This is a genomic window from Pseudomonas sp. 10S4 (genome assembly GCF_034344865.1).
In the GTDB taxonomy this organism is placed as follows: Bacteria; Pseudomonadota; Gammaproteobacteria; order Pseudomonadales; family Pseudomonadaceae; genus Aquipseudomonas.
In genome coordinates, this window is sequence record NZ_CP133774.1 from 2,015,179 (window position 1) to 2,937,924 (window position 922,746).

Here is a 922,746-nt window from a genome sequence, read left to right on the forward strand (position 1 = left end):
AATGGCAGACCATCCGCCTCATTCATGACGACCTGGGCCGTGTCAGTCATTACGTGGCGGTGTTTTCCGACATCAGCGCGATCAAGAACTCCGAACACGAACTGACACACCTGGCTCACCACGACCCGTTGACCGATCTGCCCAATCGCCTGCTGTTCACCGATCGTGTCGAACAGGCACTGACTTCGGCGCAACTGCACAAGCGTGGTTGCGCATTGCTGATGATCGATCTGGATCATTTCAAGATGATCAACGACAGCCTCGGGCACAACATCGGCGACCAACTGCTCAAGGCCGTGGCCGTACGTTTCAAAGGCCTGTTCGTACCGGGCATCACCCTGGCGCGGCTGGGCGGCGACGAATTCGCCGTACTTGCGGAAAATTGTCCGCAACTGGTGCAAGCGGCGGCGCTGGCGCAACGGATCATCGATGGCATCAAGGAGTCGTTCGAGATCGATGGGCATCAGTTGTTCATTAACGCCAGCATCGGCATCAGCCTGTTCCCCAGCGATGCCTTGAGTGCCGATCAACTGCTGCGCAATGCCGACTCGGCGCTGTTCAAGGCCAAGAGCGCCGGCCGTGATGGTTACGCGCTCTACACCGAAGAATTGACCGCACACGCCCAGCAGCGGGTCGAGATCGCCTTCGAACTGCGCCGCGCGCTGGAACAGCAGGAACTGCGGGTTTACTACCAGCCGGTCCATGACCTCAAAACCAGTCGCTTGATCGGCGTCGAGGCGCTGGTGCGCTGGGATCATCCGCAGCGCGGTTTGATATCGCCGGCCGAGTTCATCCCGGTCGCCGAACGTACCGGGCTGATTTCCGAGATTGATGCCTGGGTCATGCGCCAAGCCTGTCAGCAGATGTGCCAATGGCAGCAGGCAGGCGTGGTGCTGTCGTTTGTCGCGGTGAATGTGTCTTCGCGGTTGTTTGCGCGCCGCGAGTTGTATCAGCAAGTGGCGCAGGTGCTGCACGAAACCGGGCTGGATCCGGCGTATCTGGAACTGGAAGTCACCGAAAGTGCGGTGATGGACGATCCGGAAGTGGCGCTGGAGCAGATGCACCGCTTGCGTGAGTTGGGTGTTCGGCTGGCCATCGACGATTTTGGCACCGGTTATTCGTCGCTGCTGCGGCTCAAGCGTTTGCCGGTGCAGAAGCTCAAGATCGATCAGGGTTTTGTCGCCGGGTTGCCGTGGGACGAGGATGACGGCGCGATTGTGCGGGTGATCATCGCGTTGGCCAACAGCATGGGGATGCAGGTGCATGCCGAAGGGATCGAGCAAGTGGAGCAAGCGGCATTCCTGCTCGAGCACGCTTGCGAACTGGGGCAGGGCTACTGGTTTGGCAGGCCGGTGCCAGCGGGGCAACTGGATTGGGCTCGGGCGCCGATTATTTGCTGAGTTCGTGATGCGCTTTTGTGGCGAGGGAGCTTGCTCCCGTTCGAGTGCGAAACGCTCGCCAACTATTAGAGGGATTTGCTCATCGGTAGCGGTGACGCTTTTGGGACTGCTACGCAGTCCAGCGGGAGCAAGCTCCCTCGCCACAGGGGTCTGAGTGATTTCAAAAACTCAAAATCCTCCGCAAGCCCTTGTCCCACCAAATAATACTTTTTGGTTATATAAACATTCTTAAATAGTCTTTTTAAGAATATCCGCGCCTATCTACTATTGCCCTCACGCCGCAAGCAGTACCGACACTGCCAGGCAACCTCTCAGATAAGGAGCAGCACCATGAGCGCATCCCTACGTAGCGTTGACGGCCAGGACGAAGCAACCATTTTGCGTGAGATCCAGAGTGCCCTGCGCGATCTGCGTTTCGGCGCAGTGGAAATCACCGTGCACAACGCCCAGGTGGTCCAGATCGAACGCAAAGAGAAATTCCGCTTGCAGAACCCGGTTAACAAACCGAGCTGAAGCGAAAATCAAAAGAAAGATCAAAAGATCGCAGCCTTCGGCAGTTCCTACGGGGGATTGAGGTAGGAGCGGCCGAAGGCGGCGATCTTTGTAAACGGCAACCGCGATTCAAGAAACTCATAAGAAAAAGCAACACAACCAGAATTCCAGGAGCTTTCACCATGTCGTCGATTCGTCATTTCGCTTTGGCCGCGCTGGCCAGCGCTCTTTTTGCAGGCTCCGCGGTTGCCAAGGATTACGAGCTGCTCAACGTGTCGTACGACCCGACCCGTGAGCTGTATCAGGACTACAACGCTGAATTCATCAACTTCTGGAAGAAAGACCACGCTGGCGACAACGTGAAGATCCAGCAATCCCACGGTGGTTCGGGCAAACAAGGCCGGGCGGTAATCGACGGGCTGCGGGCCGACGTGGTGACCCTGGCCCTGGCGGGTGACATCGACGAAATCGCCAAACTCGGCAAGACCCTGCCGGCCGACTGGCAGAAGCGTCTACCGGATGCGAGCACGCCTTACACGTCGACCATCGTGTTCCTGGTGCGCAAGGGCAACCCTAAAGGCATCAAGGACTGGGGCGATCTGATCAAGAACGACGTGTCGGTCATCACCCCGAACCCGAAAACTTCCGGCGGCGCACGCTGGAACTTCCTCGCGGCCTGGGCCTATGGCCTGAAAGCCAACGGCGGTGACGAAGCCAAGGCCAAAGAATACATACAAACCCTGTTCAAACACGTGCCTGTGCTGGACACCGGTGCTCGCGGCTCGACCATTACCTTCGTCAACAACGGTCAGGGCGACGTGTTGCTGGCCTGGGAAAACGAAGCGTTCCTGGCACTGAAAGAAGACGGCGGCGCCGACAAGTTCGAGATCGTTGTGCCTTCGCTGTCGATCCTCGCCGAACCACCGGTGGCCTTGGTCGACAAGAACGCCGAGAAAAAGGGCAACACCGAGATTGCTGAGGCCTACCTCAAGCACCTGTACAGCCCGGCCGGTCAGGAAATCGCGGCGAAGAACTTCTACCGTCCTCGTGACAAGGACGTATCAGCCAAATACGCCAAGCAGTTCCCGAAACTGGACCTGGTGACCATCGACAAAGACTTCGGCGGCTGGAAAACTGCCCAACCGAAATTCTTCAATGACGGTGGCGTGTTCGACCAGATTTACCAGGCGCAGTAACCTGATTTGAGCTACACAACGAGCCTTAAGCTCAGGCGCATAACATGTGGGAGCGGGCTTGCTCGCGAAGAGGGAGAGTCAGTCGATAAAAATGTTGACTGACACTCCGCTTTCGCGAGCAAGCCCGCTCCCACATGAATGCGTTTAGCTGATTGATTTTTTAACCAAGGACTTTTATGTCGCGTCGTATCTCCCCCGTCATACCCGGCTTCGGGCTGACGCTGGGCTACACCTTGGTGTACCTCAGCCTGATTGTGCTCATTCCACTGGCGGCGATGTTCATCCATGCCTCCCAACTCACCTGGGATCAGTTCTACGCCATCGTTACCGCGCCTCGCGTGCTGGCGGCGTTGAAGCTGAGCTTCGGCACTGCGCTGTATGCTGCGATCATCAACGGCATCATCGGCACGTTGCTGGCCTGGGTGCTGGTGCGCTACACCTTCCCGGGCCGCAAGATCATCGACGCGATGATCGACCTGCCGTTCGCCTTGCCCACCGCCGTGGCCGGTATCGCGCTGACCGCGCTGTACACGCCGACCGGTCTGGTCGGGCAGTTCGCCGCGGACATGGGCTTCAAAATCGCCTACACCCCACTCGGCATCACCCTGGCGCTGACTTTCGTCACGCTGCCATTCGTGGTGCGCACGGTGCAGCCGGTGTTGGCCGACATCCCGCGTGAAATCGAAGAAGCGGCAGCATGCCTCGGCGCCAAGCCGTTGCAGGTGTTCCGCTACATCCTGGTGCCTGCGCTGTTGCCGGCCTGGCTGACCGGTTTTGCCCTGGCGTTTGCCCGTGGTGTCGGTGAGTACGGTTCGGTGATTTTCATTGCCGGCAACATGCCAATGAAAACCGAGATCCTGCCGCTGCTGATCATGGTCAAGCTCGACCAATACGATTACACCGGTGCCACCTCCATTGGCGTGTTGATGCTGGTGGTTTCCTTCGTCCTGTTGCTGCTGATCAACTTGCTGCAGCGGCGCATCGAAACCCCATAAGGAGGCGCGAACCATGTCCCAATCGTCTATTGCGGCCGCCTCTTCGGCCAACGCCGCCCGCCGTGGCAGTGCTACTTCGCGGCGTATCCTGATCGGTCTGTGCTGGCTGGTCTTCACGCTGTTTTTATTGTTGCCGCTGTTTATCGTCGTGTCCCAGGGCTTGAAAAACGGCCTGGGCGCGTTCTTCACCGCGATCTTTGAACCGGACGCCTTGTCGGCGCTGAAACTCACGGTGATCGCCGTACTGATTTCGGTGCCGCTGAACGTGGTGTTCGGCGTCAGCGCAGCGTGGTGCGTGAGTAAATACTCGTTCCGTGGAAAAAGTATGTTGGTCACGTTGATCGACTTGCCGTTCTCGGTCTCTCCAGTGATCGCCGGTCTGGTCTACGTACTGATGTTCGGTGCCCAAGGCCTGTTCGGTCCATGGTTGCAGGATCACGACATCCAGATCGTCTTCGCCTTGCCGGGTATCGTGCTGGCGACGATTTTCGTCACCGTGCCGTTCGTGGCCCGTGAGCTGATCCCGCTGATGCAGGAACAAGGCACCCAGGAAGAAGAAGCCGCGCGCCTGCTCGGCGCCAATGGCTGGCAGATGTTCTGGCACGTCACCGTTCCCAATATCAAATGGGGCCTGATCTACGGCGTGGTGCTGTGTACGGCGCGGGCGATGGGTGAGTTCGGTGCGGTGTCGGTGGTTTCCGGGCACATTCGCGGGGTGACCAACACCCTGCCGCTGCACGTCGAGATCCTCTACAACGAATACAACCACGTGGCCGCGTTCGCTGTAGCGAGCCTGTTGCTGATCATGGCGCTCTTCATCCTGCTGCTGAAGCAGTGGAGCGAAAACCGTATTAACCGCCTGCGCGCCAGCGCCGCGGAGGAATAAGTCATGTCGATCGAAGTGCGTAACGTCAGCAAGAATTTCAACGCGTTCAAGGCCCTGAACGACATCAGCCTGGATATCCACAGCGGCGAACTCGTGGCGCTGCTCGGCCCGTCGGGTTGCGGCAAAACCACGCTGCTGCGGATCATCGCCGGCCTGGAAACCCCGGACCAAGGCAACATCGTGTTCCACGGTGAAGACGTCTCCGGCCACGACGTGCGTGATCGCAACGTCGGTTTCGTGTTCCAGCACTACGCCTTGTTTCGGCACATGACGGTGTTCGACAACGTCGCGTTCGGCCTGCGCATGAAGCCGAAAAACCAGCGCCCGAGCGAAAGCCAGATCGCGGTCAAAGTTCACGAACTGCTGAACATGGTGCAACTGGATTGGTTGTCGGATCGCTACCCGGAGCAACTGTCCGGTGGTCAACGCCAGCGTATTGCCCTGGCCCGCGCGTTGGCGGTGGAACCGAAAGTTCTGCTGCTGGACGAACCGTTCGGCGCACTGGATGCCAAGGTTCGTAAAGAACTGCGTCGCTGGTTGGCGCGGCTGCACGAAGACATCAACCTGACTTCCGTGTTCGTGACCCACGACCAGGAAGAGGCGATGGAAGTCGCGGATCGCATCGTGGTGATGAACAAAGGTGTGATCGAGCAGATCGGTTCACCGGGCGACGTCTACGAAAACCCGGCCAGCGATTTCGTTTATCACTTCCTCGGTGACTCCAACCGTTTGCACTTGGGTGACGACAATCACGTGCTGTTCCGCCCGCACGAAGTGTCGCTGTCGCGGCATGAGCTGGAGGATCACCACGCGGCTGAAGTGCGTGATATCCGGCCATTGGGCGCCACCACTCGGGTGACGTTGAAGGTTGAAGGGCAGAGCGAACTGATCGAGGCTGAAGTGGTGAAGGATCACGACAGCCTGGTCGGGTTGGCCAAGGGTGAGACGTTGTTCTTCAAACCCAAGGTCTGGCAGAAAGTCGCCAACATCTAAAATCAAAAGCTTCGCGAGCAAGCCCGCTCCCACATTGGATCTATGGCGTACATAAATCCCCTGTGGGAGCGGGCTTGCTCGCGAATACGATCTACGCAGCAGCACGCTTCGGATTGATTCTCACACCCCCAACCCGCGCCTCAATCTGCTCCTTGAGGTCCTGCCGCAACCCCAACAAAAACGCCAGTTCCGCCACCACAAACAACGGTCCGACAATCAACCCCGTCACATCATCGACAAACGCCGGCTTACGCCCCTCATAGTGATGACCGACAAACTGAATCGCCCAGCCAATCACAAACATCCCCACGCCACTGCTCAGCCAGAGCATCGTGCTTTGCTGCGCCAACGCATGCCCCAGCCAAACCGACAGGCCCAGCAACACCGTCATCAGCACCCCGAGGCGCAGCTCCAGGCGCAAGTAAAACCACGCAGACGCCAACGCCAGCAGCACCGCCGGCGAAACCCAGCCTCCAGCCCATTGCGGCCGCGACAGTAAAACCGCGACGGCCACCACAATCAGCGGAATGCCGATAAAGTGGCTGGCGATATTGCGGGGGTCACGGTGGTAGGCGGCGTATTGACTGAGATGGTCAACGAGGCTTTTCATTGTTATTCCTCCTGTAGGGTGACTGATCATGCCCCGGGTTCGGCGCTCGCTCTGTCAGCCAGGCGACAATCTCTAGGAGTCTTCATGGATATGCAGGTCTGGCGTCCACGCCTGATGAGTGGGCAGTGGTTCAGTCATTTACCCGTTCCCTTTCAGGATAGTCTGCTGGTGGCAGCCCGGGTTCGGCGGTTGACGGCGGGGCAGCGGCTGTTCAAGCGTGGCGATCCGCCGTGCGGTCTGTACGCGGTACTCGAAGGCTCGATACGCATCGGTGCGGTGAGCGAGCAGGGCAAGGAGGCGCTGCTGAGCCTGGTCGAGCCACCGCACTGGTTCGGCGAAATCTGTCTGTTCGATGGCCAGCCCCGGACCCACGACGCCTATGGCGTGGGTCAATGCATCCTGCTGCACATCCCGCAAACGGCATTGCTGAAGTTGCTCGATGAACAACCGCTGTACTGGCGGCAATTGGCGTTGCTGATGAGCCACAAACTGCGCCTGACCTTCATCTACCTCGAACAACTGAGCCTGCTGCCGGCCCCGGCCCGCCTTGCCCACCGCTTGCTGATGATTGCCGAGGGCTATGGCGAAGTCGATCCGCCGCGACGGGTACTGCAACTGCCCCAGGAGCAACTGGCGTCGATGTTGTCGCTGTCGCGCCAGACCACCAACCAGTTGCTCAAGGAATTGCAGGGCCAGGGGATTATCGGCCTGGGCTATGGCGAGATCGAGATTCTGGACGCCGAGCGGTTGCGGGCGCTGGCCACGATTTAGCTGAAAACATTGACCCCCCTGTGGGAGCGGGCTTGCTCGCGAAGGCGTCCTGTCAGCCAACATCAATGCCGATTGACACTCCGCATTCGCGAGCAAGCCCACTCCCACAGGGGGATATGTTGAAGTTAGTGATGGGCAACCGGCCCGAACACGCCTAGCCTGTACCCCTGAATAATCGAGGTGTGCCATGCGTGTCCTGTTAGTGGAAGACGAACCTGAAACCGCCAAACTCCTGGCCAACGGCCTGAATGAGGCGAGCTATTCAGTCGATGTGGCGCTAAACGGCATGGACGGTCGGCGCTTTATCGAGTCCGGCGAGTACGACCTGATCATCCTCGACGTCATGCTGCCGGGCCTCAATGGTTGGCAGTTGCAGCAGCAGATCCGCAAACTCGGCGAAACCCCGGTGCTGTTCCTCACCACCAAGGATGGCATCGAAGATCGACTGCGCGGTTTGGAGTTGCATGAGGATGACTACCTGCTCAAACCGTTCACCGTGAGCGAACTGGTGGCGCGGGTGCGTAAGTTGTTGCGGCGTGATCGGGGGCGGTGATTACTGAAAGTCAGGCCAAAATTGGCCAACTCTTCGTTTCGAAATGCACTAAATACAATGCATTTCCATGATTTGTATAAATTTGCATCGTATGCGATGCAAGTCGGCCAAGTGGAAACTGTGGTGAGTTGAAGATCGCCTTCGTGAGCACGCCCGCTCCCACAGTGGTTCTGCGTTGTTAGTGGATTTTGTGTTCACTGAAGATCAAATGTGGGAGCGGGCTTGCTCGCGAAGGGGCCAGTCAATTCACCACACCTTCTGGATCCGTTACCGCAACCCATCCCGAAACTGCCCCGGTGTCATCCCCGTCCAGCGTTTGAACGCGCGGCTGAAGCTGCTCGTATCGGCAAACCCCAGCAAATAGCTGACCTCACTCAACGAACACTGCGGATCACGCAGATGCAGCAGCGCCAGGTTTTCGCGGCTTTCGTTGAGCAACGTGTCGAATCGACAACCCTCATCCGCCAAGTGCCGTTGCAGGCTGCGCAAGCTCAGGTGCAGGGCCTGGGCGATGCGTTCGGCGCTGGGTTCGCCTTCTGGAAGTTGTTCTTCAATGGCGTCGCGCACCTTGCGCTCCCAGGTCAGCGGTTTGAGCTGTGCCAGGGTGCGTTTGAGCACGGTTTCGTTGTGTTCGGCCAGTTCCGGGTTCGCGTCGTCCAGGTGGCTGTCGAAATCCACCAGCGAGAATTCCAGTCGGTCTTCATCGGCGCTGAAGTACACCGGGGAGCGAAAGACTTTGTGCCACTGATGCGGGTCCGCCGGTTCCGGGCGGCGCAGGTACACCGCCATTGGCGCGTACTCGCGGCCCAGGCGATTGCGGCAGGTGCGCACGTAGATCGCCGCGAAGGCGTCGATGGCTTCGAAGGCCGGGGCCAGACTACCGAGGGGGACTTTCAGGCGGAAACGGTAGCGATCCTCGCCGCGAGTCAGCTCCAGTTCCAACGCATCGCTGACCACTTGGTGATAACGCACGATGCGCTCGAACACTTCCCGCAGACTGCCGCTGGCCACCAGCGCATAACCCAACGCGTGGAATGTGGTCGGGCTGACAAAGCGCGACACCCGCAAGCCGATCGCCGGGTCGCCGCTGGCCTGCACGGCGATTTCCCACAGGCGCGTGGTGCTGGACAACGGATAACGGGCGTTCGGGTCGTCCATCAACTGCGGGTCAAGCCCCGCCTGTTGGCACAGGGCGGTGCTGTCGAGGCCCAACGCATCGAGTTGCTTGCGCAGGGCGCGGGTCCAGCTGGCGAGGGAGGTCGGTTCACTCATGGTGATTGGCGCTTCCGGTCAACAGGTTGGCGTTCACGGCTACCATCTTGTGAGGCGTCACAAGGCAGGATGTGAGCATCAATAACCAGAGGATGGAAGCATGGACCGTACTTCTGCAAGTCCCCAGCGACTGAATGCAGCCCAGCGATCAGCACATATTCGCGAAGTGGTGCTGGCCAAGGGCGTCGAACTGCGCAAACGCTACCCGATTCTTAACCATCAGGACGCTTTGGGCGCAGGCATTCTGGCCTTTGCGCTGGTCGGGATGATCGGTTCGGCGGCGCTCTACATCACCGGGCACATGGCCTGGTGGGCGTGCCTGTTGCTCAATGCGTTTTTTGCGTCGTTGACCCACGAACTGGAACACGACCTGATTCACAGCATGTACTTCCGCAAGCAACGCCTGCCGCACAACCTGATGATGGGCCTGGTCTGGCTGGCGCGGCCAAGCACGATCAACCCGTGGATCCGCCGTCATCTGCACCTCAATCACCACAAGGTTTCCGGCACCGAAACCGACATGGAAGAGCGGGCGATCACCAATGGCGAGCCTTGGGGCATTGCCCGGCTGTTGATGGTCGGCGATAACGTGATGTCGGCGTTTATTCGCATGCTGCGGGCCAAGACCTGGGCGCACAAATTCAGCATCATCAAGCGCACCTTGAAGGTCTATGCGCCTTTAGCGCTGGTGCATTGGGGCGCGTGGTATGTGTTTCTCGGCTTTCATGCGGCCAATGGCATTGCGCATTTGCTCGGTGCACCGATTGAGTGGTCGGCGACCACGCTGTCCGTGATGCAAGTGATCGATATTGCGGCAGTGGTGATCATCGGGCCGAACGTGTTGCGCACTTTTTGCCTGCACTTTGTCAGTTCGAACATGCATTACTACGGTGATGTGGAGCTGGGGAATGTGATTCAACAGACTCAGGTGCTGAACCCTTGGTGGATGTGGCCGTTGCAAGTGTTCTGCTTCAACTTCGGCAGCAGCCACGGGATTCATCACTTTGTGGTGAAGGAACCGTTTTACATCCGCCAGATGACCGTGCCGGTGGCGCATAAGGTAATGCGCGAGATGGGGGTTCGGTTTAATGATTTCGGGACGTTTGTGCGGGCGAACCGGTTTGTTCGCAAGGACGAGGTGGTGAGCGCCACGACACAAACCGCCCAGGCCTGACTCATACCTGTGGCGAGGGGGCTTGCCCCGTTGGGCTGCGAAGCGGCCCCAAAACCAGACGACCGAGGTTTAACAGATAGAGGTCGGTCGTCTGGTTTACGACTGCTTCGCAGCCGAACGGGGGCAAGCCCCCTCGCCACAGTGTTAGTGTTCAATCCGGCTGAAATGGCGACTCGCTCAATATCACCCCGGTCTCATCCACATAAGTCTGCCAATGTTCGATCAAAGTGCTGAGCTTCTCTGGCTGACTAACCGCCAAATCATGAATCTCTCCCGGATCACTCCCCAGATCATAAAGCTGCCAGGTCGCCGGCCCCACCGGCCCCGGAATGTAAACCGCTTTCCACTGCCCCTGCCGAATCGCCCGCCGCCCGAACAATTCCCACCCGGTCACGGTGTGCTCGTCATGCACCTGCGTCGTCTCGCCGGATAGAAACCCCAGCCACGACTTCCCGCGCAACTGCGCCACTGGCTTGCCGCGCCACTGCTTGCCGGGATGGCGCACACCGGCGAGGTCGAGAATGGTCGGCGTGACGTCCATCACCGTGCCAAACCCGTGGCTGACCTGGCCCTTGAGCGACAGCTGCGGGTAATGCACCAGCGCCGGCACCCGAATCCCGCCTTCAGTGGTGAACGCCTTGAACAACCGTGACGGCGCGGTCGCGACCTGAGCCCAGCTCGGCCCGTACCAGACGTAGGAGTTGGCGCGGCCGATGTTGTCCAGGCTGTTGTCGTAATGCTGGTTCAGATAAGTCAGCAGCTCCGGGCCGAATTTCGGGAAGGCTTCCAGCAGCGCGCCTTCGGCACCGTTGTCGGACATGAACAGGATGAACGTGTTGTCCAGTTGCCCTTGGTTGCGCAGGTAGTCGACGACACGGCCGATGTTCCAGTCCATGCGCTCGACCATCGCCGCGTAAACCTCCATGGCTCGCGCGGAAACCTGCCGTTGTTCGTCGCTCAAGGCGTCCCATTGCGCGTTGAGCTGGATCAGCGGATGCGGTTCGACATCGGCGTCGATCAACCCCAGGGATTTTAGTTTTTCCAGACGCTCAAGGCGCAACACTTCGGGGCCTGTGTCATAGCGGCCACGGTATTTCTCGACCACGTCGGCCGGAGCCTGCAACGGCCAGTGCGGTGCCGAAAACGGCAGGTAGGCAAAGAACGGCCGGGTCTGATCGCGCTCCTTCAGATACTGCAAAAGCTTGTCGCCAAAGGCGTCGGAGGAATAGAAATCCTTCGGCAACTCATCGATGAATTGATCGTCCTCGATATACAGCGCCGGTGTGGATTTCAGCAGCCCCGGCGTTTGCTCATCGTAGGTGGGTTCGAAACCGTAATGGTTGGCAGCGCCGGGCAGCAGCGAGAACGAACGCTCGAAACCCCGCGCATGCGGCGCCAGTTCAGCGGTCAGCCCCAAGTGCCATTTGCCGCTCATCAGCGTCTGGTAACCGGCCTCGCGCAGCAACTCAGGCAACGCGACTACGCGGTCATTGAGGTGACCTTCGTAACCCGGTTTGCCGATCAGTTCGGGGGTCAGCGCTTCGGCCATGGTGCCGATGCCGGCGATGTGGTGGTCGGTACCGGTGAGCAGCATCGAACGGGTCGGTGAGCAGGTCGGCGCGGTGTGGAAGTCGGTCAGGCGCAGGCCGTTGTTGGCCAACGCATCGAGGTTCGGCGTGGCGATTTCGCCGCCGAACGCGCCGATATCGGAAAAGCCCAGGTCATCCGCCAGGATCACCAGAAAGTTGGGACGTTGCGGCATCAAAAATCTCCTGTTCAGCAGGCAATAAAGGACAGCGGCAGATCGCGGATTTGTACCGGCACGACCGGTTGGTAATGGTCATCGCTGGTGAGTTCGTGCAGCAGTTCTTCGCGCAATTGGTGGAAGTCGAAACTGCTGCGCTGACGCGGATGGGGCAGGGCGATGTCGACCACTTGCTTGATCCGTCCGGGACGCGGTTCCATCACCACCACGCGGTCCGCGAGGAAGATCGCTTCTTCCACATCGTGGGTGACTAGAATCGTGGTGATTTTTGCCCGTGCCCGGATCGCCAGCAGCTCGTCCTGCATCTGCTGACGGGTCAGTGTCGTCGAGGGCGCCGAAGGGTTCGTCGAGCAGCAGAATCCGGGGGCTGGCGACCAGGCCGCGCGCAATCGCCACCCGTTGCGCCATGCCACCGGAGAGCTGGTGCGGATAGGCGCGAGTGAAGTCGCTGAGGCCGACCAACTCGATGAAGTCGTCCACGCGTTTTTGCTTTTGTTCGGCGCTCAGCGGTTCGTTGACCAGGCCCAGGCTGATGTTGTCGGCCACCGTCAGCCATGGGAACAAACGGTGTTCCTGAAAGACAATTCCGCGTTCGCTGCCGATGCCAGTGACCGCTTTGCCGTCCACGGTAATTTGCCCGCGAAACTGCGTATCAAGCCCCACCAGCAGTCGCAACAAAGTTGATTTGCCACAGCCGCTGGAGCCGACAATGGCGACGAATTCACCCTCGGCGATTTCCCAGGTTGAATTCACGTATGGCCTCGAGTTCGAAGCCGTCGACGTCGAAGGATTTGCCGACGTGGTTGAAGCTGACAATCGGTGCGTTCATGCGTGTCTCCAGCGGGTAGCGCGGATTTCCAGGCGTTGGCCAATGAGGTTGAGCAGGGCACCGGTCAGGCCCACCAGCAGCATGCCGGCCATGATCAGGTCCATGCGCAGCAGTTGCTGGGCACCGATCATCTGGCTGCCGATGCCGCCATTGGACGGCATGAAATATTCGGCGCCGATGGTGCCGAGCCAGGCGTAGATCAGGCTCAGGCGCAGGCCGGCGAAGATCCCCGGGGCCGCGCCCGGCAAGACCAGGCGGCGCAGGCGTTGGCCGAGATTCAGACGCAGCACTTGAGCGGCTTCATTCAGTTGCGGCGAGAGGTTGGCGACGCTGCGTTGGGTGGCAATAAACAGCGGAAAAAATGCAGCGAGTGCGACGAATACCCACTTGGCCAATTCCCCCAGGCCGAACCATGCGGTGAGCAGCGGCACCCAGGCGAAAATCGCGATTTGGCGGATGGCAGCGAGGGTCGGACCGAGGATGCGTTCACTGGTGTGCGACAGCCCCAGCAGCAAGCCCAGCAAAAATCCGAGTCCACCGCCCAGCAGCAAACCGCCGAGGGTGCGGCCCAGGCTCAGGGCCATGCCGCTGATCAATGTGCCGTCTCGCAGGCCGTGCCAAGTGGTTTCCAAAACCGCGAACGGGCTGACCAGGATATTCGCGTCGATCCACTGCTGATCCGTGGTCACTTGCCACAACGTCAGCAACGCCAAGGGCAGCAGCCAGGGTTGCAGGTGTTGCGAGCCTTGATACTTCGGCCCACGGCGGATTTCGGCGGTGGCCGGGTGCGGCCAGTGCACCCATTTTTTATCCAGCAGACGAAGCCGCGATCCATCGCCACGCCGATCAAACCGATGACCACGATCACCACGAAGACGATGTCGAGCATGAACAACTGGCGCGCCCAGACCATCAGGTAACCGATGCCTTCGCTGGACGCCAGCAGTTCCACCGCCAGTAACGAGGTCCAACCGGCGGCCAGCGCCAGTCGCACACCGGCCATGAAGGCGGGCAGCGCGGCGGGCAGCACCAGGCGACGGATCAACAGTCGCGGCGGCAGACGCAGCACGGCGGCGGCCTCGCGCAATTTGGGTTGTGCGTCGCGCACACCGACCAAGGTGTGCAGGGTCACCGGCACCACAATCGCCTTCACCAGCACCACCAGTTTCAACACTTCACCGATGCCGAAAAACACCATGAACAGCGGAATCCAGGCCAGGGTCGGGACTTGCGCCAAACCGGCGAACGTCGGGAACACCAGGCGCTCCAGACGCCGACTGAAACCCAGCGCCGCGCCCAAGGCTGCGCCAGCGCTGATCCCGGCGAGCAAGCCCCAGAACAGGCGTTGCAGGCTGATCCACAGATGACTCCACAACTCGCCTTGGGACAGTTCGACGGCGCTGTTCCAGACCAGAGAGGGCGCCGGCAGGATCTGCTCGCTCATCCAGTGATTGCGGCTGGCCAGCCACCATAGGGCGAACAGGCTGATCGGTAACATCCAGGGCAGGAGACGCTGGCTCAGGCTTGGCCAAAGGCGCCGACCATTGAGCGGTGGGGCGGCCAGCGGCAGGCTGAGAAGGGAAACACGGGCCATGAATGACCTCCGTTTTTGACCTTGTAGGAGCGGGGCTTGCCCGCGAAGGCTATCTGTCAGTCACCCTCTTGTTGGATGTGACGGGTCTCTTCGCGGGCAAGCCTCGCTCCAACAGGTTTAAGGTGTATGCGAATTTGATCTATAAAAATTAAAATCAATGCTATTGAGAGATAAGCGAGACCATTTAAGGCCTCCAGCCCACACGCATCCAATGCATTCGAAGAATATTTTCGATGCTGTTTATGCATACCCGCCCGAGAGCCCCGCTTTGACTGACATAGACCCAAAAGCTATAAAAATGTGAATTTATAGTATTTAAGCGTAGGGACTGATTCAGCCTACGTTCTGCTCCTCAACGCCGTCGCCACCAGGAGCCGCACCCATGAATCGTCCCTTCAAACGTGTCATCAGTCTGTTTGCCATACCGGCCCTGGCGGGGTTGCTGGCGTTCACCGCCCACGCCGACGAACTCAAGGAAATTCGGATCGCCGTGCCTGACCTGAGTGCCGGCACCCAGCACAGTGGCGGCGGTATAACGGATGTATTGCGCGACCAGCAGATCTTTGAGAAAGCCTTCGCCGATCAGGGGATCAAAATTCAGTGGAGTTTCTTCAAAGGCGCCGGGCCGGTGATCAACGAAGCGTTCGCCAACGGTCAGGTAGACCTGGCTTACCTGGGAGATCTCGCGGCAATCATCGGTAAGTCCAATGGTCTGGACACCCGCCTGCTCAGCGCCTCTGCGCGCGGGGTGAAACAGTACCTGGGCGTGGTGCCCGGTTCGGGGATCAAAACCCTGCAAGACCTCAAAGGCAAACGCGTGGCGATCTTTCGGGGCACCGCTACTCAGTTGTCTTTTGATGCGGCGCTGGCCAGCCAGGGTTTGAGCGAGAAGGATCTGAAGGTCATTAATCTGGACTTTAGCGGCGCCGTTGCCGCGCTGGCGGCCAAGCAGATTGATGCGTCGTGGGGCAGTTCTGGATTGACGGCGTTGCAAGCCAAGGGGTTGGCCGAGTTGCCGTTGAACACCAAGGATCTGGGTGGGGCGGGCAGTGTTCAGGCGGTGTTGGTGGGCACCGGGAAATTTGTCGACGAGCATCCGGAGGCGGTCGCGAAACTGTTGAAGGCGCAGCAGCAAGCGGTGGAGTGGCTGACGCAGGACAGCAACAAGGATGCGTACATTCAGTTGGTGTCGGGGCTGGCGAGTTATCCGCCAGTGATTCTTCAGCAGGATTTGAAGGATCAGAAGTTGAGCGACGTGTTCCCCTCGACGCTGGATCCGGTGTTCCTGGGGAAATTGCAGGATGCAGTGGATTTGGCTTCGCAGCAGAAGCTGATTCGCAAGCCGTTCAAGGTGACGGATTGGGTAGCGCCGGAGTTGGCTGCAGCGAAGCTCTGAATTTTTAGCGATCTCACTGGCCTCATCGCGATCAAGCTCGCTCCCACAGTGGATCTCTGCCGGACACAAAATTTGTGTACACCGCAAATCTACTGTGGGAGCGAGCTTGCTCGCGATGGGGTCATCAAACCGCGACGCTAATCTCTTGTTTATCCACCGCCACCAACGTCTCAATCATCGCCCGCGCCGCCGGCGACAACCGAAACCCGGTGCGACTGACAATCCCGCACCGCGCATTCATGCTCTCGATGTTCTGCGGCAAATTGCGCCAGTGCAGCAACACCAGCGTGCCCTGGGCGATGTCTTCGTTAAACGCCTCTTCCGTACCAATACCAATCGCGTTCGATTGCAGCACGATCTTCACCAGCGCCGGAAAGTGCTCGGTCTCGATGGTCGGTGAAAAATCCATCCGCCCGCTGAGGTTTGCCAGCAGTTTGCGAATGCCCGGCGGGATCAACGTGGTCGCCAACGGGTAGTCGAACATGTCGTTGGTCGACAGGCTGTCCTTGACCAGCAGTGGATGCCCCGGCCGGCAGAAGAACACCCCGCGCTTGGGCGTCAGGGCCTGGGTCTGGAAGTTCGGATCGGCTTCGAAATGGCGGATGTCGGCGATGAAGAACTCGATCTCTTCACGGCTCAGGGCGCGGCTGAGTTTTTCCCAATTATCCACCTGAAAACAGGTGCGTACTTTCGGGTGCGCATTGATGAATTGCGCCACCGCATCCGGCACCAGTTTCACCGCTGGCGCCGGGCCGCAACCGAAGCGCAGTTCACCGGCGTCGAGCTTGGTCATCTGCGTCACTTCGGCATTGAGCAGCGCCGCGCCTTGGACCAGGGTCAAGGCATGTTGCAGCACCACCTGGCCCTCGGGTGTCGGGCGCAAATCCTTGTTGCCACGGTCCACCAACACACAGCCGAACTCTTGCTCCAGCCCCTGAATACTGCGGCTGAACGCCGGTTGAGTGATGCCCATGGCGTCGGCCGCGCGGACAAAACTGCGGTGTTCGTTGAGGGCGATGAAGTAGCGCAACTGGCGAAGATCCATATGCTTTTCCGGCATCCTAAAAATAGCTCGAAGGCATTTGCGACGAGGGTTGCTAGAGGTTTTAAATGCAAGCTCTTATTCCGTCAACGAAGCATGTAGATATCTATTAGATCTAAATTGAATATAGATAGAGCATTGTTTCGCTGCCGCTCAACCGTCAGCAGTCCGATCGAGGGTCTACCCATGAGCAATGCCGCTTTAGCTGTAAAACCCGCTGTTCACGCGCTTGAAATCCATCCGGTGGCCGGCCGGATCGGCGCCGAGATCCGTGGCGTGAAACTCTCCGGCGAGCTGGACGCCAGCACCGTCGAAGCGATCCAGCAGGCGCTGGTCCAATACAAAGTCGTGTTCTTCCGCGAGCAGACGCAGCTCGACGATCAAAGCCAGGAAGCATTCGCCCACTTGCTCGGCGAGCCAGTGGCGCACCCGACCGTACCGGTACGCGATGGCACCCGTTACCTGCTGGAACTGGACGGCGCTGAAGGCCAGCGCGCCAACTCCTGGCACACCGACGTGACTTTCGTTGACGCGTACCCGAAAGCCTCGATCCTGCGCTCGGTGGTGGCCCCGGCGTTCGGTGGTGATACCTTCTGGGCCAACACCGCGACGGCCTACAACGAGCTGGCGCCGGAGCTGCGTGAACTGGCAGACAAGCTCACCGCCGTACACAGCAACGAATATGACTACGCCGGCGCCAAACCGGACGTGTCGGCGGAAAAGCTGGAGCGCTACCGCAAGATCTTCACTTCCACCGTTTACGAAACCGAGCACCCGGTGGTCCGTGTGCACCCGATCAGCGGCGAAAAGAGCTTGCTGCTGGGGCATTTCGTCAAACGCATCAAGGGTTATTCCCTGGCGGATTCGGCGCATTTATTTGGTCTGTTGCAGAGTCATATCACCCGTTTGGAAAACACCGTGCGCTGGCGCTGGAAGGCTGGTGACGTGGCGATCTGGGACAACCGCTCCACCCAGCATTACGCGGTGGATGACTATGGGACTCAGGATCGGATCGTTCGCCGGGTGACGTTGAAGGGCGAGGTACCGGTGGGCGTGGCGGGGCAGCGGAGTCAGACCATCAAAGGCGCGTAAAACACGGTCCCCTGTGGGAGCGGGCTTGCTCGCGAAAGCGGTGTATCAGTCAACATTTTTATCGACTGACACTCCGTCTTCGCGAGCAAGCCCGCTCCCACATTTGATTGGGTTACCACACGCCGATCTGGACCAATTTCTCGGTTTCCGGCTCACCATAACGAAACCGCTGCCCGCGCAAATCAATCTCCTGATGACTAATGGTCGTGCGCCGCTTCAACCCGCGCACCCACTCAAACAAATACCCCGCATGCTCTTCACGAACCGCCGCAAACGCCGGATCCGCACCCAAATCACGCAACTCCTGCGGATCATTCTGCAGATCAAACAACTGCGGCCCAAATCCGTCGTACGCCAGGTATTTCCAGCGCTCGCTGCGCACCATGGTCATGCGGCAACGGTCGATCGGCTGCGCAAGCCGCTCCCGCGCCGGGGCCTGGAACGCGTAGTCATATTCGCTGATCGCATAGCGGCGCCAATTGGTTTTCACGCCGTGCAGCAGCGCAATCAATGAGCGTCCTTCAAGCCGGTGTTCAGCACTCGGCAAACCCAGCGCGTCAAGAAACGTCGGCAACGCATCAATGGTTTCCACCAGCCGATCATCCACCGATCCTCGAGTGATATCCGCCGCCACACGCGGGTCGCGAACGATCAACGGAATCCCCACCGCAGGCTCCAGCAAAAACTCTTTCTCCCCCAAATAATGGTCGCCCAGGAAGTCACCGTGATCGCTGGTGAACACAATTAGCGTGTCATCCCATCGACCGTTGCTCTGGAGAAAATCAAACAAGCGCCCGAGCTGATCATCGACCTGTTTGATCAACCCCATGTAGGTCGGCACCACGTTCAACCGCACCTCATCACGGGAAAAATTCAGGCTTTCTTCATGCTGCCGAAACGCGTTGTACACCGGGTGATCACTCTCCTCGCCGAACGCTGCGCGCACCGGTTCAATCACCTGATCGGCGCCATACAACGCGTGATACGGCGCCGGGGCGATGTAGGGCCAGTGCGGCTTGATGTACGACAGGTGCAGGCACCACGGCTGCTCACCTTGCTCAGCGATGAAGTCGATGGCGCGGTCGGTGGTGTAGACGGTTTCCGAATGCTGCTCGGGGACGCGGGCCGGCAGATGAGCGTTGCGCATTTTCCAGCCGCTGAGGATTTCATCCTGCGGGCCTTCGGCGGCGTTGGCCCAGTCGTGCCAGGGGTTTCGACCTTCAAAGCCGTTCTCGCGCAGGTAATGGGTGTAAGGCGCGGATTCGCGTTTGTCATCGAACAATGGGTCGTCCGGGAAGATGCCGTCATGGCGAAAATACGCTTCGAAACCGACCTCGTTCAACACCTCGGCCTGATCGCTGGAGGGGGCGATGGCAAGTCGTTGCAAGGCATCCAGATTGGGCGTGGCGTGGGTCTTGCCCACCAGCGCGGTGCGAATGCCATGGGGGCGCAGATAGTCGCCGATGGTCAGCTCTTCCAGAGGTAAGGGCACCGCGTTCCACGCCACTTGATGGCTGCTGACATAGCGTCCGGTGTAGGCCGACATCCGCGACGGTCCGCAGATCGTGCCTTGGGTGTAGGCACGGCTGAAACGCACGCCGGCAGCGGCCAGGCGATCGATGTTCGGGGTGTGCAAATGCGGGTGGCCGTAGCACGACAGGTAATCGCGGCGCAGTTGATCGCACATGATGTACAGCACGTTGCGCACGGGTTTTTGGGTGTTGGGCATGGGGTTCACCGATCAGAAGACAGGCGAGGGTTTTCGCTGGTGGGGTGGGGTTGAGGCAAGTGCATTTGGGGAATGGGTTTTATGCAGTGGGTGCATCGTTAGCCGGGCGGACGCCATCGCGAGCAAGCTCGCTCCCACAGGGAACTGGTGGTTGCCACAGAGAGTGGGCATTGCAGGATCTACTGTGGGAGCGAGCTTGCTCGCGATAGCGGTAGGTCAGACAGCCAGATTTTCAAGAGAACACACCTCTTCATCCAGCTCATCAATCTCCTTGATCTGCGCAATCATCGCCTCGGCCAACGGCGACAACCGATACCCCGCCCGACTGACAATCCCGTACCGCGTATACAACTCCTCCAGATCATCCGCCAAACCCTCAATCTTCAAACACACCAATTCACCCTTGGCGAGGTGCAGCGCATCTGAATACGCGCCGACAATCCCGATGGCATCCGAACGCATCACCACACTCAGCAGGCTGTAGCTGTTTTCACATTCCACGTTCGGCGTGAAATCCGGCCGCCCACTCAAGTCGACGATGACTTTGCGCAGGTTCGGCGGGCGAATGCTGACGGCCATCGGATAACTCATCAACTCCGCAGCACTGACACTCTCACGCCCCGCCAACGGATGCCCGGCGCGGCAGCAAAAATGCCATTTGCGTGGGCGCAGGCGTTGGGTCAGGTAGTCCGGGTCTGCTTCGAAATGGCGGGTGTCGGCGACGAAGAATTCGAACTCCTCACTCAGTAGCCGCTTGCTCAGGCTTTGCCAATCGTCGACCTGAAACTGCACCCGCGCTTTCGGATAGCGCCCGATGAAGCTACCGATCGCCCGCGGGATCAACCCGGCCGCCGGTGCCGGGCCGCAACCGAAGCGTAATTCGCCGGCCTCCAAGCCATTGAACTGGCTGATCTCGTTGGCCATCTGCTGCGCGCCGCTGACCAGCCGCCGCGCGTGTTCGAGCAACACCTGACCTTGTTTGGTCGGCGCCAGGTCCTTGCGTCCGCGATCCACCAACTGACAACCGACACTGTGTTCCAGCGCCTGAATGCTGCGGCTGAACGCCGATTGCGAGAGGTTCACCGCCAGCGCACCCGCGACGAAGCTGCGCTGGTCGGCGAGGGCGATGAAGTGACGAAGTTGGCGCAAATCGATATGCATTTTTCACATAAAAAATATCGGGCGAATGCATTGGATATGCATCAGGTGGACTCCTTATAAAGGCAATCTCTTATGCAGTAAATCTTTCTAAAAACATAAATAAATAACTTAAAAGAATATGCAGGGCTGAAAGCGTTTGCGTGTTTTTTGATCAGGAGCCGCCCTATGAGTCCGTTGAACCTCGCCTCACCCCTTTCGCCCCGACGGCTCAAACGCCTGCCCCTGGCCCTGTTACTGGCGGGGAGCGCCCAGGCTTATGCGGCCGACACCGCGACCCCCGAAGCAGCCCCCGTCGGCAAAACCACGGGCGACAGTTCACAGTTGGAAACCGTGACCGTCACCACCCGCCGCCGCGAAGAAAGTTCGCAGGACGTGCCAACGCCGATGAGCGTGGTCAGCGGCCAGACCCTGGAAACCCAGCGGGTATATCGCATCCAGGATCTGCAACAACTGGTGCCCAGCGTCAACGTCGCCTACATGCATGCGCGCCAGTCCAGCGTGTCGATCCGCGGCCTCGGTAACAACCCGGCCAGCGATGGTCTTGAAGGCAGCGTCGGGCTCTACATCGACAACGTTTACCTCGGGCGGCCGGGCATGGCGGTGTTCGACCTGATGGACATCGAGCAGCTCGAAGTTTTGCGTGGTCCGCAAGGCACGTTGTTCGGCAAAAACACCACGGCCGGGGTGATCAACATCAGCACCCGGGCGCCGTCGTTCACCCCTGAGCGCAGCATCGAAACCTCGGTGGGCGAGGACGGTTACTTCCAAACCAAGGGCACGATTTCCGGCCCGTTGAACGATGAACTGGCGGGGCGTTTTTCGGCCTATCGCTCGAGCAGTGACGGCGACATCAAGAACGAATACAACGGCCATGAATTGAACGGCGGCTCGCGCGACGGCTTCCGTGGCCAGTTGCTGTTCAAGCCCAACGAGTCGTTCAACGTGCGCTGGATCGGCGACTATAACGAAGAAGATTCCAGCGCCGGCACCCGGGTGTTGTACAACACCGGGCCGACCATCAATGGTTTGAACCTTTACTCGGCGCGGGCCGCTACCGCTGGCGCCACATTGGTCAACGGCTCCCATCGCGAGGTCAATCTCGACAACGATCAACACGTCACGGTGCATCAGGGCGGCACGTCGGTGGAGGCTAACTGGACCTTGCCGAGCGACTTCACCCTGACCTCGATCAGTTCCTATCGCTTTTGGAATTTCACCCCGCGCAACGACGATGGCCTCAACGTACCGGCGAGTTACAACGCCGGGGTGTCGGTGGAGGATAAGCAGTACTCCCAGGAGTTCCGCCTGGCGTCACCCAAGGGTGAATTCTTCGATTACGTGCTCGGTGCCTATTACTTCGGCTCGAACCTGGACAACAAATCTTTCTCCTATTACGGCCCGCAAGCGGACATCTGGAACGGCACGCCGCGAGGCGCGCTGGCCAACGTCGACAGCGTCGGCAACGGCCACATCGAAACCAACAGCTTTGCGCTGTTCGCCCAAGGCACCTGGCACCTCACCGAGCGCCTGGACTTCACCGCCGGGCTGCGTGGCACTTATGAAGAAAAAACGCCTGGGTGACGCGTGATGCGCCGGTCGGTGGCGCGGCAGTCACAGGCGCGGCGGCCACGGCACGAGGCGGTCGCGCCGGCGCATACGACTCCGGCGATTTGAATCAGTACAGCTCCAGCCCCTCAGGCCTGCTGAACCTGAGCTACCGCTTCACCGATGACCTGCTCGGCTATGCAACCCTGTCCCACGGCGAAAAATCCGGCGGCGTGAACCTCGCGGTCGGCTCCGCACCGACGGCCGGCGCCGACTCGTTGCTGATCGGCACCGAGCGTGCCAACAACGCCGAACTCGGTTTCAAAAGCACCCTGTGGGACAAGCGCCTGCAACTCAACGCCAACGTGTTCTGGACCCAGGTCAACGCTTACCAGACCAACGCCTATGACGACGTCAACCGTGTGCAATACCTGACCAACGCCGGCTCCGTGCGCTCCCGTGGCGTGGAAGTCGAAAGCACGATCATCCCGTTGCGCGGCCTGACCCTGAACCTCAACGGCTCTTTCAACGACGTCAGCTACCTCTCCTACAAAGATGCCCCGTGCCCGCCGGAAGTCAGCCTGCGTTCGGGCGCACCGGCCTCTTGCGACCTCAGCGGCCACCAGGTGGTCGGCGCCTCGAAATGGATCGGCAACGCCAACGGCGAATACAAATGGAACCTGAGCAACGGCTTGGAAGAGTACGTCACCGGCAGCTACGCCTTCCGCTCCAAAGCGGTAGGCACGGTGGAGGATTCGGATTTCGGGCAAATCCCGAGTTATGCCGTGGTCAACTTATCCACAGGCCTGCGCGGGGACTTCCACCAGGGTCAGTGGGACGTCTCGCTGTGGCTGAAAAACGCCTTCGACAAAACCTATTACACAACCCTCTGGACCGGCGCCAACGGCGGTTATGAAGGCTTGCTCGGCACGCCACGCACCCTCGGCCTGACCGGTCGCTACGACTTCTGATTCGTGACTCAAGGAGCTTCATCATGGTGAGCATCAAAACGGCGTTACCCGTGTTGCTGTCCGGCGCAGTATTGAGCGTTGGCGCTTTCGCGGCGCCCAGCGTCTACCCCACCGGCGTCACCCGTTACGACCCGGCCAAAGCCTTCAACCAGTACGTGATTTTCAGCGGCGCCGACAAGCAGACGCACCTGATTGACATGAATGGCAACGCAGTGAAAACCTGGCCCCAGGCCGGTTTCCCTTCAGCAATCATCGACCCGAAACTGGTCGGCGGCGAACGTGGCCACGTGCTGCTGCAACTGAGCGACAAGGACCCCGGCAAGCTCGGCTCGGTCGGCAATGGCCTGGGCAACCAGAGCGTCGGCGAACTGGACTGGAACGGCAAAGTGGTCTGGCAGTGGGGCGACAAGGCGCCGGGCGGCGCGGCGCAACAGCACCATGACCAGCGTCGCTTGAGCAATGGCAACACCGTGGTGCTGGCGAACAAGGTGCACAAGGTCGACGGGTTCAAAGTGCCCGAGGTGATCGACGATGCGATCTACGAGGTCAGCCCCAAGGGTGAGGTGAAATGGCAGTGGCTGGCCTCGGAACACCTCGATGAATTCGGTTTCACGCCCGAGCAGTTGAAGCTGGTGCGCGCGAGCGACAACCCGGATTACCTGCACATCAATAACCTCAGCCTCGTCGGTCCGAACAAGTGGTTCGATGCCGGCGATAAACGCTTCAACCCGGACAACCTGTTGCTCGATTCGCGCAATGCCAACTTCATCGCGATCATCGACAAGCACAGCGGCAAAGTGGTTTGGCGCCTTGGCCCGAACCTGCCACAGATCGATCCGAAAATCCCGCAGAAACTGCCGCGTCCGATCGACCAGTTCGTCGGCCAGCATGACGCCCACATTATCCCGGCGGGCCTACCGGGCGCGGGCAATCTGTTGGTGTTCGATAACCAGGGTTCGGCGGGTTATCCGAACGTCACTCTTGGGCTGATTTCCGGTTCACGGGTGCTGGAAATCGATCCGCTCAAGAATGAAATCGTCTGGCAGTACAGCGCGGCCAGTTCCAGGCAGCCGGGTTGGGCGTTTTACAGCTCCTTCATCAGCAGTGCGCGACGTCTACCGAACGGCAACACGTTGATTGATGAGGGCATGAACGGGCGGTTTTTCCAGGTGACGGCGAACGGTGAAAACGTTTGGGAATACGTCAGCCCTTATCTCGGCAAAGCACCGGGCAGCGATGCCATCAGCAACTGGGTCTATCGCGCGTTGCCTGTGAGTTATGACTGGGTACCAAAAGGGACGCCACGTTCGCAGACAGCGGTGATTGCACCGGGTGTGGGCGCGCAGCAGACGAATGCCAGTCGTTGATTGTTTCGGCTTATCGCCAGCGGAAGTAATAGTGGTTCTATCTGGAATAACTTATGAAGACTTTGCATAGTTGATATCGCTTTTTCGTTGATTAATAACTGCGTTACGGCGTGGACAATAAACGAATGTCGAACCATGCTCTATTTCGTGAGTTTCAGGAGGAAACTTGCTCTCATCGGAAGACACTTAATTTAAACGATAAAGGAAGTCGAACCATGTCGAGCATTAATGGTACTTACGTTAACTCAAACTCTGGCGCCAAACTGGTTATTACCGATGGTAATGATTCGAATGGCACCTTCAGCGGCAAGCTGAGCCAGGGCGGTGTGAATTACGATGTCAGCTACGGGCACTACCACTTCCAGAACAGCACCGGGCAACCGACCATCATCACCCTCACCGGGTTGAATGACGGTACGGGTTACCAAGCCTGGACGCTGTTTTCGCCGGACCACAATTATTCCCGACTACGGGCAGCGGGTTCGCGCAATAACTTCGATGGTGATGTCGTGACATTGGGTGGCGAGTTCGTCAAGCAATAAACATCGCTGTAATAATCAACAGGCTGGAGCATTGAATATGCATCAGCCTGTTTTTGTTTGTGTGGACTATCACTTTATTGTTAGTTGTTTTTGGCTGTTCTATGTCGCACTTCTCTCCTGAATCGATGCCTTCGGCGAATACTTTCAATGCTTGAAAAGCATCGTTTTTCGCACGCATCGCTACAGCCCTTGTACGGCGTGGCTTTGGCGAAAGTGATTGCTTCATATATTCGATTCAGGTCTATCCATAACTTTAAAGGTTACTTTCAGAGATAAGCGTCTGGCCCAATGATTGGCCCGTCGATACGCCTCGCGGGGGATTCAAGTGCGGGTGTGTCGAGCTGTTCATGAACAGACCGTAAAAGAGACCGCAGGGAGTTAATCAATGGGCAATGTCCAGACCGCCGCCGGCGCACATGAGGTGCTCTGGCGCCAGGCGCCGAGTGGCGAGTTGGTCGACCTCGGCCGGGTGCACCGCGTGCCGTTGGGTCAGTTGCGTTTGCAACGTGCGCCCAAGGGCATTCTGAGCCGGCGCGAAGCGATCCTGCTCGGTGTGCTGGCGTTGCTGGTGCATGGCGCGGTGATCTATTGGGTCAATCAGCAACCGACCACCGTGCTGCCGATCGTGCCGCCGGAAATTCCGCCGATGACCATCGAGTTTTCGCGCCCGGCACCGCCCGTGGTCGAGCCGCCACCGCCACAACCTGCTCAACCCGTGGTCGAGCCACCGCCGCCCGTGGAAGACGAGTTGGCCGTGAAGCCGCCGCCACCAAAACCGATTCCAAAGCCAAAACCAAAACCGGTCGCTAAGCCCGTACCGAAACCAGCTCCCAAAGCTGTTGAACAGCCGCCAGCACCGCCGCAACCAACGGCACCTGTCGCAGCCCCGGCGCCACCCGCACCACCGGCGCCCGCGCCAGTGACCCCGGCCTCGGCCAACGTCGCGTACTTGAAAAACCCGGCGCCGGAATATCCGTCCCTGGCTCAGCGTCGCGGTTGGGAAGGCACGGTGTTGTTGCGGGTGCATGTGATGGCCAACGGCAAACCGGGCGAGATCCAGATTCAGAAAAGCAGTGGTCGCGACCAGCTCGACGACGCGGCGTTAACCGCCGTGAAGCGTTGGAGTTTCGTGCCGGCCAAGCAAGGTGATGTTGCCCAGGATGGCTGGGTCAGCGTGCCCATCGATTTCAAGATTCATTAAACCGAAACCAATTTCGCGCGAAACGTTTACACGAGGGAATACATCATGACGTTACTAGCCTCTCCACTTGAATCCATCGAAGGTGCGGTGATCTGGCTGCTGGTGGTTTTTTCCGTTGCCACCTGGGGTTTGGCGTTGCTCAAGGGCGTGCAATTCGGGCGCTTGAAAGCCCAGGATAAGAAATTTCATAAACAGTTCTGGGCCGCGTCGAGTCTCGACTCAGCGGCCGAGCTGAGCGAAACCCAGCCAGGCGCGGCGGCCCGTGTGGCCCAGGCCGGTTACGCGGCGATCCAGGTAGGTGAAGCGCCGGCCACGAATGACTTGAGCCAGGCGATCAATCATCAGGATCGTCTGGAGCGTGCGTTGCGTCAGCAGATCGTCCGCGAGCGTCGTTCGCTGGAAACCGGGCTGGCGGTGGTCGCGAGTATTGGCAGCACCTCGCCGTTCATTGGCTTGTTCGGCACGGTGTGGGGAATCATGGAAGCGTTGAAAGGCATCAGCGCGGCGGGTTCGGCGAGCCTGGAAACGGTGGCCGGGCCGATTGGTGCAGCACTGGTCGCCACCGGTGTGGGGATCGCGGTCGCGGTGCCGGCGGTGCTGGTTTACAACTACTTTTTGCGGCGCCTGAAACTCACGGCGGCGGACCTGGATGACTTCGCCCATGACTTCTACAGCCTGGCGCAGAAGAGTTCGTTCCGTCTGCTGATTCACCCGACCTCGCACAAAGTCGTGGCCCAGGGCGGTGCGCAGAAAGTGAAGGAGGCGTCCTGATATGGCCTTCTCCACGCAAGACAGTGATGAGGTGCTGAGCGAGATCAACGTGACACCGCTGGTGGACGTGATGCTGGTGCTGCTGGTGGTGTTTATCGTCACCGCGCCGCTGCTGACCAACGCGATTCCGATCAACCTGCCCAAGACCGAGGCCGTGGCCCCGGTGGAGCAGAAAGACCCGCTGGTGGTGAGCATCGATGGCGCCGGCAAGCTGTTTATCAACAAGGATGAAATCCAGCCGGATTTGCTGGAGTTCAACCTTAAATCGGCGAAGGCCAAGGATCCGGAAGTGCGCGTGCAATTGCAGGCGGACGATGGGGTGAATTACGGCGAAGTGGCGCGGGCCATGGCCTCGATTGAGCGGGCGGGGATTACCAAGTTGTCGGTGATTACTGCGCGTTAACAGATTTCAAGTTTTCCGGGGCCGTCTCCTTGGCAGGGTGCGGCCCTTTTTTATTCCCAAGGTAAACGCAGGTCCCCTGTGGGAGCGGGCTTGGTCGCGAATGCAGCGGGTCAGTCGCCATCAATGTTGTCTGATCCACCGCATTCGCGAGCAAGCCCGCTCCCACAGGGGGATACGTGCATATTCAATTAAGGTCTTAATAAATAGCTTCTTATTCCTTAACGAATATAACTCTCGTCCCTATACTCGATCAGGAACAGACACGCAGCAGGAGAGCTCCCCCATGCGCAACGAATCAATTCGCTACCTGATTGTGCCGGGCTGGCAAGGATCGCCAGAAGATCATTGGCAAAGCCATTGGCAGAACAGTCTGCCGAACAGTGCACGGGTGGAGCAGGCCGATTGGCTGACGCCGCGCCGTGAAGACTGGGTCGCCGCGCTGGCCGAGGCGATTGCCGCCGACAGCACACCGGTGATCCTGATCGCCCATAGCCTGGGTTGCATCACCGTTGCCCATTGGGCAGCCACTGCGCCGTTGCAGTTTTTGCGTCAGGTGCGCGGTGCCTTGCTGGTTGCGCCAGCGGACGTCGAACGCCCGGCCTGCTCGCCGGCCTTGCGTAACTTTGCACCGATTCCGACCACCCTGTTGCCGTTCCCGAGCCAGGTCGTCAGTTCCGACAACGACAGCGCCGTCAGCGCATCCCGTGCGATGGAGCTGGCCCGTAATTGGGGCGCCGAGGCGGGGATTCTGGCGGGTGCCGGGCATATCAATGTCAAGTCCGGCCACCAGCGCTGGGAGCAGGGTTTTGCGTACCTCTATCGCCTGCAAAACCGCATGGAACATCACGCCCTGCGCCGCGCTTGAACCCTTTATTTTTTGCTTTTGTTTTTAAAACAACGCCCCCCGTCTCCCGGCGGTTTTGGGCGGGAGTCTGCCATGAGTTTTGAAGCCTTCGGTCAGCCGCTGCTGACCTTCCCCGATGCAGAAAAAGTCCTCTGAGCATCCGCGCCAAGGCGCTGGTGTTTGTTGATCCGCGTTCGCGGCAGTTGCGCCAGGAATTGGAGCAACTGGCACCGCGCGCCATTTCGGTATTGATTCGCGGTGAAACCGGCAGCGGTAAAGAATTGCTCGCCCGCCACATCCACCGCGCCAGTGATCGCGGCGGGTTGTTCGTGTCGGTCAATTGCGGCGCGATCAGCCCGACGTACGCTGATGCCGAGTTGTTCGGCTATGCCGCCGGCAGTTACACCGGTTCGGCCAGCAGCCGGGCTGGCTGGTTCGGTTCGGCCAATGGCGGGACGCTGTATCTGGATGAAATCGGCGATCTGCCGCTGCCAATCCAGATCAAGTTGCTCTCAGCATTGGAAAACCACGAAGTCACCCGCGTCGGCGCTCATCAGCCGAGCCCGGTGGACGTGCGCCTGGTCGCCGCCACCAGCATCGACCTGGGCCAGGCGGTGGCGGCCGGGAAATTTCATGAACGGCTTTATCACTACCTCAGCGAAGGGCAGCTTGAGTTGCCGGCCTTGCGTGAGCGGGTGGGCGACATTCTGTCCCTCGCCGAGTATTTCCTTGGCATCTACAGCCAGCGCCTGGACTTGCCGGTGCCGTTGATCAGTGATGCGGCGCAGCATGTGCTGGAGGCGCATAGCTGGCCCGGCAATACCCGGGAACTGGAGAACGTCATTCACTTTGCGCTGCTGGTGAGTACCGGGGATGAGATCTTGCCGGAGCATTTGAATCTGCCGGAGGTGTTGCCGTCGTTGGTGCAGATTGAGCGGCAAGTTGCGCAAGTCAGCAAAAACGGCACGGTTGCCGAGCGTTCGGCCCTCAAGGACCTACTCGAAAGCTTGAGCCAAGCGCTGTAACCCTGTGGGAGAGAGCTTGCTCCCACATTCGGTAAGCGGCGGGCCAGAGCTGTATGAACAAAATGGAATATCAAAGTGAATAAAAGATATTGTTCGGGAATAAAAATCCCGGTATTGTCCGCATCACGCCAGCGATAGCACTTCACTGGCACTCGTACTAATAGCCGTCGCCATAAGCGACCGTGATTCCCGATAAGGACACTGCATGAAAAAGGTTCTGTTGTTCACCGCATTGGCGGCTGCCCTGACTGCGGGCCTGGCCCAGGCTAACGAGAAACTGGTGGTGGCGGCGACCCCGATTCCACACGCCGAGATTCTTGAACTGATCAAGCCAACCCTCGCCAAAGAAGGCGTGGATCTGGAAATCAAAGTCTTCACCGACTACGTTCAACCGAACGTGCAGGTCGACCAGAAGCGTCTGGACGCCAACTACTTCCAGACCCTGCCGTACCTCAAAAGCTTCAACGAAGGCAAAGGCACCAACCTGGTCACCGTGATCGGTGTGCACGTTGAACCGTTCGGCGGCTACTCGAAGAAAGTCAAAACCCTGGCTGAGCTGAAAGACGGCGCAACCATCGCTATCCCTAACGAAGGCAGCAACAGCGGCCGTGCCCTGATCCTGCTGCAGAAGGCTGGCCTGATCGAGTTGAAAGACCCGAAAAACGCCCTGGCTACCCCAAAAGACATCGCCAAGAACCCGCACAACTTCAAGTTCAAGGAGCTTGAGTCCGCGATGTTGCCGCGTGTTCTGGACCAAGTCGACCTGGACATGATCAACACCAACTACGCACTGGAAGCGGGCCTGAACCCGGCTAAAGATGCACTGGTGATCGAAGGTGCTGATTCGCCTTACGTGAACTTCCTGGTCGCCCGTCCAGACAACAAGGACAGCGATGCCATCCAGAAACTGGCCAAAGCCTTGACCAGCCCGGAAGTGAAAGCCTTTATCGAACAGAAATACAAAGGCGCGGTACTGCCGGCGTTCTGATTCGACGCAGCAACAAACCCCTTCAAGGTTTCAACGCCGACGGCTGATACAGCGTCGGCGTTTTTGTGTACTTGCACGAAACCCCTGTGGGAGCGGGCTTGCTCGCGAATGCGGTGTGTCAGTCGAAATTGATGCCGTCTGACCCACCGCATTCGCGAGCAAGCCCGCTCCCACAGGGGATCTGTGTGTTTCAGGAGATTCAGGCCACCCTGGCCTTCAACGCCCTGCGTAACGCCACCAACAACTTCACGATGTCTTGCGGGTCCAGCCGCTGCGGCACTTTTACGTCAGCCATTTTTCTCTTCCTTGTGATGGTTTGGCCGGGGAGTCTGGCCAAAAGCTGTCCGTCCTTGGAGGGACTTTTTGAAAAAAGATCCCTCCTACAGTGCAAAGGAAAATAGTCGTCTTCCTTTGTCGCCGCAAATCCACGAGATAGTTTTTTGCGTGATATCAATATGCTTTAACGGTATTTAAATTCTTCTTTTTATACCTTTAAAGTCGGTGCCTGCCGGGTGGTTATCCACCGCCCATGGACTGCACCACCGTCGCTTACCGAGCGGCGTCCAGGATGTTCAATGACCTTCGATTACGCTTTTATCCTCAGCACCCTGCCGGCGTTTCTCAAAGCCGTGGGCGTGACGCTGCAGGTTGGCTTCATTGCCATCGGCACCTCGCTGCTGGTGGCGCTGATCAACGCGACGATTCTGGTGTTGCGCACGCCTTACTTGCAGCGCCTGGTCGGGCTGTACGTGGAGCTGGCGCGCAACACGCCGCTGTTGATCCAACTGTTCTTCGTCTATTTCGCCTTGCCGGCCCTGGGCATCAGCGTTTCCGGGTTCGCGGCGGCGATTATCACCATGACCTTCCTCGGCGGCGCTTACCTCACCGAAGTGCTGCGCGCCGGGGTCGATGCCGTACCGCAAGCACAACTCGAATCCGGTCGCTCCATTGGCCTCTCTCACGGGCAATTGTTGCGGTACGTGATCCTGCCGCAAGCCGGGATTCTCAGCCTGCCGTCGCTGTTCGCCAATTTCATTTTCCTGCTCAAGGAAACCACCGTGGTCTCGGCGGTGGCGGTGCCGGAGATTCTCTACACCACCAAAAGCTACATCGCGCTCTACTACAAAACCTACGAAATGCTCGCCGTGCTGACGCTGATTTGCGTGCTGTTGTTTTTGCCGCTGTCGCTGCTGCTCAGCCGTCTGGAAAGGAGGCTTCAGCATGGCCAGTTCGGGTCTTGAGTTGCTCTGGGTGTCGTTGCCGCAACTGGGCAAGGGCGCTGCGCAAACGTTATCGATCTCTTTTCTGAGCATCGCTATCAGCACCGTCGGCGGCGTGCTCTACGGCGTGTTGCGCACACTGAATTCAAAATGGCTGAACGCGATCCTGCGGATCTATCTGGAGCTGTTCCGGGCGATCCCGGTGTTGGTCTGGCTCTACCTGCTGTTTTTCGGCCTGCCGATTTTCTTTGGCCTGAGCATTCCAAGCTTCTGGTGCGCGGTGCTGGTGCTGTCGCTGTGGGGCGCCAGCGAGGTGGGCGAAGTGGTCCGTGGCGCATTGCTTTCGTTGCCTCGCGGGCAACGTGAGGCGGGGTTGTCGATTGGTCTGAACGGCCCGCAACTGTTTGGCTACGTACTGTTGCCCCAGGCGCTGAAACGCATGACGCCGCCGACCATCAACGTCTACACGCGAATCATCAAGACCAGTTCCCTGTCGGTGCTGATCGGTGTGGTGGATGTGATCAAGGTCGGCCAACAGATCATCGAGCGTACTTACGAATCGGTGCTGATCTACGGCGCACTGTTTCTGTTTTTCTTTTTCATCTGCTACCCGCTGTCGGCCGCTTCGCGCGTGCTGGAGCGGCGCTGGACGCAAGCATGAGCGCATTGATCGAGTTCAAGGGTTTCAACAAGTTTTTCGGCGAGCAGCAGGTGCTCAACGAGATCGACCTGCAAGTAAAGTCAGGCGAAGTGATCGTCATCCTCGGCCCCAGCGGCTGTGGCAAAAGTACCTTGCTGCGCTGCCTCAACGGATTGGAAGTCGCCCACAGCGGCAGCTTGAAATTCAACGGCCGCGAGCTGCTGGACAAGGGCACCGATTGGCGTGATGTGCGGCAGCAGATAGGCATGGTGTTCCAGAGTTATCACCTGTTCCCGCACATGAACGTGCTCGATAACTTGTTGCTCGGCCCGCTCAAAGTACAAAAGCGCGAACGCCGTGAGGCTCGTGCCCAGGCAGAAGCGTTGCTCGAGCGCGTGGGCCTGCTGGACAAGCGCGACGCCTTCCCGCGTCAGCTCTCCGGTGGCCAGCAGCAACGCATCGCCATCGTCCGCTCGCTGTGCATGAACCCCAACGTCATGCTGTTCGATGAAGTCACCGCCGCCCTTGATCCGGAAATGGTCAAGGAAGTACTGGAAGTGATTCAGGGCCTGGCCCGCGAAGGCATGACGCTGTTGATCGTCACCCACGAAATGGCCTTCGCCCGGGCGGTGGCCGACCGCATCGTGTTCATGGACGCCGGGCGCATCCTCGAACAAAACCCTCCCGAGCTTTTCTTTACGAACTCGCAAACCGCACGAGCGCAGCAGTTCCTGGAGAAGTTCTCCTACGTCGAAGCCCTGCCCAAAAAGACTCAAACAAAGGAACTGGAACTGCTATGAAAACTGCCAAGTCTTCACTCTTGCTACTGCCGCTGTTCGGCCTCGCGCTGCTGGCCGGCTGCAACAAAACCGATGAACCCGCCAAGCCAGCGGCCACCAGTGCCAGCGCGGCCCCGGCGGCCAGCTACCTGGAAAAAATCAAGGCACGGGACAAGTTGATCGTCGGCGTGTTTACCGACAAACCGCCGTTCGGTTTCGTCGATGAGGCCGGGCGCTACGTTGGTTTTGATACCGACATTGGCCGTCAATTCGCCAAGGATTTGCTCGGCGATGAAAACAAAGTCGAGTTCGTCGCGGTGGAACCGGCCAGCCGGATTCCATTCCTGCAAAGCGACAAGGTCGACCTGATCCTGGCCAACATGACCGTCACCCCGGAGCGCAAGGAAGCGGTGGAATTCACCAACCCGAACCTCAAGGTTGCGGTGCAGGCGCTCGTGCCGCAGGGCAGCTCGGTGAAAAATCTTGATGACCTGGCGAGCCGCACCACCATCGTCACCACTGGCACCACGGCCGATATCTGGCTGACCAAAAACCATCCGGACTGGAAACTGCTGAAGTTCGAGAAAAACTCCGAGTCCCTGCAAGCCCTGGCCAATGGTCGTGGTGATGCCTATGCCCAGGACAATCTGGTGCTGTTCAGTTGGGCCAAGCAAAACCCTGGCTACCGTGTGCTGGAGCAGACCTTGGGCGCAGAGGCACCGATTGCGCCGGCGGTGAAGAAGGGCAACATCGAACTGCGGGACTGGGTGAATACCGAGTTGGCGAAGTTGGGTGAAGAGAAATATCTGCTCAAGCTGTACGACCAGTACGTGCGTAAAGAACTGAGCGATGACACCAAGCCTGAGAGCGTGATTGTTGAGGGTGGGAAGTGGCAGGGGTGATGACCTGACCGATGCGGTGATCTTTCGATCGCCTTCGCGAGCAAGCCCGCTCCCACATTGGACCGCGTCCGCCTGGGCAACTCGGTCAACTGTGGGAGCGGGCTTGCTCGCGAAAGCGGTTTATCAGGCGCCGCTCAATCCGGCCAATACCACGCCGGTTCATCCAGCACCCGTTGCCCGACAATCCCGGTCTGGCCCAGGGTCTTCTCCAGGACAATGCAATTGCACTCCCGGTCTTCCTGCAACGCCGAGATCAACCGCCGGGCGTGGGACACCACCCACACCTGACACTGCTCGGACGCACGGATAATCAACCGCGCCAACGCCGGCAGCAGGTCCGGATGCAGGCTGGTTTCCGGCTCGTTCAGCACCATCAGTGTCGGCGGCCGAGGCGTCAACAGTGCCGCGACCAACAGCAAATAACGCAACGTCCCGTCCGATAACTCCGCCGCCGACAACGGCCGCAGCAACCCTTCCTGATAAAACTCAATCGCAAACCGTCCGCCCTGCAACGGCGCGATGTTCAATCGCGCGCCGGGAAATGCATCGCTGATGGCGGCCTGCAAGGCGTCCGGGTCACCGATTTCGCGAATGGTCTGCAACGCGGCAGCCAGGTCGCGGCCGTCGTGATGCAACACCGGCGTGCGAGTGCCCAGTTGCGGCTGGCGCACCGGGGCATCGGCATCGCTGCGAAAGTGATCGTAGAAGCGCCAGCGGCGGATGAACTCACGTAGCTGCATGACTTCCGGTGAGGTGCGAAAGCTGCCGACCTGATCGAACAAGCTGTCGAAATTCGGCGTGTGCTGGGCCAGCACGTCCCAGTTGCGCCCTTCACGGGCGCGAATCATCGGGCCTTCGCGGTCCACCAGCAGACTGGCGGGGCGGTAGAACGGTCCGGACCAGATGCATTCCTTTTGATTTCCGGGTCCATGGAAAAGTACGACAGTGTTTTTTCAGGCAGGCCTAAGGCGATGGCGTAGCTGAAGTCCTCAGCGGCAAACCCCAGTCGCAGGCGTTTGACGCCATGACGCACGCTGGCCTCAATCGGAACTTCACCACTGCGCATGCGCCGGGTGATGGTTTCCGGGCCGGCCCAGAACGTCGAATCCAGCCCACCCTCACGGGCCAGCGCATTGACCACGCCGCCCTGAGCGGTTTCCGCCAGCAGGCGCAGCGCGCGGTAGAGGTTGGACTTGCCGCTGCCGTTGGGGCCGGTGATCAGGTTCAACCGACCCAGCGGGATCACCAATTTATTGATCGAGCGGTAATTGGCCACCGCGAGGGTTTTGAGCATGGGGAGCTTCCTGCTGCATAGGTGGCCAGTTTGCCTTATTGTCGGCCACACCGTGATCCCCTGTGGGAGCGAGCCTTTGTGGCGAGGGGTTTGCCCCCGTTCGACTGCGCAGCAGTCGCAATACCTGCAGACGCGGTGTATCTGAGAAAACAGCGGGGCCGCTTCGCAGCCCAACGGGGGCAAGCCCCTCGCCACAGGTTATTCACAGGGCTATAGGAATGTTGTTGGCCCCAGGGTTTGCAGCAAACCCGTGCGCGGGTGGAACCCTGTTCTAAGCTCACAGTCGTATCGTCACTTGCACGTTCGTACAACGAAAAGGAGTCTGCATGGCGGGTACCGGGTTGAAAATAATAGTGGGCCTGGGCGTCTTCGCTCTGCTGTCCGCCTGCGGCGATAAAAAACCGGTCGAGAAAGACCTGCCGCGTGTCTTCGTGCAAGCCGTCAAACCCGCGGATTACGCCGCTTCGGTGACCCTCACCGGCGACGTCCAGGCCCGCGTGCAGACCGAGTTGTCGTTCCGCGTGGGGGGCAAGATCATCCAGCGCATGGTCGATGTCGGTGACCGGGTGTCGGCCAAACAAGTGCTCGCCAAACTCGACCCGAAAGACCTGCAGACCAACGTCGATTCAGCCCAGGCCCAAGTCGTCGCCGAACAGGCGCGCGTCAAACAGACCGCCGCCGCGTTTGTCCGCCAGCAAAAACTCCTGCCCAAGGGCTACACCAGCCAAAGCGAATACGATGCCGCCCAAGCGGCGTTGCGCAGCAGCCAGAGCGCCCTGACCGCCGCCCAGGCGCAACTGGCCAATGCCCGCGAACAACTGAGCTACACCTCGCTGATCTCTGATGCGCCAGGCATCATCACCGCGCGCCAGGCCGAAGTCGGCCAGGTGGTGCAAGCCACGGTGCCGATTTACAGCCTGGCCCGGGACGGTGAGCGCGACGCGGTGTTCAACGTCTACGAATCGCTGCTGGCCGAGCCGCCCTCGGATAAATCGGTGGTGGTCAGCCTGCTCGACAACCCCGCGATCAAAACCACCGGCACCGTTCGGGAAATCACCCCGGCGGTGTCCGCGCAGACCGGCACCGTGCAGGTCAAAGTCACCCTCAATGGATTGCCCGAAGGCATGCAACTCGGTTCGGTGGTCAGCGCCACCGCCAAGACACCGGGCAAATCCGCCGTGGAATTGTCTTGGTCAGCCCTGACCAAAAACCTCAGTGACCCGGCCGTGTGGCTAGTGGACGCTGACGGCAAAGCCCAATTGCACACTGTCACCGTTGGCCGCTACCTGACCGGCAAAGTGATCATCAGCGGCGGTCTGGAGGGTGGCGAAAAAGTCATCATCGCCGGCGGCCAGTTGTTGCACCCGGGAATGAAAGTCGAGATCGCCGAAAACACCTATAAGGATTTGGCACCAGGAGCCCAGCCATGAAGCGCCTGATGCTGTTGTCCGCTGGCCTGCTGTTGGTCGCCTGCTCAAAAAAGAACCGCCGCCCGAACCGGTGCGTCCGGTGTTGTCCATCGAAGTCAAAGCGTTGAATCAGGAAGAGCTCGGACGCTTCGCCGGCAGCATCCAGGCCCGTTACGAAAGCAATGTCGGCTTTCGCGTGCCGGGTCGCATCGCCAGCCGTAATGTCGATGTCGGCGCTGAAGTCGAGAAGGGCGCCTTGCTTGCCACCCTCGACCCTACCGATCAGCAGAACCAATTGCGCTCGGCCGAAGGCGATCTGGCACGCATCCAGGCGCAATTCATCAATGCCCAGGCCAGCGCCCGACGCCAGCAAGAACTGTTCAATCGCGGAGTCGGCGCCCAGGCGCAACTGGACATCGCCCAGACCGACCTGAAAACCACTCAGGCGTCCCTCGATCAGGCCAAGGCCTCGGTCAGCCAGGCCAAGGACCAGCTCAACTACGTCGAACTGCGCACCGATCACAAAGCCATCGTCACTGCGTGGAATGCCGAAGCCGGGCAAGTGGTCACCGCCGGCCAGCAAGTGGTGACCCTGGCGCAACCGGATATCAAGGAAGCGGTGATCGACCTGCCCGACACCTTGGTCGATCAGTTGCCAACGGACGTGGTGTTCCAGGTCGCAGCGCAACTGGACCCGAGCATCACCAGCACCGCGACCCTCCGCGAAATCGAACCCCAGGCCCAAAGTGCTACCCGTACACGTCGCGCCCGGCTGACCCTGGCTGATACGCCGCCGGGTTTTCGCCTCGGCACAGCGATCAGCGTGACCCTCAGCTCGGCGATCAAACCGCGCATCGAATTACCGCTCAGCGCCCTGCAAGAGGTCGATGGCAAAACCCGCATCTGGATCATTGATCCGCAGAACCAGACCGTTGCCCCAAGGGACGTCAGCCTGATCAGCCGCACCGATTCAACGGTGGTGCTGGCCGACGGCGTGAAGTCCGGTGAGCGTGTGGTCAGTGCCGGTGTGAACAGCCTGAAACCCGGGCAAAAAGTCAAAGTCGACGAGGGCAGCCCACAATGAAAGGGAGTTTCAACTTATCCGATTGGGCCCTCAAGCATCAGTCGTTTGTCTGGTATTTGATGTTCGTTGCGCTGCTGATGGGCGTGTTCTCGTACATGAACCTCGGCCGCGAGGAAGACCCCTCGTTCACCATCAAAACCATGGTCATACAGACCCGCTGGCCGGGCGCGACCCAGGAAGAAACCCTTAAGCAGGTCACTGACCGCATCGAGAAAAACTCGAAGAACTCGACTCCCTCGACTACGTGAAAAGCTACACCCGACCCGGCGAATCGACGGTGTTCGTGTACCTGCGCGACACCACCAGTGCCAAGGACATTCCGGAAATCTGGTACCAGGTGCGCAAGAAGATCAACGATATTCGCGGCGACTTCCCCAAAGGCCTGCAAGGGCCGGGGTTCAACGACGAATTCGGCGATGTGTTCGGTTCGATCTACGCCTTCACCGCCGACGGCTTGTCGATGCGCCAGTTGCGCGATTACGTGGAACAGGTGCGAGCGGCGATCCGCGATGTACCGGGGCTCGGCAAGGTCGAGATGGTCGGTGAGCAGGATGAAGTCCTCTACCTGAATTTCTCCACCCGCAAACTCGCCGCGCTGGGCATCGATCAGCGCCAAGTGGTGCAGAGCCTGCAATCGCAGAACGCCGTGACCCCGGCCGGGGTGATCGAGGCCGGACCGGAGCGGATTTCCGTGCGCACCTCCGGGCAGTTTGCGTCCGAGAAAGACCTGGCCAACGTCAACCTGCGGCTCAACGACCGTTTCTATCGCCTGGCCGATATTGCTGACATCAGCCGTGGCTACGTCGACCCGGCGACGCCAGAATTTCGCTTCAACGGTCACCCGGCCATCGGCCTGGCGATTGCGATGAAGAAGGGCGGCAACATCCAGGAATTCGGCAAGGCGTTGCATCAGCGCATGACCGACCTGACCGCCGACCTGCCGGTGGGCGTGGGTGTACACAACGTGTCCGACCAGGCCGACGTGGTGGAAAAAGCCGTCGGCGGCTTCACCAGCGCGTTGTTCGAAGCGGTGGTGATCGTGCTGATTGTCAGCTTCATCAGCCTCGGCGTGCGCGCCGGGCTGGTGGTGGCGTGCTCGATTCCGCTGGTGTTGGCGATGGTCTTCGTCTTCATGGAATACAGCGGCATCACCATGCAGCGGATTTCCCTCGGTGCGTTGATCATCGCCCTCGGTCTGTTGGTGGACGACGCGATGATCACGGTCGAGATGATGGTCACACGCCTGGAAATGGGCGAGACCAAGGAGCAGGCGGCGACGTTCGCCTACACCTCGACCGCGTTCCCGATGCTCACCGGTACGCTGGTGACCGTGGCCGGTTTTGTGCCGATTGGCTTGAACGCCAGTTCGGCCGGCGAGTACACCTTCACACTGTTCGCGGTGATCGCCGTGGCGATGCTGGTGTCATGGGTGGTCGCGGTGCTGTTTGCCCCGGTAATTGCCGTGCACATCCTCAGCACCAATGTGAAACCGCATTCCGCCGAGCCGGGTCGCATCGGCCGGGCGTTCAATGGCGGCATGTTCTGGGCCATGCGCAATCGCTGGTGGGCGATTGGTATCACCGTTGCGTTGTTCGTGGCGTCGGTATTTTCCATGCAATTTGTGCAGAACCAGTTCTTCCCGTCGTCCGACCGCCCGGAAATCCTCGTCGACCTCAACCTGCCGCAAAACGCCTCGATAGGCGAGACGCGCAAGGCTGTGGACAAGCTCGAAGCCACGCTCAAGGACGACCCGGACATTGTGCGTTGGAGCACCTACATCGGTGAAGGCGCGATCCGTTTCTACCTGCCCCTCGACCAGCAATTGCAGAACCCGTACTACGCGCAACTGGTGATCGTCAGCAAAGGCCTGGAATCGCGCACCGCGCTCAGCCAGCGCTTGCGTGAGCGGCTGCGCAAAGACTTTGTCGGCATCGGCAGCTACGTCCAGGCGCTGGAAATGGGCCCGCCGGTGGGGCGGCCGATTCAGTACCGGGTCAGCGGCAAGGACATCGATCAGGTGCGCAAGCACGCGATCGAACTGGCCACCGAGCTCGATAAAAACTCGCACATCGGCGAAATCATTTACGACTGGAACGAACCGGGCAAAGTCCTGCGCATCGACATCGCCCAGGACAAGGCGCGGCAACTGGGGCTGTCGTCGGAGGACGTGGCCAACCTGATGAACGGCATCGTCGTCGGCTCGCCGATCACCCAAGTGGACGATGATATCTACCTGATCAACGTCGTCGGTCGCGCCGAAGACGCCGAGCGCGGTACGCCGGAAACCTTGCAAAACCTGCAAATCGTCACGCCGGGCGGCACCTCGATTCCGCTGCTGGCCTTCGCCACGGTTCGTTATGAACTGGAGCAGCCGCTGGTCTGGCGTCGCGACCGCAAACCGACCATCACCATCAAGGCTGCGGTGCGCGATGAGATCCAGCCGACCGACCTGGTGAAACAGTTGCAACCGACCATCGATAAATTCGCCGCCGGTTTGCCGGTGGGTTACAAGGTCGCCACTGGCGGTACGGTCGAGGAAAGCGGCAAGGCCCAAGGGCCGATTGCCAAGGTCGTGCCGTTGATGCTGTTTTTGATGGCGACCTTCCTGATGATCCAACTGCACAGCGTGCAGAAACTGTTCCTGGTGGCCAGCGTCGCGCCACTCGGCTTGATCGGCGTGGTGCTGGCGCTGATCCCGACGGGCACGCCGATGGGCTTCGTGGCGATCCTCGGGATCCTGGCGCTGATCGGCATCATCATTCGTAACTCGGTGATTCTGGTGACGCAGATCGATGCGCTGGAGAAGGAAGGCCTTGAGCCGTGGGATGCGGTGGCAAAAGCAACGGAACATCGTCGCCGGCCGATTCTGCTGACGGCGGCGGCGGCGAGTTTGGGGATGATCCCGATTGCGCGGGAAGTGTTCTGGGGGCCGATGGCTTACGCGATGATTGGCGGGATTATCATCGCGACATTGCTGACGCTGCTGTTTTTGCCGGCGCTGTATGTGGCCTGGTACAAAATCCGCGAGCCGAAGAAAGACGCACGGTAAGGCACAAACCCTGTGGGAGCGGGCTTGCTCGCGAAAGCGGTGTGTCATTCAGCATCTAAATTGGCTGACACACGCCTTCGCGAGCAAGCCCGCTCCCACAGGGGAATGCGGTCAACTGTAGGAGCGAGGCTTGCCCGCGAAGGCGATCTACAATTTCCCAACACTTTACTGACCGACATTTGCGTCCCGGTTGCTTACCCTCCCTGCTCTTGACGCAGAAGGGACAACCCCATGCCGCCTCTCCATCGCAATCTGTTGCTGATCTGCACCTTGCTGTTCTCGCCTTGGGCCTTGGCCAATATCGTTTTGGAAAACCCGCTGTGGCGTGTCGAACTCGATCCTGCGACCCTGGCGATTCGTGTCACGCCCGCACAGGTGCAATCGGTAGAGGCCTCGGCCGGTGCCGCCTCGCACAATGTCAGCCAACTCAAGCAGACTGCCAACCGAGCGGACTGGCAATGGGATGACGGCGCCTGGACACTCAGCGCCAGTCTCGATCAGCGTGACCTCTCCCTGTCCATCAGCGCTCGCGATCCGGGTGAGCTGGGCTTCCTCAAACAACCGGGCAGCGCCATGGGCAAAGGCCTGATCTGGCCGCTCGCCGAGGGGCATTACGTGTCGGCCGGCGATCCGTTGTGGCAATCCTTTTTGCTCGATCAGGGCGAGTTCAATACCACCCAGGACTTGAGCCTGCCGTTGTGGGGCGTCGATCACGGTCGCTTCACGTTGAACTGGCTGATGACCAATCCTTACAACAATCGCCTGACGTTCAGCGCCGAGGGCAAGACCCTGGCGCTGGCCGCCCGTCACGAGTTCACCTCGCTTGAACCAGGCACACCGCTGACATTTACACTGGCGTTGGGTGATGCCGACCCGTTGGCCGGTGCCAAACGCTATCGTCAATGGTTGATCGACAACGGGCAATACGAATCCTTGAGCGACAAACTGCTGAAAACTCCCGAGGCAAAAAAACTGCTGGGAGCCAGTCATGTTTATCTGTGGGGCAATGATCTATTGGGCCTCGACGATGTGCGCAGTTGGCCGGCGCTGCTGAAACTGTTGCGTGGGCAAGGCGTTCTGGCCAGCGAGTTGCGCGGCGGTTTCGACGCCGAAACGCGGGGGATCCTGAGCCGTGCCCAGCCACCCCTCGACCGTTACCAGCAAATTACCTTGCTGCGCAGCCTCAATGGCGCGTTGAACAAAAAGGCGCGAAGCGGCTGGCAGGCAGTCGCTGAGCCGGACATGCAAAAACTCGCTGATGGGTATGGCCGGCTGCGCACGGAAGTGGCTAAAGCCTTTGCCGAAGCGCTGACCCCAGCCCCCGAACGCTGGGGTAGCACGTTGTCGCCGAGAACGTTTGAGCAGTTGCAAGCCGCCGGGTTATCGCGCTTGTGGCTGGGTCTCGGTGAGGGCTGGGAGGGCGGTCTTTGGCATCCCGAAACGGTACGCCAAGGCGTGGCCGCCGGTTATCTGGTGGCGCCGTACGACTCTTATGAAACGGCGTTGACCACCACTGAAAACCCGGACTGGACCACTGCGCACCTCGGCTCACGGGCCAATCTTGAGTGTGCGATTGTCTTGAACGGCGGCGCCTTCAAAAGCGGTTTCCAGCAATCCGGGCATTACACCGATCCGCGTTGCGTGCGGCCGTTGCTCGAGGCTCGCATCAAAGCCGTGCAGGCCAAGATCGGGTTCAATAGCTGGTTTCTCGATGCCTACGCCACCGGCATGCTGTTCGACAGCTATCGCCCCGGCGCCAGCATGACCCAGGCGCAAAACGCCGAGGGCAATATCGACGCCTCGCGCTGGGTGAACGAGACGCTGCAACTGCCGGCCGGCTCCGAGGATGGCAACGCCACCACGGCCCGGGGCGTGCTGTTTGCTCATGGCATGCAGACCCCGGTGATCGGCTGGGGCGATCCGGACATGAGCAAGAACCCCAAGTCGCCGTATTACCTGGGGCGCTGGTTTCCCAACGAACAGCCGCAGGTCTTTTTCAAAACGGTGCCGCTCAAGGAACCCTATCGCACGGTGCACTTTGCCCCGCAAACCAGGTTGCCGCTGTATCAGGCGGTGTTCCACGGTTCGGTGATCACTACCCATCACTGGTTGTTCGACAGCCTGAAACTGAGCAATGTGCGGGCCGAGAATGAACTGACGCAGTTGCTCTATAACGTGCCACCGCTTTATCACCTGAGCGCTGATACGTTGAAGCAGCGACTGCCGGTGATTGCCCGACAGGATGGTTTTTTCGGCCACTGCATGAGCGACTGGCAACTGAGGCGATGACGGATTTTCGCTGGTTGACGGAGGATCGCCTGGTGCAGCAGACGACGTTTGCCGATGGCACACGGTTGGTGGCGAATTTTGATGTGCGCGAACGTGAAGTTGAAGGCAAACGGTTGGCCGGGCAGAGCATCACGGCGTTTGGCGTGGACGGGGCGGTGATGAACTATCAGGTTTCTTCGGCGCCCTGAAGACCTTCGCGAGCAAGCCCGCTCCCACAGTTGACCGAATTGTCCTGCCGGACGCGGTCCCCCTGTAGGAGCGAGGCTTGCCCGCGAAGGCGTCGGTCCTGACTACACCGGCTTACGCCAAACACTCGCCAACCAAGGCTGCTGCTCGCGCGGCAACCCCGCCGGCCGGTAGTAATGCTCCAGCTCCACAAACCCGGCCTCGGTCAGCAACGCCTGCCACGCCTGTAAGTCGTGATACGCCCCATACCGCGGCCCATTCCAGCCTTCCTGATTCTCCCCACGCGGGTTGGAACTGAACAACACCCCACCCGGCTTCAACGCCCCATGCAGTTGCTTCAACACCCGAGGCAATTCCTGACGCGGGATATGAAACAGCACCGCATTGGCAAAAATCCCGTCGAAGCGTTCCGCCGGTAGATCAAGTTTCAAGAAATCCTGCTGCCAGACCTCGCAACCGCTGTCCTCACGCGCCATCTGCGCAAACTTCTCCGAACCGTCGAGGCCGACAGCGGTGTGGCCCATGCGCGTGAGGGTCTGCAAATCCCGCCCCGGTCCACAGCCGAAATCGAGAATGCTGAACGGCGCCTCACCCTGGATGTGCCGCAGCAACGCGTCGATGTTCTGGCTCACATCATGATCGCGTGTCCCCTCGCGAAAACCTTCGGCCACCGAGTTGTAATGGCCCAGGGTGGTGGCGGTGATCTGCTGGAGGTCGTCGGGGGTCTGTTTCATGGTGGGCTGCGCAGGCAATGGGGATTTGCCGAATATACGCCATCAAACCTGGGGCTGCTTCGCAGCCATCGCGAGCAAGCTCGCTCTCACAGGGGAATGCGGTCAACTGTGGAAGCGAGCTTGCTCGCGATGGCGGTTTCACTGACGACTGATGAATCAGCCCTGCTTCATCCCCAGACAATCAATCGAGCGATCAACCATCGCTTTGGCAATCTCCAGCAAATGCCAAACCGAAAACACCATGGCGCGTTCCGCCCCTTTGAGCTGGTCACCGCACTGATACGCCGTGACTGAGGCGCAACGCAGCAGATCAGCCAAATAGAGTTGGGCGTCTTCGAAGCTCACATCTTCACTGACGTTGTAGAACCGCAATTCATCGGGGGCCGAAGGCTGTTCGCCAGTGAGGTAGAAATCGATTGCACGATAGAGCGCGGATCGGTCTCTTGGCGGATCGTCGGTGGGATTGCCTTTGGTGGATGGTTCGGGAGGTGGATCGGGGACAGATTTTCTCATTGGTAAAACTCCTAGAGCTAATTGGAGCCAACCGATATCGCGACTAAACGAACAGGGGTGGCGGCTGCACGCAGGTTAGTCGACCGGTCTCTAGGCAACCCGGCGCACCCGAGGGTGCCCTGCGCACAGCCACCATAACTTTCAGGCAATGAAAACACCTGGAAAGAGGTGGCGCTGTGCGCCTAGAAAGATCCGGGCGACTAAACCCGATCACTGATATGCAGTGACGGACCGAAGACTAGCCATCAGATTTGGCAGGCGCAAGCGAGCGGAATGATCTAGGAAACGCCCTGCAAATGAAAGGGATTGGCCCTGCTGGCACCCTGATTTTCTTGTGCGAAAACTTACCTTCGCAGGTCAGTGATTACCTGTGGCGAATGAGCTTTTGTGGTGAGGGGGCTTGTCGGATCGCCGCACCGTCCCGTTCGGCTGACGCAGCAGCCGCAAAACCTGCCAGTCGGGTTTGCCTGACACGCTTCATTGAATGGTCTGGGGTTGCTTCGCAGCCCAACGGGGGCAAGCCCCCTCGCCACAATGAGTGTTCGCAACTTTCCTAGCGCTTGTTGAGACCCCGAGCCAACCGATCCCCGCCCAACTGAATAATCGCCACTAACACCACCAGCAGCACAATCACCGTCAACATGATCTGGCTATCAAAGCGTTGATACCCGTACCGATACGCAATGTCTCCCAGCCCACCGGCCCCAATCGCCCCGGCCATGGCCGACGAGTTGATCATCGTCACCAGCGTAATGGTGAAGCCGCCAACAATCCCCGGCAGCGCCTCAGGCAACAGCACATGCCAGACGATATGCCAGCGCCGGCAACCCATCGCTTGCGCGGCTTCGATCAACCCGTGATCGACCTCGCGCAAACTGACTTCGGCAATCCGCGCAAAGAACGGTGTGGCGGCAATGGTCAGCGGAACGACGGCCGCCCAAACACCATAGGTGGTGCCGACGATCAGCCGGGTAAACGGAATCAGCGCCACCATCAAAATCAGAAAAGGAATCGAGCGAAACAGATTCACGAACGCGCCCAATACGCGGTTCAGCAGGGGCGCTTCGTAGATGCCACCCTTGTCGCTGGTGACCAGAATCACCGCCATCGGAATCCCTGCCAGCAGCGCGATAAGCGACGACACGCCAACCATCAGGAAGGTGTCGATAAAACCCTGAAGCAAGCGATCAAACCACATAACCCAGCACCTCCACCTGTTGCGCCCAGTTGCCGGCACGTTGACGCAATTCCTCGGCGCCCAGGGACGAGCCTGTCACCGCCAACAGCAATTGCCCCAGCGCATGACCCTGAATCCGCTCGACGCCACCCTGAAGCAGGCGCACGCGGCCTCCGAGCGCGGCGAACAGCGCCGCCAGATCCGGTTCATCCGTCGCGCTGCCGGTGAATCGCAAACGCAGCACTACGGCCTCATCCGAGGATTGTGGTTGCGCGCGCAAACGGCTTTGCAGTTCTTCCGGCAAGGCGTGTTGCAGCGGTGCGAGCAAGGTCTTGCTGACCTCATGCTGCGGGTTGCCGAAGACTTCCCACACCGGCCCTTGCTCGACGACACCTCCGTGTTCGAGCACCACGACCCGGTCGCAGATATCGCGAATCACCGCCATCTCGTGGGTGATCAGCACAATGGTCAAACCCAGGCGCTGATTGATGCTCGCGCAACAGGCCGAGGATCGATTGAGTAGTCTCTGGATCAAGCGCCGAAGTCGCCTCGTCGCACAGCAAAATCTCTGGGTCATGCACCAACGCGCGGGCAATGCCAACGCGTTGTTTCTGCCCGCCGGAAAGCTGCGCCGGGTAAGCCTTGTGCTTCTCTTGAAGGCCCACCAGTTCCAACAGTTCGCGGACCTTCTTTTCGCGCTTGTCCTTCGGCACCCCCGCTACTTTCAACGGCAACTCAACGTTCTGCCAAACGGTCTTGGCCGACATCAAATTGAAGTGCTGAAAGATCATCCCGATCCGCCGACGCAACGCCACCAAACGGTCTTCATCGAACTCGCCAATGTCCACCTGATCGATCAGCACTCGGCCCGTGCTCGGTTGTTCCAGGCGATTGATCGTGCGGATCAGCGACGACTTGCCGGCACCGCTACGACCAATGATGCCGAACACTTCGCCGCGCTGAATCGCCAGGTCGATGCCATGCAACGCCGCCACCGGCCCTTGCTTGCCGTTATAGGTTTTGCCCAGCCCGATGAAGCGCACATGGGCGCGGTTGAGCTCCGGGTGCAGTTCAGTTTGATCAGCATTGTGGGGCTCTGGAATATCCAGTCGCCGTTGGATAGCGGCCGTCATTTTCAGCTTTCCCAACCGGCTTGATAGAGCTTGCCGTGAGCCTTATCCAACGCTGCCCGAACGGCTGGCGAATGCTGGTAGATGTCGACGAATTTGATCAGGCGCGGGTCGGTTTTGCTTTTTGGCTGGATCACGAACTGAATCACGTATTCCTTGTGATCGAGGCCATCGAACAGCAGCGCCGAGCCGGCATCGAAGGTCTTCGACAGGCGGATGTAGGCCGGGTAGCCCTGGACCAGGTCGGCGTCGTCGTAGGCGCGGACCAGTTGCACGGCTTCGACCTGGAGGATTTTGATTTTCTTCGGGTTGGCGATGATGTCTTCTTCGGTGGCCTTGTACCCGACACCCGGTTTGAGGGTGATCAGCCCGGCTTTGGCCAGCAGTTGCAGCCCGCGACCGCTGTTGATCGGGTCGTTGGCGATGGCGACGGTGGCGCCTTGCGGGAGTTCGTCGAAGCTTCTGTATTTCTTCGAGTAGAGGCCGACGTTATTGATGATCCCCGGCGCAAACGGCACCAGGTCAAAACCGGCGGCAGCCTTGGCGTTTTCCAGGAACGGAATGTGCTGGAAGTAGTTCACGTCGATGTCGCCGGCGGCGAGGCTGACGTTCGGCGCGATCCAGTCGCTGAACTCTACGAGCTCGACTTTCAGGCCTTGTTTGGAGGCTTCTTCGACGGCGGCTTCCAGCGGGATGGCGAAGGCGGCGGTGGTGCCGACTTTCAGCGGCGCTTCGGCGGCGAAGGTGACGGAGCTGAAGAGGCCGAGGGCCAGGGCCAGTGCTTTGACTGGGTGGGTCAGGAGTTTCTTGGTCATCATGGCTTTCCAGTCAATTATTTAATGTGTGCACGCATTTGTGGCGAGGGAGCTTGCTCCCGCTGGGCTGCGAAGCAGCCCCCAAACCATTCAATAATGGTGTGTCAGGTAAAACCGGTGCGCAGGTTTTGCGACTGCTTCGCAGCCGAACGGGACGGTGCGGCGATCCGACAAGCCCCCTCGCCACAGAGATCAGCGGCGGAACGCTGCGCCTGTGTGTTGCTCCGGCAAATGCGCCTCACCGTGAAACAGCTTCTCGCGCAGGCTGCCGCTGTCGTAAGCCGTCTTGTACGACCCTCGCCGCTGCAACTCCGGAATCACCAAATCGATGAAATCCACATAGCTTTCCGGCGTGACAATCCGCGTCAGGTTGAAACCATCCAGCCCGGTTTCGGCGATCCACGATTCCAGCTCATCGGCCACTTGCTCAGGCGAGCCGACCACGGTGATGTAGCGGCCACCGAGGGCGTGCTGCTCAAGCAATTTGCGTCGGGTCCAGTCGTTGTTTTGCAGGTTTTTGGTGGCTGACTGGATCGCGTTGCTCTTCACGTACTGGATCGGTTCGTCGATCTCGTACTGGGAAAAATCGATCGCAGTAGACGCCGAGAAATGCGCCACACCGGCCTCGGCACTGGCGTAGCTGAGGTACTCGGCGTGCTTGGTCCAGGCCAGTTCCTCGGTGGCGCCGACGATGACGTTCAAGCCCATGAATACCTTGATGTCCTCAGGGTTGCGCCCGGCCTCGACGGCGCTGGCGCGGACCTTGTCCACTTGCACCTTGGTCGACGGTTTGTTCTGGCCGCTGATAAACACGCACTCGGCGTGGCGCCCGGCGAACAGCAAACCGCGATCCGAGCTGCCAGCCTGGAACAGCACCGGTGTGCGCTGCGGCGACGGTTCGCAGAGGTGATAACCCTCGACTTGATAGAACTCACCCTTGTGTTCGACCTTGTGCACTTTTTCCGGTTGGGCGTAGATCCGCTGCTTGGGATCGTTGAGCACCGCGCCGTTTTCCCAACTGCCTTCCCAGAGCTTGTAGAGCACTTGCAGGTACTCGTCGGCCTGGTCGTAGCGGCGGTCATGTTCGACTTGTTCGCTCAGACCCATGGCCTTGGCGGCGCTGTCGAGGTAGCCGGTGACGATGTTCCAGCCCACGCGACCACGACTCAAATGGTCGAGGGTCGACATGCGTCGGGCGAATAGATACGGCGGCTCGTAAGTCAGGTTGGCGGTGAGGCCGAAGCCGAGGTTTTTGGTGACGGCGGCCATAGCCGAGACCAGCAGCAAAGGATCGTTGACCGGCAACTGGATCGACTCTTTGAGCGGCACGTCCACCGAGTTCTGGTAGACGTCGTACACGCCGACGATGTCGGCGATGAACAAACCGTCGAACAGACCACGTTCCAGCAGCTGAGCCAGTTCGGTCCAGTATTCGATGGTTTTGTATTCGGTGGAGTTGTCCCGTGGATGCGTCCACAAGCCATGGTTGATGTGCCCGATGCAGTTCATGTTGAACGCGTTGAGCAGGATCTTTTTCTTGGCGTCGGCCATCAGATCGTCCCCCGCAGCGGCGGGTTTTCATCGTTGAGGTAGTAATTGCCGACGGCGTGATACTTCCAGCGCACCGGGTCGTGCAGGGTGTGCACCCGAGCGTTGCGCCAGTGGCGATCCAGACCGTGTTCGATCAGGGTCGCCTGGCTGCCGGCCAGTTCGAACAGCGTGCTGCCGGCGGCGAGGGAAATTTCGGTGCTGATGGCCCGGGCTTCAGCGACAGCAATCGATGCCGCTGCGACCGTCTCGGCGTTCATCTCTGCCTGGGCCTTGTCGAGGAATTCGCCGGAGCGTTCCAGCAGCGCTTCGGTGGCGTGCAGACGAATCGCCAAGTGGCCGAAGCTCTTGATGGTCAACGGGTCATCGATGGCTTTTTCATGGGTGGCGTCAATCCACGGCCGGGTTTTGGTGCGCACGAAGTGCAAGGCATCTTCGTAAGCGGCGCGGGCGATGCCGGTGTCGATGGCGGCGTGAAGAATCTGCGCCAACGGGCCAACGGTGGTCGGGCGTTCGAAGGCACTTTGAAACGGCATCACGTCTTCGGCGGCGACGTAGACGTCTTCGAACACCACCGAACCGCTGCCAGTGGTGCGCTGGCCGAAACCGCTCCAGTCATCGATGACGGTCAGGCCTTTGCTGTTGTGCGGCACGAACGCCAGTTGCTGCACGCCGTTTTCATCCACCACCGAGGTCGGGATGCGCTGGGAGTAAATCGCGCCAGTGGCGTAGAACTTGCGGCCGTTGATGCGATAGCCGTCACCGTCGCGCTTCAGGCTGGTGACGCGGTCGTGGGCGGTTTTGGTGCCGAGTTCGGCGAGGGCATTGCCGAAGCGCTGGCCGGCCAATACTTCGGCGTACAGGCGTTTTTTCTGCGCCTCGCTGCCGTTCACGCGAAGCACTTCGAGGGCGTAGAAATGGTTCTGCGGGATCTGGCCAAGGGAGCCGTCGGCCTGGGCAATCAAGGCGATCACTTTGGCCAGGGTGACGTTGGAAACCTCGGCGCCGCCGTACTCCTTGGGCACGCTGATGCCCCAAAGGCCCGAACGGGAAAACACTTCCAGTTCCGGGTGCGGTAAACGACGTTCGCGGTCGCGCAGGGCGCTGTCGCGTTTGAAATCTTCGGCCAGGTCACTGGCGACGATCAGGGCTTGCTCATCGCTGGTTATGACCGCGACGTGGTGAGAAAGAGTCATGTGTTTCTCCAGAGGTCTGGTCAAATCCAGGAGTGGCGAGCGGGTAGCGTGCCGTTGAGGTGGTAGGTGCCAACGGCGTAATACTTCCAGCGAACGGGGTCGTGCAGCGTGTGCACGCGGGCGTTGCGCCAGTGACGGTCGAGGTTGAATTCGGCAAGGGTGGCGCGGCTGCCGGCCAGTTCGAAAAGCTTTTCGCTGGCCAGCAGCGAGATCTCGGTGGTCAGCACTTTGGCTTCGGCTACGGCAATCGAGGCGCGGGCAGCGGACTCGGCGGTGAGCGGCGCGGCGTTGACCTGATCGAGCACCTGCCCGGCCTTGCGCAGCAGCGCTTCAGCGGCGTGCAATTCGATTTTCAGTTTGCCGATGTCGGCGATCACGTACAGGTCGTCGCTGGCCCGTTCGACCTTGGCGTCGATCCATGGCCGAGCGCGGGTTTTCACGAATTCGATGGCGTCGTCGATGGCGCCGCGAGCGATGCCGGCGTCGATGGCCGCTTGAATCAGTTGCGATACGGCGCCCTGGATATTCGGGCTGTCGTTGATCTTCCAGTTATCCACCACCAGCTCGGCGTCGACCCGCACGTTGTTGAGCAAAATGGTGCCGCTGGCGGTGGTGCGCTGACCGAAGCCCGACCAGTCATCGACGATGCGCAAACCCGGTGTGCCACGGCGGACGAAGGCCAGCACTTGCTTGCCGTCATCGTTCAACGCCTTGACCGCTACCCAGTGAGCGAACAGCGCACCGGTGGAATAGAACTTCTGGCCGCTGACGACAAAACCGTCGCCGTCAGCAGTGATCCGTGCCTTGAGTTCGAGGGTGTTTTTGGTCCCGCGTTCTGGCCCGGCATTGCCGATGCGCCAGCCTTCGAGCACGCTTTTGAACAGCTGTTTTTTCTGCGATTCCGTGGCGCTGCCGAGTACCAGGTTCAGGATGCCGAACTGGTTCTGCGGGATCTGCCCGAGTGCCGGGTCGGCCGCGGAAATGATCGCGAACACCTCGGCAATAGTGACGAACGAAACCTGCGGGCCACCGTATTCGCGCGGGATGGCAATGCTGCCCAGACCGCTGCGGGTGAATTGTTCGATTTCCGACCACGGTAGCTTGCGCTGCTGGTCACGTTTGGCGGCTTGCAAACGGGCGACTTGCGCCAGTTCGTGGGCAGCCTTGATGGCTTGTGCGTCGTTGCGCAAAACCTGCGCGGGCAACAACAGGGGGCGATATCCAGATCACTCTGGACGATTGCATCTGCCAGATTGGACATCAGCGCCACTCCTTGGCTGCACGCAATGCCCTGGCGTTCTGCACTGGGGTGATTGTGTTCCGGACCATACCTACCTCACATCTCATGGAAACGCCGCAATCAATGCGGCGAACGAATAACAAGAATGTCCGGTGGTCCGGTGCATATACCCTAAGCGTGTATAAATAATTAATAAACTAACTTTTAGGAATATGCATAGAAGGGTGTCTGTCCGTAGAGCAACAGTTGTTTGTGTAGCAACAGCGGTGGCCTGAGTTCGGCTGCGCAGCGGTCGTGAAACCTGAATACGCGCCCCTGTGGGAGCGGGCTTGCTCGCGAAGGCGTTGTGTCAGGCAGCATTGATGTTGGCTGATACGGCCTCTTCGCGAGCAAGCCCGCTCCCACAGGGGCGGCGGTATTTTTACTATTTGCGGGTTTCTGCAGCCTTGAGCTGTTCTTTCAACGGCACTTTCAGGTAGGGATTGGCACAGCCGATCTTCAACATCCGCGGTGGCGCCCAGCGGGAGTTATTGCCCACGCGGTCGAGGATGCAGTAGGTCACTTCCAGGCGAAGATCTTCGCCCGCTTCGAGGATGATCGACGGCGGCACCCAGACCTGGATCGGCTCGCCGATGTCGCCAGCCTTGAGCTTGGGCAGGTCCATGCGCACGTCGCCCCAGCGCAGGGTGATTTCGTCGTCGATGGCCATGTTCAGGTAGGGCTCGATAGTCAGCGGCACGCCGCGTTTGATCTGGTTCGGGTTGACCCCCTGGCGGCGAATGGTTTCGGGAATGTTCACTGGCGCCAGGCCCTGGTTTTCATCGCCGGACGCGGCAGGCGACAGGCCGCCCGGGCAGTCGAGCTTGATCTGCACTCGTGTCGCCAGCGATAGCGCCGGGTCTTGCCCAACTTGCATGACACGGTAGTGGATGTGCGAGGTGCCGTTAGCGACGAAGCTCTCTGGCACTCTCAGTCGCACGGGTTGACCGACATCGTCGACAATCAGTGCTTTCGACGCTACGTAGCAGTTGTCCCAGTACAGTTCGATCAGGTCGCCTTCATCCATTCCGGGGTAGGGCGCGACGCCGATCAGCAAGTGAGCAGCCGAGGTAATGTTGATGCCGCTCTTGTGAGATTGCGCCAGGGTCGGGGCCGCAAGTTCGGGTTTGTTCGAGGTGCTTGTCATGGGGTTCTCTCCTTGAAGCCTTGCAGCGAAGTCCGTTTCTGGAAGATCAAAGGCGCGAATTGCCGAGCAATATAACGGGCCACTATTTGCCTGTTTAAATAATGATTGAACGTGATGCCTGGCGCCTGTTAGGGCTTAGATAAGAGTGCGCCGGAACAACTGTCAATAGAGGCACTTAGTTAAGCGTTGTTTATTGTGTTATTCAGAAATGTCCTACGCGCCGGAGTTAATATGCCGCAGCGTCCTGTCGAATTTTTCCGCAAATTTAGTGGGTTTCACGGGCGCGAGGCGGCGCTGCTTGGCGCAGCGTCAGCGAAGATTTTTATGAAGATCAGGCGAAATGAGTCTGTTGCAGAACATAAATATGTAACGCACGCAGAGGCGAGGGTCGATCTATTATTTGTGGGAACTGAATAAACAAAGGCGAGGGATTTAATATGACGAAATAAATGTCACTTCCGTCCATGGAAGTTAACAAGTAGTGAAGTGATATTTCAGTTGTGCGTGTTATTCAGAAACTTGCTGAGAAACTGCTTCGTCCGCTCTTCTTTCGGGTTGGCAAACAGCGCCTTGGCTTCGCCTTGCTCGACGATCACACCCTTGTCGAAAAACACCACGCGGTTCGCCACGTCACGGGCAAAGCCCATTTCGTGGGTGACGATGACCATGGTGCGATTCTCCTCGGCGAGGCTGCGGATGGTCGCCAGCACTTCGCCGACCAACTCTGGGTCGAGCGCTGAGGTGGGTTCATCGAACAGAATCACTTCCGGCTCCATCGCCAGCGCACGGGCAATCGCCACACGCTGTTGCTGACCACCGGACAGGCGTCGCGGGTAAGCGTCTTCCTTGCCTGCCAGACCGACCCTGGCCAAAAGCTTTTTGCCCAGGGCAACGGCTTCGGCGTGAGGGATTTTCTTCACCACGATCGGGCCTTCGATGACGTTCTCAAGGGCCGTGCGGTGAGGGAACAGGTTGAAGTTCTGGAACACGAAACCGACGTGCTGGCGCAGACGTCGCACCAGACCTTGCTGCTGGTTCAGCGGGCGGCTGCCATCGATCTCGATGTCGCCGACCTTGATCCGGCCGCTGGTGGGTTCTTCGAGGAAGTTCAGGCAGCGCAGGAACGTGGTTTTACCCGAGCCGCTGGGCCCGATGATTGCCACGACCTCGCCTTCCTTCACTTCCAGATCGATGCCGTTGAGCACCACTTGACCCTTGAACTGCTTTGTCAGTTTTTCCACGACAATCATTGGGTCAGGACTCCTGGTCGTGCCGATTGACCCGCTCTTCCAACTTGTTCTGCAGGTGCGACAACACCGTGGCCAGAATCCAGTAGATCAGCGCGGCGGCGAGATACATGGTGAAGACTTCGAAAGTCCGGGCGGTGATCAATTGCGCCTGACGGAACAGTTCCGGCACCTGGATGGTGGCGGCCAGCGCGGTGTCCTTGACCAGCGAAATGAAGCTGTTGCCCAGCGGCGGCAGGGCCGTGCGCATCGCTTGCGGAATGATGGCCCGGCGCAGGGTCTGCGCGCGGGTCATGCCGATGCTGGCGGCAGCTTCCCACTGGCCACGTTCGATGGAGCTGATCGCGGCACGGAGGATTTCGCAGGCGTAGGCGGCCATGTTCAGCGAGAAGCCGATCAGGGCGGCCGGCAGCGGATCAAGTTCGATGCCCAATTGCGGCAAGCCGTAATAGATCACGAACAGCTGCACCAGCAACGGCGTGCCGCGAAAGAACGACACGTAGATGCGGGCCAGCCAGCTTACCGATTTGAAACGCGACAGGCGCATCAACGCCAGGCCGAAGCCCATCACCAGGCCGAAGAACATCCCGCCCAGGCTCAAGATGACCGTGTAGTACGCGCCCTTCAGCAGGAAGGGCGCGGAGTCCAGTGCGAGTTGGAAAGCTTCTTCCATTATTTGGTGACGTCAGCTTGGAAGTATTTTTCCGAGATCTTGGCCAGTGTGCCGTCGGCACGCAGCTCGTCGAGGGCCTTGTTCACTGCAGCCAGCAGTTCTGGCTCACCTTTACGCAGGGCAATGCCGGACTCCTGGCGGGAGAATGCTTGGCCGGCAGCAACGGTTTTCGGTGCTTTCTTGGCGTATTCAAGCGCGGCCAGGCGGTCGATCAGGATGGCGTCGGTACGGCCATTGTTCAGATCTGCGAACTTGGTCGGATCATCGTCGTAGGTGCGCACGTCAGCACCCGGCACATTGGCCCGGACCCACTGTTCGTAGTTGGTGCCAAGGCCTACACCGACTTTCTTGCCGGACAGGTCAGCGGCGGTCTTGATGTTCAGCGCGGCTTCCTTGCTCTTCAGCACCAGTGCCTGAATCCCGGAGATGGTGTACGGCTCGGAGAAGTCATACTTCTTCTTGCGCTCGTCGGAGATGGTCACCTGGTTGATCACTACGTCCAGGCGCTTGGATTCCAGAGCGGCGAGGATGCCGTCCCACTTGGTTGGCTGAATCTTGGCTTTAACGCCCAACTTTTTGGCCAGGGCTTCGGAGAGCTCGACTTCGAAGCCGGCCAGTTTGCCGTCGGCGTCGACGAAACTGAACGGTGGATAAGTGCCTTCCAGGCCGACGTTGAGCACGCCTGCGTCCTTGATTTTTTGCAATTGCTCACCGGCAACCGCTTGCCCCAACAGGCCAGCGCTCAGTGCCAGGCCCAGCGAACCGACCAGCAGGTTGCGACGTAGTGCGGAAAAATTCATGACAAGCCCCTGTGTTTTCTTATGAAGACGCTTTTAGGAATGTTGGCAAAATCGGGATTTGGACGACTGCGATATCCTGCCCTAAAGCAGCTTATGCGTCTTGCGCCAAATTCGCCCGCGGCGCGACTATATGATGATGCCGTTAGATAGGAAAATACTAAATATTGAGTTTGTTATTCATTTAGGGAATATGTGGCCGATGCGATCCCCGTGGCGAGGGAGCTTGCTCCCGCTCGGCTGCGCAGCAGTCGTAAACCCGTTCACTGCGTTTTAACTGAAACATCGCAGCGCAGGTTTTGGGGGCGCTTCGCACCCCAGCGGGAGCAAGCTCCCTCGCCACAGGAATGCGTTATTCCGTTAAAGGAAGTCTTTATAGGCAAACAACGCCGGCGCCCCACCGGTGTGCAGGAAGATGATCGGACCTTCATCAAACCGCCCGCGCCCAATGCCATCCAGCAACCCGGCCATGGCCTTGCCGGTGTACACCGGATCCAGCAGCAACCCTTCCTGACTCGCCAGCAGTTTCACCGCCGACAGCGTCCCGGCATTCGGCTCGCCGTAACGCGGGCCAAAGTATTCATCCCACAGTTCAACCTTGAAACTCGCCGGCAGGCCCACACCCAGCAGCTCGGCGGTGCGCTCGGCCAGACCCTGAACCTTCGGCCGCTGATCTTCCTCGCTACGGGAAACGGTCACGCCAATCACTGGCAGATCCGGCAGTACTTCGCTCAAGGCCAGCGCCAGACCGCTGTGGGTCCCGGCACTGCCCGACGCCAGAACCACGGCTGCGAATTGCAGGCCGGTGTCCTTAATCTGTTCAGCCAGTTCCAGCCCGGCGCGCACGTAACCCAAGGCGCCCAAGGCGTTAGAGCCGCCAATCGGCACCAGATACGGTTTCTTGCCGTTGTTGCGCAGACGATCGGCCAGGGCTTGCAGTTGGTCGTCGGCGTTATCGAGGTTCTCCACCAACTCGACTTTGGCGTCGAACAGGTCGAGCAACAGCCGATTGCCGTTGCCGACATAGTTAGCGTCGTCGGTGCCCAGCGGGTTTTCCAGCAGCGCAACGCAGCCCAGGCCTAATTTGGCGGCGATGGCGGCAGTCTGGCGCACATGGTTGGATTGCAGCGCGCCAGCAGTGATCAACGTGTCGGCGCCCTGAGCCAGCGCATCGGCGGCCAGGTATTCGAGTTTGCGCAGCTTGTTGCCGCCCATGGCCAGTGGCGTCAGGTCATCGCGTTTGACGTAGACATCGCGGCCGAGCCAGGTCGACAGGCGTTCGAGTTTTTCCAGAGCGGTAGGGTGACCGAGCAGGTCGAGGCGATTAAAGCGGGCAAGCTGTTGTTTGATCATGGGTCCGTACTGGCGGGGGAGGATGTCAGGACTATAAGCACGGCTTTTTGCAGCGGCAACCGTCAATCGCTTATATCCGAATGTTCAGATCACAGCACTATTGGTTCTTAATTCGGCGTCGAGACCATGCCGTAGAGTAATCGCCGTCAACGCGGCCAGACAGTCCGGCCGCCCGTGAGGAGTTTTTACCGTGAGTGAGCGTTCCAGCCATTGGCAATTGCAGACCATCGTCAGCCAGCTGCGCACGGCGCGTGATCAATGGCGTGCACAAAACGGCCGCGCCAGCGGCGAGCAGGGCGGTCGCGAGTTACCCTCCCGGGCGGCCATGGCGGACATTCTCGAAGCCTTGTGCGGTGCGTTGTTCCCGATGCGGTTGGGGCCGGTAGATTTGCGCGAAGAGAGTGAAGACTTCTACGTCGGCCACACCCTCGACGTGGCGCTGAACGCGTTGCTGGCCCAGGCGCGGCTTGAACTGCGTTACGCCGCGCGCCACAGCGCCCAGGCCGACACTGAGGTCGAGGACAAGACTATCCAGATCATCCAGGAGTTTGCCCTCGCCTTGCCGGGGCTGCGCAGCCTGTTGGACACCGACGTGCTGGCGGCCTATCACGGTGACCCGGCCGCCCGCAGCGTCGATGAAGTGTTGCTCTGCTATCCGGGGATTCTGGCGGTGATTCACCATCGCCTCGCCCATCACTTGTACCGCGCCGGGTTGCCGTTGCTGGCGCGGATCAGCGCGGAAATCGCTCACTCGGCGACCGGCATCGATATTCATCCGGGCGCGCAGATCGGCCGCAGCTTCTTTATCGATCACGGGACAGGTGTAGTGATCGGCGAGACCGCGATCATCGGTGAGCGGGTGCGGATTTATCAGGCGGTAACGTTGGGTGCCAAGCGGTTCCCGGCGGACGAAGACGGCCAGTTGCAGAAGGGCCATCCGCGGCATCCGATTGTTGAGGATGATGTGGTGATCTATGCCGGGGCGACGATTCTGGGGCGGATCACCATCGGCAAGGGTTCGACCATTGGTGGCAATGTGTGGCTGACCCGGAGTGTGCCGGCGGGGTGCAACCTGACGCAGGCGAATTTGCAGCATGATGATGGGACGCAGAAGTAAGCCTCGAAATCTCCGCTGACAGATCTGGCCTCTTCGCGGGCAAGCCTCGCTCCTACAGGTCATGCGCCATTTTGAAAATGGCGCATGACCTGTAGGAGCGAGGCTTGCCCGCGAATGGATTCACGTCGAACGCGATAATGGCATTTAGCTCATTTCCCACTGAACGAATCCTCCAAACCCCGCGTCATACCCTTCCTTGAGCTAGCGTAGGAAAGCGACCGCCGAGCCCTGCGATTAGTCCTTAGCACGCTATTCATGTTTAACTTGAACGCTCATTCAAGTTAAACCGCCGGTTTGCTGCCCGCTCACAACAGGAGGCTTGCCCTTGCCGAGTCCGTTACTGATTGCCCTGTTTCATCCCCTTGAGGTGCACCTTTCATGAGTGCACCGTCCACCCCTCCCAGCGGCCAGGTCCGCATGAATCCGCCGGTGTTTTATTTCTCGGCCGGTTTCATTCTGTTGTTCGGCATTGTCGTCATCGCCATGCCCAAACAGGCCGGTGCCTGGTTACTGGAAGCGCAAAACTGGGCGGCCAATACGGTCGGCTGGTACTACATGCTCGCAATGACCCTGTATCTGGTCTTCGTGGTGGTCACCGCGTTATCTGGCTATGGCAAGATCAAGCTCGGTGCCGACCACGACGAACCCGAATTCAGTTACCTGTCCTGGGCCGGCATGCTGTTCGCCGCCGGGATCAGCATCACGCTGTTTTTCTTCTGCGTATCCGAACCGCTGACGCACTTGTCACAACCGCCCCAAGGCACTGCCGGTACGCCGGAAGCGGCGCGGCAGGCGATGCAGATTCTGTTTCTGCACTGGGGCCTGCATGGCTGGGGCGTGTTCGCCTTCGTCGGCATGGCGCTGGCGTATTTCGCGTATCGACATAACCTGCCGCTGGCCCTGCGCTCGGCGCTGTATCCGCTGATCGGCAAGCGTATCAACGGCCCTATCGGCTACGCGGTGGACGGCTTCGGCATCATCGCCACGGTGTTCGGCCTCGGTGCCGATATGGGCTTTGGGGTGTTGCACCTCAACTCCGGGCTCGACTACCTGTTCGGCATCGCCCATACGCATTGGATTCAGGTCGGCCTGATCACGCTGATGATGGGCGCGGCGATCACCGTTGCGGTGTCCGGCGTCGATAAAGGCGTGCGGGTCATGTCCGACATCAACATGCTGCTGGCCTGTGCGCTGCTGCTGTTCGTGTTGTTTGCCGGCCCGACTCAGCACCTGCTCAACACCTTGATCCAGAACATCGGCGATTACCTCGGCGCGTTGCCGATGAAGAGTTTCGACCTCTATGCCTACGACAAGCCTAGCGACTGGCTGGGCGGCTGGACGGTGTTCTACTGGGCCTGGTGGATTGCATGGTCGCCGTTCGTGGGCCTGTTCATCGCGCGGATTTCCCGTGGCCGGACCATCCGCGAATTCGTCTTCGGCGTGCTGCTGATTCCGCTCGGTTTCACCCTGGCGTGGATGTCGATCTTCGGCAACAGCGCCATCGACCAAGTCCTCAACCATGGCATGAGCGCACTCGGTATGTCGGCCATCGATAACCCGTCGATGACCCTGTACCTGCTGCTGGAAACCTACCCGTGGAGCAAAACCGTCATTGCGGTGACGGTGTTTATCAGCTTCGTGTTCTTCGTGACGTCCGCCGACTCGGGCACCGTGGTGCTGTCGACGCTGTCCGCCAAGGGCGGCAACCCGGATGAAGACGGGCCGAAATGGCTGCGGGTGTTCTGGGGTGCGATGACCGCGCTGGTGACCAGTGCGCTGCTGTTTTCCGGCAGCATCGATGCGCTGAAATCAGCGGTGGTGCTGACTTCGTTGCCGTTCTCGATGATCCTGCTGCTGATGATGTGGGGGCTGCACAAAGCGTTTTATCTGGAGTCCCAGAAGCAGATCGCGCAGATGCATTCCCTGGCTCCGGTCTCCGGTTCAAAGCGTGGCGGTTGGCGTCAGCGCTTGAGTCAGGCGGTGCATTTCCCGTCGCGGGATGAGGTTTACCGCTTCCTCGAAACGACGGTGCGCCCGGCGATTGAAGAAGTGACGGCGGTGTTTGTCGAGAAGGGTTTGAACGTGGTCACTCAGCCGGATCCGGCGAATGACAGTGTCAGCCTGGAAATCGGTCATGGCGAGCAGCACCCATTCATCTACCAGGTGCAGATGCGCGGTTACTTCACGCCGTCCTTTGCCCGTGGCGGGATGGGGTCCAAGCAACTCAACAACCGTCGCTACTACCGGGCCGAAGTGCATCTGGCCGAAGGCAGTCAGGACTACGATCTGGTGGGTTACACCAAGGATCAGATCATTAACGACATCCTCGATCAGTACGAACGGCACATGCAGTTCCTGCACCTGGTTCGTTGATTGGACGTCGGTGGCGCCTAGGCTTTGTTCAACACCATGAACAGAACCAACGCCGCCACCGGCACGCCAAACACCACGCTGCCGACCACCAGTTCTGAACTGACGGGTTGGCTGGCAGTGACCACGCCCACCGCGCCGTTGATTATCGTCAATGCCAGCCACAGGACGACGAAACTGTAGGTCAGCGTCTGACGGTTGAAACCGACTCGCTCGCCGATGTAGAGCATCAGTGCCAGCAGGACCAGGCCGAAGAAAATGATGATGGTGGTGTGCATGGTGTGTTCCGTCCTTTAGCGATGTGTTGCCTTATAGGCCGCCTTCGCGAGCAAGCCCGCTCCCACATGAGGTCTGTGTGTCCAACTGTGTTGTGTTCGACGCAGATCCAGTGTGGGAGCGGGCTTGCTCGCGAAGGGGTCACTGAGGTGTCAGCTCGAGCAAATCATCAATCCCGATCCGCTCGGCAAACTCGATCCGAACCCGCTCCGAAACTTCCAGCACTTGCGCCGCGCCATCCCCGACAAAATCGATCACCGACCGCGCCGGCCGCGAGCCCTGGGGCAGTCCGATGATTCGCACGATGTCATCCGCTACCGCTTGCGGGTCAGCATCGTCCGGGGTCAACGCACTCAGGCGTTCGCCGACTTTATCCATCACTCCGTCATATCGAGCATAGGCGTTGCTGCGCGCCACATCGGCCGGTTTGCCGGCACTCGGAAAATGGTCGGTGCCGCGCGTGAAGGCGCCGGGCACGACGATTGAAGTTTCGATGCCGAAGCGAGTCAGTTCGTAGGACATGCTCACCGCCAGGGAATCCATCGCTGCTTTCGCTGCGGTGTATGGGCCCATGAACGGTGGGAAACCGCCCTTGGTCGTGGTGCTGCTGATCCACAACACCAACCCCGAAGCCTGGGCGCGCATCTGCGGCAACACCGCGCGGCTGACCCGCTGGGCACCGTAGAAATTGGTGTCGAAGACTTTCATGATTTCTTCGGCGGTGAAGGCTTCGGTCGGGCCGATCACCAGGTGCCCGGCGTTCTGCATGACCACGTCGAGACGGCCTTGCTCTTTGACGATGGTCGCCACCGCCGCGTCGGCCGAATCCTGCGACAGCACGTCGAGTTCAAGCGGATGCAACTCAACGTTTTGCGCTTTGGCCCAGAGGCGAAAGCCCTCAGCCCGTGCGGCGTTGCGCCCGTTTACGTCGCGCATGCTGGCGTAAACGATGTGCCCGGCTCGGGCGAGTGATTCGGCGGCGAGTTTGCCGATGCCGGTGCCGGCGCCCGTGATCAGAATGACATTTTTCATGGGATTCACCTCAGACCAGACCGCCGTTAACCCGCAGGATTTGCCCGTTGACCCAAGCCGACTCCGGGCCGACCAGGAAGCTCACGACGCGGGCAATGTCTTCTGGCTGAGCCAGGCGTTCCAGCGGCGCCATCTTGGCGAACGTCTGGATTTGCTCTTCGCTTTTGCCGTGCAGGAACAGGTCCGTGGCCACCGGGCCTGGTGCGACCGCGTTGACGGTAATGTTGCGACCGCGCATTTCCTTGGCGAACACCTGGGTCAGGGATTCCACCGCCGCTTTGCTGGCGATGTACACCGCGTAGCCCGGTAGGTTCATGCCGACGGTGCTGCTGGAAAAATTGATGATCCGCCCGCCGCTGTTCAGGCGAGTGGCGGCTTCACGCAGGGCGTTGAACGTGCCGCGGGTGTGGATATTGAAGTTTTGGTCGAACAGTTCGTCCGTGTGTTGCGCCAGCGGCATCACCTTGAGGATGCCGGCGTTGTTGACCAGCACATCGACCTTGCCCAACTGAGCTTCGGTCTCGTCGAACAACCGGCGTACGTCGTCGGCGCTGGCCACGTCAGCCTTGATCGCTATGGCTTGGTGGCCGGCCTGGCGCAACTCGACCACCAGTTTCGAGGCCTCGGTGGCGCTGTTGGCGTAGTTGATGGCGACGGCGAAACCTTCGCTCGCCAGTTGTTTGGCGATCACCGCGCCGATGCCGCGGGAGGCGCCGGTCACGACGGCAACTTTCGAAGTCTGAGTAGTCATGGTTGTGGTTCCTTTGAAGGTGTTTGCTTGGGGTGAAGCCAGACTCACATGTTTACTCAGACCGATAAATGCACGAGAGTTGCCTTGACTGTTCAATAATCGCCAACAATCAAAAGTCAGGAGCTGACCGTGGATCAAGTCAAAGCGATGAAGGTGTTCGTGCGGATTTACGAGCGCAGCAGCTTCACGCTGGCCGCCGATGACCTGAACCTGCCGCGGGCCACGCTGACCCACACGCTGAATCAATTCGAAGCCTGGCTCGGCACGCGTTTACTGGAGCGCAGCACGCGCAAGGTGCGTCCTACGCTGGATGGCGAAGCGTATTACCAGCGTTGCGTGCAGTTGCTGGCGGAGCTGGAAGAAGCCGAACTGGCGTTTCGCGGCGTTGCGCCGAAAGGGCGGTTGCGGGTGGATTTGCACGGCACCTTGGCCAAGCACTTTGTGATCCCGGCATTGCCGCAGTTCATGGCCCGTTATCCGGACATCGAGTTGTCCATCAGCGAGGCCGACCGCTTTGTCGACCTGATCGCCGAAGGCGTCGACTGCGTACTGCGCGCCGGCACCCTCGGCGACTCGGCGTTGATCGGCAAACGCGTGGCCAACCTGCGCCAGATCACCTGCGCCAGCCCGGCGTACCTGCGCAAATACGGCGAACCGAAAACCCTCGCCGACCTGAGCCAGCACCGCGCGGTGAACTACGTGTCGCGCACCACGGCCAAGCAGTTTCCGTTTGAGTTCATGGTCGATGGCGAACTGAAAGAAGTGGCCATCGATGGCGCGCTGTCGGTGTTCGGCGCAGAAATTTATGCGGCGTCGGCAATTGCCGGGCTCGGCATTATCCAGTGCCCGCATTACCGCATGGAAACGCAGATAGCCCAGGGGTTGGTGCAGGAAATCCTCACCGACACACCACCGCCGCCGATGCCGGTTTCAGTGCTGTACCCGCACAACCGACACATGTCGCCCCGGGTTCGGGTGTTTGTGGATTGGTTGGGGGAGGTGTTTGCGGGGGGCGGTAGCCGCTGGTCCGAAGGCAAAATAGGAGTGGCCCTCATCGGCTAATATTTGTCGGAGTGTGTATGGTGTGTATCGTCATCGCTTTTAACGCCTAGAGTACGCAGCAGGTGCTGTCGAAAAAGGCGAAGGAAATGCGAAGTCGGGAAATGATCAGGATGATTGAGGAGGATGGTTGGTATCTGGTGGCGGTGAAAGGCAGTCACCACCAATACAAACATTCGAGCAAGCCAGGGAGGGTGACGATCAAGCACCCTGACTCGGATCTACCCAAGGGGACGATCAACAGCATATTGAAACAGGCGGGCTTGAAATGAGACCCGTCATCGGATTCGAGAGTCCCGATGGGGACCTATCACAGGAAGGATTCATCCAAATGAAATTCCCGGTCGTTCTGCATAAGGATGCCGACTCAGAATACGGAGTGATCATCCCGGACGTGCCGGGGTGCTTCTCTGCGGGCGGCACTGTGGCGCAGGCATTCGAAAACGTGAAGGAAGCTTTGTCCTTGCACTACGAAGGATTGGTGGCTGATGGCGAGCCTTTGCCGCAGGTCCGCGAGATTGATGCTCACCTTGATAATCCCGATTACGCGGGTGGTGTATGGGGTGTGGTCGAATTTGATATCACACCGTACTTTGGCAAGTCGGTGCGCTTTAATGCCACGCTGCCTGAGCAGTTACTTGAGCGAATTGATCAGACCGTCAGGCGGGATCAGCGCTACAGCTCAAGATCTGGTTTTTTGGCGGCTGCAGCTCTGCGTGAGTTGTCGGCCTGACACAGATCCCTGTGGGAGCGAGCTTGCTCGCGATGACGGTATGACATTCAACATTGATGTCGACTGACATTCCGCCATCGCGAGCAAGCTCGCTCCCACAGGTACTGCGCACGTCAGTGAAGGTTGTGTGGATCGCTCAGGCGCTCTCGCGTTCGATCACCCGACACTCCAGCAGATTCAACCGCTGCACCTCATCCGCCACCGGCAACACACCCAGCGTTCCAGCACCCGCGTCGTCGCCAGTACGCCAATCGCCAAACCCAAGCTCGGCGCGTTCCTGATGGCTACCGGGCACCACATTGCCGCCTGGCGGCATCCCGACGCGCCGGCCGATGCCGGACTAGACTTCGGCCACTACAAGCGACTGGCGCAGATCGCCGAAGCGGCGAAGTTTTACGCGTTGTTCATTGCCTACAGCGTGGCCGCCGCGACCAGACCGATTGCCAACCGCATGGCTCGCTCAGACCACTTTGAACCCCTGACTTTACTGGCTACTTTGAGCGCCGTGACAGAGCGCATCGGGCTGATCGCCACGCCTACAGCCAGCTATAACGAGCCGTACCATGTAGCACGAAAGTTCGCTTCTATGGACCCTCTTTCAGGGGGCGCTCGGGCTGAAATCTTGTCACTTTCGACAATGTCGCCGAAGCGCAAAATTTCGGTCGCGACCGGCATTTCGGTCATGCCGACCGCTACAGAAGGGCTCGGGAGTTCTATCAGGTGGTCACCGGACTCTGGGGTCGTTGGAAAGATGACGCCTTTGTACGCGACAAGGCCAGCAGTACGTACTACCACCCGGAAAAGTACACATCCTCGACCCTGTCGGCGAACACTTTCGGGTCAAAGGCCCGCTGAATATGCAGGCTGGTTCTACCAAACTTGGCCGTGACCTGGCGGCGCAAAACGCCGAGGTGGTGTTCACCGCGCAGACGGCGCTGGCCAAGGCCCAGGCGTTTTATGTCGAGCTCAAGGGACGCTTGAACCGGTACGTTCGCAGCGCCGATTCGCTGAAAATCATGCCCGGTGTTTTTGTGGTCGTCGGGCGCACCGAAAGCGAAGCCCGGGAAAAATATGAAACGTTTCAGCAATTAGTCGAACCCGAGGTTGGCGTCGCATTACTTGGGCGTATGCTGGGTAACTTCGACTTGTCGAAGTACCTGCTGGACGGACCGCTGCCAGCGTTGCCGCTGACGGAATTGGCCGGCCAGGAGAACCTCAGCCTCGCCGAACTACGTGGTTGCGCAACTGCAGCGACGCGGGTTGTTCAGAACAGAGTACGAAGGCCGGACCTTGCGCCAGAACCTTGGATTGGCCCGGCCTTCCAATCGATTTGTATAGATGAAGGTAAAGGGCTTTTGTGGCGAGGGAGCTTGCTCCCGCTGGGGCGCGAAGCGACCCCAAAATCGGCTGGCGCGTTCTGTCAGGTTTATCGCGTTGGCTGGCTTGGCGGCCGCTGCGCAACCGAGCGGGAGCAAGCTCCCTCGCCACAGGATTGATGTCTGACTCCAGTTAGAAGTAAGTCCAAACAAACAGGATTGATGTCTGGTTCCAGTTAGAAGTAACTCAAACAAGAGAGGATTCGATGACTTACACCGCTGCCGAAAACCGCTATGACTCCATCCCATACCGCCGCGTAGGCCGCAGCGGGCTGGTTTTGCCGGCCCTCTCCCTGGGGCTGTGGCACAACTTCGGCGACAGCACGCCGATCGACACCCAGCGTTCGCTGCTGCGCACCGCGTTCGACCTGGGCATCAACCACTTCGACCTGGCCAACAACTACGGCCCACCGTACGGCAGCGCCGAAATCAACTTCGGTCGCCTGCTACGCGAAGACTTCAAGCAATACCGCGACGAGCTGATCATCTCCAGCAAGGCCGGTTGGGACATGTGGCCAGGCCCTTACGGCCAGGGCGGCGGTTCGCGCAAATACGTGTTGGCCAGCCTCGACCAGAGCCTGCAACGCCTGGGCCTCGATTACGTGGACATCTTCTATTCCCACCGCTTCGACCCGGACACCCCGCTGGAAGAAACCGCCAGCGCCCTGGCCACTGCCGTGCAGCAGGGCAAGGCGTTGTACATCGGCATCTCGTCTTACTCCGGGGTGAAAACCCGCGAAATGGCCGCGCTGTTGCAAGAGTGGAAAGTGCCGTTGTTGATTCACCAACCGGCCTACAACCTGCTCAATCGTTGGGTGGAAAAAGACCTGCTGGACGTTACCGACGAACTCGGCGCTGGGGTGATTGCCTTCACGCCATTGGCCCAAGGTCTGTTGACCGACAAATACCTCAACGGCATTCCGAAGGATGCGCGGGTCAACCGTCCGGGCGGTGGTTCGTTGCAGGAATCGCACTTGTCCGAAGCCAACATCGCCCACGTGCGCGGGCTCAATGAGATCGCCAAACGTCGCGGCCAGAGTCTGGCGCAACTGGCGTTGGCTTGGACCCTGCGCGACCCGCGCGTGACCTCGGCACTGATCGGCGCGAGCCGGCCGGAGCAGATTATCGAGAACGTCGGTGCGTTGAAGAATTTGAGCTTTAGCGCGGAAGAGTTGGCGGAGATTGATCGGTTTGCCCAGGAGGGCGGGATCAATCTTTGGGAGAAGCCTTCGACGGCTGAGTAAGTGTTCGGCGCCGGATTATCCGGCGCCTGTCATATCGCCTTCGCGAGCAAGCCCGCTCCCACAATTGGACCGTATTTCAAATGTGGGAGCGGGCTTGCTCGCGAAGGGGCCAAACCAGTCAACAAAGAACTCAGGATTCATCGAAAAAACGGCACATCCCCCAACACCGTAGCCCGCTGCATCACCCGCCGCGCCGGCCGGTAATCATCCACGGCGTAATGCTGTGTCACGCGGTTATCCCAGAACGCCACGTCATCCTTCTGCCAGCGCCAGCGAATGGTAAATTCCGGCCGTGTGGCATGGGCGAAGAGAAACTTCAGAATCACTTCGCTCTCTGTTTCCGACAGCTCATTAATCTTCGACGTAAACCCTTCATTGACGAACAACGCCCGACGCCCGCTCATCGGATGCGTGCGAATCACCGGGTGCGACAGTGGCGGATTCTTGCGCCGTGCTTCTTCCCACTGAGTCAGCGCTTCTGGCGTGTTGCCGTAGCGCTCCAGCGGGAATGAGCGAGTGAAATCGTGAGTAGCGGTCAGCCCTTCAAGCAAGGTTTTCATCGGCGCCGACAACGCTTCATAGGCCGCAATGCCGCTGGCCCACAACGTGTCGCCACCGAACTCCGGCAGCAACTTGGCGCTGAGTACCGCGCCCATGGCCGGGGTCGGCAGGAAGGTCACGTCGGTGTGCCAGATCGCGTTGTCGCGGACGTCGGTGACGGCGGTGTCGAGGATCAGCACTTCTGGCTGTTCCGGTACGTTCGGGTAGATCGGGTGAATGTGCAGATCGCCGAAATGGGCGGCGAATCGCGCTTGCTGCTGCGGCGTGATCGGCTGGTCGCGGAAGAACAGGACCTGGTGCTTGAGCAGCGCCTGCTCGATGGCGTCGCGCTGTTCCAGGTTCAGCGGCTGGCTGATGTCGATGCCGCTGATCTGCGCGCCGAGGGCCGAGCTTAAAGGGACGATGTTGAGGGTGCTCATGGTGGTTCTCTTCAATCCGGGTGCTGAGCTTCTGGTGGGAGCGGGCTTGCTCGCGAATGCAGTATGTCAGGCAACATTGCTGCGACTGATACACCGCTTTCGCGAGCAAGCCCGCTCCCACATGAGTAATCAGTGTGCCTGGCCGTGCCATGGCACCAGTTTGCGTTGCAGTGCGCGCAGGCCCATTTCCATGGCGAAGGCGATCAGTGCGATCACCAGAATCCCCAGCACCACCACATCGGTGACCAGGAACTGCGCGGCTGACTGCACCATAAAGCCCAAGCCGCTGGTGGCGGCGATCAACTCAGCGGCGACCAGTGTCGACCAACCCACGCCCAGACCAATGCGCACACCGGTCAAAATATCCGGCAACGCACTTGGCAGAATCACATGCCGAATCAACTGCGCCCGAGTCGCGCCCAAGGACTGCGCAGCGCGCAATTTGGCTGGATCAACCGTGCGCACGCCAGTCGCTGTCGCGATGGCAATCGGGGCGAAGATCGCCAGGTAAATCAGCAAGACTTTCGACAGCTCACCGATGCCGCACCAGATGACGATCAGCGGTAGGTAGGCCAGCGGCGGAATAGGGCGGTAGAACTCGATCAGTGGATCGAGAATCCCGCGAGCGATGCGGTTGTGGCCGATAGCGATGCCGACCGGCACGGCAGTCAGCACTGCGAAGCCGAGGCCCAGACCGATACGGCTCAGGCTCGCGCCCAAGTGCTGCCACAACGTTGAATCCATATAGCCCGTGGTCGCCAGCAGCCAGCCTTTTTGCAGCACGGCGGACGGTGGCGGCAGGAACAGCGGTTCGATCATTCCTGTGGCCGTAACCGCCCACCAAATGAATACGAGAGCGACCAGCGTCAACACGCTGATCCAGCGAGTACTAAGGCTGCGCCGCAGCGGAATCACCTTTGACCCCGGCTTAACCGTCACGGCCGGAATTTCATAGCTGCTCATGCGCGCTCCTGCCGCTGGGCGGCGCTACGTTGGGAGAACACCTTGGCGAGTACGTGCTCGCGGGTTTCGATGAAGCGCGGGTCGGACTTGATCGTCCGTGCCGACTCGCCAGCGGCGTAACGCTGGCCAAAGTCCAGGCTCAGGCGCTCGACGATTTGCCCAGGGTTGGGCGCCAACAGAATCAGGTCAGTGGCGAGGAATACCGCTTCTTCGATGTCGTGGGTAATCAGGAACACCGGTTTGGCGGTGCGCTGCCAGACTTGCAGCAGCAGCTCCTGCATCTGTTCGCGAGTGAAGGCATCGAGGGCGCCGAAGGGTTCGTCCATCAGCAAAACGCGTGGGTCGGCAGCGAGGGCGCGAGCGAGGCCGACGCGTTGCTTCTGGCCGCCTGAGAGCTGCCAGATCCGACGGTTTTCGAAGCCGGAAAGGTCCACCAGCGCGAGCATTTCCCGAGCGCGGATTTCCCGTTTGTCTCGTGAGACGCCGGCCAGTTCGAGACCGAAACCGACGTTGGCCAACACGTCCTGCCAGGGCAGCAGGGCGTCGTCCTGGAACACCACGCCACGTTCGGCGCTCGGTCCTTTGACCGGCACGCCGTCCAGGGTGATGCGCCCGGCGCTAGGCTCGACGAAACCGGCAATCAGGTTCAACAGCGAAGTCTTGCCACTGCCGGACGGGCCGAGGGCCACCAGCAATTGCTGGGGCCCAAGGCTCAAGGAAATATCCGTCAGTACCGGTTCCGGACTGCCGGGGTACTGTGCGCTGATGCGCTCCAGCTGTAGCAAAGCCATCGCGGTTAACTCCGATCAGTTGGTGATGTATTTGGCGCTGACGTACGGGGCGTAGTCCGGCAGTACGGCTTCGACCTTGCCTTGTTCTTTCAGGAACGCGGCGGTGTCGGTGATGGCCTTGGTGGTCGGCGCGCCGAGGGTGATCACTTGATCAGCCGCCAGCGGGTAGACGTTGCCTTGCAGCAGCAATGGGATGTCAGTGGCCTTGGCGCCGGAGAGCTTCACCAGTTTGTCGACGTTGGATTGGTTGGCGAGCCAGGCTTTCGGGTCTTTGCGGTAGTCGGCGTAGGCGTCGAGGGTCACTTTGGCGAACGCGGTGACGATTTCCGGGTGCTTCTCGGCGAAGTCTTTACGCACGATCCAGGCATCGAAGGTCGGCGCGCCGAACTTGGCCAGTTCGCCGGAGGTGATCAGCACTTTGCCGTTTTCCTTGGCTACGCCGAGGGCTGGGTCCCAGACGTAAGTGGCGTCGATGTCACCACGTTTCCACGCGGCGACGATGGCCGGTGGCGCAAGGTTGAGGATGGTGACTTTCGACGGGTCGATGTTCCAGTGCTTCAGCGCGGCGAGCAGGCTGTAGTGCCCGGTGGAAACGAATGGCACGGCGATTTTCTTGCCGATCAGGTCTTGCGGGGTCTTGATCCCGGAGCCGTCGCGAGCGACCAGCGCTTCAGCGGCGCCGATCTGGGTGGCGATCAGGAAGGTTTCGACCGGGACTTTGCGGGTGATTGCGGCGGTCAGAGGGCTGGAACCGAGGTAGCCGATCTGCACGTCGCCGGACGCGATGGCGGCAATGATGTCGGCACCGTTGTCGAATTTGCGCCAGTCGATCTTGGCGTTGGTGGCTTTTTCGTAAGCGCCGTCAGCCTGGGCGACTTTGGCCGGGTCCACGGTGGTCTGGTAGGCGACGGTCACGTCAGCCGCTTGGGCAAAGAAACTCACCGCAGCCAGGGACGCGGCCGCCAGGAGGCGAAGAGGGAAATTCAGTTTCATTGAGAAGCTCCTTGTCAGGCGACCGAGAGTCGGCGAGAAAGGAGACTAAATGATATAAGAATCAGAAAATAAATAACTTTTTCGAATTAGCTTATGAGCGGAAAATTCTAAGGAAGCGTAGTTGTGAATCGCTTTTGTGGCGAGGGAGCTCGCTCCCGCTGGAGGCCGAAGGACTCCCAATCCAGACAATCACATTCTTGAATGCCAAAACACGGTTGTCTGGTTTTGCGGCTGCTGCGCAGCCGAGCGGGAGCAAGCTCCCTCGCCACAATGATTTGCGTTTGCTGCGGAAGCGTTCAGAGGTTAGTTGCTGATGGCCAGAATACTCGCCTGATACGACCCGACAAACACATCGAAATCGCCAACCTCGTTCTGCTCCAGCTCCGCCTGTTCCGCCAGCGACGAGCGCGCCCGGGTTTCAAACTTCGCCTGATCATCGACGCTCAACGGCTCGCTACGGAAATACTCCGCATGCACACGGCTCTGACGCAGGGAGAACTGAGTAAAGCTTTCCTTATGCTCAGCCATCGCCGCCAGTACTTGGGCCGAAGGTGTGCGGGACGAATCCTTGACCTTCTCCAGTTGCACAGTCAACGCCTTGGCATGAGCATCGCCGCCATGGCTCTGATCGAGCAGCGCTGCGAGTGGGGCAATCTTCTCCAGCAACTCGGTGGCCCATTCCTTCATGTCCACCGGTTGACCGTCGCGCTGCAATTGCAGGCCTGGGCGACGACCTTCCTTGACCACGCTGAGGAAGTTCGAGGTCGCGTTGCTGCAAGTGGTGTTGGCCAGCAGCGGGCTGTCGTTCAGCGCGCAATACAGCAGGAACGCATCGAGGAACCGCGACTCTTGCAAGTCGATGCCCATCGGCAGGAACGGGTTGATGTCCAGGCAACGCACTTCGACGTACTGAATACCACGGGCCACCAATGCCTGAATCGGCCGTTCGCCGGTGTAGGTCACGCGTTTCGGGCGGATGTTGGAGTAGTACTCGTTTTCGATCTGCAGGATGTTGGTGTTGAGCTGAACCCACTCACCGTCCTTGTGCGTGCCGACTTCAACGTACGGTGCATACGGCGTGGCCACCGCTTTGCGCAGGCTGTCGGTGTAGCTGGCCAAATCGTTGTAGCACGGCGTCAGGCCGGCCTGGGCGTTGCTCTGGTAACCGAGGTCGCTCATGCGCAGGCTGGTGGCGTACGGCAGGTACAACGTGTCCGGGTCCAGTTGCTCCAATTGGTGCGAGCGACCGCGCAGGAAGCCGGCGTCCAGCGCTGGTGAGGCACCGAACAGGTACATCAGCAGCCAGCTGTAGCGGCGGAAGTTACGGATCAGCGCGATGTAGGCCGACGACTGATAGTCACGGTCGGTGCCGACAAAGCCTTCAGCCTCTTTGAGCAGCGGCCAGAGCTTTTCCGGCAGGGAAAAGTTGTAGTGAATCCCGGCGATGCACTGCATGGTCTTGCCGTAGCGCAGGGCCAGGCCCTTGCGGTAGACGTACTTGAGCTGACCGATGTTGGACGTGCCGTAATAGGCAATCGGGATGTCTTCCTCGGCCGGCAACGGGCACGGCATCGATGGACTCCACAGGTACTCGTTGCCGAGTTTGCTGTAGGCAAAACGGTGAATGCTGTCCAGGCTCGCCAGGGTGTCTGCCGGGTCGGGCAGGGCGGGCGTGATGAACTCCAGCAGCGATTCGGAATAATCGGTGGTGATTTGTTCGTTGGTCAGCGCGGAACCCAATTCTTCCGGGTGCGGCGTTTGCGCCAGGCGACCTTCATCGGTCACGCGCAGGCATTCACGTTCGATGCCGTGAAGGCACTGTTCGAGCAGAGAGAGGTTAGCGCGCTCGCCGAGCAGAGCCAGGCGGCGGTTGAGAAGTTCGCTCAAGTTGGATTCCTTCACGCGTCAGTCGCCCCAATATGGGGGTGGGCAAGACGGTCTACAAGGGTGAAGTTAAAACTGGCGTTTTCGCCTGGTTCTTGAGCCATACAGAGTTGATGCCTGCCAGTTAAGGATTGATCACCGCAACCCCCTGTGGGAGCGGGCTTGCTCGCGAAGAGGGCGTGTCAGTCAACATTAACGTCGCCTGACACACCGCTTTCGCGAGCAAGCCCGCTCCCACAGGTTGTGCGTCTTAACTGGCGGGCATCAGCCGCACAGACTCACAGTTAATTGCCAACTTCACTCCCTGAATCTGGCTATTGCGGACACAGAAAAGTTCGACGCCGCAGTCGTAGCGCCGAAATTAACTCAAATTGATGGCATTCATCTACAGGACAGCGAACGTGCCTTGTGCTTTTGCGACCAGTTTGTCGCCTTGCATCACGTCAGCTTCAACCACCAGCGTGCGCCGGCCCGGGTGAATTACCCGCGCCGTGCACATCACTTCACCGTCAGAAACGGCGCGAATGTAGTTAATTTTGCATTCGATGGTCGCGCTCTGCTGGTCAAAGCCGTGGGTGCTGGAACAGGCCAGCCCCATGGCAATGTCCACCAGACTGAACAACGCCCCGCCGTGCAGCTTGCCGCCGCGATTGCGCAGCTCTGGCTCAAGCGCCAGGGCCACTTGCGCCACCCCGGTTTCCAGGCTGTGCAAGCGACACCCCAGCAGCTTGAAAAAAGCGCTTTCGGTCAGCCCGGCAGGGATGTCCATCAGCGTTTCTTCAACTGCTTGGCGTTGGCGAACAGCGAAGCCATTGCGTTGTTGGCCGGGGCTGCCGCTGTGGTTTCCTTGCGCGGTGCAGTGTTCTGGGATTGGCGCGGCGCCGAACCCGGACGTGCGCCACGGGCACCGTCGATTTTCTCGCCCGGGGTGTCGCTCATGCGCATCGACAGGCCGACGCGTTTGCGCGGGATGTCGATTTCCATGACCTTCACTTTCACCACATCACCGGCCTTCACCGCTTCGCGCGGATCCTTGATGAACTTCTCTGAAAGCGCAGAGATGTGCACCAAACCGTCCTGATGCACGCCGATGTCGACGAACGCGCCGAAGTTGGTCACGTTGGTCACCACGCCTTCGAGGATCATCCCCAGTTGCAGGTCCTTGAGGTCTTCGACGCCTTCCTGGAACTCGGCGGTCTTGAACTCGGGACGCGGGTCGCGACCGGGTTTTTCCAGCTCTTGCAGGATGTCGGTGACAGTCGGCAGACCGAATGTTTCGTCGGTGTACTTCTTCGGATCGAGGCGCTTGAGGAAACTTGCGTCGCCGATCAGCGAACGAATGTCGCGGTCGGTTTCAGCGGCGATGCGCTGCACCAGCGGATAGGCTTCCGGGTGAACGGCGGACGAATCCAGCGGGTTGTCGCCGTTCATCACGCGTAGGAAACCGGCAGCCTGTTCGAAAGTTTTTTCACCCAGACGCGCGACTTTCTTCAACGCGGCGCGGGTTTTGAACGCGCCGTGCTCGTCGCGGTGGCTGACGATGTTCTGCGCCAGGGTCGCGTTGAGGCCAGAGATGCGGGCCAGCAACGCCACGGAAGCGGTGTTCACGTCCACGCCCACGGCGTTTACGCAGTCCTCGACCACAGCGTCCAGGCCGCGCGCCAGTTTCAGCTGCGACACGTCGTGCTGGTACTGGCCGACGCCGATGGATTTCGGATCGATCTTCACCAGCTCGGCCAGCGGGTCTTGCAGGCGACGAGCGATGGACACCGCGCCACGGATCGACACGTCGAGGTCCGGGAATTCCTTGGAAGCCAGTTCCGACGCCGAGTAAACCGATGCACCGGCCTCGGAGACCATGACTTTGGTCATCTTCATGGCTGGGTATTTTTTGATCAGCTCAGCGGCCAGTTTGTCGGTCTCGCGGCTGGCGGTGCCGTTGCCGATGGCGATCAGGTCCACGGCGTGCTTGGCGCACAGGGCGGCGAGGACCGCGAGGGTCTGGTCCCACTTGTTGTGCGGCACGTGCGGGTAAACCGTAGCGTGATCCAGCAGCTTGCCGGTGGAATCGACCACGGCGACCTTGCAACCGGTGCGCAGGCCCGGGTCGAGGCCCAGAGTGGCACGCGGGCCGGCCGGGGCCGACAGCAGCAAGTCGTGCAGGTTGTGCGCGAACACATTGATCGCTTCGGTTTCTGCGCCATCGCGCAGCTCGCCCAGCAGGTCGGTTTCGAGGTGGGTGTAAAGTTTGACCTTCCAGGTCCAGCGCACCACTTCGCCCAGCCATTTGTCGGCGGCGCGGTTCTGGTTCTGGATGCCGAATTGCTGACCGATCATGCCTTCGCACGGGTGCATGGCGCCCGGCAGCTCGTCGCCGACTTTCAGCGCGGAGCTGAGAATGCCTTCGTTGCGGCCACGGAAAATCGCCAACGCACGGTGCGACGGCATGCTTTTTAGTGGCTCATCGTGTTCGAAATAGTCGCGGAACTTGGCGCCTTCCTCTTCCTTGCCGGCGATCACGCGGGCACTGAGGGTGGCTTCCTGCTTGAGGTAGCTGCGCAGTTTGTCCAGCAGGCCGGCGTCTTCGGCGAAGCGTTCCATCAGGATGTATTTGGCGCCTTCGAGGGCGGCTTTCACATCGGCCACGCCTTTTTCGGCGTCGATGAAGCGTGCGGCTTCGGTGTCTGGCGTCAGGGACGGGTCGTTGAACAGGCCGTCGGCCAGGTCGCCGAGGCCGGCTTCCAGGGCAATCTGGCCCTTGGTGCGGCGCTTCTGCTTGTACGGCAGGTACAAGTCTTCGAGACGGGTCTTGGTGTCGGCGAGTTTGATGTCGCGTTCGAGTTGCGGGGTCAGCTTGCCTTGCTCTTGAATGCTGGCGAGGATGCTGATGCGCCGTTCGTCGAGTTCTCGCAGGTAGCGCAGACGCTCTTCCAGGTGCCGCAACTGGATGTCATCGAGGCTGCCGGTCACTTCTTTCCGGTAGCGGGCGATGAAGGGAACGGTAGAGCCTTCATCGAGTAGCGCGACGGCCGCTTCGACCTGTTGTGGGCGTACACCGAGTTCCTCGGCGATGCGGCTGTTGATGCTGTCCATAAAACCACCTGACAAATTGTGAAAGCAGGCTCGCAGGCGCAGGGTTAAAGGCTCGGCGAGACTGGTTGAGCGGCCTGGCCTGCGCCGCTACCTGGGTCAACAGGCATCCCGTTGACCCGTGAAATCGAACAATTACTGCGCACGCCTTAAAAATAAAAAGCGGCCTACTACAGTAACGATCAGACGTTGCCTGACACAAAACGCCGCGCATTATAACCAGCGTTCAGCCATTCGGGGGCATTGCACCCGGCAGGCATAAAGGTCGGAGTTCTGGCGGTGAAGGAAAAATCTGCTAACAATGCACACGGTGCGTATAACGGCAGCTACGCCATAATGCGCGCCGAGCTAAAAGGAGCATCTAATGAGCAGCACTGCAAACAATGCTGAAGGCGAAAAAATTCTTATTGTTGACGACGATCCTGGGCTGAGCAGCCTGCTGGAACGCTTTTTCGTCAGCAAGGGCTACCGTGCCCGTGCCGTACCGAACACCGAACAGATGGACCGCTTGCTGGCCCGTGAAGTGTTCAATCTGGTTCGTACTCGACCTGATGCTGCCCGGCGAAGACGGTCTGACCGCCTGCCGCCGTCTGCGCGGCGCGAACAATCAGATCCCGATCATCATGCTGACCGCCAAGGGCGATGAGCTGAGCCGCATCAAGGGCCTGGAACTGGGCGCCGACGATTACCTGGCCAAGCCGTTCAACCCGGACGAGCTGATGGCCCGGGTCAAAGCGGTCCTGCGTCGTCAGGCTGCGCCTGTACCTGGCGCACCGGGCAGCGAAGACGAAAGCGTGACCTTCGGTGACTACGAGTTGTCCCTGGCCACCCGCGAACTCAAGCGCGGCGATGAAGTGCACATGCTCACCACCGGTGAGTTTGCGGTACTCAAGGCTTTGGTCATGAACGCCCGTCAGCCACTGACCCGCGACAAGTTGATGAACCTGGCCCGTGGCCGGGAATGGGATGCCCTGGAGCGTTCCATCGACGTGCAGATCTCCCGTCTGCGCCGGATGATCGAACCCGATCCATCCAAGCCACGCTACATCCAGACTGTCTGGGGCGTGGGCTACGTGTTCGTTCCGGACGGCGCCGCCACCAAGTGATCGGCGATTTGTAGGAGCGGGTGTGCGGGCAAGAGGTCAATCGACCTTGCCCGCAGACTCGCGATCCGCAATGTGCGAGCATCGCTCGCTCCTGCAAGTGTGTAGCGGTTATTCATGAAAACCCCCGTTTGGTTCCCCCAGAGTTTCTTCTCCCGCACCCTGTGGCTGGTGCTGATTGTCGTCCTGTTCTCCAAAGCGCTGACCCTGGTTTATCTGTTGATGAACGAAGACGTGCTGGTGGACCGCCAATACAGCCACGGCGTCGCCCTGACGCTGCGCGCCTATTGGGCCGCCGATGAAGAAAACCGCGCGAAGATTGCCGATGCCGCGACCCTGATCCGGGTGGTGGGCGCAGGCGTGCCGGAAGGCGAACAACACTGGCCATACAGCGAAATCTATCAGCGGCAGATGCAGGCAGAGCTGGGGGCTGACACTGAAGTTCGATTACGCATGCATTCCCCGCCGGCGCTGTGGGTCCGGGCGCCAAGCCTGGGCGATGGCTGGTTGAAAGTGCCGCTGTACCCGCATCCGCTGCGCGGCCAGAAAATCTGGAACGTGCTTGGCTGGTTTCTCGCCATCGGCTTGCTCTCCACCGCCTCGGCGTGGATCTTCGTCAGCCAGCTCAATCAACCTTTGAAGCGCCTGGTCTATGCCGCAAGGCAACTCGGCCAGGGCCGCAGCGTGCGCCTGCCGATCAGCGACACGCCGAGCGAGATGGCCGAGGTTTACCGCGCCTTCAACCAGATGGCCGAAGACGTCGAACAGGCTGGTCGCGAGCGAGAGTTGATGCTGGCCGGGGTGTCCCATGATCTGCGAACACCGTTGACCCGTTTGCGCTTGTCCCTGGAGCTGATGGGCGACCACAGCGACCTGAGCGACGACATGGTGCGCGACATCGAGGATATGGATGCAATTCTCGACCAGTTCCTGGCGTTCATTCGCGATGGTCGTGACGAGTCGGTAGAAGAGGTGGACCTGAGCGACCTGGTGCGCGAAGTCGCCGCACCGTACAACCAGAGCGAAGAGAAAGTGCGCTTGCGCCTGGAACCGATCCAGCCGTTCCCGCTACGTCGGGTGTCGATGAAACGCTTGCTGAACAACCTGATTGGCAACGCCTTGCACCATGCCGGCAACGGTGTTGAGGTCGCGGCTTATGTGTCCGGGGACACCAGCGCGCCGTATGTGGTGCTGAGTGTGATGGACCGTGGGGCGGGGATTGATCCGTCGGAGCTGGAGGCGATCTTCAACCCGTTTACCCGTGGCGATCGGGCTCGGGGCGGGAAGGGTACCGGGTTGGGCTTGGCGATCGTGAAGCGGATTGCTTCGATGCATGGCGGCAATGTTGAGCTGCGTAACCGTTCGGGTGGCGGGCTTGAAGCGCGGGTTCGGTTGCCGCTTGGGCTGATGTTGCCTAGAGACGCTGTCTAACCGTCGCACACAGCCCCTGTGGCGAGGGAGCTTGCTCCCGCTGGAGTCCGAAGGACTCCCGATCCCGGCAACCGCGTTCTTTCAGCTAGAACACGGTTGCATGGTTTTACGACTGCTGCGCAGCCGAGCGGGAGCAAGCTCCCTCGCCACAGGGGACCGAGCCGGTCTTAGCCTTTGCCTTTGGTGCGCGTCATATTTGGCCCACCATTCTTCTCAAGGTGCTCAATGATGATCCCTGCCACGTTCTTGCCGGTGGTGGTCTCAATCCCTTCCAGACCCGGCGACGAATTCACTTCCATCACCAGCGGCCCGTGATTGGAACGCAGGATATCCACCCCCGCCACGGCCAGCCCCATCACCTTGGCTGCACGCAATGCGGTCATGCGTTCTTCCGGGGTGATTTTGATCAGGCTCGCGCTGCCACCGCGATGCAGGTTGGAGCGAAATTCCCCAGGCTTGGCCTGACGCTTCATCGCCGCGATCACTTTGTCGCCGACCACGAAGCAGCGAATGTCCGCACCGCCGGCTTCCTTGATGTATTCCTGAACCATGATGTTCTGCTTCAGGCCCATGAACGCTTCGATTACCGACTCCGCCGCCGTCGCTGTTTCACACAGCACCACGCCAATGCCCTGGGTGCCTTCCAGCACTTTGATCACCAGCGGTGCGCCATTGACCATGTCGATCAAATCGGGAATGTCGTCCGGCGAGTGCGCAAACCCGGTGACCGGCAAACCGATGCCCCGGCGTGACAGCAGTTGCAGCGAACGCAGCTTGTCTCGCGAACGTGCGATGGCCACCGACTCGTTGAGCGGGAACACCCCCATCATTTCAAACTGGCGCAACACCGCGCAGCCATAAAACGTCACCGACGCACCGATCCGCGGGATCACCGCATCGAAACCTTCCAGCGGCTTGCCGCGGTAGTGGATCTGCGGCTTGTGGCTGGCAATGTTCATGTAGGCGCGCAAAGTGTCGATCACCACCATTTCATGGCCACGCTCGATACCGGCTTCGACCAGACGACGGGTGGAATACAGACGCGGATTCCGCGACAGCACAGCGATCTTCATGCAACACCTGTGGAGGAGGTAGATACCGGGAACACCGGCTTGTCTTGAACGTATTTAATCCCCGGATTGACCACCAACTGGCCGTCGATCAGGGCTTTGGAACCGAGTAGCAGCCGATAACGCATGGACTTGCGGCAGGCGAGGGTGAACTCGACCCGCCACACCCGATCACCGAGGGCCAGGGTGGTGCTGACCACGTAACGCATCTGCGCATGGCCGTTGGAGCTTTTAATGGTTTTCATCGTCACCAGCGGCGCCTCGCAGCGTCGGTGGCGCAATTGCACCACCGTGCCCAGGTGCGCGGTGAAGCGCACCCACTCTTGCCCGTCCCGCTCGAAGGGTTCGATGTCGGTGGCGTGCAGGCTGGAGGTGCTGGCGCCGGTGTCGATTTTTGCCCGAAGGCCCGCGACTCCCAAATCCGGGAGCGCCACCCACTCGCGCAGACCGACAACGGTCAAATGGTCAAATGTCTTCAATAGGAAAAAACCAGCGATTAGCGCGTCCAGGCTTCAGGCTTTACCTGAGCCAACGCTTTGAATGCAGGTTTGGCGAACCAGTAACCCTGCATCAGAAAAATTCCACAGTCCGCCAGGAAATCCCGTTCACCGGCGCTCTCAATGCCTTCGGCAATGACTGTAACGTTCAACTCCGCACAGATTGTGACAATCCCCCGGACGATAGCCTGACGAACACGGTCGCGGTCGACATCGCGGATCAGCGCCATGTCGAGTTTGATCAGGTCCGGTTGGAAATCAGCCAGCAGATTGAGCCCCGAATAACCGGCACCGAAATCGTCGATGGCGGTCATGAAGCCGAATTCGCGGTATTCACGCAGAATATTGGTCAAATGGCGATAGTTATCTACGTGCTCGCTTTCCAGGGTTTCGAAAATCAGCCGGTCGATGGGGAAATTGTGTTTTTTTGCCGCCTCCAGGGTGCTGCGAATGCATAGCTCTGGACGATAGACGGCGTTGGGCATGAAGTTGATCGACAAGTGTGTCTGCATATTTAGATTCGCCGCACCTTCAATGGCGCGCATCCGGCAGAGCTGGTCGAAGCGGTAGCGATTGTCCTCGGTCACCTGGTCGAGCACCGACAGCGCGCCTTCACCGGCCACGCCACGCACCAGCGCTTCGTGGGCGAAAATCGTCTGGTCGCGCAGGTCGACGATCGGTTGGTAGGCAAAGGAAAAATCGAAGCCCAGCGGCTCGCTTTGCTGGCAGCCCTGGCAACCGCCCTGGGGCGAGGTCAATGAAGACGGAAATTTAGTCACTCGATCACTCCATGCCGGTGGACCGGCCAAGCACACAGTCTATCTGGAGGGCCGAGTTCTTGCGCCCGACAGAAACGGTAGTACAGTTCCGACTATTGGCTGAAAGAGGAATTCATATGGCACAAAAACAGGAAGAGGACGACAAGGTCCGTCTCGATAAATGGTTGTGGGCCGCGCGTTTTTACAAAACACGTGCCTTGGCCAAGTCGGCCATCGAGAGCGGCAAGGTGCATTGTCGGGGTGAGCGCTGTAAACCGGGCAAGGAACCGCGAGTCGGTGACGAGTTTCAGATCCGCATAGGGTTTGAGGAAAAGACGATAGTGGTCCAGGCGCTGTCGATCGTGCGCCGTGGCGCGCCGGAGGCTCAGGCGTTGTATGCGGAGACCGAGGCGAGCGTCGCCAAGCGTGAAGCGGCGGCTGCGATGCGCAAGGCCGGCTCGCTGGGCGTGAGCACCGATGGCAAACCGAGCAAAAAGCAGCGTCGGGATTTGTTCAAGTTTCGTGGAAGCAGTAACGACGAGTGAGCCTGATGTTCCTGCATTGGCCGTGAAGCCGCTTTCGCGAGCAAGCCCGCTCCCACATTAGACCGAGATCACCTGTGGGAGCGTGGCTTGCCCTCGAACGAGTGCGCAGCACTCGCCGGCCGTCCCCGGATATCAGGCGCTGCGCACCACACTCATCCGCGAAACCCCCGGCAGTTTCCCCTGCCGTCCAAACAGTGGCGCCATCACTGTCAGGAAAAACTCTGAAGCGTGATACGCAAATGGCGAGTAGTAACCCCAGCCCAGCGCCCACACCGCCAGCAAAATCTCCCCGACCACCGCGTCAAATGGACGCAGACTTGTAATTGCCTACACATGGAGCCATATCGGGTGACTGGCCAACGGGGCATTGAGTCGGCGAAATAGCCACTCGTCGAAAAGCACACACAGCATCTGACCCGTAGGCCATAACCAGAATGCCAACAGCGCCAAAGGCACAAAATTGCACAAAACCAGCCGGGGCAGGTTCCACCTTGCTTGGAACAAACCCGGATTGTTCATAAAATGCCTCCAATGGCTGAACGTTGCGCACCAAAATGGTGCCGCAAAGGCGCAACTCTACGTTCTGTAACCTTCTTGTCATCAATTCAGATACCCAGACCTATGACCGATCTATCGGATACCGACTTCACCCAACGCTTCATCTTTGATGACAGCGACACCCGTGGCGAGCTGGTTGCGTTGGAACGTAGCTACGCTGAAGTGCTCGCCAAACACCCCTATCCGGAGCCGGTCGCGCAACTGCTGGGCGAACTGATGGCGGCCGCGTCGTTGCTGGTCGGCACCTTGAAGTTCGATGGCTTGCTGATCCTGCAGGCCCGTTCCGATGGCCCGATTCCGCTGCTGATGATCGAGTGCTCCAGCGAGCGCGAAATCCGTGGCCTGGCCCGTTACGAAGCCGACCAGATCGCCCCTGACGCGACCCTCGCCGACCTCATGCCCAACGGCGTGCTGGCGCTGACCGTCGACCCGACCCAGGGCCAGCGTTACCAGGGCATCGTCGACCTCGACGGCGAAACCCTGTCCGAGTGCTTCACCAACTATTTCGTCATGTCGCAGCAGGTTGGCACCCGCTTCTGGCTTTACGCCGATGGCCGTCGCGCCCGTGGCCTGCTGCTGCAGCAATTGCCCGCCGACCGCCTGAAAGACGAAGAAGAACGCGCCGCCAGTTGGCAGCACATCACCGCGTTGGGTAGCACCCTGACCGCCGATGAATTGCTGAGCCTGGACAACGAAACCGTGCTCCATCGCCTCTACCACGAAGAGCAAGTGCGCCTGTTCGATGTGCAGAAACTGCGCTTCCGTTGCAGTTGCTCGCGCGAACGTTCGGCCAATGCGTTGGTCAGCCTGGGCCTGGAAGACGCCCAGTCGCTGGTCATCGAACATGGCGGGAATATCGAGATCGATTGCCAGTTTTGCAACCAGCGCTACCTGTTTGATGCCGCGGATATCACCCAATTGTTCGCTGGTGCGGGCGTGGATACGCCGTCAGATACCCGGCACTAAAACGGTTCAGCGCAGGTAAATTCACTGCTTAGCGCCGGATTAACGCCGTTACGACGGGAGGGCCCTACTATTTTTGGGCGTTTCTGGCATAATCCGGCCCACTTTTTGTCGCGGTAGTAGTGCACGACTTTCTACTACAAAACGTTTGGAGCACACTCGGCCACTGGCCGACGGGGAATCTCATGACGCAAGCCAATAACGCCGTGTACACCGATCTGAGTGTTGATGATCTGGTAAAAGAAGCCTTGAATCGCGGTGAAGGCGAGCTTGCCGATACCGGCGCGCTGGTTGTTCGCACCGGTCACCGCACCGGCCGTTCGCCAGTCGATCGGTTCATCGTAGAAGAGCCTTCCACTCAGGCAGCCATTGCCTGGGGCCCGATCAACCGCAAGTTCCCGGCCGACAAGTTCGATGCGCTGTGGGCTCGCGTCGAGGCGTTCAACAACGCGCAAGAGCATTTCGTTTCCCACGTGCATGTAGGTGCGTCCGAAGACCACTACCTGGCCGTGAAGATGACCACCCAGACTGCCTGGCAGAATCTGTTCGGTCGTTGCCTGTTCATCAACCCGGCGCAGTACAACCCGGCCGGTCGTGACGAGTGGCAAGTGCTCAACGTGGCCAACTTCGAGTGCGTGCCTGAGCGTGACGGCACCAACTCCGACGGTTGCGTGATCCTCAACTTCGCACAGAAAAAAGTGCTGATCGCCGGCATGCGTTACGCCGGTGAAATGAAGAAAGCCATGTTCTCCGTGCAGAACTTCCTGCTGCCGGCCGCTGACGTGCTGCCGATGCACTGCGCTGCCAACATCGGCGAAGCAGGCGACGTGACCCTGTTCTTCGGTCTGTCGGGCACCGGTAAAACCACCCTGTCCGCCGACGAAAGCCGTTACCTGATCGGTGACGACGAACACGGCTGGGGCGAAGGCGTTGTCTTCAACATCGAAGGCGGCTGCTACGCCAAGTGCATCGACCTGTCCGAGAAAAACGAGCCGGTCATCTGGAAAGCCATCAAGCATGGCGACTGTGCTGGAAAACGTCGTCATCGACGACGCCAAGCACGCCGACTACGCCGATGTCAGCCTGACCCAGAACAGCCGCGCCGCCTACCCGTTGGAGCACGTTGCCAAGCGTTCCGAGAAAAACCTCGGTGGCGAGCCAAACGCTGTGATCTTCCTGACCTGCGACCTGACCGGCGTCCTGCCGCCAGTGTCCATCCTCAGCGAAGAACAAGCGGCCTACCACTTCCTGTCCGGCTACACCGCACTGGTGGGCTCGACCGAAATGGGGTCCGGCAGCGGCATCAAATCAACCTTCTCCACCTGCTTCGGCGCACCGTTCTTCCCGCGTCCGGCTGGCGAATACGCAGAACTGCTGATCAAGCGCATCCGCGGCTTCGGCTCCAAGGTCTACCTGGTTAACACCGGTTGGACTGGCGGCGGCTACGGCGTCGGCAAGCGCTTCAACATCCCGACCACTCGTGGCGTGATTGCAGCGATCCAGAGCGGCGCGTTGATCGGTGCTGAGACTGAGCACCTGGACACCATCAATCTGGACGTGCCGTTGGCTGTTCCTGGTGTTGAGACTGGTTTGTTGAACCCGCGTAATACCTGGGCTGACAAGGCTGCCTACGACGAAGCTGCTAAAGCGTTGGCTGGGTTGTTTGTTGAGAACTTCAAGAAGTTTGAAGTGAGTGATGCGATTAAGGCTGCTGGTCCTAAGCTGTAAGGCTTGGATTTAGCGAAATGAAAAAGCCGCCCTTTTAGGGCGGCTTTTTTGTGGGCGAAAGAAGAGCAGTAGAGGGTCATTTGGCAGACAGGCGAAACGCCGGAGCCATATTGTCTTGTTCACGCTTCGACAACCCCGCCGCGCTGGCCACTTTTGGCCACTGGCTCACCACTTCTTGGAAACGCTCAATAATTTCCTCCGCATCATCACGGCTAACGCGAAAGATTTCGGCCACTTCGCGAGCGAGCTCTAGATCCAAGGCGTTGTCGGCATCCGTGATGTTGAGTTTCAGCCCATCGGCGTGTGCCACAGGATTCATGTCGTAGGCATCAGACAAGCGCCATCCACGGCCAGGATCAAGAAGAAAACCATGGTTACGCATGTGGTCGTCGGTGTTGGAAACCAGGATGTTGAACACAATCCGTGACCACAATTCGCGGAGATCTTCGTTGGGTTCTGAGCCGTGCTCCACGAGCACTTCCGCCAATTCAAGGTAACTGGCGCCTACCGATGCATCGTCACCGTCCACGCGGTCGGTCATGGTCATGGCTGAGGCGAAATGCAGTCGCCTTCCCGTTGCCGTGCGGTCGAAGCGTTTGACCATGAAGCAGTGATGGTCGCTCGCATAGCGTTGCGCCATCCCCCTTGCCACCCGCAGACCACATTGCTCCGCCAGGGCGTTCACCACGAATTCCCATCCGCCGATGTCGTAGTCGTCGCGAGTGCTCGGGAATTTGGCGATCCACAGTTGACCATTCTTGTCAGCAACGCTGGCCTTGGGTCTGGCGCCGCCCAGTGAGCCACCGGGTGCAATCAACATTCTCAACCACTCGCGCCCATCGAGCGAGGTGTTGTCTGGATCGTTTTCCAGTGCACGGCTTGCCTGCTCCAACGCGCGTAGCTCAGTAAAGGGGGCGCTGCCAAGTTATCTCGATCGTCCAGAAAACTTCCTTCATCGTTCAACTTGTAGCGAATAGCGCCGACTCGATAGAGGTCATGAACGCCTAGCAGGTAATCCGACTCGTAGAGCTTTGTGCCCCTAGGGATAAGTCCTTCGCGGATGTCCCGTTCCAGGCGGCGTTTCATTAGCAATTGGCCCCAGCGATCCGGGCTTGAGTCGGCAAAAACGCCGAAGCGCGTCTGGTGCTGTCCAGGGAATTGCCGTCCTTCGAAGAGCCCGATGCGGGGATCCAGCGTCGTGAAGTTCAATTCGGAATCGGCCAAAGCGCTAGGGTCGTATTCAAACTCGAACACGTTGGTGGAGCGAGCCTTTCGGGCATGGAGAAACCCAAGACGCCTTGGTCCGTTCAGGGTTTCCCAATCGGCATACACCGCGATCAGTGTCATTTTCAATCCGTCTCAGATTTGGTTTTTTTCGTGGTGAACAATTTGGCAAACGAGTGAGTGTTCAACGGGAAATCAACCTCAATATCCGAATCGGAAATGGGGCTTTCCGATGCTTCCTCCGCCCTGTCGCGAATCGGTGACGACGCCTTCGTGGAGGTCATGTTGCGCACTCGTTGGCGTTTACTGGCTGCTGCGTTCGCCTGTGGAGTTAATCGCGCGTCTTGCAGCTGGCGTCCCAACTCATCGGTTGCAGCGAGCTTGCTCAAGTCTTTCTCCAAGCCCAGAACCTGCATCACGGACATATAGGCGCCCATCGTCACGCCTGAGCCGCCGGACTCCAGAGAGCGAAGCGTTGTCAGCGACATGCCTGCCCTTTCGGCGACTTGCTTTGCGGTCAGCCTGCGACGCAGTCGAGCGAGTTTCAGGCGTTCGCCAAACTCCGCGAGCAGTCTGGATGCGGATGGCATGAGAGGCGCTGTTTTCTTAGCCATGTGCCATTATTCCTTCACTTTTAGGCTTTAACTGCCAGAATAATAGCACTTATGTGGTGATTTGCAGGGCGTTGCAAGGCTCTGTTTTCTGGTACATCCGCAATCGGTGGGGCCGGAATCCATTTTTATAACTGCCATTATTCCAACTGAATTCGTGATAAACAGCCAGAATAATGCCATTTAGGTATTCCCTAGAGACATTCCAGAGTTTGCGTATCCCAGCGCTGCGTCTTGACCGCTTGGTAAAGCATGTCGATGGTCAGCGGGACTTTGTCGCCGCGACCCTTTGCCCTTCGTTTGAGATGCACATCAAATCCTTCGGGCTGGAAATAGCGATAGGCGTCGTAGTCCACGAAGTCGATCCCGAATTGTTCTTCCATCGCCTCCATCAGGTGTCGCGCATCGGCACCGTCGCAGTTCAGGTCGAAATTGATCGAGGTGGTGAGGCTGATGGATTTGCGTTCGGGCAGGCCGAGTTCTTCGTGGAGCAACTGCATGAGCAGGTGCATGGCGTGGTCGTCGGGGAAGTTGGGGGCGAGGTTCATGGTGCGTCTTCCGTTAAGGGCGTGTCGATGAGGCGGATTAAGCCTGATTTTGCGTTGGGGTGGACGTCGATCAGCGCTGGTAATCTGGGATGCGCGGGAGGGTTGGTGCTCACCTCTTATGATCTCGTTCATTTCCTGCACGCTTGCCATTAGCTCATCAAAAAACTTGCTCATGGTTATCCTCAGGTTTGATCGTTCCCATGCTCTGCGTAGGAATGTAGCCCGGGGCGCTCGGCGTTCCATCCAAAGTCGAACGCGGAGCGTCCGTGGAGGCATTCCCACGCAGAGCGCGGGAACGATCGTCACTCGGTGTCAGGCCGGTGCTTTCCAGCCCATCATCCGTTGCTGTGCGACTTGCAGCAGGTCGCAGCCGTCCTGGGTTAGCAGGAAGAGCGCGTGGGTGATGTGAGGGATGTCTTCGACGTCGCCGTTTTTGAAGCAGATGCAGTGCAGGGTTTTGAGGAGGTCGCTGGAGGCTCGGATGCGTTGGAGGGCGCCTTCGAGGATGTCTTGGGGGTTGGCCGCTGTGTCGATGATCAGGGGCGGGGAATCGGTGAGATTGGATTGCAGCGGGCGGTAGCGATCAGTGAGCGGATTCGATGTCTTCATTGGTTTCTCTCTTTTGTATATCCGAAGGATCGCAACCATCGTGACCAAGCGATGGGTGGCGAACTGTGTTCGGGTTGGTCAACCAAGGGAGAGGAAAACCCCGGCACGCCGAGGCGTCCCAAACACAGCCGCCATAAAACGTGCCGCACAAAAGATGTCGGCAAGCATACAAGGGCATGCGTAAGTTCTCTCTCATTTTTCAGGTGACCAAGCCCGAGTCGCTGATTTGGCAGCGACAGTCACGACTATAGGTTTGAGCCACGGGGCGGCGATAGGCGATAAGGAGTCCTCGCTTGTAGGAACGGGATGAAGCTTGGATAGGGCGTTACCTACAGCTTTTTCCCCTGTCGCAATTTCTCCCGTTTGATTGCAAATATGCGCCTGGCTTCTTCATCTGGAATGCTGGGTCGTGGGTCGTCCAGGCTGGCTTGTACTTGTGCTCTGAACCACGCGTCGTAGGTTGCTGTATCGAGTGGTTGTTGAATGTCGGGGATGTTGGTTTTCATCAGGTGCACCGTGTCATCGTTTATCGCGGGCAAGCCTGGCTCCCACAGGGATCTTCGTTCAGGCATCAGATTGCGGTGGTTTTCGGCAAGCGCTGCCGGGCGATTTCCAGGAGTTCGTGTCCGTCCTGGGTGAGCAGGTACAGGGCGTTAATGATGTTGGGGATGTCGCTCGGGTCAGCCTCTTTGAAGTTTTGGCAGTAAAGCGTTTCAAGCAGATCGCTGGCGGCGCGGATGCGTAGGCGGGCGGCGTCGAGGATGGCGTGCGGGTCGGCTTCGGTGTCGATGACTAATACTGGGGTGTCGCTGTAGTTGGTTTTGAGCGGGTGATAGCGGGTGGTCATCGAGGGTTGTCCTGTGCGAAATCACGGCAGGCCGAGACACTGTTTTAGCCGCGCCGCAAACTATAGAAGGGCATGCAACTGCGCAGCAATAGCGCCGCAATGGACAGGTTTTGTAGGGGATTTACCGGGCGTTTCAGATTTGGCCTACGGGTTTCCTGAGGTTTTTTAGGTCCAAACCCCTAGAGGTTAAATTTCCTACGGGTTTGTCAGGCGTTGCGCGGCAAACCTCGGTATGGTGCGCGCCAGAATCTGTAGGGCGTTTCCAAACGTCCGACCAACGCTTAAAGGGAATTAGGTATGCAATGGCTACGTATGGCCTCGATTTTGTTGTTGTGGGCCGGTGTTTGTCGTTTGGCGGGGGCCACTGATGCGGGTGGCTCGATGGTGCTGACCAACATGGACCGCACCGGTTGGCCGGATGCACTCACCAGTCAGGCCGAATTCGATACCGCGTCCCGCGCCGAAGTGCTGATGGTTGGCAAGGCTCTGCTGGCCAGCGAAGCGCTGGACGAAACCGGCCTGAAACAACGTCTGGGCGTGCAGGCGGTGAAGCTCAAGTCTGTGCGACAAGTGCGCGACGGGTTGTGGGATCGGTTGCTGAGTACCTACCGCAATGCCAGTCAGAACTGTGATGACCAACCCTTTTGCCCGCGAGTGCGCAGCGTCGCTGATTTGCGTCAGTTGGCGGCGGCGTTCACCGGGGAAATAAGCCCGGCTCATGCGGCGTGGGCGAGCAAGAGCCGGGTGTTTCAGGAGCAGATGTTGAACGAGCAACTGCGGGTGGCCGTGGTGGTGCCATAGCCACCTGAATCGCAGTCGTCAGGATGTCCGCCAGCCCTGTTGGGCGGAACATTCAAGGGTGTCGCAGGTAGCGAGCAGCGGTGGTTCTGTGGGAAGTCCATCGCAGCCGCTCAGCAGCAGGGATGTCAGGATCAGGGTGATTGCAAAGAACGGTTTTTGAAGCATGGTCATTCCTTTTTCAAATGCCGCGCTCATCAGGCGTCCTGCCATGATGTGAAGTGCGCGGACCGTGGTTGTGCGAGGCAGACCTTACCGTCAGGTTGAGCCGCACCGCGAGGAGCAAAGTGTTTCGTTTGTTTCAACCTGTGGCAAAGGACCCAGGGGCGAGGCTGTATCATCCCGTATCGTTTTGGTCCCCGACCTTTTCTCGACTCGCTGCAATCGCCGACTAGGCTTTTGGCATCGCAGCGGTCAACGGAGTGACAGCTTATGCACAACACCCTGGAACAGGTTTTCGGTTATCCACAGTTTCGACCCGGCCAGGAGGCGGCGGTCAGCGCGGTGTTGGCCGGGCGCTCGGCGGCGGCGATTTTCCCGACCGGCTCGGGCAAGTCTCTTTGTTATCAATTGCCGGCGTTGTTGCTGCCGCACCTGACACTGGTGGTCTCGCCGCTGTTGGCGCTAATGCAGGATCAACTGGCGTTTCTACAGCGCCACGGCATCTCGGCCGGCAGTATCGATTCGGCCCAGAGCCGCGACGACGCCAGTGATGTGATGGCCCGGGCCAAGTCCGGCGAGTTGAAGATTTTGATGATTTCCGTGGAGCGCCTGAAGAACGAGCGCTTCCGCAATTTCTTGCAGCAAGTGCCGATCTCGCTGCTGGTGGTGGACGAGGCACACTGCATCTCTGAGTGGGGCCACAACTTCCGCCCTGACTACCTCAAACTTCCGGACTACCAGCGTCAGTTCAACATCCCCCAAGCGCTGCTGCTGACCGCCACCGCGACCCCCAAAGTGATCGCGGACATGGAGGCGAAATTCGCCATCGCGCCTGAAGATGTGGTGACCACCGGTTTCTACCGGCCGAACCTTAATCTGCTGGTGGAGCCGGTACGTGGTCAGGACAAGCGCCGACGTCTGGTCGAGTGGATGAGTCAACGCCCCGGCCAGCCGAGCATTGTCTACGTCACCTTGCAGAAAACCGCCGAACACATCGCCGAACATCTGGGCCGCAACGGCATCCAGGCCGAGGCCTATCACGCCGGTTTGCCCCACGAGCAACGTGAAGGCATTCAAAAGCGCTTCATGGGCGGGCAGTCCAATTGCATCGTCGCGACCATCGCGTTCGGCATGGGCATCGACAAGAGCGACATCCGCAACGTTGTGCATTTCGACCTGCCCAAATCCATCGAAAACTACAGCCAGGAAATCGGCCGCGCCGGGCGTGATGGGCAGCCGTCCGATTGCCTGGTATTGGCCAACCGCGACAGCCTCAACGTGCTGGAAAATTTCGTCTACGGCGACACCCCGGAACTGGACGGCATCCGCTGCGTACTCGACGAGTTGCAAGCCTCTACGCCCGAGGGGCAGTGGGAGTTTTTGCTAGGACCATTGGCGGATCAAAGCAACATTCGCCAGTTGCCGCTCAAGACGTTGCTGGTGCAGTTGGAACTGCGCGCAATCATCGCCCCGCGATATGCCTATTACGCTGAATACCGTTTCAAGTATTTGCAGGAACCGGAGGCCTTGCTTGCGCGTTTCGAGGGCGAGCGCAAGGACTTCGTCGCGGCGATCATCCAGACCTCCAGCCGCGCACGAACCTGGGCCACGGTGAATTTCGATGCGCTGTATGAACAGCATTCGGCCGAGCGCAATCGGGTGGTCAAGGCACTGGATTACTTCCAGGAAAAGGGCTGGGTAGAGCTTGAAAGCAAGCAGATGACCGAGGTCTACAGCCTGCTGCAAACCGGTTTTGATGCCCAGGCCTTGAGCGAAGAGCTGCATGCCTACTTCACCCGTCACGAACAAACCGAGATCGCCCGGATTCACGCGATGCTTGATCTGTTCGCCACCGACCATTGCCTGGGTTATCGCCTGGCTGAGTACTTCGGCGACGAAAATGCGCCGCGGCAGTGCGGGCATTGTTCGGTGTGTCACGAGGATGTGGCGCGACTGCCGGCGCCGCCAGAGTTGCCGGCGCTTGTGGATAAAAACTTTGAAGCGTTATGCGGCGACTTTATCCACAGGCACGAACAGCACACCGGGCATTTCCCGTCGGCGGAGCGGGTGACGCGGTTTTTGTGCGGGATCAGCGTGCCGCTGTTCACCAAGCTCAAGGCGCGGACGATTCCGGGGTCTGGTGCGCTTGAGGATTACCCGTATGCCGAAGTGCGGGAGTGGGCGCAAGCGCATCTCTGACGGTTGAAACATGGCCAATGTGGGAGCGGGCTTGCTCGCGAAAGCGGTATGACAGTCCGCAATGATGTCGACTGGCAATCCGTCTTCGCGAGCAAGCCCGCTCCCACAGGGATCTGCGGTGTTTGCGGCACCGCATCCATCTGCTGAATGTTGCTCATCACAGGAATAAATTTCAAAAAAGCGCGGCAGCTGACTATGGTGAAGGCTGTCTTTGGATCGCCAACAAGAGAACAACAATGAGCCAGACGCCGTTCAATATTCAGCGCGCCGCCGTGATCGGCGCGGGCACCATGGGCCGGGGGATTGTCATGTGCCTGGCCAACGCCGGGTTGCCGGTGCAATGGGTCGATAACAATCCGCAGATGCTTGAACAGGCGCTGGCTGCTGTCGCCGACACCTACGCCCACAACGTGCGTCAGGGCCGGATCGATCAGGCCGAAGCAGACGCCCGCATTGCACGAGTGACCAGCGCGGCCGATTACGCGGCGATCTGTGATGTCGATCTGGTGATCGAAGCGGTGTACGAAAACCTCGAGCTGAAGCAAAAAATCTTCCGTGAGCTGGATGGCCTGCTCAAACCCCAGGCGATCCTGGCCAGCAACACCTCGGCGCTGGACATCGACGCGATTGCCGCTGCCACTCGCCGCCCGCAACACGTCTTGGGCCTGCACTTCTTCAGCCCGGCGCACATCATGAAACTGCTTGAGATCGTCCGCGGCGCGCAAACCGCTCCGGCGGTGCTCGACGCCGCGCTGGCGCTGGGCAAACGCATGGGTAAGGTCAGCGTGGTATCCGGTAACTGCCATGGTTTCATCGGCAATCGCATGCTCAATACTTACGTGCTTGAGGCGCGCAAAATGCTGCTTGAGGGGGCGTTTCCTTATCAAATGGATGCTGCGCTGCAAGGTTTCGGGTTCGCCATGGGGCCGTTCCGCATGTACGACGTGGTCGGCATCGATCTGGGATGGCGTGCCCGGCAACTGGCCGGCAAAGGGCAGGATGCGCCGCAAGTTCAGATAGAAAACCGGCTGTGCGAGCTGGGACGGTTTGGCCAGAAGAGCGGCGACGGTTACTACCACTATGAGCCGGGCAGTCGGCAGGCTGAGCACGATGTGGCGGTCGATGCGCTGGTGCTGGAAGTCAGCGAGGGGTTGGGCTTCCAACGCCGCGAGATAAGCCCTCAGGAGATCCTGGAGCGCAGCTTGCTGGCACTGGTCAACGAAGGGGCGAAGATCCTTGAGGAAGGCATTGCGGGATCGGCCCATGACATCGATCTGGTTTACCTCAACGGCTATGGCTTTCCTGCGGACAAGGGCGGCCCGATGGCCTGGGCGGATCAGCAAGGGTTGGCGGATATTCACCAGCGGTTGCTGGCGTTAGAGACCCGACAGGGTGATCAGTGGAAACCGGCGCGGTTGATTGGGGAGTTGGCGGCGGTGGGTAAGGGGTTTGCTGATAGGTGATTGATGTGGCGTCTGTCAGGGCGCCTTCGCGAGCAAGCCCGCTCCCACATTTGATCTTCAGTGAATGCAGATTTTTTGTACGACCAGAATCCACTGTGGGAGCGGGCTTGCTCGCGAAGAACGATAACGCGGTTTTCACCTTAGACTGACCATCCAACCCCAGGAACCGATGCTAATGTCCAGCCCGATGCCCCAACGCACCGACTACCCGCACTTCCAGCCCATTACCACCCGCTGGCACGACAACGACGCCTACGGTCACGTCAATAACGTCACCTACTACAGCTTCTTCGACACGGCAGTGAACACTTACCTGATCGAAGTCGGTGGCCTGGATATTCATGACGGTGAAGTCGTGGGTTTTGTGGTGAGTTCGGCCTGCGATTATTTCGCGTCCATCGCCTTCCCGGATCGCATCGAGATCGGTCTGCGAGTCGGTAAGTTGGGCAACAGTTCGGTTCAGTACGAACTGGCGGTGTTTAAGCAAGGTGAAGATGAAGCCTGTGCGGCCGGGCGTTTCGTGCACGTGTTCGTGGATCGGGCGTCGAATCAACCAGTGGCAATTCCTGCCGGTTTGCGCGGGGCGTTGGAACGATTGGTGGTTTGACAGGCAAAAAAATCGCAGCCCTTGGGCTGCGATTTTTTCGAGAGGCCGGTAGCGGGGGACGCCAGCCTCAGTCGTGATAGCGATGATGCTTGCGATGCCCATAGGCATGACCACGGTGACGACGGTCGTCATCACGGTAGTAGCGACGATCATCATGGCCACGATACGAACGACGATCATCTTCGCGGCTCGAGTTGCCCATGTAGTTACCCAGCGCGCCACCCGCACCGCCGCCGGCTGCGGAGCCGATCAGGCTGCCGGTGGTGCCGCCCATGCTGCGGCCGACCACGTTACCGCCGGCTGCGCCCAACGCACCGCCGATGGCGGCTTGGCCACGGCTGTGTCTGTCGGCGCCAACGGCACTACCACCGGCACCGCCCAAGGCCGCGCCAATGGTGGAACCTGTATTGCCGCCTAGTGACTGACCGACGACCGAGCCCAAAACCCCGCCCAATGCGCCGCCCACACCTGCTTCAGCAGTGCCTCCAGCAGAAGCGAAACCACTGGCCAGGCTAAGGGACAACAAGAGAATCGAGGAGAACTTCATAGAGGAACCTCAAGGGGATGACGGCGCGATCCTGAGGCTGTGTCATAGTTGTGACAATCGAAATCCGACGAGTAACACGACTTGTACACAATTCTATAAGTTACTGTTTTTAGGGCGGAACTTAAGTATTTTTCGCCAGTCTTTAGTTACTTCGGATAGGCCGTTTCAATGCAGAAACGGCCTTTTTTGTGGGCGATTGGAAAGTTACTGGCCACTAAAAATCAAAAAAGCGGACACGTTCCTGTGGCGAGGGAGCTTGCTCCCGCTGGGTCGCGAAGCGGCCCCAAAAGCAGACAAACCCAATCTTTCAGTTAGATTGGGTTTGTCTGTTTTGCGACTGCTACGCAGCCGAACGGGAGCAAGCTCCCTCGCCACAGTGGTCCGTGCTTTGTGCTACGCCGACTTCGCCATAATCAGCCCAGTCTCGCTCGCCATTTCCAACCGAATCGCCACAAACTTCGACGTCGGTGTATGGCTGCCATCCCCGGTACTTTCCAGTGGCACCAGCGGATTCACTTCCGGGTAATACGCGGCGGCCTGCCCGGCAGGAATATCAAACGCCAGCAGCGTGAAGCCCTTCACCCGACGCTCACGGCCATCGTCCCAGATCGAAACGATGTCAGCCTTCTGCCCCGGTTTGAACCCCAGGCGAATGATGTCCGCTTCGTTCACAAACAACACATCCCGCTGACCCTTCACCCCGCGATAACGGTCATCAAGACCATAAATCGTGGTGTTGTACTGATCGTGGGAACGCATCGACTGCATGATCAGATCCGGCAAAATACCCGTGGCGCGCGTGCGCTCATGAACCAGATCCTTGGGCAGGACGTTCGCACGGAAATTGGCCCGGCCCGACGGGGTGTTCCACTTGCGGGCACCGGCACTGTTGCCGAGGTAGAAACCACCCGGATTCTTCACCCTCTCGTTGAAGTCGCGAAAGCCCGGAATGGTGTCGGCGATCAGGTCGCGGATGCGTGCGTAATCGGCCACCAGCCAGTTCCAGTCCACCGGTTTGCTGCCCAGGCTCGCGGCAGCGATGCCGGCAATGATCGCCGGCTCCGAGCGCATCTGGTTCGACAGCGCCTGCAACTGGCCGTTGGAGGCGTGGACCATGCTGAATGAGTCTTCCACGGTCACCGCTTGCGGGCCTTCGGTCTGGATGTCGATGTCGGTTCGGCCCAGGCACGGCAGGATCAGCGCGTCTTTACCGTGAGCCAGGTGGCTGCGGTTGAGCTTGGTGCTGATCTGCACGGTCAGGTCGCAATTGCTCAAGGCCTGGAACGTGCGTGGGCTGTCCGGGGTGGCTTGGGCGAAGTTGCCGCCCAGACCGATGAATACTTTCGCGCGGCCATCGGCCATGGCGTGAATCGCTTCGACCACGTTGTGGCCGTTTTCACGCGGCACCTTGAACTGGAAGCGTCGCTCCAGGGAATCGAGGAACGCCACCGGCGGACGCTCGTTGATGCCCATGGTCCGGTCGCCCTGCACATTGCTGTGGCCACGCACCGGGCAAAGGCCTGCGCCCGGCCGGCCGATGTTGCCGCGCAGCAGCATCAGGTTGGCGATTTCCTGGATGGTCGCTACCGAGTGGCGGTGTTGGGTGATGCCCATCGCCCAGCACATGATGACGTTCTTGCCCTTGGCGTACATGCGCGCCGCTTGCTCGACTTCCACCAGGGTCAGGCCGGACTGCTCGACGATCTGCGCCCACGGCGTGTCGTCGATGGCGCCCAGGTATTCCAGCACGTTGGCGCTGTGTTCATTGAGGAAGTCGTGATCGAACACCGAAGGCTGGCCGGTCTGCTGCGCTTCGCGCTCCCATTGCAGCAGGAATTTCGCCATGCCGCGCATTAGCGCCATGTCGCCGCCCAACGCAGGTCGGAAGTACGCAGTGTTGGTCGGTTTGTCACTGTTGGTGAGCATTTCAATCGGATGCTGCGGATGCTGGAAGCGTTCCAGGCCACGCTCTTTGAGCGGGTTGACGCACACCACTTGGGCGCCGCGTTTCACCGCTTCACGCAGGGGTTCGAGCATCCGTGGGTGGTTGGTGCCGGGGTTCTGGCCCCAAACAAAAATCGCATCCGCATGTTCGAAATCGTCGAAGGTCACGGTGCCTTTGCCGACGCCGACACTTTGCGCCAACGCCACACCGCTGGCTTCGTGGCACATGTTCGAGCAGTCCGGCAGGTTGTTCGTGCCGATCGAGCGGGCGAAGAGCTGGTAGAGGAACGCGGACTCGTTCGCGGTGCGGCCGGAGGTGTAGAACTCGGCCTGATCCGGGCTCGACAGCCCTTGCAGGTGTTTACCGATCAGGGCGAAGGCGTCTTCCCAGCTGATTGGTTTGTAGCGATCGGTTTCGGCGTCGTAGCTCATCGGCTCGGTCAAGCGGCCCTGATACTCAAGCCAGTAGTCGCTCTGATCCAGCAGCGAACTGACGCTGGTGCTTGGCGAAGAACGCCGCATCTACACGGCGTTTGGTCGCTTCCCAGTTCACTGCTTTGGCGCCGTTCTCGCAGAACGCCACCATGCCGGCTTCCTTGGAATCGCCCCAGGCGCAACCGGGGCAGTCGAACCCGCCGTTCTTGTTGGTTTTGAGCATCATGCGCAGGTTTTTCAGCGCGTTGTCGCTGGTCAACCAGGCCCGGGCAACACTGGCCAGCGCGCCCCAGCCACCGGCCGCGCCTTTATAGGGCTTGTAACGGGGGACGGGTTTCTGGTCGGCTTGTTGATGTTGGCTCACGCTTGATTCTCCATCGCTGGGCTGTAGACCCGCGGTGCACTTTTCTGCGGCAGGTGGATGAGATTGAGGTTGTGGCGACGGGCCCATTGCACGGCAAGGCCCGTGGGCGACGACAGGCTGACGAGGGTTTGAATCCCTGCGCGCAGCACTTTCTGGATCAGTTCGAGGCTGCAACGGCTGGTGACAATCGCCAGGCCGCCAGCCGTCGGGATGTTCTGGCGGATCAACCCGCCGATCAGCTTGTCGAGGGCGTTGTGCCGGCCGATGTCTTCACGGCCCAGCAGCAACTCGCCCTGGCCATTCATGAACACCGCCGCATGCACCGCGCCGCAATGCTGGCCCAGCGGCTGGAACGCGCCGATACGCTGGCGCAGGCCATCGAGCCATTCGGCGGGTGGCAACGGTGCGCCGGGCAATACTTTGAGGTCGGGCAGCGCTTGCTCGACCGCTTCCACGCCACAGAGCCCGCAGCCGCTGGTGCCGGCCAGTTGCCGACGTTGCTGCTTGAGGTTCCAGAAAGCGCGGTTGGCGATGGTCACTTGCGCGTACTGCGCCGAGCCTGAGCCGCTGAGTTGCAGGTCATAAATGTCGGTTGCGTCTTCGATGATGCCGCTGCCGAGGCTGAAGCCGACGATAAAGTCTTCAAGATCGGTCGGGGTGACCAGCATCACAGCCTGGCTGATGCCATTAAAGGCAATCGCCAAGGCGACTTCCTCGGCCAGCGCGGTGCTGTCCGATTCCGTGTATTGGAGCGTGCTGTAGCTGTAGGTCTGGCTGGCGGCGGGCGCGGGCGTTTCGAGGGCGGGCGCCGCGCAGACTGGGCGCTTGGCGTTCATGGGGCATCACCGACGGTTTGGACAGCTTTAGGGGCGTTCTTTATTGGTTTGCGCAGCGTGGAAACTCATTGAGAACGCCCCCTAAGACTAGGCGCGTCAACATGTCGCGTCTAATCGCTAATACTGATCCGCCGATAGATGCCGTCGATCAAGACTCTATCAGCGATTTCTGATAAATCGCGAAACAGGCTTCCGCCAAGGCTGAACGCGGGGCGCTACGGCGCATGATCAGCCCCAGCCGGCCGAGGGTTTGAGCGTTTTCGATAGGTTGCAGGCGCAGGTGGTCGGTAAGGTTTTCGAGGCCGCCGTCCAACGGCATCACGGCGCAGCAGAACCCTCCGTGCACGGCTTGTAACAATTGATGGACCGCATCGGTTTGCAACAACGGCTGTGGCGTCAGCCCGCGGCTGTGGAAGTTGTGGTCGATGGATTGGCGAAAGTGCATGCCGCTGGTAAGCATTCCCAGGGGCAACTCAATCAGCGACTCCCAACTCAGCGGCGCCTCGCCGAACGTGTAAAAGCGTTGGTCGTAGAGCAACCCCATTCGGGTTTCGCTGAATGCCAGGGAGTCAAAGCGTTCACCGTCGAGACGCTCCAGGTAGGACACGCCGAGGTCCAGCCGATTGTTCGCCAGTTGTTCGAGGATCTGTTCGGAACTCAGCGCCGAGAGTTCGAAGCGCAGGTTCGGGTGTTCGGCGTGCAGGCGCTGCATTAAAGGCAACGGATCGAAACTCGACAGCGGCACCACGCCCAACCGCAACGTACCCACCAGATTGCCGCGACATGCCGCCGCCTCGGCCTGCAAACCGTCATAAGCCGCCAGCACTGTACGAGCCCAGGCCAGCACCCGCTCGCCCGGTGCGGTGAAGCCTTCAAAGCGCTGGCCGCGATTGACCAGCGGCAGCTCGAGTTCTTCTTCGAGGCTGCGCAGGCGCATGGACAGGGTCGGCTGAGTGATGTGACAGCGGGCGGCGGCCTGGCCGAAGTGCCGGGTTTCGTCGAGGGCGATGAGGAATTTGAGCTGCTTGATGTCCATCTTCGCTCCAGGGCGCGGTTAGGGCGGGGATTTTAGCGCTTGCGGCGGATCGACGTCATTGGTCGGGTTGGAACCGAGTCTTGCAACCTTGGTCTAGGCTTTTGCGTCTGGAAACTAAACCCCAAGGAGAGTGCACCATGAGCATTTTGAGCTTTGTGAAAGAAGCAGGCGAAAAGCTTCTTGATTTGCTGACACCGGGCAACGCCAATGCCAGTGATCAGTTGAAAGCGCACATCAAAGACGTCGGCCTGGGTAACCCGAATGTGCAGGCCACGGTGGATGGCGACAAGGTCACTGTCACCGGTGAAGTCGCAAGTCAGGAAGAGAAGGAAAAGATTCTGCTGGCCGTGGGCAATATCGCCGGCGTCGGCAATGTGGACGATCAGATCACCGTGACCGGGCCGGTGGTGGTGGCCGCGAAGTTTGTCACGGTCGTGGCGGGCGACAGCCTCAGTAAAATTTCCCTGCGTGTGTACGGCGACGCCAATAAGTATCAGAAAATCTTCGACGCCAACAAACCAATGCTCAAGGATGTGAACAAGATCTATCCGGGGCAGTCGTTGCGGATTCCTGAATAAGGCTTGAGATTTGTGGCGAGGGGCTTGCCCCCGTTGGGCTGCGAAGCGGCCCCAAAATCTCTGCGGCTGCTGCGCAGCCGAACGGGGGCAAGCCCCTCGCCACAATGACCGCCTGAGGCTTTAAAGGCCTTCAATCAACTCGCGATAATCCCCAACCGCCGCAAACTCCGCCGTGTCCTTCGGCCCTTTACGGCTATCGGGCTCACGCACGGCCAACAAGTGCGCCACACCAAAATTGCGCGCACTGCGCAGGATCGGCAACGTATCGTCGATAAACAGACTGCGTGCCGGATCAAAATCGATATCCGCTTGTAAGGCATCCCAGAACTGCGGGTTCTCCTTGGCGAAACCGTAATCATGCGAGCTGATCAACCGCTCGAAATACGGCGCCAGTTCAATTCGCTCCAGCTTCAACGAAAGCGAATCACGATGCGCGTTGGTGATCATGACCACACGCTTGCCAGCCTGTTTGATCGCCGCCAGAAACGTATCCGCATCCGGGCGCAGGGCAATCAGATGAGCGGTTTCCAGCTTCAGCTCGCGCACCGGAATTTTCAGCTCGGCGCTCCAGAAATCCAGGCAGTACCACTGCAACTGGCCGGCGTTGCGTTCGAACAGCGGCTGCAATTCCATTTCCGCCATGGCCCGGCTCACCCCGTGCAACTCGGCATAGCGCTGCGGCAGGTGTTCCATCCAGAAATGGTTGTCGTAGTGCAGGTCCAGCAGCGTGCCGTCCATATCCAGCAGAACAGTGTCGATGTCGCGCCAGGGCAGCAGGGACATAAAGAACTTCTCCAGCGGTAAAAAAGATATCCGAGGTAAACAATCAGGATAGGCCGGGTATAGTAACGCGTTCACGCCAAGGAGCCGTCTATGCGCCAGAAACCCACCGTACTCGCCCGCGAGATCGTCGCCACCAGCCGTTTATTCTGCGTCGAAGAGCTCAAGCTGCGCTTTTCCAATGGCGTGGAGCGCACTTACGAGCGTCTGGTCGGCAAGGGTGCCGGGTATGGCGCGGTAATGATTGTGGCGATGCTCGATGCCGATCACGCGGTGCTGGTCGAAGAGTATTGCGGCGGCACCGATGAATACGAACTGTCCTTGCCCAAAGGATTGATCGAGCCCGGCGAAGACGTGCTGGCCGCCGCCGAACGCGAGCTCAAGGAAGAGGCCGGGTATGGCGCACGGCAGTTGGAGCATCTGACCGAGTTGTCGTTGTCGCCCGGTTACATGAGCCAGAAGATCCAGGTGGTCTTGGCCACCGATCTGTACGAAGAAAGCCTTGAGGGTGACGAGCCCGAGCCGATGCGGGTGGACAAGGTCAACCTGCGTGAGTTGTCGGCCTTGGCCCAGAACCCGCAATTCACTGAGGGCCGTGCCTTGGCGGCGCTGTATCTGGCCCGAGACTTATTGACCCAACGTGGGGTGTTTTTGCCATGAATTTGAATTTTCCCCATCCGTTGATGGCGCCAGTGGTTGAACTGGCATTGAAGGCGGGTGACGCGATCCTGCCGTTTTGGCGAAACGACGTTGCTGTTACTGCAAAGTCCGATAGCTCGCCGGTGACGGCGGCTGATTTGGCAGCTCACCATGTGATCGTGGATGGGCTAACCGCGCTGGATCCGAGCATTCCGATACTCTCCGAAGAAGACGCCAACATCCCCCAAAGCGTACGCGCCGGGTGGCAGCGTTGGTGGCTGGTGGACCCGTTGGACGGGACCAAAGAGTTCATCTCCGGCAGTGAAGAATTTACCGTCAACATCGCGCTGATCGAGCAGGGCCGCGTGGTGTTTGGCGTGGTGTCGATGCCGACCAACGGGCGTTTCTATGTCGGTGGCACCGGGTTGGGGGCGTGGCGGGGTGATGCAGGCGAAACACCGTTGCCGATTCAGGTTCGCGACGTACCGGCGGCGGGCGAGGCGTTTACCGTGGTCGCCAGTCGTCGACATTCCAGCCCTGAACAGGAGCGGTTGCTGGCGGGGTTGAGTGAGAGCCTGGGTGAGCTGCAATTGGCGAACTTCGGCAGTTCGCTGAAATTTTGTATGTTGGCGGAAGGGGCGGCGGATTGTTATCCGCGCCTGGCGCCGACGTCTCAGTGGGACACCGCGGCGGCGCAAGGTGTGCTGGAAGGGGCGGGCGGTGAGGTGCTGGATTTGAGTGGTGCGCCGTTTAGTTATCCGGCGCGGGAATCTCTGCTGAATGAGTTCTTTTTGGCGTTGCCGGCGAAGGCTGCGTGGCGCGAGAAACTGCTGGCGCTGGCGCGTTCCTGACCGCGTCGAAGTGGCTTGTCCAAATGCCAGCCCGTTAAGCAAGACCCTTGTGGGAGCGGGCTTGCTCGCGAAAGCGGTGTATCAGTCAACATTGATGTTGAATCTGATGGCCCCTTCGCGAGCAAGCCCGCTCCCACAGGTTGTGTGGCGGTTCCGGTTCAGCGGTGCAGCACGTATTGCCCCGTAAACGTCACCGCATCTTCTTCTGTCCCGACATTCACAATCCGTGAATGCAGTGTCAATCGCGCCCGCCCATAGCGCTCATACATCGCCAAAAACTTCTTCCAGACCGCCGCACTCGGCGCCTGGCAAATTGCCGTGGCATCGGTCGTCACTGGCAGCGGATAGCTGATGTGCCCTTCCTGAATCACGATGTGCCCGTCTTCAATGCCTTCTTCACGCAGACGCAAATGCAGCCAGCCCCAACCGGCCAGCACGGCGCCGCAATACAGGCTGCCGCCGAACATGGTGCTCTTGTGATTGACGTTGGCGTCCAGCGGCAAGTGCAGGCGCAGTTGCTGGTCGTGCCAGTCGAGCACCTTGAGGCCCATGTCCCGGGTGAGCGGGATGTCGTGGTGCAGGATTGATTCCAGATAACGACTGTCGCGATTCATGCATAGCCTCTGCGGTTGGATTCAATCAAGGTCGTCGGTTTGGCTGCTGGGGCCACCGTCGGCGAAATTCAGGCCGTGTTTACGCAGCTTGTCGTGTAGGGTCTTGCGCGGAATGCCCAAGGCCTCGGCGAGGCTGCGCACCGAGCTGTGAGAGCGCGCCAGTTCGGCGGCAATCAGGGTTTTTTCGAAGTTTTCCACCTGCTCGCTCAGGCCACCGCTAACCACTTCCACCGTGGTGCTGACGCCGCCCTGCGGCGCGCTGTTGTCCAGTTCCAGTTCCAGTCCCAGGGCAAAGCGTTCGGCGGCGTTTTGCAGTTCGCGCACGTTGCCCGGCCAGGCGTGACGCAGCAACAGCGCCCGTTGCCCCGGCTGCAGTTCGTGGGGCGGTAAACCGTGGCGGGTGCTGGCTTCGTCGGCGAAATGCTGGAACAGCACCAGTGCATCTTCGCCACGTTCGCGCAGCGGTGGAATGCGCAGCGGTGCGACGTTCAGCCGGTAATACAAGTCGGCCCGGAAGCGCCCTTGATCGGCGGCCTGGCGCAGGTCTTCCTTGGTGGCGGCGATGACGCGGATGTCCAACGGGATCAGTTGATTGCCGCCGAGACGTTCGACCACGCGCTCCTGCAACATGCGCAGCAGTTTCACTTGCACATCCAGGGTCATGCTTTCGATTTCATCGAGGAACAACGTGCCGCCATTGGCGAATTCGAACTTGCCGATGCGGCGTTTTTGCGCGCCGGTAAACGCGCCGGGCTCGTGACCGAACAGCTCGCTTTCCACCACCGATTCGGCCAGCGCCCCGGCGTTGATCGCCACGAACGGGCCGTTACGACGACTCGACAAGTCGTGCAGCGCCCGGGCCACCACTTCTTTACCGGCACCGGTTTCACCGAGTATCAACACGTCGGCCCTGGTCGCCGCCAGTGCACCGATTTGCTCGCGCAAACGCAGCATCGGCGCCGATTGCCCGACCAGTCGGGCGCTCAATTCATTGCGGTCGCTCAGGGCCAGGCGCAGGCTGCGGTTGTCCAGTACCAGCCGGCGCAAGGCCAGGGCGCGGCGCACGCTGTCGAGCAGGGCGTCGCTGGCGAAAGGTTTTTCCAGAAAGTCATAGGCCCCGGCGCGCATCGCTTGCACGGCCAGCGGAACATCGCCGTGGCCGGTGATCAGCAGCACCGGTAGCTCCGGGTCTTGGGCGTGGAGTTCGCTCAGCAACTCGAGGCCGTCCATGCCCGGCATTCGGATGTCACTGACCACAACGCCCGGCCAGTCGCGCTCCAGTTGCCCGGCCAGGCCCTTGGCTTCGGCCAGCGGCAGGATCTTCAGGCCGGCCAGGTCCAGGGTCTGGCTCAAGGCCTGGCGCAAGTGCGGATCATCGTCGATCAACACGACCTGGATGCGGTTATCGATGGTCATGCACTTCGGTCCTCGGACGGTTGCAGGCTCACGCCGGGTGCGCCTGCGCGTAGCTTCAAGGTAATCAGGGCGCCGCCCTCCTTATGGTTGGCGAACGACAGTTCACCACCGAAGGCGCGCATCAGGGTGTCGCAGATCGCCAGCCCCAGCCCAAGACCCTGAGTGCGGGTCTTTGTGGTGTAGAAGGGCTCGCCGGCGCGACCCAGCGCTTCCAGGCAAAACCCGGGGCCGTTGTCGCGAATGTACAGGTTGACGCCGTCGGCGGTGGATTGGGCACTCAGCCAGAGTTTGCGCGGCGGACCTTTTTCGGTCAGGGCGTCGAGGGCGTTGGCCAATAGGTTGCCGAGCACCTGACGCAATCGGGTTTCCCCGGCCTCGACCCACAGCGTGGCGGCTGGCAGGTCACGGATCAGCTCGACTTCCATGCTCCGTCGACGCTTGGCCAGTAACGCCAGGGCGTCATCCAGCGCTGGTTGCAGGGCGACGCTTTCCGGGGCGTGGCGATCGCGGCGAGCGAAGGCGCGCAGGTGCGCAATGATCGAGGCCATGCGCCCGGTCAGTTCACTGATCAGCTTGAGGTTGCCGCGGGCATCGTCGGTGCGCTGATGATCGAGTAACACTTCGGCGTTTTCTGCGTAGCTGCGGATCGCCGCCAGCGGTTGATTGAGTTCGTGGCTGATGCTCGCCGACATCGTCCCCAGTGCCGACAGCTTGCCGGCCTGTACCAAGTCATCCTGGGCGCGCACCAGTTCTTGCTGGGCGTGTTCGCGTTCCAGCACTTCCTGTTTCAGGCGTCGGTTGAGGCCTTCAAGGTCGCTGGTGCGCTCGGCCACCCGGTCTTCGAGTTCGCGGCGGGCCTTGGCTTCGAAGGCGATCCGCTCCAGATAATGGCGGCGGCGCTGCATCATCAGACCGAGCAACAGCATCAATACCAGCAGCGTCGCGCCACCGATGGCCACGACCGTGCGCACCGGGCGGTCGATCAGGGTGCGGGGCGCAAGGATGCTGACGCTCCAGCCGGTTTCCTCGATCCGCTGGGTCTGGGTTAACCAAGCGTTGGTGTTGAGCTTCAACGGCCTGGAATCGCGGGTCGGGTAGGGTTGGATCGCGGTGATGGCTTTGTTCTCTTCATCACTCAAGTCGCGGGTGGAGCGAAAACGCCACTCGGGCCGCGACGTGAGAATGACCACGCCGTTGTGATCGGTCAGCAGCAGTTGTTCGGGGGTTTTGCCCCAGAGGCTTTCGGTGTGATCGAGATCGACCTTGACCACCAGCACGCCGACGACTTTCTCACCCTCGCGTACGGCGGCAGCGAAGAAGTAACCACGTTTGGCCGAGGTGGTGCCCAGCCCGAAAAAGCGCCCGAGCCGCCCGGCCATGGCTTCGCTGAAGTACGGCCGGAAGGAAAAATTACGCCCGACGAAACTGTCGTGTTTGTCCCAGTTTGAGGCCGCCAGTGTCTTGCCGGTGGTGTCCATCAGGTACATGACTTCGGCGCCGGTCTGGGCGCTGATGTTTTTCAGCAAGCGGTTGGCGTTGCCCTGAGTGACGCCATCGTCGGGCGCGCCCAGTACGGCGCGCAGGGCGGGCAGGTCGCCGAGAATCTGTGGCAGTACTTCATAGCGGTGCAGGGTGCCCAGCAGGTTGGCGACGTAGAGGTCGAGGGTCTGACGGTTCTGCCCGGCCAGCTCGCTACGGTAGTAACGCTCGGCCAGATGCTGCAGCGGCCACAGCAACGGCGCCAGGCACAGCGCGAGCAGGGCCAGGCTGCGCCAGCGGGGTCTGCGGGGGAGGGTTGGAGTCATGAGCATCTAGCGCCTGGGGGGACAGGCGCATTATGCCTAGGGTTGCGGGCGCAGTCTGCGTAACCGGGGCCGGCGTGCTGTTGAAATGAAGTTTCAGACAGCGTTTCAGGAAAAGACCTCAGCGTCCGTGAAGAACGTGGCAGACGCATCCTTGCCCGATAGTTTTGGCGCTTCGTCCAGTTGCCAGTCGATAGCCAGGTCCGGGTCGTCCCAGCGAATGGCGCGCTCAGCCGCCGGGGTGTAGTAGTCAGTGGTTTTGTAGAGGAACTCGGCGAACTCGCTCAGCACCACGAATCCGTGAGCAAAACCTTTTGGCACCCATAGTTGGCGATAATTGTCGGCGGACAAACGCACCGAAACCCATTTGCCAAAGTTCGGCGAGCTGCGACGGATGTCCACGGCCACGTCGAGCACTTCACCGGCAGTGACACGAACCAACTTGCCTTGGGTATTTTCCAGTTGGTAATGCAGGCCACGCAGTACGCCTTTTTGCGAACGCGAATGGTTGTCCTGTACGAATTGATCGCCCAGGCCGGTCGCTTCTTCGAAAGCCCTGGCGTTGAAGCTTTCGTAAAAAAACCGCGCTCGTCACCAAATACCTTGGGCTCGATGATCAGTACACCGGGCAGGTCGGTGGTGACTACATTCATAGGGTTTCTCCGTCAATGGGCATTGATGACCGACATTCTTGCGCAAAGCGCTGGCCGGTGCGAGTGGTGCGGTCGTACAGACGATAAAATTCTCTAAGCCACGGATTCATCGACAAAAGGCTGTGGTCTTCAGATCGTTAATCAACTTCGCCGAAATACCACCGTTCAATCTCATAAGGCCGTCCGTCAGTATCCTTATAGGTATAGCGCAATCCTCTTTCCTTCACGTTGTCCGCAAGCGTCAGACCCCATTCCGCCGCGAGGCTTTTGTCAGTTCGACAGAGCTCGCTGTCGAGCGACGGTATATGACCTCTGTGGTATTCCAGGTCGGCGTAAATGCAGATTTCGCTGCTAAACATTTCAGGTAGGCAAATGACCGCGACTACTCGACAGTCGATGGTGTTTTCCGGCCTGGCCTGAAGCATACGGTGGGCTGCGTCGATCATCTGCTGAGCGCATTCCTTGCGTATGGCAGGAGTAGCTTGTTTTCCCTCTACCAGCGTCGTGACAACCGGAATCTTCCAGTTGCGGTATTTCTGATCGAGAGAGAGGTCGTCAGGGAAATACCCTTCGAAGCGACAGGACCAGGCTGCAAGTGCTTTGAGTCGACGCGCGATGTTGCGGATTTTTTTGTTTGATAGTGCAAGGCGCCGCATTGTCATGGTGGTTGTTTGTACCTTTAAAGGTGAGAGGGTTCATTCTGGCCGCAGGTTGGGGTGAGGACAATTCAGGTAATCCCTGATGTACGTAGGAAAATTCAACTGAGAGGCCGCCGGTTTGAAGGGGGTTGCGTATCGCTCCGAGCAGTGGCGATATAGGCGCCTAATAAAACTCAGGGGTCGTTGTATGCCGCTCGCCACGTTGCTTCACCGTGTCAGTTTGCCCAGCCCGCAAGTGTCCGCGGAGCAAGCACTAGAGCTGTTGCAGGCACATTACGGGTTGAACGGGGTATTGCAGCCCTTGGGCAGTCAGCAGGATCTCAACTTTCGCGTCGACAGCGATCGCGGTCGTTTCGTCCTGAAAATTTGTCGTGGCGACTACTCGGCGCTCGAGTTGCAGGCCCAGCACGCAGGGCTCAAGCATTTGGCCGAACATAGCGGTGTGGATGTGCCGCGGGTGATTCCAGCCAACAGTGGCGCAGACCTGCTCTCGCTGGAAGTCGGCGGTCAGCCTGTCCATATGCGGCTGCTGGATTACATTGAAGGCCAGTCGTTGACGCACCTCGATTACTTGCCGGGATCGGTGGTAGCCGGATTTGGCCGGCTCTGCGGCGAAATGGATCTGGCCTTGGCCGCTTTCGACCATCCAGGCCTTGAACGTACCCTTCAATGGGACGCCCGCCACGCCAACGCATTGATCGCCCATTTGTTGCCAGTCATCCAGGATGATCAGCAACGCGCGTTGATTGCCGAGGCCGCCGAACAGGCAGAACGACGTTTGCTGCCGTTAGTGGCGAAGCTGCCGGTGCAGGCGATTCACATGGACGTTACCGACGACAACGTGGTCTGGCAGCGGGATTCAAAACGCCAGTGGCAGTTGCAAGGGGTGATCGATTTTGGCGATCTGATTCGTACCTGGCGCATTACCGATCTGTCGGTGACGTGCGCGGCGCTGCTGCATCACGCCGATGGCGATCCGTTTTACATCTTGCCGGCGGTTCAGGCCTATCACGCGGTCAATCCGTTGCAGTATGAAGAGCTGCTGGCGCTCTGGCCGCTGATCGTGGCCCGCGCGGCGGTGCTGGTGCTCAGTGGCGAGCAGCAGGTCAGCATCGATCCGGGCAACGCCTACAGTCGCGACAATCTCACTCATGAGTGGGAAATTTTCCGCGTTGCTACATCGGTGCCGTTGGCGCTGATGGAAGCGGCGATCCTGACCGCCGTCGGCCAGAGCCTGCCGAGTATTGGCAGGGAAGGGTTTGCGCCGTTATTGCCGGGTCTGGTGGGGTGCGAGTTTGCCTTGATCGATCTGGGCGTGCTCAGTCCACATTTCGAGGCTGGTAACTGGGAGCAAGCGGGTATCGATCGGCGTCTGCTGACCGAAGCGGCGGCAGCCCACGGTTTGGCGGCTAGCCGTTATGGTCAATATCGTTTGTCCCGTACCCGGCCGGACAGTGCCGCAGAACCGGACACTTGCCCGCTGCACGTCGAGCTACGAGTGCCCCACGGTACGACGGTCGAGTCACCGTTTGCCGGTGTCGTCCACCAGCCGGAAGTGGGTGTGCTGCAACTGGATGGCCCGCAACTGAGCGTGCGTCTGTGGGGCGTCACGCCGTCGCTGCATACCGGTGCGGCGCTGGTCAAAGGTCAGGTGCTGGGTTCGGTCAGCGGGTCTTTGGTCGTGCAGTTGAGCCGTGTGGCTTCGCTCAACGCTCCGTTGTTTTGTACGCCGTCACGCGCGGCGGCCTGGCAAGCGTTGTGCCCTTCGCCCGCAGCCTTGCTCGGGCTGGCCTGTGACGCTGAAGCAGAGCTTGATTCGCAGACATTGCTGGCCCGTCGCGACGCCAGTTTCGCCCGCACCCAAAAACACTATTACGTCGACCCGCCACGCATCGAGCGCGGCTGGCGCAATCACCTGATCGACATGCAGGGCCGCTCCTACCTCGACATGCTCAACAACGTCGCGGTGCTGGGGCACGGTCATCCACGCATGGCTGCCGTCGCCAGCCGTCAGTGGTCGATGCTCAACACCAACTCGCGGTTTAACTACGCGGCGGTTGCCGAGTTCTCCGAGCGCCTGTTGAAGTTGTCGCCGGATTCCATGGACCGGGTATTCCTGGTCAACAGTGGCAGCGAGGCCAACGACCTGGCGATTCGCTTGGCCTGGGCCTACAGCGGCGGTCGGGACATGCTCAGCGTGCTCGAGGCCTATCACGGCTGGACGGTGGGCGCGGACGCGGTCTCGACCTCGATTGCCGACAACCCGAAAGCCTTGAGCAGCCGCCCTGACTGGGTGCATCCGGTGACTGCGCCGAACACCTATCGCGGCGAATTCCGTGGCCCGGACAGCGCGCCGGACTATGTGCGCAGTGTCGAACACAACCTGGCGAAAATCGCCGAGCAGAAACGCCAGTTGGCCGGTTTCATCTGCGAACCGGTTTATGGCAATGCCGGCGGTATCTCGTTGCCGCCTGGGTATTTGCAGCAGGTGTATGCGTTGGTCCGCGCTCAGGGCGGTGTGTGCATCGCCGACGAAGTGCAGGTCGGTTACGGGCGCATGGGCCACTTCTTCTGGGGGTTTGAAGAGCAGGGCGTGGTGCCAGACATCATCACCATGGCCAAGGGCATGGGCAACGGCCAGCCACTGGGCGCAGTGATCACCCGCCGGGAAATCGCTGAAGCGCTGGAGGCCGAGGGTTACTTCTTCTCGTCGGCGGGCGGCAGCCCGGTCAGTTGCCAGATCGGCATGGCGGTGCTCGATGTGATGGAAGAGGAAAAGCTTTGGGAGAACGCACAGGTCGTCGGTGGCTATTTCAAGCAACGGCTTGAAGCGCTGATCGAAACTCATCCGTTGGTGGGTGCGGTACATGGGTCGGGCTTCTACTTGGGTGTGGAGCTGATCCGTAACCGTGAAACCCTGGAGCCGGCGACTGAAGAAACCACGGCGCTGTGTGACCGGTTGCGTGAGCTGGGGATTTTCATGCAGCCGACTGGCGATTATCTGAACGTCCTGAAGATCAAACCGCCGATGGTGACCTCGCGCCAGAGCGTGGATTTCTTTGTCGACATGCTCTCGAAGGTGCTCGCAGAGGGCCTGTAAACACCTACCCCTATTGTGGGAGTGAGCCTGCTCGCGATAGCGGTGGAACATGCACCATTGATGCTGACTGGGCCACCGCTATCGCGAGCAGGGATGGTGTTTAAGTTCGATTGTTATCGGCTTTATATGGGTTAATTTAGACAGAAGGCATATCAATAGCTTTTAAAGCAGATATTTATCGGCTATAAAGTCGCCATTGCCCACGGTGTGATCAACCACGCCCGGTGCTTCTCTTTCTGTCATTGGTCGTCGTCACACTCGACCTTCAAGCAATTGCCCAGGAGATGATTCATGAGCCGTATCGTTACCGTCGCCGCTACCCAGATGGCTTGTTCCTGGGACCTTGAAGCCAACATCGAGACCGCTGAGAAGCTGGTCCGTGAGGCCGCGGCCAAAGGTGCGCAGATCATCCTGATCCAGGAACTGTTCGAGGCTCCGTACTTCTGCCAGAAACCGAACCCTGAATACCTGCAACTGGCCACAACCGTCGAAGACAACATCGCCATCAAGCACTTCCAGAAAGTCGCCAAAGAACTGCAAGTGGTGCTGCCGATCAGCTTCTACGAACTGGCCGGCCGCGCGCGATTCAACAGCATCGCGATCATCGATGCCGACGGTGCCAACCTCGGGATTTATCGTAAAAGCCACATCCCGGACGGCCCTGGCTACCACGAGAAGTACTACTTCAACCCGGGCGATACCGGCTTCAAAGTCTGGAACACCCGTTACGCGAAAATCGGCGTGGGCATTTGCTGGGACCAGTGGTTCCCGGAGTGCGCCCGCAGCATGGCGTTGCTCGGCGCGGAAATCCTGTTCTACCCTACCGCCATCGGCAGCGAGCCGCACGACAAGACCATTTCCTCCCGTGACCACTGGCAGCGTGTGCAACAGGGCCATGCCGGCGCCAACCTGATGCCGCTGATCGCCAGCAACCGCATCGGCAACGAAGAGCAGGACGGCTACGACATTACCTTCTACGGCTCGTCGTTCATCGCCAACCAGTTTGGCGAGAAGGTCCAGGAACTCAACCAGACCGAAGAAGGCGTGCTGGTTCAAAGTTTCGACCTCGACGAGCTGGAGCACATCCGCAGTGCTTGGGGCTCGTTCCGTGATCGTCGCCCGAACCTATACAATGCGATCAAAACCCTCGACGGTTCCCTGGAGTCCTGATCCCATGACCACATTACACAGCACCCCACGCGACGACGGCTTCTACATGCCGGCCGAGTGGGCAGCACAAACCCAGACCTGGATGATCTGGCCCGAGCGCCCGGACAATTGGCGCCTCGGCGGCAAGCCGGCGCAAACCGCACACGTCGCAGTGGCCAAGGCCATCGCCCGTTTTGAGCCGGTGACCGTCGCGGTTTCCGCCGGTCAGTACGAAAACGCCCGCGCCCGTCTGGATGTGCCGAATATTCGTGTTGTCGAGATGTCCAGCGACGACGCCTGGGTCCGCGACACCGGCCCAACCTTCGTCATCAATAACAGTGGTGAAGTCCGTGGTGTGAACTGGGACTTCAACTCGTGGGGCGGTTTTGATGGCGGTCTGTACTCGCCGTGGAACCGTGACTCGCAGGTGGGCGGCAAGATCCTTGAGATCGAGCGCAGCCAGCGCTACCGCACCGAGGGCTTCGTGCTCGAAGGCGGTTCTATTCATGTCGATGGCGAAGGCACGCTGATCACCACCGAAGAATGCCTGCTCAACCGCAATCGTAATCCGCACCTCAACCGTGCAGACATCGAAGCGGTGCTCAGCGCGAATCTGGCTGTGGATAAAATCATCTGGCTGCCGGACGGTTTGTTCAACGACGAAACCGACGGTCATGTGGATAACTTCTGCTGCTACGTGCGCCCAGGCGAAGTATTGCTGGCCTGGACCGATGACCCGCAGGACCCGAACTACCCGCGCTGCCAGGCGGCGATGAAAGTGCTGGAAAGCAGCACCGACGCCAAAGGTCGCCCATTCACGGTGCACAAAATGCCGATTCCGGGGCCGCTGTATGCAACCGAGGAAGAGTGCGCGGGTGTCGATCCGGTGGACGGCACACAGGAGCGCAATCCGACCGTTCGTCTGGCCGGTTCCTACGTGAACTTCCTGATCGTCAACGGCGGCATCATCGCACCAAGCTTCGACGACCCGCTGGATGGCCCGGCGAAAGAGATTCTTCAGGGCCTGTTTCCGCAGCACGAAGTGGTGATGGTGCCGGGCCGCGAACTGTTACTGGGAGGCGGGAACATCCACTGCCTTACCCAACAGCAGCCCGCGCCGCACAAGGAGTGAGTGGGGTTGTAACAGCTTGAGTTGATTGCATATTCAACCAGGCAGCAATTGCCGCACAGCGCATGAGAGAAAGCCCGCAGCCCGTCAGGACTGCGGGCTTTTTTGTATCCACTCATCGACACCTAAGAAATATTGGCACAGCTCTTGTATCTGTGATGGTGCAAAACAGGGAGGGGAGAGCTGCGATGTTCTGTCATAAACCTTGGATAAGTTAGCCGCTCACAAACCGGGAGAGAGCGCTGAAATGAACGCCGAAGTGAATGTAGTGAGCGAGCGGACATTGCATCCCCTGGCAGTCAATAGCGAATCGCTCCAGATCCTTGCGCACTGGTTGAAATCCAATGGAACGCGTCAGATCAGAGAACCTGATCCGCGCCGGATGATGATCGAGCGCTACCCCGCTGGTTTATTCAGCGAAGCGGAGCTGGAAGCGTTGTGGGATGTGATGGAAGGATAAAAAAGAAAAACAACGGATTGATAAAAGCGCTGCCGGGAAGGCGGCGCTTTTTTATGGGCGAAGATTTTTTTGATCACTGGAGATCAACTGTGGGAGCGGGCTTGCTCGCGAAAGCGGTCTGTCAGGCGACATCTCTATCGACTGACACGGCCTCTTCGCGAGCAAGCCCGCTCCCACAGGTTGGGTGGAGTCTGGTCGGGTCCGCTTCGGGCTCAAGTCGTTGCGGTTGTCGGTCACCCCAGGCATTCGACCGATTCTTGAAACAGACTGAAATCCATTCCGGCGTTTTTCCGCAACGGCCTGAGGACTAGTCTGCCGGCATCGAGTTTTCCTACTTCTTTGCCGGAGCCTTCCCATGATCCTTCATTACATTTACGACCCGTTGTGTGGCTGGTGCTACGGGGCAAAACCGTTGGTGCAAGCGGCCCAAACCGTCCTGCCAGTGATTGCCCATGGAGGTGGGATGATGAGCGGCGCCAATCGCCAGATCGTCTCGCCACAATTGCGCAACTATGTGATGCCCCATGATCGGCGCATCGCCGAATACACCGGCCAGCCGTTCGGTGAGGCCTATTTCGAAGGATTGCTGCGCGATGAAAGCGCAGTCTTCGATTCCACACCGCCGACGGCTGCGGTGCTGGCCGCCGAGCAGATCGCCGGCCGTGGACTGGAATTGCTGGGCCGTTTGCAGACCGCCCATTACGTGGAAGGGCGACGTATCGCCGACGAAGCGGTGTTGTTTGAACTCGCGAAGGGTCTGGGCCTCGAACTTCAAGCGTTCCAGGCCGCTTACGAGCAAGCCGGGACCGATCACCACATCAAGGAAAGCCGCGCACTGTTAGCCAAAGTCGGCGGCCAAGGCTTCCCGACCTTCGCCCTGGAACAGAATGGCCAATTCACCTTGATCGACATCGGCCCATGGCTGGGCAAGCCAGAAGCCTTTGCGGCCTGGCTGCGTCAGTCGTTGCCAACCCAAGCGTCTTCGTCCGAGCTTCAAGCCTGTGGCCTCGACGGCTGCGCCCACTGATTTCACCTGGAGTGACCCATGGATAACCTGAGCCTGATCAAAAGCACTTACGAAGGCGCGAACTCCCAGGAAAACGCGCGCAACACCGCCGCCGCCCTGGCCGCTGATGCGCAATGGACCGAGGCTGCAGGTTTCCCCTACGCCGGCACCTACGTGGGTTTCGACGCCATCGTCGAAAACGTCTTCAAGCGCCTGGCCACCGAATGGGAAGGTTTTCAGTTCAAGGTCGAGAACTACGTCGCACAGGGCGACAAGGTGTTTGCCTACGGCAACTACAGCGGAACCTACAAAGCCACCGGCCGCCCGATGAATGCGCGCGTCGCGCATTTGTGGACCTTGGCCGATGGCAAAGTCACCCACTTCGAGCAGTTCGTTGACAGCCATACCGTGCAACTGGCGCTCGCAGGCAACTGATTTCTTAGACGTTTTTCACCTATTCACAGACGATTCATGAAATTGACACAGGGTTAAGGGCGCGGATAGGATTCGCGCCAACGCCTGTGGCCGACCGCCACGACTCACAAAACAATAAAAGGCCCGCCGCGATTTTTCGTGGGCGGGCCTTTTTGTTTTTGGGTGAAAAAAGAGCGCGACAGCGCCGTTTCAGCCGTTCGGCACAGCGCGTATCAACCGGTAATAAGGAAAATAATATGTTGAACAAGCGAATCAGCCTGATCGCTCTGGGGATGTTGAGCGCTACACAAGCCATGGCTAACGACCAGGCCGAATCCAAGGGTTTTGTTGAAGACAGCAGCCTCAAAGTGCTGCTGCGCAACGCCTACATCAATCGTGACTACAAAGACGGCAACCCGGATAAATCCGAGTGGGGCCAAGCGGCCATCGGTACGTTCTCGTCCGGTTTCACCCAAGGCACCGTCGGTGTCGGTGTGAATGCTTTCGGTCTGTACGCACTTAACCTGGAGCGCAGCGAAGATCGCAGCGGTGCCCAAGGTATCGATTTCTTCAAAAAGGGCGACAGCGGCAGCCCGGCCAACGACCTTTCCAAGGGCGGCGCAGCGGTCAAGTTCCGTCTGTCCAGCACCACGCTGACCTACGGCGACCAGATGCCGGAATTGCCGGTGCTGAACTACGACAACTCGCGCCTGCTGCCAGAAAGCTACACCGGCACGCTGATCACCTCCAAAGAGATCCAGGGCCTGGTGCTGAACGCCGGTCGCTTCACCGCCGAATCGCGTAAGAGCGCTGAAGGCCGTGACAGTGGTGGCTTGAAGTCGATCAACGTATTGGGCGGTAGCTACCAGTTCACCGAACAGTTCAAGGCTGCGGTTTACGCTTCCGACGTCGAAGACGTGCTGAAGAAGCAATACGTGAACGCCAATTACGTGTTCCCGATCGACAAGGATCAGTCCCTGACCCTGGACTTCAACGGCTACCGCACCAAGCTGGACGATTCCTACGTCCGTGAAAACGGTATCACCGGCGACGACAACAAGATCTGGAGCCTGGCAGCGACTTTTGCCACCGGCCCGCACTCGTTCACCGTTGCTCACCAGCGCAGCACTGGCGACAGCAACCTGGGCTACGCCTACGGCGGCTATCAGAAAGACCAGGGTCGTGTCGGCGACGGTGGCAACACCATCTACCTGTCCAACTCTTACTGGTCCGACTTCAATGCTGAAGACGAACGCAGCTGGCAACTGGGCTACGGCCTGGACTTCGGCGCTTTCGGCGTGCCGGGTCTGAGCTACAACTTCGCCTATGTGCGCGGTGACAACATCACCACGTCCACCAGCGAAGGCGGGACCGAGCGCGAGATCTTCAACCAGTTCAAGTACGTCGTGCAAAGTGGCCCGGCCAAAGACCTGAGCGTGAAACTGCGCAGCTCGATCCTGCGCGTGTCGCAGAAATCCAGCGAGTACAACGTCAGCGGTAACGAAGTACGTGTGTTCGTGGATTACCCGATCAACATCTTCTGATGATCGGCTGAGTTGATAAAACTCACTAAAAACCCCGAATGGCTCGGGGTTTTTTTTGCTGATTTTTTGTAAAAACGTTCTAAAGACGCCTCTTTTGGCATAAAAAAGTCGATTCAAAGCATCTTTTTACCGCGTTTAAAGCAACGCTTGATATGCCTGAAATTCTTTCTCATGGGCCGAAAATCCTGCAGATACTAGATTGAGCCGCTAAATGCAGCGGAGACTAGTAATGATCGTTTTAAACAGAGAAGTTGGCGAATCGCTAAGGCGCGACAAATTTGTCAACGTCCAGGGTGGTGACTTCAATCTCTACGGTCATTTCGCCGACTTCGTCAGACTGACCAGAAGTTGGGAAAACATGGAGCCGGACAGCTATTACGGCCAGTCCGAATCCGGAATGCGTTTCCGTCGCTACAGTGACTTCGAATACAACCCGGTGACCCGCGACTTGAAGCAGCTGGAGCACCGTGCCTATGTTCAGTCCAAAGCCAACAACAGCTACGTCGGTGGAATGGTTCGCCACTTCCAGGACTTCTCCGATGAAGTGATCAATTCGCCGGTGATGCGCAGCCTCATCGATATCGATTTTGAAGTGTACAAAAACGTCCTGCCGCCGGAATTGCACGATGAAATCTGGCAATGCCAGATCCATCAGATCCGCATTGAGATCAAACCCGGCAAACAACTGGAAATCACTCCTGAAGGTATTCATTGCGACGGTTACCCGTTCAGCGGTGTGCACTTCTGGGGACGTAACAATGTGGACGGCGCCGAAAGCCGCCTCTACAGCGCCCACGAAGAGCAACTGGCGTCGACGACCTATCAGGAAATCCTCGACACCACGTTCTTCCTCGATCGCGACATGCGCCACTACGTGACCCCGGCTCGAAATACCCATTCCCACGACATGGCGTACCGGCAAATCCTGGCGATTTCCTTCTCGCGGCCCGGGACCGCTTTCGACATTGTTCGCTGAACAGCTCGACCCCATGGACAACCCCTCTGCATCAGTGATGATGTGGCGGGCCAATGCAAAGGATGCTGTGCGCCTGGAGCGCTTTTTCCGGCAGTTCGACGAAGTGTCGTTCTGCGAGTGGCAGGACGCCAAATGCCTGCGCGGTGTGTTGGTGCAGAAGACCACCACCGCGTACCTGGCGCTCGACCTCAGTGGCGAAGTGGTCGGCGCGGTGCTGGGCGGTATGCTCGGCAGCCGTGGCACCATCAACCATTTAGCGGTGAGCCCGCAGTATCGCGCCCAAGGCGTGGGCCAGCGCTTGGTGGAAGCCGCTTCGGCGGACATGAAACGGGTCGGTGTACTGCGGATGTTCCTGTTCGTCGACGATGCTAACCTTGCCGGCAAACGCTTTTGGACCGCCCAGGGTTTTTGCGAGCCTCGCGGCGAAACGACATTTGAGAGGGATCTATGAATGAGACGTCCAGCAGCCAGCCGCTGATGGTCGAGCCGCAGCCTTCGCGCACGTTTGCTGAAGCCAGCCCGGTAGTGGCCGGCTACTTCACGGTGTCGTTTGTGTTTGGTTTGATGGCCGTCAACGCCGGGTTGCCCGTGTGGTTACCGGTCGCGATGTGCCTGTTTGTGTATGCCGGCGCTTCGCAGTTCGCCGCGCTGGCGCTGATCTCCAGCGGCGCTTCGCTGACCACGATCATCCTCACCACGTTTTTGATCAACGCGCGGCACATGCTGATGTCGGTCTACATGGCCAAGGCCTTGCGGGCGTTGGGGCTCAGTCGTTTCGAGCGCTGGTGTTATGCCGGCGGGCTGACCGATGAATCGTTCGCCTTCCACAGTGTGAAACTGGGCAGCGGAGCGCCGGTCAACGTGCGCTACCTGATCGGCTTCAACCTGTTCTGCCACACCTCGTGGGTGCTCGGCGGTTTGCTCGGGGCGATCTGCGCGCAGTACGCGTCGCACCTGATCAAGTACCAACTCGACTACGCCCTGACCGCGATGATGCTCTATGTGCTGGTGTCACTGTGCAACACCCGCAACAAGCTGATCGCCGCACTGGCCGCGGTCGTCTGCATGGGCGCCCTCAGCCTGGTCGGCAGCTCACCGTTTAATGTGTTTATTGCCACTTTCGTCGGCTGCGGGGTGGGTGTATGCCTGACCAAACGTTCCTGATTCTGGTTGTCGTGCTGATGATGGCCGTGACCTTCCTGCCGCGCGCGTTACCGCTGCAAGTGAACACCGACCATTGGCCACCCTTCGTTGCCCGGGCGCTGGAATACCTGCCAGTGGCGATCGTCGCTGCGATCAGCCTCACGCCCTTGTTAATCAAGGACCAGCATGTGCAGCTCGATCGCCCGGAATTCTATGCAGCGATTCCGACGTTGTTATGTGCGTATTTCAGCAAAAACCTCTTTCTGAGTGTGGCGGTCGGGACGGCTGCGTACATTGCGCTCGGCTCGTTCATGTAGGCGCAAATCGACGACATCACTCAACGCCTGACCCGATAAGTCAGGGTTGTTGATCGCCAGCCGCACTTCGAGGAAATCCTCGAAACCCGGAAAAATGGTCAAGCCGTTACGCTGGGCCGCCTCGCGAGACACCATGCCGAGGCCGTCCATTTGCGTGATCAGCGACAGCGTCAGGGTCTCGCTGCAGGAATAAATCGTCCGTTGACCGGTTTCATAATTGCCGAGACCAGCGTCAAGAAAGCGCAAAAAGCTGTGGGAATACGGACAATCGTCCGCCGGACGCACCTGAAGCTTATCGCCCAGCAACACCAGTGGGTCGTTCTCCTGGCCACAATGAGCGCCGACCACCTGAACGTGCACATCCGGCAGCACAATGCTCGGTAAACCAGGCTTTTGCGGGCCGATCAGCACGGCCAGATCGAAGTCTTCGTTCTTCAGCTTACTGAGGTTTTCCATCGACTCGGCGTAGGAGAATTCCAGTTGATGGTCAGGAAACACCTCAAACAGGCGTCCGATCATTCGCCGATTGAAATCCTCCGACAGCGTGGTATTCAACGCCACCTTCAGCGTGCGCTGACCGGGCACCTTCAATGCAGTGACTTTCTCTTCCATCTGTCGCGTGGCGACCAGGACCTTGTCTATATACGGCGTGAGCTCCGTGCCCTGCGCGGTCAGGGTCAGGCCCTTGTTGGAACGTCGAAACAGGCGAAAACCAAACTGCTCTTCGACCTTGTTCAACTGCGCGGCCAACGCCTGCACCGTCAAACAGGAATGCTCTGCCGCCGCCGACAACGAGCCGGTCTGCACGATGCGCATGAGGTTGCGTAAGGTTCTGCTATCCATGGGGTAATGCCCTCTAAAGTGGGCTGGCAATTGTTGTGTACCTTGCGGCCTATCCGGCGCCTATGCCGGCTATATTCCTGCACCTGAGCATAGTTGTCGCGGCTTTAGTAGCGAATTGATTCCGTAGCCGATGGCTGGAGGCTTACACAGGATCGGGGTTTTTGGTGACTTGGGGGTGATTGAGGTAAAAAAAGTGTGAGGGTTGTACGGATTTTTAGATCGGCGAGTTAGAAGGTGGCTGTTCGCATGCGGATTAAATTCACACAATTATCCGCATCTGTACTAGGCTGACCTTACGATATTTTAAAGGAGGCCTCCCTGTGCCTACCTCATCCCCAGCCCTGACCCCACAGCAACAAATCGACTCCCCCGAAGCCGGCCGGGTCGCGCTCAAGTTCTTCTTCAACCTCATGGAACGCTGGGGTTGCAGCGCCGAGCAACAACGCACGCTGTTGGGCAAAGTCGGCAACACCACGTTCTACAAGTACAAACACCTGCCGCCCAACGTGCGTTTGCCCCATGACACCCTGGAGCGCATTTCCTACCTGATGGGCATCCATAAGGCGCTGAGCATCATCTTCAGCAACAGCCGCGAGCGCGCGTATAAATGGGTCAGTAGTCCAAACACCGCTGCGCCGTTCAATGGCCAAACGGCCTTGGATTACATGCTGGTCGGCCGCGTCGTGGACATTGCTGACGTGCGCCGCTACCTCGACGGAGTGCGCGGTTGATGGCGCCGGAACTGGCCGATCCGCAGTGGTCGCGGGCCTATCGGATCGTCAACAGCAGCTTCCCGCCGATCGCGTTGTTCGAAGACGTGCTCGACCCCGAAGATCTGCCGACCGCTTACGCTCTCGAAGCACTGACCAATGACCGATTGATGGAAGAGGCCGGCATGCTTTCTCGCGTGCGCCCCGAAGACCGGATTTCAGGCCCTGGCTCTACGCCCGTCATGGCCGCGTTCACCCACATCGGCAAAACCAGCCGCTTTACCGATGGCACGTTTGGCGTCTATTACGCCGCCAGCAGCCAGGCTGCCGCCATTGCCGAAACGAGTTACCACCAAGAGCGTTTCCTCGCCGCCACCAATGAGCCGGACCTTGAGTTGACCATGCGGACTTACGTCAACAAAGTCGTCAAACCGCTGCATGACATTCGTCAGAACTATCCGCAGCTTCATGATCCGGACACGACTGCATACGGTCCGTCCCAAGCCTTCGCCCGACAACTGCGGGAAACGTTGTCTTGGGGATTGCTCTACAACAGCGTTCGGTTGCCTGGGCATGAATGTGTGGCGGCGTTTCGACCGCCGGCGGTGTCTATTCCGAAGCAGGGGAAACATATTCGGTATGTGTGGAGTGCGAGTAGTCGGAGGATTTCGTTTGTGTTTGAGGTGAGTGAGGTTTGAGGGGGAGGTCGAGAATTGTTAGAAATTGAGACTGACTTGGCCGGTTTCTAATCGTTTTTATGCAAAAGGTCTGATTTATGTTCGTTTTTGAGCACAAATAATCGATTTTATGCGGATCTACTGGAATCCGTGCGTGAGATGAAGACTGGCCGAGCCCTTCCTCCCGCAGAGATCAAGAAAGAGGAGGTTCAAAGCGCACATGTCGTCGTCAGCGAAACGTCCTCAGGACGTGTCGCAAAAACTGAGAAATAGCGACACGTTACCGAGCGGACTACATGAAACGGAGATGAGTCCTACAGTCAGTGTTGACCTTTAAAGTCCCTGCATCGATGGTAATTATTCGATCTTACCCGTCGAGAGTTCGGAAACACGCGAGTAGGTCACGTTTAGCCTACCCGCGGCCTCAATCTCTTTTACGTCTGGTTTTTGGATGCCATCAGCGATGAGTATCGAAAGCTCCATTTCACTCGCCATTTTGCTAGCAACTTCCTCGTTATGAGTGACATGAAACGGGCTATCGAAGTATTGGATTGGCATGAAAATTCCTCCAGCTTTGGCGACATTTGCAAAAGTTGGAGGTTGGCCGATTTAACATTTTTGATGCAAACAGTTTTAACGCCTCTCTCCGCAGTAATCATTACACCACGTAACTAATGATGTTCCCGCCCCCACCTTTATCCCCCTGACCCAACCCCCTACATTCCTCTCCAACGCCTCCCCATCATCCCGGCGGGGCAGGTCACTGGAGATTTCTCATGCCTTTCGTAAGCGTACGCATCACCCGCGATGGCGTTACCTCTGAGCAGAAAGCTCAGGTGATCGCCGAAATCACTGAAACCTTGCAGCGTGTTCTCAACAAGGACCCGCACCTGACCCACATCGTGATCGAGGAAGTCGACACCGATAACTGGGGTTACGCCGGCATCACCACCACCCAGTACCGCAGGCAACTGGCAGAGGCCGAGGGCAAGTCATGACCGCGTCTGTCGCCATCGATTTTATCTCTGACGTGGTGTGCCCGTGGTGTGCGTTGGGTGCTACGGCGTTGGAGCAGGCGATCGAGAACGTGGCCGGTGAAGTCTCGGTCGAGCTGACCTTCAAGCCTTTCGAATTGAACCCGGACATGCCAGCGGAAGGCGAGAACGCGGTGACGCATTTGATGCGCAAGTACGGGCGCGTCGCCGAGGACATCGTCGCCGGTAAAGCGATGCAGATCGCTCGCGGCGAGGCCATCGGTTTCAAGTTCGATCAGGAGAAACGCAGTCACTTCTACAACACCTTCGACGCGCACCGGTTGCTGTTGTGGGCGTTGCAGGAAGGGCGGCAGGTCGCACTGAAGAAAGCCTTGCTGCGCGCTTATTTCACCGACGGTGAGAACCCGAGTGATCGCGAGACGCTGGTTCGACTGGCGGCGGAAGCGGGGCTGGGTGCGGCGGATGCGCGTGAGGTGCTGGCGTCCGGAGCGTTCGGCAAGGAAGTGCGTGAGCTAGAGGAGTTTTATCGCGAACGCGGCATTAACTCGGTCCCGGCCATGGTGCTGAACGGACGTCACCTGGTGTCCGGTTCGCAGTCGGTCGAGTACTACGAACAGATGTTGCGGCAAATGGCGCAGGCGGCTGTTGAAGCCTGATTAATCACTTTTTCAAATCATCATTTATTAGTTGAGGTTCATCATGAGCAATTCGAAAAAAGTCATCGTTATTACCGGCGCTTCCCAAGGTCTCGGCGCAGGCATGGTCAAAGCATTCCGTGCGCTTGATTACAAAGTGGTCGCCACTTCGCGCTCGATCAAACCGTCCACCGACCCGGACATCCACACCGTGGCCGGCGACATCGGCGATCCGGTGGTTGCTCAGCGGGTTATTCGTGAAGCGATTGAGCGTTTTGGTCGTGTCGACACCCTGGTCAACAACGCCGGGATCTTCGTCGCCAAGCCGTTTACCGCTTACACCCAGGAAGACTACGCCGCCGTGCTGTCAGTGAACCTGAATGGCTTCTTCTATATCACCCAACTCGCGATTACCGAGATGGAAAAGCAGGGCAGCGGTCATGTCGTCAGCATCACTACCAGTTTGGTCGACCATGCGATTGATGGCGTGCCGTCGGTACTGGCTTCGTTGACCAAGGGTGGCTTGAATGCGGCGACCAAGTCGTTGGCCATTGAGTACGCCAAGCGCGGGATTCGGGTGAATGCGGTTTCGCCGGGCATCATCAAGACGCCGATGCATGGTGAGGAGACTTATGAGGCGCTGGGGAGTTTGCATCCGGTTGGGCGGATGGGGGAGATCAGCGATATTGCTCAGGCGGTTGTTTATCTAGATAGCGCCAACTTTGTCACCGGTGAAATTCTGCACGTTGATGGTGGGCAGAGTGCGGGTCACTAAGCCCTGGTTTTCCTAGCCCCAGAAACAACAAAGCCCTCGTACTTCTACGAGGGCTTTGTTTTGTCGGGGGCAGCAGCAGGCGTCGCATCATGCCGATGCGGCATCCGGGATCAGATAGTTGCTTTGAAAACAGTTACATTTATCTAAAAGCTATAAACCACTATAGACAGGGCATTGCCAAAGTAATGATCTGTGATCAGTGTTGCTCGGCGAGCATGTCAAATTCGTCGTGAGCTTTTGATAAGATTTTGCTCGGTTGAGAGTGAATGCCACATGTGTATTCAACAAATGAATGCTCTGCATTTTCTTGTTGCGCGATATTATATTTTTCAAAAGGCGACATGGCTCTACGAACAGGTGACTGATTCAGTATGTTTTTAAAAGTAACCCCTGAATCATCGGCGATCCAAAGTCGTCTTACTTTTCTTTTCTTGTTGCCATCGAAGAATTTATGGCGTGCGTGTAAAACTCTAAGATTGTCCATCACCAGAATTTCCCCTGGTTCAAGACTTATATTGGTAATGTAGTGCTCATTGGTTGAATAATTATTTTGGATGTAGTTGAACGCCGCACTGGCCCATTCGGGAATAAACGCAGTGCTGTCATACCGATAGCGGATTCTTAATTTATTATCATTGATTTTTTCGAATACAGAGCAGTCCATAGACAATAAGTCGTCTCGGCAATAAGTAACACTGCCGCTGGTCATTAATGTTTTTAGTATGTCAGCTTGATTGACACGTAAGTCATTGTAGATTTTCTGCCCGTCAACCAAGAAATTATCTCCGCCAATCTCCGGCTTGGATATGCACTGGAGAATGACAAATTTGGGCGGCGTGATTTTTTGCCACGCCATCTACGTAAGCCATGCCATTCAAAAAAGACCCATCAGTATGCGGGAAGAAATCACTTGATAGTTCGCCATGGTAATCGTCCTTGAAAACTTGCCAATCTTTGTTTATCGGCTCTCCACCCCCGACGACGCCACTTTTATCAGATTTTGTATGGAATTGAATTAACCCAAACTTCTCCGCGATATCTCTAAATGCCTCCACGGAGTCGTCTTGAGGCTTGATGACACAATATCCATGCTCATTAAGAAAAACCGAAATTCCCTTAGTATCAACACAATCGAATTTCTTGCTTTTCGCCATTTCACACTCCTTGTTGTGGTTATGTAACTTTCAAACGCTCTGAGTAAAATGATCCAGGATCATTTTTAAACCGAAGAAAGTGACGCCAGCTTTCAAAAGCATGGCGCCTACACGCTGCGATATTCGATCTCTAAGAAACCCACCAAAGTACGAGCCGACAGTGGAGGCTATGATCATGATGATGATCAGGCCTGCGTAGTCCATGAACGCAAAGCCAGCAATTACAAAAGCGGCGACCTTCAATCCATGCAGCACACTCATTTGCATTGCATGGGTGACGATCACTTCATCTTTTTTAATATCCATCTTCATCAGGATGGGCTGTGATATCAAACCGGTGACAGCCACAAAGAGCGAAAGAAATGTTTGAACAAACCCAACGATTGCAAAATTTTTAAATATAAAACCAAGGTATGACACGATCTTGGTCCATGTGATTACCAGAATAAAAAAACCGAGGACGAGTGATAAATATTTCTCAGGAAATTTACCTATAAAGAAATATCCTATGAATGCTCCCACCAGGCAGCCGATGATGTATTTAGGAAGAATGTCGACTTTTGCACTCTTGTAATCAAAAGCAAATCGACTGGCATTGCTCACCATTTGGATCAAACCGTGAACCGGTATAACTGCTGATATAGGTAAAAATTGGGGCATCACCGCAAGCAATCCAATTCCGCCACCCACACCAATGGCGGCAGTCATAAATGAAGTTATAAAGCTCACGCCCACCAAGACATATAAGCTGGCTAAGTTTTCAAACATTTTTAATTCCTGTCCGGTTTTCTTAGGATTGCAACATGTATCTCAATGCTGTGACTGCTCGTGTTGCTGTTTTTTGCTGCGCAAGCGTCTATGAGGGGCCTTAAGTAGTGATGAGTCGCCTGTAAAACTCAGCCGTTATTAATTTCAAAGGCAATAAAGCCATCAAACATGCGCAGGTCATCCGCTTCACTATCTGAGCTGTATCTTTTCAAAGACGATAAGGTTTCCGCCCGTGCTCGAGGAGTCGTATATAACAATGAGTGATGCTGGATTAGTGCGTGGGTACAGAATTCAGTGTGATAAATAGCCGCCCGATCACTTTTTTATAGTGAAAGTTTTAATGTTGTTGTTAATTATGCTAGCGGTGTGCCGCGCTCAAGCGCTAACTCCCCCTTGCGGGTAATTGCTGAGTGTCAGCGCGTATAGTTAAGTGCTGGTCTATGAGAGCACGATAGTGTCTGGTTATGCCTTCGAAACTCCGTGAGGCATTATTCGGCTCTCCGACAACACTGAGGTTTTTGTAGGGGCAGACGAAGTTATTAGAACGTCGATTTATTGCCTCCCTGCCCGACAGTGTTACGGAGAGCCTTATCAGGCCGAACGCTAACTACTTCTCGGGCAGGGCCCAGGCAATGATGCTGTCACCCAACTTGGTTGGAATCCGGTCATGACCGCCAACCACGGCCACGACGTACTGTCGACCTTGGCTCATGTAGGTCAGGGGTGACGCCTGATTGCCTGCCGGCAGGCGTTCTTCCCACAGTAATTTTCCAGTTTCACTGTCGTAAGCCCGCATGAAACGATCGATGGCTGCACCGATAAACGTCACGCCTCCGGCGGTTGTCACGCCCGTCGCGTCACTTGGCGTACCAATCTCGAAGCGCGTACGAGAGGCAATTCCCCAAGGTCCGCTGTCGTACCCCGTACCGAATGGGCGACTCCAGACTACATCGCGCGTGCGCAGGTCTATGCCGGTAATGAAGCCCCACGGTGGCGCAATGCACGGTTGATCAAGGGGTGACATCCATGGATCTTTGATGGCGCCGTAAGGCAGCCCCGCCTGGACACGGTAGCCTTGGTTGTTGCCCGGCGCTTCCTGGAATGACTTGGCATTGATGGCGTCGAGTTGTTCGCGAGGCACCAGTCCCTGCATGTAAGGGAGCCGTTGGTTGTTGATGATCAGCAGGCCTCGTTTGAGGTCGACCATCACGCCTCCCCAGTTCAAGCCGCCATGATGGCCGGGGAAAATCAGGCTTTGTTGGCCTACGACTGGCGGTGTGAAGATCCCTTCGTAGCGTGCCTGGCGAAACTCGATGCGACATTGCAACTGATCGAATGGCGTCAAGCCCCAAGCATTTGCCTCGGTCAGTACTTCCGGCGTTTTCGATGGACGCCCCATGGTGTTCGGCATATCCGGCGAAAGCGGTTGGGTGGCCGAGGTGTAGTCCCCGGGAGCAGTTCCCTGTGGGACGGGGGATTGCACGATATCGACCAAAGGCTCGCCGGTGGCCCGATCAAGTACGAACAACTGACCGGATTTGGTGGCTTGAATGACGGCAGCGCGGGTGCCCGTTGGGGTTGGAAAGTCAATCAGATTGGGTTGTGGGCTCAGGTCGTAGTCCCACAGATCGTGGTGAACCGTCTGGAAATGCCATTTGACCTTCCCCGTGGCGGCATCCAGTGCAACCAGCGAGGAGCTGAACTTGTCCTCTTGTTCGGTGCGGGTACCGCCATAGAAGTCGCCGGCAGCGTTGCCGGTGGTGACATACACCAATCCCAGTTCATCGTCGGCGGAAAGCGGTGCCCAGGAGTTGGGTGTGCTGAGCGTGTAGGTCTCATCTTCGCCCGCGGGAGCGTTGGTGTCTGGGCGGCCCAAGTCCCAAGCCCATTTTTGTTTGCCGGTCACCGCGTCGTAGGCACGAACCACTCCCGAGGGTGCAGGGCGCACATCTGAATCAAGGACTCGGCCGCCGGTGATCACGACCCCGCGAATTACGATGGGGGCGGAGGTAATGCCGGTCGAGCCTTTTCTGAAGGTGCCTAACCCGTCTTTCAAATCCGCAAAACCTGCGTTGCCGAAGTCGGGGCACGCTTGGCCCGTCAAGGCGTCTACCGCTCCCAAGCGAATGTCGTTGGTGCCCCAGATGATGCGCGAGGCGCACAGGCCACTGGCATTGGGCACTTCGAAATAGGAGACACCACGGCAGTAGGCGCCGCCGTTGGCGAAGTAGTCGGGGTCGACTTTGGAGTCAAACCGCCAATTCTCCTTCCCAGTGGTGGCATCTATAGAAATGATGATTTGCTTTGGCGTGCAGGTGTAGAGCGAGTTACCCACCTTGATCGGCGTGGCCTCGTTCATGTATTTGGTTTTTTCACCGGGTTGCTTCACGTCGCCGTGGTGGTATTCCCAGGCTTTCACCAGGCCCGACACATTCGAAGGGGTAATTTGCGATGCGGCGGAATAGTGATTGCCCAAGTTGGAACCTGCATAGGCGGTCCAGTTGGTTTCGTCGTGTGACGCGGCAATATTCCCGTCTGGCGAGGCCACCGTATTACGACTGAAGGGTTGTTCGGGACGCGCCGTTGCGAGCGTTGAGTGGGCAAGGTGAACAGTGGTCGGGAAGAACAGGGGCACCAGGATGGTGAATGCCATGAGTAACGGCAGTAGACCCATGATGGTGAAGTAGTGACTTCTTTTAGCATTGGCAAAGTCACGACGCACCAAGGGCCAAAAAGCCAGAAACAGAACGCTGAGAACGGCCAGCCATGCCAAGCGTGGAATGAAGGCCCAGCCATCGTACCCGGACTCCCAGATCGCCCAGGCGTACGTGGCCAGGGAGGCCGCGCCAAAGAGGTAGATGCCGAGCGACTTTTTCAGGCCGATGAGGATGGCCGATAGCAACAGGGCGGTGCCCATCATCGCGTAATAAGGTGAGCCGCCTGCTGCTACAAGGGCTCCGCCTCGATAGGCTAGTGTCGCTCCAAGCAGGGCAACACATATGGTGTAGAACCCGAACAGAAAGTTCGAGATACCCGGCCCGCTACCCAACGTCCTTTGTTTCACTGCGATCATCCCTGTGTCATTCGATATGGCCCCGCGTCCAGCGGCGCGCATAATTGCTTATTGTTCTAATGAAATACAATATCCGACGAAAAAATTAACTCCCTAGTACGGGCGTGCCATGTTTTTGTATCTTGTTTCGATTAGAAACAATCATGCTAAGCTGATCAGCGAATTTTTGGGGAGCGTTCTGACGAGGCTTCAATCCGGAATGGAGTGTTCGGGGTGCGCTTCTGGCATGACGTCCTGTTGAGTCTTGAGACGGCCCACTTCGTCCAGATGCCTCCAGAGAAATTGAGCGGCTTCTTCACGCCGATCAGACTCGATGAGGTCGAGCAAATGGATGTGTTCCCGGCATTGCGCCATAAGACGAGTGCGATCGACGTTGGCTTTGTAGCCAATGAAACGCCTGAGTTGGTTTTGCTGGCGTATGGCTTCGATGAAAAAGACATTTCCGGAGCATTGCACGATCAGTTCGTGAAACTGGGCGCCCACTTGGAACAGTTGGGCGCGAGACAACGTGTGGATATCCCCATCGAGCATGGCCTGCTGCTGTTGCCTGGCCCTGGCAAACGCGGCGTGATTGATCTGATAGCCGGGCTCAAGCAGTGCGGCCGGCTCGATCGCCATGCGAAAGCGGTAGCTCTGGATGTGTGTCTGGGCGTTGTGCACGAAGTCTTTGAGAACCCATCCTTGACCCGGTTTGCGCTCCACCATGGCTTCGCTGGCCAGTCTGTTCAACACCTTGAGCAATTGCCCGCGAGGCACTTCGTAACGGCGCAACAGTTGCGCTTCGAAAAAGTGGGCAGGTATTTCGCCGCCAAGAATGTCGTCGACCACGCGAAGGTAAAAGTCTTCGAAAGGATCACTGGCGAGAGGGAATGTTGTTTCCTGAATCTGCCCTGCGCCTTGTTTCAGAAAGTAGCCACGATTGGGTTCCTGAATGGCGAGATCCCACTCGGCGAGCAACGCAAAAACCCGCCGGATAGGCGAGCGCGAAACACCCAGCGCTTGCGCAAACGTCTGCTCGCGCAACGGCTCCCCGGCTTTCATCGACCGGGCGCGAACCATGTCGATGACGCGTGGGGCCAACTGCAAGGCGAGGTCTTTCTTGATCACGGGCTCTATCTCAAATGGTTAGCTTCAGTCCGTTCTCGTTGGGGTAGATACCCTCATCGGACTGGAGCAGGAAAATACCATACGAAGAAGATGGGAATCAGCACAACGTGCGCCGGCGGACGTGTCGTACAACCTTGTCGGGGCATATAAGCATGAAGGCACCACGCATTTTTCTGATCCACGCAACCGCATTGGCGATCGATCCCATCACGGCAGCCTTTGCCCGGCAGTGGCCGGAGGCACAGATCATTAATCTGCTCGAAGACTCGTTGTCCCGAGACCGAGTGGAGGAGGGCGAATTAACCGCGAATATGAAGGCGCGCTTTCTGACGCTTTCCCGCTACGCCGTACAAAGCGCAGCAGACGCCATTCTTTTTACTTGCTCGGCGTTTGGCGATGCCATCGACCTATGCAAGGCTGACATTGCCATTCCAGTACTCAAGCCGAACGAAGCCATGATCAACCTGGCTCTGACGCAAGCAACGCGCATTGCTGTGCTGGCGACGTTCGAACCTACCCTCACCTCGATAATGGCCGAATTCACGCAAGCGGCTGAGTGCAGTGGTCGAGTGCTGGAGGTGGCGCCCTATTTTGTCCCTGGTGCAATGCAGGCACTGAGTGAAGGGAACAAAGAAAGTCATGATGCCGCCATCGCGCAAATGGCCGGTCAGGTCAGAGGCTGCGATCTGATTTGTTTCGCCCAGTTTTCGATGACGAGCGCCGCAGGGCAAGCACAGTCCCGCTCTGGTTTGCCCGTATTGACCACACCCGATAGTGCAGTGCTGGAGGTGCGAAGGATGCTCCAGGCTGATGATTCGTTTCTTCCCAGGATGGAGGTTTAGCCAATGCTCAAGTTCAATGCTCATCTCGGTTTCCAATTCAATGAGTTGCCTTTTCTGCAACGCATCGAAGCCGCCGCCGCAGCCGGTTTCCGGGCGGTGGAGTTTCCGTCGCCCTATGAGTTCGACGCGAGTCTGCTGGCCGACCACCTGGCGCAATACAGTCTGCCGTTGATTCAGTTCGCCGCACCGGCTGGCGTTACCAAAGGCATCGCTGCCTTGCACGGCAAGGAAGAAGAGTTTCGCAACGGGTTGCTCCAGGCCGCCCGCTATGCAAAGGCGCTGGCGTGTTCGGATGTCCACATCATGTCTGGAGTGACCACGCAGGATGAGGCAGCGCTTATCTTCGGGGGCAACTTGGAGTATGCAGTCAAGTACTTCGAGGATCAGGGGTTGCGGCCGCTTATCGAAGTGATCAGTGCGCAGGAGATGCCGGGCTATTACATGTCTGACTTCAGCAAGGCGCAACAGGTGCTGGAAACCTTCCCGAGCATCGGGCTGATTCTCGATCTTTACCATGCCCAACTTCTGACCGCAGACGCCGCAGGTGTTCTGGATCGGTTTTATGACAGAACCGTCCATGTGCAAATTGCCGACTGCCCGGGTCGTCACGAACCGGGAACGGGGAGCATCGACTTTACGGTCTTGTTCGCGGCGCTGGAGCAGCGCGGTTACACCGGATGGATCGGGTGTGAATACCGTCCTTCCGGTTCAACCGTTGCGAGCCTTGACTGGATTGAACCGCTAAGGGCTTAGCGCTGGCGGATCGCCAAAACGAAAAAACCCGCCAGAAGGCGGGTTTTTTGTGGGTTCCGGAGAAATTTAAAGCCTTCTCTGGAACCTTGTATGGTGCGGCACCAGGAGTCGAACGATCTAATAAGTTATTGAATTAGCTGATTAATACTTAAAGACCTGTGCAAGTCTACCTCTAAAACTACCTCAAGGTCCTCGTACGCCTGAGGATCTTGCTTGACGTGACTAACGGCGAAGGGCCGGAGTTGCCCCCACAGCGGCCGGCCATTCGTCTATGAGAGTTGGGCCGTTGATGTGTCAACTGTCAACCACGTTAGAGTTAGAGTAGGTCCATGGTGGCCATGGAATCAGCCATGCGGTAGCCCATCGCTTTGTAACCCGCCTGGCGCTTATCCCACATCCTCATCAGTGCGACATTACCCTCGTCAACGAAGTCGATCACTCGCACGTCGGCCTTATCGGCATGTGATCGATGCAACCGCCCCGCATATTGCTGAAGGATTCCCTTCCATGAGATGGGCATTGCCAGCACCAGCGTGTCCAACGGCGGATGATCGAAGCCTTCACCTACTAGTTTTCCTGTTGCCAACAGCACTCGTGGAGCATCAGGGGAAGGGACTCAAGCTCATGCATACGGGAAATCCGCTGTTTCTTAGGCACTCGCCCATGAAGCGTGAAAAGGTTATGCACGCGCTGCTTCAATTCTAATTCAAGGGCATCCACATGTTCTGTTCGCTCCGTTAGCACTAGAATTTTTCTACCCTCGTTGTACGCCAGCTCAATCTCCGAGACGATTTTGGCTGTCCGCTCAGAGTCGTCCACTAGATGCCGAAAAACGTCCTGAATCCCAAAGCCGTCGGGGACCACTATTGGTTTGGACAGCAATCGAGGCTCGACAGAGAGGTCATGGGGCGCACTCGCTGGTCGAGCAGCAGAATGTCGGATCGGTCCGCACTGCATGAAAATAATGGGCTGCTGCCCATCTCGGCGCACTGGGGTTGCCGTGAGTCCCAGCACGTACCGCGCGGTCGCGCTCCTCAGTAGTGCCTCGAATGACACCGCTGATAGGTGATGACACTCATCAACGATGATCTGGCCGTAGTTTTTTACCTGATCGCTGATTTCGCCTTTTCGCGATAAAGACTGCATGACGGCAATGTCGATGATGCCGGTAAGCTTCGCTTTTCCGCCCCCAAGAGTTCCAACGACACCATTCCCGACTCCCAAGAACACCTGCAAGCGCTCTTGCCACTGCCTTAACAGTTCCGTCCGATGCACAAGCACCAACGTGTTAATGCCACGTGCGGCAATCAACGCAGCAGCACTGACAGTTTTACCGAAAGCCGTCGGTGCGCAGAGGATACCAGTGTCATGACTTAGCATTGCGCTGACAGCCGCCTCTTGGTCAGAACGCAGGGTTCCGAGAAAACTCACGTCGATGGTGTCGCCCGCGAAGCGTTCGTCTTTAAGAATAGGGGTAACCCCGTTTTCCCCTAAAAGCTCCAGCGCAGCATCCAAACAGCCACGTGGTAACGCAATATGTTTGGGGAAGTTCTGGGCACAGCCGATAATCCTTGGCTTGTTCCACACTGACATGCGCATGGCCTGAGCTTTGTAGAACTCGGGATTTTGAAAGGCAGCGAGCCGGACAAGCTGGTTTGCCAATGGCTGTGGCAATTCCGACTTTTCAAAGTAAATTAAGTTAGCCAGCGTGATGTTGACAGCAGCAGGCAACGGGCATGTCAATTTACGTGATCTCGATTCACAATCTTTCCAAGGTTCTGCATCACCTTCGTCATCGACATAGGCGACCCCTAGAGGGTCCCGATTACCCATCGCCTGGATAATAACGGGCTGGATATCTTCTGGACTCATGCGCTGAATCGATGCCAGGAAGGCCCATTGATCAGGATGAGGCTCAAGCGTGTCGTCTACAAAAACGCTGTTGTTTTGGGCCCTGGCCCGCTTTTGCAAAGGGAGCGCGATGAGATTTCCGAAGCCGCCCTTAGGCATATAGTCCTGATTTGGAAACAGTCGATCATAGGAGCTGAGCGCCAACTGCCGAGTGCGCTCACAGGCATGACTGATGATTGCGGCACCGAGGCGGCGCGCATCGCAGGCAGGAACATTACGCTCAAAGAAAATCCAGCCATGAGCCCCTTGGCCTGAGCGCGATATTTCCAGCGCCACCGGGACGTTCAGCTCATGGCATGACTGCACAAAAGCTTTGGAATCATCACGCCATTCGGCCTCATCGAAGTCGACCGCCAAAAAATAACAAGTGTCATCAGAGAGTAGGGGGTAGATGCCAACGACCACTTCGCCCGCCAGATGGCGATAGACCACCTCATCGGTCAGCGGAAGCAGCTGGCGGTTACCGCAGTCGCCACATTTAATTCGGGGCTTCTCACAAACGCCAGGCCTCCATTCGTTTGCGCAAGCGGGTGCGTATCCTGATTTTCCTGCCTTGCTTTCCCAGCGGATGGGATAAACGTCCGTCCTACCACGAAACAAGCTTCGGAATAGGGCAAGCTTTCCATCAGTATCGAGTTGCTGTGATTGTTCTGCTCGGAGAATTGCTATCTTGACTGGCTCAGCAGGCGGGCGCCATTCGATGCCATGAGCATCTAGCAAGGCAACCAATCTTGCATTTTCAGCCCTTAGCTTCGCCACCAGACTAGTGTCTATCACCGCCTTCAGCCTCTACGTCTCAGGTGAAGCCTGTAGCCTCGAGCTACAACCCTCAGTCCATCAGTAAAACATAGAGGTTATCAAACAACAGAGGTTAGGTTCAGGGGCTCAAGAGGCCCGCCCTAATCTCAATCAAATCGTTGGCTGGCTCAATCTGCCAGTTAGGGATACAGAGCGCGCAGTTGCTGGCATTCGGCTAACGTTGAAAATTCCAGGATTTTCCTAGGCGCAGAGTGATCAGGCTTGTGGTCAGCAGGTAGTAGCGCGTCGATTTCGAGTTTGAGTTCATGTGGTGGTTCAAAAACCAAACGAGATGCTTTCTTTGCCATGTCCATGGATTATCTCGGTTCCAGCGTTCAGAAATGGCTGCTTGAATAGTCTTGGCCTGGCGGATGTGACGTTCGCGTGTGGCATGTGCTCCAGTCAGTGCCCCAGCCAAGAAGATCTCCATATCGAATGGTTTATTCATACCCGACCACCGATGTACGCCGATACCACGTCGATTCGACCGTGTCCCAGCTCATAGCTGATTTGTAAGCGTGCCTCTCGATCAAGGCGTGGATCGAGGCGCCTGCACCTGCCACCGTTGATGGGCGCTAGGTGATGAGTGATCTGCTCATAGCGTTCGCATGCATAAGCCGCGCGCAATTCGTGGAAGCCTTTGAGGTTGTGCTGATGGAGGATGTACCGTGCGGGGCGGACGATTCCCTGTTGGAAATCAAGGTAGCTTTCGTTCGGAGCAAGCAGGTTGCGGCTACCGTCGGGCGAGGTCTGTTCTGCAAACCTCAGTGCGTCACGAACATGATCATCTACCGTAATCCAGCGAGGTCCCGATGCACCTGAACGGCCACCTTTGGTGCCATCCTGGATGTTAATTTTGCCAAGTTGCTCTGCTTCACGTTGCAATCGAGGCAGGTCGGCCAAAATGGCCTCGCGCATGCGCATGCCGGTGGCTCGCGCCAACTGCGCGATGGCCGCGGCGCGCGGCATTTGGTGTTCGCAGAGCACGTCGACGATCCGCTTCGCGTGTTCGGGGTCTTGGCCTTGTGGCAGCGAGCGACGAACACTGGTGCGCCGCATTCCCAGCGTCTTGCTCGGGCTAGGCACTTTCACATACTGATCACCGCGAAGCGCCGCCATGGTTCGGTTCACGCTGGACAATCGGTTTTGCGCGGTGGCGATGCCAATAGCGCCTTGTTCAACCTGGTGACGCAGATGTCCGGCATAGTTCAGCAACGTCTGCCGATCAATCTGCCGCGCATCGTTAAGCCCCGGTCCATCTTCCGACCGACACCACCGTACAAACGCCTGCCATCGATCACTGTGCGCTTTGACCGTGCCGTAATGCCCGCCGCCAAACAGGTCCCGCAATGCCTGCGGCCCGGCATAGCTCAGTTGCCGACCGTAGCCAAAATTGCGTCCATCTCGCCTGCCCACCAGTGCCATGATCAAACTCCTCCCGAAGCCAAACCTTTGAAACTTTCCCCACGTCATCCCGCCACGAATGTTGAGTGTTATCAGGGATCAAGGCCCCTGCGACCTGTGAGGGTTGTCCACTAACGCGGGACTGGCGGCTCTTTACGACCGGGAGCTTGGGCATCTCATGATCTGACCTCCTGAGCACTTCCGAAGACGTGGGCGGGTGGAGGTTGCACTGGCTGACGAGACCAATGCCGCGAGATCCTGAGTCGGGTGAGGGCAGCGATGCGATGACCGGGGCGTGCCTGACTGTCAGTCAGGTGCAGCCCATTCCGTGGGCTGTGGCACCATCATTTGCGTCGCTGTTATAGGTGACTTCGGTGTTTGTCACGCCGATTGTCACGAGGGGGAATGCCGCAAAGCCTTGTACGAGTTGGGCTGCAGCAGCGGTAGGAGCGCCCGTCTCTTTCCGGAAGAAAGAGACGGGCGCAGGTTGGCGCAATGAAATGGCCAAGCGGATAGGTTGCTGCAGGGCAGCTACGAAGGGGTGTGAGTTGCCGCAGTGGCCACTCTGGTAGAAGTAGGCATCCATCACATCGTTGTGACTGTGCGAGCCGCCGGACGCTCATCGCACTTTGGGAGAACCACCACGGTGTGGCGTAGCCTTAAAGGTTCTGGCTACCTGGGTTGCTGTCAACGACAGCGCTTTGCCCGATCTTTTCTACGCCTGTGGATAATTCGGGTCAAGGCTCGAATTTTCGGGAGTTCTGCGGCTGTGGATGAAATTATCCACCGGTGGAAATCAGTGGTTTTCCACAGACACTTGTCTGGGCTTTAGATTTTTTAAGTGAGGTCCATCCAAGCAGGGCGGCTTTGCAGCCCTGTTTGGATGGACCCGCGTGGACAAGCGGATCACTGAGATAAAGACCGAGCGCTTACTCAGTTGCGCCACGTTTTGCTTTTAAGCGAGTGACGTTCGGTCCGATCTGGTTCGCGAATTCGTGGGGGGTGACATGCTCCTGTCGATTCGTCTCAAGGTACCGGCTCCACCAGTTCATGATCAATCTGCGCTCCTCAATGAATTCGGCCTTGTGGATGTAAGCGGCGCGGACGTTGTTGCGTTCTTTGTGGCTCATCTGCCTTTCAATTGCGGTCTCGGACCACAGTCCTGACTCAATCAGTGCGCTACATGCCATCGAGCGGAAGCCATGGCCACAGATTTCGGTTTTGGTGTCGTAACCCATATTTCGAAGCGCGCTGTTCACCGTGTTTTCAGACATCGGTTTCGACGGGTTGGCATCGCCTGCAAATACCAGGTCGAATTCGCCGGTGAGGGTGCGGATCTGTTCAAGCAGGGTCACGGCTTGCGGTGATAAGGGTACAAGGTGGATGTCCCCGGCCATCTTCGTACCTCTTGTTGAAAAGGGTACTCCGTCCAACGCGGGTCGAGTGTCCGGTATCTCCCAGGTGCCGCGCTTGAGGTCGAACTCGCTCCAGCGGGCGAAGCGCAGTTCGCTGGAGCGGACAAACACATGTAGCGAGAGCATGACTGTCAGCCGAGTCAGCGTTCGTCCTTTGTAGGTGTCGATGCGCTCCTGCAATTCAGGCAGACGCGATAAGGGTAAAGCTGGGCGGTGAACTACCCTCGGGGCTTTGATCAAACCCTCAAGGTCGGAGGCAGGGTTTGCCGCGATCTGTCGAGCACGTTTCGCCTCGCGCATGATACTTTGCAGGTAGTTTTGTACCCTTAACGCGATGTCAATCGTGCCACGTTTCTGGATTGCTTCCAGAGGTTGCATCAAGTCGTGAGTGTCTAGGTCGACAATAGCGCGATCACCGATTAGTGGAAAAACATGGGTTTTGAGACGGCTCAGGACCGTCTTGGCATGGCCCGGAGCCCATTTGGCAGACATCGCTTTGTGCCAGTCCAAGGCTGCGCTCTCAAAGGTTCGGCCTCGGATTGTGGCTTGCGTCTTGGCTTGGTGTTTGGACTCGATGGGGTCGAGCCCTTCCGCCAGCATCCGTTTGACCTCCAGGCGCTTCTTGCGCGCATCGGCGAGGCCGACCACGGGGTAGTTGCCGAACGAGGTCAGTCCTTCACGACCATCAGGTTTTACATACCTGAAACGCCAGCCTTTGCGGCCATTGGGTTGGACTAAAAGGTAGAGGCCGTCGCCGTCGAAAAGCTTGTAGGCGCGGTCGGTGGGCTTGGCTGAACGGCAAGCCGAATCGGAGAGTGGGGCAGTGGTGCGCGACATAAGGGTACTCCTCCCTTTATCGAATGACCTTACCCCTATCTTTATCCTTAAAACGGCTGGTATCCATAAGATTTTGGCGGAAACCGACGGAACGCCAAAACGAAAAAACCCGCCATAAGGCGGGTTTTTCGGGGGTTTCAGAGATTTTGAAAGCCTTCTCTGGAACCTTGTATGGTGCCGGCACCAGGAGTCGAACCCGGGACCTACTGATTACAAGTCAGTTGCTCTACCAACTGAGCTATACCGGCGTGTTAGGGCGACGATTATAGCGATTGCGTTGGTTCTGTAAACCCCTGAATTCAGACTATTTTTACTCGACCCTCAGGTTACCCGCGAACCAGTGCTTTTCTGAGTTTCTGAAGCGTGCGCCAGCCCCTACTATTTTGCATCGCGTGCAGCTGCGCTTCGGCCAGTTCGGCCCGTTGCAGGGCGGTGGCGAGTTGTTTTTCAAACCCCAGATCCGCGGCGCTGACGGGATAGCTGAGCAGATGCCCCTGGCACAGTTGAAAGTTGTCGAGGTTGCACGGTGGGATGTCGAAGGCGGGTTTGAGGGCCAGGTGTTCGTTGGCCAGGAACCAGGTGTTGATGCCGTCGAACAGGATGGCTTGGTAGCCGGCGTCGGTAACGAGGTGTTCCCAGGTGTGGTCGCGGGCCCATGGGGTTTCGATGAGGATGATCCAGGGGCGCCAGGCGGCGAAGTCCATGCCGCGCAGGACGGTTTCTTCGTGGCCTTCGACGTCTATTTTCAGGAAGTGGATGGGGCGGTTCTGGGCGTATTGCTCGCAGATGGAGGTGAGGGTGCGGGCTTTGACGGTTTGGCGGCGTACGTCCATGCCCAGGGCTGTGCGTTCCTGGGCGGTGGCCGGGTCGACGGTGGAGAGGCCGGTGCCGGGGATGCCGTAGAAGGTGAGGTCGCCCGCGCTGTCGCTGGCCACGCATTGCAGGGTGGTGTCGTTGGGGCGTTGTTGGCACAGGGCGTCGTAGTAGTTTTGCATCGGTTCGACGTTGATACCGGTCCAGCCATGGTCGTAGAAGGCTTTGGTGACGGAGTCGTGGGTGGGGTCGTTGGCGCCGATGTCGATATAGAAGCCGTTTTCGAACTGTTTGAGGGCGCGCCACAGGCGGATGTCTTCGAAATTCTGTGCGTAAGAAATGAAGGTCACTGTGGCTTCCTGTCAGTTGGATTGTTCTGGGCGGTGGGCGCACTTCCGGCGTCCTTATCTGCTTGTATAACAAGGGCGGTTGCCGGGTGCAATTTTCCGCTGATGGCGTCCGGGATTCGGCGGTTATGTCCTTTTGATTGAATGCTTATGCACAACGGGACGGCCGATAGGCGAGAACGGAGGCAATTTTGTGGACCTGTTCTCATTTGTTCGCAAATCCCTGTTTTTAGGGTTTTTTATTTATGTGAACAAAAAATGACCAGCAGTGTTTCAGTCACGAAACAGCGCATTTATTGGATCCACGAGAATTCCATCAACAGAGTTATCCACAGGCTGAGGCTGTTTAAGGGCGCTCGGCCAAGAGCAGGAAATTGCGTGGTGTGAGCGGGATTCCGCAGAAGGTACCGAGGCGAACGGTGTACCCCTGTTCGGACAGAAAAAGTGCCCGATCGAGTACCAGCCACAACTCCAGCGGGCGGCGGAAAAGGCCCCGCAGCAGCTCCAGATTGCGCACTTCGGCCAGTCGCTGCCAACCGGCGGCTTCAAGGGTTGGCCAATCCTGCGGGCCGATTGTGGATAACTCTTTCAGTGCGGCCAAATGATGGCAGTAGTCGGCGAAGGATTTATCCAGCCATGCACTGGGCAGGGACGGCGTGGGCAGGTATTCGTCGACGCCCCGCAGTTGCCGTTGCAGCAGGTCGAAAGCAAGACGTCTGGCCATCGAAGTATCGCGCTGACGTCGGACGCGAGCACCGGCAGTGACGGTTTCGCTCATCGGCAATGCGAGATCGTCGAGGGACAGCTGTAGGACCGATCGCAAACCCGCCGAGGAAAGCGCCTCATAGGCAGGAAGGCTGATCCGGTTATAACAGCAGGGCGCGACGGCCAGTTGTTTGCAGCCCACCGCACTGGCAAGTTGGATTAACCGCACATGCAGATCACCACAGGCGTGCAGCGCAACCGGGGTGTGATCGTTCTTCAATAAGGAAGCAGCGCCAGCCGCGAGTACATTTTGCTCAACGTGCAGCGCATGCAACTGATGACGCTGGCTGAGTGCCTGACCGCTCAGCACCAAAGAAGGGTCGTATTCCAGGCACGTCAGTTGTTGCCCGGTTTGCAGCAAGCGTCGACCCAAGTGACCTTTGCCCGAGCACCAATCCAGCCAATGTTGCGGCAATGCAGCAAATGACAAGCGACTGGCAAACGCCTCGATCTGCTGCCACTTGCGTCCCGGCACATCGACATTTAACCGATGCCCGGCCGCTTCAAGCGCTTGCGCCGGCAACTCGCCCACTGAACTCAGCTCAAGCGACAACGCCGCCAATGAAGCAAACGGCTCCGGCGCATCCAGCAAGCAAGGTTGGTTATGACTGTTTTCCGCTTCCTCCAGCGACCGCCCGCGTAGCCATAAAGCCAGTTCCGGGTAGGACGCTTCCCAAGGAAGCTGCAGATGAGTAAACGGTCGAGGCTTCCACAGCGCCTGATGCTCAATCAGAAAAGCATCCAGCGCTGCGAAACGGGCGAGTAGGGCCTCGCCCGTCAGCACGTAGGAGGAATCAACGTCCTTGGCAGGCATCGACGCGCAGCCAGCGCTCCAGCAGCTTGAAGCCGCGAACCAGCACGTAAGCCATCAACAGATAGAACATGCCCGCGGCGAAGAAGATCTCCACCGGAAGGTAGGTCCGGGCAATGATGGTGCGGGCCATGCCGGTCAGTTCCAGCAAGGTCACCGTGCTGGCCAGGGCACTGGCCTTGAGCATCAGGATCACTTCGTTGCTGTAGGCCGGCAGGCCGATGCGCGCGGCACGGGGCAGGATGATGTAGAACAGCGCTTTGGGCCGGGACATGCCCAGTGCTCGCGCGGCTTCGATCTCGCCCGGTGGAATCGCCTGGATCGCGCCCCGCAGGATCTCGGCTATATAAGCCGCTGTGTGCAGGGTCATGGTCGCCGTGGCGCACCAGAACGGATCGCGCAGGTACGGCCACATCGAGCTGTTGCGCACGGCATCGAACTGCGCCAGGCCGTAGTAGACGAGGAACAGCTGAACCAGCAACGGCGTGCCACGGAAAAAGAAGATGTACGCGTAGGGCAATGACCGTACGTACCAGAGTCGCGATGAGCGCGCGATGCCCAGCGGAATCGCCAGCAGCAAACCGGCGATCACGGCGATGGCCACCAGTTCCAGGGTCAGCGTCGCGCCTTGGGCCAGTTTCGGCAGCCACTTGATGATGACTTCCCAGTTCATGAGGCGCTCCTCGCGAAGCCGCGAGCGGCACGTCGTTCCAGAAAGTACATGCCGGTCATGGCCAGGATGGTCAGGCCCAGGTACATAAAAGCAGCGACCATAAAGAAGGTGAACGGCTGCTTGGACACGGTCACGCCGATTTGCGCATGACGCATGATTTCTTCCAGGCCGATCACCGACACCAGCGCGGTGTCTTTCATCAGGATCATGAACAAGTTGCCCAGGCCCGGCAGGGCGATGCGCCACATCTGCGGCATGATCAGCTTGGTGAAGATCCGGAATTTCGACATGCCCAAGGCCACGCCGGCTTCGCGGTGACCTTTGGGGATCGCCAGAATCGCGCCGCGAAACACTTCCGTGGCGTAGGCGCCGAAGCACAGGCCCAACGCGATTACGCCAGCGGCGAAGGCATTGAGTGCGAGGTCGGGATTGCCGAAAAATTCGCCCAAGGCACGCATCAAATTGACGGTGCCGAAGTAGATCAACAGCACCCAGAGCAATTCCGGGATGCCACGAACCAGGGTCGAATACGTGCCGCCCAGCCATTGCAATGGCTTGTGCGGGGAAGTCTTGGCCAAGGCGCCGAGCAGACCGAGCACCAGCCCCAGGCACAAGGCCGAGAGTGCCAGTTTCACAGTCATCAGCGCGCCAGCGGCGAGCGCCGGGCCGAATCCGTAGAGGTCGATAATCATGGATTTCTTTTCAAATCGCGGCAGGCAATGCCAAGGACCGGCACCGTCAGCGAACGGTGCCGGTCAGGCAGGTCAGAATCAATAGATGCTGAACGGGAAGTACTTGTCGTTGATTTTTTTGTAGGTGCCGTCTTCAACGATTTCTTTCAGAGCAAGGTTCAGCTTCGCGCGAATCGGGTCGCCTTTACGTACAGCGATACCGATCTTGTCGCTTTCTTCCACCGGGTCGCCTTTGAATTCGTAAGGGCGGCCGGCGTCGCTTTTCAGCCACTCGTAGTTGACGTACTTGTCCGCGAGGATGCCGTCCAGACGACCGGAAGTCAGGTCGAGGTAGGCGTTTTCCTGGGTGTCATAGAGTTTTGTTTCAACGCCTTCCATGTGGTCTTCCATCCAGGTGCCGGCGAGGGTCGCACGTTGTGCGCCGATCACTTTGCCCTGCAGGGAAGCCTTGTCGGTTTTGAAGTCGACGTCTTTCTTGGCGATGAATTGCAGCTTGTTGGAGTAGTACGGGTCGGTGAAGTCCACCGCTTGCTTGCGCTCATCGGTGATCGACATCGAGGAGATCAGGAAGTCGAACTTCTTGGCGTTCAGGGCCGGGATGATGCCGTCCCAGTCAGAGGTGACCACGGTGCATTCGACTTTCATCTTGGCGCACAGGGCGTCGCCGATTTCTTTGTCGAAGCCGACGACATTGCCACTGGCATCTTTATTGTTGAACGGCGGGTAGGCCGCTTCGATGCCCATCTTCAAGGTTTCGGCGGCGGCACCGGCGCTGAAGGCCAGGGTGACGGCGGCGGCCAGGAAGATTTTTTGTAGTTCTGCATGCGGGTAGCTCCGTTAGCGGTTGCTGGACATGAATTGTTTGCAGCGCGCCGAAAGCGGGTTGTCGAACACCTGCTGTGGCGATCCTTGCTCTTCGATCAGGCCCTGGTGGAGGAACACCACTTCGCTGGAGACCTGACGAGCAAAACCCATTTCGTGGGTCACGAGCAGCATGGTGCGGCCTTCTTCAGCCAATGCGCGGATGACATTAAGTACTTCCTGGACCATTTCCGGGTCAAGGGCGGAAGTCGGCTCATCGAACAGGATGACCTTGGGTTGCATCGCCAGCGTGCGGGCAATCGCCGCCCGTTGTTGCTGACCACCGGACAGTTGCGCCGGGTAAGCATGACGCTTGTCTGCGATGCCGACCTTGGCCAGCAAGGCTTCGGCGACTTCGATGGCTTCGGCTTTGCTTTGGCCGAGCACCCGGCGCGGGGCTTCGATGATGTTGTCGAGCACGCTCATGTGCGGCCAGAGATTAAAGTTTTGAAACACAAAACCGATCTCGCTGCGCAGGCGATTGATCTGTTTGCCGTCGGCGGCAACCAGTTCGCCGTTCTTCGCGGCTTTGAGTTTGAGTTCTTCGCCGGCTACCAGGATCTGGCCCTGGTGCGGGTTTTCCAGCAGGTTAATGCAACGCAGGAACGTGGACTTGCCGGAACCGGACGGAACCCAGGATCGAGATCACATCGCCGTCGCGGGCGGTCAGCGAGATGCCTTTGAGCACCTCAAGCTGTCCGTAGCGTTTGTGCAAGTTGCGGATTTCAAGCGCGGGCGTGGCCTCAGCCATGTGCGTTCCTCATAGTGTTTCGCTCCTGCTGTTGGTGGCCTTCCTGGCGAGGCGGCCAAGCTAGCATAGCGTTCGAATGGCAGCCAACAGCGCTACGGGCGGTAAACGGATGGTGTGTGGCAGGTTGTCGCATCGGTGGAGCAGACTGTCGCGCTGCTATCAACCGAACAGACGTTTGACCCCGCTTTAAATACAAGCCGGAGCGGGGGGCACGTAAAAAAAGGCGCGATGTTGCCAGCTTTGACGGGGTGTTGGAAGCGCTAACCGGACAAACGTTCCGGATCTGCACTTTTATTGTGCGTCGCGCATTTTTTAAGTGTGTTTATGGTGCGTTGATTCGTCCTTCAAGTGGGTCGCTGGGTAACGCTCTGGCAAATTGCCATTAATCTCAATGACTTGCGATGACCGTCCGGTCAGCCTAAGAGCCGCGGTTCTCGGGACTCTGTAACATTTTGGCGCAATTATTGCGTGCAGAATACGGAACGCCCCGTTGGATTCTTTTTACGAGAAAGAAATGCCAGACGCGGTGGACTGAATCGCTTTCCTTGCAAAGGTAGTTTCAATGAGCAGCACCCAAAGCTCTAATGGCCTCGAACAGGGGCTCAAACCGCGTCATGTGACTATGTTGTCGATCGCTGGTGTTATCGGCGCCGGCCTGTTTGTTGGCTCGGGCCACGCCATCGCCGCTGCCGGCCCAGCCGTGCTGTTGGCCTACGCCGCTGCCGGCGCGCTGGTCGTGCTGGTGATGCGCATGCTCGGCGAAATGGCCGTCGCTTCGCCGGACACTGGCTCCTTCTCGACATACGCCGACCGCGCGATCGGGCATTGGGCCGGTTTCACCATCGGCTGGTTGTATTGGTGGTTCTGGGTGTTGGTGATCCCGCTGGAGGCCAACGCCGCCGCGACCATCCTGCATGCCTGGTTCCCGAATGTGGCGATCTGGGCCTTCACCCTGGTTATCACTTTGCTGCTGACGGTGACCAACCTGTTCAGCGTGAAGAACTACGGTGAGTTCGAATTCTGGTTCGCTCTGGTCAAAGTTATCGCGATCATCGGCTTCATTGGTCTCGGCATTCTGGCGATTTTCGGCTTCTTGCCGAACAGCCAGGTCAGCGGCGTTTCGCACCTGTTCGACACCCAAGGCTTCCTGCCAAACGGCATGGGTGCTGTATTGGGCGCGATCCTGACCACCATGTTTTCCTTCATGGGCACTGAGATCGTGACCATCGCGGCCGCGGAATCGAAGAACCCTGGCCAGCAAATCTCCAAGGCCACCAACTCGGTGATCTGGCGGATTGGCTTGTTCTACCTTGTGTCGATCTTCATCGTTGTGGCCCTGGTGCCATGGAACGATCCGGTTCTGGCTGCTGTGGGTTCCTACCAGACTGTACTTGAGCGTATGGGCATCCCGAATGCCAAGCTGATCGTCGACATCGTGGTGCTGGTGGCTGTGACCAGTTGCCTGAACTCGGCGCTGTACACCGCTTCGCGCATGATGTTCTCCCTGGGCAAACGCGGTGATGCGCCGGCCGTTTCCCAACGCACCAACAAAAGCGGCACGCCGTACTGGGCAGTCATCCTGTCCACCGCTGCTGCGTTCCTGGCAGTGTTCGCCAACTACGTGGCCCCGGCCGCTGTGTTCGACTTCCTGCTGGCCACCTCTGGCGCCATCGCGTTGTTGGTGTACCTGGTGATCGCCATCTCGCAACTGCGTATGCGCAAGCAGCGTATGGCACGCGGCGAAAAAATCGCCTTCAGCATGTGGTTGTTCCCGGGCCTGACCTACGCGGTGATCATCTTCATCGTCGCGGCCCTGACCATCATGCTGTTCCAGGACGCCCACCGCGTGGAGATCCTCGCGACCGGGTTCCTGAGCTTGCTGGTAGTGGCGGTCGGCTTGTTCGTAGCCCGTCGTCGCAAGATGCAGAAGGTTGGAGCGGTGGTGTTGAACTGATTCACATCGCGTAATGCAAAACGGCCGCTGTCAGTGATGACAAGCGGCCGTTTTTGTTTTCCGGGCAGTGTTTCAAGTGGGGTGAACCCAATCCTCAACCCGTAAGCCAGGTACGCGTTCAAACTCCCGAAGATTATTTGTTATTACGGTGAATCCTTGTGAGCGCGCGTGGCCGGCGATCATCTGATCATAGGGACCTATCGGTGTTCCTGCTTTTGCCAGTTCTGAACGAATCATCCCGGTGTGAGCGGCGGCATCGTAATCGAAAGGCAAGATCTCGAGGCGGGCAGCAAAGCCCTCGATGACAGCGAGGTTCTTTTCCGGCGCTGCGGATTTCTCTGCACCGTAGATCAGTTCCATCAGCGTAATTGCACTGATGCACAACTGGCCGTGATGACGATTAAACGCCTCGCGTACAACTTGGGGCTTGTTCTTGATGGTGAAAATACAGATGTTTGTATCGAGCATGAACTTGATCATCAGAACGACTCACGCTCCTGATCGATAGGTTGTTCACGGTCGGTCATGAAGTCTGTACTCACGCCTTCGCCGTCGAACCAGCTATCCCAAGCTTCTCCAGCGGGAGTGATGATTCGTGCTCTGCCGATGGCGATTACATCAACTCGTTTCACATCCCCAGGCATCGCTACGGCTTTGGGCAGGCGAACGGCCTGGCTCCGGTTGCTCATGAAAATGGTGGTTTGCTCCATGTTGTCCTCCTGCTCTTTTGCTGCAGTTGTGAGTCCAAAGGATAGTTTTTAAGCGGGATATGTCAATGGGATATACGTGTCGAGTGACAAAGGGTAGCGACAGACCTGGGCACGTTTTTGTTCTCTACAAAAAAACGGCCGCTGTCAGTGATGACAAGCGGCCGTTTTTGTTTCTATTCGAAGGCGATTACTCAGCCTTTTCTTCCTGCGCGTCCAGCGATTCGCGATAGCTATCCAGCGCAGTGCCGAAATCAGTGATGAACTGCGGATCGGTCAGCCAGGCCTGGGCGGTTTCGCGGTCCATGCCGTCGGTCCACATGCGGTAGTCGATCAGCATGTCGGCGGCCAGGTGGGTGGCGGCCATGGCTTCGTTGTCGGCGTTTTCCATGTCCAGAAGTTCTGGGTGGTCGCTGATGATGTCGGCGAGGTTCGTCAGCAGGGTCAGTAGCATGTCGTTACGGCCGATGGCTTCGGCGTCGCGCATTTTGCTGAACATCGCCAGGGTGTATTCCGGGATCGGCTCGCCGATGTCGCCCAGGTCATCGTCCAGCTCGGCGGGTTTACGGCCGTGGATATTGATTTGCTTGGCTTTGATCTTGGCGCGTTTGGCGCGTTTTTGTTGCTTGTTCAGGGATGCCATTAATTTCAGTTCGCTTTCGGTTGTGTTTGGGCCGCGATGGCGTCGGACGCCGCCACGTAGTCAGCCTGGAAGGCTGGGGATTCGATCCACGCCAGGGCGCCGGCTTCGTCCGCTTCGGTGGACCACTGGCGATACTCGATCAGCGCCGCGAGGATGAAGTCCATCGCGCCTTCTTCGCCTTCCTGTTCGTACACCAGCGTCAGCAATGGGTCTTCGAGGAAAGCCGTGCACATGGCTTGCTGACTGATTTTTTCAGCGTCGATCATGGTCTTGAACAGTTCGGTCAGGTCCACCGATTCGAAGTCGATGCGGTCATCGTTCGGGTCCAGCTCCACCGGCGCGGCAGCCCGTTGGGTGCGGTTCTGCTTGGCCTTGGCTTTGGCGCGGGTGGCGCGTTTTTGCTGCTTGTTCGCGGATGCCATGGGCGTCGTTCCGTATTTCGTTGAGAGGGCAGGTCACTCAGCTACGTGAAACTCGCCGCCCGGGAGTATCGGGGGCCAGTTCGCCGTTTTGCAGCCAGGACAATGCAATGGGCCATAGTGTGGCTTGGTATGGGCTACGAAAAAAGGCGAAATGTCCGACTTCTTCTTCGCCAATGTCTTTCGGGGCGATTCGCAGATGGGTGGTCGTGCTGCCGGTGAAGTAGCCGAGCAAGCGCTCAATGGCCGGGATCGTGCCGAAAGGATCGTCGCTAAGGCTGATGGCCAGGGTTTTTGCGGTGACATTGGCGAACGGCAGCCGACCGTGCTTTGCGTGGATCACGCGACCGCTGGGGCGCTGCTCGTAGCGAGCGGTGGGCGTGCTCCAGTCGCGGACGACGCCGGCGGGCGTGTCTTCCAGCCAGCCAAGACGTTTGCCGGGGAAGTAACCGCAGATCATCGTCATCAGCGGCATCACCAGGTGCCATTTGCCGAACATTCGCCAACGGTGAGCGGGCGCATAGTCGCGCCAGTAAGCGAACTGCGCGCCGACCGTCACCAAGTGCCGGATCAGGTGCCCAGAGGCCCCCAGGCCCGCCGCACAGCCGCCAAAGCTGTGGCCGACCACGTCGATGGGCTGGCCGGGGAATTCACGCTGAGCGCGCTTGAGCATCGCTTCGAAATCCAGCGCGCCCCAGTCGGACCAGGAAGCGTCCAGCCCTTTCAGCGACGCCGGCCGCGATTCGCCGATGCCACGGTAGTCATAGGTGATGACATCGAAGTCATTGGCGAACAGGTAATCGGCGAAGCGCGAGTAGTGTCGGCAACGGACCGAAGTGGCGGCGTTGATGATCACGACCGGGCGGGCGGTGTCCTGGAAGGCGTGACGCCAGGTGAAACCGCCGAGGGTGAAGCCGTCGCAGGCGGGTTCTTTGAAGGGGGCGCTAGTAACTGGCGACGTTAACTCAGCCTGGGCTGGTGCCGGTGAGGGCATGTCCTGCAAATTCATTGGCTTTGGACCTTTGCGGGTAGCTGCCAACGATAGTCTTCGCGCAGCTTATGGACAATCTGTCGGGGTTATCGGTCTGTTTGGTTGAGCAGACGCTCTTCAATTGCCCGTCGTTCCCGATCCAGCTCAGCGCGCAACTCCTCCTCGCTCGGCAACACCAGTTTGTACTTGCTGGCGAACAGTTGTTCGTTGCCCTGTAACACCGAGTAGCGCACCACTGACTCGTTTTTTTGCGCGCAAAGAATGATACCGACGGTGGGCCCGTCTTCATCGTTGCGCTTGAGGTCGTCATACATGCGCACATACATGTCCATCTGGCCAACATCCTGATGGGTTAATTCACCGCGCTTGAGATCGAAGATGACAAAGCATTTGAGCAGGTAGTTGTAGAACACCAGATCGATGTAGAAGTCTCTGCCTTCGGTGCTTATGCGTTGCTGGCGGGCGACAAAAGCAAAACCATTCCCCAGCTCGAGCAGGAAGCCCTGAAGTTGCTCGATGAGTGCTTGTTCAAGTTCGGTTTCCAGAACGAGTCCTGCATTGGGCAGGCCGAGAAACTCGAGCATCACGGGATCCCGGATGAATTCCCGAGGGCTGTCGGTCATCGCTTTGATGTTGGTAGCGGCTTCCGTCATGACGGGAGCCTTGTCCCGACTCATCAATAGACGCTCGTAGTAGAGGGTGTTGATCTGGCGTTCCAGCGCGCGGCTTGACCAGTTTTGATTGGCGGCTTCGTCCATGTACCACTTGCGTGCCTTGTCGTTATCGACACGTAGCAGCCTTCGGTAGTGGGTCCAGCTCAATTCGGAACGCAGTGCGTTCCAATTTGGAAAGGTCTGATAAAAGTCCCGCATATACCTCAAATTACGGTCATCAAAACCTTTCCCAAACTTCCCTGTCAGGTCCTTCGCAAGCGTCGCCAGCAATTGCTTGCCATACGTGGCCCTTTGGGCACCTTCCTGCTCGAACTCGACAATATGCCGGCCAATCTGCCAACAGGTTTGTACTTGAGCGGTATCGACCGCTCTCAAAACCTTCTGGCGCGCCTGGCGAATCAATTCGCCAAGATTGCCAAGCAGTGAGGCGAGTTGTGGGTCTTGAGTGTTGTCGGGTGTGAGGGCGCTCATGAAGTTTTCCGCACCTGGATTGACTGGCGGAAAGAATGCCAATGACAAGCTAGTCAGCGATGCCGGGCGCTGCCGAAAAACCGGCAGGAAATTCCGATTCAATTTGCAGGACGCCACCGGCTGCGTCCGACGTTTAAGGAATACAACGCGTAGTCCTATTCGCAGTCGTCCCAAGTTCCAATCAATCTAAAACTTGGGTGTCCCGTCAGAAATCTAAAGGGGTAACGATTGGGCTCCGTAGAGCCCGGGAGTCGCCATCATGAAGTACATTCATTCACTCGTATTGCCACTCGCCGCCCTTGGCGTGTTGATGTTCCCAACCCTGTCGCATGCCGCCAGCCTCGATCCGGTCGACAATTCCGGTGTACAAGCCCAGCAGCAGCAACAGAACGGGATCACCTACCTGTCCGGCGGTATCGGCGAGGACGAGTCAAAGGCCATTCAGCAGTCCAAGGGTTATAACTTGCACATGACCTTCTCCGTTGGTTCGCAGAATCAATACATTCCCGACGTGGAAGTGGTCATTCAAAAAGCCCAGGGAGAAACCGTGCTGACCCTTACTCAGGCCGGCCCTCTGGTTTACGTTCAACTGCCTGCCGGTAAGTACACCGTTGTTGCGACTCGCAACGGCGAGGTGCGGCGTGACGTGACGGATGTAGGCAGCGGCGCTGCTCGCAATCTAGTCTTCCACTGGGGCGAGGCAAATTAGGCGCCTCGGATTTGGGGCATTGGCTTGTCAGGCTGTCGTGATTACGATTCTCAGCAGGCAGAGGCACCCGCGCTGTGAGAAACGACTGTTCAGTTCCTGATCAATACTGGCCAGTGCTTATAGCGATGCCAATGATTGGAGGACTGCTACACGCAAAGGATTGGTTTCCACGCTCAGCAGTTTGATGGCTAAGGCGCAGCAGACCACGATCAACATGGGCTTGATCAGCCGGGGACCGACCCGAACAGCCGCTCGTGCACCTAGCTGTGCACCGATGAACGCTGCCAAAGCCATGGCTATGGCAATCGGCCAGATAATTACCCCTTTGGTGATAAAAACCGATAGAGAGCCCAGGTTGCATGAGGCATTGGCAAGTTTGGTGAAGCTCATGGCCCGCATCATGCCGAGGCCACAGAGAAGGACAAACCCGACAATGAAGAAAGAGCCTACGCCGGGGCCAAATATGCCGTCGTAGAAGCCCAGGATGGGCGCAACGGTAAACGAGAAAAGCAGGATGCCGATTCTCTTGCGCCGGTCCTCACTGGCCAGTTTTGGCGAGAGCGCAAAATAGATAGCCACCAGAATCAGCATGATGGGCACGCACACTTCCAGATAACGCTTATCAATAGAACTGACCAACAAGGCGCCACCGGCGCCGCCAATAAATCCGCAGACAACCAGGAAGCGGCCTTGGCGCCACTCGATCAAGCCCTTGCGAGCAAAGGTTATGGTTGCCGAAATAGTTGCCGAAGCAGCCTGGAACTTGTTCGTTGCAATTGCACTGATCGGATCTACACCTGCCAGAAACAACGCAGGTAAGGTGATCAAGCCACCACCTCCGGCAATGGCATCAAAAAAGCCAGCGCAAAAGGCGACAAGCGCCAACATGCCAATGACATCCCAAGACATTACATTCCCTCTTTATCGTTGTTGGCCAGTCATCACATGACGGGTCGTTCAAGCCTGAGCATTTAAAAAATCAGCCCTGCAGCAGTAATGGGTCATCTGAAACAACGATAGGAGTCGAAAATTTTGAAAGTCCGAAGATGCGAACCAAGACCCGCCTGTTGTCTTTGATGACATCCCGACAGTGCAGAGCCCGGGTGTTATTGATGGCCATGGCCGATTCCTGGGTCAGCGTGTATTTGGCGGGAGTTGCTTCGTCCACGCCCTGACAAAGGGCGGTGTAGGCTTGTTTAACAAAATTCGAGACGTTCTCGTTGACCGAAAAGCGATACGAGTTGAAACGGGCGGCGAAACCGACTTTGTCGTCGAACTCCAGAATCGAAACGTTGCGGCCATCCTGTCCTCTGCCACTGACAAAGGAATCGCTACGAGTGAACTGAAAGTTACCCGTGGTCAGTGCGAGGCAGTTGGTGACGCCAATTTTTTCGAGTATGGGAGGCAGTGGAATGACCCGAGTAGGTTCCAGGCTCGGGTTCCACAGGGCGGAAAGTATGAGCGACGAGGGAGAGGGTGAGTGCCCGTCTTTCGCGTTCACGGCGCACCAGTAAGGCGCCTCGGTATGCGGGCCAAGTGCGAGGCCGGAATGGGAGCTCAGTTCTTTGATTTCCGGCTCGGCATTGATTTTGATAAGTCCGCCACCCTTGAAGTTGGCCACCAATCGAACCAGTTTTCCTTCGTTATCCATGTCATAGGCAAAGGCAGTGTTATCCACCAGTTTCAACAGGATCTGACTACGGGCAGCCAGGCAAAGGATGTCGTATCGATTTTCGAGGGATGTCAGGTTTGGTAGTTCATTTGGAGGGCTGACATCGGTGAATTTCTGTAACCCTTCAAAGATCAACACAGAAACCAGGCCGTCGGAGTAGGCACCCAGCAGCTCACATTGGTCTTTCGAAAACGAGAACTTTAACTCGGTGGCTGCCAGAGAGGCTTTGGACTTGGCTCCTGGTGCCTGCGGCCCGCCGATCGCGGCCAGTTCTTCGGCGAATCTGTGAAGTAGGGTCGCTTGCCGAATATCAAAGCTGAAAGTTCTGATTTCTTGTTCAGTAAAAAACTCGGCGGTTTCGACGTCGTGTTTGATGGCGCCAGTCATTGTCTACATCCCTGTCGTGTATCTGCTCCCGGTTATGCGGCAGATCCTCCTTCGATTCTGCCCAGTCCGATAATCTGCGTATGTCATCCATTTCCGTTAAAGCCTACGGAGCGTTCCGACAGACCCGAAGGACAGCCAAAAAGGTTCGATCACCCCTGCTGATGCTTTTCGCGACTAGGCCTCGGCGAGCGTTACAGGCGTTTCCTGGCGTGGCGATAGGAGGTGGGGAATTGATGCTTCGTCCGGCGCTTCGATGGTGAGTGGAGCGGCGCCTGATCAAATCGCGGGCATAAAAAAACCCTGAATCTTGCGATTCAGGGTTTTCGGTATTTGGTGCCCAGAGACGGAATCGAACCGCCGACACGGGGATTTTCAATCCCCTGCTCTACCGACTGAGCTATCTGGGCAACGGGGCGCATTAAACTGGTTTTTCAGGGGGTCGTCAAGAAAGTTTTCAAAAAAATTTTAATTATTACCGTCGCTTACGTTCCGACCCCCGAAATATCGGGATTATTCAGCCGGCGGAACGTAGCCGTCAGCCTTGGCGTATTCCTCGCCGGAAAAGAACTTGTCCATCTCGCCCTGCAGATATTTTCGATCTTCGGCGTTCATCATGTTCAGGCGTTTTTCGTTGATCAGCAGCGTCTGGTGTTTCTGCCAGTCGGCCCAGGCCTTGGCCGAGACGTGGTCAAAAATGTCCTGACCTTTGGCGCCCGGGAACGGGGCGCGCTCCAGGGCTGGCAATTCTTCTTTGTACTTGCGGCACATGATGGTGCGGGTCATGACGACTCTCCTGCGTTCAATACGGCGGCCGCGCGTTCGAGCAAGGTTTTGACCGGGGCGGCAAGGCCCAGGCGCGGCGGGGTGGCGAGGTTATACCAGAGCCAGTCAGCCTCGGCCACGTGATGACCGGACTCCTGGACCTGGACCAGCCAGGGTTCGATGGACAACTGGAAGTGGCTGAAGGTGTGGACCAGGCTCGGCAGCGCTTGTTGGCTGCCCAGTTCCAGCGAGTGCTGCGTGGCCAGATGTTGCAGGTCGTCGAGGTCGTCGAGTTCCGGCAAGCTCCACAAACCGCCCCACAGGCCCGTGGAAGGCCGCCGGTAAAGCAGAATCGCACCTTTGCCGTTGGCGAGCATCGGCATCAACGTGCGCTTCTGTGGCACGGTTTTGCGCGGTTTGGGGATCGGGTAGCGGGTTTCCAGGCCGAGCATGTGCGCTTCGCAGCCCTTTTCCAGCGGGCAGAGCAGACAGCTCGGTTTACTGCGAGTGCAAAGCGTGGCGCCCAGATCCATCATCGCCTGGGTGTAGGCGTTGACTCGATCATGCGGTGTAAAGCGCTCAGCGTTCGCCCAGAGCTGTTTGGCGACCTTCGGCTCACCCGGATAACCCTCTTGCGCGGTAAAGCGCGCCAGGACCCGTTTAACGTTGCCGTCGAGGATCGGCGCCCGCAGGCCCATGCTCAGGCTGGCGATGGCGCCGGCCGTGGACAAACCGATGCCCGGCAGATCGACAAGCTTTTCCACATCACGGGGGAATTCGCCGCCGTATTCAGCGACGACGATCTTCGCGGTCTTCTGCAGATTGCGTGCGCGAGTGTAGTAGCCCAGGCCCGTCCACAAGTGCAGCACTTCGTCTTCCGGCGCTGCAGCCAAGGCTTCAACCGTCGGCAACGAAGCCATGAAACGGTCGAAGTAGTTCAGCACGGTGCTGACCTGGGTTTGCTGCAACATGATTTCCGAGACCCACACCCGGTACGGGGTGATGCCCTGTTGCCAGGGCAAGTCGTGGCGGCCGTGGCGGTCGTACCAGTCCAGCACCGCCGATGAAAACTGCTCGGCTCTCATCGCTTGAACAGCCCCTTCAATGCGTTTTTCAGTTCAGGACTGACTTTGTCACCAAGCTTCTCGTCGATCTTGTCGCTGAGCTTGTCGCCGGCCAATTTAGCCGCGACCTGGCCCATGCGTTCGTTGTCCAGGCGGCAGGCCTTGGCTCCCAGTTCCAGCGGACCACGGCAGCGCAACGGCCACTCGATGCCGACGAACTTGTCGCCGACCTGGCAGGCCGGATCCGGAATGGCGCTGGTATCGCCTTCGACGATGATGCCGACGCGATAGTCCATGCCCAGCACCCGCAGATCGACGTCGCCGTCACCGTTGACGGTCATGCCCGGGGTGCGCACTTTCATGTCGGGATTGCTGGCCACGCCGTTGCGAAAGGTCAGGTTGCCCTTGAGTTCCTGGAACGGCGTGTCCTTGCCCCGTGGTTCGCCGCTGAGGGTTTTGCGGTTCAGGGTGGCGATGCCTTTGCACAGTTGCTGCTCAAGGTTGGCATTGAGCAGCACGCCGTTGTTGATGACGAAACTGGCGTTGCCGTTGAGGCTTTCGATCAGTGCTTTCTGACTGTTGCCGTTGCCGGTCAGCGCGCTGGTGAGCGTCACCAGGCCTTTGACTGGCGGATTTTTACCCTGGCTTTCGAGGATCTTTTCCACCGGCACTTTGGTGATATGGGTTTGCATACTCAGGGCCGGCACTTGCTGACGCACGTCCAGGGTGCCCTTGGCTTCGAAGTTGCCGTTGTACAAGTCGCCGCGCAGGTTTTCGAGGGTCAGCAAGCCGCCCTGGCCGGAGGCTTTGAGCGCAGCGTTCTGGATGGGCAGTTTGTCGAGGGTCAGTAGGCCGAAGGTCAGGTCGGCATCTACGTCCAGTTTACTCAGGCGTTCCACCGGCAGCAGGCGCTCGGTGCTCCAGGCGCCTTTGGTCGGCGACGGTGGCAGCGGTGTAGTCCCGGCGCCAGCCATGGCATCGGCCTCGGTGCTGGCCACTTCGGCCTGACGCACTTGCGTGGCGCTGTTGGCTTCGGCGGATTTGGGCGGCAAGTAACGATCGACGTTGAACGTGTCAGCCTTGAGGGTGGCGCGCAGCGATTGCTTGGCGAAGTCCTCGACGGCGATCCGGCCACTGAAGTTGCTGTCGTCGACTTTCAGGTTGATGTTGTCGAACGCCAGGCTGGTGGGCGTCCCGGCGAGACGGCTGACCAGCTCGACTTTGCTCAGGCTGCCTTCGGCCATAGCCGGGAGTTTCTGGCCGATGCTGTCGACGAATTTGGCCAGGTCAAACTGGGCAATCGACAGGCCGCCGTTTATTTGCGGGGTCTTGTCGAGGTCGTTGACCTTCAGTTCACCCAAGGCGCGCAACTGGTTGGCAGAGATCTTGATCCCGGTCCATTCGGCGACGTTGGCCGCTTTATCCAGCAGCAACTGGCCCTGGGCGGCGAAGGTCATGGTCTTGCCTTGCAGTGGGTCGCCAGTCACTTCGCCGGACAGTTTCATGTCTTCGAACTGGTAGCGCTGAAGGGCACGGGCGATGCGCAGCTCACCGTTAAGCTCGGTACGAATCCGCAGTGCAGGCTGGTTCGCAGACAGGAACGCCGTGAGTTTGAGCGGAATATTGGTCGAATCGTGAACAGCGCCGGTGCTCATCTGGATGCTTTCGGCGCTGTAGTTCTTGCCGGTTTTTTCATCGTTGTATTCAACCCGCGCGTTGTTCACGGTCAGGCTGTCGATGTCCAGGCGGATCGGCTGCGGCGGTTTTTCCGCTACAGCGGGGGCTTCTGGCGCAGGCTCGCCGGCAGCCGGCGGGGTGCCAGCTGGAGCAGTGTTGGGCTCTGGCGGGAGCTTGCCGATGTCTTCCCAGTTGCCGTGGCCGTCCTTGTCGCGGTTCAGGCGCAGGTTCAAGCCTTCGACGCGCACGTCACTCATCTGTACTTCACGGCGCAGCAGCGGCAGCACGCGAACCGACAGGCCGAGCATTTGCAAGTCTGCGTAAGGTTCGTTGGGTTTGATCAGGGTCGCGATGCTGGCGTCGTGCAATTCCAGGCCCAGCCACGGGAACAGGCTCCAGCCGATATCGCCATTGAGCGTCAGCTCGATGTGGGCCTTGTCGCGGGCAATCTGGCGAATCTCGTCTTTATAGTCGTTGGGATCGAAGAGGTGGGTCAGGGCAAAGCCCAGCGCCACAATGATCAGCAACAGCCCGAGAAGTACCAGACCCAGGATTTTGCCGAACGCTTTCATGGGCGAGTCCTTGTAGTTAGTCGAATTCGAAAAATAGCCGGGGAGTATAGCGCCCCAAAACTGACGACCGGTCAGTTCATGTCGGCAGTACATCCAATGGCACGTTCAGTTTGGCCGCCAGTGCCTGGGCTTCCAGGTGCCCGGCAGGCGCTAGCAAATGTAATGTCGCGCCCGATTGCGACGCCATTTTCTGCGCTTCGTTCACCAACCGCTCTGCCACGCCACGGCGACGGGTGATTTTTCGCACGCAAATTTGCGACAAATGCCAGACGTTCGGTTGACGTTGCAGGCGTCCGGCGCCCAGCAGCCGATCGTTGAAGCGCCCGGCAATCAGTGAGCCGTCCCGCAGGCAGCCTTCGATCAACTGCACGTCACCGGCAAACGGTGCAAACAGCCAGTGCGGCGCATCGCGGTAGATCTTTTGCAGGTCTTGCTGATCCTGGTAAGTGGCTTCGGTCAGCGGCTCGACAATGATCGGCATAGCGGTTCCTGTGAGTTTGTACGGGTATCAAGCCCCGTAGGAGCAAGGCTTGTCGGCGTTAGCGTCCTTTAGATCGCCTTCGCGGGCAAGCCTCGCTCCTACCGGTGAATGGCGATTTGGAGTCGTACGAGAACAGATGACATACAAAAGGTGATGTCAGTTTGGTTTTTCTGTCACGAGCAAATGGTAACCTCTGCCGGTTCGTCCGTCCTTCTGCGACTGAACATCGCGCCCAAACGGGTTTCACCCAAAAAACGGTCATGCCTGCGTGCATAAAGGCTGTGGGTGAAGAGTGGCTGGCGAACCATACTAATAATTGGGGGATACAGAATGAGCACGAGCATAACGGCGGACGGCCTCAAGGCCGGCCAGCCCGCGTTCCTGTCCAAGGAACGCATCATCGCCAAGCCCGGTTTCAACCGTTGGCTGGTACCACCGGCCGCTTTGGCCATCCACCTTTGCATCGGCATGGCCTACGGCTTCTCGGTGTTCTGGTTGCCGCTGTCCAAAGCCCTGGGCGTGACCGCTCCAGTCGCTTGCGCGCCGGACATGAGCTTCATCTCGCAAGTTTTCTCATCTCAATGCGACTGGCCGATCTCGATGCTCGGCTGGATCTACACCCTGTTCTTCATCTTCCTCGGCTGCTCGGCAGCGATCTGGGGTGGCTGGCTGGAACATGCCGGGCCACGCAAGGCTGGTGTTGTATCGGCACTGTGCTGGTGCGGCGGTTTGCTGATTTCGGCGCTGGGGATTTATACCCACCAGATCTGGCTGATGTGGATCGGCTCCGGGGTCATTGGCGGTATCGGCCTGGGCCTGGGTTACATTTCGCCGGTCTCGACCCTGATCAAGTGGTTCCCGGACAAGCGCGGCATGGCGACGGGCATGGCGATCATGGGCTTCGGTGGCGGCGCGATGGTTGGTGCTCCGCTGGCTGCGGCATTGATGAGCCATTTTGCTTCGCCAACTGGCGTGGGCGTATGGCAGAGCTTCCTGGTGATGGCCGCGATCTACTTCGTGTTCATGATCGGTGGCGCACTGTCCTACCGCGTTCCGCCAACCGGCTGGAAGCCTGAAGGCTGGACGGCTCCGGCGAAAAAAGTGGCGAACGCGATGATCACTCATCGTCATGTCCACGTGAACGTGGCGTGGAAAACCCCGCAATTCCGTCTGGTGTGGCTGGTGCTGTGCCTGAACGTGTCCGCCGGTATCGGCATTCTCGGCATGGCTTCGCCGCTGTTGCAGGAAGTGTTTGGCGGTAAATTGATCGGTGTTGACCTGCCATTCGGTCAGCTGGACGCCGGGCAACTGGCTTCCATCGCGGCCATTGCGGCCGGTTTCACGGGGTTGCTGAGCCTGTTTAACATCGGTGGCCGGTTCTTCTGGGCATCGTTCTCCGACTACCTGGGCCGCAAAAACACCTATTTCGTGTTCTTCGCCCTGGGCTTTGCCCTGTACGCACTGATCCCGAACCTTGGTCACCTGGGTAACGTTGCGCTGTTCGTAGCGGCGTTCTGCATCATCCTGTCGATGTACGGCGGTGGTTTTGCGACTGTTCCGGCCTACCTCGCGGACCTGTTCGGTACGCAAATGGTCGGCGCGATCCACGGTCGTCTGCTGACCGCGTGGGCGGCGGCGGGCGTGCTGGGGCCGGTGTTGGTGAACTACCTGCGTGAATATCAGCTGAGCATCGGCGTTGAACGTGCTGCCGCTTACGACATCACGCTGTACATCCTCGCGGGCCTGCTGGTGCTGGGGTTCCTGTGCAACCTGCTGGTTCGCCCGGTGGCCGACAAGTACTTTATGACCGACGCGCAACTGGCTGCCGAACAGGCGCTGGGCCACGACAAGGGTGCTGACAGCAGCACTGTGCTGGAGTGGAAGGCCGCGCCGGGCAGCAAGCCGTTGGCGATTGCTGCGTGGTTGGTGGTGGGTATTCCGTTGGCGTGGGGTGTTTGGGTGACCCTGCAGAAAACAGCAGTACTGTTCCACTAAGATGTTGTCCGGGCTGGCCTGAGCCTGAGAGGCCCAGGTCAGCCCTGCATAGCATCGAACCCTGTGGGAGCGGGCTTGCTCGCGAAGAGGGAGTGTCAGTCGACATCTATGTTGCCTGGCACACCGCTTTCGCGAGCAAGCCCGCTCCCACATCTATGGTTCCCCCTTTTCTGCAAAATGGTTGTACGGACATGTCTATCCCCGACAGCACGGGGGTCTGTCCGTCAGGGATATCACGTATCGTGTTTCTGTTTGGCGCCCGCGCCCCTATAATGGCTGCCTTTTTCGCCCAATGATTTTGCGGAGCTGGTGATGGCCGAACGTAAGGCGTCTGTCGAGCGCGACACTCTGGAAACCCAGATCAAAGCCTCGATCAACCTGGATGGCACCGGAAAGGCCCGATTTGATATCGGTGTACCTTTTCTTGAGCACATGCTCGACCAGATCGCCCGTCACGGGCTGATCGACCTGGATATTGTCAGCAAGGGCGACCTGCATATCGACGACCACCACACGGTGGAAGACGTCGGTATCACCCTGGGTCAGGCCTTTGCCAAAGCCATCGGCGACAAAAAAGGCATCCGTCGCTACGGCCACGCCTACGTACCGCTCGATGAAGCGCTGTCGCGCGTGGTGATCGACTTCTCCGGCCGTCCTGGCCTGCAGATGCACGTTCCCTATACCCGCGCCACCGTTGGCGGCTTCGATGTTGACCTGTTCCAGGAATTCTTCCAGGGCTTCGTCAACCATGCTCTCGTCAGCTTGCACATCGACAACCTGCGTGGCACCAACACTCACCACCAGATCGAAACCGTGTTCAAGGCTTTCGGCCGCGCCCTGCGCATGGCTGTAGAGCTGGATGACCGCATGGCCGGTCAGATGCCATCGACCAAAGGCGTTCTGTAATGCAGACGGTCGCGGTTATCGATTACGGCATGGGCAACCTGCACTCGGTGGCCAAGGCCCTCGAGCACGTCGGTGCCGGCAAGGTCTTGATCACTAGCGATGCCGATGTGATTCGCGAAGCCGACCGGGTGGTATTCCCCGGCGTCGGCGCGATTCGCGACTGCATGGCGGAGATCCGTCGCCTGGGCTTCGACTCGCTGGTGCGTGAAGTCAGCCAGGACCGTCCGTTCCTCGGCATCTGCGTCGGCATGCAAGCCTTGCTCGACAGCAGTGAAGAGAACGAAGGCGTTGACTGCATCGGCCTGTTCCCGGGCGCGGTGAAGTTCTTCGGCAAAGACCTGCATGAAGACGGCGAACACCTGAAAGTCCCGCACATGGGCTGGAACGAAGTGAAGCAGACGGTGGATCACCCGCTGTGGCACAACATTCCGGACCTGGCGCGTTTCTACTTCGTGCACAGCTACTACATCGCTGCCGGCAATGCGCGGCAAGTGGTGGGTGGCGGTCACTATGGTGTCGATTTCGCTGCGGCGCTGGCCGATGGCTCGCGTTTCGCCGTGCAGTTCCACCCGGAGAAGAGCCATACCCATGGCCTGCAATTGCTGCAGAACTTCGCCGCGTGGGATGGTCGCTGGTAAATGGCCGTCAAGAAGAAGCCGCCGATCCTGACCCTCACTCCCGAACAGGAGAACGAGGCCAATCACAAGATCAAGCGGTTCATGGAGGATCGTTTCGAACTGGACCTGGGTTCGTTCGAAGCGGGGGAAATCCTTGAGCTGTTTACCCGCGAAATTGCGCCGCACTATTACAACAGGGCGATTTTCGATGTGCAGACGCACCTTAAAGAAAGGTTCGAAAGCATCGAAAGCGACCTGTGGGCGCTCGAGAAAAACTGATTTTCGAGCGAAGCTGAACAATCGAATTTGAAGGTTTGCCAGATGCTGATTATTCCCGCTATCGATCTCAAAGACGGTGCCTGTGTTCGTCTGCGCCAGGGCCGCATGGAAGATTCCACGGTGTTCTCCGATGACCCGGTGAGCATGGCTGCCAAGTGGGTGGAGGGTGGTTGCCGCCGTCTGCATCTGGTCGACCTGAACGGCGCCTTCGAAGGCCAGCCGGTCAATGGCGAAGTGGTCACCGCGATCGCCAAGCGCTACCCGAACCTGCCGATCCAGATCGGCGGCGGTATCCGTTCCCTGGAAACCATCGAGCACTACGTGAAAGCGGGCGTGAGCTACGTGATCATCGGCACCAAAGCCGTGAAAGACCCGGCCTTCGTTGCTGAAGCTTGCCGCGCGTTCCCGGGCAAAGTGATTGTTGGTCTGGATGCGAAAGACGGTTTCGTCGCCACCGACGGCTGGGCCGAAATCAGCACCATTCAGGTCATCGACCTGGCCAAGCAGTTCGAAGCTGATGGCGTGTCCGCGATCGTTTATACCGACATCGCCAAAGACGGCATGATGCAGGGCTGCAACGTTTCGTACACCGCGGCGCTGGCCGCTGCCACGCGTATTCCTGTGATCGCGTCCGGCGGTATTCACAACCTCGGTGACATCAAGTCGCTGCTCGACGCCAAGGCGCCAGGCATCATCGGCGCGATCACCGGCCGGGCGATCTACGAAGGCACCCTCGACGTCGCTGAAGCGCAAGCTTTCTGCGATTCGTACAAAGGCTGAGGACTGACCATGGCGCTGGCCAAACGCATCATCCCTTGCCTGGACGTGGACAACGGCCGGGTGGTCAAGGGCGTCAAGTTCGAGAACATCCGCGACGCCGGTGACCCGGTGGAAATCGCCCGCCGCTACGACGAGCAGGGTGCCGACGAGATTACCTTTCTCGACATCACCGCCAGCGTCGATGGCCGCGACACCACGCTGCATACCGTCGAGCGCATGGCCAGCCAGGTGTTTATCCCGCTGACCGTCGGCGGTGGCGTGCGCACCGTGCAGGACATTCGCAACTTGCTGAATGCCGGCGCGGACAAGGTTTCGATCAACACCGCCGCGGTGTTCAACCCGGAGTTCGTCGGCGAAGCCGCGCAGCATTTCGGCTCGCAGTGCATCGTCGTCGCCATCGACGCGAAGAAGGTTTCACTGCCGGGCGAAACCCCGCGCTGGGAAATCTTCACCCACGGCGGCCGCAAACCGACCGGTCTCGACGCCGTTGAATGGGCGAAGAAGATGGAAGGCCTGGGCGCCGGTGAAATCCTGCTGACCAGCATGGACCAGGACGGCATGAAAAACGGCTTCGACCTGGGTGTCACCCGCGCGATCAGCGATGCGCTGGGTATTCCGGTGATCGCCTCCGGCGGCGTCGGCAACTTGCAGCATCTGGCCGACGGCATCCTCGAAGGCCACGCCAGTGCGGTGCTGGCGGCGAGTATTTTCCACTTCGGCGAATACACTGTGCAGGAAGCCAAGGCCTACATGGCTCATCGCGGAATCGTGATGCGCTAAACATACAGGCCAGTGGACAGCATGGCGGGCTCAAGGCACTCTTGGGCACGCCATGGATTCCGGTAGCCCGACATGCTCAAACGTCTTCTTCTCGTCCTCGCCAGCGCCTCTGTATTGCTCATCAATGCAGCCCACGCTGAAGAAAGTCCTGCCACCGACCTGGTGCTGCTGACCGAAAACTTCCCGCCGTACAACATGGCGATGAATGGCAAAAACTTTGCTCAAGACGAGAACATCAATGGCATCGCCGTGGACATCGTCCGCGAGATGTTCAAGCGCGCCAACATCACCTACAGCCTGACGCTACGTTTCCCTTGGGAGCGAATCTACAAGATCGCCCTCGAAAAACCCGGTTACGGCGTATTCGTGATGGCGCGGCTGCCGGACCGCGAGAAGCTCTTCAAATGGGTCGGCCCTATCGGTCCGGACGACTGGATCATGCTGGCCAAGGCAGACAGCAAAATCACCCTCGAAACGTTGGAACAGGCGCGCAAGTACAAGATCGGCGCCTACAAGGGTGATGCGATTGCCGAGACGTTGGCCAAGCAAGGTCTGAAGACGATTGTGGTGCTGCGGGATCAGGACAACGCGAAGAAACTGGTCAACGGCCAGATTGATCTGTGGGCCACAGGCGATCCGGCGGGGCGGTACCTGGCTCGGCAGGATGGCGTGACGGGGCTTAAGACTGTGCTGCGGTTCAACAGCGCCGAGTTGTACCTGGCGCTGAACAAGGATGTGCCGGACGAAACCGTTGCCAAGCTGCAAGCGGCGCTGGATCAGTTGCGCAAAGAAGGTGTGGTGGACGAGATCATGGCGAAGTATCTCTAGGACCCATCAACAAACCGGGCTCCACACAAAACCCTGTGGGAGCGAGGCGTGGCAGATTACCGGTACACCCCATCCTTTCCATGCCCAGCCATCGCCTTGTTGCTGCGCACGCTGATCATCAACTTGATATCAATCCAGTCGATGCCCTGAGCCTTCAGCTTCGGCAACTCCCGCTCCAGCACCGCCAGCGTCTGCGGATATGGGTGCCCGATCATCACCGCCGAACCCTGCTTGTGCGCGAGGCTGATCGCAGTCTGTAACTGAGTGAAGATCGCGGCTTCTGTGCGCTCATCATCGAGAAACACATCCCGCGAAACGCTGGCCAATCCAATCTTCTGGGCCTCGGCCGCTGCAACCGTCTGCGCGCTGGTTCGGCTGTCGACGAAGAACTTGTGCCGACGCTGCAGCTCCGCCATCAGCCAGGCCATGGCCGGTTGCTGAGCGGTCATGCGACTGCCCATGTGATTGTTGATGCCGGCGGTATAGGGCACAGCCTTGAACGCGGCGTCGAGGCGTTTTTCCAGCTCTTCGAGGGGAAGGTCAGGATGCCAGGCGAACGGGCCGGTGGCCGGGTCCATGGGCATATGCAGGATGACGATCTTGCCGGCACGATGGGCTTCGCGGGCGAATTCGGCGGCATGGGGTGTGTCGGGCATGATCGCCGTGGTCACCGGGCCGGGCAGGGCGAGCACGCGACGATCCCGGGGCAGGTTTTGCCCCAGGTCATCGATGATCAGTGTCAGGTAAGCCTTGTGAGGCGATGACTTGGCGGGATCTGCGTGAGCAGCACCCGCCAGACAGCACAACAGGACGAGGAAAAACCGCAGGCGCATCTCAGCGGCCGGAGGTGATGCTCAGCCCTTTGAGCAGGCTCAGGGCCTGGGCCAGTTGGTAGTCGTCATCCTGCGGCATGGCTTTGGCTTTGGTTTTGCTGCCGGAACCGGTCGGTTTGTCGGCGCCGCCGTTGCCATTGCCCAAGTGACCTTGCAGATCGGCTTCCTTGAAGTAATCGCCATCCTGCTCGTTGGTGATCTTGGCCTTGCGCACTTCGATGTCCGGCACGATGCCCTGGGCCTGGATCGAGCGACCATTCGGCGTGAAGTACAGTGCGGTGGTGATCTTCAGGGCGCGGTCGTTGTTCAGCGGCAGCACGGTTTGTACCGAGCCTTTGCCGAAACTGGTGGTGCCCATCAGCACTGCGCGTTTCTGATCCTGCAAGGCACCGGCGACGATTTCCGACGCCGAGGCGCTGCCGCCGTTGATCAGCACGACCATTGGCACGGCTTCGCTTTCGTCTTTGCCGGTGGCAGAGAAGCGCAGTTCAGAGTTGGCGATGCGGCCCTTGGTGTAGACGATCAGGCCCTTGGTGATGAAGTGATCGACCACTTCAACCGCCGCTTGCAGCACGCCGCCCGGGTTGTTACGCAGGTCGAGGACGATGCCGTTGAGCTTCTTGCCGTTGTCCTTGCGCAACTTGGCCAGGGCCTTGGAAACCTCTTCGCCGGTCTTGACCTGGAACTGGGTGATGCGGATGTAGCCGTAGCCCGAATCCAGCAGCTGAGCCTTGACGCTCTTCACTTGAATGGTGGCGCGGACCAGGGTCACGTCGAACGGCGTACCGCCATCGCGAACCAGGGTCAGGGTGATCTTCTGGCCGAGCTTGCCGCGCATCTTGTCCACGGCCTCGGTCATGCTCTGGCCGCGAGTCGGGGCGCCGTTGATCTTGACGATAAAGTCGCCGGCCTGGATGCCCGCTTTGGAAGCCGGGGTGTCATCGATTGGCGAAACCACTTTGATGAAACCGTCTTCGGCGCCGACTTCGATGCCCAGGCCGCCGAATTCGCCGCTGGTGCTTTCCTGCAGTTCAGCGAAGTCTTCCGGGCCCAGGTAGGCGGAGTGCGGATCGAGGTTGCTGAGCATGCCCTTGATGGCATTTTCCAGCAGGGTCTTGTCGTCTACCGGTTCGACATAGGCAGCCTTGATCCGGTCCATGACCTCGGCAAAGGTGCGCAACTCTTCCAGCGGCAATGGCGCCTTGGTGGTCGCAGCCGTGCCCGCAGGTGCAGGAGCTGGCGCCGCTACCGGGGCAGGCTGAGCGGCAAACGCCAGAGGCGCGCCGATCACCAGGGCGATCGTCAGGGCCAGCGAGGTAAGGCGGGACAAATGCAGCATGTCGAACGAACTCCTAATGTAGGTGACTCAACGCCTATCCTTGCGCGTGGCACCATTGCGCTGGATCACTCGGGTGACCCTGCTGACGAATTGCAAAATACAGCGCTGGTGTGTCCTGCCCGCCACTGTTACCGACAGTGGAGATGGACTCACCGGCTTTAACCACGTCACCCGCAGACTTGAGCAGCGTCTGGTTGTGACCGTAAAGACTCAAAAAACCGTTGCCGTGGTCCAGAATCACCAGCAGCCCGGCACCGCGCAACCAGTCGGCAAACACCACGCGGCCACCGTGCACGGCATGCACCTGGCTGCCGGCGGAGGCGCTGATCATTACGCCGTCCCACTTGGTCCGGGCATCGTCGCCGCGGCTTTCGCCGAAGCGTGCCAACAGTCGACCATCAACTGGCCATGGAAGTTTGCCGCGGGCTGAAGCAAATGCGCCGCCAAAGGTCTCGCCAGAACTTGAAACCAGCGCGCCGGGTGTCGATTTAGCGGGTTTGCGTGGGGCATCGGTGGTGGCATCTGCCTGAGCCTGAGCCTCACGTAAACGCTTTTTTCGGCTTCCTGCTGGGCGATCAGCGCTTTTTGTCGCGCTTCTTCTGCCTCACGGGCCTGGCGGGCCAAGGTTTCTTCGATGGTTTTAAGGACTTTAGACAGGTCTGCCTGATCCTGCTCGCGAGTGGCGAGCTTCTGATCGCGAGCCTTTACGTCGTCATTGAGCTTGGCCAGGACTTTTTGGCGTTCCTGGCGGACCTTGTCGAGTTCGTCACGCTGGCTGTCGAGGCTGCTTTTCTGTACCAGCAACTGCGCCTGCTGCATGGAAATGTCTTTTTCGACGTTGGCCAGTTGGCGCAGGGTTTCGTTGAAATTCTTCAGCTGCTCCAGGCGGGCCTGGCTCAGGTAGTCGTAATAAGTGAGGGTGCGGGCAAATTTTTCCGGGTTTTGCTGGTTGAGCAGCAGCTTGAGGTACTCCTGACGACCGCTTTGGTAGGCCGCTCGGGCCTGAATGGCGATCAGTCGTTGCTGTTCAATGCGCGCGCTCTGGAGTTTTTTTCTCACCATCGAGTCGCTGTAGCTCGGATTCGCTTTTCTTCAGCTCTTTTTGCAGCGCGTCGACCTGCTTCTCGAGCTTGCCCATCTCGGTCTCGGTGCCTTTGAGGTCCTTTTGCACACCGGATTTTTCTTCCTGCAGCTTGCCCAGCAGTTTTTTCAGCTCGGCAATGTCCTGACGCGTAGCGTCCAACTGTTGTTGGGTTTGCGCGCGCTCGTCAGCAAAGGCCGGTTGGAGCAGGCAAGTCAGAGCGAGGGCTATCAGGACGCGAAGCATAGAGGCGGGTGATACCAGGGAAAGGGACGGCCTAGTATGCCCGGCAAGCGCCGCAAAAAAAATGCCCATTTCGGACTGTGTGATAACTGGCCTGAAAAACACCCAAAACCAATGTGGGAGCGGGCTTGCTCGCGAAAGCGGTATGTCATTCAACATTGATGTCGACTGACATACCGCTTTCGCGAGCAAGCCCGCTCCCACAGGGTATTTCGGTGTTTGATAGACCGATTACACCAGAATCGAAGTACCCGTCATCTCTTTCGGTTTCTCAAGGCCCATCAACATCAGCATGGTCGGCGCCACGTCCGCCAGCACGCCGCCATGGCGAACCTTGAAGTCACGCTTGCCGACATAGATGAACGGCACCGGCTCGGTGGTGTGAGCGGTGTGGGCCTGGTGGGTTTCTTCGTCGGACATTTTCTCGCAGTTGCCGTGGTCGGCAGTGATCAGCGCTTCGCCACCCACCTTTTCCAGGGCATCGACGATGCGGCCGACGCACAGGTCCAGGCATTCAACGGCTTTGACTGCCGCGTCGAACACGCCGCTGTGGCCGACCATGTCGCCGTTGGCGTAGTTGACCACGATCACATCAAAACGCTGGTTTTCGATGGCATCGACGATGCGATCGGTGACTTCCGGGGCGCTCATCTCTGGCTGCAAGTCATAGGTGGCGACTTTTGGCGACGGGATCAGGATGCGTTCTTCGCCCGGGAACGGTTCTTCACGACCGCCCGAGAAGAAGAAGGTCACGTGGGCGTACTTCTCGGTTTCGGCGATGCGCAGTTGGGTCTTGCCGTTTTTCGCCAGGTAGTCGCCCAGCACGTTTTCCAGGCTGCCGGCGGCGAAGGCCGAAGGCGCAGGAATGCTGGCGGCGTATTGGGTCAGCATGACGAAACCGGCCAGTTTCGGCTGGCGAGCCCGTTCGAATTCCTTGAAACCGTCTTCGACAAACACGCGGGTTAGTTCACGGGCACGGTCGGCGCGGAAGTTCATGAACACCACGGCGTCACCGTCTTCGACTTTCACCGGCTCGCCGATGGAAGTGGCTTTGACGAATTCGTCGCTCTCGCCACGTTCATAGGCCGCTTGCAGACCTTCCTGGGCGGTGGCGGCGTTGAATTCGCCATTGCCGTCGACAATCAGGTTGTAGGCCTCGGAGACGCGATCCCAGCGGTTGTCGCGGTCCATGGCGAAATAACGGCCGATGATGCTGGCGATCCGGCCTTTACCCAGGGCCTGGAACGCTGCGTCGAGCAGTTCGATGGACGACTGGGCGCTTTTCGGCGGTGTGTCGCGACCGTCGAGGAAGGCGTGCAGGTAGATTTTTTCGGCGCCGCGCTTGAAGGCCAGTTCGGCCATGGCGACCAAGTGATCCTGGTGGCTATGAACGCCGCCATCGGACAGCAGGCCCATGAAGTGCACGGCTTTGCCGGCAGCCACGGCTTTATCCACGGCGGCACAAATGGTCGGGTTTTCGAAGAATTCACCGTCGCGGATCGATTTGGTCACGCGGGTGAAGTCCTGATACACCACACGGCCGGCACCGAGGTTCATGTGGCCGACCTCGGAATTACCCATTTGGCCGTCGGGCAAGCCGACGTCCATGCCACTGCCCGAGATCAAACCGTTCGGTACGGTAGCGGTCAGACGGTCCAGGACAGGCTTCTTGGCCGAGTACACGGCGTTGGCTTCGTGGCTCTCACTGTGACCGAAGCCATCGAGAATGATCAGGACCAAAGGTTTAGGCGTGGTAGTCATGGATTCCACTCGTGGCTGAGTTAAAAAGAGGGCGATGGAAAAGGGAGTGGCAGTTTAAAGCGAAGTTCCGACCGCGTCACCGCCGGACGGGGTTTGGCCCACCATAGGGGCTGTGTATACTGGCCCACTTTTAACGCCCTGGAACCACCTTAAATGCTTGATCACCTGATTGCATTTGCCACCACCCACTATTTGCTGGCCGGTATTTTCGTTGTTCTGCTGGCTCTGCTGATCGCCCATGAGATGAAAGGCGGCGGCCGCAGCCTGAGCACCGGCGAGCTGACCGGGCTGGTCAACAAGGACGCAGGCGTGGTGATCGACATTCGTTCGACCAAGGATTTCGCCGCTGGCCACATCGTTGGCGCGTTGAACATTCCTCACGACAAACTCACCGCTCGCATCGGCGAACTGGAAAAGCACAAGGCCAAGACCATCATCCTGGTTGATGCCCAAGGCCAGACTGCCGGCACTCACGCTCGCGAACTCTTGAAAGCCGGCTTCACCGCCGCCAAGCTGTCCGGCGGGATTTCCAGCTGGAAAGGCGACAACCTGCCGCTGGTGAAGTGATATGAGCAACGTCGTCGTCTACTCCAGCGATTACTGCCCTTACTGCTCGCGAGCCAAGTACCTGCTCGAGAACAAAGGCGTGGCCTTCGAAGAGATCAAGGTCGATGGCAAGCCGCAGGTGCGCGCCGCCATGGCTCAGAAGGCCGGGCGTACGTCCGTGCCGCAGATCTGGATCGGCGAGCGCCACATTGGCGGTTGTGATGATTTGTTTGCCCTTGAGCGCGCCGGCAAGCTCGACGCCATGCTCAAGGCCTGACTTAAGCACCCAAGAACAGCAAACCCTAAAAGACCAAAGATCAGAAAGGATCTGAGATGACTGACCAACAGAACACTGCAGCTAGCGAAGAAGAAACCGCACCGCAATTCTCCTTGCAGCGCATCTACGTACGTGACTTGTCCTTCGAAGCCCCGAAAAGCCCGGCGATCTTCCGCCAGCAGTGGGAGCCGAGCGTCGGTCTGGATCTGAACACCCGTCAAAAGGCCTTGGAAGGCGACTTCCACGAAGTCGTGCTGACTTTGTCCGTGACCGTGAAAAACGGTGAAAACGGCGAAGTGGCGTTCATTGCTGAAGTGCAACAGGCCGGGATCTTCCTGATCAAGAACCTGGACGACGCTTCGATGAGCCACACCCTGGGTGCGTTCTGCCCGAACATCCTGTTCCCGTACGCTCGCGAAACCCTGGACAGTCTGGTGACCCGCGGTTCGTTCCCGGCCCTGATGCTGGCCCCGGTGAACTTCGACGCACTGTACGCACAAGAACTGCAACGCATGCAGGCGGCTGGCGAGACTCCGACCGTTCAGTAAACGGTCCTGAGTCAACGCAAGTCCAATGTGGGAGCGGGCTTGCTTGCGAAAGCGGTGTAACAGTCAACGATGATGTTGAATGTTATGGCCCCTTCGCGAGCAAGCCCGCTCCCACATTTGTTATGTGTGTTACTTGAAACCGAGCTGACGCCAGCCTTCATACACCGCGACGGCCACGGTGTTCGACAGGTTCAGGCTGCGGCAGCCTTCGCGCATCGGCAGGCGCAGGCGTTGTTCGCCGGGCAGGGCGTCGAGCACTTCGGCTGGCAAGCCACGGCTTTCCGGGCCGAACAGGAACGCATCGCCCTCGGCGAAGCTGGCGTCGTGAAACGGCCGCGAGCCCTTGGTGGTGAAGGCGAACAGCCGTGGATGACCGAGGCTTTCCAGGCAACTGGCGAGGTCGGCATGGCGTTGCAGGGTGGCGTACTCGTGGTAATCGAGGCCGGCCCGGCGCAGGCGCTTGTCGTCCATCTCGAAGCCCAGCGGCTCGATCAAATGCAGGTGGCAGCCACTGTTGGCGCACAGCCTGATAACGTTGCCGGTATTCGGCGGAATTTCTGGTTGGAAAAGGATGACGTGAAACATGCACGGCTCCGAAGGTAAAGATGAGCGGCATTCTACGCCGCCCGTGGACAACCGTTCGAAACTATTCCCGCGGGTCATCGGTTCGCTGGCGATTGTCGGGGTGATGGTCGGCCTGATGATTGGTCGCCTGACCACGCCTGACCCCAGCCAATTGCAGCAGGTCGACGTGACGAGCGACGGGCTGGTGGTGTGGTTCAACAACGAACCCAAGTCCCACGGCGAGATCGTCGACGGCAGTCTTGCGTTGCTGTTCGAGGCTGAAGGCAAGGTGCAGAAAGGTCAGCTCAAGCTCAACGGCAAAGACGTGAACTGGCGCGTGCGTTCGAGTGATGGGGGGTTGTTGCTGACGGTGGTGGCGGCCCGGCCACTGCTGGGCGAGTGGGCCGGTAGCGAGGTCGATGACCGCTGGCGGCTGGAGATCCATCTCCGAGAGCAATAAAAGAGGGAATCCCCGGCCTGCCTGTACCAAGGTTCCCAAAACGGCAGGGACTCGCGCTTTGCGGCGTAAGTCCCGGTGTAAAGAAGGAACCCCTGACCTGCCTGTATCAAGGGCCCCAAAACGGGGTGGGCTCGTCGCTTGTGCGGTGTGAGCCCGGTGTAAAGAGGGGAATCCCCGGCCTGCCTGTACCAAGGTCCCCGAAACTGGGTAGTGAACTGAATCACTGAATGGACTATTGCAGGGGGCGTGCCAGGTTTTAACAAGTTGATACAGAAAGTCGTCAAGAGACGCTGAAAGCCCCGTAATACGGGGATTTGTCGTGTTTTCTGAGTGGTTTTTATTGCAATTGCTGGTGGGGTTTTGGATCGATTGCCGTGCTCGATTGCGGTTCACGGTGCATTGCGGCGGTGCACTAAGGCCCTAAAAGCATCGCGAGCAAGCTCGCTCCCACAGGGTTCGTTGGTGTTCACGCAATCGCGAATACCCTGAAAATCCACTGTGGGAGCGAGCTTGCTCGCGATTGGGTCTAACAGTCAGCGATGATTTAAAGGCTGCTTAACCCTCATCCCCCTCATCATCATCCCCGCCATCAACCTTCATCCCCAATTCCTTGATCTTGCGCGTCAGGGTATTACGCCCCCAACCCAGCAAAACCGCAGCATCACGGCGGCGGCCGGCGGTGTGTTTGAGGGCGGTTTCGATCATGATCCGCTCGAAGGCCGGCACAGCACTGTCGAGCAGGCTGGACTGACCGCGAGCCAACGCCTGGTCGGCCCACTGACGCAGCGCCTGCTCCCAGTTGGTCACCGGTGCCGAATCCTGCGGCAGGTTCAGCAGTTCTGGCGGCAGGTCACTGATGTGCACTTCGCGACCCGAAGCCATCACCGTAATCCAGCGGCAGGTGTTCTCCAGCTGACGCACGTTGCCGCCCCACGGCAGGTTCTTCAGGTATTCCTCGGTCTCGCTTTTCAGCAGCTTCGGCTCCACCGCCAGTTCTTGCGCGGCGCGGCTGAGGAAGTGCTTGGCCAGGGTCGGGATGTCTTCGCGACGGTCCGACAGCCGTGGGATATGAATGCGGATCACGTTGAGACGGTGGAACAAGTCCTCACGGAATTTCCCGGCGTGCACCAGGGTTTCCAGATTCTGGTGGGTCGCAGCGATGATCCGCACATCGACCTTCACCGGCGTATGACCGCCGACGCGGTAGAACTCGCCGTCCGCCAACACCCGCAGCAAACGGGTCTGGGTGTCCGCCGGCATGTCGCCGATTTCATCGAGGAACAACGTGCCGCCGTCAGCCTGTTCGAAACGCCCGCGCCGCAGATTGGCCGCGCCGGTGAACGCGCCTTTCTCATGGCCGAACAGTTCGGATTCCATCAGATCTTTAGGAATCGCCGCCATGTTCAACGCAATGAACGGCGACGCCGCCCGGGGGCTGTGACGGTGTAGGGCGTGGGCCACCAGTTCTTTACCGGTACCGGATTCGCCGTTGATCAACACGGTGATGTTGGAGTGGCTCAAGCGCCCGATGGCGCGAAACACTTCCTGCATCGCCGGCGCTTCACCGATGATTTCCGGGGTGCGGGTCAGGGCGACCGGGACTTCCAGGCCTTGCTGTTCCTGAGCGTGCTGATTGGCGCGCTTGACCAGGGACACCGCTTCATCGACATCGAACGGCTTGGGCAGGTATTCGAACGCGCCACCCTGATAGGAGGCGACAGCGCTGTCCAGGTCGGAGTGGGCGGTCATGATGATGACCGGCAGCCGTGGGTGTTGTTCGCGAATCCGCGCCAGAAGGTCCAGGCCGCTGGCACCCGGCATGCGGATGTCGGAGATGATCACGTCTGGCTGCTGGCGCGCCAGGCGGCTCATCACGCCATCGGCGCTGTCGAAGCTTTGCGTGGTCATGCCTTCTTGCTGCAAGGCTTTTTCCAGGACCCAACGGATAGAACGGTCGTCATCGACGATCCACACGGTTTCACTACGGCTCATGTCGATGTGGCTCCTTGTTCCAGTGGCAGAAAGATCGAGAAAGTGGTGTGGCCTGGGTGGCTGTCACACTCGATCAAGCCCTGGTGCTGGCTGATGATGTTCTGGGTAATGGCCAGGCCCAGCCCGGTACCGTCCGGGCGGCCGCTGACCATGGGAAAGAAGATGGTTTCCTGCAAATCCGCAGGAATGCCCGGGCCGTTGTCGATGATCTCGATCTTGGTCACCAGGCGATGGCGCACATGGCCGATGGTGAACTGGCGCATGGTGCGGGTGCGCAGGCTGATGCGGCCCAGGCGCAGCTCGTTCTGGCTGCTGATGGCCTGCATGGCGTTGCGCACGATGTTCAGAACGGCCTGAATCATTTGTTCGCGGTCGATCAATACGTCGGGAATGCTCGGGTCGTAGTCACGCACCAAGGTGATGCAGCCCTGGCTTTCGGCTTCCACCAACTGACTGACGCGTTCCAGCACTTCGTGGACGTTGCACATGGCCAGCGACGGCAGTTTGTTCGAGCCGAGCATCCGGTCCACCAGGTTTCGCAGGCGGTCGGCTTCTTCGATGATGACGTTGGTGTAATCGCGCAGGCTTTCTTCCGGCAGCTGGCGGGCGAGCAATTGCGCGGCGCCGCGAATCCCGCCCAGCGGGTTTTTTATTTCGTGAGCGAGGCCGCGTACCAGCATCTTGCTGGTTTCCTGCTTGGACAGCTGCGCCTCCTCCTTGGTGATCCGCAGCAAGCGGTCACGCGGGTGGACTTCCAGCAGCAGCATCGTGTCGCCGTTACTCAGGATCGGCGTCACCGCGTAGTCGACGGTCAGGGTTTGGCCGGTGAGCGCGGTGAGCATCGCTTCGCGCTTGGTAAACGGGTGCGCCTGCTCGACGGCTTGGCGCAAGGAGTTCAACGCCTCGGTGGATTCGGTGAACAACTCACTGATGAACTGCCCATGGCTACGCTGGCCGCTGATGGCCAGCAGCATCTCCGCCGCCGGGTTCATGTACTCAAGGCGCAGTTCAGCGTCGAGCAGGATGGTCGCGGTGGTCAGGTTGTCGAGTAGCAGTCGATGCAGTGCGTCGCTAATGGTCATAGTAGGGCGTGCTCACCGTAAATGGCGAATCGCGTTGGCGCTGTGATCGCGCCAGGCAAGGCGTAGGACGCAGAGAATGGCGTTCCCTTTTCAAGTCCTACAACGCAGCATGGCGCGATCACAGCACCAACCCGTAGGGCAAAGCCCCACGAGACGCAATTCTTCGTTACTTGTCGTTCATTTGAAGCAACCAAACTTCTCTCCTCGTGCCTAGCCTTGCGTCTCGTGGGGCTTTGCGCGATCGCCATTTACGCTGAGCACGCCCTACTCCCTCTTTTGGAGCAGGGCGCGCGCAAGAACTAAGCGCTGATGCGGGGAAAATGCAAAAACCAAACCAAAGCTCCGAAAAGAAGCGTTTAAGGCCTGAAACGGGCGTTTAACGCTCGATCGCGTGGCGTTCTGCCAGCTTTCGCGGGTACTTTCGAACCAAAATGGGTTTTCAAGTGGGAACGGTGCAACCGTTTGCACCAATATAGTGCGCAAAGCTGAACGAGGTTAGAAGAACTTCAGGAAGGGGTTTTTCTCTTCGGGAGGTTTGTCTTTGAGCGGGCATTCCGGCCGTTGGCCGTAGTCGGTGAGGGTGCAGGGCTTGACCTGGCGCTTCTGCGCCAGAGAGGTGCGGAGCATGTTGAACGGCTGATTGGCTGTGCGCTCAACGGTGCGACCCTGTTCGTCGAGGATTTCCACCGACAGGTTATGACTGCCGCGGTCGATATTGCTCAAAGCGAACACCGGGCTGAGGCCTGGCTCTGCTGTGGGCTGGCCGTCGAGTAACAAACGGTAGCGGTGGCCGCGTTGCAGTCCGGGTTCGCTGGTAACGCTGACGATCAATTCGCCGGCGTTGCTACGGATCGTCGCGTCCGGTTCCGGCACCAGCACGCGGAGCATGTCGTAGTGGAACAGCGGTTTTTCTTCGGGTTTGGTCGCAGCAACCAGCGGCGCGGCACCGGTCGGATTGGCGGGCATGCGATTGCTGGTGGCCAGCGGCACCCGCTTGGCGTTGCCGGGGCGTGGCTGGTCGGTAAAGACCCGATTGCCCTGGGCGTCGACGTAGGTATAAACGTCCGCCGTCGCCGGCAGGGCGAGCAGGCAGGCGACCAGCAGCCAGCACCTCAAGGTTTATGCACCCGTTGCACGGTGAAGGTCACGCTTGGACTTTGCTGCACGAGGTTTTCGCCACTGATCACCTGTACCGCGAGACTGTGATCGCCGCGATCAATGTTCACCAGTTGCAGGATTGGCACGTTGCTCGGTTGACCGTAAGGCTGGTTGTCCAGCAACAGCCTGAACAGATGCGGGCCTTGCAGGCGTGGCTTGATCAGCACGCTGACGGTGAAGGTGCCGTTGTTGGCGCGCAGGGCTTCCTCGGTGGGCAGGCCGGTGAGTTCAAGCACCTCGTAGGCGCTGCGGGATTGTTCACGGCTGGTGGCTTCGGCAGGAGGAGCGGTAGGCGCCGAGGGTGCGACGCTGTTGAGCGGCGGCAACTCAACCGGCTGCGCTTTGACGCCATCGGGCGGCTGATTGCTGTATGCAGTGTTGCCGGCGGCGTCGGTGTACTTATAGATCTGCGCTGCGGCGGGCAGGGCGATCAACAGCAACATCAGTAGAAAACCACGACCCATAAGATTGACCGCAAGCGAAGGTGTTGGATTGCAGCATAGGTCACGGGTGGCGGTTGTCCCTAGTGGTTAACATTTGGGCATGATTTACCAAAATCCTCCAAACGCCACAAACCCCCTGTGGGAGCGTCAGTCGTTAAATCGTGGGCACAAAAAAGGCCTCCCGAAGGAGGCCTCTTTTTGTCACGCCGCTTGCGCAGGCGCTACCGGATCAGCAGCTGTAGTACAGCTCATATTCCAGTGGGTGTACGAAGGTGCGGACCTTGATTTCTTCTTCGCTTTTCAGAGCGATGTAAGCGTCGATGAAGTCATCGGAGAACACGCCGCCTTTGGTCAGGAACGCGCGACCTTTGTCCAGCTCTTCCAGGGCTTCTTTCAGGCTGCCGCAAACTTGTGGGATCTCTTTCGCCTCTTCAGGCGGCAGGTCGTACAGGTTTTTGTCAGCTGCGTCGCCAGGGTGGATCTTGTTCTGGATGCCGTCCAGGCCAGCCATCAACAGTGCAGCGAAGCCCAGGTACGGGTTAGCTGCTGGATCCGGGAAGCGAGCTTCGATACGGCGAGCGCGAGGGCTGGACACGTAAGGAATACGGATCGAAGCGGAACGGTTGCGAGCCGAGTAGGCCAGCATTACCGGAGCTTCGAAACCTGGGACCAGACGCTTGTAGGAGTTGGTCGACGGGTTGGTGAAGCCGTTCAGGGCCTTACCGTGCTTGATGATGCCGCCGATGAAGTACAGGGCGGTATCGGACAGGCCGGCATAGCCTTCGCCAGCGAAGGTGTTCTTGCCATCTTTAGCGATGGACAGGTGAACGTGCATACCCGAACCGTTGTCGCCGTACAGAGGCTTAGGCATGAAGGTCGCGGTGCGGCCGTATGCATCAGCAACGTTGTGTACGCAGTACTTCAGGGTTTGAACTTCGTCAGCCTTGGCAACCAGGGTGTTGAACTTCACGCCGATTTCGTTCTGGCCGGCAGTCGCCACTTCGTGGTGGTGAACTTCGATGGTCAGGCCCATCTCTTCCATGGCGTTGCACATGGAGGTACGGATTTCGTGGTCGTGGTCGAATGGCGGAACCGGGAAGTAACCACCCTTGACGCCTGGACGGTGGCCGCGGTTGCCGCCTTCCACGTCCTGGTCGGACATCCACGAACCTTGTTCGGAGTAGATTTTGAACATCGAACCGGAGATGTCGGACTTGAACTTCACCTGGTCGAAGATGAAGAACTCTGGCTCCGGACCTACGAATACGGTGTCGCCGATACCAGTCGATTTCAGGTATTCCTCGGCACGCTTGGCGATCGCACGTGGGTCACGGTCGTAGCCTTGCATGGTCGAAGGCTCGATCACGTCGCAAACCAGGATCAGGGTTGGCTCTTCGGTGAACGGGTCGAGAACGGCAGTGCTGTCGTCCGGCATCAGAATCATGTCGGAGGCTTCGATGCCTTTCCAGCCAGCAATGGAGGAACCGTCGAACATTTTGCCTTCTTCGAAGAAAGCATCATCCAGCGCGTCGCGAGCCGGCATGGTCACGTGGTGCTGAGTGCCTTTGGTGTCCGTGAAGCGCAGATCAATCCACTTGACGTCATGATCTTTGATGAGTTGAACCGACTTCGACATAGTGTCCTCCGGGTGGCTTCGGGCTTAGTAGTGGATGCCCTTAGAATGTGGGTGATGCCGGCGCGAATACTCTGCCATGGCAACCTGCCTCACAAGGGAGCAAATTGCATGCCAGTGCCCCACCATGGGTTTTTTGCCCCAATATCACGCTTATAGAGGCTTATTGCGCCGCAAAGCTGAAATTACCGCCCTGTAATGTAGCGTCTAATTCCATAAATGACCTGTTTTGGTGCGTTCTAAACCTTCTGCATATTAACTGGTTAAACCTTGAGCAATTTCCGCTATAATCCGCGCCCCCTTTTTCGGCTGGCCCAGCGCGCGCTGTTTTCATGAAACTAATCGTAAAAGTCTTTCCCGAGATCACCATCAAGAGCCGCCCGGTACGGATGCGTTTCATCCGCCAGTTGGCCAAAAACATCCGTGCTGTGCTCCGCGATCTGGACCCGGCTGTGGTGGTGAACGGCGTGTGGGACAACCTCGAGCTGGAAACCCGCGTCAGCGAGCCCAAAGCCCTGAAGGAGATGACCGAGCGCCTGAGCTGCATGCCGGGCATCGCGCATTTCCTGCAGGTCGACGAATACCCGTTGGGTGACTTCGACGACATCGTTGCCAAGTGCAAGCAGCACTATGGCGATGCGTTGGCCGGGAAGATCTTTTCGGTGCGCTGCAAGCGCGGCGGGCACCACACGTTCTCGTCCATGGACGTGGAAAAATACGTCGGCAGCCAACTGCGTCGTCAGTGCGGTGCCGCCGGGATTTCCCTGAAAGAGCCGGAAATCGAAGTTCGCATCGAAATTCGCGACCAACGGTTGTACGTGATCCACAGCCAGCACAACAGTATCGGCGGTTATCCGCTGGGAGCGCTGGAGCAGACGCTCGTGCTGATGTCCGGCGGCTTTGACTCGACAGTCGCCGCCTACCAGATCATGCGCCGTGGCCTGATGAGCCATTTCTGCTTCTTTAATCTGGGCGGACGAGCCCATGAACTGGGCGTTATGGAAGTCGCGCACTTCATCTGGAAGAAGTACGGCAGCTCCCAACGCGTGTTATTTGTCAGTGTGCCGTTCGAGGAAGTACTGGGAGAAATTCTCGGGAAAGTCGATAACAGTCATATGGGCGTAGTTTTGAAGCGTATGATGTTGCGCGCTGCATCGAAGATTGCCGACCGGCTGGACATCGATGCGCTGGTGACTGGTGAAGCGATCTCCCAGGTTTCGAGCCAGACGCTGCCGAACCTGTCGTTGATCGACTGCGTGACCGAGAAGCTGGTCTTGCGCCCGCTGATCGCCAGTCACAAGCAGGACATCATCGACCTGGCCACCGAAATCGGCACTGCCGACTTCGCCAAGCACATGCCGGAATACTGCGGGGTCATCTCGGTGAACCCAAAGACCCACGCCAAGCGCAACCGCGTGGAGTACGAAGAACAACAGTTCGACATGGCAGTCCTTGAGCGTGCGCTCGAGAACGCCAAACTGGTACCGATCGATCGCGTGATCGACGAATTGGGCCAGGACTTGCAGATCGAAGAAGTCAGCGAAGCTCTGGCGGGCCAGATCATCATCGACATCCGTCACCCGGATGCCGCTGAAGACGAGCCGCTGGAACTGGCTGGCATTGAGGTACAGACGATGCCGTTTTATGCATTGAACGCTCGTTTCAAGGAACTGGACCCTACTCGCCAGTACCTGCTGTATTGCGACAAAGGCGTGATGAGTCGCCTGCATGCCCACCATTTGCTCAGTGAGGGGCATGCCAATGTGCGCGTTTATCGACCGAGCTAAGTGCCCGGGGCTGTTTGCCTGTGGCCTGCGTCACCGGCCCCCGACGCCGCCGTCAAGCTGTAACGGCTTTGCCGGACTCTACTGTTAATCGCTGCCAAGACTTGTCAGCACACCGAATCCTCTGATCGAGATACACAAGTGATCGAAAATCTACGCAACATCGCCATCATTGCTCACGTTGACCATGGTAAAACCACCCTGGTAGACAAACTCTTGCGTCAATCCGGCACCCTGGAGCGCAACGAGCTCAACGACGAGCGAGTGATGGACTCCAACGACCAGGAGAAAGAGCGCGGTATTACCATTCTGGCGAAAAACACCGCCATCAACTGGAACGGCTACCACATCAACATCGTGGACACCCCGGGCCACGCCGACTTCGGCGGCGAAGTTGAACGCGTAATGTCGATGGTTGACTCCGTTCTGCTGCTGGTTGACGCTCAAGACGGCCCTATGCCGCAAACCCGTTTCGTGACCAAGAAGGCTTTCGAAGCCGGCCTGCGTCCAATCGTGGTTATCAACAAGGTTGACCGTCCAGGCGCACGTCCGGACTGGGTTCTGGACCAGATCTTCGACCTGTTCGACAACCTCGGTGCTACCGAAGAACAGCTGGACTTCAAAGTTGTCTACGCCTCGGCCCTGAACGGCATTGCCGGTCTGGAACACACCGACATGGCTGAAGACATGACCCCGCTGTACCAGTCGATCGTCGACAACGTACCAGCACCGAAAGTTGACCGTGACGGTCCGTTCCAGATGCAAATCTCGGCACTGGACTACAACAGCTTCCTGGGCATTATCGGCGTTGGCCGTATCGCTCGTGGTCGCGTCAAGCCGAACACCCCGGTTGTGGCTATCGATGCTGATGGCAAACGCCGTAACGGCCGTATCCTGAAGCTGATGGGTCACCACGGTCTGCACCGCATCGACGTTGAAGAAGCAGCTGCCGGCGACATCGTCTGCATCAGCGGCTTCGACCAGCTGTTCATCTCCGACACCCTGTGCGACCCACAGAACGTTGAAGCGATGAAGCCGCTGACCGTTGACGAACCAACCGTTTCGATGACCTTCCAGGTTAACGACTCGCCGTTCTGCGGCCGTGAAGGCAAGTTCGTCACCAGCCGTAACATCAAAGAGCGTCTGGACAAAGAACTGCTCTACAACGTTGCCCTGCGCGTTGAAGAAGGCGACACCGCCGACAAGTTCAAAGTCTCCGGCCGTGGTGAGCTGCACCTCTCGGTACTGATCGAAACCATGCGTCGCGAAGGCTTCGAAATGGGTGTTGGTCGTCCGGAAGTGATCATCCGTATGGTTGACGGCGTCAAGCACGAACCGTACGAAAACGTGACCATCGACCTGCCAGAAGAATCGCAAGGTTCGATCATGGAACAGATCGGTATCCGTAAAGGCGACCTGACCAACATGGTTCCGGATGGCAAGGGCCGTGTGCGCCTTGAGTACAACATCCCGGCTCGTGGCTTGATCGGTTTCCGTAACGAGTTCCTGACCCTGACCTCCGGTGCAGGCATCCTGACCTCGATCTTCGACCGTTACGACGTGATGAAGTCCGGCGACATGTCCGGCCGTCAGAACGGCGTGCTGGTTTCGGTTGCTACCGGTAAGGCTCTGACTTACTCGCTGGAAACCCTGCAGGCTCGCGGCAAACTGTTCCTGGGTCACGGCGAAGACGTGTACGAAGGTCAAATCGTCGGCATCAACAGCCGCGACAACGACCTGGGCGTCAACCCAACCAAAGGCAAGAAGCTCGACAACATGCGTGCCTCGGGTAAAGACGAAACCATCGCTCTGGTTCCGCCTATCCGTTTCACCCTGGAACAAGCTCTGGAATTCGTTCAAGAAGACGAATTGTGCGAAGTCACTCCTAAGTCCATCCGTCTTCGTAAGAAGATCCTGGGCGAAAGCGAGCGTACCCGCGCTGCCAAGAAAAGCGGCAACTGAGTTTCGACTTAGTTAAGGCTTAAAAAAACGCCCCCGACCGCAAGGTCGGGGGCGTTTTTGTTTGTCTGGGGTTTGTGCGGTGTTTCACCTGGCCCCTTCGCGGGCAAGCCTCGCTCCTACAGGTTTAGCGTTTCCCTTGTAGGAGCGAGGCTTGCCCGCGAAAGCAATCGGTCAGACGGCGAGATTCCGGATCAGAACTTCTCGAGCGTACGACGGCTACTGCTGGTCTCACGCGCCACTTCTTTAGGCTTGTAAGCGCAATACCCCGGCCGCGGGCCGATTTTCGGGTGGTTGCGGCAAGTATCCGGGCGCTTTTCATAAATAGTGCACAGACGGCTCTTACGATCCAGGTACAGGCAATCGTTGTTGCTCATGCGCTGGAGGGTGAAGATCTCGGACTTCTGGTTGTAACGCTCGACGATCCCTTCCTTCTGCAAACGCTTGGCGATGTTCTTCGCCGGTTCGCCGCGCTCGAACTCGTCGACGATGCCGATACGGATCAGATCCTTGATCTTGACCTCAACCGGCAAGGTGCAGCAGCTGGACACGCAGGAGCCGCACATCGGGGCAGAGTACTTGGCCCAGGTATCGAGGCGGTCGATCTCCGCGGCGGCGATCAGGTTGGACTTCATCATCGGTTGTTACCAGCGTGCATCAGGGCGCGCGATCATACCGGGACTGGTGGATTTTTGAACAACCTTTCGCCAGATTTTTTGCGATATCGCCAAATAACCCGTGTGTTCCGGCACGGCCCCTGCATTGATTCAGCCACATGCCAACGTAATGCCGAGCTATCTCGCACTATCAGGAAAAACTGCCGAACCAGAGCCCATGCCGCCTGTCAGACCGTCTAGGCTCAGACAATTCCAAGCTCGCTCGAGGTCCTATCGATGACTCAAGAACCACTTGTTCGCGAAGCAGAGGTGGCCGCATTCCGCGACGCCGTCTTGACCAAACTCACCTACGCGGTGGGCAAAGACCCGGATCACGCCTTCGACCACGACTGGTTCGAAGCCATTGCCTTGGCCGCGCGCGATCACATGGTCGAGCACTGGATGGACCATACGCGGCAGATCTACCGCAAAGGTCAGAAGCGGGTTTACTACCTCTCCCTTGAATTCCTGATTGGCCGCTTGCTCTACGACAGCTTGAGCAACCTCGGCCTGCTGGACGTTGCCCGCGAGGCGCTGACCGAACTCGGCGTCGATCTGGAACGCATCCGCCTGCTGGAGCCCGATGCGGCGCTCGGCAACGGCGGCCTCGGTCGCCTGGCCGCGTGCTTCATGGAAAGCATGTCGACCCTCGGCATCGCCGGCCATGGTTATGGCATTCGTTATGAACATGGGTTGTTCCGCCAGGCCATCGTTGATGGCTGGCAGCAGGAGCAGACCGAACACTGGCTGGATTTCGGTAACCCGTGGGAGTTCGAACGGCCGGAAGTCGTCTACCCGATCGGCTTCGGCGGCAGTGTCGAAACCGTGACCGACGAGGCCGGCAAGTCTCGCCAGGTCTGGACCCCGGCAGAAACCGTGCGGGCCATTGCTTACGACACCCCGGTGGTCGGCTGGCGCGGTGCGAGCGTCAACACCCTGCGCCTGTGGCGTGCCCGCGCCATGGAAGATTTGCACCTGGAGCGCTTCAACGCCGGCGACCACTTGGGCGCTGTGGCCGAAGTGGCCCGGGCCGAAAGTATTTCCCGCGTGCTGTACCCGGCGGACAGCACCGAAGCCGGCCAGGAACTGCGCCTGCGTCAGGAATACTTCTTCGTCGCCGCGTCCCTGCAGGATTTGCTGCGCCGCCATCGCAACATGCACACCTCGGTGCTGACCCTGGGCGACCACGCGGCGATCCAGCTCAACGACACTCACCCCTCAATTGCCGTGGCCGAACTGATGCGCCAACTGGTCGACGTCTACGATGTTGCGTGGGATGCCGCGTGGCAGGTGACGGTCGACACACTTTCGTACACCAACCACACCTTGCTGCCGGAAGCGCTGGAAACCTGGCCGGTCGGTTTGATGGAACGCATGCTGCCGCGGCACATGCAGATCATTTACCTGATCAACGCCCAGCACATCGATTCGCTGCGGGCCAAAGGCATCCACGACTTTGACGTGTTGCGCGCGGTGTCACTGATTGAAGAAGACAACGGCCGCCGCGTGCGTATGGGCAACCTGGCGTTCCTCGGTTCCCACAGCGTCAACGGCGTATCCGGGCTGCACACGCAGCTGATGCGCAAGACTGTGTTTTCCGAACTGCACAAGCTCTACCCGGATCGGATCAACAACAAGACCAACGGCATCACCTTCCGCCGCTGGCTCTACCAGGCCAACCCCGAGCTGACGGCGATGATGGTCGACGCCCTGGGTCCCGATCTATTGGATAACGCCGAGCAGCGGCTGATCGAACTGGAACCGTTCGCCGAGAAGACTGCATTTCGCAAGGCCTTCGCAGATCAGCGGCTGCACAGCAAGAAAGCCCTGGCGTACCTGATTCACGAACGGTTGGGCATCGCGGTCAACCCGGCGGCGATGTTCGACGTGCAGGTCAAGCGGATCCACGAATACAAACGGCAGTTGCTCAACCTGCTGCACACCGTCGCGCTGTACCAGGCGATTCGTGCCGAGCCGGAAATCGACTGGGTGCCGCGCGTGAAGATCTTCGCCGGCAAGGCGGCGGCCAGTTATCACCAGGCCAAGCTGATCATCAAACTGACCAACGACATCGCCCGGGTGGTGAACAACGACCCGACGGTGCGCGGTTTGCTCAAGGTGGTGTTCCTGCCCAACTACAACGTCAGCCTGGCGGAGAGCATCATTCCGGCGGCGGATTTGTCGGAGCAGATTTCCACAGCCGGCTTCGAGGCCTCGGGCACCAGCAACATGAAGTTCGGCCTCAACGGTGCGCTGACCATCGGCACCCTCGATGGCGCCAACGTCGAGATGTGCGAACGGATCGGCGCCGAGCACATGTTCATCTTCGGCCTTAGCGCTCAGCAGGTGGAAGCGCGCAAGCAAAATCATGAGTTCAATGCGACGCCGGATATTGCGGCGTCCCATCGACTTAATGACGTGCTACAAGCGATTCGTGGCGGGGTGTTCTCGCCGGATGATCCGTCCCGTTATGCAGGTTTGATCGATTCGCTGATCGACTATGACCGCTTCCTGGTTTGCGCCGATTTTGACTCCTACTGGGACGCCCAGATGCGCGTCGAGGCGCACTGGCATGATTCTCAAGCCTGGTGGCGTTCGGCGGTGTTGAACACGGCGCGCATGGGCTGGTTCTCGTCGGACCGGACGATTCGTGAGTACGCGACGGAAATCTGGAAGGCGTTGGAGTAACTTTTAGCAATAATTGCGAGCAAGGCCCAACGCCTGTTGGGCCGGATCGATATACTAAGCGTCAGTTTTGCCGGATGTTTCAGTGGCGTCTGCGAGAACGCCTTCGCGGGCAAGTCGAAGACGTCAGCACAAACACCACAAGGCTTCTGGACTTGCTCGGCAATGGGCCGCTTAGGGATATCGACCATGCAATGGATTTTGATGCTGATTGGCTTGGCGCTGGGCTGGATACTCGACGAGTCGTTCATCGATGCGCTGTTGGGTGCTTTGTTCGGGTTAGGCATTGGCCAAGCTTTTCGCATTGGCCGTTTAGGCAAGCAAGCTGCCGAGCAGCACCGTTTGCTCGAGCAGACGCAGGTGGCGCTCAATACATTGCTGCAACGACTGATATTGCTGGAAGGGGCTGGCTTCAAGGCACCGGAAACCAGTGAGCCAGTTGTCAGTGAGCCCGTCGCAGCCCCTGAATTCATTCTCGACGACATCCCCGTCGATCCCCCCGTCGACTCCCCGGAGCTACTCTGGGAACTCCCGCCCGGACTCGAACCGATCACCGCCACGGCCTCCGAAACCAGCCGTCCGCTGCCGGCCGATGTCTGGACGCCGGAACCGATCGCTCGCGAACCGCGACAACCGGCAGCCCCGCGCGAACCTAACGTTTTCGACCGCGCCATCAACGGTGCGCGCAACTGGCTGTTCGGTGGCAACACCGTGCTGCGGGTTGGCGTGGTGCTGTTGTTCCTCGGTCTGGCGTTCCTGCTGCGCTACGCCACCGAAGGCATGGTGGTGCCGATCGAGATGCGTTACGCCGGTGTCGCCGCCAGTGCTTTGGGCTTGCTCGCATTGGGCTGGTGGCTGCGTCATCGCAACAACCAATTTGCGCTGATGTTGCAAGGTACCGGGATCGCCGTGTTGTACCTGACGGTGTTCGCCGCAATGCGCTTGCACCCGATACTCGACCCGACGGCGGCCCTGGGCCTGCTGGTCGCGGTGACGGTGTTCTCGGCGATTTTGGCGATCACCCAGGATTCCCTGGCCCTGGCCTGCGTCGCCGCACTGGGCGGTTTCGCCGCGCCGATCCTGACCTCGACCGGCGCTGGTAGCCATGTCGCGCTGTTCAGCTACTTCGTCTTGCTCAACACCGGCATCCTCGCGATTGCCTGGTTCAAGGCTTGGCGGCCACTCAACCTGATCGGTTTTGTCGGCACCTTTGGCATCGGCTTCGCCTGGGGCGCGCGTTCTTACACGCCGGAGTTGCTGTGGAGCACCGAGCCATTCCTGATTCTGTTCTTCCTGATGTACCTGGGCATTGGCCTGTTGTTTACCCGGCGCAAGTTGTTGGAGATGAGCGACTCGCCTGAAGACGAGAGTCGTCAGGCATTGCTGCACTGGTCGGCGCGCAAGGGCGATTACGTCGACGGCACGATGCTGTTCGGGCCGCCGCTGGTGGGCTTCGGTTTGCAATTCGCGCTGGTCCAGCATCTGGAGTTCGCTGCCGCGTTCAGTGCGCTGGCGCTGGGTATGCTCTATATGGGCCTGGCCCGATTGCTGATGGGCGGTCGCGCCTTGTTGCTGGCGGAAACCTGTCTTGCACTCGGAGTGATCTTCGCCAGCCTGGCGATCCCCTTGGGCCTCGACGCGCGTTGGACTGCTGCGGCTTGGGCGGTGGAGGGCGCGGGGATCTTCTGGCTCGGCCTGCGTCAGCAACGACCGCTGGCTCGCGCTTTCGCCTTGCTGCTGCAACTCGGTTCTGCGCTGGCGTTTCTCAGTAAGTTGCAGACCGGCGAAAGCAGCCTGTTGGACGGTTCGCCACTGGGCGCATTGATGCTCGGCGTGGCGTTGCTGTTCAGCTTCTACCAATTGCGCAAAGCCTTGCCGGAGCAGGCCTCGGAGTGGGAGCGCCAAGGCTTGCCGGTGTTGGCTTGCCTCGGTCTGATGTTCCTTTATTTGCTGGCGCCGCTGTTCTTCCTCACCCACGGCACGGCGATCAGCTGGGCGCTGGCCGGGTTGGCGACGTTGTTTATTGGCCTGCGCCTGCAATCGCGCACGTTCCTGTTCACCGCGTTTGCCGTGCAATTGCTCGGCGGCGCGTTGTTCCTGTTGCGGTTGCACGGGACAAGCGATGGTTCCGCCGCGGTGTTCAGCGCTGGCTGGAGCGGTTTACTCAGTGCCTCGCTGATTGGCCTGGCGTTGATCGCCGGCATGTTGCTGGCAGCCCGCGATGAGATGGTGCGCAACGATGCGCGCTTGCTGCGTGGTTTGTCGGTGATTTTGCTGGCCGGTCTGGTGCTGATCAACCTCGCCGTGCTGTTCGTGCTGCCATGGCAAACCGCGAGTGCGGTGTGGGCCGCCAGCGGTTTGTTCATCATTTGGCTGAGTCTGTACCTCAAGCAGCGCGTGAGTTTTGTCTTCGGTCTGCTGTTGCAGGTGATCGGTGGCGCGGCGTTCCTGTTTGCCGGGCCGGACTTGCTCGGGCCGTTGGCCAGCGAAGGTCTGAAGCCTTTGGCCCACAGCGGTTTCTGGACGCCGCTGGTGCTCGGTTTGGCCGCACTGGTTGGCGCCTGGCGCTTGCAACTGGGCAATCACGGGTCGGCGTTCGATGTACTGAGCCTGAATCGCTTGTCTGAACTGCTGCTGGTGTGGGGCGCAGGCTGGTGGGCGCTGGCGTGGATCAGTGAAGTGCTGCGCTTTGCGCCTGTGGATCTGCAAGCGACCTTGCTGCTGGCGGTCGCGGCACTGAGTGTCGCGCTGTGGACGCTGTTGTCGCTGCGCCTGAAATGGTCGGCGCTGGGCTTGCTCTGCACCTTGCTGATTCCGGCGGCGGGGCTGGTGTTGGTCGCCGCGTGGCATTCGCGCTATCACCCAGCGGCCAACTTCGGCTGGCTGGTGTGGGCGGCGGTATTTGCCGTGCACTTCTTCTCCCTGCGGCGTTTGGCGCCGATGCTACCGGCGCGCGCCCTCAGCACCGCCCATGTGCTCGGCTGCTGGCTGTTGATCGGTGTGCTGGCGCTGGAGCTGCGTTACGGCTTGCTGCTGTTGTCAGAGCAGTACAACGCCTGGCGCTGGTTGGGCTGGGCGATTTTGCCGAGTGTGTATTTGGTGTTGACGGCCGCGCCACGCAACTGGCCATGGCCGGTATCGGCGTATCCGCGCGAATACCGTGTCTACGCGGCGGCGCCGTTGGCCTTGCTGATGCTGGGCTGGTTCTGGTTGGCGAACTGTGTCAGCGACGGCACCGCCGAGCCGCTGCCTTACGTGCCGCTGATCAACCCGCTGGAATTGGGCCTGCTGTTTGCGTTGTTCGGCGTTTACGTCTGGTCGCGCAGCGCGGTGACGCAATTTGCGCTGCCGAAGTTTTACGCCGAGCACGCCACGCAATTGATCGCCGGTGTTTCGTTGTTTGTCTTTTTCTCCGCAGTGGTCACGCGTACGGCCCACCATTGGGGTGGCGTGCCGTTTGAGCTGGATTTGCTGCTCGCATCGATGCAAGTGCAGGCCGGTCTATCGATCGTCTGGACCCTTATGGCGCTGGGTCTGATGATCGGCGGCCACCTGCGGCATCGCCGTGAAGTCTGGCTGATCGGCGCCGCGCTGATTGGCGTGGTGGTGGCCAAACTGTTCTTCATTGAATTGAGTAACCGTGGCGGACTCGCCCGGATCGTCTCGTTTATCGGCGTTGGCGTGTTGCTGCTGGTGGTGGGCTATTTCGCCCCGTTGCCGCCCAAGCGCGTCGAGGCTGCGCCGGATGCTGAAAAACCGGACCCGGAAACCGAAGGAGTGTCGTCTTGAGTCAGAAGCTGAACCTGGGTTGGTTGGGTGCTGTTGCGCTGGGCGTGACGCTGTCCACCAGCGCGCAAGAAAAACCGGCGGACTTCAGCACGCAAGTGCCGTTGTCCGTGAGCGGCGAAGGCCCGTGGTATCGCCTCGAACTACCGTTGAGCGTGCAATTGAACGCGCGGCAGACCGATCTCAGCGACGTGCGTGTATTCAACGCGGCCGGCGAGGCGCAGGCCTATGCCGTGGCCCGGGAAACCGCGCAGTCCGCCGAAAATCGTACCGTGACCGACGTGAAGTGGTTCCCGCTGTACAGCTCGGCAGACGCCACCGAACGTGCGCCGAGCGTGCGCGTGCAATCGAGCGCCAACGGCACGCTGGTGGAAGTGCAGCCATCGACTCAACTGGAGGCCGGCGAAGAAGTGCTGCGCGGCTGGTTGCTCGACGCGAGCGCGATCAAGGCGCCGTTGCAGCAGTTGATCCTCGACTGGACCAGCGAGCGCGAGGGCTTCCAGCGTTTCAGTATCGAAGCCAGCGACGACTTGCAGCATTGGCAGTCGTGGGGCGAAGGGCAGGTGGCGCGGTTGTCGTTTGCCGACGAACGGGTCGAGCAACATGAAGTCGGTTTGCCGGGGCAGTCGGCGCGCTATCTGCGCTTGCTGTGGAACACCCCGCAATCGGCGCCGGTGCTGACTTCGGCACAACTGGAAAGCGCCAGTACCCACAGCCTGCCGCTGCCGTTGGTCTGGTCGCAACCGTTGGCCGGCACCAGCGTGAAGTCCGGTGAATACACCTGGCAGTTGCCGATGGGGCTGAATGTCGAGCGGGTCCAGGTCGACTTGAGCCAGCCCAACAGCCTGGCGCCGGTGACCTTGTCCGGGCGACGCGAGAGCAGTTTGCCTTGGCAGCCACTGAGCAGCGGGTTGCTCTATCGCCTGACCCAAAATGGCCAGGATGTGGTGCAAAACGAATTGCAGTTGCCGGGGCAAACCGTGCAGCAGTTGAAGCTGAGCGTGGATGAACGCGGTGGTGGCTTGGGCGCTGCGGCGCCGACCGTGAAGTTCGCCGTGCGTTCGACGCAAGTGGTGTTTCTGGCGCGTGGCGCCGGGCCGTATACGTTGGCGCTGGGCAGTGCGACAGTGAAGACGGCGAATTTGCCGTTGTCGACGTTGATTCCGGATTACAGCCCGGCCAAATTTGCGACGTTGGGCAAGGCCACGGTTGATGGCGGGGCGGTAGTGACGCCGGTATCGCCAGCGGTTACCACTGCGACGGCTGACACCAACTGGAAGAAGTTCGGGCTTTGGGCGGTGTTGCTGCTCAGTGTGCTGTTCCTGGCGGTGATGGCGGCCAGTCTGTTGCGTAAACCCCCAGCCAAATCCTGAGAATGGCTGGCGCTACGCGCCATTCGCGAGCAAGCCCGCTCCCACAGTGGATCAGCGTTATGACAGAGATTTTGTTCACAACACAGGTCAAATGTGGAAGCGGGCTTGCTCGCGAAGGCGGCTTATCTGCCGGCGAAAATGTTCAATTTGCCTTCGATCCCCAAACCACATCCGCACCATTTCGAACTACGCTAAACCCCGCGCATGAACTCTATTGGGCGTATCACGTCTGATAGGAGGAAATGCGCCTCGACTCGCGTTAAACTGCGCGGGTTTTTAGCCCCCATTCCTCCGGAGCCTTCCATGTCCCGCGTTACCCTGAGTCGCTATTTGATTGAGCAGACCCGTAGCAACAACACTCCTGCCGATCTGCGGTCTCCTGATCGAAGTGGTGGCGCGCGCCTGCAAGGAAATCAGCCACGCCGTCTCCAAGGGCGCCCTGGGCGGCGTTTTGGGCAGCATGGGCACTGAAAACGTCCAAGGCGAAGTGCAGAAGAAGCTCGACGTAATCTCCAACGAGATCCTGCTCGAAGCCAACGAATGGGGCGGTCACCTGGCCGGCATGGCGTCCGAAGAAATGGACAATGCCTACCAGATCCCGGGCAAATACCCGAAAGGCGCGTACCTGCTGGTATTCGACCCACTGGACGGCTCGTCGAACATCGACATCAACGCCCCGGTCGGTACGATCTTCTCCGTACTGCGTTGCCCGAACGAATACCTGACCCAGAACGAGCCTTTGAATGAAAAGGCTTTCCTGCAACCAGGCACCCAACAAGTAGCCGCCGGTTACGCCATCTACGGCCCGCAGACCATGCTGGTGCTGACCCTGGGTGACGGCGTTAAAGGCTTTACCCTGGACCGTGAAATGGGCAGCTTCGTGCTGACCCATGAAGACATCCAGATCCCGACTTCCACTCAGGAATTCGCGATCAACATGTCCAACCAGCGTCACTGGGAAGCGCCGGTACAACGCTACGTCGGCGAATTGCTGGCTGGCGAAGAAGGCCCGCTGAAAAAGAACTACAACATGCGCTGGGTTGCCGCGATGGTTGCCGACGTGCACCGCATCCTGACCCGTGGTGGCCTGTTCATGTACCCACGCGATAGCCGCGAGCCGTCCAAGCCAGGCAAACTGCGCCTGATGTACGAAGCCAACCCGATGTCGTTCCTGGTTGAACAAGCCGGCGGCGCTTCCACCGATGGTCACCAGCGCATCCTCGACATTCAGCCTGAAGGCCTGCACCAGCGCGTAGCGGTGTTCCTTGGTTCGAAAGAAGAAGTCGAGCGCGCCACGGCTTACCACAAGGAATAAACCCATGACCGCGCCCTGGCAGCCGTTGCTCGAATGGTGGTTCGGATCTTCCGAATCACCTGACGACGTAGCGGCTGACAAGGGCAAGTTGTGGTTCGGCAAGCGCGACAGCCAGGACCTCGAAGCGCAGACGCGTTTCGGGGACTGGGTCGAGCAGGCACTGGCCGGCGGATTGACCGACTGGGCGCAACGCCCTGAAGGTTGGCTGGCTCTGGTGCTGCTACTCGATCAACTCCCGCGAATGATCTTTCGCGACACTCCCAAATCCTTCTCTGGTGATCTCCGGGCCCAAGCCCTGGTGGCACAAGGCATTGCCGCGGATTTTGATCGGCAGTTACGGCCGATTCAGCGGGTGTTCATCTATTTGGTGTTTGAGCATTGCGAGAATCTGGCGGTGCAGAACGAGGCGGTTTCGCGCTTTATCGAGTTGGTCGCGCAGCAGCCTGAGGCTGACCGGACAGTGTTTGCCGATAATCTGGATTATGCCGAGCGGCATCAGAAAGTGATTGCGCGGTTTGGTCGGTTTCCGCATCGCAATGCGGTGTTGGGGCGCGAGTCTACGGCTGAAGAGTTGGCGTTTCTTTCGGGGCCTGGGTCTCGGTTCTGATTCTTCGTTGCGGCTCAGGCCGTCATCGCGAGCAAGCTCGCGATGAGGCCCTCAAGGGCGCGTTAGATCCTGAAGCTACCCACCAACTGCTTCAACCGCGCCGCCTGCTGCTCAAGGTCCGAGCAGGCCCGCAACGTTGCTTGTAAGTTCTCCACCCCTTCCTGGTTCAGCGTGTTGATCTCGGTAATGTCGACGTTGATCGACTCCACCACAGCGGTCTGCTCTTCGGTCGCGGTCGCCACCGACTGGTTCATCCCGTCGATCTCACCGATACGCTGCGTCACGCTGCCCAGGCGCTCACCGGCCTGGTTGGCGATGCCGACGCTGCTTTCGCTCTGGCGCTGGCTGTCGGTCATGGTGCTTACCGCTTCCCGGGCGCCGACTTGCAGTTCTTCGATCATCTTCTGCACTTGCTGCGCCGAATCCTGAGTGCGGTGGGCGAGGTTACGCACTTCGTCCGCCACCACGGCAAAACCGCGCCCGGCTTCACCGGCACGCGCTGCTTCGATGGCCGCGTTCAGTGCCAACAGGTTGGTCTGCTGGGAGATGCTGGTAATCACTTCCAGAATCTGCCCGATGTTCACGGTGTTGCTGTTGAGCGTCTCGATGTTGCCGCACGAATCGCTGATCTTCGCCGACAACTGCTGCATCGCAGCGATGGTTTTATCCACTACCTGCTGACCGTCCTCGGCCAAGGCGCGAGCATCGCTGGAGTGCTGAGAGGCGAGGGCGGCGTTTTGGGCGATTTCCTGGGCGGCGGCGCCGAGTTCGTTGATCGCGGCGGCCACGCTGCTGGTGCGCGAAGATTGCTGGTCGGAGTTGTACATCGACGAGTTCGAGGCCGCGACCACACGCAAGGCCACTTCGTTGACCTGGCCAGTCGCCGAGGCCACTTCGCGGATCGAGGTGTGAATACGTTCCACAAAGCGGTTGAACGAAGTGCCCAAGGCGCCGAACTCATCCTGGCCATGAATGATCAGACGCTTGGTCAGGTCGCCTTCACCTTCGGCGATGTCATGCATTGCGCGGCCCATGGTCAGCAGCGGTTGCATCAGGAAGCTGATCAGCATGCCCAGCAGCGCGATGATGATCACCACGGCGATGACCATGGCAATGATCGCCGAGGTACGGAATTCGCTAAGCATCGAGAACGCGGTGTCCTGGTCGAGCACCAGCGCCACGTACCAGTCCGCCGACGGCACACCGTTGACGTGGGTGAAGGAGATGAACTGGCGCTTGCCGTCGAGCTCGACTTCTTTCATGCCCGGGCTGACTTTTGGCGCGCCGTTCGGGTAGGCATCGGTGAGGGTCTTGAGCACCAGTTTGCTGTCCGGGTGAATCAGGATCTTGCCCTCGGCGCTGACGATAAACGCATGGCCGTGACCGCCGAAGTTCAGCGAGTTGATGATTGCGCTGACGCTGGTCAGGTCAATGTCCGCACCGGCGACGCCGATCATCTGGTTCTCATGCTGCACGGGAGTCGCGACGGTGATTACCAGTTTGCCGGACGACGCGGCGATGTACGGTTCGGTGACGATGGTTTGTCTGGCGCTGTCGGCGGCCTTGTACCAGCCACGGGCGCGCGGGTCGTAATCGGCGGCGCGATTGCCGACTGGAATCGAGGTCATCACGCCTTCGGTGCTGCCGAAGTAGCTCAACTGAAAGTTGCCGGTGTAGGCCGGTAGGTCTATGGCACGTTTCAGGCTGGCCGGGGCGCTGCCATCCACGGCAATCTGCTGGGACAGCGATTGCAGCAATTGGATGCGGCTTTCCAGCCAGGTCTGGATGTTGCTGGTGGTCAGGCTGCCGAGTTCCTGCATCGAGGATTCGGTACTGCTGCGCAGGGTCTGGCGCTGGCGGTAGTCGTTGAAGAGGATGAAACAAGCGAATGCAACGGCCACTACGAGGGCAGCAGCCGACAAGATCTTGTGGCTGAACTTCATGTTTCTGGTCATTAAATGAGCTACCGCGGAGGGGACTGGTCAACAAGGGGAGCGGCAATTTGCCACGCCTGCGGCTTTGCGCTGCTTCTATGTCGACAGGCCTGCGCCAAAGATTAGGCGGATTTTTATGAAAACCGACGAAATGCCCAACAGTGCGAGAAAGTCGCTGATTTATTGGCAAAAGGCAGACGAGCGGCCTGATAAATAGCCGGGCGGTCGGGGAACCAGATGGGGGTTTTCTCTTCTAAGCTTCAGCTTGGCAGCCATGCCATTCCCCTTCGCCCCAGGAGCTACACCATGTCGCTGCGATCTATCGCCTTGCTCTCGTTCTGCGTGTTGTTGGTCGCGTGCAGCAAGGTCAATCAGGAGAACTACTCCAAGCTGTCGGCCGGCATGGCCAAGGCCGAGGTTGAAACCTTGCTGGGTAAACCCGCTGATTGCTCGGGCGCACTGGGCATGTCCAGTTGCACCTGGGGCGACAAAAACAGCTTTATCAGCGTGCAGTATGCCGGTGACAAAGTGCTGATGTTTTCCGGCCAAGGCCTGAAATAAACCGGGGCTATGCGCCCACGGGAGAAAAACAATGAAGCGGTTATTGATAGTCCTTTTTGCCGGCCTGGTATTGGCCGGCTGCGCCTCTTCTGGCGTAGATCCGTTGGCGCCCAAGACCGTCAACAGCGTCAACCTCAAGCGTTACCAGGGCACCTGGTACGAGTTGGCCCGCCTGCCGATGTACTTCCAGCGCAACTGCGCGCAATCGGAAGCCCATTACACCCTTAAGCCTGACGGCAACGTGGCGGTGCTCAATCGCTGCCTGACGCCGGACTGGCAGTGGGAAGAAGCCAAGGGCACGGCTTATCCACAGGTGCCGGGCAAGACCGACAAGCTGTGGGTCGAGTTCGATACCTGGTTTTCGCGGTTGATTCCGGGTACGGCGAAGGGTGAATACTGGGTGCTGTACGTCAGCGACGACTACAAGACTGCCATTGTTGGCGACCCGAGCCGCAAGCACTTGTGGCTGCTGTCACGGACCCCGACGGTCAACGGTGTGGTGCGTGAAGAACTGCTGAGCAAGGCGCGGCAGCAGGGCTACGACACCACGCGGCTGATCTGGCGTGCGTCGGATACGAAGATGGCCAAGACCTCGAACTAAAGGCCGGCAAAGCACCCATGTGGGAGCGGGCTTGCTCGCGAAGGCGGCTTACCAGTCAACGAAGATGTTGAATGTTATGGCCTCTTCGCGAGCAAGCCCGCTCCCACATTTTGTTTGGGTTTAGCCCAGCAGATCGCGCAAGACTTGGGTGAACGCCCGGTTGCTTTCCTCTTCCCCGGCATGACGCCCGTCACGCACAACCCACTGGCCGTTGACCAGCACATCGCGCACCTGGCGATCGCCGCCGGCAAACAACCAGCGATTCAGAATCCCGTCGCCGCTGGCCGTCGCCAGGTATGGATCGTTGCCGTCCAGTACCAGCCAATCCGCACGCTTGCCGACTTCCAGCGCGCCGATCGGCTGCCCCAGCGCCTGAGCGCCGCCATCCAAAGCCGCGTCATACAGCGTGCGGCCAACCATCGGCTGATCCGCGCCATACAAGCGATTACGCCGCTGATCCCGCAGGCGCTGGCCGTATTCCAGCCAGCGCAATTCCTCCACCACACTCAATGACACATGGCTGTCGGAACCAATGCCCATGCGCCCGCCCTGAGCGAGGAAATCCACCGCCGGGAAAATCCCGTCGCCGAGGTTGGCTTCGGTGGTCAGGCACAGGCCGGCGATGGCGCGACTCTTGGCCATCAGCGTGACTTCTTCCGGGTTGGCGTGGGTCGCGTGGACCAGGCACCAGCGCTGATCGACTTCGGTATTTTCATACAGCCATTGCAGCGGACGACGACCGCTCCAGCTCAGGCAGTCATCGACTTCCTTCTGCTGTTCGGCGATGTGAATGTGCACCGGGCACTGCTTGTCGCTGGCGGCCAGCACTTCGCTGATCTGCTGCGGGGTGACCGCGCGCAACGAGTGGAAACACAGACCCAGCGACTGCGCCGGTTGCTGCGCGAGGATCGGCTGCAAGCGCGACTGAAGCTTGAGGTAGTTTTCGGTGCTGTTGATAAAGCGGCGCTGGCCTTCGTTCGGGGTCTGGCCGCCGAAACCGGAGTGGCTGTAGAGCACCGGCAGCAAGGTCAGGCCGATACCGGCGGAGCTGGCCGCCTGGCTGATGCGCAGCGCTAGTTCGGCAGGGTCGGCGTAAGGCTGGCCATTGGTGTCGTGGTGTACGTAATGAAATTCCGCGACCGAGGTGTAGCCGGCCTTGAGCATTTCGATGTATAGCTGGCGGGCGATCACGCCGAGCTGGTCCGGGCTGATTTTTCCGACGAGGCGATACATCAAATCGCGCCAGGTCCAGAAACTGTCGTTCGGATTGCCCGCCACTTCCGCCAGCCCGGCCATGGCCCGCTGGAACGCGTGAGAGTGCAAATTCGGCATACCCGGCAGCAGCGGACCGCTTAGCCGTTCGGCACCATCTGCGTGGGAATCGGCCTGGATATGAGTCAAAACGCCGTCGGCGCTGACCTCAAGACGTACATTGTTGGCCCATCCACTAGGCAGCAGCGCGCGTTCGGCAAAGAAGGCGGACATGGTTCAGCACCCCATCGTGTGTTATTTGTATATACATATACAGACGTTTGCCTGCTCGGTAAACTCCGGCAAGCTAGTAGCCCTCAACAAATGAACAAGGAATAACCGTGACGACTCCGTCTGCCACATTGCCGCCGAATGCCAATCTGAGCGCCAATCTGGGCGACAGTCCGGCGCCCTTGTACGCCCGCGTCAAACAGATGATCACCCAGCAAATCGACAGTGGAAACTGGCCGCCGCACTACCGCGTTCCGTCGGAAAGCGAGCTGGTCAATCAACTGGGCTTCAGCCGCATGACCATCAACCGCGCCTTGCGCGAGATGACCGCCGACGGTCTGCTGGTGCGCATGCAGGGTGTCGGCACCTTCGTCGCCGAACCGAAAAGCCAGTCTGCCCTGTTTGAAGTGCACAACATCGCCGACGAAATCGCCTCCCGTGGCCATCGCCACACCTGCAAGGTGATCACCCTCGAAGAAGAGTCCGCCGGTTCCGAGCGCGCGTTGGCGCTGGACATGCGCGAAGGCCAGAAGGTCTTCCACTCGCTGATCGTGCATTTCGAAAACGATATTCCGGTGCAAATCGAAGACCGTTTCGTCAACGCGCTGGTGGCGCCGGAGTACCTCAAGCAGGACTTCACTCTGCAAACGCCTTACGCCTACCTGAACCAGGTCGCGCCGCTGACCGAAGGCGAACACGTGGTCGAGGCGATTCTGGCCGAGGCCAGCGAGTGCAAATTGCTGCAGATTGAAAAGGGCGAGCCGTGCCTGCTGATTCGTCGCCGCACCTGGTCCGGCCGTCAGCCGGTGACCGCCGCCCGTTTGATCCACCCCGGTTCCCGTCATCGTCTGGAAGGTCGTTTCCATAAATAGAGAGCCATAAATGAGTCAGTTCAAGGTTCTACGCGCAAAAGATTACCCGCGCATGCCGTGGAAAAACGGCGGCGGCAGCACTGAGGAAATCACCCGCGATACCGGCACCGGTCTCGATGGTTTCGGCTGGCGCCTGTCGATTGCCGATATCGGTGAGTCGGGCGGCTTCTCGACGTTCGCAGGCTACGAGCGAGTGATCACTGTGCTGCAAGGCGAGGGCATGACGTTGCGCGTCGATGGCCAGGACACGCGAGCATTGTTACCGCTGGACCCGTTCGCCTTTAGCGGTGAAAGCCAGGTTTCGTGCACTCTGCTCGGTGGGCCGATTCGGGATTTCAACCTGATTTATGCACCAAAGCGCTACAGCGCGCGGTTGCAGTGGCTGGACGGCGAGCAGCGGTTTTTCAGTTCGGCGGGCACGGTGTTGGTGTTCAGCGTCACCGAGCTGCTTGAAGTGAAGGTCGGTAACAGCGACGCACAACTGGGTCGCCATGATTGCCTGCAACTCGACGGTAATGACGGTCTGCTGGAAGTCTCCAGTAACGGACCTTGCTGTGTGATCGAGCTGATCGCACGCTGATTCGAAATCCCTTTCGCGGGCAAGCCTCGCTCCTACAGGACTGACGTCGATCCCCCGATTGGTGATCGACGCAAAACCTGTAGGAGCGAGGCTTGCCCGCGAAGCTTTTAAGCTACACAACCCCGTTTCCCCTCGCGCACCAATTTGTTACCGAACGCCCCAGCGTGGCGCAAAACCACGCTCAAGTAACAGCCATCATCCTCGCGCAAAAATCCCCTCGAAAAATTTCATCTCCCGCAAAACCCTTGATCTACGGGCTTTCAGCCCTTCCAAGAGCTTTTCTTGAAGGCCCTTCCAGCAAGTTGGCCGCTTGATTGCATATGCTTGTATGTACAAGTAAAGACGTATGCGTATGAGTCGACCGAGACTCCTCGCAGCGTCCACTGATTCGCTTGTGGCGCTTTGACGCGCACAGGCTGGCTTGCCCACCGCCAGGGCTGGTTTGAATTGATCGCTGAGGAGTCTTTTTCGTGACTGACAATAAGCCTACTGCTACTCCATTTACGAAGCATCGTGACGTCGAAATCCGCGCTGCCCGCGGTAACAAGTTGACCGCCAAGAGCTGGATGACTGAAGCGCCGCTGCGCATGTTGATGAACAACCTCGACCCCGAAGTCGCCGAGCGTCCCGACGATCTCGTCGTCTACGGCGGCACCGGGAAGGCCGTCCGCAGCTGGGAGGCGTTCGACGCGATCGTGCGCACCCTCCGTGAGCTCGAGGACGACGAGACCCTGCTCGTGCAGTCCGGCAAGCCGGTCGGGGTCTTCCGCACCCACACCTGGGCGCCACGGGTGCTGATCGCCAATTCCAACCTCGTCGGGGACTGGGCGACGTGGCCCGAGTTCCGCAAGCTCGAGCAGGCCGGGCTGACCATGTACGGCCAGATGACCGCCGGTTCGTGGATCTACATCGGCACCCAGGGCATCCTGCAGGGCACCTACGAAACCTTCGTTGAAGCCGGTCGCCAACACTACAACGACAACCTCGCCGGTCGTTGGGTCCTGACTGCCGGCCTCGGCGGCATGGGCGGCGCTCAGCCTTTGGCCGCGACCCTGGCCGGCGCTTGCTCGCTGAACATCGAATGCCAGCAGGTCAGCATCGATTTCCGTCTGAACAGCCGTTATGTCGATGAACAAGCCACCGACCTCGACGACGCGCTGGCCGGCATCGCCAAATACACCAAGGAAGGCAAGGCGATTTCCATCGCCCTGCTGGGCAATGCGGCGGAAATCCTGCCGGAACTGGTCAAGCGCGGCGTGCGCCCGGACATGGTCACCGACCAGACCAGCGCCCACGATCCGCTCAACGGCTACCTGCCAGCCGGCTGGACTTGGGAAGAGTACCGCGCTCGCGCCAAGACCGAGCCGGCTGCCGTGGTGAAAGCCGCCAAGCAATCGATGGCGGTGCACGTTCAAGCGATGTTGGACTTCCAGAAAATGGGCGTACCGACCTTCGACTACGGCAACAACATCCGTCAGATGGCACAAGAAGAAGGCGTGGAAAACGCCTTCGACTTCCCAGGCTTCGTCCCGGCTTACATCCGTCCGCTGTTCTGCCGCGGCATCGGTCCGTTCCGTTGGGCTGCACTGTCGGGCGATCCGCAAGACATCTACAAGACCGACGCCAAGGTCAAAGAACTGATCCCGGACGACGCGCACCTGCACAACTGGCTGGACATGGCCCGCGAGCGCATCAGCTTCCAGGGTTTGCCGGCACGTATCTGCTGGGTTGGCCTGGGCCTGCGCGCCAAGCTCGGTCTGGCGTTCAACGAAATGGTTCGCAGCGGTGAATTGTCCGCGCCAATCGTCATCGGTCGCGACCACCTGGACTCCGGTTCGGTAGCCAGCCCGAACCGCGAAACCGAGTCGATGCAAGACGGTTCCGACGCTGTGTCCGACTGGCCACTGCTCAACGCCCTGCTGAACACCGCGAGCGGCGCGACCTGGGTTTCCCTGCACCACGGCGGCGGCGTCGGCATGGGCTTCTCCCAGCACTCGGGCATGGTGATTGTCTGCGACGGTACGGACGAAGCGGCCGAGCGTATCGCTCGCGTCCTGCACAACGACCCGGCGACCGGCGTTATGCGTCACGCCGATGCGGGTTACCAGATCGCGATCGACTGCGCCAAGGAACAAGGCCTGAACCTGCCGATGATTACCGGCAAGTAACACGCAAAACCTGTGGGAGCGGGCTTGCTCGCGAAGAGGTCGGCACATTCAACATCTGTGCTGGCTCACCCACCGCTTTCGCGAGCAAGCCCGCTCCCACAAAAAAGCGGTTTCCACACCAATCGGTTTCACCGCAATTCCCATAACAATCCACAGAGGTTGAATCATGGCTGTTAACAGCGATCGTGCAGGCAGTAAACCGTTGATCGAGAAACGTTCGATCGACTACATCCCGGAAGCGGAAAGACACGGTCGTCTATTAAGTCAGTTCACTCTGTGGCTGGGTGCCAACCTGCAAATCACCGCGATTGTGACCGGCGCTCTGGCCGTCGTACTCGGCGGCGATGTGTTCTGGTCGTTGATCGGTTTGCTGATCGGGCAACTGCTCGGCGGCGGCGTCATCGGCGCTGCACGCGGCCCAAGGCCCGCAATTGGGCTTGCCGCAGATGATCTCCAGCCGCGTGCAATTTGGCGTGTATGGAGCGGTGATTCCGCTGGTGTTGGTGTGCCTGATGTACATCGGCTTCTCGGCCAGCGGATCCTTGCTGGCGGGGCAAGCGGTGGCGCAGTTGCTGCACGTTGAAGACTGGGTCGGCATCGTGCTGTTCGCCGGCTTGATCATGGTCTTCACCATCTTCGGCTACCGGGTGATTCACGGCATCGGCCGGATCGCCAGCGTGCTCGGTGTGATCGCCTTCGTTTACCTGTTCTACAAACTGTTGGCCGGCAACGACATCATGGCGTTGCTCGGTAACAAGCATTTCTCCCTGGCGAGTTTCCTGTTGGCGGTGTCGCTGTCGGCGTCCTGGCAGATCGCGTTCGGCCCTTACGTGGCGGACTACTCGCGTTACCTGCCGCGCAGCACCTCAGCCGTGAAAACCTTCTGGGCCGTGGGCCTGGGTTCAGTGCTCGGGGCGCAGGCGTCGATGGTCTTCGGTGTATTCGCCGCGGCCCTGGCCGGTTCGCAATTCGCTCACCACGAAGTCTCGTTCATCGTCAGCCTCGGTGGCACCGGCATCGTCGCCGGTCTGCTGTACTTCGCGGTGGCGTTCGGCAAAGTCACGGTGACCACGCTCAATGCCTACGGCAGCTTCATGTCGATCGCGACGATCATCAGCGGTTTCCGTGGCAGCCGACACATCCCGAGTGCGGTGCGCCTGCTGTACATCTTCATCATGGTGTCGCTGGCGACGGCCCTGGCGTTGCTAGGCAAGGACTCGTTCCTCAAGGACTTCTCCGCGTTCATTCTGTTCCTGCTGGCGTTTTTCACGCCGTGGAGCGCGATCAACCTGGTGGACTTCTACTGCATCACCAAAGAACGCTACGACATCCCTGCATTGTCCAACCCGAACGCTCGCTACGGTCGCTGGAACATCATGGGCATCAGCATCTACGTGTTCGGCGTGTTGATTCAGATGCCGTTCATTTCTACCCACTTCTACACCGGTCCTCTGGTGGCGAGCCTCGGTGATACCGACATCTCGTGGATCATTGGTCTGGTGGTGCCGGCGGCGCTGTATTACTTCGCGGCCAAGAAATGGCACAGTCCTGTACCCGATCGTTTGATCCTGCCGGTCGAGCAGGGCGCGGATCAGCACGAACAAAAGCTGAGTGGGGCTGGTCGCGCTACTGCGGTTTAGACGCGACTGGATGTGGGCAGGGGCAGGGTGGATGCCTCTAGACTGCCGTAAGCCAACTCATGATTAGGAGTGTCACAACAATGCAATCGAACAAGACCCTGCTGACCACATTGCTTTCCATGGGCCTGCTGGCCAGTGCCGGCGCCACTCAGGCAGCCGGTTGGTGCGAGTCGGGCAAGCCGGTGAAGTTCGCCGGCCTGAACTGGGAAAGCGCGATGCTGCTGACCGACGTGCTGCAAGTCGTGTTGGAGAAAGGCTACGACTGCAAGACTGACAGTCTGCCGGGCAACTCCATCACCATGGAAAACGCCCTGAGCAGCAACGACATTCAAGTGTTTGCCGAAGAATGGGTTGGCCGCAGCGAGGTCTGGAACAAGGCTGAGAAGGCCGGCAAAGTCGTTGGTGTCGGCGCTCCGGTGGTCGGTGCGGTCGAAGGCTGGTACGTGCCGCGTTACGTGATCGAAGGCGATGCCAAGCGCAAGCTGGAGCCGAAGGCCCCGGACCTGAAGAACATTGCAGATCTGGCCAAGTACTCCGCCGTGTTCAAGGATCAGGAAGAGCCCTCCAAGGGCCGTTTCTACAACTGCCCGGCCGGCTGGACCTGTGAACTCGACAACAGCGAAATGCTGAAAAGCTATGGCCTGGAAAGCACCTACACCAACTTCCGCCCAGGCACCGGCCCGGCGCTGGATGCGGCGGTGCTGTCGAGCTACAAGCGTGGCGAGCCGATCCTGTTCTACTACTGGTCGCCAACCCCGCTGATGGGCCAGGTTGATCTGGTCAAACTCGAAGAGAAGCCAGGCGTGGACAAGAGCGTGACCATCAAGGTCGGCCTGTCCAAGACCTTCCATGAGGAAGCCCCGGAACTGGTGGCCGTGCTGGAAAAGGTCAACCTGCCAATCGACATCCTCAACCAGAACCTCGGACGCATGACTAAAGAGCGGATCGAATCGCCAAAACTGGCCAAGATCTTCTTGAAGGAACATCCTGAAGTCTGGCACGCATGGGTGAGCGACGACGCAGCCAGGAAAATCGATGCGGCCTTGTAGATTAAGCCTCTCCGACTGCCGGCAATGGCAGTCGGACACTTGATCGCAACCCCTTGATTGAGAGTCTCTTATGTTTCCCGAAAGTTTTACTTTTTCCATCGCCGACTGGGTCAACACTTGGGTTGATTCGCTGGTCACCAACTACGGCGACGTGTTCCGGCACATCTCCGACACCTTGTTGTGGGCCATCGTCAATCTTGAAGGCATGCTGCGTGCGGCGCCCTGGTGGCTGATGCTGGCAATCGTGGGCGGCATTGCCTGGCACGCGACCCGCAAAGTGGTGACCACGGCTGTCATCGTCGGGCTGCTGTTCCTGGTGGGTGCGGTCGGCCTCTGGGACAAGCTGATGCAGACCCTGGCGCTGATGATGGTAGCGACGATCATTTCGGTGCTGATCGGCATTCCGCTGGGCATTCTCTCGGCGCGCAGCAATCGCCTGCGTTCGGTGCTGATGCCGTTGCTGGACATCATGCAGACCATGCCGAGCTTCGTGTACCTGATCCCGGTGCTGATGCTGTTCGGCCTGGGTAAGGTCCCGGCGATTTTTGCCACGGTGATCTACGCCGCGCCACCGCTGATCCGCCTGACCGATCTGGGTATTCGCCAGGTTGACGGTGAAGTGATGGAAGCGATCAACGCCTTCGGTGCCAATCGTTGGCAGCAACTGTTTGGCGTGCAACTGCCGCTGGCCCTGCCGAGCATCATGGCCGGGATCAACCAGACCACCATGATGGCCCTGTCGATGGTAGTGATTGCCTCGATGATCGGTGCCCGTGGCTTGGGCGAAGACGTGTTGGTGGGGATTCAGACCCTCAACGTCGGACGTGGGCTGGAGGCCGGTCTGGCGATCGTGATTCTGGCAGTGGTCATCGACCGCATTACTCAGGCGTATGGTCGGCCACGGCATGAGGTGAGCAAATGAGCAACGCAGCCATCAGCAAAATCGAAGTCAAAAACGTCTTCAAGATTTTCGGCAACCGTTCCAAGGACGCGCTGGGCATGATTGCCCAGGGCAAGACCAAGGATCAGGTGCTGGCCGAAACCGGCTGCGTGGTCGGCGTGAACGACTTGTCGCTGAGCATCGGCACTGGCGAGATCTTCGTGATCATGGGCCTGTCGGGTTCCGGCAAATCGACCCTGGTGCGTCACTTCAACCGCCTGATCGACCCGACCAGCGGCGCGATCCTGGTAGACGGCGTGGACATCCTGCAATACGACATGGAAGCCCTGCGCCAATTCCGTCGTCACAAGATCAGCATGGTGTTCCAGAGCTTCGGCCTGCTGCCGCACAAAACCGTGGTGGATAACGTCGCCTACGGCTTGAAAGTGCGTGGCGAGAGCAAGCAAATGTGCTCGGAGCGCGCGCTGCACTGGATCAACACCGTGGGCCTCAAGGGCTACGAAAACAAATACCCGCACCAGCTCTCGGGCGGCATGCGTCAACGTGTGGGCCTGGCCCGCGCCCTGGCGGCGGATACCGACATCATCCTGATGGACGAAGCGTTCAGCGCCCTCGACCCTCTGATCCGCGCCGAAATGCAGGACCAGTTGCTTGAACTGCAAAAGACCCTGCACAAGACCATCATCTTCATCACCCACGACCTCGATGAGGCCGTGCGCATCGGCAACCGCATCGCGATCCTCAAGGATGGCCGGCTGATCCAGGTCGGCACACCGAAAGAGATCCTGCACTCGCCGGCGGATGAATATGTGGATCGGTTCGTACAGCGACGGGCCGCGGTGGTTTAACAGATTTGCGGGCGGTGAAGTCTATTGTGGCGAGGGGCTTGCCCCCGTTGGGCTGCGCAGCAGCCCCAGCGCTCGAACGGGGCAAGCCCCTCGCCACAGGGTTTCATTGATCAATAGAATTTTGTATGAGGCTCCAGATGTCCCAGGCTAATAAAATCGTTATTACAGGCGACCACCTGCGTTGGCAGGATGTGGTGGCCGTCGCCCGTCATGGCGCACAGCTTGAGCTGTCGACCGAGACCTGGGCGCGGATCGACAATGCCCAGACGATCGTCCAGCGGATCGTCGCCAGCGGCGAGCGCGCCTATGGCGTCAACACCGGCCTCGGCGCCTTGTGCAACGTCTCGCTCAAAGACGAACAACTCAGCCAACTGTCGCGCAACACGTTGCTCAGCCACGCTTGCGGCGTCGGCGCGCCATTGGCCGACGAACAGACTCGCGCAATTATCTGTGCCGCGATCCGTAACTACAGTCACGGCAAATCCGGCATTCATCGCCAAGTGGTTGAAGGCCTGTTGGCGCTGCTCAATCGCGGCATCACTCCGCAAGTGCCGTCTCAGGGTTCGGTGGGTTACCTGACTCACATGGCCCACATCAGCATTGCGCTGTTGGGTGTCGGCAATGTCAGCTATCGCGGGCAGATCGTTTCCGCTCAGCAAGCCTTGGCCGAAGAAGGTCTGCAACCGGTTCAGCTCGGCGCCAAGGACGGTTTGTGCCTGGTCAACGGCACGCCGTGCATGACCGGCCTCAGCTGCCTGGCGTTGGCTGACGCGACGCGTCTGGTGCAATGGGCTGACGTGATCGGTGCCATGAGTTTCGAAGCCCAGCGCGGTCAGATCGCCGCGTTCGATGCCGAGATCATCGCGCTCAAACCGCACCCGGGCATGCAGCAAGTCGGCATCAACCTGCGGGCGTTGCTCGATGGCAGTGAAGTGATCGCCAGCAGTAAAGGTATTCGTACTCAGGATGCGCTAAGTATCCGTTCGATCCCGCAAGTTCACGGCGCTGCTCGCGATCAGCTTGAGCACGCCAGACAGCAGATCGAAACCGAACTCAACTCGGTCACCGACAACCCGATGCTGCTGGGTACTCCGGACAACTATCGTGTGATGTCCCAAGCCAACCCGCACGGCCAATCGGTCGCGATGGCGGCGGACTTGCTGGCGATTGCCATGGCCGAAATCGGCTCCATCGCCGAGCGTCGCCTGGACCGTTTGATCAACCCGCACGTCAGTGGTTTGCCGGCGTTCCTGGTGGCTAATCCGGGGGTGAACTCCGGGATGATGATCGTCCAATATGTCGCCGCTTCGCTGTGTGCGGAAAACCGTCAACTGGCGCAACCGGCAGTGCTCGACAACTACGTCACTTCGGGCTTGCAGGAAGACCATTTGAGCCTGGGCACCAACGCCGCGCTGAAGCTGCATCGCGCCCTGGAAAACTGCACGCAGATCCTCGCCATCGAGTACCTGCTGGCGGCCCAGGCGTTTGAATTCTTGAAAGAGCAACGTTTCGGCGCGGGTACCGATGCCGCTTGGCGTCTGCTGCGCGAACGCGTCCCGGCTTACGACCAGGACCGCTGGCTGGCGCCGGATATCGCTGCTGCTGCCAGTGTGTTGAAAGACCCGATTTTGCTGCACAAGGCTTTACCCAACCTCAACTGAAATCCACAACACCAGCGTGCCAAGGCGCCAGCCCCTCTCAAAAAGTCGGGAAGCGACGGACAACGGAAAACTCCGGAGCGTCTGGTTAGTACTCTTCTTAACAAAAGAAGAAACTCACAAAAGGAGAACGATGTGACTGCGCTTAATTTGATTCCCGGCCAACTGAGCCTTGCCCAACTGCGTGATGTTTATCAGCACCCGGTCAAAATCACCCTCGACAACAGTGCCTCGGCCCAGATCAACGCCAGCGTTGCCTGCGTGGAACAGATCCTCGCTGAAAACCGCACCGCCTACGGCATCAACACCGGTTTCGGTCTGCTGGCTTCGACCCGCATCGCCAGCGAAGACCTGGAAAACCTCCAGCGCTCGCTGGTGCTGTCCCACGCTGCCGGTGTGGGCGAGCCGATCAGTGACGCGTTGGTGCGACTGGTCATGGTGCTCAAGGTCAACAGCCTGAGCCGTGGTTTTTCCGGCATTCGCCGCGTCGTGATCGACGCGCTGATCGCGCTGATCAACGCCGAGGTTTACCCGCACATTCCATTGAAAGGTTCGGTCGGGGCATCCGGCGACTTGGCGCCTCTGGCCCATATGTCCCTGGTGCTGTTGGGTGAAGGCAAGGCTCGCTACAAAGGTGAGTGGATGGAAGCCACCGAAGCGCTGAAAGTCGCCGGTCTGACCCCGCTGACCCTGGCTGCCAAAGAAGGTCTGGCGCTGCTCAACGGCACTCAGGTTTCTACCGCTTACGCATTGCGTGGCTTGTTCGAAGGCGAAGATCTGTTCGCTGGTGCCCTGGCCATTGGTGGTCTGACAGTTGAAGCGGTCTTGGGCTCGCGCTCGCCGTTCGATGCACGCATCCACGCCGCTCGTGGCCAGAAAGGCCAGATCGACGCCGCTACCGCTTACCGCGATTTGCTGGGTGAGCGCAGTGAAGTCTCCGATTCGCACGAGAACTGCGAAAAGGTTCAGGACCCATATTCCCTGCGCTGCCAGCCGCAAGTCATGGGCGCCTGCCTGACCCAGTTCCGTCAGGCCGCCGAAGTGTTGGCCGTCGAAGCCAACGCCGTTTCGGACAACCCGTTGGTCTTCGCTGCTGAAGGCGACGTGATCTCCGGCGGTAACTTCCACGCCGAACCAGTGGCCATGGCCGCTGACAACATGGCCTTGGCCATTGCTGAAATCGGTTCCCTGAGCGAACGCCGCATCTCACTGATGATGGACAAGCACATGTCGCAACTGCCGCCGTTCCTGGTGGCCAATGGCGGCGTGAACTCCGGCTTCATGATCGCCCAAGTGACCGCAGCGGCATTGGCCAGCGAAAACAAGGCGTTGTCCCATCCGCATTCGGTAGACAGCCTGCCGACTTCCGCGAACCAGGAAGACCACGTGTCGATGGCTCCGGCGGCTGGCAAGCGTCTGTGGGAAATGGCCGAAAACACCCGCGGTGTGCTGGCGGTGGAATGGCTGGCGGCGTGCCAGGGTCTGGACCTGCGTGACGGTCTGAAGACTTCGACGAAGCTGGAAAAGGCCCGTGCCATCCTGCGCGCTGAAGTGCCGTTCTATGAGAAGGACCGTTTCTTCGCACCGGACATCAATGCGGCGAGCGAGTTGTTGTCGACCCGTTGCCTGAATGAATTGGTGTCGGCGAAGTTGCTGCCTAGCCTGTAATGGCCTCTTCGCGAGCAGGCTCGCTCCCACAGGGTTTACGCAATCCAATGTGGGAGCGAGCCTGCTCGCGATTCGATTTTTGCGTCGAATAAAAATAATTAAGGACGAGAAATGCAACCACAAACCAAGGGTTTGAAACGCGGGCTCTCTGCCCGACATATTCGCTTCATGGCGCTGGGGTCGGCTATCGGCACCGGGCTGTTTTACGGTTCTGCCTCGGCCATTCAGATGGCCGGGCCTGCGGTTCTGCTCGCTTACCTGATCGGCGGCGCGGCAGTGTTCATGGTCATGCGCGCCCTCGGTGAGATGGCGGTGCACAACCCGGTGGCCGGCTCTTTCGGCCAGTACGCCAGCACCTATCTGGGGCCGATGGCGGGCTTCATCCTCGGTTGGACCTACGCGTTTGAAATGGTCATCGTCGGCATGGCTGACGTCACCGCATTCGGTATTTACATGGGCTTCTGGTTTCCGGAAGTCGCCCGCTGGATCTGGGTACTCGGCATCGTTTCGGTGGTCGGCGGCTTGAACCTGTGCAACGTCAAAGTCTTCGGTGAAATGGAGTTCTGGTTGTCGCTGCTCAAGGTTGCAGCCATCGTTGCGATGATCCTCGGTGGCTTCGGCATCATGTTGTTTGGCATCAGCACAGCGCCCGGTGCCCAGGCGACCGACATCAGTAATCTCTGGAGCCACGGTGGCTTCATGCCGAACGGCGTGGGCGGCTTGATCGCTTCGTTCGCCGTGGTGATGTTTGCGTTTGGCGGCATTGAAATCATCGGCGTTACGGCTGGTGAAGCCAAAGACCCGCAGCATGTGCTGCCCCGGGCGATCAACGCCGTGCCGTTGCGTATTCTGCTGTTCTACGTGTTGACGATGTTTGTGCTGATGTCGATTTTTCCGTGGCAGCAGATTGGCAACCAGGGCAGCCCGTTTGTGCAGATTTTCGACAACCTGGGGATCAGCTCGGCGGCGACCATTCTCAATATCGTGGTGATCTCGGCGGCGATTTCGGCCATCAACAGTGACATCTTCGGCGCTGGCCGCATGATGTACGGTCTGGCCCAGCAAGGACACGCACCCAAGGGCTTCGCCCGCCTGTCCGGGAATGGCGTGCCATGGATGACCGTGGTGGTGATGAGTGCGGCGCTGCTGCTGGGTGTGCTGCTGAATTACCTGATTCCGGAAAACGTGTTTCTGCTGATCGCTTCCATCGCGACCTTCGCCACGGTGTGGGTCTGGCTGATGATCTTGTTCACCCAGGTGGCCATGCGTCGTTCCATGAGTGCCGAGCAGGTCGCCCAGTTGAAATTTCCGGTGCCGTTCTGGCCCTATGCGCCGATGGCGGCGATAGCCTTCATGCTGTTCATCTTCGGCGTGCTGGGCTATTTCCCGGACACCCAGGCTGCATTGATTGTTGGCGTGGTCTGGATCGTGCTGTTGGTGTTGGCCTACCTGACCTGGGTGAAACCAGCGGCAGGGCAGGCGGCGCTGGTAACGCAGGAACCTTCTTTTTCTCATCGATAACCTAACGGAGGCCAGGATGAAAACGCTCTGGCAACACTGTCACGTCGCAACCATGGCGCAAGGCGTCTACTCGATCATCGAGGATGCGGCCATCGTGACGTCCGGTGCGCACATTGAGTGGGTCGGCCCGCGCAGCGAACTGCCGGCCGGCGAATACCCGGCCGTCAACGATTTGAAAGGGGCCTGGGTCACCCCGGGCCTGATCGACTGCCACACCCACACAGTGTTCGGCGGTAATCGCAGCGGCGAATTTGAACAGCGCCTGCAAGGCGTCAGCTACTCGGAAATCGCCGCGGCGGGTGGTGGCATCGCCAGCACCGTGCGCGCCACTCGCGCGGCCAGCGAAGACGAACTGTTCGCCAGCGCCGCCAAGCGTCTGAAAAGCCTGATGCGCGACGGCGTGACCACGGTCGAGATGAAGTCCGGCTACGGCCTCGATCTGGCCAGCGAGCGCAAGATCCTGCGGGTCATTCGTCGCCTCGGCGCCGAGCTGCCGGTCAGCGTGCGCAGCACCTGCCTGCGCCTGCGCCACGCCTTGCCGCCGGAATATAAGGATCGCGCCGACGATTACATCGACCACATCTGCGCCGAGATGCTGCCGGCCCTGGCTGCCGAAGGGTTGGTGGATGCGGTCGACGCGTTCTGCGAATACCTGGCGTTCTCGCCGGCCCAGGTCGAGCGCGTGTTCATCACTGCCCAGGCACTCGGTTTGCCGGTGAAGCTGCATGCCGAGCAGTTGTCGTCCCTGCACGGTTCGAGCCTGGCGGCGCGTTACCACGCACTGTCGGCCGATCACCTGGAGTTCATGACCGAAGACGACGCCATCGCCATGGCCGAGTCCGGCACTGTCGCGGTGCTGCTGCCGGGTGCGTTCTACTTCCTGCGCGAAACCCAGTTGCCGCCGATGGACGCCCTGCGCAAACACGGGGTGAAAATCGCTATCGCCAGCGACCTCAATCCCGGCACTTCGCCGGCGTTGTCATTGCGCTTGATGCTGAACATGGCCTGCACCTGTTTCCGCATGACCCCGGAAGAAGCACTGGCCGGCGCAACCATTCATGCTGCCACGGCGCTGGGCATGGCCGAGACTCACGGGTCGCTGGAAGTTGGCAAGGTCGCAGACTTCGTCGCCTGGCAAATCGATCGTCCCGCTGACCTGTCGTACTGGCTGGGCGGCGACCTGGAAAAACGCATCGTGCGTCACGGTGTCGAAACAAGTATTTAGGAGAGCAGTTGTGGATAAGGTTCTGAACTTCAAACAAGGCCGCGTGCCGCTGCTGATCAGCATGCCCCACGCTGGCCTGCGCCTGACCCCGGCGGTCGAGGCCGGGTTGATGCCCGACGCACGCAATCTGCAGGACACCGACTGGCACATTCCGCTGCTTTACGAATTCGCCGCCGAGCTGGGTGCCAGCACCCTGGATGCCGAGTACTCGCGGTATGTCATTGATTTGAACCGGCCGTCCGACGACAAGCCGCTGTACGCTGGCGCGACCACCGGTCTGTACCCGGCAACGCTGTTTGACGGCACTCCATTGTTCCGCGAGGGCATGGAGCCGTCTGCGGCGGAGCGGGCGACCTATCTGGAGCAAGTCTGGACGCCTTACCACAGCACGTTGCAGAACGAGCTGGCGCGACTGAAGGCCGAGTTCGGCTACGCACTGTTGTTCGATGCGCACTCGATCCGCTCAGTGGTCCCGCACCTGTTCGACGGCAAACTGCCGGACTTCAACCTCGGCACCTTCAACGGCGCCAGTTGCGATCCTCAGTTGGCCTCTCAGTTGGAAGCGATCTGCGCCAGGCACACCGATTACAGCCATGTGCTGAACGGCCGCTTCAAGGGCGGCCACATCACCCGGCATTACGGCAACCCGGCCGAGAACTTCCACGCGGTGCAACTGGAGCTGGGGCAGTGCACGTATATGGAAGAGTTTGAACCGTTCCGTTACCGGCCTGATTTGGCGGCGCCGACGCAGGTGGTGTTGAAGGAGTTGCTGCAAGCGTTTTTGGCTTGGGGCCAGAAACACTACAAACGCTAACACCTGACACATAACCCTGTGGGAGCGAGCTTGCTCGCGATGAGGCCAGAACATTCAACATTTATGTTGCCTGTCGGTCCGCCATCGCGAGCAAGCTCGCTCCCACAGGTTTTTCATTCACCTTGAAATCTGATCGGGACTGTCGCCACCGTGCAAATCTCGGTCGCCACAGTTCGCTTTTACCCTCTCGACGCTGCGTAATGTTCTGGGCACGGTGCATGAAGACACCGGACCCCATAATAATCTGCCGCACGAGAACGCTATTCATGACAAGCACCAAAGGTTTGTTCACCCGTTGTCTCTCAATCCTCTGCGGTACCGCGCTTCTGAGCACCAGCGTTCTGGCCAGTGAAGATGCTTCCTGCAAAGCCGTGCGCATGGGCGTGGTCAACTGGACCGACGTGATCGCCACCAGCGGCATGGCCGAGGTGTTGCTCAATGGCCTCGGCTACGAAAGCAAGCAAACCAGCGCCGTGCAGCAAATCATCTTCGCCGGCATCCGCGACAAGCGCCTCGATATCTTCCTGGGGTATTGGAAACCGGCGATGGACAAGAACATCGCACCGTTCATCGCCGCCAATCAGCTCAAGGTCATGGAAAAGCCCAGCCTTTCCGATGCCCAGGCCACCCTCGCTGTTCCTGACTACGTGGCCGCCGCCGGCCTGAAAACCTTCGCCGATATCGCCAAGTTCAAAGACAAGCTCGGCGGCAAGATCTATGGCATTGAGCCGGGCAGCGGCGCGAACACCACCATCAAAACCATGATCGAGACCAATCACTTCGGCTTGAAGGATTTCAAACTGATCGAGTCCGGTGAGGCCGGCATGCTCGCCGCCGTGCAACGGGCGGTGAACCGCAAGGAGTTCGTGGTGTTCGTCGGCTGGACCCCGCACCCGATGAACATCAACATGAAGATCGCCTACCTGACCGGCAGCGAAGACGTCTACGGCCCGAACGAAGGCGCGGCGACCGTCTCCACCGTCACCGCCCCGGACTACGCCGAACGCTGCCCGAACGTGAATCGCCTGCTGCAAAACCTGACCTTTACCGCATCCCAGGAAAGCCAGTTGATGGTGCCGATCATGGAACGTAAAACGCCTCAGGATGTGGCCAGGCAGTGGCTGCGTGATCATCCGCAAGATTTGCAGCGCTGGCTGGCGGGTGTCAGCAGTGTGGACGGCAAGGATGGTGTGGCGACGGTTCAGGCCAGCCTGAAAAACTGAGGGCAGGCGCTGAACCTGTGGGAGCGGGCTTGCTCGCGAAGAGGGCGTGTCAGTCGACATTAATGTTTCCTGATCCACCGCCTTCGCGAGCAAGCCCGCTCCCACAGGGTTACGTCGCATAGTCACAATCCCCTGAATTGATGGACAGCAAGCCCATGGCTCCTTATCCCCTCACCAACCAAATGTCAGCCTTCGTCGAGAAAACTCTCGGCTTCAGCAGCGCCGACAGTAGCCTGACCGGGTTGCGCCAGGCCTATAGCGAGATGTGCCAAGCGTTCACCCCGCCACGTCCCGCCGGGCTTGAGGTCACCGACTTCACGCTGTCGGGCGTGGAGGTGCGTTCCTATCGACCACCGGTGACGCCACCGACCAGCGGCTGGCCATGCATGTTGTATCTGCACGGCGGTGGCTGGGTGGTCGGGGATCTGGATTCCCACGACTTCATCTGCGCTGAACTGGCGGCAACGCTGGGGGCGATGGTCGTCGCCGTGGATTATCGGTTGGCGCCCGAGCATCCGTTCCCGGCGGGGTTCGAAGATTGCCTTAAAGTCTGGCGAGCCCTGCGCTCGGGGCCATTCTGGTTCGATCCCGAACGAATGATCGTAGCCGGGGACAGCGCTGGCGCAAACCTGGCCGCTGCGCTATGCCTGTCTTTGCGCGACACAGGCGAGCCGTTGCCCACCGCCCAGGTTTTGATTTATCCGGGGCTGGGCGGCGATCACCGATTATCGTCTCGCAGCGAATGCGCGGACGCGCCGCTGCTCAGCAGCAGCGACCTGGATTGCTATCACGCACTTTATTTACGCGGCACCCCACAACCGGGTGCCTATGCCATGCCCTTGCTCGCCGAGGATTTCAGCGGTTTACCACCGGCGTTGATCGCCGTGGCGCAATTCGACCCATTGCGTGACGACGGTGTGAGCTATGCCGAGCGACTCAACGCCGCAGGTGTGAGCGCCACGCTTTATTACGGAGAGGGGCTGGTTCACGGCTGTTTGCGGGGGCGCGGGCAAGTCGCCGAGGTCGACCGACTCTATGAAACGCTGCTCGGGTTTCTGGCTGACAGGCTCTGACGCTGCAAGGGCATGCTCATTGACGTAATTCGGGTTTATGATGCCGGACGGCAGAATAATTGAAGTCCCCCCAGGGATGACCTCGACCCCTTACGGAGCGTGCAATGCAGACTTTGTACCCGCAGATCAAACCCTACGCCCGGCACGATCTGGCCGTCGATAAAACCCACACGCTGTATGTCGACGAAAGCGGTTCACCGGAAGGTTTGCCGGTGATGGTGTTCATCCACGGCGGCCCAGGCGCCGGGTGTGATGCCCAAAGCCGTCGGTACTTCGACCCAAACCTGTACCGCATCATCCTCTTCGACCAGCGCGGCTGCGGTCGCTCCACGCCCCACGCCAACCTTGAGAACAACACCACCTGGGATCTGGTCGCCGACCTCGAGCGGATCCGCAAACACCTGAACATCGAGAAATGGGTGCTGTTCGGCGGCTCCTGGGGATCGACCCTGGCGCTGGCCTACGCGCAAACCCATCCGGAGCGTGTCCACGGTCTGATCCTGCGCGGGATCTTTCTCTGCCGCCCGCAGGAAATCGAGTGGTTCTACCAGGCTGGCGCCAGCCGTCTGTTCCCCGACTACTGGCAGGACTACATCGCGCCGATCCCGCTGGACGAGCGCGGCGACTTGCTCACCGCTTTCCACAAGCGCCTGACCGGCAACGATCAAATCGCCCAGATGCACGCAGCCAAAGCCTGGTCCACCTGGGAAGGCCGAACCGCGACCTTGCGTCCGAATCCGCTGGTGGTTGATCGCTTCTCCGAGCCACAACGCGCACTCTCGATTGCTCGCATCGAATGCCACTACTTCACCAACAACGCTTTCCTTGAGCCGAACCAGCTGATCCGCGACATGGGCAAGATCGCTCATTTGCCCGGCGTGATCGTTCATGGCCGCTACGACGTGATCTGCCCGCTGGACAACGCCTGGGAATTGCATCAGAACTGGCCAAACAGCGAACTGCAGGTGATCCGCGATGCGGGTCACGCCGCGTCCGAACCGGGCATCACCGATGCGTTGGTGCGTGCCGCTGGTCAGATGGCCCGACGCTTGCTTGATCTGCCGCCTGAAGAAGCATGAAGGGCCTGCTGCAACGCGTGCGTGGCGCGCGAGTCGAGGTAGCGGGGGAAGTGGTTGGCGCGGTAGACCAGGGTTTACTGGTGCTGGTGGCTGTCGAGCCCGAGGACACTCGGGCCAGCGCCGACAAACTTCTGCATAAGCTGCTTAACTATCGTGTATTCAGCGACGCCGAGGGCAAGATGAATCTGTCCCTGGCGGATGTCGGCGGTGGGTTGCTGCTGGTCTCGCAGTTCACCCTGGCCGCCGACACCAAGAGCGGGCTGCGGCCGAGTTTTTCGACCGCGGCACCTCCGGCCCTGGGCGAAGAACTTTTCGACTATCTATTAGGCAAAGCGAAACAGATGCATGGCACTGTGGCATCAGGTAGATTCGGCGCGGATATGCAGGTTCACCTGGTCAATGATGGCCCGGTAACCTTCCTGTTACAGACCTGACAGCCCCTGAAACAGGTTTTTAGGGGCATTTCGACTGAAAACAGGGGGTTTTCGCGATAAATACTTTGTTACCCCTGATGCGTTGTAACGCGGCCTACTAGATAATCGCGCGCTACGGGGATCAGCGTTCGTTGGTCCATTTTGACTTAGGTAGAGACTTGCCCGGAACCTATTGGGGAATCATTTAGCCCCATAGGAGTCGGAACAATGCTCGCCAACTTGGCAAGAGTGGTCTGTAGGGCCGGTTTTTTCATGCGGCACACCTCACAGGCCCTTTAACTGGCCGTTGGTTTTTTGATCTGTTTTCGGCGAGGGTTGCTCGTGATTGTTAGTCCCTGTAATGCACCAAAATTGTCTGCCAAACGGTTCCGAAGCGCACTGGTAGCGGGCTCTGCACTGCTCTGCCTGTTCAGCGCCGGCCAGCTTTGGGCATTCAATCTGGATGATGTATCGGTCAAGGCAAAAGAGCTGGCCGGGCAGAAATACGAAGCCCCGCGCAGTAACCTGCCGAACGAATTCCGCGATATGAAATTCGCGGACTATCAAAAAATTCGCTTCCTGACCGAAAAAGCCGAGTGGGCCGATCAGAAAACCCCGTTCAAACTGTCGTTCTATCACCAGGGCATGCATTTCGACACGCCGGTGAAGATCAACGAAATCACGGCCAACACCGTCGAAGAGATCAAATACGACCCAAGTCGTTTCGATTTCGGCGATTTGAAGTTCGATCCTAAAGCCACCGAACAACTGGGTTATGCCGGTTTCCGTGTGCTGTACCCGATCAACAAGGCTGACAAACAAGACGAAATCATGACCATGCTCGGCGCGAGCTACTTCCGCGTTGTCGGCAAGGGTCACACCTATGGCTTGTCCGCTCGCGGCATGGCCATTGATACCGCATTGCCGTCCGGCGAAGAGTTTCCGCGTTTCACCGAGTTCTGGATTCAACAACCAAAACCGGGTGACAAGCACCTGGTGATCTTCGCTCTGCTGGATTCGCCACGCGCTACCGGTGCCTATCGCCTGACCCTGCGTCCGGGCAGCGACACCGTTGTCGACGTCAAGGCCCAGATGTTCCTGCGTGACAAAGTCACCAAGCTTGGCATTGCGCCGCTGACCAGCATGTTCCTGTTCGGCGCCAACCAGCCGTCGAAAGTGCTGAACTATCGTCGCGAACTGCACGACTCCAGCGGTCTGTCGATCCACTCCGGCAATGGCGAATGGATCTGGCGCCCATTGAACAACCCGAAACACCTGGCGGTGAGCAACTTCGCCATCGAGAACCCGCGCGGCTTCGGCTTGCTGCAACGTGGCCGTGACTTCAGCCACTACGAAGACCTCGATGACCGTTACGACAAGCGCCCAAGCGCCTGGATCGAACCAAAAGGCGATTGGGGCAAGGGTTCTGTAGACCTGGTGGAAATTCCGACCGCCGACGAAACCAACGACAACATCGTTGCCTTCTGGAGCCCGGAAAAACTGCCTGAGCCCGGCCAACCACTCGACGTCGCCTATCGCATGCACTGGACCATGGACGAAGCCGCCATCCACGCCCCGGACAGCGCCTGGGTTAAACAGACTCTGCGTTCCACCGGTGACGTTAAGCAGTCCAACCTGATCCGTCAGCCGGATGGCAGCGTTGCCTATCTGGTGGACTTCGAAGGCCCGTCCCTGGCCGCATTGCCGGAAACTGCTGACGTGCGCAGCCAGGTCAGCGTTGGCGACAATGCCGAACTGGTCGAGAACAGCGTGCGTTACAACCCTGAAACCAAGGGCTGGCGCCTGACGCTGCGCATGAAAATCAAAGACCCGAGCAAGGCCACCGAGATGCGTGCAGCCTTGGTCGAGAACATCGTGCCTGAGGATCTGGCCAAGTCTTCGATCCCAGCCTCCAATTCTTCTGTTGCCAAGGCCGACAAGGTCGCCGCTAGGCAGCAAGAGAAAGAGGACAAGGAAGCCAAGGACGCCAAGCAAGCCAAGCAAGCGGACGCCAAGCAGGCCGATGCCAAGCCAGTTGCCGATGCCAAGAACAAGGACAACAAAGACGCCAAGCAGCCTGCTGCTGCGAACGCGGCCCCAGCCACACCGGAATCGACAGCGACTGAAGAAGTCCTGACCGAGACCTGGAGCAACCAGTTGCCTGCCGATGAGTAATTCTCAAGTACAGCCAGAGACTCTATCGGAGTATCTGGCGCATCTACCGATGACCGACGAGCAGCGCGCGGAACTCGCGGGCTGCCAGTCCTTCAGCGAACTGCACCAGCGACTTTCGTCCTCGACGTTCGACGCACCGACCGAGGCTGCTCAAGCCTCGGTGGGCAAGCGTCTGATCCTGAACAGTGCCGAAGAGCTGGAAGAGGCCGAGATGCTGGCGGTCGACGCCAGTGGTCGTGTCGTACTCAAAGCGACCCCGCCGATCCGCCGGACGAAAGTTGTGCCGGAGCCATGGCGCACCAACATTCTGGTGCGTGGCTGGCGCCGGATGACCGGTCGCACCAATCCGCCGGCGCCGCCGAAGGATGAACGCGTGTTGCCGCGCCGCTCGCTGGCGCACCGTCGGTTCGATCCGTCGCTACATTCTGCTGGTGCTGATGCTCGGCCAGACCATCATTGCCGGCTGGTACATGAAAGGCATCATGCCGTACCAGGGCTGGGCGTTCGTCGACCTGAACGAAGTGCTGCATCAATCGTTGATGCAAACCGCCACGCAAGTGCTGCCATATGCGCTGCAAACCAGCATCCTGATTCTGTTCGGGATTCTGTTCTGCTGGGTGTCGGCCGGTTTCTGGACGGCACTGATGGGCTTCCTCGAGTTGCTCACCGGTCACGACAAATACCGCATCTCCGGTAAAAGCGCCGGCAACGAGCCGATTGCCAAGGACGCACGCACCGCACTGGTGATGCCGATCTGCAACGAAGACGTACCGCGTGTATTCGCCGGTCTGCGGGCGACCTTCGAGTCGGTTGCGGCCACGGGTGACCTGGACCGCTTCGACTTCTTCGTCCTCAGCGACAGTAACGAAACCGATATCTGCGTCGCCGAGCAACAGGCCTGGCTGGACGTGTGCCGTGAAGCCAAAGGCTTCGGCAAGATCTTCTATCGCCGTCGTCGCCGTCGCGTTAAACGCAAAAGCGGCAACCTCGACGACTTCTGCCGTCGTTGGGGCGGTGACTACAAGTACATGGTTGTGCTCGACGCGGACTCCGTGATGAGCGGCGAATGCCTGACCAGTCTGGTGCGCTTGATGGAAGCCACGCCGGATGCGGGGATTATCCAGACCGCGCCACGGGCGTCAGGCATGGACACCCTTTATGCGCGCATGCAGCAATTTGCGACCCGTGTGTATGGACCGCTGTTCACCGCCGGCCTGCACTTCTGGCAGTTGGGTGAATCCCACTACTGGGGCCACAACGCGATCATCCGCATGAAACCGTTTATCGAGCACTGCGCCCTGGCGCCGTTGCCAGGTAAAGGTGCATTTGCCGGTGCGATCCTGTCCCACGACTTCGTCGAAGCTGCGCTGATGCGCCGTGCCGGCTGGGGCGTGTGGATTGCCTACGACTTGCCGGGCAGCTACGAAGAGCTGCCGCCGAACCTGCTCGACGAACTCAAACGTGACCGTCGCTGGTGCCACGGTAACCTGATGAACTTCCGGCTTTTCTTGGTCAAAGGCATGCACCCGGTGCACCGTGCGGTGTTCCTGACCGGCGTGATGTCTTACTTGTCGGCACCGTTGTGGTTCTTCTTCCTCGTGTTGTCCACGGCGCTGCTGGCGGTGAACACGCTGATGGAGCCGCAGTACTTCATGGAGCCGCGACAGCTTTATCCGCTGTGGCCGCAATGGCACCCGGACAAAGCCGTCGCGCTGTTCTCGACGACCATCGTGCTGCTGTTCCTGCCGAAGTTGTTGAGCATCATCCTGATCTGGGCCAAGGGCGCGAAAGAGTTCGGTGGCAAGTTCAAGGTGACGTTCTCGATGCTGCTGGAGATGCTGTTCTCCATGTTGCTGGCGCCGGTGCGGATGATTTTCCACACCCGTTTCGTACTCGCCGCGTTCCTCGGCTGGGCTGCGACCTGGAACTCGCCGCAACGTGACGACGACTCCACTCCCTGGAGCGAAGCGGTCAAACGCCACGGTCCGCAAACCTTGCTGGGCTTCTTCTGGGCCTTGCTGGTGATCTGGCTGAACCCGAGCTTCCTCTGGTGGCTGGTGCCGATCGTCGGTTCGTTGATGCTGTCGATCCCGGTGTCGGTGATCTCCAGTCGTGTTGGCCTGGGCCTGAAGTCCCGTGACGAGAGCCTGTTCCTGATCCCTGAGGAATACAATCCGCCACAGGCCTTGCTGGCGACCGACCAGTACACCCACGAAAACCGTTATCACGCGTTGAAGGACGGCTTTATTCGGGCGGTGGTCGATCCACAGCAGAACGCCTTGGCGTGCTCGTTGGCGACGTCCCGTCACGGTCAGGCCGAGCCGATTGAGTTTTTGCGCGCCGAGCGCGTTCGTCATGCGTTGAAGGCCGGGCCTGCCGGGCTGAACAACCATGAGCGCCTGCAACTGCTGAGCGATCCGGTGGCACTGGCTCGCTTGCATGAGCAGGTCTGGAGCGAAGGCCACGCCGAGTGGCTGGACGCCTGGCGGCAATCGGTGAAAGCCGATCCCCATGCGCCGTTGCTGCCGCTCAAGCCTCTGAGTGCACAGCCTCAGTTGGCCTGACGAAAACCCCGCTTCCTTCAGACTCGGGGCGCTTCAAAAAGATCGCAGCCTTCGGCAGCTCCTACGGATGTATATCGTGTAGGAGCTGCCGAAGCTGCGATCTTTTGCTTTTCTGCCCTACAACAAGCCAACAAATCCTCCGTAAACCCTTGTGCAAACGAACGAGTGCGTTAGCATCCGTCCCCGAATTGGTGCGCCCGGGCAGCTTTCTGTTCGTATCTATCGGTTTTCAAAGGAAAATCGTCGATTGTGCGCCTCACAACGCAATGGTTTTGGGGGCTTGATGATGAAGAAGTATCTGTCGATGCTGCTGGTCGGCGTCACGGCATTGGTTGCAGTCAACGCGGCGCAGGCCGGCGCCATCGATGACGCGGTCAAGCGTGGCACGCTGAAAGTCGGCATGGACCCGACCTACATGCCATTCGAAATGACCAACAAGCGCGGCGAGATCATCGGGTTCGAAGTCGACATCCTCAAAGCTATGTCCAAGGCCATGGGCGTCAAGCTGGAGCTGGTGTCCACCGGCTACGACGGCATCATCCCGCGCACCGTCGATGACCGACAAGTTCGACATGATCGGCAGCGGCATGACCCTGACCCAGGAGCGCAACCTGCGCCTGAACTTCAGCGAACCGTTCATCGTGGTCGGCCAGACCTTGCTGATCCGCAAGGACCTGGAAGGCACCATCAAGTCCTATAAAGACCTGAACACCGACGACTACCGCATCACCTCCAAGCTCGGTACCACCGGCGAGATGGTTGCCAGGAAGCTGATCTCCAAGGCCAAGTACCACGGCTACGACAACGAGCAGGAAGCCGTGCTCGACGTGGTCAACGGCAAGGCCGACGCCTTCATCTACGACGCGCCGTACAACGTTGTGGCGGTGAACAAGGTCGGTGCCGGCAAACTGGTGTTCCTCGACAAGCCGTTCACTTACGAGCCGCTGGCCTTCGGCCTGAAGAAGGGCGACTACGACAGCCTCAACTTCATCAACAACTTCCTGCACCAGATTCACGAAGACGGCACCTACGATCGCATCCATGACAAGTGGTTCAAAGACTCTGCTTGGCTCAAGGACATGGAATAAGGGCTTCAGCAGCGGTGTGTCAGTAACACCGCGCCGCTCCCATCGCGACACAGAATTCGGAACCATAAGACGCAATGAAACATAAAAAATCCCAATGGCCATGGCACGTTCTAACCGTGCTGTTGCTCATCGGCCTGGCCGGCGCGTTGTATTACGCCACCTCGCTGATGTCCTACGAATGGCGCTGGAACCGCGTGCCGCAGTACTTCGCCTACCACGCCGAAGAGTCCCAGCGCGCCGCCGACATCTCCACGGTCAGCGAACTGGCGCGCCAGGGCGACAAGGCTGAAGTCACCCTGCGCAATGAAGCGGGCGATGAGCAACACCTGAGCGTCGACGCAAACAGCCTGCAAGTAGCCCAGGGCGATGACGTGGCTGAAGGCGACGTGATCGGTGTCACCCGGCATTGGGCCGCCGGACCACTGCTCTGGGGGCTATGGACCACGTTGTGGCTGTCCGTGGTGTCGGGCGTGCTCGGGCTGTTGATCGGTCTGGCTACTGGCCTGTGTCGTCTGTCGAACAACCCGACCCTGCGTGATCTCTCGACCATTTATGTCGAACTGGTGCGCGGTACGCCGCTGTTGGTGCAGATCTTCATTTTCTACTTCTTCATCGGCACCGTGATGAACCTGTCCCGAGAGTTCGCCGGGATCGCCGCGGTCGTTGTTCACCGGCGCCTACGTGGCCGAGATCATCCGCTCCGGCGTGCAGTCGATCGCCCGTGGTCAGAATGAAGCAGCGCGCTCCCTCGGTTTGAGTGCTGGTCAGTCGATGCGTCATGTGGTGCTGCCACAAGCACTGAAACGCGTACTGCCGCCGCTGGCCGGGCAGTTCATCAGCCTGGTGAAAGACACCTCGCTGGTGTCGGTGATCGCCATTACCGAACTGCTGAAAAGCGGTCGTGAAGTCATAACCACCTCGTTCTCGCCGTTCGAAATCCTGTTCTGCGTGGCCGGGCTGTACCTGTTGATCAACCTGCCGCTGTCGAAAATCGCCAGCCGGCTTGAGCGGAGGCTCGCGCAAAGTGATTGAAGTCCGCGACCTGGTAAAAGTCTTCGACACTCGCGGCCAGGTTGTGCGCGCGGTGGATAACGTGTCCACGCAAGTGGCGAAGGGCGAAGTGCTGGTGGTGATCGGCCCGTCCGGCTCCGGCAAATCGACCTTCCTGCGTTGCCTCAATGGCCTGGAAGCATTCGATTCGGGCTCGGTGAGCATCGACGGCCTGCAACTGGCCGACCCGAAAACCGACGTGAATGCCTATCGTCGGGAAGTCGGCATGGTGTTCCAGCGCTTCAACCTGTTCCCGCACATGACCGTGCTGGAGAACCTGTGCCTGGCCCAGAAAGTCGTGCGCAAGCGCGGCAAGAAAGAGCGCGAGGCCAAGGCCCTGGCGTTGCTGGAGAAAGTCGGCATCGCCCAAAAGGCCAACGAGTTTCCGTCAGCTTTCCGGCGGCCAGCAACAGCGCGTCGGCGTTGCCCGCGGCGCTGGCGATGGAACCTAAGGTCATGCTGTTCGATGAACCGACCTCGGCGCTCGACCCGGAAATGGTCGGCGAGGTACTGGACGTGATGAAAACCCTGGCCGTGGAAGGCATGACCATGGTTTGCGTGACCCACGAAATGGGCTTCGCCCGGGAAGTGGCGGATCGGGTGCTGTTCTTCGATCACGGCAAATTGCTGGAAGACGCCTCGCCGGCCGAGTTCTTTGATGCGCCGAAGGATCCGCGAGCCCAGGCTTTCTTGCGGCAGGTGCTTTAATCGCGTCGACTGTCAGATCGCTTTCGCGAGCACGCCCGCTCCCACAGTGGATCTCGGTCGAGCACAAAAAATGTGTTCAGCGAAAATCTAATGTGGGAGCGGGCTTGCTCGCGAATGGCTTCACCTCGGTTTAAACCTTAAACCGCCCAACCAACATCTGTAGATGCGTCCCCAGCCGCGCCAGCTCAACGCTGGAGGCCGCGGTCTCTTCACTCGCTGCCGAGGTCTGCTCAGACACATCGCGCACGTTCAGCACGCTACGGTTGATCTCTTCGGCCACGGCGCTTTGTTGCTCGGCGGCAGCGGCAATCTGCTGGTTCATCGACTGGATCGCTGACACCGTGCGAGTGATGCTTGCCAACGAGCCACCGGCCCGGCGGGTCAGTTCGACGCTGCTGTCGGTCAGGCTGCGGCTGTTGTCCATGATGGTCGCCACCTGCTGGGTACCGGTTTGCAGGCCGACGATCAGTTCTTCGATTTCTTCAGTGGACTTCTGGGTGCGCTGGGCCAGGCTGCGGACTTCGTCGGCGACCACCGCGAAACCACGTCCGGCCTCACCGGCACGGGCGGCTTCGATGGCGGCGTTGAGCGCCAGCAAGTTGGTCTGTTGCGCTACGGACTTGATCACGTCGAGCACGCTGCCGATCTTGTCGCTTTCGCGCTTCAGATCGCTCATGGCGACGGTGGAGTTGCCGACTTCGATAGCCAGCCGCTCGATTTGGGCGATGGCTTCACCGACCACTTTGTCACCTTCGCGGGCCTGCTGATCGGCGGCGACGGCGGCTTCAGAGGCTTCCTCGGCGTTACGCGCGACTTCCTGCACGGTGGCGGTCATCTCGTGCATGGCCGTGGCGACCTGATCGGTTTCCACTTTCTGACTGTTGACCCCGGCGCTGGTTTGCTCGGTGACGGCGGACAGTTCTTCCGCAGCGCTGGCGATTTGCGTCACGCCGTTGCTGATACCGCCGATCAACTCACGCAGGCCCAGGGTCATGCTCTGCATGGCGCGCTGGAGCTGGCCCAGTTCGTCCTGACGTTCGGAGATGAGGTTGTGAGTCAGATCGCCAGCCGCGACGCGCTCGGCGACTTTGAGGGTCTGGCTCAGCGGAATGACGATCTGGCGAGTGATCGCCCACGCCGCGAGCAGGCCGAAAGCCAGTGCGAGGACGGTGGCCATCAGCAGCAGGTTTTTTGCGCTGGCGGCGTCGGTGTCCCGCACGATGGTTTGCGATGTGGTCAGTTTTTTGCTGAGGTCGAGCAGGATATCGCCTTGCTCGCTCATGCGTTTGAGCGCGGCGGCACTGGCCACTTGAGAGTCACGGAATTGGCTGACGGCAGCGCGATAGGCCTTGAGCGAGTCGGTGGCCTGTTGCAGGTTGGCGGCGTGCTGTTCCGGCAGATTGGCCGGCAGGGTCTCGAGGTTTTTCAGGGCGGCGTCGATGGCGTCCAGCGCCGGCTGCTCAGCTTCGGTCTTGGCGCTATAGGTGTAGCCGCGCACCTGGAAGCGCGCTTGCTGGATCAGTTTGCTCAGGTCGATCACGCTGTTGAACTGGGCGACGCTGTCGCCTTGCAGCAGCGCTTTCTCGACTTCAGCGACCTTGGCCACGGCGTTGTCGGCGGTAGCGCCAAGCTTGCTGCGAGCATCTTCGCGATTGGCACCGGCCTGGGTCATGGCGATAAAGGCTTGCTTGTACTGGCTGACGGCGGCCAGTTGCTGGTCGATCATCGCAACGTCGGCGGGTTGCTCGATCAGCTTGCGCGCGGTTTGCAGGCCAGCGTCGAGTTGGCCCACCAGGTCGTTGACCGCGCCCGGGCCTTGTTCGCCTCGGCGCATTTCGTAGTCCAGGCGCGCCAGGCGCAGGTCCTTGGTCAGCTCATTGAGACTGGAAATGAACCCCAGCTTATCGCCGCGGCTCATCACACCTGTCAGGCCGGTCCAGCCGGTAAAGGTGATCAAAAGGGTCAGGAGCAGGACGAGACCGAAGCCGACACCCAGTTTGCGATTAACGCTTACGTTTCCCAGTTTCTCGGCTAGCCAACGGTACATGCTGCTACTCCCCTCGGACCACAAATTGGTTTTATGAGGGCTGTATCGGCTGATGGGAGAGAATCTGTAGACGGGATGCAGTATTCAGACGGGCAAATGACTTGTGGCGAGGGGCTTGCCCCCGTTTGGGCGCGAAGCGGCCACCGCTCTTTTCCTGCTGAACCGTATCCGTCTGGTTTACGACTGCTTCGCAGCCGAAGGGGCAAGCCCCTTGGCACAATGGACCGTGTTTGTGATCAGAAGAGCCGGGCCAGCAGCGCAGTAACGGCCGTTTCAACCCGCAGAATACGATCGCCCAGTTGCACTGGTCGCAAGCCGGATTTGCCCAACAACTCGATTTCGTAAGGGATCCAGCCGCCTTCGGGGCCGATGGCCAGGGTTACCGGTTCGTCCAGGCCACGAGGGCAGGGCGGGTAGTTGCCGGGGTGGCCGACCAGGCCGAGGGTGCCTTCAGTGATGGCGGGCAGACGGTCTTCGACGAATGGCTTGAAGCGCTTCTCGATGACGATCTCCGGCAACACACTGTCCCGGGCTTGTTCGAGGCCGAGAATCAACTGCTCGCGAATCGCTTCAGGCTCCAGAAACGGGGTTTGCCAGAAGCTCTTCTCGACGCGGTAGCTGTTCACCAGCACGATGCGCGGCACACCCATGGCGGCCACGGTCTGAAACACCCTGCGAAGCATTTTCGGGCGTGGCAGGGCCAACACCAGGGTCAACGGCAGCTTGGTCGGTGGCTGTTGATCGAGAACGACGCGCAATTCGGCTTCATCAGCATCCAGGCGCAGCACTTCGGCCGAACCCATTAAACCGCCGATCCGCCCGACACGCATGCTGTCACCCACCTCACAGCGATGGACTTCCTGCATGTGCGTTAACCGGCGATCACGCAGGATCACCCGGTCGGCCGCAATAAAGTCGGCCTCTTCGAGGAGCAGCAGGTTCACGGCTGGGTCGCTGGCGGCTGGTCGTTGTGATCGTCAGCCGGTTGATCGTCCGGGTGTTCACCGCGTTTGCTGACCAGGCTGCCGAACAGGATGCCGATTTCAAACAGCAACCACATCGGTACGGCCAACAGCGTCTGCGAGAAAATGTCCGGTGGGGTCAGGATCATGCCGACCACGAAGCAGCCGATGACCACGTACGGGCGGATTTTCTTCAGGTATTTGACGTCGACGACGCCGATCCACACCAGCAGTACCACGGCCACCGGGATCTCGAACGCTACGCCGAAGGCGAAGAACAGCGTCATGACGAAATCGAGGTAGCTGGTGATGTCGGTCATCATTTCCACGCCGGCCGGGGTGGCAGAGGCGAAGAACTTGAAGATCAGCGGGAAGACCAGGTAGTAGGCGAACGCCATGCCGGTATAGAACAGCAGGATGCTGGAGACCAGCAACGGCACGGCGATGCGTTTCTCGTGCTTATAAAGGCCCGGTGCGATAAAGCCCCAGATCTGATGCAGGATCACCGGGATCGCCAGAAACAGCGACACCATCATCGTCAGTTTCAACGGCGTCAGGAACGGCGAAGACACGTCGGTAGCGATCATCGTTGCGCCGACGGGCAGGTACGCCCGCAGGGGAGTCGAGACGAAGGTGTAGATCTGCTGGGTAAACGCGAACAACCCGGCGAAGATGATGAAAATCGCCGCTACACAACGCAGCAGGCGGGTACGCAACTCGGTGAGGTGCGAAACCAGCGGCATGTGCTGGTCGTTTTCAGGAAGTTCGCTCATGGGGCTCGCGGCGGCAATGTTGGGTCGTGAGGAGCCGGCGTTGTCGGCGCGGCGGCAGGAGCAACATGTTCAATTGGTGTCGGTGCGACAACGACAGGCGCAGGCTCGACGGCAGCCACGGTAGGCGCGTGTTCTGCAGACGGGACAACAACGGCAGGTTCTGCAACTACCGGAGCATGAATCGTCTGCTCCGCCACCGGCTCAACCGGTTGCACCGGCGTCGCCTCCTGCTGGGTCGGCGTGAAGATCTTCCGCGCCTCCTGTTCCAGGGACAGAATGTGCTCGTTGTGCAGTTGCCGACGAATCTCGTCGGCACCGATTTCACGTTCAACTTCCTGTTTGATCGCGTTGAAGCTGCGCTTCAGCCGCCCGATCCACAGGCCGGCGGTGCGCGCAGCACCCGGCAAACGCTCGGGGCCCAGTACCAGCAGGGCAACGAGGCCGACGAGCAGCAGTTCAGAGAAGCTGATACCAAACATTAGTCAGTGCTCACACGTCTTTGCGGATCGGCTCTTCGACTTTCTGCGCCTGCACGTCAATGGTGTGCGGCTGGTTCAGTGGCGAGGTCGTCGTTGGTTGAGCAGGTGGCACCGGTTGGGCCGGGGTCACCGTCGGGTCAACTGGCTTCTCTTCATCGTTCATGGCTTTGCGAAAGCCCTTGATCGACTCGCCGACGTCAGTGCCGAGGTTTTTCAGTTTCTTGGTGCCGAACACCAGCACCACGACAACCAGGATGACGATCCAGTGTTTCCAGTCAAAAATGCCCATGTTGCTGCTCCTCTCTAATAATTGTTCAGGCGGACGGGCGCGAGGCTTTCTCGGCGTGTCCGGACAGACCGAAGCGACGGTCCAGTTCATCGAGTACAGCCTGGGGATGCTGCCCCAATTGGGCGAGCATGACCATACTGTGGAACCACAAATCGGCGGTTTCGTAGATCACATCGCTGCAGTCACCGCTGATGGCGGCGTCCTTGGCGGCAATGATGGTTTCGACCGACTCTTCGCCGACTTTTTCCAGAATCTTGTTCAAGCCCTTGTGGTACAGGCTGGCGACATACGAGCTGTCGGCGGCGGCGCCTTTGCGCTCTTCCAGCACCTCGGCCAGACGGGTCAAAGTGTCACTCATGGGTGTGTCCTGCAGAATAGATGGCGTGCGGGTCTTTGAGTACCGGGTCGACGGTTTTCCAGTCGCCGTTCTCGAAGACGCGGTAGAAGCAGCTCTGGCGGCCGGTATGACAGGCGATGTCGCCGATTTGCTCGACCATCAGGATGATCACATCGGCGTCACAGTCCAGGCGCATCTCATGCAGGGTTTGCACGTGGCCGGACTCTTCACCTTTGCGCCACAACTTGCCACGGGAACGTGACCAGTAAATGGCACGGTTCTCGGCAGCGCTCAGTTCCAGCGCTTCGCGGTTCATCCAGGCCATCATCAGGACGCGCCCGGTCTTGTGATCCTGGGCAATCGCTGGCACCAGGCCATCGGCGTCCCACTTGATCTCGTCCAGCCAGTTTTTCATCTTCGACTCCGACAGCGGGCCCGACACTTCATTAGTCGGGCAGGCGTTGAAACAGTGTGCCAGCGTGCGAAGGCTCTGGCTATCGGCGAACGACCAGATACAAGCCGACGGCCACCATGATGCCGGCCGGCCAATGCCCCAGTTCGTTCAGTGGCCCACCCGCAGCGAGTATCGTCCCGCCGGCCAGATGTGCACAACCGAGCAGTCGCAGCAGCCAGTCGTCCTTGCGCCGGTGCCACGGTGGTGGCGGGTCGTAGGCGTGGGGCTGGGACATGCGTTCGAGCAGGTCGCGGGCCATGTTGGCCAGGTGCGGCAACTGTTCGAACTGGCTCTGTACGTTGCCGATCAAGGCTTTGGGGCTGACGCGTTCACGCATCCAGCGTTCGAGGAACGGCTGGGCTGTGTTCCACAGATCGAGGTCCGGGTACAACTGACGGCCCAGGCCTTCGATGTTCAACAGGGTTTTTTGCAGCAAAACGAGTTGCGGCTGCACTTCCATGTTGAAGCGCCGAGCGGTCTGGAACAGGCGCATCAGCACCTGACCGAAGGAAATATCTTTTAACGGTTTTTCGAAAATCGGTTCGCAAACCGTACGGATCGCCGCTTCGAACTCGTTGAGTTTGGTTTCCGCCGGCACCCAGCCCGAATCGATGTGCAACTGCGCCACACGCCGGTAATCACGTTTGAAGAACGCGAACAGGTTGCGCGCCAGGTAATCCTGGTCTTCCGGGGTCAGGCTGCCGACGATGCCGCAGTCGATCGCAATATACTGCGGGCTCCACGGGTTGACGGTGCTGACGAAGATGTTGCCCGGGTGCATGTCGGCGTGGAAGAAACTGTCGCGGAACACTTGGGTGAAGAAGATCTCCACGCCACGTTCGGCGAGCATCTTCATGTCGGTGCGCTGGTCGGCCAGGGTCGTCAGGTCGGTGACCTGGATCCCGTAGATGCGCTCCATCACCAGCACTTTCGGCCGGCACCAGTCCCAATAGACTTGCGGTACGTACAGCAGCGGCGAGCCTTCGAAGTTGCGCTTCAACTGGCTGGCGTTGGCCGCCTCGCGCAGCAGGTCGAGTTCGTCGTAGATGGTTTTTTCGTAGTCCTGGACCACGTCCACCGGGTGCAACAGGCGCGCGTCGGCCGAGAGTCTTTCGGCGGCGCGGGCGAGGATGAACAGCCACGCCAGGTCTTGCTTGATGATCGGTTTGAGGCCCGGGCGGATGACTTTGACGACCACTTCTTCACCGGTTTTCAGCTGCGCGGCATGCACCTGCGCCACCGAGGCCGAGGCCAGCGGTTCGACGTCGAAACGGCTGAAAACTTCGCTGATTTTTTTGCCGAGCTGCTCTTCGATCAGCTTGATCGACACTTGCGAGTCGAACGGCGGCACCCGGTCCTGCAACTTCATCAGCTCATCGGCGATGTCTTCCGGCAACAGGTCGCGGCGGGTGGACAGGATCTGCCCGAACTTGATGAAAATCGGCCCCAGGTCCTGCAGCGCCAGGCGCAATCGCGCGCCACGGGTCAGGTCCAGCGTCTTGCGCGGGAACCAGCGCCACGGCAAGGCATAACGCAGCGCCAGCAAAAACCAGGGCAGCGGCAGGGCGAACAGCAGGTCATCGAGGCGGTAGCGGATCACGACGCGCTGGATGCGCAACAAACGGCGGACGGCAAGCAGCTTCATGCGTTATCGCTTGGGTCGAGGGATCGGGAAAGGCGCTCGAAACGCGCCTCGAGACGTTCCAGATCGAGTTTGATCTGGTCCAGTTCACTGAAACGGGCTTCGGCTTCGCGCTGCCCGACGAGGGCGCGCGATTCTTCGGCCAGGTATTCGCCCAGGTTCTGGTTCAGGCTGGCGAACCCTTGCTGATAAAAGCGTGCGCGGCTGCGCAGGTGACCGCCGAGCAGTTGCGTGGCGACCGGGCCGAGCCAGCGCGAGAGTTCATACTCCCAGTCCAGCTCAAGGTCTTGCAGGACGGCTGCCAGTTCCAGCAGTACGCCGCTGTCGCCATCAAGCTCGACTTGCGGGCTGTGCAAGATCGACGTCTTGTCCTTGCTCGTCGCCAGTTTCAACAGGCTTGAGGCCGGTGCACGCAAGGTGCAGTCGGCGCCGGTTTCCCACTGGGAGGCGAGCATCAGGCCTTCATCGCTGGGCAGTATGAACAGTTGCAGCGCCGGGCTGCGGCAATCGACGGCAATCACTTTGCCGGTCAAATGCGCCAGCCGCGGCAACGCGGTGCTGTCGAGGCGCAGCACCCGGTTCAGGCCGAGTTCAACGCTGGCGAGCAGGCCGGCCAGCAGCATCAGGGCTTGATGCCGCGGTGCAGGGCGACGATGCCTGCGGTCATGTTGTGGTAGGTCACGCGGTCGAAACCGGCCTCGACCATCATCGACTTCAGTGTTTCCTGATTCGGGTGCATGCGAATCGATTCGGCCAGGTAGCGATAGCTTTCCGAGTCGTTGGTGATCAGCTTGCCCATCAGCGGCATGAAGGCGAACGAGTAGGCGTCGTAGGCTTTGGACATCAGCGCATTGGTCGGCTTGGAGAACTCCAGCACCAGCAGGCGACCGCCAGGCTTGAGCACGCGCAGCATCGAGCGCAGGGCGTCTTCTTTATGAGTGACGTTGCGCAGGCCGAAGGCGATGGTCACGCAGTCGAAATGGTTGTCGGGGAACGGCAGCTTTTCAGCGTCGGCCTGGACGAATTCGACGTTGCCAGCCACACCGAGGTCCAGCAGGCGGTCACGACCGACCTTGAGCATGGATTCGTTGATGTCGGCCAACACCACCTGGCCGGTCGGGCCAACGAGGTGCGAGAACTTCTTGGTCAGGTCGCCAGTGCCTCCGGCGATGTCCAGCACACGATTACCGGTGCGAACGCCCGACAGTTCGATCGCAAAACGCTTCCACAGACGGTGCATGCCGCCCGACAGGAGGTCGTTCATCAGGTCGTACTTGGCGGCTACCGAGTGGAAAACCTCAGCGACTTTTTCCGCTTTTTGGCTTTCCGGAACGTTTTTGAAACCGAAGTGAGTGGTGGGTTCGGCATCGCTGCCTTTGCGCTGATCAGTCATATCGCTGTCACCAGAAGAGAATGCGGGACATTCTAATCCCGGTGGCCTGCTTTGTCTTGGCAAGGCTGAAGGTAAGATAGGCAACCACCGGGACGTTTTGCCGCACAGACGGTCAAGATGCTTCAGGAAAGTATCCATAAAGCAGGAGTCATTCGATGGCCCGAATTAGTGTTGAACGTGCCCACGGCCTGGGCAAGGAAGCTGCGCGCGAGAAGGCCGACCTGTTGGCGCAGAAACTGTCCGATCAATATGGCCTGGAGCCGCAGTGGTCCGGCGATACCCTGAACCTCAAGCGTTCGGGTGTGAAAGGCGCGGTGTATGTCGGTGAAAATTCAATCAAGATCGATGTCGAGCTGGGCCTGTTGATGTCGGCCATGAGCGGCACCATCAAATCGGAAATTGAAAAGGCCCTCGATAAAGCGTTGGCTTAACCGGCAATCGATTTGCGAATGCATTCCCTGTGGGAGCGAGCTTGCTCGCGATGGCGGTGTGTCAGACAACATGTATGTCGACTGGCACGACCTCATCGCGGGCAAGCTCGCTCCCACATCTATGGTTCCCCCTTTTCTGCAATACTGTTTTTGATGATGTGTTTGGCTTGCTTTCATCTATCCGGCGTCTGAGTGGAGGTTGGTCCATTCGCGCCTTGATGAGAATCGATGCCCGGCGATCCTAATTACTTGGACGGCCTTTCAGCCGTGTGGGAGCTCAGGGTTTTCGTCAGGCCGGTTGGCCGTTCACGTCATCTGTTATCCAGCATCGCAAACCAGGTGGGTGGTGCTCGGGTGACAGCGGGGTCAGGCGTTCATCGCGCCTGGCCCCGCATCGAATTCGGTGTGGTGTGCTGCAATCGCCCAGGCGATTCTCGCCAGTTTGTTGGCCAGTGCGCAGACCACATGATTGGAGTGATGGTTGTCCCATAGCCGTCGGACCCAGTCCGCCAGCGCTCCTTTCTGTCGATCCAACTGCATCAGATAGACGCGGGCACACTGGATCAGCAGGCGTCTCTGGTTTCGGTCACCCCGCTTGCTGATGCCTAAAAGTACGGTTTTTCCGCCCGTGGAGTGTTGTTTGGGCACTAGCCCGATCGAGGCCGAATAGCCTCGGCCGCACTTGAACTGTTTGCCATCGCCCAACTCGGCAGCCAGGACGCTGGAGGTGATCGGGCCGACACACGGCATCGTCATCAAGCGAACAGCCAGATCATCTTCAGCGGCTTGGCACTCCACTTCCTTATCCAAAGCCTTGACCTGCTCGTGCAAGTAATTGAAGTGCTCACGCAGCCTGGTCAGTAGTTTTTTGATGGAATCGGGAAGTGGATGCGCTTCAAGCAGCGCTGGAAGATCTTTGATGGACTTGAAGCCTGGGGCCAAGCTGATTCCGACTTCCAGGAGGGCTGCGTGAATCCGATTGACGGTAGCAGTACGTTCTTTGATGAACGAATCACGTGTCGAGTTGAGCATGGCCAGCGCCTGCTGAGCCTGATTCTTGGGCGGCACAAAGCGCATTGTTGGACGAGTTGCAGCCTCGCAGATCGCTTCGGCATCAGCGAAGTCGTTCTTGTTGCTTTTCACATACGGACGCACGAGATGCGGAGCAATGAGTTTGGGTATATGCCCCAGTCTTGAGACTTCCTGCGCCATGAAGTGGGCTCCGCCGCAAGCTTCCATCGCAACGGTGCAGGGTTCGAGATTGGCCAGATGCTGGATGAGCGCCGCCCGATTAAACTTTTTGCGGTAAAGCTCATGACCACGATCATCTTGTGCATGCAGATGAAAGCTGTGTTTTCCCAGATCGATGGCGACAACAGCTACTTTGTTCATGGCAACGGTCTCCGATGAGCCCCCTGTGAAAGCTTAGTGGGTGATCACAGGGGGCGGCGGGGGAGCCATTTCATTATTTGTTTGTGGTGTCTCCAAGGTTTTATGTCAGTTGTTAGGGTGCCGTTTCTAATTTTTCTCCCTACTTTGTGCATGAGCCCGACACTTTCGCGGGCAGTTCCTCAAACCTTCTGCGCGTGAGGTGCACCATGGCCAAAGTTATTTTGAAGAAAAAATCGACGCATCGACTAACGCTCTGCAAGACGTCAGATCGTATGCCCGCAAGATCTGGCTGGCAGGCCTGGGTGCCTACACCAAGGTTGGCCACGAGGGTAGCGAGTACTTTCAAGAGTTGATCAAGGCTGGTCAAACTGTTGAAAAGAAAGGCAAAAAGGTCGTTGCTGAAAAACTCGAAGCGGCCAATGCCGAGATCGATGAAGCCAAGAGTGAAGTGAGCACTTTCAAAGGCAAGGTCGAGGTTCAACTCGACAAGGTCGAGAAGGCTTTTGACTCGCGTGTCGCAAGTGCCTTGAATCGTATCGGCATTCCGTCTAAACATGACGTTGAGACACTCTCTGCTAAGCTCGATGAGCTGACGGCATTGCTCGAACGTGTCGCGCGTAAATCTTAAGGAGAACGGGATGGCTGGTAAAAAGAATACTGAAAAAGAAGGCAGCTCGTGGATCGGGAAAGTCGAAGACTACTCCCGCAAAATCTGGCTGGCTGGTTTAGGCGTGTATTCGAAGATCGACACTGACGGCAGCAAACTCTTCGATACATTGGTTAAAGACGGCGAGAAAGCCGAGAAGCTCACCAAAAGCGCTGTCGGCAAAAAAGTCGACGCCGCCAAGGACACTGCTTCGTCGGCCAAGTCGCGCATCAGCGGCGTGAAAGATCGCGCACTGGGCAAGTGGGATGAGCTGGAAGGGGCTTTCGACAAGCGTCTGAACAGCGCCATTTCGCGCCTTGGTGTTCCGAGCCGCAACGAAGTCAAGGCGCTGCACAGCAAGGTCGATACCCTGACCAAGCAAATCGAACGGCTCACAGGTGCCAAGGTTGCGCCTGTTGCGGCGAAAACCGCAGCGGCCAAACCAGCTGCCAAAAGCGCTGCCAAGCCACTGGTTAAAGCTGCCGCTAAACCGGCTGCCAAACCAGCGGCGAAGCCTGCTGCCAAAACTGCCGCAGCGAAACCTGCAGCAGCCAAGCCAGCGGCCAAACCGGTCGCCGCCAAAGCCGCCGCTAAACCAGCAGCGAAGCCTGCCGCGGCTAAGCCCGCAGCAAAAACCGCAGCAGCGAAACCTGCAGCCAAGCCAGCGGCAAAACCTGCCGCAGCGAAGAAGCCCGCAGTGAAAAAACCGGCAGCTCCAAAAGCCGCCGCCGCACCAAAACCAGCAGTGGCTGCCGCCAAACCGGCAGTCCCGGCCAGCACAACGAACTCCGTTGCCGCACCGACCCCGGCTGCTACCCCGACTGCCGCGCCAGCTCCAGCGACGCCAACCAGTCAGTCCTGATTTTCAGGGCTCAAGAAAACGCCCGGCCTGCAAAGGTCGGGCGTTTTTTTATGCACAGTTCTATCAACACCGCAGATCCCCTGTGGGAGCGGGCTTGCTCGCGAAAGCGTCGTGTCAGCCACCTTCAATGTTGAATGACTCACCGCATTCGCGAGCAAGCCCGCTCCCACAGGGGGTTAGTCGTGTTCTTCCAGGTATTGGAGTGCTAGCTGTTCTGTCGCAGCCTTGATCGGCGGAAGCAGATGCGGCGCCACCAGCATCATGATCTGGTACACCACCAACCTCACCTCGCCCTCGCGATCCAGAATCCGCTGATAGTCCAGCGAAAACAGCAACGTCATGGTGATCTGCTCCACCAGTTGCCCCAACGCCTGGGTGTCGCTGACCAACTGCCCCTGAGCCTTCAACCGCGCCAGCAATGACGCCAGTGTGCGCTTCAACGCATTGAGCAAATTGCGGATGCCCTTGGCCAGTTTCGGCAGGCGCCCAGCCAGGTTCGACAGGTCCTGGAACAGAAACCGGTAATGCGCCAGACGCTCAACGATCAGGTGCAGGAACAGCCAATAATCTTCGGGGCCCAGTTCCACATCGGACGGTGGATCGAGCAGCGGTGCCAGCTCATTCTGGAAGCGTTCGAACAACCCGAGAATCAGCGGTTCCTTGCCGTGGAAGTGGTAGTAGAGGTTGCCGGGGCTGATCCCCATTTCGTTGGCAACTTCCATGGTGGAAACGTTCGGTTCGCCCTTTTGGTTGAACAACTGCAAAGCACATTCGAGGATCCGGTCGCGGGTTTTCATCCAGTCTTCTTAATGGTCGAGTCATGCCACGGCCTGCGTCGGCCGTGGTTCGTTGAGCGTCAGCGCACGCGGACGTAAGTGCCGGGTGCGGCTTCCATCGGTGGATAGTTCTGGTTGCCGAGGGCCATGTGGGTTTCTTTTGCGCGCCGGAGCGTTCCTGAATCCAGCTCAACCATTGGGTCCACCAACTGCCGTTGACTTGCTTGGCGTCGTAATACCAGGCACGCGGGTCGCTGCTCAGTTTCGGGCTTTCGACAAAGTTGGCTTTCGGGTTGGAAGGCGGGTTGAGGATGCTCTGTACATGGCCGCTGTTGGACAGCACGAAGCGTCGCTCGCCACCCAGCAGCAGGGTCGAGCGATACACCGCATCCCACGGGGTGATGTGATCGTTCATGCCGGCCACGCTGAAACTGTCGACCGTGACTTTCTGCAAGTCGATTGGCGTGCCACACACCTCAAGACCGCCCGGATGGCTCAGTGGGTTGTGCTTGAAGAAGTCCAGAAGGTCTCCATGGAACGCCGCGGGCAAGCGCGTGTTGTCGTTGTTCCAGTAGAGAATGTCGAACGCCGGCGGCTCCTTGCCCAGCAGGTAGTTGTTGACGAAGTAGCTCCAGATCAAGTCGTTGGGGCGCATCCAGGCGAAGACCTTGGCCATGTCGCGACCGTCCAGCACGCCCTTCTGATAGGAGCGACGCTTGGCCGCTTCCAGGGTCTGTTCGTCGGCGAACAGGGTGGCGGGGCTGTCCATCTGGCTGTCGAGCAAGCTCACCAGATAGGTTGCGCTGGAGACTCGGCGCAGTTGTCGCTTGGCCTGAAGATGACCTTGCAACGCGGCAATCGTCAGCCCGCCGGCGCAGGCGCCCATCAGGTTAACCTCGCGGGCGCCAGTGATCGCCCGGCAGACGTTCATTGCTTCTTCCACTGCCTCAACGTAGGTCGACAGCCCCCACTCGCGGTGACGCACATCCGGGTTGCGCCAACTGATCATGAAGGTTTGCAGGCCGTTCTTCAGGGCGAACTGGACGAAGCTGTTGTGCGGGCTCAGGTCGAAAATGTAGTACTTGTTGATCTGCGGCGGCACCACCAGCAGCGGTTTTGAATACTGTTTTTCGCTCATCGGCTTGTACTGGATCAGCTCCAGCAACTCGTTGCGAAACACCACGGAACCGGTGGTGGTGGCGACGGTTTTACCGACCTCGAAGGCTTGCTTGGTGACTTGCCGGGGCAAGCCATCGTTGTGCAGGAAGTCGTCGATCAGGTGACTGACTCCGCGCACCAGGCTGTTGCCGCCGGAGTTGAAAATCTCCTTGATCGCCAGCGGATTGAGCAGGGTATTGGAGGGCGCTACGGCATCGTTGAGCAGGGCAAAAGCAAAGTGGGCGCGGGCGCGATCGTCCGGGCTCATGTTGCTCTCGTCGATCCAGGTTTTGACCTGTTTCTGCCAGCTCAGGTAGGCCTGCAAACTACGCCGGTAAAACGGGTTGAGGCTCCACGCCGGGTCGGCAAAGCGACTGTCCTGCGGGTTGGTCGGATGCAGGGTTTCCCCAGCAGCACACGGCCCAACTGACCGCCCAGTTTCAAGGCATGCCGGGCGCTGTGCACCGGGTTGCGCAAACCGTGGGCAGCCACACTGCGCAGGGTCGACAGCAGATCCCGGCCGCGCAGACCGGTAATCGCACTTTGTGCGTTGATGAAGGCGGCGGGAGAGGGCAACGAGCCCGTCGCTGGTTTTTCGCGCATGAGTCAACACTCCTTCGTCTTCAGGCCAAAAACAAACACATCGAACCAGATCACCATAGACGCTGTTACGGGTTGTTGCGCGGAACGGCGTCCTGCCATCCCTTTCCCATCAACAAAAAGTCGGGGCGGATTAGCCGCCCAATGGCGTCGGGTGCGGATGCATCACCGCACGCTGACGTTCTTCCTCGAGGAATTTCATGATGATCGGCGCCACAGCTTCGGCCCGGGTAATCAGGAACAGATGCCCATCATCGATGATGTGCAACTGGGCGTTGGGGATCCGCCAGGCGAGCATGCGCATGTTGATCAGCGGGATCAGCGGATCGTCGTCGCCGGCCAGCACCAGCGTCGGCTGGTGGATCTTGTGCAGCCAGTGAATGCTGGTCCAGCCGAGGCCGGCAAACAGTTGCCAGTAGTAACCGAGCTTGCCCGCCGAACGCACTTTCGCCGCGTGACTGGCGGCCAGCGTCGGGTCGCGGCGGAACGAGCCGCCGTAGATCATCGGCGCAATGCGAATCACGTGGGACGGCTGGATGTAGCGCCGGGGGCTGGCCATCATCCACAGGACTTTCGGCTTGCCGGGCACCATCACCGTACCGGCCGCCGTGGCGGCCAGCACCAGTTTTTTGCAGCGCTCGGGATAGTCGTAGGCGAACTGCTGCGCCAAGGCGCCGCCCCAGGACACGCCGATCACGTTGACCTGTCCGTAGTCGAGATAGTCGAGCATCCGTGCCGTGAGCTTCGCCAGCCCCGGAAAGCGATACGGCCGGTTCGGCGTCGACGAGCCGCCGACACCGGGAACGTCGAAAGCGATGACTTCCAGGTCCGGGTCCAGCGCCGCGACGAACGGAAACACCAGCTCAAGGTTGGCGCCGATGCCGTTGAAAATCAGCAAGGGCGTCAAGTGAGGCTTGCCGGGGCGTACCGCGGTGCGGAGGGTCTGGCCATCCAGGTCGACGGTACGAAAAATGAACGGTTGCGGCATGCTTCTGGCCCTGTGGGTCACTTTCTAAAATTCATCCTCGATCCCCTGTAGGAGCTGCCGAAGGCTGCGATCTTTTGATTTTGGTTTAAGAGAATCAAGATCAAAAGATCGCAGCCTGCGGCAGCTCCTACAGTGGCGCGAGGTGTGTCAGTTACCGCTCATGTACGTAAGTGCCCGGCGCAGCTTCGCCGGCGGTGTAGGTTTTGTTGCCCAGTGTGGTCGGGGATTTCTTCAATTTGCCCGAGCGCTGAGCCTGCCACGCCTGCCAGTGCAGCCACCAGGAATCGGTATGCTTGGTGGAGTTCTCTTGCCAGTCCTCGGCTTTCACCGGCATATCGATGCTGGTCATGTAGCGCGATTTCGGGTTGCCCGGCGGGTTCAGGATGCTCTGGATGTGGCCGCTGCTGGACAGCACGAATTCAACATTGCCGCCGAACAGTTGCGCCGACTTGTAGCAAGACTTCCACGGCGTGATGTGGTCGTTGGTGCCGGCCAGGGAAAAGATGTCGGCCGTGACTTGCTTGAGGTCGATCGGCGTGCCGCACACTTCCAGTGCGTTGGGGCGGATCAGTGGATTACTTTTGAACATCTCGATCAGGTCACCGTGGAACGCGGCCGGCAACCGTGTGGTGTCGTTGTTCCAGAACAGGATGTCGAATACCGGCGGCTCGTTGCCCAACAGGTAGTTGTTGACCCAGTAATTCCAGATCAGGTCGTTGGGGCGCATCCAGGCGAAGACTTTCGCCATGTCGCGGCCTTCCAGCACACCGGCCTGGTAGGAATGGCGCTTGGCGGCCTCGAGGGTCTGTTCGTCGACGAACAGGGCCACGTCGCTGTCCAGGGTGGTATCCAGCACGCTCACCAGCAAGGTCAGGGCGTTGACCTTCTTCTCGCCGATCGCCGCGTAGTGGCCCAGCAGGGCGGTGCAGGTGATGCCGCCGGAGCAGGCGCCGAGCATGTTCACGTCTTTGCTGCCGGTGATCGCGGTGACCACATCGACCGCTTCCTTGAGCGCTTCGATATAAGTCGAAAGGCCCCACTCGCGCTGTTCCTTGGTCGGGTTGCGCCAGCTGACAATGAACGTCTGCACGTTGTTGCGCAGGCAGAAGCGCGCCAGGCTCTTGTCCGGGCTCAGGTCGAATACGTAGAACTTGTTGATCTGCGGCGGCACCACCAGCAGTGGGCGCTCGTACACCTGTTCGGTGCTCGGCCGGTACTGGATCAGCTCCAGCACGTCGTTGCGAAACACCACCGCGCCTTCGGTCACGCCAAGCGACTTGCCGACTTCGAACGCACCCATGTTGACCTGGCTCGGCATGCCGCCGTTATGGACGATGTCCTTGGCCAGGTGGGAGAGGCCGTCGAGCAGGCTCTTGCCGCCGGTTTCGAAGAAGCGTTTGACCGCCGCAGGGTTGGCCGCACTGTTGGTCGGGGCCATGGCTTCGGTCATGAGGTTGATCACGAAATGACCGCGAGCGACGTCTTTGGGCGACAGGCTGCTGTCGTCGATCCAGGCATGGAGTTCTTTGCGCCACGCCAGGTAAGTTTGCAAATAACGTTTATAGAGCGGGTTCTGGCTCCAGGCCGGATCGGCAAAGCGACGGTCTTCGCCTGGCGGTTGCAGCTCGGATTTACCGAACAACACATTCTTGAGTTCGAGACTGAAATGAGCGACATGCTTGACACTGTGAATCGGTTGTTTGATGGCCTGCCTGAGCACCATTCGAGCAGAAGCCAGTAGATCCTTTCCACGCAGCCCAACAACTGGATTAAGCCCCAGGGTGTTTTCCGAGGCTTGATACTTCAGGTCATCGTTGTTCTTGTTACTCATCTACGACGCTCCATTGTCCTGAGACGAGTACCTGAGCTCAGCCGTGTAGTCACACAACCAATACCAGGTACTGCTGCTCGGGTGACCGTTAATTCTGCATCGCTGCTTTTTTAGTACAACGAGCACTGCAGGGAACTTGCCAGCTCCATTGGTTACCCGAGTTTAATTTTTTCGCAAGCAGGCTGGGGCCTGTCATCCATTATTTCCTGCGCCGCGCCGGGTCTGCTGTGCCGCAGGGCAAGGCGCGAGGAGCGTAGTTTGGTCATTCCAAATAAGCTCCGAGCAACGCAGCCCTGCGGCACAGCAGGCCCGGCCCTCCGGGTTGTGCCTGAAAGCGGGCCAGGCTGCGTTGCAAGCCTTGGAAAGGGAACAGCCATTCCCAGCGGCCTGCGCCTTGCCTGGCCCGCTTTCAGGCGACAACGCGGCGCAGGAAATAATGGATGACAGGCCCAATCCTCAGCCTGACGGCAGAGCATTCAAACAGATGAAATTAGAAAATGCCCTCTAAAGAGCAAGAAGCCTGAACTAGAGCATCAGCTTGACGATGGACTGGCTTGGGTCGCGGGTTTTGCCGGCGGCTTTGAGCTCGGCAAGATAATCGTTCCAGAGGTCTTCTTGGCGCACGCCCAACTGGTAGAGATATTCCCAAGTGAACAGGCCGCTGTCGTGGCCGTCATCGAAGGTCAATTTCAGTGCGTACTGACCGGCCGGTTCTACCTTGGAAAGACCTACGCCGATCTTGCCAAATTGCAGGATAGGTTTGCCGTGGCCCTGGACCTCGGCGGAAGGAGAGTGCACGCGAAGGAACTCGGCGGGCAGGTGATATTCCTCGCCGGACGCATATTTCAGCGACAGGGTTTTCGAGGCTTTGTGCAGTTTGATGTCGGTGGGGAGTTGGGTCGTCATGGGGCCGGTCGTCCGTCTTGATGAAGGCCCTGTGTCGGCGGGTGATCCTGTGGCGAGGGAGCTTGCTCCCGCTCGGCTGCGCAGCAGTCGTAAATCCGGCGAATGCGGTCTTGCTGATAAATCGCGTTCGCCGATTTTGGGGCCGCTTCGCGACCCAGCGGGAGCAAGCTCCTCGCCACAGAAGCCCGCTCACACAGTAGGTGACCTACAGGATATAACGGGACAGGTCTTCGTTCTGTGCCAATTCGCCGAGGTGGCTGTTGACGTACTCGGCGTCGATCAGGATCACCTTGTCGTCGTGGGCGCTGGCCAGATCACCGGCGCTGAACGATACCTCTTCCAGCAGACGCTCAAGCAGCGTGTGCAGGCGGCGAGCACCGATGTTCTCGGTCTTCTCGTTGACCTGCCAGGCGATCTCGGCGATGCGCTTGATCCCGTCCGGCTGGAACTCGATGGTCAGGCCTTCGGTTTTCAGCAGGGCGCAGTATTGCTCGGTCAGCGACGCGTGCGGCTCGCTGAGAATGCGCTCGAAGTCTTCCGGGGTCAGCGCTTTCAGCTCGACGCGAATCGGCAGGCGACCTTGCAACTCAGGCACCAGATCGCTCGGCTTGCTCAGGTGGAACGCACCGGAAGCGATGAACAGGATGTGGTCGGTCTTGACCATGCCCAGTTTGGTGTTGACGGTGCAGCCTTCGATCAGCGGCAGCAAGTCACGCTGCACGCCTTCGCGAGACACGTCGATGCCGCCGGAATTGCCGCGCTTGGCGACCTTGTCGATTTCGTCGATGAACACGATACCGTGCTGCTCGACCGCTTCCAGCGCCTTGGCCTTCAACTCTTCATCGTTGACCAGGCGACCGGCTTCTTCGTCACGCACCAGTTTCAGCGCTTCCTTGACCTTGAGCTTGCGGCTTTTCTTTTGCCCTTGCCCATGTTGGCGAACAGGCTCTGCAACTGGTTGGTCATTTCTTCCATGCCCGGTGGCGCAGAGATATCGACGCCGGCCACTTCGGCGACTTCGATTTCGATCTCTTTGTCATCCAGCTGGCCTTCACGCAGACGCTTGCGGAACAGCTGGCGGGTGTTGGAATCAGCCGAAGGTGCGGCGTCGTCGTTGTGGAAACCCATGCGTGCCGGCGGCAGCGGGCGTCGAGGATGCGCTCTTCAGCGGCGTCTTCGGCGCGGTGGCGAACCTTGGTCATTTCCTGTTCGCGCAGCAGCTTGATGGCGGCGTCGGCGAGGTCACGAATGATCGATTCAACATCGCGACCGACATAGCCGACTTCGGTGAACTTGGTCGCTTCGACCTTGATGAACGGCGCGTTGGCCAGTTTGGCCAGGCGACGGGCGATCTCGGTTTTACCGACACCGGTCGGGCCGATCATCAGGATGTTCTTTGGCGTTACTTCAACGCGCAGCTCTTCCGGCAGTTGCATCCGGCGCCAGCGGTTACGCAGCGCGATGGCGACGGCGCGCTTGGCATCGTCCTGGCCGATGATATGGCGATTGAGTTCGTGGACGATTTCACGGGGAGTCATGGACATAGTAATTGGCGGTCCTCTAGCAAAAGCGAGCCGTGGCGCTAGGCCGAAACAGGCTTACTCGGCGAGGTCCTGCTCCTCAATGGTGAAGGTGTGGTTGGTGAATACACAGATGTCGCCGGCGATGCCGAGCGCGGTTTCGACGATTTCCCGGGCCGACAAATCGGTTTTCTTCAGCAGGGCACTCGCGGCGGCCTGGGCGTAACCGCCACCGGAACCCATGGCGATCAGGCCTTCTTCGGGTTCAACGACGTCACCGTTGCCGGTGATGATCAGCGAGGCGTCTTTGTTGGCGACGGCGAGCATGGCTTCGAGGCGGCTGAGGGAACGGTCGGTGCGCCATTCTTTGGCGAGTTCGACGGCGGCGCGAACCAGGTGACCCTGATGTTTCTCGAGCTGGCCTTCAAAACGCTCGAACAGGGTGAAGGCGTCAGCGGTAGCCCCGGCAAAACCGGCGATGACCTGACCGTGGTACAGGCGGCGAACTTTCTTCGCGTTGCCTTTCATCACGGTATTGCCGAGAGAAACCTGGCCGTCGCCGCCCATGACGACTTTGCCGTGGCGGCGAACTGAAACGATGGTGGTCAAGGGAGAGTCTCCACGCAGCGGGGCGAAAATGCCTTATGCAAACTCATATGGGGGTGGTGGAGCGTTTTTCAACTGTAGGACGAGGCGGGGGACGAGCGGTGTGTCATCTGCGAGGAAGAGTGCAGGTGAATCCCTGTGGCGAGGGAGCTTGCTCCCGCTGGAGTGCGCAGCACTCCCAAATCCAGCCACTGCGGTATGTCAGATAGACCGCAGTGGCCTGATTACGACTGCTTCGCAGCCGGACGGGAGCAAGCTCCCTCGCCACAAAGCAGGTTGTTTCTGCTGGATCAGCGGCTCTGGCGTTGTTGTAACAACAGATTGCTGAACCCGCTGCCAGCCAGTTGCTTCTGGGCAGTGGTCAGTTGTTCACGGTTGCTGAACGGCCCGACCAAAACCCGATACCAGGTTTCGTCCTTCACCGTGCCGGATTCAACCGCCACTGCCTGACCGAGCAAGATGATCTGCGCGCGAACCTTGTCGGCATCAGCCTCTTTGCGGAACGAACCGGCCTGCAAGAAGAACTTGGTCACTGGCGCCGCTTTGGAAACCGGTGGCGCTGGTGGCGGGGTAATTCCGGACAGCGCAGCCTGTGCCCGCGCGGTGTCGATCTTCGCCGCTTGTTCTGGCGTGACCGGCGTGGTCGGCACCGTCGGCACTTGTGGTGTCGGCAGGGTTTTCTCCGGCACCGCGTCCGGCGGCACGATCACTTCCGATTCCGGCAGCAAGGTATAGAAGTCGTACTTCGGCTTCACCGGTTGCGTCGGGCTCGGCGGAGTCTTGTTGGCCTCGGCGATCTTGGTGGCTTTCTGCTGCTCGATCTTCTCGCGCTTGACGCTTTCGCTGCCCTTGCCAGGCTCCAGTTTCATCAGAAACACGATAAACGCGCCGACGGTCAGGCCGACGGCCATCCACAGCCAGCCCGGGATCGGTTTCTTTGCAGGAGCGGTGTAACGACTGGCGCCACGCTTGGGTGCAGGTTTTTCTTGGCAGCCAACTTACATACGCTCCAGAGTTTCCAGACCCAAGAGTTCCAGGCCTTGCTTGAGTGTGCGACCGGTCAGCGCGGCGAGGCGCAGACGGCTCTGCATTTGCACCGGGGTATCGGCGCTGAGGATCGGGCAGTTCTCGTAGAAGCTGGAGAACAGGCCGGCGACATCGTACAGGTAGGTGCACAGAATGTGCGGCGTCCCTTTGTCGGAAACGTTGTTCAGCACTTCGCCGAACTGCGCCAGTTTGGCCGCCAGTTCATGTTCGTGCGGTGCTTCGAGAACGATCTGGCCTTCGACTTCGCTGAAGTCCTTGCCGAGCTTGCGGAACACGCCGGCCACGCGGGTGTAGGCGTACAGCAGGTACGGCGCGGTGTTGCCTTCGAAGTTCAGCATCAGGTCGAAGTTGAAGCTGTAGTCGCTGGTGCGGTGCTTGGACAGGTCGGCGTATTTCACTGCGCCAATGCCCACGACCTTGGCGATGTTACGCAACTCGTCTTCGGCCAGTTCCGGGTTCTTCTCTTTCACCAGGGTGTAGGCGCGGTCCTTGGCTTCGGTCAGCAGATCGACCAGCTTCACGGTGCCGCCATCACGGGTCTTGAACGGACGGCCATCGGCGCCGTTCATGGTGCCGAAGCCCATGTGTTCCATGTCCATCGGGTGCGTCACGAAACCGGCGAGGCGCGCGACCTGGAACACCTGCTGGAAGTGCAGGGCCTGACGCTGGTCGACGAAGTACAACGCACGATCAGCCTTCAGTTTGCCGCTGCGATAACGCACGGCTGCCAGGTCGGTGGTGGCGTAGAGGTAGCCGCCGTCAGCCTTGACGATGATCACCGGCAGTGGGTCGCCGTCGGCGTTCTTGAATTCGTCGAGGAACACGCACTGGGCGCCGTTGCTCTCGACCAGCAGGCCGGCAGCCTTGAGGTCGTTGACCACGTTGATCAGGTCGTCGTTGTAGGCGCTTTCGCCCATTACGTCGGCCATGGTCAGTTTGACGTTCAGTTGTTCGTAGATCGCCTGGCAGTGGGACAACGAGATATCGCGGAAGCGCGACCAGAGCGCCAGGCACTCGGCGTCGCCGGCCTGCAATTTCACCACCAGACCACGGGCGCGATCAGCAAACTCTTCGGATTCGTCGAAGCGTTGCTTGGCCGCACGGTAGAAGTTTTCCAGGTCCGACAGCTCGTCGCTGGTGATCGGGTTCTCTTGCAGGTACGCCATCAGCATGCCGAACTGGGTGCCCCAGTCGCCGACGTGGTTCTGACGGATCACGGTGTCGCCGAGGAACTCCAGCACCCGCGCCACGCCGTCGCCGATGATGGTCGAGCGCAAGTGGCCGACGTGCATCTCTTTGGCCAGGTTTGGCGCCGACAGGTCAACCACGGTGCGCTGCACCGGGCCGGCCTTGCGCACGCCGACGTTCTTGTCAGCCAGCGCCGCGTCGAGGCGCGCGGCCAAGGCCTGGGTGTTCTGGAAGAAATTCAGGAAGCCCGGGCCGGCGATTTCGGTCTTGGTGACGTTTTCGTCAGCCGGCAGCGCGGCGATGATTTTTTCTGCCAGGTCGCGCGGCTTCATGCCCGCCGGTTTGGCCAACATCATCGCGATGTTGCTGGCGAAGTCGCCGTTCTTCTTGTCGCGGGAGTTTTCCACCTGGATCGCCGGCGACAGGCCTTCAGGCAACACACCTTCGTTGACGAGTTGGGTGATGGCTTGTTGGATCAGCAGGCGAATGGTGTCTTTCATGGTGTTCTCTTTCGACCGCAAGCGCGGCGGCGCTTCGATGCGCTAGTGGAAAAACTGGGCATTATCCGTGGCCCAAGCGTGCTTGCCAACTATAGCGGGCAGGTTATGGATATGTGGTGACAAATCCACCGCCATCGCGAGCAAGCTCGCTCCCACAGTGGATCAGCGGTGTTCATGCATTGTTGGCCCACCACACCCTCCTGTGGGAGCGAGCTTGCTCGCGATAGCGATCGATCAATCAATACAAATCGACGGGATCAACATCCAAAGACCAGCGCACCGCCCGCCCACTCGGCATCTGCTCCAGCGCCAGCAACCAACTGCTGAGCAACCGATGCAACGGTGCCCGGGCCGTAGCCTGTAACAACAGCTGCGCCCGATAACGCCCGGCCCGACGCTCCATCGGTGCCGGCACCGGCCCGAGCAACTCGATACCGCTCAGATTCTGCTCGGCCAGCAATCGTTCCGCCTCGCTGCACGCCTCATCGAGAAAGCCTTCGGCCTGCCCCGGTTTGTGCGCCTCGGCCCGCAGCAGCGCGAGGTGCGCAAACGGCGGCAAACCAGCAGCGCGACGCTCGCTCAGGGCCTGTTCGGCAAAGGCGAAATAACCCTGTTCGGTCAGTTGCACCAGCAGCGGATGGTCCGCCAGGTGGGTCTGGATGATGACTCTGCCCGGCTCTTCAGCTCGCCCCGCACGGCCAGCGACCTGAACGATCAGCTGCGCCATGCGCTCGCTGGCGCGGAAGTCGCCGGAGAACAGCCCGCCGTCGGCATCGAGAATCGACACCAGCGTCACCCGAGGGAAATGGTGCCCTTTGGCAAGCATCTGCGTGCCGACCAAAATGCACGGCTGGCCTTTTTGAATGGTTGCGAATAGCTGATTCATCGCGTCCTTGCGCGAGGTGCTGTCCCGATCAACCCGCAACACCGGCACGTCCGGAAACAGAATCGCCAAGCGTTCTTCGGCGCGCTCGGTGCCCGCGCCGACGGGCCGCAAATCGACCTTGCCGCATTTCGGACAGTGCCGGGGCACGCGTTCAACGTAGCCGCAATGGTGGCAACGCAGTTCGCCGGAGCGCTGGTGCACGGTCATCCGCGCATCGCAGCGTTGGCACTCGGACATCCAGCCGCAATCGTGGCAGAGCAAGGTCGGCGCAAAGCCGCGGCGGTTGAGGAAAACCAATACTTGCTGGCCGGCGGCCAAGGTCTGGCCGATGGCCTGCTGCATCGGCCCGGAAATCCCGCTATCGAGCGGGCGACTTTTCACATCCAGACGCAGGAAGCGTGGCTGCTTGGCGCCGCCAGCCCGCTCATTCAGGCGTAGGAGGCCGTAGCGGCCGGTGTAGGCGTTGTGCAGGCTTTCCAGCGAAGGTGTGGCGGAGCCGAGGACAATCGGGATGTTTTCCTGCCGGGCGCGGACCAAGGCCAGGTCGCGGGCGTGGTAGCGCAAGCCTTCCTGCTGTTTATAAGAGCCGTCGTGCTCTTCGTCGATGATGATCAGGCCGGGGTTTTTCATCGGCGTAAACAGCGCCGAACGGGTGCCGATAATAATGTCGGCATCGCCGTCCCGGGCGGCGAGCCAGGCTTCCAGGCGCTCGCGATCATTGACCGCCGAGTGGATCAGCGCGATCCGGGCGTTGAAGCGCTGCTCGAAGCGCGCCAGGGTTTGCGGACCGAGGTTGATCTCCGGGATCAGCACCAGCGCTTGCTTGCCGGCCTCAAGGGTTTCGCGGATCAGTTGCAAATAGACTTCGGTCTTGCCGCTGCCGGTGACGCCAGCCAGCAGAAACGCGTGATAACTGTCGAACCCGGCACGGATCGCCTCGTAGGCGGCGCGTTGTTCCGGGTTGAGCGGCAGCTCCGGCTGGGCCAGCCAATGTTCATGACGGGCGCCGGGGGCGTGCTTGCGGATTTCCACTTGCACCAGGTCTTTGGCCAGCAACAGATCGAGGCTGTCCTTGCTCAACATCAGTTTACTCAGCAACTGATGAGCCACGCCGTGCGGGTGTTGAGCCAGCGTCGCCAGGGCATCACGCTGGCGCGGGGCACGGGCGATGCGCGGATCATCGAGGCTGGCGCCGGGGGCGGCAGACCAGAAGCGCTCCTGGCGTGCTTCCGCCAGTTCACCCTGGCGCAACAGCACCGGCAACGCCCAGCTCAAGGTATCTCCGAGGCTGTGCTGGTAATACTGGGACGTCCACAGGCACAGCTTGAATAGCGCGGGCGGCAGCGGCGGCGTGGCATCGAGCAGGGCCAGGGCCGGTTTAAGCTTTTCCACCGGCACTTCGCTGGTGTCGGTGACCTCCACCAGAATCCCGATCATCTCCCGCCGGCCAAACGGCACTCGCAGGCGCATGCCCGGCTGCAACTGGGCGCGCAGGACTCCGGCCGGGGCACGGTAATCGAACAGGCGGCGCAGCGGCGAAGGCAGGGCAAGGCGCAAAATGGCGTCGGGCACGCGGGGGATTCTCTTTGGGCGGGCAATAATTGAATGGCTGTGCGCATAACTTGTGGGAGCGGGCTTGCTCGCGAAAGCGTTGCGTCAGACAACGTAAATGCTGACTGACACGCCCTCTTCGCGAGCAAGCCCGCTCCCACAGGGATGGTGTTAAGTGCCGGGAGCCTAGCAGACGGTCGGTAGAAGGGACAGCTTGCGTGATTGCAAAGGTCTGGTAGAATCCGCGGCCTAATTACGTGCGGTATTCAACAATAGTGTTGAGTGGCGGCACGCTAGCCTGAGGAATACACCATGAAAGCCGATATCCATCCAGCATACGAAACCATCGAAGTAACTTGCAGCTGCGGCAACAAGTTCGAAACTCGTTCGAACCTGTGCAAGCCACTGGGTACTGACGTATGCAACGAGTGCCACCCGTTCTACACCGGTAAGCAGAAGACTCTGGATACTGGCGGCCGTGTACAGCGCTTCGCAGACCGCTTCGGTGCTTTCGGCAAGAAAGCTCCAGCTGCTGCAGAGTAAGGCTGAAGAGCCCGATGGGCTTTTCCCTGCTGTTGAAAAAGGCGTCCCTTGCGGGCGCCTTTTTTGTGTCCGCGATTTGGCTCTCTGGCGCCCAGGCCTTCTGCCCGGCGCCGAGCGGTTTGACGTCTGTCGCCGTGCAGCGAGTGGTGGACGGCGACACCCTGCGCCTGAGCGATGGCCGCAGTGTGCGGATGATCGGCTTGAATACTCCGGAACTGGGGCGCCAAGGCCGCACCGACGAACCGTTCGCCGTGGCGGCACGCAAACGCCTTGAAGCGCTGGTTGCTGCCAGCAATGACCAAGTGGGTTTGCTGCCCGGTAAAGAGGCCAAGGATCGCTACGGCCGCACCTTGGCTCACGTCTACGGTGCTGACGGCGCCAATCTCGAAGCGCAAATGCTCGCCGAGGGCCTCGGTTTTCAGGTGGCCGTGGCGCCGAATGTCGATTTGGTGGCGTGCCAACAAGCGGCGGAGCGTGCGGCCCGACAGGCTGGTCTTGGTCTGTGGCGACAGTCGCCTGTACTGAAAGCGGAGCAGATCCGCGCGTCCGGTTTCGCCGTGCTCAGTGGTCGTGTGAGCAAGGTTCAACGCAATCGCGGCGGGGTTTGGATCGAGTTGCAGGATTCGGTTGTATTGCGCGTTGCACCCAATCTGCTCGGGCAGTTCGATGTCGCCGCGCTTGAACGGCTCAAAGGCAAGCAGATCGAAGCCCGAGGCTGGGTGCTGGACCGTTCCCGTCGTGGCGGACTTGAGAGCGGACAAGCGCGCTGGCTATTGCCGCTTGGCGATCCGTCGATGCTTCAAACCACCTCGCGATAAAAAATTGTAGACATTTTTAATCAGGATTGTGAACAGTAAAGCCCTTGTGTTCCGTGGCTCTTGGCCCAAAGTCGTAGGGCAGGGCGCTTGACAGGGGTGACTGGTCAGTCTTGTAGGGACTTTGCGACACGCGTATCCTCGGCGGTCCGTCTGTCCAACAGTAAAAAGCGGAATGCCCACATGTCTGATTTGAAAACTGCCGCTCTCGAATATCACGCCCATCCTCGTCCAGGGAAGCTGAGTGTCGAGCTCACCAAGGCCACCGCTACCGCTCGCGACCTGTCGCTGGCCTACAGCCCCGGCGTAGCCGAACCAGTACGCGAAATCGCCCGCGATCCTGAACTGGCCTACAAATACACCGGCAAGGGCAACCTGGTTGCAGTCATTTCCGATGGCACCGCGATCCTCGGCCTGGGTAACCTCGGCCCATTGGCTTCCAAGCCAGTGATGGAAGGTAAAGGCGTGTTGTTCAAGCGCTTCGCCGGCATCGACGTTTTCGACATCGAAGTCGACTCCGAAAGCCCGCAAGCCTTCATCGACACCGTCAAGCGTATCTCCATCACCTTCGGTGGCATCAACCTGGAAGACATCAAGGCACCTGAGTGCTTTGAGATCGAACGTGCTCTGATCGAGCAGTGCGACATTCCGGTATTCCACGATGACCAGCACGGCACCGCGATCGTTACCGCTGCCGGCATGATCAACGCCCTGGAAATCGCTGGCAAAACCCTCGCTGACGCCAAGATCGTCTGCCTGGGCGCTGGTGCGGCCGCTATCTCCTGCATGAAATTGCTGGTGAGCATGGGCGCCAACATCGAAAACATCTTCATGGTTGACCGTACCGGCGTGATCCACTCCGGCCGTGACGACCTGAACCAGTACAAAGCTGTCTTCGCTCACGCGACCGACAAGCGCACCCTGGCTGATGCCCTGACCGGTGCTGACGTGTTCGTTGGCCTGTCTGGCCCGAACCTGTTGAGCGCTGAAGGCCTGAAGTCCATGGCGGCCAACCCGATCGTGTTCGCGTGCTCCAACCCTGATCCGGAAATCGCCCCGGAACTGGCTCACGCCACCCGTGACGACGTGATCATGGCGACCGGCCGTTCGGACTACCCGAACCAGGTCAACAACGTACTGGGCTTCCCGTTCATCTTCCGCGGTGCCTTGGACGTTCGCGCCAAGCGCATCAACGAAGAAATGAAAGTGGCTGCGGCCAACGCCCTGCGTGAACTGGCCAAGCTGCCGGTTCCTCAGGAAGTGTGCGACGCCTACGGCGGCATCAAACTGGAATTCGGTCGTGAGTACATCATCCCGAAACCAATGGATGCCCGTCTGATCACCGTGATCTCCGATGCCGTGGCCAAGGCCGCCATCGAGACCGGCGTAGCAACCCTGCCGTATCCGAAGAACTACCCGCTGAAAAGCGTGGATGACGTGTTCAACGGCTAAGCTGTTGTAACGCTTCAACCGAAAGCCCCGGCTCTTATTGAGTCGGGGCTTTTTTATGCCTGTGGATTTTGTGGTGTTTGTGAGGGCCCCTTCGCGGGCAAGCCTCGCTCCTACAGGTTTAGGTCGCTCGCGATATTGCTTACGACGGAAACCTGTAGGAGCGAGGCTTGCCCGCGAAGAGGTCGGCACAGAAAACACAGATATAAAAAAGCCCCGCGCTTCTCTCGAAGGCGGGGCTTTTGCGTTGCGCTACCCGATCAGAACAAATCGATCGGTGCCGCTTCGTCCGCTGGCAGCGGGCTACCCGGCGCAGCGCCGTTGCCCAGCTCGTTCACCGACGGTGGCGTGTCTTCGGCCTTGAACAGCTCGAAGTAGGCCCCAGGTGTGCTTGGGGTGGCTGCACGGCCGCTGACCGGGTCGACCCGCAGGCTGAGGATGCCTTCCGGTTCGGCTTGCGTGTGTGGCGGCTTGCCTTTGAGCGCAGCGCCCATGTAGTTCATCCAGATCGGCAGCGCGACGGTGCCACCGAACTCCTTGCGACCCAGGCTTTCAGGCTGGTCGAAACCGGTCCAGACCGTGGTCACGTAATCGGCGTTGTAGCCGGAGAACCAGGCGTCCTTGGATTCGTTGGTGGTACCGGTCTTGCCCGCGATGTCCGGACGACCCAGGGCCAGTGCGCGGCGGCCGGTACCGAGTTTGATCACGTCCTCCAGCATGCTGTTGAGGATGAACGTGGTGCGGCCATCGACAATGCGCTCGGCCAGGGCCGGGGTTTGCGGCAGTGTGCCAGGCGCGGCCGGTGCGGCAGGCGCTTCGCCCGGGGTCGGGTTGACCGTGAACGACTGGGCGGGCGGCGCAGCTACACCGCTGGTCGCTGCATTACCTTGAGGCACCGACGGCGGGTTGGCGACGAACAACGTGTCGCCATTGCGGCTTTCGATCTTGTCGATGATGTACGGGGTGATCTTGTAGCCGCCGTTGGCGAAGGTGCTCCAGCCGGTCGCGATCTCCATTGGCGTCAGGGTCGCGGTGCCGAGGGCCAGGGACAGGTTGCGCGGCAGATCCTGCTTGTTGAAGCCGAACCGGCTGATGTAGTCGATGGTGCGATCAACGCCCAGCGCCTGCACCAGTCGGATCGACACCAGGTTACGCGACTTGTACAGCCCTTCACGCAAGCGGATCGGGCCGAGGAAGGTGTTGGTGTCGTTCTTCGGACGCCAGACCTTGTCCAGGTACTCGTCGACAAACACGATCGGCGCATCGTTCACCAGCGTGGCGGCGGTGTAGCCGTTATCCAGCGCAGCGCTATAAACGAATGGCTTGAAGCTCGAACCCGGCTGACGCTTGGCTTGTAGGGCGCGGTTGTAGTTGCTCTGCTCAAAGGCGAAGCCGCCGACCAGCGAACGAATCGCGCCGTTCTGCGGATCAAGGGAGACCAGTGCGCCCTGGGCCTGCGGAATCTGGCTGAACTTCAGCGAGTTGTCCGCCTGGCGTTGTACGCGAATCAAGTCACCGACCTGAGCCACATCCGACGGCTGTTTCGGGTTGGCGCCCATGCTGTTGGTGTTCAGGAATGGCCGTGCCCACTTCATGCTGTCCCAGCCAACGTGCTCGTCGCCGGTGCGGGTCATCACTTGCAGACCGTTTTTGTCGATCTGGGTGACGATAGCCGGCTCAAGGCTGCTGATGGTGCGCTGCTTGGTCAGTTCGGTGGCCCAGGCTTCACGAGTCTTGCCCGGCAGGCGCGACTCAGGACCGCGGTAGCCGTGACGCTGGTCGTAGGTCATCAAGCCTTCGTGGACTGCGGTGTTGGCCATTTCCTGCAAGTTGCTCGGCACGGTAGTCGTGACGCGGAAACCTTCGGTATAGGCGTCGCTGCCATAACGGCCGACCATTTCGGCACGGGCCATTTCAGCGATGTACGGCGCGTTCACTTCCGGAGTCGGCACGTGATAGCTGGCGTTCAGCGGTTCGTTGATCGCGGTGGTGTAGTCGGCTTCGGTGATTTTCCCGAGCTTGTACATGCGCCCCAGGATCCAGTCGCGACGCTCCTTGCTGCGGGCCGGGTTGGCCAGCGGGTTGAAGCGCGACGGGGCTTTTGGCAGGCCGGCGATCATCGCCATCTGCGCCAGGCTCACATCACGAATCGATTTGCCGTAGTAGACCTGCGCCGCCGCCTCGATGCCGTAGGCGCGGTTACCCAGATAAATCTTGTTGACGTACAACTCAAGGATCTCGTCCTTGGTCAGTTGCCGTTCGATTTGAAGGGCTAGCAGGATTTCGGTGGTTTTGCGCGAGAAGCTGCGTTCGCTGCTCAGGAAGAAGTTCTTCGCCACCTGCATGGTGATGGTGCTGCCGCCGGACTGGATGTGTCCGCTTTTAACCAGTTGGGTCGCGGCACGCATCAGGCTGCTGGGGTCGACACCATAGTGGTTGGCGAAATTGTCGTCTTCAGCACTTAGTAACGCATTGATGAAATTGGGGGGAATGTCGGCGAAACGGATTGGAGTCCGGCGCATTTCGCCAAATTCTGCAATCAACTTGTTGTCGCTGCTGTATACCCGTAGAGGAATCTGCAACTGAATGCTTCTCAGCGCCTCCACGGATGGCAAACCCGGACTAAGGTAAAGATAGGCGCCACTGAGACCTAAAAGCAGTCCGCAGAAAACGGCGACGATGGACCAACCGAAAAATTTCAGCAGACGAATCAAGGCTTTTGGACATCCAGGGCAAAGAATGAATTTGGCATCAGGGTCTCGGCTACACAGAGAACGACCCGCGCCGGCAGTAAAAGCGGAAAAAAACGCTGGGCATTATAAGCATTTTTCCGCAGGGAGCGTTATTTGCGCTTCTGTCAAGAAGGGGTGATTGAACGCAACACACATTACAGAGTCCGTAACTCACGGATAGTCATAGGGAATTGGTAGTGCTAGGACTCTTCAATAAAAAGACCAAAACGGTCTTGGGGATCGACATCAGCTCCACGTCGGTGAAGCTTTTGGAGCTGAGCCGCCAGGGCGACCGTTATCGGGTCGAGGCTTATGCGGTTGAACCGCTGCCGCCCAGCGCCGTGGTCGAGAAAAACATCGCCGAGCTCGAAGGTGTGGGCCAGGCACTGTCGCGTGTGCTGCTCAAGGCCCGGACCAGTATCCGCAACGTGGCCGTGGCCGTGGCCGGGTCGGCGGTGATCACCAAGACCATCGAGATGGACGCCGGGCTCTCCGACGACGAGATGGAGAACCAGCTCAAGATCGAGGCCGATCAATACATCCCTTATCCATTGGACGAAGTCGCCATCGACTTCGAAGTCCAGGGCCCATCGGCGCGAAACCCCGAGCGGGTCAATGTGCTGCTGGCCGCCTGTCGCAAAGAAAACGTCGAAGTCCGTGAAGCCGCTCTGGCCTTGGCCGGGCTGACCGCCAAAGTGGTCGACGTCGAGGCCTATGCCCTCGAACGTTCCTTTGGTCTGCTGGTAACCCAACTCGCTTCCAACCAAGAGCGCCCGACCGTCGCGGTGGTAGACATCGGCGCGACCATGACCACCCTGAGCGTGCTGCACAACGGCCGGATCATCTACACCCGCGAACAATTGTTCGGCGGTCGCCAGCTCACCGAAGAAATCCAGCGCCGTTACGGGCTGACCCTCGAACAGGCCGGGCTGGCCAAAAAACAGGGCGGCTTGCCCGACGACTACGTCAGCGAGGTGTTGCAGCCCTTTCGCGAGGCCTTGGTGCAGCAGGTGTCTCGTTCATTGCAGTTTTTCTTTGCGTCCGGTCAGTACAACTCGGTCGACCATATCCTGTTGGCCGGCGGCACCGCCTCGGTCCCCGGGCTCGACCGGCTGATCGAACAGCGGCTGGGGACTCCGACCCAGGTCGCCAACCCCTTTGCCGATATGGCATTGAGCAGCAAGGTCAACGCCGGCGCCCTGGCCAGTGATGCCCCGGCCTTGATGATTGCCTGCGGTCTGGCCCTCAGGAGTTTCGACTGATGGCGCGGATCAACCTTTTACCCTGGCGCGAAGAACTGCGCGAAGAACGCCGCAAGCGTTTTCTGCTGACGCTGGCGGGTGTGCTGGTCGGCTCGGTGGGTTTGCTCCTGATTGCCGATCAGGTCATCAGCAGCGCCATTGATCAACAAGTGGCCCGTAACGATTACCTGGGCAAACAGATTGCCGTGGTCGATGAGCGAATCAAGCAAATCAGTGACCTCAAGGCCCGTCGCCAGCAATTGGTGGAGCGCATGCGCATCATTCAGGACTTGCAAGGTAACCGGCAGATCAGCGGGCGAATTTTCGACCAGTTGGCGCGAACGCTGCCGGACGGGGTGTACTTCACCGAAGTAAAACTGACCGGCAAGACCCTGGCCATCACCGGTGCTGCGGAGTCGAACAACAAAGTATCGGAGTTGATGCGCAATCTGGAGGCCTCCGACTGGTTCGACGCGCCGAGTCTGACCGAGGTCAAGGCGACGACCGCCGGTCAGCTGGACCAGGCCAACGTTTTTCAGCTGACCGTCCATCAGACTCAGCCTGCCTCGATGGAGGTCGCTAAATGAGGCCATCCGAATGGTTCGAAGGGCTGCGCAAGATCGACATCAACGATCTGGACACCAACAACATGGGTTCCTGGCCGCCGGCCATCAAGGCGCTGGCGGGTATTCTGCTGATGGTTATGGTTCTGGGGCTGGGCTACTACTTTTACATCAGTGACCTGGAAGATCAGCTCGATCTCAAGCGCACGGAAGAATTGACGCTCAAGGACCAATTCGCCAGCAAGGCCAGCATGGCGGCGAACCTTGAGCTCTACACCCAACAGATGAAAGAGATGGAGAACTCCTTCGGCGTGCTGTTGCGGCAATTGCCCAGCGACACCGAAGTGCCCGGCCTGCTGGAGGACATCACCCGCACCGGCCTGGGCAGTGGCCTGGAGTTCGAAGAGATCAAGTTGCTGCCGGAAGTCACCCAGCAGTTCTACATCGAGTTGCCGATCCAGATCACCGTGACCGGCGCCTACCACGACCTGGCGACGTTCGTCAGTGGCGTGGCGGGGTTGCCGCGAATCGTCACGCTGCATGACTTCGACCTTGCGCCGGCCAATCCCGAAGGTGGTGCGAAGCTGCGCATGAGCATCCTCGCCAAGACCTACCGCTACAACGACAAGGGGCTGCAAAAATGACCCCGTTTCGTTGTTTATCCATCGGTGTGTTGCTGGCGAGCCTGGCCGGGTGTGGCGGTGACAATGGCTTCAGCGACCTCGACGCGTACATGAACGAAGTGCGTCTGCATCCAGCCGGCAAGATTGAACCAACGCCGACATTCCGGTCTTCCCCCACATTCACCTATAGCGCCGCCAGCCTGCGCAGCCCGTTTTCACGGCAGGTCAGAGTCGACATGGCCGGTCAAAAGCACGGTTCGCGTAACGTCAAACCTGACCTTAATCGGGTCAAGCAGTACCTCGAAGGATTCAACATCGAGCAGTTTGAAATGGTCGGCACGATCTCCAATGCCAGCGGTTCCTTTGCGCTGCTGCGTGGGGCGGGTGGTGTGCATCGGTTGAAAGTCGGCGATTACCTGGGGCGTAACGATGGGCGGATCGTCGCCATCAGCGGCTCGCAGGTCGATGTGGTCGAAATCGTTCCCGATGGCGAAGGCGCCTGGCTGGAACGGCCGCGGACCATCCCTTTGAAAGAGCACTCATAGTGGAACTCGAACAATGAACAGGATTTTCTCAACCTTCGGTATTTCGCTATGGATAGCGCTGCTGTCGCCGATGGTACTAGCGGCCAACCTCAATACGCTGGATGTCGCAGCACTGCCGGGTGACCGCGTCGAGTTGAAGTTGACCTTCGATGGTCCGCCACCTCCGCCCCACGGTTACACCACAGAACAACCGGCGCGAATTGCACTGGATCTGCCGGGCGTGGTCAGCAAACTGGCGAGCAAAAATCGTGAGCTGGGTGGCGGCAACGCGCGCAGTGCCACGGTGGTGGAGGCCAAGGACCGCACGCGACTGATCATCAACCTGACCCAACTGACGCCCTATAGCACCCGGGTTGCCGGCAACACGCTGTTCGTGGTCATCGGGCAAGGCGCCAACGGCGCGGCGGCCAAACCGGTCGCCAGCGCACCGCGCGTCGCCACTGCCAAACCGGCTCCCGCAAAAACCTACGCACCCGTGAGCAAGGCTATTCGGGGCGTGGACTTTCAGCGCGGTACCCAGGGCGAAGGCAATGTGGTGATCGATCTATCGGATCCGACCATCGCCCCGGACATTCAAGAGCGAGAAGGCAAGATCATCCTCGGTTTCGCCAGGACCCAGTTGCCCGAGCCGTTGCGCGTGCGGCTGGACGTCAAGGACTTCGCCACCCCGGTGCAGTTCGTCAACGCCGCTGCCACCGGCGACCGCGCCACGATCAGCATCGAGCCTGTCGGCGCTTATGAGTATTCGACCTACCAGACCGACAATAAGCTGACCGTCAGCATCCGGGCGGTGACCGCCGACGACTTGCAGAAGCGTAACGCCGAGCGCTTTGCGTATACCGGTGAAAAGCTTTCGCTGAATTTCCAGGACATCGACGTGCCGCTCGGTGCTGCAGCTGATCGCCGACTTCACCAACCTCAACCTGGTGGCCAGCGACACCGTGCAGGGCGGCATCACGTTGCGTCTGCAGAACGTGCCGTGGGATCAGGCGCTGGACCTGGTACTGAAAACCAAGGGTTTGGATAAACGCAAGATTGGCAACGTGTTGCTGGTTGCACCCGCGGATGAGATCGCCGCCCGTGAGCGCCAGGAGCTGGAGTCGCAGAAACAGATCGCCGAACTGGCGCCGCTGCGTCGTGAGCTATTGCAGGTCAACTACGCCAAGGCTGCCGATATCGCCAAACTGTTCACCTCGGTGACCAGCGCTGAGGCGAAAGTCGACGAGCGGGGTTCAATCACCGTCGACGATCGAACCAACAACATCATCGCCTACCAGACCCAGGATCGCCTCGACGAGCTTCGCCGCATCGTTGCGCAACTGGATATCCCGGTGCGTCAGGTGATGATCGAAGCGCGGATCGTCGAAGCCAACGTCGATTACGACAAGAGTCTCGGCGTGCGCTGGGGCGGGTCGGTCCAGAACAAGGGTAACTGGAACACCTCGGGTGTCAGTAATGGGACTTCAACCACTATTGGTACGCCCGGCAGCACCAGCACCAACTCACCGTTCGTCGACATGGGCACGGCGGGCAATACGTCGGGGATCGGCATCGCCTTCATCACCGACAATGTGTTGCTCGACCTTGAGCTGACGGCCATGGAGAAGACCGGTAACGGCGAAATCGTCTCGCAACCCAAAGTGGTCACATCCGACAAGGAAACCGCGAAAATCCTTAAAGGCACCGAGATTCCCTATCAGGAAGCCAGCTCCAGCGGTGCGACATCCGTGTCGTTCAAGGAGGCGTCGCTGTCCCTGGAGGTGACGCCGCAAATCACCCCGGATAACCGCATCATCATGGAGGTCAAGGTCACCAAGGACGAACCGGACTACCTCAACAAAGTGCAGGACGTACCGCCAATCAAGAAAAACGAGGTCAACGCCAAGGTGTTGGTCAATGACGGCGAGACCATCGTCATCGGCGGGGTTTTCTCAAATACTCAGAGCAAGGTTGTAGATAAGGTGCCATTTCTCGGCGATGTGCCGTATCTTGGCCGCCTTTTCCGGCGTGACGTGGTTTCGGAGAAAAAATCCGAGCTGCTGGTATTTCTCACTCCGCGTATCATGAATAACCAGGCGATTGCTGTGAGTCGTTGATTCTGTGCGAAATTTGATTCTTGTAGGACCGATGGGGGCTGGTAAAAGCACCATCGGCCGGTTGCTGGCCAAAGAGCTGCGCCTGCCATTCAAAGATTCCGACAAGGAAATTGAATTGCGCACGGGCGCCAATATCCCGTGGATCTTCGATAAGGAAGGCGAACCCGGCTTTCGTGATCGCGAGCAAGCGATGATCGAGGAGCTGTGCGCGTGCGACGGCGTGGTACTGGCGACCGGCGGCGGTGCAGTCATGCGCGAAGCCAATCGTCGGGCCCTGCATGCCGGGGGGCGTGTGGTTTATCTGCACGCATCCGTCGAGCAGCAAGTCGGCCGCACCGCCCGTGACCGCAATCGCCCGCTGTTGCGCACCGCCGATCCGGCCAAGACCCTTCGGGACTTGCTGGCGATCCGCGATCCGCTTTATCGGGAAATCGCCGATCTGGTGGTTGAAACCGATGAGCGGCCACCGCGAATGGTGGTGCTCGACATCCTCGAACGCTTGCAGCAGCTACCTCCCCGTTAAAGCGCAGCGCGAAATGCGCTATCCTCGGCGTCCTGTCATGGCCGCTCAAGGTTGTGGCGGATGGCTATCAACCGGCGTCATGCCAGCAGATGCCGCGGACATTGGTTAACTCAAGGCAGGACGCCTGATTCCATCTTCACTGTGGGGACACATGCAGACACTCAAGGTCGATCTAGGCGAGCGCAGCTACCCGATTCATATTGGCGAAGGTTTGTTGGATCAGCCCGAGTTGCTGGCCCCTCACGTTCGCGGGCGGCAAGTGGCAATCATCTCCAACGAGACTGTGGCACCGCTCTATCTCGAACGTCTGACCAAAAGCCTCGCACAGTTCTCGGTCGTCTCGGTGGTATTGCCCGATGGCGAAGCCTTCAAGACCTGGGAAACCCTGCAATTGATTTTCGACGGTCTGCTGACCGCCCGGCACGACCGCCGCACCACAGTGATCGCCCTCGGTGGCGGCGTGATTGGTGACATGGCCGGTTTTGCAGCGGCCTGCTACCAGCGCGGCGTCGATTTCATCCAGGTGCCGACCACATTGCTGTCGCAAGTCGACTCGTCGGTGGGCGGCAAGACCGGCATCAACCATCCGCTGGGCAAGAACATGGTCGGCGCCTTCTATCAGCCCAATGTGGTGCTGATCGATACCGCCACCCTCAATACTTTGCCGGCTCGCGAACTGTCTGCGGGCCTGGCGGAAGTCATCAAATACGGGTTGATCTGCGACGAGCCGTTCCTCACCTGGCTTGAAGAAAACGTCGATCGCCTGCGCGCCCTGGATCAGGTGGCCCTGACTTATGCGATCGAACGCTCCTGCGCGGCCAAGGCTGCGGTGGTCGGTGCCGACGAAAAGGAAACCGGCGTGCGCGCCACGCTGAACCTGGGGCACACCTTCGGCCACGCCATTGAAACCCACATGGGCTATGGTGTGTGGTTACACGGTGAAGCGGTGGCTGCTGGCACCGTAATGGCGCTGGAAATGTCTGCACGCCTGGGCTGGATCAGCGAGCAAGAACGAGATCGCGGTATTCGCCTGTTCCAGCGTGCCGGCCTGCCGGTCATCCCGCCTGAAGAGATGACTGAAGCCGATTTTCTCGAACACATGGCAATTGACAAGAAAGTGATCGACGGTCGTTTGCGCCTGGTGCTGCTGCGCCAAATAGGCGAAGCAGTGGTGACCGACGATTATCCGAAAGAGGTTCTACAGGCCACGCTGGGAGCGGATTACCGCGCCCTGGCTCAGCTTAAAGGTTAATAAGATCCCGATGACTAGTTTGCATGCCGACGAGGCTTTCCTCGGCCATTACCAGTTAAGTCATGACCCTTTTGCTCCACGGGTGCCTGGCTTCAAATTTTTCCCGGCCCAGCGCAAACCGGTGCTGGGACAACTGCATCACCTGGCCCGTTACAGCCAGTTGCTGCTGGTGGTCACCGGCCCGCAAGGCAGCGGCGAAGACTCTGTTGCGTCAGGCCCTGGTGGCCAGCACCAACAAGCAGTCCGTGCAGAGCGTGGTGGTTTCCGCTCGTGGTGCCGGCGATGCTGCAGGTGTGCTGCGTCAGGTCGCCCAAGCGCTGAACGTGGCCCAGGCTGAGGTCGGCGCGATTCTGGCCCAAGTGGTTCAGCTTGCCCTCACCGGGCAGGAAGTCTACTTGCTGGTGGATGACGCCGAGCAGCTCGACGAATCCGCACTCGAGGCCTTGATGGCCCTGGCGGCCGGTGCACCGGAAGGTCGCCCGCACGTGTTCCTGTTCGGTGAATCGTCGCTGATCGCTCAACTGGAGGCGCTGAGCCTTGAGGAAGAGCGCTTCCACGTCATCGAATTGCAGCCTTACACCGAAGAAGAAACTCGCGAATATCTAGACCAGCGGCTCGAAGGCGCCGGTCGGGGTATCGAACTTTTTACCGCGGATCAGATCTCTGATATTCACGAAAGCTCCGACGGTTGGCCTGGCAACATCAACCAGGTCGCCCGCGATGCGATGATCGAAGCCATGATTGCCAGCCGCACAGCGGTGAAGCGTCCAAGTATGGGGTTCAACATGCCGAAGAAACACGTATTGGCGATTTCTGCCGTAGTCGTGGTCGCGGTAGCCGCCGCCTGGTTGATGCCGGGCCGCAGCAAGACACCGACCACCGGCGCACCGGCCAACGAACAGGCTCAGCTGCCACTGGGCACGCCAAAACCGAACGCCGCCGGAGGTGCTCCATCCGTGGAGTTCGCCGGTAACACGCAGCCGATGCCGTTGCCGCTGGTCGGCCAGTCGCAACCGGTCATGCGCAGCCCGCTGGCCGAAGCGGCCGGTGGCATCACTGAGGGCGACGACGGCGTGCCGGTCGAAGGCTCCAGCGCTACACCGCCGACCGTGACCACTATCGCGCCGCCTACGGGCATCCAGCCGGGTCCTGCGCCGACGCCTGCCGCCAAGCCTGTGCCTGCTGTCAAACCGGCTCCGGCACCGACTCAGGTCGCTACTGCCAAGCCAGCGCCTGCCCCCGTGGCCAAACCGGCGCCAGCGCCTGCCAAGCCTGTGGTTGCTGCCAAACCTGCCGAGAAGCCGGTTGCCGTGGCCAAGGCCGCCGGTAGCGGCTGGTACGCCGGGCAAGCGCCGGGCAACTACGTGGTGCAGATTCTCGGCACCAGCTCCGAAGCCTCTGCGCAAACCTTCGTCAAGGAGCAGGGCGGCGAGTACCGTTATTTCAAGAAAGTCCTCAACGGCAAACCGCTTTACGTCATCACCTACGGCAGCTTCGCCAACCGCGATGCAGCTGTTACCGCTATCAAGGCCTTGCCAGCGAAGGTTCAGGCTGGTAAACCTTGGCCTCGCTCCGTCGCCAGCGTCCAACAGGAACTGGCAACAGCTCGCTGAAGATTCGGCGGCCTTACCCAGGCCGCCTCTCCCGGCACCTCAAAATTTCTACAAGCGCATGCCGCCTCTACAGGCCGCGTGCCTTGTGGTGTCTGCGTCACAGTAGTCTTTGAGTCGTTGCGGTCAACATTAAAAATGTTTTGACTAGCACAGCAGATCGCTTTAAACCTTTCACAAATGCGACATAGATTTGCGACAGATCGTCGTCAAATTTGTGAGCCCCTGTGTCGGTGTGTACAATGACCTCCCTTTTGCTCCCGCAAAGCCGACGTACGTTCGGCGTGGGCGGCAAGTGGTTGAATTGAAAAGAAATTTGCCTCGAAAAGAGGCAGCCTGGTGAGAAAGTGTCTATGAAAGCAGGTCTGTACCAACCAGATGAATTCAAGGATAACTGCGGTTTTGGCCTGATAGCCCATATGCAGGGCGAGCCCAGTCATACCCTTTTGCAAACGGCCATTGAGGCCCTGACCTGCATGACCCACCGCGGAGGGATCAACGCCGACGGCAAGACCGGTGACGGTTGCGGCTTGCTGATTCAAAAGCCGGATGTGTTCCTGCGAGCCATCGCCCAGGAAACCTTCGGCGTCGAATTGCCCAAGCAATATGCCGTGGGCATGGTCTTCTTCAATCAGGATCCGGTCAAAGCCGAGGCCGCTCGCGAGAACATGAACCGCGAGATCCTCGCTGCCGGCCTGACACTCGTCGGCTGGCGCAAAGTGCCGATCGATACCAGCGTCCTCGGCCGCCTGGCCCTCGAGCGCCTGCCGCAGATCGAGCAGGTGTACATCGGCGGTGAAGGCCTGAGCGATCAGGAGATGGCGGTCAAACTGTTCACCTCCCGTCGTCGCTCGTCGGTGGCCAACGCCGCTGACGCCGATCACTATGTCTGCAGCTTTTCGCACAAAACCATTATTTATAAAGGCCTGATGATGCCGGCGGACCTCACCGCCTTCTATCCAGACCTCAGCGACCAGCGCCTGCAAACCTCGATTTGCGTGTTCCACCAGCGCTTCTCGACCAACACCCTGCCGAAATGGCCGTTGGCGCAGCCGTTCCGCTTCCTCGCCCACAACGGCGAGATCAACACCATCACCGGCAACCGTAACTGGGCCGTGGCGCGTCGTACCAAGTTCACCAACGATTTGATGGACCTGGAAGAACTCGGCCCGCTGGTTAACCGTGTTGGCTCCGACTCCTCCAGCATGGACAACATGCTCGAGCTGATGGTCACCGGTGGCATCGACCTGTTCCGTGGCGTGCGGATGATCATTCCGCCTGCGTGGCAGAACGTCGAAACCATGGACCCGGATCTGCGGGCGTTCTACGAATACAACTCGATGCACATGGAACCGTGGGACGGCCCGGCCGGCGTGGTAATGACCGATGGTCGTTACGCGGTGTGCCTGCTCGACCGTAACGGTCTGCGTCCGGCGCGTTGGGTCACCACCAAAAACGGTTTCATCACCCTGGCGTCGGAAATCGGTGTCTGGAACTACCAGCCTGAAGACGTGATCGCCAAGGGCCGCGTTGGTCCGGGCCAGATCTTTGCCGTGGACACCGAAACCGGTCAGATCCTCAACACCGACGCGATCGACAACCGCTTGAAGTCTCGTCATCCGTACAAGCAATGGCTGCGCAAGAATGCCCTGCGCATCCAGGCGACCATGGAAGACAACGACCACGGTTCAGCTTTCTACGACGTCGACCAGCTCAAGCAGTACATGAAGATGTACCAGGTCACTTTCGAAGAACGTGATCAGGTGCTGCGTCCGCTCGGCGAGCAAGGCTACGAAGCCGTTGGCTCGATGGGCGACGATACGCCGATGGCCGTGCTGTCCCAGCGCGTGCGTACGCCGTACGACTATTTCCGCCAGCAGTTCGCGCAGGTCACCAACCCGCCGATCGACCCGCTGCGTGAAGCCATCGTCATGTCGCTGGAGATCTGCCTCGGTGCCGAGCGCAACATCTTCCAGGAGTCGCCGGAACACGCTTCGCGCGTGATCCTCAGCTCGCCGGTGATTTCCCCGGCCAAGTGGCGCTCGCTGATGAACCTCGACCGTCCGGGTTTCGAACGGGCGATCATCGACCTCAACTACGACGAAAGCGTCGGCCTCGAAGCGGCGATCCGCAACGTCGCCGATCAGGCTGAAGAAGCCGTTCGCTCCGGTCGTACCCAGGTTGTATTGAGTGACCGTCACATTGCCCCGGGCAAGTTGCCGATCCACGCTTCGCTCGCCACCGGCGCGGTACACCACCGCCTGACCGAAAAAGGCCTGCGTTGCGACTCCAACATCCTCGTGGAAACGGCGACTGCTCGCGACCCGCATCACTTTGCGGTGTTGATCGGTTTCGGCGCCTCGGCGGTTTATCCGTTCTTGGCCTACGAAGTGCTGGGCGATCTGATCCGTACCGGTGAAGTGCTGGGCGACCTCTATGAGGTGTTCAAGAACTACCGCAAAGGCATCACCAAAGGTCTGCTGAAGATCTTGTCGAAGATGGGCATCTCGACCATTACTTCGTACCGCGGTGCGCAGTTGTTCGAAGCCATCGGCCTGTCCGAAGAAGTTTGCGAATTGAGCTTCCGCGGCGTGCCGAGCCGCATCAAGGGTGCGCGTTTCGTCGACATCGAAGCCGAGCAGAAAGCCCTCGCCGCCGAAGCCTGGAGCCCGCGCAAGCCGATCCAGCAGGGCGGTCTGCTGAAATTCGTCCACGGTGGCGAATATCACGCTTACAACCCGGACGTGGTCAGCACCCTGCAAGCCGCTGTGCAGCAGGGCGACTACAGCAAGTTCAAGGAATACACGGCGCTGGTGGACAACCGTCCGGTGTCGATGATCCGCGACATGTTCAAGGTCAAAACCCTGGACACGCCGCTGGACATCAGCGAGATCGAACCGCTGGAATCGGTGCTCAAACGCTTCGACTCCGCGGGCATCTCCCTCGGTGCACTGTCGCCAGAAGCCCACGAAGCCCTGGCCGAAGCCATGAACCGCCTCGGTGCGCGTTCCAACTCCGGCGAAGGCGGCGAAGACCCAGGCGCGCTACGGCACCATCAAGAGCTCGAAAATCAAGCAAGTGGCGACTGGTCGTTTCGGTGTAACTCCGGAATACCTGGTCAACGCTGAAGTGCTGCAGATCAAAGTCGCTCAGGGCGCCAAGCCCGGCGAAGGTGGTCAGTTGCCAGGGGGCAAGGTCAACGGTCTGATCGCCAAGCTGCGTTACGCAGTGCCGGGCGTGACCCTGATTTCGCCGCCGCCGCACCACGACATCTATTCGATTGAAGACTTGTCGCAGCTGATTTTCGACTTGAAACAAGTCAACCCGAAGGCCCTGGTCTCGGTGAAATTGGTTGCAGAAGCGGGCGTCGGCACCATCGCCGCCGGTGTGGCCAAGGCCTACGCGGACTTGATCACCATCTCCGGCTACGACGGCGGCACCGGCGCATCGCCGCTGACCTCGATCAAATACGCGGGCGCTCCGTGGGAACTCGGCCTGGCCGAAACCCACCAGACCCTGCGCGGCAACGACCTGCGCGGTAAAGTCCGGGTACAAACCGACGGCGGCCTGAAAACCGGCCTCGACGTGATCAAGGCAGCCATTCTCGGCGCTGAAAGCTTCGGCTTCGGCACCGCGCCAATGATCGCCCTGGGCTGCAAATACCTGCGCATCTGCCACCTGAACAACTGCGCCACCGGCGTCGCGACTCAGAACGAGAAGCTGCGTAAAGACCACTACATCGGCACCGTCGACATGGTGATCAACTTCTTCACCTACGTCGCTGAAGAAACCCGTGAGTGGCTGGCCAAGCTGGGCGTGCGCTCCCTCGAAGAGCTGATCGGTCGTACCGATCTGCTGGACATCCTCGAAGGCCAGACCGCCAAGCAGCAACATCTGGACCTGACCCCGTTGCTGGGCAGCGATCACATCCCGGCAGACAAGCCTCAATTCTGCCAGGTCGACCGCAACCCGCCGTTCGACAAAGGCCTGCTGGCCGAGAAAATGGTCGACATGGCCACTTCGGCCATCAACGACATGAGCGGCGCTGATTTCGCCCTGGATATCTGCAACTGCGACCGTTCGATCGGCGCGCGGATCTCCGGTGAAATCGCGCGCAAGCACGGCAACCAAGGCATGGCGAACGCGCCGATCACCTTCCGCTTCAAAGGGACGGCTGGTCAGAGCTTCGGTGTGTGGAACGCCGGCGGCCTGAACATGTACCTGGAAGGCGACGCCAACGACTACGTCGGCAAAGGCATGACCGGCGGCAAGCTGGTCATCGTGCCGCCCAAGGGCAGCGTCTACAAGACTCAGGACAGCGCCATTATCGGCAACACCTGCCTCTACGGCGCCACGGGCGGCAAGCTGTTCGCCGCTGGCACCGCGGGCGAGCGTTTCGCGGTGCGTAACTCCGGTGCTCACACCGTGGTTGAAGGCACCGGCGATCACTGCTGCGAGTACATGACCGGTGGTTTCGTCTGCGTCCTGGGCAAGACCGGTTACAACTTCGGCTCAGGCATGACCGGCGGTTTCGCCTACGTGCTCGACCAGGACAACACCTTCGTTGACCGGGTCAACCACGAACTGGTGGAAATCCAGCGGATCAGCGGCGAAGCGATGGAAGCCTATCGCAGCCACCTGCAACGCGTGCTGGACGAATACGTCGCGGAAACCGACAGCGAATGGGGTCGTAACCTCGCTGAAAACCTCGACGACTATCTGCGCCGTTTCTGGCTGGTCAAGCCCAAGGCTGCCAACCTGAAATCGTTGCTTTCCAGCACCCGTGCCAATCCGCAGTGATATGCGCCTGAAGAGTTTGATGAGGTTTTAACAATGGCTGAACGTCTGAATAACGACTTCCAGTTCATCGACGTCGGGCGCAAAGATCCGAAGAAGAAACTGTTGCGTCAACGCAAGAAAGAGTTCGTGGAAATCTACGAACCCTTCAAACCCCAGCATTCGGCCGATCAGGCCCACCGCTGCCTGGGTTGCGGTAACCCGTATTGCGAATGGAAGTGCCCGGTGCACAACTTCATTCCCAACTGGCTGAAACTGGTGGCCGAGGGCAACATCCTCCAGGCCGCCGAGCTGTCGCACCAGACCAACACCCTGCCGGAAGTCTGCGGCCGGGTGTGCCCGCAGGATCGTCTGTGCGAGGGTGCGTGCACCCTTAACGACGGCTTCGGCGCGGTGACCATCGGTTCGGTCGAGAAGTACATCACCGACACCGCGTTCGCCATGGGCTGGCGCCCGGACATGTCCAAGGTCAAGCCGACCGGCAAACGTGTCGCGGTCATCGGCGCAGGCCCGGCCGGCCTGGGTTGTGCCGACGTGCTGGTACGTGGCGGCGTGACCCCGGTGGTGTTCGACAAGAACCCGGAAATCGGCGGTCTGCTGACCTTCGGCATCCCCGAGTTCAAGCTGGAAAAGACCGTGCTGAGCAATCGCCGCGAAGTCTTCACCGGCATGGGCATCGAGTTCCGCCTGAACACCGAAGTGGGCAAGGACGTGACCGTCGAGCAACTGCTCGAAGAATACGATGCCGTGTTCATGGGCATGGGCACCTACACCTACATGAAGGGCGGCTTTGCCGGTGAGGACCTGCCGGGCGTGCATGACGCTTTGGATTACCTGATCGCCAACGTCAATCGCAACCTGGGCTTTGAAAAGTCGCCGGAAGATTTCGTCGACATGAAAGGCAAGAAGGTTGTGGTACTGGGCGGCGGCGACACGGCCATGGACTGCAACCGGACGTCGATTCGCCAGGGCGCCAAGTCGGTGACCTGCGCTTATCGTCGTGACGAAGCAAACATGCCGGGCTCGCGCAAAGAGGTGAAGAACGCCAAGGAAGAAGGCGTGAAATTCCTCTACAACCGCCAGCCGATTGCCATCGTCGGTGAAGACCGCGTCGAAGGCGTGAAAGTGGTCGAGACCCGTCTCGGCGAACCGGACGCCCGTGGCCGTCGCAGCCCTGAACCGATCCCGGGTTCCGAAGAGATCATCCCGGCAGATGCCGTGGTCATCGCGTTCGGTTTCCGTCCAAGCCCGGCGTCGTGGTTTGAGCAGTTCGAGATCCAGACCGACAGCCAGGGCCGCGTTGTGGCCCCGGAGCAGGGTAAATACAAGCACCAGACCAGCAACCCGAAAATCTTCGCCGGTGGCGACATGGTTCGCGGTTCTGACCTGGTGGTGACGGCGATCTTCGAAGGCCGCAATGCCGCCGAAGGGATCCTGGATTACCTGGGCGTCTGATCACTTTCCAGAATTGGAATGCGATCAAAATGTGGGAGCGGGCTTGCTCGCGAAGGCGGTGTAACAGTCAATATTGATGTCGACTGACACACCGCTTTCGCGAGCAAGCCCGCTCCCACATTGGTTTCAGGGTGTTACCAATACCGGAGTTTCACCGCAATAAATTGACCCGATAGACAAAAGGCTGACCTGCAACCGTGCCTTTTGCGTCGCGCTCTGAGAAAATGCCCGCACTTTTTTCCGGATGCCGACATGACTGCCCTGAAGAACGACCGTTTCCTTCGCGCCCTGCTCAAGCAACCTGTAGACGTCACGCCGGTATGGATGATGCGTCAGGCCGGTCGCTACCTGCCTGAATACCGCGCCAGCCGTGCCAAGGCCGGTGACTTCATGAGCCTGTGCATGAACCCGGAGTTCGCTTGCGAAGTCACGATGCAACCGCTCGACCGCTATCCACAACTGGACGCGGCGATCCTCTTCTCCGACATCCTGACCATCCCGGATGCCATGGGCCAAGGCCTGTACTTCGAGACCGGCGAAGGTCCGCGCTTCAAGAAAGTCGTCAGCACCCTGGCCGATATCGAAGCCCTGCCGATTCCTGACCCACAAAAAGACCTTGGCTACGTCATGGACGCGGTCAGCACCATCCGCCGCGAACTGAACGGCCGCGTGCCGCTGATCGGCTTCTCCGGTAGCCCATGGACCCTGGCCACCTACATGGTCGAAGGCGGCTCGTCGAAAGACTTCCGCAAGACCAAAGCCATGCTCTACGACAACCCGCAAGCCATGCACCTGCTGCTGGATAAACTTGCGCAGTCGGTCACCAGCTACCTCAACGGCCAGATCATGGCTGGCGCGCAAGCGGTGCAGATCTTCGACACTTGGGGCGGCAACCTCTCGGCGGCGGCGTACCAGGAATTCTCCCTGGCCTACATGCGTAAAATCGTCAGCGGCCTGATCCGCGAACACGAAGGCCGCAAAGTGCCGGTCATCCTGTTCACCAAAAACGGCGGCCTGTGGCTGGAAAGCATCGCCGACGCTGGCGCGGACGCGTTGGGCCTGGACTGGACCTGCGACATCGGCGAAGCCCGCCAGCGCGTCGGCAACAAAGTCGCCCTGCAAGGCAACATGGACCCGACCGTGCTGTACGCCAAGCCAGAAGCCATCCGTACCGAAGTCGGCCGCATCCTCGCCAGCTACGGCAAGGGCAGCGGCCACGTGTTCAACCTCGGTCATGGCATCACCCCGGAAGTTGATCCGGAACATGCAGGCGCGTTCATGCGCGCGGTGCATGAGTTGTCGGCGCAGTATCACGAGTGATCGTCGCCCGATAACGAAAACGCCCGGCATTTGCCGGGCGTTTTTGTTTGTGTTGGTTTTTAGTGACCGAGGAGTTGTTCGGCGTAGCGGGCGATGATGTGGTCGAAAGGTTTTTGATCCGAGATGTCGGTTGAGCGAATCGCGGTGACGAGGCGGTTGAGGTCTTCTTCACTGGCCTGTGTGATGAATTCCTCATCGAACAGCAGCCGGATTGTGTTCTGACGACGATTGTTCAGGTAGGCAATATCTAGCGCCAACACTTCAATCATCTTCGATGCGGGCAGGTCTTCAGAGTCTGTTGGTTGGATTTCGCCGGTTCTCAGATACCGGAAGCGCAGTTCACATCGTTCATCCATTGGAGAGATATGCAGCGCTTCGTCAAACCAGTTGCCCTTGCGATGGCCGCAGTGCAACGGGTTGCCGGGTTTTGTCTCGCGCAGGCAAGAGGCATGGAGATTCTGATACTCCAATGCCAGTTTTTCGAAATGCTCTTGAGGTTTGAAATGTTCGATATGGCTGTTGGACGCCTCTATTTCTCTACCGCAGTAGCAGCAGAAGAATCCTTGTTCAGTTAACAAGCTGTTGAGAAGGTCCCGTTTTTGCGGGTTTTGCAGCGTTGGATAAGTAGGGCTCCACTCATCGTTTGCCGAGTTTTTCCATTCTGTAAATGAAGCGGGTTCAGTTCCTTTGAGCACTCGCTTCATTTGCCGAGAATCTCCTTGCGCCTGATCAACGCTTCGGCTCCTGCGAACTCTGGGAGGTCGGGGGCTTTTTCTTCAGCGCCTCAAGTTGGACTTTTGCTTTTTTGAGGTCGTTGTCTTCCAGGGTGGAGAACAGCTCAGAGAGCAGCCTTTCTATTTCGGGCTCGCGTTGAGTAACGCCCATGACCTCCTCCAACACGCTACTGGAATCCAAGCCATAGGTGACCCGTGGGTGGGAGGCGTCGCCATTGTTTAGGACGATCACTTCTTCGGGTTTCAGACTGCCGATGATTTGAGGGGAGTGGCTGGCGGCGATGAACTGGACTTTGGGGAAGGCTTCTTTCAACGCCGGAACAATGTTGCGTTGCCAGGCTGGATGGAGGTGGATGTCCAGTTCGTCGATGATGACCACGCCTGAGGTGTTTTTCAGGACGTCCTTGCCCATGTGCGGGTTGAGGATGCACATGCGTCGGGCGATGTCGGCGAAGAGGGCGACCATACCGCGCTGGCCGTCGCTAAGTTGACCGAAGGGGAGAGTTTGCCCGTCGCCCATATCTATGAGTAGAGATTGCATCCGTAGGTCGTAGCGCAAGTCATTTGCTTCAGGCAATGCAAACTTAATTGCTTGATTGACCCAGGCTAGTTCGTCGTCAAACTCCGAAGACGTCAAACCTTCATCCAGTAGGGTTTGCATCCGCTCCAGTGTCTTGGCGATCAGCCAGCTCTCGAAGTCCTTTAAATCCGCGACAGCATCGAACCAGTTGTTGTAGCTGCTGAAACGCGAAATTTTTTGTTGCGCCGCAAACTCTGCAGAAACATTCGCATTTTTCCAGCGTCGATCTGCGCGATAGAACGCGAGTATTGGTAGATCGGGGTAGATTTTTGCTTCCGGTAGAGACTGTGTAAGGAATTGATCGACCGCATTTTTCAGGTTCTGATTCGTCCCTGCGGCCCAGTCTTCTACAAGGCTGATTGTTGTCCAGTCGACTGCGCCGAGAACATCGCCCTTTGCGGCCAGCGTTATTGGAAACTTTTTTCATATCGTGTTCTGCCTCGAAACTTATCGACTATAAATCGGACATCATCATTTATCGCGAATGACTGGCCGGATTGCATGGCGCTGGCAAACTCAACAAACGACGCAGCCACCGCCTGCAACAACGAAGTCTTCCCACTCCCATTAACCCCCACCACCAGATTGAAACCCGGCTGAAAGTCAAAAGTGGCATCTTCGTAGCAACGAAAATTCTGAATGTGGAGACGGTCCAGGCGCATTCTGGCTTCCCTTTACCAAGACTGACGAATGCCGTCAGTGTACCTTGGCTCGCGATTACCGCTAGGGCGCAGTTTTGGCTAAACCTGTGCGGTGCCCGCCAGCGGCGGCAACTTCGCCAGCTTCAACGCCACCAGCAACGCAATCACCAACAACCCGCCAATAAACAACCCAATCCCGTTCCACCCGCCCAAATGCCAGAACACCCCACCTGCCGTCCCGGCAATGCTCGACCCGGCGTAATAACTGAACAGATACAGCGAAGACGCCTGCCCCTTGGCCTTGATCGCCCGGCGCCCAATCCAGCTACTGGCCACCGAATGCGCGCCGAAGAAGCCGAAGGTGAAGATCAGCATGCCAATTATCACCACCGGCAGCGGTGTGAACATCGTCAGTGTGAGGCCGGCAAGCATCAGCACAATCGTCGCCCAAAGCACTTTGCGCCGGCCCAGTTTGTCGGCCAACGAGCCGATTTTCGCCGAGCTATAAATCCCCGACAGGTACACCACCGACAACAGTCCAACGAACGCTTGGTCCATGTTGTACGGCGCAGCCAGCAGGCGATAGCCGATGTAGTTGAACAGCGTGACGAACGCGCCCATCAGCACAAAGGCTTCGACAAACAGCAGCGGCAGGCCGGCGTCGCGAAAGTGCATGGTGAAGCCGTCGAGCAGGCTGCGCGGGTGCATCGAGCGGGAACGGAAGTTGCGCGATTCGGGGAGGATCTTCCAGAACACCGTCGCTGCAATTAGCGCCAGACCGCCGATCACCAGCATCGCCGTGTGCCAGCTGACGAAATCGATCAAAACCCCGGTGATCAAGCGCCCGCTCATCCCGCCAATCGCGTTGCCACCGATGTACAACCCCATCGCCAAGCCGATGTGCTGCGGATGAATTTCTTCGCTCAGGTAAGTCATGGCCACCGCCGCCAGGCCGCTCAACGACAGCCCGATCAACGCGCGCATGATCAACACACCTTCCCAGCTCGGCATCATCGCGCTGGCCATGGGTGCACAGAGCCGCGGCGAACAACGCCGTCACCATCACCGGCTTACGCCCGACGCGGTCGGAAATCGGGCCAGTGATCAGCAGACCAATCGCGAGCATGCCAGTGGCCACCGACAGAATCAGGCTGCTCTGCGCTGCGTTGATCGAATATTCGTGGGACAGCAGCGGCATCATCGGCTGCACGCAATACAGCAAGGCAAACGTCGCGAAGCCGCCGGAGAACAGCGCCAGCACCGTGCGCATGAACATCGGCGTGCCTTTTTCGATGTAGATCTCGTTCAGCTCGGCGACGACATCGTCCAGCGCGGTGGGCTGTATTTCATGGGCGAGTGGGGCGACAGCAGTTTTCACTTCGGACCTCGGAGGGCGCAGCCGGTCAGGCAATGGAAAAAAGCATATAGCTGCCTAACGATTCAATCCAATATATTATTCGACCTGTTTAAGACGTTTCACGACCTAATGGGGTTTTCATGGAATTGCGTCACCTGCGCTACTTCATCGCCGTCGCCGAAGAACTGCATTTCGGCCGCGCCGCCCAAGTGCTGGGCATCTCTCAGCCGCCCTTGAGCCAGCAGATTCAGGCACTGGAAGCCGAGGTTGGCGCGCGGCTTTTCGAGCGTACCAATCGTCGGGTCGAACTCAGCGAAGCCGGTCGGTTGTTTCTGGAAGAGGCGCGGTTGGCGTTGGCCCAGGTCGACAAAGCGGCAGATGTCGCCCGGCGGGCGCAACTCGGTGAGTTGGGTGAACTGAAAATCGGCTTCACCTCGTCGGCACCGTTTAACTCGACCATCCCCCAGGCGATCTTCTCGTTTCGCCAACGCTTCCCGGCGGTACACCTGAACCTGCGGGAAATGAGCAGCACCCAAGTGGCCGACGCACTGGTGGATGAGTCGATTGAAGTCGGGATCATGCGCCCGCTCGGTTTGCCGGATTCCCTCAGCGTCGTCGAATTGATGCGCGAGCCACTGGTGGCAGTGCTCAGCTCCAAGCATCCGCTGGTGAACGGCAGCGAAGAAGGCTTGTTCCTGTCGGCCCTGGCCCTCGAACCGTTCGTATTTTTCCCACGCAGTTACGGCAGTGGTCTGTACGCCCAGTTACTGACCTTGGCCCGAGATGCCGGCTTCAGCCCGCACTTCGCCCAAGAGGCCGGCGAGGCGATGACCATCATCGGCCTGGTAGCGGCGGGGTTGGGCGTATCGGTGTTGCCGGCGTCGTATCAGCGGATGCGCATTGATGGCGTGGTCTATCGGCCGCTGCTGGACCCGGAAGCGGTGTCGGCAGTGTGGCTGGTGCAGCGCAAGGATCAGAAATCGCCGATGGCCAAGGCGTTTGTGGAGTTGTTGACGCGCAAAGTTGAACCGTTAAAGGCGTGACGGCTTCGCCGCCATTCGCGAGCAAGCCCGCTCCCACAGTGGGTAGCGAAATCCTGGCAGGAGCAAAACCCATGACCAAACAATTCACTCGTTGGGACTCTGCCGAGTACCTCAAGACCGAAGAGGACATGGCTAATTATCTGGATGCTTGTATGGAGGAGGCTGGCGATGATCCGGCGTTCATCGCCAAGGCACTCGGGACTATCGCTCGCGCTCGCGGCATGACTCAGGTGGCACGAGATGCAGGGCTTTCTCGGGAAAGTCTTTACCGGGCATTGTCAGGCGAAGGAAATCCAGAATTCGGTACCATCCTGAAAGTCGTCAAGGCGTTGGGACTGAAGTTACACGCCAGCACCTAAGCTGAGAGAAAGGTTTAATGGCGAAGAAATACGCATTGAGCAATCTTGCCAATGTTCCCGAAAGGGGCTTGTAAGACTCTGAAGATCCTGGATAACCAGCTATCGCAGAGCCGGACAGGTACAGGGCGATGACAAGCCAGCCTGTTTGTTAAGGGGCGCCGAAAGGCGCCCTTTGTCTTTTGGCATTCGCCAAATATGCAGCCCATTGCGGGCAAGCCACTGAACGTAGCCCAACTCGAAGGCCGGCAGCCTGAGCCAATTTCACCGGTTTGGAAATTGCGCAGTTGAGTAATACTGAACTCGAGGGACGGCCATTGTAAAAAAACAGACGACCCAGGCAGATCGTCCGTTTTTCGTTTCTAGGCAGAAACCTGCCCCCGCAATCGTCGGCCGATGACGTCCATCAGATCGCAGCCATCACGCAACGAAGTCACCAACACCCGCGCCAGCTCACTGTGAATACCCTCGCTGAACGCGATATTTTCCAGCAGTTGAGTCGCCGTGCGGATGCGGTAAGCCGCCGTTTCATGCAACACGTCCAGCGGTGCTTGTGTGTCGATCAGCAACGATGGGGTGGTGCAGTCGATACCGGTGATGGGCATATATCTATCCATGACAAAAAAACTCCAGTTTGAAAAAGCATGCAGCGACTCAGTGGTGGGAAGGGGTTGGGGTTTCACGCGAACCTTCGGGCAACTCCACTAGGTCCAGCGCCCGATTAACCAATAACTCGGCCAACGTGGCCAGTTGCTGAATGGCCAACGCCACATTGCGGTGGGAGCCTTCCAGATCGCAGGCCAGATCGGTGCTCATGACATTCAGGGAGGCGAGGGTTTCGCAGGCGTGACAGAGCAGGGATTCCTTGTCGGCGTCCGGGAGGATGGCGAAGACGTGGCTGATCGGGTCAGGGCGCTTTGGATTGCGCAGGCGTGCGCTGACGAGGGGTTCGGTGATGTCGGAGAGTTTGGGTGTATCGACGTTGTCGTCGGATGATGGATTTTGCGAGTCCGAGAGGGTAGGGGGTATTTTTTTCATATTGGTATTCCCTTCAAGAGTTTAAGAAACCATTAACCCTATGCAGTCCGCCAAGGTGAATTGGCGGCGTGCAAAGGTGAATGGTGCGGTAGATTTATTACCAGAAAATTCTATTTAATTAATCAAATAAATGAACATATGTGCAATTAAATGATTCATTTCTTTTCTAAATGATTTTGTAGGAAGTTGCTGTAAGAGATGACTGTGGGAAGTTTCATTAAGTTTTGTGGTATATGTCGGTAATCAAACATTCTGAATTTCTTGAGCGAAATATTATTTAATGAATGTTTTGCGTGTTTGTGATATTGATTTTGTATAAGTCCTGACTCTGTAGGATGCTGGGTTTGCAGCGAGAAACCTGCGTAGGGTTTATTTCGAGTGTGCAGCGTGTTGAAAGCGTAAGTGAATGGTAGCTATTTAATGCATAAGAAAGTAAAGACAGAACGTTTAAAAAACAATATTAAATATCTGATAAAAAGTCGTGGAGAGACGCAGCTGTCCTTGTGCAATTCCAGTGGTCTGACACGGAGTACGATATATAACATTCTGGAAGGGAGGGTGGTGAATGTTCAGCAATCTACAATTCGTAAGATTTCTGATTTTTTCGGAGTGTCTTACAAAGAAATAGAGACCGTCGATTTTGAAGAAAAGGAAGTAATTGAGAGCAGTGTTTCCATACTTGGAAATATGAATCCGGCGGCGGTTCCTGTCATTAAAGAAATTTTATTGATTAAGAGTCTGGAAAAAAGAATCGGCGAATTGGCTACCACTCACCCGCTTACTTACTATTTCGGTTCAGCCTGCAACGTAATAGGTGTGCTATTGGAAAATGATATCTGGGGTGTCTATGAGTCAGGGGATTTGCTGATAGTGAAGAAAGGTTTGTCGAGCAGTGCTACGGAGAAGTTAGTGTATGAAAGGGAAAACAAAGGCGTTGCATATAATTAGTGAGGCGTATTTTGATTCTGACGTTTTCTGTATTGTAGGGGATGTGCTGGAGCAACGATTCAATGGATGATGCTGCTGAAAATAGTCGGTACAAGCTTCTCGGGTTTGAGAATAACAAAAATCTCGCCGTGATCATGGTTATCTCTACAGGAAAAGTTGTCCGAGTAAAGCTAGGCGAATTGTTGAAAAGTGATATTTTAGACAATTTAAGTAAAACGGAAATTAAGGATATTTACAGGAAGTTCTATTCTGGCGGGGCGGCATTAACTGCATACGAAGTCAATGATCGTCATGAGCGATCTTGGTTGACTTATGTTGTGCTCAATCTTTTTCTTTTCGCGCTTTATATTTTTACAAACGTAGCGGCCACAAAACTTGTTTATTTAGAGCGATTTGATGTTGTCGTCACGCCCGGAGTTTTTCTATATCCACTAACGTTTTTAATAGTCGATCTACTCAATGAGTCATATGGGTTTAAACTCGCGAGGAAGGCTATATTGTTTGCTTTTTGCAAGCAATGCACTCATTATCATCTTGCTGAGTTTTACTAGCTATTTGCCCGGTTTGGCTGGTTGGAAACTTGATGCGCCGTTTAGTGAAGTCATGACTCATGTGTCTTCAGTTTTGATCGCATCCTCCATTTCATTTCTTTTTCTGAGTATTTGAATTCTTGTTTACTGTGCAAGATAAAAGAACTCACGAATTCCAGGTTTCTGTTTCTTAGAGTATTTTTAAGCACGTTTTTTGCTGTGATAATCGATAGTTTTATTTTTTGTTCTATTGCCTTTTATGGGGAGATGCAGAGTGTTGAAATACTAAGCATAATTTATATTCAGATAACTATAAAGATGTGCTTCGCTGTTTTTAATATTTTGCCAGCCTATGGGGCAAGGTACTTGTTTAAAAAGTATATAGCTGTGGCTCCGGTGGCGTAAAAGAAAGGGGAGCCAATAGCTCCCCTTGCAGTGTGTTCATCTGCTTAAATTTAGCTTTTCTTTTAGATGGTTCATGGTTTCTGCTTTGTTCCTCATGAATTCAGTTAAACCTTTTGCCCGAAGACTGCACGCATCGCAACGGGTGCACCCACTACCCTTTATGCCGTTGTAACAAGACAGCGTATCGTAGCGAATCAAGTCTAACTGGTTGTGGTAATCGGCCAGGGCCCAGGTTTCCGCCTTGTTCAACCACATGAGTGGGGTTTCAATACGTAGTTTATAATCCATTCCCAATTCGATAGAGTTATTCAAAGCAGTGACAAAATCGTCGCGGCAATCAGGGTAGCCCGAGCACTCTGTTTCACAAATACCTGTGATTAAAGCCTCGGCACCAACTTGATACGCATAAATAGAAGCCAGCGTTAAAAACAGAATATTCCGGCCGGGCACGAACGTGTTTGGCACGCTATCCCTTGAACTGGCAGCGGTTGGCACCGGGATATTGTCACGAGTCAGACTGCTGATTGCTAACTCATTTAGTAATGACGTGTCGAGAACCTTATGTACTTTTATGCCAAGCCTTGCTGAGAGTTGTTGCGCCACTTCAATTTCCGCGCGGTGCCGCTGCCCATAATCAAACGTGATGCAATGTACTTCATCGTAGTTTGGCAAAGCATGGATTAAGCAGGTTGTTGAGTCTTGGCCGCCACTAAAAACGATAACTGCTTTTTTATTCATGCTTTTGCTCATCCTTGGAGTGTCCCGACAGGTAGCTAGGGACATTGACCCTACCGGGAAAGCCAAAGGTCTCGCTGTGGGACGTTTCCGAAATTACATGCACCGCTTTCCTATGTTTCATTTCTTTGCCAGAAGGAGGCATGGCAAGTCCAGCTTCGGCCGGCTGCTCCCGATCATTCGCTGTGCTTCTTTCGTTGATTGACGCACCCGTTTGAAAAGAGGAAAGGTCTGGCTGTATTAAAAGACCTTTCCTACATTAATCTTTTTTTGCCGTTGCTACCGTGCGCGCCAATTTCGCGTGCACAGACCTCGAACGGTCTGGACATCACGCTTTTCTCCTCTGCTTAAGGATGAGCGTATGTTCGGCTCGGCCAATACAGCGCATTTCGCGTTGCACATCTCCGCTGTTCGTAACGATTTCAAGGTGCTGGCTTTTGAAGGGTCTGAGGCCATCAGCACCCTCTACGCCATCCATGTTGATCTGGTCAGCGAGCACCCAGATTTCGATCTGGAGAGCCTGCTCAGCCAACCGGCGTTTCTGCAATTCGGCCTGAACGGCGAAGGACTTCACGGCCGTATCGAACACGTCTGGGTGGGTGAAGCCGGTAAGCGCCTGACCCGTTATCACCTGACCCTGGTGCCGGCGCTGCACTATTTGCAGTTAAGTCACGACCAACGGATTTTCCAGCACCTGACGGTGCCGCAGATCATCACGCAAGTGCTCAAAGGGCACGGCATTCAGGGTGACGAATTCGCTTTCCATGTCAGCACCAGCCCTGTGCGCGAATACTGTACGCAGTACGGTGAAAGCGACTTCGAGTTCATCCAGCGCCTGTGCGCCGAGGACGGCATCGCCTGGCACCACCAGCACTCGCAGGACGGTCACCGGTTGGTGTTCACCGGCGATCAAACGTTCTTCCCCAAGCTGGGCGAAACCCCTTATCAGCAAGGCTCCGGCATGGTCGCGGAGCACCCGGTCGTCAGCCAGTTCGCCATGGGTTTCAGCACCCGCACCAGCACGATCACGCGCCGGGACTATGACTTCCAGCGCCCGAGCCTGCTGCTGGAAAGCCGCTTCACCGCCGAGTTCAGTCCTGAGCTTGAAGACTATCGCTACCCCGTACTGATCGAGAACGAAAAGCACGGCAAACAACTCGCTCAACAGGCCTTGGAGCGGCACCGTGCCGATTACCAGTTGGCCGAGGGCCAGAGCGATCAGCCGACTCTGCGTAGTGGTCACTTCTTCGACCTGATCGAGCACCCGCGTAAAACCTGCAACGATTTGTGGTTGTTGCTCAGCGTGACGCACCACGGGAAACAACCGCAGTCACTGGAAGAGGCCATCACCAGCGACGTCAAACCGCAAGACGGCTTCACTCAAGGTTATCGCAACCACTTCAGCGCCATTCCATGGGACGTGCATTACCGCCCACCGTTGCGCCCGCGAAAAACACAACTGGTCAGCCAGACCGCCCGCGTTACCGGGCCTGCCGGTGAAGAGATTTATTGCGATGAATTTGGTCGTGTGAAGGTCGAACTGCCGTGGGACAGAGCCGAACTCAACAGTGAGAAAAGCAGTTGCTGGCTCCGGGTTTCCTCCAGTTGGGCGGGGGAAGGTTTTGGCGCGGTGACCATCCCGCGCGTCGGCATGGAAGTGTTGGTGATCTACCTCGAAGGCGATCCCGATCAACCCTTGATCACCGGTTGTGTCGCCAACAAAGTCACGTCCGTCCCGCACTCCTTACCAGAGAACAAAACCAAAACTGTCCTGCGTAGCCACAGTTCTCCGCACACCGGTGGCTACAACGAACTGTCGCTGGAAGATCGCGCCGGGCAGGAAAAAATCTACCTGCGCGCCCAGCGCGACATCGAACAACTGATCCTCAACGACAGCGACACTAAAATCGGTAACGACCGCCGCGAACAGATCACTCGGGACAGCCACAGCCTGATCAGCCATGACCGTTTTGAACAGGTCGATAACCACAGCGCCAGCCTGATCAAGGGCGACGAGTTGCACACCACCCAAGGTCTTCGCAACACGGTAATCGGCGGGGATGAGCTGATCACCATCAGCGGCAATAGCAGCACGGCGGCGGCTGGCACGCTGGTGATTCAGGCTGGCGCGCACGCCCGCGTTACCGCGAGCCAGGTGGTAATCGATGCGGGTTCGAGCCTGACGCTCACTGCTGGCGGCCATCACATCGTCATCAACGCCGGCGGGATTTTCAGCAGCGTGGCCATTGTCGAGGGCGGTTCTCCGGTGGCGGGGATGGCGGCGCAGGTGGCGTTGTCGGCTGAACAGATCACGTCAGTTGCTCTTGAAGCGCCCTTGCTACTTCAGACGCAACGTTTGGCCTTGATGGCCAAACAACCGATTTGCGCGGTATGCGAAGCCGCGAAACAGCAGAGTGAACACGCCAATGGTTAATTTGCCGCCACTGCCGGACGATTTGCCTTGGGCGATGTCGGCTTATTTGCTGCTTGATGGTGTAAGCGCGTCGAACCTGGCGCAACGTCTGCACCGCTGGGATAACCCGACGTATTGCCTGTACCAAGGCACTCGCTGGCATGAGTTGTCAGACATATCGCCCTGCTTGATCCCGCTCAACGGTGAGCACGATCCACTGTTGGCGTACTTCCAGGAAAACGCCGCACTTGAATGGGGCTATTTGCTGTTCAGTCCAGCGGACGCGACAACGCTTTGTTCGCATTGGCGTCGCCTGCTGACCGTCGAACACCCCAGCGGCATTGAGGTCATGCCGCGCATTGCCGATCCAGCGGTCATTCACCCCTTGCTTGTCCTTGCACGGCAAGCGCAAAGCGCCCGCTGGTTTGGCCCCGTCGAACGGGTGTGTTTGCCCGATAGCCTCCAGGCGATCTGGCACCAACACGCACGCCCTGAGCGTGCGGCGCCAGACACCCTCGATAGCTATCGACTGACGGACGAGGAACTCACGGCGCTGGAAGAGGTGGCGTTTCGGCGTTTAGTCTTTGACTTGAGTGAGCACCTGCACGCGTACTTCCCCGAGTTCATGGCGTCGTATCCAGCGCAAAAGCGCCTGCTTCATATCCAGCAAGTGGCCCGAGAGGCTTATCAACGGGGCTTCACGTCGGAGCAGGAAATCACCCTCTACGCCAATGTTTTCGCCTATTTGGCCGGGCAGCCGGTGAGCGACCATGCGGATATTGTCGAGCTGCTCACGGTACCCACAGCGCAATCCCCTTTGATGCGTGTGCAACGTGCTGCCGAGTTGGCTCGCAGTCATACCGCTGACCCGCAAGGAGGCCGACTGTGACTGCCCGACTAGCGGCCTCACTCGATGCCAACGCCGCCGCCATGGCCACGCGTGCCAACGACGTCCGCTCACCGGTGGGGCAATGCTCTTTAATGAACCCCAAGGTGCAGTTGCTGCCGCTGCGATACGGGCTGGTCGAACACCTCGATCCCTCGTCCGAACTCGCCATGCCGCTCACACTGAGCAGTCAGCCCCTGGGCATCCGATTGTTGCGCGATGGCTACCTTTACATCATCGACAACGACACGGCCTATCTGCACGAATACCGCATTGAAAAAGGGCAGATCACAAAGCTGTTATGGAGCAGCCAAGAGGTTGCCGGCGACACGCGCACCGCTTCGGTCGGTGATCCTCACTTGGTCTTTGCCCGGCAGAACACGTTGTACGCCAGCTATTCAGAAATTCAGTGGACGGCTTACAAGTGTTCGCAAGTGCTCAAGAACAGCGCCGAGCGCGAACGCTTGATGCAATGCATCGAGCTGGCCAGTGCGTGCCCGGTCAAGGGCGGCACTGATTTGCTGAGCAAACAGCAGGCCGAAAAATGGCTGGCGGAAGTGGCAGAAAATGTTACCCAGTCAGTCTCGATAAAGGCCCTGCCCGACGGCGCCAACCGGCAAGAAAGTGAGCACTATGCCTGGGAGGACACGCCGCTGTTTCAGGAGGCGGCGATTGAAACACTCACCAGCCAGGTGCTCGGCCCTTATCAGGATGACTACCTGTTTTTGGTGTTGCGCGATGACTTTGGCGTCATGCGCGATCTGGCCAGCGCGCAACTGAAAGTGGCTGACTGGATTGAGCAATGGAGTGCCGACGATGCGGTTCAGCGCCAGTACCTGACGGGCGCTTACATCCAGTCCTTGTACGATGTGAATGCCGCGCGTCTGGAGGCTCTGGACGCGACAGATCCACAAGTCAAAGCGTTGAAAGACGACACCAGCGCCGAGCAGCAGAACGCGATTTATGACTACTTGCGGGCCAAACGTGACGACAGGGGCGCAGGACTCTATGGCGACGAGGCGTTTTGGCGAGAGGCCGCCAAAACCAATCCTCATGCTCGAGCCCACCTCACTCTGCGAGACGCGCTGGGAGAGGTGCTTTGGCAAAAGCACCAAAGCACCATCACCACGCTCAACCTGCAAACCTGGGAGGCGCTATACGGCAAAGCCATCGGCCAACGCGGCATCGATGACCTGGTCAACCGGGCAGAGATGGAAGCCTTCGTCAGCCAACAGCAACTCTTGCTGAGCCATTGGCACCAACGACTTAAGGCCATCCGCGAAGACCGGTTGAGCATGATCACCGGCGGCTACTTTCACCGGGCCGCCTGGTATTACGACTTCCAGCACGATGCGCTCATCAAGCATCGCCTGGAAACCGAATTCGTCTGCGTGGCCGCCCTGTGCTGGAATCGCGCCGCAACGGAAAAACTGGCGGCTTATCTGGAGCAAAACCTGCTTACTGTCGTGCCGGGGCTGGAAACCCTGGCGCTGAAGGACCAGTTGGAGGTGAGCAAAAAACTGACGGACTTGAGCAGCTTCTCGATCAAAGTGGGCACGGCCCAGGAGAGTCTTGCCAGCGTCAATGTGCTCGCCAGCCAGTTCAACAGTTTGATGAGTGAGCGGTTGCCCAACTATGCGGATTTGAATACGAGGTTTAAGGGGCTGCAAAGTTTGCTTGATAGCGCTTACATTCCGGCGCATCAGTTGACCGCTGCGGACCAGCTAGACCGAGTGCACAACGAATTTAAACGACAAAAAACCATTGACCCCAATGGCTTCATACGCGACATCGGCGCACCTGCACGCCTGCAACTGCTGCGCGAGTTCTCTCGCAGTGGCTTGACGCTGCGGGCGGCGTCGGCTTCCGAAATCCAGGCATTCAACAAGGCCCGCGATGCCACCCTTGACCTGCGCAGCCAGCTCAAGGAAACCTACAAACTGCGCCGTCGTGAGTTGTCGCGGGTCACCAGCGGTCTGGTGGCACCGGGTGGCGAACAGATTTACAACCAGCGTATCAATCAACTCAAGGCCGCGCTGGCGCCGTTGGAAGACAGCCTCAGTCGGGCCTTGACCGTCGGCAGTGGCCACCCTGGGCAAATCGGCACGGTGGTTGATGGGGTGGCGCCGGCACTGCGTGACGAAATGCACCGTACGGTGCGGGATTTCCGTGCGACGGGGACGTTTGGCAAGCCTCTGAGTAGCGCGCTGAAATCCGGGGGTGATGGGATTGCGCTGTTGTTGCTTGTGTTTCAGGGGCAGAAGTTTGTTGAGGCGTTGAGCGCGTTGGATAAAAAAACTATGCCGTCTCTCGCTGAGTGGGGCGTGCTCTTTGAGTCATTTGTGGGTATGTCGGCTGCGGGATTTGCGGCGGTACAAGGTCTGTCGGTGACGATTTTTCAAGCGCATATTGAGCAAATGGACAGTGCTGCTGGGAAGCTCAATACGATGAGCCGTCTGGGGCGCTGGGCCGGTATTGCAGGGACCGGCGCATTTGGGTTTGGTGCTTTGGCCGCCGCAATTGATTTAGGCAAGCACTCTCAGCAATGGGGGAAAGCGCTGGCCGCAGGCGATTACAAAGGCTTGGCGGCTACGAGCCTGCAAATGGCCGGTGACGGAGTTTTGATGGGCACCAATACCTGGGGCGCCCTTCATACGACATCGATCATTAACAAAATCCTGAAAACTCCCTCCGAACTGCGGGCTCTGGCTTGGGCGGAAGCCAGCCCGCGACTGCTCAGCATCGGCGCTAAAGCCAACTTGGTGGGTTTAATCGGCACAGCCCTGCAATTGATGGGTGAAGGTCTTTACAACTACTTCAATCTGACAGCAATGCAAAAATGGCTGCAAGCCAGTGCTTGGGGGACGGCAAACTTGCAACGCAGTCTGCTAGATGATTGGACTGCGTTGGCGAAGGTGGTGCAGCAACCGACGTGCGAACTGCTCCGCGACGATAAGCGTACCTACTTGAAATTGGTGTTGCCCGGCGTTCGAACGCAGGAAATGGACAGTCGCCGATTGCAATTGCTGGCGTATCAGCAAACCCGTGATCTGCACATTCCTCGCCCCTACAGCGCCCAGTTACCGCCCGTGCGCTGGCAGGAGTGCAGCGCGGCGTGGGTGGCTACGGCCATGGTCGTCAGTCAGGAAGACGAAGCGCTGACCTTGCATCTGCCCATCAGCGACTCTCTGCAAACAACGGATTTTGCCCTGGCTTTCAACATCGGTTACCAACTGGAGGCCGAACGTGATTTGATCCACCGCACCTGCTTTGTGCTGCGTAATTTGTACGTCGCGACAGAGCGTGGTGTACGCCTGCCGGCCAAGGGGAGGTTCAAACTCGACCCGGTGGAGAGCATGCCGAGCGGCACAGGCAAAGCCCCTTACTGGTTATTTACCCGAGAAGAAATGGCGACGGTTGATGTTTAGGAAATTGTTCAAGCGCAGAAACAAAGCTGAAAACACCGAGCCCTCACCGGACATTCGCAGCCAGCGACCCAGTGCCGGGCAACTGCGGGTCAAGGGTTTGAATGAAACGTTGTTCCTCGCCCCGTTGCCGGTATACACGGGACAGGCGCAAATTTCTCGCCGTAACTTTTCGGAGATGAACGAGACCTATCTGGAGCTGGGAGGTAATAACTTCGGGATGGTGGAGTTGGGAAAAAGATTGGCCTTTCAGATATGGATGGTTTTGTGTACTGCATTTTTTGCACCCGTGCTTATTTGTCTATGGCTCGTTGCTTTTAGCCCTCCGGAGATTGATCGAAGATTTTTCGACATTGTTGGGGATGCTGTACAGGTGTTCGCCACTGGTTCTCTCCTTTTCATTATCCCGATTGGCGCCTTCGTCTACGGCATGCTATCCGGCGTCTATGCCTCAGCCAAAAGCTACCCAATCCGCTTCAACCGCCAACGCCGCGAAGTCTGCTACATCGACGACACCACCCATCGTGTCCTGATCGTCCCATGGGAAAGTGTGGTGGCCTGGGTCGCGAGCAGTCAGGGCATCACCAGCTACGGCGCGATGCGCGACTACACCTTCGGCATGGGCCTGGAAGACGAAGAGCACGACACCGTGCAGTTTGTGCTGTCGGCCCAACCCAGCGATGCCCACGCGCTGGGCATGTGGACCTCCATTCGTAACTACATGGAAGACGGGGAATTGGTGGATACCCCGAACCCTATGCTCGTCGTATTGGGGCTTACGCCAACGGAAGAAGAGCTCATACCTTACGAGGGGCTGCATACCTTTGAGATCGAACGCAACGGCGCACGCTTCATGGGTTCATTGGACGATGACGGCGGAGATCTAACCGCCGAACAGCGCCACCGTTACGGTTACGGCAAGCGGACACCCTGGCCCTTACGCTGGTGGTACGTCCGCCGCGTCCTGACCTTCTGGAAAATGCCCTACCTGATCGCCGAATGGGCCCACCGCAAGGGCCGTCCGACCCTGCCCGAACGCGTGCAAGTCTGGTCCCAACCTCTGCCCCCCGAACAGTGGGCCAAACCCAGCCCGGCGCTGCAAAAAGCCAACACGCTGGTCAAAACCGCCATGGACAAAAAAAGCGCGAACTTCGTCGATGCGTGCAAGGCGGCAGGGTTGCATTGATTCATATTGAGTTCAGTAGACGGCTTACAAGTGTTCGCAAGTGCTCAAGAACGGCGCCGAGCGCGAACGCTTGATGCAATGCATCGAGCTGGCCAGTGCGTGCCCGGTCAAGGGGGCACTGATTTGCTGAGCAAGCAGCAGGCCGAAAAATGGCTGGCGGAAGTGGCGGAAAACGTTACCCAGCCAGTCCCGATCAAGGCCTTGGAGGAAGTCGGGCCGATGCTGGTGCCTGTTGTTTCCGATAGTCCGCTGGCCCACCTTTTTTTCAGGAATGGAGCGCGACGTGTGGTGTGTGGCTGGAGTCGGACGCCGAAGAAACGGTGGTGCTCGACCATTTGCGCAGCCTGATTCAGGTCCGTGTAGAGGGCGATCTCACCGTCCTCTTTCGTTACTTTGAACTGCAAGCCGAGCATTGCCCGCCGCTGGACAACGCCTCGAAGGTCATGGCCGAACTGCTGCCCAAGACCTTCGCCCGGTCCATGAAAGTGGACCAGATAAGAAGTGTCGAAGATACCGACGCGCTGGGCGCAACGCTGATGAAGGACCCGACCCCGGCCAACATCAAGGCGTACACCGACGCCATGCACCGCGCGCGCGAACGCGAAAAAGTCCTCGCCCAACACCCCGAGGCCAGCGATCAAGCGCCGGGCGAGTGGAGCGCCGAAGCGTGGGACGGTCAGTCGTCGCCAATACGATACGGCTTCTGCCACGCTATATGCTGGGGCAGCGCTGACGGCGCTGATTGATAACGAAGTGCGGAAGGGGCTTGGTAAGGATCGGTTCTTTATTCGATCATCTGCGGCTCCGACGCTTACGCTGTTTGGTGCGGTTATTGGCGGGCTGTCCACCGCTGCAGCAATTGCGGAGTTCAAGTCCCTGCAAACACAACTGGAAAACGCACAAAACCGAATAGACCCGTGGCTGGAGATGCGTCAGATCGTGGTCGCTGGTCAGGTCGGCGTTTTTGGCTCTCAAGCGCTATTGGGGATGGTCCAAACGGGTAGGGCCTTGGCGGGGTTAGTGGAGGTCGAAGTCGCCGTTTTGCGGTACACCCTGTACATGGGACCGTTGAACTGGATCATTTTGGCGCTGGGTGTGCTGCACCTGATTACCACGTTCTTGCAGCAAACCCCGCTGCAAAACTTCCTGAATTTCTGCTGCTGGTCAAAAGGCCGGGCGTTCGACCTCGCACCTATTCCGCCGAAAGCTCAAGTGGACGAACTCGACCGGTTGTACCGCATTCTTTATGCGCCTCGGGTCAGTATGCAAAGTAGCTCGGATATGGGTAGTGGTAACGGCCCCTCCGGGCTGGCTACCGTCAGCTCCATCAATGCCCTGACCATCGAATTGCCAGGGGCGGAGCCCGGCAGTGTCTACCTGGAACTGAGCATGGTCGGTGACCCAGTGGATACCCAGCGCTCCCGCGACCTGATCAAAAATAGCCCAATCAACCACTACAAGTCACCGCGCCCTTGGCGAGACATGACGCCTCACTGGTTGTCCAGCAGCGTCTGTCAGTGGATACCGCACAAGGAAGGTCAGGGCTTACGGCTGAGTGGTCCCTTCAAAGAACTGAGCAACGTATTGGGCACGACACCCAGCACTGTTTCGCTAAGGTTGCGCTATCGCACGCCATTGATCTCGATGCTCGGTGCCCGCACTTTTATCGGAGGTGAACTAGGGCTGGCCTTTACCCTGAATGACACCACTGGCGTGATAGAGCTGCGGGCTGACCCAACGCCGCAACTTGATCGTGTACCGAACTACGCGCTCGGCGAGGACCACCCCGGCGCCATTTACCTGCAACCCAAGGACAAACAATGAGCATGCCACCGGCAGGCACAACGAAAAAACGGATGTTTTCGCGCAATGACTACCTGGCTCCATTGCCAATTCCTACGGGTAGAAAACCCTCGGACGTGCTCAACATTATTTGGCGCAGGAACGATGTGTTTTTGGATATTGGTAGCTATAGCATCGGCTCGGCCGTGATGGTGTTGTGGCCGGTGGTGATGCTGTTTTTAGTTATGGCTTATTTCACACGCAATATCGCCTCTGGCGATTTTAGCCAAGACATATTGGTAGCAGGCTCAATCATTACAGGCGTTCCAGCGTTATTTTTGATTCAAAGCCTCTTTCGCGAAGTCCCCTTACCTGTGCGTTTCAATCGCCAACGCCGAGAAGTCTGCGTCCCCCGCGATGATGGCGAGTACTGGATCGTGCCTTGGGAAAGTGTCACAGCAGCCGCCACTCAGCAGTCGTCTGTCAGCCAGGCCGGCAAAGTGACGATGGGCTTACTGATCATTGGTTTCGAAAACCCTGATCCACTGGCCAAGGAAGACAACAAACATTTCTCGCTAGGCTTCAACTGTGGCGGCGGCACTACGGCGATGGCGTTGTGGGAGTGCATGCGCAGTTACATGGAGATTGGTCCGCACGCTGTTGAGGATCAAACCGCACGTTTCGACAGGTCAAAAGGAATATGGGCAACCTACCTGGACGATCTGATCAAGGCCGCGAAACTCAGAGGTTGGTTCGTAACAGTCCTCTGGGAAGGGTTCTGTGGAATCTTTATTTTCAACACGCTGCTGATCGACGTGCTCGAACGTTGGAAGCTAAATCCGCCCCCCGACCTGCCCTATCCCGACATCATCGAATGGTCAAAACCACTCCCTCCGGAACAATGGGCCAAATGCTCCCCGGAACTGGAGGAAGCCATAGCCACGCGCGAGGCTGAACTGGCAGTTCAGTCCAAGGACGCGGGATGAGCACGCCACCGGCAGGCACCACGAAAAAACGGATGTTTTCGCGTAATGACTATCTGGCGCCATTGCCGATCCCTACGGGTAGAAAGCCCTCTGATGTGCTTAATATCATTTGGCGCAAGAACGAGGTGTTTCTCGATGTTGGAAATTACAGCATCGGTTCGGTGGTGATGATGCTGTGGCCGATGGTGATGGTAGTTCTAGCCATGTCTTTCTTCACTAGAAATCTCAATTCTGACTTCAGCCAAGATATTTTGATTCTCGGCTCCGTTATTGTCGGGATCCCAACGCTGTTTTTGATTCAATGTCTATTCCGCGAAGTGCCCTTACCCGTGCGCTTCAACCGCCAACGTCGAGAAGTCTGCGTCCCCCGCGAAGACGGCGAGTACTGGATCGTGCCTTGGGAAAGCGTCACCGCAGCCGCCACGCAGCAATCGTCGGTCAGCCAAGCTGGCAGAGCCACGATGGGTTTACTGATCGTTGGCTTCGAAAACCCTGACCCGCTGGCCAAGGAAGACAACAAACATTTCTCGCTAGGCTTCAACTGTGGCGGCGGCACTACGGCGATGGCGTTGTGGGAGTGCATGCGCAGTTACATGGAGATTGGTCCACACGCTGTTGAGGATCAAACCGCACGTTTCGACAGGTCAAAAGGAATATGGGCTACTTACCTGGAAGATCTGATCAAGGCCGCGAAACTCAGGGGGTGGTTAGTAACAGCCCTCTGGGAAGGGTTCTGCGGGATCTTCATTTTCAATACGCTGCTGATCGACGTGCTCGAACGTTGGAAGCTAAATCCGCCCCCCGACCTGCCCTATCCCGACATCACCGAATGGTCAAAACCACTACCCCCAGAACAATGGGCAAAACGCTCCCCGAAACTTGAAGAAGCCATCACCAAACGCGAGGCTGAACTGGCCGCGCAGGCAGAACAAGCGTTGCTCAAGGAGCGGGCTTAGAGACAATCGTGACCCAACTCCCCTCACTGCCAATCCCCGGTTGCGACGATCTACCGGACCACGACGTCTGCCTCCCGGCAAACCTGCGCCCCGACGCCAATCGCTTGATCCGCTATCTGCACGAGTTGCCGCATCGGCGAGTGCGTTATTGCCCTTGGTGCGGCAAAACCGATGTGACTCTCCAGACCCCTCTGGCCCGGCAACGGCTCCCGCGTTACTACTGCGGCTCCTGTCGTAAGAGTTGCAACAGTTTGAGCGATTCTCCTTTTGCAAACATGCACCGCATGGACCTGTGGTCTACGTTTGCGGTGTACCTGCTGGCCGGTTGGTCCAGCGTCCAGATAGCCTCTCGTTTGGGCGTGACCCCAAAGGTTTACTTCAACTGGGGGGCGGCGGTCGGTGAGGTGATGGCCGAGGAGTGTCCTGAGTTGTACCAGTGGTGGACGACACGCCATTACCGAAAAAACCTGCAACCGCCCGAGCACATTGCGCTGCAACAGCAAGCGGTTATCACGTGGATCGAGACGATGCTGAATGCGCAGCACGCGACATGCCCGAGGTGCGGGGGAGAGCGGACCTATCGAATTAAAGGCATTCGCCCGAAGTTCAAGTGCGATCCTTGTGTGACCTGCTTTTCCGTTTTGTCCGGGACGCCGCTGGTCGGGATGATCCGACCTGAACTCTGGGTTGATTTCGTGCAAGGGGTGATGGATGGCCTAAGTATCCCGGACCTTAAACGGCGCTCAGGGCTGGGCATGGGCGCCAGTACGCGTTGGCGTGAGCAGTTTTTGTTATTGATCGAAACGTTGGGGCACTCTGAACTGTTGCAATGGATCACCTGGATGCGCAGTCGTCGCAACCACGAAGCGGTCAGTTTTGTGCGTCAGGGTGGTCATCTGGACAAGGCCACGCGCTCCATTTATCCGCAAGGGACGCGCAAGGGCAGGTTTGTTTCCTGGCGGTAGGTGCTGCGAAAGCTGCGATCTTTTGAATTTTTGCTTTTGGGCAACACCTGTCGGACTGCTCCCATTGTGGCGAGGGAGCTTGCTCCCGTTTGAGTGCGCAGCGCTCACAAAAATCTTCAGTGACTGTCTGAGTTTTGGGGCTGCTTCGCAGCCCAGCGCGAGCAAGCTCGCTCGCCACAGGATTGGGCATCAAGACCCTTACTGAACCTTCGCCAAATCCCCTTTCAACGCAACGCCCGCCATGATCGCGCCAGCGTGGCATTCATAGTTCGTTGCATCCTTACGCTCATTGCTCTTGTAGAAGCTGACAATGTTGGTCACCGCGTTAGCACCAGCGCCCTTGGCCGCTTGGAACAGGCTGATGATGGCCGATTGCGCGACCCATTCGCAGGCGACTGCGTCGGTCTTGTTGAAGGCGTTGGTTTTCTTGTTGGTCACGGCGCCGGGGCTGACGACGGTGACGGTGCCGGTCGGGGTGTTGCCGGCCAGGTAGAATTTCACGCTGCCATCGATTTTGCCGGTGCGGGTGGCCTCGGCAACGGCTTTATCGAGAGGCAGGTACACCGTGGTGTCGCGGGCCTGGCTGACGGCCGGTAGGGCGCAGATCAGCAGGGTGGCGGCCGCGGCGAGTTTCTTGACGTGCATGGAGGTCTCCTTGACCTTGATTAATACGGTTACGACCAGCGGCGAAAGATCAGCGAGGTGTTGACGCCGCCGAAGGCGAAGTTGTTGTTCATTACGTACTGGTTGCTCATCTGCCGGAACTCGCCGCGCAGGTAGTCGAGCTTGCCGCAGTGCGGGTCGACCTCGTCGAGGTTGAAAGTGTGCACGTACAGGTCGCGGTTCATCATTTCGATGCTGAACCAGGATTCCAGCGCACCGCAGGCCCCGAGGGTGTGGCCGAGGAAGCTTTTCTGCGAGCTGATCGGCATGTGCTCGCCGAACAACGAACTGGTTGCCTGTGTTTCGGCGATGTCGCCCTGTTCGGTCGCGGTGCCGTGACCGTTTACGTAGCCGATGTCCGACGGCTGCAAACCGGCGTCTTCCAGGGCCAGTTCCATGGCGCGGCGCATGGTCGCTTGCTCTGGACGGGTGGTGTGCTGGCCATCGGCGTTGCTGCCGAAACCGACGAGTTCGGCATGGATGTGTGCGCCACGGGCCAAAGCGTGTTCGAGTTCTTCGAGCACCAACATGCCGCCGCCTTCACCGATCACCAGGCCGTCACGGTCCTTGTCGTACGGCCGTGGGCTGGTTTGCGGCGCGTCGTTTTTCAGGCTGGTGGCGTAGAGCGCGTCGAAGACCATCGCTTCGGTCGGGCACAGTTCTTCGGCGCCGCCGGCCAGCATCAGCGGCAAGCGGCCGAACTTGATCGACTCGTAGGCGTAGCCAATGCCCTGGCTGCCGCTGGTGCAGGCGCTGGACGTCGGGATCAACCGGCCGGTGAGGCCGAAGAAGATGCTGATATTCGCTGCTGTGGTGTGCGGCATCATCCGCACATAGGAGTTGGCGTTCAGGCCTTCGGCTACCGAGTTGAGCAGCATGTTGCCGAACGCTTTTATCTCGTCGGTGCTGCCGGTGGACGAACCACAGGCGACGCCCATGCGCCCGTCCTTGATCGATTCATCGCCCAACAGCCCCGCGTCGGCCAACGCTTGCTCAGCAGCACCCACAGCGAGCCGCGAGACGCGACCCATGCTGCGCAGTTGCTTGCGGGTCCAGTGACTTGGCACTTTGAAGTCATCGATCGGCCCGGCGAGACGGGTGTTGAGTTCAGTGAAGCGGTCCCACTCGTCCATCCGGCGAATGCCGCTGCGGTTGGCTTTGAAGTTGGCGGCGATGGTTTCCCAGTCGCTGCCCAGTGAGGTGATGCCGGCCATGCCGGTGACGACGACGCGCTTCATCAGCACAGGCCTCCGTTGACGGCCAGAACCTGCCGGGTGATGTACGAGGCTTCCGCCGACATCAGGAAATTCACCGCACCGGCCACCTCTTCAGGTGTGCCCATGCGTTGTGCGGGGATCATTTTCATCAGTTCTTCCACCGGCACGTTTTCGTCGAGCATGGCGGTGTCGATCAGGCCGGGTGCGACACAGTTAACGGTGATTTTGCGCTTGCCCAGTTCGATCGCCAACGCTTTCGCCGCGCCGATCAAACCCGCCTTGGAGGCGCTGTAGTTGACCTGGCCACGGTTGCCGATCAACCCGGAAACCGAGGTGATGCAAACAATTCGCCCGGCGGCGCGACGACGAATCATCGGCATCATCACCGGGTGCAGCACGTTGTAGAAACCGTCGAGGTTGGTGCGCATCACCACATCCCAATCATCCTCGCTCAGCGCCGGAAAAGCACCGTCGCGAGTCAACCCGGCGTTGAGCACCACGCCGTAATAGGCGCCGTGAGCTTCAACGTCAGCTTCGAGAATGGCTTTGCAACTGGCGCGGTCAGACACATCAAATTGCAGCACGCGGGCGTTGCGGCCCAGCGCTTCGATTTCGGCCTTCACGGCCTCGGCCTCGGCCAGACCGCTGCGGCAATGCAGCACGATGTCGTGGCCAGCCTGGGCCAGACGCAGGGCGATAGCGCGGCCAATGCCACGGCTGGAGCCGGTGACCAGTACGAATTCAGTCATCACTCGACTCCTTGGATTTCTTGAAGATATTGCGCCGCCTGGGGCGGGCGGTACACGTTGAGCCGGGCGGTGGCGTGGATGCCGGGGGCGTTGATGTGGCATTCGAATACGCCCATGCCGCTGTCGTCTTCCAGCGAGCGCAGCCCGTGGATGGTCAGCTCGGTGCCGGCAGGAAAGTGTTCGACGTTGCATTCGAATTTGCGGGTGCCGAGCAGGAAGCCCAGCTCCACCGCATCGCCGCGCGCACGGGCATGGCAACCGGCGTAAGCCGCCACACTTTGGGCCATCAGTTCGATGCCGACCCAGGCCGGCAGGCTGCCGTCGGGACGGTTGAACAGGCCATCGGGTTTGACGGTGAGGCGGGTGTGAATCTGCTCGTCATCGAACGACAGGATCTGCTCGATGAGGATCATGTCGCCAGCGTGAGGCAGCAGTTCGGCGATCGGCCAGTCAATCATGGGGCGTCTCCGATAATCAGGCTGACGTTATTGCCACCGAAGGCAAACGAATTGCTCATCAGGTAGCGAGGTGCAATGGACGCCAGGCGAGTGGCCGGGGTCACCCAATTGAGCGCCGGCAGGTCGGGGGCGGGCTGGCCGTCCCAGACGTGCGGCGGCAGGGCGTGTTCGGGATTGTCGGCGCTCAGGCTCAACCAGCAGAACGCCGCTTCCAGGGCACCGGCGGCGCCGAGGGTGTGACCGGTCATCGGCTTGGTCGACGAGCACGGCACGCCGTCCGGAAACAACGCGGCCACGGCCAGGCTTTCCATGGCGTCGTTGTGTTGAGTGGCGGTGCCGTGCAGGTTCAGGTAACTGATTTGCGACGGTTGCAGCGCGGCACGGCTCAAGGCCTGGTACATCGCTTGCCGGGCGCCACGGCCGGTTGGTTCCGGTGCGGAAATGTGGTGCGCATCAGAGCTGGCGCCGCTGCCGAGCAGGGCGAATCGAGGGGCCGTCGCCAGCACTTTTGCTCATCAAAAACAGCACCGCCGCTTCGCCGATGTTGATGCCGTTACGGTTGGCGGAAAACGGGTTGCAGCGCTGCTCGGACACTGCTTCCAGAGCCGAGAAACCGTTGAGCGTCAGTTTGCACAAACTGTCGACACCGCCACACAGCACAGCGTCGCACATGCCCAGATCGAGCAAGCGCTGGGCGCTCATCAAGGCTCGGGCGCTGGAAGTACAAGCGGTGGAAATCACATAGGCCGGGCCGCTCAATTGCAGCCAATCGGCGAGGAAGTTTGCCGGCGCGCCGAGCTCCTGCTGCTGATAGTTGTAGTCGGCGGGGAACTCATGCTCACGAATGTAATGGGCCAATCCGCGACTGGCTTCGTCGATGCCCGAAGTGCTGGTGCCAAGCACGACGCCGATGCGTTCGCGGCCGTAGGTCTGAATCGCTTGATCGATCTCTGGACGAATTTGCAGCGCCGCTTCCAGCAGCAGTTGATTATTGCGGCTGCGTTGCTCGATCAACTCAGGCGGAATCGGTGCCAGTTCACCGTGAACCGCAGCCACCGGCAACGAACGTTCCGCCACCCAGCCAGACTCGCTTTGCATACCGGAGCAATCGCCGGCAAACAGATTGCGGGCGACTGCCTGTTTGTCGCGGCCCAGAGAGCAGATCACCCCCAGTGCGTTCAAATAGGCGGTCATGGTGTGTCTGCGCTCAGTGGCGTGACTTGGTATTTCGGGCCTTTTGGCAGGTTCAATTCAAAACTCAAGGGGTGCGCATAACGAACGTCCCAGCGCTCTGGCAACACGCGTTGCCCGCCATGCTGCGATGCAGTGGGATAGTTACTGTGCAACTCGCCTTCGGGCGTTAGCGCAAACAACAGCGCGGCGAACAGTTCCCGGGCTTCCGGGTTCGGCGGCAGCAGACCATCGGCCTGCCATTGCCCGTCTATCAACTTCTGCCGAGCCTGGGGAATGCCGAGCAAATCCATCATCGACCAACGCAGGCCCGGACCTTCCTGCTGGATCACTAACACCCAGTCCTGACGCTGGTCAGCCATCAAACGCTGGATGTGCAATTGCAAAGGCAACGCCAGCGTCGGGCTGTGCTCGGGCAGCGGCGCGCGGCTGGCGCAAGCGCTCAGCAGCAGGGCAAAACCCAGCAGTACAAATCTCAGCAGCACCGCAAACCCTGTGGGAGCGGGCTTGCTCGCGAAGGCGGTCTGACATTCACCAATGATGTCGACTGACACACCGCTTTCGCGAGCAAGCCCGCTCCCACAGTTTTGAATTGCGCTAGACATCAAACAACACCTTCAAGAGGTTTGCGCGCCACGACATTGACCAGGGTTTCTTCCCGTTGGCCAAACGGCTTCGGCTTACGCAAACCAAAACGTTCAAACAGCCCGAAATCCTTTGCGCGGCTCCACCACAAGTACGGATAAGACACATTCTGCGGGCCGAATTCAAAACCCTGCTGGCGAATCATTTCCAGATACCCGGCTGCACTCTTCTGCACGTGCATCGGATGACGGAACAACCAGCGAATCACCCACGTATCAATGTAAGCCTCGGTGGACTCGGCGAACAGCAGATAGCCGCCCGGCTTGAGCACGCGATAGAACTCGGCCAGGGCCAAGTCCTGTTCGACGAGGTGATGAAAGGTCTGGTGACAGAACAGCAGGTCGACGCTGGCGTTGGCCACGTTGAGCGTCGCGCAGTCGCTGCCGATCAGCTCCACCGTCATGCCCTGACGCGCCGCCTCTTCTCCGCTGAGGTGCAGGCTGTGCGGGTCGGCATCGACACCGATCAGGCGTTGCGGCGAAAAAGTCTGGCGCAGGTACTGGAACGACTTGCCCTGGCCGCAACCGGCATCCAGCAACACCGGGTTGCTGGGCAGCGAATCGCTGAACAGGTTGCGCAGGTCGTTGATTGCCACCCGCAGCACATGGTGCTGCCAGGTGTGGCTGCGCAGGAACCAGAAACCGAATTTGGTTTCTTCGACGTAGTTGTCGCTCAGGTAACTCATGTCGCATCCCTTGCACAGATTTCCGAAATCACCTTCAACCGACGCTTCGCTTCGCTGACGAACGGATTGCGTTCATCCCAGGCGTAACCGGCGAGGATCGAGGCGATCATCCGGCGGATGTCCGGTGAGCTGCCATCATGGAAAATCACGTCCTGGAAGGTCCCGGCGTACCAGCCTTCGACGTAGCAGCGGAAGGTGTCGACGCCACGTTTGAGCGGGGCGGCGGAACTCGGTCTGCCAGTCGACGCTTTCACCCTGCAATTGGCGATGCAATACGCCGGCGGCCATGCTCGCCGAGCGCATCGCGATGGTCACACCAGAGGAGAACACCGGGTCGAGGAATTCCGCCGCGTTGCCCAGCAGCGCAAAGCCCGGGCCGTGCAGGGTTTTGACGTTGGCCGAGTAGCCGCCGATGGTCCGCGCCGGGGTGTCCCACACCGCGTTGTTCAGCACACCGGCCAGGCTTGGGGTTTCGGCGATAAAGCCGCGCAGGCATTCGTCCAGATTGTCGGTACGACCGTCGAAATGTTCGGCGGCGGCCACCACACCCACCGAGCACCGGCCGTTGCTGAACGGGATGGTCCAGAACCAGATGTCGCGATGGGTCGGATGGGTGGTGACGAGGATCTTGGTCCGGTCGAAGGCCGGGTTGTCGATCAGGTCCTCAACGTGGGTGAACACGGCTTGGCGCACCGGGAAATTCGACGGTGCTTCGAGGTCGAGCAGGCGCGGCAGCACGCGGCCGTAGCCGCTGGCGTCGAGCACGAAGTCGGCTTCGACGCGATACTCGCTGCCGTCCTCGCGCAGCACATTCAGCTGCGGTTTCGGCAGGTCGAAATCAGCGCTGACGATGGCTTCGCCGTAACGCAATTCCACACCTTGCAACGCTGCTTGATCGGCCAGCAACTTGTCGAAATCGGCGCGTTGCACCTGAAACGTGGTCGGCTTGCCGTTGCTGAACGTGTCGCCGAAATCGAAGTCGCTGTACTGCTCGCCCCACGCGAACGCAGCGCCGGTTTTTATCTGAAAACCAGCGGCGTTCACCGCTTCAAGCATGCCGGCCTCTTCGACGAAATCGAGGCAATGGGACAACAGGCTTTCACCGATGGAAAACCTTGGAAAATGTTGGCGCTCGATCACCAATACATCGTGACCCTTGCGCTTGAGCAGTGCGGCGGCGATGGCGCCCGAAGGGCCTGCGCCGATGACCACAACCTGACGACGTTCCATTTCAACGGTTGGCACGGGAGCTCCTTGCCGGGGCGGCGATATTCAGCGGGATTCGGTGCATGCCGGCCAACGCCGGCAGCAATGTTGCGATCAGGCCCATCAACATCAGCGCGAAGTACAACGCCGGGCTGATGAGTTGTTGTTGCAGCAGCAGGTTGAGAAAGACGATCTCGCTCAAGCCACGAATGTTCAGCAGCAGGCTTTCCCGCCAGCGGCTGGCGCCGTCAAACGAGGCGCCGGCCCAGCCCAGGCCGAGCCAGTTGCCCAGCAGTTTGCTGATGATCGGGAATAACAGCAGCGCGGTCAGTTGCAACCAGCCGAGGCTGGCCATGGCGCTGTGCACGTCGATCTGCACGATGCCGAACGTGAGAATCAGCGGGATGGCGATCCAGGTCTGCAAGCGATTCATCCAGACCGCCGGCAACGGCAACACCAGCGGCACTTTGAGCACGGCCATGCACAGCAGATAGCCGATGCCGAAAATCAGTGCGTTGAGCTTGAAATGCTCGGCCACAACCAGCAGCGCGAAGAAGCAGCCGCTGTGCAGCAGCGGTTGGCGCAAACCGAGCAGGCGCAACAGCAACGGCAGGCACGCGCCGGCCAGTGGCAGCAGCAAACTGCTCAGGTGCAGGCTGCCTTGGGCGAAGCCGAACAACGTCCAGCACGTGAGGTCGATGAGGATCGCGGTTTGCACCAAACGCCGGGTGGCGGCGGGCGGGTAGTTGATGTGTCGCAGGTACAGGTACAACACCGGGATCGCGGTGATGGCGAACACCAAACCGACCGCCAACGAGCTGATCCACGATTGCGTCGGCAACAGCCAGACCGCTGTCGCCAGCCCGCAGGCGAAGGGCAGGCAGAAACTCGGCAGGGCGATTTTCAGGCTCTGGCGATCCAGTTGCAGGTCGATCACGTCGCTGAGGATGTGTCCCAGCAGCAAGGCGAAACTCAGGCTGTAGAGGTTTTTCAGCCATACCGGCGAGATCAGATCGGCGCCGCTGAGCTGCCAGCCCGGCTCGATCCAGAAATACATCAACAGCGGCAAGCCAAACGTCGCCAGCAGCAATTGGCTGACAATCGGGATCAACCCGAAATGCCGGCCGACGCGGGTCGCGACGGCGAACAGCCCCAGCGCCATCGCCCAAAACAGCACGATCATCATGCTGCCGGCTCCGCGACGGCAGTGGCATGGACGTGACGCCCGGCCCATGGCGCGAGGATGAAGCTGAACGCCAGCCCGAGGCTCACCGATAGACCGAAGTTGCTCACCGCCGGCGTACTCGACACCGCCAGCAACCCGAACGACAGCCAAGTGGTCAACGCCGCCAGCAAGGTGCCCAGCAGGCTCACAGCGGCACCGCCGACTTGTTCGCGCATGAGGATCGCGTAATCGACGCTGATGGCCGTCACCAGCAGCAGGCCGAACAGGCTGAACAGTGTCAGCGGCTGGCCGAGCCAACCGAGGCTGGCGAGGCTGCACAGTGCGGCGAGCAATGGCAGGGCGACGATGCGCAACGCGCCGCTGAGGCCGAACGGCAGGATCAACACCAGCACGATCAGCACGCAGGAGGCGAGTTTCAATTCAGCGGCGCTGATCTGCGTAGCAGCGAAGACCTTATTCAGCTCGCCGAGGCGATCCACCAATTGCACGCCCGGTAAATCCAGCGCCTGAACCCGCAGCAGCGACGGGTTGTTCAAGCCTTGCAGGCTGATCATGGCTGCCACGCCGCCGTCAGCGGTCGGCCCCAGCCACAGGGTGCGATAAGGTTCGGCTAACGGCCCGGCCAGCGCTGCATCGATGTCTTCGGTGGGCAGCGCTTGCAACTTCGCCAGTTCGGCTTGCAGCGCCTCGACTGGTACGCCGACGTCGAGCAACGGTTGCCAGAATTGCGGCAGTTTATTTAGCGCTTCACGTACTTGCTTCTGCTCACTTGGCTGGCTGACCAGTTGATTGAGGGACAGAAAGCCCTGGAGTTTGTCGAGGTTGACCAGTTGCTCCAGGCGATCAGTCAGGGCGCTTTGGCGTTCGAGTAATTCTTGCTGGTTGGCGGCGCGGATCAGGAAGAACTGGCTGGTGGGTTGGTAGCCGGTAATGCGCGCGATGGTCTGGGCTTCGTCGGTCAGGTGTTGCGGCATACCGACCCATTGGCGAATGTCGTTCTTGGTGCTGAGTTGCAACAGACCGCCGACACAGAAGACGATCAGCAGCGCCAGCAACACTGGCGTGCGAGCGCGTTGGAGAAGCGCTTCACGCAGGTTCACCAGAAACTCGGCAACCCGCAGCGGCCATTGCGCCGGCCGCAGGTCAGTGCCCTTGAGCAGGGCCGGCAGCAGGCACACCGCCGACAGGTAGGCGCCGAACAGGCCGGCGGCGGAGAACACGGCGATTTGGGTCAGCGCCGGGAACGGCGTCCAGGCCAGGGCGAGGTAGCCGATGCAACTGGTGATCAGGCTCAATGTCAGCCCCGGCAAGGTCAGGCGCAGGGCTGGCCAACTGTTCCAGGGTTTCAGGCTCCAGCTCTTGGACAGGTAGTGCAACGGGTAATCGACGGCAACGCCGATCAGGCTGGAACCGAGCACCAATGTCATCACGTGCAGATGGCCGAACAGCGCGATGCAGGCCACTCCACCGAACAGCATGCCCACCAGCACCGGGACAAACGCGAGCAACACGCGCAGCCGCCGGAAGGCCAGCAACAGCAACAACAGGATGCCGAGTGTGGCGCCGCCACCGACCCAAGTCATTTCCCTGGTCGCTTGTTGCTGACCGTTGGCCGCATAGAGCAAGCCGCTGGCAGCGAGCAACTGCACGTCGCCCTGAGCCGCTTCTTCACGACTGTGTTTGAGCAGTGCGGCCACTTGCAGCGGCAGGTTCATGTCGAAGGCGTTGCCGGTGGTCCGCGCTCGCAGCAGCACCCAACTCTTGCCGTCTGCATCGGCGACCAAGGCACCGCTGCCGATGTCCAGTTGCACCGCGCCGTGTTGTGGCTGGCTGTTCTGGATGCGCCCGGTCAGGCCCAGCCAGTCATCCTGGCTCGGCACCAGGCTGAAACCGGTGAACGGGTCGAACAGCGCTTGCACGCGCTGTTGAATGAAAGCGTCGGGATGCTCGATCAGTTGTTGCCGATCCGCGTCCGAGAGCATCGCCAGCCGACCTTGCAGCAGCTGCGTGCGCAGCGCCGGCAAGTCGGCTTGCAGGGTCCATTGGACCTTTTCGAACAGACCGCTGGCCTGCCATTGCTCGCCGAGTTTCTGCGCCATGGCCACGGCTTGCTGGCGATCGGTATGGCCGACCAGCACCAGCATTTCGCGGTTCAGCGGTTCTTGCATGCGTTGTTCGGCGCGCAGTTCCAGCGCGTCCGGCGCCGTACCTGGCACCAGTTCCATCAGGTTGGCCGACAGCGGTGCGCCGTCACGCCATTGCCAGCCGGCGAGCGCGAGCACCGCCAGCAGCAGGATCAGGAACAGCCGTGGGAGCATCCGTTCACTCGGCAAAGTCATGTTGCTCCGCGTCACTCAACGGTTGGGCGCTAGTGCTGTCCTGCATGCGCATGAGGGTGCTGTCTCCCTGGGTTTCCAGCAGTTCGATGCTGTTCACCAACTCGCCGCCGTCGATGTTGATCTGGTTGAACACTTGCTTGAGCAGCATCGAGCGCGGGGTGAGGGTCAGCTTCCATTTCTGCGCATCGCCGCTCAGCGACAGCTCGAAATCCCGTTGCAAACCGCTGCTGTCACCTTGCAGTACGGCGAGGAACAAACGGTTCTGCTCGGCACCGGCGCTCTTGCCCGGCAGCAGTTGCCAGCCGCTGGCGTCACGCCGGGCGATGCCCTTGGCGTTGATGCGGTAATCCTGTTGCAGCGGGGTTTTCAGCAGCCAGAGCAAGCCGTGATTTTTAGCGAGGACGAAGGTGCCCTTGCTGGTCAGCGGCTGGGGCAGGGCGCGCAGGTGTTTTTCCTGGACGAAGTTGCCGTGGATCACATCCGGCTTGGCTAGCTGATCGCTGAGTTGTTGCAGGTCGAAGGCCTGCGCGAGCGATGGCAGCCCTAGTAGCGCCAACACGGTCAGACACGTGATCGCTGAAAAACGTGGCGAGCGAGCTTGCTCGCGCTGGGCTGCGAAGCGGCCCCAAAAACTTGCCAACCATTGCCCTGATTGTGAGTGCTGAGCACTCAAGCGCGAGCAAGCTCGCTCGCCACAGGGGACTGGGTTGGCCTCAGAAGAGGTATCGATACCGGTGTTCATGGCAGCATCCTTTCTACAGCGTCGGTGAACACTTTCGGCGAGGCCAATTGCATCTCACGGCTGCTCATGTCGACAGCGACCTGCACGGAAACGGCGCGGGTCAGGCGCTCACCGGTTTGCAGATCGCTGATCAGATAATTGATCTTCAGGCGGTTTTCCCACTCCACCAGGCTTGCGCGCACGTTGATCTTCTGGCCGAACACCGCACCGCGCACATAGCGCAGTTGCAGGTCGATCACCGGCCAGGCAAAACCCGACTCGACCATGGCGGTGTAGTTGTGGCCGAGCTTGTCCAGCAGCGCACACCGGGCGACTTCCAGGTATTTGACGTAATGGCCGTGCCAGACCACGTTCATGGTGTCGACGTCAAAGAACGGCACGAGGATTTCCGTATCGGCGTGAAGCACTCCCTTGCTACGCATGCAGCCTCCAGTGTTGCTCGGCGATTCGTTTCAGGCACAGACGCAATTCGCCTTCCAGGGCACGGTCTTCGATGACCGGCGGGAAGTCTTTGGCCAGCTCTTCGTGCATCGCGGCCAGGGATGGTGGCAGTGGCCGTGCGTCCTCAACCTGGCTGCGCAGCCAGACGCCTTGGTTGGCGGCCAGCAGGGTGGCGGCGGCGACTTGTTCGGTCAGCTCCAGCACACGGATCGCATCGCGGGCGGCGATGGTGCCCATGCTCACCTTGTCCTGGTTGTGGCACTCGGTGGAACGCGAGAACACGCTGGCCGGCATGGTGTTTTTCAGGGCTTCGGCGGTCCAGGCGCTGGTGCCGATCTGCACGGCTTTGAAGCCGTGGTTGAGCAATGGCGCGGTCGGCAGTGGCGCCAGACAGGTTGCTCGGCAAACCGTGGTTGTAACGCTCGTCCACCAGCAGCGCGAGTTGCCGATCCAGCAAGTCAGCAACGTTGGCGACGAGGGTTTTCAGGCTGTCCATGGCGAACGCGATGTGGCCGCCGTAGAAGTGCCCGCCGTGCAGCACGCGTTCGGCTTCGGCGTCGATGATCGGGTTGTCATTGGCGCTGTTGAGCTCGATCTCGATGAACGAACGCAGCCAGTTCAGGCTGTCGGCCAACACGCCGAGCACATGCGGGGCGCAACGCAGCGAGTAGCGGTCTTGCAGACGATGCAACGGCGCGGTCGGCGCGTCGATGGCCAGGTCTTTGCGCAGCCATGCGGCGACTTGCATCTGCCCCGGATGCGGCTTGGTAGCGAACAGGCGTTCGTCGAAATGCTCAGGATTGCCTTGCAGCGCCACCACGTTCAACGCGGTGATGCGCGTGGCCAGTTGCAGCAGGTAATCGGCGCGGGCGAAGGCCAGGCAAGCGATGCCGGTCATCACGGCGGTGCCGTTCATCAGTGCCAGGGCTTCTTTAGGCCGCAGCACCAGCGGCTGCCAACCGAGTTCGCGATGCACGTCGGCGGCTTCGCGACGTTCGCCACGGAACATCACTTCGCGCTCGCCGGACAATGTCGCGGCTACGTAGGACAGCGGCGTCAAATCACCGCTGGCGCCCACCGAGCCTTCTTCCGGGATCAGCGGCAGGATGTCGTGTTCCAGGAACGCTTGCAGGCGTTCCAGCAGTTCCACGCGCACCCCGGACACGCCGTGGCACAGTGACTGCAAACGCGCCGCGAGTACTGCGCGGGTGGCCTGGGCGTCGAGCAGTTTGCCCAAGCCACAGCCGTGGAACGTGTACAGATGACGCGGCAGTGCTTCGACGTGATGCAGCGGCACCGCGACTACGCAGGAATCGCCGTAACCGGTGGTCACGCCGTAGATCACGCCTTCCTTGTCCAGCAGCGAATCCAGGAAGCGCGCACCCTTGGCGATGCGCTCGCGGTATTCAGGGTCGCCCTGCAACTGCGTCGGCGCCTGACGGTTGGCCAGGGCCAGCACGTCTTCGATGCGCAAGGGAGTTCGCCGAAGGTTACCGGCTCAAGCGTTGGCGTCGTCATCGGTCTTCCAGAAAGGGTAAAAGTTGAACCATTGTTGGGGCGCTTCAAGGCAATAGTGACCCAAGCGTTCGGCGTAGCGGGATGCCCACTGATGAATGACCTGTTCGCGGTCGCTGCGCTTCCACACCACGGCCTCGGCGAACGGTTCGAGGGTCAGTCGATAGTCGCCGGTCGGCTTCTTCAAACACAGCAACAGATTGACCTGACATTTGAGCAAACCGGCCAGCAGCCACGGACCTTGGGGGAACGCTGCCGGATGGCCGAGGAAATCCACAGTCACGCTGCGCCCGCCATGCAAGGGCACACGGTCACCGGCAATCGCCAGCCACTCGCCGCGCTCCAGGCGTTCGTGCAGTTGCAGCATGATCACCGGGTTCAGTTCGCTGACCTGGATCAGCCGCAAATTGGTCGCCCCGGCTTCGCCCAGCAAGCGGTTGAACTGCTCGGCGTGCTTGGTGTGCACCAGCACGTTCATCGTGACTTTTTCGCCGATCTCGGCCAGCGCGCGGCAGACCTCGAGATTGCCCAGGTGCGCGCCGACCAGCATCTGCCCACGGGCGCCGCGCAGCTGCGTGCGCAACAGCGCCGGGTCGATGATTTCGATCTGCTCGATGCTCAGCTTGCCGTTCCAGACGTCGAGCTTGTCGAGCATCGAATCGGCGAAGGCCATGAACTGCCCGAAAACCCGCCAATGGGTCGGGCGCAATTCATTGCGGCCACTCCAGTCGGCGAGGCGTTGCTGGTATTGCCAGGCGCTTTTACGAGCGCTGCGGCCGAACAGGAAAAAGTACAAGACGATGCCGTACAGCAGCGGGCTCAACAGCCGCCGGCCCAGCACTTTGGCGCAGAGGGCGGTGAATTTCATCAGCCAGAAACTGCCGCGCTCCTCGCGGTCAGCCCAGTGCTTTTTGTCTGTCTCGGTGCTCATGCTCGCCACCGCCGCCAGAGGATCAGCGGGGCGCGCAGCAACATGCCGAAGAACAGCCGGGTGTGCATGCTCGAGATCAGTACGTTGTCGCGGAATAGGCGAAAATGCGAGACGCCGTCCAGCGGGTAATGGACCTTGGTGTGCAGCCACTGCATCGGCAGGTTGCGCCAGGCCAGGCGCACCAGAATGTCCGAGTCGAAATCCATGCGTTTGCCGATCTTCGCTGAGTCGATCAACGCCAGGGTTGGCGGCAATGGATAGACGCGAAAACCGCACATCGAATCGCGGATCTGCAACGACAACGTGTTGATCCAGACCATCACGTGGGTGAGGTAGCGCGCATACAAACGGCCCTTGGGCACGCTGGCGTCGTAGAGCGGATAACCGCAAATCACGGCTTCGGGATGGGCGCGGGACTGTTCGATAAAAACCGCGACGTCGGTGAGGTCATGCTGACCGTCGGCGTCCACCTGCAAGGCGTGGCTGAAACCCAGGCGCGAGGCTTCGCGAAAACCGGTCATGACGGCGGCGCCCTTGCCTTGATTGATGGTGAGGCGAATCAGGTAGGTGTGCTCACGTTGTGCCAGTTGATCGAGCACTTTTGCGCAGGCCGGGGTGCTCGCGTCGTCTACCAGGATGCACGGCAAACCTTGGGCGAGCAGTGCGTCGACCACCGTGGTGATGGCGGTTTCGTGGTTGTAGACCGGGATGATGGCGCAGGGGTTATGCATGGCGAAGAGCCTCCGCCAATCCATTGTGGCGAGGGAGCTTGCTCCCGTCCGAGTGCGAAGCGCTCGTAATGAAATCTGCGGCGACTGGTTTTGGGTCTGCTACGCAGCCCAGCGGGAGCAAGCTCCCTCCCCACAGAGATCTCCACTGCAACAGTGATTTCCATTGCCAAAGATTAAGCATTCGCCGCCTCCAGCACGATCCGCCCGCTGGAGCAGGTGGCAGTGTCGTTGCGATAGGCGAAGTACAACTTGCCGCGCACCGGGTCGAACCGCAGGTGCAGCTGGATTTCATCCCCTGGACGCACCAGTTGCTGGAATTTCAGCACTTCCATGCCGGCGAATCTAGTCGGCAAGTCCATCAACTGCTGACCCAGGCTCAAGGCCCAATCCACCTGCACCACGCCGGGCAATACCGGTGCCTGTGGAAAGTGGCCGCTGAAGTAGGCCAGGTCTGGCGGCACCGCCAGTTGCAGGCTCCACTCGCCGTCGGTTTCGACCTGTTCCAGCACCTCTGGCGCCTTCGGGCGTGGGGCCAGCAGCAGGGCTTCGACGTCGGCCTGGGGCAGTTTGCCTTGGGCGTTCAACGGCAACTGGCGCAGCAAACGCCAGCGCCGAGGCAAGGCGAGGGCTTCGCAATGTTGGCTCAGGTGCTGACGCAGTTCTTGAGTGAGGGTGCGCCGACCCTGATTGCGCAGGGCGTGCAGCCCTTGCTGACTGAGCACCAGCAACGCGCCCAGCGAGGCACGGTTTTCCTGAACCACCCCGAGGCGCGCTTCGGCGACCCAGTCGTGGGCCATCAGCGCCTGTTCCAGCATCGGTAGCGAGATACGTTTTTCTTCCAGTTTGACGATCCGGTCCAGCCGTCCCAGCAGTTCGAAACGGCCGTCGGCAGCAATCCGCGCAGCGTCGGCGGTGTGTTCAATGTGGCCGGCCGGCAAGTAGGGCGAGGCGATGAGCAACGCGCCGTCGCTGTCCTGGCTCAACACGACGTCGGCGAACGGCTGCCAGAGGTTCTGGTCCTGACGCCAGGCAATACCGCCGGTTTCCGAGCTGCCGAGGATTTCCGTCGGCCATTGCTCCAGGCGTTCGAACAGGCTTTGCGCAGCCTCGGCGGGCAGGGCGCCGCCGGAGGAAAATACCCGGCGCACCGCGCTCAAGGCTGGCCAGTCGAGGTTATCGCCCATGCGCTTGAGCAGCGCCGGGCTGGCGACCCAGGCGAACGCCGAGTGTTCGCGGCTGGCGCGCTGCAAGTCTTCCGGGAAGGCCAGTTGCTTGCGCACGAACGGCCGCCCGGCGCACAGCGGCCAGAGCACCCGGAACAGCAAACCGTAAATATGTTGGGTGGCGACGCTGCCGATGATGCAGGCCGAGCCCAGGTCGGCGCCCCAGAGCTGCTCCAGGGCTTGAACCTCATTGGCCAGTTGTCGCAGGGTTTTGTCGATGCGCTTGGGCTCGCCACTGGAGCCAGAGGTGCACAGGCTGAGCTGACAGCGATCCAGGTCCAGCGCGGCGGCGGACATTGGCGAATGCTGATAGTCACTCAAGTGCGCATCATCGGCCTGATCGGTCAGCCACAGATCGACTTCAGTCGACCAGCGCTGGCGAGTCTGGGCTTGCAGGTCGGCGGGCAGCAGCACGCTGACCCCGGCGCGCCAGGCGCCCAGCAGCGCAATCGCCAGGTCGGCGCCATCTTCGAGGTGCACGGCAATGCGCTGCACACCCTGGGCTTGCAGGCCGGCGGCGAGGCGCAGGGCCTGTTCGCACAATTGCGCGTGGTTCAGCGCCGGTTCGGCCGTCACGGCACGTTCCGGCTGAGCCTTGAGCAGCAGTTGCTCAAGTGTTATCCAATTCATGGGTGGCCTCGTACCCGTTGTCGTATCAGCCATTCAATGGCAAACATCAGGCCGATCAATCCATAGGAGATCAGGCCGGTGTACAACATCCACCAACTCAGCGGCGCCCAAAGGGTCAGCGCGGCGGCGCACAATCCGTTGCAGAGAAAAACACACTCCAGGCCACGGTGACCTGGCGGGTGTAAACAATTGCCTTGGCCGGCAGGTGCGGTTCACGCAGACGGGCCAGGCGTTCGGCCATCGGCGGGCCGTATTTCAGGCTCAGCCCGAATAGCGCCAACATGAAGCCGCTGATCAGCACCGGATACCAACGCAACAGCGCCGGGCTGTCGAACAGCGCCAGCAGCAGGCAAAACGCGATGGCGACGATGGCCATCCACAGGCTTCCGGGCCGCCGCACGCCGGTCAACGCGCGAGCCAGCCACAGGCTGCCCAGGAGCAGGCCGAACTGCCACGGGGCGAAATGCTCCATGCCGAAATACACCGCAAAGGGGTACAGCAGGCCCACCAGCAGCAGGCCGAGGCCGATCAATCGGCTCATGCGGCCGGTTGAACCAGACGGTAGACCGCCTCGACCACGTCGCTGACGGTACGCACCGTTTTGAATTCTTCGGCGGCGATTTTCTTGCCGGTCTGGCGCTTGGTGCGATCGATCAGGTCGACGGCGTCGAAGGCTTCGATTTCCAGGTCCTGGTACAGGTTGGATTCCAGGCTGACGCGCTCGGGGTCCAGCTCGAAGAGTTCGACCAGCGCATCGCGCAGGGTGTTGAAGATGTCGTCACGAGTTTGCATGGTCCGGTCTCAAGCTGCCTGTTTTGCAGTGACGAACGCCGCAAGGCTCGCCACATTGGAGAAGTGGTTACGGGTGTCTTTGGCGTCGGCATCGATCTTGATGCCGTACTTTTTCTGGATCGCCAGGCCGAGTTCCAGGGCGTCGACCGAGTCCAGGCCCAGGCCTTCGCCGAACAGGGTCTGGTCGTCGCCGATGTCGTCGACGCTGATGTCTTCGAGGCCCAGGGCGTCGATGATCAGCGTTTTAATTTCACGGTGTAGATCGCTCATCTTCGGCGAGCTCCTTAATAAAGTAATGGTGCAAATAGTCGTTGAGCTTGCGCGAGGCCTGTGGCGGAGGCCCCTGCTCGGAGAAGGTCTGTGGATCTATATCGGCCCCCACACGGAAACTGAAGTGCACGCGGCGTTTTGGGATCCGATACCAGGGCTCGGCCTTGGTCAATGTGGTCGGGCTGACCTTGATGATCACCGGGGTGAGGATTTTCGCACCCCGCAGGGCAATGGCCGCAGCGCCCCGATGAAAGGCCGGCGGTTGGCCGGGTTGGGTGCGGGTGCCCTCGGGAAAAATGATCAAGGTCTGGCCGCTTTTCAGCGCGTCGGCCGCGGCGTCGAGCATGTCCATGCTGCCGTCGTTGCTGATGTATTCGGTGCGGCGCAACGGACTGCGGGTGAAGGGGTTCTCCCAGAGACTCTTTTTGACCACGCAGTTGGCGTGCGGCACCAGACCAATCAAAAACACCACGTCGATCAGCGACGGGTGATTGGCGATGATCATTTGCCCCGGACGGCCGAGTTTTTCCGCGCCCTGAATGTCGTAGGTCAGCACGCCGCTGCGGGCCATGAACCGGACAAAAAACCAGAAGCAGCGACTGACGGTCTTTCGCGCCCGCAGCCGATGAGCCTGGGCATCACCAGGCAGGCAGCCGAGCAGCGGGAAAACCAGCAACCGCAGGCACAGCCCGCCCAGCCCGAAAAGGGTAAAGCTCGCGGCGGTGGCCAGCAGGCGCCAGTAGTAGGCGTCGCGGTTTTTTTCAGTTACGGGTTGCGTTGCCAGGTCCATACACGATTTTTCCAGGCATGTTGGCAGGTTGACTGCTGGCCGAGCAGGGTACGCAACAGATTCAAGGCATGGGGCCAGTGAGTTTTGGACAACTCGTCCGGGTTGCTGTTCAGGGACAGCTGCCAGTCATTGCCGGGTGTGACTAACAAACCGACCGCATAAGGGAACGGCACATCGTCGATCCAGGTCGAGTAGGCCTCGGGCGGCTGTTCTTCGGTTACCACCAGCAACACTGCGGGCGCGCCTTCCGAAAGCAGCGCCGCCGCCTCCAGCATGCCGTGCTCAAGGCCATCGCCAGCCGCGGCGAGCGCGGTCATTTCACTGGTTTCGCTGCGCATGATCGACCACAGGCCAATGACCGCGTTGTGCACCGAAAGACTGAATTGAGTCGGCGATAGCGGCTGATCGGCCGCCAGATCACTGAGGATTTCGAAGGTGCGCGGGGTCTCGCCGTGACGGGAAATAAAGACCAACGGTAGGTCTTGCCGACCATCGGCCAACGGCCAGCCGACACTGAAGGCCATCCGCGCCAGGCGGCTGAGTCGCCGGCGCTGCATGGCCGGCAAAAACGACACGTCAGGGGCGGCATCGCTGCTCTGGAGCACGACCGGTTGTCGGCTCCAGGCTTGCCAATCGTCCACGCTTTCGAGCCCAGGGGCCCATGCGCGCCATTGGGCGATGTTGAAGTTGATCACAAAGATTCATCCCGCCCCTGCGGGCTTTCCTTGACGCGGCGGCTCGCACAATCTGCGGCCGACCTTACGTGGCGCTTAACGCCGAGTGGCGCGCATTATCCCGGTGCGGCGGGCGGGTAGCAAATGCTGGTTACATTTTGCACAACCAAATGTACCGCTCGGTTCGTGAAAAAGCTGTCGTATGGCTATTGTCCACATTGAGGTCGGCCGATCTGTCGGCTCTGTCTGCGATCAGCGCACGAGTTCGCGGCTTTTTCATCAAGAGATTGCGCCTGACTCTGTAGTCCCTTTGCCCGCGAGGTAGCTAAGCAACGCCGTGGACTACTACACTCGGTCATTCTTTGATACACGGAGGTTTTGACATGCGGCGCGTGGTGTTCAATCAGAAAGGTGGTGTGGGTAAATCCAGCATTGCCTGCAATCTGGCAGCGGTCAGTGCCAGCGAGGGCTATCGCACCCTGTTGGTGGATCTCGATGCCCAGGCCAACTCCACTCAGTACCTGACCGGCCTCACCGGTAATGACATCCCGATGGGGATCGCCGATTTTTTCAAGCAGACCCTGTCGTCCGGGCCGTTCTCGAAGAAAAATCATGTCGATATCTACGAAACTCCGTTCGACAACCTCCACGTCATCACCGCCACCGCCGAGTTGGCCGACCTGCAGCCCAAGCTTGAGGCCAAACACAAGATCAACAAACTGCGCAAACTGCTCGATGAGCTGAGCGAAGACTACGATCGGATCTACCTCGATACCCCGCCAGCGCTGAACTTCTACGCGGTGTCGGCATTGATTGCCGCTGATCGGGTGCTCATTCCTTTCGACTGCGACAGCTTCTCGCGCCAGGCGCTGTATGGCCTGCTGGCAGAAATCGAAGAATTGAAGGAAGACCACAACGAAGGCCTGGAAGTTGAAGGCATCGTGGTCAACCAATTCCAGGCCCGGGCGAGCCTGCCTCAGCAAATCCTCGACGAGTTGATTGCCGAAGGGTTGCCAGTGTTGCCGGTGTACCTGGGCAGTTCGGTGCGCATGCGCGAGTCGCACCAAGCCAACACGCCGCTGATCCACCTTGATCCGCGACACAAGCTGACGCAGCAGTTTGTTGAACTGCATAACTTGCTAGAGAACGCGTGATTCCTGCCGGTAACGCAGAACCCATGTGGGAGCGGGCTTGCTCGCGAAAGCAGTGTGTCAGTCGACATCCACATTGACTGTCACACCGCTTTCGCGAGCAAGCCCGCTCCCACATTTGGTTTGCGGTGGCCTTAGATTCCCTGGCTACGCAACCAACTCATCAACTGCGGCAGCGGAAACGCGCCGCTCTGACGTGCCACTTCCCGGCCGTTCTTGAACAGAATCAGACTCGGGATCGAGCGAATCCCCAGCTGCGCCGACAACTGCTGGTTAGCCTCACTGTCGAGCTTCGCCAACCGACACTTACCCGCCAACTGCCCCGCGGCCTGCTCGAATACCGGTGCAAACGACTTGCACGGCCCGCACCAATCCGCCCACACGTCCACCAGCAACGGCAGATCGCCCTTGATCTGACTGGCGTAATCGCCTTGCTTCAATTCGAAGGGTTTGCTCAGTAGAACCTCGGCCTTGCAGCGGCCACATTTTGGATGGTCGCTGAGGCGCTCGGCGGGGATGCGGTTGAGGCCGTTGCAGTGGGGGCATGGGATGAGGAGTGGGTCAGTCATTGGAGTGTTCCAAATAGAGGCTAATGAAGCTGAGTTGGAGACGTCTGCTCACATTTTCAATCGTGCGGCGGCAATCGTCGACACTACGCTGAGTGTTGCGGGCGAGCCGCTGGTCCGCCCAGGTATATCGCAACTTGCGATATTTCGGATCTGTGATTAACTTTCATAGCAAAATGCGATAAGGATGTTGCATGCATGTGTTCACCGAAAAACCAATTCGGGAGGCTAAAGCCAAATGGCCTCAGGCGGCCAATGCGTTGGATCAGTGGTATCGAATGGCCAAGAGGATCAAGCCAAATGATTTTGCGTCTATGAAATCCTCATTTCCTGCGATCGACAAAGTAGGCGATCTTCACGTATTCGATATCGGTGGCAACAAGTTACGGTTGATCGCTTATGTCCGGTACGGGCATCAAAAGCTGTACATCAAGCATGTGATGGATCACCGCGAATATGACCGGGGAAAATGGAAGGAGGGAAGGGTATGAGTGTTTTGGTCAAAAAGGCTGCCGAGCATTGGGAGTACGTTGCTCCTTTGCTCCGAAAACCAAAAAACGAAGAAGACTACGACCTGTTGGTACTAGCGCTCGACGAATTGTTAGAGATGACCAAGCTTGATGAGTCGCACCCATTGATGAGTCTGGTGGATATCATCGGCGACTGGATTGCGGAGTGGGATCACCAACACCACCCGATGCGCGAAGCGAGTGGTGCTGAGGTTCTGGGTTACATGATGCGCGAGCATGGTTTGACCCGAAGCGACCTGCCCGGCGTACGCCCCCAATCGGTGGTCTCGGAGATATTAAGCGGCAGGCGCCAGCTCAACCTGCGGCAGATCCGCTGGTTGGCTGAGCACTTCAAGGTACCGGTCGATGTGTTTATCTGAAATTACGACGAACAACTAATCTCCAAATGCTTCCCCCACTCCGGCGGCCGCTCTGCGTAGCTCTCCATCCCGGGTTGCTCCGTGAACGGATTGCTCAACACCGCGTGCAGGCGCCGGACCTCGGCATAATCGCCACTCTCCGCCGCATCGATAGCTTTCTGCGCCAAATAGTTGCGCAAGATGTACAGCGGATTGACCGCGTGCATCCGCGTGCGGCGTTGTTCCTGATCAACTACGCCTTCACGAGCAGCCCGGGCGACATAGAGCTCGCCCCAGGTATCAAAACCCTTGATATCGACAAAGTCATCACGCAAGCGAGCGACGGCCAGTTCAGGTGACTCATCACCGAGGCGGCGGAAGAACAGCGTGTAATCGACGCCGCTGTTCTGCATCAGTTGCAGCAGGCGTTCGAGCAGCTTCTGGTCGTCGTCTTCAGCGGGGTGAGGCCGAGGCGGCGGCGCATCAGGTCCAGGTAGTGGGCCTGGTACAGCGGCAGGTACAAGCCGAGGGTTTCGCGCAGGGCGTCGACGCTGATGAACGGCGTCAGGGCCTGGGCCAGGGCGCTGAGGTTCCATTGGCCGATGGGCACTTGATTGCTGAAGGAGTAGCGGCCCTGATCGTCGGAGTGGTTGCAGATGAAGTTGGCGTCGAAGTCATCGAGGAAGGCGAACGGGCCGAAGTCGAAGGTGATGCCGAGGATCGACATGTTGTCGGTGTTCATCACCCCGTGGCAGAAACCATAGGCTTGCCATTTGGCGATCAGTTCGGCGTTGCGCTCGACGATTTCACGGAACATCGCCAGGTACGGTTCCGGCTGTTCCAGGCATTCGGGGAAGTGCATGGCCAGCACGTGCTCGCCGAGGGCTTTCTGCTGCTCGGGGCGCTTGGTGTAGTAGAAGTACTCGAAATGCCCGAAGCGTACATGGCTCGGCGACAGGCGCAGGACCATGGCCGCGCGTTCCTGTTTTTCGCGCCAGACCGGCGTGTCGGAGCCGATCACGCAGAGTGCGCGAGTGGTCGGGATGTTCAGGGCATTCAATGCTTCGGAGGCGAGAAACTCGCGGATCGAGGAGCGCAGTACCGCTCGTCCATCGCCCATCCGCGAGTACGGCGTTTGTCCGGCGCCCTTGAGGTGCAAGTCCCAGTGTTCGCCGGCTTCGTTGTAGACCTCGCCCAGCAACAAGCCGCGACCGTCGCCCAGTTGCGGGTTGTAGGAACCGAATTGATGCCCGGAATAGATCATTGCCCGTGGCTCGGCTTCGGCCCAGAGCTTGTGACCGCCGAACAGCTCGGCGAATACCGGCGTCTCGGCCACGGCCGGGTCCAGGTCCAGCAGTGCCATGGCCGCGGGGCTCGCGACCACCAGCCGCGGGTTGGCGATGGGCTCGGGCAACACATGGGTTGAGAACGCATCGCCGAGGCGGGCGAAGCGATTATCGAAGGTCAGTTCGTCGAGGGCTTTCAACGGCCATCTCCAGCAGAGTGTCCGAGCATTCTGCTAGGGATAAGGCGGTTAGTCGAGTTTGGTCGGCGGCGGCTCTTGTTCCGGGACGTCAGGAGTGTCGATGGTTTTCTTCTCGTCCTCGACCGGCACCAATTTGTATTCCTGACCGTGCAGGTTCTTCAGGTAAACCTCCATCTGACGGAACGAGATGTTGATGTGCTGCTTCTTGAACTCGTGGTTGATGAAGCGGTTGACCTCGTCGATGACCGGGTTGCGGTCGCCGAGGTCACGCACGTGCATGCGCAACTCGTGGTCGAGGGTGCTTTCACCGAAGTTCAGGAAGTACACATGTGGCTCGGGTTCCTTGAGCACGCGCGGGTTTTCCCGGGCGGCTTGCAGCAACAAGGCCCTGACCAGATCCAGGTCCGAACCGTAATCGACGCCGAGCTTGAGGGTCACTCGGGTGATGGTGTCGGTCAGCGACCAGTTGATCAGTTGCCCGGTGATGAACGTCTTGTTCGGGACGATGATGTCCTTGCGGTCGAAGTCGGTGATGGTCGTGGCGCGAATGCGGATCTTGCTCACCGTGCCCGACAGGTTGCCGATGGTGATGGTGTCGCCGATCCGCACCGGACGTTCGAACAGGATCATGATGCCGGAGATGAAGTTCGCAAAGATCTCCTGCATCCCGAAACCGAGGCCTACCGAGAGCGCCGCCACCAGCCATTGCAACTTGTCCCAACTCACGCCGAGTGTGGACAGGGTCGTGACAAAACCGACGCCGGCGATCACGTAGGACAGCAAGGTGGTCGTGGCGTAAGCGCTGCCCTGAGCCAGATTGAGCTTGGACAGCACCAACACTTCCAGCAGGCCGGGTAAGTTGCGCGCCAGGGCGAAGGTGATACCAATGATGATCAGCGCTCCGAGCAGGTCGCCGATGCTGATCGGCACCATGCTCATGTTGGCGCCGGTGCCGCTGGTGTATTCGTAGAGGGTGATGTTGTCCAGGTACGAGAACACTGAAATCAGGTCCGACCAGACCCAGTACAGCGCCGCGATGAAACCGCCGAGCAATGCCAGACGAATCAGGCGCAGGGACTGTTCGTTGACCTTCTCGATGTCCAGCGTTGGTTCTTCGATCACCGCTTCGCCGTCGCCCGCCTCTTTGGCAGCCTGACGTTTGGCCAGGGCGCGTTGATAGGCCAGGCGTCGGGCCGCAACGCTCAAACCACGGACGAACGTCGCTTCAATCACCAGCCAGAACATCAGCAGGTACAGGGTGTTGATCAGCCGGTCGCTGAGTTTCAGCGCGGTGTAGTAGTAGCCAAAGCACACGGCCACGAACAACGCGACGGGCAGGACGGTGAACATGATCCCAACCGCTTTGCGAAACAGCGAGGCGCTCTCGTGGGTCGGGCTGCTGATCAGCAGGCGACTGAGCAGCCAGGCCATCAAGGCATAACACGTCAGCACCACCGGCATCCGAGTACGTCATCGGCCAGGGCCGCCGGTTGCAATTCAGCAACCGCCACCACAGCCACCAGTGCCATGACCACCAGCCCGAGTCGACGGACCCAGCCCTGGAGGAATTCGACCTGAGGTTTTTCCCAGCGGAAATGCAGCTCAGCCACGCCGCCCGGCGCGAGGATCCGGTAGGCGGTGTAGAACACCAGCCAGGCCTGGCCCATTTGCAGCAGCGCGGCGCCCATGTTGGTGTTCTGCCCACGGGCGTCGATCTGCAAGGCATAGCCACACAAGGCCAGGCCCAGCGCCACCGGCATCGCCAGCAGAATATTGATCAGGATCGCCTGGGGCGTGTGCCACTGGCTGTCACGCTTGAAGTGGCCGATGTCCTGGTGAACCTTGTTCAGTCGGGCATACAGACTTTTGCGGCGCCACAGCAGGGCGCCGATCATCAATACCAAGGGCAGGAACAGCAGCGGTCGCTGAATCAGGCCGTCGCTCAGTTCGCTCAGGCTCGAAGTCCAGGGCAGCGTGGTGACTTGACGTTGCAGACGCTCGGGCACGCCGCGCATCCACTCCAGGTCCAGCGGCTTGTTGCTGGGAATCCAGAACATCTGCTCGTCCAGCGTCGCCCGCAGGCTTTGCGCGGTGCTGAGCAATTGCTTCTGGTTGAGTTGCAGGGTGATGGATTCGTTGAGTACCGCACTCAGTTCGCGGTTCAGCCGTTCCAGCAGGTCGGCGCGGGTGTTGGCCAGGTCCAGCAGGTTCTTGCGCAACTGCGGGGTGACTTGCTCTGGCGGTTGAGTCGCCAGCAGGTTGTCGACGTAAGTGGCCGGGTTGCTGAGCAGTTCCCGTTGCTGGCTGACTTCAAACTGATACAGGCGAATGTCGGCGATCTGGTCTGCCAGGTCGCGGTCGAGCTTGAGGCGCGGCAGGGCCTGTTTCTGTTTATAGAGAATCTTGGAGAGCAGCAGGCTGCCCCTGAGCACGTTGATTTGCTCGTCCAGGGCCGAATCGCTCTGGGTCACGCTGTCCAGTTGTTGCTTGGTCTGCAGGTTCTGCTGGGTAACTTCGTTGAGACGGTCGGTGCTTTTGAGCAGGTAGTCCGAGAGCTTCAGGTTCGCCGCGCTTTCAGTGGCCAGCAAGCTGCTGCCGCCGGACTTCTGGGCTTCGATGGACTGTTGGGTCACCGTCTCTTGGGACTGGGCCAGGCGCTTCTGGTTGATCAGGGTTTGCAGGTCCTGGATTTCCTGATCCTGGCGCGCGACTTTTTCCGAGAGCACGTCATGCTGGCTGTTGCCCAGGTCTTGCAGTTGGCTGTTGCCGGCCAGTTCCTGGCGGCGCAGCGGAATCAGGGCGTTGAGTGCCGCGAGTTCGGCGTTGAGCTGATCACGCTGCTCGCCGCTCAAGGTTTTGCCGTTGTCTTTACCGGCCTTGAGGATGTTGTTGATCTGCTGAATGCGCGTCTGGCTGCTGGCGATCTCGGCCTGGGCGCGCTCGGGGCGGGTCTGGGCGGTGATGATCAGGCTGTTGGCGTCGGCCAGGGCTTTTTGCAGATCGCTTTGCTGGGTCGAACGCTCGGTCAGCATCTGCTCGAGTTGCGCGATCGACAGATTGGCGTAGCGTTGCTCGATCGGCACCACTTTGGTGGCTTTGAGCCGGGCCAGCTCGCGCTGGTTCTCTATGTTCTGCTTGGGCGCAGTGGCCAGTTGCTGCTTCAAATCGATCAGTTTCTGATCGTAATCACGCCTGTTGTTGAGCTGGGTCAGCGTGTTCTGCAGGACGGTTTGCAGGGCTTTCTGATCGGCTTCCGGCAGTTTGCGGTCGGCGATCTTGTCCAGGCTCGCCTGCACGGCTTCGCTGGACGGCGGTTCGGCAGCTTGAAGTGTACCGACGGAGAGGCTCAAGCCCAGCAGGGCCATGATTAAAAAATTGCGCAGGGTTGGCATAGAGACCGATCGAAGCTAGGTGAAAAGAATGGCAGTTTAGAGGAACAAGCCCGGACCGGGGCGACTTCCTTCGGGGAATCTGACGCCCACTTTGCCGATCTTGTTCCCTTCCATGACCGCAACGGTCCAGATGGTGTTGTTCCACTCCACTTGGTCGCCCACGACCGGCGCGCCGCCGACCTTCTGGGCAATGAAGTGGGCCAGGGACATGTCCGGATCGATGCCTTCGACTTTCAACCCGTACAGCGCCGCAACCGCAGCCAGCTGGGCGTCTCCTTCGAGTACGAAGTCGCCGAAGAAGCGCAAATCGAGGCCGCGTTGCGGTGCCTGGCTGAAGAGTTTTCCGAGCGCTGCCAAGTTGTGTTCGTGACCGATTACGCAGAGCAAATCGTCGACTTCGAGCACTGTACTACCCGACGGATGGAGTAGTTGCTGGCCACGAAACAACGCCGCGATACGCGTGCCATCGGGCATTTTCAGTTCACGTAGAGGCGAGCCGATGCACCATTTCTCGGCACCGAGGCGATAAACGAACATCTCCCACTCGCTAGTGACGTGGACTTCCAGTGCTGAACGGGAGATCGGTGCCGGCTCTGGCGGAACCGTCACCTTCAACAATTTGGCGACCCACGGCAGGCTCGTGCCCTGCACCAGCAGCGACACCAACACGATAAAGAAGGCGAGGTTGAAATAGAGCTGAGCGTTCGGCAGCCCGGCCATCAGCGGGAACACTGCCAGAATAATCGGGACCGCGCCGCGTAGGCCTACCCAGGAAATAAAGGCTTTTTCGCGGCCATGGAACGCTTTGAACGGCAGCAGGCCGACCATCACCGACAGCGGCCGGGCGAATAAAATCATCCACAGCGCCAGGCCCAGCGCGGGCAGAGCGATCGGCAACAAGTCGTGAGGCGTGACCAGCAGCCCCAGCACCAGGAACATGCCGATCTGGGCCAGCCACGCCATGCCGTCGAGCATGTGCAGAATGCCGTGACGGCTGCGCACCGGACGGTTGCCGATCACCAGACCGCACAGATAAACAGCGAGGAAGCCGCTGCCATGCAAGGCGTTGGTCAGGGCGAACACCAGCAGACCGCCGGCAATCACCAGAATCGGGTACAAGCCGTTGGCGAGGTTGATGCGGTTGACCAGTTGCAGCATGACCCAGCCGCCGCCCAGGCCGATCACACCGCCGATGCCGAACTCGCGCACCAGATGACCGAGCAGGCTCCAGTGCAGGCCGGTCTGACCGCTGGCGAGCATGTCGATCAGGGTCACGGTGAGGAACACCGCCATCGGGTCGTTGCTGCCGGATTCGATTTCGAGGCTGGCGGTCACCCGTTCGTTCAGGCCTTTGCCGCCCAGCAGCGAGAACACCGCCGCGGCATCGGTGGAGCACGACGATGGCGCCGATCAGCAGGCCTTGAATGATGTTCAGGTTGAACAGCCAGGCTGCCGCCATGCCGGTCAGCCCGGTGGTGATCAACACGCCGACGGTGGCCAGCGATAGCGCCGGCCACAAGGCCACGCGGAAACTCGCCACCCGTGTGCGTAAACCGCCGTCGAGCAAAATGACCGCCAACGCGAGGTTGCCGACCAGATAGGCCGTTGGGTAGTTATCGAAAATAATGCCGCCGCCGTCGACGCCAGCGGCCATGCCCACGGCCAGGATGATCACCAGAATCGGGATACCGAGGCGGGACGAAAGGGAGCTCACCAGAATGCTCGCACCTACCAGCAACGCGCCGATCAAGAACAGGCTGTTGATGGTCGTAGCATTCAAAGGCAATACTCCAGAAAGCTGAAAGGCGGACACAAACTGACCATGCAGTCTGCGTGCCAGCGATTCTAACCTGTTGAAATGTGATGCTGTCAAAAAGCTTTTGGTCCTTCGGACCTTCGCGAGCAAGCCCGCTCCCACAATAGATCTGTGTTGTACACAAACCAGGTGAACAACACAGATCTATTGTGGGAGCGGGCTTGCTCGCGAAGGCGTCAGACCTGCCGACGCTTTTACTGCGCAATCCCTGTGGCGAGGGAGCTTGCTCCCGCTGGGTCGCGCAGCGACCCCAAAAAGGCAACGCCGTGAATCAGATTCAACACGAAGACTGAATTTGCGACTGCTTCGCAGCCGAACGGGGGCAAGCCCCCTCGCCACAGGAGTGGTGTTGTTGATTAGAGGCTAAACCGTCCAACCATGTTGTTCAGGTCCAGTGCCAGGCGTGACAGCTCGTTGCTCGCAGCACTCGTCTGATTCGCCCCGGTCGCCGATTGCACCGACAGATCACGGATGTTCACCAGGTTGCGGTCCACTTCACGGGCCACTTGAGCCTGTTCTTCGGCCGCGCTGGCGATCACCAGGTTGCGTTCGTTGATCTCGACAATCGCACTGTTGATGGTGTCCAGAGACATGCCGGCACCACGCGCGATGTTCAATGTCGATTCCGCGCGTTCGGTGCTATTACGCATCGAATCCACCGCGTGTTCGGTGCCGCTCTGGATGCTGCCGATCATGCGCTCGATTTCGCTGGTGGACTGCTGAGTCCGGTGCGCCAGGGCACGAACCTCATCCGCAACCACCGCAAAACCACGTCCGGCTTCACCGGCACGGGCCGCTTCGATGGCCGCGTTCAGGGCCAGCAGGTTGGTCTGGTCCGCCAGACCGCGAATCACATCCAGCACCTTGCCGATGTCGCGGGATTCGTTGGCCAGGTCGCCAATCAGCGTCGCCGTGCTCTGCACATCGGCGCTCATGCGTTCGATGGCACTGACGGTTTCCTGCACCAGGTCACGGCCGTCACCGGCAGAGGTGGTGGCATTTTTCGAGGCTTCGGAAGTGCTCACGGCGTTGCGGGCGACTTCTTCCACGGCGCTGGTCATTTCGTTGACTGCGGTGGCGGCTTGTTCGATTTCATTGTTCTGCTGAGTCAGGCCGCGAGCACTTTCGTCGGTGACGCTGTTCAGTTCTTCAGCGGCGGACGCCAGTTGCGTCGCCGAGCCGGAAATCCGTTGCAGGGTGTCGCGCAGTTTGTCCTGCATTTTCGACATGGCCAGCAGCAAACGGCCCGCTTCATCTTCGCCGTCGACGGTGATCGGACGGGTCAGGTTGCCTTCAGCGATTTCTTCAGCGGCGCTCAATGCATTGGCGATTGGCTTGGTGATGCTATTGGTCAGCAACCAGGCGAACAGGAACGTCAGTCCGGTGGCGATCACCAGCAGCGTGACAACCAGATTGAAGGCCGAAGCATATTGATCGGAGGCCTGCTGGTTGGTGTCGATGGTCTGCTGGGTATTGATTTCCAGCAGGCGGTTCAGCGCGGTGTTGATCGCGTCAGAGTTTGTCAGCAAATCGGTGTTGAGCAGGGTGCGCAGTTCATCGACCTGATTGTTACGCGACAGCGACTTCATCCGGTCTTCAATCTGGCGATACTGACCCAGCAGCTGCACGTATTGATCATAGGTCGCACGTTCTTGAGGGCTGCTGATCAGCTTTTCATAAACGGTCTGTGCGGTGCGGATCTGCTGGTTGCGGGTTTCCAGCAGATCGATGGTTTTCTGCTGAACGTCCGGCTCGCGGTTAACCATCAGGCGATACGACAACACCCGCTGGCGCAGGGTCAACTGAGTGAACTCATCCAGACTCTTGATGCTTGGCACGCTGTTGGAGGTGATGTCTTCGGCGGCCGCGCGAATCTTGCTCATCTGGTTCAGGGCGAACACACCCAGGATCAGCATCAGAGCGCCAATCAGGGTAAAACCGAGGAACGCCCGCGGAGCGATATTCATATTACGAAGGGACATGGTGTTTACCGAAAAAGCGCATCCGTGCGGGGCTGAGACTGCTGTATGGATGACTTATCGGTCATACGACTAAAGTCTTGAGGCACTGCGTGTATTTGTCGCAGGAAGGGCTCGGCGACGAAGTGCAGGAACCAGATCCGCCTATCACAGTCTTTAAAGTTCGCGAGGAAGGTCGCCCGCCAGGAAAATCAAGGCCTTGCGCCCCAATAACCCTGGCATCGGTGGTGACTTTTCTTTATCGTACGCGCCCTTTGAAAATGCTTGGAAAATCAAAATGTTGGAAGCATCCCTTAGCCAATTGGAACAACTGGTCAGCGACCTGGTGCAACAGAACCAGACTCTGCTGGGCACCAACCAGACCCTGAGTGCAGAACTGGCCCAGGCCAAGGACGAAAACGAAAGCCTGCAACTGAGCCTGATGGAACAGGAAGAAAAACAAGGCGCCACCGCCGCCCGCATCCAGGCCTTGGTTGAGCGCGTCAGCGCCGGCCCTGTCAGCGCATGAATCATGGCACCGCAGGGGTAAAAGTCGTCTCGATCCTGGGGGAGGACTATTCGATCAAGGCGCCGGCCGGGGAAGAGCAAACCCTGCTGGATGCCGCATTGATGTTGAAGGCAGCCCTGGCCGACACCAAAAGGAAGTACCCGACGCTGATCGGTGACCGCTTGTTGGTGCTGGCGGCGATGAATCTGTGTTCCCAGCAGATCGAAATGAAAAAGCAGCACAAGCTCGAACTCGACCGTTACCAAGAGCAAGTCAGCGCCACGGTTGAAGTGATCTCCAAGACGATCAATCAGGCCTGATCGGCTTTGCGCACAACCAAAGAATAAAATTGTCGTTTGCGTTGTATACAATCGGCACGGCTGTTGCAGTGTTTCAGCCTCTTATTCTTTGGGGGTGCTCCATGCAGTTCTGGCGACGCAGTATTCAATGGCAGTTGATCCTGAGTATGGGCACCGCCCTGCTGGTCAGTATTCTGATCGTGGTTGGCGTTTATACCCTGGTGGTCAACCGCCTCGCCCAGAGTTATCTGGTCGAACAGGCACTGCCGTCGAGCATCGAAGCGATGCGCAACGACATCGAGCGAATCCTCGTCCAACCCCTCACCGCCGCCAAGGACATCGCCAGCAACAGCATGGTGCGTGACTGGCTGGCAGCGGGCGAAGACAGTGCCCAGACCGACACCTTCGCGAAGTACCTGGAAGGCATCCGCGCCGAACACAAAGCCTTTACCGCGTTGATTATCGGCACGGCTTCAAACCATTACATCACTGAAAAAGGCCTGGACCGGACTCTCAGTCGTTCCAACCCCAAAGACGCCTGGTTCTACTCCTTCCTCGACAGCAATCAGCCGCGCACCCTCAATATCGACAATGACACCGCGACCGGAGAATTGGCGCTGTTCATCGACCTCAAGGTCGAGCAGGCCGGTAAAGTCGTGGGCGTTGCCGGCCTCGGGCTGAGCATGAAAGAGCTGTCGGAACTGATCCACAACTTCAACTTCGGTGCGCGCGGCAAGGTCTATCTCGTGCGTTCCGACGGTTTGATCCAGGTTCACCCTGAGGCGCAATTCAGCGGTAAACGCACACTGGCCGAGCAAATCGGTGCCTCGGCGGCGCAAGCAGTAATGGGTCAGCTCTCTACCTCCAAAGCGTCTGCCACCAGCAGTTTTACCCGCAATGGCGAAGATTTTCTGGCGTTGAGCCTGCCACTGCGAGATCTCGGTTGGACCCTGGTGGCCGAAGTGCCGCAATCGCAGATCTACGCCGAGGCCCGTCGGGCCATGTGGATGAGCAGCGGCATCGGCCTGGCGGTGGCGCTGGTGTGTCTGATGTTGGTGGTGTTATTGGCCCGCGGGATGGTTTGACCGATCCGTCAGGTAACAGCCGCATTGGTAGCTATCGGTAGCGGTGGTGGAGATTTGACCCACAGGTTAGATTCCAGCCGCGCCGATGAGCTGGGCGACCTGGCGCGAGGCTTCAATCGATTCCTCGAAAGCCAACGCGACATGATCGGCGAAGTGCTGACCACCAGCGAGCGTTTGCGCACCGCCGTCGGCCAAGTGGCTGCGGTGGTGGACAACACCGCCGAGCGCTCCAGTCGCCAGCAGGAAATGACCGACATGGTCGCTACCGCCGTCCACGAAATGGGCCTGACCGTACAGGAAATCGCCCAGAACGCTGGCAATGCCGCGGTCGCGTCGCAAACCGCCCGCGATGAAGCGATGCAGGCGCGGGAAGTGGTCGGTGGTTCAATCCGGCATATTGAAAGCATGTCCGATGAAATCGGCGTCGCGGCCACGGCGGTGGGCGAGTTGGCGCATCAAGTGGCGTCCATCGATCAAGTGCTGGCTGTGATTCGCGGGATATCCGAGCAGACCAACCTGTTGGCGCTTAATGCTGCGATTGAGGCGGCACGGGCCGGCGACATGGGCCGTGGATTTGCGGTGGTGGCGGATGAAGTGCGGACCTTGGCGCGGCGCACGCAGTCATCGACGGATGAGATTCAACAGATGATCGGCAGTCTCAAGCAAGGTGCGGAAAATGCCGTGTCGTCCATGCATTCGGGGCAAGCGGCGACCGGGACTGGTGTTGAGTCGAGCCAGCGCACCGGGACGTCGTTGACCGCGATTACCGGGCAGATCGAGCGCATCAGTGACATGAATCATCAAGTGGCGACGGCCACGGAAGAGCAGTCGGCGGTGACGGAGGAGATCAACCGCAATGTGCAGGGGATTTCCGATCTGGCGCGGGCGACGGCGGGTGAAGTCAGAGCTTGCCGCGAGGATTGTCAGACGTTGCAGCGGTTGGCGGATGATTTGGCGCGGCAGATGGGTGGGTTCAAGTTGAGTTGATGTGTTGTCGGTGCGGGCCTCTTCGCGAGCAAGCCCGCTCCCACATCTATGGTTCCCCCTTTTCTGCAATACTGTTTTTGATGATGTGTTTGGCTTGCTTTCATCTATCCGGCGTCTGAGTGGAGGTTGGTCCATTCGCGCCTTGATGAGAATCGATGCCCGGCGATCCTAATTACTTGGACGGCCTTTCAGCCGTGTGGGAGCTCAGGGTTTTCGTCAGGCCGGTTGGCCGTTCACGTCATCTGTTATCCAGCATCGCAAACCAGGTGGGTGGTGCTCGGGTGACAGCGGGGTCAGGCGTTCATCGCGCCTGGCCCCGCATCGAATTCGGTGTGGTGTGCTGCAATCGCCCAGGCGATTCTCGCCAGTTTGTTGGCCAGTGCGCAGACCACATGATTGGAGTGATGGTTGTCCCATAGCCGTCGGACCCAGTCCGCCAGCGCTCCTTTCTGTCGATCCAACTGCATCAGATAGACGCGGGCACACTGGATCAGCAGGCGTCTCTGGTTTCGGTCACCCCGCTTGCTGATGCCTAAAAGTACGGTTTTTCCGCCCGTGGAGTGTTGTTTGGGCACTAGCCCGATCGAGGCCGAATAGCCTCGGCCGCACTTGAACTGTTTGCCATCGCCCAACTCGGCAGCCAGGACGCTGGAGGTGATCGGGCCGACACACGGCATCGTCATCAAGCGAACAGCCAGATCATCTTCAGCGGCTTGGCACTCCACTTCCTTATCCAAAGCCTTGACCTGCTCGTGCAAGTAATTGAAGTGCTCACGCAGCCTGGTCAGTAGTTTTTTGATGGAATCGGGAAGTGGATGTGCTTCAAGCAGCGCTGGAAGATCTTTGATGGACTTGAAGCCTGGGGCCAAGCTGATTCCGACTTCCAGGAGGGCTGCGTGAATCCGATTGACGGTAGCAGTACGTTCTTTGATGAACGAATCACGTGTCGAGTTGAGCATGGCCAGCGCCTGCTGAGCCTGATTCTTAGGCGGCACAAAGCGCATTGTTGGACGAGTTGCAGCCTCGCAGATCGCTTCGGCATCAGCGAAGTCGTTCTTGTTGCTTTTCACATACGGACGCACGAGATGCGGAGCAATGAGTTTGGGTATATGCCCCAGTCTTGAGACTTCCTGCGCCATGAAGTGGGCTCCGCCGCAAGCTTCCATCGCAACGGTGCAGGGTTCGAGATTGGCCAGATGTTGGATGAGCGCCGCCCGATTAAACTTTTTGCGGTAAAGCTCATGACCACGATCATCTTGTGCATGCAGATGAAAGGTGTGTTTTCCCAGATCGATGGCGACAATAGCTACTTTGTTCATGGCAACGGTCTCCGATGAGCCCCCTGTGAAAGCTTAGTGGGTGATCACAGGGGGCGGCGGGGGAGCCATTTCATTATTTGACCGCGTTGTGTGGTTGAACGCGGACCACTGTGGGAGCGGGCTTGCTCGCGAATGGATTTCTGCACCACCACATTACTTCTGGTTAGAACCACTCATCCTGCATCCCAAGACACACATCATCCCGCGCCTCAAGAATTGCCAACTCATGGTGACAACCCGGCACTTCCCATGTCAGGAAATACCGCGCCGCTTGCAGCTTGCCTTTATAGAAGCTCACATCCGCGGCGTTGCCCTTGGCCAGCCCTTCCTCAGCGCGAATCGCCTGTTCCAGCCAGCGCCAGCCAATCACCGTGTGCCCGAACACTTTCAGGTACAGCGCCGAGTTCGCCAGGCTGCTGTTGACCTTGCCTTGGCCCAGATCCGTCAGCAGGCCGATGGTCACGGTTTGCAGGCGCGCTACCAGTTTTTCCAGCGGTTCACGCAATGGCGTCAGCGAGTCGTACGCCTGGGCGCGCTCGGCGGTGTTGGCGATCAGTCGAATCAGTTGCTTGAGCCCGGCGCCGCCGTTCTGCGCCAGTTTGCGGCCGAGCAAGTCCAGCGACTGGATGCCGTGGGTGCCTTCATGGATCGGATTCAGACGGTTATCGCGATAGTACTGCTCCACCGGGTATTCGCGGGTGTAGCCGTGGCCGCCGAGGATCTGGATCGCCAGTTCGTTGGCCTTCAGGCAAAACTCCGACGGCCAGGATTTGACGATCGGCGTCAGTAAATCCAGCAGCTCATGGGCCTGCTTGCGCTCGGCTTCGGTCTCAAGGGTCGTGGTGTCGTCGAACAGCCGCGCCGCGTACAACCCAAGATCGAACGAGCCTTCGACGTAGGCCTTTTGCGTCAGCAACATGCGTTTGACGTCGGCGTGTTGAATGATCGCCACCGGCGCGGTGTTTGGGTCCTTGCTGTCCGGCACGCGGCCCTGCGGACGCTCGCGGGCGTACTCCAGCGAATACAGATAACCGGCGTAACCGAGCATTACCGCGCCCATGCCGACGCCGATCCGCGCCTCGTTCATCATCTGGAACATGTAGCTCAAGCCGTGGTGCGGCTTGCCCACCAGATAGCCGATACACTCACCGTTATCGCCGAAGTTCAGCGCGGTGGACGTGGTGCCGCGCCAGCCCATCTTGTGGAACAGCCCGGCCAGCAACACGTCGTTGCGCTTGCCGAGGCTGCCATCATCATTGACCAAAAACTTGGGCACGATAAACAGCGATATGCCCTTCACGCCGGCCGGGGCGTCCGGCAACTTGGCCAGCACCATGTGCACGATGTTTTCCGACAGCGGATGGTCGCCGCCGGAGATGAAGATTTTGTTGCCCTTGAGTCGATAGGTGCCGTCAGACGCAGGCTCCGCCCGTGTGCGGATATCCGACAGCGACGACCCGGCGTGGGGCTCGGTCAGCGCCATGGTGCCGAAGAAACGCCCGTCGATCATCGGTTGCAGGAAGCGTTGCTTTTGCTCCTCTGTGCCGAAACTTTCGATCAGGTTCGCCGCACCCATGGTCAGGAATGGGTAAGAGGTCGATGCCGCGTTAGCCGACTGGAAATGCGCAAAGCACGCCTGGGACAGCAGCGTAGGAAGTTGCATGCCGCCGGCGTCGAAACTTCGCGCGGCGTTGAGGAAACCGGCTTCAAGGAACGCATCCACCGCCGGTTTCACTTCCGGAATCAGAATCGCCTGACCGTTCTCGTAGCGCGGCTCGTTCTCGTCGCCCTTGCGGTTGTGCGGGGCGAAGAATTTCTCGGCGATGCTGCGGGCGGTGCCGATGGCTGCGTCGAAGGTCTCGCGGTTGTGCTCGGCGAACCGCTCACGCTGGGTCAGGCCCTCGGCATCGAGGACTTCATACAGCTCGAAAGCCAGATTGCGGGAACTGAGCAGCGTCTCGGACATGTCGGCCTACCTTTTTTGGGGATGGGCCGAGTCTAGGCGGGGGAAGGGCGGGGTGAACAGGATGATTGATGAGCGTGATGGTGTGTTGCGGGCAACGCTAATCAAATGTGGGAGCGGGCTTGCTCGCGAAGGCGGTGTAACAGTCAATGTTGATGTCGACTGACACTCCGCCTTCGCGAGCAAGCCCGCTCCCACAAGGGTTTCGCATTCCAGGCGTCCATTGCGGGCGCCTGGTTTGTACCGGTTTAGCCGATAGTCATCAAGCTCGCATTACCACCTGCCGCTGCAGTGTTAACGCTCAACGCCCGCTCGATCACCAGTCGCTCCAGCGCAATGTTGGTCTCGCCCTGGGACAGCCCGTGAACCCCGACAATCGCCCCGGCACGCTTGGCCACTTGCTGGCAAACCGCACGCAGTTGATCGGAATGGCCATGATGCAGAACCGCATCAAACACCACTTCGTCCTTGTTCCAGTCGGAAACCAGCTTGATCCTCGCCTGAACTTCCTTCGGCAGACGTGCGAACAATGCCTTGGTCAGGTCAGCTTCCGGCCATACCGCCGAACCACCTACGGCCAATACCGCTGTCAGTTGAGTCAGCAGATCGCCTTCAACTTCCGCCAGGCACAGCACGTGTTCCCGTGGCAGGATCGCGTAGCTGTTGCGCTCACCGGTCGGGCCGGCCAGAACACGGGTGATCCCGCTTTGCGATTGCGCGGCGAACTGCACGCACAGGGCGCTCAGGTCGGCAAACTTGTTGCTGTCAGCCCAGGTTTGCAGGGCGGTCAGCGGCTTGCTCATGGCATCACGCAGACGAACGTCCGGCGCCGCGATGGCATCACCGCGAGCGAAGGATTGTTCGATCGCATCGGTAGGACGCGTCGACAGCAGACGGTACAGGTACAGCGGACCACCCGCCTTCGGACCCGTGCCCGACAAGCCTTCGCCACCGAACGGTTGCACGCCAACCACCGCGCCCACGATGTTGCGGTTCACGTAGACGTTACCGGCGTTGACGTTGTCGATCACCTTGGCGATGGTCTCGTCGATGCGGGTGTGCACGCCCAGGGTCAGGCCGTAGCCGGAAGCGTTGATCTGGCCGATCAGTTGATCGATGTCTTTACGCTTGTAGCGAACCACGATGCCGAGCACCGGGCCGAAGATCTCCCGTTGCAGCTCGTCGAAGCTCTCCAGTTCGATCAGCGTTGGCATCACGAAGGTGCCGCGTTTGACTTCTTCGGCGTCGGCGATGGCCACCTGATACACGTTGCGACCTTTGTCGCGCATGGCCTGAATGTGCTTCTCGATGCCAGCCTTGGCTTCGGCGTCGATCACCGGGCCGATGTCCACGGACAGGCGCTCCGGGTTGCCGAGACGGCATTCAGCCATGGCGCCCTTGAGCATTTCGATGACACGGTCGGCGGAATCTTCCTGCAAGCACAGAACCCGCAGTGCCGAGCAACGTTGACCGGCGCTGTCGAAGGCCGACGACACCACATCAATTACAACTTGTTCGGTGAGTGCCGAAGAGTCGACGATCATCGCGTTCTGGCCGCCGGTTTCGGCGATCAGCGGAATCGGACGACCCTGTGCATCCAGACGACCGGCGACGTTGCGTTGCAGCAAGCGAGCGACTTCGGTCGAACCGGTAAACATCACGCCTTTGACCCGATCGTCACCGACCAGACGGGCGCCAACGGTTTCGCCACGGCCCGGCAACAGTTGCAACACGCCTTCCGGAATCCCGGCTTCGAGCAGCAAGCGCACGGCTTGAGCCGCTACCAGCGGGGTTTGTTCCGCGGGCTTGGCCAGGACCGGGTTACCGGCGGCCAGCGCCGCAGCAACTTGGCCACTGAAGATTGCCAACGGGAAGTTCCAAGGGCTGATGCAAACCACCGGACCCAATGGGCGATGGGCGTCGTTGGTGAAATCGTTGCGTGCCTGCACCGCGTAGTAACGCAGGAAGTCCACGGCTTCGCGCACTTCGGCGATGGCGTTGGCGAAGGTCTTGCCGGCTTCACGAGCCAGCAGGCCCATCAGTGGCTGAATCTCGCCTTCCATCAAATCGGCGGCACGTTCCAGAATCGCGGCGCGTTCGGCGGGCGGGGTGGCCTGCCAGATCGGGCCAGCGTTCAGGGCGCACTGGATCGCGTTGTCGACGTCCTCGACGGTCGCTTCTTGTACGTGGCCCACCACGTCACGCAGATCGGACGGGTTCAGCACCGGTGCCGGTGCTTCGCTGCTGGAGGCGCAACCTAGCATCGGCGCAGCTTTCCAGCTGTTGTGAGCGCTGGCCAGCAGCGCGCAGGACAGCGAAGCCAGACGATGTTCGTTGGCCATGTCGATGCCGCTGGAGTTGGCGCGCTCGGCACCATAAAGGTCGCGCGGTAGCGGGATGCGCGGGTGCGGCAGACCGAAGCCGCCTTCCACCGTGGCCATCTGCTCGATGCTGGCCACTGGATCGGCCACCAACGCCTGAATCGAGATCGACTGATCGGCAATCTGGTTGACGAACGAGGTGTTCGCACCGTTTTCCAGCAGACGACGCACCAGGTACGCCAACAGTGTTTCGTGAGTGCCGACAGGTGCGTACACGCGGCACGGACGGTTCAACTTGCCTTCGGAAACTTTGCCTACAACCTGTTCGTACAGCGGTTCGCCCATGCCGTGCAGGCATTGGAACTCGTACTGACCGGGGTAATAGTTCTGACCGGCGATGTGGTAAATGGCCGACAGGGTGTGGGCGTTGTGCGTGGCGAATTGCGGGTAGATGACTTCCGGCACCGACAGCAATTTGCGCGCGCAAGCAATGTAGGAAACGTCGGTGTAAACCTTGCGGGTGTAGACCGGATAGCCTTCCAGTCCTTCGACTTGGGCGCGTTTGATTTCGCTGTCCCAGTACGCGCCTTTTACCAGACGGATCATCAGGCGATGACGGCTGCGGCGAGCGAGGTCGATCACATAGTCGATCACGTACGGGCAACGCTTCTGGTAGGCCTGGATCACAAAACCGATGCCGTTCCAGCCCGTCAGCTGCGGTTCGAAGCACAGGCGCTCAAGCAGATCCAGCGACAGCTCGAGACGGTCGGCTTCTTCGGCGTCGATGTTCAGGCCGATGTCGTATTGCTTGGCCAGCAGGGTCAGCGACAGCAGGCGCGGGTACAACTCGTCCATCACACGCTCGTACTGCGCACGGCTGTAACGCGGGTGCAGTGCCGACAGCTTGATGGAAATGCCCGGGCCTTCATAAATCCCACGACCGTGGGACGCTTTGCCGATGGAGTGAATGGCTTGTTCGTACGAGGCCAGGTACTTCTGGGCGTCGTGTTCGGTGAGTGCTGCTTCACCGAGCATGTCGTAGGAATAGCGGAAGCCCTTGGCTTCGAACTTGCTCGCATTGGCCAGGGCTTCGGCGATGGTTTCGCCGGTAACGAACTGCTCGCCCATCAGGCGCATGGCCATGTCGACGCCCTTGCGGATCATCGGCTCGCCGCTCTTGCCGATGATGCGGCTCAGGGACGAAGTCAGGCCGGTTTCGTTGTGGGTCGCGACCAATTTACCGGTCAGCAACAAGCCCCAAGTGGCGGCGTTGACGAACAGCGACGGGCTGTTGCCCAAGTGCGGCTGCCAGTTGCCGGTGCTGATTTTGTCGCGGATCAGGGCGTCACGGGTGCCTTTGTCCGGGATGCGCAGCAGCGCTTCGGCCAGGCACATCAGCGCTACGCCTTCCTGGGACGACAGGGAAAACTCCTGCAACAGGCCCTGAACAATCCCGGCACGGCCGCCGGCGCTTTTCTGATTGCGCAGTTTCTCGGCAATCGAAGAGGCGAGCTTATTGGTGGCTTCGGCCATCGCGGCAGGCAGACGTGCCTGTTCCATCAGCATCGGCACCACTTCCGGTTCCGGGCGACGGTAAGCGGCGGTGATCGAGGCGCGCAGGACTGATTGCGGCAGGATGCTTTCGGCGAATTCGAGGAAGCACTGATGGGTATGATCCGTTGGCGCATCGACGGCGTCGTCGGAATCCTTAGTCAAACCGCTCAGCTCGGTCAGGGTTGCACCACCCTCGAGTTTCTCCAGGTAATTGAAAATTGCCTGCTTGATCAGCCAGTGCGGCGTGCGATCAATCGAGGTCGCGGCGGCCTTCAGCCGTTCGCGGGTTGGGTCGTCAAGTTTGACCCCAAGGGTGGTGGTAGCCATATTTTTATCCTCATGTTTGCCACGACCGCGTGGCATCAGCTGGCCGCAAGATTAGCTGCGCGCTGACAGAGGTGCAACCGGGTGCAACCCTTTTTTGTCGGAATAATTAGCGGGTGATCATGAAATAAATTCCGAAACGGAATGGCGGCCTCTCCTTGGTGCCTTTATTGACTTAAATGCCCTGTCTCTGCCCTGAAAGGGAGCAAAAAAGCGCTGTATTTCGATGAAAAGCCACCTAGGTGCAACTAATTCTCAAGAAACAGGTTGCACCTTATTTACGTTGTTGAATAGGATTCGCGCCCAAGGTGCAACCGGCTAAAAAGTCTGGTGCGCCGGCTGATGGCTTTCCTGGGGAAACATCGGTCATAAATGCGCGGGACCGGAAATCGTCTGAACGGCATCGTTGTTCGTGCACGGTTTCACACCCCGTCGCTACATAAAAACAAAGCCAGGGCGTATTTGAATGAGCGTAAGCAATCCAACCCTGATCACGTTCGTGATCTACATCGCAGCAATGGTGCTGATTGGCTTGATGGCCTATCGCTCTACCAACAACCTTTCTGACTATATTCTGGGCGGTCGCAGCCTGGGCAGCGTCGTGACTGCATTGTCTGCCGGCGCCTCCGACATGAGCGGCTGGTTGTTGATGGGCTTGCCTGGCGCGATTTACATGTCCGGCCTTTCCGAAAGCTGGATCGCCATCGGCCTGATCGTCGGTGCTTACCTGAACTGGCTGTTCGTCGCCGGCCGTCTGCGGGTGCAGACCGAGCACAACGGCGATGCGTTAACCCTGCCGGATTACTTCTCCAGTCGCTTCGAAGACAAAAGCGGCCTGCTGCGGATCATCTCCGCCATCGTGATTCTGGTGTTCTTCACCATCTATTGCGCACTCCGGCATCGTGGCCGGCGCCCGTCTGTTCGAAAGTACTTTCGGCATGTCCTACGAGACAGCACTGTGGGCCGGTGCTGCGGCGACGATTGCCTACACCTTCATCGGCGGTTTCCTGGCCGTGAGCTGGACCGACACCGTACAAGCCACGCTGATGATCTTTGCCCTGTTGCTGACGCCGATCATCGTGCTGCTGGCGACGGTGGCGTCGACACCACGTTCCTGGCCATCGAAGCGAACGATCCAAGCAACTTCGACATGCTGAAAAACACCACCTTCATCGGCGTGATTTCGCTGATGGGCTGGGGTCTGGGTTACTTCGGCCAGCCGCACATCCTTGCGCGTTTCATGGCGGCGGATTCGGTCAAGTCGATCGCTAAAGCACGTCGCATCTCCATGACCTGGATGATCCTGTGCCTGGGCGGCACCGTCGCTGTGGGTTTCTTCGGTATTGCGTACTTCTCGGCACACCCCGAGCTGGCCGCTCCTGTGACCGAAAACCACGAACGTGTGTTCATTGAACTGGCGAAAATCCTGTTCAATCCGTGGGTTGCCGGTGTACTGCTGTCGGCCATTCTGGCTGCCGTGATGAGCACCCTGAGCTGCCAGTTGCTGGTGTGCTCGAGCGCCCTGACCGAAGACTTCTACAAAACCTTCCTGCGCAAATCCGCCTCCCAGATTGAGTTGGTCTGGGTCGGCCGCGCCATGGTGTTGCTGGTTGCGTTGATCGCCATCGCACTGGCCGCCAACCCGGAAAACCGTGTGCTCGGTCTGGTCAGCTACGCCTGGGCTGGTTTCGGCGCTGCGTTCGGTCCGGTTGTCTTGATCTCCGTAATCTGGAAAGACATGACCCGCGACGGCGCACTGGCCGGCATCCTGGTCGGCGCGATCACCGTGATCGTCTGGAAGCACTTCAACGTGTTGGGTCTGTACGAAATCATCCCGGGCTTCATCTTCGCCAGCCTGGCGATCTACATCGTCAGCAAACTGGGCGAACCGACCAAAGGCATGCTGATGCGCTTTGATGCGGCCGAGAAGGACTATCGCCTGAACAAGTGATGGGGGATGAGCTGAGGCTCTGACCTTTCGCTGAACATGAAAACGGTCCGCTTCCTTTTGGAGGTGGGCCTTTTTTTTGCGCGGATTTCGTGGCGTCGACGTTCAAATGTGGGGGGGTTTGCTCGCGAATGCGGTGAGTCAGCTTGCACCCATGCGGAATGTGGAACCGCATTCGCGAGCAAGCCCGCTCCCACAGGGTCAGTGGTACTCCTGAAGGGAATGTCTGTAGCCAAACATCCTAATTTGTGAAGGATATTTCCCTAAAAAAGTAGGGGAAATCTGATTTTCCTGACCTCCGCTCAACCCCCTTGTCGCTCATGCAGAATCGCCCGCCTTCATTCTGCAGAGAGACATCGGATGTTCGCGCCTGCCAATCAACCGCGTTTCACGTTGACCCTCGACGGCGTCCAGAATGAGCTCAAGGTGCTTGAGTTCACGGGTAAGGAAGCCATCAGCCAACCCTTCCGTTTCGATCTGGAACTGGTCAGCGAACGGCCAGACCTCGAACTGGAAAGTCTCCTGCACTGTCAGGCGTTTCTGAGTTTTGATGGCAACGGTTCCGGCATTCACGGTCAGATTTATCGGGTTGGCCAAGGGGATAGCGGCAAGCGTCTGACACGCTACCAAGTCAGCCTGGTCCCGCGCCTGGCCTACCTCGGCCGGCGCATCAATCAGCGGATCTTCCAGCACAAAAGCGTGCCGGCGATCATCGCGCAAATACTCAAGGACCACGGCATCCAGCGCGATGCCTTTGAGTTTCAACTCGGCAGCGACTACCCCGGGCGCGAGTACTGCGTGCAGTACGCGGAAAGCGATCTGGCGTTCATTCAGCGCCTGTGTGCCGAGATCGGCATTCACTTCCACTTCCAGCACAGCCCCGACGGACATCTATTGGTGTTCGGAGACGATCAAACGGTATTCCCGCGCCTGCCCGAGCCCACGCTTTACCTGCCCGGCAGCGGAATGGCCGCGAGCGCCCCGGCGATCAAGCGTTTCAACGTGCGCCTGGAAACCCGGACTACAGCGGTCACACGCCGGGACTACGACTTCCAAAACCGCGTTTGCAACTTGAAAGTCGCGTGGACAGTGAACAGAGACCGGTGCTGGAGGATTATCACTTTCCCGGCCAATTCACTGACCGCGAACCCGGCAAGCAATTGACTCAGCGGACGCTGGAACGCCACGGCGCGGATTACCGTCAGGCAGAAGGCCGCAGCGATGAATCCGCGTTGGTCAGCGGACATTTCCTGCAACTGGCCGAGCATCCGCGCCAAACCTGGAATGACCTGTGGCTGATTACGGAAATCGAACACCGTGGCCGTCAGCCGCAGGTGCTGGAAGAGTCCGTCACCGACGACGGTGAATTCCAGGGCTACCGCAATACCTTTCTCGCAACGCCGTGGGACGTTTCGTTTCGCCCGCCGCAGGGGCCGGACAAGCCGCGAATGCTTGGCTATCAATCCGCCGTGGTCACCGGGCCGAGCGACAGCGAAATCCACTGCGACGAATTTGGCCGGGTAAAAGTCCAACTCGCCTGGGATCGCGATGGCGAACTCAATGAGCATTCGAGTTGCTGGCTGCGAGTGGCCACCGGTTGGGCTCACGACCGTTATGGCAGCGTGTTGATTCCGCGGGTTGGCATGGAAGTGCTGGTGGGTTTCATCGACGCCGACGCCGACAAACCGTTGGTGATGAGTTGTCTGCCGAACGCCGCGACGCCCGTTCCGCTGGACCTGCCGGCCGACAAGACCCGCAGTATTTTCCGCAGCCAGAGCAGTCCCGGCGGCGGTGGCTACAACGAAGTTCGCATCGAGGATCGCAAAGGCGCCGAGGAAATCTACCTGCGGGCCCAGCGAAACTGGACCCAGCACGTGCTGAATGATCAACAGGTGCAGGTCGATAACGCCCGCAGCATCGTCGTCACCGGCACCGCCCGGCATGAATTGAAGGCTGACGAACAGCGCATCACCCATGGCCAGCGCCAGACCGAAGTGCGACAGGACGACCACTTGCTGGTGAGCGGCGACCGGCACATTCGGGTGAACAGCCAGGCGCTAAATGCCAGCCAGCAATTCCATGTCAGCGCCGGCCAGCAAGTGGTGATCGACGGCGGCGCCAGCGCGACCATTCAGGCCGGTGGGCAGTGGATCAACATTGGCCCCGGCGGGATTTTCAGCAGCGTGCCGATTCAGGTCGGTGGTGCGCCGATGCCGGTCATGGCAGCAGTGGCGAGTTCGTCGGATGTTCCGTTGAAACTCGCCGCAGCCCCGGCGGCGTTGCTCAGCGCGGCGCAGATCATGAGCCTGAAAGGCGATGCTCCGTTCTGTGAAGAGTGTGAGCGTTGCAAGGACGGTATGTGTCCTACGCCGAACACATTGGCTGGTACGCCAAAGGCCTCATCCACTGCATCTGTTTCAACCGTCGAGCCGGGTTTTCACATTGTCGAGCAGGGGGTGTCTCGCTCTGCGCTTGAGTCGATATTGTTTGCGCAGCCGGAGCCCGCGGTGCTGGAGAAATTTAGAAGCCTTAATCCACAACTCTCCAACTTCGCCAAACCCGGTCAACTAATCGTCCTTAGTGATCCGCGCAACACGCAATGCACCCGGGAAGAGGCTTTGCTGATGGAGGCCGCGCAGAAAGTCGATGCGGCGCTTGAGCCATTGAGCGATGCGGAGGCTGAGTTTATGGCGCGGCATCATGGGGGAATTGAGTCTTTTCTTTCGCAGGGTTCGACTGGGGTGGGTATTGGGGCGGCGATGTTTGGTAAGCACTTGGGAAACTTGAAGGACACGCTCTTAGAGTTGGAAAGCCTCCACAAACGCACTTTCGACAAACACGGAAAACTCCAGGGCGCGGACTTCTTTACCGAGCGTAAAAAGCTAATGGGGCGGTTGGATAACAGTCTTGGGCCATTGGTTCGTAAAGGCGTGGGTATTCCAGATCATCCAAAACTGAAAAATGCGCTGGGAATCTCAAGCCGTAGTCTTGTGCATCACTGGAGTAAGGCTGGTACGGCTGGAGGAATTCCTGGGTATGCGACGCATATTGATGGGGTGAGTAAGGCCGGTAAGGTAATTAAGGCAGGTGGTTGGGTGGGTGTTGCGTTAGGGGCTTCTGTTTCGGGGCTTAAGGTTAAGGAGACCTGCCGGGTTGGGGCTGAAGAGGCTTGTAGGAAAGTTAAGTTTTCGGAGGCTGGAAAGTTTTCTGGTGCATTTGCGGGGAGTATGGCCGGGGGTGCTTTGGGATCGCTTGCCTGTGTGGGAATCGGAACTGTTACTGCAGGCGCCGGCCTTGTTGGGTGTTCTTTGATTTTGGTGGGCGTTGGAACTTTGGGCGGAGCGGTGGGCGGGGAGGCGGCAGGAGAAAAGATTGGAGAGATAATTCATGAGGAAATCTATCAATGACGAACGATGATGAAGTTTGGTTCGTTCTGACCTTTGGTGGCTTGTTTTTTGGCTTGGGGTTTATATCTATCTTCGGTCATGTCTATCTTTATTTTTTTCAGATGCAGAAAATCATAGGGTTTCTTAGCAATTCCCATGGGGTTTTGGCGCGGAAGTCTTTTTTAAACGGTGGGCTGTTTGGAATCAACTTTGTTTTGACTGGTGTAGGATCTTTTTTGGTATTTCCGTCTTGGGCGATTAAGTGTGGCGCTTTGGATGAGGAGGATTATCTGAATTTTCCTAGAGGCTTACTGGGGATGATTCGCTTTTTTTACATCGCAGCACTGGGAAGTGGGGGGCGATGATTGTGTTCTTGGTCGGTTGCAAATATATGGGATGGATTGAGTGACCTAGGTTCGGAGATAAATAAATCTGTCCCCTATGTAGGGCGCTGGGGCGAGCGGGACGGGGAAATTCTGTATGAGGTTGAAAAATGAAAACTGATGCGGAAACAGTATTCCTTTTAAGTGGCCTGGTTTTGATCATTATAATTTTACTGGTTACATTGGCTATGTTGTATGTCGCTTACTTTTACGCGGCGGACATATTGGAGAATCTGAGCAACTCTCCTGCCGTTATGGCTAGGAGAGATCTATTGGGATGGGATCCATTTGGCCGCTTTCTATTTATTAGTTGCGTGGGTGCGTTATTTATTTTCTCGCGAAGTTCTTTGGGGAATGGAGATCTCAATTCGAGAGACTATGAATGCTTTCCAATTGGGTTGCGGCGGAAAATTAAGGCCGTCAATGGATTGATGCTTCTGTTAGGCGTAATTTCCATAGTTGGAGTGATCGTAGGTAAGTTTAAAGGCTGGCTAGCGTAGCGGTTTACCTGAATCGCTATGTTTGAAATATTTAACGATCATTTTTAGAGTTTGAGTTTATTGCTCCAAAAATTTTTATTTGAATGTTGTTTTAAATAACAGCGCATTCGATTCCTTCGAGCGCTGCGAGAGCGTTCGTCATGAATACAGTAACTCCCTGTCATTGGTTGCAACTTCGGCCGTTAGAAAATGATGAAAAACTGTTCGCCATTTTTAGCAGCGCCAGCGCGGCTGAACCGTTCAAAGCCTGGCGGCGCTCGATCACCGCTCTAGCCCCGAGCCCGATTTGGGCGGAGACGGCGTACGCCGAGTGGGAACCGGTGATGCCCTATGTAGGAATTGTCGCCGCTGACAATGTGTTTCTGGAGTGGGTTGCCACCACCGAGTCCCGGGACTGGGGTTGGTTGGCGGTTTCTTCGGCAAGCCTGGATGCGGTGGTTGATCACTTGCGAAGCCTGACGCAAGTGCTGCTACCCAACGACGACAAGGTGTTTTTCCGCTTCTGGGATGGCCGCTATCTGCTGCCGATTCTGCAATCCGCCGAGGTCGAATCCGCGCAATTGCTGCCGGTTATCGCGCGTTGTCTGGTGAATGGTCAGGCGCTCGATATCGGTGGTCGTGCGCTGAAAAGCACTCAAGTTTTCCCTTGGTGGCAAGTCCCCGAATCGCTGCTTGAAGAGCTTGCCGCCCAGTCTGACGCTACCCGGATTAACAACTTGCTGAAGTGGCTAAGCGAAGAGCGCCCGGATCTGTTCGAAGCATTTTCCGACAGGGTTTTACGGCGCAAGGCCGCAAGTTTTCTTGAGGTCCCGGACCTTCCCCAAGCACCGAAACAAGCCTTGGTGGATTACCTGATGGCGGAGCTGAATTGATGGATCAGATTGTGCGCATCGAGCAGGAGCTCGACAGTTTTCCGGCCACGCTTTCCCTCTATCGAGAGCAGTTGAAGCACTGGTTTAACCAGGCGGCGGACAAGGTTAGTCATTCGGCTGATTTGCCTTCGTTGATGGGCATGGAACGGATCATCAGGTTCGGCAATACCAGCACTGCCGTGAGCAGTGGCGACGACGATTTCTTCTCCTCCAAGGTGCAATGCCCGAAGGGTGGGAAGTTAGAGATCGAGAGCAAGTTTGAGTCGGTTTATGACATCCCTGTGGGGAATATTCAGGTCGATGTGATTGCGGTTGAGAGTGGTGAAACGACGCTTGTCACGCTTGATGAAAATGGCAGAGGAACATTCGAGGGCAAGGAGGGCAAGTTCTACCGAATTCACGTCCACAACGAAGTTACGCCGCAGCAAGTTGATGACCTTTTTTCTTCCTACAACGGCCTGACGACGGAACTTGAAAAATGGCTGCGTGATGAATGGAAAGTATTCAAACCGAAGTGGTCGGAATCGTCTTCGGCTGCTGTAGGCAATGGAATGCTCGCGGGAAGTTGGGCCGCGATCGAGGGTGTTTGGGACGGCATCAGCCTGCTGTCAGACATTCTCAAAGATCCCGGAAAGTTTGCTACTGAGTTGGGCGAGAGTGCCGCAGCGCTGGAGGACCTTGCAAAAAGCGCCCCCGATGTCATGGAAAAAGCCCAACTGCTGGCCAGTGATGAAGCTGCGCTGTGCTTGTTGTTGCGCACCGCCAGCCTCTGGTTGGACATGCTACCGCCCAGCGAAATTGCAGGAAAAACGGCCGAAGCGGTGTCGTCTTTTATCGTGCAGTTGTTAATCGACATCCTGATTGGCGTCGTCCTGACGTTCGCTGCGGCCGGCGCAGGGATCGCCTATTTGACGATGCGCCTGGCTAATCGGGCCGCGCAGTTGCTCAGCGCTGTTCTGCGCCTCGTCAAAGCGATCTTCACGATCATCAATAACTTCATTGGTTACGTCGACCGCTACAAAAAAGTCGCCGCCCGAGGCATCGCGGCCGGCATGAAAAAAGGCCGGATGCAGTTGAGCTGGAGCGCCCGTCGTAACGCCTCGCTAAAGAAAAAAGAACACCACGACGACGAGTCCAAACAAGCGAAAAACCCCAACGGCGACAGCGCCGATTGCGTTCCGCTGACCTGCACCAACAACTGTCCGGTTTCGATGGTCACCGGCGAAGAACTGTTGACCTTGACCGACGGTTCGCTCGACGGAATCCTGCCGTTCGAATTCACCCGGCTCTATCGCACCAGCGCCGCCGAGATCGACAGCGGCCTCGGTTTTGGCTGGAGCCACAGCCTCGCGCATCGCCTGGAAATCGACGGCGACAGCGTCATCTGGATCGACCACGAAAACCGCCGCACCACGTTCCCGCTGCCGAACATCGAGCGCCCGGCGATCCACAACAGCCTGTCGCGAGCGGCGATTTATCTCGGCAATGAACCCGAAGAACTGATCCTCGCCCAGGCCGGCGACGATGCACGTTTCTTCCACTTTCATAACGGTTTTCTGACAGCGATCAGCGACGGATACGACAACCGTCTGCGCATTACCCGCGACCGCCAGGACCGCATCAAACGCCTCGACAACGGCGCCGGCCGCGCCTTGCTGTTGCGCTACGTGCGCAATCATTTGATCGCCGTCGATTACCAGCAATTACGCCCGGCGCCAACCCTCGACGAAGCCTGGCACACCGAACAGACGGTGGTCAGTTACGACTACGACGAGCGCGATCAACTGATCGCCGCCATCAATGCTGCCGGCGAAAGCGAGCGTTACGACTACGACGATCAGCACGTAATTCTCCAGCGGCAATTGACCGGTGGGGCGAGTTTCTACTGGGAGTGGGAAAGGTCCGGCAAGGCTGCGCGATGCGTCCGACATTGGGCGTCGTTTTCGCAGATGGACACGAAGTACGTCTGGGATGACGAGGGTAGCGTCACCGTCCAGAACATCGATGGTAGCGAAGAGGTTTACGTCCACGACGACCGGGCGCGTTTGGTGCGCAAGGTCGAGCTCGATGGTGGTGAACACCTTAAGTCTTACGACGAACAGGGACGATTGATCGCCGAGCAGGATCCGCTCGGCGCGGTGACTGAATACCGCTACGACGAAATCGGACGCCTAGTTGCACTGATTCCACCGCAAGACGAGCCAACGGCCTACGAGTACCGCAACGGTTTCCTGCATGCGCGGTATCGCGGCGAAGCGGTTTGGAAGTATCAGCGTAATGCACAGGGTGATGTTACCGAAGCTACCGACCCGGATGGGCATGTAACCCATTACCACTACGACGCTCAAGGGCGGCTGCTGTCGATCCGTTATCCGGACGTCAGCCGGCACCTGTTCGTCTGGAGTGCTCTGGGGCAACTGGTCGAAGAGACGCTGCCGGATGGCGGGCGGCGGCGCTATTCCTACGACGTGTTGGGCCGGCGGGTTACCAGCCAGGACGAACACGGTGCTGTCACGCGTTACCAGTGGGACGCGGTCGGCCGACTGATCCAGACGACTTTACCTACAGGCGCCACCCGAGCTTTCAGCTACAACGCCTACGGTCAGATCACCGCTGAACAGGACGAACTCGGCCGCATCACCCGCTACGAATACGCCGACGAGTTGCATCTGGTCAGCCGCCGAATCAACCCCGACGGCACCCAGCTGAAATATCGCTACGACAACGCGCAGCTTTTGCTGACGGAAATCGAAAACGAATCCGGCGAAAAATATCAGCTGGCCTACACACCAAACGGATTGATCCGACAGGAAACCGGATTCGACGGACAGCGTACGGCGTATGCCTACGACCTCAACGGCCAGTTGCTGGAGAAAACCGAGTTCGGCGATGAGGGCTCGCAACTCGTCACGCGTTACGAACGGGATTCGGCCGGGCGCCTGCTGGTCAAAACCCTACCCGACGGCGTCCAGGTCGAATACCGCTACGACAGCCTCGGCCGATTGGTCGGCGTCGATGATGGCAATGACCATCCGCTGGAATTCGAATACGACCGACAAGACCGCCTCATCACCGAGCACCAGGGCTGGGGCACTTTGCGTTATGGCTACGACGCCTGCGGCCAACTCAACCACCTACGCCTGCCGGACAACAGCAAACTTGATTATCACCACACCAAGGGCGGCGCACTCAGCGCCATCGACCTCAACGGTGCGCGACTTACCACTCACCAGTTTCAATTCGGTCGTGAGAAAAATCGCCAACAAGGTCTGCTGCTCAGCGAATATTCCTACGACGACCAAGGACGCCTCAAAGCCCACGCCGTCAGCCAACAGCAACGACCGCTGTACCGCCGCGACTATGCCTACAGCCTCAACGGCAACCTCGACAGCATCGCCGACACCCGCCACGGCCAGCGCAGCTATGTTTACGACGCCCTCAACCGACTGACCCGCGTTCGGCATAGTCGAGACGAGTCACCGGAAAGTTTTGCCCATGATCCGGCGGGCAACTTGTTGATGCAGGATCGGGCCGGTTTGGCGAGTGTTAAGGGCAATCGCCTATTAATGCAGGGTGACCGGCACTACGACTATGACGCCTTCGGCAACCTGATACGCGAACGGCGCGGTACGGAGCAGAAACTCGTCACTGAGTATCGGTACGACTGCCAGCATCGCTTGATTGGCGTCACGTTGCCGGATGGCAGTTGTGCGAATTATCGCTATGACGCCTTCGGTCGCCGCATCGCCAAAACTGTCGACGGTCGGACCACCGAGTTCTTCTGGCAGGGCGATCAGGTCGTTGCGGAAAGTAGCCACGAGCATTACCGCAGCTACATTTATGAGCCAGGCACTTTCCGCCCGCTGGCCATGCTCGACGGCAAAGGCCCGCGTAAGGCCTGCCCGTTCTACTACCAACTCGACCACCTCGGCACGCCGCAGGAACTGACGGATTTCGGTGGTGAGATTGTTTGGGCGGCGAAGTACAACGCTTACGGCAAGGTCACTCGCCTGACCCAGGGCGCGGGTGAACAACTCGAACAGCCGTTGCGGTTTCAGGGGCAGTACTTCGATGCTGAGAGCGGACTGCATTACAACCGGCATCGGTACTATGATCCGGAGATTGGCCGGTACCTGACGCCGGATCCGATCAAGTTGGCGGGTGGGCTGAACCAGTATCAGTACACGCCGAACCCGACGGGGTGGGTTGATCCGTTGGGGTTGAGCTGCCCGCCGCCGAAAAAGTCGGGTTGTAAGGTGCCGGGGGATACATCTGGCGCTAAGGTTGATGAGGGGAGCCTGAACTACCGAAGCCCAAATTAAGTCCGGCGGAGCTTGCCGAGATAGAAATCAAACGTTTGGACACGAGCCAAGGCATGCATATGGTGGGGAAACATAGCCCAGAGGTTCCAGATAACAAATGGAAACAGAGAGCTATTGATGGTACGGATCCCATTACTGGTAGAAGACCCAGGAATCGACTTGGTAATCCAAGCTCCAGATTTATCAGTTGGGAGTTGATGCTCGAGGCTTACACTCTTGCAACAACGAGAACGGAACGGGGGCTGTCTCAATTTACCGGGATAGACCGTGGCGGCAACAATATTGTCAGGATGAGACTTCCGGGTGCAGGGGAAGGGTACATACCAAATGCTAATTCAAAAGACCACCCGATACGCGTTAGCATGGACCGCTTCGAAATGAAATTCGATGATAAAGGTATACCGTTTACGTTGTATCCAATTAGGTGAGGTGAATTATGTTTGTTGATCTTGGAACTGGGCAGCCATATGTTCCGACGCCTTCATATTTTTTGGGGTGTTTTGACATTTATGATCGTGAAGAAACACTTGGAGAGGAGTTAGAGAAATTTAATCCAAATGATCCGTCGGATAGGGAGGAGTTAATACTCAAGTATTGTCTGGTTAGTAATCGTACCTACCGACATCATTTTTTGCTTTATAAATGTTTGGAAAAGGCGCTTCAGGACAAAAGCTACGATTTTCAGGCACTTTTTAAGTATGACCCAGAGGCATATTCCTCATTCCCCTATGGATGGGATGAAATGGAGAATACAAGGGCTTTTTTGAGGATATTTATCGATTGGCTACTATCGAATGGAAAGATGACCTTCAAAAAGCCAGTCTTGAAGATCCAGAGAGTTGGTAAAGAGGTTTAGTGATTGCTAGCTTGATTGCTTGTGGCCAGAATTTGCATTTTGGGGGCTGAGACAAATAGTGTTGCGAGACCCATTTTTAGGTGAAACGTTTCACCCAGATTTAATGTGGCTTATTGGGGTTTTTGATGTTTATGATCATGAAGAAACGCTAGGTGCGGAGCTTTCAATCTATGATCCTAACAATAGGCGGGATAGGGGCGAGCTGATTAGAAAGTACAGCTTGAATTTAGGCTATTTGAACTACCGACATAAGCTTGTTTTGGTGGAGTCTTTAGCAGACAAGCTGAATGACAAAAGCTATGACTTTCAGGGATTGTTCGATATTGATGAAGACGAGGCTGCAAGCTGGCCACGCGGTGAATGGTACGAATTAGAGAATCCTCGTGGTTTTCTTGAACATGTCTATACGTTGGCGCTAGAGGTTTGGAAAGATGAACTAGTAAAGGCGGGGTCGGAAGATCGGTCCACTTGGTGAGGAAATAATTATGAATGATTTTGGCAGTTACAATGGTGTGTTTAGATGTCTGATCAAAAACTAACACGCGAGGTGATTACAGATTGGGCCTATGGGCGCACTGTTATTGATTTGGTTGAAAGTGATTGTGATGGAGACGCTGCGAGCTTTGATAATGATGTTGTGAGGGTACTAGGGGCTAAAGGCTTATTAGAATTTGCAGCAGATCCAGCGTGCCCGAATAGAAGATATTTTGTAGATGGGTTTGTAACGCTGTTTTTATGGATTTTTCGTTCGAATGGAAATCTTCCATTTCACTTTTCACGTTTTCTAGGAATTAAGTCCAGAGAGGATTATAGAACTGAGATGGAAGCGCAAGCGGAAGAGGTTTATGATGTTTGCTTGGTTTTAGATAGTATGAGACTCATAAAGGACCCCGCAATACAGTCTCTTTACAAACAGCTTCTTGATTTTAGACATGCTTACGCAAATAGTAACAGCGACTTTTATTACAGAAGCTGGGCGGCGTTGGATTTAGGGTTTTTCGATGTGGAGACGATGCGTTAAGTTGTTTTGTTGAGTGGCCTCTCGTTGGTAGGTTTTTAGTTATTGCTTTTTGGTGCGGTGGTAAGCTGTGGGGCCTTCAAGTGATAGATAAGTATGTTGTAATTGTCCTGGCAGTAAATCCTATCGTTGAAGAAGAAGTTCTATTGCTTGTTAGTGGTGTGAAAGTTAAATGCTTTGCGAGCTGCTGTCCTGAAAAAATTCAGGTAGGGGAAGCCTATGAGGTTGAGTTCGAGATAGTCCTTCCTGATGATGACTTCATTACCGTTGCAGAAAAGCGGTCCGACTCACTAATTGAAGTGAAAGACGATGGTTTTTCATGCTTTCTATATGGCTATTTGGACGGAAGTGTCTTCCGATCCTTCGTTGACTTTATGGATCAGGAAATCCACTACGACTATCCGGCGCTTAACGAAGAATTCGTCAAGGTCAGGGTGGACAGGATTGATGTGTCTTTCTGATTGAGGAGCGAAATTTCTGGACAAGGTCGTCGGAAGTTTCCTTCAAGCTGCGGCGGCTTTCATGAACTGGTGCGAAATGTTTTCCATCGATAGTCTTTGGCAGTCACTGAAAATTCAGTGGCAGGGTGTAGGAACCCTTCAAAGTCGTTGGAAATGTATTGGCGTCGAAGCTTGGTTTGCGGCCGTTAACGTGCGTCCGTAAGATCAGTTGCGGCGGCTGTGCGCGGGCACGCTTCGGCGTGGTCGAGTTTTCCAAAGGCCTCGATATTCCTACCCCGCGCATAGCTGCCACCCAAGCCTGTAGGAAGGCTGATGGCAGTTCCTATTTGTTGCCTTTGGAATTTGAAAAATGAAAACACTTCACCCCGATCCACCCTACGAAAAACCAGTCCCCCACCCCGATAACCGCTACATGGCACTCACCAGCAACTGCTGCGAAATGCCCACCCTGTTCGTCGACACCCACGCCCCGATTGATGTTTTATATGACGCTGCCAGCTACCGAATTCGCGCGGTCACTCAGGTGCTTGAGAACCTTTCCATGCGCGGTTCGATTGACTGTGAGTCCTTCATCCTTAGCGATTTTGCCTTGCTCTGCGCCATTCCGTTGCGCGATGGGTGTGATGTGCTGGATGTGATTGGGCGGCGGTTGCGGGCTCGGTCACCGGAATAGCAGCGAAGGGCTTTTGTGGCGAGGGAGCTTGCTCCCGTTCGGCTGCGTAGCAGTCGTGAAACCAGGCGCTGCGGTTTACCTGACGAATCCGGAGGGCTGGTTTTGGGGCTGCTGCGCAGCCCAGCGGAGCAAGCTCCCTCGCCACAGGTTTTGGTTGGCGGGGATGTCTTGGGGCTGCTGCGCAGCCCAGCAGGGGCAAGCCCCCTCGCCACGGGGTTTTGTAGTGGTTGGGGGATTTTGGGGCTGCTGTGCAGCCCAGCGGGAGCAAGCTTCCTCGCCACAGGGTTTTGTAGTGGCTGGGGGATTTTGGGGCTGCTTTGCAGCCCAACGGGAGCAAGCCCCTCGCCATAAGGGCAAGGTCAAAAGATCGCAGCCTTCGGCAGTTCCTACGGGGTGTGTGATTGCCTGGAATGGCCGCTCAGCCGTGAACTCCTGACGTTCGCCGCCGTACAAGGTAAACTTCCCGGCCTTCGCAGGAGCAATCATGAATTATCGTCACGCCTTCCATGCCGGCAATCACGCCGATGTGTTCAAACACCTGACTTTGACCCGCCTCATCGCCTTGATGTCGCGCAAGGAGCAGCCGTTTGCCTATCTCGACACTCACGCCGGTATTGGTCTGTATGACCTGCAGGGTGATCAGGCGAGCCGTACCGGTGAGTACCTGGAAGGGATCGCGCGGTTGTGGGATCAGCCGGATCTGCCGGAGCTGACCGCCGATTACATGAAGGTGCTGCACGACATGAACCCGGATGGCCAGTTGCGCTATTACCCGGGGTCGCCGGAGTTGGCGCGGCGCCTGACGCGGCGGCAGGATCGGGTGATGCTCAATGAGAAGCACCCTGAAGACGGTTTGTTGCTCAAGGACAATATGGCCGGTGATCGTCGGGTGAAGGTTCACCTGGGCGAAGGCTGGCATGTGCCGCGCGCGATGTTGCCGGTGCAGGAGAAGCGGGCGGTGATGTTGATTGATCCGCCGTTCGAGCAGCTCGATGAGATGCAGCGCTGTGCGGCGTCGTTGAAAGAGGCGATTGGGCGGATGCGCCAGACCGTGGCGGCGATTTGGTACCCGGTGAAGGACCAACGCATGTTGCGTCGTTTCTATCAGGACCTGGCCGGCTCGGGCGCGCCGAAGTTGTTGCGGGTGGAGTTGTTGGTGCATCCACTGGATACGCCGAACAGCCTGAACGGCTCGGGGTTGGCGATTGCGAATCCGCCGTGGGGTCTGGAAGAGGAATTGCGGGAGTTGCTGCCGTGGTTGTCCAAGAAGCTTGGGCAGACCCAGGGTGGGTGGCAGATGGATTGGTTGATTGCTGAGAGTTGATCAGCAGGATTAATGGCGTCTGAGAGGACGCCTTCGCGAGCAAGCCCGCTCCCACAGTAGATTTATGTCGATCACAAGAGTGTGGTCAGGCGTAGATCCAATGTGGGAGCGGGCTTGCTCGCGAAGCTTTCGGCGATCTGATATCAGATCGGGCAAGTCACGCCTGTACCGCCAATCCCGCAATACCCTTCAGGATTCTTGGCCAGGTACTGCTGGTGATACGCCTCGGCGAAGTAGACCGTTGGGGCTTCGTCGATTTCGGTGGTGATGGTGCCTTTGCCAGCCTTGGTCAGTTCAACCTGGAACACTTGCGCGCTGTGTTTGGCGGCGGCGAGCTGATCCGGGTTGGTGGCGTAGATCACCGAGCGGTACTGAGTGCCGATGTCGTTGCCCTGGCGCATGCCCTGGGTCGGGTTGTGCAGTTCCCAGAACATCTTCAGCAGCGCTTCGTAGCTGACTTTTGCCGGCTCGTAGACCACCAGTACCACTTCGCTGTGGCCGGTCAGGCCAGAGCAGACTTCTTCATACGTCGGGTTCGGCGTAAAGCCGCCGGCGTAACCCACCACCGTGCTGACCACGCCTTCGCGCTGCCAGAATTTGCGTTCCGCGCCCCAGAAGCAGCCCAGGCCGAAGATCGCGAAATCCACGTCGGTCACGAACGGGCCCAGCAGCGGGGAGTCGTGGACGAAGTGTTTTTCCGGCAAGTTCATTGGGGTTTCACGGCCAGGCAGAGCTTGTTCTTTAGTCGGGAGCACGTTTTTGTTCACCAGAATTTCCGAGCGCAAGACCATCATCAGTCCCCTCAGTCAGAGTGTGTAAGTAGTCAGACCGCCAGTGTGCCCAATGATTTCAGGTTGCGCACTATCCCTGTGGGAGCGGGCTTGCTCGCGAAGGCGGCGTGTCAGTCAGAATTCACGTCACTGATACACCGCCTTCGCGAGCAAGCCCGCTCCCATAGGGGTGTATCAATCAGGCAATCGGGCCGCGCGGATAGCGTTTGAGCTTCTCGATCAGCTCGGAACCCGGGATAGGGCGGTCGAACAGGTAGCCCTGGCCGACGTCGCAACGGTGGCGGCGCAGGAAGGCCAACTGCTCGGCGGTTTCGATGCCTTCCGCCACGACCTTGAGTTTCAGGTTGTGGGCCATGGCGATCACTGCGGAGGTGATTTCCATGTCGTCCTGGTTGTCCGGGATTTCGTGGATGAAGCTTCGATCGATCTTGATGATGTCGATCGGGAATTTTTTCAAGTAGCTGAGCGATGAGTAACCGGTGCCGAAGTCGTCGATCGCCAGGGTCAGGCCCAGGCGCTTGAGTTGGTCGAGCTGCAAGTGCGTGTCTTCGGTGGCTTCCAGCAGCAGGCCCTCCGTTAGCTCAAGCTCCAGCAGGTTCGACGGCAGCGCTTCTTCCTTGAGGATGCTGGCGATGGACGCCACCAGGTCCGGGTCGGAAAACTGCTTGGGCGACAGGTTGATCGCCACCTGAAGATTGCCCAGGCCGGCGGCGGTCAGTTCCTTGCTCATGCGGCAGGCCTGACGGGCGATCCATTTGCCGATTGGAATGATCAGGCCGGTCTCTTCAGCGACGCTGATGAACTGGTCCGGGCGGATCATGCCTTTTTCCGGATGGTTCCAGCGCAGCAAGGCTTCCATCCCCAGCAAACGACCGCTGCGCAGGCACAGCTTGGGCTGGTAGAACACGTCCAGTTCGTTCTGGGTCAGGGCGCGACGCAGGTTGTTCTCGACGAACAGCTTGTAGCTGGCCTCGGCGTTCAGCGCTTCGGTGAACACCTGAACCTGATGTTTGCCGTTGGCCTTGGCCTTGTGCAAGGCGAGGCCGGCGTTGCGCATCAGCGTCTGCGGGTCGCGACCGTGCAGCGGCGCGCAGGCCAGGCCCACGGAGCCGGTGACGCTAATTAGCTGGTTGTCGACGAACATCGGCTTGTCGAGGGTCGCCAGCAACTGGTTGGCGACTTGCTGGCCGGCCGAGAGGTCGGTGTTGTCCAGCAGCACCGCGAATTCGTTACTGGCGAAGCGCGCCAGGCTGCCGCTCGGGCTCAGGCTATTGCGCAGGCGTCGGGCCAGGCTGATCAGCAATTTGTCGCCGGCGTGGTGGCCGAGGCTGTCGTTGATCGACGCTTGAAGTTGTCGATGTCCACCAGCAACAGGCTGATCGGTGTATCGCTGTCTCGGGCGAAACGTTCGTCCAGGTTGCGGATAAACGCCGGGCGGTTGCCGAGGTTGGTCAGGTTGTCGGTGTAGGCCAGGCGCTCGATGCGTTGCTGGGCGAGCTTGGTTTGGGTGATGTCTTCGTAGATGCCGATGTAATGCGTCAGCTCGCGGTTGTCGCCGTAAACCTTGGAGATCGACAACTGGCCCCAGTAGGGTTCGAGGTTTTTGCGGCGGCTCTTGAACTCGCCCTGCCAACTGTTGCTCTTGGCCAGTGCTGAGGGCGCGTCGAACAGCAGTTCGCTGAGGTTTTCCAGCGCCGGCAGTTCCGACAGCCGCTGGCCGTGGACTTCTTCGGTGCTGTACTGAGTGATCGCGGTAAAGCTTGGGTTGACGTATTCGACCACGCCGTCGCAATTGACCAGCAAAAAGGCGTTGGCACTTTGTTCCACTGCGCGCTGGAACAGGTGCAGGGCGCTGGTGGCGGTGCGGCGGTTGTGGTTGTTGATGACTTGGGCGAACTGATCCGCCAGTTCACCGGCAAAGGCGATTTCGTCTGATTGCCAGGCGCGGGTCGCACCGGTCTGCTCCAGGCACAACACGCCGACCACTTGGCCATCGACGCGAATACTGGCGTCGAGCATGGCGTTGACGTCCCGCGGGCGCAGGCTTTCAGCCATGTGCCGGGTACGCGGGTCACGGATCGCGTTATGGGCATCGATGGCGCGACTGGTGTGCAGGGCTTCCAGATAGTCCGGAAAACTGCTTGCGTCGATCGGCTCCGGCATCAGGTATTCCTGAGTGGCGCGGTGATAAGCCGAGATCGGCACCAGCGTCGAACCCTCGAGGTTCCACAGGCTGGCGCAGTCGATTTCGTAGATGTCGCAGGCGCAGCGGGTGATCAGTTCGGCGGCTTCTTGCAGGGAATTGCCGGAGCTGTAGCGCTGACGGGTCAGCAGCAGGATCAAGTCTTGCTGGGCACGTACCCGGTCCAGATGCTGCAGTTGTTCCTGTTGGGCACGCTGGTTGAGTTCCAGGGCGATTTGCAGGCGCGAGTTCTGGGTTTCCAGGTCCAGGGCCGGCAGCAACGGCTCGCCCTCGAACAGGCCGTCTACCACCAGCAAGTAGCCGCGCAGCAGGTGTCGATTGTGTTGTTTGTAGGCTTCGCCCAGTTCCAGCAGGCTCAAGGTGCCTGCGGCGGTGTGCAGTGTGTAGCGGATCAGGTAATGCGGGCTGTCGGCGAGTTGCAGCTGGATTGCGTCATGCAGTTGATAGCGCGCTTCGGGCTCCATCAGGCTGGCGTAGGGCGAACCGACCAGTGCGCAGAGCTCCACGGCCGGCAGGCCGAACTGTCGTTCGCAATTGGGATCAAGAAACAGCAGCGCCCAGCTTGCTTCATTCAGCCGTTCGAAACGCAGCATGCCGAGCCGCGAGGGCACAGGCAACTGCGTCACTACCTCGGCCACCATACGGCTGGCGGCATCGGGTTGGCTTTTCATTGGGGGAAACTCGCTTCGAATATGCTGATCGCGCCGGGCTCTCGCCCTCTTTACTGTTGCCTGCGGCAAGGTTGCATCATTGCGGCACCGACTGACAAGAGAGATGAAGGCCAAGTGCTATAAGAATATGTCGGCAGGAGGATGGATTTCTCCAGTGGACGGCCAAAAGTAATGGTCTGGATTGAAAGTTTCTGAGTTGAGCACTGTCCTGTGGCGAGCGAGCTTGCTCGCGCTTGAGTGCGTAGCGCTCACAAAAACTTTGGGGCCGCTGCGCAGCCCTGCGCGAGAAAGCTCGCTCGCCACAGGATTTCGCTTAACGCAATGGAATGTCGATCGTCTGCAAAAGGTTGCCGTCCCGGTCGTGATAATTCACGCGTATTTCCTGCGCCTCAACCACCACATGCGCAAAATTGTCCTGGCTCACCACCTTACTCGTCAGTTCATGCCGATAGTCCCCAGCCGCCGTTTGCGCCAGTGGCTGATCGAGGATGAAGGTCGACTCGCTGGCATACGGCAGCAGCTTGCTGTTGCACAGGGGCGAAGAAACGATGGTGTGAATGTCGAAGTCGAGGTCTTCGCTGTGGGTCAGGCGGCTGGTCAGGGAACCATGCACATCGCCGGAAACGAAAATGACGTTCTTGATGCGATGCGTACGAATAGTTTCCAGCAGTCGCAGGCGCTGTTCCGGGAAGGCCTTCCAGGCATCGTCGCCATGACTTTTGCGGTCGGGGTAGAACATCACGCTGGTGACCACAAACTTGACCCGCGCCGGGCTGTTGACCAGCCATTTAAGCAGGACCTGTTCCTGTTCTTCGTCGAGAATGCGCCGATCATCGGCGGACAGCGTGCGGCGGGTGCGGCTGTCGGTGACAAACCATTCGATATCACCTTCGCTTAGTGGGTACCAGTAATGTTCCAGCCTGGAACGATTCACTAGCCCATTGTCATAAAGCTCATGAGCCGGACTATGGCTCGCCTGATATAACTCATAAGCGTTCATGGCGTTGCGATACAACTCATCGTCGGACTTGCTGGCATTGGCTGGCCAGTTATCTTCTATTTCATGGTCGTCGAGAATCATGTAGGTCGGTGTGCCAGCCATCAACTTGCAGATATTGGGTTGGGAAAATGCCGCTCGGTATTTGCTAAGGATTTCGTTGTATTCGCGGTCGGGGGCAATGATGTTCAGATCATCGACGTAGATCTGATCCCCGGTCATCAACGTGGCGCTGATCGGCGGATCAGCCTGGTCCACCAGTTTCTTGATCGAGTCGAAAATACGATCGCCTCGCAGTGGGGATGATGGTTTGCCCGCGGTCATCCGCAGGTAACGGCAAGAGCCGATGATATAGGCGCGAGGCCGCGTGACCTTGCTGGACTGGGTGCGAAAACGATAGATCTCTCGCGGCCATTGCAGCGGTAGCTCCTGCACCGTTTCCACGGTGTGCACCGGGCTCATGGGGCTGATCCAGCCTGCCTGGTATTCGTACGCGGTATCTTCGCTCAGGTCATTTAACGCAATGACGTCGGACATGTCCCGCAAGGTCGAAAGTTTAGTAAACAGGCCTTTAGTCCAGCGTTCATCGCCCACTGGCCGATAACGGATGCCGGCAAATACCAGTGCGTCATCCTGAGTTTCACCGCGTAAGAAAATTCGTGCGTGGTTAGTTGTAGTGTGGCCAATAATCGGGCCGACAGTCGGTTTGAACATGTTCGAATCCGTTCGAAGTAATGCTAACTAAGCTATTAAGGGTGTCAAAGTCCGTGTTGAACTTTATGGGACTAAGCCTAGTTATTGGCTCGCAAAAAATATCGAGCCGAAGTGGACTCAAGTTGTGGGCGAAGTAAGCCGCAGATGTAGGAAGTTGCCAGGTACTTTCTTTCAGGCAAAAAAAGCCCCGCCAAATTGGCGGGGTTGAGGTACGAGCGTGGCGCTCGGAAATCGTGGAACGCGACAGGCCCTCCGGTGAAGGAGGGCGTGTCAGGTGTTACAGCAAGATGGTGCGGATGTCCGCCAGCAGGTCGCTCAGACGCTTGGTGAAGCGTGCAGCAGCGGCGCCGTTGATCACACGGTGATCGTAGGACAACGACAGCGGCAGCATCAGCTTCGGCTGGAAGGCTTTGCCGTCCCAGACTGGCTGGATGGTTGCCTTGGAAACACCGAGGATCGCCACTTCCGGCGCGTTGACGATCGGCGTGAAGCCGGTGCCGCCAATGTGGCCGAGGCTGGAAATGGTGAAGCAGGCGCCTTGCATGTCGTCAGCGGTAAGCTTTTTGTCGCGGGCTTTGGCGGCCAGCACAGCCGCCTCAGCCGCAAGCTGCAGAAGGCTTTTCTGGTCGACGTTCTTGATGACCGGTACCAGAAGGCCATCCGGGGTGTCGACCGCGAAGCCGATGTTTACGTACTTCTTGCGGATGATCGCCTTGCCGCTAGGTGCCAGCGAACTGTTGAAGTCCGGCAGTTCCTTGAGCAGGTGCGCACACGACTTGAGCAGCAGCGGCAGGATGGTCAGCTTGACGCCAGCCTTCTCTGCAACGGCTTTCTGCGCGATGCGGAACGCTTCCAAGTCGGTGATATCAGCCGAATCGAACTGAGTCACGTGCGGGATGTTCAACCAGCTGCGGTGCAGGCTCGACGCGCCGATTTGCATCAGGCGAGTCATCGGCACTTCTTCGATTTCACCGAAGCGGCTGAAGTCCACGACCGGAATCGGCGGGATGCCCGCGCCGCCGGTTGCGCCAGCTGCGGCGGCCGGTGCTTCCTTGGCCTTCTGCATCATGGCTTTGACGTAAACCTGCACGTCTTCTTTCAGCACACGACCGTGCGGGCCGCTTGGGCTGACCGCGTTCAGTTCGACGCCGAATTCACGGGCCAGTTGGCGTACTGCCGGACCAGCGTGAACCTTGGCACCCGACTTGACCGGTGCAGCAGCAACCGGTGCGGCAGGCGCAGCAGCCGGAGCCGACGCCACAGGAGCAGCGGCAGCCGGAGCAGCAGCGGCTGGAGCCGGGGCAGCTGCCGGAGCAACGCCTTTGACTTTCAATTTCAGGATCAGGTCGCCGGTACCGACTTCGTCATCCAGCTTGATGGAAACGCTTTCCACCACGCCAGCGGCAGGCGATGGAATTTCCATGCTCGCCTTGTCGGATTCCAGAGTGATCAGCGACTGGTCGGCGGTGACGGTGTCGCCAGCCTTGACCAGTACTTCGATGATCTTGGCCTTGCCCGACGAGCCGATGTCCGGGACATGAATGTCCTGAACGGTGTCGGCAACCGGTGCAGCAGGCGCGGCGGCTGGAGCAGCAGCGGCTGCCGGAGCAGGCGCAGCAGCTTGAGCTGGCGCGGCCGCAGCCGGTGCAGCAGCACCTGCCACTTTCAACGCCAGGATCAGGTCGCCGGTACCGACATCGTCGTTCAACTTGACGCTGATGCTTTCAACCACGCCAGCGGCAGGCGATGGGATTTCCATGCTTGCCTTGTCGGATTCCAGAGTGATCAGCGACTGATCAGCAGCGACGGTGTCGCCGACTTTGACCTGGATCTCGATGATCTGGGCCTTGCCCGACGAACCGATATCCGGCACGTGAATCTGCTGAGTGGTTGCAGCGGCTGGAGCAGCGGCCGGTGCAGCCGCTGCCGGAGCAGGTGCAGCAGCCGGTTTTGCTTCAGCTTTGGCGGCCGGCGCAGCGGCAGCGGTTGCCGCAGGGGCCGCAGCAGCGGCACCTTCGACTTCCAGCTCCAGCAGTTCGTCGCCTTCTTTCAGGCGATCGCCGATTTTTACTTTCAGGCTTTTGACGATGCCGGCCTTCGGGGCAGGAATCTCCATGCTCGCCTTGTCCGACTCAAGCGTCAGGATGCTCTGGTCGGCTTCGATACGGTCGCCGACCTTCACAAATAGTTCGATTACTTCACCTTCACCGCTGCCGATGTCAGGTACTCGAATGAGTTCGCTCACAGAATGTCTCCTCAGCAGTCCAGTGGGTTGCGTTTTTCCGGGTTGATACCGAACTTGACGATGGCTTCAGCCACCACCTTAGGTTCGATGTCACCACGGTCAGCCAAGGCTTCCAGGGCTGCCAACACCACGAAATGACGGTCGACTTCGAAGAAGTGACGCAGCTTCTTACGGCTGTCACTGCGGCCGAAACCATCGGTGCCCAGGACTTTGAATTCCTTGGACGGGACCCACTGACGAATTTGTTCAGCGAACAGTTTCATGTAGTCGGTAGAGGCAATGACCGGACCTTTACGGCCGTTCAGGCATTCTTCGACGTAGCTCAGCTTAGGCTTCTGGCCCGGGTGCAGACGGTTGGTGCGTTCTACGGCCAGGCCATCGCGACGCAGTTCGTTGAAGCTGGTAACGCTCCACACGTCAGCGCCGATGTTGAACTGTTCACGCAGGATCTTCGCCGCTTCACGGACTTCACGCAGGATGGTGCCGGAGCCCATCAGCTGAACGTGGTGCGCCGCTTCGCGGGTGTCTTCCTCGAGCAGGTACATGCCCTTGATGATGCCTTCCTCGACACCGGCCGGCATGGCTGGCTGCTGGTAGGACTCGTTCATCACGGTGATGTAGTAGAAAACGTCCTGCTGCTCTTCGGTCATCTTCTTCATGCCGTCCTGGATGATCACCGCCAGCTCATAGCCGTAGGTTGGATCAAAGGTGCGGCAGTTCGGGATGGTGCCGGCCAGGATGTGGCTGTGACCATCTTCGTGTTGCAGGCCTTCGCCGTTCAGCGTGGTCCGGCCGGCGGTGCCGCCGATCAGGAAGCCACGGGTACGGCTGTCGCCAGCGGCCCAGGCGAGGTCGCCGATACGCTGGAAGCCGAACATCGAGTAGAAGATGTAGAACGGCAGCATTGGCTGGTTGTGGCTGGAGTACGAAGTACCGGCAGCGATGAAGGAGCTCATGGCGCCCGCTTCGTTGATGCCTTCTTCGAGGATCTGGCCCTTCTTGTCTTCGCGGTAGAACATCACCTGGTCTTTATCGACTGGCTCGTAGAGCTGGCCGACGGACGAGTAGATACCCAACTGACGGAACATGCCTTCCATACCGAAGGTACGGGCTTCGTCCGGGATGATCGGAACGATGCGCGGACCGATTTCCTTGTCCTTGACCAATTGCGCGAGGATCCGCACGAAAGCCATGGTGGTGGAAATTTCACGGTCGCCCGAGCCGTCAAGAATAGCCTTGAGGGTATCGAGTGACGGTGTCGGCACGCTGAAGCTCTCGGCGCGACGCTGTGGCACGAAACCGCCCAATGCAGTGCGGCGCTCGCTGAGGTAGCGGGCTTCGGCGCTGTTTGGTTCTGGTTTGAAGAAGGGCAGGTTTTCCAGCTCTTCGTCTTTGACCGGGATGTCGAAACGATCACGGAACAACTTCAGGCTGTCGACATCGACTTTCTTGGTGTTGTGCGCAGTGTTTTTCGCTTCGCCGGCACCGGTGCCATAACCTTTGATGGTCTTGGCCAGGATGACGGTCGGTTGTTCTTTGTGGTTGACCGCTTCGTGGTACGCCGCGTAGACCTTGCGGTAGTCGTGGCCGCCACGCTTGAGGTTCCAGATCTCGTCGTCGGTGTAGCCTTCGACGAGCTTCAGGGCGCGCGGGTTCTGGCGAGCCGAAGAAGTGTCTCGCGAACGTATGCGCCGCTCTCGGCCTTGTACGTCTGGTAGTCGCCGTCGGGGGTGACGTTCATCGAGGTTGAGCAGGGCGCCGTCGACGTCGCGGGACAGGAGGTCGTCCCACTCGCGGCCCCAGACGACTTTGATGACGTTCCAGCCGGCACCGCGGAAGAAGCTCTCGAGCTCCTGGATGATCTTTCCGTTTCCGCGGACGGGTCCATCGAGGCGCTGCAGGTTGCAGTTGATGATGAAGATCGAGGTTGTCGAGCTTCTCGCGGCCAGCCAGCGAGATCGCGCCCAGGGATTCCGGCCTCGTCGCACTCGCCGTCGCCCAGGAAGCACCAGACTTTTTGCTTGCCTTCAGGGATGAAGCCACGGGCTTCCAGGTACTTCATGAAGCGTGCCTGGTAGATTGCCTGGATCGGGCCCAGACCCATGGATACGGTCGGGAACTGCCAGAAGTCAGGCATCAGCCAAGGGTGCGGATAGGACGACAAGCCCTGACCGTCGACTTCCTGGCGGAAGTTGTTCATTTGTTCTTCGGTGATGCGACCTTCCATGAACGCACGGGCGTAAACGCCTGGCGAGGTGTGGCCCTGGAAGTAGATCAGGTCGCCGCCGTGTTCGTCGGTCGGGGCCTGGAAGAAGTAGTTGAAGCCGATGTCGTACAGGGTTGCACTGGAAGCGAAGCTGGAGATGTGACCGCCCAGGTCAGAATCTTTCAGGTTCGTGCGCATCACCATGGCCATCGCGTTCCAGCGTACCAACGAGCGAATGCGGCGTTCCATGAACAGGTCGCCAGGCATGCGTGCTTCGTGGGTAACTGGAATGGTGTTGCGGTATGGCGTGGTGATGGCGTAAGGCAGTTGCGAACCGCTACGGGTTGCCAATTCGCCCATACGGGTCATCAGATAGTGAGCGCGGTCTTCGCCTTCTTTGTCGAGAACCGATTCCAGGGCGTCCAGCCATTCCTGGGTTTCGACGGGATCGAGGTCTTGCATGGCTTGCTCCAGGGCGGAAAGGCTTCCAGAATCGGTTGCCTGAGTTTGCGACTGGCCTTGTGGGCAGACGATATAAATTCTTGGATTGCCGAGAGGTTGTTCCGGCGGCGTGTAGTTTTACTACAAATCAACGGGCATTTCAGCCTTTCGAATGTATAGACGAGTAGTAAAACTACAGATGAATGGCTTGTGGCCTCCGGCTGCGTGGTGAGAATAATCGTTAAGGTTGGTCTTTTACCAACCAGAAAAGGTGAAAGCTTGATGTTGGCTGCCAAAATAAAAGAAATTTCAGCTATTTCTAACCTTTGTTCGACAGTCGGTCACGTAGCGTGTTTTCAAGAATCACTACATGAGCCCCTTCACACGCCGATCAAGGATAGACCATGACCCTGCCTTCGCTTGCCGAACTGCCCGCCATTCTTGAGCCATTGGTCACCCGTGCCGAACAGTCGTTCCGTGCGTCCGTCGCTTTATTAGAAGACGATCATGGCCTGTCTGCCTGGACGCCTGAACGCTGGGCGCAATTGGCCCGCGTCGTCGGCGCCAGCGACTTCGTGATTGAACAGAGCATTCGTGACCCTTTGATGTTGCTGGCGCTGGTGCAGTCCGGCGAACTGGATCGCAGCTTCGCCCCCGGTGAGCTGTGCGCGCAGATCGCGGCGGCAGTGAATGCGGCGCAAACCGAAGACGAACTCGGCCGCGCCCTGCGCCGCCAGCGCACCCGCCAGCAAGTGCGCATCATCTGGCGCGACCTGACCCGCCAGGCCGATTTGATCCAGACCTGCCGCGACCTCTCGGACATGGCCGATGCGAGCATCGATCAGGCCTATCAGTGGTTGTACTCGCGGCATTGCCAGCAATTCGGCGTGCCCACCGGCCGGCGCAGTGGCGAGCCGCAGCACATGGTCATTCTCGGCATGGGCAAGCTCGGCGCGGTCGAGCTGAACCTCTCGTCAGACATCGACCTGATCTTCGCTTACCCCGAGGGCGGCGAAACCGTCGGGGTGAAGCGCTCGTTGGATAATCAGGAGTTTTTCATTCGCCTCGGTCAGCGGTTGATCAAGGCGCTGGACCCGATGACCGTTGACGGCTTCGTGTTCCGCGTCGACATGCGCCTGCGTCCTTACGGCTCGGCTGGCGCGTTGGTCTTGAGCTTCAACGCCCTCGAACAGTATTACCAGGATCAGGGGCGTGACTGGGAACGCTACGCCATGATCAAGGCCCGCGTGGTGGCCGGAGATCAAGTGGCCGGCGCGCAGTTGCTCGACATGCTGCGACCGTTCGTTTACCGGCGTTACCTGGACTTCTCGGCCATCGAAGCGCTGCGCACCATGAAGCAGCTGATCCAGCAGGAAGTCCGGCGTAAGGGCATGGCCGACAACATCAAACTCGGCTCCGGCGGCATCCGCGAAGTGGAATTTATCGCCCAGGCATTCCAGCTGATTCACGGCGGTCGCGACCTGAGCCTGCAACAACGTCCGCTATTAAAAGTACTGAGCACGCTGGAAGGGCAGGGTTACCTGCCGGAACCTGTGATCAGTGAGTTGCGTAACGGCTACGAATTCTTGCGTTACACCGAACACGCAATCCAGGCGATTGCCGACCGCCAGACCCAGATGCTGCCGGATGGCGCACAGGATCGGGCGCGGATCGCCTTCATGCTCGGCTTTGCCGATTGGCCGGCATTTCATGAGCGGCTGATGTATTGGCGTGGTCGGGTGGCGTGGCACTTCGCTCAGGTGATTGCCGATCCTGACGAAGAGGAAGGCGCTGAAGCCGAAGTGGTGGTCGGGGGTGAGTGGCTGCCGTTGTGGGAAGAGTCCCAGGACGAAGAGGCCGCTTGCCGGCAGTTGGAAGAGGGTGGTTTTGCCGATGCTTCCAAGGCTCTGAAAACCTTGGCCAGCCTGCGCAGCAGTCCGCAATTGCGGGCCATGCAGCGTTTGGGTCGCGAGCGCCTCGATGCCTTTATTCCGCGCTTGCTGGCCCAGGCCGTGGAGCACGCCAATCCTGATCTGGTGCTGGAGCGAGTGCTGCCACTGGTTGAGGCCGTGGCCCGGCGTTCGGCTTATTTAGTGTTGCTGACGGAAAACCCCGGCGCCCTGCGTCGCTTGCTGACCTTGTGCGCTGCGAGCCCGTGGATTGCCGAGCAGATCACCCGCTTCCCGTTGTTGCTCGATGAATTGCTCAACGAAGGCCGACTGTTCAAGCCGCCGCTGGCACCGGAACTGGCCGCTGAATTGCGCGAGCGCCTGACGCGGATTCCCGAGGACGACCTCGAACAACAAATGGAAGCCCTGCGCCATTTCAAACTGGCGCACCGCTTGCGGGTTGCGGCCTCGGAAATCGCCGGCAGCCTGCCGTTGATGAAGGTCAGCGATTACCTGACCTGGCTCGCCGAGGCGATCCTCGAACAAGTGCTGGCCCTGGCCTGGCGTCAAACGGTGGCCAAATACGGCACGCCGCTGCGTACCGACGGTACGTTGTGCGATCCCGGCTTCGTGATTGTCGGTTATGGGAAGGTCGGCGGCCTGGAATTTGGGCATGGTTCGGACCTGGACCTGGTGTTTATTCATGACGGCGATCCGCAAGCGGAAACCGACGGCGTGAAACCGATCGACGGTGCGCAATTCTTCACCCGGTTGGGGCAGCGGATCATTCACTTGCTGACGGCGCAGACCAACTCCGGTCAGTTGTATGAAGTCGACATGCGGCTGCGACCGTCCGGTGCATCCGGGTTGCTGGTGAGTTCCCTGGGGGCGTTTGCCCGCTACCAGGAAAACGAAGCCTGGACCTGGGAACATCAGGCGTTGGTGCGGGCGCGGGTGCTGGTGGGCAGTCAGGATGTCGGCCAGGCGTTCGAGAAGGTTCGCGCGGCGATTTTGGGCAAGGCCCGGGATTTGCCGACCTTGCGTCAGGAGGTCAGCGAGATGCGCGCCAAGATGCGCGATAACCTCGGCAGCAAGAGCACCGCCGCCGGTACCGCGGCAAATGCCTTCGAAGCCACGGCGCCGTTCGATCTCAAGCAGGACGCCGGAGGTATCGTCGATATTGAATTTATGGTGCAATACGCGACCCTGGCGTGGTCCGAACAGCACCCGTCATTGCTGCGCTGGACCGATAACATCCGCATTCTGGAAGGGTTGGAGCAGGAAGGGCTGATGCCCGCCGAAGACGCCAGCCTGCTGCGCGAGGCCTATAAAGCCTACCGCTCCGCCGCACACCGGCAGGCCTTGCAGAAGGACGCCGGGGTGATACCGGGCGATCAGTTCGTGGACGAACGGCGGCAGGTGTTGCGGATCTGGCGCGAGCTGGGGCTAAGCTGAAACTCGGTAGTTGAAGCGGCGAGATTAAAATGTGGGAGCGGGCTTGCTCGCGAAAGCGGAGTGTCAGTCACCACTGATGCTGGATGTGCTGGCCCTTTCGCGAGCAAGCCCGCTCCCACAGTAGATCTTCAGTGTTTGCTAGATTAATGCACCAATACCCCAAGTAGATCTGCGGTGTTTTGTAGATTGAAGCAGCTAAGCTGCACCGCACTGGATGTGCACCAATACCCAATGTGGGAGCGAGCCTGCTCGCGATAGCGGAGTGACAGTCGACAGTCATGTTGAAGGTGATGACCCATCGCAAGCAGCCCTGTTCCCGCAGTGATTCTCGAGGCGGGGAGGCGTATGCCTCCCCGGTTCGTTTTGGAAACCACATGAAAATTCTGATCGTTGGGCCCAGTTGGGTCGGTGACATGGTGATGGCGCAGACACTGTTTCAGTGTCTCAAGCAACGCCACCCGCAATGCGAAATCGACGTGCTGGCCCCCGAGTGGAGCCGGCCGATTCTTGAGCGTATGCCCGAAGTGCGCCAGGCCTTGAGCTTCCCGCTCGGCCACGGCGCCCTCGAGCTGGCGACCCGTCGCCGCATCGGCAAATCCCTGGCCGGCCAGTACGACCAGGCAATCCTGCTGCCCAACTCCCTGAAGTCGGCGTTGGTGCCGTTCTTCGCCGGTATCCCGAAACGCACGGGCTGGCGTGGCGAGTTCCGCTACGGCCTGCTCAATGACGTGCGCACGCTGGATAAAGAGCGTTACCCGTTGATGATCGAGCGCTTCATGGCCTTGGCCTACGAGCCGGGCGCGGATCTGCCGAAACCCTATCCACGCCCAAGCCTGCAAATCGACCCGGTCACCCGCGAGGCGGCGATGGCCAAGTTCGGTCTCGAGCTGGATCGCCCAGTGTTGGCGCTGTGCCCCGGCGCAGAGTTCGGCGAGTCCAAGCGCTGGCCGTCCGAGCACTACGCCAAAGTCGCCGAAGCGAAGATTCGCGAAGGTTGGCAGGTCTGGTTGTTCGGCTCGAAAAACGATCACGCCGTCGGCGAAGACATCCGCGCGCGGCTGATTCCCGGATTGCGTGAAGAGTCGGTGAACCTCAGCGGAGGCACCTCGCTGGCCGAAGCTATCGACTTGATGTCCTGCGCCGATGCAGTGGTCTCCAACGATTCAGGCCTGATGCACGTTGCTGCGGCGCTGAACCGTCCGCTGGTCGCCGTCTACGGCTCGACCTCGCCGGGCTTCACCCCGCCGCTGGCCGAGCACGTCGAAATTGTGCGCCTGGGCATCGAATGCAGTCCCTGCTTCGATCGCACCTGCCGCTTCGGTCATTACAACTGCCTGCGCCAGTTGATGCCGCAACCGGTGAACGAAGCCTTGCAGCGGTTGCAGGGCACTGTGGTCGAGGTCAATTAGTTTGCGGGTTCTGTTGATCAAGACTTCTTCGCTGGGCGACGTGATTCATGCGTTGCCAGCGTTGACCGACGCGGCGCGGGCAATCCCCGGCATCAAGTTCGACTGGGTGGTGGAAGAAGGCTTCGCCGAGATCCCGACCTGGCACCCGGCCGTGGGCAAGGTGATCCCGGTGGCGATCCGTCGCTGGCGCAAAAACATCTGGCAGACCATCAAAAGTGGCGAGTGGAAACGCTTCAAACAGAGCGTCCGCGCCACTAAATACGACTTGGTGATCGATGCCCAAGGCTTGCTGAAAAGCGCCTGGCTGACCCGCTACGTCAAGGCTCCAGTGGCTGGGCTGGACAAGCACTCCGCCCGTGAGCCGATGGCCGCACGCTTCTACTCCCGGCGCCTGGCCGTGGGTCGTGGGCAACACGCAGTCGAGCGAGTGCGTCAGTTGTTCGCGTTGGCATTGGGTTACGACTTACCCAAAGGTTTGGGCGATTACGGCCTGAACGTCGAACGCATGGTGGAACTGCCGCGCAAGAATCCGTACGTGCTATTTCTCCACGGCACCACTTGGGACACCAAGCACTGGCCGGAATATTACTGGCGTGAACTGGCCGAACGGGTCGGTCACCTTGGCGTCGCGGTGAAACTGCCGTGGGGCAATCCGATTGAAAAGGCCCGTGCCGAGCGCATCGCCGCCGGTTTCCGGCATGTTGAAGTGCTGCCCAAACTGAACCTGGCCGGCGTCGGCAAAGTATTGGCCGGCGCACAGGCGTGCGTGGCCGTGGACACCGGGCTCGGCCATCTGGCCGCGGCGCTGGACGTACCGACCCTGTCGCTGTTCGGCCCGACCAATCCAGGCCTGACCGGCGCCTATGGCAAGGCGCAGATTCACATCGCCAGCGACTTCCCGTGCGCGCCGTGCCTGCAAAAGAAATGCACCTATCAACCGACGGCCGATGATGCCCGTCAGTTTGACCTGAAGCGCGAGTGGCCCCTGTGCTTCACGCGTCTGAATCCCCAGCGTGTCGCCAGCCGACTGAGCACGTTGTTACTGGCTGAGGAGCTGCGCTGATGCAATTGGCTTTTGTCCTTTATAAATACTTTCCGTTTGGCGGTTTGCAGCGCGATTTCATGCGCATCGCCCTGGAGTGTCAGCAGCGAGGTCATCAGATCCGCGTCTACACGCTGATCTGGGAAGGTGATGTTCCGCCGGGTTTCGAAGTGCTGGTGGCGCCCGTCAAGGCGTTCTTCAATCATCGACGTAACGAAAAGCTCACCGAGTGGATGGAGGCCGATCTGGCCAAGCGTCCGGTGGACCGCCTGATCGGTTTCAACAAGATGCCGGGCCTGGACGTCTACTACGCGGCCGACGGCTGCTTTGAGGACAAGGCGCAGAACCTGCGCAATTCGCTGTACCGTCGTTGGGGCCGCTACCGGCACTTCGCCGAGTACGAGCGCGCGGTGTTCGCCAAGGACGCCAAGACTGAAGTGTTGATGATTTCCGAAGTCCAGCAGCCGCTGTTCATCAAGCATTACGACACTCCGCTGGGGCGTTTCCATTTGCTGCCGCCGGGCATTTCCCAGGATCGTCGCGCACCCGCGAATGCGGCTGAAATTCGCGCTGAATTCCGTCGTGAGTTCAACCTCAAGGATGACGATTTGTTGCTGGTGCAGATCGGCTCCGGGTTCAAGACCAAGGGTGTGGATCGCAGCCTCAAGGCGTTGGCAGCATTGCCCGCCGATCTGAAGAAACGCACCCGGCTGTTTGTAATTGGCCAGGACGACCCCAAGTTATTCCAGATGCAGAGCGCCACATTGGGGCTCGGCGACAACGTTTCGTTCCTCAAGGGCCGCAGCGATATCCCGCGTTTCCTGCTCGGTGCCGACCTGTTGATCCACCCGGCGTACAACGAAAACACCGGCACGGTGCTGCTTGAAGCTGTGGTGGCCGGGTTGCCGGTGCTGGTGAGCGCGGTCTGTGGTTACGCCCATTACATTGCCGAGGCCGACGCCGGCCGGGTGCTGGACGAACCCTTCGATCAGGCGCAGCTCACGCAGTACCTGACTGACATGTTGAATGATGCTCAAGCACGGGCGGCCTGGAGCCGCAACGGTCTGGCCTTCGCCGAGACGGCCGACCTCTATAGCATGCCGCAGCACGCGGCCGATGTGATTCTGGCGGAGCACGCTTAATGAAGTTGATGCTGGCTGAACCGTTCAAGAGCCTGTGGGCCGGACGCGACCCGTTCGCCGAAGTCGAGGGCTTGCAGGGCGAGGTGTACCGCGAGCTCGAAGCGCGCCGGACCCTGCGCACTGAAGTGAACGGCAACGGGTTTTTCGTGAAGATCCACCGTGGCATCGGCTGGGGCGAGATTTTCAAGAACCTGCTCACTGCCAAGCTGCCGGTACTCGGCGCGGGCCAGGAGTGGAAAGCCATCCAGCGCCTGCAAGACGTCGGCGTGCCGACCATGACCGCCGTGGCTTACGGCGAGAAGGGCAGCAACCCGGCGGACCAGCATTCGTTCATCGTTACCGAAGAACTGGCCCCGACCGTCAGCCTCGAAGATTTCAGCATCGACTGGGTCAAGAACCCGCCGGAGCCGAAGCTCAAACGTGCACTGATCGCTGAAGTCGCACGCATGACCGGCATGATGCACCGCGCCGGGGTCAACCACCGCGACTGCTACATCTGCCATTTCCTGCTGCACACCGACAAACCGGTAACCGCTGACGACTTCAAACTCTCGGTGATCGACCTGCATCGGGCCCAGACCCGCCCGGCGATCACTCAGCGCTGGCGCAACAAGGATCTGGCTGCGCTGTACTTTTCGGCCCTCGATATCGGCCTGACCCAGCGCGACAAACTGCGTTTCCTCAAGGGCTACTTCCAGCAGCCCTTGCGTCAGATTCTTGCCGAGGAAGCTGCGTTGCTCTCGTGGCTCGAAGGCAAGGCCAACAAACTCTACGACCGTAAACAGCGATACGGGGACGCGCTCTAATGTCGGGTTGGACACTGGAACCTGCGTATAGCGAGCTGAGTGAAGACTTTGGTAGCCTCGAAGCAGTGTTTAACCTCCAGGGCGAGCAACTGACCCACGATCCGTTATCCGAGGTCATCCGCGTCAACCGCAACGGCGTGAACTATTACGTCAAACGTTACGTCGGTGCCGGCAAAGGCCTGCGCCGTTATCTGGGCAAGCCTCGGGTGAAAGCCGAATGGCAGAACCTCAAGCGCTTCGCCAAGTGGGGCATCCCTACCGCCGAAGTGGTGGCCTGGGGCCTGGAACGTCGCGGTGCGGCCTACGACCGTGGGGCGATGATCACCCGCGAGTTGCCGCGCACCGAAGACTTGTCGGCGCTGGCTGATCGGCATGACCCGAAACTGGCAGACCGTGCCTGGGTCGATCACGTTAGTCGGCAGTTGGCGGGATACACCCGGACCATGCACGACAACCGCTTCACCCATAACGATTTGAAGTGGCGCAACCTACTGATCGACGATGACGCCAAGCTGTTCCTGATCGATTGCCCGAATGGCGATTTCTGGCGTGGTTTCTGGCTCAAGTACCGAATCACCAAGGACCTGGCCTGTCTCGACAAGGTGGCTAAGTATCACCTGTCGGCCACCCAGCGCCTGCGCTTCTACCTGCAATACCGCCAACGGACCCGGCTTGACGCGGCCGACAAAAAACGGATCCGGCACGTGGTGAGATTTTTCGAGGGACGCGAATGACCGATTTTCTGGCCGCTGAAGACCGTGCGCTGCTTGAGCGCCACGGCCTCGGCACCTTCGACGCCCTCTGGGCCAAGCAGCTCGATGCGGTGGATGAACCCAACACCACTCGCGGCGGCTGGAGCAGCGTGTATCGGCTGGATCTGGAAGGGCAGGGCTTTTACCTCAAGCGTCAGTGCAACTACCTGACCCGGACCTTACACGCACCGTTGGGCGAGCCGAGTTTCGCCCGCGAGTTTCGCAATATCACCCGCTACCAGAAAATGGGCATCCCGGCACTGCAAGCCGCGTTTTTCGGTGAGCGTAAGGTCGGCGGCGAAGTCCGGGCGATTCTGCTGACCCGCGCCCTGGATGGTTGGGATGACCTGGATTCGCTGTTGCAGCGCTGGTCAGATCTGAGCGACGTGCAGCACTCGGCGATCCTGCACGCCTGCGGGCAACTGGCGCGGCGCCTGCATGGTGTGCGCCAGGTTCACGGTTGCTTCTACCCCAAGCACATTTTCTTGCAGGCCACCGGCGACGGTTACCGGGCGCAGTTGATTGACCTGGAAAAGACCCGGCCCTTGCTGTTCGGTCAGCGTGACCGGATCAAGGATCTGGAACCGTTGCTGCGCCGGGCGCCGGAGTGGGACGAACGTCATTTGCGCGCGTTATTGGCCAGCTATGTGGATCAGTCGAGTGACAGTTCTCTGGTGGGCAACTGGGTCTCGCGATTGACCGCGCGCCGTAGTCACAAGGAGACGCGTTGATGCGTTTGTCCGAACTAAAGAACGCCGGCCGCAGCCCGAGCCTGCCGTTGAACATCCCTTTGGCCGATGCCGCCGGGCCCGCCGAGTTGCAACTGTTGAGCTTGCTCCGGGTGTTGCCGGGCCAACGTTACGTCGGTGCCGGTGTCTGGCGTGGCCGTCCGGTGCTGGCCAAGTTGCTGGTTGGCAGCAAAGCGGCGCGGCATTTTCAGCGTGAGCGCGATGGCGTGCGTTTACTCGCTGATCAGGGCCTCACCACGCCGCAATTGCTGGCGGATGGCCTGAAGGACGGCGAGGGCGGCTGGCTGCTGTTCGATTTCCTCGAAGGCGCCGAGAGCTTGGGGGAGACCTGGAAAAAGTCGAACACTTGCCGGTGCTGGCGGACATGCAACGGCGCCGTGCTCGCCGAGGCGTTGGGCGCGATCGGCCAAATGCATCGCAAGGGTCTGTGGCAGGAAGACCTGCATCTGGACAACCTGTTGCGCCAGCGCGGTCGCTTGTACCTGATCGATGGCGGCGGCGTCTGCGCCGAAACCCCTGGCCAACCGCTGTCACGGCAGAAAGTCCTGGAAAATCTCGGCGTATTTTTCGCCCAGTTGCCGAAGTCGCTGGAACCGTTCACCGAAGAATTGCTGGTGTATTACCTGTTGAGCAACGGCGAGCACGCCTTGCCGATGGAAGCCTTGCAGAAGCAGATCAGCAAAGTGCGCCGTTGGCGCTTAAAGGACTTCCTGATCAAGTGCGGCCGCGAATGCACGCTGTTCAGCGTCCAGCGCGGGGCGTTTGGCTTACGGGCGATTCGCCGCGAGGAAGAAGCGGCGATGCTGCCGGTGCTGGAGCAGGCCGATGCTTTGCTCGATCAGGGCCACTTGTACAAAACCGGCGGCGCGGCGAGTGTTGGCAAGGTCGACGTGGCCGGGCGCACGCTGGTGATCAAGCGCTACAACATCAAGGGCTTTGCCCATTGGCTCAAACGCTTCTGGCGCCCGAGCCGTGCCTGGCATTCCTGGCGTGAAGGCAATCGGCTGGCGTTCCTCGGCATTGCCACACCCAAACCCTTGGCGTTGCTGGAGAAGCGTTTTCTCTGGTTGCGCAGCCGGGCGTACCTGGTGACCGAGTATTTGCCGGGGCCGGACATCATCGAGCGATTTGCGCCCTACGTTGAGAGCGGCGCCGCGCCGGAAGCCGAGCTGCTGGCGCTGGATCATCTGTTTGCAGAGTTGATTCGCGAGCGAATCAGCCATGGCGATTTCAAGGGCCATAACCTGTTCTGGCAGCAGGATCGCTGGGCGCTGATCGACCTCGATTCGATGTGTCAGCACGGCTCGCCGGGCAGCTTTGCCCCGGCGTATGCGCGGGATCGGGCGCGGTTTATGCGTAACTGGCCTGAGAGCAGTGCGCTGTATCAAGTCATTGAGCAGCGTTTGCCCAAAGACATCTCTGGCGCAGCCTGAATCCCTTCGCGAGCAAGCCCGCTCCCACATTTGATCGCATGTTTATCCAACAACTCGGTCTACTGTGGGAGCGGGCTTGCTCGCGAAGAGGCCCTCTCATCCAACACAAAATCCCCGGCCTGTCATATTGGAGGACAAGTTCTTACGAACCGTCCTACATGATCCACAGACGCCGTGAACTGTGCCCTGAATAACCCCAATGCTAGTTTGCCTGACGTTCTCGAAAGGCAGATTCAGATGAAAAAAATAGCGGTTGTACTGGGCGCCTGTTCACTGACCTTATTCGGCTGTGGCACCGCCGTAACGGTGCTGCAAGACGATGCCGATGCCGCCCGCGGCCTCAGAAAACAAAAGACCTACTGCCAATCCATCCCGCGCATCTACAGCGGCCTGGCCTATGACTTTTGCGTACTGAACGCACCACCCGACCCCACCGGTATTCTGGTGCCACTGGTCTTGCTGGATTTGGGCCTGTCGGGTGTTCTGGATACGGTGGTCTTGCCCTACACGATCTATCGGCAGGGGGCCGACGGCAATATTGCGATTTATTGGCGGCCGGGTCGCGGATAAGCCCCGGCAGCAGCCTTTGGCCGCCCCTTCTTCAGCGGCTGATCACCGCAGGGTCATTCCCGTCATGTTTACGCTATAATCCCGCCCTTTAGCTGTCTCTCGCCCCTTGCGAGGGCACATTAATTTTTGAGGCGCTTGTCGCCTGTATGCAGACTAAAGAGGCTAGACCCCTGTGGCATTGACGATTCTTGGCCTGTCCGGCGCCCTTAGCCATGATCCTTCCGCAGCCTTGTACATCGACGGCAAGCTGGTCGCGGCGGCTGAGGAAGAGCGCTTCGTACGCGATAAACATGCAAAGAACCGCATGCCCTACGAATCGGCGAAGTTCTGCCTCGAACAGGCAGGCATCAAGCCGTCCGACGTTGATGTGGTCGCGATTCCGTTCGCCCCGATCAGCCTGTTCGGCAAAGCGCGCTGGCACTACGCCAAGCGTTACTGGTACGCCCCGGACCGCGCCCTCGACGCGATCCTGATGGGCAACCGTCGCTACAAGCGCTATCGCAACAAGATCGTGTTCTGCCTTGAGCAACTGGGCTTCGACCCGAAGAAAATCAAGATCGAACCGGTCGAGCACCACCCCGCTCACCCTCCAGCGCTTACCACTGCTCCGGTTTCAAAGAGAAGACCGCGATCCTGGGGATCGACGGCAAGGGTGAGTACGCCACGACCTTCTTTGGTTATGGCGAAAACGGCAAGATCCACAAGATCAAGGAATTCTTCGATCCTGACTCCCTCGGCGGCCTGTACGGCGCGATCACCGAGTTCCTCGGTTTCGAGATGCTCGATGGCGAGTTCAAGGTCATGGGTATGGCGCCGTACGGCGATCCAAGCAAATACGATTTCTCGCGCCTGGCTTCGTTTGAAAACGGTGAGCTGGTGATCAATACCGACTACGCCAACGTTATCGGGCTGCGTCGCTACAAAGAGAAGGGCAAAGGCTTCTACTTCTCGCCGAAGCTGATCGAGTGGCTGGGTCCGCAAGCGCGAAGGCGATATCGCCGACGAGCCGTACATCCACTATGCCGCCAGCATGCAAGCGCTGTTCGAAAAGATCTCGCTGCAGATGATCGACCACTACTTGGGCGACGTGCTCAAGGAAACCGGCAAACTGGCCTTCGCCGGTGGCTGTGCGTTGAACGTCAAGCTGAACCAGAAAATCATCGCCCGCGACGACGTCAACGAACTGTTCGTGCAACCGGCGTCCGGCGATGCCGGCACCGCGGTCGGTGCGGCGGCTTATGTGTCCCACGCCCGTGGCGTACCGGTCGAGAAGATGGAACACGTCTACCTCGGCCCGTCGTACAGCAACGAAGACGTGATCGCCGCGTGTGCCCGTCACCCGAGCAAGCCAACCTGGCGCAAGCTCGAGAACATGCCGGAAAACATCGCCAAGATCATGGTCGACGGCAACCCGGTGGCCTGGTTCCAGGGCCGCATGGAGTTTGGTCCGCGTGCGTTGGGTGGTCGTTCGATCATCGGTTGCCCGAGTGCGACCGGCGTGGCTGACCGCATCAACCACCAGATCAAGTTCCGCGAGCGCTGGAGGCCTTTCTGCCCGTCGATGCTCGACACCGTGGCCCCGCAGATGATCAAGATCGATCACCCGGCGCCGTTCATGACCTTCACCTTTGAAGTGGCTGAAGAGTGGAAGACCCGCGTGCCGGAAGTCGTCCACGAAGACGGCACCTCCCGGGCCCAGGTGCTCAAGCGCGAATACAACCCGCGCTACTACGACATGATGAAAGCGCTGGAAGTGCTGACCGGCAACGGCGTGTCGCTGAACACCTCGCTCAACCGTCGTGGCGAGCCGATGATCTGCTCGCCGACCGACGCCCTGAACATGTTCTTCGGCTCCGACCTGCAATACCTGATCATGGAAGACATTCTGGTGGTCAAAGAAGGCGCGGACGCTTATGACACGCTCGGCTGAACGCCATGTGTTGCAGTTCTGTCACGGCTATGACGGGCCGTTCCTGGACTGCGCCCGGCAGTACGCCAGCCTGTTCGCGGGGACTGGCTATCGGGTGACTACGGTCTTTTTGACCGGGGCCGCCGATGCCGAGGTCGCCGCGGGCTGCGCTTCCGACGAAGTGCTGTTCATGGAATACAGCTCCAAGGCTATTCGTGGCCTGAAGCTGGGCGCCATCGGCGATCTGCGCAAGATCGCCGCTTCGCGCAATTTCAGCTTCTGTATTGCCCATCGCTTCAAGCCGATCTACATCGCCTTGCTCGGCACTTCGTTGCCGGTGATTGGCGTGCACCACGCGTTTGGCGATTACAAGCGCGGCACCCGCAGACTGTTCGCGCATATTTTCCGCAAGCGCCTGAGCCTGCTCGGGGTGTCCGATGCGGTGCGCGACGACATGCGCAAATGCCTGCCGAAATGGCCGGCGGCGCGGATTCAGACGCTCTACAACCGTATCGATGTGCAGTCCTTGCAGGTCAGCCAGGTATCGGTTCGTGAGGCTCGGGAAACCCTCGGTCTGGCGGCGGATGCCTGGGTGGTCGGCAACGTCGGGCGGCTGCATCCGGACAAGGATCAGGCCACGCTGTTGCACGGTTTTGCTGCGGCGTTGCCGGGTTTGCCAGGTAACAGCCAACTGGTGATTCTCGGTTCCGGTCGCCTGGAACAGGACCTCAAGTCGTTGGCCCGCGAACTCGGGATCGGCGACCGTGTGCTGTTCCTCGGGCAGGTGCCTGACGCCCGGCGCTACTTCCGGGCTTTCGATGTGTTCGCCTTGAGTTCCGATCACGAACCGTTCGGCATGGTGCTGCTCGAAGCCATGGCCGCTGGCGTACCGTTGCTCGCCACCGCGTGCGGTGGGGCGAAGGAAGTGGTTGAAGGTGTGGGCATTCTGTTCCCGCTGGGCGATGCCGAGCACTTGGCTCAAGGGCTGCAACATTTGGCCGCGATGGATGAGCAGCAACGTCGTCAATGCGCCGAGATGATGCTCGACCGTTTGCGAGAGCGCTTCAGCGACCGGGCGGTACGCGACGCTTTCTGGCATTTGCCACACGTTACCGAACTGGCACAGAGGGGCTGATGCTCAACCGATTTCAAGGCTGGCGCGAACGAGGCTGGGCGTCGGTTGACGCCTCGACGTATGCCGATGCCTGGCAGCGTTTTGGCGGCAGCGTCGCCACTCATCCGCTGGTGGTCGAACGCTTGGCGCAGTTGGCCGGGATCCCGGTGCGTTACCTGGCCTGGGAGCAGGATGGCGAAGTCAAAGCCGCGATTGCGACCTGGGGTCGCGACCTGGCGCTGTCCAAGGATGTGCTCAAACGCAGTGGCAAGAAAGGCCTGTTCGACCTTGGCAATGCCGAGCTGATCCTGCCGGCCGCCGCCGATGCCCAGGCACCCTTGCGTCATCGCGGGCGCTATTTATCAGCGCTGAACGAAGGTCGCTTCACCGGCATCAAGTTGCAAACCGAGCAACTGGCCATGGCCCGGACCCCGGAAGAACTGTCGAAGAAGTTTCGCTACAACCAGCGCCGCGAACTGCGTCTGCTGGAAGAGGCGGGCGGAGTGGTGCGGCCGGTGTCCGAGTTTTCCAGTGCCGAATTAGCGGCGATCTACTGCGACTTGTTCCAGCGCCGCTGGGGTTTCCCTGCCACCGGTGCGACGCGCATGGGCGAGGTGATCGAGTTGCTGCGCGAGCTGCTGATCGGCTCGGTGATTTTCCTCAACGATGCGCCGATTGCGATTCAACTGGTGTACCGGGTTGAAGCGCCTGCGTGGATCAGCGTCGAGTACATCAATGGTGGCGTCGACCCTGAAACCCGCGAATTCAGCCCAGGCAGCGTGCTGAGTTTTCTCAACACCCAAAGCGCCTGGGAACACGCACGAGCCCTGGATAAGCCGCTGAGGTTTTCCTTCGGTCGGGCCGACCGTGAATACAAGGACCGCTGGTGCAATCCTGTGCCGGTCTTCACCGTATGAGCCAACCCATGAGTCGCAAACAGCAACTGCTCAAGCGTCACCGTCGCACCAAACGCCTCGGCCTGCTGATAGCGCTGGTGCTGTTGATTGGCATTGGCATGCTGGTGGCCTGGTGGTTGCCGCTGGTGCTCGCGGTTTTGGGCTGGATCGCTCACGAGGCGTGGTTCGCCGACCATTTGTTCTATTCGCCGAAAGACGATTATCAGTACAGCTTCCCGCCCTACACCCAGCGGCCCAAGGTTCATCTGGTGGGCGAGCATTTGCGGCTGGACGAAGGCGTCATGCTGGTCGACGACGCCACGCTGGTGTTGGCGTTGCAGGTAAAAAGCACTTGGTTGGGCCGTTTTATCGACCCGGTGGTTGAGCTGGCTGGGGGCAACAACCCGGATCGGCAAACCTTCGAGCGTGGGGTGAATGGCCTGCGCTACCTGAACCTCACTGGTCAGGCGCACGTTCTATCCCAGGGCCAACTGCGCTTGCGCGGGCGCTTCTGCCGGATTTCTGGCGAGCCGGTGCTCTGGGCTTTTGAACAGCCGGATTATCACCGTCAGCGGGTGATGGTCATCGCGCCACACGCCGACGATGCCGAACTGGCGGCCTACGGTTTGTACAGCCAGGCCAATGAGGCCTGGATTGTCACCCTGACGGCTGGCGAGATCGAAGCCGAGCACTATCAGCAGTTTGGGCTGAACAAGGTCGAAGCGGCGCGTCTCAAGGGCCGTCTGCGCACCTGGGACAGCATCGCGGTACCGCGCTGGGCCGGAGTGCCAGAAGCGCATTGCGTGCAACTGGGTTATTTCTGTCTGCAACTGGCGGCCATGAAAGCGGCGCCGTCGCAGCCGATGGGGTCGCGAGAGGCGGAGTTGAATGACACCCGCCTGTTTCGCCAGTTGAACCCGTTTGCCTTGCCCGGTGATGCCGACGGTGCGCCGACCTGGAACAATTTGCTGGCCGACCTGCGCGAAGTGTTGCTGCGAGCACGCCCGGACGTCATCGTGCTGCCGCATCCGACCCTCGATCCGCATCCCGACCATATCTGCGCTCAAGAGGCGGTACTCGAAGCTTTGAAAGGCCTGGACTGGCAGCCAACCCTGCTCGGCTATGCCAATCATCTGCATGACAATGATCGCTGGCCGATGGGCGATGCCGGCCATGGCATCGCGCTGCCCCCGGCGTTCGATTCGAGTCTGGCAATGCATCCTTGCTGCTTGCCGATGTCCCTGGAGCAACAGCGCGACAAGGCCATGGCATTGGGTATGATGCATGACCTGCAACCGCCCATGCCGTTCAAGCGACGTTTGCGTCGCTGGATACAACGACTGCTGGCCGGGCGGGTCCCGCCAACCTATGGCGAGAACGAGTTCTTCCGAAAAGCCGTCAGGCGCCATGAATTGTTTTGGGTTTTGAAGCATAACGATACATCTACACCGCAAAAATGAAGCACGACGCGGTTTAGCATGTCGGCAATTTAACCAGCCGCAGTGAAGTACCTGTGATGAGTCCATGTCCGCGTATTCTTTTTCTGATTCCTTATTTTGGCCAATGGCCATTTTGGATGCCGTTCTTTCTGGAGAGTTGCAGGCGCAATACGGACATTGACTGGTTGTTGTTCAGTGACTGCGGCATTCCCGAGAACCTGCCGCCCAACGTCACTGTCGAGACCATGAGCTTCGGCGATTACTGTGGGCTGGTGTCCCGGCGCTTGAATATCGACTTTGCGCCCGATGCGGCTTACAAGCTGTGCGACATCAAACCGGCGCTGGGACACATCCACGCCGACCGCCTGCAAGGCTATGATTTCTGGGCGTTCGGCGATATTGATCTGGTGTATGGTGACCTGCGCAGTTATTTCACCCCGGATCGGCTAGCTGCGTGTGACCTGTTTTCCACCCATGAGCGCAGGGTCGCAGGGCATCTGTGCCTGATGCGCAATACCGCGCGCAAGCGCGAGGTGTTCATGCAGATCAAGGGTTGGCAAAAGCGCTTTACCGATCATGAACATCACGCGCTGGACGAGGGGGCCTTCAGCCGCATCTTCCTCTGGCGCAAGAATTTGCCCGAGCCTTTGTTCACGTTTGTGGGCAAGTTCAATCCGTGGCGTCGTCGCAGCGAGTTCATCGAGGCATTCAGCACGCCGGGTGGCTGTATCAAGTGGCACGACGGCACGGATGATTTTCCGCACCAGTGGAATTGGCGCAATGGCTGTTTGAGCAATGATCGCGATGGCGATCGCCGGTTTCCGTATTTCCACTTTGTTTGCTGGAAACGCAACGAGTGGTCACGGTTGCCCCAACCCGATCCGGCCGAGGTCAGGCGCATCGCCGCTGACCCGGCCTGGGTCATCGATGCAACTGGTTTCCACGGGGAGAGTTATGAGTCAACGGTCAAAGGTCCTGCAGCTGCAGCCTGACTACAACGTCAAAGCCCATGATTTTGCCGACCTTGCAGAGCAGATCGTCAAGGCGCTGCCAAGCGATCGCTATGAGGTCACCGCGGCGTTCCTGCGTGGCAAGCCCGGGCCTGGCGAGGCGGTGAGCCGTGCCGGCCGTTCGGTGTATTTCGAGTTTTCCGACAAGTCCCTCAAGGGTATGCGCTTGCGCGCAATGTGGCAGTTGTACAAGTTCTGCCGCGCTGAGAAGTTCGACGTGGTGATCTGCAACCGCTTCAAACCGGTGAATATGATGCTGACGCTCAACCGGTGGCTGAAAGTGCCGCTGTGCATCGGCATCTCCCACGGTTTCGGCGAGTACGATCGGTTCTACCGGCGTCGCCAAACCCAACGCCTGATCGATCGCCACTGGCGCTTCGTCGGCGTCTCGCCGGCGGTCAAACAGTACCTGCTGGACTGCGACTGCGGCTTTACCGACCCGAACACCTACGCCATTACCAACGCCATCGACATCGAGCAGGCCGAAGGCTTGCAACACAGCCGCGAGCGCGCTCGTGAGTTGTTGGGGATCGATCCGTCGGTACGGCTGATCGGCGCGCTGGGCCGTTTGGTGTCGGTCAAGGGGCACACCTACCTGTTGCAGGCTTTTGCTGCGCTCAAGGACAAATACCCGAACAGCCATCTGGCGATCATCGGTGCCGGCCGCGAAGAGTCGAAACTGGCGGCCGAGATCGAACGTCTTGGCCTGACTGGCCGTGCGCACCTGTTGGGCTTCAAGGAAATCGCCTTGCAGTACATTCGCGCGTTCGATATCTGGACCATGCCGTCCCTGGCCGAAGGCCTTGGTCTGGCGCTGCTCGAAGGCATGAGCGGGCACCTGCCGGTCATCGCCTCGAACGTGCCGGCGATGCTGCCTCTGATCGAGGGCGCCGGAGGTCTGACGATTACGCCAAAGGATGTGCCGAGCCTGATCGCGGCGCTGGATAACTACCTCGCCCTGTCGGACGACGACCTCAAGGCCAAGGGCGAACAGGCGTTTCGTTATCTGCAGAAAGAACACGACATCGAGGTGTTCCGTCAGGAGTACCTGAACCTGATCGACTCCGGCCTGGAACAGGCCCGCAAGGAACAAAAATGAACGACGCGCAGCCAATCGTTACCGTCATCATCGCGTCGTACAACCACGCTCCCTATATCGAGGAAAGCATCCTCAGTGTCCTCAATCAGACCTACTCGAACATCGAGTTGCTGGTGGTCGATGACGGCTCCAAGGACGACAGCGTCGAGCGCATCAAGGTGTTACAGGCACAGCACGGCTTCGATTTCCGTGTTCAGCAGAATCAGGGGCTGACCAACACGCTCAATGGTGCGATCGCTCGCTCAAAAGGCAGCCTGATCGTGCCGTTCGGTTCCGATGACATCATGTTGCCGGAGCGCATCGCGACCCAAGTTGCGTACATGGACGGCAAGCCCGAGGTTGGTATTTGTGCCGGCAACATCGAACTGATCGACGCCGACGGCAATCTGTACCCGGAGAAGCGCCAGCGCCGGGATGTGCCGTTTCGTCGTCTGGACTTTGATGACATGTTCCTGGAACGCAAGCCCTACCCGCCGGCGCCGACCCTGATGATCCGCCGCGAGGCGCTGGACAAGGTGGGCGGGTTTGATCCGAATATCCGTCTGGAAGACCTGCTGATCGAGCTGAAGGTGACTCATGCCGGTTACTTCATCGACGGCCTGAATGTATTGATGGCGCGCTATCGCAAGCACGCCACCAACTCCTACAAGAACCATCGCTTCATGATCGACAACATCCTGCGCTCCTACGCGTTGTTCAACGATCATCCGCTGTACGACGAGGTACGCTACAAGTTCCTCAGTTCGATGTTCCTGAAAACCGCCAATCGCGATCGCAAACTGGCGCGGGAACTGCTGGCGCAGATCCCGCTCAAGGCCTGGAACAAGAAGACTTGGCGTGGGCTGGGCCGACTCTACTTCTCGCCCCTGGAAAAAGACTGACGGCTATCTCAAGGGTCGCTCGTGCTTAACGAGCGATCTTTTCCTTCAGGCTCTTGTCCGCGTTTTTGCCCTGGCGCAGCCACTGCAAGACTTTCTTGCCAGCGGTAATTCCCGGTTTTTCGATGTACAGGAATGTCATGCTGCTGATGATGATCAGCAGGCATGCGCACAGGGCCATCAACGGCAGGAAGGTCCAGGTTTCACGGGTATCGATAGGTAGTAGATGTGGCAGACGCTGCACCAACAGCCAAAGTACGAAACCGTGCAGCAGGTAGGTGCTGTAGCTGATTTCTCCCAGCCAGCGAATGCTGCGTGGTTTTAGGGCGCCGAACAGCGTATTGCCTGACGCGACGATGACGAAAAACGACGAGAGCAGAAGCAGTGGCATCAAGCTGAACGCACGATCGAATGCGATGAACGCAATGATCAACGCCAGCAAGGCAATGATGCCGGCCAGTCGCGTTTGACTCCAGGCCACCAGATGCGGCCGGCGAACCCAGTACGCGGCACCGATGCCGCCGAGGAAGCTGGACAGAAAGTGCTTCTTGAGCGAGTGTTCCCAGCCAACCAACTGATACAGGGCGTAAATGCCGATCAGGCATAGCACCACTTGCAGCCAGTTACCGCGATAGACGAACACCATGGCGGCCAGCGGCAGCGCCAGATAGAAGAACACCTCGTAACCCAGAGTCCAGGTGACGTTGGAGATCAGCATGCCGGTCTGGTGATACTGGTTGACGTCCGGTCGCTCGAAGGTCAACCAGGACAGAATCTGGCTGACGAGCTGCATGCCAGGCTCCTTCAGCTCCCAGTTCTGCAGATGGAATACCGAGATAAACACAATCAGCATCAGCGGCAAATACAACGGGTAGAGGCGAAACACCCGGGAGACCGCAAACGCCAGCCAGTCGTGTTCACGACCTTGGCTGAGTAACCGGCTCCAGAACAGAAAACCGGTGATCATGAAAAACAGCGCAACGCTGCCCTGGCCGAGCTGTGAATAGAAGTTGCTCGGTGGGAAATCAATCACGCCGGTGCGCAAGAAAATCCAGGTAATGATCGAGTGGTGAATGAACACACCAAAGGCCAGATAGCCACGCAGGCCGTCGATGCTGGCGTAACGACTTTCACCTGAATGTTGCAGGTGTCGGGCGATTTTCGGTACGGCCCGCAACAGCAATGCTGAGGTCGCGATGGCCAGCAAGTAGGCGACCAGCGCAATGAGGGGGTTAGTTTCGGTCATCAATGAGCCTTGGCCGAACTGCTGACGGCCAGCACTTGACGGTGCAGGTTACTTACGGCGGATTTTGACGCCGTCACGGCGTATCCCTGGAGCAGTGCTTCGAAATGATCCTCGAACAACCAGCGCCGGTCCACTGTGTAGCGTTGCATGTGCCGCAAATTGCGTTGGCGCAGCGACAGACTCAAGGATGACGGGTAGATGCGCATATCCGCCAGATCGATCAGGCCGAACTCGCCATCCTCCAGCACCAGTACGTTCCCCAGGTGCAGCGAGCGGAAGTACACGCCTTGTTCATGCAACAGCGCCATGAACTTGCCGAAACGCTCTACCAGCGCCTGACGCACCGCAGGAGCCGTTATCCCTTGCAAGACCTGCCGCAGGGTATTTCCCGACAACGGCGAGTACTGCACTGCACTGCTGCCGTCTTCGAGGCGATACAGGTTCAGGGTCTGTGGGGTGGGAATGCCCATATTGCGCAATTGTTCGCTGTTGACGGCAAAGCGTTCGGAGTAGGGGTTGAAGCTGCCCGAGGTGTACCAGCGACGACGACGAAACAGCTTGAGGAAGCTGCCGTCCGTCAGGCGCAGGACCTTGGGGCCCAGGCCATCTTCCTCGATCACTTGGGCGTTCGCGGTCAGTTGCTGCATCACAGTCGGTGTCAGCGTCTTGACTGGCCTGGCCAGTAAGCGTCGGGCGCGTTGGTTGATGCTCAGTGCGGCGATCAGCGCCAAAGGAATCCACAGCAGGAACCAGTGCTCCTTGGGTCTTGAGATGATCCCGCCGCCTTCTGTCAGGCCGGCACCGATGCCGAATATCAGCCAGGTCGAGGCGACGATAAACAGAGGTTGTACGCGATACCGCCAGCTACTGAACAGGGCCCATGCCTGAAAGAAAAGCCACGGTATAAACCCGAAAATGCCGACGTAATACAGCACGCCCAAGGCAAAGCTATGGGGCTCCTGCAAGGTGTAACCGATGCCGGCATCGATAGTGAGGCTAGCGTTGAAACCATGGCCGATCCATGGATGTTCGGCGATTCTTTGCAGTGCCAGCTGCCAGATTTCGAAGCGATAGGAGTCGCCTCGTTGAGTGATCATCTGTAAAAACAACACGGCAACGGCGGTTCCGCTGACGAATAGCAAACTCAGCAGCACGACAGACCGTCGGTTCCAGCAGATAAAACTGAGCCATAGCGCCGCCAGCGTCAGGGCTACAAGTGGGGTTCTGGAGCCAGTGGCAATTACCGCAGCAAACATGATGACCATCGCCGGAAGGCTGAGCCAGAGCATCTGGCGACGCTTGCAGGTCATGCTCATGCTCAACCAGTAAGCGCAGAAGAAGCCGAAGACGTGGGAGCTGAGCAGCGGGTTGTCGAACGCGCCGCCACCGATCAGGCGCATGCCCGGCTGATAGATATGGGCAAACATGAACAGGTTGTAGACCGAAGCGATCAAACCGACCATTGCGGCACTGAACAGCAAGGGCTGGATGATTTCACTGCGGTGGCGCACCAACAAGTAGCACCCGGCAAACAGCAGCAGCGTATGAAGCACTGGCTTGAACTGGCTGGCGGCGCTTTCGTCATCCGGTGGCCCCCAGCCCAGGCTCAGCATGGCCCAGGCGGCGAACAGCAGCAGCGCAATGAAAACCGGCTCGCGCAGCAGCTCCTTGAGCTCCCGTGGACGCAGGCAAAGGGCAATCAGCGATGGAATGCTGAACAAACCGTAAAACAGTTTGTGGCTTATGTTGCGTCCCGGCAGAAAAAACAACGCGCACAGGAGCAAGAAATAGCCGAGTGGAAGAATCCACAGGCAAATGAAATCGAAGATTCGATTGGTCGTGCTATTGAAACCGCTGAGTTGCATGCTGAGAGATTCAATCCTGAAGTTGATCGGCCATTTTTGGGTGATGGCTATTTGATGCTGAATGCAGTGCCTAACAATAACAGCCTTTATGCGTTTGCCAGAACCCTGAAGAAGCTGTGCTAAAGTCAGCGTCCTTTTTATCGACAAACGCGTGATATGACCGACTCCAGTCTCTCCGCAAGCCCATCGAGCTTGAAAATCTACTTCCGTCTGCTCGGCTATGTACGGCCGTATATCAGTCTGTTCCTGATCAGCATTGTCGGCTTTCTGATTTTCGCTTCGACGCAGCCGATGCTCGGCTACATCCTCAAGTACTTCGTCGATGGCCTGTCCAATCCCGAGGCCGTGCTGTTCCCGACGGTGCCTTACCTGCGCGACCTGCAGCTGCTGCAGGCGGTGCCATTGCTGATCATTCTGATCGCGGCGTGGCAGGGTTTGGGCTCTTATCTGGGCAACTATTTTCTGGCCAAGGTTTCCCTCGGGCTGGTCCATGACCTGCGGGTGCAGTTGTTCAACAACCTGCTGGTTTTGCCTAATCGCTACTTCGACAAGCATAACTCGGGTCATCTGATTTCGCGTATCACCTTCAACGTGACCATGGTGACCGGGGCGGCCACAGATGCGATCAAGGTCGTAATCCGTGAAGGCATGACAGTGATCTTCCTGTTTGCCTCGCTGCTGTTCATGAACTGGCGCCTGACGCTGGTCATGGTCGCCATCCTGCCGCTGATTGCCGTCATGGTGCGCACCGCGAGCAAGAAATTCCGCAAACAAAGCAAGAAGATCCAGGCGGCCATGGGTGACGTGACCCATGTGTCCTCGGAAACGATCCAGGGTTACCGCGTGGTCCGCAGCTTCGGTGGCGAAGTCTACGAACAGAAGCGCTTCCTGGCAGCCAGCCAGGGCAACACCGACAAGCAACTGCGCATGACCCGCACCGGCGCGATCTACACGCCGCTGTTGCAGTTGGTGATTTACACCGCCATGGCTGTGTTGATGTTCCTGGTGCTGTACCTGCGCGGCGATGCGTCGGCCGGTGACATGATTGCCTACATCACCCTGGCCGGCCTGCTCGCCCAAGCCGATCCGCCAGTTGTCCGAAGTCAGCTCGACCATCCAGAAAGGTGTGGCCGGTGCCGAGAGCATCTTCGAACAACTGGACGTTGAGCCAGAAGTCGATACCGGCACCATCGAGCGCGATGCGGTCAGCGGTCGCCTCGATGTGCGCAACTTGAGCTTCACCTACCCCGACACCGATCGCCAGGTACTCAACGACATCAGCTTTTCGGTCGAACCGGGGCAAATGGTGGCGCTGGTGGGGCGTTCGGGCAGTGGCAAATCGACCCTGGCCAACCTGATTCCTCGCTTCTATCACCACGACAAGGGCGAGATCCTGATCGATGGCGTCGAGGTGGAGCAGTACAAACTGCTGAACCTGCGCAAGCACATCTCCCAGGTGACCCAGCATGTGACGCTGTTCAGCGACACCGTGGCCAACAACATCGCTTATGGCGATCTGGCTGGCGCGCCCCGTGAAGACATCGAGAAAGCGGCGAAAGACGCTTACGCCATGGACTTCATCGCGCAATTGCCAGAAGGTCTGGACACTCAGGTTGGCGAGAACGGCGTGTTGCTGTCCGGTGGCCAGCGCCAGCGTCTGGCGATTGCCCGTGCCTTGCTGAAGAACGCGCCGCTGCTGATTCTCGACGAGGCCACTTCGGCCCTTGATACCGAATCGGAGCGGCACATTCAGGCGGCACTGGATCAGGTCATGAAAGGCCGGACCACGCTGGTGATCGCTCACCGTTTGTCGACCATCGAGAAGGCTGATCTGATTCTGGTCATGGATCAGGGCCGGATCGTCGAGCGCGGCACCCATGCCGAATTACTGGCGCAGAACGGTTATTACGCGCGCTTGAATGCCATGGGCCTCGATGCCCCGCAAGTCGATATCGCCTGACCGGCGGTGAGGGTGAGCCGGTCTCATCCTCACCTTGCTCACCGTACGTGCAATGCGCTCGGTGATTTGTATCAAAATATTTACCTTTCTTGACCAAACCAGAATAAAACTTTGCGCTGCGCTTGCTAAGGTTCCTGAACGAACTTTGATTTCAATCGAGGGGGCCATCCCTTTCGCGCGGGTACTGCGATGTTGCAACGATGTCTTTGGAAACTGTTGCCCAAGCAGCAACGAGCTTTCCTGTTGGGGCGCCTGTCGGTCGTGGATCGTCAGGTGGTGAACAAGTCGATGTCAGGCAATTTACAATTCCCCAAACCCTTCGCACAGCAAAAGTGCCTGTTCATTCACGTCCCCAAATGTGCCGGGAGCAGTGTCTGTGCGGCGTTGTTTGATGACTGGAGCCCCGGGCATTTGCCGTTGTACTGGTACGAGGCGCAGTTCCCCGAGCAGTATCGCACCAGTTTTAAGTTCGCCTTTGTCCGGGATCCGCTGGAAAGGGCCTACTCCGCTTACACTTTTTTACGGGGTAACGAGCTGGGTCGGCGCGATCAGGCTGCGCAAAGACTGGTCAATCAGTACCGAGACTTCGACGATTTTGTTGCGCGCTGGCTGCATGCGGATACGATCAGTCGACAGCTGCATTTTGCCGCGCAAACAGATTTTCTCACTGACGCCCTGGGGCACCTGGACCTGGACTTCATCGGTTATCACGAGCACATGGCGCGGGACTTCGGGCTGGTTTGCGAGCACTTGAAGCGCCCGGTGACGCTGCCCCATGTCAACAGCTCGCAACAGCGACAGCCAATGCTTGCCCGGGATTTCTGTACGGTTCGGACCCGGCGACTGGTGCGTCGGGTGTATCAACGCGATTACGAGATGCTCGGTTATGAATAAATCCCAATCGATGTCCATGGAAATGCCTGCCATCCGCCCCTACGGGCTGGCGCTGTCGAATGAAGCCCGGGCCGCGCTCAAGTCGCAGCGCCCGCGCTGCATTTGGTTGACCGGGTTGTCCGGGGCGGGCAAGTCGACGCTGGCCAATGCCCTGGAAGTGCAGCTGAATCAAAGCGGCTTTCACACCTTTATCCTCGACGGTGACAACCTGCGCGGCGGACTGTGCAGCGACCTGGGAATGGGGGCTGATTGTCGTCGGGAAAACATCCGGCGCATGGCCGAGGTGGCGCGATTGATGGTTGATGCCGGCCTGATTGTAATCGTTGCGGCGATATCGCCGTTTCGCGCCGAACGGGAGACCGCACGGCGGTTGTTCGCCGAGGGCGATTTCATCGAAGTGTATGTGAGCACGCCTTTCTCGGTGTGCGCGCAACGTGACACCAAAGGTTTGTATCAGGCTGCACTGGAAGGACGGATCAAGGATTTCACCGGCATCGACAGCCCTTATGAGGCACCGCTGGCGGCAGAGTGCAGTATTGACACCCAGGATCTGGAACTTGATGACGCCTGTGCCCGGTTGTTGGCGATTTTGCTCAATAAATGATCAGAAAACCCTGCCAATTCATCCTGTTGCAGCCGTCGCACAAGCCTGCGCCAACCCTGTGTTAATATCGCGCCCCTGTTCATTTTGTATGTGGGTTGCTCCATGAAGTTGTCCATGCCGCGATTCGATCAAGCCCCTGTCTTGGTGGTCGGCGATGTCATGCTCGACCGTTACTGGCATGGTGGTACCTCACGGATTTCCCCTGAGGCGCCGGTGCCGGTGGTCAAGGTCGAGCAAATCGAGGACCGCCCGGGCGGTGCCGCCAACGTTGCGCTCAACATCGCTGCCCTCGGCGCCCCGGCCTCGCTGGTCGGTGTGACCGGCGACGACGAAGCCGCCGACAGCCTGGCCAACAGCCTGCGTGGCGCTGGCGTGCGGGCGTTGTTCCAGCGCATCAAGCACCAGCCGACCATCGTCAAGTTGCGGGTCATGAGCCGTCACCAGCAACTGCTGCGTATCGACTTCGAAGAACCCTTTGCCACCGACGCCCTGGCGCTGGGCGAACAGGTCGACGAACTGCTCGAAGGCATCAAGGTGCTGGTGTTGTCCGACTACGGCAAAGGCGCGCTGAAAAACCATCAGGTGCTGATCCAGGCCGCCCGCGCCCGTGGCATTCCGGTGCTGGCCGATCCCAAGGGCAAGGATTTCTCGATCTACCGTGGTGCGAGCCTGATCACCCCGAACCTCAGCGAATTCGAAGCCATCGTCGGCGGTTGCGCCGATGAGCACGAATTGGTGAGCAAGGGCGCGACCTTGATGCACGACCTCGACCTCGGCGCCTTGCTGGTGACCCGTGGCGAACACGGTATGACGTTGCTGCGCCCGGATCACCCTGCGCTGCACCTGCCGGCACGTGCCCGTGAAGTGTTTGACGTGACCGGTGCCGGTGACACGGTGATTTCCACGCTGGCGGCCGCGATTGCCGCTGGCGAAGAACTGCCCCACGCGGTGGCCCTGGCCAACCTGGCGGCGGGCATTGTGGTCGGCAAGCTCGGTACGGCGTGCATCAGCGCACCGGAACTGCGTCGCGCCATCCAGCGTGAAGAAGGCTCCGAGCGCGGTGTGCTCGGTCTTGAGCAACTGTTGCTGGCGGTCGACGATGCGCGTGCGCATAACGAGCGGATCGTCTTCACCAACGGTTGCTTCGACATCCTGCATGCCGGCCACGTGACCTACCTCGAGCAGGCGCGGGCTCAGGGCGATCGTCTGATCGTCGCGGTCAACGACGACGCTTCGGTGAGTCGCTTGAAAGGGCCGGGTCGTCCGATCAACAGCGTTGACCGGCGCATGGCGGTACTGGCCGGTCTGGGCGCGGTGGATTGGGTCATCAGTTTCCCTGAAGGCACCCCGGAAAACCTGCTGCGCGAGGTCAAGCCGGACGTGTTGGTCAAGGGCGGGGACTACGGGATCGACCAAGTGGTCGGCGCGGACATCGTGACCGCTTATGGTGGGACGGTGAAAGTGTTGGGGTTGGTGGAAAACAGCTCAACTACCGCAATTGTCGAGAAGATCCGCAATAACTGATTGGGGCTGAGGGATTGTTGTGGCGAGGGGCTTGCCCCCGTTCGGCTGCGAAGCAGTCGTAAAACCTGAAAGTGCGGTGTAACTGGCAGAATGCTGGGAGCTGCTGCGCAGCCCAACGGGGGCAAGCCCCCCCTCGCCACAACAAGCGTCATGACCGGTTAATTGCAACATCAAAAGATCGCAGCCTCCGGCAGCTCCTACAGGTGTACACATAACCCTGTAGGAGCTGCCGGAGGCTGCGATCTTTTACTTTCAGGAGCTGACTTTTTTACGCGGCACGATTTTCTTCAGCAGTTGCTTGGCCTTGCCACGCAACCGCGCCAACCCCGAATCTTTCCCCGGCGGGGCCAGTCCTTGCTGGCGCACCCAATCCTTCCAGCGAATCCGCTCATCGCGCACCAGCCAGCCTTCCTGTTGGGCAAAGCTCTCGGCCAGGTACAACCCGCGCGTACTCGCCGGGTATAGCTGATCCTTTTTCAATGTGTAGAGCTCGGCCATTGGCTGGCCATCCTGCAACGGCATCAAGTACAAATCCGGACGCTTGCGATCCAGTCGCGCCACCAGTTGATCACCTTCCAGTCGCTCGTCGACATGAAACAGACTCAGCGACTTGGCTTCCTTGGGCACGTCCAGACGCAAGTCATAGATCAATTGCAGGGACGCGGTCGGCAAATGCACGTAGGCCCTTGGCCGCTCGATCAGTTGCATGTTGGCACACCGCACCGGTCGCGCCGCGCCGGACAACGGGGTCAGTCGAAATGGCAGCGCTTCGCGATAATGCAGGGCGGTGGAATAGGGCGCCGGCAGCCAGGTGTCGTTGAAACGCCCGCTGAGCCAGCCTTCCGGGGTTTCCAGCAGGCACTCTTCGGCAATCTCCTGGATCGCCGTGTGCAGTGGCAGGTTCAGTTCATGGGCCGGCACGTAACCGGAAATCAGCTTGAGGACCACATCGCCACGGTCCTGCCGACGCTGACGCACCAGCACCCAATAATCGCGGCTTTGCCAATGCAGGGTCAGGCGCACCGAGACCCCCAGATTGGCCAGCTCAAGCGCAAAGCGCTCGGTGTCGGCCACTGCCACTGGGCGGCGGCGTTGCAGGGTCTGGGAGAAATTCAGCGGCATCCCGACGCTCTGATAGCTCAAGCCTTCGGGAGTCGCTTCGACGTACAGCGGCAGGGTCTTGAAGTTGCTCGGGTTCTTTCTAATGAGCGTACGCGGCATGTCGGCTCCTGCTTAAGGCCGCGTGGGCGGCATCAGTTTCTACGAAGGACTTGGGCAACGGTCGCGACGTTGTGGGCGAGGTGCAGCGGATTGATGGTCCCGACAATAGCACTGGCAACACCCGGATGTTCAAACAACAACTCGAAGCTGGCGCGCACCGGGTCGACGCCGGGGCTCAGGCAGACGTGACCGCTGGCGAGGGCTTTTTCACCAGGATGGCTTTGCCGTGAGCAGCAGCATAGTCAATGACGGCTTTTTCGTTTTGTTCGTTCAAATTGTAGGTGACCATGGCGCAATCACCTTGTTCCAGAGCCTTCAAGCCGCCTTCAACGGTTTTGCCGGAAAAACCGAAACCGCGAATCTTGCCTTCGGCCTTGAGCTCGGCGAGAGTCGCGTAGACCTCGCAGTCGTTGAGGATCGCAAGGTCGTTGCCGTCGGAGTGCACCAGCACCAGGTCGATAAAATCCGTTTCCAGGCGTTGCAGGCTGCGTTCCACCGAACGGCGTGTGTGAGCGGCGCTGAAATCGTGGTTCGACTGGCCGTCGGCAAACTCTTCGCCGACCTTGCTGACAATCACCCAGTCCTGACGCTGACCGCGCAGCAACGGGCCGAGGCGTTCTTCGCTGCGGCCATAGGCCGGGGCGGTGTCGATCAGGTTGATGCCCATGTCGCGGGCGAGTTTGAGCAGCATGCGCGCTTCGTCATCGTCCGGGATCTGGAAGCCGTTGGGGTATTTCACCCCTTGATCGCGACCGAGTTTGACGGTGCCCAGGCCCAGCGGTGAAACCAGCAGGCCGGTGCTGCCCAGCGGGCGATGCAGGTCGTGCAGGGTCGGTTGGCTCATGGCAGCAGTTGCTCCCACGCCGCAACACCCATCGGTGGTTTTGGCAGCTCGGGCAACGGCGCAGCAGGGCCGGGTTGAATGCCGTCGCGGTCAAGGCTGGCGATGACCCGGTCGGCGAAGTCCGGCGCCAGCGCCAGTTTGGTAGGCCAACCGACCAGCAGTCGACCTTGCTCGGCGAGGAAGGCTTTGTCCGGTCGGGTCAGGCCTGTTTGCAACGGCTCGGCGCGATCCACGCGTAAGGTGGCCCATTGCGTGGTGCTCAAGTCGATCCATGGCAGCAACTGGCCGAGTTCTTTCTGCGCCGTGGCGATTTGCTCGGCGGGTTCGCGGGCAACACCTTCGGCTTCGGCAATGTCCCCGCCCAGGTACCAGATCCATTGGCCATCAGCGGCCGGATGGGTGGTCACGGTGATGCGCGGTTTGGTGCCGCCGCCCAGGCAGTGGGCGTACAGCGGTTTGAGGCTCGGGCCTTTGGCGATGATCATATGCAACGGCCGGCGCTGCATGGCGGGCTGAGTCAGCCCCAGCGCTTCGAGCAGCGCAGCGGTCCCGGCACCGGCGCTAAGGACGATGCGCTGGGCGCGAATCTCGCGGCCGTCGACTTTCAGGCCGACCAGAATTCCACCTTCCAGAAACGGTTCGATTGTCTGCCCGGCGAGCAAACCATCACCCGCCAGATCCGCCAGGCGCTGGATCAGGCTCGGGACGTCGACCACCAGTTCTGCCAGGCGATAAACCTTGCCCTTGAAGCGCTTGTCTTGCAGGGCTGGCGGCAGTTGGTCGCCCTTGACCTGATCGACCCGCCCGCGCACGGCTTTGCTGGCGAAGAAACTGGTGAGGTTGCCGGCAATCGTGCCGGGGGACCACAGGTAGTGGGCTTCGGACAACAGGCGCACGCCGGTCAGGTCCAGTTCGCCGTCACCGGCCAGCGCCTCACGCCAGCGGCGCGGCATGTCGGCGATGGCCTCCGAGGCGCCGGTCAAGGCGCCGTGCAACGCATATTTAGCGCCACCGTGGATGATGCCCTGGGACTTCACGCTTTGCCCGCCACCGAGGCTGGCACTTTCCACCAGCACGGTCGAAAAACCCTGACGGCGCAGGCGCGCATTCAGCCAAAGGCCGGCGACACCAGCGCCGACAATCAGAACGTCGGTGGAAATAACAGATGGCATGCGGCGACCTCAGTGTTCAAGACGAGGGCGCAGTATACAGACTCGAAGATTAGAGGTTTTGCTGGCGATCAATAGATGGCCAGACACCACCGCACCTGTGGCGAGGGAGCTTGCTCCGCTGGGCTGCGTAGCAGCCCCAAACCCTGAGCATGCGGTCTTTCAGGCAGACCGCATTGTCTGGTTTTACGACTGCTTCGCAGCCGAGCGGGAGCAAGCTCCCTCGCCACAGGGGATTGATGCCGCAGGGATTGATGTGGGCAGTTAGTGCCCGGCGGTTTTGGAGAAAAGCTGGATCACCACAACGCCGAGCACAATCAACCCCATCCCCAGCATCGCCGGTACATCCAGCTTCTGCCCGTAGATAAACAGCGCTGCCACGCTGACCATCACAATTCCCATGCCGGCCCATACCGCGTAAGCGACGCCCACCGGAACACTGCGCACCACCAGGGTTAGCATCCAGAAAGCGATGCTGTAGCCGACGATCACCAGGATCAGTGGCAGGGGCGTGCTGAAGCCTTTGACCGCTTTCATCGAAACAGTGGCGATCACTTCGGCGCAGATGGCGATGGCCAGGTAGTAGTAAGCGGTCATGGGGTAATCCTCGTGTGAAGTGTTGCTTTCTGAGGTCGGCATTCTAGAGATTCTCCAGATGCGGTAAAGTCATTACCTATCTGCCGTGGAGATGGGTTTGGCCATGAACATGCAATGGAATCTTGAGCAACTGCGTTTGTTTGTCAGCGTAGCGGAACAGCGTTCGTTTTCCGCGGTGGCGCGGGATCAGCGCAAGGCGCAGTCGGCAGTCAGCAGTTCGATTGCGTTGCTGGAGGAGGATTTGGGCGTGAGCCTGTTCGACCGCAGCAGCGGCCGCCAGCCGAAGCTGACCGAGGCCGGCAGTGCCTTGCTGGAAGAGGCGCGGGAAGTGCTGCGCCAGTGCGAACGCCTGAACGGTCGGGCGTTGGCAATGATGCGTGGTCAGGAGGCGCGTCTGCGCGTGGCGCAGGATGAGGCGATGCCTTATCAGCCCATCATCGAAAGCTTCGAAGCCCTGGCCGAGCAATTCCCCAGCCTTGAAGTGCAACTGACCAGCGCCGCGCAAGGCGATGTCGCGCGCAAACTGGTGGAGCGGCGGGCTGATCTGGGGCTGCTGTTCTTTCACGACCAGATCCCCGAAGCGCTGGAGCGTCGGGTGGTGGGTAGCGTCGAAATGGTCACGGTCTGTGGCATAGGACACCCGTTGGCGGCGGCAGCTGAAGTGGACTGCCAGCAACTGGCGCAGCATCGACAGTTGCTGATGTCTACGCAGTCCAGTGTCTATCCCGGCAGCGAGCCGGCGAGCCCGCAGGTCTGGCGTGCGGACAGTTTCTACGTGATGGCGGAATGGTTGGTGCGTGGTCTGGGTTGGGCCTGGTTACCGCGCCATGTGGTGCAATACCCGGCCTATCAGGATCTGATGGTCGAACTGGTCAGCGAATGGACCCCGCCGGCACTGGTGGTGGAACTGGTCTGGCGTCGTGACGAACCGCTCGGCCCGGCGGCGCGTTGGTTGGCCGAACGTTTTGCCGTGCACTTGCAGGCGATCGGCTTAAAAACCGATAAACTCCGCCGCCATGAATAGAACTCTCTACACCGCGCTGTTTTACCTGGGGCTGCCACTGGTAGCGATTCGGCTGTGGCTGCGCTCGCGCAAGGCGCCGGCGTATGCCAAACGCATTGGCGAGCGGTTCTCCTACGGGATGCCGGTGATGAAGCCGGGCGGCATTTGGGTGCACGCGGTGTCGGTGGGCGAAAGCATTGCCGCCGCGCCGATGATTCGCGCCTTGCTGCAACGTTATCCAGCGCTGCCGATCACCGTGACCTGCATGACCCCGACCGGTTCGGAGCGTATTCAGGCGTTGTTTGCCAATGAACCGCGCATCCAGCACTGCTATTTGCCGTACGACTTGCCGTGCGCAGCGGCGCGGTTCCTTGATCGGGTTCAGCCGACGCTGGCGGTGATCATGGAAACCGAGCTGTGGCCCAACCACATTCATCAATGCGCCAAGCGCGGGATTCCGGTGGCGCTGGCCAATGCGCGACTGTCCGAACGTTCGGCCAAAGGCTATGGGCGCTTTCATAAACTGACCGGGCCGATGCTGGCCGAGATGAGTCTGTTTGCGGTGCAGACCGAGGCTGAGGCCGAGCGCTTCCGCTCGCTCGGCGCGCGTCCGGAAACCGTCGAGGTCACCGGTTCGATCAAGTTTGACCTGACCATCGACCCGCAATTGCTCCTGCGCGCCACCGAGTTGCGTGGGCAATGGCAGGCGATGGAGCGTCCGGTGTGGATTGCCGCCAGCACCCACGAAGGTGAAGACGAAGTGGTGCTGGCTGCGCATCAACAGCTGCTGGCCAGTCATCCTGATGCGTTGCTGATTCTGGTGCCGCGGCACCCGGAGCGTTTCAATTCGGTGTTCGAGTTGTGCAAGCAGCAGGGTTTTGCCACGGTGCGTCGTTCCAGTGGCGAGCCGGTCACAGCCGCTACTTCGGTGCTGCTGGGCGACACCATGGGCGAGTTGCTGTTTCTCTATGCCTTGGCTGACAGCGCTTTTGTCGGCGGCAGTCTGGTGCCCAATGGCGGGCATAACCTGCTGGAACCGGCGGCGCTGGCCAAGCCGGTTTTGAGTGGTCCGCACCTGTTCAACTTCCTCGAAATCGCCGCGCAGTTGCGCAGCGCTGGCGCGTTGGCCGAGGTCGATGATGCTGAAGGTTTGGCGTTGGCGGTGCAGCGGTTGTTCGAATTGCCGCGCGATGCGCAGCGGATGGCAGAAGCAGGATTGAAAGTGATGCGTACTAATCAGGGCGCGTTGCAGCGGTTGCTTGATGGGTTGGGAAGATTGGTCGACAAAACCTGAATCTGTCACTGATTCATTGTGGCGAGGGAGCTTGCTCCCGTTCGGCTGCGAAGCAGTCGTGAAATCAGCCAATGCGGTCTCCCTGTCAGACCGCATGCTCAGGTTTTAGGGCCGCTTCGCAGCCCAGCGGGAGCAAGCTCCCTCGCCACAGGAAAGCCCTGCGGCGAAATCCCTTATGGGCGGGCCTTGAGTTGTTCCGCCGCAGCCTTCGCCAAATCCGGTGGCAGAAAGTCTTTGTCCGGATTGTAGTCAGCCTTGAGATAGCGCGACAAATCCTGCAAATCCCCCGGGTTTAACGTGCCCGCCGCCTGCTTCAAGCGCAGGTTGTCGAGGATGTAGTCGTAACGGGTGTTGTTGTAGTTACGTACCGAGGTGTACAGCTGACGCTGGGCATCGAGCACGTCGACGATGTTGCGCGTCCCCACCTGATAACCGATTTCGGTCGCTTCCACCGCGCTCTGGTTGGAGATGATCGACTGCTTGCGCGCCTGTACCTGCTCGACGTCGGTGTTCACCGCGCGGTGCAGGTTGCGGGTGTTTTCGACGATTTGCCGGCGTAGGCCTTCACGCTGTTGTTCGGACTGGTCGAGGCGTGAGGAAGACTCGCGCACCTGGGAGCTGGTCAGCCCGCCGCTGTAGATCGGAATGCTCAGCTGCAGGGCCAGCGTGCGTTGCTCGACGTTGCCGCCGTAAGGCGTACCGAAGGCACTCGGGTTGCCGAAGCCCAGCGCATCGTTGTCGCCTTTCTCGTACTTCGCCACGGCGTCCAGGGTCGGTGCGTGACCGGCCTTGCGCTGCTTGAGGGTTTGTTCGGCGGCGCTGACGGCGTAGTTGCTGGCCAACAGGTTGAGGTTCTGTCGGGCGGCGGTGTCGACCCAAGCCTTGGCGTCGTTCGGCGTCGGCGGCAGGATCGGCAAGGTGTGGACGATGCCCTGGATCGAGTTGTACTGACGGTTGGTCAGGGTGATCAGCGCTTCGAACGCATCATCCACCTGACGCTGGGCCAGGATTCGGTTGGCCCGCGCCGTGTCGTAACTGGCCTGGGATTGCAGCACGTCGGTCTTGTCCGACAGGCCCACATCAAAGCGCTCATTGGACTGGTCGAGCTGACGTTTGAACGCCGCTTCTTCAGCCTTGGTCGAGGCCAGGTTGTCCCGGCTGCGCAGCACGTTGAAGTAGTTTTCAGCGGTTTGCAGGATCAGGTTCTGCTCGGTCGCCGAGAGTTGCAGGGCAGCTTGCTCGTTGACGTCCTTGGCAGCCTGGAACTGGAACCAGCGATCGGCGCGGAACAGTGGCTGGGACAGGGTTGCCTGATACGAATGAGCGCTGCGGTTGGCAGTGGCCGCAGGCTGGTCGAGCTGGGTGCGCACATCGGCCACTTCAGCGCCGCCGGAGATGTTTGGCAGCAACCCGGCACGGGCCTGGGGCACGACTTCTTTCTGAGCGCCATACTGGGCGCGCGCGGCGGCCAGGTCGGCGTTGTTATCCACCGCTTCCTGGTAGACGCTGACCAGGTCGGTTTTGGTGGATAAGGGCGCTTCTGCTGCCCAGGCCATTCCATTGGACGCACAAGACACGGCAAGGGCCAGTGAGAGTTTGCGCAGCATTTAGCCATCCCTAAAATTACGCTGATAATTTGAGCGCCAAAGGTACGGCGCGGCGTCGTACAGCGTCAAGGCGCGGCACGGCGTAGCGAGTGTAGTTGCGCACACGTTTGGCAACAATCCTGTAATTACGCCATTCATCATGGTGTTTACCGCGGTGTTGGCGTTCTTTGCCAGTTGTGTCTAGACTGGCCGGGTTCTTGTCGGGGTGCCTTGCTATGAGGCTGAGATCGAATAATTTCGGATCCCGTTGAACCTGATCAGGTTAGCGCCTGCGTAGGGAACAAGATTTCTCGTCACCCGGCGAGTCCTCTTGTGCTTCGTCCGGGATGTTGTTCGACAATCGAACACCCCTCGAGCACTGAGCACAGCACAGCTGGTATTCCAGCGCCCGTGCGTCCATTCGATTACAGGTTCGCTCCGACAATAAATCCACTGCCTGGATGTGTTCGGAGAGCCCGTGATGACGATAAAACCAAAAAATACGACGAACCTGAGTGACTCGGCCCAAGTCGATCAACAATCGGTTCAGCCGTTTACCCGCTCGCAAAAAATCTATGTCCAGGGTTCCCGCCCGGACATCCTCGTGCCGATGCGCGAAATCAGCCTCGACGTGACCCCGACCGACTTCGGCGGTGAGATCAACGCACCTGTCGTGGTGTACGACACCTCCGGCCCGTACACCGACCCCAACGTCATCATCGACGTGCGCAAAGGCCTGGGCGACATTCGTTCGCCGTGGATCGAGTCCCGTGGCGACACCGAGCGTCTGCCCGGCCTGAGCTCGAACTTCGGCCAGGAACGCCTCGCCGATGCCGAGTTGACCAAGCTGCGTTTCGCCCACGTGAACAACCCGCGCCGCGCCAAGGCCGGGGCCAACGTCAGCCAGATGCACTACGCCCGCAAAGGCATCATCACCGCCGAGATGGAATACGTCGCCATCCGCGAAAACATGAAGCTCGAAGTGGCCCGCGCCGCCGGGCTGCTGGACCAGCAACACGCCGGTCACAGCTTTGGTGCCAGCGTGCCGAAAATCATTACCCCGGAATTTGTCCGTGACGAGATCGCCCGCGGTCGCGCGATCATTCCGGCCAACATCAACCACACCGAACTGGAACCGATGATCATCGGCCGTAACTTCCTGGTGAAGATCAACGGCAACATCGGCAACAGCGCACTGGGTTCGTCCATCGAAGAAGAAGTGGCGAAACTGACGTGGGGCATTCGCTGGGGTTCGGACACGGTCATGGACCTGTCCACCGGCAAGCACATTCACGAAACCCGCGAGTGGATCATCCGCAACTCGCCAGTGCCAATCGGCACCGTGCCGATCTACCAGGCCCTGGAAAAAGTCGGCGGCGCCGCCGAAGACCTGACCTGGGAGCTGTTCCGCGACACGCTGATCGAACAGGCCGAGCAGGGCGTCGATTACTTCACCATCCACGCCGGCGTACTGCTGCGCTACGTGCCGCTGACCGCCAAACGCGTGACCGGCATCGTTTCCCGCGGTGGTTCGATCATGGCCAAGTGGTGCCTGGCGCACCACAAAGAGAACTTCCTCTACACCCATTTCGAAGACATCTGCGAAATCATGAAGGCCTACGACGTCAGCTTCTCGCTGGGCGATGGCCTGCGTCCGGGCTCGATTGCCGACGCCAACGACGCCGCGCAATTCGGTGAGCTGGAAACCCTCGGCGAGCTGACCAAAATCGCCTGGAAGCACGACGTGCAATGCATGATCGAAGGCCCGGGCCACGTGCCGATGCAGTTGATCAAAGAGAACATGGACAAGCAGCTTGAGTGCTGCGACGAGGCGCCGTTCTACACCCTCGGCCCACTGACCACTGACATCGCGCCAGGCTACGACCACATCACTTCCGGTATCGGTGCGGCGATGATCGGCTGGTTTGGTTGCGCGATGCTTTGCTACGTCACGCCGAAGGAACACTTGGGCCTGCCGAACAAGGACGACGTGAAGACCGGGATCATTACTTACAAGATCGCCGCTCATGCCGCCGACCTTGCTAAGGGCCATCCGGGGGCGCAAATTCGTGACAACGCCTTGAGCAAGGCGCGTTTCGAATTCCGTTGGGAAGACCAGTTCAACCTCGGTCTCGATCCGGACACCGCGCGTTCGTATCACGATGAAACCCTGCCGAAGGATTCGGCCAAGGTCGCGCACTTCTGCTCCATGTGCGGGCCAAAATTCTGCTCGATGAAAATCACTCAGGAAGTCCGTGAGTACGCGGCCAACCAACGGATTGAAACCGTCGATGCCGAAGTCGCCCAGGGATTGGCGGACCAGGCAGAGCGGTTCAAGCAGGAAGGCAGTCAGCTTTACAAGAAGGTTTGATCCCGTATTGATCACCCTGTGGCGAGGGGCTTGCCCCCGTTCGGCTGCGAAGCAGTCGCAAATCCGGCGATGAGTTCTGACTGACAGATCTCGGTTGTCTGTTTTGGGGTTGCTGCGCAATCCAACGGGGGCAAGCCCCCTCGCCACAAGGGATCTGTGGGTCAACACAACAACAAATGTCCCTCTGAGATAACACCCTTGAGCATTCAACCCAGCACTTATTCCCCTGATATCGCGGTGCCGACCGACAAACGTGTGTTCGGCGGCCGCGATCTGTTTTCCCTGTGGTTTTCCCTCGGCATCGGCCTGATGGTCTTGCAGACCGGTGCTTTGCTCGCGCCAGGTCTGGGACTGTCCGGCTCGCTGCTGGCGATCTTTCTCGGCACGTTGGTCGGCGTTTTGCTGCTGGCTGCGGTCGGCGTGATCGGCAGCGACACCGGCCTGTCGTCGATGGCCGCGCTCAAACTCAGCCTCGGCGTGAAAGGCGCGAGCCTGCCGGCGATGCTGAACCTGCTGCAACTGATCGGTTGGGGCTCGTTCGAAATCATCGTCATGCGCGATGCCGCCAGCCTGCTCGGCGCTCGCGCCTTTAGCGAAGGCAGTTTGCTGTCGAACCCTCTGCTCTGGACCCTGGTGTTCGGCGCACTCGCGACCTTGCTCGCGGTCAGCGGCCCGCTGACGTTCGTGCGCAAGATCCTGCGCAAGTGGGGCATCTGGTTGCTGCTGGCGGCATGCATCTGGCTGACCTGGAACCTGTTTGCCAAGGCCGATCTGGCGGCGCTGTGGGCGCAGGCGGGTGACGGTTCGATGCCATTCGCCGTGGGTTTTGACATCGCCATCGCGATGCCGCTGTCCTGGCTGCCGCTGATTGCCGACTACTCGCGTTTCGGCAAGCGTGCGAAAAACGTCTTCGGCGGCACCGCGCTGGGCTTCTTTATCGGTAATTTCTGGTTGATGAGCCTCGGCGTGGCTTACACGTTGGCTTTCGCACCGAGCGGTGAAGTGAATGCCTTGCTGTTGGCGCTGGCCGGTGCTGGCCTGGGGATTCCGCTGCTGCTGATTCTGCTGGATGAGTCAGAAAACGCCTTTGCCGATATTCACTCGGCGGCGGTATCGAGCGGGATTCTGTTGCGCTTGAAAGTCGAACATCTGGCCTTGGCCATCGGCGTTATTTGCACGCTGATCGCTTGCCTGGCGCCATTGGCCCAGTACCAGAACTTCCTGTTGTTGATCGGTTCGGTGTTTGCGCCGCTGTTCGGTGTGGTGCTGGTGGATCACTTCATCCTGCGTAAACGCAGCAGCCAGGTGGCGTCAGCCGCGTTGCGCTGGCCGGCGTTGCTCGCCTGGCTGGGCGGCGTGAGCACTTATCATCTGCTGGCCAATCTCTATCCGGACATCGGCGCAACCCTGCCGTCGCTGGTACTGGCAGGGCTGCTGCAGCTTGTGCTCGGTCGAGCCTTCAGTTACGGCCGGGAAACAGCTCGGGCCTGAGAATACCGTTGAGGCGCGGGTAAGGGATCTTCAGTTCAGTGTGGCCCAGGGCGTACGGCGCAATGGTGCTCACGTTGTACTTGAGGATCACCGCGCCGTAGGTCAGTGCCACGAGTGGGGTTTTCACAAACGGCCAGCTCTTGACGAACTCGGGTTCCTGATCGAGCTTGGTGCTGATCAGCCAGCTGTTGTGCGCCACTTGCGCAGCTTTCCAGAATGCATCTTCCTGCCCCGGCAACAACATATCCGACAGGGTCAGCACCTTGTGCTGCTGGCGCGAGTAGTTGATGAAAGCGCGGCCCGGCGTGCCATGTTCGTCGCCGGTGTCGAGGTAACTGGACAATTCAACGATCACCAAGCCGTCATGCTGCTCACGTACCTTGGCTTGCAAGTAGATGCTGGTGTGCGGATCGGCGGTGCGCAAAAACTGTTCGCGGTAGGCGGCCAGGGTCGGTGCAACTGGGGCGCCGGGCGTAGTTTGGGTCAATTGCAGCAGGCGTTTTTCGACGATGCCGTCCAACTGTGGCTCCGCAGAAAAATGCACCGTATCGATGTTCACCAACGGGCATTCAGGCGTGGAGCAACCTGGCTTCAAGGTTTCCGAGGCATCGCGGGTCGAGTCCAGCGGTGTCCGGTAGTTGGGTTGGAACAGGCTCTGGCAGGCGCCCAAGGTCAGGGCGATGGCGGCCACGGAGGCGATTTTAAAAAGCGACATGGGCGTCCTTCATAAAACAGGGAAAGGCGAAAAGTTACCGCTTCGACTGTCAACGAAGCAGTCAGTTCGCCACTAAGCTAATTAGAGTTGGTTTCGCCCTCACCGTCTATCCCGATGACGGTAAAGGGGCTGCATCAAACGTCGCGAGCGCGTTAGGATGGCGCGAAGTCGAGGTTGGAACCTCGTAACGGAAGCAGTAAACGAGGATTGTCATGACTGATTTTGCCAACGCCATTCCAACCACCGTTGATATCGTTCAGCGCGAAAGATGCTACGAGGGCTTCTACAAACTCGATCGTCTGCATTTGCGCCACGAATTGTTCGCCGGTGGCATGAGTCGCGAGATCAATCGTGAAGTGTTCGTTCGCCACGATGCAGTCTGCGTGCTGCCTTACGATCCGCAGCGCGACGAAGTGGTGCTGATCGAGCAGTTTCGGGTCGGCGCCATGGGCAAGACCGACAACCCGTGGCTGATCGAGCTGGTCGCTGGTCTGATCGACAAAGACGAAGTGCCGGAAGAAGTTGCTCACCGTGAAGCGCAGGAGGAAGCTGGGCTTGTGTTCGGGGCGCTTTGGCCGATGACCAAATATTTTCCATCGCCGGGCGGCAGCAACGAATTCGTGCACTTGTTCCTCGGGCGTTGTGAAACAAACGGAGTAGGGGGGCTGCATGGACTGGCAGAAGAAGCGGAAGATATCCGTGTCACGGTCTGGGCCTTCGAAGATGCCCTGCAGGCCGTACGCGATGGACGAATTGCCAACGCGGCCAGCATCATTGCTTTGCAATGGCTTGCTTTGAACCGCGCTGAAGTGAGGGGGTTATGGTCGTAAACAAGCTGCGCGATCGCTATCGGGTGGACCTCGTGGGGCTGCAAGCCTCCTGCGAGGCAAACTACGCGCGTTTGATGCGACTGTTGCCGGACATGCGCAGCGAGCCTGAGGCGCGGCGCATTGCCGTGACTCAGGGCGATCAGATGCTCGGTGTTCTGGCGCTGGAAGTGCTGCAAGTCTGTCCGTACACCACGACGTTGCAAGTGCGCCAGGAACACAGCCTGCCGTGGCTGCCGGTGCCGCAACTGGAAGTTCAGGTCTACCACGATGCGTGCATGGCCGAGGTCGTTAGCGCCGAACATGCAAGACGCTTCCGGGGCATCTATCCTTACCCGAACGCCGCGATGCATCAGCCAGATGAAAAGGCGCAGCTCAATTTGTTCCTGGGGGAATGGCTGAGTCACTGCCTGGCGTGTGGGCACGAGTACGCCGTCGTTCGATAGATGTGAACTGCGTCCGGTTCAGCGGTTTCCTCTTTTGATCTTCCCCCAGCATAATTGCGGCCTATATTTAATCCCGCGATCACGCCCAGGGAGAACGCCTTGCCGAGCGTATCCACATTGACCACCGCCGATTCGGCGTTGCTGGTACAGCTGTCCGACAGTCACCTGTTTGCCGAGGCGGACGGCACGCTGCTGGGCATGAACACGCGCGACAGCCTGCAAAAGGTCATTGATCTGGTCCGGCAGCAACAGCCGCAGATCGATTTGATCATTGCCAGTGGCGACATTTCCCAGGACGGGACGCTGGAGTCGTATCAGCAGTTTCGCGACTTGACCCGACAGCTTGATGCGCCGGCGCGGTGGATTCCTGGCAATCATGATGAACCGATGATCATGGCTGAGGCGGCGGTGCAGAGTTCGCTGCTGGAGCCGGTTGTGGACGTTGGCAATTGGCGGGTGACATTGCTGGATTCGGCGGTGCCGGGTTCGGTGCCGGGGTATTTGCAGGATGAGCAGTTGCAGTTGTTGGCGCGTTCATTGAGTGAGGCGCCGGAGCGGCATCATCTGGTGTGTTTCCATCATCATCCGGTGTCGATTGGTTGTGCCTGGATGGAGCCGATCGGGTTGCGTAATCCTGAGGCTTTGTTTGCGGTGCTGGATCGGTTTCCTCAGGTGCGTGCGGTTTTGTGGGGGCATGTGCATCAAGAGATCGACCAGATGCGCGATGGTGTGCGGCTGATCGCTTCGCCTTCGACGTGTATTCAGTTTGAGCCGGGGAGTGAGGATTTTAAGGTGGGGGAGCAGGCGCCGGGGTATCGGTGGTTGCGGCTTTTGCCTGATGGTCTGATTGAGACTGGGGTTGAGCGTGTTGTCGGGTTCGATTTTACGGTTGATTACGGTTCCAACGGGTACTGAGTTTTGGGTGTATATCCGTTGCTGCGGTAACGGCTTCTTATGGTTTCGCTCTTACAGCGAGTCCCTTTTGGCAAACGCCCCAAAAGGAACCAAAAGGTCTCGCCCCGAGCGTCCGGCCCCTCGCTTAGGCTCGGCGTTCCTTCGTTCCGGTATTCATCTGGGGGCATCGCCTCCGGTCGGCTTCGCTTCGACCTCCTCTCGATGTGTGCGGCTTCGCCGCACGGCGCTACGCGCCCACCCCCAGATGAACACCTCCACTCAGCCTCCCGAAGGGGCGGGCAGAGCAAGATCAAGATCAAGATCAAGAGCAGGCGAGCTAACGCTCGGCCTAATGAGTGGTGAAGAGCGGAGCGGTGTACGCCGCTCTGCTTTTGATTCTGCTTTTGTAGGAGCGAGGCTTGCCCGCGAAGGCGGCCTGCCAGCCGACCCATATCTTTCGGATGTACTCGGTCCAATTGTGGGAGCGAGCCTGCTCGCGATGACGTCCTCGCAAACGACGCTGTTTAATGGTCAGCAAAAATTTCGGAGCCTTCCCACGATGTTTTCAGGTTGCCCGTCGGACGTGGCATCTCTAGCCTTTTGTCTGTCGCTGACACATTCAGCGATCGGGCTTCGCGGCTCGCTTTCTCAGGCATAATCGCCCCGCCTAAACAGCAGCGCTTTCGGGTGTCTGTCGTTTCGTGTCATGGCGGCTGTGCGCGGGATACCTTCGGGTATGCCGAGTTGCCAGAGGATCGGTCCGCGAACCTGCGTACAGCTGCCACCCAAATTGCTTCGCGGTAATTTGTCAGTGGCTCCATTTCTTCCTCTGGAGTACCGCTATGTTCAAACCTACCCCTAATCCGCCCACCCGAAAACCCAGCGCGATGTTCATGATCGTCCCTAATGTGGACGCCGAAAGCCTATTAGCCCACGCCTGTGAGTCCCTAGCCTCTGCCAGTGTCATGGCCAGTGATTTTGCCGCGCGCCTGCAAGGGCCGGACCGGCATACGGCGATGGCGTTTCAGCAAATTGTCATGCTGGCCGAGTTGGCGGTGAATCGGGTGCTGGATACCGTCGATCCGGCGTAGACCGCGTCATCGTTCATCGCGAGCAAGCTCGCTCCCACATTGGATCGCGTCCATCCGGACAACCCTGTCTATTGTGGGAGCTGGCTTGCCTGCGAAGGCGGCCTGACAGCCGACCTATCTCTTCCGGATGGATTCGGTCCAATTGTGGGAGCGAGCCTGCTCGCGAAGGCGTCCTCGAAAACGATGCTGTTTAATGGTCAGCAAAAATTTCGGAACCTTCCCACGATGTTTTCAGGTTGCCCGTCGGACGTGGCATCTCTAGCCTTTTGTCTGTCGCTGACACATTCAGCGATCGGGCTTCGCGGCCCACTGAACTGAGGCATAATCGCCGCGCCTTACAACAGCACTTTTGTGTGCTTGTCGTTTTTTGTCATGGCGGCTGTGCGTGGGATACCTTCGGGTATGCCGATTCTCAGTTCTCGGTCCGCGAACCCGCGTACAGCTGCCACCCTTACATTGCATCGCGGCAATTGGGGGTGGCTCCATATTAATGAACTGAGGTGTCACCATGTTCAAACCAACCCCAAATCCCCCGACCCGCAAACCCAGCACGATGTACATGATCGTCCCCGAAAAAGACACGGAAAGCCTGTTGGCCAATGCCTGTGAGTCCCTGGCGTCGGCGAGTGTCCTGGCCAGCGATTTTGCGGCGCGACTTCAATGGCCGGACCGGCAGACAGCGATGGCGATCCAGCAACTGGTCATGCTGGCTGATCTGGCGGTGAATCGGGCGCTGGATAATGTCGATCCGGCGTAACCATTAGGCCGAGTTATCGTTCTTCGCGAGCAAGCCCGCTCCCACATTGGATCTGCGTCGTTCACAAATCCCCTGTGGGAGCGGGCTTGCTCGCGAAGGCGTTAGAACAGACGCCTCAAATCCCAGGGATATCCCCGATCCTCCCGTCTCCCTGTAAACTGCGCCTCTTTACCCGACGCTCAGGGAGTTCAAATGTCCGGTTCGATCCTTTATATCCACGGTTTCAACAGCGCGCCTTCGTCAAAAAAGGCGACACAGTTGATGGAAGTGATGGACCGTCTGGGCTTGAGCGATCAGTTGCAGGTCCCGGCCTTGCATCACCACCCGCGCGAGGCCATCGGTCAGCTAAACCGGGCGATTGAAGCGCTGGGGCGGCCACTGCTGGTCGGCAGCTCACTCGGCGGCTACTATGCCACTCACTTGGCCGAGCACCATGACCTCAAGGCCCTGCTGATCAACCCTGCCGTCAGTCCGCACCGGATGTTTGACGGGTATCTGGGGACGCAGAAAAACTTGTATACCGATGAAGCCTGGGAATTGACCCACGACCATGTGACGGCCCTGGCCGAGCTGGAAGTGCCGGCGCCCCAGGATCCGCAGCGCTATCAGGTGTGGTTGCAGACCGGCGACGAAACGCTGGACTACCGCCTCGCCCAGCAGTATTACCGAGCCTGTGCCTTGCGCATCCAGGCCGGCGGCGACCATAGTTTCCAGGGCTTTGCCGAACAATTGCCGGCCATGTTGAGTTTTGCCGGTATCGGCGCAGATTTGTATCAGGCGATCGATTTCACCGCTCTATAAAAAACTTCGCCTCTTATTCACGGAACATTGACGACGAGACCCCATGGCCACTCCCAGCGCTAGCTCTTATAACGCAGACGCCATCGAAGTCCTCTCGGGCCTCGACCCGGTGCGTAAACGCCCCGGCATGTACACCGACACCAGTCGGCCGAACCACCTCGCCCAGGAAGTCATCGACAACAGCGTCGACGAAGCCTTGGCCGGGCACGCGACGTCGGTGCAGGTCATCCTGCACGCCGATCACTCCCTGGAAGTCAGCGATGACGGCCGTGGCATGCCGGTGGACATTCACCCGGAAGAGGGCGTGTCGGGTGTCGAGCTGATCCTCACCAAACTCCATGCGGGCGGCAAGTTTTCCAACAAGAACTACCAGTTCTCCGGCGGTTTGCACGGGGTAGGTATTTCCGTGGTCAACGCCTTGTCGAACGAAGTTCGTGTCCGCGTAAAGCGTGACGGCAACGAATACCAGATGACTTTTGCTGACGGTTACAAGAAAACCGAGCTGGAAGTCATTGGCACCGTCGGCAAGCGCAACACCGGCACCAGCGTGTTCTTCGCGCCGGACCCGAAGTATTTCGATTCGCCAAAATTCTCCATCAGCCGCCTCAAACACGTGCTCAAGGCCAAGGCCGTTCTGTGCCCGGGGCTGCTGGTCAGTTTTGAAGACAAGGCAACCGGCGAAAAAGTCGAATGGCATTACGAAGACGGCCTGCGCTCCTACCTGGTAGACGCGGTCAATGGCTTCGAGCGTCTGCCGGACGAGCCGTTTTGCGGCAGCCTGGCCGGTAATAAAGAAGCGGTTGATTGGGCGCTGCTGTGGTTGCCGGAAGGTGGCGACAGCGTGCAGGAAAGCTACGTCAACCTGATCCCGACGGCCCAGGGCGGTACGCACGTCAACGGTTTGCGTCAGGGCTTGCTCGATGCGATGCGCGAGTTCTGCGAGTTCCGCAGCCTGCTGCCGCGCGGCGTGAAGCTGGCGCCGGAAGACGTCTGGGAGCGCATCGCCTTCGTCCTGTCGATGAAAATGCAGGAGCCGCAATTCTCCGGCCAGACCAAAGAACGCCTGTCGTCCCGTGAAGCGGCGGCTTTCGTCTCTGGCGTGGTCAAGGATGCATTCAGCCTGTGGCTCAACGCCAACCCGGAAACCGGCATGCTGCTGGCGGAGCTGGCGATCAACAACGCCGGCCGTCGTCTGAAAGCGAGCAAAAAGGTCGAGCGCAAGCGCATCACCGCGGGTCCCGCACTGCCGGGCAAACTCGCCGACTGCGCCGGGCAGGACCCGATGCGCTCCGAACTGTTCCTGGTCGAAGGTGATTCCGCTGGCGGTTCGGCCAAGCAGGCGCGTGACAAAGAGTTTCAAGCGATCCTGCCGTTACGCGGCAAGATCCTGAACACCTGGGAAGTCGACGGCAGCGAAGTGCTGGCCAGCCAGGAAGTGCACAACATTGCCGTTGCCATCGGTGTCGATCCGGGCTCGGCAGACATCGCCCAGCTGCGTTACGGCAAGATCTGCATCCTCGCCGACGCCGACTCCGACGGTCTGCACATCGCGACCTTGCTTTGCGCGTTGTTCGTCCAGCATTTCCGCCCGTTGGTGGATGCCGGTCACGTCTACGTCGCGATGCCGCCGCTGTACCGCATCGACCTGGGCAAAGAGATTTACTACGCCCTGGACGAAGCCGAGCGCGATGGCATCCTTGATCGGCTGGTGGCCGAGAAGAAACGCGGCAAGCCGCAGGTCACCCGATTCAAAGGTCTGGGTGAAATGAACCCGCCGCAACTGCGCGAAACCACCATGGACCCGAACACGCGGCGCCTGGTGCAGTTGACGCTGGAGGATTACGAGGCCACCGCCGAAATGATGGACATGCTGCTGGCGAAGAAACGCGCCGGTGACCGCAAGTCCTGGCTGGAATCCAAAGGCAACCTGGCCGAGGTTCTGGGCTGATGCGGCTTGGCTTTGCCCTGGCGTGTGCGTTGCTGCTGGTCTCGGTAACGGCGTCTGCCGAACCGGCGCCGGAGCTGCGCCTGTTGTCCGAACATGCCGTCGATGGCATGCGCGGCGGCAACCTGTCGGGGCTGGCCCAGTGTGGCAAAGAGCTGTGGACCGTTTCGGATCGCGACGATGATCAAATCTACCGTCTCGATACCCGCCAAAAAACCTGGCAAGCCGAAACCGTGCACATCGACGTACCACCCGTGCCGGACAGCGGTTTGCCCTTGGGATTGAGTTCGCGTAATTGGGCGGCGTCTTTCGTGCGCGGTGGGGACCTGGATTTCGAAGGCATCACCTGTGACAGCGCCGGCAATCGCTACATCGTCAGCGAAGGCCACGCGGCCGTGCTGCAAGTGTCGCCGCAGGGCACTGCGTCGTGGCTGAAAATCTCGCCGATGCTGGTTCGCGAAGCGCGGGCCAGCGGCATGCTGCTGCAATTCAATGCGCTGTTCGAAGGCTTGGCGATCAATCCGGCGGGCGATGAAATGTGGCTCGCCGCGGAGCGTCAAAGCCGTGGTTTGCTGCGGATCAAACGTAAGCAGACCGTGTGGGACTGCGACGGTGGCTGTGTGTTGTTGAGCGAAGCGGGCATGGAAATGCAGCCACCGCAGTTTCCCAAGGCCAGACCGGTTAACCGGGATTTTTCCGACCTGTCATTGTTCAACGGCAAGCTGTTTACCCTTGAGCGCAACGCCTATCAGATCTGTCGCCGCGACGCGCAAACGGCCAAAGTCGAGCGCTGCTGGTCGTATGCCGCCGAGTTGTTGCAGGAAAACCGTCGTTACTCACAGAACTATGGGCTGGAAGAGGCGTTGATCATTGACGCCGACGGTGCCTGGATTGGTGTCGACAACAACTTCGGTGCCCGCGCCGATGGTGAAGTCCGCCCGATTGTCTGGCGCTTCGCCGCGCCTGAAGGTGGCTGGAGCGCCAAGCCGTGAGTCAGCAACCGCCGGGCAAACGCGCCGGTCGGGTGTTCATGATCCTGGCCTGGTGCGCGGCATTGTTTTTGGCGACACGGTTTTTCGGGCAGTTGGAAGAGCGTCAGCAAAACCCTAATGCGGTGCTCAGTTCGCAGCAGGGTGAAGGTTTTGTCGAAGTGAAACTGGTCGGTAACAACCAGGGTCATTTTGTCGCCAGCGGCCAGATCAACGGCCAGCCGGTGGATTTTATGCTGGATACCGGGGCGACCGATGTGTCGATCCCGCAGGAATTGGCCGAACGGCTGAAACTGGAGAAAGGCTTCGGGGTGACCCTGAGCACGGCCAACGGTTTGAGCCAGGGTTATCGAACCCGCATCGACCGTTTGCAACTGGGCGATATCGTGCTGCGTGATGTTCGCGCGCTGGTCGCGCCAGGCCTGGAGGGCAATCAAGTGCTGCTCGGTATGAGCGCACTGAACAAACTTGAATTTACCCAGCGCGGTGGCACCATGCTGCTGCGCCAGACAACGAAATGATGAGGCCCGCATGAGCGACTCCCTTGATCTCAGCCTGGACGGTGTAGAGCGCCGGTCACTGGCTGACTTCACCGAAAATGCCTACCTCAACTACTCCATGTACGTGATCATGGACCGTGCCTTGCCGCATATCGGCGACGGCCTGAAACCGGTACAGCGGCGCATCATCTATGCGATGAGCGAGTTGGGGCTGGACGCCGATTCCAAGCACAAGAAATCGGCGCGTACCGTCGGTGACGTACTCGGTAAATTTCACCCGCACGGCGATTCGGCCTGCTACGAAGCCATGGTCCTGATGGCGCAGCCGTTCAGCTATCGCTATACGCTGGTCGACGGTCAGGGTAACTGGGGTGCGCCGGATGATCCCAAGTCCTTCGCCGCCATGCGTTACACCGAAGCGCGGCTGTCGCGCTATTCCGAAGTGCTGCTCAGCGAACTGGGCCAGGGCACGGCGGACTGGGGCCCGAACTTCGACGGCACGCTCGATGAACCGCTGGTGTTGCCGGCACGTTTGCCTAACATCCTGCTCAACGGCACCACCGGCATCGCCGTCGGCATGGCCACCAACATCCCGCCGCACAACCTGCGCGAAGTCGCGACAGCGTGTGTGCGTTTGCTCGATGAGCCCAAAGCCACGGTCGAACAGCTCTGCGAACACATCCAGGGTCCGGATTACCCGACCGAAGCGGAAATCATCACCCCGCGCGCCGACCTGCTGAAAATCTACGAAACCGGCAAGGGCTCGGTGCGCATGCGCGCCGTGTACCACGTCGAAGACGGCGACATTATTGTCACCGCGCTGCCGCATCAGGTTTCCGGTGCCAAGGTGCTGGAGCAGATCGCGGCGATGATGCAGGCCAAGCCTTCCAAGGCCCCGCAAATCGCCGACCTGCGCGACGAGTCCGACCACGAAAACCCGTGCCGGATCGTGATCATTCCTGGTGCCCGCAAGAATTTTGACCACGATGCGTTGATGCAGCACCTGTTCGCCAGCACCGAGCTGGAGTCGAGCTATCGGGTGAACATCAACATCATCGGCCTCGACGGCAAGCCGCAGCTCAAGAATCTGCGTGCGCTGTTGGTTGAATGGCTGGAGTTCCGCGTCAACACCGTGCGCCGACGCCTGCAATTCCGCCTCGACAAGGTCGAGCGTCGCCTGCACCTGTTGGACGGTTTGTTGATCGCCTACCTCAACCTGGATGAAGTGATTCACATCATCCGTACCGAGGAACACCCGAAAGCAGCGCTGATCGCGCGTTTCGCCCTGAGCGAAATCCAGGCCGACTACATTCTCGACACCCGTTTGCGTCAGTTGGCGCGACTGGAAGAAATGAAGCTGCGTGCCGAGCAGGATGAATTGCTCAAGGAACAAGCCAAGCTGCAAGCCCTGCTGGGTAGCGAAGCCAAGCTTAAGAAGCTGGTGCGCACCGAGCTGATCAAAGATGCCGAAACCTATGGCGACGACCGTCGTTCGCCAATCGTCGAGCGCACCGAAGCCAAAGCCCTGACCGAACACGACCTGCTGCCGAACGAGAAAGTGACGGTGGTGCTGTCGGAAAAAGGCTGGATTCGTTCCGCCAAGGGTCATGAAATCGACGCCACCGGGCTGTCCTACAAGGCCGGGGATGGTTTCAAGGCCTTGGCACCGGGTCGCTCAAACCAGTTTGCGGTGTTTATCGACTCCACCGGCCGCAGTTATTCGGTGGCCGCGCATACCTTGCCATCGGCCCGAGGCCAGGGCGAACCGCTGACCGGTCGCCTGACGCCGCCACCAGGGGCGACCTTCGAATGCGTGCTGATGCCGGAAGACGATTCGCTGTACGTGATCGCCTCCGACGCCGGTTACGGTTTTGTGGTCAAGGGTGAAGACTTCCAGGCCAAGAACAAGGCCGGCAAAGCCCTGCTGAGCTTGCCGAACAACTCGAAAGTCATCCTGCCGCGCCCGGTCGCCGATCGCGAGAACAACTGGCTGGCCTCGGTCACGACCGAAGGTCGCCTGCTGATCTTCAAAATCAGCGACCTGCCACAATTAGGCAAGGGCAAAGGCAACAAGATCATCGGGATCTCCGGCGAGCGTGTGGCCAGTCGCGAAGAATATGTCACGGACATCGCGGTTCTGCCGGATGGCGCCACGTTGGTGTTGCAGGCCGGAAAACGTACCTTGTCACTGAAAGCGGACGACCTCGAACACTACAAAGGTGAGCGCGGGCGTCGTGGTAACAAACTGCCACGTGGCTTTCAGAGGGTGGATGCGCTGCTCGTCGAAAACCTCAATTAGGCGTGCTAGAGGCGCTGATCTACGATTTAACGCGTAGATCGGCGCTTTCGCGCTGGAGTCGGAACGCATATTCACGGATGATATGGCCTTTCAAGCGCCGGCGTGGCCGAGCGTTCTTCATATTTATTGAGTATTTTCACTGTGGTTAGCCTTGTGGCAGCCACCTGGATGGGACGATGACTGCTCTGCGCCTTCCTTTTATTTTGATGCTCGCTGGCGTTCTTGGCCTGGCGGGTTGCAGCGTACACCAGCCGGTGTCGTTGTATCAGCTGGACAGCGGAAGCCCGGCTCAGCCTGCGCAAAGCGCCGGCATGGCTGTATTGTTGGGCCCGGTAACGATTGCCGACTACCTGCAACGTGAAACCCTGCTGCAGCGTCAGCCGGATGGCAGCCTTCAGGCGTCGGTCGATGGTCGCTGGGCGGGTAGCTTGTCTTCGGATATCGATCAGTTGCTGCTGCGTCAGGTGGCCGGTCATCTGGACAGCCAGCGCGTAGTGCTGGCGCCGGCGACATTGGGCTTTGCCCCGGATGTTCAGGTGCTGCTGACGATTACTCGCCTGGACTCGGGTGAGTCGCAACCGGCGATCCTCGATGCGCAGTGGCGTCTGATCGACCGTCGTGGCCAGGTTCGCGATAACCGCATCATTCATCTGCAAGAACAGCATGCTGGCGGTACTGCGGCTCAGGTTCAGGCTCAGGGTGTGTTGTTGCAACGTCTGGCGGAGCAGTTGTCGGTAGCGTTGAAGCCGCTGGCCAATCAGCCACCGATTGCTGACGCACCGCGTAAACAGGCGGCCAAGCCTGTGGCGCCTGCTGCCGAGCAGGACAAGCAGCCGAAGATTCCGATGGCTTCGCCGATTCGTACCGATATGGAAGTGTTCAGGTTCTGAGCCTGGATTGATCCAACACAAAGCCCGCAGAGATGTGGGCTTTGTTGTTTCTGCCGGTTGGACATCTCCATTGCCTGTCCTGGCCCCATCGCGAGCAGGCTCGCTCCCACAGGGGACCGCATTCGCAGGGACGGCGCCGATTAAATGTGGGAGCGAGCCTGCTCGCGATGAGGCCCCAACAGGCAACAAAAAACCCGCAGACGATCACTCGTCTGCGGGTTTTTTCATTACAGGGCGATTACGCCCGGCGTTCATGCATCCGCGCCAGTTGCCGCTCCAGCATCGACGGATAAGGCTCCATCAACCGCTCTACACAACATGCGCCTTCAGGGCTAGCGATCGGCCGGATCCGCGCACGTTGGCGAATCAGCGCATCGTCGCCGATCTTGCGCTCGACCAGCAGCAGGTTGCGGCTGTGTTGCGAGAGGGCCAGGGCATCCTGGGCCGCCTCGGTCAGCAGCAGGTCGATCTGGCTCAGGCCGAACAAATCGTCGCCCAAGGTCAGGCCCAGCTGCAATTGCAGGGTGATGCCGCTGTCGGCGACCTCGATCTGCAACTGATGGCCCAGGGCGCGTAGCAACTCACCGCAGCAAATAGCATTGGTCAGGTAGTCGTCGCCGCTGTCTTCGGTGTGGAACAGCATCAGCGTGCTGCCATCGTTCAGGGTGTGCAGTTCGCTCTGATAGAGCGAAGCGGCCTGATCGAGGCAATCACGGTAGCGCTTGAGCAGTTCTTCCAGGCGCGTGCGCGGCAGGCGACGCAGTTGATCCTGCGCGCCGAGTTGTACGGCCAATACCGCGCTGTGCTGTGGCACGTTCGAGATAACGGGTTTAGCCACTGGTTTCGGCGCGTTGTCTGCCGACTCATCGCGCAGATCGGCAAATGCGTCATCGTCCTCATCGTCTTCGACGGTACTGACAGTGCGCTTTGGCGCAGGCTTGAGACCGGCCACAGGCTTGGTTTCATCGAAACTCGGATCCCGCAGATTGCGCACTTCAAAGGCTGGATCAGCCTCCTCGTCGTCGTAATCGGCATCGTCGAATTCAGGTTCCGGCAAGGGTTCAGGCTCGGCCGGTTCCGGGGCGAAATTGGCGTGCAGCTGACGGGCCAGGTCGCCGATTTCATCCTGACGCTCGGTGGCCGGGGTGTATTCGTCGATATTGCGCAGCCAGACCCGCAATTGCAGCAACGGCGTGGAGATGTGCCGACCCAGGCGCAGGCTCAAGGCCAGGGACAGGGCCAGCAGAATCGCACTCAAGATGCCCATGCTTTGCAGGCTGATGGTCATCGGCTGCTGGAACTGATCCATGTCCAGGCTGATGCGCAATTGCCCGGCGGTCACGTCCTGGAACGTGATCTTGCTCTCGTACATGCCTTCGGCTTCGCCCAACAGGCTGTGCTTGGGACGCTGACCGGATTCGGCGAGGATGCGGTTATCCACGCTGTAGATGGCGGCGTGGGCCACCAACTTGTTCTTGGTCAGGTTGTTGAGCAGCACGTTGAGGCTGAGGATGTCGTTGGACACCAACAGCTCCGTGGCGGAGGTGGCAGTCTGCGTGGTCAGGCTTTCGCCCAGCGCATCCGCCTGCTCGTGCATGGCCTGCTTGAACTGCAAACCCATCACGCAGGCATAGATCACCAGGGCCAGAGCGACCAGGATCACGTTATGGCTGGCGATGCGCAATGCAATCGGTACACGGCGGTGGCGCAGTGCCCGGAAGATCAGCAGGAAGAAGTTATCGGTTTTTACTGGCGTGGGCCGGTTCACTGAGCTCGGCTCTTTTGTCCGTGAAGTTGACGCGCAGTATAGCGACAGGCCCAAGACCGGCAAAGCGCTGACGGTGCCCGATGGTCACTGAAAGTGGGTAGAATGCGGTTTTTTTCCACCTGCGGGGGTGCGCCTTGCGCGAAATCGTCCTGATAAACATCACGGGAGTCGACCGTCCGGGTCTGACTGCGGCCATTACCGGCGTTCTGGCCCAGGGTGGTGTGAACATTCTCGACATTGGTCAGGCAGTGATCCACGACACCTTGTCGTTCGGCATCCTGGTTGAAATTCCTGACACTTTGCAGGGCAAGTCGGTGCTCAAAGACATCCTGTTCAAGGGCTACGAGCTCGATCAGCAGGTGCGCTTCACGCCGGTGTCCGAAGAGGATTACCAGCAGTGGGTCGGCAATCAGGGTAAAAAACGCCACATCGTCACCCTGTTGACCCGCAAAGTGACCGCCGGGCAATTGCAGGCCGTGAGTTCGATTACCGCCAAATACGGGCTGAACATCGACCATATCGATCGTCTGTCCGGGCGCATGCCGCTGGACACCCCGGCCGACAAGGGCAAGGGCTGCATCGAGTTCTCCGTGCGTGGCGAAGCGGCCGATCCACAGGCATTGAGGGCTGAATTCCTTAGCGTCGCGCAGGAATTGAACGTCGACATCGCCTTCCAGGAAGATTCGCTGTTCCGTCGCAACCGTCGTCTGGCGGTGTTTGACATGGACTCGACGCTGATCGAAGCCGAAGTCATCGACGAACTGGCGAAGGCGGCGGGCGTGGGTGATCAGGTCTCTGAAATCACCGAGCGGGCAATGGCTGGTGAGCTGGACTTCCGCGAAAGCTTCAAGGAACGCCTGGCCTTGCTCAAAGGGCTGGACGTCAGCGTGCTGGACTCGATTGGCGCCTCGCTGCGTCTGACCGAGGGTGCCGAAACCCTGTTCGCCGAACTCAAGCGTCTGGGCTACAAGACCGCGATCCTGTCTGGTGGCTTCACCTACTTCGCCAAGCAATTGCAGGCCAAACTGGGTATCGACTACGTGTTCGCCAACGAACTGGAAGTGGTGGACGGCAAAGTGACGGGCGTGGCGGTCGAGCCGATTGTCGATGCACAGCGCAAGGCGGATCTGCTGAAAGAGCTGGCCCACAAGGAAGGTTTGCGTCTGGAGCAAACTATTGCTGTGGGCGATGGTGCCAACGACCTGCCGATGCTGGCGATTGCCGGGCTGGGCGTGGCGTTCCGCGCCAAGCCGTTGGTCAAGCAGTCGGCGAAACAGGCGATCTCCACCCTTGGGCTGGATGGTGTGCTGTATTTGCTGGGCTTTCGGGATCGTGACGGGCAGCTCTGAGTACTCGGTTGCCTGAGCTGGCTTCTGTGGCGAGGGGCTTGCCCCCGTTGGGTCGCGGAGCGGCCCCTGCATTCGTTCAGTCAGACCGAGTTGTATGGATTTACGACTGCTGCGCAGCCGAACGGGGGCAAGCCCCTCGCCACAGGTATTGGGCTCGCTCTCAAAGCGATTTCCACAACGAATCAAAATCCTCTTGCGCCCCGACCACGCCGCTCCCTGCGGCGTTTTCGTTTTTACTGGCCTCCAGCGAGCGATAGGCAAACTGGTTAAAGCTGTTGGTGCTCGACACTCGTCGATCCAGCCCGGCGCGCCGTTCATGGCCGTTGGTGTTGATCAGTACCTTGTTACCTTCCTGGAACGGCAAGCGCGGGGCCAGCAGGGTGGCGGGCAAGTCGATGGCGCTGATGGCCGGCAGTAGAAGGCCGCGCAGGTACTGACTGTGATCGTCTCGGGTGCGCACCAATTGCAGGCCACAAGGCTCGGCGTAAGGTGCGACTTGCTCGATACCCATCTGCGTGCCGCCGCCGCGCACTTGGCGAATCCAGCGCACAACGGCGATGCTCCAGCCCTGACCGGCAGAATCCTCAATACCGACCATTTCACCGGCCTGTAGCTCGGCGGGCACCGCACCGGGCCACGCCAGGCAATAACCGCCGGGGCTGTGATTGACCACCGGCAGCGCGTAAGTCGGGAAGTGCTGGTTACGGTCGCCAGCCTCGTGGCTGTCGTCGTTTTGCAGTTGCGGGTATTCAATTTCTTCGTAAGGCAGCAGGGCATCGCCGTTGCCACTGGGCGCGGCGTCGAAGGCATGACTCCAATTGTCTTTGCCTCCACCTGCCGGGGACGCCGCCGAAAACTGCGCCAGCCGCCCGGCGGGGTTTTTCAGAATGTCGCTGAACGAACGCTGCCCGCCCAGATAAAAGTGCAACGCGCTCATGCCCACGCAAAGGGTCAAGGTGCCGTTGCCGACGGTGCGTTGGAAGCTGCGCTCGGCAGCTTGGCCCCACGCTGCGTGCAGGTGTTGCAGCGTATCCGGATTCAAGCCTGTCGGTACGGGCAGCGTGGAGGAATCGTTGCCTGGATTGAGCAGGCGGGCTTCGATGGCCGCCACCAGCGGCTGCGGATCAATCCCGAGCAAACCCTCCTGCTGCTCGGCGCGGAACTTGGCACGATAGCGCGGCCCGGTGTCGAGGTCCGGCGCGACAGCAAACAGCTCATCACCGGGGAGGCCGGGGTGCAGCTTGATCCATTTACTCCAGGGTTCCAGCACCTCGGCGAGCCGGGCGATCTGGTTCTGACGCAGTTGATTGCAGCGCGAGGCGCCCAACAGCAGGGCGGCGACGTAGGTGTTTTCGATGCTCAGGTCTGGCGTCTCACTGGCCAGTTCATCGCGCACACTGATGGTTTGCAGTCGATGCTCACAGCCGATTCGATACAACTGATGCAGCTCCAGCCAGACCCCTTCCGGCACCGGGCAGTAGAGCTGGGTGGCGCGGATCAACGGGCCGTTCAGGCAATGGATCGCCCGTTGCAGCGCCTGAGTGAGCAGCGGCGCGCGGTCCTTGCTGAAACGTGGCGCGATCCGCATGACGATCTGTTTGTAGCCGATCGCCAAATGGCTTTGCAGCGCCTGGCAGAGGTTGGCGATCTTGCGCGAGCGCTCGTCGAGGACAATCGCCTGATGCAGGAAATGCCGTTCCAGGTGCTTGCAGACGTAATACACCTCGGGTCGCAACAACTCGAGCAGTTGCAGGCGATTGTCGCTGGGCGTCAGCAATTGATTGAGTTCGCTCAGGCCCTGATACAACTGGCGAGCGGTTTCGCCAATGTTGGCTTTGGGCAGGTTGGCGATCCAGCGCTTGAGGTCGCGCGGGGTGGCTTCGCAGAACGACAGGCGTGACTGCGTCGGAATCGGTGCTCGCAGTAATAGCGGGGGCTGGTCTCATTCATGCCGTGGAAAAGCTCCAACCGGGAAATGGGCAGTGAATGACCTGACTGTAGCACCTAAGGCAACAAGCGGTATTCCAACATGCTCACCCCACCTGTAGGAGCGAAGGCGATCTCAAGGACGCCTTCGCCGGCAAGCCGTGCTTCTACAGGGGATGGTGCTTGCAGGAGGAGCCAACCCCCGCGAAGAATGCGGGGTTCAGCTCAAGGACATCAGGCTTTTGGCAAACCCATGCCCTGGCCCATCTGCACTGGCGTGCCGGCCGCCAGCTCTTCAGCCCACTTCACTTGATCCGGCCCGAACAGCACGACAGCGGTCGAGCCCAGTTTGAAGCGACCCAGTTCCGCACCTTTCTCCAGATGGATCGGCGCACGGGCGGCTTCGTCGTAACGGAAGGTTTTCAGCTCGCGTTTCGGCGGCGTCACCAACCCGGCCCAAACGGTTTCAATCGACGCCACGATCATCGCGCCCACCAGCACCACGGCCATCGGCCCGCGCTCGGTGTCGAAAATGCACGCTACGCGCTCGTTGCGGGCGAACAGTTCCGGGACGTTTTCGGCGGTGGTCTGGTTGACCGAGAAGATCCGGCCCGGGATGTAGACCATTTCGCGCAGGGTGCCGGCCAGCGGCATGTGCACGCGGTGGTAATCCTTCGGCGACAGGTAAATGGTCGCGAAATCACCGCCCATGAATGGCGCGGCATTGGCGGCATCGCCACCCAGCAGTTCCAGAACGCTGAAGCTGTGGCCCTTGGCCTGGAACACGCGACCGTGTTCGATCGGGCCGAGTTGGCTGACCGCACCGTCGGCCGGGCTGAGGATCGCGCCCGGGGTTTCGTCCAGTGGACGCGCGCCGTCTTTCAAGGCGCGGGTGAAGAATGCGTTGAAGTGCTCGTAGGCGGTCAGGTCCTCGACCAGTGCCTGAGACATGTCCACTTGATAACGCTTGGCGAACCACGCAGTGAAGACGTTCTTGAACCAGCGCACGCGGCATTCGGCAATGCAGCCGGCCAGTCGCGAGAGCAAGTGATGGGGCAGCAGGTATTGGCTGAGGATAAACAAACGCTTATTCATTAACTGTCCTTAAAAACCTTAAATCTCTACGGGGGTGTCGGGATGGTTGCCCCATTCGCCCCAGGAGCCGGCGTAGCCTTTGACCCGCGGATAACCGAGGGACTTGGCCACTAGATAGGTGAAGCCAGAACGGTGGTGAGTCTGGCAGTGGGTGATCACTTCTTTGTCTTTGCTGATGCCGAGTTGTTCGAGGATCTGTGGCATGTCGGTGCGGATGCGCAGGTGGCGCGCCTGATCCATGCCGGCAGTCCATTCGAAATTCACGGCACCCGGGATGTGCCCGGCCTTGGCCGCCAAGACCTTCTCGCCGGAGTACTCCAGCGGCCCACGGGCGTCCCAGATCGCCAGGTCCGCAGCGCCGAGACGGCTTTGCAGGTACTCGCGGGTGGCGGTGGGTTCGTCGTGCAGGGTCAAGGCAACCGGGCCGCCGACCGGGGCCGGAATCTGGATCGACATCGGCAAGCCTTCTGCCAGCCAGGCCGGAAGACCGCCGTCGACATAGTGGTATTTGCTGTGGCCAATGACATCCAGCAGCCAGATAAACCGGCCAGCCCAGCCGCCACCTTCGTCGTCATAAACGACGTAGACCGCATCAGGGTTGTGGCCCAGTTCGCCAAACAATGCTTCAAGGGAGGCGTGGGTCGGCAGCAAACCTGGCGCTGGCGCCTGACCGAGTTGCGTGCGTTTCGGATCGACAAAACGCGCACCGGGCAGGTGCCCTTCGGTGTAGCGGGCGCTGCTGGTCAGGTCCACCAGAATCAGATCGCGGGCGTCGAGACGCGGGAGCAAGTCGCTCGGCTCGATGACCAGCGGCAAGCCAGAGAAGTCAGACATGTGAGGTCTCCAGAGCACAAAGGGGAGGATTGTAGCGCAGCCTATTGGCCACGGGTGCTAAAGCTGTGGAGTGCCTTTTCAATGCACTGCGCGGTTTTGCCGAAGGCTTGCACGGTGATTTCCGAGAACGGCCCGCCGCCCTGATCCGCCACCACAATCATGATCACCCGGCCATTATTGACCAGTGAACGCAGCAACAGGTGTTCGCCGCCAAACTGTGAACGCAGGCCGGCAGGGAGCAGGGCCGAAAACTGGGCATTGTTGTCCGGCGTCAGGCGTACCTGGGCTTGCTGCGAGAGCAAGCGTTGCAGCACGTTGCTTTGGCTAACCGCAAAATTCAGCCCGGCGGCTTCTTTCGCCAGCCCGGCCGTTTGATGCACCCGCAGATTGGCGTGGGTGCGGTCGGCCATCAGGATCATCACCCGACGCATGCCGCAGGCCACCAGTGCATCCCGCGCCGAGGTGGTCAGGTGCATTGCATTGGTAAAACGGCTCGGCTCCACCAACAGTTCGGCACATTGTTTGCGCCACTTTGTCAGATCTTCGGTGGTCGGTGCCGGGGCCGGCAGCAAACCCGCGTGAATGTGATTCATGCCCCACGGCCACAGTAGCGAAACCGCCGGGTGCCAGAGGTCCGGCATGGCGTGATGTCGGGCGCTGTTGGCGGCCTGTTGGTGCAATTGCTGTTGCACTTCATCCATCGAGATTTGCAGGTAAAGGCTGGTCAGGAACTGCCAGCGTTCACTGTGCGGACTGTCCCAGGCCTGTTGCGCCGACAGCGCCAGACCGTTGGCCAACAGCACGGTGTTAGCCGGTTGGTTGAGCCAGCGGCGCAGGGTTGGATCGTCGTCGAGGCGGTTTTGCTGACGCAACGGATGATCGCTGTCCCGGGCGATGCGCAGGACTTTCACCAGTTCCCGTTGCTCGTTGAGCAGCAGGCGATAGCCCTGTTGCACCCAGATCGGCAGGCGCCAGATATCCACCAGCGCCAGACAGATCTCCAGCAGGCGCACGCCGAACAATTGCTTTTCGACTTTGCGAGCCGACTCACCTTTATGGATGACTCGCAGTTCCCATTCTTCGAGCAACTGTGGATGGGTCAGCGCCATCGGCCACAGCGGCGAGAGAAACAGCAGGCTGCCCCAATGAATGTCCTGCCACAGCCGCGCCAGGCGACTGGCGAAAAAACCGTTGGCCTGTTGGGTCGCGTGCTGGCTGATCAGTTGCAATTGGCGCAGGGCCACCGGGATCTCGGCCTGAGGTACGGCGGGCAGGCGAGCGAGCAACTCTTCGGCACGTTTCAAACCGAGGCGGCTGAGCGCCACTTCAAGGTTTTCCGCTGGCTCGCTCATGCTGCCGTGGGTGTGGCGGTTGGCTTCGCGAATCACGCTCAAGGCCAGGGCCGGGCTGTCCTGGATCCGCTCGGCGATGTCGCGCAATGAGCTGCGACTATCGCGAATGGCTTTGCAGACCCGGTCATGACTCTCTTGCGGAACCGGCAGGCGCACTCCATCGAGAAGCTTGACCCAGCCTTCAAGAGTGGTCGGTTTTGGGGTTGGAACGTTCGTTTCGTTAGCCATGGCTGGACGGGATCATCATTGGCGGTAAACACGCCCGGCGCGGGCTAAATTGGCTTTTCGCCTGAACTGGCTATAGTCTGGCGCAGTTTTGCCGATAAGTAGAAGAAGAGATTTTTTAACTTCCGAATATGACCTTGAACCCGACTCAGTAAGTACTCTCCTACCTATGGCTAAAATTATCGGCATCATCGTCGTATTCGCGAGCGTGCTCGGCGGATACGTGCTTTCCCACGGCAAGATTGCCGCCCTGATCCAGCCTTTCGAGGTGATGATTATCGGTGGTGCGGCCCTTGGCGCATTCCTGCAGGCCAACCCCGGTTACATGACCCTGCACGTGCTCAAGAAATCCTTGGGCATGTTCAGTTCGCGCTTCAGCCACACCTTCTACCTTGAAGTGCTGGGCCTGATCTACGAGATCCTCAACAAGAGCCGCCGCGAAGGCATGATGGCCATCGAAGGCGACATTGAAGATGCCTCTGCCAGCCCGATCTTCGCCAAGTACCCGGCGGTACTGAAAGACGAACGCATGACCGCGTTTATCTGCGACTACTTGCGCATCATGTCGTCCGGCAACATGGCTCCCCATGAGCTTGAAGGCCTGTTCGACATGGAGCTCTACAGCCTTAAAGAAGACCTGGAACACCCATCCCACGCGGTAAACGGCATTGCCGACGCCATGCCGGGTTTCGGTATCGTTGCGGCGGTACTCGGTATCGTGGTGACCATGGCTTCCCTGGGCGAAGGCGACCAGAAAGCCATCGGCATGCACGTTGGTGCGGCGCTGGTCGGTACCTTCTTCGGTATTCTCGCGGCTTACGGCTTCTTCGGCCCGCTGGCTCACTCCCTGGCTCACGACGCCAAGGAAGAACTGAACGTCTACGAAGCCATCAAGGCATCCTTGGTCGCTTCGGCTTCCGGCATGCCGCCATCGCTGGCGGTGGAGTTCGGTCGCAAGGTTCTGTACCCGGCGCACCGTCCTAGCTTTGCCGAGCTGGAACAAGCCGTTCGCGGTCGCTAAGCCATGGAAAATAATCAGCCGATTATCATCAAGCGCGTCAAGCGCATTGCTGGCGGGCATCACGGGGGCGCTTGGAAAATCGCCTTCGCTGACTTCGCGACGGCGATGATGGCGTTCTTCCTGGTGTTGTGGCTGCTGTCCACTGCCACGCCGGAACAGAAGATCGCCATTGCCGGTTACTTCAAAGACCCGGTCGGCTTCTCCGAAAGCGGCACGCCGTACATCATCGATTTGGGCGGCACACCGACCCTGGCGCCGGAGAACACCCTCAACCCTGAGGTGAAATCCCAGCCGCAGCCGGACAAGGTGACGGTCGATACCGACCAGGTCGAAGGCATGGCCGAACAGGTCGAGAAAGAACGCCTGGAATTGCTGCTGCAAGAACTGCAGAACAAGGTCGAAGAGAACCCGCAGTTGCAGAAGTTCAAGGACCAGATCCTGTTCGAGATCACCCCGAACGGCTTGCGCATCCAGATCATGGACGCGGATAACCGGCCGATGTTCGACTCAGGTTCGGCTCGTCTGAAACCGTACTTCGAAGACATCCTGCTGGCCATGGCCGATACCATCAAAGCGGTGCCGAACAAGATCAGCATCAGCGGTCACACCGACGCCAAGCCGTACTCCGGCACTGGTGATTTCGGTAACTGGGAATTGTCGGCCAACCGTGCCAACGCCGCTCGCCGTGCGCTGGTTGCCGGTAGCTATCCGGATTCGCAAGTTGCACGTGTCGTCGGTTATGCCTCGTCGGCGTTGTTCGACCGGGAGCACCCGTTCAACCCGGTCAACCGTCGTATCGACATCGTTGTACTGACGAAGAAGGCTCAGGCCGCGATCGAAGGTTCACAAGGTGCCGAACCAGCGCCGACACCAGGGCAGGGCGCTCCGGGTGAAGCACCGCCGGCACCGGCCACACCGGTCGATCCGAATGCTGTGCCTGCGGACAAGCAACCGGTACCGGCTCATGAACTTCGTGAGCGTTTGAACCTGTTTGAAGATCCGGCGCCGAAGCCGGGTGATCCGGCCAAACCGGCGGAACCGCCCAAGCAGTGACCCACAACAATCAAGCCGACAGAGATGTCGGCTTTTTTGTGCTGCTTTCATTTTCAGCGTGGGCACGGTCCCTGTAGGAGCGAGGCTTGCCCGCGAAGGCGGCTTGGTAGCCGACCTGTCTTTTGCAGATGTACATCGATCAATTGTGGGAGCGAGCTTGCTCGCGATGGCGGCCTTCGAGTCGATCTATTTTTGGATGGTGTACATATCCGTTTCTGCGGTAACGGCTGCCTAAGGTTCCGCCCTTACGGCGGGCTACTTGGAAAAGCGCCAAGTAACCAAGCGCTTTTGCCCCTTTCGTTCGGTGCCTCGCCCAGGCTCGGCATGCCCTCGCTCCGGTCCTGCTCCGTGGGCCCGCCGCCATCGGCCATCCATGGCCGGGGGCGGCTAACCCGGCATCCATGCCGGGTTGCCCACTGCGCAGAACCTCCACTCGGCCTCTCGAGGGGGCGAACACCGCAACAGCACCGCGAGGCGGCCTGATAGCCGACCTGATTGTCAGGTGGGTCGCGTTTTCCTGTTGGAAGCGGTTTGCTGGTGAGATTAGTAGTTGTAGGCGCGATCTGAAATTTCTTGCCGGGGCTGGACGCTGGAAAAAGCAGAGCCCTGAAACCAGAAAGCCGCGAGATGATCGCGGCTTTTTTGGAGCACTTAAACCCTGTGGGAGCGGGCTTGCTCGCGAAGGGGCCATCAGCTTCAACATCAATGTTGACTGACATACCGCTTTCGCGAGCAAGCCCGCCCCCACAGGTTTCGTGCCGGTCTAGTAACTAGTCTCCGGCAAACTCGCGATGATCGAGCGATAGCTATTCATCCGCTGCTGCTGCACACGCCCATCTTCCAACGCCTTGAGCAGCGCGCAACCCGGTTCGCGGTCGTGCTTGCAGTCGCGGAAGCGGCAGGTGCCGATCAAGTCGTTGAACTCGATGAAACCGGCTTCGACGTCGGCACGGCTGACGTGGCCGAGGCCGAATTCACGGATGCCCGGGGAGTCGATCAACTCACCGCCGCCGGGGAAGTGGAACAATCGCGCAGTGGTGGTGGTGTGAGTGCCTTGGCCGGACAGCTCGGACAACGGGCCGACGCGGGTTTCGACTTCCGGCAGCAGGCTGTTGACTAGCGACGACTTGCCGACGCCGGACTGGCCGACGAATACGCTGATGCGCCCGTCCAGTTGCTCCTGCAATTGCTCCATGCCGTTGCCGTGGTGGGCCGACACTTCCAGCACCGGGTAACCGAGCGTGCGGTAAACCGCCAGCAAGGCATTCAGCGCTGGGGCGTTCTGCTCGTCGATCAGGTCGAACTTGTTGAGCAGCAGCAGTGGACGAATCCCGGCGTGCTCAGCAGCGACCAGATAACGGTCGATCAGGTTGGCGTGGGGCTCAGGCAGCGGGGCGAAGACAATGACGATCATGTCGACGTTGGCCGCAACCGGCTTGAGCTGACCACGGCTGTCCGGGCGGCAGAGTTCGGTTTTACGCGGCAGTTGCGCCACGATCACCCCGATGCCCTGGTTGCCGGCACGCCAGACCACCTGATCGCCGGTCACCAGCGCCGGCAGGTTGGCACGCAAGTGACAGCGGAACACTTGGCCGGCCAGCTCACCGTCGAGCGCTTCGACTTCGACCTGCACACCGAAGTGCGCGATCACCAGGCCCGTCTGTTCCGGACCCAGGTCGCCGCCCTCAAGTGCCTCGACAGCCGAGGACTCGCGTTTGGCGGCGCGGGCAGCGCGTTCGCCCTGAATCTTTTCGATGCGCCAGTTTTGACGACGATTGAGTTGGCGTTTGGCCATGGGTGTTCCGTATCAAGAATGCAGCGATTAGGTAAAACGGCCGCGAGTTTAGCACGCCCGGCCGGTTGCCTAGGCTAAACTGCGCAGCATTGCCTAGGAGCCGACACATGCAAAACCCGCAGAATCTGATCTGGATCGACCTGGAAATGACCGGTCTGAACCCTGATACCGACGTTATCATCGAGATGGCGACCATTGTCACCGACAGTGATCTGAACACTTTGGCCGAAGGCCCGGTGATCGCCATCCACCACAGCGACGCGATCCTCGCCGGCATGGACGAGTGGAACACCCGTCAACACGGCGGCTCGGGCCTGACCCAACGGGTTCGCGATAGCCGCATCAGCTGGCCGAAGCCGAAGCCGAAACCATCGTCTTCCTGGAAAAATGGGTACCAAAGGGCAAGTCGCCGATCTGTGGCAACAGCATCTGCCAGGACCGTCGCTTCCTTTATACGCACATGAAATCTCTGGAAAGCTACTTCCACTACCGCAACCTCGACGTGTCGACGCTCAAAGAGCTGGCCGCACGCTGGGCGCCGGACGTGCGTGACAGCTTCAAAAAAGGCAGCACTCACTTGGCGCTGGACGATATCCGCGAATCGATTGCCGAGTTGCAGCACTACCGTAAGCATTTCATCAAGTTCTGATGTGGCGGCGTCTTGTGGCGAGGGGGCTTGCCCCCGTTCGGCTGCGAAGCAGTCGTAAACCTGTGCATGCGGTATGACTGACGGGATGCAGGGGAGCGCTTCGCACTCCAACGGGGGCAACCCCCTCGCCACAGGCTTTCTGATTGCCCTCTTTTGGTGCCGCCACGAAATGGCTAGACTGCGCGCCCTCCTGCCAGGACCGCCACCATGTTGCTGATGCTCTACCTGATCGCCATTACCGCCGAAGCCATGACCGGTGCCTTGTCTGCCGGCCGTCGCGGCATGGACTGGTTTGGCGTGGTGCTGATCGCATGCGTCACGGCGTTGGGCGGCGGTTCTGTGCGTGACGTGCTGCTCGGTCACTACCCGCTGACGTGGGTCAAACACCCGGAATACCTGGTGCTGACCTCGGTCGCGGCGATGTTCACCGTCTTCACCGCCCGCTGGATGCGTCACCTGCGCTCGCTGTTTCTGGTGCTCGACGCCGTGGGTTTGGTCGCGTTCACGCTGATCGGCTGCATGACGGCGCTGGAAATGGGCCACGGCATGCTGGTGGCGTCGGTCAGCGGCGTGATCACCGGGGTTTTCGGCGGCATCCTGCGGGACATCTTCTGCAACGACATTCCGCTGATCTTCCGCCGCGAACTCTACGCCAGCGTCTCGTTTGCGGCGGCGTGGTGCTACATGCTTTGCATCTACTTGGAATTACCAGGTGAACAGGCAATTTTGATCACGCTGTTTGGTGGTTTTCTGCTGCGCTTGCTGGCGATTCGGTTTCACTGGGAAATGCCGAAGTTCGTCTACAACGACGAAGCCTGATCTACACACGGTTCCGCGTCCTACGCCAGTCCGTGTTGTTTCAGGGCCCACTCGACATGCTCACGCACCAGTTCTGACGGGTAATCCCTGCGCGCCTTCAACGCTTCCAGCACTGGAATACTCGACGGCGCATTCCCCAGGCCGACCGCCAGATTTCGCAACCAACGCTCATAACCGGCCCGGCGTAACGGCGAACCCTCGGTACTGTTGAGAAACCGTTCCTCATCCCACATGAACAGTTCGGCCAGTTCTGCGTTGTCCAGGTTGTGCCGTGGCTTGAAGTCGCTTTCGCCGGACGGACGGGCGAAGCGGTTCCACGGGCAAACGATCTGGCAGTCGTCGCAGCCGAACACCCGATTGCCGATCAGCGGTCGCAAGTCTTCCGGGATCGCGCTCTTCAGTTCGATGGTCAGGTAGGAAATGCAGCGCCGGGCATCCAGCACATACGGGCCGACGAAGGCGTTGGTCGGGCAGATGTCCAGGCACGCGGTGCAGCTGCCGCAATGTTCGGTAGCGTGGGGCGGGTCTTCCGGCAGTGGCAGGTCGACGAACAGTTCGCTGAGAAAGAAATAACTGCCGGCCTTTCGATTCAAGACCAGGGTGTTTTTGCCGATCCAGCCAAGGCCAGCCTTCTCGGCGATGGCTTTTTCCAGCACCGGGGCGCTGTCGACGAAGGCGCGGTAACCGAACGGGCCGATCACGGCCTGAATTTTTTCTGCCAGTTGTTGCACGCGTTTACGGATCAATTTGTGGTAATCGCGGCCCAAGGCATAACGCGATACGTAGGCTTTTTCCGGTTGGGCCAGTAATTGCGCCATTTGCGTGTCGCCGGGCAGGTAGTCCATGCGCAGGGACACTACACGCAACGTGCCGGGCACCAGTTCTTCCGGGTGCGAGCGTTTGCTGCCGTGGGCGCCCATGTATTCCATTTCGCCGTGGTAGCCGGCTTCGAGCCAGCGCTCCAGGTGCTGCTCATGCTCGGCCAGGTCCAGGCCGCTGATGCCGACTTGCTGAAAGCCCAGCTCGCGGCCCCAGTCCTTGATGGATTGGGCCAGGGCGGGGAGGTCTGTAGTAATAGCGGGCATGAGGCGAGAGAAACCGGAGCTGAGATGCGTATAATTCTGCCAGACATCGGAGCCCGAAGACGCATGCCGCACACTAAAGATGATTTACCCGACGCGCTGTACAGCTCCGCGCAAGTGCGTGGGCTCGATGCGAGCCTGATCGCGGCCGGCACGCCGGGCTTCGAATTGATGCAGCGTGCGGCCCGGGCGACCTGGCGTGCGCTGGTCCGCCAGTGGCCAACCGCGAACGAATTGACGGTGCTGGCCGGTCACGGCAACAACGCTGGCGACGGTTATCTGGTCGCAGTGCTGGCCCGGCGAGCCGGATGGACGGTGCGGGTGTTGACGGTCGGTGAACCTCAGCGTTTGCAAGGTGATGCGGCGTTGGCCCATGCCGAAGCCGTTTCTGAAAAAGTAATGATCGACGCCTGGAGCGCCAACGCCGAACTGCGCGGCATCATGCTGGATGCGCTGCTGGGCACTGGCCTGGCCGGTGAAGTGCGTGAGCCTTACGCCAGCGTCATCGCCGCGATCAATGCCAGCGGCCTGCCGGTGGCGGCGGTGGATATCCCGTCGGGGCTGTGTGCCGATACCGGTCGCGTGCTTGGCGCGGCCGTTCGGGCTGATCTGACCGTGACGTTCATCGGTCTGAAACTGGGACTGTTCACCGGTGATGCGGCGGACGTGGTGGGCGAGTTGGTTTTCAATGATCTGCACGCTGACCCGCAATTGATCGAAAGTGCCGCCATCAGCGCCCGTCGCCTGACGGCGAGTAACCTGCCGCGCCTGGCCGCTCGGGCGCCAACCTCGCATAAAGGCAAGTTCGGTCATGTGCTGCTGATCGGCGGTGATCGCGGTTTTGGCGGCGCGATCCTGCTGAGCGCGCAAAGCGCGTTGCGCAGTGGTGCCGGCATGGTGTCCGTGGCCACGCGCAGCGAACACGTTCCGGCCGCGCTGGCGAGAATCCCTGAAGCCATGGTGTTGGGCACTTCGTCGGCTAATCAGCTCATGGGATTGCTTGAACAGGTGTCCGTGTTAGTCGTCGGTCCAGGCTTGGGTCAGGCGGCTTGGGGCAAAAGCTTGTTGTCTGCTGCTGCCAACGCGCCGTTGCCGCAAGTCTGGGACGCCGATGCGTTGAATATGCTGGCCGAAGAACAGGTGAAGTTGCCCGCAGATTGCATCATCACCCCGCATCCGGGCGAAGCGGCGCGGTTACTGGGCATGACCACCGCCGAAGTTCAGGCGGATCGTCCCGCCGCCGCTCACGTATTGAGCAAAAAATACACAGCTGTAGTGGTTCTAAAAGGTGCCGGCAGTCTGATCGCCAGCCCCGATGGGCGTTTGGCAGTTTGTCATCAGGGCCATCCGGCGATGGCCACCGCCGGTCTGGGCGATGTACTGGCCGGTCTGGTCGGTGCCTTGCTGGCCCAGGGCATGGCGGCGTTCGACGCCGCGTGCCTGGCGGTCTGGCTACACGCCAATGCCGGTGCACAGGAAGGTAAATCGGGCCGTGGGCTGGCGGCCAGTGATCTGATCCCAGCCATTCGTCAGTTGTTGGAGGAGCAAGCACCGTGTCTGAAATAATCCTGTACCTGGCGGATGAAGAAGCGATGACCGCGTTTGGCGCGCGGATTGCGCAAACCACCCAAGGGCATGGCCTGATTTTTCTCGAGGGCGATCTCGGCGCGGGAAAAACCACGCTGTCCCGTGGCATCATCCGTGGCTTGGGGCATGTGGGCGCGGTAAAAAGCCCGACCTTTACCCTGGTCGAACCCTATGAGATTGGCGACATCCGGGCCTTCCATTTTGACCTCTATAGACTGGTCGATCCGGAAGAGTTGGAGTACCTCGGCATCCGCGACTACTTCGACGACGATGCCATGTGTTTGATCGAATGGCCCCAGAAGGGTGCAGGGTTTTTGCCAAAGCCCGACCTGACCATTACCATTAGCCCGCAAGACAGCGGGCGTTCGCTGAAAATTTTGCCACAAGGCTCGCGTGGCGAGTCGTGGTGTGCCGCTTTGGCATTGGAAACCAATTAAATGATGGGGTCAGGTATGCGCTTTCGCGCGATGGTAGCTGCCGTAGGATTGTTGTTTTTGGCGGTGACCGTCGACGCTGTGGCCGATTCGAAGGTCAACAGCGTTCGCCTGTGGCGAGCACCGGATAACACACGACTGGTGTTCGACCTCTCGGGGCCTGTGCAGCACAGCGTGTTCACCCTGACTTCGCCGGATCGGCTGGTCATCGACATCAATGGCGCGACCCTCGGTGCGCCGTTGAAGGTCAACACCTCCAATACTCCGATTACTGCCATGCGTTCGGCCCAGCGCACGCCAACCGACTTGCGGGTGGTCATCGACCTGAAAAAAGCCGTCACGCCGAAAAGCTTCGTCCTGGCGCCGAACGCCCAGTACGGCAATCGCCTGGTGGTCGACCTGTTCGATAGCGCCGAAGCCGCCGCCCCCATTCCGCCGCCGCCGAGCAACGTCGCGACGGTGGCTCCGGTCCCGGTCACCCCAGTCGATCCTCCGGTGAAACTGCCGCCAGCTCCGGCCGGCAAGCGCGACATCGTTGTGGTCATCGATGCTGGTCATGGCGGTGAAGACCCGGGTGCCTCGGGCTCTCGCGGCCAGCATGAGAAAGACGTGGTATTGGCCATCGCCCGTGAGCTGCAGCGCCAGATCAGCGGCATGAAGGGCTACCGCGCCGAACTGACCCGTACCGGCGACTACTTCATCCCGTTGCGTGGCCGTACTGAAATCGCCCGCAAGAAAGGCGCCGACCTGTTCGTCTCGATCCACGCCGACGCCGCGCCTTCCGCCGCAGCCTTTGGTGCATCGGTGTTTGCCCTGTCAGATCGCGGCGCCACTTCGGAGACCGCCCGTTGGCTGGCCGATAGCGAAAACCGTTCTGACTTGATCGGCGGTGCCGGCAGCGTCAGCCTCGACGACAAGGACCGCATGCTCGCTGGCGTGCTGCTCGATCTGTCGATGACCGCTTCCCTGACCTCCAGCCTGGACGTTGGCCAAAAGGTCTTGAGCAACATTAGTCGCGTCACGCCGTTGCACAAACAACGCGTCGAGCAGGCTGGGTTCATGGTCCTGAAGTCGCCGGATATTCCGTCGATCCTGGTGGAAACCGGCTTCATCTCCAACGCTAATGAAGCGACCAAGCTGTCTGGAGCTAGCCATCAGCAGGCGCTTGCGCGTTCCATCAGCGCCGGCGTCCGCCAGTTCTTCCAGCAGAACCCGCCGCCGGGCACCTACATTGCCTGGCTGCGCGATTCGGGCAAGATCGCCCAAGGGCCGCGTGACCATCGCGTCAGCCCGGGCGAGACGCTGGCGATGATTGCCGTGCGTTATCAGGTGTCCCCGGCGACCCTGCGCAGCGCCAACAATCTGAAAAGCGATGAGCTGAAAATCGGCCAGACCCTGACCATTCCCGGCACTGAACTGGCGGCCAAAGAATGAACCAGGCGCTGACCAATACCGCTCGTATCGAGCTGCTTAGCCCGCGACTGGCGAACCAGATTGCCGCCGGTGAAGTGGTCGAGCGCCCGGCATCGGTGATCAAGGAGTTGCTGGAAAACAGCCTCGACTCCGGCGCCAAGCGCATTGATGTCGATGTCGAGCAGGGCGGCGTCAAGCTGCTGCGAGTGCGCGACGACGGCAGCGGCATTTCTGCCGATGACCTGCCGCTGGCCTTGGCGCGGCACGCCACCAGCAAGATTCGAAACCTCGAAGACCTCGAACAGGTGATGAGCCTCGGGTTTCGCGGTGAAGCCCTGGCGTCGATTAGCTCCGTGGCGCGCCTGACCCTGACGTCCCGCACCAAGGACGCTGATCAGGCCTGGCAAGTCGAAACCGAAGGTCGGGACATGGCACCCCGTGTGCAACCGGCCGCCCATCCAGTGGGCACCTCGGTGGAAGTGCGGGACCTGTTCTTCAACACCCCGGCCCGGCGCAAATTCCTCAAGACTGAAAAAACCGAATTCGATCACCTGCAAGAAGTGATCAAACGCCTGGCCTTGGCGCGATTCGACGTGGCGTTCCATTTGCGCCACAACGGCAAGACCATCCTCAGTCTGCACGAAGCTCATGATGATGCGTCCCGTGCCCGGCGTGTGGCGGCGATTTGCGGCGCGGGGTTCCTGGAGCAGGCGCTGCCGATCGAAATCGAGCGCAATGGCCTGCATTTGTGGGGTTGGGTCGGGTTGCCGACGTTCAACCGCAGCCAGGCAGACTTGCAGTACTTCTTTGTGAATGGCCGTGCCGTGCGCGACAAACTGGTGGCCCACGCGGTGCGCCAGGCCTATCGCGACGTGCTGTTCAACGGCCGGCACCCGACGTTCGTGCTGTTTTTCGAAGTCGATCCGGCGGGCGTTGACGTCAACGTGCACCCGACCAAGCACGAAGTGCGTTTCCGTGACGGGCGCATGGTTCACGATTTCCTCTACGGCACCTTGCACCGCGCCTTGGGCGATGTGCGGCCGGACGATCATCTGGCGGCACCCGTGGCGACGGCCATCGTCCGACCTACCGGCATCGATGCCGGTGAGTTCGGCCCGCAAGGCGAAATGCGTCTGGCGGCCAATGCCTTGCTGGAACAGCCGCAAGCGCAACCGTCGTTCAATACGGCGGCAGGTTCGGGTGCTGGCGCCGGATATCAGTATCAGTACACGCCGCGGCCTCAATCTGGCGTGCCGGTTGCGGAAGCCCAGGCGGCCTACCGCGAGTTCTTCGCGCCATTGCCCGAAGCCAACGCAGTAGCGCTGCCGGCCGGGCAGGACGACATTCCGCCACTGGGTTATGCGCTGGCGCAGCTGAAGGGCATCTATATCCTTTCGGAAAACGCCCAAGGCCTGGTGCTGGTGGACATGCACGCCGCTCACGAGCGGATCATGTACGAACGCCTGAAAGTCGCCATGGCCAGCGAAGGCCTGAGTGGCCAGCCGCTGCTGGTCCCGGAATCCCTGGCCGTGAGCCAGCGCGAAGCCGATTGCGCCGAAGAGAACATCGCCTGGTTCCAGCGGCTGGGCTTTGAATTGCAGCGCCTTGGTCCGGAAACCCTGGCGATCCGGCAGATCCCGGCACTGCTCAAGCAGGCGGAAGCCAACCGCTTGGTCAGCGACGTACTGGCCGACCTGATGGAATACGGCACCAGTGACCGGATTCAGGCGCACCTGAACGAACTGCTCGGCACCATGGCCTGCCACGGCGCGATCCGGGCAAATCGACGCTTGGCTTTGCCTGAAATGAACGGCCTGCTGCGGGACATGGAAAACACCGAACGCAGCGGTCAATGCAACCATGGCCGACCGACCTGGACCCAATTGGGCCTGGACGATCTGGACAAACTGTTCTTGCGCGGTCGTTGATGAGCCAGCTTCCTCCAGCGATTTTTCTGATGGGCCCGACCGCTGCGGGCAAGACCGATCTGGCTATCGAACTGACCAAAGTCCTGCCTTGCGAACTGATCAGCGTCGATTCGGCGCTCGTCTATCGCGGCATGGACATCGGCACCGCCAAGCCCTCCAAAGAACTATTGGCCGAATTCCCACACCGCTTGATCGATATTCTCGACCCGGCGCAGAGCTATTCGGCGGCGGATTTTCGTCGTGATGCTTTGGAGGCCATGGCCGAGATCACCGCGCGAGGCAAAATTCCGCTGCTTGTAGGCGGCACGATGCTCTACTACAAGGCTTTGGTCGAAGGTCTGGCGCAAATGCCGGCGGCCGATCCAGAGGTTCGCGCGCAAATCGAAGAAGAGGCTGCACGCCTTGGCTGGCAGGCCCTGCACGATCAATTGGCGCTGATTGATCCGGTCTCCGCCGCGCGAATTCACCCGAACGATCCCCAGCGTCTCAGTCGGGCACTGGAAGTTTATCGTGTCAGCGGTCAGAGCATGACCGAGCTGCGACTCAGACAATCTGCGCAAAGTACTGAAGCAGCCGCTTCGGGACTGCAACAATTGCCCTATACTGTCGCGAACTTGGCCATCGCTCCGGCTAATCGTCAGGTACTGCACGCCCGTATTAAACAAAGATTCACAAATATGTTGGAACAGGGATTCATCGACGAGGTCGTAGCCCTGCGTACGAGAAGTGACCTGCATTCAGGGTTGCCGTCTATACGCGCTGTAGGGTACCGACAAGTCTGGGATTACCTGGATGGCAAGCTGACGCAAGCCGAGATGCAGGAGCGGGGAATCATTGCCACGCGCCAATTGGCAAAGCGCCAGTTCACCTGGCTACGCAGTTGGGCTGATTTACACTGGTTGGACAGCCTCGATTGCGACAATCTGCCGCGCGCCTTGAAATACCTTGGGACCATCTCCATATTGAGCTGAGTCCTTGCAATTGCCGTCTATCCTTGGGGGTGTGACGGCTCAAGCCATCTGTTTACCTATTTTTTATATTGAATCCTTAAAGGAGTGCGGCACATGTCAAAAGGGCATTCGCTACAAGACCCTTACTTGAATACTTTACGTAAAGAGAAAGTTGGGGTTTCCATCTACCTGGTCAACGGGATCAAACTGCAAGGCACGATCGAGTCTTTCGACCAGTTCGTTATCCTGCTGAAAAACACCGTTAGCCAGATGGTTTACAAACACGCTATCTCTACAGTGGTGCCGGTTCGTCCAATTCGTCTGCCTAGCGCAACCGAATCCGAAGCAGGTGACGCTGAGCCAGGTAACGCCTGATAGGAGTCTCCTTTGTTCTTTGAGCGCCACGGTGGTGGTGAGCGAGTGATCCTCGTTCACTTGGATGGACAGGACCCTGAGGCGCGCGAAGATCCGCAGGAGTTTCAGGAGTTGGCTAATTCGGCCGGCGCCGAGACCGTTGCGTTTTTTAACGTGCCGCGTCATCGGCCAACCGCCAAATTCCTGATTGGCAGCGGCAAGGTCGAGGAGCTGCGCGACCTGGTCCATGCCGAAAAGGCAGATCTGGTCATCTTCAATCACATCCTCACGCCCAGTCAGGAACGTAACCTCGAACGTGTTTTCGAGTGTCGCGTGATCGACCGTACCGGTCTGATTCTCGATATTTTCGCCCAACGTGCCCGTACCCATGAAGGCAAGCTCCAGGTAGAACTGGCCCAGCTTGACCACATGAGCACCCGGCTGGTTCGTGGCTGGACCCACCTTGAGCGTCAAGGTGGCGGTATCGGTATGCGTGGCCCGGGTGAAACCCAGTTGGAAACCGACCGCCGTTTGCTGCGGGTTCGCCTGCGACAGATCAAGGGCCGGCTGGAAAAAGTGCGCAGTCAGCGCGAACAGTCGCGACGCGGCCGTTCGCGTGCGGATATTCCTACCGTGTCCCTGGTGGGGTATACCAACGCCGGCAAATCCACGCTCTTCAATAACGTGACGAAATCCGACGTGTACGCGGCTGACCAGTTGTTCGCCACGCTGGACCCGACCTTGCGCCGTCTGGAACTCGACGACCTGGGGCCGATTGTCCTGGCCGACACTGTGGGTTTCATACGCCACTTGCCCCACAAACTGGTCGAGGCGTTTCGGTCTACGCTCGAAGAGTCAAGCAACTCAGACCTGCTGTTGCACGTGATCGATGCGGCCGAACCGGATCGCATGTTGCAGATCGAGCAGGTGATGGTGGTGCTGGGTGAGATCGGAGCCCAGGACTTGCCGATCCTCGAGGTCTATAACAAACTCGATTTGCTTGAAGGCGTTGAGCCACAAATCCAGCGCGACGAAAACGGCAAGCCCCAACGGGTCTGGCTGTCGGCGCGTGATGGAAGTGGTCTGGAATTGCTTGAGCAAGCCATTGCCGAGTTGCTGGGCGGTGATTTGTTTGTGGGTACCTTACGCTTGCCGCAACGCTTTGCTCGACTGCGTGCGCAGTTTTTCGAGCTCGGCGCGGTACAGAAAGAAGAACACGACGAAGAAGGCATCTGCCTGCTGGCCGTTCGCTTGCCTCGGGTCGAGTTGAATCGACTGGTGAGCCGCGAAGGCCTGCAACCGATGGATTTCCTCGAGCAACACACTTTGCAATAAAAGCCTGAGAAAGCGGTTGTGCCGCGGTGACAGGCATTCTGTAGCATTGGTCGGCGCGCCGTGGGTGCGTCTTTGCTTTATCAGATGGAGAGCGCTATGGCTTGGAATGAGCCGGGTGGCAACTCGAATAATCAGGATCCTTGGGGTGGCAAGCGCCGCAATAACGGCGACCGCAAGGGACCACCGGATCTCGACGAGGCCTTCCGAAAGCTGCAGGAAAGCCTGAACGGGTTGTTCGGTGGTGGTAAGAAACGTGGTGACGACGGCGGTGGTTCGGGCAGGAGTGGCGGCTTCGGCGGCCTGCTCGGCATCGGCCTGGTCGTGCTCGCCGCCGTGTGGCTGTACAGCGCGGTCTACGTGGTCGACGAGCAGGAGCAAGCCGTTGTGCTGCGCTTCGGCAAGTACTACGAAACAGTCGGCCCGGGCCTGAACATCTACTTCCCGCCGATCGATAAAAAGTACATGGAAAACGTGACGCGCGAGCGTTCGTACACCAAGCAAGGCCAGATGCTGACCGAAGACGAGAACATCGTCGAAGTGCCGCTGACCGTGCAGTACAAGATCAGCAACCTGCAGGATTTCGTGCTGAACGTCGATCAGCCGGAAATCAGCCTGCAGCAAGCGACCGACAGCGCCTTGCGCCATGTGGTGGGTTCCACCGCGATGGATCAGGTCCTGACCGAAGGTCGTGAGTTGATGGCCAGCGAAATCAAGGAGCGTCTGCAACGCTTCCTCGATACCTATCGCACCGGTATCACCGTCACCCAGGTCAACGTACAGAACGCAGCGGCACCGCGTGAAGTCCAGGAAGCCTTCGATGACGTGATCCGTGCCCGTGAAGACGAGCAGCGTTCGCGCAACCAGGCTGAAACCTACGCCAACGGCGTCGTGCCGGAAGCCCGTGGTCAGGCCCAGCGTATCCTTGAAGATGCCAACGGTTACCGTGACGAAACGGTATCGCGCGCCAAGGGTGAGGCTGATCGCTTCACCAAACTGGTGGCCGAGTATCGCAAGGCACCCGAAGTTACCCGCCAGCGTCTGTACCTGGACACCATGCAGGAAGTCTTCACCAACACCAGCAAGGTTCTCGTGACCGGCAACAAGAATGGCCAGAGCAATCTGCTGTACTTGCCGCTGGACAAGATGATTCAGAACAGTTCAGGCGGTAATGCGCCGGTAACCGGTTCTGCCGCCGCCAATAGCAACACGGATGTCGCGCCGCATGTCACTGACTTGCCGCAAACGCGCACAAGGGAGACCCGCTGATGAGCAATAAATCGCTGATCGCCCTGATCGTTGGCGTCGTTGTGCTGCTGGTTGGCTGGAACTGCTTCTACATCGTGGCTCAGACCGAGCGTGCGGTGATGCTGCAGTTCGGTCGCGTGGTCCAGACTGATGTTCAGCCAGGCCTGCATGTGAAAGTGCCTTACGTTAACCAGGTGCGCAAATTCGACGCACGCCTGATGACACTGGATGCACCGACACAACGCTTCCTGACGCTGGAAAAGAAAGCCGTCATGGTTGACGCCTTCGCCAAGTGGCGCGTGAAAGATGCCGAGCGCTTCTACACCGCAACGTCCGGCCTCAAGCAGATTGCTGACGAGCGTCTGTCCCGTCGTCTGGAATCGGGCCTGCGTGACCAGTTTGGTAAGCGCACCCTGCACGAAGTGGTTTCCGGTGAACGTGACGCGCTGATGGCTGACATCACCGCTTCGCTGAACAAGATGGCGGAAAAAGAGCTGGGTATCGAAGTTGTCGATGTTCGGGTCAAGGCCATCGATCTGCCGAAAGAAGTAAACCGCAGTGTGTTCGAACGTATGAGCACCGAGCGTGAGCGTGAAGCTCGCGAGCACCGCGCCAAGGGTAACGAGTTGGCTGAAGGCATCCGTGCCGACGCCGATCGTCAACGCCGCGTGTTGCTGGCCGAAGCGTATCGTGAATCCGAAGAGGTTCGCGGTGACGGTGACGCCCAGGCTGCTGCGATCTACTCCAAGGCTTACGGCCAGGATCAGGAGTTCTACGGTTTCTACCGTAGCCTGCGTGCCTACCGTGAAAGCTTCGCGAACAAAACCGACGTCATGGTCCTCGACCCAAGCAGCGACTTCTTCCGTTATCTGGAAAAGTCCAAGCCTTGATACAACGTTGACCTGAATCATCCCCCGCCTGGCAGCTAAAACCTGCGGCGGGGTGATCCTTTGGGAAAACGTGTGTATGATGCGGCAGCCGGGAAATTCCCGGCTTTTTTGCGTCTGCACGTTTGATTGCGGTTTTTTGGCAGGCGTCCGAGTTGAATGACTCGACCGGTTTTTCGAGGAAAGTGATTGGCGAAGCCGGTTTCAGGCTTTTCGCCACGTCGTTCATGCGCGTGGTTTGCGCATGAGCCGATCATTTTCTGCTTCACTCAAGGCTCGCCCAACGGCTGGCCGCCCGGATCATAGGGGAATGGCGTAATGGCAACGGTAGACCGCTGGCTGCTGCCAGATGGCATCGAAGAAGTACTGCCACCAGAAGCGGCGCGCATTGAAGTAGCGCGCCGCCAGGTGTTGGATCTGTTCCAGAGCTGGGGTTACGAGTTTGTCGTGACTCCCCATATCGAGTACCTGGAATCCCTGCTGACCGGCGCGGGCCAGGACCTGGATCTGCGTACCTTCAAGGTCATCGACCCGCAATCGGGCCGGCAGATGGGTTTCCGTGCGGACATCACGCCGCAAGTGGCGCGCATCGATGCGCACACCCTGCGTCGCGAAGGCCCGAGCCGTCTGTGCTATGCCGGCAGCGTGCTGCATGCTCAGCCGCGGGCGTTGTCGTCTTCGCGCAGCCCGATCCAGTTGGGCGCCGAGTTGTACGGCGACGCCAGCCCGAGCAGCGACGTGGAAGTTATCAGCCTGATGCTGGCCATGCTGCAACTGGCCGATGTGCCAGACGTGCACATGGACCTCGGTCATGTAGGTATCTACCGTGGCCTGGCCCGCGCCGCCGGTTTGTCCGGTGAAGTCGAGCAACAATTGTTCGACGCATTGCAACGCAAGGCTATCGACGAGGTCATTACCTTGACCGAAGGCCTGCCTGCCGATCTGTCGGGCATGTTGCGAGCGCTGGTCGACCTGTGTGGCGGCCGTGAAGTGTTGAGCGCTGCCCGTGAGCGTCTGGCCAATGCGCCGGCGCCGGTACTGGCTGCGCTGGAAGACTTGCTGGCGATTGCCGACCGTCTGTCCACGCGTTTCCCGGAATTACCGCTTTACTTCGATCTGGGCGAACTGCGCGGCTATCACTACCACACCGGTGTGGTGTTCGCGGTGTTCGTACCGGGTGTTGGCCAATCCATTGCCCAGGGCGGTCGTTACGACGACATCGGCGCCGACTTCGGTCGTGCCCGCCCGGCAACGGGTTTCTCTACCGATTTAAAAACCCTGGTGACCCTGGGGCGTGCTGAGATCGAGCTACCGTCTGGCGGTATCTGGATGCCTGACAGTACGGATGCGGCACTCTGGCAGCAGGTTTGTCAGTTGCGCAGTGAGGGTCAGCGTGTCGTTCAGGCGTTGCCTGGGCAACCATTGGCCGCCGCCCGTGAAGCGGACTGCGACCGGCAATTGATTCAGCAGAACGGGCTTTGGCAAGTATTGCCGCTGGCTTCTTGAGTTTTCCTGCCGGCGGCTGCCGGCACCAAGTTTGCGCGAATGAGGACAAGTGTTATGGGTAAGAATGTCGTAGTCCTGGGCACCCAATGGGGTGATGAGGGCAAAGGCAAGATCGTTGATCTGCTGACCGAACATGCTGCCGCCGTAGTGCGCTACCAAGGTGGCCACAACGCTGGCCACACCCTGGTGATCGACGGCGAAAAAACCGTCTTGCACCTGATCCCGTCGGGCGTGCTGCGCGAAGGCGTGCAGTGCCTGATCGGCAACGGCGTGGTGGTTGCACCGGACGCTCTGCTGCGCGAGATCATCAAGCTGGAAGAGAAAGGTGTACCGGTGCGCGAGCGCCTGCGTATCAGCCCTTCCTGCCCGCTGATCCTGTCCTATCACGTTGCGCTGGACCAGGCGCGTGAAAAGGCCCGCGGCGAGCTGAAGATCGGCACCACCGGTCGCGGCATCGGCCCGGCTTACGAAGACAAAGTTGCCCGTCGCGGTCTGCGCATCGGTGACCTGTTCCACCGTGAGCGTTTCGCCGCCAAGCTGGGCGAGTTGCTGGATTACCACAACTTCGTTCTGGTCAATTACTACAAAGAGCCAGCGATCGACTTCCAGAAAACACTCGACGAGTGCATGGAATACGCCGAGCTGCTCAAGCCGATGATGCTCGACGTCACCGCCGAGCTGCACGAGCTGCGTCGCGCTGGCAAAGACATCATGTTCGAAGGCGCCCAAGGCTCCCTGCTGGACATCGACCACGGGACCTACCCGTACGTCACCAGCTCCAACACCACTGCGGGCGGCATCGCTACCGGTTCGGGTTTTGGTCCGATGTACCTGGATTACATCCTCGGCATCACCAAGGCCTATACCACTCGCGTGGGTTCGGGTCCGTTCCCGACTGAGCTGTTCGACGACGTTGGCGCGTTCCTGGCCAAGCGTGGCCACGAGTTCGGTGCTACCACCGGCCGTGCCCGTCGTTGCGGCTGGTTCGACGCCGTTATCCTGCGTCGCGCTATCGACGTCAACAGCATCTCGGGCCTGTGCCTGACCAAGCTGGACGTGCTGGACGGTCTGGAAACCATCAACATCTGTGTTGGCTACAAGAACCAGGATGGTGCAGTGATCGACGCACCGACCGACGCCGACAGCTACATCGGCCTCGAGCCAGTGTACGAAGAGATGCCAGGCTGGACCGAATCCACCGTCGGTGCCAAGACCCTGGAAGAGCTGCCGCAAGCTGCTCGTAACTACATCAAACGCGTCGAAGAGTTGGTCGGCGCGCCGATTGACATTATTTCGACGGGCCCGGACCGCAACGAGACCATCGTTTTGCGTCACCCGTTCGCTTAATAAGTCGTTGATGTAAAACACAAAGGCCCCTTAATTGGGGCCTTTGTCGTTTATGCCTGCAGGACGGCACAACCTTTGCTGTAATTATCCCTTCTGGCGTGCCATCAATTTAATGGCGTCAAAGCAGAGGGATATTCCCGTGTCAGCCATTCTCTCACTGTTACAAAGCCGTCTTCTGCGGCCCGTGTTCGTTACCCTTGGTATCGCCCTATTGGTGCAAGTGCTGGTCGCCGTCGCTCTGACTCGGAGCACAGTCACCGCATTGGAAGCCGATCTTGGAAATCGCTTGGGGGTCGACAGTCAAAAGCTATCTGGTGAACTGGAGCAGGCGGGGCGTGAAGTCACGTCGAGTCTGGACAGCTTGTCCACCAATACCCGTCAGCGCCTTACCGCCGGTTTGTCCTCGCGTCTGAAGGATGAGCAGGCGCAGTTGCGTACGACATTGGAAAAAGACCTGAAGGACTCCGCCAACGACATGGCGCAGCTTCTGGCCTCGGTCGCACCTCGCGCCATGTGGGACAGCGACGTTCCGACCCTGTCTGAATTCGCTCGTCGGGCCCAGCGCAATCCGAACGTGTTGTTTGTGATCTACGACGACGCCACCGGCCAGCATCTGACGCGCTATTTGAACCGCGAGAACCCGATCAACAAGGCGCTGCTGGAGAAGGGCCAGGGCGAGCGGGCATTGGACAAAGTGCTGGATGCGGCGAAGAACGATCCATCGGTCTACTACCTCGAAGCCTCAATCAGCCCCAATGGCGTGGAAATCGGCAAGGTCTTGATGGGTGTCTCCACAGCGTCGGTGGAAGTCGATTTGGCAGCTCTCGACAAGCGCTTCTCGGCGCTGATCGCCAGCAGTGATCAGTTGGTCGGCGATAGCCTCAAAGGCGCGGCGGCGGACAGCGCGGCGGCAATGGGCGCGCGTCTGAAGTCGGCGCAGTCCACCGCTTCGCAAATGCAGGCCAACACCACCAACACCGTGCAGGAAGCGGCGGGTACTTTGCGCTGGCGCATCGGCATGGGCCTGGCGATTGTAGGTTTCGGTGTGTTGCTGTTGCTGGCCGTGGTGTTGGGTCGTCGAGTGGTCAATCGCCTGAAAATGCTGATTGCGGCCATGGATGACCTGGCGGCGGGTGAGGGTGACCTGACCAAGCGTGTGCAGATCAACAGCAAGGACGAAATCGGCGACATGGCCTCGGCGGTCAATCGCTTTGTGGATAAGTTGCAGCCGATCGTGCGTGAAGCGGGCGACGTGGCCCAGCGCACTGGTGTGGAAATCGGTGCGATGACCTTGCGCAATGCCGGGGCTGATGCGGCGGCCGGTATGCAGCGTGATGAAGTGGCCGAGAGCCTGCGCGCGTTGTCGCAAATGGCTGATGAGGCTCAGTCTGAAAGTCATGCGATGCAAGCGGCGTTGCAGCAAGTGGTAGACATCCGTTCGGCGACTGACGAGAACACTCGGACTTCGGCGAAGGTCGGCAGTCTGATCGAAGCGTTGGCTGGGCAAGTCGACACCGGGGCGAAGGTGATCGAGCGTCTGGCGCAGCAAAGTGAACAGATTGAAGTGGTGCTGACGGTGATCCACGGGATCGCCGAGCAAACCAACCTGTTGGCGCTGAACGCAGCCATCGAAGCGGCGCGGGCTGGTGAGACCGGTCGCGGCTTTGCGGTGGTGGCTGACGAAGTGCGGGCGCTGGCGAGCAAGACCCAAAGCTCTACCGGCGACATCCAGGCGCACATCGTGGCCTTGCAGCAAGGTGCGCGTGAGGCGGTGGCGGCGATTGGTCAGGCCGGGCGTCAGGCCAGCGAAGGTTTGTTGGTATTGCGTGACAGTGCGCGGCTGCAGCAGTCGGTGCAGGTGTCGGTTGAGCAGGTGCATGCGGCGATTGGTCTGGCGACCCAGGCCGCGGCGCATCAGGCGCAAGGCGCGCAAGCCGTGCGTGGACGGGTTGAGACCATTCATGCCCAGGCTGAGAAAGCGGCTCAGGCGGTGGTGGAGACCACGGCCAGTGGGAAGGTGCTGGATGGGTTGGCGGCGCAATTGAAGGCGAGCCTGGGGCAGTTCAGGGCTTAAGCCTTTTGTTTGCAGGTCTGACGCTTTCGCGGGCAAGCCTCGCTCCTACAAGGACCATGCGATCCCTTGTAGGAGCGAGGCTTGCCCGCGAAGCTTTTCAGCGGCTCAAATACATCCGCGTCGTCAACAGATAAACCGGCAGCCCCGACACCAAAATCAACAACGCTGCATAAGGCGCCGCCGCCGCAAACTCCACATTCGCGGTATGCGCCCAAACCTCCGTCGCCAGCGTATTCAGCCCGGTCGGACTCAGCAGCAACGTCGCCGTGAGTTCCTTCATCGCATCCAGAAACACCAGCGCAAACGCTGCGCCGAGTGCCGGAAAAATGATCGGCAATGTCACTCGGCAAAACGCGCTGAATGACGACGCACCCAGTGTGCGAGCGGCCTCTTCCAGTTGCGGCGCAGCCTTGTTCAGCGCCGTGCGAATCGGCGCCTGGGCCAGCGGCAGAAACAGCAGCGCATAGGCGATCAGCAACAGCATCGACGTCTGGTACAGCGCCGGCACATAGTGCAGGGCGAAATACACCAGGGTCAGTGCGATCACCAGGCCTGGTAGCGCATGCAGCAGATACGGCAAGCGCTCGGCCCAGATCGCCAACTGACCTTTGTAACGCACCACCAGCAACCCCACCGGCACCGCCAGCACCAGGCACAACGCCGCGCCGCCCAGCGATAGCGCCAGGGACGACAGCAACGCTTCACTGATCGCCGCCACCGGGAACGCTGCCGACGAGCCGACTGCCAGCCAGTACGCCAGCATTCCCAGCGGAATGCCGCTGCCGATGATCGCCAGCGCCAGGCAGTAAGCCTGTCCAGCGAAGGCCCAAGGCCCGAGTCGAACCTGTTCTGCATGGCGCGCCGCGCCCTGGCCGGTGCGTACATGTCGGCCCTTGCCGCGCACGCGCAACTCAAGCCACAGCAACACCAGGCAAAGCGCCAGAAGCACCGCCGAGAGCATCGCGGCATTGGCGTTGCTGAATTCCAGTTCGAACTGTTGATAGATCGCCGTGGTGAACGTCTGCAGGCCAATGATCGACAGCGCGCCGAACTCCACCAGCATGTGCAGCGCGATCAGCAGCGAACCGGCCAGCAAGGAAGGCCAAAGCAGTGGCAGGGTGATTCTGAAAAACACGCCCCAGCGATTCAGCCCCAGGGTGCGGGCGGACTCTTCCAGCGATGGGTCAAGATTGCGCAGCGTCGCCGCCACCGGCAGAAATACCAGCGGATACTTGGACAAGGTCATCACCAGAATCGCCCCGCCCAAGCCTTCGAAATGAGCGCTGAGGGAAACCCAGGTAAAGCTACTGACAAACGCCGGCACCGCAAATGGCAAGCACAGGATCACGCCCCACAGTCGCCGTCCCTTCAGGTTGCTGCGCTCCAGCAGCCAGGCCAGCGACAGGCCGATCACGCCGCAAGCCAGGGTCACGCCAATCATCAGCGACAGGGTGTTGCGCAGCAGGCCAAACACATACGGCCGCCACAGCAGATGCAGCGCTTCGGCCCAGCCTGCCTGCCAGGTTTTGAGACCGACATAGGCTAGCGGCAGCAAGCTGAGCACAACCAGCAATAACACTGGCAGCAGCAGCCAGATCGACGGCCGTTTACGTCGTGGCACGTAACCCCCAGGCGCGGCGGGGGCGGATAGCGATGCGCACATCAGTTCAAGCCAACGTCACGTTCCAGATCCAGAGCTTCTTCGGCATTGCCGAGGTCGGCTGGCGTGACTTTGGGGGCTTCGAGTTCGCTGAACGGCTTGAGCCCACGATCCGATTCCATACCTTTGTGCAGCGGATATTCGGCGGTGGTCTGGGTGATCACGCGCTGACCTTCTTCGCTGGCCATGTAGGCGAGCAATTGCTGGGCTTCTTTTGGATGTTTGCTGGATTTCAGCACGGCAGCGCTGGAAACGGTGATCAGTCCGCCGACGTCGCCGCCAGTGAAGTAATGCAGTTTCGAGTCGAGCTGGCCTTTTTCGCGCTGCAAGGCGAACCAGTAATAGTTGTTTACCAGCACGGTCGCGACTTCGCCGTTTTCCACAGCTTTGAGGGCGACCATGTTGTTGCTGTAAACCTTGCCGAACGCGCGCAGGCCGGTCAGCCATTCTTCGGCAGCGTCCATGCCGTGGGTCTTGATGATCGCCACGGCTTGTTCCTGGAAGGCGCCGCTGGAAGGTACGAAACCGACCTTGCCTTGCCATTTTGGATCGGAGAATTCCATGACCGATTTCGGCAGGTCTTTTTCATCGACCAGTTTCGGGTTGAAGGCGACCACGCGGACCCGGGCGGTGATGCCGATCCAGGTGCCGTTGCCCGCGACGTAATCTTTCGGCAGGACGGCGAGGGTGGCGGCATCGGCCTGAGCCAGCAGGCCTTGTTCGCCGAGCTTGTTCAGTGGCGGCGATTCTTCGGTGTAGATCACATCGGCCGGGGAGCGATCGCCTTCTTCGACGACCTGGCTGGCGAGCTGGTTGCTGCTGCCTTTACGCACATTGACGTGAATCCCGGTCTTGGCTTCAAAGGCTTTGGCGACAGCGTCGCCGACTTCCTTGTGTTGGCCGTTATAGAGCGTCAGGGATACCGGGTCGGCGGCTTGGGTGAGGGGAGTGGCGAGTGCCAGGCCGAGGAGGGTAAAGGTCAGGCCGCGGCGCAGGGTATTTCGAAACATCATTCGCAGGGTTCCTCACTGTCGCATTGCAAAAACTTGCAACAATGATAAACGATATTGCTTCTCAAGTGCGCCTTGCGGGCTGGTAGAGGGTTGGCCGAAGGTGGCTAGTGCGGGCTTTTGTGGCGAGGGAGCTTGCTCCCGTTCGGCTGCGAAGCAGTCGTAAAACCGGATCATAAGGTTTATCGGGAAGGGGAGGGGGCCGCTTCGCACCCCAGCGGGAGCAAGCTCCCTCGCCACAAAAAAGCGGTGCCGAAGGGTATTTTCAGGCCAGAAACGCAAAAACCCGCTTTCGCGGGTTTTTGTGAAATCCCAGAGCGAGCTCTGAAATTTGAATTGGTGCCCAGAAGAAGACTCGAACTTCCACGACCTTGCGGTCACCAGCACCTGAAGCTGGCGTGTCTACCAATTTCACCATCTGGGCATAATCTTCAGCGTTGCCGCTGTTGATGTGGCGCACTATACGGAGAGCTTTTTGATCTGTAAACCCCTGATTTGGTTTTAATAAATCAGAAGCTCAGAATGCAAAAACCCGCTTTCGCGGGTTTTTGTGTGAGCCTTGAAATTGATCTAATCTCAAGCTCTAAATTGGTGCCCAGAAGAAGACTCGAACTTCCACGACCTTGCGGTCACCAGCACCTGAAGCTGGCGTGTCTACCAATTTCACCATCTGGGCAGTATCGGCAACGCTAGTACGTCGTCGATGGCGCGCACTATACGGAGCGTCTTTTTAACTGTAAACCCCTTGCATCAAAAAAACCGGGAATATTTCGCCGGTGGCATTTAATTCAGCTTCGCGGTGTCAATAAAGGGCTTTAGATGGGCTGTCATAGCCTGAAATTTCCCGTTTCATTACGCCTATGCCAAACTAACCCGCATATAGACAAGGTGAAAACTCTCTAATGGCCGATTGGCAGTCCCTCGATCCCGAGGCCGCTCGTGAAGCGGAAAAATATGAAAACCCTATTCCTAGCCGCGAACTGATCCTTCAGCACCTTGCTGATCGAGGTTCGCCTGCTAACCGCGAGCAGCTGGTCGAAGAGTTTGGTCTGACCACAGAAGACCAGCTCGAAGCCCTGCGCCGCCGCCTGCGCGCCATGGAGCGCGACGCTCAACTCATCTATACCCGTCGCGGCACTTATGCGCCGGTGGACAAGCTCGACCTGATCCTGGGCCGCATCAGCGGTCACCGTGACGGCTTCGGCTTCCTGGTCCCGGACGACGGCAGTGACGACCTGTTCATGAGCCCGGCGCAAATGCGCCTGGTATTCGACGGCGACCGTGCCCTGGCCCGTGTTTCCGGCCTGGACCGTCGCGGTCGCCGCGAAGGGATGATCGTCGAAGTGGTGTCCCGTGCTCACGAGACCATCGTCGGTCGTTACTTCGAAGAGGGCGGTATCGGCTTCGTGGTCGCGGATAACCCGAAGATCCAGCAAGAAGTGCTGGTTACCCCGGGCCGCAACGCCAACGCCCAGATCGGTCAATTCGTTGAAGTGAAGATCACTCACTGGCCGACACCACGCTTCCAGCCGCAAGGCGATGTGGTTGAAGTTGTGGGTAACTACATGGCGCCGGGCATGGAAATCGACGTCGCCCTGCGCGCGTACGATATCCCGCACGTATGGCCTGAGGCGGTGTTGAAAGAAGCCGCCAAGCTCAAGCCGGAAGTCGAAGAGAAAGACAAAGAGAAGCGCATCGACCTGCGCCATCTGCCGTTCGTAACCATCGACGGTGAAGATGCGCGCGACTTCGATGACGCGGTTTACTGCGAATCCAAGCCAGGCAAGCTGCGCCTGTTCTCCGGTGGCTGGAAGTTGTACGTGGCGATTGCCGACGTCTCCAGCTACGTGAAAATCGGTTCGGCGCTGGACAACGAATCCCAGGTTCGTGGCAACTCGGTGTACTTCCCCGAGCGCGTCGTGCCGATGCTGCCAGAGCAACTATCCAACGGCCTGTGCTCGCTGAACCCGCACGTCGATCGCCTGGCCATGGTTTGCGAGATGACCATCTCCAAATCCGGCGAGATGACCGACTACTGCTTCTACGAAGCGGTGATCCACTCCCACGCTCGTCTGACTTACAACAAAGTCAGCGCGATGCTCGAAACGCCGAAACTCACCGAAGCACGTCAGCTTCGCGGCGAGTACACCGACGTTCTGCCGCATCTGAAGCAGCTTTACGCACTGTACAAAGTGCTGCTGGGTGCTCGTCACGTGCGTGGTGCGATTGATTTCGAAACGCAGGAAACCCGGATCATCTTCGGCACCGAGCGCAAGATTGCTGAAATCCGTCCGACCGTGCGTAACGATGCGCACAAACTGATCGAGGAGTGCATGCTGGCGGCCAACGTGGCCACGGCTGAATTCCTGAAGAAACACGAAATTCCTGCGCTGTATCGCGTGCACAACGGTCCGCCACCGGAGCGTCTGGAAAAACTGCGCGCCTTCCTGGGCGAGCTCGGCCTGTCCCTGCACAAAGGCAAGGACGGCCCGTCGCCGAAGGATTACCAGGCATTGCTGGCGAGCATCAAGGACCGTCCGGATTTCCACCTGATCCAGACCGTCATGCTGCGTTCGTTGAGCCAGGCGGTGTACAGCGCTGATAACCAGGGCCACTTTGGCCTGAATTACGAAGCCTATACCCACTTCACCTCGCCGATCCGCCGCTACCCGGACTTGCTCACGCACCGGGCGATTCGCAGCGTCATCCATTCGAAAATGGACACCCCGCACGTTCGCCGTGCCGGTGCGATGACCATTCCGAAGGCGCGCATCTATCCGTACGACGAAGCGACCCTGGAACAGCTCGGCGAGCAATGCTCGATGAGCGAACGCCGTGCCGACGAAGCGACCCGGGACGTAGTGAACTGGCTCAAGTGCGAGTTCATGAAAGACCGCGTGGGCGAGTCGTTCCCTGGTGTGATCACCGCCGTGACCGGTTTCGGCCTGTTCGTCGAGCTGACCGACATCTACGTCGAAGGCCTGGTGCACGTCACCGCGCTGCCGGGCGATTACTACCACTTCGATCCTGTGCACCACCGCCTCGCCGGTGAGCGTACCGGTCGTAGCTTCCGCCTCGGCGACACCGTTGAAGTGCGCGTGATGCGCGTAGACCTCGACGAACGCAAGATCGACTTCGAGATGGCTGAAAAGACCATCAGCGCGCCGATCGGTCGCAAGAAGCGCGGTACTGAAGCCACCGCACCTGCTGCCTCTGCTGCAAAAACGGCTGCAGAACCGGCTCCGGCGAAAACCGGTCGTCGTCCTGTCAAGGAAAAGGCTCCAGAAGCCTATCGCCCAAGCGATGCGGCGGCGAAAAACGCCGAGCTGCGCAAAAGCCGTGAAATGAAGCAGGCGTTGCTGTCTGAAGCGAAAAGCGGCGGTAAAGCGGCGTCTGGGGGAAAGACCGGACGGTCGGCGCCTGAAAAGGCTCCCGGCGGCAAGCCAGCGAAACCGAGTAAACACCGTAAAGGCCCGCCAAAAGCGGGTTCGGCTCCAGCTGCCAAAAGCGGCGGGGCGCGTAAACCTAAGGCCAAGTCATGAGTCAGTTGGAAAAAATCTACGGCGTGCATGCGGTAGAAGCGTTGCTGCGTCACCACCCAAAACGCGTCAAGCAGATCTGGCTGGCTGAAGGCCGCAGCGAACCGCGTGTACAGGCGCTGATCGCGCTGGCGAATGAAAATCGCGTGCCTGTCGGCAACGCCGAGCGTCGTGAGCTCGACGCCTGGGTTGATGGCGTGCACCAGGGTGTGGTGGCGGACGTGAGTCCGAGCCAGGTCTGGGGCGAAGCGATGCTCGACGAGCTGCTCGATCGCAGCGAAGGCGCACCGTTGTTGCTGGTGCTCGACGGCGTGACCGACCCGCACAACCTCGGCGCTTGCCTGCGTTCGGCCGATGCGGCCGGTGCACTGGCGGTGATCGTGCCGAAGGACAAGTCAGCTACCTTGACCCCAACGGTCCGTAAAGTGGCCTGCGGCGCGGCGGAAGTGATTCCGTTGGTGGCAGTGACCAACCTGGCGCGTACCCTGGAAAAACTCAAGCAGCGTGGCTTGTGGGTTGTCGGCACGGCGGGCGAGGCTGAGCAGAGTCTGTATCAGCAAGACATGACCGGCCCGACCATCCTGATCATGGGTGCTGAAGGCAGCGGCATGCGTCGCCTGACTCGCGATCTTTGCGACTACCTGGTGCACTTGCCGATGACCGGCAGCGTCAGCAGTCTCAACGTTTCCGTAGCGACCGGCGTGTGCCTGTTCGAGGCTCAGCGTCAGCGTAGTGTCAAGGCGGCTGCGGGCGGCAAGAAGTCCTAAGCCAAGTTGTAATCCCTGTGGGAGCGAGCTTGCTTGCGATAACGGCGTAACATTCAGCATAAATATTGAATGTTGTGCCCTCATCGCGAGCAAGCTCGCTCCCACAGTGGTTTGTGGCGAGGCAAAAATCGGTGTGCGGACGAACTGTTCAAATAATCACCAATTGCCTTGCACCTCTTCTGTCCCTTCTCTACAATTGCGCCCCTTGCTGTGACGGCAGGCACGCATGTGTCTATCGCCGGCAAGTCCATAAGTGTCATTCACTCCTTGTCTGACCGTTTTTGAACGGCAGGCTACAACCCGTAAGGAGCATTCATGCGTCATTACGAAATCATCTTTTTGGTCCACCCGGATCAAAGCGAGCAAGTCGGCGGCATGGTAGAGCGTTACACCAAGCTGATCGAAGAAGACGGCGGCAAAATCCACCGTCTGGAAGATTGGGGCCGTCGTCAACTGGCCTACGCAATCAACAATGTTCACAAGGCTCACTACGTGATGCTGAACGTTGAATGCACTGGCAAGGCCCTGGCCGAGCTGGAAGACAACTTCCGCTACAACGATGCAGTGATCCGTAACCTGGTCATCCGTCGCGAAGAAGCCGTTACTGGCCAATCCGAGATGCTCAAGGCTGAAGAAAACCGCAGTGAGCGCCGTGAGCGTCGCGACCGTCCTGAGCACTCCGACGCTGAAGGCGTTGACAGTGATGACAGCGACAACAGCGATAACGCTGACGAGTAATCCACGGACCTTTTGAGGAGCCTATTACATGGCACGTTTCTTCCGTCGTCGTAAATTCTGCCGCTTCACCGCTGAAGACGTGAAAGAGATCGATTACAAAGATCTCAACACCCTGAAAGCATACGTATCCGAGACCGGCAAAATTGTTCCAAGCCGTATCACCGGTACCAAAGCTCGTTATCAGCGTCAGCTGGCCACCGCTATCAAGCGCGCCCGCTTCCTGGCCCTGCTGGCCTACACCGACAGCCACGGCCGCTGAGACCGGGCAGTCGACACGTAGCAAAGGATTGAATGCATGCGCGCCATAGCTGAGTTCATCATGCGCGGCCGTATGCAGGCCACTCTGGTAGTGGCCGGATGCGCAACGTTGCCGTTGTTGTATTGGTTGGGTGCTGCCGCGGGATGCCTTGTGCTCCTGCGGCGCGGATTGAAGGACGCCATTGGCGTACTTGCTCTGGGATTGCTGCCGGCATTGGTCTGGTGGCTTTACTCCGACGACCCACGGGCACTTCTGGTGCTGCTGGGGTCTTGGAGCCTTGCGTTGGTTTTGCGCGCAAGTGAGTCCTGGAACCGCGTGCTGCTGGTCAGCATAGCGATGGGAGTGGTGTTTTCGGTGGTGCTGGGGACAGCTTTTGCTCCCCAAATCGAGATGCTGGCGCAGGCCTTGATAAAGGTCATGCCGTCGCTACTCGGTGATGTCTACCAGAAGTTGTCGGTAGACGAGCAAGCGCGTTTCGCGTCCCTGATTGCACCGGTCCTGACCGGCCTGATTGCGGCCTTGTTGCAAATCGTCAGTGTGCTGAGCCTGCTTGTCGGGCGCTACTGGCAGGCGTTGTTGTACAACCCGGGTGGTTTTGGTCGCGAGTTTCGCGCCATCCGATTCCCGCTGGGGCTGGCGATGTTACTGCTGGCGTTCATGCTGCTGGGGCCGAACTTCGGTTCTCAGTTGGCGATGTTGACGCCGTTGTGCAGTGTACCGCTGGTGTTCGCCGGGCTGGCCCTGATTCACGGGCTGGTGGCGCAAAAGCGACTGGCCAGGTTCTGGCTGGTGGGGTTGTACGTGACGCTGTTGCTGTTTATGCAACTGATCTATCCGTTGCTGGTGGTCTTGGCCATCGTCGACAGCCTGATTGATTTTCGCGGTCGTCTGGCGCCGAAAGACGCCGATAACGCGAACGGTGAAGGTTAAAAGTTAAGAGGATTTTCACATGCAACTGATCCTTCTGGAAAAAGTCACCAACCTGGGCAACCTGGGTGACAAAGTGAACGTTAAGGCTGGTTACGGTCGTAACTACCTGCTGCCTTACGGCAAAGCTACCGCTGCGACCGCTGCCAACGTGGCTGCGTTCGAAGAGCGTCGCGCTGAGCTGGAAAAAGCCGCAGCAGACCGTAAAACTTCGGCTGAAAACCGCGCCGCCCAACTGGCTGAGCTGGAAGTGACTATCACTGCCACCGCTGGTGACGAAGGCAAGCTGTTCGGTTCGATCGGTACTCACGACATCGCTGATGCACTGACCGCCTCTGGCGTTGAAGTTGCAAAAAGCGAAGTTCGTCTGCCGAACGGCACCATCCGCAACGTAGGCGAATTCGACGTAGCCGTGCACCTGCACGCTGAAGTTGAAGCCACCGTACGCGTTGTCGTGGTAGCAGCTTAAGCAACACTGATCGGCTGGCGGCTTGTCCGTCAGACGGTTAACATCGGGCACGATCCTGTTTACAGGTCGTGCCCTTTGTCTTTCTGCAGTTCCTGATTTTCAAAATACTAATTCAAGTGGCCATGAACGATATCTCCGCTCCCGAGCAATATGATCTGCAAACCGCTTCCCTGAAGGTGCCGCCGCACTCCATCGAGGCCGAACAGGCTGTGCTCGGTGGGTTGATGCTGGACAACAATGCCTGGGAACGCGTGCTCGATCAGGTCTCGGATGGCGATTTCTATCGGCATGACCACCGCCTGATCTTCCGTGCCATCGCCAAACTGGCGGACCAGAACTCGCCCATCGACGTCGTGACCCTGGCCGAGCAATTGGACAAGGAAGGTCAGACCTCGCAAGTCGGTGGCCTCGGTTACCTCGGTGAACTGGCGAAAAACACGCCATCCGTCGCTAACATCAAGGCGTATGCCCAGATTGTCCGTGCACGGGCGACCTTGCGCCAACTGATCGGCATTGCCTCCGAAATTGCCGACAGCGCCTTCAACCCCGAAGGCCGCACGGCAGAAGAGATTCTCGACGAAGCCGAACGACAGATCTTCCAGATCGCTGAGGCCCGGCCAAAAACCGGCGGCCCGGTGAGTGTGAATGACCTGCTGACCAAGGCCATCGACCGCATCGACACCTTGTTTAACACCGACAACGCCATTACCGGCCTGTCGACCGGTTACACCGACCTCGACGGGATGACCAGCGGCCTGCAGCCGTCTGACCTGATCATCGTCGCCGGCCGTCCATCGATGGGTAAAACCACCTTTGCGATGAACCTGGTGGAAAACGCCGTGTTGCGCAGCGACAAGTGCGTACTGGTTTACTCGCTGGAGATGCCAGGCGAATCGCTGATCATGCGTATGTTGTCGTCCCTGGGCCGTATCGACCAGACCAAAGTCCGGGCCGGCCGCCTGGAAGACGACGATTGGCCGCGCCTGACTTCGGCGGTCAACCTGCTCAATGACCGCAAGCTGTTCATCGATGATACCGCTGGTATCAGCCCGTCGGAGATGCGTGCGCGGACTCGACGCCTGGTGCGTGAGCACGGCGATGTCGCTCTGATCATGATCGACTACCTGCAACTGATGCAGATCCCGGGTTCAAGCGGCGACAACCGGACCAACGAGATTTCCGAAATCTCCCGTTCCTTGAAGGCCCTGGCCAAGGAATTCAACTGCCCGGTGGTGGCGCTGTCCCAGCTCAACCGCTCCCTGGAGCAACGGCCGAACAAACGCCCGATCAACTCCGACTTGCGGGAATCCGGAGCGATCGAGCAGGATGCTGACGTCATCATGTTCGTATACCGGGACGAGGTGTACCACCCGGAAACCGAGCACAAGGGCATCGCCGAGATCATCATCGGCAAGCAGCGGAACGGTCCGATCGGCACGTCGCGACTAGCGTTCATCGGTAAGTACACGCGCTTCGAAAACCTTGCGCCGGGCAGCTACAACTTCGACGACGAGTAACCCAGCAGAAAACTGTGGCGAGGGAGCTTGCTCCCGCTCGACTGCGCAGCAGTCGCAAAGCCTGAGAATGCGGTCTATCCGAAAAAATCAGTTGCAGGTTTTGGGGCTGCTTCGCAGCCCAGCGGGAGCAAGCTCCCTAGCCACAGGGGCTGTGCGGGGTCTCAGGCTCTTCGAGCAAATCAGGCTTCACCAATTTCCGACCATAGCCGTCGGAATTGGTTATTTTTTGTGCTATATTCCGCGCCCGCGAAATTCAATGAAAGCCAACACCGGTTATCGACATGATGCAAGCAGCCAAGCCGTTATTTGACTATCCCAAGTACTGGGCCGAATGTTTCGGGCCAGCGCCATTCCTGCCCATGAGCAGGGAGGAGATGGATCAGCTCGGCTGGGATTCCTGCGACATCATCATCGTCACCGGTGATGCATACGTTGACCATCCGTCGTTCGGTATGGCGATCATCGGCCGGCTGCTGGAGTCCCAGGGCTTCCGCGTCGGGATCATTGCCCAGCCGAACTGGCAGTCCAAAGACGACTTCATGAAGCTCGGTGAGCCGAACCTGTTCTTCGGTGTCGCGGCCGGCAACATGGACTCGATGATCAACCGCTATACCGCCGACAAGAAAGTCCGTTCCGATGACGCCTACACCCCCGGTGGCATGGCGGGCAAACGTCCGGACCGCGCGAGCCTGGTCTACAGCCAGCGCTGTAAAGAAGCCTACAAAAACGTGCCGATTGTCCTCGGTGGCATCGAAGCTTCCCTGCGCCGCATCGCTCATTACGATTACTGGCAGGACCGGGTACGTAACTCGATCCTGATCGACGCCTGCGCCGACATCCTGCTCTACGGCAACGCCGAGCGTGCGATTGTCGAAGTCGCCCAGCGTCTGTCCTACGGTCACAAGATCGAAGACATCACCGACGTGCGCGGCACCGCGTTCATCCGTCGCGATACGCCGAAAGACTGGTACGAAGTCGATTCCACGCGTATCGACCGTCCGGGCAAGGTCGACAAGATCATCAACCCGTACGTGAACACCCAGGACACCCAAGCCTGCGCCATCGAACAGGAAAAAGGTCCGGTTGAAGACCCGGAAGAAGCCAAGGTCGTACAGATCCTGGCCAGCCCGAAGATGACTCGCGATAAAACCGTGATTCGTCTGCCATCGGTTGAGAAGGTTCGTGGTGATGCGGTTCTCTACGCTCACGCCAACCGCGTGCTTCACCTGGAAACCAACCCGGGCAACGCCCGCGCGCTGGTACAGAAGCATGGCGAAGTCGACGTCTGGTTCAACCCGCCGCCGATTCCGATGACCACCGAAGAAATGGACTACGTGTTCGGCATGCCTTACGCACGGATTCCGCACCCGGCGTACGGCAAGGAAAAAATTCCGGCCTACGACATGATCCGCTTCTCGGTGAACATCATGCGTGGCTGCTTCGGTGGCTGCACCTTCTGCTCGATCACCGAGCACGAAGGCCGGATCATCCAGAACCGTTCCGAAGAGTCGATCATTCGCGAAATCGAAGAGATCCGCGACAAGGTCCCAGGCTTCACCGGCGTCATTTCCGACCTCGGCGGCCCGACCGCGAACATGTACCGCATCGCCTGCAAGACCCCGGAAATCGAATCCGCGTGCCGCAAGCCATCGTGCGTGTTCCCTGGCATTTGCCCGAACCTGAACACCGACCACTCGTCGTTGATCCAGCTGTATCGCAGCGCCCGTGCCTTGCCGGGTGTGAAGAAGATCCTGATCGCTTCCGGCTTGCGCTACGACCTCGCGGTCGAGTCGCCGGAATACGTCAAGGAGCTGGTGACTCACCACGTGGGTGGTTACCTGAAGATCGCCCCGGAACACACCGAGGAAGGTCCGCTCAACCAGATGATGAAGCCGGGCATTGGCAGCTATGACAAGTTCAAGCGCATGTTCGAGAAGTACTCCAAGGAAGCCGGGAAAGAGCAGTACCTGATTCCGTACTTCATCGCCGCCCACCCGGGCACCACCGACGAAGACATGATGAACCTGGCCTTGTGGCTCAAGGGCAACGGCTTCCGCGCCGACCAGGTGCAGGCGTTCTACCCGTCGCCGATGGCTACCGCCACCGCGATGTACCACTCGGGCAAGAACCCGCTGCGTAAGGTCACTTACAAGAGCGACGCCGTGACCATCGTCAAGAGCGAAGAGCAGCGTCGTCTGCACAAGGCGTTCTTGCGTTATCACGACCCGAAAGGCTGGCCGATGCTGCGTGAAGCGCTGACCCGCATGGGCCGCGCCGACCTGATCGGGCCGGGAAAAACCCAGCTGATTCCGTTGCATCAACCGGCCACCGACAGCTACCAGAGCGCCCGTCGCAAGAACTCGACACCGGCTGGCAGCCATAAAGTGGCAGCAACTGAAAAGACCACCAAGATCCTCACTCAGCACACCGGCCTGCCGCCGCGTGCCAGCGATGGTGGTAACTCGTGGGACAAGCGTGAACAGGCCAAGGCTGCGGCGTTCGCCCGCAACCAGCAAGCCGCCAAGGACCGCAAGGACGCGGCCAAAGGCAAAGGGCCAAAGCCTGCGCGCAAGCCGGTTGTACCGCGCTAAGCCTCGCTTGAGCTGACAACAGAACGCCAACCTTCGGGTTGGCGTTTTGCGTTCCAAGGGGTGACTAATCATTGTGGCGAGGGAGCTTGCTCCCGTTCGGCTGCGAAGCAGTCGTCTACTTTCAGAGCCGCTGCGCGCCCAGCGGGAGCAAGCTCCCTCGCCACAAAAGCTATCAGCCATGCTCCTGCGCCACATTTACGTGCAATCCCCTCCAACCAATTTCCCGCATTGCCCGATTTTGGTGCTGTACTGCCCTAAGCAAATCTGTGAAAGCGCCAGCGCTGCTGGGTGGCATAAGTCTTGCGCGCTTTCGAATACGCTTTAGGCTCGCAGGAGGCACGCCGTGTCGATTCATGTCGCATTGCATCACGTCACACATTACCGCTACGACCGCGCCGTCGAGCTCGGTCCGCAGATCGTTCGCCTGCGCCCGGCGGCCCACAGTCGCACGCGGATTTTGTCCTATGCGCTGAAAGTCTCGCCCGAGCAGCACTTCATCAACTGGCAACAGGACCCCCAGGGCAATTACCTGGCGCGTCTGGTGTTTCCGGAGAAAACCGATGAGCTGCGGATCGAAGTCGACCTGTTGGCGGAAATGGCGGTGTTCAATCCGTTCGATTTTTTCCTTGAGCCCTACGCGGAAAAGATCCCGTTCACTTACGCCGCCGATGAGCGTAAAGAACTGGCGCCGTACCTGGAAACCTTGCCCCTGACGCCGAAGTTCAAGGCCTATCTGGACGGTATCGACCGCACGCCGCTGCCCAGCGTGGATTTCCTGGTGGCGCTCAACCAGCGTCTGAGCGAAGACATCGGTTACCTGATCCGCATGGAGCCCGGCGTCCAAACCCCCGAGCACACCCTCGAACACGCCTCTGGCTCCTGCCGCGATTCAGCGTGGCTGCTGGTGCAATTGCTGCGCAATCTCGGGCTGGCGGCGCGTTTTGTCTCTGGCTATCTGATCCAGCTGACCGCCGACGTCAAAAGCCTCGACGGCCCGTCCGGCACGGACGTGGATTTCACCGACCTGCACGCCTGGTGCGAGGTCTATTTGCCCGGCGCCGGCTGGATTGGCCTGGACGCGACCTCAGGGCTGTTTGCCGGGGAAGGACACATTCCGTTGGCGTGTAGTCCCGATCCGGGCTCTGCGGCACCGATCAGTGGCTTGGTGGAACCGTGCGAGTGCGAATTTACCCACGAAATGTCCGTGGAGCGGATTTGGGAAGCGCCGCGGGTAACAAAACCCTACACCGAAGACCAATGGCTGGCGATCCAGGCGCTGGGCCGGCAGATCGATGCTGATCTGCTGGAGGGCGACGTACGCCTGACCATGGGCGGCGAGCCGACCTTCGTGTCCATCGATGATCCGGACGGCGCCGAGTGGAACACCGCAGCGCTCGGGCCGGACAAGCGTCGCCTCTCCGCCGAATTGTTCCAGCGGATGCGCAAACATTACGCGCCAAAAGGCCTGGTGCATTTCGGCCAGGGCAAGTGGTATCCCGGCGAACAACTGCCGCGCTGGTCGCTTAACTGCTACTGGCGCCGGGATGGCGTGCCGATCTGGCACAACAGCGCGCTGATCGCCGATGAGCAGGAAGACTACGGCGCAGATGGCGAACTGGCCGGGCGTTTTCTGGCGAGTGTCGCCGAACGCCTGAAAATTCCGACACGTTTTGTGTTTCCAGCCTACGAAGACAATTTCTATTACCTCTGGCGAGAAGGCACTTTGCCGCAGAACGTCAGCGCCGAAGACTCGCGTCTGGAAGAACCTTTGGAGCGTGCGCGACTGCGCAAAGTCTTCAGCCAGGGGCTGGACAAGGTCATCGGCCAGGTCCTGCCGCTGGCGCGCACCGCCAAGGGCGATCAATGGCAAAGTGGTCGCTGGTACCTGCGCGAAGAACATTGCCGGCTCGTGCCGGGGGATTCGCCGCTGGGTTATCGCTTACCGCTCGGTTCACAGCCTTGGGTGAAAGCGGCGGAGTATCCGTTTATCCATCCCAATGATCCGAACCAGGAATTCCCGATACTTCCCGACACCGTCGCATTGAACAGTCCGGGCGTGCCGGCCGAAGCGGTTGAGCGTGAACCGAAAGTCGACGAATCTGCCGACTGGCTGACCCGCACCGCATTCTGCGCCGAGGCTCGAGAAGGGCGGTTGTACCTGTTTATGCCTCCATTGGAACGGGTCGAGGATTATCTGGAGCTGGTTACCGCCATCGAGGCTACCGCTCAGGAGTTGCATTGCCCGGTATTACTGGAAGGCTATGAACCGCCAAGCGATCCGCGCCTGAGCAACTTCCGCATCACCCCGGATCCGGGCGTGATCGAAGTCAACGTGCAGCCATCCGCGACTTGGGACGAACTGGTGGAGCGCACCGAGTTCCTGTACGAAGAAGCGCGCCAGACCCGGTTGACCACCGAGAAATTCATGATCGACGGTCGGCACACCGGCACCGGCGGCGGTAACCATTTGGTACTCGGTGGCGCGACCCCAGCGGACTCACCGTTCCTGCGCCGTCCCGACCTGCTGCGCAGCCTGATCAGCTACTGGCATAACCACCCGTCCTTGTCCTACCTGTTTTCCGGATTATTCATCGGTCCTACGTCCCAGGCGCCACGGGTGGACGAAGCGCGTAACGACGCGTTGTACGAACTGGAAATCGCCTTCGCCCAAATGCCGAAGCCGGGAGAGGAATGCGCGCCGTGGCTGGTGGATCGCTTGCTGCGTAACCTGTTGATCGACGTCACCGGCAACACCCACCGCGCCGAGTTCTGTATCGACAAACTCTATTCGCCGGACGGCGCCACCGGGCGTCTCGGATTGCTGGAATTGCGTGCCTTTGAAATGCCGCCTCACGCACGCATGAGCCTGGCTCAGCAGTTATTGCTGCGGGCGCTGGTGGCGCGGTTCTGGCGCGAACCTTATGCACCGCCGAAACTGGCGCGCTGGGGCACCGAGCTGCACGATCGCTTCCTGTTGCCGCACTTTATCGAGCAGGATTTCGCCGATGTCATCGTCGACCTGAATGCGGCGGGTTATCCGGTGCGGGCCGAGTGGTTTGCCGCGCACCTGGAATTCCGCTTTCCGAAGGTCGGCGATTACGCCGTCAGTGGCATCGAACTGGTAGTGCGTCAGGCGCTGGAGCCTTGGCATGTACTGGGCGAGGAGGGCGCGGTCGGTGGCACGGTGCGTTATGTGGATTCGTCGCTGGAGCGCTTGCAGGTCAAGCTCACCGGCCTGGCGCCACAGCGTTATCTGCTGACGTGCAATGGCATCCCGGTGCCGTTGCAACCCACCGGGCGAGTCGGCGAGTTCGTCGCAGGCGTGCGCTTCCGTGCCTGGCAACCGTCCAACTGCCTGCAACCGACAATCCCGGTCCACGCGCCGCTGGTGTTCGACTTGCTCGATACCTGGATGGAGCGATCGCTGGGTGGTTGTCAGTACCACGTCGCCCATCCGGGCGGGCGTAACTACGACAGTCTGCCGGTGAATGCCAATGAGGCCGAGAGCCGAAGGATGGCTCGATTCTTCCGAGTCGGACACACCCCAGGGAAACTTCCTATACCGAACGTGACGATTAATGACGAGTTGCCGATGACACTCGATTTGCGACGTTTCTAAGCCCTACGCGACGCTCGGATTTTTCGTATATCCGGGCGTCATGAGCCTGCGTTAGTCTGACCGTTCTTTGTTGTCTGCCGAGCTTTCCATGCCTGACCTGCTTGACCGCTACCCGCTGACGGCGGGCACTTATCACGAACTGCTCGACGACAGCGGCGCCGTGCGCCCGCATTGGCGTCGGCTGTTCGACCAATTGCAACGCAGCACCCCGACGCAACTGGTGCAGCGCCAGGCTTTGCTGACCCGGCAGATCCAGGAAAACGGCGTGACCTACAACGTCTACGCCGACCCCAAGGGCGCCGATCGCCCGTGGGAACTGGACCTGTTGCCCCATGTCATTGCGGCTGATGAGTGGCAGCATTTGTCCGCAGGGATTGCTCAGCGGGCACGCTTGCTCAATGCCGTGTTGGCGGATCTTTATGGTCCGCAGCGTTTGATCGCCGAAGGGCTGCTGCCGGCGGAGCTGGTGTTCGGTCACAACAACTTCCTGTGGCCGTGTCAGGGTATTGCACCGCCGGACGGGGCGTTTCTGCATCTGTACGCCGTGGACCTGGCGCGCACTCCCGACGGTCGTTGGTGGGTGACAGCGGACCGGACCCAGGCGCCGTCCGGTGCGGGTTACGCATTGGAAAACCGCACCATCGTGTCTCGGGCGTTTCCCGAGCTGTATCGCGATTTGAAGGTGCAGCACCTGGCCGGGTTCTTCCGCACGTTGCAGGAAACCCTGGCTCGCCAAGCGCCGAGTGACGATGAAGCGCCGCTGGTGGTGCTGCTGACACCGGGTCGGTTCAACGAAAGCTATTTCGAACATTTGTATCTGGCGCGCCAACTCGGTTATCCACTGGTGGAGGGCGGCGACCTGACGGTGCGCGATGCCACCGTCTACCTTAAAACCTTGAGCGGGCTGCGCCGGGTTCACGCGATCATGCGGCGCCTCGACGATGACTTCTGCGATCCGCTGGAGCTGCGTACCGACTCGGCCCTCGGCGTGCCGGGGTTGCTGGAAGCGGTGCGTCAGGGCCGGGTGCTGGTGGCCAACGCGTTGGGCAGCGGCGTGCTGGAATCGCCGGGTCTGCTGGGCTTTCTGCCAAGGATCAATCAGTTCCTGTTCGGCGAAGAACTGATCCTGCCGTCCATCGCCACGTGGTGGTGTGGGGAAGCGCCAGTGTTGGCTCAAGCTTTGGAAAAGTTGCCGGAGTTGCTGATCAAACCGGCATTTCCCTCCCAGAGCTTTGCGCCGGTGTTTGGCCGTGATTTGAGTGAAAAACAGCGTCAAGCATTGGCCGAGCGCATGCAGGCGCGGCCTTACGCCTATGTCGCGCAAGAACTGGCGCAACTGTCCCAAGCGCCGATCTGGCAAGCCGAGGACGGTCAGTTGCAACCGCGAGCCATCGGCATGCGCGTGTACGCGGTGGCCAGTCGCGATGGCTATCGGGTATTGCCCGGCGGCTTGACCCGGGTGGCAGCCGAGGCCGATGCCGAAGTGGTGTCGATGCAGCGCGGTGGTGCGAGCAAGGACACCTGGGTGCTCGGCGAGCGAGCCCCCAGCGGCGAACAATGGAAAACCCAGCGCACGATTGGTGTCCACGATCTGGTGCGGCGCGATCCCTATCTGCCGTCGCGGGTGGTCGAGAATCTGTTCTGGTTTGGTCGTTACTGCGAGCGCTGCGATAACAGTGCGCGGCTGCTGCGGATCATGCTGGCGCGTTATGTCGACGGCGATGACCCGCAAGCCCTGGAAGCGGCGGTCGATCTCGGTGAGCGCCTGAATCTGTTGCCCGACGAAGGCGAGTTGCCGGAACGCTTGTTGGCGGCGCTGCTCGGCGATGACTGGCCGTTCAGCCTGCGTTCCAACCTGCAACGCTTGCAGTGGGCGGCCTCGCAAGTGCGCGGCAAGCTCTCGCGGGAAAACTGGCAGGCGCTGGTGGAGTTGCAGCGCGAGGCCATGGAGCTTGAAACCGAAGAGCCGGATTTCGGCGAGTTGCTGGATTTCCTCAACCGCTTGGTCATGTCGCTGGCGGCGCTGTCCGGTTTTGCCCTGGACGACATGACCCGGGACGAAGGCTGGCGTTTCCTGATGATCGGCCGGCGGATCGAGCGACTGCAGTTTCTCAGTGGCAGTTTGGCGGCGTTTCTGCGCGGTGCCGGGGCTTTCGATCAGGCCGGGCTGGAGTGGTTGCTGGAGCTGGGTAACAGCAGCATCACCTACCGCTCGCGGTATTTGGCCGTGGCGCAATTGATCCCGGTGCTCGACCTGTTGCTGCTGGATGAGCAGAACCCCCACGCGGTGCTGTTCCAGTTGAAACTGGTGACCCGCACATTGAAACGCCTGAACGACGATTTCGGTGTCCCGCGCGAGGCGTGTTTGCCGCAATTGGTCGAGCGTTTGGCGCACTTCGACCTGGGTTGCCTGGAGAACTCGTTGTTTGGTGAGGCCAGTGTCCACGCGGCTGTCGAAGGTCTGGCTGATCTGCTGCAAGAAATCGCCGATGCCAGCGGCCAGGTTTCGGATCGCCTGGCCTTGCGCCATTTTGCCCATGTCGATGATGTCAGCCAGCGCACGGTGTCCGTCTGATGAATGCCCGTTACCAGATTTTCCACGATACCCATTATCACTACGACAGCCCGGTGTCCCTGGCTCAGCAACTGGCGCACTTGTGGCCGCGTGCCTGCGACTGGCAGCGCTGCACCGCGCAGGCGTTGCTGATCAGCCCGGACCCGACGACCCGTCGCGATGAACTGGACGTGTTTGGCAATCCGCTTACTCGGTTGGCGTTCGAGCGTCCCCACGATGAGTTGCTGGTGAACGCGGAGCTAACCGTCGAAGTACTGGCCCGACCGACCCTGGATTTCAATCTATCGCCGGCCTGGGAAGAAACCCGCAATGCGCTGACTTACAGCAGTCAGCCGCTTTCGCCCCAGTTATTGGAAGCCTGTCGCTATCGTTTCGAATCACCGTACGTGCATTTGAAGCGCAACTTCGTCGAGTTCTCGGAAAGCTGTTTTCCACCGGGTCGGCCTCTGCTGTTGGGCGTCCAGGCATTGATGGAGAAGATTTTCAGCGAATTCACCTTCGATGCCGAGGCCACCCAGGTGGCGACGCCGTTGGTGGAAGTGCTGGAACGCCGGCGCGGCGTCTGTCAGGACTTCGCGCACTTGATGCTGGCGTGTGTGCGTTCCCGTGGTTTGGCGGCGCGCTACATCAGTGGTTATTTGTTGACCCAGCCACCACCGGGGCAACCACGGATGATTGGCGCCGATGCATCCCACGCTTGGGTCTCGGTGTTTTGTCCGGTACTCGGCTGGGTGGATTTCGATCCAACCAACAACGTGCAACCGGCGCTGGAACACATCACGCTGGCCTGGGGCCGGGACTTTTCCGATGTCTCGCCGTTGCGCGGAGTGATACTTGGCGGTGGGAGCCATGACCCGGAAGTCAGAGTCACCGTGATGCCGCTGGATTAACCAAGATCCAATGTGGTGCATTTGCTGGAGAGGAAATCCAATGTTCCCGGTTTCAATCAAAGGCGTCCTGCAATCCCCCGAAGGCCTGGTCGTGCTGATGCTCAACGAGCGCGACGAATGGGAGTTACCCGGCGGAAGAATTGAGCTGGGCGAAACGCCACCGATCTGCCTGGCACGGGAAATCGCCGAGGAGCTGGACGTCGAGGTGGAGGTGGGAGAGCCGCTGGATTCGTATCTGTTCGAGGTGATCCCCGGTAAACACGTGTTCATCTCGACTTACCGCTGCCAGTTGCTGGGCGGTTTTGTGCCGACGATCAGTCATGAACACAAGGAGATCGGGCTGTTTGATCCGGCGCGTTTGCCGGCCAACTTGCCCAAGGGCTATCGCGATTCGATTTATAAAGCGTTGGGCCTGTGAGGGTCAGCAGCAAGACTGCTGACCCTGGACACAGATCCGGTGAGCCTGATCAGATCATCGGGCTCTGAGGGTCTCAGGCGTCAGGCGCCTGATCTTTCGGTGCTTCAACATCATCTTCTGCCGCCACTTCACCTTCTGCATCCGGGTTCAGTGCTGCTGCTTCTTCTTCAGCTGTAGCTTTCTTGCGCTGAAGCTTTTCCTCTTTCTTCTGCTCCTTGGCCAAGTCTCTCTGACGTTTGGCGAAGGAATAATTAGGTTTAGCCATGGGCGATCCTCTGGGGTCGAAGGTGAGGTTGAGCGGCGCATATTCTGCCCTGTATCGGTGCCTAGCCGTTAGCTGGGTTTTTGCTCGGCCCATTTTGGCAGGATCGAGGGTTGCCAGGCGTCCAGTGCGTCGAGCAGGGTTTGCGGCGATTCGCTCACTTGCAGCATGTCACGGTGTGGTTCGCGAACGAAGCCTTCGCCGACGATATGATCAAGAAAAGCGGTTAATTTGCTATAGAAACCGTTTACTTCGAGCAAACCGAGCGGCTTGCCGTGGTAGCCGAGCTGGCCCCAAGTCCAGACTTCGAACAGTTCTTCCAGCGTGCCGAGGCCGCCGGGCAAAGCGATAAACGCATCGCTGAGTTCAGCCATCCGTGCCTTGCGCGCATGCATGCCGTCGACCACTTCCAGGCGCGTCAGGCCGCTGTGGCCGATTTCCTTGTCTTTGAGGCTTTGCGGGATGATCCCGATCACTTCGCCCCCGGCCGCCAGTGCCGCGTCAGCGACGATCCCCATCAGCCCGACGGCGCCGCCGCCATAGACCAGGGTCAGCTTGCGCTCGGCCAATGCTCGCCCCAAGGCGACAGCCGCTTCACGATAAGCCGGGTCAGTGCCAGTGCTGGCACCGCAAAATACACAAACGGACGCTATAGACATGCCTTGCTCCAGGGTCAGGATGGCCACAGAGTAAAGGCATGGAAGCGACGCTCCAAGGGTTAAACCTCGCGTGTAGGTGTTTCGTAGGTACCGCTGGCGCCACAAGCGTAGGCGGCGAGCAAACTGCACAACAGGCTGTTGATGGACATGACAGAGGCTCCGTCTAAGTGATGAGGGCTTGAGGATAGGGCCGGCCCAGACGTCTGGCTGTTAGATTGTTTCGATGAGTGTCATAGCTCGAAAGTTGTATACAATTTTTGACTCAAGTCATAGGAACTTGCGAAGATTTCAGGCAGTCTTCTGTCCATTCGAGTTTTCGTTAACCCTGCCTTGGAGATTCACCATGTTTGCCAAACTTGTTGCGGTATCCCTGCTGACGCTGGCCAGCAGCCAATTGATGGCTGCCGAGTGCAAGACCACGATCGACTCCACTGATCAGATGACCTACGCCACTAAGGCCATTGAAATCGACAAGAGCTGCAAGACCTTCACCGTCGAACTGACCCACTCCGGCAGCCTGCCGAAAAACGTCATGGGCCATAACTGGGTGTTGAGCAAAGAAGCTGACATGCAGCCAATCGCTACTGCTGGCCTGGCCGCAGGTATCGACAAGAACTACCTGCCGGAAGGCGACGCACGCATCATCGCCCACACCAAGATCATCGGTGCTGGCGAGAAAGATTCGGTGACCTTCGACGTGTCGAAACTGGCTGCCGGCGAAGCCTACGGGTTCTTCTGCTCGTTCCCGGGCCACATCTCGATGATGAAAGGCACGGTTACCCTGAAGTAATCGAATCGCACGCATAAAAAAGCGTCCGCTTGGGACGCTTTTTTGTGCCTGACGTTTGATCGCGTCATCGTTCTTCGCGGGCAGACACCTCTCAAATCAAGGCGCGAAAGGCATCACCCGCTTGTGATGAGTCTTTTTGTACGTGTCGCAGATGATCTTGAACGCTTCGTCGCGCACTGGTTCGCCGTGCAGGAATGCATCAATCTCGGCATAGGTCACGCCGTGGGACGCTTCGTCCGGTTTGCCTGGCGACAAGTCTTCCAGGTCGGCCGTCGGGATTTTTTCCACCAGCGATTCCGGCGCACCGAAGCTTCGGGCAATCGCCCGGACCTGATTTTTCACCAGACCGCTCAACGGTGCCAAGTCGCAGGCGCCGTCACCGAATTTGGTGAAGAAACCCATCACCGCTTCCGCCGCGTGGTCAGTACCGATCACCAAGCCATGGGCGGCACCGGCGATAGTGTACTGGGCGACCATGCGCATCCGCGCCTTGGTGTTGCCGAGCACAAAATCCACCGAAACCGCGTGCTTGCCTTCGAACGCTGCAACTTCACTGGCCAGGGATTTGACCGCCGGGCCGATGTTCACCGTGTGGCGTTCGTCCGGGGCGATGAAATCCACTGAGGCCTGGGCGTCGTGTTCATCGAACTGGGTTTCGTACGGCAGGCGCACGGCGATGAACTTGTAGCTGTCGTCACTGGTGCGGGTGCGCAGTTCGCGCATAGCCCGCTGGGCCAGCAGGCCGGCAGTCAAGGAATCGACGCCGCCGCTGATGCCCAGCACCAGGGTCTTGAGCCCGGAATTGACCAGGCAATCCTGGATAAAGGTAATCCGCCGGGCGACTTCAGCCTCGAGGGCTGCTTGATCGGCGAACGGCGGCTGAACCTTGAGCTGATCAGCAATCTCACGCTGTACGGCTTGCATGAATTCACTCCTTGCTTGAAATGCCAGATGTGCTGGGAATGGAGGCAGGTACTTTGAAAACGTGTCGCAAGTAGGCGACGAAATTCGGGTCTTTGCAGTGAGTCTTGCCAGGTTCATCAGAAATCTTTGCCACGGGCTGACCGTTGCAGGCGGTCATTTTAAGCACGATGCTCATCGGTTCGACACCCGGAATATCACATGTCAGGTTGGTGCCGATGCCGAAACTGACATTGATCCGACCGCGCAGCGCCCGGAATATTTCCAGGGACTTGGGCAGCGTCAGGCTGTCGGAGAACACCAGCGTCTTGCTCATCGGGTCGATGCCGAGCTTGTGGTAGCGGGCGATGGCTTTTTCTGCCCAGAGCACCGGATCACCGGAGTCGTGGCGCAGGCCGTCGAAGAGCTTGGCGAAATACAGGTCGAAGTCACCGAGGAAAGCATCAGTGGTGATGCAGTCGGTCAGGGCGATCCCCAGCAAGCCGCGATACTCGCGAACCCAGCAATCAAGGGCGGCAATCTGGCTATCGATCAACCGTGGGCCGAGTTGCTGATGGGCCATGATCCACTCGTGGGCCATGGTGCCCAGCGGTTTCATGTCCAGCTCGCGGGAAAGATGCACGTTGCTGGTGCCGACGAAGCGCCCAGGGAAATCGTGCTTGAGCACGTTCACCACTTCTTCCTGCACTCGGTACGAAAAGCGGCGCCGGGTGCCGAAATCGGCAACCTGCAACTCGGACAATTCGTCGCTGCTGGCGTTGGCGGTCAGCCAGTCGAACTTGCGATAGAGCTGCTCGCGGGCCTGCTCCAGAACGACTTCCCGGTAGCGATAGCGGTTACGCACTTCGCTGACGATCGCCAGCATCGGTACTTCGAACAGAATCACATGCAGCCACGGCCCGCGCAGGCGGATGAACAACTCGCCGTTCTCAATGCCGGTGTGGACGTAGCGCAGGTTGAAGCGGAACAAGCCAAGAAATCGAAGGAAATCCGGCTTCATGAAGCTGATGCGCTCCAGGAAACTCAACTGGTCGGCGCTCAGGCTCAGTTCGGCGAGACGCTCGATCTGGTAACGGATTTCCGCCAGGTACGGGCGTAAATCCTCACTGTTACGGCAACGAAACTCCCATTCGACTTCGACGTTAGGGTAGTTGTGCAGCACCGCCTGCATCATCGTCAGTTTGTAAAAGTCGGTGTCGAGCAGGTTCTGCACGATGCGATCGCCAAATACGCTCTCGCTCATAACGGGTCTCTCCATGCTGGCCGCGGCCCGTGGTCGCGACGTTTCAGCTGTTTCAATGAATGGGGCTAGTGGCGCATATCAGAGGTGCGGATTGCCAGCGATTTTTGCGTCCGTGGTGGATTATTCCCAGGTTGCATCTTTTGGCCCTCCTGTTGCACAGCCCCATGAGACTCATCTGTTATAGGGTGTCGCCTCAAGAGCCGCTTGAATGACTAGTCCAAGACTCTCCCAACTTTTCAAATAGCCATCCAAGTGTGAGTGGCGAGGTATAAGTCCTATTTCGATTGCTTTTTTCATTGCCGCTTTGAGCATCTCATTGGTTACCGGGTTGGCCATGATTTACTCCGCGGTTAAAGTGATTTGATCCAATGTGTCGAGGCCATCCTGTAGTAATACATAAACAGGCAGCATCAGGCGATACAGGTCTGCATCATTGGTGTTTTTGACAGTGGCGGATGTCAGCGTTTCTAAAAGGCTGGTGGCGGCACGAATTCTGAAACAGGCATCTTCAAACAAATGATTGGGCGCAACGTGTGAGTCTATGTAAAAGGTTGGGGTTGTAGATGCGCTTGCTTTCAGGGGTTGATATCGATTCATTGGTGAATTCCTTAAGAGTATTTGAGCCATGATAGAACCGTAGCGCTATTTATTTTTTATTTGTGGAAAACAATCGTGGTATTGCTGTGCTGCTGAGCCGGTATGAAATTACTTCGGCTCAGCAGTCTTGCTATTTCATATGGGCTTAGGGCTTGGCGCGTTGCCAGGAAGGTTTTCAGGATGCGTCAATACATCAGGGCTATTCGTTCTCGCTGGCCAGGCCATAAAATCGAGATCCAGATCTCGGAATTTACTTGAGTCGAAAACAGGAGTTTTGATACCTGCACGACGTTGTTCGTCGTAGTCACGCAAGATGCGCATACCGACTTTGAACAGCAGGGCCATAGCGATTAGGTTGACCAAGGCCAGCAATGTCATGGTGATATCGGCAAATGCGAGTACCGTGGATAAATCTTCGACAGAACCCCAGAACACCAGCCCTAATACGAATACACGGTAGGCGAATAATGTTTTTCGAGGTTCGCCAAATATGAATCGTAAACTGTTTTCACCTAGGTAATAGTTGTAGAGCATCGCGGTGAAGACAAACAAGGCCAATACGATACTGATGAACATCCTTCCCCATTCACCCACCACTGCCGCCAGCGAGTGTTGTGCCAAAGCTATACCATCGCCCTCGAAACCGGGTGTGTAGAAACCTGAAAGCAGTATGAGTAACGCGGTGCATGTACAGATGATGAAGGTGTCAATAAAGACGCTGAAGGCCTGCACCACACCTTGTGCAACCGGGTGCTCGATCTTCGCCACCGATGCAACATTGGGCGCGCTGCCCAATCCTGCTTCATTGGAGAATACTCCACGCCGTACGCCCATTATAATTGCGCTGCCGACGAGCCCGCCAAAGGCCTGATCCAGTCCAAACGCACTTTTGACAATCGTCATTAATATGGCCGGAACCTGGTCAAACTGCAGCACGATTACGTAGGACGTCACGCCAATGTAAGCGAGAACCTTAAGCGGAACCAAAAGATCCGAGACCGCCGCTATCCGCTTTATACCGCCAATAAATACCATTCCCAGCACCAACGATAATGCGAGCCCGGACCAAGTGGTTGACAGAGCAAATGCATCATTTAGCGAGTGTGATACGGCATGGGATTCCAGGCCGTTTATAGCAAAGCCAAAGGTGACCAGAAGCAGGAGAGCGGCAATCATTCCAAGCCAGCGCTTACCAAGACCATGCTGGATGTACCATGAAGGTCCCCCTCGATACAGGCCATTTCCATCACAGCGCTTATAGAGTTGACCCAGTGCGCACTCGAAGAAGCTGCTCGACATACCCAGCAGAGCGGTCATCCACATCCAGAACACCGCACCGGGGCCGCCCATGCTCACCGCAATGCCAACGCCTACGATATTCCCGGTTCCGACGCGACCCGCAAGGCTGAGCGTTAACGCCTGGAATGAACTCAAGTGGTGATTGCCCGTATGCCAACTGCAATGTAATACCGAGACCATATGGGCGAAGTATCGAAACTGAACAAATTTTGACCGGATGGTGAAATAACTCCCGAGTCCGAGAACCAAAGGTATCAAAACCTTTCCGGAGAGGAAGTCGTTAATGGCGTCAAGCATTCAAAGCTCCTTGCTATTTTAAGAGTGCTGGCGAGTGGGTAATGCGGTAAGTCCTGAAGCCGTTCAGGTGTCGTAATATCCGGTCATCTATCGCTGGGCGCAATTACGCAAGTTGCTTAAAAGTGATGCGAGTTGCTGCTATGTTTGAGTCTCCTGTAATTTTTGTGTGAGTCTGTATGCGTGATTTTCTTCCGGCTAACTTAAAACTGCTTTGTAGTCACTACCGATCCATCGCAGAAGTCTGTAGGAAACTTCGCATTAATCGTGGTCAATTTAATAAATACCTTGGAGGAAACAGCTTTCCTACACCTTTTAATCTGAAGCGGATCTGTGATTTTTTCGGAGTTGAAGAAGCCGAAATTCATTTGCCGCCAGATCAATTCGGCACTCTCATAGGCGTCAAAGCGAGGCATATCAGTTCTCCCAGGGAGGTGGCTGCGCCGCAACGGATGCTTGATCATCTTCGTCAACAGTCATCGTTGCAGCTAGAAGCCCACACGGGTTACTACTACGAGTACTACCACGCAATGACGGAGCCCGGTTCGATTCTTTGCTCCTTGGTTCATTTGCACGAGGAGGGAGAGCATTTCGTATATGAGCGTAATGAACGCTTACAGTTAGCGGGTGGGGGTGGGGCGTTTGAGCGGTATCGATATGTCGGGATTGCCTACTACCTTCAGGATCGCTTGTTTCTCATCGATTATGAATCGCTGACGTCCAATGAGATCAGTCAGACCATTCTTATCCCGAGCTTCAAAAGCTGCATTACCCGACTCAATGGATTGAAGATGGGCGTTTCGGCGGCTGACCATCGCACTCCTGCGTGTTCGAGGGTTGTTTGGGAGTATCTAGGGCGGGAAATTGATCAAGTTGACGCGTATCGCAGAGTGCGGCTATACAGCATGGATGATCCGACAATCGACGATGACCTGCGTGGGCGTCTTGCTCAAACCCAAGTCGTCGATGGTCTTTTTGTTATCGCTTGATTTGAAAATGAGTCACGCAACTGCTGTTGCAGGTTTTAGGGCCGCTGCGCGACCCAGCAGGGGCGAGCCCCCTCACCACAGGGATGGCGCGCGGACTCAATGTTGTGGCGCATCCGGATTATCAATCTGCTCCAACATCCACTTCACAAAATCCCGCACCTTGGGCACTTCTGCCGAATGTTCCGGGTAGGCCAGGTAGTAGGCGTCGGAGCTGGGCATCGCATGCTGCCAGGGAATGACCAGTTTGCCGTCGGCCAATTCCTCTTCCACCAGAAACCGCGGCAATAGCGCCACGCCACAGCCGACTTGCGCTGCGCGGATGCACATATAAAAGGTTTCGAAGCGCGGGCCGTGATAGCTGTGCTCGGTGTGATAGCCCTGACTGTCGAACCAATCGTGCCAGGCCTGGGGCCGGGAGGCGTTTTGCAGCAGGACCAGGTCGGTGAGTTGCGTCGGGTCGGTGAACGGCGTGTCCGGCAGGCTGCCCGGTGCGCAGACTGGCACCAACTCTTCGCCGAACAGCTTCAGGCTTTCAGTGCCGGGGCGTGAGCCTTGGCCGAAGTAGAACGCCAGGTCGCTGCGACCTTGAAGCAAATCGTCGGCTTCCTGCTCGCTGCACAAATCGAGGTGAATCGAGGGGTGGCGCAGGCGCCAGCCTTTCAGGCGTGGCACCAGCCAGCGTGCGCCAAAGGTTGGCGGCGTCGAGACGCGCAGGACTTCAGTATCACCGCCGTAGGAGCGCAGGTAATGGGTCGACATTTCGACCTGAGTGAGGATTTTTCGTACCTCCACCAGGTACAAATCCCCGGCCGGGGTCATTTGCAGGCGTCGGCGCACCCGGCGGAACAGCAGGTGCTGCAGCAACTCTTCGAGTTGCGCGACCTGTTTGCTGACGGCGCTCTGGGTCAGGTTCAGCTCTTCGGCGGCCCGGGTGAAGCTCAAATGCCGGGTCACGGCCTCGAAACACTGCAGTGCAGTGATCGACGGCAGGTAGCGTTTATTCAGCATGGGTGGTCCTTTTTCTTGTTGCTCTATGCTTTTCTTTTACCGACAACTGCGAAGCATGAATAAACGGAATGATATCTCGCTTAATGGTCGTTTGTTGGCTCGTCTCGGGGGAGCTACAACTACAGGCCTGATCAGTCGTGATTTTCCGGCTGCACGATTTCTGTTTTCTGCTTGAGGAGTAACCCATGGTTGCCGCATTGCTTGATCGTCTAGGTGTGAACCCGGCCCTGTACCAGAACGGCAAAGTGCCGGTGCATTCGCCGATTGATGGCAGCCAGATTGCCGCGGTGAACTGGGAAGGTGCTGCCGAAGTCGAGCAGCACATCAGTCGCGCAGATCATGCGTTCGAGCTGTGGCGCAAGGTTCCGGCGCCGCGCCGTGGCGAATTGGTACGCCAATTGGGCGACATCCTGCGTGAATACAAGGCTGATCTCGGTGAGCTGGTTTCCTGGGAAGCCGGCAAGATCACCCAGGAAGGCCTGGGCGAAGTTCAGGAAATGATCGACATCTGCGACTTCGCTGTCGGTCTGTCCCGTCAACTGTACGGTTTGACCATCGCTTCCGAGCGTCCTGGCCACCACATGCGCGAAACCTGGCACCCGCTGGGCGTTGTCGGCGTGATCAGTGCGTTCAACTTCCCGGTCGCGGTCTGGGCCTGGAACACCGCACTGGCGCTGGTTTGCGGTAACCCGGTGATCTGGAAACCGTCGGAGAAAACCCCGCTGACCGCACTGGCTTGCCAGGCACTGTTCGACCGCGTACTGAAAAATTTTAGCGACGCACCTCCGCACCTGAGCCAAGTGATCATCGGTGGCCGCGACGCCGGCGAAGCACTGGTCGATGACCCGCGTGTCGCGCTGATCAGCGCTACCGGCAGCACCCGCATGGGCCGCGAAGTGGCGCCGAAAATCGCCGCGCGCTTTGCTCGCAGCATTCTGGAACTGGGCGGCAACAACGCGATGATCCTCGGCCCAAGCGCCGACCTGGACATGGCCGTTCGCGCAATCCTGTTCAGCGCCGTCGGCACTGCCGGCCAGCGTTGCACCACGCTGCGTCGTCTGATTGCCCACGAATCGGTGAAAGAAGAAATCGTCACTCGCCTGAAAGCGGCGTACTCCAAGGTTCGCATCGGTAACCCGCTGGAAGGCAACCTGATCGGTCCGCTGATCGACAAGCACAGCTTTGAGAACATGCAAGACGCGTTGGAGCAAGCCCTGAGCGAAGGCGGCCGGGTGTTTGGCGGCAAGCGTCAGTTGGAAGATAAATTCCCGAATGCTTACTACGTGGCCCCGGCCATCGTGGAAATGCCGGAGCAGAGCGACGTGGTCTGCAACGAAACCTTCGCGCCGATCCTCTACGTGGTTGGCTACAAAGATTTCGCCGAAGCCCTGCGCCTGAACAACGCCGTGCCACAAGGCCTGTCCTCGTGCATCTTCACCACCGACGTGCGTGAAGCCGAGCAATTCATGTCGGCCGTGGGCAGCGACTGCGGCATCGCCAACGTCAACATCGGCCCGAGCGGTGCAGAAATCGGCGGCGCGTTTGGTGGCGAGAAGGAAACGGGCGGTGGTCGTGAGTCGGGCTCCGATGCATGGCGCGGCTACATGCGCCGCCAGACCAACACCGTGAACTATTCGCTGGAGTTGCCGTTGGCTCAGGGTATTACGTTCGACTAAGTCTCGAATCGAGCAGTGATCCCGTGTGGGAGCGGGCTTGCTCGCGAAAGCGGTGTGTCATTCAGCAAAAGTGTTGGATGTGATACCGCATTCGCGAGCAAGCCCGCTCCCACAATTGAATGGTGTGTTGGTTAGGTTTCTGATTGGAGTCTGGCAATGCCGTTACGCGAAGAGTGTCTGTGGGAAAAACTGACGCCACAAAGGCCCGACAATACGGCGCTCAAGGGTGAAGTGAAGGTCGATGTCTGTGTCATCGGCGCCGGTTTTACCGGGTTGTCGGCGGCAGTGCATTTGTTGGAGCAGGGTAAAAGTGTCTGCGTGCTGGAAGCCCATCGCGCCGGTCATGGCGGGTCCGGACGCAATGTCGGGCTGGTCAACGCCGGGATGTGGATCCCGCCGGACGAGATCGAAGCCGGGTTCGGCGAAGCGGTGGGCAGTCAGCTCAACCGCATGCTCGGTGCGGCACCGTCCCTGGTGTTCAGCCTTGTGGATAAGTACAACATCGATTGCCAACTGCGCCGCGAAGGCACGCTGCACATGGCGCACAACGCCCGTGGCGAAGCCGACTTGCGCAGTCGTGAAGAACAATGGAAACGCCGTGGGGCGCCAGTTGAACTGTTGACCGGCCAAGCCTGTGAACAAGCGACTGGCACCAAGAAAATCGCCGCCGCGTTGCTGGATCGGCGTGCTGGCACTCTCAACCCGATGGCCTACACCACCGGTCTGGCCAAAGCGGCCATCGCTCTCGGTGGTCAGTTGTTCGATCATTCGCCTGTTACAAGACTTGAACGTCAGGGCCAACGCTGGTCGGTGCAAACGGCCCAAGGCTCGGTGCTCGCCGAGCAGGTAGTGATCGCGTCCAACGCCTACACCGAAGGCGACTGGACAGAACTGCGGCGTAACTTCTTCCCCGGTTATTACTACCAAGTGGCCTCGGTGCCGCTAACCGAAGACGCAGCGCAACAAATTCTGCCCGGCGGCCAAGGCTCCTGGGACACTCGACAAGTATTGAGCAGTATTCGTCGGGACAAGGACGGGCGCCTGTTGCTCGGCAGTCTCGGCAACGGCAATCAGAAACCGACCTGGTTCTTGAAGGCCTGGGCCGATCGGGTTCAGCAGCATTACTTCCCGTACCTTAAACCGGTTGAGTGGGAGTGCACCTGGACCGGTTGCATCGCTTTTACCCCCGATCATCTGATGCGCCTGTTCGAACCGGCGCCCGGAATAGTGGCAGTCACCGGTTACAACGGTCGCGGCGTCACCACTGGCACAGTCGTAGGCAAAGCTTTTGCCGACTATTTGTGTAACGGAAATCCTCAGGCGCTACCGATTCCGTTCGCTCCGATGCAGCCGCTGGCGGGTGTTGGCCTGCGCAGTTGCTTGTATGAGGCCGGTTTTTCGCTGTATCACGCAGGCCAGTGCTTGCGGATCGTCATTTGATTGTTGATTTTTGTTGCTGGAAGCGGCGCTTTTTCGCGCAGCGACTAGCCTGTAATGGTGCGAGTTGTAGCAGTTGCGCACCAGCAGTGTGCACTTCGGTGACGCACGTTGTTACAGGCTGGTTGCACGTCGTTTAACGCCGCGGTTGCAATGATGGCGCATGCGGGTTGCGCCTTCAAAAAGAAAAGGTTTCACCTCCCGCGGTTTAGACGGTTGCACGCCCAATGAAAATGGGATCGAAACAGTCGAAATAACAATAAAGCAGCGACTTTTTTCAGAATAAAAAACCGATGGCACGGCCCTTGCTCTGAGCATTCAGAGAAGTCGCAGTGCCAACTAAAAAAACCTTGGAGCACCACCTCATGTCCCAGACGTTTTACAAGAAAGGCTTTCTGGCCCTCGCAGTGGCAACTGCTTTGGGTATTTCTGCGTTTGCACAAGCTGATGTGAAAATCGGTGTGGCAGGTCCAATGACTGGCGCCAACGCGGCATTTGGCTTGCAATACATGAAGGGTGCGCAGGCAGCGGCCGACGCTATCAACGCATCGGGCGGCGTCAACGGGGAAAAAATCGTACTGGTCAAGGGCGATGACGCCTGCGAACCGAAGCAGGCTGTGACGGTCGCCAAGGACCTGACCAACCAGAAGGTTGCCGGTGTAGTCGGTCACTTCTGCTCCTCATCCACCATCCCGGCTTCCGAGATCTACGACGAAGCGGGCATCATCGCGATCACTCCAGGTTCCACCAACCCACAAGTTACCGAACGCGGCCTGAGCGCCATGTTCCGTATGTGCGGGCGTGACGACCAGCAAGGCATCGTGGCCGGCGACTACATCGTCGACGTGCTCAAAGGCAAGAAAGTCGCGGTCATCCACGACAAAGACACCTACGGCCAAGGCCTGGCAGATGCCACCAAGGCTCAGTTGATCAAGCGCGGCGTGACCCCGGTGATCTACGAAGGTCTGACCCGTGGCGAAAAAGACTTCAGCGCCCTGGTCACCAAAATCCGCGCTGCTGGCGCCGACGTCGTCTACTTCGGCGGTCTGCACCCAGAGGCTGGTCCACTGGTTAAACAACTGCGTACCGAAGGCCTCAAGGACGTGAAATTCATGTCCGATGACGGCATCGTGACCGACGAATTGGTGACCACCGCTGGCGGCCCGCAATACGTCGACGGCGTGCTGATGACCTTCGGTGCCGACCCGCGCCTGCTGCCAGACAGCAAGACTGTGGTTGAGCAGTTCCGCAAGGCCGGCACTGAGCCAGAAGGCTACACCCTGTACGCCTACGCTTCGGTCCAGACCCTGGCGGCTGCTTTCAACGGCGCCAAGTCCAACAAGGGCGAAGACGCTGCCAAATGGCTGAAAGCACACCCGGTCAAAACCGTGATGGGTGAGAAGACCTGGGACGCCAAGGGCGACCTGAAAGTCTCCGACTACGTGGTTTACCAGTGGGACAAGGACGGCAAATACCACCAGCTTGAAAAACAGAAGTGATATGAACGTGTGACCGGTCTATGGCGAGGGAGCTTGCTCCCGTTGGACTGCGCAGCAGTCCTGTTGTTGGGGATGCTACGCGACCCAGCGGGAGCAAGCTCCCTCGCCACAAAAATTGTGTTCACCGTTAGTTAGCTGACTGGTATCCGCCAGAAGGCCCGTCTGTCTTTTCTCGTAGAGCTGCACGTAACCGTGTTGCACTGGCGGCTGAACCCCGGTCCGTTGCAAACCGCTTCTGTGCAGTCTCTCAAATGCGTGAGATTGCGTTATGGATGGTATTTTCCTGCAGCAACTGGTCAATGGCATGACTCTCGGGTCTGTCTATGGCCTGATCGCCATCGGCTACACAATGGTCTATGGCATCATCGGCATGATCAACTTCGCCCACGGCGAGGTTTACATGATTTCCGCTTACCTCGCGGCAATCAGTCTGGCTCTGCTGGCTTACTTCGGTATTGAATCCTTCCCTCTGCTGATGCTCGGCACACTGATCTTCACCATCGTCGTCACGGCGGTGTATGGCTGGGTCATCGAGCGTGTCGCCTACAAACCGCTGCGCAACTCCACACGACTGGCACCGCTGATCAGCGCCATCGGTATTTCGCTGATCCTGCAAAACTATGCACAGATCGCCCAGGGCGCTCGCCAACAGGGTGTTCCGACACTGCTGACCGGTGCATGGCGCGTCGACATAGGCACTGGCTTCGTCCAGCTCACCTACACCAAAATCTTCATTCTGGTCGCAGCGTTTGCCGGTATGGGCCTGCTGACCTACGTCATCAAGTACACCAAGCTCGGCCGCATGTGCCGCGCTACCCAGCAAGACCGCAAAATGGCCTCGATCCTGGGGATCAACACCGACCGGGTGATTTCCTACGTGTTCATCATCGGTGCAGCGATGGCGGCCCTGGCCGGTGTGCTGATCACCATGAACTACGGCACGTTCGACTTCTACGCAGGTTTCGTCATCGGCATCAAAGCGTTCACCGCAGCGGTACTCGGCGGGATCGGCTCACTGCCTGGCGCGATGCTCGGCGGGATCATCCTCGGGATTTCCGAGTCGTTGTTCTCGGGCCTGGTGAATTCGGACTACAAGGACGTTTTCAGCTTCTCGCTGCTGGTTCTCGTATTGGTCTTTCGGCCTCAAGGCCTGCTCGGCCGTCCTCTTGTGTCGAAGGTGTAAGCGATGTCTTCAACCACTAAAAAAACCATTGATGTCAAAAGAAGCCTGGTTGACGCGATTCTTGCCGGCCTCGTTGCCCTGATTGTGTTCGGCCCGATTGTCGGTGTAGTCCTTGAAGGCTACAGCTTCAACCTGCAGCCGACCCGTGTGGCGTGGCTGGTCGCCATCGTCATGGCTGGCCGCTTTGCCTTGAGCCTGTTCCTGCAATCGCCCCGGGGCCTGAAAATCCTCGAAGGCTTTGAAACCACCGGCTCCGGGGTTCATGTACTGCCGCCCGATTACAAATCCCGTTTGCGCTGGGTTGTGCCGCTGGTGATCGTCATTGCCGTGGTATTCCCGTTCTTCTCCAACTCGTACTTGCTGGGCGTAGTCATCCTTGGGTTGATCTACGTGCTGCTGGGCCTGGGGTTGAACATTGTGGTCGGCCTGGCTGGCCTGCTCGACCTCGGTTATGTGGCGTTCTATGCCATCGGTGCCTACGGCCTGGCGCTCGGTTATCAATACTTGGGGCTGGGTTTCTGGACGGTGCTGCCGCTGGCGGCAATCACGGCGGGGCTTGCCGGTTGCATCCTCGGTTTCCCGGTGCTGCGTCTGCACGGCGACTACCTGGCGATCGTGACGTTGGGTTTCGGTGAAATCATCCGGCTGATCCTCAACAACTGGCTGTCCCTGACTGGCGGCCCGAATGGCATGGCGGCTCCGTTGCCAACCTTCTTTGGCCTCGAATTCGGCAAAAGAGCGAAGGAAGGCGGAATACCGTTCCATGAGTTCTTCGGCATCGCCTACAACCCGGACGTGAAGTACTACTTCATCTATGCGGTGTTGTTCCTGGTCGTGCTGGCCGTGCTGTATATCAAGCATCGCCTGACCCGCATGCCAGTCGGTCGTGCTTGGGAAGCACTGCGTGAAGACGAAATCGCTTGCCGCTCCATGGGCCTGAACCATGTGCTGGTCAAGCTCTCTGCGTTCACCATCGGTGCATCGACGGCCGGTTTGGCGGGTGTGTTCTTTGCCACCTATCAAGGCTTCGTGAACCCGACCTCGTTCACCTTCTTCGAATCGGCCTTGATTCTCGCCATCGTGGTACTCGGCGGCATGGGCTCGACTATCGGCGTGGTGATTGCGGCGTTCGTGCTGACCGTCGCCCCTGAACTGCTGCGTGGCTTCGCGGAATACCGCGTGCTGTTGTTCGGCGTGTTGATGGTGTTGATGATGATCTGGCGACCACGCGGCCTGATTCGGATCAGCCGTACCGGTGTGACCCCGCGTAAAGGAGTAGCGCCATGAGCGAAGTCGTACTCTCGGTCGAGAAGCTGATGATGCACTTCGGCGGCATCAAGGCGCTGAGCGATGTCAGCCTGAAGGTCAAACGCAACTCGATCTTCGCCCTGATCGGCCCCAACGGTGCCGGCAAGACCACGGTGTTCAACTGCCTGACCGGGTTCTACAAGGCCTCGGGCGGCAAGATCGAACTCAATGTGCGTGGCGAGCAGACTAACGTCATCAAACTGTTGGGTGAGTCGTTCAAACCGGTCGATTTCGTCTCGCCGAAATCCTTCCTTAGCCGGCTGTACTACAAAATGTTCGGCGGCACCCACCTGGTGAACCGTGCCGGCCTGGCCCGCACGTTCCAGAACATTCGCCTGTTCAAGGAAATGTCGGTGCTGGAAAACCTGCTGGTGGCCCAGCACATGTGGGTCAACCGCAACATGTTGGCCGGCATCCTCAACACCAAGGGTTACCGCAAGGCCGAAAGCGATGCGCTGGACCACGCCTTCTACTGGCTGGAAGTGGTGGACCTGGTGGACTGCGCCAACCGTCTGGCTGGCGAACTGTCCTACGGGCAGCAACGTCGTCTGGAAATCGCCCGGGCCATGTGCACGCGGCCGCAGATCATCTGCCTCGACGAACCGGCCGCCGGCCTCAACCCTCAGGAAACCGAAGCGCTGAGCGCGATGATCCGGCTGCTGCGCGACGAGCACGATCTGACCGTGGTGCTGATCGAACACGACATGGGCATGGTTATGAGTATTTCCGACCACATCGTGGTTCTGGACCACGGCATCGTCATCGCCGAGGGCGGACCTGATGCGATTCGCAACGATCCGAAAGTGATTGCGGCCTACCTGGGCGCCGATGAAGAGGAGTTGGTATGAGTCAACCGATCCTCGAACTCAAGGAGCTGGACGTGTTCTACGGGCCGATCCAGGCCCTGAAGAAAGTCTCGCTGTACATCAACGAAGGCGAAACCGTCAGCCTGATTGGCTCCAACGGTGCCGGCAAGTCGACCCTGCTGATGTCGATCTTCGGCCAGCCCCGGGCGGCTGACGGGCAGATCATCTATCAGGGTGTGGACATTACCCACAAGTCGTCCCACTACATCGCGTCCCACGGCATTGCGCAGTCGCCGGAAGGCCGACGGGTGTTCCCTGACATGACCGTCGAGGAAAACCTGCTGATGGGCACCATCCCGATTGGCGACAAGTACGCCAAAGAAGACATGCAGCGCATGTTCGAGCTGTTTCCACGGCTCGAAGAGCGGCGTACCCAGCGGGCCATGACCATGTCCGGCGGCGAGCAGCAAATGCTCGCCATCGCCCGGGCATTGATGAGCCGACCCAAGTTGTTATTGCTCGATGAGCCGAGCCTGGGGCTGGCGCCGATTGTGGTGAAACAGATCTTCTCGACCCTGCGGGAACTGGCGAAGACCGGGATGACTATCTTCCTGGTCGAGCAGAACGCCAACCACGCGCTCAAGCTGTCTGACCGAGCGTACGTGATGGTCAACGGCGAGATCCGCCTCACAGGCACCGGCAAGGAGCTGCTGGTGAACGAGGAGGTGCGTAACGCCTATCTCGGCGGGCATTGATTCGCTGCTGAACTATCCACAGCCTCGACGAGCAATCGCCGGGGCTTTTTTACATCCCCAAAACACCACGAATTAATGTGGGAGTGAGCCTGTTCGCGATAGCGGCGGATCAGTCACTGCAACTTTGACTGACCTACCGCTATCGCGAGCAGGCTCACTCCCACAGGTATCGCCAACAGGTGTTTCTGTGTGCTTTCTGGAAATTGTGGAAAACAATATTCACAAGCTCTCAAACCGCGACATAAAGCCGCTGCAAATAGTTGTTTTGTCACGGTTTTGACTTGTCCCCGTTTGCTGTGGAGCTGGCTGTGAATAACGTGGGAGTAGCTGGCTGAGCGCCTTTGAAACCGTGGCTTGCAGAGTTGTGGTTGTTTTTTGATCAGTCGTTTTTGCCGGACCATGAGCCGGCGTTGTCAACCTTTTTGTTGTCAGCAAAAACGGCCGGATTCACCGTGCGCCGGCCTGTGGATAAGTCTGTGGTTAAACTCTGGAAAGACTCGGCTGAGGGCCGTCGTTACTGGCTTGGCGCCATCGTCGGATTACCCGGTGGATCGTGCAAAATGCCATGGGCTACACGGTGGGCTCTTGAGGGTCAAGCAAAAAACTTTCTGACCTGCTCGCAAAGCCTTGTGCACAGCGGCTCGCGCTGTTTTGCACTTGCCCCCAAAGACTGTGGACCGGCCTGTGGATAACGTGCGCGCACATGGCTACAAGCGAGGCCTGGCAAGGGCTGGCGGCAGGTGAGTGTTTTTTGTACAGACAAGATGAATAAATCTTCATTTTGCCGATTTTACGTTCGGATACTCTGCGCGCATCGCCCCACAGCCGGTGGGGTCTTTGTCAGTGGAAGACCTGGAGCAACTGCATGACCGATAGTCCCGCTTTTGTTCCAGAAGATGTTCCCGTAGAACCCGGCAGCCCGATGCGCCGGTGGCGTCAACGGATCGGTTACGACATGGCCGTGATGGACCTCGGAGGACGAGGCCTGGCCCTGATCGGTGGGTTGATTTTCCTGGCCTGGATCAGTTCGGGTATCTATAAGGTCCAGCCCGACGAGCAGGGCATCGTCCTGCGCTTCGGCCGCTGGCAGCAGACCGCCGAGTCCGGTTTGCACTATCACCTGCCGTTTCCCGTCGAAACCGTACTGCTGCCAAAGATTACTCAGGTCAACCAGTTGCAACTGGGCAGCGGCAGCAGCACCCAAGGCTCCGCCAGCAATGGCGCTCGCGACAAACAAATGCTGACCGGCGATGAAAACATCGTCGAGGCCGACTGCACGGTGTTCTGGCGGATAAAAGACGCGCGTTTGTACCTGTTCAAGATCAGCGATCCTGAGCGCTCGGTAAAACTTGCGGCCGAAAGTGCCTTGCGCGAAGTCATCGGACGCACGCCGATTCAGGCGGTGATGTCTGATAAACGCGCGCAAATTGCCGATGAAACCCGGGACCTGTTGCAGCAATTACTCGACCGCGAGCAGGCCGGGATTCTGATCACACAAGTACAACTGCAACGGGTCGATCCGCCACCGCAGGTGATCGATGCCTTCAACGACGTGCAACGGGCGCGCGCCGACCAGGAACGTTCCCGTAACGAAGCCGAAGCCTACGCCAATGACATCATCCCCCGTGCCCGCGGTGACGCTTCGCGCATCACCCAGGAAGCCGAGGCTTACCAGGCTCAGGTCGGGAACCTGGCCGAGGGCGAGGCCAAGCGCTTTCTTTCGGTCTACAACAGCTACGTGCAATCCAAAGACGTCACCGCCTGGCGCCTGTACATGGAAAGCATGGATGAAGTCCTGAAAAAAGCCTCCAAGGTCATTATCGATTCCTCCGGCAAGGGCATGTCCGGTGTGGTGCCTTACCTGCCGTTGAACGATGCGGGCAAATCAGCCGCCAAGGAGGTCCGCCCATGAATCGGCTGATCAAACGACTGACGATGGTCAGTGCAGTGCTCGGGCTCTGGGCGCTGGGGGCTTCGGCGTATGTGGTGGATGAATCGCAGCAGGCGCTGATTATCCGCTTCGGCGCACCCATGGGCGTGGCCGGTGAGCCGGGCTTGAAGTTCAAGGTGCCGTTCAGCGATTCGATTGTGTTCTACGACCGCCGTTTACAGACCCTGGCGTCCCCGGCCGAACAAGTCATTCTGGGCGATCAGAAGCGGATCGAGGTCGAGACCTATAGCCGTTTCCGCATCAGCGACCCGCTGCGTTTCTATCAGGCCGTGGGAACGCTGGAGCAGGCCAACGCGCAGCTGACGCAAATGGTCAGTTCCTCGCTGCGTCGAGAGCTGGGCGAGATTCCGCTGCGCTCGTTGTTATCGCCGGCGCGTCGGCAAGAAGTCGCGATCATCGAGAAAGACGTCGCCGACAAGGCCCTGTCATTGGGTATCGAGGTGACGGAGGTGCGCTTGCACCGCGCCGATCTGCCGCTGGAGGCCAGTCAGGCCATTTATGACCGGATGAAATCCGAGCGCCAACGCGAAGCCAAGGAACTGCGCGCACAAGGGTTTGAGTGGGCCCAGCAGATTCAGGCCAAGGCTGATCGCGATCGCACGGTGTTGCTCTCCGAGGTCCAGCGTCAGTCGGCGATCACCCACGGTGAAGCGGATGCGGCAGCGAACCAGATCCTCTCGGCGGCCTTCAACAAGGACCCGGAGTTTTACAAACTGTACCGCTCGTTGCAGACGTATCGCCAGGCGTTGGCCGAGAGTCAGCCGATGCTGGTGTTGACGCCTGACGCGCAATTTCTCAAGCAGTTCCAAAGCGGGCCGGTAACCACCGGCGGGCGGTAGCCCGAACCATGAGTGACCTGTCCGCTGATCCCCCGGCATTCCGACAGCGGCTGGCCCGACTGCTCGCCACCATGGGCCCGGGGCTGGTGGTGATGATGGCGGACACCGAGGCCGGCAGCGTGATTACGGCCGCACAAAGCGGTGCGCAGTGGGGCTACCGTTTGCTGTTATTGCAGTTTCTGTTGGTGCCGTTGATGTTCATGGCTCAGGAACTGACGGTCCGGCTGGGGTTGTGCACCGGCAAGGGCTATGTGGAATTGGTGCGTCAGCGCTTCGGCCGGGCGCTGGCGGCGGTCACGGCGGTGGTGTTGTTGCTTAGCTGTTTCGGTTCGCTGTTGACGCAAATGAGTGGCCTGGTCGGCGCCGGCAGTCTGTTCGGGATTCCCGGCTGGGTGATTTTGCTGACACTGGTGGTGTTCATCCTCGGCATGGTGCTGACCGGTTCGTACCGCTCGGTCGAGCGGGTGACCCTGGCGGTGGGCATGTTCGGCCTGGCCTTCGTGGTCATGGCGATCAAGTCACAACCCGACATTCCACAGCTACTGCATGACATCACCCGCATGCCGCTCAACAAACCGGATTATCTGTATCTGGTGGCCGCCAACCTGGGCACCAGCGTGATGCCGTGGACGGTGTTCTATCAGCAATCGGCACTGATCGACAAAGGCCTGGATGCTACGCATCTGCCCATAGCGCGCATTGATACGCTGGTGGGGGCGGTGTTCTGTCAGGTACTGACGGCGGCCATCGTGATCGCCGCTGCCGCTACCCTTGGCGGGCACACCGCAGGGCTGGACAGCATCGCCCAGATCGGCCAGGCCTTTGGCGCGTTGATCGGCCCGACCTGGGGTCAGTTGGTGTTTGCCATCGGCTTGGCCGGTGGTGCGCTGGTGGCAACCATCGTGGTGTGTCTGAGTGCGGTGTGGGCAGTGGGTGAAGCCTTGGGCGTGCGCCATTCGCTGGAGCAACACCCGCTGGATGCGCCCTGGTTCTACGGCCCGTTTGCGCTGTTGCTGATCGCCGGGGCGGTGCTGGTGGCGTCCGGGGTGAACCTGATCCGCTTGTCGATTGCCGTCGGGGTGCTCAATGCCTTGTTGATCCCGCTGATTTTGCTGTTGTTGTTCTTGCTCGCGCGCGGCGTTCTGCCGGCGGAGCATCGCTTGCGTGGGCGTTATGCACGGGTGGTCGCGGTTATTTTCACGCTGACGTCGGTACTCGGGTTGTATGCCGGGCTCTGCGGTTCGCTGGGATGAAGTTGTGATGACGAAGGTTCTTGTCGGGAAACCACGCGATGTTATTTGACGGTGCGCTGCATGCGCTGAGTATGATTTTTGAAGTGTTCCTGCTGGACCTGATCCTGTCCGGGGACAATGCGCTGGTGATCGCCATGGCGTGTCGCGGCTTGCCGCCGGATCAGCTCAAGCGCGCGGTCATGATCGGCACCAGCGGCGCGATTATCCTGCGGGTGCTGCTGACGACGCTGGCGGGCTGGTTGCTGCTGGTGCCGGGGCTGAAGTTGATCGGTGCCGTGCTGTTGCTGGTGATCGCGATTCGGTTGCTGATCGAGGAAGAGGCGACGGAGGAGGGCGAGCCGCCAACTGGAGCGCTGTCGACTTTGGGCGGTGCGGTGCTCACCGTGCTCACAGCCGACTTGATCATGAGCATGGACAACGTGGTCGGGTTGGCGGCGGTGGCTCAGGGCAGCGTTTTCTATCTGCTGTTGGGGTTGCTGTTGAGTGTGCCGTTGTTGATGTTCGGCAGCGTGCTGATCGCCCGGTTATTGCAGCGTCAGCCGATGCTGGTGGTGATTGGTGCGGCGTTGCTGGGGTATGTGGCGGGTGATATCGCGGTGGGCGATCCGATCGTTGTCGGCTGGATCAACACTCAGTCGCCTGCGCTCAATCAAGTGGTGCCGCTGCTGTGTGCCGCGTTCGTGGTGCTTCAGGCACGGATTATCCGGCGTCAGCGTGCCCGCTTGCCGAGGCCCAAGGTCATTCGGCGGGTGGTGATGAATGTCGAGGTGATCAATGCCCAGCCACCATCGCTGAACAGCGCTGCTGTGATAGCGCCGCAAAAGAAGATCATCGCAGCGCCAGAACCGGCGATTGAGGTGATTGCCGCCGAGCCGAGTAGCCCGGCGCCTCGCCCGTCATCACGCTTTGGAGCGTATACCGGGTGGGTGACGGTAGTGGCCGGGCTGGCGGCTATTTTTCTGGTCGGGGGTGTGTTGTACAGCGTGGTGGAGGGGATGGCCGGGGCTTTGCTGCCAACTGCGCAAAAGGATTTTGCCTACGTTTGCACCGGGGCGAGTACCACCGTTTACTACCGGCCCGGCGGTAGCTCGATTCGCATTGTGACCGGCGGCGGCGAGGCCTCGGGGTACGTCAGCTACAAGAAAATCCTTTGGCAGGACGCCGGGGTTGCCGTCAAACAATTGCACCTGACGCCGCCGAGCGAAATCGAAAAGACCAGCCCCACGGTAGTCACGCTCAGTGGTGGCAGCTTTGCGCAGATCGCCTGTACGCGTGGTCTGTAAGGTCGCTCAGCAACAGCGGGTTGCCGCTGTGCTCCGGGCCGGGCATGCTGGCTGCTGATTTTCTATTCCAATGGCTGCCGATCAGCCGAAGCAAGGAGAACACGATGTCCAACACCCTGTTTATCACCGGCGCGACTTCCGGTTTTGGCGAAGCCTGCGCCCGTCGTTTTGCCGAGGCAGGCTGGAAACTGGTGCTGACCGGCCGTCGTGAAGAGCGCCTCGACGCCCTGTGCGCCGAGTTGTCGAAGCAGACCGAGGTCCATGGTCTGGTGCTCGACGTGCGTGATCGCAAGGCCATGGAGGAGGCGATTGCCAACTTGCCGCCGTCCTTCGCCAAGTTGCGCGGGTTGATCAACAACGCCGGCCTGGCACTGGGCGTGGACCCGGCGCCCAAGTGTGATCTGGACGACTGGGACACCATGGTCGATACCAACATCAAGGGCCTGATGTACAGCACTCGCCTGCTGCTGCCACGCCTGATCGCTCACGGTCGCGGCGCCGGTATCGTCAACCTCGGCTCCATCGCCGGCAACTACCCGTACCCGGGCAGCCACGTGTATGGCGCGAGCAAGGCGTTCGTCAAACAGTTCTCCCTGAACCTGCGTTGCGATCTGCAAGGCACGGGTGTACGGGTCAGCAATATCGAGCCGGGCCTGTGCGAGAGCGAGTTCTCGCTGGTGCGCTTTGCCGGTGACCAGGAACGCTACAACGCCACCTACGCCGGTGCCGAGCCGATTCAGCCGCAAGACATCGCCGACACTATTTTCTGGGTGCTGAATGCGCCGGCGCACATCAACATCAACAGCCTGGAGCTGATGCCGGTGAGCCAGACCTGGGCGGGTTTTTCGATTGAGCGTAATGGTGGCAAGGCGTAAGACCGAGTCATCGTTTTTCGCGAGCAAGCCCGCTCCCACATTGGATTTATGGTGTGTCTGCAATCTTGGACACAACACATTTCCCCTGTGGGAGCGGGCTTGCTCGCGAAGGGGCCCGAACTGGCAAAACAGCACATAAGGTAGACTCCTCATCCAACAACCCCACCGCACCCTGCGGTTTTCAAGGTTTTTAGAGGAGGCTACGTGAGTAACCGAGGTGAGCAGTCGCTGCTCAAACAATCGACCATTCTGATGTTCGCCGTGGCGATCGCCGGGATCGTTACCGGTTTTGTTTCAGGTGCCCAATCCATCCTGTTCGATGGTTTTTTCTCGTTGATCGCGACCTTCATCAAGGTCCTGATGCTGATCACCGCCAAGTTGATCGCCAAAGAAAGTAATCACCGCTTCCAGTTCGGCTTCTGGCACCTGGAGCCGATGGTGTTGCTGATCGAAGGCAGTTTCCTGTTTCTGATCGCGATCTATGCCTTTCTCAACGGCGTGTTCGGCATCATCAATGGCGGCCGCGAGATTGAGCTCGGGCTGGTGATCATCTACGCGGCGGTGTTTACCGTCGTCGAGTTCGCGTATTTCTTCTACGTTCGTCATCGCAACCGAAAGCTCAAATCAACGCTGATCCAGTTCGACAACATCAGTTGGCTGGTGGACGCGATGCTGTCGGTGGGTTTGTTGGTGAGTTTCCTGACGGCGCTGTTGCTCAAGTCCCAGGGTTATGGGCAGTGGGCGGTCTACGTCGACCCGCTGATTCTGATTCTGCTGGCGCTGAGCATGTTGGCGCCGGCGTTCAAGATCCTGCGCCCGGCGCTACGTGATGTACTGGGCATTGCCCCGGATCAACTGGACGACAAAGTGCGCCAGGTGATGGACGCGGCCAAGGTCGAGCATGGTTTCGACGACTACATCTCCTACGTGCAAAAGCACGGACGGGCGCGGTTTATCGAGATTCATGTGGTGTTGCCGGCGGATTACCGACTGGAGAACGTTGGGCAACTGGATGTATTGCGCGAGGAGATTTCCGCGAAGTTGGGCAAGGCGGATGCGGCGCGCTGGCTGACGATCAGTTTTACCGGGGATCGGAAGTGGATTGCGTGATGGATCGGTGATCTATGGGGAGGGGGTATTTACCTGTGGCGAAGGCGCTTGCTCCCGTTCGGGTGCGCAGCAGCCGCCTGCGATGTGCCCGAAAAAATGAGGGTCTGCTGCGCAGCCCAGCGGGAGCAAGCTCCCTCGCCACAAGTCAGCTCAGGTAATCAACTAGTCCGCGATAACAGGTCGCCAAGTGATACGGCGTGGTCGACGGCATGTCCTTGCGGCTGACTTCACCCTCCTCATCACGACACTCATACCAACCCCCGCATGCAGGAAACGCTGCTGCAACGCCTGCAATTGGCGCAGTACCGCCGCTTCGCTGTCCGGCCGCAAGGTCAGGGCGCGCAGGTATTCGGCCTGCGCCCAGATGCGTTGAGTGCTGTCGCGAGGACGACGGGGGTCGCTCTCCAGATCGAGCATGGCTCGAACGGCGCCATTGTGTTCGACCACGCCCAACTGCTCGGTGTAGCTGAACGCCCGGCTCAGGGAGCGATGCAGTTTGCTGTCTCGCAGCAACGAAGAAGACTCCAGCAGGAAGTACCACTCGAACTGATGGCCCGGTTCGAACCAGTTATCCACAGCCCCCAGAGGTTTTTCCATCAAAACGCCTTCCTGCGGGACGACGAATTTCTTCTGCATCCCGGCACACAGCGCTAGCAAGCGTTGCTGCACGGCGATGTCTTCACGCACTGACAGGGTTGCGAGAAACGCTTCGGCCAAATGCATCAGCGGGTTCTGCAGCGGTCCGGTCTTGAGCGAAGACCAGTCACGGTCCAGGCACGCTTCGTACAGACCGTCGTCCGTGGCGAAGCGTTGGGCCACGACTTCCAGTGCCGCGTTGAGCACCGATTCCACCAGTGGCTCGCGAACCTTGTCCCAGTAATGGGCGCAGGCGAACAGGATGAACGCGTGGGTGTAGAGGTCTTTGCGCTGATCCAGCGGCGCGCCTTGCGGGTCGATGCTGTAGAACCAGCCGCCGTGCTCGGCATCGTGAAAATGCTGCTGCAAGGAACGGAACAGCGCCGCCGCCCGGACTTCGGCCTCCGGCACCTGGCCGATCAGGCTCGAAAAAGATACAGCTGACGGGCGCAGGCCATGGCGCGATAGCGCTGCGGTGGCAGCGGTTGATGCTCAGCGTCCAGCGCCTCATAGGGCAACGCCATGTCGGTGTTCCAGCCGGGGCCTTGCCAGAGCGGCACGATGACGTCCTGGAAATGCTGTTGCACCGAGGCGAACAGGGCGGTCAATTCAGGCTGGGAGGCAGAGCGGGAAGCATGCGGCATTGGCTGGCGTCGTCACGGCAGGGGCGATTGCGCGACATGTTAGCAGAGAGGCCGGCCCTAGAGAGCCGGTGTCTGTCAGGCCGCCATCGCGAGCAAGCTCGCTCCCACAGGGGAACGCATTCCAATGTGGGAGCGAGCTTGCTCGCGATGAGGCCAGAACTGGCAATAATGAATTCAGCCCGCCAACAACCAAACTCCGGTCGCTGCCGAAGCCGCCCCGACCACCCGAACCAACGGCGCCGCAGCCTGAGGCAACACGCGAACCATCGCATAACCGGCCGCATGCAACGCCGCCGTCGCTGCTACAAACCCGGCGGCATACGCCCAAGGGCTCGACATGTCCGGCAGTTCCAGGCCATGTGCCACGCCATGAAACAGCGCAAACAACGCCGTCGCACCGACCGCAACCGCCAACGGCGGACGCACCGCCAACGCCACCGCCAGGCCCAGCGCCAACACCGACGCCGCAATCCCGCTTTCCAATGCCGGCAGGTTCAGCCCTTCAAAACCGAGCAAGCCGCCGATCAGCATAGTGCCGACGAACGTGCATGGCAGCGCCCAGCGCGCCGCGCCTTTCTGCTGCGCCGCCCACAAACCCACCGCGACCATCGCCAGCAGGTGATCGATGCCGCTTATCGGGTGGCTGATGCCCGCGATCAAACCGTTATCACCATGACCTGGGTGGGCGAAGGCGATGGCCGGGGTCAGCAGCAGGGCCAGGGTGCCCAGAATGCGTTTCAGTGTCATGGATAAGCTTCCTTGTTGATAAAAATTGAGCATGATCAGGCTGCGGTCAGCAGGCCCTGGCGTTCGATGAAGGCGATGATTTCTTCCAGGCCCAGGCCGGTCTTCTGGTTGCTGAAGACGAACGGCTTGCCGTTGCGCATGCGTTTGGTGTCGCTGTCCATCAACTCCAGCGAGGCGCCCACCAGCGGCGCGAGATCGACCTTGTTGATCACCAGCAAATCGGATTTGCAAATCCCCGGCCCGCCCTTGCGCGGCAACTTGTCGCCAGCGGAAACGTCGATCACATAGATGGTCAAGTCGGACAGCTCCGGGCTGAAGGTCGCCGACAGGTTATCGCCACCGGACTCGACAATAATCAGGTCCAGCCCCGGAAAGCGCCGGTTCAGTTGATCGACTGCTTCGAGGTTGATCGAGGCGTCTTCGCGGATCGCCGTGTGCGGGCAGCCGCCGGTTTCGACGCCGATGATGCGTTCCGGTGCCAGGGCTTCGTTGCGCACCAGAAAGTCAGCGTCTTCGCGGGTGTAGATGTCGTTAGTCACGACCGCCAGGTTGTAGCGATCACGTAGCGCCAGGCACAGGGCCAGGGTCAGGGCGGTTTTACCGGAACCGACCGGGCCGCCGATGCCGACGCGCAGAGGTTGTGTGTTCATGCTGCTTCTCCAAATAAAAGGCCCAAAATAAAAGGCCCTAGGAACGGAACAGACGGCTGTACTGGCGCTCATGGGCCATGCACGCCAGGGACAGGCCGAAAGCGGCGCTGCCATAGTGTTCGGGATTGATTCGGGTAGCGTGTAGCTGCGCCTCTTGTAGCAACGGCAGCAATTGACTGGTCAGGCGTTGCGCGGCCTGCTGGCCCATGGGCAGGGTTTTCATCAACACCGCCAATTGGTTTTCCAGCCAGCTCCAGAGCCAGGCGGCCAAGGCATCCTGCGGCGTGATCCCCCAAGCGCGGGCGGCCAATGCCCAGCCGAGAGCCAAGTGCGGCTCGGGACGTTGCTCGAGAAAAGCCCGGGCTGGCGCATCGAGTTCCGGTAAACCGTTGAGCAGTTGCTGCAACGAATAGCCCATCTGCCGACTTTCCTGATGCAGTTCGCGGGTTTCCCGGCTGGCGCGATGTTCTTCGCAGCGTTGCAACAGTTCGGCCCAGTTTTCGTCGGCGGCGGCCACGCAATGGGCGAGCAACAACGGCGCTTCGAAACGCGCGAGGTTCAGCAGCAACTGATCACTGATCCAGCGTCGCGCGCTATCAGCATCATTCACCCGGCCGTTATCCACCGCCATTTCCAGGCCTTGGGAATAGCTGTAGCCGCCAATCGGCAACTGCGGACTGGCCAGGCGCAGCAGCGCCCAGGCTGGGTTCATAAACGCACGCCGAACTGGTGCAGTTTCGGTGGGTAGTTGAAATCTTCGTCGCCGTGCCGCGAGTGGTGATGGCCGCCACCGTAAGCGCCGTGTTCCGGCTGGAATGGGGCTTCGATGTTTTCGACCTTGGCATCCAGCTGTTCGAGCATGGCCTTGAGTACGTAATCGTCGAGCAAACGCAGCCAGCCATCGCCGACTTGCAGGGCGACGTGGCGGTTGCCCAAGTGATAGGCCGCGCGGGTCAGTTCGAAGGCATTGGCGCAGGTGACGTGCAGCAATTGTTCGGGACGAGCGCAGACGCGCACGATTCGCCCGTCTTCAGCCTCTAGGCATTCGCCGTCATACAGCGGCGGCTGGCCGCGCTCTAAAAACAACCCGACATCTTCCTGCTCGGCACTGAAACAGCGCAAACGGCTTTTGCTCCGGGCTTCGAAGGTCAGGTGCAACTCGGCGGCCCAGACGGGTTGAGGGTCGATTCTGCGATGAATCACCAGCATCGGAAAGCTTCCAGCAGAGGACAATACTCAGGCTAGAGCAAGGGGCTTGCCAATCGGACAAGACGTAGGAAAACCCTGTCGGAGCTTAGTGGTTGTTGCAAGATGTTGCAGACTTTTGAGTCATGTTGGTGCATGTAAGATTTTTCATGCACCAATGTGGGAGCGGGCTTGCTCGCGAAGGCGGTGTGTCAGGCGAAATTGATATCGACTGACGCACCGCCTTCGCGAGCAAGCCCGCTCCCACAGGGGATGTGTGTTATTCCGTGCTACCGAGCCCCTGCCAATGCTTGAGGCCAATAAAGATAAAGCGCAGTTGCTGGGTGATCTTCGCCTGAGGCGTCAGGTGCTCCGGCAATGCGTCAACGGGCGGATCGATAATGTCCGGCAGGGTGGCAAACACGCTTTTAACGATCAGGTCAGCCATGACGCTCAGCCCGGCAATGTCCAAATGTTGCAGCTTCGGCATCAGCGACAGGTCGGACGCCAGGTCGGAGCTGATGTCTTCGCGCAATCGGCCAATGGCCTGACGCACCGGCAGCGAACCGCCGTATTGCTCACGGGCAAGAAACAGGAATTGCGAGCGATTGGCGCTGACCACGTCGAGGAAGATCCGCACCGACGCATCAATGATGCCGCCCATGACGAATTCGTTGTGGCGTACCAGGCGGATGGTTTCGCGGAAGGTCTGGCCGACTTCGCTGACCAGCACCAGGCCAAGTTCGTCCATATCGGCGAAATGCCGGTAGAAACCGGTGGGCACGATCCCGGCGGTTTTCGCCACTTCGCGCAGGCTCAGGCTGCCGAATCCTCGGCCGCATTCCATCAAATGGCGGGCGGCGTCCATCAGGGCGTTGCGGGTCTGTTGTTTCTGTTCGGCGCGGGGCAGCATCGCAAGGGTGTTTTCTGGACAGGACAGCGGCGCACTCTAGCAAATCGGCTTTGCCGGCGTCGAACGGGGATCGGGGTTCATGCGAAGAACAAGCGTGCTTCTATAAAAGTCAAAAGCCCAATCCGGGAATTGGGCTTTTTTCAGGGCCGCCATGGGCTTAGCTCACAGCGCTGTTGCGTTCGATTACACGGTCACCACCACCTTCAGCAAGGGTTTGGCCTTGTGGGGTGCGATCAGAACCATCAGCAGCAAGGGTCTGGCCTTGTGGAGTGCGATCGGAACCGTCAGCAGCAAGGGTCTGGCCTTGTGGAGTGCGGTCGGAGCCGTCAGCAGCAAGGGTCTGGCCTTGTGGGGTGCGGTCGGAGCCGTCAGCAGCAAGGGTCTGGCCTTGTGGAGTGCGGTCGGAACCGTCAGCGGCAAGGGTCTGGCCTTGTGGTGTTTTGTCGTAGCCATCTTGGGTGATCAAGCCTTTCTCTTTCAGGCGATCATTACCACCTTCGGCAAGGGTCTGGCCTTGTGGAGTGCGATCCGAGCCATCAGCAGCGACGGTTTGGCTGAATACCGAGTGATTGGTTTTGACTTGCGGTGTGGCCTGATCAGCGGCTGGCAGAGCAAATGCGGTGCTGGCTAGCATCGAGAGGGTCAGGCTAAGCAGTAATTGGCGTTTCATGATGGGTTGCTCCTTGGGAGGGCGATAAAGTGGGTACGAGGTCAATGCTACTCTCGATAAGTCGATATAAAAGTTCATAAACGCAATGGTAATAATCAACAGAATTGATTGTTCCGTGCAGGCGCTCTAGAACGGGCGTTTCCGGCGGGCCGTTTTGCACTGAGGTGGGTATTTTCGACTCACTCGTGCCGCACAAAAGTGCGGGGTCGGTAACGCCAGAAGCGGGCGCAGTGTGTGGGCGATGGATTATTTGAGGGTTAAGCGGTAATCGGGTTAAACCTGCGGGCCGTTTTCCAGTCGTAGATTCCATGGCAGGCCGGTTCTGGCCTAACGTTTCACCCGTGCGTCGCAGTCAGGGCGCTCAGTCGTATTCAGGAGCCCCGTGCAATGACGCGCACTTCAAAAATAATTACCTGGACCTTCGCCAGCCTGATTGTGCTGCTGGCGGTACTGGTTCTGATCATCGTGTTCTTTGATTGGAACCGGATCAAACCCCCACTCAATGCCAAAGTCTCCGAAGAGCTGCACCGTCCGTTCGCCATTAATGGCAACCTGGCGGTGGTGTGGCGGCGCGAACTCGATGAAGGCGGCTGGCGGGCCTGGGTGCCGTGGCCGCATGTGGTGGCCGAAGACTTGAGCCTGGGTAACCCGGACTGGTCGAAGCAGCCGCAAATGGTCACCCTCAAGCGTGTCGAGTTGCGCATCTCGCCGCTGGCCTTGTTGGCGCAACGGGTAGTGATTCCGCGCATTGACCTGACCGAACCGAATGCCGGCCTCCAGCGCCTGGCCGACGGTCGCGCCAATTGGACCTTCAAGTTCGATCCCAAGGACCCGAACGCCGAACCATCGAAGTGGGTGGTGGACATCGGCGCCATCGGATTCGACAAGGGCCACGTCACCCTCGACGACCAGAGCCTGAAAACTCAGCTCGACGTGCTGATCGACCCGTTGGGCAAACCGATTCCGTTCAGCGATATCGTCGGCGACAAAGCGGCAAAAACCGCGTTCGATAAGGGCGGCGCACCCCAGGACTACGCCTTCGCCATCAAGGTCAAAGGCCAATACCACCAGCAGAAGCTCGCCGGTGAAGGCAAGATCGGCGGCCTGCTGGCCTTGCAGGACGCGGCCAAGCCGTTTCCGCTCCAGGCCCAGGTCAAGATCGCCGACACCAGCGTCGATCTGGCGGGCACGCTGACAGACCCGCTGAACCTCGGTGCCTTGGATTTGCGCTTGAAGCTGGCCGGCACCAGCCTGGCCAACCTTTACCCGTTGACCGGCGTGACCCTGCCGGCCTCGCCGCCCTACGCCACTGACGGTCACTTGACTGCCAAACTGCATGACGCGGCCGGCGCGCAGTTCCGCTATGAAGGCTTCAACGGCAAGATCGGCGACAGCGACATTCATGGCGACCTGGCGTACGTCGCCAGTCAGCCCCGGCCCAAACTCAGCGGCGCGCTGGTCTCCAACCAATTGCTGTTTGCCGACCTGGCGCCGTTGATCGGCGCCGATTCCAACGCCAAGCAGAAGGCTCGTGGCGGTGAAAGCAAGCAGCCGACGGACAAGGTCTTGCCGGTCGAAGAGTTCAAGACCGAGCGCTGGCGCGATATGGACGCCGACGTCGAATTCACCGGCAAACGCATCGTCCACAGTGAAAAACTGCCGTTCACCGACCTTTATACCCACCTGGTGCTGACTGACGGTCTGCTCAGCCTGGAGCCGCTGCGTTTCGGCGTAGCCGGCGGCAAGCTGGATGCGCAGATTCGTCTCAATGGCCGCAGTGAGCCGCTGGAAGGTCAGGCAAAACTCACCGCTCGTGGTTTCAAACTCAAGCAGCTGTTCCCGACCTTTGAACCGATGAAAACCAGTTTCGGCGAGTTGAATGGTGACGCTGATATCGCCGGCCGTGGCAACTCGGTGGCCAAGTTGATGGGCAGCGCCAACGGCAAGCTGAAAATGCTGATCAACGACGGCGCCATCAGCCGCGAGTTGATGGAGCTGGCGGGACTTAACGTCGGCAACTACGTGGTCGGCAAAATCTTTGGCGACAAAGAAGTGAAGATCAACTGCGCGGCGGCCGATTTCGATATCAAGACCGGTTTGGCGACCACGCAGTTGTTTGTCTTCGATACCGAGAACGCGATCATCTACATCGATGGCACCGCGAACATGGCGACTGAGCAACTGGACTTGACCGTTACGCCGGAATCCAAGGGCTGGCGTTTGATTTCGTTGCGTTCGCCGTTGTACGTGCGGGGCAAGTTCATCAAGCCGGATGCGGGCGTGAAAGCGGTGCCGTTGTTGTTGCGTGGGGCCGGTATGGTGGCGTTGGGCGTGATCGCGGCGCCAGCGGCGGGGTTGTTGGCGCTGATCGCGCCGAGTGGTGGCGAGCCGAACCAGTGTGTGCCGTTGTTGGCGCAGATGAGGTCGGGCAAGGCGCCGGTGACCGTTAAACCAACCAAGTAATTTGTGGCGTCTTTGAAGACGCCATCGCGAGCAAGCTCGCTCCCACATGGGGCCTGTGAACGCAGATCCATTGTGGGAGCGAGCTTGCTCGCGATAGCGGTCTATCAGGCGCTACAGGTCTTTCAGAATGTCAGCCATATCATCCGCATGCTCTTCTTCCTGCGCCAAAATGTCTTCGAAGATGCGCCGGGTCGTCGGGTCTTTTTCGCCGATGTACTGAATGATCTCGCGGTAGCTGTCGATGGCGATCCGCTCGGCGACCAGGTCTTCGTAGACCATCTCCTTGAGGTTGTTGCCGGCCACGTACTGGGCGTGGGAGTTTTTCGACAGCAGGTCGGGGTTGAACTCCGGCTCACCGCCCAGTTGCACGATGCGCGCGGCCAGACGGTCGGCGTGTTCGGCTTCCTGGTTCGCGTGTTCGAGGAACTCGTCGGCGGCAAAATGGGCTTTCAGGCCGGTGGCCATGAAGTAGTGGCGCTTGTAACGCAACACGCAGACCAGTTCGGTGGCCAGCGATTCGTTGAGCAGGCGCAGCACTTCATTGATGTCGGCGCTGTAGCTTTCGGTCACGGCACCGTTCTCGACGTTCTTGCGGGCCCGCTCACGCAGGGTGGTTACATCAGACAAATGCATGTCGCTCATCTCAATCTCCTGGAAGCTAATCCGGTTGACGTCACGCCTCTGGGGACGTGATCGCTACCTAAGGTGTGAGTGATGAGCATTGCAAAAAGTTTGATGTAATTTGACGGACGCAAAAGATCGCAGCCTTCGGCAGCTCCTACAGGGGAATGCGTTCTCGTGCAGGAGCTGGCGCAGCCTGCGATCTTGGCAATAGCCCCGACAACAAAGCCTCTTCCTGCAACCATGCAAAAAATGCCCGCACCGGTGGATGCCGTTCACGCCCCGGCACGCACAATGCGCTGTAGCCGGCCCCGTCGACCTGAACCTCGCCCTTGTAAGCCACCAGCAACCCGCTGGCCACGCTTTCGGATACCAGAATATTGCTCGCCAGCACCAGCCCCTGGCCGGCAATCGCCGCTTGCAGGGCGTAATGCTCTTCATCGTATTCGCGCACGGCGGGTTGCCCGGTCAGCCAGGTTTCGCCGGACTGCGCGCACCACGCCTCCCACCCGTACGCGTAAAATTTTGAATTGCACCAGCGTACGCTGATCAGCGCCGGCACTTGCCTGGCCGCCAGGGCCACCTGTTCGGGAGAGCCATAGACGCCAAAGGATTCGTCGAATAAACACAGCCCATAAAGATTCGGATAGCTATCAAGGCTGTAGCGCACCACCAGATCGACACTCGCATCCTGATGCAAATCGACGACTTCGCAATGGGTGTCGAGCCGTAGGCTGATGTTCGGATGCCGGGCATAGAAGCGACCCAAACGTGGCACCAGCCACAACGCGGCGAAGGCGGGGATGGTAGAAATCGTCAGGCTTGTGCTGCTGCGTTGCGGGCGCAGGGTGTCGACGCTCTGCGCCACGTCAAGCAAAGCGCCGTGCAAGCTCTGGAACAGGCGTTCACCGCCCTCGGTGAGGCGCACTTGCCGGGGCAACCGTTCGAACAGCGCGATGCCGAGCCAGCTCTCCAGCGAACGAATCTGATGGGAAATCGCCGTGGGCGTCACCGAGAGTTCTTCGGCGGCGGCCTTGAAGCTCAGCAGGCGCGAGGCGGATTCGAACGCGCGCAGGGCGGTCAGCGGCAGCGAGGCAAACATTGAATACTCCATGGATGAAATAGATTCATCCTGACTGACTTTTGCTCATTTGAAGACAGCGGCCATGCGCTTCAACCTGCACGCCACAAGCCGTTTGAGTTTAGTCCTGAGGATATTCAGATGAACAGAGTTCTTGCGATTCACGCCAGCCCCCGTGGCGAGCGTTCCCACTCCCGGCGTTTGGCCGAGGTGTTTTTGTCGGCTTGGCAGGCCCGTCATCCGCAGTCGCAGTTGACCCGTCGCGAAGTCGGTCGGGCACTGATTCCGCCGGTCAACGAGGCGTTCGTGGCGGCGGCGTTTTACCCCGAGCCCGAGGCCCGGCCGCTGTCGATGCAGGCCGATCTGGCGTTCAGCGATGAACTGGTCGGCGAATTGTTTGGTCACGATCTGCTGGTGATTTCCACGCCGATGCACAACTTCAGCGTGCCCAGCGGTCTCAAGGCCTGGATTGATCAGATCGTGCGGATCGGCCTGACCTTCAATCACATCCTGGACAACGGCGTGGCCCAGTACGAGCCGCTGGTGCAGGGCAAAAAAGCGCTGATCGTCACCAGTCGCGGCGGGTTTGGCTTCGGCCCGGGTGGTGAGCTGGAAGCCATGAACCACGCCGATCCTCTGCTGCGCACGGCGTTGGGGTTTATCGGCATCACTGACATCATGGTGGTTGCCGCCGAGGGTGAAGAGTCCGCCGAGCGGACCTTTCAGATCTCCGTCGCCGAGGCCGAACAACGTCTGTTGGCGCTGGCCAGGGAGCTCTAGATGGCCTGGGTATTTTTGCTGATCGCCGCTGCCTTCGAAGTTACCTTCGCCATGGGCATGAAATACGCCGAAGGCTTTACCCGGCTCTGGCCGTCGGTGATCACGGTCGTGGCGGCGGTGGGCGGGATTTACTTTCTGACCCTGGCCATGCGCGAGTTGCCGGTGAGTATCGCTTACCCGATCTGGACCGCCATCGGTTCGCTGGGCACGGTGTTTCTCGGGTTCGCGCTGCTGGGCGAGGGTCTGACGGCGATGAAGCTGCTGTCGGTCGGGTTGATCGTGGCCGGGGTGGTGGGGTTGAAGTAAAGCATGTGTGGCGGCTGTCATAGACTGGTCATCTTCGCTGGCGATGCTTGGCTGATGTCTTGCATCCCGCCTTGCGTCACCTCCCCGATTACAAGGATGTCCGCCCATGTCGCAAGGTTCCGCCACGCGTTACCCCTTGGTGCTGGTCCCCGGAATGCTCGGGTTTATCCGCTTGCTGCTGTACCCGTACTGGTACGGGATTATCTCGGCACTGCGCCGGGGTGGGGCAACCGTGGTGGCGGTGCAGGTGTCGCCGCTCAACTCCACGGAGGTGCGGGGCGAGCAGTTGTTGGCGCGAATCGATGAAATCCTGCGCGAGACCGGTGCCGAGAAGGTCAACCTGATCGGCCATAGCCAGGGTTCGCTGACGGCGCGTTATGCGGCCGCCAAACGCCCGGATCGGGTGGCTTCAGTCACCTCGGTGGCCGGGCCGAATCACGGGTCGGAGCTGGCGGACTACCTGCACAAGCATTACCCGGCAGACAGCGCGAAAGGGCGGTTGCTTGCGGTTTTGCTGCGGATAATCGGCGCCTTGATGAGCCTGCTGGAAACCGGTTATCGCGGGCCGAAACTGCCGGTGGATATTCACGCCTCCCATGAATCCCTGACCACTGACGGCGTGGCGCTGTTCAACCAGCGTTATCCACAGGGCTTGCCGCCAACCTGGGGCGGGCACGGGCCGGAAGAGGTTAACGGCGTGCGCTATTACTCCTGGTCCGGGACCTTGCAGCCGGGCAAGACGGATCGCGGCGGCAATCTGTTCGACGGGACCAACCGCAGTTGCCGGTTGTTTGCCACGACCTTCGTGCGCGAAGTCGGGCATTGCGACGGGATGGTCGGGCGTTACAGCTCGCATCTGGGGACGGTGATTGGTGACGAATATCCGATGGATCACTTCGACATCGTCAACCAGTCGCTGGGGCTGGTGGGGAAGGGCGCGGATCCGGTGCGGTTGTTTGTCGAGCATGCCGCCCGGTTGAAAGCGGCGGGGGTTTAGACCGCCTGTGGCGAGGGAGCTTGCTCCCGCTGGGCTGCGAAGCGGCCCCATTTTGCGACCGCTTCGCGCTCGAACGGGAGCAAGCTCCCTCGCCACAAATTACTACGCATGGCCCAACACCGTGGTCCAACGCTCCGAAAGAATCACCCCACCCAAGGTCAAAAAACCGCCAACCAGGTGATACATCGCCAACTGCTCATGCAGCACCACCGCCGCAATCAGCGCGGTAATCAACGGCAGCAGATTGAAAAACTGCGTGGTCCGGCTCGGGCCCAGGCGTACCACGGCTTGCATCCACGCCAGCGGCGCAATCATCGAAGCCAGCAGGCAGGCATACAGCACCAGCGGAATATTCTGCATCGTCGGGCCAATTTTCGGTGAGGCCACAAACAGCGGAAACAGCACCACCACCGCCACCAACACCTGCAAATACAGCAACACCAGCGGTGGCAGGCGCAGCTGCCATTTTTTCAGCAGCGTGCTGTAGATCGCATAGGCCAGGGTCGCGATCAGCATCATCGCATCACCCAGATTCACCCCGTGCTCGAGCAATGCGCCGAGGCTGCCGGACGACACCACCACCAAAACACCCGCAAAGGAAAGCACTGCACCGGCCAGCGCGCCTGCGGTCAGGCGTTGGCCGAGGCTGACGATCGCCATCGCCAGGGACATCAACGGCATCAGCGACAGGATGATGCCCATGTTGGTGGCAGTGGTCAGGCTCGCGGCGAAGTACGCCAGGCTTTGATAGACCGCCATGCCGAGCACGCCGAGAACGAAAATCTTGCCCAGGTTCGGGCGGATCATTGGCCAGTGGGCAATCACCGGTTTAAGCATGAACGGCGTGAACAAAATCCCGGCGAGCAGCCAGCGGTAGAAACCGATCTCGGCGGGGAATATCGCGCCGGCCGACATTTTGAGTGATCACGGTGTTGCCGGCCCAAATGAAAATGGCCAGCAGGGGAAACGCATATTGCATGAGAGAGAAACCAGAACGTTGATGAGGGGCAATTATCCGCTTGTCTGGATACAAGCCTATACTTCGATCCAGACAATCGGCCCTTGATGACGGACAGCATGAGCAGTAAACACATCGATCTGCTGGATTTCAGCGAACTGCCGGCCCCGGTGTACTTCCGATACGCCGACTTCGACACCCACGAATACGCTTCGGCCCACCGCCACCCGTGGGGCACGCTGGAGTATTCGGCCAACGGTGTGTTGCACATGGAAATCGGCAGCAGTCGCTTCATGTCGCCGCCACAGTACGCCGTTTGGGTACCGCCGCAGACCGAGCACAGCTTCTACAGCAACCAGCCGATCAACTACCGCGCGGTGTGCTTGGCACCGTCGCTGTGCCGGGATCTGCCGCAACAGGCCTGCACCCTGGCCATCAGCGACATCCTCAAAGCGATTCTCAAGGACTTCGCTGCCCGGGACGTGAAGATTCCCGAGCGGGAAACCGACGTGCGCCTGGCCCAGGTGTTGGTGGATCAGTTGCAACAAGCACCGGAGCACGCCTGTTATTTGCCCTACGCCAGCAGTCCTGGGCTACTCGGGATACTCGAAGCCTTGCAGGCCGAGCCTGGGGATAACCGGCCGTTGGCCGATTGGGCGACGCAGATTTACGTCAGCGAACGGACCCTGGCCCGGCAGTTCGTTCGTGAGCTGGGCATGAGCTTCGGCGAATGGCGGCAACGCCTGCGGTTTTTGGCGGCGATCGAAGCGCTGGACAGTCAGCGCAGCATTCAGGACATCGCCTTCGACATGGGCTACAGCACCGGCTCGGCGTTTATCGCGATGTTTCAGCGTCAGGCCGGGTGCACGCCGGAGCAGTATCGACGCAGTCATCTTGAGGGCAGGTGAAGGTGTTACAGGCTTTGTCTACACTTCAGGGCGAGGCCGCATCCATCGGTGCGGTAACAAGGAGAAAACTCCATGAAGATGTTGCGTGTCCCTTTGTTGATGATCGGTTTGTTGCTCTGTTCCCAAGGCTTCGCCGCCACGGCCCAACAGAACAAAATGACCGCCTGCAATGCCGACCCTCAAGCGAAAAGCCTCAAGGGCGATGAGCGCAAAGCATTCATGAGCACATGCCTCAAAGCCACGCCGGCGGCCAATGACGCCAAAGTCCTGACCCCGCAGCAAGAGAAAATGAAAACCTGCAACGCCACCGCCGCCACCCAGGCGCTGAAGGGCGATGCGCGGAAAACCTTCATGAGTGATTGCCTGAAGAAAAAATAAACCCTCGGGATAAATACGATCAAAGTGTGGGAGCGGGCTTGCTCGCGAATGCGGTTTCCAATTCAGCACCCTAGTCGCCTGACACACCGCATTCGCGAGCAAGCCCGCTCCCACATTGGATCTATGTTCACGGGACTAATGTGGGAGCGAGCTTGCTCGCGATGGGGCCAATAAGCTCACTGAAAAAACCGCCAGTCCCCCGACCAAGGTCGACCTACACATTCCCTAGTGCTGACCTCGGATCGCTGGCAGACTGCCCATCCTTTTACGCCGTTCGTTTTGAGGCTGTATGCCAACGTTTTCTCAACGTCACGTCTTGCTGTTAATCAGTTGGGTCATCATCTTCGGTGGTTTGCTACTGGTCATCCCTCTGCGCCTGTTGCCCAGCCTGTTGGCCGGGTTGCTGGTGTTCGAACTGGTCAACATGCTCACGCCGCAACTGCAGCGGCTGATCGAAGGTCGCCGCGCCCGTTGGCTGGCGGTGGCGCTGCTGGGCACTTTGGTGGTCAGCGTGCTGGCGCTGATCTTTGCCGGTGCTATCAGTTTTCTGCTGCATGAAGCGGAAAATCCCGGGGCTTCCCTCGACAAATTCATGCACGTGGTTGACCGCGCTCGCGGGCAATTGCCACCGTTCATCGATGTTTACCTGCCGGCCAGCGCGGCCGAGTTCCGCGTGGCGATCGGCGAATGGATGACCAAACACCTCAGCGATTTGCAATTAGTGGGCAAGGACGCGGCGCACATGTTTGTGACGCTGCTGATCGGCATGGTGCTGGGGGCGATCATCGCCTTGCAGCGTGTGCCCGACGTGACTAAACGCCGGCCGCTGGCCGCCGCGCTGTTCGACCGTTTGCATCTGTTGGTGCAAGCCTTTCGCAACATCGTGTTCGCGCAAATCAAGATTTCCCTGCTCAACACCTTCTTCACCGCGATTTTCCTCGCGCTGGTCCTGCCGATGTTCGGGATCAAACTGCCGCTGACCAAAACCCTGATCGTGCTGACTTTCCTGCTCGGTTTGTTGCCGGTGATCGGTAATCTGATGTCCAACACGCTGATCACCATCGTCGGCTTGTCACTGTCGATCTGGGTCGCGGTGGCCGCGTTGGGTTATCTGATGTTTATCCACAAACTCGAGTACTTCCTCAACGCGCGCATTGTCGGCGGGCAGATCAGTGCCAAGTCGTGGGAGTTGCTGCTGGCGATGCTGGTGTTCGAAGCCGCGTTCGGCCTGCCGGGGGTGGTGGCGGGGCCGATTTATTACGCGTATTTGAAGAGTGAGTTGAAGCAGATCGGGATGGTTTGATTCGCTGTTGATCTATTGTGGCGAGGGGCTTGCCCCTGTTGGGTTGCGAAGCAGCCCTCAATTCTCCAACACACCGCATGTGCCGGTTTTGCGGCTGCTGCGCACCCGAACGGGGGCAAGCCCCCTCACCACAAGGTGTCAGATCAGTCCATCGGGCCGTAACGCTTCATGGCTTCAATTGCCAAACCACTGCCGATGCTGCCAAAGATGTTCCCTTCCACATGCCGCGCGTTCGGCAGCATTGCCGAGATGCTGTTGCGCAGCGCCGGAATCCCGCTCGAACCGCCGGTGAAGAACACCGTATCAACCTGATCGACGCGCACGTTGGCATCGTTCAGCAATTGCGTGACGCTGTTGCGCACCCGCTCCAGCAGGTTGTCGATGGCCGACTCGAACAGCGCTCGGGTCAGTTCAACGCTCAGGCCTGGCTCGATGCGGTCCAGCGGCACGTGACGGCTGTCGGCGTGGGTCAGCTGGATCTTGGTTTCTTCCACTTCCATGGCCAGCCAGTGGCCGGCGCGCTGGTCGATCAGCTTGAACAGGCGATCAATGCCGCCGGTGTCTTCGATGTCGTAGCGCATGCTGCCCAGGGACAGGGTCGATTTCTGCGAGTAGACCGAGTTGATGGTGTGCCAGGTCGCCAGGTTCATGTGGTGGCTGGTGGGCATGTAGGCGCCGCTCTTCATCCGGCTGCCGTAGCCGAACAGCGGCATCAGGCCTTGCAGGCTCAGTTGCTTGTCGAAGTCGGTCCCGCCGATGTGCACGCCGCCGGTGGCGAGGATGTCATCGTGGCGATTGTCGTGGTCGCGACGCTCAGGCGACAGGCGCACCAGCGAGAAGTCGGAGGTACCACCGCCGATGTCGACAATCAGCACCAGTTCTTCTTTTTCGATGGTCGACTCGTAGTCGAACGCGGCCGCAATTGGCTCGTACTGGAACGACACGTCTTTAAAGCCAATAGCGCGAGCCACATCCACCAAGGTGTTTTCGGCTTCCTGGTCGGCCATTTCATCGTCGTCGACGAAAAACACCGGGCGGCCCAGCACCACTTCATCGAATTCCCGACCGGCGGCGGTTTCGGCGCGCTTCTTCAACTGGCCGATGAACAAGCCGAGCAGGTCCTTGAACGGCATCGCCGTGCCGAGGACGCTGGTGTCGTGCTTGATCAGCTTGGAACCCAACAGGCTCTTGAGCGAGCGCATCAGCCGGCCTTCGTAGCCTTCCAGGTACTCGTGCAGCGCCAGCCGGCCGTACACCGGGCGGCGTTCTTCGATGTTGAAGAAGACCACCGAGGGCAGGGTGATCTTGTCGTCCTCCAGCGCGATCAGCGTTTCCATGCCGGGGCGGAGCCAGCCGACGGTGGAGTTGGACGTGCCGAAGTCGATACCACAGGCACGGGCTGGGGATGCGTTTTTCATGTCTTTCAAGTTCCGGTTAAAAAACGGCCGCGCAGTGTATGCCAGTGCGGCGCAGAATCGAAGGCCGACTATCCGCTAAATCGCCACGAATAACGCCTTGATAAGCTGGCCGGATGCCCCAAACTTGTCTGCATCGACCCTGGCAGCCAATCGGCGGTCGCAAGAACCGACTACCGCTGCCGATAAACTTCTGATGCGCTGCCCGGTCACAACCTTGAGATCGGTCAACCTGGCGGCTGCCAATGCGTGCATGCTGCCGGTGGTGGCGCGATTTTGATAACGGATGGTGATCCTTAGATGGACTTCAAAGACTATTACAAGATTCTCGGTGTGGAGCCGACCGCAGACGATAAGGCGATCAAGGCCGCCTATCGCAAGCTGGCGCGCAAATATCACCCGGACGTCAGCAAGGAAAAAGACGCCGAGGAAAAGTTCAAGGACGCCTCGGAAGCTTATGAAGCGCTGAAAAGTGCCGACAAGCGCGCCGAGTACGACGACTTGCGCAAATACGGCCAGCACGGCCAACCGTTCCAGGGCCCGCCAGGCTGGCAGGGTCGTGGCGGCGGTGGTTTCGGTGGTGGTCAGGACTCGGGCGATTTTTCGGACTTCTTCAGTTCGATCTTCGGCAACCGGGGTCCGGGTTTTGGTGGTGGAGAGTCGCGTCGCAGTGCTGGACGTCGAGGGCAAGACGTGGAAATGGAACTTGGGATTTTTCTGGAAGAAACCCTCTCGAACGAATCGAAGAAGGTCACCTTCCAGGTGCCGCAGTACAACCCTGCCGGCCAGCATGTCAGCAATACCAGCAAAAGCCTGAACGTGAAGATCCCGGCCGGTGTGACCGACGGCGAGCGTATTCGCCTCAAGGGCCAAGGGGCTCCGGGGATCGGTGGCGGCGCCAATGGCGACCTGTTCCTGATCATCCGCTTCGCGCCGCACCCGAAATTCGATATTGAAGGCGAAAACCTGATAATCACTTTACCGCTGGCACCTTGGGAATTGGCGCTGGGCGCCGAAGTGGCCGTGCCGACCCTGACCGGCAAGATCAACCTCAAGGTCCCGGCCGGCAGCCAGAACGGCCAGCGCATGCGCGCCAAGGGCCACGGTCTGCTGAACAAGAAGGGCGAACGGGGCTTCCTGTTCGTGCAACTTAAAGCCGTCATGCCGAAAACCTCGGACGATGAGGTCAAGGCGTTGTGGCAAGAGCTGGCGAAGAAAGCCGCTTTCGACCCAAGAGAAAACTTTTGATCCGCTAGAACCCTGGAGCTACTGACTATGAGCAGTCCCCTGATCGTTCAACTGGACATGGCAGAATTCTGTGAGGCGACCGACTTGTCGGACGTCTACGTGATCGAAATCGTCGAACACGGCATCCTCGAACCTCAGGGTGCACTGCCCAAGGACTGGCGTTTCAACGATTACGAATTGGCCCTGGCCAAGCGCGCCGCCAAACTGCGGCGCGATTTGGAACTGGAATGGGAAGGTGTCGCCCTGGCACTGGACCTGCTTGAAGAAGTCCAGCAACTGCGGGCCGAGAACCGGATGCTGAAACAGCGACTTGGGCGGTTGGTGGTCGAGTAGCGGTAAAGCACCAAAACCTGTGGCGAGGGGCTTGCCCCGTTGGGCTGCGCAGCAGCCCCAATACAGACACCTCAGTTCATCAGGCATACCGCGTTCGCAGGATTTACGACCGCTTCGCGGCCGAACGGGGGCAAGCCCCCTCGCCACAACACGGTCCTCAGGTCTCACACCTTCCTGGGCAACACCACGGTAAACAACGTTCCCTCGGCTTCATTGGAACTGACCTCAATCGTCCCCCGATGCGCAGTCACCACTTCCTTGACGATAAACAGCCCCAAGCCAAGGCTTGTCGACGGCTGCCCGAGTTCTTCGTCGGCGCTGCGCACCAGTGGGTCGAAGATCGTGCCGATCGCGTCTTCCGGAATCGGTGTTCCACCGTTATGTACGGTGAGGCGCACGGTGTCGGGCTCGCCGCTGAGCGTGACCGTGACATCACGCTTGTTCAAACCATGTTGCAACGCATTGCCAATCAGGTTCTGCAACAGCTGACTGACTCGCCCGGCATCCCAGACACCTCGGGTGTCCCCTGTCACTTCGAGTATGGGATTGCACTCGGGGTTGCCGGCACAGGCCAGGGCAATCGCCTCATGCGCCGCGTCGGTCAGGTCCATCGGCACCGGTTCGATCGGCAGGCTCTTGCCCAGGCGACTGCGCACCAACTCCAATAAATCACCGACCATCACCGCCATATGCCGCGTGCCACGATGGATGTGGTGCACGCAAGTCAGAGCGTCGCCTTCCAGATGTATTTTTCGCTGCAGCAGTTCGGTGGACATGCTCACCGCCTGCAAGGGCGCCCGCAGGTCGTGGCCGAGGATGGCCAGGAAGATGTCCCGCGAGTGGTTGACCTGCTCGGCATAGGCGGCGGTCGACTCGGCCAGGGCTTCGTCGATGGCTTCGTTGAACCGGATCATGTCCTGGAAGTGAGCCAGCTCTGGCGTCTGCAGGCTGTTGACCCACAGACGAATGACGCAGGCGCGCAAGTGGCGGAACTCGGAGGTCATCTGCACCAGATCAAAACCGAAGGTGTGCCGCAACTCGCCATGGCTGGCGGCGGCCTGATCCAGGCTTGGAGATTTTTCCGGACCGTCGCCCTTGGCCTTGGCGGCCTGCTCATGGGCGGTCTGGACGGTGGTCATATCCCGCGCGGCGGCCAGCAGGATGGCGCGGGCATGATCGCGCAAGGTGGTGCGATCCAGGTTGTCGTCGGGCGTGAGCGCACGGGCGAACTGCTCCCATTCATCGACGATACGATCAACCTCTACCACGATGAATTCGCTTAGGCGCATGGACGGTGTTCCCGAGCAAGAATGGCAGGTGATGGAGCTGCATATTAGCGCCTTCACGTCCGGGTAAACACCGCTGAATACACGGATGCAGATGACCTGTCGGAGTGGGTGGTATTTATATATTTTCAGGATTTTAATAATTGAAGTGTTTATGAGTTTTTCGCGGGCTTGTCCGCAGGTTTTTGATCTTTTGTTTCAGTCGAACGTTGGATAGCCTAATCAGCCAACAATAATCATGGAAGATTGTTATATGGCTGATGCGCAAGAAGTTGAAGGGCGTGAAGAATCATCTGTCTCCGAAGTCAGTAAGCCAGGCATTCATTCTGATCGGATCAAACAGGCGATCCTGAACGCGAAAGAAATGGGCCCAACGCCAGCATTGCTGGCCTTTCAAACCTTGGAGAGCCCCTTTCCGGACTGGTACCTGAACGCCCGAAAGATAGATCGCGATGAATTGAAAGATCTGTTCGGTCGGCGATGGTTGCTTCAAGGAAAACTCGACAAAGAATTAGATAAACTGCAGCAGGATATCCGGGACTTTGCCGAGCCACTGTTATTAAAGTCCTTGAACGATCATTTAAATGTTCAGTTGGATGTCCGGGCGGCGGAGCTGCGATTGTATGTGCCCAATAAACTTATATTGGGCATCAACACGGGCGCTAATCATTTCAAACTACTGAGTCTGCTTGATGCGGCCCTGCATAACTTCGAGGCATCCGAGGCCGAGTCTGGCGCTTTCAGTGACGGTTCCGGCGTGTTTACCCAGGATGCCGAGGGCGCGCCCCTGCGCCATGCCATGACCGTCGAGCAATTTGTCACGTTGTGCCGCACGTTGGATATCGGGGCGCAGTATCAAACGCATCTCAAGGACATTCTGACCCCGCTTCAGGCCACGGCCCGGTTTGAGTTGCAAAAGCAGTCAGTAGCCAGCGACAAGGCCGCTTTCAAACTTGCGGCACTGGTGGCGCAACTAAAGGGCGATCTCACCTCCTACGGTTTCGGCCAAATGCTGCAGGTCCACGACGGTGCGCCGAACCGGGAGTTGTACGGTGCGCCGATGCACTGTCATCGTTTATCGTTGATGGGGTTCAGGCTCACCGGGATCGTGCTGTTCAGCGCCGTGAGCGATCCGACGCTGCTCAAAAAGTCCTTCGACGAGCTGACAACTCCGCTGCTGAAATTCTGGCTCGACTGGTCGCACCGGGTGCCGTTTCTTCCTCACCAGGGCTATGAACGGTTCAAATTGATCAAGGCGTTTTTGGCCAACGGTCCCAAAGGTTTGTCCGAGGAACTGCTGCGCAATGAAGACATTTATCAACAGAGCCACCTGACTGGAAAGCTGATCGCTTATGTCCCGGACGACCCCGAGCATCCTCTCAAGGAGTACGACTCTTTCATCGACTTTATGAAAACCCTGATCGGGCAGTTGCTCAGCCCCGATTATCAGCGGTTTTTCAGTCGGTTCGTCGCACAGAGCGACAAGGGTGTGTTTTTCAGTCGGCTCAACGAACGCCTCAATACCTTCACCTGGAAACAGCGCGAACCCTTGGACATGGGGCCATGGTGGCGAGAAACAGCCGTCGAGAACCCGACCCCGGAACCGATCACCAACCTCATCGACGGCAACCTGTGGAGTGCGGTTTTTACCGAACGACGGGATAAGGCGCTGGCCGACGCCCGCCGCATTGCCGTGCCCACCGGCGACGAGGACGCGCAAAGTCGCTGGAAGCGCCTGAGCAGCTACCTCGACATCGGCTGGAACGTCTTCAACTTCGCCGCGATGCTGGTGCCGGGATTAGGCGAAGCGATGCTCGGCATCATGGTTGCGCAACTGCTCGAAGAGTTGGCCGAAGGCCTCGAAGACTGGAGCAAGGGTGACCGTGAAGAAGCGTCGGCGCATCTCACCTCGGTGCTGATCAACGGTGCCCAACTGGCAATGATGGGCGCCGCGCACGTCTTGCCGTCGGGCATGCCCGCGCCGGTAAAAGCCTCGCCGTTTGTCGATAGCCTCAGGGCCGTTGAACTGCCCGATGGCAAGGCCAGCCTGTGGAAGCCCGATCTCTCGCCGTATGAGCGCAACCTGACATTGGCGCAGGCGTCGCGTCCAGACGAACTGGGACTGCACCGACACGACGGTCAAACGGTGTTGCCGCTGGACAACAAATACTATGGATTGAAAGAGGACCCGAACACCGGTCGGCAGCGCATCGAACACCCGACACGCCCCAACGCCTACCAGCCAGAGCTGGCGCATAACGGCGCCGGCGCCTGGAGCACCGAGCTGGAAGATCCGACGCAATGGGACACCGCCCGAGTCTGGCAACGTCTTGGTCATTCGGTGGACGAGTTACCGGTGGCCACGCAGGCGCAGATCCGTACCGTCAGCGGGGTCGATGACAACGTGTTGCGCAGGCTGCATGTAGAACATGAACGCCTTCCCGCGCTGCTCGAGGATACGATCAAACGCTTCAAGACTTATGCCGAAGCCGAGGATATGAGTCGACAGATTCTGGATAACCGTGTCACCGAGGCGTTGGAAGGTTTTCTGCCAACCTTCGTCACTGAGTTGCAGGGATGGCCGCCCACCCGAGCGATGGCGCTGTTTGAAACGGAGTCGTTCGCCGGGCCGTCGATCAAGTACGGTAATGCAGAGGTTACGCCGGCGCAGACGATCAAGCTCAGCCGCGCCCGACTGCGCAAAGGCGAACTGGCTGAATGTGTGCTGGACGCCCTGCAGGAAAACGAGGTGCTCGACCTGCTGGGCAAACGAGTGTCCGCGGTTCGTTCCGAGCGTCTGGAAGCCTTGCGCGGTCGTCTGGCGATGCATGCCCGGCGCCAGATACGGCGGCTGTTCGACTCGCTGTCCAAAGCCGCCGACGTCTCCGACAATCCGCGACAGTTGCTGCTTCAGCGTGACTATCCGCATTTGCCGGGGAACGTTGCCCGGGACCTGTTGAAGCAAGCCGACCCCGACGATCTGCGCTTCATCGACCAAAAAAGCCGTTTGCCGCTGCGTGTCGAGCAGCAGGCGCGAGACGCCATGACGCAACTGCGTGTGGCCCGAGCCTACGAAGGCCTGTATCTGGCAGAACTGGAAAGCATCGACACCGCACGCCTGGCATTGCATAGCGCGGCCGCGTTGCCAGGCTGGTCGTCCACGGTGTGCATTGAAGTCCGTGAGCTGTCTTTCAGCGGGCCGTTGCGCGACCGCGTTGGCCCAATGGATGCGCCAGACCGCAAGGTGTTGGTGGTCAATGAAGAGGGGCTGTACGAGGCCAGGGATGCACTCGATCAGCACCTGCATGGCGCTGACGATTTGTACGGCGCGCTGCTGCACGCCTTGCCCGATACGGAACGCAGGGCGCTGGGATACGAGATCAACCAGGGAGCCCGGCTCAAAGCGACGGTCGTGCAAAAACCGCTGTCCCATGAGCAGCTGGAGCCGATCCTGGTACGTACTCCCGTTCGAAAGCCTGGCTACGATCCACGAACCATGCACCTGAAGGGCGGTATGCAGGGTTATCCACAACGTTTGCCGAGCAGCTATGCGCGTAATCGTCTCAAGTATCGTGTGCGCTGCCTCTATCCGACGCTGGTTAACTCCGGTGTTGAGGAGTTGCTCAATTCCTACGAGCTGACTGGCGGTTCGGCCGAAGCGGGTTTGCTCCAGCTTGAGTATGAGTTCAACACCTTCAACCACGATTTCCGTCGCTGGGTCGCGCTACCCACCGAGCATTGGCGGTTGTTACCGGAAGGCTCCCAGGAAATCCTTGAGCGCGAACGGATCTATCAGGCACTCAAGGAATGCTGGCAGCGAACGGGGCCCGCTCATTACGACGGTGCCAGTGAATATCTGGGGCAAACCCTGAGCCTCAGTGGCATTTCATTGCCGCGGCACCTGCGAAGCATGCCCCGTCTGAAGCTGAACTTCGATCACGTGACCGAACTGAATTTGCGCGACACCGGGCTGACCAACGACGAGGAGTCTTTCCTGAAGCCGTTCCGTCGGTTGCGCTTGTTGAATCTTGAAGAAAACCGCTTGACGCGTCTGCCCTCGAAAATCGGGAAATTGCGTCAATTGACTGAGCTTTCCGTTACGCGCAACCAGATTGTCTTGACCGCAGGCGACGTCGGCCAGCTCAAGCAACTGACCCGCCTGCGCACGTTGGGGATGGCCTCGAATCCGTTGGGGCGGTTGCCCGATATCAGCAGCATGCCCGAATTGCATACGCTGATTCTGGCCGACACGGGCGCCAAGACCTGGCCGCCGGGGCTGTTTGAACAGCGGCGTTTTCGGCATTTCTACCTGGAGATGCAACTGAACAAGTTGACCAGGATTCCCGTGGTCGCCCCCAGTTCCGCCAGCGCCGAGCTGTTGGCGCGTACGGTGATCAGCCGTGAGCCGCAATGGATCTCGGCGCAAAACCTGGAGATTCTCAAAGGCTACATTCGCTCCATGGGCATGGACCCTGATCGGCCGTTTCCGCCACGGGGCGTACGCGACAGTCTCGACTGGGAGCAAGGCATGACCCGCCGGCAATGGACCAGAAAGCAAGACACCTGGAACGCGGTGGAAGATGAGTTTCACTCGCTGCAGTTTTTCGAGGAATTGAAGAAGCTGACCGGCTCGGCGGACTACACCACCAACCTGGAATACCGCGCCAACCTGACCAGCAAGGTCTGGCGAATGCTTGACGCCATGGCCGAGAACTCGGCACTGCGCGAGCGGTTGTTTGCAATGGCCACCTTACCGACCGCCTGTGTGGATGGGGGGACGGCATTGTTCAACTCGATGGGTGTCGAGGTGTTGATTCATGAAGCTTATGCACTGGGTAATGACGGTTTGATCGAAGCTGAGTTGGTGAGCCTGGCCCGCGGCAAATCGCGTCTGGATGAGTTACGCGCCATTGCCAGTCATTCGATTGATGAACGCTTGCTGGCGGGCGAAACGTTCAGGCGGGTGGGGGCGGACGGCAATGTCACTGGCACGATTGATGAAGTCGAGGTACATCTGGCGTTCATGACCGACCTGGCCGAGCGTCTGGAACTGCCTTGGCAGGCCCGCGGCATGCAGTTTCGACGGATCGCCGGGGTAAGCCGCGGGATGATCGACGATGCTTTTCAGCGTATCGAGGTACTGGAAACGGGCGAACTGCTGGCTGACTGGATTCTTCAGCAAAACATGTGGAAAACCTGGCTCGAACACGCGAACGCCGATGTCTTCAAGGTGCTCAAACGCAAGGTCGAAGCCATCACCGAGTACTGGACGGTCCTCGATGAGCGGGTGCAGCTTCAGGATCTGACCAGTCCGGAGGCCGTCAGCCTGGAACAGCAAATCAAGGTCCTCGCCACAGAGCTGGGCAAACCCGCTGAAGACATCGCCCCCGGTCGTGTCATGAGCGAGGGTGAATACACGGCGGAACTGGCCAACATCGACAGCGAACACCAAGCGCTGTTCAAGCGCCTGACCCAACAGGCGATTGACCGGGCCAAGCTGCAACGGGTCGAGATACCGTTTACGGTTGAGCCAATTCCGGTTCCAGATGAACCGGACATCAATACCCATCTGTAACCCGTTCGCCCGCGGCAAGGCACTGCGCCTTGCCGTGGATTTTTTCAGTGCCTCAGAACAGGAAATAGCGCTGGGCCATCGGCAGGGTTTCGGCTGGCTCACACCACAGCAACACGCCATCGGCCTTGACCTGGTAGGTCTGCGGGTCAACGTCGATGTTCGGCAGGTAGTCGTTGTGGATCAGGTCGGTTTTCTGCACCTCGCGGCAACCTTTGACCACAGCGATTTTCTTCTTCAAACCCAACGCCTCGGGAAGACCGGCGTCCTGCGCGGCCTGGCTGATAAAGGTCAGGCTGGTGGCGTGCAGCGAGCCACCGTAGCTGGCAAACATCGGCCGGTAGTGCACCGGTTGTGGCGTTGGGATCGAGGCATTGGCGTCCCCCATCAGGCTCGCCGCAATGGCGCCGCCCTTGAGGATCAACGTCGGTTTGACCCCGAAGAATGCCGGGCGCCAGAGCACCAGATCGGCCCATTTACCCACTTCGATCGAGCCCACTTCATGGCTGATGCCGTGGGTGATCGCCGGGTTGATGGTGTACTTGGCGATGTAGCGTTTGGCCCGGAAGTTGTCGTTGCCTTCACCGTCCTGAGGCAGCGGGCCGCGCTGCTTTTTCATCTTGTCGGCGGTCTGCCAGGTGCGGGTGATCACTTCGCCGACCCGGCCCATGGCCTGGCTGTCGGAGCTGATCATCGAGAACGCGCCGAGGTCGTGGAGGATGTCTTCGGCAGCAATCGTCTCGCGGCGAATGCGGCTTTCGGCGAACGCCACGTCTTCGGCAATGCTCGGGTCCAGGTGATGGCAGACCATCAGCATGTCGAGGTGTTCGTCGATGGTGTTGCGGGTGAACGGCCGCGTCGGGTTGGTCGAACTCGGCAACACGTTGGCAAACCCGCAGGCCTTGATGATGTCCGGGGCGTGACCGCCGCCCGCGCCTTCGGTGTGGTAGGTGTGGATGGTGCGGCCCTTGAACGCGGCGAGGGTGGTTTCGACGAAGCCGGATTCGTTGAGGGTGTCGGTGTGGATCGCCACCTGCACATCGTACTGGTCGGCCACGCTCAGGCAGTTGTCGATGCTGGCGGGCGTGGTGCCCCAGTCTTCGTGCAACTTGAGGCCAATGGCGCCGGCCTTGACCTGCTCGATCAACGGCTCCGGCAGGCTGGCGTTGCCCTTGCCGGTGAGGCCGATGTTCATCGGGAACGCATCCGCCGCTTGAAGCATCCGCGCCAGGTGCCAGGGCCCGGAGGTGCAGGTTGTCGCGTTGGTGCCGGTGGCCGGGCCGGTGCCGCCGCCGATCATGGTGGTGACGCCGCTCATCAGCGCCTCTTCGATCTGCTGCGGGCAGATGAAGTGAATGTGGGTGTCGATGCCGCCGGCGGTGAGGATCATGCCTTCACCGGCGATGACTTCGGTGCTGGCGCCGATGGCCATGGTGACGTTCGGCTGCACGTCCGGGTTGCCGGCCTTGCCGATGCCGGCGACGCGCCCGTCCTTGAGGCCGACATCGGCTTTGACGATGCCCCAGTGGTCGACGATCAAGGCGTTGGTGATGACAGTGTCGACCACTTCAGCGGCGAGCAATTGGCTCTGGCCCTGGCCGTCGCGGATGACTTTGCCGCCGCCGAATTTCACTTCTTCGCCGTAGGTGGTGAAGTCTTTTTCCACTTCGATCCACAGCTCGGTGTCGGCCAGGCGGACCTTGTCACCGACGGTGGGGCCGAACATGTCGGCGTAGGCTTGACGGGAAATCTTCATCGGAATTCCTTGCACAAATTTATTGTGGCGAGGGGGCTTGCCCCCGTTCGGGTGCGAAGCGCCCGCAATTTGGTTGATGAGGTTTATCTGATGAACCGAGGTGGCAGGTTTTACGACCGCTGCGCGGCCGAACGGGGGCAAGCCCCTCGCCACAAGGACCGGCGTCAGTCGAGGTCGCCCATGATCCGCCCGGCAAACCCGAACACTCGTCGATGCCCGGCCAAATCCACAAGCTCGACCTCGCGGCTCTGTCCCGGCTCGAAGCGCACGGCAGTGCCGGCCGGGATGTTGAGGCGCATGCCACGGCTGGCGGCGCGGTCGAAGGTCAGGGCATCGTTGGTTTCGAAAAAGTGGTAATGCGAGCCGACCTGGATTGGCCGGTCGCCGCTGTTGGCCACTTTCAGGCTGACGGTGCGGCGGCCGACGTTGAGTTCGATGTCGCCGGGCTGGATCTGGTATTCACCGGGAATCATCCATTCACTCCTTGCAGAATCTTGTAGTAGAGGGCGGTTGGCCGGTAATTGCCGGCCGGGTCGCAAGCGTAGTCGGGGATTTGACCGGCGCGGGTGTAACCCAGGGCCTTGTAGAAGTCTTCGGCAGGGGAGCCGGCCTCGGTGTCGAGGTAGAGCATGCCGCGCTTGTGCTGGCGGGCGGCGAGCTCCAGGGCGCTCATCAATTGCTGGCCAAGGCCGCGACGGCGGGCGTGTTCGCGCACCAGCAGTTTCTGCACTTCGGCACGGTTCAGGCCGTTGGCTTTCTGGCACAGGGTCAGTTGCACACTGGCTTGCACCTGCTCGTCCTTGACCACCACCCACAGCAACACATTGCCAAGGTTCAGGTTGGCCTGGACGTCATCGAAATAGGCCCGGGCCTGGGTCGCATCCAGATCGGCCATGAAACCAACGCTGGCGCCATAGCCCACGGCGTCCAACAGCAAATCAATCAAACCCTGGCGATAGTGCGCAAAGCTTTCAACATTCACGCGGCGCAGTTGGGCGGCGTTCATCGGGTGTCACTCCTTGTTGGCGATTGGCGGCTCCGCGCCTGGGTTGAGGGTCAGTTGCATGAAGGTCAGGTCCAGCCAGCGCCCGAACTTGGTGCCCACCTGGGGCATCTGCCCGGTGATCGCAAAACCGGCGCGCTCATGCAGACGAATAGAAGCGGCGTTACCGCTTTCGATGGCGGCGACCATGATGTGTTTGTCGCAGCCTTTGGCGCGCTCGATCAACACGCTCATCAGTTGTGGGCCGAGGCCGTTGCCGCGCTGGTCGCTGCGCACATACACCGAGTGCTCGACGGTGTGGCGAAACCCGTCGAACGGCCGCCAGTCCCCGAATGAAGCGTAGCCCAGCACTGCGTTGTCGCCGTCGACGATCACCAGAATCGGATAACCCTGGGACTGCCTGGCGCTAAACCACGCCTGGCGATTGCCCAGATCCACGGCTTGTTCATTCCAGATCGCCGTGGTGTTGAGCACCGCATCGTTGTAGATGTCACGGATCGCGGGCAGGTCGGCGTGCAGCGCATCGCGAATGAGATAAGTCATGACGCGGCCTCAGACGATGGGTTGGTGAACGGTGACCAGTTTGGTGCCGTCGGGAAACGTCGCTTCAACCTGGATCTCCGGGATCATTTCCGGGATGCCTTCCATCACTTGTTCGCGGCTGAGCAGGGTGGTGCCGAAATGCATCAACTCGGCCACGGTGCGACCGTCACGGGCGCCTTCAAGCAGCGCCGCGGAGATGTAGGCCATGGCTTCCGGGTAATTGAGTTTCACGCCGCGAGCCAAACGCCGCTCGGCAACTAGGCCGGCGGTGAAGATCAACAGCTTGTCTTTTTCGCGTGGGGTCAGGTCCATCGTTGGAATCCATATCGGCAGATAAAAAAGGTATTCGGATCTGTGAATACATAACCCCTGTGGGAGCGGGCTTGCTCGCGAAGGCGGACTTACATTCAACATTTGCGTTGTCTGATACACCGCTTTCGCGAGCAAGCCCGCTCCCACATTGGATCGTGTTTCAGGTGCTCCATATTCTTGGGGGCACGGCTTCTCGGCCGAGCAACGCCGGCCTGAGCAGTCGCCACAAATCGATTAGCCAACCCCGTGCCAACAACGCCTCACTGGCCAGGCATCGTGCGACTAAAAGTCCCGGCAACTGAGTCAAATCCCCGCGCACGTCATTGGGCAGCGCGCGACAGGTTTCCAGCAGTGCGCTGTCGATTTCCCCGGTCACCAACAACGTCGCAAACACCGGTTGCCCATCCAGCCCGATCGGCGAGTCGAGCAATCCATCAGCGCCGACAATGCGCTGGCGTTCGTGCCAGAGCAACTGGCCGTCGCGACGGATATCCAGCCGTGCCTGGAAATGCCCAAGGTCAAAACGTTCGCCACTGGCCGGGCGACCCAACGCCACCACGTCCCAGTAGAACAACCGGGCGTCGCCTTCAAGGTCGATCGAGGTGCTGAGTTCAGCCTGGGCCGCGCTGAAAATGATCGTCTCCTGGGGCAGCCATTCCAGTGTCGCACCGGTCGCCACTTTCAATTCCAGCTGCTGATAAGCGGGGCCGGCGGCGCGATACCACTTGGCGGCACCGGGGCTGGTGATTTGCGCCCAGGCATTGCTGCCGACACTGGCCGAAATGTCCAGCCGATCCCCCCGGCAATCCCGCCCGGCGGGTGAACGATGATGTGCTGGCACACCTCGGGCCCTTCGGCGTACAGGTGCTTTTGCACCCGCAGCGGGCCTTTGTGTCGGCGCTGGACTGGGCGCGTGCTGTCGCCAAAACGGGCGTAGCCCAGCTCCAGTTCGGCGTGCCAACTTGGGGTGAACAGCGTGATAGGGGCAGGTGAATTCATAAGTTCTAATTATCGTTAGGACGCTACAGACTAGATCGTAACCAGCCCGCGCACACCCTCGGCTTCCATATTTTCTCCGCGACCCTGTTGCACGATCTCGCCCCGGGACATCACCAGGTACTGATCGGCCAGTTCGGCGGCGAAATCGTAGAACTGCTCTACCAGCAAAATCGCCATGTCGCCCCGAGCCGCGAGCTTCTTGATCACCGCGCCGATCTCTTTGATCACCGAGGGTTGGATGCCTTCGGTGGGTTCGTCGAGGATCAGCAGGCGCGGACGGCTGGCCAAGGCGCGACCGATTGCCAATTGCTGCTGTTGACCACCGGACAAGTCACCGCCGCGTCGTTGCTTCATTTGCAGTAACACCGGGAACAACTCGTAGATGAACGCCGGGACTTCCTTGGCTTCGGAGCCGGGGAATCGCGACAGGCCCATCAGCAGGTTTTCCTCCACGGTGAGGCGGCCGAAAATCTCCCGGCCCTGGGGCACATAGGCGATCCCGGCGTGCACCCGTTGGTGCGGCTTGAACGTGGTGATCGGTTTGCCTTCCCAATTCACCGCGCCTTCCTTGGACGGCAGCAAACCCATCAGGCATTTGAGCAGCGTGGTCTTGCCCACGCCGTTGCGCCCGAGCAGGCAAGTGACTTCGCCGACCTTCACCTCAAACGAGAGACCGCGCAGGATGTGGCTACCGCCGTAATACTGGTGCAGCTTGTCGACTTGCAGCATTTCCAGAATCTCCTCAAATCCCTTGTGGGAGCGGGCTTGCTCGCGAATGCGGTGTGTCATTCCGCATTGATGCTGGCTGATCCACCGCTTTCGCGAGCAAGCCCGCTCCCACATTGGATAGGTATTTTCAGGCCTAGCGACCGAGGTAAACCTCGATCACCCGCTCGTTTTCCTGCACCTGTTCCAGCGACCCTTCCGCCAGCACGCTGCCCTGGTGCAACACGGTGACGTGGTCGGCGATGGAGCCGACGAAGCCCATGTCGTGCTCCACCACCATCAGCGAATGCTTGCCGGCCAGGCTCTTGAACAGCTCAGCGGTGAATTCGGTTTCGGCGTCGGTCATGCCGGCGACTGGTTCGTCGAGCAACAGCAATTGCGGGTCCTGCATCAGCAACATGCCGATTTCCAGGAACTGCTTCTGCCCGTGGGACAACAGGCCTGCCGGGCGATTGACCGAGGCGCTCAGGCGTATGGTTTCCAGCACTTCGCTGATGCGATCTCTTTGTTCGCCGCTCAGTCGCGCCCGCAAACTTGCCCAAACCGACTTGTCGGTTTTCTGCGCCAGTTCCAGGTTTTCGAACACGCTCAGCGCTTCAAACACGGTCGGTTTCTGAAACTTGCGCCCGATGCCGGCCTGGGCGATCTGCACTTCGCTCATCAGCGTCAAATCCATGGTTTCACCGAACCAGGCCTTGCCGTGACTCGGGCGAGTCTTGCCGGTGATCACGTCCATCAGTGTGGTCTTGCCCGCGCCGTTGGGGCCAATGATGCAGCGCAGTTCGCCGACGCCGATGTACAGGTTCAGATTGTTCAGCGCCTTGAAGCCATCGAAGCTGACGCTGATGTCTTCCAGGGTCAGGATCGTGCCGTGGCGAGTGTCCAGGCCGGGGCCGGCACTTTGGCCGAGGCCGATGCTGTCGCGGCTGGTGCCAGCGTCCTTGTTCGGTTCTGGCGGAAAAAGACCGGTTCGAGCATGAATTCCGCCGTCGCAGTGACTCTCATTGTTCACCTCTTTTTTCAGCAGCCCGATCACGCCTTTAGGCAGGTAAAGGGTTACGACGATGAACAGCGTGCCAAGGAAAAACAGCCAGTATTCCGGGAACGCCACGGTGAACCAGCTCTTCATGCCGTTGACCACGCCCGCTCCGAGCAACGGCCCGATCAGCGTGCCACGACCGCCCAACGCCACCCACACTGCCGCTTCAATCGAGTTGGTCGGCGACATTTCGCTAGGGTTGATGATCCCCACTTGCGGCACGTACAACGCACCGGCCAAACCGCACAACACCGCGCTCAGCACCCAGACAAACAACTTGAAACCGCGTGGGTCGTAACCGCAGAACATCAGCCGGTTTTCGGCATCGCGCAACGCGGTCAACACCCGGCCGAACTTGCTCTGCGCCAAGCGCCAACCGATAAACAGACTCGCCACCAGCAACACCACCGTGGCGAAAAACAACACCGCCCGCGTCCCAGGTTCAGTAATGCCAAACCCGAGAATGGTGCGGAAATTGGTAAAGCCGTTGTTGCCGCCAAACCCGGTTTCGTTGCGGAAAAACAGCAGCATTCCGGCGAAGGTCAGGGCTTGGGTCATGATCGAGAAATACACGCCTTTGATCCGCGAGCGGAAGGCGAAGAAGCCGAACACCAAGGCCAACAACCCCGGCGCCAACACCACCAGGCACATCGACCAGAGGAAGCTGCTGGTGCCGGTCCAGTACCACGGCAATTCGGTCCACGACAGGAACGTCATGAACGCCGGCAAGACATCGCCCGAGGCTTGGCGCATCAGGTACATGCCCATGGCGTAGCCGCCGAGGGCGAAAAACAGACCGTGACCCAGCGACAACAGCCCGGCATAACCCCAGACCAGATCCAGCGCCAGGGCGACGATGGCGTAGCAAAGAATCTTGCCCACCAGCGTCAGCGTGTAGGCCGAGACGTGAAAAACACTAACGGGCGAGAGCAGCGACATCAGCGGCATCGCCAATAGCAACACCAGAATGACGGCGCCGACAGCGAAGGTGATTTTTGGGCCGGCCTTTTGGGTGGCCGTGACTAGAAGAGGTTGGTTCATCAGTCGATCACCCGTCCTTTCAGTGCGAAGAGGCCTTGCGGACGTTTCTGGATAAACAGAATGATCAGCGCGAGGATCAGGATTTTGCCGAGTACGGCACCGATTTGCGGTTCGAGAATTTTGTTGGCGATGCCCAAGCCGAACGCGGCAAACACACTACCGGCCAACTGGCCGACACCGCCGAGCACCACCACCAGGAACGAGTCGATGATGTAGCTTTGTCCGAGGTCCGGGCCGACGTTGCCGATCTGGCTGAGCGCCACGCCACCGAGCCCGGCGATGCCTGAGCCGAGGCCGAAGGCGAGCATGTCCACCCGCCCGGTCGGCACGCCGCAGCAGGCGGCCATGTTGCGGTTTTGAGTGACGGCGCGCACGTTCAGGCCCAACCGTGTCTTGTTCAGCAGCAGCCAGGTCAGCACCACCACAAACAGCGCGAAGGCGATGATCACGATGCGGTTGTAGGGCAGCACGAGGTTGGGCAGCACTTGAATCCCGCCCGAAAGCCATGCCGGGTTGGCCACTTCAACGTTCTGCGCGCCGAACACCAGGCGCACCAGCTGAATCAGCATCAGGCTGATACCCCACGTGGCGAGCAGGGTTTCCAGCGGGCGGCCGTAGAGGTGACGAATCACCGTGCGCTCCAGCGCCATGCCAATGGCGGCGGTGACGAAAAACGCTACTGGCAACGCGATCAGCGGATAGAACTCGATGGCTTGCGGGGCGAAGCGCTGGAACATCAGTTGCACTACGTAAGTCGAGTAGGCGCCGAGCATCAGCATCTCGCCGTGGGCCATGTTGATCACGCCGAGCAGGCCGAAGGTGATCGCCAATCCTAGGGCCGCTAGTAACAGAATCGAGCCCAGCGACATGCCGCTGAACGCTTCGCCGAGAATCTCGCCGATCAGCAGTTTGTGTTTGACCTGCGCGAGGCTGGTTTCAGCGGCGTAGTTGCGCACGCCGGCATCGGCTTCGACGCCGGGTTCGAGTAAACCTTCGAGGCGCGTACGGGCCAGCGGGTCGCCGGTTTCACCGAGCAAACGCACGGCGGCGAGGCGCACGGCCGGGTCGGTGTCCACCAGTTGCAGGTTGGCCAGCGCGAGGCTCAGGGCGGCGTGAACGCTTTCGTCTTTTTCGCCCGCCAGTTGCTGGTCGAGAAATTTCAGCTGCGCGGGTTTGGCGCTTTTCTGCAATTGCTGCGCAGCGGCCAGACGGATTTTGGTGTCGGCGGCGAGCAATTGGTGGCTAGCCAACGCGGTGTCGATCAGACCCCGCAGGCGGTTATTCAGGCGTAGGGTTTTCGGCTGGCCGTCGACGGTCAATTCGCCTTGTTGCAATGCGTTGATCAGTTCGACACGGGCCGGATCGGGCTGCGCGGCCCAGGTTTCCAGAAGCTTGGCTTGCTGCACGGGATTGGCGGCGACGAAATCTTCGGCGTCGCCGGCGTGGGCTGTCATCGGCAATAAAAGCGCGATAGCGAGGATGAGGCGGTAAAGGGCGGTGGGCATAGAAAGTCGCCTTGCGCGGACAATGTGGGAGCAGACTCATGTGGCGAGGGGGCTTGCCCCCGTTCGGCTGCGAAGCAGTCGTAAAACCATTACCCCCGGTGTACCGGATACACCGCGGTTGCAGGTCTTGGGGCTGCTTCGCAGCCCAACGGGGCAAGCCCCCTCGCCACAACAGCCCGCTCCCACAGGGAATTGCGTCAGGCCCGGGCTTCGTGCTCGGGCCCTGACACCCAGTGGCTTAGTTGCTCTTCACCGCATAATCCGGCTTCTTGTCGTTGCCATCGATAAACGGGCTCCACGGCTGGGCGCGGATCGGCCCTTCGGTCTGCCACACCACGTTGAACTGACCGTCGGCCTGAATCTCGCCGATCATCACCGGCTTGTGCAGGTGATGGTTGGTCTTGTCCATGGTCAGGGTGTAACCCGACGGCGCGGCAAACGTCTGCCCGGCCAACGCTTCACGAACCTTGTCGACGTCAGTGGACTTGGCCTTTTCAGCCGCTTGCGCCCACATGTGGATGCCGACGTAGGTGGCTTCCATCGGGTCGTTGGTCACCGCTTTGTCGGCGCCCGGCAGGTTGTGTTTCTTGGCGTAGGCTTTCCAGTCCGCTACGAACTTCTTGTTCACCGGGTTCTCGACCGATTCGAAGTAGTTCCACGCCGCGAGGTTACCCACCAGCGGTTTGGTGTCGATGCCACGCAGTTCTTCTTCGCCTACCGAGAACGCCACGACGGGAACGTCGGTGGCTTTCAGGCCCTGGTTGGCCAGTTCTTTGTAGAACGGCACGTTGGAGTCGCCGTTGACGGTCGAGATGACGGCAGTCTTGCCGCCGGCCGAGAATTTTTTGATGTTGGCCACGATGGTTTGGTAATCGGCATGGCCGAAGGGGGTGTAGACCTCTTCGATGTCCTTGTCCGCTACACCTTTGGAGTGCAGGAACGAGCGCAGGATTTTGTTGGTGGTGCGCGGGTAAACGTAGTCGGTGCCCAGCAGGAAGAAGCGCTTGGCGCTGCCGCCTTCGTCGCTCATCAGGTATTCCACCGCCGGGATTGCCTGTTGGTTTGGCGCGGCGCCGGTGTAGAACACGTTCGGCGACATTTCTTCGCCTTCGTATTGCACCGGGTAGAACAGCAAGCCGTTGAGCTCTTCGAACACCGGCAACACCGATTTACGCGACACCGAGGTCCAGCAACCGAACACCACGGCCACTTTGTCCTGGGTCAGCAACTGACGGCTCTTTTCGGCGAACAGCGGCCAGTTCGAGGCTGGGTCGACGACTACCGGTTCCAGCATCTTGCCGTTGACGCCGCCCTTGGCGTTGATTTCGTCGATGGTCATCAACGCCATGTCTTTGAGGGATGTTTCGGAGATCGCCATGGTCCCGGACAGGGAGTGCAGGATGCCGACCTTAATGGTCTCTGCGGCCTGGACAGTCCAGGTCATGCCCATCGCGGCAATGGATGCCGTGAGTGTGAAAGCCTTGATCAAGCTGCGACGCTTCATTGTGCGATCTCCATGAACGTTTAATTTTTTTTGATTGGCAGATGCGGACTACTGAAAGCTGTTTTGCAAGGGCTGTGCCCGGTCGGCAAAAGGTAAGGAAATGTCGTATTAGAGCGGTAGAGCGACGAGGGTGGCGCACCATAAAAGGCACGGGGCTGGGGCGACGGTGCGTCAGGATGCGCCACATCGGGGCGAAGGGCCGCAAATCTCCGTGGGCGCGAGCCTGCTCGCGATAGCGGTGGGTCAGTCACATTGATTCTGAATGTGCCGCCGTCTTCGCGAGCAGGCTCGCTCCCACAGGGTTTGCGGTGTGGCTAGGCCGGGACGACGTTGTCGAGGGCGCGGTTCACGGCCAGTTCTGCTTGCATGATGATTTCTGGATCGCCAACGCGGTGTGGCGTTGCGGGCCGATCAGGTTGTTGGCGAAGTCGCTGGCCAGGACACTTGCTGAGGCCAGCGATTCACAGGCGTTGGCCAGCAGGCTTTCGGTGTCGACGTCCGGGGCGATCATGTACATGGTGCTCGGCCGGCGCGGTTTTTCGGCGTAGGGGGCGGGCGGATTGAGGTAGAGATCGATCGCGCGGTTGATGGCTTCGCGGTCTTTGAGCACGTTTTCGGTTGAGGTGTGAGTGGTGATGGGTGGGTCGGGTACGAGTTTCTTAGTCATTTGATTTCCCTGTTCATGTCTGGAGCCATCACTTTCCGTTTCTCACACGGAAAGGGGTGGCGGCTATGTGCAGGGTGAGAAAACCGGCAACAGAGAACCGGCCGGACCGAAGTCCGCCCGCACACAGCCGCCATAGAGCATTACAGGCAGCGGATAGCTGGCGGCAATTATGGTGGTACTTGCGCTTGATTCAAACAAATCTGTTTCCCGGGTTTCTCACACCCGATCGCTGAATGTTCAGCGACAGCCAAAGACTAGAGAATCTGCTTGCCACACGGCAACCTGAAAAAGCCGTGGGAAAGTTCAGGTGTTTTGGCATCCGCTTAAACACACAAAACAAACAGACGACCACAAATCCACTGTGGGAGCGAGCCTGCTCGCGATCGCGGTGGGTCAGTCACAGAGATGTTGGATGTGCCGCCGTCATCGCGAGCAGGCTCACTCCCACAGGGTTTTGGGGTGTGTTTGTGGGATTAGCGGCGGCGCATCAGGCCGATGAAGAACAGGCCGCCGATGGCGGCGGTGGCGACGCCAATCGGCAAATCTTCGGGGGCGATCAGGGTACGGGCGGCGACGTCGACCCAAACGAGGAAGAGGCTGCCGAGCAACACGCAGACGGGTAACAATCTGCGATGCTCCGCGCCGACCAACCGCCGCGCAATGTGCGGCACCATCAGCCCGACAAACCCAATCGACCCACTGATCGAAACAAGCACGCCGGTCATCAGCGAAGCAATCAAAAACACCCGCAACCGCACCGTGCGAGCATTCAAACCCAACGTCACGGCAGTCTGCTCACCCGCCATCAACGCATTCAACGGCCGTGCCATCCCCAGCAACAAAACCAATCCGAGCAACACACCGGCCGCCGGCACCGCCAGCAATTCCCAGCGCGCCAACCCGAGCCCGCCAAGCATCCAGAACATCACCGCGGAACTCGCGCGATGATCCCCCAGAAACAGCAGCAAATTGGCAATCGCCATCATCACAAACGACACCGCCACACCACACAACAGCAACCGATCACTGTCCAGCCGCCCATTGCGATTGGCGATCATCAGCACGATCAGCATGCTTACCAGCGCGCCGATAAACGCCGCAATCGGCAAGGTCAGCAACCCGACGATCTCCCCGACATGCAGCACCACAATCACCGCGCCAAGGGTCGCGCCTGAAGTGACGCCAAGCAGATGCGGATCAGCCAGCGGATTGCGCGTCACCGCTTGCAACACCGCGCCGATCAACGCCAGCCCGGCCCCGACCAACGCGCCGAGCAACATGCGCGGCACGCGGATCAGCCAGACGATATGTTCCTGCCCGGTAGCCCAGTCCGGAGCGCCGACTCCCAACATCTTGTGCAGCAAAATCCGCCACACCACGTCCACCGGCACCCGCGCCGGGCCAAAGCCCAGCGACACCACGCACGACACCAGCAACAGTGCGCCGAGGGCGGTCAGCAACAAGGCATAGCGACGGTCGATCATTCGCCGTGGAACCCTTTGGCCAGGGTTTCCACCGCCAGCACGTTGTCGATCCCCGGCGTGGCTTGCACGTACGGAATGACGATAAAGCGCTGGTTCTTGATCGCGTCCACCGATTGCAGGGCTTTGTTGTTCAGCAGGAATTGCTCTTTCTGCTCGGCCGTAACTTCGCCGTAGTCGACGATCACGATCACCTGCGGATTGCGCTCGATCACGTTCTCCCAATTAACCCGCGTCCAACTGGCCTCGACGTCATCCAGAATATTTTGCCCTCCCGCCGCATCGATCAGCGCTTGTGGCATGCCGAGGCGCCCGGAGGTCATGGCCCGGTCTTCGCCGCTGTCGTAGAGGAAGACGCGTGGTTTGTCCGCCGGCAGATCCTTGCGCACCTCGGCGACTTGTTCCTGCATCTCGGCGATCAAGGCGTTGGCGCGATCCTGCACGTCGAAGATTTTGCCGAGGTTGCGCAGGTCGTTGTAGGTGTCGTTCAGGCTGGCCGCCGGGCGCTTCATGACGAAGGCGCAGGATTCGGTCAGCTCGTAGACGTTGATGCCCAACGGTTGCAGCGTTTGCGGCGTCAGGTCACCGCCGACGCGCATGCCGTAATCCCAACCGGCGAAGAAGAAATCGACGTTGGCGTTGAGCAGGGTTTCCACCGACGGGTACTTCGCCGCCAGTTCCGGCAGACCGTCGAGGATGGTCTGCATCTCGGGCGTCACCGACTTCCAACCGGTCACGCCGCTGTAGCCGGCCATGTGCGGTTTGAGGCCGAGGGCGAGCATCATCTGGGTCATGTTGATGTCGTGGCTGACCGCGTGTTTCGGCGCTTGCTTGAACGTCACGTCGCGGTTGCAGCTCTGAACGGTCAGCGGGTATTTCGTCGCCTCGGCAACGGCGTGGGCACTGCCCAGCAACAGAGCGACACAGAGCAGGGAACGCACAGTCATTATTGGGTTATCCAGGTGATTCGGGGGTAGCCGTGGAGGGGGTGTTCGTCGATCAGCGCTTCGACGCCGAAAACCTCGCGCAGCAGCAGCGCGGTCAGGACTTCTTTCGGTGTGCCGCTGGCGACGATGCGGCCGTGGTTGATTACGTACAAACGATCACAGAAAGCGGCGGCCAGGTTGAGGTCGTGGATGCTCGCCAGGGTGCCGATGTTCAGGCGTTTGACCAGTTGCAGCAGTTCGAGCTGATAGCGCGGGTCGAGGTGGTTGGTCGGCTCGTCGAGGATCAGCAGTTGCGGTTGCTGGGCCAGGGCGCGGGCGAGGATCACGCGTTGTTTTTCTCCGCCGGAAAGGGTGGCGAAGGCGTGGTCTTCGAAGCCTTTTAGGCCGACCGATTCCAGCGCCTGAGTGGCGAGGTTTCGGTCTTCGATGGTGTCGCCGTCGAACAGGCCTTTGTGCGGCGTGCGGCCCATGGCGACCACTTCCTCGACGGTGAGGCCGAAGGCGTCGGGGAATTCTTGCAGGACCACGGCAATGCGTTGCGCGCACCAGCGCGAGGATTGCTTCCAGACGTTGTGATGCTCGAGTTGAACCTCGCCGCTGTCGGGTTTGCTGAAGCGATAGGCGCAACGCAGCAGGCTGGTCTTGCCACTGCCGTTGGGGCCGATCAACCCGACAAACTCACCGGCGGCCACGTGCAACGAGGCGTCACGCAGTTGGAACTGGTGATGGCAGTGGCCGAGGCCCAGGGGTGTCCAGGCGAGGTTTGTGAGGTTCAGCGATGTCATGCGTTTACTCTAAGATTTTTGGTGTTGCTGATGACGCCTTCGCGAGCACGCCCGCTCCCACATTTGATCGCATTCCAATGTGGGAGCGGGCTTGCTCGCGATGAGGGCTTTTAGGCTGCGATTAATACGGCATGTGTGCGTTATACAGTAACACAAAAAGTGACCGGGAGATAAGCGCGCGAAGTCTACAGATCCCTCTAACGCACGCATCTCGCCTCACTCATGATGAAGATGAAGCAGATTCAGTTTGTCGATTGAAGCGCGACAGCAGCAGCCGATCCAGCACCCACACGACAATCAACGAGGCGCCCACCAGCGGAAAAATCACCGCCAGCACCAGCATGATAGCTACGCCGGTTTTCCATTTCGGCAGGTCGTGGCGCAGCGGCGGAACACCGAACTGGCCGTCCGGCCGACGCTTCCACCAGATCACCACGCCACTGACCGCGCTGAGCAGAATCATCAGGCAAATCAGCAGCACGATGATCTGATTGAACGCACCAAACATCTTGCCTTCATGCAGCATCACGCCGATTTCCGTGGCTCGGGCGACGGCGCCGTATTGCTCGTAGCGCACGTCATGGCGAGAACCTTGCCGGTGTACTGATCGACGTGCAGGGTGGCGTCGTTGCGCGGGTCGTCGGCGAACACCGCGATGGTGAACACGCCGGTGGCGGTGGTCGGCAAGGTGATGCTGTAACCCGGTTCGACCTTGCGTTGCACGGCTAGGTTTTGTACGTCTTGCAGGTTGATGGTCGGCGCCGCAGGACCGGCCGGCGCGGCACCGTGAGCCATGTGCTCGGCGTGGTCGCCGGACATTGGCATCGGCGTGTTTTCCATGGCCCAGGGCACGGTCTGGCGGGTGGCGCTGTTGAGGCTGCGGGCCTCGACGTCGGACTTCGGCATGTCGTTCCACATTGCCGCCGGGAAGCGGTTCCAGACTTCGGCGTATTGCTTGCCCCAGAAACCGGTCCAGGTCATGCCGCTGAGCAGCATCACCAGCAAGAATGCCGCGCCCCAGAACCCGGTTACGGCGTGCAGGTCGCGCCACAGCGCACGACCGCGACGGCTGAAACGTGGCCACAACACGCCAGCATACTGACCGCGCGGCCACCACAGAAATACCCCGGACACCACCAGCACTACGCCCCAGCCAGCGGCGAGTTCGACCAGTCGATCACCGACGGTGCCGATCAGCAACTCGCCGTGAATTGCCCGGGCGAGGGCTTGCAGGTTTTTCTTGGCGTCTTGCTCACCGAGGATGTCGCCGTGGTACGGGTCGATGAAGACGTTGAGCTCGTGACCGGCATTGATCACGACAAACTGTGCGCTGCGTTCGGCGTTGACCGGCGGCAGGTATTGTTTGATCTGGCCTTGTGGATAGGCCTCTTTCACCCGCTTGGCCAGGTCATCGGCGGACACCGTGTGATGCCCGGCCGGGACGTTCATCAGGCTGGCGTACATCAGCGGGTCGAGTTGCGGTTTGAACAGGTAAAGGGTGCCGGTCAGGGCCAGCATCACCATGAATGGCGCGACGAATAGCCCGGCATAGAAATGCCAACGCCAGGCCAGGTTGTAGAAATTCGGTTTGGGTTGTTTCATCAGGTGCTCCGCTTGGCTTGAGTCTTTTGTTGTTGTCCGGTGACTGCTGCGCAGTCAATCGCGAGCAGGCTCGCTCCCACATGGCCGGTGTTGGACCTGTAGGAGCGAGGCTTGCCCGCGAAGCTTTTAGAAGCTCATATCGACCTTGGTCCAGAGCGTGCGCCCCGGTTCGTTGATGGCTTGCGGGTCATTGGCCGGATAGCCGAAACCGGCGTTACCGGCCAGGTTCAAATGCTCGGCGTACGCCTTGCCGAACAGGTTGTCGACGCCGCTGCTGACCTTCCAGTTCTTGTTGATGCGGTACGCGCCGTTAAGCGAGAACACGCCGAACCCTGCGCTCTTGTCGAAGTCCTTGCCGACCACGTTGCCCTTGTTCTGGTCGATGCGGTTTTGCGCCGCAACCACACGCCACAAGGCTCCAGCACTCCAGTTGTCTTCGCTGTAGGTCAGGCCGAAGCGCGCATCCAGCGGCGGCATTTGCGGTAGCGCTTTACCGTCGCTGCTGTTCTTGCCCCAGGCATAGGCCAGGGTCGCGTCGGCCTTCCAGTTGGAGGTCAACTTGTAAGCCGCACCGAGTTCGCCGCCCATGATTCGCGCGTCGATGTTCTGCGCTTGCGAGGTCGTGCCCATCATCCCCGGTGTGTAGTTGAACAGGATGTAGTCGCGCACTTGGCCGACATAACCCGATGCCCAGGCTTCGAGGTCTTCGGTCTTGTATTGCAGGCCGAAGTCGAGCTGGGTGGTTTTTTCCGGTTTGATCGAATCAAAGGCATTCACTGAACCGGCCGGGCCGGACTTGGGCGAAAACAGCTCCCAGTAATCCGGGTAGCGCTCGCTGTGGCCGAGGCCGGCGTAGAGCGTGGTCGGGCTGTTGGCCAAGTCATGCTCATAACGGACGAAGCCGCTCGGCAGGGTGTCGGCGCGGGTCTTGTCGGCGGTCGGGTTCGGCATGCTCATCATCCCGGAGCCGATGGTCTGCCGATAATCCTTGGCCGAAGCACGGTCCACCCGCGCGCCGGTAATCAGCCGATCACGGTCGGCGGCGTACCAGGTCAGTTCGCTGAACACCCCATAGTTATGGAAGTCGGCGTCCTTGGTGTATGGCTGTTCCTTGTAGGCGTCGACGCCCATGGCGCTGCGTTGACGGTGTTCGTTGGTCTGCGCGTCGAGGCCGCTGATCAGTTGCAGATCGGCCCAGTGCCAAGTGGCTTTGATCCGTGCGCCGAGAGTGCGCCGGTCGACGTTGGAGGCCATCGGCCCGGACATCATCCCGGTGCCGGACGGTGTGCGCAGGGTGTAGTTGTCCATCACGTGGTCGGCGTAGTTGTAGTAGACCTGCGCCTCGACCTTATCCAGCACGTCGCCGATGTTGGATTTCTCGAACCGCAACCCGAGGCTTTCGCGCTTGAATTGCGTACCGTCCATGCCCCGCCCGGCGTAACGCGCTTCGCCATCGCCCTTGCCGGCGGTCAGCTCCAGCAAGGTGTCGGCGTCCGGGGTCCAGCCCACCGCCACGTCGCCGTTCCACTTGTCGTAACGCGACGCTACGGTGTCGTTGTTGCCGTCCTTGTAGTCGTCCGAATGCGCGGTGTTGCCGATCACCCGCACGTAGCCCAACGACCCGCCGGCAGCGGCGTCCACCACTTTGTCGAAACGGCCGTTGGAGCCGGCCAGCACGCTGGCGTTCACGCGGGTGCCGAGTTCACCGAAGTGTTCCGGTTCGCGGTCGAAGAGGACTGTGCCGGCTGATGCTCCCGGTCCCCAAAGCACGGTTTGGGGGCCTTTGATGACGGTGAGTTTGTCGTAGGTTTCCGGCGAGATGTACGAGGTCGGCGCGTCCATCCGGCCGGGACAGGCGCCGAGCATCATGCTGCCGTTGGTAAGGATGTTCAGCCGCGAGCCGAACATGCCGCGCAGCACCGGATCGCCGTTGGTGCCGCCATTTCGGACTAAAGCGAAGCCGGGAATGGTCTTCAGGTAATCGCCACCGTCACTGGCCGGCACCGGTTGGCGCGGGTCCTTGGGGTTGGTGACGATGGTCAGCGGCGAGCTCGGCGCGATGGCGGTGATCACGGTTGGGCTCAGTTCTTCGGTGTGCTCGGCATGTTCATCAGCCAGCACTATCGGGGTCAGCAAAACGCCGCAAAGGACGGCAATAGCGTGCCTGAAACGCAGTCGGGATTCGTTCAGGGCAAAGGAGGTCGGGGTGCAGCTCAAGCGTGTGTCAGCAGAAAAGCGGGACATGACAATTTCCATCGAACAGTCGTAAACGACACGGCCGGCAGCGTGCGCAATCCTTGTGGGAGCGGGCTTTTGTGGCGAGGGGCTTTCCCCGTTCGGCTGCGAAGCAGTCGTAAACCAATGCACGCGGTGTACCTGGTACACCGCGATTGCAGGTTTTTGGACCGCTTCGCGACCCAACGGGGGCAAGCCCCCTCACCACAAAAACTCATTCCCACAGGTTGCTTTGGCTGTCTTCTAAACCGTGTGAGATCAAGGTGCGTGTTTACGAAACGACAGGCGGGGCGCGGGTTCGAGCGCCGGGGAAGAAGGTTTGCCGGGCGTGGCCCAGGCGAGTGGCGGGTGCGGTGAAGGTGGTGGCGTGCGGTGTATCGAATGCGGCGAAAGACTGCCCACCCGTAAGCGCCGGGCAGTTGAACAGCAGGCTGCAATAGCCGCATTTTTCCCAGAGCGCGTGGTGCTCTGCGGCGGGTGGGCAATGTTCGGCGGCTTGTTCTTCAGCGTGTTCGCCGTGGCCGTCCATGCTCATGTCCATCGACATGCTCATAGACATTGAGGCGCGTTGATCCATCGGCATCGACTGAGAAATCAGCGGACCGATAAAGATCATCAGCATGGCGAACAGGCTGATCCAGCTGCCACGGGTCAGGCTCAAGGGCTGACGGCGGCGCACGGATAACCTGGCGCTAGGGGCGCGCACGGGCGTTTTTTGGGTTGGCGATTACTGGGCGTGCATATGCTCTTGCATGCCGTCCGGGGCCTTTTTCTGCACCGCGACTTCAACCGTCACGTCGCCGGACTTCTCGAAATGCATGGTCAGCGGGAAGCGTTTGCCGTCGCTCAGCAGGCTACGATCTTTCAGGTTCAGCAGCATTACGTGATAGGCCATCGGCGCAAAAGTAACGTTGCCGCCGGCAGGGATTTCGACGCTTGGCACCTGCTGCATTTTCATCAAATCGTTCTGCATGATGTGCTCATGCAATTGGGCTTCGCTGGAAATCGGCGAGTCGACGCTCAGCAAACGGTCAGCGGTTTTGCCGTTGTTGTGAATCACGAAGTAAGCCGCCACGGTCGGCGCGTTCGGTGGCAACTCTTGCGACCACGGGTGAGCGATTTCGAGCTCGCCGGCCTTGTATTCGTGAGCATTGGCAAAACAGGCAGGCAGCAGCAATGCGGCCAGAACGATGAGTTTGTTCAACATGGCAGTTCTCCAGAACGATTCAATACGCAGGTCAATTGCGAGAAGGAATCACACCAGAGGGGACGCGCGGGGGTTGAGACTCGGCCATTGCTGGCGCGGTGTCGGCGTATCGAGAGAGGCGGCAGGCAGGCTTCGATTGGCCTCGTACCGCGCGAAATACAGCTGCGGCACATGCCCCGGCAGCGCCACCAACGGCGCAGAGCCCGAGCAGCACCAGCAATGTTGCATGTTGGAGTGATCGTCGTTTTGCGGGGCTTTCTGCTCAAAAGTGCCCAGGGAAATCGCCACCATCTTGGTGCCGCTGGACGTGCAGAAACTGCCCCACAGCAATTGCTCGGCGGGTGATTTCGCCGACTGCGCCATCGCTCCGGTCAACGGCATGGCGAGCATGTTGAACAGCACTGCGAAGCAGGCGATCCAGGTAAATGCGAGCCGTTGTCGGGACATGGGACAAATCCGGTTGGGTGGGCGATCAGGCGCGGCTATTTAGCCTGATCAGGGCCGATAAGTAAAAAAGCGGCGTGCGGTGTGGTGTCGCAGCGAACTTTCAAAAGAGTGTAGCGGCTTCGATTCGGAGTGCCGGAAGAGTTGAGGCGAGCCCACAATCCTGTGGCGAGGGGGCTTGCTGTGGCGAGGGAGCTTGCTCCCGTTGGACTGCGTAGCAGTCCCATCTTTTGTGAGCGCCACGCACTCAAGCGGGGGCAAGCCCCCTCGCCACGAATTATTCATTCGTCAGTCAGATGGCATTTGCCAGTGCTGCCAAGACATCGGCCACCGCCCCAAACTCCCGCTCAACCCCCGCCAACACCGGCCGCTTCAACACCAACACTGGCACCCCACGTTCCCGCGCCACTTCCAGTTTCGGTTCGGTAGCGGTGCTGCCGCTGTTTTTGCTGATTAGCACATCGATCTGTCGCCGTTCGAACAGTTCGCGTTCATCTTCGATCACGAACGGCCCACGGGCGCCGATGACTTCGCAGCGTTCGTTGCCGGGGTAAACGTCGAGTGCGCGCAAGGTCCAGAATTGCTCCTGCGGGATTTCGTGCAGGTGCTGCAAGGGCTCGCGACCGAGGGTGAACAGCGGTCGTCGGAATGGTTTTAGCGCTTCGATCAATTCTGCCCAGTCGCTGACTTCCCGCCAGTTGTCCCCAACCTGTGGTTGCCATGCCGGGCGCCGCAGCGCCCAGCATGGGACGCCGCTCAACTGCGTTGCGGTCGCAGCGTTTTGGCTGATTTGTGCGGCGTAGGGGTGAGTAGCGTCCAGCAGCAGTTCAATGCCTTGATCGCGAATGAATTGAGCCAGGCCTTCAGCGCCACCGTAACCGCCGACGCGAACCTGACAGGTCAGATCCGTCGGCACTCGACCGACACCGGCCAGGCTGTAAATGTGTTCCGGGCCAAGCGTCCGGGCAATGGCCAAAGCTTCCGTCACGCCACCCAGCAACAACACGCGCTTCATTGAAAGTCTCCCGGTCAGTTAAAAAAGCTAAGGCCAACCACATCACCTGTGGCGAGCGAGCTTGCTCGCGTCGGGCTGCGCAGCGGCCCCAAAATTCACGCAATGCCACCCATTTTGTGAGTGCTGCGCACTCAAGCGGGAGCAAGCTCCCTCGCCACAGGGGGTTCGGCATGGCCAACAATCCCACCCTGGCGATCAATCGCAAACACCTCAACCTGAACCTGCGCCGGCACCACGCTGCGAGCAAACTCCAGGGCATGCCGACATACTTCATCCCCGAGCGCGATCCCGACAGCGCTGGCCATCGCCAACGCCTGCTGACTGGTATTCGCCTCACGGATCGATTGCTGCAAAGAGGCATCAGCCCCAATCGCCGCCGCCCACTCAGCCAGTTGCGGCAAGTCGATGCTCGAATGCCGACTGTGCAAATCCATATGCCCCGCCGCCAGTCTTGCTAGATCTTGCCGAAGCCGCCGCAAATGCTGAGTTTATCCACAGGTACTTTGCGCAGGTGCTTGAGCACGGCGCCAACGAAGTCGCCCATTTCGATCAAGGCGATTTCCGGCAAGTTGTAGACCCGGCGCATGGTGTCTTCGCTGGCGTTGCCGGTGCAGGCGGCGATGTGCAGGTAACCGTTGGTTTTGGCGACGTCGATGCCTTGGTGGATCGAGGCGATGTAGGCCGCGCAGGAAAACGGCCGGACGATGCCGCTGGTGCCCAGGATCGACAGTCCGCCGAGAATCCCGAGGCGCGGGTTCATGGTTTTCAGCGCCAGGGCTTCACCGCCCTCGACATTGACCGTGACCTCGAAACCGCCGCGGTAATCGAGTTCTTCGGCCAGCAAGGTCAGGTGATCGGTGATCATTTTGCGCGGCACCGGGTTAATCGCGGGTTCGCCGACGCCCAACACCAAACCCGGCCGGGTGACAGTGCCGACGCCACGACCGGCGATAAAACGAATGCCCGGCTCGGTACCCAGCCGTACGTAGGAATAGAGCAGCGCACCGTGAGTTACGTCCGGGTCATCACCGGCGTCCTTGATCGTTCCAGCCTCGGCACCGTCATCGATCAATCGGCAGAATTCCAGGCGCATCTGCACCTGCTTGCCTTTGGGCAGGATGATCTCGACTGCGTCCGCATAAGAGCCGCTCAGCAACAAACGTGCAGCGGCGAGGCTGGTGGCCGTGGCGCAACTGCCGGTGGTCAGGCCGCTGCGCAAGGGCGCGGGTTGTTCGGCGGTTTCGTCACGCATCGAGCGGCTTCGTCACATCGAGCAAAGTGATCGGCAGCGCCTGGCGCCAGGTGTCGAACTCGCCAAGCGGTTGCGCCTGAGCGATATGAATGCGCGTCAGCTCACCGCCATGCAGTTCGCGCCAAGCCATCAGGGTCATTTCGCTTTGCAGGGTGACGGCGTTGGCGATCAGTCGACCGCCGGGTTTCAGCGCAGTCCAGCAGGTGTCGAGCACGCCGTCGCGGGTCACGCCGCCGCCGATGAAAATCGCGTCCGGCCGTTCGAGCCCGGCCAAGGCTTGCGGCGCGCTGCCGCGAATCAATTGCAGGCCTGGAACGCCAAGGGCATCGCGGTTGTGTTCGATCAACAGTTGCCGACCGTCATCGGCCTCGATGGCCAATGTCCGGCAACTCGGGTGAGCGCGCATCCATTCGATGCCGATCGAGCCGCTGCCGGCGCCGATGTCCCACAGCAGTTCGCCGGGTGTCGGTGCGAGGCGGGCGAGGGTGATGGCACGCACGTCGCGTTTGGTCAGTTGGCCGTCATGCTGGAAAGCTGAATCCGGCAGACCGGCCAGGCGTGAAAGCCGCGCGGTGCCGGGTTCGGCGATGCATTCGATGGCGATCACGTTGAGATCGGCAACGGCTGATGAGGTCCAGTCGCTGGCAACGCCGTTGATTCGCCGTTCGGTATCACCGCCCAAATGTTCCAGGACGCTCAGCCGGCTCGGTCCAAAACCGCGTTCACGCAGCAACGCCGCAATCGCCGCCGGGCTCTGTCCGTCATTGCTCAGCACCAGCAACCGCATGCCACTGGACACGTGCGCATTGAGCGCGGCGACCGGGCGCGCCACCACCGAAAGCGTCACCACCTCCTGTAACGGCCAGCCCATGCGCGCCGCCGCGAGGCTGCAAGAGGAGGGCGCCGGCAGGATCAGCATCTGCTCGGCGGGCACTTGCCGCGTGAGGCTGGCGCCGACGCCGAAGAACATCGGGTCGCCACTGGCCAGCACACAAACAGGCTCGCCATGGCGCTCAAGCACCGGGGCCAGGGAAAACGGACTCGGCCACAACTGCCGCTCGCCGCGAATACACACCGGCAACAAATCCAGTTGGCGCTGGCCGCCAATGATCCGCGAAGCGCCCAGCAGAGCCCGTCGGGCGTTTTTGCCCAGGCCCTTGAAGCCGTCTTCACCGATTCCTACTACTGTCAGCCAGGGTGACATCTACAGTCCTCAAAAATAGTCCTCAAACGGACTGTTCCGACGGGCAGGCTTTTCATGCCGCCTGACAAAGCAGGCATAATACCGCGCCTTCGCCCGCGAAGCGCCTTTCCCACTCTGCCGGTCGCCCCCTTGAACGAACGCCCGATGTCCACCGCCCTACGCCCCTCGGCCTGCCCGGGGTTGCTGCGTATCGTCCCGGCGCTGGATGGCGGGATCTGTCGGATCAAGTTGAATGGCGGCTCGATCAGTGCCGATCAGGCCGTCGCCGTCGCCGATGCGGCTGAACGCTTTGCTGGCGGGGTGATCGAGGCGACCAACCGCGCCAACCTGCAAATTCGCGGGATTGGCAGCGAGCAGTCGGCCTTGATCGACAGCCTGCTGGCCGCCGGGTTGGGGCCAAGGACGGCGGCGGGCGACGATGTGCGCAACCTGATGCTCAGTCCTAGCGCCGGGATCGACCGGCAGATGCTGCTCGATACGCGTCCGCTGGCGGGCCAGATCCTCGACAGCCTGCAAAGCCACCCGCGTTTCCACGAGTTGAGCGCCAAGTTCGCCGTGCAACTCGATGGCGGCGAAGCCCTGGCGATGCTCGAACATCACCACGACCTGTGGTTGAGCGTCGGCGAACAGGATGACGAGTACGTGCTGGCTTTCGGTCTGGCCGGTTGCCCGACGGATGCGCCGATCAGTGCGGTGCGGCTGAGGGATGGCCACGCGCTGGTGATCGCAGTGCTGGAATTGTTCCTCGATCTGGCACGTCCCGAGCAGACACGCATGCGGCATCTGCTGGAAGAAATTCCGGTGGCAGCGTTTGTCGCGCAACTGGCTGAGCGGGTGCCGCTGGTGTCCCTCGCTTATTGGTTGCGTTCAGCGTCCTCGGAGGCCCTGCACATCGGCGCGCATCCGCAGCGGGAAACTGCTCGCGTTTACATCGGCGCGGTGCCGCCCTTGGGCCGACTCGATCCCGCCATGCTCCGAGGCGCCGCCAAACTGGCCCTTGAACACGGCGATGGCAGCCTGCGTTTCACACCGTGGCAAAGCCTGTTGCTGCCCGGTGTCCAGGAACACGATGCCGCTCAAGTTATCCACAACCTGGAAAATCTGGGCCTGCACTGTTCGGCGGACGATGCCTTGGCGCACCTGATTGCCTGTACCGGTTCCGCCGGTTGCGGCAAAGGCCTGTCCGACACCAAGGGCGATGCGCTGCAACTGGCGGCGCTGCTGCAACGCCACGGCCAAATCCTGAATGTGCACCTTTCCGGTTGCCCGCGTTCCTGCGCCGCTGCGCACATCGCCCCCGTCACTTTGCTGGCGGTTTCACTCGGTCACTACGACCTTTATTTTCGCGATGCCACGCTGCCGGGTTTCGGCGCGTTGCACGCACGCAATCTTACTATTGAAGCGGTCGCAGCCTTGCTCGACGCCCGCTCACGGAGCCCCCTAGATGCTTGATTACATCCGCGACGGTCAGGAGATCTATCGCAACTCCTTCGCGATCATTCGTGCCGAGGCTAACCTTTCGCGCATCCCGGCTGACCTGGAAAAACTCGCGGTGCGGGTGATCCACGCGTGCGGCATGGTCGAGGCCATCGACGGTCTGCAATTCTCCGAAGGCGCCGGCAAGGCCGGGCGCGATGCGTTGGCGGCCGGTGCGCCGATCCTGTGCGACGCGCGGATGGTCAGCGAAGGCGTGACTCGTGCGCGTTTGCCTGCGAACAATCAGGTGATCTGCACGCTGCGCGACGACAGCGTTCCTGAGCTCGCTCGCGAGTTGGGCAACACTCGTTCCGCCGCCGCGCTGGAGCTGTGGCGTCCGCACCTGGAAGGCAGCGTGGTGGTGATCGGCAACGCGCCGACCGCGTTGTTCTACTTGTTGGAAATGATCGACGCTGGCGCACCGAAACCGGCGTTGATTCTCGGCTTCCCGGTGGGCTTCGTCGGCGCCGCCGAATCCAAGGCGATGCTTGCGGCGGACAGTCGCGGTGTGCCGTTTGTCATCATGCAAGGCCGGCTCGGCGGTAGCGCCATGGCCGCCGCCGCCGTCAACGCCCTCGCCACGGAGATCGAATGATGCAGCAACCTGGACGCTTGATCGGCCTGGGCGTCGGCCCCGGTGATCCGGAACTGATTACCGTCAAAGCCCTGCGCTTGCTGCGCGAATCGCCGGTGGTGGCGTACTTCGTTGCCAAGGGCAAAAAGGGCAATGCGTTCGGCATCATCGAAGCGCACCTTCAAGAAGCGCAAAACCTGTTGCCGCTGGTGTACCCGGTGACCACCGAAGCGCTGCCGGCGCCGCTGTCTTATGAACAAGTAATCAGCGACTTCTACGACACCGCTGCCGAGCAGCTTGCCGAGCATCTGGATGCCGGCCGCGATGTGGCGGTGATTTGCGAGGGTGACCCGTTCTTCTACGGTTCCTACATGTACCTGCACGATCGCCTGGCCGAGCGTTACATCGCCGAAGTGGTGCCGGGCGTCTGCTCGATGCTCGGCGGCGCTTCGGTGCTGGGTTCGCCGCTGGTGTATCGCAATCAGAGCCTGTCGGTGTTGTCCGGCGTGTTGCCTCATGAAGAACTGAAACGACGTCTGGCCGATGCCGATGCGGCGGTGATCATGAAGCTGGGGCGCAACTTCCCCAAGGTTCGTCAGGTGTTGGAAGAACTCGGTATGGCCGGGCGCGCGCTGTACGTCGAACGCGCAACCATGGCCAATCAGAAAATCGTCCCGCTGGATGAAGTCGAGCCGATGTCCTCGCCGTACTTCTCGCTGATCATCGTACCCGGCGAACGGTGGCAAGGTTGAAGGGCCGTCCAGCTCCGGCGATTGTCATTCTGGGCAATGGTAGCCTCGCCACGGCGCAGCGGATTCAGCAGCGCTACCCGGACGCGTTGATCCACGGTTTGGCCGAGCGGGTTGAAGGCGCTGACCGTACCTATCAAGAGTTCGGCGTGACCCTGCGCGAGCTCTATCAACAGGACACGCCGATCATCGCCCTGTGCGCGGCCGGCATTGTCATTCGCACCCTGGCGCCGTTGTTGCTGGAAAAAGGCGCCGAGCCGCCGGTGCTGGCCGTCGCCGAAGACGGCAGCGCCGTGGTGCCGCTGCTCGGTGGCCTGGGCGGAGTGAATGTGTTGGCGCGAGAGATCGCCGCAGCGCTGGACGTCGCAGCAGCCATTACCACCAGTGGTGAATTGCGTTTCGGCACTTGCCTGCTCAATCCACCGAGCGGCTATGCCCTCGGCGATCTGGAACTGGGCAAACGCTTCGTTTCGGATTTGCTCTCGGGTGAGTCGGTGCGCATCGAAGGTCTGGCCCCGTGGTTGGCCGAGGCGCAATTGCCGGAAGATCAACAGGCGCGATTGGCGATTCATGTCGGTCATGCCGAGCGTCAGCCGAGTGCCAATGAACTGCTGATTTATCCGCGCAATGTGCTGGTGGCGGTGACGGCGGGAACGGCTGATCTCGCTGGCGTCATTCGCGCGGCGTTGCATGAAGCGAACATCGCGTTGCAGTCGCTTGCTTGCCTGTTGGCGGATGAAAGCGACATGGCCAACGGCGCATTGCGCGAGGCCGCGCTTGAACTGGCCGTGCCGCTGCGTTTTGGCGCTCGGTCCGGCAGTGTGTTTGAACAGGCCCGGAGTGCCGCACCATCGCTGCTCACAACGATCGAGGTCAATGACTCGATGACCATCGCGGTCGCTGCCGAACCGCTTGATCCGCTGCTGATCGGCCGTCCTCGCGGACGGCTGGCGGTGATCGGTCTAGGCCCCGGCGCGGCTGAATTGATGGTGCCTGCGGTGAAGGCCGAACTGGCTCGAGCCAACGACGTGTTGGGTTATGAAACCTACGTGCGCATGGCCGGCCCGTTCCGCGCCGATCAGGTGATGCACTGCACCGACAACCGCGAAGAGATGCAGCGTGCCCGCCACGCTTTCGAACTCGCGGCCCAGGGGCGTTCGGTGGTGGTGGTGTCGTCCGGTGATCCGGGCGTGTTTGCCATGGCCGCTGCGGTGCTCGAAGCCCTGCACGAATCGAGCGATGCGAACTGGCACAACGTCGACCTGGAAATTCTCCCCGGCGTTTCCGCATCGCTGGCCACGGCTGCTCAGGCCGGAGCGCCGTTGGGCCATGACTTCTGCGTGATGTCGCTCTCGGACAATCTCAAGCCGTGGTCGATTATCGAGAAGCGTCTTGATCTGGCCGCCCAGGCGGATTTGGCCCTGGCCTTCTACAACCCGATCTCCCGTTCTCGGCCATGGCAATTGGGTCGCGCGCTGGAGATCGTCGCGCAGCACCGTACCGCCGAAACGCCTGTGGTGTTGGGACGTGACATTGGCCGCCCGGGTCAGACTCTGCGCGTGACCACGTTGGGGCAGTTGACCCCGGATCAGGTCGACATGCGCACGATGGTCCTGGTCGGTTCGTCAACCACTTGTGTGTTCCCTCGTGCCGAGGGAGGCGAGTGGGTGTATACGCCGCGGTGGTATGGCGACAAGCCTGTTGGTTAATTAAAAAAACGCCTCTTTTGAGGCGTTATTTATTTGTCTGTCGTTATATCTGGCATTGATTGTTCAATGCCAGATTGTCCCTGCTTGAGTTTCAAGTTGTGTAGACATTAATTGAATATCTTTGCGATTTGATAAGTTCGGTGTGAGTCGTTAGTTTGACTTCAAATAACGTGTGTTGCTGCCTGATGGGGCGGCTGTAAGTGTCGTCTTGTCGAAGCGCTGTCTGTTTGTTCGGTTTCGCTTGATTAATATGTTTCGTTAAATATGGATGTTTAACTATGAGTCAACAGGAAGTTGTCAGTGGTCACGCGTATGTCGGTATTGCCGATCTCTTAAAGCGTTCCGATCTGGAACGCCTGCTTGAACCCTATAAGAAGGCTGATCAGTACGAAGCCATTCTCCGCTATTACCAGGGTTGTATCGATGCGCAGGATGATCAGAGCCTGCTTCGCCCGCTGACATTGCTGGATGAAGCATTGGGGTCACTGGTCCCACCGGTACGCCGACGGCGAGACACGGACGAGCCGTTGTCCCCCGGCAACGGTGTGGAGGCGATATCTGAGCTCCAACAGAAGGTCAGCGACTACGGCAGTCGTGTGGCCCAGAGTGTCGAAACCCTGAAAAGCGCGCTACCGGAAGTTCCGAAGAAACTGCACTTTGTCTGGCTGGGCGGTGGCATTGGGGATATCCAGCGCGACTACATCAATGTCTGGAAGCAAGTCATGGTCAAGGACGGCCATAAACTGATGCTGTGGTATGACGCCGATGCGCTGCTGGCGCATGAGACCAACCGGATCATTGTCCAGGCGGCGAAGGCCAGCGCGATGGCGGCTGGTGGCGAAAGCCTTGCCGTCGCCATCGACCTCAACAACGTGTATGTGGAACGGTTGATACCGCTCAAAGAGCAACTTTATGCCCATATCCTCAGGGCTGGGGAGCGAGGTAAAAGTGCCGATGAGGCGCGTATCGACCTGCTGGTTCGCGGCTATGGACAAGACGAAAAAGCACTTAGGGTATTACGGGAGAAACACCTTCTCAGTATTGAAGCCTTGAAAAGTGAAGACCTGCTGTTATGCGATCTTCAACTGTTGAAAGAGCCGCTGCGCGTAGAGGATATCTATCAGCAGGAAATAAACTTACGCGGTAACTTTGCCAGCGCTTCCGATGTCGTGCGTACAGAAGTTATGTTTATTGAGGGCGGATTGTATTCCGACGTGGACAATCTTCCACCTCTGATGGAAACATTGGGCGAGGTGGACATCAGCAAGTTTGATGAAACTAAGCGCCTGGGCGTTTTGCAGTTACTGCTGGATCACAACCCCGATTGGATGCCGGGCCGGCAAAACGTAGCGAGTCGGTATAAAAAGTATGTCGACTCCATTGCGCACGATCAACGTGCCGCTCTGGAGACGTTCGCCAGAAGCCGACCGGCGTTGAATGATGTGTTTCATGTTCCGGAAAATCGTCAAGTCCGGCTCGATGGTTTGCGCGCCGTGGCAGTGGGCGCTGCGGTCAATAACTCCTTTCTGATGGGGCATCCTGGCTCGGCAACGGTCAATGCGGTCATCAATCGCTTCCTGATCAATTACGAGGTGGTCAATACCACGGCACGCAAGGCTGTCGAGCAAAACGTCAGGTATTCCGATTTCCCGGTAATGGACAGGCTGGCACTGGAGACCGTCGTTGAACAGTTCGGGCCGCTGGACGAGCTGTCCGACATGGAGGCGTTTACCATCCAAAAATTGGCACAGGGGGCTGCCGACTACTACAGCGATGGCATCTACCCGGGTAGCGAGAACACCATTTTTTTAACCGGGCCGATTGCGATGCTCGAAGGTATAAGCGATTACGAGAAAAGTAACCTGACGCCGAGGACGGCCGAAAAGTTGCGTCAACTCGTCGGGATCAGGGGTAATGGCACGGTCAATCGGCAAACCGAAGAGGAACAGGATCATTCCTGGAAGGAGCAGACCGATTCGAAAGCCCAATGGCTGATCGATGAGAAAAAACGCTGGCTGGAGGGCCGGTTCCAGGCGCGCTACCAAGGCGATATTACGCAACTGCTCGAACGCAATGCCATCGAGTTCGAAGCAGGCTGGCCGCTGATCGAAGGGCGGCATGTGTTGTCGACCGGCGTCCTCCAGCGTCTGCTGGATCACTTGGGCGAGCCATTCCTGAGGGCGATGAGTCAGGGAGGTGATACCCGCGTGACATTCGACAAACTGTTGCCGCTGAGTTTTGATGATCGCCAGGCCATCATCGCTCAGGACATCAGTGCTTTCCCGCCCGCCATGCCAGGTGATGTCACAACCCAAGGCCTTTCCATCATTGAAGTACTTGAACGCCTGGCCAGCGGTTCGCTGCTGACGGAACAGTTGAGCGCCGCGCAACGCCTGTCGCTCGGTCAATTGTTGGGGCTTGAGTCGCTGGACAACCGCAGCTTCGAAGCGGTGGCCGACGAACTCGAGAACCTGGCGAAAAGGGTTAGCGATAAAGGCGTCGCGGGGCGCTACGGAGTTATCGAGGAGCAGTTGTTCAAGTGCAAGGCCTCTGAATTCATCGCCGGACTTAAAAGCCCGGTTGAGGGCCTGCTGTCTCACTCCGAGACGGTGCTGGCCCTTAAGCAAAATGCCATGCAAACACCTATGAGCCTGCGTCAGTGGGGGCGCCAGGTGGCCACGATCCAGCTGGCGGCAAAAGCCGAATTCCGTGATCACCTTGCCGAGCGTTCCAGTGAACTGCTGGACAGTTTCACCGAGCCTTGCAAGTTGGTGCCCCAGGATCTGTTGTTCGATGGCTTCGGCGACACCATCGGCCGTCGGTGTTATCCCCTGTCACTGGCGATGGCGGCTGCGATTGCCAAGGGCGAGGCTGCGGTCACTCAACTGCGTGAGCGTTTTTTTGTGAGCGTGCTTTCACCTGATGACAGTGATTCGCGAACTTTTGTACAGGCCATCGAAACACTGCACAACGTGCAGGAGAGTGATGTCGGCACTGTCCTGGCTCGTTCCAGCCTTGAGCAAGTGGTGCAAATGCTGAAGTCCAGGACTACGACCAGCACGCTGATGCTTAACTCTGACAACCACTCCATGCTAATCGCCAAGACCGTTGTCGAGGATCGCAGTCGCTATCACTTCTACGATCCGAACCTGGGTGTTTTTCAGTTCAATCAACTCACGGAGATGCACCGCTCTCTCGAAGTTTTTTCGAGGAGAAGGGCATGGCTACCTTTTATGGCGCCTATGTTGAGGGCAATCGAAGGACCTTCGACCTGATCGAACTGCAAGGCACGCAGATCGAGAAGGTGGAACTGTCTTCGGGCGTGCGGATTGCAGACGTACTGTTGCCTGGCGAATTGAAAGGTGCGGACATTGCCCGCGTGCGACAACGACTGGCCAGTGCCCGGGGCCAGTCTCTGGTGAACAACTCGCGACTGGGCAAAAGCCTGATGGAGCTGGACAGTCATTGGTGGAGCCAGCAAATCACCCAGGCGAGCAATGACTTGCTGAGCAAAAACAAACTGACCTCCGACTTTATTCCGTTGTTTGAAACCCTGGAAATAAATCCCCAAGGCGAATATCTGCTGAGTCTGATCAAACCTGAAAAACCCGGCATCCCCGAGCAATTGGTACGCGTCACCACCGACGATGCGCGGTTCTTGCGCATCAAGAATCGTCTCACCGAACTCTTCGACAAATTGACCACGCGCCGGGTCAGCCCGCTTGATCCAACCAGCGTTGGCGCCGTACACACCCTCAACGCCGGTTTCGCGATTCAGGCCTTGATGAATGCATTGCGCAGCCGCGAGGGGGAGGACCGGAGCCTGACCCTGGCGGTGCGTCTTCACGCCTATGTGAACTACGCACAACTGGTCCATGGTCTGGTGATTGATATCGTCGGCGTTGTAAGTCTGGTACGTCAGGGGCTGGCTCAGGAACGGTTGATCGCGCAGGCCAGTTCCACGGTCGTGGGCGAAGCGCTCGGTCATGTGGCCGGCGAAGGCGTAGGCACCGTGCTGGGGATGGCCAATGTCGGTTTCGACGTCTACCAGTTGAGTCAGGCGGACAACGATGTGGACGTCGCCCGATTCAGCACCCAACTGGCCTTCGACTCGGCCAGTGTCGTGCTGGGTGCCGCGGGCATGGGCGCGGGCCTGGCCTCGGCAGCCACGGCGGCAGCGTTCCTGGGCGGAGCGTCAGTGATCGTGGGTGGGCTGGCCGTCGGTGTCGGTGCATTGGCCCAGGGTTTCGCCATGGTGGCCGAACGATCCAAGCAGGTCGGGGCGTTTTTCTATGAGCTGGATCAAGCGTATCGGGGTGCGCCCTTCAGTTGGAACACGCAGCAGAACGTTTGGCAGGCGCATCCGAAACTGGTGATCCAGAGCCTGAATTTGCGCGACGGCGTGGTGATGTATGACAGTCAGCGCCTGTTTGCGCTGCGAGATCATTTAGGCGTCCCGGATTTCGACGTGGACTACGATCGGGCGATCAATCTGCGTCAAAGCCTCGGGCTGCCTGGCTCAAGCAGGTTCCTCCCGGCGCCTGGCGAGGTGATTATCCTGCCGTGCACACCTCAAGCGTTTTACGGTTACGACTACCATTCGCTGCCCTTCGCTTCGACGCGACATGACAAGGGGTTCGATATTGCCCGCCGCCTGGAGAAGAAAAACGAGAAGGGGCAGTGGCGGTTTCTCTTCACGTTCTACTCGTTCCCGGGCGAATACATCGTCCAGGGCATTCACCCGGCTTACCGCCCCCACACCAGGACGGTCATCCGGGTAACACTCGACGACAAACCTCGTACGCTAGTCGTGCCGGAGTTGCTCGATAGCTGGCATGGCAAGATCGCCTATGAGATCGAGGCGGGCACTGAACCTTGCACGCTGGTGCTCAACCAGGGCGTAAATGTTGAGCTCAAGTCTTCGGCTCTCAAGACCTTGCAGTGGACACTGCTGGCGACCTGGGCACAAGAGAGCGACATACAGTTCGTGCGCGGTGAAGGCCTCAAAATCGGTGAGGTCAGCATCAAGTACAGCGGCCACGCCGGTTTCGATGTCACGCTGCATCTGGCGGGTAACAATCGCTATCGGATCGACCATCACCAACAGGTGTTGATTCTGGATGAGGTGGATGCGGTGCCGGGTACAGATGCGCAGACATTGCGCGCGCACTTCAAGGCACTGGCCCGCGAGCACCGACTGGAACAGCCCTACACGCCGGTGCACAAGTTTCTGATCCCGTTCGACAACCCCGAGGAGCAGCGCTACACCACTGCTTACTACGATTCGGCCGCTGACCGTTTCCTCTACATCCAGGACGATGACATCCCTGTGCCCGTCAATCCGCTATTGGGCGCCGTGGTCGATGGCTGCGCGTATTTCTATCATCCGCAGAGTGTTGAGGTACTCAAGACCGACGTGGCGAGCGGCCTGATCAGTCATCGCTATCGGCTGATGCTCAAGAGTGGAGAGTTCGCCGTCACGCAATGTACGGCGGTGCCCAGCGGCGGGGTCAAGGTTGTCCAGGAAGTCGTCCAGGGTAATCAGGGCTTCACCCTGGAATATTTGCTCACTGATGAGGGCGTATTTCTCAGTTCGCTGACCCGCAGCGTTGATACCTTCCTGGAGGACGTTTTGGACCAGTCGCCGATACTGGCCGACTGGCAACCGTTGCTCGGCGACTATATCGCCTGGCCCGCAGTGCCCTCGCCGGAGCGCTTCAAAACATCGACCTGGCAGTTGGCCGCTTTTGTTTCCGTTCATTGGAAACCGGAGGAAGGCCGATCTGACATGAGCTGGGTACGCAGCAGTGATGGCTTGATTATTCGACCGATACCGCAGCGACATCACGCCCGGGGCTGGAACGACTCGGACAAGGACAAGAACCAACTGAGCCTGCTGGCACCGGCGGGTCCTGAGGGGGATGTGTTTGTCGTGTACAAACGCAACAGTTCGCGTCTATACGTGCAACGACGTTCCCTCGTGGGTGAACAGGTAGAGCTGTCGGTCGAGACGAAGACGCTTAAGGGACTCAAGAGCGTTGTGGCGACGCAAGAAGGCTGCCTGGCCGTGACCGAGGAAGGGCTGTTCTATGAGGTGACGCCTCAGGGCGAGTTGCAGTTGGGCGGGCTGACCGAATTCTGGTTCAAGGACCGGCCGCAATGGTGGTCGCAGTTGCCAACCTTGGTTGCCGATGTCCCTTTCACCACGCTGGGGCTGATCGGATTGAGTAATGCTCGCGGTGACGCGCGCTTGTCTGCCTGGTACCTCGACGGTCGCCTGGTGCTGGCTGACCTGGGGCATGGCAAGGAAGTGCGGCTGCTAGGGGCGACTCCGGATAACGCGGCGGCGTGGCTGTTTGATGTAGCCACTGGCGAGATCTACCGCCAACCCTTTATCGACGACAATCAACTGTCGAAGGCCTTCGGCGATGGTGCTCAGTTGCTGGCACCTGAAGCATTGCCAACGCCACAACCGCTATGGAGCCCATGGACCTTCACCGACGTGACGCGCCGTGGCGCCGGCCTGCTGGCCACGACCGTGGAAGGCATACAGATGGAACTGAACCACCAAGAGCCTGCGTTGATCACCGGCGTCGACAGCCAATGGGTGCGGGAACACGACGATGCTCTGAGCGAACACCTGCGCGTGTTGGTGGATAACACGCAGCGTTGCGCCCCGTTACTCAACGTGGCTCACCCTTGGCGCCAACAATGGTTTGTCAGCAGCAGCGGGCGTTTGATCGACGCGGCCACTGTGCCTCGTCCTGACTCATCTGTTGCGGTGGGCACCCAACGGCACACCAACGTCTTGTTGTTCGATGCCGCCGACGGATTTCTACGCCGCTACCCGGTCACTGACAGCGTAGGCCCGTTGGCCTACGTGCGACGCAACGTCGATACGCTGACAGTCGAAAGCAACCAGCAACTCGATGACGTGTTGCCATTAATTCCCGACGACGTAAGTACCTTGATCCTGCGTCTGGGCCATACCGGCGCGACGTGCCGATTGTCACAGGCGGCCTGGCGTCGGCTGGAATCGGTGATCGTCGATTGCAGGCCGCCCCTGGGAAACCAAGTGTCTGTACCGGTCAAACTGGACTGGGCACTGGACTCGCCGGAGCAATTGATCGTCAGCCTCGTGGATGAGCACTTGGTGATGCTCGATCCAGTCACGTGTCATAGCCTGATCTTCCGTGAAGCCTATGCGAAGGATGTCACGCTGCGCGCTCGCGTGATCGTTGCCATCGGCGGTTATCGTTCTACGTCAGTATCGGATCTGGTCAGCGCTCTGATGGCTAAACCGGTGCCGGCGGGCAGTGTCCTGTTCAAGGATGTTATGCAGGATGACCCCGTCATGAGCTGATTGCGGCGAACCATGGCGGTTGCGCCACCTCAAGAACCACAAACAACAGGGCCGCGGGTTTTTCAACCCGCGGCCCTGTGCATTCCGGTATCAGGGCACCAGGTAGCCCTTGACCCCGGTAAAGATGATTTGCGCCGCCAAGGCACACACGAACAAACCCATCAACCGGCTGACAATCTGCAACCCCTGATCGCCCAGAATCCGCTCGATGCGGTTGGACAGATAAAGCACCACCCCCACCGTGAAACTGGCCAGGGCAATGCTGAGGATGGCGGTGAGCTTGTCGTCCCAGTGTGGCTGGCTCACGCCCATCACCAGTAGCGCACCGATGGTGCCGGGGCCGACCGTCAGGGGGATGGTCAGCGGCACGATCGTCACGTCTTGCTGCACGTTGTCGGTCTGTACCGCGGACTTGCCTTGGGCCATGCCCAGCGCCGAGATGAACAGCACACTGCCGGCGCCAATGCGGAACGCATCCACTGTGATCCCGAACACACTGAAAATCACTCGCCCGAACAGGTACAGCAAAACGCTGGACACCAGCGTCGCGACGGCCACTTTCCAGGCCAGACGGCGTTGTTCCTTGCGCGAGTAGCCACGGGTCAGGCTGATGAAACAGGACAACACGAAGAACGGGCTGTAGAGCACCAGCATCTTCAGGTAAACGCTGAACAACACGTGGAGCATGGTCGGAGCCCGCAGCGATGGAAGTGGCTGGGAGTCTATCAGGCGCCGGGTCGTCTGTCGGCTTGGCAAGCCCGATTGGATTTCCATCATGCAACCTCGCTTGTTGATTAACGTTAACGGGTATTTCTAATGATTGGTGAGGTTGTTAGTTGTTATTTTTGGGGTTTTTATTAGTTGTTTGTTTTAAATAAAATGAAGTTACAGGTGCGAGCTTGTTAAGTGTTTGTTGGTTGGGTAGTTTGTTTTGTGAGTCCGGGATGGACTCTAATTTAAATAAGGGAATATTATGAATATCGAATCCAATGCCGTTGTAACCCTGGTTGATCGTCTTGAGCGACTGAGCGCTTATGATGTCGCTGTTGATGAGGTTTTTATTGCGCCACGTGGTCTTGCATTTAATGCACCTCGACTGGTGGCGGAAGTGCAAGCACCTACACGTGCTTCTATTGTAGGTGATGCGATTCTGGCTTTTGTTTCGGGCATGAGTCCGCAGAATCAGGCCGATGTTCAACACGCTTATCTGTTTGCTTCGCTAGTGGCGAATAAAAAATATCCGCGTGATGAGCAGAGTAAAAAGTGGTATCAGCAGTTTCTTCAAGTGATGCAGGATTGCGGCTGGAACATCCTGAGCCGGTACTACGACAGCGTTTCGGCTTCTGGCAAGAGCTTCAAGGTAGACCAACTGGCGCTGAAAATTTTGGGTTCGGCCGTGGCCGCAGCCGCGGTTCCGGGACCTACCTCGGTGCTGATGCTCAAAGTGGCGGGCGATGCCATCGCGGCTCTGCAAACCAGTGACAAGCCGCTTCAAGTCTTTGACCGAAACACCGCCGAGTCTGGCACCGGTGGTGTGGGCGTTGCGTCTTGCCTTGAAACGCCACAGGGTGAAGTGATCATGGCGCTGGGCGTGGTGCGCTTTATCAAGCGTGCCAATCAAACCAGGGTTCTGTTTATAGATTGGGACGCCAGCAAGGTTGACCTGTATCGAGGCGAATGCCAGATGGTGATGGTTCCTTCGATTACAGCGCGCACTCGAAACATGATCCTCGATAAATTGGGTGATCGTGCGCAGAGCAAAATCGAAGAATACGAGATCTAATACCGTGTCCTGTATGGCGGCTACTGTGTAGTCGCCATTTATGAAAGTTATAGGAAAGTCATATGAGTGAAAGTTATTCGGCTTTTGTAAGCGCCGGGGCGATTGTTTTGCTGTCGCCTGATATGACCGTGCAAGAGCGTCAGGATGTTTTAAATTCAACACTGTTTGCGCAGTTGGTGGCTGACAAAAAGTACCCCGGTTCGCGCAATGCAAATGGGTGGTATGAACGTTATCAGGAGGTCTTGAAGGATAGTTGGTTGCAGCGAACAGCGGCCTGGCACGACTGGTCGCTTAAGGCAGATTCAAACCTCACAGTGGCGGAGTGGGTTAACAATCAATTGGCGCAGTCAGTTCCTCAAACCGTGTCGTCCCCGGCCGTGCAAGCCTTGAACATCGTGGCAGAGCTGCCTGACGCACACCCGGCTATTGAGCTACTGCAAAAAAACGTCCTGAAAAATAGTGAAGAGCACCCTTCGAAAATAACGTTCGGCTGCCAGGTTAGCGTGCTCGTCATTCTGGCGCAGCGAGGCCCGACCCTGAATAGCGTCTACTTGGCGTTTGAAAGTGCAGCGTCAGTTGCGTCGAATCCGCTGAAGCAGGTCCTTTCCCTGGATAACGTGAAAGGCAATATTGTGCTGAAGCGCTTGCAGGCTGACTTGTCAGATGCACTCTACCGGCCCGTTCGCGAGCGGATCGTCAAAAAACTGGGCGATAAGGCGTCGCAAAATATTCTTGAGGTTTTAGAACCTGCAAAGAATGAGTCGCCTCCGAGTTCTGAGGCGCCTTGATGAATCACGACAAGTTTCAAAGCAGCCAACAAGCATTCAGTGGCGGCAATATCCCGGATGCTGCCGTCGTGGGTGGGAGTGTCGTGTCATTCAGTGCCGGTATGTCTTCCCAGGATCGAGAGGACATTTATCTGAGCAACCTGTTTGCGCAAATGGCTACCCGTTCGGCTTATCGGGACGGACTGGTCGGCAATTGGTTTGATTACTACAGGAACAAACTCCGGTTCCTGGGATGGGATTCGGCGAGCCCTGTCCGCCCGGTGCCGGTGACCGCAGCGTTTATGGCTGACAACGTTTGCCAGCAGATATCGCATTCGTTCGGCGAGCGTTTTTCGAGCCCGGCCAGTCATGCCTTTGAGTCCCTCAGACGCAACCCCATTGCGCTGGATGGTTTTGAAGGGGCCAGCTTGTCACGGGACAGTGGTCTCTTTCAGATCATTCCCTGCGTCCAAAGTCGCCCTGGGAAAATCGAAATAGCCCTTTATCACAAGCAGTTCAGCACTCGCAGGAGCGGGTCACGGTTTTTGTACTGGCCGATGGACGACATCGTGAAAACCAGTGAGGAACAAATGGCGCTGGTTACTTTCAGTACGCTGCATTACGCCACGTTCAGGGAGAAAGTTGCGGCGGCCGTTCTCAGTGAGTCCATGCGCAATTTGCACGCCCTGGAGATTTGAGCCGCGTCGCCGAGTACGCAAAGGGCTAGAAAGGGCTCAGGACGTTTGCGTCGTGACACGGTTTTGCTGATCACGCTGAGCCACCCAGTGCTCGATCAACTCGCGCAACTGCGACAGCTCGACCGGTTTGGCCATGTGTCCGTCCATACCAGCCTGTCGCGCGCGCTCTTTATGCTCGGCGAGAATATGTGCGGTCAGCGCTACCACCGGCGTGCGAATCCGCTGATTGCCAACTTCCCACGCGCGCAATTGCTGGGTGGCGGAGAAACCGTCGAGAATCGGCATTTCGCAGTCCATCAACACCAGGTCGTAGCGCTGGGCCTTCATCGCCTGCAAGGCTTCTTCGCCGTTGCTGGCGGTGTCCGGTTGCAGGTTGAGCTTGCCCAGCATGCCGCGAATGACCTTGGTCGAGATGCTGTTGTCTTCGGCCACCAGGATGCGGAAATCGCTGGGCACCTTGACCGGCAGGGGCGGGCCGGAGGGCAGGTGATGCGACACGGCCAGGCCTTTGTTGCGCTGGTTCAGCTCGTCCGCCAATGTGGTCTTGAGGGTGTAGCCGGCCACCGGTTTGGCGAGGATGCGCTTGATCCCCGAGTTGCGTGCAATGATCTTGCTCGGCGCATTACTGATGCCGGTGAGCATGATCAACAGAATGTCGTGGTTGAGGCTCGGGTCTTCCTTGATCTTGGCCGCCAGTTGCATGCCGGTCATGCCGGGCATGTTCTGGTCCAGCAGGACCACGTCGAAGTAGTCACGCAAATGAGCCTTGGTGCGCAATAGCGCCAAGGCTTCCTTGCCGGAAGGCACCGCGCTGACATTCAAGCCCCAGGCGCTGCACTGTTGTACCAGCACTTTGCGGCAGGTGTCGTTGTCGTCCACCACCAGTACGCGCGCGCCTTGCAACGGGCTGTCGAGGTCGGAAGTCGGGTGTTCGAGACGGTCGGGGTCCAGCGGCAAGGACAGCCACAGGGTGCTGCCCTGATTGGCGCCGCTTTTGATCCCGAACTCACCTTGCATCAGGCGGATCAGTTGGCGAGCGATCACCAGCCCCAGATTACCGCCCAGGCGAGTGGCCGACAGGAAGTGTTTGCTGTGCAGTTCGGCGTGCATCAGCGCATCGCGCTCTTCGGGTTCCATCGGCACGCCGCTGTCCTGCACGGCGATGCGCAGGCGTGGTTTGGCGCTGCGTTCGTCGAGGGCGACGACAATCAGGATCTCGCCTTCGTCGGTTTTTTCAGGGCGTTTTCCAGCAGGCTCAGCAGGGTCTGACGCAAACGGGTTGGGTCACCGCTGATCACCCGTGGCACTTGCGGCTGGATAAAACTGATCAGCTCGACGTTTTGCTGTTCGGCCTTGGCGCGGAAAATACTCAGGCAATCTTCGATCAGGGCATTGAGGTCGAATTGCACGTCGTCCAGTTCAATCTGCCCGGACTCGAGCTTGGAGATGTCGAGAATCTCGTTGATCAGGGTCAGCAGTTCGTTGCCAGCGCTGTGGATGGTCTGCACGTAATCACGTTGCTTGACCGACAATGGCGTGCCCAGCAGCAGTTCGGTCATGCCCAGTACGCCATTCATCGGCGTGCGGATTTCATGGCTGATCTTCGCCAGGAATTCAGCCTTGGCGTTGATCTCGGCATTGCTGGCCGCCAGGTCGCGGCTGACGCTGAAACGGTCTTCGGTGATGCTGCGCTGGCGCTCGCCCAGAGCGATGCTCATCAACAGGCCGCTGATGCAGATGAACGCCAGCAGGGTGATGATCAGGCCTTGCGGTGCCACCAGGGTCAGCCCCAGCAGTGCCGGCAGGATGATCAGCGCGCCGATGTTGAACACCACCATGGCGGCGACGAACAGCCGGGCCGGACGATAGCCTTTTTGCCAGTGGTAACCGCTGACGAACAACATGCTCAGGCCCGCGAGTGCGACCAGGACGTAGGTGATGATGTTCAACGGCAGGGTGTTGACGAACAACAGCAGCAGCCCGGCGACCACCGTGAACAGGATGTCGCCAAGCAGCAGCTTGTTCAGTGGGTGCGGGCCCAGCGGGGCAAAAAAGCGGTAGGCGAACATCAGGCCGCACGGTGCCGTCAGCAACAGGGCGAGGTAGGCACCGGGAGTCTGGATGGCGTGCCAGTTCGGCAGCCATGGCCCGGCCAGGTTCAGCAGCAGAACCAGACTGAGCAGCAGCAGAAACTCGCAGGCCGCCAGCCAGAGGCTGCTGCGCGAACGGGTGTAGGCGTAACGAACGACGTTGTGCAGGATCAGCATGCCGATGCAGCCGAACAGTAGGCCGTAGATCAGCGTGAGGTTCTGATTGGCCGCCGTCATCACCGCCGATTGCAGGGTGATGTAAGGCCGCAGCTGGTGCTCGGAAACCAGTCGCAAGTAAACGTCGAGGGTTTTATCGCTTTGGGGCAGCGGCAACATGAAGTCGCTGCTGGGCAGTGGCCGCTCAGCCTGAGGCTGCTGGGTGCCGGTGTTCAGTTGCTCGATCAGCTTTTCGCCGTCCAGCACATACAGATTGAGGTGCGACAGGTCGGGGGCGAACACGCGCAGCACTTGTTCGTGCTTGCCGGGGGCCAGCCTGAAGCGCAGCCATAACGCGCCGTCGGGCTCGGCGGCCGTGAGGCGGTCGAGTTCGATGGGGCTGAATTGATTGGTGAAGCGTGTGGAGCGGATATCGCTCAGTTGCAGGTCGCCCTGTTCGTCGAGCAAAACCGACCAGCCACTGCCTTGCGCGGCTTGGGCCGGGAGCATGCAGAGCAAGGTCAACAGAGTGACGGTAAGACCTATGGCAATCCTGAGCCAGCGCACGGCGAAATCCCTTCGTAGGTTGATGCCAGAATATAACTATGCGCGGCGCCGGAATAGTCCGGCAAGGGCATCACGCCCTTGCCTGGCCGAATGGAGGGCTTATTCCTGATTTTCGCCACGCTCGCGGGCAATGGCGCGGTAGCCGATGTCCTTGCGATAGAAGCAACCTTCCCAATCGATCTTGGCTGCCAGCTTGTAAGCTTGCTGCTGGGCAGCATCAACACTGGTACCCATCGCCGTAGCGCACAGCACCCGACCACCGGCCGTTACAACCTGACCGTCCTTGAGCGCAGTGCCAGCGTGGAAGACTTTGCCTTCCAGACCGGCGGCTGCGTCCAGACCGTTGATCGCCACGCCTTTGGCGTAGTCACCAGGATAGCCGCCGGCGGCCAGCACGATGCCGACGCTTGGACGTGGATCCCATTGTGCTTCGACTTTGTCCAGGGCTTGCGCCAGGGCCGCTTCGACCAGCAATACCAGGCTCGACTGCAAACGCAGCATCACCGGTTGGGTCTCAGGGTCGCCGAAACGGCAGTTGAACTCGATAACTTTTGGGTTACCGGCTTTGTCGATCATCAGGCCGGCATACAGGAAACCGGTGTAGACGTTGCCTTCGTCAGCCATGCCACGCACGGTTGGCCAGATCACCAGGTCCATGACACGTTTATGGACTTCGGCTGTTACGACCGGGGCAGGGGAATAGGCACCCATACCGCCGGTGTTCGGGCCGGTGTCGCCGTCGCCGACGCGTTTGTGGTCCTGGCTGGTGGCCATCGGCAGTACGTTCTTGCCGTCGACCATGACGATGAAGCTGGCTTCTTCGCCGTCCAGGAACTCTTCGATCACGACGCGCGAACCGGCTTCGCCGAAAGCGTTGCCCGCCAGCATGTCGCGCACGGCGTCTTCGGCTTCAGCCAAAGTCATCGCGACGATCACGCCTTTACCGGCGGCCAGGCCATCGGCCTTGATCACGATCGGTGCGCCTTTCTCACGCAAGTAAGCCAGGGCCGGCTCGATCTCGGTAAAGTTCTGGTAGTCGGCAGTCGGGATCTTGTGGCGAGCCAGGAAGTCCTTGGTGAACGCTTTCGAACCTTCCAGCTGAGCAGCGCCAGCGGTCGGACCGAAGCAATCGAGGCCGCGCGCGCGGAACAGATCGACGACGCCGGCAACCAATGGCACTTCCGGACCGACGATGGTCAGGGAAACGTTTTTCTCGGCGAAATCCGCAAGTTGCTCGAGGGCGAGCACGTCGATGGCGACGTTCTCGCACTTGGCTTCAATGGCGGTGCCGGCGTTGCCCGGAGCAACGAAAACCTTCTGCACGCGCGTATCCTGAGCCACTTTCCAGGCCAGGGCGTGTTCACGGCCACCGCTGCCAATGATCAAAACATTCATTTCAAAAACCTCGGATGACGCTAATTCTGGAGGCAGCACTGAAGCTGCTTTTCTGTGGGAGCGGGCTTGCTCGCGAAGACGACGGCACATCCAGCATCAATGTGACTGAAAGACCGCTTTCGTGAGCAAGCCCGCTCCCACAGTTGATCGAGTTAATCAGTGACGGAAGTGGCGCATGCCGGTGAATACCATGGCGATGCCGGCTTCATCAGCTGCAGCAATCATTTCGTTATCACGCATCGAGCCGCCTGGCTGGATCACCGCAGTGATGCCGACCTTGGCCGCGTTGTCCAAGCCGTCGCGGAACGGGAAGAACGCGTCGGAGGCCATCACCGATCCTGCCACCTGCAAACCGGCGTGTTCAGCCTTGATTGCGGCGATACGGGCGGAGTTCACGCGGCTCATCTGGCCTGCGCCGACACCGATGGTCTGACGGTTCTTGGCGTAGACGATGGCGTTGGACTTAACGTACTTGGCGACTTTCCAGGCGAAAATCAGGTCGTGGATTTCCTGTTCGGTCGGGGCACGCTTGGTCACGACTTTCAGGTCATCGGCGCTGATCATGCCGATGTCGCGGCTCTGTACCAGTAAACCGCCGTTGACGCGTTTGTAGTCCCAGGCAGCGGCGCGGTCAGTCGACCACTCGCCGCAGGTCAGCAGGCGCACGTTGGCTTTGGCTGCCACGATGGCGCGGGCTTCTGCGCTGACGGATGGGGCGATGATCACCTCGACGAACTGACGCTCGACGATGGCCTTGGCGGTTTCAGCATCCAGTTCGCGGTTGAAGGCGATGATGCCGCCGAACGCGGATTCGGTGTCAGTGGCGTAAGCCAGTTCGTAGGCCTGACGGATGCCGCCTTCGGCGTCCGGGCTTACGGCGACGCCGCATGGGTTGGCGTGCTTGACGATCACGCAGGCCGGCTTGACGAAGCTCTTCACGCATTCCAGCGCGGCGTCGGTGTCGGCCACGTTGTTGTACGACAGCTCTTTGCCTTGCAGTTGGGTTGCGGTGGCAATACCGACTTCGGCAGGTTTGGCTTCCACGTAGAACGCCGCGCTCTGGTGCGGGTTCTCGCCGTAGCGCATTTCCTGAGCCTTGACGAACTGGCTGTTGAAGGTGCGCGGGAACTCGCTGCGACCTTCGGTGCTGAGAGTCTCAGCAGCCTGGTTCACGGTGCCCATGTAGTTGGCGATCATGCCGTCGTAGGCAGCGGTGTGTTCGAAGGCCTTGAGCATCAGGTCGAAACGCTGAGCGTAGGTCAGGCCGCCGGCCTTGAGGCCGTCCAGCACGTTGGCGTAGTCGCTGGCGTTCACCACGATGGCCACGTCTTTGTGGTTTTTTGCTGCCGAGCGGACCATGGTCGGGCCGCCGATGTCGATGTTCTCGATCGCGGTCGGCAGGTCGCAGCCTGGCTTGTTGATGGTGGCTTCGAACGGGTACAGGTTGACCGCAACCAGGTCGATCGGCTTGATGCCGTGCTCGTTCATGATCGCGTCGTCGATACCGCGACGACCGAGGATCCCGCCATGGATTTTCGGGTGCAGGGTCTTGACCCGACCGTCCATCATTTCAGCGAAACCGGTGTAATCCGCGACTTCCACTGCGGCAACACCGTTGTCGCGCAGCAGCTTGAACGTCCCGCCGGTGGAGAGGATCTCGACGCCCAGGGCTTCGAGCTCCTTGGCGAATTCGAGGATCCCGGTCTTGTCAGAGACGCTGATCAAGGCGCGGCGGATCGGCAGGCGGGTAGTCTGGTCGGTCATTTCAATTTCCATCAAAAGCAAAGGAGTCAGCAAAAAAGGCGACCGGTTTTACGCGGGCGCCTTTCTGGTTTGATTGAATGCTTACAGCAAATCGTACTGCTTGAGTTTCTTGCGCAGCGTGCCCCGGTTCAGCCCGAGCAGCTCGCTGGCCTTGGTCTGGTTGCCCTTGACGTAGTTCATCACGCACTCGAGCAGGGGAGCCTCGACTTCGGAGAGCACCAGGTTGTACACATCCGTGACGGCAGCGCCCTCAAGGTGGGCGAAATAATTGTGCAGCGCCTTCTCGACACTCCCGCGAAGGGTCTGACCTTCTTCGCTCGGCGTATTGAGGTGCTGTTTCAAATTCACGTTGTCGCTCACGGGTGTTGTTCCACTCACTAAAGTCTCGGTCATCATCGTCATGCGGCCACCCCTTCTCCGTCCCCTGTCAGGCTCTTGTAACGCTCGGCGAAGAACTCCCGAACGTTGGCGCATTGTGTTTCCGTACCATCCAAACGATTGAAGTGGGCGCGGAACTCCCTGGCGCCCGGCAGGGTTGCGAGATACCAGCCCACATGCTTGCGAGCAATGCGTACGCCCATCACGTCTCCATAGAAGGCGTGCAGCGCGGCCAGATGCTCAAGCAGAATACGTTCCACCTCGATCAGCTCCGGCGCCGGCAATTTTTCGCCAGTACGCAGGAAATGGTCGATCTCACGAAAAATCCATGGCCGCCCCTGGGCAGCCCGGCCTACCAACAGGCCATCGGCACCGGTCGCGTCGAGCACGTACCGGGCCTTCTCGGGTGAATCGATATCGCCATTGGCGAAAACCGGGATCGACACCGCCTGCTTGATCGCGGCAATGGTGTCGTACTCGGCCTCGCCGGTGTACAGGTCGGCACGGGTGCGGCCATGGACCGCCAACGCCGTAATACCTGCCTGTTCGGCAATCTTCGCCACGGTCAGGCCGTTCTTGTTGTCCCGGTCCCAGCCTGTGCGGATCTTCAGGGTGACCGGCACATCAACCGCAGCCACCACGGCCTGCAGGATCTCGGTCACCAATGCTTCATCTTTCAACAGCGCCGAACCGGCGGCCTTGTTGCAGACCTTCTTCGCCGGACAGCCCATGTTGATATCAATAATCTGTGCGCCCAGTTCCACGTTGGCCCGGGCCGCATCCGCCAGCATCTGCGCATCACCGCCGGCGATCTGTACCGAGCGTGGCTCGGGATCACCTTCGTGGATCATGCGCATCCGCGATTTGCGGGTGTTCCACAAGCTCATATCGCTGGTGACCATTTCCGAGACTACAAGCCCTGCGCCCAGTCGCTTGCACAGCTGACGAAAGGGCTGGTCGGTGACACCCGCCATGGGGGCGAGAATCAAGCCGTTGTGCAATGTATATGGACCGATGCGTACCGCCGACATAGGACTTCCCTGTTGTGGGGCCGGATCATGAGAGTTCGAAAAAGGGTTGGCATGATACCCGCTCTCGATGACTGGATAAAGGCTGAATTGAACAAAATCTGAACAGTTATTCTGTTATCGCCAGCGGTTTGGTCCGTACAGGCAAAGTCAGAAAACCGCCGTCAATCCCTGAGCACTGAAGCGTTTCACTCGGGCGAATGGAAGCTCAGGCTGTAGTTCACCGCTTTAGGGCCTGGATCGAGGATATCCAGCGCGATGTGGATCGGCGTTTGCGGGGGCATTTCCGCCAGGCCTTCGAGGTCGCCGTTGAGGTACTCGCCGGGCTTGAAGCGACGGCTGGCAATCAGGTGGCCGTTGAGGTCGGCAAAGCGCAACTCCAGCAGCGGAAAGGGCTGGGAGAAGGCCGCGCGGTTATAGATGATCGCATCCACCACCAGTGCCCCGCTGAAATCAGGATGGCTGCGCACCACCAGGTTGCTGCTTTTGATTTTGGCGATGTCAACTTTGGACGGCACCGTGCAGCCGAGTTGCGGGCACAACTCCTGGAACCACGGACGGTATTGATCCTGACGGGCCAACTCGTCGAAATGGTAAGCGACGTATTGCCCGACGAGGGCGCCGGCGCCCAGCAGGATCAGCAACAGCCAGAAAAACCGGCGGCCCCAGGGCGAGCGGCGTTTCTGCCAGTCCAGTTGCAGCGGGTCGTCAGTCAGGTCTTGCAAGGCTTCGTCACGTTCGGTCGCCTCGCTGCGTTCGTGTCGCTTGCGCAAGGGGGCAGTCGGGGGCAGGTCGTCGTCAGTTGTATCGGTGGCTGACAGATGATCATGGCGTAGGGGCATGTCGAGTGGATCATTCAGGCGCAGTTGCGGCACCTGGGGCTCGTCGTCCAGATCAACCGGTTCCAGTGAGAATGAAGGTTCAGTGCGCGAGTGCTTGCCCGGGTCTGTCTGCGATTCCCGTTGGTCGGCTTCGACGGCCTGGGCGCGATCAGCCGCCGATTCGCTGAAGAGGCTGTCGGACCAGGGTTCATCCTCGTGCTCGACAGAGTCGCGGCGAGCACTGAGGCCGTTTTCACGGTGCCGGCCAAACTCCGTGGTCGGCTGTATTTCCCGATGTTCGAGCCGGGCGAGCTCCTGGTCCAGGTCAAGGCTGTCCAGATCCATCTCGGCGGCGGACCACTGCTTTTGGCTGATCGCCCGCTGTGCCGGCGGCTCGACGATGGCCGGGGCGACCGGTTTGACCGATTCCTGGCCGGCCCGTTGCTCAAGCAGTTGCTTGGCGGCGTTGAACACCTGCAAGCAGGAGCCACAGCGAACCACTCCACGGGCCACGCTCAATTGAGCGTGGCTGACGCGGAAGCTGGTTTGGCAATGCGGGCACTGGGTGACGAAGCTGTCGGTCATGCGGCGATCCGGATTATGCAGGTGCTCATTCTAGCGCCGACGGCCAGTGATGCGCACCCAGCCATCGCGATTGGCAATCGGGTCCAGATCGAAGTCTTGAGCGTAGGCCTTGGCGACGTCTTCACCTTGCTCGGCGAGGATGCCCGACAGCGCCAGACGGCCGCCCGGCTTGACCAGGCTGGACAGTTGTGGGGCCAGGGACACCAGCGGGCCGGCCAAAATGTTGGCGACCAGCACGTCGGCCTGAACCTGCGGCAGGTCTTCTGGCAGATACAGCGGGAACAGCGCTTCGGCAATGTTGTTGCGCCCGGCGTTGTCGCGGGAGGCTTCCAGCGCTTGCACGTCGATGTCGGTGCCGACGGCTTCCTTGGCGCCCAGCAGCAGGGCGGCAATTGCCAGAATCCCCGAGCCGCAGCCGAAATCCAGCACGTTGCAGTCCTTCAGGTCCTGGCCATCGAGCCATTCCAGGCACAGCGCGGTGGTCGGGTGGGTGCCGGTGCCGAACGCCAGGCCCGGGTCCAGCAGCAGGTTCACGGCGTCAGGTTCGGGCGCGGCGTGCCAGCTCGGGACAATCCACAGGCGCTCACCGAAACGCATTGGCTGGAAACCGTCCATCCAACTGCGTTCCCAGTCCTGGTCTTCGATGATTTCGCTGTGATGCTCGGGCAGTGGACCGCCGGTCAGCAATTCCATGTGGGCCAGCACGCTGGCGGCTTCGGTGCCGTCCTCGAACAGGGCCAGCAGATGGGTGTGGGACCACAGCGGCGTGGTGTTGAGTTCCGGTTCGAAGATCGGCTGATCTTCAGCGTCCATGAAAGTCACCGATACGGCGCCGACTTCAAGGAAAGCGTCTTCGTAGGTTTCGGCTTGTTCTGGGCTGATGGCGAGACGGACTTGCAGCCAAGGCATGGCGGGCACCTTTGAAAAATATTGATTGCAGCCTAGCGGGCTGCGAGAAGCGCGCAAGTTTACGCGAGCGCGCGGCAGAAGACGACCAACTCGACAGGGTTCGCAGGTGAACGAATAACCTGTGGCGAGGGAGCTTGCTCCCGCTGGAGCGCGAAGCGGTCCCGAAATGGCAGATGCGGTTCTGCCTGGCACAGCCGCGTTGAATGGTTTTGCGGTTGCTGCGCAACCGAGCGGGAGCAAGCTCCCTCGCCACAGTGGAGAGGTGTGCGGCAATCTCCAGAAACAACAAAGCCGCTTGAAAGCGGCTTTGTTGGTCTGGATCACATCTTAATGCTGACTCATCGCATTATTGCCTTTACGCCATTGCAGGCCTTTGCTGGTCAGGCGATAGCGTTGCAGGCGGCTGTTAGGTTGTCCTGGTAATGTCATTTCAAGGACTTCGGCAGCGATGGCCGGCAATATGTAAGCCTTGCGGAAGTGGTCAGCGTTTTTCAGAGTCATAGCGGTTTGTAGTTCTTGCCTGCTCATTTCACCTTCCACGACTTTCAGCAGTGCAGCGACTTCCATGGTGACTTCCATGGTGACTTCCATGGTGACTTTTCCTGTCCTTGTTTCTGTACTTCGTGTCAGTGGGTGCGCTGGCAACCGTACGACGTATGAAATCCGTTCATCGTCCGTTTCAAATAGTGGAGCGGGTGAACCATTGACGGCCATGACCTTGAGGATTTTGGGAATGCCTGTCGAGCGGCCTTCAGTCAGGTCCAGTTCTTTCAGGAACTCGCCAATTCGCCGGTTACGGTAGCGACGGCTCACGGCGCGGCCTGTTCGCAGGTCCTCCATTCGAATCGAGCGGTCTGGTCCCGGAAAGCTCAATATCACCAATTCTTCCTGACTGATGCGGACCTCGATAGGCTCGCGCTCCTCATAGGATCGATGGTAGACCGCGTTGACCAATGCCTCTTCAATCGCCGTGAAAGGGAAGTTCCAGGCTCGCGTGGCCTGCGCGCGGTCTGGGTGTTTGATCACCGTTTCATGTAGAAAATTGCGCTGGATATAGGCCAAGGCCTCGCGGGTAATGGTGGCCAAAGGGCCCTTGAAGATTTTTTCGTCAAAGCGATCTCCATCAGCACCTTCGGGAAACCACAGCACATCAATTTGTGTCCCGGGAAAGAACCGCTCAGGGGCGCTACTGAAGAACATCAAGCCTACGTTCTTGGGCCATGGCGATTCGGTCGGGCCGCCCACGATGTTCATTTGGCGGCCCAGCGCCTCAATAGGCAGGTTGTCAGCATCTTTTGCGAGGGCGCTGCCAATCTCTTGCAGAAAGCTTTGCATTAACGGTTTGGACAGATCGCTGACGCGAGCGCTCAGGTTGAAGCGATCATCGAATGGAACCTTGGCAGCAAGGCTCAAGAGTTCCTGCTCGGCTTCGCCCTTGGCCTCGACTGTGCTGCTGTAGCGACGGATGTAGTAGTGCAGGCTTCTGTGTTTGGCTGTCACTGCGGTCGGGGCTTTATAGGGGCGATTTTGCCCGCCCGGTGCCCACAGTACGATTAGCTTGCGGCCTTCGACCTCTTCCACACTCAATACTGGAAAATAGGCGGGCTGAATTGATTGGCAAGCCGCCAGTAGTTCGAGTTGGATCTTGTCGAGTTGCTGATCGGCAAGGCCTCTCGGAGGAAAGATCGGCTGACCGTTGTCGTCACACTCCTGCCCAATCACCACATAACCACCGCCCAGGTTTTCAAAGTCATTGGCAAAGGCGCAGAGCGTACGAATGATCGGGTCGGGGTTCCAGCCGGTTTTGTATTCGATTCGTTCACCCTCGACTGTCCGCTGGCGCAGTAGATCATTGAGGTTGATGGGTAACTTTTGAGGCATGGGCAGGCTCTGGTTCGTCAGCGTTGCGCTGATCAGAGGGCGATTATAGTCAGCCCGGACAGGCCAGTGCCTGCCAGTTAAGCGCCATAGGGAGCAGATGAAACCTTCAGAAACAACAAAGCCGCTCGAAAGCGGCTTTGTTGGTTCGGATCACATCTTAATGCTGAGCAGCCAGCTTGTGTTCCAGGTAGTGGATGTTGACTCCGCCTTTGCAGAATTCTTCATCACGGACCAGATCGCGGTGCAGCGGGATGTTGGTCTTGATCCCGTCGACAACGATTTCGTCCAGCGCATTGCGCATGCGCGCCATGGCTTCGTCACGGGTTGCGCCGTAGGTGATCAGCTTGCCGATCAACGAATCGTAGTTCGGCGGAACAGCATAGCCACTGTACAGGTGCGAATCGACGCGAACGCCGTTGCCGCCTGGAGCGTGGAAATGCTTGACCGTGCCTGGGCTTGGCATGAAGGTTTTCGGGTCTTCGGCGTTGATCCGGCATTCCAGCGCGTGACCGCGGATGACGACGTCATCCTGGGTGAACGACAGCTTGTTGCCAGCGGCGATGCTGAGCATCTCCTTGACGATGTCGATGCCGGTAACCATTTCCGAAACCGGGTGCTCAACCTGAACGCGGGTGTTCATTTCGATGAAATAGAACGCGCCGTTCTCGTACAGGAACTCGAAAGTGCCCGCGCCACGGTAGTTGATGTCGATGCATGCCTTGACGCAGCGTGCGAGGACTTCAGCCCGTGCCTTCTCGTCGATGCCCGGTGCTGGCGCTTCTTCGAGAACCTTCTGGTGACGACGTTGCAGCGAGCAATCGCGGTCGCCCAGATGGATGGCGTGGCCCTGGCCGTCGGAAAGAACCTGGACTTCCACGTGACGTGGGTTGGTCAGGAATTTTTCCAGATAGACCATCGGGTTGCCGAACGCCGCGCCTGCTTCGGTGCGGGTCAGTTTTGCGAAAGAAATCAGGTCTTCTTCTTTATGCACAACGCGCATGCCGCGACCACCACCGCCGCCAGCGGCTTTGATGATCACCGGGTAACCGACTTCGCGACCAATGCGCAGAGCGGTTTCTTCGTCTTCCGGCAGTGGACCGTCAGAGCCCGGAACGGTTGGAACACCAGCAGCGATCATGGCGTGCTTGGCCGATACCTTGTCGCCCATCAGGCGAATGGTGTCGGCTTTCGGGCCGATGAAGGCGAAGCCGGAATTCTCGACCTGTTCGGCGAAATCGGCGTTTTCCGCGAGGAAACCGTAGCCTGGGTGAATGGCGGTAGCGCCAGTCACTTCAGCAGCGGCGATAATCGCAGGGATGTGCAGGTAAGACTTTGCAGCCGATGCCGGACCGATGCAGACGGATTCGTCCGCCAGACCCAGGTGCATCAGCTCTTTGTCAGCCGTGGAATAAACGGCGACGGTCTTGATGCCCATCTCTTTGCAGGCACGCAGGATCCGCAGGGCGATCTCACCGCGGTTGGCGATCAGAACTTTTTCCAACTTCGCAGTCATCAAAGTCTCTCCGCGGTTCAAACGATGGTGAACAGCGGTTGGTCGTACTCAACCGGCTGGCCGTCTTCGACGAGGATGGATTCGATCACACCGCTGGTTTCAGCTTCGATGTGGTTCATCATCTTCATGGCTTCGACGATACACAGGGTGTCGCCTTTCTTCACGGTCTGGCCAACTTCAACGAAGGACGGCGAGGACGGGGAAGATTTGCGATAGAAGGTGCCGACCATAGGCGAACGGGCAACGGTGCCGTTCAGAACAGGTGCGGCTGGAGCTGCAGGAGCGGCAGCAACGGGAGCTGCAGCAACTGGCGCAGGCGCCGGAGCGTGCATCGGAGCCGGAGCGTAGTACTGCTGAGCCGGGGTCTTGCTGTGACGGCTGATGCGTACGGACTCTTCGCCTTCCTTGATCTCGAGCTCGTCGATGCCGGACTCTTCCAGCAATTCGATTAGTTTCTTAACTTTACGGATATCCATGAATCATCAACTCCCAAGGGTCGGTCAGGGGCGTATAGCTTGTTGTTCAAGCTGTTCCAGGGCAGCCTCCAGGGCCAGTCGATAACCGCTGGCGCCAAGGCCGCAGATCACTCCCACCGCTACATCGGAGAAGTAAGAGTGATGGCGGAAAGGTTCGCGTTTGTGCACGTTAGACAAATGCACTTCGATGAATGGGATGCTCACCGCCAGCAGCGCGTCACGTAATGCGACACTTGTGTGCGTAAAAGCTGCTGGATTGATCAAAATGAAGTCCACACCTTCGCCACGTGCGGCGTGGATGCGGTCGATCAATTCATACTCGGCGTTGCTTTGCAGGTGCAGCAAATGATGACCGGCTTCACGGGCACGGCGTTCCAGGTCCTGGTTGATCTGCGCCAGTGTCGTAGCGCCATAGGTGCCCGGCTCGCGGGTGCCGAGCAAGTTCAGGTTGGGTCCGTGCAGAACCAGTAGCGTCGCCATCTGCTGTTCCTTGTTATCTGTGTGCAATTGTCAGAACCCGGCGACTATGCCGCAAAGCCTTTGTGACTGTCCAGTTCTATGCAATAGCCAGCACGATGGCCGATGTTTGCGCGAAATATGTGACCGAGTGATTAAATCCGGTCATTTGCTTTCGCAACACGTTCGGCGAAGTCCGTGGCATTGATCTCGCCAATCACCCGCACATCGGCGCGTTCGACGCCGTCCCGGCCGAAAAACATCAGCGCCGGTGGACCGAAAAGCGTGTACCGGTCGAGCAGGGTGCGCTGTTCTGCATTGCTGGCGGTGATGTCGAAGCGAATCAACCGATAATCCTTGAGGCGTTCGACGACTTTCGCGTCGTTGAGCACTTCGTGTTCGATGACTTTGCAACTGATGCACCAGTCGGCGTACCAGTCCAACAGCAGCGGGGTGCCCGAGGCTTTGGCTTCGGCGAGGACGCGGTCCAGGTCGGCCGGGGTGCTGACGGTTTGCCAGGCGCTGTTGCTTTGCGGCTGATTGCCGGTGGCAACGACGGCGGTTCTGCCGAGTGGATTCAGCAGGTCGCTCTGGCCGCTGAAAGCGCCGTACCAGCACGCCATGGCATAAAACAGCAGAAACAGGCCGAGCAATTGGCCAAGACGTTTTCTCGGCGGTTTATAAACAAACTCCAGCGCGCCGAGAAACAAGCCGACGCCGCCCAACAGCAAACCGACCAGCAACAACGTCACCTGGCCCGGCAACACGCGGCTCAGAAGCGCGATCGCCAATGCGAGCAGCAGCACCCCAATGGCGTTTTTTACATAAACCAGCCACGGGCCACTTTTCGGTAACCATGCCGCGCCGCCAGTCGCCACCAGCAACAGTGGCGTGCCCATGCCCAGACCGAGCAAGAACAGTTTCAACCCACCGCCAAAGGCATCGCCGCTTGCGCTGATATACAGCAATGCACCGGCCAGTGGCGCCGAAACGCAAGGTGAAACCAGCAGGCTGGAAACCACGCCGAGCACCGCTGCGCCCCACAGTGAGCCACCTTCGGTGCGACCGGCGATGTGGTGCAGTCGATGGCTGATGGCGTGGGGCAACTTGAGCTCGAACACGCCAAACATCGCCAGCGCAAACACCGCAAAAAACGTCGCGAACGGCACCAGAACCCAAGCCGATTGCAGGCGCGCCTGAAGATTGAGCTGCGCGCCGAACATTCCCATCAGTGCGCCGAGCAGGGCGAAGCAGGCCGCCATCGACAGCACGTAAGCCAGGGACAAGTTGAAACCACGCACCCCGCCAACCTGGCCGCGCAACACGACGCCGGAGAGGATCGGCAGCATCGGCAATACGCAAGGGGTAAACGTCAGGCCAATACCGGCGAGGAAGAACAGCGCCAGTTCGCGCCAGCTCCAGTTCGCTGTCGTGGTGGCGACCTTGTCGGCGACAACCTTGTCGTTGCCTTCAATGCTCAACCGCTCGGTTTCGGGCGGGTAGCACAGGCCTTTATCCGCGCAGCCTTGATAGGTCACTGCCAGGGTAAATGGGCGTTGATTGGTGCGCGGCAACTCTACATCGAGAATCCCGTGGTAAACCTCGACATCGCCGAAGTACTCATCGTGCTTTTTTCACCGTCGGGCAGTTGCGCTGCGCCCAGGCCGACATCGGCCGGATCGGCGCGAAACTGGAAGCGGTGGCGGTAGAGGTAGTAACCCTCGGTGGCAACGAAACGCAGCTTGATCGACTGCGGCGTGCTTTCTACCAGGCTTAATTGAAAGGCTTCGCGCACCGGCAGGAAATCGGCGCTGTTGTTGATCGAACCCAGCGTGGAGCTGGGCCGATTGTCCAGCAACCCGGTGGCAGAGGCCGGCAGGGCGAGCACTAAAAGCAGCAGGCAGAGCAAACGGCGCATGACAATCTCGCGAATCGGAAGTGGGGGCATGATAGCGGACAGTCGGAGGGAGTGCAGGCCTGGGGTTTTGTGGTGTTTGTTCTGGCGCCTTCGCGAGCAAGCCCGCTCCCACAGGAGGACGCATTCCTAATGTGGGAGCGGGCTTGCTCGCGAAGGCGATCTATCAGACGCGGAAGGCTTGAACGGCTGTGTGCAGTCGCCCACCCAACACCAACAAATTCTCCCCTTGCTCACGCCCTTCACCGATACGAAGCAAGTTATCCCCACCCAACTGGTGAATCCGCTCACTGTGATCACGGATCTCGCTGACGGCGCCGCTTTGCTGGGCCGTGACATCGGCAATGCGCACCGCCGTGTCGGCAATGGTCTGAATCGCCCCGACGATTTTATCCAGCGCTCCATCAGCGTCTTGAGCCTGATTGGCAGTGGCTTCGGCGTGCTCGACCTGGGCGCGCATGCCTTCCACCGATTGCCGTGCCGCGGTTTGCAGGCCGGCGATCAAGGTCTGGATCTCTGCCGTGGCGCCAGCGGTGCGTTGCGCCAGCGAACGCACTTCTTCGGCCACCACCGCAAAACCTCGACCCATTTCCCCGGCCCGGGCCGCTTCGATGGCGGCGTTCAGGGCCAGCAGGTTGGTCTGGTCGGCAATCGAACGGATCACTGTCAGCACGCCGCCGATGGTCGCGGACTCTTCAGCGAGGTGTTCAATCATCTGCGCGTTGCTTTGTACTTCGCCCACCAGCGCATGCAGCCCGGTGAGGCTCAGGCCGATGACTTTCTGGCCATGCTCGACCGCCAATCCTGCGTTGCGACTGGCATCTGCAGCCTGGCTGGCGTCGCCGGCCACTTGTTGAATGGTGGCTTCCAGCTCACCGAGGGAATCGCGGATCAACGCCGTGTCGCCGGCCTGATGTTCAGCGCCAGTGTGCAAGTCGTTGCTAAGCTCGGCCAATGTCCGACTGCTGCCGGCCACTTGTTCGGCATTGAGGCGAATGGTCCCCACCAAATCCACCAGATAGGCGCGCAATCGGTTGAGCGAAGCCTGGATGTCATGCAACTCGCGGTTGGTCTTGCCCAACTGAATGTCCTGGCTGAAGTCGCCCTCGGCCCAGGTCGACAGCGCCGGCGCCAGGTTGGTCAGGGTTCGGGCCAGGCGTCGTTGCAAGGTGTCGATCAACAGCGCGATCAGCAGAATCAGGCCGATCATCAGCCCTTGCATCAATCGCACTTCGCCCTGGATCTGCCCGTGCTGGGCGCGCACCACCGGTTCCAGCCCGGCGATGGCCTGCTGCACGGCGGTGATTTTCAGGTGTGTCGCGGCACTCAGGTCGGCGCGCTTCTGGATTTGATCGCGGGTGCGCGCAAGCTCAGCCGGGTAGCGCGTGAGCAGGCTGTTGAGTTCGCGCTTGAGGCCGACCCCGGCATCTTCGGTCGCGGCTTTTTCGGTGTTTTCCAGGCCCATCATCGAGGCGAAATCGTCGGTGCTCGACTCCGTGCTGGCGGCCACGCCGAGCAGCGGCAAGGCATCCAGTTGCGTCGCTTGGGCGCGGATGCTGGCGACTTCTCGCTCGACATCGGCAGCCAGTTCGCTGCGACCGCTGCTGACCAGTTTGTCCCGGGCCAGGGACAGTTTGCCCAAGTGCTGGGAGGCGGCGAGCAGCGGCGTCAGATAGGTTGCATTGGTGCTGGCGTATTGGCTGAGCTGGTCGAGGCTGGCGCCCAACTCCCGTTCGGCCTGGAGCAACAGCGCCTGCGGATCCCCCGCGAGTTTGCCGGCGGCCAGTAGGTCGGACTTGCTGAATTCTTCGAGGCTGGACAGGCTCGGGCGCAAGGTGTCGGCCAGTGCCGGGGGCAGTTCGGCGAGGTCTTTTTGCAAGCCGTCGATGGCCTGGCTGGCACTGCTCAGGCGCAGGGCATCGCCGCTGGACAGATAATCCTCGACGTTACGCGCTACTTCATTTTGAAATTGCTGGGACAGTCCCAGGTAGCGCTCCATCAACAGATAGGGCCGCTCCAGGGCTTTTTGCGACCACCATAGCGTGGCACCGAGGGCGACGCACACGGCGACCAGCAGGAGGGTGTTGAGGTTGGTCAGCAGCTTCAGGCGCATAACGGGTCTACCAACGGCAGAATGGTAAGCGCCTGAATTTATTGCGTTTGTATTACAGCGTTATGACCGAATCGGTGGGTTCCGATGAAAAAGTGGCACTTTGCTTTGACTCCCGCGCTGCTTGCACGCGATTGCGTCCGGCGTCCTTGGCGCGGTACAGCGCCTCGTCCGCCTGGCTGGCCATCATCAGGCTGTCGGAATCTTCGCGCAGCTCGACCACGCCAGCGCTGAACGTGCACCAAAGGTCTTGCGGCTGGGCCGGATAGTGAATCTCGGCAAAGCGCTGACGGATTTCGTCGAGCACCTTGTGCGCTGATTCGACATCAGTGTCCGGCATGACAATCGCGAACTCTTCGCCGCCGTAACGGCCAATGAAATCGGTCTTGCGAAGTCGCTGCTTGAGGAACAGCGCCAGGCTCTTGATCACCCGGTCGCCCATGGGGTGGCCGTGCGCGTCGTTGACCCGTTTGAAGTGGTCGATGTCGATCATCGCAAAGCTCAGCGGCTTGCTCTCGCGGCGGGCGCGGAACGAGCAGTCTTCGAGCAATTGCAGAATGTGGGTGTGGTTGTACAAACCGGTGAGGCTGTCGCGGACCATCCGCGCTTTCAGGTTGCGTGCCCGGGCCGCGCGGTTGCGCACGGTGGTGATCAGGTGCCGCGGCTTGATCGGTTTGGTCAGAAAGTCGTCGCCACCCTCGCTCATGGCGTCGAGTTGCTTGTCCAGGTCGTCTTCGGCCGACAGGTAAATGATCGGCACGCTGACGTAACGGTCGTTATGGCGGATCACTTTGGCCAGTTCGGTACCGGTGCAGGCCGGCATGACGTCGAGGATGATCAGGTCGGGCTGGAAGTCCGCCAGTTCAGCCATGGCCTGGATCGGCTCGATCAGCGTGCGCGTGACAATGCCGGCGCTGTTGAGCAGACGCTCGGTGTGCAAGGCCTGGGCGCGGGAGTCGTCGATGATCAGCACTTTATACGGTTCGTACTGGGCAACGCAGGTCAGGACTTCGATCTTCTCCAGCAGGCTCGAGGCTTCGAGGGTGCCGGTGAGGAATTCCTGGCCACCGGCGCGCACGGCGGCGAGGCGGGTAGGGGTGTCGGTTTCGTGCAGGCTGAAGAACAGCAGCGGCAACGGTTCATCGAGACCAACCTGGGCTTCGGCAGCCAGTTTCAAGCCGATGCCCGGACCGCTGAAGTCCACGTCCATGACAATCGCCGCCGGCAGCCGCTCGACCATCGAGGAGCGAAACGCCGATACGCTGTCCAGCGACTGGGCGCTGAGCCCGAAGAATTCCAGCTGCTTGGCCAAGCGTTCGGCACGATCGTGATCTTGCAGCATCACGTAGATTGGCTTGCGCAGTGGCGGCAGGAAGGTTTGGTCCAGTTGGTCGCCGTGACGCAGGCCGGTGCGGGACAGGCGCTGCATCAAACGGTTGAGGTCAGTGATCAGGCCGCTGCTCAGGCGTCCGCGATTAGCATCGACCGCCTCCAGCGACTGGCCGATGTGGCGCGCCAATTGCGAGTGTTCCGGTTGTTCAAAGCGTTCGGCAAAGCGCAGCAGGCGCAGGTTGGCCTCGCTCAGCTCGGACAAATCGGTAGTGGACCACTCGCTGCGTTGCAGGCGCTGCCATATCTCAAGAATTTGACGTGCCTGATGAATTACCCGCTGGGCAAAGTGGTGCTTGAGGCGCTCACGGCTGGGGTCTTCTGGCTCGGTCATATCCTGACTACTAGTTAGGGTGCATGCTGAGATCGACTGGTGGCTCTATGCTAGCACCTCTTTTCGGTCACATCAGTGTCGTATGTCAATAATCTGCAAAGCGACATCATTCAGTTTCTGACCGACTGGTCGCATAGGCTCGAAGGCTATGCTTCATTTATAGTGTCGCCTCGACCGATGCGATTGCATGGCTCGTTGTTTCGCGCAGATTAATGCGCGGCAAATTGAGGCACGATGGCGTAGGGTTGTGGTCGAACCGATGAACTCAAGTGATTGAAAGGATATCGCCATGCTGGACTGGAAGAACCGCGCGGGCAGCGCACCCGAACGTGCCGCTGAACCGAAATCGGCCACCCGCAGTTATTTCGGCGGCCTGCTGTTCAGCCGGGCGCTGGCCACTTTGATCGGCCTGTACCTGTTGGTGACCATCGGCCTGGGCTGGTACTGGAGTGAAGAGCCTGACTTGTTCCCGGTTCAACAAAACGCCCAGGTCGCTGCCGAGAAAGAAGGCAAGCAGATGGTCGTCGGCTACACCATGGTGGAAACCCTCAAGACCGTCGCCGGCACCTTGCTGAACAAGCCGGGCGGCTACATTTCCAACGACCGCTTCCCGCCGGGCCTGTGGATGGACAACATGCCGAGCTGGGAATATGGCGTGCTGGTCCAGGTCCGCGACATGACCCGCGCCCTGCGTAAAGACTTTGCGCGCTCGCAGTCACAATCGGCCGAAGACTCGGATCTGGCCAAGGCCGAGCCGCGTTTCAACTTCGATAACAAGAGCTGGGTCCTGCCATCCAGCGAATCGGAGTACCAAGAAGGCATCAATTCCCTGAGCCGTTACCAGGCCCGTCTGTCTGATCCGGCGCAGAAGAATGCGTTGTTCTATGCCCGCGCCGACAACCTGAACAACTGGCTGGGCGATGTCGGCACCCGTCTGGGTTCGTTGTCGCAACGCCTGTCGGCCAGCGTTGGCCGGGTCAAGCTCAACACCTCGCTGAAAACCGAAGTGGTGATGCCGGGCCAGGTGCCGCAGGTTGACGAAGAAATCGTCGAAACTCCGTGGATGCAGATCGACAACGTATTCTACGAAGCCCGCGGTCAGGCCTGGGCGTTGTCCCATCTGCTGCGCGCCGTCGAAGTCGACTTCGCCGATGTGCTGGCCAAGAAAAACGCCACCGTCAGCGTGCGCCAGATCATTCGTGAGCTGGAAGCTTCGCAAGCACCGGTCTGGAGCCCGATGATCCTCAATGGCAGCGGCTTCGGGATTTTGGCCAACCACTCGCTGGTCATGGCTAACTACATCTCCCGGGCCAACGCTGCAGTGATCGATCTGCGTCAACTGCTCAATCAGGGCTGAGTCATGGTCGATAGCGCCAAAGAGGCCGCCCACCGCGCGGCCTCGGATGCCGAACGCATCGCCTGGGTCGACGAGCAGGACAACCTGCTCGGCGCCCTGGTCCGCAGCAACCTGCGTGAGCGCGGGCTGATCGGGCGCGGGACCTACATCATGCTGTTCAACTCGGCCGGTGAGCTCTGCGTGCACCGCCGCACCCTCAGCAAAGCCATTTATCCCGGTTATTGGGACGTGGCGGCGGGGGGCATGGTGCAGGCTGATGAGAGTTACGCCGAGTCGGCCGCCCGTGAGCTGGAAGAAGAATTGGGCGTGAGTGGTGTGGAACTGAGCGCTCATGATCACTTTTTCTTCGAGGACACCGGCAATCGGCTGTGGTGTTCGGCGTTTTCGGCCGTGTGGGACGGTCCGTTGATCCTGCAGCCGGAAGAAGTGCTTGAAGCGCGCTTTATTCCGATTGATCAGGTGATGCAGGAAATTACCCAAAAGCCTTACTGCCCGGACTCTTTGGCCGCGTTGAAGCGTTATCTGAAGGCTCAGCAAACCGACGTCGCAAAGAAGGCATAAATTGGCGCCGATTGGCTCTTAGCAAGTCGGCTTTTTGCCGTTACACTGCGCGACCTTTTGTAGGAGCGAAGCTTGCTCGCGAAGGATGCATGGACGACTCGTTCTGTCTGATGCCGCGCGTTATCGTTGACGTCCTTTCGCGAGCAAGCTTCGCTCCTACAGGTCTGTACTGTTTCAGTAGCGCTGCCCCTGCCTGAGTGGGGCTTCGCGGTCGATAGCCTTGCCTAAGTGCTGCGACCAGTCTTTGTCCTCCCAAGAGGATTGCCGGTGGCCAAAAAAGCCGCATCCTTCGCCGCCCTTGGTGGCCTGGTATTTTCCACCGACGCAGGTCGTCATTGCCCGGATTGCAGCAAACCGGTGGATGCCTGTATCTGCAAACAAACCGTGATCCCTGCCGGCGACGGCATTGCTCGCGTGCGTCGCGAAAGCAAGGGCCGTGGCGGCAAGACGGTGACCACCATCACCGGCGTGCCGCTGGCCCTTGATGCGCTCACGGCCCTGGCCACCACGTTGAAGAAACGTTGCGGCACCGGCGGGGCGTTGAAAGACGGAATCATTGAAATCCAGGGCGATCATGTCGAGCTACTCTTGGCCGAGCTGATCAAACTTGGTTTCAAGGCGAAGAAGTCCGGCGGCTAGCAGCCTCTGTGAAAACCACCCTCGGCTTGATCCAGTCCTGATTTCATTCTGGCCTGGCGTCGCCAACATGGTTTTCACAGAGCCTGTTCTGACCGGTTTCTAAACTCACTGCGGTCAGCGAGGTCTATCCCCTCGTTGACGAACCGTCATTTTCATTCTTTAGACTGCGCCGGCCTGAACCCAGGCGACGCTCTATGACTTCTTTATAGGGGACTTCAATGTCCGTAAGACGCACACGCAAAGACGATGGCAGCCAATGGACAGTTGCGGACAGCCGCAGTGTTTACGGAATTCGCCATTGGGGGGCCGGATATTTCGCGATCAATGACGCCGGTCGCGTCGAAGTTCGTCCGAACGGTCCGACCAGTTCGCCTATCGACCTGTTCGAGCAAGTCGACCAACTGCGCAAAAGCGGTTTGTCCTTGCCATTGCTGGTGCGGTTCCCCGATATCCTGCAAGACCGCGTGCGTCAGTTGACCGGCGCCTTCGATGCCAACATTGAACGCCTGGAATACCAGAGCAAGTACACCGCGCTGTACCCGATCAAGGTTAACCAGCAAGAAGCGGTGATCGAGAACATCATCGCCACCCAGGACGTGTCCATCGGCCTGGAAGCCGGCTCCAAGCCTGAGCTGCTCGCCGTTTTGGCCTTGGCACCGAAGGGCGGCACCATCGTCTGTAACGGTTACAAGGACCGCGAGTTCATCCGTCTGGCGCTGATGGGCCAGAAGCTCGGTCACAACGTGTTCATCGTGATCGAGAAAGAATCCGAAGTTGGCCTGGTGATCGAAGAGGCCGCCTCGCTGAAGGTCAAGCCTCAGGTTGGCCTGCGCGTGCGTCTGTCGTCCCTGGCCTCAAGCAAGTGGGCTGACACCGGTGGCGAAAAATCCAAGTTCGGTCTGTCGGCGGCGCAACTGCTGTCGGTGGTCGAGCGTTTCCGCGCAGCGGGCCTGGATCAAGGCATTCGCCTGTTGCACTTCCACATGGGTTCGCAGATCGCCAACCTGGCGGACTACCAGCATGGCTTCAAGGAAGCGATTCGTTACTACGGCGAACTGCGCAACCTCGGCCTGCCGGTGGATCACATCGACGTCGGCGGCGGTTTGGGCGTGGACTACGACGGTACGCACTCGCGTAACGCCAGTTCGATCAACTACGACATGGACGATTACGCCGGTGTCGTGGTCGGGATGCTCAAGGAATTCTGCGACGCGCAGAACCTGCCGCACCCGAACATCTTCTCCGAGAGCGGCCGCTCCCTGACCGCTCACCACGCGATGCTCGTGGTGCAGGTGACCGACGTCGAAAAGCATAACGACGACGTGCCGCAGATCGACAACAAGGAAGAACTGCCGGAAACCGTGCAGTGGCTGGTTGACCTGCTGGGCCCGACCGACATAGAGATGGTCACCGAGACCTACTGGCGCGCCACGCACTACATGAGCGACATCGCTAGCCAATACGCCGATGGCAAGCTGACCCTGGCAGAAAAAGCCCTGGCCGAGCAATGCTACTTCGCCGTCTGCCGTCGCCTGCACAACTCGTTGAAAGCCCGTCAGCGTTCCCACCGCCAGGTGCTCGACGAACTCAACGACAAGCTCGCCGACAAGTACATCTGCAACTTCTCGGTGTTCCAGAGCCTGCCGGACACTTGGGCCATCGGCCAGGTACTGCCGATCCTGCCGCTGCACCGTCTCGACGAAGAGCCGATGCGCCGTGCGGTGCTGCAAGACCTGACCTGCGACTCCGACGGCAAGATCAAGCAATACGTCGACGAGCAGAGCATCGAAACCAGTCTGCCGGTACACGGGTTGAATGACGGTGAAGACTACCTGCTGGGGATCTTCCTGGTCGGCGCTTACCAGGAAATTCTCGGCGACATGCACAACCTGTTCGGTGACACCGATTCGGTGAACATCTACCAGAACGCCGACGGCACCGTGTACCACGCCGGTATCGAAACCCACGACACCATCGAAGACATGCTGCGCTACGTGCACTTGTCGCCGGAAGAACTGATGACCCACTACCGCGACAAGTGCGCGAGTGCGCGCATCACTGCCGCCGAGCGTACCCAGTTCCTCGACGCGTTGCGCCTGGGTCTGACCCGTTCGTCTTACCTGTCTTCTTGAGGTAAGGCACTGCTCCCATCAGGTTGTCTGAAAATGTTCCGCACCCTCGCGGAAGTTTCAGATGACCTGGTGCGACACCTCTCTTTTTTATCTGAAATGACTGACATCACGGCTATTAAAGTGATGTGGTCTTCTTTTCTCGTAGGTCATTTCCTAAGTTGTACTTCGGCACTCTACTCGGCCATGTCTCTCAGCGAGAATCCCCGGCCGCCCCTCCTGTAGAGAATCGCCGATGTTCGATCCAGTCAACGAGCCGTCATTTCGTCTGGACGTAGCGGGCCTGCCCGACGCCTTTGAGGTCCTGGCCTTTACCGGTAATGAAGCCATCAGCGAACCGTTTGTGTTCGACGTGGACCTGCTGATCAATGATCCGACGCTGGACCTTGCTAGCCTGCTTTATCGTGCGGCGTTCTTGCAGTTTGAAGCTGCTGGTAACGGTATCCACGGGCAATTGCATGAACTCGTCCAACGTGAGCACGGCAGCTCATCCCGGCTTTGTCGTGTGCGTCTTGGGCCGAAACTGGCGTGCCTGGCCCAGCGCTTCATCCAACGCATTTTCAGCGGGCAGTCGGTGCCGCAGATTCTCGGCCAGGTACTCAAGGAACACGGCATTGCCGGTAAGGACTGGCGTCTGGCGTTGAGTGGTGAATATCCACCGCGTGATTTCTGCACGCAGTACAGCGAATCGGACCTGCAATTTTTCCAGCGTCTGTGCGCCGAAGAGCGTCTTCATTACCATTTCGAGCATTCCAGTCATGGGCACTGCTTGATCGTCGGTGACGGTCAGGGGCCATCGTGCCGCGCGCAAACGCTGGTGTTTCAGGACGACAGCGGGCCGCCAGCGTTGTGTCGGTTCGAGGTTCAGGTCAGCGCGCAGACGGCGCCAGTCGCCAGGGGCCGCACGGACCTGACGACGTTGCGCAGTGGTCAGTTGATGCCGCTGTCCGGTCATCCGGTCCGCGAGTGGAATCATCTGTGGCGGTTGATCCGGGTCGAGCACCAGGGCTGCCAGGATCCGTTGTTGCCCTATTCCAACACGATCCGCGCCGTGCCGTGGGAGGCGCCGTGGGTGGCGAGCCCAGCGGTGGTGAAACCGAAGATGCTCAGTTTGCAACGGGCCTGGGTGGTTGAAGTTGCACAGGCACAACCCGATCCGTCCCGCCCGGTTGCGGTGCAGTTCGACTGGCTCTATCAGGGCGAAGGGGCGAAGCCTGGACACTGTTGGCTACCATTGGCCCCTGAGCTGAAAGGCGCGGCCGTTTCGCAATGGCGGGCGGGGGCCGAGGTGGTGGTCAGTTTCATCGAGGGCGATCCGGATCAACCGCTGATCACCGGTCTGCTTCGGAACCAATCGGCTGTCGATGTGGTTGAAATGCCGCAACCGCATCCCACTCACGTGCCGCCGGCGATGGACGGTTTGCTGGCCTTGCTGCAATCCAGCGAGCCGTTGGTGTTGCTGTGCCTGCTGCCCGGTGGCGGAAGTTTCAGTCATTGTCGGGAGACGATTTGCACCTGCCGGGCGGCGACGCTATTGGGTCAGAGCGGTGTAGCATGAGCGACGTTCAGGCGCCTGATCCGACCTCACAATGGCTGTTGCTGGATGTGCCGGGTGCACCTAGGGCGGCGGCGACCTTGCAGCAGCGGTTTGCCGATGTTCGCCGGTTCTGGTTGTTCGAAGGGACGGAGTTGCACCCGTTGCGCGAGCAAGGCCCCGCCCTGGTCGAGTTGCAGGACTGCCCGGCGTTGACCGAACTTTGCTACAGCGAGCCGCATACCTGGCAAGGTTTGCTGGTGGTCAGTGAGGCGTCGGCGGCGCCGTTGCTGGCGCATTTACGTCGCATGCTCACGGTCACGCTCGGCCTGCATCACCGGGCGCTACTGAGTTATTACAACCCGCACTGCGCCAGCTACTTTTTCGATGCCTGTGATGCCGAGGAACTGAGCCGCTGGCTCGGGCCCATCACTCAGTTACGCTGGTTCGGCGGAACCTGGGCCGACCGGGCGATTGGCAGCCAGGGCTGGCAGCAGTTGCTCAATCCGGGGCTGGCGGTCCGCCCGTTGGCGGTCGAAGAAACCCTCAGCCCTCGTCAGCGGGAAAAACTGCAAACCTGCCTGCTGGAGCAACATGCCTGGTACTGGAGCCGATCCACCGGCACCGAATACAACCGCCTGTGGTCCCATGTGCAGGAGGGCTTGGCGCTGGGTTTCAGCGAACGCCCGGTTCTGGATGGCTGGTTATGGCTACGCTTGCAGTACCCCGGTGCTTTGCCTGCCCAACCTTTGCCGGGGCTGACCCAGCAGGAGCGGCTCGATAACCTGCGCAACCGGTGGCAGAGCGATCAACCCTGAACACGAGGTTTCACCAATATGGCGAGCACAACCCTGCGACTGTTCAAGGTGTTGATCGGCGGCTTTTTACTGGCTGTGATGACCGCGTGCTCGCCACTGAAAATGCTCAACGCGTTGACCCCCGACGGCACCTTCGACAAGACCGAAGGCATTGCTTATGGAAGTGATGCACGGCAGAAGCTCGATGTGTATGTGCCCCGGCACGCGGTGGAAAACGCTCCGGTGGTGGTGTTTTTCTATGGTGGCAGTTGGAACAGCGGCTCTCGCAGCGATTACAGCTTTGTCGGCGAAGCGCTGGCGTCCCGTGGGATTGTCGCGGTGCTGGCGGACTATCGGTTGTATCCGCAGGTGCGCTATCCGTCATTCCTTGAGGATGGCGCCAAGGCTGTGGCCTGGACCCACGAACACATTCGCCAGTTTTCCGGTGACCCTAAACGGTTGTACCTGATGGGCCACAGTTCCGGGGCCTACAACGTCGCGATGTTGGCGCTGGAGCCGCAATTGCTGGGGGCCGTGGGGATGTCGCCACATGATCTGAGTGGCTGGATCGGTCTCGCCGGGCCGTATGACTTCCTGCCGATCAAGAATCCCGAGGTGCGCCCGGTGTTTTTCTGGCCGGACTCACCGCCACAATCCCAACCGATCAATCACGTCAGTCGCGGCGCGCCGCCAGCCTTGTTGATGGCGTCGAGGGACGATGACGTGGTCAACCCAACCCGCAACACTGGCGGTCTGGCGAGCAAACTGCGCGCCGCCGGGGTGCCGGTTCAGGACCTGTACTATTCGCGCACCAGCCACGCCACGCTGGTGGCGACGCTGTCCCGGCCCATGCGCGGATTGGCGCCGGTGCTGGATGAAGTCACGTCCTTCGTCAATGCCACGCCAACTCAGTGAGCGCGACCGGCAAACCAGCCGTCGTTCTGGCGCAAGTACCAGGCAAAGGCGCCGAGGGTCAGGCTGCGCAGTACCATAAACAACAGGAATGTTATCCACAGCCCGTGGTTGCCCAGACCTTGTAGCGCCCAGGCGAACGGCAGCAACAGCAGCACCGTCAACAACATGCCATTGCGCATTTCCCGGGCCCGGGTGGCGCCGATAAACAGCCCGTCCAGCAAGTAGCTCCAGACCGCGAGCAGCGGCAGGGCGGCGAGGTAGGGCAGGTAGATGAATGCGGTGTCACGCACGCTCTGGATGTTGGTCTGCATCTCGATGAACAAATGCCCGGCAAACAGAAACAGTGCGGCAAAGCCCAGACTTGCCAACAACGACCAACCGGTGGCTACCACCAATGAACGGCGCAGAGATTGTCGATCGCCAGCGCCGATGGCGTGGCCGCACAGGGCTTCCACCGCATGGGCGAGGCCATCGAGGGCGTGGGCGGTCAGCAGCAAACCATTGAGCAGCAGCGCATTGGCGGCGACCGTGGCATCACCCAGCCGCGCACCTTGCACGGTAATCAGGAAAAACACCGATTGCAGCGCCAGGCTACGGATGAAAATATCGCGGTTGACCGCCAGCAGCGGGCGCCAGCTCTGCCATAGCGCGAGGGCGGCCCAGGCGATGTGGCCCGGATAGGCGCGCAGGGCTTTGCGGGTCATGAACAGGCCGATCAGGGCGCCGGTCCATTCGGCGATCACCGACGCTCGGGCCGCGCCGACCACGCCCCAATCGAGCCCGAGGACGAACCACAGGTTCAGCGCGATGTTCACCAGGTTGGTGCTCAGCAGAATCGCCAGCGGTGCCCGGGCGTTCTGGGTACCGAGGAACCAGCCCACCAGCGCATAACTGGCCAGCGCCGCGGGCAGGCCGAACAGTCGGGTGTGGAAAAATTCGCGGGTCAGTTGATCCAGTTCTGCCGAGGGTTGCATGAAGTGCAGCGCCACGCCGCTCAACGGAACCCCCGCCGCCCCCAGCACAATCGACAACCCCATCGCCAACAACAGCCCCTGCAACAAAATCTGCCGCAACGCCGCGCCATCCCCACGGCCGGTCGCTTGGGCGGCGAAACCGGTCGTGCCCATGCGCAGGAAACCCATGCCCCAGGCCAGAAAGGTGTACAGGCTGGCGCCCACGGCGACGGCACCCAACTGATGGGCGTGGGGCAAGTGCCCGATGACGGTACTGTCGACCAGCGCCACCAGCGGTACGGAAATGTTCGAGAGGATCATGGGCGCGGCGAGTGCCCAGACCTTGCGATGGGTCGGGCGGTCGCGCCAGTCGGCGATCAGGTTGGACATGCGGGCTCCTTGGGGAGCGGGCATTGTAGCGGTACATCTGAATGTGCTGCGATCCAATATGGGAGCGGGCTTGCTCGCGAAGACGGACTGACATTCAACATTTACGTCGCCTGACACACCGCTTTCGCGAGCAAGCCCGCTCCCACAGGGTTATGGGCTGTCTTAATGAATAATCCAGCTCAACAACCAAAGCCCCAGCAGCAACCAGATAATCCCGGCGATGATCGACGCATTCATGAACGCCCGAATCGCCGACCACAACAGCATCAACCCGATGATTAGCGCGATGATGCTGATGATCGACGTGTCCATGCCCAGCGCCCGGGACAGCCCTTCGACAAAATTGCCGCCCGCATGGCTCAAAATATTGAACAGGCCACTGAGGCCGTCGACGATAAAACGGATGACAGAACCGAGTGCCTGGCCGAGCCATTCGAAAAAACTTTCTACCTGCATGTGGGTGTCCTGATGAAAGAGGTGGCAGGGTTGCCGTGCCTGAGCCTTGGGCCATTGATCGCGGCGCCGAGTTCCCTACAAGCATAGAGGGTTTGCATTGCCCCGGTGGGAGTGAGCTTGTGTGGCGAGGAGCTTGCTCCCGCTTGAGTGCGCAGCACTCACAAAAGGGGCCGCTACGCAGCCCGGCGCGAGCAAGCTCGCTCGCCACATAAGCTCGGCGCCCCCAGAAAGTGTCGTCAATCTCTGGCGCTTGCCTTCATCCGCCATCCCCCGAAGCTATACGCCTTCAGGAGAGCCCGATGAACCTTGTTGAACTGACCGAACGCCTGCACGCCATCCGTGACCGCAATGACTGGCGGCAATTTCACAGCCCGAAAAACCTGGCCATGGCCGCGAGCGTGGAAATGTCCGAGCTGGTGGAGATCTTCCAGTGGCTGACCGAAGACCAGTCGCGGCAATTGCCGGCAGACAAACTCGCCCACGCCGGGCAGGAAGTCGGTGACATCGTGCTCTATCTATTATTGCTGTGCAGCGAGTTGGGATTGGACATGAACGAAGTAGTGCGCAGCAAACTTGCGGACAGCGAACGGCGGTTCAGCTGATGAGCGACCGTCATTTCGATCAGTTGGCGACCCGGTTTGCCGAAAAAATCTACGGCGGGGCCAAAGGCGCGATTCGTCTGGCGGTGCTGCAAGCCGACCTGGCCGAAACCCTGCCGGACCGGCCGCTGCGCGTCCTGGACATCGGTGCCGGGCTTGGCCACATGTCGTTGTGGCTGGCCCAGCGCGGCCACGACGTCACCCTCGCCGAACCGGCCGCACCGATGCTCGAAGGCGCTCGCCAACGCTTCGCTGACGCAGGTCAGACGGCGACCTTCATTCAAGCGCCATGGCAGGAATTGCTCGGTCAACTCACCGAACCCTACGACCTGGTGCTGTGTCACGCCGTGCTGGAATGGCTGGCCGAACCCCACGCGATCCTGCCGGTATTGCATCAACTCACCACCAAGGACGGCTGGTTGTCCCTGGCGTTCTATAACCGCGATGCGTTGATCTACCGCAACCTGCTCAAGGGCCACTTCCGCAAAATGCGCAAGAACGACATGGCCGGCGAGAAGCAGAGCCTGACCCCGCAGCAGCCCCTCGATCCCCGGGAACTGGCGGCGCAACTTGAAGGTATGTGGCAGGTCGAAACCCAGAGCGGGGTGCGGGTTTTTCACGACTACATGCCGGTGGAGTTCCAGGCCCGCGCCGAACTGGTGGACTTGCTGGAAATGGAACTGGCCCACCGTCGTCACCCAAGCTTTGCCGGGCTTGGGCGTTACTTGCACTGGATCTGTCGGCCGGTCTGATCGGAGAACGAAATGAAAGCGCGTTCAGGATTACTGCTGATGTGCCTGGGGTTGGCGGCCTGCCAGGGCAGCAACCCTTATGTGGCGACGTCCAATCCCTTGCCGCCGGCGCCGCCACAAGCGGCGAATACCTTCGACCGCAGCGCCTACCCGGCAGCGCCTCGGGACTACGGGCGCTACCGCAGTTGGGCCTGGCTCAACGGGCAATTGCCACCGGGCTCGGCCTGGGCGGATTCGGCGCAAGTGGCCGAAGCGGTCAGCAACGCCCTCGACCAGCGCGGCTTGCGCCCGTTGCACGAAAACCGCCCGCCTGACTTGTTGGTCAGCGCCAACCTGCACCTGGAAACCCGTTTGCGTCAGGTTCAGGACGACGCCGGTTACTACGGCGGCGGTTATGGCGGCTACAACCGATATGGCGGTGGTTACGGCATGTACGAAACCGTGCCGGTGGTTCGCACTTACCAGGAACAGGTTGTGGTGGTGCGCGTCGACCTGTTCGACGCTGGCACCGGTCAACCGGTCTGGAGCGCGAGCGCCGAAACCGCTAACCAGGGCAATCAAAGTCAGCGCGCCGATGCGATACGGGAAGCTGTAGAAAAAGCGATGTCGGCGTATCCTCCTGGTTGAGAACAATTCCCATAGGTTCATCTCTTCAACCGGAGAACACGCATGTTCCGCCGCCTCGCATTACTGGCCATGGCCGTGTTGCTCAGTGCCTGCGCCGCCCACCAGGTCAATCATGACTTCGACGCCAGCCGCGACTTCGCCGCTTATCGCAGTTGGAGCTGGAAAGAACCCGCCCTGCAATACCGCCCCGATGATCCACGGATCAAGAGCGACCTGACCGAACAGCGCATTCGCCAGGCCGTTGCCGATCAGTTGGATCAGCGCGGCTTGCGTCCGGTCGCCGCGGGCAGCAAAGGTGATGTGAACGTGCAGGCCTACCTGATCATCGAAGACCGTCAGCAACAGGTGACTACCAACTACGGCGGCGGTTGGGGTAGCCCATGGAACGGCTACTGGGCCGCGCCGATGTACAACGAAACCCGCAACATCACCTACAAAGTGGCAACCATCCAGATCGACCTGCTCGATGGCAAGGACGGCAAACTGGTGTGGCGTGGCAGCGACGAGCAAATGCTCAGCAGCACGCCCAACCCGGCCGATCGCAGCAAAGCTGTGAACGAAACAGTGGGCCGGATCCTGGCCAACTACCCACCCAGATAAACACTCAGCTCTCTAACCCTGCACATCCCCTGTGGGAGCGAGCCTGCTCGCGAAGATGGCGGCACATACAAAATGGATGTGACTGACAAACCGCATTCGCGAGCAAGCCCGCTCCCACAGGGGGATGTTTGTCGCCTACAAATCTTGTGTTCACTGAAGAGCAAATGTGGGAGCGGGCTTGCTCGCGAAGACGGCAGCACATCCAACAGTGATGTGACTGACAGACCGCTTTCGCGAGCAAGCCCGCTCCCTCATTGGTTTTGTGTCGTCGGAACTGGCGAGTTGCCAGCAGCCTTGTCAACCCTTGTCTACACTGCACTTCACCATTGGAGGCCGCACTCGGTAGTGCGCCGGCGAAGGAGTGCGCGATGCCGCAGTTTCGCAGTCCTGCCCGGCAACGGGGGCTATCGGGTTGATGGCTGCCGCGACCCTCAGCCTGGCAATTGTGTTGATGTTGCTGGTGGTCGATACCGGCCGTCTCTACATGGAACAGCGCAAGTTGCAGCGCGTGGTGGACACCGCCGCCCTTGAGGCCGTCAGTCGCGGTGGCAATTGCCTGCCAGGTCTGACGGCGGCCAGTTACGCCGGCCAAAGTGCCACCCGCAATGGCTACACCGTCGATGCCACCGACACCCTTGTCACTACGTGCGGCAGCTTACTCACCGCCAACACCGGGCTGCGCACGTTCACCGTTGATGCCACGCAATCGGCTGCTATCAAAGTAGTCGCCAGCCGCACCGTCACCACCAGTTTTGCCGGCGGCGTGCAGGCGCTGTTTTCCGGGACGCCGGTCAGCCTCAACACCACGCTCAATGCCTCGGCCGTAGCGGCTCAGCCGCAACCGCCCATTGCGCAACTGAACATTCGCAGCAACCTGGTCAGCATCAGCACCTCCCAGTCGAACATCCTCAACCCGCTGTTTTCCGGACTGCTGGGCGGCAACGTCAGCGTGACGGCGCTGGGCTGGACCGGGCTGCTCAACACCAACATCAACCTGCTCAGCTACCTGAATCAGTTGGCGATCAACCTCAATGTGGCGGCGGGCAATTACACTCAGTTGCTCAATACCCAAGTCACCGCGACTCAACTGATTCAGGCTGCAGCGACGGTGGTCCAGCTCAATGGCGCGACGGCGGATGTAATGACCGCGCTGGGCAATCTGCAACTGGCGGCGAACAACAGTGTCCCGCTCACGCTGGGGCAGATTTTGCAGCTGCAAACCGGCACCACAGCGGCGGGCCTGGATGCCAATCTGCAATTGCTGCAATTGATTCAGGGCGTGGTACAACTGGCCAATAGCAAAAGCGCAGTGGCCGCGACCTTGCCGATCAGCGTATTGGGGCTGGCCAACTTCACGGTGCGGGTCAAGGTGATTGAGCCACCGCAGTTCTCCGCCATCGGGAACCCGGCGCTGGCGGTGCTCAACCCGACGGGGCCGAACAGGATTTATGTGCGTACCGCCCAGGTGCGCACGATGTTGTCGGTGAACCTGCCCGGCGTGAGTGGATTGAGCAGCGCAGTGCTGGGGATGGTGGGCGGACTGACCCCGGTACTCAACGGGGTGCTGAGTCTGAATCTGGCCACCGCGTTCAACTCGGTCTTCTGCCTGCTCGGTGCCGGCTGCCAACAACTGGACCCCTTGATCCTGCCATCCCCCGAAATCGATATCAGCCTGGATGCCGGCGGCGCCAATAGTTACGTCACTGCCTACAGTTGCCCGGTCGGTGGTACCACGGGCACCAAAAGCCTGACCGCACACACCACCACCTCGATAGCCGACCTCAGAGTGGGCAAGATCGATCCCGTCGCTGCTTTTTCCTCCACAGCCGAGCCGACGGTCACGCCGCTGCCGTTGATTGATCTCGGCACCGTCACCTGTCACAAGATTTTATTGATCGGCGGCACCTGTGACGAGTCCACTCATGTGCCGTTTGCCGCTGGCGGCATCGGGATCATGGTCAACACCAGCGTCGGGCAAAATACCCAGGACCTGGTGTTCTCCAGTACCACGCCTTTCGCGACCCCGGCTAATCTCAAGTTGCCGCCGAGCATCATCTCCGCCGCCCCCACCAACAACATCGTCGGCAGCCTTTCGAATACGCTGACGGGCATCAGTGTGAATGCCTATCAACCTGTGAGTAGCAATCTGCTGGGAAGCATCATTAGCACTGCTGCCAGCGCCATCAGCGGTGTCACCACGCTACTGGTGCCGGTGATCACCAACCTGCTGAGCCCGCTGCTGGATCCGCTGCTCAACAACCTGCTGAGCGCCCTGGGCATCAACCTGATGGATGTAGACGTCGGCGCCAACATGACCTGCGGCCAGACCGGCGTGGCCTATCTGGTGATTTAGACGTCGAGCACAATCGGCAACTCGATACAGAACCGTGCGCCTTCCACCGAGTTGGAAACACTCAGGTGTCCGCCCATGTTCTCGACAATGCCGTAACTCACCGACAAGCCGAGCCCGGTGCCGACGCCCACCGGTTTGGTGGTGAAGAACGGCTCGAAAATCCGCTCCAGCAAGCGCGGGTCAATCCCGCCGCCGTTGTCCTCGACCCACAGTCGCACCGAACATTCGTCGCGTTCGGCGTATACCGAAATCCACGGTTTGAACTCACGGCCGGCGTCGCGCTTGCTCAGCAGCGCATCCCGGGCGTTGACCATCAGGTTGATCAACACTTGTTCAAGCTGATCGACATAGCCACGCACCTGGACCTCGAAACCGGTCTCGCTGACACGCAGTTCCACGCCTTTACCGCGCATGCCTTCGGCCAGCAGCGACAGCGTGCCTTCAATGGCCGTGGCTGGATTGAACGGCTGCTGCTCGACCTCTGAGCGCCGGCCGAACACCCGCATATGGTCAACCACCCGCGCCGCGCGCTGGACCTGCGTGTCGATGCGGTTGAGCTTGTCGGTCAGGTAATCAATCTGCACGTCGCCACTACTCAGGCGTTTGAGCACATTGACGATGGCCATGCGCATCACGTTCAGCGGCTGGTTGATTTCATGGGCCAGGCCGGTGGCCATTTCGCCGAGGGTGGCCATTTTTGCGCTTTGCGTGAGTTGCTGCTGCGTGCGGCGCACTTCGGTGTTGTCGCGGCCCACCGCTTGTACTTCGATCAGTTGCCCCAACTCATCGAACACCCCGCGATCCGACCAGACCCACCAGGCGTGCTCGCGCCCCGGTAATTGCAGGTTGATTTCGGCGGTGCTGACTGGCTGCTCCGGGGTCAACGAACTCAGCCGCTGCACGAACGTCTCGCGTTGTTCGTCGGACATCCATTCGCCCAGATTAATCCCCGGCAACTGCTCCGGGGCGCACTCCAGGTACATCGCCAACGGCCGATTGCCAAATGTCAGGGTCAGGTCCGGGCGATAACGGCAGATCATCGCCGGCGAGTCTTCCACCAGAATCCGGTAGCGCTCTTCGCTTTGCCTGACCTGCTCGGCGGCCAGGGTCGCCTCGGTGACATCCAGCCACAGCCCGACGGCTTCTACCGGCAGGCCGAGGTCATCGCGCAATAGTTTTGCTTCGTCGAGCAGCCAGTGGTAATCGCCCCGGCTGTCGCGCAGTCGGTAGCGGGCACGTACCGAACCCTCGCGCAGCAGCTGTCGGGTGCGTTCGAAGTACAGGTCGCGATCGTCGGGATGGACCCGCTCCACCAACGCGGTAGTGGTGCAGTCGTCCAGACTCCAGCCCAGTAAAGGTTGCAGGCTGGCACTGAAAAATGCCGGTTGCAGCGCGCCTTCGACGTAGTGCTGCACATAGATCACTGCTGGCGAACTGGCGATCAGGTTATCGAGACGGGCGTGAGCGGTAGCGGCGATTTGTTGCTGGTTCTTGATGTCACTGATATCGAGCATGAAACCCACCAGCCGCCGGTGCTCGCCGGTGCCCGTGACCTGGCCTTGAAGGCGATACCACAGGGGATGTTTCCAGTCATCAGGGCTGTGCAAACGCACACACAAGGTCAAGGCTTCGCCCTGCTGTTGCAGGGCTTGCAGGCGACTGTGCAATTCATCTCGATCAGCGCGATGAAACCGCGCCAGCCACTGTTCCCGCGTCAGTGACGCAGCGTCCAGTTGCAAGGCTGCGGCCAGGGATGGCGCCAGATGGACGTCATTGCCGACGATTTCCCACCAGCCGGTACCCAGCAGCGTTTGCAATGATTCCAGACGCTCCAGTTGCTGGTGATGCTGCTGTTCACGCAAGCGACCGAGCAACGGACCTGCCAGCGCACTGACCAACAGTAACCAGTCACGATCGGACAGGTACGGCGCGCCATCATTGATCGGGTAAAACCCGCACAGCAACCAGGCAACCACGCCCCGGTCATCGGCATAGGGCACGACGAAACCTTCGCTGTTGCCGAACGTGGCCTGCACTCGGGAGTGTTCGTCGAGGCCGTGATGAATGCCGACGTGTTGCGGCGCGGTGCCGTTCAAACTGTCGAGGGCCGTGCCAAGGTACTGGCCGTCATGCCACAGCGCCGGTGCATCGTGGGCGTGATGTTGGCGATGGATTTTCCAGCCCTGTGCCTGTTCGTCGAGCACCGCCAGGGCGAGACAGGGGATGTGCCAGCGCTGGGCGATGGCCTGTAATTGCTCGTCGACGATCACCGGCAGCCGCGCCAGGCTACAGGCGCGCAACTGTTCGCTGATCTGCCCGGCGAGCGTTTGGCAGGCCTCACGACTGCGTGATTGCTGGCGCTCGAGCAACAGGTCGGCGATGTCTATCAGTTGCATCCGCCAGCCATTGCCCAAGGGCTGAACCCAGCCCCGCAGGTGCAGTGTCTGGTCGCCGAGGCCGGGGAAGTCGAGGTCAAGGCTTTGGCCCTGCCATTCCACCGGTCGGCCCTCTATCGCCAGGGTGCTATGGGGCTGCACATAGCGGTGGAGCGGGAGAGGCTGGTCATGGGGTGGTTGTTGCGCCAGCAAATTGCGCAGTGGGCCGGCGACTTGCAAGACGCCGCCGTCGGCATCCAGGTGCAAATGCAAACCAAGGGGCGGCGAGCCAAGGTGATCGGGCAGGTCGGTGGCGGCGGTTGGCGCGCGTTTGAGCAAACGCCCGAAGAGTTTGTCCCCCGAATTCAAAATTGAAGGCTCGATGACGCCGTGAGATAGGGCGGCAAATTGGGCACCGCCCCCACCCCCGGCAACACCAGAAACGGAATCACTTGGTTGAGCTTGCTCACGGGGTATTTGACGGTGACGGTCAGCGTGCCATTGGTGCCTTTGGTGGGATCGTAAACGGCGCTGGTGTCGACACCGACCACCAGGTTCAACGGGGGGCACCCATGACAACTGCTGAGTCAGCGTGGCGTTCGCGGTAGTTACCAGCACGGTGGCATAGCTGGGCGTGGTGGGGTCTATCGCAACACTGCGGCGCACCGCTTCAGAGGTGGCTTCGTTGAACGACTGCATCAGCACAAACGGCAGGCTGTAGCTGACCAGGCCATAAAACACGGCAAAAAAACCACGAACACCAAGGCGAATTCAATCGCCACGGCGCCTTTCTGCGATTTAGGGAGGCCTGCTTTCATGACTGCGTCTACCCTGACTGGCACTGCGTAGTATCAGCATAGAATCATTCAGCAAAAACGGACGGTTTTTACCGGATGCAGAGTTTTGTCCTATTTATATGGCTGGCGTTGTGCGCTGCGCAGGATGCACGGGAGCGGCGCATCGCCAATGCCTTGACCCTGGGGGTTGGCGCGCTGGCGCTGGTGTACCTGCTTTGGACCGGCAACACTTGGATGGGCGCCGAGGCGCGGCAGGGTGGCTGGGCCTTTTTGCTGGCGTTGGCATTCACTTTGCCGGGCTACGTCATGGGCAGGATGGGGGCCGGGGATGTGAAACTTATGACAGCTCTGGGCCTTGCGACGGACGGCATTTTCGTCCTCTACGTATTTATTGGCGCCGCCGTGACCAGCGTGGTCTGGTTGCTACTGGCGCCAAGAGTCTGGTTGCATATGAGTCAAGGACTTAAAGAACGTCTTCGATATATGGCGCCTGGAGCGTCAAAAAAGCCGCCATTTGCGCCGTTCGTGTTCGCGGGTGCTCTGGCAGCACTGTGCTGGATCCATTAGTCGTGAAGCGCCACTAGTCCTATGTACATAGTCGGAAAGTGCGTCTACTTTCAAATGACTGGTTATACAGCCAAAGGCTGGCGGTACAGGAATGGTCAGCTTGACCTTGGCATGGAGTGGCACGTGAACAAAGTGACGTCTGCGGTAAAAGTCCTTGTGGTTGACGATCAGCCGTTGATTGTCGAAGAACTGTGTGAATTCCTTGAGAGCAGCGGTTATCGCTGTGTTCCGTGCGAATCCAGTCAGCAGGCGGTCGAGCGCTTCAGTGAAGACGCCGAGATCGGTCTGGTGCTGTGTGATTTGCACATGCCGGGTATGGATGGCATTCAACTGGTGCTGGAACTGCAGCGGCTGGCCGGCAAGGAGCGGGCGTTCGAGGCGATCATGCTGACCGGTCGCGCCGACAAGCAGGACGTGATCAAGGCGTTGCGCGCCGGGATCGCTGATTACTATCAAAAGCCGATTGATCTGAATGAGTTGCTCGAGGGTTTGCAGCGCCAGGAAGTTGTCCTGCAAGAACGGCAGAAGAGTGTGCAACTGGGGCATTTGAATCAGAAGCTGCAGTTTCTTTCCGAATCCATTGATGATCTTTACCAGGACCTGGACAAGGTGCGGCGTAGTCCTGCTGCGTCTTCTCGTGGTGTTTCGGGTGAAGAGGTCGGCGAGACGGACCGGTTGGAGATCCCGGCGATTTTCAATCAGTTGTCGCCTCGGCAGTTGGATGTGGCGCGGTTGGTGGGCAAGGGGCAGACCAATTATCAGATTGCCTGTGAGTTGGGGATTACCGAGAACACGGTGAAGCTGTATGTGTCGCAGGTTTTGCGGTTGACGCATATGCATAATCGGACGCAATTGGCTTTGGCGCTTTCTCCCAGTAGTTCTTTGGTTCGGCAGCGGGTTATTGCGCATTGAGCCTTTGGTCTTGGCGGCCTTTGGGCCGACCATGTTCTTGGTGGTTGAGTACATATCCGTTGCTGCGGTAGCGGCTACTTAGGGTTTCGCCCTTACGGCGAGGCACTTTTTTCAAACGCCAAAAAAGTACCCAAAAAGGCTCGCCCCGGCGTCCGGCCCCTCGCCTAGGCTCGGCGTGCCTTCGTTCCGGTATTCATCTGGGGGCATCGCCTACGGTCTGCTTCGCGACGACCTCCTCTCGATGTGTGCGGCTTCGCCGCACGGCGCTACGCGCCCACCCCCCAGATGAACACCTCCACTCAGCCTCCCGAAGGGGCGGGTAGAGCAAGATCAAGAGCAGGCGAGCTAACGCTCGGCCTAATGAGTGGTGAGGAGCGGTGCGGTGTATGCCGCTCTGCTTTTGATTCTGCTTTTGTAGGAGCGAGGCTTGCCCGCGAAGGCGGCCTGACAGCCGACCTATCGCTCCCGGATGCACTCGGTCCAATTGTGGGAGCTGGCTTGCCTGCGAAGGCGGCCTGCCAGCCAGCCAACCCATCTCTATTGGATGCACTCAGTCCAATTGTGGGAGCGAGGCTTGCCCGCGAAGGCGGCCTGACAGCCGACCTATCTCTTTCGGATGCACTCAGTCCTATTGTGGGAGCGAGCCTGCTCGCGAAGACGCCCTAACTAACGACGATGTTTAACGGTCGGTAAAATTTTCAGAACCGTCCCACAAGGTTTTCAGGTTGCCTGTCGGACGCGGTATCTCTAGCCTTTTGTCTGTCGCTGACACATTCAGCGATCGGGCTGTCGCGGCCTGAATTAATCTACTTGGTGCATAATCACCGCCCTCAACCGACAGCCTCCGGTGCCTGTCGTTTGATCTATGGTGGCTGTGCGCGGGATACCTTCGGGTATGCCGGGTTGCCAAGTACCGGTCCGCGACCCCGCGTACAGCTGCCACCCTTTGATCGCTGTCGCGGCGGTCAGTGGTAGCTCCGTTTTCTACTTGGAGTCTCACCATGTTCAAACCTACCCCCAATCCCCCTGCCTCCCGCAAACCCAGCACGATGTTCATGATCGTCCCCGAAGTGGACACAGAAAGCCTGCTAGCCCACACCTGTGAGTCCCTGGCCTCGGCGAGTGTCATGGCCAGTGATTTTGCCGCGCGCTTGCAAGGTCCCGACCGGCATACGGCGATGGCGCTTCAGCAGATTGTCATGCTGGCTGAGTTGGCGGTGAATCGGGCGCTGGATAACGTCGATCCTGCATAGACCGCGTTATCGCTGCCCCCTGTAGGTGCTGCCGAAGGCTGCGCCTACAGGGGATTATCGACTTAGTTAGTTTTAATCTTGCCCCCTGTATCCGGGTCATACAGGTCCGGGATCTCATACTTGTATTTCTTTAACCAGCGCTGCATCGCCAGTTCCCGTTCCGCCGCGGTCGCTGTTTGCGGAGTAGGGGAGGCGGCTTTGTTGCTACTTTGCAGTACCAGCCAGCCTTCGGTTTCCTGTTGTTGCGGCGAGGATGGGCCGGCGTCGATGGCCTGAGCACTTAGTGGCAGGCTCAACAGGCTCAGGCAACACAATCGTTTCAAAGTGTTCATGGCGGCCTCACTTGATCGTTAACGGCAGCGGATCGGCCACTACGGCCACCTGGCTGCCGGTAGCGGGTTTGGCATGGACCGACGGGGTCTTGAGTTTTTCCGCACGCTCCTGGGCGTCGGTGAATTGTTCCGGGCTCAGGTGTGAGCGGCTGACGATTTCGGCGGCTTGTTGCCATTTGTCCTGATACAGCAGCAAGGTCACCAGGTTCAGCGAGGCCAGTTGATCGTTTTGCTTGAGTTCGATGGCGGTGAGGAATTCGAAGCGGGCATCTTCCGTGCGCAATTGGTTGAGGTAGACCACGCCCAAGTCGTTGCGGATTTTTTCGTCGGTCGGCGCCAGTCGCGCTGCCCGTTGCAGGTGCGCCTGAGCCTGGCCGTTGTCGCCACGAGCCGCGTAGAGCTGACCCAAACCGTGTTCGGCCTCAGCCGTCAGGCAACTGCCGAGCAGGCTGCGGTATAGCGGTTCGGCTTCGCTGCGGCCCAGCAGGCGATACACCTTGGCTTTGCGCAAGCGCACTTCGCCGAGGTCGTCCGGCAGGTTTTGCAGATTGGCCAGGCTGGCGTGCAGTTTTCCGTCGTTGACCAGGTCGTCTGCCAGGTTAAGGGCCAGTTCCTGTTCGGAGCTCAACTTGCTGCAACTGGTGGGACCGGTCAACGCCGCCCACGGTGTCTGGCCGTCAGTGGCGCAACCGCCCAGCATTAACAAACTTGCCGCGACAATCAGTGCTTTCATCAAACTCTCTCCGTGAGCCAACGTCAGGACGCGAATGCTCGGGATATGGCGGTAAAACCAGGGCCGGCCAGTACGATCAGTAAAGCCGGAAACAGAAACAGCATCATCACCACGGACATCTTGGCCGACATCTTTGAAATGTATTCCTGCAAGCGTGTCAGGCGCCTGTCGTCGAGCAGTTGCTTGAGCGACAGCAGCGACTTCATGGCGCCGCCGCCTTGATGAATCAGTTGCTGCAAGATGACGCAGGTGTCGGTGAATTCATCCACCGCGAGCATCGCCGCGGCCTTGTTCAGTTCCTGGCCCAGCTCAAGGCCGGAGTCGACACGGTTCAGGATCAGGCGCAGTTCGCTGGTCAGTTCCGGCAACAGCTTTTGCCCCTCGGTGCTGAGCACGCGCAACGCCTGTTCGATGGCCATGCCCGATTCGAAAAGGATGCGCAACAGCGGAATAAAGGTCGAAATCTCGATTGAAATGATTTGCTGCCGGCGAGCGGCGGCATACGCCAACAAGCGCTTGGGCAGCAGATAACCCGCGCCCGTGGCGAGCATCGGCAGCAGCCAGCCGTTGTCGGAGTGCGCAAAGAACACCTCTTGCAGGAACAGCCCCAGGCCGAGGGCCAGCAGCGGGGTGCCGATCTGGCAGGCCGCGTACAACGAGCGCTCGCTGGCGCGGCGCCAGCCCAGGCGGGCGAGCAGGATCTGGGTTTCGCTGTCGATGCTGACCGAGCGCTGGCCAAACTTACTGCCGCCCAGAACCCGCAGCCAATTGCCGAACCGGTTTCCCCGCACCAGTTGTCCCTGCAAACGTTGGGTTACCTGACGCACGCGGCGGCGTTCTTGCAGCAAGTGATTGGTCACCAGCAACAGGGCGCCGAGGAACAGCATGAGGCTTGCCAGAAGGATCATTTCAAACGCTCCTCAACATGCGCCACAGCGCCAGGCTGCCGAGGACCTGCAACACCAGCGCGACAATCAGCATGGTCTGGCCACCCGAGTCATGCCACATGCCGAGCATGTAACCGGGGTTGGTCAGCATGAAGTAACTCACCAGAATCACTGGCAGCAAACCCAGCACCCATGCCGTCATGCGGGTTTCCCCGGTCAGGGCACTCAGTTGGCGGGCGCCCTGGTCCCGTTCGCGGATCAGTTTGATGAGGTTCTCCAGCAGCTCGCTGGCGTTGCCGCCGTAGCGATGGTTGACCTTCAGGCCCAGGGCAAACATGCGCAATTCGTCCTGTTCATAGAGTTCGGCGAAATCGCTTACGGCGTCCGGCAAATTAACGCCAAGCTGCACGTTACGCTGCACCCGCCCCATGGCTTTTTTCAGCGGGTCTTCACTGGCCTCGATGCCGCCGATGATGGCATCGGTCAAGGTCCGGCCGGACTTGAGGCTGCGCACGCTGTGATCGAGCAATTGCGGCAGTTGTTCGATCATGCGTTTGAGGCGGCGCCGATACAGCCAGGAAATGTACAGGCGCAGCAGCAGCGGCGGCGCCAGCACTGCGACCAGCAATCCGACCCAGTTCGCCAGCAGGTAACCGAGCAGCATTGCCACCGTCCACAGCATCAACCACAGGCCCAGACGCTCGGTCGGGCGCCCTAAGCCGGCGCGTAGAAACATGCGCTCAAGACCCACCCACGAGGTCTTGCTCGCGGCTTGTATCGGTTGACCCTTGGCCAGGCGATTGAGCACCCGTTCGTTGGCCTTCTTGTGCACGCCGTGCAGGAACAGGCGAATCGACAGCCCCAGCAAGATAAGGCAGACGAGGATAAGAATGATCGGTCCGATCATATTGAGTGTCCCATGCCGTCAGTCCAGGCTCGACTCGTGCCGCAACTTGTCGCCGGCCGGGTTGATCGCTTCGCGCAGGAAGCCGAAACCCGTCTTCCGATTGAGGCGGAACAACGTGTTGGTGACGTAGATGCCTTCACGCACGCCGACCACTTCCACCACCTCGCTGACGCAGCGGCGGCCGTCGGGCAAACGCGTCAGTTGGATGATCACGTCCAGCGCTGCGCAAATCATCTGCCGCAGGGTGCGTTCGGCCACGGTGCGACCTGTCAGGCCGACCAGGGTTTCCAGGCGTAACAACGCGTCCTGGGCATTGTTGGCGTGCACGGTGCTCATGGAACCGTCGTGGCCGGTGTTCATGGCGGTGAGTACGTCGAGCACTTCGACCCCGCGAATCTCGCCGAGGATGATCCGGTCGGGGCGCATCCGCAGGGCGTTGCGGATCAGGTCGCTGGCTTTGACTTCGCCGTGGCCCTCGGCATTGGGCGGTCGGGTTTCCAGGCGCACGACGTGGGGGTGGCCCAACTGCAATTCGGCGACGTCTTCGATGGTCACCAGTCGTTCATGGGGGTTGATCAATTGGCTGAGGATGTTCAGTAAGGTGGTTTTGCCGGTGCCGGTGCCGCCGCTGATGAGGATGTTGCAGCGCTTGCCGACCGCTTCCTGAAAAAACTCGAAGATCGACTGATCGATGGTTTGCATGGCCATCAGGTCGGTGCTTTTGAGCATGTCCTTGCGAAATTTACGAATCGACAGACACGGCCCGTCCAGTGCAATTGGCGGGATGATCGCATTGACCCGACTGCCATCAGGCATGCGCGCATCGACCATCGGCGAAGACTCATCTAGCCGTCGCCCCAGCGGTGCAAGAATGCGTTGCATGACTCGCTCAACGTGATGCGCATCGATAAAACGCAGGTCACTTTGATGCAGCACGCCGTCCCGTTCGATGAACACCCGGTGCGGGCCGTTGACCAGGATTTCGGTCACGGACGGATCGCGCAGCAACACTTCGAGCGGCCCGAAACCGGTCAGTTCATCGACGATTTCTTCGGCCAGGCGCTCCATTTCATAGCGGGAAATCGCCAGGTGCAGGCGAGCAATGTATTCGGCGACCTTGTCGGTGACGAACTGCGCCAACAACTGCCGAGAACCCTCCAGCAGGTTTTTTCCGGATTCTTCGATGGCATCGATGATGTAGCGGTGCAGCACCAGTTTCAGGCCTTCGTGGTCGGTGTTGCCGACGGGGCCGCGCTGGGGTGAGCCGAACAGTTTTTCTACGGTCATGGCGTGCCTCGCAACCGGTTGAACCAGTTGACCTTCGGCTTGGCCAGGCTTTCAGAACGTTTGGCCAGACGCTCGCCGAGGGCGCGCAGGCTTTGTGTGAGTTTTTCCCTGGGGCCCAGTTCGAACAGGCTCAGGCCCTGGTTTTTCGCGTTCAGGCGCAGTTCCGGACTGTAGGCCAGCACCGCGATCACTTCCAGATTGAAGGTTTTGCCGAGGGTGTCCGAGTCTGGCGCAACGTTGTTCAAGTAGCGGTCGACCAGCAAGCGCCCGTGTTCGAGCTTCATGCCTTTTTCCCGCCACGAGTTGAGCACCGCCAGATTGCGGCGGCAATCGAGGACGTTCTGGTCGGTGTACCACAGCAGTTTGTCGCAGTGGCTGACAAAGGTGCGCAGCGCTTCGCTGTCCGGCTGGCCGGTGAGGTTCACCACGATGTGCTGGAAGTGTTGGCGCAAGGCGCTGAGCAACATGTACAGCTCGGCGGCGCTGGTGCCTTCCAGCGGTGCATCATCGCCGGCATACGCCAGAATCCGCAGGCCTGCCTCGGCGCTGGTGAAGGCGCTGTCGATCAGCGTGGCGTCGAGGCGGCGCAAGTGGCGCAGGGCATCGCCGAAATGAAACGAACTTTCCAGCCCCAGCAACTCCAGGCTGTCACCGCGCGGCAGGCCGAGGTCCAGCAACAGGGTTTGCTGCCCGCTCTTTGCACCACCAGCGCCATGTGATTGGCCAGCAGCGCGCCGTCGGCGTTGCTCTGCACGCCATACAGCACGGTCAGGCCGCCCAGTTGCGTGTTCGGCGCCACCGGTGGCAGGCGTTTACTCAAGCGCCGCACCAGCCCGGCGACTTCACTGGATCGCGAGCCATAGGCGACGAAATCTCGCGCTCCGGCGCGCATCGCATTCAGTACCAGTTGATTGTCCATGCCGTCGCCGAGCGCGACGATGGCAAGCATCGGCTTGGCCTCCAGTGCGCCTTCGATCAACGCGCTCTGGGCCACCACATGCTCACGGTCGAGGCCGACGAACACCAGGCTGGCGAAGGTCACGTCGACCAGCGCCAGCAATTCGTCGAGGCTGCCTCCCCCTGCGCTCACCACCTGACCCAGCGGCGTGAGGGCACCTTGCAGCCATTCCAGATCAGTGCTGTTGCGGGTGATGGCGAGAAACGTCTGGCTCAGGTTCTGGCTCATTGCGAGAGCCCGCTGCGTTTGTCGAAGTTGCCGTTTTCGAGGAAGAACATGCGGTAGAAATTCGGGTCATAGTTGCGCAGTTTTTCGCCCGGCAGCGACGGCAGTTGTGCATCCGCCGCCAGCGGTTGTACCAGGTGCGGGGTGACGATCATCAGCAGCTCACGCTCCTGGCGGTTGATTGATGAACTGCGGAAAAACGCCCCGAGGATCGGAATGTCGCCCAGCCCCGGAAACTTGTTCACTTGCGAGGTATTGGTGGTGCTGATCAAGCCACTGATGACGAAGCTTTCGCCGTCAGCCAGGGAGACGCTGGTGTCGGTGCGGCGGATGGTCAGGGCTGGCACCTGGGCGCCGGCGATGGTGATCGCGTTGCTGTAATCGAGCTCACTGACTTCCGGTGCGACCTTCAGCGCGATGCGATTTTTACCGATGATGGTCGGGGTCAGGGTCAGGCGGATGCCGAATTCCTTGTACTCGATGGTCACGGTATCGCTGCCGGCGCTGGGCACGGGAATCGGGATTTCGCCACCGGCCAGGAAACTCGCGCTTTGTCCGCTCAGCGCCACCAGGCTAGGGCGCGCCAGCGTGTAGGCAAAGCCGCTGCCTTCCAGGGCGTTGATGATCGCCATGGTCTTGCCGCCAATCCATGAGAAGTTGAACTGCCCGTTATCCACCGGCAGTTTCGGCGTCGGTACGCCGCCGACGGTCGGCAGCGTGCCGGGGGAGCCGAGCAGGAAGTTGCCACGCGTACCAATCAGCGACGCCGTGGCTTCCTTGAGTTTGGTGCGGCTGACTTCGACGAAGCGGATGTCGGTCTGCACCTGTGATGGCAACAACGCGTCATCCGACGGCAGCACGCTGGCGTTGGTCAGGGCGGCGGTGGCTTTGCCCTGGACAAACACCATGCTCTGGCGCGGCTCGCTGGCGCAGGCGGTCCAGACCATCAGACTGGTGGCGCCGGGGGCCATGCCGGTGAGTAAAAAGGATGAGCTGCCATTGGCCTGCACATCGGCGATTTTCGGATCACCAATGGCCAGGCGAGTGATCGCCACCGGCGACTGCACATCCTGTTGCAGCCCTTCGCCGATTTCGATGACTGGCGGTAAGCGGCCCAGTGCGGTGCAATTGCCGGTCACCGCGAAGGCAGTGTTTATAGACAGTCCCATCAGCATCAAGGCCCCGAAAACAGGTTTGAACTTCGGCCAGGAACGACTTTGCATGCACTTGGATCCTTACTCAGTCATTGGGTTTGTTGGGTGAGTTGATTGCCGCGAATGATCTCCACTGCTGGCCGCGTCGCGCCAACGTGGCCGCCACTGGACGGAGCTTTCGGCGCGCCACCCAGGGCCAGTTGGGTGAACTGGAAAAGTTGACTGTTGGCGCTGTCGAGCTTGGCCGGTGACTCGCTTTCGCCGGCCCAGTATTTGGCCAGGCGCTGCTCTTCACTGCTGCGCACGGCCAGGCGCAACGTGCCGACCTGAGTGGCGAGCATCAGCCGGCTCAAGAGTTGTTCGGGGACAGCCAGCACCACGGTGCGTGCGGTGATGCGGCGTTGGTCCTGTTTGAGTTTGTCGTCGCTGCTCAGGGCCGGTGTGGCGGGTTGACCGTCGTTGGTCAGGCCGAACTGCTCACCCACCCCGAGCACGCGCATCGCGGGGACAACGATCTGCGTCGACTGTTGCAGGTTGCTGGCGTCCTGGCGCAGGTACAACAACACATCGACATAGTCGCCGGGGGTCAGTTGCCCGGCGGCACCGATCACTTCGTCCACGGCGACGGCGAGGGCACGTTCATCGCTGTGAATCATGCGCGCCAGGGCGCCGCCCGCAGCAAAGCTCTCATCGTTGAGCCAGGTGCCGGCGCTCAGGTGTCGCCACGGCGCGCGCCCCACGGCTTGCTCGACTTTGCTCAGGCTGCCGGCGGGGGCGCTGCGCAGTTTTTCCACGGTAAGGTCCGCGGCAGTGAGCGGGGTGAATGGCGGGACGTCATGGACCAGCACAACCACCGGTTGACGGGTCTGGTCTTCGGCGACGGCAACGGTTTTTTCAACGGTGGCCACCGGGGCCGTGGAGGCCACCGGTGCGGTGACGGGCGCGGGTTGCCGACTGAGGACCAGGCCCCAATAACCGACAAAAATTGCCCCCAGTAAAAGGACTGCTGCAAGGCCCATGGTGACGCGACTGTTCATGACGGCTCCCTATCCTGCTGCACTACCAGCCGCACTTTCCAACAAGAGACCTCGCAATCAGGCAGCTATGAACTTCCAACTATTTCGCTATTTCCAAGCTAGCTGATCTATGACAAAACGCCATCATCGGCCCGAAAATAACTCACTAAAGTATGAGTTTTGGCCTATTAACTGTCGGAATCATGGCGTCAACATTCCGGTTAATCCTTTGTGATTAATCCGTTCTTACAGTTGTTGCCTAGGGGTTTGTTGACAATGCTCTGATGGCACGGTGGAACCTGCCGCTATACCGTCACATCGGCGCCAGAGGCGCAAAGGAGTAGAGGTATGTCTCGTATGATTTTCGATTATCTAGTGGCCAGGGCTCAGTTGTTCTTCAACAGTGAAGACGGGGCATCGGCCATCGAATACGCGATTGTGGTGGCGATGGTTGCAGTGGTGGTCGTGGCGTTTGTGACGCCGCTTGGTAACCGGGTCCTGCAGTACTTCAACGATATTCTGGTGGGCCTCGGTGGTGTGGCGCAGGTCAGAACAGCGCCGTGATCAAGACTTCAACAACGACTCGTTTGTCTTCTGAACCAGATCTGCGAAAGGTGCATTCAGGCATTGCCGGGATCATTGGATCTCTCTTTGTCTGGGTGACCCTAGACGCGTAAGGAGAACTTCGATGCTCTTTGAATACCTGATGTTGCGTGCTAGGCAGTTTCTGTCGAGTACCGAAGCGGCGTCGGCCATTGAGTACGCAATTGTTGTAGCAATGGTCGCGGTGGTGGTCGTGGTCTTCGTGACGCCCGTGGGCGCAAGGGTGCTAGTGATGTTCAACAATATGCTGGTAGCGTTGGGCGGGACTGCGGTGACGGCGCCCACGCCGTGACCTGAACACAAGTCACGCATGGCTGATGGCAGGCTACACTCGGTCCTACCCTTCCGTTTTCAGGTATTGCCCATGAACGCTTCCTCATTTCCCCGCCAACAGTTACTGCTGGTTGACGACGAAGAGGATGCGTTGCTGGAGTTGGCGGAATTGCTGGAGGGCGAGGGCTTCAGTTGCTTTACGGCCACTTCGGTCAAACTCGCCCTGCATCATTTGACGTGTCATCCAGACATTGCCTTGGTGATTACTGATCTGCGCATGCCGGAGGAGAGCGGCATGTCGCTGATCAAGCGATTGCGTGAGCACACCTCGCGCCAGCATTTGCCAGTGATCGTGACGTCCGGGCATGCTGACATGGAAGACGTCAGTGACATGCTGCGCTTGCAGGTGCTCGACCTGTTTCGCAAACCCATCTATCACGTGCGGTTGCTGGAAACGTTGAATAACCTGTTCCCGCAGGTTCATTCAAAATCACTGTGACTGACCTGCCGCTATCGCGAGCAAGCTCGCTCCCACACGTGTCTCGGTCGTACACAACATCTGTGAACGACACTGAACCCCTGTGGGAGCGGGCTTGCTCGCGAAGGCGATCTTAATGACACCAAAAGCCCCTGCCAAAACTCAGGCGACAGGCCGCCAATGCCCCACCATATGTTCCAGTTCCCCGGCACCCAACAACTGCAAATCACCACTGGACGCCGCCGCACTGGCCAGCAACGTCACCTCGCTGGGCAAGCGCACCGGTTTGCGAAACTGCACCGCAATCTCGATATTCGCCGTCGGCAAATGATCCGCCAGTGCCGCGAGGGTGCGTGCCTTGTTCCACAGCCCATGAGCAATGGCCGTAGGAAAACCGAACAACTTGGCACTGACCGCACTCAGGTGTATCGGGTTGTAGTCCCCGGACACCTTGGCGTATTGCCGGCCAATGTCCGCCGGGGCTTTCCAGCGAGCCACCTCGGTCAGCGCCAGCGTCGATGCCAGCACCTCTTCAACCGGTTCGCCCTCGAGTTTGACCCCGCGACAGAGCATCTGGCTTTCAGCCTCCCAAAGCGTGCCCAACTGATCATCCAGGGTCGTGACCAGGTCGAACGTCGCGCCCTTGGCGTGGGGTTGCAGGTTCTGCAGCTGCACGCTGACCCGCACACGATTCACCCCGCCCATGGGGCGCAGCACCCGAATGCGATTGCTCAGGTGAATCAGCCCCAACAGCGGAAATGGAAACTCCTTGGCCGTGAGCAATCGCATCTGCAGGGCAAACGCCAGGACGTGTGGATAAGTCGGCGGTAACAGACCGTTGTCGGCGAAACCACAAACCTTGCGATAGTCCGCCAGGCGTTTCGGATCGACAGTGAGCCAGCAGCGTAAACCCGAGTCGGGCAGGGTGGTGCCGGTGATTTTTCGGCGCAGGGCCGCCCGCAGGTACAACTCGGGCAGGCTCGGTTCGCGGTTGAGTGTGTGCCAGTCGATGATCATCGCTACGCCCCCAGGACACTTTGTCCGCAGACCCGCAACGCTTGCCCGGTGAACGCACCGGTGCCTGGTTGCGCGAGCCAGGCCACCGCTTCGGCGACGTCCTGCGGCAAGCCGCCCTGGCCCAGTGAACTCATGCGGCGCCCGGCCTCACGCAGGGCAAACGGAATGTGCGCGGTCATCTGGGTTTCGATAAACCCCGGCGCCACCGCGTTGATGCTGATGCCGCGCTCATGCAGCAGCGGCGCCCAGGCTTGGGCGAGGCCGATCAGCCCGGCCTTGCTCGCGGCGTAGTTGGTTTGCCCGCGATTACCGGCGATGCCGCTGATCGAGGCCAGCAAAATCACCCGGCCGTTGTCGCGCAGGGTGCCGGCGTCGAGCAGCGCTTTGGTCAGCACTTGCGGCGCATTGAGGTTGACCGCCAGCACCGCGTCCCAGAATTCCGGGGTCATGTTGGCCAGGGTTTTGTCGCGGGTGATGCCGGCGTTGTGGACCACGATGTCGATGCCGTCGGGCAAGTGTTCGATCAACTGCGCCGCGGCATCCTCGGCGCAAATATCCAGGGTGATGGCGCGCCCGCCGAGGCGTGCGGCGAGGGCTTCAAGATCGGTCTTGGCCGGTGGCACGTCGAGCAGAATCACATCTGCGCCATCACGGGCCAAGGTTTCGGCGATGGAGGCCCCGATCCCGCGAGCGGCGCCCGTCACCAGCGCTTTGCGGCCCGACAGTGGGCGAGTCCAATCCTGCACCGGCGTGTCGCAAGCGGTCAGGCGAATCGCTTGCCCGGACACGAAAGCACTTTTGGGTGAGAGGAAAAACCGCAGCGGACCTTCCAGTTGATCCTCGGCCCCATCGCCGACGTAGATCAGTTGCAGGGTGCCGCCACTGCGCAGCTCTTTGGCGAGCGAACGGCTGAAACCTTCCAGGGCTCGCTGGGCGCTGGCGGCGAATGGGTCGGTCAAGGTTTCCGGCGCACGGCCCAGAATCACCAGGTGCGCGCTGTTATCGAGGTTTTTCATCAGCGGTTGAAAAAACTCGCGCAGCTGTTTGAGCTGATCGGTTTGCATCAGGTGACTGGCGTCGAACACCACGGCTTTGAGTTTCGGGCCGTGGCCGGGAATCCATGCGGTAGCCAGGGACGGCTCGGTGCCGTAGCTGTAAATCGCGTCGGTCAGGCGGTTGGCGAAAACGCTGACATTTTCTGCCAGCGGGGCCGCCGCCGATCAGCAGCGCCCCTTCGACAGGTCGCAGGCGTCCGGCCTGCCAGCGTTCCAGGCGAACCGGCGACGGCAGACCCAAAGCCCCGACCAGGCGGTGGCCGATGGACGAATTGGCGAAGTCGATATAACGGTCTGACATGGAACGCTCTCCGGCAGCTGGGGTTCAAAGTGTGGACCACGAATGGCGATCAGTCGTTCGATCCACGAGATAAGGCCTACGCTTGAACACAGAACATTGGTCTTAACTTGGGTTTAGCAGAGGTTTTAGCTTGGGCTCAGCAGAACTGGCAGGGGAATGCTGAACCTGTGGGAGCGGGCTTGCTCGCGAAAGCGGTGGGTCAGTCAACAAAGATGTTGAATGTGCCGGCCTCTTCGCGAGCAAGCCCGCTTCCACAGTGGACCGCGTTCACATTTTAATTTTTAGAAGGAGCTTTTCATGACTCAGCTGCGCCGCGTCGCGATCATTGGCGGTAACCGTATTCCTTTCGCCCGCTCCAACGGGCCGTACGCCACCGCCAGTAACCAGGCGATGCTCACCGCAGCGCTCGAAGGCCTGATCGAACGCTTCAACCTGCACGGTTTGCGCATGGGCGAAGTGGCGGCCGGCGCGGTGCTCAAGCTCTCGCGGGATTTCAACCTGACCCGCGAATGCGTGCTCGGCTCGCGGCTGTCGCCGACCACCCCGGCCTACGACATCCAACAAGCCTGCGGCACCGGTCTGGAAGCAGCGATATTGGTGGCCAACAAAATCGCCCTCGGCCAGATCGAGTGCGGCATTGCCGGTGGCGTCGATACCACCTCCGATGCGCCGATTGGCGTCAGCGAAGGTCTGCGCAAAATCCTTCTGGAAGCCAACCGCGCCAAAACCACAGGCGACAAACTGAAAACGTTCCTGCAACTGCGTCCGCACCACCTGATCCCGGAATTTCCGCGCAACGGTGAGCCGCGCACCGGCCTGTCCATGGGCCAGCACTGCGAGTTGATGGCCCAGACCTGGAACATCCCCCGTGCTGAGCAGGATCAACTGGCCCTCGAAAGCCATCAGAAACTGGCCGCGTCCTACGCCGAAGGTTGGCACAACGATCTGATGACGCCGTTCCTCGGCCTGACCCGGGACAACAATCTGCGCCCGGACCTGACCCTGGAAAAACTCGCCTCGCTCAAACCGGCCTTCGAGAAAAGCGCCAAGGGCACCATGACGGCGGGCAACTCCACGCCACTGACCGATGGCGCGTCGCTGGTGCTGTTGGGCAGTGAAGAATGGGCGAAAGAGCGCGGCTTGCCGATCCTCGCGTACTTGCGCGACGGCGAAGCGGCGGCGGTGGATTTCGTCAACGGCGCCGAAGGGCTGCTGATGGCGCCGGTGTACGCCGTACCGCGTTTGCTGGCGCGCAATGGCCTGACCTTGCAGGATTTCGACTATTACGAAATCCACGAAGCCTTCGCCGCGCAGGTGCTCTGCACGTTGAAGGCCTGGGAAGATCCCGAATACTGCAAAACCCGCCTCGGCCTCGACGCGCCGCTGGGCTCCATCGACCGCAACCGGCTCAACGTCAAGGGCAGTTCACTGGCGGCGGGGCATCCGTTTGCGGCTACGGGTGGGCGCATCGTCGCCAACCTGGCGAAGCTGCTGGACGCGGCGGGCAAGGGCCGCGGGTTGATCTCGATCTGTGCCGCCGGTGGCCAAGGCGTAACAGCCATCATCGAACGCTAAAATTGACCACAACCTGATGTGGGAGCGGGCTTGTCAGGAAGGGAGAGTTGGCCTAACGTCGCGTTATCTGCCGTCCTGCGACATAAGGCCCATCAATGACGTCCAACGGACAAATCTCCCTCGAACGGTCTATTCCCGCAATTACGGCATTACCGCGCCCGTTGTTCGCCCGCGCCGAAAGCCTCAACGCCGGGTCATGGACACCGCCCCATCGCCACGACTGGGTGCAGTTTTCCTACGCCATCAGCGGCGTTCTCGGTGTGCATACCGCCGAAGGCAGTTTCTTCGCACCGCCGCAGTGGGGCATCTGGATTCCGGCGGATCTTGAGCATCAAGTGGTGACCTCGATGCGTGCCGAAATGCGCAGCCTGTATGTGCGTCGCGAGGAGAGTGCCTGGGCGGACGGGCGTTGCCGGGTGCTGGAAGTCACGCCGCTGGCCCGGGAGCTGATCAAGAGTTTTTGCCTGCTGCCGGTGGAGTATCCACAGGGCGACAGCCAGGAGACGCGGCTGGTGAACGTGTTGCTGGATCAGTTGGCGAGTTTGCCGGAGGTGGAATTCTCTCTACCGTTGCCCCGTCATGAGCGGTTGCTCGGGTTGTGCAATGAACTGATCGAAAACCCGGAGCAGGTCGTGACCTTGCAACAATGGGCGCAGCGATTGGGCACTTCGGAAAAAACCCTGATGCGGCTGTTTCAACGCGAGACCGGGTTGAGCTTTCGCGGCTGGCGCCAGCGCATGCGGCTGCTGTCGTCATTGAGTTTGCTGGAGGAGGGCGACAGCGTGACCAATGCCGCGCTGGCGTGCGGGTATGACTCGACGTCGGCGTTTATTGCGGCGTTCAAAGGTTTGTTCGGGTTTACCCCGGGTGAATTGTTCCGGCAGTAACACACCGAACCAATGTGGGAGCGGGCTTGCTCGCGAAGGGGCCATTACATTCAACATCTCTGTTGGCTGTTACACCGCTTTCGCGAGCAAGCCCGCTCCCACACTGGATTTGTGGTATTGCCGGGGATCAGGTTCTGAACCGTCGAACCAACCCATCCAGCTCATTCGACAAGCCGGCCAGGCTCTGGGAATCGAGCCGCGCCGAGTTCGCCAGTTCCGCCACCAATTGCGCATCGCCATGAATCTGGCTGATGTGCCGATTGATGTCCTCAGCCACCTGATGCTGTTCTTCCGCCGCCGTCGCAATCTGCGTGTTCATATCGCGAATCACGTCCACCGACTCACGAATCTGCCCGAAGCTGCTGCGCGCTTCACCAATGCGGGTGACCGACTGCTGCGACACTTCCAGGCTCGCATGCATCTGCTGTGTCACCTGGCTGGTGCGCTTGGCGAGGTTGCCGAGCAACCCGTCAATTTCCGCTGTCGAGTCGGCCGTGCGTTTAGCCAGGGCGCGAACTTCATCCGCCACCACCGCAAACCCACGACCCTGCTCACCGGCCCGTGCCGCTTCAATCGCAGCGTTCAGCGCCAGCAGGTTGGTCTGTTCGGCAATCGAACGGATGGTCCCGAGAATCGACTGAATGTCGTTGCTGTCGCGTTCCAGCTGCTGCATCGACTGGGCTGACTGTTCGATTTCCTGGCTCAAGCGATCGACGCTGGTCACTGCGGCATCGATCTGCTGCTGACCTTCCCGGGCCTGACGCTGGCCACTGTCGGCCGACTCGGCGGCCTGGCTGCACGAACGGGCGACTTCGTTGGCGGTAGCGACCATTTCGTGGAACGCCGTGGACACCATGTCCACCGCTTCACGCTGGCGCCCGGCGGCTTCGGCCATGTCGCTGGACACTCGGGTCGAGCTCTGGGACGTGGCGAGGATTTTGTTCGCCGCACCGCCGATGTTTTGGATCAGGTTGCGGATCGCCGCCAGGAACTGGTTGAACCAGTTGGCCAGTTGCGCGGTTTCGTCGTTGCCACGGATTTCGAGGTTCTTGGTCAGGTCGCCTTCACCTTGGGCGATGCCTTCCAGACCGCTGGCCACACTGCGGATCGGCCGCACGATGACACTGGCAAAACTGGCGCCGACGATGGCAAAGAACACCGCAAGCACTGCGGCGATGATGGCGATCAACCAGGTCAACTGGGTGGCCGAGCTCATCACGTCGGTTTGCTTGATCAGGCCGATAAAGGTCCAGCCCAGTTGCTCCGATGGCCAGACGTTGGCCATGTAGCGCTCGCCGTTCAGTTCGACTTCCACTAGGCCTTTGCCGGCCTTGGCCAGTTGCGCGTAGCCGTCGCCGAGGCTGCTCAGGGCTTTGAAGTTGTGCTCAGGCTGCTTCGGATCGACCAGCACGGTGCCGCTGTTTTCCAGCAGCATCAGGTAGCCGGTTTCGCCGAGTTTGATCTGTTTGACGATTTCGGTGAGCTGCTTGAGCGTCACGTCAATGCTGACCACGCCGCCGTTGCTGCCCAACTTGTTGTCGATGGTGCGCACGGTGCTGACGTAGGACGCATCGTCCTGAGCCCAGTAATAAGCCTCGGTGCGGAACGGCTTGCCCGGTTTGGCCTGTGCAGCCTTGTACCAGGGACGCTGGCGCGGGTCGTAGTTGTTCAGCTTCGCGTCGTCCGGCCAGGACACGTAGCCGCCGGCGGCGGTGCCGACGATCGCGTAGGCGTAGGACGGATGGCTGTTGCCCAGGTCCTGAAGGAGCGCGAAGACTTTTTTGTCCATCTCGCCCTGAGGAATGCTCTCGGCGTTGGCGGCCATGTAGGTCTTGAGGCTGTCGTCGGTGTTCTTGATCAGCGACTGGGACGCCAGATAATCAACGTTTTGGCTGATACCGTCGAAAAACAGTTGCATGGCATTGCTGACCTGGCGGATCTCGCGGCCACTGCTGTCGACGAAACCTTCTTTGGCATCACTGCGCAGGTTCAGCACGACCAGTGTGGCGACCAGTACCACAGGCAAGCAGGCGATGATTGCAAACGCCCAGGTCAACTTCTGTTTGATGTTCATCCGCGCTCCAGATTTTTTTGTAGGCCCACGCAGTGCAGATGACTCGCGGATTATTGGCAGCCGAAAACGGTGTTGATTGACTCGGTTCCTTGAGGGCGGCATCGTCTTTTTTGTCGAGACGATTGTCGGACAAATCCTTTTCTCTCTGATGACTTCGGCTGAAAAAATGGGAAATTGAGGCCTTCTAAGAAAAAACCTACAAATAGGGGAATCCGGATGTCAGCTTCTGTCGCAAATGCCCTCGCATCCCTTCGCCAACAAGCGTTGGCGTCTCGGCTATGATCTCCGTGAGTCATTGATTGGTGCAGGATTTAACGGATAAATTCGGCACATTGTGTGCATCTGCAATGTTCATAGGTCGGCAACCCCTCCCCGACGCGCAAGGATTGCCGTATAACGAATGACTTTCGCGTGTTTGGTAATAAAGGACCCACAATAAAAGCTGATGAAGACTCCAAAACGCATTGAACCCCTGATCGAGGACGGTCTGGTCGACGAGGTGCTGCGCCCACTCATGAGTGGTAAAGAAGCAGCTGTTTATGTGGTGCGCTGCGGTAATGAGCTACGTTGCGCGAAGGTCTACAAGGAGGCGAATAAACGCAGTTTCCGTCAGGCGGCCGAGTACCAGGAAGGCCGCAAGGTGCGCAACAGCCGACAGGCTCGGGCGATGGCCAAGGGCTCCAAGTTCGGCAAGAAAGAAACCGAGGACGCCTGGCAGAACGCCGAAGTCGCGGCCCTGTTCCGTCTGGCCGGCGCCGGTGTGCGGGTGCCCAAGCCGTATGACTTCCTCGAAGGCGTACTGCTCATGGAGCTGGTGGCCGATGAATACGGCGATGCCGCGCCGCGTCTGAACGACGTGGTGCTGGAACCGGATCAGGCCCGTGAATATCACGCGTTCCTGATTTCCCAAATCGTGCTGATGTTGTGTACCGGTCTGGTGCACGGTGACCTTTCGGAGTTCAACGTACTGTTGACCCCGACCGGCCCGGTCATCATTGACTTGCCGCAAGCTGTGGATGCGGCGGGCAACAACCACGCGTTCAACATGCTGGAGCGGGACGTGGGCAACATGGCGTCCTACTTCGGGCGTTTTGCGCCGGAGTTGAAAAAGACCAAGTACGCCAAGGAAATGTGGGCGCTCTACGAAGCCGGCACCTTGCACCCGGCCAGCGTGTTGACCGGCGAGTTCGACGAGCCGGAAGAGCTGGCGGACGTTGGCGGCGTCATACGCGAAATCGAGGCGGCACGCCTGGATGAAGAGCGTAAACAAGCGGTGCGCGCGGCTGATGATGCGCCACCGGGCAAAACCGAAGAACCGCCTCCACCTTGGATGCAGTGATCGGTTAACGAAAAACCCGGCGCAGGCCGGGTTTTTGTGTCTGCCCGGCACCGCCCCAACATCCACTGACGACCCAACGTGGGAGCGGGCTTGCTCGCGATGGTGCGGCAGATTCAACATGGAAGTCGACGGACACACCGCTTTCGTGCGCAAGCCAGCTCCCACATACTGCGGCACTCGAAACACCCACACTCAAGGATTGATTGTGAACATCCCTTCCACGCGCAATGCCCAGCTCATCATCACCGCTCGTCTGATCTCCGACTTCGGTGCATTCCTCAACATGGTCGCCCTGGCCACTTACGTTTACGTGCTCAGCAACAGCGCCATGAGCGTCGCGATCTTCCTCGCCAGCCGCGTAGCCGGAGGGGTTTTTGCCAGTTTGATCGGCACCACGTTCTATCGGCGCTGGTCTGGCTGTGTGCCGCTGATTGCCTTCGACCTGTTGCGTGCAGGGGTTCTAGGTTTGTTATTGATTCTGCCGGTGACCCAGCAAGCATTGCTGCTGCCGGTAATTGCGTTTGGTCTGGGGTTTGGCAATTCGATGTTCGCCATCGGCCTCAACAGCCAATTGCCGAACCTGATCGACCGCGAACACTTGCTCAAGACCAACGCCTGGATCACTTCGGCAGCGTCCATTGCGATGGTCGGTGGCAGTCTGGTGGCGGGGTTGGTGGTCGCGGCGTTTGGCTTTGAAGCGGTGTTCGCACTGAATGTGGTCACGTATCTGCTGGCGGCGTTGTTGATTGTGCCGTTGCGATTTCGCGCAACCGTTCCCGCTGCAGAATCGAATTCCGAACGCGGGGAATGGTCGGCGCTGCTTCAGGGGTTACGGTCCGCTCCGGTGCTGGCGGCGATGCTTGCAGTCGCCATGGCCGACACCCTCGGCAGCGCGGCGCACAACGTCGGGTTCCCGATCATCTCCCGACTGTTGACGCCGGAATCGGCCAGTACCACGTTGGGTCTGATGCTGGCGGTCTGGGCCAGCGGCAAACTCATCGGCGCGCGGATTGCCAGCCGTCTCAAAGGCTCGGACAACATCAATTTGGAGCGGCGGTTTTTCTTCGGCGTGCTGCTGATGTCCTGCGGCTTCATCCTGATGTTCCAGCAACAGACCCTTTACGGTTTGCTGCTGTTCTCGTTGCCGGCCGGGCTGGGCGACGGTTTTTCCGAAGTCGGTCTGATGTCGCGCCTGCAACGTGAGCCGGACCACCTGCGTCTGCCGATCTTCAGCTTCCTTACGCTGTTGCAAATGACCGGCTTCGGTATCGGCATGCTGATCGCCGCGCCGTTCTATGCCTGGTGGACGCCCGGCGCGGTGGTGATGTTGTTCCACGGTATTCCCCTCACCACGTTGCTGGTGGTGAAGGGCTTGTCGCTCAGGCGCGAGCAGGCTCGGCGCAGCAACCCGACGCCAGCTCCTTGAGGATCGGGCAGTCGGGGCGGTGGTCGCCCTGACAGTGCTCGACCAAATCCTGCAAGGTGTCGCGCAGTTGGCCGAGTTCGCGGATCTTCTGGTTCAGCTCGTCGATGTGTTGACGGGCCAGTGCCTTCACATCAGCGCTGGCCCGCTGGCGGTCCTGCCAAAGGGTCAGCAGTTTACCGACCTCTTCCAGTGAGAATCCCAAGTCCCGGGAACGCTTGATGAAGGCCAGTGTGTGCAGGTCATCATCGCCATAGACCCGGTAGCCGCTGTCGGTGCGATGGGCAGCCTTGAGCAAGCCTGTGGATTCGTAATAACGGATCATCTTCGCGCTCAGGCCACTGTGGCGGGCCGCTTGGCCGATGTTCATCGGTTGTCCTCCAGATCCTTGGGTTTCCAGGTTTTCAACAGTAACGCATTGCTCACCACGCTGACGCTCGACAGCGCCATGGCCGCGCCGGCCAGTACCGGGTTGAGGAAGCCGAACGCCGCCAGCGGAATGCCGATCAGGTTATAGACGAAGGCCCAGAACAGATTTTGCCGGATCTTCGCGTAGGTCTTGCGGCTGATCTCCAGCGCCGCCGGCACCAGCCGTGGATCACCGCGCATCAGGGTGATCCCGGCGGCGTGCATCGCCACGTCAGTGCCGCCACCCATGGCGATGCCGATATCCGCGGCGGCCAGCGCAGGGGCGTCGTTGATGCCGTCGCCGACCATCGCCACCACGCCGGTTTTCTTCAATTCGGCGACGGTGGCGGCTTTGTCCGCCGGGAGGACTTCAGCGTGAACATCTTTAATTCCCAAGGCGTCGGCCACTACTTTGGCGCTGCCACGGTTGTCGCCGGTCAGCAGGTGGCTGCTGATATTGCGTGCGTTGAGTTGCTGCACCGCTTGCAAGGCACCGGGCTTGAGGGTGTCGCCAAAGGCAAACAGGCCGAGCACGCGCGGATCGGGGCTTTGCTCGATCAGCCAGGACAGCGTCCGGCCTTCGGTTTCCCAGTCTTTTGCGGAATCAGCCAAGGAGCCCGCGCTCAAAGCGCTTTCCTCCAGCAGACGACGATTGCCCAGCGCCAACCGACGCCCGTCGAGGGTGCCGGCAATCCCGCGTCCGGTCAGCGACTGGCTGTCGCTGACATCGGCCACGATCAACCCACGCTCGGCGCAAGCATCCAGAACAGCTTTGGCCAGCGGGTGTTCGCTGCCCCGTTGCAGCGCGCCGGCCATTTGCAGCAGCGGCGCTTCATTACCGTCAACCGCGCTCAAATGAGCGATGCGCGGGGTACCGGAGGTGAGGGTGCCGGTCTTGTCGAAGACCACCGCGCTGACTTCATGGGCACGCTCCAGCGCTTCGGCGTCCTTGATCAAAATCCCGTAGCGCGCCGCCACGCCAGTGCCGGCCATGATCGCGGTCGGCGTGGCCAGGCCCAAGGCGCAAGGGCAGGCGATCACCAGCACCGCGACGGCGTTGATCAATGCCGTTTCGATCGGTGCGCCGTATAGCCACCAACCGATCAACGTCGCCAGGGCCAGGACCAATACCGTCGGCACGAACACCTGGCTGACTTTATCCACCAGTTTCTGGATCGGCGCTTTCGCGGCTTGAGCATCCTCGACCAGACGAATGATCCGCGCCAATACGGTTTCGGCGCCGAGCGCCAAGGTGCGAACCAGCAACCGACCTTCGCCGTTGATCGCACCACCGGTGACTTTATCGCCGGGTTGTTTTGGCACTGGCAGGCTTTCGCCGCTGATCAACGCTTCGTCGGCGTGGCTCTGGCCTTCCACTACTTCGCCGTCCACGGGGAAGCGTTCGCCGGGTTTGACCATGACCAGATCATTCAGGCGCAAGGCGCTGATGGCGACATCTTGTTCACGGCCGTCGATGACTTGAATCGCCCGCTCCGGACGCAAGGCTTCCAGTGCGCGAATGGCGCTGGCGGTCTGGCGTTTAGCGCGACTTTCCAGGTATTTGCCCAGCAGCACCAGGGCGATTACCACCGCTGACGCTTCGAAATACAGATGCGGCATACGCCCGGCGGCGGTGGCCCATTCGTAGAGGCTCAAGCCATAACCGGCGCTGGTGCCCAGGGCGACGAGCAGGTCCATATTGCCGGCCCCGGCGCGCACGGCTTTCCAGGCAGCGACGTAAAACCTTGCGCCGAAGATGAATTGCACCGGCGTGGCCAAGGCGAATTGTGCCCAGGCCGGGAGCATCCAGTGCACGCCTAAGGGCTGCAGCAGCATCGGCAGCACCAGTGGCAGGGCGAGGGCGATGGCCGCGAGCAAGATCCAGCGCTCACGATGAAGGCGGGCCTGTTGATTGTCGGTGGGGTGTTCGACTTCCCAGACGCTGGCGTTGTAGCCCGCCTTGGTGACAGCGGCGATCAGGATTTGCGGATCGATGTGGCCGAGCAGTTCGAGGTGCGCACGTTCGTTGGCCAGGTTGACGCTGACGCTTTTCACCCCTGGCACCTTGGTCAGCGCCCGTTCGACCCGGCCGACGCAGGACGCGCAGGTCATGCCGTCGATGCTCAACTCCAGACTTTGCTGCGGCACGCTGTAGCCGGCCTGCTGCACCGCGTCCATCAATGCAGGCAAGCTGTCGCTGGGCGCTTGGATACGCGCCTGCTCGGTGGCCAGGTTGACACTGACGGCTGTGGCGCCGATGACTTTGCTCAAGGCGCGCTCGACACGCCCGGCGCAACTGGCGCAGGTCATGCCGACAATCGGCAGGTCGAAAGTGGTGGATTCGGACATCGGTCACGCTCCCTGTAGAAAGTGTCTACAGGATCAACCTTGCCATGCTGGCAAGGTCAAGCGCCATGTTCCAGATCAATAGATCAAAAGATCGCAGCCTTCGGCAGCTCCTACATTGATGGTGTGGTAACCCAATCCCGTAGGAGCTGCCGAAGGCTGCGATCTTTTACAGGCGACTCAATACTCGAGAGCGGCCGGCCGCAGGTACATCCCTCTCGCCGTCGTCGCAATCCGGTACTTCACGACATCGCCGGCCTTGAGCGTGATTTCCTGCGCGGGCGGTGCCAGCATGCCAGGGCTGCAGCCCGGGACTTGACCGGGTTCCAGCTTCAGACGTACGGAAATCGTGCCGTGAGGCAGGTTGAACGAGATGGTCTGCTCCTGCAGCAATCGCCCCACAGGCTGGTCCTGTATGTACACGCCAATCTCGCAGGAGGTCGCCACTTCCAGGCGCTCACGCGAGATGATCAGAACCGCGTAATCCTCGCCGGCGGCGTTGGCCGAAGGCAGGGCGGCGAAAAGGCTGAGGAAGCCAAACAGGCTGAGAGTTGACCAGCGCATGGCTGAATCTCCAGAGGTCGAGTCATTGATGGACGCAGCTTGGCCGAGCGCGCGGCCGATTGCCAGCCCGGCAGTCTATTTCAGAACTTGACCTTGCCATGGTGGCAAGCTCGAGACTGCCGGCAGATCATCCAAAAGCCTCATTACAGGAGTCATCCCATGCAAGTGTTCAACGTTCAAGGCATGTCCTGCGGTCACTGCGTCAAGGCCATCACCCAAGCCCTGCAAGCCAGGGACCCGGCCGCCAGCGTGCGCGTGGATCTGGGGGCGAAGGAAGTCGGCGTCGAAAGCGCACTGACCACCGAGCAGGTGATCGCCGCGATCACTGAAGAAGGCTACGAAGCCAAAGTCGCCTGAAACATTTGCTTTTGTAGGAGTAAAGCTTGCTCGCGAAGAGGCCGGCACATTCAACATAGATGTCGACTGACACTCCACTTTCGCGAGCAAGCCCGCTCCCACATTGATTTGAGTTCATCCAGCAGTTTTTAATAGTTAGCGACCTATCGGAATGTTCAAGGCGTCCCCGCGCGGCTAGACTGTCGAGCTGTCGAACCACGCCCAACTGGATGCCCGATGAACTTGCGTACCATTTTGATTCTTGGCGCCCTGACCGCTTTCGGTCCGCTGGCGATCGATTTCTATCTGCCGGCGTTCCCGGCCATCGCGCAAGCGTTCGGCACCGACGAAAAACACGTTCAAATGACGCTCGCTGCGTATTTTCTTGGCTTGTCCATTGGTCAGTTGCTCTACGGCCCGGTGGCGGATCGTTTCGGGCGGCGTATTCCGTTGCTGACTGGCGTTGGCTTGTTCACCGCTGCTTCCCTGGCCTGCGCATTTGCGCCGAATCTGGAATGGCTGATGGGTGCGCGATTCATCCAGGCGCTGGGCGGTTGCGCGGGAATGGTGATCTCCCGGGCGGTGGTCAGTGATAAATGTGATGCGGTGGGCTCGGCGAAGGTCTTTTCCCAACTGATGCTGGTGATGGGCCTGGCGCCGATTCTTGCACCGATGCTCGGCGGATTGTTGGTCAACACCACGGGCTGGCAGTCGATCTTCCTGGTGTTGACCTGCTTCAGCGCCTTGGCCGCCCTGGCCGTGGCCCTCGGGTTGCCGGAAAGCCTGCCGGACTATGTGCCGCGCCAACCGTTGAAAGGGGCATTGCGGCAGTACGGTCGCTTATTAGCCGACCCGGTTTACCTCGGCCACGCCCTGACCGGCGGTCTCGCCGTCGCCGGGATGTTTGCCTACATCTCTGGTTCGCCGTTTGTCTTCATCAAGCTTTATGGCGTGCCGGCCGAGCATTTCGGCTGGCTGTTCGGCACCAACGCGGCGGGCTTCATTCTGGTGGCGCAGGTCAACGCGCGACTGTTGGCCAAGCGTGGCCCGGCGTTCCTGCTGGCGCGCACAGTTTGGATTTATCTGGGCGCGGGCCTGACATTGCTCGCTGTCAGCTCACTGCACACCGAACAGCTTTGGCCGCTGCTGATTCCATTGTTTGTCTGCATCGCCAGCCTCGGTTGCATCCTCCCCAACGCTTCAGCCTGCGCCATGAACGGACAGGGCGCCCGCGCCGGCAGTGCATCGGCGCTGCTCGGCTGCCTGCAATTCAGCATCGCCGCCGGGGCGTCGGCACTGGTGGGCGTTTTACACGATGGCAGCGCCATGCCGATGGCTACGGTCATCAGCCTGTGCGGGATTCTGGTGGTGAGCGTCGCGATGCTCACCCGGCGTTTGCAAAATGCCCGGGCGCTGGCCCAAGCAGAGGCGTGATGAGGACTCAGCCAGCGGCACGCTGCTGGCGGTCTGGGATTTTATGAGGGGCGAGAAGCCGCGCTTCAAGGGTGCGGGTGAAAGCGAGCGCTTCAGCTTCGCTGCGGAACGTGACGGCGTGTTGGTCCAGGCGGACCTGCCATTGGGATGTTGCCACTTCTTTTATCAGGATCTTCATTGCTGACCTCCTTCAGTAAAAGACGGTGTCGCAGAGGTTTCGATTGTAGACCTGAATACGATCGCAATTGTGACAAGGGTCAACCTTCGGACTGACGGTTTGCAAGATCAAAAGGTCGCAGCCTTTTGTCGAGCCGGGCTTACCCGCGATGGCGATCTCAAGGACGCTTTCGCGGGCAAGCCTCGCTCCTGCGGGAGCGGTTAGAACCCTTCCAGCACAATCTTGCCCTTGGACTTGCCGCTTTCCAGCAGTTCATGGGCGCGGCGCAGGTTGGTTGCGTTGATGGTGCCGAAGTGTTCGCCCACTGTGGTTTTCAGCGTGCCGGCATCAATCAGCCCGGCCACGCGGTTGAGCAGGTTGTGCTGCTCGATCATGTCGGCCGTTTCAAACAGCGAGCGGGTGTACATAAATTCCCAGTGCAGCGAAATGCTCTTGCGCTTGAGCTTGGTCACGTCCAGCGCCTTTGGATCATCGATCAGCGCCAGTTTGCCCTGAGGCGCCAAGGCTTCGATCAGTTGATCTAGGTGCTCATCGGTTTGGGTCAGGCTGGCGACGTGGGTCACCTGCCCAACGCCGGCACGCTTGAGTTCTTCGCTCAACGGCTGGCTGTGATCGATCACCAGATCGGCCCCCAGCTCACGCACCCAGCTCTGGGTTTGTGGGCGAGATGCGGTGCCGATGACCTTCAGCCCGGTGAGTTGCCTGGCGAGTTGGGTCAGGATCGAGCCGACACCGCCGGCAGCCCCGACGATCAGCAGACTCTGGCCTTCATCGGTTTTGCCTTCGCGCACTTGCAGGCGCTCGAACAACAATTCCCACGCGGTGATCGCGGTTAACGGCAGGGCGGCGGCTTCAGCGAAACCGAGGGTTTTCGGCATATGGCCGACAATCCGCTCGTCCACCACATGCAGTTCGCTATTGCCGCCAGCCCGGGCGATGGAGCCGGCGTAAAACACTTTGTCGCCGGTCTTGAACAGCGTCACTTCACTGCCTACAGCTTTGACCACGCCCGCCACGTCCCAACCCAGCACTTTTGCCGCGCCGCCTTCAGGCTGGACGTTCTGCCGAACCTTGGCGTCCACCGGGTTGACCGAGATGGCTTTGACTTCCACCAGCAGGTCGCGGGGACCGGGGACCGGTTCTGGCAGTTCGATGTCTTGCAGGGATTTTGCGTCGCTGATCGGCAGGGCGGCGTAATAGGCAATGGCTTTCATGGAGGGCTCCGGAACAGTAATAGAGGAAGGGATCAGGCCAGGGTGCGCAGGCGCTTGAGGTCGAAGTGTTCGAGAAAGTCACCGGCCTTGGCGCGGAAGTTCTGGATGTGGGCGCTGGCGTCATGGGCTTGCAGGGCTTGGTCGCTGCTCCATTGTTCGATCATGTAGAACGCCAGTGGGTTGGCCAGATCCTGATGCAAGTCGTATTGACCGCAACCGGCCTCGGCGCGGGTCGGTTCCAGTAGCGCTCGCAAGTGCTGTTCGAGGGCGTCCTGCTGGCCAGCTTTGGCGATGAGGGTGGCGATGGCGGTAAAAGGCTGGGACATGTTCGACTCCTGACGCTGAGTGATTTCGATGGGACAGATGATTGGCTATTTCTCTGCAAGATAAAACCCGCTAAAAGAGCACTCTCTTTCAATATTTTTTTGATAATCGAGGCTGAAGATGCTGCGTTTCGATGACTTGCAGTTGTTTGTCCGGGCGGCGGACCTGGGCAGCCTGTCGGCGGCGGCGCGGGTGATGGACATGTCGGCGGCAGTGGCCAGCGCGGCGCTGAAGCGTATCGAACAGCAACTCGGCGCGCGGTTGCTAGCCCGTTCCACCCGCAGTCTGCGCCTGACGGCCGAAGGTGAAGGCTTTCTGGAATATGCCCGGGCGGCCCTGAGCAATCTGGATGAGGGCCGCCGTCTGCTGGCCAGCGGACAGGATCAGGTCAGCGGTGTGCTGCAACTGTCGGCGCCGTCGGATTTCGGACGCAACCTGTTGCTGCCATGGCTGGATGAATTTCAGCGTGAACATCCGAAACTCACTGTGCGTTTACTGTTGGGGGATCGCATCGCCGACCTGTTCCGCCAACCGGTGGACATTGCCCTGCGTTACGGCGAGCCAGAAGATTCGAGCCTGGTGGCGCTGCCCATAGCCCCGCAAAACCGCCGGGTCCTCTGCGCCTCGCCCGGTTATCTGGCCCGGCACGGCGAGCCGCGCCAACTGGAGCAACTGGCGCAACACAATTGCCTGTTGTTCATGCTCGGCAGCCGGGTTCACGATCACTGGAGTTTCCACGATGGCAAGCGCGAAGTCGGGTTGACGGTCAGTGGTGACCGTTTCAGCGATGACGCTGACGTGGTGCGACTGTGGGCCGTTGCGGGGGCGGGGATTGCCTACAAGTCCTGGCTCGATGTGGCTGCCGATGTGTTGGCCGGTCGCTTGAAAGTGCTGATGCCGGAGTTGCTCTGTGAGCGCGCACCACTGAATTTACTGTGTGCTCATCGCGCGCAATTGAGTAAGCCGGTGAACCTTTTGCGGGAAATGCTTGCCAGCCGATGTGCGCATTTGGGGCGTCAATTTCCAGCCCTACCGGGTGTAGATCAATAGTCGCAGGCAAATAGCGAAATTTCTGTCAGGAACTATCAGCACCGGAAGCGTCCCAAGGGCAGGAACCAGCGGTTAACCCGCTTATACTAGCGCCCGCTTCATGCCTGCACGGTCGAACCGGCCCTGACGCGTTCACAATCCTGTCGTCCTTGCCCGGGAGTCGGCCCGGGTTGTTCGACAGAACACATTGCGAGGGTGGTTTGCCTGACCCGGTTCATGGCGGTTTACGCGTCTTGGCCGACGACATATTACTGGTCAAGATGTCTGTGAGCAGTAGACGAAATGATTCAACAGGGAGTGAATACATCTGGTGCGTTAGTAACAGTTACTTGTTATTTTTTCTTGTATATTCAATAAGTTATCGTTAGTAACTATTTTTGAGTTTGCACGGTGCACCGTGCAAATCGAGTGAATTCAGAGCCTATCGCACCTGCTTGGCTTTGGGATGGTGCTTTCGCAGCTTTGAAACGCCCTCGGCGACCTCAAGGCGCTCGATCTCCTCAATAACGTCCTCGAGCACTTTGGCAACAGAGCGATTTTCTTTCAGTGCATAACTACCAATCATCAACGTTATGGGATGCGCACCAAGCACAGCAGCGATGTCGTCGAGCTTCTCGATGGTTGGAGCGTACAAACCTCGCTCCAAAGTGCTGACATAAGTCCGACTACTGATGGTGGAAAAGTCCTCCTGCGTTCGGCCTTGTTTTACACGAAGCCACCGAAGAACCGTCCCGAAAGCACTTTTCAATTCCACTTTGCATACCCTGCAAAAGGAACGATAAGGCGCTTTCGAACAGTATATGACTACAATGTATACTGTTCATCTTGAGGGGGCGGTCGTGTTCATAACCAATCGACAGGCAGAAGTGAACGGCTCTCAGGCAATGCTAGAGCCTGGCCACCAAGGCTGGCATTTTGTTCAACAACAACTTATGTCACCTTGGTTTCACACAACGATAGCTAGGTGCGTGGACGGCTTGGAGTTCCACGAAGTCGTGTTCGTGGATAGCTTGCAAACGCTATCGTCCATTCTGGAGCTCTCGGAAATAGGTGTACAAGTGAAGTCGGTACAGTTGGTGTCACCTGGTTGGCTCAACGGCACCGGTGACTGGCGCATGGATATGCTGCTGGAAGTGGCTCGAAGCCAGGATGGAACCTCGTTAAGGTACACCCTCACGGACGGCCAACATTACTACTTCCCCGATACGCATCCGGAAGTCTCCAAGGCGTATTGCGTACAGGTGTTTCCAAAATCAAATGCCGATAAGGAAAAACGCTGAGATCTTGTGAAGTTTGGGTTGCAGGTGTTGGCCGAGTGAATGGTTAGCCATTCACTCAAGCAGACAGCTGCTGACAGGCGTGCCGCTTAGCCATCACTAAGGTACCGAACCTAGAGGTGGTCGCGATCATGACTCACTTCGCGGTGGAAGAGAAAGAAGACGTGCTCAAGGGCCTGGCGACGTTTAACGAACAGGCCGCTTGGTTGATGGACGCAGCCCAGCTCGACCGCAAGAAAATGACCTTGCATGCGGCCAACTCGTTCGCCACCCTGGAAGTGCCTGAGTCGCACTTGGACATGGTCCGCCCTGGTGGTGCCCTATATGGCGATACTGTGGTTTCGCACACCGAGTATCAGCGGGTCATGCAGTTCAAGACGCACGTCGCGTCGGTCAATAACTACCCAGCCGGTAATACTGTCGGCTATGACCGAACTACACCCTGAGCCGCGATTCGAAACTGGCGAACATTACGGTCGGTTACTCCGATGGTTATCGCCGCGTGTTTACCAACAAGGGTGTGGTGTTGATCGATGGTCATCGAGTGCCAGTAGTGGGCAAGGTTTCTATGAACACCTTGATGGTCGATGTCACGGATGCACCCGACGTAAAAGCGGGTGACGAAGTGGTACTGTTTGGAAAGCAAGGCGCAAGTGAGATCAGCCAAGCTGAAGTCGAAGAGATCAACGGTGCGCTACTCGCCGATCTCTATACCGTTTGGGGCAACTCCAACCCCAAGGTACTGGTCGAGAAGTAGCCCCTTCCATTGTTATAATCAAAGCGCGCGCCCTAGGGCGCGCCTTTGCCTGGCTAGTGTCGGATGGGAAAACCTGAGTCAGGTACTAATGGGTAACGAAGGCACTGCTTCGTGTAAATCACTTTTATACCTTGTTAACTACCGTGGTTTACAGTGCGAAAATTAGGTTAACAAGGTGACGAGTTGAGCCCATAGACTCGAGGCGTCTCCCTCACTGATCGAGATTCCGTGGCTGCGTTCGATAGCCATGGATCGCTCGCTTCCTCTTGAGATCAATGCGTTTCAGCTGATAAAGCATCTGGTCGATTCACTGTGTTGGATCCGCTCCATTTTACGGAGCAAAAAAGGGCACCCCAAATCTGATGCGCTGCTCCAGCAATTTTCTGTTGTCGTCTATCCTTGGCTAGTCTTACTCTCTCAGGAAATACGCGATGGATAGAATAATTCCCCCAGGCCTTAGCGTATCGGCAATCGGTTTATGCCTAAGTCCGTTTTCTTACTTCCAGCACTTCGAGCAACAAAAGTGTTTTAGGTGCCAAAGTTACCTCCACGGAAAAACTGAAGAGGCCACAAACTCTGCTCTACTCAGTAGCTTCAAAAAGCGAGATGTGTCGAGCCAGGATTGAAGGCACCGCAGGGGCGGGGTTAGCAGTTACCCCTGAACCCGCGCGTTGGCAATCGGTCGATTGCAGCCCTTCGCGACACGCAGCAATCGGCCGATTCTGTTGAAAAAGTCGGCCATGGTTTCCACGGCAGAAAAGTACGCGCTTCAGATTGAAATCTTTACTTTAAGCAGAGGATTCCGGGCTCAGATTTCGCGTAGCTGCGCGCAAAAAAGGAGTTTTCAGCAGTCAGTACGCGGGCAATCTGGAAGGACCGACTTTTTCAACACAATCGGCCAATAGTGGACGGTGGACAGTCGAGGGGCGAATGGGTGGCGTCGACCCGGCTAAAGCCTGCCCCTTGAATGTCTGCAAAGGGTTGTGCGTGGCCGATTGCCAAGGGAGCGATGCAGGCTCTTGTCGTTTCTCATCGGGGTTACAGATTCGACGGTAGGTAATGAACGCACAGATGGAAAGCGTGAGAGCCTTCCAGCGAGGTCGTTCGGGTTAGCCAGCTAATGAAAGCCTTTCAACGACTAGCCCGTTAGCCTAGTGAAAATCCATCTACATCGACTCGATCGAAACCACTTCCACAAATCGGAATTTTTTCTTTGCCACCCTAGTCGAACGCAGCTATTCAGCTAGCGGTAGAAACGACGACACTTTTCCCATTTCGAGGCTACCAAAGCGCTAAGTTGAAATTTTGCCCGGCATGTGGTTGGCATACGCGCAAGCGTGAGATTTTCTCAAATAATGTCTTTATTTTAAATAAAGATTTTTTTGTTATTGTCGATACACTTAATGACTTTTGTTAAAGTCAATTGGATTTAGCTAATTATAAGGGGTGAGTTTTGGGAAATAAAAGAAAACAGTCTAAGCCTGTTGTGAATACTCAAGACCCCACTAGAGCTGAGAGGGCGAAGCTATCGAAGACTAGCAAAATTTTTGCGTATATAAAAGCGCATCCGATTGCCGCCGTTGTTGTGTTGGCAATGCCCGCTACTCCATTTGTCTATCAGGTGGTAGGTGATTTATCAGATGGAAAATGGTCTGGTGAGGCGACGCTCTATCTTCACAGTGAGCCGCTTGAAAGTAATTCGCCAGTTTATATGTTTTACGCTAGCCCTACGGCTTCAGAATCAGAACGCATTATAGTTCCTGTGGAAGTATCGGTATTAAATGACTCAAGAAAGGCGGCGAAAAGCGTCAATCTGTCTCTGAGATACGTCAAGGCAACCGATCGCGATAAATTACCTGAAAGCGCGCAGACATACTCTGGATCGCTTGGCGCGGCAGATATAATGCATGATACAAACTCAAGCGATAGTTACGTATATTCCAACTATCGAATCGCACTGATGCCACCTGCAGATAAGATCTCTTTTACAGATGGTGCGTTTGCCGTGCCGAATTACTTGAGAAAGGATATGCCTGTCTATATGTCGCTTGGTTCGGGCCTGGATGTCAAGGCATCTCTATCTAGTGAAATGCAATCGAAGCATGAGTGGGATATTAGGTACAGAGGGGTTGTTGCCAAAGACAACAAAGGGGTAGGAGACTGGATCAAGCGGGACTATGGGGAGTATATCGCTATCGAACTTAGGGAGAAAGAAGGGTTTTGGCGTTATTTGTGGGGGTGGGCTACGGCAACAAAGGTTACCGTATTTAGCTTCTCTCCTAAATTTCGAACTGATGAAAGCCATAAGATTTATGTACCTATTAAAAATCCTGAAGAATATAAAGGATATCGCTTTAGTCCTTACGCAAAAGAATTAATTTTTGGCGTTAACTGAGTGCTGTGTTTCCAAATTAGTTTGAGTCAGTTTTTTTCAAAAAGCAGAATACTGCTGCGGCTTTGAACAGAGTTTGAAATAAAAACTGAATAGCCCCTGATTTTGTAGGTGTCATGACACGTTGGGAGGGGCCGATTGCTGAACTTCGTGACAGACAGCAATCGGCCAGAAGCGGACGACAACCTCATAAATAAACAAGGTAATCCCCGGCTAAGCCGGGGGACTTCTTGAGGTTTGATCGTGTGATGCGGTCATTGGGAACCTTCTGTCTCTACTAAGAGATAGGGTACACCCAGTGGAGCCTTGCTCATACGAAGTGGGACAGTAAGCGTCACGATGTCTTCATTCCGAAGAGGCGCAAGAAGGCTATCTTCGGTGCGATCCGGAAACCCCTTGGTGAGGTATTGCATGAGTTGGCGAGGCAGCGGGAATGGTCAAGATATAGGCGGAGAACTGAAATAAGTCCTAAATATGGAGCTTATTTTTTATAGCCAGAAGATACAAATCTTTAAATTTGACTGCAATGCCTCTGTTGGAATGGCGGCGCACTAGCGCCGCGCTCTGTAACAAACGAGCTAACTTTGCAGTAAGATAAATGTAGTGCGGTCAAGCCTTGTATTTTTCGTACTCTTCTAGATATAGCCGCTCGGACTCGTCGCGAAATTGATTTCGCCTCTGATGCAAATCTATTAGTTTGCTGCTAATGCTTTTGTAAATTATCTGGTGAGCTTGGTTTTTTAGATCTTCTTCATTGTACTCATCAATTTCAAAATCGTCGGCAAGAGCTAGATTGACGAGTGCTAATAAGACGGCTTTATCAATTTTGTCAATGGTTTCGTAATTTCCTTCGGTGTCTCGATAGTATCCTTGGCTTTTTTCAATTTTTAATACTTTCATATCCTGTCTTCCTTTCCATGTAAGCGGATTCGCCTGCTTCCAGAGAGTCCATGGTGACTTTAAAATTATTAATTTTTTTACCGTCGGTTGAGACTAATTCTCTGCTTGAAGGATGTCCCGAATATCTTCTGTATGTTATCTTTTCTTCTTCAAGTTCTTTGGCAGTATAAATTATGTAGTCAGCTCTGATGGACGCGCCTACGACGCTATTGTGCGTTACAATAACTACTGGCATGCTTTTGGATATTTCTTTGAGCATCTGATTGACTTCACTTCTTTAGGAAGAGGTTGTCAAATGAAGACTCTGTGCTCGTCTATAAGCAGATAGTCAAAGTTTTGAGCATCCTTGATTTCTTGCAATAGTCTAAATTCAGAACGCTCTCCGCCAGAAACCTTAAAGCCATCTTTGTTCAAAATTTCATACTCAATGCATGCAAAGTATTTATAAAATTCTGAAGGAGTGAATGCTTCGTTTGTTTTCAAGCTGGAAAGGTATTTGGCCGGATGTGCGTAATCTCTGAACGCATCACTAAAAGCAACCTTTTGGCCGCTAACATTTTTGATTTCACCTGCACCTTGGAATGCACGTTGTTTACAGACGACCTTAAACCCTTGAAAGCTTTCTTGGTATATTATTTTCTCTTCCTGAAGCAGCTTGGCGATTTCGTTAAACTTCAGAAGCTTCTTGTGCTCGAACATGACTCTATAAAGGTCAACATCTTTGATCTGAGTTGCTGAGGTCTTTAGTTGGAGTTTGCTTTTAACCTCGCGAATAATGTCATTCACCAAGCTTTTCTTTTTTCTCTCGTAGGCTTTGGACCACAAGATGACTATTAATTCGCAGGCGAGTGCCTTTAGGGCGTTTGTATCGATATACTTGTCTATGACGTCTCTAAATTCGATATTTTCTATCAGTTGCCTTACTGAGCTGACAAGTTCGGTGAGCGATGTGTGCTCACCTAAGTCGAACAAGGTTTCATTGAATAATGAAGCTCTGGAAAATGAATCAAATTTCTGTGCCTCTTCAGCCGACTTCATTAGAGTATCTAAGTAATCTGCGACTCTTCGTTTGTTGATTTCAGTGTCGATACTCAATACATCGTCTAATACCGTTTTGAAGGGAGCTAGGTGCTTGTCTGAAAAAATACTTTTCTTGCGCGTTACATCTGCATTGAATTCTTTTTCGTAGTTGGCATCGTCTCTTTGTACGAGAGAGAATTGAGGGATGTATTTTACATTTTCGCAGCTATTGTTTATCTGGGTTAAGGTTTCGGTTTTTCCCGAAGATCTAGCGCCAAGAATTGCATTTAGGCCAGTCGAGAGACATTGTCCATCCTCAAATACCTGGAAAATTGAATTTCCATCAAGCTTGGAAAGAGATACTTTGCTCCTGTCGCGCAAGGCAAACTTCAACGACTTTAATGATATATCCCCGCAATCTATGTAAGTCTGCCTTGTTGGGAATTTAGTCATCCCCACGTAAAATCGCATGTCGCTGAAGATTACTGGTGTAAGTTCGGTTTCATCTTTGACATGCGAACAAATTTTTTAGGACTGTCGACCTCACCTGCAGAAATTACATCCTTAAGTCTTTTAATAGTTTCTGCGTGAAGGCTTGGCTTCTTTTTCATAATGGGGGATTAGCAAATAATTGTTAAGGTCACCAAAAATTCGCATCAAATCATCGACATTGATTGAGTCGCCGATTGCCACCACTTTCTTAGCTACTTCATTCGCCTTAAGTTGAAAGCCTTCAAGGTCATGGTTTTCTGAAATTAGAAGGAGGTGCCCGGCGTCTAAGTTTATCTCAATGCCGGGAAAGACAACGCAGTTTAGTGCTTCACAAATCTCATTAAACTGAGCAAGATCGAAAATGTCATGATTCGTTATGGCGATAGCATCTAACTCTGCTAGCTCAACATATTCTTTAAGTTTCTCTAGAGAGAATTCGAAGTGTGAGTCGCTGATTGTGGAGATGGTATGCATATGGAGGTCAATTTTCTTCAATCTTCGCTCCTTAAATTCAAATTAAAAATAAGCCAGCTTGGTTGAAATGCCTCAACTATCTGAAATTTAGGCACTTAATTCGATTGATCAAATAGCCTTGCAGCAAGTTTTGCTTTTTTTGGCAAAAAGCCACTACCCAGAAGCTAAAGGGGTGAATGCTGGTTGTCTAGTAAAACTTTCGAAAAAACGAATAAATGCGTGAAGGGCGCGAATTCACTTTTGCCATGGATAAGGTGATGGGATGAAGCCAGATCTTAGTGACAGGCCTTCAAGAGTTCATTGCAAGGCTGAGAATATCGTTACCTGGGGAGGGGAGATGCTCGTCGGGGCAGGAATAACCGTCGGTGGCTATATCACGTAGCTGAGCAGATGGAGTCAAATCAACGCGTCGATGCCCGGACGGCTAAGCTCGATACCGAGGCGCTGCGTAAACACGACGAGCAGGTGCGCACTAGGCAGTTTGCTAACCGTTCGAGCGTCGATGTCGAAACAGCGAAAAGGGCACAGATTTATTTAATGTGTTCGCAAAGTCCGCTTTTGGCCGTTTTCCGCCGGTCGCGAGAGGCAGAAAACGGCCAATTGCTGACTTTCGATAAGGCCAGCCGCCCCAAAGCGATCCGTCAAACGCTGCCATCCCTTATACTAACTCTTTTATATAACGTCTTGATCTAAGAGGTTTATGGCTCCCCCTGGAATTCTCTGTCTACGCTTGCAGGAGTACCACCTGATCAAGCGCATAGTTGAGAGGCGCTTGTATTGAGGCAGCATGGGTATGAGTTCGCCTACTTTTGGTACAGAGCGGAAGGTTGAACAGCGCAGCGGGGTGGACTATATCGAGCAAAGCCTACACAGATAGAGGGGCCGGAACGGGTTATTCGCTGGTATGGGGCGTTGCAGCATTAGCTCCAAAGCGTTAAGTCGTTACAGGCTATGGGCCATATCTTATTGAAACATACTTTGCGGCGGACTTGTCTGCTTATGAATCAACCTAATGATTTGCTCAATTATCTACCCTCCCGATAAGGATATCCATGTGTTCAAGACAAAAGTTAATCAAAAGATTTTGGCGTGTCGGGGAATGAAGGTCGTTGCCTGGCGATTAGTGGTCTATGGTGCAAACTCATTGTAGAGACGGGAGCCTACACCAGCAAAACCGATAGGTTCTTGCAATGGTTTGACAAGAAAGAGGTCAAAAAAAGGCAAAGACTGTTAACACTCAGAAAGCTAGCCCAGGAAATCAAAGATAGACAAGATTCATACTCCGCGTACAACACCAACACCACGGGAAACTATTTTAAGAAGTGGGATGTAAGAACTGCCTACCTGACGACAACCATTCGTAATAACAAAGTGGCTGAACTCAATGAAAAATTTCCTACGCTCCCCCCAGTGGCTGAAAATGTGTTGTCGATAGAGGCGGCGGCACAAGGGCTCAACTGGGAGAACTCGAGGGCCAGCAAGAACAAACCCCCAGCGGCTACATTCACAGTCGCAGAGAGTCAACAGCTGGTAAAGAAACGAGCTTCTAAGGTGGAGAATTTGGTGGACGAAGCTATTCAATTTGGGATTTCCAATTGCGGTCTTAAAGTAACACATGGAACGCGTACTAACTGGGTCTCTGCATTGAGTTATATTGAGCGGGAGCATGGCTGCTATACGCTAAGTTTGTCAGATGCCAAAACCAGCAAACATACAATGGCCGTCTGCTTCTTAGCCATCAAAGATGATGAAGAAAATGAATTTGTATTATTTGATCCTAATCAGTATGAGATTTATTGTACCAAAGCTGAACTGGCCACCCTGCTTGCTGAACTGAAAGATAAATACTCAGCTGAGTTGGTGTTCATCTATCGAGTTATGAATAAAGCCGGCTAGGCTCTACATATACAAACTCTCTCCAAGTGCTTGGATACTGATAGCCAGTTTTCGAGAGGGCATCCATTACTTTCTCTATCGCACATTTGTTCTCGGGACTATCTAGAGATGGGACGACGACAAGGCCAATCTAACCAATTAGATCTATCCCCCTCTTCAGCACTTGATTGATCATCCGCTTCTGCCCCTGAGCTGCCCTCTACGAAGGGCAGCTTAGGGTCGATATCAGCCCTCTGTGGACGTCTGCTTATCATCGGCAAGCCGTATGGGCTGCACAAACGAACCAAATTGATCGGTCCTTCCGCCATTGGTTCAGGGCTGATTTCAGGGTTTTGCCCCAGAGATTCACAGCTGTTGATACCGGTCATGCTGATAGAATCAGGACGTTTGGAGATAACACCCTTCTGAGAAATTGCATGAACGAAGAACTGACTGAAGAAGAGATGCGCCGCGCGCTGTTCGGCGGTGCAGAGCCCCTTGCGCAGACTACTGCCTTACCTGTGCAAGACACCCTCTTGGGTATCGCGATCATACCTCCGACAAAGGCAGCGGAGAAAAAGAAGGTCGTCAAAGCGTTCACACCCAGGTTGAGGGTAACGCTGCGGGTGGGCAATGAATTTGAGGGCAAGACGCACGAAATGATCCATGAGGCGAATACGCTGAGTACCCTTCTAGCAGAGCAGGACGCTACCAAGACGGCCAAGAAGAAATTCAGGTTTGTGGAAGTGCTTTCGGTAAAGTCGATATAGGGGGACTTTACAAAACACGCGGGCCAGGCATTGAATCGCCTCTGATTTCATCAATAACCCACGCCCCTTAGTTGACTCTTGTGGATGGCAACGCCGGGATTAGCTGCAGAGCAATGCCTTTACACCTCAACTCAACTTTGTCAACTCAGCGGATAGTGACTACTCGCCGGCGACATATGAGCGATACCGTCCCCAGACTCATCGCTCTGTGTAAATTGTTCCGACTGGTTTTATTTTTAAGATAAGTACCAAGTAAGAAACTCAAAAAATCCGCTCCATTTTAGCTGCTGTTTTCCAGCTAAAAAATCATCTCGGCTAGCAAGGCTAAAATCTAAAACCTCCCCGCTATTTTTGTCATATAGATAGCATCCTTCGCCTTGAACACTTGTGAGGCAAATGAAGTTTTCTGAAGCTCCCACACCTCATGAATAAAATTTGTGCCAACTTCTATTTCATTGCTTGGGTCGGCGATGTCGCACAGCTCTTCATCTGAAGAGTTACTTCTGAAAAAAGTTATCGTGTAATTTAAAAAAACTCTGACAGCTCACTATCTAAATTTATATTCAGCGCTGTTAGTGCTTCAGTAACGGAGCGTTTATCTGTCCGGTGGATATCACCAGGTTGCTTTTCAATAAGTTGAATCAGCTCGTTCGGGATCATTTCGCGGTCTCTGCTGCTCGGTCTTTCCAATATTGTGGGACTTCTTTCTTGAAGAGTTCCCTATCTACAGGCGCGTCTGGGTGTTGGCTATGTCCGTAAGGGTGTACTGCTTCTCGGCCCTTACCTTTTAAGGTTGTAAGGTGAGTCTTACGACTTAGCTTCAAAAAGAGGCCCCTTTCCATTTTGCCTTGAGTGGTGCAACTGAAGCTGTTGAGGAACCCCATCTTTCATGATGTAAGGGGCGCCGCCTTCTTTCGCTCTATCCAAGTTCGACATGCCTTTGTGTTCTAAATTCCAGTCGATATCCTGTTGGAAAACTTTGTATTCATTTCCTGTACCTTTTCCACTTGCTTTCCATGTGGTTTCAGTTTTAAAGAACTTTGGATTCTTACCGCTTTCAGGCCCCGGGGCATCCGGTGCACCTTCATTAACCTTAGCGCCAGTTTCAGGAGACTCAAGTCTTGATGGAGGCTTACACCCATCCGCTCCCGGACAGTTATCCAACCCCAATGGATCCACCCACCCCGTAGGGTTAGGCACGTACTGGTAGTTGTTCAACCCACCTGCAAGCTTGATCGGGTCCGGCGTCAGATACCGTCCAGTGCCCGGATTGTAGTAGCGATGCCGGTTGTAATGTAAGCCCGTTTCCGCATCGAAGTACTGACCCTGGAAGCGCAGCGGGTTGTCGATTTCGGCAACGTCCAGGACGGCGAGGTTGCCGTAGGCGCGATATTTCGCCGACCACATGATCTCGCCGCTGTAGTCGGTGAGCTCCTGCGGAGTGCCGAGGTGATCGAGTTGGTAGTAGAACGGCTCAGCTTTGAGTGGGCCTTCGCCGTCGAGCATCGCCAAGGGACGGAAGGAGCCCGGCTCGTAGATGTAGCTGCGATAGCGGTTGTCGGCACTTTCGGCGATCAGGCGTTCGTCTTGCCAGAGGAATTCCGTGGTGTGGCCATCGACAGTTTTGGCGATACGGCGGCCGAAGGCGTCGTACTTGTAGCTTGCGATGCTGCCGCCAGGGAGGCTGACGCCGATGAGGCGGTGTTGGCAGTCGTAACGGTATTCGGTGACGAGCTTTTGTCCGGTGCCGCGACGTTCGCGTCGCGAGGTTGCCGTAGGCATCGTAATCGTAGTGTCGATCGCCCTGCATCAGCAGGCGGTTGCCTTTGACGTTGGCCAGATTGGCGGTTGGTTGGTCGCCTTGGCCCAAGAGGTTGCCTGCCGGATCGTGGGCGAAGCTTTCCGGAGTGGCGCCTCGAACGTTGATCAAACGGTCGAGCGGGTCGTAGTGATAACTACGATTGCCTTTCCGGCTGTCATCGATGCCGGCGAGGTTGCCGTTTGCATCGTAAGCGTAGCGACGCTGGAACAGGTTGCGGTCCTGCTGGCTAACGCTGTGAGCTTGCAGGCGGCCTTGTTCATCGTATTGGTATTGGCTGAGCAACAGACCCTGTTGACGCTGCTGTTCGCGACCTGCGCTGAACTGGTGAGTGGTCAGGCGCGAACCGTTGAGGTCGATGCTGCTCAGTTGACCGCCTTGTTGGTGGCGATAATCAAGCTTGCTGCCGTCTGGGAGGCGGCAGTGTTTCAGTTGGCCTACGGTGTCGTACTCGTAACGCAGGGTTCCCCAACCTTGGTGCTCGGTGATCAGGCGGTCTTGCAGGTCGTATTCGTAAGCGAGTGGCCAGTGGCCGTCGTCGACGTTTACAAGGCGGCCAAGGGCGTCGTAGCTATAGTGAATTTCCTCGTCATCGGCCAGGGTTTTCACCAGCAGGCGGCCAGCGGCATCGCGCTGGTACTCGGTAATCAGCTCACTGCCGTCATCGCCGAACTCGGTTTTCTTTAGCAATTGACCGTTAAGATCGTATTCGTACGCGGTACGACGACCATCGAAACCGGTTTCCTGCTGGATGAGTCCGTTCGGGTAGTAATCGAGGTGGTAGTGCTCGCCACGTTCGTTTTCGATCTCGCTGAGCAGCAGACGTGCGTTGTCGTAGCGATAGCGCAGTTGGCTGCCATCCGGATTGATACGACGGCTGACCAAGTGCAGGTTGTCGGCATATTCGTAGCGGGTGACTCGGCCCAACTCATCGCGCTCGGCGGTGACGCGGCCGTATGGGTTGTAAGTGAACGCGCGCGTAGCGCCACCGGGCAGGGTGATTTGCGCCAGGCGGTTAGCAGCATCCCATTGGTATTGGGTGATTGCGCCGCTTTCGTCCTGACGGGTGATCTGCCGACCCAACGCGTCGTAGCGGTACTTGCGCTGACCACCGTCCGGCAGTTGCTCTTCAAGCAGTTGCCCGAGATTGTTCCAGCCCAGTTGATGACGACTGCCATCCGGATGACGGATTTCTAGAAGACGGCCCTGGCGGTCATAGTTGTAGTGGGTTGAATTACCATCAGGGTCGATTTGTTCAGTGATTTCGCCTTGGTCGTTGCGCCAATATATCCACTTCGACGGGCCACGATTCACCACCCGGACGTAGCCGTGGTAATACTCATAAGAGGTCGGGGTGTCTTCGGGTGGAATGACCGCGATCAGTCGGCCTGCTTCGTTGTATTGGTATTCGGTGACGGCGCCGAGTGGATCTTTTTCGGCGATCAGGCGGCCTTTGTCGTCGTAGGCCTTGAGGTGCTCCGCACCGTCCGGATCAACCTTGGCGACCAGTCGAGCCTTATCGTCGTGGGTGTAGACCTCTTCGCTGCCGTCAGCATTGGTAACCGTGACACTGCCTTTATCATCCCAGGCGTAATGCGCGTCCATCTGCGAGAAGCTTGCCCAGTGATGGATGCATCGCGCCGATTTACCTTCTTTTTCCCATTCCCAATAGAAACTGGCGCCGCCGGCGAGTTGCCGCTCAAGAATGACGTTCTGGTCGTTGTAGGCATAACGCTCGGCTTCGCCGGCGGCGTTTTTGGCTTCGATCAGGCGGTGTTGGGTGTCGTAGCTGTAGGTGACCAGGGTCTGGATGGTGCTCCAGGCGTCTTCGAGATTGTCGGCCGGGATGAACTGCTGGTAGTCGATGCCGACGATGTGCTTGCGATCGTATCGCACGAGAAGGGCACGACCGGCGCCGTTATCGACGCGTTTGATTCGCCCGTGAATGTCACGGGTGATGTGCAGGCGATTGCCGTAGTTGTCGCTGATGGCGATCAGCGTGGCGCCCTTGTTGTTGTAACGAAAGTGGTAGAACTGGGTACGTTCTCCGGCTTGGGTGAGGATCAGTTCTGAGGGATCATCACCAAGGAAAATCGCTGCTTCCGACAGGCTGTTGGTGATCGCCGGACGCTGCACACTCGGTAACGGGAACGTGGTGATACGGTTTTCGTGGTCGGTCCAGACCACCTCTTCATCTTTGACGTCCACCCGCTGGGCAAGTGCATGGCTCCAGCCGTAACCAAGGCCGCAATCAATTTCCGCGGCGCTGGTGCGGTAAAGGCGAGTCCACTCGAAAGGTAGCAGTCCATCGAGCTGACCATCGGTCAGCGTCAGTAGCTCTTCACCGGTAACCATGGAAACCGGGCAATTGTTGGTGCTGGTTTTCTCGGCACTGGTTGCGCTTTTTTTGTCGGGCGTTTTTGACTGGGCCGGAGCATCGCTGACCTTTTCCTTTGGCTCCAGGACGAATTGCTTTTCTGCTTTTTTCGAGCAAATGCGGAGGCGTTTTTTTCCAGCAAGGCAGGTGTGTCGTTGGTGATTGGCAAAGGACCTTTTGCTGTTGCTGCGGTGGCTTGCTCGATTTTCAATGCAGCCTTTTTGGCGGCATCCATCGGTACGCCTTGCGCACTGGCCAACAGTGGTTTCACGGTTTCGCCGTGAGCCTTCAAGGCGTGTCCCTTACTCGCGGCCAAGAGTTTTTCCGCGAGCTCCTCTAGCATTTTTACCGCTGTGCCAGATTGGACCTTGGCCAAGGTTTTTGTACCAACACGAATCGCCAGCCCGAGACCGCCCGATAGGCAGATCCCCAGCACCACGTTGATCAGAAAGGAAGCGCCGATGGCCGTAATTACTTCCACACAGACTTGCGGCGGCAGCATGCCAACCCACGCGATAATGGCTGAGAGGTAGATGAACATCAGCGGTTCGTCGCTGAGAATCAGCAGTCCGGTGGCAATCGCTTCTTTCGATGCTGAATAGAGTTTCTCGATTTCTTCTTCACTCAGGTACTGAAGAAGTTTTTTCACATTTTTAAAGGGGTCGGCTAATAGTTCGAACAGGCTTTTGATGTCATCCCACAGACCCAGAAGCGCCTTCTCAAGACTATCGAGTGCAGACTGCATCAATATGAGCGAGCGACCCGCCCGGTCAGTCGCCGAGTAGCTCGCCCACTGCGGCTGGAACTTACTCGACCATTCGCTTTTCAACCAGCCGTCAAGATTGCCGATGACACCCTGGTATGAGTCGTACAGCGCTTTGACGTTGCTTTCAGAAACATTAGGGAAAAAAGTGATGCGGTACATCTGACCCGGCTTGCAGCCCTTGATAACTTCAATGCCGCTCGGGCCGATATTCGCAGGAATCACCGGGCCGACCACGTCGTATCCGCCGAACATCGCTTTTTTGACGGGTTCGAGCTTGACCGGTGTATTGCCGATGGGCACGTACCGAGCGCTCTCAAACATATGGATCAGTGTGAAATCACCCATCAACGGGCAGGTGGCAAAGGTTTCAACCGGCCCTGTCTTGGTCTTGCGCTCAGTAACGCTGACTTCGTTGCCCACCTTGAACTTCTGATCTACATCCATTGCCCAGCCAGTCCAGAAGCCGTCGGCCCAGGTCTTGTATTCGGTTAGGCAATTATTGAAGTCCTTGAGAATGACATTCACGTCTGGGGTCTTGGCGTCGAGAACTCGAATAACCAAATTACCGATGGGATCAATCATGACGTGACTTCCTTTGTCAGCTCAGCAGCAAGACGCTCTGCCATATCTTCTGTATTGGATTGTTGGCGCACAAAACGCTCGACTTTGTGGCGCAGATTACTTTCGGGGAAGGCAAAGAAAAGTTCTGGGCAATCCTCTCCCAACCACTGCATCAAATTTTCGACGACGGTGGTGTGGTCTTTCTCGGCCAGTGTGTCGACTAACTTCTGCGACACCGCCCACCATGGCCAAGCCTTGGCCGGTGGCACTCCCCTAGGTCCCACGTCCAATTTCTGGCCATTGATCAGGTAGCGGTCGAACACTGGTAAAACCTCACCAGCCCCGGCACCGAGACCTTCAAGGATCGGAAAGATGTGCCGCCCATCCCAGAACCGAAAAAAACCTCGGTTCCGTCGGGCATGAACACCTGAGTCAAACTGCGAAGGTGTTCAAACACCACGTCCGGGGAGCTGGTGGACACCGCCAACCAACCCCAATCCTGAGACTCGGTTTCGGCGATCCACTGTAGAAAACCGGCGTTGGGTTTCAGTTCGGCGAGGTAGGGCATGACGGGCTGCCAATCGGCGTAAGGCGTACCGCTCCAGATGGGGGTCAGTTCTGGAGCCATGTCTTGCTGGTAGAAAGCTTTGAGCGCTTCGGCATCACTGGCCGCACTAACGATCAGATAAAGCCGCTCACCCGACTGCAATGGCCGCTCAGCCAACCACGCCTGCGGAGTCAAAAGATCAGATCGCACAAGCACCTGCCTTGCATTTTTCACACTCTTCACAGAACGGCGCATTGCGTTTCAACGTATTGATTTGCGCCGGTGTCAGGACTTGACCGGCCGTGTCGGCGTCGGCCTGTTTCAGTACGCCGGGCATCAACGGCGCCGCGCCAGTGCCATTCCCGGGACTGCCACCGGAGTTCATGTTGATCACCGGCCCGCTCAGCGTGACGCCGCTGCCGTCGATCTTGATGAAGCTCCCGCCACCGATCAGGGTCAGTTCGCTGCCGGCTTCGAGCACCACTTTCATGCCGCTGCTCAGGTGAATTTCCTGACCCGCTTCAATGAATTGCCCGGTACCCACCTTGATGTGTTGGTTAACGCCCACGGTGAGGTGGTCGTTGGCGCGGGTTTCGACTTTGCGGTCGGCGTAGACGGTGTGGTGTTCTTCGGCTTTGAATTCGCTGTAGCTGTTTTGCTCGACGGTGTCGTGGCGTTCGTTGCCGACCCGAATCTTCTGGTCGTGCTCGACGTTTTCGTCCCAGTCGCGCTGGGCGTGCAGGAAGATTTGTTCCTGGCCTTTCTTGTCCTCGATGCGCAGTTCGTTGTAACCGCCGCCACCGGGGGAGCTCAGGGTTTTGAAGGTGCTGCGAGTTTTGTTCGCCGGCAGGTCGTAGGGGACGACGTTTTCCTTGTGGTACAGGCAGCCGCTGATCAGGGGTTGATCGGGGTCGCCTTCAAGGAAGCTGACCAGCACTTCCATGCCGATCCGCGGGATGGCGATGCCGCCGTAGTGGGCGCCGGCCCAGGCGGAGGAGACGCGCAGCCAGCAGCTGGTCTTGTCGTCGGCCTGGCCTTCGCGGTCCCAGTGGAACTGCACTTTGACGCGGCCGTACTGGTCGCAGTGGATTTCTTCACCTTTGGGTCCGGTAACCACGGCGCTCTGGCTGCCGAGGATTCGTGGTTTGGGGTGGTTCAGTGGTGGACGGTTCGGTACGTCCCACGGGGTCGCCTGGAAACGATTGCGATAGCCTTGATGGAAGTCGTCCTTCAGCGCCGTGGTGTTACTGGTGACCGACTCTTCCAGCACTTGCGGCTGTTTGCCTTCGTGGAGAATTTCGGTGAGCAGCCACAGGTCGTTCCATTTGGCTTTCGGGTGTTCGGTCAGGGCCAGGAAGTGCCCGCTGACCAGGATCGGCTGATCGCTTCGGCCTTCGGCCAACTGGAAGTCGCTGCGGTGACGTTCGAGGGCACGTTTGGCCAAGTGTTTGCCACGTTCGCGGTCGATGAAGCGACCGGGGTAGTCGTAGTCTTCGAGGTCGGGCAGGGCGTCGCCACGGTTTTCCGCTTCGAGGGTCAGGCGCGGTTTTTCGAAGTCGTAGTCGCGGCGGGTGGTGCGGCTGGTGCGGGTTTCCAGGCGCAGGTCGAAGCGCTTGATCACCGGGTTAGTCGCGACCATGCCGGAGTCTTGCTGATAGGCCACTGGCGCGAGTTTCGGGAACACCGTCTGGTCATCGCCGAACACCAGTTTGTGGGCCGTGGCGCTGTGCTGGAAGTGGTAGTGAATACCTTCTTCCTCGCACAGGCGCTGGATAAATTGCAGGTCCGATTCATCGTATTGAACGCAGTAGATGCGCTCGGGATAAATCGCCCCGACTTTGAATTCGTAGGCGTTGCTTTGAATGCCGTGCTCTTCGAGGACCATGCCGACGATTTTAGGGACGGTGAGGTTCTGGAAGATCCGTTGGTTGATGCGGTGCGCCAGGTAGGACAGTTGCGGGCGCAGGGTCACCGAGTAGCGGGTCAGGCGTTTGCCGGAATCGCCCTGGGCGGCACGATAGATCTGGCCGTGAATGCCGCTGCCGTCAGGCGAGAGCTGCAAAAAGGCCGGTTTGTGCAGGAGCGTTTCGAGGTCCAGGGACGGCTGTTCACTGACCAGATCCACCTCAAACACAAAAGGCTGGCTGATGGCTTCCCGACCTTGCAGGGCAAGAACCTGGAGATCGTTATCCAGACCTTCGATAGTCAGGGCAAAGTGAGTCTGATTGGCCGGCGCGAACATCCCTTGTTCCTCGTGCAGTGCTGCGGCGTAAACCAATACCCGATCAAAGGATCAGCAGACGCAAAATTCTGGAAAGGCGTAAACAACATCGACCAGCAGAGCTGGCCGATGCGTGAAGCGGTCAGCCGCGATTAAGCGACTGGCTGACGCCAGTCATCGGAACCCGAAGTACCGGATACTTCGTGTGTCCAGGTGATTTTGCGGTAGGTGAACTGCACTTCTTCCAGGTGGGTGAAGTGGGAGTTCGACGGGTCCTGGCAGTTGTGCATTTTGTTGTTGATGGCGACGATGATCGCGTCTTCCAGTTTGGTGGTGTAGTAGTGCTCTTGGGTACCCTGAGCAGAAGTACGGAACCACTGGATAACGATTTCGCTCATGCGCTCGCCGGAAGTCAGAGCAGCTTGCAGCAGTGGCGAAGACTTGTCGTAGACCTTGGTGATCACGACTGGTTTGTGTACGCGCTGACCGGTCGGTTGGCCGGACTGCGGGTCACGCGGGATGATTACGTCGTGGTTGAAAGCCTGAACCATGACCTGGTCTTCGTGACCTTCCTGGTAGGTGTTGCCAACCGAGTCGGCGGTGAACGCGCCGGCAGTGATCAGACCTTGTTTTTCGCCAGTGACGGACATGTACGCTGGTGTAGCCATGGATGTGCTCCTTGCTAAATAAATGAGGGTGCCCGGGAGGCGAAATCGCCCGGTGGGTGCCTAACACTTATCAAGGTCCGTGCCAGAAAAGTTGAGGGCCAGGTAAACCGGGGGGATGGCCGAGGTTTTTCAATCGCTTGAGTAATTTTCAAGGGACAACACCCCACAAAGTGCGCAAGAAGTTGCGCAGTACTGCGCAACTTCTTGCGCACTCGTCTGTACAGAACGAATAACGAGGCTCGCAGAGATGTATCCACAGCGTTATCCACATTTGAGTGCGCAACTTCTTGCGCATCAAGGCCATACGCCATCATTCAGATGGCTGGAGCCGATCTGCTCGACGAATTGAGCGAAGTCGATAGCTGTTTTTACCGAGTAAGTGCGCAACTCTTTGCGCACAATGGCATTGCGATACCAAGTGTGTCTCCGAAAAAGCGCCAGTAGTTGTAAACAACTGGTCGCTGATATTCGTTTATGGCTGGAAATTTAACCATGCCCTAAAAAGAAGGGGCTGACCGACCGCTTTTGGCCGATTACTGCCTCTCGCCAAGGGCAGTAATCGGCCAGAAGCGGTCACTGAGCGCATACAGGAGCGGGGGGCTATTTACTCCCTAGGCTGAAAAGGTGCCTCCTCAAGAGAGCCAGCCCCTGAGGTCGCCACATAAAGAACTGATATGCCCCGATGGCCCGGAGGTCCAGTCCATTCAGGTGTTTCTAAGTAATAGGGCGGCCCATAATCCGGCCATAGCCTTAAATCCAAATGACCATAATTTTTGGTTGCCGCTCTCATCAACTCACGCGCCCGAAAACGTTGCTCACGAGCCCGTTCATCTTCACCTGCCTCACTCCATCCACCGATCTCCCGGAGCCAGCGAGGCATTGGCGGGGATGACTCCCAACTGAAGGCATTGTGTACACCAACATCTGCCAAGGCGTAACACAACGCAGTCAGATCACGTCGTCGCGGATAATACGAATCTAGCCGATCCACTGGGTAATGACGCCAACCGACAGCAGCAGCCAGGCACTCTTTGACGAAACTAGACCAATGATCACCATCATTGCCGTCTACGTCCCATCGTCGCCCCCAGCGACCAATCAAAAAACCTGCGAACGCCTCCGCGAGTGATGTGGTACCAGTCACACGGGCGGGTTGATTGCCTGAAGGCGGGATCGCCGCTCCAACGGCCCAAGCGCTTTCATCAGGAAAGCAGAAAAAATTGTCGCGGGTACTCGAAACCAGCCCGTACTCCCCACTCGTAGAGCAGTGTCCTGGGCCCTTGCTAAAGTCCCAGTACTCCGAGCCATCGGGAGGCGAACCGATCTCGCCGTGGGGGAACTTGAATTTCGTAGACCAATCCGAGTACAAATTAAACTGAGTCGCTTCCTTTTTTCGCATTGGCCCAGTGACTGGGCGCTTACCGCTTTTCGCCTGAAGCAGAACAGCCCGCCCTTCGGGGAAATCAGCTCCAACCTTGAAATGGTGCCGAACAAGTAGGAGATCCCCTAGCTCGATTTGCTCCTTTGAATTGGCAAATTCAATCTTCGGCTTCTGGTGGATGAAGATGCCGGAAACCAGCGGTTCGGTCGAACATAGACCTTTCGGACTTAGGTGTCGTAAGAGACTCGAACGGAGTGCCCCACTGTTCACGGCGTTTTCTAAAAGCGTCGAGACAAAAGCTGGCTCACCGGGCGAGCGCCATCTTTTTACAGTTTGAGGGCCGTAGACCAACGCGCTTTGCCGAACGATATCGAAGATTTCCCACGTTTTGGTGTGAGAGTCATTAATAATATCTCGGAGCTCGCGAGCAAGTGCGGTTTTCAAGTTTTTTGATCCTTCAATGCCAACAGGCATCCTAATTTAAATGGAGTTCGACGAGGCAGGTATGGGCTTGAACACTCAAATAATCAGAGTAAATGAATTGCCCCTTGTTTCGAAGACGCATTAACTGACCGCATTGGGTCGAAAACGGCCACTCACGAATGACTGTTTTTGGCCAATAGTGACTTTGTCGTAATTTATTAATGGTTATCCTAGCCGCATCGTCTTCCCTACTATTTATTATTCGTACTTCAATTCACCGAATAGACTGTACATTAAGTCCCCTTTCAGAACTTCAAATGGAAGTGCGACGTAGTCATTCCGTTGACGCGGTAGAGCTTTACCATCATGAGGTGCATTTTTGGTGTGTCCCTGCACTCGCTCGCCGTTCTCTTTGATGTAAGGCAGCACAACGATTCGGCCATGGTTCTTGGATAGAATCGTACCTTCATACCAGATCGCTTCTCCAGTCTCCGACTTACCAGAAGCACCTACTTGCTTCACTACCCACTGCGGAACATTGCCATTTTCGTACCAAAACACAAAGCTACCCACGATCAAAACCTGCTGCCCTCGATGCAATGCATCTGCGAGCAATAGTTTCACGCTGGCAAGATGTAGTAGCTTGTTTGCGCGAGGAAGAAGCGCATCGCGAATTGCGGCTTTGGTTTGGCCCCAGTGGTCAGTACCACTCATCCCAAACCCTCGCGCGATTTTCTCGCGGTAAGCGTATAGGCCCACCCTTTGGCTATTAGCTCCGATGTTGCGCCAAGTGAAGTTCCCTTCACGTTCAAGAAGCGCGCCATACCGCGCCAAGAAAACTAGCTGCACATAGGGGTATTGCAGTAGGCGTCTATGGAGCTCTGCTCGTAGGACGTCGTTACCATTCAGGACAGTCAGGTCTTCCAGTCGAGGTCGAGGGTCCGCTCCATGACGCTTGATAGCCTCCATCAACATGAGCCTTTCCTCGCTCATCAACCGTTCTTCAGCAGTCAGCGCTTTTTGCACTTTCAAACGTATCGACTCGGACTGTTCAAACGGTAAGGCAAGATTGTTTACAGCATTTTTAAGCAGGAGATTTGTGGATTTGGCCGCCGTTACAGCGGCATCGTAATCTTGATAGGTAATCGGGCCATAGCCGCCATGGGCGACATCGTCGCGACGAAGATACCAATCAACATTTCCGTCCGGCTTCAGCTGTAACTCAAACATATGCCATACGGCATCATCTTTGACCCATTGCTGTGGCCAGCAACCCAAAACGGGTAGGCGGTCGCGGTGTCGCCTCAATGATTTCATTACAAGTACCTCCGTTTACCTGGACGCTTGATCATACGCAGGAGCGTTCCTACCAAGCCATCAGTTCTGCTCGCTCTTACCTGTAGGCATGGTTGTAAGCTGCCTTCGTCTTGTTGTCTGAGTCAGGGCAACTGTTATAGTGCAGATGACCGCCTTCTGGCCGATAACTGCCCTTCACAAGGGGCAGTTATGTGTCGCTTGCTTCTATCAGAAAGAAATCATTCCGGTGTCATGAGCACCGCAAGCGTCATCGAGATGAACGCCTCATTTTTGCTGATCGTTTCCAGAGCTCCACGGACGCTGCCTCCAACCTCGCCAGATTCACGCTGCTCAATCCAAGGCGTAATGACAGCACCCGTCCTCCTAAGGGGAAGGCTGGCAGTTCGAACCTGCCCTGGGACACCATATAATTCAAGGCCTCCAGCGATTTTAGCTCTCAACATCAAAACCTCATGGGTGCAAGGTGGGTGCATATGAAAGTCGATTGCCGTTAAAAACCCACTGAGAATTTTCGAAGTGGGTTTTTTTATGGGCTCGGGTCTATCCTCTCGATACAAAACTGATCGAGGCAATAAGCATGGAGGCGGTTACTGTTGATACCAACGTTCTACCGGTTCTCGACTTGGCTCCAATCGCCGCTAGTGCTGGCTATAAGCTGGAAGTCGTATCAGTCACCAACAGAGAATTAGCCAATACGGATTTGGCAGCCGGCGCCGCCACCTTAGGCGAGACACCCGAGACTCTAGTTTTAAACGAAAGCTATTTCGGCATGGCTGTTTTAGGGGATCTGAGTCAGTTCTTTGATTTTGAGAAAATTCTGGCCATTCTCTCGAGCAATGGCTTCCCTAGGAATCGTGAAACGCTTACGGCCCGACAGCGCAACCAGCTCCGAGACGCGATGATCCTGCAGTCTCACATCCGATCAGGCAAAAAAATATTTGTCAGTAACGATAGTCGCGGCTTCGTGAAGAACGGTCGACGGGAGGTTTTCGAGAGTCTTTTTGGGATCAGAATATTTACTAGACCCGAGTTCATAGAGCATTGCGAGGCGGTAGCGCGCTCTGTGTAACGGGGGTATCCCTGATGCGAAGCACGGTTGTGGTGGAGCACTGGGCGTGTCGAGCTGTTGCTCGGATGCCTAACCCTGCGCTTAGCAGCTCCTTAACTCTCCGATGTAGGTCCTCGTCTACTGGCCGCCCCTGGTACTTGCCAGCGGCTTTGGCCTTCTCGATACCCTGGGCCTGGCGCTCGCGCCGTTGCTCGTAATCCTTGCGAGCAATAGCGGCCATCATTTCCACCAGCATCGAATTGATCGCTTCCAGCATCCGCCCTGTGAACTCGTCACCCTTGGTGTCCTGCATCCCCTGGTGGGTCGTTGGCAAGTCGAGCGCGACGATGCGCAACCCCTTGGAATCAATCGCAGCCTTGAGTTTCTGCCAGTCCTCCACAGGAAGGCGCGAGAGGCGATCTATCGACTCCAACAAAAACACATCACCCTTACGAGCATCCTTGATTAGGCGCAGCAGCTCAGGCCGGTCTGCGGTCGCACCGCTGGCATTCTCCAGGTACACACTGGCAATGACCTTGTTGTGATCGCTGGCGAACTGCTCGAGCGATTTCCGGGCGCGGGCTGCGTCCTGCTCTTCGGTCGATGCTCGGAGGTATGCACGGATGAACATGATGGGTGCCTGTATCAGTTAGGGTGTTCTCCTAATACTGTTTCACTTTGGGTGTTACTTATCAAGCGAAAAGGATGAAAAAGGCGAAATCTGCCCGTATCTGTATAGGCATACCTATAACTGCCGAAGTCGCATGATGGCGCCTGTGATGTCTTTAGCATTGCGGTCCAGCGTTGCCATGGCCGCAATTGCGTTAGCGGCAACGCTCCCCACTCCATTCTCAGAAAGCCAATTGGTCACTTCCTCAATGGCAGCACATATGGCGTGCTGGTTGTGCAGGAGCAGTGTGAGTGCGTCTGCTGTGGCTATGTTGGCCTCAGAGTTATCTGGCATGGGTATCATCCTTGAGTAACTGGTGCGGGAAGACTAGCTGATCTCGCCGCTGGCTCGAGCCGCTTCTCCAGATCCGCTGACGCCTGGGCAATTACACTGACTTGACCAGCCATTTGCATTCGACCTAACCAGCCATCTACACCGGATTCGACCCACCTCCTTAGCAAACATGACCGGCAGTGAACGGCCAAGAGCAGCCGTCCACGGATGGCCTTTTCCAGGCAAAAACGGTAATAATCGGAGCGAATACGGCCTGCTCAAAACTGGCTACATGGCTGAATCCGTCTCTTAGTCATAGCATTCCATTAGCGAAATCAGGGTAAGACTCATGGGTGCGCCCATCATTATCGGCAACAGCTATGACCTCTGGGTCAGCAACAGCATGAAAGATACTTTTTGCGAGGTACTAACCGCTGTTGCAACCCTGGAAGGTCATGATGCGAAGGCCATATACGAGGAGGCGCCAGGCGTGGCCGGCACCTATGGTATCCCAGGCGTGGGTATCGTTCTCGACGAGTTTTATCTCTATCTTGGCGGATTTTCAGGCGTTCGACGCCACCTTGATGTGTGCCGAGCACGGCTAGACGAAGTTAGAGAGTCTTGCGGACTGTCGCCAGTTGGTGCAGAACGCATGGCACACATACTGGCCTGGGCTGCATACCACATGGATGGCAACCCGATCCCTATAGGCGGCTCCTTCTATGAGGACTGGCCTCCTGACGCAGCCGAAACAAGGTAGTACCCGCCTGCTTTCGGCCAGAAGCAGCCCATCGCGATCAGAAACGTTTGACGACAACGCGTCGCTCTCGCACTCTGTTTTGCCCCTTATTTTTCTTCACTAGGCTTCCCTATGTCATTCGCAACCGTAGTGCTGCTCGACTCCTGGCCACAGCCAAGTACGTCGCCCGGACCCGTCGTGTTTGCCACGGACACGCAGCTATGTTTACGGTATTGCACCGCAGGGGAAGAAATAGCTGTAATCCATTTCCCCCTAGTTAAAAAAATTCAGTTCGGCTCACCAAACGACGAGGCTTTGGGCGGCCATCCGCTTATTGGACTTGGCCTCAAGCATTACCAAATTCATCGAATAGATAATTCACCTTGGCTAGCAGAGCTTGAGCAGAGAAACGCCATTCATCCGCGACACGATAAACAGCGGTTTCTAAAAGATGCCATCCATTATGTCTTTACGTTTCAGGACTCTACCCTGGAATGCATCGTAATTGAGGGGCAGTTCTGGCATCCAAAAGTACAAGTCTTTACCTCGGAGCAGAAGGCAAGGGATGTCTGGCGCGAACTGATAAATGACGTGGGCGCAAGATCCCAATAGTCAAGAGTGGATGACCGCTTTGGGTCGTTTTAAGCCGGTCGCGACAGGCTGAAATCGGCCAATAGCTGTCATTGCCAGAGGAAAAGTGAATCGACCCCAGTATCGCAGACCCAGTTTAGGGACTACTTTGGGCCGTTCTCTTCCGGTCGCCACTGCGGCGTCTGGTGGTCGTTAGGATGCAAATCGAGCACTTTGGGATCGTTCTTCTTGGCCTTCAGATCTCGATTTTCGTTTAGCAGAACTTCGTTGATAGAGGCGAGTCTGGCGACCTTTAAACGAAGATCCTCCACCTCCTTGCGCAGCTCCCGATTCCTCTCTCGTTCAGCAATTAAATCCTGGTGTTTTACGTCGCGTTGAGCGCGACTGGAGCGCCCTTGCGATTCACGGATCACTTCGGCAATCTTCGGATAGTGATTATGGATGAGCGCAGCCGATACACCTGCTTCCCGTGCTACACCGGCGATGGATACTTTTTTCTCACCCGTCTTAGCGCGGCCACGTTCGATGCGATAGAGCGCCAGTTGTAGTTCTTTCTCACGGGTGTCAGAAGGCTTACGCTTGATAGTCATCCAGTTTTGCTCTCCGGGTCGTATCCCAACTGCGTGAACACACTCCGGCAACGCTCCATATCGCGTAATACACGCAATCGACCGCTCTCGCCGATGTCGCGGCAGTCCAACAGTTCCTTAAGGTTGTTATAAAGCTGCTGGTAGATGCGAAGATGGCCAACTCCAATCACTGCATTGTTGCAGTCGCCGCAGCGCGTGCGTTCCAAAGTATTACCCACGCATCCATCATTGTCGGCTGAGCACCAGGCATGTCCGTTACTACGGATGGAGGTGCTTTCGGCTATTGAAATAACCATTGTCCGATGATCCTTGAAGATAGCGAGGTTCGCAGGGTCACGTTGCCATTGTTTAATCGAGCGACCGAAGCCTCCCGCCAGCAAGTCATCACTAAGCCAACCATCAACTGTGTCGAGTTTTATGTCGTCATACTCGGCCTGTATTTCACTGTACAAGTCCAAATCAAGATGGCCACCCCAGCTTTCATCCATGGCATAGCCTAGAGCCATATCCATCGACCAGTGTGCAAAATGCTCCCGCAAATAACGCAGGTCTCCAAATCGACTATGTGCCACGTAGTTGGCGAACTTACGTCTGAACTGGTGACTGGCTAGCGGCCAATCTAAGCCGACCTTCCGGGCGAAGGCTTTGAGACCAACGTTCCAGGCGGCTAGTGACACTGTTCGAGCCTGATTACCTTTAGTGCTATACGAACCTAAAAATAGTGCATTACGGTGCTGCTGCGCGCGGGGTATCTCAGGATCGAGTGTGTTCTTCCCGCGCCGCTCGACTATCTCCATGGCAATCGAGGCTTGGTATGGTTTTGCCCATCGCTCCATTACTCGGAGAGCCCGTACCCCAGCTTCTGGGATCATCCAGTCATGCAATCCTGTATCGGTTTTTTCCGACTTGGATCGCATCCAGTGATAAAGGGTGCCATCGTCACCTTGGGTACGTTGGAGTGAGCCTGACATTACGTTGGCTAATTCGTGATTACGACAACCGGATGTGCTAGCTAGCACTATGTAGCAAGCATTGCGCAAATCAATTAACGCCTCGTTGAGGGCTGCCGAACCACCCTCCCAGCCTAGATTGGCAAGAAAACGGTTCTTTTTTTTCCGACGTTTTTAGGGCTTATTTTCCAAGTTGTGCTTTCTTCATTGACAGCATCACGTAGATCGAGCAGGGCTTTACCGCGCTCTACTTGCCCATAAGCGTTCTCGAACAATGCGCAAAAAATCTCATCTGGCATCAGTGGTGTCTTGCCCCCCAACTTATGAGGCGAACCCTTACTAGTCAATCCCGCCACAGCACTAAACGACGACTCGGGCCAAGGATGTATTACGAGCGGATCGTTAGTGTACTGACTCAACTCGTATAGCGATTCAACGGCGCCGAAGTAATTTGAAAGGGTGCATTTTTGTAGAGGTTTACCATTGGCTCTAGGAGTTTCTCGGCATTTGGAAACATAGTTTGCATAAATTATAGAGTTTACCGACCCGAAGCTACTGATATTCAGAGAGACTAGGTACCGTAGAAACTTCATTGAGTTGGCGAGAAAAATAATTAAGGTCGACCCTTTCGGTCTAGGATAGCCTAACCGGCCACGCCGTAGATACCGATAGAGAACTGCCTTCATCACTGCTCTGAATGGTTCAGGCACGCGTTGGAAGTCCAGATACGTGCGAGATTCAGATCTGTTATTTGGCATTCCGGAGAGCCGCCAGCGATCATCGCCATAATGACTGAGTATCACTTGGTGTCCGTCTACAATGATTGTGCTCACAATGAGTTTGTTGCGCTCTTCCTCACGCAGTTCTCGTACGTCCCCAAGCTGTAATTCGATGGATGTCACAGAATTTTTAAAAGTTGAATTTGTTCTCATCCAAAAACTCCTATGTCTGATACCACATCGAACGACCAGAATCGGTGCGGCTCGGTACGCGCGCGCTCGCGTTCAACCTCTACAGCCTTGAGTGTGAAGATGCCGCGCTTCACGCCTTCGGCTACAATGTAGTTGTCAATTAACCGAGGAATATGTGCGTAATCCCGAGCCCAACGCCGTTTGTCCATGCGCGTGCGCTCGGAAAGAACGCGGAAATAAAAGCTGAACAGCTTGTGCAGATCGTCGCCCGTCAAAACGTAATGTCGGCATCGGATACAGTTAAGGAAGTTGATACAGGTTGCGCCCTCTCTCTTCGGAGCATACTGGCCATTTATCAGATCACTGCAATGTCCCACTGGGGTTCCATGGTAGGTTGCACCAATAGTTCTGCTCAGCAATTCCTTCACGAGGATCTCTCCCATGAATCGCCAGTCGCGCTTGGTGCTTTCGTTCGGGATCAGGTAGTGCTGTCCAGCAACTCGGGGCGAATTACCGAGAGCTATTGCGGTGGCTGCCAAGTCACTATCCAGTAGTTCAAAGATGCGGTTCGCGAAGGTTTTGCGCAGGCGTGAAATATTGATGCGGAGCGGTTGTCCATTGCTGTCCATGAGCCTGTAGTTAGCAACAAGCTTGCAAATGGATCTCTCCACCGAGTTTTCGCTTAGTGCTTGTATCTTGCCCAGCTGATCCCCATGAGCACGCGATTGATATAGCCAGGTACGCTCTCGTAAATCATCTGGCGCTGATACTCCTAGGCACTCGGTACGGTTGAGTACGCGCCGAATCAAGCGCTCAACATTGGTTTTGATGGTTGGCATGGATTCCAGCAGGTGCGTGTGTGTGCTCTCAGCGCGCAGAATTACTTTGCTCGTGTTGTGTCCGCGTCGTTTCCACAACACCAGAAAGGTATTTCCGTCTTTTGGATGGTCACGCAAGCAATCTCGCCTCATTTCTAACAACGCGGTGGAATTTCTCCCTGTATGTAATGCCACGATCAGTAAGGCGTAGGACAGCAACTCGGAGGTTAGCGGAATATCATCCTGCCAGATTGGCATGACAGCATCTTTGACCGCCGCGGCAAACGCTTGGCGCTGCTCCTTAGGAAGGTGATCCTGACCTTTCGCTTTTCTATTGCCATTTGGGTAGGGATTGCGCGGGAAGGTGGCAGCATCGCCTGCGGTAACCAACGAAATTAGCCCTCGTCGACCTAGAGCTAGAAGCACTGGCTTCGTGTGCTTGTAGGTGATCCTGCAATAGTTAGAGCTTCCCCCGGTCGCCGAGAAAACCTATATAACCATCGATTAGTTCACGGTCGATGTCCGTTAGGGTCATCTCGCGCCTGAACGCAGCTGCACGTAGCGCTACGTAATCAAGGAAGTACCGCAAACTCGTGCAGTAGCCGGTCAATGTACTTGTCTCGATCTCAGCATCCTGTCCAGCTTGAAAGCGTTCGATCTGCCGTTGGCATGAATAGGTGATTGAATCGATGTTTACGCCGTACCAGCGTGAAAAATCGAAGGAACGCTTCCGAGTAGCATTTCGCCCATAGGCTATTCGGGTGTTGGCAGGTGGAATGGCATCGGGTATCACGACGACAAGCCTATCGTGATCATGCCTATGCTCGACCTGCGGAATGTCGAGGTCGGTCTCTATGTAGATCTTACGCTTACCCATCAGACGGCCCCAAAGATGTCATTCAATTCGTCGTCGTAGGCCAGCACTGCGCTCTCAACCAGTTCATTGATCAAATGTAGGTAGATCATTGTTGTTTGAATCGAGCTATGGCCAAGTTGCCGCTGCAAGAACACGAGGGGATTAATCCCACCGTCTTTGCGTTGAAGAGCAACTAGGGTTTGGGTTGCATACGTATGACGCAGCATATGAGGATGGACCGCGATACCAATTTTCTTACCGATAGTGCTAACGATACGATCGAGCCCCTTTCCATCACTGGCAAAGCGTTCGCCAAATTTATTTAGGAAGAGCGGCTTTTGCTGCGTTGTGCTTAATGCCGCCCGTTCCCCGCGAACTTGAACGACATAGCGGTACAACTCGGACATAAAATTGGCGCTGATGAATATGTCGCGAGGATTGCTGCCTTTTGTCAGCATGCCATGGCCATCACCCGGATCGAGGCGAATCTCAATGTTGCGTTTGCGCTTGAGGGCCTTCGTGGGGTCGAAGACATAGGCGAGTGGGAAGGTGGCGATTTCTTCGCGGCGCAGACCCGTATGAAGACCAAGTTTAATCATCATTCGATGATGTGGATTTTCCGCAGCTCCTAACAGTGCCTTGACTTCACTTAAGGCTAAAAACTTCGGCAGTGTTCGTGGGTTGCGAGGCATGATGTCGTTAGCAATCGCTTTGCCGCCACTGGCATCGAGGTGGCCAAGGAAGCCAGTCTCACGTTTGACCCTTCGTTCTTCATAGTTGAATGGAAGTCTACTAATCCACTCATTTTTCTGAGCGAACTTGTAGAACTCACAGATGTAGTACAACCTTTGCCTGATTGTGGTTGTTGCCAGTTTGCATTCATATTTGGAGTAGTCCCGATACGCAGCAAGAAGACTCTTTGCCTCGCCTCGATCAACATCACGCCAATCAAGCTTATGCGCCTGTAGAAAGCTGAAGAAGTCGTATAGTGCACGCCCAATGCTTGGCCAGGACTTCTTTGAGCCGATGCTGCCACGCAGCAAATAGTGGCGAACGAAATCATTGGCTGGAACACAACTCTCCATCGTATCCCAAAGCAGGATTGGAGAGCCTGGGTAAGAGCTCCCGGCTATCAAGAAGTCTTCAGTCGCCCAAACAAGCTCCATCAGCTACCTCCTTTTCAATCCGGACTAACCAACAATTTTTTGTTTCAATGACCAGATTCAAAACCTCAGTTTCTAGGGCCTTTCCAACGTTTCGTTGTGTTGATTTGGTAACCCTTTGTTGAAAAGGCTAGTTCATTACTAACGCTTATCAAGCGCCTGTACATGGAACATCTGGTGCACCTTGCATTAGCCAGATCGCCACGTTGCTGGCTGACCCCAAGCGCAGCGCAATGATGTGGGCCTTGATGGATGGCTCGGCGCGGCATACCGAAGAGCTGGCCTTGCTAGCCGGGCTGTCGCCGTCTTCGGCCAGTGCACACCTGGGGCGTTTGTCCGCCGGAGGTCTGTTGAAAGTCGAAGAGCGCGGGCGAAAAAGGTTCTTCCGCCTGGCGGCCCCCGAAGTCGGCGCGGCGGTCGAAGCGCTGGCCAGCGCTTCCCTGGCCAGCATGCCTCGGGATATTGCGCAGACGATCAAACGTGGCAGCCTCATGGCCAAGCGCCAGGCGGCGCCGTCGTCGCTGTTGCAGGCCCGGCTCTGCGATGACCATTTGGGTGGCACGCTGGCGGCCGATCTATTCCAGCGTCTGCTGGATGCTGGCTGGATCGAGCAGTTCGATCAGCGGGTCGTTGTCACCCACAAGGGCGCCACGCAACTGGCCAGCCGGGGGTGTTCATCCAGGCCCTGGCCCACCGCAACGCGCAAATCGCCTGCGCCTGCCCTGACTGGAGTGAACGCCGCCCGCACCTGGGAGGCTCGCTGGGCGCGGCGTTGTTGCAGTTGTTCATGCAGTCTGGCTGGTTGAGCCTGCCCAATGACTCACGAGCCTTGCAGATCACTGTTGTCGGGCAGCGTGAAGTTCATCGCTTTGCCAAGGAGGCCGAGCTGGAAATGGCGTTTTAGACACGTCGAGACCGACGTCTGAGGTCTCGGGCGTCGTTCAGGGATGCGAGCAGGTCGCATCCAGCAATAACCCCCAGCCGCTATCGCGCACACTCGTTCCGGGGACTTTCGGACGGGGGGATGTGGCATGGAAACACGAGGCTTCAGCGCGGCAGAACGATTGGAACGGCTGCCCATCAGCGGCTATCACCGCATCATTTTCATCATCATTGCCTTGGCGTTTTTCTTTGACTCCATGGACCTGGCGATGATGACCTTCCTGCTCGGCTCGATCAAAACCGAGTTCGGCCTGAGCAGCGCCCAGGCCGGGTTGCTGGCCAGTTCTAGCTTTTTTGGCATGGTGCTGGGGGCGTCGTTGTCCGGCATGTTGGCCGATCGCTTCGGACGCAAACCGGTGTTCCAGTGGAGCATCGTGTTGTGGGGCATCGCCAGTTACTTGTGCTCGACGGCGCAAAACGTGGAAACACTGACCTTGTTCCGAGTCCTGCTGGGGATCGGCATGGGCATGGAGTTTCCCATCGCCCAGTCGATGCTCTCGGAACTGATTCCGGCCAAGAAGCGTGGGCGTTATATCGCGTTGATGGACGGGTTCTGGCCGCTGGGTTTTGTCGCGGCCGGGGTGCTGTCGTACTTTTTGCTGCCGGTGATCGGCTGGCGCGACATCTTCCTGGTGTTGGCGGTGCCGGCGGTGTTTGTCCTGGCGATTCGCTTCTTCATTCCCGAATCCCCGCGCTGGCTGGAACAGGCTGGGCGGCATGAGGCGGCGGACAAGGTTTTGTTGCGCATTGAAGATCGAGTCCGGGCGTCGCTGGGGCGTGCTGATTTGCCGGAGCCGATACGCCTGCCGCGCGTGGAAAGTACGCCGGGCCACTTCTTTTCCGCGCTGCGGCAGATCTGGTCGCCGCTGTACCGCCAGCGCACGATGATGATCTGGAGCGTCTGGTTCTTCGCCTTGCTCGGTTTCTATGGATTGACGTCGTGGCTCAGCGCCTTGCTGCAACAGTCAGGTTTTGCCGTGACCCAGTCGGTGTATTACACGGTGCTGATTTCCCTCGGCGGGATTCCCGGGTTCCTCATGGCCGCATGGCTGGTGGAGCGCTGGGGACGTAAACCGGTGTGCGTGGTGACGCTGCTGGGCGGCGGGGTGATGGCGTTTCTCTATGGCCAGAGTGCGGTATTTGGCGGCAACGTCAGCCTGTTGATTACCTCGGGGCTGTTGATGCAATTCTTCCTGTTCGGCATGTGGGCGGTGCTCTACACCTACACGCCGGAGTTGTACCCGACCTCGGCGCGGGCCACGGGCTCAGGATTTGCCTCGGCGATTGGACGCATCGGTTCGTTGCTTGGGCCGTTGGTGACCGGGCTGGTGTTCCCGATAACCGGGCAGGGCGGGGTGTTCGCCTTGGGGGCGATGTGCTTTGCGATTGCGGCGGCGGTGGTTTGGGTGTTCGGGATGGAGACGCGGGGCAAGACGCTTGAAGAGTTGACTGAAGCGACACCGATCTAAAAATGTGGGAGCGGGCTTGCTCGCGAAAGCAGTGTGTCAGTCGACATTGATATTGACTGACACGGCCCCTTCGCGAGCAAGCCCGCTCCCACAATGGTTATGCGGTGATGCTTATGGCTTTACCAGTCGAGCATCCAGGCTGTTCTGCGCCAAACGCTTGGCCTGATCCTGGGTCATGCCCAAGTCGGTATACAGCGCGTGGAAGTTCTCGGTGACATAACCGCCGAAGTACGCCGGGTCGTCGGAGTTCACGGTCACTTTCACACCACGTTCGAGCATGTCGAGAATGTTGTGCTGGGACATGTGATCGAACACGCAGAGCTTGGTGTTGGACAACGGGCACACGGTCAGCGGGATCTGTTCGTCGATGATCCGCTGCATCAGACGCTCGTCTTCGATGGCGCGCACGCCATGGTCGATGCGCTGGATTTTCAGCAGGTCGATGGCTTCCCAGATGTATTCCGGCGGGCCTTCTTCACCGGCGTGGGCGACGGTCAGGAAGCCTTCGTGACGGGCACGATCAAACACACGCTGGAACTTGCTCGGCGGGTGACCCATCTCCGAACTGTCCAGGCCGACAGCCACGAACGCATCGCGGAACGGCAGCGCCTGGTCGAGGGTTTTCTGCGCTTCGTCTTCGCTCAAGTGGCGCAGGAAGCTCAGGATCAAACCGCTGGTGATGCCCAGTTGCTGCTCGCCATCTTTAAGTGCGGCAGCGATGCCGTTGAGCACCACTTCGAATGGCACACCACGGTCGGTGTGAGTCTGCGGATCGAAGAACGGCTCGGTGTGAATCACGTTCTGCGCCTTGCAACGCAACAGGTAAGCCCAGGTCAGGTCGTAGAAATCCTGAGAGGTGCGCAACACGTCGGCGCCCTGGTAGTACAGGTCGAGAAACTCTTGCAGGTTGTTAAAGGCGTAGGCCTTGCGCAGGGTTTCGACGTCGTTCCACGGCAGGGCGATCTTGTTGCGTTCGGCCAGGGCGAACAGCAACTCAGGCTCCAGCGAGCCTTCCAGGTGCAAGTGCAGTTCTGCCTTGGGCAGGGCGTTCAGCCAGTCGTACATGTTCGAATTCTCATCAGGTGCAATGACGGCATTCTACAGATGCGCGCCGCAACAATTGGTAAAACCTGACCAACCGGTTCATCACACCGCTTCCTGTTCCCGTCGATAGGCGTAGGTATCGGCGAAGCGCGAGAGCAGAAATTCGGCGCAGGTGGTGGCCGGATATTTCGCCGGGTGCAGTTCGTCCTGGCAACCGGGCAGGCATTCGATGGCGGTGTCCGGGTGTGGCTCGGCGAAGAACGGCATCGAGTAACGGTCCACCCCCAGCGGGCTGATAACCCGGTGCGGCGTCGACAGGTAACGGTCGTTGCTCCAGCGCGCCATCATGTCGCCGAGGTTGACCACGAAGGTGCCTTCGATGGGCGGCGCATCGATCCACTCACCTTTGACGTTGCGTACTTGCAGGCCGCCGGCGGCGTCCTGATAGAGCAGGGTGATGCAGCCGTAATCGGTGTGGGCGCCGGCGCCTTGCTGGTCTTCAGAACTGGCGGTGTGGCGTGGCGGGTAGTGGATCATCCGCAGCACGCTGACGGGCTCATTGAAGCGGGTATCGAAGAAGTCGCGTTCGATGTTCAGCGCCATCGTCATCGCCCGCAGCAGGGTTTGGGCGAGGGCTTGCATGTCGACGTAATGCTGCTCCATCAGCGCTTCCCAACCCGGCATCGATGGATGGCGGTTGGGGCCGCGCAGCGGTTTTTCCGCCAGTACTTCCGGGTGATCGGCCGGAAAGTGCAGGCCCATGTCGAAGGTTTCTTTCAGGTCACTGGGTTTGCTCGGGTCCAACTGCTCGGTGGCGATGGCGCCGTAGCCGCGATGGTGTTGGGTCTGGGTGATGTCGATCTTGAGCTTTTCGGCGGCGGGCAGGGCGAAGAAACGGTGGGCGTGGTCGAGCACGGCATCGATGCGCGCGACGCTGATCGGGTGACCTTTGATGTAGAAAAAGCCCCAGTCGCGGCAGGCGCGGTCGATTTGCGTGGCGACGGATTGCCAGGCATGGGCGTCGTCGCTGTAGAGCGGAGCGATGTCGATGATCGGGAGTTGATTCATGCGCAGTCCTTATAAACGCCGGAATTCCAATGTGGGAGCGGGCTTGCTCGCGAAGAGGGAGGGCGTGTCAGTCGGCATTTTCGTAACTGACGCACCGCTTTCGCGAGCAAGCCCGCTCCCACAGGGGGTGTGTTGAGGCTGAAGGATGAAGGATTACTTCGGAATCTCAGCCTTCATGCCTTCAACGTAGTAGTTCATCGACGCCAGTTCCGCATTGCTCGCTGTCGCCCCCGCCGCGATTTTCTCGACACCGGCCTGATCCTTGATCGGCCCGGTAAACGGGTGCAGCGCACCGCTCTTGATGTCGGCAATGATTTGCTCGGCTTCGGCTTTCACCGGCGCCGGCACCAGGTCGCTGATCGGCAGTTCAACCGTGCCTTCCTTCAAGCCGCCCCAGTAATCCTGGGATTTCCAGTTGTGGTCGAGCACGCTCTGGGTCGCCTGAATGTAGTGCGGGCCCCAATCGTTGACGATCGAGGTCAGCACCGCTTTCGGCCCGAAGTGCGCCATGTCCGAAGCGTAGCCCACGGCATACACGCCATCACTTCGGCCGCCTGGATCGGCGCCGGGCTGTCGGTGTGCTGGAACACCACGTCCACGCCCTGGTCGATCAGCGCGTTGGCGGCATCGGCCTCTTTGCCCGGATCGAACCACGAGTTGACCCACACCACCTTGATCTCGGTGCCCGGGTTGTACTTGTTCAGAGCCAGTTGAATGGCGTTGATGTCGCGGATCACTTCCGGGATCGGGAACGAGGCGACGTAGCCGATCTTCTTGGTCTTGGTCATCTTCGCCGCGAGGAAACCGCCGACGTAGCGACCTTCATACGTGCGCGCCAGGTAGGTGCCGAGGTTCTTGTCCTGTTTGTAGCCGGTGGCGTGCTCGAAGGTCACCTTGGGGAATTGCTTGGCGACTTTCAGGGTCGGGTTCATGTAGCCGAAAGAGGTCGTGAAGATCAGGTCGTAGTTGTCCTTGGCCATGTTGCGGATCACCCGCTCGGCGTCGGCGCCTTCGGCGACGTTTTCCACGTAGTTGGTGGTGATCTGCGCGCCGAATTTATCGGCGAGTGCCTTGCGCCCCTGTTCATGCTGATACGTCCAGCCGTGGTCACCGATCGGGCCGATATAGACGAAGCCGACTTTCAGCGGGTCGGTGGCACTGGCGGTCAGGCTGGCGCTCAGACCGATAGCCGCCGCAACGGCGCACAACAGCTTCTTCAACGGACGTTTATGCATGAACTCGAACTCCATTTTGTTTTGAGGTTGGCGAGGTCAATGCAAATTGCTGACCAACAGGACAACAATCAAGCCGAAACCGTGTCGTGGCCATCGCGAGCAGGCTCGCTCCCACATTGGGTTGCGTTCCCCTGTGGGAGCGAGCCTGCTCGCGATGGGGCCCTTGAGGCCGATAAAAGTGCATGGCCGAGCACAGCTGCCATCCACTGGTGCGCTAAGGTGTAACGAAACGTTAGCGCCGCCCCGCAGTCAGTAGCTCATCACCCTGTTTTCGCGCCACTGTGCAAAAGGCCCGCAATGCTCACACTCCTCAAGCAAGAAAAATTTCTGCTGTTGGCCGTTCTCGCCGCCGTCGTTGCGTACCCGCTAGAGCCGTGGATGTTGCACAGCGGCCAACCCGTCGCGCTCGCCGCCGGGCTGGTGCTGATCGCGTTCATCGTCGTCGCCTCGATGCGCGTGGCTCATCACGCCGAATTGCTCGCCGAAAAAGTCGGCGATCCTTACGGCACGATGATTCTGACCCTCGCCGCCGTGCTGGTCGAAGTGGTGATCCTGGCGATCATGATGAGCAACGAAGCCTCGCCGACCCTGGTGCGTGACACGATTTACTCGGCGGTGATGCTCGACATCAACGGCATTCTCGGTCTCGCCGCTTTGATGGGCGGGATCAAGCATGGCGAACAGTCCTACAACGACGACTCGGCGCGCAGCTACAGCGTGATGATCCTCACTGCCATGGGGGTTTCAATGGTGGTGCCGGAGTTCATTCCTGAAGCGAATTGGAAGGTTTATTCGGCGTTCACCATCGGCGCGATGATCGTGCTCTACACCTTGTTTTTGCGCATGCAGGTCGGGCCGCACAGTTATTTTTTCAGCTACAGCTATCCGGAAAAACGCCGCAAGAAAGTCCCGGAAGACGAACCTGAGCCGGTCAACGTGGCGCTTAGCGTCAGTACGCTGGTATTTGGCGTTGTGGTGATTGGCGCCTTGGCCGAGGTGATGTCCAAGACCCTCGACCTGGGGCTGGAAGGAACGGGAGCACCGCCGGTGATCACGGCGATCCTGGTAGCGGCGATTTCCGCTGCGCCGGAGATTTTGACCGCATTGCGCGCGGCATTGGCCAACCGCATGCAGTCGGTGGTCAACATCGCCATGGGCGCTTCGCTGTCGACGGTAATCTTGACGGTGCCGGTGATGGAAGCGATGGCGCTCTACACCGGCCAGCCATTTCATATGGCGATGACCCCGGTGCAGACGGTGATGGTTTTTCTGACGTTGCTCGTCAGTGCGATCAACCTCAACGACGGCGAAACCAATGCCATTGAAGGCATGACTCACTTCGTGTTGTTTGCGACGTTTATCATGTTGTCGTTGCTTGGCCTCTAAGCACACCACAAAACCACGGTGGAAACCGGATCAATGTGGGAGCGAGCAAGCCCGCTCCCACATTTTTGATTGTGTTGTGTCAGGTCCCGGCAATCAACTGCCGAGCCGCCTGGCTGTGATCGGCAATCAAGCCTTTGAGATCCAGCCCTTCAACCTGCCCATCAATCACCCGCCACTTGCCGCCAACCATCACCCGATCCGCCCGATCCGCACCACACAGCAGCAACGCCGACACCGGATCATGGCTGCCGGAAAACCGCAGCTCATCGAGTTTGAACAGCGCCAGATCCGCCTGCTTGCCCACCGCCAACTCACCGATATCGGTACGCCCCAGCAAACTCGCCGAACCCTTGGTCGCCCAGCCCAGGACCAGTTCCGGGGTGATCTTCTCGGCGCCATAACGCAGCCGCTGGATGTACAGCGCCTGACGGGTTTCGAGCATCATGTTCGACGCATCGTTAGACGCCGAGCCGTCCACTCCCAGGCCCAGCAACGCACCCGCGGCGGTCAGGTCCAGCGTCGGACAGATGCCGGACGCCAGGCGCATATTCGAACTCGGGCAATGGCAGATACCGGTGCCGGCCGCGCCGAGGCGGGCGATTTCGTCCGGGTTGAAATGGATGCCGTGGGCCAGCCAGGTGCGCGGGCCGAGCCAGCCGACGCTGTCCAGGTAATCCACGGTGCGCAGGCCAAAGCGTTGCAGGCAGAAGTCCTCTTCGTCGAGGGTTTCAGCCAGGTGTGTGTGCAGGCGCACATCGAGTTTGTTCGCCAGTTCGGCGCTGGCGGACATGATTTCCGGCGTCACCGAGAACGGCGAGCAGGGCGCCAGGGCGATCTGGATTTGTGCACCGTCGCCACGCTCGTGGTACTCGGTAATCAAGCGCTGACTGTCGGCGAGAATCACTTCGCCTTCCTGCACGGTTTGCTGCGGTGGCAGGCCACCGTCCTTTTCGCCGAGGCTCATGGAACCGCGCGTCAGCATGGCGCGCATTCCCAGTTCGCGAACGCTTTCGACTTGCACGTCGATCGCGTTTTCCAGGCCTTCCGGGAACAGATAGTGGTGATCGGCGGCGGTGGTGCAGCCGGACAGCAGCAACTCGGCCAACGCGACTTTGGTGGCCAGGGCGAGTTTTTCAGGCGTGAGGCGCGCCCAGACCGGGTACAGGGTTTTCAGCCACGGGAACAACGGCTGATTGACCACCGGCGCCCAGGCGCGGGTCAGGGTTTGATAGAAATGGTGATGGGTGTTGATCAGGCCGGGCAGAATCACATGCTCGCGGGCATCGAAGACTTGTCCACAAGGTGAGGACGGTTGCTGGCCAGCGGCGAGCACTTCGACGATCAAACCGTCTTGCAGCACCAGGCCGCCACGGGCATCGAGGCCATTGGCAGTGAAGATCGCGAGGGGATTTTTTAACCAGGTACGGGTCGCAGGCATGTTGGCCGGCTCCTCTGAAAGTTGGGTTCAGGTTAGCCAGCTCAGTGATTACCCTGTCTGCTGATCCAGGGTCGCGGTGAGGCGAGGTGCGAAGTTTCAAACAAAACGGCGTCGCGGGCAAGCCCGGCCCGACCAGACGACCCAAAACCCCTGTAGGAGTAGCCTGCGGCAGCTCCTACGGGGGAGGGCGGTGTTACCAGGGAATGGTCTCACCTTTGTAGTTCACAAAATAATGGCCGCCCTTACCGGTATACGCATTCACCTGATCAACCAACCCGCGGGTGCTGGTTTCCACATCCAGGTCTGCGCCTTCGCCGCCCATGTCTGTCTTCACCCAGCCCGGATGCAGTGACAACACGGTGAGTTTCTGTTCGCCCAATTGCGTCACGAAGGTGTTGGTCATCGAGTTCAACGCGGCCTTACTGGCCTTGTACAGCGCCAGCTCCGGTGCGTCCGCCACGGTTACGCTACCCAGCCCGGAACTCATGAACGCCAACACACCGCTGCCGTCACGAATCTGCCCGACGAAACGCTGGGCCAGGTTGATCGGTGCCACTGCGTTGGTGAAAAACAGTTGCCCGACTTCGGCCAGCGTCGCGCCGCCACCAGGCGTCTGAACTTCCGGGCCCTTGACGCCGGCATTCACAAACAACAGGTCAAACACTTCACCCTTGAGCTGTTGGCTCAGGGCGATGACGGCTTGCTGATCATCCATGTCGAGTTTTTCAATCCGCACCTTGCCCAGCGCTTGCAACGCATCGGCCTTCTGCGGGTTGCGCACGGTAGCGGTGACTTGCCAGCCGTCGGCCAGCAAGGTTTTCACCAACCCGAGGCCCAAGCCCCGAGAAGCGCCGATGATGAGTGCGGTTTTTGCCGTGGACATGAGTGGTTTCCTTGATAAATGAGGATCACGGATTCAGTGGACAACGCTGGCCGAGCCGTTGCTGCAACTCGTTGCGCAGCGCGCCGAGTTCGGCCATCCGGGTTTCGATCAACTTGAGCTTGTCTTGCAGCAGTTGCGTGACGGCGCTGTCCGGGTCGGGCGACTGCCATAACGCGGCGACGCTGTTGCCGATCTCGCCGAGGGTAAACCCCAGCCGTTGAGCGGTTTTGATGTACAGCACCAGTTGCACCATGTCCGCCGGGTAGTCGCGATAACCGTTGGCGCTGCGTTGCGCGGCGATCAACCCGCGCTGCTCGTAGAAGCGCAGCGTGTCGCGGCTGACGGCGCTGGCCTGGGCTAATTCACCGATGCGCATCTTGACGTCTCAAAGGGGCTTGACCCTGGAGCATACTCCAGGCTTTAGCCTTGTTGCTCCCTGAATTTATGGAGCAACGCCGATGTGGACTTCAACGCAATATCGCCGACTGGTGCGCGGCAGTGCCTGGTATGACTTGATCGTGACGGCGGCGTTTGCCACGCCTTGGAGTTTTGCCGCGTTGCATGGGGTGTTGTCGAGTGTGAGCCAGGCGTTGAATCTGCCGGGTGAGTTGCCGGCGTTTGAGCCGATGCACATGCTTATGGCTAATTTGTTAGGGTCGATTGTGTGTGTTTGGGCGGTGTTGCGGATTCGTGATCCGCAGCAGGTTTATGGGCGGTATGACGCGGTGGGGCGGTTTTTGTTTGCGGCTTGGCAGGCTTATGCCCTGGCCCATGGCGCCAGTTCGCTGTTGGTAATTTTCTTGTTCTTTGAAGTGGTGTGGGGCGTGGTTCAGGTGTTGCCGGTTCGGGCGCTTTCGCGAGCAAGCCCGCTCCCACAGGGAACTGTGTAAACCCGATCCAATGTGGGAGCGGGCTTGCTCGCGAAGAGGCCCGCCCGGCCGCCTCCTAATGCCCACCCTGCCACGGCTGCCCCAACGACACCGGCGCATACAACCGTGTGCGCACCGCATCCCGTGACAACAGCACCAGCACTACAATGGTCGCGACATACGGCAGCATCGCCAGCAGACTCGACGGAATCGCCAGCCCCAACCCCTGCGCCACCAGATGCAGGATGCTGGCGAGTCCGAACAGATACGCTCCGAGCAACAACCGCCACACCCGCCAACTGGCAAACACCACCAGCGCCAAGGCAATCCAGCCGCGTCCGGCGCTCATGTTCTCGGCCCACATCGGCGTATAGGCCAACGACAAATAAGCCCCGGCCAACCCGGCCATCGCTCCGCCAAACAACACCGCCAACGTACGCACAGCCAATACCGGCAAACCCATCGCACTGGCCGCGTCCGGGTTTTCCCCAACCGCTTGAATGATCAGCCCGACGCGACTTTTAAGGATCGCCCACGCCACCAGTGCAAACAGCGCGAACGACAGATACACCAGTAAATCCTGGGCAAACAGCATCCGGCCGATCAGCGGAATCTCGCTCAAATACGGAATCGCCACCGGCTCAAAACCCGCCAGCGGTTTACCGACCCACGCTGCGCCGACAAACGTCGACAGACCCACACCGAAGATCGTCAGCGCCAACCCGGTGGCCACCTGATTGGCGTTGAACACCAGCGCCACCAAGGCAAACAGCGACGACAGCAGCATCCCGGCGAGCATCGCCAGCAACACGCCAAGCCACAGGTTGCCGCTGTTCAGCGCGACGATAAAACCGATCACCGCGCCAAACAGCATCATGCCTTCCTGGCCCAGATTGAGGACGCCGCTCTTCTCGCAGATCAGTTCCCCCAGCGCCACCAACAGCAACGGCGTACCGCAGCGGACCATGGCGTAGAAAATATTGCTCAGCAGATCGATATCCATCACAGCGCTCCTGCGGTTACGGCGGTGGCGGGTGCGCGGCGTGCCCAGCGCAGGTTCAAACGCGGCCGATAGAGAATCAGCACGTCACTGGCCAGCAGGAAAAACAGCATCATCCCCTGGAACAGTTGGGTGATCGCTTGTGGCAGGTTCATGCTCATCTGCGCGCTCTCGCCACCGATGTACAGCAACGCCATCAACAGGCTGGAAAACAGAATGCCGATCGGATTCAACCGGCCGAGAAACGCCACGGTAATCGCTGCATAGCCGTACCCTGGCGAGACTTGCGGGACTAATTGGCCGATCGGTCCGGTGACTTCACAGACGCCGGCCAATCCGGCCAGGCCGCCGCTAATCAACAGCGCCAACCAGATCAACCGCTTCTCGCGAAAGCCGACAAACCCCGCCGCGCGCTTATCCAGCCCGAGCACTTTGATCTGGAAACCGACAAAGCTTTTCTGTAACAGCACCCACACAGCGACCAGCGCGAGCAGGGCGAAATAAACACCCGCGTGAACCCGACCGTCCTCCATCAACAACGGTAAACGGCTGGCATCACCAAACATCGCCGACTCCGGAAAGTTGAACCCGGCCGGGTCTTTCAACGGCCCGTGCACGCAGAACAGCAGCAGGTTTAGGGCGATGTAATTGAGCATGATGCTGGTGAGGATTTCGTTGGCGTTGAAGCGCGTGCGCAACCACGCCGTCAGCCCGGCCCACGCTGCGCCGGCCATCGTGCCGACGAGCAGGACGAAGACCAGCGCCCAACGACTTTGCATGTCGATGATGTTCACCGCCAGTGCACTGCCGGCCAGGGCGCCAAGCAGCAACTGGCCTTCGGCGCCGATGTTCCAGATCCGTGCTTGATACGCCACCGCCAGGCCCAACGCGCAAAGCAGAATCGGCAAGGCTTTGACCAGCAGTTCGGAAACGCCATACAAGTCGCTGATCGGCGCGATCAGCAAGGTGTGCAAGGTCAGCAACGGGTCGTGACCCAACGCGATAAACAACAATGAGCCGCAGCCCAAAGTCAGCGCCGCCGCCAGCAACGGCGAGCACCACAACATCAGGCGCGATTGCTGGCCACGGGGTTCGAGAGAAAGCAGCATGTGGAACTCCGTTAAAGCGTTGCGGGTGCAGGTGAATGAGGGACGTCGAACTGGCCGGCCATCCAGCCACCGACATCGGTCAGGCGAGTGTCGACGGTGGCCTTGAGCGGCGACAATCGTCCGCTGCACAAGGCGCCGAGGCGATCGCAAATCTGGAACAGTTCATCGAGGTCTTCGGAGATCACCAGGATCGCCGCGCCGGCATCGCGCAAGGCAATCAGCGCGCGGTGAATGGTTGCTGCCGCGCCGACGTCCACGCCCCAGGTCGGGTGCGCGGCCACCAGCAGTTTTGGCTGCTGAAGGATTTCCCGGCCAAGGATGAATTTCTGCAGGTTGCCGCCGGACAGGCTGCGGGCCGCCGTTTGGGTATTGGGCGTCTTCACCCCGAAACGGCGGACGATCTCTTCGGCCAGCGCCTCGACTTTGCCACGCTGGATCAGGCCATTGCTCACCAGCCCTTGCTGAAAAGCCGTGAGCAGGGCGTTGTCGGCCAGGCTCAGTTCCGGAACCGCGCCATGGCCCAGACGTTCGGCGGGGACAAAGGCCAGACCGAGTTTGCGCCGGGCATCGGGGCGCAAATGGGCGACCGCTTGCCCGGCGAAACGGACAGTTGCACCGTCGTTGCGGTTCAGCCGTTCCTCACCGCTGAGCAACGCCAGCAACTCATCCTGACCGTTGCCCGCTACCCCGGCGATGCCGACAATTTCACCGCTGCGTACTTCAAGGTTGATGTCCTTCAGCGAGCAGCCGAACGGGTCCGGGTTATGCCAGGACAATCCACTGACATTCAAAAATGCCTCACCACCGACCACCTTCGGATAGTCAGTAATCAGCTCGGCCGCTTCACCGACCATCAACCGCGCCAGTTGCTGATCCGAGCACTCGGCCGGCACGCAATGCCCGGCCACCCGACCGCCGCGCAGCACCGTGGCGCTGTGGCATAACGCGCGGACTTCGCCGAGCTTGTGGCTGATAAACAGAATGCTGCAGCCCTCGACCGCCAGTCGACGCAAGGTGACGAACAATTCGTGCGCTTCTTGTGGCGTCAGCACCGAGGTGGGCTCATCGAGAATCAGCAGACGAATGTCCTGCATCAGGCAGCGAATGATTTCGACCCGTTGGCGTTCGCCGATGGACAGGCTGTGGACAAGTCGTTCCGGTTCCAGCGCCATGCCGTAGCGTTGGGAAACCTCACGAATCTTCGGCTCCAATTGTTTTGGTGTCCCGGCCGCCGCGCCCATGGCCAGCGCAATGTTTTGCGCCACGCTCAGGGTTTCGAACAGCGAGAAGTGCTGGAACACCATGCCAATCCCAAGCCCGCGTGCCTGGGCAGGATTGCGCATGGCAACGCGTTGTCCTTGCCAGATCACTTCCCCGGAATCGGCGTGGGTGACGCCGTAGATGATCTTCATCAGCGTACTTTTGCCCGCGCCGTTTTCACCGAGCAGGGCATGGATTTCACCGGGAGCGATGCTCAGGTCGATGGCATCGTTGGCCAGGCAACCGGGGTAGCGTTTGCTGATTTTACGTAGCTGCAGGCGCGAGGCTTGATTGGGGATCGGATCGGGGATCGGCACGGGGTTGGGCATGACAGGCTCGGGTCGATTGAGGTTATGCCTGTGGATAAAGCAATTTTCTGGCCATAGAGTCAGGAATTTTCGTAAAGCCTTGCTGATCAGGGCTTTGCGGAGACGTCTGGAACTGTTTCGCTGATGAATCAGGCACCACTTGAGGGCAAGGTATTTGATCAGGCTCCGCTTTTGCCCGCGTCTATTTGATCAAAAAATGAGCAGTCGGCTGCAAGCTATGCCGGACACGGGGCTGAGCCAGCCATGAACGGGTTATCCACAGGTTGCTCCACAGTATTTGTGTGCAAGCGCAACGCTAGGGCATAAGCACTGTGCGGCTATCTTCTAAAGGCGATAAACCGAGCTAACTGTTTGTTTTTTCGTTGATTTCGAATTTTGGACAGGACTTTGGACGAAAAGTGAACAAAGCCCGCAAAGCCGCATGACAGAAGGGTTACAGCGGTATGTGCTCAGGTTATCCACAGCCGGGTGCACAGTAGATGTGGGCAACTGTTGAATACAGTGAAATTGGGGAATGCCCCAAAAGATCGCAGCCTTCGGCAGCTCCAGGGGATCGCGATTTCAACGTAGGAGCTGCCGAAGGCTGCGATCTTTTGATCTTCTAGCGTTGCAGCAAAATCCGGCCGCGGCTCAAATCCGCGAGGTGTGATTGCAAGGTGTCGATCATCTGTTCAGCGATGGCCAGTTTCAGCTCCACGCCATTAGCGGTGAAGGATTCCTCCACCACCAAGCCGCCGAGTTCCGCCACCCGCAACTTCACCAACGCCAACTCGCCAAACCCACATGCGCAACTCAACGGCACCCGGCTGATCAACTCAACCTTCGGCGCCGCTTGCAGGCACTTGTTCGCACCGCCGCCGTAAGCGCGGGCAAGTCCACCGGTGCCGAGTTGAATGCCGCCATACCAACGAATCACCAGCACCGCGACCTGATCGCAATCCTGCGCTTCAATCGCCGCCAGAATTGGCCGGCCAGCCGTCCCGCCGGGTTCGCCATCGTCGTTGCTGCGGTACTGGTCGCCGAGCTTCCAGGCCCAGCAATTGTGCGAGGCGTTCAAGTCACTGTGTTGTTCGATGAACGCTTGGGCATCCGCCGGGCTGCTGATCGGCCCGGCGAAGGTGATGAAGCGGCTTTTGCGAATCTCTTCGCGGTATTCGCAAAAACCGCTGAGGGTAAAAGGCATAAAGGACTTAGATAGCCGGTGTCAGGCCGCAGCCCTTGAGGATGATGCGGATCAGGTTGGTGCCGGCGTCTTCCATGTCTTGCTTGGTCAGCTTGGTGCGCCCGCTGACACGGCAAATCTGGGTGGCGAAGTCGGCGTAATGCTGAGTGCTGCCCCACAACAGGAAGATCAGGTTTACCGGGTCGACCGGGTCCATCTTGCCGGCGTCGATCCACGCCTGGAACACGGCGGCCCGGCCCTGGAACCAGGCGCGATAGTCCTGGTTGAAATACTCGGTCAGGCACTCGCCGCCGCTGATCACTTCCATGGCGAAAATCCGCGAGGCCTGTGGCTGGCGTCGGGAGAACTCCATCTTCGCGCGGATGTAACGGGTCAGCGCCTCGGCCGGATCGTCTTCGGCGGTCAGGGTGTTGAACGTGCTGTCCCACAACTCGATGATGTTGCTCAGTACCGCCACGTACAGCCCAAGCTTGTTGGTGAAGTAGTAATGCAGGTTCGCTTTGGGCAACCCGGCATTCTGGGCGATGGTGTTCATGCTGGTGCCTTTGAACCCGTGGCGGGCGAATTCATCTTCGGCGGCTTTGAGGATCGTCTCTTCGTTCTTTTGACGAATGCGGCTGGCAGGTTTGCCGCCGTGGGCGGGGACTTCAAAGGTCATAGGCACTTCCGAAATAGTCTGTGGGTGCAACCAGTGCGTTGATAGCGCACCCACAGGTTTCAGACAAGTCCTGAGGCAATAAAACCCTTATAGCTGCTCGATTGGGTCGCTTTTTAACGGGGTATTGGCGTCAAGCATTTGGGTTTTCGATTCGGGCAGCAACAGGCACATCAGGATCGCTGTGATACCGCCGCTGGTGATCGCCGAGTCGAACAGGTTCTGCACCAGTTTTGGCAGCAGGTGCAAAAGGCTCGGCTGCGCGGCGATGCCCAGGCCAACACCAAAGGAAGTCGCAATGATCAACATGCTGCGACGATCCAGCGGCGCCTGGGCGAGGATGCGCACGCCGGCCGCCGCGACACTGCCGAACATCACCAGGGTTGCGCCGCCGAGCACCGGTTTGGGGATCTGCTGCAACACCGCGCCAATCAATGGAAACAGCCCGAGGCAAAACAGTACGGCGCCGATGTACAGGCCGACGTAACGGCTGGCGACGCCGGTCAACTGGATCACGCCGTTGTTCTGCGCAAACGTGGTGTTGGGGAACGCGCTGAAGGTCGCGGCGATCAGGCAACTGAAACCGTCACCGAGCACACCGCCCTTGAGTCGGCTTATATAAGAAGGACCGCTGATGGGCTGGCGGGCGAGCATGCAGTTGGCGGTGAGGTCGCCGACGGTCTCGATGGTGCTGATCAGATAAATCAGCGCCACGGGCAGGAAAGCCGTCCAGTCGAAGCTGAAACCGAATCGGAAAGGAATCGGAAGACTTACGAAGGGCACGTCAGGTAACGGTTGCGGCACCAGTTTTCCACTGAAGTACGCCGCGATGCTGCCCAGCACCAAGCCAATGATGATGGCCGAAAGGCGAATCCACGGCGTATTCGAGCGATTGAGCAGGACGATCGTCAACAGCACGAACACGCCCAGCGCCAGATTGCCCGGTGCGCCGAAATCCGCTGCGTTGAAACCACCGCCGAGGTCAGTGATGCCAACCTTGATCAGGCTGATGCCAATCAAGGTAATGACAATCCCGGTCACCAGCGGCGTGATCACCCGGCGCAGTTGGCCGATGAAACGGCTCAAAACGATCTGCACCACGGCGCCGAAAAAGCACACGCCGAAGATCATCGCCAGAATGTCTTCCGGGCTACCGCCCCGTTGCTTGACCAGGAAACCCGCTGACAGCACTGCGCCCAAAAACGCAAAACTGGTGCCTTGCAGGCAGATCATCCCGGCACCGATGCCGAATGGCCTACGGGCCTGGATGAACGTTCCTACGCCGGAGACCATCAGCGCCATGCTGATCAAGTATGGCAAATAGGCAGTCAGCCCCAGCGCCGAGCCGATCACCAGCGGCGGGGTGATGATCCCGACGAAGCTGGCGAGCACGTGTTGCAGGGCGGCGAGGATCGCGGCGAGGGGTTTTGGACGATCGTTGAGGCCGTAGATCAGATCGCTGGGGGTTGAGGATTCTGGCTGCATGGGCGTAGGAACTCATTGCTGACGGATCAAGGTGCTGATGCGTTGCAAAAAGCTGTCCAGGTGCTCAGGTTATTGATCGATTTGTGCTGCGTCGCCCAGCGTGGCTGGGCTGTACAGGATTCTTAGCGAGTCGCCGCCAGGCTCTCCAAAAGCTTTCCAGCACCAAATGGGGGCGACGGCCCTTGCGTGTGACCGATGCGAGGCTCAGGTCATAAAAACGCGCGGTTGGCTTCAATGCACGCAATCGGCCCTGCTGGACCCAGAGGCTGGCGTAGTGATCCGGCAGGTAACCGATGTAGCGTCCGGTCAAAATCAGGAACGCCATGCCTTCGCGGTCCGAGGCGCTGGCGGTGCAATTGAGGGCTTGGTAATGCGCCTGGATCTCGGCGGGCAGGCGGAAGGTTGGGGCGATGGCGTCCTGGCTATTGAGGCGTTCATCGTCCAGTTGCTTGTCGTCGACATAAAACAACGGATGGCCGACCGCGCAATACAGCAGCGAGCGTTCACTGTAGAGCGGTTGATATTCCAGCCCCGACAAGGCGCTGGCCTGCGGCACTACGCCGACGTGAAGGCGCCCGTCGAGCACCCCTTGTTCAACTTCGTTGGGAGCGATCATGCGGATCTGAATTTGTACGTCCGGCCCGCGCTCCTTCAATTGCGCCAATGCGTGGGTAATACGCATATGGGGGAGGGTGACCAGGTTGTCGGTCAGGCCGATGGTCAACTCGCCGCGCAAATGTTGATGCAGGCCGTTGACCTCGGTGCGGAAACTTTCCAGCGCACCTAATAGTTGCAACGCCGAGTGGTAGACCTCGCGACCTTCTTCGGTCAGGGAAAACCCGGCGCGGCCACGTTGGCACAGGCGCAGGCCGAGGCGTTGTTCCAGGTCGCTCATTTGCTGGCTGATGGCCGAGCGGCCGATGCCCAGCACTGACTCCGCCGCAGAGAATCCGCCGCACTCCACCACGCTGCGAAAAATCCTCAGCAGGCGAATATCAAAGTCGCTGACTTGTGCCAGCGGATCGGGGCGGCGAGTGCTCATGCTTTCGTACTCAAAGTTTAGTGGCTGGCAGACTGAACGTTAGAAGAGTTGGATTTCACCGACTTTATCCCCGTGGCAATTTAGCTGCAAGAACGCTTTTGATCTCTATGCCGCTTATTGCCCTGCGAGGTTTTGCTCATGAACTTGCCCGAAAACGCCCAGTCTTCCCTGGCCAGCCAGCTCAAACTGGATGCGCACTGGATGCCCTACACCGCTAACCGCAATTTCCAGCGCGATCCGCGACTGATCGTTGCGGCCGAAGGCAGTTGGCTGACAGACGATAAGGGCCGCAAGGTCTACGATTCGCTCTCGGGTCTGTGGACCTGTGGCGCCGGGCACACTCGCAAGGAAATCCAGGAAGCGGTTGCCAAGCAGTTGGGTACCCTCGATTACTCGCCGGGCTTCCAGTACGGCCATCCGTTGTCGTTCCAACTGGCCGAGAAAATCACTGACCTGACGCCGGGCAATCTGAATCACGTGTTCTTCACTGACTCGGGTTCCGAGTGTGCTGACACTGCGGTGAAGATGGTGCGTGCCTACTGGCGCCTGAAAGGCCAGGCGACCAAAACCAAAATGATCGGCCGTGCCCGTGGTTACCACGGCGTGAACATCGCCGGCACCAGTCTCGGCGGCGTGAACGGCAACCGCAAAATGTTTGGTCAGGCAATGATGGACGTCGATCATCTACCGCACACCTTGCTGGCCAGCAATGCTTACTCCCGTGGCATGCCGAAAGAAGGCGGTATCGCTCTGGCCGATGAGCTGCTGAAACTGATCGAGCTGCACGACGCCTCGAATATCGCGGCGGTGTTCGTCGAGCCAATGGCCGGTTCCGCTGGCGTGCTGGTTCCGCCTGAGGGTTACCTCAAGCGTCTGCGTGACATCTGCGATCAGCACAACATCCTGCTGGTGTTCGACGAAGTGATCACCGGTTTCGGCCGTACCGGTTCGATGTTCGGCGCCGACAGCTTTGGCGTGACCCCGGACCTGATGTGCATCGCCAAGCAAGTCACCAACGGCGCGATCCCGATGGGCGCGGTGATTGCCAGCTCCGAGATCTATCACACCTTCATGAACCAGGCGACGCCGGAGTACGCGGTGGAATTCCCGCACGGCTACACCTATTCCGCGCACCCGGTGGCCTGTGCTGCTGGCCTGGCGGCACTCGACCTGCTGCAAAAGGAAAACCTGGTGCAGAGCGTGGCCGAAATCGCTCCGCATTTCGAAAATGCGTTGCACGGTCTGAAAGGTTCGAAAAACGTCATCGATATTCGTAACTACGGCTTGGCTGGCGCGATCCAGATTGCCGGGCGTGACGGCGATGCGATTGTGCGTCCATTCGAAGCCGGGATGGCGCTGTGGAAAGCCGGGTTCTACGTACGCTTTGGCGGCGACACCCTGCAGTTCGGCCCAACCTTCAACAGCAAGCCGCAGGACCTGGATCGTCTGTTCGATGCGGTTGGCGAAGTGCTGAACAAGATCGACTGATTTCTCCCTCTATATATGTACAAACACCAGGCGCCCCTCGACGGGCGCCGGTGGACAAAAATTTCAGGAGTACCGCATGAGCCTCATCCCGCATTTGATCAATGGCGAACTGGTGACCGAAGAAGGTCGCACGGCTGACGTGTTCAACCCGTCGACCGGCAAGGCCATCCACAAGCTGCCATTGGCCAGCCGCGAAACCATTCAAAAAGCCATCGACGCGGCCAAAGCTGCATTCCCGGCCTGGCGCAACACGCCGCCGGCCAAACGTGCCCAGGTGATGTTCCGCTTCAAGCAACTGCTGGAGCAGAACGAAGCGCGCATCGCGCAATTAATCAGCGAAGAGCACGGCAAGACGCTGGAAGATGCGGCCGGTGAACTGAAGCGTGGGATTGAGAACGTCGAGTTTGCTTGTGCGGCGCCGGAGATCCTCAAGGGCGAGTACAGCCGTAACGTCGGCCCAAACATCGATGCATGGTCGGATTTCCAGCCGTTGGGCGTGGTTGCGGGCATCAGCTCCGTTCAACTTCCCGGCCATGGTGCCGATGTGGATGTACCCACTGGCGATCGTCTGCGGTAACTGCTTCATCCTTAAACCGTCCGAGCGTGATCCGAGCTCCACGCTGCTGATCGCTCAGTTGTTGGTCGAAGCGGGTCTGCCTAAAGGTGTGCTGAGCGTTGTGCATGGCGACAAGACCGCCGTGGATGCGTTGATCGAAGCGCCGGAAGTCAAAGCGCTGAGCTTCGTTGGCTCGACGCCGATTGCCGAGTACATCTATGCCGAAGGTACCAAGCGCGGCAAACGTGTCCAGGCACTGGGCGGGGCGAAGAACCATGCGGTGCTGATGCCGGATGCGGATCTGGATAACGCCGTCAGCGCACTGATGGGCGCGGCTTATGGTTCCTGCGGTGAGCGTTGCATGGCGATCTCGGTGGCCGTGTGCGTCGGTGACCAGGTGGCGGATGCGTTGGTGGCCAAGTTGGTACCGCAAATCAAGGCGCTGAAGATTGGTGCCGGTACGTCGTGTGGTCTGGACATGGGGCCGCTGGTTTCCGGTCAGGCTCGCGATAAAGTCAGTGGCTATATAGAAGACGGCGTTTCTTCGGGTGCGACCCTGGTGGTGGATGGCCGTGGTCTGAGCGTGGCCGGCCATGAGGAAGGGTTCTTCCTGGGTGGCTGCCTGTTCGATAACGTCACGCCGGAGATGCGCATCTATAAAGAAGAGATCTTCGGGCCGGTGTTGTGCGTCGTTCGGGTCAACAGCCTGGAAGAGGCGATGCAACTGATCAACGATCACGAGTATGGCAACGGTACCTGCATCTTTACCCGTGACGGGGAAGCGGCGCGGTTGTTCTGCGATGAGATTGAAGTCGGCATGGTCGGGGTCAACGTGCCGTTGCCGGTGCCAGTGGCGTATCACAGCTTTGGTGGCTGGAAGCGCTCGCTGTTCGGCGACTTGCATGCCTATGGCCCGGATGGCGTGCGTTTCTATACCCGTCGTAAGGCCATCACCCAGCGCTGGCCACAACGGGCGAGCCATGAAGCTTCGCAATTCGCGTTCCCTAGCTTGTAAGTAGAAGGGAAGAAGGCCGGCTCCTTGGGGCCGGCCTTCGCGTTTCTGGGCTTTTCTGACTTATATGACAGAATTGTGAAAATAGGTGTTGACGGCAGATTCTGGAAGTCTATAATTCGCCCCACTTCCGGCGCAGTCGAAACGGAAAACTCCTTGGTAAACAAAGAGTTATGCAGTTTTCGGCAGCGAGTTGCTTCAGGTCATCGAAGCCCAGAAGGAGTTGGTAGAGCGGTGCTGTGTGGCTCTATTAACGGTTCGATCTTCTCGGTCGAAAGTAGCGGAAAAGAGGTGTTGACAGCAGCGAGTAACGCTGTAGAATTCGCCTCCCGCTAACGAGAGATCGGAAGCGCAAGTGGTTGAAGTTGCAAAGGAAACTTTGAAAACTTCTGAAAATAACCGCTTGACAGTGACAGAGGCTGCTGTAGAATGCGCGCCTCGGTTGAGACGAAAGATCTTAACCAACCGCTCTTTAACAACTGAATCAAGCAATTCGTGTGGGTGCTTGTGGAGTCAGACTGATAGTCAACAAGATTATCAGCATCACAAGTTACTCCGCGAGAAATCAAAGATGTAACCAACGATTGCTGAGCCAAGTTTAGGGTTTCTTAAAAACCCAAAGATGTTTGAACTGAAGAGTTTGATCATGGCTCAGATTGAACGCTGGCGGCAGGCCTAACACATGCAAGTCGAGCGGCAGCACGGGTACTTGTACCTGGTGGCGAGCGGCGGACGGGTGAGTAATGCCTAGGAATCTGCCTGGTAGTGGGGGATAACGCTCGGAAACGGACGCTAATACCGCATACGTCCTACGGGAGAAAGCAGGGGACCTTCGGGCCTTGCGCTATCAGATGAGCCTAGGTCGGATTAGCTAGTTGGTGAGGTAATGGCTCACCAAGGCGACGATCGGGTAGCCGGCCTGAGAGGGTGACCGGCCACACTGGGACTGAGACACGGCCCAGACTCCTACGGGAGGCAGCAGTGGGGAATATTGCACAATGGGCGAAAGCCTGATGCAGCAACGCCGCGTGAGGGACGACGGCCTTCGGGTTGTAAACCTCTTTTAGTAGGGAAGAAGCGAAAGTGACGGTACCTGCAGAAAAAGCACAGGCTAACTACGTGCCAGCAGCCGCGGTAATACGTAGGGTGCAAGCGTTGTCCGGAATTATTGGGCGTAAAGAGCTCGTAGGCGGTTTGTCGCGTCTGCTGTGAAAACCCGAGGCTCAACCTCGGGCCTGCAGTGGGTACGGGCAGACTAGAGTGCGGTAGGGGAGATTGGAATTCCTGGTGTAGCGGTGGAATGCGCAGATATCAGGAGGAACACCAATGGCGAAGGCAGATCTCTGGGCCGTAACTGACGCTGAGGAGCGAAAGCATGGGGAGCGAACAGGATTAGATACCCTGGTAGTCCATGCCGTAAACGTTGGGAACTAGATGTGGGGACCATTCCACGGTCTCCGTGTCGCAGCTAACGCATTAAGTTCCCCGCCTGGGGAGTACGGCCGCAAGGCTAAAACTCAAAGGAATTGACGGGGGCCCGCACAAGCGGCGGAGCATGCGGATTAATTCGATGCAACGCGAAGAACCTTACCAAGGCTTGACATCCAATGAACTTTCTAGAGATAGATTGGTGCCTTCGGGAACATTGAGACAGGTGGTGCATGGTTGTCGTCAGCTCGTGTCGTGAGATGTTGGGTTAAGTCCCGCAACGAGCGCAACCCTCTTCCTATGTTGCCAGCACGTAATGGTGGGAACTCATGGGATACTGCCGGTGTCAACTCGGAGGAAGGTGGGGATGACGTCAAATCATCATGCCCCTTATGTCTTGGGCTTCACGCATGCTACAATGGCCGGTACAAAGGGCTGCAATACCGCAAGGTGGAGCTAATCCCAAAAAGCCGGTCTCAGTTCGGATTGAGGTCTGCAACTCGACCTCATGAAGTCGGAGTCGCTAGTAATCGCAGATCAGCAACGCTGCGGTGAATACGTTCCCGGGCCTTGTACACACCGCCCGTCACAGCCATGGGAGTGGGTTGCACCAGAAGCTAGCTAGTCTAACCTCTCGGGAAGGAGCGGTTACCACGGTGTGATTCGATGACTAGGACTGAAGTCGTAACAAGGTAGCCGTAGGGGAACCTGCGGCTGGATCACCTCCTTAATCGACGACATCAGCTGCTCCATAAGTTCCCACACGAATTGCTTGATTCATTGAAGAAGACGATAAAGAAGCAGCCCGAAATTGGGTCTGTAGCTCAGTTGGTTAGAGCGCACCCCTGATAAGGGTGAGGTCGGCAGTTCGAATCTGCCCAGACCCACCAATTTTGCTTGTGTGGGACACCTGTAGAAATATGGGGCCATAGCTCAGCTGGGAGAGCGCCTGCCTTGCACGCAGGAGGTCAACGGTTCGATCCCGTTTGGCTCCACCACTACTGCTTCTGTTTGTTGAAAGCTTAGAAATGAGCATTCCATCCTGGTGATGGTGAATGTTGATTTCTAGTCTTTGATTAGATCGTTCTTTAAAAATTTGGGTATGTGATAGAAAGATAGACTGGACGTTACTTTCACTGGTAACGGATCAGGCTAAGGTAAAATTTGTGAGTAATTGCGAATTTTCGGCGAATGTCGTCTTCACAGTATAACCAGATTGCTTGGGGTTATATGGTCAAGTGAAGAAGCGCATACGGTGGATGCCTTGGCAGTCAGAGGCGATGAAAGACGTGGTAGCCTGCGAAAAGCTTCGGGGAGTCGGCAAACAGACTTTGATCCGGAGATGTCTGAATGGGGGAACCCACCTAACATAAGTTAGGTATCTTAAGCTGAATACATAGGCTTAAGAAGCGAACCAGGGGAACTGAAACAGTCTAAGTACCCTGAGGAAAAGAAATCAACCGAGATTCCGTTAGTAGTGGCGAGCGAACGGGGACTAGCCCTTAAGTGGCTTTGAGATTAGCGGAACGCTCTGGAAAGTGCGGCCATAGTGGGTGATAGCCCTGTACGCGAAAATCTCTTAGTCATGAAATCGAGTAGGACGGAGCACGAGAAACTTTGTCTGAATATGGGGGGACCATCCTCCAAGGCTAAATACTACTGACTGACCGATAGTGAACTAGTACCGTGAGGGAAAGGCGAAAAGAACCCCGGAGAGGGGAGTGAAATAGATCCTGAAACCGTATGCGTACAAGCAGTGGGAGCCCACTTTGTTGGGTGACTGCGTACCTTTTGTATAATGGGTCAGCGACTTATTTTCAGTGGCGAGCTTAACCCGAGTAGGGTAATGCGTAGCGAAAGCGAGTCTTAATAGGGCGATTCTAGTCGCATGGGAATAGACCCGAAACCGGGCGATCTATCCATGGGCAGGTTGAAGGTTGGGTAACACTAACTGGAGGACCGAACCGACTACCGTTGAAAAGTTAGCGGATGACCTGTGGATCGGAGTGAAAGGCTAATCAAGCTCGGAGATAGCTGGTTCTCCTCGAAAGCTATTTAGGTAGCGCCTCATGTATCACTGTAGGGGGTAGAGCACTGTTTCGGCTAGGGGGTCATCCCGACTTACCAAACCGATGCAAACTCCGAATACCTACAAGTGCCGAGCATGGGAGACACACGGCGGGTGCTAACGTCCGTCGTGAAAAGGGAAACAACCCAGACCACCAACTAAGGTCCCAAAGCTGCGTGCTAAGTGGGAAAGGATGTGGAGTTGCACAGACAACCAGGAGGTTGGCTTAGAAGCAGCCACCCTTGAAAGAAAGCGTAATAGCTCACTAGTCGAGTCGGCCTGCGCGGAAGATGTAACGGGGCTCAAACCATACACCGAAGCTACGGGTATCACTTAGGTGATGCGGTAGAGGAGCGTTCTGTAAGCCTGTGAAGGTGAGTTGAGAAGCTTGCTGGAGGTATCAGAAGTGCGAATGCTGACATGAGTAACGACAATGGGTGTGAAAAACACCCACGCCGAAAGACCAAGGTTTCCTGCGCAACGTTAATCGACGCAGGGTTAGTCGGTCCCTAAGGCGAGGCTGAAAAGCGTAGTCGATGGAAAACAGGTTAATATTCCTGTACTTCTGGTTATTGCGATGGAGGGACGGAGAAGGCTAGGCCAGCTTGGCGTTGGTTGTCCAAGTTTAAGGTGGTAGGCTGGAATCTTAGGTAAATCCGGGATTCTAAGGCCGAGAGCTGATGACGAGTGTTCTTTTAGAACACGAAGTGGTTGATGCCATGCTTCCAAGAAAAGCTTCTAAGCTTCAGGTAACCAGGAACCGTACCCCAAACCGACACAGGTGGTTGGGTAGAGAATACCAAGGCGCTTGAGAGAACTCGTGGTGAAGGAACTCGGCAAAATGGCCCCGTAACTTCGGGAGAAGGGGGCCGGTGAGGCGTGAAGGCATTTACTGCGTAAGCCCATGCCGGTCGAAGATACCAGGCCGCTGCGACTGTTTATTAAAAACACAGCACTCTGCAAACACGAAAGTGGACGTATAGGGTGTGACGCCTGCCCGGTGCCGGAAGGTTAATTGATGGGGTTAGCTAACGCGAAGCTCTTGATCGAAGCCCCGGTAAACGGCGGCCGTAACTATAACGGTCCTAAGGTAGCGAAATTCCTTGTCGGGTAAGTTCCGACCTGCACGAATGGCGTAACGACTTCCCAGCTGTCTCAACCGCGAACTCGGAGAAATTGCATTACGAGTAAAGATGCTCGTTACGCGCAGCATGACGGAAAGACCCCGTGACCTTTACTACAGCTTGGTATTGGTGTTCGGTGTGGCTTGTGTAGGATAGGTGGGAGACTGTGAAGATTGGACGCTAGTTCAGGTGGAGTCAACGTTGAAATACCACTCCTGGCAACTTTGAGGTTCTAACTCAGGTCCGTTATCCGGATCGAGGACAGTGTATGGTGGGTAGTTTGACTGGGGCGGTCTGCCTCCTAAAAAGTAACGGAGGCGCCCAAAGGTTCCCTCAGACCTGGTTGGCAATCAGGTCGTCGAGTGTAAAGTGCACAAGGGAGCTTGACTGTGAGACTGACAAGTCGAGCAGGGACGAAAGTCGGGACTAGTGATCCGGCAGTGGCTTGTGGAAGCGCTGTCGCTCAACGGATAAAAGGTACCTCGGGGATAACAGGCTGATCTTGCCCAAGAGTCCATATCGACGGCATGGTTTGGCACCTCGATGTCGGCTCGTCGCATCCTGGGGCTGGAGTAGGTCCCAAGGGTTGGGCTGTTCGCCCATTAAAGCGGTACGCGAGCTGGGTTTAGAACGTCGTGAGACAGTTCGGTCCCTATCCGCCGTGCGACGTTGGAGATTTGAGAGGAGCTGTCCCTAGTACGAGAGGACCGGGATGGACGAACCTCTGGTGTGTCCGGTTGTCACGCCAGTGGCATTGCCGGGTAGCTATGTTCGGAACGGATAACCGCTGAAAGCATCTAAGCGGGAAACTAGCCTCAAGATGAGATCTCACTGGGACCTTGAGTCCCCTGAAGGGCCGTCGAAGACTACGACGTTGATAGGTTGGGTGTGTAAGCGCTGTGAGGCGTTGAGCTAACCAATACTAATTGCCCGTGAGGCTTGACCATATAACACCCAAGCAATTTGCTTGCTTCGAGCTGAAAAGCGAAAGAGCACCAGATTGCGGTGTGTGAAGACGAAACGAACCGAAAGTTCGAGACACTCACAAAACACCGAGATCTATCACATACCCATTCGCTGGAGCGTACTCCGTAAGGAGAACGACCTGGCTACCGAATTTCTTGACGACCATAGAGCATTGGAACCACCTGATCCCATCCCGAACTCAGCAGTGAAACGATGCATCGCCGATGGTAGTGTGGGGTTTCCCCATGTGAGAGTAGGTCATCGTCAAGATTAAATTCCGAAACCCCTATCTGCGTATGCAGGTAGGGGTTTTGTTTTGCCCGCAGGAAAGTTCATACAGCATCTTCAGACGGCTCCCGGCTGTCACAGTCTCCCGACAGTGCTAAGGTTCGGCCCTAGCTTTTGTATTTTCCCAAGGAAGCCTTATGCCGGACGCCGCGTCCCTCAATGCTGGTTTTATGGTGGTTCAAAGCAACAGTTTGGATGAACTGCGTAGCCTTGTGATCAGCGTAATGCGGCACTACCCGTTGGCTCCCCTGGAAAATGAAATCGCCTTGGTGCAGAGCAACGGTATCGCTCAATGGCTGAAGCTCGCACTGGCCGAAGACCCTGAAGACGACGATATGGGCGGTTGTGGCATCGCGGCGGCAATCGATGTGCAATTGCCGGGTAGCTTCATGTGGCAGCTCTATCGCATGGTCCTGGGTCGTGACGAAATCCCGGTGAAATCCCTGCTCGATAAAGCGCCGCTGACCTGGCGTCTGATGCGCCTGCTACCGCAGCTAATCGACCAACCTTATTTCGAACCCCTGCAACGCTTCCTCACTCATGACACCGATTTGCGTAAACGCTATCAGTTGTCCGAGCGTCTGGCGGATCTGTTCGATCAATACCAGGTGTACCGTGCCGACTGGCTGGAGGATTGGGCAGAAGGTCGACATCAACTACGTAATGGCAGAGGGGAAGCCAAGGCGCTAACCCCGGCCAACTGCTGGCAGGCAGAGCTGTGGCGTGCGCTACTGTTGGATGTAGGGGAACAAGGCATGGCCCAAAGCCGTGCCGGCGTTCACCAACGGTTTATCGAACGCATCAACCGTCTCGACTCCGCGCCAGATGGATTACCGTCCCGGGTGATCGTTTTCGGGATCTCTTCGCTGCCCGCTCAAGCACTGGAAGCACTCGCCGGACTGGCTCGATTCAGCCAGGTCTTGCTGTGCGTTCACAACCCATGTCGTCACCATTGGGCAGACATCGTCGCCGATAAAGACCTGTTGCGGCATCAATACAAGCGTCAGGCGCGCAAAAGCGGCATGCCGGTTGTACTCGACCCGCAAACCCTTCACCAACACGCTCACCCCCTATTGGCCGCGTGGGGCAAGCAGGGACGGGACTACATCAATCTGCTCGACAGCTATGACGATCCCGGCAGCTATCGCGCGGCATTTCGTGATGGTCGCATCGACCTGTTCAGCGATAGCCAACCACAAAATATGCTCAATCAGTTGCAGGACGACATCCTGGAACTGCGTCCTTTAAACGAAACCCGCGAGCATTGGCTGGCCGTTGATCCACACATCGATAAATCGATCCGTTTTCACATCGCCCACAGCGCCCAGCGAGAAGTGGAAATCCTTCACGATCAACTGCTCGAGCGTTTCAGTGCTAATCCGGATTTAAGACCTCGCGACGTGATCGTGATGGTTCCGGACATTGACAGCTACGCTCCGCACATCCGCGCGGTGTTTGGTCAGCTAGAGCGCAACGATCAGCGTTTCATTCCCTTCACTTTGGCGGATCAGGGGCAACGCGGCCGTGATCCGTTACTGATTGCTGTCGAACACCTGCTCAAGCTGCCGGACAGTCGTTTCCCGGTTAGCGAGATTCTCGATCTGCTGGACGTACCCGCACTCCGTGCTCGGTTCGGCGTCGAAGAGCGTGACCTGCCAACGCTGCACCGCTGGATCGAAGGTGCCGGCATCCGCTGGGGAATGAATGCTGAGCAACGCGCGGGCCTTGGTCTACCCGAGGAGTTGGAGCAAAACAGTTGGCGTTTCGGTCTTCGGCGAATGCTGCTGGGTTACGCGGTCGGCAGCGCCAGTGCCTGCGAAGGTATAGAACCCTATGACGAAATTGGTGGGCTGGATGCTGCGCTCATCGGTCCGTTGGTGGCTCTGCTCGACGCGCTGGAGATTGCGCATCAAGAACTTACGCAGCCGGCTGCTCCAAAAGAGTGGGGCGTGCGTTTGCAAGGGCTGGTTCAGCTGTTTTTCAAGGCCAGTAACGAGCACGACGACTACTTGCTGGCTCAACTCGAAGAGCTGCGTGAAACCTGGCTCGATACCTGTGAATCAGTGGGATTGCAGGACAAGTTACCGTTAACCGTAGTCCGTGAAGCCTGGTTGGCCGGTCTTGACCAAGGCCGCTTGTCCCAGCGCTTTCTAGCCGGTGCAGTCAACTTTTGCACGCTCATGCCGATGCGGGCGATCCCGTTCAAACTGGTTTGTCTGCTCGGCATGAATGATGGAGATTACCCTCGAGCGCAACCGCCGCTGGACTTTGACCTGATGGGCAGTGATTACCGCCCCGGCGATCGCTCCCGGCGTGAAGATGACCGCTACCTCCTGTTGGAGGCTCTGTTGTCCGCCCGCAATCAGCTCTATATCAGCTGGGTAGGCCGCAGCATTCGCGATAACAGCGAGCGGCCGGCATCGGTACTGATTGGCCAATTGCGCGATCATCTCGCCAGCGGTTGGCGGCTGGAGGGCGACGCCGATGATTTGCTTGAGGCAATGACACAGGAACATCCCCTGCAACCGTTCAGCGCCCGCTACTTTCACGAAGGCGATGCGCTGTTCAGCTACGCCAGCGAGTGGCAAGTGCTTCATCAAGCCAGTGAGCAAGCAACTGATGTCGAGGTCCTCGAACCCTACATTCAGGAGGAGCCGCTGGGCTTGGGGCAATTGCAGGATTTCCTGCGCAATCCCGTACGACACTTCTTCAGCCAGCGGCTCAAGGTGTTCTTTGAAGCGGCCGAAGTCCCTTTGGCCGATGAAGAACCCTTCGTTCTCGACGCGCTGCAACGCTACAGCCTCAGCGACAGTTTGCTCGAAGCAGCACTGAGTCAGCTGGATCACTCCGATCAAGCGTTGGAAGCACAGGCCATACGCCTGCAAAACAGCGGCCTGCTGCCCATGGCCGGTTTCGGCGAATGTCTTCAACGAGAGTTGATCGAGCCACTGCCGGATCTGCTGCAACGTTATCAACAACTCCTGACGTTATGGCCGACACTGCTCGCCAGTGCCTTGCCGGTGAGTCTGGAATTGCACGGCTTGCGTCTTGAAGGCTGGCTCAGTGGCCTGCATCAACGCGCAGACGGTGGCTTGCTGTCGGTCACCACGATTCCCAACAGTATCGGCTCGATCAAGACTCGCAAATGGCATCGCTTGACGCGGCCATGGGTCAATCACCTGGTCGCCTGCGCCAGCGGCATATCGATGACCACCGCGCTGGTCGCCAGCGACGACAGCTTGCTGCTGGAACCTTTGGAAAAGGATGCCGCATTTCAGATCCTCGGTAACCTGCTGCTGGCCTGGCAAACAGGTATGCGTCAACCGTTGCCCATCGCGGTGAAAACTGCCTTCGCCTGGCTCAGTCAAACCGACCCGGTCAAAGCCGAAGCCGCCGCGCGAAAGCCTACGAAGGCGATGGTCAGACTACCGATGGTGAGCGCCGCGAAAGCCCGGCACTCACCCGGCAATTCGCCGACTACGACAGCCTGACTGCCGACGAGACCTTCACCGATTGGTGCGACGCTTTGTACCGGCCACTGCTCGAAGCCCCTTGGCGCTCACTGACCAGCGAGGGCGCGCGCTCATGACGACGAAGACACCGTTGGCCCTGGCCTTTCCTCTGCGCGGCAGCCAACTGATCGAGGCCAGCGCCGGGACCGGCAAGACCTTCACCATCTCCGCGCTATATCTGCGTCTGGTCCTTGGCCATGGCGGCGAGTCGAGTGGTTTCGGGCGTGAGCTGTTACCGCCGCAAATCCTCGTCGTGACCTTCACCGACGCCGCCACCAAAGAACTGCGCGAGCGTATTCGCACCCGCCTGGCCGAAGCCGCACGGTTTTTCCGGGAAGAGACCCCCGCGCCGGACAGCCTGATTGCAGAGTTGAGGGAGCCAGTTCCTTCCCGAGCAATGGTCCGGTTGCGCAAACCGTCTGGACATCGCTGCTCAATGGATGGACGAAGCGGCTGTGTCGACCATTCACAGTTGGTGCCAGCGCATGCTGCGCGAGCATGCCTTCGACAGCGGCAGTCTATTCACTCAGACCCTGGAAACTGATCACAGCGATCTGCTGGGCGAAGTCCTGCGCGATTACTGGCGGCTGTTCTGTTACTCGATGCAGGGCGATGCGCTGAACTGGGTTCGCGGCAATTGGGGTGGTCCTGCGGCATTGCTGCCGCGGGTGCGAGGGCTGTTCGCCAGCGAACGCGAGAGCGTTGAAGGAAAAGAACCTGCCGAGCTCATTGCCGAGTGCCTGCTCGAACGGCGCACGGCGCTGCTCGAACTGAAGATGCCGTGGCGCCAATGGGCGGACGAATTGCTGGCGATCTGTCACCAAGGCGTGGCGAGTAAAAGCGTCGACGGGCGCAAGATGCAGGCGCGCTACTTCGAACCCTGGTTCGAAAAGCTCAAGGCCTGGGCCGACGACGAGGCCCTCGAACAACTGGACATCGGCACCGGCTTCACTCGCCTGACCAACGATGGCATGGCCGAAGCCTGGAAAGGCGAAGCACCTCATCATCCCGGGCTAGACGCTATGCCTGGCCTCAAGGTCAGTCTCGACAGTTTGCCGACGCCTGACGCTGCGGTTCTGCAACACGCTGCTCAGTGGGTAGGTGCCCGGTTCGAAGAGGAAAAACGTCGCCGTGCGGAAATGGGTTTCGATGACATGTTGCTGCGCCTCGACGCAGCGTTGCAGTCCGACGGTGGTGAGCGCCTCTCCACCCTGATTCGCGAACAGTTTCCGGTGGCGTTGATCGACGAATTCCAGGACACCGACCCGGTGCAGTACCGCATCTTCGAAAGCATCTATCGCATCGAAGAAAACAATCCCGAGTGTGGTCTGTTCCTGATCGGCGACCCGAAGCAGGCGATCTACGCCTTCCGCGGCGCCGACATCTACACCTATCTGCGTGCTCGTCAGGCCACCACCGGCCGTCTGCATACATTGGGCACCAACTTCCGTTCAAGCCATGGCATGGTCGATGCCGTAAACCATGTTTTCGAACGCGCGGAGTCTCGTGAGACCGGGCGCGGTGCATTCCTTTTTCGCGAGAAAAGCGGCGAAAACCCGGTACCTTTCCTGCCTGTCGAATCCCAGGGTCGCAAAGAAGTTCTGCACGTTGATGGTCAGAGCGTGCCGGCGCTGAATATCTGGCATCTGTCCGCAGATCAGCCGCTGTCCGGCGTGGTGTACCGACAACAACTGGCTGGCGCTTGCGCCAGTGAAATCAGCGCTCTGCTCAATGGCGGGCAACAAGGTCGTGCCGGCTTCATACAGGACGGCAAGGACTTCAGAGGCCTGCTACCCGCGGATATCGCGATTCTGGTACGCGACGGTAAAGAGGCCCAGGCCGTGCGTGGCGAACTCTCTGCCCGCGGTGTGCGCAGCGTGTATCTGTCGGACAAGGACTCGGTGTTCGCCGCCCAGGAAGCGCACGACCTGCTGACCTGGCTCAAGGCCTGCGCCGAACCGGATGTCGAGCGTCCACTGCGGGCCGCATTGGCCTGTATCACGCTGAACCTCTCGCTGGCCGAACTTGAGCGGTTGAATCAGGACGAACTGGCCTGGGAAGCACGGGTCATGCAGTTCCGCCGTTATCGCGAGATCTGGCGCAAGCAGGGCGTGCTGCCGATGCTGCGTCGTTTACTGCATGACTTCAAACTGCCCCAGGCATTGATCACCCGCAGTGACGGCGAGCGCGTGCTGACCAACCTGCTGCACCTGTCTGAATTACTGCAACAAGCCGCCGCCGAACTCGATGGCGAACAAGCCCTGATCCGCCATTTGTCCGAGCACTTGGCACTGTCCGGTCAGGCGGGTGAGGAGCAAATCCTGCGCCTGGAAAGCGACGAACAACTGGTCAAGGTCGTAACTATTCACAAGTCGAAGGGGCTTGAGTACCCCTTGGTATTTTTGCCTTTCATCTGTTCGGCGAAACCGGTGGATGGCAGTCGTTTACCACTGCATTACCACGACGCCACGGGCAAAGCCCAGGTGACCCTGAGGCCGACAGCCGAGTTGATCGCCCAGGCCGATGACGAGCGACTGGCCGAGGATTTGCGCTTGCTCTATGTGGCGCTGACCCGCGCGCAGCATGCCTGCTGGCTTGGTGTGACTGACCTCAAGCGTGGCAATAACAACAGCTCGGTGCTGCACTTGTCAGCATTGGGTTATCTGTTGGGCGGTGGTGCGGCGCTGGCCGAACCTGCGGGCCTGAAGCGCTGGCTGGAAGACTTGCAAGAGGATTGCCCGGCGCTCCGTTATAGCGAGATGCCCGAAGCGACAGGCGAGCATTACCATCCGCCGCGTAATGAAGCGACTTTACTCGCGCCGTTGATTCCCAAACGCAAGGCCAGTGAAAACTGGTGGATCGCCTCCTACAGCGCCTTGCGCATTGGCGACATCTTGAGTGTGGGCACTGACGAAGCACCGGAAAGCCCGCAAGCGCAAAAACTCTTTGACGACGAACGTCTCGACCCCGAAGCACCACGGGACGTGGTCACTGGCGGCGCTGACATTCACCGCTTCCCCCGTGGTCCGAACCCCGGAACCTTTCTCCATGGTTTGTTGGAATGGGCTGGTGATGAAGGCTTCAGCGCAACGCCAAAAGCGGTGGAAGACGCCGTTGGCCGTCGCTGTAATCGCCGCGGCTGGGAAGGCTGGATCGTCACGTTGAGTGACTGGCTGCAGCACCTGCTCAGATCGCCGTTGCACATCGGCGGCGGGCAGCCTCCAGTGGTCTTCGAGCAACTCAACCAATACCGGGTCGAGATGGAATTCTGGTTCGCCAGTCATAAAGTCGATGTGCTCAAACTCGATGAACTGGTGCGCCAATACACCCACAACGGCGTGGCCCGAGTGGCCGCTGAGCCGGTGATGCTCAATGGCATGTTCAAAGGCTTTATCGACCTGACGTTCGAGCATGAAGGTCGTTACTACGTCGCCGACTACAAATCCAACTGGCTCGGCGTCGATGATTCGGCTTATACCGAGCAAGCCATGGAACAATCGATCCTCGATAACCGCTACGACCTGCAATACGTGTTGTACCTGTTGGCCCTGCACCGTCAGCTCAAGGCGCGGCTGCCCGATTATGACTACGACCGACATGTCGGTGGCGCGTTGTACCTGTTCCTGCGCGGAACGCGAGCGGCCAGCCAGGGCGTTTATTTCGCCCGTCCGCCTCGGGAATTGATCGAGCGTCTGGATCGTCTGTTCCAGGGCAAGCAGGAACCCAAGGCCGAGCCCGCCTGGGAACAGGGAGTACTGCTATGAGCCGCACCTTCGCCGATTTGTTGCCCACGCCATTGGCGGCCGAAAGTCTGGCAGACCTGGCGCCGTTGACTCGCGCGGACGACCTTTTGCTGCTGCTCACCCGTTGGGTCGAACGCGGTTGGCTGCGTGCCCTGGACAAGGCCTTCGTCGCCTTCCTTCATGAACTCGCCCCCAATGATGATCCGCTGGTGTTGCTGGCGGCAGCGTTGACCAGTCACCAGCTCGGTCACGGTCATGTCTGCCTGGACTTGTTCGAGACGCTCAAGGCGCCGGATTTCGCCCTGTCGCTGCCACCCGAAGGCGATCTGCAAAGTGGCGCGATGTTGCTGCCATCACAATTGCTTGAAGCGCTGGACGGCGCTCACTGGTGCAAGGTACTGGCCGCCAGCAGTCTGGTGGCACTGGCGGTAGACGGTTGTGAAGAAGCCCGGCATCGGCCCCTGGTGTTGTCGGGCAAGCGTCTGTACCTGCGCCGCTACTGGGCTTATGAACGGCGCATCGACAATTCCCTGCGTCAACGCCTGGCGGAACATGAAGCAACGCCGGCGGATTTGCTCCAGCGCCTGACCGGTTTGTTCGGCCCCGCCAAGCCTGGTGAGGTGATCGACTGGCAAAAACTCGCGTGCGCCCTGGCCACTCGCGGCGCGTTCAGTATCGTCACCGGCGGTCCGGGGACCGGCAAGACCACTACGGTGGTGCGACTGCTGGCGCTGCTCCAGGCGCCTGCCGTGGAGGCCGGAAAACCGTTGCGTATTCGTCTGGCCGCACCGACCGGCAAGGCAGCAGCGCGGCTGACGGAATCCATCAGTCAGCAAGTACAAACCCTGACGGTAGCCGAGGCAGTACGGGACAAGATTCCGTCCGACGTCACCACTGTGCACCGTTTGCTGGGCAGTCGGCCCGGCACCCGACATTTCCGTCACCACGCCGGTAATCGCTTGCCACTGGATGTACTGGTCGTCGATGAAGCATCGATGATTGACCTGGAGATGATGGCCAATTTGCTCGACGCGTTGCCGGCCCATGCGCGTCTGGTGCTGCTCGGTGACAAGGACCAACTGGCCTCCGTGGAGGCCGGTGCCGTGTTGGGCGATTTGTGTCGCGACGCCGAGGCCGGGTGGTACAGCCCGCAGACTCGCCAGTGGCTGGAGGCTGTCAGCGGCGAAAGTCTCGAGACCAGCGGTTTGCATGAGGACCTGGAGGGCACTCATCCCTTGGCCCAGCAAGTGGTGATGCTGCGACACTCACGTCGATTCGGCGAGGGCAGCGGCATTGGTCAGTTGGCGCGTTGGGTCAATCAGCAACAACCCGATGAAGCTCGCAAGCTGTTGGCCGAACGTAACTACAAAGACGTGTTTTCCCTGCCGCTCAAAGGTGAACAGGACAAAGCGCTGGAGCGTTTGCTGCTGGACGGCCATAACGACGGACCACCAGGTTATCGGCATTACCTGAGTCTGCTGCGCAACCAGCGACCACCCGTTGACTGCGCCCTTGATGACAAACGCTGGACTGAGTGGGCGCGGCAAGTGTTGCAAGCCTTCGATACCTTCCAGTTGTTGTGCGCTGTACGCAAAGGGCCTTGGGGTGTCGAAGGCCTGAATCAACGAGTCACCGACGCCTTGCTCAAGGCCCGGCTGATCGACAGCGATCAGCAGTGGTACGAAGGCCGGCCGGTGCTGATGACTCGCAACGACTACGGCCTGGGCTTGATGAACGGCGACATTGGCATTGCGCTCAAATTGCCGGAGCGCGAGGGGCCCGAGGCAGGCAAGCACGTACTGCGTGTCGCCTTTCCGCGCAACGACGGCCAGGGTGGCGTGCGTTTTGTTCTGCCGAGCCGACTCAACGATGTCGAGACGGTGTACGCAATGACCGTGCATAAATCCCAGGGCTCGGAATTTGCCCACACAGCGTTGATTCTGCCTGATGCCCTGAACCCGGTACTGACCAAAGAACTGATCTACACCGGGATCACCCGGGCCAAGGACTGGTTCACTCTGATCGAGCCGCGTGCCGGTGTGTTCGAGGAGGCCGTGCAACGCAAAGTGAAGCGTTTGAGCGGGTTGATGCTGGAGTTGGAGGCGGGTGATAAGTCTAGCCCTTAAAATGCCAATCGGTTGACGACGGATATCTGTCCGAAGTGCCCTGTTCCGCGGCCTCGCTGGCGTTTCGGTGCTGTGCTATCGTTGCGGCATCATTCCGTTAAGATCGAAGAGAATCCTGCATGAAGGTGGCTGTCCGAGCGACAGAGTGCGTTATTGGCTGCAAGCGCGTATTGCTTGTCGGCCTACTCTGTTTGCTAACTGGCGTCGCGTCCGCTCAGCCTGAAACGGCCGTCAGCATGGCCGATCAACGTGCCAAAGCGGTCACCCAAGTGGTGCTCGGGATTCTCAGTTATGCCCGCTGGCCCGTGGAGCCTGCGCAGTTGCGGCTGTGTGTGGTCGGTCCGACCGAATACACCGACGATCTGGTCAAGGGCTCGACCCAGGCCACCGGTCGACCTGTCACCGTAACCAGACTACTGGCCGACAATCCGGCAATTGCCAGTGAGTGCGATGCCGTCTATATCGGCAAGTTGACCGCCGATGAGCGCAGTCGCTTGTTCACCTCGTTGAACGGTCGCCCGGTGCTGAGCATCAGCGAAGGCAGCGATCAATGCACCGTTGGCAGCCTTTTCTGTCTGCGGGTCAGCGACGATCAGGTGTCCTTCGAGGTCAACCTCGACTCCGTCGCCCGCAGTGGTGTGCGGATTCACCCCAGCGTGCTGCAACTGTCGCGCCGCAAGCCGGCTGCACCATGAGTCTATTCAAATCGGGTAAGCGCCCAACCTTGCGTTCGGTCATCGGTCGCGGTCATTTGATCGTCGCGCTGGTCGGCGTGGCCATGGCCAGCGTCTCGCTGACGTTGCTCGGGGTTCTGGCGTTGCGGGTCTATGCCGACCACAACCTGCACCTGATTGCTCGCTCGATCAACTACACCGTCGAAGCCGCAGTGGTGTTCAACGACAAGGTCGCCGCCACCGAAGCGTTGGCTTTGATCGCGTCCACCGAAGAAGTCGCCGATGCCCAAGTGCTCGACGAGCAGGGTGTGCTGCTGGCCCGTTGGCAGCGACCGGAAACCGGGTTGTTCTCCGATCTCGAAATGCAGATCGCCAAGGCCTTTCTGGAAAAACCCATCAGCATGCCCATTCTTCATCAGGGCCAGGAGATCGGCAGCATTCAGCTCACCGGCCACGGTGGCAGCCTGATGCGCTTCTTGCTCAGCGGGCTGATGGGGATCGTCGTGTGTACGGCGGTCAGTGCCTGGGTCGCGCTTTATCTGGCGCGCCGACAGCTTCGCGGAATCACCGGCCCGCTGCGCAGCCTGGCGTCCGTGGCTCACGCGGCCCGCAGCGAACGTGCCTTCGACCAACGCGTGCCGCCGGCCGACATCGCCGAGCTGGATAACCTGGGCAACGACTTCAATGCATTGCTCGATGAGCTCGAAGCCTGGCAAACCCACCTGCAAAGCGAAAACGAAACCCTGGCTCACCAAGCCAGCCATGACAGCCTTACCGGATTGCCGAACCGGGCGTTTTTCGAAGGTCGGCTGATTCGCGCGTTGCGCAATGCCAACAAGCTCAATGAGCGCATGGCGGTGCTGTTTCTCGACAGCGACCGGTTTAAAGAGATCAACGACAACTTCGGTCATGCCGCTGGCGATGCCGTGCTGGTGGCGGTGGCCACGCGGGTGCGTGCGCAGTTGCGCGAAGAGGACCTGCTGGCGCGTCTGGGCGGCGACGAGTTCGCGATCCTGCTCGACGACGTTGCACAAGACCGAAGACGCCGAGCGCATTGCCGACAAGATCATTGCCAGCATGGCGGCGCCCATTTCGTTGCCAGGCAACACCTCGGTGTTGACCTCACTCAGTATCGGCATTGCCGTCTATCCCGATCATGGTGCCACACCGGGTGCCCTGCTCAACGCCGCCGATGCGGCGATGTACCAAGCCAAGCGCCTGTCCCGAGGCGCACAGCACACGGCCGGGTCGGAGCACCCTGTCGTCCATATTCAAACCAGGAGCTAATTTCTGTGTTCTCAATCCCTCAACGTTCCCTGCGATTTTTCACTCTCATTCTGTTCATGGGCTTATTGGCGTTGACCGGTTGCCAGACCGCGCCACAAAAAGGTCTGACCCCGGCGCAGATCGCCGTACTCAAGCAACAAGGTTTCGAGTTGACCGACGAAGGCTGGGCGTTTGGCCTGTCCGGCAAAGTGCTGTTCGGCAGCGACGTTGAAAGCCTGAATTCCCAGAGCACCGAGATCGTCCAACGGATCGGCAAGGCGCTGCTGGGTGTCGGCATTGAGCGGGTGCGGGTCGACGGCCACACCGATGCATCGGGCAAAGAGACTTACAACCAGCAGTTGTCCCTGCGCCGGGCGAAAAGCGTTCGCAACGTGCTGATGGCGGTCGGGATGAAGGAAGAGAACATCAAGCTTCAAGGACTTGGCAGCACTGAGCCGGTTGCTTCCAATGACACGACCGCTGGCCGCACCGAGAATCGCCGGGTGTCGATCGTGGTGATCGCCGATTAATCGGCGAACAACATCTCCCGAGTTTCCCCCATCAACAGGTCCTGATTTTGCTCTGTAACTTGGCGGATGTAATCCCACAAAAGGGTGATCCGCTTGAGCTTGCGCAGGTCCTCCCGACAGTACATCCAGAACTGTCGGGTGATGTTGATCTCTTCCGGCAACACCGGCAGCAGTCGTGGGTCCTGCGCCGCCAGGAAGCACGGCAGGATCGCCAGTGATCGCCCTTGCTGCGCCGCCACGAACTGCGCGATCACGCTGGTGCTGCGCAGGTTGGCGCTGGCGCCGGGCAGCACGTTCGCCAGGTACAGCAGCTCTGAGCTGAAGGCCAGGTCATCGACATAACTTATGAATGAATGCTTACCCAAGTCCGCCGGGCGGCGGATCGGTGGGTGTTTGTCGAGGTAATCCTGGGTCGCGTACAGCTGCAATTTGTAGTCGCAGAGTTTGCAGCAGACGTACGGGCCATGCTCCGGGCGTTCCAGGGCGATGACGATGTCGGCCTCGCGCTTGGACAGGCTGATGAAGTGCGGCAGCGGCAGGATGTCCACCGAGATCGCCGGGTAGGCGTCGACGAAATGGCTCAGCTGCGGGGTGATGAAAAAACTGCCGAAACCCTCGGTGCAACCCATGCGCACATGCCCGGACAACGCCACTCCGGAGCCGGAAACCTGTTCACAGGCCATGTGCAACGTGCTTTCAATCGACTCGGCGTAACCCAGCAAACGCTGGCCTTCGGCGGTCAGGACGAAGCCGCTGGTCCGGGACTTCTCGAACAGCAATGTGCCCAACGCCGCTTCCAGCGAACTGATGCGTCGGGACACGGTGGTGTAGTCCACCGCCAGGCGCTTGGCCGCGGTGCTGGCCTTGCGGGTGCGGGCGACTTCGAGGAAAAACTTGAGGTCATCCCAGTTCAGCGAACCTAAAGACGTGATGTTTTTTTGCATGTTGGACCGGCTTTTATGTGCGTTCTTATTAGAAGTTTGCACATCTATACTCCAAAAACAGTCCGACAACCAATTCGCGACACACGCCTCATCTCAAGGCGACTTACCCGCCTTGGCTCCCTGCATAACAATAAGTATTGGAGACCAGCATGAACGCATCGCTCACGCCAAACGAAACCACCGTCCAAACCGTAAAGCTGTTGATCAACGGCGAGTGGGTCGAGTCCCAGACCACCGAATGGCACGACATCGTCAACCCGGCGACCCAGCAAGTGCTGGCCAAGGTTCCGTTTGCTACCGCGCAAGAAGTCGACGCCGCCATCAGTGCCGCTCACCGCGCCTTCCAGACCTGGAAGCTGACGCCAATCGGCGCGCGGATGCGCATCATGCTCAAGCTCCAGGCGTTGATTCGCGAACACTCCAAACGCATCGCCGTGGTGTTGAGTGCCGAGCAAGGCAAAACCATTGCTGACGCTGAAGGCGACATTTTCCGTGGCCTGGAAGTGGTTGAGCATGCTTGCTCCATCGGCACCCTGCAAATGGGCGAGTTCGCCGAAAACGTTGCAGGCGGCGTTGATACTTACACCCTGCGTCAGCCGATCGGCGTTTGCGCCGGCATCACGCCATTCAACTTCCCGGCGATGATTCCGCTGTGGATGTTCCCGATGGCCATCGCCTGCGGCAACACCTTTGTGCTCAAACCGTCCGAACAGGATCCGCTGTCGACCGTTCTGCTGGTGGAACTGGCGATTGAGGCTGGTGTTCCGGCGGGCGTGCTCAACGTGGTTCACGGTGGCAAGGATGTGGTGGACGCGCTCTGCACCCATAAAGACATCAAGGCGGTTTCCTTCGTCGGTTCGACCGCCGTCGGCACTCACGTCTACGACCTGGCCGGCAAACACGGCAAACGCGTGCAATCGATGATGGGCGCCAAGAACCACGCCGTGGTGCTGCCGGATGCCAATCGCGAACAAACTCTCAATGCGTTGGTCGGCGCCGGTTTCGGTGCGGCCGGTCAGCGTTGCATGGCCACGTCGGTGGTGGTGCTGGTGGGCGCGGCCAAGCAATGGCTGCCGGACCTGAAGGCACTGGCGCAGAAACTCAAGGTTAATGCCGGTAGCGAAGCAGGCACTGACGTCGGCCCAGTGATTTCCAAAAAGGCCAAGGCGCGGATTCTGGATCTGATTGAAAGCGGCATCAAGGAAGGCGCGAAGCTGGAGCTCGATGGTCGCGAAATCAGCGTTCCTGGCTTCGAGAAAGGTAACTTTGTTGGTCCAACGCTGTTCTCCGGCGTGACCACCGAAATGCAGATCTACACCCAGGAAATCTTCGGCCCGGTGCTGGTGGTGCTGGAAGTCGACACCCTCGATCAGGCGATTGCACTGGTCAACGCCAACCCGTTCGGCAACGGCACGGGCCTGTTCACCCAGAGCGGTGCAGCGGCGCGTAAATTCCAGAGCGAAATCGACGTCGGCCAGGTCGGGATCAATATCCCGATTCCGGTGCCGGTCCCGTTCTTCAGCTTCACCGGTTCCCGCGGTTCGAAACTCGGCGACCTCGGCCCGTATGGCAAGCAAGTGGTGCAGTTCTACACTCAGACCAAGACTGTCACCAGTCGCTGGTTCGATGACGACAGCGTCAACGACGGTGTGAACACCACCATCAACTTGCGTTAAGGAGCCGGACATGAAAATCGCTTTTATCGGTCTCGGCAACATGGGCGCGCCGATGGCGCGCAACCTGATCAAGGCTGGCCACTCGCTGAACCTGGTCGATCTGAACAAAACCGTTCTGGCCGAGCTGGAGCAACTGGGCGGCAGCATCAGCGCTTCGGCCCGCGAGGCCGCAGAAGGTGCAGAGCTGGTGATCACCATGTTGCCCGCCGCTGTGCATGTGCGCAGCGTCTGGCTCGGTGAGGACGGCGTACTCGCCGGTATCGGCAAAGGCGTGCCAGCGGTGGATTGCAGCACCATTGATCCGCAAACCGCGCGCGACGTGGCTGCCGCGGCTGCCAAGCAAGGCGTGGCCATGGCCGATGCACCGGTCTCCGGCGGCACCGGTGGTGCAACGGCCGGGACGCTGACCTTTATGGTCGGCGCCACCCCTGAACTGTTCGCCACTCTGCAACCGGTATTGGCGCAGATGGGCCGCAACATCGTCCATTGCGGCGAAGTCGGCACCGGGCAAATCGCCAAGATCTGCAACAACCTGTTGCTGGCGATCTCGATGGTCGGCGTCAGCGAAGCCATGGCCTTGGGCGATGCGCTGGGGATCGACACCGGCGTGTTGGCCGGGATCATCAACAGCTCGACCGGGCGTTGCTGGAGTTCGGAGATGTACAACCCGTGGCCGGGCATCGTCGAAACGGCACCGGCCTCGCGCGGTTATACCGGCGGTTTCGGTGCTGAACTGATGCTCAAGGATCTGGGGCTGGCGACGGAAGCGGCACGTCAGGCGCACCAACCGGTGGTGCTTGGCGCGGTGGCCCAGCAGTTGTATCAGGCGATGAGCCAGCGCGGGGAGGGAGGCAAGGACTTCTCGGCGATCATCAACAGCTATCGCAAACCTCAGTAAAGGTATCCGAGTCTGGTGGTGAGTGAATTTTTTGTGGGGTGGAGGCTTGCCTATGGCGAGGGGGTTTTGTGGCGAGGGGGCTTACCCCCGTTGGAGTGCGCAGCACTCCCCTGCATTTCTTCCGTCACGACCTAGTCGTCAGGTTTTACGACGGCTTCGCCGCCGAACGGGGGCGAGCCCCCTCACCACAACAGCACTCAGCCGCAGGTAACGCGTCATCAGTATTTTTCCGAGAGACCACGTCGGGTGGTCTCTCGGTTTTTTGCATCAGGCAAACACAAAATACTTACGCACGGTCTCAACCACTTCCCACGTGCCTTTCATCCCCGGTTCGATGACGAAGATATCCCCGGCGCGCAGATGGATCGGCTCTTTCCCTTCTGGGGTGATGATGCAGTAGCCCTCGCGGAAATCGCAGTATTCCCACTTCACATATTCCACGTACCACTTGCCCGGCGTGCAGATCCAGGTGCCCATGATCTTGCTGCCGTCTTCGCTGGTATAGGCGTTGAGGTTGACGGTGTGCGGGTCGCCTTCGAGTTTTTCCCATTTGCAGGCGTCGAGCACTGGCAGCGGGTGGGTATCGCGAAGAACGGTGATAGGTGCGGACATGTGAACTCCAGACATAAGCAGAAGAACGAAGTCGCCACCCTATAGGGCTTGGTCCGGGATCAGTTGTCTGTACTCGACACTGAGCTATCCAGAAACGCAGCTACCCTCATCAATCCAGGCAACGCTCGGCGGATGAGAGTGGCGTTTGAGCGATCTGCTTTTTCCCGTTGAAACTTCCTCTCAAAAAATCCCTGATTCCTGGCAGTTCCTGCGAAAGAACCAGGCGTTTTCGAAGGTTTTCGCAAGAATATTCACGGGTATCACTCGTATCATTCATTTCGGACCATGCCGAGAGTTTGCAATGAAAAAAATAAGATCGTGGTGGGATATCAGCCCGCCCTTGAGCGCGGCAACACCGACCTGGCCGGGTGATACGCCTTTTCAGGAAGAACGCGTCTGGACCTTCGGGCCTGAGTGTCCGGTGAATGTCGGGCGCATTACCCTGTCGCCTCACACGGGCGCCCATGTCGACGCGCCGCTGCATTACAGCGCTGATGGCGCGCCGATTGGGGAAGTGTCGCTGGACGTTTACATGGGGCCTTGTCGCGTAGTGCATTGCCTGGACAGCGGCCGACTGGTGCATCCTGAGCAACTGGCCGGTCGTTTGCTCGAGCTGCCCGAACGTGTCCTGTTGCGAACCTATCGACAGGCACCGCTGACGACCTGGGATGCGGACTTCACCGCGGTCGCCAAGGAAACCGTCGACTTGCTGGCCAGCCTCGGCGTGCGCTTGATCGGCATCGATACGCCTTCGCTGGACCCGCAGCAATCCAAGACCATGGATGCGCACAATGCCGTCGCTCTCCATGGCATGGCGATCCTGGAAGGCATCGTGCTCGACGAGGTCCCGGAAGGGGACTACGAACTGATTGCACTGCCGCTGCGCTTTGCCAATCTCGACGCCAGCCCGGTCAGGGCCATTTTGCGTCCACTCAATCCACCGCCACGTGAGGAGCCTGCGCAATGAGCCAATGTCCGTATTCATCGGGTCAGCCGCCAGAGGAATGGCATGACGCCGAGCTGAATTTTTCCGACTCCATGAGCTATGGCGACTACCTGGATCTTGGGCGCATTCTCAGTGCCCAGCACCCGTTGTCCCCGGACCATAACGAGATGCTGTTCATCATCCAGCACCAGACCTCCGAGCTGTGGATGAAGCTGATGTTGCACGAGCTCAAGGCTGCCCGCGAACACCTGCGCCTGGGAGAGTTGCCGCCGGCCTTCAAGATGCTGGCGCGGGTTTCGCGGATTTTTGATCAACTGGTGCATGCCTGGACGGTGCTGGCCACGATGACCCCGACCGAGTACCACTCGATTCGGCCATTTTTGGGGCAGTCATCGGGCTTTCAGTCGTTTCAATACCGAGAAATCGAGTTCATTCTGGGCAATAAAAGCGCGACTTTGTTGCGCCCCCATGCCCATCGTCCGGAGCTGTTACAGGAACTCGAAAAGGCGATCGCCACGCCGTCGCTGTATGACGAAGCGATTCGTTTGATGGCCAGCGCCGGCCTGCAGATTGACCCGCAGCGCTTCGAGCGTGACCCGACCAGCGCGACGCAGCATGACGCTTCGGTCGAAGCGGCGTGGCGTGTGGTGTACAAAGATCCGTCGCGTTATTGGGACCTTTATCAACTGGCCGAAAAACTCATCGACCTCGAAGATTCGTTTCGCCAGTGGCGCTTTCGGCATGTCACCACGGTTGAGCGGATCATCGGCTTTCAACCGGGTACCGGCGGCACTGAAGGTGTCGGTTATCTACGCAAGATGCTCGACACGGTGCTGTTCCCGGAGCTGTGGCGCGTACGCTCGACGCTCTGATCCGAACCGGATAAAAAAGCCCCGGCATTCATTGAATGCCGGGGCTTTTTGTTAAGCGGGGATTACTGAGCGACTGGCACAGCCCGATCCCGCGCCACACGCACCCGGTAGAACACGTAGATAATTAACACCCACACCGGTATCGCGATGACCGAGGCGCGTATACCCGGGATCATCCACATTACCCAGATGATCATGGCCATGAACGCCAGGCACAGGTAGTTGCTGAAGGGAAACCAGAACGACTTGAAGCCCGGCACGACGCCTTGCTGGCCCATGACTTTGCGAAACTTCAGGTGGGTCAGGCTGATCAGTGTCCAGTTGATCATCAGCGAGGCGACCACCAGGGCGAACAGCAGCTCCAACGCTTCATGCGGGGCGAGGTAGTTGACCAGCACCGACAACATCGTGATCAGCGCCGATATGCCCAACGCGCGCAACGGCACACCCTGTTTGTTCAGCTTCATCAGCGACTTCGGTGCATCGCCCTGTTCGGCCAGGCCGTAGAGCATGCGGCTGTTGCAGTAGACGCCGCTGTTGTAGACCGAAAGCGCCGCAGTGAGCACCACGAAGTTGAGGATTTGCGCCGCCGTATCGCTGCCGATCAGGGAGAAAATCTGCACGAATGGGCTGCCGCTGTAAGCATCGCCGGACGCACCCAGGGTTTGCAGCAGTTGATCCCATGGGTACAGCGAAAGCAGTACGGTGAGTGCGCCGACGTAGAAGATCAATACGCGATAAACCACTTGGTTGATCGCCTTGGGGATGACCTTCCTCGGTTCGCTGGCTTCAGCCGCGGTGATACCGACCAGTTCCAGGCCACCAAACGAGAACATGATGAACGCCATCGACATCAGCAAACCGGTGGTGCCATTGGGGAAGAAACCGCCGTGGCTCCATAGATTGCTGACTGAGGCTTGCGGGCCGCCTGAGCCGCTGAACAGCATGTAGCAACCCAAAACGATCATGCCGATGATTGCCACGACCTTGATGATCGCAAACCAGAATTCCATCTCGCCGAAGACTTTGACGTTCATCGTATTGATCAGGTTGACCAGCACGAAGAACACCGCCGCGCTGACCCAGGTGGGAATTTCCGGCCACCAGAACTGCACGTATTTGCCGACGGCCGTCAGCTCTGCCATGCCGACCAGCACATACAAAACCCAGTAGTTCCAGCCGGACAGAAACCCGGCATAGCCGCCCCAGTACTTGTGGGCGAAGTGACTGAAAGAACCGGCAACCGGCTCTTCGACAATCATCTCCCCCAGCTGGCGCATGATCAGGAACGCGATGAACCCGGCAATCGCGTAGCCGAGAATCATCGACGGCCCGGCCGACTTGAGTACACCAGCCGAACCGAGGAACAGCCCGGTACCAATCGCTCCGCCCAGAGCGATCAGTTGAATATGGCGATTTTTCAATCCTCGTTTGAGCTCGCCCTGTTGCAAGATTTCATCCGCCATCTCGTTCCCTTTTGATTATTGTTGTCAGGTCTGATGTGAAGCGTCAGATATTACTCTCGGTGAATTTTTCGTAATACAAATGAACGCTGTCGAGTGCCTGGGATTGCAACCAGCTCTTGATCGATTCGACCATCGGCGGTGGCCCACAGACATACATATCGGCAGGTGCGTCGTGGAGTTCACTGATATCGAAATGTTCGGCAATGTAGCCGCGTTTTCCTGTCCATTGCGGCGTCGGGTCACTCACCACTTCAGTGTAGCGAAACCCTGGAATGCGCTCGGCATAGGCCTCGATGCGTGCTCGTTCGCACAGGTCGGCGGCGTCCCGCACGCCGTAATACAAATGCACCGGTTGCGGGCATCCACGCTCGGCCAATTCGTCGAGCATGCCCAGTAGCGCGGAAAGCCCGGTACCACCCGCCACCAGGATCAGGGGCTTGGCAACGTGACGAAGATAGAAGGCGCCCAGTGGTGCCTCCAGCCCGATTTTGTCGCCCACCTGACAGCGTTCACGGATGTAGTTGCTCATCACGCCGTCGGGTAACAGTCGAATCAGGAATTGCAGGTGATTGCCGCTGCTCGGCCGATTGGCGAACGAATAGGAACGCTTGCTTTCAGTCCCCGGGATCAGCAATCGGGCGTATTGCCCCGGCAGAAAGTCCAGCGGGTTGGTTGGGCCAAGATCCAGATGCAGGATCGCTGTGCTGGCTGAGATCTGTCGGACTTCAGTGACCGTGCCACTGAGTTGCTCAGGCCCCGGTGCATTGCACAGGCTTGAAGCAAAGTCGAAATAGAACGCTGCGTCGGATTTGACCCGGGTCTGGCAGCTGAGCATTTTGCGTTGCTGCAGGTCTTGGGCGGAGAGGGCTTCCTCGTCGACGTAATCCTGGCTGTAGTCTCCCGAGTCGCATCGACCCTGGCAGGTTCCGCAGACGCCTTCGCGGCAATCCAGGGGAATGTTGATGCCGTTGCGCAGGGCGGCGTCGAGCAGTATTTCGTTGGGTTGTACGGGAAAGAACAGCGTTTTTCCGTCGGCAAAGCTGAACGCGACCTTGTGGTTCATGCCCCGGTCTCCATGGTTTCAGAGGTGGTAGAAATCGAGCACCGAGTTGATGGTGTCGTTGAGCAGCAGCACATGCTTGCGGGTGATCCGCCAGCTGTCTGCGTGGGGCTTGAGGTGATACGTCGCACGGCCGAAGAACTGCTCGGAAGTGGCCAGGCGATAGAACAAGGTGTGCCAGTTCAGGCGCACTTCCAGCTCACCGCCGTCGAGCTCGCTGATCCGCACGTTGTTGATCAGGTGCGAGGTGCGCGGCATCGGTGTCGATGAAGCGGATTTACCAGTACGCAAGCGGAAAACCCGGTCTTCCAGCCCCGAACGGTTGGGGTAGTAGATCAGCGACATTTCGCGTTTGGGGTCGCGGGTGTAGACGTGTTCCGAGTCCCATTGCGGCAGGTGAAACTCACTCTGCTCGTCGAACAGGTTGATGTAGGCGTCCCATTCCTGGGCATCGCACAGTTCGGATTTGCGGTAGAAAAACTGCTCGATCTGGTACTGCAATTGCGCATTCATGTTCACACCTCACGCAGTTTCAGGGATTTCGCTTCCAGGCCATCGAGCAGGAATTTCTGCCAGTTGCTGTGCTGGTTGACGTAAAGCCCTTCGTGGGTGAATTCGGTGCCGGTCATGGCCGGTGCGATGCCGATGGACTCGCTGTTGGGCGTAGCGCCGGTTTCCCAGCGGTGGCTGCCGCGGGAAATATCGCTCCAGCGTTCCAGGCGCGCCTGGAAACCACGCTGGGCTTCGCGAAATTCCACCAGGTCATCCGGTGTGCCAAGGCCCGACACGTTGAAGAAATCTTCGAACTGACGAATGCGGTTTTCCCGATCCGCGTCCGACTCGTTTTTAACCCCCAGGCACTGGCTGATGATCTCGGTTTTGTTCCAGGCCACTGGGCGGATGATGCGCAGTTGCGAGCTGATCTGATCGAGGAAAAACAGGCTTGGATAGATGTTCAGATTGCGCAGCCGATGCATCATCCATTCGGCTTTTTCCTGGCCGTGCTCTTCGATCAGACGCGGCATGATCGTGGCGTAGCCGGAGCGCACGGCGGGGTTCGGCATGTCACTGAACAACAGGCTATGGCCATTGTTGAACGCGAACCAGCCGTCATCGGTGTTGGCGTCGCCGGCGCCAAGTTTGCTGTAGTCCAGCGTGCCGCTGGAGCTGGTGCCATTCTCGGTGTTGACCTGCTGGCGGTGTTGCACGGTGGCCACGTAGTTATAGTGGACGGTGCTGACGTGATAGCCATCCAGGCCGTTTTCGTTCTGCAGCTTCCAGTTGCCGTCGTAGGTGTACGCCGACTTGCCGGGCAACACCTCCAGCTCTCCGGTCGGCGACTGGGCAACCATCATGTCGAAGAACACCTTGGCGTCGCCGAGGAAGTCTTCGAGGCTGTTATCGGCGTGTACATCCAGGCTGATAAACACAAACCCCTTGTAGCTCTGGATGCGCGCTTTTTTCAGGCCGCGTGTGGCCTTGTCGAAACCTTCGGGGTATTCGCCGGGCGCCTTGACCTTCACCAGGCGGCCGTCGCTTTTGTAGCACCACGCATGGAACGGGCAGGTGAAGGTCGACTGGTTGCCCTTGCCGACGCGGGTCAGCGTCGTGCCACGATGTTGGCAGGCGTTGATCAGTGCATTGAGCTGGCCGTCGCCGTCAGCGCGTATGATCATGGGCTGGCGGCCGGCGCGCATCGTCACGAAGTCGTGATTGTTGGCCAGCTCGCTTTCATGGCAGGCGTAAATCCAGTTCTTTTCGAAGATCAGTTCCATCTCCAGATCGAACAACTGCGGCTCGGTGAAAATATCCCGGGCGATCCGGAATACGCCGTCTGTCGGACGGAAGTCCAGGCAGCCTTCAATAAACGCTTTCCACTGCTCGACGTTCTTTTCGCCACTCATGGGTCTGTACCTTTTTTGTTCGGGCCAATCGGTTGTGCTCATTAGAGGGAGTGGGGCAGGTTGGGGTCTATCCGGTTTGTCGGCGAAGGCAGTCCATAAAATTGGCGGGCAGTGGCGGGCCTAAAAGATCGCAGCCTTCGGCAATCTCGTGCGCGTCGGGTAACAGGCCCGCGTATCAAACCGTGCAGCGCCTACCCAAATCCGGCACCAAGCGATAAACGGCCGCACCTGTTTGCAGCATTCAGGTACTGTTTTGTTGGGCGGGTGTACTGTTCGAGGACGCGCCCAAGGTTCAAAGCGACCGCTTTATCCACTTAGTCGGTGATTGCTATCCACTGGGTTGGACTGGCGGTTTAGTGGCTTGGAACTTGCTGTTTTCAAGCCGAATACGCGCCGTCAGAGCGCGCAGAAAAATATCGCCGTGAGTGCACCGTGATGAATAGCAAAACTGATCCGCAGTTTCGCGACATTCGTATTGATAGATTCGACCTTGAGGGTGCGAGGACCTGGATGTCTGGCATCTGCGGGCCGCATCGTCTCGTGACCGCGACCCCCGAGCGCATTCGCTTTCATCACAGCGCCAATGTGTTCAAGTCGATGGCCACCACGTTGGGCACTATCGAATACGGCACCGACGTCACCGTTGACATCGAAGACGCCGAACACTTCAGCAGCTACAGCCTGAGTTTGCCGCTGGTGGGCGAGCAGGAGTTGAGCAAGAACGGCAGTGTGTTGAAGTCCAACCGCGATCAGGGCGTGATCATTTCACCGAATGAAAACCAGGTGCTGGCGATCTCCGGCGATTGCCGCAAAGTCCAGGTGGTCATCACTCGCGCCGCCATGAGTGAGTCGCTGGAGGGTCTGTTGCAGCGACCGCTGGAGGCGCCGCTGCGGTTCGAATCGGTAATGGACGCGGTCGACGGGGCATCGGCTTCGTGGTGGCGGATGGCGCGGTATTTCATCGCCGAACTGGAGCGCAGCAGCGAATTATATGAGCAGGTTGCGTTCACCCGGGACATCGAGAGTTCCTTGATCAAAGGCTTGATCCTCGCTCAGCCGAACAACTACTCCGAAGAACTGAGGAACGTGTTGGGCGTGAAGTTGCCGCATTATCTGATCAGGGCCCGGCAATACATCCACGCCAACGCCCGAGAAGCGCTGCACCTTGAGGACATCGAAGCCGCGACCGGGGTTTCACGCTTCAAGTTGTTCGAGGCTTTCAAAAAGTACTTCGCTTTGTCGCCGATGGTTTACCTGAAAAAATACCGTTTGAATGCCGTGCGCCAGGACATCCTTGAACACGGTTCTGCGCGCAATATTTCCGAGATCGCCCTGAGCTGGGGCTTCACCCACCTCGGGCGTTTTTCTGTTGAGTACCGCAAGTTGTTCGACGAATCCCCGAGCATGACCTTGCAGCGTAACGAAGCCCGCCGCATGCGCGGTTTCTAGGGGCGCAGCGGCAAATGCCAGTCCGTTAAGCATGACATTGAACCTGTGGCGAGGGAGCTTGCTCCCGCTGGGCTGCGAAGCGGCCCCGCTCTCTATCCAAAGAAAGGGGACTGCTGCGCAGTCCAACGGGAGCAAGCTCCCTCGCCACGGGTTATTCGTCGCCCGCTCTATCGCTTAACTGATCGGCACTAGGCGCAGCGGCCTTTACTTGCGCACCACCAAATCCAGCAACTCCTCACGTTCCTTGATTTTTTGCAGGACGATTTCAGAGCGGATATCGGTGACGCCCGCGGTGCGGTTGAGCTGGTTGACGATGAAATCGGAGAAGTGTTTGAGGTTGCGTGCCTGGACCCGCAACACATAGTTGCTCGCCCCGGTAATCACATAGGCGGTGACCACTTCGGGCCACAACTGGACCTTCTTGATGAAGGTCTCATGCCAGTCCTCGACGTCCTGTCGCAACGACACATGGACGATGGCTTCCAGTTCAATTCCCAGCCGTTCGGCACTCAGTACCGCGCGATAACCCGTGATGATTCCCTCACTTTCCAGCAGGCGTAAACGGCGTAAACAGGCGGACGGCGAGAGGGCTACTTTCTCCGCCAATTCCTGGTTACTGATACGGCCATCCTGTTGCAGGTGATGCAGGATTCGCAGGTCTGTGGCGTCGAGAATCATGATTGAATAAATCCGCGTTTATTGGGGTTGGATTCGAATTTCCTGCGAGATAACTACTATATGGCTGGTTACTTTGCACGAAAATTCTCCAAAGCTTCGTTCATTATTTCTCCACCGAGGCGGTGCAGAAAACGCCTGAAACATGGCACTGAGCACCTTCCTCGACTCGATTATCGCGATCTGCCCGGACGGCACATCCTTGAAAAAAACAGGGCCCACAATGACTACAAGAAACGATTGCCTGGCGCTTGATGCGCAGGACACTCTCGCACCGCTGCGTCAGCAATTTGCGCTGCCCGAAGGGGTGATTTATCTCGACGGCAACTCGCTGGGTGCACGGCCGGTTGCTGCTTTGGCGCGCGCTCAACAGGTGATCGCCGAGGAATGGGGCAATGGCCTGATCCGCAGTTGGAACAGCGCTGGCTGGCGCGATCTCAGCGAGCATCTGGGCAACCGATTGGCTGGGCTGATTGGTGCGCGTGACGGTGAAGTGGTGGTGACCGATACGACCTCAATCAACCTGTTCAAGGTGCTCAGCGCCGCTTTGCGTGTGCAAGCCACAAGGTCGCCGACGCGGCGGGTGATCGTTACCGAATCCAGCAATTTCCCCACCGACCTGTACATCGCCGAAGGTCTGGCAGATATGCTGCAGCAGGGTTACACCTTGCGTCTGGTCGATAGCCCCGAAGAGCTGCCGCAAGCGATTGACCAGGACACTGCCGTGGTCATGCTTACCCACGTCAACTACAAAACCGGCTACATGCACGACATGCAGGCCCTGACCACGCTGACCCACGAATGTGGCGCGCTGGCCATCTGGGACCTGGCGCATTCTGCTGGCGCGGTCGCGGTCGACCTGCATCAGGCGCGCGCCGATTACGCGATCGGCTGCACCTACAAGTACCTGAATGGCGGTCCCGGTTCGCAGGCGTTTGTCTGGGTTTCACCTGATTTGTGTGATCTGGTGGCGCAGCCGTTGTCGGGCTGGTTCGGGCATTCGCGACAGTTCGCCATGGAGCCTGGCTACGAGCCGAGCAGCGGTATCGCTCGCTACTTGTGCGGCACTCAGCCGATCACCTCATTGGCGATGGTCGAATGCGGTCTGGATATCTTTGCCCAGACCGACATGGCCAGCCTGCGCCACAAATCCCTGGCCCTGACCGACCTGTTTATCGAACTGGTCGAGCAGCGCTGCGCCGCTCACGAACTGACCCTGATCACCCCGCGCGAACATGCAAAGCGTGGCAGCCATGTCAGCTTCGAACATGCCGAAGGTTACGCCGTAATTCAGGCCCTGATCGCCCGTGGTGTGATCGGTGACTACCGCGAGCCGCGGATCATGCGCTTCGGTTTTACCCCGCTGTACACAACCTTCACCGAAGTCTGGGATGCGGTGCAGATCCTCGGCGAAATCCTTGATCAGAAAACCTGGTCGCAAGCGCAATTCCAGGTCCGCCACAGCGTTACCTGATACATCCGCCTGCTTGTCTTGCAGCTGGGGTTTTGCCGGCAGCAGGGCTTCGCTCGCCTCAAATAAACAGTTCTGTGAAAACACAATAATAAGGAGCACGCAGAATGAAACTGTCCCTCTGGCCCGCCTTGCCGCTCGCCATCAGCAGTTGCCTCGGTCAATTGGCCTACGCCGCCTCCGACAATGGATTCCTCGAAGACAGCAGCCTCACGCTGACCAACCGTAACTTCTATTTCTACCGCAACAACCTCAACAACCCTGGCGGTCAAAACTATCGGGACGAATGGGCGCACGGGATCTCGCTCGATTACCGTTCCGGTTATACCCAAGGCATCGTCGGTTTCGGGATCGACGCCTACGCGCAGTTGGGGATCAAACTCGACAGTGGCAAGGGTCGTACCGGCACCGGGTTGCTGCCGGTTGGTGCCGATGGTCGTGCCGAAGATGATTACTCCGAAGCGGGTGGCGCGCTGAAGGCGCGGATCTCGCAGACCGAACTCAAGTACGGCAACCTGACACCGCTCAACCCGGTGTTTGGTACCGGTAATGCGCGACTGTTCACCCAGCAGGCCAACGGCTTCCAACTGACCAGCCGCGAATTGAAAGGACTGCTGCTCGACGCCGGGCACTTCACCTCTGGCAATGACAGTGCGTCGACCAATAGCGACGGCGCCCTGAAAGCGCTATATGCCGGCGTGGAAACACGTAGCGTCGACTACCTGGGCGGCAGCTACGCGTTGAACGATCAGTTGAGCGTCAGTCTCTACGGTTCACAGTTCACCGATATCTGGCGGCAGTACTACGCCAATGCCAACTACACCTACCCGGTGAGTGAAAACCAGTCGTTGAACCTGGACTTCAACATTTACCGCACCAACGACACTGGCCAGAGCCTGGCGGGCAAGATCGACAACACCACCTGGTCGATGGCCGCCGCCTACAAGGTCGGCGCTCACCGGTTGACCCTGGCTTACCAACGCGTCGACGGTGATGAACCGTTCGATTATCTGGGGTTCGACCAGCAGCCGGGCGCTTCGATTTTTCTCGCCAACTCAATACAGATCGTCGACTTCAACGCCCCCAACGAACGTTCCTGGCAACTGCGTTATGACCTGGACATGGCGCCTTTCGGCGTGCCGGGCCTGAGCTTCATGTCGCGTTACGTTAATGGCGATCATATCGACGACAGCCACTATGACGGCGGCGTCAACGGCGCGTACGGACGTTACGGCAGTGACGGCAAGCGCTGGGAACGTGACATCGAAGCCCGCTATGTCGTGCAATCGGGCACGGCCAAAGACCTGTCGGTGCGCGTGCGTCAGGCCACGTTGCGATCCACCCGTCAGGTCGCCCAGGCAGACACCACTGACAACGATGAAATCCGGGTCATCATCGAGTATCCACTGAGTATTTTCTGATCCGTATGCTGCTGTGTATGGCTGATCCCAACGACGTGCTCTCCTCAAGAAAGACAATATTCAGAGGCTGGAAAAATGACCGACAAAACCGGTTTTGAAACCATATCCAAACGTGAGCAGGGACTGCGGCGCCAACTGACTTCGGGCCAGATGAGCATGATCGCCATCGGTGGTGCGATTGGCACCGGGCTGTTTATGGGCAGTGCCTACGCCATTGGTTATGCCGGGCCGAGCGTGCTGCTCAGCTACGCCATTGGTGCCGTCATCACCTTGCTGTTGATGGGCTGCCTGGCTGAAATGACCGTGGCCCATTCGACCTCGGGTTCGTTCGGCGCCTATGCCGAATTCTATGTCAGCCCGTTGGCCGGGTTTCTGGTGCGCTATGCCTATTGGGCCGCGATTGTGCTGGCGGTCGGCACGGAAGTGACGGCGGTGGCGATGTACATGAAGTACTGGTTTGCCAACGTGCCGGAATGGATCTGGATCGTCTCGTTCTCCAGCATCCTGATCGTACTCAACGCGATCAGCGTGAAGACGTTCGGCACCTTCGAGTATTGGTTCTCGACCATCAAGATCGGCGCGATTGTCGGCTTTATCATTCTCGCGGTGTATGTGGTGTTCGGGTCTGGCAACCCGGCGTACGGCGTCCACAACTACACCGCCCATGGCGGCTTCTTCCCAAATGGTCTGCAAGGCATGTGGATCGCGGTGATCGTCTCGATCTTCAGCTACCTGAGCGTGGAAATGATCGCGGTGGCGGCGGGTGAAGCGCAGGATCCGGAGCAGGCGGTGAAGAAGGCTTTTCGCGCGACCATCGTGCGACTGGTGGTGTTTTACCTGCTGATCCTGGCGCTGATGTTGGCCATCGTACCGTGGGTTCAGGCCGGTCACGCTCAAAGCCCGTTCGTGACGGTGATGCAAACCATTGGTATTCCCGGCGCTACCGGCGTGATGAATTTCGTGATTCTGATCGCGGCATTGTCGGCGATGAACAGCCAGCTCTACATCACCACGCGCATGATGTTCAGCCTTTCGCGTGGCGGCTATGCGCCAAAATCGATGGGTGTGTTGAGCAAGAGCGGGATCCCGTTGAATGCCTTGTTGCTGTCGAGTTCGGGCATCGCCCTGGCCACCTTGCTCAACATCCTGTACCCGGAAAGCTCCTTCACCTTGATGATGGCGATCTCGATGTTCGGCGCCATTTTTACCTGGTTCATGATCTTCCTGACCCACTACTGCTTCCGTCGCTATCACGAGCGCAACGGTGAGCGAAAACTGTCGTTTCGCATGCGCCTGTTTCCCTACACCACCTTGTTAGGGCTGGTGCTGATGGGGGCGGTGATGATCACCACTTACTTCACCGAAGCCTTCAAGATGACGCTGGTTTTTGGCGTGCCGTTCCTGCTGATCCTCTCGCTGGTTTATGGCCTGTTTTTTAGAAAAGCCAAAGTTGCCTCACCCAGCGAGCAAGGCCTCGAGCAAGGCTCTGGCATAACCGGGCAGGCTGGTGAATGAGCGGGCGCACAGCAGCAGTTTTCGCTGTGCCCAGTCGTCGTTCAGGGCAACGCATTTGAACGATTGATCGACACCCCGGCGCTGGATCGCGGCCAGCGGCACAATCGCCAGCCCTGCGCCGCGAGCGACCATGCGAATCACCCCGTCGAAACCTTCCGCACGGATGCGGATTTGCATGCGGATACCGGCGTGTAACGCCTGTTCTTCGAGGTACACCGCCAATGCGCTGTTGGCGGGTAGCCCGACGTAATCGTGAAACAAGGTGTCGCTCAAACTGGGTGTCTGGACGTCGGCCAAGGGATGGTCGCGGGGCATGATCAGCACCAGTGGATCATCACGAAAGGGCAGCGTTTCGAGGGTATGGGTGTCTACCGCATCGGTGACGATACCGAGGTCCGCCGCGCCTTGGCGCAGGGCGTGAGTGATGCGGGCGCTGGGCAGTTCTTGCAGGTCGATGTCGAGGTTAGGGTGCTCGCGCAGGAAGTCTGCGAGCAACTCCGGCAGGTATTCGGTGATCGCGGTGGTGTTGCACAACAACCGCACCTGGCCTTTGACCCCTTTGGCATAGTCGGCGAGGTCCTGTTGCATGCGTTCAGCCTGTTGCAGCAGAACCCTGGCGTGTTGTGCCAGGGCTTTGCCGGCCGGCGTTGGCGTGACGCCGCGGCGATTGCGTTGTAGAAACTCGATGCCCAGCGAGGCTTCCATGGCCCGGATGCGCGCGCTGGCGGCGGCCAGGGACAGATGACTAAGCCCGGCGCCGGCGGTGATGTTGCCGGTGTCGAGGATGTTCAGATAGAGACGCAGGTCGGTCAGGTCGAAGTGCATCGTTACACCTTCAGGTTTTTTGTTGTCCCATCGGGCGCCATCGCGAGCAAGCTCGCTCCCACCGGGGATCTCTGTATGGCGCAATTCCATTGTGGGAGCGATGGCGTCAGCAGCCGCAGCGAGGTCATTAGCCTCTACCATAACAAGAGGCAGCCTCAGTATATGGCAGATTTTCAACCCAGCAGTCAGGGCTCAGGATAGCCCCATGAACACACTCGCCACGTTCTACCAAAACCTCGGTCTGGCCCTGTCTATATTGGTCATCGCCACCTTCCTGCTGGCCGGGATGATCAAAGGTGTGATCGGCCTCGGCCTGCCGACTATCGCCATGGGCCTGCTCGGTCTGGCTATGGCGCCGTCGCAGGCTGCGGCGTTGTTGATCATCCCCGCGACCCTGACCAACGTCTGGCAACTGGTATTCGGCGGGCACCTGCAAGGGCTGATCAAACGCTTGTGGCCGATGCTGCTGGCGATCTTCATCGGCACCGGCGCTGGCACAGTATGGATCGGCATGGCCGGTGGTCATTGGGTGGTACGGGGATTGGGCGCGGCGTTGTTGATCTACGCCTTGAGCGGTCTGTTTCTACCGACGATGCGCGTCGGCAGTCGCACCGAGCGTTGGCTCGGACCACTCTGCGGCGTACTGACCGGTGTCATTGCCTCGGCCACCGGCGTTTTCGTGATTCCGGCAGTGCCCTATCTGCAAGCACTGGGTCTGAACAAAGACGAACTGGTGCAGGCGCTAGGCCTGTCGTTCACCGTCTCGACCCTGGCACTCGCCGTCGGCCTGTTCTGGCGCGGCGCCCTCGGCGGTGGTGAGTTGAGCGCCTCGTTGCTGGCGTTGATCCCTGCGGTGCTCGGCATGTTGCTCGGGCAATGGTTGCGTCAGCGGATTAGCGCCGTGTTGTTCAAGCGAGTGTTCTTTATCGGCCTCGGTGTGCTCGGCGGCCACTTGCTGGTCAGCGGCTAGCCGATGACGAACTGAGCATGTCGATCGGGCGGATGTCGAAATCCTGCTCCAGATAGTCCATGCGCTGATCGCGGAACTGCTGCATGTGCGGCAGGTTCGAGTGCACGTCCAGGTGGGCCTGGGACTGCCAGATCTCGTAGAAGATAAACAGTGTCGGGTCCTGCTTGTCGCGCAGCATGTGGTACTCGATGCAACCGGGTTCGGCGCGGCTCGGCTCGACGTAGGCGCGAAACAGCGTTTCGAAGGCCTCGGCTTTTTCCGGGCGGGTTTTGGCGTGCAGGATGAAGCCTTGTACGTCACTCATCGAAAATCTCCCTCAAGTAAAGAATCGGCGAAAGTCTATGGCAACAATCGCCTATCGATTCGTGCGTTTTGGTCAAATGAATTTTGTGAATCCGGCGCTTATTCCGCGCGAGGTGGGTCGTTACTCTGCCGCCATCAAATTCCAGCCTTCTGAGACCTCTCATGAAAAAAGTCCTCTTGCTCAACGGCGGCAAAAAGTTCGCCCACTCCGATGGCCGCTACAACGCCACCCTGCACGGCACCGCGCTCAGCGTGCTGGATCGCGGCGGCGTAGATGTGAAGAGCACCTTCATCGACGAGGGCTACGACCTCGCGGAAGAAGTCGCCAAGTTTGTCTGGGCCGATGTGATCATTTACCAGATGCCGGGCTGGTGGATGGGCGCGCCGTGGACCGTGAAAAAGTACATCGACGAAGTCTTCACCGAAGGCCACGGCAGCCTTTACGCTAGTGACGGCCGCACCCGTTCCGATGCGTCGCAAAAGTACGGCAGCGGTGGTTTGTTGCAGGGCAAGCAATACATGTTGTCCCTGACCTGGAATGCACCGCAGCAAGCGTTTGACGACCCGACTGACTTCTTTGAAGCCAAAGGCGTAGACGCGGTGTACTTCCCGTTCCACAAGGCCAACACCTTCCTCGGCATGACCGGTTTGCCGACGTTTCTGTGCGTGGACGTGATGAAACGCCCGGACATCGAACGCGACATGGCGCGGTATGAGCAGCATTTGATTGAGGTGTTTGGTCTCAAGGCCTGACTGTCAGCTACTATCGAAAGCCTGACCTGTGGCGAGGGGGCTTGCCCCCGTTGGGCTGCGAAGCGGCCCTGAAACCAGCGAGTCGGTTTTTTCTGACACACCGCAAGCACGGGTTTTGCGACTGCTGCGCAGTCGAACGGGGCAAGCCCCTCGCCACAGTAATCCCATGCCATTAGGGATTTGCCACAGGAATATTCGATAAGGGACCCACGTGAAAGCCAGATCCGATGAATTGCAGATTTTCGTCTGCGTGATTGAATGCGGGTCGATTTCGGCTGCGGCGGAGCAGGTCGGGCAAACGCCGTCGGCGGTCAGTCGCACGCTGTCGCGGCTCGAAGCCAAGCTCGACACCACGCTGATCAACCGCACCACCCGGCGCATGGACCTGACCGAGGAGGGCAAGTATTTCTTCGAACACGCCAAGCTGATCCTCGATCAGATGGACGAGCTCGAAGAACGCCTCAATTCCCGCCAGCAAACCCCGTCCGGGCGCCTGCGCATCAACGCCGCATCACCCTTCATGCTGCACGCCATCGTGCCGTACATCGATGAGTTCCGCCGGCTCTACCCGGACATCCAGCTCGAACTCAACAGCAACGACCTGATCATTGACCTGCTGGAACAAAGCACCGACATCGCCATCCGCATCGGCACCTTGGCCGACTCGACCTTGCACGCCCGATCACTGGGTTGCAGCCCGCTGCACATCGTGGCCAGCCCGGCGTATCTTGAGCAACACGGCACACCCGCCGCCGTTGCCGACCTCAACGGCCACGCGCTGCTCGGTTTTACCCAGAACGAAGGCCTCAACCAATGGCCGCTGCGCCATGTGCACGGTGATCGCTGGCCGATCAACGCGGCGATCAACGCCTCCAGTGGCGAGACCGTGCGGCAACTGGCGCTGGAAGGCCAGGGCATTGCCTGCCTGTCGCATTTCATGACCATTGAAGACATTCGCGCCGGGCGCCTGAAGGTGGTGCTGGCGGATTTCAACAGCGGCTATCGCCAGCCGATCAACGCGGTGTACTACCGCAACTCGCAACTTGCCCTACGCATTCAGTGCTTCCTGGACTTCATCCAGGGCAAGTTGGCGGTTTACGCGAATGCGGATTTCAAAGGCTGATTCGTGACCCCTGCGCAAGAGTGAATTGGGCCAGCGGGTATGTTTCGACAGGGATCGGTCCTTGATACTCGTGGCATCACTTATTCACGCAGGGAGTTTCTCCATGAACGTATTCGTTACCGGCGCCGCCGGTTTTATCGGCGGCTCCATCGCCACCGGTCTGGTCCAGGCCGGCCATAAAGTTACCGGCCAGGTGCGTAGCGCCGAGCAAGCCCAAGAACTGACCGCGCTGGGCATCACTGCGGTGATCGGCACGCTGGATGACAGCGGCCTGCTGGCCGAACAGGCCCGCGCCGCCGACGCCGTGATCAACGCGGCCAGCAGCGACCATCGCGCGGCCGTGGAAGCCTTGCTCGATGCGCTGCGCGGTTCGAACAAAGTGTTCCTGCACACCAGCGGTTCGAGCATCGTCGGCGATGCGTCGGGCGGTAAGTCCAGCGACGTTATCTACTACGAAGACAACCTGCCGGAGCCGACTGTCGACAAAGCCGCACGCGTGGCCATCGACAACCTGATTCTCGCCGCCGCAAAGGACGGAGTGAACTCCGCCGTCATCTGTAACACGCTGATCTACGGCCACAGCCTGGGCGTCAAGCGCGACAGCGTGCAGTTGCCGCGCCTGCTCAAACAGGCACGCAAAAGTGGTGTGGTCCGCCACGTCGGCACGGGCCAGAACATCTGGTCCAACGTGCACATCGAAGACGTGGTTGCCCTGTACCTGCTGGCGCTGACCAAAAACGTACCGGGCACGTTCTATTTCGTTGAAAGCGGCGAATCCTCGTTCGTCGACATGACCACCGCCATGGCGCAAGCCTTGAAGCTCGGCAAGCCACAAGACTGGCCGCTCAAAGACGCCGAAGCCGAATGGGGTTATGAAATGGCCAACTATGGCCTGGGTTCGAACAGCCGGGTTCGCGGCAAGCATGCGCGGGAACTGCTGGGCTGGGCGCCGAAGCGGACTTCGGTGACCGAGTGGATCCTGCACGAAATGGTGTGATGTGATCGATGGCTGAATCTGCTTGAAGTTTCAATGTATGGCCTGCCCGTGAGCAATATGCTCTCGGGCGGGCTTTTTTATGTCTGAAGATTAATATTTTATTTGCTATTTAAGTCCCCGAAAATAAAGGGGCTTAGGGTGGTATTTAATTTATGCATGGGGTGATATTTAATTTTTAGTGGGTGATGTACAGAGGTGTTCGGAAAATTCCTACTAGGCTGTTACCTGAATCAACATAGTCAACTCCGATGGCAAGCCTGTGAAGTGTCCGTCAACAACTTGTTATCCCGGCATCAGGCCGGGTACACAGGTAAATGCGCGTGGATTTTTTTGCAAAAGGAACTTGCGATGGCAACAAATACTCTTGACGCCTTCTCGTAAAGGCCTATCCCGGCGAGCCACATGACGTCGCCTTCCCACGCTATATGACGTTCGGCACTTGATGCCTGAAATTCGTTCATAAGCACCAGGCTAGAGCACTGCACTCCTCGAGTATGGGCACAGTCATCACTGCAATTGGCAAGAACAAGGAATAGTTATGATCATTTTAGGCATTACTAACAATGATTTGTCGGGTGCCTGCCTGGTACGTGATGGTCAGATTCTTTCGGCGGTCAGTGAAGAGCGCTTTACCCGAATTAAAGATCATAAGATCTGGCCTGCTAAGTCCATTGAGTTTGTATTAAGTCAGGCTGGCTTGTCGCTGGAAGATGTCAATTATGTTGCGTATGGCTGGAACGCCGGTTTCAGTGCCGATAAGCACCTTGAGTTGTATTTCGATCGAATCGTTGAAGAGGTCAGGAATAATCCTCAGGGCCTCGCACAATTTCGCCAGCGTGTGACTGACGAAGTAAAGAATGATAAAGAGAAAAGAGCCGAGTTTGACCAATACATTGCAGCCAATGGTTTGGCCGGCAAGGCTTATTACATTGATCACCATGAGTGTCATGCCCTCGGTGCTTATGTCTGTTCACCGTTCGACGAGGCGTTGACCCTGACCTGCGACGGGCGCGGCGATTTCCAGTCCTTGACCGTGACCTGGTACAGCCCGACCGAAACCACTGTGCTGCAACGCGAAACCAGCGTCGACAGCCTCGGTTATTTCTACGGCCGGATTACTCACTTACTCGGTTACAAGCCCAATCGGCATGAAGGCAAGGTCACGGGCCTGGCTGCGTTCGGCGATCCGCAAAAGCTGCTGGGGGTCATGCAGCAGATGATTCGTTTTGAAGACGGGCGCATCAAGGCTTGCTGCGGTGACTTGTTCCTGCCGTCCTACAACCACTTCAGCGAACCGCTGGAAACCCTGTTCTCCCGGGAAACCCCCGAGGATATCGCCGCTGCCGTGCAACGCCATACCGAAGACCTGCTGGTGGCGACGGTCACGCATCACCTGGCCCTACGGGGAAGCACCAATCTGTGCCTGGCCGGCGGGGTGTTCGGCAACGTGAAACTCAATCAGCGCCTGCGCGAGATTCCGGGGGTGAAAAACGTCTACGTGTTGCCGTGCATGGGCGATGGCGGCCTGGCGCTGGCGGCGGCGGTTGGGGCGGCTTACCTTGAGAACGGCACTCGCTTCAAGAACCCGGCGATGACCCTCGGGCCGCAGTCGCGCAGCGTTTCGCAGAACATCAACCTGATCCATCGCGACTACCCCGAACTCGGTTACCACACGCCGTCGAACATCATCGAGGTCCTGACCGAGGCGCTGCTGGAAAATCAGGTGCTGGGCATGTTCAAGGGCAAGATGGAATTCGGGCCGCGTTCGCTGTGTAACCGCAGCATCGTCTATCACGCCCAGGATGCCGACGTGAACGATTGGCTGAACAAGCGCATGCACCGCACCGAGTTCATGCCGTTTGGCCCGGTCACGGCCATTGAACAAGCTGCAGCCTGTTACGTCGGTTGGGAAGAAGACCATGTGGCGGCAGACACCATGACCATGACCTACGATTGTCATCCGCAGTTCAGCGAGGCCAGCCCGGCGGTGGTGCACATCGATGGCACCGCCCGGCCGCAGATCATTCGGCCACAAGGGGATGCCTTCATGCATCGCCTGCTCAATGCCTGGTACGACAAAACCGGCCAGGCAGCCTTGATCAACACTTCGTTCAACCGGCATGAAGAGCCAATCGTGTGTTCTTCTCAGGATGCACTGGATGCGCTGAAAGAAGGCATGGTCGATCTGGTGGTGATGAGTGAATCGCTGATCGTCTGGCGCAAAGGCAAAAACAGCTTCACCCAACAACGCTTCGAGTAATGGATGGATGTATTCAGGGCTCCGCTTGGAGCCCTGCTTTGGAGTGTCGAGCGTATGGTTAACGAATGTATTTGATCTTTTTCGGGTTCTTTGCCGCAGAGGGGATCATCTATCCGTTCTGGCCGACCTGGCTGGATTCGCTGGGCTTCAGCGCCAGTCAGATAGGCCTGCTGATCGCGGCGGCTTATTGGCCTCAGGTGTTTACCGGGGTGTTTATTACGTACGCGGCCGATTGGCGCGTGGACCAACTGCGTCTCGCGGCTTTTCTCGGTTTCTCGGCGGCGTTCTGCACGTTGCTGTTTTATTTCATGCCGGCGCACCTGTGGATATTTGTGTGCCTGAGTATTCTGTTTGGCGGGCTGTGGATGGTGGTGCTGCCCTTGTCCGAGTCCTATCTGCTCAAGCGTGACAAACAAGCACTGCAGAACTATGGCTGGGTCCGGGCGGTGGGCTCTTCGGCGTTTATCCTGACCTCGACCCTCGGTGGCTTGTTGTTCGCGCAGTACAGTCAGTCCTGGGTGCCGATCGTGATAGCAGCCAGCATGTTGTTGACTGCTTTGGCGTGTCTGCGTTTGAAAAGGCGAGTCTCCAGGGAGCATTTGCAGTCGGTTAGCCGCGCGATTAAACGACCTGACTGGAAAGCGCTGTTTGCGCACAAAAGCCTGTTGATCGCGATTGCCGCCGCCAGTTTTATTCAACTGAGCCACACCTTGTACTTTTCCACGGCGTCTATCGGTTGGGGCGTGAAGGGTTACTCTTCGGCTTATATCGGTGCGTTCTGGTCGGTGGCAGTGATGGCGGAGATCACCTATTTCGCGCTCTCCAATAAGGTCCTGGCTGTGTGTTCGCCCTTGGCCATCGTGATGTTTTCCAGTGTCTGTGCCGCGCTGCGCTGGGCGCTGTTTTCCAACAGTGACGCGGTGTCGGTGATTCTGCTGGGGCAGTGCCTGCATGCCTTGAGTTTTGCCGCGTATCACTCGGCGATCATGCGGTTTATTCGCGATCACGCGCCGCAGGATATTCAGGTCTTTACCCAGGGCGTTTATTACTCGCTGGCCGTTGCGTTACCCATGGGGCTGGCCACGCCTTTTGCCGGGTATTTGTACGAAACACAGCCGCAGTGGTCCTACTACGTGATGGCGCTGTTTGCCTTGATCGGAACATTGTTGGCGTTTATTGCTCACCAGAGGATGCGAAGTTCAACTCATGACACAACGAACGTTTACAGCCGTCTGCTTTGATATGGACGGTGTGCTGATCCAGTCTCGCGAAGTCATTGAGTTCGCCTGGACCACCGTCGCGCGACACCACGGTATTGCCGTCGACCGGGCGTTTATCACCGAGCACATTCACGGTCGTCCGGGCGGCCACACGATGCAGGCTCTGTTCGGTCAGTTTGACGAACAACAGCGTCTGGCAATCAAGAAGGAAGTCGATGCCATCGAGCAGGTCTCGGCCTGTTCGCTGGTGCCGGGCGTCGCCACATTTATTGCCCGACTGAAGGATTGCGCCGTGCCGCTGGCCTTGGTGACCAGCAGTTGGCGTGAGCGTGTCGAGTACGTCTTGCAGCAACACGGCCTGGCCTCGACCTTCGATAGCATCATCTGCCGCGACGACGTGCGCAATGGCAAACCGGCGCCCGACGCCTATCGGTTGGCGGCCGCGCAACTGGATCGTCAGAGCGATGAATGCCTGGTGTTCGAAGACTCGGTCAGCGGCGTGCGGGCGGCGATCAGCAGCGGCGCGCTGTGTATCGGCATTGGCGATGATCAATCGTTGACCACTCACGGTGCTGCGCAGTTATGTGCCGATTTCTTTGCGCTACCGGTCTCGCTGACCGAGTCAGGTACACACACTTATGCTGACGGCGGTCTGTTCATCCGTCGGCACGCGGCGCAAAGGATTGCTCGTTCATGACACCTACACTGGAACACGCCACCGTCCTCTGGGACTTCCTCGGCGCTGGCCGTAAACACAGCCCGTGCGAGCTGATTGTCGTCTGCGGGTCTTACGATTTGCGGGTGTGTGATTACGCCTGTGAGTTGCTGAAAAAAGGCGTTGCGCCGCATCTTCTGTTTACCGGCAATACCGGAAACTGGACGAAGTATTTGTGGGCGAGAACCGAAGCCGATATTTTCGCGCAACGGGCCATGGCGCTGGGGGTATCGGCGGATCAATTCACCCTTGAATCGCGCGCTACCAACTTTGCCGAGAACATTGCGTTTGCCAAAGCGCTGTTTCCCTACGTGCGCCGAGCGACATTCCTGACCAAGCCGAACTCGATCCGGCGCGTGGCGTTGACCTTGCCCGTTCAGTGGCCCGGGATTGAGGCTTGCGTAGATGCGCCGTCGTTCAGTTTTCCGGGCGAGGTCAGCAACCTGATTGGGGTCTTGGGGTTGATCGACGAAATGGTCGGCGATGTGCACCGCATCATGGTTTACCCTTCGCTGGGCTTTCAGGCCGAGCAGGTGATTCCCGAGGATGTCCAGGTAGCGTGGCGCTATCTGGTGGAGCAAGGATTCGATCACCATTTGATCAAGGGCAGGAGCTGACGCTGAGCTGCTGCCGGGAGACTGATATGTTGTACGACACGCTGATTCGCAACGCCCTGATCATCGATGGCAGCAACAGCCCCGGTTATCCCGCTGACGTGGCGATTCTGAACGGGCGCATCGAGCGCATCGGCGACTTGCACGACGCCCGCGCCACTGAAGAAGTCGACGCCGCCGGCCGAGTGCTGGCGCCGGGTTTCATCGACGTCCACACCCACGACGACACCGTGGTCATCCGCCAGCCGCAGATGCTGCCCAAGCTCAGCCAGGGTGTGACGACGGTGATCGTCGGCAACTGCGGGATCAGCGCTTCACCGGTCAGTTTGCGCGGCGATCCGCCGGACCCGATGAACCTGCTCGGTCCGGCGACGGCGTTTGTTTATCCACGCTTCAGCGATTACCGCGCCGCTGTCGAAGCGGCCAACACCACGTTGAACGTGGCGGCGCTGATCGGTCATACGGCGTTGCGCAGCAATCACCTCGACGACCTGTTTCGCACCGCCACGCCGGACGAAATCAGCGCGATGCGCGAGCAACTGCGCGATAGTCTGGCGGCGGGCGCGTTGGGTTTATCCACAGGCCTGGCCTATGCGAGTGCCTTCTCGGCGTCCACCGATGAAGTGATGCAACTGACTGAAGAGCTGACCGCATTCGGCGCGGTCTACACCACCCATTTGCGCAGCGAGTTCGAACCGGTGCTGGAGGCCATGGACGAAGCCTTCCAGATCGCTCGTCATGCCCAATCCCCGGTGATCATTTCTCACCTCAAGTGTGCGGGCGTCGGTAACTGGGGCCGCAGTCCGCAACTGTTGGCGTCTCTTGAACTCGCCGCGAAAACCCACCCGGTGGGCTGCGATTGTTATCCCTACGCGGCGAGTTCTTCGACCCTGGACCTCAAGCAAGTCACCGACGCCCACCGCATCACCATCACCTGGTCGACGCCGCATCCTGAGCTGGGTGGCCGCGACTTGATCGACATCGCCGCCGAGTGGGGTGTGCCGTTACTCGACGCCGCCCGACGCCTGCAACCTGCCGGTGCGGTGTATTACGGGATGGACGAGGCGGATGTGCGGCGGATTCTCGCGCATCCGTTGTCGATGGTCGGCTCCGACGGTTTGCCGGAAGACCCGTTTCCGCACCCGCGCTTGTGGGGCGCGTTCCCAAGAGTACTCGGACATTTCAGCCGTGACGTCGGGCTTTTTCCGCTGCACACCGCCGTGCACAAAATGACCGGGTTGTCGGCGGCGCGCTTTGGCTTGAAGGAACGGGGCGAGATTCGTGAAGGGCATTGGGCGGATTTGGTGTTGTTTAATCCGCTGACCATTCGCGACGTGGCGGATTTTCATGATCCGCAGCGGGCGGCGGAAGGGATTGACGGGGTTTGGGTTAATGGCGTTCTAAGCTATGTCGATGGGCAGGCGAACGGCCGCAGGGAAGGGCGGTTTCTGGCGCGGGAAGGGGATTTGCGTTTGGGGTTTTAAGATCAAAAGATCGCAGCCTTCGGCAGCTCCTACAGGGCGAACTTTTGAACTATGTCTCATGGTGGCACTGTGAGATTAAAGAAACCTCGCGCCGAGCCGAAGCGCTGACATCCAGCCCAGCTACACTGGGTCTTTTCAACCAGGAGCAACCCATGAGCTTCGGCAAAGTCACCCCGATCCTGCGGATTTTCGATGAAACCAAAGCCGTGGAGTTTTACGTCGACTTCCTGGGCTTCAAGATCGACTGGCAGCATCGCTTCGAAGCCAACTTCCCGTTGTACCTGCAAGTCTCCCGGGGCGAATGCGTGCTGCACCTGTCCGAACACCACGGCGACGCCACACCGGGCTCGGCATTGCGCATCGAAACGGATGAACTGGAAGCGTTCCAGCAGCAGTTGCTGGCCAAGGAATACACCTTCGCAAAACCCCAGATCCAGGCTATGCCGTGGGGTAGCCAGGACATGACCATCGCCGATCCGTTCGGCAATCGGTTGGTGTTTACCAATGCGATCAGTGTTTGAGTTTCAGCCTTCGTCCGACGACCGGTGGGTCTGGCGAAACTCGCCGGGCGGCATCCCGCGCCGGCTTTTGAACGTACGGTGAAATGAGCGGGGTTCGGTGAAACCCAGGTACTGGGCGATGTCCTGAATCGGCAAGTTGCTGTTCAGCAAGTAATGCTCGGCCAGTTCCTGGCGCAGGTCATCGAGGATCTGCTGGTATGAAGTGCCTGCCTGATGCAACTGGCGTTGCAGCGTGCGCACCGACACGGCGCACTGCTCGGCCACCTGTTCTTTGCGGGGCAACCCTTCCTTGAGCAACTGGCGCAGGATGCTTTTGACCCGCTGCTCAAGCGACGCGTCCTCCAGCGTGGCCATTAATCCCAGGGCATGTTCTTCCAGGGTGCGCAGCAATTGCGGATCGGCCTGGCGCAAGGGCAACTGCAAATACGGCAACGGCACAATCAGCGCCGAATAAGGCTGGTCGAACAGCACCGGGCAGTCGAAGAACCGTTCGTACTGCGCCAGCGTCGTGTCGGCCGGACGTGCATGTTCGAGCCAGACGGCGGCCGGCGACAGCTGGGTATCGGCGATCCAGCGCGCGTATTGCAGCCAGGAACCGAGCACGTTTTCCACCAGGTGCCGGCGGATTCGCGGCCGTTGATGACGGCACGTCCAGATCAGGTGCACGTGACTGTCCTGCACCTCGGCGCGGCTGACCCCCATGTCTCCCACCAGCTTTTCGAACGGCATGATGCGGCTCATGGCATCGCCCAGCGTTGCGCAGTTCATGGTGATGTAACCCAGCACACTCCAGGAGTTGGGCAACACAAAACGCGCGGCGTTGAGGCCGAACAACGGATCGCCCGAATGTTCGCAGAAATAATCGAGCAACCGTTCATGTGCTTCGCCCGGCAATCGCAGGCTGTTGTCGCTCAACTGCTGCGCCTGCAACCCGGCCGCCGCCAACGCAGGCTCGATGGCCATGCCCAGTTGTTCGGCATGGCGCAAGTATTTGAGCAGCGGAGGGACCGAGGTGAAGCCCAGGGATTGCATGATCGTAGTCCTTTGATCAAAGCCCGCGTGCGCGGGTGATTGCCCTGAAAGGTAAGTTGAAACCACCGCTAAAGTAAATGGCTGACGTTTGCGCGACGTTTGACTCAATTGGCTACTCGAACTGGCCGGATGCGACCGTGACACTTTTCGGCAGCTGACTAGTATGGAGCTCTGAAATATCACTGATCAGAACCGCAAAAGGACACACGCATGCGACGCTGGAACGGCTGGGGAGATGCAACCACGGTGGTCGAGCTGCCGGCTCAGGGCGCGGGATTTCTCGCTGAACGGCTAGGTGCCGGCCGAGCGCTGCCCGATGCAACGCTCGAGACGGCATTGGCCCGCGTGCCGGCCTCGCGGTTGTCGGAACATCCCTCGTATAGCGTGACTGCGCATGATCGTTTGCTGCACGCGCGGGGGCAGAGCCTGCCGGACTGGCTGGCGTTGCGCGAAGGGGCTCCGGGGATTTATCCGGACGCCGTTGCCTTCCCCGAGAGCGCCGAACAGATTCGCCAGTTACTGGCGCTCGCCCAGTCGCAGGACCTGTGTCTGATTCCTTATGGCGGCGGCACCTCGGTGGCCGGGCACATCAATCCGCCGAGTTCCGCACGGCCGGTGGTGACGGTTTCCCTGGCCCGCATGAATCGCCTGCTGGACCTCGACGAACAGAGCCTGCTGGCTACTTTCGGCCCCGGTGCGACGGGGCCGCAGGTGGAAAGTCAGCTGCGCGCCCGTGGTTACACCCTGGGGCATTTTCCGCAGTCGTGGGAACTGTCGACCCTTGGCGGTTGGGTCGCCAGTCGATCCAGTGGCCAACAGTCGCTGCGCTACGGGCGGATCGAGCAATTGTTCGCCGGTGGCATCCTGGAAACCTTTGCCGGTCCTTTGGAAATCGCTACTTTCCCGGCCTCGGCCGCCGGTCCCGATCTGCGCGAGGTGGTGCTGGGCTGTGAAGGCCGTTTCGGGATTATTTCCGAGGTCAAAGTGCGGGTCAGCGCACTACCGGCCGATGAGCGTTTCTATGGGGTGTTTTTGCCCGATTGGCCGCAGGCGCTGCAAGCCATCCGCCAGTTGGCCCAAGCGCGCGTACCGCTGTCGATGCTGCGCTTGTCCAACGCGGTGGAAACCGAGACCCAGCTGGCGCTGGCCGGTCATCCGCAGCAAATTGCCTGGCTGGAAAAGTACCTCACCCTGCGTGGCGCCGGTGCGGGCAAATGCCTGCTGACGTTCGGCGTGACCGGCAATCGGCGGCAAAATGCGCTGTCCCTGAGTCAGGCCCGGCAGCACTTGAAGGCCTTCGGCGGCGTCTTCACCGGCACCTTGCTCGGCAAGAAGTGGGCGCAGAACCGCTTCCGTTTCCCTTACCTGCGCGAGAACCTGTGGAACGCCGGTTATGTGGTCGACACCCTGGAAACCGCCACCGACTGGAGCAATGTCGACAACCTGCTGAGCCTGGTCGAAAACAGCCTGCGCGACGCCTTGGCCGCTGAAGGCGAGCGGGTGCATGTGTTCACTCACCTGTCCCATGTCTATGGCGAAGGCTCGAGCATCTACACCACTTATGTGTTTCGCCCGGCAGCGGACTACGCTGCCACCCTGGCTCGCTGGCAGGCGCTCAAACAGGCCGCCAGTCAGACCATCGTCGACAACCACGGCACCATCAGTCACCAGCATGGCGTGGGCAAAGACCACGCGCCGTACTTGCTGCGGGAGAAGGGCGCGCTGGCGATGGACACCTTGCAGGCGCTGAGCCGGCATTTCGATCCGGCCGGGCGACTGAACCCTGGCACGCTGTTGCAGGAGTGACGAGCATGAGCCTCGACTGGAACGCGGCGTGGAGGCAGCACGTGCTGCCGACGCTGGCGGATGAAACCTGGGACCTGATTGTCATTGGCGGCGGCATCAGCGGCGCCGGCATCCTGCGCGAAGCCGCGCGCCGTGGCTGGCGTTGCCTGCTGCTGGAACAGCGCGATTTCGCCTGGGGCACTTCCAGCCGTTCCTCGAAAATGGTCCATGGCGGCTTGCGTTACATTGCCAAGGGCCAGTGGCGCCTGACCCGCGATTCGGTTCGCGAACGCCAGCGCCTGCTCGACGAAGCGCCGGGGCTGGTGGAGCCGATGAGTTTCTTGATGCCGCATTACCGTGGCGGCTTTCCCGGCCCGCGGGTGCTGGGTGGTTTGTTGAGCGTCTATGACGCGTTGGCCGGGCGGCGTAGTCATCGCTTCCATGACGCGCAGCAACTGGGTTATCTCGCGCCGGGGGTGAAGCAACATGACCTACTGGGCGGCACCTGTTTTGTTGATGCACTGACCGATGACGCCCGTCTGGTGATGCGCGTTTTGGGCGAGGCGCGAGCCGACGGCGCCATGGTGCTCAACGGGATGCGTGTGCAGCAGTTGCTGCGTGAAGAGGGGCGGGTGTGCGGGGTTCAGGTCGAGGACTGCGAGGGCGGTGCGTCGCTGCAATTGCGTTGTGCTGTGTTGGCCGTGGCCACCGGCGCCTGGGCCGAACGCTTGCGGCCGTCCGATGCTCCGCGTCAGTTGCGCCCTTTGCGTGGCAGTCATTTGTTGCTGCCGGGCTGGCGGCTACCCGTGGCGCAGGCCTTTACCTTCCTGCACGAGCGCGACCGTCGACCGGTGTTTGTTTTCCCTTGGGAAGGTGCCACGGTGGTCGGCACCACGGACCTCGATCATCAAGAGGATCTGGACCAGAGCGCGAGCATCAGCGCCGAGGAACTCGACTACCTGCTGGCCGCCTGTGCCCAGCAGTTCCCCGAGGCTGAAGTGGTCGCCGCCGATGTGTTGTCGACCTGGTCGGGCGTGCGCCCGGTAGTTGGCAGCGCTGCGGGTGAGCATCAGGGCAAACCGTCCAGTGAAACCCGCGAGCATGTGCTGTGGCTGGAACCCGGTTGCGTGACCCTGGCTGGCGGCAAGCTGACGACCTTTCGCCCGCAGGCCATCGAAGTGCTCAAGGCCTGCGCGACCATGCTCGGGCGCGCCCTCAGTGATGACGGCGCGCCGGTGTTTGCCGTCGTGCCACCGCTGGCGATTGCGGGGCTCAGTGGCAGTCAATGGCGGCGCCTGGCCGGACGGCATGGCCGTGACCTGCCGAGGCTGGCGCAACTGATCGCCGAGTTGGGCCATGACAGCGTTGGCGCCACTGACACCTTGTGGGCGGAACTGGCCTTTGCCTGCGACACGGAAATGGTCCTGCACCTGGATGACCTGTTGTTGCGTCGCACCCGTTTGGGTCTGTTGCTGCCTCGTGGCGGCGAGGATTACTTTGCGGCCATTCGTCACCTCTGTCAGCCGCGACTGGGCTGGGACGATGAGCATTGGCAACAGGAGCTGCAGCGTTACCGAGCGTTGTGGCAACGCCACCACGGTTTGCCGGAAGCCTCGCAAAATGCCCATTGAAGAGAGCTCCATGGATAACCCCCCGAACAAGCGTTACCTGCTGGCGATCGACAATGGGACCCAGAGCGTGCGCGCGCTGCTCTTCGACTTGCAGGGCAATCTGCTGGGCAAAGGCAAGGTTGAATTGCAGGCGTATTACTCGACGCAACCTGGCTGGGCCGAGCAGGACCCGGAATATTACTGGGCGAAACTGGGGGAGGCCTGCCAGCAGTTATGGCAGCAAACCGGCATCGACCGTTCACAGATTGCCGGCGTCTCCCTGACCACCCAGCGCGGCACAGTGATCAACGTCGATGCCCAAGGCAAGCCGCTGCGCCCGGCGATTCTGTGGCTCGATCAACGCCAGACCGAAGTCGAAGGCGGGATCAAGGGGCCGTGGGGCTGGCTGTTCAAACTGGTCGGCGCGCAAGCCACCGTGGATTATTTTCGCGCTCAGGCCGAGGCCAACTGGATCGCGCGCCATCAGCCTGAAGTGTGGGCGGCGACTGACAAGTTTTTGCTGCTCTCGGGGTTTCTCACCCATCGTCTGTGCGGGCGCTTTGTCGACTCGGTGGGCTGTTGCGTCGGCTACCTGCCCTTCGACTTCAAACGCCTGCGCTGGGCCGCTCCCGCCGACTGGAAATGGCAGGCGCTGGCGGTGCGTCCCGGGCAATTGCCCACGCTGCACAAACCCGGTGAAACCCTGGGCCACATTAGCGCCGAGGCCAGCCGCCATACCGGCATTCCCGAGGGCTTGCCTCTGATCGCCGCCGGTGCTGACAAGGCCTGCGAAGTCGTGGGTTCCGGAGTGGTCGACGCGGACACGGTGTGCCTGTCCTACGGCACCACGGCGACGATCACCAGCACCCGTTCGCGCTATCTGGAAATCGTCCCGTTGATTCCGCCTTACCCCTCTGCGGTACCGGATCAATACAACTGCGAGGTGATGATTTATCGCGGCTACTGGATGGTCAGCTGGTTCAAGAACGAGTTCGGCCTGCGGGAAATGCAGCAGGCCAAAGCGCAAGGCGTGGAGCCTGAGCAACTCTTCGACGCGTTGGTCAACGCCGTGCCGCCAGGCTCCATGGGCCTGATGCTGCAACCCTACTGGTCGCCCGGTATTCGCGAACCGGGTGTGGAAGCCAAGGGCGCGATGATCGGCTTCGGCGACGTGCATACGCGCGCGCATATCTATCGGGCGATCCTCGAAGGTTTAGCGTATGCCTTGCGTCAGGGTATGGAGAGCATCGAGAAGCGTTCGAAGGTCTCCATCAAGCGCTTGCGAGTCGCCGGTGGTGGCTCCCAGAGTGATGCGGCGATGCAGCTCACGGCGGACATTTTTGGCCTGCCGGCCGAGCGTCCGCATGTCTACGAAGCGTCCGGTTTGGGAGCGGCCATTTGCTGCGCGGTCGGGCTTGGATTGCACGCGGATTTTCCCACGGCGATGACGGCCATGACCCGCGTCGGCGCGGTATTCATGCCTCAGCCTGAGGCGCAGCAGATCTATCAGCGACTGTACAAAGAGGTCTATCTGCGCATGTACCGACAGCTTAAGCCGCTGTACCAAAGCATTCGCAAGATCACTGGCTACCCGGCCTGACGTTTGCTTCGCGCACGACGCAATCCTCTTCTCGCACGATGCAGCTCCTACAGGGGCGAATCGCCAGCGGTGCTCTTGGCCGTTCGGCAGTTTGGCAGGTTTTGGTAAAACAGGTTGTGTTAGCCTCAATCAATGATTTCATTGATTGCAGGAGGCATCATGGCCAGCATCACTATTCGAAACCTCGACGATCAGATCAAGGAACAGCTGCGTATTGCAGCGGCCCATAATGGACATTCCATGGAAGAAGAGGCTCGCCTGATTCTGGGGCGAGCGTTGGCGACGGTTGATCGCGCGGGTGGTCTGGGCAGTCGGATTCGCCAGCGATTCTCTACGAGTGGCGGGATAGAACTCGATCTGCCTTCGCGGCAGGAAAAAGCGAGCGCGGTGGATTTCTCCGAATGATAGTGCTCGATACCAATGTTCTTTCCGAGTTCATTCGAGTCGAGCCCGATTCACACGTCCTGGCTTGGGTCGATGCGCAACCGGCGATGGACCTAGCGATTAGCGCAATTACCGTGGCAGAAATTCTTCATGGAATCGCTCGGCTGCCGTTTGGCAAGCGCAAACAGAAACTTGAGGCGCATGCGATGGCAATGTTCGAGGAAGACTTTGCAGGAAGGATATTGCCTTTTGATGCCCATGCCGCCGTCGATTACGCGACGCTGGTGGCGGGCTGTGAAGCAAGTGGTCGAGCGGTGTCGATGGCCGATGCACAAATTGCCGCGATTTGCCGACGACATGGAGCGCCGATTGCTACTCGCAATGTTCGGGATTTTGAGTTTTCCGGGGTTGAGATCATTAACCCGTGGGAGGCCTGAGTATCTTCGGTGACTGGTAGATCGCTTTCGTGGGCAAGTCGGACCGCCGCATCGCTCGCTCCTACAGGTTTGAGGTTGATCGTTCCCACGCGGGAGCGTGGGAACGATCAGCAGTGAATATCAGACCCTGAAGTGGCTGACCATCTGCTGCAACTGACCACCCAACCGTGCCAGTTCAACACTGGATTTAGCCGTTTCGTCGCTGGCGGCGGCGGTCTGTTCGGACACGTCGCGCACGTTGATGATGCTGCGGCTGATCTCTTCGGCCACGGCGCTTTGCTGTTCGGCAGCGGCGGCGATTTGCTGGTTCATCGACTGGATGTTGGACACCGTGCGGGTGATGTTTTCCAGTGATACGCCAGCCTTGCGGGTCAGCGCGACGCTGCTGTCGGTCAGGGCGCGGCTGTTGTTCATCACCGCCGACACTTGTTGGGTGCCGTTCTGCAGACCGGCCACCAGGCCTTCGATTTCTTCGGTGGATTTCTGCGTGCGCTGGGCCAGGCCACGGACTTCGTCGGCCACCACGGCAAAACCACGACCGGCTTCACCGGCACGGGCGGCTTCAATCGCGGCGTTGAGGGCCAGCAGGTTGGTCTGTTCGGCCACGGCCTTGATCACGTCCATGACGCTGCCGATCTTGTCGCTTTCCTGTTGCAGCACGTTCATGGCTTGCGTGGAACGCGCCACTTCGGTGGCCAGGCGTTCGATCTGGGCGATGGCTTCGTTAACCACTTTGTCGCCTTCACGAGCTTCGCCATCCGCCGCGGCGGCTGCCTGGGAGGCTTCTTCGGCGTTGCGCGCGACTTCCTGCACAGTGGCAGTCATCTCGTGCATCGCGGTGGCGACCTGATCGGTTTCGATCTTCTGGCTGTTGACCCCGGCGCTGGTTTGCTCGGTCACGGCCGACAACTCTTCGGCCGCGCTGGCGATCTGGGTGACACCGTCGCGGATGCCGCTGATCAGGTCCCGCAGGGTCACGCCCATGCGACCAATGCCTTGCTGCAACACGCCGAGTTCGTCGCGGCGGGTGACTTTGACGTCCTGGGACAGGTCGCCGCTGGCGATACGGTCAACCACGGTCATGGTTTCGCGCAGCGGGCCGGTGATCTGACGGGTGATGACCACCGCGGCAATCACGCCCACCAGCAACGCCAGCAAGGTGCTGATCAGCTGAAGGGTGCGGGCCTGGGCGCTTTCGACGTCACGACGGTCGAGCTGGAATTGATAGAGCTTGTCGCTCAGGTCGACGATGGCATTGCCTTGGTCGGTCATGTCCTTGCGCACTCGCACAGCGTCGGCGGTGGCGACCTTGAACGCCTGCAAGGCGCTGCGGTAATTAGTCAGCGCTGTTTCCAGCTGACGCAGGTTGTCTGGCTGGGTGTCGGCAAAATGCACGTTCAGCTGTTTAAGGCTGGCGATGGCCGCATCCAGTTGGGCGACAGCCTTCTGTTCGGTCTCGGCATTAGAATTGGCGGTGTAACCGCGCACTTCGTAGCGCGCCAGCATGAACGCTTCCTTTGCCGCCGTAACAGCCTGGAACTGTTCGAAGCGTTGATCGCTCAGGGGCATTTCCTGAACTTGCTTGCTGATCGTGTTGATCAGCGTGTTGGCGGACTCGGCATTGGCGCCCATGGCGTCGCGGGCGCTGTTACCGGTGCGGTAAGCGCTGCGCATTTCTTTCAACGATGCCTGATACGCGGCGATGACCGCGGCCTGCTCTTTGAGCGTTTTCAGGTTGTCGGCATTTTTGAAACTGCCCAGCAGTGCGGTTTGTTGAGCCGCAAAACTGTCGAGGGTGGTCTGTACATTCTGCGCGGCGGTTTCGTCGCCGTTGGTCAGCATGTATTGCAGGCGAACCACGCGCAATTTGGTCAGGCCGGCGTTGAGCTGGGTGATGTCACTCATCCAGTTGCTGCGGTCAATCAACCCGCCCAGGCTTGTCCAGCCGGTGAGGGCCAGGACGCAGGTCAATGCCAGAACCAGACCGAATCCCAGGCCCAGTTTCAGGTTTACGCTGATATTTGCGAACCAGCTATTCATCACAATTCCTCCAGGAACGTTGTATTTCTTTATCGTCATTTGGCTGGAAGATTGTTGTTTTTAGGGTGCCAGCAAGGTGTGTTGCAAACCTGTATCGGCAGTAATCCCGAGAGCTGAAAGGTTTTTGTAGGACGGATCCTGTAACAAGATTTTTAGAGGCTTAAGCTTTTTTCACAATTGTTTCACTTGTCGCCGACGCACGCCTCTCTACCCTCGTCGCCTTAAACGACAGGTGCGGCATGCCGGCGAGGCGGCTTGATGTGGAATTGAGACTGAGTCTGTTCGGGGTAAAACGCTCGATTAACGTGAGCCGTTTGGCCCGTTATCGAAACACCGCCGTCATCCTGGCCGCTTCGCTATTGGTTATTCCACTGACGATCTGGCTGTTGCGGCCCGCCTCGGTACCGGACCTGGCCCATGGCAACGTGGCCGGCGCCAAGGCGTTGGTGTCCGGCTGGGCCAAGGGCGACATGATCGTTCTGGTACGCCACGTCGAACGTTGCGATCACTCCACGGCGGTTTGCCTGAGTGGTAACGATGGCATCACTGACCGTTCCCGCGGCGTCGCCGTTGCTGTTGGTTCGCACTTCGAACGTCTGGGCCTGACCAGAGCCGACATTTACAACAGCCCGATGCTGCGCACGGCGCAGACCGCCGGCTACATGTTCAACTCGGTGGGTGTGGGCGAAGACTGGTTGATCAGTTGCAAGGGCACCATGTTGCGCGACGCGCTGGCGCACAAAGTGCCAGGCAGGAACCTGATTCTGGTGACCCATAGCGAATGCATGGCAGATCTGGCGAAAGCGCTCAACCTGTCGCTTTCCACCCCCGGTTATGGCGCCTCGCTGTTCATCTCCGCCGAAACCCCTCAAGCGCCGCGTATGCTTGGCTTCATCGAGGCCTCTGACTGGCGGTCGGTGACGACCCAGTAAGTTGCCCTTCACTTTTCTGAATCAGGACGTTCATGCTGACTTCTTCTCCTTACCGCTTTTACTGGGTGAACTTTGGTATTCCACTGTTCTGTGCGGCCGTGGTTTTTCTGATGTTCGACATGACGAAAATCGACATCGCTTTCAGCAACCTTCTGTTTGATCCTGTCACCCAGAGCTTCCCGCTGGACAAGGTTCATTTCTTCGAACAGCTCACCCACAAGTGGGCGCGCATCATTCCGAACTGGACGGCTGAAATCGCCTTGATCGGCGCGATCCTCTCGTTTGTCTGGCCGCTGATCAACACGCAAAAGTACCCGCGACTGGCTGGTTTTCTGGAACGCAGCAAAGTCGCACCGGTACTGCGGTTTGCCAGCGGGCATCGTCGGGACTTCCTGTTTGTGGTGTTTGCGTTTGCCATTTGCACCGGCGTGATCCACTTCCTCAAGGCCCACACCAGCGTCTACTGCCCGATTGAAACGACCCTCTATGGCGGCAAAATCGCCCACATGGAGTGGTACAACAACTTCCAGCTGTTCAAGGAAGCTGGCGACGGACGCTGCTGGCCGGGCGGACATGCCTCGGGCGGTTTCACCATGCTTGCGTTGTATTTCGTGGCCCGTCGTTACCGGTGGCGCTTCTCGAAAGCGCTGATGTGGGGTTCGTTGTTGCTTGGCTTCATCTACGGCACCACACGGGTCCTGCAGGGCTGGCACTACATGTCCCACACCTTCTGGGCCGGGATCTTCGTGTGGCTGGCGTGTTTGCTGACGGCACTGGCGTTCTACGGGCGAGCGCGGCTGGAGCAGCCGGTGCTGCAACGGCATGAGCAGGCTGATCGGGTTGCGCAGCCGCAGACGGCTAGCTGATTGATAAAGCCTTGAACGACAAAAAACCCGCCAGCCCTGAATGGGGTGGCGGGTTTTTATTTGTCTGGCCCAGGGCTAGCGGTGGCTGGGACATTGCTTTCGCGGGCAAGCCTCGCTCCTACAGGGGATTTTCGGCGCTCACACAATCCCTGTAGGAGCGAGGCTTGCCCGCGAAGAACGATAACGCGGTATCACTCTCCAACGAAGTAGTAAGCCTGCCGCCCCACCATCATCACCTTGAGTACCTTCAACGGCGCAGCCGGTTCGCTTTCGCCAGACATCACGGCCACATTGGTCGGTGATGCCTTCAGAAACGCATGCAATTGTGCCTCGGTGTCCAACCCCTTGAGCACATGCTGGGTGTAGAACACGGTGGCGCCGCCAACCCGTTCATTGGCCTGGAACAGGGCGACTTCTTGCCCATTGGCCTGTAGCGTCTGAATCTGCTCGGTCAGTGGCAGGAAGGACAGCTCGACGTCGGCCCGGGGCATGGCCCATTGGGCGGCGGCCAGGTAGCTGGCGATGATTACCGTGAGCAAACCGGCGGCCAACGCTTGGCGGTGTCGGGCGATGCGGCCGAGCAAGGTTGAGGCGCCTTCACGGGCCTTCAGCCGGTCAAACAAGACGCGCGCATATTCCGCCGCAATCACCGCCGCGGCAGGCGTCATCGACATCAGGTACACCGTGCGCTTGCTCGACGCCAACGTCAGCATGACGAACTGCGCCAGGATCCACAGGGTGAAGAACAGCAAGTAACGGTTGGCCATCAGGCTTTTGCGAAAGTGCCACAGCCCCAGGTACACCAGAATGTTCCAGGGCAGGAATGCTTCCGGCAATTTGGCCAGGTAGTAATAGAACGGTTCGTAATGCCCGGCTTCGACGAAGGAGCCGCTGAAGCGCCCGACGCTGTTGGTCAACAGCACTTCGCCCAGGGCATGTGCGCCGCCGCGTTGATACAGCACGGCGAGCCAGATCAGCAGCGGAATCAACCCCACCAGCGTCAACACGCCGGGGCGCAGCCAGTCGGCGACTTTCAGGCGTTTGTCCATCAGGCTCTCGGCCAGCAGAAACGCGAAGATCACCACCCCCGGCATCGCCAGGCCCAACACGCCTTTGCTCAGCGTCGCAATGGCAATCCCCGCGACGAACAGTAACGCGTTACCGACCGTGGAGTGCCGTTGCCCCTGGAAAAACGCCAACAGCGCCATGGTCACGCCGAGGGCGAGCAGGCGTCTTCACCGACACCGCGCACGTTGCTCCAGTAGCTGGCCATGGTCGCCAGCAGGATCCCGGCGGTCCAGGCAACGGTCTTTGGCCGGCCAAACCGGCGCAGCATCGCGTACAGCACCATCACGCTGAACAACCCGGCAAACGCCGAGGCCAGTCGCACTGCCCACGGCGTGCCGCCGAACACGCGAATTGCCCCGGCATCGAGCCAAAGGCTCAGGGGCGGTTTCTCCAGAAACGGTTCGCCGAACAAACGGGGGTCACCCAGTCGTCATCCAGGTGCATTTCCATGGCGATCCCGGCAACCCGGGCTTCGGTAGAACCTTGCAATTGATGATTGCCAAGTGCGAAGAAAAACAGCAGACAGCCAAGCAGGAAAAGCAACGGGGCAGGACGCGACATAAGGTTCTGGCTACCGAAGAAAGAGGGCCGTAAAAAAACGGGCTGGAAAAAGTATACGGGGCGACTTCTTAACAAAGTGTGAACAATCAGTGTGATCTATTAACGGTACACGTTAGCCCGCGTTTTTTCCTTATGCCTGGCTGGCCATGCCAAGTGAGCCCTTGATTGAAACGTACCAAAACTTCATCGCCTGCCGCCAGACGTTTTGTTCCCGGAAAAGCCGCTCGCCGGTCAAGCATTGCCGGGGGCATCCTGCTGATCGCCGTGGCGATTGTCGGTTACTGGATGTTCACACCGCCATCGCCGTATGTTCCGTTGAGTGGCCTGGACCCTTCGGCCGTGTCGATGATTGCCTTGGGTGATCAGGGCAGCGGCAACCTGCAACAGTGGCGAGTCGGGCAGGCCATGGAACGGGTCGCGGTCCGAGACGGGCGACTGGACATGGTTGTGTTTTTGGGCGACAACTTTTATGGCAAGCCGCTGACCGGTACCCACGACTTGAGCTGGCAGATGAGGTTCGAGCGCGTCTATTGGGGGCAGTGGTTGAGTCATGTGCCGTTCTTCGCGGTGTTGGGCAATCACGATTACCCGCTGTCGCAGAAAGTCGAACTTGAGTACGCCCAGCAGCACAAGGGTTCGGGTCGCTGGCAGATGCCGAGCAATTTCTACGTCAAGGATTTCGGCAGTGTCGATGGGCGTCCGTTGGTGCGAATGGTGTTCCTCGACACCTCGGCGCCCCGTGAAGCCTTTCAACAGCAGATCGACCTGCTGGATCAAGCCTTCCAGCAACCAGGGCCGCAGCCGGTGTGGAGAATCGCCGCCGCTCATCACCCTGTGCGCAATCACGGCGAACACGGGGAGGACTCACAACTGGTCGCCACGCTGTTGCCTGCGTTGCAACGCAACAAGGTCGATGTCTTCCTGGCCGGACACGATCACAATCAGCAGCTGGTGTTGCGCGCTGCGGAGCCGGCCTGGGTGGTTTCCGGAGCCGGCGGCCAGAAGCTCGACGTCGTTGGCGCCGCAGCTCAGGACGCCTCGTTTGCCACTGGCCGCGCCGGTTTTGCCAAACTTGATATGAGCGCCAGCCAACTGCGATTGACCTACTACGACGACCGAGGCAACCCGGAAACCGGTTATCGCTGGGCCAGGGATTGTCAGTGGATGGCCAAAGGGTGCCTGTTGCCCGATGCCGCGGAGCAGGTCGTCGAGCAATAAAACGATGAGCGCTTAGCGGTATCCGGCATTCGTCGCCGGGTTGATCAACGCCGTCAGCACGTGGTCCTGCCAGCGCCCGGCGATACTCAGGTAGGCCTTGGCATAGCCTTCGCGTTCAAATCCCAGACGGTCCAGCAGCCGCGCACTGCGCTCATTGCCAGGAATGTAATTGGCCATGATCCGGTGCAGGCTCTGCTGTTCGAACATATAGCGAATGCCTGCTTCCAGCGCTTCCTGCATCAAGCCCTGGCCCTGATGAGCTTCGTCGATGTGGTAACCGAGGTAGCAGGCCTGAAACGCCCCGCGAGTGATGCTGCTGAAGTTGCAGGCGCCGATCATCTGGCCGCTGTCCGGGGTCAGCAACGCAAAATGCACCGCCAGGCCGGCCTGGAACGCGCTGGCTTGCACCTCAAGGCGCGGGCGGATGTTTTCAGTGCTGTGGTAATCGCTGGGGCGAATCGGCGACCAGCGGGCAAGATGCCTCAGGTTGCGCCGGTAGAAGTCGCTCTCCAGCGCCGCCTGTTCAGGGTCGAGCACCGCCAGGGTCAGGCGATTGCAGGGCAGGGTCAGCAGCGGCATTGGGCGCTCCGGGTCGCGGGAATCGAAGCGCAAGCATTACGTGGCCAGCCGGAAAACTCAAACCGCCAACGGCAACGTCACGATAAAGGTACTGCCTTTGCCATCGCCGTCGCTCATGCCGACGACCGTGCCGCCATGGGCTTCCACCAACTCACGAACCACCGTCAGGCCTATGCCCAGACCGGCGCCGTTGAAGCCGACGGCATGAACGTCCTGCACAAACGGTTCGAAGATAAACGGCAGCGCCTGGGCGGAAATGCCAATGCCGTCATCGCAGATGCTTATTTCCAGCACCTGGTCCTTGGCCGTGACCGACAGCGTGACATTACCGCCCGACGGCGTGTACTTGGCTGCGTTACCCAGCAGGTTGCCGAGAATCTGTGTGAGCCGCACCGGGTCACCGTCCACCGAGAGTGCACAGGTTGGTAGTTCGGCGGTGAAGTGCAGGTGGCGGGTGTTCATCACCGGGCTGCACACGTCGATCGCCCCGTGGATGATCTGCACCATGTCGACGATACGGCGATCGAGGCGCAGTTTGCCGGTGCTGGCGCGGGACACGTCGAGCAAGTCGTCCACCAGCCGCGACATGTGCTGTACCTGGCTTTCGATCAAGGCCTGCATACGCGGCAGCTCTTCGCTGGGCACTCGCACCAGTCGGCCGGCGATCATGCTGATGGGCGTCAGCGGGTTGCGCAGTTCATGGGCGACCAGCGTGAGGATATTGCGTTGCTGCGCCAGCGTGTGTTCGGCGGAGGCCTGCAGGTTTTGCGCGCTGAGGGCCGCAATCACCAATTGCGCGTTGGCCTCGCGCATCTCCAGGAACAGTTTTTGTTCTTCTTGTGTGCGCAGGGGTTTTTTTGCATCCGATTGCGCCGTAAGAATCGCCATCACCAATTGCTCATTGGCTTCGACCAGCAGTTCTATTTGCTGGACGCCCACCAGCCGGGTGTTGGTGTCGCGTAATTCTTTTTGCAGCGCCGCCAGCACCGCACGGGCCTCGACGGTTTTTTGGCCGAGCAGGAACAACTCACGAGCGGCCGTAGCCATCGCTTGTGCATTCGTGCCATTGGCCTCCGTCATGGTCTGTGCTTATGCCTCCTCTTTGCCGACACGTCGCCGGGTTGGCCGGCCGCCGAGTAACCCTTCCTGATCCGGCAACATTTCGCCGATCTGCAAGCCGTTATTGTCGATGCGGTACAGGCGCAACTCATCGGAGTGAGCGCTGGCCCGCACCTTGACCACGGCCATGATCCGCAACAAGCGGCTCTGCACTTCAATGTAGCGCTGAACGATGATCGCGTCGGTAAGAAACGCGGTGCCGTAAGGGCTGAAACGCAGGTCGGTGTAGCGGTCTTCCAGCTCCGAGGTCATCAAGACGCTGACCCCGGCGCCGGTCAGCGCGCTGACCATGCGCGATAGCGACTCGCGGAAGTCCTCGCGGAAGGTCGGTGCAAGCGCCAGTTCGAAGCCCGATAGCGAATCGATCACCACACGAGTGGCTTTCAGTCGGCTGATCTCGCTGAGCAGCAACTGGACGATCTCGTCGATGGACAGGTCCGGCGCCCGGCTATCCACCAAACTGACCTGACCGCTCTGGATCAAACCGGCCAATGTAGTGTTTTGTGAGTGGTTAGGCCGTTGCTCGAACACCGCGATCACGCCGGTTTCGCCATTGCGCGCGCCTTCGGCCAGGAAGGTCGACGCCAGAATGCTTTTGCCCGAACCCGAAGGCCCGGCTACCAGCAACGAATAACCCTGAGGCAGTCCGCCGCCGAGCATCTCGTCGAGTTGTGGCACGCCCATTTTCAGGCGTTTGATCGGGGATTTCTGTGGTGCTTCAACCGGGTTGAGTGGCGCAGGCGCGAAGACCTTGATTCCCGATGTGGCGATACGGAAGGTATGCAGCCCCGGCAATGTCGGCTGGCCGCGCATCTTCATGATTTCCATCTTGCGCACCATCGAGTTGCGCTCGACGCTTTGGCGCAGCCAGATCAGGCCGTCGGCGACGGTGAAAATCGGGTTGGTATCGGTTTCGGTGAAATATTCGCCGATCAGGAAGGTCGTTGCCTGCCAGGTGGTCATCAACATGCCCAGTTGCTGAACGAACTGCGGCAGGTTGTTGTTGGGGTTGTCCTGGGTCTGGCTGGCCAGCACCACGGAGCGGAACGAATCGACAAACACCAGCGACGGGGAGTGAGCCTCCACCTCGCTGACGATGCGCCGCAGCACCTCGTCCAGGTTCCCGGCCAGGGTGTCGTCGGCCAGGTTGATATAGCGAATCGACTGATTGATCGCTTCGCTGTCGAAAAATCGAATTGCTGCTGATAACGCAGCATCTTCAGCGGCGGCTCGCCGAGTACGGTAAAGAACAGCGCCGGGCGTTCAGGGGTCGCCAGGGCAAACATCATTTGATGCGCCAGGGTGGTTTTGCCGCAGCCAGGCGGGCCAGCGATCAGGTTGAACGAAAACTCCGGCAAACCTCCGCCCAGCACCTCGTCCAGCCCCGGCACACCAGTGGCCAGGCGGTTGATAGTCACTTTGGTGCTCATGGCGAAGTTTCCTGCGAAAGGGTGTCGCTCAAAGAAGGTTCCCACACGCCACGAAGCAAACGTGCGGTGAGCGAGGGCCCGATCAGCGTGGTCAATAACTCATAAAACGTGGTCAGCAACACGTCGCCGAAAAACAGCGCATCGGTTTCGTTTTGCTCAACGAGTATGAACTTGAGGGCAATCAGATCCAGCGACGCCTGCACACTGTCATAAGTGCCGGCCAGACGCGGATGGGTGGAGACGCATATATGAAGGCTGCGGCGGTACAGCGCGACAACCCCTTGCTGGCCGATGATGGGCGTAAGGGCTGCGCCCATATCCTGCAAAATTGAAACGATCGCTTGGGCGATCCTTGCAATGTCAGCGTTGGGACCAACACGGTGCGCCAGAGACGCTACGATCTGGCGGCTCTCTTCGCTTAGCGTGGACATGGCTAACTGATATCTGATTGACAGGTATTGATGGTACACCCTATGGAGGGTGGGGGAGTGATTTGCATCAGCGATTGCAAAAGGACTCGCAAATTGAGCACTTTAAAACTCTTGGGTCTATAAGTTCCCCGGAACTACTGCACAAACATTTAAATCTCGCTGTGGTTGGCGAACATGGAAGCCGTTTTAAGGATGAAATATGCAGTTGTCGTTACCCGAAGGCCTGCTTTCAATGAGTTTGAGGGCGCCCGATCCTATGTTGAGTACATCGCTGCAGAATGCGTTAAATGCGAGTTTTGCGGCTCATTCCGAGTTTTTGCCTTGGGCCAAGCCTTACATCAGCGAGGATGAAGCGCGGGCTTTCATGTTGCGATCGGTCGATGAGTTCGAAAGCGAAACCGGCGAGCGGCGGTTTTTTATCGTCACGGACAAGGGGCAGGCAATTATTGGCTGTATTGGCCTGAAACCTGGCGGTCGCAATCGATATGTCGTGGGTTATTGGGCCAATACCGAGTATGCGGGGAAAGGCCACATGCGACGGGCGCTGGAGGCGTTGGTCGAAAGCCTGCCTGGCAATACGTTTTATCTGACGACATCCTCGGCCAACTTGCCCAGTCAGCGCCTGGCGGTCGCGGCGGGATTTCAATGGGTCAGGATTTTTCCACGAGCGCGTCAGACAGAGCAGCATGGCGTCCAGGACACCTACCTTTATCGATTGAAACACCCGTAGGAGCTGCCGAAGGCTGCGATCTTTTGATCATTGCCGATTTCAGCATCGTCGAAGATAAAGATCAAAAGATCGCAGCCTTCGGCGCCTCCTACAGGGGGGCGAGGTAATCAGCAGGCAAAAAAAGCCCGCGGGAGGGCGGGCAAACCGTAGTTTCTTGAATGAGCGAGGGCAATGTACCGTTTGATGGAGGCGCGTGTAGTGAAGAAAAATTTATCTACCTCAACGCTCACCGGGCCATTACGGTGACTATGGCAAGTGATCCGCCGCAAAGTCGGCCTCGGAACGCGCCCGCAAACGGCCCTTGCGGCAAGCCTGTTGGAAGCGCTCGAAATCCTGCTCATTCTGCTTGGTGTAGCCTTCGGCATACTTGAAGAGCGCATCGGCCAGTGCCGCGCTTTTGCCAATGTAACCGCTGATTTGCGCGGCTTGCCCTGACGATTTGGCGTGGGCACGGGCCAGGGCTCGGCCGCAGGTTCGTCCATAGGCTGCAAAGGTTTCGGCGTCGAATGTCTCGATTTCAGCCGAGACTTTCATGTCGCGTAACTGGCGTACATAAAACTGTCGACCGCCGGGCCGGTCGTCCAGCCGAGAAACAGGTCACTGGCCGATTGCATCAACCGCTGGCCGTTCACCACCCGCTGACCGTTGTGCTGCACCCGCGACTTGCTCTTGACGTAACCGGCGAGCACCGAGCGCCGCGCCTCCTTGAATTGCAGGAACAGCGGATTTTCCTGTTCGTCGGTCAACAGTGCCACCAGGCAACGCGTGCCGACACTGCCGACACCGACCACTTTGAACGCCATGTCGTGGGCATGAAACCGCGACATTAGCTCACGCCGGTCAGCCTGCAGTGTGGTTCGATAGTCGCCCATGAACGTGTCGTAAAGCGGCTTCCAGTCAGAGAACCGCAGCCAGTCATCGTCGGCATCCAGCAGCGTCGTGGTGGTGTGCAGGTGAAAAATTTCCGGCAAGTCATCGCGAATGGTCAGACGGCCCTCGGCGTCACGTTCGCATATTTTTGGCAGCAACTCGGCATGCGTGCGCCGCTCGGCTTTCTCGATGGCCCGCTCCACGTGTTCCAGCGTGGCTTTGCTCGCTTGCTCCAGCAAATCGTCGTAACTGATGGACCCGTACCAGGTTTCCAGCGCGCTCTGTTGGGCGCACTCCGCCATGGTTTTCTGATAGGCCGCGACCACCTGACGGCAGACGTCTTCCTCGACCGTATCGCCGTGGCGCAAATCCTTGGCAGCTACCATAAAACTGGCCACCAACCTTTTGAGGTCCCATTCCCAAGGGCCGGGGTGTGCTTCGTCGAAGTCATTGACGCTGAACAGCAGATTGCGCTCGGGCGTAGCAAACCCGCCGAAGTTCATCAGGTGACTGTCGCCGCAGATGGGCGATATCAACCCCATGTTGGAAGTGCCGGCCAAATCGTGGGCGTGTAGCAGCGCATTACCGCGATAGAAGGTGAACGGGGAGACCAGCATGCGGCCGTAGCGCAACTCGACCAGCGACTTTATGCGGCCCTCGCTGGACGCCTTGATCAGCGGCAGCGGATCGCGGTCGATATTGCCTAGGGCCGACTGGGTGTTGCGGGGGCAGGCTTTGCGCGCGTCCTTGCCTTGCTTCAGGCGGTCTTTGAGGAGGGTCATGGGGGCTCATTCGGTCGGCGTTGAAGGGCGTATGCGAACTGAGTGTAGAAGGGCTTTGGATGTTCATCCGAAGTGTTTTGGCTGCGACTAACCTATCCCTTATGCACCCGCTCAATACTGCGCCCGGAAACAAGGAGGCCTGTGCTTTCATTGCTGATTTCGCTGTTGCTGAGCTTCCTGATCGGCTGGGTATCCCAGCGTATGGGCATGTGCCTGGTCAAAGCCATCGGGCTACTGCTCAACCGCCGACCGACGCTGTTCGTGTCACTGATTGCTTGCGGCTTGTTCGGTCTGTTGCTGGCGCCGTTCTACAGCCTGTTCGGCATCAGTCAGCCATTGTTTATCCCGGAAGTCGGCTACCTGTCGTTGGTTGCCGGTGGCCTGCTATTCGGCCTCGCCTCGGTCCTCAACGATGGCTGCAGCGTCGGCACCCTGACCAAACTCGCCAGCGGCAACCTCACCAAGGTCTTCACCATCCTCGGTTGGGTGCTGGGCATCGTGCTCTGGCACCACCTCAACATGCTGCCCGAACACAAAACCCTGCAAATGCCGACCATCACCAGCGGCCATTACTGGCTGACCCTCGGCATTTTGTTGGCGGCGTTACTGTTCTTGATCCGCGTCCACGGCGACAAACACCTGGTGCTGTCCAGCATGCTCCTGGGCGCACTGACCAGCGCGCTCTACACCTTTGAACCGCTGTGGACGCCCAGCGTGTTCTTTTACAACCTGTCGCAGATGTTTTGGATGCCAGGTGAAGGCTCGCTGACCGGAGAGCGCATGGCGGTGTTCGGCATGCTGATCGTGGGTATGTTGAGTTACACGCTGCATCGGCGGACGTTCAGTTATGAGCGGTTTGAGTGGCGCGCGGCGGTGAAGCATTTACTGGCTGGCGTGCTGATGGGGATTGGGGCGTCGATGATGCTTGGAGGGAATGACTCGCAGATTTTGTTGGTGTTTCCGACGCTGACCTGGGTGGGGGTGGTGCCGTTGGGTGCGATTGTGGTGGGGATATTGGTTGGGGTTGCGGGGCGGCGGTTGGGGTTGAGAGTGGTGTCGGCAGGTGAGCGTTAGGCGCTTTCGTTGTGCTGTAAGACCAGCGGGCTTTGAAAGGTGCTCAACGGTAAGTTACATTAAGTGAAACCTTCTGTAGAGTCATTGGCATGCAGCCACACTCAAAATCTAGCCAGCCAATGGGACGACTTCTGCGGGAGTTGACCCGTCTGGCCAGTGAAGAGAGGTACTTGTTCACTCCGGACGACCTCCGGGTACTGGTCCCAGATATCTCCGACGGTGCCTATAAAACGCTGCTGAGCCGCGCCGCGTCAGAAGGTCATCTAACGCGAGTGTGTCGAGGGCTTTATATGTTTGAGGCTGCCAAGCCCTCAAGCGGTCTGGTGTTGTTTCATGCGGCGGCAAGGCTACGTGCCATGCAGTTCAACTACATCAGCCTGGAAACAGCATTGAGTGATTGCGGCGTCATCTCACAGATCCCCATCAGCTGGATCACGCTCATGTCATCCGGGCGCAGCAGCACCATCTCCTGTGGTCGGTGGGGCACGATTGAATTTGTGCACACTCGTCAGCAACCTCAGGATTTACTTGGACAGTTGCATTACGACACTCGTTGCCGATTATGGCGGGCAACACCGCAACGAGCATTACGAGACATGAAAGTCGCGAAACGGAATATGGATTTGATCGATTGGAGCGTTGCCAATGAGTTTGTTTGATGAACTGGTAGATGAGGCATTAAAGAACCAGCAGGCCTTGGCACCCTTGCGGGTCGTAGTCGAAAAAGAATTACTGCACCACGACATAATGCTCGCGCTGAGTTCTGCTGGAATGCTCGCCAAACTGACCTTCATCGGTGGCACCTGTTTGCGTGCCTGTTATGGCTCAAATCGTTTGAGCGAGGATTTGGACTTTACCGGCGGTGCCGATTTCAATCGTGAAAGCCTGACTGAACTCGCCCATGTTCTAGTCACCACGCTTAAAATCAAATACGGCCTTGAAGTAGAGGTGGGTGAACCTGTCCGTGAGGAAGGCAACGTCGATACCTGGAAGCTGAGGGTTCAAACGCGCCCAGGACGCAGAGACCTGCCGGCACAGCGTATCAACATCGATGTGTGCTCAATTCCGAGCTATCAACCTCAGCCCATGCAGTTGCTTAACCCGTATGGGGTCGACATGGGCACCAGTGGTCTGATCTTGCAGGCAGAAACACGTGAAGAAATTTACGCAGACAAAATCGTGGCTTTTGCGCTGCGACCTAACCGAATCAAGAATCGTGATCTCTGGGATATGGTTTGGTTGCGTCAGCAGGGCATAACCCCGCAATTGGATTTGATCGCAAAAAAACTTGACGATCACCATTGCGAGCAAAATGAGTTCCTGGCTTTGTTCAAGGATCGCTCTACCCAGCTGGATGTAAATCCGAAAGTCGTTATTGAGTTTCGCAAGGAAATGAGTCGGTTCCTGCCGGCAGAATTAGTCGCGCAAACCGTGAACGAACCGGCGTTCTGGACGTTTTTGGTTGGGCACATACGGGATTTGTATGTGATTACAGAGAAGGCGCTGCGCGGCGATAAGGGCATTCAAGGCTTTGAGTTCAAAATGTGAGCCCGAGTGACGGCAGTTGCAAAAATGGGCGACCTGCATGAGGTCGCCCATTTTCTTTTCTTGGCGAGTAAACCCACTCAGTGGCAGATGGGCTTGATCGGCGATTGAGGATAATCGAGGTTCTCCAGTGCTCGGTTGATCAGGATTTCAGCCAACCCCGCCAACTGCTGAATCGCCAAGACCACGTTGCGGTGCGGGCTATCGAGCTGGGTCGCCAGTTTGCTGGTCATGACGCTCAACAAGGCGAGGTTCTCGCTGGCGTGAGCGAGCAGGGTGATGGTGTCAACATCCGGTGCAACTTTGAAGATCTTGCTCACGGGGGCAGACTTTTTCGGGGTGCGTAAGCGGGCGCCGCGATCTATTCGGGTGACATTGGACACTCGGGTTGGACCAAGGTCTTCCGATACGGTTGCGATCGGGTTTTCAGTTGAGTCTGGGTCGTTCTTTTTCATGGAGGAACTCCGGAAGGTGAGGGATCCCTACGCTTTTCGGTCTGTTAAAACCGCCGCCGGGCTACAGCGAAAACGGGAGGTTATCCCCCGAATCGCTGCCCGCTAGTTCATGAAGTTCGACACAACTTGAAGGAAATTTCCTAGGACGTGCGTCTCTAGAGAAGACTCAGATTTATATTCACGCTTTATCGGAAATGGGCGACCTCGATGATGCCGCCCATTTTCTTTCCTAGGCTGAAACCAGCCTCTGCAATCGCCGTCCAACCACATCCAGCAAATCGCAGCCGTCGCGCAGCGAAGTGACTAACACCCGCGTCAACTCACTGTGAATGCCTTCGTCTGCCGCAATGCTTTCCAGCAATTGAGTCGCTGTACGTATGCGGTAGGCCGCCAATTCATGAAGCACGTCCAGCGGCGCTTGGGTGTCGATCAGTAGCGACGGCACGTTGCAGTCTATGCCTGTAATCGGCATGTATCGTTCCATGACAAAACCTCCTTCTGACTAACGATTGCGACCACTCAGTGGCAGACGGGCTTGACCTTCGATTCTGGCGAATCGAGGTTATCCAGCGCTCGGTTGATCAACATTTCTGCCAGCACTGCCAATTGCTGGATCGCCAACGCCACGTTGCGATGCGAGCCTTCGAGTTGATCGGCAAGGTCGGTACTCATGACATTCAGCGAGGCCAGGGTTTCGCTAGCGTGAGCGAGCAGGGTGGGCGAGTCGACGTCAGGAAGGATGGTAAAGATATGGCTCACGGGATCGGGTTGTTTCGGGTCGCGCAGGCGGGCGGTGACACGACGTTGGATGGCTTCGGAGAGTTGGGTTATGTCGAGGGTTTCGGTTTCCGAAGAGGTATCGGTTTCCGGTGGATTCGGGGTGATCTTCTTCATTGCGTAGCTCCTGGTTTGCTAGAGGAGCTGCCACCGCGCTGCTGTCAAACAGTATTGGGTGGCAGCTGTACGCGGGTTGACAGACCGGAAACGCAGGAAACCGGTGCATCCGAAGATGCCCCACGCACAGCCGCCATAAAAACTGCACATGCGAAAGCATGCCGTTTTATGAGAAGGAGTGGAAGTTGCCGGTTTTCAGCCTGTCAAAGCCGATCGCTGATTTGCAGCGACACCTGAAGGCTATCCGTGAAGAGTGGCGGTTGCTAGTTCATGGAAGTCGACGCGTTTTGAGGGAAATTTCCTAGGACTGTGAATAAACACGAGCAAGGAAAATAACGGATCAGATTTTACCGAAAGCGATATTTTTGACGTTGATTTCTCAGAATCGAACTACGGGCGTGAGGTGTAATTCCTACGAGTTTTGGCGGTTGATGGTGAGGCGCGCGACGCCTCAAAGCTTGTCCACCCGCTCAGTACAGCGTGCGGTTAATTTTAAGTCCTCGCGCTCACGCAGAATATTGGGGAGCGGCAAGGGCAACACCACTCAAGCGTAGAGCCGACTACAGCTCACTCAATGTTAGTGTCTCTTTGAGATGATGCTCCCAAAGCCGCACTCCTAAGCCGCCCGTTCGATCCAGCGATGACCCTACCGTCAAATCCGTAATCAACGTCGGCTGCAACCCCGCATCGAACAACGCAAACCCAGCCGCCAAACAGCAGGTCTCGGTTTGTAGCCCGCAGACCAGCACCCGATCCACCTTCAGGCTTTTCAAATACTCGATGGTTTCCGGCGTCGGTGCGTAACCGCGCTTGATGAACATCCGATCAGCCTGGATCAGGCTGTCGTCGTCCGGTGCCGGGTGCCAGCCGAGTTGTTTCTGGAACGGAGTTTTGGATTCGTCATGGCGTTCGACGGTGGCGACGCTGGGGAGGGTGCCGATCAATTTCTGGATGCCGTCGATGAGCCATTGGGGTGGGGCGAAGCTGGGTTGGATGTCGATGATAAGGAGGGCTTGGTGCATGGGCTTCTCCGGGAAAGGTTGCGGCAACGGAAGCATTTTTGATCGCAGGTATTTTTGCATCGGTCGGGCCGGCCTCTTCGCGAGCAAGCCCGCTCCCACAGGGATAGCGGTGGGAAGTGGTTTGTCATACACCAGATGCAACAAAACCCGCACTTGGCGGGTTTTGTCTTGCTTCGTATTTGGTGGGCCGGGGTAATCTGAATTTGTTAATTAAGTTGTTGATTTATATAGTTAATATCGGTTTTAGTTTTTGGCTGGAATACCAATTGGAATGCCGTGCGAAATTGGCCACCCGTCTGCATTCGATCTGACCAGCACACCTCGTAACCATGGTTGGCAGTTAACTGCGTGAGTCCGCCGACGCCGAATTGACCCAGTTGCCGAGATTTCACTGACCCAGTCTGATTCCCGGCGAATAATTGTCTGTGCTGAATTTGTGCAGGTTTGGAGATGGGTCAGCCTTGCCTCGGCACGTGGGTGATTTCGGCGTTGGCGTCAACAGTAAGTAAGAGATATTGGGTGATGACCTACATTTTAGGTCGAGAAAATTAACATGCTCCCTACATATCCTGTAAGTAGGTCAGTAGGAAACAGATCATGTGCAGACAAGATCAGCATAGGTTCGACCGCCGGAATCGCACGCGCCCGGCAGCCTAGCCTTACACTTTCGCCAAAACGACGGCGGCGATGAGACCCAGCACAACAGCGGTTACTGGGTCGAGTCCAAACGTACAAAGTACTTTGACTACGCCACCGAGCGCCGCGAGGCGCCCAGGTAAAGCTGCTGAACCAGCCTGAATAGCAACACCCATAGGATGCCCTCCTCGAAGCTGTTCTCCCAGTCTCATAAAGCAGTTGGCAAGGAGGTTCAGACTATCTCTGCCTATTTCCTTTTTCCGCTCGCGCGGTGTTTCCAGGGAGGACGGCGGCAGCTACCCAACTGGCCGGTTGCAGCTCGACGATGACTCGTCGAATAGCTGGCGTTCAGATAGTGGCGTGACAATATCACTGACAAGGCTGTTTCGCCATCACCGCCACGCTAATGAATTGTCATATGCGATACGGACATAGAGGGCTGAATTCGCTCTGAAGTGCCAAGAGTGCAAGAGGATTTCACCGCTAACCTGCAATGATTGTCTAAAAAAAGCCCCACAAATGAGCGGGGCTTTTAGGTGAGAGAAAATAGAGGATGGATCAAAGTCATGGAGAGTCAGCGAAATCGAGAGCCGCTGGAGCAGGCGCGAGGGATCCAGCCAAGGCTACCCCGTAAGGTTCTGGCTGCACAATGCCGTCGCGGACAAGCTGCTCAAACCGCTCGAAGTGACTGATCAGCTCTTCGCGTTCAGTTGCCGACCGCGTTTTCATTTCGCGTCCAAGTGTTTGATTTAACATGCTTTCGATATCCATGAGAGCTCCTATTTAACTTGGTGATGGATGAGAACCGGAACTCTCCGTTTCTCAAGGAAATCCGTAAGGAGGCCTGAATAGGCGCGCAGATTCTCGCGTAAAGTAAGATCGTTCGTATAGTCCTCAACCTCTAGTTTAAGACCGCTGGTCAAAGTTTTGATTCCAATCATTCGCCCATGAGAGTGCCAATGCTTGTTATCGCTAAGATCGCGGGCAATTTGCTCTGCGCGATCGGCTTTTTCTGCGGGAGTAACGGGCGTGCCAGGGTTGTTCGTTCTATGGGTAACCCAGTCTTTGAATTTGAACTGGACCAGCCATTCCTTCAGAAGGCTGATGGAAAGATCACGGGCCTGTTCGTAACGCCGAAGAGTAGCCAGATCCAAACGCTGGAGCATGATGAGCTCTGCATCGCTTAGTTTTCTAGTGGTGGAAATGTTGATCAATTCGTTGACTTTGTCGAGGTAGCCTAAAGCTGGTACAAGGTACCCATCTGGGTTTTGTACTTGAGGATCAACGGGGCCGAGAGATGAAGCATAATCCATATAGATTCGATCGCCCGACATACAGAAAATCGTGCCAGCCGACATGGCCATCGTTGGAACGATAAAAAATACTTCTCCGAAAAAAGTACGAATCACTTCGACCATTTTTTCCACGGTCTCAACGGTTCCTCCCCTGTCGTCAAAACGACCACCAACCGATCAGGTTGCTCAAAAGCAGGGTCTTGCTTCGTTCGCCCATTGGCAATGCTTTCAATCGCTGTGACGAAGGATTCTTGAACGCCTGGGTGAATTTGTCCAACGTACGCGACTACGGGGCACTGGAAGTGTGCCTGCACGTTTTTACAGTAGAAATCCAGCGCCATTTCTATATGGGAATCTAGCGTCTTCATAACGTTCCTAAAGGCTCTTTGCCATCTGCTCAGAGCGTAGCAACGCGTAGGGACATTACAAATCACTGGAAGGAAAATACGAACCGGAGAAGCGATCGACGCTGTCATTAAGCTGGCATAACGGAGCCAAAACCACCCATTCAGGCACAAAAAAGGCACTCGATAAACACTAAGCGCCTGATTTATATAGCTTATTGTTTTTGTTTGGAATACCGGTTTGAATAAGATTTACACTTGAGCAACTGTTTTACCCAATCTGATTCAGCAGGGCGTTCGAGTTCATTCAGTCCTCCGTCTCAAGATTGACCAGCAAGTCGTTCAGAATGGGTGAGGATCTGAAAAAGACCGGTATTTCCCATTTGTGGAACGTCTCAGATCTCCCAGATAGCTCTCGAGCGCCTGTGTGACTGCTTGCTGCGAATTTGCAGCGGAGCTTCCGAACGCCATCCGCATAGATATATCCACATCACTTCGAGCCCTGACCCGATCCGAGATCAGCTCGAACGGATAGCGCCTTAAAATCAGCAGTACTGCTTCTTCGAGGCAGATCAGCCGAGGCCATAGCGCGTCTACCACTGGATACCCCTCAATACCGGATAAGGCGATGTACGCCCGCTTATCCCCGCTTACCATCTTGTCGTCATTGCCTTGTGAGAGGGCTGCGAACAGAACAGCCTCGCCAGAATCGATATCTGGACGGTCCATTTGAAGCAGGTTGTTAGCGGCGTCGGGTGTTAGATTGATCTCCACAGCAGCACAAATTAACGCTTGTGCGAGCAAGACCGCTTCTCGACTGCCTAGTTTTTTGAGCGCTTTCTGGTCGTGCTGAATGGCTAACTGAAATTTTAGCTGGGGAAGTACCGCGAAGTCTCTGAAGCTGCAATCAAGGGATTCAGCAAACTCATCCAGTAGCAGATATTGGCAGAGCTTTCGGGCTGCATCACTGTCGAGTAGATACAAGTGCTTTACTCGTGAAAGCCTTGAATGATCAAGGCGTGCTCACGATTCTCGTCGCTGAGACGCTGAAGATCTGTATTGGCTAAAAACCTTTCCTCAATCACTTCCAGCGCATTGGTTTGTGAGCGGCTGTAGCCGAGTGCCATATTTGCCCGCATCCAGTCATCATGAGTCTTTGCATAGGAGAGGATGAGGTGGCCAGGATCAATGCCGAGTTCACGGCCACGTAAAGCAGCAGTTGAAGCCAGCGCTACCGCGGAGTCGGCACGAATCGCCACAGTCGTGTCGCTGTGGCAATTACGGATCAGCAATAGTGCAAACGTATCCGCTTGTTTCTCTTCTGCGTCCTTACGTCCAAATTTTGAGCCCGCTAAGGTATCAGTTACCTCAATGAGATCCTCGTCGATAAGCACGCTATCTCCATTCACATGCTCGCAAAGGATATGGCCGAGCTCATGGGCGAGAACAAAGAGCTGGCGGGAGTGCTGACCATGCTGCAGACCGAGCACGATAGCTGGCCGCCCCTCGATGCTCAGAGCCATCCCAGTTATTCGCTTGCTGGTTTTCGGGAGGCTACTCAAGAAGAGTACCGGTATTCCGGACATCCAGCACAGATCGAGCAGGCCAGCGAAGTCGACGTAATCTCTACCCGAAATGGCCAAGATTTTTTCGCGAACGGCCCGAGGATCGGTCGGTAACTGGGAATACGGCTGTTTGGTGCAGAACAGGGCCAGTTTGCTCAGGGCAACTCCCAAACTGGCAGCCACATTCAACTCGGCTTCACGAGTATCGCTGCGATGCTTGAAGCGGGAATGGGCGGGCTCCGCATCTATGACTAGGCCGCCGCCGGTATCGATATGCACATTCAGACCTAATCGCTGCTTGAGGATGAGCGCGAATTGCATAACACCCGCTGCAGACTTAAAAAGGCTGTTGTCCCACCATTCGGGGAGCAGCTTTTCCACGTAGGCTCGGGGATAACCTGCGGCTTTTAGTGTTTCAAAAGCTGCCTTAGCTGACATAGGAGTTGTATCTTGCATCACACCCTCCTTTGCTCAGGTATGCTTCATTTCCGTATACAGGCTTCGGTATGGGGGAAAAGCAGGTCAGCTAGGCGCCGTGCATGCTTGTCTGTGCTCTCCGCTCATCAAAACTCCTACGCTCTGCGGGGCCGAGAAGTCTCATTCAGCTCAATATTTGCGTGATGAATGAAGCGTCCTGCTTTCACGCCTTCGCCTGTTGAGTAGGATCAGACGGGGTGTGGACTGCCCATTCCTATACCGTTGACGATGTCTACGCTGGTGGTAAGGCATTGGCCTGCGAAGGTGCGTCGGAATTCAATTGCCATCTGTCAACGGGTTTAGCGCTTTTCCAAGCGCATAACCTAGCATTTTTTTATAAAGTCCTGAAGCGGATATTATTCCCCTGGCTTGGACAGCTTTGATATAAAATTTTACGTTGCCCAGGATGGCCATAGACACTACGTAAGAGCATCAACAATGCGTGAAACCGAGATCAAGCGAGCCCTAACTACCCACCTCGGATCAACCCAGGCCTGCATGGCCAACCTTTTCTTGGAAGAGTTGGAACTCAATGGTGGAGAGGTCCGAGCAGACTTGGTGGATGTGCACGAGATGCACTGCTATGAGATCAAAAGCGAAACGGATTCGCTGAGGCGCTTGATCGGTCAAGGTTCCCGGTATGCGCGCGTTTTTGACCGCATTACGTTGGTTACCGCAGAGCGTCACTTAAAAAAGGCCCTCCCACTTCTTCCTTTGTGGTGGGGCATCATGGTGGTTCCCGGCACAGAGGAAGGTGCGTTTAAAATGATTCGTGCCGCCAAGCCTAATAAGCGACATGAGCCCCAGGTTCTGGCCAGTCTGTTGAAGCGGGACGAGGCGTTGAGGCTACTGGGTGACCTGGGGTTGGTCCGAGGGTGGAAGAGCAAAAGCCTATACCTAATCCACGCGCATCTCGCAGACATGCTTAGTGTGGAAGAGCTACGCACCCAAGTTCGGAGCTACCTGATTCGCAGAGCGGAAGGTATCGAGCACTTTGAGCCAGACCTGTTCAATACTGTTCTGTGATCACCACCGCAATGTGGTGAATCCAGCCTTCAGTGACGTGATAGGTACCAGCCTTCTTTTGGCGAGCAGGAGTGGATTTATCCGCTCTCACTGCGATCATGTGATCTCCTGTTGAGTAGCGCTTTCCCTTGAAGCTATCTTCGTAGACTGTCAAAAACAGAACCGATAACTCTTCGGAGTGCTTCTTACTGTTGCCATCAGCACGCAGTACGAGCCAGTCGTCAGGGCGAGCGTAGCGTATAGCAACCCAGCCCCCACGTTTTGTTAGCGTCTCCTCCGTCCATTCCGGTGATATCACCCCATAGTCGGAATAGCCGATCACCAGGTCCTCCGCGTTATCCTGAATATTCTTCCAGAGTTGCCAGTCCCTTCGGTCAAACTCCCCGACCTGAACTTTCGCTAGTGAAATAGGAAAGGCTCCCGAGGCAAGGTGCAGACTTAGCAGCCCTTCGTGTTGCATCTCGCGCAGGACTCCTGTGAGCCGATCAGTATCCTTACGTGTCCACTCTCTTGGAGTGATGCCCAAGTCAACAATCAGCCGGACCGAAACCCCTAGTTTTTTAGCTAGGCTCAGCGATTTCTTTGCTTGCTCGAGAACGCCTGCTGCCTCTCCGAGCCCTGGAGCACGGACTCGTAGCGCGATGACCTGAAATGGCTTCAGCGCCTGCTGAAGCGTATCAGACAGCTCAGTCATGTCTCTGGAATCGACTACGGGCGTGACAGGATAACTATGAGCACCTGCGTGTCGGAGAAAAGCATCAAACTCTACCATTCGGGCGCTTGAGAGCCGGCCCTCAGGGTCTGCATAGTCGATCAGTGCAGGGTGTCTCCAATACTTGCCCAGGCCCTGCATAAGATCGAAGTGTTGAGTCGTTTTACGGACCTCGATGCAGGGGAGAGTGGCCTCGACGAATCGATCATCCAGACCTTGAAGAGCATACTGCTCAAATTGTTGCCACTTAATAATCGGCATGTATTGAGGATGTTGCGGATGCCTAGCAGTCATATCCTTCCCTGGGCTGGCCAAATGCTATATCAGTATCACATAAATCGTGCGTGGTTTTTCCTCCTTGCTCTACCTGCGTGTTGGTATAGGTAACATCTTCTGTACCGGGGAGGGCATTCAGCTAGTCGTTTTGTACTCAAGTCATTGAGGGCGCAGCCCTTGGAAAATCCCAGCGCTCTGAAACGCGCGTTGTAGCTTTCAGGTAATGCGAATAGCAAAATACACTGGTCTCAAACGCCAATTGTGCGAATGAAAGCCGAAACGGGGTTGAGGGTACATATCGGCGATCCCAGGCAGCGTAGCCATAATGTCCGTTGCTTCTTTCCAGTCGAACGTTAGGCCCTCCAATACACGCGCCTGAATTGTCGCTCGCTCTGCTGGCTGAATCTGGCCGCAGAACCGCTCAAGCTGTAGGTTCTCGTTAACGTCACAGATGAAGTTTTGATCCTCTCTACGCGGCAACTCGGTAATGTCAAACCAGAGCGACTGAGCGCGGGCTTGATCAAAAATATTGTTAGTCAGCGAAATGCCGCAAAAGGTTGGGACGCCCATCAGTGCTGCTTGGTGAGACACCCAGAAAAATCTCTCGTATATCGTTCCGTGAATTCGACGAGATCCAACCTTATCTATTTTCGGTCTCCGAGCGAAGAACGCGACTAAGCGAAAGCTTTCACCTGTCATAGACTCAAGACCTAAAAGGGTATTTTCACGTCGCCCAGAGAAGGCGATAGGAACCACGGTCCCCAATGGTGCGAGTAGCTCAGCAAACTTCGGGACTAGCGCGTATTCGGCAGTTTTATCTGAATAAAAACCCGTCAAATTATCCTCCTGATAACCATGCATTACATCAATGGGCGAGGGTTTGTGTCAGCAAGAGTGATGCAGGGCTTCGCTCGATGATAGGTCGTTGTGTGCTGTCTGTGATAGCTTTCTGATACTGATACTCCGCTGAGGACCGCACCGATGTTTAAAAGCAAAGGTATGGAAATTTGGCTTGAAACTGCATCGCGTGATAGACCTTTTTTATGGCGACTGTGGTCACTCCTCTGATGCAAGGTCTTTCATTAATGCACTCCTTAGGTAACCAATGAGTCTTGCCGGTGTTCGTTCAAATCGAGGGGATAGCTATCAGACACTGATCGCTATGCGATGGGCTATAACGATTCTCTCTGACGCCGAGTACCAATGGCTGGAGGTTGATTCCACTCGTTGGTTAGTGGATGACGTGGTTATCGGAAAGGCCGATGGATCGATCATTTGCTGTCAGTGCAAAAAAATCAGCCTGATTTCAAGCCGTGGACAGTTGTCGATCTTTCAAGTGAGCTTGAAAAGGCGTCCCGTCTATTAGCGGGGGATTTGAACGCAGAGGTGCGTTTCTATTCGCGGGGTACGTTCGGTCTCGTGGCTAAGCTGCGAGAGCATTGTGCAACGCAGCCCGATGAGAAGAGCTACCTAGACAGCCTTACAGCGGAGCATGCGACAACTGATGCCTCTTTGGGCCGTACCTTCAACACCACCGTATCGCTTACTACCTATGATTTCTTAGGCCGCACTACCTTCCACAACACAGATGATTTCAGTGATCTTGAAGGGGCCTTGCTAGAGCGGCTGCGTCTTCTGGCAACCAATGTGCAGACTGCCTACGACACCCTTTGGCACCGTCTCGATCAACTGGGCTCGCGGCTGCCCTCGGTCGGCTCAAAGGCGGCGTCTGTTCAGCATCGATTGACGAGGGAGGACCTCGTTGCGCTGCTTAAACAATCAGGGTCAATGCTTGCGCCGCATATGGACGAGTCTGAAATTCGCGCCTCGCTTAACGACGTATCTGCTATTGGACGGAATTGGCGGCGCGAAACAGGTGGAAGGCGGCTTCCAAGCCATGTCGTTGATGATTTACTTTCTGCTATTCACAATAAGAAGCGCTCTATCCTGCTCACTGGGCTGCCAGGATCGGGAAAAACGTGCGCCCTTCTAGCTGTGCAAGAAGCACTGGAACTCCGAGCCAAATGTGATAGCTCATTAGTGTCTTTGTTCATCCAGTCTCGAGAGTTTGCTGACCTTGCGACTGCACAGGATCGCCAGGCTCAGGGTTTATGCGAAGACTGGGTGGAAAAGGTTGCTCGTCTTGCTGACAAAGCTCACGTTGTCATTGTTGTTGATTCGCTCGATGTACTGTCAATCTCGCGCGAGCACGCGGCACTAACGTATTTCTTGGCACAAATCGACAGGCTATTGTTGATCGAGAACGTGACCGTACTGACGGCCTGCCGTGATTTTGACCGTCGCTACGACCGTCGTCTGGCAGCGCGAGTGTGGGAGTGTGAGCTGGCTTGCCAACCTTTGGATTGGGACTGCGAAGTGCTGCCGTTGCTTCAGTCACTTGATATTGATACTGCAGGAATAGACGTCTCAACGCGCGCACTCATTCAAAATCATCGGGAACTCGCGATCTTCATCGAGCTTGCGCAGTTGGAGGGCGGGTTTAGTGTTGTGACTAGCCAGGCGCTGGCGCAGCGTTACCTGGATACATTGGTTCGTGCAGACGCGAGATTGGGCGATGTAGCGCTTGAAGCAATAGAGTCAGTCGCGGACGAGATGCTTCGTACTCGCAGCCTCACTATCCCTGCTCAGCGATTCGGTGGGTTGCAAAGTGTCTTGCGTGTACTGCTCAGTCACAACGTGCTACATCAAGCTTTGGACGGCCGGGTGGGGTTTGGCCACCAGACTTTGCTTGATGTGCTAGTGATCAGCTCAGCCATTCGAAGGGGAGTGACATTGAACGGGTTTATCCTGAGCTCGTCACCTGCGCCATTCATTAGGCCGAGTATTCGAAGTTTCGTAGCGCAGTTGGCTGTCGGTGATCGTCGGGTGTTTCGAACTCAGTTGCGCGCTGTTCTTATGGGGAAGTGCTCATTCCATGTGCGTCGCCTGGTGGCGGAATCATTCGCTGATCGACCGCCCCACAATGATGACTGGCCGCTACTTCGTGATCTCCGTAGAGATTGTAATGATGTGTTTCAGGTCATCTATTTGCAAGGCAAGGCGGTTGAGTGGGGCGAGTTCTGGTTTACGCATTTAGTACCTGTGCTGAGGGCTGAGCGGGACCAAGAAGCGCTGATGATGCATCTGCACAGATCTTCAGTGTGGGTCAATCAGACTCCATTATTGGTCTTGCCATTCTGGACCGAACTGCTTGAGGCCGACTGGATGGATCAAGGCCTTGTTGCAAGCAGGCTGGGGTACTTGCTGTCCGATGTAGCGCCTGAACATGCAATTCTTACCGTGAAGTTGGTGGAGGCGCTTCTTCGTATACCTGTGCATGAGCATAGCCACCTTGGGCGATCCATCGCGCGTTGCATCGCCGTCGGTCTCTTATCAGATGAGGTGCTGTGGACGTTTGTTACCGGTGGAGTTACTGAGGATGACGTGCGTGATCTTCACCATATTGGCGCAAAGCTTAGGTGGCAAGATTATGAGTTCGGTGATCAATGCAAGCATTACATTGCCGAGCGTATGAAATCCTCCGTAGAGCTATTGAATCTTGCAATTCATTCTATAGAAGATTGGAGCCGATTCAGAATATCTGAAATTGGAGAGTGGGCAGCTGACAGCTCGGGATTCTTGCGGAGTACTTCGTATAGGGCTATTCGCACCCAAGACGATTTCCAGCATGTAGAGGCAGATAGCCTACTTATGAGCGCAATTGAAGCGGCTGTGCTCAACCATGCTTCACTTGATTCAGAATGGTGGCGAGGCAATCGTGAACGGCTCTGTCTCAGCCATGAGGGGGCGTTGCGCTATTTTGGAATACTCGCGTGCAAAGAGGCCCCGTCTCACAATGCCGATCTTTCAGTACGATTGTTCTGTGATCAGTCTCTGGAGGATTCCGAGTTTCTCTACGAGCTTGGTTGTCTTGCCAAGGTTGTGTTTGTTCATTTTGATTCGAGCCAACAGGACACTGTGAACGCGGCAGTATTCGCTATTGCTGAGTGTGATGACCAAGACGAGCGAGAGATCTTATGGAGGCGAAGTGTTCAGGCGCGGCTTATTGCATGTATTCCATGTCATTTGCGTCCGATAAACGCTCAGTTGCTACTTGAAGAAGTAATTGAGCGCGAGGGAATCTTCAATAATGCGCCGCCAATTCGGGCTTGGAGTGGGATGGTTTCAGCGCCTTTCCCATATAGCGTATTCCTCGAAACGAGTAACCGTGGAGTACTGCGGCTCCTAAAGCACTACGCCGGATACGAGCGTGCGTTTGAAGAACACTTGATCGGCGGTAAGGATGAAGTTGCCTCGATGCTTCGAGAGGCAGCGTCTCGTGATCCAGATCGCTTTTTGGGAATTATGTTGGAAAGTTGGGATGACATTGCACCACTTTTTCGCGACGCAATCATGAGCGGATCTGGTAATTGCTTAGCTCATCTTCACGGCAATTTGCGGTCTGAGAGTTCCTGGGTGCCATTTGTCGCTGTAGATGGACCTACGTTGGCAGGAAAGATCATTCACGAGCTTGGTTACAATGCAAAATATTGGGGACAGAACCGCGCTGCGTCGAACGCTCTGAACGCATGTGCTCATGTGATTGAGGACGTCGACCAGGTTCAACGCCTGGTTAGTTTGGGGGCGGAATTTTTGAAGATGCGTGAGGAGGTGTCTATCAGTGGTGATGGGGTCGACCATCTTGATGTTGGGATCAACATGGCTCGTGGGCATATTGCCGAGGCGCTGGTGATTCTGGCTACTAACTTGCTGGAGGATGGTACACCGCTGCCTGACGCATTACTGCGACTTTTGTTCGATTTTGCTGATGAGGGAGATCCGGCTATAGCCGCTGTGATTATTCGGCGCTTGGCGTACCTGCAGAGTTTGGACTCCAACGTGGGCTGGATTTGTTCGATCGCTGCATGAAAGGCAGCACGTCTGGGCTGTGGGGAGGGGCGGAGCCATGTCTCTATTACGCTTACCATAATGATTTTGAGCGCGTTTCGAAATGGTTGCGGCGTCTTCGCTTGGAGGGGTTGGTGAGGATCTCGAGACCTGGGGAAGAATATCCGCTTTAGCCGCCTTACCTCATCACGGTCGTACTTCCGAGCTAATGATTGAGTTGTCTGCAATAAATGAAGTTTCTGCATGGCATGGAGCTTCAGCCGTCTGGGCGAACGCCCAGAACTTCGGCAGGTATCGTACCCAATGTATTGCGGGTCTTGAATATGGCTTGTCCGTCGGTTCGCAAGTCAGCGCTGTCGTGCAGCGAATGAGCCAGCTGTTTCGTAGTGATGTGACGGGCGTACCTTCTGATCTCATCCGTTGCTATTTCGCCTCTCGTGAGGCGAGTAGCGATGGCGCCAATGCATATATCTATGGTCTAGATGAATGGTTAAGCGCCACTGCGCAGCGAGATCCCGCGGAAGCTCTTACGGTCTTCGAACTGTACCTTGACTATGTGCGAGAGAAAGGCGCACACATGTACGACTATGGTGGAAATTTCACTCAGTTACTTACCCGACTGTTTGCAGAAGCGGAAGAATGGGAAGAAACCGATGGAGGAGCGATGCTTCAGCGTGTCGTTTCGGTGCAGGACGAATTGTTGTCTCGTGGAGTTTCAGGTGTCAGTGATTGGCTTGCGGCAGCTGAGCGACCTTGAAACAATGTGGTCACCTGACGTTTACGGTGGCTGTAGGATATATAAGGACGATAATTTGATCGTGCGGAATACATAGTAAGCCGCGATCGTTAGTCCTGTCTGGTCAGTGGGGCGAAAAATCTGAGTGTGTTCTTACATGGGTGGAGAAATATCCGATAGTATTTCATAGGCGTCATGAAGTTTTTCAAGGAAGTCTTCCGCTAGCTCTGGTAGACCGCTGATATAAATATCCCTACTGATGATTTTGAATAAGCTATAATTGGGTAGGCTGCCAATTCGCCCTGTGGATACTGGGCTAAACGGCCTGCTGCTGATTATTCTTGTGTTGAGATTCTTGTCTTCAATGATGTTGTACTGGTCAGCTGTTATATCTATTGCTGTTTCCTGGAGCTCCAACCAATAGTGAGATATAGTATCATTTCCGTAGTGGTCAGTGGCCACTCCTAATACGCCATAAACTGCGATTGTCGGCCATTTTTTTAGAAAGTGGAAAGTAAGTATTAAAGAAGATAGCTTGCAGTTCATGGCAGGAAAGTCTTTTGTAACCAGTGGAGTTGTTTCTTTGTCGCATAACTCCAGTGCGCGTCTGATTTTTTCTGCTTCGGCTACTATATAATTGACATCTGGCACGATAATGACTCTATGTACCTAGTGATTAGGTAGGGGGCTTCATGTTGTCCCGGTGAATGATTTGAGAGCTGTTAGATGCTCTTACCTCTACCGGGCGACGACGGCCCCATTCCACGATTTTGTTGATGGCTACAGCAGCGCCTATCTTCTCGAATGGTGCGATGGCGCGACCTCGAACAGAGCCGTTACTGGATGGTGAACATAGCAGCTAAACGACTACAAAGGGTGGATTCAAGTCATACGATGGGCCTATCCGAACACCATGGGGCAATGAATTCCGCCCGCTGATTGAGGACGGCGTTCGATGCGCTGAGACCTGGCTCGATGGCTCATCATTTCCCCTCTGATGGGCACTGGCGCAAAACCGAAAACATCATCGTCCAGGTGATCCGCAGGTGGCATTTGAAGCAGGCTTTCTGCTGCGGTTGCAGCAGACGCTGATCATACGGCGTGAAGCCGTCACCTCCCAATCAACCAGCTTTGATGCTTGAGTCTGTTATTGACGTTTGAGACGTTGCTTTTCCCGCCAAACCCTCCGATCCAGCGATCTTTGATCGCGCCGATCGGAGGGTTCATTCGCTTTTTCTCGCAGCCACCGCGTCCCACCCTCTCATTTCATATCTGATTGCCGCTACGCCTTCCTTCCCCGTCAGTAATTGGCTCATGATCTCTATCGGGTACAACATAGCCTCAGTGTCAGAGCAGATCTTTTCGTGGGGTATGAATGTAGGTGTGGCGACACCGGCGACACCGGCGACAACACACGTAGAACATGGTCTGGAGCATGGCGACAAAAGTGGCGACAGTCGCCACTTGTTGAGCGCTGTTGGCCGCGATGCTTGACCGCCTTTTCGAGTGGGTATAAAAATTGGCGCACGGATCGCTGTCGTTGACAGCACCAGCCCAGGTAGCCAGAACCTTTAAGGCTACGCCACTTGCGTGGTGGTTCTTCCCTAAGTGCGATTAGCGTCCGGCGGCTCGCACGGTCACTCCCCAAAAGTGATGGATGCCTACTCGACTTATCTGTCCACTGCGGCAGACGATGGACCTACCTCGCTGCGCTGCAGCAACCTCACCTTTCGACGCAATTCTCTGCGCCAGACTGCGCCCGTCTCTTTCTCCTGGAAAGAGACGGGCGCTCGTACCATTGCTGCAAGCCACGTCCTACAGGGCATTGCTGCAACTCTCCTCGTGACAATCGGCCTGACAAATACGATTCGTCGCCATCCGCAATGGCGCTAGCACCGGTGCCGCAGCCCATGTAAGTGCTGCACCTGACTGACAGTCAGGCATGCCTCAGGTGTCTAGGTCTTTGCCTTCTCCCACCCAGGATCTCTAGGTGCCGAACTCGTCAGTCGGCACAGCCTCCACCCGCCCGCATCTTCGGATGCGTCTAAGGAGGCCAGATTCATGGGTTCATGCCCTTGCTCCCGGTCGTAAGGAGCCGTGCGTTCCGCGTCAGTGAACACCTCACAGGTCGCAGGGGCCTTGATCCCTGATAACACTCAACAGCTGTGGCGGGACTACGTGAGGACAACCAGCAATGAACGAGGAGAGGGCTCATGCCGCAGTTAGATCCGAAGTTTGAACTACCACGACCACCTCGACCGCTGATTGAGTCGAATCCCGTGGCCCAGCCTTATCCGGTGCAGGCACTGGGTGGGATTCTTGGGCCTGCGGTGGAGCGCATGGCGGAGGTCATCGGCGTGCCCCAGGCGCTGGCCGCGCAATCGGTGTTGGCGGCCTCGGCGCTGGCCACACAAGGCCATGCGGGCTTACATCTCGACGGGCGCAGTTATCCGCTGTCGCTGTACCTGATCACCGTGGCCGCGTCAGGGGATCGCAAGACGGCGACAGATCGATTTGCCTTGCTGCCAGCACGGCAATGGGAGCGTGAGCAGTGGCAGCGTTACCGCGAACAGCTTGTACGGCACCGTGCCGCACAGCGGCAGGCGCAGCGTATCAAGCCTGGCGATCCTGAGTCCGCGAACGGAATGTCGCTCGAAGCGGAGCCCTCAGCCCCTAGGCTGATCACCACGGACCCGACTATCGAGGCCCTGATCAAGGGGCTCTGTCATGACCTGCCTAGCATGGGTTTGTTCTGTGATGAGGGTGGACAATTCCTCGGCAGCAGCACCATGAGTCGGGATAACCGTTTGAAAGCGGTTACGACCTTGTCGTCACTCTGGGATGGCAGTCCGATAGATCGCGCGCGCTCCATGGTTGGTGAAAGCTTGCGAGCTTATGACCGACGCTTGAGCCTGCACCTGATGCTGCAACCGTATTTAGCCATGCAATTACTCAGTGATCCGTTGCTGCAGGGGCAAGGCATTCTCGGTCGCTGTCTGATGACCTGGCCCTCCAGCCTGGCAGGACAGCGCAGTTATCAGGCTGTCGACTTGTCGAAAGATGGCGCCCTAAAGCGCTATCACCATCGCCTCTCTGCCCTTTTTCATCAGCCTTGGTCACTGTCTCCTGATGGTGCTTTGCAGTTATCACCGCTAACCCTTTGTCCGTTAGCCCGCCGTCGCTGGATTGATTTGCATGATGCCATCGAAGCTCAGCTGGGTGAGTTTGGTGAGCTGGCCAGCGTACGGCCCAGCGGATCGAAGGCCGCCGATAACCTGCTGCGCGTCGCCTGCATTCTGGCAGTTGTGGAGGAGAGCAGCGTCGTGGAGGTCGACCATATCCAACGGGCCTCGGCCTTAGTTGGCTACTACCTCACCGAGATCCAGCGTCTGACTGAGCAGGAGCCAGTGTGTCGAATTAAGGAGGAGGCGGACCGGCTGCTGCGCTGGCTCCAGGTCAAAGATTGGAAGCGCTTCAGTATTCGTGAACTGAATCGCAATGGTCCCCGCTTTGCCCGTAAGAGCAGTCGCCATGCCACCAAGCTGTTAGTCGAGTTGCTTGACCATCAGTGGCTGATCACCGACGGCCACACCTTCGAGGTGCGCCATGTTCAATCTTGATGAAGCACTGCGCAACCACCTAGCTCAACGCCAAAAGGTGCCGAAAGCGCGGTTTGTCGCCGCGAGTGTCGCCACTTTGTCGCCCCGCTCAAAGCCAGGCAGGACAAGGGATGTCGCCGCTGTCGCCGATGTCGCCACCCTCCGTAAAACTATCACCTCGACGACAGCCATTATCCAGTGGTTAGAAGAGGAGGGTGCGCATCTCTACGTCACCGACAACACGCTGTGTTTTCGCCCGACTGATTGGGCCCAGTTCGCTATCGTGAGTGTGCACTGGAGAGCCCTTTTGCATGATCTCGCGGCAGTCGATCAGGAGCAGGAAAATGGCTCGGTTCGGTAAGCGAGCGGGGCGTAATTTTGGCTTTGGTCGCCAGCTCAGCTATGCCGGACCGCAAGCACTGAAGGATCTATTTGGCGACGGCCATTTTGCTACCGTCAAAGCCCATAGCGATCGGTGGCAGGCTTTCGTGAATTGGTGTCGTTCCGAGGAAGGGCCGAGGCTGAATGACGCGCGACTGATCGACCGTGACATCCTCATGGGGTACGCCGCTTATGTTCGTAAGCAGGTTGATCAGGGCAGCGTCGGCATTGCCACCGCGCAGAACCGACTGTCCAGCGTGAACCGAACGATGGCCGCGCTGCGCGGTGATCAGTACGTCAAAATCCCCAGTCCGAGTAAGGCGCTAGGCCTACAGCGTTCAAGCGTTCGTAGTGAGGCACCGCAAGGCCAAGACCGTGTGCAGGTCAGGCTGATTGCGCAAACTCTGTCAGAGCGACAGCAATCGAGAGTGAGTGCCATTGTGTTCTTAGCTCGGGAGACCGGCATGCGGCTGCGTGAAGCGATCTTGGCGGACCTGCCACGGCTGCAACGAGAGGCTCAACGACTGGGCAAGATCAATATCCAGGATGGCACCAAGGGGGCGGGCAGGTGCATCAGCGCCGCGTTGGATCGCAGTCACGGATCAAGTTCGCGATGCCCTCGATAGGGCCACGGAAGCGTCACCCAAGGGCAGTCGGAATCTGTTAGCACCTGATGAAAGCTACAAAGACTTCTCACAGGCAGTTGTTCGACCTGCTCGGGACATTCTGCATGAGCATGGATTGAAAGGCTTTCATGAGCTGCGAGCGGCTTACGCCTGTGAGCGCTATGAGCAACTGACCGGCTTCTCTGCACCCATTAATGGCGGCCGTGGTTATCGAGAGGATCGAGCACTCGATCAGCGTGCACGACAGCAGATCAGCCATGAGTTGGGGCATAACCGCATCGATGTGGTGAGTGCCTACATCGGAGGTCGGCGATGAAGGCCGAGTTCGATATGATGTTGTTTCTGAGTCCTGTGCTCAAAGGTGCGCACGCTACGCGGCAGCGGCACATCAGGCAGGCAGAAACGATGCGAGAGGTAATTCGTGAGCGCTGGAGTTGCGCAACTCCTTGGTCCTGGAGGGACAAACACGTGAGATGGTTTCTGGAGCACTATCTGCGTTGTTCAGCACCAGGGACCGTTTACTACTACGGATTAACAGCGAGGTTAATCCGCTGCAGAAAGGCGCAACTCAGTAAGCGGACAGTGCGTCTATCTTGCGTCTTATCTAGTCGTTTGTTGCTCCAGAGCTAGACGAGGCAGCACCGTCATCAGTCGCGATAGAACAGCTTGAGATCAGGCGAAAGATACCTGAGTAAAGCAAACGTCAGAGTACAGGCTTGCGCCTGATTCGCATGGCGGAGTACGTTCACTTATAAAGACTTCGGTACAGGCATGTCCCCGTGTTTTTAATCAATAGCGGAGTGGGCGTAGGCGTTTGAGCCGCCAAAATACAGTCCAGCTTGGGAAGCACTGCGATGTCCTTGCTTACCACAGGCGCCGCCACTTTCACCTTGGCGTCAGACAACGTAATACATAGATGCGCGTAGCTACCTATCTTCTTCAAAGCGACATTTCTGTGCCGGCCAGGGCAGATCAACAATATGTCCCCAAAGCGAAACTGACGGAACGCCCTCACGCTGTACAAACCATTGGGCCCTCCGTAGGCCTCCAGCTGCCAGAGATTTTTATTAAAAACCTCCTTTGGGTAATCCTTTTCGTCCAGGACATAGCTCAGCTCGGTATTGTCCCTGATCTTGATCAGATTGCCTGCGGAATAGACCCACAAATCCAAAATTGCAGGAAGTAAAACGGCATTGGCAAAAATGCATACCAGCAGAGCAAGAGCGGCTCGACCGGTGCGCTGCAGCACGTTGCCTTCTGATAAGTAGAAAGACATAACAGGCGCTAGGTAAAGACACATGATCAACAAGCAGACGCCGATCGCCCCAAGTGCTTCCCAGCCGTTCTCTCCGCCGCGCCAAGCCATGATACCTAGTTGAGCCGGAAACACTCCGCTCATTGAAGTAAAAGCGAGCAATAGACCTAGCCAGCCAAGCCGAACGGTGCGATAGCCTTTTCTACGCCAAGGTTTACGAGGCCCAGGCGAGAGCTCCAGTACTTTTTCCTTGAGTGATGCTTCTTTGCAGAGGACATGCCACGCTGCCCAAGCAGCAGCAAATGCGACAAATACGAAAAAGTAGCCAGGAGCAACGGCTATACCAAAGGTTGAACCCAGTAGATTAAGCGAGAGTAGTCCGTATCCTCCACCGACAATAAGGCTAAATCGAAAGGCGAGCGTTTTTTCCAACTCCCTTCCAGGCGAACATTGTGTAATACACATCATGAAGGCTAACGACGGCACTGATACGATAACCAGAAGCGAAGCTAGAACGAGTAAAGTAAAAAACAACCAAGCTACGAGGTTCGATGGGTTTCCCAAAGAGCTCAGAATCAATTCTGGGTGATGGATAAGCCACAAATACTTGGTTAGAAGTGAAGTTGAAATTAATGTCGCTGCCAAGGGAAGCCACCATTTGATGTCGGCAAGTAGTCCAGACAGCGCTTGCCGGTAGCTGGTAGCTCTCGATATCTCCGTTGGCGTTTCGGGTAGTGGGTTTTGCGCGGTGGTTTGCTGTTCCACTTCACCGGTCATTAGCGAAGATTCCTTCCTTGGGGATCAAATGCCATTTGGTCGTTCTGGCTTTGCGAGGTGCGCAATTCTAATGGAACGAGACCTCTTGTCAAAACTCACTACCAATCGCCGGTTATGCCAGATAGTCGTACCCGTCACGCCTAGCTTTAGCGCCCTCTCAACGGTGCTGTGGCTGAAACACGCCGTAAGCGTCCGCGCATCCCGTTTTGCGTAGCTAAGCTGGTTGCCAATGATGCGGCACAAAACTCCCCGATTTCACTCGCCCGCTGCGTCGGCAGGCGAGTGAGGAGGTCCTTAAAATAAGCTTATGCATCATGCCCGTTGAACTTGGCCGACTGGATCAAACTCATTGGTGCTTCTTTCCGTTTTCCGCTGCGTAATGACCCAACGAACAACCCATTCTTGCGCCCTAGCGTCCATGGTCGTATCTGATTTTCGACGTGGTTATTGTCTGCGCAACTCGTGGTTGTCTGATAGAACTTTTAAGCGTGACCCCCTGAGTATGGGAATGCGGAGCCTTCCCATACTCAGGGGCTTGGCCGAGGGGGCGCAGGCATGTAGGAGAATTAGCGACAGTCGTCATTTCTGTTGCCATGCTCCACGATAGGGATCGCATGGATTGTCGCCGGTGATGCTCAGCGTATCGGCACCACGTTACGGTCCCTGGTTTGATTGATGGCAGATGCCGACAGGCTTCCAGTGGCTGCCTTCTGGATATGCTCACTCCACCAGGCCATCATCGGACGCCGGCGTTCGATGTAATCCGCCCTGTTGTAGGCGCTACGAACTTCGTCCTTGTCGACATGCGCCAGTGCGACCTCGATCAGTTCCGGATCCCAGCCATGCTCATTCAGGATGGTACTCGCCATCGAGCGCAAGCCGTGGCTGACCAGACGGTCCTGAAAGCCCATGCGCTTCAACGCCATGTTGGCGGTCTGGCTATTGGCATGGGTGCGGGGATTTCTATCTGAGGGGAACACGTACTCTCTGTTACCACTGAGTTGCTTGAGCGTCTCCAGTAACGAAAGTGCCTGCTCGGTAAGGGGATTGTGTGCGGGCGACGCTTTTTCATGCGCTCTGGCGGAATGGTCCAAATGCGCTTTTCGAAGTCGATATCTGCCCATCGTGTGGTGGCTGCTTCGGCAGGGCGGGTCATCGTATGCAACTGCCATTCGATCAAGCAGCGGGTCGTGCGTTTGATGCTGGCATTCGCGATTTCCATCATGAGCTCGGGAAGCTCCTCAGGTGGTAGCGCAGCCATGTTCTCTTTCTTGGGTTTCTTGAACACCGCCCGAATTCCATTGAGGGGGTTCGCAAATATCAGCCCGGAGTTGACCCCGTAGGTCATGATCTCGTTGAGTCGTTGGCTCAATCGTTTCACGGTTTCGAGGCTCCCTTTGGCCTCGATTGGGCGAAGGATCTTGATAACCATCGGAGCAGTGATTTGAGAGATCGGCGTTGTTTTCATGCTTGGGAAAACATGAAGCGTCAGCGATCTCCAAATGTCTTCTGCGTATGCTTTGGTTACGGAGTCTTTCTTCAGCTCGAACCAGGCAGTGGCCACCTTCTCGAAAGTGTGTTCAGTCTTAGCAAGTTTGGCTTGCCTTACCTCATCACGCTGGGTTTTGGGATCAGTGCCCAAAGCGAGCAACTCACGCGCCTCTGCGGCTTTCTTCCGGGCGTTGGCTAGCGAGAGGTCGGGGTATGGACCAAGCGCCATGTTGATACGGCTTCTGGTCAACGGCTCGCGGTAATTGAAATTCCACATCATCGAGCCGCTCGCGCGTACTCGAAGCTGCAAGCCATCGCCGTCGCTGAGGACGAAGTCTTTACCAGTTGCCTTGACTGCCTTGACTGCCTTGAGCTGGCGATCGGAGAGGCGGGTTGCGTTAGTAGGCATGGGGGCTACCTCCAGCACCGTTTTGGTATCCTGAAAATAGCATTTGGTAGTCCGGGATACCACCTGGGATACCAAAGCGCCTGGAACTCAGAAACCGTGCAAAGCCTCCATAAGCGCTGAAACCCCCGTATTCACTGGATTTCAGGCACAAAAAAAGACGTCCTTGGACGTCTTTAGATGATGAAGTGGTGGAGCCGGGGGATTTGAACCCCCGTCCGCCAGTACTCCGCTGTCGGTACTACATGCGTAGCCGTTTCTATTAAGTTAACCCTCAGCGACCCGAAGGGCAGGGTGCTTTGGGCGAGTTGTGTAAGTTTTAGCCGCTTCGTCCACAACGTACTGCACGGCGATTCTGTTCTATATGACAATCACTTTGGGTTTACAGACATCCCCTGATGATTGCTGGACCCGAAGGTACCAGGAGGGAAGGGCTAAGGCTGCTTACGCAGCGAGAGCGTATTCCCCGTAGGTTTCGTCATTGGCAACTATAGAAAGTTGCAACAGTGGATTTACGAGTTCTGTTACCAACTCGGCATGCACCTAAAGTTTCGCGACCGGCGTCGAATCCTAAACGGCCCCGTGCCTGTTGCTCTGTGAATCAAAGTGAGCAACAAGCCTGCGCAGTGTACGCCAACGCGCCCCAGAAGGCCAACCGGAAGGTTGGCCGCGATTGATTTTGGGCTGGGGTCATTGTTCAGTTTGCCATCGACAATGCCTGGCTGGCCTCGGTAGCGCACTTTTTGTAGTCCTTGGCGGCTTCTGACGCTTGGGCGCTGGCCAGCAGTCTTTTGATCTCATTTAAGTTGTTCGAGGTCGCTGGCAGCGTATTCACTTTGGCTTCGAGCTCTTGCAGCTTGCTTGTACAGAGGTTGTTGTCCGCAGCAAATACGGGAGAGGCCAACATTGCAGCAGACATGAACAGACCAGCGAGTGCGGTACGTTTCATGGATATCTCCTTGTGCTGATGGTCTCGGTGCTGCCGTATGATCGGGCGGCTCGGCCGAGGTCGAAAAACAAGCCACGATTGAAATGGCCTACTTAAAAGACTACGAAGCTTCGCAGGAATTCGGTTTTCTCACAAAGGCTATGAAAAAATTGTTTGATAGGAGCAATGGCACTAAAAAGGGGCGCAATTGCCCCTTGCCGCTGGTGAACATTTCCCGGGCAAGCTTCGCTCCTTCTGCGGATTTGGGCATGGTGTCGATTTCTTTCACCGCGACGCGGGCAGTTGGCAGTACCAAACCCCAGATGCGACAAAACCCGCACTTGGCGGGTTTTGGTTTGCTGCGTATTGGGTAGTGCTGGAGGGTAATTTTAACTTCAGTCCGCCAGTACTCCGGTTACTTCCCGCCTTTGTTCGCGTTCTTGATGTCTTGGATAGTTTGGGTGGTCTCGGCGATGCAATCATCAGTGCCTTTCTTGGTGCCTTTTGCCTGATCGGCCTTGGCTTGCTTGACGCTGTCCATTACCTGATCAGTCATCTCCGGAGAGATCTGTGCTTGGGCATTTTCGATGGTTTTCAAGTTGACCGCACAGAGGTCTTCGGCCGCGAACGAGGTGGACGCCATCAGTGAGGCAGTAACGAACAGACCTAACAGTACAGAACGTTTCATGTGTATCTCCTTGAACTGAGGGTCCAGGCATCGCTGGCCATCAGGACGGGCTGCCGAGTTTGGGGTAGGTCCCAAATGTGCGGGACTTGATCAGTGGACTGCGGCGCGGCGTCAGGGTTCTATTTTTTCTTTAGATGGCCCGTGTCCGCGTTACCCGATCCACCAGATAGACCAACCCGTGGTAGTCAATTCCACCGTGTTGCGTCAGGCCAATCTCACAGGTGCGACTGGTAGAAATCCCCTCACCGCAGTGCTGCACCGCATCCTTGAGCGTGCGCAGTGAATGGGCGTTCAGTTCCGGCGTGGTAAAACCCTTGTCCCCCGCAAACCCGCAACAATGGATGCCTTCGGGGATGACCACGTTGTTGCTGCATTTTCGCGCCAGATCAATCAATGCCTGGCTCTCGCCGAGGTGTTGAGTACTGCAGGTGACGTGCACCGCAATCGGCGCTTCCTGCGGTGTGAAATCCAGTCGATCCATCAAGTGCGTACGAATGAAACGCACCGGGTCGTACAGGTCGAGTCGAACATCGCCCAGGTCCTGAACCAATCGCAAGGTGCACGGGCTGGTGTCGCAGTAGATCGGATCGAGCCCGCCGCGGCTGGCGTGCAGCAGCGCGCCAATCAATTCCTGGCGCTTGTGTTCGGCTTGTTCGGCGTAGCCTTTGGAGGCGAACGGCTGACCACAGCAGAGGTTGTCCTGGTTGTCCGGGAAGACGACCTGGTAACCGGCCTTTTCCAGCAGCCCACGGGTTTTGTCGTAGAGCGACATTTGTTCTTTATCACCCGCCGTCGGGCCCATGACCCGCGAGACACACGCCGCGAGATAAACCACCCGAGGGCGTTCGTCCGACACGCTCGGGCTGAAGCGAATGGCTTTTTCCGGCTGCGGCATGGCGTTGGTCCATTGTGGGACCTGGCCTTTGGACAACCGCGTCAGCGTTGCCGACAGCTTCGCCAGGCGTGGCGCACCCAGCAGCATTCGCGCACCGTTGGCCACGTGCAGGGTAAAGCGCGCACCTTGCAGCGCAGTGGCGAAGTTGCCTTCCAGCCAGTTGGCGGTTTTCGTGTGTGTCGCGTTACGGCTGCGGAGCTTTTTCACCAGCTCGCCGGTGTTGATTCCTACAGGACAACGCTGTGCACAAAGTCCCGTGGCGGCGCAGGTGTCGATGCCCTGGTATTCGTAAGCGGCTTCGAGTTCGGTGGTATCGACGCCGGCGCGTTTCTTCGCCTGAATGTCCCGCCAGATCACGATGCGCTGGCGCGGGCTCAGGGTCAGGCCTTTCGACGGGCAGACGGGTTCGCAGAAGCCGCACTCGATGCACTTGTCCACAATCTCATCGGCGGCGGGCAGCGGCTTCAGGTGTTTAAGGTGGATCTGCGGATCGTCGCTGAGCACCACGTCCGGGTTGAGAATGCCGTTCGGGTCGAGCAGGCGTTTGAGCTGCCACATCAATTGATAGGCATCACTGCCCCATTCCAGCTCAACGAAGGGCGCCATGTTACGGCCAGTGCCGTGCTCAGCCTTCAGCGAGCCACCGAACTCCACGGCGACCAGTTGCGCCACGTCGTCCATGAACGCCTGATAGCGTGCGACTTCTTCCGGATTGTTGAAGCCTTGGGTGAAGACAAAGTGCAGATTGCCTTCCAGCGCGTGTCCGAAAAGGATCGCTTCGTCGTAGTGATGTTTGTCGAACAGCTCGATCAAGCGGTTCACGCCGATGGCCAGTTGCTCCACCGGGAAGGTCACGTCTTCGATGATCACCGTGGTGCCGGTTTTGCGCACCGCTCCGACGGCGGGGAAAGTGTCTTTGCGGATCGCCCAGAGCCGGGCGTTTTCCAGCGGGTCTTCGGTGAAGTCGACCTGTTTTTCCACTGGGAACGAGGTCAGGGACGCCATGATTTGCGCCAGTTGTTCGCGTAGTAACGTGGACGATGCAGCGCGGGATTCGATCAGCAGGGCACAGGCATTGTTCGACAGGTGCTGTACGAAATCCGGCATGCCGGGTTTGTCCTGCACCGAGCGCAGGCTGCGACGATCCAGCAGTTCCACGGCGGACACCGGTTGGCTTTTCAGCACGGTGACGGCGTTGCAGCAGGTTTCCACGTCCGGGAACACGATCAGCGCCGAGGCCTTGTTCGGATGGTCGATGACCGTGTCGTAGGTCACCGCGCTGATGAAGCCGAGCGTACCTTCGGAGCCCACCAGCAAGTGGCTCAAGATATCCACAGGCTCGTCGAAATCCACCAGGGCGTTGAGCGACAGGCCGGTGGTATTTTTCAGACGGTATTTGTGGCGAATTCTCGCGGCTAATTCGGAATTGGCGCGGGTCTCTCGGCCCAACGTCGCCAGACGCTCCAGCAGTTCGGAGTGGCTCTGACGAAACGCCGTAACACTGGCAGCATCTTCGGTATCGAGACGGCTGCCATCAGCCAGCACCAGACGAATGCCAGCCAGTGTGTGATAGGTATTCTGCGCCGTGCCGCAGCACATGCCGCTGGCATTGTTAGCGACGATGCCGCCGATCTTGCAAGCATTGATCGAGGCCGGGTCCGGGCCGATCTTGCGTCCGAATGGCGCCAGCCACGCGTTCGCCTGCGCGCCAATCACCCCCGGTTGCAGGCGAATCTGTGTGCCCAAACCACGAATCTCGCGCCCGTTCCAGTTATCCCCGAGTACGATTAATACTGAGTCACTGATGGCCTGCCCGGAGAGGCTGGTGCCGGCCGCACGAAAGGTCACTGGGACCTGATCCCGTTGCGCCAGTTTCAGCAAGGCAACCACTTCATCTTCGGACTCGACGCGGATCACCAGTTTCGGAATCAGCCGATAGAAACTCGCATCGGTACCGAAGGCCAATGTCGACAGCGGGTCGTCGAAACGTCGGTCTTCAGGGATCAGTTGCTGCGCGTCACGCAGGAAAGCAGTCGGTAGCGTCATTGGTTTTCCAGTATCAATACCACCAGGTCTTTCGGACCGTGGGCGCCGTAGGCCAGCACTTGCTCAATGTCGGCGGTTTTCGACGGGCCGGACACCAATAAAGCGTTGGTCGGCATGCCTTGGGCCCACTCGAATTCCTGCTGCACTTGATAGAAGTTGTCGCGGATTTCACTGGCCTTGAGCAGGGCGAAATGTACTGGCGGCACCAGGCTCATCAGGCGCGGTTCTTCCCGCGTCGGCCAGAGAATCAGACTACCTGTCGCAGCGATTGCGCCGAGGGTAGTCGTGAGGCTGGCCGGGGTGTCGTTAAACAGTTCGGCTTTCCATTCCTCTACCGGGCGGTCGTAGGATTTGAGCGTTGGCAGGTCGGGATTTTTCGACCAGTGCTGAGTGACCCGTTGACCGTGAGGTGTGGTCGGCGCGATCAACAGGCTCGGCAACTGACGATCCCTTAAAAGCTGCGCCAACAGTTCGGGCCAACCTTCATCGGAGGTCAGATGGATTTCGGTGTGCACCGCTTCCATCAGTTTGCGCAGTTGCGGGATGCGTTGTTCAGGCGTGTAGGTGTAGGGCGCAGTCACCAGTTCGACGTCGAATTCGTCAGACACCGGCGTAGTGCCGATCAGACTGTTCCTCAATTTAGCGAGGATGTTTTGCTTGGCGTTCATCAACGATCTCCCTGTTTGGCCAGATGCTCGCGGGCCATGTCATGCAGCGAGCGGGCAGCGGGTTTTGGCGCGCTGTGGTTTTGCGTCCACGGGCCTACATTACTCGGTGCGAGGGCACGCAGGCGCGTGGCGAAGAAGCCGAACAGGCGATACAACGTCGGCGAGCTGTTGAGCCTGGCCCAGGCGTTCCAGATAAAGCGCTCTTTGCGCGAGTACTTGCTGCCCTGGCCGCGCATCACTTGATGCGGGCTATCCGGGGCTTTGACGTTCTCTTCCCGCAGGCGCCGCAGCAGTGCGGGGATCGGGATTTTTACCGGGCAGACCTCACCGCAGGCACCGCACAGCGACGACGCACTTGGGTGGTCCGGGACCTTCGCCAGGCCGACCATGTGCGGGGTGATGATTTTTCCGATAGGCCCAGGGTAAACCTCCCCATAGGCGTGGCCGCCGATTCGGGTGTAGACCGGGCAATGATTCATGCAGGCGCCGCAGCGGATGCAGTTCAGGGTCTGGCGCAATTCGCTGTCGGCGAAGGCCTGGCTGCGGCCGTTGTCGAGCAATACCAGGTGGACTTCCTGCGGGCCGTCGAGCTCATGCTCTTGGCGCGGGCCGGAGATCATGTTGACGTAGGTGGTGATCGGTTGGCCGAGGGCCGAGCGGGTCAGCAGCGACAGCAGCGGTACGACGTCCCGCAGGTTTTCAACGACTTTTTCGATGCCGGTAACGGCAATATGCACCGGCGGGACCGTGGTGGTCATGCGGCCGTTGCCTTCGTTTTCCACCAGCAGCAGGGTGCCGGTTTCGGCCACGGCGAAGTTGACGCCGGAGACGCCGATGTCCGCTTCGAAGAATTTCTGCCGCAAGACTTTGCGACCGATCTGAATGAGTTGGTCAACGTCCTTGGTGTATTCCACGCCAAGTTTGTCGTGGAACAAGGACGCGACCTGACCGGCATTCTTGTGGATCGCCGGCATAATAATGTGTGAAGGCTTCTCGTGGTCGAGCTGGACGATGTACTCGCCCATGTCCGATTCCAGGCATTCAATGCCCTGTTCAGCGAGGAAATGATTCATCTCCATTTCTTCGCTGACCATCGATTTACCCTTGATCACTTGCCGCCCCTCGTGAGCGCGGATGATCGAGAGGACGATGCCATTGGCCTCGTCCACCGTTTCCGCCCAGTGCACTGTCACACCGTTGCGGGTCAGGTTTTGTTCAAGTTGCTCGAGCAGGTCGGGCAACTTGGATAACGCACGGGCGCGGACAGCATTGCCCAGCGCTCGCAAATGTTCTCTTTCGTGGGCATCGCTGAAGGACGCTGCCCGTTTGCTCATCAGTGAATCCATCGCGCTGCGAAAGTTATTTCGCAGTTGCGTGTCAGCCAAAGCCTCGTGAGCCCGGCTGCGAAAATCTTCTTCTATGGCAACCGTAGGAATAATCACGGAAGCGTTCATTGAACACCTCCGGTTCGCTGCCAAAGGAAGCTGGCCAGGTGTTGGCCGCGCAACGCTTCCTTCTGTTTTTCCAGCGAGCCGTTGATGTTCATCAAACAACCGCAATCGGCGCTGAGTACCTGGTGCGCGCCGGATTCCTTCAGCGACCGGGTCTTGTCAGCTACCATCGCGCCGGAAATGTCTGGCATACGGACGCTGAAAGTCCCACCAAAGCCACAGCATTCACTTTCGTGGCTGTGATCGACGCGCTCCACGTTGCCCAACTGCGCCAACAACTCACGGCCGTGCAAGTGGGTGTTCATCTCCCGGCGTGCCGAGCACGATGTGTGCAGCGCCACTTTCACCGGTTCGCCGCTGTCCTTGAGCTGCACCTTGCAGACAAACAGCAGGAACTCCGCCAACTCATACGTCCGGGCCGCGAGGGCCTGGACTTGTTTCAACGTGTCCGGCTCGTCCTTGAACAAGTCGGCGTAGTGTTCGCGCAACATGCCCGCGCAAGAACCCGACGGCACCACCACCGGATAATCCCCGGCAAACAGCGCCAGTTGCGAGCGCGCCACGGTCCGGGCCTGCTCGGTGTAACCCGAGGTGTAGGCCGGTTGCCCGCAGCAGCTTTGCCCTTGCGGGTACTCGACACGAATGCCTTCGCGTTCCAGCAGGTGGATCGCGTCCATCCCGGCTTCGGGGTAGAACAAATCCACCACGCAGGTCCCGAACAGGTACACCCGTGAAGGCTTCTCGCTGGGGTATTGCCGAGGCGTGGGCAGTGGCGGGGCGACGCGGGTCGCGTTCGGCACAGCGTTGTAAAAAAGCTCGCTCATCAGGCGTGTCTCTCGGCCGGTTATCCGTCCGTTGAGGCTGCTGAATATAGAGCCGGAAGCTTTCAGCAGCCTTACAGACCGGGTGGTGAATAGCTGACGCCGGAATCGTGGTCCAGCGTCGGTTTTATCAGTGCGGCTTGTAGTCCTTAGTGCACCAGCATCCCGGTGAGCCAATAGGCCTGGATGTAGGTGATCAGGCCAACGATCGTTGCGAAGAACAGGCTGTGCTTGAGGGTGAAACGGAACAGGTCAGATTCCTTGCCCACCAGGCCGGTCGCGGCGCAGGCCACGGCGATCGATTGTGGCGAGATCATCTTGCCGGTCACGCCGCCGCTGGTGTTCGCCGCGACTAGCAGCACATCGCTGACACCGATCTGGTGCGCGGTGGTTGCTTGCAACGAACTGAACAGCGCGTTGGACGAGGTATCGGAGCCGGTCAGGAACACGCCCAGCCAACCGAGGAATGGCGAGAAGAACGGGAACGCCGCGCCGGTCGCCGCCAGCACCAAGGCCATGGTCGAAGACATGCCCGAGTAGTTGGTGACGAAGGCGAACGCCAGCACCATGCCGATGGACAGAATCGGCCAGCGCAGTTCGTAGAAGGTGTCTTTCAAAGTGGTAATACCAATTTTGAAATTGATCTTCAGCACCAGCATCGAGATCAGTGCCGAGAAGAAAATCGCCGTGCCGGTGGCGGAAATCGGATCAAGTTTGAACACCGCTGGAATGGCGGTCGGCGCGGTCACGATCGGCGCGACCTTGATCACCATTTGATCCAGGTGCGGGATGGCGAAGTTAAACACCCAGCTGTACATCGAGCCGCCCGCAGCGAACATCGCCTTGAACGGTTTTAGCGTCCAAATGGTGACCAGTACGGTGAGGATCAGGAACGGCGACCAGGCTTTGAAAATTTCCAGGAGGCTGTAGGGCGAAGCCACAGTGGTGCGCTTCTGGCCGAAACCGCCGACGCTGGCGGTGACCACGGACGCCGAAACGGCGCCGGCGATGTGTTGGCCGGCGGCGCGTTTTGGCTGCCAGACTTTCAGGAACAGCGTCAGGGAAATCAGGCTGACCAGCGCAGAGGTGATGTCTGGCAGCTCCGGGCCGATGAAGTTCGAGGTGAAGTACTGGGTGATGGCAAAGCTCAAGCCCGCCACCAATGCTGCCGGCCAGGTTTCCCGAACGCCGCGCATACCGTCCATCATGAACACCAGCCAGAACGGCACGAACAGCGAAAGCAGCGGCAGTTGGCGGCCGGTCATGGCGCCGATCTTGAACGCATCGATGCCGGTCACTTGCCCGGCGACGATGATTGGAATCCCCAGTGCGCCGAATGCGACGGGCGCGGTGTTGGCGATCAGGCACAAGCCTGCGGCGTACAGCGGGTTGAAGCCCAGTCCTACAAGCAGCGCGGCGGTAATCGCTACCGGTGCACCGAAACCGGCTGCACCTTCCAGGAAGGCGCCGAAGCAGAAGCCGATCAGCAGCACTTGCAGGCGCTGGTCGTCGGTGATCGACAGCACCGAGCTGCGGATGACTTCGAACTGGCCGCTCTTGACCGTCAGTTTGTAGAGGAACACCGCCGCAACGATGATCCAGGCAATCGGCCACAGGCCGTAGGCGAAGCCATACCCGGCAGCGGCGAAGGCCATATCTACCGGCATCTGGAAGGCGAAGATCGCTACGGCAATGGACAAGGCCAGAGTGATGCTGCCGGCCACATGGCCTTTGAGGCGAAACACGGCCAAGGCCAGGAAGAAAAATACGATGGGGATAACGGCCGCGAGCGCGGACACGCCGAGACTGCCGAGCGGGCTGTAGAGCTGTTGCCAGGTTTGCATATGGGGTGGCCCCTAATTGTTGTTGGTCAGGCACTGCCAGCGTTCTTGGTTAATTGGTAATACCAATTTACAATCGCTGTTGGCTAGGGTAAAAGCCTTGTATGGGGTGTGTCAATTTGCCGCCCTAAAACTTTTGTCGAATAAGCGGTGCAGAACGCATCTGATCTGTTCGCTCAAGCGTCGTCTGGTAGGTGCCGCGACAGCGCCGATAGGCCAGAATAGAGAGCCCGGCGAGCTGCCGGGATCGTGGAGAGATGAGTTATGGGGTTTGATCAAATTCGTCAGCGCCGTTTGTCTGACGATATTGTCGAGCGGCTCGAGGGGATGATTCTCGAAGGCACGCTGAAGTCTGGTGAGCGCTTGCCTGCCGAGCGCGCGTTGGCCGAGCAGTTTGGCGTGTCACGCCCTTCGTTGCGCGAAGCGATCCAGAAACTGGCGGCCAAGGGCTTGCTGGTCAGTCGCCAGGGCGGCGGCAATTATGTGGTGGATTCCCTGGGCTCGACGTTCAGCGATCCGTTGCTGCATCTGCTGGAAAGCAACCCCGAGGCGCAGCGCGATCTACTGGAGTTTCGCCATACCCTTGAAGCGTCCTGTGCTTATTACGCGGCGTTGCGCGCCACTGATGTGGATCGCGAAAGGCTGACCGCGGCATTCGACGAATTGCAGGATTGCTACACGCGTCACGATGAAGTGAGCCGGGAGCAGGAGGGCGCGGCGGATGCAAAATTCCATTTGGCGATCGCCGAAGCCAGTCACAACGCGGTGTTGCTGCACACCATTCGCGGATTGTTCGATCTGCTCAAGCGCAACGTGGTGACCAACATTGGCGGCATGTACAAACAACGCACCGAGACGCGCGACATGCTGATCAGTCAGCATCGGGAGTTGTACCTGGCAATTATCGAAGGGCGGGCGGAGCAGGCGCGGGAAGTTTCCAGTCGACACATTTTGTATGTGCAGGAAGTGCTGGAGGAAGTGCGTCAGGAAGTGCAGCGCATGGCTCGGGCGGAGCGGCGCAAGGGGATGTAGTTTCAGTTTACTGTGGCGAGGGAGCTTGCTCCCGCTGGGGTGCGGAGCGGCCCTCGCGCGTCGCCGCCATCTCGAAGAATGCCGGCGACTGCTTCGCAGCCGAACGGGGGCAAGCCCCCTCGCCACAAGACCCGCGATCAGGCAGGAAAATTACTCTTCCTTGCCCTTGTTCCGCACCGCACGCTGCAACTCACGACCGGCATCGCGTTCGCGTTCGGTATCACGCTTGTCGTATTCCTTCTTGCCCTTGGCGCCAGAGCGATCTCGCACTTGACCATGTGCTTGCTCCAGTACCAGGACAGGCACACGCAGGCATAGCCTTTTTGCTGCACTGCCGTGGCCAGCTTTTCCAGCTCGCGGCGGTTGAGCAGCAATTTTCGGGTGCGGGTCGGATCAGCGATGACGTGGGTGCTGGCGGTCATCAGCGGCGTGATGTGGCTGCCGAGCAGCCAGGCTTCGCCATCCTTGAGCAGTACATAACTGTCAACCAGTTGTAGCTTGCTTGCCCGCAGACTTTTTACTTCCCAGCCGGCCAGGACCAGACCAGCCTCGAACTTGTGTTCGATGAAGTAATCGTGCCGCGCCTTTTTATTCTGCGCGATGGTCCCTGTTGGGTGTTTCTTCTGTTTAGCCATAGGGGCGGCATTATAGGGAGTTGCACGCGAGTCGGCTACGGTATCGCTACGTGCTTGAGCAGGTTGATTGAATCCCGGACAATGCGGCCTCTTTTTTGAATGCTTGGACGTGGTAACGATGTCGACAGACAAGGTTTCTGTCCACGGCAGTTGGGCTAGCCGCTGGGTCTTCATACTCGCCGCGACCGGTTCGGCCGTGGGGCTGGGTAGCATCTGGAAATTCCCGTACATGGTCGGCGTCTATGGCGGCGGCGCGTTCGTTCTCATGTTTTTGGTCTGCATCGCGCTGATCGGCGTGCCGGTCATGCTGGCTGAAACCCTGATCGGCCGCCGCGCCCGTCAAAGCCCGGCCAACGCCTTGAAGGTGTTGGCGATAGAGGCGGGGCATTCGGGCAAGTGGTCCTGGGGCGCATTCGCCGGGATGATCACGGCGTTGCTGATTCTGTCTTTCTATAGTGTGGTCGGCGGCTGGTCGCTGGACTACATCATCGACATGGGCCGTGGTGACTTCCAGGGTGTGACGTCAGATCAAGTCGGTGCTTATTTCGGCAATGTGATCTCTGATCCATGGCGCCTGACACTTTGGCACACGATTTTTATGCTGCTGTCCGCCGTGGTGATCGCCAAAGGCGTGGTCGCCGGGCTTGAACGCAGCCTTCGCATCATGATGCCGCTGCTGTTCGTGATGATTCTGGTGCTGTTGGGTTACAGCATGACCACCGGCCATTTCATGGAAGGCGTGCATTTCATGTTCGACTTCCACCCGGAAAAAGTCCTCGACGGCTTGCTGCCCGCCATGGGTCACGCCTTCTTTTCTCTGAGCGTGGGCGTGGGTTCGATCATGATCTACGGCGCCTATATGCCGAAGAACTCATCGCTTTCCGGCACCGTGGTCGGTGTGGCGCTGCTCGATACCTTCGTTTCGCTGGTCGCTGGCCTGGCATTGTTTCCGATTGTGTTCGCCGCCGGCCTGAACCCAAGCGAAGGCCCTGGCCTGATGTTCGTCAGCCTGCCATTTGCCTTCGGTAACGTAGCGTTCGGCCAGTTGATGGGCGTAGTGTTCTTCGTACTGGTGGCGGTTGCGGCCTGGAGTTCGGCGATTTCATTGCTTGAACCGATGGTGGCTTACCTGGTTGAACGCACGAAAATTAGCCGCGCCTGGGTGACTTTTTGGCTGGCATTTATTTGCTGGTTCGTCGGTCTGGGTACGGTGTTTTCCTTCAATATCTGGAAGCAAGCCAAATTTTTCGTGAACGAAGGCGGGATGTTCCATCTCTACCAATGGGGAGCGGCCGGTGGTCTGGACTTCTTTGGTGTGATCGATTTCTTCACCTCGCGGATCATGCTGCCACTCGGTGGTTTGTGTTTCGTGGTGTTTGCAGGCTGGATCATGGGGCGTGAAGCGGTGCGTGACGAATTGTCGATTCGCAGCCCGGTTCTATTTGCCCTGTCCCTGTTCTTGATGCGCTATGTGGCGCCCATCGGCATTCTTGTAGTGTTTGCCGCCCAGCTGTGGAAGTGACGCTGACATGACGACCCATATTCAACGCTCGGCTCTGCTGCCGTATCCGGCGCAAGCCCTTTATGACCTGGTTAATGACGTGGCGCGTTATCCGGAATTCCTGCCGTGGTGCTCGGCTGCCGAAGTGCTGGAAAGCTCCCCTGAGCACATGCGTGCCAGTGTCGGCGTGGCCAAGGGCGGCCTCAGTCAGCATTTCGTGACCCGCAATACGCTGGTGCCCGGGCATTCAATCGAGATGAATCTGGAGGAAGGACCGTTCAACCAGTTGCATGGCGTCTGGGTGTTCAAGCCATTGGGTGAGAAGGCCTGCAAGATTAGCCTGGACCTGTCGTTCGACTACGCCGGGCCAATCGTGCGCGCAACGTTGGGGCCTTTGTTCAATCAGGCGGCGAACACGCTGGTCGATGCGTTTTGTCAGCGCGCCAAACAGATACATGGTTGAGTCGGTGATTGAGGTTGAGGTGGTGTATGCCGCCGTTGATCGTCAGGTGCTGCTGACAGTGGCGGTGCCAGCCGGTTCGACGGTTCGGGGTGCGCTGCTGAAGTCCGATATGGGGGCCGAGTTTCCTGAGTTGGATCTGGCCAGTTGCCCGGTCGGGATCTTCGGCAAGGTGATTTCTGACCCTGACACTCAAGTGGTTCAAGCAGGTGATCGCATCGAGATTTACCGGCCGTTGCTCGCCGATCCTAAAGAGGTGCGTCGCTTGCGCGCCGCCAAGGCTGCCGAGGCCAAGGCGCGAAATCAGTGATTCAATAAATGCCAGACAATAAAAAACCCGGACGTGCCGGGTTTTTTATTGCGTCGCAAATTATTGCGGCGTGGTTTCCAGTGGTGTTGGAGTCGGGACTGGAACGGTTTGTACGCCGTCGACGTCCTTCTGGATCTGGTCCAACAACGAACCTGGTTTCACCGGTTTTTCCGGTTTTGGCTTCTCGGTGTTTTCTGCAGGAGCGGTCACAGGAGTGCCGGTGTCCTTGCCGAGAATGGCTTCGTCGCGGCTCACGCCAGGCATAAAATCGCCCGACAGGCTGACGAGTTGGTCATTAGGGTTAAAGACAACGCTTATGCGTTCCTGTTGGCGTTCACCACCACCCGGTTGCAGGCTATACAGGTAATCCCAGCGATCGGCATGGAACGTGTCGGTCAGCAGAGGGTTACCCATGATAAACCGTACTTGCCGGCGGGTCATTCCCGGGCGTAACTGGTCTATCATGTCCTGCGTGACGACATTGCCCTGCTGGATGTCGATTTTGTAAACCCCGGGGAATGAACAACCGGCGAGTGCGAGCAGTCCCACGAAGGTGAAACTGGTTAGCAAGAGCTTGGTGTTTTGCATCGGTGGGCGACTTCCACTATCTTGGCTGGGACAACGTAAACGCCGATCATACCCGCATTAAGAGAAGCTGCGAAGCAGCATCGCGAGAAAGCTGACCATGGTTGAAAATAGCGAACTACGCAAAGCCGGCCTCAAAGTGACCCTGCCACGGGTCAAAATTCTGCAAATGCTCGATTCCGCCGAGCAACGCCACATGAGTGCCGAGGATGTTTACAAGGCGCTGATGGAGGCTGGTGAGGACGTCGGTCTGGCCACGGTTTACCGTGTACTGACTCAGTTCGAGGCAGCTGGGCTTGTGGTGCGACACAACTTCGACGGCGGTCATGCCGTCTTCGAACTGGACGACGGCAAGCATCACGACCATATGGTCAACGTCGAAACCAGTGAAGTGATCGAATTCTTCGACGAAGAAATCGAGCGTCTTCAGAAGGCGATCGTCGACAAATATGGCTTCGAGATGGTGGATCACAATCTCGTGCTGTACGTACGCAAGAAAAAGTAAGCATGTCGCGCGAACATGATGTTCGCGAAACGAGCGAAGGCGACCCCAGGGTCGCCTTCGTGCTTTCTGCCGGTCTTAAATTTTTGCGGTGATGACCATTTTTTTCGCGTGAGCCAGAGATTCTTTGGTGAGATCGATGCCCCCAGCATGCGCGCAACTTCTTCGACGCGATGATTCTTGCTCAGCTTGGACACCGCCGTATGGGTGGCATCCTCACCGCGCACCTTGTGCACGAATAGATGCTGGTGACCTTGCGCCGCCACTTGCGGCAAGTGCGTGACTGTCAGCACCTGTCCGCGCTCCCCGAGCCGACGTAGCAACTGGCCGACGATCTCGGCAGTCGGGCCGCCGATGCCAACGTCCACTTCGTCGAACACCAGGGTCGGAACCCGGGAGGTCTGTGCGGTGATGACCTGGATTGCCAGGCTGATCCGTGACAGCTCGCCGCCCGAGGCTACTTTTGCCAGGGCTTTCATCGGTTGCCCGGGGTTGGCGCTGACCAGCAGTTCCACCTGTTCAAGCCCGTTGGGCAGCAACTCGTTGCTGCTATTGGGGCGCAGTTCGATGGTGAAGCGGCCGCCGGGCATACCCAGGCGCTGGATTTCCTGCTCTACGGCGCTGGACAGGTTGCCAGAGGCTTGATGACGCAGGTCGCTCAAGTCACGCGCCTTCTCTTGATAATGACGGGCGTAGGACGCGAGTTCATCGCTCAGGCGTTCGATGGATTCGTCGTTGGCATTCAGTGTTTCGATTTCATCCAGCAGCTTTTGCTGCATCTCGGCGACTTCGGTCGGCTGGATGCGGTGTTTGCGCGCCAGGGTGTAGATCGCATCGAGGCGTTCTTCCAGGTATTGAAGGCGCGCCGGGTCGGCGTCGAAGTTATCGAGGAAGCGGTTCAGTTCGCCGACGGCCTCTTCAACCTGTATCTGGGCGCTGGTCAGCAGGCTACTGGCTTCGCCCAGCGCACTGATCGAGTTGTTCACGCTCGACAAGCGGTTGAGGCTGGCGGTCAGGGCGTTCAGTACATTGCCGGAATCACTTTCGCTGCATTGTTCGACCACTTGTCGGCAGATACCCAGCAAGGTTTCGGCATTGGTCAGGTTCTTGTGCTCCTGCTCCAACTGCTCCAGCTCATTTTCACCGAGGCCGAGGTTTTCCAGTTCTTCGAGCTGATAGCTCAGCAATTGATGGCGGGCGCGCTGCTCGTCGCCGGAGTTGGACAGACGGTCCAGCTCCTGGCGGGTCTGGCGCCAGCGCTGGGCGGCCAGTTGGACCTGGCGGGCCAGGTCTGTCGCGCCGGCGTACTCGTCGAGCAAGCGGCGGTGGGTGTCGGTCTTGAGCAGGGATTGGTGTTCGTGCTGGCTGTGGATATCGATCAGTAGCTCGCCCAGGGCCTTGAGATCACCGAGGGGGCAGGGCGTGCCGTTGATATAGCCGCGTGAACGACCTTCAGCCGTAATCACCCGGCGCAGGATGCACGGACCGTCGCTTTCCAGGTCGCGTTCGGCAAGCCAGGCACTGGCTTCGGGGATGTCGATCAGGTCGAAAGTCGCGAGGATATCGGCCTTGTCGGCGCCGGGGCGAACCACGCCGCTGTCGGCGCGATCGCCCAGGGTCAGGCCCAGGGCGTCGAGCATGATCGATTTGCCGGCGCCGGTTTCCCCTGTGATCACGCTCATCCCGCGATCAAGTTCGAGATCGAGATGTTCGACGATGGCGTAGTTGTGTACGGACAGGTGCACCAGCATAAAGGCCGCTCCCAGGCTTTAGGTCTGGTTATTTATACAGTGTTTTATTTGTGGCTGACAATGCCCTCCATTAGCTCGATTTGCTTGATCCGACGAAATCGTTAGTGCATTGGGGAATGACAATGCAGCTCTTTTTGTAGGGTTAATCACAGCAAACCCCTTGAAGCTCAATTTTGCGGCCCCATATAGCTGGGCAGAAGCGCGAGTTGAGCTCGCGGACGATATTGAAAGGAGAAAATCTATGGCTGACGAACAGACAGTGGATACGCAAAATCTCGACGCCGATCAGGCTGCCCAGGTTGCGGGTGATGAGCTGGCGGCTCGTGTACAAGTGCTCGAAGAGCAGTTGGCTGGTGCTCATGATCAGGCTTTGCGTGTAGCGGCTGATCTGCAGAACGTCCGCCGTCGCGCCGAGCAGGATGTCGAAAAGGCTCACAAATTCGCGCTGGAGAAGTTCGCTGGCGACCTGCTGCCGATCGTCGACAGCCTGGAGCGTGGCCTGGAGTTGTCCAACCCGGACGACGAAAGCATTCGCCCAATGCGTGAAGGCATCGAGCTGACCCTGAAAATGTTCCAGGACACCCTGAAGCGTTATCAGCTGGAAGCGATCGATCCGCACGGCGAACCGTTCAACGCCGTTCATCACCAGGCGATGGCCATGCAGGAAAGCGCCGATGTAGAGCCGAACAGCGTGCTCAAGGTGTTCCAGAAGGGTTACCAGCTCAACGGTCGCTTGCTGCGCCCGGCCATGGTTGTGGTCAGCAAGGCACCTTCGCCGGTTTCGCCTTCGATTGATGAGCAGGCTTGAAATTAGCCGCAAGGCCCCCATTTAGAAGTCAAGCGTTTAAGTGCTACCGCAGTTAGCCACCACTGCTGCGGCAACCAAATCCAAAGTTTCGGGAGAGTTAACATGGGCAAAATTATCGGTATCGACCTGGGGACTACCAACTCCTGCGTCTCCGTCATGGAAAATGGCAAAGCAAAAGTTATCGAAAACGCTGAAGGCGCGCGCACCACGCCGTCGATCATCGCTTACGCCAACGATGGCGAAATTCTCGTTGGCCAGTCGGCCAAGCGTCAGGCTGTGACCAATCCGCACAACACCCTGTACGCGGTGAAGCGTCTGATCGGTCGTAAGTTCGACGAAGAAGTCGTTCAGAAAGACATCAAGATGGTCCCGTACAAAATCGCCAAGGCTGACAACGGTGACGCCTGGGTTGAAGTAAACGGCCAGAAAATGTCGCCGCCGCAAATCTCGGCTGAAATTCTGAAGAAAATGAAGAAGACCGCCGAAGACTACCTCGGCGAGCCAGTGACCGAAGCGGTAATCACCGTTCCGGCCTACTTCAACGACAGCCAGCGCCAGGCGACCAAAGACGCCGGCCGCATCGCGGGCCTGGACGTTAAACGGATCATCAACGAACCAACCGCAGCCGCTCTGGCTTACGGTATGGACAAAGCGAAAGGCGATCACACCGTGATCGTTTACGACTTGGGCGGCGGTACTTTCGACGTTTCCGTGATCGAAATCGCTGAAGTCGATGGCGAGCACCAGTTCGAAGTATTGGCCACCAACGGCGACACGTTCCTGGGCGGTGAAGACTTTGACATTCGTCTGATCGACTATCTCGTTGACGAATTCAAGAAAGAAAGCGGCATGAACCTTAAGGGTGACCCGCTGGCCATGCAGCGCCTGAAAGAAGCTGCTGAAAAAGCCAAGATCGAACTGTCTTCGAGCAATTCGACCGACGTGAACCTGCCGTACATCACTGCAGATGCCACCGGTCCTAAGCACTTGAACGTAAAAATCTCCCGCGCCAAGCTCGAAGCGCTGGTAGAAGACTTGGTTCAGCGCACCATCGAACCTTGCCGCATCGCTCTGAAAGACTCCGGTATCGACGTTGGCGCGATCAACGACGTGATCCTGGTGGGCGGTCAGACCCGTATGCCACTGGTTCAGAAGCTGGTGACCGAGTTCTTCGGTAAAGAAGCTCGTAAAGACGTGAACCCGGACGAAGCTGTTGCCATGGGTGCTGCTATCCAGGGCGCGGTATTGGCTGGCGACGTGAAAGACGTTCTGCTGCTGGACGTTAGCCCGCTGACCCTGGGTATCGAAACCATGGGTGGCGTGATGACTGCGCTGATCGAGAAAAACACCACGATTCCTACCAAGAAATCGCAAGTGTTCTCGACGGCCGACGACAACCAGGGCGCTGTGACCATTCACGTGCTGCAAGGTGAGCGTAAGCAAGCCGCTCAGAACAAGTCCTTGGGCAAGTTCGACCTGGCCGAGATTCCACCAGCACCACGTGGCGTGCCACAAATTGAAGTGACCTTCGACATCGACGCCAACGGCATTCTGCACGTAGGCGCCAAAGACAAGGCTACTGGCAAGACTCAGTCGATCGTGATCAAGGCCAACTCCGGTCTGTCCGAGGAAGAAATTCAGCAGATGATTCGCGATGCTGAAGCCAACGTCGACGAAGATCGCAAGTTCGAAGAGCTGGCCGCTGCCCGTAACCAGGGCGATGCGCTGGTTCACTCGACGCGCAAAATGGTCGCTGATGCTGGCGACAAAGTGACCGCTGAAGAGAAGACTGCAATCGAAGCTGCCGTAGTTGCCCTGGAAGCCGCCGTCAAAGGCGACGACAAGGCTGCTATCGACGCCAAGGTTGAAGAGCTGTCGAAAGTCTCCGCGCCGGTGGCTCAGAAAATGTACGCCGAGCAGGCTCAGCCAGCTGAAGGCGCTGCACCGCACGACGAAAAAGCTGAAAAAGCCGACGACGTTGTCGATGCTGAGTTCGAAGAAGTCAAAGACCACAAGTAAGTTGTTGGTCGGCCGGTTGACTGCCTTTAGGCGGTGACTGGTAGGATGTCGCCGCGCGGGAGCTTGCTCCCGCGTTGGCGTGTCTGGAGTAAGCGAATTTTTACAGCATGCGACAAAGGCGGAGTGAGTGGCTTGTTCGTTAGAGCAAGTTCGGATGCCAGGGCGCCATAGCCAAGGCGCCGCGACGACTCATAGCTTGCTATGGGGAGGAGCGGCAACGCAGGGTATGGGGCTCGGACGCCGAGGTTGCCTAACGAACAAGCCATTCAGTCCGCCTCAGTGTTGGTGGTATGGCCGGGAATGCTCCTGCTTTTCGAGCCGCAAGTACTGCAATGAATCAAAGACCAGGATCGTTGAATTGACGTGAGTTGGGTCCGGGCCTGTATTGGGGCTCAACGAGTTTGGCGAAGCTCAGGAGGGGTTTGCCGAACGTCCTTAAGAGTGCAAAGACTTATGGCAAAGCGTGACTATTACGAAGTATTGGGTGTTGAGCGCGGCTCAAGCGAAGCGGACCTGAAAAAGGCCTATCGTCGCCTGGCGATGAAGCATCACCCGGACCGTAATCCCGATGATAAAGCGTCGGAAGAGATGTTCAAAGAGGCCAACGAGGCCTACGAAGTGCTGTCCGATTCCAGCAAGCGCGCGGCGTACGACCAATACGGTCATGCCGGTGTCGACCCAAGCATGGGCGGCGGCGGTGCCGGTTTTGGCGGTCAGAATTTCTCCGACATCTTTGGCGATGTCTTCAGTGACTTCTTCGGTGGTGGTCGCGGCGGTTCCCGTGGCGGCGCTCAGCGCGGCAGCGACCTGCGTTACACCCTGGAGCTGAACCTGGAAGAAGCGGTGCGTGGCACGACCGTGAATATCCGCGTTCCGACACTGGTCAACTGCAAGCCGTGCGACGGTTCGGGCGCCAAGAAAGGCTCGGCGCCGATCACTTGCCCGACGTGCGGCGGGATCGGTCAGGTCCGCATGCAGCAAGGTTTCTTCTCGGTGCAGCAGACCTGTCCGCGCTGCCATGGCCAAGGCAAGATCATTTCCGATCCGTGCGACTCCTGCCACGGCGAAGGTCGTGTCGAAGAGTACAAAACCCTTTCCGTCAAAGTGCCGGCCGGTGTTGATACCGGCGACCGCATTCGCCTGTCCGGCGAAGGCGAGGCGGGCGCCCAGGGTGGTCCGACTGGCGACCTGTACGTGGTGATCAATGTGCGCGAGCACGCGATCTTCCAGCGCGACGGCAAGCACCTATTCTGTGAAGTGCCGATTAGCTTCGTCGATGCGGCACTGGGTGGCGAGCTGGAGATTCCGACCCTTGATGGTCGGGTCAAACTGAAAATCCCGGAAGGGACTCAGACCGGCAAGCAGTTCCGTGTTCGCGGCAAAGGCGTTGCTCCTGTACGTGGTGGCGGTGCTGGCGACCTGATGTGTCGTGTGGCGGTCGAAACCCCGGTCAACCTGGGTCGTCGTCAGCGCGAATTGCTGGAAGAATTCCGCAGTTCGTTGGCGGACGACAACAGTCATTCGCCAAAAACCACTGGTTGGTTCGAAGGCGTGAAGCGCTTCTTCGGCGATTTGTAAGGAGTCGGCATGCGACGTATAGCTGTGATGGGCGCTGCCGGGCGCATGGGCAAAATCCTGGTCGAGGCGGTGCAGCAACGCGCGCCGCTGACGGGCCTGACGGCAGCCATCGTGCGCCCCGGCAGCACGCTGATTGGCGTGGATGCTGGCGAGCTGGCTTCGCTCGGGCGTATCGGCGTGCCGCTGTCCGGTCATGTGGAAGCGGTGGCTGAAGAGTTCGATGTCTTGATCGACTTCACGCTGCCGGAAGTCATGCTGAAAAACCTGGCGTTCTGCCGTAAGGCGAGCAAAGCCATGGTCATCGGTACGACCGGGCTGGACGCTGCGCAGAAGCAGTTGCTGGCTGAAGCGGGCAACGACATTCCGATTGTGTTTGCGGCTAACTTCAGTGTCGGTGTGAACCTGTCGCTGAAGCTGCTCGACATGGCTGCTCGTGTGCTGGGTGATGAGGCAGATATCGAAATCATCGAGGCCCATCATCGGCACAAGATCGATGCGCCTTCAGGCACGGCGCTGCGCATGGGTGAAGTGATTGCCGGTGCGTTGGGTCGTGATTTGCAGAAGGTTGCGGTCTATGGTCGTGAAGGCCATACCGGTGCCCGCGAGCGGGAAACCATCGGCTTCGCCACTGTTCGCGGTGGTGATGTGGTGGGTGATCACACGGTGTTGTTCGCCTGCGAGGGCGAGCGCCTCGAGATCACGCACAAGGCGTCCAGCCGCATGACCTTCGCCAAGGGCGCGGTGCGCGCTGCATTGTGGCTTGATGGGCGAACGCCTGGCCTCTACGACATGCAAGACGTGCTCGATTTGCGTTAAGATGCGCCCGAAATCGGGTTCAAACAGCGTGTTTGAACCCGGTTTTACACTGCCAAGCGACGTCCTGTCGCATTCCCCGGCCTTTAAGGCTCATTGGCGGTAGACCAAAAATGCCTTTTTCTGTAAGCTACAGCTTTAGTGTGTCCACTAAAAGCGCGCAGAATAATTCAGTGAAGAAGCGGGGTGACGTGTCCATACGTCACTCCGCTTTTTTACAACCTGCGATCGCCCTTTCAGGCTTTATTTACGGGAGGTCTTCTTGACTAAGCCAGCCATACTCGCCCTTGCTGATGGCAGCATTTTTCGCGGCGAAGCCATTGGAGCCGACGGTCAAACCGTTGGTGAGGTGGTGTTCAACACCGCCATGACCGGCTATCAGGAAATCCTTACCGATCCTTCCTACGCCCAACAGATCGTTACCCTGACTTATCCGCACATCGGTAACACCGGTACGACACCGGAAGATGCCGAGTCCGATCGCGTCTGGTCCGCTGGACTGGTCATCCGTGACCTGCCACTGGTTGCGAGCAACTGGCGTAACACGATGTCCTTGTCCGACTACCTGAAAGCCAACAACGTTGTGGCGATCGCTGGTATCGACACCCGCCGCCTGACACGCATCCTGCGTGAGAAAGGCGCGCAAAACGGCTGCATCATGGCCGGCGACAACATCTCCGAAGAAGCTGCCATCGCCGCTGCTCAGGGTTTCCCTGGCCTCAAAGGCATGGACCTGGCAAAAGTCGTCAGCACCAAAGAGAAGTACGAGTGGCGCTCGACTGTCTGGGACTTGAAAACCGACAGCCACGCGACCATCGACGCCTCCGAGCTGCCGTACCACGTGGTTGCCTACGACTACGGCGTCAAGCTGAACATTCTGCGCATGTTGGTCGCGCGCGGTTGCCGCGTGACCGTAGTGCCGGCGCAAACCCCAGCCGCTGATGTTCTGGCCATGAAGCCGGACGGCGTGTTCCTGTCCAACGGCCCTGGTGACCCGGAGCCTTGCGACTACGCGATCCAGGCGATCAAGGATGTGCTCGAAACCGAGATTCCGGTGTTCGGCATCTGCCTCGGTCACCAACTGCTGGCCCTGGCCTCCGGCGCCAAGACCCTGAAAATGGGTCACGGCCACCACGGTGCCAACCACCCGGTCCAGGATCTGGACACCGGCGTTGTGATGATCACCAGCCAGAACCACGGTTTTGCGGTAGACGAAGCCACCCTGCCAGCCAACGTCCGGGCGATCCACAAATCGCTGTTCGACGGCACCCTGCAAGGGATCGAGCGTACCGACAAGAGCGCCTTCAGCTTCCAGGGTCACCCTGAAGCCAGCCCTGGCCCGAACGACGTAGCGCCGCTGTTTGATCGCTTCATCAACGAAATGGCCAAGCGACGCTAATCGCTAGCCCTGATGCAGCAAAGCTTGAGGGTGGTCCCGACACCGGCGGCCCCCTCAAGGCTTCACAGATTGAACAAGACGGCTTGCCGACTGACCTGCGGATTTGAGTGACAAACCCATGCCAAAACGTACAGACATAAAAAGCATCCTGATTCTCGGCGCTGGCCCGATCGTTATCGGCCAGGCCTGTGAATTCGACTACTCCGGCGCCCAGGCCTGCAAAGCCCTGCGCGAGGAGGGTTACCGCGTCATCCTGGTGAACTCCAACCCAGCGACCATCATGACCGACCCGGACATGGCTGACGCCACGTACATCGAGCCGATCAAATGGCAGACCGTTGCCAAGATCATCGAGAAAGAGCGTCCGGACGCGCTGCTGCCGACCATGGGCGGCCAGACCGCTCTGAACTGCGCACTGGACCTGGAACGCGAAGGCATTCTGGAGAAGTTCGGCGTAGAGATGATCGGCGCCAACGCTGACACCATCGACAAGGCTGAAGACCGTTCGCGCTTCGACAAGGCGATGAAATCCATTGGTCTGGACTGCCCGCGTTCGGGCATCGCCCACAGCATGGAAGAGGCCAACGCGGTGCTCGAGAAGCTTGGCTTCCCGTGCATCATTCGTCCGTCCTTCACCATGGGCGGCACCGGCGGCGGTATCGCTTACAACCGCGAAGAGTTCGAAGAAATCTGCGCCCGTGGTCTGGACCTGTCTCCGACCAAAGAGCTGCTGATCGACGAATCCCTGATCGGCTGGAAAGAGTACGAGATGGAGGTTGTCCGCGATAAGAAGGACAACTGCATCATCGTCTGCTCCATCGAGAACGTCGACCCGGTCGGCGTGCACACCGGTGACTCGATCACTGTTGCGCCAGCACAGACCCTGACGGACAAGGAATACCAAATCATGCGTAACGCCTCCCTGGCGGTACTGCGTGAGATCGGCGTGGAAACCGGCGGCTCCAACGTCCAGTTCGGCATCTGCCCGGACACTGGCCGTATGGTTGTCATCGAGATGAACCCGCGGATCCCGTTCCTCGGCCCTGGCCTCGAAAGCCACCGGTTTCCCGATTGCGCGTATCGCTGCCAAACTGGCGATCGGCTACACCCTGGACGAACTGCAGAACGAAATCACCGGCGGCGCTACTCCTGCATCCTTCGAGCCGTCCATCGACTACGTCGTGACCAAGCTGCCACGCTTCGCCTTCGAGAAATTCCCGAAAGCCGACGCGCGCCTGACCACTCAAATGAAGTCGGTGGGTGAAGTCATGGCCATCGGCCGGACTTTCCAGGAATCCCTGCAGAAAGCCCTTCGCGGTCTGGAAGTGGGCGTTTGCGGCCTGGACGAGAAGCTCGACCTGAGCAATCCGGAAAGCATGAGTATTCTCAAGCGCGAACTGACCGTGCCGGGCGCCGAGCGTATCTGGTACGTGGCTGACGCGTTCCGCGCCGGCCTGTCGGTCGAAGACATCTTCGGCATGAACATGATCGACCCGTGGTTCCTGGTGCAGATCGAAGATCTGATCAAGGAAGAAGAGAAGGTCAAGACCCTGGGTCTGGCCAGCATCGACCGAGACGTGATGTTCCGCCTCAAGCGCAAAGGCTTCTCCGACATGCGTCTGGCCAAGCTGCTGGGCGTGACCGAGAAAAACCTGCGTCGCCACCGTCACAAGCTGGAAATCTTCCCGGTCTACAAGCGCGTTGACACCTGCGCGGCCGAATTCGCCACCGACACCGCTTACCTCTACTCGACTTACGAGGAAGAGTGCGAAGCTGCACCGTCGGGCCGCGACAAGATCATGATCCTCGGCGGCGGTCCTAACCGCATCGGCCAAGGCATCGAGTTCGACTACTGCTGCGTACACGCGGCACTGGCCCTGCGCGCCGACGGGTACGAGACCATCATGGTCAACTGCAACCCGGAAACCGTCTCCACCGACTACGACACCTCCGATCGCCTGTACTTCGAGCCAGTGACCCTGGAAGACGTGCTGGAAATCGTCCGCGTCGAGAAGCCGAAAGGCGTGATCGTCCAGTACGGCGGCCAAACCCCGCTGAAACTGGCGCGTGCCCTGGAAGAAGCCGGCGTGCCGATCATCGGCATCCAGCCCGGACGCTATCGACCGTGCTGAAGACCGTGAGCGCTTCCAGCAAATGGTTGAGCGCCTGAATCTGCGTCAGCCGCCAAACGCTACCGTTCGCAGCGAAGACGAAGCGATTCGCGCTGCTGCCAAGATCGGTTACCCGCTGGTGGTTCGTCCGTCCTACGTACTGGGCGGTCGTGCGATGGAAATCGTCTACGAAGAAGAAGAACTCAAGCGCTACCTGCGTGACGCGGTGAAAGTGTCCAACGACAGCCCGGTGCTGCTCGACCACTTCCTCAACTGCGCCATCGAAATGGACGTGGATGCAGTTTGCGACGGCACCGACGTGGTGATCGGCGCGATCATGCAGCACATCGAGCAGGCCGGCGTTCACTCCGGTGACTCCGCGTGCTCCCTGCCGCCGTACTCTCTGCCTGGGCACATCCAGGACGAGATGCGCGAACAGGTCAAGAAAATGGCCCTGGAGCTGGGCGTTGTCGGCCTGATGAACGTTCAGTTGGCGCTGCAAGGCGAAGACATCTACGTCATCGAAGTCAACCCGCGCGCTTCCCGTACCGTACCGTTCGTGTCCAAGTGCATCGGTGTTTCCCTGGCAATGATCGCGGCTCGCGTGATGGCCGGTAAAACCCTGAAAGAAATCGGCTTCACCAAAGAAATCATTCCGAACTTCTACAGCGTGAAAGAGGCGGTGTTCCCATTCGCCAAATTCCCTGGCGTGGACCCGATCCTGGGCCCAGAGATGAAGTCCACCGGTGAAGTGATGGGCGTGGGTGATACCTTCGGTGAAGCGTTCGCCAAGGCCCAAATGGGCGCCAGCGAAGTGCTGCCGACCGGCGGTACCGCGTTCATCAGCGTGCGTGACGACGACAAGCCGCTGGTTGCAGCGTGTGGCCCGTGATCTGATCCAACTTGGGCTTCGAAGTGGTTGCCACTGCCGGTACTGCCAAGCTGATCGAAGCCGCAGGCCTGAAAGTGCGTCGTGTGAACAAAGTGACCGAAGGTCGTCCGCACGTGGTCGACATGATCAAAAATGACGAAGCACCCTGATCATCAACACCACCGAAGGTCGTCAATCGATCGCTGATTCGTACTCCATTCGTCGTAATGCCTTGCAGCACAAGATCTACTGCACCACCACCATTGCTGCTGGCGAAGCTATCTGTGAAGCGCTGAAGTTCGGTCCCGAGAAGACTGTGCGCCGCTTGCAGGACCTACACGCAGGATTGAAGGCATGATCAAATACCCAATGACCGTCCAGGGTGCCAAAGCCCTGGAAGAGGAACACGCTCACCTGACCAAGGTCGTCCGTCCGAAGCTCAGCCAGGACATCGGTACGGCCCGCGAATTGGGTGATCTGAAGGAAAACGCCGAATACCACGCTGCTCGCGAGCAGCAGGGTATGGTCGAGGCGCGGATCCGTGACATCGAAGGCCGTATGCAGAATGCGGTGATCATTGATGTCACGACCATTCCTCATACCGGCAAAGTGATTTTCGGTACCACCGTTGAAATCGCCAACGTCGAAACTGACGAGACCGTCATTTACCACATCGTTGGTGAGGACGAGGCTGACTTCAAGCTGGGCAAGATTTCGGTGGGTTCGCCACTGGCTCGCGCCTTGATCGCCAAGCAAGAAGGCGATGTGGTCGCCGTGAAAACGCCAGGTGGCGTTATCGAGTACGAGATTGTCGAAGTCCGTCACATCTAAAAGAAGGCGCCCGCTACGTGCGGGCGCCATGCTTTGGCAACTGACCCAGATGTTGTGGGTTGGGGGCCTGTGGCTGTTGCATATCGGTTTGCTGCCGGCGTTGGGCAAAATTGGCCTGGCGCCGCTGCTGATCGATGAAATTGAAGGCATGCTTGATGCGCTGATGGTGGGATTCGCCACAGCGTGTGTGATTTTTCAGGCTTTGGTGCTGGTTCAGGCCGAGGGCCTTGTCAGTCTATGGCGGGATATTCGCGGGCAACTGCTGCTGATGGCGCTCTATGCGTGCGCGATGTATTTCGTCGTGCGCTTCGATTGGCCGGATGCAGTGCGCTGGGAAGAGTTCAGCTATCTGGTCCTGGGGTTTGCCGGGCTGGTGCTGGTGTTGCAGCCGGTGCCTGGATGGAGTGGCAGGGTGCGCGAAGCACACCCTTGACCCTTGCCATCACTTGAAGCGATGGACGTTCGACAGCTGCTTGTTGACGCTGAAGTTCTTGCGGTAAATCAGTGCCATCTTGCCGATAACCTGAACCAGGTCCGCTTTGCCGACCTTGCACAGTTCTGCAATGTTCGCCAGGCGCGACTCGCGATCGAGGATGTTGAGCTTGATTTTAATCAGCTCGTGATCCGCCAACGCGCGTTCAAGTTCGGCTAACACACCTTCAGTCAAACCGTTATCAGCCACAGTCAAAACTGGTTTCAGATGGTGGCCAATGGATTTGTACTGTTTCTTCTGCTCTTGAGTGAGCGGCATAATCTGACCCCTGCGTCTGATCTTGTAAAAAGCGGCGGCCAGTTTACCCGAGCGAGTCCGGGACCGCCCAGTTAATCACGACCCGTTTTATTTTCGAGGTGGCCCGTGGCCCGTTCCAAGACAAGTCTTAAATGGCTGCAAGAGCATTTCAACGACCCATTCGTCAAAATGGCGCAAAAAGACGGGTACCGCTCCCGTGCCAGCTACAAACTGCTGGAGATCCAGGACAGGGATCGTCTGATCCGCCCCGGCATGAGCGTGATCGACCTGGGCGCCGCCCCGGGTGGCTGGTCCCAAGTGACCAGTCGTCTGATTGGTGGGCAAGGCACGCTGATCGCTTCCGACATCCTGGAAATGGACAGCATCCCTGATGTGACCTTTATTCAGGGTGACTTCACCGAGGATGCAGTGCTCGCGCAGATTCTCGAAGCTGTCGGAAAAAACGAGGTGGACCTTGTGATTTCCGATATGGCCCCCAATATGAGTGGATTGGCGTCTGTAGATATGCCGCGATCAATGTTCCTGTGCGAGTTGGCACTGGATCTTGCGGTACGGGTATTGAAGCCAGGTGGTGATTTTTTGATCAAGGTCTTCCAGGGTGAAGGCTTCGACGAATACCACAAGAGCGTTCGCATGCAGTTCGAAAAGGTCACGACGCGCAAGCCTAAATCGTCGCGCGATCGCTCTCGTGAGCAGTACCTGCTGGGCCGCGGTTTCCGCGGGCGTAGCGAGGAATAAGAGGTTTTTCGACCGGGGTGATAGGTTTTTCGCATTTCGCCTCGTGAGCATTAGCGAATATTGTGTAGAAAGTGTTTCACAAAGGGTTACAGACGGCGCCTGCCAGAGCCGTAGGTAATGTAGTAAGTTAGGCCGGTGAATATCATGCGAAGCGCGCGCCAGTAGCGGAGCTTGCTTCAGAGGGTAGTTAATTGAACGATATGGCAAAGAATCTGATCCTGTGGTTGATCATCGCGGCTGTCCTTGTGACGGTGATGAACAACTTCTCCAGCCCTAACGAGCCGCAGACCCTTAACTATTCCGACTTCATCCAGCAGGTCAAGGATGGCAAGGTCGAGCGCGTAGCCGTGGATGGCTATGTGATTACCGGCAAGCGCAACGATGGCGACAGCTTCAAGACCATTCGTCCGGCAATTCAGGACAATGGCCTGATCGGCGACCTGGTGGATAACCACGTCGTAGTCGAAGGCAAGCAGCCGGAACAGCAAAGCATCTGGACTCAACTCCTGGTCGCAAGCTTCCCGATCCTGGTGATCATCGCCGTGTTCATGTTCTTCATGCGGCAGATGCAGGGTGGCGCTGGAGGCAAGGGCGGGCCGATGAGCTTCGGCAAGAGCAAGGCGCGCCTGCTCTCCGAAGATCAGGTGAAAACCACCTTGGGTGACGTTGCAGGTTGCGACGAAGCCAAGGAAGAAGTCGGTGAGCTGGTCGAGTTCCTGCGTGATCCGGGCAAGTTCCAGCGTCTGGGCGGTCGCATTCCTCGCGGCGTGCTGATGGTCGGTCCTCCGGGTACCGGTAAAACCTTGCTTGCCAAGGCGATTGCCGGTGAAGCCAAGGTTCCGTTCTTCACGATCTCCGGTTCCGATTTCGTCGAAATGTTCGTCGGCGTTGGTGCCAGCCGTGTTCGTGACATGTTCGAACAAGCCAAAAAGCACGCGCCATGCATCATCTTCATCGATGAAATCGACGCTGTCGGTCGCCACCGTGGCGCCGGCATGGGCGGTGGTCACGATGAGCGCGAGCAGACACTCAACCAGTTGCTGGTAGAGATGGACGGCTTTGAAATGAATGACGGCATCATCGTGATCGCTGCAACCAACCGTCCGGACGTTCTGGACCCTGCGTTGCTGCGTCCGGGCCGTTTCGACCGTCAGGTTGTGGTCGGCTTGCCGGATATCCGTGGTCGTGAGCAGATCCTCAAGGTTCACATGCGCAAAGTGCCGATGGGTGACGATGTCGCTCCGGCCGTAATTGCTCGTGGTACGCCTGGTTTCTCTGGTGCCGACCTGGCCAACCTGGTAAACGAAGCGTCGTTGTTCGCTGCCCGTACCGGCAAGCGCATCGTTGAGATGAAAGAGTTCGAACTGGCCAAAGACAAGATCATGATGGGCGCCGAGCGCAAATCGATGGTCATGTCCGAGAAAGAGAAGCAGAACACCGCTTACCACGAGGCTGGCCACGCTATCGTCGGTCGCGTCGTGCCTGAGCATGATCCGGTCTACAAGGTGTCGATCATTCCGCGCGGTCGTGCGCTGGGTGTGACCATGTTCCTGCCGGAAGAAGATCGATACAGCCTGTCCAAGCGCGCCTTGATCAGCCAGATCTGCTCGTTGTACGGCGGCCGTATCGCTGAAGAGATGACCCTGGGCTTTGATGGCGTTACTACCGGTGCGTCGAACGACATCATGCGTGCAAGTCAGATTGCACGAAACATGGTGACCAAGTGGGGGCTGTCGGAAAAACTCGGTCCGTTGATGTACGCCGAAGAAGAGGGTGAAGTGTTCCTCGGTCGTGGCGGCGGTGGTCAGAGTGCAAGCTTCTCCGGTGAGACTGCCAAGCTGATCGACTCCGAAGTGCGCAGCATCATTGATCAGTGCTACGGCACAGCCAAGCAGATCCTCACGGATAACCGTGACAAGCTCGACGCCATGGCGGACGCCCTGATGAAGTACGAGACGATCGACGCCGATCAGATCGACGACATCATGGCCGGTCGTACGCCTCGTGAACCACGCGACTGGTCGGGCGGCGGTGCTGGTACCTCCGGAACACCTCCGGTGGCGCAGGATCCGCGTCCGGAAACACCGATCGGCGGTCCGGCTGCTGACGTTTAAGGTTTGAAATGACTTCTGTTCAGTCCCTGACCCGGTTGCCTTGCGGCAACCGGGTTCTTGATTTGGCCCATACGCATGTCATGGGCATTCTCAATGTCACTCCCGATTCCTTTTCCGATGGCGGCCGATACAGCCAGCTCGATGCAGCGCTGCGCCACGCCGAAGCGATGGTGGCGGCTGGTGCAACGCTGATAGATGTCGGTGGTGAGTCGACCCGGCCTGGCGCCAGGGCGGTTTCACCGCTCGAAGAGCTTGAGCGCGTTGCGCCGATTGTCGAGCGCATCAATCGCGAGCTGGATGTGATCATCTCAGTTGATACTTCCACGCCAGCAGTCATGCGCGAAACTGCGCGACTGGGTGCTGGGTTGATCAATGATGTACGGTCATTGCGACGTGACGGCGCCCTGGATGCTGCGGCGGCGACCGGTCTTCCGGTGTGTCTGATGCATATGCTCGGCGAGCCGGGCGATATGCAGGACGATCCGCAGTATCGCGACGTGACGAAAGAGGTGGGTGAGTTTCTCGCCGAGCGCATGGCACAGTGTGCGTCAGTGGGGATTCCGGCTGAGCGGATCATTCTTGATCCGGGTTTCGGTTTCGCGAAAACCCTGCAGCACAATCTAAGCTTGTTCAAACATATGGAGGCCTTGCATGCCTTGGGGCGGCCCCTGTTGGTAGGGGTTTCGCGAAAGAGCATGATAGGTCAGGCCTTGAATCGTCCGGTTGGCGAACGTCTGTATGGCGGTCTGGCGTTGGCAGCGCTGGCTTCGGTTAAGGGCGCGCGCATATTGCGCGTTCATGATGTGGCCGAAACAGTCGATCTCGTGCGGATGATTGCCGCAGTGGAATCAGCCGAATAAGAATGATGGAGCACTTATGACTAAGAAATATTTTGGCACCGACGGCATTCGTGGTCGGGTCGGCGAATATCCGATCACTCCAGACTTTATGCTCAAGCTCGGTTGGGCTGCCGGCATGGCGTTCCGCAAGATGGGTGCCTGCAAGGTGCTGGTAGGCAAGGACACTCGAATTTCCGGGTACATGTTCGAATCGGCACTTGAAGCCGGGCTGACTTCGGCCGGTGCCGACGTGATGCTCCTGGGGCCAATGCCGACACCGGCCATCGCGTACCTGACGCGTACTTTCCATGCCGAGGCCGGCATCGTGATCAGTGCTTCGCACAATCCACACGATGACAACGGCATCAAGTTTTTCTCCGGGAAAGGCACCAAGCTTCCGGATGAAGTCGAGTTGATGATCGAAGAGTTGCTCGATACCCCGATGACCGTGGTTGAGTCGAGCAAGATCGGCAGGGTGTCGCGCATCAACGATGCCTCGGGTCGTTACATTGAATTCTGCAAGAGCAGCGTCCCGACCGGCACCAGCTTCGCGGGCCTGAAAATCGTAATCGACTGCGCCCATGGTGCGACTTACAAAGTCGCGCCTAGCGTATTCCGTGAGCTGGGTGCCGATGTTGTTGTGTTATCTGCTCAGCCAAACGGCCTGAACATCAACGAAAATTGCGGATCGACTCATATGGGTCCACTGCAAGCTGCCGTATTGGCCGAACATGCCGATCTGGGTATCGCCTTCGATGGTGATGGTGATCGGGTGCTGATGGTCGATCACACTGGCGCTGTCGTCGATGGTGATGAGCTGCTGTTCATCATCGCTCGCGATCTGCATGAGCGTGGCAAGTTGCAGGGCGGCGTGGTCGGTACGTTGATGAGTAACCTGGGCCTGGAACTGGCCCTGGCAGATCTGTCGATTCCATTTGTGCGCGCCAATGTCGGCGACCGTTATGTGATCGCTGACCTGCTGGAGCGCAACTGGTTGGTCGGTGGCGAGAACTCCGGGCACATCGTCTGCTTCAATCACACCACCACCGGTGATGCGATCATCGCGGCGTTGCAGGTGTTGATGGCGCTGAAGACTCGCTCCGAAGGACTGGCTCAGGCCCGTCAGGCGCTGCGCAAGTGTCCTCAGGTGCTGATTAATGTCCGTTTCGGCGGCGGTGCGAGCCCTCTCGAACATCCGTCGGTTATGGAGGCCAGCGAGCGCGTCACGCAGGCCATGGCGGGTCGTGGGCGTGTGCTGTTGCGCAAGTCCGGTACCGAGCCACTGGTGCGGGTCATGGTTGAAGGCGAGGACGAAACACAGGTTCGTGGTTATGCCGAAGAGCTGGCAAAACTGGTTACTGAAGTTTCTGCCTGAATTCGGCTTGCCAGCCATGATTGTGTTGGGTAACATCTGCGCCCACTTTGACCGACGAGGTACAGCATGCGTCGCCCTATGGTAGCTGGTAACTGGAAGATGCACGGTACCCGCGCCAGCGTCGCTGAGCTGATCAATGGCTTGCGTAATCTAGCCTTGCCGAGCGGTGTTGATGTAGCGGTATTCCCGTCCTTTCTGCATGTCAATCAAGTGATTGATGGTCTGGAAGGAAAGTCGATCAAGGTCGGCGCGCAGAACGCTGCGGTGGAATCCAAACAAGGTGCGTTGACCGGTGAAGTTGCGCCGAGTCAGCTGGCCGAAGAGGGTTGCTCACTGGTACTCGTGGGTCACTCTGAACGTCGCCAGATCATCGGCGAGAATGATGAAACACTCATTCGCAAGTTCGCAGCGGCACAGGCATGTGGCTTGATTCCGGTGTTGTGCATAGGGGAAACCCTTGAGCAGCGCGAAGCCGGGAAAACTCTTGAGGTTGTCGGGCGTCAGCTGGGCAGCATCATTGAGGAGCTGGGTGTTGGTGCTTTTGCAAAGGCAGTAATTGCTTACGAGCCGGTCTGGGCCATTGGCACCGGGCTGACTGCTTCGCCGCAACAGGCGCAGGATGTGCACGCAGCCATTCGCGCTCAGTTGGCAGCAGAGAATTCTGAGGTCGCACAAGGTGTGCGGCTTCTATACGGCGGCAGCGTGAAGGCGGCCAATGCGGTCGAACTGTTCGGCATGCCGGATATCGATGGGGGGCTCATTGGTGGAGCTTCCCTGAATGCAGATGAGTTCGGTGCGATTTGTCGCGCCGCGGGAAACTGAAAAAATGCTGGAAACAGTCGTAGTCGTTTTTCATCTGCTGGGCGCATTGGGCGTAGTTGCTCTGGTATTGCTGCAGCAGGGTAAAGGTGCGGATGCTGGCGCGTCTTTCGGAGCAGGTGCTTCAAATACTGTGTTCGGAAGCCAAGGATCCTCTACCTTTCTTAGTAAGTTTACTGCTATACTTGCCGCAGGTTTCTTCATAACCAGCTTAGGGTTAGGTTACTTTGCTAAAGAGAAAGCTCATCAGCTGACTCAAGTAGGTTTGCCAAATCCAGCAGTGTTGGAAGTGCCAAAGCAAAAACCGGCTTCTGATGATGTCCCGGTGCTTCAAGAGCAAAAGTCGGCTACTCCAACGACTGACGTGCCTCCAGCTCAAGAGCAGAAGTAAGAAGGGTTTCAAACGTAGTATTGCCGAGGTGGTGGAATTGGTAGACACGCAACCTTGAGGTGGTTGTGCCCATAGGGTGTAGGGGTTCGAGTCCCCTTCTCGGTACCAATTATCAGGAGAGCCCGCTGTTGCGGGCTTTCTTGTAGGTGGAAGGTTACATTGACCCTGTCAGGGATCGGTCGTATACTTCCGCCCCAGCTTTGTCGCGGGGTGGAGCAGTCTGGTAGCTCGTCGGGCTCATAACCCGAAGGTCGTCGGTTCAAATCCGGCCCCCGCAACCAGTTTAAGGAGCCCCTTTTAAGGGGCTTTTTGTTAGCTGGACACTTTCAACGCCGCTGTTCGACGGCGTTTCAAGGATGGGCGTTTCGCCCATTTTTTTATTTTGCATAGCATGCACATACATGCACGAGGGGGTTCAGGTGTCGAGCAAGCTAGAAGAGTTGCAGGCCTTGCTGGCCCCGGTGGTCGTGGCCCTAGGCTATGAATGCTGGGGTATTGAGTTTTCGGCTCAAGGTCGCCACTCAATGTTGCGCGTTTATATCGATAAAGAAGGCGGTGTGTTGGTTGACGACTGTGCCATCGTCAGCCGTCAGATCAGCGGTGTTCTGGATGTTGAAGATCCAATCGCCGTTGAGTACACCCTTGAAGTTTCCTCGCCAGGCATGGAACGCCCACTGTTCACTCTTGAGCAGTTTGCAAAATTTGCCGGTGAACAAGTGAAGATCAAGCTGCGCTCGCCTTTCGAAGGCCGACGCAACTTTCAGGGCCTTCTGCGCGGTGTAGAAGAGCAGGACGTCGTGGTGCAGGTAGAAGACCATGAGTTCCTGTTGCCGATCGATATGGTCGACAAGGCCAACATTATTCCCAGTTTTGACTGAGACGCGGATCCCGCGGATCCAATGGCTTGCGAAAGGCGAGGCGTACGATGAGCAAAGAAGTACTGCTGGTTGTTGAGTCGGTATCCAATGAAAAGGGCGTACCGGCAAACGTAATTTTTGAAGCGCTGGAGCTGGCTCTGGCCACTGCTACCAAAAAACGTTTCGAGGACGAAGTCGATCTGCGTGTGGAAATCAATCGCCACACCGGTGCTTACGAGACATTCCGTCGCTGGACGGTCGTCGAAGAAGCAAACCTGGACGATCCGGCTATCGAAACCTGGCCGAGCAAGGTTGCAGAAACGCATCCTGGTGCCCAGGTTGGTGATGTAGTCGAAGAAAAGATCGAATCCATCGAGTTCGGCCGTATCGCTGCACAGACTGCCAAGCAAGTCATCGTGCAGAAAGTTCGCGAAGCCGAGCGTGCTCAAGTTGTTGATGCTTACCGCGAGCGCCTGGGTGAAATCATCTCCGGCACCGTGAAGAAAGTGACCCGCGACAACGTGATCGTTGACCTGGGCAACAACGCTGAGGCGTTGCTGGCTCGTGAAGACATCATTTCTCGCGAAACTTTCCGGGTTGGCGTGCGTCTGCGTGCGCTGCTCAAGGAAATCCGCACCGAGAACCGCGGCCCGCAGCTGATCCTGTCGCGTACCGCGCCGGAAATGCTGATCGAGTTGTTCCGCATCGAAGTGCCGGAAATCGCTGAAGGCCTGATCGAAGTAATGGCTGCGTCCCGTGACCCGGGTTCGCGCGCCAAGATCGCGGTCCGCTCCAAGGACAAACGCATTGACCCGCAAGGCGCTTGCATCGGTATGCGCGGTTCGCGCGTCCAGGCAGTGTCGGGCGAGTTGGGCGGCGAGCGTGTGGACATCGTCCTGTGGGACGATAACCCGGCGCAGTTCGTGATTAATGCAATGTCGCCGGCTGAAGTGGCGGCAATTATCGTTGACGAAGATGCCCATGCAATGGACATCGCCGTTGGCGCAGACAATCTGGCTCAGGCCATCGGTCGCGGTGGTCAGAACGTGCGTCTGGCTAGCCAGTTGACTGGCTGGACCCTGAACGTGATGACCGAATCGGACATCCAGGCTAAGCAGCAAGCAGAAACCGGCGACATCCTGCGCAACTTCATCGACGAGCTGGAAGTCGATGAAGACCTGGCGCAAGTGCTGGTAGATGAAGGCTTCACCAGCCTGGAAGAGATTGCCTACGTACCGTTGGAAGAAATGCTCAACATCGACGGCTTTGACGAAGAAACCGTCAACGAGCTTCGCGCTCGCGCCAAGGATCGTTTGTTGACCAAAGCCATCGCTACTGAGGAAAAGCTGGCAGACGCCCATCCGGCCGAAGACCTGCTCTCGCTTGAGGGTATGGACAAGGATTTGGCGATGGAACTGGCGGTGCGCGGCGTAATTACCCGCGAAGACCTGGCCGAGCAGTCTATTGACGACCTGCTCGACATCGACGGCATTGACGATGATCGTGCCGGCAAGTTGATCATGGCCGCCCGAGCCCACTGGTTCGAGTAATTAGGCGCGGCCTGAGGAGAGAAGTGCATGACGCAAGTCACGGTGAAACAACTGGCCGATGAGGTCAAAACACCGGTAGAGCGCCTGTTGCAGCAGATGCGTGAGGCAGGTCTGCCGCACACCGCCGCCGAAGAACATGTGACTGACAGTGAGAAGCAATCTTTGCTGACTCACTTGAAAAGCAGCCACAAGGCGAAAGTGGAAGAACCACGCAAGATCACGCTGCAGCGTAAAACCACCAGCACCCTGCGTGTTGCTGGCAGCAAAAGCATCAGCGTTGAAGTCCGTAAAAGAAAGTTTTCGTGCAACGCAGCCCGGAAGAAATCGAAGCCGAGCGCAAACGCGAACTGGAAGAACGTCGCGCAGTAGATAATGCTGCCCGTCAAAAGGCTGAAGAAGAAGCCAAGCGTCGCGCCGAAGAAGAAGCGCGTCGCCAGCCTGCTACTGCGCAAAACGCTACTAACGATGCTGTCGCAGCGCCTGCTGCGGTTGCCGAGCCAGTACGCGAAAGCGCACCGGTTGTGGCGGCTGCACCGGCTCCTTCTGCCGACCGCAAGCCAAACGATCAGCGTCGTCCGGACAAACCACGTGCCGACGATAATAATCGTCGTAGCGGCGGTGGCGATGGTGAGCGCAAAAACGCTCCGCATCGTGCTTCGGTTAAAGAGAAAGCGCCTGCTCCACGTGTTGCGCCACGTACTACCGACGAAGAAAGCGATGGCTTCCGTCGTGGTGGTCGCGGCAAGGCCAAGCTGAAGAAACGCAACGCTCACGGTTTCCAGAGCCCAACCGGCCCTGTCGTGCGTGATGTGCAGATTGGCGAGACCATCACTGTTGGCGATCTCGCCAATCAGATGTCGGTCAAGGCTGCTGAAATCATCAAGTTCATGTTCAAACTGGGTACCCCAGCGACCATCAACCAGGTGCTTGATCAGGAAACTGCTCAGCTGGTAGCCGAAGAACTGGGCCACAAAGTGACCCTGGTCAGCGACACCGCCCTGGAAGATTCCCTGGCCGAGTCCCTGAAGTTTGAGGGTGAGACGTTCTCCCGTGCACCGGTTGTGACCGTAATGGGCCACGTTGACCACGGTAAAACCTCGCTGCTCGACTACATCCGTCGTGCCAAGGTAGCTGCTGGCGAAGCCGGCGGTATCACCCAGCACATCGGTGCGTACCACGTTGAAACTGATCGCGGTATGGTCACTTTCCTCGATACCCCGGGTCACGCTGCGTTTACCGCAATGCGTGCCCGTGGTGCCAAGGCGACCGACATCGTGATCCTGGTCGTTGCAGCGGACGACGGCGTAATGCCGCAGACCATTGAAGCTGTCCAGCACGCCAAGGCTGCCGGTGTTCCACTGGTCGTTGCAGTGAACAAAATCGACAAGCCGGGCGCTGATCTTGATCGCATCCGTAGTGAACTGTCGGTTCACGGCGTGACCTCGGAAGAGTGGGGCGGCGACACCCCGTTCGTATCGGTTTCGGCGAAAGTCGGTACTGGCGTGGACGAGTTGCTCGAAGCTGTTCTGCTGCAAGCCGAAGTTCTGGAACTGAAAGCGACTCCATCGGCCCCAGGTCGTGGTGTCGTGGTTGAATCGCGTCTCGACAAAGGTCGTGGCCCGGTTGCAACCGTTCTGGTTCAAGACGGTACCCTGCGCCAAGGCGACATGGTCCTGGTCGGTTCGAACTATGGCCGTGTACGTGCCATGCTCGACGAGAACGGCAAGCCAATCAAGGAAGCCGGTCCTTCCATCCCTGTCGAGATCCTCGGCCTGGACGGTACCCCGGACGCCGGCGACGAGATGAGCGTGCTGTCGGACGAGAAGAAAGCCCGTGAAGTGGCTCTGTTCCGTCAAGGCAAGTTCCGCGAAGTCAAGCTGGCCCGTGCTCACGCCGGCAAGCTGGAAAACATCTTCGAAAACATGGGCCAGGCAGAGAAGAAGACGCTTAACATCGTCCTCAAATCTGACGTCCGTGGTTCGCTGGAAGCGTTGAACGGTGCCTTGAACGGCCTGGGTAACGACGAAGTGCAAGTGCGTGTTGTTGGTGGCGGCGTCGGTGGTATCACCGAGTCCGACGCTAACCTGGCGCTGGCCTCCAACGCTGTACTGTTTGGCTTCAACGTGCGTGCCGATGCTGGCGCTCGCAAGATCGTCGAGCAGGAAGGTCTGGATATGCGTTACTACAACGTGATCTACGACATCATCGAAGACGTCAAGAAAGCCCTCACCGGTATGCTGGGCAGCGATGTTCGCGAGAACATCCTGGGTACCGCTGAAGTACGTGACGTGTTCCGTTCGCCGAAGTTTGGCGCGATCGCCGGTTGCATGGTTATCGAAGGTGTTGTTCACCGTAACCGTCCAATCCGTGTACTGCGTGAAGACATCGTTATCTTCGAAGGCGAGCTGGAATCCCTGCGCCGCTTCAAGGATGACGCTTCCGAAGTACGTGCCGGCATGGAATGCGGTATTGGCGTCAAGAGCTACAACGACGTCAAAGCTGGCGACAAGATCGAAGTCTACGGAAGGTTCAGGTTGCTCGCAGCCTCTAACTCGCGCACTTCAAGGGCCACGGCGAGCCGCCGCATGCAAGTGCGCGGCACGGCGTCAGGACTCTAAACGCAACGCCCGGTCTGGCTTTTGTCAGGCCGGGCGTTTGCCGCTTTCAGACCCCACGGGTTTCACCGTGAGGCAGTAACAGGTAACAAGACATGGCAAAAGAATACAGCCGTACCCAACGTATCGGCGATCAGATGCAGCGTGAGCTTGCACAGCTGATCCGTCGTGAAGTCAAAGACCCGCGCGTCGGCCTGGTCACCATTACCGCTGTTGAAGTCAGCCGTGACGTCGGTCACGCCAAGATCTTCATCACCGTGATGGGCCAGGACAACGCCGAAGACATCGCGCAAAGCATCAAGGTGCTCAACTCCGCCGCCGGCTTCCTGCGCATGCAGTTGGCTCGCGAAATGAAGTTGCGCAGCGTTCCACAGTTGCACTTCCACTACGACGAAAGCGTCGTGCGTGGCGCGCACCTGTCGGCCCTGATCGAGCGTGCAGTGGCTGAAGACAATCAGCACCCGGTAGCGGCTGAACCCGAAGACGCCAAGGAGTAATCGGTGGCTCAGGTCAAACGTATCCGTCGTAACGTCAGCGGCATCATCCTTCTCGACAAACCGCTGGGGTTCACCTCCAACGCGGCGTTGCAGAAGGTTCGCTGGTTGCTGAACGCCGAGAAGGCCGGGCACACCGGTAGCCTTGATCCGCTGGCCACCGGCGTGCTGCCGTTGTGCTTCGGTGAGGCCACCAAGTTCTCGCAATACCTGCTCGACTCCGACAAGGCTTATGAAACCCTGGCGCAACTGGGCAAGACCACCACCACGGCGGATGCCGAAGGTGATGTTCTGCTGGAGCGCCCGGTGACCGTTGGTCGCGCCGATGTCGAAGCTGCTTTACCCGGTTTTCGTGGGCAAATCAGTCAGATACCGCCGATGTACTCGGCGCTCAAGCGTGATGGCCAGCCGCTGTACAAGCTGGCCCGTGCAGGCGAAGTAGTGGAGCGCGAACCGCGTTCTGTTACTATTGCGCGCTTGGAATTGCTGGCCTTTGAGGGTGATACTGCGCGGCTTGCGGTGGATTGCAGCAAAGGCACCTATATCCGCACCCTGGTGGAGGATATCGGTGAGCAACTCGGTTGTGGCGCTTACGTTGCTGAATTGCGACGTACCCAGGCCGGGCCTTTCACGCTGGCGCAGACTGTCACGCTTGAAGAGTTGGAAGCGGTACATGCCGAAGGCGGCAACGAAGCGGTCGACCGCTTCCTGATGCCATCGGACAGCGGCTTGCTGGATTGGCCACTGTTGCAGTTCTCGGAGCACAGCTCGTTCTACTGGCTTAACGGCCAACCGGTACGGGCCCCGGATGCACCGAAGTTTGGCATGGTACGGGTACAGGATCACAACGGTCGCTTCATCGGTATCGGTGAAGTGTGCGAAGACGGGCGCATCGCGCCGCGTCGACTGATTCGGTCGGAATGACCGAAACCGGTCTGCGTAACAGCAGGCTGGCGAGGGTGGCTGTTAGCAGGCACGGTCACTACTCATTTTTAGATACAGGGATTTGTCCCTGGCCTGTTGAAGCTGTTTCTCTGAAACAGTTTCCTGATAAAAGGATTGCCTCATGGCTCTCGACGTTCAAGAAAAAGCTCAAATCGTAGCTGACTACCAGCAAGCTGTTGGTGACACTGGTTCGCCAGAAGTGCAAGTTGCACTGCTGACCCACAACATCAACAAACTGCAAGGTCACTTCAAGGCCAACGGTAAAGATCACCACTCCCGTCGTGGTCTGATCCGCATGGTAAACCAGCGCCGTAAGCTGCTGGACTACCTGAAAGGCAAGGATCTGGGCCGTTACCAGGCTCTGATCGGTCGCCTGGGTCTGCGTCGCTAATAAGCGATTGCGCTAGAGGTTGGTTGTCTGTCTTGCGTCAGTGGGTTTCCCGCTGGCGCATGGCAGGCTCCCAGCCTCAAGTTTTATCTGGATACACGTTTTACCCTGGACAGACGTTGGGCCGACTCCCGACATTGCCCAAGAATTTCGCAAGAAGACAAGTTCCCCAAGAGCCACAAAGAAGGTAGGACACCGTGAACCCGGTAATCAAAAAATTCCAGTTCGGTCAGTCGACCGTTACCCTCGAGACTGGCCGTATCGCCCGTCAGGCCTCCGGCGCAGTATTGGTCACCGTTGACGACGACGTCAGCGTATTGGTGACCGTCGTTGGTGCCAAGCAAGCCGATCCAGGCAAGGGCTTCTTCCCTCTGTCCGTTCACTACCAGGAAAAGACTTACGCTGCCGGTAAGATCCCTGGCGGTTTCTTCAAGCGCGAAGGCCGTCCTTCCGAGAAAGAAACCCTGACTTCCCGACTGATCGATCGTCCGATCCGTCCGCTGTTCCCAGAAGGCTTCATGAACGAAGTGCAGGTTGTCTGCACCGTCGTTTCCACCAGCAAGAAGACCGATCCGGACATCGCTGCGATGATCGGTACCTCGGCTGCCCTGGCCATCTCCGGCATTCCTTTCGATGGCCCTATCGGCTGTGCACGCGTTGCGTTCCACGAAAGCACCGGCTACCTGCTGAACCCGACTTACGAACAACAGAAAGCTTCGAGCCTGGACATGGTCGTTGCCGGTACTTCGGAAGCTGTGTTGATGGTTGAATCGGAAGCCAAAGAGCTGACCGAAGACCAGATGCTGGGCGCGGTACTGTTTGCTCACGACGAGTTCCAGGTTGTGATCAACGCCGTTAAAGAACTGGCTGCCGAAGCGGCCAAGCCAACCTGGACCTGGACTCCACAGCCAGAAGCCACCGCTCTGCTGGGCGCCATCCGTCGCCGAGTTCGGCGACGCGATCTCCCAGGCTTACACCATCACCATCAAGGCCGACCGTTACGCTCGCCTGGGTGAGCTGAAAGACCAGGTTGTTGCCAAGCTGTCCGGTGAAGAAGGCCAGCCTTCTTCCAGCGAAGTCAAAGCTGCTTTCGGCGAAATCGAATACCGCACCGTTCGCGAAAATATCGTAAACGGCAAGCCACGTATCGACGGCCGCGACACCAAGACCGTACGTCCTCTGAACATCGAAGTCGGTGTTCTGCCAAAGACCCACGGTTCGGCACTGTTCACCCGTGGCGAAACCCAGGCTCTGGTTGTTGCAACACTGGGCACCGCCCGTGACGCACAACTGCTGGACACCCTGGAAGGCGAGAAAAAAGACCCGTTCATGCTGCACTACAACTTCCCTCCGTTTTCGGTAGGTGAGTGTGGTCGCATGGGTGGCGCTGGTCGTCGCGAAATCGGTCACGGCCGTCTGGCCCGTCGTTCGATTGCAGCCATGCTGCCTGCTGCCGACGTGTTCCCGTACACCATTCGTGTTGTGTCGGAAATCACCGAGTCCAACGGTTCGAGCTCCATGGCTTCGGTCTGCGGCGCTTCCCTGGCCCTGATGGATGCCGGCGTTCCGATGAAGGCACCGGTTGCCGGTATCGCCATGGGTCTGGTTAAAGAAGGCGAGAAATTCGCCATCCTGACCGACATCCTGGGTGACGAAGACCACCTCGGCGACATGGACTTCAAAGTAGCCGGTACCGCCAAAGGTGTTACCGCGCTGCAGATGGACATCAAGATCAAAGGCATCACCGAAGAAATCATGGAAATCGCTCTGGGCCAAGCCCTGGAAGCGCGCCTGAACATCCTCGGTCAGATGAACCAGATCATTGGTCAGTCCCGCACCGAGTTGTCGGAAAATGCTCCGACCATGATCGCGATGAAAATCGACACCGACAAAATCCGTGATGTTATCGGTAAAGGCGGCGCGACCATTCGTGCGATCTGTGAAGAGACCAAGGCTTCGATCGATATCGAAGACGACGGCTCGATCAAGATCTTCGGCGAAACCAAGGAAGCTGCTGAAGCTGCACGTCAGCGCGTTCTGGGCATCACCGCAGAAGCTGAAATCGGCAAGATCTACGTCGGTAAGGTTGAGCGCATCGTCGACTTCGGCGCATTCGTCAACATCCTGCCTGGCAAGGACGGTCTGGTTCACATCTCCATGTTGAGCGACGCTCGCGTTGAGAAAGTGACCGACATCCTGAAAGAAGGCCAGGAAGTGGAAGTACTGGTACTGGACGTGGACAACCGCGGCCGTATCAAGCTGTCCATCAAAGACGTAGCAGCAGCCAAGGCGTCGGGCGTTTAAGACACCCCTCGCTTGACCGCTTCAACGTTGTAAAAAAGGCCCCGCAGTGAAAACTGCGGGGCCTTTTTTGCCTGCGATAATCCGGGAAGGTACTCGCGGTTGCGACACTCCGAACCTGTGCTAGGTTTAGCTCACCGCCCGTGTAGCTCAGCCGGTAGAGCAGCGCACTCGTAACGCGAAGGTCGCAGGTTCGATTCCTGTCTCGGGCAAAGAATTACTGCTATTTCACCTTCCGGCTCAGATCCTCGACGGAGCGTTTGAGCTGATCCAGTTGATTGCCCTGTTCACTGACCTTTTGCTTCACGCTGGACAGGTCGCTGGAGCTTGAGCTGGAACTCGATCCGGCGTTGCGCTTGAGATCATCCACCTGACGGGCAATATCTTTAAGGCCATTCTGTTGTTCGCTGACACTGCGCTTGAGGTCGCTCACTTCACTAGAGCTGGAGCTTGAACTTGAGCCGTTATTGCGCTTGAGATCGTCCATCTGCGAGGCGAGTTTTTTCAGGCCGTTATCCTGCTCCTCGACGGTGCGCTTGAGATTGGACAGTTCAGTCGAGCTGGAACTGGAGCTCGAGCCGTTATTGCGCTTGAGCTCCTCCAGTTGCCTGGTGAGGTCTTTGAGGTCTTTATTCTGTTCCTCGGCGGTACGCTTGAGGGTGGTTATTTCACTGGTGCTCGAACCGACGTTTGTGCCGGTGTTGCGTCTGAGTTCTTCGATGAGGCGCGCTTGTTCGCTGACGGTTTTCTTCAGGTTGTCGATTTCAGCTGTATTGGTTTTAACGATGCCTGGTAATTTTTCCAGCTCACTGACTTCCAGATTGGTTCTGACCAGTACGGTTTTGCCATATGAGGTGTGGGTGGCGGTGAGCGTGTCGTTGAGCGAAGGGTTGTCGGAGCTGAGCTCGATAGCCTGAGCCGTATTGGCCAGTGCCAGGTTGCCGAGCAGCAGGGCAGCCATGCCAGTTGCAAACAGGGTAGACGGAAGCTTTGGAAAATTGCGCATCACCTGAATTCCTTGTGAAGTGCCTATATGGCACATCGCTATGACTTCGTTTTCTGAAACATGTTCCTGTGGGCCTCACAAAATAAGCGTGGTCAGTGACGGCAATCGGTTTTTTGTAGATTTGATGTAAACATGCATATAAATCGTCAGCTAAAGGTCCTATATTCGGAGCTTGCATGAGCACCACCGAGCTGTTTTCAGATGATCCCGAATGGTTCTGAAGGCCAGACAAACCGGGCTTCACGCGGTTTTTTGCGTCAGAGAGATCCTTGATGATCCAGATCCATCTTCCATTCCCCAGATCAGCGAGAACGACATGACCGTTAAAGAATTGACCCAAGAAGCCAGACACGAAGAAGCGCTCAAGAAGTACTTGCTGGAGTCGCCCCAGCTAGCCGAAGAGATCAAGGACCTGCCCGCCGACGATCAGAAAGACCAGGTCCAATGGGCGTTCGAGGATGAAGCGGAATCGCAAGGCTTGCAGCCTTGGGAGCTGACGCTCAAGTACACCTCAAGTCCTGAAGAGTTCGAGGCGGCACGCCTGGTTCTGCACAAAGAGGCGGCCGAAGTATTGGGTGTCGAGTGGGAACAGTACTGCGAGGACAATAATCTGGTGGTCTGACCTGTGGGAGCGGGCTTGCTCGCGAAGAGGGTGTATCAGTCGACGATTTTTATCGTCTGACTCACCGCTTTCGCGAGCAAGCCCGCTCCCACATTTTTCAATCAGAGGCTGAGCCGCATCGATAGGTCGACGGCTTTTACATCCTTGGTCATCGCACCAATCGAAATGTAATCAACCCCGGTTTCGGCAATCGGCAGCAACGTGCTTTCATTGATACCGCCGCTGGCCTCCAGTTTTGCCTTGCCACCGTTCAGGCGCACCGCTTCACGCATGTCATCCAGGCTCAGTTCGTCGAGCATGATGATATCGGCACCGGCCGCCAGGGCCTCTTTCAGCTCATCCAGGCTTTCCACTTCGATTTCCACGGGCTTGCCTGGGGCGATCTTGTGCGCGGCCTTGATCGCTTCAGGAATGCCGCCGCAGGCCGCGATATGGTTTTCCTTGATCAGGAAGGCGTCATACAGACCAATACGGTGGTTGTGGCAGCCGCCGCAAGTCACGGCATACTTCTGCGCCAGACGCAGCCCCGGCAGGGTTTTGCGGGTGTCGAGCAGCTTTACCTGAGTCTCGGCGACGAAATCCGCCAGAAATTGCGCGCGCGTTGCCACACCTGACAGCAATTGCAGGAAATTCAGCGCACAGCGCTCACCCGTCAGCAGCGAACGCGCCGGGCCTTCGAGGTGAAACAGCGGCTGGTTGGGCTGCACCCGTTCGCCATCGCGCACCTGCCAGTGCACCGCAACCCGTGGGTCCAACTGCCGGAAAACGGCGACAAACCCAAGCAGTGCCGGCAATGACGGCCGCGTCGCGGGTGATGATGGTGGCTTTGGCCAGGCGTTCGGCCGGGATCAGCTGTGCGGTGATGTCGCCGCTGCCGATATCTTCGAGCAACGCACGGCGCACGTTGGCTTCGATTTCGGCGGTCAAATCGGCGAGACGTAGATTCGGCATAACGGGCTCCACAAACTAAGTGGCTCGATTATAGGGCCATGGCGCGAACCAACCCAAGGCATCCACGGTGTTCACATCGCTCTGAAACCTGCATTTGGTCGATTCGCCTGAGCATTTGGCGTTAAGCAGGGGTCTGCCTTGTACGTCTATTTCAATGAGAAGCGCAGAGTCTGCTGGCACAAGCCGTGTGTTTTACAGATAATTCGCCTTGCATTTGACGTCATAGCTTTGACGTCCCTTTGGGTCCCCGATTATTGAATGACAGCGGGTGGGCGGTGATCCCCGTTGAGCACCGCCCGTGAGGCTTGCACCCGCCGTCGATCTTTCTTACCGAACCGAAGAATCACCGTTTCAGGAGGCTTGGATGCACAACGACGGGAATGTAGTGCCTTTGCACAAGGCGGCTACCGATCAGGCGACCCACTCGCCGCTCGCCCGCCTGCCTGTGATTCTGCTTCAGGTTCGCGACAAGGCTGCTCAGTTACTCAGGCATGGTTTGCAGGAGCTGTTCGATAATGCAGATGACACGCTGTTCGAAATGGCCGACCGGGCCCGCAACGACGTCGAGCAGAACCTCTTTTTCGAAGCCATGCGCGACTTGCGCCTCAAGCGCAAAAGCATTGAACGCGGCTTTCTCGAACAGTTTTTTGAGGCATTCGTCAGCCTCACTCAGTACGACATCACTCACTCGACCTTGCCCCAGGCATTGGCGTTCGATGCTAATGCATCGCTGCCCAATGACGACCTGGAGCGCAACGTTGCGGTGGAGGCGATGGTCAGCAAAGTACTCAACCGCGAAGGGTTCGCCCTCGATCAACTGACCACCCGACTCAGCGTGTTGTTGGGCAAGGAGTTGCTCGAACAGCACAACCCGATGGGCCCGGCGATGCTGTGCGAGTATTTTCTGCAGTCCGGGCGCAATCTGGGCGTGGAGATCAAGGTCAAGCTGATCATTCTCAAACTGTTCGAGCGCTATGTGCTCAGCAGCGCCGATCAGCTCTACGCCGAAGCCAACCAATTGCTGATCGCCACCGGCGTGCTGCCCGAGCTCAAGCCGGCCCCGGCGCGGCGTGCTGCTGCACCGTGCGGCGGCCAGTGCCCATGCCGAACCGGTCGAAGCGGTTGTCCGGTCCGGCAATACGCAGATTGATGACAGTGTCCAGGAAGTCTTCGCCGCATTGCAGGAGCTGCTTTTCCACGTGCGTGGCAGCGTCGCGCCGACGCTTGAGCTCAGTGCCCAGGCCCAGCCGATTTCCACCCGCGACTTGCTGCGCCTGCTGTCGCACTTGCAGCAATACGTGCCGGCCCTGGCAGCTCAGGACGACTTTGACCTGCGCAACCAACTCGAACAACTGTTAACCCGCGTCAGCGTAAAAAGCGGCAAGTCGCGGGTGGTCGGGGTGGCCGACGAAGACGTGATCAACCTGATCGCCATGCTCTTCGAATGCATTCTCGATGACCGTAACCTGCCGGATTCGCTCAAGGCGCTTATCGGGCGCTTGCAGATCCCGATGCTGAAGGTCGCGGTGCTCGACAAGAGCTTTTTCAGCCGCAGCAGCCACCCGGCGCGACGTCTGCTCAATGAAATCGCCACCGCGGCCATGGGTTGGGGCCAGTGTGACGATCATGAGCGCGATTCGTTGTACCTGCGCATTGAGCAAGTGGTGCAGCGGCTGTTGAATGACTTTGTCGACGACCCGGCGATTTTCTCCGAGTTGCTGGCGGACTTTCTGGCGTTTACCAGTGATGAACGCCGTCGCAGCGAGCTGCTGGAACAGCGCACCCGGGACGCCGAAGAAGGCCGGGCCAAGACTGAATTGGCGCGTCAGCGGGTCGAACGGGCGCTGAATGAGGCCTTGTTGGGCAAGCTGCTCCCGCAAGGCGTGGTGGTATTCGTCCAGGACGCCTGGAGCAAGCTGCTGTTGCTGACTTACCTCAAGCACGGCGATCAGTCCGCCGAATGGCACGCCGATGTGCAAACCATGGCGCAATTGATCTGGAGCGTGCAGCGTCACGACGAAGCCGACGCGAGCCTGCGTCTGCTGTCGCTGGTGCCGGGGCTGCTCAAATCCCTGCGTGACGGCCTGAGCAGTTCGGCGTTCGACCCGTTTGCCACCAGTGAATTCTTCAGTGAGCTGGAAGCCTTGCACGTTCAACTGTTCGAACGGCCAGCTCGGACACCGGAACAGACGACACCCCGCGATGAGCCAGTGATGGTCGAAGTGCGGGAGGAAATCGTCTTGCGTACTGCCGATGAAGGTCCGGTCGACACGGCGTCGGTACGTTTGCCAGCGGACGATATTGGCCTGCTCCAGGTAGATCAGCTGCGCCTGGGCTGCTGGGTCGAGTTTCAGGAAGACGAAGAAAACACCTTGCGTTGCAAGCTGGCGGCGGTCATTGACGCCACCGGCAAGTACATCTTCGTCAACCGCACCGGGATGAAAGTGTTGGAGCGCAACCGTATCGGTCTGGCCCTGGAGTTTCGCCGTGGTGCGGTGCGTGCGCTGGACGATACGTTGCTGTTCGATCGGGCTCTGGAATCGGTGATTGGCAACTTGCGGCGTCTCAATCACGGCAAGTGATCGCGCGCAGAGGGTCTATCGCGGCATACTGGGCGCCAACACGGTCGTCGTTGAAGGAACCTGTATGCAGTTGGACCCCGCGAGCGGTTGGTGCCAGGGCGTAAACATATGCCCCTCGCCCAACTTCAATGCGCGCCCCACGGATGAAATTTCCCTGCTGGTGATCCACAACATCAGCCTGCCGCCGGCGCAGTTCGCCACCGGCAAGGTGCAGGAATTTTTCCAGAATCGTCTGGATGTCACGGAGCATCCCTACTTTGAGGGGATTGCTGACCTGCGGGTGTCTGCGCATTTTCTGATCGAGCGTGACGGCACCGTCACTCAGTTTGTCTCCTGTCTTGAGCGTGCCTGGCATGCCGGTGTCTCGAATTTTGAGGGGCGGGAAGTCTGTAATGATTTTTCCGTGGGCATCGAGCTCGAAGGTACGGATGATCTGCCCTTTACCGACGCGCAGTATCAAGCATTGACGACACTGACCCGCCAGTTGCAAAACACGTTCACCGGGATTGCCGCGCAGCGCATTTGCGGGCATAGCGACATCGCACCCGGGCGCAAAACCGATCCGGGACCGGCGTTCGACTGGACACGCTATCGCGCCGCTCTGGCAAAAGAGGAACAACAATGAGTTTTCTGGTGTTGCTGTTGGCGGTCTGGATCGAGAAGTTCTCGGCCCTGCGTCATCGGGTTCAGCGTGATGGTGGTTGGGTCCGCGAGCTGCACAAGCTTGAGGCCAGCCCGCGTCTGAAAGACCGTCCGTGGCTGGTATTGGTGCTGTTGGTGTTGTTGCCGGTGGCGCTGCTCGGTTTGCTGTTGCTGGTCCTGGAGCCTTTGGCTTATGGCTTGCTGGCGCTGCCGGTGCACCTGTTGGTGGTGATTTACAGCCTGGGGCGTGGTGATCTGCTGGCGGGTCTCGGACCGTTTCGCGATGCCTGGCGCCGCGAAGACCTGCAAGCCGCTGCACACGTGGCCAAGCGTGACCTGGACATCTGCGCTGACAATGGCGAGCAACTGCTGGAGCGGGTTCAGGCCCATCTGATTTGGGAGGCCTACCAAAGCTTTTTCGCGGTTATTTTCTGGTACTTCCTGCTGGGCCCGGTAGCTGCGCTGAGCTATCGCTTGCTCGCGCTGGCCGAAGAGCATAGCCAGAACCCGGCGGTGGCTGAGCGTGCTGCGCAATTGCGCCATGCCTTCGATTGGGTGCCCGTGCGGTTGCTGGCGGCGAGTTTTGCCTTGGTCGGTAACTTTGTTGCGGTCGGGCGGGTGATGCTGCACGAGTTGCTGAACTGGAACATCAGCGCCGCCCAGTTGATCGAAAAGGTCGGGCTGGTGGCCGGTGAGATACCAGCGCCGATGGTCGGCCCCGACGGCATCAACAGCCTGGATCGCATCTGGGAATTGCTGCTGCGGGCGGCGGTGCTCTGGTATGCCGGGTTTGCGTTGTGGACGGTGTTGCCTTAACCACCTCAAATCTGAAGTGAACTTCATTGTGGCGAGGGAGCTTGCTCCCGCTGGGGTGCGAAGCGCCCCCGAAACCTGCCAAGGTGATTGATCAGGAAACCTCGCCCGCTCATTTTGCGACTGCTTCGCAGCCGAGTGGGAGCAAGCTCCCTCGCCACAGGCAAGCCCCCTCGCCACAAGGGTTTCATCAACCTCGATCACGGCATCCTCCCGTTAACCTTAAGTTACAAAACCTCCCTTCGATTTGAGCTATACAGACATAGCGCCAAATAGTGGCTATCTGCTGTCGCTGCGCGCCTGCCAATAAAAATAAGAAATCAAAAGGGAGACTTCACAGTGAAGAGCTTGCTCTATCCCGCTGTCGCGCTGATGAACCGTCTGAGCTTCGGCATGAAGTTCAGCCTGATCAGCGTGCTGTTCCTGGTGCCGATGCTGGTGACCAACTTCTATCTGGTGCGCGATTCTTATCGCGAATTCCAGGGCACCCAGGTCGAACTGCAAAGCCTCGACCTGCTGGGCAGCAGCCTGACCCTTCGGCGGGATCTGGAAACCCTGAACAACCTGGTGCAGATCAACGTCACCCTCGGTCAGTCCGGCAAGGCCGGTGATGTGGAGTCGAAGATCACGGCGCTGGGACAAAGCATTCTGACTCGCTTGCAAGGTCTGGTGGCCATGAGCACCGACCCGGAACAGATCAAAGTCTTCGATGGCAAACGCGATGAAATGATCGCCGCGTTCAAGGCCCAGCAAGCGGAAAATTCCCTACAAAGCAAAAGTGCGCTGATTGGCAAGTTGCTCGGCAACGCGCAGGTTTTCAGCCAGATCATCGCCAGCCAGGCCGGCCTGAGTCGTGACACCCAGAGCGACATGCGCCAGCTCAGTGAACTCATCACCAGCGTCACCCCGCCGGTGACCCAGATTCTGGGCGAAGGCCGGGCGATGGGCTCATTTTCGCTGGGGCAGGGCTTTCTCAATTCGGCGTCAAGCACCCGTTTCGACGAGTTGCTGGCGCAGATCGAAAAGCTCCAAGCCGAATACGGGTTGAAGTTGCACGATGCGTTGGGCGCAAGCCAAGCGGCGCACGACACCCTGGCCGCTCAGGCTGAGAGCAGCAAGGCCTCGCTGAAAAAGGCCGGCGAGCTGTTCGAAACGCAGGTGGTTGTGGCCGACACGCTTGATGCACCGTGGCAGGGATTTTACGATCAGGTCACCGGCCTGATGGACCAGACTTACCAGCTCAATGAAGCCACCCTGACGTTTCTCGGCACCCAGTTGCAGCAGCGGCTGGAGCAGAACCGCACGCACATGGTCTTGCAGGCCGTAGCGCTGTCGGTGGTGTTTGTGTTGATCTTCTATCTCTACGGCGGCTTTTACGCCTCGACCCGCACCACCCTCAAGCGCCTGGGCGCGGTGATGGATAAAGTGGCGGCCGGCGACATGACCGTGACGTTCAGTGCCCACAGCCGCGATGAGTTGGGCGAGTTGGGCGAGGTGTTCAACGGGACGGTGAAGAAAATCCACGACTTGATCGAGCGGGTCGGCCAGACCGTCAGTGAAGTCGAGCGCCAGGCCGGGCAAGTGGAAAGCGTTTCCGCCCAGAGCAATCAGGCCGTGGCCGGGCAGCGGACGCAGATCGAACAGGTCGCCACTGCCATGAACCAGATGTCAGCCACATCGCTGGAAGTGGCACGCAGCGCGGCGGCGGCAGTCAGCAGCGCCCACAGCGTCAATGACGAGACCCTCAACGGTCGTGGGCTGGTGGAGTCCCAGCAGGGCAGCATTGCGGCACTGGCTGGCGAGATCGATCAGTCGGTGATGGTGATCAATCAACTGGCCAGCGACAGCCAGTCCATCAGCCGCGTGCTGGATGTGATCAAAAGCATTGCCGAGCAGACCAACCTGCTGGCGCTGAACGCCGCCATCGAAGCCGCGCGGGCGGGGAGCAGGGCCGTGGTTTCGCGGTGGTGGCGGATGAAGTCCGGACCTTGGCCAAACGCACCCAGCAATCGACCGAAGAAATCGAGCAGATGATCGCCAAGCTCCATGGCGGTGTCGGTGCGGCGGTGAAAGCCATGGGCGTCAGCCATCAAATGGCTAACGGCACCGTGGGGCAGTCGGAAAAGGTCCAGCAAGCACTGAAAAACATCCTCGGCGCCGTGGGTATGATCGTCGACCAGAACCAGCAGATCGCCGCTGCCGTGGAGCAACAAACCGCCGTGGCCCATGACATCGACCAGAACATCGTCGAGATCAACCGTGCCGGCGAGCGTACCGCCGAAGGTGCGCACCAGACCGAAAATGCCAGCCGCGCATTGTCGGCGCAGGTGGTGGAGTTGAAACAGTTGATCTGCGCGTTCCGGGTCTAATCAACACCCCAATGTGGGAGCGGGCTTGCTCGCGAATGCGGTGTGTCAGTCACCATCATGCTGAATGACGAACCGCATTCGCGAGCAAGCCCGCTCCCACAGGGTATGCGTTCCAACGTTAATGCGAACAATCTGTAGTACTTATCCTCTTTTCTGGCGGGCAGATTCCTGTTTCCCTGCGCGCACTGGTTTTTCGCGACTACCAGTTGAACAGCTCGCAGGCATTGGCCGTGCTGGCGGTGGCCAATTGTTCAGGGTTGATCGCCATGATGCCGGCCAGTGCCGAGCAGATCGCCGGCAAGTGCGCCGGGCTGTTGCGTTGGCCGGGGAACATGACAGGTGCCATGTCCGGGGAGTCGGTTTCCAGTACCACCGAGTCCAGTGGCAACTCGGCCAGCACCCGATGCATGCGCAAGGCCTGAGGCCAGGTCGCGGCGCCACCGAGGCCCAGTTTGAAACCAAGCTTGATGTATTCCCGCGCCTCTTCCTTGCTGCCGGCGAAGGCGTGGATGATGCCTGCGCGTTTCAAACGAAAGCGTTTGAGGGTAGCTATCACCGCGGCATGACTGCGCCGCACATGAATCAGCGCCGGCAGATTGAAATCCACCGCCAGTTGCAGCTGCGCATCGAACAACGCCTGCTGGCGCTCGCGATCAAGGGTTTCGATGAAGTAGTCCAGACCGATTTCGCCCACGGCGCACAACTGCCGATGACCGGCCAGCCGAGTCAGCCATTCGCCGAGAACCGTCAGGTCCTCAGGACGATGGTCATCCAGATACACCGGATGCAAGCCGAACGCTGCATGCAGATCAGGATCACTCAAAACCAGGTCCCAGACCCGCTGCCAATTACCCTGGTAAACCCCCAGCACCACCATCCGCCGTACCCCGAGGGCGCGGCTTTCGGCCAACAACGCCGTGCGATCGGCGTCGAAGTCCGGAAAATCCAGATGAGTGTGGCTGTCGATCAGCTCCACGGTTCAGTCCTGGCGAATGCGCTGCTTGAACGTCCGCGCAATGGCGAGCACGCCGGGTTGGTAGTCCGACTGTTCGATGGCGGCCAGGGCCAGTTCCAGGGCTTTGTCGGCGATCAACTGATGCTGCTGGGCCATGGCGTTGACCGGCAACGGCAGGAAATCCAGCAACTGCGTATCGCCGAACGTGCCGAGACGCAGCGGCCGGGTTTTCAGCGGGAAGTCGTGCAACGCGTCGAACACGCCTTGAAGCAGCACGTAGGACGTGGTCACCAGCGCATCCGGCAAATGCCCCAGACGCTGGAGTAATTCTTCCATCAGTTGCTTGCCGCACTCGCGGCTGAACGACTCGCCCTGTTCGATCAGGATTTCGCCTTTGAACCCGGCCAGCGCCTCTTTGAAGCCCGCCGTCCGCTCCTGGCTGATGCTCAGCTCGGGACGGGCGCCGATCAGGGCGATTTGCTTGGGCAATGGGTCGAGCAGGCTGCGGGTCAGTTGCAGGCTGGCCTCGCGGTCGTCACTGATCACCGAGCAGAAATGCTCGGGTTCCATAACCCGGTCGATGGCGATGATTGGAATGCCTTTGGCCTGCAACTGGCGATAGCTGTCATCATCGGTCGGCAGGCAACTGGCGACGATCAAGGCGTCGCAACGCCGGGCCCGGAACAGTTTCAGCAGTTGCCGTTCGCTGTCCGGTGCATCATCGGAGCTGGCGATCAGCAACTGATAGCCGCGCGCCCGGGCGCCTTGCTCCAGGAGTTTGGCGATCCGCGCGTAACTGGGGTTTTCCAGGTCCGGCAGGATGAACCCCAAGGTGCGGGTATGCCGACTGCGCAGCCCGGCGGCTTGAGGGTTGGGTGTAAAGCCATGTTGCTCAACCACGGCACGCACACGCTCGACGGTAGCGCTGCTGATGCGTTGCTGTGCGGCTTTGCCATTGATGACATAACTGGCGGTGGTTACGGACACACCGGCCAACTGTGCGATATCACTGAGTTTCAACTCGGGATTTCCTTGTTTTTTCGAGCTTGCCCCGACATTTTCGCCAATCCTACCTGATTCAGGCAGGCAACCATTGTCGCAGCGCATCCGACCAGTTGGACTTCAAGGATGAGACATTATCGAGTAACGTGCCAAACTTTCTAGATTAAACGTTTCAGCAAGCGTATTTTCTACGTTATAGGTGCCTTTGGCCGGTTCTGCCGCGAAACTGCCAAAAGTCATGATCAAGCGCCTAAGCTGAAACATTCAAAACAATACCTGGCACCCCAAGGGCGCCAAAAAGGAGAAAGCATGCTCGAGCTCACCATAGAGCAGATATCCATGGGCCAGTCGGCTGTGGATAAGTCAGCCGCGTTGCACCTGCTGGCCCAACATCTGGTCGCCGATGGCTTGGTCGCCGAGGGTTATCTCGCCGGTTTGCAGGCGCGTGAAGCCCAGGGCTCGACCTTTCTCGGTCAAGGTATTGCCATCCCCCACGGTACTCCGGAAACCCGCGATCAGGTGTTTTCCACTGGCGTGCGGCTGATGCAATTTCCTGAGGGCGTGGACTGGGGCGATGGCCACATTGTCTACCTGGCGATTGGTATCGCTGCCAAATCCGATGAACACCTGCGTCTGCTGCAACTGCTGACCCGTGCCCTCGGCGAGACCGATCTGGGCCAGGCCCTGCGTCGCGCCAGTTCCGCCGAAGCGCTGCTGAAACTGCTGCAAGGCGCGCCGCAAGAATTGGCGCTGGATGCCCAGATGATCGGCCTCGGTGTGTCCGCCGATGACTTCGAAGAACTGGTCTGGCGCGGCGCGCGTTTGCTGCGTCAGGCCGATTGCGTGAGCAACGGTTTCTCCGCCGTGCTGCAACAAGTCGACGCGCTGCCGTTGGGCGATGGCCTGTGGTGGCTGCACAGCGAGCAAACCGTGAAGCGTCCGGGGCTGGCCTTCGTCACGCCGGACAAACCGATGCGCTACCTAGGTCAGCCGTTGAGCGGTCTGTTCTGCCTGGCCAGCCTCGGCGAAGCGCATCAGGCCTTGCTCGAACGCCTGTGTGCGTTGCTGATTGAAGGCCGTGGCCACGAATTGGGCCGCGCCACCAGCAGTCGCAAAGTCCTCGAAGTACTGGGCGGTGAAGTGCCTGCCGACTGGCCGAGCGCGCGCATTGCCCTGGCCAACGCCCACGGTTTGCATGCGCGCCCGGCGAAGATCCTCGCGCAACTGGCGAAAAGTTTTGAAGGCGAAATTCGTGTGCGCATCGTCGATGGCCAGGACAGCGCCGTGTCGGTGAAGAGCTTGAGCAAGCTGCTCAGCCTTGGCGCCCGTCGCGGTCAGGTGCTGGAGTTCATCGCCGAACCGAGCATCGCCGCCGATGCCTTGCCGGCGTTGCTGGCAGCCATCGAAGAAGGTCTCGGTGAAGAAGTCGAACCGTTGCCAGCCGTCAGTCAGCAGCGCGAAGTGTTTGCCGATGTCGCCGAAGTGTTGCTCGCGCCAAAGTCCGGCAGCCTGGTCCAGGCCATCGCCGCCGCGCCGGGAATCGCCATCGGCCCGGCGCACATTCAAGTACTGCAAGCCATCGATTATCCGCTGCGCGGTGAATCCGCCGCCGTCGAGCGCGAGCGTCTCAAGCAAGCGCTGACCGATGTCCGTCGCGACATCGAAGGCTTGATCGAACGCAGCAAATCCAAAGCCATTCGCGAGATTTTCATCACCCACCAAGAGATGCTCGACGACCCGGAATTGACCGATGAAGTCGACACGCGCCTCAAGCAAGGCGAAAGCGCCGAAGCGGCGTGGATGGCGGTGATCGAAGCCGCCGCTAAACAACAGGAATCGCTGCAAGACGCCTTGCTCGCCGAGCGCGCTGCTGACTTGCGCGATATCGGTCGCCGGGTGCTGTCGCAACTTTGCGGCATTGAAACCCCGAGCGAACCGGAGCAACCGTACATTCTGGTGATGGACGAGGTCGGTCCATCCGACGTCGCCCGTCTCGATCCAGCGCGGGTGGCCGGCATTCTCACTGCCCGTGGCGGCGCCACCGCCCACAGCGCCATCGTCGCCCGCGCCCTTGGGATTCCGGCGCTGGTCGGCGCCGGTGCCGCAGTGTTGCTGCTGGCACCGGGCACGCCGTTGCTGATTGATGGGCAACGCGGTCGCCTGCATGTCGACGCCGATGCCGCAACCTTGCAGCGTGCCACTGAAGAACGCGACACCCGCGAGCAGCGATTAAAAGCGGCGGCCGAACAACGCCACCAACCGGCGCTGACCACCGACGGTCATGCAGTCGAAGTGTTCGCCAACATCGGCGAAAGCGCCGGTGTGACCAGTGCGGTAGAGCAGGGCGCCGAAGGCATCGGCCTGCTGCGTACCGAACTGATTTTCATGGCGCACTCGCAAGCACCGGACGAAGCTACTCAGGAAGTTGAATACCGTCGCGTCCTCGATGGCCTCGCCGGTCGTCCGCTGGTGGTGCGTACCCTTGATGTCGGCGGCGAACAAACCGCTGCCGTATTGGCCGATCGCCAAGGAAGAAAACCCGTTCCTCGGTGTGCGCGGCATTCGCCTGACCTTGCAACGTCCGCACATCATGGAAGCGCAGTTGCGCGCGTTGCTGCGTGCGGCGGACAACCGTCCATTGCGGATCATGTTCCCGATGGTCGGCAGCGTTGATGAGTGGCGTCAGGCCCGGGACATGACCGAGCGCCTGCGTCTGGAAATCCCGGTGGCAGACCTGCAACTGGGGATCATGATCGAAGTGCCGTCGGCAGCATTGCTGGCGCCGGTTCTGGCCAAGGAAGTCGACTTCTTCAGTGTCGGCACCAACGACCTGACGCAATACACCCTGGCCATCGACCGGGGGCATCCGACCTTGTCGGCCCAGGCGGACGGCTTGCACCCGGCGGTGCTGCAACTGATCGACATCACCGTGCGCGCGGCCCATGCCCATGGCAAGTGGGTTGGCGTCTGTGGCGAACTGGCGGCGGACCCGCTGGCGGTACCGGTGCTGGTCGGCCTCGGTGTGGACGAACTCAGCGTCTCCGGCCGCAGCATCGCCGAGGTCAAGGCGCGTATCCGCGAACTCAGCCTGGCCCAGACTCAAACGCTCGCTCAACAGGCCCTGATCGTGGGCAGCGCCAATGAAGTGCGCGCATTAGTGGAGGCCCTGTAATGGCCAAGATTTTAACCCTGACCCTCAACCCGGCGCTGGACCTGACCGTCCAGTTGCCACGGTTGGAACCCGGTCAGGTCAACCGCAGTGACGAGATGCACACCCACGCCGCTGGCAAAGGCGTGAACGTGGCCCAGGTGCTGGCCGATCTCGGGCATCAACTGACGGTCAGCGGTTTTCTCGGTGAAGACAATCTTCAGGCGTTTGAAACCCTGTTCGTCAAACGCGGTTTTGTCGACGCGTTCATTCGCGTGCCAGGAGAGACTCGCAGCAACATCAAACTGGCGGAAAGCGACGGGCGCATCACCGATATCAACGGCCCAGGCCCGCAAGTCAGTGAAGCGGCGCAGCAAGCGTTGCTGGACCGACTGGATCAGATCGCGCCGGGGCATGATGCCGTTGTCGTCGCCGGTAGCCTGCCGCGAGGCGTTAGCCCGCAATGGTTGCAGGCGTTGATCGCTCGCTTGAAAAACCTCGGTTTGAACGTGGCGCTGGACACCAGCGGTGAAGCATTGCGTGCAGGGCTGGCGGCCGGTCCATGGCTGATCAAACCCAACACCGAAGAGCTTGCGGATGCGCTCGGTTGCGAAGTGATTTGCGTAGCTGCACAAGCCAAAGCCGCGAGCCGCTTGCACGCTCAAGGTATCGAGCATGTGGTGATTTCCCACGGCGCCGAAGGGGTGAACTGGTTCAGTGTCGGCGCGGCGATGCATGCCACGCCGCCCAAGGTCAGTGTGGCCAGCACGGTGGGTGCGGGCGATTCGTTGCTGGCCGGCATGCTTCACGGTTTGCTCAGTGCCGACACGCCTGAACAGACCCTGCGCACCGCCACGGCGATTGCCGCGATGGCCGTCACGCAGATCGGTTTCGGCATCAGTGATGCCGCGCAATTGGCGCAGCTCGAACAGGGCGTGCGCGTGCGCCTCCTGACAGAACAATAAGAGGGGTTGTCATGAAGTTAGCCATTGTTACGGCCTGCCCGAACGGTATGGTCACCAGTGTGCTGTGCGCGCGGTTGCTTGACGCCGCCGCCCAGCGTCAGGGCTGGAGCACTTGCGTCGAAGTGAACGACGCGGCACATCCGGAACGCCAGTTGTCGGCGGCCACCATTGAGTCCGCCGAATGGGTGCTGCTGGTGACCAGCGCGCCAGTGGACATGGCCCGATTCGTCGGCAAACGCGTATTCCGCAGCACCCCGGCCCAGGCCCTGCAAGACGTTGAAGTCGTGCTGCGCCGTGGCGCGGAAGAGGCCGAGATTTACGTCGCCGCTGAAGCAGTCGCCGAGCCTGTCGTGGCCGCTAAAAACGCCCCGCGCCTGGTCGCGATCACCGCGTGCCCGACCGGTGTTGCCCACACCTTCATGGCTGCCGAAGCCTTGCAGCAAGCGGCCAAGCGTCTGGGCTACGACCTGCAAGTGGAAACCCAGGGCTCGGTCGGCGCGCGCAATCCGCTGAGTGCCGCAGCGATTGCCGATGCTGACGTGGTGCTGCTGGCTTGCGATATCGAAGTCGCCACCGAGCGTTTCGCCGGCAAGAAGATTTACCGTTGTGGCACTGGCATCGCGTTGAAACAAGCCGAAGCCACGCTCAACAAAGCCCTGGCCGAAGGCAAGCAGGAAACCGCTTCGAGCGGCGCCAAAGGCCCGGCCAAGCAAGAGAAGACCGGCGTCTACAAACACCTGCTGACCGGTGTGTCGTTCATGCTGCCGATGGTGGTGGCGGGCGGGTTGATGATCGCGCTGTCGTTTGTGTTCGGCATCACCGCGTTCAAGGAACCGGGCACGCTGGCGGCCGCGCTGATGCAGATCGGCGGCGAGACTGCGTTCAAGTTGATGGTGCCGTTGCTGGCGGGCTACATCGCTTACTCCATTGCCGACCGTCCGGGCCTGGCGCCGGGGATGATTGGTGGCTTGCTCGCGAGTACCTTGGGCGCCGGTTTTATCGGCGGGATCGTTGCCGGTTTCATCGCCGGTTACGCGGCCCAGGCGATCAATCGTTATGCGCGGTTGCCGCAGAGCCTTGAAGCGCTGAAACCGATTCTGATCATCCCGTTGCTGGCGAGTCTGTTCACCGGGTTAGTGATGATCTACGTGGTCGGCAAACCGGTGGCGGGGATGCTCGAAGCGTTGACGCATTTCCTCGACAGCATGGGAACCACCAACGCGATTCTGCTCGGTGTGTTGCTCGGCGGCATGATGTGCGTCGACCTCGGCGGACCGATCAACAAGGCTGCTTACGCGTTCTCGGTCGGGCTGTTGGCGTCGCAGAGTTATGCACCGATGGCCGCGACCATGGCCGCCGGTATGGTGCCGCCGATTGGTCTTGGGATTGCGACGTTTATTGCCCGGCGAAAATTTGCCCAGACCGAGCGCGAGGCCGGTAAAGCGGCGTTGGTGTTGGGGCTGTGCTTTATCTCTGAAGGCGCGATTCCGTTTGCCGCCAAAGACCCGTTGCGGGTGATTCCGGCGAGCATTGCTGGCGGCGCGCTGACCGGTGCGTTGTCGATGTACTTCGGCTGCAAGTTGATGGCACCGCACGGCGGGTTGTTCGTGCTGATGATCCCGAATGCGATCAACCATGCGCTGCTTTATTTGCTGGCGATTGTGGCGGGGAGTTTGCTGACTGCGGTGGCGTACGCGGTGCTCAAGCGACCGGAAGTGGTGGAGTTGGCTCTGGAACCAGCCAAGGCCTGACACCCAGCCCCTGTGGGAGCGAGCTTGCTCGCGATGACGGTTTAACATTCAGCATTGATGTTGTCTGACACGCCGCTATCGCGAGCAAGCTCGCTCCCACAGGGGATCGCGTTTCACACGGGCGTCATGCGCACATGCTTTAGTTTCCCTTTTACAGGGAGAACACCATGAGCGAATTCAACCTCGGTCGCCGTCGTGTCATGCAAGCGGTCGGCGCTGGTTTGTTGCTGCCGGGCCTGGCCCCGGCGGTGATTGCCTCGGTCCAGGATCGGCCGCAACTCACCGACGGCGTGCAGTCCGGCGATCTACTGGGCGACCGAGCGATGGTCTGGAGTCGCAGCGACCGTCCGGCGCGGATGGTGGTGGAATGGGACACCCGCAGCCTGTTCACCAACCCGCGTCGTTTTGTCTCGCCACTGGCAGACGCCCGCACCGATTTCACCGCTCGAGTTGAACTCAATGGGCTGCCAGATGCCGACCAGGCGATTTTCTATCGAGTGCACTTCGAAGACGCCCAAAGTGGTGCCGCCAGTGAACCCTGGTTCGGCCACTTGCGCAGCGTGCCGACGGCCCGTCGCGACATTCGTTTTGTCTGGAGCGGCGACACCGTCGGCCAGGGCTTCGGCATCAACCCGGACATCGGTGGCATGCGCATCTACGAAGCCATGCGCCTGCGCCTGCCGGACTTCTTTATCCACAGCGGCGACACCATCTACGCCGACGGCCCGGTGCCGGCACAGCTTGTTACTGAAAGTGGTCGGGTGTGGCGCAACATCACCAGCGAAGCCAAGAGCAAAGTCGCCGAAACCCTCGACGAATATCGCGGCAACTATCGCTACAACCTGATGGACGAAAACATCCGCCGCTTCAACGCTGAAGTGCCGCAGATCTGGCAGTGGGACGACCATGAGGTGGTCAACAACTGGTCGCCGGGCAAGCAGTTGGACGACCGCTACAAGAGCAAAGATATCCACAGCCTGGTCGGCCGCGCGCGGCAGGCCTGGCTCGAATACGCGCCGATGCGTTTGCAAGCCGCCGACAACGGCGGACGGATTTATCGCAAGCTCAGTTACGGGCCGATGCTTGATGTGTTCGTGCTCGACATGCGCAGTTATCGTGGGGCGAATGACGACAACCTGGGCGGGGAGAAGCCGTTCCTCGGCCGCGAGCAACTGGACTGGTTGAAGGCCTCGTTGAAAGCTTCAAACGCGCAATGGAAAGTGATCGCGGCCGACATGCCGATTGGTCTCGGTGTGCCCGATGGTGAAGTCAGCCCAGGTGTCACCCGTTGGGAAGCGGTGGCCAATGGTGACCCGGGACCGGCTCAGGGCCGCGAGCTGGAAATCGCCGAGTTGCTCGGTTTTCTGCGCGCCCAGCAAGTGCGCAATTTCGTCTTCCTGACTGCGGATGTGCATTACTGCGCTGCGCATCACTATCACCCGGAGCGTGCGGCGTTTCAGGATTTTGAGCCGTTTTGGGAGTTTGTCGCCGGGCCGTTGAATGCCGGGAGCTTCGGGCCTAATCCGCTGGATAAAACCTTTGGGCCGCAAGTGGTGTTCGAGAAAGCACCACCGGCGCAGAACACCTCGCCATTTGCCGGGTTTCAGTTTTTTGGCGAGGTGAATATTGATGGGCAGAGCGGGGAGATGAGTGTGGTGTTGCGGGATTTGGATGGGGTGAGTGTGTTTGAGCAGAAGCTGGCGCCGGTTTGATACTTTCAGGCAGGGCGTAGATCAACGGTGGGAGCGGGCTTGCTCGCGATGACGGCTCAACATTCAACAGAGATGTTGGCTGTCAGACCGCTTTCGCGAGCAAGCCCGCTCCCACAGGGAGGGTGTGTTTTCAGTAAACGTCGCGGCGGTAGCGGCCTTGTTCGATCAATCGATCGACTTCTTCGATCCCCAGCACTTGGTTGAGCACGTGATCCACGCCCGAAGCCATGCCTTGCAAGCTGCCGCAGATGTAGATCACGGCGCCGTCGGCCAGCCATTTTTTCAGCTCGGCGGCGGATTCGCGCAGGCGATCCTGGACGTAGATTTTCTCGGCCTGATCCCGGGAAAACACTAGGTCCAGCCGCTCCAGGTCACCTTCAATCAGCCAACCTTCCAGCTCATCGCGACACAGGAAGTCGTGCTCGCGATTGCGCTCGCCAAACAACAGCCAATGCCGTTGCTGCCCATCGGCAATCCGCGCCTTGAGCAAACTGCGCAGCCCGGCGAGGCCCGTGCCGTTGCCCAGCAGGATCATCGGCACCGGTTCGTTCGGCAGGTGGAAACCGCTGTTGCGCCGTACCCGCAAACTGATGCTGCCGCCCACTGGGGCGTGTTCGGTCAGCCAGCCGGAGCCGATGCCGAGACTGCCGTCGGGATGCAGTTCCTGGCGCACGATCAGTTCCAGCACGCCGTCGGCGGCAATCGAAGCAATCGAGTATTCACGCATCGCCAACGGCACCAACGCCTGCACCAATGCCTGGGCGTGCAGACCAACCAGATGTGCCCGGTTTTCGGGCAGTTGTCGACTGGCGAGGGCTTGATCCAGCGGTTGCGAGAGGCCGTCGAGTTCTACACTGGCCCGGCCATCAATCCCCAAGCCATCGAGGAAATGCTCGATCGCCCACGTGCAATTGCGCGGCATGACTTCCACCAGATCACCGGCCAGCCAACTGCTGGTGCTTGGGGCAATCAGACCCACCAAGTACACCGGCGAGCCGCAGCTGTCCGGGTTGAGCAGTTCGCGCCGGGCCAGCGTCCAGTTGTCGTAGCTGGGCGCTTGCCAGGTATCCACAGGCGCCTGTCCGGTCAGCAGGCCAAGTTGCTGCTGCCAGTGACGCAAGGCGTAGGGGTCGCCGCTGTCGACTTCCACCGGGGCAAACAGGGTCTTGCCGCCGTGTTCGCCGAGCCAGGTGTGCAAGCGCCGGGCGAAGCCGCAGAAGTGCTGATACTGTCGATCACCGAGACCAAGCACCGCGTAGTTCAAACTCTCAAGGCTCAACGCCCGACCCAGCACTTTGCGCTCAAAACCACGGGCGCTGTCCGGTGCTTCGCCGTCGCCGAAGGTGCTGACCACGAACAGTGCATTGCTCGAATCACGCAGATCCTGTTCGCTGACATTCGCCAGCGGCTGCACCTTCACCGGCAAGCCTGCGGCCTGCAATTGCCCGGCAGTCTGCCAAGCCAATTGCTCGGCAAACCCGCTCTGACTGGCGAAGCCGATCAGCCAGGCAGGTGCGTCGCCGCCCGGTTGCACCAGGCCTTTGCGCGCGTCCTTGATCTGACGCTTTTTGCGTCGACGATCCAGGTACAGCAACCAGCCCGTGACGAAAAACAGCGGCATGGTCAGCGCGGTGATCGTCAGGATGATCCGCCCGACAATGCCGAAGTAACTGCCCGTGTGCAGCGCATAAATGCTGGTCAGCAATTGCGCCTTGAGGCTCTTGTCACTGTAGCGATCATGACGTTTGGTGATCCCGGTCGCCGGATCCAGGGTGATCTGGTTCAGCGCGCGGTCATGGGGCGAGGTATTCAACAGGTAGAACACCGTGGCCGGTTGGCCAGCCACCGGCGGCATGCGGATGTTGTAGGCGGACAGGTGCGGGCCGGCGGCGCTGTAGATGCTGCTCCACATCGCGGCGTAATCGGCAGTCGGTGCAGGACCGCTCGGCGCCGGCCCGCGGTTGCGAACCCGCTCGTTTTGCGGTGCGTCGGACAGCAGTTTGGTCAGGCCTTGGTTGTACCACTCATAAGACCAGGACAACCCGGTCAGCGCGGCCAAGAGGTAAAACACCAGGCACCAGGTGCCCGCCACCGAGTGCAAGTCCCAGTTGAAGCTGCGGCCCTTTTTCTTCCAGTCCAGGGTCAGCCAGGCTCGCCAGTTCTTCCATTGGCGCGGCCAGCGCAGGTACAGGCCTGAGAGGCAGAAAAACACCAGGATCAACGTGCACGCGCCAGTGATTTGCCGCCCGGTATCGCCCATCGCAAGGAAGCGGTGCAATTGCAGCATCAGGCCGAAGAAGTCCTGGCCGGTGACGTCGCCCGTGAACTCGGCGGTGTACGGGTCGAAATAACGCATCTCGCCGCGACGCTCGCCCGGCGGCGCCGTGAAGATCACCCGCGCAGCGTTGCCGCTGTCGGTCTCGACCCAGAGCATCGAGACTTTTTTGCCGGATGCGGCTTCGATGCGCTCGACCAGTTCGGCGGGCGGGAGGACGCCGGCGACCTGTTTCTCGACCTGCAGCACAGAGGGATTCAACGCCCGCAGGATTTCATCCTGAAACGACACCGTTGCTCCGGTGATGCCCATCAAGGCCAGGATCAGCCCGGCGCTGATGCCAAAAAACCAGTGCAACTGGAACAGGGTTTTCTTCAACACGTCGCTCGCCTTGTTCGTTCGAAAGTAATCATCACGGCGCGCATTATGCCGTGGGTTGTCGAGAAACATTCTTTATTACGCACAAAAGCCCCGTTCACTTGGATGAACGGGGCCTGTTGCTGATTACCGCCGTTGTCCGCACCCCATGTGGAAGCGGGCTTGCTCGCGAAAGCGGTGTGTCAGGCAGCATTGATGTCGACTGACACTCCCTCTTCGCGAGCAAGCCCGCTCCCACAGGGGATTGCGGTGTGACCAGCAATCAGAAGTGGAAGTTGGCGCTCAGCAGTGCAGTACGACCTGCTGCAACGTGGGCATAGTGCGTCTGGAACACCTGGTCAAAATAACGCTTGTCGGTCAGGTTCTGCACGTTGAGTTGCAGGTCGACGTTTTTGGTCAGGGCGTAGCTGGCCATTGCGTCGTAACGCCAGTAGGACGGGATCTCCACCGAGTTGGCTACGTTGCCGAACTGCGAATCGACGAAGGTCGCGCCGCCGCCGACGGTCAACTTTTCCGGGATCAGGTCGTAAGTCGACCACAGGGTGAAGTTGTTCCGTGGGGTGCTTGGCATATGGTTGCCTTTGTCGGCCGCGAGGGTGGTCTTGACCACTTCGCTTTCCATGTAGGTGTAGCCGCCGAAGACTTTCCAGTTACGGGTCAGTTTGCCGGTGTAGGTCAGTTCCAGGCCGTTGACGGTTTGTTCGCCGTCCAGCACTTGGGTGGTGGCGCCGTCCGGATCGTCGATACGGGCGTTGGTTTTCTCGGTGCGGAACAGCGCAGCGGTCAGCGACAGGTCGTCACCGAAGAAGTCCCACTTGGTGCCGACTTCGTAGTTGCGGTTCTTTTCCGGCTCCAGGTCGCTGTTGTTCGCCGCCAGTTCCATGCTGCCGTTACCGCTGGTTTCACCGGCCGGGTTGCTGGAGGTGGAGTAGGCCGCGTACACGCTGCCGTTAGGCAACGGGTTGTAGACCACGCCGATCTGGTAGTTCAGCAGGTCGCTGGTGTTCTCCCGGGAGAAACTGCCCGCTGGCGTGGTACGGCCCGCATTGGCGTAGCCGCTGGATTCTGTCTGGTAGTTGTCGTAACGCAGGCCCAGGTTCAGGGACCATTGTTCGTTGAACTTCAGGGTGTCGAACACATAGGCGGCAGCAGTTTTTGTGTCGGTGTCGGTGAAAGCGTTGCTGTCGGTGATGGTGCCCGACCAGTTATCCCCAGGCGTCGGCTTGTACAGGTTGGTGCAGTCGCCGGCGTTGAACAGCGCGCGGTTGCACGTGGTGCCGCTGGCGGTCGAGGTCAGGATGTACGGGCGGTTGTGGGTGTCCTGATAAGAGAACTCCAGGCCGGTGACCAGGCTGTGTTCGATACCGGCGGTATTGAACTTGGCGCTCAGGTCGGTCTGGTTGACCCAGCCGCTGGACGTCGAGTTACGGCTTTTCGCGCCACGGTACACACTGCCGTTGGCCACGTTGCCCTTGCTGTCGTCAGGGTTGCTGACGATGTAGTCCAGGGTCGAACGGGACATGCGGAAACTGTTGGAAACGGTCAGGTCATCATTCAGATCGTGCTCGATCTTGATGGTGCCGCTGTCATCACTGGTCTCACGATAGTCGCGACCGGTGAGGCCGTAGAAATTGTCGCGATTGACGTTGGCTGGTTTGTCGACCTGGTACTTGCTGCGGTTCGGGCTGAGGGTCAACGGGATGCCGTAGTCCGGGATATCGTTGCTCTCGTTGTGGTAGTAACCGACGATCACGCGGGTGTCGGTGCCCAGGCCGAAGGAGAAGGTCGGCGCCACGCCCCAGCGGCTGACGTCCACGGCGTCACGCCCGGCGACGTTCGCTTCGTGCTTCATCAGGTTCAGGCGGAAAGCCGAGGTGTCGTTGATCTGCTGGTTCAGGTCGAGGGTGGTGCGCTTGGTCTGGTCCGAGCCCCAGGTGAAGCCGCCGTTGTAGAAATTGCCGAGTTTTGCGGTCTTGCTGATCAGGTTCAGGCTGCCACCGGTGGAGCCGGCGCCGGTGAAGGCCGAGCCTGGGCCTTTGCTGATTTCGACCGATTCAACGTCGAAGATCTCGCGGCTCTGGGACGCCGGATCGCGCATGCCGTCGATGAACACATCGCTTTCAGCGTTGAAGCCGCGAATAATCGGACGGTCGCCGGCCGGGTTGCCACCTTCGCCGGCACCAAAGGTGATGCCCGGCGTGGTGCGCAATGCGTCGACCAGACTGGTAGCGCCGGTGTCGCGGATCACTTGCTGCGGGATCACGGTCACGCTTTTTGGCGTTTCGCGAAGTGGCGCGGTGTACTTCTTGGAGGCCGAGGTATCGGTTTTGTAGGAGGTGTCTTCCTGGTCGCCAACAACGCTGGTGGCGTCGAGGGAAATCGCATTGCCCGGAGCCTTGTCGTCGGTCTTTTCAGCAGCGAAAACCATGTGGCCAGCGGAGCCGGCGGTGATCGCCATGCCAATCGCAGAGGCGAGCAAGCGCGGTGAACTGACGGGTGATTGTAGTTGTTGGCGTGACATTTGAATTCCCCTCCCCAAGGATTTGAGGCCGCGGAATATAGGGTAAACAAGTATCTGTATCAATTGCGAAACGTTGCTATTCGTGACGAATTTACATTCTTTACAATTTGACCTTACGGTTTTTGGTGTCTCGTTCGTCTATGGGGTTTTACACGGGCAATAAGAATCAATACCATTGGCGCTCCTCTGTTTTCAGGTGTCGTCCCCATGTTGCTGCACATTCCCGGCGTGTTCGCGAAAGAAGAAGTGCAGCGCATCCGTGAGGCGCTGGAACAGGCCGATTGGGCCGACGGCAAAATCACCGCCGGCTTTCAGTCGGCCAAGGCCAAGCACAACCTGCAACTGCCGGAAGGTCATCCGCTGGCCAAGGAAATCGGTGCGGCGATGCTTGAGCGGTTGTGGAAAAATCCACAGTTCATGTCAGCGGCGTTACCGAGCAAAGTCTTCCCACCGTTGCTGAACTGTTACACGGCGGGCGGCAGTTTCGACTTCCACATCGACAACGCCGTGCGTCAGCCCAAGGGCAGCATCGAGCGCGTGCGCACCGACCTGTCGGCGACGCTGTTCTTCAGCGAACCGGACGACTACGAAGGCGGTGAACTTGAAATCCAGGACACCTTCGGCACTCAACGCGTCAAGTTGCCCGCCGGCGACATGGTCCTGTACCCCGGCAGCAGCCTGCACAAGGTCAACGCCGTCACCCGGGGTACGCGCTATGCGTCGTTTTTCTGGACCCAAAGCCTGGTCCGCGAAGACAGCCAGCGCGCGTTGCTGTTCGAGATGGACGGGGCGATCCAGCAACTGACCCATGACATGCCCGACCACCCCTCACTGATTCGTCTGACCGGCACTTATCACAACCTGTTGCGCCGCTGGGTCGAGGTATGAGTTATCAACTGCGTCGCGAGGAAGTGCTCGACGGTGATCGGCTCAAAGCGATGCTCGAGGAAAGCCCGGCGCGGGCCGCCCAGGCGATTTTGATCGCGGCTGGCGAAGGTGTTCTCGATGCTCAGGCCTTGCTGGGGCAGATTCTGCTGGACGGGCTGGGCATTGAGCAGGATCAGCCGCTGGCGGTGCGCTGGTTCGGGATCGCCGCCAAGGGCGGACATTTGATGGCGTGCAACATGCTCGGTCGTTGTCATGAGCATGGCTGGGGATGTACCGCTGATGCCACGGTCGCAGCGAAACATTATCGCGACGCCGCCGAGGCCGGGCTGGATTGGGCGATGTACAACTACGCCAACCTGCTGGCCACCGGTCGTGGGGTGGCTGAAGACCAGGCACAAGCGCTGAGTCTTTATCGCCGCGCCGCGGAATTGGGCCACGCGAAATCGATGAACTTGCTGGGGCGTTATCTGGAGGAGGGGTGTCATTGCCCGGTTGATCCCCAGGGGGCCGTTGACTGGTATCGACGTTCGGCGGTCGGCGGTGATTTTCGTGGTCAGTTCAGTTATGCGGCGGTGCTGGCCGACGAGGGGCACATTGAAGCGGCGCTGGGTTGGTTGCACAAGGCGTTGGCGGGAGGGAATATCAATTTTCTGCGGGTCAGCAGCGAGTCATTGCTGGATGCACCGCACCCGGAAATACGCGCCATGGCCGAGCCTTATCGGCAACGGCTGGCCGAGCTGGCCAGCCACCTGATTTAAAGACTGCGCACCGACCCCTTGCCTGAGGGACCGATGCGCAGCATGGGCTGATAATCAGCCGCGCATCCAGCGTCCTTGCAGGATATTCATGTGGGCGCGCAGCGCTTGGCAGTGCTCGATCAGACGATTGCCGATGCTCAGCATGTCTTCATTTCTGGACGGCATGACCGCCTTGAGGAACGCCGCCAACGAATCGACCAGTTTTCCGGCTTCACGCACATAAACCTCTCGGTGCGGCACGACTTTCTGAGTGTCATTGAGCTGCCGGGTCTTGTCGTGGACGTCCCGCAGCTGGGTTTTCAGCGAAGTGATTCGCTCCTGTCGCTGGTCGATCCGGGTCTGGATGATTTGCCGGGTTTTGAGCAAGTCCCTGTACTTGGTCAGTTCGTTGGCTTCATCGAGGAATTTGTTCGCCACAATCAGCCCGGCCTTCATGGCGGCGGTTTCAGGTGTTTCGGGCTTGTTGCCGATCAGCGCAGTGAGTTGTTCCAGCAAGGGCTTGAGGCGATCGATAAAACTCACCTTTTCGAAGACCTTGATGGCTTCGTTCAAGATATCTTCATCGCCGCGCAGGGCGTTCAGGGGCACTTGCTCTGCGCTCAATTCCTTGTCCAGGCTGACCTGTTTGTCTGCCAGTTCTGCCAGCCTGAACCGGTTGTTGCTGATGGTGATGCTCTGGACATTGAACACGCCGATTTGCAATGTCGAGTGCAAATTCGAAATCTGATCAGTGCACAGCTCCATCAACTGGTTCGCCGTTTTCGAATAGATTTTAATGGCGTTTTTCACACTGGCGTCGGCTTCACGAGCGTTCAATACAGCAAGGGCTTCGAGGTTTTCTTGAAGATCCTCGGTTTCCAGGACGGTGATTGCCGATGTAATCGCGTTGGCGACCAGTTGGTCGGTGCTGCTGACGGCGGCATTTAATCCGACCAGCTCATTGCTCAGCGCTTTGATGTATAGGTTGGAGGAGCCGACAATCGATTGATAACGAATCGATTCGCGGCTGTCGCGAACAAGGGCGAAGTCGGGGGTAACATAATGTTGGGTGCTCATAGGGAAATCCTTTTCCTGTTTGTATGTGGATTGTTTAGTCGAACGCGGTAACAAGGGCATTTGCGTTGTTTTGAATGCTTTTCCAGTTTTTCAGAATGACTTTCAGGCTGGAAACAAAGCTTCTGAGTGTGAGGAAGTCGTTAATGCCGGTTACTTTGTTTCGGGACGAATTAATGTATTCGGATGTCGAGATCCATAAGGTTTCCAGTTGCGCTGTGCTGGTAATGGCGCCTTCCACGTAAGTAATCAGGCTGTCCAGCTCACTATGAAGTTCAAGCAGTGTTCCGGCGAGAATGTTTTTCTGTTTGATTGTTTCCGTGAGTTGTTCCCGTTCTCTGATTAGAGGCGACAGCTGCACTTTCTGCATGTCGGCAACCAGCCTGTGGTGGAGCGAGCCCAGCGGGTTGATAAAACCCATGACGTGGTCGAAAAAGTTAGGCGATGTTTCTCTGGTCTTTTCGTCTATGCGCTTCTGGGTTTCATCAATTTTCTGATTCAGTTGGGTAATTTGTCGATTAATCTCTTCGTTGCTGGCCAGCTTCAGCTTTGAGCCAATACCCATGTGTACTTCTTCGGAGAGTTCAACCTTGAAATACTTCAAGCGTGCCAGAACGTCCATGCTGCTCAGCTTCTTGTCATCGATGGAGCTGGCGATGAACGTCAGGGAATCCTTGATGGAGCCAAAACGGTTTTTCTCTGTTTTGCCGATTTCCAGCGGTGGAAGGCTATTGATTTCTTCCTCGCTCATATCTTTGATAGTGCCGGTGTAGTTTTGGTAACCCGGCATTGTCACAATGGCATCAATGATGTCTTGCCCGAAACTTTCCAGATCCTCGGAAAATGCGGAAAGACTTCCGCCTACACGCTTCATGGACGACTCGATGTCTCTCCACGAGTTCGCGTTATTGATGATTTTGTGATACAGGCTGACAACGTCGTACGGTTCCAGGCCAACAATGTTGGTCTTTTTGGTTCTTAGTTGTTGTTCGACTTCTTCAATGGTGGTCGGCAGTGCCTTGGCGGTCGCAATATAATGTTTGATTTTGCGAATGTCGTCTTTTGTAATGATGGGGGTTGAGGTGTTGTTGCTCATTTGCATTTTTCTAATTCCTTTTAGAGTTTGCGTTGAGTTCTTAGGGTAATAGTGTTTTTGAATAAGTGTATGTTTAGTCTGTAACTGTTTTTTAGTTATTGTTTGTCGGGGTTAAGTAATAACGGCGCCCATAAAAAAACCCGTGATTAATCACGGGTTTTTTTATGGGGTTTGGCGTTTACACGTAAAACGACTTCAGCGGCGGGAAGCCATTGAATTCAACGGCGCTGTAACTGGTGGTGTAGGCACCGGTCGACAACCAGTACATACGATCACCAATGGCCAGGTTCAGCGGCAAACCGTACTTGTAGTTCTCGTACATGATGTCGGCGCTGTCGCAGGTCGGGCCGGCGATGACGACTTCTTCCATCTCGCCTTTCTTCTCGGTCCAGATCGGGAACTTGATGGCTTCGTCCATGGTTTCGATCAGACCGGAGAATTTGCCCACATCCGTGTACACCCAGCGCTCTACCGCAGTACGGGATTTACGCGCGACCAATACCACTTCGCTGACCAGGATACCGGCGTTGGCGATCAACGAACGGCCCGGTTCCAGGATGATTTCCGGCAGGTCGTCGCCGAAATCTTCCTTGAGGAAACGGATGATTTCTTCAGCGTAGGTTTCCAGGCTGTTGGTGCGGGTGATGTAGTTGGCCGGGAAGCCGCCGCCCATGTTGATCAGCTTCAGGTGAATGCCGTCTTCTTCTTTCAGGCGTTCGAAGATCACTTTGACCTTGGCGATCGCTGCGTCCCAGACGCTGATGTCGCGTTGCTGCGAGCCGACGTGGAACGAGATGCCGTAAGGCACCAGGCCCAGGTCACGGGCTAGGATCAGCAAGTCCATGGCCATGTCGGTCTGGCAGCCGAATTTGCGCGACAAAGGCCAGTCAGCAGTGGTCGAGCCTTCGGTGAGGATGCGCACGTAGACTTTCGAACCCGGTGCAGCCTTGGCGATGTTGCGCAGGTCGGCTTCGGAGTCGGTGGCATACAGACGCACGCCCTTCTCGTAGAAGTAGCGAATGTCCTTGGATTTCTTGATGGTGTTGCCATAGCTGATGCGATCCGGGCCGACGCCCTGGTTCATCACTTTGTCGAGCTCGTAGATCGACGCGATGTCGAAGTTCGAGCCTTTCTCTTTGAGCAGGTCGATGATTTCGACGGCCGGGTTGGCCTTGACCGCGTAGTAGACCTTGGCGAATTCGAAACCGGCACGCAGGTCGTCATAGGCCTGGCTGATCATCGCGGTGTCGATCACCACGAACGGGGTTTCTTGTTTGTCGGCAAACGCCTTCATTTTGTTGAAGGTTTCACGCGCGAAATAGTCTTCGACGTTGATCGACATGCTGGGAACTCCTACTGGCAAACTAGATTAATCAATGGGTGCAAATGAACGTCCTCCGTATCCCCACTTTGGTTCGCCTACTTCCCAAGGCATGTCGCCGAAAGCAAAAAGGCCATGGGAAATGGTGCTTCCCTTGGCCTTGCTGTCTCGTCGTCAGTACTTGAGCCGGATGGATCGTTTCCAGCATGGACGTTCGGCGCGAACTTTAGGGCGTGAGGGGCTTGAGATCAACAAAAATGTCGCGTTTTTACACGCTTCCGTCGTGCGGTCCCGGACAGCTACTGATGTAACCGACCTGCATGACAGTGTGATGTTCCCGTAGAAGGGAGATTTGAAGGGGATTGGATGGCCCTTGTGGCGAGGGAGCAAGCTCCCTCGCCACAAGGGCACTGGTGCCTCAGACAGATCAGGCGACTGCAGCCTCAGCCGGCGAAACAATGCTGGTCTTGCCGCCACGGGACTTACCGGAGCTCAAATACTCGGCAATCGACTCCTGGGTCACTTCCCCCAGGAACACCCGCTCGGCATCCATCACCGGCAGCCACGAGCGATTGAACTCGTACATGCGCGACAGCAGGATGCGCAAATGTTCGTCGAACGCGGCCGTGGCGTTGAACTCGCGAAGGTATTGCGCACAGGTGCCGGTCTGACGGTGCAGGTCGCGACGTCGTACGTAACCCAGCGCCTTGTTGTCGGAGCAAGTCACCACGACATAACGACGGTCCAGTTCGTCCATCAACTCCAGGGCCTCGGCCACCGGGGTTTCCGGGCTCACCGACGGTGCGTTGTCCGCAGCGTCTTCGGCTTTCACCAGCAACAGGCGCTTGAGCGTGCTGTCCTGGCCGACGAAGTTGCTGACAAAGTCATCCGCCGGGTGCGCCAGCAGTGTGTCCGGGTGATCGATCTGCAACAGCTTGCCGGCGCGGAAGATCGCAATCTTGTCGCCGAGCTTGATGGCTTCGTCGATGTCGTGGCTGACCATGATCACGGTCTTGTTCAGCGCGCGTTGCATCTCGAAGAACTCGTTCTGGATCATTTCGCGGTTGATCGGGTCGACCGCGCCGAACGGTTCGTCCATCAACAACAGCGGCGCATCCGCCGCCAGCGCACGAATCACGCCGATCCGTTGCTGTTGACCACCGGACAACTCACGCGGGTAGCGAGTCAGGTACTGCTTGGGTTCGAGCTTGATCATGCTCATCAACTCGCGGGCGCGGTCGTGGCATTTCTGTTTGTCCCAGCCCAGCAGGCGCGGAACGATGGTGATGTTTTCCTCGATGGTCATGTTCGGGAACAGACCGATCTGCTGGATCACATAACCGATGTTGCGACGCAGGGTCACCGCGTCGAGGTCGGTAGTGTCTTCGCCGTTGATCAGGATCTTGCCCGAAGTCGGCTTGATTAACCGGTTGATCATCTTCAGCGTGGTGCTTTTGCCGCAACCCGATGGCCCGAGGAACACACAGATTTCGCCTTCATTGACGGTCAGGCTTACCGAATCCACGGCTTTCACATCTTTGCCGTTGCTTTGGAAGGTCTTGCTGAGGTTTTGAAGTTCGATCATTTCAGGAGTCCTTTTGGAGTCAGCGAGCGTTGCAGCCATTGCAGAAGCAGGTCGGCGAAGATGGCCAGGAGACTGACCAGCACGGCGCCGACGATCAGCATCGACATGTCGCTGCGGCTGATTGAAGCGAGAATAAGTACACCGAGGCCACCGGCGCCGATGGTCGCGGCGATGGTCATGACACCAATGTTCATGACCACGGCGGTGCGCACGCCAGCCAGGATCACCGGCACCGCGATCGGCAGTTCGACCATGCGCAAGCGCTGATAGAACGTCATGCCGATGCCGCGAGCGGCTTCGCGAATGCCGGGTTCGACACCGGTCAGCGCCAAGTAGGTGTTACGCATGATCGGCAACAGCGAGTAGAGAAACACGGCGGTGATTGCCGGCATCGGGCCCAGGCCCTGGCCGAACTTGGAGTAAAACGGCAGCAGCAGGCCGAACAGCGCAATCGACGGCACGGTCAGCAGCACCGTGGCGCTGGCTTGCAGTGGGCCGGCCAGCGACGGGAAGCGCGTCATCAGCACGCCCAGCGGTACACCAACGAGGATCGCCAACGTCACAGCGATGCCGACCAACGTGATGTGCTGCCAGGTCAGGTGCAGGACCAGCGGCCAGTCGAGATGGGAAAAGGCGTTCAGAAATTCCATGGCTTTTCCTCCTCAGTTGATCGGGTGCTGGCGCAGGAAATCTGCGGCAACGGATGAAGGGCTTTCGTGATCGACATCGACCCGCGCGTTGAGCTGGCGCATGGTCGCGTCATCGAACAGTTCCGCCAGTGGCTTGAGTTCTTCGGCAAGCTTGGGATGCGCGTCGAGGTAAACCTGACGCACCACCGGGGCGGCGGTGTAGTCCGGGAAGTAGTGCTTGTCGTCTTCGAGCAGTTTCAGCTTAAAGGCGTTCAATCGACCGTCGGTGGTGTAGACCAGACCGGCAAACACTTGGCCGTTACGCAAGGCGGTGTAAACCAAACCAGCATCCATCTGCCGGATGTTTTTGCGGGTCAGGTTCATGCCATAGAGCTTGACCATGCCGTCCAGACCGTCGGAACGGTTGGCGAACTCGGTGTCCAGCGCCACCAGGTGATTGTCCTTCTGCTCAGCCTGCAACACCGTGTTCAGCTCGCTGATGGTGTTGATCTGCGGATAAGCCTTGGCGGTGGTTTCCGGCAGGGCCAGGGCGTAGGTGTTGCTGAATTTCGACGGCGTGAGCCAGACCAGGCCTTTTTTCGCGTCGAGTTCTTTCACCCGGGCGTAGGACTGTTCGCTGTCGAGCTTTTCAGTGACGTGGTTGTAAGCCACCAGCGACACGCCGGTGTATTCCCACATCAGATCGAGCTGGCCACTTTCGTGAGCGCTGCGGGCCAGGTTACTGCCCAGACCGCCGGTCACCTGGGTGTCGTAACCCTTGGTGCGCAGGTATTGGGAAGTGATTTCCGCGAGCAGGGTTTGTTCGGTGAACACCCGGGCGCCGATGCGGATCACCGGTTTTTCAGCGGCTTGGGCAAATCCTGCGAACAGCAGGGCGCAGCCTAGTAATAGGGTCAGTCTTTTCATAAATATTCCTTTGCCGAGGCTTAAGACGGGCGTAGGCCGCGTTCGAGCCAGAGGCGGCTGGCGAGTGTCACCAGACCGTCGAGCAGCAAGGCCAGCAGGGCGGTGCAAGCGGCGCCGAGCAGCAGTTGCGGCTGATTGTTCAGGGCGATGCCAGGGAAAATCAGGCTGCCCAGGCTGTTGGCGCCGATCAGGAACGCCAGCGGTGCGGTCCCGACATTGATCGCCAGGGCCACGCGCACACCACCGATGATGATCGGCACCGCGTTCGGCAGTTCGACCCGCCACAGCACTTGAGTCGGGGTCATGCCGATGCCGACGGCCGCTTCCTTGAGTGAACCCTGGACGTTTTTCAGGCCTTCATAGGTGTTGCGCACGATCGGCAACAGCGAGGCGAGGAACAGGGCGAAGATCGCGGGGCCGCTGCCGATGCCCAGAATCCCCAGGGCGATGGCCAGTACGGCGAGAGGCGGAACGGTGTTGCCGATGTTGAAGATCTGCATGAAGCGTTCAGCGCGGCCAACCATGGTCGGGCGGCTGAGGAAGATACCGGCGGGGATGCCCACAACGAGGGCGGCCAGCATGGAGACAAGGACGAGAATCAAGTGAGCTTGCAGGTAAAACAATAAATCGTCGCGGTAATGTTCGATCGTGTTGATGCCAATCCAGTGGACCAGCAGGGCCAGGAGTGCGACGACAACCGCACCTCCTATAAGCCCCTTGCCATAGCGAATCGCCACAGGCGGACTCCTTTTTCTTAGTCGGCGAACGCAGTCCTTTGTGGCATGCCATTGCTGGCTGCCGGGATATCAACGTTCGCGAAAAGCAGCGCGTTCTATGTCCGCAAAGGGACATGAATCGAGCCATAAGCGCAGCCTCGTCAGGCTAACTTGCTGATTTTTCAGCCCCTGGTACGAGTGCAGTAACAGGGGAGTGGACGTCTGCACCTTTTAAAAGGTTCCATATTTAGCAGCATTTAGCCACCCTTGATGTCCCAACGGTCGAATTGATCGGTGTTGCGGCGGGGAAATATCAGGACGCTAAAGCCCCCTGTTCAGGCTGTTTGGGCGTGCGCGGTGGAACAGCCTGAAACGGGTTTCCAGAAGGACTTGCCGGTTCACACCCTCTCTTTTCGGGGAGCTGCCATGAAGGCATGACAGGCATCGCGAAACCGGGCCCAGATCAATTGTCCGAGTGGAGACGTCGGGACATTCCACTCCGGGTGCCACTGCACCCCAAAAATCGGCAAAGTGACATGGGATATCGCCTCGACTGTCCCATCCTCGGCGTACGCGTCTGCCTGCAGAGAGTCCGCCAAGCGATCAATACCCTGACCATGCAGCGAGTTCACGGAATAAGATTTCTGCTCGGGAAAAGCAGTTCCCGCGTTTCGCGCAAGCCACCCTTTTGCGGGAAGAGAAACTCTGTGTACGGCTGAATAGCGTGCCTGAAACTCACTGTCACGCTGCGCACGATGATCGAAGTGATCGCACACCTCATGTAGCGCCGTGTACAACGTGCCGCCCAAGGCAACATTGATTTCCTGCATACCCCGGCAAATCCCCAGCACCGGCAGCCCAGAACTTGCGGCGTGTTGTAAAATCCGCATCGCAGTCTGGTCTCGCGCGCAATCGCGATCCCCCACATGTGCTCGCGCTGGGGCATACAACGCTGTGTCTATGTTGCTTCCTGCGCCCGGAAGCAGCACGCCATCTAACCGGTCCAGGATGTCGGAGATTTCCCATCCCTCGGCGCCGCTCAAGAGGGAGGGGATAAGCACGGGAGAGCAGTCGCCGAATTGTGTCATGGCATCTAGATATTTCACAAAAACGGCTTGATGCGATAGCTCTCCCCAGCCAGCAATCGCGATTGTTTCAGTAGAACAAAGCACACCGACCACAGGTTTCTTCACGCGAATCCCTCCTTGAAGAACGCCTCTGTCAGGTCGGAAATCGGCTGATATTTTCTTCCCATCTGCGGCCGTCAAATGGCACGACGTTGAACGAGTGAGTGTCGTGCAATTCGAGGCACCGCACGTTGACGCTGAAGTCTTCCGGATGCGAACGCGGTCGATAAAATGGCTTTACGCCACAGATTCGACAAAAGGTGTGCTGTGCGACCTTCGTGTTGAACCGATAGGTCGTCAACACATCATGTCCCTCGATCAGTTGAAAATCCTCCGCGCGGACGGGCAAATGAAGAAAACCCGAGGCGAAACAGATTGAGCAATTGCATTCGATGGCGGTCGATTCAGTCGCAATCCGAATCCGAAACTGAACGGCGCCACAATGGCACTGCCCATCGATGTCTCTGAAGTGTTGAACCATGTTCCTCTCCGAGGCGCGGTTACCTTCCAGTGGTAGATGCGTCATGCACTGACGTCTCTTATTTAGTTAAGTGCAGTGGCGAGATCGATAAGGAGCGTATCCACATCCTCTAATCCGACGCTCATGCGCAGGCCCATTCGAACTCCGCCCTCTGGGCCCGTGAGCGTCGCGGGGCAAATAACCGATTCGTACCCCCCACCCCCAACCTCGTCCGATTACGGACACCCTGTCGATGAATCGTTGAAGAGCATCCGTATGACCACCTTTCAGCGTGAAGGTAAACACTCCACCAGCCCCCGAAAACTGCGCTTTCCACGCAGCATGATTGCGGTCTGATGGTAGGGCTGGATAGAAAACGCTCTCAACCGCGGGGTGTTTCGAGAGCCAGGCACAAATCCGACTTGCCGATTCGTAGTGGCGATTCATTCGAACGGCGAGGGTGCGCAGGCCTCGCAGGGCGAGATTGGCATCATCTGCGCCCACAGCCTGACCGAGAAGGCGTGCGGTATCACGTGTTCGCTCGAAGGTCGGCACATCGGCGAAAACCGCAGCTCCCATGACAGAATCGGAATGTCCGCTGATATATTTCGACGTGCTATGGATGACGACACTCGCGCCGTGCTTCAGAGGATTGAAAAAGTATGGCGTCGCCCAAGTGTTATCGACAACAACAGGGACCCGGCCAGCATAGGCCGTCAACTCGCGCAGGTTGCAGACATCGAACGTCACAGATCCAGGAAGATCGAGATAAATCAAACTGACGTTGTCGGTAAGCGTTTGACGAAGTTCGGAAAGTAGATCAAGCGAGAAATATTCGACCTCGATTCCAAGCGGGCTCAACATCTGTTCGCAGAACTTTCGGGTCGCAGCATACGACGACTGCGCGACCAGAACTCTTGAACCGGGGCGTGCCAGCGCTATAAGAGTCGTTGTTATTGCGCCGAGGCCCGAACACATGGCGAGAGCACCAACACCATACTCGATCTCTGCCATTGCTTCGCAAAAGGCATCAGTGGTTGGTGTTGCCCATCTTCCGTAATGATAGGGGGCGGCACCCGGCGCCATTTCGGAGTAGGAATCAAACAAAACGGTGGAGCCCCGATACACAGGTGGATTGACGAAGCCCATCTTCATCCAGTTACGGCGTCCCGCCTCAATAAGACGAGTCTCTGGCGCTACTTGCTGCGCGTGGTCAATTTTATTTGTCATGTTCACGCCTCCTGAAACAAAACAACCCGATCATGCTGACAATGGCGAACATGAACCAACCCAAGCTGATCGGCGTCCATTGAGCACTTATGCTGCCCAGATAGTTCCCCAATGCCCCGCCAATCGCCCAAGAGACTGCGGACGCTCCGAAATAACTTCCAGCGTTGCTCTCGGTTGTTAATTCTGCGAGAGCAATGTTCGACGCGGGCAAGATGAGGCTTTCGCCGAATGTGAAAATCAAGGCTATGACAACGAGGAAGACCATCGACTGCTGCGAGCTCCATTCGCGCAAGAATATGAGTGCCGCCAGTGCGAAACAGGCGAGCAGCGCGAGATGACCGATTGACATTAACGATCGCCACTTCGCTCGTTGAAACCATTGCATCCCTAAAAGTGCGGTCAAAACACCGAACAAAGCATTCGCGATGTAGAACGGTCGAACACCGTTATACCCTGATGGTCCTTGAGCGAAAGTCAGCGGGATGAACACATAAATTTGCGTGTAAACAGCCCAGAACGGGATAAGAGCGATGCAGAGTTTTAGAAATTTCCTGTCGCGGAAAGCTCCAAAAAGCGCAGACGCGACACGCTTGGGTCTTTCAATTACGCGCGTTCGTACAGCCGCAAACGGTGCCACCAAAGTCAATACAGCGAATACATAACCGCTCACTTCAAACGGAAAAGCTCCGCTATGGGCAGGTAGCAAGAACAGTACCGTTGGCCCGACCAGCGCACCCAGGTTAAGTACAAGATTATTCAAAACGAATACACGCGAACGAATGCTTGCTTTAAGGGTGCCGAACACTGAGTACGCTGTCGTTTCGTAGAGCGCTGCGCCGAGTCCATTCAAGAACGCACACGCGACCAATGAAGGGAAATCGAGAACATGGCCCAGGCCGAAGAATCCCGCAGCACGACACGCCAGACCCAATGAAGCTAAAACCCTGCTATTGAAGCGGTCGGTAGCGGATCCGAGAATAAGCGGCAACAGCCGACTGGACAGCAGACTCACCGTGAGCACGTACGCGACGTCGCCGGCGCTCAGATGTCGCTCGATGCTCAGAAAGGTCGCCAGCAGCGGAAAAGACCCGAACACCGAGAGATTAACGAGGAACTGCAGAAATAGCAGGACCATTGTTGCTAAGCCGACGCCACCCGTTAATCGGTCAAAAAGCGGCAAGACAGGGCGTATCTTCATTGATGTCATAGAGTCACTCGCAGACCGACTCTTCGATTGGGCTGGGTGCGAGCGCATCAAGGAATCCCCGCTCCATGGAAAACGCCTCGTTTTCGTCTCGAGCATAAGTCATGTACTCGATGGTGCCAGTGCCGCCGAGGTCTTCGGTAAGGACAACCACGCCAGCGCGTTCCCGCCGGTGTGTCATGGCGTTGGCAGCAGCAAGCGCTGCGTCAAGGTCATTCACAGGTACGCGATTGCGGGTTAACACCGTATGAGTGCGCAGGTAATCCTCGCCCGCAAGCTTTCGCAGCACACCATCAAGATGACTGCAGCCCCCGAGACGACCGTTTATTTCGGTGAACACTAGCGCTCCCTCGTCGGTCACGATGGCGTCGAAGTTAACGCGCCCGATATAGCCGAGGCTTCTTGTTATCTCTGCCAACACATCACACTGGCGGTGAAACTCATTCAGCGCGTAACCGTGCGGCTGGCATGGGATCTGAAATCCAGTCCACATCACCATGCCGTTGCCGCGTTTGTCTCCAGATGCGTCCATGCGAAGGTCCCCGAAGCTAATGCGCCTGGAACCCGCGGCCATGATGTCGTACTCGGAATAGAGAACCGTCGAGCTCCGATAAAACTGCTCGACGACCACCTGACAGTTGCCGGCCGTATCCGTCTGCCGTTCCCACATCGCCTGGGAGAACGCGTCCGTCAGGTCGGCGATCCCTGCAAGCGCGTAGACTTGATGGACGCCCGGATAGACATCTCTTTTCTCGAGCGTCACCGCAATATTGCCATCGCCACCGGCATTGACGTCCTGTTTGACTATGACGCTCGCATGTCTTGAAAGCATCTCGCGCAGTACAAGGTGCAACTCACGCGCAGTGCGACACACAAAGCCTTCGGCGCAGTTGACTCGGCCAGCGCACAGCGCGCGAAACACGGCTTTGCGATTTAGAAGTTCGGCCCCGGCCTGCGCCATGAAGTTCGGCGTTCCAGTCGATTGGCCGATACGTAACTCTTCGCACAATATCCCAATCGATGACGTGTAAAAGTACGGGAGAACCTCCCAATCGCCTGCGCCGACACCGGCGGCTTTTAGCGTAGACAACATGACTTCGCTTAATAGCACGTCAGAGGTAAGCACCACGGGTGTCACCAAATCCATCGCCGGAGAAATAACCTGCGAAGGCAACAGTTTTCGGCCAATCGTCTCAGCTACATACGCCATCATGGGCTCCGAAACCAAGGAGGGCAGGACCGCAATGTCCTGTTCGCCGAGTTGCCATACGAGTCGTCTTGCTGCGATCGCAGAAACTTGCCTCAGCGGCAGTGTTGCCCGATTCGTGTCTCCGATCATTGCTTCGTTATCGACGTTTCCAACGATAAGTTTGCGCATAGGTTTCTCTAGTGAGTGATCATTTGTGACGCATGAGAGAACGGATCAGATTCAGGTGCCATCTTGCATAAGAGCGCTCTCGGTATACGGCTTGCCCCATCTCTTCTAATGCGATTGTTTCAAGCAGTGATGAAGGCGCGGCAGGGTATCGATGATGTTCCGCATGAAAGTTGGCGTTCCACATAAGGTAGCGCACAACCCAATTGCTCGTTATTGTTCTTGCGCAGAGATAGCGCGGAACGGTGGCGCTGCAACCATAGTGCTCAGGTAACCCAATAAATATAATCCAGAAATAAGCGACGGCAAGAGGTGCCAGATACAAAGAAAGCGTGTTTTTCGGAAATAGGGTCAGAAGCACTAAAACAACAACAATCCATAGCGTAATGCCCCATGCCTCTCGACGTGCCAAAGACATTCTCTTTCGTCCCCTCATATATGCCGGGAATTTGAAGAAAATAATCTCTACATCCAGGCGTATCTGGGAGATTAAAAAAGAACATCCTGAGAGCGTAAAAAAGTAACTGGATACTGAATTAAACTCCCCGCTCGACTCAGTATCATTACTTGTGCCCAGGTACTGATGGTGCTTAAGGTGCTTGTCGGTATAGGCTGTGTAATTTATAAGTAATATACCAGCAGCGATCGAGCCGATAAGATAATTAGTATGCTTGCTTTTAAAAATATTCTGATGCAGGCATTCATGGGCCAGATTTAGAAAGCCAGCCAATATGAAACCCATTGCCATAACTATGCATGGTTTTTCAAGGAGCGATAAGTCTTGAAGCATTAAAGCGCCAAGGGCGCAATAGATCGATAGGATGATGAGTATTTTTAGCGGAAACTTGATGTTGCTCGCATGAGACCGGCCCGAACGGTATTTTTTTATTGCATCAGTAACGAGATCTGAATGCATGCCGCCGAGTCGGCTAGTCATTGAGAAAGTTCCGTCAGCGCCGCACACCAGTTGATGTTTTCCTGCATTGCCTTTAGCGAATCGCTAACGAACTGGGCCTCGTCTTCAGGGCTCACCAGAAGGTCCACCATTTGTCGTGTCATGGCAACGTGATATGCCTCGGCAGGGTCGTCACCACCTACATGGCACTCGAAATACTTGAGCTGATTACGATCAACGCCATAGCTGGAACTGACCGCATCCCAAAGCGCGGAGATCATCGTATTGGCATGCATTTCGAACGAAACCATGTAGGCACAGCGCGTCACCGCCGATAAGGACGCAAGCCCCTCAAACAGATTAGTCAGGTAGGAGCCGGTAGGGTCGCCAAATTCCGGTGATACAGGCTTACCCGTTAGCTTCTCAATATCGGTCTTTAATAGATTGGCGTGAAACCATTTTTCAGTATCGAGAATTTTGCTTAAACCAGGCTTGCCGTAGCGATCCATAACATAGGCTCCGCCTGTCTCGTCCCAACTTAGAAAGTTACCGACCACGCTGGTGATCTCGAGACTTCGAGGCACCTCATAATTGCTCTTTATCGCCGTGAGTATTGAGTTTGCCTGCGAGCCTGCCTGGAGGTACGGAAAGGCCTGAGACATGGCCAGATAATGAGGAAGGATCTCATTGACCTGTCTCTCGGTATGAACACTTCGAAACGGATGATCGTCAAGCAGATAGCGAACGTTGGCTTGCGCTTCGTCTATTACGGATACCGAGAACTCATCTTGAATGCACATAACACCCTCCCATCTTAATGTTTTTCAGGGGCAGTCACCAAAGCCGTTACTCTGAACCTGGCGAGTGACTTTAAGAAAAAACGAAACGCATGAGGTTCTTCGAAAAAGATTCGAAGACTGATACTGCACAACATGGATCACCACATCAAGGCATCGATCGCCAGCCCCATCTCAACATAGAAAGAGCTCCGTTACAGTGAGCGTCATCGTCTTGCCTGGCACTAAGTTAATGCTTGGGGCCGATTTGATTTAAATCATCAGCCGATGTGCTTGCAGTCACGGCTCTAAAATAGCTAATAAGTCATGTGTGACGGCTGTTGAAATTACCAGGCACTTCGGCGTCGCCCAGAGTGCCTGGCGTATGATTTAGAAGATCAACTGTTTTAGTGCAGCAGAAAGTTGTATTGTTTCAAGCGCTTAAACGGTCTAAAGCAAAAACCGTTCCGAACATCACTTGCCAGCAAACCGTTTTATAATCATTCGCAGGTTTGGTAGAGCGAACAGCGTGGTCAACTGAGGAGTGGCCTTCATCAACCCTCGTAACTTCACTTTCAAATTAGCAAACTGCCGCTTGATCCCCCGGAACGGATGCTCAACCTTGACTTGCTTCGGTGCTTTGCAATATCGATCTTGCGCTCGGCCCTGTAGTACAGCCCGCGTTATTACAACTTGGATAGGTACTGTTACGAGCGGCGATCTGCCAAATTGCTTTATGAATTTCGTGCTCTTCGACACCGGTGTGTCCGAGGTCTTTGTACACGGCGAATTCTTCACCTGGCAGCAAATCGGTGACCTGTGTGACGTCGGTAATGGTGGTGCCCTGTCTTTCATCCGACTCGTGGGGGGCTTGGACCAGGTGGTGACGGTGCATTTCAGCACCTCTGGGGACTTGTTCGGAGAGTCCCGAAAACCGTCGATATGATCCCAATTGAATTGTCAGATGACGATGCAATTTGCCTCGCGCAATACCGGTCTCGCGTCTCGTGAAGAGAATCGCAGTTATTTCGAGGCATGAAATCATTTGAAATACACTCCTCCTTGTGTTGTTCGGTCGGATATGATTTTCCGTATCATTGGATCCAATATTGGAGCACGAATTTTGAGCCGTCAATACCTTTTAGAGAGCATCCGAAAATATTCATATTCGGATATTTACAGGGGAAATTCGGGCTGTTGGGGACGGTGCAGAGCGCGCCTCTGATCGATTGATTTCAACACCGTTCGAAACCTCACCCCCGCAGTGATTGAAGTTGCGGGTCTACACCACGCCGCCATGCTTGTAGCGTTTATAGGGGAGAGCACCCGCCGAGCATTTTTCCAGGACGAGATGCGGGCGCTGTGACCTTCAGCGGGAGGAGGCATTGCATCGGGCATTCCCGGCGGCTGTTTGTTACAATGCCCGGTTATCTGTGTTGGCCTTTGCAATCGGCCAAAGGTACTTTTTTAACTGTGTACATACCTGCGTACACAATCGAGATTTGAAGCGATGTCCGATAGTAAAATTGTCAATGAAGTCAACGCCAGACGAACGTTTGCCATCATTTCCCACCCCGATGCCGGTAAAACCACCATCACCGAGAAGCTCTTGCTGATGGGGAAGGCGATTGCGATTGCTGGCACGGTGAAATCCCGTAAATCCGACCGCCATGCCACCTCCGACTGGATGGAAATGGAAAAGCAGCGTGGTATCTCGATTACCACGTCGGTCATGCAGTTCCCGTATCGCGACCACATGATCAACCTGCTCGACACCCCGGGCCACGAAGACTTCTCTGAAGATACCTACCGCACCTTGACGGCAGTGGACTCGGCATTGATGGTCCTCGACGGCGGTAAGGGTGTAGAGCCACGGACTATTGCGCTGATGGACGTCTGCCGTCTGCGGGATACGCCGATTGTCAGCTTTATCAACAAACTCGACCGTGACATCCGCGACCCGATCGAACTGCTCGACGAAATCGAAGCCGTCCTGAAGATCAAGGCCGCGCCGATCACCTGGCCGATCGGTTGCTACCGCGACTTCAAGGGCGTTTATCACCTCGCCGACGACTACATCATTGTCTACACCGCCGGTCACGGCCACGAGCGCACCGATGTGAAAATCATCGAGAAGCTCGACTCCGATGAAGCCCGCGCGCACTTGGGTGACGAATACGATCGCTTCGTCGATCAGCTGGAACTGGTGCAGGGCGCCTGCCACGAATTCAATCAACAGGAATTCCTCGACGGCCAACTGACCCCGGTGTTCTTCGGTACTGCTCTGGGCAACTTCGGTGTCGATCACGTGCTCGACGCCGTGGTCAACTGGGCGCCGAAACCCCTGGCCCGTGTTGCCAATGAGCGCACCGTGGAACCGGTTGAAGAGAAGTTCGCCGGTTTCGTGTTCAAGATCCAGGCGAACATGGACCCGAAACACCGCGACCGTATTGCCTTCATGCGTATCTGCTCCGGCAAATACGAAAAAGGCATGAAGATGCGCCACGTGCGTACCGGCAAGGATGTACGGATCGGCGACGCGCTGACGTTCTTCTCCTCCGAGCGTGAGCAACTGGAAGAGGCGTTTGCCGGCGACATCATCGGCCTGCACAACCACGGCACCATCCAGATTGGCGACACCTTCACCGAAGGCGAAGTCCTGGGTTTTACCGGTATTCCGCACTTCGCCCCGGAACTGTTCCGTCGCGTACGCCTGCGCGATCCGCTGAAATCCAAGCAACTACGCCAGGGCCTGCAGCAATTGGCCGAAGAGGGCGCGACCCAAGTGTTCTTCCCGACGCGCAGCAACGACATCATCCTCGGCGCCGTCGGTGTGCTGCAGTTCGATGTGGTCGCCAGCCGCTTGAAAGAGGAATACAAGGTCGAATGCTCATACGAGCCGATCACGGTGTACTCCGCCCGCTGGATCGATTGCAGCGATAAGAAGAAGCTTGAAGAGTTCAGCGTCAAGGCTGTGGAAAACCTGGCTATCGATGGCGGCGGTCACCTGACCTACCTGGCCCCGACCCGGGTCAACCTGGCACTGATGGAAGAGCGCTGGCCGGATGTGAAATTCCGTGCGACCCGTGAGCATCATTAATTTGTAGGCGCACGGATTGCTGGCGATGGTGGTTTCGAAATAGCCATCGTGAGCAAGCTTTGCTCCTACAGATTGTGTAGCGCACCCAAAACCCCGTTGCGAAAGCTGCGGGGTTTTTTAATGCCCCGATTTCGGCCCGTTAACGCAAAAACCCTGTGGGAGCGGGCTTGCTCGGGTAGAAACCGGAGACATCCTTTACGTTTTAAACCGGAGACATCCTTTACAGGTGTGAAATACGGTCAGGAGGTACCTGACCATGCCCTGGAATCGAGAGTCTCCAATGGATCAACGAATCAAACTCATAGGCGACTGGCTGCAAGGCAGCCATTCCAAAAGCGAGCTGGCCCGTCACTACGGGCTCAGCCGACCCACTTTGGACAAATGGCTTGCACGCTACGAGGCACATGGCATTGATGGGCTAAAGGAGCTGTCACGGCGCCCGCATACGAGCCCTTTCAAAATCAGCGACGAGGTGCTTGAGTTGCTAATCGCGTACAAGCGCGAGCATCACAGTTGGGGACCTGAAAAACTGGTGCATAACCTTAAGATCGATCATCCAGAGTTGTCTTGGCCAACGGTCAGCACGGCAGGCGAGTGGCTTAAGCGAGCAGGTCTGGTGCAAAAACGGCGCTTCCTCAATCGCCCACCAGCAGGAAAAAATCCGCTGCGCGACGCCACTGCGCCTAATCAGACATGGGCAGCGGATTTCAAAGGTGACTTCGCACTTCAGAACGGCCAACGTTGTTACCCACTTACAATTACTGATCACGTCAGTCGATTTCTATTGCTGTGCAGAGCGCAAAGCAGTGTTGCCGGCGCCCGCGAGGGTTTTGACTGGGCGTTTCGGGAGTACGGCTTGCCTGACGTAATCCGCACGGATAACGGCTCCCCCTTTGCCTCCACCGGCATTTCACGCATCTCCAGTCTGGCGGCGTGGTGGATACGTTTAGGGATCTACCCAGAACGAATTCAGCCGGGGCGACCTGACCAGAATGGCCGTCATGAACGCATGCATCGAACGCTCTAGGCTGCATTGCTTCATGCACCTGAACGTAACCTGGTGGAACAACAGTTGGCATTCGAACAGTTTCGACAAGAGTTCAATTACGTACGGCCTCACAAGGCTTTAGAGATGAAAGTTCCTGCGGACCTCTATGAGCCGTCAAAACGGCAGTACGACGGACGCGTGCCTGAGGCCGATTACGCTTCGGACATGACGATCCGCATGGTCAGGCAGAATGGGTCGATGAAATGGAAAGGCAAGATGATTTTCGTCAGTGAATCCTTGGCAGGTGAGGCGCTAGGACTCAAGGAAGTAGACGATGATGTTTGGGATATTTACCTCTGCAACTACCTTTTAGGCAGGCTGAAAAGCGGCGAAAGCCGCCTTTCAAGCCAACAGAAACGTAAAGGATGTCCCCGGTTTCAATCGTAAAGGATGTGTCCGTTTCTACATCGCGAAAGCGGTATGTCATTCAACAGTGATGTCGACTGATACGGCCTCTTCGCGAGCAAGCCCGCTCCCACAGGTTTTGTGGTCTGAGCCGAGCGGCGGTGGGGCTGTTCAATTGCCATGTGACTAGTGAATGGATGGCTGTTTTTCTGCAGGTCCTACAGCGGTTTCCGATGGTTACATGTTTGGGCTACGTCACCTTGCGTCTTTGCCTACAAGTCCGCCAGAATCGGCCGGCTTGTGGGTATTGCGGGCTGCCTCTATCGTTTCCCTGTCGCTGAAAAACACAGCGGAACGGGCTTGGCGGTCCGCGGTTTTATACTCCAGGCATCTCGTCCAAAAATGGTTTCGGGCACTTAAGTGTCAGACCTCAATGTTATGGCGGGTTGCTCAAGGATCCCCTCGGGGATGCCGGGTTTGGAGTGTTGACCGGTCCGCCAATCTTGTGCAATCCGCCACCCAATCTGCTTGGCGGCAGGCGGTGGTGATCTCAACATTCTTAATGAGGTTCATCATGATCAAAGATTCGCCGAATCCCCCAGAAACCGACGAAGATTCCCCCGAGTCCATCGACTCCAAAAAATACGCAGACATCGCCGACCGCGTCCTCAGGCATTACCTCAATCCCTCGTCGCTCACCGACACCCCACGCAAACCCAGCCCCCTTTTTCACATCGACCCCGACGCCGATAACGAAACCCTGCTGGCCCACGCCTGCGAGTCGTTGGCCTCCGCGAATGTCATGACCAGTAACCTCGCCGGGCTAGTGGAAGGCACCCATCGCAATACCCTGTTGGGAATTGCGCAAGTCATCATGCTGGGTGAACTGGCCGTGAGTCGGGCCCTCGATAACCTCGACCCGCAAAAATAGACGCGGCCCTGTGGTGAGGGGGCTTGCCCCCGTTGGGTCGCGAAGCGGCCCTATAACCGGCGACCCATTTCTCCTGGCACATCGCGCGAACCGGGTTTACGACTGCTTCGCAGCCGAACGGGAGCAAGCTCCCTCGCCACAGGTCATCATTGATTTTTGAAATTGCTGTTTGGCATAACCTTTATTCCAAACCAATCTGTCCATTGGCGGCAATTACCCTCCTTCGTTAGCGTCCTATCTGGAGAACCCGGCCGATAGGAACTAGATTTCATTCAGCGCCACGGCAACCGGGTTACGCGCCGGCAGGCACCCATGCTGCATCTCAGAAAGGATGGAATCGGCTATGAGCATTTTTCAACGCGTTGTGCTGTTGCTTAAGGTTTTGGTGATGCTGTCTCTCGGAACGTCCTCGGCGTGGGCGTCCAGCCCCAGTCATCCACAGGGATTTAACGGCGTACCAGGGCATGACAGCAGCGGCCTGATGATCGCCGCGTCGGAGCCCGAGGGGAGCAAGGGCGACGACGACTCCACGACTGACGAGCCTGATCCTGATTCAAGTGATGACGAGGAAGGCGATAGCCAATCGTAAACCCCGGACAAAAGAAAACCCCTTCTACCGGACTGATGCGCAATCCAGGAAAAGGGGTTTGGACAACTGGTCAGAAACACCACGAACCCTGTGGGGGGGGCGGGCTTGCTCTCACATTTTTTTGGGCCACGCCGGTGACTGCTTGCCCGGCGATTTTCAAGGATCTGGAGGACTGCTCTTCGATCGGCGTCAGGGCTCGGGCGGTAAGTACAACGGCTATTACGCCACTTTTTGGTTCAGCGGTTTGAAGCATCGGACCATGCTGTTGAATGTGATGTCTTCGCTCCATCGGCACTGGCGAATCCTTCGTCGTCAGACACGTTTGTAAGCATTATCCCCTTGAGACGTAGTTCCATTCCTTTCTCAAGTTTTTCCATTCGTTTCGCCATCGACAATGAAATCGCGGACGGCTAAATTTGGATGGAAACCCTCAAATAGCCATAGCAGTGGCGCATGACTACTAAGTGCTTTGAATTGGATTACCGAACTCTTCCAGAAGATCGAACGCCGCTACATAGACACTCTTTCGTTTTTTAATACCAAGAGGGTGACCTCATTCGGTCGCTGTTGTCTGGAGGGCCGAGGGGGCACTCGACGATAGCCATGAATAATCAGTATGGCGAATTGAAAATTTAAATGTTCAATAATGTTTCTTGACGGCGTTAATCAGTGCGTGATATTCAAACGCACGTTGAAACGATATGCGCAATGGATAGCTCATTTTCTTCAGGGTCAGATAAGCAATGGATTGTATAAGCGTTAAAAATTTGTCTAAGACTTATCGAATCAAAGAGCGCTCGGAAGGGCCTTTCGGTTGGCTGACAGATCTCGTTTCTCCTCGATCTTCCGAAAAGACTGCTGTCGACGATGTTTCATTTACCGTTAGTCAAGGTGAAGTAGTAGGCTTTCTTGGTCCCAATGGTGCGGGAAAAACAACGACCCTGAAAATGCTTTCGGGGTTGCTCTATCCGACGGCTGGACAAATCTCGGTATTGGACTATACACCTCAGCTGCGTAATAAAGAATTCCTCAAGTCAATTTCGCTGATCATGGGTCAGCGTCAGCAATTGATTTGGGATCTGCCGGCAATGGAAACATTCCGGATGAATCAGAAGATATTCGAAATCCCCGATAAACAGTTCAATCAGGTCTTTGGTTATCTGGATGAACTGTTGCAAGTGTCCAAGCTGGCCATGGTGCCAGTGCGTACGCTTTCCTTGGGCGAAAAGATGAAGTGCGAGTTAGTCGCTTCATTACTTCATGAGCCAAAGGTTTTGTTTCTCGATGAGCCGACTATCGGGCTTGACGTAGGCGTTCAAAAAATAGTCCGGTCATTCATTAAAGACTACAGCCGCGAGCGAAATGTAAGCGTACTTCTGACGTCGCATTACATGCAGGATATCGAAGCGTTATGTGAGCGGGTCGTCGTCGTGTCAGACGGCAGGGTTTCGTTTGACGATACTCTGGAGTCTTTGCGCAAACGCATGACCAATCACCGCATCATAACCGTGGAACTGTCCGAAGCAGCGATGGCTTCGGCACTCGGTAAGTACGGATTGGTCCGATCCGGTGATGGCTTTGCGCATGAGCTTATGGTCCCGGCGTCGGAGGTCGTTTCCGTCTGCTCGCGGGTGCTGGCAGAGCTGTCTGTACTAGATATTTCCATCAGTGATCCCCCTATTGAAGAGGCCCTGTTGAAGCTGTTCAATGACTCACAGGCAGAAGCTGCCGTGCGGGTTGAGGGCGCGTCAGGGAAGTGCGTCGCATGAGTCGGTTCGCATCGAAAGTCGCGGGCGTTGCCCGTACGGCCATTCGCCGTAAAGTTGCACATCGTGCGGAGCTGTTCGTACTGGTGCTGTCCTCGTTAGTACCGTTATTCATGATGGTTATCTGGATGGGTATTGCGAAGGATGCCGCGCTGGACGGTTTTACGCCTACCAAGTTTGCTGCTTACTTCGCACTTGTTTTCCTGGTCGGTGAGATTGTGTCAAGCACGGCGGCAGAAGAACTCGAACATGATATTCACTCGGGTGATATCGGAAGTTTTCTTTTGAAGCCATTCAATATCGGTCTCTATTATTTTTTGAGCGAGTTGGCTTCAGCACTTGTGAGAGTGATTCCGATATTTTTCCTGGTGGCGGGAGTCTTCGTTTTTTCGGAAGCAGGCACCTATCTGAATCTGGCTTATCTGCTCCCTGCACTGCTGGGGGTTATCCTGGGTTTTGCAATAAACTATTTGCTTTATTTCATTGGCGGGCTTGCGGCGTTCTGGTCGGATCAGGCAAGTTCGTTCGACTTGGTGTTGACCTACATGCTTACTTTGTTTGGTGGGGTTCTGGCGCCGCTATCACTTTATCCAGGGTGGATGCAATCGATTTTGGAATGGTCACCTTTTCCCTACATTATTAACTTTCCTATTCGAGTCATCATGGGTGAGTTGAGTTTAGAGCAGTTGGTGCACGGACTCATGTTTCAGATTGTCTTGGTGCTTGTGCTGTCCGTGTTGGCCCGTTTGATTTGGTCAACCGGTATCAAACGCTATTCGGTATTCGGTTAATGAAAACCGTAAGCGCTGTTAGAGCGCTCTTGTCAGCCAGGCTGCGAGCAAACTTTAAAGACCGTGTGCCGGTATTTGTAAGTCTTTTGAATACCGCCCTTCTAGGTTTGTCGGTCTATGTGGTGATAGAAATATTTTTTGGTAATGTCGACAGGATTGGAGGTTGGAATAAAGAACAGTCCATTGTCCTTTACGGTTCGTTCATCCTGATTCGATCTTTTGTACAAATGGTTGTCTTGCCCAACTGTGAGGCCGCCTCACGGTTAATTATCAGCAAGTCCATCGATACCTATTTGTTAAAGCCAATTGATATCCAAACCATTCTGGCTTTTGGGCAGTTGCGTCTTTGGCATGTGTTCGGTGTGTTGCTGGGGCTGGGGCTGATGCTGGGCGGCAGTTATGCGCAAGAACAACTGACAATGAAGACGCTGGCGGCTTTCTGCATTTTCATAACCCTGGCATGCGCGTTGGTCTATGCGGTTTGGTTCAGCATCGCGAGCCTGGCGTTCTGGACCAAAAAAACCAGCAACGTTTCTCATCTGCTATTCATGTTCCTGACCACCGGGCGTTTTCCATCCGGAGCCTACCCGGAGTGGATTCAGGTGGTGATCATGACGGTGGTGCCGGTCTTTTTCATCATGGAAGTGCCCGCGCAATCTGCGATGGGGATGACCACGGGAGGTTCCTTGCTAGGGGCGTTGCTGGCGACTCTTGGCTTCGCTTTATTGTCTCGATTGCTTTGGCATTTGGGGGTGAAGAAATACCTTCGGGAAGGATCCTGAAAGACAAAAGCGCTGAAATTTAAACCATAAGATATGGATGATATGGAAAATTTTCTTGATTTATTCGCCGGTCAAGTTCGGCGTTTCCCTCACGCCACTGCCGCGTCCGATGGCCATGCCTGCCTGAGCTATCGCGAACTCGACGAGATCTCTGACAGCTTTGCCCGCCAGCTAAATGCTGCCTCGGTAGGGCGCGGCGATATCGTAGGCATCGGCCTGGAGCGTGGGCTGGGGTTTCTGGTATCGATGATCGGTCTCTTCAAGGTAGGGGCCGCCTATCTCCCACTCGATCGTACGCTTCCGCGGGACCGACGCGCCTACATGCTGGAGCAATGCAGTTGTAAGTGGTTGATCACCGACGATGACATCCAGGGGCTGTTCGATGGTATCGGGCTGTTGATGATGCCGGAGCGGTTTGAAGGCATGACGGGCGGTACACCTTTTGAACGGAGCGTCCTGACAGACGACAGCCTCGCTTATGTCATTTTCACCTCGGGTTCGACCGGGATGCCCAAGGGGGCGATGGTTCATCACGGGGGAATGGTCAATCACCTGCTGGCCAAAGTAGATGACCTGGGAATGCACATTGCGCCCAATGTCGCGCAAACGGCGCCACAGAGTTTCGATATTTCCGTGTGGCAATTCCTCGCGCCACTGATCTGCGCAGGGCGGACAGCCATCCTGACGCGATCAGAGTTTCTGGACCTTGATCGTCTGGGTGCGCGAATCGTACAGGACGAGATTGATATCTTGCAGGTAGTGCCCAGTCACCTGCTGGCCATTCTCGATGCAATCATTGTAGACGCAGACAATGCACGTTTTGATCGGTTGACCTGCCTCGTCGCTACGGGCGAAGTGCTTCCGGTTTCCCTGGCCCGCCGGTGGTTGGCGACCAAACCCCATATTCCGTTGATCAACGCCTATGGGCCGACCGAGTGCAGTGACGATGTCACACATCAGGTCATCAGTGAGATGCCCTCAGTCGACCAGGCCATTCCCATTGGTCGCGCTGTTCGTGGGGTTCACCTGACCGTGCGCGATACCGACGGAGGGGAACTCTCCGTCGGTGAGGTAGGAGAGCTTTACGTAGAAGGGATTGCGGTGGGGCTGGGTTACATCGCTCGACCGGACCTGACGCTCAAGGCCTTTGTCACTGTTGACGGGCAGCGAGCATATAAAACCGGCGATCTGGTCAGTTGTGACAGCGAGGGCGTTTATCACTATCACGGTCGTACCGACGATCAAGTCAAGGTGCGTGGTCACCGGATCGAGTTGAGTGAGGTCGAGTTCGGCATCCTGCGGCTTGCACAGATCAAACAGGCTGCGGTCGTACTCAATACCTCCAACACCCGAGCCTTCCTCACGGCTTTTATCGTGGAGCACGAGGATGCCGCGACTGACCCCGAAAGCCTGAGGCTCCAACTGCGCGATCACTTGCCGGAGCACATGATCCCGTCCGAGTTCCGTCTTCAGTCGTCGCTGCCTGAGACACCCAACGGCAAGATCGACAAGAAAAAACTCACGGCCATCGCCAATGACACGCCCCTGTCTGCCGGTACGCCAGGCACTGGCGCGGAGACGGTAAAAGGAGGTCAGGACTTTCTTGAGATATGGCGTGATTTGCTCCGCAATCCGTCGTTGCAACCCACGGATGATTTTTTCAGGCAGGGTGCCGATTCCATTCTCGCTTTGCAGTTTATTGCGCGGGCAAAGGCCTTGGGACACGCCTTCACTCTAGGGGATGTTTTCCGTAACCCGACCATATTGGGACTGCTCAAGGTAGTCCGTACAAAAATGGCGGTGGCAGATGCGCCGAGGATCACAGGCGCAAAAGGCCAGTCGTTGCCGAGATGTGAACCGCCAGCGGGCGATTCGTTATCTTTTCTGCCGATGTCACCTGCTCAACGGGGATTTTTGTTCAGTCCCTGCGCTCGCGGCATAGCAACACCTACATCCTTCAGTATTCGTTTCGCATAGCGATACCGGATGGTGGTGTGGCGCTCCAAGCGGGTTGGCGCAAGGCGCATGAACGCCACGAATTGTTGCGCAGCGCATTCATTCTCGACCCGTCAAGCCATCCGGTCCGCGTGGTTGCCGACGACGCTCCGTTGAGGTGGACCACGACCGATCTTTCGCACCTGGATGAGGGGCAGCAACGCATTTTTCTGGAGACGTTTCTTCGCGAGGATAAGCAGGCGGGTTTCGCTCTGGATCAGCCGGCGCTCTATCGATTGCACCTTTTCCACCTGGGCGGCGCCGATTATCAGTTTATCTTGAGCGCACACCATCTCATTGTTGATGGTGCGTCGATCTTTCCGCTGATGACCGAGGTGTTAGGAGGCCGGCCTGCTCCGAGCGATGTGTATTCAACCTACATCGCCGGCCAGGAAAAATTCCGCCTGGAGACGCCAGACCAATTGCTCTGGGCCGAACTCCTCGAACCATTTGAGGTTCCGGTCTGTATTTCCGACCATTTGGGTGAGCCCACCCTGTCGTCGGTGCAGCATGCGCGTCTGCGCAAGCGCCTTGACGCTGACCTCGGAAAAGCTATCGGGGATATTTGCGTTCGTGCCGGGATCACGATTTCCGCTGTTGCGGCCACGGCTTGGGCCATGGCGCTGAACTCAGTATGCGGTGGGCAGCATCAGTTGTTTGGCATGATCGTATCGGGCAGAGCGGAGACCGGCGTCGGACTGGATGATGTTGGCATGTATGCCAATACGCTACCGATTCCTGTCGCTCTGTACCCCTCTGACCGATTGGATGTCAGCTTGCAGGAAGTCAGCCGACGCATTGCCGAGTTGCTGCGATTTGAGTCGGTATCAATGAACGAGGTGCTTGTCAGCACCCGGTCGCGCTTTGCCAACGTGGTGTTTGATACGGTCCTGAACGTCGAGACACTGGCGAATTGGGCTGCGCTTGAAAGCGCCGGTAATAGCGTTGAGCTTACTCACGTGACGGACCTCACCGAGTTTCCGTTTGCCGTCGAGGTACTCAGCAGTGGTGATGCCATCACCGTGGATTTCAACTGGGACCCTGAACGCGTCTCGAAAGAGCGAGCGGCCGGGTTGTCCGAGCAGTTCCTGAGCGCGCTGGCCTACATCTGCGATCACGATAGCCCTATGCAGGAATGGCAAGGCTGGCAAGGTGTACCGGCGAGCGTGAGCGCAATAGGCATTACGAAAAGTACGCCCGTGTCACCTTCGGTGCTTTCATCCTTTGATGCTGTTGTTCTTGCTGCCGCGCGGGAAATCATTGGGGATGACACGTTGGCGCTGCACCATAACTTCTTTTCCTCGGGTGGTGACTCGATCAGCGCGCTTCAATTGATCGCACGCCTGAGACGGGACGCGATGGCGATTGATCTTGATCGAATCTTCGCCAGTCGATCCCTCACCGACATCGCCCTCGGTGTGCGGTATCTGGACAGTACCGTCGGGGTAAAAAGCTACCCGCCGATCGGCCCGACTTCCCTGGTGCCTGTGCAGCGATGGTTCGCGGAACAGTCATTGGCGAATGCGGACCATTGGTGCCTGGGGACGGCTATCGAGATTCGACGGTCTATCCACGCGGATGCCCTGACCTTGGCGACTCGCCAAATGCTGGAGCACTATCCGGTACTGAGCGCCCAGTTCAAGGTCAGCGCCGAGGGCTATTCCCAGACCATCCCCGCTCGGCCTTTCGATGCGCAGATGAGCAGCAGGATCGTGCAGTTGAGCGGCCCGATCGATCAGTCGCTGAATGATATCCGGGACACGCTGAGCGGCTTTCAGGAAAGCCTGGATCTGGTCACGGGCGATCTGTTTCGTGTGGTGCTCTTCCGAACCCCTGATACCGACGCTGATCTCTTGGTGCTGCTGGCTCACCACCTGGTTGTGGATGCCGTGTCCCTGCGGATTCTGGTCGAGGACTTTCTGCACTTGTGTGCAGGTGTCACCCTTCCTGCGGAAGTCACGCCGTTTCGCAGTTGGGCGCAGCAGCTTGTGAGCGATGACCAGTCCTTCAAGAGCGATGTTCTTTCGCAGACGGCTTACTGGTCAGAGGTGGTCGACCGGATTCCCGCGTCGGTGCCTTTCGACCCGGACAGGCCACCGTCGAGGCGCGCCGGAATAATCTCCAGCGGGTTGAGTTTTGCTCGTACCACCGCGTTGGTACGGGATGTACCTGCGGCCTATAACACTCGTATCAATGACATCCTGATTTCAGCGCTGGTACGGGCTCTTTCCGGCTGGCGGGGAAAAATGAAATCGCTATCAACCTCGAGGGGCATGGGCGTGAGAGCGTCCTGGATGGCGTTGATATATCGCGTACGGTGGGTTGGTTTACTTCTGTGTTTCCTGTCTGTCTTGAGGATCCACAGGGTGGCCTGGCCGATTTGATCCAGCAGACAAAGCGCACGCTGGCGGAGATCCCGCAACGGGGCATCGGCTATGGATTGCTGCGTTATCTGTTCAATGAGCCTGCGGTCGTTCCGCAGGCCGAACCGATGGTGCAATTCAACTATCTGGGGCAATGGGACAACGTGTCATTCGATGACGCGGATGTATCGATGCCATCCGCCCGGGTCCTTAGCCTCGTCGACCAGGTGTCGGTTGATCCGCGTAATGGACGGCAGCACGCACTGGAAATTGAAGCGCGCATTACTCAAGGACGTTTCGAGATTGATTGGTACTTCGACGACACCATCCTGTCTTCACAGGAGGCACAGGACATAGCGACGCGCTACAGCACAACACTGGACGAGATCATTACTCACTGCTCCCGTGCAACGCTGGTGCGCGTGCCGTCCGACTACCCGGACGCTAATCTGATCGACGATGAGCTGCAGGATCTGATCAACAAGGCGGGAGCCGTGCCCGCAGATATCTACCCCTTGTCCCCGACACAGAAGGGAATCCTGTTTCAGCACTTGATGAGCAATGACGATACTTACATCCTGCAATATGTTCTGGATATAGATGGCGAGATCGATATCAGTGCGCTGCAGGACGCATGGCGTTTGATGGCTGAACGTCACCCTATCCTGCGTAGTGGATTCTACTGGGACGCGGTCGCCGGGCCATTACAGTATGTGTCGCAAGAGGAACGGAGTACCTGGTCGGTCATAGCGGGCGGCGATGATCCGATGTTGTTCAAGCGTGTAATGGAAAACGACCGCTCCCGCGGGTTCGATCTGGAAACGCCCGCGCTGACACGCTTCACATTGCTTTCCCATGGCGCGCATGCGCACAAGCTGATCTGGACGTACCACCACATTCTGCTGGATGGCTGGTGCGTGGCCAGGGTCATCAAAGAACTCTTCGACCTCTACGATCATCTGATCCGCGGAGATCAGCCAGCCCCGGCATTCGGCGGGGTCTACCGTGACTACATCGAGTGGCTGGCCGATCAGGGGGCGCGGGAAAACCGTCCATTCTGGCGCAACTACCTGTCGGGCATCAGCCCCTGTGTATTCACCAGCACGGTTGCTTACCAGCCTGCCACGCCTGCGGATCATGCTGCCTATCGCTTTATGCTGGGCCATGAGCAATCGCGCGCCATCGAGAGGTTCTGTGTGGACCACGGGGTGACCGTGGCCGTTGTCTTTCAACGGGTGTGGGCTCAGATCCTCGCGCAAAACACCGGTAACCACTCACCTGTTTTCGGCTGGGCAATATCGGGGAGGCCTGCTGACCTTGATGGTGCTGAAGACATCATTGGCCTGATGACATCGATCGTGCCTTGCACGGTGGACGTTGCTGGCGCATCGACTGTGTCCGGCGTTCGGGAGTTGCAGCGTCGCAACGCGGCTCTTCAGGACGAAGGGCATGTCTCCATGAGCCACTTCAAGAGCGCTTCGGGATTGAGTCAGGAAGAGGAGCTTTTCAACACAGTTCTGGTGATCGAAAACTTCGAACTTCAGGACAACCTGCCGGCCGGTGATCGCTACCGCCTGAGCAATCTGCAATGGGTCGAGCGCTCAGAGTTCCCACTCGTCCTCGGTCTGGTTCCGGCAGAAGATTTTTTGATCGAACTCAACTTCAACCACGAAAAGTTCTGCGTTGCGCAAATGGCCGATCTTCAAGAAAGGATTGTTCTTGAACTGGCCCGACTGTCTTCTCTTGGAAATGGAAACCTTGAGCATGATGCAAGTTTACAGTGCGAAACAATTTCATAAGCTGGATAACTTTATAGGTGATGTGCCGGTCTTTCTGAAGATTGAAGGGATGAATCCGGCCGGCTCCATAAAGCTCAAGACAGCCATCTCGTTGATCGAAGAAAGTGAAAGGCTGGGGCATCTTTCTCCCGGGCGCAAAGTCATCGAGTCCAGCTCGGGAAACCTGGGGGTTGCGCTGTCGATAATCTGTGCGCAGCGAGGTTATCCGTTCACCTGCGTAACGGACCCTAATGTCAATCAGGTCAGCATCAACCTGATGAAGGCCTATGGCGCCGAGGTGATTGTCTGTGACACCCGTGACGGCAATGGTGGTTTCCTCGGGGCGCGTATTGCTTTGATCCAGGAAATGATCCGTAAGGATCCGAAATATTACTGGACCAACCAATACGCGAACCCGGCCAACCCCTTGGCGCATTACAACCGTACCGCCCCCGAAATACTTGAGCAGCACCCGAACTGCAAATGGCTATTTGTCGGTGCCGGTACAACCGGAACGCTCGTCGGCTGTGCGCGTTATCTAAGAGACAAGGCGCCAGGCGTGAAACTGATTGCCGTCGATACCGTTGGCTCAATCAACTTTCAGGAAGTGGCGAAAAAGCGGCTGATTCCTGGTCTGGGGACGAGCCGGCGTCCCGAGATTCTCGACCGTGATTTGATCGAGAATATTGAGTTTGTCGATGAAGTCGAGACGATCCGCATGTGCCGCAGCGTTGCGCTGGATTACGGCCTGTTAGTGGGTGGTTCCACGGGGACTGTGCTGGTCGCGGTAAAACGCCTGCGGCAACAGATTCCTGAGGGTGATGAAGTGGTCGTGATCAGCCCCGATATGGGGGAGCGTTATCTCGATACGATCTACTCGGACAAATGGTGTGATGCCAACTTTGGCAGTCAGTTGCACCCGCACGCTCTGGTTGGCTGATGGGCAGCGGTTGGGCCGGACGCTTTTCTATTTGATTGGAAGGAATCTATCTTGTCAGAACTTCTATTCCCTCCCGATGGTACGGTTGAGACGCAGGTCTTTCTCGATCTGTGGCGCCAGTACAGTCAGGACTACAGGAATGCACCTGCTATAGAAAGTGGTGGCGTCCTTTATAGCTATGCGGACATTGACGCACAAAGCAACCACGTTGCGGCTTACCTGATTGAAAACGGCATTGGTGCCGGCGCAACAGTTGCTGTGGGCTGTCCGCGGGGTAAAGACCTTCTCGTTGCCATGCTGGGCGTCATGAAGAGTGGCGCGACCTTTTTCCTGTTTGAGCCGAACGCTGCTCCCGCTCGACTGTTGGTGCAGTTTGAAGTCGCCGAGCCAGTAAGGGTTCTGGTATCGGACGCCGATGCTTTGGCGGGTAACGCCGCGTTTGCTGGTATGGATGCGGTTACGCTCGGCGAGGTACTGGAATCTGCACAAGCTCTGAACTTCGTAGCACCCCGAATATCCCCTGATGACCTCGCCTACATCATCTTTACCTCCGGCTCTACCGGGCAACCCAAAGGGGTTTTGGTGCCCCACCGGGGGATTCCGAATCTGGCTCGTCATGCTCTGACCTACGGCATTTCGAAAGGCAGCCGGGTGTTGATGTTTTCCCCAGTCTGCTTTGACGCGATCATCGCCGAAATCGCAATGACGCTTTTTGCGGGTGGTTGCCTGGTAGCGGTAGCGGATCATGTACTTCGGGATTTGGACAGTCTTCAGAACTTGCTGTGCGACCGTCAGATTGACGTCGTTACGCTGCCTCCTTCACTGGTGTCGATGTTGCCGATCAATCTTCCAATCAGCTTATCGACGCTGGTGGTCGCGGGGGAACGATGCAGCAAAGAGGTCATTGCCAATTGGGCAAGCAAAACCCGCCTGCTCAATGCCTACGGCCCTTCCGAGGCAACGGTCGCGACAACCGTGAAGTTGTGTGATACCGAGACCTCACCTGCCAATATTGGCCAGGCCCTCTCCAATGTCAGGGTGCATATCCTGAACGAGCGCATGGAAGAGGCTGACGACGGGGAAGTGGGTGAAATCTACATTTCGGGGGGAAGTGTTGCCCGTGGCTATCTGGGCCTTGCGGACTTAAGCGAGGCTCGTTTCGTGCGGGCCCCGGCCGGTATGCCCGTGCGTGCGTTTCGAACGGGTGATTTCGCCAGTCGTAATGCGGATGGAGACATCCTGTTCGAAGGACGCAAGGACGACCTGGTCAAGATAAACGGCAACCGGGTAGAACTCGCCGAGATTGAAGCATGCGCCATAGCGTCATCGTTAGTTCAAAGCTGCCATGCCTGCAGCATCGACGCAGGTACATCGGGGGTGAGAGTCGCGCTTTTTGTCGTGCCTTCAAACGAGATTGATCCCGTCGGGGTTGAGTCTGCCCTGAGGGAAAAGATCGCCCTTGACCTTCCCAATTACTTCATGCCTGCCAGCATCCTTGTGCTTGATGAATGGCCCCGAAATCCGGCGGGCAAGATCGATAGAGCGGCGCTGGTGGCCCAATTGAATGCCATTCAGCAAAGCAACACATCGACGGGGGCAATGACCCGACAGGAAGAAATACTGGCGCTGATCTGGGCGCAGATTCTGGGCCGACCGGTTGAAGACCGTGAAGCAAATTTTTTGCGCTCGGCGGGAATTCCCTTTTGGCGATGCGGCTTGTCGCGCTCATGAAACGTAGCGGTATTCAGATTCCTCTGAAACGAGTGTTTGGAGCGCCGACCTTGGTGCAGATGGCTTGTCTTGTAGGGAATGAATGATGACGGGCAAAGGGCTGAACCCATACCAACAATATTACTGGAGCGCGTCGAGCGCTTACGATCTTCCTGAGACCGCCTGTGTAAGCATTGGCTTTGTCCTGGAAGGAAAGTTGGACATTCCCCTGTTCAGTCGTGCGGTTGATGCAGTGGTCAATCGTCACGAACAGCTAAGGTCGAACTTTTGGGAAACCGGGGTGGGCGTGCAACGCTTTCCTCAAGCCGTTGCGTACGATTTACTGAAGGTGAGGAGCGAGCCGTTCGAGATGTCTCGGCTTGATGCGAGCATTGAAACGCTATGCCGGGTTCCGCTTGATCTGAAGGTGGACATACCCTTCAGGGCTTATTTGAATCCCATTGATGATGAGCGATATCTGCTTGCCCTGATTATCCACCACATAGTGGTCGACTCATGGTCGCTCGAAGTGATCCTGGATGACTTGGCCACTGCCTACAATCGGGCACTTTCTGGCGCCGCAGAACCGTTGCTTGCTCCTCTGGCCTTCGACTATGAAATCCTTGCACAGCCATTGGAGCCTTATGAGCGACAAAGACAAGCGCACTTCTGGCGGGACTACCTGAAGAACGCAAAAGTACCGGTCATTCCAGGCTTGGGCGTCGCCCAGAGTGCACAGGCGAAATCGACATTCGATTTGATCACTCCCTCACAGGAGATCCACAAGGCGATCAATCAGCTGTGCAACGCATTGGATGTAACGCCCTTTGTGGTTTACACCGCTGTGGCGTCCTTTGCACTAGCCCGGTTTTGCGCCTCGGATGACCTGTTGATCCAGACCAATGTGACGCCACGCTGGATGGAAGGCACACAAACAGTCGTCTCGTATTTGTCTGCGCGGATTCCACTACGGGTACGAGTCGATTCAGCTATGACGCCGCAGATTCATATCTTGAAGGTGGCGGACTCCCTCTATGACACCTTTGAGAACGTTAGCCTGTCCATTGGCGACATGATGGCGGAGTCCGATATCAAGCAAAGCTTGCCCATCCATATCGGTGCTGAAAGTCCCTTTGAAAGTTGGAATCTGAAAGACATCGCTGTGTCTCAGGTCCAGTTGCCGGACTACCAGCCCTGGCCGCTGTTCTTGTGGGTCCCGGTCTCGAGTGAACATTCATTTATCAAGTTGCAGTATCAAGCTGACAGGATTGGCGCGCAGGACATGCTGAAGTTGAAGCATCTGCTGAACGAAACATTAGAGCAGTTCAGTCTCCTGAGTGAGGCGCAAGGCTCCAGTGAAGCCGAAACATTCAGCCTCGCTGCTATTCAATAAGACTCTTCATGGAAGGTTCGTAGAATGTCATCGCATCCCTTGACCATTGTTTCCGGTGCTCAAATCGCCACGTTAATGCCCTCGTTGCGCAGGGATATTCTGAAATTGGTTGAAAACACCTACCTGCAACACGATGCGGGGCTGACTAACAATCCCGACAGCTATTTTCTTCGATTTGCGGATCGTCAGTCGGATCGAATCATTGCCTTACCGGCAGCCATTTCCAACGATTCACCCATCTCCGGCATCAAGTGGATCGCCAGCTATCCCCAAAATATTGAACGCAATCTGCAGCGGGCCTCCGCCGTGCTGTTGTTGAATGATTACGAAACGGGATACCCGGTAGCGTGTCTGGAAGCCTCGCAAATCAGTGCCGCCCGCACCGCGGCTTCTGCGGTCGTCGCCGCCAGGGCATTGAAGGCTGATCCCGAGGCCCCCGCAAGAATCACGTTTGTAGGGGCCGGTGTCATTTCGCGGGCGATCTTCGACTTCTTTATGGCTGACGGCTGGACGTTCGAGCAGATCACCGTGTGTGATCTTGATGCTCAATCGGCTCAGGAGCTTTGTCGCCATGTTCAGGCGAACGGTTCCCCAAACGCCCTGTTCATTGGTGATGTGACATCCGCAATCAACTCGGCCGATATTGTTGTATTCGCCACCAATGCGGGTGAACCCTACGTTTCGGGCGGCGATGTCTTTGCACCGGGGCAGATCATTCTCAACGTCTCGCTGCGCGATATCAGTCCAGACATTATCTGGCAGGCCTTCAACATTTTTGATGATGTTGAGCACTGCATGAAAGCCAATACGTCACCCCATCTGGCAGAGCAGAAGTACGGCGATCGTTCTTTTGTAAATGGAACGCTCGCCAGCATTCTGACCAGTCCGGAACAGATCGATCGTACCCGTCCATTGATTTTTTCACCTTTCGGGCTAGGTGTTCTGGACCTCGTGGTCGGCAAGTTATTCGTCGAAAGATGTCTGGAAACGGGTGGCTACACCAACATCCCGGATTTCATTCCCGACACGCGGCGTTGGGCGGCTGCCAACGGCTGAGTAATCACTCGCAGAGTCGGCGAGCCTTCGTCATCCATTCCAGGGAGGAGTGACCGATGCAAAATAAAAAATGCATGATCATCGGCTTCAACGATTTCTCGTTTGAAGAATACTGCCAGATGCTTGATCAACTTGGGCCGCAAGCCGCGGCAAAGCGCGATTTGCGTCTGGCGTTTGTGAATTACGAAGGCTCACGCTGCCATGCGCTGGGCGTCCTTAACAAAACCCGCAAGATGCAAAGTCTGACCGACTTGAACCTCAACAACGCCGATTTTCTTTGGCCCGTTGTGATGGTGTTAGGTTCCTACCTTGAAAAGCACGGTATCGCTTTTGACTATGTGAATCTTTTTCAGAGCGAAAAAGACGTCCTTGCACAAAAGTTGGCGTGCGGTGTGATCAATACCGTTGTCATCACGACAACCCTTTATGTCATGCCGCACCCTGTGCAGGAAATCGTCGACTTTGTTCGAGCAAACGCGCCCGATGTACAGATCATCATTGGAGGGCCTTATATCAGCGGTCTGTTCAAGGCCCATGAGCCTGACATGCTGGGTGACTATCTCAGCGTCCTTGGCGGCGATATCTACATCAACAGCAATGAAGGCGAGGACACGCTTCGGCAAGTGCTTGAGGCGATCAACGATAACCGCCCGGTTACGGGGTTGAGTCGCACGGCGGTGCTGGACGGCGAGGACTGGGTATTTGGGCCGGATGAGCCGGAATACAACGAGCTCAAAGAAAACTTCATCAACTACACACTGTTCCAGCCTCGCGGCATCGGGCGTTTTCTGTCCACGCGTACGGCCAAGTCCTGCCCTTACGCCTGTGCTTTCTGCGGATTTCCTCAGCGGGCCGGTAAATACCGCTACCTGTCCACCAGCGATGTAGAGCGTGAGCTGGATGCGATCAAGGCAATCGGTACAGTGGATACACTCACTTTCCTGGATGACACATTCAATGTGCCCAAGCAGCGGTTCCGGGAAATCATGCAGATGATGATCGACAACAAATACAACTTTAAATGGAATTCGTTTTACCGCTCTGATCAGGGCGATCCGCAGACCATTGAGCTCATGGCGCGGGCAGGTTGTGAAGGGGTGTTTCTGGGGATCGAGTCAGCCTCCGACAAGATGCTCGCGTTGATGCGCAAGACCTCACGCAGAAAGAATTATGAGCAGGCCATTACTTCATTCAGGTCTGTGGGCATAGCGACTCACGCGTCCTTCATCATCGGGTTTCCAGGGGAAACCTTTGAGACGGCGCAGGAGAGCCTGGATTTCATCGAGGTATTTCAGCCGGACACCTTCCGTGCACAGGTGTGGTACTGCGATCCGCTGACTCCTATCTGGAATGATCGCGAAAAGTACGGGATCACAGGATCGGGTTTTGACTGGTCTCACGATACGATGAACAGCGAGTTGGCGGCTTCCATCACCGAGCGGTTTTTCCTCACCGCTGAAAAGTCGACTTGGTTGCCACAATTTGGCTTTGAGCAGTGGAGTTTGTTTTATCTACGACGGTTAGGGATGGCGCAGGAGAATATTCTCGGTTATCTGGATGGCTTCAATGCGGCGGTGAAACATCAACTGTTGCATGGGGACGATGCGACTCTGCCTGACTCGATCAGCGACCGACTCAATTTCAGTGCGACACTGCCGCCGCAGAGCCCGCCGGTCGCGTTGGGCAACCTGTCCATGGAGTCGGCCGCGCACTTCAAGCTTGCCGAGGTGAGTCTGCGGGCCGCCGCAGCGTGGCTGGCCCCTGAGAACAGCGGCCCAATGTTCGTGCAGACAGGCGAGCAGACCCAGACGCTTCTGAAACCACTGGAGAGTTTCGTCACTGGCCCTGACCAGGAAGTCGCGTGGATCGTGGCATTTTTGAAGCATGCGTCAAAGGTTCTGGGCGATGGACGCTTTCTTTTGCAGTACGTTGCCCAAGAGGGAGCAAAGCTGATTGCGATTGAAGATATGGCGGGATGCAGTGACCAGGTTCTTTATGAGAGGACAGTGACTTCGCTTGCTCAATCGCCCTTGCTCAGCAGCCACGAAAACTATGTGCTCTCACGCAATTCGCGGTTGTGTGCCACGGGCATCGATCTACGTCAGCCTGTGCTCAGGGTTTTCGCCTGTGAGGTGCCTGACTACCATTACTCGGACACCGGTCTTTATATGCATCTGGTCCTGGCAAGCTCCAAACACGGGGGGCGTACTCCCGTGTGCTTACCAATTTCATCCAGTGGATGGAGGATTTCCCGGCAGTGAGCACTAGGAACGACCGGCAAGTCGCTGAACAGGCGGTGTTCATCCGAGTGTAATAAAGCGCGAACACGTACGCCTACATAACGAGGGGAGTGCCCATTTCACTCAGGCATTCCCCGTTCTGTTGAAAGGTTGTCCGGTCAGTTTTGCAGTGCTGCTTTCTTTCGCTCCTCGCGGTCGCGAGCAGCCAACAGCAGTTGTTCGGCAATACGGGTTTCAATGCGTTCTTCGATGAGCCGAATGAACAGCGCATTAGTCGCCAGGGCAGGTTCGAGTTCGTAATCGCGACCGTTTGGGTCTCGCACCCAATAACGGGCGTCGATCAGGGTACGTCGCAGCTCGACGACATCGCTTCTTAGCATCGGCGCGAACTGTGTTCTCCAATGATCCAGCGCTGCTGTAGCTTTACGTTCGTTGTAGAGTTTGCCAGGCGTCAGAGCCGTGCTGACGTAAAGCAACATGACGGCAAGTTCCTGACGGTTGAGCCGCCCTAGCGTCAGGCCGTTTTTCCTGCACAAACGCGTCAGTGTCTCGACATACTGATCAAAATCGGTCGGAAGTTCCTTGTCCAATTTCTTGCTCCCCAAGTCTGAAGTATCACGCCGCTTATCGTGGTGAAGCGCTTTGCGCTTGCACCCGTATAACCGGTGTATGTTTGATGCAGTTAGCGCTCCTATGCCTGACGGTAATAGAAAACGATGTTCGATAAAAGTAACCCCTTCCACCTGACTGATGCGCAATCGAGGTAGAAGGGGTTTGGACAGCTGGTCAGAAACACCACGAACCCTGTGGGAGCGGGCTTGCTCGCGAAAGCGGTGTGTCATTCAACAGTGAGGTCGACTGACACGCCCTCTTCGCGAGCAAGTCGGATCGCCGCACTGCCGCTCCCACATTTTTATGCCGCGCCGTCGAGGAACTGCTCGGCGTAATGGCAAGCCACCTGGCGGCTGTCGAGCAGGCGCAGGGCCGGCTCTTCGGTGCTGCAGCGCTCGGTGGCGTACGGGCAGCGCTTGTGGAAAGCGCAGCCGGACGGTGGGTTCAGCGGGTTGGGCAATTCGCCGACGATCTTGATTTTCGGCTTGTTCGGGTCCGGGTGAATGGTCGGGGTGGCCGACAGCAACGCCTGGGTGTACGGGTGCAGCGGACGCTGATAGATGTCGTTCTTCGGGCCCATTTCCACCGGGCGACCGAGGTACATCACCATCACGTCATCGGCCACGTGCTGGACGACCGCCAGGTTGTGGGAGATGAACACGTAGGCGGTGTTGAACTCTTGCTGCAAATCCATGAACAGGTTCAGCACCTGCGCCTGGATCGACACGTCCAGCGCGGAGGTCGGTTCGTCCGCCACCAGCACTTTCGGTTGCAGCATCATGGCGCGCGCCAGGGCGATCCGCTGGCGCTGACCGCCGGAGAACATGTGCGGATAACGCTGGTAGTGCTCAGGACGCAAGCCCACCTGCTTCATCATCGCCTGGACTTTCTCGCGACGTTCGGCGGCCGACAGGTTGGTGTTGATCAGCAGCGGCTCGCCGAGCTGGTCACCGACCTTCTGTCGTGGGTTCAACGAGGCGTACGGGCTCTGGAACACCATCTGCACGTCTTTACGCAGTTGCTTGCGCTGAGCCTTGTCAGCGCCGGTCACTTCTTGCCCGGCGATTTTCAAGGAACCGGAGGACGGCTCTTCGATCAGTGTCAGGGCACGGGCCAGAGTGGATTTGCCGCAACCCGATTCGCCTACAACGGCGAGGGTCTTGCCGGCTTCCAGTTCGAACGACACACCGTTAAGCGCGCGAACCAGCGCATGGCCCTTGAACAGGCCGCGGGACACTTCGTAATGACGGGTCAGGTCGCGGGCGGTAAGTACGACGGCCATTACGCCACCTCCTGATTCAGCGGGTAGAAGCAGCGGGCGAGGCTGTTGCTTTTCGGGTCAAGGCCAGGACGCTGTGCGCGGCAGGAATCCTGCACGTACGGGCAACGCGGCGATAGCAGGCAACCCTGCGGGCGGTCGTAGCGACCGGGAACGATGCCCGGCAGCGTGGCCAGACGCGTGGCGCCGAGGCTGTGTTCCGGAATCGCCTTGAGCAGCGCTTCGCTGTACGGGTGCGCCGGAATGTCGAACAGTTGTGGCACTTGACCGACTTCGACCGCTTGGCCGGCGTACATCACGCACACACGCTGGGCGGTTTCGGCCACGACCGCGAGGTCGTGAGTGATCAGCACCAGGCCCATGTTCTGCTCTTTTTGCAGGGCCAACAGCAGGTCCATGATCTGGGCCTGAATGGTCACGTCGAGTGCAGTGGTCGGTTCGTCGGCGATCAACAGTTTCGGTTCGCCGGCAATCGCCATGGCGATTGCAACACGCTGGCTCATACCGCCCGACAATTGATGCGGGTAGGCCTCCATACGGCTGGCGGCCCCCGGGATTTCAACTTTTTCCAGGAGCTCGATGGCACGCTTGCGCGCTTGCTTGCTGGACATTTTCAGGTGCAGGCGCAGCACTTCTTCGATCTGGAAACCGACGGTGTAGCTCGGGTTCAGCGCGGTCATTGGGTCCTGGAAGACCATGGCCAGGTCTTTGCCGACGATTTGCCGACGCTGACGGTTGCTGAGCTTGAGCATGTCCTTGCCGTCGAAATTCAGGGCGTCAGCGGTGACGATCCCCGGATGTTCGATCAGGCCCATCAGCGCCATCATGGTCACGGACTTGCCGGAACCCGACTCGCCAACGATGGCCAGGACTTCGCCCTTGTCCACGGTAATGTCGAGCCCGTCGACCACCGGAACGGCGTTCTTGTCGCCGAAACGAACGTTGAGATTCTTGATTTCTAACAGTGACATTTGAATCTCCTCAGGCGGCGTTCTTGAGTTTCGGGTCCAGCGCATCGCGCAGGCCGTCGCCCATCAAGTTGATTGCCAGCACGCTGAGCAAAATGGTCAAACCAGGCAGACTTACCACCCACCAGGCGCGTTCGATGTAGTCGCGAGCTGAAGCCAGCATGGTGCCCCACTCAGGGGTTGGCGGTTGGACGCCAAGACCCAGGAAGCCCAGGGCGGCGGCATCGAGAATCGCCGAGGAGAAGCTCAAGGTCGCTTGAACGATCAGTGGCGCCATGCAGTTGGGCAGCACAGTGACGAACATCAGGCGTGGCAGGCCGGCACCGGCCAGGCGCGCGGCGGTCACGTAGTCGCGGTTCAGTTCGCCCATCACCGCGGCGCGGGTCAGACGAACATAGGACGGCAACGAAACCACGGCGATCGCAATAATGGTGTTAATCAGGCCAGGGCCGAGGATGGCGACAATCGCCACCGCCAGCAGCAGGGACGGCAGGGCCAGCATGATGTCCATCAGACGCATGATGGTCGGGCCGAGCATTTTCGGGAAGAAACCGGCGAACAGACCCAGCAGGATCCCCGGGATCAGCGACATGACAACCGACGACAAGCCGATCAACAGGGACAGGCGCGAACCGTTGATCAGCCGCGACAGCAGGTCGCGACCCAGTTCATCGGTACCGAGCAGGAACTGGATGTGCCCACCTTCCAGCCAGGACGGCGGGGTCAGCAGGAAGTCACGGTATTGCTCGCTCGGGTTGTGCGGGGCAACCCACGGCGCGAAGATCGCGCAGAAAATCACCAGCAGCATGAACATCAGACCGGCGACGGCGCCTTTGTTCTTGGAGAATGCTTGCCAGAATTCTTTGTACGGAGACGGGTACAGCAGGCTTTGATCGACTGCTACCGCTGGAATTGGAGTGCTCATGGTCATGATGATCTCAGCGCTGGTGACGAATGCGTGGGTTGGCAAAGCCGTAGAGGATGTCCACTACGAAGTTGACCAGAATCACCAGGCAGGCGATTAACAGGATGCCGTTTTGCACCACGGGATAGTCCCGTGCGCCAATGGCTTCGATCAGCCATTTGCCGATGCCGGGCCAGGAGAAGATGGTTTCGGTCAGGACCGCACCGGCCAGCAACGTGCCGACTTGCAGGCCAACCACGGTCAGCACCGGAATCAGTGCGTTACGCAGGCCGTGGACGAACACCACGCGAGCCGGCGACAGGCCTTTGGCGCGAGCGGTACGGATGTAATCCTCACGCAGCACTTCGAGCATCGACGAACGGGTCATCCGCGCAATAACGGCCAGCGGGATGGTGCCGAGCACAATGGCCGGCAGGATCAGGTGATGCAGGGCATCGAAGAATGCACCGACGTCATCGGCCAGCAAGGTGTCGATGAGCATGAAGCCGGTGCGCGGCTCGATGTCATAGAGCAGGTCGATCCGCCCGGACACTGGCGTCCAGCCCAGGGATACCGAGAAGAACATGATCAGGATCAGGCCCCACCAGAAGATAGGCATCGAATATCCCGCCAGGGAGATGCCCATCACCCCATGGTCGAACAGGGATCCTCGCTTGAGTGCCGCAATCACCCCGGCCAGAAGGCCCAGGACGCCAGCGAACAACAGTGCGGCCATGGACAGTTCCAGGGTCGCAGGGAATAGAGAGCTGAACTCGGTCCAGACACTGGTGCGTGTGCGCAGTGATTCGCCAAGGTCGCCGTGGGCCAACTTGCCGATGTAATCCAGGTATTGGGCATACAGGGGTTTGTTCAGACCTAGGCGTTCCATTGCCTGGGCGTGCATTTCGGGGTCGACCCGACGTTCGCCCATCATTACTTCCACGGGGTCGCCCGGAATCATGCGAATCAGTGCGAAAGTCAGCAGGGTGATGCCGAAAAACGTGGGGATCAATAACCCCAGTCGGCGGGCAATAAAACTAAACATCTTGTGTGGTACCTCATCAGCCGGTTAGGCGTGCCTGGCGTCCCTGGGGTCAGGGACGCCGGGAGTTTTCTTATCTACTTCACCTGGGTGGTGGCGAAGTTATTAGTGGTGAGGGGGCTAATGTGATAGCCCTCTACGTTGTTGCGCATTGCGGTAAACATACGGGTGTGGGCCATGCTGATCCACGGTTGATCCTGGTTAAAGATCACCTGAGCCTGCTCGTACAGCTTGGCCCGTTCGGCCGGGTCAACTTTAGCGCGTGCTTCGTCCAGCAGTGTCTGGAATTTCTCGTTGCACCAACGGGCGTAGTTTTCGCCGTTTTTGGCAGCCTCGCAACTGAGCATAGGCGTCAGAAAATTATCCGGGTCGCCGTTGTCGCCCGCCCATCCGGCGGAAACCATGTCGTGCTCGCCGTTTTTGGCGCGTTTGAGCATTTCGCCCCATTCCATGACGCGAATATCAATCTTGATTCCGACCTTGGCCAGGTCGGCCTGCATCATCTGCGCGCCGAGCATCGGGTTCGGGTTGGTCGGGCCGCCGCCGTTACGGGTGAACAGGGTGAGCACCGTGCCTTCCGGTACGCCGGCTTCCTTGAGCAGGGCGCGAGCCTTGTCGAGATCACGCGGCGGGTTCTTCAAGTCGTGGTTGTAACCCAGCAGGGTGTCCGGGTACGGGTTGACCGCGACCGTGGCGTTACCTTTGCCGAACAGCGCATTGACGTAAGCCGCTTTGTCGAAGGCGATGTCGATGGCCTTACGCACCCGCACGTCACTCATGTACTTGTGGGTGGTGTTCATGGCGATGTACGAAACGGTCATCGCGTTCAGTTCATCGACCTTCAGGTTCGAGTCTTTCTTGATGCTCGGGATGTCATCCGGTTTCGGGTACAGCGCGATCTGGCACTCGTTGGCCTTGAGCTTTTGCAGGCGCACGTTGTTGTCGGTGGCGATGGCCAGGATCAGCGCATCAGCCGGAGGCTTGCCACGGAAATACTCCGGGTTGGCCTTGAAACGGACCTGAGCATCCTTGGCGTAACGCTGGAAGATAAACGGGCCGGTGCCGATTGGCTTGCTGTTCAGATCGCTGGTCTTGTCGGCCTTGAGCAACTGGTCAGCGTACTCGGCGGAGTAGATCGAGGAGAAGGCCATGGCGATGTCAGCCAGGAATGGCGCTTCGCGACGAGTCAGGGTGAATTTGACGGTGTTGTCGTCAACTTTCTCGACGCTTTTCAGCAGTTCCTTGAAGCCCATGCTTTCAAAGTACGGGAAGCCCACGCTCGACAGTTTGTGCCATGGATGGTTTGGGTCCAGTTGACGCTGGAAGCTCCAGACCACGTCGTCGGCATTCATGTCGCGGGTCGGCTTGAAGTATTCGGTGGTGTGAAACTTGACGCCTTTGCGCAGATGGAACGTGTAGTTCAGACCGTCCTCGCTGATGTCCCAGGAGTCGGCCAGTGCCGGAACCACTTCGGTGGTACCGGGCTTGAACGCCACCAGACGATTGAAGATGGTTTCGGACACTGCGTCGCCTGTGACTGCAGTCGTGTACTGGACCATATCGAAGCCTTCCGGACTGGCTTCGGTGCAGACCACCAAGGGTTTGGCCGAGACGCCAACAGCGACACTCAGCAACGCGGCAGCGATGGCCGCACGTAGGGGAAGCATTTTCATCAAGAGCCCTCTGCAATCGGTTGAACAGGAAAAACCGAACGGCCGACTCTTCATGAGTCAGCCGTTGGGCGGTGTTTTTACAGAATGTTGAACGGGATGGTGGTTACGAGACGGAACTCGTTGATGCTGCCGTCAGCCTGGTTTTCGCTGGCACGGTGAGCGGTGTAGGTCGCGCGAACAGTGGAGGCCTTGAGTGGGCCGCTCTGCACTGCGTACGAAGCACCGATGCCGTATTCGTAGTGATGCTCGCCGTCCATGTTTTTCACGTCATACGCAGTGCCGGTGTAGTGAGTACCGTCGATGCCCCAGCCGCGAGCCTGGTAGATGTTGAACTTCAGGCCTGGCACGCCGTATTCGGCCATGTTCAGACCGTAGGCGATCTGGAAGGATTTCTCGTTCGGACCGTTGAAGTCGGACAGCAGGGAGTTGGCCAGGTAGATGCCGTTGGTTTCATGCAGGTAGTCGAAGTACTCGTTGCCGTTAATTTCCTGGTACGAGAAGGTCAGGCTGTGGGCCTGGTGAGTCAGGCCGAACGACAGGGAGTAGGCGTCGTTGTCGATTTCACCCATCTCTTTTTTGCCGGTATCGACGGTTTTGTAGTAGTTCAGGCCAGTGGTCAGGCTCAGGACATTGCTGTCACCCAGTTCATGGGTAGCGCCGAAGTAGTACTGGTTCCAGAAGTCTTCAACCTGGGATGCATACAGGCTGGTCTTCAGGCTTTTCAGCGGCTGGTAGTTCAGGCCGACGATGCTAACGCGATCGGTTTCAGCGTTGTTGTTGGTGTACTCGGAGCGAAATTTCGACAGGCTCTCTTCGGTACGCGGCGATACGCGGTCGAAGGTGCCAGCGTCGAACGACAGGTTGTTCAGCTCTTCGCTGTGCAGGCTCACACCTTCAAAGCTCGAAGGCAGTGGACGGTTGCCGATGGTGTCGACGATTGGCGTGCTGAAGTTCTGGCGACCGGCGGTCAGGGTAGTGTTCGACACGCGGAACTTGACGTTGGCCAGGCCCAGTTTGCTCCACTGACCTTCAGCGTCGCCGCCTTCGGTGGTCAGGGTACGGTTGTTACCGGCGCCTGGACGGGAACCTGGTGCGCCACCGTTGTTGGAGGCCAGGCTCTTGCGATCACGTTCCAGTGCAACGGCGTTGTACGCGGCCACTTCAGTGCTGACACCGACGGTGCCCTGAGTGAAGCCGGAAGTGAAATTGACGATGGTGCCCTGAACCCAGTTGATCCGGCGATCGGTCGGGGTTGCTACACCGTCTTTACGGTAGGTGAACTTGCCGCCACGTTTCAGTTGCTCGTTGGCGTACCAGTTACGGGTGGTGCCTTTGATCGTTGTACCTTCGACAAAGCCAGGTGCTTCGGCTTGGGCGCTGGCGGTGTTGACGGTCACCGGGGTGAAATCCTGGCTCTGGGTTTCCGCATACGCCGTGGCGGTGATGCTGCTGATGGCCAAGGCCAGGATCGCGGTGCTGCTCAGTTTCATGGGTGAAGCTCCTTTACTTTCTTTTTTAGTGCCGGTTTTTTTGTGGCCCGGCTATTGGTTTAGAACTCATTCAGCGCTTCGCAAACGTTTGCTGTAGGCCCAATTGGCGAATTACGGCAATACGCTTGCGTGAGGGCGAAATCCGCCCCCAGCGTTTTTGGCTTATCGGTTATTGATCGATGCTGACACCCGAGAACACGTTGCGACCAAACGGGCTCACCTTGAACCCTTCTATTTTGGCGCTTAACGGCTGGTTGACCGTCGAGTGAGCGATAGGCGTGATCGGCACTTGCTGCTTGAGCAATTGCTGCGCCTGTTTGTACAGCACGGTGCGCTGGTCCCGATCAGTGACGACCTTGGCCTGCTTGACCAGCTTGTCGTAAGCCGGATCACACCACATGGAGTAGTTGTTGCCGCCAATGGCGTCGCAGCTGTACAGCGTGCCGAGCCAGTTGTCCGGGTCCCCGTTGTCACCGGTCCAGCCGATCAGGCTGATGTCGTGCTCGCCATTCTTGGTGCGCTTGATGTACTCGCCCCATTCGTAGCTGACGATCTTCACTTTGAGGCCGATTTTCGCCCAGTCAGCCTGGAGCATTTCGGCCATCAACTTGGCGTTGGGGTTGTAGGGGCGCTGGACCGGCATGGCCCAGAGGGTGATTTCGGTGCCTTCCTTGACGCCGGCAGCCTTGAGCAACTCTCTGGCTTTTTCCGGATCGTAGGCAGCATCTTTAATGGTTTCGTCGTAGGACCACTGGGTCGGCGGCATGGCGTTGACCGCCAACTGCCCGGCGCCCTGGTACACGGCGTTCAAAATGCTTTTTTTGTTCACCGCCATGTCCAGCGCCTGACGCACTTCGAGCTGGTCGAACGGTTTGTGGCGCACGTTGTAGGCGATGTAGCCGAGGTTGAAGCCAGGCTTCTCGATGAGCTGGAGTTTCGGGTCGTTCTTGAGTGCTGTTACATCGGCCGGGCGCGGGTGCAGAGTGATCTGGCATTCGTTGGCCTTGAGCTTCTGCACCCGCACCGACGCGTCGGTGTTGATGGCGAAAATCAGGTTGTCGAGCTTGACCCGGCTCGGGTCCCAGTACTGCTTGTTGCCGGTGTAACGGATGTTGGAGTCTTTCTGGTAACTCTTGAACACGAACGGCCCGGTGCCGATCGGCTTCTGATTAATATCGCTTGGTTTGCCAACCGCCAGCAGTTTGTCGGCGTATTCGGCCGACAGGATGGCGGCGAAGCTCATGGCGATGTTCTGGATGAACGCGGCGTCCACGCTGTTGAGCGTCATGACCACGGTCAGCGGCCCGGTCTTCTCGACCTTGGCGATGTTCTTGTTCAGGCTCATCCCGTTGAAATACGGGAACTCGGTCGGATAAGCCTTACGGAAAGGTTGTTGCGGGTCGAGCATGCGATTAAACGTGAACAGCACGTCATCGGCATTGAAATCACGGGTTGGCGTGAAGTAAGGCGTGGTATGGAACTTCACCCCTTCGCGCAGGTGGAAGGTGTACGTGAGGCCGTCTTCGGAAATATCCCAGCGGGTTGCCAGGCCAGGAACGACGTTGGTGGCGCCTTTTTCAAACTCTGCCAGTCGGTTATACAGCGGCTCGGCGGCGTCGTTGTCGGTCGCAGTGGTGTACTGCGCCGTGTCGAAACCGGCGGGGCTGCCTTCTGAGCAGAATACCAGGCTGTTGTTGGCGGCCTGGCTGATGGAAGTGGCGGCCAACAGGCCGGTGCCCAGCAATGCGGATAAAACCAAGGTATGGCGCATAACGCTCCCTCTTTATTAGTGTTTAACAATGAGCCTCCGTCCCGTCCAGGGACGTGGGGGCTGCATTGAGCTCAAACCATTGCGCGCAGCAAACCGAGAGCCCACGCATGCACTGGTCAGATCCCGACGGTATGAGCCGCGGGTCTGGCAGTAAATGCGGAAAGGCCTGAAAAACGCGTAGGAAAAGCCGACACGTCCTAAACCTCTGCTGTGGTACGCAGTGGATTTGGCTGTCAGAGAATTCCTACTTTCCCGGCAGATAAAGCTACGGCGACGTCATAAACGTCGCCGTTGCCAAACCTTATTTGCTGACGCTGACGCCGTAGAAGGAGTTCAAGCCGAATGGGCTGATCTTGAAGTCCTGCACGTTGGCGCGCATGGGTTGATACACCGTCGAGTGTGCGATAGGTGTCATTGGAACTGCATCTTTGAGGATGTGTTGTGCTTGCTTGTACAGCTCGATGCGCTTGGCCTGATCAGGCGTAGCCTTGGCTTCTTTGATCAGAGCGTCGTACGGCTTGTCGCACCATTTGGAGAAGTTGTTGCCGTTCAGCGCGTCGCAGCCGAACAGGGTGCCGAGCCAGTTGTCCGGGTCCCCATTGTCACCGCTCCAGCCGATGATCATCGCCTGGTTTTCGCCACCTTTGGAACGCTTGATGTACTCGCCCCATTCGTAGCTGACGATGTTCACGTTCAGGCCGATTTTCTTCCAGTCGGACTGCAGCATTTCAGCCATCAGTTTGGCGTTCGGGTTGTATGGACGCTGAACCGGCATGGCCCACAGAGTGATCTGGGTGCCTTCCTTGACGCCAGCTTCCTTGAGCAGCTCTTTGGCTTTCTCAGGGTCGTACTTGGCATCTTTGATGGTGGTGTCGTAGGACCACTGGGTCGGAGGCATGGCGTTGACGGCCAGTTGGCCGGCGCCCTGGTAAACCGAGTCGATGATCTGAGGCTTGTTGACGGCCATGTCCAGCGCCTGACGGACCTTGAGGTCGGCCAATGGGTTTGGAGCGGTTTGGCCCTTCAGAACAGGCATCACGTTGTAGGCGATGTAGCCCAGGTTGAAACCGGCCTGGTTTGGCAGTTTCAGCTCTTTGTCTTCACCCAGTGCCTTGAGGTCGGCTGGACGCGGGAAAAGAGTGACCTGGCATTCGTTTTTCTTCAGCTTCTGAATACGTACCGACGGGTCGGTGGTGATAGCGAAGATCAGGTTGTCGATCTTCACGTCTTCAGGCTTCCAGTAGTCCTTGTTCCCGGTGTAGCGGATGTTGGAGTCTTTCTGGTAGCTCTTGAACACGAACGGGCCAGTGCCGATGGGCTTCTGGTTGATGTCGGCTGCCTTGCCTTCCTTGAGCAGCTTGGCAGCGTACTCGGCGGACTGGATGGAAGCGAAGCTCATCGCCATGTTCTGGATGAACGCAGCGTCAACGGTGTTCAGGACAAACTTGACCGTGTGATCGTCGACCTTCTCGATCTTGGCGATGTTGGTGTCCATCCCCATGTCGGTGAAGTACGGGAATTCGGTCGGGTACGCTTTGCGGAACGGATCATCCTTGTTAATCATGCGATTAAAGGTGAACAGCACGTCATCAGCGTTGAAGTTGCGAGTCGGGGTGAAATACGGAGTGGTATGGAACTTCACACCTTCACGCAGGTGAAAAGTGTATTCCTTCACGTCCGGGGAAATATCCCAACTGGTCGCCAAACCAGGAATCACGGCGGTGCCGCCGCGCTCGAACTGGGTCAGGCGGTTGAACATGGTTTCTGCAGAGGCGTCGAAGTCGGTTCCGGTGGTGTACTGACCAGGATCAAAACCGGCCGGGCTCCCTTCGGAGCAAAACACCAGGTTAGTCGCCGCTTGGGCGAAAGGTGCGCTAGCTAACAAGCTTGCGCCGACTAAAAACGGAATGACCGCGTGTTTAAGCATGGTGGCCTCATGATTTGTTGTCATTTTTGGAATTAGAGGACGACCTCGTGAGTCGTGCCTGCGGATACTTATGCAGGGGCCATACCCATTGCAAGATCCAGAGCGGCCACAAGTCTTAAACAGTGGCACGAACGTACCTTAATGTCGCATATGTATAAATTTTGACGCATTTGACCGTTTGCGCACGTTTTTTACGGTGCAAATGGCGCCCCACAAGGGGGCAACCGGGGCGCCTGGCGCACCCGGTTGGCGCGCGGTGTTACTTATTTATACCCACGCCATAGAAGGGTGTGAGGCCAAAAGGACTGATCTTGAAGTCGGTAACTTCCTTGCGCAAAGGCTGGAACACCGTCGAGTTGGCGATCGGTGTGATAGGCACCTGTTGCTTAAGGATTTTCTGCGCCTGTTGGTAGAGCTTGACCCGTTCGTCACGATCGGTTGAAACCTTGGCTTGCTGAACCAGTTTGTCGTACGCCGGATCACACCACTTGGCGTAGTTGCTACCTTTCACCGCAGCGCAGCTGTAGAGCACGCCGAGCCAGTTATCCGGGTCACCGTTGTCGCCGGTCCAGCCGTAGATCATCGCGTCATGCTCGCCGTTCTTGGCGCGTTTGATGTACTCGCCCCACTCATAGCTGACGATATTGGCCTTGATCCCGACCTTCTCCCAATCCTGCTGGATCATCTGCGCCGACATCCGCGCATTCGGGTTGGAGGCGCGCTGCACGGTCATCGCCCACAAATTGATCGTCGTACCGGGTGCAACCCCTGCTTCTTTCAGTAGCGCCTTGGCTTTGGTCGGGTCGTAGGGCGCGTCCTTGATGGTCGGGTCATACGACCATTGCGCCGGTGGCAGGGCGTTTTGCGCGAGTTGGCCGGCACTCTGGTACACGGCTTTGATGATCGCCGGTTTGTCGATGGCCATGTCCAGGGCCTGGCGGACCTTGAGCTGATCCAGTGGCGGATGCGTCACGTTGTAGGCCAGGAAGCCGAGGTTGAATCCGGCCTGCTTCAGCACCGTCAGGTTCGGGTCTTTCTCCATCACTTCGATGTCGGCCGGGCGCGGGTAGCCGCTGACCTGACACTCGCCGGTTTTGAGCTTCTGCAAGCGTACGGCGGCGTCCGGGGTGATCGAGAACACCAGGTTGTCGATCTTCACGTCCTCAGGTTTCCAGTACGCTTTGTTGCCGATGTAGCGGATCTGCGAGTCCTTCTGATAACGCTTGAACACGAACGGGCCAGTGCCGACCGGCTTCTGGTTGATGTCCGCGGCTTTGCCTTCCTTTAATAGCTGCGCGCCGTACTCGGCGGACTGGACCGAGGCGAAGCTCATGGCCAGGTTCTGGATGAAGGCGGCGTCGGTGTTGTTCAGGCTGAAGCGACGGTGTGCTCGTCGATCTTGTCGACGCTCTTGATCGTTTTGTTCAGGTCCATGTCGGTGAAATACGGCGACTCGGCGGGGTAGGCCTTGCGGAACGCATTCTCCGGATCGAGCAGACGCTGGAAGGTGAACAACACGTCGTCGGCGTTGAAATCCCGGGTTGGGGTGAAGTAGTCGGTGGTATGAAACTTCACGCCGTCGCGCAGGTGGAAGGTGTAGCTGAGGCCGTCCTTGCTCACGTCCCAACTGGTCGCCAGGCCAGGCTCGACTTCGGTGCCGCCGCGTTTGAATTGGGTGAGGCGGTTGAAGACGGTTTCCGCCGAGGCATCGAAGTCGGTGCCGCTGGTGTATTGGCTCGGGTCGAAGCCGGCGGGGCTGGCTTCGGAGCAGTAGACCAATGTTGTGGCGGCTTGGGCGAAGGGAGCGGTGGTGGCTAGGGCGATTGCGAGCAGGAGAGGTTTGACGGTGGTTCTTTCCATGGAGTCCCCGGGGGATTTGGGTAGCGGTGTATTCCTGAGAGTAGCTTTGTTGACCGGGCGCGCGGAAATATCGTTTTTTGAGGGGGACCCCTCTGTCTGGGCATAGTTGGCCGTTTTCCTTCGGATGTACTCGGTTAAAACTGTGGGAGCTGGCTTGCCTGCGAAGGCGGCCTGATAGCCGACCTGTTTTCTGTTGACCGAGTACATATCCATTCCTGCGGTAACGGCCGCTTAGGGTTTCGCCCTTACGGCGAGTCCCTTTGGCAAACGCCCCAAAGGAACCAAAGGTCTCGCCCCGGCGTCCGGCCCCTCGCTTAGGCTCGGCGTTCCTTCGCTCCGGTATTCATCTGGGGGCATCGCCTCCGGTCGGCTTCGCTTCAACCTCCTCTCGATGTGTGCGGCTTCGCCGCACGGCGCTACGCGCCTAACCCCCAGATGAACACCTCCACTCAGCCTCCCGAAGGGGCGGGCAGAGCAAGATCAAGATCAAGAGCAGGCGAGCTAACGCTCGGCCTAATGAGTGGTGAAGAGCGGGGCGGTGTATGCCGGTCTACTTTTGATTTTGTAGGTGCATGGCTTGCCCGCGAAGGCGGCCTGACAGCCGACCTGTCTCTCCCGGTTCTATACGGATCATTGTGGTAGATCGCTCCCACATTGGATCGGTGTGAACGCATTATTTGTTCACGCCAACGATCAGCGATGTGCGAGCTTGTCCGTGTTTCAGGAATTGGAATCCCATAGGGAAGATTTGGAATGACTCGAATTGTTGAAGTCCTGATGTACACCTTGAAGCCAGGGTCAGGATTGGATTTCCATCGGGTAATGCACGAAATAAGCGTTCCGCTGCACTTGAGGGCGGGCATGGATGTTGTTTCTTACGGCTGCTCATTACATGACGATGACAGCTATCACTTGATTCGTTCCTACGAAAACGAGGGCCATCGGCTGGCATCTCAAGAGGTTTTTTATTCAAGTTCGGAGTGGAGGCAAGGTCCGAGAGCGGAGATCGTCAGCAGGATTTTGGTCAGTACCATGACGGTGATGACCCTCACTCAAGAAGCGGTAGATACCGTCAGGCTTTCCCGAGTATTGGATAGCGTCGTCGACTTGGCATAAGACCGCGTCATCGTTCTTCGCGAGCAAGCCCGCTCCTACAGTTGATTTATGGCAGACACAGCATTTTTGAGCGCCCATGAGCCACTGTGGGAGCGGGCTTGCTCGCGAAGGCGGTAGATCGATCACCACAAAATCATCAGACAGACCTACCCTGACTTTCCCCAGGCAATAAAAAACGGCGATCACTCCAGTGATCGCCGTTTGTGTGTCCGGGCCTATCGCATCAAGGCGTCATCAACACTTCAATCGACCCATCCGCCGTCATGCTGACCTGGCTGGTACCGGCTTCAACATCCGGCGTTACCGGTGCCGAGTCCATGCCTGCTGCCGCTTTCATCATCATTGGCGCGCGCATGAAGGGTTGTGGATAACCGTTGCTGTTCAAATTCAGGTTAACGATTTTGTAGCCCTTGCCGCCCAACGCATCGGTGGCCAGTTGCGCTCGGGCCTTGAATGCGGTGACGGCTTCTTTAAGCAGCGCGTCTTCGCTGGCTTTGCGGGTTGGCGTGGCGATGGCGAAGTCCATGCCGCCCATTTTCAGGTCGGTCAGCAGTTCGCCGGTCAGTTTCGACAGGGCGGCGAAGTCGGAGCTTTCCAGGCGCAGTTCGGCGCGTTCACGCCAGCCGGTGATTTTCTGGCCTTTGGTGTCGTAGATCGGGTAGCTGTTGCGGCTGCCCTGGCGCAGGGTGATGTCTTTGACTTGCTTGGCCTGGGCCAGTGCCTTGTTCATGGTGGTGCTGACGTCGGCGGCGAGTTTGGCCGGGTCGGTGTTTTGATCTTCGGTGTAGAGCGTCACGATCATCAGGTCGCGGGCCACTTCCTGACTGACTTCGGCGCGCAGGGAGATCTGGTTGTAATGCAATTCGTCGGCGGCCAGGGCTGGGAGGCTGGCGACGGTGCCAACGCTGAGGGCGAGGAGGGCGGCGCTGCGGCGAAGTGTGTGCATGAAAAGCTCCTTGAAGGGGCGCAGGGGTTAAGGTCCGAGCCTGCGTGAAACCATCAGACTCTAGCTTTTATGATCCGGTTCGCCCAGTTACAACTTCTATACAGATGAATCAACTCGGTGGTGAAAAGCTTGTGTGGCGAGGGAGCTTGCTCCCGCTGGACTGCGAAGCAGGCCCAAAACCAGTCACCGCGATTTAACCGTCAAACCGAGTCAGCCGATTTGCGTCTGCTGCGCAGCTGAGCGGGAGCAAGCTCCCTCGCCACAGGAGTTATTCATCGCAGATGGATCGTGGGTAACTGTGGCGGTTTGCCGCACTTTTGCCTGCCAGCCCCCGCGCTTGGTTATACTCCCTGCGATCCGCCTGGAGCGCTCATCAGGAGAGCTCATGCTCGCCCCCGTTCAACTCACTTCCGCGACTCGCCAGAATCTCTGGCGGCTGACGTTCATCCGCACTTTGGTATTGGCCGCTCAGGCCGGTTCCGTGGGGCTGGCCTACTGGTTCGATTTGCTGCCGTTGCCCTGGTTTCAACTGGCAATGACCCTCGCGTGCTCGATGCTGCTGTGTGCCTTCACGGCCATCCGCTTGCGCACTTCGTGGCCGGTGACCGAACTCGAATACGCCGTGCAACTGGCCTGCGATCTGTTTATCCACAGTGCCTTGCTGTATTTCTCCGGCGGTTCGACCAATCCGTTCGTCTCTTATTACCTGGTGCCGCTAACCATCGCTGCCGTGACGTTGCCATGGCGTTTTTCGGTGATCCTGTCGGGCATCGCCCTGACCATGTACACCCTGCTGCTGGCGCGGTTTTACCCGCTGCAAACCTTTCCGATTGCCCGGGAAAGCCTTCAGGTCTACGGGATGTGGCTGAGTTTCGCCCTCGCTGCTGCGGTGATCACGTTCTTCGCCGCGCGTATGGCCGAAGAGCTGCGCCGTCAGGAAGAATTGCGCGCGATCCGCCGCGAAGAAGGCCTGCGCGATCAGCAATTGCTGGCCGTCGCGACTCAGGCTGCCGGTGCCGCCCATGAACTGGGCACGCCGCTGGCAACCATGAGCGTGCTGCTCAAAGAGATGCAGCAGGATCATCCAGACCCGCTGTTGCAGGATGACCTGAAGGTGCTGCAGGATCAGGTCAAACTCTGCAAGGAGACCTTGCAGCAACTGGTGCGCGCCGCTGAAGCCAATCGCCGCTTGGCGGTAGAGATGCAGGACGTCACCGACTGGCTCGACGAGGCGCTGAACCGCTGGCACCTGATGCGTCCGGAAGCCAGTTACCGCTTCCAGCGTCTGGGCCAGGGCGCGGTGCCACGCATGGCGCCGCCGCCAGACCTGACCCAGGCACTGCTGAATTTGTTGAACAACGCCGCCGACGCTTGCCCCGAAGGGCTGCAAGTGACGCTGGACTGGAATGCCGAGGACTTGACCATCAGCATTCGCGACCACGGCGCCGGTGTGCCGCTGGCCATTGCCGAACAGATCGGCAAACCGTTCTTTACCACTAAGGGCAAAGGTTTCGGCCTGGGCCTGTTTTTGAGCAAGGCCAGCGTGACACGCGCCGGCGGCTCAGTGAAACTCTACAGTCATGAGGAAGGTGGCACGCTTACCGAGCTGCGCCTGCCCCGTGTCGCCCGAGGAGACGAACATGAGTGACGAGATCCAAGTAGAAGGCGAAGAACTGCCGCATTTGCTGTTGGTAGACGATGACGCCACGTTCACCCGCGTGATGGCCCGCGCCATGGCCCGCCGTGGTTTTCGCGTCAGCACCGCCGGTTCCGCCGAAGAAGGCCTGACCATCGCCCAGGCCGACCTGCCGGATTACGCCGCGCTCGACCTGAAAATGGACGGCGATTCGGGCCTGGTACTGCTGCCAAAACTGCTCGAACTCGATCCGGAAATGCGCGTGGTGATCCTCACCGGTTACTCGAGCATCGCCACCGCCGTCGAGGCTATCAAGCGCGGCGCCTGCAATTACCTGTGCAAACCGGCCGACGCCGATGACGTGCTGGCCGCGCTGCTGTCCGAGCACGCCGACCTCGACACCCTGGTGCCGGAAAACCCGATGTCCGTGGATCGCCTGCAGTGGGAGCACATCCAGCGGGTGTTGACCGAGCACGAAGGCAACATCTCCGCCACTGCCCGCGCCTTGGGCATGCACCGTCGCACTCTGCAGCGCAAACTGCAGAAGCGCCCTGTTCGTCGCTGAACCTGCGCTGAACGAATGCAGGCCACGCCTCGCGACAAACCGAACCGATCATCTATGATCGGTTCGTGCGTGTTCTTTTCTCTATCGAGCCTTATCCATGAATCAGAACGCTGAATATTCCGCGGTCAATGATGCTGTGCGCGGGCAGTTTTTCCGCAAAGTCTGGGCGATGACCACGCCGTATTGGTTCAGCGAAGAGAAGGGCAAGGCCTGGACGTTGCTGATCGCTGTGATCGCGCTGTCGCTGATCAGCGTCGGCATCTCGGTGTGGTTCAACACCTGGTACAAGGATTTCTACAACGCCCTGCAAAAGAAAGACGAAGCGGCGTTCTGGAAGTTGATTCTGTATTTCTGCGTGATTGCCGCCGTGGCGATTGTCGGCGCGGTGTATCGGCTGTACCTGACGCAGATGCTGACCATCCGCTGGCGGGCCTGGCTCACCGAGAAATACTTCGACCGTTGGCTTGGCGACAAAAATTACTATCAGTTGGAGCAGGGTGGTTATACCGATAACCCGGACCAGCGGATTTCCGAAGACCTTAACAACTTCACCTCCAACACCCTGAGCCTGGGCCTTGGGCTGATCCGCAACGTCGTCAGCCTAGTGTCGTTCTCGATCATTTTGTGGGGTGTCTCGGGCAGCATCGAGGTGTTCGGCTATGAGATTCCCGGCTACATGTTCTGGTGCGTGCTGGTGTACGCGGCGGTCGGCAGTTGGCTGACGCACTTGATCGGTCGTCGCTTGATCGGCCTGAACAACCAACAACAACGCTTCGAAGCTGACCTGCGTTTCTCCATGGTGCGGGTGCGCGAGAACGCTGAAAGCATCGCGCTGTACAACGGCGAACCCAACGAGAACCGTCGCCTGAGCAACCGCTTCGGGATGGTCTGGCACAACTTCTGGGACATCATGAAGGTGTCCAAGCGTCTGACGTTCTTCACCTCCGGTTACAGCCAGATCGCGATCATCTTCCCGTTCATGGTCGCTGCGCCGCGTTACTTCGCCGGCAAGATCGAACTCGGTGAACTGATGCAAATCAGCTCGGCGTTCGGCAACGTGCAGGAGAGTTTCAGCTGGTTTATCAGCGCGTACTCGGACCTCGCCTCGTGGCGCGCCACCTGTGATCGTCTCCTGAGTTTCCGCCAGGCCATGGCCGATAACGAAGAGCGCGAGCCAGCCATCGATGTTCAAAACCAGGGCTCGGACCTGAAAATCCACAACCTGGGCCTCGATCTGGCCGACGGTCGCCACTTGCTGACCAGCGGCAATATGACCGTGGAGGAGGGCGAACGCGTCATGCTCAGCGGTCGTTCCGGCAGCGGCAAATCCACCTTGCTGCGGGCGATGGGGCATTTGTGGCCAGCGGGTCACGGCAACATTCGACTACCGGCGGCGCGTTACCTGTTCTTGCCGCAGAAGCCGTATCTGCCGATTGGCTCCTTGCGCGAAGCGTTGAGTTATCCACAGCCCGGCGACACGTATGCGCCTGAGCGTTATGTGGAAGTGTTGGAAACCTGCCGTTTGCCGCACCTTGTGTCGCGTCTGGATGAAGCCAATCACTGGCAACGCATGTTGTCGCCGGGTGAGCAGCAACGATTGGCCTTTGCCCGTGCGCTGCTCTATGCACCGCAATGGCTCTACATGGATGAAGCCACGTCGGCGATGGATGAAGAGGACGAAGCGTCGCTGTATCAGGCGTTGATCGATGAGTTGCCAGGGCTGAGCATTGTCAGCGTCGGTCATCGCAGCAGCCTGAAACGTTTCCACCCACGGCACATTCGTATCGACAATGGGCATTTGGTGGATCAAGCCGTAACCGCCTGACCACCACAAATCCCCTGATGGGGCGCGCTTTTGTGGCGAGGGGGCATTCCGACAAGCCCCCTCGCCACAGCTCGCTCCTACAGGGGGTGTTGGTGATCGTACAACCCGCTTGCGCTATGATGCGCTTTCAGCCGAATTTTTCGAGACAGACGTTCACCATGGAAAACCCGATCGACGCACCTCGCCTCCCTCGCAAGCGCCGCAGCCTCGCTCAGGAACTGGTGACGGTGCTGTCCGAGCAGATCCGCGACGGTCAGCTCAAGCGTGGCGACAAGTTGCCCACCGAGTCGGCGATCATGGATGCCCATGGCGTCAGCCGCACCGTGGTGCGCGAAGCGATTTCCCGTTTGCAGGCCGCCGGGCAGGTTGAAACCCGTCACGGCATCGGCACCTTCGTGCTCGACACCCCGAGCCCGAGCGGTTTCCGTATTGACCCGGCCACCGTCGTCACCTTGCGTGATGTGCTGGCCATTCTGGAACTGCGTATCAGCCTGGAAGTGGAGTCCGCCGGCCTCGCCGCGCAACGCCGCAGCGCCGAGCAGCTTGGTCTGATGAGAGCAGCGTTGGACGCCCTCAACGAAAGTGCTTCCCACGCCAGCGATGCCGTAGCCTCGGACTTCCAGTTCCACCTGCAAATCGCCCTGTCCACCGGCAACCGCTACTTCACCGACATCATGACCCACCTGGGCACCAGCATCATTCCACGCACGCGCCTGAATTCTGCGCGCCTGGCCCATGACGACCAACAGCACTACATGAGTCGCCTGAGCCGTGAACACGAAGAGATTTACGACGCGATTGCCCGTCAGGATTCCGATGCGGCGCGGGCCGCGATGCGTTTGCATTTGACCAATAGTCGCGAGCGGCTGCGCCATGCGCATGAAGAGGCTGAGGCGCAGCGGGGGTAGGTTTTCAGGTCAGAAGGTTTGTCGCCTGACAGACCGCTTTCGCGAGCAAGCCCGCTCCCACATTTGATCTGCGGCGTTCACAAATAGTGTGTTCACCGAAGATCCATTGTGGGAGCGGGCTTGCTCGCGAAGAGGCCAGATGCCGTTACGCAATGCCCTCAGCCAGCCTTCAAAATCCCCCGATCCACCCGCACCGCCAATTCAGCCGTCCCAGGCTTGGCATCAAAAACTACCTGCCCCTGAGCATCCACCACCGCCCGTGCAATCGGCAGACCCTTGGACAACAACTCCAACGGTGCACCCTTCAGTGATTGGCCCGAGGCCAGTTCCAATTTCAATTTAATCGTCATCTTCAGATCTCCTTATCAGGCAACGTTGCCAGTTGGGTGGTAGTCCTTGAGCAGCAGATAAGTGCTCCAGCCCCACCAGTCGTCGACGGTGGCGGTGTCGTTGAGGTTGTTCACATCCTTGCGTCGCAGCACTTTGCTGCCCTCGAGCCGGAACAGCGGCGAGAAGTTGGTCGCCAGGTTCAGCACGGCTTGCAGGTCAGGCAGTTGTTTCAGCGCCGCAAAGCTGCTGGGTGCTGGAACAGTCCCGCTGAGGTAAGTCGCGAACACTTCATCCGCTGACACCTGAACCGCTTTGTTGACGTGAATACGGTTGGCACTGTCGATAGCATCGAAGTAGCGCTTGTCCCCATACGCACGCCATTGCTCGCCGTTGCCATTGCGCACATTGAGGCCGAATTTGCTGTCTTCGTCGTGCATGAAGCGGGTAATCAGCGAGCCCAGGTCACTCGGCGTCACCGCTGCTGCCATTGCTTTGCGCGGCACCCGCAAGTGGCCGGCGGAAAACAGGTCAGTAAGGAAGTGATCGGCAAAGGCATTCATCGCATAGGCGACTTCCAACTGTTTTTCATCTTGAGCGGTGCGGGCCGCTGCGGCGTGCTGAAGCGCGGCGGTGTGGCCGGCGATGTAAGCCTGCTGTGCCCATTCGCCAAAATGGTCGGCGTTGTTCGCCGCCAGTTTCAAGTAACGCCCCAGCGGGATCAGTGCCGAGACGAAACTGCCACCACCGGTGATTTTGTTCCACTCTTCCGACAACGTATCTCCGAGGGCGTCGTAGGCTTCGTGGGGCTGCTTACCGTCCTTGATCGCCTGGTTCACGGCGTCGATTTCTTTTTGCATCACGGCGAGGATGTTTACCGCCTCTGCTTTTGATGCGGACAACACGGCCAGCGTGTCGAAAGCGGCGATAAAACGGTTCAGGCGATCCGCCGGGGTAGTGCCGTCGCTGATCGGGCGATCCGGGATGCCATAGAAATCACCGCCCAATGCCAGCACCTGGCCGTAAGTCGGCGCCAACCCGTTGGTTAGATGCAGTTGCACGTTATGGGCGAGGATCGGTTCGGCGTTTTCGACGAAGCGCAGCAGGGTGTTGTCGCCAATGGCTGTGTGTTCACCGCCCTCGAACTTCAGCGGTGGCTTGCCGGTCAAGGCTTTGCCGGAGGCCGAAGTCGGCTGCTGCGGATGACTGTGATGCTCGGCAATGTGCAGCACCAGGTGATCGTTGTCCCCGGTGATGGCGATGCCGCGTTCAGAAAAAGATCATCGAACCGGGCGATCACCTGTTTCGGTTGGTCCTGGGGTTGCGTGTGTAGACCTGACATTTCTAGCTCCTTGATATGTCGTAGGTAAGTTCGTATTTAGCTGTATGTATATACAGTTAAATAAAGCTTAGTCGAGAATCTTCCTACGTCAAGGAATCGCCTTTTCTGACTCAAACTTTGAGGTCGGCGATGAAATGCAGTTGACGGTTATATTTTAAGTTGTACGATGACCTACAACTTCGGGAAGGCTGAACGGTTTTCTCACACATACGTTGCTATCCAGGGTGTTCGAATAATGAATCCACAAGAACTGAAGTCCATCCTCTCTTCCGGCCTGCTGTCTTTCCCGGTCACCGATTTCAATGCTCAGGGCGATTTCCATCGCGCGGGCTACATCAAACGTCTCGAGTGGCTGGCCCCATACGGCGCCACGGCACTGTTCGCCGCGGGCGGCACCGGTGAGTTCTTCTCTCTGGCGGCCAGCGAATACTCGGAAATCATCAAGACCGCTGTCGACACCTGCGAAACCAGCGTGCCAATCCTGGCCGGTGTAGGCGGTTCGACTCGTCAAGCCATCGAATACGCACAGGAAGCCGAACGTCTGGGCGCCAAAGGCCTGTTGCTGCTGCCGCACTACCTGACCGAAGCCAGCCAGGACGGCGTTGCCGCCCACGTTGAAGCGGTCTGCAAGTCGGTGAAAATCGGCGTCGTGGTCTACAACCGCAATGTCTGCCGCCTGACCGCGCCGCTGCTGGAACGTCTGGCCGAACGCTGCCCGAACCTGATCGGCTACAAAGATGGCCTGGGCGATATCGAATTGATGGTGTCGATCCGTCGCCGCCTCGGTGATCGCTTCAGCTACCTGGGTGGTTTGCCGACCGCCGAAGTGTATGCCGCTGCTTATAAGGCGCTGGGCGTACCGGTTTACTCCTCGGCGGTGTTCAACTTCATCCCGAAAACCGCGATGGATTTCTACCACGCCATCGCTCGCGACGATCACGCCACCGTCGGCAAGATCATCGACGACTTCTTCCTGCCGTACCTGGACATCCGCAACCGCAAAGCCGGTTACGCGGTGAGCATCGTCAAGGCCGGGGCAAAAATTGCCGGCTATGACGCAGGTCCTGTGCGTGCACCGCTGACCGATCTGACGGGCGCAGAGTACGAAATGCTCGCCGCGCTGATCGACAAGCAAGGTGCTCAGTAACCATCCCGATTAAACAAGGCCGCTGAGTGATCAGCGGCCTTTTGCGTAGGAGAAATTCTGTGGCTGATTCAAAGCGTTTTGATAACTACATCAACGGTGAATGGATTGCGGGCAGCGATTACTGCCGCAACATCAACCCGTCCGAGTTGACCGACACCATCGGTGAATACGCCAAAGCCGATCTGGCTCAGGTCCACGCCGCCATCGACGCCGCTCGCGCTGCGTTCCCGGCCTGGTCGACCTCGGGCATCCAGGCTCGCCACGATTCGCTGGATAAAGTCGGCACTGAAATCCTCGCCCGCCGTGAAGAACTCGGCACCTTGCTGGCCCGGGAAGAGGGCAAGACCCTGCCGGAAGCCATCGGCGAAGTGACTCGCGCCGGCAACATCTTCAAGTTCTTCGCCGGTGAATGCCTGCGTCTGTCCGGCGACTACCTGCCGTCGGTGCGTCCGGGTGTGAATGTCGAAGTCACTCGCGAAGCCTTGGGCGTGGTCGGTCTGATCACCCCGTGGAATTTCCCGATCGCCATCCCTGCGTGGAAAATCGCCCCGGCCCTGGCCTACGGCAACTGCGTCGTGCTGAAACCGGCGGATCTGGTTCCAGGTTGCGCCTGGGCCCTCGCTGAAATCATCTCCCGCGCAGGTTTCCCGGCCGGCGTGTTCAACCTGGTGATGGGCAGCGGTCGTGTGGTTGGCGATGCGCTGGTGCAGAGCCCGAAAGTCGACGGCATCAGCTTCACCGGTTCGGTCGGTGTCGGTCGTCAGATCGCCGTCAGCTGTGTCTCGCGCCAAGCGAAAGTTCAGCTGGAAATGGGCGGCAAGAACCCGCAGATCATTCTCGACGACGCCGACCTCAAGCAAGCGGTCGAGCTGTCGGTACAGAGCGCGTTCTACTCCACCGGCCAGCGTTGCACCGCCTCGAGCCGTTTCATCGTTACTGCCGGGATTCACGACAAGTTCGTTGAAGCCGTGGCCGAGCGCATGAAGTCGATCAAGGTCGGCCACGCACTAAAAACCGGCACCGACATCGGTCCAGTGGTGTCCCAGGCTCAGCTTGAGCAAGACTTGAAGTACATCGACATCGGCCAGTCCGAAGGTGCGCGTCTGGTCAGCGGCGGTGGCTTGGTGACGTGCGACACCGAAGGCTACTACCTCGCGCCAACGCTGTTTGCCGACAGCGAAGCAGCGATGCGTATCAGCCGCGAAGAGATCTTCGGCCCAGTAGCCAACGTGGTTCGCGTGGCGGATTACGAGGCAGCACTGGCCATGGCCAACGACACCGAGTTCGGGCTGGTCGGCGGGCATCGCCACCACCTCGTTGAAGTACGCCAACCACTTCAAACGCCATTCCCAGGCCGGAATGGTAATGGTCAACCTGCCGACCGCCGGTGTGGATTACCACGTTCCGTTCGGTGGCCGTAAAGGTTCATCCTATGGCTCACGTGAGCAAGGTCGTTATGCGCAAGAGTTCTACACCGTGGTGAAGACCTCCTACATCGGATCGTAAACGCAATACCCCTGTGGGAGCGAGCTTGCTCGCGATGGTCTTGAGGACGCGGTGGTAAACCTGATGCCCCGTGTCATCGTTGACCACCATCGCGAGCAAGCTCGCTCCCACAGAAAAACTAAAGATTCACCCCGCATAAAAATAATCAGTGGGAGTACATCTACATGTCATCGACCAAGCCGACTCACGTCCGCTATTTGATCCTGCTCATGCTGTTTCTGGTGACCACGATCAACTACGCCGACCGGGCTACGATCGCTATCGCCGGCTCCAGCCTGCAAAAAGACCTCGGCATCGACGCGGTCACCCTCGGCTTTATCTTCTCTGCGTTCGGTTGGGCCTACGTGGCCGGGCAAATTCCCGGTGGCTGGTTGCTGGACCGTTTTGGCTCGAAAAAAGTATACGCACTGAGCATCTTCACCTGGTCGCTGTTCACCGTGCTCCAGGGCTATGTCGGTGAGTTCGGGGTTTCCACCGCCATCGTCGCGCTGTTCATGCTGCGCTTCCTGGTGGGCCTGGCCGAAGCGCCGTCGTTCCCTGGCAACGCCCGCATTGTGGCGGCCTGGTTCCCGACCGCTGAACGCGGTACCGCTTCGGCAATCTTCAACTCGGCGCAATACTTCGCCACGGTGATCTTCGCGCCGCTGATGGGCTGGATCGTCTACACCTTCGGCTGGCAGCATGTATTCGTGGTCATGGGCGGCATCGGCATCGTGTTCTCGCTGCTCTGGCTGAAACTTATCCACAGCCCGCGCCAGCACCCAATGATCAACGACGCCGAGTTCCAGCACATCGCCGACAACGGCGGCCTGGTGGACATGGATCAAGACAAAGGCAAAGGCCAAAAGGTCGACGGTCCGAAGTGGGACTACATTCGCCAGTTGCTGACCAACCGCATGATGCTCGGCGTGTACCTGGGCCAATACTGCATCAACGGCATCACCTACTTCTTCCTGACCTGGTTCCCGGTGTACCTGGTGCAGGAACGCGGCATGACCATTCTCAAGGCCGGTTTCATCGCGTCGTTGCCGGCGATCTGCGGCTTCATCGGCGGTGTACTCGGCGGGATCATTTCCGACTACCTGCTGCGCAAGGGCCACTCGCTGACCTTCGCCCGCAAGGCGCCGATCATTGGCGGTCTGCTGCTCTCGACCACCATCGTCGCCTGCAATTACGTGGACGTGGAATGGATGGTCGTCGGCTTCATGGCATTGGCATTCTTCGGCAAAGGCGTTGGCGCGCTGGGCTGGGCCGTGGTCTCGGACACCTCGCCGAAACAGATCGCCGGTTTGAGTGGCGGCCTGTTCAACATGTTCGGCAACATCGCCTCGATCACCACGCCGATCGTCATCGGCTACATCATCGCCACCACTGGATCGTTCAAGTGGGCGCTGGTGTTTGTCGGTTGCAATGCGTTGGTGGCGGTGTTCAGTTATCTGGTGATCGTCGGCCCGATCAAACGCGTCGTGTTGAAAGAGCCTCCCGTCAATGGTCCTGAAATGACCAACAAATTATCCCGAGCGCATTCCTGAGGAGCGGCGTCATGCAGTTGATTGAACATTCCGACTCGCCGCGCTACATCCGCCTGCACGAGCGGGACAATGTGGTGATCGTGGTCAATGACCAGGGCGTGCCGGCCGGCACCGAGTTTCCCGATGGTCTGGTGACGGTGGATTTCGTGCCGCAGAGCCATAAAGTCACCCTCGAAGACATTCCCGAGGGCGGCCAGGTGATTCGCTACGGCCAGACCATCGGCTACGCCTTGCAGCCGATTCCGCGCGGCAGTTGGGTCAAGGAAGATCAACTGCGTATGCCCACCGCGCCACCGCTGGACAGCCTGCCGCTGTCCACCGAAGTGCCGGCGGCGCAGGCACCGCTGGAAGGCTTTACATTCGAGGGTTACCGCAACGCCGACGGTACCGTTGGCACGCGCAATATTCTCGGGATTACAACGACCGTGCAATGCGTCACTGGCGTGCTCAATCATGCGGTCAAGCGCATCAAGGACGAGTTACTGCCGCGTTATCCGAACGTCGATGACGTGGTGGCGCTGACCCACAGTTACGGCTGCGGCGTGGCGATCACCGCCACCGACGCGTACATCCCGATTCGCACCGTGCGCAACCTGGCGCGCAACCCGAACCTGGGTGGTGAAGCGCTGGTGATCAGCCTCGGTTGCGAAAAATTGCAGGCCGGGCAGGTGATGCACGACAACGACAGCTCGGTGGATTTGAGCGAGCCGTGGCTATATCGCTTGCAGGATTCGAGTCATGGTTTCACCGAGATGATCGAGCAGATCATGGCGCTGGCCGAAACCCGTTTGAAGAAGCTCGATCAACGTCGCCGGGAAACCGTGCCGGCGTCCGAACTGATCCTGGGCATGCAGTGCGGCGGCAGCGATGCGTTCTCCGGCATCACCGCCAACCCGGCGCTGGGCTATGCCTCGGACTTGTTGCTGCGGGCCGGTGCGACGGTGATGTTTTCCGAAGTCACCGAAGTGCGCGACGCGATTTACCTGCTGACCTCCCGGGCCGAAAGCAAAGAAGTCGCCGAGGAGCTGGTGCGGGAAATGGACTGGTACGACCGTTACCTGGCCAAGGGCGAAGCGGATCGCAGCGCCAACACCACGCCGGGGAACAAGAAGGGCGGGTTGTCGAACATTGTCGAGAAGTCGTTGGGTTCGATCGTCAAATCCGGCAGCAGCGCGATCAATGGCGTGCTTGGCCCTGGCGAGCGCTTCAAGCGCAAAGGCCTGATCTTCTGCGCGACCCCGGCCAGTGACTTTGTCTGCGGGACGTTGCAACTGGCGGCGGGGATGAACCTGCACGTGTTCACCACCGGGCGTGGCACGCCGTATGGTTTGGCGATGGCGCCGGTGGTGAAGGTCTCGACCCGGACTGAACTGGCGCAGCGTTGGCCGGACCTGATTGATATCGATGCCGGGCGGATTGCGACGGGTCGGGCTTCGATTGAGGATTTGGGCTGGGAGTTGTTTCACTACTACCTGGACGTGGCCAGCGGCAAGAAGCAGACGTGGGCGGAGCGGCATAAGCTGCATAACGACATCACGTTGTTCAACCCGGCGCCCATCACCTGAGACCGAGTCGCCTGCATCGCGAGCAAGCTCGCTCCCACATTGGATTTTCGTCGCGCACATATGTTGTGTTTGGCATTGGACAAATGTGGGAGCGAGCTTGCTCGCGATAGCGGTCTAACAGACGCCAAAGGACCGGGTGGCTTATCATTAGCCCCCTGACAACGCCCACCCAAGGTTCCCCCGGCATGCTGGCAATTTTCCTCGAAACCCTGAACATCACCGCGCCGGTGTTTGCCATGCTGTTTCTGGGTGTGCTGCTCAAGCGCATCAACTGGATCAACGACAACTTCATCCATACCGCGTCGGCCCTGGTGTTCAACGTCACCATGCCGGCGCTGCTGTTTCTGGGCATCTTGCACGCGGATCTGCACGCCGCGCTGCAACCGGCGCTGCTGATTTACTTCTCCGTTGCCACGCTGGTGTGTTTCGCCATCGCCTGGGGTTGGGCGATCTGGAAGTGTCCGAGAGAAGACCGGGGCATCTACACCCAAGGCGCGTTTCGCGGGAACAACGGCGTCATCGGCCTGGCCCTGGCGGCGAGCATGTACGGCGACTACGGGATTTCCCTCGGGGCGATTCTTGCGGCGCTCGTCATTCTCTTCTACAACACCCTCTCGACCATCGTGCTGGCGGTGTACAGCCCGGTGATCAAGTCCGATCCGTGGAGTATCTGCAAAAGCGTGATGGCCAACCCGCTGATCATCAGCGTGATTGCGGCAGCGCCGTGTGCCTATTTCAAGATCAGTTTGCCGGGTTGGCTGGAGGCGTCCGGTCAGTATCTGGCGCAAACCACGTTGCCATTGGCGCTGATCTGCATCGGCGGCACGCTGTCACTGGCGGCATTGCGCAAAAGCGGCAACATGGCGCTGAGTTCAAGCCTGGTGAAGATGATCGGCCTGCCGCTGCTGGCGACCGCTGGTGCCTGGCTGTGCGGCTTTCGTGGGGCGGAGTTGGGGATTCTGTTTCTGTACTTCGGCAGCCCAACGGCGGCGGCGAGTTTTGTCATGGCGCGTCAGGCCAATGGCAATCATGAACTGGCGGCGGCGATTATTGTAATCACCACGTTGATGGCGGCAGTGACCACCAATCTGGGGATATTTGTGTTGCAGTGGGGTGGGTGGATCTGACTTCAGGATTTGTGGTGTTCTTTAGGGCCTCTTCGCGAGCAAGCCCGCTCCCACAGTGGATCTCCAGTGGACACAAAATATGTGTACGACTCAAATCCACTGTGGGAGCGGGCTTGCTCGCGAAGACGGCCGAACAGTCACCACAAATGCCAGCGACTTATTCCGGCTTCTGATAGCTATCGATCACTTCCTGCGCCGCCCGAAACGCATCAATCGCCGCCGGCACTCCGGCATACACCGCGCAATGCAGCAACGCCTCGCGAATCTCTTCCACGGTGCAGCCGTTGTTCAGTGCACCGCGCACGTGACCTTTCAGCTCTTGCGGGCACTTCAACGCGGTCAGCGCGGCGAGGGTGATCAGGCTGCGGGTTTTCAGCGGCAGACCTTCACGATTCCAGACGCTGCCCCAAGCATGTTCATTGACGAAATCCTGCAGCGGCTGACTGAACTCGGTGGCATTGCCCAGCGCCCGGTCGACGAAAGCATCGCCCATCACTTGGCGTCGAACTTCAACGCCGGGCTTTTTGTTGTCGGTCATTGCACATCCCTCTTGTGGTGTTGGCGACGCCAGGCGCGCAGCGACGTGAACAGCAAGAACGCCAACAGCGCCGGCAATACGAAAAACAGCATCAGGTGTTCAAGTTTGCCGGCCAGCGGCATCCCGGTGGTGAACGACACCATGTGCAGGCCGTACGCCAGGTACAAACCCAGGCACAGCAATCCTTCGGCCCGGGTTATCCGGTAGCCGGTATAAAACAGCGGCAGGCAGAGTACGGCGACGCCGAGCATCACCGGCAAATCGAAGTCCAGGGCATTGGGCGAAACCGACAGCGGCGATGGCGCCACCAGTGCGGTAAAGCCGAGCACGCCCAACAGGTTGAACAGGTTACTGCCGATCACGTTGCCCACGGCAATCTCCCGTTGACCGCGCAGCGCGGCGATCAGCGAGGTGGCGAGCTCGGGCAGGGAGGTGCTGATGGCGACGACGGTCAGGCCGATGATCCGCTCCGACAGCCCCAAGTCGCTGGCGACGGAAACGGCCGCGCCCAACAACAAGTGACCGGCGTACACCAACATTGCCAGCCCGGCGAAGATCATCAGCAGGCTGCTGAACCACGGGGCTTGTGACGTGGCTTCGTGGTTCGTTTGCGGACGGGCCGAGTGCCGTGACTGGCGAAGCAGCAGGCCGAGGTACAACACCAGTGCGGCCAGCAGAATCACACCGTCGAGGCGGGTCAGTCTTTCGTTCCAGGCCAATACGCACACCAGCAGGCTGGCGCCGATCATCAGCGGAATGTCCAGGCGCACCAACTGACGCGACACCCGCAACGGAATGATCAGCGCCGACAGGCCAAGGGTGACGAGGATGTTGAAAATGCTGCTGCCGATCACGCTGCCGACGGCAATGTCGGCGTTTTGCGTAAGCATGGCTTGCAGGCTGACGGCCATCTGCGGGGCGCTGCTGCTGAGGGCGACGATGGTCAGGGCGGATGATCAGCGGCCGCACATGCAGGCGCGCGGCCAGGCGTACGGCGGCGCGGACCATCAGCTCGGCGCCGGCGATCAGTAGAAACAGGCCGCTGAGCAGTTCGATCACGCTCAGCAGGGGGATGTCGGCTAATCCGTAAATGGCCTGGGCTCCATCGGTGGCAGGGGTTAGTTATCGAGGGCTTGCACGCGAACCCGTGCGGTGCCGCTGCTGACCATGCCCAACTGCGCGGCGGCTGCGCGGGACAGGTCGATCAAGCGTCCGCGAGTATGCGGGCCACGATCATTGATGCGCACCACACAGGATTTGTCGTTGTTCAAATTCGTGACCTTCACCCGGGTGCCGAACGGCAACTGGCGATGGGCGGCGGTCAGGGCATTCTGGTTGAACGGCTCGCCACTGGCGGTCCGTTTGCCGTGGTGCTTGGCGCCGTAATAGGACGCCGTGCCGGTCTGGTCGTAACCGTGTGGGTCGATGATGTCGTTGCTGGCGCAACCGGCCAGCAAAGAGAGCAGGGCGCAGGCACTCAGTAGACGCTTCATAAAAGGTTTCCCTGAAACAAATGTGGGAGCGGGCTGTGTGGCGAGGGGCTTGCCCCCGTTGGACTGCGCAGCAGGCCCAAAACCTGAAAACTCGGTGTGCCAGAGATGACCCGAATTCAGATATTGGGGCCGCTTCGCGACCCAACGGGGGCAAGCCCCTCGCCACAAAAGCCCGCTCCCACAGGGAATTGAGCCAGTTTTGAGTGCTGGCTCTATTCTCATCAGCCTTCGAGCTTGCTTTTCAGCAGTTCGTTGACCTGTTGCGGGTTGGCCTTGCCTTTGGAGGCTTTCATGGCCTGGCCGACGAAGAAGCCGAACATCTTGCCGCGTTTGGCTTCGTCTGCCGCGCGGTACTGTTCAACTTGTTCGGCATTGGCTGCGAGCATTTCGTCCAGTACCGCCGAGATCGCGCCGCTGTCAGTCACTTGCTTGAGGCCGCGCTTGTCGATGATCTCGTCCGCGCTGCCTTCGCCGTTGGCCATCGCTTCAAACACAACCTTGGCGATTTTGCCGGAGATGGTGTTGTCGGTGATGCGCAGCAACATGCCGCCCAGTTGCTCGGCCGAGACCGGCGACTGCTCGATGTCCAGGCCCTGTTTGTTCAACAGGCTGCCCAGTTCAACCATCACCCAGTTGGCCGCCAGCTTGGCGTCGCCGCCGATGCTCGCGACTTTCTCGAAGTAATCGGCTTGCTCACGGCTGGTGGCCAGGACACTGGCGTCGTAGACCGACAGACCGAACTGCGCCTGGAAGCGCTCGCGTTTCTGCGGCGGCAGTTCCGGCAGGGTAGCGCGCACGTCATTGAGGAACGAGTCCTCGATCACCACCGGCAGCAGGTCCGGATCGGGGAAGTAACGGTAGTCGTTGGCTTCCTCTTTGCTGCGCATTGGACGGGTTTCGTCCTTGTTCGGATCGTACAGGCGAGTCTGCTGGATCACTTTGCCGCCGTCTTCGATCAGCTCGATCTGACGGCGTACTTCGCTGTTGATCGCCTTCTCGATAAAGCGGAACGAGTTGACGTTCTTGATCTCGCAGCGCGTGCCGAATTCGACCTGGCCTTTCGGACGGATCGACACGTTGCAGTCGCAACGCAGCGAGCCTTCGGCCATGTTGCCGTCGCAGATCCCCAGATAGCGCACCAGCGCGTGGACGGTCTTGACGTAGGCCACGGCTTCCTTGGCGCTGCGCATGTCCGGCTCGGAAACGATTTCCAGCAGCGGCGTGCCGGCGCGGTTCAAGTCGATGCCGGTGGCGCCGTTGAACTCTTCGTGCAGGCTTTTACCGGCGTCTTCTTCCAGGTGCGCACGGGTCACGCCGACACGTTTGATCGTGCCGTCGTCCATGGCGATGTCCAGGTGGCCTTTGCCGACGATCGGCAATTCCATCTGGCTGATCTGGTAGCCCTTGGGCAGGTCCGGGTAGAAATAGTTTTTACGGGCGAACACGTTGTGCTGGCCGATCTCGGCATCGATTGCCAAGCCGAACATCACCGCCATGCGCACCGCTTCCTGGTTCAGCACTGGCAGTACGCCGGGCATGCCCAGGTCTATCAGGCTGGCCTGGGTGTTCGGCTCGGAACCGAAGGTGGTGGAACTACCGGAAAAGATTTTCGACCGGGTGGTGAGCTGGGTATGAATCTCCAGCCCGATCACGACTTCCCATTGCATGTGTTTCTCCTCAGAAGCCGGTTGGGGTGCGGGTGTGCCAGTCAGTGTGTAACTGATACTGATGGGCAACGTTCAACAGGCGACCTTCCTGGAAATACGGGGCGAGCAATTGCACGCCGACCGGCAGACCGTCGACAAAACCAGCTGGCATGGACAAGCCCGGCAGGCCCGCGAGGTTGGCGGTGATGGTGTAGATATCTTCCAGGTACTCGGCGATCGGATCGTTTTTGTTGGCACCAATCTTCCAGGCCGGGTTCGGCGTGGTTGGGCCGAGGATGATGTCGACCTCAGTGAAGGCGGCCATGAAATCGTTCTTCACCAAGCGACGGATCTTCTGCGCCTTCAGGTAGTAGGCGTCGTAGTAACCAGCCGACAGCGCGTAGGCCCCGACCATGATCCGGCGCTGCACTTCCGGGCCAAAGCCTTCGCCACGGGAACGTTTGTACAGGTCTTCCAGGTTCTTCGGATCGGCGCAGCGGTGGCCGAAACGCACACCGTCGAAACGCGACAGGTTGGAGGAGGCTTCTGCCGGAGCGATCACGTAGTACGCAGGAATCGCGTGCTGCATGTTCGGCAGGCTGATTTCCTTGATCACGGCACCGAGCTTTTCCAGCTCCTTGACGCTGTTGTGGATCAGCTCGGCGATGCGAGGGTCGAGACCGGCGCTGAAGTATTCCTTCGGCACGCCGATGCGCAGGCCTTTGAGCGACGTATTGAGGCTGGCGCTGTAATCCGGCACAGGCTCGTCGATGCTGGTGGAGTCCTTGGTATCGAAACCGGCCATGCCTTGCAGCAGGATCGCGCAGTCTTCAGCCGTGCGCGCCAACGGGCCGCCTTGGTCGAGGCTAGAGGCATAAGCGATCATGCCCCAACGCGAAACACGACCGTAGGTCGGTTTCAGGCCAGTGAGGTTGGTGAACGCCGCCGGTTGGCGGATCGAGCCACCGGTGTCGGTAGCCGTCGCGGCTGGCAACAGACGAGCGGCAACCGCGGCAGCCGAACCACCGGACGAACCGCCTCGGCACGTGTTCCAGGTTCCACGGGTTTTTCACCGCGCCGTAGTAACTCGACTCGGTGGACGAGCCCATCGCGAATTCGTCCATGTTGGTCTTGCCGAGCGTCACGGCGCCGGCAGCGGCCAGTTTGGCGACCACGGTGGCGTCGTACGGTGCTTTAAAGTTGTCGAGCATCTTCGAGCCACAGCTGGTGCGGATGCCTTGCGTGCAGAACAGGTCTTTGTGGGCTATCGGCGCGCCGAGCAGGGCGCCGCTCTCACCATTGGCGCGGCGTGCGTCAGCGGCTTTCGCCTGCTGGAGCGCCAGGTCTTCGGTGAGGCTGATGAAACTGTTGAGCTGTGGATCGAGCTGGGCGATACGCGCCAGCAGGACTTTGGTCAGCTCTTCGGAAGAAAACTTTTTATCGGCGAGTCTCGCGGGCGATCTCGGCCAGAGTCATTTGATGCATTGCAGGCTCTTTCCCTTTAGTCGATGACTTTCGGAACCAGGTACAGGCCGTTTTCGACCGCTGGTGCGATGGACTGATAGGCCTCGCGATGATTGGTCTCGGTCACGACGTCTGCACGCAGGCGCTGGCTGGCTTCCAGTGGGTGGGCCAGCGGCTCGATACCATCGGTATTGACTGCCTGCATTTCGTCGACCAGCCCGAGAATGCTGTTCAGGGCCGAAGTGATGTGTGGAAGATCGGCATCATTCAGGCCAAGGCAGGCCAGATGTGCGATTTTTTCCACGTCGGAGCGTTCAAGCGCCATTGCGATTCTCCAGTGGAAAACAGAACGGACGGCGTCCGTGTGTTAGATTGTCGGAACACTACCGCATTTCTACGGTCATAAGGCCGCGATTGTGGGGGTTGGTGCACAGAAAAGCGGCCAATTTAACATATTGGCGCCTTGCCCAAAATCCCTGTCGTTGTTAGAGTTTGCCGCACTTTTTTACCCACGCGTTGCCTAGGGTCCCTTTCCCATGTTCAAGAAACTGCGTGGCATGTTTTCCAGCGATCTTTCCATTGACCTGGGCACTGCCAACACCCTTATTTACGTGCGCGAGCGCGGAATCGTCCTGAATGAGCCCTCCGTTGTGGCTATTCGGACACACGGTAACCAGAAAAGTGTCGTTGCTGTCGGCACCGAAGCGAAGCGCATGCTTGGTCGTACGCCGGGCAACATTGCTGCCATTCGTCCGATGAAAGACGGCGTCATTGCCGACTTCAGCGTCTGCGAAAAGATGCTGCAGTACTTTATCAACAAGGTTCACGAAAACAGCTTCCTGCAGCCTAGCCCTCGTGTGCTGATCTGCGTTCCGTGCAAATCCACCCAGGTGGAGCGTCGTGCCATCCGTGAATCGGCCCTTGGTGCCGGTGCACGTGAAGTGTTCCTGATCGAAGAGCCAATGGCTGCTGCGATCGGTGCCGGCCTGCCAGTTGAAGAAGCACGCGGTTCGATGGTTGTCGATATCGGTGGTGGTACCACTGAAATCGCGTTGATCTCCCTGAACGGTGTGGTTTACGCCGAATCCGTACGGGTTGGCGGCGACCGTTTCGACGAAGCGATCATCACCTATGTACGTCGCAACTACGGCAGCCTGATCGGCGAATCCACCGCCGAGCGCATCAAGCAGGAAATCGGTACTGCCTACCCGGGCGGCGAAGTGCGTGAAGTCGACGTTCGCGGCCGTAACCTGGCTGAAGGCGTTCCACGCGCATTCACCCTGAACTCCAATGAAGTGCTGGAAGCTCTGCAAGAGTCCCTGGCCACCATCGTTCAGGCTGTCAAAAGCGCGTTGGAGCAATCGCCTCCGGAACTGGCTTCCGATATCGCCGAGCGTGGCCTGGTACTGACCGGTGGTGGCGCCTTGCTGCGCGACCTCGACAAGTTGCTGGCCCAGGAAACCGGTCTGCCGGTAATCGTTGCCGAAGATCCGCTGACCTGTGTTGCTCGCGGCGGTGGCCGTGCATTGGAAATGATGGATAAACACACCATGGACCTGCTCTCCAGCGAATAAGTCGTTGGGTTGCATCTATGCTGTGAGCGCGCAGGCAGCACTTTGCAGTGCTGCCTGTTGGCGTTTATCTTCTGTCAGTCTGCATCCAGGCCGGTTTGATGCCGTATGAATAAAGAGAACATTTGCCTGGGAGGAGCGGCTTATTAAACCGCTTTTCGCCAAAGGCCCCTCACTGGGCGTGCGCTTATTGGTGCTGGTCGTGCTATCGGTCGCGCTGATGGTGGTCGATGCCCGCTTCACACTGCTCAAGCCAGTGCGTAGTCAGATGTCGCTGGTGCTGATGCAGTCTTACTGGATCACCGACCTGCCGCAGCGGCTATGGCAAGGTGTGGCCAGCCAATTTGGCAGCCGTACCGAACTGGTTGCCGAGAACGAAAAACTCAAGACTGAAAACCTGCTGCTGCAGGGTCGCATGCAAAAGCTTGCCGCCCTCACGGAGCAGAACGTTCGGCTGCGCGAGTTGCTCAATTCCTCCGCGCTGGTCAACGAGAAGGTCGAAGTGGCCGAGTTGATCGGCATGGACCCCAACCCCTTCACCCATCGCATCATCATCAATAAAGGTGAGCGCGACGGTGTGGTCCTCGGTCAGCCGGTGCTCGATGCCCGCGGCCTGATGGGCCAAGTGGTGGAGTTGATGCCGTACACCTCCCGCGTATTGTTGCTGACAGACACGACCCACAGCATCCCTGTGCAAGTGAACCGTAACGGCCTGCGGGCGATTGCCAGCGGCACCGGTAATCCGGAACGCCTGGAACTGCGTCATGTCGCCGACACTGCCGACATTAAAGAAGGCGACTTGTTGGTTAGCTCCGGCCTCGGTCAGCGTTTCCCGGCGGGTTACCCGGTAGCAACGGTCAAGGAAGTGATCCACGATTCCGGCCAGCCGTTTGCCATTGTGCGCGCCGTGCCGACCGCAGCCTTGAACCGTAGCCGTTATCTGCTGCTGGTGTTCAGCGATGGTCGCACCGCAGAAGAACGCGCCAACGACGCAGCCCAGGCCCAGGAGGCTCTGGATCAACACGGCGGCGGGCCGATCATCCCGGCAACCGTGCCGAAGCCGATTCCTGCGGTCGTGCCGACTCCAGCTGTTGCTGCGCCGGCCACAGCGCCAGTTGCCACAACGCCTGCCAAGCCTGCGGCAACCACCCGTCCGGCCAAGCCTGTCGCCAAGCCGCCTGCTGTGAAACCTGCTGCCAAACCGCCTGTCTCTGCACCGGCCACCACTGGGGGAAGAGAATAATGGCCGGTGCGACTGCATCCCGAAACGGCTGGATCGTCTGGCTGACCTTCGCCATCGGTCTGTTGCTCAGCGTTTCGCCGTTGCCACAATTCATGGAAATCCTGCGCCCGCTCTGGCTGGCGTTGCTACTGGCATTCTGGGCGCTGGCCATGCCGCAAAAAGTCGGCATGGTGACCGCTTTTTGCCTGGGGCTGGCTGAAGACGTGCTCTACGGCACATTGCTTGGCCAGAATGCGTTGATCCTGACCCTCATCACCTTCCTGGTGCTGTCGCTGCAACAGCGTCTGCGGATGTTCCCGATGTGGCAGCAGTGCCTGGTGCTTCTGGTGATTTTCGGCCTGGCCCAACTGGTTCAACTGTGGCTCAGCGCCCTGACCGGCAACCGCCAACCCACCCTGGCGTTGGTACTTCCAGCCTTGGTGAGTGCGTTGCTCTGGCCGTGGATCAGCTTCGGTTTGCGTGGTTTGCGTCGACGTTACAAAATCAATTAAACGGTCAGGCATTAGCCCGTACTGGACAGGGAGATGTCTTGATGAGTAAGCCGCTGTACCTCGCCTCTGGCTCGCCGCGTCGACGTGAACTGCTCACGCAGATCGGCGTGCCGTTTTCCGTCATCAGTGCGGACATCGATGAAACCCCTTTAAACGACGAAACCCCGTCGGCTTATGTCGAGCGTCTGGCGCGCGGCAAGGCCGAGGCCGGGCGCGGCACAGTCGTGTCCGATGCGTCGTTTTGCGTGTTGGGCGCCGACACGGCGGTGGTGCTGGATGGAAAAATTCTCGGCAAACCGGTGGACGAAGCCGATGCGTGCGCCATGCTTAAAATATTGTCCGGTCATGAGCATGAAGTCCTGACGGCCATCGCGGTGCTCGACGACGAGCGTTGCGAGTCTTTGGTGGTGCGCAGTCTGGTGCGTTTTCGCCCGATCAGCGCTCAGGAAGCGGCGGCCTACTGGGCCAGCGGCGAACCCCGGGACAAGGCCGGCGGCTATGGTATTCAAGGACTGGGCGCGGTGTTTGTCGCTGGGCTCGATGGCAGCTATTCAGCGGTGGTCGGACTGCCGCTGTGCGAAACCGCAGAACTACTCGGCCGTTTCGGCATACCCTGTTGGCAAACCCTTAACGCGCGCTAAGCGTCGTACTGACAAGATGCGGCCATTATCGTGAACATGCCTGAACGAGACCCTGCCATGAGTGAAGAGATTCTGATCAACATCACGCCGATGGAATCGCGCGTGGCGGTGGTCGAAAACGGTGTTCTGCAAGAGGTTCATGTCGAACGCACGCAAAAGCGCGGGATCGTCGGCAACATCTATAAAGGCAAAGTCGTACGTGTTTTGCCGGGCATGCAGGCGGCCTTCGTCGACATCGGCCTGGACCGTGCAGCGTTCATTCATGCCTCGGAAATTTCCCTGCGTGAAGGCCCTGCGGTAGAAAGCATCAGCAGTCTGGTGCACGAAGGCCAGAGCCTGGTGGTGCAAGTCACCAAGGACCCGATCGGCTCAAAGGGCGCGCGCCTGACCACGCAACTGTCGATTCCATCGCGTTATCTGGTGTACATGCCGCGCACGGCCCATGTCGGCATTTCCCTGAAGATTGAAGACGAAGCCGAGCGCGAACGCCTCAAGCAAGTGGTCACCGACTGCGTGGCCACAGAAGGCATCAAGGAAGCCGGCGGCTTCATCCTGCGTACTGCCGCCGAAGGCGCCGGGGCCGATGAAATCCTCATGGACATCCGCTACCTGCGCCGTCTGTGGGACCAGATCAACGCCCAGATCCAAACCATCGGCGCCCCGAGCGTGATCTACGAAGACCTCGGCCTGGCCCTGCGGACCTTGCGTGACCTGGTGAGCCCGAAGATCGAGAAGATCCGGATCGACTCCCGGGAAACCTTCCAGAAAACTACACAATTCGTCGCCGAGCTGATGCCGGAAATCGCCGATCGCCTTGAGCATTACCCTGGCGAGCGGCCGATTTTCGACCTGTACGGTGTCGAAGATGAAATCCAGAAAGCCCTCGAGCGCAAGGTGCCGCTCAAGTCCGGTGGTTATCTGGTGGTGGACCCGGCGGAAGCCATGAGCACCATCGACGTCAATACCGGTGCGTTTGTCGGCCATCGCAACCTCGAAGAAACCATCTTCAAGACCAACCTCGAAGCCGCCACCGCTATTGCCCGTCAGCTGCGCCTGCGCAACCTGGGCGGGATCATCATCATCGACTTCATCGACATGGAAGACGAAGAGCACCAGCGCCAGGTGCTGCGCACGCTTGAGAAGCAACTGGAGCGCGATCACGCCAAGACCAACATCATCGGCATCACCGAGTTGGGCCTGGTGCAGATGACCCGCAAGCGCACCCGTGAAAGTCTCGAACAGGTGCTGTGCGAACCGTGCAGCAGTTGCCAGGGTCGCGGCAAGCTCAAGACCCCGGAAACGGTCTGCTACGAAATTTTCCGCGAAATCCTCCGCGAAGCCCGCGCCTATCAGGCTGAAGGCTATCGTGTATTGGCGAACCAGAAAGTGGTGGACCGTTTGCTCGATGAAGAGTCAGGCAACGTCGCCGAGCTGGAAGGCTTTATCGGTCGCACCATACGATTTCAGGTAGAAACCATGTATTCCCAGGAACAATACGACGTGGTGCTGCTCTGAATCTCCAGGTTTCACCGCGACTAGAACGGCTGGCCTCAGCTTTTTGCAGTATTTATGCCATGGGAGCCAACTGACATGGACCGTCTGACACGCATTTTGGCTGCAATGACCCGCTGGGGGCTGGGCCTGTGTGCGTTGGTTCTGGTGCTGATGGCGTTGTACGTCAGCCTCGGTCGGGAACTGACGCCACTGGTGGCCGAATACCGCGCCGACATCGAGACCAAGGCCAGTGACGCGTTGGGCATGCCCCTGCAAATCGGCAGGCTGGAAGGTAGCTGGAGCGGTTTTGCGCCGATTCTGCTGGCTCACGACGTGACGGTCGGCGAGGGCAGCAATGCCCTGCACCTGGATAACGTGCGCGCCGTGCCGGATCTCTGGGCCAGCCTGATGGCCCGGCAAGTACGCATTGCTCACCTGGAACTCAATGGTCTGAAGATCAGCCTCAAGGAAGGCGAGGACGGTCAATGGGCGCTGGAAGGTTTGCCGGTGCGGCAGGACCAGCCGCTCGACCCGGAACAACTGCTCAATAGCCTGCAAATGATCGAACAGCTGTCGGTACTCGATAGCCAGATCACCTTGCAGCCCGTGGACCATGAACCGTTGACGTTGACCTACGTCGGCCTGAACCTGAAAACCGGCGCCTCCCGCCAGCGCCTCGACGTGCGCCTGACCTTGCCCGATGGTCAGCCAGTGGCCATGAGCCTGCGTACTCGCGTGCGTGCCAGTGCGTGGAAGGACGGCGAAGCCGAGGCTTACCTGAGTCTGCCGCAAAGTGACTGGTCGAAATGGTTGCCCGGACGCCTGACCCGGCAATGGGGTTTTTCCGAGATCAAGGCCGGCGGCGAGCTTTGGCTGAGCTGGAGTGAGGGCGCGGTGCAAAGCGCGGCGATTCGCCTCAACGCCCCGCAACTCAAAGGCGCCTACGCCGAGCGCAAGCCAATCCAGATCAACAATCTGGCGCTGAACGGTTACTTCCAGCGTAGCAGCGAAGGCGCCGTGGTAACCCTCGATTCCCTGGCCATGAACCTGGGCGACACACGCTGGGAAAGCCACCTGCAACTCAAACAAAGCGAAGCCACCGACAAGACCGAAGAGCTTTGGCATCTGCAAGCCGACCGTCTGGACCTGGCGCCGCTCACGCCGCTGCTCAATGCCCTGGGGCCACTGCCTGAAGGTGTGGCCACCGCTGTCGAGAAGCTCAAGGTCACGGGTGCATTGCGCAACGTGTTGATCGACCTGCGGCCCAATGCCACGGACGACAGCAAATTCAGTTTCGCCGCCAATCTGGAGCAGGTCGGTTTCGACGCCTATCACGGCGCACCGGCAGCGCGGAATGTCAGCGGCAGCATCAGCGGTGACCTCGGTCACGGCGAGTTGCGCATGGACAGCAAGGATTTCGTCCTGCACCTGGACCCGATTTTCGCCAAGCCATGGCAGTACATCCAGGCCAATGCCCGGCTGACCTGGAAACTCGATAAAGAAGGCTTCACGCTGATCGCGCCATACCTGAAGGTGTTGGGCGAAGAGGGCAAGATCGCCGGCGACTTCCTGATCCGCCTGCATTTCGATCACACCCAGGAAGACTACATGGACCTGCGGGTCGGCCTGGTGGACGGCGATGGCAAATACACCGCCAAGTACTTGCCGCAAGTCCTCAGCCCGGCGCTGGACGAATGGCTGCGCACGGCGATTCTCAAAGGTGCCGTGGACCAGGGTTTCTTCCAGTACCAGGGTTCGCTGAACCATGGCGCCCCCGAAAACGCTCGCAGCATCAGCCTGTTCTTCAAGGTTCACGACGCCGAACTGGCATTCCAGCCGGGTTGGCCGCACGTCAGCAAGGTCAGTGGCGATGTGTTTATCGAAGACAGCGGTGTGCGGATTCTGGCCAGCAAGGGCCAGTTGCTCGACATTCAGGTCAGCGATGTCTACGTCAATATCCCGCATGTCCCTGCCGGGCAAAACGTCCATCTGTTCCTCGACGGTGCGTTTGCCGGAGGCTTGGGCGATGGCCTGAAAATTCTTCAGCAAGCACCGATCGGCACCGCCGACACCTTTGCCGGTTGGGAAGGCGATGGCGACCTGCAGGGCAAGCTGAAACTGGACATCCCGCTGGCCAAAGGTGATCTGCCGAAGATTATCGTCGACTTCAAGACCGCCAGGGCCCGGCTGAAACTGGCTGAGCCGACGCTGGAACTGACTCAGCTCAAAGGTGATTTCCGTTTCGACAGCAGCAAGGGTTTGAGCGGTCAGAACATCACCGCGAGAGCCTTCGACAAACCGGTGACCGCGCAGATTTTTGCCGATGGCAGCCCGGGCAAACTCAATACCCGGGTCAGCGCATCCGGTCAGGTCGAGGTCAAGAAACTCACGGACTGGCTCAACGTGACCCAGCCGTTGCCGGTTTCCGGCGTGGTCCCTTACCAACTGCAACTGAACCTCAATGGGCCGGACAGCCAATTGATGGTCAGCTCCAACCTTAAAGGCGTGGCCGTCGATTTGCCGGCGCCGTTCGGCATGGCCACTGATGTGGGGCGTGACACGGTGTTCCGCATGACCCTGCAAGGGCCGGAGCGGCGCTATTGGGTCAGCTATGGTGACCTGGCGAATTTCACTTTCGCGGCGCCGCCGGGTAATTTCGGCGACGGTCGCGGTGAGTTGTTCCTCGGTGGCGGCAATGCCGTGCTGCCGGCCACCAAGGGCTTGCGCGTCAGTGGGGTGCTGTCGGAACTGGACGTCGGCCCATGGAAAGACCTTGTGGACAAGTACGCCGGTCAGGACCCGGGCGGTAGCGCCAAGCAGTTGCTCAGCGGCGCGGACTTCAAAGTCGGCAAGCTCAGTGGTTTCGGTACGACACTGGATCAAGCATCAGTGCAGTTGACCCGCAAACCTTCTGTCTGGGCCTTGCAGCTCGACAGTCAACAGGCCAAGGGCAGCGTGACTATCCCGGACGCGAAAGCCACGCCGATTGGCATCAATCTGCAATACGTGAAATTGCCGGCTCCCGACCCGACCGTGCTGGCCGATGAAAACTCGCCGGACCCGCTGGTTTCCGTGGACCCGACGAAGATTCCCGCGCTGGATATCCTCATCAATCAGCTGTTCCAGGGCGATGACCTGGTCGGCGCCTGGTCGCTGAAAGTCCGCCCGACAGCCAAAGGCATTGCGCTCAATACGCTGGACATGGGCCTCAAGGGCATCCTGTTGCAGGGCAACGGGGGCTGGGAAGGAACGCCGGGTGCCACCAGCAGTTGGTACAAGGGCCGAATCAGTGGCAAGAACCTGGCCGACTCGCTCAAGGGCTGGGGCTTTGCCCCGAGCGTCACCAGTCAGGACTTTCACATGGATGTCGATGGCCGATGGCCGGGCTCCCCGGCCTGGTTGGCTACCAAGCGGTTCTCCGGCAGCCTCGATGCATCGTTGAACAAAGGTCAGTTTGTCGAAGTCGAGGGTGGTGCCCAGGCATTGCGGGTATTTGGTCTGCTTAACTTCAACTCTATTGGTCGGCGCTTGCGCCTGGACTTCTCCGACCTGTTTGGCAAAGGTCTGAGCTACGACCGGGTCAAAGGCCTGTTGGTGGCGAGCAGCGGGGTTTATGTCACTCGCGAGCCGATTGTGCTGACCGGTCCGTCGAGCAATCTGGAGATCAACGGCACGCTGGATCTGGTGGGCGATAATGTCGACGCCAAGTTGCTGGTGACGCTGCCGCTGACGAACAACCTGCCGATTGCTGCGCTGATTGTCGGCGCGCCAGCCATTGGTGGTGCGCTGTTCCTGATCGACAAACTGATCGGCGACCGCGTGGCGCGATTCGCCAGCGTCAAATACACCGTCAAAGGCCCATGGAAAGAGCCGAAGATCACTCTGGATAAACCTTTTTGATGTTCTTTTTCAAAAGCCACTCTCCAAACCGATGGAGTAGCATGGCCGTAAGCCCCTTGTAGGAGCTGCCGCAGGCTGCGATCTTTTGATCTTGTGAAAATCAAAAGATCGCAGCCTGCGGCAGCTCCTACAGGTATGTGTTGATTCCAGATAAGGAAATGGCCATGTCTGTAGCGGTGATTCAAATGGTCAGCCAGAGCGATGTGTTGGCCAATCTGGCCCAGGCCCGTCGCTTGCTGGAGCAAGCGGCGAACGCTGGCGCTCGGCTGGCAGTGCTGCCGGAAAACTTCGCCGCCATGGGGCGTCGCGACATCGCCGATATCGGTCGCGCCGAAGCCTTGGGCGAAGGTCCGATCCTGCCGTGGTTGAAACAGACCGCCCGCGCCCTCAAGTTATGGATAGTAGCCGGCACCTTGCCGTTACCGCCGGCTGACCAGCCGATGGCGAAAGTGCATGCCTGCTCGCTGCTGGTGGATGATCAGGGCGAAACCGTTGCACGGTATGACAAGTTGCACTTGTTCGACGTCGATGTGGCGGACGATCGCGGGCGTTATCGCGAATCCGATGACTATGCTTATGGCAGTGGGGTGGTTGTGGCAGACACACCCGTCGGTCGAGTCGGCCTGACAGTGTGTTATGACCTGCGTTTCCCGGAGCTGTACAGCGAATTGCGGGCTGCCGGTGCAGAGTTGATCACCGCGCCATCGGCCTTCACCGCCGTGACTGGCGCGGCCCATTGGGATGTACTGATCCGCGCACGGGCCATCGAGACCCAATGCTACATACTCGCGGCCGCCCAGGGTGGCACCCATCCGGGACCGCGAGAGACTTATGGACATGCCGCCATCGTCGACCCATGGGGGCGCGTGCTGGCGCAACAGGATCAAGGCGAGGCCGTGTTGCTGGCCGAACGCGATAGCAGCGAACAGGCGTCCATCAGGGCGCGGATGCCGGTGTCCAGTCACCGGCGCTTTTCTCGCAGGGCGCGCAGCGACCTGCCTCAGAACGATGAATTTAAGGCGTAAAGCATATGAGCGAGTTGTTGTCCTCAGTCAGTGACCATCTGTTAGCGCCCGGCGGCGTGACCATCGAGAGCCTGCAAAGTGTGCTCGGCGATCTGGCCGGCCCGGGCATCGATGCTGCCGATCTGTATTTCCAGGGCCAGATTTCCGAGTCCTGGGCGCTGGAAGACGGCATCGTCAAGGAAGGCAGCTTCAACCTCGACCAGGGCGTCGGCGTGCGGGCGCAATCGGGTGAGAAAACCGGTTTTGCCTATAGCAACGCCATCACCCTCGAAGCGCTCGGCGCGGCGGCTCGTGCCGCGCGTTCGATCTCCCGAGCCGGGCAGAACGGCACGGTGCAAGCGTTCACCACCCAGGATGTCGCCCAGTTGTACGGTCCGGACAACCCGCTGGAAGTGATGACCCGCGCCGAAAAAGTCGAACTGCTCAAGCGTATCGACGTCGCGACCCGTGCCCTCGACCCGCGTATCCAGCAAGTCACCGTGAGCATGGCCGGGGTTTGGGAGCGCATTCTCGTGGCTTCCACCGACGGCAGCCTGGCGGCGGATGTGCGGCCATTGGTGCGCTTCAACGTCAGCGTGATCGTTGAACAAAACGGCCGCCGCGAGCGCGGTGGTCATGGCGGCGGCGGTCGTACCGATTATCGTTATTTTCTCAGCGACGACCGTGCCATGGGCTACGCCCGTGAAGCGTTGCGTCAGGCGCTGGTGAACCTGGAAGCGATTCCGGCGCCGGCTGGTACGTTGCCGGTGGTGTTGGGTTCGGGTTGGTCCGGTGTGCTGTTGCACGAAGCGGTCGGCCACGGCCTGGAAGGCGACTTCAACCGCAAGGGCAGTTCGGCCTACAGCGGGCGCATGGGCGAGATGGTTGCGTCCAAGCTCTGCACCATCGTCGATGACGGCACCCTGGCGGGTCGTCGTGGCTCGTTGAGCGTCGATGACGAAGGCACCCCGACCGAGTGCACCACGCTGATCGAAAACGGCGTGCTCAAAGGCTACATGCAGGACAAGCTCAACGCGCGCCTGATGGGCGTGGCCCGCACCGGTAACGGTCGTCGTGAATCCTACGCGCACCTGCCGATGCCTCGGATGACCAACACCTACATGCTGGCGGGCGAAAGCGACCCGGCAGAAATCATCGCCTCGGTGAAACGCGGCATCTACTGCGCCAACCTCGGCGGCGGTCAGGTGGACATTACCAGCGGCAAGTTCGTGTTCTCCACCAGCGAGGCGTACCTGATCGAAGACGGCAAGATTACCGCCCCGGTCAAAGGCGCGACGTTGATCGGCAACGGACCGGAAGCCATGAGCAAGGTGTCGATGGTCGGTAACGATCTGGCGCTGGACAGTGGCGTGGGGACGTGCGGGAAGGATGGGCAGTCGGTGCCGGTGGGTGTCGGCCAGCCAACGCTGAAAATCGATGCGATCACTGTGGGTGGCACAGGGTCGTAAGGAGATGTAGGAGCTGCCGAAGGCTGCGATCTTTTGATCCTGATTTTGATTTTGCAAAACCAACGTCAAAAGATCGCAGCCTGCGGCAGCTCCTACAGGGGCCGCGATAACTTAACGCAGACCGCGTTGAGTCTCGTCCAGCTCACGGATGTACTTGAACATTTTACGGCTCGATGCCGGTGGCTTGTTGGTCGCCAGTTCGTGCTGGGCCTGACGGATCAGGGAGCGCAACTGTTGACGATCAGCCTCCGGGTAATCGACAACGAATTTCTCCAGGACCGCGTCGTCGCCTGCGATCAAGCGATCGCGCCAGCGTTCCAGGCCGTGGAAACGTTCGTTGTACTGCCGGGTGGAGGCATCGAGTTGATCGAGCAAGGTCAGAATGGCGTCAGTGTCCTGGTCGCGCATCAGTTTGCCGATGAACATAAGGTGCCGTTTACGCGCGATATTCGCGGTGTGCTTGGGCGCATCGGCCAGGGCCCGGCGCATAGCGTCGGTCAACGGCAGTTTTGCCAGCAAGTCAGGCTTGAGTGTTGTAAGGCGCTCGCCAAGGTCAACCAGAGCATGCAGCTCGCGTTTAACCTGGGATTTGCTTTTTCTCCCGTATCGAGGGAGTCGTCGTAAGAATCAACCATGGTGGCCGTCCGCAAAGAAACGCCGCCATGATAACCAGTCGGGGGCCGCTTGTCCGGCCCGGTCGCTCGAAGGCCCTAGCCGAAAGCAGAATTTGAGTGGAGAACAGCATGAGTGCAGTTGAAAGCGTCGGCCCACAAGCGTTGCCGGCACTGCAAGAGCAAGTCGAGCAGATCATTGCTGAAGCCAAGCGCCAAGGCGCCAGCGCCTGTGAAGTCGCGGTCTCGCTGGAACAAGGCCTGTCGACATCGGTTCGTCAGCGAGAAGTCGAAACCGTCGAATTCAATCGCGATCAGGGCTTTGGCATCACCTTGTACGTTGGCCAGCGCAAAGGCTCGGCCAGCACTTCGGCCAGCGGTCCGGAAGCGATTCGCGAAACCGTTGCTGCCGCACTGGCCATCGCCAAGCACACCTCTGAAGACGAAGCCTCAGGCCTGGCCGACGCCGCGCTGATGGCCAAGGATCTGCACGATTTCGACCTGTTCCACCAATGGGACATCACCCCCGAGCAAGCCATCGAGATGGCCCTGACCTGTGAAGCGGCGGCATTTGCCACCGATAGCCGGATCAAGAACGCCGACGGCACTACCCTCAGCACCCACCAGGGCTGCCGCGTTTACGGCAACAGCCACGGGTTTATCGGCGGTTATGCGTCGACCCGCCACAGCCTGAGCTGCGTGATGATCGCCGAGGCCGAAGGCCAGATGCAGCGCGATTATTGGTACGACGTGAGCCGTCAGGGCACTTTGCTGGCTGACCCGGTGAGCATTGGCCAGCGTGCCGCGCAACGGGCAGCGAGCCGTTTGGGCGCGCGTCCGGTGCCAACTTGCGAAGTGCCGGTGCTGTTTTCGGCCGAGTTGGCCGGTGGGTTGTTCGGCAGCTTCCTGTCGGCAGTGTCTGGCGGCAGTCTGTATCGCAAGTCATCGTTCCTTGAAGGCACGCTGGGTCAGAAGTTGTTCCCGGAATGGCTGACCCTTGATGAGCGTCCGCACCTGATGCAGGCGATGGGCAGTTCGGCGTTCGATGGCGATGGCTTGGCGACCTATGCCAAACCGTTCGTCGAGAACGGCGTATTGGTGTCGTACATCCTCGGTACCTATTCCGGACGCAAGCTGGGAATGCCGAGCACCGCCAACGCGGGCGGCGTGCACAACCTGTTCGTGACCCATGGCGATGAAGATCAGGCTGCCCTGTTGCGTCGCATGGGGCGTGGTCTGCTGGTCACCGAGTTGATGGGCCACGGCTTGAACATGGTCACCGGCGATTACTCCCGTGGCGCGGCGGGTTTCTGGGTCGAGAACGGTGAAATCCAGTTCGCGGTCCAGGAAGTCACGATCGCCGGCAACATGCGCGACATGTTCAAACAGATCGTTGCCGTGGGGAATGACCTGGAACTGCGCAGCAACATTCGCACCGGTTCGGTGTTGATCGAGCGGATGACGGTGGCGGGTAGCTGACCCACACCGTTACACAAAAAGGCGCGTCATCCAAACGGATGGCGCGCCTTTTTTTATGGCGTTCACACCGTCCCCTGTGGGAGCGAGCTTGCTCACGATAGCAGTGTGTCAGACGACACATATGTTGAATGGTCGACCGTCATCGCGAGCAAGCTCGCTCCCACAATGGATCTCATCTAATTTCTCGGGGTTGTTTTGGTTCTCATTATCATCTAATAATAAATCTCATTACCGAATGAGCCCGGATCATGAGTTCTGCCTTGCACGAGCAGCCTTACCTCGAAAGCTGGCGCTGGATGAGTCGCCAGATCCGTTGCGCGATGGACCCCGATGAGCCTCGCCTGATCGACCATTACCTGGCCGAAGGTCGGTATCTGGCCTGTTGCACGGCAACGTCTCCCTGGACCATCGCCGAAACTTCCTTCCGTTTGTTGCTCGACACCGCCGCCGATGTCGCGCTGCCGTGGCACTGGCGCACCTTCTGCCTCGACCAGGCCTGGCGCCCATTGCGCGAACTGGAACGCCTCTCCCTGTGTAAGTGCCGCCTCAAGCGCTGGCAAAGCTACACCTGGCAACTGGCGACCTGCGAGTTGCAGCCTTCGATTCCTCTCATAGAACTGGTGCAAGGATTTCCCGATGAATAACACGCGTATCGAACGTGACAGCATGGGCGAGCTTCAGGTCCCCGAAGACGCCCTCTATGGCGCGCAAACCCAGCGCGCGGTGGATAACTTCCCGATCAGCGGCAAACCTATGCCGGTGCAGTTCATCCGCGCGTTGATCCTGGCAAAGGCTGCCGGCCGCCGGGGCCAACGTCGAGCTCAAGCAAATCAGCGAGTCCCAGGGCAAAGCCATCGTCGACGCAGCGCAAGGGCTGCTCGAAGGCAACTTTATGCAGCACTTCCCGGTGGATATCTTCCAGACTGGCTCTGGCACCAGCTCCAACATGAACGCCAACGAAGTGATCGCCACCCTGGCCAGCCGACTGCTCGGCGAGCCGGTGAACCCCAACGATCACGTCAACTGCGGCCAGAGCAGCAACGACATCATTCCGACCACCATCCACGTCAGTGCCGCACTGGCGCTGCACGAGCAATTGCTGCCGACGCTGGTGCATCTGGTGCAGGTGATCGAGCACAAGGCCGAGCAGGTTCATCATCACGTCAAAACCGGCCGCACTCACCTGATGGATGCCATGCCGGTGCGCATGAGTCAGGTGCTCAACGGTTGGGCGCAACAGCTCAAGGCCAATATCGGCCACCTGCAAGATTTGCTACCGAGCCTGCAATCCCTGGCGCAGGGCGGCACAGCGGTGGGCACCGGGATCAACGCGCATCCGGAGTTCGCGGCGCGATTCAGTCAGCAGTTGAGCAAACTGACTCAGGTGCAATTCAAGCCTGGCAAGGACCTGTTCGCGCTGATCGGCTCGCAGGACACGGCGGTCGCGGTCTCCGGACAGCTCAAGGCCACCGCCGTGTCGCTGATGAAAGATCTGCAACGACCTGCGCTGGATGGGCTCCGGCCCGCAACACCGGCTTCGGCGAGCTGCAGATCCCCGAGTCTTCAGCCCGGCTCCTCGATCATGCCCGGCAAGGTCAACCCGGTGATCCCGGAAGCCACCGCGATGGTCGCCGCTCAAGTGATCGGCAACGACACGGTGATCACCATCGCCGGCCAGTCGGGCAACTTCGAATTGAACGTGATGCTGCCGATCATCGCCCAAAACCTGCTGAGCAGCATCGAATTGCTGGCCAACGCCAGCCGTCTGCTGGGTGACAAGGCCATCGCCAGCTTCAAGGTCAACGAGGCCCGGCTCAAGGAAGCGCTGTCGCGCAACCCGATTCTGGTTACCGCACTCAACCCGATCATTGGTTACCAAAAAGCCGCTGAGATCGCCAAGAAGGCGTATCAGCAGGGCCGTCCGGTGATTGATATCGCTCTGGAACACACCGACCTGTCGCGCAGCCAGCTGGAAGAGTTGCTCAATCCAGAAAAGCTCACCGCAGGCGGCGTGTAATCACCGCTACCGCTTTGGAGGCTCACCATGGAGCACTGGAAACGCACGATCGAAAGGGCTAATCGCTGTTTCATGCTGGGCGAATTCGTCGATGCCCGCGAGGCTTACTTGCAGGCACTGGCGCTGGCCCAGGTGTTGTTTGAGCGTTGGGCGGATGCCGATGAAGCGGTGGCTGCTTGCGTGATTTCTCACCACAACCTCGCGGATCTGCACTTGCGTCTGAACCAGCCGGAGGAGAGCGCCGAGTACCTGTGCGCCATCCATCAACGGTTGTTGCAGACGATGCAGGACGCGCGACTGGCTCCGGCGCTGCGCGAGGCGGCGTTGCGCCAGAGCAGCAAGACCTACGTCGAACTGCTGAATTTCATCAGTGAGTACGGCGAATACCCGCGCACCCATCGGCTGTTGCACATGGATGCTGCATCGCCCCGGCATCAGCCCGCCTCTCATCAACATGGAGTCCATTGAACATGGCTTTTACCTTGCCTGCCTTGCCCTACGCCTACGACGCCCTGGAACCGCATATCGATGCGCAGACCATGGAAATCCACTACACCAAGCACCACCAGACCTATATCAACAACCTCAACGCGGCCGTCGAAGGCACCGAGTTTGCCGAATGGTCGGTGGAAAAACTGGTGGCCAGCGTCCAGCAACTCCCGGAAAAGCTTCGCGCAGCGGTGATTAATCAGGGCGGCGGCCACGCCAACCATTCGCTGTTCTGGGAAATCATGGCGCCCCATGCTGGAGGCAAGCCTGACGGTGCGCTGGCCGAGGCTATTGATGAGCAACTGGGTGGCCTGGATCGTTTTAAAGAGGCGTTCACCAAAGCAGCGTTGACGCGTTTCGGCAGTGGCTGGGCGTGGTTGAGCGTCACGCCGCAAAAGACCCTGATAGTGGAGAGTAGCGGCAATCAGGACAGCCCGTTGATGAATGGCAACACGCCCATCCTCGGCCTCGACGTCTGGGAGCACGCGTACTACCTGCGACTATCAGAACCGTCGACCGGAATACATCAACGCGTTCTACAACGTGATTAATTGGCCTGAAGTCGCGGCGCGCTATCAGGCTGCACTGGTTTAAGTCATCGATAACAAGAATCCAAGGCCGACTATGGGCACTGAAACATTGGCGATCGGAAGTGGACGAATGTTTCGTTACGCACTGGGATCGTTGTTACTGCTGGCGGGTATGACGTTGTTGGCAGCCCAAGGGTTGGCATGGCTAGACCTGGAACCGAAGCTGTCGCGTGCCCTGCAAGGAGGGGCGATCTGCGCCTTGGGTACTGCGCTGGGGGCGGTGCCGGTGCTGGTGATTCGGCGCATGCCGCGGACGCTCAGCGATACCCTGCTCGGTTTCGGTGCCGGGGTGATGCTCGCGGCGACCGCGTTCTCGCTAATCGTCCCGGGCATTTCTGCGGCCGAAAGCCTGGGGCTGACGCCTTGGGCGGCCAGTGGACTAATCAGCTTCGGTATCATGTTCGGCGCATTCGGGCTGTTTCTGGTGGATCGCAAGGTTTCCGGGGCCAGCCCGGAAATGCTCGTCGGCACCTTGCAGCGACCGGTGATTCCACCGCGAATCTGGCTGTTTGTGTTCGCCATCATCGCCCACAACATTCCCGAGGGCATGGCGGTCGGGGTTTCGGCCGGCGGCGGTATGCCCGACGCCGACAGCCTGGCCATGGGTATCGCCTTGCAAGACGTACCCGAAGGGCTGGTGATCGCGTTGATATTGGCCGGGGCCGGGATGTCGCGGGCCAAGGCGTTCCTGATCGGTGCTGCGTCAGGGCTGGTAGAGCCGGTCTTCGCACTGTTATGTGCGTGGCTGGTTAGCCTGGCTGAATTGTTGTTGCCATTGGGTTTGGCGCTGGCGGCCGGGGCGATGCTGCTGGTGGTGACCCATGAAATCATCCCAGAGTCGCGGCGTAATGGTCACGACAAACTGGCGAGTCTGGGGTTGCTGCTGGGGTTTTGTTTGATGATGGTGATGGATACGGCACTGGCTTGAAAAAGATCGCAGCCTTCGGCAGCTCCGAGATAGGGAGCGGGGCTGCCGAGGGCTGCGATTTTTTGATTTATTCGCCTTCGTCGAAGAAGTTATTGATCAGCGCCACCAGTGCATCCAGCGCTTCTTGCTCTTGCTCACCTTCAGTACTCAGATGGATTTTGCTGCCCTTGCCGGCGGCGAGCATCATCATGGCCATGATGCTTTTGCCATCGACCATGGCTTGCGGGGTGCGTCCCGCTCTGATCTGGCAGGGAAACTGACCGGCAACCCCAACGAATTTCGCTGAAGCACGGGCATGCAGGCCCAGTTTGTTGATGATTTCAATTTCCAGAGCAGGCATCGCGTTGTGAATCCTTTAGCTGAGGTCGCGGTGGCGAACCTGGACGTTCTTCAGGGATTGTTGCAGGGCCTGGCCCAGACGTTCGGTCAGGTAGACGGAGCGGTGATGACCGCCGGTACAGCCAATGGCGATGGTGACGTAAGCGCGATTGCTGGCAGCAAAACGCGGAAGCCACTTGAACAGATAACCATAAATGTCCTGGAACATTTCTTCGACGTCCGGCTGTGCTGCCAGGTATTCGGCTACCGGTTGATCGAGCCCGGACTGTGCGCGCAGCTCCGGTTTCCAATAAGGATTGGGCAGGCAGCGCACATCGAACACCACGTCGGCATCTACTGGCATGCCACGCTTGAACCCGAAAGACTCCACCAGGAACGCCGTGCCGGGCTCAGGCTGATTCAACAGGCGCAGCTTGATGGTGTCGCGCAGTTGGTACAGGTTCAGGTTGGTGGTGTTGACCTTGAGGTCGGCCAGGTCTGCAATCGGCCCCAGCAGTTGAGTTTCGTCTTCTATCGCCTCGGCCAATGAGCGGTTGGCGGTGCTCAGCGGGTGACGGCGGCGGGTTTCCGAGAAACGCTTGAGCAGGGTTTCTTCATCGGCGTCCAGATACAGCACATCGCACTGGATATGCCGACCGCGAACTTCTTCAAGTAATTCGGGGAATCGCGTCAGGTGACTGGGCAGGTTGCGGGCGTCGATGGAAACGGCGACCAGCGGCTGAGCCAGCTCTGTATGAATCAGCGCGCGTTCGGCCAACTCCGGCAGCAGGCCGGCCGGCAGGTTGTCGATGCAGTAGTAGCCGTTGTCCTCAAGGACATCGAGTGCAGTACTTTTACCTGAGCCGGAGCGGCCACTGACAATGATCAAACGCATGATTAGTGACCGTTTTGCTCGCTCAGGACAACCTGATACAAGGCTTCGTTGCTCGGGGCACTGCGCAGTTTTTCGCGTACTTCCTTGCGATCAAGCATGCTGGCGATCTGGCGCAGTAATTCCAGGTGCGCATCGGTGGCGGCTTGCGGGACCAGCAGCACGAACAGCAGGTCAACCGGAGCGCCGTCGATGGCGTCGAAATCGATAGGTGCGTCAAGGTGCATCAAGGCACTGATGGGCGAGGTGCAGCCCTTCAGGCGACAGTGGGGGATAGCAATGCCGTTGCCAAAACCGGTGGAACCGAGTTTTTCACGGGCAATCAGAGCCTCGAAGACATCTTGCATCTCCAGATCCGGGACTTCCCGGGCGATCAGGTTGGCAATTTGTTCGAGGGCTTTCTTTTTACTGCCGCCCGGCACGTTCACGAGGGAACGGCCGGGGGTCAGGATACTTTCAAGTCGGATCATGGGTTGGGAGTGTTAACGACCGGTTGCGCCCTGAAGGAGGCTCTGGGTCTTTTCCTTATGCTTTTTAAGTTGGCGATCCAGCTTGTCGGTCAGTAGGTCAATAGCGGCATACATGTCGTTATGCTCGGCATTGGCGACCACTTCTCCGCCGGGGATATGCAGCGTGGCTTCGATTTTCTGCAGCAGCTTCTCGACGGTCATCGTGACTTGCACGTTGGTGATCTTGTCGAAATGCCTCTCTAATCGGTCGAGTTTTTCGCCGATGTAGGTGCGCAGGGGTTCGGTCACTTCCAGTTGGTGTCCACTGATGTTGACTTGCATACAGCTTCTCCTTCGTTGCCAGTGCATAAAGCGGCAGGTAAAGGTACCTGCCACTGGAACGCTGTGGCGTGGCTTACATCAACCGCTTGCGTTCGCTCGAAGGCGCGATCCCTAAGGACTCGCGGTACTTGGCGACGGTGCGGCGAGCCACCTGAATGCCTTGTGCCTCCAGTAAACCAGCGATCTTGCTGTCACTCAACGGCTTTTTCTGATTTTCCGCGGCAACCAGTTTTTTGATGATCGCGCGGATCGCTGTGGACGAGCATTCGCCGCCTTCAGAGGTGCTGACATGGCTGGAGAAAAAGTATTTCAGTTCATAAATGCCCCGTGGGGTATGCATGAACTTTTGGGTGGTCACCCGTGAAATCGTCGATTCGTGCATGCCCACCGCTTCGGCGATGTCATGCAGGACCAGCGGCTTCATGGCTTCGTCGCCGTACTCCAGGAAACCGCGCTGGTGCTCGACGATCTGGGTGGCGACTTTCATCAGGGTTTCGTTACGGCTTTGCAGGCTCTTGATGAACCAGCGGGCTTCCTGCAACTGATTACGCATGAAGGTGTTGTCGGCACTGGTGTCGGCGCGGCGCACGAAGCCGGCGTACTGGGCGTTGACCCGCAGCTTTGGCACTGACTCTTGATTCAACTCCACCAGCCAGCGCTCATTATCCTTGCGCACGATGACGTCGGGCACGACGTATTCGGCTTCGCTGGACTCGATCTGCGAGCCTGGACGCGGGTTCAGGCTCTGGACCAGCTCGATCACCTGGCGCAGTTCATCTTCCTTGAGCTTCATGCGGCGCATCAGTTGGCTGTAGTCGCGGCTGCCGAGCAGGTCGATGTAATCGGTGACCAGGCGCTTGGCCTCAGCCAGCCAAGGTGTTTTGGCGGGCAGTTGACGCAATTGCAGCAACAGGCACTCGCCCAGGTTGCGGGCGCCGATGCCGGCCGGTTCGAATTGCTGGATGCGATGCAGGACGGCTTCGATTTCGTCCAGCTCGATGTCCAGTTCCGGATCGAAGGCTTCGAGGATTTCCTCGAGGGTTTCGTCCAGGTAGCCCTGATTGTTGATGCAATCGATCAAGGTCACGGCGATCAGGCGATCGGTGTCGGACATCGGCGCCAGGTTCAGTTGCCAGAGCAGGTGGCTTTGCAGGCTTTCGCCGGCGGATGTACGGGTGGTGAAATCCCACTCGTCGTCATCGTTGCTCGGCAGGCTGCTGGCGCTGGTCTGGTAAACGTCTTCCCAGGCGGTATCGACGGGCAGTTCGTTGGGAATGCGCTCGTTCCAGTCCCCTTCCTCGAGGTTATCCACCGTCGGGGCGGTTTCCTGGTAGGAGGGTTCCTGAATGTCGGCGTTGGGTGGTTGTTCGGCTTTGTCGGCCAATGGGTCGGCGTTATCGAAGTCGTCGCCTTCTTCCTGGCGTTCGAGCATCGGATTGGACTCCAGGGCCTCCTGGATTTCCTGTTGCAGGTCCAGGGTCGACAATTGGAGCAGGCGGATGGCCTGTTGCAGCTGAGGTGTCATCGTCAGCTGCTGGCCCATTCTCAAGACTAGCGATGGTTTCATGGCAGGGGCTTAACACCTTATTCGCCGGCGCGCATGCGCCATCCACTACAGGGCGCCGAAGCGCCAAACTTAAGCAAATTATATGCCTGAAACTGAAGTGTTTGCCTAGAGCGCCGTAACAATAAAAAACACAGCGATGTGTTAATTGCGCCATGCGCTCTGTCGACTAGCCAGACACCTCGGTGCTTACAGGCGGAACTCGTGGCCCAGATACACTTCCTTGACCAGTTCGTTGGCCAGGATGGTGGCGGAGTCACCTTCGGCAATTAGCTGACCATCGTTGACGATGTAGGCGGTTTCGCAGATATCCAGTGTTTCACGGACGTTGTGGTCGGTGATCAGCACGCCAATGCCTTTGGCCTTGAGGTGATGGATGATCTGCTTGATGTCGCCTACCGAAATCGGGTCTACACCGGCGAAAGGTTCGTCGAGCGGGATGAATTTCGGGTTGGTGGCCAAGGCCCGGGCGATTTCCACTCGGCGTCGTTCACCACCGGACAGGCTCATGCCGAGGTTGTCACGGATGTGGCTGATGTGGAATTCCTGCAGCAGGCTTTCCAGCTCTTTGCGGCGAGCGGCCTTGTCGAGTTCCTTGCGGGTCTCGAGGATGGCCATGATGTTATCGGCGACCGAGAGTTTGCGGAAGATCGACGCTTCTTGCGGAAGATAGCCGATACCGGCCTTTGCACGACCGTGCATAGGCTGGTGGCTGACGTCCAGATCGTCGATCAGTACGCGACCCTGGTCGGCTTGTACCAGGCCAACGATCATGTAAAAGCAGGTGGTCTTGCCGGCGCCGTTCGGGCCAAGCAGGCCGACGATCTGACCGCTGTCGATGGACAGGCTGACGTCACGCACGACCTGGCGGCTCTTGTAGCTCTTGGCCAGATGCTGGGCTTTCAGAGTTGCCATTACTGGGCCTTCTGCTTCGGCGGGATCACCATGTCGATCCGTTGGCGCGGCGTTGTGATCGGCGAGCCAGTGGCGCGGCCGGCCGTAGCCACCTGTTTCACCGTGTCGTAGACGATTTTCTCGCCTTCGGTGGTGCTGCCGTCATCGCTGATGACTTTGGCTTGATCGATCAGCACGATGCGGTTTTGCTGGGCATGGTACTGGACAGTCTTGCCATAGCCTTTGACTGGCTGTGGGGAGGTGGTTTTTTGCAACTGCTCGAAGTACGCCAGGTTGCCCACCGACGTTACGACATCGATCTGGCCATCCTTTGTACGAGTGATGGTCACGGTATTGCCGGTAACCTTCATCGAACCCTGGGTGATGATTACATCACCTTTATAGGTGGCGATACCTTGCTTGTCATCGAGCTGGGCATCGTCGGCCTGGATACGGATCGGTTTCGTACTATCGTCCGGCAGAGCCCAGGCGCTCACGCTTCCCAGTGCTGCGCCCAGACTGAGCAAAATAGGGAGGGTTTTAACGAGCCTCATACTGTCCTCTTACGTTCGATAGCAGGTGTATCCTGCTTTCTTTCAAATACGCTTTCATTCCGTTGCCAGTCGATACACCGCCAGCGCCGTCGATTCTAACGGGTTGCTCGGTCTGCGCATATTGCTGCTGCGGGAACACTGTCATGCGAGTACTGGTAATAATCATCTCGCGGTTCTTTTCATCGGTCCGTGCGATACGTACCGAGTCGATCAGCTCTACCTGAGTGCCGTCCGGATTCACCTCGCCACGCAAGCTTGTGACATGCCACGGAAACTCGGTGCCGCGGTACATGTTCAGGTCGGGGTTGGTCAGCAGTGACACATCGCTCGCCTTGAGGTGTTCGACCTTGTCGGACGTCAAGTCGTACTGCAAGCCGCCGTCCGGCAGGTACTGCACGCTGTGGGCGTTGAGTGCGTAATAGTCGATCTGGCTGACATCGACCTTGGCCACTGGCTTGTCGAGGAAGCGTTCCGGGCTGATGTTCCAGTAGCCGACCGCTGCGAATATCGCGGCGATGCAACAGAACATCAAGAAATTGCGAAACTTTTTGCTCAGCATAATGGGCTCACAGGTACGCGGCGTTAGCCGCATCGAGGCGGCCCTGGGCGCGCAGGATCAGTTCGCAGAATTCGCGGGCAGCACCTTCGCCGCCACGGGCCAGGGTGATGCCGTGGGCGTGTTCGCGCACGAAACTGGCGGCATTGGCCACCGCCATGCCCAGCCCGACGCGGCGAATCACCGGCAGGTCAGGCAGGTCGTCACCGAGGTAGGCAACTTGTTCATAGCTTAGGTTGAGTTGGGCAAGAAGCTCGTCGAGTACCACCAGTTTGTCTTCGCGACCCTGGTAGAGGTGTGGAATGCCGAGGTTTTTTGCCCGCCGTTCGACCACAGGGGTCTTGCGGCCGCTGATGATAGCGGTCTGCACGCCGGCTGCCATCAACATCTTGATGCCTTGGCCGTCGAGGGTGCTGAATGTCTTGAATTCACTGCCGTCTTCGAGGAAGTACAGGCGCCCGTCGGTCAGGACGCCATCGACGTCGAACACGGCCAGTTTGATTTGTTTGCCGCGTTGCAGCAGGTCGTTGCTCATTACATTACTCCTGCACGCAGCAAATCGTGCATGTTCAAGGCGCCGACCGGACGGTCTTCGCTGTCGACCACTACCAGTGCGCTGATTTTGTTGTCTTCCATGATCTTCAGGGCTTCGGCGGCAAGCATCTCGGCGCGTGCGGTCTTGCCGTGAGCGGTCATCACTTCATCGATGGTCGCCCGGTGAATGTCGATCGTGCGATCCAGGGAGCGGCGCAAGTCGCCGTCAGTGAAAATCCCAGCCAGCTTGCCGTCGGCTTCCAGAATGACGGTCATGCCCAGGCCCTTGCGGGTCATTTCCATCAGGGCATCCTTGAGTAGCGTGCCACGCTGGACTTGCGGCAACTCTTCGCCGGCGTGCATGACGTTTTCCACTTTTAGTAGTAAGCGTCGGCCGAGCGCGCCGCCCGGGTGGGAAAATGCGAAGTCTTCTGCGGTAAAACCGCGGGCTTCGAGCAGCGCCACGGCCAGGGCATCGCCCATGACCAGCGCGGCGGTGGTCGATGAGGTCGGCGCCAGGTTCAGCGGGCAGGCTTCGTGCTCCACGTGAACGTTGAGGTTGACCTCGGCAGCCTTGGCCAATGGCGAATCGGGATTGCCGGTCATGCTGATCAACTGGATGCCCAGACGCTTGATCAGCGGCAGCAGCGTAACGATCTCATTGGTAGAGCCTGAGTTCGACAGCGCCACAATGATGTCGTCGCGGGTGATCATGCCCATGTCGCCATGACTGGCTTCGGCCGGGTGTACGAAAAACGCCGTGGTGCCGGTGCTGGCCAGGGTGGCGGCAATTTTGTTACCGATATGCCCCGACTTGCCCATGCCGACCACGACTACGCGGCCTTTGCTGGCCAGAATCATCTCGCAAGCGCGTACGAAATCAGCGTCGATATGGGGCAGTAAGCCTTGTACGGCTTCCACTTCGAGGCGGATGGTGCGTTGTGCCGATTGAATCAGGTCGCTTGATTGGCTCATGTCAGAATCGTATAGCCCGATGAAAAGGCGGCGATTATAGCGGTAATGATCGAAACCCTCACGTTAGTTCGTCGTGCTTTGTTAATACCTGTTACCGAAATACTCCAAATGCGGCTTTTTGCCTGTCCTCTTGCTGAACATGCCCCGGCTTGGGCCTTGGGCGCTTGGCTATTGCAGTGATATAGTTCGCCGCCAGTTCGGCCTGCCCGGGGAGGTATGTGCTTTCGTCAGAAAGCCAGGCGTCCGAGTGAGAGGCTGCATCGCAAGGAGTTTAGATGAGTGCCGATAACGCCTACGCGGTCGAGCTGAAGGGACTGACCTTCAAGCGCGGTGCGCGCAGCATTTTCAATAACGTCGATATCCGCATCCCACGCGGCAAGGTCACCGGTATCATGGGGCCTTCCGGGTGTGGCAAGACCACCCTGTTACGGCTGATGGGCGCCCAGTTGCGACCTAATAGCGGTGAAGTCTGGGTCAACGGTCAGAACCTGCCCAAGTTGTCGCGCAGCGATTTGTTCGATGCGCGCAAGCACATGGGTGTGCTGTTCCAGAGCGGGGCGTTGTTTACCGATCTGGATGTGTTCGAGAACGTCGCCTTCCCGCTACGGGTTCATACCGAGCTGCCGGAAGAAATGATCCGTGACATCGTCCTGCTTAAATTGCAGGCCGTTGGCTTGCGCGGCGCCATCGATCTCATGCCCGACGAACTGTCTGGTGGCATGAAGCGTCGTGTCGCGCTGGCGCGAGCGATTGCCCTCGATCCGCAAATCCTCATGTATGACGAGCCCTTTGTGGGGCAGGACCCGATCGCCATGGGCGTACTGGTGCGCCTGATCCGTCTGCTCAACGATGCGTTGGGCATCACCAGCATCGTGGTCTCCCACGATCTGGCAGAGACCGCGAGCATTGCCGATTACATTTATGTAGTGGGTGATGGGCAAGTGCTGGGGCAGGGCACGCCTGACGAATTGATGAATTCTCAGGAGCCACGTATCCGTCAATTCATGACAGGTGACCCCGATGGTCCGGTCGCCTATCACTTTCCAGCGACGGATTACCGCGCAGATCTTCTGGGGAAGCGCTGATGCGCAAGATTTCACTGATAGAAAAAGTGCGCCGGTTCGGCCACGGGGCTATCGATGCCGTCGGGGTGTTCGGGCGGGCGACGATTTTCCTGTTTCACGCATTGTTTAGCCGCGGCGGTATTGGCGGCGGTTTTGGTTTGCTGATCAAGCAATTGCATTCGGTCGGCGTGATGTCCCTGGTGATCATCGTCGTCTCCGGGGTGTTCATCGGCATGGTGTTGGCGCTGCAAGGCTTCAATATCCTGTCCAGCTACGGTTCGGAACAGGCTGTCGGGCAGATGGTTGCCCTGACGTTGCTGCGTGAACTGGGGCCGGTGGTGACTGCATTGCTGTTTGCCGGGCGCGCAGGTTCGGCCCTGACTGCCGAAATCGGCAACATGAAGTCCACCGAGCAGTTGTCCAGTCTGGAAATGATTGGCGTCGATCCGCTCAAGTACATCATTGCCCCGCGCCTGTGGGCCGGTTTCATTTCCCTGCCGGTGCTGGCGATGATTTTCAGCGTCGTCGGGATCTGGGGCGGTTCGTGGGTGGCAGTCGACTGGCTGGGTGTCTATGACGGCTCCTACTGGGCGAACATGCAGAACAGCGTGACGTTCAATGGTGATGTGCTCAACGGCATCATCAAAAGTGTCGTCTTCGCCTTTGTCGTGACCTGGATTGCCGTATTCCAAGGCTATGATTGCGAGCCTACTTCCGAGGGGATCAGTCGTGCCACAACCAAGACCGTGGTGTATGCCTCTTTGGCAGTGCTCGGCCTGGACTTTATTTTGACCGCCCTGATGTTTGGAGATTTCTGATGCAAAACCGCACCCTGGAAATCGGTGTCGGCCTTTTCTTGCTGGCTGGCATCCTGGCTTGTTGCTGCTTGCGTTGCGGGTCAGTGGCCTGTCCCCGACCGCAAACACCGATACGTATAAACTTTATGCCTACTTCGACAATATCGCCGGTTTGACTGTCAGAGCTAAAGTGACCATGGCCGGTGTGACTATCGGCAAGGTTACGGCGATCGATCTGGACCGCGACAGTTTCACCGGCCGGGTGACCATGCAATTGGAAAAGCGCGTAGATAATCTGCCGACTGACTCCACTGCATCTATCCTGACGGCTGGCCTGTTGGGCGAGAAGTACATCGGTATCAGCGTGGGCGGGGAACAAGCCTTGCTCAAGGATGGTGGAACCATCCACGACACCCAGTCGTCGCTGGTGCTCGAGGACTTGATCGGTAAATTCCTGCTCAATACCGTTAGCAAAGACGCTAAATGAGGAGCTTTTGAATGATTTCTACCTTGCGACGTGGCCTGCTGGTACTGCTTGCAACATTGCCGCTGATGGGCAACGCCGTGGCGGATTCTTCCGCGCACGCGCTCGTGCAGGACACGACCAATCGGATGCTTGCCGATCTGTCGGCCAATAAAGAGAAGTACAAGCAGGACCCGCAGGACTTTTATACGGCGCTGAACACCATCGTCGGACCTGTGGTGGATGCCGAGGGCATTTCCAAAAGCATCATGACGGTCAAGTACTCGCGCAAAGCCACGCCTGCGCAAATGCAGACCTTTCAGGAAAACTTCAAGAAAGGCCTGTTCCAGTTCTACGGCAACGCCTTGCTGGAGTACAACAACCAGGGCATCGTCGTTGATCCTGCCAAGGATGAGTCGGGCGACCGCACCAGCATTGGCATGACGGTCAAGGGCAGCAACGGCGCGATTTATCCGGTGCAGTACACGCTCGAGAAGATCAATGGCGAGTGGAAGCTGCGCAACGTGATCATCAACGGCATCAACATTGGCAAGCTGTTCCGCGATCAGTTTGCTGACGCGATGCAGCGCAATGGCAACGACCTGGACAAGACCATCAATGGTTGGGCCGGGGAAGTCGCCAAAGCCAAGGCCAGCACCGAGAAGCCA

At 58.7% G+C, this 922,746-nt stretch carries 693 protein-coding genes, 9 tRNA genes, 3 rRNA genes, 1 other RNA gene, 116 pseudogenes and 1 riboswitch (2 of these 823 cut by a window edge); of the genes and pseudogenes, 429 read left to right on the forward strand and 393 right to left on the reverse strand.

Annotated elements, in window-relative coordinates; all coding sequences use genetic code 11:
- The 6 genes from dibA to RHM58_RS09380 all read left to right on the forward strand — a co-directional run.
- On the forward strand, positions 1–1,400 hold the 3' portion of the coding sequence (gene dibA, locus RHM58_RS09355) for a phosphodiesterase DibA (RefSeq protein ID WP_322270171.1). It extends 520 nt beyond the left edge of the window; only the last 1,400 of its 1,920 coding nucleotides appear in the window; the start codon falls outside the window, past its left edge; it ends in the stop codon at positions 1,398–1,400.
- Positions 1,401–1,730: 330 nt separating this feature from the next.
- Positions 1,731–1,913 (forward strand): sulfur starvation response protein OscA, encoded by a 183-nt coding sequence (gene oscA, locus RHM58_RS09360; RefSeq protein ID WP_123498265.1) that lies wholly within the window; start codon positions 1,731–1,733, stop codon positions 1,911–1,913.
- A 161-nt stretch (positions 1,914–2,074) separates the two neighbouring features.
- Positions 2,075–3,088 (forward strand): sulfate ABC transporter substrate-binding protein, encoded by a 1,014-nt coding sequence (locus tag RHM58_RS09365; RefSeq protein ID WP_201199568.1) that lies wholly within the window; start codon positions 2,075–2,077, stop codon positions 3,086–3,088.
- A gap of 176 nt (positions 3,089–3,264) precedes the next feature.
- Positions 3,265–4,083 carry a sulfate ABC transporter permease subunit CysT gene (gene cysT, locus RHM58_RS09370; protein WP_201199576.1) on the forward strand — a complete coding sequence of 273 codons (819 nt, stop codon included), beginning with the start codon at positions 3,265–3,267 and terminating at the stop codon, positions 4,081–4,083.
- Between the two features lie 13 nt (positions 4,084–4,096).
- Positions 4,097–4,969, forward strand: a complete 873-nt coding sequence (gene cysW, locus RHM58_RS09375; protein WP_054050211.1) for a sulfate ABC transporter permease subunit CysW — start codon at positions 4,097–4,099, stop codon at positions 4,967–4,969.
- 3 nt (positions 4,970–4,972) lie between these two features.
- Positions 4,973–5,962, forward strand: coding sequence for a sulfate/molybdate ABC transporter ATP-binding protein (locus tag RHM58_RS09380; protein WP_054050209.1), 990 nt, complete (start codon positions 4,973–4,975; stop codon positions 5,960–5,962).
- A gap of 91 nt (positions 5,963–6,053) precedes the next feature.
- Here the strand turns inward: RHM58_RS09380 and RHM58_RS09385 are convergent, their stop codons facing one another.
- Positions 6,054–6,572, reverse strand: coding sequence for a DUF962 domain-containing protein (locus RHM58_RS09385; protein ID WP_201255344.1), 519 nt, complete (start codon positions 6,570–6,572; stop codon positions 6,054–6,056).
- Between the two features lie 84 nt (positions 6,573–6,656).
- Here RHM58_RS09385 and RHM58_RS09390 point away from each other — a divergent pair, with 84 nt between their 5' ends.
- Together RHM58_RS09390 and RHM58_RS09400 are read left to right on the forward strand one after the other, a co-directional pair.
- Positions 6,657–7,343, forward strand: a complete 687-nt coding sequence (locus tag RHM58_RS09390) for a Crp/Fnr family transcriptional regulator (protein ID WP_322270173.1) — start codon at positions 6,657–6,659, stop codon at positions 7,341–7,343.
- A 187-nt stretch (positions 7,344–7,530) separates the two neighbouring features.
- On the forward strand, positions 7,531–7,896 hold the full coding sequence (locus tag RHM58_RS09400; protein ID WP_322270175.1) for a response regulator: 366 nt from the start codon (positions 7,531–7,533) through the stop codon (positions 7,894–7,896).
- Between the two features lie 267 nt (positions 7,897–8,163).
- On the opposite strand, the gene RHM58_RS09405 is transcribed toward RHM58_RS09400, so the two are convergent.
- Entirely contained in the window at positions 8,164–9,168 is a 1,005-nt protein-coding gene (locus RHM58_RS09405; protein WP_201199605.1) for an AraC family transcriptional regulator, read from the reverse strand.
- A gap of 100 nt (positions 9,169–9,268) precedes the next feature.
- Between RHM58_RS09405 and RHM58_RS09410 the strand changes: the two genes are divergently transcribed.
- Positions 9,269–10,342, forward strand: a complete 1,074-nt coding sequence (locus RHM58_RS09410; protein ID WP_201199607.1) for a fatty acid desaturase — start codon at positions 9,269–9,271, stop codon at positions 10,340–10,342.
- A gap of 151 nt (positions 10,343–10,493) precedes the next feature.
- On the opposite strand, the gene RHM58_RS09415 is transcribed toward RHM58_RS09410, so the two are convergent.
- The 3 genes and pseudogenes from RHM58_RS09415 to RHM58_RS09425 form a co-directional block, all read right to left on the reverse strand.
- A complete protein-coding gene (locus tag RHM58_RS09415; protein WP_322270176.1) occupies positions 10,494–12,104 on the reverse strand; it encodes an arylsulfatase in 1,611 nt (536 codons plus the stop codon).
- Positions 12,105–12,118: 14 nt separating this feature from the next.
- Positions 12,119–12,936: pseudogene (locus tag RHM58_RS09420) on the reverse strand (ABC transporter ATP-binding protein).
- Positions 12,933–14,530, reverse strand: a pseudogene (locus RHM58_RS09425) (ABC transporter permease). Before RHM58_RS09425 ends, RHM58_RS09420 begins: the two co-directional pseudogenes overlap by 4 nt.
- A gap of 382 nt (positions 14,531–14,912) precedes the next feature.
- On the opposite strand from RHM58_RS09425, the gene RHM58_RS09430 reads away from it, so the two are divergent.
- Positions 14,913–15,926, forward strand: a complete 1,014-nt coding sequence (locus RHM58_RS09430; RefSeq protein ID WP_201199615.1) for an ABC transporter substrate-binding protein — start codon at positions 14,913–14,915, stop codon at positions 15,924–15,926.
- A 124-nt stretch (positions 15,927–16,050) separates the two neighbouring features.
- Here the strand turns inward: RHM58_RS09430 and RHM58_RS09435 are convergent, their stop codons facing one another.
- Complete coding sequence (locus RHM58_RS09435) at positions 16,051–16,971, reverse strand: LysR family transcriptional regulator (protein ID WP_201199618.1); 921 nt, start codon at positions 16,969–16,971, stop codon at positions 16,051–16,053.
- A gap of 183 nt (positions 16,972–17,154) precedes the next feature.
- Between RHM58_RS09435 and RHM58_RS09440 the strand changes: the two genes are divergently transcribed.
- Positions 17,155–18,060, forward strand: a complete 906-nt coding sequence (locus tag RHM58_RS09440; protein ID WP_322270177.1) for a TauD/TfdA dioxygenase family protein — start codon at positions 17,155–17,157, stop codon at positions 18,058–18,060.
- A 112-nt stretch (positions 18,061–18,172) separates the two neighbouring features.
- Here the strand turns inward: RHM58_RS09440 and RHM58_RS09445 are convergent, their stop codons facing one another.
- Both RHM58_RS09445 and RHM58_RS09450 read right to left on the reverse strand, forming a co-directional pair.
- Positions 18,173–19,789, reverse strand: a complete 1,617-nt coding sequence (locus RHM58_RS09445) for an alkaline phosphatase family protein (RefSeq protein WP_322270178.1) — start codon at positions 19,787–19,789, stop codon at positions 18,173–18,175.
- Positions 19,790–20,005: 216 nt separating this feature from the next.
- Positions 20,006–20,950, reverse strand: a complete 945-nt coding sequence (locus RHM58_RS09450) for a LysR family transcriptional regulator (protein ID WP_201199625.1) — start codon at positions 20,948–20,950, stop codon at positions 20,006–20,008.
- Positions 20,951–21,115: 165 nt separating this feature from the next.
- On the opposite strand from RHM58_RS09450, the pseudogene RHM58_RS09455 reads away from it, so the two are divergent.
- From RHM58_RS09455 to RHM58_RS09465, 3 genes and pseudogenes are all read left to right on the forward strand, one after another.
- A pseudogene (locus RHM58_RS09455) lies at positions 21,116–23,466 on the forward strand (TonB-dependent receptor).
- A gap of 23 nt (positions 23,467–23,489) precedes the next feature.
- Positions 23,490–24,833 (forward strand): aryl-sulfate sulfotransferase, encoded by a 1,344-nt coding sequence (locus tag RHM58_RS09460; RefSeq protein ID WP_322270180.1) that lies wholly within the window; start codon positions 23,490–23,492, stop codon positions 24,831–24,833.
- Between the two features lie 215 nt (positions 24,834–25,048).
- Complete coding sequence (locus RHM58_RS09465) at positions 25,049–25,375, forward strand: hypothetical protein (protein ID WP_201192463.1); 327 nt, start codon at positions 25,049–25,051, stop codon at positions 25,373–25,375.
- Here the strand turns inward: RHM58_RS09465 and RHM58_RS09470 are convergent.
- A complete protein-coding gene (locus tag RHM58_RS09470; RefSeq protein WP_322270182.1) occupies positions 25,365–25,601 on the reverse strand; it encodes a hypothetical protein in 237 nt (78 codons plus the stop codon). The genes RHM58_RS09465 and RHM58_RS09470 overlap by 11 nt on opposite strands.
- Positions 25,602–25,760: 159 nt before the next feature.
- Between RHM58_RS09470 and RHM58_RS09475 the strand changes: the two genes are divergently transcribed.
- From RHM58_RS09475 to RHM58_RS09520, 10 genes and pseudogenes are all read left to right on the forward strand, one after another.
- Positions 25,761–26,576, forward strand: a complete 816-nt coding sequence (locus RHM58_RS09475; RefSeq protein WP_322270183.1) for an energy transducer TonB — start codon at positions 25,761–25,763, stop codon at positions 26,574–26,576.
- Between the two features lie 45 nt (positions 26,577–26,621).
- Complete coding sequence (locus RHM58_RS09480; RefSeq protein WP_201199631.1) at positions 26,622–27,347, forward strand: MotA/TolQ/ExbB proton channel family protein; 726 nt, start codon at positions 26,622–26,624, stop codon at positions 27,345–27,347.
- A 1-nt stretch (position 27,348) separates the two neighbouring features.
- The gene (locus tag RHM58_RS09485; RefSeq protein WP_003220570.1) at positions 27,349–27,750 is read left to right on the forward strand and encodes an ExbD/TolR family protein; all 402 of its coding nucleotides are present in this window, start codon (positions 27,349–27,351) and stop codon (positions 27,748–27,750) included.
- Positions 27,751–28,033: 283 nt separating this feature from the next.
- Positions 28,034–28,615 (forward strand): alpha/beta hydrolase, encoded by a 582-nt coding sequence (locus RHM58_RS09490; protein WP_201199633.1) that lies wholly within the window; start codon positions 28,034–28,036, stop codon positions 28,613–28,615.
- Between the two features lie 72 nt (positions 28,616–28,687).
- Positions 28,688–29,619: pseudogene (locus RHM58_RS09495) on the forward strand (sigma 54-interacting transcriptional regulator).
- 205 nt (positions 29,620–29,824) lie between these two features.
- Complete coding sequence (locus RHM58_RS09500) at positions 29,825–30,607, forward strand: MetQ/NlpA family ABC transporter substrate-binding protein (RefSeq protein ID WP_201199637.1); 783 nt, start codon at positions 29,825–29,827, stop codon at positions 30,605–30,607.
- Between the two features lie 575 nt (positions 30,608–31,182).
- Positions 31,183–31,848 (forward strand): amino acid ABC transporter permease, encoded by a 666-nt coding sequence (locus tag RHM58_RS09505; RefSeq protein WP_201192451.1) that lies wholly within the window; start codon positions 31,183–31,185, stop codon positions 31,846–31,848.
- Complete coding sequence (locus RHM58_RS09510) at positions 31,829–32,488, forward strand: amino acid ABC transporter permease (RefSeq protein ID WP_201199639.1); 660 nt, start codon at positions 31,829–31,831, stop codon at positions 32,486–32,488. Before RHM58_RS09505 ends, RHM58_RS09510 begins: the two co-directional genes overlap by 20 nt.
- Entirely contained in the window at positions 32,485–33,267 is a 783-nt protein-coding gene (locus RHM58_RS09515) for an amino acid ABC transporter ATP-binding protein (RefSeq protein ID WP_322270187.1), read from the forward strand. Before RHM58_RS09510 ends, RHM58_RS09515 begins: the two co-directional genes overlap by 4 nt.
- Positions 33,264–34,148 (forward strand): transporter substrate-binding domain-containing protein, encoded by an 885-nt coding sequence (locus RHM58_RS09520; RefSeq protein WP_201199649.1) that lies wholly within the window; start codon positions 33,264–33,266, stop codon positions 34,146–34,148. Before RHM58_RS09515 ends, RHM58_RS09520 begins: the two co-directional genes overlap by 4 nt.
- A gap of 134 nt (positions 34,149–34,282) precedes the next feature.
- Here RHM58_RS09520 and RHM58_RS09525 read toward each other — a convergent pair.
- Positions 34,283–35,442: pseudogene (locus tag RHM58_RS09525) on the reverse strand (AAA family ATPase).
- A gap of 326 nt (positions 35,443–35,768) precedes the next feature.
- On the opposite strand from RHM58_RS09525, the gene RHM58_RS09530 reads away from it, so the two are divergent.
- The 4 genes and pseudogenes from RHM58_RS09530 (at position 35,769) to RHM58_RS09545 (ending at position 43,461) form a co-directional block, all read left to right on the forward strand.
- On the forward strand, positions 35,769–36,872 hold the full coding sequence (locus RHM58_RS09530) for an efflux RND transporter periplasmic adaptor subunit (RefSeq protein WP_322270188.1): 1,104 nt from the start codon (positions 35,769–35,771) through the stop codon (positions 36,870–36,872).
- Positions 36,869–37,935 (forward strand): annotated as a pseudogene (locus RHM58_RS09535) (efflux RND transporter periplasmic adaptor subunit). The gene RHM58_RS09530 and the pseudogene RHM58_RS09535 overlap by 4 nt, the downstream one beginning before the upstream one ends.
- Positions 37,932–40,984 (forward strand): annotated as a pseudogene (locus tag RHM58_RS09540) (efflux RND transporter permease subunit). The pseudogenes RHM58_RS09535 and RHM58_RS09540 overlap by 4 nt, the downstream one beginning before the upstream one ends.
- A gap of 231 nt (positions 40,985–41,215) precedes the next feature.
- A pseudogene (locus RHM58_RS09545) lies at positions 41,216–43,461 on the forward strand (glycoside hydrolase).
- A 102-nt stretch (positions 43,462–43,563) separates the two neighbouring features.
- Here RHM58_RS09545 and RHM58_RS09550 read toward each other — a convergent pair.
- The 9 genes and pseudogenes from RHM58_RS09550 to RHM58_RS09590 form a co-directional block, all read right to left on the reverse strand.
- On the reverse strand, positions 43,564–44,193 hold the full coding sequence (locus RHM58_RS09550; RefSeq protein WP_322270189.1) for a class I SAM-dependent methyltransferase: 630 nt from the start codon (positions 44,191–44,193) through the stop codon (positions 43,564–43,566).
- Positions 44,194–44,349: 156 nt separating this feature from the next.
- Positions 44,350–44,706 (reverse strand): DUF6124 family protein, encoded by a 357-nt coding sequence (locus RHM58_RS09555; RefSeq protein ID WP_322270190.1) that lies wholly within the window; start codon positions 44,704–44,706, stop codon positions 44,350–44,352.
- Between the two features lie 553 nt (positions 44,707–45,259).
- Positions 45,260–45,904 carry a methionine ABC transporter permease gene (locus RHM58_RS09560; RefSeq protein ID WP_322270191.1) on the reverse strand — a complete coding sequence of 215 codons (645 nt, stop codon included), beginning with the start codon at positions 45,902–45,904 and terminating at the stop codon, positions 45,260–45,262.
- A pseudogene (locus RHM58_RS09565) lies at positions 45,894–47,016 on the reverse strand (methionine ABC transporter ATP-binding protein). Before RHM58_RS09565 ends, RHM58_RS09560 begins: the two are co-directional and overlap by 11 nt.
- Positions 47,017–47,018: 2 nt before the next feature.
- Entirely contained in the window at positions 47,019–47,828 is an 810-nt protein-coding gene (locus RHM58_RS09570) for a MetQ/NlpA family ABC transporter substrate-binding protein (protein ID WP_201199675.1), read from the reverse strand.
- Between the two features lie 192 nt (positions 47,829–48,020).
- Complete coding sequence (locus tag RHM58_RS09575) at positions 48,021–49,379, reverse strand: LLM class flavin-dependent oxidoreductase (RefSeq protein WP_322270192.1); 1,359 nt, start codon at positions 49,377–49,379, stop codon at positions 48,021–48,023.
- Complete coding sequence (locus RHM58_RS09580; protein ID WP_322270193.1) at positions 49,379–50,572, reverse strand: SfnB family sulfur acquisition oxidoreductase; 1,194 nt, start codon at positions 50,570–50,572, stop codon at positions 49,379–49,381. Before RHM58_RS09580 ends, RHM58_RS09575 begins: the two co-directional genes overlap by 1 nt.
- Before the next feature lie 20 nt (positions 50,573–50,592).
- The gene (locus RHM58_RS09585; protein ID WP_416195324.1) at positions 50,593–51,783 is read right to left on the reverse strand and encodes an SfnB family sulfur acquisition oxidoreductase; all 1,191 of its coding nucleotides are present in this window, start codon (positions 51,781–51,783) and stop codon (positions 50,593–50,595) included.
- Positions 51,784–52,236: 453 nt separating this feature from the next.
- A complete protein-coding gene (locus tag RHM58_RS09590; RefSeq protein WP_322270194.1) occupies positions 52,237–52,998 on the reverse strand; it encodes a hypothetical protein in 762 nt (253 codons plus the stop codon).
- Between the two features lie 231 nt (positions 52,999–53,229).
- Here RHM58_RS09590 and RHM58_RS09595 point away from each other — a divergent pair, with 231 nt between their 5' ends.
- The gene (locus RHM58_RS09595; protein ID WP_322270196.1) at positions 53,230–53,415 is read left to right on the forward strand and encodes a hypothetical protein; all 186 of its coding nucleotides are present in this window, start codon (positions 53,230–53,232) and stop codon (positions 53,413–53,415) included.
- Positions 53,416–53,492: 77 nt separating this feature from the next.
- On the opposite strand, the gene tcyN is transcribed toward RHM58_RS09595, so the two are convergent.
- The 4 genes from tcyN to RHM58_RS09615 form a co-directional block, all read right to left on the reverse strand.
- Entirely contained in the window at positions 53,493–54,248 is a 756-nt protein-coding gene (tcyN, locus tag RHM58_RS09600; RefSeq protein ID WP_201255355.1) for an L-cystine ABC transporter ATP-binding protein TcyN, read from the reverse strand.
- Positions 54,249–54,252: 4 nt separating this feature from the next.
- On the reverse strand, positions 54,253–54,918 hold the full coding sequence (gene tcyL, locus RHM58_RS09605) for a cystine ABC transporter permease (RefSeq protein WP_201199682.1): 666 nt from the start codon (positions 54,916–54,918) through the stop codon (positions 54,253–54,255).
- Complete coding sequence (tcyJ, locus tag RHM58_RS09610; protein ID WP_322270198.1) at positions 54,918–55,718, reverse strand: cystine ABC transporter substrate-binding protein; 801 nt, start codon at positions 55,716–55,718, stop codon at positions 54,918–54,920. Before tcyJ ends, tcyL begins: the two co-directional genes overlap by 1 nt.
- A 357-nt stretch (positions 55,719–56,075) precedes the next feature.
- Entirely contained in the window at positions 56,076–57,068 is a 993-nt protein-coding gene (locus tag RHM58_RS09615; protein ID WP_201199684.1) for a D-cysteine desulfhydrase, read from the reverse strand.
- 190 nt (positions 57,069–57,258) lie between these two features.
- Between RHM58_RS09615 and epsC the strand changes: the two genes are divergently transcribed.
- On the forward strand, positions 57,259–58,185 hold the full coding sequence (epsC, locus tag RHM58_RS09620) for a serine O-acetyltransferase EpsC (protein ID WP_201199686.1): 927 nt from the start codon (positions 57,259–57,261) through the stop codon (positions 58,183–58,185).
- A gap of 417 nt (positions 58,186–58,602) precedes the next feature.
- Positions 58,603–60,558 (forward strand): choline transporter BetT, encoded by a 1,956-nt coding sequence (gene betT, locus RHM58_RS09625; protein ID WP_201205085.1) that lies wholly within the window; start codon positions 58,603–58,605, stop codon positions 60,556–60,558.
- A gap of 17 nt (positions 60,559–60,575) precedes the next feature.
- Here the strand turns inward: betT and RHM58_RS09630 are convergent, their stop codons facing one another.
- From RHM58_RS09630 to RHM58_RS09640, 3 genes are all read right to left on the reverse strand, one after another.
- Entirely contained in the window at positions 60,576–60,833 is a 258-nt protein-coding gene (locus RHM58_RS09630; RefSeq protein ID WP_201199688.1) for a hypothetical protein, read from the reverse strand.
- A 139-nt stretch (positions 60,834–60,972) separates the two neighbouring features.
- A complete protein-coding gene (locus RHM58_RS09635) occupies positions 60,973–61,863 on the reverse strand; it encodes an SDR family oxidoreductase (protein ID WP_201255356.1) in 891 nt (296 codons plus the stop codon).
- Positions 61,864–61,873: 10 nt separating this feature from the next.
- The gene (locus tag RHM58_RS09640) at positions 61,874–62,614 is read right to left on the reverse strand and encodes an SDR family oxidoreductase (protein ID WP_322270199.1); all 741 of its coding nucleotides are present in this window, start codon (positions 62,612–62,614) and stop codon (positions 61,874–61,876) included.
- Positions 62,615–62,743: 129 nt separating this feature from the next.
- On the opposite strand from RHM58_RS09640, the gene RHM58_RS09645 reads away from it, so the two are divergent.
- From RHM58_RS09645 to RHM58_RS09655, 3 genes are all read left to right on the forward strand, one after another.
- Positions 62,744–63,676 (forward strand): LysR family transcriptional regulator, encoded by a 933-nt coding sequence (locus RHM58_RS09645; protein WP_322270200.1) that lies wholly within the window; start codon positions 62,744–62,746, stop codon positions 63,674–63,676.
- Between the two features lie 86 nt (positions 63,677–63,762).
- The gene (locus RHM58_RS09650) at positions 63,763–63,945 is read left to right on the forward strand and encodes a type II toxin-antitoxin system HicA family toxin (RefSeq protein ID WP_201199690.1); all 183 of its coding nucleotides are present in this window, start codon (positions 63,763–63,765) and stop codon (positions 63,943–63,945) included.
- Positions 63,942–64,406 (forward strand): type II toxin-antitoxin system HicB family antitoxin, encoded by a 465-nt coding sequence (locus tag RHM58_RS09655; RefSeq protein ID WP_322270201.1) that lies wholly within the window; start codon positions 63,942–63,944, stop codon positions 64,404–64,406. Before RHM58_RS09650 ends, RHM58_RS09655 begins: the two co-directional genes overlap by 4 nt.
- A gap of 136 nt (positions 64,407–64,542) precedes the next feature.
- On the opposite strand, the pseudogene RHM58_RS09660 reads toward RHM58_RS09655, so the two are convergent.
- Positions 64,543–64,664, reverse strand: a pseudogene (locus tag RHM58_RS09660) (LacI family transcriptional regulator); the annotation flags it as partial.
- Between the two features lie 22 nt (positions 64,665–64,686).
- Here RHM58_RS09660 and RHM58_RS09665 point away from each other — a divergent pair.
- A pseudogene (locus RHM58_RS09665) lies at positions 64,687–65,744 on the forward strand (NtaA/DmoA family FMN-dependent monooxygenase).
- Positions 65,745–65,988: 244 nt separating this feature from the next.
- Positions 65,989–67,026 carry an L-glyceraldehyde 3-phosphate reductase gene (gene mgrA / locus RHM58_RS09670; protein ID WP_123402695.1) on the forward strand — a complete coding sequence of 346 codons (1,038 nt, stop codon included), beginning with the start codon at positions 65,989–65,991 and terminating at the stop codon, positions 67,024–67,026.
- Between the two features lie 137 nt (positions 67,027–67,163).
- Here mgrA and tauD read toward each other — a convergent pair whose 3' ends face one another.
- From tauD to RHM58_RS09705, 7 genes are all read right to left on the reverse strand, one after another.
- Positions 67,164–68,006, reverse strand: a complete 843-nt coding sequence (gene tauD / locus RHM58_RS09675; protein WP_201199698.1) for a taurine dioxygenase — start codon at positions 68,004–68,006, stop codon at positions 67,164–67,166.
- A gap of 129 nt (positions 68,007–68,135) precedes the next feature.
- Positions 68,136–68,969, reverse strand: a complete 834-nt coding sequence (gene tauC, locus RHM58_RS09680) for a taurine ABC transporter permease TauC (protein ID WP_201199699.1) — start codon at positions 68,967–68,969, stop codon at positions 68,136–68,138.
- Complete coding sequence (gene tauB, locus RHM58_RS09685; RefSeq protein ID WP_201199700.1) at positions 68,966–69,760, reverse strand: taurine ABC transporter ATP-binding subunit; 795 nt, start codon at positions 69,758–69,760, stop codon at positions 68,966–68,968. The genes tauC and tauB overlap by 4 nt, the downstream gene beginning before the upstream one ends.
- A 15-nt stretch (positions 69,761–69,775) precedes the next feature.
- Complete coding sequence (gene tauA / locus RHM58_RS09690) at positions 69,776–70,753, reverse strand: taurine ABC transporter substrate-binding protein (protein ID WP_322270203.1); 978 nt, start codon at positions 70,751–70,753, stop codon at positions 69,776–69,778.
- 303 nt (positions 70,754–71,056) lie between these two features.
- Positions 71,057–72,640 carry a glutamate--cysteine ligase gene (gshA, locus tag RHM58_RS09695; RefSeq protein ID WP_322270204.1) on the reverse strand — a complete coding sequence of 528 codons (1,584 nt, stop codon included), beginning with the start codon at positions 72,638–72,640 and terminating at the stop codon, positions 71,057–71,059.
- Positions 72,641–73,022: 382 nt separating this feature from the next.
- The gene (locus RHM58_RS09700) at positions 73,023–73,406 is read right to left on the reverse strand and encodes a PaaI family thioesterase (RefSeq protein ID WP_007972875.1); all 384 of its coding nucleotides are present in this window, start codon (positions 73,404–73,406) and stop codon (positions 73,023–73,025) included.
- Complete coding sequence (locus tag RHM58_RS09705; RefSeq protein WP_322270206.1) at positions 73,406–75,730, reverse strand: Tex family protein; 2,325 nt, start codon at positions 75,728–75,730, stop codon at positions 73,406–73,408. Before RHM58_RS09705 ends, RHM58_RS09700 begins: the two co-directional genes overlap by 1 nt.
- A 361-nt stretch (positions 75,731–76,091) precedes the next feature.
- Here RHM58_RS09705 and ompR point away from each other — a divergent pair.
- Positions 76,092–76,833, forward strand: a pseudogene (gene ompR / locus RHM58_RS09710) (two-component system response regulator OmpR).
- A gap of 114 nt (positions 76,834–76,947) precedes the next feature.
- Positions 76,948–78,261 (forward strand): ATP-binding protein, encoded by a 1,314-nt coding sequence (locus tag RHM58_RS09715; protein WP_322270208.1) that lies wholly within the window; start codon positions 76,948–76,950, stop codon positions 78,259–78,261.
- Between the two features lie 167 nt (positions 78,262–78,428).
- Here RHM58_RS09715 and rimK read toward each other — a convergent pair whose 3' ends face one another.
- The 3 genes from rimK to RHM58_RS09730 form a co-directional block, all read right to left on the reverse strand.
- Positions 78,429–79,334 carry a 30S ribosomal protein S6--L-glutamate ligase gene (rimK, locus tag RHM58_RS09720; RefSeq protein ID WP_054047778.1) on the reverse strand — a complete coding sequence of 302 codons (906 nt, stop codon included), beginning with the start codon at positions 79,332–79,334 and terminating at the stop codon, positions 78,429–78,431.
- Positions 79,331–79,750 (reverse strand): ATP-dependent zinc protease, encoded by a 420-nt coding sequence (locus tag RHM58_RS09725; RefSeq protein ID WP_242486358.1) that lies wholly within the window; start codon positions 79,748–79,750, stop codon positions 79,331–79,333. Before RHM58_RS09725 ends, rimK begins: the two co-directional genes overlap by 4 nt.
- Before the next feature lie 77 nt (positions 79,751–79,827).
- Positions 79,828–80,607, reverse strand: a complete 780-nt coding sequence (locus RHM58_RS09730) for an EAL domain-containing protein (RefSeq protein WP_201256649.1) — start codon at positions 80,605–80,607, stop codon at positions 79,828–79,830.
- A gap of 116 nt (positions 80,608–80,723) precedes the next feature.
- Here RHM58_RS09730 and RHM58_RS09735 point away from each other — a divergent pair, with 116 nt between their 5' ends.
- Entirely contained in the window at positions 80,724–81,131 is a 408-nt protein-coding gene (locus tag RHM58_RS09735; RefSeq protein ID WP_201199709.1) for an RNA-binding S4 domain-containing protein, read from the forward strand.
- Positions 81,132–81,461: 330 nt separating this feature from the next.
- Here RHM58_RS09735 and RHM58_RS33965 read toward each other — a convergent pair.
- Positions 81,462–81,650 (reverse strand): annotated as a pseudogene (locus RHM58_RS33965) (phosphoesterase); the annotation flags it as partial.
- A 102-nt stretch (positions 81,651–81,752) separates the two neighbouring features.
- On the opposite strand from RHM58_RS33965, the gene hslO reads away from it, so the two are divergent.
- Both hslO and RHM58_RS09750 read left to right on the forward strand, forming a co-directional pair.
- The gene (gene hslO / locus RHM58_RS09745; RefSeq protein WP_201199711.1) at positions 81,753–82,655 is read left to right on the forward strand and encodes an Hsp33 family molecular chaperone HslO; all 903 of its coding nucleotides are present in this window, start codon (positions 81,753–81,755) and stop codon (positions 82,653–82,655) included.
- A 182-nt stretch (positions 82,656–82,837) separates the two neighbouring features.
- A pseudogene (locus RHM58_RS09750) lies at positions 82,838–84,380 on the forward strand (phosphoenolpyruvate carboxykinase).
- 76 nt (positions 84,381–84,456) lie between these two features.
- Here RHM58_RS09750 and RHM58_RS09755 read toward each other — a convergent pair.
- The 6 genes and pseudogenes from RHM58_RS09755 to RHM58_RS09780 all read right to left on the reverse strand — a co-directional run bounded on the left by RHM58_RS09755 (position 84,457) and on the right by RHM58_RS09780 (position 88,219).
- Positions 84,457–85,727 (reverse strand): annotated as a pseudogene (locus RHM58_RS09755) (type II toxin-antitoxin system HipA family toxin).
- 2 nt (positions 85,728–85,729) lie between these two features.
- The gene (locus RHM58_RS09760) at positions 85,730–86,218 is read right to left on the reverse strand and encodes a helix-turn-helix domain-containing protein (protein WP_201256647.1); all 489 of its coding nucleotides are present in this window, start codon (positions 86,216–86,218) and stop codon (positions 85,730–85,732) included.
- A 191-nt stretch (positions 86,219–86,409) separates the two neighbouring features.
- Positions 86,410–86,763 (reverse strand): DUF1493 family protein, encoded by a 354-nt coding sequence (locus RHM58_RS09765; protein WP_201256653.1) that lies wholly within the window; start codon positions 86,761–86,763, stop codon positions 86,410–86,412.
- Between the two features lie 312 nt (positions 86,764–87,075).
- Complete coding sequence (locus RHM58_RS09770; RefSeq protein WP_201256646.1) at positions 87,076–87,372, reverse strand: hypothetical protein; 297 nt, start codon at positions 87,370–87,372, stop codon at positions 87,076–87,078.
- Between the two features lie 329 nt (positions 87,373–87,701).
- Entirely contained in the window at positions 87,702–87,878 is a 177-nt protein-coding gene (locus tag RHM58_RS09775) for a hypothetical protein (protein WP_322270210.1), read from the reverse strand.
- A gap of 65 nt (positions 87,879–87,943) precedes the next feature.
- On the reverse strand, positions 87,944–88,219 hold the full coding sequence (locus tag RHM58_RS09780) for a hypothetical protein (protein ID WP_201256644.1): 276 nt from the start codon (positions 88,217–88,219) through the stop codon (positions 87,944–87,946).
- Between the two features lie 297 nt (positions 88,220–88,516).
- On the opposite strand from RHM58_RS09780, the gene RHM58_RS09785 reads away from it, so the two are divergent.
- On the forward strand, positions 88,517–89,020 hold the full coding sequence (locus RHM58_RS09785; RefSeq protein WP_201256643.1) for a polysaccharide deacetylase: 504 nt from the start codon (positions 88,517–88,519) through the stop codon (positions 89,018–89,020).
- Positions 89,021–89,038: 18 nt separating this feature from the next.
- Here RHM58_RS09785 and RHM58_RS09790 read toward each other — a convergent pair whose 3' ends face one another.
- A complete protein-coding gene (locus RHM58_RS09790; RefSeq protein WP_201256642.1) occupies positions 89,039–89,215 on the reverse strand; it encodes a hypothetical protein in 177 nt (58 codons plus the stop codon).
- 234 nt (positions 89,216–89,449) lie between these two features.
- Between RHM58_RS09790 and RHM58_RS09795 the strand changes: the two genes are divergently transcribed.
- The 3 genes from RHM58_RS09795 to RHM58_RS09805 all read left to right on the forward strand — a co-directional run bounded on the left by RHM58_RS09795 (position 89,450) and on the right by RHM58_RS09805 (position 93,448).
- Positions 89,450–91,378 carry a RecQ family ATP-dependent DNA helicase gene (locus RHM58_RS09795; RefSeq protein WP_322270211.1) on the forward strand — a complete coding sequence of 643 codons (1,929 nt, stop codon included), beginning with the start codon at positions 89,450–89,452 and terminating at the stop codon, positions 91,376–91,378.
- Positions 91,379–91,614: 236 nt separating this feature from the next.
- Positions 91,615–92,841, forward strand: a complete 1,227-nt coding sequence (locus RHM58_RS09800) for a 3-hydroxyacyl-CoA dehydrogenase (RefSeq protein ID WP_322270212.1) — start codon at positions 91,615–91,617, stop codon at positions 92,839–92,841.
- A gap of 175 nt (positions 92,842–93,016) precedes the next feature.
- Positions 93,017–93,448 carry an acyl-CoA thioesterase gene (locus RHM58_RS09805; RefSeq protein WP_416195302.1) on the forward strand — a complete coding sequence of 144 codons (432 nt, stop codon included), beginning with the start codon at positions 93,017–93,019 and terminating at the stop codon, positions 93,446–93,448.
- Between the two features lie 67 nt (positions 93,449–93,515).
- Here RHM58_RS09805 and RHM58_RS09810 read toward each other — a convergent pair whose 3' ends face one another.
- From RHM58_RS09810 to RHM58_RS09825, 4 genes and pseudogenes are all read right to left on the reverse strand, one after another.
- Positions 93,516–93,995, reverse strand: coding sequence for a glycine zipper domain-containing protein (locus tag RHM58_RS09810; RefSeq protein ID WP_201256641.1), 480 nt, complete (start codon positions 93,993–93,995; stop codon positions 93,516–93,518).
- 393 nt (positions 93,996–94,388) lie between these two features.
- Positions 94,389–96,738, reverse strand: a pseudogene (locus RHM58_RS09815) (FdhF/YdeP family oxidoreductase).
- Entirely contained in the window at positions 96,735–97,574 is an 840-nt protein-coding gene (gene fdhD, locus RHM58_RS09820) for a formate dehydrogenase accessory sulfurtransferase FdhD (protein WP_322270213.1), read from the reverse strand. Before fdhD ends, RHM58_RS09815 begins: the two are co-directional and overlap by 4 nt.
- Before the next feature lie 148 nt (positions 97,575–97,722).
- Positions 97,723–98,610 (reverse strand): LysR family transcriptional regulator, encoded by an 888-nt coding sequence (locus RHM58_RS09825; RefSeq protein WP_322270214.1) that lies wholly within the window; start codon positions 98,608–98,610, stop codon positions 97,723–97,725.
- Positions 98,611–98,747: 137 nt separating this feature from the next.
- On the opposite strand from RHM58_RS09825, the gene lysM reads away from it, so the two are divergent.
- A complete protein-coding gene (lysM, locus tag RHM58_RS09830) occupies positions 98,748–99,188 on the forward strand; it encodes a peptidoglycan-binding protein LysM (RefSeq protein WP_322270215.1) in 441 nt (146 codons plus the stop codon).
- Positions 99,189–99,308: 120 nt separating this feature from the next.
- Here lysM and yrfG read toward each other — a convergent pair whose 3' ends face one another.
- Positions 99,309–99,971, reverse strand: a complete 663-nt coding sequence (yrfG, locus tag RHM58_RS09835) for a GMP/IMP nucleotidase (protein ID WP_201256640.1) — start codon at positions 99,969–99,971, stop codon at positions 99,309–99,311.
- Between the two features lie 90 nt (positions 99,972–100,061).
- Here yrfG and nudE point away from each other — a divergent pair, with 90 nt between their 5' ends.
- Both nudE and cysQ read left to right on the forward strand, forming a co-directional pair.
- Positions 100,062–100,628, forward strand: a complete 567-nt coding sequence (gene nudE, locus RHM58_RS09840; RefSeq protein WP_054047735.1) for an ADP compounds hydrolase NudE — start codon at positions 100,062–100,064, stop codon at positions 100,626–100,628.
- Positions 100,625–101,458 (forward strand): 3'(2'),5'-bisphosphate nucleotidase CysQ, encoded by an 834-nt coding sequence (cysQ, locus tag RHM58_RS09845; RefSeq protein WP_201256639.1) that lies wholly within the window; start codon positions 100,625–100,627, stop codon positions 101,456–101,458. Before nudE ends, cysQ begins: the two co-directional genes overlap by 4 nt.
- 158 nt (positions 101,459–101,616) lie before the next feature.
- On the opposite strand, the gene RHM58_RS09850 is transcribed toward cysQ, so the two are convergent.
- From RHM58_RS09850 to RHM58_RS09870, 5 genes and pseudogenes are all read right to left on the reverse strand, one after another.
- Positions 101,617–102,072 carry a thioesterase domain-containing protein gene (locus tag RHM58_RS09850; protein ID WP_201256638.1) on the reverse strand — a complete coding sequence of 152 codons (456 nt, stop codon included), beginning with the start codon at positions 102,070–102,072 and terminating at the stop codon, positions 101,617–101,619.
- 21 nt (positions 102,073–102,093) lie between these two features.
- Positions 102,094–103,488: a sigma-54-dependent transcriptional regulator gene (locus RHM58_RS09855; protein ID WP_201256637.1), complete on the reverse strand. Its 1,395-nt coding sequence runs from the start codon at positions 103,486–103,488 to the stop codon at positions 102,094–102,096.
- On the reverse strand, positions 103,485–105,293 hold the full coding sequence (locus RHM58_RS09860; RefSeq protein WP_201199746.1) for a sensor histidine kinase: 1,809 nt from the start codon (positions 105,291–105,293) through the stop codon (positions 103,485–103,487). Before RHM58_RS09860 ends, RHM58_RS09855 begins: the two co-directional genes overlap by 4 nt.
- Positions 105,294–105,398: 105 nt before the next feature.
- Positions 105,399–105,943 (reverse strand): annotated as a pseudogene (gene rfbC / locus RHM58_RS09865) (dTDP-4-dehydrorhamnose 3,5-epimerase).
- Positions 105,944–106,080: 137 nt separating this feature from the next.
- A complete protein-coding gene (locus RHM58_RS09870) occupies positions 106,081–106,605 on the reverse strand; it encodes a DUF3916 domain-containing protein (RefSeq protein ID WP_322270216.1) in 525 nt (174 codons plus the stop codon).
- Positions 106,606–106,789: 184 nt separating this feature from the next.
- On the opposite strand from RHM58_RS09870, the gene RHM58_RS09875 reads away from it, so the two are divergent.
- The 11 genes from RHM58_RS09875 (at position 106,790) to RHM58_RS09925 (ending at position 117,840) form a co-directional block, all read left to right on the forward strand.
- Positions 106,790–109,702: an aminotransferase gene (locus RHM58_RS09875; RefSeq protein WP_322270217.1), complete on the forward strand. Its 2,913-nt coding sequence runs from the start codon at positions 106,790–106,792 to the stop codon at positions 109,700–109,702.
- A 291-nt stretch (positions 109,703–109,993) separates the two neighbouring features.
- Entirely contained in the window at positions 109,994–110,872 is an 879-nt protein-coding gene (aguB, locus tag RHM58_RS09880) for an N-carbamoylputrescine amidase (RefSeq protein ID WP_201199751.1), read from the forward strand.
- A gap of 4 nt (positions 110,873–110,876) precedes the next feature.
- On the forward strand, positions 110,877–111,983 hold the full coding sequence (aguA, locus tag RHM58_RS09885; RefSeq protein ID WP_322270219.1) for an agmatine deiminase: 1,107 nt from the start codon (positions 110,877–110,879) through the stop codon (positions 111,981–111,983).
- Positions 111,984–112,227: 244 nt separating this feature from the next.
- The gene (locus tag RHM58_RS09890; protein ID WP_123598111.1) at positions 112,228–112,440 is read left to right on the forward strand and encodes a hypothetical protein; all 213 of its coding nucleotides are present in this window, start codon (positions 112,228–112,230) and stop codon (positions 112,438–112,440) included.
- 355 nt (positions 112,441–112,795) lie between these two features.
- On the forward strand, positions 112,796–113,467 hold the full coding sequence (locus RHM58_RS09895; RefSeq protein ID WP_201256636.1) for a DsbA family protein: 672 nt from the start codon (positions 112,796–112,798) through the stop codon (positions 113,465–113,467).
- A gap of 18 nt (positions 113,468–113,485) precedes the next feature.
- Positions 113,486–113,881 carry a nuclear transport factor 2 family protein gene (locus RHM58_RS09900; protein ID WP_322270220.1) on the forward strand — a complete coding sequence of 132 codons (396 nt, stop codon included), beginning with the start codon at positions 113,486–113,488 and terminating at the stop codon, positions 113,879–113,881.
- 236 nt (positions 113,882–114,117) lie between these two features.
- Complete coding sequence (locus RHM58_RS09905) at positions 114,118–115,404, forward strand: OprD family porin (protein WP_201199757.1); 1,287 nt, start codon at positions 114,118–114,120, stop codon at positions 115,402–115,404.
- Between the two features lie 229 nt (positions 115,405–115,633).
- Positions 115,634–116,380 carry a 2OG-Fe dioxygenase family protein gene (locus RHM58_RS09910; RefSeq protein WP_201199759.1) on the forward strand — a complete coding sequence of 249 codons (747 nt, stop codon included), beginning with the start codon at positions 115,634–115,636 and terminating at the stop codon, positions 116,378–116,380.
- A gap of 13 nt (positions 116,381–116,393) precedes the next feature.
- Positions 116,394–116,831 (forward strand): GNAT family N-acetyltransferase, encoded by a 438-nt coding sequence (locus RHM58_RS09915; RefSeq protein WP_201199761.1) that lies wholly within the window; start codon positions 116,394–116,396, stop codon positions 116,829–116,831.
- Positions 116,828–117,544 (forward strand): AzlC family ABC transporter permease, encoded by a 717-nt coding sequence (locus tag RHM58_RS09920; protein ID WP_201199762.1) that lies wholly within the window; start codon positions 116,828–116,830, stop codon positions 117,542–117,544. The genes RHM58_RS09915 and RHM58_RS09920 overlap by 4 nt, the downstream gene beginning before the upstream one ends.
- The gene (locus RHM58_RS09925) at positions 117,523–117,840 is read left to right on the forward strand and encodes an AzlD domain-containing protein (protein ID WP_010464672.1); all 318 of its coding nucleotides are present in this window, start codon (positions 117,523–117,525) and stop codon (positions 117,838–117,840) included. The genes RHM58_RS09920 and RHM58_RS09925 overlap by 22 nt, the downstream gene beginning before the upstream one ends.
- Here the strand turns inward: RHM58_RS09925 and RHM58_RS09930 are convergent.
- The gene (locus RHM58_RS09930) at positions 117,757–118,683 is read right to left on the reverse strand and encodes a LysR family transcriptional regulator (protein ID WP_201199763.1); all 927 of its coding nucleotides are present in this window, start codon (positions 118,681–118,683) and stop codon (positions 117,757–117,759) included. The genes RHM58_RS09925 and RHM58_RS09930 overlap by 84 nt on opposite strands.
- A 320-nt stretch (positions 118,684–119,003) precedes the next feature.
- On the opposite strand from RHM58_RS09930, the gene RHM58_RS09935 reads away from it, so the two are divergent.
- Positions 119,004–119,414: an MbcA/ParS/Xre antitoxin family protein gene (locus RHM58_RS09935; protein ID WP_322270223.1), complete on the forward strand. Its 411-nt coding sequence runs from the start codon at positions 119,004–119,006 to the stop codon at positions 119,412–119,414.
- On the forward strand, positions 119,414–120,091 hold the full coding sequence (locus RHM58_RS09940) for an RES family NAD+ phosphorylase (protein ID WP_201256634.1): 678 nt from the start codon (positions 119,414–119,416) through the stop codon (positions 120,089–120,091). Before RHM58_RS09935 ends, RHM58_RS09940 begins: the two co-directional genes overlap by 1 nt.
- Positions 120,092–120,427: 336 nt before the next feature.
- Here RHM58_RS09940 and RHM58_RS09945 read toward each other — a convergent pair whose 3' ends face one another.
- Entirely contained in the window at positions 120,428–120,628 is a 201-nt protein-coding gene (locus RHM58_RS09945) for a hypothetical protein (RefSeq protein ID WP_322270224.1), read from the reverse strand.
- 218 nt (positions 120,629–120,846) lie between these two features.
- On the opposite strand from RHM58_RS09945, the gene RHM58_RS09950 reads away from it, so the two are divergent.
- Genes RHM58_RS09950 through RHM58_RS09960 form a run of 3 tightly spaced genes read left to right on the forward strand, consistent with a single transcriptional unit; the run spans position 120,847 to position 122,475 of the window.
- The gene (locus RHM58_RS09950) at positions 120,847–121,068 is read left to right on the forward strand and encodes a tautomerase family protein (RefSeq protein ID WP_201256630.1); all 222 of its coding nucleotides are present in this window, start codon (positions 120,847–120,849) and stop codon (positions 121,066–121,068) included.
- On the forward strand, positions 121,065–121,721 hold the full coding sequence (locus RHM58_RS09955) for a DsbA family oxidoreductase (RefSeq protein ID WP_322270225.1): 657 nt from the start codon (positions 121,065–121,067) through the stop codon (positions 121,719–121,721). The genes RHM58_RS09950 and RHM58_RS09955 overlap by 4 nt, the downstream gene beginning before the upstream one ends.
- Positions 121,722–121,764: 43 nt before the next feature.
- Complete coding sequence (locus RHM58_RS09960) at positions 121,765–122,475, forward strand: SDR family NAD(P)-dependent oxidoreductase (RefSeq protein ID WP_322270227.1); 711 nt, start codon at positions 121,765–121,767, stop codon at positions 122,473–122,475.
- 196 nt (positions 122,476–122,671) lie between these two features.
- On the opposite strand, the gene RHM58_RS09965 is transcribed toward RHM58_RS09960, so the two are convergent.
- The 5 genes from RHM58_RS09965 to RHM58_RS09985 all read right to left on the reverse strand — a co-directional run bounded on the left by RHM58_RS09965 (position 122,672) and on the right by RHM58_RS09985 (position 128,577).
- A complete protein-coding gene (locus tag RHM58_RS09965; protein ID WP_322270228.1) occupies positions 122,672–123,331 on the reverse strand; it encodes a TauD/TfdA family dioxygenase in 660 nt (219 codons plus the stop codon).
- Positions 123,255–123,629 carry a hypothetical protein gene (locus RHM58_RS09970; protein ID WP_322270230.1) on the reverse strand — a complete coding sequence of 125 codons (375 nt, stop codon included), beginning with the start codon at positions 123,627–123,629 and terminating at the stop codon, positions 123,255–123,257. Before RHM58_RS09970 ends, RHM58_RS09965 begins: the two co-directional genes overlap by 77 nt.
- A gap of 30 nt (positions 123,630–123,659) precedes the next feature.
- Entirely contained in the window at positions 123,660–124,397 is a 738-nt protein-coding gene (locus tag RHM58_RS09975) for a TSUP family transporter (protein ID WP_322270231.1), read from the reverse strand.
- Positions 124,398–125,004: 607 nt separating this feature from the next.
- Entirely contained in the window at positions 125,005–127,470 is a 2,466-nt protein-coding gene (locus RHM58_RS09980; protein WP_416195303.1) for a membrane-bound PQQ-dependent dehydrogenase, glucose/quinate/shikimate family, read from the reverse strand.
- A gap of 189 nt (positions 127,471–127,659) precedes the next feature.
- Positions 127,660–128,577, reverse strand: coding sequence for a GntR family transcriptional regulator (locus RHM58_RS09985; protein WP_322270232.1), 918 nt, complete (start codon positions 128,575–128,577; stop codon positions 127,660–127,662).
- A gap of 152 nt (positions 128,578–128,729) precedes the next feature.
- Between RHM58_RS09985 and RHM58_RS09990 the strand changes: the two genes are divergently transcribed.
- Positions 128,730–129,419, forward strand: coding sequence for an aspartate/glutamate racemase family protein (locus RHM58_RS09990; protein ID WP_322270233.1), 690 nt, complete (start codon positions 128,730–128,732; stop codon positions 129,417–129,419).
- Positions 129,420–129,422: 3 nt separating this feature from the next.
- Positions 129,423–130,172, forward strand: coding sequence for a hydroxypyruvate isomerase family protein (locus RHM58_RS09995; protein WP_322270235.1), 750 nt, complete (start codon positions 129,423–129,425; stop codon positions 130,170–130,172).
- 316 nt (positions 130,173–130,488) lie between these two features.
- Here RHM58_RS09995 and RHM58_RS10000 read toward each other — a convergent pair.
- The 11 genes and pseudogenes from RHM58_RS10000 to RHM58_RS10050 all read right to left on the reverse strand — a co-directional run bounded on the left by RHM58_RS10000 (position 130,489) and on the right by RHM58_RS10050 (position 142,250).
- Positions 130,489–132,860, reverse strand: a pseudogene (locus RHM58_RS10000) (TOTE conflict system archaeo-eukaryotic primase domain-containing protein).
- A 196-nt stretch (positions 132,861–133,056) separates the two neighbouring features.
- Positions 133,057–133,329, reverse strand: coding sequence for a hypothetical protein (locus RHM58_RS10005; protein ID WP_322270236.1), 273 nt, complete (start codon positions 133,327–133,329; stop codon positions 133,057–133,059).
- Entirely contained in the window at positions 133,326–134,306 is a 981-nt protein-coding gene (locus tag RHM58_RS10010; protein ID WP_322270237.1) for an integrase domain-containing protein, read from the reverse strand. The genes RHM58_RS10005 and RHM58_RS10010 overlap by 4 nt, the downstream gene beginning before the upstream one ends.
- A gap of 908 nt (positions 134,307–135,214) precedes the next feature.
- A complete protein-coding gene (locus tag RHM58_RS10015) occupies positions 135,215–136,537 on the reverse strand; it encodes a tyrosine-type recombinase/integrase (protein WP_322270238.1) in 1,323 nt (440 codons plus the stop codon).
- 172 nt (positions 136,538–136,709) lie between these two features.
- Positions 136,710–136,785: transfer RNA gene (locus RHM58_RS10020), tRNA-Thr, on the reverse strand.
- A 78-nt stretch (positions 136,786–136,863) separates the two neighbouring features.
- Positions 136,864–137,700 (reverse strand): FkbM family methyltransferase, encoded by an 837-nt coding sequence (locus RHM58_RS10025; protein ID WP_322270239.1) that lies wholly within the window; start codon positions 137,698–137,700, stop codon positions 136,864–136,866.
- Between the two features lie 343 nt (positions 137,701–138,043).
- The gene (locus tag RHM58_RS10030) at positions 138,044–139,276 is read right to left on the reverse strand and encodes a methyltransferase (protein ID WP_322270240.1); all 1,233 of its coding nucleotides are present in this window, start codon (positions 139,274–139,276) and stop codon (positions 138,044–138,046) included.
- A complete protein-coding gene (locus tag RHM58_RS10035; RefSeq protein ID WP_201199770.1) occupies positions 139,257–139,946 on the reverse strand; it encodes an ABC transporter permease in 690 nt (229 codons plus the stop codon). Before RHM58_RS10035 ends, RHM58_RS10030 begins: the two co-directional genes overlap by 20 nt.
- Positions 139,943–140,638 (reverse strand): ABC transporter permease, encoded by a 696-nt coding sequence (locus tag RHM58_RS10040; RefSeq protein ID WP_201192248.1) that lies wholly within the window; start codon positions 140,636–140,638, stop codon positions 139,943–139,945. Before RHM58_RS10040 ends, RHM58_RS10035 begins: the two co-directional genes overlap by 4 nt.
- 78 nt (positions 140,639–140,716) lie before the next feature.
- Positions 140,717–141,462, reverse strand: a pseudogene (locus tag RHM58_RS10045) (ABC transporter substrate-binding protein).
- Positions 141,463–141,475: 13 nt separating this feature from the next.
- Positions 141,476–142,250: pseudogene (locus RHM58_RS10050) on the reverse strand (ABC transporter ATP-binding protein).
- A 562-nt stretch (positions 142,251–142,812) separates the two neighbouring features.
- Here RHM58_RS10050 and gabP point away from each other — a divergent pair.
- Positions 142,813–144,204 carry a GABA permease gene (gene gabP / locus RHM58_RS10055; protein WP_201199777.1) on the forward strand — a complete coding sequence of 464 codons (1,392 nt, stop codon included), beginning with the start codon at positions 142,813–142,815 and terminating at the stop codon, positions 144,202–144,204.
- Between the two features lie 72 nt (positions 144,205–144,276).
- Here gabP and vapC read toward each other — a convergent pair whose 3' ends face one another.
- The 6 genes from vapC to RHM58_RS10085 all read right to left on the reverse strand — a co-directional run bounded on the left by vapC (position 144,277) and on the right by RHM58_RS10085 (position 148,109).
- On the reverse strand, positions 144,277–144,684 hold the full coding sequence (vapC, locus tag RHM58_RS10060; RefSeq protein ID WP_201256175.1) for a type II toxin-antitoxin system tRNA(fMet)-specific endonuclease VapC: 408 nt from the start codon (positions 144,682–144,684) through the stop codon (positions 144,277–144,279).
- Positions 144,684–144,914: a type II toxin-antitoxin system VapB family antitoxin gene (gene vapB, locus RHM58_RS10065; protein ID WP_201256176.1), complete on the reverse strand. Its 231-nt coding sequence runs from the start codon at positions 144,912–144,914 to the stop codon at positions 144,684–144,686. Before vapB ends, vapC begins: the two co-directional genes overlap by 1 nt.
- A 187-nt stretch (positions 144,915–145,101) precedes the next feature.
- A complete protein-coding gene (locus RHM58_RS10070; RefSeq protein ID WP_322270243.1) occupies positions 145,102–145,554 on the reverse strand; it encodes a hypothetical protein in 453 nt (150 codons plus the stop codon).
- A 5-nt stretch (positions 145,555–145,559) separates the two neighbouring features.
- On the reverse strand, positions 145,560–145,976 hold the full coding sequence (locus RHM58_RS10075; protein WP_201199781.1) for a hypothetical protein: 417 nt from the start codon (positions 145,974–145,976) through the stop codon (positions 145,560–145,562).
- A 37-nt stretch (positions 145,977–146,013) separates the two neighbouring features.
- Entirely contained in the window at positions 146,014–146,982 is a 969-nt protein-coding gene (locus RHM58_RS10080; RefSeq protein ID WP_322270244.1) for an alpha/beta fold hydrolase, read from the reverse strand.
- Between the two features lie 68 nt (positions 146,983–147,050).
- Positions 147,051–148,109 (reverse strand): PDDEXK nuclease domain-containing protein, encoded by a 1,059-nt coding sequence (locus tag RHM58_RS10085; RefSeq protein ID WP_322270245.1) that lies wholly within the window; start codon positions 148,107–148,109, stop codon positions 147,051–147,053.
- A gap of 259 nt (positions 148,110–148,368) precedes the next feature.
- Between RHM58_RS10085 and RHM58_RS10090 the strand changes: the two genes are divergently transcribed.
- A complete protein-coding gene (locus RHM58_RS10090; protein WP_201256178.1) occupies positions 148,369–148,818 on the forward strand; it encodes a carboxypeptidase regulatory-like domain-containing protein in 450 nt (149 codons plus the stop codon).
- A gap of 117 nt (positions 148,819–148,935) precedes the next feature.
- Here RHM58_RS10090 and RHM58_RS10095 read toward each other — a convergent pair whose 3' ends face one another.
- The 7 genes from RHM58_RS10095 to RHM58_RS10125 all read right to left on the reverse strand — a co-directional run bounded on the left by RHM58_RS10095 (position 148,936) and on the right by RHM58_RS10125 (position 155,433).
- Positions 148,936–149,727 carry a TSUP family transporter gene (locus RHM58_RS10095; RefSeq protein ID WP_201256179.1) on the reverse strand — a complete coding sequence of 264 codons (792 nt, stop codon included), beginning with the start codon at positions 149,725–149,727 and terminating at the stop codon, positions 148,936–148,938.
- Between the two features lie 70 nt (positions 149,728–149,797).
- Positions 149,798–150,877, reverse strand: coding sequence for a hypothetical protein (locus tag RHM58_RS10100; protein ID WP_201256180.1), 1,080 nt, complete (start codon positions 150,875–150,877; stop codon positions 149,798–149,800).
- A 331-nt stretch (positions 150,878–151,208) separates the two neighbouring features.
- Positions 151,209–151,284, reverse strand: a tRNA-Phe gene (locus RHM58_RS10105).
- A gap of 103 nt (positions 151,285–151,387) precedes the next feature.
- On the reverse strand, positions 151,388–151,660 hold the full coding sequence (locus RHM58_RS10110; RefSeq protein ID WP_008149405.1) for an oxidative damage protection protein: 273 nt from the start codon (positions 151,658–151,660) through the stop codon (positions 151,388–151,390).
- Positions 151,657–152,724 carry an A/G-specific adenine glycosylase gene (gene mutY, locus RHM58_RS10115; protein ID WP_201199820.1) on the reverse strand — a complete coding sequence of 356 codons (1,068 nt, stop codon included), beginning with the start codon at positions 152,722–152,724 and terminating at the stop codon, positions 151,657–151,659. The genes RHM58_RS10110 and mutY overlap by 4 nt, the downstream gene beginning before the upstream one ends.
- Complete coding sequence (locus RHM58_RS10120; protein ID WP_322270247.1) at positions 152,721–154,952, reverse strand: AsmA family protein; 2,232 nt, start codon at positions 154,950–154,952, stop codon at positions 152,721–152,723. Before RHM58_RS10120 ends, mutY begins: the two co-directional genes overlap by 4 nt.
- A 76-nt stretch (positions 154,953–155,028) precedes the next feature.
- A complete protein-coding gene (locus RHM58_RS10125) occupies positions 155,029–155,433 on the reverse strand; it encodes an acetyl-CoA sensor PanZ family protein (RefSeq protein WP_201256181.1) in 405 nt (134 codons plus the stop codon).
- A 330-nt stretch (positions 155,434–155,763) separates the two neighbouring features.
- Between RHM58_RS10125 and RHM58_RS10130 the strand changes: the two genes are divergently transcribed.
- The 7 genes from RHM58_RS10130 (at position 155,764) to RHM58_RS10160 (ending at position 161,618) form a co-directional block, all read left to right on the forward strand.
- Positions 155,764–157,428, forward strand: a complete 1,665-nt coding sequence (locus tag RHM58_RS10130; protein WP_201199838.1) for an OFA family MFS transporter — start codon at positions 155,764–155,766, stop codon at positions 157,426–157,428.
- A 312-nt stretch (positions 157,429–157,740) separates the two neighbouring features.
- The gene (gene hisB / locus RHM58_RS10135) at positions 157,741–158,334 is read left to right on the forward strand and encodes an imidazoleglycerol-phosphate dehydratase HisB (protein ID WP_003218037.1); all 594 of its coding nucleotides are present in this window, start codon (positions 157,741–157,743) and stop codon (positions 158,332–158,334) included.
- Complete coding sequence (gene hisH / locus RHM58_RS10140) at positions 158,334–158,972, forward strand: imidazole glycerol phosphate synthase subunit HisH (protein ID WP_201199839.1); 639 nt, start codon at positions 158,334–158,336, stop codon at positions 158,970–158,972. Before hisB ends, hisH begins: the two co-directional genes overlap by 1 nt.
- On the forward strand, positions 158,973–159,230 hold the full coding sequence (locus tag RHM58_RS10145) for a DUF2164 domain-containing protein (RefSeq protein WP_095167374.1): 258 nt from the start codon (positions 158,973–158,975) through the stop codon (positions 159,228–159,230). It abuts the gene before it with no gap.
- A 42-nt stretch (positions 159,231–159,272) separates the two neighbouring features.
- Positions 159,273–160,010, forward strand: coding sequence for a 1-(5-phosphoribosyl)-5-[(5-phosphoribosylamino)methylideneamino]imidazole-4-carboxamide isomerase (hisA, locus tag RHM58_RS10150; RefSeq protein WP_201199840.1), 738 nt, complete (start codon positions 159,273–159,275; stop codon positions 160,008–160,010).
- 9 nt (positions 160,011–160,019) lie between these two features.
- Positions 160,020–160,790, forward strand: coding sequence for an imidazole glycerol phosphate synthase subunit HisF (gene hisF / locus RHM58_RS10155; protein WP_007949037.1), 771 nt, complete (start codon positions 160,020–160,022; stop codon positions 160,788–160,790).
- 72 nt (positions 160,791–160,862) lie between these two features.
- On the forward strand, positions 160,863–161,618 hold the full coding sequence (locus RHM58_RS10160) for a substrate-binding periplasmic protein (protein WP_322270251.1): 756 nt from the start codon (positions 160,863–160,865) through the stop codon (positions 161,616–161,618).
- A gap of 56 nt (positions 161,619–161,674) precedes the next feature.
- Here the strand turns inward: RHM58_RS10160 and RHM58_RS10165 are convergent, their stop codons facing one another.
- The 4 genes and pseudogenes from RHM58_RS10165 to gpmI all read right to left on the reverse strand — a co-directional run bounded on the left by RHM58_RS10165 (position 161,675) and on the right by gpmI (position 166,875).
- Complete coding sequence (locus tag RHM58_RS10165) at positions 161,675–162,451, reverse strand: divergent polysaccharide deacetylase family protein (RefSeq protein ID WP_322270253.1); 777 nt, start codon at positions 162,449–162,451, stop codon at positions 161,675–161,677.
- Position 162,452: 1 nt separating this feature from the next.
- The gene (locus RHM58_RS10170) at positions 162,453–163,790 is read right to left on the reverse strand and encodes a S41 family peptidase (RefSeq protein WP_201199843.1); all 1,338 of its coding nucleotides are present in this window, start codon (positions 163,788–163,790) and stop codon (positions 162,453–162,455) included.
- A gap of 34 nt (positions 163,791–163,824) precedes the next feature.
- A pseudogene (locus RHM58_RS10175) lies at positions 163,825–165,117 on the reverse strand (murein hydrolase activator EnvC family protein).
- 228 nt (positions 165,118–165,345) lie between these two features.
- Positions 165,346–166,875, reverse strand: a complete 1,530-nt coding sequence (gene gpmI, locus RHM58_RS10180) for a 2,3-bisphosphoglycerate-independent phosphoglycerate mutase (protein WP_322270256.1) — start codon at positions 166,873–166,875, stop codon at positions 165,346–165,348.
- 153 nt (positions 166,876–167,028) lie between these two features.
- On the opposite strand from gpmI, the gene RHM58_RS10185 reads away from it, so the two are divergent.
- From RHM58_RS10185 to secB, 3 genes are read left to right on the forward strand one after another with little or no spacing between them, the layout of a single operon-like run.
- On the forward strand, positions 167,029–167,442 hold the full coding sequence (locus RHM58_RS10185; RefSeq protein WP_201199846.1) for a rhodanese-like domain-containing protein: 414 nt from the start codon (positions 167,029–167,031) through the stop codon (positions 167,440–167,442).
- Position 167,443: 1 nt separating this feature from the next.
- A complete protein-coding gene (grxC, locus tag RHM58_RS10190) occupies positions 167,444–167,698 on the forward strand; it encodes a glutaredoxin 3 (RefSeq protein ID WP_010464569.1) in 255 nt (84 codons plus the stop codon).
- Positions 167,699–167,754: 56 nt separating this feature from the next.
- Positions 167,755–168,246, forward strand: a complete 492-nt coding sequence (secB, locus tag RHM58_RS10195) for a protein-export chaperone SecB (protein ID WP_027922165.1) — start codon at positions 167,755–167,757, stop codon at positions 168,244–168,246.
- 129 nt (positions 168,247–168,375) lie between these two features.
- On the opposite strand, the gene RHM58_RS10200 is transcribed toward secB, so the two are convergent.
- Positions 168,376–168,831: a tRNA (cytidine(34)-2'-O)-methyltransferase gene (locus tag RHM58_RS10200; RefSeq protein WP_007949025.1), complete on the reverse strand. Its 456-nt coding sequence runs from the start codon at positions 168,829–168,831 to the stop codon at positions 168,376–168,378.
- Here RHM58_RS10200 and RHM58_RS10205 point away from each other — a divergent pair.
- Positions 168,830–169,270, forward strand: a complete 441-nt coding sequence (locus RHM58_RS10205; protein WP_322270263.1) for a hypothetical protein — start codon at positions 168,830–168,832, stop codon at positions 169,268–169,270. The genes RHM58_RS10200 and RHM58_RS10205 overlap by 2 nt on opposite strands.
- Before the next feature lie 555 nt (positions 169,271–169,825).
- On the opposite strand, the gene ntrC is transcribed toward RHM58_RS10205, so the two are convergent.
- The 5 genes from ntrC to glnA form a co-directional block, all read right to left on the reverse strand.
- Positions 169,826–171,262, reverse strand: a complete 1,437-nt coding sequence (ntrC, locus tag RHM58_RS10210; protein WP_059406417.1) for a nitrogen regulation protein NR(I) — start codon at positions 171,260–171,262, stop codon at positions 169,826–169,828.
- Complete coding sequence (glnL, locus tag RHM58_RS10215; RefSeq protein ID WP_201199850.1) at positions 171,259–172,344, reverse strand: nitrogen regulation protein NR(II); 1,086 nt, start codon at positions 172,342–172,344, stop codon at positions 171,259–171,261. The genes ntrC and glnL overlap by 4 nt, the downstream gene beginning before the upstream one ends.
- A 495-nt stretch (positions 172,345–172,839) precedes the next feature.
- Positions 172,840–173,460 (reverse strand): DUF4124 domain-containing protein, encoded by a 621-nt coding sequence (locus tag RHM58_RS10220; protein ID WP_322270266.1) that lies wholly within the window; start codon positions 173,458–173,460, stop codon positions 172,840–172,842.
- The gene (locus RHM58_RS10225; protein ID WP_322270268.1) at positions 173,457–173,966 is read right to left on the reverse strand and encodes a DUF4124 domain-containing protein; all 510 of its coding nucleotides are present in this window, start codon (positions 173,964–173,966) and stop codon (positions 173,457–173,459) included. Before RHM58_RS10225 ends, RHM58_RS10220 begins: the two co-directional genes overlap by 4 nt.
- Positions 173,967–174,174: 208 nt before the next feature.
- Positions 174,175–175,581, reverse strand: coding sequence for a glutamate--ammonia ligase (glnA, locus tag RHM58_RS10230; RefSeq protein WP_123402596.1), 1,407 nt, complete (start codon positions 175,579–175,581; stop codon positions 174,175–174,177).
- A gap of 329 nt (positions 175,582–175,910) precedes the next feature.
- Between glnA and thiI the strand changes: the two genes are divergently transcribed.
- Positions 175,911–177,365, forward strand: a complete 1,455-nt coding sequence (thiI, locus tag RHM58_RS10235; protein ID WP_201199855.1) for a tRNA uracil 4-sulfurtransferase ThiI — start codon at positions 175,911–175,913, stop codon at positions 177,363–177,365.
- Positions 177,366–177,503: 138 nt separating this feature from the next.
- Complete coding sequence (typA, locus tag RHM58_RS10240) at positions 177,504–179,324, forward strand: translational GTPase TypA (protein ID WP_177088724.1); 1,821 nt, start codon at positions 177,504–177,506, stop codon at positions 179,322–179,324.
- A 191-nt stretch (positions 179,325–179,515) separates the two neighbouring features.
- Here typA and RHM58_RS10245 read toward each other — a convergent pair whose 3' ends face one another.
- Positions 179,516–179,956 carry a YkgJ family cysteine cluster protein gene (locus RHM58_RS10245; protein ID WP_149416955.1) on the reverse strand — a complete coding sequence of 147 codons (441 nt, stop codon included), beginning with the start codon at positions 179,954–179,956 and terminating at the stop codon, positions 179,516–179,518.
- Positions 179,957–180,214: 258 nt separating this feature from the next.
- On the opposite strand from RHM58_RS10245, the gene RHM58_RS10250 reads away from it, so the two are divergent.
- From RHM58_RS10250 to RHM58_RS10270, 5 genes and pseudogenes are all read left to right on the forward strand, one after another.
- The gene (locus RHM58_RS10250; protein WP_201199857.1) at positions 180,215–182,665 is read left to right on the forward strand and encodes a glycogen/starch/alpha-glucan phosphorylase; all 2,451 of its coding nucleotides are present in this window, start codon (positions 180,215–180,217) and stop codon (positions 182,663–182,665) included.
- A 186-nt stretch (positions 182,666–182,851) separates the two neighbouring features.
- Positions 182,852–186,451: a DUF2339 domain-containing protein gene (locus RHM58_RS10255; protein ID WP_322270272.1), complete on the forward strand. Its 3,600-nt coding sequence runs from the start codon at positions 182,852–182,854 to the stop codon at positions 186,449–186,451.
- The gene (locus tag RHM58_RS10260; RefSeq protein ID WP_322270274.1) at positions 186,448–187,821 is read left to right on the forward strand and encodes a DUF3999 domain-containing protein; all 1,374 of its coding nucleotides are present in this window, start codon (positions 186,448–186,450) and stop codon (positions 187,819–187,821) included. The genes RHM58_RS10255 and RHM58_RS10260 overlap by 4 nt, the downstream gene beginning before the upstream one ends.
- A 303-nt stretch (positions 187,822–188,124) precedes the next feature.
- A pseudogene (locus tag RHM58_RS10265) lies at positions 188,125–189,136 on the forward strand (class 1 fructose-bisphosphatase).
- Between the two features lie 4 nt (positions 189,137–189,140).
- Positions 189,141–189,743 carry a DUF924 family protein gene (locus RHM58_RS10270; protein WP_322270276.1) on the forward strand — a complete coding sequence of 201 codons (603 nt, stop codon included), beginning with the start codon at positions 189,141–189,143 and terminating at the stop codon, positions 189,741–189,743.
- A 62-nt stretch (positions 189,744–189,805) separates the two neighbouring features.
- Here RHM58_RS10270 and RHM58_RS33970 read toward each other — a convergent pair whose 3' ends face one another.
- Both RHM58_RS33970 and RHM58_RS33975 read right to left on the reverse strand, forming a co-directional pair.
- Positions 189,806–190,570 (reverse strand): methyl-accepting chemotaxis protein, encoded by a 765-nt coding sequence (locus RHM58_RS33970; RefSeq protein WP_413786163.1) that lies wholly within the window; start codon positions 190,568–190,570, stop codon positions 189,806–189,808.
- A 93-nt stretch (positions 190,571–190,663) separates the two neighbouring features.
- A pseudogene (locus RHM58_RS33975) lies at positions 190,664–191,698 on the reverse strand (cache domain-containing protein); the annotation flags it as partial.
- A 285-nt stretch (positions 191,699–191,983) separates the two neighbouring features.
- On the opposite strand from RHM58_RS33975, the gene RHM58_RS10280 reads away from it, so the two are divergent.
- A complete protein-coding gene (locus tag RHM58_RS10280; protein WP_054054697.1) occupies positions 191,984–192,238 on the forward strand; it encodes a hypothetical protein in 255 nt (84 codons plus the stop codon).
- Between the two features lie 31 nt (positions 192,239–192,269).
- Positions 192,270–192,839 (forward strand): lipocalin family protein, encoded by a 570-nt coding sequence (locus tag RHM58_RS10285; protein WP_201199865.1) that lies wholly within the window; start codon positions 192,270–192,272, stop codon positions 192,837–192,839.
- A 120-nt stretch (positions 192,840–192,959) separates the two neighbouring features.
- On the opposite strand, the gene RHM58_RS10290 is transcribed toward RHM58_RS10285, so the two are convergent.
- Positions 192,960–194,324: a formimidoylglutamate deiminase gene (locus RHM58_RS10290; RefSeq protein WP_201199866.1), complete on the reverse strand. Its 1,365-nt coding sequence runs from the start codon at positions 194,322–194,324 to the stop codon at positions 192,960–192,962.
- Between the two features lie 200 nt (positions 194,325–194,524).
- Between RHM58_RS10290 and hutC the strand changes: the two genes are divergently transcribed.
- The 22 genes and pseudogenes from hutC to RHM58_RS10400 all read left to right on the forward strand — a co-directional run bounded on the left by hutC (position 194,525) and on the right by RHM58_RS10400 (position 220,638).
- Positions 194,525–195,193, forward strand: coding sequence for a histidine utilization repressor (gene hutC, locus RHM58_RS10295; RefSeq protein ID WP_242486376.1), 669 nt, complete (start codon positions 194,525–194,527; stop codon positions 195,191–195,193).
- Between the two features lie 10 nt (positions 195,194–195,203).
- Positions 195,204–195,773: a HutD family protein gene (locus RHM58_RS10300; protein WP_322270279.1), complete on the forward strand. Its 570-nt coding sequence runs from the start codon at positions 195,204–195,206 to the stop codon at positions 195,771–195,773.
- Positions 195,774–195,865: 92 nt separating this feature from the next.
- Positions 195,866–196,087 (forward strand): hypothetical protein, encoded by a 222-nt coding sequence (locus RHM58_RS10305; protein WP_322270281.1) that lies wholly within the window; start codon positions 195,866–195,868, stop codon positions 196,085–196,087.
- Positions 196,088–196,243: 156 nt separating this feature from the next.
- Positions 196,244–197,941, forward strand: a complete 1,698-nt coding sequence (gene hutU / locus RHM58_RS10310; RefSeq protein ID WP_322270283.1) for a urocanate hydratase — start codon at positions 196,244–196,246, stop codon at positions 197,939–197,941.
- Positions 197,942–198,107: 166 nt separating this feature from the next.
- A pseudogene (locus tag RHM58_RS10315) lies at positions 198,108–199,581 on the forward strand (purine-cytosine permease family protein).
- Between the two features lie 80 nt (positions 199,582–199,661).
- A complete protein-coding gene (locus tag RHM58_RS10320) occupies positions 199,662–200,630 on the forward strand; it encodes an ABC transporter substrate-binding protein (protein WP_201199872.1) in 969 nt (322 codons plus the stop codon).
- A 70-nt stretch (positions 200,631–200,700) separates the two neighbouring features.
- Complete coding sequence (locus RHM58_RS10325) at positions 200,701–201,552, forward strand: ABC transporter permease (RefSeq protein WP_201199874.1); 852 nt, start codon at positions 200,701–200,703, stop codon at positions 201,550–201,552.
- Positions 201,549–202,379, forward strand: coding sequence for a glycine betaine/L-proline ABC transporter ATP-binding protein (locus RHM58_RS10330; RefSeq protein ID WP_322270284.1), 831 nt, complete (start codon positions 201,549–201,551; stop codon positions 202,377–202,379). Before RHM58_RS10325 ends, RHM58_RS10330 begins: the two co-directional genes overlap by 4 nt.
- A 137-nt stretch (positions 202,380–202,516) precedes the next feature.
- Entirely contained in the window at positions 202,517–204,040 is a 1,524-nt protein-coding gene (hutH, locus tag RHM58_RS10335; RefSeq protein ID WP_322270285.1) for a histidine ammonia-lyase, read from the forward strand.
- A gap of 132 nt (positions 204,041–204,172) precedes the next feature.
- Positions 204,173–205,705, forward strand: a complete 1,533-nt coding sequence (gene hutH, locus RHM58_RS10340) for a histidine ammonia-lyase (RefSeq protein ID WP_201199880.1) — start codon at positions 204,173–204,175, stop codon at positions 205,703–205,705.
- Between the two features lie 111 nt (positions 205,706–205,816).
- Positions 205,817–207,226 carry an amino acid permease gene (locus RHM58_RS10345; protein WP_201256961.1) on the forward strand — a complete coding sequence of 470 codons (1,410 nt, stop codon included), beginning with the start codon at positions 205,817–205,819 and terminating at the stop codon, positions 207,224–207,226.
- A 16-nt stretch (positions 207,227–207,242) separates the two neighbouring features.
- Complete coding sequence (gene hutI / locus RHM58_RS10350; protein ID WP_322270286.1) at positions 207,243–208,451, forward strand: imidazolonepropionase; 1,209 nt, start codon at positions 207,243–207,245, stop codon at positions 208,449–208,451.
- Between the two features lie 10 nt (positions 208,452–208,461).
- Positions 208,462–209,265: an N-formylglutamate deformylase gene (gene hutG, locus RHM58_RS10355; RefSeq protein WP_201256962.1), complete on the forward strand. Its 804-nt coding sequence runs from the start codon at positions 208,462–208,464 to the stop codon at positions 209,263–209,265.
- 266 nt (positions 209,266–209,531) lie between these two features.
- Positions 209,532–210,488, forward strand: coding sequence for a choline ABC transporter substrate-binding protein (locus RHM58_RS10360; RefSeq protein WP_322270287.1), 957 nt, complete (start codon positions 209,532–209,534; stop codon positions 210,486–210,488).
- A 155-nt stretch (positions 210,489–210,643) separates the two neighbouring features.
- Positions 210,644–211,561, forward strand: coding sequence for an alpha/beta hydrolase (locus RHM58_RS10365; RefSeq protein ID WP_322270288.1), 918 nt, complete (start codon positions 210,644–210,646; stop codon positions 211,559–211,561).
- A 104-nt stretch (positions 211,562–211,665) separates the two neighbouring features.
- Positions 211,666–212,640, forward strand: a complete 975-nt coding sequence (pip, locus tag RHM58_RS10370; RefSeq protein ID WP_322270289.1) for a prolyl aminopeptidase — start codon at positions 211,666–211,668, stop codon at positions 212,638–212,640.
- Positions 212,637–213,074: a D-aminoacyl-tRNA deacylase gene (gene dtd, locus RHM58_RS10375; RefSeq protein ID WP_201199888.1), complete on the forward strand. Its 438-nt coding sequence runs from the start codon at positions 212,637–212,639 to the stop codon at positions 213,072–213,074. Before pip ends, dtd begins: the two co-directional genes overlap by 4 nt.
- Before the next feature lie 321 nt (positions 213,075–213,395).
- Positions 213,396–215,228, forward strand: coding sequence for a glucan biosynthesis protein G (locus RHM58_RS10380; protein WP_201199890.1), 1,833 nt, complete (start codon positions 213,396–213,398; stop codon positions 215,226–215,228).
- Positions 215,221–217,792, forward strand: a pseudogene (gene mdoH / locus RHM58_RS10385) (glucans biosynthesis glucosyltransferase MdoH). Before RHM58_RS10380 ends, mdoH begins: the two are co-directional and overlap by 8 nt.
- A gap of 286 nt (positions 217,793–218,078) precedes the next feature.
- A pseudogene (locus RHM58_RS10390) lies at positions 218,079–218,880 on the forward strand (transporter substrate-binding domain-containing protein).
- Between the two features lie 74 nt (positions 218,881–218,954).
- Positions 218,955–219,912: pseudogene (locus RHM58_RS10395) on the forward strand (amino acid ABC transporter permease).
- Positions 219,905–220,638 (forward strand): annotated as a pseudogene (locus RHM58_RS10400) (amino acid ABC transporter ATP-binding protein). The pseudogenes RHM58_RS10395 and RHM58_RS10400 overlap by 8 nt, the downstream one beginning before the upstream one ends.
- Positions 220,639–220,768: 130 nt before the next feature.
- Here the strand turns inward: RHM58_RS10400 and RHM58_RS33980 are convergent.
- The 11 genes and pseudogenes from RHM58_RS33980 to ubiE form a co-directional block, all read right to left on the reverse strand.
- Entirely contained in the window at positions 220,769–221,641 is an 873-nt protein-coding gene (locus tag RHM58_RS33980; protein ID WP_416195325.1) for a methyl-accepting chemotaxis protein, read from the reverse strand.
- Positions 221,627–222,685: pseudogene (locus RHM58_RS33985) on the reverse strand (methyl-accepting chemotaxis protein); the annotation flags it as partial. The pseudogene RHM58_RS33985 and the gene RHM58_RS33980, both read right to left, overlap by 15 nt.
- 236 nt (positions 222,686–222,921) lie before the next feature.
- Positions 222,922–223,629, reverse strand: a complete 708-nt coding sequence (locus RHM58_RS10410) for a 16S rRNA (uracil(1498)-N(3))-methyltransferase (protein WP_322270292.1) — start codon at positions 223,627–223,629, stop codon at positions 222,922–222,924.
- On the reverse strand, positions 223,626–224,420 hold the full coding sequence (gene tatC / locus RHM58_RS10415) for a twin-arginine translocase subunit TatC (RefSeq protein WP_207200292.1): 795 nt from the start codon (positions 224,418–224,420) through the stop codon (positions 223,626–223,628). The genes RHM58_RS10410 and tatC overlap by 4 nt, the downstream gene beginning before the upstream one ends.
- Complete coding sequence (gene tatB / locus RHM58_RS10420) at positions 224,417–224,899, reverse strand: Sec-independent protein translocase protein TatB (RefSeq protein WP_201199904.1); 483 nt, start codon at positions 224,897–224,899, stop codon at positions 224,417–224,419. Before tatB ends, tatC begins: the two co-directional genes overlap by 4 nt.
- Positions 224,900–224,909: 10 nt before the next feature.
- Complete coding sequence (locus RHM58_RS10425; protein ID WP_123402561.1) at positions 224,910–225,188, reverse strand: twin-arginine translocase TatA/TatE family subunit; 279 nt, start codon at positions 225,186–225,188, stop codon at positions 224,910–224,912.
- A gap of 25 nt (positions 225,189–225,213) precedes the next feature.
- A complete protein-coding gene (locus RHM58_RS10430; protein WP_008047820.1) occupies positions 225,214–225,546 on the reverse strand; it encodes a phosphoribosyl-ATP diphosphatase in 333 nt (110 codons plus the stop codon).
- Positions 225,539–225,940: a phosphoribosyl-AMP cyclohydrolase gene (gene hisI / locus RHM58_RS10435; RefSeq protein WP_054054645.1), complete on the reverse strand. Its 402-nt coding sequence runs from the start codon at positions 225,938–225,940 to the stop codon at positions 225,539–225,541. Before hisI ends, RHM58_RS10430 begins: the two co-directional genes overlap by 8 nt.
- Before the next feature lie 79 nt (positions 225,941–226,019).
- Complete coding sequence (gene ubiB, locus RHM58_RS10440; RefSeq protein ID WP_201199910.1) at positions 226,020–227,624, reverse strand: ubiquinone biosynthesis regulatory protein kinase UbiB; 1,605 nt, start codon at positions 227,622–227,624, stop codon at positions 226,020–226,022.
- On the reverse strand, positions 227,621–228,244 hold the full coding sequence (locus RHM58_RS10445; RefSeq protein WP_322270293.1) for a ubiquinone biosynthesis accessory factor UbiJ: 624 nt from the start codon (positions 228,242–228,244) through the stop codon (positions 227,621–227,623). The genes ubiB and RHM58_RS10445 overlap by 4 nt, the downstream gene beginning before the upstream one ends.
- Positions 228,244–229,014, reverse strand: a complete 771-nt coding sequence (gene ubiE, locus RHM58_RS10450) for a bifunctional demethylmenaquinone methyltransferase/2-methoxy-6-polyprenyl-1,4-benzoquinol methylase UbiE (RefSeq protein WP_007948968.1) — start codon at positions 229,012–229,014, stop codon at positions 228,244–228,246. Before ubiE ends, RHM58_RS10445 begins: the two co-directional genes overlap by 1 nt.
- A gap of 155 nt (positions 229,015–229,169) precedes the next feature.
- On the opposite strand from ubiE, the gene RHM58_RS10455 reads away from it, so the two are divergent.
- Positions 229,170–229,445, forward strand: coding sequence for a polyhydroxyalkanoic acid system family protein (locus RHM58_RS10455; protein WP_201199914.1), 276 nt, complete (start codon positions 229,170–229,172; stop codon positions 229,443–229,445).
- A gap of 366 nt (positions 229,446–229,811) precedes the next feature.
- On the opposite strand, the gene RHM58_RS10460 is transcribed toward RHM58_RS10455, so the two are convergent.
- The gene (locus tag RHM58_RS10460; protein ID WP_322270295.1) at positions 229,812–230,837 is read right to left on the reverse strand and encodes an IS110 family transposase; all 1,026 of its coding nucleotides are present in this window, start codon (positions 230,835–230,837) and stop codon (positions 229,812–229,814) included.
- Between the two features lie 206 nt (positions 230,838–231,043).
- On the opposite strand from RHM58_RS10460, the pseudogene RHM58_RS10465 reads away from it, so the two are divergent.
- Together RHM58_RS10465 and RHM58_RS10470 are read left to right on the forward strand one after the other, a co-directional pair.
- Positions 231,044–231,465: pseudogene (locus RHM58_RS10465) on the forward strand (phasin family protein).
- Between the two features lie 10 nt (positions 231,466–231,475).
- Positions 231,476–232,345 carry a phasin family protein gene (locus RHM58_RS10470; protein ID WP_322270296.1) on the forward strand — a complete coding sequence of 290 codons (870 nt, stop codon included), beginning with the start codon at positions 231,476–231,478 and terminating at the stop codon, positions 232,343–232,345.
- Positions 232,346–232,521: 176 nt separating this feature from the next.
- Here RHM58_RS10470 and RHM58_RS10480 read toward each other — a convergent pair whose 3' ends face one another.
- From RHM58_RS10480 to RHM58_RS10525, 10 genes and pseudogenes are all read right to left on the reverse strand, one after another.
- The gene (locus RHM58_RS10480; RefSeq protein ID WP_123511112.1) at positions 232,522–233,142 is read right to left on the reverse strand and encodes a TetR/AcrR family transcriptional regulator; all 621 of its coding nucleotides are present in this window, start codon (positions 233,140–233,142) and stop codon (positions 232,522–232,524) included.
- Positions 233,143–233,201: 59 nt separating this feature from the next.
- A pseudogene (gene phaC, locus RHM58_RS10485) lies at positions 233,202–234,882 on the reverse strand (class II poly(R)-hydroxyalkanoic acid synthase).
- A 130-nt stretch (positions 234,883–235,012) separates the two neighbouring features.
- Positions 235,013–235,867 (reverse strand): poly(3-hydroxyalkanoate) depolymerase, encoded by an 855-nt coding sequence (gene phaZ / locus RHM58_RS10490; protein WP_201199924.1) that lies wholly within the window; start codon positions 235,865–235,867, stop codon positions 235,013–235,015.
- 151 nt (positions 235,868–236,018) lie between these two features.
- Positions 236,019–237,698: a class II poly(R)-hydroxyalkanoic acid synthase gene (gene phaC, locus RHM58_RS10495; RefSeq protein WP_201199926.1), complete on the reverse strand. Its 1,680-nt coding sequence runs from the start codon at positions 237,696–237,698 to the stop codon at positions 236,019–236,021.
- Between the two features lie 525 nt (positions 237,699–238,223).
- Positions 238,224–238,604 (reverse strand): gamma-butyrobetaine hydroxylase-like domain-containing protein, encoded by a 381-nt coding sequence (locus RHM58_RS10500; protein WP_201199928.1) that lies wholly within the window; start codon positions 238,602–238,604, stop codon positions 238,224–238,226.
- Positions 238,605–238,809: 205 nt separating this feature from the next.
- Positions 238,810–240,148, reverse strand: a pseudogene (gene hslU, locus RHM58_RS10505) (ATP-dependent protease ATPase subunit HslU).
- 54 nt (positions 240,149–240,202) lie between these two features.
- Positions 240,203–240,733, reverse strand: a complete 531-nt coding sequence (gene hslV, locus RHM58_RS10510) for an ATP-dependent protease subunit HslV (RefSeq protein WP_007899242.1) — start codon at positions 240,731–240,733, stop codon at positions 240,203–240,205.
- A gap of 287 nt (positions 240,734–241,020) precedes the next feature.
- A pseudogene (locus tag RHM58_RS10515) lies at positions 241,021–241,716 on the reverse strand (SPOR domain-containing protein); the annotation flags it as partial.
- Positions 241,717–241,728: 12 nt separating this feature from the next.
- A complete protein-coding gene (gene argS / locus RHM58_RS10520) occupies positions 241,729–243,465 on the reverse strand; it encodes an arginine--tRNA ligase (RefSeq protein ID WP_322270297.1) in 1,737 nt (578 codons plus the stop codon).
- A gap of 238 nt (positions 243,466–243,703) precedes the next feature.
- Positions 243,704–245,923 (reverse strand): primosomal protein N', encoded by a 2,220-nt coding sequence (locus tag RHM58_RS10525; protein ID WP_201199934.1) that lies wholly within the window; start codon positions 245,921–245,923, stop codon positions 243,704–243,706.
- 291 nt (positions 245,924–246,214) lie between these two features.
- Between RHM58_RS10525 and rpmE the strand changes: the two genes are divergently transcribed.
- The 3 genes from rpmE (at position 246,215) to RHM58_RS10540 (ending at position 248,712) form a co-directional block, all read left to right on the forward strand.
- Positions 246,215–246,445: a 50S ribosomal protein L31 gene (rpmE, locus tag RHM58_RS10530; RefSeq protein WP_008080648.1), complete on the forward strand. Its 231-nt coding sequence runs from the start codon at positions 246,215–246,217 to the stop codon at positions 246,443–246,445.
- A 14-nt stretch (positions 246,446–246,459) separates the two neighbouring features.
- Entirely contained in the window at positions 246,460–247,263 is an 804-nt protein-coding gene (locus RHM58_RS10535) for a thermonuclease family protein (RefSeq protein ID WP_322270300.1), read from the forward strand.
- 180 nt (positions 247,264–247,443) lie between these two features.
- Positions 247,444–248,712 (forward strand): malic enzyme-like NAD(P)-binding protein, encoded by a 1,269-nt coding sequence (locus RHM58_RS10540; RefSeq protein ID WP_010464435.1) that lies wholly within the window; start codon positions 247,444–247,446, stop codon positions 248,710–248,712.
- Positions 248,713–248,969: 257 nt separating this feature from the next.
- On the opposite strand, the gene RHM58_RS10545 is transcribed toward RHM58_RS10540, so the two are convergent.
- Complete coding sequence (locus RHM58_RS10545) at positions 248,970–251,420, reverse strand: penicillin-binding protein 1A (RefSeq protein WP_416195326.1); 2,451 nt, start codon at positions 251,418–251,420, stop codon at positions 248,970–248,972.
- Between the two features lie 218 nt (positions 251,421–251,638).
- Here RHM58_RS10545 and RHM58_RS10550 point away from each other — a divergent pair, with 218 nt between their 5' ends.
- From RHM58_RS10550 to hemE, 11 genes and pseudogenes are all read left to right on the forward strand, one after another.
- A complete protein-coding gene (locus tag RHM58_RS10550; protein ID WP_322270303.1) occupies positions 251,639–252,703 on the forward strand; it encodes a pilus assembly protein PilM in 1,065 nt (354 codons plus the stop codon).
- Positions 252,703–253,269: a PilN domain-containing protein gene (locus tag RHM58_RS10555; protein WP_201199942.1), complete on the forward strand. Its 567-nt coding sequence runs from the start codon at positions 252,703–252,705 to the stop codon at positions 253,267–253,269. The genes RHM58_RS10550 and RHM58_RS10555 overlap by 1 nt, the downstream gene beginning before the upstream one ends.
- The gene (gene pilO / locus RHM58_RS10560; protein ID WP_322270304.1) at positions 253,266–253,889 is read left to right on the forward strand and encodes a type 4a pilus biogenesis protein PilO; all 624 of its coding nucleotides are present in this window, start codon (positions 253,266–253,268) and stop codon (positions 253,887–253,889) included. Before RHM58_RS10555 ends, pilO begins: the two co-directional genes overlap by 4 nt.
- A complete protein-coding gene (locus RHM58_RS10565) occupies positions 253,886–254,413 on the forward strand; it encodes a pilus assembly protein PilP (protein WP_201199944.1) in 528 nt (175 codons plus the stop codon). Before pilO ends, RHM58_RS10565 begins: the two co-directional genes overlap by 4 nt.
- A gap of 13 nt (positions 254,414–254,426) precedes the next feature.
- A pseudogene (pilQ, locus tag RHM58_RS10570) lies at positions 254,427–256,509 on the forward strand (type IV pilus secretin PilQ).
- Positions 256,510–256,513: 4 nt separating this feature from the next.
- Positions 256,514–257,032 (forward strand): shikimate kinase AroK, encoded by a 519-nt coding sequence (gene aroK, locus RHM58_RS10575; RefSeq protein WP_201192108.1) that lies wholly within the window; start codon positions 256,514–256,516, stop codon positions 257,030–257,032.
- A gap of 151 nt (positions 257,033–257,183) precedes the next feature.
- Positions 257,184–258,284, forward strand: coding sequence for a 3-dehydroquinate synthase (gene aroB, locus RHM58_RS10580; RefSeq protein WP_201199948.1), 1,101 nt, complete (start codon positions 257,184–257,186; stop codon positions 258,282–258,284).
- A 10-nt stretch (positions 258,285–258,294) separates the two neighbouring features.
- Positions 258,295–259,897, forward strand: a pseudogene (locus tag RHM58_RS10585) (SPOR domain-containing protein).
- A 350-nt stretch (positions 259,898–260,247) separates the two neighbouring features.
- Positions 260,248–264,694: pseudogene (gltB, locus tag RHM58_RS10590) on the forward strand (glutamate synthase large subunit).
- Positions 264,695–264,727: 33 nt separating this feature from the next.
- Positions 264,728–266,146 (forward strand): FAD-dependent oxidoreductase, encoded by a 1,419-nt coding sequence (locus tag RHM58_RS10595; protein ID WP_201199952.1) that lies wholly within the window; start codon positions 264,728–264,730, stop codon positions 266,144–266,146.
- A 252-nt stretch (positions 266,147–266,398) separates the two neighbouring features.
- Complete coding sequence (gene hemE / locus RHM58_RS10600; protein ID WP_201199955.1) at positions 266,399–267,466, forward strand: uroporphyrinogen decarboxylase; 1,068 nt, start codon at positions 266,399–266,401, stop codon at positions 267,464–267,466.
- 59 nt (positions 267,467–267,525) lie between these two features.
- Here hemE and RHM58_RS10605 read toward each other — a convergent pair whose 3' ends face one another.
- The 4 genes and pseudogenes from RHM58_RS10605 to RHM58_RS10620 all read right to left on the reverse strand — a co-directional run bounded on the left by RHM58_RS10605 (position 267,526) and on the right by RHM58_RS10620 (position 270,766).
- On the reverse strand, positions 267,526–268,170 hold the full coding sequence (locus RHM58_RS10605; protein WP_201255443.1) for a retron system putative HNH endonuclease: 645 nt from the start codon (positions 268,168–268,170) through the stop codon (positions 267,526–267,528).
- A gap of 25 nt (positions 268,171–268,195) precedes the next feature.
- The gene (locus RHM58_RS10610) at positions 268,196–269,191 is read right to left on the reverse strand and encodes an AAA family ATPase (RefSeq protein WP_322270828.1); all 996 of its coding nucleotides are present in this window, start codon (positions 269,189–269,191) and stop codon (positions 268,196–268,198) included.
- The gene (locus tag RHM58_RS10615; RefSeq protein ID WP_322270308.1) at positions 269,188–269,442 is read right to left on the reverse strand and encodes an AAA family ATPase; all 255 of its coding nucleotides are present in this window, start codon (positions 269,440–269,442) and stop codon (positions 269,188–269,190) included. The genes RHM58_RS10610 and RHM58_RS10615 overlap by 4 nt, the downstream gene beginning before the upstream one ends.
- A 78-nt stretch (positions 269,443–269,520) precedes the next feature.
- A pseudogene (locus RHM58_RS10620) lies at positions 269,521–270,766 on the reverse strand (MFS transporter).
- 152 nt (positions 270,767–270,918) lie between these two features.
- Here RHM58_RS10620 and RHM58_RS10625 point away from each other — a divergent pair.
- Positions 270,919–271,821: a LysR family transcriptional regulator gene (locus RHM58_RS10625; protein WP_322270310.1), complete on the forward strand. Its 903-nt coding sequence runs from the start codon at positions 270,919–270,921 to the stop codon at positions 271,819–271,821.
- Positions 271,822–271,892: 71 nt separating this feature from the next.
- Positions 271,893–272,180, forward strand: a complete 288-nt coding sequence (locus tag RHM58_RS10630; protein WP_322270311.1) for an addiction module antidote protein — start codon at positions 271,893–271,895, stop codon at positions 272,178–272,180.
- A 359-nt stretch (positions 272,181–272,539) separates the two neighbouring features.
- Here RHM58_RS10630 and RHM58_RS10635 read toward each other — a convergent pair whose 3' ends face one another.
- Together RHM58_RS10635 and RHM58_RS10640 are read right to left on the reverse strand one after the other, a co-directional pair.
- Positions 272,540–272,794: a hypothetical protein gene (locus RHM58_RS10635; RefSeq protein ID WP_322270313.1), complete on the reverse strand. Its 255-nt coding sequence runs from the start codon at positions 272,792–272,794 to the stop codon at positions 272,540–272,542.
- A gap of 37 nt (positions 272,795–272,831) precedes the next feature.
- Positions 272,832–273,215, reverse strand: a complete 384-nt coding sequence (locus tag RHM58_RS10640; protein ID WP_322270315.1) for a DUF6124 family protein — start codon at positions 273,213–273,215, stop codon at positions 272,832–272,834.
- Positions 273,216–273,635: 420 nt separating this feature from the next.
- On the opposite strand from RHM58_RS10640, the pseudogene RHM58_RS10645 reads away from it, so the two are divergent.
- Positions 273,636–274,233, forward strand: a pseudogene (locus RHM58_RS10645) (helix-turn-helix transcriptional regulator).
- Between the two features lie 64 nt (positions 274,234–274,297).
- Positions 274,298–275,098 (forward strand): annotated as a pseudogene (locus RHM58_RS10650) (queuosine precursor transporter).
- 36 nt (positions 275,099–275,134) lie between these two features.
- On the opposite strand, the gene queC reads toward RHM58_RS10650, so the two are convergent.
- Positions 275,135–275,836: a 7-cyano-7-deazaguanine synthase QueC gene (gene queC / locus RHM58_RS10655; RefSeq protein WP_322270316.1), complete on the reverse strand. Its 702-nt coding sequence runs from the start codon at positions 275,834–275,836 to the stop codon at positions 275,135–275,137.
- Positions 275,837–276,194: 358 nt separating this feature from the next.
- On the opposite strand from queC, the gene RHM58_RS10660 reads away from it, so the two are divergent.
- From RHM58_RS10660 to RHM58_RS10700, 9 genes and pseudogenes are all read left to right on the forward strand, one after another.
- On the forward strand, positions 276,195–278,267 hold the full coding sequence (locus RHM58_RS10660) for a type VI secretion system tip protein VgrG (RefSeq protein WP_322270318.1): 2,073 nt from the start codon (positions 276,195–276,197) through the stop codon (positions 278,265–278,267).
- Positions 278,260–279,135 carry a DUF4123 domain-containing protein gene (locus RHM58_RS10665; protein WP_322270319.1) on the forward strand — a complete coding sequence of 292 codons (876 nt, stop codon included), beginning with the start codon at positions 278,260–278,262 and terminating at the stop codon, positions 279,133–279,135. The genes RHM58_RS10660 and RHM58_RS10665 overlap by 8 nt, the downstream gene beginning before the upstream one ends.
- On the forward strand, positions 279,132–282,560 hold the full coding sequence (locus tag RHM58_RS10670; RefSeq protein ID WP_322270320.1) for a toxin VasX: 3,429 nt from the start codon (positions 279,132–279,134) through the stop codon (positions 282,558–282,560). Before RHM58_RS10665 ends, RHM58_RS10670 begins: the two co-directional genes overlap by 4 nt.
- Positions 282,553–283,743: a DUF6708 domain-containing protein gene (locus tag RHM58_RS10675; RefSeq protein WP_322270321.1), complete on the forward strand. Its 1,191-nt coding sequence runs from the start codon at positions 282,553–282,555 to the stop codon at positions 283,741–283,743. Before RHM58_RS10670 ends, RHM58_RS10675 begins: the two co-directional genes overlap by 8 nt.
- Positions 283,744–284,018: 275 nt before the next feature.
- Positions 284,019–284,489 (forward strand): annotated as a pseudogene (locus tag RHM58_RS10680) (hypothetical protein); the annotation flags it as partial.
- A gap of 7 nt (positions 284,490–284,496) precedes the next feature.
- Entirely contained in the window at positions 284,497–285,567 is a 1,071-nt protein-coding gene (locus RHM58_RS10685; protein ID WP_322270323.1) for a hypothetical protein, read from the forward strand.
- Positions 285,564–286,511, forward strand: coding sequence for a hypothetical protein (locus RHM58_RS10690; RefSeq protein WP_322270324.1), 948 nt, complete (start codon positions 285,564–285,566; stop codon positions 286,509–286,511). Before RHM58_RS10685 ends, RHM58_RS10690 begins: the two co-directional genes overlap by 4 nt.
- Complete coding sequence (locus RHM58_RS10695; RefSeq protein WP_322270326.1) at positions 286,508–287,467, forward strand: hypothetical protein; 960 nt, start codon at positions 286,508–286,510, stop codon at positions 287,465–287,467. Before RHM58_RS10690 ends, RHM58_RS10695 begins: the two co-directional genes overlap by 4 nt.
- Before the next feature lie 8 nt (positions 287,468–287,475).
- The gene (locus tag RHM58_RS10700) at positions 287,476–288,432 is read left to right on the forward strand and encodes a hypothetical protein (RefSeq protein WP_322270327.1); all 957 of its coding nucleotides are present in this window, start codon (positions 287,476–287,478) and stop codon (positions 288,430–288,432) included.
- A gap of 198 nt (positions 288,433–288,630) precedes the next feature.
- On the opposite strand, the gene RHM58_RS10705 is transcribed toward RHM58_RS10700, so the two are convergent.
- The 21 genes and pseudogenes from RHM58_RS10705 to RHM58_RS10805 all read right to left on the reverse strand — a co-directional run bounded on the left by RHM58_RS10705 (position 288,631) and on the right by RHM58_RS10805 (position 307,537).
- Positions 288,631–289,077 (reverse strand): excinuclease, encoded by a 447-nt coding sequence (locus RHM58_RS10705; protein ID WP_201199963.1) that lies wholly within the window; start codon positions 289,075–289,077, stop codon positions 288,631–288,633.
- A 29-nt stretch (positions 289,078–289,106) separates the two neighbouring features.
- Positions 289,107–290,333, reverse strand: coding sequence for a beta-ketoacyl-ACP synthase (locus RHM58_RS10710; RefSeq protein WP_201199965.1), 1,227 nt, complete (start codon positions 290,331–290,333; stop codon positions 289,107–289,109).
- Positions 290,333–291,061: a 3-oxoacyl-ACP reductase FabG gene (fabG, locus tag RHM58_RS10715; RefSeq protein ID WP_201199966.1), complete on the reverse strand. Its 729-nt coding sequence runs from the start codon at positions 291,059–291,061 to the stop codon at positions 290,333–290,335. The genes RHM58_RS10710 and fabG overlap by 1 nt, the downstream gene beginning before the upstream one ends.
- Complete coding sequence (locus RHM58_RS10720; protein ID WP_201199967.1) at positions 291,061–291,519, reverse strand: hotdog family protein; 459 nt, start codon at positions 291,517–291,519, stop codon at positions 291,061–291,063. Before RHM58_RS10720 ends, fabG begins: the two co-directional genes overlap by 1 nt.
- A pseudogene (locus RHM58_RS10725) lies at positions 291,516–292,713 on the reverse strand (beta-ketoacyl-[acyl-carrier-protein] synthase family protein). Before RHM58_RS10725 ends, RHM58_RS10720 begins: the two are co-directional and overlap by 4 nt.
- The gene (locus RHM58_RS10730) at positions 292,710–293,315 is read right to left on the reverse strand and encodes a hypothetical protein (RefSeq protein ID WP_322270330.1); all 606 of its coding nucleotides are present in this window, start codon (positions 293,313–293,315) and stop codon (positions 292,710–292,712) included. Before RHM58_RS10730 ends, RHM58_RS10725 begins: the two are co-directional and overlap by 4 nt.
- Complete coding sequence (locus RHM58_RS10735) at positions 293,315–294,040, reverse strand: class I SAM-dependent methyltransferase (RefSeq protein ID WP_201255435.1); 726 nt, start codon at positions 294,038–294,040, stop codon at positions 293,315–293,317. The genes RHM58_RS10730 and RHM58_RS10735 overlap by 1 nt, the downstream gene beginning before the upstream one ends.
- Positions 294,037–295,285, reverse strand: a pseudogene (locus tag RHM58_RS10740) (NAD(P)/FAD-dependent oxidoreductase). Before RHM58_RS10740 ends, RHM58_RS10735 begins: the two are co-directional and overlap by 4 nt.
- Positions 295,272–296,432: a sodium:proton antiporter gene (locus tag RHM58_RS10745; protein WP_322270331.1), complete on the reverse strand. Its 1,161-nt coding sequence runs from the start codon at positions 296,430–296,432 to the stop codon at positions 295,272–295,274. The pseudogene RHM58_RS10740 and the gene RHM58_RS10745 overlap by 14 nt, the downstream one beginning before the upstream one ends.
- Positions 296,429–298,771, reverse strand: coding sequence for an MMPL family transporter (locus RHM58_RS10750; RefSeq protein WP_201255434.1), 2,343 nt, complete (start codon positions 298,769–298,771; stop codon positions 296,429–296,431). The genes RHM58_RS10745 and RHM58_RS10750 overlap by 4 nt, the downstream gene beginning before the upstream one ends.
- Positions 298,755–299,345 carry an outer membrane lipoprotein carrier protein LolA gene (locus RHM58_RS10755; protein ID WP_201205102.1) on the reverse strand — a complete coding sequence of 197 codons (591 nt, stop codon included), beginning with the start codon at positions 299,343–299,345 and terminating at the stop codon, positions 298,755–298,757. Before RHM58_RS10755 ends, RHM58_RS10750 begins: the two co-directional genes overlap by 17 nt.
- A gap of 164 nt (positions 299,346–299,509) precedes the next feature.
- Positions 299,510–299,935: an acyl-CoA thioesterase gene (locus RHM58_RS10760; protein WP_201199981.1), complete on the reverse strand. Its 426-nt coding sequence runs from the start codon at positions 299,933–299,935 to the stop codon at positions 299,510–299,512.
- Positions 299,928–301,472 (reverse strand): annotated as a pseudogene (locus RHM58_RS10765) (HAL/PAL/TAL family ammonia-lyase). The gene RHM58_RS10760 and the pseudogene RHM58_RS10765 overlap by 8 nt, the downstream one beginning before the upstream one ends.
- Positions 301,453–302,400 carry a glycosyl transferase gene (locus RHM58_RS10770; RefSeq protein WP_201199985.1) on the reverse strand — a complete coding sequence of 316 codons (948 nt, stop codon included), beginning with the start codon at positions 302,398–302,400 and terminating at the stop codon, positions 301,453–301,455. Before RHM58_RS10770 ends, RHM58_RS10765 begins: the two are co-directional and overlap by 20 nt.
- Positions 302,397–303,131 carry a glycosyltransferase family 2 protein gene (locus RHM58_RS10775; protein WP_322270334.1) on the reverse strand — a complete coding sequence of 245 codons (735 nt, stop codon included), beginning with the start codon at positions 303,129–303,131 and terminating at the stop codon, positions 302,397–302,399. The genes RHM58_RS10770 and RHM58_RS10775 overlap by 4 nt, the downstream gene beginning before the upstream one ends.
- A 173-nt stretch (positions 303,132–303,304) precedes the next feature.
- On the reverse strand, positions 303,305–304,984 hold the full coding sequence (locus RHM58_RS10780) for an AMP-binding protein (protein ID WP_322270335.1): 1,680 nt from the start codon (positions 304,982–304,984) through the stop codon (positions 303,305–303,307).
- Positions 304,981–305,525 (reverse strand): annotated as a pseudogene (locus RHM58_RS10785) (hypothetical protein). Before RHM58_RS10785 ends, RHM58_RS10780 begins: the two are co-directional and overlap by 4 nt.
- Positions 305,522–305,776, reverse strand: coding sequence for an acyl carrier protein (locus tag RHM58_RS10790; RefSeq protein ID WP_322270336.1), 255 nt, complete (start codon positions 305,774–305,776; stop codon positions 305,522–305,524). Before RHM58_RS10790 ends, RHM58_RS10785 begins: the two are co-directional and overlap by 4 nt.
- A 9-nt stretch (positions 305,777–305,785) precedes the next feature.
- On the reverse strand, positions 305,786–306,046 hold the full coding sequence (locus RHM58_RS10795) for a phosphopantetheine-binding protein (RefSeq protein ID WP_201199993.1): 261 nt from the start codon (positions 306,044–306,046) through the stop codon (positions 305,786–305,788).
- Positions 306,027–306,836 (reverse strand): lysophospholipid acyltransferase family protein, encoded by an 810-nt coding sequence (locus RHM58_RS10800; RefSeq protein ID WP_322270337.1) that lies wholly within the window; start codon positions 306,834–306,836, stop codon positions 306,027–306,029. Before RHM58_RS10800 ends, RHM58_RS10795 begins: the two co-directional genes overlap by 20 nt.
- Positions 306,812–307,537 (reverse strand): beta-ketoacyl synthase chain length factor, encoded by a 726-nt coding sequence (locus tag RHM58_RS10805; RefSeq protein ID WP_201205104.1) that lies wholly within the window; start codon positions 307,535–307,537, stop codon positions 306,812–306,814. The genes RHM58_RS10800 and RHM58_RS10805 overlap by 25 nt, the downstream gene beginning before the upstream one ends.
- Before the next feature lie 356 nt (positions 307,538–307,893).
- Between RHM58_RS10805 and RHM58_RS10810 the strand changes: the two genes are divergently transcribed.
- On the forward strand, positions 307,894–308,664 hold the full coding sequence (locus RHM58_RS10810; protein WP_322270338.1) for a ParA family protein: 771 nt from the start codon (positions 307,894–307,896) through the stop codon (positions 308,662–308,664).
- 131 nt (positions 308,665–308,795) lie between these two features.
- Here RHM58_RS10810 and trxC read toward each other — a convergent pair whose 3' ends face one another.
- Positions 308,796–309,230, reverse strand: a complete 435-nt coding sequence (gene trxC / locus RHM58_RS10815; protein ID WP_123435540.1) for a thioredoxin TrxC — start codon at positions 309,228–309,230, stop codon at positions 308,796–308,798.
- A gap of 191 nt (positions 309,231–309,421) precedes the next feature.
- Between trxC and RHM58_RS10820 the strand changes: the two genes are divergently transcribed.
- Positions 309,422–309,718 (forward strand): type II toxin-antitoxin system HigB family toxin, encoded by a 297-nt coding sequence (locus RHM58_RS10820; RefSeq protein ID WP_201200001.1) that lies wholly within the window; start codon positions 309,422–309,424, stop codon positions 309,716–309,718.
- Positions 309,715–310,116, forward strand: a complete 402-nt coding sequence (locus tag RHM58_RS10825; protein ID WP_322270339.1) for a transcriptional regulator — start codon at positions 309,715–309,717, stop codon at positions 310,114–310,116. Before RHM58_RS10820 ends, RHM58_RS10825 begins: the two co-directional genes overlap by 4 nt.
- 2 nt (positions 310,117–310,118) lie before the next feature.
- Here RHM58_RS10825 and selO read toward each other — a convergent pair.
- The 5 genes and pseudogenes from selO to RHM58_RS33995 all read right to left on the reverse strand — a co-directional run.
- A pseudogene (gene selO, locus RHM58_RS10830) lies at positions 310,119–311,512 on the reverse strand (protein adenylyltransferase SelO).
- 117 nt (positions 311,513–311,629) lie between these two features.
- Positions 311,630–314,973 (reverse strand): annotated as a pseudogene (mscK, locus tag RHM58_RS10835) (mechanosensitive channel MscK).
- A 36-nt stretch (positions 314,974–315,009) separates the two neighbouring features.
- Positions 315,010–316,753 (reverse strand): annotated as a pseudogene (locus RHM58_RS10840) (potassium/proton antiporter).
- 392 nt (positions 316,754–317,145) lie between these two features.
- The gene (locus tag RHM58_RS33990; protein WP_371925560.1) at positions 317,146–318,018 is read right to left on the reverse strand and encodes a methyl-accepting chemotaxis protein; all 873 of its coding nucleotides are present in this window, start codon (positions 318,016–318,018) and stop codon (positions 317,146–317,148) included.
- Positions 318,019–318,048: 30 nt separating this feature from the next.
- Positions 318,049–318,771: pseudogene (locus RHM58_RS33995) on the reverse strand (MCP four helix bundle domain-containing protein); the annotation flags it as partial.
- 274 nt (positions 318,772–319,045) lie between these two features.
- Here RHM58_RS33995 and RHM58_RS10850 point away from each other — a divergent pair.
- The 4 genes from RHM58_RS10850 (at position 319,046) to RHM58_RS34005 (ending at position 321,626) form a co-directional block, all read left to right on the forward strand.
- Positions 319,046–319,276, forward strand: coding sequence for a hypothetical protein (locus RHM58_RS10850; protein WP_008149645.1), 231 nt, complete (start codon positions 319,046–319,048; stop codon positions 319,274–319,276).
- The gene (locus tag RHM58_RS10855; protein WP_201200008.1) at positions 319,273–319,575 is read left to right on the forward strand and encodes a cell division protein ZapA; all 303 of its coding nucleotides are present in this window, start codon (positions 319,273–319,275) and stop codon (positions 319,573–319,575) included. Before RHM58_RS10850 ends, RHM58_RS10855 begins: the two co-directional genes overlap by 4 nt.
- A gap of 101 nt (positions 319,576–319,676) precedes the next feature.
- Positions 319,677–320,639 carry a cache domain-containing protein gene (locus tag RHM58_RS34000; RefSeq protein ID WP_416195304.1) on the forward strand — a complete coding sequence of 321 codons (963 nt, stop codon included), beginning with the start codon at positions 319,677–319,679 and terminating at the stop codon, positions 320,637–320,639.
- A 3-nt stretch (positions 320,640–320,642) separates the two neighbouring features.
- A complete protein-coding gene (locus RHM58_RS34005) occupies positions 320,643–321,626 on the forward strand; it encodes a methyl-accepting chemotaxis protein (protein ID WP_416195327.1) in 984 nt (327 codons plus the stop codon).
- Positions 321,627–321,919: 293 nt separating this feature from the next.
- On the opposite strand, the gene RHM58_RS10865 is transcribed toward RHM58_RS34005, so the two are convergent.
- The 3 genes from RHM58_RS10865 to putA form a co-directional block, all read right to left on the reverse strand.
- A complete protein-coding gene (locus tag RHM58_RS10865) occupies positions 321,920–322,945 on the reverse strand; it encodes an IS110 family transposase (RefSeq protein WP_201256610.1) in 1,026 nt (341 codons plus the stop codon).
- Positions 322,946–323,108: 163 nt separating this feature from the next.
- Complete coding sequence (locus tag RHM58_RS10870; RefSeq protein ID WP_322270341.1) at positions 323,109–324,911, reverse strand: acyl-CoA dehydrogenase; 1,803 nt, start codon at positions 324,909–324,911, stop codon at positions 323,109–323,111.
- Positions 324,912–325,156: 245 nt separating this feature from the next.
- Positions 325,157–329,110, reverse strand: coding sequence for a trifunctional transcriptional regulator/proline dehydrogenase/L-glutamate gamma-semialdehyde dehydrogenase (putA, locus tag RHM58_RS10875; RefSeq protein ID WP_322270342.1), 3,954 nt, complete (start codon positions 329,108–329,110; stop codon positions 325,157–325,159).
- 463 nt (positions 329,111–329,573) lie between these two features.
- Between putA and putP the strand changes: the two are divergent.
- The 11 genes and pseudogenes from putP (at position 329,574) to RHM58_RS10930 (ending at position 344,850) form a co-directional block, all read left to right on the forward strand.
- Positions 329,574–331,058, forward strand: a pseudogene (gene putP, locus RHM58_RS10880) (sodium/proline symporter PutP).
- 357 nt (positions 331,059–331,415) lie between these two features.
- A pseudogene (locus tag RHM58_RS10885) lies at positions 331,416–333,418 on the forward strand (type VI secretion system tip protein VgrG); the annotation flags it as partial.
- Positions 333,419–334,458: 1,040 nt separating this feature from the next.
- Positions 334,459–334,806: a hypothetical protein gene (locus RHM58_RS10890; protein ID WP_322270343.1), complete on the forward strand. Its 348-nt coding sequence runs from the start codon at positions 334,459–334,461 to the stop codon at positions 334,804–334,806.
- 658 nt (positions 334,807–335,464) lie between these two features.
- The gene (locus tag RHM58_RS10895) at positions 335,465–336,196 is read left to right on the forward strand and encodes a DUF4123 domain-containing protein (protein WP_322270345.1); all 732 of its coding nucleotides are present in this window, start codon (positions 335,465–335,467) and stop codon (positions 336,194–336,196) included.
- Positions 336,196–340,946: pseudogene (locus tag RHM58_RS10900) on the forward strand (RHS repeat-associated core domain-containing protein). The gene RHM58_RS10895 and the pseudogene RHM58_RS10900 overlap by 1 nt, the downstream one beginning before the upstream one ends.
- A gap of 8 nt (positions 340,947–340,954) precedes the next feature.
- A pseudogene (locus RHM58_RS10905) lies at positions 340,955–341,364 on the forward strand (hypothetical protein).
- 68 nt (positions 341,365–341,432) lie between these two features.
- On the forward strand, positions 341,433–341,849 hold the full coding sequence (locus tag RHM58_RS10910; protein WP_322270347.1) for a hypothetical protein: 417 nt from the start codon (positions 341,433–341,435) through the stop codon (positions 341,847–341,849).
- A gap of 45 nt (positions 341,850–341,894) precedes the next feature.
- Positions 341,895–342,395 carry a hypothetical protein gene (locus RHM58_RS10915; RefSeq protein WP_322270349.1) on the forward strand — a complete coding sequence of 167 codons (501 nt, stop codon included), beginning with the start codon at positions 341,895–341,897 and terminating at the stop codon, positions 342,393–342,395.
- Between the two features lie 80 nt (positions 342,396–342,475).
- A complete protein-coding gene (locus RHM58_RS10920; protein WP_322270350.1) occupies positions 342,476–342,853 on the forward strand; it encodes a hypothetical protein in 378 nt (125 codons plus the stop codon).
- A 349-nt stretch (positions 342,854–343,202) separates the two neighbouring features.
- Positions 343,203–343,526 (forward strand): hypothetical protein, encoded by a 324-nt coding sequence (locus tag RHM58_RS10925; RefSeq protein WP_322270351.1) that lies wholly within the window; start codon positions 343,203–343,205, stop codon positions 343,524–343,526.
- A gap of 484 nt (positions 343,527–344,010) precedes the next feature.
- On the forward strand, positions 344,011–344,850 hold the full coding sequence (locus tag RHM58_RS10930; RefSeq protein WP_201200022.1) for a 23S rRNA (adenine(2030)-N(6))-methyltransferase RlmJ: 840 nt from the start codon (positions 344,011–344,013) through the stop codon (positions 344,848–344,850).
- 143 nt (positions 344,851–344,993) lie between these two features.
- Here the strand turns inward: RHM58_RS10930 and msrA are convergent, their stop codons facing one another.
- From msrA to aceE, 5 genes and pseudogenes are all read right to left on the reverse strand, one after another.
- Positions 344,994–345,641 (reverse strand): peptide-methionine (S)-S-oxide reductase MsrA, encoded by a 648-nt coding sequence (gene msrA / locus RHM58_RS10935; RefSeq protein WP_201205106.1) that lies wholly within the window; start codon positions 345,639–345,641, stop codon positions 344,994–344,996.
- A gap of 178 nt (positions 345,642–345,819) precedes the next feature.
- A pseudogene (locus tag RHM58_RS10940) lies at positions 345,820–348,515 on the reverse strand (EAL domain-containing protein).
- 313 nt (positions 348,516–348,828) lie between these two features.
- Positions 348,829–350,226: an alkaline phosphatase D family protein gene (locus RHM58_RS10945; RefSeq protein WP_322270352.1), complete on the reverse strand. Its 1,398-nt coding sequence runs from the start codon at positions 350,224–350,226 to the stop codon at positions 348,829–348,831.
- Between the two features lie 277 nt (positions 350,227–350,503).
- Positions 350,504–352,471, reverse strand: coding sequence for a dihydrolipoyllysine-residue acetyltransferase (gene aceF, locus RHM58_RS10950; RefSeq protein ID WP_322270353.1), 1,968 nt, complete (start codon positions 352,469–352,471; stop codon positions 350,504–350,506).
- Between the two features lie 11 nt (positions 352,472–352,482).
- Complete coding sequence (gene aceE, locus RHM58_RS10955) at positions 352,483–354,459, reverse strand: pyruvate dehydrogenase (acetyl-transferring), homodimeric type (RefSeq protein ID WP_322270355.1); 1,977 nt, start codon at positions 354,457–354,459, stop codon at positions 352,483–352,485.
- A gap of 1,063 nt (positions 354,460–355,522) precedes the next feature.
- Between aceE and glnE the strand changes: the two genes are divergently transcribed.
- The 16 genes and pseudogenes from glnE (at position 355,523) to RHM58_RS11035 (ending at position 374,713) form a co-directional block, all read left to right on the forward strand.
- A complete protein-coding gene (glnE, locus tag RHM58_RS10960; RefSeq protein WP_322270356.1) occupies positions 355,523–358,462 on the forward strand; it encodes a bifunctional [glutamate--ammonia ligase]-adenylyl-L-tyrosine phosphorylase/[glutamate--ammonia-ligase] adenylyltransferase in 2,940 nt (979 codons plus the stop codon).
- A gap of 374 nt (positions 358,463–358,836) precedes the next feature.
- On the forward strand, positions 358,837–359,871 hold the full coding sequence (gene waaF, locus RHM58_RS10965; RefSeq protein WP_201200032.1) for a lipopolysaccharide heptosyltransferase II: 1,035 nt from the start codon (positions 358,837–358,839) through the stop codon (positions 359,869–359,871).
- 1 nt (position 359,872) lies between these two features.
- Positions 359,873–360,934 carry a lipopolysaccharide heptosyltransferase I gene (gene waaC / locus RHM58_RS10970; RefSeq protein ID WP_201200033.1) on the forward strand — a complete coding sequence of 354 codons (1,062 nt, stop codon included), beginning with the start codon at positions 359,873–359,875 and terminating at the stop codon, positions 360,932–360,934.
- Positions 360,934–362,055 carry a glycosyltransferase family 4 protein gene (locus tag RHM58_RS10975; RefSeq protein ID WP_322270357.1) on the forward strand — a complete coding sequence of 374 codons (1,122 nt, stop codon included), beginning with the start codon at positions 360,934–360,936 and terminating at the stop codon, positions 362,053–362,055. Before waaC ends, RHM58_RS10975 begins: the two co-directional genes overlap by 1 nt.
- A complete protein-coding gene (gene rfaP / locus RHM58_RS10980) occupies positions 362,055–362,861 on the forward strand; it encodes a lipopolysaccharide core heptose(I) kinase RfaP (RefSeq protein ID WP_201200037.1) in 807 nt (268 codons plus the stop codon). Before RHM58_RS10975 ends, rfaP begins: the two co-directional genes overlap by 1 nt.
- The gene (locus RHM58_RS10985; protein ID WP_201200039.1) at positions 362,861–363,595 is read left to right on the forward strand and encodes a lipopolysaccharide kinase InaA family protein; all 735 of its coding nucleotides are present in this window, start codon (positions 362,861–362,863) and stop codon (positions 363,593–363,595) included. Before rfaP ends, RHM58_RS10985 begins: the two co-directional genes overlap by 1 nt.
- Positions 363,592–364,344 carry a lipopolysaccharide kinase InaA family protein gene (locus RHM58_RS10990; RefSeq protein WP_201200041.1) on the forward strand — a complete coding sequence of 251 codons (753 nt, stop codon included), beginning with the start codon at positions 363,592–363,594 and terminating at the stop codon, positions 364,342–364,344. Before RHM58_RS10985 ends, RHM58_RS10990 begins: the two co-directional genes overlap by 4 nt.
- Positions 364,344–365,795 (forward strand): annotated as a pseudogene (locus tag RHM58_RS10995) (lipopolysaccharide kinase InaA family protein). The gene RHM58_RS10990 and the pseudogene RHM58_RS10995 overlap by 1 nt, the downstream one beginning before the upstream one ends.
- A gap of 237 nt (positions 365,796–366,032) precedes the next feature.
- Positions 366,033–366,365, forward strand: a complete 333-nt coding sequence (locus RHM58_RS11000) for a YceK/YidQ family lipoprotein (protein WP_201254952.1) — start codon at positions 366,033–366,035, stop codon at positions 366,363–366,365.
- 172 nt (positions 366,366–366,537) lie between these two features.
- A pseudogene (locus RHM58_RS11005) lies at positions 366,538–368,295 on the forward strand (carbamoyltransferase).
- Entirely contained in the window at positions 368,279–369,409 is a 1,131-nt protein-coding gene (locus RHM58_RS11010; RefSeq protein WP_201200045.1) for a glycosyltransferase, read from the forward strand. The pseudogene RHM58_RS11005 and the gene RHM58_RS11010 overlap by 17 nt, the downstream one beginning before the upstream one ends.
- The gene (locus tag RHM58_RS11015) at positions 369,409–370,305 is read left to right on the forward strand and encodes an antimicrobial resistance protein Mig-14 (protein ID WP_322270361.1); all 897 of its coding nucleotides are present in this window, start codon (positions 369,409–369,411) and stop codon (positions 370,303–370,305) included. Before RHM58_RS11010 ends, RHM58_RS11015 begins: the two co-directional genes overlap by 1 nt.
- Before the next feature lie 8 nt (positions 370,306–370,313).
- The gene (locus RHM58_RS11020; RefSeq protein WP_322270362.1) at positions 370,314–371,744 is read left to right on the forward strand and encodes a PIG-L deacetylase family protein; all 1,431 of its coding nucleotides are present in this window, start codon (positions 370,314–370,316) and stop codon (positions 371,742–371,744) included.
- Positions 371,745–371,797: 53 nt separating this feature from the next.
- Positions 371,798–372,715, forward strand: coding sequence for a DUF6625 family protein (locus tag RHM58_RS11025; protein WP_201254954.1), 918 nt, complete (start codon positions 371,798–371,800; stop codon positions 372,713–372,715).
- Positions 372,678–373,832, forward strand: coding sequence for a glycosyltransferase family 4 protein (locus tag RHM58_RS11030; RefSeq protein ID WP_322270364.1), 1,155 nt, complete (start codon positions 372,678–372,680; stop codon positions 373,830–373,832). Before RHM58_RS11025 ends, RHM58_RS11030 begins: the two co-directional genes overlap by 38 nt.
- Positions 373,829–374,713 (forward strand): glycosyltransferase, encoded by an 885-nt coding sequence (locus RHM58_RS11035; RefSeq protein WP_201254955.1) that lies wholly within the window; start codon positions 373,829–373,831, stop codon positions 374,711–374,713. The genes RHM58_RS11030 and RHM58_RS11035 overlap by 4 nt, the downstream gene beginning before the upstream one ends.
- A gap of 25 nt (positions 374,714–374,738) precedes the next feature.
- On the opposite strand, the gene RHM58_RS11040 is transcribed toward RHM58_RS11035, so the two are convergent.
- Both RHM58_RS11040 and RHM58_RS11045 read right to left on the reverse strand, forming a co-directional pair.
- Complete coding sequence (locus tag RHM58_RS11040; protein ID WP_201254956.1) at positions 374,739–375,956, reverse strand: acyltransferase family protein; 1,218 nt, start codon at positions 375,954–375,956, stop codon at positions 374,739–374,741.
- Positions 375,956–377,677 (reverse strand): O-antigen ligase family protein, encoded by a 1,722-nt coding sequence (locus tag RHM58_RS11045; protein WP_322270365.1) that lies wholly within the window; start codon positions 377,675–377,677, stop codon positions 375,956–375,958. The genes RHM58_RS11040 and RHM58_RS11045 overlap by 1 nt, the downstream gene beginning before the upstream one ends.
- Positions 377,678–377,692: 15 nt before the next feature.
- Between RHM58_RS11045 and RHM58_RS11050 the strand changes: the two genes are divergently transcribed.
- The 5 genes and pseudogenes from RHM58_RS11050 (at position 377,693) to hldE (ending at position 382,803) form a co-directional block, all read left to right on the forward strand.
- A complete protein-coding gene (locus tag RHM58_RS11050) occupies positions 377,693–377,944 on the forward strand; it encodes a hypothetical protein (RefSeq protein ID WP_322270367.1) in 252 nt (83 codons plus the stop codon).
- A 33-nt stretch (positions 377,945–377,977) separates the two neighbouring features.
- Positions 377,978–379,781, forward strand: a pseudogene (gene msbA / locus RHM58_RS11055) (lipid A export permease/ATP-binding protein MsbA).
- Between the two features lie 189 nt (positions 379,782–379,970).
- The gene (locus RHM58_RS11060; RefSeq protein WP_322270369.1) at positions 379,971–380,675 is read left to right on the forward strand and encodes a sulfotransferase family 2 domain-containing protein; all 705 of its coding nucleotides are present in this window, start codon (positions 379,971–379,973) and stop codon (positions 380,673–380,675) included.
- Positions 380,668–381,279 carry an adenylyl-sulfate kinase gene (cysC, locus tag RHM58_RS11065; RefSeq protein WP_322270370.1) on the forward strand — a complete coding sequence of 204 codons (612 nt, stop codon included), beginning with the start codon at positions 380,668–380,670 and terminating at the stop codon, positions 381,277–381,279. The genes RHM58_RS11060 and cysC overlap by 8 nt, the downstream gene beginning before the upstream one ends.
- 102 nt (positions 381,280–381,381) lie before the next feature.
- On the forward strand, positions 381,382–382,803 hold the full coding sequence (gene hldE, locus RHM58_RS11070; RefSeq protein ID WP_201200057.1) for a bifunctional D-glycero-beta-D-manno-heptose-7-phosphate kinase/D-glycero-beta-D-manno-heptose 1-phosphate adenylyltransferase HldE: 1,422 nt from the start codon (positions 381,382–381,384) through the stop codon (positions 382,801–382,803).
- 252 nt (positions 382,804–383,055) lie between these two features.
- Here the strand turns inward: hldE and RHM58_RS11075 are convergent, their stop codons facing one another.
- The 4 genes and pseudogenes from RHM58_RS11075 to RHM58_RS11090 form a co-directional block, all read right to left on the reverse strand.
- Entirely contained in the window at positions 383,056–384,024 is a 969-nt protein-coding gene (locus RHM58_RS11075; protein ID WP_201200059.1) for a metal ABC transporter ATPase, read from the reverse strand.
- Positions 384,025–384,056: 32 nt separating this feature from the next.
- Positions 384,057–384,868 (reverse strand): annotated as a pseudogene (locus RHM58_RS11080) (aldo/keto reductase).
- Complete coding sequence (locus RHM58_RS11085) at positions 384,865–386,040, reverse strand: NAD(P)/FAD-dependent oxidoreductase (RefSeq protein WP_201200063.1); 1,176 nt, start codon at positions 386,038–386,040, stop codon at positions 384,865–384,867. Before RHM58_RS11085 ends, RHM58_RS11080 begins: the two are co-directional and overlap by 4 nt.
- A 261-nt stretch (positions 386,041–386,301) precedes the next feature.
- A complete protein-coding gene (locus RHM58_RS11090; RefSeq protein WP_201189584.1) occupies positions 386,302–386,634 on the reverse strand; it encodes a DMT family transporter in 333 nt (110 codons plus the stop codon).
- 103 nt (positions 386,635–386,737) lie between these two features.
- Between RHM58_RS11090 and RHM58_RS11095 the strand changes: the two genes are divergently transcribed.
- Complete coding sequence (locus RHM58_RS11095; RefSeq protein WP_322270371.1) at positions 386,738–387,658, forward strand: LysR family transcriptional regulator; 921 nt, start codon at positions 386,738–386,740, stop codon at positions 387,656–387,658.
- Complete coding sequence (waaA, locus tag RHM58_RS11100) at positions 387,651–388,931, forward strand: lipid IV(A) 3-deoxy-D-manno-octulosonic acid transferase (protein ID WP_322270372.1); 1,281 nt, start codon at positions 387,651–387,653, stop codon at positions 388,929–388,931. The genes RHM58_RS11095 and waaA overlap by 8 nt, the downstream gene beginning before the upstream one ends.
- Before the next feature lie 173 nt (positions 388,932–389,104).
- Here the strand turns inward: waaA and RHM58_RS11105 are convergent, their stop codons facing one another.
- On the reverse strand, positions 389,105–390,538 hold the full coding sequence (locus RHM58_RS11105) for a TolC family outer membrane protein (protein ID WP_322270373.1): 1,434 nt from the start codon (positions 390,536–390,538) through the stop codon (positions 389,105–389,107).
- Between the two features lie 191 nt (positions 390,539–390,729).
- Positions 390,730–390,835: riboswitch (TPP riboswitch) on the forward strand.
- Positions 390,836–390,998: 163 nt separating this feature from the next.
- Between RHM58_RS11105 and thiC the strand changes: the two genes are divergently transcribed.
- Together thiC and cytX are read left to right on the forward strand one after the other, a co-directional pair.
- Positions 390,999–392,888 carry a phosphomethylpyrimidine synthase ThiC gene (thiC, locus tag RHM58_RS11110; protein ID WP_201200070.1) on the forward strand — a complete coding sequence of 630 codons (1,890 nt, stop codon included), beginning with the start codon at positions 390,999–391,001 and terminating at the stop codon, positions 392,886–392,888.
- 198 nt (positions 392,889–393,086) lie between these two features.
- Positions 393,087–394,379, forward strand: coding sequence for a putative hydroxymethylpyrimidine transporter CytX (gene cytX / locus RHM58_RS11115; protein ID WP_201200071.1), 1,293 nt, complete (start codon positions 393,087–393,089; stop codon positions 394,377–394,379).
- Here cytX and RHM58_RS11120 read toward each other — a convergent pair.
- Positions 394,348–395,094: an RsiV family protein gene (locus tag RHM58_RS11120; protein ID WP_322270375.1), complete on the reverse strand. Its 747-nt coding sequence runs from the start codon at positions 395,092–395,094 to the stop codon at positions 394,348–394,350. The genes cytX and RHM58_RS11120 overlap by 32 nt on opposite strands.
- Before the next feature lie 212 nt (positions 395,095–395,306).
- Between RHM58_RS11120 and RHM58_RS11125 the strand changes: the two genes are divergently transcribed.
- From RHM58_RS11125 to RHM58_RS11175, 11 genes and pseudogenes are all read left to right on the forward strand, one after another.
- Complete coding sequence (locus tag RHM58_RS11125; protein ID WP_201200073.1) at positions 395,307–395,924, forward strand: NUDIX domain-containing protein; 618 nt, start codon at positions 395,307–395,309, stop codon at positions 395,922–395,924.
- Positions 395,915–396,367: a DUF1249 domain-containing protein gene (locus RHM58_RS11130; RefSeq protein ID WP_123510868.1), complete on the forward strand. Its 453-nt coding sequence runs from the start codon at positions 395,915–395,917 to the stop codon at positions 396,365–396,367. Before RHM58_RS11125 ends, RHM58_RS11130 begins: the two co-directional genes overlap by 10 nt.
- A gap of 99 nt (positions 396,368–396,466) precedes the next feature.
- On the forward strand, positions 396,467–397,282 hold the full coding sequence (gene cpdA, locus RHM58_RS11135) for a 3',5'-cyclic-AMP phosphodiesterase (protein WP_322270377.1): 816 nt from the start codon (positions 396,467–396,469) through the stop codon (positions 397,280–397,282).
- Between the two features lie 821 nt (positions 397,283–398,103).
- The gene (locus RHM58_RS11140) at positions 398,104–398,352 is read left to right on the forward strand and encodes a DUF6124 family protein (protein WP_322270378.1); all 249 of its coding nucleotides are present in this window, start codon (positions 398,104–398,106) and stop codon (positions 398,350–398,352) included.
- Between the two features lie 535 nt (positions 398,353–398,887).
- Positions 398,888–399,109, forward strand: a pseudogene (locus tag RHM58_RS11145) (DUF6124 family protein); the annotation flags it as partial.
- 192 nt (positions 399,110–399,301) lie between these two features.
- Positions 399,302–399,910 carry a YqiA/YcfP family alpha/beta fold hydrolase gene (locus tag RHM58_RS11150; RefSeq protein ID WP_322270381.1) on the forward strand — a complete coding sequence of 203 codons (609 nt, stop codon included), beginning with the start codon at positions 399,302–399,304 and terminating at the stop codon, positions 399,908–399,910.
- 43 nt (positions 399,911–399,953) lie between these two features.
- Positions 399,954–401,858, forward strand: coding sequence for a DNA topoisomerase IV subunit B (gene parE, locus RHM58_RS11155; RefSeq protein ID WP_201200077.1), 1,905 nt, complete (start codon positions 399,954–399,956; stop codon positions 401,856–401,858).
- Complete coding sequence (locus RHM58_RS11160) at positions 401,858–402,847, forward strand: esterase-like activity of phytase family protein (RefSeq protein ID WP_201200079.1); 990 nt, start codon at positions 401,858–401,860, stop codon at positions 402,845–402,847. The genes parE and RHM58_RS11160 overlap by 1 nt, the downstream gene beginning before the upstream one ends.
- Entirely contained in the window at positions 402,844–403,365 is a 522-nt protein-coding gene (locus RHM58_RS11165) for a retropepsin-like aspartic protease family protein (RefSeq protein WP_201200081.1), read from the forward strand. The genes RHM58_RS11160 and RHM58_RS11165 overlap by 4 nt, the downstream gene beginning before the upstream one ends.
- A 10-nt stretch (positions 403,366–403,375) precedes the next feature.
- Positions 403,376–405,643, forward strand: coding sequence for a DNA topoisomerase IV subunit A (gene parC, locus RHM58_RS11170; protein WP_322270384.1), 2,268 nt, complete (start codon positions 403,376–403,378; stop codon positions 405,641–405,643).
- Positions 405,644–405,819: 176 nt separating this feature from the next.
- Positions 405,820–406,533, forward strand: coding sequence for a PqiC family protein (locus RHM58_RS11175; protein ID WP_201200093.1), 714 nt, complete (start codon positions 405,820–405,822; stop codon positions 406,531–406,533).
- Positions 406,534–406,771: 238 nt separating this feature from the next.
- On the opposite strand, the gene RHM58_RS11180 is transcribed toward RHM58_RS11175, so the two are convergent.
- A complete protein-coding gene (locus tag RHM58_RS11180; protein WP_201200095.1) occupies positions 406,772–408,301 on the reverse strand; it encodes an AhpA/YtjB family protein in 1,530 nt (509 codons plus the stop codon).
- A gap of 134 nt (positions 408,302–408,435) precedes the next feature.
- Between RHM58_RS11180 and serB the strand changes: the two genes are divergently transcribed.
- Positions 408,436–409,650: a phosphoserine phosphatase SerB gene (gene serB / locus RHM58_RS11185; RefSeq protein WP_201200097.1), complete on the forward strand. Its 1,215-nt coding sequence runs from the start codon at positions 408,436–408,438 to the stop codon at positions 409,648–409,650.
- A gap of 160 nt (positions 409,651–409,810) precedes the next feature.
- On the opposite strand, the pseudogene RHM58_RS11190 reads toward serB, so the two are convergent.
- From RHM58_RS11190 to RHM58_RS11205, 4 genes and pseudogenes are all read right to left on the reverse strand, one after another.
- Positions 409,811–411,600: pseudogene (locus tag RHM58_RS11190) on the reverse strand (molecular chaperone).
- A 210-nt stretch (positions 411,601–411,810) separates the two neighbouring features.
- On the reverse strand, positions 411,811–412,671 hold the full coding sequence (gene asd, locus RHM58_RS11195; RefSeq protein ID WP_201200101.1) for an archaetidylserine decarboxylase: 861 nt from the start codon (positions 412,669–412,671) through the stop codon (positions 411,811–411,813).
- 18 nt (positions 412,672–412,689) lie between these two features.
- Positions 412,690–413,505 carry a thiosulfate sulfurtransferase gene (gene rhdA / locus RHM58_RS11200; protein WP_201200109.1) on the reverse strand — a complete coding sequence of 272 codons (816 nt, stop codon included), beginning with the start codon at positions 413,503–413,505 and terminating at the stop codon, positions 412,690–412,692.
- Positions 413,506–413,546: 41 nt separating this feature from the next.
- On the reverse strand, positions 413,547–415,085 hold the full coding sequence (locus RHM58_RS11205; RefSeq protein ID WP_201200110.1) for an HDOD domain-containing protein: 1,539 nt from the start codon (positions 415,083–415,085) through the stop codon (positions 413,547–413,549).
- Positions 415,086–415,251: 166 nt separating this feature from the next.
- Here RHM58_RS11205 and motA point away from each other — a divergent pair, with 166 nt between their 5' ends.
- Complete coding sequence (gene motA, locus RHM58_RS11210; RefSeq protein ID WP_201200111.1) at positions 415,252–416,103, forward strand: flagellar motor stator protein MotA; 852 nt, start codon at positions 415,252–415,254, stop codon at positions 416,101–416,103.
- A 3-nt stretch (positions 416,104–416,106) separates the two neighbouring features.
- On the forward strand, positions 416,107–417,156 hold the full coding sequence (motB, locus tag RHM58_RS11215; protein ID WP_201257196.1) for a flagellar motor protein MotB: 1,050 nt from the start codon (positions 416,107–416,109) through the stop codon (positions 417,154–417,156).
- Between the two features lie 763 nt (positions 417,157–417,919).
- On the opposite strand, the gene rsgA is transcribed toward motB, so the two are convergent.
- On the reverse strand, positions 417,920–418,951 hold the full coding sequence (gene rsgA, locus RHM58_RS11220; protein WP_201115147.1) for a small ribosomal subunit biogenesis GTPase RsgA: 1,032 nt from the start codon (positions 418,949–418,951) through the stop codon (positions 417,920–417,922).
- 107 nt (positions 418,952–419,058) lie between these two features.
- On the opposite strand from rsgA, the pseudogene orn reads away from it, so the two are divergent.
- Positions 419,059–419,600: pseudogene (orn, locus tag RHM58_RS11225) on the forward strand (oligoribonuclease).
- 207 nt (positions 419,601–419,807) lie between these two features.
- Entirely contained in the window at positions 419,808–420,419 is a 612-nt protein-coding gene (locus tag RHM58_RS11230; RefSeq protein WP_201200116.1) for a trimeric intracellular cation channel family protein, read from the forward strand.
- 20 nt (positions 420,420–420,439) lie between these two features.
- On the opposite strand, the gene queG is transcribed toward RHM58_RS11230, so the two are convergent.
- Positions 420,440–421,504, reverse strand: coding sequence for a tRNA epoxyqueuosine(34) reductase QueG (queG, locus tag RHM58_RS11235; RefSeq protein WP_322270386.1), 1,065 nt, complete (start codon positions 421,502–421,504; stop codon positions 420,440–420,442).
- Positions 421,505–421,567: 63 nt separating this feature from the next.
- Between queG and RHM58_RS11240 the strand changes: the two genes are divergently transcribed.
- The 12 genes from RHM58_RS11240 to RHM58_RS11295 all read left to right on the forward strand — a co-directional run bounded on the left by RHM58_RS11240 (position 421,568) and on the right by RHM58_RS11295 (position 436,561).
- On the forward strand, positions 421,568–423,067 hold the full coding sequence (locus RHM58_RS11240; protein ID WP_322270387.1) for an NAD(P)H-hydrate dehydratase: 1,500 nt from the start codon (positions 421,568–421,570) through the stop codon (positions 423,065–423,067).
- Positions 423,055–423,525, forward strand: coding sequence for a tRNA (adenosine(37)-N6)-threonylcarbamoyltransferase complex ATPase subunit type 1 TsaE (gene tsaE, locus RHM58_RS11245; protein ID WP_201200122.1), 471 nt, complete (start codon positions 423,055–423,057; stop codon positions 423,523–423,525). The genes RHM58_RS11240 and tsaE overlap by 13 nt, the downstream gene beginning before the upstream one ends.
- A complete protein-coding gene (locus tag RHM58_RS11250) occupies positions 423,526–424,956 on the forward strand; it encodes an N-acetylmuramoyl-L-alanine amidase (protein WP_274610060.1) in 1,431 nt (476 codons plus the stop codon).
- Positions 424,953–426,863 carry a DNA mismatch repair endonuclease MutL gene (gene mutL, locus RHM58_RS11255; RefSeq protein WP_416195305.1) on the forward strand — a complete coding sequence of 637 codons (1,911 nt, stop codon included), beginning with the start codon at positions 424,953–424,955 and terminating at the stop codon, positions 426,861–426,863. Before RHM58_RS11250 ends, mutL begins: the two co-directional genes overlap by 4 nt.
- On the forward strand, positions 426,863–427,834 hold the full coding sequence (gene miaA / locus RHM58_RS11260) for a tRNA (adenosine(37)-N6)-dimethylallyltransferase MiaA (protein WP_201200123.1): 972 nt from the start codon (positions 426,863–426,865) through the stop codon (positions 427,832–427,834). Before mutL ends, miaA begins: the two co-directional genes overlap by 1 nt.
- Positions 427,835–427,927: 93 nt before the next feature.
- Positions 427,928–428,188 (forward strand): RNA chaperone Hfq, encoded by a 261-nt coding sequence (gene hfq / locus RHM58_RS11265; protein WP_007902656.1) that lies wholly within the window; start codon positions 427,928–427,930, stop codon positions 428,186–428,188.
- Positions 428,189–428,200: 12 nt separating this feature from the next.
- Positions 428,201–429,502 carry a ribosome rescue GTPase HflX gene (gene hflX / locus RHM58_RS11270; RefSeq protein WP_201200127.1) on the forward strand — a complete coding sequence of 434 codons (1,302 nt, stop codon included), beginning with the start codon at positions 428,201–428,203 and terminating at the stop codon, positions 429,500–429,502.
- A gap of 96 nt (positions 429,503–429,598) precedes the next feature.
- Positions 429,599–430,768, forward strand: coding sequence for an FtsH protease activity modulator HflK (gene hflK, locus RHM58_RS11275; RefSeq protein ID WP_201200130.1), 1,170 nt, complete (start codon positions 429,599–429,601; stop codon positions 430,766–430,768).
- Positions 430,768–431,637, forward strand: coding sequence for a protease modulator HflC (hflC, locus tag RHM58_RS11280; protein ID WP_201200133.1), 870 nt, complete (start codon positions 430,768–430,770; stop codon positions 431,635–431,637). The genes hflK (RHM58_RS11275) and hflC (RHM58_RS11280) overlap by 1 nt, the downstream gene beginning before the upstream one ends.
- 315 nt (positions 431,638–431,952) lie before the next feature.
- Entirely contained in the window at positions 431,953–433,140 is a 1,188-nt protein-coding gene (locus RHM58_RS11285) for an ATP phosphoribosyltransferase regulatory subunit (RefSeq protein WP_201200135.1), read from the forward strand.
- A gap of 54 nt (positions 433,141–433,194) precedes the next feature.
- Positions 433,195–434,487 (forward strand): adenylosuccinate synthase, encoded by a 1,293-nt coding sequence (locus RHM58_RS11290; protein WP_010464193.1) that lies wholly within the window; start codon positions 433,195–433,197, stop codon positions 434,485–434,487.
- 139 nt (positions 434,488–434,626) lie between these two features.
- The gene (locus tag RHM58_RS11295; protein WP_201200137.1) at positions 434,627–436,561 is read left to right on the forward strand and encodes a methyl-accepting chemotaxis protein; all 1,935 of its coding nucleotides are present in this window, start codon (positions 434,627–434,629) and stop codon (positions 436,559–436,561) included.
- 97 nt (positions 436,562–436,658) lie between these two features.
- Here the strand turns inward: RHM58_RS11295 and RHM58_RS11300 are convergent, their stop codons facing one another.
- From RHM58_RS11300 to RHM58_RS11315, 4 genes are all read right to left on the reverse strand, one after another.
- Positions 436,659–438,224: an ABC transporter permease gene (locus tag RHM58_RS11300; RefSeq protein ID WP_322270390.1), complete on the reverse strand. Its 1,566-nt coding sequence runs from the start codon at positions 438,222–438,224 to the stop codon at positions 436,659–436,661.
- The gene (locus RHM58_RS11305; protein ID WP_322270392.1) at positions 438,224–439,234 is read right to left on the reverse strand and encodes an extracellular solute-binding protein; all 1,011 of its coding nucleotides are present in this window, start codon (positions 439,232–439,234) and stop codon (positions 438,224–438,226) included. The genes RHM58_RS11300 and RHM58_RS11305 overlap by 1 nt, the downstream gene beginning before the upstream one ends.
- Before the next feature lie 334 nt (positions 439,235–439,568).
- Positions 439,569–439,655 (reverse strand) — tRNA-Leu (locus RHM58_RS11310).
- Between the two features lie 165 nt (positions 439,656–439,820).
- Positions 439,821–439,907: transfer RNA gene (locus RHM58_RS11315), tRNA-Leu, on the reverse strand.
- Between the two features lie 226 nt (positions 439,908–440,133).
- Here RHM58_RS11315 and rnr point away from each other — a divergent pair.
- The 12 genes from rnr (at position 440,134) to RHM58_RS11375 (ending at position 457,540) form a co-directional block, all read left to right on the forward strand.
- A complete protein-coding gene (rnr, locus tag RHM58_RS11320; RefSeq protein ID WP_322270394.1) occupies positions 440,134–442,773 on the forward strand; it encodes a ribonuclease R in 2,640 nt (879 codons plus the stop codon).
- A complete protein-coding gene (gene rlmB, locus RHM58_RS11325; protein WP_322270397.1) occupies positions 442,770–443,537 on the forward strand; it encodes a 23S rRNA (guanosine(2251)-2'-O)-methyltransferase RlmB in 768 nt (255 codons plus the stop codon). Before rnr ends, rlmB begins: the two co-directional genes overlap by 4 nt.
- A gap of 315 nt (positions 443,538–443,852) precedes the next feature.
- Complete coding sequence (rpsF, locus tag RHM58_RS11330; RefSeq protein WP_007939579.1) at positions 443,853–444,275, forward strand: 30S ribosomal protein S6; 423 nt, start codon at positions 443,853–443,855, stop codon at positions 444,273–444,275.
- A gap of 28 nt (positions 444,276–444,303) precedes the next feature.
- Positions 444,304–444,534: a 30S ribosomal protein S18 gene (rpsR, locus tag RHM58_RS11335; protein WP_002551829.1), complete on the forward strand. Its 231-nt coding sequence runs from the start codon at positions 444,304–444,306 to the stop codon at positions 444,532–444,534.
- A gap of 36 nt (positions 444,535–444,570) precedes the next feature.
- Positions 444,571–445,464 (forward strand): hypothetical protein, encoded by an 894-nt coding sequence (locus RHM58_RS11340; RefSeq protein WP_201200147.1) that lies wholly within the window; start codon positions 444,571–444,573, stop codon positions 445,462–445,464.
- A gap of 19 nt (positions 445,465–445,483) precedes the next feature.
- Positions 445,484–445,930, forward strand: a complete 447-nt coding sequence (rplI, locus tag RHM58_RS11345; protein ID WP_054044100.1) for a 50S ribosomal protein L9 — start codon at positions 445,484–445,486, stop codon at positions 445,928–445,930.
- Between the two features lie 122 nt (positions 445,931–446,052).
- Positions 446,053–447,447 carry a replicative DNA helicase gene (gene dnaB / locus RHM58_RS11350; RefSeq protein ID WP_201189496.1) on the forward strand — a complete coding sequence of 465 codons (1,395 nt, stop codon included), beginning with the start codon at positions 446,053–446,055 and terminating at the stop codon, positions 447,445–447,447.
- Between the two features lie 284 nt (positions 447,448–447,731).
- Positions 447,732–450,038 carry a YgiQ family radical SAM protein gene (locus RHM58_RS11355; protein ID WP_201205112.1) on the forward strand — a complete coding sequence of 769 codons (2,307 nt, stop codon included), beginning with the start codon at positions 447,732–447,734 and terminating at the stop codon, positions 450,036–450,038.
- A gap of 343 nt (positions 450,039–450,381) precedes the next feature.
- Positions 450,382–453,657: a DUF2126 domain-containing protein gene (locus RHM58_RS11360; protein ID WP_322270400.1), complete on the forward strand. Its 3,276-nt coding sequence runs from the start codon at positions 450,382–450,384 to the stop codon at positions 453,655–453,657.
- 88 nt (positions 453,658–453,745) lie between these two features.
- On the forward strand, positions 453,746–456,232 hold the full coding sequence (locus RHM58_RS11365) for a circularly permuted type 2 ATP-grasp protein (RefSeq protein ID WP_201200152.1): 2,487 nt from the start codon (positions 453,746–453,748) through the stop codon (positions 456,230–456,232).
- A complete protein-coding gene (locus tag RHM58_RS11370; RefSeq protein WP_201200154.1) occupies positions 456,232–457,122 on the forward strand; it encodes a transglutaminase family protein in 891 nt (296 codons plus the stop codon). The genes RHM58_RS11365 and RHM58_RS11370 overlap by 1 nt, the downstream gene beginning before the upstream one ends.
- Positions 457,123–457,162: 40 nt before the next feature.
- Complete coding sequence (locus RHM58_RS11375) at positions 457,163–457,540, forward strand: NUDIX hydrolase (RefSeq protein WP_201255692.1); 378 nt, start codon at positions 457,163–457,165, stop codon at positions 457,538–457,540.
- A 73-nt stretch (positions 457,541–457,613) separates the two neighbouring features.
- Here RHM58_RS11375 and RHM58_RS11380 read toward each other — a convergent pair whose 3' ends face one another.
- Together RHM58_RS11380 and RHM58_RS11385 are read right to left on the reverse strand one after the other, a co-directional pair.
- Complete coding sequence (locus tag RHM58_RS11380; protein WP_018928487.1) at positions 457,614–457,805, reverse strand: hypothetical protein; 192 nt, start codon at positions 457,803–457,805, stop codon at positions 457,614–457,616.
- A gap of 68 nt (positions 457,806–457,873) precedes the next feature.
- Positions 457,874–458,461 (reverse strand): TIGR00730 family Rossman fold protein, encoded by a 588-nt coding sequence (locus RHM58_RS11385; protein ID WP_322270403.1) that lies wholly within the window; start codon positions 458,459–458,461, stop codon positions 457,874–457,876.
- 343 nt (positions 458,462–458,804) lie between these two features.
- Here RHM58_RS11385 and azu point away from each other — a divergent pair, with 343 nt between their 5' ends.
- Positions 458,805–459,251, forward strand: a complete 447-nt coding sequence (azu, locus tag RHM58_RS11390; RefSeq protein WP_201200156.1) for an azurin — start codon at positions 458,805–458,807, stop codon at positions 459,249–459,251.
- 96 nt (positions 459,252–459,347) lie between these two features.
- Here the strand turns inward: azu and nadE are convergent, their stop codons facing one another.
- The 5 genes from nadE to RHM58_RS11415 all read right to left on the reverse strand — a co-directional run bounded on the left by nadE (position 459,348) and on the right by RHM58_RS11415 (position 463,608).
- Positions 459,348–460,175 (reverse strand): ammonia-dependent NAD(+) synthetase, encoded by an 828-nt coding sequence (gene nadE / locus RHM58_RS11395; RefSeq protein WP_201200159.1) that lies wholly within the window; start codon positions 460,173–460,175, stop codon positions 459,348–459,350.
- A gap of 4 nt (positions 460,176–460,179) precedes the next feature.
- A complete protein-coding gene (pncB, locus tag RHM58_RS11400; protein WP_322270405.1) occupies positions 460,180–461,415 on the reverse strand; it encodes a nicotinate phosphoribosyltransferase in 1,236 nt (411 codons plus the stop codon).
- Between the two features lie 171 nt (positions 461,416–461,586).
- Positions 461,587–461,751, reverse strand: coding sequence for a hypothetical protein (locus tag RHM58_RS11405; RefSeq protein ID WP_201255691.1), 165 nt, complete (start codon positions 461,749–461,751; stop codon positions 461,587–461,589).
- Positions 461,752–461,754: 3 nt separating this feature from the next.
- Positions 461,755–462,012 carry a hypothetical protein gene (locus tag RHM58_RS11410; protein WP_322270406.1) on the reverse strand — a complete coding sequence of 86 codons (258 nt, stop codon included), beginning with the start codon at positions 462,010–462,012 and terminating at the stop codon, positions 461,755–461,757.
- Between the two features lie 135 nt (positions 462,013–462,147).
- Positions 462,148–463,608, reverse strand: a complete 1,461-nt coding sequence (locus RHM58_RS11415; protein ID WP_322270407.1) for an alanine/glycine:cation symporter family protein — start codon at positions 463,606–463,608, stop codon at positions 462,148–462,150.
- Positions 463,609–463,784: 176 nt separating this feature from the next.
- Here RHM58_RS11415 and RHM58_RS11420 point away from each other — a divergent pair, with 176 nt between their 5' ends.
- Positions 463,785–464,594: a helix-turn-helix domain-containing protein gene (locus RHM58_RS11420; protein ID WP_201255688.1), complete on the forward strand. Its 810-nt coding sequence runs from the start codon at positions 463,785–463,787 to the stop codon at positions 464,592–464,594.
- A gap of 96 nt (positions 464,595–464,690) precedes the next feature.
- Here the strand turns inward: RHM58_RS11420 and RHM58_RS11425 are convergent, their stop codons facing one another.
- The gene (locus RHM58_RS11425; protein WP_322270408.1) at positions 464,691–465,602 is read right to left on the reverse strand and encodes a LysR family transcriptional regulator; all 912 of its coding nucleotides are present in this window, start codon (positions 465,600–465,602) and stop codon (positions 464,691–464,693) included.
- 185 nt (positions 465,603–465,787) lie between these two features.
- On the opposite strand from RHM58_RS11425, the gene RHM58_RS11430 reads away from it, so the two are divergent.
- The 13 genes from RHM58_RS11430 (at position 465,788) to RHM58_RS11490 (ending at position 481,577) form a co-directional block, all read left to right on the forward strand.
- The gene (locus tag RHM58_RS11430) at positions 465,788–467,278 is read left to right on the forward strand and encodes an aldehyde dehydrogenase family protein (RefSeq protein ID WP_201200166.1); all 1,491 of its coding nucleotides are present in this window, start codon (positions 465,788–465,790) and stop codon (positions 467,276–467,278) included.
- Between the two features lie 156 nt (positions 467,279–467,434).
- Entirely contained in the window at positions 467,435–468,718 is a 1,284-nt protein-coding gene (locus RHM58_RS11435) for an NAD(P)/FAD-dependent oxidoreductase (protein WP_322270409.1), read from the forward strand.
- Positions 468,719–469,080: 362 nt separating this feature from the next.
- Positions 469,081–470,214: a branched-chain amino acid ABC transporter substrate-binding protein gene (locus RHM58_RS11440; protein WP_201200169.1), complete on the forward strand. Its 1,134-nt coding sequence runs from the start codon at positions 469,081–469,083 to the stop codon at positions 470,212–470,214.
- A 268-nt stretch (positions 470,215–470,482) separates the two neighbouring features.
- Entirely contained in the window at positions 470,483–471,397 is a 915-nt protein-coding gene (locus RHM58_RS11445; RefSeq protein WP_201189469.1) for an ABC transporter permease subunit, read from the forward strand.
- 3 nt (positions 471,398–471,400) lie between these two features.
- Entirely contained in the window at positions 471,401–472,684 is a 1,284-nt protein-coding gene (livM, locus tag RHM58_RS11450; RefSeq protein ID WP_201200171.1) for a high-affinity branched-chain amino acid ABC transporter permease LivM, read from the forward strand.
- Complete coding sequence (locus RHM58_RS11455; protein ID WP_201189466.1) at positions 472,681–473,553, forward strand: ABC transporter ATP-binding protein; 873 nt, start codon at positions 472,681–472,683, stop codon at positions 473,551–473,553. The genes livM and RHM58_RS11455 overlap by 4 nt, the downstream gene beginning before the upstream one ends.
- Positions 473,550–474,266, forward strand: coding sequence for an ABC transporter ATP-binding protein (locus tag RHM58_RS11460; protein WP_201200173.1), 717 nt, complete (start codon positions 473,550–473,552; stop codon positions 474,264–474,266). Before RHM58_RS11455 ends, RHM58_RS11460 begins: the two co-directional genes overlap by 4 nt.
- A gap of 865 nt (positions 474,267–475,131) precedes the next feature.
- A complete protein-coding gene (hflK, locus tag RHM58_RS11465) occupies positions 475,132–476,178 on the forward strand; it encodes an FtsH protease activity modulator HflK (RefSeq protein WP_322270410.1) in 1,047 nt (348 codons plus the stop codon).
- Positions 476,175–477,056 (forward strand): protease modulator HflC, encoded by an 882-nt coding sequence (gene hflC / locus RHM58_RS11470; protein WP_201255685.1) that lies wholly within the window; start codon positions 476,175–476,177, stop codon positions 477,054–477,056. Before hflK (RHM58_RS11465) ends, hflC (RHM58_RS11470) begins: the two co-directional genes overlap by 4 nt.
- An 8-nt stretch (positions 477,057–477,064) precedes the next feature.
- On the forward strand, positions 477,065–478,309 hold the full coding sequence (locus tag RHM58_RS11475; RefSeq protein ID WP_322270411.1) for an NRAMP family divalent metal transporter: 1,245 nt from the start codon (positions 477,065–477,067) through the stop codon (positions 478,307–478,309).
- A gap of 38 nt (positions 478,310–478,347) precedes the next feature.
- A complete protein-coding gene (locus tag RHM58_RS11480) occupies positions 478,348–479,592 on the forward strand; it encodes a YjbE family putative metal transport protein (protein ID WP_322270412.1) in 1,245 nt (414 codons plus the stop codon).
- Between the two features lie 104 nt (positions 479,593–479,696).
- Positions 479,697–480,467, forward strand: a complete 771-nt coding sequence (locus tag RHM58_RS11485) for an SDR family oxidoreductase (protein ID WP_201205114.1) — start codon at positions 479,697–479,699, stop codon at positions 480,465–480,467.
- A gap of 204 nt (positions 480,468–480,671) precedes the next feature.
- Positions 480,672–481,577, forward strand: a complete 906-nt coding sequence (locus RHM58_RS11490) for a cation diffusion facilitator family transporter (protein ID WP_201200175.1) — start codon at positions 480,672–480,674, stop codon at positions 481,575–481,577.
- A 145-nt stretch (positions 481,578–481,722) separates the two neighbouring features.
- Here the strand turns inward: RHM58_RS11490 and RHM58_RS11495 are convergent.
- From RHM58_RS11495 to RHM58_RS11525, 7 genes and pseudogenes are all read right to left on the reverse strand, one after another.
- A pseudogene (locus RHM58_RS11495) lies at positions 481,723–482,857 on the reverse strand (AGE family epimerase/isomerase).
- 174 nt (positions 482,858–483,031) lie between these two features.
- Entirely contained in the window at positions 483,032–483,604 is a 573-nt protein-coding gene (locus tag RHM58_RS11500; RefSeq protein WP_322270413.1) for a HupE/UreJ family protein, read from the reverse strand.
- 35 nt (positions 483,605–483,639) lie between these two features.
- Positions 483,640–484,254, reverse strand: a complete 615-nt coding sequence (gene ureG / locus RHM58_RS11505; RefSeq protein WP_123513966.1) for an urease accessory protein UreG — start codon at positions 484,252–484,254, stop codon at positions 483,640–483,642.
- A 37-nt stretch (positions 484,255–484,291) separates the two neighbouring features.
- On the reverse strand, positions 484,292–484,966 hold the full coding sequence (locus RHM58_RS11510) for an urease accessory protein UreF (RefSeq protein WP_201200181.1): 675 nt from the start codon (positions 484,964–484,966) through the stop codon (positions 484,292–484,294).
- Positions 484,963–485,463 carry an urease accessory protein UreE gene (ureE, locus tag RHM58_RS11515; protein ID WP_322270414.1) on the reverse strand — a complete coding sequence of 167 codons (501 nt, stop codon included), beginning with the start codon at positions 485,461–485,463 and terminating at the stop codon, positions 484,963–484,965. Before ureE ends, RHM58_RS11510 begins: the two co-directional genes overlap by 4 nt.
- Before the next feature lie 256 nt (positions 485,464–485,719).
- Positions 485,720–486,352 (reverse strand): TetR family transcriptional regulator, encoded by a 633-nt coding sequence (locus RHM58_RS11520; RefSeq protein ID WP_322270415.1) that lies wholly within the window; start codon positions 486,350–486,352, stop codon positions 485,720–485,722.
- Between the two features lie 157 nt (positions 486,353–486,509).
- Positions 486,510–487,022 carry a hypothetical protein gene (locus RHM58_RS11525; protein WP_201200183.1) on the reverse strand — a complete coding sequence of 171 codons (513 nt, stop codon included), beginning with the start codon at positions 487,020–487,022 and terminating at the stop codon, positions 486,510–486,512.
- Between the two features lie 387 nt (positions 487,023–487,409).
- On the opposite strand from RHM58_RS11525, the gene RHM58_RS11530 reads away from it, so the two are divergent.
- Complete coding sequence (locus RHM58_RS11530; protein WP_322270416.1) at positions 487,410–489,485, forward strand: AsmA family protein; 2,076 nt, start codon at positions 487,410–487,412, stop codon at positions 489,483–489,485.
- Between the two features lie 111 nt (positions 489,486–489,596).
- On the opposite strand, the gene RHM58_RS11535 is transcribed toward RHM58_RS11530, so the two are convergent.
- The gene (locus RHM58_RS11535) at positions 489,597–490,127 is read right to left on the reverse strand and encodes a ferritin-like domain-containing protein (RefSeq protein WP_201200185.1); all 531 of its coding nucleotides are present in this window, start codon (positions 490,125–490,127) and stop codon (positions 489,597–489,599) included.
- A 136-nt stretch (positions 490,128–490,263) separates the two neighbouring features.
- Positions 490,264–491,220: a LysR substrate-binding domain-containing protein gene (locus tag RHM58_RS11540; protein WP_322270417.1), complete on the reverse strand. Its 957-nt coding sequence runs from the start codon at positions 491,218–491,220 to the stop codon at positions 490,264–490,266.
- A gap of 108 nt (positions 491,221–491,328) precedes the next feature.
- Here RHM58_RS11540 and RHM58_RS11545 point away from each other — a divergent pair, with 108 nt between their 5' ends.
- From RHM58_RS11545 to RHM58_RS11555, 3 genes are all read left to right on the forward strand, one after another.
- A complete protein-coding gene (locus RHM58_RS11545) occupies positions 491,329–491,967 on the forward strand; it encodes an FMN-dependent NADH-azoreductase (RefSeq protein WP_322270418.1) in 639 nt (212 codons plus the stop codon).
- The gene (locus tag RHM58_RS11550; protein WP_322270419.1) at positions 491,968–492,273 is read left to right on the forward strand and encodes a DMT family transporter; all 306 of its coding nucleotides are present in this window, start codon (positions 491,968–491,970) and stop codon (positions 492,271–492,273) included.
- A 106-nt stretch (positions 492,274–492,379) separates the two neighbouring features.
- Positions 492,380–493,270 (forward strand): triacylglycerol lipase, encoded by an 891-nt coding sequence (locus tag RHM58_RS11555; protein WP_322270420.1) that lies wholly within the window; start codon positions 492,380–492,382, stop codon positions 493,268–493,270.
- Positions 493,271–493,372: 102 nt separating this feature from the next.
- Here RHM58_RS11555 and RHM58_RS11560 read toward each other — a convergent pair.
- Positions 493,373–494,249 (reverse strand): annotated as a pseudogene (locus RHM58_RS11560) (DMT family transporter).
- Between the two features lie 98 nt (positions 494,250–494,347).
- Between RHM58_RS11560 and RHM58_RS11565 the strand changes: the two are divergent.
- The 3 genes from RHM58_RS11565 (at position 494,348) to RHM58_RS11575 (ending at position 496,817) form a co-directional block, all read left to right on the forward strand.
- A complete protein-coding gene (locus tag RHM58_RS11565; protein WP_322270421.1) occupies positions 494,348–495,136 on the forward strand; it encodes an AraC family transcriptional regulator in 789 nt (262 codons plus the stop codon).
- Between the two features lie 72 nt (positions 495,137–495,208).
- Positions 495,209–495,514, forward strand: a complete 306-nt coding sequence (locus tag RHM58_RS11570; protein WP_201200190.1) for a PsiF family protein — start codon at positions 495,209–495,211, stop codon at positions 495,512–495,514.
- A 289-nt stretch (positions 495,515–495,803) separates the two neighbouring features.
- Positions 495,804–496,817: an AI-2E family transporter gene (locus RHM58_RS11575; RefSeq protein ID WP_201200192.1), complete on the forward strand. Its 1,014-nt coding sequence runs from the start codon at positions 495,804–495,806 to the stop codon at positions 496,815–496,817.
- Positions 496,818–496,960: 143 nt separating this feature from the next.
- Here the strand turns inward: RHM58_RS11575 and RHM58_RS11580 are convergent, their stop codons facing one another.
- Complete coding sequence (locus RHM58_RS11580; RefSeq protein WP_201200194.1) at positions 496,961–498,235, reverse strand: Hsp70 family protein; 1,275 nt, start codon at positions 498,233–498,235, stop codon at positions 496,961–496,963.
- Between the two features lie 297 nt (positions 498,236–498,532).
- On the opposite strand from RHM58_RS11580, the gene RHM58_RS11585 reads away from it, so the two are divergent.
- Both RHM58_RS11585 and RHM58_RS11590 read left to right on the forward strand, forming a co-directional pair.
- Positions 498,533–499,480 carry a DnaJ C-terminal domain-containing protein gene (locus RHM58_RS11585; RefSeq protein ID WP_201200199.1) on the forward strand — a complete coding sequence of 316 codons (948 nt, stop codon included), beginning with the start codon at positions 498,533–498,535 and terminating at the stop codon, positions 499,478–499,480.
- Between the two features lie 27 nt (positions 499,481–499,507).
- Complete coding sequence (locus RHM58_RS11590) at positions 499,508–499,813, forward strand: chaperone modulator CbpM (RefSeq protein WP_201255648.1); 306 nt, start codon at positions 499,508–499,510, stop codon at positions 499,811–499,813.
- Positions 499,814–499,977: 164 nt separating this feature from the next.
- Here RHM58_RS11590 and RHM58_RS11595 read toward each other — a convergent pair whose 3' ends face one another.
- Positions 499,978–501,102 (reverse strand): sensor histidine kinase, encoded by a 1,125-nt coding sequence (locus RHM58_RS11595; protein ID WP_201255647.1) that lies wholly within the window; start codon positions 501,100–501,102, stop codon positions 499,978–499,980.
- A 250-nt stretch (positions 501,103–501,352) separates the two neighbouring features.
- Here RHM58_RS11595 and RHM58_RS11600 point away from each other — a divergent pair, with 250 nt between their 5' ends.
- Positions 501,353–506,674 carry an NEL-type E3 ubiquitin ligase domain-containing protein gene (locus RHM58_RS11600; protein ID WP_416195306.1) on the forward strand — a complete coding sequence of 1,774 codons (5,322 nt, stop codon included), beginning with the start codon at positions 501,353–501,355 and terminating at the stop codon, positions 506,672–506,674.
- A 52-nt stretch (positions 506,675–506,726) separates the two neighbouring features.
- Here RHM58_RS11600 and ureC read toward each other — a convergent pair whose 3' ends face one another.
- The 24 genes and pseudogenes from ureC to cbiE all read right to left on the reverse strand — a co-directional run bounded on the left by ureC (position 506,727) and on the right by cbiE (position 529,938).
- Positions 506,727–508,427 carry an urease subunit alpha gene (gene ureC, locus RHM58_RS11605; protein ID WP_201200204.1) on the reverse strand — a complete coding sequence of 567 codons (1,701 nt, stop codon included), beginning with the start codon at positions 508,425–508,427 and terminating at the stop codon, positions 506,727–506,729.
- A 164-nt stretch (positions 508,428–508,591) separates the two neighbouring features.
- Entirely contained in the window at positions 508,592–508,900 is a 309-nt protein-coding gene (locus RHM58_RS11610; protein WP_109627750.1) for an urease subunit beta, read from the reverse strand.
- Positions 508,897–509,433, reverse strand: a complete 537-nt coding sequence (locus tag RHM58_RS11615; RefSeq protein ID WP_201200205.1) for a GNAT family N-acetyltransferase — start codon at positions 509,431–509,433, stop codon at positions 508,897–508,899. The genes RHM58_RS11610 and RHM58_RS11615 overlap by 4 nt, the downstream gene beginning before the upstream one ends.
- A 6-nt stretch (positions 509,434–509,439) precedes the next feature.
- Positions 509,440–509,973 (reverse strand): GNAT family N-acetyltransferase, encoded by a 534-nt coding sequence (locus tag RHM58_RS11620; RefSeq protein WP_201200206.1) that lies wholly within the window; start codon positions 509,971–509,973, stop codon positions 509,440–509,442.
- A gap of 9 nt (positions 509,974–509,982) precedes the next feature.
- A complete protein-coding gene (ureA, locus tag RHM58_RS11625; RefSeq protein WP_008085431.1) occupies positions 509,983–510,285 on the reverse strand; it encodes an urease subunit gamma in 303 nt (100 codons plus the stop codon).
- A gap of 160 nt (positions 510,286–510,445) precedes the next feature.
- Positions 510,446–511,284: pseudogene (locus tag RHM58_RS11630) on the reverse strand (urease accessory protein UreD).
- Between the two features lie 30 nt (positions 511,285–511,314).
- Entirely contained in the window at positions 511,315–512,013 is a 699-nt protein-coding gene (gene urtE / locus RHM58_RS11635) for an urea ABC transporter ATP-binding subunit UrtE (protein WP_169371835.1), read from the reverse strand.
- Positions 512,014–512,146: 133 nt separating this feature from the next.
- Positions 512,147–513,015 (reverse strand): annotated as a pseudogene (gene urtD / locus RHM58_RS11640) (urea ABC transporter ATP-binding protein UrtD).
- 7 nt (positions 513,016–513,022) lie between these two features.
- Positions 513,023–514,090 (reverse strand): annotated as a pseudogene (gene urtC, locus RHM58_RS11645) (urea ABC transporter permease subunit UrtC); the annotation flags it as partial.
- The gene (urtB, locus tag RHM58_RS11650) at positions 514,090–515,595 is read right to left on the reverse strand and encodes an urea ABC transporter permease subunit UrtB (RefSeq protein ID WP_322270422.1); all 1,506 of its coding nucleotides are present in this window, start codon (positions 515,593–515,595) and stop codon (positions 514,090–514,092) included. The gene urtB and the pseudogene urtC, both read right to left, overlap by 1 nt.
- Positions 515,596–515,833: 238 nt before the next feature.
- Positions 515,834–517,099, reverse strand: coding sequence for an urea ABC transporter substrate-binding protein (gene urtA, locus RHM58_RS11655; RefSeq protein ID WP_201200210.1), 1,266 nt, complete (start codon positions 517,097–517,099; stop codon positions 515,834–515,836).
- Positions 517,100–517,413: 314 nt separating this feature from the next.
- A pseudogene (locus tag RHM58_RS11660) lies at positions 517,414–517,766 on the reverse strand (DUF6124 family protein).
- A gap of 473 nt (positions 517,767–518,239) precedes the next feature.
- Positions 518,240–519,250: a FecCD family ABC transporter permease gene (locus RHM58_RS11665; RefSeq protein WP_322270423.1), complete on the reverse strand. Its 1,011-nt coding sequence runs from the start codon at positions 519,248–519,250 to the stop codon at positions 518,240–518,242.
- Positions 519,247–520,194: an ABC transporter substrate-binding protein gene (locus RHM58_RS11670; protein ID WP_322270424.1), complete on the reverse strand. Its 948-nt coding sequence runs from the start codon at positions 520,192–520,194 to the stop codon at positions 519,247–519,249. The genes RHM58_RS11665 and RHM58_RS11670 overlap by 4 nt, the downstream gene beginning before the upstream one ends.
- Positions 520,194–520,979, reverse strand: coding sequence for an ABC transporter ATP-binding protein (locus tag RHM58_RS11675; protein ID WP_322270425.1), 786 nt, complete (start codon positions 520,977–520,979; stop codon positions 520,194–520,196). The genes RHM58_RS11670 and RHM58_RS11675 overlap by 1 nt, the downstream gene beginning before the upstream one ends.
- A 220-nt stretch (positions 520,980–521,199) precedes the next feature.
- Positions 521,200–521,682: pseudogene (locus RHM58_RS11680) on the reverse strand (PepSY domain-containing protein); the annotation flags it as partial.
- A pseudogene (locus RHM58_RS11685) lies at positions 521,619–522,581 on the reverse strand (PepSY-associated TM helix domain-containing protein); the annotation flags it as partial. The pseudogenes RHM58_RS11685 and RHM58_RS11680, both read right to left, overlap by 64 nt.
- A 126-nt stretch (positions 522,582–522,707) precedes the next feature.
- Positions 522,708–524,825: a TonB-dependent copper receptor gene (locus RHM58_RS11690; protein ID WP_322270426.1), complete on the reverse strand. Its 2,118-nt coding sequence runs from the start codon at positions 524,823–524,825 to the stop codon at positions 522,708–522,710.
- Positions 524,826–525,087: 262 nt separating this feature from the next.
- Complete coding sequence (locus RHM58_RS11695; protein ID WP_201200217.1) at positions 525,088–525,522, reverse strand: DUF2946 domain-containing protein; 435 nt, start codon at positions 525,520–525,522, stop codon at positions 525,088–525,090.
- Between the two features lie 21 nt (positions 525,523–525,543).
- Positions 525,544–526,023 (reverse strand): copper chaperone PCu(A)C, encoded by a 480-nt coding sequence (locus RHM58_RS11700; protein ID WP_201200218.1) that lies wholly within the window; start codon positions 526,021–526,023, stop codon positions 525,544–525,546.
- A gap of 48 nt (positions 526,024–526,071) precedes the next feature.
- Positions 526,072–526,470, reverse strand: coding sequence for a DUF2946 domain-containing protein (locus tag RHM58_RS11705; protein ID WP_322270427.1), 399 nt, complete (start codon positions 526,468–526,470; stop codon positions 526,072–526,074).
- Between the two features lie 289 nt (positions 526,471–526,759).
- Entirely contained in the window at positions 526,760–527,482 is a 723-nt protein-coding gene (locus RHM58_RS11710; RefSeq protein WP_201255643.1) for a cobalt-precorrin-6A reductase, read from the reverse strand.
- A gap of 131 nt (positions 527,483–527,613) precedes the next feature.
- A pseudogene (locus tag RHM58_RS11715) lies at positions 527,614–528,734 on the reverse strand (cobalt-precorrin-5B (C(1))-methyltransferase).
- Positions 528,727–529,938, reverse strand: a complete 1,212-nt coding sequence (gene cbiE, locus RHM58_RS11720) for a precorrin-6y C5,15-methyltransferase (decarboxylating) subunit CbiE (protein WP_201200229.1) — start codon at positions 529,936–529,938, stop codon at positions 528,727–528,729. Before cbiE ends, RHM58_RS11715 begins: the two are co-directional and overlap by 8 nt.
- Before the next feature lie 144 nt (positions 529,939–530,082).
- Between cbiE and cobG the strand changes: the two genes are divergently transcribed.
- The 6 genes from cobG to RHM58_RS11750 all read left to right on the forward strand — a co-directional run bounded on the left by cobG (position 530,083) and on the right by RHM58_RS11750 (position 541,809).
- Positions 530,083–531,390 (forward strand): precorrin-3B synthase, encoded by a 1,308-nt coding sequence (gene cobG / locus RHM58_RS11725; RefSeq protein WP_322270428.1) that lies wholly within the window; start codon positions 530,083–530,085, stop codon positions 531,388–531,390.
- Positions 531,383–532,009, forward strand: a complete 627-nt coding sequence (locus RHM58_RS11730; RefSeq protein WP_201255641.1) for a precorrin-8X methylmutase — start codon at positions 531,383–531,385, stop codon at positions 532,007–532,009. Before cobG ends, RHM58_RS11730 begins: the two co-directional genes overlap by 8 nt.
- The gene (locus RHM58_RS11735; RefSeq protein WP_201205118.1) at positions 532,009–532,740 is read left to right on the forward strand and encodes a precorrin-2 C(20)-methyltransferase; all 732 of its coding nucleotides are present in this window, start codon (positions 532,009–532,011) and stop codon (positions 532,738–532,740) included. The genes RHM58_RS11730 and RHM58_RS11735 overlap by 1 nt, the downstream gene beginning before the upstream one ends.
- Positions 532,737–534,446 carry a precorrin-3B C(17)-methyltransferase gene (gene cobJ, locus RHM58_RS11740; RefSeq protein ID WP_322270429.1) on the forward strand — a complete coding sequence of 570 codons (1,710 nt, stop codon included), beginning with the start codon at positions 532,737–532,739 and terminating at the stop codon, positions 534,444–534,446. The genes RHM58_RS11735 and cobJ overlap by 4 nt, the downstream gene beginning before the upstream one ends.
- 278 nt (positions 534,447–534,724) lie before the next feature.
- Entirely contained in the window at positions 534,725–537,721 is a 2,997-nt protein-coding gene (locus tag RHM58_RS11745; RefSeq protein WP_322270430.1) for a TcdA/TcdB catalytic glycosyltransferase domain-containing protein, read from the forward strand.
- The gene (locus RHM58_RS11750; RefSeq protein ID WP_322270431.1) at positions 537,667–541,809 is read left to right on the forward strand and encodes a TcdA/TcdB pore-forming domain-containing protein; all 4,143 of its coding nucleotides are present in this window, start codon (positions 537,667–537,669) and stop codon (positions 541,807–541,809) included. The genes RHM58_RS11745 and RHM58_RS11750 overlap by 55 nt, the downstream gene beginning before the upstream one ends.
- Positions 541,810–541,899: 90 nt before the next feature.
- On the opposite strand, the gene RHM58_RS11755 is transcribed toward RHM58_RS11750, so the two are convergent.
- Entirely contained in the window at positions 541,900–542,496 is a 597-nt protein-coding gene (locus tag RHM58_RS11755; RefSeq protein ID WP_054044032.1) for a MarC family protein, read from the reverse strand.
- Positions 542,497–542,782: 286 nt separating this feature from the next.
- Between RHM58_RS11755 and RHM58_RS11760 the strand changes: the two genes are divergently transcribed.
- From RHM58_RS11760 to RHM58_RS11770, 3 genes are all read left to right on the forward strand, one after another.
- Positions 542,783–543,592, forward strand: coding sequence for a hypothetical protein (locus RHM58_RS11760; RefSeq protein ID WP_322270432.1), 810 nt, complete (start codon positions 542,783–542,785; stop codon positions 543,590–543,592).
- 62 nt (positions 543,593–543,654) lie between these two features.
- Complete coding sequence (locus RHM58_RS11765) at positions 543,655–544,380, forward strand: hypothetical protein (protein ID WP_322270433.1); 726 nt, start codon at positions 543,655–543,657, stop codon at positions 544,378–544,380.
- Positions 544,380–545,057 carry a hypothetical protein gene (locus RHM58_RS11770; protein WP_322270434.1) on the forward strand — a complete coding sequence of 226 codons (678 nt, stop codon included), beginning with the start codon at positions 544,380–544,382 and terminating at the stop codon, positions 545,055–545,057. The genes RHM58_RS11765 and RHM58_RS11770 overlap by 1 nt, the downstream gene beginning before the upstream one ends.
- A 36-nt stretch (positions 545,058–545,093) precedes the next feature.
- Here RHM58_RS11770 and RHM58_RS11775 read toward each other — a convergent pair.
- The 14 genes and pseudogenes from RHM58_RS11775 to gcbA all read right to left on the reverse strand — a co-directional run bounded on the left by RHM58_RS11775 (position 545,094) and on the right by gcbA (position 564,824).
- A pseudogene (locus tag RHM58_RS11775) lies at positions 545,094–547,870 on the reverse strand (response regulator).
- Positions 547,871–547,969: 99 nt separating this feature from the next.
- The gene (gene purD, locus RHM58_RS11780; RefSeq protein WP_322270435.1) at positions 547,970–549,265 is read right to left on the reverse strand and encodes a phosphoribosylamine--glycine ligase; all 1,296 of its coding nucleotides are present in this window, start codon (positions 549,263–549,265) and stop codon (positions 547,970–547,972) included.
- A 156-nt stretch (positions 549,266–549,421) separates the two neighbouring features.
- The gene (gene purH / locus RHM58_RS11785; RefSeq protein WP_322270436.1) at positions 549,422–551,029 is read right to left on the reverse strand and encodes a bifunctional phosphoribosylaminoimidazolecarboxamide formyltransferase/IMP cyclohydrolase; all 1,608 of its coding nucleotides are present in this window, start codon (positions 551,027–551,029) and stop codon (positions 549,422–549,424) included.
- An 81-nt stretch (positions 551,030–551,110) separates the two neighbouring features.
- Entirely contained in the window at positions 551,111–551,431 is a 321-nt protein-coding gene (fis, locus tag RHM58_RS11790) for a DNA-binding transcriptional regulator Fis (protein WP_007907419.1), read from the reverse strand.
- The gene (gene dusB / locus RHM58_RS11795; protein ID WP_123510800.1) at positions 551,428–552,438 is read right to left on the reverse strand and encodes a tRNA dihydrouridine synthase DusB; all 1,011 of its coding nucleotides are present in this window, start codon (positions 552,436–552,438) and stop codon (positions 551,428–551,430) included. The genes fis and dusB overlap by 4 nt, the downstream gene beginning before the upstream one ends.
- A 185-nt stretch (positions 552,439–552,623) precedes the next feature.
- Positions 552,624–553,841, reverse strand: coding sequence for a DUF3426 domain-containing protein (locus RHM58_RS11800; RefSeq protein WP_322270437.1), 1,218 nt, complete (start codon positions 553,839–553,841; stop codon positions 552,624–552,626).
- Between the two features lie 30 nt (positions 553,842–553,871).
- Positions 553,872–554,750: a 50S ribosomal protein L11 methyltransferase gene (gene prmA, locus RHM58_RS11805; RefSeq protein ID WP_201200246.1), complete on the reverse strand. Its 879-nt coding sequence runs from the start codon at positions 554,748–554,750 to the stop codon at positions 553,872–553,874.
- A gap of 327 nt (positions 554,751–555,077) precedes the next feature.
- The gene (locus tag RHM58_RS11810; protein WP_322270438.1) at positions 555,078–556,631 is read right to left on the reverse strand and encodes a Fic family protein; all 1,554 of its coding nucleotides are present in this window, start codon (positions 556,629–556,631) and stop codon (positions 555,078–555,080) included.
- A gap of 157 nt (positions 556,632–556,788) precedes the next feature.
- Positions 556,789–558,144, reverse strand: coding sequence for an acetyl-CoA carboxylase biotin carboxylase subunit (gene accC, locus RHM58_RS11815; protein WP_201200248.1), 1,356 nt, complete (start codon positions 558,142–558,144; stop codon positions 556,789–556,791).
- A gap of 17 nt (positions 558,145–558,161) precedes the next feature.
- Positions 558,162–558,620 (reverse strand): acetyl-CoA carboxylase biotin carboxyl carrier protein, encoded by a 459-nt coding sequence (gene accB, locus RHM58_RS11820; RefSeq protein ID WP_140669630.1) that lies wholly within the window; start codon positions 558,618–558,620, stop codon positions 558,162–558,164.
- Between the two features lie 24 nt (positions 558,621–558,644).
- On the reverse strand, positions 558,645–559,100 hold the full coding sequence (gene aroQ, locus RHM58_RS11825; protein WP_007947649.1) for a type II 3-dehydroquinate dehydratase: 456 nt from the start codon (positions 559,098–559,100) through the stop codon (positions 558,645–558,647).
- A gap of 131 nt (positions 559,101–559,231) precedes the next feature.
- Positions 559,232–560,994: pseudogene (locus RHM58_RS11830) on the reverse strand (protein-disulfide reductase DsbD).
- 163 nt (positions 560,995–561,157) lie between these two features.
- The gene (locus RHM58_RS11835; RefSeq protein WP_322270439.1) at positions 561,158–563,104 is read right to left on the reverse strand and encodes a methyl-accepting chemotaxis protein; all 1,947 of its coding nucleotides are present in this window, start codon (positions 563,102–563,104) and stop codon (positions 561,158–561,160) included.
- Positions 563,105–563,156: 52 nt separating this feature from the next.
- Positions 563,157–564,824, reverse strand: coding sequence for a diguanylate cyclase GcbA (gene gcbA, locus RHM58_RS11840; protein ID WP_322270440.1), 1,668 nt, complete (start codon positions 564,822–564,824; stop codon positions 563,157–563,159).
- Between the two features lie 289 nt (positions 564,825–565,113).
- Between gcbA and RHM58_RS11845 the strand changes: the two genes are divergently transcribed.
- The 7 genes from RHM58_RS11845 (at position 565,114) to RHM58_RS11875 (ending at position 572,756) form a co-directional block, all read left to right on the forward strand.
- Complete coding sequence (locus RHM58_RS11845; protein ID WP_201200251.1) at positions 565,114–566,181, forward strand: DUF2333 family protein; 1,068 nt, start codon at positions 565,114–565,116, stop codon at positions 566,179–566,181.
- Between the two features lie 3 nt (positions 566,182–566,184).
- On the forward strand, positions 566,185–566,742 hold the full coding sequence (locus RHM58_RS11850; RefSeq protein ID WP_322270441.1) for an NUDIX hydrolase: 558 nt from the start codon (positions 566,185–566,187) through the stop codon (positions 566,740–566,742).
- Positions 566,743–567,009: 267 nt separating this feature from the next.
- Complete coding sequence (locus tag RHM58_RS11855; protein ID WP_123599678.1) at positions 567,010–567,381, forward strand: translation initiation factor Sui1; 372 nt, start codon at positions 567,010–567,012, stop codon at positions 567,379–567,381.
- A gap of 218 nt (positions 567,382–567,599) precedes the next feature.
- Entirely contained in the window at positions 567,600–569,513 is a 1,914-nt protein-coding gene (gene speA / locus RHM58_RS11860) for an arginine decarboxylase (protein WP_201200253.1), read from the forward strand.
- Between the two features lie 232 nt (positions 569,514–569,745).
- Entirely contained in the window at positions 569,746–571,068 is a 1,323-nt protein-coding gene (locus tag RHM58_RS11865; RefSeq protein ID WP_322270442.1) for a contractile injection system protein, VgrG/Pvc8 family, read from the forward strand.
- The gene (locus RHM58_RS11870; protein WP_201255465.1) at positions 571,065–571,862 is read left to right on the forward strand and encodes a DUF4123 domain-containing protein; all 798 of its coding nucleotides are present in this window, start codon (positions 571,065–571,067) and stop codon (positions 571,860–571,862) included. The genes RHM58_RS11865 and RHM58_RS11870 overlap by 4 nt, the downstream gene beginning before the upstream one ends.
- Positions 571,863–571,880: 18 nt before the next feature.
- Entirely contained in the window at positions 571,881–572,756 is an 876-nt protein-coding gene (locus tag RHM58_RS11875) for an alpha/beta hydrolase (protein ID WP_322270443.1), read from the forward strand.
- On the opposite strand, the gene RHM58_RS11880 is transcribed toward RHM58_RS11875, so the two are convergent.
- Both RHM58_RS11880 and RHM58_RS11885 read right to left on the reverse strand, forming a co-directional pair.
- Positions 572,750–574,099, reverse strand: coding sequence for an MATE family efflux transporter (locus RHM58_RS11880; RefSeq protein ID WP_201255467.1), 1,350 nt, complete (start codon positions 574,097–574,099; stop codon positions 572,750–572,752). The two genes, RHM58_RS11875 and RHM58_RS11880, sit on opposite strands and share 7 nt — an antisense overlap.
- A 162-nt stretch (positions 574,100–574,261) precedes the next feature.
- Positions 574,262–574,555, reverse strand: a complete 294-nt coding sequence (locus RHM58_RS11885; RefSeq protein WP_201200261.1) for a hypothetical protein — start codon at positions 574,553–574,555, stop codon at positions 574,262–574,264.
- Between the two features lie 299 nt (positions 574,556–574,854).
- On the opposite strand from RHM58_RS11885, the gene RHM58_RS11890 reads away from it, so the two are divergent.
- The 5 genes and pseudogenes from RHM58_RS11890 (at position 574,855) to RHM58_RS11910 (ending at position 579,486) form a co-directional block, all read left to right on the forward strand.
- The gene (locus RHM58_RS11890) at positions 574,855–575,157 is read left to right on the forward strand and encodes a MazG-like family protein (RefSeq protein WP_007951009.1); all 303 of its coding nucleotides are present in this window, start codon (positions 574,855–574,857) and stop codon (positions 575,155–575,157) included.
- On the forward strand, positions 575,157–575,906 hold the full coding sequence (locus tag RHM58_RS11895; protein ID WP_201200263.1) for a methyltransferase domain-containing protein: 750 nt from the start codon (positions 575,157–575,159) through the stop codon (positions 575,904–575,906). Before RHM58_RS11890 ends, RHM58_RS11895 begins: the two co-directional genes overlap by 1 nt.
- A gap of 12 nt (positions 575,907–575,918) precedes the next feature.
- A complete protein-coding gene (locus RHM58_RS11900) occupies positions 575,919–576,533 on the forward strand; it encodes a DUF4136 domain-containing protein (protein ID WP_322270444.1) in 615 nt (204 codons plus the stop codon).
- Between the two features lie 42 nt (positions 576,534–576,575).
- Positions 576,576–577,133: a DUF4136 domain-containing protein gene (locus tag RHM58_RS11905; RefSeq protein ID WP_201255468.1), complete on the forward strand. Its 558-nt coding sequence runs from the start codon at positions 576,576–576,578 to the stop codon at positions 577,131–577,133.
- A 368-nt stretch (positions 577,134–577,501) separates the two neighbouring features.
- Positions 577,502–579,486: pseudogene (locus RHM58_RS11910) on the forward strand (pilus assembly protein TadG-related protein).
- Here RHM58_RS11910 and RHM58_RS11915 read toward each other — a convergent pair.
- Together RHM58_RS11915 and RHM58_RS11920 are read right to left on the reverse strand one after the other, a co-directional pair.
- Entirely contained in the window at positions 579,483–582,230 is a 2,748-nt protein-coding gene (locus RHM58_RS11915; RefSeq protein WP_322270445.1) for an ATP-binding protein, read from the reverse strand. The pseudogene RHM58_RS11910 and the gene RHM58_RS11915 overlap by 4 nt on opposite strands.
- Positions 582,227–582,679, reverse strand: a pseudogene (locus RHM58_RS11920) (TadE/TadG family type IV pilus assembly protein). The gene RHM58_RS11915 and the pseudogene RHM58_RS11920 overlap by 4 nt, the downstream one beginning before the upstream one ends.
- A gap of 75 nt (positions 582,680–582,754) precedes the next feature.
- Here RHM58_RS11920 and RHM58_RS11925 point away from each other — a divergent pair.
- The 3 genes and pseudogenes from RHM58_RS11925 to RHM58_RS11935 form a co-directional block, all read left to right on the forward strand.
- Positions 582,755–583,225: an A24 family peptidase gene (locus tag RHM58_RS11925; RefSeq protein WP_322270446.1), complete on the forward strand. Its 471-nt coding sequence runs from the start codon at positions 582,755–582,757 to the stop codon at positions 583,223–583,225.
- 123 nt (positions 583,226–583,348) lie between these two features.
- Entirely contained in the window at positions 583,349–584,137 is a 789-nt protein-coding gene (locus RHM58_RS11930) for a response regulator transcription factor (RefSeq protein WP_322270447.1), read from the forward strand.
- A gap of 1,025 nt (positions 584,138–585,162) precedes the next feature.
- Positions 585,163–585,390, forward strand: a pseudogene (locus RHM58_RS11935) (DUF6124 family protein); the annotation flags it as partial.
- Between the two features lie 62 nt (positions 585,391–585,452).
- Here RHM58_RS11935 and RHM58_RS11940 read toward each other — a convergent pair.
- The 8 genes and pseudogenes from RHM58_RS11940 to cpaB form a co-directional block, all read right to left on the reverse strand.
- Complete coding sequence (locus RHM58_RS11940; protein WP_201256318.1) at positions 585,453–585,722, reverse strand: DUF3613 domain-containing protein; 270 nt, start codon at positions 585,720–585,722, stop codon at positions 585,453–585,455.
- A 7-nt stretch (positions 585,723–585,729) separates the two neighbouring features.
- Positions 585,730–586,455 carry a tetratricopeptide repeat protein gene (locus RHM58_RS11945; RefSeq protein WP_201256319.1) on the reverse strand — a complete coding sequence of 242 codons (726 nt, stop codon included), beginning with the start codon at positions 586,453–586,455 and terminating at the stop codon, positions 585,730–585,732.
- Between the two features lie 23 nt (positions 586,456–586,478).
- A complete protein-coding gene (locus RHM58_RS11950; protein ID WP_322270448.1) occupies positions 586,479–587,363 on the reverse strand; it encodes a type II secretion system F family protein in 885 nt (294 codons plus the stop codon).
- 1 nt (position 587,364) lies between these two features.
- Positions 587,365–588,249 carry a type II secretion system F family protein gene (locus tag RHM58_RS11955; protein WP_322270449.1) on the reverse strand — a complete coding sequence of 295 codons (885 nt, stop codon included), beginning with the start codon at positions 588,247–588,249 and terminating at the stop codon, positions 587,365–587,367.
- Between the two features lie 18 nt (positions 588,250–588,267).
- Entirely contained in the window at positions 588,268–589,536 is a 1,269-nt protein-coding gene (locus RHM58_RS11960) for a CpaF family protein (protein ID WP_201256322.1), read from the reverse strand.
- Positions 589,533–590,722 (reverse strand): annotated as a pseudogene (locus tag RHM58_RS11965) (pilus assembly protein). Before RHM58_RS11965 ends, RHM58_RS11960 begins: the two are co-directional and overlap by 4 nt.
- Positions 590,719–591,942 carry a type II and III secretion system protein family protein gene (locus RHM58_RS11970; protein WP_201256323.1) on the reverse strand — a complete coding sequence of 408 codons (1,224 nt, stop codon included), beginning with the start codon at positions 591,940–591,942 and terminating at the stop codon, positions 590,719–590,721. Before RHM58_RS11970 ends, RHM58_RS11965 begins: the two are co-directional and overlap by 4 nt.
- A 20-nt stretch (positions 591,943–591,962) precedes the next feature.
- Positions 591,963–592,910: a Flp pilus assembly protein CpaB gene (gene cpaB, locus RHM58_RS11975; protein ID WP_201256324.1), complete on the reverse strand. Its 948-nt coding sequence runs from the start codon at positions 592,908–592,910 to the stop codon at positions 591,963–591,965.
- A gap of 336 nt (positions 592,911–593,246) precedes the next feature.
- On the opposite strand from cpaB, the gene RHM58_RS11980 reads away from it, so the two are divergent.
- From RHM58_RS11980 to RHM58_RS11990, 3 genes are all read left to right on the forward strand, one after another.
- A complete protein-coding gene (locus RHM58_RS11980) occupies positions 593,247–593,453 on the forward strand; it encodes a Flp family type IVb pilin (protein WP_201256333.1) in 207 nt (68 codons plus the stop codon).
- Positions 593,454–593,577: 124 nt separating this feature from the next.
- Positions 593,578–593,784 (forward strand): Flp family type IVb pilin, encoded by a 207-nt coding sequence (locus tag RHM58_RS11985; protein WP_322270450.1) that lies wholly within the window; start codon positions 593,578–593,580, stop codon positions 593,782–593,784.
- 72 nt (positions 593,785–593,856) lie between these two features.
- The gene (locus RHM58_RS11990) at positions 593,857–594,264 is read left to right on the forward strand and encodes a response regulator (RefSeq protein WP_322270451.1); all 408 of its coding nucleotides are present in this window, start codon (positions 593,857–593,859) and stop codon (positions 594,262–594,264) included.
- A gap of 141 nt (positions 594,265–594,405) precedes the next feature.
- Here the strand turns inward: RHM58_RS11990 and RHM58_RS11995 are convergent, their stop codons facing one another.
- Together RHM58_RS11995 and RHM58_RS12000 are read right to left on the reverse strand one after the other, a co-directional pair.
- Positions 594,406–595,260 carry a MaoC family dehydratase gene (locus RHM58_RS11995; RefSeq protein WP_322270452.1) on the reverse strand — a complete coding sequence of 285 codons (855 nt, stop codon included), beginning with the start codon at positions 595,258–595,260 and terminating at the stop codon, positions 594,406–594,408.
- A gap of 2 nt (positions 595,261–595,262) precedes the next feature.
- Positions 595,263–596,616 (reverse strand): annotated as a pseudogene (locus RHM58_RS12000) (3-oxoacyl-ACP reductase).
- A 297-nt stretch (positions 596,617–596,913) separates the two neighbouring features.
- On the opposite strand from RHM58_RS12000, the gene RHM58_RS12005 reads away from it, so the two are divergent.
- Together RHM58_RS12005 and RHM58_RS12010 are read left to right on the forward strand one after the other, a co-directional pair.
- Complete coding sequence (locus tag RHM58_RS12005; RefSeq protein ID WP_201256328.1) at positions 596,914–598,191, forward strand: acetyl-CoA C-acetyltransferase; 1,278 nt, start codon at positions 596,914–596,916, stop codon at positions 598,189–598,191.
- A 95-nt stretch (positions 598,192–598,286) separates the two neighbouring features.
- Positions 598,287–599,078, forward strand: a complete 792-nt coding sequence (locus RHM58_RS12010; RefSeq protein ID WP_201256329.1) for an AraC family transcriptional regulator — start codon at positions 598,287–598,289, stop codon at positions 599,076–599,078.
- Positions 599,079–599,205: 127 nt separating this feature from the next.
- Here RHM58_RS12010 and RHM58_RS34010 read toward each other — a convergent pair whose 3' ends face one another.
- Entirely contained in the window at positions 599,206–599,973 is a 768-nt protein-coding gene (locus tag RHM58_RS34010; protein WP_371857425.1) for a methyl-accepting chemotaxis protein, read from the reverse strand.
- Between the two features lie 90 nt (positions 599,974–600,063).
- Positions 600,064–601,254 (reverse strand): annotated as a pseudogene (locus RHM58_RS34015) (cache domain-containing protein); the annotation flags it as partial.
- Positions 601,255–601,597: 343 nt separating this feature from the next.
- Here RHM58_RS34015 and RHM58_RS12020 point away from each other — a divergent pair.
- Together RHM58_RS12020 and RHM58_RS12025 are read left to right on the forward strand one after the other, a co-directional pair.
- Positions 601,598–602,491, forward strand: coding sequence for a PA4780 family RIO1-like protein kinase (locus tag RHM58_RS12020; protein WP_201189303.1), 894 nt, complete (start codon positions 601,598–601,600; stop codon positions 602,489–602,491).
- A 211-nt stretch (positions 602,492–602,702) separates the two neighbouring features.
- Entirely contained in the window at positions 602,703–603,917 is a 1,215-nt protein-coding gene (locus tag RHM58_RS12025; protein WP_322270832.1) for an MFS transporter, read from the forward strand.
- On the opposite strand, the gene cueR is transcribed toward RHM58_RS12025, so the two are convergent.
- The 3 genes from cueR to RHM58_RS12040 all read right to left on the reverse strand — a co-directional run bounded on the left by cueR (position 603,871) and on the right by RHM58_RS12040 (position 607,232).
- Entirely contained in the window at positions 603,871–604,284 is a 414-nt protein-coding gene (cueR, locus tag RHM58_RS12030) for a Cu(I)-responsive transcriptional regulator (RefSeq protein ID WP_123598926.1), read from the reverse strand. The two genes, RHM58_RS12025 and cueR, sit on opposite strands and share 47 nt — an antisense overlap.
- Positions 604,281–606,671, reverse strand: a complete 2,391-nt coding sequence (locus tag RHM58_RS12035; RefSeq protein ID WP_322270454.1) for a heavy metal translocating P-type ATPase — start codon at positions 606,669–606,671, stop codon at positions 604,281–604,283. The genes cueR and RHM58_RS12035 overlap by 4 nt, the downstream gene beginning before the upstream one ends.
- 177 nt (positions 606,672–606,848) lie before the next feature.
- The gene (locus tag RHM58_RS12040) at positions 606,849–607,232 is read right to left on the reverse strand and encodes a hypothetical protein (RefSeq protein WP_201200309.1); all 384 of its coding nucleotides are present in this window, start codon (positions 607,230–607,232) and stop codon (positions 606,849–606,851) included.
- A 159-nt stretch (positions 607,233–607,391) separates the two neighbouring features.
- Between RHM58_RS12040 and RHM58_RS12045 the strand changes: the two genes are divergently transcribed.
- Positions 607,392–607,589 carry a heavy-metal-associated domain-containing protein gene (locus tag RHM58_RS12045; RefSeq protein ID WP_201200311.1) on the forward strand — a complete coding sequence of 66 codons (198 nt, stop codon included), beginning with the start codon at positions 607,392–607,394 and terminating at the stop codon, positions 607,587–607,589.
- A gap of 216 nt (positions 607,590–607,805) precedes the next feature.
- Positions 607,806–609,002: a multidrug effflux MFS transporter gene (locus RHM58_RS12050; RefSeq protein ID WP_201200313.1), complete on the forward strand. Its 1,197-nt coding sequence runs from the start codon at positions 607,806–607,808 to the stop codon at positions 609,000–609,002.
- Positions 609,003–609,009: 7 nt separating this feature from the next.
- On the opposite strand, the gene RHM58_RS12055 is transcribed toward RHM58_RS12050, so the two are convergent.
- The 3 genes from RHM58_RS12055 to RHM58_RS12065 form a co-directional block, all read right to left on the reverse strand.
- Complete coding sequence (locus tag RHM58_RS12055) at positions 609,010–609,180, reverse strand: hypothetical protein (protein ID WP_201200314.1); 171 nt, start codon at positions 609,178–609,180, stop codon at positions 609,010–609,012.
- A gap of 200 nt (positions 609,181–609,380) precedes the next feature.
- Positions 609,381–610,394, reverse strand: coding sequence for a zinc-binding alcohol dehydrogenase family protein (locus tag RHM58_RS12060; RefSeq protein WP_322270455.1), 1,014 nt, complete (start codon positions 610,392–610,394; stop codon positions 609,381–609,383).
- 32 nt (positions 610,395–610,426) lie between these two features.
- Positions 610,427–610,720 (reverse strand): putative quinol monooxygenase, encoded by a 294-nt coding sequence (locus tag RHM58_RS12065; RefSeq protein ID WP_201256331.1) that lies wholly within the window; start codon positions 610,718–610,720, stop codon positions 610,427–610,429.
- 118 nt (positions 610,721–610,838) lie between these two features.
- Between RHM58_RS12065 and RHM58_RS12070 the strand changes: the two genes are divergently transcribed.
- Positions 610,839–611,768, forward strand: a complete 930-nt coding sequence (locus RHM58_RS12070) for a LysR family transcriptional regulator (protein ID WP_201200318.1) — start codon at positions 610,839–610,841, stop codon at positions 611,766–611,768.
- Positions 611,769–612,189: 421 nt separating this feature from the next.
- Here the strand turns inward: RHM58_RS12070 and RHM58_RS34020 are convergent, their stop codons facing one another.
- Entirely contained in the window at positions 612,190–612,402 is a 213-nt protein-coding gene (locus RHM58_RS34020) for a hypothetical protein (protein WP_416195352.1), read from the reverse strand.
- Positions 612,403–612,522, reverse strand: a pseudogene (locus RHM58_RS34025) (transcriptional regulator); the annotation flags it as partial. It abuts the gene before it with no gap.
- 85 nt (positions 612,523–612,607) lie between these two features.
- Between RHM58_RS34025 and RHM58_RS12080 the strand changes: the two are divergent.
- From RHM58_RS12080 to RHM58_RS12090, 3 genes and pseudogenes are all read left to right on the forward strand, one after another.
- Positions 612,608–613,048 carry a hypothetical protein gene (locus tag RHM58_RS12080; RefSeq protein ID WP_322270457.1) on the forward strand — a complete coding sequence of 147 codons (441 nt, stop codon included), beginning with the start codon at positions 612,608–612,610 and terminating at the stop codon, positions 613,046–613,048.
- Between the two features lie 110 nt (positions 613,049–613,158).
- Positions 613,159–613,802, forward strand: a pseudogene (locus RHM58_RS12085) (alanine racemase C-terminal domain-containing protein); the annotation flags it as partial.
- Positions 613,803–615,255: 1,453 nt separating this feature from the next.
- Positions 615,256–616,197 (forward strand): hypothetical protein, encoded by a 942-nt coding sequence (locus tag RHM58_RS12090; protein WP_322270458.1) that lies wholly within the window; start codon positions 615,256–615,258, stop codon positions 616,195–616,197.
- A gap of 606 nt (positions 616,198–616,803) precedes the next feature.
- Here the strand turns inward: RHM58_RS12090 and RHM58_RS12100 are convergent.
- The 4 genes from RHM58_RS12100 to RHM58_RS12115 all read right to left on the reverse strand — a co-directional run bounded on the left by RHM58_RS12100 (position 616,804) and on the right by RHM58_RS12115 (position 619,101).
- Positions 616,804–617,094, reverse strand: a complete 291-nt coding sequence (locus RHM58_RS12100; RefSeq protein WP_322270459.1) for a hypothetical protein — start codon at positions 617,092–617,094, stop codon at positions 616,804–616,806.
- Positions 617,075–617,353, reverse strand: coding sequence for a hypothetical protein (locus RHM58_RS12105; RefSeq protein ID WP_322270460.1), 279 nt, complete (start codon positions 617,351–617,353; stop codon positions 617,075–617,077). Before RHM58_RS12105 ends, RHM58_RS12100 begins: the two co-directional genes overlap by 20 nt.
- A 32-nt stretch (positions 617,354–617,385) precedes the next feature.
- Entirely contained in the window at positions 617,386–618,573 is a 1,188-nt protein-coding gene (locus RHM58_RS12110) for a hypothetical protein (protein ID WP_322270461.1), read from the reverse strand.
- Positions 618,574–618,687: 114 nt separating this feature from the next.
- Positions 618,688–619,101 carry a hypothetical protein gene (locus RHM58_RS12115; RefSeq protein ID WP_322270462.1) on the reverse strand — a complete coding sequence of 138 codons (414 nt, stop codon included), beginning with the start codon at positions 619,099–619,101 and terminating at the stop codon, positions 618,688–618,690.
- 1,068 nt (positions 619,102–620,169) lie between these two features.
- Between RHM58_RS12115 and RHM58_RS12120 the strand changes: the two genes are divergently transcribed.
- Positions 620,170–620,976, forward strand: coding sequence for a hypothetical protein (locus RHM58_RS12120; protein ID WP_322270463.1), 807 nt, complete (start codon positions 620,170–620,172; stop codon positions 620,974–620,976).
- 416 nt (positions 620,977–621,392) lie between these two features.
- Positions 621,393–621,725 carry a hypothetical protein gene (locus tag RHM58_RS12125; RefSeq protein WP_322270464.1) on the forward strand — a complete coding sequence of 111 codons (333 nt, stop codon included), beginning with the start codon at positions 621,393–621,395 and terminating at the stop codon, positions 621,723–621,725.
- Positions 621,726–622,853: 1,128 nt separating this feature from the next.
- Here the strand turns inward: RHM58_RS12125 and RHM58_RS34030 are convergent.
- The 6 genes and pseudogenes from RHM58_RS34030 to RHM58_RS12165 form a co-directional block, all read right to left on the reverse strand.
- Positions 622,854–627,269: pseudogene (locus RHM58_RS34030) on the reverse strand (RHS repeat-associated core domain-containing protein); the annotation flags it as partial.
- A pseudogene (locus RHM58_RS12145) lies at positions 627,266–628,050 on the reverse strand (DUF4123 domain-containing protein). The pseudogenes RHM58_RS12145 and RHM58_RS34030, both read right to left, overlap by 4 nt.
- Positions 627,995–630,037 carry a type VI secretion system tip protein TssI/VgrG gene (gene tssI, locus RHM58_RS12150; RefSeq protein WP_322270466.1) on the reverse strand — a complete coding sequence of 681 codons (2,043 nt, stop codon included), beginning with the start codon at positions 630,035–630,037 and terminating at the stop codon, positions 627,995–627,997. The pseudogene RHM58_RS12145 and the gene tssI overlap by 56 nt, the downstream one beginning before the upstream one ends.
- A 131-nt stretch (positions 630,038–630,168) precedes the next feature.
- Positions 630,169–630,684, reverse strand: coding sequence for an Hcp family type VI secretion system effector (locus tag RHM58_RS12155; protein ID WP_017338154.1), 516 nt, complete (start codon positions 630,682–630,684; stop codon positions 630,169–630,171).
- Positions 630,685–631,288: 604 nt separating this feature from the next.
- Positions 631,289–632,509, reverse strand: a complete 1,221-nt coding sequence (locus RHM58_RS12160) for a hypothetical protein (protein WP_322270467.1) — start codon at positions 632,507–632,509, stop codon at positions 631,289–631,291.
- Between the two features lie 237 nt (positions 632,510–632,746).
- Positions 632,747–633,805 (reverse strand): hypothetical protein, encoded by a 1,059-nt coding sequence (locus RHM58_RS12165; protein ID WP_322270468.1) that lies wholly within the window; start codon positions 633,803–633,805, stop codon positions 632,747–632,749.
- A gap of 577 nt (positions 633,806–634,382) precedes the next feature.
- Between RHM58_RS12165 and RHM58_RS12170 the strand changes: the two genes are divergently transcribed.
- Positions 634,383–634,874, forward strand: a complete 492-nt coding sequence (locus RHM58_RS12170) for a hypothetical protein (RefSeq protein ID WP_322270469.1) — start codon at positions 634,383–634,385, stop codon at positions 634,872–634,874.
- Here RHM58_RS12170 and RHM58_RS12175 read toward each other — a convergent pair.
- Positions 634,837–635,484: a recombinase family protein gene (locus tag RHM58_RS12175; RefSeq protein WP_322270470.1), complete on the reverse strand. Its 648-nt coding sequence runs from the start codon at positions 635,482–635,484 to the stop codon at positions 634,837–634,839. The genes RHM58_RS12170 and RHM58_RS12175 overlap by 38 nt on opposite strands.
- A 114-nt stretch (positions 635,485–635,598) precedes the next feature.
- Positions 635,599–635,817, reverse strand: coding sequence for a hypothetical protein (locus tag RHM58_RS12180; protein WP_322270471.1), 219 nt, complete (start codon positions 635,815–635,817; stop codon positions 635,599–635,601).
- A gap of 328 nt (positions 635,818–636,145) precedes the next feature.
- On the opposite strand from RHM58_RS12180, the gene RHM58_RS12185 reads away from it, so the two are divergent.
- Together RHM58_RS12185 and RHM58_RS12190 are read left to right on the forward strand one after the other, a co-directional pair.
- Positions 636,146–636,556 (forward strand): hypothetical protein, encoded by a 411-nt coding sequence (locus tag RHM58_RS12185; protein WP_322270472.1) that lies wholly within the window; start codon positions 636,146–636,148, stop codon positions 636,554–636,556.
- A 177-nt stretch (positions 636,557–636,733) separates the two neighbouring features.
- Entirely contained in the window at positions 636,734–637,147 is a 414-nt protein-coding gene (locus RHM58_RS12190) for a hypothetical protein (protein ID WP_322270473.1), read from the forward strand.
- Between the two features lie 122 nt (positions 637,148–637,269).
- On the opposite strand, the gene RHM58_RS12195 is transcribed toward RHM58_RS12190, so the two are convergent.
- From RHM58_RS12195 to RHM58_RS12220, 6 genes are all read right to left on the reverse strand, one after another.
- A complete protein-coding gene (locus RHM58_RS12195) occupies positions 637,270–637,716 on the reverse strand; it encodes a TetR family transcriptional regulator (RefSeq protein ID WP_322270474.1) in 447 nt (148 codons plus the stop codon).
- A complete protein-coding gene (locus RHM58_RS12200) occupies positions 637,713–638,687 on the reverse strand; it encodes a hypothetical protein (protein ID WP_322270475.1) in 975 nt (324 codons plus the stop codon). Before RHM58_RS12200 ends, RHM58_RS12195 begins: the two co-directional genes overlap by 4 nt.
- A 113-nt stretch (positions 638,688–638,800) precedes the next feature.
- Positions 638,801–638,965, reverse strand: a complete 165-nt coding sequence (locus RHM58_RS12205) for a hypothetical protein (RefSeq protein ID WP_322270476.1) — start codon at positions 638,963–638,965, stop codon at positions 638,801–638,803.
- Positions 638,966–639,594: 629 nt separating this feature from the next.
- On the reverse strand, positions 639,595–640,785 hold the full coding sequence (locus RHM58_RS12210; RefSeq protein WP_322270477.1) for a hypothetical protein: 1,191 nt from the start codon (positions 640,783–640,785) through the stop codon (positions 639,595–639,597).
- Between the two features lie 70 nt (positions 640,786–640,855).
- Positions 640,856–641,272, reverse strand: a complete 417-nt coding sequence (locus tag RHM58_RS12215; RefSeq protein ID WP_322270478.1) for a hypothetical protein — start codon at positions 641,270–641,272, stop codon at positions 640,856–640,858.
- A complete protein-coding gene (locus RHM58_RS12220; protein WP_322270479.1) occupies positions 641,272–642,417 on the reverse strand; it encodes a tyrosine-type recombinase/integrase in 1,146 nt (381 codons plus the stop codon). Before RHM58_RS12220 ends, RHM58_RS12215 begins: the two co-directional genes overlap by 1 nt.
- A 134-nt stretch (positions 642,418–642,551) precedes the next feature.
- Here RHM58_RS12220 and RHM58_RS12225 point away from each other — a divergent pair.
- A pseudogene (locus RHM58_RS12225) lies at positions 642,552–643,318 on the forward strand (ArsR/SmtB family transcription factor).
- A gap of 127 nt (positions 643,319–643,445) precedes the next feature.
- Entirely contained in the window at positions 643,446–644,825 is a 1,380-nt protein-coding gene (locus tag RHM58_RS12230) for an MFS transporter (protein ID WP_201200322.1), read from the forward strand.
- Between the two features lie 111 nt (positions 644,826–644,936).
- Here RHM58_RS12230 and RHM58_RS12235 read toward each other — a convergent pair whose 3' ends face one another.
- The 3 genes and pseudogenes from RHM58_RS12235 to RHM58_RS12245 all read right to left on the reverse strand — a co-directional run bounded on the left by RHM58_RS12235 (position 644,937) and on the right by RHM58_RS12245 (position 648,172).
- Complete coding sequence (locus RHM58_RS12235; protein WP_322270480.1) at positions 644,937–645,890, reverse strand: adenosine deaminase; 954 nt, start codon at positions 645,888–645,890, stop codon at positions 644,937–644,939.
- Between the two features lie 81 nt (positions 645,891–645,971).
- Positions 645,972–646,937 (reverse strand): 2-oxoglutarate and iron-dependent oxygenase domain-containing protein, encoded by a 966-nt coding sequence (locus RHM58_RS12240; RefSeq protein WP_322270481.1) that lies wholly within the window; start codon positions 646,935–646,937, stop codon positions 645,972–645,974.
- 153 nt (positions 646,938–647,090) lie between these two features.
- A pseudogene (locus RHM58_RS12245) lies at positions 647,091–648,172 on the reverse strand (BMP family ABC transporter substrate-binding protein).
- 297 nt (positions 648,173–648,469) lie between these two features.
- Here RHM58_RS12245 and RHM58_RS12250 point away from each other — a divergent pair.
- Positions 648,470–649,558: a calcium:proton antiporter gene (locus tag RHM58_RS12250; protein ID WP_201200328.1), complete on the forward strand. Its 1,089-nt coding sequence runs from the start codon at positions 648,470–648,472 to the stop codon at positions 649,556–649,558.
- A gap of 79 nt (positions 649,559–649,637) precedes the next feature.
- Here RHM58_RS12250 and RHM58_RS12255 read toward each other — a convergent pair whose 3' ends face one another.
- The 3 genes from RHM58_RS12255 to RHM58_RS12265 all read right to left on the reverse strand — a co-directional run bounded on the left by RHM58_RS12255 (position 649,638) and on the right by RHM58_RS12265 (position 652,255).
- Positions 649,638–650,996, reverse strand: coding sequence for an 8-oxoguanine deaminase (locus RHM58_RS12255; RefSeq protein WP_201200329.1), 1,359 nt, complete (start codon positions 650,994–650,996; stop codon positions 649,638–649,640).
- Positions 650,997–651,189: 193 nt separating this feature from the next.
- On the reverse strand, positions 651,190–651,879 hold the full coding sequence (locus RHM58_RS12260; protein WP_322270482.1) for an SDR family oxidoreductase: 690 nt from the start codon (positions 651,877–651,879) through the stop codon (positions 651,190–651,192).
- Positions 651,880–651,904: 25 nt separating this feature from the next.
- On the reverse strand, positions 651,905–652,255 hold the full coding sequence (locus RHM58_RS12265) for a MerR family transcriptional regulator (protein ID WP_322270483.1): 351 nt from the start codon (positions 652,253–652,255) through the stop codon (positions 651,905–651,907).
- A gap of 82 nt (positions 652,256–652,337) precedes the next feature.
- Between RHM58_RS12265 and RHM58_RS12270 the strand changes: the two genes are divergently transcribed.
- Entirely contained in the window at positions 652,338–652,769 is a 432-nt protein-coding gene (locus RHM58_RS12270; RefSeq protein WP_201200333.1) for a hypothetical protein, read from the forward strand.
- Positions 652,770–652,824: 55 nt separating this feature from the next.
- Here the strand turns inward: RHM58_RS12270 and RHM58_RS12275 are convergent, their stop codons facing one another.
- The 7 genes and pseudogenes from RHM58_RS12275 to RHM58_RS12305 form a co-directional block, all read right to left on the reverse strand.
- Positions 652,825–653,751, reverse strand: a complete 927-nt coding sequence (locus tag RHM58_RS12275; protein ID WP_201200335.1) for an ABC transporter permease — start codon at positions 653,749–653,751, stop codon at positions 652,825–652,827.
- Positions 653,751–654,857: an ABC transporter permease gene (locus RHM58_RS12280; RefSeq protein WP_201200337.1), complete on the reverse strand. Its 1,107-nt coding sequence runs from the start codon at positions 654,855–654,857 to the stop codon at positions 653,751–653,753. Before RHM58_RS12280 ends, RHM58_RS12275 begins: the two co-directional genes overlap by 1 nt.
- Positions 654,858–654,868: 11 nt before the next feature.
- Positions 654,869–656,446: an ABC transporter ATP-binding protein gene (locus RHM58_RS12285; protein ID WP_201200339.1), complete on the reverse strand. Its 1,578-nt coding sequence runs from the start codon at positions 656,444–656,446 to the stop codon at positions 654,869–654,871.
- Between the two features lie 601 nt (positions 656,447–657,047).
- The gene (locus RHM58_RS12290; protein WP_201200341.1) at positions 657,048–657,629 is read right to left on the reverse strand and encodes an IMPACT family protein; all 582 of its coding nucleotides are present in this window, start codon (positions 657,627–657,629) and stop codon (positions 657,048–657,050) included.
- Positions 657,630–657,636: 7 nt separating this feature from the next.
- Positions 657,637–658,287 carry a TetR/AcrR family transcriptional regulator gene (locus tag RHM58_RS12295; RefSeq protein WP_201200343.1) on the reverse strand — a complete coding sequence of 217 codons (651 nt, stop codon included), beginning with the start codon at positions 658,285–658,287 and terminating at the stop codon, positions 657,637–657,639.
- Between the two features lie 87 nt (positions 658,288–658,374).
- Entirely contained in the window at positions 658,375–659,769 is a 1,395-nt protein-coding gene (locus RHM58_RS12300) for a uracil-xanthine permease family protein (RefSeq protein WP_322270484.1), read from the reverse strand.
- Between the two features lie 122 nt (positions 659,770–659,891).
- Positions 659,892–660,811: pseudogene (locus RHM58_RS12305) on the reverse strand (LysR family transcriptional regulator).
- A gap of 138 nt (positions 660,812–660,949) precedes the next feature.
- Here RHM58_RS12305 and RHM58_RS12310 point away from each other — a divergent pair.
- The 13 genes and pseudogenes from RHM58_RS12310 to RHM58_RS12370 all read left to right on the forward strand — a co-directional run.
- Positions 660,950–662,299, forward strand: coding sequence for an aspartate aminotransferase family protein (locus RHM58_RS12310; RefSeq protein ID WP_322270485.1), 1,350 nt, complete (start codon positions 660,950–660,952; stop codon positions 662,297–662,299).
- A gap of 76 nt (positions 662,300–662,375) precedes the next feature.
- Positions 662,376–663,870, forward strand: a pseudogene (locus RHM58_RS12315) (CoA-acylating methylmalonate-semialdehyde dehydrogenase).
- Between the two features lie 625 nt (positions 663,871–664,495).
- A 16S ribosomal RNA gene (locus RHM58_RS12320) occupies positions 664,496–666,025 on the forward strand.
- A gap of 83 nt (positions 666,026–666,108) precedes the next feature.
- Positions 666,109–666,185, forward strand: a tRNA-Ile gene (locus RHM58_RS12325).
- Between the two features lie 32 nt (positions 666,186–666,217).
- A tRNA-Ala gene (locus tag RHM58_RS12330) sits at positions 666,218–666,293 on the forward strand.
- A gap of 234 nt (positions 666,294–666,527) precedes the next feature.
- Positions 666,528–669,434: ribosomal RNA gene (locus RHM58_RS12335) — 23S ribosomal RNA — on the forward strand.
- 173 nt (positions 669,435–669,607) lie between these two features.
- Positions 669,608–669,723, forward strand: a 5S ribosomal RNA gene (gene rrf, locus RHM58_RS12340).
- The 16S, 23S and 5S rRNA genes sit together here with 2 tRNA genes alongside, the layout of an rRNA operon.
- A gap of 155 nt (positions 669,724–669,878) precedes the next feature.
- Positions 669,879–673,330: pseudogene (recC, locus tag RHM58_RS12345) on the forward strand (exodeoxyribonuclease V subunit gamma).
- Positions 673,327–677,017: pseudogene (gene recB / locus RHM58_RS12350) on the forward strand (exodeoxyribonuclease V subunit beta). Before recC ends, recB begins: the two co-directional pseudogenes overlap by 4 nt.
- The gene (gene recD / locus RHM58_RS12355; protein WP_201200355.1) at positions 677,014–679,122 is read left to right on the forward strand and encodes an exodeoxyribonuclease V subunit alpha; all 2,109 of its coding nucleotides are present in this window, start codon (positions 677,014–677,016) and stop codon (positions 679,120–679,122) included. The pseudogene recB and the gene recD overlap by 4 nt, the downstream one beginning before the upstream one ends.
- 119 nt (positions 679,123–679,241) lie before the next feature.
- A complete protein-coding gene (locus tag RHM58_RS12360; protein WP_201200356.1) occupies positions 679,242–679,817 on the forward strand; it encodes a YfiR family protein in 576 nt (191 codons plus the stop codon).
- Positions 679,814–681,083, forward strand: a pseudogene (locus RHM58_RS12365) (diguanylate cyclase domain-containing protein). Before RHM58_RS12360 ends, RHM58_RS12365 begins: the two are co-directional and overlap by 4 nt.
- Positions 681,084–681,289: 206 nt before the next feature.
- A pseudogene (locus tag RHM58_RS12370) lies at positions 681,290–681,592 on the forward strand (OmpA family protein); the annotation flags it as partial.
- On the opposite strand, the gene RHM58_RS12375 reads toward RHM58_RS12370, so the two are convergent.
- Entirely contained in the window at positions 681,589–682,536 is a 948-nt protein-coding gene (locus tag RHM58_RS12375; protein WP_322270486.1) for a LysR family transcriptional regulator, read from the reverse strand. The pseudogene RHM58_RS12370 and the gene RHM58_RS12375 sit on opposite strands and share 4 nt — an antisense overlap.
- Before the next feature lie 149 nt (positions 682,537–682,685).
- On the opposite strand from RHM58_RS12375, the gene RHM58_RS12380 reads away from it, so the two are divergent.
- Both RHM58_RS12380 and mmsB read left to right on the forward strand, forming a co-directional pair.
- The gene (locus RHM58_RS12380) at positions 682,686–684,212 is read left to right on the forward strand and encodes a CoA-acylating methylmalonate-semialdehyde dehydrogenase (protein WP_201255806.1); all 1,527 of its coding nucleotides are present in this window, start codon (positions 682,686–682,688) and stop codon (positions 684,210–684,212) included.
- A gap of 10 nt (positions 684,213–684,222) precedes the next feature.
- Positions 684,223–685,110 carry a 3-hydroxyisobutyrate dehydrogenase gene (gene mmsB, locus RHM58_RS12385; protein ID WP_322270487.1) on the forward strand — a complete coding sequence of 296 codons (888 nt, stop codon included), beginning with the start codon at positions 684,223–684,225 and terminating at the stop codon, positions 685,108–685,110.
- Between the two features lie 267 nt (positions 685,111–685,377).
- Here the strand turns inward: mmsB and RHM58_RS12390 are convergent, their stop codons facing one another.
- On the reverse strand, positions 685,378–685,722 hold the full coding sequence (locus RHM58_RS12390; RefSeq protein ID WP_008024653.1) for a cupin domain-containing protein: 345 nt from the start codon (positions 685,720–685,722) through the stop codon (positions 685,378–685,380).
- A 301-nt stretch (positions 685,723–686,023) separates the two neighbouring features.
- On the opposite strand from RHM58_RS12390, the gene kynB reads away from it, so the two are divergent.
- Together kynB and kynA are read left to right on the forward strand one after the other, a co-directional pair.
- Positions 686,024–686,689 (forward strand): arylformamidase, encoded by a 666-nt coding sequence (kynB, locus tag RHM58_RS12395; RefSeq protein ID WP_322270488.1) that lies wholly within the window; start codon positions 686,024–686,026, stop codon positions 686,687–686,689.
- Entirely contained in the window at positions 686,686–687,540 is an 855-nt protein-coding gene (kynA, locus tag RHM58_RS12400) for a tryptophan 2,3-dioxygenase (protein WP_322270489.1), read from the forward strand. Before kynB ends, kynA begins: the two co-directional genes overlap by 4 nt.
- Before the next feature lie 62 nt (positions 687,541–687,602).
- Here the strand turns inward: kynA and RHM58_RS12405 are convergent, their stop codons facing one another.
- Genes RHM58_RS12405 through antA form a run of 4 tightly spaced genes read right to left on the reverse strand, consistent with a single transcriptional unit; the run spans position 687,603 to position 691,970 of the window.
- Positions 687,603–689,006 (reverse strand): amino acid permease, encoded by a 1,404-nt coding sequence (locus tag RHM58_RS12405; protein WP_322270490.1) that lies wholly within the window; start codon positions 689,004–689,006, stop codon positions 687,603–687,605.
- Between the two features lie 43 nt (positions 689,007–689,049).
- Complete coding sequence (antC, locus tag RHM58_RS12410; RefSeq protein ID WP_201255810.1) at positions 689,050–690,069, reverse strand: anthranilate 1,2-dioxygenase electron transfer component AntC; 1,020 nt, start codon at positions 690,067–690,069, stop codon at positions 689,050–689,052.
- Between the two features lie 18 nt (positions 690,070–690,087).
- Positions 690,088–690,579 carry an anthranilate 1,2-dioxygenase small subunit gene (gene antB / locus RHM58_RS12415; protein ID WP_201255811.1) on the reverse strand — a complete coding sequence of 164 codons (492 nt, stop codon included), beginning with the start codon at positions 690,577–690,579 and terminating at the stop codon, positions 690,088–690,090.
- 2 nt (positions 690,580–690,581) lie between these two features.
- Positions 690,582–691,970, reverse strand: coding sequence for an anthranilate 1,2-dioxygenase large subunit (gene antA / locus RHM58_RS12420; RefSeq protein WP_322270491.1), 1,389 nt, complete (start codon positions 691,968–691,970; stop codon positions 690,582–690,584).
- A 435-nt stretch (positions 691,971–692,405) separates the two neighbouring features.
- Between antA and RHM58_RS12425 the strand changes: the two genes are divergently transcribed.
- Positions 692,406–693,419, forward strand: a complete 1,014-nt coding sequence (locus RHM58_RS12425; RefSeq protein WP_201255813.1) for an AraC family transcriptional regulator — start codon at positions 692,406–692,408, stop codon at positions 693,417–693,419.
- A 204-nt stretch (positions 693,420–693,623) separates the two neighbouring features.
- Here RHM58_RS12425 and RHM58_RS12430 read toward each other — a convergent pair whose 3' ends face one another.
- Positions 693,624–694,097, reverse strand: coding sequence for an Lrp/AsnC family transcriptional regulator (locus tag RHM58_RS12430; RefSeq protein ID WP_322270492.1), 474 nt, complete (start codon positions 694,095–694,097; stop codon positions 693,624–693,626).
- 220 nt (positions 694,098–694,317) lie between these two features.
- Here RHM58_RS12430 and kynU point away from each other — a divergent pair, with 220 nt between their 5' ends.
- From kynU to RHM58_RS12445, 3 genes are all read left to right on the forward strand, one after another.
- Positions 694,318–695,568 (forward strand): kynureninase, encoded by a 1,251-nt coding sequence (kynU, locus tag RHM58_RS12435; protein WP_322270493.1) that lies wholly within the window; start codon positions 694,318–694,320, stop codon positions 695,566–695,568.
- Between the two features lie 104 nt (positions 695,569–695,672).
- On the forward strand, positions 695,673–696,986 hold the full coding sequence (locus RHM58_RS12440) for an OprD family porin (protein WP_201255815.1): 1,314 nt from the start codon (positions 695,673–695,675) through the stop codon (positions 696,984–696,986).
- 75 nt (positions 696,987–697,061) lie between these two features.
- Positions 697,062–698,501 carry an amino acid permease gene (locus RHM58_RS12445; protein ID WP_322270494.1) on the forward strand — a complete coding sequence of 480 codons (1,440 nt, stop codon included), beginning with the start codon at positions 697,062–697,064 and terminating at the stop codon, positions 698,499–698,501.
- Here RHM58_RS12445 and RHM58_RS12450 read toward each other — a convergent pair.
- Complete coding sequence (locus tag RHM58_RS12450; protein WP_322270495.1) at positions 698,442–699,326, reverse strand: LysR family transcriptional regulator; 885 nt, start codon at positions 699,324–699,326, stop codon at positions 698,442–698,444. The two genes, RHM58_RS12445 and RHM58_RS12450, sit on opposite strands and share 60 nt — an antisense overlap.
- A gap of 205 nt (positions 699,327–699,531) precedes the next feature.
- Between RHM58_RS12450 and RHM58_RS12455 the strand changes: the two genes are divergently transcribed.
- Positions 699,532–700,296 carry a sulfite exporter TauE/SafE family protein gene (locus RHM58_RS12455; RefSeq protein WP_322270496.1) on the forward strand — a complete coding sequence of 255 codons (765 nt, stop codon included), beginning with the start codon at positions 699,532–699,534 and terminating at the stop codon, positions 700,294–700,296.
- Here the strand turns inward: RHM58_RS12455 and RHM58_RS12460 are convergent.
- Positions 700,286–700,600: a putative quinol monooxygenase gene (locus RHM58_RS12460; protein ID WP_201200376.1), complete on the reverse strand. Its 315-nt coding sequence runs from the start codon at positions 700,598–700,600 to the stop codon at positions 700,286–700,288. The genes RHM58_RS12455 and RHM58_RS12460 overlap by 11 nt on opposite strands.
- Before the next feature lie 161 nt (positions 700,601–700,761).
- Here RHM58_RS12460 and RHM58_RS12465 point away from each other — a divergent pair, with 161 nt between their 5' ends.
- From RHM58_RS12465 to RHM58_RS12505, 9 genes are all read left to right on the forward strand, one after another.
- Positions 700,762–701,352 carry an NAD(P)H-dependent oxidoreductase gene (locus tag RHM58_RS12465; RefSeq protein ID WP_201200378.1) on the forward strand — a complete coding sequence of 197 codons (591 nt, stop codon included), beginning with the start codon at positions 700,762–700,764 and terminating at the stop codon, positions 701,350–701,352.
- A 211-nt stretch (positions 701,353–701,563) separates the two neighbouring features.
- A complete protein-coding gene (locus tag RHM58_RS12470) occupies positions 701,564–702,475 on the forward strand; it encodes a LysR family transcriptional regulator (protein WP_322270497.1) in 912 nt (303 codons plus the stop codon).
- Between the two features lie 103 nt (positions 702,476–702,578).
- Positions 702,579–703,472: an NAD-dependent epimerase/dehydratase family protein gene (locus tag RHM58_RS12475; RefSeq protein ID WP_322270498.1), complete on the forward strand. Its 894-nt coding sequence runs from the start codon at positions 702,579–702,581 to the stop codon at positions 703,470–703,472.
- Between the two features lie 538 nt (positions 703,473–704,010).
- Positions 704,011–705,732, forward strand: a complete 1,722-nt coding sequence (locus RHM58_RS12480) for a carbamoyltransferase (protein WP_322270499.1) — start codon at positions 704,011–704,013, stop codon at positions 705,730–705,732.
- A gap of 65 nt (positions 705,733–705,797) precedes the next feature.
- Entirely contained in the window at positions 705,798–706,973 is a 1,176-nt protein-coding gene (locus RHM58_RS12485; protein WP_201255819.1) for an MFS transporter, read from the forward strand.
- 1 nt (position 706,974) lies between these two features.
- Entirely contained in the window at positions 706,975–707,649 is a 675-nt protein-coding gene (locus tag RHM58_RS12490; RefSeq protein ID WP_322270837.1) for an HAD family phosphatase, read from the forward strand.
- A complete protein-coding gene (locus RHM58_RS12495) occupies positions 707,646–708,284 on the forward strand; it encodes a YdcF family protein (RefSeq protein WP_322270500.1) in 639 nt (212 codons plus the stop codon). The genes RHM58_RS12490 and RHM58_RS12495 overlap by 4 nt, the downstream gene beginning before the upstream one ends.
- 26 nt (positions 708,285–708,310) lie before the next feature.
- Positions 708,311–709,765 (forward strand): N-acyl-D-amino-acid deacylase family protein, encoded by a 1,455-nt coding sequence (locus tag RHM58_RS12500; RefSeq protein WP_322270501.1) that lies wholly within the window; start codon positions 708,311–708,313, stop codon positions 709,763–709,765.
- Between the two features lie 152 nt (positions 709,766–709,917).
- The gene (locus tag RHM58_RS12505; RefSeq protein WP_201200389.1) at positions 709,918–710,286 is read left to right on the forward strand and encodes a glyoxalase superfamily protein; all 369 of its coding nucleotides are present in this window, start codon (positions 709,918–709,920) and stop codon (positions 710,284–710,286) included.
- A 3-nt stretch (positions 710,287–710,289) separates the two neighbouring features.
- Here the strand turns inward: RHM58_RS12505 and RHM58_RS12510 are convergent, their stop codons facing one another.
- Positions 710,290–711,318 (reverse strand): AraC family transcriptional regulator, encoded by a 1,029-nt coding sequence (locus tag RHM58_RS12510; RefSeq protein WP_201200390.1) that lies wholly within the window; start codon positions 711,316–711,318, stop codon positions 710,290–710,292.
- 210 nt (positions 711,319–711,528) lie between these two features.
- Between RHM58_RS12510 and RHM58_RS12515 the strand changes: the two genes are divergently transcribed.
- The 5 genes from RHM58_RS12515 to RHM58_RS12535 all read left to right on the forward strand — a co-directional run bounded on the left by RHM58_RS12515 (position 711,529) and on the right by RHM58_RS12535 (position 717,134).
- Positions 711,529–713,124, forward strand: a complete 1,596-nt coding sequence (locus RHM58_RS12515; protein ID WP_322270502.1) for an FAD-binding oxidoreductase — start codon at positions 711,529–711,531, stop codon at positions 713,122–713,124.
- A 5-nt stretch (positions 713,125–713,129) separates the two neighbouring features.
- The gene (locus RHM58_RS12520; RefSeq protein WP_322270503.1) at positions 713,130–714,734 is read left to right on the forward strand and encodes a glycerol-3-phosphate dehydrogenase/oxidase; all 1,605 of its coding nucleotides are present in this window, start codon (positions 713,130–713,132) and stop codon (positions 714,732–714,734) included.
- 10 nt (positions 714,735–714,744) lie between these two features.
- A complete protein-coding gene (locus RHM58_RS12525) occupies positions 714,745–716,313 on the forward strand; it encodes an FGGY-family carbohydrate kinase (protein WP_322270504.1) in 1,569 nt (522 codons plus the stop codon).
- Between the two features lie 159 nt (positions 716,314–716,472).
- On the forward strand, positions 716,473–716,718 hold the full coding sequence (locus RHM58_RS12530; RefSeq protein ID WP_201255111.1) for a FitA-like ribbon-helix-helix domain-containing protein: 246 nt from the start codon (positions 716,473–716,475) through the stop codon (positions 716,716–716,718).
- The gene (locus RHM58_RS12535; protein WP_322270505.1) at positions 716,715–717,134 is read left to right on the forward strand and encodes a type II toxin-antitoxin system VapC family toxin; all 420 of its coding nucleotides are present in this window, start codon (positions 716,715–716,717) and stop codon (positions 717,132–717,134) included. Before RHM58_RS12530 ends, RHM58_RS12535 begins: the two co-directional genes overlap by 4 nt.
- Positions 717,135–717,254: 120 nt before the next feature.
- On the opposite strand, the gene RHM58_RS12540 is transcribed toward RHM58_RS12535, so the two are convergent.
- Positions 717,255–719,174, reverse strand: coding sequence for a HAMP domain-containing methyl-accepting chemotaxis protein (locus tag RHM58_RS12540; protein ID WP_322270506.1), 1,920 nt, complete (start codon positions 719,172–719,174; stop codon positions 717,255–717,257).
- 260 nt (positions 719,175–719,434) lie between these two features.
- On the opposite strand from RHM58_RS12540, the gene RHM58_RS12545 reads away from it, so the two are divergent.
- Both RHM58_RS12545 and RHM58_RS12550 read left to right on the forward strand, forming a co-directional pair.
- Positions 719,435–720,106 (forward strand): histidine phosphatase family protein, encoded by a 672-nt coding sequence (locus RHM58_RS12545; RefSeq protein WP_201200401.1) that lies wholly within the window; start codon positions 719,435–719,437, stop codon positions 720,104–720,106.
- A 32-nt stretch (positions 720,107–720,138) separates the two neighbouring features.
- Positions 720,139–720,972, forward strand: a complete 834-nt coding sequence (locus tag RHM58_RS12550) for a phosphatase PAP2 family protein (RefSeq protein WP_322270507.1) — start codon at positions 720,139–720,141, stop codon at positions 720,970–720,972.
- A 191-nt stretch (positions 720,973–721,163) separates the two neighbouring features.
- Here the strand turns inward: RHM58_RS12550 and RHM58_RS12555 are convergent.
- Positions 721,164–722,601, reverse strand: a pseudogene (locus RHM58_RS12555) (ArnT family glycosyltransferase).
- 165 nt (positions 722,602–722,766) lie between these two features.
- On the opposite strand from RHM58_RS12555, the gene RHM58_RS12560 reads away from it, so the two are divergent.
- Positions 722,767–723,819 (forward strand): metallophosphoesterase, encoded by a 1,053-nt coding sequence (locus RHM58_RS12560; protein ID WP_242486231.1) that lies wholly within the window; start codon positions 722,767–722,769, stop codon positions 723,817–723,819.
- A gap of 12 nt (positions 723,820–723,831) precedes the next feature.
- Here RHM58_RS12560 and rimJ read toward each other — a convergent pair whose 3' ends face one another.
- From rimJ to RHM58_RS12580, 4 genes and pseudogenes are all read right to left on the reverse strand, one after another.
- Positions 723,832–724,398, reverse strand: coding sequence for a ribosomal protein S5-alanine N-acetyltransferase (rimJ, locus tag RHM58_RS12565; RefSeq protein WP_201255115.1), 567 nt, complete (start codon positions 724,396–724,398; stop codon positions 723,832–723,834).
- A gap of 57 nt (positions 724,399–724,455) precedes the next feature.
- Positions 724,456–725,478, reverse strand: coding sequence for a sensor histidine kinase (locus RHM58_RS12570; RefSeq protein WP_322270508.1), 1,023 nt, complete (start codon positions 725,476–725,478; stop codon positions 724,456–724,458).
- A 9-nt stretch (positions 725,479–725,487) separates the two neighbouring features.
- Positions 725,488–726,947: pseudogene (locus RHM58_RS12575) on the reverse strand (RAD55 family ATPase).
- Positions 726,944–727,378 carry a hypothetical protein gene (locus RHM58_RS12580; RefSeq protein WP_242486232.1) on the reverse strand — a complete coding sequence of 145 codons (435 nt, stop codon included), beginning with the start codon at positions 727,376–727,378 and terminating at the stop codon, positions 726,944–726,946. Before RHM58_RS12580 ends, RHM58_RS12575 begins: the two are co-directional and overlap by 4 nt.
- A gap of 199 nt (positions 727,379–727,577) precedes the next feature.
- Here RHM58_RS12580 and RHM58_RS12585 point away from each other — a divergent pair, with 199 nt between their 5' ends.
- Complete coding sequence (locus RHM58_RS12585; protein WP_322270509.1) at positions 727,578–728,108, forward strand: GNAT family N-acetyltransferase; 531 nt, start codon at positions 727,578–727,580, stop codon at positions 728,106–728,108.
- A 246-nt stretch (positions 728,109–728,354) separates the two neighbouring features.
- On the opposite strand, the pseudogene RHM58_RS12590 reads toward RHM58_RS12585, so the two are convergent.
- Positions 728,355–729,760 (reverse strand): annotated as a pseudogene (locus RHM58_RS12590) (DUF2252 domain-containing protein).
- A gap of 141 nt (positions 729,761–729,901) precedes the next feature.
- On the opposite strand from RHM58_RS12590, the gene RHM58_RS12595 reads away from it, so the two are divergent.
- The 3 genes from RHM58_RS12595 to RHM58_RS12605 all read left to right on the forward strand — a co-directional run bounded on the left by RHM58_RS12595 (position 729,902) and on the right by RHM58_RS12605 (position 732,382).
- The gene (locus RHM58_RS12595) at positions 729,902–730,834 is read left to right on the forward strand and encodes a YeeE/YedE thiosulfate transporter family protein (RefSeq protein ID WP_201255120.1); all 933 of its coding nucleotides are present in this window, start codon (positions 729,902–729,904) and stop codon (positions 730,832–730,834) included.
- A gap of 119 nt (positions 730,835–730,953) precedes the next feature.
- A complete protein-coding gene (gene abiEi / locus RHM58_RS12600; RefSeq protein ID WP_277952852.1) occupies positions 730,954–731,493 on the forward strand; it encodes a type IV toxin-antitoxin system AbiEi family antitoxin in 540 nt (179 codons plus the stop codon).
- Positions 731,480–732,382 carry a nucleotidyl transferase AbiEii/AbiGii toxin family protein gene (locus RHM58_RS12605; RefSeq protein WP_201255122.1) on the forward strand — a complete coding sequence of 301 codons (903 nt, stop codon included), beginning with the start codon at positions 731,480–731,482 and terminating at the stop codon, positions 732,380–732,382. The genes abiEi and RHM58_RS12605 overlap by 14 nt, the downstream gene beginning before the upstream one ends.
- Before the next feature lie 77 nt (positions 732,383–732,459).
- On the opposite strand, the gene RHM58_RS12610 is transcribed toward RHM58_RS12605, so the two are convergent.
- From RHM58_RS12610 to RHM58_RS12645, 8 genes and pseudogenes are all read right to left on the reverse strand, one after another.
- The gene (locus tag RHM58_RS12610; protein ID WP_322270510.1) at positions 732,460–732,699 is read right to left on the reverse strand and encodes a DUF6124 family protein; all 240 of its coding nucleotides are present in this window, start codon (positions 732,697–732,699) and stop codon (positions 732,460–732,462) included.
- A gap of 364 nt (positions 732,700–733,063) precedes the next feature.
- Positions 733,064–733,318 carry a hypothetical protein gene (locus RHM58_RS12615; RefSeq protein WP_201255124.1) on the reverse strand — a complete coding sequence of 85 codons (255 nt, stop codon included), beginning with the start codon at positions 733,316–733,318 and terminating at the stop codon, positions 733,064–733,066.
- A gap of 35 nt (positions 733,319–733,353) precedes the next feature.
- On the reverse strand, positions 733,354–733,728 hold the full coding sequence (locus RHM58_RS12620; RefSeq protein WP_201255125.1) for a DUF6124 family protein: 375 nt from the start codon (positions 733,726–733,728) through the stop codon (positions 733,354–733,356).
- Between the two features lie 560 nt (positions 733,729–734,288).
- Positions 734,289–734,750, reverse strand: a complete 462-nt coding sequence (locus RHM58_RS12625) for a cysteine hydrolase family protein (protein WP_322270838.1) — start codon at positions 734,748–734,750, stop codon at positions 734,289–734,291.
- Positions 734,751–735,950: 1,200 nt separating this feature from the next.
- On the reverse strand, positions 735,951–736,157 hold the full coding sequence (locus RHM58_RS12630) for a hypothetical protein (RefSeq protein ID WP_322270511.1): 207 nt from the start codon (positions 736,155–736,157) through the stop codon (positions 735,951–735,953).
- Between the two features lie 8 nt (positions 736,158–736,165).
- Positions 736,166–736,819, reverse strand: a pseudogene (locus RHM58_RS12635) (SDH family Clp fold serine proteinase); the annotation flags it as partial.
- A 548-nt stretch (positions 736,820–737,367) separates the two neighbouring features.
- Entirely contained in the window at positions 737,368–738,009 is a 642-nt protein-coding gene (locus tag RHM58_RS12640; RefSeq protein ID WP_322270512.1) for a hypothetical protein, read from the reverse strand.
- Positions 738,010–738,014: 5 nt separating this feature from the next.
- The gene (locus RHM58_RS12645; RefSeq protein ID WP_322270513.1) at positions 738,015–739,046 is read right to left on the reverse strand and encodes an ImmA/IrrE family metallo-endopeptidase; all 1,032 of its coding nucleotides are present in this window, start codon (positions 739,044–739,046) and stop codon (positions 738,015–738,017) included.
- Positions 739,047–739,505: 459 nt separating this feature from the next.
- On the opposite strand from RHM58_RS12645, the gene RHM58_RS12650 reads away from it, so the two are divergent.
- A complete protein-coding gene (locus RHM58_RS12650) occupies positions 739,506–740,093 on the forward strand; it encodes a sce7726 family protein (protein ID WP_322270514.1) in 588 nt (195 codons plus the stop codon).
- On the opposite strand, the gene RHM58_RS12655 is transcribed toward RHM58_RS12650, so the two are convergent.
- Positions 740,077–741,099: a beta family protein gene (locus RHM58_RS12655; RefSeq protein ID WP_322270515.1), complete on the reverse strand. Its 1,023-nt coding sequence runs from the start codon at positions 741,097–741,099 to the stop codon at positions 740,077–740,079. The genes RHM58_RS12650 and RHM58_RS12655 overlap by 17 nt on opposite strands.
- Positions 741,100–741,297: 198 nt before the next feature.
- A complete protein-coding gene (locus tag RHM58_RS12660; protein WP_322270516.1) occupies positions 741,298–741,918 on the reverse strand; it encodes a hypothetical protein in 621 nt (206 codons plus the stop codon).
- Positions 741,919–742,365: 447 nt separating this feature from the next.
- On the opposite strand from RHM58_RS12660, the gene RHM58_RS12665 reads away from it, so the two are divergent.
- Positions 742,366–746,010, forward strand: coding sequence for an AAA family ATPase (locus RHM58_RS12665; protein ID WP_322270839.1), 3,645 nt, complete (start codon positions 742,366–742,368; stop codon positions 746,008–746,010).
- Positions 746,011–746,092: 82 nt separating this feature from the next.
- Positions 746,093–746,746: a hypothetical protein gene (locus tag RHM58_RS12670; protein ID WP_322270517.1), complete on the forward strand. Its 654-nt coding sequence runs from the start codon at positions 746,093–746,095 to the stop codon at positions 746,744–746,746.
- Positions 746,747–746,878: 132 nt separating this feature from the next.
- On the opposite strand, the gene RHM58_RS12675 is transcribed toward RHM58_RS12670, so the two are convergent.
- Positions 746,879–747,376, reverse strand: a complete 498-nt coding sequence (locus RHM58_RS12675) for a hypothetical protein (RefSeq protein ID WP_322270518.1) — start codon at positions 747,374–747,376, stop codon at positions 746,879–746,881.
- Between the two features lie 1,562 nt (positions 747,377–748,938).
- Here RHM58_RS12675 and RHM58_RS12680 point away from each other — a divergent pair.
- From RHM58_RS12680 to RHM58_RS12695, 4 genes and pseudogenes are all read left to right on the forward strand, one after another.
- Positions 748,939–750,345: a YfjI family protein gene (locus RHM58_RS12680; RefSeq protein WP_322270519.1), complete on the forward strand. Its 1,407-nt coding sequence runs from the start codon at positions 748,939–748,941 to the stop codon at positions 750,343–750,345.
- Positions 750,332–750,685: a hypothetical protein gene (locus tag RHM58_RS12685; RefSeq protein ID WP_322270520.1), complete on the forward strand. Its 354-nt coding sequence runs from the start codon at positions 750,332–750,334 to the stop codon at positions 750,683–750,685. The genes RHM58_RS12680 and RHM58_RS12685 overlap by 14 nt, the downstream gene beginning before the upstream one ends.
- A pseudogene (locus RHM58_RS12690) lies at positions 750,669–751,647 on the forward strand (integrase domain-containing protein). Before RHM58_RS12685 ends, RHM58_RS12690 begins: the two are co-directional and overlap by 17 nt.
- Positions 751,644–751,961, forward strand: coding sequence for a hypothetical protein (locus RHM58_RS12695; RefSeq protein ID WP_322270521.1), 318 nt, complete (start codon positions 751,644–751,646; stop codon positions 751,959–751,961). Before RHM58_RS12690 ends, RHM58_RS12695 begins: the two are co-directional and overlap by 4 nt.
- Positions 751,962–752,076: 115 nt before the next feature.
- On the opposite strand, the gene RHM58_RS12700 is transcribed toward RHM58_RS12695, so the two are convergent.
- The 5 genes and pseudogenes from RHM58_RS12700 to RHM58_RS12720 form a co-directional block, all read right to left on the reverse strand.
- Positions 752,077–753,363 carry a hypothetical protein gene (locus tag RHM58_RS12700; protein ID WP_154742889.1) on the reverse strand — a complete coding sequence of 429 codons (1,287 nt, stop codon included), beginning with the start codon at positions 753,361–753,363 and terminating at the stop codon, positions 752,077–752,079.
- A 214-nt stretch (positions 753,364–753,577) separates the two neighbouring features.
- A pseudogene (locus RHM58_RS12705) lies at positions 753,578–753,815 on the reverse strand (transposase domain-containing protein); the annotation flags it as partial.
- A 183-nt stretch (positions 753,816–753,998) separates the two neighbouring features.
- A pseudogene (locus RHM58_RS12710) lies at positions 753,999–755,263 on the reverse strand (integrase domain-containing protein).
- A 186-nt stretch (positions 755,264–755,449) separates the two neighbouring features.
- Positions 755,450–755,842, reverse strand: a transfer-messenger RNA (tmRNA) gene (gene ssrA, locus RHM58_RS12715).
- 115 nt (positions 755,843–755,957) lie between these two features.
- On the reverse strand, positions 755,958–756,209 hold the full coding sequence (locus RHM58_RS12720) for a hypothetical protein (RefSeq protein ID WP_201255678.1): 252 nt from the start codon (positions 756,207–756,209) through the stop codon (positions 755,958–755,960).
- Positions 756,210–756,292: 83 nt separating this feature from the next.
- Between RHM58_RS12720 and RHM58_RS12725 the strand changes: the two genes are divergently transcribed.
- On the forward strand, positions 756,293–756,562 hold the full coding sequence (locus tag RHM58_RS12725; RefSeq protein ID WP_322270522.1) for a hypothetical protein: 270 nt from the start codon (positions 756,293–756,295) through the stop codon (positions 756,560–756,562).
- Positions 756,563–756,603: 41 nt separating this feature from the next.
- On the opposite strand, the gene RHM58_RS12730 is transcribed toward RHM58_RS12725, so the two are convergent.
- From RHM58_RS12730 to RHM58_RS12755, 6 genes are all read right to left on the reverse strand, one after another.
- Positions 756,604–756,876, reverse strand: coding sequence for a hypothetical protein (locus tag RHM58_RS12730; protein WP_201255679.1), 273 nt, complete (start codon positions 756,874–756,876; stop codon positions 756,604–756,606).
- Positions 756,877–757,006: 130 nt separating this feature from the next.
- Positions 757,007–759,817 (reverse strand): FAD-binding and (Fe-S)-binding domain-containing protein, encoded by a 2,811-nt coding sequence (locus RHM58_RS12735; RefSeq protein WP_322270523.1) that lies wholly within the window; start codon positions 759,815–759,817, stop codon positions 757,007–757,009.
- On the reverse strand, positions 759,814–760,485 hold the full coding sequence (locus RHM58_RS12740) for a LutC/YkgG family protein (protein WP_322270524.1): 672 nt from the start codon (positions 760,483–760,485) through the stop codon (positions 759,814–759,816). The genes RHM58_RS12735 and RHM58_RS12740 overlap by 4 nt, the downstream gene beginning before the upstream one ends.
- The gene (locus RHM58_RS12745; RefSeq protein ID WP_322270525.1) at positions 760,485–761,939 is read right to left on the reverse strand and encodes a LutB/LldF family L-lactate oxidation iron-sulfur protein; all 1,455 of its coding nucleotides are present in this window, start codon (positions 761,937–761,939) and stop codon (positions 760,485–760,487) included. Before RHM58_RS12745 ends, RHM58_RS12740 begins: the two co-directional genes overlap by 1 nt.
- Positions 761,936–762,760, reverse strand: a complete 825-nt coding sequence (locus tag RHM58_RS12750; protein ID WP_201200446.1) for a (Fe-S)-binding protein — start codon at positions 762,758–762,760, stop codon at positions 761,936–761,938. The genes RHM58_RS12745 and RHM58_RS12750 overlap by 4 nt, the downstream gene beginning before the upstream one ends.
- Positions 762,761–762,906: 146 nt before the next feature.
- Positions 762,907–764,601: a lactate permease LctP family transporter gene (locus tag RHM58_RS12755; protein WP_201200447.1), complete on the reverse strand. Its 1,695-nt coding sequence runs from the start codon at positions 764,599–764,601 to the stop codon at positions 762,907–762,909.
- A gap of 261 nt (positions 764,602–764,862) precedes the next feature.
- On the opposite strand from RHM58_RS12755, the gene RHM58_RS12760 reads away from it, so the two are divergent.
- Positions 764,863–765,630 carry an FCD domain-containing protein gene (locus tag RHM58_RS12760; RefSeq protein WP_201200448.1) on the forward strand — a complete coding sequence of 256 codons (768 nt, stop codon included), beginning with the start codon at positions 764,863–764,865 and terminating at the stop codon, positions 765,628–765,630.
- A gap of 150 nt (positions 765,631–765,780) precedes the next feature.
- On the opposite strand, the pseudogene smpB reads toward RHM58_RS12760, so the two are convergent.
- Positions 765,781–766,265, reverse strand: a pseudogene (smpB, locus tag RHM58_RS12765) (SsrA-binding protein SmpB).
- Between the two features lie 118 nt (positions 766,266–766,383).
- Between smpB and RHM58_RS12770 the strand changes: the two are divergent.
- The 3 genes from RHM58_RS12770 to RHM58_RS12780 are packed head-to-tail and all read left to right on the forward strand — an operon-like array spanning position 766,384 to position 768,536.
- Complete coding sequence (locus tag RHM58_RS12770) at positions 766,384–767,787, forward strand: sodium-dependent transporter (RefSeq protein WP_201200449.1); 1,404 nt, start codon at positions 766,384–766,386, stop codon at positions 767,785–767,787.
- Positions 767,788–767,794: 7 nt separating this feature from the next.
- Positions 767,795–768,229 carry a type II toxin-antitoxin system RatA family toxin gene (locus RHM58_RS12775; protein WP_201200451.1) on the forward strand — a complete coding sequence of 145 codons (435 nt, stop codon included), beginning with the start codon at positions 767,795–767,797 and terminating at the stop codon, positions 768,227–768,229.
- Positions 768,222–768,536 (forward strand): RnfH family protein, encoded by a 315-nt coding sequence (locus RHM58_RS12780; RefSeq protein ID WP_322270526.1) that lies wholly within the window; start codon positions 768,222–768,224, stop codon positions 768,534–768,536. The genes RHM58_RS12775 and RHM58_RS12780 overlap by 8 nt, the downstream gene beginning before the upstream one ends.
- Before the next feature lie 60 nt (positions 768,537–768,596).
- Here RHM58_RS12780 and RHM58_RS12785 read toward each other — a convergent pair whose 3' ends face one another.
- Positions 768,597–769,124, reverse strand: a complete 528-nt coding sequence (locus RHM58_RS12785; RefSeq protein WP_201200455.1) for an outer membrane protein assembly factor BamE — start codon at positions 769,122–769,124, stop codon at positions 768,597–768,599.
- 97 nt (positions 769,125–769,221) lie between these two features.
- Between RHM58_RS12785 and fur the strand changes: the two genes are divergently transcribed.
- Complete coding sequence (fur, locus tag RHM58_RS12790; RefSeq protein WP_003197684.1) at positions 769,222–769,626, forward strand: ferric iron uptake transcriptional regulator; 405 nt, start codon at positions 769,222–769,224, stop codon at positions 769,624–769,626.
- Positions 769,627–769,701: 75 nt separating this feature from the next.
- Here the strand turns inward: fur and recN are convergent.
- Positions 769,702–771,374: pseudogene (gene recN / locus RHM58_RS12795) on the reverse strand (DNA repair protein RecN).
- Between the two features lie 241 nt (positions 771,375–771,615).
- On the opposite strand from recN, the gene grpE reads away from it, so the two are divergent.
- The 8 genes and pseudogenes from grpE (at position 771,616) to RHM58_RS12835 (ending at position 782,237) form a co-directional block, all read left to right on the forward strand.
- Positions 771,616–772,182 carry a nucleotide exchange factor GrpE gene (grpE, locus tag RHM58_RS12800; protein ID WP_201200457.1) on the forward strand — a complete coding sequence of 189 codons (567 nt, stop codon included), beginning with the start codon at positions 771,616–771,618 and terminating at the stop codon, positions 772,180–772,182.
- Positions 772,183–772,284: 102 nt separating this feature from the next.
- Positions 772,285–774,201: a molecular chaperone DnaK gene (gene dnaK / locus RHM58_RS12805; RefSeq protein WP_201194329.1), complete on the forward strand. Its 1,917-nt coding sequence runs from the start codon at positions 772,285–772,287 to the stop codon at positions 774,199–774,201.
- 453 nt (positions 774,202–774,654) lie between these two features.
- Positions 774,655–775,779 carry a molecular chaperone DnaJ gene (dnaJ, locus tag RHM58_RS12810; RefSeq protein ID WP_201194330.1) on the forward strand — a complete coding sequence of 375 codons (1,125 nt, stop codon included), beginning with the start codon at positions 774,655–774,657 and terminating at the stop codon, positions 775,777–775,779.
- Positions 775,780–775,788: 9 nt separating this feature from the next.
- Positions 775,789–776,595 (forward strand): 4-hydroxy-tetrahydrodipicolinate reductase, encoded by an 807-nt coding sequence (gene dapB / locus RHM58_RS12815; protein ID WP_322270527.1) that lies wholly within the window; start codon positions 775,789–775,791, stop codon positions 776,593–776,595.
- Positions 776,596–776,854: 259 nt separating this feature from the next.
- Positions 776,855–777,991, forward strand: a complete 1,137-nt coding sequence (gene carA / locus RHM58_RS12820) for a glutamine-hydrolyzing carbamoyl-phosphate synthase small subunit (protein ID WP_201200463.1) — start codon at positions 776,855–776,857, stop codon at positions 777,989–777,991.
- Positions 777,992–778,109: 118 nt separating this feature from the next.
- Positions 778,110–781,331 (forward strand): annotated as a pseudogene (gene carB, locus RHM58_RS12825) (carbamoyl-phosphate synthase large subunit).
- Positions 781,328–781,804 (forward strand): transcription elongation factor GreA, encoded by a 477-nt coding sequence (gene greA / locus RHM58_RS12830; RefSeq protein ID WP_201200469.1) that lies wholly within the window; start codon positions 781,328–781,330, stop codon positions 781,802–781,804. The pseudogene carB and the gene greA overlap by 4 nt, the downstream one beginning before the upstream one ends.
- A gap of 28 nt (positions 781,805–781,832) precedes the next feature.
- Entirely contained in the window at positions 781,833–782,237 is a 405-nt protein-coding gene (locus RHM58_RS12835) for an MFS transporter (protein ID WP_201200470.1), read from the forward strand.
- A gap of 9 nt (positions 782,238–782,246) precedes the next feature.
- Here the strand turns inward: RHM58_RS12835 and RHM58_RS12840 are convergent, their stop codons facing one another.
- Positions 782,247–782,555, reverse strand: coding sequence for a YhbY family RNA-binding protein (locus RHM58_RS12840; protein WP_008005472.1), 309 nt, complete (start codon positions 782,553–782,555; stop codon positions 782,247–782,249).
- 105 nt (positions 782,556–782,660) lie between these two features.
- On the opposite strand from RHM58_RS12840, the gene rlmE reads away from it, so the two are divergent.
- From rlmE to RHM58_RS12920, 16 genes and pseudogenes are all read left to right on the forward strand, one after another.
- Positions 782,661–783,293 (forward strand): 23S rRNA (uridine(2552)-2'-O)-methyltransferase RlmE, encoded by a 633-nt coding sequence (gene rlmE / locus RHM58_RS12845; protein ID WP_201200471.1) that lies wholly within the window; start codon positions 782,661–782,663, stop codon positions 783,291–783,293.
- Positions 783,294–783,493: 200 nt separating this feature from the next.
- Positions 783,494–785,407: an ATP-dependent zinc metalloprotease FtsH gene (gene ftsH / locus RHM58_RS12850; RefSeq protein WP_054050044.1), complete on the forward strand. Its 1,914-nt coding sequence runs from the start codon at positions 783,494–783,496 to the stop codon at positions 785,405–785,407.
- An 8-nt stretch (positions 785,408–785,415) separates the two neighbouring features.
- Positions 785,416–786,267 carry a dihydropteroate synthase gene (folP, locus tag RHM58_RS12855; RefSeq protein WP_201200472.1) on the forward strand — a complete coding sequence of 284 codons (852 nt, stop codon included), beginning with the start codon at positions 785,416–785,418 and terminating at the stop codon, positions 786,265–786,267.
- A gap of 16 nt (positions 786,268–786,283) precedes the next feature.
- Positions 786,284–787,621, forward strand: a complete 1,338-nt coding sequence (glmM, locus tag RHM58_RS12860) for a phosphoglucosamine mutase (protein WP_201200473.1) — start codon at positions 786,284–786,286, stop codon at positions 787,619–787,621.
- A gap of 66 nt (positions 787,622–787,687) precedes the next feature.
- Positions 787,688–788,443 (forward strand): triose-phosphate isomerase, encoded by a 756-nt coding sequence (gene tpiA, locus RHM58_RS12865; protein ID WP_201200474.1) that lies wholly within the window; start codon positions 787,688–787,690, stop codon positions 788,441–788,443.
- Between the two features lie 4 nt (positions 788,444–788,447).
- On the forward strand, positions 788,448–788,831 hold the full coding sequence (gene secG / locus RHM58_RS12870; RefSeq protein WP_322270840.1) for a preprotein translocase subunit SecG: 384 nt from the start codon (positions 788,448–788,450) through the stop codon (positions 788,829–788,831).
- A 22-nt stretch (positions 788,832–788,853) separates the two neighbouring features.
- Positions 788,854–788,939, forward strand: a tRNA-Leu gene (locus RHM58_RS12875).
- Between the two features lie 96 nt (positions 788,940–789,035).
- Positions 789,036–789,112 (forward strand) — tRNA-Met (locus tag RHM58_RS12880).
- A gap of 138 nt (positions 789,113–789,250) precedes the next feature.
- Positions 789,251–789,709: a ribosome maturation factor RimP gene (gene rimP / locus RHM58_RS12885; RefSeq protein ID WP_149657639.1), complete on the forward strand. Its 459-nt coding sequence runs from the start codon at positions 789,251–789,253 to the stop codon at positions 789,707–789,709.
- 47 nt (positions 789,710–789,756) lie between these two features.
- Positions 789,757–791,238 carry a transcription termination factor NusA gene (nusA, locus tag RHM58_RS12890; RefSeq protein WP_201194346.1) on the forward strand — a complete coding sequence of 494 codons (1,482 nt, stop codon included), beginning with the start codon at positions 789,757–789,759 and terminating at the stop codon, positions 791,236–791,238.
- Positions 791,239–791,265: 27 nt separating this feature from the next.
- A pseudogene (infB, locus tag RHM58_RS12895) lies at positions 791,266–793,789 on the forward strand (translation initiation factor IF-2).
- 159 nt (positions 793,790–793,948) lie between these two features.
- On the forward strand, positions 793,949–794,350 hold the full coding sequence (gene rbfA, locus RHM58_RS12900) for a 30S ribosome-binding factor RbfA (RefSeq protein WP_007942872.1): 402 nt from the start codon (positions 793,949–793,951) through the stop codon (positions 794,348–794,350).
- 3 nt (positions 794,351–794,353) lie between these two features.
- The gene (truB, locus tag RHM58_RS12905; RefSeq protein WP_322270528.1) at positions 794,354–795,271 is read left to right on the forward strand and encodes a tRNA pseudouridine(55) synthase TruB; all 918 of its coding nucleotides are present in this window, start codon (positions 794,354–794,356) and stop codon (positions 795,269–795,271) included.
- Positions 795,272–795,413: 142 nt separating this feature from the next.
- On the forward strand, positions 795,414–795,683 hold the full coding sequence (gene rpsO / locus RHM58_RS12910; RefSeq protein WP_003176135.1) for a 30S ribosomal protein S15: 270 nt from the start codon (positions 795,414–795,416) through the stop codon (positions 795,681–795,683).
- A 194-nt stretch (positions 795,684–795,877) separates the two neighbouring features.
- Positions 795,878–797,984, forward strand: a pseudogene (pnp, locus tag RHM58_RS12915) (polyribonucleotide nucleotidyltransferase).
- 136 nt (positions 797,985–798,120) lie between these two features.
- A tRNA-Thr gene (locus tag RHM58_RS12920) sits at positions 798,121–798,193 on the forward strand.
- Between the two features lie 11 nt (positions 798,194–798,204).
- Here RHM58_RS12920 and RHM58_RS12925 read toward each other — a convergent pair.
- A complete protein-coding gene (locus RHM58_RS12925; protein ID WP_322270529.1) occupies positions 798,205–798,987 on the reverse strand; it encodes a hypothetical protein in 783 nt (260 codons plus the stop codon).
- A gap of 316 nt (positions 798,988–799,303) precedes the next feature.
- Between RHM58_RS12925 and RHM58_RS12930 the strand changes: the two genes are divergently transcribed.
- Positions 799,304–799,609: a DUF6388 family protein gene (locus RHM58_RS12930; RefSeq protein ID WP_201200481.1), complete on the forward strand. Its 306-nt coding sequence runs from the start codon at positions 799,304–799,306 to the stop codon at positions 799,607–799,609.
- Between the two features lie 101 nt (positions 799,610–799,710).
- On the opposite strand, the pseudogene nadC reads toward RHM58_RS12930, so the two are convergent.
- Positions 799,711–800,560: pseudogene (gene nadC, locus RHM58_RS12935) on the reverse strand (carboxylating nicotinate-nucleotide diphosphorylase).
- 364 nt (positions 800,561–800,924) lie between these two features.
- On the opposite strand from nadC, the pseudogene RHM58_RS12940 reads away from it, so the two are divergent.
- The 4 genes and pseudogenes from RHM58_RS12940 to RHM58_RS34035 all read left to right on the forward strand — a co-directional run bounded on the left by RHM58_RS12940 (position 800,925) and on the right by RHM58_RS34035 (position 806,966).
- Positions 800,925–803,142, forward strand: a pseudogene (locus RHM58_RS12940) (DUF1631 domain-containing protein).
- A gap of 64 nt (positions 803,143–803,206) precedes the next feature.
- Positions 803,207–803,767, forward strand: a complete 561-nt coding sequence (gene ampD / locus RHM58_RS12945; RefSeq protein ID WP_322270530.1) for a 1,6-anhydro-N-acetylmuramyl-L-alanine amidase AmpD — start codon at positions 803,207–803,209, stop codon at positions 803,765–803,767.
- Complete coding sequence (gene ampE / locus RHM58_RS12950) at positions 803,764–804,600, forward strand: regulatory signaling modulator protein AmpE (RefSeq protein WP_201256486.1); 837 nt, start codon at positions 803,764–803,766, stop codon at positions 804,598–804,600. The genes ampD and ampE overlap by 4 nt, the downstream gene beginning before the upstream one ends.
- Positions 804,601–806,262: 1,662 nt before the next feature.
- Positions 806,263–806,966: pseudogene (locus RHM58_RS34035) on the forward strand (methyl-accepting chemotaxis protein).
- Positions 806,967–807,165: 199 nt separating this feature from the next.
- Here RHM58_RS34035 and RHM58_RS12960 read toward each other — a convergent pair.
- Together RHM58_RS12960 and cra are read right to left on the reverse strand one after the other, a co-directional pair.
- Complete coding sequence (locus RHM58_RS12960) at positions 807,166–807,942, reverse strand: TatD family hydrolase (RefSeq protein ID WP_201256487.1); 777 nt, start codon at positions 807,940–807,942, stop codon at positions 807,166–807,168.
- Positions 807,943–807,945: 3 nt separating this feature from the next.
- Positions 807,946–808,941: a catabolite repressor/activator gene (cra, locus tag RHM58_RS12965; protein WP_201200495.1), complete on the reverse strand. Its 996-nt coding sequence runs from the start codon at positions 808,939–808,941 to the stop codon at positions 807,946–807,948.
- 291 nt (positions 808,942–809,232) lie between these two features.
- Here cra and ptsP point away from each other — a divergent pair.
- The 4 genes and pseudogenes from ptsP (at position 809,233) to RHM58_RS12985 (ending at position 816,499) form a co-directional block, all read left to right on the forward strand.
- Positions 809,233–812,095 (forward strand): annotated as a pseudogene (gene ptsP, locus RHM58_RS12970) (phosphoenolpyruvate--protein phosphotransferase).
- Positions 812,095–813,036, forward strand: a complete 942-nt coding sequence (gene pfkB / locus RHM58_RS12975) for a 1-phosphofructokinase (protein ID WP_201200499.1) — start codon at positions 812,095–812,097, stop codon at positions 813,034–813,036. Before ptsP ends, pfkB begins: the two are co-directional and overlap by 1 nt.
- 11 nt (positions 813,037–813,047) lie before the next feature.
- Positions 813,048–814,787 (forward strand): PTS fructose-like transporter subunit IIB, encoded by a 1,740-nt coding sequence (locus tag RHM58_RS12980; protein ID WP_201200501.1) that lies wholly within the window; start codon positions 813,048–813,050, stop codon positions 814,785–814,787.
- Between the two features lie 167 nt (positions 814,788–814,954).
- The gene (locus RHM58_RS12985; protein ID WP_322270531.1) at positions 814,955–816,499 is read left to right on the forward strand and encodes an alkaline phosphatase D family protein; all 1,545 of its coding nucleotides are present in this window, start codon (positions 814,955–814,957) and stop codon (positions 816,497–816,499) included.
- Between the two features lie 130 nt (positions 816,500–816,629).
- Here the strand turns inward: RHM58_RS12985 and RHM58_RS12990 are convergent, their stop codons facing one another.
- Together RHM58_RS12990 and RHM58_RS12995 are read right to left on the reverse strand one after the other, a co-directional pair.
- On the reverse strand, positions 816,630–819,155 hold the full coding sequence (locus tag RHM58_RS12990; RefSeq protein ID WP_201200508.1) for a PepSY domain-containing protein: 2,526 nt from the start codon (positions 819,153–819,155) through the stop codon (positions 816,630–816,632).
- 259 nt (positions 819,156–819,414) lie between these two features.
- Entirely contained in the window at positions 819,415–821,673 is a 2,259-nt protein-coding gene (locus RHM58_RS12995; RefSeq protein ID WP_322270532.1) for a TonB-dependent receptor, read from the reverse strand.
- 207 nt (positions 821,674–821,880) lie between these two features.
- On the opposite strand from RHM58_RS12995, the gene RHM58_RS13000 reads away from it, so the two are divergent.
- Positions 821,881–822,561, forward strand: coding sequence for a Fe2+-dependent dioxygenase (locus RHM58_RS13000; RefSeq protein ID WP_322270533.1), 681 nt, complete (start codon positions 821,881–821,883; stop codon positions 822,559–822,561).
- Positions 822,558–823,319, forward strand: a complete 762-nt coding sequence (locus RHM58_RS13005) for a tetratricopeptide repeat protein (protein WP_201256169.1) — start codon at positions 822,558–822,560, stop codon at positions 823,317–823,319. The genes RHM58_RS13000 and RHM58_RS13005 overlap by 4 nt, the downstream gene beginning before the upstream one ends.
- A 54-nt stretch (positions 823,320–823,373) precedes the next feature.
- Here the strand turns inward: RHM58_RS13005 and RHM58_RS13010 are convergent, their stop codons facing one another.
- The 16 genes and pseudogenes from RHM58_RS13010 to RHM58_RS34045 all read right to left on the reverse strand — a co-directional run bounded on the left by RHM58_RS13010 (position 823,374) and on the right by RHM58_RS34045 (position 838,608).
- Complete coding sequence (locus RHM58_RS13010) at positions 823,374–824,375, reverse strand: alpha-xenorhabdolysin family binary toxin subunit B (protein ID WP_201256168.1); 1,002 nt, start codon at positions 824,373–824,375, stop codon at positions 823,374–823,376.
- A 34-nt stretch (positions 824,376–824,409) separates the two neighbouring features.
- Positions 824,410–825,474, reverse strand: a complete 1,065-nt coding sequence (locus RHM58_RS13015) for an alpha-xenorhabdolysin family binary toxin subunit A (protein ID WP_322270534.1) — start codon at positions 825,472–825,474, stop codon at positions 824,410–824,412.
- Positions 825,475–825,646: 172 nt separating this feature from the next.
- Positions 825,647–826,810, reverse strand: coding sequence for a type III PLP-dependent enzyme (locus RHM58_RS13020; RefSeq protein ID WP_201194372.1), 1,164 nt, complete (start codon positions 826,808–826,810; stop codon positions 825,647–825,649).
- Positions 826,811–827,216: 406 nt separating this feature from the next.
- Positions 827,217–828,374 carry a betaine/proline/choline family ABC transporter ATP-binding protein gene (locus RHM58_RS13025; protein WP_201256167.1) on the reverse strand — a complete coding sequence of 386 codons (1,158 nt, stop codon included), beginning with the start codon at positions 828,372–828,374 and terminating at the stop codon, positions 827,217–827,219.
- The gene (locus RHM58_RS13030) at positions 828,371–829,024 is read right to left on the reverse strand and encodes an ABC transporter permease (protein WP_201200515.1); all 654 of its coding nucleotides are present in this window, start codon (positions 829,022–829,024) and stop codon (positions 828,371–828,373) included. Before RHM58_RS13030 ends, RHM58_RS13025 begins: the two co-directional genes overlap by 4 nt.
- Positions 829,025–829,036: 12 nt before the next feature.
- On the reverse strand, positions 829,037–829,930 hold the full coding sequence (locus RHM58_RS13035) for a glycine betaine ABC transporter substrate-binding protein (protein ID WP_201200516.1): 894 nt from the start codon (positions 829,928–829,930) through the stop codon (positions 829,037–829,039).
- A gap of 20 nt (positions 829,931–829,950) precedes the next feature.
- Positions 829,951–830,667: an ABC transporter permease gene (locus tag RHM58_RS13040; RefSeq protein ID WP_054049992.1), complete on the reverse strand. Its 717-nt coding sequence runs from the start codon at positions 830,665–830,667 to the stop codon at positions 829,951–829,953.
- A 377-nt stretch (positions 830,668–831,044) separates the two neighbouring features.
- A complete protein-coding gene (locus RHM58_RS13045; protein WP_322270535.1) occupies positions 831,045–831,839 on the reverse strand; it encodes a gamma-glutamyl-gamma-aminobutyrate hydrolase family protein in 795 nt (264 codons plus the stop codon).
- 28 nt (positions 831,840–831,867) lie between these two features.
- Positions 831,868–832,254, reverse strand: coding sequence for a GFA family protein (locus tag RHM58_RS13050; RefSeq protein WP_322270536.1), 387 nt, complete (start codon positions 832,252–832,254; stop codon positions 831,868–831,870).
- 66 nt (positions 832,255–832,320) lie between these two features.
- Positions 832,321–833,463, reverse strand: coding sequence for a PLP-dependent aspartate aminotransferase family protein (locus tag RHM58_RS13055; RefSeq protein ID WP_322270537.1), 1,143 nt, complete (start codon positions 833,461–833,463; stop codon positions 832,321–832,323).
- Entirely contained in the window at positions 833,453–834,670 is a 1,218-nt protein-coding gene (locus tag RHM58_RS13060; protein WP_322270538.1) for an MFS transporter, read from the reverse strand. Before RHM58_RS13060 ends, RHM58_RS13055 begins: the two co-directional genes overlap by 11 nt.
- Before the next feature lie 4 nt (positions 834,671–834,674).
- On the reverse strand, positions 834,675–836,045 hold the full coding sequence (locus tag RHM58_RS13065) for a hypothetical protein (RefSeq protein ID WP_201256162.1): 1,371 nt from the start codon (positions 836,043–836,045) through the stop codon (positions 834,675–834,677).
- A gap of 19 nt (positions 836,046–836,064) precedes the next feature.
- The gene (locus RHM58_RS13070; RefSeq protein ID WP_322270539.1) at positions 836,065–836,979 is read right to left on the reverse strand and encodes a fatty acid desaturase family protein; all 915 of its coding nucleotides are present in this window, start codon (positions 836,977–836,979) and stop codon (positions 836,065–836,067) included.
- Entirely contained in the window at positions 836,976–837,737 is a 762-nt protein-coding gene (locus tag RHM58_RS13075) for a hypothetical protein (protein ID WP_201256160.1), read from the reverse strand. Before RHM58_RS13075 ends, RHM58_RS13070 begins: the two co-directional genes overlap by 4 nt.
- A gap of 450 nt (positions 837,738–838,187) precedes the next feature.
- A pseudogene (locus RHM58_RS34040) lies at positions 838,188–838,337 on the reverse strand (IS5/IS1182 family transposase); the annotation flags it as partial.
- On the reverse strand, positions 838,330–838,608 hold the full coding sequence (locus tag RHM58_RS34045; protein ID WP_416195353.1) for a hypothetical protein: 279 nt from the start codon (positions 838,606–838,608) through the stop codon (positions 838,330–838,332). The gene RHM58_RS34045 and the pseudogene RHM58_RS34040, both read right to left, overlap by 8 nt.
- 615 nt (positions 838,609–839,223) lie before the next feature.
- On the opposite strand from RHM58_RS34045, the gene RHM58_RS13085 reads away from it, so the two are divergent.
- The 16 genes and pseudogenes from RHM58_RS13085 (at position 839,224) to RHM58_RS13160 (ending at position 860,561) form a co-directional block, all read left to right on the forward strand.
- The gene (locus tag RHM58_RS13085) at positions 839,224–840,813 is read left to right on the forward strand and encodes a peptide chain release factor 3 (protein ID WP_201256158.1); all 1,590 of its coding nucleotides are present in this window, start codon (positions 839,224–839,226) and stop codon (positions 840,811–840,813) included.
- Positions 840,814–841,069: 256 nt separating this feature from the next.
- Positions 841,070–842,248 (forward strand): annotated as a pseudogene (locus RHM58_RS34050) (integrase core domain-containing protein).
- 532 nt (positions 842,249–842,780) lie between these two features.
- Entirely contained in the window at positions 842,781–843,137 is a 357-nt protein-coding gene (locus RHM58_RS13100) for a DUF6124 family protein (protein ID WP_322270542.1), read from the forward strand.
- A gap of 343 nt (positions 843,138–843,480) precedes the next feature.
- Complete coding sequence (locus RHM58_RS13105; RefSeq protein ID WP_201256156.1) at positions 843,481–843,726, forward strand: hypothetical protein; 246 nt, start codon at positions 843,481–843,483, stop codon at positions 843,724–843,726.
- Between the two features lie 767 nt (positions 843,727–844,493).
- Positions 844,494–845,495 (forward strand): ABC transporter ATP-binding protein, encoded by a 1,002-nt coding sequence (locus tag RHM58_RS13110; protein WP_322270543.1) that lies wholly within the window; start codon positions 844,494–844,496, stop codon positions 845,493–845,495.
- The gene (locus RHM58_RS13115) at positions 845,492–846,283 is read left to right on the forward strand and encodes an ABC transporter permease (RefSeq protein ID WP_322270544.1); all 792 of its coding nucleotides are present in this window, start codon (positions 845,492–845,494) and stop codon (positions 846,281–846,283) included. The genes RHM58_RS13110 and RHM58_RS13115 overlap by 4 nt, the downstream gene beginning before the upstream one ends.
- Positions 846,283–847,065 (forward strand): ABC-2 family transporter protein, encoded by a 783-nt coding sequence (locus tag RHM58_RS13120; protein WP_322270545.1) that lies wholly within the window; start codon positions 846,283–846,285, stop codon positions 847,063–847,065. Before RHM58_RS13115 ends, RHM58_RS13120 begins: the two co-directional genes overlap by 1 nt.
- Positions 847,066–847,107: 42 nt before the next feature.
- On the forward strand, positions 847,108–849,042 hold the full coding sequence (locus RHM58_RS13125) for a non-ribosomal peptide synthetase (RefSeq protein ID WP_322270546.1): 1,935 nt from the start codon (positions 847,108–847,110) through the stop codon (positions 849,040–849,042).
- Positions 849,018–850,118 (forward strand): annotated as a pseudogene (locus RHM58_RS34055) (condensation domain-containing protein); the annotation flags it as partial. The gene RHM58_RS13125 and the pseudogene RHM58_RS34055, both read left to right, overlap by 25 nt.
- A gap of 1,322 nt (positions 850,119–851,440) precedes the next feature.
- Complete coding sequence (locus RHM58_RS13135; RefSeq protein WP_416195354.1) at positions 851,441–853,222, forward strand: condensation domain-containing protein; 1,782 nt, start codon at positions 851,441–851,443, stop codon at positions 853,220–853,222.
- On the forward strand, positions 853,188–854,141 hold the full coding sequence (gene sbnA, locus RHM58_RS13140) for a 2,3-diaminopropionate biosynthesis protein SbnA (RefSeq protein WP_322270547.1): 954 nt from the start codon (positions 853,188–853,190) through the stop codon (positions 854,139–854,141). Before RHM58_RS13135 ends, sbnA begins: the two co-directional genes overlap by 35 nt.
- Before the next feature lie 51 nt (positions 854,142–854,192).
- Entirely contained in the window at positions 854,193–855,872 is a 1,680-nt protein-coding gene (locus RHM58_RS13145) for an amino acid adenylation domain-containing protein (RefSeq protein WP_322270548.1), read from the forward strand.
- Positions 855,869–855,958, forward strand: a complete 90-nt coding sequence (locus tag RHM58_RS34060) for a hypothetical protein (protein ID WP_416195307.1) — start codon at positions 855,869–855,871, stop codon at positions 855,956–855,958. The genes RHM58_RS13145 and RHM58_RS34060 overlap by 4 nt, the downstream gene beginning before the upstream one ends.
- Positions 855,955–857,244 (forward strand): condensation domain-containing protein, encoded by a 1,290-nt coding sequence (locus RHM58_RS13150; protein ID WP_322270549.1) that lies wholly within the window; start codon positions 855,955–855,957, stop codon positions 857,242–857,244. Before RHM58_RS34060 ends, RHM58_RS13150 begins: the two co-directional genes overlap by 4 nt.
- A gap of 24 nt (positions 857,245–857,268) precedes the next feature.
- A complete protein-coding gene (sbnB, locus tag RHM58_RS13155; RefSeq protein ID WP_322270550.1) occupies positions 857,269–858,300 on the forward strand; it encodes a 2,3-diaminopropionate biosynthesis protein SbnB in 1,032 nt (343 codons plus the stop codon).
- Between the two features lie 56 nt (positions 858,301–858,356).
- Complete coding sequence (locus RHM58_RS13160; RefSeq protein ID WP_322270551.1) at positions 858,357–860,561, forward strand: PhpK family radical SAM P-methyltransferase; 2,205 nt, start codon at positions 858,357–858,359, stop codon at positions 860,559–860,561.
- Positions 860,562–860,698: 137 nt separating this feature from the next.
- Here RHM58_RS13160 and RHM58_RS13165 read toward each other — a convergent pair whose 3' ends face one another.
- The 10 genes and pseudogenes from RHM58_RS13165 to RHM58_RS13210 all read right to left on the reverse strand — a co-directional run bounded on the left by RHM58_RS13165 (position 860,699) and on the right by RHM58_RS13210 (position 874,066).
- A complete protein-coding gene (locus RHM58_RS13165) occupies positions 860,699–861,130 on the reverse strand; it encodes a DUF2087 domain-containing protein (protein ID WP_322270552.1) in 432 nt (143 codons plus the stop codon).
- 323 nt (positions 861,131–861,453) lie between these two features.
- Positions 861,454–862,434: a peptide ABC transporter ATP-binding protein gene (locus RHM58_RS13170; protein WP_201200519.1), complete on the reverse strand. Its 981-nt coding sequence runs from the start codon at positions 862,432–862,434 to the stop codon at positions 861,454–861,456.
- Positions 862,434–863,402 carry an ABC transporter ATP-binding protein gene (locus RHM58_RS13175; protein ID WP_201194391.1) on the reverse strand — a complete coding sequence of 323 codons (969 nt, stop codon included), beginning with the start codon at positions 863,400–863,402 and terminating at the stop codon, positions 862,434–862,436. The genes RHM58_RS13170 and RHM58_RS13175 overlap by 1 nt, the downstream gene beginning before the upstream one ends.
- 10 nt (positions 863,403–863,412) lie before the next feature.
- Positions 863,413–864,324: an ABC transporter permease subunit gene (locus RHM58_RS13180; RefSeq protein WP_201205126.1), complete on the reverse strand. Its 912-nt coding sequence runs from the start codon at positions 864,322–864,324 to the stop codon at positions 863,413–863,415.
- A gap of 13 nt (positions 864,325–864,337) precedes the next feature.
- Positions 864,338–865,348 carry an ABC transporter permease subunit gene (locus RHM58_RS13185; protein WP_201200520.1) on the reverse strand — a complete coding sequence of 337 codons (1,011 nt, stop codon included), beginning with the start codon at positions 865,346–865,348 and terminating at the stop codon, positions 864,338–864,340.
- Between the two features lie 74 nt (positions 865,349–865,422).
- Positions 865,423–867,018, reverse strand: coding sequence for an ABC transporter substrate-binding protein (locus RHM58_RS13190; RefSeq protein WP_201200521.1), 1,596 nt, complete (start codon positions 867,016–867,018; stop codon positions 865,423–865,425).
- Between the two features lie 77 nt (positions 867,019–867,095).
- Positions 867,096–868,508: an OprD family porin gene (locus tag RHM58_RS13195; protein WP_201200523.1), complete on the reverse strand. Its 1,413-nt coding sequence runs from the start codon at positions 868,506–868,508 to the stop codon at positions 867,096–867,098.
- 169 nt (positions 868,509–868,677) lie between these two features.
- On the reverse strand, positions 868,678–870,279 hold the full coding sequence (locus RHM58_RS13200) for an ABC transporter substrate-binding protein (protein ID WP_201200525.1): 1,602 nt from the start codon (positions 870,277–870,279) through the stop codon (positions 868,678–868,680).
- A 301-nt stretch (positions 870,280–870,580) separates the two neighbouring features.
- Complete coding sequence (locus tag RHM58_RS13205) at positions 870,581–872,206, reverse strand: ABC transporter substrate-binding protein (protein WP_322270553.1); 1,626 nt, start codon at positions 872,204–872,206, stop codon at positions 870,581–870,583.
- A 259-nt stretch (positions 872,207–872,465) separates the two neighbouring features.
- A pseudogene (locus RHM58_RS13210) lies at positions 872,466–874,066 on the reverse strand (ABC transporter substrate-binding protein).
- Between the two features lie 753 nt (positions 874,067–874,819).
- On the opposite strand from RHM58_RS13210, the gene RHM58_RS13215 reads away from it, so the two are divergent.
- The gene (locus RHM58_RS13215) at positions 874,820–875,182 is read left to right on the forward strand and encodes an NIPSNAP family protein (protein WP_201256154.1); all 363 of its coding nucleotides are present in this window, start codon (positions 874,820–874,822) and stop codon (positions 875,180–875,182) included.
- A gap of 223 nt (positions 875,183–875,405) precedes the next feature.
- Here RHM58_RS13215 and RHM58_RS13220 read toward each other — a convergent pair whose 3' ends face one another.
- On the reverse strand, positions 875,406–876,128 hold the full coding sequence (locus tag RHM58_RS13220) for an SIMPL domain-containing protein (protein ID WP_201195849.1): 723 nt from the start codon (positions 876,126–876,128) through the stop codon (positions 875,406–875,408).
- Positions 876,129–876,513: 385 nt separating this feature from the next.
- On the opposite strand from RHM58_RS13220, the gene RHM58_RS13225 reads away from it, so the two are divergent.
- The 4 genes from RHM58_RS13225 (at position 876,514) to RHM58_RS13240 (ending at position 881,062) form a co-directional block, all read left to right on the forward strand.
- The gene (locus tag RHM58_RS13225) at positions 876,514–877,776 is read left to right on the forward strand and encodes an ATP-binding protein (RefSeq protein WP_201200533.1); all 1,263 of its coding nucleotides are present in this window, start codon (positions 876,514–876,516) and stop codon (positions 877,774–877,776) included.
- The gene (locus RHM58_RS13230; RefSeq protein ID WP_007942792.1) at positions 877,769–878,329 is read left to right on the forward strand and encodes a response regulator transcription factor; all 561 of its coding nucleotides are present in this window, start codon (positions 877,769–877,771) and stop codon (positions 878,327–878,329) included. Before RHM58_RS13225 ends, RHM58_RS13230 begins: the two co-directional genes overlap by 8 nt.
- A gap of 97 nt (positions 878,330–878,426) precedes the next feature.
- Complete coding sequence (locus RHM58_RS13235; protein WP_201256153.1) at positions 878,427–880,154, forward strand: ABC transporter ATP-binding protein/permease; 1,728 nt, start codon at positions 878,427–878,429, stop codon at positions 880,152–880,154.
- Positions 880,155–880,312: 158 nt separating this feature from the next.
- Positions 880,313–881,062 (forward strand): FadR/GntR family transcriptional regulator, encoded by a 750-nt coding sequence (locus RHM58_RS13240; protein ID WP_201256152.1) that lies wholly within the window; start codon positions 880,313–880,315, stop codon positions 881,060–881,062.
- A gap of 158 nt (positions 881,063–881,220) precedes the next feature.
- Here RHM58_RS13240 and RHM58_RS13245 read toward each other — a convergent pair whose 3' ends face one another.
- Together RHM58_RS13245 and RHM58_RS13250 are read right to left on the reverse strand one after the other, a co-directional pair.
- The gene (locus tag RHM58_RS13245; protein ID WP_201256151.1) at positions 881,221–881,412 is read right to left on the reverse strand and encodes a hypothetical protein; all 192 of its coding nucleotides are present in this window, start codon (positions 881,410–881,412) and stop codon (positions 881,221–881,223) included.
- Positions 881,413–881,427: 15 nt separating this feature from the next.
- A pseudogene (locus RHM58_RS13250) lies at positions 881,428–882,731 on the reverse strand (phospholipase).
- A 235-nt stretch (positions 882,732–882,966) separates the two neighbouring features.
- On the opposite strand from RHM58_RS13250, the gene kdgD reads away from it, so the two are divergent.
- From kdgD to RHM58_RS13275, 5 genes and pseudogenes are all read left to right on the forward strand, one after another.
- The gene (gene kdgD / locus RHM58_RS13255) at positions 882,967–883,878 is read left to right on the forward strand and encodes a 5-dehydro-4-deoxyglucarate dehydratase (protein ID WP_201200540.1); all 912 of its coding nucleotides are present in this window, start codon (positions 882,967–882,969) and stop codon (positions 883,876–883,878) included.
- 59 nt (positions 883,879–883,937) lie between these two features.
- A pseudogene (locus RHM58_RS13260) lies at positions 883,938–885,384 on the forward strand (aldehyde dehydrogenase family protein).
- A gap of 164 nt (positions 885,385–885,548) precedes the next feature.
- Complete coding sequence (locus tag RHM58_RS13265; RefSeq protein WP_201200542.1) at positions 885,549–886,916, forward strand: MFS transporter; 1,368 nt, start codon at positions 885,549–885,551, stop codon at positions 886,914–886,916.
- An 11-nt stretch (positions 886,917–886,927) separates the two neighbouring features.
- Complete coding sequence (gene garD, locus RHM58_RS13270; RefSeq protein ID WP_201200545.1) at positions 886,928–888,481, forward strand: galactarate dehydratase; 1,554 nt, start codon at positions 886,928–886,930, stop codon at positions 888,479–888,481.
- Between the two features lie 185 nt (positions 888,482–888,666).
- Positions 888,667–889,608, forward strand: coding sequence for an AEC family transporter (locus tag RHM58_RS13275; protein WP_201256149.1), 942 nt, complete (start codon positions 888,667–888,669; stop codon positions 889,606–889,608).
- A gap of 157 nt (positions 889,609–889,765) precedes the next feature.
- On the opposite strand, the gene RHM58_RS13280 is transcribed toward RHM58_RS13275, so the two are convergent.
- From RHM58_RS13280 to gatC, 6 genes and pseudogenes are all read right to left on the reverse strand, one after another.
- Positions 889,766–890,146 carry a carboxymuconolactone decarboxylase family protein gene (locus RHM58_RS13280; RefSeq protein ID WP_090175522.1) on the reverse strand — a complete coding sequence of 127 codons (381 nt, stop codon included), beginning with the start codon at positions 890,144–890,146 and terminating at the stop codon, positions 889,766–889,768.
- A pseudogene (locus RHM58_RS13285) lies at positions 890,143–891,205 on the reverse strand (calcium/sodium antiporter). The gene RHM58_RS13280 and the pseudogene RHM58_RS13285 overlap by 4 nt, the downstream one beginning before the upstream one ends.
- Positions 891,206–891,264: 59 nt before the next feature.
- Positions 891,265–891,639 carry a septal ring lytic transglycosylase RlpA family protein gene (locus RHM58_RS13290; RefSeq protein ID WP_201256148.1) on the reverse strand — a complete coding sequence of 125 codons (375 nt, stop codon included), beginning with the start codon at positions 891,637–891,639 and terminating at the stop codon, positions 891,265–891,267.
- Positions 891,640–891,860: 221 nt separating this feature from the next.
- Positions 891,861–893,306, reverse strand: a complete 1,446-nt coding sequence (gene gatB / locus RHM58_RS13295) for an Asp-tRNA(Asn)/Glu-tRNA(Gln) amidotransferase subunit GatB (protein ID WP_201200558.1) — start codon at positions 893,304–893,306, stop codon at positions 891,861–891,863.
- Positions 893,307–893,316: 10 nt separating this feature from the next.
- A pseudogene (gatA, locus tag RHM58_RS13300) lies at positions 893,317–894,770 on the reverse strand (Asp-tRNA(Asn)/Glu-tRNA(Gln) amidotransferase subunit GatA).
- A gap of 16 nt (positions 894,771–894,786) precedes the next feature.
- Positions 894,787–895,074 (reverse strand): Asp-tRNA(Asn)/Glu-tRNA(Gln) amidotransferase subunit GatC, encoded by a 288-nt coding sequence (gene gatC / locus RHM58_RS13305; RefSeq protein WP_007901429.1) that lies wholly within the window; start codon positions 895,072–895,074, stop codon positions 894,787–894,789.
- Positions 895,075–895,285: 211 nt separating this feature from the next.
- On the opposite strand from gatC, the gene mreB reads away from it, so the two are divergent.
- The 8 genes from mreB (at position 895,286) to tldD (ending at position 906,562) form a co-directional block, all read left to right on the forward strand.
- Positions 895,286–896,323, forward strand: a complete 1,038-nt coding sequence (gene mreB / locus RHM58_RS13310) for a rod shape-determining protein MreB (protein WP_002555108.1) — start codon at positions 895,286–895,288, stop codon at positions 896,321–896,323.
- 142 nt (positions 896,324–896,465) lie between these two features.
- Positions 896,466–897,563: a rod shape-determining protein MreC gene (mreC, locus tag RHM58_RS13315; protein WP_201205130.1), complete on the forward strand. Its 1,098-nt coding sequence runs from the start codon at positions 896,466–896,468 to the stop codon at positions 897,561–897,563.
- A complete protein-coding gene (mreD, locus tag RHM58_RS13320; protein WP_201200560.1) occupies positions 897,563–898,054 on the forward strand; it encodes a rod shape-determining protein MreD in 492 nt (163 codons plus the stop codon). The genes mreC and mreD overlap by 1 nt, the downstream gene beginning before the upstream one ends.
- A 41-nt stretch (positions 898,055–898,095) precedes the next feature.
- Entirely contained in the window at positions 898,096–898,695 is a 600-nt protein-coding gene (locus RHM58_RS13325; RefSeq protein WP_201200561.1) for a Maf family protein, read from the forward strand.
- 57 nt (positions 898,696–898,752) lie between these two features.
- Complete coding sequence (rng, locus tag RHM58_RS13330; RefSeq protein WP_201200562.1) at positions 898,753–900,210, forward strand: ribonuclease G; 1,458 nt, start codon at positions 898,753–898,755, stop codon at positions 900,208–900,210.
- A 75-nt stretch (positions 900,211–900,285) separates the two neighbouring features.
- The gene (locus RHM58_RS13335) at positions 900,286–904,089 is read left to right on the forward strand and encodes a YhdP family protein (RefSeq protein WP_322270554.1); all 3,804 of its coding nucleotides are present in this window, start codon (positions 900,286–900,288) and stop codon (positions 904,087–904,089) included.
- A 164-nt stretch (positions 904,090–904,253) separates the two neighbouring features.
- Positions 904,254–905,114, forward strand: a complete 861-nt coding sequence (locus RHM58_RS13340; protein WP_322270555.1) for a carbon-nitrogen hydrolase family protein — start codon at positions 904,254–904,256, stop codon at positions 905,112–905,114.
- A gap of 5 nt (positions 905,115–905,119) precedes the next feature.
- A complete protein-coding gene (gene tldD / locus RHM58_RS13345) occupies positions 905,120–906,562 on the forward strand; it encodes a metalloprotease TldD (RefSeq protein ID WP_201200569.1) in 1,443 nt (480 codons plus the stop codon).
- A gap of 111 nt (positions 906,563–906,673) precedes the next feature.
- On the opposite strand, the pseudogene yjgA reads toward tldD, so the two are convergent.
- Positions 906,674–907,197: pseudogene (yjgA, locus tag RHM58_RS13350) on the reverse strand (ribosome biogenesis factor YjgA).
- Between the two features lie 108 nt (positions 907,198–907,305).
- Here yjgA and pmbA point away from each other — a divergent pair.
- The 6 genes and pseudogenes from pmbA to RHM58_RS13380 all read left to right on the forward strand — a co-directional run bounded on the left by pmbA (position 907,306) and on the right by RHM58_RS13380 (position 912,676).
- Entirely contained in the window at positions 907,306–908,652 is a 1,347-nt protein-coding gene (pmbA, locus tag RHM58_RS13355; RefSeq protein WP_201200573.1) for a metalloprotease PmbA, read from the forward strand.
- Positions 908,653–908,900: 248 nt separating this feature from the next.
- Positions 908,901–909,296 carry a FagA protein gene (locus tag RHM58_RS13360; RefSeq protein ID WP_201200574.1) on the forward strand — a complete coding sequence of 132 codons (396 nt, stop codon included), beginning with the start codon at positions 908,901–908,903 and terminating at the stop codon, positions 909,294–909,296.
- 209 nt (positions 909,297–909,505) lie between these two features.
- Entirely contained in the window at positions 909,506–910,669 is a 1,164-nt protein-coding gene (locus tag RHM58_RS13365) for a class II fumarate hydratase (RefSeq protein WP_322270843.1), read from the forward strand.
- A 27-nt stretch (positions 910,670–910,696) separates the two neighbouring features.
- Positions 910,697–911,137: a hypothetical protein gene (locus RHM58_RS13370; RefSeq protein WP_201200576.1), complete on the forward strand. Its 441-nt coding sequence runs from the start codon at positions 910,697–910,699 to the stop codon at positions 911,135–911,137.
- A 2-nt stretch (positions 911,138–911,139) separates the two neighbouring features.
- Positions 911,140–911,752 (forward strand): annotated as a pseudogene (locus tag RHM58_RS13375) (superoxide dismutase).
- A 30-nt stretch (positions 911,753–911,782) separates the two neighbouring features.
- Positions 911,783–912,676, forward strand: coding sequence for a ZIP family metal transporter (locus RHM58_RS13380; RefSeq protein ID WP_201200578.1), 894 nt, complete (start codon positions 911,783–911,785; stop codon positions 912,674–912,676).
- A 67-nt stretch (positions 912,677–912,743) separates the two neighbouring features.
- Here RHM58_RS13380 and RHM58_RS13385 read toward each other — a convergent pair whose 3' ends face one another.
- The 10 genes from RHM58_RS13385 to RHM58_RS13430 form a co-directional block, all read right to left on the reverse strand.
- A complete protein-coding gene (locus tag RHM58_RS13385) occupies positions 912,744–913,016 on the reverse strand; it encodes an HPr family phosphocarrier protein (protein WP_201200579.1) in 273 nt (90 codons plus the stop codon).
- A gap of 15 nt (positions 913,017–913,031) precedes the next feature.
- On the reverse strand, positions 913,032–913,889 hold the full coding sequence (rapZ, locus tag RHM58_RS13390) for an RNase adapter RapZ (protein WP_201200580.1): 858 nt from the start codon (positions 913,887–913,889) through the stop codon (positions 913,032–913,034).
- Between the two features lie 2 nt (positions 913,890–913,891).
- Positions 913,892–914,356, reverse strand: a complete 465-nt coding sequence (gene ptsN, locus RHM58_RS13395; protein WP_201195800.1) for a PTS IIA-like nitrogen regulatory protein PtsN — start codon at positions 914,354–914,356, stop codon at positions 913,892–913,894.
- A gap of 12 nt (positions 914,357–914,368) precedes the next feature.
- A complete protein-coding gene (hpf, locus tag RHM58_RS13400; protein ID WP_093226719.1) occupies positions 914,369–914,677 on the reverse strand; it encodes a ribosome hibernation-promoting factor, HPF/YfiA family in 309 nt (102 codons plus the stop codon).
- A 73-nt stretch (positions 914,678–914,750) separates the two neighbouring features.
- Entirely contained in the window at positions 914,751–916,244 is a 1,494-nt protein-coding gene (locus RHM58_RS13405) for an RNA polymerase factor sigma-54 (RefSeq protein WP_109787870.1), read from the reverse strand.
- Positions 916,245–916,430: 186 nt separating this feature from the next.
- Positions 916,431–917,156, reverse strand: coding sequence for an LPS export ABC transporter ATP-binding protein (gene lptB / locus RHM58_RS13410; RefSeq protein WP_322270556.1), 726 nt, complete (start codon positions 917,154–917,156; stop codon positions 916,431–916,433).
- Complete coding sequence (gene lptA, locus RHM58_RS13415; protein ID WP_201200585.1) at positions 917,156–917,689, reverse strand: lipopolysaccharide transport periplasmic protein LptA; 534 nt, start codon at positions 917,687–917,689, stop codon at positions 917,156–917,158. The genes lptB and lptA overlap by 1 nt, the downstream gene beginning before the upstream one ends.
- Complete coding sequence (gene lptC, locus RHM58_RS13420; protein WP_201195794.1) at positions 917,676–918,248, reverse strand: LPS export ABC transporter periplasmic protein LptC; 573 nt, start codon at positions 918,246–918,248, stop codon at positions 917,676–917,678. The genes lptA and lptC overlap by 14 nt, the downstream gene beginning before the upstream one ends.
- Before the next feature lie 7 nt (positions 918,249–918,255).
- Positions 918,256–918,780 carry a KdsC family phosphatase gene (locus RHM58_RS13425; RefSeq protein WP_201195792.1) on the reverse strand — a complete coding sequence of 175 codons (525 nt, stop codon included), beginning with the start codon at positions 918,778–918,780 and terminating at the stop codon, positions 918,256–918,258.
- The gene (locus RHM58_RS13430; protein ID WP_201200589.1) at positions 918,780–919,754 is read right to left on the reverse strand and encodes a KpsF/GutQ family sugar-phosphate isomerase; all 975 of its coding nucleotides are present in this window, start codon (positions 919,752–919,754) and stop codon (positions 918,780–918,782) included. Before RHM58_RS13430 ends, RHM58_RS13425 begins: the two co-directional genes overlap by 1 nt.
- A 275-nt stretch (positions 919,755–920,029) precedes the next feature.
- Between RHM58_RS13430 and RHM58_RS13435 the strand changes: the two genes are divergently transcribed.
- From RHM58_RS13435 to RHM58_RS13450, 4 genes and pseudogenes are all read left to right on the forward strand, one after another.
- On the forward strand, positions 920,030–920,839 hold the full coding sequence (locus RHM58_RS13435; protein WP_201200590.1) for an ATP-binding cassette domain-containing protein: 810 nt from the start codon (positions 920,030–920,032) through the stop codon (positions 920,837–920,839).
- The gene (mlaE, locus tag RHM58_RS13440; protein WP_201200594.1) at positions 920,839–921,636 is read left to right on the forward strand and encodes a lipid asymmetry maintenance ABC transporter permease subunit MlaE; all 798 of its coding nucleotides are present in this window, start codon (positions 920,839–920,841) and stop codon (positions 921,634–921,636) included. Before RHM58_RS13435 ends, mlaE begins: the two co-directional genes overlap by 1 nt.
- Positions 921,636–922,102 (forward strand): annotated as a pseudogene (gene mlaD, locus RHM58_RS13445) (outer membrane lipid asymmetry maintenance protein MlaD). The gene mlaE and the pseudogene mlaD overlap by 1 nt, the downstream one beginning before the upstream one ends.
- An 11-nt stretch (positions 922,103–922,113) precedes the next feature.
- Positions 922,114–922,746 carry the 5' portion of an MlaC/ttg2D family ABC transporter substrate-binding protein gene (locus tag RHM58_RS13450; RefSeq protein ID WP_201200595.1) on the forward strand. It continues 9 nt past the right edge of the window, so 633 of the gene's 642 nt are visible here — the first part of the coding sequence; the start codon lies at positions 922,114–922,116; the stop codon falls past the right edge of the window.

Coding starts and splice junctions, on each gene's coding strand:
- oscA (WP_123498265.1), top strand. CDS start 1,731: ATGAGCGCATCCCTACGTAGCGTTGACGGCCAGGACGAAGCAACCATT.
- RHM58_RS09365 (WP_201199568.1), top strand. CDS start 2,075: ATGTCGTCGATTCGTCATTTCGCTTTGGCCGCGCTGGCCAGCGCTCTT.
- cysT (WP_201199576.1), top strand. CDS start 3,265: ATGTCGCGTCGTATCTCCCCCGTCATACCCGGCTTCGGGCTGACGCTG.
- cysW (WP_054050211.1), top strand. CDS start 4,097: ATGTCCCAATCGTCTATTGCGGCCGCCTCTTCGGCCAACGCCGCCCGC.
- RHM58_RS09380 (WP_054050209.1), top strand. CDS start 4,973: ATGTCGATCGAAGTGCGTAACGTCAGCAAGAATTTCAACGCGTTCAAG.
- RHM58_RS09385 (WP_201255344.1), bottom strand. CDS start 6,572: ATGAAAAGCCTCGTTGACCATCTCAGTCAATACGCCGCCTACCACCGT.
- RHM58_RS09390 (WP_322270173.1), top strand. CDS start 6,657: ATGGATATGCAGGTCTGGCGTCCACGCCTGATGAGTGGGCAGTGGTTC.
- RHM58_RS09400 (WP_322270175.1), top strand. CDS start 7,531: ATGCGTGTCCTGTTAGTGGAAGACGAACCTGAAACCGCCAAACTCCTG.
- RHM58_RS09405 (WP_201199605.1), bottom strand. CDS start 9,168: ATGAGTGAACCGACCTCCCTCGCCAGCTGGACCCGCGCCCTGCGCAAG.
- RHM58_RS09410 (WP_201199607.1), top strand. CDS start 9,269: ATGGACCGTACTTCTGCAAGTCCCCAGCGACTGAATGCAGCCCAGCGA.
- RHM58_RS09415 (WP_322270176.1), bottom strand. CDS start 12,104: ATGCCGCAACGTCCCAACTTTCTGGTGATCCTGGCGGATGACCTGGGC.
- RHM58_RS09430 (WP_201199615.1), top strand. CDS start 14,913: ATGAATCGTCCCTTCAAACGTGTCATCAGTCTGTTTGCCATACCGGCC.
- RHM58_RS09435 (WP_201199618.1), bottom strand. CDS start 16,971: ATGGATCTTCGCCAGTTGCGCTACTTCATCGCCCTCAACGAACACCGC.
- RHM58_RS09440 (WP_322270177.1), top strand. CDS start 17,155: ATGAGCAATGCCGCTTTAGCTGTAAAACCCGCTGTTCACGCGCTTGAA.
- RHM58_RS09445 (WP_322270178.1), bottom strand. CDS start 19,789: ATGCCCAACACCCAAAAACCCGTGCGCAACGTGCTGTACATCATGTGC.
- RHM58_RS09450 (WP_201199625.1), bottom strand. CDS start 20,950: ATGCATATCGATTTGCGCCAACTTCGTCACTTCATCGCCCTCGCCGAC.
- RHM58_RS09460 (WP_322270180.1), top strand. CDS start 23,490: ATGGTGAGCATCAAAACGGCGTTACCCGTGTTGCTGTCCGGCGCAGTA.
- RHM58_RS09465 (WP_201192463.1), top strand. CDS start 25,049: ATGTCGAGCATTAATGGTACTTACGTTAACTCAAACTCTGGCGCCAAA.
- RHM58_RS09470 (WP_322270182.1), bottom strand. CDS start 25,601: ATGAAGCAATCACTTTCGCCAAAGCCACGCCGTACAAGGGCTGTAGCG.
- RHM58_RS09475 (WP_322270183.1), top strand. CDS start 25,761: ATGGGCAATGTCCAGACCGCCGCCGGCGCACATGAGGTGCTCTGGCGC.
- RHM58_RS09480 (WP_201199631.1), top strand. CDS start 26,622: ATGACGTTACTAGCCTCTCCACTTGAATCCATCGAAGGTGCGGTGATC.
- RHM58_RS09485 (WP_003220570.1), top strand. CDS start 27,349: ATGGCCTTCTCCACGCAAGACAGTGATGAGGTGCTGAGCGAGATCAAC.
- RHM58_RS09490 (WP_201199633.1), top strand. CDS start 28,034: ATGCGCAACGAATCAATTCGCTACCTGATTGTGCCGGGCTGGCAAGGA.
- RHM58_RS09500 (WP_201199637.1), top strand. CDS start 29,825: ATGAAAAAGGTTCTGTTGTTCACCGCATTGGCGGCTGCCCTGACTGCG.
- RHM58_RS09505 (WP_201192451.1), top strand. CDS start 31,183: ATGACCTTCGATTACGCTTTTATCCTCAGCACCCTGCCGGCGTTTCTC.
- RHM58_RS09510 (WP_201199639.1), top strand. CDS start 31,829: ATGGCCAGTTCGGGTCTTGAGTTGCTCTGGGTGTCGTTGCCGCAACTG.
- RHM58_RS09515 (WP_322270187.1), top strand. CDS start 32,485: ATGAGCGCATTGATCGAGTTCAAGGGTTTCAACAAGTTTTTCGGCGAG.
- RHM58_RS09520 (WP_201199649.1), top strand. CDS start 33,264: ATGAAAACTGCCAAGTCTTCACTCTTGCTACTGCCGCTGTTCGGCCTC.
- RHM58_RS09530 (WP_322270188.1), top strand. CDS start 35,769: ATGGCGGGTACCGGGTTGAAAATAATAGTGGGCCTGGGCGTCTTCGCT.
- RHM58_RS09550 (WP_322270189.1), bottom strand. CDS start 44,193: ATGAAACAGACCCCCGACGACCTCCAGCAGATCACCGCCACCACCCTG.
- RHM58_RS09555 (WP_322270190.1), bottom strand. CDS start 44,706: ATGAGAAAATCTGTCCCCGATCCACCTCCCGAACCATCCACCAAAGGC.
- RHM58_RS09560 (WP_322270191.1), bottom strand. CDS start 45,904: ATGTGGTTTGATCGCTTGCTTCAGGGTTTTATCGACACCTTCCTGATG.
- RHM58_RS09570 (WP_201199675.1), bottom strand. CDS start 47,828: ATGACCAAGAAACTCCTGACCCACCCAGTCAAAGCACTGGCCCTGGCC.
- RHM58_RS09575 (WP_322270192.1), bottom strand. CDS start 49,379: ATGGCCGACGCCAAGAAAAAGATCCTGCTCAACGCGTTCAACATGAAC.
- RHM58_RS09580 (WP_322270193.1), bottom strand. CDS start 50,572: ATGACTCTTTCTCACCACGTCGCGGTCATAACCAGCGATGAGCAAGCC.
- RHM58_RS09590 (WP_322270194.1), bottom strand. CDS start 52,998: ATGACAAGCACCTCGAACAAACCCGAACTTGCGGCCCCGACCCTGGCG.
- RHM58_RS09595 (WP_322270196.1), top strand. CDS start 53,230: ATGCCGCAGCGTCCTGTCGAATTTTTCCGCAAATTTAGTGGGTTTCAC.
- tcyN (WP_201255355.1), bottom strand. CDS start 54,248: ATGATTGTCGTGGAAAAACTGACAAAGCAGTTCAAGGGTCAAGTGGTG.
- tcyL (WP_201199682.1), bottom strand. CDS start 54,918: ATGGAAGAAGCTTTCCAACTCGCACTGGACTCCGCGCCCTTCCTGCTG.
- tcyJ (WP_322270198.1), bottom strand. CDS start 55,718: ATGAATTTTTCCGCACTACGTCGCAACCTGCTGGTCGGTTCGCTGGGC.
- RHM58_RS09615 (WP_201199684.1), bottom strand. CDS start 57,068: ATGATCAAACAACAGCTTGCCCGCTTTAATCGCCTCGACCTGCTCGGT.
- betT (WP_201205085.1), top strand. CDS start 58,603: ATGAATCCGCCGGTGTTTTATTTCTCGGCCGGTTTCATTCTGTTGTTC.
- RHM58_RS09630 (WP_201199688.1), bottom strand. CDS start 60,833: ATGCACACCACCATCATCATTTTCTTCGGCCTGGTCCTGCTGGCACTG.
- RHM58_RS09635 (WP_201255356.1), bottom strand. CDS start 61,863: ATGAAAAATGTCATTCTGATCACGGGCGCCGGCACCGGCATCGGCAAA.
- RHM58_RS09640 (WP_322270199.1), bottom strand. CDS start 62,614: ATGACTACTCAGACTTCGAAAGTTGCCGTCGTGACCGGCGCCTCCCGC.
- RHM58_RS09650 (WP_201199690.1), top strand. CDS start 63,763: ATGCGAAGTCGGGAAATGATCAGGATGATTGAGGAGGATGGTTGGTAT.
- RHM58_RS09655 (WP_322270201.1), top strand. CDS start 63,942: ATGAGACCCGTCATCGGATTCGAGAGTCCCGATGGGGACCTATCACAG.
- mgrA (WP_123402695.1), top strand. CDS start 65,989: ATGACTTACACCGCTGCCGAAAACCGCTATGACTCCATCCCATACCGC.
- tauD (WP_201199698.1), bottom strand. CDS start 68,006: ATGAGCACCCTCAACATCGTCCCTTTAAGCTCGGCCCTCGGCGCGCAG.
- tauC (WP_201199699.1), bottom strand. CDS start 68,969: ATGAGCAGCTATGAAATTCCGGCCGTGACGGTTAAGCCGGGGTCAAAG.
- tauB (WP_201199700.1), bottom strand. CDS start 69,760: ATGGCTTTGCTACAGCTGGAGCGCATCAGCGCACAGTACCCCGGCAGT.
- tauA (WP_322270203.1), bottom strand. CDS start 70,753: ATGAAACTGAATTTCCCTCTTCGCCTCCTGGCGGCCGCGTCCCTGGCT.
- RHM58_RS09700 (WP_007972875.1), bottom strand. CDS start 73,406: ATGGACATCCCTGCCGGGCTGACCGAAAGCGCTTTTTTCAAGCTGCTG.
- RHM58_RS09705 (WP_322270206.1), bottom strand. CDS start 75,730: ATGGACAGCATCAACAGCCGCATCGCCGAGGAACTCGGTGTACGCCCA.
- RHM58_RS09715 (WP_322270208.1), top strand. CDS start 76,948: ATGAAAACCCCCGTTTGGTTCCCCCAGAGTTTCTTCTCCCGCACCCTG.
- rimK (WP_054047778.1), bottom strand. CDS start 79,334: ATGAAGATCGCTGTGCTGTCGCGGAATCCGCGTCTGTATTCCACCCGT.
- RHM58_RS09735 (WP_201199709.1), top strand. CDS start 80,724: ATGGCACAAAAACAGGAAGAGGACGACAAGGTCCGTCTCGATAAATGG.
- hslO (WP_201199711.1), top strand. CDS start 81,753: ATGACCGATCTATCGGATACCGACTTCACCCAACGCTTCATCTTTGAT.
- RHM58_RS09760 (WP_201256647.1), bottom strand. CDS start 86,218: ATGGCTAAGAAAACAGCGCCTCTCATGCCATCCGCATCCAGACTGCTC.
- RHM58_RS09765 (WP_201256653.1), bottom strand. CDS start 86,763: ATGAACCTCGCCCCCAACTTCCCCGACGACCACGCCATGCACCTGCTC.
- RHM58_RS09770 (WP_201256646.1), bottom strand. CDS start 87,372: ATGAAGACATCGAATCCGCTCACTGATCGCTACCGCCCGCTGCAATCC.
- RHM58_RS09775 (WP_322270210.1), bottom strand. CDS start 87,878: ATGAAAACCAACATCCCCGACATTCAACAACCACTCGATACAGCAACC.
- RHM58_RS09780 (WP_201256644.1), bottom strand. CDS start 88,219: ATGACCACCCGCTATCACCCGCTCAAAACCAACTACAGCGACACCCCA.
- RHM58_RS09785 (WP_201256643.1), top strand. CDS start 88,517: ATGCAATGGCTACGTATGGCCTCGATTTTGTTGTTGTGGGCCGGTGTT.
- RHM58_RS09790 (WP_201256642.1), bottom strand. CDS start 89,215: ATGAGCGCGGCATTTGAAAAAGGAATGACCATGCTTCAAAAACCGTTC.
- RHM58_RS09795 (WP_322270211.1), top strand. CDS start 89,450: ATGCACAACACCCTGGAACAGGTTTTCGGTTATCCACAGTTTCGACCC.
- RHM58_RS09800 (WP_322270212.1), top strand. CDS start 91,615: ATGAGCCAGACGCCGTTCAATATTCAGCGCGCCGCCGTGATCGGCGCG.
- RHM58_RS09805 (WP_416195302.1), top strand. CDS start 93,017: ATGTCCAGCCCGATGCCCCAACGCACCGACTACCCGCACTTCCAGCCC.
- RHM58_RS09810 (WP_201256641.1), bottom strand. CDS start 93,995: ATGAAGTTCTCCTCGATTCTCTTGTTGTCCCTTAGCCTGGCCAGTGGT.
- fdhD (WP_322270213.1), bottom strand. CDS start 97,574: ATGAACGCCAAGCGCCCAGTCTGCGCGGCGCCCGCCCTCGAAACGCCC.
- RHM58_RS09825 (WP_322270214.1), bottom strand. CDS start 98,610: ATGGACATCAAGCAGCTCAAATTCCTCATCGCCCTCGACGAAACCCGG.
- lysM (WP_322270215.1), top strand. CDS start 98,748: ATGAGCATTTTGAGCTTTGTGAAAGAAGCAGGCGAAAAGCTTCTTGAT.
- yrfG (WP_201256640.1), bottom strand. CDS start 99,971: ATGTCCCTGCTGCCCTGGCGCGACATCGACACTGTTCTGCTGGATATG.
- nudE (WP_054047735.1), top strand. CDS start 100,062: ATGCGCCAGAAACCCACCGTACTCGCCCGCGAGATCGTCGCCACCAGC.
- cysQ (WP_201256639.1), top strand. CDS start 100,625: ATGAATTTGAATTTTCCCCATCCGTTGATGGCGCCAGTGGTTGAACTG.
- RHM58_RS09850 (WP_201256638.1), bottom strand. CDS start 102,072: ATGAATCGCGACAGTCGTTATCTGGAATCAATCCTGCACCACGACATC.
- RHM58_RS09855 (WP_201256637.1), bottom strand. CDS start 103,488: ATGACCATCGATAACCGCATCCAGGTCGTGTTGATCGACGATGATCCG.
- RHM58_RS09860 (WP_201199746.1), bottom strand. CDS start 105,293: ATGACTCCAACCCTCCCCCGCAGACCCCGCTGGCGCAGCCTGGCCCTG.
- RHM58_RS09870 (WP_322270216.1), bottom strand. CDS start 106,605: ATGACAATGCGGCGCCTTGCACTATCAAACAAAAAAATCCGCAACATC.
- RHM58_RS09875 (WP_322270217.1), top strand. CDS start 106,790: ATGCCGCTCGCCACGTTGCTTCACCGTGTCAGTTTGCCCAGCCCGCAA.
- aguB (WP_201199751.1), top strand. CDS start 109,994: ATGAGCCGTATCGTTACCGTCGCCGCTACCCAGATGGCTTGTTCCTGG.
- aguA (WP_322270219.1), top strand. CDS start 110,877: ATGACCACATTACACAGCACCCCACGCGACGACGGCTTCTACATGCCG.
- RHM58_RS09890 (WP_123598111.1), top strand. CDS start 112,228: ATGAACGCCGAAGTGAATGTAGTGAGCGAGCGGACATTGCATCCCCTG.
- RHM58_RS09895 (WP_201256636.1), top strand. CDS start 112,796: ATGATCCTTCATTACATTTACGACCCGTTGTGTGGCTGGTGCTACGGG.
- RHM58_RS09900 (WP_322270220.1), top strand. CDS start 113,486: ATGGATAACCTGAGCCTGATCAAAAGCACTTACGAAGGCGCGAACTCC.
- RHM58_RS09905 (WP_201199757.1), top strand. CDS start 114,118: ATGTTGAACAAGCGAATCAGCCTGATCGCTCTGGGGATGTTGAGCGCT.
- RHM58_RS09910 (WP_201199759.1), top strand. CDS start 115,634: ATGATCGTTTTAAACAGAGAAGTTGGCGAATCGCTAAGGCGCGACAAA.
- RHM58_RS09915 (WP_201199761.1), top strand. CDS start 116,394: ATGGACAACCCCTCTGCATCAGTGATGATGTGGCGGGCCAATGCAAAG.
- RHM58_RS09920 (WP_201199762.1), top strand. CDS start 116,828: ATGAATGAGACGTCCAGCAGCCAGCCGCTGATGGTCGAGCCGCAGCCT.
- RHM58_RS09925 (WP_010464672.1), top strand. CDS start 117,523: ATGCCTGACCAAACGTTCCTGATTCTGGTTGTCGTGCTGATGATGGCC.
- RHM58_RS09930 (WP_201199763.1), bottom strand. CDS start 118,683: ATGGATAGCAGAACCTTACGCAACCTCATGCGCATCGTGCAGACCGGC.
- RHM58_RS09940 (WP_201256634.1), top strand. CDS start 119,414: ATGGCGCCGGAACTGGCCGATCCGCAGTGGTCGCGGGCCTATCGGATC.
- RHM58_RS09945 (WP_322270224.1), bottom strand. CDS start 120,628: ATGCCAATCCAATACTTCGATAGCCCGTTTCATGTCACTCATAACGAG.
- RHM58_RS09950 (WP_201256630.1), top strand. CDS start 120,847: ATGCCTTTCGTAAGCGTACGCATCACCCGCGATGGCGTTACCTCTGAG.
- RHM58_RS09955 (WP_322270225.1), top strand. CDS start 121,065: ATGACCGCGTCTGTCGCCATCGATTTTATCTCTGACGTGGTGTGCCCG.
- RHM58_RS09960 (WP_322270227.1), top strand. CDS start 121,765: ATGAGCAATTCGAAAAAAGTCATCGTTATTACCGGCGCTTCCCAAGGT.
- RHM58_RS09965 (WP_322270228.1), bottom strand. CDS start 123,331: ATGGCGTGGCAAAAAATCACGCCGCCCAAATTTGTCATTCTCCAGTGC.
- RHM58_RS09970 (WP_322270230.1), bottom strand. CDS start 123,629: ATGGCGAAAAGCAAGAAATTCGATTGTGTTGATACTAAGGGAATTTCG.
- RHM58_RS09975 (WP_322270231.1), bottom strand. CDS start 124,397: ATGTTTGAAAACTTAGCCAGCTTATATGTCTTGGTGGGCGTGAGCTTT.
- RHM58_RS09980 (WP_416195303.1), bottom strand. CDS start 127,470: ATGATCGCAGTGAAACAAAGGACGTTGGGTAGCGGGCCGGGTATCTCG.
- RHM58_RS09990 (WP_322270233.1), top strand. CDS start 128,730: ATGAAGGCACCACGCATTTTTCTGATCCACGCAACCGCATTGGCGATC.
- RHM58_RS09995 (WP_322270235.1), top strand. CDS start 129,423: ATGCTCAAGTTCAATGCTCATCTCGGTTTCCAATTCAATGAGTTGCCT.
- RHM58_RS10005 (WP_322270236.1), bottom strand. CDS start 133,329: ATGAATAAACCATTCGATATGGAGATCTTCTTGGCTGGGGCACTGACT.
- RHM58_RS10010 (WP_322270237.1), bottom strand. CDS start 134,306: ATGGCACTGGTGGGCAGGCGAGATGGACGCAATTTTGGCTACGGTCGG.
- RHM58_RS10015 (WP_322270238.1), bottom strand. CDS start 136,537: ATGTCGCGCACCACTGCCCCACTCTCCGATTCGGCTTGCCGTTCAGCC.
- RHM58_RS10030 (WP_322270240.1), bottom strand. CDS start 139,276: ATGCCTGCCAAGGACGTTGATTCCTCCTACGTGCTGACGGGCGAGGCC.
- RHM58_RS10035 (WP_201199770.1), bottom strand. CDS start 139,946: ATGAACTGGGAAGTCATCATCAAGTGGCTGCCGAAACTGGCCCAAGGC.
- RHM58_RS10040 (WP_201192248.1), bottom strand. CDS start 140,638: ATGATTATCGACCTCTACGGATTCGGCCCGGCGCTCGCCGCTGGCGCG.
- gabP (WP_201199777.1), top strand. CDS start 142,813: ATGAGCAGCACCCAAAGCTCTAATGGCCTCGAACAGGGGCTCAAACCG.
- vapC (WP_201256175.1), bottom strand. CDS start 144,684: ATGATCAAGTTCATGCTCGATACAAACATCTGTATTTTCACCATCAAG.
- vapB (WP_201256176.1), bottom strand. CDS start 144,914: ATGGAGCAAACCACCATTTTCATGAGCAACCGGAGCCAGGCCGTTCGC.
- RHM58_RS10070 (WP_322270243.1), bottom strand. CDS start 145,554: ATGGCATCCCTGAACAAGCAACAAAAACGCGCCAAACGCGCCAAGATC.
- RHM58_RS10075 (WP_201199781.1), bottom strand. CDS start 145,976: ATGGCATCCGCGAACAAGCAGCAAAAACGCGCCACCCGCGCCAAAGCC.
- RHM58_RS10080 (WP_322270244.1), bottom strand. CDS start 146,982: ATGAATTTGCAGGACATGCCCTCACCGGCACCAGCCCAGGCTGAGTTA.
- RHM58_RS10085 (WP_322270245.1), bottom strand. CDS start 148,109: ATGAGCGCCCTCACACCCGACAACACTCAAGACCCACAACTCGCCTCA.
- RHM58_RS10090 (WP_201256178.1), top strand. CDS start 148,369: ATGAAGTACATTCATTCACTCGTATTGCCACTCGCCGCCCTTGGCGTG.
- RHM58_RS10095 (WP_201256179.1), bottom strand. CDS start 149,727: ATGTCTTGGGATGTCATTGGCATGTTGGCGCTTGTCGCCTTTTGCGCT.
- RHM58_RS10100 (WP_201256180.1), bottom strand. CDS start 150,877: ATGACTGGCGCCATCAAACACGACGTCGAAACCGCCGAGTTTTTTACT.
- RHM58_RS10110 (WP_008149405.1), bottom strand. CDS start 151,660: ATGACCCGCACCATCATGTGCCGCAAGTACAAAGAAGAATTGCCAGCC.
- mutY (WP_201199820.1), bottom strand. CDS start 152,724: ATGAGAGCCGAGCAGTTTTCATCGGCGGTGCTGGACTGGTACGACCGC.
- RHM58_RS10120 (WP_322270247.1), bottom strand. CDS start 154,952: ATGAAAGCGTTCGGCAAAATCCTGGGTCTGGTACTTCTCGGGCTGTTG.
- RHM58_RS10125 (WP_201256181.1), bottom strand. CDS start 155,433: ATGCCGATCATTGTCGAGCCGCTGACCGAAGCCACTTACCAGGATCAG.
- RHM58_RS10130 (WP_201199838.1), top strand. CDS start 155,764: ATGAGCACGAGCATAACGGCGGACGGCCTCAAGGCCGGCCAGCCCGCG.
- hisB (WP_003218037.1), top strand. CDS start 157,741: ATGGCCGAACGTAAGGCGTCTGTCGAGCGCGACACTCTGGAAACCCAG.
- hisH (WP_201199839.1), top strand. CDS start 158,334: ATGCAGACGGTCGCGGTTATCGATTACGGCATGGGCAACCTGCACTCG.
- RHM58_RS10145 (WP_095167374.1), top strand. CDS start 158,973: ATGGCCGTCAAGAAGAAGCCGCCGATCCTGACCCTCACTCCCGAACAG.
- hisA (WP_201199840.1), top strand. CDS start 159,273: ATGCTGATTATTCCCGCTATCGATCTCAAAGACGGTGCCTGTGTTCGT.
- hisF (WP_007949037.1), top strand. CDS start 160,020: ATGGCGCTGGCCAAACGCATCATCCCTTGCCTGGACGTGGACAACGGC.
- RHM58_RS10160 (WP_322270251.1), top strand. CDS start 160,863: ATGCTCAAACGTCTTCTTCTCGTCCTCGCCAGCGCCTCTGTATTGCTC.
- RHM58_RS10165 (WP_322270253.1), bottom strand. CDS start 162,451: ATGCGCCTGCGGTTTTTCCTCGTCCTGTTGTGCTGTCTGGCGGGTGCT.
- RHM58_RS10170 (WP_201199843.1), bottom strand. CDS start 163,790: ATGCTGCATTTGTCCCGCCTTACCTCGCTGGCCCTGACGATCGCCCTG.
- gpmI (WP_322270256.1), bottom strand. CDS start 166,875: ATGACTACCACGCCTAAACCTTTGGTCCTGATCATTCTCGATGGCTTC.
- RHM58_RS10185 (WP_201199846.1), top strand. CDS start 167,029: ATGCTTGATCACCTGATTGCATTTGCCACCACCCACTATTTGCTGGCC.
- grxC (WP_010464569.1), top strand. CDS start 167,444: ATGAGCAACGTCGTCGTCTACTCCAGCGATTACTGCCCTTACTGCTCG.
- secB (WP_027922165.1), top strand. CDS start 167,755: ATGACTGACCAACAGAACACTGCAGCTAGCGAAGAAGAAACCGCACCG.
- RHM58_RS10205 (WP_322270263.1), top strand. CDS start 168,830: ATGCACGGCTCCGAAGGTAAAGATGAGCGGCATTCTACGCCGCCCGTG.
- RHM58_RS10200 (WP_007949025.1), bottom strand. CDS start 168,831: ATGTTTCACGTCATCCTTTTCCAACCAGAAATTCCGCCGAATACCGGC.
- ntrC (WP_059406417.1), bottom strand. CDS start 171,262: ATGAGCCGTAGTGAAACCGTGTGGATCGTCGATGACGACCGTTCTATC.
- glnL (WP_201199850.1), bottom strand. CDS start 172,344: ATGACCATTAGCGACGCACTGCATCGACTGCTACTCGACAACCTGACC.
- RHM58_RS10225 (WP_322270268.1), bottom strand. CDS start 173,966: ATGGGTCGTGGTTTTCTACTGATGTTGCTGTTGATCGCCCTGCCCGCC.
- glnA (WP_123402596.1), bottom strand. CDS start 175,581: ATGTCGAAGTCGGTTCAACTCATCAAAGATCATGACGTCAAGTGGATT.
- thiI (WP_201199855.1), top strand. CDS start 175,911: ATGAAACTAATCGTAAAAGTCTTTCCCGAGATCACCATCAAGAGCCGC.
- RHM58_RS10245 (WP_149416955.1), bottom strand. CDS start 179,956: ATGAAGTCCAACCTGATCGCCGCCGCGGAGATCGACCGCCTCGATACC.
- RHM58_RS10250 (WP_201199857.1), top strand. CDS start 180,215: ATGACTCAAGAACCACTTGTTCGCGAAGCAGAGGTGGCCGCATTCCGC.
- RHM58_RS10255 (WP_322270272.1), top strand. CDS start 182,852: ATGCAATGGATTTTGATGCTGATTGGCTTGGCGCTGGGCTGGATACTC.
- RHM58_RS10270 (WP_322270276.1), top strand. CDS start 189,141: ATGACCGCGCCCTGGCAGCCGTTGCTCGAATGGTGGTTCGGATCTTCC.
- RHM58_RS33970 (WP_413786163.1), bottom strand. CDS start 190,570: ATGTACAACTCCGACCAGCAATCTTCGCGCACCAGCAGCGTGGCCGCC.
- RHM58_RS10280 (WP_054054697.1), top strand. CDS start 191,984: ATGTCGCTGCGATCTATCGCCTTGCTCTCGTTCTGCGTGTTGTTGGTC.
- RHM58_RS10285 (WP_201199865.1), top strand. CDS start 192,270: ATGAAGCGGTTATTGATAGTCCTTTTTGCCGGCCTGGTATTGGCCGGC.
- RHM58_RS10290 (WP_201199866.1), bottom strand. CDS start 194,324: ATGTCCGCCTTCTTTGCCGAACGCGCGCTGCTGCCTAGTGGATGGGCC.
- hutC (WP_242486376.1), top strand. CDS start 194,525: ATGATCACCCAGCAAATCGACAGTGGAAACTGGCCGCCGCACTACCGC.
- RHM58_RS10300 (WP_322270279.1), top strand. CDS start 195,204: ATGAGTCAGTTCAAGGTTCTACGCGCAAAAGATTACCCGCGCATGCCG.
- RHM58_RS10320 (WP_201199872.1), top strand. CDS start 199,662: ATGCAATCGAACAAGACCCTGCTGACCACATTGCTTTCCATGGGCCTG.
- RHM58_RS10325 (WP_201199874.1), top strand. CDS start 200,701: ATGTTTCCCGAAAGTTTTACTTTTTCCATCGCCGACTGGGTCAACACT.
- RHM58_RS10330 (WP_322270284.1), top strand. CDS start 201,549: ATGAGCAACGCAGCCATCAGCAAAATCGAAGTCAAAAACGTCTTCAAG.
- hutH (WP_322270285.1), top strand. CDS start 202,517: ATGTCCCAGGCTAATAAAATCGTTATTACAGGCGACCACCTGCGTTGG.
- RHM58_RS10345 (WP_201256961.1), top strand. CDS start 205,817: ATGCAACCACAAACCAAGGGTTTGAAACGCGGGCTCTCTGCCCGACAT.
- hutI (WP_322270286.1), top strand. CDS start 207,243: ATGAAAACGCTCTGGCAACACTGTCACGTCGCAACCATGGCGCAAGGC.
- RHM58_RS10360 (WP_322270287.1), top strand. CDS start 209,532: ATGACAAGCACCAAAGGTTTGTTCACCCGTTGTCTCTCAATCCTCTGC.
- RHM58_RS10365 (WP_322270288.1), top strand. CDS start 210,644: ATGGCTCCTTATCCCCTCACCAACCAAATGTCAGCCTTCGTCGAGAAA.
- pip (WP_322270289.1), top strand. CDS start 211,666: ATGCAGACTTTGTACCCGCAGATCAAACCCTACGCCCGGCACGATCTG.
- dtd (WP_201199888.1), top strand. CDS start 212,637: ATGAAGGGCCTGCTGCAACGCGTGCGTGGCGCGCGAGTCGAGGTAGCG.
- RHM58_RS33980 (WP_416195325.1), bottom strand. CDS start 221,641: ATGCAGAGCATGACCCTGGGCCTGCGTGAGTTGATCGGCGGTATCAGC.
- tatC (WP_207200292.1), bottom strand. CDS start 224,420: ATGAGCGAACTTCCTGAAAACGACCAGCACATGCCGCTGGTTTCGCAC.
- tatB (WP_201199904.1), bottom strand. CDS start 224,899: ATGTTTGGTATCAGCTTCTCTGAACTGCTGCTCGTCGGCCTCGTTGCC.
- RHM58_RS10425 (WP_123402561.1), bottom strand. CDS start 225,188: ATGGGCATTTTTGACTGGAAACACTGGATCGTCATCCTGGTTGTCGTG.
- RHM58_RS10430 (WP_008047820.1), bottom strand. CDS start 225,546: ATGAGTGACACTTTGACCCGTCTGGCCGAGGTGCTGGAAGAGCGCAAA.
- hisI (WP_054054645.1), bottom strand. CDS start 225,940: ATGAAAAACTGGCTGGACGAGATCAAGTGGGACGCCGATGGCCTGGTG.
- ubiB (WP_201199910.1), bottom strand. CDS start 227,624: ATGAAGCTGCTTGCCGTCCGCCGTTTGTTGCGCATCCAGCGCGTCGTG.
- RHM58_RS10445 (WP_322270293.1), bottom strand. CDS start 228,244: ATGCTGCTGGCCGGCCTGCTCGCCAGCGTTGAACTCGGCCTGAACCGG.
- ubiE (WP_007948968.1), bottom strand. CDS start 229,014: ATGACTGATCAGCGCAAAGGCAGCGATGCCGAACCCACCACTCACTTC.
- RHM58_RS10455 (WP_201199914.1), top strand. CDS start 229,170: ATGGCCCGAATTAGTGTTGAACGTGCCCACGGCCTGGGCAAGGAAGCT.
- RHM58_RS10460 (WP_322270295.1), bottom strand. CDS start 230,837: ATGAACAAAGTAGCTGTTGTCGCCATCGATCTGGGAAAACACAGCTTT.
- RHM58_RS10470 (WP_322270296.1), top strand. CDS start 231,476: ATGGCTGGTAAAAAGAATACTGAAAAAGAAGGCAGCTCGTGGATCGGG.
- RHM58_RS10480 (WP_123511112.1), bottom strand. CDS start 233,142: ATGAAAACCCGCGACCGGATCCTCGAATGTGCTTTGCAGTTGTTCAAC.
- phaZ (WP_201199924.1), bottom strand. CDS start 235,867: ATGCCGCAACCGTTCATTTTTCGTACCGTCGACCTGGATGGCCAGACC.
- phaC (WP_201199926.1), bottom strand. CDS start 237,698: ATGAGTAACAAGAACAACGATGACCTGAAGTATCAAGCCTCGGAAAAC.
- RHM58_RS10500 (WP_201199928.1), bottom strand. CDS start 238,604: ATGACGACCCAACTCCCCACCGACATCAAACTGCACAAAGCCTCGAAA.
- argS (WP_322270297.1), bottom strand. CDS start 243,465: ATGAAAGACACCATTCGCCTGCTGATCCAACAAGCCATCACCCAACTC.
- rpmE (WP_008080648.1), top strand. CDS start 246,215: ATGAAAGCCGATATCCATCCAGCATACGAAACCATCGAAGTAACTTGC.
- RHM58_RS10535 (WP_322270300.1), top strand. CDS start 246,460: ATGGGCTTTTCCCTGCTGTTGAAAAAGGCGTCCCTTGCGGGCGCCTTT.
- RHM58_RS10540 (WP_010464435.1), top strand. CDS start 247,444: ATGTCTGATTTGAAAACTGCCGCTCTCGAATATCACGCCCATCCTCGT.
- RHM58_RS10555 (WP_201199942.1), top strand. CDS start 252,703: ATGGCGCGGATCAACCTTTTACCCTGGCGCGAAGAACTGCGCGAAGAA.
- pilO (WP_322270304.1), top strand. CDS start 253,266: ATGAGGCCATCCGAATGGTTCGAAGGGCTGCGCAAGATCGACATCAAC.
- RHM58_RS10565 (WP_201199944.1), top strand. CDS start 253,886: ATGACCCCGTTTCGTTGTTTATCCATCGGTGTGTTGCTGGCGAGCCTG.
- aroB (WP_201199948.1), top strand. CDS start 257,184: ATGCAGACACTCAAGGTCGATCTAGGCGAGCGCAGCTACCCGATTCAT.
- RHM58_RS10595 (WP_201199952.1), top strand. CDS start 264,728: ATGGCTGAACGTCTGAATAACGACTTCCAGTTCATCGACGTCGGGCGC.
- hemE (WP_201199955.1), top strand. CDS start 266,399: ATGACTGCCCTGAAGAACGACCGTTTCCTTCGCGCCCTGCTCAAGCAA.
- RHM58_RS10605 (WP_201255443.1), bottom strand. CDS start 268,170: ATGAAGCGAGTGCTCAAAGGAACTGAACCCGCTTCATTTACAGAATGG.
- RHM58_RS10615 (WP_322270308.1), bottom strand. CDS start 269,442: ATGCGCCTGGACCGTCTCCACATTCAGAATTTTCGTTGCTACGAAGAT.
- RHM58_RS10625 (WP_322270310.1), top strand. CDS start 270,919: ATGGAATTGCGTCACCTGCGCTACTTCATCGCCGTCGCCGAAGAACTG.
- RHM58_RS10630 (WP_322270311.1), top strand. CDS start 271,893: ATGACCAAACAATTCACTCGTTGGGACTCTGCCGAGTACCTCAAGACC.
- RHM58_RS10635 (WP_322270313.1), bottom strand. CDS start 272,794: ATGGATAGATATATGCCCATCACCGGTATCGACTGCACCACCCCATCG.
- RHM58_RS10640 (WP_322270315.1), bottom strand. CDS start 273,215: ATGAAAAAAATACCCCCTACCCTCTCGGACTCGCAAAATCCATCATCC.
- queC (WP_322270316.1), bottom strand. CDS start 275,836: ATGAATAAAAAAGCAGTTATCGTTTTTAGTGGCGGCCAAGACTCAACA.
- RHM58_RS10660 (WP_322270318.1), top strand. CDS start 276,195: ATGTTCGGCTCGGCCAATACAGCGCATTTCGCGTTGCACATCTCCGCT.
- RHM58_RS10665 (WP_322270319.1), top strand. CDS start 278,260: ATGGTTAATTTGCCGCCACTGCCGGACGATTTGCCTTGGGCGATGTCG.
- RHM58_RS10675 (WP_322270321.1), top strand. CDS start 282,553: ATGTTTAGGAAATTGTTCAAGCGCAGAAACAAAGCTGAAAACACCGAG.
- RHM58_RS10690 (WP_322270324.1), top strand. CDS start 285,564: ATGAGCATGCCACCGGCAGGCACAACGAAAAAACGGATGTTTTCGCGC.
- RHM58_RS10695 (WP_322270326.1), top strand. CDS start 286,508: ATGAGCACGCCACCGGCAGGCACCACGAAAAAACGGATGTTTTCGCGT.
- RHM58_RS10705 (WP_201199963.1), bottom strand. CDS start 289,077: ATGCACGTCAAGAAACTCGCCGCGGCCGCCACCCTGCTGATCTGCGCC.
- RHM58_RS10710 (WP_201199965.1), bottom strand. CDS start 290,333: ATGAAGCGCGTCGTCGTCACCGGCATGGCCGGCATCACCTCACTGGGC.
- fabG (WP_201199966.1), bottom strand. CDS start 291,061: ATGACTGAATTCGTACTGGTCACCGGCTCCAGCCGTGGCATTGGCCGC.
- RHM58_RS10720 (WP_201199967.1), bottom strand. CDS start 291,519: ATGATTGACTGGCCGATCGCCGAACTGCTGCCTCACGCTGGCGACATG.
- RHM58_RS10730 (WP_322270330.1), bottom strand. CDS start 293,315: ATGTCTAGCGCAATTCAAAACTGTGGGAGCGGGCTTGCTCGCGAAAGC.
- RHM58_RS10735 (WP_201255435.1), bottom strand. CDS start 294,040: ATGAGTTACCTGAGCGACAACTACGTCGAAGAAACCAAATTCGGTTTC.
- RHM58_RS10745 (WP_322270331.1), bottom strand. CDS start 296,432: ATGATGATCGTGCTGTTTTGGGCGATGGCGCTGGGGCTGTTCGCCGTC.
- RHM58_RS10750 (WP_201255434.1), bottom strand. CDS start 298,771: ATGACTTTGCCGAGTGAACGGATGCTCCCACGGCTGTTCCTGATCCTG.
- RHM58_RS10760 (WP_201199981.1), bottom strand. CDS start 299,935: ATGCGTAGCAAGGGAGTGCTTCACGCCGATACGGAAATCCTCGTGCCG.
- RHM58_RS10770 (WP_201199985.1), bottom strand. CDS start 302,400: ATGAGCACCGAGACAGACAAAAAGCACTGGGCTGACCGCGAGGAGCGC.
- RHM58_RS10775 (WP_322270334.1), bottom strand. CDS start 303,131: ATGCATAACCCCTGCGCCATCATCCCGGTCTACAACCACGAAACCGCC.
- RHM58_RS10780 (WP_322270335.1), bottom strand. CDS start 304,984: ATGAATTGGATAACACTTGAGCAACTGCTGCTCAAGGCTCAGCCGGAA.
- RHM58_RS10790 (WP_322270336.1), bottom strand. CDS start 305,776: ATGCAAACTCGTGACGACATCTTCAACACCCTGCGCGATGCGCTGGTC.
- RHM58_RS10795 (WP_201199993.1), bottom strand. CDS start 306,046: ATGAGCGATCTACACCGTGAAATTAAAACGCTGATCATCGACGCCCTG.
- RHM58_RS10800 (WP_322270337.1), bottom strand. CDS start 306,836: ATGGACCTGGCAACGCAACCCGTAACTGAAAAAAACCGCGACGCCTAC.
- RHM58_RS10810 (WP_322270338.1), top strand. CDS start 307,894: ATGCGGCGCGTGGTGTTCAATCAGAAAGGTGGTGTGGGTAAATCCAGC.
- trxC (WP_123435540.1), bottom strand. CDS start 309,230: ATGACTGACCCACTCCTCATCCCATGCCCCCACTGCAACGGCCTCAAC.
- RHM58_RS10820 (WP_201200001.1), top strand. CDS start 309,422: ATGCATGTGTTCACCGAAAAACCAATTCGGGAGGCTAAAGCCAAATGG.
- RHM58_RS10825 (WP_322270339.1), top strand. CDS start 309,715: ATGAGTGTTTTGGTCAAAAAGGCTGCCGAGCATTGGGAGTACGTTGCT.
- RHM58_RS33990 (WP_371925560.1), bottom strand. CDS start 318,018: ATGTCGAAAATGCAGGACAAACTGCGCGACACCCTGCAACGGATTTCC.
- RHM58_RS10850 (WP_008149645.1), top strand. CDS start 319,046: ATGTTGGAAGCATCCCTTAGCCAATTGGAACAACTGGTCAGCGACCTG.
- RHM58_RS10855 (WP_201200008.1), top strand. CDS start 319,273: ATGAATCATGGCACCGCAGGGGTAAAAGTCGTCTCGATCCTGGGGGAG.
- RHM58_RS34000 (WP_416195304.1), top strand. CDS start 319,677: ATGCAGTTCTGGCGACGCAGTATTCAATGGCAGTTGATCCTGAGTATG.
- RHM58_RS10865 (WP_201256610.1), bottom strand. CDS start 322,945: ATGAACAAAGTAGCTATTGTCGCCATCGATCTGGGAAAACACACCTTT.
- RHM58_RS10870 (WP_322270341.1), bottom strand. CDS start 324,911: ATGTCCGAGACGCTGCTCAGTTCCCGCAATCTGGCTTTCGAGCTGTAT.
- putA (WP_322270342.1), bottom strand. CDS start 329,110: ATGGCTACCACCACCCTTGGGGTCAAACTTGACGACCCAACCCGCGAA.
- RHM58_RS10890 (WP_322270343.1), top strand. CDS start 334,459: ATGACGAACGATGATGAAGTTTGGTTCGTTCTGACCTTTGGTGGCTTG.
- RHM58_RS10895 (WP_322270345.1), top strand. CDS start 335,465: ATGAATACAGTAACTCCCTGTCATTGGTTGCAACTTCGGCCGTTAGAA.
- RHM58_RS10915 (WP_322270349.1), top strand. CDS start 341,895: ATGTCTGATCAAAAACTAACACGCGAGGTGATTACAGATTGGGCCTAT.
- RHM58_RS10925 (WP_322270351.1), top strand. CDS start 343,203: ATGAAAACACTTCACCCCGATCCACCCTACGAAAAACCAGTCCCCCAC.
- RHM58_RS10930 (WP_201200022.1), top strand. CDS start 344,011: ATGAATTATCGTCACGCCTTCCATGCCGGCAATCACGCCGATGTGTTC.
- msrA (WP_201205106.1), bottom strand. CDS start 345,641: ATGGTCTTGCGCTCGGAAATTCTGGTGAACAAAAACGTGCTCCCGACT.
- RHM58_RS10945 (WP_322270352.1), bottom strand. CDS start 350,226: ATGTTCAAACCGACTGTCGGCCCGATTATTGGCCACACTACAACTAAC.
- glnE (WP_322270356.1), top strand. CDS start 355,523: ATGACCCTGCCTTCGCTTGCCGAACTGCCCGCCATTCTTGAGCCATTG.
- waaF (WP_201200032.1), top strand. CDS start 358,837: ATGAAAATTCTGATCGTTGGGCCCAGTTGGGTCGGTGACATGGTGATG.
- RHM58_RS10975 (WP_322270357.1), top strand. CDS start 360,934: ATGCAATTGGCTTTTGTCCTTTATAAATACTTTCCGTTTGGCGGTTTG.
- rfaP (WP_201200037.1), top strand. CDS start 362,055: ATGAAGTTGATGCTGGCTGAACCGTTCAAGAGCCTGTGGGCCGGACGC.
- RHM58_RS10985 (WP_201200039.1), top strand. CDS start 362,861: ATGTCGGGTTGGACACTGGAACCTGCGTATAGCGAGCTGAGTGAAGAC.
- RHM58_RS10990 (WP_201200041.1), top strand. CDS start 363,592: ATGACCGATTTTCTGGCCGCTGAAGACCGTGCGCTGCTTGAGCGCCAC.
- RHM58_RS11000 (WP_201254952.1), top strand. CDS start 366,033: ATGAAAAAAATAGCGGTTGTACTGGGCGCCTGTTCACTGACCTTATTC.
- RHM58_RS11010 (WP_201200045.1), top strand. CDS start 368,279: ATGACACGCTCGGCTGAACGCCATGTGTTGCAGTTCTGTCACGGCTAT.
- RHM58_RS11015 (WP_322270361.1), top strand. CDS start 369,409: ATGCTCAACCGATTTCAAGGCTGGCGCGAACGAGGCTGGGCGTCGGTT.
- RHM58_RS11020 (WP_322270362.1), top strand. CDS start 370,314: ATGAGTCGCAAACAGCAACTGCTCAAGCGTCACCGTCGCACCAAACGC.
- RHM58_RS11030 (WP_322270364.1), top strand. CDS start 372,678: ATGAGTCAACGGTCAAAGGTCCTGCAGCTGCAGCCTGACTACAACGTC.
- RHM58_RS11035 (WP_201254955.1), top strand. CDS start 373,829: ATGAACGACGCGCAGCCAATCGTTACCGTCATCATCGCGTCGTACAAC.
- RHM58_RS11040 (WP_201254956.1), bottom strand. CDS start 375,956: ATGACCGAAACTAACCCCCTCATTGCGCTGGTCGCCTACTTGCTGGCC.
- RHM58_RS11060 (WP_322270369.1), top strand. CDS start 379,971: ATGTTGCAACGATGTCTTTGGAAACTGTTGCCCAAGCAGCAACGAGCT.
- cysC (WP_322270370.1), top strand. CDS start 380,668: ATGAATAAATCCCAATCGATGTCCATGGAAATGCCTGCCATCCGCCCC.
- hldE (WP_201200057.1), top strand. CDS start 381,382: ATGAAGTTGTCCATGCCGCGATTCGATCAAGCCCCTGTCTTGGTGGTC.
- RHM58_RS11075 (WP_201200059.1), bottom strand. CDS start 384,024: ATGCCGCGTACGCTCATTAGAAAGAACCCGAGCAACTTCAAGACCCTG.
- RHM58_RS11085 (WP_201200063.1), bottom strand. CDS start 386,040: ATGCCATCTGTTATTTCCACCGACGTTCTGATTGTCGGCGCTGGTGTC.
- RHM58_RS11090 (WP_201189584.1), bottom strand. CDS start 386,634: ATGACCGCTTACTACTACCTGGCCATCGCCATCTGCGCCGAAGTGATC.
- RHM58_RS11095 (WP_322270371.1), top strand. CDS start 386,738: ATGAACATGCAATGGAATCTTGAGCAACTGCGTTTGTTTGTCAGCGTA.
- waaA (WP_322270372.1), top strand. CDS start 387,651: ATGAATAGAACTCTCTACACCGCGCTGTTTTACCTGGGGCTGCCACTG.
- RHM58_RS11105 (WP_322270373.1), bottom strand. CDS start 390,538: ATGCTGCGCAAACTCTCACTGGCCCTTGCCGTGTCTTGTGCGTCCAAT.
- thiC (WP_201200070.1), top strand. CDS start 390,999: ATGACGATAAAACCAAAAAATACGACGAACCTGAGTGACTCGGCCCAA.
- RHM58_RS11120 (WP_322270375.1), bottom strand. CDS start 395,094: ATGTCGCTTTTTAAAATCGCCTCCGTGGCCGCCATCGCCCTGACCTTG.
- RHM58_RS11125 (WP_201200073.1), top strand. CDS start 395,307: ATGACTGATTTTGCCAACGCCATTCCAACCACCGTTGATATCGTTCAG.
- RHM58_RS11130 (WP_123510868.1), top strand. CDS start 395,915: ATGGTCGTAAACAAGCTGCGCGATCGCTATCGGGTGGACCTCGTGGGG.
- RHM58_RS11140 (WP_322270378.1), top strand. CDS start 398,104: ATGTTCAAACCTACCCCTAATCCGCCCACCCGAAAACCCAGCGCGATG.
- RHM58_RS11150 (WP_322270381.1), top strand. CDS start 399,302: ATGTCCGGTTCGATCCTTTATATCCACGGTTTCAACAGCGCGCCTTCG.
- parE (WP_201200077.1), top strand. CDS start 399,954: ATGGCCACTCCCAGCGCTAGCTCTTATAACGCAGACGCCATCGAAGTC.
- RHM58_RS11160 (WP_201200079.1), top strand. CDS start 401,858: ATGCGGCTTGGCTTTGCCCTGGCGTGTGCGTTGCTGCTGGTCTCGGTA.
- parC (WP_322270384.1), top strand. CDS start 403,376: ATGAGCGACTCCCTTGATCTCAGCCTGGACGGTGTAGAGCGCCGGTCA.
- RHM58_RS11175 (WP_201200093.1), top strand. CDS start 405,820: ATGACTGCTCTGCGCCTTCCTTTTATTTTGATGCTCGCTGGCGTTCTT.
- asd (WP_201200101.1), bottom strand. CDS start 412,671: ATGAATAAGCGTTTGTTTATCCTCAGCCAATACCTGCTGCCCCATCAC.
- rhdA (WP_201200109.1), bottom strand. CDS start 413,505: ATGTCTGACTTCTCTGGCTTGCCGCTGGTCATCGAGCCGAGCGACTTG.
- RHM58_RS11205 (WP_201200110.1), bottom strand. CDS start 415,085: ATGGCTAACGAAACGAACGTTCCAACCCCAAAACCGACCACTCTTGAA.
- motA (WP_201200111.1), top strand. CDS start 415,252: ATGGCTAAAATTATCGGCATCATCGTCGTATTCGCGAGCGTGCTCGGC.
- motB (WP_201257196.1), top strand. CDS start 416,107: ATGGAAAATAATCAGCCGATTATCATCAAGCGCGTCAAGCGCATTGCT.
- rsgA (WP_201115147.1), bottom strand. CDS start 418,951: ATGGCCAAACGCCAACTCAATCGTCGTCAAAACTGGCGCATCGAAAAG.
- RHM58_RS11230 (WP_201200116.1), top strand. CDS start 419,808: ATGTTGCTGATGCTCTACCTGATCGCCATTACCGCCGAAGCCATGACC.
- queG (WP_322270386.1), bottom strand. CDS start 421,504: ATGCCCGCTATTACTACAGACCTCCCCGCCCTGGCCCAATCCATCAAG.
- RHM58_RS11240 (WP_322270387.1), top strand. CDS start 421,568: ATGCCGCACACTAAAGATGATTTACCCGACGCGCTGTACAGCTCCGCG.
- RHM58_RS11250 (WP_274610060.1), top strand. CDS start 423,526: ATGATGGGGTCAGGTATGCGCTTTCGCGCGATGGTAGCTGCCGTAGGA.
- mutL (WP_416195305.1), top strand. CDS start 424,953: ATGAACCAGGCGCTGACCAATACCGCTCGTATCGAGCTGCTTAGCCCG.
- miaA (WP_201200123.1), top strand. CDS start 426,863: ATGAGCCAGCTTCCTCCAGCGATTTTTCTGATGGGCCCGACCGCTGCG.
- hfq (WP_007902656.1), top strand. CDS start 427,928: ATGTCAAAAGGGCATTCGCTACAAGACCCTTACTTGAATACTTTACGT.
- hflK (WP_201200130.1), top strand. CDS start 429,599: ATGGCTTGGAATGAGCCGGGTGGCAACTCGAATAATCAGGATCCTTGG.
- hflC (WP_201200133.1), top strand. CDS start 430,768: ATGAGCAATAAATCGCTGATCGCCCTGATCGTTGGCGTCGTTGTGCTG.
- RHM58_RS11285 (WP_201200135.1), top strand. CDS start 431,953: ATGGCAACGGTAGACCGCTGGCTGCTGCCAGATGGCATCGAAGAAGTA.
- RHM58_RS11290 (WP_010464193.1), top strand. CDS start 433,195: ATGGGTAAGAATGTCGTAGTCCTGGGCACCCAATGGGGTGATGAGGGC.
- RHM58_RS11300 (WP_322270390.1), bottom strand. CDS start 438,224: ATGTGCGCATCGCTATCCGCCCCCGCCGCGCCTGGGGGTTACGTGCCA.
- RHM58_RS11305 (WP_322270392.1), bottom strand. CDS start 439,234: ATGATGTTTCGAAATACCCTGCGCCGCGGCCTGACCTTTACCCTCCTC.
- rnr (WP_322270394.1), top strand. CDS start 440,134: ATGGCCGATTGGCAGTCCCTCGATCCCGAGGCCGCTCGTGAAGCGGAA.
- rlmB (WP_322270397.1), top strand. CDS start 442,770: ATGAGTCAGTTGGAAAAAATCTACGGCGTGCATGCGGTAGAAGCGTTG.
- rpsF (WP_007939579.1), top strand. CDS start 443,853: ATGCGTCATTACGAAATCATCTTTTTGGTCCACCCGGATCAAAGCGAG.
- rpsR (WP_002551829.1), top strand. CDS start 444,304: ATGGCACGTTTCTTCCGTCGTCGTAAATTCTGCCGCTTCACCGCTGAA.
- RHM58_RS11340 (WP_201200147.1), top strand. CDS start 444,571: ATGCGCGCCATAGCTGAGTTCATCATGCGCGGCCGTATGCAGGCCACT.
- rplI (WP_054044100.1), top strand. CDS start 445,484: ATGCAACTGATCCTTCTGGAAAAAGTCACCAACCTGGGCAACCTGGGT.
- dnaB (WP_201189496.1), top strand. CDS start 446,053: ATGAACGATATCTCCGCTCCCGAGCAATATGATCTGCAAACCGCTTCC.
- RHM58_RS11355 (WP_201205112.1), top strand. CDS start 447,732: ATGCAAGCAGCCAAGCCGTTATTTGACTATCCCAAGTACTGGGCCGAA.
- RHM58_RS11365 (WP_201200152.1), top strand. CDS start 453,746: ATGCCTGACCTGCTTGACCGCTACCCGCTGACGGCGGGCACTTATCAC.
- RHM58_RS11370 (WP_201200154.1), top strand. CDS start 456,232: ATGAATGCCCGTTACCAGATTTTCCACGATACCCATTATCACTACGAC.
- RHM58_RS11375 (WP_201255692.1), top strand. CDS start 457,163: ATGTTCCCGGTTTCAATCAAAGGCGTCCTGCAATCCCCCGAAGGCCTG.
- RHM58_RS11380 (WP_018928487.1), bottom strand. CDS start 457,805: ATGGCTAAACCTAATTATTCCTTCGCCAAACGTCAGAGAGACTTGGCC.
- RHM58_RS11385 (WP_322270403.1), bottom strand. CDS start 458,461: ATGTCTATAGCGTCCGTTTGTGTATTTTGCGGTGCCAGCACTGGCACT.
- azu (WP_201200156.1), top strand. CDS start 458,805: ATGTTTGCCAAACTTGTTGCGGTATCCCTGCTGACGCTGGCCAGCAGC.
- nadE (WP_201200159.1), bottom strand. CDS start 460,175: ATGCAAGCCGTACAGCGTGAGATTGCTGATCAGCTCAAGGTTCAGCCG.
- pncB (WP_322270405.1), bottom strand. CDS start 461,415: ATGAGCGAGAGCGTATTTGGCGATCGCATCGTGCAGAACCTGCTCGAC.
- RHM58_RS11405 (WP_201255691.1), bottom strand. CDS start 461,751: ATGGCCAACCCGGTAACCAATGAGATGCTCAAAGCGGCAATGAAAAAA.
- RHM58_RS11410 (WP_322270406.1), bottom strand. CDS start 462,012: ATGAATCGATATCAACCCCTGAAAGCAAGCGCATCTACAACCCCAACC.
- RHM58_RS11415 (WP_322270407.1), bottom strand. CDS start 463,608: ATGCTTGACGCCATTAACGACTTCCTCTCCGGAAAGGTTTTGATACCT.
- RHM58_RS11420 (WP_201255688.1), top strand. CDS start 463,785: ATGCGTGATTTTCTTCCGGCTAACTTAAAACTGCTTTGTAGTCACTAC.
- RHM58_RS11425 (WP_322270408.1), bottom strand. CDS start 465,602: ATGCTGAATAAACGCTACCTGCCGTCGATCACTGCACTGCAGTGTTTC.
- RHM58_RS11430 (WP_201200166.1), top strand. CDS start 465,788: ATGGTTGCCGCATTGCTTGATCGTCTAGGTGTGAACCCGGCCCTGTAC.
- RHM58_RS11435 (WP_322270409.1), top strand. CDS start 467,435: ATGCCGTTACGCGAAGAGTGTCTGTGGGAAAAACTGACGCCACAAAGG.
- RHM58_RS11440 (WP_201200169.1), top strand. CDS start 469,081: ATGTCCCAGACGTTTTACAAGAAAGGCTTTCTGGCCCTCGCAGTGGCA.
- RHM58_RS11445 (WP_201189469.1), top strand. CDS start 470,483: ATGGATGGTATTTTCCTGCAGCAACTGGTCAATGGCATGACTCTCGGG.
- livM (WP_201200171.1), top strand. CDS start 471,401: ATGTCTTCAACCACTAAAAAAACCATTGATGTCAAAAGAAGCCTGGTT.
- RHM58_RS11455 (WP_201189466.1), top strand. CDS start 472,681: ATGAGCGAAGTCGTACTCTCGGTCGAGAAGCTGATGATGCACTTCGGC.
- RHM58_RS11460 (WP_201200173.1), top strand. CDS start 473,550: ATGAGTCAACCGATCCTCGAACTCAAGGAGCTGGACGTGTTCTACGGG.
- hflK (WP_322270410.1), top strand. CDS start 475,132: ATGACCGATAGTCCCGCTTTTGTTCCAGAAGATGTTCCCGTAGAACCC.
- hflC (WP_201255685.1), top strand. CDS start 476,175: ATGAATCGGCTGATCAAACGACTGACGATGGTCAGTGCAGTGCTCGGG.
- RHM58_RS11475 (WP_322270411.1), top strand. CDS start 477,065: ATGAGTGACCTGTCCGCTGATCCCCCGGCATTCCGACAGCGGCTGGCC.
- RHM58_RS11480 (WP_322270412.1), top strand. CDS start 478,348: ATGTTATTTGACGGTGCGCTGCATGCGCTGAGTATGATTTTTGAAGTG.
- RHM58_RS11485 (WP_201205114.1), top strand. CDS start 479,697: ATGTCCAACACCCTGTTTATCACCGGCGCGACTTCCGGTTTTGGCGAA.
- RHM58_RS11500 (WP_322270413.1), bottom strand. CDS start 483,604: ATGACACTGAAACGCATTCTGGGCACCCTGGCCCTGCTGCTGACCCCG.
- ureG (WP_123513966.1), bottom strand. CDS start 484,254: ATGAACACACAACCTCTGCGCGTCGGCATCGGCGGCCCGGTCGGTTCC.
- RHM58_RS11510 (WP_201200181.1), bottom strand. CDS start 484,966: ATGAACCCAGCCTGGGCGCTGCTGCGCCTGGCCAGTCCGCAGTTGCCG.
- ureE (WP_322270414.1), bottom strand. CDS start 485,463: ATGCTGGTGATTCATCGCAGAATCGACCCTCAACCCGTCTGGGCCGCC.
- RHM58_RS11520 (WP_322270415.1), bottom strand. CDS start 486,352: ATGCTGCCCCGCGCCGAACAGAAACAACAGACCCGCAACGCCCTGATG.
- RHM58_RS11525 (WP_201200183.1), bottom strand. CDS start 487,022: ATGAAACGCCAATTACTGCTTAGCCTGACCCTCTCGATGCTAGCCAGC.
- RHM58_RS11530 (WP_322270416.1), top strand. CDS start 487,410: ATGACGCGCACTTCAAAAATAATTACCTGGACCTTCGCCAGCCTGATT.
- RHM58_RS11535 (WP_201200185.1), bottom strand. CDS start 490,127: ATGAGCGACATGCATTTGTCTGATGTAACCACCCTGCGTGAGCGGGCC.
- RHM58_RS11540 (WP_322270417.1), bottom strand. CDS start 491,220: ATGGAGTATTCAATGTTTGCCTCGCTGCCGCTGACCGCCCTGCGCGCG.
- RHM58_RS11545 (WP_322270418.1), top strand. CDS start 491,329: ATGAACAGAGTTCTTGCGATTCACGCCAGCCCCCGTGGCGAGCGTTCC.
- RHM58_RS11550 (WP_322270419.1), top strand. CDS start 491,968: ATGGCCTGGGTATTTTTGCTGATCGCCGCTGCCTTCGAAGTTACCTTC.
- RHM58_RS11555 (WP_322270420.1), top strand. CDS start 492,380: ATGTCGCAAGGTTCCGCCACGCGTTACCCCTTGGTGCTGGTCCCCGGA.
- RHM58_RS11565 (WP_322270421.1), top strand. CDS start 494,348: ATGAGCAGTAAACACATCGATCTGCTGGATTTCAGCGAACTGCCGGCC.
- RHM58_RS11570 (WP_201200190.1), top strand. CDS start 495,209: ATGAAGATGTTGCGTGTCCCTTTGTTGATGATCGGTTTGTTGCTCTGT.
- RHM58_RS11575 (WP_201200192.1), top strand. CDS start 495,804: ATGCCAACGTTTTCTCAACGTCACGTCTTGCTGTTAATCAGTTGGGTC.
- RHM58_RS11580 (WP_201200194.1), bottom strand. CDS start 498,235: ATGAAAAACGCATCCCCAGCCCGTGCCTGTGGTATCGACTTCGGCACG.
- RHM58_RS11585 (WP_201200199.1), top strand. CDS start 498,533: ATGGACTTCAAAGACTATTACAAGATTCTCGGTGTGGAGCCGACCGCA.
- RHM58_RS11590 (WP_201255648.1), top strand. CDS start 499,508: ATGAGCAGTCCCCTGATCGTTCAACTGGACATGGCAGAATTCTGTGAG.
- RHM58_RS11595 (WP_201255647.1), bottom strand. CDS start 501,102: ATGCGCCTAAGCGAATTCATCGTGGTAGAGGTTGATCGTATCGTCGAT.
- RHM58_RS11600 (WP_416195306.1), top strand. CDS start 501,353: ATGGCTGATGCGCAAGAAGTTGAAGGGCGTGAAGAATCATCTGTCTCC.
- ureC (WP_201200204.1), bottom strand. CDS start 508,427: ATGAAGATTTCCCGTCAAGCCTACGCCGACATGTTCGGCCCCACCGTC.
- RHM58_RS11610 (WP_109627750.1), bottom strand. CDS start 508,900: ATGATTCCCGGTGAATACCAGATCCAGCCCGGCGACATCGAACTCAAC.
- RHM58_RS11615 (WP_201200205.1), bottom strand. CDS start 509,433: ATGAACGCCGCCCAACTGCGCCGCGTGAATGTTGAAAGCTTTGCGCAC.
- RHM58_RS11620 (WP_201200206.1), bottom strand. CDS start 509,973: ATGACTTATCTCATTCGCGATGCGCTGCACGCCGACCTGCCCGCGATC.
- ureA (WP_008085431.1), bottom strand. CDS start 510,285: ATGGACCTGACCCCACGCGAAAAAGACAAGCTGTTGATCTTCACCGCC.
- urtE (WP_169371835.1), bottom strand. CDS start 512,013: ATGCTGCAAGTCGACAAGCTGCACCAGTATTACGGCGGTAGCCACATC.
- urtB (WP_322270422.1), bottom strand. CDS start 515,595: ATGCCCACCGCCCTTTACCGCCTCATCCTCGCTATCGCGCTTTTATTG.
- urtA (WP_201200210.1), bottom strand. CDS start 517,099: ATGAAGCGTCGCAGCTTGATCAAGGCTTTCACACTCACGGCATCCATT.
- RHM58_RS11665 (WP_322270423.1), bottom strand. CDS start 519,250: ATGATCGACCGTCGCTATGCCTTGTTGCTGACCGCCCTCGGCGCACTG.
- RHM58_RS11670 (WP_322270424.1), bottom strand. CDS start 520,194: ATGACTGTGCGTTCCCTGCTCTGTGTCGCTCTGTTGCTGGGCAGTGCC.
- RHM58_RS11675 (WP_322270425.1), bottom strand. CDS start 520,979: ATGACATCGCTGAACCTCACAAACCTCGCCTGGACACCCCTGGGCCTC.
- RHM58_RS11690 (WP_322270426.1), bottom strand. CDS start 524,825: ATGTCCCGCTTTTCTGCTGACACACGCTTGAGCTGCACCCCGACCTCC.
- RHM58_RS11700 (WP_201200218.1), bottom strand. CDS start 526,023: ATGTTGAACAAACTCATCGTTCTGGCCGCATTGCTGCTGCCTGCCTGT.
- RHM58_RS11705 (WP_322270427.1), bottom strand. CDS start 526,470: ATGTCCCGACAACGGCTCGCATTTACCTGGATCGCCTGCTTCGCAGTG.
- RHM58_RS11710 (WP_201255643.1), bottom strand. CDS start 527,482: ATGAAGCGCGTGTTGTTGCTGGGTGGCGTGACGGAAGCTTTGGCCATT.
- cbiE (WP_201200229.1), bottom strand. CDS start 529,938: ATGTCACCCTGGCTGACAGTAGTAGGAATCGGTGAAGACGGCTTCAAG.
- cobG (WP_322270428.1), top strand. CDS start 530,083: ATGTCCACCGCCCTACGCCCCTCGGCCTGCCCGGGGTTGCTGCGTATC.
- RHM58_RS11730 (WP_201255641.1), top strand. CDS start 531,383: ATGCTTGATTACATCCGCGACGGTCAGGAGATCTATCGCAACTCCTTC.
- RHM58_RS11735 (WP_201205118.1), top strand. CDS start 532,009: ATGCAGCAACCTGGACGCTTGATCGGCCTGGGCGTCGGCCCCGGTGAT.
- RHM58_RS11745 (WP_322270430.1), top strand. CDS start 534,725: ATGAGTCAACAGGAAGTTGTCAGTGGTCACGCGTATGTCGGTATTGCC.
- RHM58_RS11750 (WP_322270431.1), top strand. CDS start 537,667: ATGGCTACCTTTTATGGCGCCTATGTTGAGGGCAATCGAAGGACCTTC.
- RHM58_RS11755 (WP_054044032.1), bottom strand. CDS start 542,496: ATGCTCCACGTGTTGTTCAGCGTTTACCTGAAGATGCTGGTGCTCTAC.
- RHM58_RS11760 (WP_322270432.1), top strand. CDS start 542,783: ATGAATATCGAATCCAATGCCGTTGTAACCCTGGTTGATCGTCTTGAG.
- RHM58_RS11765 (WP_322270433.1), top strand. CDS start 543,655: ATGAGTGAAAGTTATTCGGCTTTTGTAAGCGCCGGGGCGATTGTTTTG.
- RHM58_RS11770 (WP_322270434.1), top strand. CDS start 544,380: ATGAATCACGACAAGTTTCAAAGCAGCCAACAAGCATTCAGTGGCGGC.
- purD (WP_322270435.1), bottom strand. CDS start 549,265: ATGAATGTTTTGATCATTGGCAGCGGTGGCCGTGAACACGCCCTGGCC.
- purH (WP_322270436.1), bottom strand. CDS start 551,029: ATGACCGACCAGACTACCCGCCTGCCGATCCGCCGCGCCTTGATCAGC.
- fis (WP_007907419.1), bottom strand. CDS start 551,431: ATGACGATGATGACCGAGACTTTAGTGAGTGGAACAACACCCGTGAGC.
- dusB (WP_123510800.1), bottom strand. CDS start 552,438: ATGTCGGCGGTACGCATCGGTCCATATACATTGCACAACGGCTTGATT.
- RHM58_RS11800 (WP_322270437.1), bottom strand. CDS start 553,841: ATGACCGACAGCTTCGTCACCCAGTGCCCGCATTGCCAAACCAGCTTC.
- prmA (WP_201200246.1), bottom strand. CDS start 554,750: ATGCCTTGGCTGCAAGTCCGTCTCGCCATCAGCCCAGAACAAGCCGAA.
- RHM58_RS11810 (WP_322270438.1), bottom strand. CDS start 556,631: ATGCCTCAAAAGTTACCCATCAACCTCAATGATCTACTGCGCCAGCGG.
- accC (WP_201200248.1), bottom strand. CDS start 558,144: ATGACTGCGAAGTTGGAAAAAGTTCTGATCGCCAACCGCGGTGAGATC.
- accB (WP_140669630.1), bottom strand. CDS start 558,620: ATGGATATCCGTAAAGTTAAGAAACTAATCGAATTGCTGGAAGAGTCC.
- aroQ (WP_007947649.1), bottom strand. CDS start 559,100: ATGGCGACGCTACTGGTTCTGCACGGACCCAACCTGAACTTGCTCGGC.
- RHM58_RS11835 (WP_322270439.1), bottom strand. CDS start 563,104: ATGCGCCTGAAGCTGCTGACCAACCTCAACACCCTCCTGCTGGTCGCC.
- gcbA (WP_322270440.1), bottom strand. CDS start 564,824: ATGACCGAGCCAGAAGACCCCAGCCGTGAGCGCCTCAAGCACCACTTT.
- RHM58_RS11845 (WP_201200251.1), top strand. CDS start 565,114: ATGCTGGACTGGAAGAACCGCGCGGGCAGCGCACCCGAACGTGCCGCT.
- RHM58_RS11850 (WP_322270441.1), top strand. CDS start 566,185: ATGGTCGATAGCGCCAAAGAGGCCGCCCACCGCGCGGCCTCGGATGCC.
- speA (WP_201200253.1), top strand. CDS start 567,600: ATGTCCGTAAGACGCACACGCAAAGACGATGGCAGCCAATGGACAGTT.
- RHM58_RS11865 (WP_322270442.1), top strand. CDS start 569,746: ATGTTCGATCCAGTCAACGAGCCGTCATTTCGTCTGGACGTAGCGGGC.
- RHM58_RS11870 (WP_201255465.1), top strand. CDS start 571,065: ATGAGCGACGTTCAGGCGCCTGATCCGACCTCACAATGGCTGTTGCTG.
- RHM58_RS11875 (WP_322270443.1), top strand. CDS start 571,881: ATGGCGAGCACAACCCTGCGACTGTTCAAGGTGTTGATCGGCGGCTTT.
- RHM58_RS11880 (WP_201255467.1), bottom strand. CDS start 574,099: ATGTCCAACCTGATCGCCGACTGGCGCGACCGCCCGACCCATCGCAAG.
- RHM58_RS11885 (WP_201200261.1), bottom strand. CDS start 574,555: ATGCAGGTAGAAAGTTTTTTCGAATGGCTCGGCCAGGCACTCGGTTCT.
- RHM58_RS11890 (WP_007951009.1), top strand. CDS start 574,855: ATGAACCTTGTTGAACTGACCGAACGCCTGCACGCCATCCGTGACCGC.
- RHM58_RS11895 (WP_201200263.1), top strand. CDS start 575,157: ATGAGCGACCGTCATTTCGATCAGTTGGCGACCCGGTTTGCCGAAAAA.
- RHM58_RS11900 (WP_322270444.1), top strand. CDS start 575,919: ATGAAAGCGCGTTCAGGATTACTGCTGATGTGCCTGGGGTTGGCGGCC.
- RHM58_RS11905 (WP_201255468.1), top strand. CDS start 576,576: ATGTTCCGCCGCCTCGCATTACTGGCCATGGCCGTGTTGCTCAGTGCC.
- RHM58_RS11925 (WP_322270446.1), top strand. CDS start 582,755: ATGCAGAGTTTTGTCCTATTTATATGGCTGGCGTTGTGCGCTGCGCAG.
- RHM58_RS11940 (WP_201256318.1), bottom strand. CDS start 585,722: ATGAACACTTTGAAACGATTGTGTTGCCTGAGCCTGTTGAGCCTGCCA.
- RHM58_RS11945 (WP_201256319.1), bottom strand. CDS start 586,455: ATGAAAGCACTGATTGTCGCGGCAAGTTTGTTAATGCTGGGCGGTTGC.
- RHM58_RS11950 (WP_322270448.1), bottom strand. CDS start 587,363: ATGATCCTTCTGGCAAGCCTCATGCTGTTCCTCGGCGCCCTGTTGCTG.
- RHM58_RS11955 (WP_322270449.1), bottom strand. CDS start 588,249: ATGATCGGACCGATCATTCTTATCCTCGTCTGCCTTATCTTGCTGGGG.
- RHM58_RS11960 (WP_201256322.1), bottom strand. CDS start 589,536: ATGACCGTAGAAAAACTGTTCGGCTCACCCCAGCGCGGCCCCGTCGGC.
- RHM58_RS11970 (WP_201256323.1), bottom strand. CDS start 591,942: ATGCAAAGTCGTTCCTGGCCGAAGTTCAAACCTGTTTTCGGGGCCTTG.
- cpaB (WP_201256324.1), bottom strand. CDS start 592,910: ATGAACAGTCGCGTCACCATGGGCCTTGCAGCAGTCCTTTTACTGGGG.
- RHM58_RS11980 (WP_201256333.1), top strand. CDS start 593,247: ATGATTTTCGATTATCTAGTGGCCAGGGCTCAGTTGTTCTTCAACAGT.
- RHM58_RS11985 (WP_322270450.1), top strand. CDS start 593,578: ATGCTCTTTGAATACCTGATGTTGCGTGCTAGGCAGTTTCTGTCGAGT.
- RHM58_RS11990 (WP_322270451.1), top strand. CDS start 593,857: ATGAACGCTTCCTCATTTCCCCGCCAACAGTTACTGCTGGTTGACGAC.
- RHM58_RS11995 (WP_322270452.1), bottom strand. CDS start 595,260: ATGATCATCGACTGGCACACACTCAACCGCGAACCGAGCCTGCCCGAG.
- RHM58_RS12005 (WP_201256328.1), top strand. CDS start 596,914: ATGACTCAGCTGCGCCGCGTCGCGATCATTGGCGGTAACCGTATTCCT.
- RHM58_RS12010 (WP_201256329.1), top strand. CDS start 598,287: ATGACGTCCAACGGACAAATCTCCCTCGAACGGTCTATTCCCGCAATT.
- RHM58_RS34010 (WP_371857425.1), bottom strand. CDS start 599,973: ATGGCCGAAGCCGCCGGGCGCCAGCGTGAAGCGGTGGACATGGTGTCC.
- RHM58_RS12020 (WP_201189303.1), top strand. CDS start 601,598: ATGAAGACTCCAAAACGCATTGAACCCCTGATCGAGGACGGTCTGGTC.
- cueR (WP_123598926.1), bottom strand. CDS start 604,284: ATGAACATCGGCCAAGCGGCCCGCCACAGTGGCCTGAGCGCGAAGATG.
- RHM58_RS12035 (WP_322270454.1), bottom strand. CDS start 606,671: ATGTCCGAATCCACCACTTTCGACCTGCCGATTGTCGGCATGACCTGC.
- RHM58_RS12040 (WP_201200309.1), bottom strand. CDS start 607,232: ATGCGCTGGTCAACTCTCAGCCTGTTTGGCTTCCTCAGCCTTTTCGCC.
- RHM58_RS12045 (WP_201200311.1), top strand. CDS start 607,392: ATGCAAGTGTTCAACGTTCAAGGCATGTCCTGCGGTCACTGCGTCAAG.
- RHM58_RS12050 (WP_201200313.1), top strand. CDS start 607,806: ATGAACTTGCGTACCATTTTGATTCTTGGCGCCCTGACCGCTTTCGGT.
- RHM58_RS12055 (WP_201200314.1), bottom strand. CDS start 609,180: ATGAAGATCCTGATAAAAGAAGTGGCAACATCCCAATGGCAGGTCCGC.
- RHM58_RS12060 (WP_322270455.1), bottom strand. CDS start 610,394: ATGAAAGCCATTGCCTATTACGCCGCCCTGCCGATCAGCGACGCAAAA.
- RHM58_RS12065 (WP_201256331.1), bottom strand. CDS start 610,720: ATGTCCCAGCCTTTTACCGCCATCGCCACCCTCATCGCCAAAGCTGGC.
- RHM58_RS12070 (WP_201200318.1), top strand. CDS start 610,839: ATGCTGCGTTTCGATGACTTGCAGTTGTTTGTCCGGGCGGCGGACCTG.
- RHM58_RS12100 (WP_322270459.1), bottom strand. CDS start 617,094: ATGAAAGTATTAAAAATTGAAAAAAGCCAAGGATACTATCGAGACACC.
- RHM58_RS12105 (WP_322270460.1), bottom strand. CDS start 617,353: ATGCTCAAAGAAATATCCAAAAGCATGCCAGTAGTTATTGTAACGCAC.
- RHM58_RS12125 (WP_322270464.1), top strand. CDS start 621,393: ATGAACGAAGAACTGACTGAAGAAGAGATGCGCCGCGCGCTGTTCGGC.
- tssI (WP_322270466.1), bottom strand. CDS start 630,037: ATGTTCGCGCCGGCCAATCAGACTCACTTTGCCCTGACTATCGAAGGT.
- RHM58_RS12155 (WP_017338154.1), bottom strand. CDS start 630,684: ATGGCTACACCAGCGTACATGTCCGTCACTGGCGAAAAACAAGGTCTG.
- RHM58_RS12165 (WP_322270468.1), bottom strand. CDS start 633,805: ATGAAATCATTGAGGCGACACCGCGACCGCCTACCCGTTTTGGGTTGC.
- RHM58_RS12170 (WP_322270469.1), top strand. CDS start 634,383: ATGGAGGCGGTTACTGTTGATACCAACGTTCTACCGGTTCTCGACTTG.
- RHM58_RS12175 (WP_322270470.1), bottom strand. CDS start 635,484: ATGTTCATCCGTGCATACCTCCGAGCATCGACCGAAGAGCAGGACGCA.
- RHM58_RS12180 (WP_322270471.1), bottom strand. CDS start 635,817: ATGCCAGATAACTCTGAGGCCAACATAGCCACAGCAGACGCACTCACA.
- RHM58_RS12185 (WP_322270472.1), top strand. CDS start 636,146: ATGGGTGCGCCCATCATTATCGGCAACAGCTATGACCTCTGGGTCAGC.
- RHM58_RS12195 (WP_322270474.1), bottom strand. CDS start 637,716: ATGACTATCAAGCGTAAGCCTTCTGACACCCGTGAGAAAGAACTACAA.
- RHM58_RS12200 (WP_322270475.1), bottom strand. CDS start 638,687: ATGTCAGGCTCACTCCAACGTACCCAAGGTGACGATGGCACCCTTTAT.
- RHM58_RS12205 (WP_322270476.1), bottom strand. CDS start 638,965: ATGCCAGATGAGATTTTTTGCGCATTGTTCGAGAACGCTTATGGGCAA.
- RHM58_RS12215 (WP_322270478.1), bottom strand. CDS start 641,272: ATGGGTAAGCGTAAGATCTACATAGAGACCGACCTCGACATTCCGCAG.
- RHM58_RS12220 (WP_322270479.1), bottom strand. CDS start 642,417: ATGGAGCTTGTTTGGGCGACTGAAGACTTCTTGATAGCCGGGAGCTCT.
- RHM58_RS12230 (WP_201200322.1), top strand. CDS start 643,446: ATGGAAACACGAGGCTTCAGCGCGGCAGAACGATTGGAACGGCTGCCC.
- RHM58_RS12235 (WP_322270480.1), bottom strand. CDS start 645,890: ATGTACGACTGGCTGAACGCCCTGCCCAAGGCAGAACTGCACTTGCAC.
- RHM58_RS12240 (WP_322270481.1), bottom strand. CDS start 646,937: ATGAATCAACTCCCGATCATCGACATCGCTCCGCTCTACAGCGACGAC.
- RHM58_RS12250 (WP_201200328.1), top strand. CDS start 648,470: ATGCTCACACTCCTCAAGCAAGAAAAATTTCTGCTGTTGGCCGTTCTC.
- RHM58_RS12255 (WP_201200329.1), bottom strand. CDS start 650,996: ATGCCTGCGACCCGTACCTGGTTAAAAAATCCCCTCGCGATCTTCACT.
- RHM58_RS12260 (WP_322270482.1), bottom strand. CDS start 651,879: ATGTCCACGGCAAAAACCGCACTCATCATCGGCGCTTCTCGGGGCTTG.
- RHM58_RS12265 (WP_322270483.1), bottom strand. CDS start 652,255: ATGCGCATCGGTGAATTAGCCCAGGCCAGCGCCGTCAGCCGCGACACG.
- RHM58_RS12270 (WP_201200333.1), top strand. CDS start 652,338: ATGTGGACTTCAACGCAATATCGCCGACTGGTGCGCGGCAGTGCCTGG.
- RHM58_RS12275 (WP_201200335.1), bottom strand. CDS start 653,751: ATGGATATCGATCTGCTGAGCAATATTTTCTACGCCATGGTCCGCTGC.
- RHM58_RS12280 (WP_201200337.1), bottom strand. CDS start 654,857: ATGCTGCTTTCTCTCGAACCCCGTGGCCAGCAATCGCGCCTGATGTTG.
- RHM58_RS12285 (WP_201200339.1), bottom strand. CDS start 656,446: ATGCCCAACCCCGTGCCGATCCCCGATCCGATCCCCAATCAAGCCTCG.
- RHM58_RS12290 (WP_201200341.1), bottom strand. CDS start 657,629: ATGCCTTTTACCCTCAGCGGTTTTTGCGAATACCGCGAAGAGATTCGC.
- RHM58_RS12295 (WP_201200343.1), bottom strand. CDS start 658,287: ATGACCTTTGAAGTCCCCGCCCACGGCGGCAAACCTGCCAGCCGCATT.
- RHM58_RS12300 (WP_322270484.1), bottom strand. CDS start 659,769: ATGCAGCCAGAATCCTCAACCCCCAGCGATCTGATCTACGGCCTCAAC.
- RHM58_RS12310 (WP_322270485.1), top strand. CDS start 660,950: ATGAACTTGCCCGAAAACGCCCAGTCTTCCCTGGCCAGCCAGCTCAAA.
- recD (WP_201200355.1), top strand. CDS start 677,014: ATGAGCCGCACCTTCGCCGATTTGTTGCCCACGCCATTGGCGGCCGAA.
- RHM58_RS12360 (WP_201200356.1), top strand. CDS start 679,242: ATGAAGGTGGCTGTCCGAGCGACAGAGTGCGTTATTGGCTGCAAGCGC.
- RHM58_RS12375 (WP_322270486.1), bottom strand. CDS start 682,536: ATGCAAAAAAACATCACGTCTTTAGGTTCGCTGAACTGGGATGACCTC.
- RHM58_RS12380 (WP_201255806.1), top strand. CDS start 682,686: ATGAACGCATCGCTCACGCCAAACGAAACCACCGTCCAAACCGTAAAG.
- mmsB (WP_322270487.1), top strand. CDS start 684,223: ATGAAAATCGCTTTTATCGGTCTCGGCAACATGGGCGCGCCGATGGCG.
- RHM58_RS12390 (WP_008024653.1), bottom strand. CDS start 685,722: ATGTCCGCACCTATCACCGTTCTTCGCGATACCCACCCGCTGCCAGTG.
- kynB (WP_322270488.1), top strand. CDS start 686,024: ATGAAAAAAATAAGATCGTGGTGGGATATCAGCCCGCCCTTGAGCGCG.
- kynA (WP_322270489.1), top strand. CDS start 686,686: ATGAGCCAATGTCCGTATTCATCGGGTCAGCCGCCAGAGGAATGGCAT.
- RHM58_RS12405 (WP_322270490.1), bottom strand. CDS start 689,006: ATGGCGGATGAAATCTTGCAACAGGGCGAGCTCAAACGAGGATTGAAA.
- antC (WP_201255810.1), bottom strand. CDS start 690,069: ATGAACCACAAGGTCGCGTTCAGCTTTGCCGACGGAAAAACGCTGTTC.
- antB (WP_201255811.1), bottom strand. CDS start 690,579: ATGAATGCGCAATTGCAGTACCAGATCGAGCAGTTTTTCTACCGCAAA.
- antA (WP_322270491.1), bottom strand. CDS start 691,970: ATGAGTGGCGAAAAGAACGTCGAGCAGTGGAAAGCGTTTATTGAAGGC.
- RHM58_RS12425 (WP_201255813.1), top strand. CDS start 692,406: ATGAATAGCAAAACTGATCCGCAGTTTCGCGACATTCGTATTGATAGA.
- RHM58_RS12430 (WP_322270492.1), bottom strand. CDS start 694,097: ATGATTCTCGACGCCACAGACCTGCGAATCCTGCATCACCTGCAACAG.
- kynU (WP_322270493.1), top strand. CDS start 694,318: ATGACTACAAGAAACGATTGCCTGGCGCTTGATGCGCAGGACACTCTC.
- RHM58_RS12440 (WP_201255815.1), top strand. CDS start 695,673: ATGAAACTGTCCCTCTGGCCCGCCTTGCCGCTCGCCATCAGCAGTTGC.
- RHM58_RS12445 (WP_322270494.1), top strand. CDS start 697,062: ATGACCGACAAAACCGGTTTTGAAACCATATCCAAACGTGAGCAGGGA.
- RHM58_RS12450 (WP_322270495.1), bottom strand. CDS start 699,326: ATGCACTTCGACCTGACCGACCTGCGTCTCTATCTGAACATCCTCGAC.
- RHM58_RS12455 (WP_322270496.1), top strand. CDS start 699,532: ATGAACACACTCGCCACGTTCTACCAAAACCTCGGTCTGGCCCTGTCT.
- RHM58_RS12460 (WP_201200376.1), bottom strand. CDS start 700,600: ATGAGTGACGTACAAGGCTTCATCCTGCACGCCAAAACCCGCCCGGAA.
- RHM58_RS12465 (WP_201200378.1), top strand. CDS start 700,762: ATGAAAAAAGTCCTCTTGCTCAACGGCGGCAAAAAGTTCGCCCACTCC.
- RHM58_RS12475 (WP_322270498.1), top strand. CDS start 702,579: ATGAACGTATTCGTTACCGGCGCCGCCGGTTTTATCGGCGGCTCCATC.
- RHM58_RS12480 (WP_322270499.1), top strand. CDS start 704,011: ATGATCATTTTAGGCATTACTAACAATGATTTGTCGGGTGCCTGCCTG.
- RHM58_RS12485 (WP_201255819.1), top strand. CDS start 705,798: ATGTATTTGATCTTTTTCGGGTTCTTTGCCGCAGAGGGGATCATCTAT.
- RHM58_RS12490 (WP_322270837.1), top strand. CDS start 706,975: ATGGACGGTGTGCTGATCCAGTCTCGCGAAGTCATTGAGTTCGCCTGG.
- RHM58_RS12495 (WP_322270500.1), top strand. CDS start 707,646: ATGACACCTACACTGGAACACGCCACCGTCCTCTGGGACTTCCTCGGC.
- RHM58_RS12500 (WP_322270501.1), top strand. CDS start 708,311: ATGTTGTACGACACGCTGATTCGCAACGCCCTGATCATCGATGGCAGC.
- RHM58_RS12505 (WP_201200389.1), top strand. CDS start 709,918: ATGAGCTTCGGCAAAGTCACCCCGATCCTGCGGATTTTCGATGAAACC.
- RHM58_RS12510 (WP_201200390.1), bottom strand. CDS start 711,318: ATGCAATCCCTGGGCTTCACCTCGGTCCCTCCGCTGCTCAAATACTTG.
- RHM58_RS12515 (WP_322270502.1), top strand. CDS start 711,529: ATGCGACGCTGGAACGGCTGGGGAGATGCAACCACGGTGGTCGAGCTG.
- RHM58_RS12520 (WP_322270503.1), top strand. CDS start 713,130: ATGAGCCTCGACTGGAACGCGGCGTGGAGGCAGCACGTGCTGCCGACG.
- RHM58_RS12525 (WP_322270504.1), top strand. CDS start 714,745: ATGGATAACCCCCCGAACAAGCGTTACCTGCTGGCGATCGACAATGGG.
- RHM58_RS12530 (WP_201255111.1), top strand. CDS start 716,473: ATGGCCAGCATCACTATTCGAAACCTCGACGATCAGATCAAGGAACAG.
- RHM58_RS12535 (WP_322270505.1), top strand. CDS start 716,715: ATGATAGTGCTCGATACCAATGTTCTTTCCGAGTTCATTCGAGTCGAG.
- RHM58_RS12540 (WP_322270506.1), bottom strand. CDS start 719,174: ATGAATAGCTGGTTCGCAAATATCAGCGTAAACCTGAAACTGGGCCTG.
- RHM58_RS12550 (WP_322270507.1), top strand. CDS start 720,139: ATGCTGACTTCTTCTCCTTACCGCTTTTACTGGGTGAACTTTGGTATT.
- rimJ (WP_201255115.1), bottom strand. CDS start 724,398: ATGCCGCTGCTGACCCTGCCCTGCAATCGCCTGACCCTGGCGGTGCTC.
- RHM58_RS12570 (WP_322270508.1), bottom strand. CDS start 725,478: ATGACGGAGGCCAATGGCACGAATGCACAAGCGATGGCTACGGCCGCT.
- RHM58_RS12580 (WP_242486232.1), bottom strand. CDS start 727,378: ATGTCCACGCTAAGCGAAGAGAGCCGCCAGATCGTAGCGTCTCTGGCG.
- RHM58_RS12585 (WP_322270509.1), top strand. CDS start 727,578: ATGCAGTTGTCGTTACCCGAAGGCCTGCTTTCAATGAGTTTGAGGGCG.
- abiEi (WP_277952852.1), top strand. CDS start 730,954: ATGGGACGACTTCTGCGGGAGTTGACCCGTCTGGCCAGTGAAGAGAGG.
- RHM58_RS12605 (WP_201255122.1), top strand. CDS start 731,480: ATGAGTTTGTTTGATGAACTGGTAGATGAGGCATTAAAGAACCAGCAG.
- RHM58_RS12615 (WP_201255124.1), bottom strand. CDS start 733,318: ATGGAACGATACATGCCGATTACAGGCATAGACTGCAACGTGCCGTCG.
- RHM58_RS12620 (WP_201255125.1), bottom strand. CDS start 733,728: ATGAAGAAGATCACCCCGAATCCACCGGAAACCGATACCTCTTCGGAA.
- RHM58_RS12625 (WP_322270838.1), bottom strand. CDS start 734,750: ATGCACCAAGCCCTCCTTATCATCGACATCCAACCCAGCTTCGCCCCA.
- RHM58_RS12630 (WP_322270511.1), bottom strand. CDS start 736,157: ATGGATATCGAAAGCATGTTAAATCAAACACTTGGACGCGAAATGAAA.
- RHM58_RS12645 (WP_322270513.1), bottom strand. CDS start 739,046: ATGCAAGATACAACTCCTATGTCAGCTAAGGCAGCTTTTGAAACACTA.
- RHM58_RS12650 (WP_322270514.1), top strand. CDS start 739,506: ATGCGTGAAACCGAGATCAAGCGAGCCCTAACTACCCACCTCGGATCA.
- RHM58_RS12655 (WP_322270515.1), bottom strand. CDS start 741,099: ATGACTGCTAGGCATCCGCAACATCCTCAATACATGCCGATTATTAAG.
- RHM58_RS12670 (WP_322270517.1), top strand. CDS start 746,093: ATGGTTGCGGCGTCTTCGCTTGGAGGGGTTGGTGAGGATCTCGAGACC.
- RHM58_RS12680 (WP_322270519.1), top strand. CDS start 748,939: ATGCCGCAGTTAGATCCGAAGTTTGAACTACCACGACCACCTCGACCG.
- RHM58_RS12685 (WP_322270520.1), top strand. CDS start 750,332: ATGTTCAATCTTGATGAAGCACTGCGCAACCACCTAGCTCAACGCCAA.
- RHM58_RS12695 (WP_322270521.1), top strand. CDS start 751,644: ATGAAGGCCGAGTTCGATATGATGTTGTTTCTGAGTCCTGTGCTCAAA.
- RHM58_RS12700 (WP_154742889.1), bottom strand. CDS start 753,363: ATGACCGGTGAAGTGGAACAGCAAACCACCGCGCAAAACCCACTACCC.
- RHM58_RS12720 (WP_201255678.1), bottom strand. CDS start 756,209: ATGAAACGTACCGCACTCGCTGGTCTGTTCATGTCTGCTGCAATGTTG.
- RHM58_RS12725 (WP_322270522.1), top strand. CDS start 756,293: ATGGCCTACTTAAAAGACTACGAAGCTTCGCAGGAATTCGGTTTTCTC.
- RHM58_RS12730 (WP_201255679.1), bottom strand. CDS start 756,876: ATGAAACGTTCTGTACTGTTAGGTCTGTTCGTTACTGCCTCACTGATG.
- RHM58_RS12735 (WP_322270523.1), bottom strand. CDS start 759,817: ATGACGCTACCGACTGCTTTCCTGCGTGACGCGCAGCAACTGATCCCT.
- RHM58_RS12740 (WP_322270524.1), bottom strand. CDS start 760,485: ATGAACGCCAAGCAAAACATCCTCGCTAAATTGAGGAACAGTCTGATC.
- RHM58_RS12745 (WP_322270525.1), bottom strand. CDS start 761,939: ATGAACGCTTCCGTGATTATTCCTACGGTTGCCATAGAAGAAGATTTT.
- RHM58_RS12750 (WP_201200446.1), bottom strand. CDS start 762,760: ATGAGCGAGCTTTTTTACAACGCTGTGCCGAACGCGACCCGCGTCGCC.
- RHM58_RS12755 (WP_201200447.1), bottom strand. CDS start 764,601: ATGCAAACCTGGCAACAGCTCTACAGCCCGCTCGGCAGTCTCGGCGTG.
- RHM58_RS12760 (WP_201200448.1), top strand. CDS start 764,863: ATGGGGTTTGATCAAATTCGTCAGCGCCGTTTGTCTGACGATATTGTC.
- RHM58_RS12770 (WP_201200449.1), top strand. CDS start 766,384: ATGTCGACAGACAAGGTTTCTGTCCACGGCAGTTGGGCTAGCCGCTGG.
- RHM58_RS12775 (WP_201200451.1), top strand. CDS start 767,795: ATGACGACCCATATTCAACGCTCGGCTCTGCTGCCGTATCCGGCGCAA.
- RHM58_RS12780 (WP_322270526.1), top strand. CDS start 768,222: ATGGTTGAGTCGGTGATTGAGGTTGAGGTGGTGTATGCCGCCGTTGAT.
- RHM58_RS12785 (WP_201200455.1), bottom strand. CDS start 769,124: ATGCAAAACACCAAGCTCTTGCTAACCAGTTTCACCTTCGTGGGACTG.
- fur (WP_003197684.1), top strand. CDS start 769,222: ATGGTTGAAAATAGCGAACTACGCAAAGCCGGCCTCAAAGTGACCCTG.
- grpE (WP_201200457.1), top strand. CDS start 771,616: ATGGCTGACGAACAGACAGTGGATACGCAAAATCTCGACGCCGATCAG.
- dnaK (WP_201194329.1), top strand. CDS start 772,285: ATGGGCAAAATTATCGGTATCGACCTGGGGACTACCAACTCCTGCGTC.
- dnaJ (WP_201194330.1), top strand. CDS start 774,655: ATGGCAAAGCGTGACTATTACGAAGTATTGGGTGTTGAGCGCGGCTCA.
- dapB (WP_322270527.1), top strand. CDS start 775,789: ATGCGACGTATAGCTGTGATGGGCGCTGCCGGGCGCATGGGCAAAATC.
- greA (WP_201200469.1), top strand. CDS start 781,328: ATGATCAAATACCCAATGACCGTCCAGGGTGCCAAAGCCCTGGAAGAG.
- RHM58_RS12835 (WP_201200470.1), top strand. CDS start 781,833: ATGCTTTGGCAACTGACCCAGATGTTGTGGGTTGGGGGCCTGTGGCTG.
- RHM58_RS12840 (WP_008005472.1), bottom strand. CDS start 782,555: ATGCCGCTCACTCAAGAGCAGAAGAAACAGTACAAATCCATTGGCCAC.
- ftsH (WP_054050044.1), top strand. CDS start 783,494: ATGGCAAAGAATCTGATCCTGTGGTTGATCATCGCGGCTGTCCTTGTG.
- folP (WP_201200472.1), top strand. CDS start 785,416: ATGACTTCTGTTCAGTCCCTGACCCGGTTGCCTTGCGGCAACCGGGTT.
- glmM (WP_201200473.1), top strand. CDS start 786,284: ATGACTAAGAAATATTTTGGCACCGACGGCATTCGTGGTCGGGTCGGC.
- tpiA (WP_201200474.1), top strand. CDS start 787,688: ATGCGTCGCCCTATGGTAGCTGGTAACTGGAAGATGCACGGTACCCGC.
- secG (WP_322270840.1), top strand. CDS start 788,448: ATGCTGGAAACAGTCGTAGTCGTTTTTCATCTGCTGGGCGCATTGGGC.
- nusA (WP_201194346.1), top strand. CDS start 789,757: ATGAGCAAAGAAGTACTGCTGGTTGTTGAGTCGGTATCCAATGAAAAG.
- rbfA (WP_007942872.1), top strand. CDS start 793,949: ATGGCAAAAGAATACAGCCGTACCCAACGTATCGGCGATCAGATGCAG.
- rpsO (WP_003176135.1), top strand. CDS start 795,414: ATGGCTCTCGACGTTCAAGAAAAAGCTCAAATCGTAGCTGACTACCAG.
- RHM58_RS12925 (WP_322270529.1), bottom strand. CDS start 798,987: ATGCGCAATTTTCCAAAGCTTCCGTCTACCCTGTTTGCAACTGGCATG.
- RHM58_RS12930 (WP_201200481.1), top strand. CDS start 799,304: ATGACCGTTAAAGAATTGACCCAAGAAGCCAGACACGAAGAAGCGCTC.
- ampD (WP_322270530.1), top strand. CDS start 803,207: ATGCAGTTGGACCCCGCGAGCGGTTGGTGCCAGGGCGTAAACATATGC.
- ampE (WP_201256486.1), top strand. CDS start 803,764: ATGAGTTTTCTGGTGTTGCTGTTGGCGGTCTGGATCGAGAAGTTCTCG.
- pfkB (WP_201200499.1), top strand. CDS start 812,095: ATGGCCAAGATTTTAACCCTGACCCTCAACCCGGCGCTGGACCTGACC.
- RHM58_RS12980 (WP_201200501.1), top strand. CDS start 813,048: ATGAAGTTAGCCATTGTTACGGCCTGCCCGAACGGTATGGTCACCAGT.
- RHM58_RS12985 (WP_322270531.1), top strand. CDS start 814,955: ATGAGCGAATTCAACCTCGGTCGCCGTCGTGTCATGCAAGCGGTCGGC.
- RHM58_RS12995 (WP_322270532.1), bottom strand. CDS start 821,673: ATGTCACGCCAACAACTACAATCACCCGTCAGTTCACCGCGCTTGCTC.
- RHM58_RS13000 (WP_322270533.1), top strand. CDS start 821,881: ATGTTGCTGCACATTCCCGGCGTGTTCGCGAAAGAAGAAGTGCAGCGC.
- RHM58_RS13005 (WP_201256169.1), top strand. CDS start 822,558: ATGAGTTATCAACTGCGTCGCGAGGAAGTGCTCGACGGTGATCGGCTC.
- RHM58_RS13010 (WP_201256168.1), bottom strand. CDS start 824,375: ATGAGCACCCAACATTATGTTACCCCCGACTTCGCCCTTGTTCGCGAC.
- RHM58_RS13015 (WP_322270534.1), bottom strand. CDS start 825,474: ATGCAAATGAGCAACAACACCTCAACCCCCATCATTACAAAAGACGAC.
- RHM58_RS13020 (WP_201194372.1), bottom strand. CDS start 826,810: ATGTCGATCAACGTCGAAGACTATTTCGCGCGTGAAACCTTCAACAAA.
- RHM58_RS13025 (WP_201256167.1), bottom strand. CDS start 828,374: ATGATCGAACTTCAAAACCTCAGCAAGACCTTCCAAAGCAACGGCAAA.
- RHM58_RS13030 (WP_201200515.1), bottom strand. CDS start 829,024: ATGGAATTTCTGAACGCCTTTTCCCATCTCGACTGGCCGCTGGTCCTG.
- RHM58_RS13035 (WP_201200516.1), bottom strand. CDS start 829,930: ATGAAAAGACTGACCCTATTACTAGGCTGCGCCCTGCTGTTCGCAGGA.
- RHM58_RS13050 (WP_322270536.1), bottom strand. CDS start 832,254: ATGGTTCAACACTTCAGAGACATCGATGGGCAGTGCCATTGTGGCGCC.
- RHM58_RS13055 (WP_322270537.1), bottom strand. CDS start 833,463: ATGACAAATAAAATTGACCACGCGCAGCAAGTAGCGCCAGAGACTCGT.
- RHM58_RS13060 (WP_322270538.1), bottom strand. CDS start 834,670: ATGACATCAATGAAGATACGCCCTGTCTTGCCGCTTTTTGACCGATTA.
- RHM58_RS13065 (WP_201256162.1), bottom strand. CDS start 836,045: ATGCGCAAACTTATCGTTGGAAACGTCGATAACGAAGCAATGATCGGA.
- RHM58_RS13070 (WP_322270539.1), bottom strand. CDS start 836,979: ATGACTAGCCGACTCGGCGGCATGCATTCAGATCTCGTTACTGATGCA.
- RHM58_RS13075 (WP_201256160.1), bottom strand. CDS start 837,737: ATGTGCATTCAAGATGAGTTCTCGGTATCCGTAATAGACGAAGCGCAA.
- RHM58_RS34045 (WP_416195353.1), bottom strand. CDS start 838,608: ATGCACCGTCACCACCTGGTCCAAGCCCCCCACGAGTCGGATGAAAGA.
- RHM58_RS13085 (WP_201256158.1), top strand. CDS start 839,224: ATGTCCGATAGTAAAATTGTCAATGAAGTCAACGCCAGACGAACGTTT.
- RHM58_RS13100 (WP_322270542.1), top strand. CDS start 842,781: ATGATCAAAGATTCGCCGAATCCCCCAGAAACCGACGAAGATTCCCCC.
- RHM58_RS13105 (WP_201256156.1), top strand. CDS start 843,481: ATGAGCATTTTTCAACGCGTTGTGCTGTTGCTTAAGGTTTTGGTGATG.
- RHM58_RS13115 (WP_322270544.1), top strand. CDS start 845,492: ATGAGTCGGTTCGCATCGAAAGTCGCGGGCGTTGCCCGTACGGCCATT.
- RHM58_RS13120 (WP_322270545.1), top strand. CDS start 846,283: ATGAAAACCGTAAGCGCTGTTAGAGCGCTCTTGTCAGCCAGGCTGCGA.
- RHM58_RS13125 (WP_322270546.1), top strand. CDS start 847,108: ATGGAAAATTTTCTTGATTTATTCGCCGGTCAAGTTCGGCGTTTCCCT.
- sbnA (WP_322270547.1), top strand. CDS start 853,188: ATGATGCAAGTTTACAGTGCGAAACAATTTCATAAGCTGGATAACTTT.
- RHM58_RS34060 (WP_416195307.1), top strand. CDS start 855,869: ATGAAACGTAGCGGTATTCAGATTCCTCTGAAACGAGTGTTTGGAGCG.
- RHM58_RS13150 (WP_322270549.1), top strand. CDS start 855,955: ATGATGACGGGCAAAGGGCTGAACCCATACCAACAATATTACTGGAGC.
- sbnB (WP_322270550.1), top strand. CDS start 857,269: ATGTCATCGCATCCCTTGACCATTGTTTCCGGTGCTCAAATCGCCACG.
- RHM58_RS13160 (WP_322270551.1), top strand. CDS start 858,357: ATGCAAAATAAAAAATGCATGATCATCGGCTTCAACGATTTCTCGTTT.
- RHM58_RS13170 (WP_201200519.1), bottom strand. CDS start 862,434: ATGGCCGTCGTACTTACCGCCCGCGACCTGACCCGTCATTACGAAGTG.
- RHM58_RS13175 (WP_201194391.1), bottom strand. CDS start 863,402: ATGTCACTGTTAGAAATCAAGAATCTCAACGTTCGTTTCGGCGACAAG.
- RHM58_RS13180 (WP_201205126.1), bottom strand. CDS start 864,324: ATGAGCACTCCAATTCCAGCGGTAGCAGTCGATCAAAGCCTGCTGTAC.
- RHM58_RS13185 (WP_201200520.1), bottom strand. CDS start 865,348: ATGTTTAGTTTTATTGCCCGCCGACTGGGGTTATTGATCCCCACGTTT.
- RHM58_RS13190 (WP_201200521.1), bottom strand. CDS start 867,018: ATGAAAATGCTTCCCCTACGTGCGGCCATCGCTGCCGCGTTGCTGAGT.
- RHM58_RS13195 (WP_201200523.1), bottom strand. CDS start 868,508: ATGAAACTGAGCAGCACCGCGATCCTGGCCTTGGCCATCAGCAGCATC.
- RHM58_RS13200 (WP_201200525.1), bottom strand. CDS start 870,279: ATGCGCCATACCTTGGTTTTATCCGCATTGCTGGGCACCGGCCTGTTG.
- RHM58_RS13205 (WP_322270553.1), bottom strand. CDS start 872,206: ATGCTTAAACACGCGGTCATTCCGTTTTTAGTCGGCGCAAGCTTGTTA.
- RHM58_RS13215 (WP_201256154.1), top strand. CDS start 874,820: ATGACTCGAATTGTTGAAGTCCTGATGTACACCTTGAAGCCAGGGTCA.
- RHM58_RS13220 (WP_201195849.1), bottom strand. CDS start 876,128: ATGCACACACTTCGCCGCAGCGCCGCCCTCCTCGCCCTCAGCGTTGGC.
- RHM58_RS13225 (WP_201200533.1), top strand. CDS start 876,514: ATGCTCGCCCCCGTTCAACTCACTTCCGCGACTCGCCAGAATCTCTGG.
- RHM58_RS13230 (WP_007942792.1), top strand. CDS start 877,769: ATGAGTGACGAGATCCAAGTAGAAGGCGAAGAACTGCCGCATTTGCTG.
- RHM58_RS13235 (WP_201256153.1), top strand. CDS start 878,427: ATGAATCAGAACGCTGAATATTCCGCGGTCAATGATGCTGTGCGCGGG.
- RHM58_RS13240 (WP_201256152.1), top strand. CDS start 880,313: ATGGAAAACCCGATCGACGCACCTCGCCTCCCTCGCAAGCGCCGCAGC.
- RHM58_RS13245 (WP_201256151.1), bottom strand. CDS start 881,412: ATGACGATTAAATTGAAATTGGAACTGGCCTCGGGCCAATCACTGAAG.
- kdgD (WP_201200540.1), top strand. CDS start 882,967: ATGAATCCACAAGAACTGAAGTCCATCCTCTCTTCCGGCCTGCTGTCT.
- RHM58_RS13265 (WP_201200542.1), top strand. CDS start 885,549: ATGTCATCGACCAAGCCGACTCACGTCCGCTATTTGATCCTGCTCATG.
- garD (WP_201200545.1), top strand. CDS start 886,928: ATGCAGTTGATTGAACATTCCGACTCGCCGCGCTACATCCGCCTGCAC.
- RHM58_RS13275 (WP_201256149.1), top strand. CDS start 888,667: ATGCTGGCAATTTTCCTCGAAACCCTGAACATCACCGCGCCGGTGTTT.
- RHM58_RS13280 (WP_090175522.1), bottom strand. CDS start 890,146: ATGACCGACAACAAAAAGCCCGGCGTTGAAGTTCGACGCCAAGTGATG.
- RHM58_RS13290 (WP_201256148.1), bottom strand. CDS start 891,639: ATGAAGCGTCTACTGAGTGCCTGCGCCCTGCTCTCTTTGCTGGCCGGT.
- gatB (WP_201200558.1), bottom strand. CDS start 893,306: ATGCAATGGGAAGTCGTGATCGGGCTGGAGATTCATACCCAGCTCACC.
- gatC (WP_007901429.1), bottom strand. CDS start 895,074: ATGGCGCTTGAACGCTCCGACGTGGAAAAAATCGCACATCTGGCCTGC.
- mreB (WP_002555108.1), top strand. CDS start 895,286: ATGTTCAAGAAACTGCGTGGCATGTTTTCCAGCGATCTTTCCATTGAC.
- mreD (WP_201200560.1), top strand. CDS start 897,563: ATGGCCGGTGCGACTGCATCCCGAAACGGCTGGATCGTCTGGCTGACC.
- RHM58_RS13325 (WP_201200561.1), top strand. CDS start 898,096: ATGAGTAAGCCGCTGTACCTCGCCTCTGGCTCGCCGCGTCGACGTGAA.
- rng (WP_201200562.1), top strand. CDS start 898,753: ATGAGTGAAGAGATTCTGATCAACATCACGCCGATGGAATCGCGCGTG.
- RHM58_RS13335 (WP_322270554.1), top strand. CDS start 900,286: ATGGACCGTCTGACACGCATTTTGGCTGCAATGACCCGCTGGGGGCTG.
- RHM58_RS13340 (WP_322270555.1), top strand. CDS start 904,254: ATGTCTGTAGCGGTGATTCAAATGGTCAGCCAGAGCGATGTGTTGGCC.
- tldD (WP_201200569.1), top strand. CDS start 905,120: ATGAGCGAGTTGTTGTCCTCAGTCAGTGACCATCTGTTAGCGCCCGGC.
- pmbA (WP_201200573.1), top strand. CDS start 907,306: ATGAGTGCAGTTGAAAGCGTCGGCCCACAAGCGTTGCCGGCACTGCAA.
- RHM58_RS13360 (WP_201200574.1), top strand. CDS start 908,901: ATGAGTTCTGCCTTGCACGAGCAGCCTTACCTCGAAAGCTGGCGCTGG.
- RHM58_RS13370 (WP_201200576.1), top strand. CDS start 910,697: ATGGAGCACTGGAAACGCACGATCGAAAGGGCTAATCGCTGTTTCATG.
- RHM58_RS13380 (WP_201200578.1), top strand. CDS start 911,783: ATGGGCACTGAAACATTGGCGATCGGAAGTGGACGAATGTTTCGTTAC.
- RHM58_RS13385 (WP_201200579.1), bottom strand. CDS start 913,016: ATGCCTGCTCTGGAAATTGAAATCATCAACAAACTGGGCCTGCATGCC.
- rapZ (WP_201200580.1), bottom strand. CDS start 913,889: ATGCGTTTGATCATTGTCAGTGGCCGCTCCGGCTCAGGTAAAAGTACT.
- ptsN (WP_201195800.1), bottom strand. CDS start 914,356: ATGATCCGACTTGAAAGTATCCTGACCCCCGGCCGTTCCCTCGTGAAC.
- hpf (WP_093226719.1), bottom strand. CDS start 914,677: ATGCAAGTCAACATCAGTGGACACCAACTGGAAGTGACCGAACCCCTG.
- RHM58_RS13405 (WP_109787870.1), bottom strand. CDS start 916,244: ATGAAACCATCGCTAGTCTTGAGAATGGGCCAGCAGCTGACGATGACA.
- lptB (WP_322270556.1), bottom strand. CDS start 917,156: ATGGCAACTCTGAAAGCCCAGCATCTGGCCAAGAGCTACAAGAGCCGC.
- lptA (WP_201200585.1), bottom strand. CDS start 917,689: ATGAGGCTCGTTAAAACCCTCCCTATTTTGCTCAGTCTGGGCGCAGCA.
- lptC (WP_201195794.1), bottom strand. CDS start 918,248: ATGCTGAGCAAAAAGTTTCGCAATTTCTTGATGTTCTGTTGCATCGCC.
- RHM58_RS13425 (WP_201195792.1), bottom strand. CDS start 918,780: ATGAGCAACGACCTGCTGCAACGCGGCAAACAAATCAAACTGGCCGTG.
- RHM58_RS13430 (WP_201200589.1), bottom strand. CDS start 919,754: ATGAGCCAATCAAGCGACCTGATTCAATCGGCACAACGCACCATCCGC.
- RHM58_RS13435 (WP_201200590.1), top strand. CDS start 920,030: ATGAGTGCCGATAACGCCTACGCGGTCGAGCTGAAGGGACTGACCTTC.
- mlaE (WP_201200594.1), top strand. CDS start 920,839: ATGCGCAAGATTTCACTGATAGAAAAAGTGCGCCGGTTCGGCCACGGG.